At 49.8% G+C, this 766032-nt stretch carries 607 protein-coding genes, 6 tRNA genes, 4 pseudogenes, 1 CRISPR repeat array and 1 riboswitch (1 of these 619 cut by a window edge); of the genes and pseudogenes, 338 read left to right on the plus strand and 279 right to left on the minus strand.

All coding sequences use genetic code 11. The features are described from left to right. Positions 1 to 531 carry the 5' portion of an alpha/beta fold hydrolase gene (locus BV405_RS00510; RefSeq protein WP_086478901.1) on the minus strand. It extends 246 nt beyond the left edge of the window, so 531 of the gene's 777 nt are visible here — the first part of the coding sequence; it begins with the start codon at positions 529 to 531; the stop codon falls past the left edge of the window. 391 nt (positions 532 to 922) lie between these two features. Here BV405_RS00510 and BV405_RS00515 point away from each other — a divergent pair, with 391 nt between their 5' ends. Then, a complete protein-coding gene (locus BV405_RS00515) occupies positions 923 to 1390 on the plus strand; it encodes a flavodoxin domain-containing protein (protein WP_086478902.1) in 468 nt (155 codons plus the stop codon). A 158-nt stretch (positions 1391 to 1548) separates the two neighbouring features. Here BV405_RS00515 and BV405_RS00520 read toward each other — a convergent pair whose 3' ends face one another. From BV405_RS00520 to BV405_RS00530, 3 genes are all read right to left on the minus strand, one after another. After that, a complete protein-coding gene (locus BV405_RS00520; protein ID WP_086478903.1) occupies positions 1549 to 2241 on the minus strand; it encodes a cytochrome b/b6 domain-containing protein in 693 nt (230 codons plus the stop codon). Between the two features lie 79 nt (positions 2242 to 2320). Beyond that, on the minus strand, positions 2321 to 4591 hold the full coding sequence (locus tag BV405_RS00525) for a protein-disulfide reductase DsbD family protein (RefSeq protein WP_086478904.1): 2271 nt from the start codon (positions 4589 to 4591) through the stop codon (positions 2321 to 2323). 313 nt (positions 4592 to 4904) lie between these two features. Beyond that, positions 4905 to 5390, minus strand: a complete 486-nt coding sequence (locus BV405_RS00530; protein WP_176329989.1) for a cytochrome b562 — start codon at positions 5388 to 5390, stop codon at positions 4905 to 4907. A 347-nt stretch (positions 5391 to 5737) separates the two neighbouring features. Between BV405_RS00530 and BV405_RS00535 the strand changes: the two genes are divergently transcribed. From BV405_RS00535 to BV405_RS00545, 3 genes are all read left to right on the plus strand, one after another. Next, positions 5738 to 6070: a DUF4156 domain-containing protein gene (locus BV405_RS00535; protein ID WP_086478906.1), complete on the plus strand. Its 333-nt coding sequence runs from the start codon at positions 5738 to 5740 to the stop codon at positions 6068 to 6070. A 173-nt stretch (positions 6071 to 6243) separates the two neighbouring features. Continuing rightward, a complete protein-coding gene (locus BV405_RS00540; RefSeq protein WP_086478907.1) occupies positions 6244 to 6663 on the plus strand; it encodes a BLUF domain-containing protein in 420 nt (139 codons plus the stop codon). 215 nt (positions 6664 to 6878) lie between these two features. After that, positions 6879 to 8003, plus strand: coding sequence for a RelA/SpoT domain-containing protein (locus BV405_RS00545; RefSeq protein WP_086478908.1), 1125 nt, complete (start codon positions 6879 to 6881; stop codon positions 8001 to 8003). Between the two features lie 56 nt (positions 8004 to 8059). Here the strand turns inward: BV405_RS00545 and choV are convergent, their stop codons facing one another. The 7 genes from choV to BV405_RS00580 form a co-directional block, all read right to left on the minus strand. Then, a complete protein-coding gene (gene choV, locus BV405_RS00550) occupies positions 8060 to 9247 on the minus strand; it encodes a choline ABC transporter ATP-binding protein (RefSeq protein WP_176329990.1) in 1188 nt (395 codons plus the stop codon). A 33-nt stretch (positions 9248 to 9280) separates the two neighbouring features. Further along, the gene (gene choW, locus BV405_RS00555) at positions 9281 to 10120 is read right to left on the minus strand and encodes a choline ABC transporter permease subunit (protein ID WP_086478909.1); all 840 of its coding nucleotides are present in this window, start codon (positions 10118 to 10120) and stop codon (positions 9281 to 9283) included. Between the two features lie 391 nt (positions 10121 to 10511). Next, positions 10512 to 11483 (minus strand): choline ABC transporter substrate-binding protein, encoded by a 972-nt coding sequence (locus BV405_RS00560; protein WP_086478910.1) that lies wholly within the window; start codon positions 11481 to 11483, stop codon positions 10512 to 10514. Between the two features lie 95 nt (positions 11484 to 11578). Then, a complete protein-coding gene (gene betA / locus BV405_RS00565) occupies positions 11579 to 13255 on the minus strand; it encodes a choline dehydrogenase (RefSeq protein ID WP_086478911.1) in 1677 nt (558 codons plus the stop codon). Positions 13256 to 13287: 32 nt separating this feature from the next. Further along, positions 13288 to 14805 carry a betaine-aldehyde dehydrogenase gene (gene betB, locus BV405_RS00570; RefSeq protein ID WP_086478912.1) on the minus strand — a complete coding sequence of 506 codons (1518 nt, stop codon included), beginning with the start codon at positions 14803 to 14805 and terminating at the stop codon, positions 13288 to 13290. Between the two features lie 75 nt (positions 14806 to 14880). Continuing rightward, positions 14881 to 15549, minus strand: a complete 669-nt coding sequence (gene betI / locus BV405_RS00575) for a transcriptional regulator BetI (protein WP_086478913.1) — start codon at positions 15547 to 15549, stop codon at positions 14881 to 14883. Between the two features lie 312 nt (positions 15550 to 15861). After that, a complete protein-coding gene (locus tag BV405_RS00580; protein ID WP_245832188.1) occupies positions 15862 to 16773 on the minus strand; it encodes a DMT family transporter in 912 nt (303 codons plus the stop codon). Between the two features lie 185 nt (positions 16774 to 16958). On the opposite strand from BV405_RS00580, the gene BV405_RS00585 reads away from it, so the two are divergent. After that, complete coding sequence (locus tag BV405_RS00585; RefSeq protein ID WP_086478914.1) at positions 16959 to 17519, plus strand: PhnA domain-containing protein; 561 nt, start codon at positions 16959 to 16961, stop codon at positions 17517 to 17519. A 132-nt stretch (positions 17520 to 17651) separates the two neighbouring features. On the opposite strand, the gene BV405_RS00590 is transcribed toward BV405_RS00585, so the two are convergent. Both BV405_RS00590 and BV405_RS00595 read right to left on the minus strand, forming a co-directional pair. Continuing rightward, positions 17652 to 19607, minus strand: coding sequence for a methyl-accepting chemotaxis protein (locus BV405_RS00590; protein ID WP_086478915.1), 1956 nt, complete (start codon positions 19605 to 19607; stop codon positions 17652 to 17654). 277 nt (positions 19608 to 19884) lie between these two features. Next, positions 19885 to 20517 carry a glutathione S-transferase family protein gene (locus tag BV405_RS00595; RefSeq protein WP_086478916.1) on the minus strand — a complete coding sequence of 211 codons (633 nt, stop codon included), beginning with the start codon at positions 20515 to 20517 and terminating at the stop codon, positions 19885 to 19887. Positions 20518 to 20816: 299 nt separating this feature from the next. Here BV405_RS00595 and BV405_RS00600 point away from each other — a divergent pair, with 299 nt between their 5' ends. Together BV405_RS00600 and BV405_RS00605 are read left to right on the plus strand one after the other, a co-directional pair. After that, complete coding sequence (locus BV405_RS00600) at positions 20817 to 21419, plus strand: TetR/AcrR family transcriptional regulator (RefSeq protein WP_086478917.1); 603 nt, start codon at positions 20817 to 20819, stop codon at positions 21417 to 21419. 14 nt (positions 21420 to 21433) lie between these two features. Continuing rightward, complete coding sequence (locus BV405_RS00605) at positions 21434 to 21757, plus strand: putative signal transducing protein (RefSeq protein WP_086478918.1); 324 nt, start codon at positions 21434 to 21436, stop codon at positions 21755 to 21757. A 21-nt stretch (positions 21758 to 21778) separates the two neighbouring features. Here BV405_RS00605 and BV405_RS00610 read toward each other — a convergent pair whose 3' ends face one another. Beyond that, positions 21779 to 23959, minus strand: a complete 2181-nt coding sequence (locus BV405_RS00610; protein WP_086478919.1) for an EAL domain-containing protein — start codon at positions 23957 to 23959, stop codon at positions 21779 to 21781. 231 nt (positions 23960 to 24190) lie between these two features. On the opposite strand from BV405_RS00610, the gene BV405_RS00615 reads away from it, so the two are divergent. Beyond that, positions 24191 to 24523: a DMT family transporter gene (locus BV405_RS00615; RefSeq protein ID WP_086478920.1), complete on the plus strand. Its 333-nt coding sequence runs from the start codon at positions 24191 to 24193 to the stop codon at positions 24521 to 24523. Here the strand turns inward: BV405_RS00615 and BV405_RS00620 are convergent. After that, positions 24520 to 25584 carry an NAD(P)-dependent alcohol dehydrogenase gene (locus BV405_RS00620; protein ID WP_217895538.1) on the minus strand — a complete coding sequence of 355 codons (1065 nt, stop codon included), beginning with the start codon at positions 25582 to 25584 and terminating at the stop codon, positions 24520 to 24522. The genes BV405_RS00615 and BV405_RS00620 overlap by 4 nt on opposite strands. A gap of 149 nt (positions 25585 to 25733) precedes the next feature. On the opposite strand from BV405_RS00620, the gene BV405_RS00625 reads away from it, so the two are divergent. Further along, entirely contained in the window at positions 25734 to 26426 is a 693-nt protein-coding gene (locus BV405_RS00625; protein ID WP_086478922.1) for a TetR/AcrR family transcriptional regulator C-terminal domain-containing protein, read from the plus strand. Here the strand turns inward: BV405_RS00625 and BV405_RS00630 are convergent. From BV405_RS00630 to BV405_RS00645, 4 genes and pseudogenes are all read right to left on the minus strand, one after another. Beyond that, positions 26400 to 26726: a DUF2834 domain-containing protein gene (locus BV405_RS00630; protein WP_086478923.1), complete on the minus strand. Its 327-nt coding sequence runs from the start codon at positions 26724 to 26726 to the stop codon at positions 26400 to 26402. The two genes, BV405_RS00625 and BV405_RS00630, sit on opposite strands and share 27 nt — an antisense overlap. Beyond that, positions 26723 to 28075, minus strand: a complete 1353-nt coding sequence (locus BV405_RS00635; RefSeq protein ID WP_086478924.1) for a KAP family P-loop NTPase fold protein — start codon at positions 28073 to 28075, stop codon at positions 26723 to 26725. Before BV405_RS00635 ends, BV405_RS00630 begins: the two co-directional genes overlap by 4 nt. A gap of 24 nt (positions 28076 to 28099) precedes the next feature. Beyond that, positions 28100 to 28249 (minus strand): annotated as a pseudogene (locus BV405_RS00640) (DUF4351 domain-containing protein); the annotation flags it as partial. 18 nt (positions 28250 to 28267) lie between these two features. After that, positions 28268 to 29005, minus strand: coding sequence for an Rpn family recombination-promoting nuclease/putative transposase (locus tag BV405_RS00645; protein WP_086478926.1), 738 nt, complete (start codon positions 29003 to 29005; stop codon positions 28268 to 28270). Positions 29006 to 29244: 239 nt separating this feature from the next. Here BV405_RS00645 and BV405_RS00650 point away from each other — a divergent pair, with 239 nt between their 5' ends. After that, positions 29245 to 30507, plus strand: coding sequence for a sensor domain-containing diguanylate cyclase (locus BV405_RS00650; protein WP_086478927.1), 1263 nt, complete (start codon positions 29245 to 29247; stop codon positions 30505 to 30507). A gap of 79 nt (positions 30508 to 30586) precedes the next feature. On the opposite strand, the gene BV405_RS00655 is transcribed toward BV405_RS00650, so the two are convergent. After that, a complete protein-coding gene (locus BV405_RS00655; RefSeq protein ID WP_086478928.1) occupies positions 30587 to 32893 on the minus strand; it encodes a YgiQ family radical SAM protein in 2307 nt (768 codons plus the stop codon). Positions 32894 to 33274: 381 nt separating this feature from the next. Between BV405_RS00655 and BV405_RS00665 the strand changes: the two genes are divergently transcribed. After that, the gene (locus BV405_RS00665; RefSeq protein WP_086478930.1) at positions 33275 to 33886 is read left to right on the plus strand and encodes a LysE family translocator; all 612 of its coding nucleotides are present in this window, start codon (positions 33275 to 33277) and stop codon (positions 33884 to 33886) included. Next, a complete protein-coding gene (locus BV405_RS00670) occupies positions 33887 to 34303 on the plus strand; it encodes a DOPA 4,5-dioxygenase family protein (RefSeq protein ID WP_086478931.1) in 417 nt (138 codons plus the stop codon). A gap of 39 nt (positions 34304 to 34342) precedes the next feature. On the opposite strand, the gene BV405_RS00675 is transcribed toward BV405_RS00670, so the two are convergent. Next, positions 34343 to 34636: a DUF1330 domain-containing protein gene (locus BV405_RS00675; RefSeq protein WP_086478932.1), complete on the minus strand. Its 294-nt coding sequence runs from the start codon at positions 34634 to 34636 to the stop codon at positions 34343 to 34345. 100 nt (positions 34637 to 34736) lie between these two features. Further along, a complete protein-coding gene (locus BV405_RS00680; protein ID WP_245832190.1) occupies positions 34737 to 35276 on the minus strand; it encodes a lactoylglutathione lyase family protein in 540 nt (179 codons plus the stop codon). A gap of 124 nt (positions 35277 to 35400) precedes the next feature. On the opposite strand from BV405_RS00680, the gene BV405_RS00685 reads away from it, so the two are divergent. The 3 genes from BV405_RS00685 to tyrS all read left to right on the plus strand — a co-directional run bounded on the left by BV405_RS00685 (position 35401) and on the right by tyrS (position 38626). After that, entirely contained in the window at positions 35401 to 36312 is a 912-nt protein-coding gene (locus tag BV405_RS00685) for a LysR family transcriptional regulator (protein WP_086478933.1), read from the plus strand. A gap of 38 nt (positions 36313 to 36350) precedes the next feature. Beyond that, positions 36351 to 37175, plus strand: a complete 825-nt coding sequence (locus BV405_RS00690) for a helix-turn-helix transcriptional regulator (protein WP_176329991.1) — start codon at positions 36351 to 36353, stop codon at positions 37173 to 37175. A 146-nt stretch (positions 37176 to 37321) separates the two neighbouring features. Next, positions 37322 to 38626, plus strand: a complete 1305-nt coding sequence (tyrS, locus tag BV405_RS00695) for a tyrosine--tRNA ligase (RefSeq protein ID WP_086478935.1) — start codon at positions 37322 to 37324, stop codon at positions 38624 to 38626. Positions 38627 to 38852: 226 nt separating this feature from the next. On the opposite strand, the gene BV405_RS00700 is transcribed toward tyrS, so the two are convergent. Further along, positions 38853 to 39140 (minus strand): cupin domain-containing protein, encoded by a 288-nt coding sequence (locus BV405_RS00700; RefSeq protein WP_086478936.1) that lies wholly within the window; start codon positions 39138 to 39140, stop codon positions 38853 to 38855. Between the two features lie 331 nt (positions 39141 to 39471). Between BV405_RS00700 and dbpA the strand changes: the two genes are divergently transcribed. The 6 genes from dbpA (at position 39472) to BV405_RS00730 (ending at position 43328) form a co-directional block, all read left to right on the plus strand. Beyond that, a complete protein-coding gene (dbpA, locus tag BV405_RS00705) occupies positions 39472 to 40863 on the plus strand; it encodes an ATP-dependent RNA helicase DbpA (RefSeq protein ID WP_086478937.1) in 1392 nt (463 codons plus the stop codon). 198 nt (positions 40864 to 41061) lie between these two features. After that, positions 41062 to 41319, plus strand: a complete 258-nt coding sequence (locus tag BV405_RS00710) for a type II toxin-antitoxin system Phd/YefM family antitoxin (protein WP_086478938.1) — start codon at positions 41062 to 41064, stop codon at positions 41317 to 41319. Next, on the plus strand, positions 41307 to 41609 hold the full coding sequence (locus tag BV405_RS00715; RefSeq protein ID WP_086478939.1) for a type II toxin-antitoxin system RelE/ParE family toxin: 303 nt from the start codon (positions 41307 to 41309) through the stop codon (positions 41607 to 41609). Before BV405_RS00710 ends, BV405_RS00715 begins: the two co-directional genes overlap by 13 nt. Before the next feature lie 261 nt (positions 41610 to 41870). Then, positions 41871 to 42176, plus strand: a complete 306-nt coding sequence (locus BV405_RS00720) for a hypothetical protein (RefSeq protein WP_176329992.1) — start codon at positions 41871 to 41873, stop codon at positions 42174 to 42176. 424 nt (positions 42177 to 42600) lie between these two features. Beyond that, a complete protein-coding gene (locus tag BV405_RS00725) occupies positions 42601 to 42957 on the plus strand; it encodes a hypothetical protein (protein ID WP_086478940.1) in 357 nt (118 codons plus the stop codon). A 131-nt stretch (positions 42958 to 43088) separates the two neighbouring features. Next, on the plus strand, positions 43089 to 43328 hold the full coding sequence (locus BV405_RS00730; RefSeq protein ID WP_140054406.1) for a hypothetical protein: 240 nt from the start codon (positions 43089 to 43091) through the stop codon (positions 43326 to 43328). Positions 43329 to 43444: 116 nt separating this feature from the next. Here the strand turns inward: BV405_RS00730 and BV405_RS00735 are convergent, their stop codons facing one another. Next, the gene (locus tag BV405_RS00735) at positions 43445 to 43636 is read right to left on the minus strand and encodes a hypothetical protein (RefSeq protein ID WP_086478942.1); all 192 of its coding nucleotides are present in this window, start codon (positions 43634 to 43636) and stop codon (positions 43445 to 43447) included. 94 nt (positions 43637 to 43730) lie between these two features. Between BV405_RS00735 and BV405_RS00740 the strand changes: the two genes are divergently transcribed. Continuing rightward, positions 43731 to 44993, plus strand: a complete 1263-nt coding sequence (locus BV405_RS00740) for a DEAD/DEAH box helicase (RefSeq protein WP_086478943.1) — start codon at positions 43731 to 43733, stop codon at positions 44991 to 44993. A 103-nt stretch (positions 44994 to 45096) separates the two neighbouring features. On the opposite strand, the gene BV405_RS00745 is transcribed toward BV405_RS00740, so the two are convergent. Beyond that, positions 45097 to 45888, minus strand: coding sequence for a hypothetical protein (locus BV405_RS00745; RefSeq protein WP_086478944.1), 792 nt, complete (start codon positions 45886 to 45888; stop codon positions 45097 to 45099). 331 nt (positions 45889 to 46219) lie between these two features. Between BV405_RS00745 and BV405_RS00750 the strand changes: the two genes are divergently transcribed. The 4 genes from BV405_RS00750 to BV405_RS00765 all read left to right on the plus strand — a co-directional run bounded on the left by BV405_RS00750 (position 46220) and on the right by BV405_RS00765 (position 49598). Further along, positions 46220 to 46435, plus strand: a complete 216-nt coding sequence (locus tag BV405_RS00750; RefSeq protein WP_086478945.1) for a hypothetical protein — start codon at positions 46220 to 46222, stop codon at positions 46433 to 46435. Between the two features lie 112 nt (positions 46436 to 46547). Continuing rightward, positions 46548 to 47726, plus strand: a complete 1179-nt coding sequence (locus BV405_RS00755) for a pyridoxal-phosphate-dependent aminotransferase family protein (protein WP_086478946.1) — start codon at positions 46548 to 46550, stop codon at positions 47724 to 47726. Between the two features lie 150 nt (positions 47727 to 47876). Beyond that, positions 47877 to 48173: a YkgJ family cysteine cluster protein gene (locus BV405_RS00760; RefSeq protein WP_086479474.1), complete on the plus strand. Its 297-nt coding sequence runs from the start codon at positions 47877 to 47879 to the stop codon at positions 48171 to 48173. A 207-nt stretch (positions 48174 to 48380) separates the two neighbouring features. Beyond that, positions 48381 to 49598 (plus strand): MFS transporter, encoded by a 1218-nt coding sequence (locus BV405_RS00765; RefSeq protein WP_086478947.1) that lies wholly within the window; start codon positions 48381 to 48383, stop codon positions 49596 to 49598. 106 nt (positions 49599 to 49704) lie between these two features. On the opposite strand, the gene BV405_RS00770 is transcribed toward BV405_RS00765, so the two are convergent. Continuing rightward, positions 49705 to 51957 carry an arginine/lysine/ornithine decarboxylase gene (locus BV405_RS00770; RefSeq protein WP_086479475.1) on the minus strand — a complete coding sequence of 751 codons (2253 nt, stop codon included), beginning with the start codon at positions 51955 to 51957 and terminating at the stop codon, positions 49705 to 49707. 272 nt (positions 51958 to 52229) lie between these two features. On the opposite strand from BV405_RS00770, the gene BV405_RS00775 reads away from it, so the two are divergent. From BV405_RS00775 to BV405_RS00785, 3 genes are all read left to right on the plus strand, one after another. Further along, positions 52230 to 52919, plus strand: a complete 690-nt coding sequence (locus tag BV405_RS00775; RefSeq protein WP_342743890.1) for a class I SAM-dependent methyltransferase — start codon at positions 52230 to 52232, stop codon at positions 52917 to 52919. A gap of 126 nt (positions 52920 to 53045) precedes the next feature. Next, positions 53046 to 53552 (plus strand): TlpA family protein disulfide reductase, encoded by a 507-nt coding sequence (locus BV405_RS00780; protein ID WP_086478948.1) that lies wholly within the window; start codon positions 53046 to 53048, stop codon positions 53550 to 53552. Positions 53553 to 53743: 191 nt separating this feature from the next. Beyond that, positions 53744 to 54277 (plus strand): RDD family protein, encoded by a 534-nt coding sequence (locus BV405_RS00785; RefSeq protein ID WP_086478949.1) that lies wholly within the window; start codon positions 53744 to 53746, stop codon positions 54275 to 54277. A gap of 118 nt (positions 54278 to 54395) precedes the next feature. Here BV405_RS00785 and BV405_RS00790 read toward each other — a convergent pair whose 3' ends face one another. Then, positions 54396 to 55250, minus strand: coding sequence for an SDR family oxidoreductase (locus BV405_RS00790; protein WP_086478950.1), 855 nt, complete (start codon positions 55248 to 55250; stop codon positions 54396 to 54398). Positions 55251 to 55368: 118 nt separating this feature from the next. Between BV405_RS00790 and BV405_RS00795 the strand changes: the two genes are divergently transcribed. After that, complete coding sequence (locus BV405_RS00795; RefSeq protein WP_086478951.1) at positions 55369 to 55815, plus strand: winged helix-turn-helix transcriptional regulator; 447 nt, start codon at positions 55369 to 55371, stop codon at positions 55813 to 55815. A gap of 30 nt (positions 55816 to 55845) precedes the next feature. Here the strand turns inward: BV405_RS00795 and BV405_RS00800 are convergent, their stop codons facing one another. Further along, positions 55846 to 56523, minus strand: coding sequence for an FMN-dependent NADH-azoreductase (locus tag BV405_RS00800; protein ID WP_086478952.1), 678 nt, complete (start codon positions 56521 to 56523; stop codon positions 55846 to 55848). Positions 56524 to 56680: 157 nt separating this feature from the next. Here BV405_RS00800 and BV405_RS00805 point away from each other — a divergent pair, with 157 nt between their 5' ends. The 4 genes from BV405_RS00805 (at position 56681) to BV405_RS00820 (ending at position 59754) form a co-directional block, all read left to right on the plus strand. Continuing rightward, on the plus strand, positions 56681 to 57565 hold the full coding sequence (locus tag BV405_RS00805; protein ID WP_086478953.1) for a LysR family transcriptional regulator: 885 nt from the start codon (positions 56681 to 56683) through the stop codon (positions 57563 to 57565). Positions 57566 to 57647: 82 nt separating this feature from the next. After that, on the plus strand, positions 57648 to 58190 hold the full coding sequence (locus BV405_RS00810) for a DUF2058 domain-containing protein (protein ID WP_086478954.1): 543 nt from the start codon (positions 57648 to 57650) through the stop codon (positions 58188 to 58190). 94 nt (positions 58191 to 58284) lie between these two features. Further along, a complete protein-coding gene (locus tag BV405_RS00815) occupies positions 58285 to 58815 on the plus strand; it encodes a dihydrofolate reductase family protein (RefSeq protein ID WP_086478955.1) in 531 nt (176 codons plus the stop codon). Positions 58816 to 58863: 48 nt separating this feature from the next. Then, positions 58864 to 59754 (plus strand): sensor domain-containing diguanylate cyclase, encoded by an 891-nt coding sequence (locus BV405_RS00820; protein WP_086478956.1) that lies wholly within the window; start codon positions 58864 to 58866, stop codon positions 59752 to 59754. Between the two features lie 18 nt (positions 59755 to 59772). Here BV405_RS00820 and BV405_RS00825 read toward each other — a convergent pair whose 3' ends face one another. The 3 genes from BV405_RS00825 to BV405_RS00835 all read right to left on the minus strand — a co-directional run bounded on the left by BV405_RS00825 (position 59773) and on the right by BV405_RS00835 (position 61993). Beyond that, positions 59773 to 60054 (minus strand): peptidylprolyl isomerase, encoded by a 282-nt coding sequence (locus BV405_RS00825; RefSeq protein WP_086478957.1) that lies wholly within the window; start codon positions 60052 to 60054, stop codon positions 59773 to 59775. A gap of 111 nt (positions 60055 to 60165) precedes the next feature. Further along, complete coding sequence (locus tag BV405_RS00830) at positions 60166 to 61137, minus strand: zinc transporter ZntB (protein WP_086478958.1); 972 nt, start codon at positions 61135 to 61137, stop codon at positions 60166 to 60168. A gap of 250 nt (positions 61138 to 61387) precedes the next feature. Next, a complete protein-coding gene (locus BV405_RS00835; RefSeq protein WP_086478959.1) occupies positions 61388 to 61993 on the minus strand; it encodes an FMN-dependent NADH-azoreductase in 606 nt (201 codons plus the stop codon). Positions 61994 to 62285: 292 nt separating this feature from the next. Between BV405_RS00835 and BV405_RS00840 the strand changes: the two genes are divergently transcribed. Continuing rightward, the gene (locus tag BV405_RS00840; protein WP_086478960.1) at positions 62286 to 63218 is read left to right on the plus strand and encodes a LysR family transcriptional regulator; all 933 of its coding nucleotides are present in this window, start codon (positions 62286 to 62288) and stop codon (positions 63216 to 63218) included. A 145-nt stretch (positions 63219 to 63363) separates the two neighbouring features. Continuing rightward, the gene (locus tag BV405_RS00845; protein WP_140054408.1) at positions 63364 to 64140 is read left to right on the plus strand and encodes a hypothetical protein; all 777 of its coding nucleotides are present in this window, start codon (positions 63364 to 63366) and stop codon (positions 64138 to 64140) included. 139 nt (positions 64141 to 64279) lie between these two features. On the opposite strand, the gene BV405_RS00850 is transcribed toward BV405_RS00845, so the two are convergent. After that, positions 64280 to 65896, minus strand: coding sequence for an NAD(P)/FAD-dependent oxidoreductase (locus BV405_RS00850; protein ID WP_086478962.1), 1617 nt, complete (start codon positions 65894 to 65896; stop codon positions 64280 to 64282). A 201-nt stretch (positions 65897 to 66097) separates the two neighbouring features. Here BV405_RS00850 and fdxA point away from each other — a divergent pair, with 201 nt between their 5' ends. Then, complete coding sequence (gene fdxA, locus BV405_RS00855; protein WP_086478963.1) at positions 66098 to 66421, plus strand: ferredoxin FdxA; 324 nt, start codon at positions 66098 to 66100, stop codon at positions 66419 to 66421. A 39-nt stretch (positions 66422 to 66460) separates the two neighbouring features. On the opposite strand, the gene rlmE is transcribed toward fdxA, so the two are convergent. Continuing rightward, the gene (gene rlmE, locus BV405_RS00860) at positions 66461 to 67081 is read right to left on the minus strand and encodes a 23S rRNA (uridine(2552)-2'-O)-methyltransferase RlmE (protein WP_086478964.1); all 621 of its coding nucleotides are present in this window, start codon (positions 67079 to 67081) and stop codon (positions 66461 to 66463) included. A 119-nt stretch (positions 67082 to 67200) separates the two neighbouring features. Between rlmE and BV405_RS00865 the strand changes: the two genes are divergently transcribed. After that, positions 67201 to 67953 carry a TrmH family RNA methyltransferase gene (locus BV405_RS00865; RefSeq protein ID WP_086478965.1) on the plus strand — a complete coding sequence of 251 codons (753 nt, stop codon included), beginning with the start codon at positions 67201 to 67203 and terminating at the stop codon, positions 67951 to 67953. A 76-nt stretch (positions 67954 to 68029) separates the two neighbouring features. On the opposite strand, the gene BV405_RS00870 is transcribed toward BV405_RS00865, so the two are convergent. Next, a complete protein-coding gene (locus tag BV405_RS00870; RefSeq protein WP_086478966.1) occupies positions 68030 to 68707 on the minus strand; it encodes a hypothetical protein in 678 nt (225 codons plus the stop codon). 705 nt (positions 68708 to 69412) lie between these two features. Here BV405_RS00870 and BV405_RS00875 point away from each other — a divergent pair. The 4 genes from BV405_RS00875 to BV405_RS00890 all read left to right on the plus strand — a co-directional run bounded on the left by BV405_RS00875 (position 69413) and on the right by BV405_RS00890 (position 75690). Next, complete coding sequence (locus BV405_RS00875) at positions 69413 to 70567, plus strand: iron-containing alcohol dehydrogenase (RefSeq protein ID WP_086478967.1); 1155 nt, start codon at positions 69413 to 69415, stop codon at positions 70565 to 70567. 883 nt (positions 70568 to 71450) lie between these two features. Continuing rightward, positions 71451 to 72389, plus strand: coding sequence for a LysR family transcriptional regulator (locus BV405_RS00880; RefSeq protein WP_086478968.1), 939 nt, complete (start codon positions 71451 to 71453; stop codon positions 72387 to 72389). 857 nt (positions 72390 to 73246) lie between these two features. Further along, positions 73247 to 74833 carry an AAA family ATPase gene (locus BV405_RS00885; protein ID WP_217895540.1) on the plus strand — a complete coding sequence of 529 codons (1587 nt, stop codon included), beginning with the start codon at positions 73247 to 73249 and terminating at the stop codon, positions 74831 to 74833. Next, the gene (locus BV405_RS00890) at positions 74830 to 75690 is read left to right on the plus strand and encodes an HNH endonuclease (RefSeq protein ID WP_086478969.1); all 861 of its coding nucleotides are present in this window, start codon (positions 74830 to 74832) and stop codon (positions 75688 to 75690) included. Before BV405_RS00885 ends, BV405_RS00890 begins: the two co-directional genes overlap by 4 nt. A gap of 227 nt (positions 75691 to 75917) precedes the next feature. Here BV405_RS00890 and gabT read toward each other — a convergent pair whose 3' ends face one another. The 4 genes from gabT to BV405_RS00910 all read right to left on the minus strand — a co-directional run bounded on the left by gabT (position 75918) and on the right by BV405_RS00910 (position 82188). Continuing rightward, on the minus strand, positions 75918 to 77198 hold the full coding sequence (gabT, locus tag BV405_RS00895) for a 4-aminobutyrate--2-oxoglutarate transaminase (RefSeq protein WP_086478970.1): 1281 nt from the start codon (positions 77196 to 77198) through the stop codon (positions 75918 to 75920). A gap of 96 nt (positions 77199 to 77294) precedes the next feature. Next, positions 77295 to 78758 carry an NAD-dependent succinate-semialdehyde dehydrogenase gene (locus BV405_RS00900; RefSeq protein WP_086478971.1) on the minus strand — a complete coding sequence of 488 codons (1464 nt, stop codon included), beginning with the start codon at positions 78756 to 78758 and terminating at the stop codon, positions 77295 to 77297. Between the two features lie 266 nt (positions 78759 to 79024). Beyond that, entirely contained in the window at positions 79025 to 80905 is a 1881-nt protein-coding gene (locus BV405_RS00905; protein ID WP_086478972.1) for a methyl-accepting chemotaxis protein, read from the minus strand. A gap of 344 nt (positions 80906 to 81249) precedes the next feature. Next, positions 81250 to 82188 (minus strand): LysR family transcriptional regulator, encoded by a 939-nt coding sequence (locus BV405_RS00910; protein ID WP_086479478.1) that lies wholly within the window; start codon positions 82186 to 82188, stop codon positions 81250 to 81252. Positions 82189 to 82473: 285 nt separating this feature from the next. On the opposite strand from BV405_RS00910, the gene BV405_RS00915 reads away from it, so the two are divergent. From BV405_RS00915 to BV405_RS00925, 3 genes are all read left to right on the plus strand, one after another. After that, a complete protein-coding gene (locus BV405_RS00915) occupies positions 82474 to 83529 on the plus strand; it encodes a TRAP transporter substrate-binding protein (RefSeq protein ID WP_425435124.1) in 1056 nt (351 codons plus the stop codon). Between the two features lie 217 nt (positions 83530 to 83746). Then, complete coding sequence (locus BV405_RS00920; RefSeq protein ID WP_217895541.1) at positions 83747 to 84304, plus strand: TRAP transporter small permease subunit; 558 nt, start codon at positions 83747 to 83749, stop codon at positions 84302 to 84304. Between the two features lie 5 nt (positions 84305 to 84309). Then, on the plus strand, positions 84310 to 85635 hold the full coding sequence (locus BV405_RS00925) for a TRAP transporter large permease (RefSeq protein ID WP_086479481.1): 1326 nt from the start codon (positions 84310 to 84312) through the stop codon (positions 85633 to 85635). A 134-nt stretch (positions 85636 to 85769) separates the two neighbouring features. Here BV405_RS00925 and BV405_RS00930 read toward each other — a convergent pair whose 3' ends face one another. Then, a complete protein-coding gene (locus BV405_RS00930) occupies positions 85770 to 86750 on the minus strand; it encodes a DMT family transporter (RefSeq protein WP_086478973.1) in 981 nt (326 codons plus the stop codon). 344 nt (positions 86751 to 87094) lie between these two features. Here BV405_RS00930 and BV405_RS00935 point away from each other — a divergent pair, with 344 nt between their 5' ends. Continuing rightward, entirely contained in the window at positions 87095 to 88684 is a 1590-nt protein-coding gene (locus BV405_RS00935) for an ABC-F family ATPase (protein ID WP_086478974.1), read from the plus strand. 156 nt (positions 88685 to 88840) lie between these two features. Continuing rightward, a complete protein-coding gene (locus BV405_RS00940; protein WP_086478975.1) occupies positions 88841 to 89608 on the plus strand; it encodes a pseudouridine synthase in 768 nt (255 codons plus the stop codon). A gap of 49 nt (positions 89609 to 89657) precedes the next feature. On the opposite strand, the gene BV405_RS00945 is transcribed toward BV405_RS00940, so the two are convergent. Beyond that, complete coding sequence (locus BV405_RS00945; RefSeq protein ID WP_086478976.1) at positions 89658 to 90593, minus strand: AraC family transcriptional regulator; 936 nt, start codon at positions 90591 to 90593, stop codon at positions 89658 to 89660. 225 nt (positions 90594 to 90818) lie between these two features. Between BV405_RS00945 and BV405_RS00950 the strand changes: the two genes are divergently transcribed. Next, positions 90819 to 91784, plus strand: coding sequence for an alpha/beta hydrolase (locus BV405_RS00950; protein WP_217895542.1), 966 nt, complete (start codon positions 90819 to 90821; stop codon positions 91782 to 91784). A 21-nt stretch (positions 91785 to 91805) separates the two neighbouring features. Here BV405_RS00950 and BV405_RS00955 read toward each other — a convergent pair whose 3' ends face one another. Next, positions 91806 to 92390 (minus strand): HAD family hydrolase, encoded by a 585-nt coding sequence (locus BV405_RS00955; RefSeq protein WP_086478977.1) that lies wholly within the window; start codon positions 92388 to 92390, stop codon positions 91806 to 91808. Between the two features lie 284 nt (positions 92391 to 92674). Here BV405_RS00955 and BV405_RS00960 point away from each other — a divergent pair, with 284 nt between their 5' ends. Further along, positions 92675 to 92881: a cold-shock protein gene (locus tag BV405_RS00960; RefSeq protein ID WP_078319808.1), complete on the plus strand. Its 207-nt coding sequence runs from the start codon at positions 92675 to 92677 to the stop codon at positions 92879 to 92881. Between the two features lie 145 nt (positions 92882 to 93026). Next, a complete protein-coding gene (locus tag BV405_RS00965) occupies positions 93027 to 93509 on the plus strand; it encodes an FKBP-type peptidyl-prolyl cis-trans isomerase (RefSeq protein ID WP_086478978.1) in 483 nt (160 codons plus the stop codon). Between the two features lie 117 nt (positions 93510 to 93626). Here BV405_RS00965 and BV405_RS00970 read toward each other — a convergent pair whose 3' ends face one another. Both BV405_RS00970 and BV405_RS00975 read right to left on the minus strand, forming a co-directional pair. Then, entirely contained in the window at positions 93627 to 96125 is a 2499-nt protein-coding gene (locus BV405_RS00970) for a response regulator (protein ID WP_176329993.1), read from the minus strand. A 193-nt stretch (positions 96126 to 96318) separates the two neighbouring features. Beyond that, positions 96319 to 97386: an AraC family transcriptional regulator gene (locus tag BV405_RS00975; protein ID WP_217895543.1), complete on the minus strand. Its 1068-nt coding sequence runs from the start codon at positions 97384 to 97386 to the stop codon at positions 96319 to 96321. A gap of 331 nt (positions 97387 to 97717) precedes the next feature. Here BV405_RS00975 and BV405_RS00980 point away from each other — a divergent pair, with 331 nt between their 5' ends. The 6 genes from BV405_RS00980 to BV405_RS01005 all read left to right on the plus strand — a co-directional run bounded on the left by BV405_RS00980 (position 97718) and on the right by BV405_RS01005 (position 106467). Continuing rightward, entirely contained in the window at positions 97718 to 98902 is a 1185-nt protein-coding gene (locus tag BV405_RS00980) for an acyl-CoA dehydrogenase family protein (RefSeq protein WP_086478980.1), read from the plus strand. Between the two features lie 79 nt (positions 98903 to 98981). Next, complete coding sequence (gene bktB / locus BV405_RS00985; RefSeq protein ID WP_086478981.1) at positions 98982 to 100217, plus strand: beta-ketothiolase BktB; 1236 nt, start codon at positions 98982 to 98984, stop codon at positions 100215 to 100217. Next, positions 100217 to 102556: a 3-hydroxyacyl-CoA dehydrogenase/enoyl-CoA hydratase family protein gene (locus tag BV405_RS00990; RefSeq protein ID WP_086478982.1), complete on the plus strand. Its 2340-nt coding sequence runs from the start codon at positions 100217 to 100219 to the stop codon at positions 102554 to 102556. Before bktB ends, BV405_RS00990 begins: the two co-directional genes overlap by 1 nt. A 174-nt stretch (positions 102557 to 102730) precedes the next feature. Beyond that, on the plus strand, positions 102731 to 104320 hold the full coding sequence (locus BV405_RS00995) for a fatty acyl-CoA synthetase (protein ID WP_245832191.1): 1590 nt from the start codon (positions 102731 to 102733) through the stop codon (positions 104318 to 104320). Between the two features lie 133 nt (positions 104321 to 104453). Then, the gene (locus BV405_RS01000; protein WP_086478983.1) at positions 104454 to 105692 is read left to right on the plus strand and encodes an ABC transporter substrate-binding protein; all 1239 of its coding nucleotides are present in this window, start codon (positions 104454 to 104456) and stop codon (positions 105690 to 105692) included. 247 nt (positions 105693 to 105939) lie between these two features. Further along, positions 105940 to 106467, plus strand: coding sequence for a hypothetical protein (locus tag BV405_RS01005; RefSeq protein WP_086478984.1), 528 nt, complete (start codon positions 105940 to 105942; stop codon positions 106465 to 106467). Between the two features lie 14 nt (positions 106468 to 106481). On the opposite strand, the gene BV405_RS01010 is transcribed toward BV405_RS01005, so the two are convergent. Genes BV405_RS01010 through BV405_RS01025 form a run of 4 tightly spaced genes read right to left on the minus strand, consistent with a single transcriptional unit; the run spans position 106482 to position 109387 of the window. Further along, complete coding sequence (locus BV405_RS01010; protein WP_086478985.1) at positions 106482 to 106892, minus strand: NUDIX hydrolase; 411 nt, start codon at positions 106890 to 106892, stop codon at positions 106482 to 106484. Between the two features lie 23 nt (positions 106893 to 106915). Next, positions 106916 to 107665 carry a ParA family protein gene (locus tag BV405_RS01015; RefSeq protein WP_086478986.1) on the minus strand — a complete coding sequence of 250 codons (750 nt, stop codon included), beginning with the start codon at positions 107663 to 107665 and terminating at the stop codon, positions 106916 to 106918. Next, a complete protein-coding gene (locus BV405_RS01020; protein ID WP_086478987.1) occupies positions 107662 to 109185 on the minus strand; it encodes a CHAD domain-containing protein in 1524 nt (507 codons plus the stop codon). The genes BV405_RS01015 and BV405_RS01020 overlap by 4 nt, the downstream gene beginning before the upstream one ends. A 7-nt stretch (positions 109186 to 109192) precedes the next feature. Continuing rightward, positions 109193 to 109387 (minus strand): ribbon-helix-helix protein, CopG family, encoded by a 195-nt coding sequence (locus BV405_RS01025; RefSeq protein ID WP_086478988.1) that lies wholly within the window; start codon positions 109385 to 109387, stop codon positions 109193 to 109195. A gap of 216 nt (positions 109388 to 109603) precedes the next feature. Between BV405_RS01025 and BV405_RS01030 the strand changes: the two genes are divergently transcribed. Continuing rightward, positions 109604 to 110026, plus strand: a complete 423-nt coding sequence (locus tag BV405_RS01030) for a hypothetical protein (RefSeq protein ID WP_086478989.1) — start codon at positions 109604 to 109606, stop codon at positions 110024 to 110026. Between the two features lie 104 nt (positions 110027 to 110130). Here the strand turns inward: BV405_RS01030 and BV405_RS01035 are convergent, their stop codons facing one another. Together BV405_RS01035 and fusA are read right to left on the minus strand one after the other, a co-directional pair. Then, positions 110131 to 110310 carry a DUF2986 domain-containing protein gene (locus BV405_RS01035; RefSeq protein WP_086478990.1) on the minus strand — a complete coding sequence of 60 codons (180 nt, stop codon included), beginning with the start codon at positions 110308 to 110310 and terminating at the stop codon, positions 110131 to 110133. Between the two features lie 123 nt (positions 110311 to 110433). Further along, positions 110434 to 112521 carry an elongation factor G gene (gene fusA, locus BV405_RS01040; RefSeq protein WP_086478991.1) on the minus strand — a complete coding sequence of 696 codons (2088 nt, stop codon included), beginning with the start codon at positions 112519 to 112521 and terminating at the stop codon, positions 110434 to 110436. Between the two features lie 388 nt (positions 112522 to 112909). On the opposite strand from fusA, the gene BV405_RS01045 reads away from it, so the two are divergent. From BV405_RS01045 to BV405_RS01055, 3 genes are all read left to right on the plus strand, one after another. Beyond that, positions 112910 to 113803 (plus strand): DMT family transporter, encoded by an 894-nt coding sequence (locus BV405_RS01045; RefSeq protein WP_245832192.1) that lies wholly within the window; start codon positions 112910 to 112912, stop codon positions 113801 to 113803. Between the two features lie 172 nt (positions 113804 to 113975). Continuing rightward, positions 113976 to 115271 (plus strand): branched-chain amino acid transport system II carrier protein, encoded by a 1296-nt coding sequence (gene brnQ / locus BV405_RS01050; RefSeq protein ID WP_086478992.1) that lies wholly within the window; start codon positions 113976 to 113978, stop codon positions 115269 to 115271. 246 nt (positions 115272 to 115517) lie between these two features. Then, on the plus strand, positions 115518 to 116726 hold the full coding sequence (locus BV405_RS01055) for a YbfB/YjiJ family MFS transporter (RefSeq protein ID WP_086478993.1): 1209 nt from the start codon (positions 115518 to 115520) through the stop codon (positions 116724 to 116726). Between the two features lie 74 nt (positions 116727 to 116800). Here the strand turns inward: BV405_RS01055 and BV405_RS01060 are convergent, their stop codons facing one another. Then, positions 116801 to 117091: a hypothetical protein gene (locus tag BV405_RS01060; RefSeq protein WP_086478994.1), complete on the minus strand. Its 291-nt coding sequence runs from the start codon at positions 117089 to 117091 to the stop codon at positions 116801 to 116803. 335 nt (positions 117092 to 117426) lie between these two features. Here BV405_RS01060 and BV405_RS01065 point away from each other — a divergent pair, with 335 nt between their 5' ends. Together BV405_RS01065 and BV405_RS01070 are read left to right on the plus strand one after the other, a co-directional pair. Then, positions 117427 to 119370, plus strand: a complete 1944-nt coding sequence (locus BV405_RS01065) for a sensor histidine kinase (RefSeq protein WP_176329994.1) — start codon at positions 117427 to 117429, stop codon at positions 119368 to 119370. 87 nt (positions 119371 to 119457) lie between these two features. After that, complete coding sequence (locus BV405_RS01070; RefSeq protein ID WP_176329995.1) at positions 119458 to 120195, plus strand: response regulator transcription factor; 738 nt, start codon at positions 119458 to 119460, stop codon at positions 120193 to 120195. Here the strand turns inward: BV405_RS01070 and BV405_RS01075 are convergent. Next, the gene (locus BV405_RS01075) at positions 120171 to 121082 is read right to left on the minus strand and encodes a LysR family transcriptional regulator (protein ID WP_086478997.1); all 912 of its coding nucleotides are present in this window, start codon (positions 121080 to 121082) and stop codon (positions 120171 to 120173) included. The two genes, BV405_RS01070 and BV405_RS01075, sit on opposite strands and share 25 nt — an antisense overlap. Positions 121083 to 121266: 184 nt before the next feature. Here BV405_RS01075 and BV405_RS01080 point away from each other — a divergent pair, with 184 nt between their 5' ends. Then, positions 121267 to 122334 carry an NAD(P)H-dependent flavin oxidoreductase gene (locus BV405_RS01080; RefSeq protein WP_086478998.1) on the plus strand — a complete coding sequence of 356 codons (1068 nt, stop codon included), beginning with the start codon at positions 121267 to 121269 and terminating at the stop codon, positions 122332 to 122334. Between the two features lie 129 nt (positions 122335 to 122463). Here the strand turns inward: BV405_RS01080 and BV405_RS01085 are convergent, their stop codons facing one another. Beyond that, positions 122464 to 122877: a thiol-disulfide oxidoreductase DCC family protein gene (locus tag BV405_RS01085; RefSeq protein ID WP_086478999.1), complete on the minus strand. Its 414-nt coding sequence runs from the start codon at positions 122875 to 122877 to the stop codon at positions 122464 to 122466. Between the two features lie 401 nt (positions 122878 to 123278). Between BV405_RS01085 and BV405_RS01090 the strand changes: the two genes are divergently transcribed. Beyond that, the gene (locus BV405_RS01090) at positions 123279 to 124262 is read left to right on the plus strand and encodes a DMT family transporter (protein ID WP_140054412.1); all 984 of its coding nucleotides are present in this window, start codon (positions 123279 to 123281) and stop codon (positions 124260 to 124262) included. Positions 124263 to 124463: 201 nt separating this feature from the next. On the opposite strand, the gene BV405_RS01095 is transcribed toward BV405_RS01090, so the two are convergent. Next, a complete protein-coding gene (locus BV405_RS01095; RefSeq protein WP_086479001.1) occupies positions 124464 to 124949 on the minus strand; it encodes an Lrp/AsnC family transcriptional regulator in 486 nt (161 codons plus the stop codon). A 286-nt stretch (positions 124950 to 125235) separates the two neighbouring features. Between BV405_RS01095 and BV405_RS01100 the strand changes: the two genes are divergently transcribed. Both BV405_RS01100 and BV405_RS01105 read left to right on the plus strand, forming a co-directional pair. Further along, positions 125236 to 127851: a putative bifunctional diguanylate cyclase/phosphodiesterase gene (locus BV405_RS01100; RefSeq protein ID WP_086479002.1), complete on the plus strand. Its 2616-nt coding sequence runs from the start codon at positions 125236 to 125238 to the stop codon at positions 127849 to 127851. Positions 127852 to 128089: 238 nt separating this feature from the next. Further along, on the plus strand, positions 128090 to 129955 hold the full coding sequence (locus BV405_RS01105; protein ID WP_086479003.1) for a putative bifunctional diguanylate cyclase/phosphodiesterase: 1866 nt from the start codon (positions 128090 to 128092) through the stop codon (positions 129953 to 129955). A gap of 64 nt (positions 129956 to 130019) precedes the next feature. Here BV405_RS01105 and BV405_RS17930 read toward each other — a convergent pair whose 3' ends face one another. Then, complete coding sequence (locus BV405_RS17930; RefSeq protein ID WP_281251629.1) at positions 130020 to 130154, minus strand: hypothetical protein; 135 nt, start codon at positions 130152 to 130154, stop codon at positions 130020 to 130022. A 235-nt stretch (positions 130155 to 130389) separates the two neighbouring features. Next, a riboswitch (cobalamin riboswitch) is annotated at positions 130390 to 130614 on the plus strand. A gap of 96 nt (positions 130615 to 130710) precedes the next feature. On the opposite strand from BV405_RS17930, the gene BV405_RS01110 reads away from it, so the two are divergent. The 5 genes from BV405_RS01110 to BV405_RS01130 all read left to right on the plus strand — a co-directional run bounded on the left by BV405_RS01110 (position 130711) and on the right by BV405_RS01130 (position 137167). Beyond that, positions 130711 to 135138 carry a cobaltochelatase subunit CobN gene (locus BV405_RS01110; protein WP_176329996.1) on the plus strand — a complete coding sequence of 1476 codons (4428 nt, stop codon included), beginning with the start codon at positions 130711 to 130713 and terminating at the stop codon, positions 135136 to 135138. 1 nt (position 135139) lies between these two features. Further along, complete coding sequence (locus tag BV405_RS01115) at positions 135140 to 135607, plus strand: MotA/TolQ/ExbB proton channel family protein (RefSeq protein ID WP_217895544.1); 468 nt, start codon at positions 135140 to 135142, stop codon at positions 135605 to 135607. Next, a complete protein-coding gene (locus tag BV405_RS01120; RefSeq protein ID WP_086479005.1) occupies positions 135604 to 135903 on the plus strand; it encodes a DUF2149 domain-containing protein in 300 nt (99 codons plus the stop codon). Before BV405_RS01115 ends, BV405_RS01120 begins: the two co-directional genes overlap by 4 nt. A gap of 129 nt (positions 135904 to 136032) precedes the next feature. Further along, on the plus strand, positions 136033 to 136536 hold the full coding sequence (locus BV405_RS01125) for a hypothetical protein (RefSeq protein ID WP_086479006.1): 504 nt from the start codon (positions 136033 to 136035) through the stop codon (positions 136534 to 136536). Positions 136537 to 136630: 94 nt separating this feature from the next. Continuing rightward, complete coding sequence (locus BV405_RS01130) at positions 136631 to 137167, plus strand: YaeQ family protein (protein ID WP_086479007.1); 537 nt, start codon at positions 136631 to 136633, stop codon at positions 137165 to 137167. A 122-nt stretch (positions 137168 to 137289) separates the two neighbouring features. Here BV405_RS01130 and BV405_RS01135 read toward each other — a convergent pair whose 3' ends face one another. Continuing rightward, complete coding sequence (locus tag BV405_RS01135; RefSeq protein WP_086479008.1) at positions 137290 to 138468, minus strand: pyridoxal phosphate-dependent aminotransferase; 1179 nt, start codon at positions 138466 to 138468, stop codon at positions 137290 to 137292. A 273-nt stretch (positions 138469 to 138741) separates the two neighbouring features. Between BV405_RS01135 and uvrB the strand changes: the two genes are divergently transcribed. The 3 genes from uvrB to BV405_RS01150 all read left to right on the plus strand — a co-directional run bounded on the left by uvrB (position 138742) and on the right by BV405_RS01150 (position 142198). Next, a complete protein-coding gene (gene uvrB, locus BV405_RS01140) occupies positions 138742 to 140766 on the plus strand; it encodes an excinuclease ABC subunit UvrB (RefSeq protein WP_086479009.1) in 2025 nt (674 codons plus the stop codon). Positions 140767 to 140810: 44 nt separating this feature from the next. Beyond that, the gene (locus BV405_RS01145; RefSeq protein ID WP_086479010.1) at positions 140811 to 141107 is read left to right on the plus strand and encodes a hypothetical protein; all 297 of its coding nucleotides are present in this window, start codon (positions 140811 to 140813) and stop codon (positions 141105 to 141107) included. Between the two features lie 188 nt (positions 141108 to 141295). Then, positions 141296 to 142198, plus strand: a complete 903-nt coding sequence (locus BV405_RS01150) for a GGDEF domain-containing protein (protein WP_086479011.1) — start codon at positions 141296 to 141298, stop codon at positions 142196 to 142198. Between the two features lie 44 nt (positions 142199 to 142242). Here BV405_RS01150 and smrA read toward each other — a convergent pair whose 3' ends face one another. Further along, complete coding sequence (gene smrA, locus BV405_RS01155) at positions 142243 to 142851, minus strand: DNA endonuclease SmrA (RefSeq protein WP_086479012.1); 609 nt, start codon at positions 142849 to 142851, stop codon at positions 142243 to 142245. 179 nt (positions 142852 to 143030) lie between these two features. On the opposite strand from smrA, the gene BV405_RS01160 reads away from it, so the two are divergent. Continuing rightward, positions 143031 to 146924, plus strand: coding sequence for an ATP-binding protein (locus BV405_RS01160; protein WP_086479013.1), 3894 nt, complete (start codon positions 143031 to 143033; stop codon positions 146922 to 146924). 95 nt (positions 146925 to 147019) lie between these two features. Then, on the plus strand, positions 147020 to 149179 hold the full coding sequence (locus BV405_RS01165; protein ID WP_086479014.1) for a putative bifunctional diguanylate cyclase/phosphodiesterase: 2160 nt from the start codon (positions 147020 to 147022) through the stop codon (positions 149177 to 149179). 34 nt (positions 149180 to 149213) lie between these two features. Here the strand turns inward: BV405_RS01165 and BV405_RS01170 are convergent, their stop codons facing one another. Beyond that, positions 149214 to 149459, minus strand: a complete 246-nt coding sequence (locus BV405_RS01170) for a hypothetical protein (protein ID WP_086479015.1) — start codon at positions 149457 to 149459, stop codon at positions 149214 to 149216. A gap of 279 nt (positions 149460 to 149738) precedes the next feature. On the opposite strand from BV405_RS01170, the gene BV405_RS01175 reads away from it, so the two are divergent. Then, the gene (locus BV405_RS01175) at positions 149739 to 151304 is read left to right on the plus strand and encodes a methyl-accepting chemotaxis protein (RefSeq protein ID WP_086479016.1); all 1566 of its coding nucleotides are present in this window, start codon (positions 149739 to 149741) and stop codon (positions 151302 to 151304) included. A 146-nt stretch (positions 151305 to 151450) separates the two neighbouring features. Then, a complete protein-coding gene (locus BV405_RS01180; protein ID WP_086479017.1) occupies positions 151451 to 151807 on the plus strand; it encodes a hypothetical protein in 357 nt (118 codons plus the stop codon). A gap of 130 nt (positions 151808 to 151937) precedes the next feature. On the opposite strand, the gene hisC is transcribed toward BV405_RS01180, so the two are convergent. Further along, a complete protein-coding gene (gene hisC, locus BV405_RS01185; RefSeq protein WP_086479018.1) occupies positions 151938 to 152999 on the minus strand; it encodes a histidinol-phosphate transaminase in 1062 nt (353 codons plus the stop codon). A gap of 522 nt (positions 153000 to 153521) precedes the next feature. On the opposite strand from hisC, the gene BV405_RS01190 reads away from it, so the two are divergent. From BV405_RS01190 to BV405_RS01205, 5 genes are all read left to right on the plus strand, one after another. Beyond that, complete coding sequence (locus BV405_RS01190; RefSeq protein WP_086479019.1) at positions 153522 to 154172, plus strand: DUF6198 family protein; 651 nt, start codon at positions 153522 to 153524, stop codon at positions 154170 to 154172. A 299-nt stretch (positions 154173 to 154471) separates the two neighbouring features. After that, positions 154472 to 155914 carry a multicopper oxidase family protein gene (locus BV405_RS01195; RefSeq protein ID WP_217895545.1) on the plus strand — a complete coding sequence of 481 codons (1443 nt, stop codon included), beginning with the start codon at positions 154472 to 154474 and terminating at the stop codon, positions 155912 to 155914. Between the two features lie 46 nt (positions 155915 to 155960). Continuing rightward, positions 155961 to 157238 carry a flavohemoglobin expression-modulating QEGLA motif protein gene (locus tag BV405_RS01200; RefSeq protein WP_086479021.1) on the plus strand — a complete coding sequence of 426 codons (1278 nt, stop codon included), beginning with the start codon at positions 155961 to 155963 and terminating at the stop codon, positions 157236 to 157238. Positions 157239 to 157454: 216 nt separating this feature from the next. Beyond that, positions 157455 to 157625 carry a hypothetical protein gene (locus tag BV405_RS17580; RefSeq protein WP_176329997.1) on the plus strand — a complete coding sequence of 57 codons (171 nt, stop codon included), beginning with the start codon at positions 157455 to 157457 and terminating at the stop codon, positions 157623 to 157625. A gap of 108 nt (positions 157626 to 157733) precedes the next feature. After that, a complete protein-coding gene (locus BV405_RS01205) occupies positions 157734 to 160163 on the plus strand; it encodes a sensor domain-containing diguanylate cyclase (protein WP_086479022.1) in 2430 nt (809 codons plus the stop codon). A 41-nt stretch (positions 160164 to 160204) separates the two neighbouring features. Here BV405_RS01205 and BV405_RS01210 read toward each other — a convergent pair whose 3' ends face one another. Continuing rightward, positions 160205 to 161296 carry an HD domain-containing phosphohydrolase gene (locus tag BV405_RS01210; RefSeq protein WP_086479023.1) on the minus strand — a complete coding sequence of 364 codons (1092 nt, stop codon included), beginning with the start codon at positions 161294 to 161296 and terminating at the stop codon, positions 160205 to 160207. Positions 161297 to 161429: 133 nt separating this feature from the next. Next, entirely contained in the window at positions 161430 to 162239 is an 810-nt protein-coding gene (locus BV405_RS01215; protein WP_245832193.1) for a hypothetical protein, read from the minus strand. Between the two features lie 252 nt (positions 162240 to 162491). Here BV405_RS01215 and BV405_RS01220 point away from each other — a divergent pair, with 252 nt between their 5' ends. Then, the gene (locus tag BV405_RS01220) at positions 162492 to 163517 is read left to right on the plus strand and encodes a YbaY family lipoprotein (RefSeq protein ID WP_176329998.1); all 1026 of its coding nucleotides are present in this window, start codon (positions 162492 to 162494) and stop codon (positions 163515 to 163517) included. A gap of 103 nt (positions 163518 to 163620) precedes the next feature. Here the strand turns inward: BV405_RS01220 and BV405_RS01225 are convergent, their stop codons facing one another. Together BV405_RS01225 and BV405_RS01230 are read right to left on the minus strand one after the other, a co-directional pair. Further along, positions 163621 to 164859 carry a cyclic di-GMP phosphodiesterase gene (locus BV405_RS01225; RefSeq protein ID WP_086479025.1) on the minus strand — a complete coding sequence of 413 codons (1239 nt, stop codon included), beginning with the start codon at positions 164857 to 164859 and terminating at the stop codon, positions 163621 to 163623. Between the two features lie 333 nt (positions 164860 to 165192). After that, positions 165193 to 165933, minus strand: a complete 741-nt coding sequence (locus tag BV405_RS01230; RefSeq protein WP_086479026.1) for a sporulation protein — start codon at positions 165931 to 165933, stop codon at positions 165193 to 165195. Between the two features lie 286 nt (positions 165934 to 166219). Between BV405_RS01230 and BV405_RS01235 the strand changes: the two genes are divergently transcribed. Then, positions 166220 to 166969: a substrate-binding periplasmic protein gene (locus tag BV405_RS01235; RefSeq protein WP_176329999.1), complete on the plus strand. Its 750-nt coding sequence runs from the start codon at positions 166220 to 166222 to the stop codon at positions 166967 to 166969. A gap of 172 nt (positions 166970 to 167141) precedes the next feature. Beyond that, entirely contained in the window at positions 167142 to 168368 is a 1227-nt protein-coding gene (locus BV405_RS01240) for a hypothetical protein (RefSeq protein ID WP_086479028.1), read from the plus strand. A 153-nt stretch (positions 168369 to 168521) separates the two neighbouring features. Here BV405_RS01240 and BV405_RS01245 read toward each other — a convergent pair whose 3' ends face one another. Then, positions 168522 to 169397 carry a LysR family transcriptional regulator gene (locus tag BV405_RS01245; RefSeq protein WP_086479029.1) on the minus strand — a complete coding sequence of 292 codons (876 nt, stop codon included), beginning with the start codon at positions 169395 to 169397 and terminating at the stop codon, positions 168522 to 168524. A 208-nt stretch (positions 169398 to 169605) separates the two neighbouring features. Here BV405_RS01245 and BV405_RS01250 point away from each other — a divergent pair, with 208 nt between their 5' ends. Next, positions 169606 to 170325, plus strand: a complete 720-nt coding sequence (locus tag BV405_RS01250; RefSeq protein WP_245832194.1) for a sulfite exporter TauE/SafE family protein — start codon at positions 169606 to 169608, stop codon at positions 170323 to 170325. A gap of 107 nt (positions 170326 to 170432) precedes the next feature. On the opposite strand, the gene BV405_RS01255 is transcribed toward BV405_RS01250, so the two are convergent. The 3 genes from BV405_RS01255 to BV405_RS01265 all read right to left on the minus strand — a co-directional run bounded on the left by BV405_RS01255 (position 170433) and on the right by BV405_RS01265 (position 173656). After that, positions 170433 to 171554, minus strand: a complete 1122-nt coding sequence (locus tag BV405_RS01255) for a phosphoribosylaminoimidazolesuccinocarboxamide synthase (RefSeq protein ID WP_086479031.1) — start codon at positions 171552 to 171554, stop codon at positions 170433 to 170435. Between the two features lie 182 nt (positions 171555 to 171736). Further along, positions 171737 to 172153, minus strand: a complete 417-nt coding sequence (locus BV405_RS01260; RefSeq protein ID WP_086479032.1) for a DUF2185 domain-containing protein — start codon at positions 172151 to 172153, stop codon at positions 171737 to 171739. Positions 172154 to 172363: 210 nt separating this feature from the next. Continuing rightward, positions 172364 to 173656 carry a DUF945 family protein gene (locus BV405_RS01265; protein ID WP_086479033.1) on the minus strand — a complete coding sequence of 431 codons (1293 nt, stop codon included), beginning with the start codon at positions 173654 to 173656 and terminating at the stop codon, positions 172364 to 172366. A 307-nt stretch (positions 173657 to 173963) separates the two neighbouring features. On the opposite strand from BV405_RS01265, the gene BV405_RS01270 reads away from it, so the two are divergent. The 3 genes from BV405_RS01270 (at position 173964) to BV405_RS17755 (ending at position 179099) form a co-directional block, all read left to right on the plus strand. Beyond that, positions 173964 to 176324, plus strand: coding sequence for a DUF748 domain-containing protein (locus tag BV405_RS01270; protein ID WP_086479034.1), 2361 nt, complete (start codon positions 173964 to 173966; stop codon positions 176322 to 176324). A gap of 178 nt (positions 176325 to 176502) precedes the next feature. Further along, positions 176503 to 177198 (plus strand): hypothetical protein, encoded by a 696-nt coding sequence (locus tag BV405_RS01275; RefSeq protein WP_086479035.1) that lies wholly within the window; start codon positions 176503 to 176505, stop codon positions 177196 to 177198. Between the two features lie 218 nt (positions 177199 to 177416). Beyond that, entirely contained in the window at positions 177417 to 179099 is a 1683-nt protein-coding gene (locus BV405_RS17755; protein WP_086479036.1) for a methyl-accepting chemotaxis protein, read from the plus strand. Positions 179100 to 179220: 121 nt separating this feature from the next. Here the strand turns inward: BV405_RS17755 and BV405_RS01285 are convergent, their stop codons facing one another. Next, positions 179221 to 180753 carry an aminotransferase-like domain-containing protein gene (locus tag BV405_RS01285; protein WP_086479037.1) on the minus strand — a complete coding sequence of 511 codons (1533 nt, stop codon included), beginning with the start codon at positions 180751 to 180753 and terminating at the stop codon, positions 179221 to 179223. A gap of 441 nt (positions 180754 to 181194) precedes the next feature. Here BV405_RS01285 and BV405_RS01290 point away from each other — a divergent pair, with 441 nt between their 5' ends. Beyond that, complete coding sequence (locus BV405_RS01290; RefSeq protein WP_086479038.1) at positions 181195 to 184749, plus strand: thiamine pyrophosphate-dependent enzyme; 3555 nt, start codon at positions 181195 to 181197, stop codon at positions 184747 to 184749. Between the two features lie 493 nt (positions 184750 to 185242). Further along, entirely contained in the window at positions 185243 to 186034 is a 792-nt protein-coding gene (locus BV405_RS01295; RefSeq protein ID WP_140054414.1) for a DUF6602 domain-containing protein, read from the plus strand. 36 nt (positions 186035 to 186070) lie between these two features. On the opposite strand, the gene BV405_RS01300 is transcribed toward BV405_RS01295, so the two are convergent. Together BV405_RS01300 and BV405_RS01305 are read right to left on the minus strand one after the other, a co-directional pair. Then, the gene (locus tag BV405_RS01300; protein WP_086479040.1) at positions 186071 to 186370 is read right to left on the minus strand and encodes a type II toxin-antitoxin system RelE/ParE family toxin; all 300 of its coding nucleotides are present in this window, start codon (positions 186368 to 186370) and stop codon (positions 186071 to 186073) included. Next, positions 186367 to 186609, minus strand: coding sequence for a type II toxin-antitoxin system ParD family antitoxin (locus tag BV405_RS01305; protein WP_086479041.1), 243 nt, complete (start codon positions 186607 to 186609; stop codon positions 186367 to 186369). The genes BV405_RS01300 and BV405_RS01305 overlap by 4 nt, the downstream gene beginning before the upstream one ends. A gap of 124 nt (positions 186610 to 186733) precedes the next feature. On the opposite strand from BV405_RS01305, the gene BV405_RS01310 reads away from it, so the two are divergent. From BV405_RS01310 to BV405_RS01335, 6 genes are all read left to right on the plus strand, one after another. Beyond that, complete coding sequence (locus BV405_RS01310; RefSeq protein ID WP_086479042.1) at positions 186734 to 187012, plus strand: type II toxin-antitoxin system RelE/ParE family toxin; 279 nt, start codon at positions 186734 to 186736, stop codon at positions 187010 to 187012. Then, positions 187012 to 187305 carry a HigA family addiction module antitoxin gene (locus BV405_RS01315; protein WP_086479043.1) on the plus strand — a complete coding sequence of 98 codons (294 nt, stop codon included), beginning with the start codon at positions 187012 to 187014 and terminating at the stop codon, positions 187303 to 187305. The genes BV405_RS01310 and BV405_RS01315 overlap by 1 nt, the downstream gene beginning before the upstream one ends. A gap of 23 nt (positions 187306 to 187328) precedes the next feature. After that, positions 187329 to 187574, plus strand: a complete 246-nt coding sequence (locus tag BV405_RS01320) for a DUF2164 domain-containing protein (protein WP_086479044.1) — start codon at positions 187329 to 187331, stop codon at positions 187572 to 187574. Positions 187575 to 187673: 99 nt separating this feature from the next. Beyond that, positions 187674 to 187883, plus strand: a complete 210-nt coding sequence (locus BV405_RS17935; protein WP_086479045.1) for a GDCCVxC domain-containing (seleno)protein — start codon at positions 187674 to 187676, stop codon at positions 187881 to 187883. A 17-nt stretch (positions 187884 to 187900) separates the two neighbouring features. Continuing rightward, the gene (gene merF / locus BV405_RS01330) at positions 187901 to 188107 is read left to right on the plus strand and encodes a mercury resistance system transport protein MerF (RefSeq protein WP_086479486.1); all 207 of its coding nucleotides are present in this window, start codon (positions 187901 to 187903) and stop codon (positions 188105 to 188107) included. 164 nt (positions 188108 to 188271) lie between these two features. Then, positions 188272 to 188667, plus strand: a complete 396-nt coding sequence (locus tag BV405_RS01335; protein ID WP_086479046.1) for a GFA family protein — start codon at positions 188272 to 188274, stop codon at positions 188665 to 188667. 108 nt (positions 188668 to 188775) lie between these two features. Here the strand turns inward: BV405_RS01335 and BV405_RS01340 are convergent, their stop codons facing one another. The 3 genes from BV405_RS01340 to pyrC all read right to left on the minus strand — a co-directional run bounded on the left by BV405_RS01340 (position 188776) and on the right by pyrC (position 192250). Then, positions 188776 to 190392: an L-serine ammonia-lyase, iron-sulfur-dependent, subunit alpha gene (locus BV405_RS01340; protein WP_086479047.1), complete on the minus strand. Its 1617-nt coding sequence runs from the start codon at positions 190390 to 190392 to the stop codon at positions 188776 to 188778. A gap of 193 nt (positions 190393 to 190585) precedes the next feature. Next, positions 190586 to 191086: a c-type cytochrome gene (locus tag BV405_RS01345; RefSeq protein ID WP_086479048.1), complete on the minus strand. Its 501-nt coding sequence runs from the start codon at positions 191084 to 191086 to the stop codon at positions 190586 to 190588. Between the two features lie 129 nt (positions 191087 to 191215). After that, positions 191216 to 192250 carry a dihydroorotase gene (gene pyrC / locus BV405_RS01350; RefSeq protein WP_086479049.1) on the minus strand — a complete coding sequence of 345 codons (1035 nt, stop codon included), beginning with the start codon at positions 192248 to 192250 and terminating at the stop codon, positions 191216 to 191218. 196 nt (positions 192251 to 192446) lie between these two features. Between pyrC and BV405_RS01355 the strand changes: the two genes are divergently transcribed. After that, on the plus strand, positions 192447 to 192869 hold the full coding sequence (locus tag BV405_RS01355) for a YccF domain-containing protein (RefSeq protein WP_086479050.1): 423 nt from the start codon (positions 192447 to 192449) through the stop codon (positions 192867 to 192869). Between the two features lie 17 nt (positions 192870 to 192886). Here the strand turns inward: BV405_RS01355 and BV405_RS01360 are convergent, their stop codons facing one another. Continuing rightward, the gene (locus BV405_RS01360) at positions 192887 to 193894 is read right to left on the minus strand and encodes an AraC family transcriptional regulator (RefSeq protein WP_086479051.1); all 1008 of its coding nucleotides are present in this window, start codon (positions 193892 to 193894) and stop codon (positions 192887 to 192889) included. 247 nt (positions 193895 to 194141) lie between these two features. Between BV405_RS01360 and BV405_RS01365 the strand changes: the two genes are divergently transcribed. From BV405_RS01365 to BV405_RS01380, 4 genes are all read left to right on the plus strand, one after another. Next, entirely contained in the window at positions 194142 to 195200 is a 1059-nt protein-coding gene (locus tag BV405_RS01365) for a zinc-binding dehydrogenase (protein ID WP_086479052.1), read from the plus strand. Positions 195201 to 195347: 147 nt separating this feature from the next. After that, positions 195348 to 196097 carry a carbon-nitrogen hydrolase family protein gene (locus BV405_RS01370; protein WP_086479053.1) on the plus strand — a complete coding sequence of 250 codons (750 nt, stop codon included), beginning with the start codon at positions 195348 to 195350 and terminating at the stop codon, positions 196095 to 196097. Between the two features lie 66 nt (positions 196098 to 196163). Continuing rightward, positions 196164 to 196664: a GNAT family N-acetyltransferase gene (locus BV405_RS01375; protein WP_086479054.1), complete on the plus strand. Its 501-nt coding sequence runs from the start codon at positions 196164 to 196166 to the stop codon at positions 196662 to 196664. Positions 196665 to 196684: 20 nt separating this feature from the next. Continuing rightward, positions 196685 to 197029 (plus strand): MerR family transcriptional regulator, encoded by a 345-nt coding sequence (locus BV405_RS01380; protein ID WP_086479055.1) that lies wholly within the window; start codon positions 196685 to 196687, stop codon positions 197027 to 197029. A gap of 58 nt (positions 197030 to 197087) precedes the next feature. Here the strand turns inward: BV405_RS01380 and BV405_RS01385 are convergent, their stop codons facing one another. After that, positions 197088 to 199391 carry a bifunctional diguanylate cyclase/phosphodiesterase gene (locus tag BV405_RS01385; protein WP_086479056.1) on the minus strand — a complete coding sequence of 768 codons (2304 nt, stop codon included), beginning with the start codon at positions 199389 to 199391 and terminating at the stop codon, positions 197088 to 197090. A gap of 174 nt (positions 199392 to 199565) precedes the next feature. Between BV405_RS01385 and BV405_RS01390 the strand changes: the two genes are divergently transcribed. Beyond that, positions 199566 to 200000, plus strand: a complete 435-nt coding sequence (locus tag BV405_RS01390) for a hypothetical protein (protein WP_086479057.1) — start codon at positions 199566 to 199568, stop codon at positions 199998 to 200000. Here BV405_RS01390 and BV405_RS01395 read toward each other — a convergent pair. Both BV405_RS01395 and BV405_RS01400 read right to left on the minus strand, forming a co-directional pair. After that, positions 199997 to 200218, minus strand: a complete 222-nt coding sequence (locus tag BV405_RS01395) for a hypothetical protein (protein WP_086479058.1) — start codon at positions 200216 to 200218, stop codon at positions 199997 to 199999. The genes BV405_RS01390 and BV405_RS01395 overlap by 4 nt on opposite strands. 70 nt (positions 200219 to 200288) lie before the next feature. Beyond that, positions 200289 to 200570, minus strand: a complete 282-nt coding sequence (locus tag BV405_RS01400) for an HlyU family transcriptional regulator (RefSeq protein ID WP_086479059.1) — start codon at positions 200568 to 200570, stop codon at positions 200289 to 200291. A gap of 304 nt (positions 200571 to 200874) precedes the next feature. Between BV405_RS01400 and BV405_RS01405 the strand changes: the two genes are divergently transcribed. From BV405_RS01405 to BV405_RS01420, 4 genes are all read left to right on the plus strand, one after another. Then, on the plus strand, positions 200875 to 201276 hold the full coding sequence (locus BV405_RS01405) for a DUF350 domain-containing protein (protein WP_086479487.1): 402 nt from the start codon (positions 200875 to 200877) through the stop codon (positions 201274 to 201276). Positions 201277 to 201291: 15 nt separating this feature from the next. Continuing rightward, positions 201292 to 201936: a DUF1190 domain-containing protein gene (locus tag BV405_RS01410; protein WP_086479060.1), complete on the plus strand. Its 645-nt coding sequence runs from the start codon at positions 201292 to 201294 to the stop codon at positions 201934 to 201936. Between the two features lie 2 nt (positions 201937 to 201938). Then, positions 201939 to 203126 carry a glutathionylspermidine synthase family protein gene (locus BV405_RS01415; protein ID WP_086479061.1) on the plus strand — a complete coding sequence of 396 codons (1188 nt, stop codon included), beginning with the start codon at positions 201939 to 201941 and terminating at the stop codon, positions 203124 to 203126. 134 nt (positions 203127 to 203260) lie between these two features. Continuing rightward, the gene (locus BV405_RS01420) at positions 203261 to 203920 is read left to right on the plus strand and encodes a DUF2959 domain-containing protein (protein ID WP_086479062.1); all 660 of its coding nucleotides are present in this window, start codon (positions 203261 to 203263) and stop codon (positions 203918 to 203920) included. A gap of 167 nt (positions 203921 to 204087) precedes the next feature. On the opposite strand, the gene BV405_RS01425 is transcribed toward BV405_RS01420, so the two are convergent. Then, a complete protein-coding gene (locus tag BV405_RS01425) occupies positions 204088 to 205527 on the minus strand; it encodes a DEAD/DEAH box helicase (RefSeq protein WP_086479063.1) in 1440 nt (479 codons plus the stop codon). A 140-nt stretch (positions 205528 to 205667) separates the two neighbouring features. Further along, positions 205668 to 207245 (minus strand): hypothetical protein, encoded by a 1578-nt coding sequence (locus BV405_RS01430; protein ID WP_086479064.1) that lies wholly within the window; start codon positions 207243 to 207245, stop codon positions 205668 to 205670. Positions 207246 to 207435: 190 nt separating this feature from the next. Here BV405_RS01430 and BV405_RS01435 point away from each other — a divergent pair, with 190 nt between their 5' ends. Further along, positions 207436 to 208506, plus strand: a complete 1071-nt coding sequence (locus BV405_RS01435; RefSeq protein WP_086479065.1) for a ribonuclease Z — start codon at positions 207436 to 207438, stop codon at positions 208504 to 208506. Position 208507: 1 nt separating this feature from the next. Beyond that, positions 208508 to 208942, plus strand: a complete 435-nt coding sequence (locus BV405_RS01440) for a YqaA family protein (RefSeq protein ID WP_086479066.1) — start codon at positions 208508 to 208510, stop codon at positions 208940 to 208942. Positions 208943 to 209148: 206 nt separating this feature from the next. On the opposite strand, the gene BV405_RS01445 is transcribed toward BV405_RS01440, so the two are convergent. Further along, complete coding sequence (locus BV405_RS01445; RefSeq protein ID WP_086479067.1) at positions 209149 to 209334, minus strand: RSP_7527 family protein; 186 nt, start codon at positions 209332 to 209334, stop codon at positions 209149 to 209151. A gap of 215 nt (positions 209335 to 209549) precedes the next feature. Between BV405_RS01445 and gcvA the strand changes: the two genes are divergently transcribed. Beyond that, positions 209550 to 210440, plus strand: a complete 891-nt coding sequence (gcvA, locus tag BV405_RS01450) for a transcriptional regulator GcvA (protein ID WP_086479068.1) — start codon at positions 209550 to 209552, stop codon at positions 210438 to 210440. A 145-nt stretch (positions 210441 to 210585) separates the two neighbouring features. Here the strand turns inward: gcvA and BV405_RS01455 are convergent, their stop codons facing one another. From BV405_RS01455 to BV405_RS01485, 7 genes are all read right to left on the minus strand, one after another. Then, positions 210586 to 210807 (minus strand): hypothetical protein, encoded by a 222-nt coding sequence (locus BV405_RS01455; RefSeq protein ID WP_086479069.1) that lies wholly within the window; start codon positions 210805 to 210807, stop codon positions 210586 to 210588. Positions 210808 to 211206: 399 nt separating this feature from the next. Then, on the minus strand, positions 211207 to 212649 hold the full coding sequence (locus BV405_RS01460) for an SLC13 family permease (protein ID WP_086479070.1): 1443 nt from the start codon (positions 212647 to 212649) through the stop codon (positions 211207 to 211209). A gap of 442 nt (positions 212650 to 213091) precedes the next feature. Next, complete coding sequence (locus tag BV405_RS01465; protein ID WP_086479071.1) at positions 213092 to 214450, minus strand: sigma-54-dependent transcriptional regulator; 1359 nt, start codon at positions 214448 to 214450, stop codon at positions 213092 to 213094. Further along, entirely contained in the window at positions 214450 to 216222 is a 1773-nt protein-coding gene (locus BV405_RS01470; RefSeq protein WP_086479072.1) for a sensor histidine kinase, read from the minus strand. The genes BV405_RS01465 and BV405_RS01470 overlap by 1 nt, the downstream gene beginning before the upstream one ends. A 165-nt stretch (positions 216223 to 216387) precedes the next feature. Then, positions 216388 to 218019, minus strand: a complete 1632-nt coding sequence (locus BV405_RS01475) for a methyl-accepting chemotaxis protein (protein WP_086479073.1) — start codon at positions 218017 to 218019, stop codon at positions 216388 to 216390. A gap of 301 nt (positions 218020 to 218320) precedes the next feature. Beyond that, positions 218321 to 219700: a sensor histidine kinase gene (locus BV405_RS01480; RefSeq protein WP_086479074.1), complete on the minus strand. Its 1380-nt coding sequence runs from the start codon at positions 219698 to 219700 to the stop codon at positions 218321 to 218323. A 5-nt stretch (positions 219701 to 219705) separates the two neighbouring features. Further along, positions 219706 to 220395 carry a response regulator transcription factor gene (locus BV405_RS01485; protein ID WP_086479075.1) on the minus strand — a complete coding sequence of 230 codons (690 nt, stop codon included), beginning with the start codon at positions 220393 to 220395 and terminating at the stop codon, positions 219706 to 219708. Between the two features lie 258 nt (positions 220396 to 220653). Here BV405_RS01485 and BV405_RS01490 point away from each other — a divergent pair, with 258 nt between their 5' ends. Further along, positions 220654 to 221145: a GlcG/HbpS family heme-binding protein gene (locus tag BV405_RS01490; protein ID WP_086479076.1), complete on the plus strand. Its 492-nt coding sequence runs from the start codon at positions 220654 to 220656 to the stop codon at positions 221143 to 221145. 106 nt (positions 221146 to 221251) lie between these two features. Here BV405_RS01490 and BV405_RS01495 read toward each other — a convergent pair whose 3' ends face one another. From BV405_RS01495 to BV405_RS01505, 3 genes are all read right to left on the minus strand, one after another. Further along, entirely contained in the window at positions 221252 to 223231 is a 1980-nt protein-coding gene (locus tag BV405_RS01495) for a GGDEF domain-containing protein (RefSeq protein WP_176330000.1), read from the minus strand. 352 nt (positions 223232 to 223583) lie between these two features. Beyond that, complete coding sequence (locus BV405_RS01500) at positions 223584 to 224840, minus strand: mechanosensitive ion channel family protein (RefSeq protein WP_086479078.1); 1257 nt, start codon at positions 224838 to 224840, stop codon at positions 223584 to 223586. Between the two features lie 180 nt (positions 224841 to 225020). Further along, entirely contained in the window at positions 225021 to 225755 is a 735-nt protein-coding gene (locus tag BV405_RS01505; protein WP_086479079.1) for an EAL domain-containing protein, read from the minus strand. Between the two features lie 194 nt (positions 225756 to 225949). Here BV405_RS01505 and BV405_RS01510 point away from each other — a divergent pair, with 194 nt between their 5' ends. The 4 genes from BV405_RS01510 (at position 225950) to BV405_RS01525 (ending at position 230563) form a co-directional block, all read left to right on the plus strand. Beyond that, positions 225950 to 226831, plus strand: coding sequence for a DMT family transporter (locus BV405_RS01510; RefSeq protein WP_086479080.1), 882 nt, complete (start codon positions 225950 to 225952; stop codon positions 226829 to 226831). Positions 226832 to 227071: 240 nt separating this feature from the next. After that, complete coding sequence (locus BV405_RS01515; protein WP_176330001.1) at positions 227072 to 228496, plus strand: PepSY-associated TM helix domain-containing protein; 1425 nt, start codon at positions 227072 to 227074, stop codon at positions 228494 to 228496. A 251-nt stretch (positions 228497 to 228747) separates the two neighbouring features. Beyond that, positions 228748 to 229650: a class I SAM-dependent methyltransferase gene (locus BV405_RS01520; RefSeq protein WP_086479082.1), complete on the plus strand. Its 903-nt coding sequence runs from the start codon at positions 228748 to 228750 to the stop codon at positions 229648 to 229650. Between the two features lies 1 nt (position 229651). After that, positions 229652 to 230563 (plus strand): N-acyl amino acid synthase FeeM domain-containing protein, encoded by a 912-nt coding sequence (locus BV405_RS01525; RefSeq protein WP_086479083.1) that lies wholly within the window; start codon positions 229652 to 229654, stop codon positions 230561 to 230563. Positions 230564 to 230668: 105 nt separating this feature from the next. Here the strand turns inward: BV405_RS01525 and BV405_RS01530 are convergent, their stop codons facing one another. The 3 genes from BV405_RS01530 to BV405_RS01545 all read right to left on the minus strand — a co-directional run bounded on the left by BV405_RS01530 (position 230669) and on the right by BV405_RS01545 (position 233453). After that, a complete protein-coding gene (locus tag BV405_RS01530) occupies positions 230669 to 231490 on the minus strand; it encodes a substrate-binding periplasmic protein (RefSeq protein ID WP_086479084.1) in 822 nt (273 codons plus the stop codon). Positions 231491 to 231611: 121 nt separating this feature from the next. Continuing rightward, positions 231612 to 232442 carry an ammonia-dependent NAD(+) synthetase gene (nadE, locus tag BV405_RS01535; RefSeq protein ID WP_086479085.1) on the minus strand — a complete coding sequence of 277 codons (831 nt, stop codon included), beginning with the start codon at positions 232440 to 232442 and terminating at the stop codon, positions 231612 to 231614. A 429-nt stretch (positions 232443 to 232871) separates the two neighbouring features. Further along, positions 232872 to 233453: a DUF4202 domain-containing protein gene (locus tag BV405_RS01545; protein WP_086479087.1), complete on the minus strand. Its 582-nt coding sequence runs from the start codon at positions 233451 to 233453 to the stop codon at positions 232872 to 232874. 208 nt (positions 233454 to 233661) lie between these two features. On the opposite strand from BV405_RS01545, the gene BV405_RS01550 reads away from it, so the two are divergent. After that, on the plus strand, positions 233662 to 234585 hold the full coding sequence (locus BV405_RS01550; RefSeq protein ID WP_217895546.1) for a DMT family transporter: 924 nt from the start codon (positions 233662 to 233664) through the stop codon (positions 234583 to 234585). A gap of 50 nt (positions 234586 to 234635) precedes the next feature. On the opposite strand, the gene BV405_RS01555 is transcribed toward BV405_RS01550, so the two are convergent. Then, the gene (locus BV405_RS01555) at positions 234636 to 235388 is read right to left on the minus strand and encodes a thiaminase II/PqqC family protein (protein ID WP_086479089.1); all 753 of its coding nucleotides are present in this window, start codon (positions 235386 to 235388) and stop codon (positions 234636 to 234638) included. Positions 235389 to 235732: 344 nt separating this feature from the next. On the opposite strand from BV405_RS01555, the gene rnk reads away from it, so the two are divergent. Then, complete coding sequence (gene rnk, locus BV405_RS01560; RefSeq protein WP_086479090.1) at positions 235733 to 236143, plus strand: nucleoside diphosphate kinase regulator; 411 nt, start codon at positions 235733 to 235735, stop codon at positions 236141 to 236143. Positions 236144 to 236290: 147 nt separating this feature from the next. Here rnk and BV405_RS01565 read toward each other — a convergent pair whose 3' ends face one another. After that, positions 236291 to 237472, minus strand: coding sequence for an amino acid permease (locus BV405_RS01565; RefSeq protein ID WP_086479091.1), 1182 nt, complete (start codon positions 237470 to 237472; stop codon positions 236291 to 236293). Positions 237473 to 237819: 347 nt separating this feature from the next. Further along, complete coding sequence (locus BV405_RS01570) at positions 237820 to 238815, minus strand: NADP-dependent oxidoreductase (RefSeq protein WP_086479092.1); 996 nt, start codon at positions 238813 to 238815, stop codon at positions 237820 to 237822. Positions 238816 to 239005: 190 nt separating this feature from the next. Here BV405_RS01570 and BV405_RS01575 point away from each other — a divergent pair, with 190 nt between their 5' ends. After that, entirely contained in the window at positions 239006 to 239914 is a 909-nt protein-coding gene (locus BV405_RS01575) for a LysR family transcriptional regulator (protein ID WP_086479093.1), read from the plus strand. Between the two features lie 83 nt (positions 239915 to 239997). Here BV405_RS01575 and BV405_RS01580 read toward each other — a convergent pair whose 3' ends face one another. After that, entirely contained in the window at positions 239998 to 240417 is a 420-nt protein-coding gene (locus BV405_RS01580) for an acyl-CoA thioesterase (RefSeq protein ID WP_086479094.1), read from the minus strand. A gap of 445 nt (positions 240418 to 240862) precedes the next feature. Here BV405_RS01580 and BV405_RS17590 point away from each other — a divergent pair, with 445 nt between their 5' ends. Further along, on the plus strand, positions 240863 to 241378 hold the full coding sequence (locus tag BV405_RS17590; RefSeq protein WP_245832228.1) for a phosphatase PAP2 family protein: 516 nt from the start codon (positions 240863 to 240865) through the stop codon (positions 241376 to 241378). Positions 241379 to 241420: 42 nt separating this feature from the next. Here the strand turns inward: BV405_RS17590 and BV405_RS01590 are convergent, their stop codons facing one another. Beyond that, positions 241421 to 241903: a GAF domain-containing protein gene (locus BV405_RS01590; RefSeq protein ID WP_086479096.1), complete on the minus strand. Its 483-nt coding sequence runs from the start codon at positions 241901 to 241903 to the stop codon at positions 241421 to 241423. 278 nt (positions 241904 to 242181) lie between these two features. Here BV405_RS01590 and BV405_RS01595 point away from each other — a divergent pair, with 278 nt between their 5' ends. Next, positions 242182 to 242799 (plus strand): DUF3047 domain-containing protein, encoded by a 618-nt coding sequence (locus BV405_RS01595; protein WP_176330003.1) that lies wholly within the window; start codon positions 242182 to 242184, stop codon positions 242797 to 242799. Here the strand turns inward: BV405_RS01595 and BV405_RS01600 are convergent. Continuing rightward, the gene (locus BV405_RS01600; RefSeq protein WP_086479098.1) at positions 242796 to 242945 is read right to left on the minus strand and encodes a DUF2256 domain-containing protein; all 150 of its coding nucleotides are present in this window, start codon (positions 242943 to 242945) and stop codon (positions 242796 to 242798) included. The genes BV405_RS01595 and BV405_RS01600 overlap by 4 nt on opposite strands. Before the next feature lie 33 nt (positions 242946 to 242978). Further along, the gene (locus tag BV405_RS01605; RefSeq protein ID WP_086479099.1) at positions 242979 to 244535 is read right to left on the minus strand and encodes a cryptochrome/photolyase family protein; all 1557 of its coding nucleotides are present in this window, start codon (positions 244533 to 244535) and stop codon (positions 242979 to 242981) included. 122 nt (positions 244536 to 244657) lie between these two features. Here BV405_RS01605 and BV405_RS01610 point away from each other — a divergent pair, with 122 nt between their 5' ends. The 3 genes from BV405_RS01610 to BV405_RS01620 are packed head-to-tail and all read left to right on the plus strand — an operon-like array spanning position 244658 to position 247998. Then, positions 244658 to 245746 (plus strand): site-2 protease family protein, encoded by a 1089-nt coding sequence (locus BV405_RS01610; protein WP_086479100.1) that lies wholly within the window; start codon positions 244658 to 244660, stop codon positions 245744 to 245746. Further along, the gene (locus BV405_RS01615) at positions 245746 to 245955 is read left to right on the plus strand and encodes a DUF3565 domain-containing protein (RefSeq protein ID WP_086479101.1); all 210 of its coding nucleotides are present in this window, start codon (positions 245746 to 245748) and stop codon (positions 245953 to 245955) included. The genes BV405_RS01610 and BV405_RS01615 overlap by 1 nt, the downstream gene beginning before the upstream one ends. Positions 245956 to 246006: 51 nt before the next feature. Then, entirely contained in the window at positions 246007 to 247998 is a 1992-nt protein-coding gene (locus BV405_RS01620) for a RecQ family ATP-dependent DNA helicase (RefSeq protein WP_086479102.1), read from the plus strand. A gap of 87 nt (positions 247999 to 248085) precedes the next feature. Here BV405_RS01620 and BV405_RS01625 read toward each other — a convergent pair whose 3' ends face one another. After that, entirely contained in the window at positions 248086 to 248430 is a 345-nt protein-coding gene (locus tag BV405_RS01625; protein WP_086479103.1) for a DUF6172 family protein, read from the minus strand. A 271-nt stretch (positions 248431 to 248701) separates the two neighbouring features. Between BV405_RS01625 and BV405_RS01630 the strand changes: the two genes are divergently transcribed. Beyond that, entirely contained in the window at positions 248702 to 249952 is a 1251-nt protein-coding gene (locus BV405_RS01630; RefSeq protein ID WP_086479104.1) for a lysozyme inhibitor LprI family protein, read from the plus strand. Positions 249953 to 249968: 16 nt separating this feature from the next. Here BV405_RS01630 and BV405_RS01635 read toward each other — a convergent pair whose 3' ends face one another. Together BV405_RS01635 and BV405_RS01640 are read right to left on the minus strand one after the other, a co-directional pair. Further along, on the minus strand, positions 249969 to 250610 hold the full coding sequence (locus tag BV405_RS01635) for a response regulator (RefSeq protein WP_086479105.1): 642 nt from the start codon (positions 250608 to 250610) through the stop codon (positions 249969 to 249971). A gap of 36 nt (positions 250611 to 250646) precedes the next feature. Further along, positions 250647 to 251927, minus strand: coding sequence for a sensor histidine kinase (locus tag BV405_RS01640; protein WP_086479106.1), 1281 nt, complete (start codon positions 251925 to 251927; stop codon positions 250647 to 250649). Positions 251928 to 252112: 185 nt separating this feature from the next. Here BV405_RS01640 and BV405_RS01645 point away from each other — a divergent pair, with 185 nt between their 5' ends. From BV405_RS01645 to cas6f, 15 genes are all read left to right on the plus strand, one after another. Further along, positions 252113 to 252949 carry a MipA/OmpV family protein gene (locus BV405_RS01645; RefSeq protein WP_086479107.1) on the plus strand — a complete coding sequence of 279 codons (837 nt, stop codon included), beginning with the start codon at positions 252113 to 252115 and terminating at the stop codon, positions 252947 to 252949. 70 nt (positions 252950 to 253019) lie between these two features. Beyond that, complete coding sequence (locus BV405_RS01650; RefSeq protein WP_086479108.1) at positions 253020 to 253835, plus strand: outer membrane lipoprotein-sorting protein; 816 nt, start codon at positions 253020 to 253022, stop codon at positions 253833 to 253835. Position 253836: 1 nt separating this feature from the next. After that, a complete protein-coding gene (locus BV405_RS01655) occupies positions 253837 to 255129 on the plus strand; it encodes an ABC transporter permease (protein ID WP_086479109.1) in 1293 nt (430 codons plus the stop codon). Further along, positions 255129 to 256514: an ABC transporter permease gene (locus BV405_RS01660; RefSeq protein ID WP_086479110.1), complete on the plus strand. Its 1386-nt coding sequence runs from the start codon at positions 255129 to 255131 to the stop codon at positions 256512 to 256514. Before BV405_RS01655 ends, BV405_RS01660 begins: the two co-directional genes overlap by 1 nt. Positions 256515 to 256574: 60 nt before the next feature. Next, the gene (locus tag BV405_RS01665; protein WP_086479111.1) at positions 256575 to 257261 is read left to right on the plus strand and encodes an ABC transporter ATP-binding protein; all 687 of its coding nucleotides are present in this window, start codon (positions 256575 to 256577) and stop codon (positions 257259 to 257261) included. Beyond that, positions 257251 to 258585: a hypothetical protein gene (locus BV405_RS01670; protein WP_140054416.1), complete on the plus strand. Its 1335-nt coding sequence runs from the start codon at positions 257251 to 257253 to the stop codon at positions 258583 to 258585. The genes BV405_RS01665 and BV405_RS01670 overlap by 11 nt, the downstream gene beginning before the upstream one ends. Positions 258586 to 258807: 222 nt before the next feature. Then, on the plus strand, positions 258808 to 259347 hold the full coding sequence (locus tag BV405_RS01675; protein WP_245832196.1) for a hypothetical protein: 540 nt from the start codon (positions 258808 to 258810) through the stop codon (positions 259345 to 259347). 471 nt (positions 259348 to 259818) lie between these two features. Continuing rightward, complete coding sequence (locus tag BV405_RS01680) at positions 259819 to 260298, plus strand: PAS domain-containing protein (RefSeq protein ID WP_086479113.1); 480 nt, start codon at positions 259819 to 259821, stop codon at positions 260296 to 260298. Then, positions 260273 to 261574, plus strand: coding sequence for a methyl-accepting chemotaxis protein (locus BV405_RS17940; protein ID WP_095533088.1), 1302 nt, complete (start codon positions 260273 to 260275; stop codon positions 261572 to 261574). Before BV405_RS01680 ends, BV405_RS17940 begins: the two co-directional genes overlap by 26 nt. A gap of 206 nt (positions 261575 to 261780) precedes the next feature. Then, entirely contained in the window at positions 261781 to 262758 is a 978-nt protein-coding gene (cas1f, locus tag BV405_RS01690) for a type I-F CRISPR-associated endonuclease Cas1f (RefSeq protein ID WP_086479114.1), read from the plus strand. Beyond that, positions 262755 to 266120, plus strand: a complete 3366-nt coding sequence (gene cas3f, locus BV405_RS01695; protein ID WP_086479115.1) for a type I-F CRISPR-associated helicase Cas3f — start codon at positions 262755 to 262757, stop codon at positions 266118 to 266120. Before cas1f ends, cas3f begins: the two co-directional genes overlap by 4 nt. Then, positions 266104 to 267621, plus strand: coding sequence for a type I-F CRISPR-associated protein Csy1 (gene csy1 / locus BV405_RS01700; RefSeq protein ID WP_176330004.1), 1518 nt, complete (start codon positions 266104 to 266106; stop codon positions 267619 to 267621). Before cas3f ends, csy1 begins: the two co-directional genes overlap by 17 nt. Further along, complete coding sequence (csy2, locus tag BV405_RS01705) at positions 267618 to 268658, plus strand: type I-F CRISPR-associated protein Csy2 (RefSeq protein WP_086479117.1); 1041 nt, start codon at positions 267618 to 267620, stop codon at positions 268656 to 268658. The genes csy1 and csy2 overlap by 4 nt, the downstream gene beginning before the upstream one ends. 9 nt (positions 268659 to 268667) lie before the next feature. Further along, positions 268668 to 269675 carry a type I-F CRISPR-associated protein Csy3 gene (gene csy3 / locus BV405_RS01710; RefSeq protein ID WP_086479118.1) on the plus strand — a complete coding sequence of 336 codons (1008 nt, stop codon included), beginning with the start codon at positions 268668 to 268670 and terminating at the stop codon, positions 269673 to 269675. Positions 269676 to 269686: 11 nt separating this feature from the next. Beyond that, the gene (cas6f, locus tag BV405_RS01715; RefSeq protein ID WP_086479119.1) at positions 269687 to 270319 is read left to right on the plus strand and encodes a type I-F CRISPR-associated endoribonuclease Cas6/Csy4; all 633 of its coding nucleotides are present in this window, start codon (positions 269687 to 269689) and stop codon (positions 270317 to 270319) included. Between the two features lie 128 nt (positions 270320 to 270447). Further along, positions 270448 to 271615: direct repeats of the CRISPR family, unit length 28 nt; unit sequence GTTCACCGCCGCACAGGCGGCTTAGAAA. A gap of 37 nt (positions 271616 to 271652) precedes the next feature. Here cas6f and BV405_RS01720 read toward each other — a convergent pair. After that, complete coding sequence (locus BV405_RS01720) at positions 271653 to 272132, minus strand: LabA-like NYN domain-containing protein (RefSeq protein WP_086479120.1); 480 nt, start codon at positions 272130 to 272132, stop codon at positions 271653 to 271655. A 177-nt stretch (positions 272133 to 272309) separates the two neighbouring features. On the opposite strand from BV405_RS01720, the gene BV405_RS01725 reads away from it, so the two are divergent. After that, entirely contained in the window at positions 272310 to 273224 is a 915-nt protein-coding gene (locus BV405_RS01725) for a bestrophin family protein (RefSeq protein ID WP_086479121.1), read from the plus strand. 30 nt (positions 273225 to 273254) lie between these two features. On the opposite strand, the gene BV405_RS01730 is transcribed toward BV405_RS01725, so the two are convergent. After that, a complete protein-coding gene (locus BV405_RS01730) occupies positions 273255 to 274262 on the minus strand; it encodes a YeiH family protein (protein ID WP_086479122.1) in 1008 nt (335 codons plus the stop codon). A gap of 364 nt (positions 274263 to 274626) precedes the next feature. On the opposite strand from BV405_RS01730, the gene BV405_RS01735 reads away from it, so the two are divergent. From BV405_RS01735 to BV405_RS01780, 10 genes are all read left to right on the plus strand, one after another. Then, on the plus strand, positions 274627 to 275766 hold the full coding sequence (locus tag BV405_RS01735) for an efflux RND transporter periplasmic adaptor subunit (RefSeq protein ID WP_086479123.1): 1140 nt from the start codon (positions 274627 to 274629) through the stop codon (positions 275764 to 275766). Between the two features lies 1 nt (position 275767). Continuing rightward, entirely contained in the window at positions 275768 to 278926 is a 3159-nt protein-coding gene (locus tag BV405_RS01740; protein ID WP_086479124.1) for an efflux RND transporter permease subunit, read from the plus strand. Positions 278927 to 279046: 120 nt separating this feature from the next. Next, positions 279047 to 279952, plus strand: a complete 906-nt coding sequence (locus BV405_RS01745) for a DUF6920 family protein (protein WP_086479125.1) — start codon at positions 279047 to 279049, stop codon at positions 279950 to 279952. A gap of 82 nt (positions 279953 to 280034) precedes the next feature. Beyond that, positions 280035 to 280892, plus strand: coding sequence for a Rossmann-like fold-containing protein (locus BV405_RS01750; protein ID WP_086479126.1), 858 nt, complete (start codon positions 280035 to 280037; stop codon positions 280890 to 280892). A gap of 43 nt (positions 280893 to 280935) precedes the next feature. After that, positions 280936 to 281673, plus strand: coding sequence for an AbaSI family restriction endonuclease (locus BV405_RS01755; RefSeq protein WP_140054418.1), 738 nt, complete (start codon positions 280936 to 280938; stop codon positions 281671 to 281673). Positions 281674 to 282016: 343 nt separating this feature from the next. After that, a complete protein-coding gene (gene nirB, locus BV405_RS01760) occupies positions 282017 to 284635 on the plus strand; it encodes a nitrite reductase large subunit NirB (protein WP_086479128.1) in 2619 nt (872 codons plus the stop codon). Then, the gene (gene nirD, locus BV405_RS01765) at positions 284632 to 284994 is read left to right on the plus strand and encodes a nitrite reductase small subunit NirD (RefSeq protein ID WP_086479129.1); all 363 of its coding nucleotides are present in this window, start codon (positions 284632 to 284634) and stop codon (positions 284992 to 284994) included. Before nirB ends, nirD begins: the two co-directional genes overlap by 4 nt. A 347-nt stretch (positions 284995 to 285341) precedes the next feature. Beyond that, complete coding sequence (modA, locus tag BV405_RS01770) at positions 285342 to 286151, plus strand: molybdate ABC transporter substrate-binding protein (protein WP_176330005.1); 810 nt, start codon at positions 285342 to 285344, stop codon at positions 286149 to 286151. Between the two features lie 50 nt (positions 286152 to 286201). Next, a complete protein-coding gene (modB, locus tag BV405_RS01775) occupies positions 286202 to 286885 on the plus strand; it encodes a molybdate ABC transporter permease subunit (protein ID WP_217895547.1) in 684 nt (227 codons plus the stop codon). Between the two features lie 83 nt (positions 286886 to 286968). Beyond that, positions 286969 to 288138 carry a molybdenum ABC transporter ATP-binding protein gene (locus BV405_RS01780; protein ID WP_176330006.1) on the plus strand — a complete coding sequence of 390 codons (1170 nt, stop codon included), beginning with the start codon at positions 286969 to 286971 and terminating at the stop codon, positions 288136 to 288138. 41 nt (positions 288139 to 288179) lie between these two features. Here the strand turns inward: BV405_RS01780 and BV405_RS01785 are convergent, their stop codons facing one another. The 5 genes from BV405_RS01785 to BV405_RS01805 all read right to left on the minus strand — a co-directional run bounded on the left by BV405_RS01785 (position 288180) and on the right by BV405_RS01805 (position 296434). Beyond that, a complete protein-coding gene (locus tag BV405_RS01785) occupies positions 288180 to 290936 on the minus strand; it encodes a nitrate reductase (RefSeq protein ID WP_086479133.1) in 2757 nt (918 codons plus the stop codon). A gap of 165 nt (positions 290937 to 291101) precedes the next feature. Next, positions 291102 to 292439 carry an NAD(P)/FAD-dependent oxidoreductase gene (locus tag BV405_RS01790; protein WP_176330007.1) on the minus strand — a complete coding sequence of 446 codons (1338 nt, stop codon included), beginning with the start codon at positions 292437 to 292439 and terminating at the stop codon, positions 291102 to 291104. A gap of 551 nt (positions 292440 to 292990) precedes the next feature. Next, entirely contained in the window at positions 292991 to 293872 is an 882-nt protein-coding gene (locus BV405_RS01795) for an ABC transporter ATP-binding protein (RefSeq protein WP_086479135.1), read from the minus strand. Between the two features lie 44 nt (positions 293873 to 293916). Further along, positions 293917 to 294921: an ABC transporter permease gene (locus BV405_RS01800; protein WP_086479136.1), complete on the minus strand. Its 1005-nt coding sequence runs from the start codon at positions 294919 to 294921 to the stop codon at positions 293917 to 293919. A gap of 148 nt (positions 294922 to 295069) precedes the next feature. Further along, positions 295070 to 296434, minus strand: a complete 1365-nt coding sequence (locus tag BV405_RS01805) for a CmpA/NrtA family ABC transporter substrate-binding protein (protein ID WP_086479489.1) — start codon at positions 296432 to 296434, stop codon at positions 295070 to 295072. 576 nt (positions 296435 to 297010) lie between these two features. Here BV405_RS01805 and BV405_RS01810 point away from each other — a divergent pair. From BV405_RS01810 to cynS, 5 genes are all read left to right on the plus strand, one after another. Next, the gene (locus BV405_RS01810; RefSeq protein WP_086479137.1) at positions 297011 to 298273 is read left to right on the plus strand and encodes a nitrate regulatory protein; all 1263 of its coding nucleotides are present in this window, start codon (positions 297011 to 297013) and stop codon (positions 298271 to 298273) included. Between the two features lie 482 nt (positions 298274 to 298755). After that, positions 298756 to 299655, plus strand: a complete 900-nt coding sequence (locus tag BV405_RS01815; RefSeq protein WP_176330008.1) for a PP2C family protein-serine/threonine phosphatase — start codon at positions 298756 to 298758, stop codon at positions 299653 to 299655. A gap of 748 nt (positions 299656 to 300403) precedes the next feature. Then, a complete protein-coding gene (locus BV405_RS01820) occupies positions 300404 to 301216 on the plus strand; it encodes a formate/nitrite transporter family protein (protein ID WP_086479139.1) in 813 nt (270 codons plus the stop codon). Positions 301217 to 301324: 108 nt separating this feature from the next. Then, positions 301325 to 303283, plus strand: coding sequence for a bifunctional protein-serine/threonine kinase/phosphatase (locus BV405_RS01825; protein ID WP_245832198.1), 1959 nt, complete (start codon positions 301325 to 301327; stop codon positions 303281 to 303283). Beyond that, positions 303280 to 303729, plus strand: a complete 450-nt coding sequence (cynS, locus tag BV405_RS01830; protein ID WP_086479140.1) for a cyanase — start codon at positions 303280 to 303282, stop codon at positions 303727 to 303729. The genes BV405_RS01825 and cynS overlap by 4 nt, the downstream gene beginning before the upstream one ends. A gap of 107 nt (positions 303730 to 303836) precedes the next feature. On the opposite strand, the gene BV405_RS01835 is transcribed toward cynS, so the two are convergent. From BV405_RS01835 to BV405_RS01850, 4 genes are all read right to left on the minus strand, one after another. Next, entirely contained in the window at positions 303837 to 304595 is a 759-nt protein-coding gene (locus BV405_RS01835; RefSeq protein WP_086479141.1) for a sulfite exporter TauE/SafE family protein, read from the minus strand. Between the two features lie 142 nt (positions 304596 to 304737). Further along, positions 304738 to 305616 (minus strand): LysR family transcriptional regulator, encoded by an 879-nt coding sequence (locus BV405_RS01840; protein ID WP_176330009.1) that lies wholly within the window; start codon positions 305614 to 305616, stop codon positions 304738 to 304740. A 55-nt stretch (positions 305617 to 305671) separates the two neighbouring features. Continuing rightward, the gene (gene rlmF / locus BV405_RS01845; RefSeq protein WP_086479143.1) at positions 305672 to 306751 is read right to left on the minus strand and encodes a 23S rRNA (adenine(1618)-N(6))-methyltransferase RlmF; all 1080 of its coding nucleotides are present in this window, start codon (positions 306749 to 306751) and stop codon (positions 305672 to 305674) included. Between the two features lie 160 nt (positions 306752 to 306911). Continuing rightward, positions 306912 to 307388, minus strand: a complete 477-nt coding sequence (locus BV405_RS01850) for an Lrp/AsnC family transcriptional regulator (protein WP_086479144.1) — start codon at positions 307386 to 307388, stop codon at positions 306912 to 306914. 498 nt (positions 307389 to 307886) lie between these two features. Here BV405_RS01850 and leuA point away from each other — a divergent pair, with 498 nt between their 5' ends. Next, entirely contained in the window at positions 307887 to 309557 is a 1671-nt protein-coding gene (gene leuA, locus BV405_RS01855; protein ID WP_086479145.1) for a 2-isopropylmalate synthase, read from the plus strand. A gap of 111 nt (positions 309558 to 309668) precedes the next feature. On the opposite strand, the gene BV405_RS01860 is transcribed toward leuA, so the two are convergent. Next, positions 309669 to 310328, minus strand: a complete 660-nt coding sequence (locus BV405_RS01860) for a DUF6198 family protein (RefSeq protein ID WP_086479146.1) — start codon at positions 310326 to 310328, stop codon at positions 309669 to 309671. A 446-nt stretch (positions 310329 to 310774) separates the two neighbouring features. Between BV405_RS01860 and BV405_RS01865 the strand changes: the two genes are divergently transcribed. Continuing rightward, positions 310775 to 311935 carry a PQQ-dependent sugar dehydrogenase gene (locus BV405_RS01865; RefSeq protein ID WP_086479147.1) on the plus strand — a complete coding sequence of 387 codons (1161 nt, stop codon included), beginning with the start codon at positions 310775 to 310777 and terminating at the stop codon, positions 311933 to 311935. A 21-nt stretch (positions 311936 to 311956) separates the two neighbouring features. Here BV405_RS01865 and BV405_RS01870 read toward each other — a convergent pair whose 3' ends face one another. After that, positions 311957 to 312571 (minus strand): nitroreductase family protein, encoded by a 615-nt coding sequence (locus BV405_RS01870; RefSeq protein WP_217895548.1) that lies wholly within the window; start codon positions 312569 to 312571, stop codon positions 311957 to 311959. Between the two features lie 72 nt (positions 312572 to 312643). After that, complete coding sequence (locus BV405_RS01875) at positions 312644 to 313735, minus strand: EamA family transporter (protein WP_086479149.1); 1092 nt, start codon at positions 313733 to 313735, stop codon at positions 312644 to 312646. Positions 313736 to 313916: 181 nt separating this feature from the next. Here BV405_RS01875 and BV405_RS01880 point away from each other — a divergent pair, with 181 nt between their 5' ends. From BV405_RS01880 to BV405_RS01915, 9 genes and pseudogenes are all read left to right on the plus strand, one after another. Next, on the plus strand, positions 313917 to 314438 hold the full coding sequence (locus tag BV405_RS01880; protein WP_086479150.1) for a MarR family winged helix-turn-helix transcriptional regulator: 522 nt from the start codon (positions 313917 to 313919) through the stop codon (positions 314436 to 314438). Positions 314439 to 314522: 84 nt separating this feature from the next. Continuing rightward, positions 314523 to 314948, plus strand: a complete 426-nt coding sequence (locus tag BV405_RS01885) for a VOC family protein (RefSeq protein ID WP_245832200.1) — start codon at positions 314523 to 314525, stop codon at positions 314946 to 314948. Between the two features lie 82 nt (positions 314949 to 315030). After that, a complete protein-coding gene (locus BV405_RS01890) occupies positions 315031 to 315825 on the plus strand; it encodes an ABC transporter ATP-binding protein (RefSeq protein ID WP_245832202.1) in 795 nt (264 codons plus the stop codon). A 22-nt stretch (positions 315826 to 315847) separates the two neighbouring features. Beyond that, positions 315848 to 316309: a methyltransferase family protein gene (locus BV405_RS01895; RefSeq protein ID WP_086479151.1), complete on the plus strand. Its 462-nt coding sequence runs from the start codon at positions 315848 to 315850 to the stop codon at positions 316307 to 316309. Positions 316310 to 316372: 63 nt separating this feature from the next. Further along, a complete protein-coding gene (locus tag BV405_RS01900) occupies positions 316373 to 316846 on the plus strand; it encodes a methyltransferase family protein (protein ID WP_086479152.1) in 474 nt (157 codons plus the stop codon). 73 nt (positions 316847 to 316919) lie between these two features. Continuing rightward, a pseudogene (locus tag BV405_RS17825) lies at positions 316920 to 317207 on the plus strand (AEC family transporter); the annotation flags it as partial. Between the two features lie 106 nt (positions 317208 to 317313). Then, positions 317314 to 317739, plus strand: a complete 426-nt coding sequence (locus BV405_RS17830; RefSeq protein ID WP_245832204.1) for an AEC family transporter — start codon at positions 317314 to 317316, stop codon at positions 317737 to 317739. 11 nt (positions 317740 to 317750) lie between these two features. Next, positions 317751 to 318089 carry a TfoX/Sxy family protein gene (locus tag BV405_RS01910; protein WP_086479154.1) on the plus strand — a complete coding sequence of 113 codons (339 nt, stop codon included), beginning with the start codon at positions 317751 to 317753 and terminating at the stop codon, positions 318087 to 318089. Between the two features lie 99 nt (positions 318090 to 318188). Next, a complete protein-coding gene (locus BV405_RS01915; RefSeq protein WP_176330011.1) occupies positions 318189 to 320906 on the plus strand; it encodes an ImpA family metalloprotease in 2718 nt (905 codons plus the stop codon). 85 nt (positions 320907 to 320991) lie between these two features. Here BV405_RS01915 and gcvP read toward each other — a convergent pair whose 3' ends face one another. The 3 genes from gcvP to BV405_RS01930 all read right to left on the minus strand — a co-directional run bounded on the left by gcvP (position 320992) and on the right by BV405_RS01930 (position 326085). Continuing rightward, positions 320992 to 323874 carry an aminomethyl-transferring glycine dehydrogenase gene (gene gcvP / locus BV405_RS01920; RefSeq protein WP_086479156.1) on the minus strand — a complete coding sequence of 961 codons (2883 nt, stop codon included), beginning with the start codon at positions 323872 to 323874 and terminating at the stop codon, positions 320992 to 320994. A 138-nt stretch (positions 323875 to 324012) separates the two neighbouring features. After that, entirely contained in the window at positions 324013 to 324405 is a 393-nt protein-coding gene (gcvH, locus tag BV405_RS01925) for a glycine cleavage system protein GcvH (RefSeq protein WP_086479157.1), read from the minus strand. 216 nt (positions 324406 to 324621) lie between these two features. After that, positions 324622 to 326085, minus strand: a complete 1464-nt coding sequence (locus BV405_RS01930) for an L-serine ammonia-lyase (RefSeq protein WP_086479158.1) — start codon at positions 326083 to 326085, stop codon at positions 324622 to 324624. Between the two features lie 764 nt (positions 326086 to 326849). On the opposite strand from BV405_RS01930, the gene BV405_RS01935 reads away from it, so the two are divergent. From BV405_RS01935 to BV405_RS02025, 18 genes are all read left to right on the plus strand, one after another. Continuing rightward, positions 326850 to 327497: a helix-turn-helix domain-containing protein gene (locus tag BV405_RS01935; protein WP_086479159.1), complete on the plus strand. Its 648-nt coding sequence runs from the start codon at positions 326850 to 326852 to the stop codon at positions 327495 to 327497. Positions 327498 to 327839: 342 nt separating this feature from the next. Further along, entirely contained in the window at positions 327840 to 328967 is a 1128-nt protein-coding gene (gene gcvT, locus BV405_RS01945; protein WP_086479161.1) for a glycine cleavage system aminomethyltransferase GcvT, read from the plus strand. 322 nt (positions 328968 to 329289) lie between these two features. Next, positions 329290 to 330198 carry a LysR family transcriptional regulator gene (locus tag BV405_RS01950; RefSeq protein WP_086479162.1) on the plus strand — a complete coding sequence of 303 codons (909 nt, stop codon included), beginning with the start codon at positions 329290 to 329292 and terminating at the stop codon, positions 330196 to 330198. Positions 330199 to 330552: 354 nt separating this feature from the next. After that, positions 330553 to 332328 carry an aspartate--tRNA ligase gene (gene aspS, locus BV405_RS01955; RefSeq protein WP_086479163.1) on the plus strand — a complete coding sequence of 592 codons (1776 nt, stop codon included), beginning with the start codon at positions 330553 to 330555 and terminating at the stop codon, positions 332326 to 332328. A 217-nt stretch (positions 332329 to 332545) separates the two neighbouring features. Then, positions 332546 to 333292, plus strand: coding sequence for a YebC/PmpR family DNA-binding transcriptional regulator (locus BV405_RS01960; protein WP_086479164.1), 747 nt, complete (start codon positions 332546 to 332548; stop codon positions 333290 to 333292). Between the two features lie 107 nt (positions 333293 to 333399). After that, positions 333400 to 333936, plus strand: a complete 537-nt coding sequence (ruvC, locus tag BV405_RS01965) for a crossover junction endodeoxyribonuclease RuvC (RefSeq protein WP_086479165.1) — start codon at positions 333400 to 333402, stop codon at positions 333934 to 333936. A 6-nt stretch (positions 333937 to 333942) separates the two neighbouring features. After that, positions 333943 to 334632, plus strand: coding sequence for a trimeric intracellular cation channel family protein (locus BV405_RS01970; protein WP_086479166.1), 690 nt, complete (start codon positions 333943 to 333945; stop codon positions 334630 to 334632). Between the two features lie 33 nt (positions 334633 to 334665). After that, complete coding sequence (gene ruvA / locus BV405_RS01975; protein WP_086479167.1) at positions 334666 to 335283, plus strand: Holliday junction branch migration protein RuvA; 618 nt, start codon at positions 334666 to 334668, stop codon at positions 335281 to 335283. A gap of 46 nt (positions 335284 to 335329) precedes the next feature. Then, positions 335330 to 336337, plus strand: a complete 1008-nt coding sequence (gene ruvB, locus BV405_RS01980) for a Holliday junction branch migration DNA helicase RuvB (protein ID WP_086479168.1) — start codon at positions 335330 to 335332, stop codon at positions 336335 to 336337. A gap of 56 nt (positions 336338 to 336393) precedes the next feature. Next, positions 336394 to 336849 carry a tol-pal system-associated acyl-CoA thioesterase gene (ybgC, locus tag BV405_RS01985; protein ID WP_086479169.1) on the plus strand — a complete coding sequence of 152 codons (456 nt, stop codon included), beginning with the start codon at positions 336394 to 336396 and terminating at the stop codon, positions 336847 to 336849. A gap of 163 nt (positions 336850 to 337012) precedes the next feature. Next, complete coding sequence (tolQ, locus tag BV405_RS01990) at positions 337013 to 337696, plus strand: protein TolQ (protein WP_086479170.1); 684 nt, start codon at positions 337013 to 337015, stop codon at positions 337694 to 337696. Positions 337697 to 337698: 2 nt separating this feature from the next. After that, the gene (gene tolR / locus BV405_RS01995) at positions 337699 to 338133 is read left to right on the plus strand and encodes a protein TolR (protein WP_086479171.1); all 435 of its coding nucleotides are present in this window, start codon (positions 337699 to 337701) and stop codon (positions 338131 to 338133) included. Further along, positions 338130 to 339086, plus strand: coding sequence for a cell envelope integrity protein TolA (tolA, locus tag BV405_RS02000; RefSeq protein ID WP_086479172.1), 957 nt, complete (start codon positions 338130 to 338132; stop codon positions 339084 to 339086). The genes tolR and tolA overlap by 4 nt, the downstream gene beginning before the upstream one ends. Beyond that, positions 339086 to 340393, plus strand: a complete 1308-nt coding sequence (gene tolB, locus BV405_RS02005) for a Tol-Pal system beta propeller repeat protein TolB (protein ID WP_086479173.1) — start codon at positions 339086 to 339088, stop codon at positions 340391 to 340393. The genes tolA and tolB overlap by 1 nt, the downstream gene beginning before the upstream one ends. 50 nt (positions 340394 to 340443) lie before the next feature. Continuing rightward, a complete protein-coding gene (gene pal, locus BV405_RS02010; protein WP_086479174.1) occupies positions 340444 to 341007 on the plus strand; it encodes a peptidoglycan-associated lipoprotein Pal in 564 nt (187 codons plus the stop codon). A 17-nt stretch (positions 341008 to 341024) separates the two neighbouring features. After that, positions 341025 to 341789 carry a tol-pal system protein YbgF gene (ybgF, locus tag BV405_RS02015; RefSeq protein ID WP_086479175.1) on the plus strand — a complete coding sequence of 255 codons (765 nt, stop codon included), beginning with the start codon at positions 341025 to 341027 and terminating at the stop codon, positions 341787 to 341789. 112 nt (positions 341790 to 341901) lie between these two features. Continuing rightward, positions 341902 to 342573, plus strand: a complete 672-nt coding sequence (gene queC, locus BV405_RS02020; protein WP_425435126.1) for a 7-cyano-7-deazaguanine synthase QueC — start codon at positions 341902 to 341904, stop codon at positions 342571 to 342573. 70 nt (positions 342574 to 342643) lie between these two features. After that, the gene (locus BV405_RS02025) at positions 342644 to 343417 is read left to right on the plus strand and encodes a YciK family oxidoreductase (RefSeq protein WP_086479177.1); all 774 of its coding nucleotides are present in this window, start codon (positions 342644 to 342646) and stop codon (positions 343415 to 343417) included. A gap of 52 nt (positions 343418 to 343469) precedes the next feature. Here the strand turns inward: BV405_RS02025 and BV405_RS02030 are convergent, their stop codons facing one another. Genes BV405_RS02030 through BV405_RS02040 form a run of 3 tightly spaced genes read right to left on the minus strand, consistent with a single transcriptional unit; the run spans position 343470 to position 346215 of the window. After that, positions 343470 to 344129, minus strand: a complete 660-nt coding sequence (locus BV405_RS02030; protein ID WP_086479178.1) for an HAD family hydrolase — start codon at positions 344127 to 344129, stop codon at positions 343470 to 343472. Positions 344130 to 344165: 36 nt separating this feature from the next. Beyond that, positions 344166 to 344894 (minus strand): bifunctional 2-polyprenyl-6-hydroxyphenol methylase/3-demethylubiquinol 3-O-methyltransferase UbiG, encoded by a 729-nt coding sequence (gene ubiG / locus BV405_RS02035; protein WP_086479179.1) that lies wholly within the window; start codon positions 344892 to 344894, stop codon positions 344166 to 344168. After that, entirely contained in the window at positions 344887 to 346215 is a 1329-nt protein-coding gene (locus BV405_RS02040; RefSeq protein ID WP_086479180.1) for a TRZ/ATZ family hydrolase, read from the minus strand. The genes ubiG and BV405_RS02040 overlap by 8 nt, the downstream gene beginning before the upstream one ends. Positions 346216 to 346387: 172 nt before the next feature. Here BV405_RS02040 and mtnA point away from each other — a divergent pair, with 172 nt between their 5' ends. Next, positions 346388 to 347464, plus strand: coding sequence for an S-methyl-5-thioribose-1-phosphate isomerase (gene mtnA / locus BV405_RS02045; protein WP_086479181.1), 1077 nt, complete (start codon positions 346388 to 346390; stop codon positions 347462 to 347464). Positions 347465 to 347546: 82 nt separating this feature from the next. Here mtnA and BV405_RS02050 read toward each other — a convergent pair whose 3' ends face one another. Together BV405_RS02050 and BV405_RS02055 are read right to left on the minus strand one after the other, a co-directional pair. Further along, positions 347547 to 348503 carry a chemotaxis protein CheV gene (locus BV405_RS02050; protein WP_086479182.1) on the minus strand — a complete coding sequence of 319 codons (957 nt, stop codon included), beginning with the start codon at positions 348501 to 348503 and terminating at the stop codon, positions 347547 to 347549. A 13-nt stretch (positions 348504 to 348516) separates the two neighbouring features. Then, positions 348517 to 349731 carry an EAL and HDOD domain-containing protein gene (locus BV405_RS02055; protein WP_086479183.1) on the minus strand — a complete coding sequence of 405 codons (1215 nt, stop codon included), beginning with the start codon at positions 349729 to 349731 and terminating at the stop codon, positions 348517 to 348519. Positions 349732 to 349878: 147 nt separating this feature from the next. On the opposite strand from BV405_RS02055, the gene BV405_RS02060 reads away from it, so the two are divergent. Further along, positions 349879 to 349954 (plus strand) — tRNA-Asn (locus tag BV405_RS02060). 141 nt (positions 349955 to 350095) lie between these two features. Here BV405_RS02060 and fabV read toward each other — a convergent pair. Then, positions 350096 to 351298 (minus strand): enoyl-ACP reductase FabV, encoded by a 1203-nt coding sequence (gene fabV, locus BV405_RS02065; RefSeq protein ID WP_086479184.1) that lies wholly within the window; start codon positions 351296 to 351298, stop codon positions 350096 to 350098. 569 nt (positions 351299 to 351867) lie between these two features. Here fabV and BV405_RS02075 point away from each other — a divergent pair. Further along, positions 351868 to 352248, plus strand: a complete 381-nt coding sequence (locus BV405_RS02075; protein WP_086479493.1) for a CidA/LrgA family protein — start codon at positions 351868 to 351870, stop codon at positions 352246 to 352248. Then, positions 352241 to 352960, plus strand: a complete 720-nt coding sequence (locus BV405_RS02080; RefSeq protein WP_086479186.1) for an LrgB family protein — start codon at positions 352241 to 352243, stop codon at positions 352958 to 352960. The genes BV405_RS02075 and BV405_RS02080 overlap by 8 nt, the downstream gene beginning before the upstream one ends. Here the strand turns inward: BV405_RS02080 and BV405_RS02085 are convergent. The 7 genes from BV405_RS02085 to paaX form a co-directional block, all read right to left on the minus strand. Further along, on the minus strand, positions 352923 to 353891 hold the full coding sequence (locus tag BV405_RS02085; RefSeq protein ID WP_086479187.1) for a DMT family transporter: 969 nt from the start codon (positions 353889 to 353891) through the stop codon (positions 352923 to 352925). The genes BV405_RS02080 and BV405_RS02085 overlap by 38 nt on opposite strands. Positions 353892 to 354079: 188 nt before the next feature. Continuing rightward, positions 354080 to 355417, minus strand: coding sequence for a multiheme c-type cytochrome (locus BV405_RS02090; RefSeq protein WP_086479188.1), 1338 nt, complete (start codon positions 355415 to 355417; stop codon positions 354080 to 354082). 88 nt (positions 355418 to 355505) lie between these two features. Then, positions 355506 to 356090: a NapC/NirT family cytochrome c gene (locus tag BV405_RS02095; RefSeq protein ID WP_176330012.1), complete on the minus strand. Its 585-nt coding sequence runs from the start codon at positions 356088 to 356090 to the stop codon at positions 355506 to 355508. A 214-nt stretch (positions 356091 to 356304) separates the two neighbouring features. After that, entirely contained in the window at positions 356305 to 357336 is a 1032-nt protein-coding gene (locus BV405_RS02100) for a hypothetical protein (protein ID WP_086479189.1), read from the minus strand. Positions 357337 to 357430: 94 nt separating this feature from the next. Then, a complete protein-coding gene (locus BV405_RS02105; RefSeq protein ID WP_086479190.1) occupies positions 357431 to 358009 on the minus strand; it encodes a DUF2889 domain-containing protein in 579 nt (192 codons plus the stop codon). 250 nt (positions 358010 to 358259) lie between these two features. After that, the gene (locus tag BV405_RS02110) at positions 358260 to 359573 is read right to left on the minus strand and encodes an FAD-dependent oxidoreductase (protein WP_086479191.1); all 1314 of its coding nucleotides are present in this window, start codon (positions 359571 to 359573) and stop codon (positions 358260 to 358262) included. Between the two features lie 29 nt (positions 359574 to 359602). Then, the gene (paaX, locus tag BV405_RS02115) at positions 359603 to 360529 is read right to left on the minus strand and encodes a phenylacetic acid degradation operon negative regulatory protein PaaX (RefSeq protein WP_086479192.1); all 927 of its coding nucleotides are present in this window, start codon (positions 360527 to 360529) and stop codon (positions 359603 to 359605) included. Positions 360530 to 360901: 372 nt separating this feature from the next. On the opposite strand from paaX, the gene BV405_RS02120 reads away from it, so the two are divergent. Beyond that, positions 360902 to 362245 (plus strand): ATP-binding cassette domain-containing protein, encoded by a 1344-nt coding sequence (locus BV405_RS02120; protein WP_086479193.1) that lies wholly within the window; start codon positions 360902 to 360904, stop codon positions 362243 to 362245. 92 nt (positions 362246 to 362337) lie between these two features. On the opposite strand, the gene BV405_RS02125 is transcribed toward BV405_RS02120, so the two are convergent. The 10 genes from BV405_RS02125 to paaF form a co-directional block, all read right to left on the minus strand. Beyond that, a complete protein-coding gene (locus BV405_RS02125; RefSeq protein WP_086479194.1) occupies positions 362338 to 364392 on the minus strand; it encodes a methyl-accepting chemotaxis protein in 2055 nt (684 codons plus the stop codon). Between the two features lie 253 nt (positions 364393 to 364645). Continuing rightward, a complete protein-coding gene (locus BV405_RS02130) occupies positions 364646 to 365974 on the minus strand; it encodes a cyclic di-GMP phosphodiesterase (RefSeq protein WP_176330013.1) in 1329 nt (442 codons plus the stop codon). 225 nt (positions 365975 to 366199) lie between these two features. Next, positions 366200 to 366406: a hypothetical protein gene (locus BV405_RS02135; protein ID WP_086479196.1), complete on the minus strand. Its 207-nt coding sequence runs from the start codon at positions 366404 to 366406 to the stop codon at positions 366200 to 366202. Positions 366407 to 366555: 149 nt separating this feature from the next. Further along, complete coding sequence (locus BV405_RS02140; protein ID WP_086479197.1) at positions 366556 to 368445, minus strand: methyl-accepting chemotaxis protein; 1890 nt, start codon at positions 368443 to 368445, stop codon at positions 366556 to 366558. Between the two features lie 282 nt (positions 368446 to 368727). Continuing rightward, positions 368728 to 370026 (minus strand): phenylacetate--CoA ligase PaaK, encoded by a 1299-nt coding sequence (gene paaK, locus BV405_RS02145; protein ID WP_425435125.1) that lies wholly within the window; start codon positions 370024 to 370026, stop codon positions 368728 to 368730. A 120-nt stretch (positions 370027 to 370146) separates the two neighbouring features. Next, on the minus strand, positions 370147 to 371355 hold the full coding sequence (gene pcaF / locus BV405_RS02150) for a 3-oxoadipyl-CoA thiolase (protein WP_086479198.1): 1209 nt from the start codon (positions 371353 to 371355) through the stop codon (positions 370147 to 370149). Positions 371356 to 371385: 30 nt separating this feature from the next. Then, positions 371386 to 371865 carry a hydroxyphenylacetyl-CoA thioesterase PaaI gene (gene paaI, locus BV405_RS02155; RefSeq protein ID WP_086479199.1) on the minus strand — a complete coding sequence of 160 codons (480 nt, stop codon included), beginning with the start codon at positions 371863 to 371865 and terminating at the stop codon, positions 371386 to 371388. Next, complete coding sequence (paaH, locus tag BV405_RS02160; RefSeq protein WP_086479200.1) at positions 371858 to 373399, minus strand: 3-hydroxyacyl-CoA dehydrogenase PaaH; 1542 nt, start codon at positions 373397 to 373399, stop codon at positions 371858 to 371860. Before paaH ends, paaI begins: the two co-directional genes overlap by 8 nt. A 9-nt stretch (positions 373400 to 373408) precedes the next feature. Continuing rightward, a complete protein-coding gene (paaG, locus tag BV405_RS02165) occupies positions 373409 to 374200 on the minus strand; it encodes a 2-(1,2-epoxy-1,2-dihydrophenyl)acetyl-CoA isomerase PaaG (protein ID WP_086479201.1) in 792 nt (263 codons plus the stop codon). A gap of 3 nt (positions 374201 to 374203) precedes the next feature. Then, positions 374204 to 374977, minus strand: a complete 774-nt coding sequence (gene paaF, locus BV405_RS02170; protein ID WP_086479202.1) for a 2,3-dehydroadipyl-CoA hydratase PaaF — start codon at positions 374975 to 374977, stop codon at positions 374204 to 374206. A gap of 887 nt (positions 374978 to 375864) precedes the next feature. On the opposite strand from paaF, the gene paaN reads away from it, so the two are divergent. From paaN to BV405_RS02200, 6 genes are all read left to right on the plus strand, one after another. Continuing rightward, positions 375865 to 377532: a phenylacetic acid degradation protein PaaN gene (paaN, locus tag BV405_RS02175; RefSeq protein ID WP_086479203.1), complete on the plus strand. Its 1668-nt coding sequence runs from the start codon at positions 375865 to 375867 to the stop codon at positions 377530 to 377532. Between the two features lie 195 nt (positions 377533 to 377727). After that, positions 377728 to 378360, plus strand: a complete 633-nt coding sequence (paaY, locus tag BV405_RS02180) for a phenylacetic acid degradation protein PaaY (RefSeq protein ID WP_086479204.1) — start codon at positions 377728 to 377730, stop codon at positions 378358 to 378360. Between the two features lie 71 nt (positions 378361 to 378431). Beyond that, positions 378432 to 379217: an enoyl-CoA hydratase gene (locus tag BV405_RS02185; protein ID WP_086479205.1), complete on the plus strand. Its 786-nt coding sequence runs from the start codon at positions 378432 to 378434 to the stop codon at positions 379215 to 379217. A gap of 308 nt (positions 379218 to 379525) precedes the next feature. Further along, on the plus strand, positions 379526 to 380434 hold the full coding sequence (locus BV405_RS02190; RefSeq protein ID WP_086479206.1) for a cytochrome-c peroxidase: 909 nt from the start codon (positions 379526 to 379528) through the stop codon (positions 380432 to 380434). Beyond that, positions 380418 to 383969 (plus strand): response regulator, encoded by a 3552-nt coding sequence (locus BV405_RS02195; protein WP_176330014.1) that lies wholly within the window; start codon positions 380418 to 380420, stop codon positions 383967 to 383969. Before BV405_RS02190 ends, BV405_RS02195 begins: the two co-directional genes overlap by 17 nt. 160 nt (positions 383970 to 384129) lie before the next feature. After that, positions 384130 to 385173 (plus strand): HD domain-containing phosphohydrolase, encoded by a 1044-nt coding sequence (locus tag BV405_RS02200; RefSeq protein ID WP_245832214.1) that lies wholly within the window; start codon positions 384130 to 384132, stop codon positions 385171 to 385173. Between the two features lie 29 nt (positions 385174 to 385202). Here the strand turns inward: BV405_RS02200 and BV405_RS17535 are convergent, their stop codons facing one another. The 3 genes from BV405_RS17535 to BV405_RS02215 form a co-directional block, all read right to left on the minus strand. Then, positions 385203 to 385697, minus strand: a complete 495-nt coding sequence (locus BV405_RS17535) for a hypothetical protein (RefSeq protein WP_140054425.1) — start codon at positions 385695 to 385697, stop codon at positions 385203 to 385205. Positions 385698 to 385712: 15 nt separating this feature from the next. Continuing rightward, entirely contained in the window at positions 385713 to 386573 is an 861-nt protein-coding gene (locus tag BV405_RS02210) for a hypothetical protein (protein ID WP_086479209.1), read from the minus strand. Positions 386574 to 386877: 304 nt separating this feature from the next. Beyond that, entirely contained in the window at positions 386878 to 388842 is a 1965-nt protein-coding gene (locus tag BV405_RS02215; RefSeq protein ID WP_086479210.1) for an acetoacetate--CoA ligase, read from the minus strand. Between the two features lie 358 nt (positions 388843 to 389200). Here BV405_RS02215 and BV405_RS02220 point away from each other — a divergent pair, with 358 nt between their 5' ends. Together BV405_RS02220 and BV405_RS02225 are read left to right on the plus strand one after the other, a co-directional pair. After that, positions 389201 to 389905 (plus strand): glycerophosphodiester phosphodiesterase, encoded by a 705-nt coding sequence (locus BV405_RS02220; protein WP_086479211.1) that lies wholly within the window; start codon positions 389201 to 389203, stop codon positions 389903 to 389905. 258 nt (positions 389906 to 390163) lie between these two features. Next, positions 390164 to 391066 (plus strand): DMT family transporter, encoded by a 903-nt coding sequence (locus BV405_RS02225; RefSeq protein ID WP_086479212.1) that lies wholly within the window; start codon positions 390164 to 390166, stop codon positions 391064 to 391066. Between the two features lie 68 nt (positions 391067 to 391134). Here BV405_RS02225 and BV405_RS02230 read toward each other — a convergent pair whose 3' ends face one another. The 6 genes from BV405_RS02230 to BV405_RS02255 all read right to left on the minus strand — a co-directional run bounded on the left by BV405_RS02230 (position 391135) and on the right by BV405_RS02255 (position 400662). After that, entirely contained in the window at positions 391135 to 393519 is a 2385-nt protein-coding gene (locus tag BV405_RS02230) for a bifunctional diguanylate cyclase/phosphodiesterase (protein WP_086479213.1), read from the minus strand. Positions 393520 to 393880: 361 nt separating this feature from the next. Further along, positions 393881 to 394786 carry a hydroxymethylglutaryl-CoA lyase gene (locus tag BV405_RS02235; protein WP_086479214.1) on the minus strand — a complete coding sequence of 302 codons (906 nt, stop codon included), beginning with the start codon at positions 394784 to 394786 and terminating at the stop codon, positions 393881 to 393883. Positions 394787 to 394788: 2 nt separating this feature from the next. Beyond that, positions 394789 to 396807, minus strand: coding sequence for an acetyl/propionyl/methylcrotonyl-CoA carboxylase subunit alpha (locus BV405_RS02240; RefSeq protein WP_086479215.1), 2019 nt, complete (start codon positions 396805 to 396807; stop codon positions 394789 to 394791). 38 nt (positions 396808 to 396845) lie between these two features. Continuing rightward, positions 396846 to 397640, minus strand: coding sequence for an enoyl-CoA hydratase/isomerase family protein (locus tag BV405_RS02245; RefSeq protein WP_086479216.1), 795 nt, complete (start codon positions 397638 to 397640; stop codon positions 396846 to 396848). A gap of 14 nt (positions 397641 to 397654) precedes the next feature. Further along, the gene (locus BV405_RS02250) at positions 397655 to 399262 is read right to left on the minus strand and encodes a carboxyl transferase domain-containing protein (RefSeq protein ID WP_086479217.1); all 1608 of its coding nucleotides are present in this window, start codon (positions 399260 to 399262) and stop codon (positions 397655 to 397657) included. A gap of 230 nt (positions 399263 to 399492) precedes the next feature. Then, on the minus strand, positions 399493 to 400662 hold the full coding sequence (locus BV405_RS02255; protein WP_086479218.1) for an isovaleryl-CoA dehydrogenase: 1170 nt from the start codon (positions 400660 to 400662) through the stop codon (positions 399493 to 399495). A 343-nt stretch (positions 400663 to 401005) separates the two neighbouring features. Between BV405_RS02255 and BV405_RS02260 the strand changes: the two genes are divergently transcribed. Then, on the plus strand, positions 401006 to 402025 hold the full coding sequence (locus tag BV405_RS02260; RefSeq protein ID WP_086479219.1) for a CsgG/HfaB family protein: 1020 nt from the start codon (positions 401006 to 401008) through the stop codon (positions 402023 to 402025). 61 nt (positions 402026 to 402086) lie between these two features. Beyond that, the gene (locus tag BV405_RS02265) at positions 402087 to 403094 is read left to right on the plus strand and encodes an LPP20 family lipoprotein (RefSeq protein WP_086479220.1); all 1008 of its coding nucleotides are present in this window, start codon (positions 402087 to 402089) and stop codon (positions 403092 to 403094) included. Between the two features lie 69 nt (positions 403095 to 403163). On the opposite strand, the gene BV405_RS02270 is transcribed toward BV405_RS02265, so the two are convergent. Continuing rightward, complete coding sequence (locus tag BV405_RS02270) at positions 403164 to 403499, minus strand: zinc ribbon domain-containing protein YjdM (protein WP_086479221.1); 336 nt, start codon at positions 403497 to 403499, stop codon at positions 403164 to 403166. Between the two features lie 165 nt (positions 403500 to 403664). Here BV405_RS02270 and BV405_RS02275 point away from each other — a divergent pair, with 165 nt between their 5' ends. Together BV405_RS02275 and BV405_RS02280 are read left to right on the plus strand one after the other, a co-directional pair. After that, complete coding sequence (locus BV405_RS02275) at positions 403665 to 404384, plus strand: adenosylcobinamide amidohydrolase (RefSeq protein WP_086479222.1); 720 nt, start codon at positions 403665 to 403667, stop codon at positions 404382 to 404384. A gap of 146 nt (positions 404385 to 404530) precedes the next feature. Continuing rightward, a complete protein-coding gene (locus BV405_RS02280; RefSeq protein WP_086479223.1) occupies positions 404531 to 404749 on the plus strand; it encodes a DUF6500 family protein in 219 nt (72 codons plus the stop codon). Between the two features lie 173 nt (positions 404750 to 404922). On the opposite strand, the gene BV405_RS02285 is transcribed toward BV405_RS02280, so the two are convergent. From BV405_RS02285 to BV405_RS02315, 7 genes are all read right to left on the minus strand, one after another. After that, entirely contained in the window at positions 404923 to 406515 is a 1593-nt protein-coding gene (locus BV405_RS02285) for a sigma-54-dependent transcriptional regulator (protein WP_086479224.1), read from the minus strand. Positions 406516 to 406585: 70 nt separating this feature from the next. Further along, entirely contained in the window at positions 406586 to 408127 is a 1542-nt protein-coding gene (locus tag BV405_RS02290; protein ID WP_086479225.1) for a SpoIIE family protein phosphatase, read from the minus strand. Next, on the minus strand, positions 408127 to 411267 hold the full coding sequence (locus BV405_RS02295) for an ATP-binding protein (protein ID WP_086479226.1): 3141 nt from the start codon (positions 411265 to 411267) through the stop codon (positions 408127 to 408129). The genes BV405_RS02290 and BV405_RS02295 overlap by 1 nt, the downstream gene beginning before the upstream one ends. Positions 411268 to 411306: 39 nt before the next feature. Next, entirely contained in the window at positions 411307 to 412017 is a 711-nt protein-coding gene (locus BV405_RS02300) for a CpsD/CapB family tyrosine-protein kinase (protein WP_086479227.1), read from the minus strand. Positions 412018 to 412047: 30 nt separating this feature from the next. Further along, positions 412048 to 414195 carry a polysaccharide biosynthesis/export family protein gene (locus BV405_RS02305; protein ID WP_245832216.1) on the minus strand — a complete coding sequence of 716 codons (2148 nt, stop codon included), beginning with the start codon at positions 414193 to 414195 and terminating at the stop codon, positions 412048 to 412050. Between the two features lies 1 nt (position 414196). Then, complete coding sequence (locus tag BV405_RS02310) at positions 414197 to 415048, minus strand: OmpA family protein (protein WP_086479228.1); 852 nt, start codon at positions 415046 to 415048, stop codon at positions 414197 to 414199. 64 nt (positions 415049 to 415112) lie between these two features. Next, on the minus strand, positions 415113 to 415451 hold the full coding sequence (locus tag BV405_RS02315; RefSeq protein ID WP_086479229.1) for an STAS domain-containing protein: 339 nt from the start codon (positions 415449 to 415451) through the stop codon (positions 415113 to 415115). 374 nt (positions 415452 to 415825) lie between these two features. On the opposite strand from BV405_RS02315, the gene BV405_RS02320 reads away from it, so the two are divergent. Next, positions 415826 to 417079 (plus strand): hypothetical protein, encoded by a 1254-nt coding sequence (locus BV405_RS02320; protein WP_086479230.1) that lies wholly within the window; start codon positions 415826 to 415828, stop codon positions 417077 to 417079. 43 nt (positions 417080 to 417122) lie between these two features. Further along, positions 417123 to 419087 (plus strand): ATP-binding protein, encoded by a 1965-nt coding sequence (locus tag BV405_RS02325; protein ID WP_086479231.1) that lies wholly within the window; start codon positions 417123 to 417125, stop codon positions 419085 to 419087. Positions 419088 to 419164: 77 nt separating this feature from the next. On the opposite strand, the gene BV405_RS02330 is transcribed toward BV405_RS02325, so the two are convergent. From BV405_RS02330 to BV405_RS02375, 10 genes are all read right to left on the minus strand, one after another. Further along, entirely contained in the window at positions 419165 to 419848 is a 684-nt protein-coding gene (locus BV405_RS02330; RefSeq protein WP_086479232.1) for a sugar transferase, read from the minus strand. A gap of 89 nt (positions 419849 to 419937) precedes the next feature. Further along, positions 419938 to 421206 (minus strand): glycosyltransferase family 2 protein, encoded by a 1269-nt coding sequence (locus BV405_RS02335; protein ID WP_086479233.1) that lies wholly within the window; start codon positions 421204 to 421206, stop codon positions 419938 to 419940. A 59-nt stretch (positions 421207 to 421265) separates the two neighbouring features. Next, entirely contained in the window at positions 421266 to 422381 is a 1116-nt protein-coding gene (locus BV405_RS02340; protein WP_086479234.1) for a glycosyltransferase, read from the minus strand. Continuing rightward, positions 422378 to 423907, minus strand: a complete 1530-nt coding sequence (locus BV405_RS02345) for a GumC family protein (protein WP_086479235.1) — start codon at positions 423905 to 423907, stop codon at positions 422378 to 422380. Before BV405_RS02345 ends, BV405_RS02340 begins: the two co-directional genes overlap by 4 nt. A gap of 24 nt (positions 423908 to 423931) precedes the next feature. Beyond that, the gene (locus BV405_RS02350; RefSeq protein ID WP_140054430.1) at positions 423932 to 426667 is read right to left on the minus strand and encodes a hypothetical protein; all 2736 of its coding nucleotides are present in this window, start codon (positions 426665 to 426667) and stop codon (positions 423932 to 423934) included. Beyond that, positions 426660 to 427925 (minus strand): glycosyltransferase family protein, encoded by a 1266-nt coding sequence (locus tag BV405_RS02355; protein ID WP_086479237.1) that lies wholly within the window; start codon positions 427923 to 427925, stop codon positions 426660 to 426662. Before BV405_RS02355 ends, BV405_RS02350 begins: the two co-directional genes overlap by 8 nt. A gap of 83 nt (positions 427926 to 428008) precedes the next feature. After that, entirely contained in the window at positions 428009 to 428788 is a 780-nt protein-coding gene (locus BV405_RS17945; RefSeq protein WP_086479238.1) for an acyltransferase, read from the minus strand. A gap of 49 nt (positions 428789 to 428837) precedes the next feature. After that, on the minus strand, positions 428838 to 430430 hold the full coding sequence (locus BV405_RS02365; RefSeq protein ID WP_086479239.1) for an O-antigen ligase family protein: 1593 nt from the start codon (positions 430428 to 430430) through the stop codon (positions 428838 to 428840). Between the two features lie 28 nt (positions 430431 to 430458). Continuing rightward, on the minus strand, positions 430459 to 431994 hold the full coding sequence (locus BV405_RS02370; protein ID WP_086479240.1) for a lipopolysaccharide biosynthesis protein: 1536 nt from the start codon (positions 431992 to 431994) through the stop codon (positions 430459 to 430461). Then, the gene (locus tag BV405_RS02375; RefSeq protein ID WP_176330016.1) at positions 431975 to 433192 is read right to left on the minus strand and encodes a glycosyltransferase family 4 protein; all 1218 of its coding nucleotides are present in this window, start codon (positions 433190 to 433192) and stop codon (positions 431975 to 431977) included. The genes BV405_RS02370 and BV405_RS02375 overlap by 20 nt, the downstream gene beginning before the upstream one ends. A gap of 391 nt (positions 433193 to 433583) precedes the next feature. Between BV405_RS02375 and BV405_RS02380 the strand changes: the two genes are divergently transcribed. After that, a complete protein-coding gene (locus BV405_RS02380; protein ID WP_217895549.1) occupies positions 433584 to 434477 on the plus strand; it encodes a glycosyltransferase family 2 protein in 894 nt (297 codons plus the stop codon). Positions 434478 to 434735: 258 nt separating this feature from the next. On the opposite strand, the gene BV405_RS02385 is transcribed toward BV405_RS02380, so the two are convergent. Continuing rightward, positions 434736 to 435773: a glycosyltransferase family 4 protein gene (locus tag BV405_RS02385; protein ID WP_176330017.1), complete on the minus strand. Its 1038-nt coding sequence runs from the start codon at positions 435771 to 435773 to the stop codon at positions 434736 to 434738. Between the two features lie 265 nt (positions 435774 to 436038). Between BV405_RS02385 and BV405_RS02390 the strand changes: the two genes are divergently transcribed. Continuing rightward, positions 436039 to 436980, plus strand: a complete 942-nt coding sequence (locus BV405_RS02390; RefSeq protein WP_086479244.1) for an NAD-dependent epimerase/dehydratase family protein — start codon at positions 436039 to 436041, stop codon at positions 436978 to 436980. Here the strand turns inward: BV405_RS02390 and BV405_RS17595 are convergent. After that, positions 436977 to 437117, minus strand: coding sequence for a hypothetical protein (locus tag BV405_RS17595; RefSeq protein WP_176330018.1), 141 nt, complete (start codon positions 437115 to 437117; stop codon positions 436977 to 436979). The two genes, BV405_RS02390 and BV405_RS17595, sit on opposite strands and share 4 nt — an antisense overlap. On the opposite strand from BV405_RS17595, the gene BV405_RS02395 reads away from it, so the two are divergent. After that, the gene (locus BV405_RS02395; protein WP_086479245.1) at positions 437116 to 437580 is read left to right on the plus strand and encodes a hypothetical protein; all 465 of its coding nucleotides are present in this window, start codon (positions 437116 to 437118) and stop codon (positions 437578 to 437580) included. The genes BV405_RS17595 and BV405_RS02395 overlap by 2 nt on opposite strands. 11 nt (positions 437581 to 437591) lie before the next feature. Then, complete coding sequence (locus BV405_RS02400; protein WP_086479246.1) at positions 437592 to 439784, plus strand: LruC domain-containing protein; 2193 nt, start codon at positions 437592 to 437594, stop codon at positions 439782 to 439784. Between the two features lie 134 nt (positions 439785 to 439918). On the opposite strand, the gene BV405_RS02405 is transcribed toward BV405_RS02400, so the two are convergent. The 5 genes from BV405_RS02405 to BV405_RS02425 form a co-directional block, all read right to left on the minus strand. Then, entirely contained in the window at positions 439919 to 441181 is a 1263-nt protein-coding gene (locus BV405_RS02405) for a methyl-accepting chemotaxis protein (RefSeq protein ID WP_086479247.1), read from the minus strand. Positions 441182 to 441383: 202 nt separating this feature from the next. Next, complete coding sequence (locus tag BV405_RS02410; RefSeq protein WP_086479248.1) at positions 441384 to 442295, minus strand: class I SAM-dependent methyltransferase; 912 nt, start codon at positions 442293 to 442295, stop codon at positions 441384 to 441386. Positions 442296 to 442447: 152 nt separating this feature from the next. Further along, complete coding sequence (locus tag BV405_RS02415; RefSeq protein ID WP_086479249.1) at positions 442448 to 444133, minus strand: AMP-binding protein; 1686 nt, start codon at positions 444131 to 444133, stop codon at positions 442448 to 442450. Positions 444134 to 444371: 238 nt separating this feature from the next. Continuing rightward, a complete protein-coding gene (locus BV405_RS02420) occupies positions 444372 to 444797 on the minus strand; it encodes a MerR family transcriptional regulator (protein WP_086479250.1) in 426 nt (141 codons plus the stop codon). Positions 444798 to 445069: 272 nt separating this feature from the next. Next, positions 445070 to 445951 carry an AraC family transcriptional regulator gene (locus tag BV405_RS02425; RefSeq protein WP_086479251.1) on the minus strand — a complete coding sequence of 294 codons (882 nt, stop codon included), beginning with the start codon at positions 445949 to 445951 and terminating at the stop codon, positions 445070 to 445072. A 222-nt stretch (positions 445952 to 446173) separates the two neighbouring features. On the opposite strand from BV405_RS02425, the gene BV405_RS02430 reads away from it, so the two are divergent. The 17 genes and pseudogenes from BV405_RS02430 (at position 446174) to BV405_RS02510 (ending at position 466268) form a co-directional block, all read left to right on the plus strand. Beyond that, on the plus strand, positions 446174 to 447667 hold the full coding sequence (locus BV405_RS02430) for a CoA-acylating methylmalonate-semialdehyde dehydrogenase (RefSeq protein ID WP_086479252.1): 1494 nt from the start codon (positions 446174 to 446176) through the stop codon (positions 447665 to 447667). 384 nt (positions 447668 to 448051) lie between these two features. Further along, positions 448052 to 449218 (plus strand): acyl-CoA dehydrogenase family protein, encoded by a 1167-nt coding sequence (locus tag BV405_RS02435; protein ID WP_086479253.1) that lies wholly within the window; start codon positions 448052 to 448054, stop codon positions 449216 to 449218. After that, positions 449215 to 450018, plus strand: a complete 804-nt coding sequence (locus BV405_RS02440; RefSeq protein WP_086479254.1) for an enoyl-CoA hydratase — start codon at positions 449215 to 449217, stop codon at positions 450016 to 450018. Before BV405_RS02435 ends, BV405_RS02440 begins: the two co-directional genes overlap by 4 nt. A 28-nt stretch (positions 450019 to 450046) precedes the next feature. Next, complete coding sequence (locus BV405_RS02445; protein WP_086479498.1) at positions 450047 to 451159, plus strand: enoyl-CoA hydratase/isomerase family protein; 1113 nt, start codon at positions 450047 to 450049, stop codon at positions 451157 to 451159. 98 nt (positions 451160 to 451257) lie between these two features. Then, positions 451258 to 452172, plus strand: a pseudogene (mmsB, locus tag BV405_RS02450) (3-hydroxyisobutyrate dehydrogenase); the annotation flags it as partial. Positions 452173 to 452559: 387 nt separating this feature from the next. Beyond that, positions 452560 to 454458 carry a propionyl-CoA synthetase gene (locus tag BV405_RS02455; RefSeq protein ID WP_086479499.1) on the plus strand — a complete coding sequence of 633 codons (1899 nt, stop codon included), beginning with the start codon at positions 452560 to 452562 and terminating at the stop codon, positions 454456 to 454458. A 434-nt stretch (positions 454459 to 454892) separates the two neighbouring features. Further along, the gene (locus BV405_RS02460) at positions 454893 to 455648 is read left to right on the plus strand and encodes an ABC transporter ATP-binding protein (RefSeq protein WP_086479256.1); all 756 of its coding nucleotides are present in this window, start codon (positions 454893 to 454895) and stop codon (positions 455646 to 455648) included. Then, positions 455645 to 456367 (plus strand): ABC transporter ATP-binding protein, encoded by a 723-nt coding sequence (locus BV405_RS02465; RefSeq protein WP_086479257.1) that lies wholly within the window; start codon positions 455645 to 455647, stop codon positions 456365 to 456367. The genes BV405_RS02460 and BV405_RS02465 overlap by 4 nt, the downstream gene beginning before the upstream one ends. Before the next feature lie 135 nt (positions 456368 to 456502). Beyond that, on the plus strand, positions 456503 to 457720 hold the full coding sequence (locus BV405_RS02470) for an ABC transporter substrate-binding protein (protein ID WP_086479258.1): 1218 nt from the start codon (positions 456503 to 456505) through the stop codon (positions 457718 to 457720). Between the two features lie 173 nt (positions 457721 to 457893). After that, the gene (locus BV405_RS02475) at positions 457894 to 458781 is read left to right on the plus strand and encodes a branched-chain amino acid ABC transporter permease (protein WP_086479259.1); all 888 of its coding nucleotides are present in this window, start codon (positions 457894 to 457896) and stop codon (positions 458779 to 458781) included. A gap of 3 nt (positions 458782 to 458784) precedes the next feature. After that, complete coding sequence (locus BV405_RS02480; protein WP_086479260.1) at positions 458785 to 459756, plus strand: branched-chain amino acid ABC transporter permease; 972 nt, start codon at positions 458785 to 458787, stop codon at positions 459754 to 459756. A gap of 113 nt (positions 459757 to 459869) precedes the next feature. Beyond that, complete coding sequence (locus tag BV405_RS02485) at positions 459870 to 460670, plus strand: crotonase/enoyl-CoA hydratase family protein (RefSeq protein ID WP_086479261.1); 801 nt, start codon at positions 459870 to 459872, stop codon at positions 460668 to 460670. A 160-nt stretch (positions 460671 to 460830) separates the two neighbouring features. Then, positions 460831 to 462477: a diguanylate cyclase domain-containing protein gene (locus BV405_RS02490; RefSeq protein ID WP_086479262.1), complete on the plus strand. Its 1647-nt coding sequence runs from the start codon at positions 460831 to 460833 to the stop codon at positions 462475 to 462477. Then, positions 462467 to 463819, plus strand: coding sequence for an MATE family efflux transporter (locus BV405_RS02495; RefSeq protein WP_140054432.1), 1353 nt, complete (start codon positions 462467 to 462469; stop codon positions 463817 to 463819). Before BV405_RS02490 ends, BV405_RS02495 begins: the two co-directional genes overlap by 11 nt. Positions 463820 to 463929: 110 nt before the next feature. Further along, entirely contained in the window at positions 463930 to 464733 is an 804-nt protein-coding gene (gene ppk2, locus BV405_RS02500; RefSeq protein WP_086479264.1) for a polyphosphate kinase 2, read from the plus strand. Between the two features lie 81 nt (positions 464734 to 464814). Continuing rightward, positions 464815 to 465096, plus strand: coding sequence for a pyrimidine/purine nucleoside phosphorylase (gene ppnP, locus BV405_RS02505; RefSeq protein ID WP_086479265.1), 282 nt, complete (start codon positions 464815 to 464817; stop codon positions 465094 to 465096). A gap of 74 nt (positions 465097 to 465170) precedes the next feature. Continuing rightward, the gene (locus BV405_RS02510; RefSeq protein ID WP_086479266.1) at positions 465171 to 466268 is read left to right on the plus strand and encodes a transglycosylase SLT domain-containing protein; all 1098 of its coding nucleotides are present in this window, start codon (positions 465171 to 465173) and stop codon (positions 466266 to 466268) included. Between the two features lie 36 nt (positions 466269 to 466304). Here the strand turns inward: BV405_RS02510 and BV405_RS02515 are convergent, their stop codons facing one another. Both BV405_RS02515 and ppsR read right to left on the minus strand, forming a co-directional pair. Beyond that, complete coding sequence (locus BV405_RS02515; protein WP_086479267.1) at positions 466305 to 466667, minus strand: PilZ domain-containing protein; 363 nt, start codon at positions 466665 to 466667, stop codon at positions 466305 to 466307. A gap of 176 nt (positions 466668 to 466843) precedes the next feature. Next, entirely contained in the window at positions 466844 to 467671 is an 828-nt protein-coding gene (gene ppsR, locus BV405_RS02520) for a posphoenolpyruvate synthetase regulatory kinase/phosphorylase PpsR (RefSeq protein ID WP_086479268.1), read from the minus strand. 94 nt (positions 467672 to 467765) lie between these two features. On the opposite strand from ppsR, the gene ppsA reads away from it, so the two are divergent. The 3 genes from ppsA (at position 467766) to BV405_RS02535 (ending at position 471579) form a co-directional block, all read left to right on the plus strand. Further along, entirely contained in the window at positions 467766 to 470135 is a 2370-nt protein-coding gene (gene ppsA, locus BV405_RS02525; RefSeq protein ID WP_086479269.1) for a phosphoenolpyruvate synthase, read from the plus strand. Between the two features lie 91 nt (positions 470136 to 470226). Next, positions 470227 to 471105 carry an alpha/beta hydrolase gene (locus tag BV405_RS02530; protein WP_176330019.1) on the plus strand — a complete coding sequence of 293 codons (879 nt, stop codon included), beginning with the start codon at positions 470227 to 470229 and terminating at the stop codon, positions 471103 to 471105. Between the two features lie 117 nt (positions 471106 to 471222). Further along, positions 471223 to 471579, plus strand: a complete 357-nt coding sequence (locus BV405_RS02535; RefSeq protein ID WP_086479270.1) for a RidA family protein — start codon at positions 471223 to 471225, stop codon at positions 471577 to 471579. Positions 471580 to 471649: 70 nt separating this feature from the next. On the opposite strand, the gene BV405_RS02540 is transcribed toward BV405_RS02535, so the two are convergent. After that, complete coding sequence (locus BV405_RS02540) at positions 471650 to 472147, minus strand: DUF3010 family protein (RefSeq protein WP_086479271.1); 498 nt, start codon at positions 472145 to 472147, stop codon at positions 471650 to 471652. A 116-nt stretch (positions 472148 to 472263) separates the two neighbouring features. On the opposite strand from BV405_RS02540, the gene nudC reads away from it, so the two are divergent. From nudC to BV405_RS02555, 3 genes are all read left to right on the plus strand, one after another. Next, positions 472264 to 473103: an NAD(+) diphosphatase gene (gene nudC, locus BV405_RS02545; RefSeq protein ID WP_086479272.1), complete on the plus strand. Its 840-nt coding sequence runs from the start codon at positions 472264 to 472266 to the stop codon at positions 473101 to 473103. 113 nt (positions 473104 to 473216) lie between these two features. Further along, the gene (locus BV405_RS02550) at positions 473217 to 474629 is read left to right on the plus strand and encodes an SLC5/6 family protein (protein ID WP_245832217.1); all 1413 of its coding nucleotides are present in this window, start codon (positions 473217 to 473219) and stop codon (positions 474627 to 474629) included. Then, complete coding sequence (locus BV405_RS02555; RefSeq protein ID WP_086479273.1) at positions 474629 to 475507, plus strand: metallophosphoesterase family protein; 879 nt, start codon at positions 474629 to 474631, stop codon at positions 475505 to 475507. The genes BV405_RS02550 and BV405_RS02555 overlap by 1 nt, the downstream gene beginning before the upstream one ends. Positions 475508 to 475610: 103 nt before the next feature. Here the strand turns inward: BV405_RS02555 and BV405_RS02560 are convergent, their stop codons facing one another. Further along, positions 475611 to 475868 (minus strand): DUF2798 domain-containing protein, encoded by a 258-nt coding sequence (locus BV405_RS02560; RefSeq protein WP_086479274.1) that lies wholly within the window; start codon positions 475866 to 475868, stop codon positions 475611 to 475613. A 232-nt stretch (positions 475869 to 476100) separates the two neighbouring features. Beyond that, positions 476101 to 478101 carry an exoribonuclease II gene (locus BV405_RS02565; protein ID WP_086479275.1) on the minus strand — a complete coding sequence of 667 codons (2001 nt, stop codon included), beginning with the start codon at positions 478099 to 478101 and terminating at the stop codon, positions 476101 to 476103. A gap of 391 nt (positions 478102 to 478492) precedes the next feature. Here BV405_RS02565 and rraA point away from each other — a divergent pair, with 391 nt between their 5' ends. The 7 genes from rraA (at position 478493) to BV405_RS02600 (ending at position 489838) form a co-directional block, all read left to right on the plus strand. Further along, positions 478493 to 478984 carry a ribonuclease E activity regulator RraA gene (gene rraA, locus BV405_RS02570; RefSeq protein WP_086479276.1) on the plus strand — a complete coding sequence of 164 codons (492 nt, stop codon included), beginning with the start codon at positions 478493 to 478495 and terminating at the stop codon, positions 478982 to 478984. Between the two features lie 371 nt (positions 478985 to 479355). After that, complete coding sequence (locus BV405_RS02575; protein ID WP_086479277.1) at positions 479356 to 480864, plus strand: TolC family protein; 1509 nt, start codon at positions 479356 to 479358, stop codon at positions 480862 to 480864. A 52-nt stretch (positions 480865 to 480916) separates the two neighbouring features. Next, on the plus strand, positions 480917 to 482074 hold the full coding sequence (locus BV405_RS02580; protein ID WP_086479278.1) for an efflux RND transporter periplasmic adaptor subunit: 1158 nt from the start codon (positions 480917 to 480919) through the stop codon (positions 482072 to 482074). Further along, positions 482071 to 485172 (plus strand): efflux RND transporter permease subunit, encoded by a 3102-nt coding sequence (locus BV405_RS02585; protein WP_086479279.1) that lies wholly within the window; start codon positions 482071 to 482073, stop codon positions 485170 to 485172. Before BV405_RS02580 ends, BV405_RS02585 begins: the two co-directional genes overlap by 4 nt. A 209-nt stretch (positions 485173 to 485381) precedes the next feature. Then, the gene (locus BV405_RS02590; protein ID WP_086479280.1) at positions 485382 to 486293 is read left to right on the plus strand and encodes a 2-hydroxyacid dehydrogenase; all 912 of its coding nucleotides are present in this window, start codon (positions 485382 to 485384) and stop codon (positions 486291 to 486293) included. Positions 486294 to 486491: 198 nt separating this feature from the next. Continuing rightward, complete coding sequence (locus BV405_RS02595) at positions 486492 to 487754, plus strand: SLC13 family permease (protein WP_086479281.1); 1263 nt, start codon at positions 486492 to 486494, stop codon at positions 487752 to 487754. A gap of 137 nt (positions 487755 to 487891) precedes the next feature. Next, positions 487892 to 489838, plus strand: coding sequence for a B12-binding domain-containing radical SAM protein (locus BV405_RS02600; protein WP_086479282.1), 1947 nt, complete (start codon positions 487892 to 487894; stop codon positions 489836 to 489838). A gap of 18 nt (positions 489839 to 489856) precedes the next feature. On the opposite strand, the gene BV405_RS02605 is transcribed toward BV405_RS02600, so the two are convergent. Next, positions 489857 to 490111 (minus strand): YkgJ family cysteine cluster protein, encoded by a 255-nt coding sequence (locus BV405_RS02605; protein WP_086479283.1) that lies wholly within the window; start codon positions 490109 to 490111, stop codon positions 489857 to 489859. 203 nt (positions 490112 to 490314) lie between these two features. Here BV405_RS02605 and BV405_RS02610 point away from each other — a divergent pair. Together BV405_RS02610 and BV405_RS02615 are read left to right on the plus strand one after the other, a co-directional pair. Beyond that, positions 490315 to 490599, plus strand: a pseudogene (locus BV405_RS02610) (peptidylprolyl isomerase); the annotation flags it as partial. A 123-nt stretch (positions 490600 to 490722) separates the two neighbouring features. Next, on the plus strand, positions 490723 to 491142 hold the full coding sequence (locus tag BV405_RS02615; RefSeq protein ID WP_086479285.1) for a secondary thiamine-phosphate synthase enzyme YjbQ: 420 nt from the start codon (positions 490723 to 490725) through the stop codon (positions 491140 to 491142). A gap of 90 nt (positions 491143 to 491232) precedes the next feature. Here the strand turns inward: BV405_RS02615 and BV405_RS02620 are convergent, their stop codons facing one another. Next, positions 491233 to 491571 carry a HopJ type III effector protein gene (locus BV405_RS02620; protein ID WP_086479286.1) on the minus strand — a complete coding sequence of 113 codons (339 nt, stop codon included), beginning with the start codon at positions 491569 to 491571 and terminating at the stop codon, positions 491233 to 491235. A gap of 233 nt (positions 491572 to 491804) precedes the next feature. Here BV405_RS02620 and BV405_RS02625 point away from each other — a divergent pair, with 233 nt between their 5' ends. The 11 genes from BV405_RS02625 to BV405_RS02675 all read left to right on the plus strand — a co-directional run bounded on the left by BV405_RS02625 (position 491805) and on the right by BV405_RS02675 (position 510038). Next, positions 491805 to 493598 (plus strand): sensor domain-containing diguanylate cyclase, encoded by a 1794-nt coding sequence (locus tag BV405_RS02625; RefSeq protein WP_086479287.1) that lies wholly within the window; start codon positions 491805 to 491807, stop codon positions 493596 to 493598. Positions 493599 to 493901: 303 nt separating this feature from the next. Further along, the gene (locus BV405_RS02630) at positions 493902 to 495953 is read left to right on the plus strand and encodes an EAL domain-containing protein (RefSeq protein WP_086479288.1); all 2052 of its coding nucleotides are present in this window, start codon (positions 493902 to 493904) and stop codon (positions 495951 to 495953) included. Between the two features lie 29 nt (positions 495954 to 495982). Next, the gene (locus BV405_RS02635) at positions 495983 to 497557 is read left to right on the plus strand and encodes a methyl-accepting chemotaxis protein (RefSeq protein ID WP_086479289.1); all 1575 of its coding nucleotides are present in this window, start codon (positions 495983 to 495985) and stop codon (positions 497555 to 497557) included. A gap of 230 nt (positions 497558 to 497787) precedes the next feature. Beyond that, positions 497788 to 498165 (plus strand): c-type cytochrome, encoded by a 378-nt coding sequence (locus BV405_RS02640; RefSeq protein WP_086479290.1) that lies wholly within the window; start codon positions 497788 to 497790, stop codon positions 498163 to 498165. Positions 498166 to 498300: 135 nt separating this feature from the next. After that, the gene (locus tag BV405_RS02645; RefSeq protein WP_086479291.1) at positions 498301 to 498774 is read left to right on the plus strand and encodes a DUF2947 domain-containing protein; all 474 of its coding nucleotides are present in this window, start codon (positions 498301 to 498303) and stop codon (positions 498772 to 498774) included. A 98-nt stretch (positions 498775 to 498872) separates the two neighbouring features. Beyond that, on the plus strand, positions 498873 to 500141 hold the full coding sequence (sbcD, locus tag BV405_RS02650; RefSeq protein ID WP_086479292.1) for an exonuclease subunit SbcD: 1269 nt from the start codon (positions 498873 to 498875) through the stop codon (positions 500139 to 500141). Then, entirely contained in the window at positions 500138 to 503998 is a 3861-nt protein-coding gene (locus tag BV405_RS02655) for an AAA family ATPase (protein WP_086479293.1), read from the plus strand. The genes sbcD and BV405_RS02655 overlap by 4 nt, the downstream gene beginning before the upstream one ends. Before the next feature lie 48 nt (positions 503999 to 504046). Continuing rightward, positions 504047 to 504433, plus strand: a complete 387-nt coding sequence (locus BV405_RS02660; RefSeq protein WP_176330020.1) for a DUF6627 family protein — start codon at positions 504047 to 504049, stop codon at positions 504431 to 504433. A 162-nt stretch (positions 504434 to 504595) separates the two neighbouring features. After that, on the plus strand, positions 504596 to 505606 hold the full coding sequence (locus tag BV405_RS02665) for a PA2778 family cysteine peptidase (RefSeq protein WP_217895550.1): 1011 nt from the start codon (positions 504596 to 504598) through the stop codon (positions 505604 to 505606). A gap of 254 nt (positions 505607 to 505860) precedes the next feature. Beyond that, positions 505861 to 506964 carry an efflux RND transporter periplasmic adaptor subunit gene (locus BV405_RS02670; protein WP_086479295.1) on the plus strand — a complete coding sequence of 368 codons (1104 nt, stop codon included), beginning with the start codon at positions 505861 to 505863 and terminating at the stop codon, positions 506962 to 506964. A gap of 2 nt (positions 506965 to 506966) precedes the next feature. Next, positions 506967 to 510038: an efflux RND transporter permease subunit gene (locus BV405_RS02675; protein ID WP_086479296.1), complete on the plus strand. Its 3072-nt coding sequence runs from the start codon at positions 506967 to 506969 to the stop codon at positions 510036 to 510038. A gap of 113 nt (positions 510039 to 510151) precedes the next feature. Here BV405_RS02675 and BV405_RS02680 read toward each other — a convergent pair whose 3' ends face one another. Further along, a complete protein-coding gene (locus tag BV405_RS02680; protein ID WP_245832218.1) occupies positions 510152 to 510451 on the minus strand; it encodes a hypothetical protein in 300 nt (99 codons plus the stop codon). 234 nt (positions 510452 to 510685) lie between these two features. On the opposite strand from BV405_RS02680, the gene BV405_RS02685 reads away from it, so the two are divergent. The 3 genes from BV405_RS02685 to BV405_RS02695 all read left to right on the plus strand — a co-directional run bounded on the left by BV405_RS02685 (position 510686) and on the right by BV405_RS02695 (position 513368). Then, positions 510686 to 511861, plus strand: coding sequence for a glycerate kinase (locus tag BV405_RS02685; RefSeq protein ID WP_086479503.1), 1176 nt, complete (start codon positions 510686 to 510688; stop codon positions 511859 to 511861). Between the two features lie 271 nt (positions 511862 to 512132). Further along, the gene (locus BV405_RS02690; protein WP_140054436.1) at positions 512133 to 512711 is read left to right on the plus strand and encodes a hypothetical protein; all 579 of its coding nucleotides are present in this window, start codon (positions 512133 to 512135) and stop codon (positions 512709 to 512711) included. Positions 512712 to 512840: 129 nt separating this feature from the next. Further along, complete coding sequence (locus BV405_RS02695) at positions 512841 to 513368, plus strand: DUF3750 domain-containing protein (protein WP_086479504.1); 528 nt, start codon at positions 512841 to 512843, stop codon at positions 513366 to 513368. A gap of 15 nt (positions 513369 to 513383) precedes the next feature. On the opposite strand, the gene BV405_RS02700 is transcribed toward BV405_RS02695, so the two are convergent. Together BV405_RS02700 and BV405_RS02705 are read right to left on the minus strand one after the other, a co-directional pair. Next, positions 513384 to 515918, minus strand: a complete 2535-nt coding sequence (locus BV405_RS02700; RefSeq protein WP_086479298.1) for a sensor histidine kinase — start codon at positions 515916 to 515918, stop codon at positions 513384 to 513386. 31 nt (positions 515919 to 515949) lie between these two features. Further along, positions 515950 to 518361, minus strand: coding sequence for a GGDEF domain-containing response regulator (locus BV405_RS02705; RefSeq protein WP_086479299.1), 2412 nt, complete (start codon positions 518359 to 518361; stop codon positions 515950 to 515952). A gap of 379 nt (positions 518362 to 518740) precedes the next feature. Here BV405_RS02705 and BV405_RS02710 point away from each other — a divergent pair, with 379 nt between their 5' ends. The 6 genes from BV405_RS02710 to BV405_RS02735 all read left to right on the plus strand — a co-directional run bounded on the left by BV405_RS02710 (position 518741) and on the right by BV405_RS02735 (position 530560). After that, positions 518741 to 519217 (plus strand): peroxiredoxin, encoded by a 477-nt coding sequence (locus BV405_RS02710; RefSeq protein ID WP_086479300.1) that lies wholly within the window; start codon positions 518741 to 518743, stop codon positions 519215 to 519217. 69 nt (positions 519218 to 519286) lie between these two features. Continuing rightward, positions 519287 to 519363 (plus strand) — tRNA-Val (locus tag BV405_RS02715). Between the two features lie 255 nt (positions 519364 to 519618). After that, on the plus strand, positions 519619 to 523305 hold the full coding sequence (gene recC, locus BV405_RS02720) for an exodeoxyribonuclease V subunit gamma (protein WP_086479301.1): 3687 nt from the start codon (positions 519619 to 519621) through the stop codon (positions 523303 to 523305). Then, positions 523302 to 527366, plus strand: coding sequence for an exodeoxyribonuclease V subunit beta (recB, locus tag BV405_RS02725; protein ID WP_086479302.1), 4065 nt, complete (start codon positions 523302 to 523304; stop codon positions 527364 to 527366). The genes recC and recB overlap by 4 nt, the downstream gene beginning before the upstream one ends. Then, complete coding sequence (gene recD / locus BV405_RS02730) at positions 527363 to 529555, plus strand: exodeoxyribonuclease V subunit alpha (protein WP_176330022.1); 2193 nt, start codon at positions 527363 to 527365, stop codon at positions 529553 to 529555. The genes recB and recD overlap by 4 nt, the downstream gene beginning before the upstream one ends. 444 nt (positions 529556 to 529999) lie before the next feature. Further along, positions 530000 to 530560, plus strand: a complete 561-nt coding sequence (locus BV405_RS02735; protein ID WP_086479303.1) for a hypothetical protein — start codon at positions 530000 to 530002, stop codon at positions 530558 to 530560. A 338-nt stretch (positions 530561 to 530898) separates the two neighbouring features. Here BV405_RS02735 and BV405_RS02740 read toward each other — a convergent pair whose 3' ends face one another. Beyond that, positions 530899 to 531441: a CAP domain-containing protein gene (locus tag BV405_RS02740; RefSeq protein WP_217895551.1), complete on the minus strand. Its 543-nt coding sequence runs from the start codon at positions 531439 to 531441 to the stop codon at positions 530899 to 530901. A gap of 114 nt (positions 531442 to 531555) precedes the next feature. Beyond that, complete coding sequence (locus tag BV405_RS02745) at positions 531556 to 532479, minus strand: LysR family transcriptional regulator (protein WP_086479304.1); 924 nt, start codon at positions 532477 to 532479, stop codon at positions 531556 to 531558. A 92-nt stretch (positions 532480 to 532571) separates the two neighbouring features. On the opposite strand from BV405_RS02745, the gene BV405_RS02750 reads away from it, so the two are divergent. From BV405_RS02750 to BV405_RS02760, 3 genes are all read left to right on the plus strand, one after another. Next, entirely contained in the window at positions 532572 to 535139 is a 2568-nt protein-coding gene (locus BV405_RS02750; RefSeq protein WP_245832219.1) for a penicillin acylase family protein, read from the plus strand. A gap of 259 nt (positions 535140 to 535398) precedes the next feature. Further along, positions 535399 to 537330: an FAD-dependent monooxygenase gene (locus BV405_RS02755; RefSeq protein ID WP_086479305.1), complete on the plus strand. Its 1932-nt coding sequence runs from the start codon at positions 535399 to 535401 to the stop codon at positions 537328 to 537330. A gap of 162 nt (positions 537331 to 537492) precedes the next feature. Continuing rightward, on the plus strand, positions 537493 to 538257 hold the full coding sequence (locus BV405_RS02760) for a substrate-binding periplasmic protein (RefSeq protein ID WP_086479306.1): 765 nt from the start codon (positions 537493 to 537495) through the stop codon (positions 538255 to 538257). 38 nt (positions 538258 to 538295) lie between these two features. Here the strand turns inward: BV405_RS02760 and ggt are convergent, their stop codons facing one another. Next, positions 538296 to 540095 (minus strand): gamma-glutamyltransferase, encoded by a 1800-nt coding sequence (gene ggt, locus BV405_RS02765; RefSeq protein ID WP_245832220.1) that lies wholly within the window; start codon positions 540093 to 540095, stop codon positions 538296 to 538298. 50 nt (positions 540096 to 540145) lie between these two features. Beyond that, the gene (locus BV405_RS02770; protein ID WP_176330023.1) at positions 540146 to 541195 is read right to left on the minus strand and encodes a polysaccharide deacetylase family protein; all 1050 of its coding nucleotides are present in this window, start codon (positions 541193 to 541195) and stop codon (positions 540146 to 540148) included. 415 nt (positions 541196 to 541610) lie between these two features. Between BV405_RS02770 and hsdR the strand changes: the two genes are divergently transcribed. The 8 genes from hsdR to BV405_RS02810 all read left to right on the plus strand — a co-directional run bounded on the left by hsdR (position 541611) and on the right by BV405_RS02810 (position 556078). Continuing rightward, the gene (gene hsdR / locus BV405_RS02775) at positions 541611 to 545132 is read left to right on the plus strand and encodes a type I restriction-modification system endonuclease (protein ID WP_086479308.1); all 3522 of its coding nucleotides are present in this window, start codon (positions 541611 to 541613) and stop codon (positions 545130 to 545132) included. A 229-nt stretch (positions 545133 to 545361) separates the two neighbouring features. Beyond that, complete coding sequence (locus tag BV405_RS02780; protein WP_086479309.1) at positions 545362 to 546963, plus strand: class I SAM-dependent DNA methyltransferase; 1602 nt, start codon at positions 545362 to 545364, stop codon at positions 546961 to 546963. Then, positions 546963 to 548468 (plus strand): restriction endonuclease subunit S, encoded by a 1506-nt coding sequence (locus tag BV405_RS02785; RefSeq protein WP_086479310.1) that lies wholly within the window; start codon positions 546963 to 546965, stop codon positions 548466 to 548468. Before BV405_RS02780 ends, BV405_RS02785 begins: the two co-directional genes overlap by 1 nt. Positions 548469 to 548638: 170 nt before the next feature. Next, on the plus strand, positions 548639 to 549061 hold the full coding sequence (locus BV405_RS02790; protein WP_086479311.1) for a CopL family metal-binding regulatory protein: 423 nt from the start codon (positions 548639 to 548641) through the stop codon (positions 549059 to 549061). Between the two features lie 248 nt (positions 549062 to 549309). Continuing rightward, positions 549310 to 550620 (plus strand): TolC family protein, encoded by a 1311-nt coding sequence (locus BV405_RS02795; protein ID WP_086479312.1) that lies wholly within the window; start codon positions 549310 to 549312, stop codon positions 550618 to 550620. Positions 550621 to 550645: 25 nt separating this feature from the next. Further along, a complete protein-coding gene (locus tag BV405_RS02800; protein ID WP_086479313.1) occupies positions 550646 to 552307 on the plus strand; it encodes an efflux RND transporter periplasmic adaptor subunit in 1662 nt (553 codons plus the stop codon). After that, positions 552304 to 555438, plus strand: a complete 3135-nt coding sequence (locus BV405_RS02805; protein WP_086479314.1) for an efflux RND transporter permease subunit — start codon at positions 552304 to 552306, stop codon at positions 555436 to 555438. Before BV405_RS02800 ends, BV405_RS02805 begins: the two co-directional genes overlap by 4 nt. A 121-nt stretch (positions 555439 to 555559) precedes the next feature. After that, positions 555560 to 556078, plus strand: a complete 519-nt coding sequence (locus BV405_RS02810) for a hypothetical protein (protein ID WP_086479315.1) — start codon at positions 555560 to 555562, stop codon at positions 556076 to 556078. Positions 556079 to 556184: 106 nt separating this feature from the next. On the opposite strand, the gene BV405_RS02815 is transcribed toward BV405_RS02810, so the two are convergent. The 6 genes from BV405_RS02815 to BV405_RS02840 all read right to left on the minus strand — a co-directional run bounded on the left by BV405_RS02815 (position 556185) and on the right by BV405_RS02840 (position 562210). Further along, positions 556185 to 556892 (minus strand): hypothetical protein, encoded by a 708-nt coding sequence (locus BV405_RS02815; RefSeq protein WP_086479316.1) that lies wholly within the window; start codon positions 556890 to 556892, stop codon positions 556185 to 556187. Positions 556893 to 556947: 55 nt separating this feature from the next. Beyond that, positions 556948 to 557571 (minus strand): HupE/UreJ family protein, encoded by a 624-nt coding sequence (locus tag BV405_RS02820; RefSeq protein WP_086479509.1) that lies wholly within the window; start codon positions 557569 to 557571, stop codon positions 556948 to 556950. A 195-nt stretch (positions 557572 to 557766) separates the two neighbouring features. Further along, entirely contained in the window at positions 557767 to 558207 is a 441-nt protein-coding gene (locus BV405_RS17545) for a hypothetical protein (RefSeq protein WP_140054440.1), read from the minus strand. Positions 558208 to 558345: 138 nt separating this feature from the next. Next, positions 558346 to 559008: a substrate-binding periplasmic protein gene (locus BV405_RS02830; RefSeq protein ID WP_140054442.1), complete on the minus strand. Its 663-nt coding sequence runs from the start codon at positions 559006 to 559008 to the stop codon at positions 558346 to 558348. A 156-nt stretch (positions 559009 to 559164) separates the two neighbouring features. Beyond that, entirely contained in the window at positions 559165 to 561777 is a 2613-nt protein-coding gene (locus BV405_RS02835) for an ATP-dependent DNA helicase (RefSeq protein WP_086479319.1), read from the minus strand. A gap of 130 nt (positions 561778 to 561907) precedes the next feature. Next, positions 561908 to 562210 carry a DUF6482 family protein gene (locus tag BV405_RS02840; RefSeq protein ID WP_086479320.1) on the minus strand — a complete coding sequence of 101 codons (303 nt, stop codon included), beginning with the start codon at positions 562208 to 562210 and terminating at the stop codon, positions 561908 to 561910. A gap of 430 nt (positions 562211 to 562640) precedes the next feature. On the opposite strand from BV405_RS02840, the gene BV405_RS02845 reads away from it, so the two are divergent. Genes BV405_RS02845 through BV405_RS02855 form a run of 3 tightly spaced genes read left to right on the plus strand, consistent with a single transcriptional unit; the run spans position 562641 to position 570233 of the window. Further along, on the plus strand, positions 562641 to 567362 hold the full coding sequence (locus BV405_RS02845; RefSeq protein ID WP_086479321.1) for a response regulator: 4722 nt from the start codon (positions 562641 to 562643) through the stop codon (positions 567360 to 567362). 2 nt (positions 567363 to 567364) lie between these two features. Continuing rightward, complete coding sequence (locus BV405_RS02850; RefSeq protein ID WP_086479322.1) at positions 567365 to 568999, plus strand: CheR family methyltransferase; 1635 nt, start codon at positions 567365 to 567367, stop codon at positions 568997 to 568999. A gap of 37 nt (positions 569000 to 569036) precedes the next feature. Then, on the plus strand, positions 569037 to 570233 hold the full coding sequence (locus BV405_RS02855) for a response regulator (RefSeq protein ID WP_086479323.1): 1197 nt from the start codon (positions 569037 to 569039) through the stop codon (positions 570231 to 570233). Positions 570234 to 570317: 84 nt separating this feature from the next. On the opposite strand, the gene BV405_RS02860 is transcribed toward BV405_RS02855, so the two are convergent. Next, positions 570318 to 571739: an aminotransferase-like domain-containing protein gene (locus BV405_RS02860; RefSeq protein WP_086479324.1), complete on the minus strand. Its 1422-nt coding sequence runs from the start codon at positions 571737 to 571739 to the stop codon at positions 570318 to 570320. Positions 571740 to 572108: 369 nt separating this feature from the next. Here BV405_RS02860 and BV405_RS02865 point away from each other — a divergent pair, with 369 nt between their 5' ends. Further along, the gene (locus BV405_RS02865) at positions 572109 to 573959 is read left to right on the plus strand and encodes a methyl-accepting chemotaxis protein (RefSeq protein WP_086479325.1); all 1851 of its coding nucleotides are present in this window, start codon (positions 572109 to 572111) and stop codon (positions 573957 to 573959) included. 188 nt (positions 573960 to 574147) lie between these two features. Here BV405_RS02865 and BV405_RS02870 read toward each other — a convergent pair whose 3' ends face one another. Continuing rightward, on the minus strand, positions 574148 to 574798 hold the full coding sequence (locus BV405_RS02870) for a response regulator transcription factor (RefSeq protein ID WP_140054446.1): 651 nt from the start codon (positions 574796 to 574798) through the stop codon (positions 574148 to 574150). Between the two features lie 133 nt (positions 574799 to 574931). Here BV405_RS02870 and BV405_RS02875 point away from each other — a divergent pair, with 133 nt between their 5' ends. From BV405_RS02875 to BV405_RS02915, 9 genes are all read left to right on the plus strand, one after another. After that, positions 574932 to 575276 (plus strand): Hpt domain-containing protein, encoded by a 345-nt coding sequence (locus BV405_RS02875; RefSeq protein ID WP_086479327.1) that lies wholly within the window; start codon positions 574932 to 574934, stop codon positions 575274 to 575276. Further along, positions 575273 to 577060, plus strand: a complete 1788-nt coding sequence (locus BV405_RS02880; protein ID WP_086479328.1) for an ATP-binding protein — start codon at positions 575273 to 575275, stop codon at positions 577058 to 577060. The genes BV405_RS02875 and BV405_RS02880 overlap by 4 nt, the downstream gene beginning before the upstream one ends. Beyond that, positions 577050 to 577439 carry a response regulator gene (locus BV405_RS02885; protein ID WP_086479329.1) on the plus strand — a complete coding sequence of 130 codons (390 nt, stop codon included), beginning with the start codon at positions 577050 to 577052 and terminating at the stop codon, positions 577437 to 577439. Before BV405_RS02880 ends, BV405_RS02885 begins: the two co-directional genes overlap by 11 nt. Before the next feature lie 192 nt (positions 577440 to 577631). Further along, on the plus strand, positions 577632 to 579413 hold the full coding sequence (locus BV405_RS02890; protein ID WP_086479330.1) for a diguanylate cyclase domain-containing protein: 1782 nt from the start codon (positions 577632 to 577634) through the stop codon (positions 579411 to 579413). Between the two features lie 172 nt (positions 579414 to 579585). After that, on the plus strand, positions 579586 to 580917 hold the full coding sequence (locus tag BV405_RS02895; protein ID WP_086479331.1) for a cobyrinic acid a,c-diamide synthase CobB: 1332 nt from the start codon (positions 579586 to 579588) through the stop codon (positions 580915 to 580917). Between the two features lie 63 nt (positions 580918 to 580980). Beyond that, complete coding sequence (locus tag BV405_RS02900; protein WP_086479332.1) at positions 580981 to 581931, plus strand: 5'-nucleotidase; 951 nt, start codon at positions 580981 to 580983, stop codon at positions 581929 to 581931. A 573-nt stretch (positions 581932 to 582504) separates the two neighbouring features. Further along, a complete protein-coding gene (locus BV405_RS02905; protein WP_086479333.1) occupies positions 582505 to 584238 on the plus strand; it encodes an ATP-binding cassette domain-containing protein in 1734 nt (577 codons plus the stop codon). Between the two features lie 91 nt (positions 584239 to 584329). Then, the gene (locus tag BV405_RS02910; protein WP_086479334.1) at positions 584330 to 586051 is read left to right on the plus strand and encodes a BCCT family transporter; all 1722 of its coding nucleotides are present in this window, start codon (positions 584330 to 584332) and stop codon (positions 586049 to 586051) included. 151 nt (positions 586052 to 586202) lie between these two features. Further along, on the plus strand, positions 586203 to 587051 hold the full coding sequence (locus BV405_RS02915) for a CLCA_X family protein (protein WP_086479335.1): 849 nt from the start codon (positions 586203 to 586205) through the stop codon (positions 587049 to 587051). Between the two features lie 15 nt (positions 587052 to 587066). On the opposite strand, the gene BV405_RS02920 is transcribed toward BV405_RS02915, so the two are convergent. Further along, complete coding sequence (locus tag BV405_RS02920; protein ID WP_086479336.1) at positions 587067 to 588875, minus strand: VRR-NUC domain-containing protein; 1809 nt, start codon at positions 588873 to 588875, stop codon at positions 587067 to 587069. A gap of 187 nt (positions 588876 to 589062) precedes the next feature. Here BV405_RS02920 and BV405_RS02925 point away from each other — a divergent pair, with 187 nt between their 5' ends. Both BV405_RS02925 and BV405_RS02930 read left to right on the plus strand, forming a co-directional pair. Continuing rightward, positions 589063 to 590169 (plus strand): coiled-coil domain-containing protein, encoded by a 1107-nt coding sequence (locus BV405_RS02925; RefSeq protein WP_086479337.1) that lies wholly within the window; start codon positions 589063 to 589065, stop codon positions 590167 to 590169. Positions 590170 to 590338: 169 nt separating this feature from the next. Then, positions 590339 to 593368, plus strand: a complete 3030-nt coding sequence (locus BV405_RS02930) for a transporter substrate-binding domain-containing diguanylate cyclase (protein WP_086479338.1) — start codon at positions 590339 to 590341, stop codon at positions 593366 to 593368. Positions 593369 to 593442: 74 nt separating this feature from the next. Here the strand turns inward: BV405_RS02930 and BV405_RS02935 are convergent, their stop codons facing one another. Beyond that, complete coding sequence (locus BV405_RS02935) at positions 593443 to 594237, minus strand: pyridoxamine 5'-phosphate oxidase family protein (protein ID WP_086479339.1); 795 nt, start codon at positions 594235 to 594237, stop codon at positions 593443 to 593445. 143 nt (positions 594238 to 594380) lie between these two features. On the opposite strand from BV405_RS02935, the gene pdxR reads away from it, so the two are divergent. Continuing rightward, complete coding sequence (gene pdxR / locus BV405_RS02940; protein ID WP_086479340.1) at positions 594381 to 595982, plus strand: MocR-like pyridoxine biosynthesis transcription factor PdxR; 1602 nt, start codon at positions 594381 to 594383, stop codon at positions 595980 to 595982. Positions 595983 to 596055: 73 nt separating this feature from the next. Here the strand turns inward: pdxR and BV405_RS02945 are convergent, their stop codons facing one another. Both BV405_RS02945 and BV405_RS02950 read right to left on the minus strand, forming a co-directional pair. Further along, complete coding sequence (locus BV405_RS02945; RefSeq protein WP_086479341.1) at positions 596056 to 596769, minus strand: pirin family protein; 714 nt, start codon at positions 596767 to 596769, stop codon at positions 596056 to 596058. A 262-nt stretch (positions 596770 to 597031) separates the two neighbouring features. Continuing rightward, positions 597032 to 597961, minus strand: coding sequence for a DMT family transporter (locus tag BV405_RS02950; protein ID WP_086479342.1), 930 nt, complete (start codon positions 597959 to 597961; stop codon positions 597032 to 597034). 151 nt (positions 597962 to 598112) lie between these two features. Here BV405_RS02950 and BV405_RS02955 point away from each other — a divergent pair, with 151 nt between their 5' ends. From BV405_RS02955 to BV405_RS02985, 7 genes are all read left to right on the plus strand, one after another. After that, positions 598113 to 598964 carry an AraC family transcriptional regulator gene (locus BV405_RS02955; protein ID WP_281251632.1) on the plus strand — a complete coding sequence of 284 codons (852 nt, stop codon included), beginning with the start codon at positions 598113 to 598115 and terminating at the stop codon, positions 598962 to 598964. Between the two features lie 196 nt (positions 598965 to 599160). Then, a complete protein-coding gene (locus tag BV405_RS02960) occupies positions 599161 to 600048 on the plus strand; it encodes a (2Fe-2S)-binding protein (RefSeq protein ID WP_140054448.1) in 888 nt (295 codons plus the stop codon). A gap of 112 nt (positions 600049 to 600160) precedes the next feature. Beyond that, positions 600161 to 600925 carry an ABC transporter ATP-binding protein gene (locus BV405_RS02965; protein ID WP_086479344.1) on the plus strand — a complete coding sequence of 255 codons (765 nt, stop codon included), beginning with the start codon at positions 600161 to 600163 and terminating at the stop codon, positions 600923 to 600925. Between the two features lie 60 nt (positions 600926 to 600985). After that, a complete protein-coding gene (locus BV405_RS02970) occupies positions 600986 to 601948 on the plus strand; it encodes an ABC transporter substrate-binding protein (protein ID WP_086479345.1) in 963 nt (320 codons plus the stop codon). Further along, complete coding sequence (gene fhuB, locus BV405_RS02975; protein ID WP_245832221.1) at positions 601948 to 604059, plus strand: Fe(3+)-hydroxamate ABC transporter permease FhuB; 2112 nt, start codon at positions 601948 to 601950, stop codon at positions 604057 to 604059. The genes BV405_RS02970 and fhuB overlap by 1 nt, the downstream gene beginning before the upstream one ends. Before the next feature lie 104 nt (positions 604060 to 604163). Next, positions 604164 to 605984 carry an ABC transporter ATP-binding protein gene (locus BV405_RS02980; RefSeq protein WP_086479347.1) on the plus strand — a complete coding sequence of 607 codons (1821 nt, stop codon included), beginning with the start codon at positions 604164 to 604166 and terminating at the stop codon, positions 605982 to 605984. 87 nt (positions 605985 to 606071) lie between these two features. Further along, a complete protein-coding gene (locus BV405_RS02985; RefSeq protein WP_086479348.1) occupies positions 606072 to 608177 on the plus strand; it encodes a TonB-dependent siderophore receptor in 2106 nt (701 codons plus the stop codon). Positions 608178 to 608262: 85 nt separating this feature from the next. On the opposite strand, the gene BV405_RS02990 is transcribed toward BV405_RS02985, so the two are convergent. The 8 genes from BV405_RS02990 to BV405_RS03025 form a co-directional block, all read right to left on the minus strand. Further along, a complete protein-coding gene (locus BV405_RS02990; protein ID WP_086479349.1) occupies positions 608263 to 610104 on the minus strand; it encodes a V-type ATP synthase subunit A in 1842 nt (613 codons plus the stop codon). Then, a complete protein-coding gene (locus BV405_RS02995) occupies positions 610104 to 610799 on the minus strand; it encodes a DUF2764 family protein (RefSeq protein ID WP_086479350.1) in 696 nt (231 codons plus the stop codon). Before BV405_RS02995 ends, BV405_RS02990 begins: the two co-directional genes overlap by 1 nt. Then, positions 610799 to 611482 carry an ATPase gene (locus BV405_RS03000; protein ID WP_086479351.1) on the minus strand — a complete coding sequence of 228 codons (684 nt, stop codon included), beginning with the start codon at positions 611480 to 611482 and terminating at the stop codon, positions 610799 to 610801. Before BV405_RS03000 ends, BV405_RS02995 begins: the two co-directional genes overlap by 1 nt. A gap of 27 nt (positions 611483 to 611509) precedes the next feature. Beyond that, positions 611510 to 611956, minus strand: coding sequence for an ATP synthase subunit C (locus tag BV405_RS03005; protein WP_086479352.1), 447 nt, complete (start codon positions 611954 to 611956; stop codon positions 611510 to 611512). Continuing rightward, positions 611944 to 613725 carry a V-type ATP synthase subunit I gene (locus BV405_RS03010; protein ID WP_086479353.1) on the minus strand — a complete coding sequence of 594 codons (1782 nt, stop codon included), beginning with the start codon at positions 613723 to 613725 and terminating at the stop codon, positions 611944 to 611946. Before BV405_RS03010 ends, BV405_RS03005 begins: the two co-directional genes overlap by 13 nt. Beyond that, positions 613722 to 614327, minus strand: coding sequence for a V-type ATP synthase subunit D (locus BV405_RS03015; protein ID WP_086479354.1), 606 nt, complete (start codon positions 614325 to 614327; stop codon positions 613722 to 613724). Before BV405_RS03015 ends, BV405_RS03010 begins: the two co-directional genes overlap by 4 nt. A gap of 13 nt (positions 614328 to 614340) precedes the next feature. Continuing rightward, entirely contained in the window at positions 614341 to 615738 is a 1398-nt protein-coding gene (locus BV405_RS03020; RefSeq protein ID WP_176330025.1) for a V-type ATP synthase subunit B, read from the minus strand. Between the two features lie 232 nt (positions 615739 to 615970). Continuing rightward, positions 615971 to 617602 (minus strand): diguanylate cyclase domain-containing protein, encoded by a 1632-nt coding sequence (locus BV405_RS03025; RefSeq protein ID WP_086479356.1) that lies wholly within the window; start codon positions 617600 to 617602, stop codon positions 615971 to 615973. A gap of 224 nt (positions 617603 to 617826) precedes the next feature. On the opposite strand from BV405_RS03025, the gene BV405_RS03030 reads away from it, so the two are divergent. Further along, a complete protein-coding gene (locus BV405_RS03030) occupies positions 617827 to 621522 on the plus strand; it encodes a hybrid sensor histidine kinase/response regulator (protein WP_086479357.1) in 3696 nt (1231 codons plus the stop codon). A 313-nt stretch (positions 621523 to 621835) separates the two neighbouring features. Here the strand turns inward: BV405_RS03030 and BV405_RS03035 are convergent, their stop codons facing one another. Then, on the minus strand, positions 621836 to 622540 hold the full coding sequence (locus BV405_RS03035; protein ID WP_086479358.1) for a hypothetical protein: 705 nt from the start codon (positions 622538 to 622540) through the stop codon (positions 621836 to 621838). Positions 622541 to 622884: 344 nt separating this feature from the next. On the opposite strand from BV405_RS03035, the gene BV405_RS03040 reads away from it, so the two are divergent. The 8 genes from BV405_RS03040 to gltS all read left to right on the plus strand — a co-directional run bounded on the left by BV405_RS03040 (position 622885) and on the right by gltS (position 628837). Continuing rightward, positions 622885 to 623874, plus strand: coding sequence for a metal ABC transporter solute-binding protein, Zn/Mn family (locus BV405_RS03040; protein WP_086479359.1), 990 nt, complete (start codon positions 622885 to 622887; stop codon positions 623872 to 623874). Next, complete coding sequence (locus BV405_RS03045) at positions 623874 to 624620, plus strand: metal ABC transporter ATP-binding protein (protein ID WP_086479360.1); 747 nt, start codon at positions 623874 to 623876, stop codon at positions 624618 to 624620. Before BV405_RS03040 ends, BV405_RS03045 begins: the two co-directional genes overlap by 1 nt. Before the next feature lie 24 nt (positions 624621 to 624644). Further along, complete coding sequence (locus BV405_RS03050; RefSeq protein ID WP_086479361.1) at positions 624645 to 625484, plus strand: metal ABC transporter permease; 840 nt, start codon at positions 624645 to 624647, stop codon at positions 625482 to 625484. Between the two features lie 38 nt (positions 625485 to 625522). Then, on the plus strand, positions 625523 to 625969 hold the full coding sequence (hisI, locus tag BV405_RS03055; RefSeq protein WP_086479362.1) for a phosphoribosyl-AMP cyclohydrolase: 447 nt from the start codon (positions 625523 to 625525) through the stop codon (positions 625967 to 625969). Between the two features lie 42 nt (positions 625970 to 626011). Further along, a complete protein-coding gene (gene yidD / locus BV405_RS18070) occupies positions 626012 to 626404 on the plus strand; it encodes a membrane protein insertion efficiency factor YidD (protein ID WP_086479363.1) in 393 nt (130 codons plus the stop codon). Beyond that, complete coding sequence (locus tag BV405_RS03065) at positions 626391 to 626858, plus strand: DUF1289 domain-containing protein (RefSeq protein WP_086479364.1); 468 nt, start codon at positions 626391 to 626393, stop codon at positions 626856 to 626858. The genes yidD and BV405_RS03065 overlap by 14 nt, the downstream gene beginning before the upstream one ends. Next, positions 626845 to 627492 (plus strand): MiaE family protein, encoded by a 648-nt coding sequence (locus tag BV405_RS03070; RefSeq protein WP_086479365.1) that lies wholly within the window; start codon positions 626845 to 626847, stop codon positions 627490 to 627492. Before BV405_RS03065 ends, BV405_RS03070 begins: the two co-directional genes overlap by 14 nt. 142 nt (positions 627493 to 627634) lie before the next feature. Continuing rightward, positions 627635 to 628837: a sodium/glutamate symporter gene (gltS, locus tag BV405_RS03075; protein ID WP_086479366.1), complete on the plus strand. Its 1203-nt coding sequence runs from the start codon at positions 627635 to 627637 to the stop codon at positions 628835 to 628837. 126 nt (positions 628838 to 628963) lie between these two features. Here the strand turns inward: gltS and BV405_RS03080 are convergent, their stop codons facing one another. The 3 genes from BV405_RS03080 to BV405_RS03090 all read right to left on the minus strand — a co-directional run bounded on the left by BV405_RS03080 (position 628964) and on the right by BV405_RS03090 (position 632060). Then, positions 628964 to 629377 carry a SufE family protein gene (locus BV405_RS03080; RefSeq protein WP_086479367.1) on the minus strand — a complete coding sequence of 138 codons (414 nt, stop codon included), beginning with the start codon at positions 629375 to 629377 and terminating at the stop codon, positions 628964 to 628966. A gap of 178 nt (positions 629378 to 629555) precedes the next feature. Next, positions 629556 to 630767: a M20 aminoacylase family protein gene (locus tag BV405_RS03085; protein ID WP_086479368.1), complete on the minus strand. Its 1212-nt coding sequence runs from the start codon at positions 630765 to 630767 to the stop codon at positions 629556 to 629558. Between the two features lie 33 nt (positions 630768 to 630800). Next, complete coding sequence (locus BV405_RS03090) at positions 630801 to 632060, minus strand: tyrosine-type recombinase/integrase (protein ID WP_086479369.1); 1260 nt, start codon at positions 632058 to 632060, stop codon at positions 630801 to 630803. Positions 632061 to 632333: 273 nt separating this feature from the next. On the opposite strand from BV405_RS03090, the gene BV405_RS03095 reads away from it, so the two are divergent. After that, a complete protein-coding gene (locus tag BV405_RS03095) occupies positions 632334 to 633389 on the plus strand; it encodes a DNA-binding protein (protein ID WP_086479370.1) in 1056 nt (351 codons plus the stop codon). 53 nt (positions 633390 to 633442) lie between these two features. Here BV405_RS03095 and BV405_RS03100 read toward each other — a convergent pair whose 3' ends face one another. The 5 genes from BV405_RS03100 to nfuA all read right to left on the minus strand — a co-directional run bounded on the left by BV405_RS03100 (position 633443) and on the right by nfuA (position 640559). Next, positions 633443 to 634771: an OmpP1/FadL family transporter gene (locus BV405_RS03100; RefSeq protein WP_086479371.1), complete on the minus strand. Its 1329-nt coding sequence runs from the start codon at positions 634769 to 634771 to the stop codon at positions 633443 to 633445. Between the two features lie 35 nt (positions 634772 to 634806). Further along, on the minus strand, positions 634807 to 636939 hold the full coding sequence (locus BV405_RS03105) for a hypothetical protein (protein WP_086479372.1): 2133 nt from the start codon (positions 636937 to 636939) through the stop codon (positions 634807 to 634809). Between the two features lie 576 nt (positions 636940 to 637515). Next, entirely contained in the window at positions 637516 to 638487 is a 972-nt protein-coding gene (locus BV405_RS03115; protein WP_086479374.1) for a hypothetical protein, read from the minus strand. A gap of 370 nt (positions 638488 to 638857) precedes the next feature. After that, positions 638858 to 639847, minus strand: a complete 990-nt coding sequence (locus tag BV405_RS03120; RefSeq protein WP_086479375.1) for a TAXI family TRAP transporter solute-binding subunit — start codon at positions 639845 to 639847, stop codon at positions 638858 to 638860. A 121-nt stretch (positions 639848 to 639968) separates the two neighbouring features. Then, positions 639969 to 640559 (minus strand): Fe-S biogenesis protein NfuA, encoded by a 591-nt coding sequence (gene nfuA, locus BV405_RS03125; protein WP_086479376.1) that lies wholly within the window; start codon positions 640557 to 640559, stop codon positions 639969 to 639971. Positions 640560 to 640980: 421 nt separating this feature from the next. Here nfuA and metH point away from each other — a divergent pair, with 421 nt between their 5' ends. The 4 genes from metH to BV405_RS03145 all read left to right on the plus strand — a co-directional run bounded on the left by metH (position 640981) and on the right by BV405_RS03145 (position 648374). Next, positions 640981 to 644679, plus strand: a complete 3699-nt coding sequence (metH, locus tag BV405_RS03130) for a methionine synthase (protein ID WP_086479377.1) — start codon at positions 640981 to 640983, stop codon at positions 644677 to 644679. Positions 644680 to 644710: 31 nt separating this feature from the next. After that, positions 644711 to 646048, plus strand: a complete 1338-nt coding sequence (locus BV405_RS03135; protein ID WP_245832222.1) for an MATE family efflux transporter — start codon at positions 644711 to 644713, stop codon at positions 646046 to 646048. A 198-nt stretch (positions 646049 to 646246) separates the two neighbouring features. Next, the gene (locus BV405_RS03140) at positions 646247 to 647893 is read left to right on the plus strand and encodes a nitrite/sulfite reductase (protein WP_086479378.1); all 1647 of its coding nucleotides are present in this window, start codon (positions 646247 to 646249) and stop codon (positions 647891 to 647893) included. Then, positions 647886 to 648374 carry a DUF934 domain-containing protein gene (locus tag BV405_RS03145; protein ID WP_086479379.1) on the plus strand — a complete coding sequence of 163 codons (489 nt, stop codon included), beginning with the start codon at positions 647886 to 647888 and terminating at the stop codon, positions 648372 to 648374. The genes BV405_RS03140 and BV405_RS03145 overlap by 8 nt, the downstream gene beginning before the upstream one ends. Before the next feature lie 384 nt (positions 648375 to 648758). Here BV405_RS03145 and BV405_RS03150 read toward each other — a convergent pair whose 3' ends face one another. Continuing rightward, positions 648759 to 649562 carry a flagellar motor protein MotB gene (locus BV405_RS03150; protein ID WP_086479380.1) on the minus strand — a complete coding sequence of 268 codons (804 nt, stop codon included), beginning with the start codon at positions 649560 to 649562 and terminating at the stop codon, positions 648759 to 648761. 39 nt (positions 649563 to 649601) lie between these two features. Next, positions 649602 to 650375 (minus strand): motility protein A, encoded by a 774-nt coding sequence (locus BV405_RS03155; RefSeq protein ID WP_086479381.1) that lies wholly within the window; start codon positions 650373 to 650375, stop codon positions 649602 to 649604. Between the two features lie 303 nt (positions 650376 to 650678). On the opposite strand from BV405_RS03155, the gene BV405_RS03160 reads away from it, so the two are divergent. Then, the gene (locus BV405_RS03160; protein ID WP_086479382.1) at positions 650679 to 651284 is read left to right on the plus strand and encodes a MarC family protein; all 606 of its coding nucleotides are present in this window, start codon (positions 650679 to 650681) and stop codon (positions 651282 to 651284) included. A 125-nt stretch (positions 651285 to 651409) separates the two neighbouring features. Further along, a complete protein-coding gene (gene pdxH, locus BV405_RS03165; protein ID WP_086479383.1) occupies positions 651410 to 652054 on the plus strand; it encodes a pyridoxamine 5'-phosphate oxidase in 645 nt (214 codons plus the stop codon). Between the two features lie 66 nt (positions 652055 to 652120). On the opposite strand, the gene BV405_RS03170 is transcribed toward pdxH, so the two are convergent. After that, the gene (locus BV405_RS03170) at positions 652121 to 654883 is read right to left on the minus strand and encodes a bifunctional acetate--CoA ligase family protein/GNAT family N-acetyltransferase (protein ID WP_086479384.1); all 2763 of its coding nucleotides are present in this window, start codon (positions 654881 to 654883) and stop codon (positions 652121 to 652123) included. 108 nt (positions 654884 to 654991) lie between these two features. On the opposite strand from BV405_RS03170, the gene BV405_RS03175 reads away from it, so the two are divergent. Both BV405_RS03175 and BV405_RS03180 read left to right on the plus strand, forming a co-directional pair. Continuing rightward, a complete protein-coding gene (locus BV405_RS03175; RefSeq protein WP_086479385.1) occupies positions 654992 to 655921 on the plus strand; it encodes a histone deacetylase family protein in 930 nt (309 codons plus the stop codon). Positions 655922 to 656092: 171 nt separating this feature from the next. Next, on the plus strand, positions 656093 to 657586 hold the full coding sequence (locus BV405_RS03180) for a sensor domain-containing diguanylate cyclase (protein WP_086479386.1): 1494 nt from the start codon (positions 656093 to 656095) through the stop codon (positions 657584 to 657586). A gap of 75 nt (positions 657587 to 657661) precedes the next feature. Here the strand turns inward: BV405_RS03180 and BV405_RS03185 are convergent, their stop codons facing one another. The 3 genes from BV405_RS03185 to BV405_RS03195 all read right to left on the minus strand — a co-directional run bounded on the left by BV405_RS03185 (position 657662) and on the right by BV405_RS03195 (position 660557). After that, entirely contained in the window at positions 657662 to 658972 is a 1311-nt protein-coding gene (locus BV405_RS03185) for a methyl-accepting chemotaxis protein (protein WP_086479387.1), read from the minus strand. Positions 658973 to 658991: 19 nt separating this feature from the next. Continuing rightward, complete coding sequence (locus BV405_RS03190) at positions 658992 to 659519, minus strand: PAS domain-containing protein (protein WP_086479388.1); 528 nt, start codon at positions 659517 to 659519, stop codon at positions 658992 to 658994. A 294-nt stretch (positions 659520 to 659813) separates the two neighbouring features. Next, on the minus strand, positions 659814 to 660557 hold the full coding sequence (locus BV405_RS03195; protein WP_086479389.1) for a DUF599 domain-containing protein: 744 nt from the start codon (positions 660555 to 660557) through the stop codon (positions 659814 to 659816). Positions 660558 to 660662: 105 nt separating this feature from the next. Here BV405_RS03195 and BV405_RS03200 point away from each other — a divergent pair, with 105 nt between their 5' ends. From BV405_RS03200 to BV405_RS17600, 3 genes are all read left to right on the plus strand, one after another. Further along, positions 660663 to 661256 (plus strand): transglutaminase-like cysteine peptidase, encoded by a 594-nt coding sequence (locus BV405_RS03200; RefSeq protein ID WP_176330026.1) that lies wholly within the window; start codon positions 660663 to 660665, stop codon positions 661254 to 661256. Positions 661257 to 661272: 16 nt separating this feature from the next. Further along, positions 661273 to 662175: an EamA family transporter RarD gene (gene rarD / locus BV405_RS03205; protein ID WP_086479391.1), complete on the plus strand. Its 903-nt coding sequence runs from the start codon at positions 661273 to 661275 to the stop codon at positions 662173 to 662175. 100 nt (positions 662176 to 662275) lie between these two features. Beyond that, complete coding sequence (locus BV405_RS17600) at positions 662276 to 662449, plus strand: hypothetical protein (RefSeq protein WP_176330027.1); 174 nt, start codon at positions 662276 to 662278, stop codon at positions 662447 to 662449. 150 nt (positions 662450 to 662599) lie between these two features. Here BV405_RS17600 and rimO read toward each other — a convergent pair whose 3' ends face one another. Next, on the minus strand, positions 662600 to 663922 hold the full coding sequence (gene rimO, locus BV405_RS03210) for a 30S ribosomal protein S12 methylthiotransferase RimO (RefSeq protein ID WP_086479392.1): 1323 nt from the start codon (positions 663920 to 663922) through the stop codon (positions 662600 to 662602). A 144-nt stretch (positions 663923 to 664066) separates the two neighbouring features. Here rimO and BV405_RS03215 point away from each other — a divergent pair, with 144 nt between their 5' ends. Further along, positions 664067 to 665098, plus strand: a complete 1032-nt coding sequence (locus BV405_RS03215; RefSeq protein WP_176330028.1) for a ParB/RepB/Spo0J family partition protein — start codon at positions 664067 to 664069, stop codon at positions 665096 to 665098. 110 nt (positions 665099 to 665208) lie between these two features. Beyond that, positions 665209 to 665589 (plus strand): rhodanese-like domain-containing protein, encoded by a 381-nt coding sequence (locus BV405_RS03220; RefSeq protein WP_086479394.1) that lies wholly within the window; start codon positions 665209 to 665211, stop codon positions 665587 to 665589. 115 nt (positions 665590 to 665704) lie between these two features. Here BV405_RS03220 and sohB read toward each other — a convergent pair whose 3' ends face one another. After that, positions 665705 to 666769, minus strand: coding sequence for a protease SohB (gene sohB, locus BV405_RS03225; protein ID WP_086479395.1), 1065 nt, complete (start codon positions 666767 to 666769; stop codon positions 665705 to 665707). Between the two features lie 179 nt (positions 666770 to 666948). On the opposite strand from sohB, the gene BV405_RS03230 reads away from it, so the two are divergent. Then, positions 666949 to 667263, plus strand: coding sequence for an SCP2 sterol-binding domain-containing protein (locus BV405_RS03230; RefSeq protein WP_086479396.1), 315 nt, complete (start codon positions 666949 to 666951; stop codon positions 667261 to 667263). 91 nt (positions 667264 to 667354) lie between these two features. On the opposite strand, the gene gorA is transcribed toward BV405_RS03230, so the two are convergent. After that, complete coding sequence (gorA, locus tag BV405_RS03235; RefSeq protein ID WP_086479397.1) at positions 667355 to 668716, minus strand: glutathione-disulfide reductase; 1362 nt, start codon at positions 668714 to 668716, stop codon at positions 667355 to 667357. 126 nt (positions 668717 to 668842) lie between these two features. Continuing rightward, positions 668843 to 670747, minus strand: a complete 1905-nt coding sequence (locus tag BV405_RS03240; RefSeq protein WP_086479398.1) for a propionyl-CoA synthetase — start codon at positions 670745 to 670747, stop codon at positions 668843 to 668845. Between the two features lie 478 nt (positions 670748 to 671225). On the opposite strand from BV405_RS03240, the gene BV405_RS03245 reads away from it, so the two are divergent. After that, complete coding sequence (locus tag BV405_RS03245; protein ID WP_086479399.1) at positions 671226 to 671507, plus strand: ArsR/SmtB family transcription factor; 282 nt, start codon at positions 671226 to 671228, stop codon at positions 671505 to 671507. Positions 671508 to 671619: 112 nt separating this feature from the next. Here the strand turns inward: BV405_RS03245 and BV405_RS03250 are convergent. From BV405_RS03250 to msrA, 9 genes are all read right to left on the minus strand, one after another. Beyond that, a tRNA-Cys gene (locus tag BV405_RS03250) sits at positions 671620 to 671693 on the minus strand. Between the two features lie 90 nt (positions 671694 to 671783). After that, positions 671784 to 671870: transfer RNA gene (locus tag BV405_RS03255), tRNA-Leu, on the minus strand. 55 nt (positions 671871 to 671925) lie between these two features. Continuing rightward, positions 671926 to 671999: transfer RNA gene (locus BV405_RS03260), tRNA-Cys, on the minus strand. Positions 672000 to 672016: 17 nt separating this feature from the next. After that, a tRNA-Gly gene (locus tag BV405_RS03265) sits at positions 672017 to 672092 on the minus strand. A gap of 111 nt (positions 672093 to 672203) precedes the next feature. Then, positions 672204 to 672752 carry a CDP-diacylglycerol--glycerol-3-phosphate 3-phosphatidyltransferase gene (gene pgsA / locus BV405_RS03270; protein ID WP_086479400.1) on the minus strand — a complete coding sequence of 183 codons (549 nt, stop codon included), beginning with the start codon at positions 672750 to 672752 and terminating at the stop codon, positions 672204 to 672206. A gap of 8 nt (positions 672753 to 672760) precedes the next feature. Then, positions 672761 to 674584 carry an excinuclease ABC subunit UvrC gene (gene uvrC, locus BV405_RS03275; RefSeq protein WP_086479401.1) on the minus strand — a complete coding sequence of 608 codons (1824 nt, stop codon included), beginning with the start codon at positions 674582 to 674584 and terminating at the stop codon, positions 672761 to 672763. Between the two features lie 4 nt (positions 674585 to 674588). Continuing rightward, positions 674589 to 675233 (minus strand): UvrY/SirA/GacA family response regulator transcription factor, encoded by a 645-nt coding sequence (gene uvrY / locus BV405_RS03280; protein ID WP_086479402.1) that lies wholly within the window; start codon positions 675231 to 675233, stop codon positions 674589 to 674591. Between the two features lie 156 nt (positions 675234 to 675389). After that, positions 675390 to 676940 carry a sigma-54-dependent transcriptional regulator gene (locus tag BV405_RS03285; protein ID WP_086479403.1) on the minus strand — a complete coding sequence of 517 codons (1551 nt, stop codon included), beginning with the start codon at positions 676938 to 676940 and terminating at the stop codon, positions 675390 to 675392. Positions 676941 to 677037: 97 nt separating this feature from the next. Next, entirely contained in the window at positions 677038 to 677694 is a 657-nt protein-coding gene (gene msrA / locus BV405_RS03290; RefSeq protein ID WP_086479404.1) for a peptide-methionine (S)-S-oxide reductase MsrA, read from the minus strand. A 74-nt stretch (positions 677695 to 677768) separates the two neighbouring features. Here msrA and BV405_RS03295 point away from each other — a divergent pair, with 74 nt between their 5' ends. Continuing rightward, complete coding sequence (locus tag BV405_RS03295) at positions 677769 to 678266, plus strand: YchJ family protein (protein ID WP_086479405.1); 498 nt, start codon at positions 677769 to 677771, stop codon at positions 678264 to 678266. Positions 678267 to 678331: 65 nt separating this feature from the next. Here BV405_RS03295 and BV405_RS03300 read toward each other — a convergent pair whose 3' ends face one another. Both BV405_RS03300 and BV405_RS03305 read right to left on the minus strand, forming a co-directional pair. Next, positions 678332 to 678775 carry a c-type cytochrome gene (locus BV405_RS03300; RefSeq protein WP_086479406.1) on the minus strand — a complete coding sequence of 148 codons (444 nt, stop codon included), beginning with the start codon at positions 678773 to 678775 and terminating at the stop codon, positions 678332 to 678334. 44 nt (positions 678776 to 678819) lie between these two features. Then, complete coding sequence (locus BV405_RS03305) at positions 678820 to 680007, minus strand: HD-GYP domain-containing protein (RefSeq protein WP_176330029.1); 1188 nt, start codon at positions 680005 to 680007, stop codon at positions 678820 to 678822. Between the two features lie 225 nt (positions 680008 to 680232). On the opposite strand from BV405_RS03305, the gene BV405_RS03310 reads away from it, so the two are divergent. Next, on the plus strand, positions 680233 to 680682 hold the full coding sequence (locus BV405_RS03310) for a cyclic nucleotide-binding domain-containing protein (RefSeq protein WP_086479408.1): 450 nt from the start codon (positions 680233 to 680235) through the stop codon (positions 680680 to 680682). A gap of 61 nt (positions 680683 to 680743) precedes the next feature. On the opposite strand, the gene BV405_RS03315 is transcribed toward BV405_RS03310, so the two are convergent. The 14 genes from BV405_RS03315 to BV405_RS03380 all read right to left on the minus strand — a co-directional run bounded on the left by BV405_RS03315 (position 680744) and on the right by BV405_RS03380 (position 702802). Further along, complete coding sequence (locus BV405_RS03315) at positions 680744 to 681517, minus strand: TIM barrel protein (RefSeq protein ID WP_086479409.1); 774 nt, start codon at positions 681515 to 681517, stop codon at positions 680744 to 680746. A gap of 2 nt (positions 681518 to 681519) precedes the next feature. Further along, on the minus strand, positions 681520 to 682380 hold the full coding sequence (locus BV405_RS03320) for an NAD(P)-dependent oxidoreductase (protein WP_086479410.1): 861 nt from the start codon (positions 682378 to 682380) through the stop codon (positions 681520 to 681522). Then, positions 682380 to 684089: an ATP-binding SpoIIE family protein phosphatase gene (locus tag BV405_RS03325; RefSeq protein ID WP_086479411.1), complete on the minus strand. Its 1710-nt coding sequence runs from the start codon at positions 684087 to 684089 to the stop codon at positions 682380 to 682382. The genes BV405_RS03320 and BV405_RS03325 overlap by 1 nt, the downstream gene beginning before the upstream one ends. Positions 684090 to 684103: 14 nt before the next feature. After that, entirely contained in the window at positions 684104 to 684406 is a 303-nt protein-coding gene (locus BV405_RS03330; RefSeq protein WP_086479412.1) for an STAS domain-containing protein, read from the minus strand. A 40-nt stretch (positions 684407 to 684446) separates the two neighbouring features. Further along, a complete protein-coding gene (locus BV405_RS03335) occupies positions 684447 to 685490 on the minus strand; it encodes a protein-glutamate methylesterase/protein-glutamine glutaminase (RefSeq protein ID WP_217895564.1) in 1044 nt (347 codons plus the stop codon). 24 nt (positions 685491 to 685514) lie between these two features. Next, a complete protein-coding gene (gene cheD, locus BV405_RS03340) occupies positions 685515 to 686123 on the minus strand; it encodes a chemoreceptor glutamine deamidase CheD (protein ID WP_086479414.1) in 609 nt (202 codons plus the stop codon). Between the two features lie 15 nt (positions 686124 to 686138). Continuing rightward, a complete protein-coding gene (locus BV405_RS03345) occupies positions 686139 to 686978 on the minus strand; it encodes a CheR family methyltransferase (RefSeq protein WP_086479415.1) in 840 nt (279 codons plus the stop codon). Between the two features lie 61 nt (positions 686979 to 687039). Further along, positions 687040 to 690207, minus strand: coding sequence for a methyl-accepting chemotaxis protein (locus tag BV405_RS17955; protein WP_086479416.1), 3168 nt, complete (start codon positions 690205 to 690207; stop codon positions 687040 to 687042). Between the two features lie 58 nt (positions 690208 to 690265). Next, the gene (locus tag BV405_RS03355) at positions 690266 to 690778 is read right to left on the minus strand and encodes a chemotaxis protein CheW (RefSeq protein ID WP_086479417.1); all 513 of its coding nucleotides are present in this window, start codon (positions 690776 to 690778) and stop codon (positions 690266 to 690268) included. A gap of 2 nt (positions 690779 to 690780) precedes the next feature. After that, positions 690781 to 693213: a chemotaxis protein CheW gene (locus BV405_RS03360; protein ID WP_086479418.1), complete on the minus strand. Its 2433-nt coding sequence runs from the start codon at positions 693211 to 693213 to the stop codon at positions 690781 to 690783. Positions 693214 to 693246: 33 nt separating this feature from the next. Then, positions 693247 to 693612, minus strand: coding sequence for a response regulator (locus BV405_RS03365; RefSeq protein WP_086479419.1), 366 nt, complete (start codon positions 693610 to 693612; stop codon positions 693247 to 693249). A gap of 22 nt (positions 693613 to 693634) precedes the next feature. Then, entirely contained in the window at positions 693635 to 694837 is a 1203-nt protein-coding gene (locus tag BV405_RS17960) for a methyl-accepting chemotaxis protein (RefSeq protein WP_086479420.1), read from the minus strand. Between the two features lie 245 nt (positions 694838 to 695082). After that, positions 695083 to 698739: a bifunctional diguanylate cyclase/phosphodiesterase gene (locus BV405_RS03375; protein ID WP_086479421.1), complete on the minus strand. Its 3657-nt coding sequence runs from the start codon at positions 698737 to 698739 to the stop codon at positions 695083 to 695085. Positions 698740 to 698851: 112 nt separating this feature from the next. After that, positions 698852 to 702802 (minus strand): PAS domain S-box protein, encoded by a 3951-nt coding sequence (locus tag BV405_RS03380; protein WP_086479422.1) that lies wholly within the window; start codon positions 702800 to 702802, stop codon positions 698852 to 698854. Positions 702803 to 703098: 296 nt separating this feature from the next. Between BV405_RS03380 and BV405_RS03385 the strand changes: the two genes are divergently transcribed. From BV405_RS03385 to BV405_RS03420, 8 genes are all read left to right on the plus strand, one after another. Next, positions 703099 to 705012 (plus strand): PhoX family protein, encoded by a 1914-nt coding sequence (locus BV405_RS03385; protein WP_086479423.1) that lies wholly within the window; start codon positions 703099 to 703101, stop codon positions 705010 to 705012. 259 nt (positions 705013 to 705271) lie between these two features. Next, complete coding sequence (locus tag BV405_RS03390) at positions 705272 to 708070, plus strand: monovalent cation/H+ antiporter subunit A (protein ID WP_086479512.1); 2799 nt, start codon at positions 705272 to 705274, stop codon at positions 708068 to 708070. 2 nt (positions 708071 to 708072) lie between these two features. Then, on the plus strand, positions 708073 to 708438 hold the full coding sequence (locus tag BV405_RS03395) for a Na+/H+ antiporter subunit C (protein ID WP_086479424.1): 366 nt from the start codon (positions 708073 to 708075) through the stop codon (positions 708436 to 708438). Further along, the gene (locus BV405_RS03400; RefSeq protein WP_086479425.1) at positions 708438 to 709964 is read left to right on the plus strand and encodes a monovalent cation/H+ antiporter subunit D; all 1527 of its coding nucleotides are present in this window, start codon (positions 708438 to 708440) and stop codon (positions 709962 to 709964) included. The genes BV405_RS03395 and BV405_RS03400 overlap by 1 nt, the downstream gene beginning before the upstream one ends. Then, on the plus strand, positions 709964 to 710467 hold the full coding sequence (locus BV405_RS03405) for a Na+/H+ antiporter subunit E (RefSeq protein WP_086479426.1): 504 nt from the start codon (positions 709964 to 709966) through the stop codon (positions 710465 to 710467). Before BV405_RS03400 ends, BV405_RS03405 begins: the two co-directional genes overlap by 1 nt. Then, the gene (locus BV405_RS03410) at positions 710461 to 710730 is read left to right on the plus strand and encodes a K+/H+ antiporter subunit F (RefSeq protein WP_086479427.1); all 270 of its coding nucleotides are present in this window, start codon (positions 710461 to 710463) and stop codon (positions 710728 to 710730) included. The genes BV405_RS03405 and BV405_RS03410 overlap by 7 nt, the downstream gene beginning before the upstream one ends. A 72-nt stretch (positions 710731 to 710802) precedes the next feature. After that, positions 710803 to 711195: a Na+/H+ antiporter subunit G gene (locus BV405_RS03415; RefSeq protein WP_086479428.1), complete on the plus strand. Its 393-nt coding sequence runs from the start codon at positions 710803 to 710805 to the stop codon at positions 711193 to 711195. A gap of 375 nt (positions 711196 to 711570) precedes the next feature. Beyond that, positions 711571 to 712695: a beta-ketoacyl-ACP synthase III gene (locus tag BV405_RS03420; protein ID WP_086479429.1), complete on the plus strand. Its 1125-nt coding sequence runs from the start codon at positions 711571 to 711573 to the stop codon at positions 712693 to 712695. Between the two features lie 85 nt (positions 712696 to 712780). Here the strand turns inward: BV405_RS03420 and BV405_RS03425 are convergent, their stop codons facing one another. After that, positions 712781 to 713104 (minus strand): hypothetical protein, encoded by a 324-nt coding sequence (locus BV405_RS03425; RefSeq protein WP_086479430.1) that lies wholly within the window; start codon positions 713102 to 713104, stop codon positions 712781 to 712783. Between the two features lie 2 nt (positions 713105 to 713106). Next, a complete protein-coding gene (locus BV405_RS03430) occupies positions 713107 to 713592 on the minus strand; it encodes a hypothetical protein (protein ID WP_086479431.1) in 486 nt (161 codons plus the stop codon). 418 nt (positions 713593 to 714010) lie between these two features. On the opposite strand from BV405_RS03430, the gene BV405_RS03435 reads away from it, so the two are divergent. The 5 genes from BV405_RS03435 to BV405_RS03455 are packed head-to-tail and all read left to right on the plus strand — an operon-like array spanning position 714011 to position 725819. Next, a complete protein-coding gene (locus BV405_RS03435) occupies positions 714011 to 717370 on the plus strand; it encodes a hypothetical protein (protein WP_086479432.1) in 3360 nt (1119 codons plus the stop codon). Positions 717371 to 717372: 2 nt separating this feature from the next. After that, a complete protein-coding gene (locus tag BV405_RS03440) occupies positions 717373 to 719571 on the plus strand; it encodes a hypothetical protein (RefSeq protein WP_086479433.1) in 2199 nt (732 codons plus the stop codon). 12 nt (positions 719572 to 719583) lie between these two features. Further along, the gene (locus BV405_RS03445; RefSeq protein WP_086479434.1) at positions 719584 to 721710 is read left to right on the plus strand and encodes a hypothetical protein; all 2127 of its coding nucleotides are present in this window, start codon (positions 719584 to 719586) and stop codon (positions 721708 to 721710) included. 2 nt (positions 721711 to 721712) lie between these two features. Continuing rightward, positions 721713 to 724757 (plus strand): hypothetical protein, encoded by a 3045-nt coding sequence (locus tag BV405_RS03450; protein ID WP_086479435.1) that lies wholly within the window; start codon positions 721713 to 721715, stop codon positions 724755 to 724757. 12 nt (positions 724758 to 724769) lie between these two features. Beyond that, on the plus strand, positions 724770 to 725819 hold the full coding sequence (locus BV405_RS03455; protein WP_086479436.1) for a hypothetical protein: 1050 nt from the start codon (positions 724770 to 724772) through the stop codon (positions 725817 to 725819). A 69-nt stretch (positions 725820 to 725888) separates the two neighbouring features. Here BV405_RS03455 and BV405_RS03460 read toward each other — a convergent pair whose 3' ends face one another. The 7 genes from BV405_RS03460 to hutH all read right to left on the minus strand — a co-directional run bounded on the left by BV405_RS03460 (position 725889) and on the right by hutH (position 736064). Further along, positions 725889 to 726371: a hypothetical protein gene (locus tag BV405_RS03460; RefSeq protein ID WP_086479437.1), complete on the minus strand. Its 483-nt coding sequence runs from the start codon at positions 726369 to 726371 to the stop codon at positions 725889 to 725891. Between the two features lie 331 nt (positions 726372 to 726702). Beyond that, complete coding sequence (locus tag BV405_RS03465) at positions 726703 to 727380, minus strand: lytic transglycosylase domain-containing protein (RefSeq protein WP_086479438.1); 678 nt, start codon at positions 727378 to 727380, stop codon at positions 726703 to 726705. A gap of 183 nt (positions 727381 to 727563) precedes the next feature. Then, positions 727564 to 729585, minus strand: coding sequence for a transglycosylase SLT domain-containing protein (locus tag BV405_RS03470; protein ID WP_176330030.1), 2022 nt, complete (start codon positions 729583 to 729585; stop codon positions 727564 to 727566). Between the two features lie 439 nt (positions 729586 to 730024). Then, on the minus strand, positions 730025 to 731041 hold the full coding sequence (hutG, locus tag BV405_RS03475; RefSeq protein ID WP_086479440.1) for a formimidoylglutamase: 1017 nt from the start codon (positions 731039 to 731041) through the stop codon (positions 730025 to 730027). Next, positions 731038 to 732327 (minus strand): imidazolonepropionase, encoded by a 1290-nt coding sequence (hutI, locus tag BV405_RS03480; protein ID WP_245832225.1) that lies wholly within the window; start codon positions 732325 to 732327, stop codon positions 731038 to 731040. Before hutI ends, hutG begins: the two co-directional genes overlap by 4 nt. Positions 732328 to 732511: 184 nt before the next feature. Next, positions 732512 to 734524: a urocanate hydratase gene (locus BV405_RS03485; RefSeq protein ID WP_086479442.1), complete on the minus strand. Its 2013-nt coding sequence runs from the start codon at positions 734522 to 734524 to the stop codon at positions 732512 to 732514. A 28-nt stretch (positions 734525 to 734552) separates the two neighbouring features. Continuing rightward, complete coding sequence (gene hutH, locus BV405_RS03490) at positions 734553 to 736064, minus strand: histidine ammonia-lyase (protein ID WP_086479443.1); 1512 nt, start codon at positions 736062 to 736064, stop codon at positions 734553 to 734555. A 157-nt stretch (positions 736065 to 736221) separates the two neighbouring features. Between hutH and BV405_RS03495 the strand changes: the two genes are divergently transcribed. Further along, on the plus strand, positions 736222 to 737127 hold the full coding sequence (locus BV405_RS03495; protein WP_086479444.1) for a LysR family transcriptional regulator: 906 nt from the start codon (positions 736222 to 736224) through the stop codon (positions 737125 to 737127). Between the two features lie 74 nt (positions 737128 to 737201). On the opposite strand, the gene BV405_RS03500 is transcribed toward BV405_RS03495, so the two are convergent. Next, positions 737202 to 738671: a coniferyl aldehyde dehydrogenase gene (locus BV405_RS03500; protein ID WP_086479445.1), complete on the minus strand. Its 1470-nt coding sequence runs from the start codon at positions 738669 to 738671 to the stop codon at positions 737202 to 737204. Positions 738672 to 738845: 174 nt separating this feature from the next. Here BV405_RS03500 and BV405_RS03505 point away from each other — a divergent pair, with 174 nt between their 5' ends. Next, positions 738846 to 739883: an AraC family transcriptional regulator gene (locus tag BV405_RS03505; protein ID WP_086479446.1), complete on the plus strand. Its 1038-nt coding sequence runs from the start codon at positions 738846 to 738848 to the stop codon at positions 739881 to 739883. Between the two features lie 148 nt (positions 739884 to 740031). Here BV405_RS03505 and BV405_RS03510 read toward each other — a convergent pair whose 3' ends face one another. Continuing rightward, positions 740032 to 741357 (minus strand): Na+/H+ antiporter NhaC family protein, encoded by a 1326-nt coding sequence (locus BV405_RS03510; protein ID WP_086479513.1) that lies wholly within the window; start codon positions 741355 to 741357, stop codon positions 740032 to 740034. Positions 741358 to 741730: 373 nt separating this feature from the next. On the opposite strand from BV405_RS03510, the gene BV405_RS03515 reads away from it, so the two are divergent. After that, entirely contained in the window at positions 741731 to 743500 is a 1770-nt protein-coding gene (locus BV405_RS03515) for an aminopeptidase P family protein (protein ID WP_086479447.1), read from the plus strand. A gap of 261 nt (positions 743501 to 743761) precedes the next feature. Here BV405_RS03515 and oppF read toward each other — a convergent pair whose 3' ends face one another. The 5 genes from oppF to BV405_RS03540 all read right to left on the minus strand — a co-directional run bounded on the left by oppF (position 743762) and on the right by BV405_RS03540 (position 749523). Further along, complete coding sequence (oppF, locus tag BV405_RS03520; RefSeq protein ID WP_086479448.1) at positions 743762 to 744805, minus strand: murein tripeptide/oligopeptide ABC transporter ATP binding protein OppF; 1044 nt, start codon at positions 744803 to 744805, stop codon at positions 743762 to 743764. Then, positions 744805 to 745779, minus strand: a complete 975-nt coding sequence (gene oppD / locus BV405_RS03525; protein ID WP_086479449.1) for an oligopeptide ABC transporter ATP-binding protein OppD — start codon at positions 745777 to 745779, stop codon at positions 744805 to 744807. Before oppD ends, oppF begins: the two co-directional genes overlap by 1 nt. A gap of 27 nt (positions 745780 to 745806) precedes the next feature. Next, positions 745807 to 746736, minus strand: a complete 930-nt coding sequence (gene oppC / locus BV405_RS03530; RefSeq protein WP_245832230.1) for an oligopeptide ABC transporter permease OppC — start codon at positions 746734 to 746736, stop codon at positions 745807 to 745809. A 170-nt stretch (positions 746737 to 746906) separates the two neighbouring features. Continuing rightward, positions 746907 to 747830 (minus strand): oligopeptide ABC transporter permease OppB, encoded by a 924-nt coding sequence (gene oppB, locus BV405_RS03535; RefSeq protein WP_086479451.1) that lies wholly within the window; start codon positions 747828 to 747830, stop codon positions 746907 to 746909. 67 nt (positions 747831 to 747897) lie between these two features. Then, on the minus strand, positions 747898 to 749523 hold the full coding sequence (locus BV405_RS03540; RefSeq protein WP_217895552.1) for a peptide ABC transporter substrate-binding protein: 1626 nt from the start codon (positions 749521 to 749523) through the stop codon (positions 747898 to 747900). 296 nt (positions 749524 to 749819) lie between these two features. Between BV405_RS03540 and BV405_RS03545 the strand changes: the two genes are divergently transcribed. Beyond that, positions 749820 to 751121 (plus strand): alpha/beta fold hydrolase, encoded by a 1302-nt coding sequence (locus tag BV405_RS03545; RefSeq protein ID WP_086479452.1) that lies wholly within the window; start codon positions 749820 to 749822, stop codon positions 751119 to 751121. A gap of 94 nt (positions 751122 to 751215) precedes the next feature. Here the strand turns inward: BV405_RS03545 and BV405_RS03550 are convergent, their stop codons facing one another. The 9 genes from BV405_RS03550 to BV405_RS17605 all read right to left on the minus strand — a co-directional run bounded on the left by BV405_RS03550 (position 751216) and on the right by BV405_RS17605 (position 766017). Next, positions 751216 to 752157 carry a class I SAM-dependent methyltransferase gene (locus tag BV405_RS03550; protein WP_086479453.1) on the minus strand — a complete coding sequence of 314 codons (942 nt, stop codon included), beginning with the start codon at positions 752155 to 752157 and terminating at the stop codon, positions 751216 to 751218. Positions 752158 to 752452: 295 nt separating this feature from the next. After that, the gene (locus BV405_RS03555; RefSeq protein ID WP_140054450.1) at positions 752453 to 754510 is read right to left on the minus strand and encodes a preprotein translocase subunit SecA; all 2058 of its coding nucleotides are present in this window, start codon (positions 754508 to 754510) and stop codon (positions 752453 to 752455) included. Continuing rightward, positions 754420 to 756567, minus strand: coding sequence for a hypothetical protein (locus tag BV405_RS03560; RefSeq protein ID WP_086479455.1), 2148 nt, complete (start codon positions 756565 to 756567; stop codon positions 754420 to 754422). The genes BV405_RS03555 and BV405_RS03560 overlap by 91 nt, the downstream gene beginning before the upstream one ends. Positions 756568 to 756570: 3 nt before the next feature. Beyond that, positions 756571 to 758421, minus strand: coding sequence for an efflux RND transporter periplasmic adaptor subunit (locus BV405_RS03565; RefSeq protein ID WP_217895553.1), 1851 nt, complete (start codon positions 758419 to 758421; stop codon positions 756571 to 756573). Then, a complete protein-coding gene (locus BV405_RS03570) occupies positions 758408 to 759394 on the minus strand; it encodes a phosphotransferase (protein WP_086479457.1) in 987 nt (328 codons plus the stop codon). The genes BV405_RS03565 and BV405_RS03570 overlap by 14 nt, the downstream gene beginning before the upstream one ends. Before the next feature lie 7 nt (positions 759395 to 759401). Further along, positions 759402 to 760181, minus strand: a complete 780-nt coding sequence (locus tag BV405_RS03575; protein ID WP_086479458.1) for an efflux RND transporter periplasmic adaptor subunit — start codon at positions 760179 to 760181, stop codon at positions 759402 to 759404. Positions 760182 to 760184: 3 nt separating this feature from the next. Next, the gene (locus BV405_RS03580) at positions 760185 to 761732 is read right to left on the minus strand and encodes a TolC family protein (protein ID WP_086479459.1); all 1548 of its coding nucleotides are present in this window, start codon (positions 761730 to 761732) and stop codon (positions 760185 to 760187) included. 59 nt (positions 761733 to 761791) lie between these two features. Then, a complete protein-coding gene (locus tag BV405_RS03585) occupies positions 761792 to 762538 on the minus strand; it encodes a SapC family protein (protein ID WP_086479460.1) in 747 nt (248 codons plus the stop codon). Positions 762539 to 762549: 11 nt separating this feature from the next. Then, positions 762550 to 766017, minus strand: coding sequence for a beta strand repeat-containing protein (locus tag BV405_RS17605; protein ID WP_217895554.1), 3468 nt, complete (start codon positions 766015 to 766017; stop codon positions 762550 to 762552). Positions 766018 to 766032 lie beyond the last annotated feature (15 nt).

Below are 766032 nucleotides of genomic sequence, written 5' to 3' on the forward strand. Positions count from 1 at the left end.
GTTGTAAACCGCCTCTGTTTCACTCTGCATCAGGAGTTCAGCAAACTGCTCGATAACCTGTGAGCTGGTTTCTTCCCCCAGCGAATTTCGGGTCATGTGGCGGATAAAGGCAGGGTAGTCCTCACGGATCTGTTGCAGCAGCTCCTGCTGAACCCGAAGTTTGGCACCGGTGTTCACTAAAACCAGACCATCAAGCTGATCCGGATGGCGCATCGCGAACTCAAGACAGACCGCACCGCCCATACTGTGGCCAGCCATAATCAGTTTGCTGGTTTCCAGCTCTTCAGCCAGCTCAGAAAGGGTATCGGCGTAATGAATAATGCTCTGATCACCATCATGGTGAGCGCTCAGGGCGTGGCCGGGGAGGTCAACAGCGATCATATTGGCATGGTCTTTCAGACCTGCCATCTGTCCCTGCCACTGGGCGTGATTCATACCGGCACCGTGCACCATAAGCACGGTGGGCAGATGCTGATTCAGTGGCCACTGGCTGGAGAGATAGCCGAGTTCGTTAAAGTCCTGAGCAAACATAACGCATCCTTGTACCTATCGGGTTTTCATGGGGTTTTTAAAACCCAGCGAAACACCCTGTTCAACAAAGAATTCAGACTAAACATAGCCAACAAATAATACAAATGCACAGTTTTGATGAATATCAAGAAGGGGGATAATTCCGTATAAATATCAGTGGATTGCTGGTGTTCCTGAGGTCTTTTCTGCTACATATCTGCTGCGAAGTGCCTGCAATGACTCCCTTTATCTCTTTTGAGGGGACTTAACAGCTTCCGGGATACTGCCAGTCAGGCAAGGATTTGGGCTTTTACAGCGTTATCGTTATAATAGCTGAGTAAATTAGTTGGTTTTGCAGTTGGTTTCATAACTGGTCTTGAGACTGGTTTCGTGGATTGTTTAGGAGAGCGATATGCCCGCAATTAAGATTTTGGTAGGAACTGTGTACGGTGGTGCCCGTGATGTGGCGGACCATATCCAGCCGATGCTGGAAGCGAAAGGTTTCACTGTTGAGGTTTCTGAAGAGCCAAGCATTGCGGATCTGGAAAACAAAGAGCTGGATGCGATCCTGATCTCCTGTTCCACCACAGGTGCCGGTGATTTTCCGCCGAACTTCGATAAGTTCTACCACACACTGCACGAGCAGGGTGCGGCACTATCTCACCTGAAATACGGCATCATCTCCCTGGGTGACAGCTCCTACGATGAAACCTTCTGCGATGCCGGTAAGAAGATGGATGCGGTACTGGCTGAGTACGGTGGTCAGCGTGTTGGTCGTCCGCTGGAAGTGGATGCGGCAGAGCATTTTGATGCCACAGAGCCAGCCGGTGACTGGATTGGCCGCTGGGCAGATCAGCTGCTGCAGGCTGAGATCGCCTGATACGGATAAACTAAATCTGAAAAAGCCCCGGCAGATCGATGTGCGAAGTGATCTGTCGGGGCTTTTTTTGTGCTTTGCTGTTCTCTTTAAACTAACGGTTTAACTTAGCCTTAGCGCTTAACTTAACCTTAATGTTTAGCTCAACCCTGATTTTTAGCTCAACCATAATGAGTAATCAGCCACCAGCCAATGCCAGATAGCAACGCCACCACGATCAGAAAGCGCAGCGCGGGCAGTTCAGAGTGACGAATCGAATCGCTAATCGATTCCGGCACCTTTTTAACACCGGTAATCATCGCCTGAATCAGACGTTCCCGCTTAAAGGTATCGTGAAACAACACCGCTGCCAGATGCAGAATCACCAAAGCGATCAAAAAGTCCGGTAGCATCAGGTGAATGTCGGTCAGCCAGTACACCAGATCTTCGCTGATGTAGGCCACTAAGGGGCCATCGATAAAGATATCATCAGTTGTACCCAGGCCGCTGATGCCCTGAGCCAGCAGGATCAGAATCAGAGCAACCACCATCCAGCCGCCAACCGGATTATGGCCGACATGGTGGGAATCACTGCGCACCGAGATTACATCCGGTACCGATTTCAGCGCTTTAATCGGTGAGCGGACAAAGTTGATAAAGCGGGCGTGATGGCTGCCAATAAAGCCCCAGATGATGCGGTAGATAATCAGCCCCAGCACGGTGTAGCCTGCCAGCACATGGTTTTCCATCTCGACACCTTCGGTACCGCTCCACCAGAGAAAACCGATCAGCGCCACCAACGCCCAGTGGAAGATACGGATACTGATATCCCAGACTTTAACTTTCTGTACCGGCGTGTCGCTTGGCGATGACATGCTAACTCCTTTTTCTGATCAGAATCTTGTGAACTTAAATAAGGTCTTAAACGGGATAATGGCTCTAATGATTTTGACTTCAGTGATCTTGGTTGTACTGGCCTTGCGCTTTTTTCAGAGCATCCAGCAGGGCATCTTTGGTAAGAATCTCACTTAGCAGAATACCCTCCGGTGCGCCCGGGCCGTAGACCGCATTAAAGGGAATCCCAAAGCGCTGATGCCGGTTGAGAAAATCACTGATGGTGGCATCCGGTCGTGTCCAGTCACCCTGCATCGGCAGCACACCCTCGGCGGATAACGCCTGCTGAATCTCCGGCGTGTTGATCACAGCAACCTTATTAGCCACACAGGTGACACACCAGCGGGCGGTGATATCGACAAACACCACCTTGTTTTCCGCAACGTATTGCGGGATGCGATCCGGCTCAAAGGCGACCCAGTTAAGCTGGTCTTCACTGTCGGCATTGGCGGCCAGAGCGAAATCACGGCTTTCAGCCTGGGGGAAAAACGGAATCAGCGCCAAAGCCAGCACCGGCAACAGCCAGATCAGGCGATGACGTTTTACCAGCAGCCACCAGAGCAGGCCAAGGCTTGCCACGGCGATCACACCTGTCATCACCACCAGATCCGACAACACCCAGAACAGCCAGCCAGCGGTCAGCAGCAGGCCGATGCCGAGAACCCGTTTCAGGGTCAGCATCCAGCGGCCGGGCTTGGGTAGCTTGTAGACCCATTCCGGTTTCAGCGTCATCAGCAGGTAAGGCAGGGCAAGCCCAACACCCAGCGCAAAGAAGATCAGCAGCAGGGTGACGTTATCCTGTGAGAAGGCAAAGCCGATGGCGGTACCCAGAAAAGGCGCAGAGCAGGGTGTCGCCAGCAAGGTTGCCAAAGCGCCCTGACCGAAAGAGCTGGTCAGCGAATGGCTGTTGGATTCAGAGCTGTTCTGACCATTACCCAGGGTTGAGAAGAGTGCAGGCAGACGGAACTCAAACAGCCCCCAAAGGTTTCCGGCAAAGATCACCACGATAAGCGCAAGAGCTGCAATAAAGAGCGGCTGCTGGAACTGAATACCCCAACCAATCGCCTGACCACTGGCTTTAAGGGCGATCAGAATACCCGCTAACAGCAGGAAGGAGCTGATAATACCCGCCGCTGTCGCAATAAAACTGCTGCGAACCTGAGTGCGGCTCAGCTCGCTGTGTTTAATCAGATGCAGCACCTTAATGGAGAGTACCGGCAGCACACAGGGCATCAGATTCAGAATCAGACCACCCGTCAGAGCCATCAGCAGCATCAGCCATAAAGAGGGAGCTGAACCTGTCTCACCCAGAGCCGCACTACCTTTATAACCGCTAACGGGCGTGCCCTGTAAACGGGTCAGGGCTGCATCGGTCTGTTGCCAGTTAAGGGGCAGTTCAAAGTCACCCTGAGAAGTGCGTATCACGAGATTCGCAGCTTCTTCCGGGCTTGGCAGACGCTTACGCTGAATCGGGAATTGCGCTCGCCAGAGCTGATCGCTGTTCTGGATTGAAGTGCTTTCGAGTGCCGTAGGTGCGGCGATAATCGGTGCATCCAGTTCCGGCTCAGGGGAGAGTTCCGGGAACAGATCCAGCAGCTGCATCTTGGCAGGCAGCTGCAGTTGAATCTCCAGCAGCTTCTGTTGGCTGTCCAGCTGGATAGACGCTGGCTTCAGACCTGCCTGTTCAGCGCTGCGGGGAATACGGCTGGCAAACTGGTTGATCATAAAGGCCGCATCGGCATCAAGCACACCGGAGGCCGCCTGATTCAGATCCGGCAGATCAGCGGCGGGTATCTCAGGTTTAAAACTGACCGGAATACACAGCTCACGGCAGATCAGAATTCGGGCATCAAGGGCGAGATTGCTGTTATCGGCTGTCGGCTTGAGAGTGATATCCAGCGGGAAGATGATTTTCTTTTCGTAGCCGTAAAGCTGCAGCCCCTGAAAATCCAGCCGTAGCGGTGCAGGGTAGTGCAGTTGAATTGAATCGATATTGTCGGACGTTGCTTTTACAACCGGTGGAATCCCTGCAGCACCCGGGGTGCGCCAGTAGGTTTTCCAACCCTCATCCATCTGAATCTCAAGACCCGCTTTCAGGGTACGCTGATCACCTTGCTGTTCGATAGCGGCAACCAGTAAACGCGCTTTCGCCTGAGGGGTTTCTGCCCAGTCGCTTTGGGCAGCCCAAGCTGATGTACTGCTGAAGATAGCGATAAACAGCAGTAAAACGCTTAATGCCGCAACAGCAAGGGAACGCACTGAAGCAGCAGGGAATAAAGGTGAGCGAAAAGCGGTGGTTGCGACAGGTGTCGGGATCAAAAAGCGGTTCAAAGCAATATCCTGTGCAGAGGGCCGTTGGTCTGTTTGTTCAGTTGTCAGACGATCAATTCAGTCGTTGTTCTGACGATTTAATCGTAATGGCAATAACTCAAGAAGTCGGCAAGCATAACAAAGCTGACGCTGCTGAGACATCATCTGAAAGGTCTGGTTCAGGTATTCATCAGGCGGTGTTCAGGCTTTATTGATCATATTCGGGTCTTATGATCAATAAAGCCCGGTTTAACCGGGCTTTATGGGGATCAGATCACCAGCAATAAGTGCGATCTGAAATAGCGCATGCGTCATCGCGCTTATTTGTCATGGCTTACTCGTCATCACACTTCTGCTTAAACGCACGGTGACCTTTTTTGCTTTGCTTGCCGATTTCGCCCATCAGTTCTTCAACTTTGTCGGCATCTTTAGCTTGCTCGGCAGCTTCCAGCTGAGTCAGCAGATCTTCCAGCTGGCCCATGCCTTTTTTGTAGTTGCCCTGCATTTTGGCCTGCTCATTCTGAGGTTTGCCCTGCGCTTTAAACGGCATCTCTTCTTTGGCGCTGATGGTCAGCTCCAGTAGCGCAGCACGGTTTTCAGACATCGCCGCCCAGTCTTCAGATTTAGCGGCTTTCTTGTAGGCTTTCAGATGATCTTTCATCTCTTTCATCTGCTCAGCCAATTCGGTTTTACCGCACTGACCCGCTTCCTTGCCTTTACCTTTTCCGTGGTTGTCGGCCATTGCATCAGTGGCACCCAGAAACAGGGCAGAAACCATGGATACAGCGATCAGAGATTTTTTCAGTCCCATTGCACTCATTTGCATTTTCTCCAGCTAATCAAGCATCTAATGTCTATGAATAAGTATGTTCTTATATAATCATAGGCGAGTCTGTTTAGTCCAGATCACCAAGGTAAAGTTTCATAAAGTTGGGCAAGCATAGAGAGGGAAAATTAATCAAAGCTTAAAGCGGGCTTTAAATCAGGTCGGATAGGGCTTTGTGTCCAAAATACATATTCAAATTCTGCAGCGTAAACGGTAACTTAATAGGCAAAAGTCTCCCTCTGAGATTTGAATCAAATCTTTCGAATTGAGCATAAGAAGCGAATACATAAGAACAGCATAAAAGAACACTGCGACCGTGCCGGTTGCTAAGGATAGAAAACGTGCGTACCAAGATGATGAAAACTCAGGTGTTGTTGCTGACTGTTGCTGCCGCTTTAGCAACCGGTTGTACCTGGGTTAAGCCGGTAGAAGGCAGTGATCAGGTTGAACTGCTGACCGTTAAAGAGGTTGCCGCTTGTAAGAAGCTGGGGCACACCACCTCCCATGTGAAAAACGAAGTCGCTGGTCTGACCCGTAATCAGGAAACTGTCAGTCAGGAACTGATCACACTGGGTAAAAATCAGGCGGTAGAGATGGGCGGCGACACCATCGTACAGTCTCAGCCACTGCGTGATGGCAAGGTGGTTTTTGATATCTACAAGTGTAATCAGTAGTTCTGCTTCTCTCTGAAAAGGCCGCATTGAGCGGCCTTTTTACTTTCTGTGTCTCCGTTCTCGTTTTTTTACTTTTCCCATGCTGCAGGCGGTCAATTGTCAGGGCTGGGCTATATTCAAAGAAACCGCTTTTAAAGATTACAGCGAACGATGACAGACAAGAGGAAGCGTCTATGTATCTGGTCAGACTGATTTATGCCAGTAAAGCCACAGACCGAGTGACTCAGGAGGATATTCAGCAGATTGTGGCATCCGCAAAAGCCAATAACAGCCGCTCAGAGTTAAGTGGGCTGCTGTGTTTTAACCGCAAATTCTTCCTGCAGGTGCTGGAGGGTTCCCGTTCTGCGGTGAATGCCACCTACCGGCATATTATGAAAGACCCCCGCCATACCGATGTGATGTTGATCTCCTACGATGAGATTTCAAAACGGGAGTTCGAGCAGTGGCACATGGGGTATGTGCCGGAAGCCGGTATTAACAGCGAGATTAGCCTGCGCTATTCCGGCCACAGAGACTTCGACCCCTTTGAGATGAAGGGTGAAAGCTGCCTCGGCATGATGCTGGAACTAAGGAAGACCGTTCCCGTGGTGTGATTGTGGAGCGGAAATAGATAAGCCCTGAAGCCATCGGTTTCAGGGCTTTTTATTTAGAAAGTCGTGATCTTTTAGTTGTAACAGCCATGTATACGCTTAGAATGTTCGCGTGAAACAATGAATCACCAAACTATATCAAAAGTATATTACGAATCAGTGAAACTGCAGGTCCGTAGATCTGAATTCTATGAGTCGATTAAGGATTTTTTTCTGTAATGGAAGCCGAAGTTTTAAATGAAGATAGAGCAGAGCTCCATCTGGAACATAGTAAACTGCAATATTCTAAGAAAGCTGTTCAAAAAGCTGGTGAAAAATTAATTATCGATGATTTGGCAAAAGACAATCCTGAAGAATATAAAAAAAGTATGGAAATTCTGTCAAATTGGCGATCCAGCCACGTCAACTCTCTCAAACATATGTTGAATGTTCTTCAGATAGCATGTGAAAAAATTGATAGAAGGCATATCGTTGTTGCTAGGTTGAAGCGAACGCCTTCAATTATCAGCAAGCTGAAAAGATTTGAGAAGATGAAGCTTAGAAATATGCAAGATATTGCAGGCTGCAGGGCAATTCTGTCATCTACTAAAAATGTATATAGGCTTCGGAAGGAACTGAATAAAAATAGGGATTTTAAGGTAACAGATTATATTGAAAACCCTAAGCCCGATGGCTATAGGGGAATTCATTTGATCGGGAAGTGTTTGGATGAAGAAAATGGTATTGATTACCCAGTTGAGATCCAAATCCGTAGCAAAGTTCAACATGCCTGGGCTACCGCTGTAGAAATTGTTGATCTCTTTACTAATCAAAGTTTGAAAAGTAATGATGGCAAGCAAGATTGGCTAGATTTCTTTAAAGCTGTCAGTAACGAGTTTAGCAAAATCGAAGGCGATGAGATTGATAGCTCATACGAGAGCCTGCATAAATCCGTAAAACTAATCAGAAAGCTAAATGTTTACAAAAAATTTGATGCTTTCTCTGGGTCTCTAAAATCAATTGAAGAGCGTGCAGAGTCTAATGGCGAAGGTTACAACTTAATCAAAGTAGATTTTAAAGATCAGCGGGTGCAATTGTGGAGCTATGAAGAACATATGTTTTCGCATGCTGCAGATCTATACCTGACGTTAGAGAAAGAGGCCGCTAAGACATCTGAATTTGTTGTTGCCCTTGTTTCTTCTAGTTCAGTTAAGAACCTGAAAGAGGCGTATCCTAATTATTTTGCAGACTCAAAAGTATTTATTGAGAACCTCAAGTTAATCGAATCTGAATATGCTGCTGCAAAGAAACCGCATTGGTTTTTGAGGTGGCTGAATGCTGCGGGATTATCGGAACGTTTTTAGTCCGTTTGGGAATCTCGCAGGTCGGCTATAAGCTTTCCTGCGAGTTCAACTCTGTATCAATCTGCTACAAAGTGCTTACCCAACAACGCGTAGTAGAAGTTATTGTCGTTCAGCACCCCCGCAAACTGGCCATCTTCCTGTAGCAGCACCGGCAGGCGGCTGCTGTATCTCAGGTTGATGGCGTCCCGCATGCTGATATCCGGTGTGGCGACGGCAAACTTACCTTTCTCGCCATCCCCTTGCTGCCAGTCTTCAATCGGCAGTACCTGATCACCCTTACCGGCTTCTTTGATTTTGCCGTTATCCAGCGTTACCCAGTATTCGTGGCTGCGGTCGATAATGATGCGGTTGCTGCTATCTTCCGACAGTAGCTCTTTACCCGTCATCAGAGTACGGCCACCCAGCACATTCAGTGGGTTGGTGTGAGCAACAAAATCCTCAACGTAGGAGGTTTTCGGATTCAGTACGATATCTTCCGGCTTGTCATGCTGGATGATTTTGGCAGATTCCATAATGGCGATATGGCTGCCGATCTTGAGGGCTTCATCCAGATCGTGACTGACAAACAGGATGGTTTTCTTCATCTTGCGCTGCAGTTCGATCAGTTCATCCTGCAGCTGGGCGCGGATCAGCGGATCAAGGGCAGAGAAGGGCTCGTCCATCAGCAGGATATCGGTATCCATGGCAAAGGCGCGGGCAAGCCCCACACGCTGCTGCATACCACCGGACAGTTCATGGGGTTTGGAATGCGCCCATTCCGCCAGTCCCACCATCTCCAGTTTTTCCATGGCACTTTGCTGGCGCGCTTTCTTGCTGATGCCTTTCATCTCAAGGCCGAAAGCGACATTTTCCAGCACCGTCAGCCAGGGCATCAGGGCAAATTTCTGAAATACCATGGAGATACGGTTGGTGCGCAGGTGGCGCATGGTGTTTTCGTCACAGGTTACCAGATCCACGATCTCATCACCGTCACGCACTTTAAGGCTGCCCCGAGAAATCGGGTTCAGGCCGTTCAGGGTACGTAACAGGCTGGATTTACCGGAGCCGGAAAGCCCCATCAATACGCAGATCTCACCCTGTTTTACGCTGATATTGGCGTTGTGTACGCCCACTACAGAACCTGTCTGGTCGATAATCTCCTGACGGCTCAGTCCCTGATCCAGCAGGGCCAGTGCCTGTTCCGGCTGATCCCCGAAAACCACATCCAGATTTTCGATCTCAATCATGTTTTGTTCAGTACTCATGATGGTCACCTTCAGTTGTTGGCGTGGTTGGGGTTAGTGGTCGCGGTTCGGCTGTTTGCACAGACGATCCAGCATGATAGCCACCAGAACGATCGCCAGACCCGCTTCAAAACCCTGAGAGATGTTCACGGTGTTCAGGGCGCGAACCACAGGTTTGCCCAGACCATCAGCACCCACAAGGGCGGCGATAACCACCATAGACAGCGACAACATAATGCACTGAGTTACACCCGCCATAATGTTCGGCATGGCCGCAGGCAGTTCCACTTTAAACAGGAGTTTCCAGCGGGTTGCCCCAAAGGCTTTACCGGCTTCCAGCAGCTCTTCCGGCACGCTGCTGATACCCAGAGCGGTGAGACGAATCGGTGCGGCAATGGCAAAGATAATGGTAGAGATCAGACCCGGAACAACCCCCAGACCAAACAGGATCAGGGTCGGGATCAGGTAAACAAAGGTCGGGATGGTTTGCATCAGATCCAGCACAGGGCGGATCGCTATGTGGAATTTCGGATAGTGCGCTGCCAGAATGCCCAGCGGAATGCCAAACAGCACGCACATAAAGGTCGCCATCAGCACCAGTACCAGCGTCTCTATCATCTCGGTCCAGTAACCGAGGTTGCTGATCAGCAGCAGGGACGCGACCACAAAGATCACAAGACCAATCGAGCGCTGCAGCCACCAGCCAAGTGCGGCGGTCAGGGCGATCAACAGCATGGCAGGAGCCATCAGCAAGAGGTCGGTGACACCCAGAATCAGCCATTCCAGTGAGAAGGCGATGGCGTCAAAAAATCCGGCGGCGTTTCCGATCAGCCAGTCAACAAAGGCCTCCATCCATTGGCCCAGTGGTAGTTTATGTTCTGTTATCCAGTTCATATCGGGTTACCCGAGTTTGATAGGCGACAAGGTCGCAAAATATAGACAATACAAAAGAGCCAAAAAGCGCCGTAAATGACGACGGCTAGATGACGCAGTGGAATCCTTTCGGCTCTGAAAAGACAGGTCAGCGTGTTTGCTGAACTGCCAAAAGCGAATCTGAACTGAGCCAGCCACTTAATTTCAGCGACTTAGTTTTAGCGGCTCAGTTTTAGCGCCCCCCGATTTGAAAGGTTGGCGAGTTAAAAGGCTGGCAGCTTGAGTTGCCGACAACTCTCACTTTTCAGCCATCACTTTCAGCCATTACCTCTAACACCGGGGGAGCAAGCCGAACCCTTGCGGTTCGGCTATTACCATCAGCCCCGTTTTGGGGTGGATGGTTTGCCCTGAATTAGAGGTTCAGGTGCTTTTTAACGGCTGGCAGACCCGGTTTGCCGTCCAGAGTTTTTACGCCCTGCAGCCAGTTGTTCAGTACTTCCGGGTTGTTACGCAGCCATTCCGTTGCAGCCTGCTGAGGCTTCTTACCATCGTTCAGGATTGCGCCCATGATCTGGTTCTCCATAGTCAGAGAGAACTCAAGATTGGTCAGCAGTTTGCCCATGTTCGGGCACTGGGTGCTGTAGTCCTTGCGGGTGTTGGTGTGAACGGTTGCGCCACCGAAGTTAGGGCCGAACCAGTCATCACCGCCATCCAGATATTCGATATCGAAGTTGCTGTTCATCGGGTGTGGTTCCCAACCCAGGAAAACAACCCACTTGTTACGACGCTCTGCACGTTGTACTTCAGACAGCATGCCCGCTTCGGAGGACTCAACCAGCTTGAAGCCTTTCAGGTCGAAAGCGTCTTTGTCGATCATCTCCTGAATCAGACGGTTACCGTCATTACCCGGTTCGATGCCGTAGATGCGGTTGCGGAACTTGCTCTTGAACTTGGCGATATCTGCGAAAGTACGCACGCCGCCATCAAAAGCTGCCTTGTTAACCGCCAGAGTGTATTTCGCGCCGGTCAGGTTGGTTTTAACGGTTTCAACGGTGCCCGCTTCACGGTATTTGGCGATATCGCCTTCCATGGTTGGCATCCAGTTACCCAGGAATACATCCAGCTCACCGGAAGCCAGAGAGGTGTAGGTTACCGGCACAGACAGCAGCTGAGTCTTAGGGGTGTAACCCAGACCTTTAACCACTTCAGAGGTTACGGCAGTGGTCGCTGTGATATCGGTCCAGCCAACATCGGAGAAACGAACGGTGGAGCAATCATTAGCCGCGTGAGCGCTTAGGGAAAAGGCACTGGCAGAAAGGGTTGCGGTGATCGCCGCGAGCGTTTTTGCGAGTGTCTTCGGGGTAAATGCTTTTTGCGTTTTCATCATCTTTCCTTCTCGTCTATCTGTTTTTTATTAGGTTATTCGTTAACTGGTTTTGAACTGGGCAGGTGTCGTCGCACCCACTCAGTTCATACGGCTCAGCGCTGGCTGTTCTCGTAATCCGGATGAATCCAGACTGGCGCATCAGCTTTCGGCAGCGGTGTTTTGCCCAGAATCTTATCTGCGGCTTTCTCTGCCACCATGATGGTTGGCGCGTTCAGATTGCCGTTGGTGATCGTCGGGAATACCGAGGAATCCACCACCCGCAGGTGTTCAACGCCACGTACTTTGCAGTCCGCATCCAGCACCGCCATGGCATCATCATCTGCGCCCATCTTGCAGGTGCAGGAGGGGTGGTAAGCACTCTCGACGTTGTCGCGAACCCAAGCATCGATCTGCTCATCGGACTCAATGTCGTAACCCGGCTGAATCTCGTTGCCGCGATATTTGTCCAGTGACTTCTGGTTGAGAATTTCACGGGTCAGGCGGATGCAGGCGCGCCAGTCTTCGATATCCTGCTGTTCGGTCAGATAGTTAAACAGGATGCTCGGAGCTTCATGGGGATCAGCGCTTTTAATGCGGATGTGGCCGCGGCTGGCAGGCTTGTTCGGGCCAACGTGAACCTGAAAACCGTGACCTTTAAAGGCGGCGTTGCCGTCATAACGCATCGCCGCAGGCAGGAAGTGGTACTGAATATCCGGCCACTTCAGCCCCTTGCGGGAGCGGATAAAGGCACAGGATTCAAAGTGGTTGGTGGCACCTAAGCCATCTTTGAACAGAATCCAGCGGGCACCGATCAGGCCTTTGCTGATCAGGTTCAGTTTGGAGTTCAGAGAGATCGGCTCTTTACACTGGTACTGGAAATAAACCTCAAGGTGGTCCTGCAGGTTTTCGCCCACTCCGGGCAGATCCTTAACCACCTCAACACCGGCTTTTTCCAGCACGGCTTTCGGGCCGATACCGGACAGCTGCAGCAACTGAGGTGAACCCACAGAACCCGCCGCAGAGATCACTTCACGGTAGGCGTTAGCAGTTTTGATCTGGCCTTTGTGTTCAAACTCAACACCAGTCGCCACCACAACATCACCGGGTTTATCGGTGAGAATCTTGCGGCTGTGCACGCCGGTCAGCACCGTCAGGTTCGGGCGTTGCATGGCGCGGCGGAGATAAGCGTTAGAGGTGGAGCTGCGCACGCCATTTTTCACCGTCATGTGCATCGGGCCGAAACCTTCCTGACGGTAACCGTTGTAATCCTTGGTGTAGCCGTAGCCCGCATCGACACCGGCATCGATAAAGGCCTGATACAGCGGATTCAGCGACATCTTATTGCCGTTGCAGGTGCCCACCGGACCATTGCCGCCACGGTAATCATCTGCGCCACCTTCCCAGGTTTCCGCACGCTGGAAGTAGGGCAGGCAGCTCTGGTAATCCCAGCCTTCTGCCCCCTGTTCTGCCCACTGATCAAAGTCGCAGGCGTGACCGCGCACATACACCATGCCGTTGATGGATGACGAACCGCCAAGGGTCTTACCCCGTGGCGTGTGCAGTGAGCGGTTGTTTACTCCCGGCTCCTGCTCGGTGTGGAACTGCCAGCACAGGCTTTCGGTATTCATCGGGTAGGAGAGGGCGGTTGGCATCTGTACAAAGATGCTTTTGTCGCTGCCGCCTTTCTCCAGCAGCAGCACGGAATATTCGCCGCTTTCCGTCAGTCGATCCGCCAGTACGCAACCGGCGGAACCTGCTCCAATGATGATGTAATCGTATTCTTGCTTCATATCGCTATGGCTCACATTGGGTTGCGCAGGAATTAATAAGGGCGCTCGATATCGCCGGTCTCGACAAACACACTCTTGGTCTGGGTGTAGTGGTAGAGGGTTTCGATACCGTTCTCACGGCCAATACCGGACAGCTTGTAACCACCCACCGGCATCTCCGCCGGGGAAGCACCCCAGGTGTTGATCCAGCAGATACCCGCCTGCAGACGGTTGATTACACGGTGAGCGCGCCCCAGATCCTTGGTGAAGACACCGGCAGCCAGACCGTATTCGGTGTTGTTGGCGCGGGTGATCACTTCCTCCTCATCGGAGAAGCGCAGTACCGACATCACGGGGCCGAAGATCTCGTCGATCACCTGTGGCATATCGTCGGTGCAGTCGGCAAATACCGTGGGTTTAACAAACGCGCCTTTATCAAGGCCGTTTTCAGTGGCCTGTTCACCACCGCAAACCAGACGGGCACCGGCTTTCTTGGCCGCTTCGATATAGCCCAGCACCTTTTGCATGTGGTCTTTGGAGATCAGTGCGCCGACCTGAGTCTTCGGATCGGTCGGATCGCCGACAATCATCTGCTCGGTGCGGGTTTTCAGCTCTTCAAGGAAGGCATCATAGATATCATTATGAACAAAGACGCGGGTGCCGTTAGTACACACTTCGCCCTGGGTGTAGAAGTTCGCCAGCATGGCACCGGATACCGCCTGTTCGATCGGCATATCCGGGAAGATGATCATTGGCGATTTACCGCCCAGCTCCATGGTCACCTGCTTCAGGGTCTTGGCGGAATCGCCCATCACCGCTTTGCCGGTGCCGCATTCGCCGGTGAAGGAAACCTTGCTGATCTCAGGATGCGCGGTCAGCATCTGACCCACACGGGCATCGCCCTGAATCACATTGAAAACCCCATCCGGTACACCGGCTTCGGTGTAGATCTCTGCGAGTTTCAGTACGCTCAGGGGAGTCTCTTCAGAAGGTTTGAAGATCATGGCGTTACCGGCAGCCAGCGCCGGTGCTGATTTCCAGCAGGCGATCTGAATCGGGTAGTTCCAGGCACCGATACCGGCGCAAACCCCTAATGGCTCGCGGCGGGTGTAGAAGAAGTTCTGATCATTCAGCTGCTGGTAATCGCCCTGAATTTTGTCCGCAAGACCTGCGTAGTACTCGATCACATCGGCACCGGTAACGATATCCACGCAATCGGCTTCCTGAATCGGCTTACCGGTATCCAGTACTTCCAGCATCGCCAGCTCATCATTACGCTCACGCAGCAGGGCAACGGCCTTGTTCAGAATGCGGCCACGCTCAATACCTGTCATCGCTGCCCACTGAGCCTGACCGGCTTTGGCCGATGCCACGGCTGCGGCCATAACCGCATCGTCACCCTGGGCAACAGTGGCAATCACTTCACCGTTAGCCGGGTTGATGCTGGCAAAAGTCTCTTTCGGTGCCTGAGAGTAGTAGCGACCGTGGATATAGTGTTGGGTGATAGATGGTTGTTGGGTGTTAGACGGCTGTTGGGTGTTAGACGCTTGCTGTGAAGTATTCGCTGTCATTGGATCTCAACCTGAAAATTGGGTTTGCCAAAATGTCTATGGCGTGTTGCTAAGTGATTCTTTATTGGATGCGTATCAGGCCAATGCCTGTGCTTTGTCATGCTGTTGTTTCTGGTTGCGTTGTTGGGCTGATTTGCCATCCAGATATTCCTGCCAGACCGCTTCCGGAAGCTTGAGCCGGAGGTAATCCAGAATCAGGTGTTCGGCCAGCTCCTTGTCGATGCCATCGGGGGAGAGTGCGCCCCGCAGCCAGATTCCATCGATCAGTGCTGCCACGCCCTGAGCGATAAAGACGGCTTCATCGTGGCTCACCACCTGCTTCAGCTCGTATCTCAGATAGGAGAGCAGGCGCTGCTCGTTCACCCGCTGAAGTCGATTTAGCTGAGGCTTGTGCATCGAGTGAGACCAGAAGGTCAGCCAGGTTTTCACCACCTTGCCGTCCAATTGTTTAGGGTCAAAATTACCTTCAACAACGGCAATCAGGCGCTCCAGAACGTTATCGCGCTCAACTTTTTTTAATCGTTCACTGATCGCAGCGGACAGTTCTTTCAGAACAGAACGCATGGTTTCTTCCAGCAGTCCATCCTTACCGCCGAAGTAATGGTTGATAATTGCCGGGGAAACGCCGGCATATTTCGCGATCATGGCGACACTGGCCTTATGCAGGCCAACATCATTCACCGCTTCCATGGTGGCGTTTATCAGCTGAGGCTTACGGATTTCTGGCATGCCTACTTTTGGCATCTGACCGGCTCCCTGTTTTTTCTTAAATGAATGTTTAATTAAAAATGACAGATGAGACTAAGGTCTGCAAGTGAAATTCATTAGGGTTGTAATGTAATATTTTTTCTTTGAATTTAATTGCAGGAAATCACCGCTAACGTGTAGCTAAAATCTTAAAAATGTCGTTATGGGGATAAATATTAGGAGTCGTATGTTTTTGGTGGGTTATTTTTGACTGATGGGTCATTTTTGGCGGGTGAGGAGGATTTTCGTGAATTTCAGGCACAAAAAAACCGCAGTCATGATGCGGTTTTTGTCGTTCCCGGAGGGACTTTATCCGTTAATCGCGGGTTTCTTTCGCTTTAACAGGTGAGCTATCACCTGCCAGCGGTTAATCAGCATGGCGCTGAAGATAAGGGCGCAGCCGACAAACTGCAGGCCGGTCATGGTTTCGCCGAGCCAGATGCTGGCAAACAGCGCTGCCCAGATCGGCTCTAAGGTCATAATAATGGCGGCGTGGCTGGCGGGAGCCATGCCCTGCGCTTTGGTCTGAAACAGAAAGCGGCCACTGGTGGCGATAATGCCGCTGGCGAAGATCCAGCCCCAGCTATCCCACTCAAACGACCACTGCCATTCCTCCATAAAGAGGCTGACGGTAAAGGCGATGATGGCGGTAATCGCCATCTGAATAGTGGTGAGTGGCAACGCCGGAATCGAAGCAGCGTAACGACTGTTCAGGGTAAAGAAGAGGGCAAACAGAAACGCCGAGGTCAGAAACGCCAGCTCCCCCCAGCCGAAATGAAAGCTGCTATCCAGCGATAAGCAGGCCAAACCTGCGATCACCACCGGCATGGAGTACCAGAGACTCTTGCTGGCCTTCTCGCCAAAGAAGAGGGTCACCACGGGGACGAGTACTGCGCCCAAACTGGTCAGAAATGCGCCCACACCCACATGGTTGCCGTAGAAGAGTCCCAGAATCCAGAAGGTCATGGCGATGCCAAAGACCAGTCCCACTAAGGCGCTTTTCTTAAATTCCTCTTTGTTGAGTTTTCTCAGGGGAGTGGCGGCCATACCGCCAAGAAAAAGACTCGCGATCAGAAAGCGTACCGAGAGAAACAGAATCGGCGAGAAGGCGGCCATCGCATTTTTGGAGAAGATCCAGCCAGCTCCGGCCAGCAGAGTAACCAGCACCAGCAGAAGGTCTGCTTGGGTGTTGCGGGAGAGAGACATAACAGCGTTGCGCATAAAATTTCCTTGAGCTTGTGGGCCTGCACGCCCGCGCTCTTGCAGGGTTTAAAGAAGAACTCTTGCTTTGTTTTAGTGAAAAAATGCCGTATCCATCCATTTTTTAAGTGATTTTTATAAGGATGTTCTGATTTTGTGCGGCAAAAGGAGCATAATACCGCCTTCAACCCACAGGGAACATTAAAATGAGTATTGAACAAGCACTGAAGGAGCGTAGTGGCTCCAAATGTGAACTATGCGGCTCGGAAGATAATCTGGCTGTTTTTGAAGTACCGCCTGTAGAAGCGCACTCTGATAAGTGCATTCTGGCATGCGGTACTTGCCGTGATCAGATCGAAGGCCAGGAGCTGGATCAGAATCACTGGCGCTGCCTGAATGACAGCATGTGGAGCCCGGTTCCTGTGGTACAGGTGATGGCGTGGCGTATGCTGAGCCGAATCAGCCCTGAGCCTTGGGCACAGGATCTTCTGGATATGATGTATCTGGATGAAGAGCTGGAAAAATGGGCGCGTGCGGGTATGCCTGCGGCGGATTCTGTACCGACTCTGGACAGTAACGGCGCTCAGCTGGCCGCGGGTGATACTGTAACTCTGATCAAGGATCTGGATGTTAAAGGCACTGGCTTTACCGCTAAGCGTGGTACTGCGGTTCGCGGTATCTCCCTGACAGATAATCCGGAGCATATCGAAGGCCGCGTGAACGGCGTTCGTATTGTGATCCTGACCAAGTTCGTTAAGAAAGCCTGATTTAAGACTGCCTGAACGCAAACGTGTCAGATTGAAAAAGGCGGTGATCCTTCCGGATCACCGCCTTTTTTGTGCTTTGCTGTTTTACGGTTTTGGCATTTGATTGTTTGGCTTTGATGAACAAGGTTGCCGTCAGATCTTAAAGCCGCTCATCAGGTGGCCAAGATCATCGGCCATTTTCTGCACCTCTTTACTGGCTCTTTCGGCGTCCATCACGCGGTCTGAGGTTTCCTCAACGGTGGTGGAGATAGTCGCCATGTTGCGGGCGATATCATTGGCAACGGCAGATTGCTCCTCAACCGCTGCGGCCACGTTACCGTTCATGGTGGCGATGCCATCGATAATGCCTCCAATGGCGTGCAGGGCTTCGTTGGTTTGTTCTGACAGTACCACGCTCTGTTCCGCTTGCGAGGTACACTCTTTCATCGCTGCCACACTGCGGGTGGTGGTGTTCTGCAGCCCCTGAATAATCTGCTGGATCTCGGTGGTGGAATCCTGAGTTTTCTGAGCCAGCATACGCACTTCATCAGCAACTACCGCAAAGCCCCGACCACTTTCACCGGCTCGGGCAGCTTCAATCGCCGCATTCAGGGCCAAAAGGCTGGTTTGTTCAGAGATGCCCTCGATCACGGTGATGACCGTACCTATCTCCTGACTCTTTTGCTCCAGATCGTGAATATCCACCATGGCGGCTTGCAGGGTTTGAGACAGTTGCTGAATCGCAGCCAGATTCTGATTAACCGCATCACGACCGGCATCGGTTGCTTCCCGACCTGCTTCGGCCTGTGTGGCGGACTCGGTGGCATTTTGTACGACCTCGTGGATGCTTTGACTCATCTCTTCGATGGCAACGACAACCTGATCCGTCATCTGTTTCTGATGATGGATCGTCTGGGTGTTTTTGCTGGCCGCTTCAGCACCGGCATCGGCAGAGGCTTCAAGAGCACGGGTGGTGGTTGCCAGGCCTGAGATAAGCTCTTTCAGTTTGCTGCTCATCTCGCAGATAGAGCGGTAAATACCGGTATCTTTGTTGCTCACTGCAAGGTTCTGGCTCAGATCCCCTGCGGCAATCAAACGGGTGATGGCATCAATTGTCTTCGGTTCGCCACCCACCGGACGTTGGATCGCCCGTACCATTGCCAGTGACATGGCAACGCCAACCAAAAGAGCAAAGAGTGAGATGGCTGCCACTATCAGCACGCTGCGCTCGCTTTCAGACTGTACCTGAGGGCCCAGTTCATCCTGCTCGGCTTTCACCGAGAGTTTCACCTCTTCGATATGTTCTGCCACCATGGGGCCGATCTTGTTCAGGGTATTCTGAATCAGGTCATTACGGTGGCTGATGATTTCCTGAACCTGAATAAAGGCCGCCAGATAGGCTTTGTAAGCGATCATCAGCTCCCGCAGCTTTTCACGGCGCTCAGCGTTCTGCAGCTGCATATCCAGTTGAGTAAGCGCCTCTGGCATGCGTTCGTTCAGCTCTTTCATGGCACGTTTGGCATCTTTGTCGCTGTTGGTCACCAGATATTTCACGGCATAAAGGCGACCTAAGATCAGATGTTGCTGAACGACACCGGCACGATAGGAAGCATCAACATCATTATCCCGATAGGCGGATTCCATAATGTCGGTAACCAGCAGGCGCATCTTGATGCCGTTAGGGTCGAGCTGCTTTTTGACCACTTCATTACGTTGATTAAAGTCTTCAATTACGTTTTTGAAGGCGGAGTCGTAGGTATTAATCTCAGTAGCAATTTCCTGAATTAAAGCGGCACGTTCCGGTTTTTGAATCTCCCGGATCGCCTCTTTCATATATTCATCCATATTTGCTTTGCGCTGGTTGTATTCTTCGATCTTGGCTTCGTCGCGGGTATTGATAAAGCCCAGAACCGCAAGGCGCATGGAGAGCATATTGGCCTGAACCCGGGCAGAGAGATTGGTATCCCGCGCCAGTTCACGATAGCCGGAAAAGCCCTGATAGGTGGAGTTAAGGCCTGTGTAGGAGACGGCGGAAATAATCAGCAATAAGATGATCAGGGTTCCGAAGGCGAGGTTGAGGGTCGCTTTAAGCGTTAAGTTCTTAAACATGGGGAAGGGCCCTTTTATTCAGCATCCCTGCATGTAAAAGAATCTATTTTTTTATATGTTTGCTGTAAGTGTAGCCAAAAGTAATCTGCTGCAAGAAAGAAAATAATATTGTGCGAAAAATTGAAGATTAAGCAGTTGGCTTCAAGGGAAGAATAGCAGCTGAAAATAAAAGGCAAGGTGGAATAAGCAATAAAAAAGCTGCCGGCTAATAAATAGTCGGCAGCTTTCAGAGATAAGGGTCACGATAGATCGTGACGCTATGTGCAGGATAGCGTTATTACTTGCCGAAAATCTCTTTTACCCCCGGCAGAGCAAAAACGCGATCCAGATAGGCGAAGATAGGGCTGTCGTCCTCGACCAGTTTCAGATCACCTTTCTGCATTGTGGCGTAATGAGCCAGAGGTGTGGTCAGGGCATCTGCCAGTGTGAACTGATCGCCGCAAATAAAATCACGATCACGAATACGGTCTTCGATTACAGAAACCGCTTTCAGTACCAGAGGTTTGTTCTCCAGCATACGGGCAACATTAGGTTTGCCCTCAGGGCCGGTTGGCACTACGTATTCGATCAGGTAGCTGCGGATAATCGCCTGATCCAACTGGGTCATGGCGCGGGAGCACCAGGCATCATGCTCGGCCTGTGCTTGCAGGCCTTCTGGCTGCAGTGGGTTTTCCGGGAAGCGGGCATCCAGATAACGGCAGATCGCCAGGGTTTCTGTCAGTGTCATGCCTTCATGGTGAATGATCGGAAACTTGGAGTAAGGGTGAATGGCTGCGTGTGCTTCGCTGCGGAACGGGATCTCTTCACCGTTTAGTGTCCAGCCGATCTGGTAAGGTTGCTGTTTAACTGTGCAGGTCAGGGCAACGCTGCGAACCAGATTGCTGTGAGGCATGCCGTAAACTTCGATCATTTTTCTATCCTTCTTAGCTGAAGCCGCACTTAATATTTTAGTCAGTTGAGTGGGCTTGAATTGTTTTTGTCTTCACCTGTTTATAAAGCCCGATCGCTTTCAGGCTTTTGGCAGTAAACCGGATCATCGCTGAAGATTATCAGTATTATGTGATACCGAATTTTAACCGCCTTTGTTTTCAAAGTATCGCTTTCTGTGTTGTTCAGAATAAAGAGGCTGACAATATGTTCAAGAACATCTTTTGAGCTTGTGTCATGATACCGATCAGGCATTAAGCAGTAGCAGAAAAGGAGAGAAGAATGCCCTGGGCTCCTGAACATAAAGAACAGACCCGCAGTAAAATCCTGAAAAGTGCCTCTCAATTGTTCACCCATCATGGTTTTGAAAAGGTTTCCATTGATCAGGTGATGCAAAATGCCGGGATGACGCGAGGTGCTTTTTATAAACACTTTGCCTCAAAATCTGAGCTTTATTCTGAGGCGATTATCTATGGTGCAACCCACCGCGCCGGGCGGAACCTTACCGGGGCGAGTAGCCTGAATCAGATCATTGATCTGTATTTGTCCCGTGATCATCTGGATAGTGAGGGTGATGTTTGCCCGCTGGCTTTTCTGGTTTCCGATATTACCCAGCGGGAACCTTTGCAGCAGGAAACCTACGCTAAGGTTTTGCAGGGTTTTATCAAGTTGCTGGCGAAAGAGTCCGGGACAAGCCGGGAGCAGGCGATCCTGTCCAGTGTACTGATGATAGGAGGCGTTGCGCTGGCGCGGGCGGCAGGTGATGGTGAACTGGCGGATCAGATTCTGTCTGCGGCTAAGACAGAAGCGCAGCATCAGCTGGGTTGTTTGGAAGAGCAGCTGCCGATGAGTTCTGTGGCATGCGACAAGTATGAAGAGGCATAAGGGGCAATAACATTATGACAGAGCAGGAATGGATAAAAGTGTACGCCGCCAGTCATCTGTTGGAAGCTCATAATCTTAAAGGCATGTTGCAGGCGATGGGGATCGAGGTACGTCTTAAAGGGGAGGGCCTGATCGCCGGTGCCGGAGAGCTTCCGCCACAGGAGACCGAAGTGGCGCTTTGGGTTGAAGTGGTGGATTTTGGTGCTGCTCGAAAGGCACTTGAGGCTTTTGAATCGCCGTTGGCGGAGTCCTGGTTTTGCAGTCAGTGTGGTGAGAAGAATGAAGCCAGCTTCGAGTTTTGCTGGAATTGCCAGCAAAATGCTCCCGAAGCTGTCTGAAGATGCAATAAAGCTTTAGATTCAGGCCAAGCTGGTCTGGTTTTCGATCCAGAGTGGCAGTTCCTCTGCAGGCATTGGTCGTGCAAAGTGATAACCCTGATAGATTACACAACCCATCTGTTCCAGCTGCTCCGCCTGATCAGCGGTTTCTACACCTTCTGCTACCACATCCATCTTCATGTGTTTGCCAATGGCGATCATGGATTCCACTAAGGGCTGGCGACTGCCGGGCTGAACTTCATCAATAAAGCTCTTATCGATCTTAAGTTCGTCCAGCGGCAGATCCCGCAGGTAGGCAAGGGAGGAGTAGCCGGTTCCGAAGTCATCCAGTGAGATGCGGAAACCTTCCTGGCGCAGAGCCTCAAGCTTCATACGGGTTTCTGTGATATCCCGCAGCAGGGCGGTTTCCGTCACTTCCAGCACGATACGCATTGGCGAGATCTGCCATTTAGCGCACAGAGAGCGGGTCTGATGCACAAAGTCCGGCTGCGAGAACTGCCAGGCAGAGACATTCACTGACACAACTGCCGGAGAAGGGCTGTCATTTTGTTGCCAGTTAGAGAGCATCTCCAGCGTCTTATCCAATACCCAGTTACCGATGCGCAGAATCAGACCGGTTTCTTCCGCAATAGGGATAAATCGGAATGGCGGAATCATGCCTTTTTCAGGATGTTCCCAGCGCAGCAGTACCTCAGCACCCAGAGCTTTCCCCTGTGGGTTAACCTGAGGCTGCATAAAAATTTTCAGCTGATCATGCTGCAGGGCATCACGCAGGCCGCGTTCGATCTCAAGGCGATCGTTCACTTCCTGCTGGTGTTCCGGCGAGTAGATCACGCAGCGTTCACGGCCAGCGCTTTTCGCCTGATAAAGGGCGATATCCGCATAGCGCATCAGATCCAGTTCGGAGTAGTTGTCTGCCAGATTGGTTTGCGGGAAGAGAACCACACCGATACTGGCGCCGATATTGATAATACGGTCACCAATCTGGAACGGCTGACTCAGCAGGTAGAGAATCTTTTCAGCCAGAAGTTCAACCTCACGGGTGTCGGTGCCGGCCTGTTTGTTGGTCTGCAGGACAACGAATTCATCACCGCCGATACGGGAGATAAACACCTCTTCCGGCAATTTCTGGCGCAGGCGCTCCCCGGCTTTGCGGATGATCTCATCACCGACATCATGCCCCAGAGCATCATTGATGGTTTTGAAATGATCCAGATCGATCATAAAGAGCGCGGAGTGTGGCTCAGGCTCACCGGCTTTAGCGCTGTTTTTAAGGCTTTGCAGTTCCTGATAGAGGCTTGCACGATTCGGCAGATGAGTGAGGTAATCCTCATAAGCCATACGGTGAATCTGCTCTTCAGCGGCTAATCGCTGGATCTCGGCACCGGCGCGAGCAGCAAAGATCTCAAGAATACTCGTAACCTGCTCGATGCGCTCTAGAGGTTTGGTATCCAGTACCACCATGATACCCAATGGATTGCCTTGCGGATCAAAAATAGGCGCACCGATATAGCCCTCAATCTGCATCTCCTGCAGCAGAATGTCGTCAGGATAAAGCTCCTGAACCCCTTCGCAAATGGCGCAGGTGTCCTGTCCGTAAACATTGTCGCAGGGGGTGTCTTTCAGGGCGTAACTGAAGTTATCCGCAATTGTGCCATTGGCGCTGAGGGCCAGAGTTTTGATTTCGCGGTGGGCGCTGTCCGGATCATTCAGCAAACCGATAAAGGCGTATTTAGCATCGAAGATGCGCGCCAGATGGGTAACCAGAGATTCAAAAAAGCCCTGACCACTGATCGCTGACACACCCTGAGCGGTATTTTCGATCACCTGACGGCTGTAAATTTCGTCACTGATATCCTGCTGGCTGACCAGTATTTCTGTCAGCAGACCGGCATCATCCCGAATCGGAGAGAGGGTAAAACGCACCCAGGCTGATGGATTGGCGGCCTTAGGGAGACGGTTCAGGATTTTCAGTTGTTGCGTGCGGATCAGGGGCTCATCGTTGTCTTTAAAACGATTGATCAGCTCAGAGAGGGAGATTTCCATGATAGCCGGAAGATCCAGCTCTGGCTGGCAGCAGATCTGTTCGCCCCAGAAAGCAGTGGCGCTTGGGTTGCAATGGACAACCTGGCCTTCAAGAGACAGCACTAGCATGCCCATTGGGGTATGCTGAAAGATCTGATTCCATTGATTGCTGTTCATGCTATCTCGTGATCCTGTCGTCCTGACTTTCAAGTCAGGTGGGTGTATGGGGCAAAAATCCTATGCAGTATAACAGCTGAATGTTTAAAACAGTTGCCCCATATCAAAACCCAAATTGTCTTTTAGTATTAAGGCGTTATCCTACAGCCGAATCGGGGTGGCCGTATAGCCCCTGAATCTGGTCTTAATTGAACGGTCATCGTTTGATGCTTTTACTCTGGAGAAGTGCCCATGAATGCCTGGATTTATCTGACTATTGCGATTTTGGCTGAAGTGATCGGCACCTCCGCCCTAAAAAGCAGTGAGGGTTTTACCCGACTCTGGCCATCCGTCACCGTGGTGATCGGCTACGGTCTGGCCTTCTGGATGCTATCCCTGACCCTTAAAACCATTCCTGTCGGTATCGCCTATGCCGTTTGGGCAGGAGCGGGTATCGTGCTGGTGGCACTGATCGGTTGGGTCTTGTTCCAGCAGAAGATCGATGCCATGGGAATGCTGGGTATTGCCCTAATAATCTCGGGTGTTCTGGTTCTGAACCTGTTTTCCAAAAGCAGCCTGCATTAAGGCCTAAGAACAATAGAACCCTTCTTACGCATTGACTCCACATAACGGTGGGCTTCTGCGCCTTCTTCTAAAGCAAATTCCCGATCCATCGCGGTTGTCAGTTGGCCGTTGGTGATCAGGATTTCTAACTGTTCCAGATAGCCCTGCAGTTGCGGCACAGGCAAAAGCCCTGTGGCGGAGAAAAGGGCTTTTTTCCCTTTGGAGCATTTGGTCGCCAACATATTGATCAACAGCTGTAGCGTCAATACCGGGGAGAGGTAGTATCCCTCTGGCGTCAGGATCTTTTTGCAGCGGCCAAAACTTAGTTTGCCGACACAATCGAAGATAATGTCATATTCCTGATCGCTCTTCGTGATATCGGAGTTGCGATAATCCACCAGATGATCGGCACCTATCTCTGCCACCCAGTCATGATTGGGTTTGCTGCACAGGGCGGTGACCTCTGCCCCGGCAGCTTTGGCGATCTGAACGGCGGCACTACCGACACTACCGGATGCGCCGTTGATCAGTACCTTGTCACCGGCTTTGATCTCTCCCAGGCGATGCAGGAAATTCCATGCGGTTAAAGCCCCATCACACAGTGGCGCGCATTGCGCATCAGACAGTTGCTCCGGCTGATGGCTGAGCAGACTGCTTTCATCCAGACAGAGATATTCTGCGTTAGCACCAAAATCCAGCGCTGTTTCCCCATAAATCTTATCGCCCACCTTAAAGCGCTCACAGCCTTCGCCGATAGCTTCGACAACTCCCGCGAAGCCCGTGCCCAGCACCGGATGCTTGGGTCGGGTTAAGCCGATCATCAAGCGGGCGAAGAAAGGCGTTCCGGCGCGCATCATGGTATCCGCCTGGGATACAGCAGACGCGGTAATGCGAACCTGAATCTGTCCCGCTTTAGGTGTTTGCTTCGGCAGATGGCGCACTTCAAGTACATCCGGAGAACCATAACGGGGGCAGAACAGAGCTTTCATTTCTGTGGATTGGGCTGTCTTTCCTTCATGGGCGCTATGGCTTGCTGCTTTTAATGAAGTGGCTGGTTTTGTTGGCGGTGTTGCTGTGTTCATGGGTCGCTCCGGAGGTGCTTATCGGATAAAGCTTACGCTGTAAGTTTTATATAAAATGGCAAAACTTACACTGTAAGTAAAGAGTGATTTGAGCTAATCTTTTTCTCAGGGCATTATCTGTGCCTGCGGGATTTGCCTAAGGAATTGAAATGTCAGCAAAAAAAACAGCAACAGGCGCAGCGAAAGCGACTGAAAAAAAAGCACCTCGTCAGAAGCTCACCTGTGAAAAGGTGCTGGCGGAGGCTTTGTTGCTGGTAGATGCCGAGGGGCTGGAGACACTTTCCATGCGCCGTCTGGCGGAGCGTCTGGGGGTAAAAGCGATGTCGCTCTATAACCATGTCGCCAATAAAGAAGCGGTGATTGATGGTTTGGTGGAGTTGGTGGTCGCTGAGATGGGCTCGCCGGATCAGACCTTACACTGGCGACAGGCGATGGAGTTACGGGCGGAAAATGCCCGTCGGGTTTTGCTGGCGCATCCCTGGGCGACCATGCCGTTGGTTTCCCGTGTCAATGCCGGGCCTGTGATGCTGCACTATGTTGACGATACTTTGGGGTGTTTGCGACAGGCAGGTTTCACACTGTCTCAGGCCGATTACGCCTGGAATGCGATGGATAGCTATATCTATGGCTTTACCCTGCAGGAGCTGAACTTCCCCTTTGAAGCAGAGGAATATGCGGAAGTCGCCAAGAGCTATGTGGCGATGATTCCGCCGGAAGAGTATCCCAACCTGAATGCTCTGACCCATGAGGTGATTGCAAAACGTCACCTCGGGATTCAGGACTTCAGCTTTGGTTTCAGCATGGTGCTGGATGGCTTAGAAAAACTCCTGACGGGGCGGTAAAGCACGCTCACGCAGATAAAGAAACAGCGGTAATCCGCAGGAAACACCCACCGTCAGCGTCCCCAGAATCGCAAGCCATGAATGTTTAACCCGCGCGCGCTTACTCTCCACCAGAATAAAAGCGATCAACGTCAGCGCCGAAACCACCACATCCAGCCAGGCAAAAATACTGATGGGATTGGCGATTGCCTGTTCCATTAATAGTGGGATATTCAGACCGTTATTTGCCAGCCAGGGCAGAAAAGCTCCATAAGGTAGCGCAATGCCAAGAAGTGTCAGTAGCAGGTAGAGTTTTTTCATTGAGAGTCCATTCCAGTTAATGTGCCGGAGAGTTTAATCAGTTTTTCATATTCTTCGTTTGGGACAATATAGGCCGCTTGAATGTTGCTTTTAGCTTGGTCAATAATATCAATCCAATCAAAAATATCTTTCTGATCATTGCGCCATGCAGACTTGTCATACGCATCTAATATTCTTTTTTTGAAACTATGTCTGTTTTTTAAAGTTTCATTGATATATTTCTGTGGGTAATCTGGGTCCCTTGTTGCTGAAGAGTTATCTTTTTCTATTTGGTCTTTAGATATCATTGTAAAGAGAACTACGGGCGAAAATATTGCTGAATTAGATAGTTGTCGAGTACATGCTAAATACTTATTTATTACCTGTTCTATGTCTCGCAGTGATAAAGAATAGTGATTACAAATTGCGTGAAAACGGTCATAGATATTAGCTTTCTCAGTCAAGCCTATGCTCTGATGCATAGCTTTAGGGGTTAATTCGGGAAATGATGCTTTCATGAATGATAGGGTTTCAGGTTGTTCTAATGCAGCTTGCCTGTTAAAAAACCTTCTTAGGTAAATAGTAGAGTTAAAGTCATTACCATAAATTGTTTTAATCGACTCTTTGAGTTGCTCGGTATCAGAGGCAATCACGAAAACAAACTTCTCAGTCGTGAAAAAATGTTTAACGACCTCAAGAAGCTCAATCGCATAATTCGGGCGGCAGCGATCCAGTTCATCAATCAATACGACAACGGGTAATTCTGCTTTGCCATTCGTATTAGTTTTTATCACTTCAGCAATAGCGCTAAGGCTTTTTCGGATTTCTGGAATAGCAGCAACCTGAGCAGTGGTATCTTTTTGAATATCATCCAGAAAATTTGACGGTGTTTTACTCATCATCTCCTTGGCAAATTCAGCTCCTGCTGTGCTATCACCAACCAGAGATTTGCTGGCGACGGCAGCTAATCCGATCATGGAAGATCGCAGTAGCGTGCCTAAGCGATCTTTCACGATTTGAAAGTCTTTACCGGATATCTGAGAAAAACGGGAAAGCTGGTTGAGTAACTCGCTACTAATCACCGCCAGAGGGTTTTGAATAAAATCACTCTCCCAGGCATCGATATAAATCGTTGGATGGCGCTTGTCGCGAAGAAGATGTGTGTAGAGGCGTTTCAGAAAATGGGTTTTACCCGTGCCCCAGCTGCCATTCAGGTTTAGAACAAAACCATCCTGTTCACTGGTGATGTAGTTGGCGAGGAAGCGGGTATATTTCTCGCGATTGAGCTTGCAGTTGCCAAAGTTGTACTCTTTGAACCAGTCCGCGTATTTGGCATTTTCTGCGAACTTCGGCGTTGTTCCTTCGCTCATTCCGTGTCCTTAAAGAGGGGCTATCTAGCTCGAAAATAGCTCGTTGATGTTCTCAATATTAAAAATCCGCATACCCCAATCTTCCAGTTCATCTGCGCTGGCGGCATTCAGGCGTTCAATAACAGAATCCGGCAGTTCTCCGAATTTCATCTGTAGTTGCAGGCTGAGCAGTTTGGCTTCGCCTTTAACTTCTCACTCCCGGATGCCTTCTTCCTTGGCGTATTTTAACTGGCTGGCTTCATCCCTTAGTGCTTTTTCACGAACAAAGGCTAAGCGACGGGCTTCTTCGTCAGCGCTCAGTTTACGGATATAGCCCCGAACTTCTTTTACGGCTTCGCTGTTGATGGTGGCCATACGGGTATCCTCCTGCCAATGTTCAAATAGGGTGATCCAGTCTCTCAGGTTTTGGTCTCCCAGCCCCAGCCGATCCGCTTTTTTCATTTCAATCAGGTTCAGCTGTAGGGTGTCGCCCAGTTTAACATCAGGCTGCAAACCGTCACGCATTTCAAAACGCCAAAGCGCCTGTTGTCGTTGAGCGCTATCTTCTGTGTACAGATCGAAATCTAACAGGTGGATGCCAATAACAGCATTAAGTTCTGAGTAATCTTCACCGGCAAGCAACTGTTTGGTCAGCATCTTTGCTAGATAGTAGGCGCTGCGTTTGCCCCATTCATTATAACGCCTGACCTGCATCTCAATATTATAGCGGTTGCCAGTTACATCCTGCGCCAGAACATCAAGAACGATGCTTTTACCCTCCATCTCTGTCGGAGTAATTGTGGGGTTCAGAATTTCGACTTCAGTAACTTTGGGAAGGTCGGGGCGCAGATCATTAATCAGGTGTACAAGAGCATCAGGGTGCTCTGTAAACAGGCGTTTAAAGACATAATCATTCTTAGGGTCGAGCAGTGGCAGTCCGGTGTTACTCATCTTATCGTCCATCCATAGCGATATTTAGAGTGAGTATAGGTCTCTAGGTGATTCGTGTCTGTCAGCCAAAACTGAAAAGGCAGCTCGGGGTGCCTGCTCCGGAGTAAGCATTTGATGATCAGTGCATCATCCACGGTCTTTTCCCGTACTGAGCCGCTGATATTCACCTTATATATGTAGGTGTTATCCATCTATACTAGGTAAAACAACAAGAACTAAGTCTGCGCGGAAAGGTGTTGATGGACAACAAAATCGAAATATTCACGCTTCGTAACACCCTCGATCATGTGGGGGCTTATGTTTTTATCAAAGATACGGAGTGTCGTTACACCTACGCCAATAAAATGGTCTGCGATCTGTTCGGGGCTTCACTTAGTGAGGTCATCGGCAAAAAAGATGATGATTTTTTTGATCTCAGGTTATCTGAACAGCTTCACGAGAATGATCTCAAAGCTTTGGCTGGAGAAAGTATCGAAGGTGAAGAGCACAACCTGATCGCATCTACTGGTGAAACCCGAATTTACTGGTCGGTCAAACAGCCTATCAAAGACCCCGATGGCCATATTATTGGCCTGTTCGGCATATCCACGGATATCACTGAAAGACGGCGTCTGGAAATCGAACTGGCCGAACAGAGAAACCTGCTAAACCAGGTGCTTGAGAACATTGATTCCTATGTCTACATCAAGGACACGGAAGGGCGCTACCTCTACGTTAACCAGAATATCTCCGAACTGTATGGCATTTCTAAAGGTGAGATTGTCGGGCAACTGGAAGCTGATATTTTACCCGCTGATATTGTGCAAAAGTTTTCTCAGATGGATCAGAAAGTTTTTGAAAGTGGCGCGAAGGTCGCGGGTGAAGAGGTTGTTCCCCATACCGATGGCAGTATTCAGCACTGCTGGTCTATTAAAATTCCAATTGTTGGTGAAGATGGTTCCAAACGCCTGATCGGAATTTCGACAGATATTACCGAGCTGATTGAGCTGAAGAATAAGTTTCAGGCCCTTGCCAGACAGGATGACTTAACCAAGGTGATGAGTCGTAGGTTTATTCTTGAGGAAGCTGAGTTGATGCTACGGCTGGCCCAGAGTCGGGGAGAGCAGGTCGCTGTAATTATGATTGATATCGATTTTCTAAAGACGATCAATGACAGTTATGGGCACGGGTTTGGCGATACCTATATCGTGGCACTGGCTCAGGCCTGTACCGAAGCGCTTCAGGATTCAGGCCTGATCGGGCGCTTGGGTGGAGATGAGTTTCTGCTTGTAATTCCTGATACAGACAGGGATCACACCACTGAGATTGCACTTCGCATACAGCAGGCTGTTAAAGCGACTAAACTTCATGCGCCAAACGGGGAGTTGCTTCAGGTTTCTATCAGTATGGGCGGTGCACTGTCGTCAGAGCGCATGACCCTGATTGATCTGATAGGTAAAGCTGATGATGCGCTTTATCTGACTAAGGGTGAGGGCAGAGGGAATTGGTCACTGTCGGAGTAGTGAAAGTAAGAAATGTCTGTGCGTCAGACACAAAAAAGGCAGCCCTCAGGCTGCCTTTTCTGTTTCAAGCATCTGATGATCAGGCGCTTGGTTTTTTACTCACCTGCTTGGCTTTTTTGCCGCCGCCTTTCTTAGCGAAGGGCTTGCCTGCAGGTTTACCTGAGGCCACGGCTTTTTTCACCGAGGTTTTGGTATTTTTCTTACTGGCTGGTTTTGCTGCACCACTGGCCTGTTTTACCTGACCGTTTTTCAGTGTCGGGCGGTTGGTGGTGTGGGAGGCACCGGTCTGCTGGCCCGGGCGTGCTTTGCGCGGGCTGCGTGGATTGACCGGATCTTTATCTTCACCGGGCACCAGTTTGTGTTTGCCGTCACCAATCAGATCCGCACGGCCCATCTCGCGCAGGGTTTTACGCAGGGCTGGCCAGTTTTTCGGGTCGTGGTAACGCAGGAAGCCTTTCTGCACGCGACGCTGTTCGTAGCTCTTGGCGGTGAACAGCTTCTCACTCTTATAAGTCACCTGCTTGAGCGGGTTCTTATCCGAGTGATACATGGCTGTCGCCAGCGACATCGGTGACGGATAGAAGGTCTGCACCTGATCCGGCCGGAAGTCGTGGGTTTTCAGCCACATCGCAAGGTTGAGCATATCCTCATCGTCAGAACCCGGGTGGGCGGCGATAAAGTACGGAATCAGGTACTGTTTCTTGCCCGCTTCCTTGGAGTACTTATCGAACATGCGCTTAAAGTTGTCGTAGGTACCCATGCCCGGTTTCATCATCTTGCTCAGCGTCCCCATTTCGGAGTGCTCCGGAGCAATTTTCAGATAACCGCCAACGTGGTGGGTGACCAGTTCTTTCACGTATTCCGGATCTTCCACTGCCAGGTCGTATCGCAGACCGGAGGCGATAGACACCGTATGTACGCCCTCTACTGCGCGTGATTTACGGTACAGCTCGGTGGTCGGGCTGTGATCGGTATTCAGGTTGACGCAGATCTCCGGATACACGCAGGAGAGCTTACGGCACGAGGCCTGAATCTCAGGATCTTTACAGTTCAGGTGGTACATATTAGACGTCGGACCGCCGAGGTCAGAAATATGACCGGTAAAGGCTGGCAGTTTCTGTTTAATATCTTCGATCTCGTTGATGATGGATTCCTGAGACCGACTCTGAATAATGCGGCCTTCGTGCTCGGTGATCGAACAGAAGGTGCAGCCACCAAAACAGCCGCGCATGATGTTGATCGAGAAACGGATCATCTCATAAGCAGGAATCTTGGCGCCGCCATATTTCGGGTGCGGCACACGCTGGTAGTTAAAGCCGAACACCTTATCCATCTCCTCGGTTTCCAGAGGGATCGGTGGCGGGTTAACCCAGATCTCTTTTTTGCCGTGACGCTGAATCAGCGCGCGTGCGTTATGCGGGTTGGATTCCAGGTGCAGCACTCGGGAGGCATGGGCGTACAGTACAGGATCTTTATTCACTTTCTCGAAAGAGGGCAGGCGCACGTAGGTTTTGGACGCATCCAGCTTACCATGCTTGCCTTTCAGCGGTGCCGGAATCACGCGGATCGGCATCACATCAGGATCTTCCTCTTCACCCTCGCTGCACTTGCCTTCCGGAATGTACTCGTAAGGGCTTGGAATCTGGTCGATCTTGCCCGGCCAGTCCACACGGCTGGAGTCGATCTCGGTGAAACCGCCCGGAGGGGCATCACGCACGATAGTCGTGCCGCGAATATCCAGCAGTTCCGACAGATCTTTGCCCAGTGCCAGTTCGTGGGTCAGCTCGATCAGAGCACGTTCAGCGTTACCGTACAGCAGAATGTCTGCACCGGAGTCGATCAGTACTGAACGGCGTACCTCGTTGCTCCAGTAATCGTACTGGGCGATACGGCGCAGACTGGCTTCGATACCACCGATCACAATCGGAGTATCCGAGAAGGCGCGTTTACACATCTGTGAGTAAACAATCACCGCGCGATCCGGACGTTTGCCGCCTTCACCATGTGGGGTGTAGGCGTCGTCGTTACGCACTTTCAGATCTGCCGTGTAACGGTTGATCAGCGAGTCCATGTTGCCGGCAGTGACACCGAAGTAGAGATTCGGTTTGCCCAGACGCATAAAGTCATCAGGGTTGCGCCAGTCCGGCTGGTCGATAATACCCACACGGAAGCCCTGGGATTCCAGCAGACGACCCAGCACCGCCATACCGAAACTCGGGTGATCCACGTAGGCGTCACCAGTGACGATAATCACATCGCAACTGTCCCAGCCCAGTACGTCCATCTCCTCGCGGGTGGTCGGCAGGAAAGGTGCTGTACCAAAGCACTCGGCCCAGTACAAAGGGTAGGAAAACAGATCGGGGGCGGTTTTATGTTTACTGCTCATGGCGCTCATCAGGTTCTGCAACAGACGGTGAATTGCCCGTTGGCTTCAGTGACAGGTCTGGAATTTCCCGAATGGTTTCTGTCAGAAAACCAAAGAAATGCAGACGGGTTTTGCAAACCGCGCATTGTCCCAGAAAAACAGTCGGGAATACAGAGCAGAATAGCCGCTGTTCAGAAGATTGGACGGAAACTTTAACCCCCTTTTTTTAGGGGGATAATCCGTTTTGGGCGGAATCTGAAAACCTGAAGATTCCTGTGAACCCTTATGGGGATCTTTCGTTCGCTTTTTAAAGCAGAGTAGAATGTCCGGCATCAAAAGCTGCCTGCAGCAAAAAAATAATAAAACAGACCTTTTTCGGATTCGATTTAATAAGGAAACCCCATGTCTTTAGTCCTTTGGTTATCTCTGCTGTTGATCTGTGTATTGGGTGCGATGTCTCCGGGGCCGAGTTTAGCGGTTGTATTGCGTCAAACCGTGAGTAACGGTCGAGGCCACGGTATTGCAGCGGGTTGTGCTCATGCGTTAGGCGTTGCGGCATGGGCGGCAGCTACGGTTTGGGGCTTGGGGATTCTGGTCAGCCGTTATGAGACGGTCTATCTGGCGCTGACCTGGGCAGGCGCTGCTTATTTGGTTTGGCTGGGTTTTAACGCTCTGCGTTATGCCTCAACTCCTGAACTTCAGGCAGAAAACGGCACCAAAGAAAGCTACTGGCAGGCAGCCCGATCCGGTCTCTTTATCTCCCTGCTGAACCCGAAACTGGCGGTTTTCTTTACCGCTTTGTTCTCTCAGTTTGTGACCGCAGATCAGGGCTTGGAAGCCCAGCTGATTATGGTGCTGACCGCGTCTATTGTGGACGGTCTCTGGTACACCCTGGTTGCCCTGCTGTTCTCACAGGCGCATCTGTTAGCTTGGTTACGTCGCCATGTAAAACGTATCGAACAGCTGACCGGTGTGGTGCTGATCGGTCTGGCGGTTCGGGTGGTGATTCCTTAAATGTCGGTTTCAGACTTTTCCGGTGATTGCGATGGCCGTTATCCGGTCAACGTGCACAAGGTGTTTCACGCCCACGTTTACTTCGATGCCCGCACATTAGAATTTGCGACTGAGCTTTGTCAGCAGGCCGGTGAGCTGTTTGGTGTTCAGGTAGGACGGGTGCATGAAAAGCTGGTCGGACCTCATTCTGCGTGGAGCTGTCAGCTGCTGTTTAAAAGCACCGACTTTGATCAGCTGATTCCCTGGCTGGATCAGCAGCGTTTTTTAGCCTCAGGTGATGAAAAGCCAGGACAGGAAGGCAAGAAAGGCCTTTCGATTCTGGTGCATGGCGTGACCGGTGATCACCTGAAGGATCATACCGACCATGCCTATTGGCTGGGCAAACCACTGCAACTGGATCTGTCGATGTTTCAGTAGACGGCAGCCTTATATTGGACCAGAAGCCTTTTGATTGACTTAGAAGCCTTCGGTCAGAATGGCATTCACATCGGCGCAGCTCTGTCGGAGTTCCTTCCAGGGGCGATACTCTTCCGAGTTATACCAGGCCTTAAACTGGGAGATGCATGGAAACTCGTGAATTACCATGAGGTTACTTTCCCAACTGCCTTCCAGAATCTCTCCGGGATAACCTTTTACCAGAAATTTGCCGCCATACTGCTCAATGCTGGGCAGGTGTCCGGCAACATACTGATCGAATTTATCTTTGTCGTGGATGCGCAGAATATTAACGATGTTGTATGCCTTTTTCATAAGTTTTCCCGGACGTTGATGACTTGGCTGGTGATGTATTTAAAGCGCAGCCTAACAAGAAAAACGAGACAACATAAAGCGTCTCGTTTTCCATTGTTTATCAGTAAGCTCCGGCGCTATAAACCAGCTCATAGCTGTGGCTGTAGATCTCCAGAATATTCCCGAACGGATCTTCCATATAGATCATGCGGTACGGCTTCTCACCCGGATAGTAGTAGCGCGGTTTCTCCATCCGTTTTTTACCGCCCGCAGCGACAATACGTTCTGCCAGCTCTTCAACATTCGGGTCCTGCACGCAGAAGTGGAAGATACCGGTTTTCCAATATTCAAAGTTGTTGTCCGGATTCTGCTGATTATCGAACTCGAACAGCTCGACACCGATGCGATCACCGGTAGACAGGTGGGCGATACGGAAGCGCTTCCAGCCCGCACCAAAGACATCGGTGCACATCTCACCAATGGCGCTGTCATCTTCTTCGATGGTGGTGGGCTGCATAATCAGATACCAGCCCAGCACCTCGGTATAGAACTTTACGGCGGCATCCAGATCTGGCACCGAAATACCGATATGGGAAAAGTTACGGGGATAGGCTGCGTGTTGCTCTGCCGGATTACGGGGCATCATTTGATCGGCAATCATATTCGACCTCTCAGGTTTCGGTGGTAGTGACGGTGTTAGTCAGATGTTCCAATGCCGGCAAGCGTACAAAGCGGTTTTTATAAGGTAAAATTATCAATATTTATTAAATTGAGAATTTTCTGTAATGATAGATCCGCGATTGCTGAAAACCTTCTGCACACTGGTGGAGGTCGGCCATTTCACCCGCACCGCCGAGCAACTGTTTATGACGCAGTCCGGTGTCAGTCAGCAGGTTCGTAAGCTGGAAGATCAGTTGGGTACAGAGCTGCTGATTCGGGATGCCCGCCAGTTCACCCTGACCGATGCCGGTCAGCGTTTGTATCGGCAGGGCAAAGCCCTGTTAGCAGAGCTGGAGCAGCTGGCGGTGAGTGTGGCGGATGATCCCGCTTTTGAAGGCGAGGTTCGGGTGATGTCGCCGGGCAGTGTCGGCCTTAAGCTATACCCTCAGTTGCTGGCGCTGCAGAGCCAATATCCGGCGCTGACCATTGATTGCCGTTTTGCCCCCAATCGGGATGTTGAACAGGCCGTGGCCGAGCGACGCATTGATCTGGGTTTTACCTCCCTGGCTCCACAGCATGAGGCGGTGAAAAGTCAGCCCATAGCCGAAGAAGCCCTGCTGTTGGTTCTGCCTAAGATTCCCGGTGCAGATATGGATCAGCAAAGACAGCCTGACTGGCAAACTTTGCTCGATTTGGGTTTTATCGCTCATCCGGATGCGGGACATCATGCAGGCTTGTTGTTGCAGGCTAACTATCCGGAATTTGAGCATATCGGCCAGTTCGCCAAACGGGGCTTTTCCAACCAGATCGGTCTGATTCTGCAGCCGGTCAGTATGGGGTTGGGCTTTACGGTACTGCCCAGTTACGCGGTGGAAGCCTTTAGTGAGCAGGACAAAATCAACGTTTTTGCCCTGCCGCAGCCAGTGAGCGAAACCCTTTATCAGATTACGCACAGACAAAGCCCATTACCTAAGCGCGCTGAAACGGTAGCCGCTAAAATAAAGCAGGTATTAACCGCTCAATCCGAGTGGGTATGATGGATAAGCCAATCACAGATAAGCAGGAAGGCTGGCGGATGAAAGCAAAACTTGCGGCCATGATAGAAGCGCTGGGCACTACAGGTTTCAGCTCCGCACTGGCGGATTACCTGCGCACGCTCTTGCCCTGCAGTCACCTGATTATTCTCGGCTGTCGTCGGGGCAAGCATCCTATCTATCTGTACGATGCCATTCCCCATAATCGTGAATACCTGTTTCAGCGTTATCTGACCGATGCCTATCTGAAAGATCCCTTCTATCTGTCTGCCCTGCAGGATAATTCCGATCGCGTACTGACACTGACCAGTGTCTGCGGTCAGGATGAATCCCTCTTGAAGCAAGACTACAGGAAGCGTGATTACCAGCAGGAGTTTTGCCAGCAGACCGGCGTGTACGATGAGCTTTGCCTCTGCACCCGTCTGGATGATGATCGCTGGATTCTGCTCTTTACCGGACAGGAAGGGGAGGATGAAACCCGTCATCGTATGCAGTTTAACGAGCTGCAGGCGGAATCTTCGGTTTTACATGCCCTGATCCGTCAGCAGTGGGCAGGTAGCGCGCAAACTGCGGCCAACAACCCGGATACCGGCCTGCTGCAGTCTTCCGCCATGGCGGATAAAAGCGAGTTTCGTCAGGCCTTGTTGGTAGCGATGCACTCCTTTGGTGAAGCGTTACTGACCCCGAAAGAGCAGGCGATCACCCTGTTAATCGTGCAGGGCTACGACTCCAACGATATTGCTCAACTGGAAGACATCGCCCTTGGTACGGTAAAAAACCACCGTAAAAGTATCTATCGTAAGCTGAATGTCAGTTCCCTGAGCGAGCTGTATCAGCTGTTTATGACCCATCTGTTAGTCTCTTAGCCGCAGTCGCTATCCTCTTTTATCTTATCCCCTTTATCCCTTTTAACCCGATTTGTCCCTAAAGGGATATGCGGCTTTGCCATGTCTTTCTTTAAGCTGTTCTTATGAATTGTATTTCCCGCTAGCAGAACTCAGTAAGGCATAACATGACCTCTCTTTTTGATGACCTGAATCGTCGCGGCCTGATCGCGCAAACCTCCAACGCCGATGAGCTGAAAACCTTCCTGCAGGAGCCGCAAACCGTGTATTGCGGGTTTGATCCTACCGCAGACAGTCTGCATATCGGGCATCTGGTGCCGCTGCTGATGTTAAAACGCTTTTACGATGCCGGTCATAAAGTGATCGCACTGGTGGGGGGGGCTACCGGTGCCATTGGTGATCCCAGCTTTAAGGCTGCCGAGCGCAGCCTGAACAGCATGGATACAGTCGATGAGTTTGCTGCCCAGCTGAGTACCCAGATCAACCGATTGATGCAGCCGCACCTGAACGGACAGCCGCTAAAACTGGTGAATAACAAAGACTGGTTCTGGGGCATGAATATCGTTGAGTTTTTCCGGGATGTGGGCAAACACTTCTCGGTGAATGAGATGATGCGCCGGGAGTCAGTGAAACAGCGTCTGGAGCGCCCGGATGTCGGCATCTCCTTTACCGAGTTCAGCTACACCCTGCTGCAGTCCTACGATTTTGTGCAGCTGAATAAACATCACGGCGTGACCCTGCAGATTGGCGGGAATGACCAGTGGGGCAATATTGTCAGCGGTATCGACCTGACCCGCCGTCTGAACCAAACCAAGGTGGATGGTCTGACCCTGCCTCTCATCACCAAAAGCGATGGCACCAAGTTTGGTAAAACCGAGACGGGAACTGTCTGGCTGGATGCAGCAAAAACCTCTCCCTACAGCTTTTACCAGTTCTGGCTGAATACCGCCGATGCGGATGTTTACAACATGCTGGCGTACTACAGCTTCCTCTCGGTGGATGAGATTGAAGTGATCCGCAAAGAGGATCTGGAATCCGGCCGTAAGCCCGAGGCGCAGCGTATTCTGGCGGAAGCGATTACAGAATTTGTCCACGGTGAAGCGGGACTTAACAGTGCCAGGCGGATTACTCAGGCATTGTTTACGGGAAAATCAGATGATGCCGGTATCAGCCAGCTGAGTGAAACCGAACTGCAGCAGCTGGAACTGGATGGATTGCCCTGTTTTGCCGTTAACCCGCAAACCGAACTGGCGCAGGTATTGGTGGATGCGGAACTTGCCCCATCCAAGGGCAAAGCCCGTGAGCAACTGAAAGCCGGCGCGATTCGTCTGAATGGCGAACAGGTGACGGTTGATACCGCAAATAAAGAGATGGATGAAGCGCTTGATCAGCACTTTGCTCTGTTTGACCGTTACTGGTTGATTCAGCGCGGCAAAAAACACTTTGCGCTGTTAAAGAAGGCAGAAGGATAGAGGTAGCGTAGAAGCGTTAGATAGGGCAGGAAAGCGGAGTAGGGCGAATAACGAAAGGCCAGTGGATAGCAGGGGCGATTGAGTGTTCCTTTTGTCCAAGAACAGTTCCAAAAATAGTTCTAAGAACAGTTCCAAAAACAGTTACCCGAAGCGCTCCGGCTTCGGGCCTGCTACCACCAGCAGTTCTTTCAGATGCTGAAGATTGCGATCTGTTAGCTTATTTCAGTTATTTCATTTCAACTTCGATCAGCACGATATCTTCATCTGTGTTGTTCAGCACGTTGTGCTCAACACCCACCGGACGGTAGTAACACTCGCCAGCACGCATCTCAACGGGCTTAGGGCCTTCACCGGTGTCGATATGCAGTACGCAGTTCTGCATCGGCACAATCACGTAATCGCGCTCATGGCGGTGCCACTGGCTTTCGCCGCCAGCAGGAAACAGCAGATGGTTTACACAGGTGCGCTCGTTATCGATCTGTTGGGTAATCTGTAATACCGGACGTTCAGACATGGGTTGTCCTCATCATTATTTTTTGGAATGTGTCGCTTTTATGATTTGTCCGGGCAGATTAGCAAGGGTGAAACTATTTTGCGGTTGCGAAATATCGGCGCTGGGTTTGGTCAGATTCAATCTAAACAAAGCTGGTGTTTTGATTGATTTACTCCTGAATGCACAGCCTGCAGAAAGATTGCATAAAGCGGTCTGCTATTCCCCGTGGGCTTTGTTATACTGCGCGCCTTCCGGGCTTTGGGCATAAAACCCGTCTTTAAAGATTCGAGTCCAAAGACCAAAATCGTGACCTGTTCGGTCTGCCATTTCTTTTTTATCAGTTGAGATTTCCGTGAACGATAGCGCCTTTACCAGCCTTAACCTGCCCGCTGCCCAAATTCAGAACCTGAACGATCTGGGTTATACCCGCATGACGCCGATTCAGGCGCAGAGCCTGCCTCTGGTGCTGAAGGGCAAAGACCTGATCGCCAAAGCCAAAACCGGTAGTGGTAAAACCGCTGCCTTCGGTATCGGCCTGCTGGAAAAACTCAACGTGCGCTCCTTTGCCTGTCAGGCACTGGTGATGTGCCCAACCCGCGAACTGGCGGGGCAGGTGGCTAAAGAGCTGCGTAAGCTGGCGCGCTATCAGCACAACGTAAAAATTCTGACCCTGTGTGGCGGTATGCCGATTGGCCCGCAGATCGGTTCCCTGGCCCACGGAACCCATATCGTTGTGGGTACGCCGGGTCGTATTCAGGATCACCTGCGTAAAGGCACGCTGGATCTGGGACGGGTGAATACCGTTGTACTGGATGAAGCCGACCGCATGCTGGATATGGGCTTTGCCGAGTCTATGGAAGCGATTCTGCAGGAGACTCCGGCCAACCGTCAGACTCTGCTGTTCTCTGCGACCTATCCTGACACTATTCAGCAGATCAGCAGCCAGTATCAGAACAAACCTGAGATGGTTGAGGTGGTTGAGTCTGCTCAGGCTCCGGTCAATATCAGCCAGAAGTTCTTTGGTGCAGAGCGTGCCTCCGATAAAGAAGGCCTGCTGATGCAGGTGCTGGGTCACTATCAGCCGGAACATGCGGTGATCTTCTGCAACACCAAGCAGACCTGTTCTGATCTGGCTCACACACTGAAAGAGCAGGGCTATTTTGCCCAGGCGCTGCACGGTGATATGGATCAGCGCGAACGTGATCAGGTGCTGGTGAAATTCTCCAATCGAAGCACTCACTTACTGCTGGCGACCGATGTTGCCGCCCGTGGTCTGGATATCGATGATCTGCCGATGGTGATCAACTACGACCTGACGCGGGATTCTGAAGTCCACGTTCACCGTATTGGCCGTACCGGTCGTGCGGGTAAATCCGGTATCGCTATCACCCTCTTTACCGAGAAAGAGCGCTACAAGCTGGCGGGTATTGAAGAGCAGATGAACATCGAGATCACCGTATCCGATGTTGAAGAAGAGCTGTTCGACGGCGACCTCAGCGGCCACCGCGAACCGACTATGGTGACCCTCTCTATCGACGGCGGCAAAAAGAACAAAGTTCGCCCCGGTGACCTTCTGGGAGCCCTCACCAATGAAGGCGGAATCACAGGTGCTCAGGTGGGCAAGATCAATATCTTCGACTTTACCGCCTATGTCGCGGTAGAACGCAGCGTCGCCAAACACGCCCTTAACCACCTGATGAACAGCCGTATTAAAGGCCGTAAGTTTAAAGTGCGTCGGGTGTAAATATCTGACCGGCTTTCAGCCGCAAGCTTTGGATAAATAAACGCCGTGCTCAGTGTTACAACTGAGCACGGCGTTTTAGTTTGTGTCCGGCTTTGCGGTTTGCGGGGCGAGGTAAAAGTAATAGAAAAGTATCACTTTAGGCGCTAACCTCTTTTGAACCTGCAGTAAGCACTGCCCACCTCTTTTGGAGTTGCAGCCATGAAAGTTGAACTGGTCACCTCCCTGAAGCGTCAGGCCACCAAAATCCTAGCGGATCTGCATGACAGCAAAGAACCTGTCTTAATCACCGAACATGGCAAACCCTCTGCCTATCTGGTGGATGTGGACGACTACGAGTTTATGCAGCAACGGCTGACCATTCTGGAGGGCATCGCCCGTGGTGAACGCGCTGTGGAAGAGGGCAAAGTCCATAGCCAGCGGGATGCGAAAGGCCAGATGGAAAAATGGCTGAAATAGTCTGGACGGAACCGGCGCTGGCGGATCTTAACGCCATTGCGGAATATATCGCCCTGCAGAACCTCGCTGCTGCTAAGGAGCTGGTGCAAAAGGTCTTTGCCAAGGTCGAACGGCTGGAAGCCTTCCCTGAATCAGGGCGTGTTCCACCAGAGCTGGAACACCTGAATTATCGGGAAGTCGTAGTCAGCCCCTGTCTGGTGTTTTACCGATTCGATGGTGAGAAGGTTTATATCCTGTTTGTCATGCGGATGGAGCAGGATTTACGGCGGTTTATGTTAGCGGGGCGGTAGTCGTACACGACTTATTGGGTGGTTTACGGGTGAAGGCGGCTTGGATAAGCTGCGAAACGGATGAATTATTTCAGTAGGTGCTTAACAGCAGGCACTTACTAAATTGTGATAACGCGCATGCGCGTTTAGCAGGGAAGCAGTCAGATCTGAAAATGGATTTTTCTTTTCATATCAAACCCTTTCCGCAGTTTTAGACGGTATATTGAAATCGTCAAAACGCGCATGCCTATGATTAAAATGTTAAACGAATAGGAGCATCGATTGGACTTCACTACAACAATTACAACTTCTGCAATTGTGGCTGGCTTTGTGAATGTCATAGGTATCTTTTGGATTAAGGAACGCTTGAAACAATCGATCAAGCATGAATATGATCAAGACCTTGAACATTTAAAAAAAGATCTTGAATACGACTTGGATAAAAAGAAACGTTTATATGAAGGGAAACTCGCACAGTATAAAAAATACTATTCTATGATGGATTCGTATTCGACAAGATCAAGGAAAGTGCTTTTCAAATCATTTCAAGAAGGGATTCTTGATCTGATACAAAATCCATCAGATTAAAATGCACTTAGTTATATTAAAAGTATATTCGCACTGCAAAGCGATATTTCGGATCAGTTCCTTGCTTTTAAGAATGAAATTGGGGGGCTTCGACTCGAAGCTGGAGAAGATTTATTATTACTTTTTGATGATTATATTGTCTTACTTGAGCAAGCGCAGGAAAAAACAGTCGAGTTTCTCAACTGGATGAATTCTAATGCCGCTCAGTTTATTGCCCAGCCCAACGAAACGAACACTTATGTCCAAAAGTTCATGGAGGAAGAGTTTTCTGAATCAGGGAAAGAGCTAATTGATATCCAAGAAAAAATGTTCAGGGAGATGAGGCGTGAACTTGGTATCGTTTAACAAGCAGCTGCAGCGGAACAATTTACGCTGCGCTCCAATTGCCCGCTGAGCTGGACGTTATATTCCTAAGGTGATATTGATGAGCAATCTTGATAAATTCGGTAAATTAATAGCAGAAGATTTGCGAGATTCTGCGTTAAATCGTTGCTTAGATATCGAAGCTGGCACGATCAAATCATATGATTGCCTAGAGCTTACGAAAGAGTTCTCACAATTTACTGAGTCACAATTACAAATAATAAATCGCTTAGTGACTAAGTGCATTGATACTGGTATCCACGATTTTTTATTTGCAATTGAAGAAGCACAAGATGAGCTATCTATTCTTGTAAATGGTGAGAATATCGCTGAAAAATCAGATGGTTTACAAGGTGAGCTATTCACTGAAGATGGTTGGTATGAAAGGTTTAGTGAACACAAAGAAACTGGAATATAACAAGTCATTTAAACGGACGCGTAACAGTTGGCTCGCGCTCGTACCTCGCTAAGTTTAGCCAACTGTTTCAGGCCGCTTAATGAGGCGTTAGCACTCATACGATTATGAACATCCGGTACGTAACCCAAATAATGAATGGCAAGGTTTGTGTCTCTGATCAAGAAACCTCATTGCCATATACAACAGACGATGAGCTGGCCGAGCTAGTCGTAGAACTCATCGAAAAAGGGTATGCCTTTACTGATGAGCCAGCCGGTTGGCCGCCAGCTGCCATAGTCAAAACCCTCAAAGATAAGGGGCTGGTCCAGCAATCATTTACCGCAATAACTTGGAGTGGGCCAGGTGAACACCGTACTTACAAAGTGGTGTAGTGCTAACAGGGCCAGGCGCAGCGACGGCTTTTCCGTTGCGGCTTCGCCTTCACTGCAAAGCCGCGCGTGCTGGCGGCGTTACACCTTGGCTTCTTCATCCGCCCAGTAAGATATGATCATCCCTTATCCTTATCCTTATCCCGGATTCTGGCCTTGCGCGCTTCCATCAGTGATTTTGCGGCTTCATGCCCCACAAAGACGCTACCCCCAGCTTCGAACTTCTCATGCGCCTGATTAATCTGCTCGGCCATTTGCCGAGTTAGGTCTCTGGTTTCTCTATCCACTTGAAACTGCTTACTGCTATCCATGATGGCTGCCCCACAAAATGTGTGTCTGTAAATGTGAGCATCAGCCTTCGGTGTTACAATGCCCACCCTCTTAAATTGTCATCGGTGTTTGGTTATGAGTTTTGCCTCCCTTGGTTTGCATTCAGATTTACTCGCGGTTCTGGAATCTCTTGATTATCAGACCCCGACACCGATTCAGTTGGAAGCGATTCCTGAGGTTATGGCGGGTCACGATGTTTTGGCCGGTGCGCAAACCGGCACCGGTAAAACGGCCGCCTTTGCCCTGCCGATGATTCACCGTTACCTGACTCAACACGCCCAAAATGACAAAAAGGCGATCCGTACTCTGGTGCTGACGCCTACCCGCGAGCTGGCCCAGCAGGTTCACCAGAGCTTTGTGAAATACAGCGAAGGGTTGGGCTTTAACTCCGTTGTCGCTTATGGCGGTGCCAGCATTAACCCGCAGATTGATGCTCTGAATCAGGGTTGTGATGTGCTGGTGGCAACCCCCGGTCGTCTGCTGGAGCTGGCGATGAAAGAGCTGATCGATCTTAACGAGATCGAAACGCTGGTGCTGGATGAAGCCGACCGCATGCTGGATATGGGCTTTATCAATGACATTAACCGCATCCTGAAGCGCCTGCCGGAAAGCCGCCAAACTCTGTTTTTCTCCGCCACTTTTAATGATGAGGTTTTTGCCCTCAGCAAAACGATTCTGAAAGCCCCTAAGCTGATTGAGGTCGCTGAGCGTAACGCCACCGCTGCCAAAATTGAGCAGACCTTTTATGAAGTCGACACCAAACGTAAGGCCGCGATGCTGGCTTATCTGATCGGTTCTAAAAACTGGCAGCAGGTGCTGATCTTTACCCGTACCAAGCAGATGGTGGATGAGCTGGTTACCGAGTTAGCCAAAGACGGCATCAAGGCATCAGCGGTACACGGTGATAAGTCTCAGGGCGCTCGGGATCGGGGGCTGGAAGAGTTCAAAAGCGGTAAAGTGCGTGCGCTGGTGGCGACTGATGTGGCAGCCCGTGGTCTGGATATCAAAGAGCTGCAGTACGTTGTTAACTATGAGCTGCCGTACAACGCTGAAGACTATATCCACCGTATTGGCCGAACCGGTCGGGCAGGGCAGGCGGGTGTCGCGGTTTCTCTGATCTCCCATAAAGAGAAATACCTGTTTGAGGATGTGAAAAAACTCACCGGTGAAGAGTTTCTGATGCAGTGGTTCCCGGGTTTTGAGCCGGACTTTATGGCGCGGGAAGAAGAGGAGCGGGGTAAACGCAAACCCTCGAAAAAAGCCCAGCTTGCTAAAGCCTTGGGTAAAGGAAATGGCAAAGGTGGAAGTGGCCGAGGCAAACCGCGTCGTCGTCGCTAAATGGCTGAAGTAAGCCGCCGACCCTTCGATAAGAAAAAAGGACAGCCGCTCGTTGAGCGCTGTCCTTTTTCTTTGAGTTGCTATGAATCGCTTTTAACGTCTTTTAACCCCCAATGGTCACGGATGGCCCAATACAGGTGTAGTTGGATTCATCTTCACAATCCTGCGTTAGGGTGATGTTTTCATCCGTGTCCCAGCTGTAGATGGTTACCGGGTAGGGGAGCGTCGTATTGTGGTAGGTTTCAACGGTTGTACCGCTACCATCCTCATTGATCCTGGTTTTGAATGACCGATCCATCTCTCCTGAGTTGGTGTACTGGACTAACTCAGCTTCTCCGGCCTCAGCCCAGTACGTCCTTTTTAACTCTTCGCTGGCTGGGTCAAAGGCTTCATATTCAAGACGGCAATTCGCTAATTGACGAAAAGTGTATTCATAAGCGTGGCCGTAGTCATAACCCACAGGGTCTTGTGGAGTTAGCCTGATAGTCCAGGTTTCAAGGCCATTAAGATCGCTGTAACCGACTGTGGTTGTTAGTCCATTGGCCGTACCGCTCCAGCTGGGGCCCTGATGAAATGGACCTTCATCGCTGTTATTTACAGCGGTTAAAAGCGCATCTGCAGTTTCTCCGGTGCGATTGTTAAAGACCTGATCCGGCATGAAGTTGGTTACGTGGGTTTCCAGGTAGCGACCGGGATATTCCGGAAAAGGGAAGGAGGAATCCTCCCATTGATCGAGACTACAGTCACGATACCGGCCAACGTCATAGCTACCACCGCTGCCGGGATTAGCGCCATTGTGGCTTCCTGTGCCATCGTCAGATCCGGAGCCACCGGAACCACCACAGGCAGAAATCATAAGAGACAGGGATAGAGTTAGAGTGGGGGTAAAACGCACGCCGCAGTCCTTTTGCAGTTGAGAATCAACCGCACTGTAACAAAAAATTAACCGACTACAATGCTTTGGTATAAATTACTTTTGGATTTAATTAATCCAGTGAAAAAGTCTGTCAAATGTAGCTTTTGGCTGTTGTTTTTATGAAAATTCACTGAATTAGCAGGCTTGCAATGATGGTTTTCATAACGCGAGCTTTACATCAACACAGGAGTGGATAGAGAGGGTGGAGAGCAATAAAAGCTCGTGAATCACCTGATTTTATATTGCTGTTCAATAACTTGGCCGTTAGGCTAGCTGCTGCTTTTATTGGCTGATTTTGAGGTTTCCTTCCGTGCTATTTCTTCCCGCTCAGCAAGAGCTCGACTGCGTTAATGAGAACGGCAATATTGTCGGCAAGATCGTATTTGATGGCGCTAAAAATGAGTACTGTTTCAATTCTGAAGATGAGTCTGTCGTTCTGACGGGTCTTGAAATCGCCCGTATTGCCGAGCGCATCGCGGGTCTTTATTCCGGTAAGTATTCCATCCCGATGCAGGATGATGATTAAGGCGTTGAATAAAGTCTCAGTTGTTTCGGTGGGGCTGAATCTCCTTTAAACTCCTTTCCATAAAAAAATCCCTAAGCGCCCGGCGCAACTTTCTGATGGAAATAAGCTAACTATGATTCAATCTTTCAATCCTCCTGTTCGTACCCTGATGGGCCCGGGGCCTTCTGATATCGCTCCTCGTGTTCTGGCGGCGATGTCCCGTCCGACCATCGGTCACCTTGATCCTGCGTTCATCCAGATGATGGATGAGATCAAGCAGATGCTGCAGTATGCCTTCCAGACCAAAAACGAACTGACGATGCCGGTTTCAGCACCGGGTTCTGCCGGTATGGAAACCTGCTTTGTGAATCTGGTTGAGCCGGGTGACAAAGTGGTTGTCTGCCAGAACGGTGTGTTCGGCGGCCGTATGAAAGAGAACGTAGAGCGCTGTGGTGGTATTCCTGTCATGGTGCAGGATGACTGGGGCACGGCAGTAAGTGTTGAGAAGGTTGCTGAAGCGCTGGAACAGAACCCTGATGCTAAGGTGCTGGCCTTTGTGCATGCGGAAACTTCAACCGGTGCCATCAGCGATGCCAAGGCGCTGTGCGAGTTAGCGCGTAAACACGATTGCCTGACAATTGTTGATGCGGTGACCTCTCTGGGTGGTTCGGAACTGCGTGTGGATGAGTGGGGCATTGATGCCATCTACTCCGGCACCCAGAAGTGTCTTTCCTGCCCACCGGGTATCTCTCCTGTGAGTTTCAGCGAGCGTGCGGTAGAAGCGGTTAAAGCCCGTAAAACGTCTGTACCAAGCTGGTTCCTGGACACTAATCTGGTAATGGGTTACTGGGGCGCGGGTGCCAAGCGTGCATATCACCATACGGCACCGGTTAACGCACTTTATGCCCTGCATGAAGGTCTGGTGATGCTGCAGGATGAAGGTCTGGAAAACGCCTGGGCACGCCATGAGAAACATCATCTGGCACTGCGCGCGGGTCTAGAGGCGATGGGGCTGAAGTTCCTGGTGGCCGAAGGTGAGCGTCTGCCACAGCTGAACTCGGTATTTATTCCGGAAGGTGTGGATGACGCTGCACTGCGTACCACGCTGCTGAATGATTACAGTCTGGAAATCGGCGCAGGTCTTGGTGCATTCGCCGGTAAGGTCTGGCGCATCGGCCTGATGGGCGCGGCCTGTAATCAGCGTAATGTGATGCTGTGTCTGACCGCTCTGGAAAACACCTTACTGGCTCAGGGTATCTCCCTTGAGGCAGGCAAAGCAGGTCAGGCGGCACTGGCGGTTTACGCCAGCTAAGCCAATGCAGGTACGTGGCTGGCGTGCCTGTGTATGCCGACCCGAAGCGGGCAAGCCGCTTCGGGCTCTCCGTTTGTTTCGGGATATTAAGCCGATAAAGATGTTTAATTCAGGGTATCATGCGGCACCTTTTCCCAACGCCGGATGTCTATGACCATACCGATAATCGATACCACCCCCGCCGATATTCTCTGTTCGAACTGCAAAGCCTGCTGCTGTCGTCTTGAAGTGATGATTATTTCTGTCACCGGTGTACCCGAAACCTTTATCCGGCGTGACGAGTACGGCGGCGAAACCATGAGGCGTCTGGATGATGGCTGGTGTGCTGCCATGGACCGGGAAAGCTTTATGTGTACCATCTATGAAAACCGTCCCTGGATCTGCCGTGAATTTGATATGGGCTCTTACGAGTGCATGGATGAGCGTGTAGGGCTTGAAGCCCTGTAACGCGGATAGATATTAAACCATGTGAAATGGATAAATATTAAACAGAGTCCGTGTCCTGTTTATTTATTTCTCTGGTGATGTGGTGGGCATCTGCCTAAGCTGAAGTCTGATCCTTGATCTTTTTCCTACCGCCACTGCGTCATGCTTTGGCGGTTTTTCTGTTGTTTCTGTGCCTCTCTTCTTTTTTTCACTTGCGTGGTTTTGTACATGAAAGCGATTCGCTCTCCGTTCTTCTGGGTCAGTTTTGCCATGTGTGCCGGGGTGATGAGTACTGCTCTGATCAGCCCTCTGTACGGCATCTACAAAACTGAGTGGTCGCTTTTGGCTAGTGATATCTCTGTGATTTACGTCGTCTATATGGCGGGGGCACTGGCGGCTCTGCTGTTTCTTGGTCAGCTGTCGGATCGGATCGGTTTCCGGCGGGTGATGCAGATCTCCCTTGTGCTGGTATTTGCAGGCACAGGGCTGACGATGCTCGCCTGGGATACGCTGAGTCTGAATCTTGCCCGTTTTATTGTCGGTGTTGCCTCCAGTCTGATGACTACGGCTGCTTCAGTCGGCCTGCGCCAGTTAGCCACCGGCGCACATCCGAATCGGGCGGCTGCCATGAGTGGGGTACTGATCGCTTTCGGCTTTGGCCTTGGGCCTCTTGTGGGCGGGATTATCGGGCAGTGGCTGCCTAACCCGCTGATTACGGCTTATCTGCCAACCATGGCGTTGTCAGCCATCGGCTTCTTTGCCTTGCAACGTCTTGATCTGCCAAGTCATGAAGCGATTGCCAAACCAAATCAGGCGACGGGCACCAAAAAAGCAGGCCGTGCCTGGCTGCCGAAATTGACATGGCCGGAGCCTGATCATTCTCTGGCGTTTATTCTGACCAACTCCTGTGCCTTTCTGGCCTTCGGTGTCTTTGGTCTTTACGCCTCTATGTCACCTTTGTTTCTGGAGCAGATGATCGATTGGAAAGGGCCTTTTATCAGCGGTATCTCCATCGCTGTGATTCTGTTTATGTCCTCGGGCGCACAGCTGATGACCCGTCGTCTGCCGGTTCACTGGTGCGGGGCAATGGGGTTGCTGGCGTTGGCGTTAAGCTGCGGTTTGTTGCTGTTAAACCTTGAGCGCGGTTCACCGTGGATTCTGGCAATTGGTCTTCTGATCACAGCTGCCGGACACGGTATGACGTTGTTGTCCGGTATGAATATGGTCAGCCGGATTGCACAGCCCCATAACCATTCTGGTTTGCTATCGACCTATCTGGTGCTGGGTTATATCGGGAGTATGCTGCCGGTACTCGGCGTGGGTTGGGTGGCTGATCATTGGGGGCTGCATATTGCGGTGAGCCTTTTCTGCTTCGGTGTGATTGCTCTGGCAGGGGTGAGTGCTCTGTTCTTCTTCCGTCATCCTCAGATGCGTCAGCCGGACTAAGCCCCAAGTTCTGGCAATAAAAAAGCCACAGTGTTTGCTGTGGCTTCAGGGCTATTGTTGTGGCTTAGGGCTATTGCTATGGCTTTAGGGCAAGAGAGGATCGGATTTACTCGATCACGGCATCCACAAAGTAGTGGTCTTTGCCGTCGATTTTCTCGCGAACCAAGCCGTGTACGTCAGTTTCAAAGCCCGGGAAGCGGGTGTTGAAATCCCGTACAAACTGCAGGTAGCGCACGATGGTGTTGTTAAACAGCTCTCCCGGTACCAGCAGCGGAATACCCGGAGGGTAAGGCGTTACCAGTATCGCGGTGATACGGCCTTCCAGCTCATCAATCGGCACGCGCTCAATCTGACGGTGCGCCATCTTCGCCCAGGCATCGCTTGGGGTCATGGCCGGATCGATCTGTGACAGATACATCTCCGTGGTAATGCGCGCCAGATCATACTCTTTGTACACGTTGTGGATCGCACTGCACAGATCACGCAGGCCGACCTTACTGTACTGAGGCTGCTTAGCGGCAAACTCCGGCATGACGCGCCAGATCGGCAGGTTCTGGTCGTAGTCATCTTTAAACTGCTGCAGCTCGGTGACCATGGAGTTCCAGCGGCCTTTGGTGATGCCGATGGTGAACATGATAAAGAAGGAGTACAGGCCGGTTTTCTCGATGATGATGCCATGCTCCGCCAGATATTTACTGACGATAGAGGCCGGAATGCCGATCTCATCGAAGTTGCCGTCCACATCCAGCCCCGGGTTGATAATGGTCGCCTTAATCGGGTCGAGCATATTGAAGCCGGAGTCGATCTGACCGAAACCGTGCCACTTATCATCCTTGTGGATCACCCAGTCGTCACGTTCGCCGATGCCTTCATCCGCCAGATAATCCGGGCCCCAGACTTTAAACCACCACTCATCACCAAACTCATCATCCACCTTGCGCATGGCGCGGCGGAACTCAATCGCTTCCAGAATCGACTCTTCCACCAGTGCGGTGCCGCCCGGAGGCTCCATCATCGCTGCCGCCACGTCGCATGAGGCGATAATGGCGTACTGCGGGCTGGTGGAGGAGTGCATCAGATACGACTCGTTAAAACGATGGGTATCCAGCTTACGGGTCGCACTGTCCTGCACCAGAATCTGGGATGCTTGCGACAGGCCCGCCAGTAGTTTGTGGGTGGACTGGGTGGCAAAGACGAGTGTTTCTTCAGAGCGCGGACGATCTGAAGCAATAGCGTGCATATTCTGATAGAAGTTGTGGAACGCCGCATGGGGCAGCCAGGCTTCATCAAAATGCAGGGTGTCGATGGTGTTGCCCAGAATGCCTTTGATCTCTTCCACGTTGTAGAGCACACCGTCGTAGGTGCTCTGGGTGATGGTCAGAATACGGGGCTTCTTATTCACCGCTTTGCTGGCAAAGGGGTGGTTTTCGATCTTCTGACGGATCGCTTCCGGATCGAACTCTTCCTTAGGAATCGGGCCGATAATGCCGTAGTGGTTACGGGTTGGCGTCAGGAAGATTGGAATCGCACCTGTCATGATGATGGAGTGCAGAATCGACTTATGACAGTTACGGTCAACCACCACCACATCACCCGGTGCTACCGTCGAGTGCCACACCACCTTGTTAGAGGTGGAGGTACCGTTGGTGACAAAAAACAGGTGATCGCAGCCGAAGATACGTGCTGCGTTCTCTTCACTGTCGGAAACAGGGCCGGTGTGATCCAGCAGCTGACCCAGCTCTTCCACTGCGTTACAGACGTCCGCACGCAGCATGTTCTCACCGAAGAACTGGTGGAACATCTGACCCACCGGGCTTTTCAGAAACGCCACACCACCGGAGTGACCGGGGCAGTGCCAGGAGTAGGAGCTGTCGCTGGCGTAGTCCATCAGAGCGTTGAAGAACGGTGGTGCCAGAGAGTCCAGATACTTGTTCGCCTCGCGGATAATATGGCGGGCCACAAACTCCGGGGTATCCTCAAACATGTGAATAAAGCCGTGCAGCTCGCGCAGAATATCGTTCGGGATATGGCGTGAGGTACGGGTTTCACCATAGAGGAATACCGGAATGTCCCGGTTACGTTTACGCACTTCAATCAGGAAATTTCGCACGGCTGTCAGTGCGATATTGACGTCGTTCTCGTCGTTGAAGTCGAACTCTTCATCGTCGATCGATACGATAAAACAGGAGGCGCGACTGGCCTGCTGCGCAAAAGACGTCAGGTCGCCATAGCTGGTCAGTCCGACCACTTCCATGCCCTCCTTGCTGATCGCCTCAGCAAGGTCCCTGATACCAGACCCTGAAATGTTTTCAGAGCGAAAATCTTCATCAATGATGATGACGGGAAAGCGAAATTTCATCAGTTTTAGTGCCATATATTAAAGGAAGGAAAAATACCGATTGGCAGCGGTTCTGCAAAAGGCGGTTGTCATTAGCTTAGACCACCTTTTCGGCGCGGATATTAATCAGAGTTGATCAAACCGCAAAGAAATTATTTCCCGTTTTTAGAATTAAATTCGTGATAATTAATGCTTCATATAACAAAGCTTTTAACGTCGCTCTGTTTTTAAACGTTTTTATGACCATTGATGGCTATTAAAGGCATGGTGATGTCTCCACAAGACTAAAAGGGATGCAAGTAATAAAACCGGAACAGATTGGAAAGGCTTACGATCAGATTACGCATCTGTGGCAGAAGGCGGAATTTAACCGTAATAACGGTATTGAAGCCCATGAGCGTGCCATCAAAATAGTCCGTAGTCCTGCGGTGGAAAATCCGGCTAAGGCTCAGGTTGAAAGTGAGGCTGAGACTGGAAGTGAAGGTGAAGCGATAAACAAGTCCGTCAGTAAAGCCCTTGATATCGGTTGTGGTTGTACCGGACGTTTTGCCGACCTGCTGCAAAGTGGGGGATTTCAGGTTTCAGGCCTTGATGTCTCCGCTGAGATGATCAAGCTGGCGCAGGAGCGTAATCCCGATGTGACCTTTATCGAAGGGGATATCTGTGAGGTCGCTTTGCCGGAACGCTATGACCTGATTACTGCCTGGGACAGTATCTGGCATCTTCCTCTTGATCAGCAGAAACCGGTGCTTAGTAAAATTGTTGATCATCTTAACCCCGGTGGCGTGTTTATCTTCTCTTTTGGTGGCACGGCTGAGGCATCGGATCACGTGGACGATTTTATGGGGCCGGAGGTGTATTACTCCACTTTGGGCACCGAGGGCTTTATTGCTTTATTCCTGGAACTGGGTTGTCGGATTCGCCATCTTGAATACGATCAGTATCCTGAATTACATACTTATCTGATTATTCAGAAGCCATAACTGAAAGCTTATTAATATGCTCTGACATCATGTGATCTTCTACCGGCAGCACTCCGGTGAACCATATCGGTTAAAAAGACTCTGTTAGGGGTGGCTATTTTTATCTGAGTTTTGAGGTTGGTTATTTTGAAGCGTTTTATTAAACCCCTGATATGGGTCTTTGTTTCGGTTCTGCTGATTATCGGCATGATGGCGGGACTTGTGGCACTGATGGAGCATAAATCCTCTAAGCTGCCGGATGTGCGTTTTCAGTCTATGGCGGGTGAGACGATCACTCTGGATCAGGTAGCAGATGGTAAGCCGATGCTGGTGAACTTATGGGCGACCTGGTGTGCGCCCTGTGTTCGTGAAATGCCTTTGTTGCAGCAGGCGCAACAAGCGAATCCCGATATCACCTTCGTTTTTGTTAATCAGGGTGAACATACCGAAACTGTTGACCGTTTTTTAAAGGATCAGGAGCTGGATCTGAGCAATGTGTTGCTGGACAGCAAAGGTCAGTTGGCGCAGGTAACGGCCAGTATGGCACTGCCAACAACTTTGCTTTACAACGCCAAAGGTGAGCAGGTGGGTCTGCACCGTGCGCAGCTCAGTCCTGAACAGTTAGCAGCTATGGTGAAAACGCTGCAGCCCTGATGAACTCTGATCTTCAGGCAAAATGTGAAAGCCCGCACACGCGGGCTTTTTTTATTTAGAGTCGGAAAGAAATCTCGAAGGACTACTGCTAAAGTCTAATGTGATGTCTCTTTTATGACTCGCTTGTGCTCTCCGTATCAACGGGTGAAAAAGGGGCAATCTCTCAGTTCCAACTGATTGAGGTTCCCGTTATGAATATTTTTCGACTACTGCTGCTTCAGCTGGAAGTACGGTTTGCAGGGACACGTTTTTCCGGTTTGCTCACTCGTCTGGTGGCGCTTCTGATCGACTACCTGGTGTTGACCATGATCTTTACCTTTTTGCTGATCTTTACCGGCAATAACAGTGCTGAGCTTTGGTCTGGAAAGATGGAAGCAGAAGAGATCCATACCTTGTTGTTCCTAACTGTCGTGGTTTTCTTTTTGGTTAACAGCAAGTTGCTGTTTGACCGTGGACAGAGTGTCGGCAAGATGATGATGGCGCTTCGCATTGTCTCCACCGATGGCGAGCCGGTTTCCCGTAAACAGATTCTGAAACGCTTTGCCTTTTACTGGTTGCTTTGGCTGATTCCTGTGTACGGTATTTTCCTTGCGCTTTCGGAGTGTCTTTACGCACTCTTTAGTGGTCAAGGGGCAGGCCACGACAAGTTTGCCGGTACTAAGGTGGTTGTCACCGATGCGGCGATAATCGATCTGGGCGGCGATGAACCTGATGATGATGACTGAACCCGGATATGGACATCTGAACCCGGATACAGGCACCTGAAATAAAACAGCCCGCAGTTGCGGGCTGTTCTTTTGGCGTGTGAGCAGATCACACGGCGGCAACTTACGAAGCTTAAGATTAAGCCTTCAGTGCTTCTGCCATCAGCGTCGCCAGTGACGTCGTCGGGCGACCGATCAGTTGGCTCAATGTTTTACTGTTATCGAACAGACCGCCTTCTGCCGCAGCGGCATCCGAGTCCGCCAGCAGATCGGCTAAACCATCCGGCAGGCCTGCACCTTTAAGGGCTGCTGCAAAGTCGGCTTGCGGCATATCCTGATAAACAACGGACTTACCGGTTTGTTTGTTCAGCTCGACAACCAGTTCTGCCAGTGTGTAGCTCTCGTCACCGGCCAGCTCGTAGGTTTTACCCGCGTGTCCTTCACTGGTCAGCACTTTTGCTGCGGCCTCAGCGAAATCAATACGGCCTGCAGAAGCGATACGGCCTTCTTTCGCTGCACCGATAAAAGCACCAAACTCCAAAGCTGGTGGGATACTTGCCAAATAGTTCTCTGTGTACCAGCCGTTGCGCAGCAGTACGTGAGGCACGCCGGATTCAGCCAGAGCGGCTTCGGTCTCAACGTGCTCTGCGGCCAGTCCCAGTTTGCTCTCTGTGGCATTCAGAATGCTGGTGTAAGCCAGCAGAGAAACGCCTTCAGCTTTTGCTGCATCAATGACGTTTTTGTGTTGCGGGAATCGCTGACCGACTTCGCTGGAAGAGATCAGCAGCACTTTCTCTGCACCCTTAAGCGCGGTTTGTATACTCGCCGGATTGGTGTAATCCATCGCACGAACCTGAACGCCTTGTTCTGCCAGATCTGCTGCCTTTTCAGGAGAACGAACAGCCGCGATGATGGACTCGGGAGCTTCAGTTTTCAGCAGTTGTTCAATCACCAGACGGCCCAGTTGACCGGTTGCACCTGTTACCAGAATCATAGTTTTTTCCTCAATAATGATATTTACGATTGGGTAGAAAACGTGTTGTGTTGCATTGAGGTCAGGTTATCAACGATACTTACCTTTAGTAAGTACGTACAAAAAGGTAAGTATCAAAATGGCTGCTGTGAGCGATAAAAAGAGTGTTTCCGATTCTTCAACAGTTGAAGATAACGCCAGCTTTACCGAGCGTTTCCGCAGGGGAGATCTCTTTTCTGATAAGTGCCCGTCACGGGATGTACTCAAACATATCACCAGTCGCTGGGGCGTACTGATTCTGGTGGCTTTGCAGGGCAATACCCTGCGCTTTAGTGATCTGCGCCGCAAGATCAAAGGTGTCAGTGAAAAGATGCTGGCGCAAACGCTGCAGTCTCTGGAAAGTGACGGCTTTGTACTGCGCCATTCCTATCCGGTTGTACCACCTCATGTGGAATATTCCCTATCCACACTGGGGGAGGAGGCCGCAGAACAAGTTGCAGGTATCGCCAACTGGATCGAAGAGAAGATGCCTCAGATCAGCGAAGCCCAGCGCTTAGTGGCCGAGAAGCGGGCTGCTGAGGAGTAACAAAGCAGCCTTAAACAGGCTGCCTCTTCTTTAGTTAAGTTTTTCTCGTTGGCTTAAGCTTTCTGCCAGGTCAGATGCTTTTCTATAAGCGGCTTGCTTGGATGCCTCATGTCGCTCATCGGAAAATTCCTGATATTCACAGGCGATTTCGGTCATCTTTTCGACACCTAAATACTTACTGAGAGTTTCTATATGGGGGGCGAGATGATTCATCTTTTCGCGAATCCCTCCTTTATGGAAGCCAAATTCACCGCTGGAGGTAATCAGAACCATTTCTTTGCCGCTATGAATGGGTTCTAGTGGAAAGTCTCCCCGTGAGAGGTCAAAGCTGAAGGTTTTGTCGACGCGGACAATCTGGTCAAACCATGCCTTCAAGTGAGCAGGCATGCCGTAGTTGTACATCGGCGCTGAAATGATGATCAGGTCTGCATTAACAAGCTCGTCGATCATCTCATCGGATTGTTCCAGCAGTGCTTTCTGCTTAGTTGTCCGCTTTTCTTCAGATGTAAATACTGCACCTATCCATTCCTGAGTAATAAAGTCAGGAGGGTTAGCGCCTACATCACGATAGGAATATTCGGCAATGGCATTTGCTTGCTCTAGCTCTGATATCAAATGACCGGCTATATTCCGGGAAATCGAATTATGCGCTTCAATGCTATTGCTTTTCGCCCGCACGCTTGAATCGATATGAAGTAGTGAATACATGTTTTAGATCCTTATTGAGGCTTGTGTTGTCGTTGAGTGCTTGTGGATTTTATGGACGGCAGGCTGTCTCTGACAAAGGGGTTAATAGCATCTATAGATGTAAAAAAATCATCTATGCGTTAGGCTTATTAATGATTCAAGATGAGGGTGTTAATCGATGAATGTGTCACTGCAGGGGCTAAAGGTTTTTGAGTCGGCTGCAAGGCTGGGAAGTTTCAAGGCTGCTGCTGAAGAGCTGGCGTTATCACCAACGTCAGTATCGCATCATGTCAGGCGTTTGGAGCAGCGTCTGAAAGTTGACCTGTTTTATCGCCGAGTGCGTGGTGTGGGGTTGACCCCTTCAGGTGAGAAACTGTCCGAGGCGCTCACCAACAGCTTTTTACAGATTCAGCAGGCGGTTGATGACGTCGCTGAATTGGGCAATCGAATAAAAATAAATACCACATCAGCTTTCGCGGCTCTGGTTTTGGTTCCGGAGTTGGCAAAGTTCAATCAGGCTGCCCCAAGCATAAATATCGATGTTGCCACGGGGGAGGATATTCGCTCGGAGGCAAACGGGCTTTCTGTTCGCTTTGGCCAGATTCCTTTTGATTCCAAAGATTATTTCTATCATCAAAACAGACTGTTGCACCGGGATAAGTATTCATTATTTGGTACCCCTGAATGCCTGAACCGCATCCGGCAAGGTCAAACTCAGTCTGTCTTGTTAACCCGTTGGAAAAATAAAGAGCTTCCGTTATCTCCTTGGTTGAACTGGTGCAAAGCTTCAGATTTTGAGTGTTCAGAAGACTCTATTGTTTACTTCGATCAGGAGTTACTCGGGATTTATGAGGCTATCGCTGGCAAGGGGCTCGTATTTTGTTCGACTCTTCTCGTGAGGAGTTTTGTTTGCTCAGGAGTTCTTAAAGCTTATACCCCGATTAGTGTTCCCTCGGAGCTGGGCTATTACTTACCTGAAAAGAGTTTGTTAGGGCATCCGGCGCAGGCTGTTGTGCTTGAATGGCTGGAAAAGCTTTTTACCGGAGAGGCAGATGAATCCTGAGCTAAAAACAGGGATAATATGCGCCAGTTAAATAAGCCAGATACTCAGTATTTTTATTGATAACGGAATTACGGTCAGATTTATGAGCAAGTCCCTGCAGGATCAGCTGTTAAAAGCCGGTTTAACCAACAAGAAAAAGGTTAAACAGGCGGAAAACCACAAGAAGAAACAAGCCAAGGTTAAGCGCACCACAGGTCAGGAAGATGAAGTGAAGCTGCGTGCTGAGCAGCAGCGCAAAGAGAAGGCGGAACGTGATCGTCAGCTGAACCTGGAGCGCAAAGCGGAAGAAGAGAAGAAAGCGATCAAAGCTCAGGTGAAGCAACTGATCGAGATGAACCGCCTTTCCGATTTCGCTGGTGATCTTGCCCATAACTTTGTAATGGACAAGAAGGTTAAGAAGATTAATGTTCAGCCTAAGATCTCGGATCAGCTGGCGAAAGGTCGTCTGGCCATTGCCGAGCTGGAAGGCCGTTTTGAGCTGATTCCACCTAAGGTTGCTGAAAAGATTCTGCAGCGTGAGCCGGATTGGCCGATCGTGCTGAACGAGAAAGCACCGGATACCGGTGATGAGGAAGAGGATGATCCGTACGCAGATTTCCAGATTCCTGATGATCTGATGTGGTAACACCCCATTCGAAAGCCAAAAAGCCTGCCCTGTGCAGGCTTTTTGCTTTATCAGTCTTGCACAGATAAAACTGCAATTGAGACAGGAGGTTAAGATGAAAGTTATCGCTTATATGGCACAGAGTCTGGATGGCTATATCGCCGGCCCAAATGGTGAATTGGATTGGCTGGAAGAGATCGAAAATCCCGAAGGCAGTGATCTGGGTTTTGCGGAATTTATGGCAGGAGTTGATGCGCTTCTGATGGGGCGTAACACCTTTGAAAAGGTGCTCAGTTTCGGCTTCTGGCCCTACGATAAGCCGGTTTATGTTGCCAGTAATTCCCTGAAAGGGATTCCTGCGGATCTTGAGGGTAAGGCATTTCTGATCAGTGGAACCCTTGCTGAAATGCTGGCGGTATTGGCAGATGAGAAAGGCGTGCAAAGCCTTTATCTGGATGGTGGAAAACTGATTCAAAGCGCTTTAAGTCAGGATCTGCTGAATGAGATGACGGTAACGACCTTGCCGGTGATTCTGGGGCAAGGGATTTCTTTGTTTGGTCACTTGGAGGCAAAGAAAAAGCTTCAGCTAAAGGGTTCAGAAGTTCTGTTAGATCAACTGGTAAAGACAAAATACCTGTTATGCTGATTCATAGGAGATAGCCCCTGTATTCTTGCCCCGCTGCAGGAGGAGCCTATGAGCCCGAGATACAGCTTTACCGCTGATGAGATCAATGAAGCCATTGAGATTCTTGAGCGGGCGGTGGTGAATCACCGCAGTTGGTATGAGATGTTGCTGGAAGGGCTGGTTTGTCAGCAGCCTTTTAATGAACAGATCATTGATCCCATGGCGCATACAAAGTGCGGTTTTGGCTGCTGGTATTACCAGAGTGTGTCTGAGGCGCTGCGTGCTGCTCCTGAGTTTTCAGTACTCGAATCCATTCATAAAGAGATGCACGATGCTGCCCGGGATCTTGTTCTCCAGTATCAGAAGAACGAGCAGGTTTCTCTGCAGGACTTTCGCACCCTGAACTCCACAAAGGCGGAAGTGGTCGAACTACTCAGCCGTATGCGGGATTCCATTGTTGCCCAACATCACTCTTTCGATGGGCTGACAGGGTTGATTAACCGGCGCTCAATCGGACTGATTCTGGAAAAGAATCATGCTCAGTCGATTCGCAGTAACGCACCTTATGCGCTGGCGATGATCGATATCGATTTCTTCAAATCGATCAATGATAACTATGGCCATCTGGCGGGTGATGAAGTGCTGAAGGCGGTTTCCCGTTTTCTGACCAAGTCTCTGCGTGAAGCCGATAGCGTTGGGCGTTATGGCGGGGAAGAGTTTCTTCTCTTGTTGCCGGATACGGACGCCCGGGTTGCCCAGCAGGTGTTGGAACGGCTACGACAGGGAATTGCAGAACTGATGGTGCCCTACGATGATGAGTTGATCTCTCTGACAGCCTCCATCGGCTATGCCAGTTTTGATTCTGGTAATGCGGTATGGGAGCTGGTTAAGGATGCGGATCAGGCTTTGTATCAGGCCAAGAAGAATGGCCGCAATCGGGTTGTCGCTTTTCGTTTTTGATTTTATGCCCGAAATAAATCAGTCATTGCGGTAGATGGTTTCTATCAGGTGAAAGCCAAACTTGGTTTTAACCGGACCATGAACCGTCAGGATCGGTTTGGTGAAAACCACATTGTCGAATGGCTTGACCATAGCACCACGGCGAAACTCACCCAGATCACCACCTTTCTTGCCCGATGGGCAAAGGGAGTGCTGTTTAGCCAGCTTGGCAAAGTCGCCACCGACTGCCAGTTTCTTTTTGATCACTTCCGCCTGTTCGCGGGTTTTAACCAGAATGTGTCGTGCGCAGGCAGTGGCCATGATGCTGTCCTCATAAAATTTGGCTTGGTGTTGCTAAGACTTGGCTCAACTGTGCTGAAAGCGAGACTTAGCTGTGCCGAACTTGCGGCTACACCTGTAAAAAGCCGGCCATTATAGCCATTTTTTCCTGCGAAGCAGCAATGTCAGCACAATCGCTGAGCTGAACAGACCGCCGCTGACCCACCAAAAGGCTTCTGAACTGTCGGTTCCCGGCATGCCGCCCACGTTGATCCCCAAAAGTCCGGTCAGAAAGCCCAGTGGAAGGAAAACAGCGGTAATCATCGACAGCAGATAAACCCGCTGGTTACCCAGTTCCGACAGTTGGCTAAGCAGCTCTTCCTGAATTACCACAGCACGTTCCCGCATCGCATCCAGATCTTCCAGATAGCGGATCAAACGGTCGGTGGTTTCCCGAACCTGCAGGCGTTCAGCTTCACTCAGGCCACTGAATCGCTCAGTATGCAGGCGTGCCAGAGCATCCCGTTGCGGTGCCAGATAGCGGCGCAGGGTGATGATCTGACGTCGCAGAGCAGAAAGCTCCACTTTTACTTCGTCATGGCCGCCGGTCAGAACCCGTTCTTCCAGATCGGCCAGCGTCTCTTCGTAGCCTTCCATGGTTTCCCGCATCCGCCAGGTCAGGTTGTCGGTCAGGTCGGCAATAAACTCACCACTGGTTGACGGTGCCTGATGGTTTCGGATCTGGGAGAGCAGATCCTGAATCGATTGCAGCTGGCGCTTACGGGTACTGATGATGCGGTTCTTTTCCACCCAGAGGCGGATGGATACCATGTCGTCCGGATCAGCCTCTGGATTGAGGTTAACCCCGCGAAGCAGCAGCAAAAGCCCGTTGTTAAATGGCGTGCAGCGGGGACGGGTTTCAGTTGCTGTCAGGGCTTCTGCCACTACGGATTCAAGGCCAGATTCCTGTTCCAGCCAGTTCTGAACCTCTTCATTGGTGTAATCCAGATGCAGCCAGAGTAAGCCCTGTTCAGGCTGCCACTGATCAATCTCTTCCGCGGTGAGCGTCTTACCCTTCTGATCATTAAACAGATACGCATGAATTAAACCGGATGATACTGGCATAGGGCTCTCCTTGGTGATCCTTGAACAGCAACAAAAAACAGAAATGTGATAGCGACCTGAGGCTATTTGGCGGAGTGTACGTCCATAATCCATCCGCTGAAAACACTTATTTTCAACGCAAAAAAACACCCTGCTGTGATTCAGCATAGCTGCTTCTCACAGAGGGTGTTTCCGAGCAGGTCAGACCTGACGATGGGATCAGGCTGACCTTTTGGGGTTGCTCTATTTTCTACCTGTTTGCTTTCAGGTTTTATGCGCTAATCGCTTCGCTCAGGGCTTCACGGGCTTCGTTGATTGGCGCTTCGCCTGCAGATACACCAGCCGCTTGTACCAGACGGATATCCTGCAGACCAACAAAGTTCAGAGCCACTTTCAGGTAAGTATCCTGGTGGTTCAGGAACGCGATTGGCGTGTGTGCACGGTAGTCGCCGCCACTTGCAGTGATCACGTAAACCGGACGATCTTTCAGCAGACCCTGCGGACCTGTCTCGGTGTACTGGAAGGTCTCGCCAACACGGGCAATCTGGTCGATCCAGGTTTTCAGACCGGACGTGATAGTGAAGTTGTGCATTGGTGATGCGATAACTACTTCATCAGCAGCGCGCAGTTCGGCAATCAGTTCGTCAGATACTGCCAGCGCTTTGTTCTGTTCTTCAGAACGTTGATCGGCGGGAGTGTAGAAGCCGCCAATGGTTTCTTCAGTCAGGTGCGGAGGAGGGTTGATACCCACATCACGCTGAACAATCTGACCATTCGGGTTGTGGGCTTTCCACTTTTCAACAAACTCAGCAGTCAGGTCGCGGGTGATAGATTGGCTGCTTTTAGGGCTTGAGTGAACGACTAATAATGTTTTCATGGCTTATCCTCTGATTAGGTTCTGGCCAGAAATCACTCAGTTGTTTTGCCGTCTTAAGCTTGATCAGGCTGAGTGGTCTGTCTGGCTTGTTGCTATGGGTGTCATTTTATGCCGAACAAAAAGAAAGAAAATTGCATTAAATAGTGCTATATATTCTACGAAATAGAATTGTTGCAGCTTGAAACCAATAAAATTGAAAGGTTCGCTGTTTTCGGCTGGTAATCTGTCGTTTATTTCGATTTCTTAGAAAGGCAGGGATAAAAGGTGCAAAAGGTAGGGGGCAAAAGGGGTTATGGCGGGGCATAAAACAACTCTGGAACAGTGGCGTATCCTGCAGGCGGTGGTTGATCACGGTGGTTACGCTCATGCCGCTGAGGCGCTGCATCGCAGTCAGTCCTCTCTCAATCATGCGGTTAAAAAGCTCGAACATCAGCTGGGTGTGGAGATTCTGCAGGTTAAAGGCCGCAAGGCTTTTCTGACGGAAGCAGGGGAGGCCCTGTTGCGCCGGTCCCGTGTGCTGACAGAAACCGCTGAAGGTCTGGAGAAACTGGCCGAAAATATCGATATGGGGTGGGAGCCACAGCTGAATATCTGTGTGGAGGCGATCTACCCAAGGGATCTTTTGTTTCGTGCTTTGGCGCGTTTCTATCCGGAAAGTCGCGGCACCCGTATTCGAATTATTGATACGGTGCTGACCGGCAGCGTCGAGCAGATCGTCAATAACAGCGTTGATCTGGCGATTACCGGCCATGTGCCCAAGGGTTATACCTCTGAAGAGCTGTGCCGGGTCGAATTTATGCTGGTGACTCATCACAGTCATGAGCTGGCAACTCTGGGGCAGGCGATCAGCCAGCAGGAACTGGTCAAGCACATGCAGGTGGTGATTAAGGACAATGCCCTTAAGCCATCGGAGTCTCAGGGCTGGCTGAAGTCGGAGCAGCGCTGGACGGTAGACAGCTTCGAGCGGGCCAAACAGATTCTGAAGCACGGACTGGGCTTTTGCTGGATTCCCCGGCATGAAGTCCTGCAGGAGCTGGCAAGTGGCGAGTTTATCGCCCTAGATGTGGATTTCTCCTCCACCCGATCCGGCACCGTGAGTCTTGTGATTCCCGATCCCGATCAGTTAGGGCCGGGGGGCAGACGACTTTATGAGATTCTGATGCAGGAAGGCCGCACCGGGAACTGTAAAAAACATCTGCAAACCTTAGGTGTGCATCAGAGCTAGCCTTTGAGCGCTGCTTAGTGCGCGCGTCAGGCGGTAAACAGAAAAACAAAGCATAAACAAATAGCTTATGCGCCCTTCAGGGCATATCTATCCTGTTCTGGCTTGGGCTATAATTGCGTCAATTATGAATCAATAGGAGTAAGCAATGGTTCTGCAACGGTTAAGGACTCTTGTTTCGCGAGCCATCCAGCTTGTGGCGTTAACTGTGGTGATGTCCGGCACCGCTTCGGCGAATGACAATGCCCTGCTTCAGGCCACCATCGAAATGGATCGTCAGTATATCCCGGCCATGATCTATATCGGGCAGGGTGATCGTGAATCAGCAAGCGATGCGATGATGAAGTTCTCCCAGCAGTGGAGCTCTTTCGTTACCACATTCGCGGTAAACAGTGATGACCCTGAGTGGCAGCACTTTCTGGATATCGCTTCCGGTATGGTGAGCGAAGCCTTTATCGATGTTCAGCAGGGTGATCTGGAAAGTGCCGAGAAACAGCTGGCAGCGGTAACGGTGACTCTGCATGGCCTGCGTGAGCGTAACGGCATCAGCTACTACGTTGATGAGCTGAACGCTTACAAGCCTTATATGGATGCCATGATCGAAGTTGCTGACAACAAAACCGGCAAGCGCTTTACCAAAGCGCAGATCAAAACCCTGCAGAAGAACTGGGCTCAGGTTTGGCCCCGTTGGGAAGCGATTCGTCATCACGTAAGTCGTGCTAAGTTTGATCAGCAGTTGTTCGGTTTCACCGATGATCGTTTTGTTGAGCTGAAGCAGGCGGTTGCTCAGGAGCAGATGGCACTGAACAATATGCGTGAAGCTCTGCGTGGTGGTTCCCATCAGGATATGGCAGATGCGGCAATCGGTCTGGAAGCAGGATTTATGCGTACCTACCGTGCCTTTGGCGATATGCCGTTCGAATAGATCTCTGCTCTGTCTTTCGTCCTATCGAGACAAAGAAAACCGCGCTGTCCATATAAAGAAAGTCAGATAAACAAAAAGCCAGCCCGCTGTTAAGCGGGCTGGCTTTTTTGTGGCTGACGCTTTTACCGACTAGCTGTTTTTAGTCTTCAAGAGCTGCCAGAGCCAGTGACTCTGCAACGCGGATACCATCGATACCCGCAGACCAGATACCACCGGCATAACCTGCACCTTCACCTGCCGGATACAGACCTTCCACATTGATACTCTGATAGTCTCTGCCGCGCTTAATACAAACCGGGGAGGAAGTACGGGTTTCGACACCGGTCAGCAGACCATCATCTTTGGCAAAGCCACGAATCTGACGGTTAAATGCCGGAATCGCTTCACGGATCGCTTCAGTGACAAAGTCCGGAACCACCTTGCTCAGATCGGTCAGAGTGATACCCGGCGTGTAGGACGGCTGCACTTCACCCAGTTCAGAACTTGGCTTGCCGGAAAGGAAATCACCGATCAGCTGAGCCGGAGCGTGGTAATTTTCACCGCCCGCTTTGAATGCCGCTTCTTCCAGACCGCGCTGCAGATCGATACCTGCCAGTGGGTGACCCGGATAATCTTTTTCCGGTTCGATGCCCACCACGATGGCGCTGTTGGCGTTGCGCTCGTTACGGGAGTACTGACTCATGCCGTTAGTCACCACGCGACCCTCTTCAGAGGTCGCTGCCACAACGGTACCGCCCGGACACATACAGAAGCTGTAAACGCTGCGGCCATTTTTGCAGTGATGTACCAGCTTATAATCTGCTGCACCCAGAATCGGGTGACCGGCGTTATCGCCAAAGCGGCACTGGTCGATCATGCTCTGTTCGTGTTCGATACGGAAGCCAACGGAGAAAGGTTTGGCTTCGATATAGACGCCCTGATCGTACAGCGCCTGGAAGGTGTCACGGGCACTGTGACCGACTGCCAGCACCACGCGGGAGCATTTCAGATACTCGCCTGTGGACAGGTGCAGGCCTTTCAGTTTGTAGCCGTCACCTTTCTCATCCAGATCCAGTTTTTCAACCCGGGTGCTGAAACGCACTTCACCGCCCAGATCGATGATCTGCTGGCGCATTTTTTCCACCATATTCACCAGTCGGAAGGTGCCGATATGGGGCTTGCTGACGTACATGATCTCTTCCGGCGCACCGGCGGCGACAAACTCGTTCAGTACCTTGCGGCCATAGTGCTTGGGATCTTTTACCTGGCTGTAGAGTTTACCGTCTGAGAAGGTTCCGGCACCGCCTTCACCAAACTGCACGTTAGATTCAGGATTCAGTGGCTGCTTACGCCAGAAACCGAAGGTGTCTTTGGTACGTTCACGCACCGCTTTACCGCGCTCCAGTACAATCGGCTTAAAGCCCATCTGCGCCAGAATCAGTGCGGCAAACAGACCGCAGGGGCCAAGGCCGATCACCACAGGGCGCTCTTTCAGATCTGCAGGGGCTTCGGCAACAAACTTGTAGGTCATATCCGGCGTAACGCGAATGCTCTGATCTTTAGCAAAGCGCTCCAGCAGCTTGTCCTGATCAGCCACTTCAACATCTAAGGTGTAGATCAGCTGGATATCACTTTTCTTACGTGCGTCATAACCCCTTCTGAAAACATTGAAGGACTGCAATTGCGGCTTCTTAATGGACAGCTTCTGCAGAATCGCTTGCTCCAGAGCCTGTTCATCATGGTTAAGAGGGAGTTTGATATCGGTTAAACGCAACATAAATAAAAGTACTCGTTTACTTTTCAGGACGGTGCCAAAGACAAACTGCGCATTCTAAAGCAGTTGCCGGGGTTTAGGTAGATGCAGTTGCCGGGGGTTAGGTGGATAGCGAGGGCTTTTAAGAGGTGCAAAAAACTTGAGTTTTAAGTGAGCTACATTACACTTGCCGCCAACAAAAAATGATGGAGATTTCAGCCCGCAATGGCCTTCGTAGTGACCGACAATTGCATTAAATGCAAGTACACCGACTGTGTTCCTGTTTGCCCGGTGGATGCCTTTTTTGAAGGCCCGAATTTTCTGGTGATTGATCCGGTGATCTGTATCGATTGCGGGTTGTGCCTGCCTGAGTGTCCGGCAGAAGCCATCTATCAGGATATCGAGCTGCCGCCTGAGCAACTGATCTATAAAGAACTCAATGCTGAGTTATGTGAGAGCTGGCCGAATATTACCCAGCTGAAAGCGCCGCCGGAAGATGCCAATGACTGGAACGGTGTGCCGGATAAACTGCATCTGCTTGAGCGTTAAGGGCATTCAGCCCTTAACGTCGTTTCCGATATTAAGGGCTTAGCTCTTAAAACCCTTGCCCACAATATAGACTTCACGTGAACGCGGACGGGATGCGGCAGGTTTACGGATGTAGACCTTATCAAACGAGCTGCGCACATCCTTCAGGTATTCATCATAACCAACGCCCTGGAACACCTTGGCGCAGAAGTTACCGCCGGGTTTTAACACGTTGCGCGCCATATCCAGTGCCAGTTCCACCAGATACATGGATGAATACTGATCGGTAGCATTCACGCCACTCATATTGGGTGCCATATCGGAGATCACGGTATCTACCGGTTGACCATCCAGCGCATCCAGAATCTCGTTGTAGACTGACTCTTCGGTGAAGTCACCCTGAATAAAGGTCACATCCTCAAGTACATCCATCGGCAGAATATCCGACGCGATCACACGACCGTTATCACCCACAACCGGCGCTACGATCTGAGACCAGCCACCCGGTGCGGAGCCGAGATCGATCACAACACTGCCGGGGCGGTACAGTTTATCTTTCTCGTTAATCTCTATCAGTTTGTAACTGGCACGGGAACGATAGCCATCAAGCTGGGCTTTTTTTACATAAGGATCGTTAACGTGTTCGTCCAGCCATTTCTGACTGGTTTTTGATCTGGCCATGGGGAGGTGACTCTGCTGTCGTTAAAACGGCGCGTATTGTAAACTTTCGCCCCTGAATTGCAAAACACTGGCACACCGTTCCAAGCCTGATGTGTATTAAGAGCCAAATAGGCAGGTAAATGAAATTAGACGACGTTAAAAAGCTACACCAGAAGAAATATCGAACACAGCTGGGCCATTATCTGGTGGAAGGCGAGCATCTGGTTCTGGAGCTGCAAAAAGCCCTGAAACAGCAACCATCAGCAGCCAATGTCACGCTCTACATCACCGAAGCCCATCAGGGGTGGGCGGCTGAGTTGGGTGCTGGCTTTAAGCCGGTAGTTGTCAGTGAAAAACAGATGGCTCAGATGAGCGATACCAAAACCCCGCAGGGCATTATCGCCTGTGTGCCGCTGCCGGATCTGAGTGCTCAGCCTGATCGGGCTTCCGGGTCGGAAGAGCGTTGCATCTATCTGCATGAGGTACAGGATCCGGGCAATCTGGGGACTATTATTCGTACGCTGGCCTGGTTTGGTAACTTCCGTCTGTTGCTGAGTCCGAACAGTGTTGATCCCTTTAATTCCAAGGTGGTTCGCGCCAGTATGGGGGCAATCTTCCATCTGCCGATTGAGCTGGATGTGCCCCTTGAGAGCTTATCCGCACGTTTTGACCGCTTTGCCTACCTCGACCTGCAGGGCGAACAGTTAAGCCATCCTGAGTTTGGCAATTACCAGTGCTACCTGTTTGGTAATGAGGCGCGGGGCGTACCGTCAGATGCGCTGTCGGCATTCAATGCCGATGCTTATACCATTCCGGGTAGTGGCAGTATTGATTCGCTGAATCTGGCAAGTTCTGTGGGTATTACGTCTTATCAGCTATCTATGGCGAAATAGCCGGTTAATCGTAAGCTTTAGTAGGTTCGAAAAAGAAAGGGTGATCAGCGGATCACCCTTTTTTATTGCCTATCCGTTAAAGGCTCGCCACCGGAAGGCACTGGCTCTGGTTCGACAGGAACTGGTCGATAGTTCTTACCGCCGGAGCCTTCTTAGCCGCAGCATTATCAGCAAGTCCACTCAGATGCACCAACGTGCTGCGAACTGCATCATCCCGACTGATACTGAGGCGAGGGCACTGCTGCGCCACCAGATCGTAAATACCAAGAATATAGCTGCTGCACTGGCCGGACTGAAACGCCGACATCAGCGATTGACTGCCTTCCATCAGAGGTTGGCACTGGTGCTTCAGCTGTTCTGTCGTCAGCATGCCGCTTGGTAGCGGTTTGGCAGAAGCATCAGTTTGAGCCTGTACCTGTGCCGACAGCGCCAGAGCGCCAATGCAAACAGAAGAGATCAGGTGTTTTAACACTGCTTTTACACGCAGCCGCAGTGGACAAAGGTAGCCCGCACTTTTCTGTATCCTGAAGATATTAAGCCAGAGATTATCCGGTGCCTTGGGTTTAGAAATAAAGTGTCTGGATATAAGAGGCTTGGAAAAGAGAGCCTTGGCAATCACTCCATCGGCAGGGTGGCCGTAGACCTGCGGGCCATTAACCGGAGCCGGTGGCAGGGCTGCGCCATGAAGATCCTTCTCAGCGCGTTTCTGGGTAAAGCGATCAGGGTTACAGCGGCGGTTTTCTGGGTAGATCATGGTTTATCCTCGTCCGTTTCCGGTCATATCCAAAATTACCTTGGCGCCTGATGTTGCCCGGTGTTCTGTCTGCCTATGTTTGCCAAACAGCGTTTGCTGTTCAGGTCAGGCAGTTTGAACTACCTTGTTATTGCTGCGTGTGCGAAAGCACGGGTTTAAAGCTAACCCTGTAATTTGACTGAACGAGGGCAGAGTGATTTCAGTTTGCTGAAAGATTAAAGGCAGGAGGGTGACAGGAAAGTGAGATATTAAGGTGTAATGTATCGGTATCTTATCTGGCGATTTGTTGAACAATCTGACATCACCCCGCGCAATCCAGCATGATATCGCCCTCGAATCGGCCTATTCAGGAATTATGCACAGAATTGTTCACCGAAATTGTGGACAACTTTTTCTCGGGGCATCTTGCTGTTTTAAAAGCGCTTTTCAGAAAGTGATAAAGATTTTGCCGTGATCTTGCGGGGATCTTGAGGGCTTTGCAGGGCGTTTTGTCCACACCAGTCGATTTCTGCTGCAGAGCAAAATCTGCTGACCAGACCGCGTCAGGCTTAAACGCCTGTTTTACGATACAAATTTTCAAACCTATAAATGGCTTGTGTGCTGCTTTCTGATCATTTATCAGCAGCAAGTCCCATGGATGGCAGATAAAACGGCTGTTAAACTAGCGCCAATTTACGCGCTTATAAACATAAAAAAGGCTAGGTCATGTATAACTTTAGTTTTCAGAACCCAACCAAACTGATTTTTGGCGAAGGCCAGATTAGCAAGATCGCTTCCTCTATCCCTAAAGACAAAAAAGTACTGGTGATTTACGGTGGCGGCAGTATTAAAACCAATGGTGTTTACGATCAGGTAGCTGCAGCGCTGGCGGAACATCAATGGACTGAGTTTGGCGGTATCGAGCCAAACCCGGGTTTTCACACTTGTCTGAAAGCTCTGGAACAGATCAAAGCCGATGGCAGTGAGTTCCTGTTGGCCGTAGGCGGTGGTTCTGTGGCGGATGCCACCAAGTTTATCGCCGGTGCAGCCTGCTTTGAGGGTGATCCTCTGACTATTCTCACCGAAGGTGCCAAGGTTCGTAAGGCGCTGCCACTGGGTGTGGTTCTGACCCTGCCGGCAACCGGTTCTGAAAGTAACCCGAACGGTGTTGTTACCCGTTACGAAACTCAGGACAAAATGCCCTTCTACAGTCGTGCGCTGTATCCGCAGTTCGCCATTCTTGATCCAACCGTGACTTACTCTCTGCCAGCCAAGCAGGTGGCGAACGGTATCGTGGATGCTTTTGTTCACACCGTAGAGCAGTATCTGACCTTCCCGGTGGGGGCGGATCTGCAGGATCGTTTTGCAGAAGGCATTCTGCGTACTCTGATGGATAACGGCCCTAAAGCCCTGTCTGAGCCAAAGAACTACAACGTACGTGCTAACGTGATGTGGTCAGCGACCATGGCGCTGAATGGTCTGATCGGTCTGGGCGTACCGCATGATTGGTCAACGCACTTTATCGGCCATGAGCTGACCGCGCTGCACGGTCTGGATCACGGTCAGACGCTGGCGGTGATTCTGCCAGCCATGATGGAAGAGAAGCGCGAGCAGAAGCGTGAAAAACTGCTGCAATACGCCCGTGAAGTGCTGGCGATTGAACACGGCACCGAAGATGAGCGTATCGACCGTGCTATCGAAGAGACCCGTGCGTTCTTCGAATCTCTGGGTATTCAAACCCGCCTGAGCGACTACAACGTGGGTGAGGACGATATTCCGCCGATGATTGAAGCGCTGAAAAAGCACAATATGATCGCACTGGGTGAACATCAGGATGTGACCCCAGAAGTCAGTGCTGCGGTACTGAAGCGCTGCCTGTAATCGGGTAAGCGCTTCTTTGGCGCAGAGATCAAAGCAAGATCGTCAAAAAGACCGCTGATTGAGCGGTCTTTTTTTATAGCTGATCTTTATGGCTGGTCTTTTTATAGATGGTCTTATCTGGCTGTATAGAGTGACTCGGGGAGGGGCGAAAATAACCCTGATAGGATAGTGGTTTATCAGGCGGTGCTGATATGTAAAATCAGCATCTGTCAATGTGATGTTGGTGTTATATCGGATTTTAGTAGAGTGGCGGTATACTGCGCTTCCTCAGTTTGCTGGCGGTTTCAGTAACGGCATGATCTGAAAAGAGAAGATCTAAAAACAAGCTTGAAAAAAAGCACACTCAGACATGTACTGAAACACCCAACAGAAGTGACAAACATAAGTCACCGTTAGCGCAGCTTGGTTGCAGAGAAATCGGGATAAAAAAAGCCCGGCCTGCAGCGAGAGATGCAGCCGGGCAAACAACTTTCCGAGGGATAAAAACAACTTACACTTTTCGCAAGAAAAGCATTTTTACTGCGGTTGCACGACCGGCAGTAAAAAAATGGCCCGGTAAATGCGGATTACCGGGCCGAATGGTATCCGGTCAGCAGGGTGTCGAAATGACCGGTGTCGACCACCTGAGTATTCATTACAAGCAAGCATGAATCAGAGGGAAACCTCAGGTGCCATCCACGTGTTAAATAATAGATAAACCCCCTTTGATTAAAAATCTCACCGAATCAATATAAAGTTTTGTTTGCAACAAACTTTTGTCGAATTCCCCCGCCGAATAAAATATCCTTGCAGATATCGGGTATCTGGCACACTCCTTTGGTACACTAGCCGCTCCGATACATACCCCATATTCCATCTTATTTTTCAGGCAGTTGCAGTTCCTATGAGTGCTAAGAGTGCGAAAAACTACTCACTGGGTCAGGTGGGTGACTATGAGATCAAACAGCTCAAAGTATTTAAAACCGTAGCCGACTGCGGAGGCTTTTCAGCCGCAGAAACCGCGCTGAATATCGGTCGCTCGACCATTAGTCTGCACATCTCCAATCTGGAATCCCGTCTTAATCTGGTGCTGTGTAAGCGTGGACGTTCCGGCTTCTCGCTGACAGAAGAGGGCGAAGTCATCTACAAGATGACCGAAAACCTACTGGACTCGCTGGATGCGTTCCGCATGACGGTAAACAACCTCAACTCCAGTTTGACCGGTCGCCTGAAAATCGTCCTGTCCGATACCGTGAGTCTTGATCCCCGTATCGGCTTCCCGGAGCTGATCGAAACCTTCGCGGATGAAGCCCCCGGTGTTCACCTGGCAAACGACGTGGCCTCTATGGCTGAGATCGAGCGCATGGTGCTGAATGATCGTGCGGATGTCGGCTTTATTCCTTGCCACCGCAAGCTGGAAGGTCTCGACTATATCGACCTGTTCAGTGATACCTGCCGTCTGTATGTCAGCAGCAAACATCCTGTGGCTGCACTGCCGGATGAAGAACTGACCGACGAGCTGATCAACAGCCTGCCGCTGGTTCACGCAGGTCTGAAGCCTCACGAATCTGTTGATGAACTGATGACCGGTCTGAATCGCGCCGCCGAGGCTTACTTCTACGAAGGCCGACTGGCGATGATTCTCTCCGGCAAGTTTATCGGCTTCCTGCCCGAGGGTTACGCCCAATCCTACGTGGATGATGGCCTGATCCAGCCCCTGACACCGGAAGAGCGTTATTACGAACTGCCGATGACGGCCATCTGGAAGAAAACTGCACAGCCAAGCAAACCCCGCGAATTGTTCCTACGCATCCTGCGCGAACGCTTTAATACCGGTGAGTGATCGCTGGCTGTAGGCTGGGGTAATCAACGCAAACTCCAGCGCATAGTCTTGCATAGAAAAGCCCGCTGTTTACCCTCCCGATGGGAGCTGTAAACAGCGGGCTTTTTGATTTCTGTGGTTTCGTCACTAACGACTACGCCCGTCTAGTTCCCGCTGCTCCGCGAGGGAATACATACCAACGCCGTAACCAACCTCGTTCCCACCGCTCCGCGTGGGAATGCATACCCTGTAATCTTCTGGTGTCATAATCCGTCAGACTTTAGCCTTGTATAGCGGTTTTGCTAATTAAGATAAGCTGTAAAATCAACGAATTAATGAAATCGTAGCCGCCCTTTTTGAAAGCGCAGGCCGCGTCTGCTCTTAAGGTAAAGGGCGTGATAACGCGTATGCGCGTTTAGCAGGGAAGCAGTCAGATCAGAAAATGGATTTTTCCTTTCTAATCAAAGTCTTTTCTAATTTTTAGACGTTATATTTAAATTGTCGAACTTGCATGCTTGATATTAAAAAGCAGTGGCGAATAAGTCAGTGCGGTAGCCTGGGCTTTATTAGCCAGAGGCGTTCGTTAACAAAGAGTAGAGGACGCCTGATTATTTGCAGGTAGTATCAAAGATGACACGACAGGTTGAACCTGTGATCTGGCCACTCTGGCCCTAACATAGTTCCGATAAAAGAAAGCTAAAATGATTAGAACTAGATCAGCGAAGCTCGAACGCCCGATTAAAATCCGAATAGATGGCTGTAAACCTTTTATGTTATCGGAAAATACTTGCTTAAATAGGAGTATCAATAGATGTAATGACTTTTCCGGATACACTTGTCATTGCGTTTTTTGAGATTTGAATAAAGGAAATATTTCAGTGGCAATTATATTCCAGAAGCTTGTTAGGCCTGGTCAACTCCCCCCTCAAGCTTTTAATACGGCCTACCTGCAACCTAATACTTGGGATGATTTCGGTTATAAGACGCTATTTACCCTTACCGTCTTTGATGAACAAGGTAATAAGCAAGAACTCGGTAATCTTAAGATCGGATTTATCGGCCAATATGGAGGGTGGACAGATCAGCAGATCGACGAACAGTTCGATGTGTTGCCTGACAATTTTTATTCTCTAGGCCAAGATGCCGACTATTACCAAACTCTTGTTAATAGTCTCACTGGGAATATGGCTATTGATATACTAAATGCTCTAGGTGATGTCGTTCATGATCAAAACCGTCTGGCTGTAGCTGAGAATGAAGGTGCTTTTAATACCTCGTTAACGAGGACGGTTAATCGCTCCACTATAGAGCAGCAGTTTCGAAGAATCCTGCGCGGCGAGGCCCCCCTTACAGATTATGACTTCTTTTATGAAAAGGCTGCCAATGATCGTTATTCTGGCATCGAGGTTGAATTTCAAGTAAATCCAAATACCAAGCCTTCTTCCAATATCCACATATTGATTGGTCGTAATGGAGTGGGGAAAACAACCCTGTTAAATAATATGGTAGATGCACTTGTTCCTGATAGAGGTGCGGTGGAGGAGACAGGATATTTTGCTACTCGCTCTGCATGGGCAGGTGCTGCCGCACTCCATGAGAATTATTTTGCTGGAGTGGTCTCTGTATCTTTTAGTGCATTTGATCCTTTTACCCCCCCTGTTGATCAACCAGATGCAAATGCAGGAATGCGTTATTACTATGTTGGGTTAAAAAAACGTCTTGCTCAGCAAGAACAGGTTCAGTGGGGGTTGAAAGATAAAGGCGATCTATGTCGAGATTTTACTAGCAGTTTGAAACTGTGTTTTTCATTGACTGCTAAAAGAGATAGGTGGGTTAATGCTGTTAGAAAGCTAGAGTCGGACTTTAATTTTGCCGAAATGGACTTATGTCAGCTCACTAATGTATATGATAATGATTTATCAGATACAAAAGTGCAGTTTTCTGAAAGAGCCTCCGCGCTGTTTGATAGGATGAGCTCAGGCCATGCCATTGTACTTTTGTCCGTTACAAAACTGGTTGAAACCGTAGAAGAAAAAACCTTAGTCCTCCTTGACGAACCAGAAAGCCATCTTCATCCACCACTACTTTCCGCATTCACTAGAGCCTTATCTGATTTGCTTGTTAATCGTAATGGCGTAGCGATTATTGCTACCCATTCGCCAGTCGTATTGCAGGAAGTCCCAAAATCATGTGTATCTATTCTCAGAAGAACTCGACTGGTTTCAAATGTTGACAGGCCGGAAAGTGAAACTTTTGCTGAGAATGTGGGAGTTTTGACGCGTGAGGTTTTCGGGTTAGAGGTATCCAAATCAGGTTTTCATAATTTATTGGCAGCCTCAGTGGATGAAGGTAAGAGCTATGAAGAAATAGAGCAGGAATACCAAAACCAGCTGGGCTTTGAGGGTAAAGCGATACTACGATCTATGGTTTTGCTTCGGGACTCACGAGGGAGGGCTGATGGATGAGAGCTATGATTCCACCTGGTGAAGATTCGCGAGTGGTTTACCAAACGTGTATTAATAGCATTGCAGACGATAACTTGCGTAATCGTCTAAATGCATTGGCCAATGATATTGGTGTATCAGCAGATGACTATCAGCAAAGAGCTACTGCTAAACGGCTGTATACCATTCCACCCAATGATTGCGGAAATAATGATATAGCCTTAGGTGCGGTGACAAAGAAGGAGCTTAAGGGGGTGTATAGTAGCCATATGGTAGCTAAAACCAAGCCTGCAAGGGCGATATATGACTTGTTGTTATCGCGGGCACCATTAGGTCGATGCCCATTTTGTGGAATGGGGCATGCGTCTACTTTGGATCATTATCTACCGAAAACCAAATATCCTCAGTTATCGGTTGTGCCACTAAATCTTGTGCCTTCCTGTAAGGATTGTAATACGGGGAAGAGCACAGCTGTAGCGACCATTGCAGGTGACCAGTGCTTGCACCCTTATTTTGATCAACAGAATTTTATTGATGAACAATGGCTTTTTTCAGAAGTAATTCATACGACACCTGCGACTGTCCGCTTCTATGTTCAAGCACCGGATTACTGGGATGATATTTCTAAGGCGAGAGTTCAGGCTCATTTTAGAGACTTTAAATTAGCTTCCCGGTATTCGATAGAAGCTGGAAATCAGATTGCTTGTTTGAGAGATACTTTGTCTCGCTACAAAGAGTTATTGGGTGTTAAGGGAGTAAGGCAACACTTAACGATTGAGGCTCAAGCAGCCGGTCAACAGCATAAAAACTCATGGCAAACAGCTATGTTCCAAGCTCTTGCAGGTAGTGACTGGTATTGTGATAGTGGTTTTTTGTGAGCTTTTTAGCTGGAATCTCTAGTACAAGTTATAACAAGCCATTAAGTAGGATGTAACCTCGCTGCACCTCTGCTGACGGCATTAAATGAAAAAAACACGCAGGGCATGGAAGCCAGTCCAGTAGGGGAGTGCTTGGTAAATCCCTTTTCACTCTCCCAAACCCCACCCAAAAAAATACCCCGGCCTAGGCCGGGGTATTGGGTATCACTCTAGCGTGCTTAATAGTATTAAGCGTGCTCAGCGATCATCTTAGCCAGGATATCCAGACCTTCGTTCAGCACTTCGTCGCTCATAGTCAGAGCTGGCAGGAAGCGGATAACGTTAGCGCGGATACCGCAAGACAGCAGAATCAGACCGTGCTTAGGAGCAGCAGCTACCAGAGCTTTAGTCAGCTCAGGGTTTGGCTGGTCGATGTCGCCGTTCTGGATCAGTTCCATAGCAACCATAGCGCCTGCGTTACGAACGTTACCAATGATCTGAGAGTGCTCTTCTTTCAGAGCGTTCAGACGCTGGTTCATCTGCTCGCCGATTGCCGCTGCGCGTGCAACCAGGTTCTCTTCTTTGATTACGTCCAGTACTGCCAGTGCAGCTGCACACGCAACAGGAGAACCTGCGTAAGTGCCGCCCAGACCGCCAGCAGGAGAAGAATCCATAACCGCTGCTTTACCAACTACTGCAGACAGTGGGAAACCACCCGCGATACCTTTAGCCATAGTCATCAGGTCTGGTTCAACGTCAGCGTGCTCGATAGCGAACATCTTACCGGTACGACCGAAACCGTTCTGGATCTCGTCAGCGATCAGCATGATGCCGTGCTCGTCACAGATCTTACGCAGTTCCTGCAGGAACGCAGCAGGAGCCTGGTAGAAACCACCTTCACCCTGTACTGGCTCGATGATGATCGCAGCAACCTGAGACGCTTCGATGTCGCAAGTGAACAGCATTTTCAGAGCTTTCAGAGAGTCTTCGATGCTTACACCGTGCAGTTCGTTCGGGTAAGGAGCGTGGTAAACGCCAGCTGGGAAAGGACCGAACTGAGCTTTGTAAGGAACCACTTTACCGGTCAGCGCCATAGTCATGTTAGTACGACCGTGGAAGCCACCGTTGAATGCGATGATGCCCGGACGACCAGTGTGAGCACGTGCGATTTTCACACAGTTCTCAACCGCTTCAGCACCAGTAGTAACGAAGATAGCTTTCTTGTCGCCAGAGATAGGAGCGATTTCAACCAGCTTCTCAGCCAGCTCAACTGCAGGCTCGTATGGAGTAACAGTGATGCAGGTGTGAGTCAGGTTTTCAACCTGGCTTTTAACAGCGTCAATCACTTTAGGGTGGCAGTGACCAGTGTTCAGTACTGCGATACCTGCTGCGAAGTCGATGTAGCGGTTGCCTTCAACGTCCCACATTTCAGCGTTTTTAGCACGCTCAACGTAAACAGGTGCCAGGTTGCCTTGGCCTACAGCGAAAACTTTGTTCTTACGATCCTGCAAAGATGCATTAGTTGACATGATGTACTCCACAAATAAAGGTCTGCCGTGGCAAACCACACACAAAAAGGGAATGCAGGTGCTCAGTTGTGAGCACCTGAGGCTGAAAGGGGATTCTTAGCGAATGCCACCCAGCAGCATGTATTTGATTTCCAGGTATTCATCCAGACCGTACTTAGAACCTTCACGGCCAGTACCGGACTCTTTAACACCACCGAAAGGTGCAACTTCGGTAGACAGGATGCCGTCGTTTACTGCAACCATGCCGTACTCCAGACCTTCGGAAACACGCCAGATGCGGCTCATGGTTTCGGAGTAGAAGTAAGCAGCCAGACCGAATGGAGTGTTGTTAGCAATTTCGATCGCTTCTTCTTCAGTTTCGAAACGAACGATAGGTGCTACAGGACCAAAGATCTCCTGAGTGAATACCGGCATGTCCTGAGTTACGTTGGACAGGATAGTCGGGGTGTAGAACAGCTCACCGTGGGAGTGACGCTCACCACCGGTTACAACAACAGCGCCCTGCTCAACAGAGGCTTTAACCAGAGTGTCTACTTTGTCGATTGCCGCTTTGTTGATCAGAGGGCCAACTTCAACGCCTGGAGTTGTACCGTTACCGATCTGCATCTCTTTAACGCGCTTAGCCAGCTTCTCAGCGAACTCGTCATGTACACCGGCCTGAACCAGCAGACGGTTAGCACATACACAGGTCTGACCTGCGTTACGGTATTTGGAAGCGATTGCGCCTTCTACAGCAGCGTCGATGTCGGCATCGTCAAATACGATGAACGGAGCGTTACCACCCAGTTCCATAGAGGTTTTCTTAACTGTGTCTGCACACTGCTTCATCAGCAGTTTGCCAACCGGAGTAGAACCAGTGAAGCTCAGCTTGCGAACGATAGGGCTGGAAGTCAGCTCGCCACCGATAGCCGCAGCGCTAACGCCGGTTACTACGTTCAGTACACCTGCTGGTACGCCGGCACGGTGTGCCAGTTCAGCCATTGCCAGTGCACAGAAAGGAGTTTCTTCAGATGGCTTGATCACGATAGTACAACCCGCTGCCAGTGCAGGAGCTGCTTTACGGGTGATCATAGCAACCGGGAAGTTCCAAGGCGTGATCGCAGCAACAACACCGATAGGCTGTTTAACAGTCAGGATGCGCTTGTCGCCAGCGTGGGATGGGATAACGTCACCGTAGGCACGACGACCTTCTTCCGCGAACCACTCGATGAAAGAAGCACCGTACATCACTTCGCCCATCGCTTCTTTCAGCGGCTTGCCCTGCTCGATAGTCATCAGCAGACCCAGATCTTCCTGAGCAGCAACCATCAGGTCGAACCACTTCTTCAGGATAACAGCACGCTCTTTAGCGGTTTTTGCTTTCCAGGAAACCATTGCTTTGTCAGCAGCTTCAATCGCCTGACGGGTTTCTTCTGCACCCAGGTCAGCAACATCTTCAATGTGCAGGCCAGTAGCCGGGTTTTTAACGCTGAAGGTTTTACCGCTCTGAGCGTTAACCCATTCACCGTTGATGTAAGCCTGTGTCTTAAGTAGCTGTGGATCTTTTAATTTTAGTAACATGTTTTGCTCCAACTTCCTGGCACATAAAGCAGTAATTCGCCGGCAGGGGATTAAGTCCGGACATAGAAGTCCAAGACAAGTGCTGCCAAAGTACGTGCAGTCTAGTGAACGGCCAGATTTTAAAAAATGAGTAACAATCAACGCATAGTTTGGTTAAGGCTGAACAATTGCTTTTAAGCGCTTCTGTCCCGGATCGGCCTTATCTAACTCTGGCGCTGCAGCCCGCGAAAGACGTGGGCTACAGCGCCTTTGTCCTTTTTCGCTTTCTATACAGTAAAGGCTTCCGTCAGTTTTTCCAGTTGTTCCGCACGCTGATAGGTTGCGCGGGTGTTGTCTGAGATCTGACGGTTGGCCTGATTGTTGTTCTGAATTTCACCGGCGATGCTGTCCATGTTCTGCGCCATATCCCCTGTGGTAAGGGCAACTTCACGGATTGCCTGACCGATAGCGTTGGCCTGTTCGGCGGCATCTGAGGTTTGCTGTTCGATATGACGGATCGCATCTTCTGCTTTCTGACTCAGCTGGCGACCGGTTTCAACCTGAGTGCGGCTCTGGTTGATGGCGTTCACCACATCCCGGGTGCCCTGCTGAATACGTTCAATCTTCTCGGTGATGCTGGCGGTGGCGTTTACGGTCTGTTCTGCCAGTGTGCGTACTTCATCGGCAACTACGGCAAAACCACGACCGGCTTCACCGGCGCGGGCAGCTTCAATGGCGGCGTTCAGTGCCAGCAGGTTGGTCTGTTCGGCAACCCCCTGAATCAGTTCGATAACGGTATCGATCTCTTTGGATTGCTCACCCAGCTGCTCAACGGATTGACTGGTGCTTTCAAAGGCGGCCGCTACAGACTGCAGAGATTCCAGCGCCTGTGAGATCACCTGTGCGCCATCCAGCGCAGAGTCGTGGGCACTTTGGGTGGCTTCGCTTACCTGCAGGCCGCTTTGGGCGATCTGTTCGGTGGTAACGCTGATCTCTTCGGTCGCAGCAACCAGTGAAGTACTGCGCTGGCTGATGGTTTCACTGCTCTGCTGAATATTCTGCTGCGAGTGATCGGTCTCATCGGAGATCTGTTTCAGGCTGTGGGTGCTGGTTTTGATATGGCTGACCAGATCATGAATCTGGCTGCACATGCTGTTGGTGGCATCTGCCAGCTGATTAAACTCATCGCTCGGGTTAGAGCCTTTCACCATACGGGTGGTCAGGTCGCCGGAAGCGATCTGGTTCAGGGCACTCAGGGCGCGCTGCATATTGCGGGAGATAGAGGTGGCTACCGAACCGATAATGGCGGTGGCGATCACCACCAGTAACAGGCTGCCGATAATCAGGCTGCTGCGGGCGCTGTCACGGGTCTGCTGTACGTTCTGCTGCGCTTCTTCTGCCAGTATATCCACCAGACGGTGAGTTGCTTGCTGAATCTGATCGTTCAGCTGGTTACGCAGCTGGCTCAGTTTGGCTTCATCTTTTGCCTGCTTCAGTTTCACAACTGCCATCGCCAGATAGGCGGTCTCGTAGCGGTCGGCATCTTCGGCAAACATATCTTCAAAGTTAAAGGCGCGCATATCGCTGCGCAGCTTTTCAATCAGATCAAGAACCGCCTGCTGATGGGCCTGATCGGAGTTGATCAGGAAGTCTTTTTCAGCATTGCGGATCTCTTTAAAAGTGCTGGAGAAGCTGTCCAGAATGCCCAGTTTTTCAACCACTTCATTGGCGGTGGTATCCAGCTTTTTAATCAGACCCTGTTCGCCTTCAAGCTTAAGGCTTAATGCGATGCTTTCATCCAGCGTGTTCAGGTAGCCGGGCATCAGATTCAGGATCTCTCCCAGCTGACCACGGGCGGCGGTATCAGCCAGATTGTCACGGGCGCGGGTTAAGGGTGCTTCGTAACTGGCTTTCAGCTGTTTGATGTTTTGCGTGGCCTGAGCCAGCGCCTGATGGTTGGGCTGGTCTTTCAGTTTCTCAAGAATCAGCAGTCGGGACTGCAGCTGGCTGATCTCGGTGCTGGCCTGATTGATCTGGTTTTGTTCGGTGGAGGCATCGTTCATGGTGCCCAGCACAGAGATGCTGTAGATACCCATAATGCCGAAGCCGACGATAATGACGGCAACGATAAGAATCAGCTTCTGTCTGAGCGAGAAGTTGATATTCATCCTGTTCTACTCCTGGTTTTTTAGATGAACTCTTGCTCCGGCATGGCTGCGGAGGGGAGTTTCTTTTCTGGTCTGGGGTGTTTTTTTATTAGTACTTGAGGCTGCGACAGCTCCGGCTTTTGAAGATTAACCGGAGTATCAGACATAGGTTTGCGACTTTAGGGTTTAGGCTTTGGTCTAACAATCGAGGGCCGCCAATGTTTAGTTTGGTTTTTCTGAAACAATACCTCTGACGGGGTATTCGCTGAGGGGCAAAAAAGACTTCTCTCAGATCCTGTTTTGGCCTGAAAACAGGGCGTTAAGGCCGCACAGATCTTGTTAAGGTCCTTCAGATCTCTGATTGATCAATAGGGCGGTATCTCTGTGGAGTTACCAAAGTACTGATAAATGGTTTCCAAAAATAATGTCTTTGCTCTATTTGGCTTTTTCATCTGTTTGTAGATCACCGCTGCGCCCAGTGTGAAATGCTTGTGCTGCTGGGCAATCGCTTTCAGTTCGCCCTTTTCCACGTAGGGTTGGGCAACTTCCTCCGGCAGGAAGCAGATAAATTCGCCGCTCAGTGCCAGCGCGATACGGGATTCATAATGGTAGGAGCTGCCCGCCAGATTCATCTCGCTCAGCTGGTCGTAGATCTCTTCATGGGGTTGCAGCCCTGCGTGCACCAGTTTGGCGCTGCAGATCATCTCGTTGGTGATGGCGTCATCATCAAGGTGATAGAAGGGGTGATCCTTAGCGCAGTAGAGATAGTTGTTATCGCTGAACAGATGGATGTAGTTCAGCCCCTGCAGTTTGCGGTGGTAGGGGATAAAGGCGATATCCAGATCACCGTTCAGTACCTGACGCTCCATATCCCGCATGTGCTCCACTTCAAAGCTCAGGGTCACTTTGGGTGCGGCTTTACAGTAGGCGCGCATCACTTCCGGAATTCGACAGCGCTCATCGGTGCTGTAGGTGTCGCTCAGGGCGATACGCAGCTGACCGGCCGGGCTTTCACCCAGATTGTTCAGGGTGCTGCGGAACTGATCCAGCTGAGCGAGTAGTTGCTTACTTTCTTCATACACCACAGCGCCTTCGTCGGTCAGCAGAAAACCACCGCGTCCCCGTTTGCACAGGGGCATGCCCAGTCGGGCTTCAAGGCTGGCGATATGGTTACTGACGGTAGGGCGGCTGATATTGAGTTCCGCAGCGGCAGAGGTAAAGCCGCCACTTTCAACCACGGTTTTGAAGAGTTTGAGCTGCTTCAGTTCATAGTCACTGATCTGACCCAGAGATGGCTTTTTCATAGAAGGCCTCATCTGATTCTGCCCGATAATCATGCTTGGCTGCTCTAAAAGGGTGCATATAAAGCAGCAAGAGGAAGTAGCGATTAGTGGAAAGTTCCACCTTAAAGGGTAACGCATGGTCAACCTTAGCAGGGTTATGTGGTTTGTTGCGTAAAAAAAGTCAAACCTTTGGGTAGATATTGGTTGGTTTAACCCTGAATTGCCTTTTGTGATGATCTGCCGGCGCAAGGGGTAAGCCGAAAAGGCTACTTAATAAAAAACTATAAAAGATCAGGTGAGACGATAATGTTTTTAAAAAATACGTCCTCTAAAAAGACCATGCTTGAAGCATTGGGTCGCTATAAAAAGAAAATTTCCGCAACGGCACTGGCTCTGACACTGGGTGTGACAGGCATTACGCAGGCTTCTGCAGCTGAGCACAACTGGCGCTTCAGCAACCTTTACAGCCGTGGTACCGCTTTCGGTGAAGTGTACGAAAGCCTGGCGAAAAACATCGAGAAAGAGTCCGGCGGCCGTATTAAGGTTCAGGTTCTTTACTCTGGCGAAGGCGTTGGCACCAGCGGTCTGCTGGGTGCGGTTAAGTCCGGCCTGATCACCATGGGTGCTCCTTTCCAGTCTATGCACGCCGGTGAGCTGCCTGCAGGCGTGGTTGAGATCGGTCTGCCGGGCGGTACAGATGATCCTAAAGAGCTGCAGGCTCTGTTCCACGAAAAAGGTTTTGGCGAGGTACTGACCAAAGCTTATGGTTCACAGGGTATGGTTTGGCTGGAACCCTACATCCAACCACCGGTTTACATTCTGACTAAAAAACCGATCAACTCCGTTGAAGATTTCAAAGGCCTGAAGATACGTGCGCCGGGTGCTTACGGTAAGTTCCTGCGTAATCTGGGTGCGTCTCCTGTTTCTCTGGCATGGAGCGAGATCTACACCTCTCTGGCGACTGGCGTAATCGATGGTTCTATCGGTTCTAACATGATCGACCACCGCGATGGTAACCACGTTGAAGTGGCAAAATACATGTACCGTCTGCCTCTGGCCGGCGCACAGGTTCTGCCGATCGTTGTTAACCGCAATGCCTGGAAGAAGCTGCCGGATGACCTGAAAGCTGCGGTTCGCAAAGCGACTGAAATTCATGCGGAAGATCAGCTGCGTCTGTCCCGTCAGTGGGAATCTGAAGCGGTTGAACAGATGGAAGCTAAAGGCCTGAAATGGAGCCCTGAGCCAAGTGCAGCAGACAAGAAATCATGGGCTGATGCCGGTGCAAGTCTGTGGGACGAGTACGCTGCTAAGGATAAGTACAGCAAACAGTTGATCGATATTCTTCGCAAAGAGCAGATGTAAGCAGGAGCCAAGCATCTGGCACAAAGGATGCTACGTTCTGATTTAACGCTTACATGATGGAGAGCGCCTTAGGGCGCTCTCTGTGCTCCGATTGATTAGGTAAGCCTACGGATTTGGAAAAACGGTTTGGTAAGCCTTGTTTTGGGTAAGCCAATCTCAGGGATGCCCGTTTTAGGTAAATTTACAGTTAGGTAAACCTCTTTTTTGGTAAATAATAATGACTGCATTCCTCAGAAACCTATGCCAGCTGGTGGATCTGATTGTCCGCTTGTGTGGTAAAGCTGCAGCCTATCTGATGCCGGTTCTGGCATTTGTTGTCGCCTTCGAGGTGTTCTCCCGTTACGTGTTAAACAGCCCGACTATTTGGGCGTTTGATCTGTCACTGTTTCTTTTCGGCTACATTGCCGCGCTGGGTGGTGCCTACGCACAGCAACAGCGGGCGCATATCAATGTGGATATTCTCTATTTCCGCGTCTCTAAAAAATCCCGCGCTGTGTTCAATCTGGTTTCATGGGCGCTGGGTATCTTCTTCCTGATTCTGGTGATTCAGATGTGCTTCGGTAAGTTTGAAGAAGCAATTGAATACGACTACCGCCGTCAGAGTGAGTGGGCACCGCCTATGTTCCATTTCTGGATCATGATGATGGTTGCTGCAGGTCTGTTTGTGGCTCAGCTGGGTCGCGACATGCTGGCTGAGGCTTACTATCTGCTGGCTGGTCAGCCGCTGATTGTAAAAGACGATAAAGAAAGTGCTGAAGAAGAGGCGGGTGAATAATGGATCTGGGTATTGAAGCATTAACCGGCGTACTGCTGGTCTGTATTTTCTTCTTCTTCGCACTGGGTGCTCAGGTCGGTCTGGCACTGGGCGGTATCGCCATGGGCGTGGGCTATATGGTTTGGGGCGATGGCCTGTTCAATATTATCCCCTCAACCATAGAGTCGACCTATTTCAGCTTTATTCTGCTGGCGATTCCTCTGTACATCTACATGGGACAGCTGCTGACCAAGTCCGGCATCGGTGATGCCATGTTCAACTTCAGTCAGCTGATTGTAGGTAAGGTGCGCGGCTCTCTGGCGATCAGTGTGATCGGTGTTTGCTCCATGATTGGTGCCATGGTGGGCATTATCGGCGCGGGTATTATGACCTCGGGTTCCATTGCCCTTAAGCCGATGCTGGATCGTGGCTACGATCGTAAGCTGGCGCTGGGGGTGATCATGGCCGGTGGTGGTCTGGGTATTCTGATTCCGCCAAGTATCCCTATGATCATGTTCGCGGCTTCTACTCAGAACTCCGTAGGTCGTATGTTCCTTGGCGCTATGATGCCGGCACTGCTGACGGTGTTCTGTCTGATGGCTTATGTGGTGATCAGCTGCTGGCTGAAGCCGGAAAAAGCCCCGCTGGATGAGCATCAGGATGACTTTGTTCCCCATACGCCCAGTGAGCGTTTCCGTGTGATCCGCGATGGCCTTTTCTCACTGCTGCTGATCGTGGCGGTACTGGGCAGCATCATTACCGGTATTGCCACGCCAACGGAATCCGGTGCGATTGGTGTGATGGGCGCGATTATTCTGGCGATCCTGTTTAAACGCTTTAAGTGGGATATGTTCCGGGCCGCAGGTCTGCAAACCGGTACTTTGGTTAGTGTGGCGATGTGGATCATCTTTGGTGCGTCGATATTCAGTAACTTCCATCTGTTGATGGGCGTACAGAATATGGTGGCAGACTTTACCAATGGTCTGGATATGCCGCCGATCATGATCATCATTATGTTCCAGCTGATCATGCTGCTGCTGGGCTTTATCATCGACGAGTTCATTATCGTTCTGATGTGTGCGCCACTGTTTACGCCGATTGCAGTTTCGCTGGGTTATGACCCTATCTGGTTCGGTGTACTCATGATCCTGAATATTCTGATTGCGGTACAGACACCGCCTTATGGCTTTGCGCTCTTCTATCTGAAGGGTATCGCTCCGGCGGGCATCGGCATGGGCGAGATCTACCGTTCGGTGACGCCGTTTGTTCTGATCAACGTATTCGTTCTGATTCTTTGCATGGTGTTCCCGGATATCGTGCTTTGGTTACCGAATACTGTAATGGATGGCTAAGCGCTTATCCCGGGGAAGCTGTTGAGCAGCAGATAGCCCGGCTATCGGTAAAGGAATGCATCTTTAAGCAAAAAGCCGCTTCGGAAGAAGCGGCTTTTTGCGTTTATGCTCTTATCTTCATAGTCGGGAGCGCTTTACGGCACCAGTTCCGTAGGAGGACTTTCCGGTTCCGGTTTACGTCCGGTCTGACATTTCTGTTCGTGGGCGATGACAAACAAGCCCGCGCCCAGAATGATGCCGGTGCCGACTAAGGTCAGGCTGTCGGGGTATTCGCTGAAGACGAGAAAACCCAGCAGGGTGGCGCTGACAATCTCCAGATACTGAAAGGGTGCCAGAGTACTGGCGGCAGAGCGGTGAAATGCCACATTGATCATCAGATAACTGGCGGCAGAAACCGTACCCAATAAAGCCAGCAGCGGCAGGTGAGTGCTGTCCAGTCTGTACCACTGCATCACGGCTTCCTGATTCTGGCTACCGAGGATCAGCAGAATACTCAGGAACAGAATCCCTGCGATACCTGTGCCCGCTTGAATCTGCAGAGGCTGCAGTCGATCACGACATTTACGGATCACGATAAAGTGCAGGGCGTAGCAGAGGGCCGCCAGCATTGGCAGCAGGGCGCTGAAGCCATACAGTTGCCAGTTAGGGCGAATCACCACCATAGCGCCGATCAGACCGACAATGGCCGCCAGATAACGAACCCAGGGTGTTCGTTCCTTCAGAATCAGTCCGGACAGCACCATCAGCAGTAAGGGTTCGATAAAGAAGAGGGCAATAGCATTAGCCACTGGCAGCTCTTTCAGCGACCACATCATAAACGTGATGGCCGAGGTGATCAGAATTCCGGCGAACCCGAGGCGAAGTTTTAGCTCGGACGTTAATCCTGAAAGGGATTTTAAGCCCGCCGAACTGCGTCCCAGAATGAGAAGAATCAGCAGGGTTTGCAGCAGGGTGCGGATAAAACTGACCTGCACAGGGCTCAGGGACTGAGTCAGGATTTTGGCCAGTACATCTACAGAGGGCACCAGCAGCATGGCCAGAATCATAATGATCAGGCCGCTTTGGTTGCTCTGTTGGTCGTTAGGTTGCAGTAGAAAAGAGAAAAAAGTTCGCATAGCCGTTGGCAGGCTCCAGACAAGGGTGGGGCTGTTAACCGTTTTGTATGTGTTGCTTTTTTAACGGTCGTTCTTGGTTTGATCGGCTCTTTTTGGCCGTCTCTTGTCGTCGTTTTCAGCTTCTTTGAGCTGTCATCTGTTCGTTTTACGAATCTTTTATAGTGATCTCTGCGCGCAATTCTGACAGGTGTATTCCCTGTTTTACCCTTTGCTGATTTTATCTTTGGTGATTCCCTTTCACCTGCTACGCAGACGCGGCATAATACGCGCCTTTTACCGAAGCGGACATACGGGATGTTTCTCCGCCCGGCCGAATAATTAATCAACAGATTCAGGTTATTACCTTGCTGACTACTGCCAATATCACCATGCAATTCGGCGCTAAGCCGCTGTTTGAAAACGTTTCCGTAAAATTTGGTGAAGGAAACCGTTATGGTCTGATCGGAGCCAATGGCTGCGGTAAATCCACTTTTATGAAAATTCTGGGTGGTGATCTTGAGCCAACAGCGGGCAATGTTTCCAAAGACCCGAACGAGCGCATCGGTAAGCTGAAGCAGGATCAGTTCGCTTACGAGCAGTACAGCGTGGTGGATACCGTGATCATGGGTAACACTGAGCTGTGGGCGGTTAAAGAAGAGCGTGATGCGATCTACGCCAAAGCTGAAATGACCGAAGAAGACGGTATCCGTGCCGGTGAGCTGGAAGGTGAGTTTGCCGAGATGGACGGCTATACCGCTGAATCCCGTGCGGGTGAGCTTCTGCTGGGTGTGGGTATTCCTATGGAGCAGCATTATGGCCCTATGAGCGAAGTGGCTCCGGGCTGGAAACTGCGAGTGCTGCTGGCTCAGGTGCTGTTTTCTGATCCGGATATCATGCTGCTGGACGAACCAACCAACAACCTGGATATCAACACCATCCGCTGGTTGGAAGGCGTTCTGAACGAGCGTAACTGCACCATGATCATCATCTCGCACGACCGTCACTTCCTGAACTCTGTGTGTACGCACATGGCGGATCTGGACTACGGTGAGCTGCGTCTGTACCCGGGTACTTATGATGAGTACATGACGGCAGCAACTCAGGTACGTGAGCGTCAGCTGGCGGATAACGCTAAGAAGAAAGCTCAGATCGCAGATCTGAAAGCTTTTGTGAGTCGTTTCTCCGCTAACGCGTCCAAGTCCAAGCAGGCGACGTCCCGTGCGAAGCAGATCGACAAGATCCAGCTGGAAGATATCAAGCCATCAAGCCGTCAGAACCCATTTATCCGCTTCGAGCAGGAGAAGAAACTGCACCGCTTAGCGCTGGAAGTTGAAGGTCTGGCAAAAAGCTTTGACGAAGAGTTGTTCTCCGGCCTGAACCTGATGGTTGAAGTGGGTGAGCGCATTGCGATTATTGGTCCTAACGGTATCGGTAAATCCACGCTGCTGAAATGTCTGGTGGGTGATCTGGAGCCAACGGCAGGTACGGTTAAGTGGTCTGAAAACCACAAGCTGGGCTACTACGCGCAGGATCACGCCGCTGACTTTGAAGCGGATAAAACGCTGCTGGACTGGATGGGTGACTGGGGTCAGGAAGGTGATGACGAGCAGGTGATTCGCGGTACCCTGGGTCGTTTGTTGTTCTCCCAGAAGGATATCGATAAGTCCGTTAAAGTGATCTCCGGTGGTGAGCAGGGCCGTATGCTGTTCGGTAAGATCATGCTGCAGCGTCCGAATATCCTGCTGATGGATGAGCCGACCAACCACCTGGATATGGAATCCATTGAGTCTCTGAACCTTGCGCTGGAAAACTACGAAGGCACTCTGCTGTTCGTATCCCACGACCGTGAGTTCGTATCCTCGCTGGCAACCCGTATTATCGAGATTACACCAACGGGTATTGTGGACTTCCACGGCACCTACGATGACTACCTGAAAAGTCAGGGTGTTAACTGATAGTTGTTAACGGATAGCTGATTGCAGGAGTCAGATTGTCGTGTAAACGATTAATCTGTCCCTGATCTGATGCCGGTTTGTTGGTGCTGTCTGCAAAGACAGGGCTGAGCAAACCGGCATTTTTATTGCCCGAATGTCCGATGATGATTGAAAGCTATGAGCCAATCGAAAAAGAACCGTCTTGATCGTTTTATCAGTCAGACCCTGTTTGAGCGTGATCCGTCCCGACCGGTGAGCAAAAAGCAGGTGCGCCTGTTAGCGGCGCAGAACCGGATTTTTGTAGACGGTGAACCGGCAAAAAGCACCGGTCAGCCGATCGATTTTTTCAGCCGTATTGAGCTGGATGGCGAACTGCTGCAGAACAACTGGCCGCTATATCTGATGCTGCATAAGCCGGTAGGCGTGGTCACAGCAGCCACCCATGAGGAGCACAAAACTGTTATCGATCTGATCGACCATCCCCATAAAGATCAGCTGCACTATGCCGGACGACTGGATCTGAACACTTCCGGGCTTCTTCTTTTGACCAATGATGGTGACTGGTCAACTGCACTGACACTGCCGGATAAATCGGTGGAGAAGTGCTATGAGGTTGAGCTGGCGCGCCCGGTGACAGAGGAATATGTACAGGCTTTTGAGCAGGGTATCTGGTTTGACTACGAAGGGGTTACCACGCGTCCCGCCCGGCTTGAGATTCTGGATGATCATCACGCCAGAGTCTGGCTCACCGAGGGGCGTTATCATCAGGTTAAGCGGATGTTTGGTCACTTCCGTAATGAGGTGGTGAAACTGCACCGCAGCTCCTTGGGTTCACTCAAGCTGGATCCTGTGTTGCAGCCGGGACAATGGCGGGAACTGACATTGGAAGAGCTGCTGGCTTTGAAGGAGGAAGGCGCGCCCTTTCAAAGGCAAACGTCTCGCTGACATCCAGACCTCTTACCGGCGAAAATAAATCCCTGTTAAGAACTAACTGCTAAGCGCTGGCCTGCAGCTGCTTTTTCATATTCTCAATATCCCGCTTTGGCGGAGAACCAAACAGGCGGCTGTATTCACGGCTGAACTGTGACGGGCTTTCGTAACCTACCTGATAAGCAGCACTGGAAGCATCCAGATGTTCATTCAACATCAGGCGTTTTGCCTCATTTAATCGCATCCATTTCTGATACTGCAAAGGGCTCATACCGGTCAGCTGACGGAAGTGATGGTGAAAGGTTGGCGTGCTCATTTGTACCCGTGCCGCCAGATCATCCACCCGCAAGGGCTCACTGTAGTGCACTTTGAGCCAGTCGATGGCTTTGGAGATACGATGTCCCTGACTGTCTACGGATGCGATCTGGCGCAGACGGGCTGCCTGATCGGTTTGCAGCAGGCGAAAGTGAATCTCCCGGATAATCAGAGGAGCCAGCGCACCCAAGGCTTCAGGCTCGTTCAACAGATCCAGCAGACGACGGAAAGGGTCGATGATGGGAGAGGAAACATCGCTTAACCAGATGCCAACGCCTTTGTCAGCCGGGCTTTTATTGGATTGCCCCGGTGCGCCTTGGGCAATCAGCTCGGCAATCAGACGAAGATCCAGTCTTAGCATCAGACCCAGACAGGGAGCTTCTGCACTGGCTTCCACAACCTGGGAGCTGGCGGGCAGGTCCAGTGAGGTGATCAGAAACCGGCTGGTATTATAGGGAAATGCCTGACCGGAGAGGTTGATCTGCTTACGACCACTGACCAGTAAGACAACGCTGGGTTCGATCAGACAGATCTCCGGCTGAGTCAGGTTATCCCGTCTGAAAAGTCCCAGCTCAGGCAGTTCGGTTGAAAAGTCGCCGGTTCTATCACAGCGGCTGCTGATCACCTTTGCCATTCCGTCGTACATGCTCTGGATATCAGGACTGACCTGAAACGAATCACTCATTCTGTTTGCCTCACTGACCGCCTTTTAACTGAGTTTTATCTTATCGCTATCCTTGCCTGTTTGCTTGCTATCGCCTGAAGATCCAGAGGATCAGGCAATAAATCCAGCGTTTTCTGATAACGATAGACTCCCTGTCACCGGAATAATGCATCCATCGGCAGTGAAGGAAGTCGTCACAACTTCTTCGTTGCAACTCAATGGCTTTATTTCAGGAGACGTTTTTTTATGTCTATCGGTTCCGATAACTTCTATATCAGCGATCTGGTTCAGGTTGAGAAAGTAACTTTTCAGAATCAGTTCAAAATGCAGGTTGCGGGCAACTTGTTTGTCCCTAAAGATCTGGAGGCTTCAAAAGAGACGGCCGCTCTGGTGGTTGGTCATCCTATGGGGGCGGTCAAAGAGCAGGCGGCTAATCTGTATGCGACTAAGATGGCGGAAGCAGGTTTTGTAACCCTGGCGCTGGATCTGCCATTTTGGGGTGAAAGTGCTGGCGAACCGCGCAATCTGGTGGCACCGGATCTGTACGCCGAAGGTTTCAGTGCTGCCGTGGACTTTCTGCGCAGCAAGCCTTTTGTGAATAAAGAGCAGATCGGTGGCATTGGTGTATGCGGCAGCGGTGGTTTCCTGATCAGTGCCGCAAAAATCGACCCGCGCATCAAGGCAGTTGCCACCATCAGTATGTATGACATGGGCGGTGCGACCCGAAACGGTCTGGGTAATTCGATCTCGGCAGAGATGCGTCAGCAGATGATTGCTGAGGCTGCTGCTCAGCGTGATGTGGAGTTCGCCGGTGGTGAAACCCAATACACGGGTGGTTGCCCTCATGAGATCGATGAAGATTCCCATCCGATCGCTAAGGAATTTTATGACTTCTACCGTACGCCACGAGGTGAGTTTACACCTAAGGGCTCAAGCCCTGCGCTGACCACGCATCCGACCTTGAGCAGCAACACCCGCTTCCTGAATTTCTACCCGTTCAACGATATTGAGCACATCTCTCCGCGCCCACTGTTGTTTATCGCAGGTGAGCAGGCTCACTCTCTGGAGTTCAGTGAGCAGGCTTACGAGCTGGCTTCTCAGCCAAAAGAGTTGCTGTTGGTGAAAGGTTGTGGTCACGTGGATCTGTATGACGGTACTCAGGTGATCCCGTTTGAAAAGCTGGAAAGCTTCTTCAACCACGCGTTTAACTGAGCACAGCAACCGAGAACAGGGTTAGCCTGCCTTTAATAACCCGGTCAGTTCATCAAAATGGCGGATCACGAGATCTGCCTGGTGGGCGTAATCTGGTAGTTCGTCCGGTGCATAAAGGCAGGAGTGCATACCTGCATTGTTGGCGGCTTCCACGTCGTAACGGAAGTCGCCGACATACATCACCTGCTCAGGTTTTAGTCGCCATTCGCTGGCGATCAGCAGGAGCGCAGTCGGATCAGGTTTTGCCGGAGCTTCTTCCCGGGTGATAACCCGGGTGATCGGCATAGCGTTGTTGCGGATCTTGATCTGAGCCGCCTGCTGAAAGTTGCGGGTGACTATCGCCATGGGATAGTTGAGGCGGTTAAGGGATTCGACAAACGCTTTGGCTCCGGGAATCCAGTCAGCCTGATGGGCATCATCCAGCTCATGCTGTTCAATAATGCTGTGGGCCCGATCTTTCAGATAGGGATCATCAAGGGCTGCGGTAAAAGCCAGAATGTCCTCATCGGGAGGGCAGGCAACCTGCTCCCTTAACCATTTAAAGTCCAGTGCAGAAGAGACCAGAGTGCCATCCAAATCGAAGATTACCCCTTTAATATTTTGCATACGTTCGCTCTCCTGATGGATTATTTGGCTGGCTAAAGCCTGATTATTCAATACGTTATAGCAGTTATTCAGAGCACTTTCATGCCGGAAAATAACCTTAGACAGAGGGTACTAACTGTGTATAATGACCTTGTCTGAAAGCAAGTCTGTATTTATGCACCATTTCGATGTCTTCTCTTTAGTAAGTACCTCGTCCTGTTTTCCATAAGTAATAGCACGACTTCCAGAAAAACCGCTTCAATGACGAAGCAACAAAATTACTCTTGAATGACAGGAATTTAATCATGTCTAAAGTTACTGGCACTGTTAAATGGTTCAACGAATCTAAAGGTTTTGGTTTCATCGAGCAGGAAAGCGGCCCAGACGTATTCGCACACTTCTCTGCGATCGTTGGTAACGGTTTCAAAACTCTGCTGGAAGGCCAAAAGGTTGAGTTCAAAGTAACTCAAGGCCAGAAAGGCCCACAGGCTGAAGAAATCGTTGTACTGTAAGACTTTTTAGTCTGACGGTTTAACGGGCTCAAGCCTGGATCAAAAGCTTAATTCGTTAAGTGATTGATCAACAAAAAGCGAAGCTACGGCTTCGCTTTTTGCGTTTTTATGAGTAGCTTTTTTATAAGGTCAGTAAGGTACAGCAATGAGTATTTCTAAAGATAAAGTTGTTCAGTTTTACTACACACTGAAAGATGAAGCGGGCCAGACGCTGGAAAGCAATGTTGGTGCTGATCCGGTTGCTTATCTGCATGGCCATAACAATATGATGCCGGGCGTTGAGAAAGCCCTGGAAGGTCGTGAGGCGGGTGAAGAGTTTTCCGTTACCCTGCCACCGGAAGAGACCTATGGTCTGCGTCGTGAAGACAGTGAGCAGCGCGTTCCGACCAAACACCTGATGGGTGCTAAAAAATGGAAGCCGGGCATGATGGCCGTCGTTCAGACGGAGCAAGGTCAGCGTCAGGTAACTGTTGTTAAAGTAGGTAAGTTTATGGTGACCGTGGATACCAACCATCCTATGGCGGGTAAAACACTGACCTTTGATCTGATCATTGCTGATGTTCGTGATGCAACCTCAGAAGAGATCGCTCACGGTCATGCCCATGGTATTGGTGGCCACCACCACTGACCATGAGGGGCTGAGATTCAGCCGCCCGGAACAGAATATAAAAAGGCGCTTGGTTTACGTATTGTCTTGTACGTACAACCAAAGCGCCTTTTTCATCTTTGTCTATAGGGCATCATCCTACTGGCTGAATAGCCGGGCTTTCATCTCCCGCTCAAAACTCTGGCTTAGTGAGATCAGTTCCGGCAGTTGTTGACGGATTTGGCCTGAGTGTTCCGATTTACTCTGCTCTTCCAGTAGCGTGACCCTCTCCAGCAGTACCTTTGCGGAACAATTTGCTACCAGTCCTTTTAACTGATGCAGGGTCGCAGTCAGTTTGTCATCCGGTGTGTCTGCCAGTTCGGTCAGAATGCGATGAATATCGTCGATAGCGGCTTCCATCACCAGCTGCATCAGTTCCATATCGTCACTGAGTCGGCTGCTGTATTCCGCAAAATCAAAGGCAGGCGCAAGTGTTTCCGATTCTGGAGCTGCCACTGCAGGGGTTGCCAATTCAGGAGATGCAGCTGTTCCGGATGCAGACTCTGTTGGAGTGGGCTCAACAGTATTGGCAACCGCCTGATTTTCTTCCTGTTGGACAATAGGCAGAAAACGGTTCAGTGCTTTTTTCAACTGACCCGGATCGATCGGTTTGGTGAGGAACTCGTCCATGCCTGCATCAAGGCAGCGCTTGCGGTCATCCTGCATCGCATTAGCCGTAAGTGCGATTACCGGTACCTGACTATTGGTTTTAAGTCCTTCCGCTTGGCGCAACTCACGGGTTGTTCTGAAGCCATCCATGACGGGCATCTGGCAGTCCATAAAGATGATATCGAAGTTTTCTTCCCGCATTTTGTGCAGGGCTTCGTAACCGTCGCTGGCGATAGCCACCTCAAGACCCAAGTGGCTCAGTAAGCCTTTAGCAACCACCTGATTGGTTTTGTTATCTTCAGCGATCAGGGCGTATCCGGAATACTGTTGCACCGATGTTGTCTGGTTATCGGAAATTCCCTGATCTGCCGAAACAGTGCCTTGCAGGAGAGCCAGGAGCTCTTCCGGGAACAAAGGTAAGCTGACGGCGCCAAAGTAGGGGCTCAGATCCAGCGTTTTCTGATTTTTGCCCGGTTGGCGCATCAGGATCAGTTTGGGCTTATCGGTTTCTGACCAGTAGTGGCTCAGTTGTTCGCTTAAAGCACCGGTTCTGCTTTGTTCTGCCTCCTCTTCCAGCAGAATATGCGTGTAATTCCGGGTTTGGTTTTCCAGCTGTCTGTAGGCTCTACCGGGGCTTGTGACATCAGCTTCCAGTTTCCATTGGCTGAACAGATCCTGCAGGAATATCTGAGTCGCGGGGCGGGAGTGAATCGCCAGAACTCTTAGTTCATCGGACAGATCCGGTTGTTCTTCATGGTTGAGGTTGACACTTTCCAGAGCGACCTCAAACCAGAAAATAGAGCCTTCACCGTAATGGCTCTGCACACCAATTTTGCCATCCATCATCTCCACCAGCTGTTGGCAGATATTCAGACCCAGGCCGCTACCTCCGTAAAGGTGAGTGGTATCTGAGCAGGCTTGCTGGAAGCGTCGGAACAGTCGGGATAGTTGTTCTTCCGTCAGGCCGATGCCGCTGTCTTTAACTTCAAAGCGCGCGGTCAGTTGCTGGTGGCCGTTCTCGCTGACGGAGTGTTTCGGCGTCAGTTGCAGATCAATGGAGACAAAGCCTTCATGGGTAAACTTGATGGCGTTGCTGATCAGGTTGTTTAACACCTGTCGCAGACGAAGGCTATCGGCCCGAACTCTGCCGCTGGGGATGTGGCGGGCTGGGCAGATCAGCTCGATCATTTTCTCGTTGGCTTTAATGCCATGGGTGGCACCTACTTCAGCCAATAGGGTAGCAAGATCAAACTCTTCGGTTTGCAATTCCAGCTTACCGGCTTCGATGCGGGACAGATCGAGAATATCATTTACCAGTTCGGTCAGCGCATCGGCACTGCCAAGGGCGAGGGAGACCAGATGATTCTGTTCCCGATTCAGCGCCATATTCTGTAGCAGGTGCAGGGTGCCTGAGATGCCATGAATTGGGGTGCGGATCTCGTGGCTCATATTGGACAGAAAATCGCTCTTAAACTGGCTGACGCGATCCAGCTCACGCACTTTCTTCCGCAGCTCCAGCTGAGAGACAACGGCCCGAGCCAGTATGCTCAGGTTATCTTTTTGCTCATCGGTAAGCTTCATCGGATGAGGGGCGATGACACACAGGGTGCCAATAGCAAAACCTTCAGGTGTGATCAGAGGCGCACCGGCATAGAAGCGAATAAAGGGAGCACCCGTTACCAGAGGATTATCCCAGAAGCGTTCATCCTGAAGCGTATCCTGAACTTCCATCACCTCCGGCTTGTGAATTGCGTGGGCGCAGAAGGCGATATCCCGCTCTGTTTCACAGGCATCCAGACCCACTCTGGCTTTAAACCATTGACGTTCCGGATCGATGAGGCTTACCAGCGCGATTGGGGTTTGGCAGATGCGTGATGCCAGAATGGTCAAATCATCAAAGGCTTTCTCCGCTTCGGTATCCAGTACCTGATAGGCTTCGAGTGCTTCTAGACGTTCTTGCTCATTGGCGGGCTGGGTAGGCTTAATCATATAAACAGGGATTCCTGTGGCAGGCACCATCCAATTGGAGCCTGAAAATGATCAGAGATGACGGGGCGAATCAATGTCGGATACCCCAGGTTATATCTGCAATTCAGCAATTATTTCCGCATTGCTTTAATTGTATCAGTAATCCCGAAAATTGGGACGCTGCCAAAGTGTTAGAGGTTTTCTTCCCAAAGGCTTAAAAAGTTCGCTTTTCGGTCGTGCGCCACTGAGAGGGTGAGTGCCCTGTCCAACGTTTAAATGCACGGCAGAAGGCGGCTGTTTCAGAAAAACCTACCCGTTCACTGACATCGTTTACCGACAGGTGCTCAGCAACCAGCAGCTTCATGGCAAAGTCCCGTCTTAATTCCTCTTTCAGATTGCGTAATGAGGTTCCTTCCTCCGTCAGCTTGCGTCTCAGGGTTCTGGGTGCCAGATGCAGCGCTTCACTGATCGCTTCCAATTCCGGCAGCTGATGAAAATCGTATTGCTGCAACAGCATACGCACTCGGGTGGTGAGCCGATCATCCTGTCCCGGCCGATGCAGAATCATAGCGGGGGAGGCTTTAAGAAACCCTGCCAGTTCATCCGGTGTACGTATGATGGGCAGTTGCAGATAACGGGGATGCAGAAAGAAACCGCAGGCTTCGGCTCCATAGATGAGGTTGCCGGTAAACATGGCGCGATATTCTTTCGCATGGGCTGGCGCGGGGTAGTTAAAACAGGTGGCGCTGATAGGAATATGTTGGCCCACCAGCCAGCTGCCGAATCGTTGCCACATCAGCAGCAGAAACTCCTGCAGCAGATGATCCGGATCCATGCCCTGATCATCCAGTTGCAGCCGGTAGAAGATCTGACTTTGCTGGCTGTCATTCAGGCTTTCGCCATCGAGTCTTGCATCAATATGGTGATAAACCGTGCTGTAGAAGCGGGCGCTTTGCTGCAGCATACCGCCCAGGGTATTGGCCTGTTGTGCGAGTTCCGCCATCAGGGCAAAAACGCCATTTTTACAGGCACTGGGTGCCAGCCCCATGAACTCATCTTTGGTGGTGCGCCACACCGCTTTAATCAGATCGCTCAGCTGTTGTTCTGTGATCAGAAAATCAGGATCGTCGGCCTTATCCGCAGGAATATCTGCTGCTTCTAAAAGTGATTGCTCATTCACGCCCTGGGCCAGAGCCCCTGTGATACAGGCGCGAATATAGTGGTTGGCAATATGGCGTTTCTGTCGGCGTTCGGGGACGTCAGTCAGTGCAATAGCGGGCATGGTGCAGTGTCCTTTCTTGTTCCTGAGCCAGGTTCCGTTTCAGTGCTCTGGGAGACGTTTTTTTATTGTTATTTGGGCTGTTTGGTCAGTTTGCTATCAGGCAAATCGAAAACAGCTTCTCAAGGTATGGCATCTCTTATTCTGCGTCCAGCAGCCAGACTGACTGTCCGGTGTTTGGCCGATTAAGTCAATTAAATAGACCGTAAATGTCATTCAGTCTTTTCATAGTCAGGGATTTAATGGCCTGAACAGTCAATCTTTCTCGGGCGTAATTGATTAGATCCTGAGAGAAGAGTGATCAGAATAAGAACGAAACCTGCGGAAAACGACTATGAACGCTTCAGTAGCCCCACATTCTACATCTCAGTATTCCACCCGTATTTATGGCGAAGATGCTCCTCTGTTTGCCGAAATGGTGCAGCGCTTTCTGCAGCAGGAGGTTGAACCTTATTTTGAACAGTGGGAGGCAGATCATCAGGTGCCGCGCCAACTCTGGAACACTTTGGGCGAGGCAGGACTACTGGGTGTGGATCTGCCGGAGGCTTATGGAGGTTCAGGTGCTGAGTTCGAAATCAGTCAGCTGATCTGCGAAGAGATCTCCCGACAGGGTTTTGGTGGTGTAGGCAGCGGCTACAACATCCACGCCAATATTGTGATGCCCTATATCCTGCATATCGGTACGGAAGCTCAAAAGCAGCAGTGGCTGCCAAAAATGGCTTCTGGTGAGGTCGTTGGCGCTATCGCCATGACAGAACCGGGCGCGGGCAGCGACCTTGCGGCCTTAAGAACCCGTGCCGAAAAAGTGCCGGAAGGCTGGAAGATTAACGGCTCCAAGATCTTTATTACCAACGGCTTGCTGGCGGATATGGTGATTGTTTGTGCGAAAACCGATCCGCAGGCGGGTGCCAAAGGCGTCTCCCTGTTTCTGGTGGATGCCAGCCTGCCGGGCTTTTCCAAAGGTAAGGGCATTCACAAGATCGGCCAGCATTCCAGCGATACCGCAGAACTCTTCTTTGAAGATCTGATCGTGCCGGAAGATGCCTTACTGGGTGAGTTGAACAAGGGTTTTGTCTACCTGATGCAGGAGTTGCCCCGGGAGCGTCTTGGTGTCGCCTCTCAGGCATTAGGCGCGATGGAAGGGGCACTGCAACTGACGCTGGATTATGTGCAGGAGCGCAAAGCCTTTGGTCAGCGGATAGGCGATTTTCAGAATACCCGCTTCAAACTGGCAGAAGTGAAAGCCCAGATCGAGCTGGGACGAGCTTACTTTAACCAGTGTATGCAGCGTTACAGCGAAGGTGCGATGAGCGCTACCGACGCCGCCACCCTGAAACTCATGCTGAGTGAGATGCAGTGCAAAACCATCGATGAATGCCTGCAGCTGTTCGGCGGCTACGGTTACACCACCGAATATCCGATCTCCCGCTTCTACGTTGATGCCCGTATTCAGACGATTTATGCCGGTACCTCCGAAATTATGAAAGAGGTGATCGCCCGTTCTTTGCTGGGGCGCTGATCTCTTTTTGGGTCTGATTTAACAGTCTGCCCGTCCCAAACTCCCGATTAAAACAAGAATAACTGCGAAGGATTTAGCGATGTCTGCAACAGATTTAACTCAGTTTGATTTAACCCTGTTTGGTTTAACCCAGGTCGTTATTTTGGATGGTGCCCGCACCGCGATAGGCTCTTTTGGTGGCTCCCTGAGCCAGTTTACACCTGCGGAGCTGGGCACTTTTGCGGCTAAAGAAGCGATCAAACGCTCTGGTGTACCGGCTAGTGAGATCGACCATTCGGTCTTTGGCCATATCATTACTACCTCACCGCAGGATGTGTACCTTTCCCGTCATATCGCTCTCAATGCCGGTTTGCCGGTGGAATCTGCGGCGCTGAATGTAAACCGTCTGTGCGGTTCTTCTGTGCAGTCGCTGATCTCTGCCGCTCAGATGATTGCTGCCGGTGACAGCCGCATAGCGCTGGCTGGTGGGGCGGAAAGTATGAGTCAGGGGGCGTATCTGCTGCCCAATATGCGCTTTGGTCAGCGTATGGGTGACGGTAAAACTCTGGATATGACGCTGGATATTCTGAGTGATCCCTTCGATAGCGGCCACATGGGTATCACCGCAGAAAATATCGCTGGCCGATACGGATACAGCCGTGAGCAGTTGGATGCCTTCGCTCTGACCAGCCATCAGCGAGCCAGCACCGCGATCAAAGAGGGGCTGTTTGACTCTCAGATTGTGCCGGTAGAAATCCGCCATAAACGGGAAACACGTCTGTTTGCAACCGATGAACATGTCAGAGCTGATATTACCGCCGAAGGTCTGGCCAGCCTGAAGCCCGCCTTTAAGAAAGAGGGACTGGTAACGGCTGGTAACGCCTCGGGCATTAACGATGGTGCAGCGGCACTGGTGCTGACCTCACAGGCGGAAGCGGAGCGCCGTGGCCTGAAACCCCGTGCCCGTTTTGTCAGTTACGCCTTTGCCGGTGTTGAGCCGGATGTGATGGGGCTGGGGCCGATTCCTGCGGTGAAGATCGCACTGGAAAAAGCCGGTCTGACGGTTGCTGATCTGGATCTGATCGAATCCAACGAAGCTTTTGCCGCCCAAGCGATGGCGGTGACGGAATCCCTCGGACTGGATCCTGCCAAGGTAAACCCTAATGGCGGTGCCGTGGCTCACGGTCACCCGGTGGGAGCAACCGGTTCCATTATCACCCTGAAAGCCCTTTATGAACTGGAGCGCATCGGTGGTCGTTATGGCCTTATCACCATGTGTATCGGTGGCGGACAGGGGATTGCGCTGATTGTCGAAAACCTCAAGGAGCGTAACTGATGGCTGAACTTCAAATCCGCCGGGTGGCGGTGATCGGTGCCGGAGTTATGGGCGCTGGCATCGCAGCGCAGGCGGCCAATGCCGGTGCGCAGGTGCTGCTGTTGGATCGCGCCTCTGAAGGCGCGAATCCTGTCGAGCGCAGCCAGATCGCTGCTGATGCGTTGGCACGTATGCTAAACGCAGGCTCACGAGGTGCACTGATGTCTGCTGAAGTGGCGGATCGGATCTCAGTGGGTAATACCGAGGATCATCTGGCAGAGCTGGCTGATCAGGACTGGATCGTGGAAGCCATTGTCGAGCGCCTGGATATCAAACAGGCGCTGTACCGCAAGATCGATCAGGTTCGGGCACCGCACTGCATGGTGTCATCCAATACCTCCACCCTGCCACTGCGTCATCTGCTGGAAGGGATGAGTGAGGGCTTTCGTAAGCACTTTGTCGTGACTCACTTCTTTAACCCGCCGCGCTATATGCGACTGGTGGAGTTTGTCTCCACGGATGAAACTTCGCCAGAAGGACTGGCGGCACTTAAAAGCTTCAACGACAAAGCCATGGGTAAAACCGTGATCACCTGTGCGGATCGCCCGGGCTTTATCGCAAACCGTCTTGGGGTGTACTGGATGCAGGTTGCCCTTCAGGAAGCGATGGCGCTGGAACTGGATGTGCGTCAGGCCGACCAGATTATGCAGCTGTGTGGTTTCCCTAAGACCGGCGTTTTCGGGCTTTGGGATCTGTGTGGTATCGACCTCATGCCTGAGGTAACCACAAGCCTCAGTCGTCTGCTGCCGGAAGAAGATGCTTTCCAGCGATACGCCAAGTCACCAGACATTATCAGTACCATGATCGAAAACGGCTGGCATGGCCGTAAGGGCAGGGTGCTGCAGGGCTTTTATCGACAGACTCAGGATGAGGCCGGAAATAAACAGCCGCTCCAGCTGAATCTCGGCAATCTTGAATATCAGCCTCTGGCAGACCTGCCGGACTGGTCGAGCCTCAAGCTCAAACCGGGTGCGCTGCCGGCACTGGTTCAGACAGAAGATAAGGGCGGCGAATATGCCCGACGTGTGTTGAGTCGGGTTGTGGCCTATGCGGCCTCCCTGTTACCGGATGTGGCGGAGGATATTGATGCTATCGATACCGCCATGCGTCTGGGCTACAACTGGCGTTTCGGCCCTTTTGAGCTGAGAGACAAGATAGGCGCTGGAACCTTTGATGCTCTGCTTAAGAAAGAGCAGAAAGGCGATCCTGATTCTTTTGCCGAAACAGCACCCTGGCTGCAACAGGCCTCAGAAGACCACAAATCAGGTTATTGCACGCTGGAAGGTGTGGATCATCAGCTAACCAGCCATCAGCTCAATCTGACCGGGGGCTATCAGCCTATTCAGCGTGCTGAAGGCATAGTGCACTGGTCCGATCTGACTCAGGGTCAAGCGTTGATAGAAGGTCAATTTAGCCGACTCTGGCAGTTGGATGATGAGCTGCTTTGCCTTGAACTCTCCGCCCGAATTAACGCCCTGAGCACCACGCTGCTGGATGAGCTGGAAGCTGCTTTGGGTCAGGCTATTGAGGGCAATCAGGCCTTATTGATCGCCAGTAGCGGGGCTGTCTTTGCTGCAGGTGCGGATCTGAAAGAGTTTATGCAGCTGAGAGAGTCCGGAGGCCTGGAAGACTATATCCGTCGTGGACAGCAGCTGTTTCAGCGTATCGAAGCATCGCCGGTGCCTGTCGTCGCTGCAGTGGCCGGTAAGGCGCTCGGCGGTGGGGTAGAGCTGCTGATGCACTGTCATCATGTGCAGCTGGCGGCAGAAGCTCAGTTGGGGCTGGTGGAAGCTCAGGTGGGGATTGTTCCCGGCTGGGGTGGCTGTAAAAAGCTGTTGGCTCACTCAAGTCGGCTGATGGGGGCTGATCGGGCGATTGAACACTGCTTTAACACCCTGAGATCTGCCCGGGTCAGTTACTCCGCTTTGGAGGCGCAGGCGCTGGGCTTTGTCTCAGAACGCAGCGATGTCAGCATGAACGCCGATCGTCTGCTGGGGGATGCTATTGCTGTTGCCCGATCACTTAAAGCCAAAGGTGAGACGGTCACTGTTGACTCTGAGTTACCGGTTTTGACCGCTTTCCAGCCTGAAGCGATCTCGGGTCAAACCTCTGAACAAACCACCTATCAGGAGCATCTGGAGCAGTCATTATTGTGCCTGCTGAATCAGGCGAGCAGTGAAGGCTGGTATCAGGCATTTGATGAGCTGGAGCTTGCGACTGATCTCAAGCTGGCGCAGCAGGAGGGCTGTCTTGCCCGCATGCTGCACCTGTTATCCACCGGAAAGCCCCTGCAAAACTAAGGTGAGATAACCTGTGGGGTTTTGATCAATTTGGCCGTTTCGGTCAATAAAAACGACCGTTACGGCCATTGTTCGCACCGATCAGGCGTTATTAACTAGCTGACGCCTGTTCTGAAAAAACTCTTATAACGATTCTTTTAATACAAAAACAATAAGTAAGAAGAGAGGTGTCGCATGTCGACCATGGATATGGCTCAAGTAATTGCCCGTGCTACCCGCAACACCATCGGCGATGGTCTGGAACGCTCCGCCCGCCGAAATAATACCAAGATAGCTCTGCAGTATGCGGACCGTCGATGGAGCTTTTCAGAACTGAATTTGGCTGTTAATCGTGTGGCGAACCACCTGATTGCAGCGGGTCTGGATAAAGGTGATCGCGTTGCCGCTTACGGTAAAAACTCCGATGCTTACCTGCTGCTTTTCCTCGCCTGCGCCAAAGCGGGTCTGATTCATGTACCGGTGAATTTTGCGCTGGTAAAAGAGGAGCTCCTCTATGTGCTGAATCAGTCCGGCGCTAAAGCCCTGTTTTCTGACTCCAGCCTGAAAGCCCATATTGATGAGGTTTATGATCAGGTTGATCTGACCCTGCATGGCAGTCTGCATGCCGCTGACCCTGCTGCAACCTCTGATGAAAAGCTGGATATTCTGACGGTTGCTCTGGATTCATCTCTGAATTCTGCCGCGCCGGAACGTGAACTGAGTGATAGTGATGTGGTGCAGATTCTCTACACTTCCGGCACCACCTCGGATCCGAAAGGTGCCATGCATACCCATCGCTCCCTGATGTCGGAATACGCCAGTTGTATTAATCATCTGGATATCGCACCGGATGATCGTGGACTGGCTGCGCTGCCGCTGTATCACTCTGCTCAGATGCATGTGTTCAGTATGCCTGCGCTGTTGTCAGGCTCCTTCTCCTACCTGATCGATACCCCAACACCAGACCTGATTCTGAAACTGCTGAAAGAGGAGAAACTGAACTCCTTCTTTGCACCGCCAACGGTCTGGATCGCCCTGCTGCGTCATGCCGATTTTGTAGATGCTGAGCTGCAACATCTGCAGAAACTCTATTACGGCGCATCCATCATGCCGGAGCCCATTGTGCATGAGCTGGAGCAGCGTCTGCCGGAGTCCGGTCTGTATAACTGCTATGGCCAGAGCGAGATTGCACCTTTGGCTACAGTTCTGACACCGGCGGAGCACAAGGCCCGCCCGAGTTCCTGTGGTCGTCCTGTGTCTTCGGTGTGCACCCGTATTGTTGATCCTGTCAGCGGGGAAGATTGTGCGCCGGGGCAACAGGGGGAATTAGTGCATCAGTCACCGCATCTGATGGTGGGTTACTGGAATAAACCGGAAGAGACAGCAGAAGCCTTTAAAGATGGCTGGTTCCATTCCGGTGATCTGGGGATTCAGGATGAAGAAGGCTTTATCTATATCGTCGACCGCATCAAGGATGTGGTGAATACCGGTGGTGTGCTGGTGGCCAGTCGCGATGTGGAAGAAGCCCTCTACACGCATCCATCCATCGCTGAGGTTGCTGTCATCGGTGTGCCGGATGAGAAGTGGATCGAAGCGATTGCCGCTGTGGTGGTGCTGAAGCCGGATGTCGATGTTGATGAGACGGTGCTGATCAGTCACGCCAAAGAGCATCTGGCGGCTTTCAAGGTGCCAAAACAGGTGCACTTTGTTGAACAGCTACCGAAGAACACTGCAGGAAAATTACTCAAGCGAACCCTGAGAGATCAGTTTGCTCAGTCCGCCTGATCCGGCTTTCAAATTGATCTTATAGAACCTCTGTTTGACGTTTTACCCGCTCACTGTGACTGCAGTGAGCTTTGTACGCGCAAGAACTGATAAAACAACCTTAAAAACAACAACAAGAACAAAGGAAGACCCTATGCGTTTAAAACTGAAACAAGGATTTAACCTGAAACAGCTTTCTGCTGGCGTGCTTTCTGCTCTGGCTATCTCCTCCGGTGCCCACGCCGCTGGTATGTCTGATAATGAAGTCCGCATTGGTTATATCGCTGATATGTCCGGCACCTACAGTCCGTTGGCAGGCCCGAACGGCCTGATAGCAGCCAAAATGGCAATCGCGGACTTTGGTGGCAAGGTGAATGGCAAGAAGATCACCATTGTTGCTGCGGATGATCAGAATAAGCCGGATATCGGTGCCAATAAGGTTCGTCAGTGGATCGATACCGATAATATTGATCTGGTGGCGGGTATGGTTTCCTCTGCGGTGACCATCGCCGTGAACAAGGTAGTGGAAGCCAAGGGCAAGCTGTCGATTGTTTCCGGTTCGGCCTCTTCATCGATTACCAACCAGTACTGCACGCCGAACTCGGTGCATTACGTTTATGATACTTACGCGCTGGCCCATGGAACAGGCGAGGCTGTGGTAAAAGAGGGCGGCGATAGCTGGTTCTTCCTGACCGCAGATTATGCCTTTGGTCATGCGATGGAAGGTGATGTTTCAGCGGTTGTGAAAGGCAGTGGTGGTCAGGTCGTTGGCGGTGTTCGTCACCCGTTAGCAACCAGTGATTTCTCCTCATTTATTCTGCAGGCGCAGGCATCCGGAGCCAAGATTGTGGGTCTGGCCAATGCCGGTGCTGACACCATCAATGCCCTGAAAACGGCAAAAGAGTTTGGTGTTGTTGAGTCCGGCCAGAAACTGGCGGGGCTTCTGGTCTTCCTGCATGACGTGAAGAGTCTGGGCCTTGAAACAACGCAGGGACTTCAGCTGACCACAGGTTTCTACTGGGATCGCACTCCAGAAACCCGCGCCTGGTCGAAGCGCTTTTTTGAAGAAACCGGTTCCATGCCAACGATGGTACACGCAGGTATCTACTCATCCACCATGCACTATCTGAACTCGGTGCAACGTACCGGTACAGATGCAGCAGACGCTGTGCTAGCAGATATGAAGAAGAATCCAATCAATGACTTCTTCGCAACCAACGGACGCATCCGTGATGATGGCCGCATGATCCACGATATGTATCTGGCAGAGGTGAAAAAGCCATCTGAATCAAATGGCGAGTGGGATCTGTTTAAGATTCTGCGCACCATTCCGGCTGATCAGGCGTTTCGTCCATTGGCGGAATCCAAGTGCCGACTGGTTGCCGGTCGCTGATGGTTGATCACTAAAAGCGTCAGATCGTTCAAAGCATTAACTCGTTAGTCCACCTTTTTTATCCGGACAGGGATGTCCACCTTGATAAAGCCCGACTGCTGATCATTGGCAGTCGGGCTTCTTTCATTATGGAATTAACCGATGCTGGGCAGACGGAATATTTCTTGCTGGAAGTTCTGACGTACAGAAAAGCGGCAATCCTTGCTATTTAAGGTTTGTGAGTTTGTTATCGAAGAAGGAGCTTACGATGCGAATTGAGACCGATCAGAACCTGGCACATCGCTTTGAACCCACTCAGCTAAAGAGTCTGGATGAGCTGCCGGATAAAACCTTCCGTCAGATTGTTGAAAGTAATCTGAGTTTTCTCCAATCCCGATATCAGCAGATAGAAAACTATCAGGGCAATCCTGTTAATAATACCTACGCAGAAGTTGTTGTTCGTGGTCAGGTGGTGGCTACGATTGATAACAATGGTTATCTCTCAACCAGTAATGCATTTCATGCCCAGCATCAGCTTTTAGCTGCTGCAGGCCTTAATCCTCCGGGAGTGGCTAAAGGGCCTGAACTGGCACGGGCGAGAGCAGAGATGATTGCTCAGTTGAGCGGTGGCTATATCCGTAAGAGTGAGGATGCGATGGATCAGGCGGATTACGAGGCAGCGGTAAAACCTTCGTTATCTGTAAATACCGAAATGATGATGCAGGATCCGCTGTTTCTTAACATGATGAAGTTTGAGAAAGCCCGGGAGATTTTTGCCAGCCGTCAGACTGGCTGATCAGATTCACTGGGTCACAGAAGCTGGTCGCTGATCTTTTTAGCGAGTGAGGCATCTCCCAGATGCAGAGCTAATTTGCTGACTTTGATCCATTTACGTCGACGCTGACCGGCTTCCGGCCAGCGTTTCAGCTCCTTACGGACTTTCAGCGGGTAGAGTTTCAGATTGCGATGTAGCTGTTTCCTGAGCGAGCAGGTGCTATGTCTGAAGCTTTGCTTTCTGCTGGCGCGACCCAAGACGCCAGCTTCTTCATAGGCTTCAAGCTGAGCCACATCCGCGTCGCTCAGTTTCTTTTCCGGCTTCCCTGTCGGCACAATCCAATAGCCGCGTTTTCGGGACGTGATCAGGCAGATCTGCAGGCCTTTCTTTTTGTGATAGCGAATCGGCAGTGCAGCAATTTTTAAACGCCCCTTTTTCTTTGCCATGGTCAGCTTCCCTGCTTATCCGCTCAGAGTTTCTTCAGCTTGCGTGAAATCTCCTGCCAGAGTTCCTCATAGGCCTGTCCACCGGCAGATCTCGCGGCAAAGCAGCTGACAGGGGATCTGTGTTCACCCATTTTTTCGATGTCGGTAGAGAAGGGAATAAGGGTGTCCAGCAGACGGGGGGTATCGTCCTGCATGCGCTCAATGGTGCTCTTATGCAGTTGCTTCTGGCGCTGAACCATAGAGAAGAAAGGGTAAATCATCTTAGTCGGTAAGCCATGTTTACCGAAGAAGTCCTGCAGTTGCTCATAGGTGCGTTCAGAGAGTGTTGTCGGAATCACAGGAACAACGATCATATTGGCGGCGTGGAACACCGCTTCGCTCAGGTAGCTCAGGGTCGGTGGGCAATCGAGGACAATCAGGTCGTACTCTTTTTTCAGGCCTTTTAGTACCCGTTTAAGGCGAAGCTCCCGTTTACCCTGATCGCTCAGTAAGGCATCAAAATGGCGGAAGGATTCGTGGGCGGGAATGATATCCAGATGTTCAAAATCTGAGGCTTTGATCTGTTTCAGCAGCTGTTCATAGGTTTTGAAGAAACGCTTACCCCAGTTCTTTTTGCTTGGGCGCACACGGAAGTAAAAAGATGATGCGCCCTGTGAGTCCAGGTCAATCAGAAGGGTGCGATAACCCGCCTGAGCCGCCAGATAAGCCAGGTTTACGGAGGAGGCGGTTTTTCCTACGCCACCTTTAATGCTGTAGCAGGCCAGTGTTTTCATACGGATAACCTCCCTGTTTTCGTCTCGGGTGCAGTAGGTTTTGGCATCAGTGACTCGACTCCCTGACGAACGTCTTCACTTAAAAAACTTTCCAGTTGTGCCCGAACGCGGGCTCTTTCCTGCTGCTGGCGATTGTAGAGCACACCGTTAAGAGCATGTATCGCGGCTTGGGTATCCGGGGCGACTTTATTTTGCTCAAGATACTGCTCAAGGCTTTCCCGTTGCACGGAGAGATCATTAAATTCACCCAGATTATCCTGCAGTTGTTTCAGTGCTTTTAACAGTAGGCGTATCTGTTGTTTCGGGAACAGATCGGCAAAGAATTCCAGCAGGTAGCGCAGTTTTTTGCAGCCAAGGCGAACCTCATGCACCTGCTCATCCGGTGAGGTGTCCGTGATCTCCAGTGCGTCCATGGAGATGGCGTTATAGCGACTGATAATCTGGCGGGCCGCCAGTTTTAGAACCGGCTTGTGACCCTTTTTCGTCGGTGATTTCGGGCAAAGTGCCAGATGAGATTCCAGCAGGCTGATTTTGCTGCGGTATTCCGGGCTTCTCAGTTCTGCGGCAAGTTTCTTCTGTTCCTGATGACGCTCGCGGGAAAGGTCTTTAAAGAGTTTCTGAAGACCTTCATGGAAACTATGGGGAATCAGTGACAGATAGTTCTCTTCTGATTTCAGATAAACATCCAGATCCCGGAGTCGGTTCGTAGGTCTGGCAAGTTCAGCTAAATGGGTTTTAAACCATTGGCTTTCTTCTTTGCCCAGACTTTGTTTCATCTGGCTGAACAAAGCGCGCATTCGGCGTAGGGCAACACGATACTGATGCAGGAACTGGATATCCCAGTCTCTGATGATACCTTCTTCGTTGCTTCTGACGTTATGCCAGAGTTTCTGAGCGATCAGGGCAATGGCATCGCAGGTATCCAGTTCCGGAGCCAGTTTGAATTTAGGGCGTGCAGTGTAGTCACTGGGGTGAATGCCCAGCAGTTTGAGGCTGTTGAGGAAAATATGGTGTTCCAGCTCGTTGGGTTCGCCATTGAGTACGATATTAAGACACTGGCGGTACTCTTTGTCGTAGCCTCTGAGAGCCTTAAGCTCAACCATAGTGCCGTAACCGGTCAGAATGACATTCAGGTCGCAAACCTTCTTCAGGTCTTTATTGCGAACAGCGTATTGGCAAAACTCGACCTCAAGTTCTGCCATCGGGAAAAGGCGTCGTCCCTTGGTGAGCTTCTGCAGAGCTTCTCTCAGTTGGGGATTGTCGAAATCCTTGGCGAAAACCGGGGGCTTCTCCCGATCAAAGAAACTCAGCAGGGAATTATCAACCCGCAGAACCAAGCCCTGATTATTGCTGGCTAAGAGCTGATTTTTGCGCCACAGATGCCATTCAAAGTCATCGTAGAAACTCAGGGTTTCATGGCGGATCTGCATCGGTTCCAGGTTGAATTTATGGCGATACTGTTCCAGAAGCAGTTCGGTGGATTCGCTGTCTTTTATCAGCCAGCGCGAGTGGGCGGTCATGTCGCGTTTACTTCCCTTTGATAAATGTGATTCGTCCGTCAAGGTAGGCTTGTATCAGGTTTTCGATCAGCTTCTGAACGCTGGTGTCTTCTTCAATAGCTCGAATTTTAAGTGCTTTCAGTGTCTTGCTGTCGAGGCGAAGCGAGGTGTTTTTTTTCTTGTGGTTGCTGTCTGCAGGAAGTTCCGTTTCTTGCGTTGCCATAAGCCGTTCCTTTGAGGTCATGATGTAATGACGTCATTCAGTATCATGATTCCTAATATGAATTTCAAATGACAATATTGTGACAAGGGCTTTTACTATCGGTTCGATGGTGCGGAGGAATAAGGGTTAATCGCTAAGAGTGGTTTTATTACAGCAGGGTTAACCGTTACTATGATCACTAAGGCTTCGGCCAAATCCATAATCAAGGACATTACTATGGTTAAGTTTTTTCGTGTTGGTTTTTTGGTTGTACTGACAGCCATTTCTTCGTCAGTATTTGCGGGCGTTGCAGAGGATGTGAAAGCGGTCGTAGAGGAAAATATGACGGCAACCCAAAGTGAGGATATGGAGCGTATGATGAATACGATCCATCGACAGTCGCCAAGCTATCAGGCAACCCGCCAGCAGGTGGCGCCACTTTTTCAGCAGTACGATCTGACCTACGAGCTGAATGACTACGAATTTGTCGGAATGACCGGAGAGTTTGCGGTGGTTAAGGTGAGTCAGACAACCCGGAAAGTGGGCGGGGCAGGTGCCTTTAATAACAATCAGCTTGAGCTACTGCAGGCGTTCAAGAAAGAAGGCGGTCAGTGGAAGTTCTGGTCGCAGACTATTCTGACCATGCGCTTTTTCAAGTGATTTGTTGATCACTTCCGTCTGACTGGTACTGAGAGCGGCTTCCTTCGGGAAGCTGTTTTTGTTTCTGCTTCCCGTATCTTCGCCATAGTTAGCTACTTTTCCGTTTATTCGCTTGCAGGCTGCTCGGTCTCATTCTGTGCAGCTTCTTCAGCTTCCATCTTTGCCCGCTCTGCCTTGGAGATATAACGATGCTTATTGCAGCCGCCGCTTTCAAATGCTTTTTTGCTTTGGGCGCGTTTGGCTTTTTTGGTCAGGATCTGGTTCAGTTTCTTTTTACGGTTCATAAGAGTTCCGGTCGGTGTGCGATTGTCTGCAGAATAGGACAGACAAAATAAAACCCCGGCGGCGATGCCCCGGGGTTTTGGGTGAAATAGTTCAGAACGGCAGGCAAAGCCTGCCAGTCAGAATTACTTCTTAGCGTTACGCTCTTTAACTTCAGCAATAACTTTCTCAGCAACGTTCGCTGGGCAAGCTGAGTAGTGGCTGAACTCCATAGAGAACTGACCACGGCCTGAAGTGATGGTACGCAGGTGACCGATGTAGCCGAACATTTCGGACAGAGGTACGTCAGCCTTGATGCGAACGCCCATTGCACCAGCTTCCTGGTCTTTGATCATGCCACGACGACGGTTCAGGTCACCAATAACGTCACCTACGTTGTCGTCAGGAGTGAACACGTCAACCTTCATGATAGGTTCCAGCAGCTGAGGGCCAGCTTTAGGCATGGATTGACGGAATGCACCTTTAGCGGCGATTTCAAACGCAATTGCAGAGGAGTCAACTGCGTGGAAGCCACCGTCGTACAGCTCAACTTCAACGTCCAGCACAGGGAAGCCAGCCAGAGGGCCTTGCTCCATCATGCTAGCGAAGCCTTTCTCAATCGCTGGGAAGAATTCCTTAGGAACGTTACCACCAACAACTGTAGAGGTGAACTTGAAGCCGGAAGCAACTTCACCTGGCTTGATACGGTAGTCGATCTTACCGAACTGACCGGAACCACCAGACTGCTTCTTGTGGGTGTAACTGTCTTCGATTGGCTGAGTGATAGTCTCACGGTATGCAACCTGCGGAGCACCAACAACCAGCTCGATACCGAAAGTACGCTTCAGGATGTCTACTTTAATATCCAGGTGCAGTTCGCCCATACCTTTCAGGATGGTCTCACCGGAATCTTCGTCAGTTTCAACCTGGAAGGATGGATCTTCTGCAACCATTTTACCCAGTGCAACACCCAGTTTCTCAGAAGAACCTTTGTCCTTAGGAGCAACCGCGATGGAGATTACTGGTTCAGGGAAGATCATAGCTTCCAGAGTACATTCGTGCTTAACATCACACAGAGTGTGACCAGTCTGAACGTTCTTCATACCTACAACAGCGATGATGTCACCAGCCTGAGCAGAGCTCAGCTCGTTACGGTCATCAGCCTGCATCTCAACCATACGGCCGATACGCTCTGTTTTGCCAGTTGCAGAGTTCAGTACAGTGTCGCCTTTGTTCAGTTTACCGGAGTAAATACGGATAAAGGTCAGAGCACCGAAACGGTCGTCCATGATCTTGAACGCCAGAGCACGGAAAGGCTCGTCAACAGATACAGTTGCAACTTCACCAGTTGGCTCGCCAGTCTCTTTATCAGTCAGAGGCTGAGGATCAACTTCAGTTGGAGAAGGCAGGTAATCTACAACGCCATCCAGTACCAGCTGCATACCTTTGTTCTTGAATGCAGAGCCACAGAAGGTAGGGAAGAATGCCAGGTCACGAGTACCTTTGCGGATACAACGCTTCAGGTCTTCAATAGAAGGCATTTCACCTTCCATGTAAGCTTCCATCAGGTCGTCGTCCTGCTCTACAGCAGTCTCAACAAGCATCTCATGGTATTCTTCCAGCTGGTCCAGCATGTCTGCAGGAACATCAGTGATTTCGTAGTTTTCTGGCTCGCCGGAGTCATCCCAGATGTAGGCTTTCTTGGTCAGTACGTCTACAACGCCAGTGAAATCATCTTCGATACCGATTGGCAGAGTCATAACCAGAGGGTTTGCACCCAGAACGTTTTTCACCTGATCAACAACGCGGAAGAAGTCTGCACCCATACGGTCCAGCTTGTTTACGAAGATCAGACGAGCAACTTCAGATTCGTTTGCATAGCGCCAGTTGGTTTCGGACTGAGGCTCAACACCACCGGAACCACAGAATACGCCGATACCACCATCCAGTACTTTCAGGGAACGGTATACTTCAACGGTGAAGTCAACGTGCCCAGGAGTATCAATAACGTTGAAGCGGTGGTTTTTCCAGAAGCAGCTTACTGCCGCAGACTGAATAGTAATACCACGCTCGGCTTCCTGCTCCATGAAGTCAGTGGTAGATTCACCATCGTGAACCTCACCGATCTTGTGGATCATACCGGTCAGTTTAAGGATACGTTCAGTTGTAGTGGTCTTACCCGCGTCAACGTGGGCAAAGATACCAATGTTACGATAGTGATCTAAGTTTGACATGTTTCTACGCTATACAGTCAGGTTAATTTGCGCGTCAGCCCCACCAAAAAAAGGCACTTAAGCCTTTTAGAAAGAGGTACTGCGCTTTCAATCAGATTTGATTTGCGCGCAAGTATAGCAAAAGTACTTCAAGAAAATAGACCGCAGCCCTAAAAAAACGCCGTTTTTATTGTAATTTTTGCAGTTTGAGGTTTTGTTTTCATTTCGACAGATATTCCCCTAACGCCTTGATGCATAATGAGTTGCGCCACAAATGACCTCTTTCGTCTAAAGCTGTTTCTTATCACTGGAATTTCTGATTTAGCAGGATAGAATCCACCCTCTTTTATTTTTAGAGGCAGGTATTAAGGCGTATTAAGCCAATACCTAAACACGTAGAGAGGTCTTTGTGCAGAACCCTTCCCAGGTAGTAGATGAGCATCGTTCGGCTTTGGTGCTGGGGGCCGGTCTGATTCTGATCTCAGAGTTGTTTCTGGTGCTGTCCGGCATGGTGGTAAAACATATCGCTGATGATGTACCCGTGCAGATGATTGTGTTTTTCCGCAATGCTCTGGGGCTGGTCATCCTGTTACCCTGGCTGATGCGCAACGGGCTCGATGCGATCAAAACCAGTCGTATTCGTTTGCATCTGATGCGGGCCGGTGTCGGTGTAACGGCGATGACGTGTCTGTTCTATTCCTGGGGCTATCTGCCCTTAGCTCAGGCTGCCCTACTGAAGCAAACGGCGCCTTTCTTTATCCCTGTGATCGCTTTTATCTGGCTTGGGGAGCGTATTCCGACTGTGGTGAAACTGGCGATTCTGATCGGTTTTGCTGGTACTTTTCTTGTGCTGAATCCTCAGGAAGGAAAGCTGAATGTGGCGGTGCTGATCGCATTAGGGGGCGCTTGTCTGGGAGCCCTGGCAAAAGTCACCATTCGTAAGATGAGAACCACGGAACCCGCTCAGCGTATCGTTTTCTACTTTGCCTTTTTCAGCGCGATCTTCTCTTTTATCCCGGCCTTAATGGTTTGGCAGCCTATTGGTTGGCAGACCCTGATCTGGTTGTTTGTTGTCGCAGGGACTTCAACGTTGGCTCAGCTATTTCTCAGTAAAGCTTATGGTTTGGCACCAGCCGGTCAGCTAGGGCCTTTTACCTATGGCTCTGTCGCGTTTGCTGCCCTGATGGGCTGGTGGCTTTGGGGTGAGGTCTTGTCCCTGAATACCTGGTTGGGGATTGCTCTGATTACAGGGGGCGGAATTCTGGCGATGCTGGGTAAACAGTTGGTGAAATCGACTAAATAGTATTTAAAGTTGTGCTCTAACGACTAAAAGTTGAGCTTAACTTAGTTGGTTAGGTGCTTTTGGTTGCTATTTGCAGATCTGCTGGTATAAAAGGCCGCTTTTCTATTAGAAAGGCTGGCCTTTTTTATTGCGCGAGCCGTAAAGATTAGTGCAAAAGCGACTGAGGTTTGTTTTGGATAAGCAATTAAAACCATTTGATGTGCTTGGTTTAGGTTTTATGACTTTCGCCTTCTTTCTGGGGGCGGGGAACATCATCTTCCCGACCATGGCGGGTATGTTGGCAGGCGAAGAGGTTGTGCCTACCATGCTGGGCTTTCTGCTGACTGCAGTAGGCTTACCGCTTTTAGGGCTTTTTGCTGTGGCTAAAGCCGGTGGCGGTATTTCTCAAATGACAAAAATGCTGCATCCGGGTATCGGCATTTTTATCTCCGTTGCTATTTTCATCATTATTGGGCCTCTGATTGCCGCTCCACGTACTGGTCTGGTGGCGTTTGAGTTAGGTATCAAGCCGTTTGGTGAAGAGCCTCTGATCAGTCAGTTTGGTTATTCGCTGCTGTTTTTTGCGGTGGCATCACTGCTGGCTCTTTTTCCGGGCAAGCTGATGGATTCCATCGGTAAGGTGCTGACACCTCTGTTGATCGTGCTGTTGGTCGCGCTTTCCTTTGCGGTACTGACAGCCAGTGGTGGTCAGGTGTTGCCAACGGATGCAGCCTACCTTGAAGCCCCTTTCGCGAAAGGTATTCTGGATGGCTACAGCACCATGGATGCATTGGCTTCCATTATGTTCGGTATGCTGATTGTTGATCTACTGAATAAGAAGGGTGTGACCGATTCCGCTAACCAGTACCGTTATCTGGTGATTGCAGCCCTGATTGCTGCAGCGGGTCTGGCGTTTGTTTATGTTTCTCTGTTCTTCCTGGGCGCAGGTTTCGGTGTTGAAGGCGCCAGTTCTGGTGGCGCAATTCTGACCGCGTTTGTCGCAAATGAGTTCGGTACTCTTGGGCTAATCGTGTTGTCTGGCGTGATCACTCTGGCGTGTCTGACCACAGCGGTTGGTCTGCTGAGTGCGTGCTCTGATTATTTCTCTCAATTGACGCCAATCCCTTATGCGGGCTATGTCGTGATCAATGCTGTTTTCTGCATCATGATGGCAAACCTTGAACTGGGTGTGCTGATTGAACTGAGTATTCCTGTTCTGGTATCGGTTTATCCGATTGCTGTTGCTCTGATGCTGTTCAGTGTGTTCTCTGGCCAGATCGGTATGAAAAAGCCAGCATTGGCACTGACGCTGTCGGTTTCATTGTTCTTTGGTGTGCTTGAAGGTCTGAAAGCTGCTGGCGTTAAACTGCCTGATCTGAGTTTTATGCCACTGTATGATCTTGGTCTGGCATGGGTTCTGCCAACGGTTATGGTTCTGGCATTCTTTGTTCTGATGGGGCGTGTAAAGCCTCAGACGGTAGCGTCCTGAATCGTGTAACAAAGTGCCTGAACGCCATGTTCAAGTGCTTTCAGAGCCTTGGTTATAGCTGATAGCTGAGCCTCTGCGTTGAAAGAAAGAAGCCCGCCACTGCAACTTGCAGTGGCGGGCTTCTTTGCTTTTATCCTGGCAAAAACACTAAGTATCTTTTTTTGAGATTACAGGTATCAGTTTAATTCATTTCTATTGATGGCTGGGCTGTCTTATGGTGGAGGGCTCTAATATAAGGAGTTCACCATGGGGCAGGTTCAGCGTTTTCAGGTGCTACTGGCTGGGGTTTTCAGTCAGATCATCTGCATCGGTATTGCACGATTCTCATATACACCCTTGTTGCCGGTTATGCAGCAACAGACCTGGATCGGTGATATTGAAGGTGGCTGGTTAGCAGCGGTTAATTATGCCGGCTATATGGCAGGTGCTTTATTGGCCGCGTCACTGAGTGATCTGCGGTTGAAGGATCTGCTCTATCGGGTCGGGCTGGTGCTGGCGGTTGTCACTACAATCCTGATGGCGATGACCGAGAACTTCTGGCTTTGGGTGATCCTGCGTTTCTTCTCCGGTTTAAGCAGTGCTGGCTCTATGTTGATCGCATCGGGTCTGATTCTGAACTGGCTGATTCGTCATGGTCATCGCAGTGAACTGGGTATCCACTTTGCCGGTGTCGGCATTGGTATCATGGTTGCCGCTCTGTTTGTAGAGCTGATGTTGCAGTTAGGACAGAGCTGGCAACATCAATGGCTCTGGTTTGGTGCTTTGGCCGCTGTGTTGGCTGTTCCCGCATGGAGTTGGTTACCCAAGCCGGATATGAGTCAGGCGCAGGGCGGTGGTCAGAATATGCAGGATATGCCGCCAACGAAAAAGTTTATGTGGCTGATGCTGACGGCTTATTTTTGCGCCGGTTATGGCTATGTAATCAGTGCGACCTTTATTGTGACCATCGTTGAGCGTATTCCGCAGTTGACCGGAATGGGGGCGCTGACCTTTGCGGTTGTCGGTTTGGCTGCCGCCCCTGCAGTGATGAACTGGGATCTGATTGCCCGAAAAGTGGGCTATCTGAATGCCCTCATCATGGCATATAGCCTTCAGATAGCGGGTATTATTCTGCCGACCTTTTTCCACTCCCTTGAAGTTGCACTGTTCAGTGCGCTGCTCTTTGGCGGTACTTTCATTGGTTGTGTCAGCTTGGTTCTGACGATGGCTGGCAGGCTTTATCCCTCCAAACCGGCGAAGCTGATGGGAAAGATGACGCTGTCATACGGAGCCGCTCAGATGATAGCGCCTGCTTTAACCGGGATTCTGGCTGAGCAAACCGGTCATTACGATATTGGGCTGTGGTTGGCAGGTGGTTTTGTTGCTGCAGGCACCGTGCTGATTGTCTGGCTGAAACTGACAGATGAAACCGCTCAGATGCTGGATGAAAGCGGGCGCTTACAGACAGCTTCTTAGTGTTTTGGGGGATATTCGCGTCAGGAGAGCACTAAAGATCTTTCAATTCGAGATTGTGAATTCTGGCAGCCGAATCAGGCTGCCAGTTCGTTTAGCATCAGACGGATCTGAGGCTCTATATCTGCCGGAGCATGGCAACCAATGCTGTTGGCCAGCTCTTTTTGTTCATCCCTTGGCAGGGAGCAGCGGCACTGTTGCAGCCAATGTTGGCCAACAGAAACCTCATCCATACAGTGATAGGCGATAGCCAGATAAGGCAGTACCTGAGGGTTTTTATTGATCAGCCAGAGATCCATGGCGCTTTCTTTCAGAAACCAAAACTGTCCATCCTTCAGCAGCTGGTTAAGATAGCCTGAAATGGTCATGTTGTTACTCGCTGTTTTAATGTGGGCTTTTATATTCTGGTAAAGGCTTGCTGGCTTGTCACTCTTGAGAAACTGACGGATTCTGACCCCGATTTTTACCGGCGTAGTGCCTTAAGAACAAACCTGCTAGCATTCCACCTCTTTAGGCCTCTTTAACATCCCAGCAGGACTTTACTGTGCTCGTGCCCTCAATTTTCAGATCTGATTTTTCTCCACTACGCGCACTGCTTGTGATGATGTTGGTCATCGGTTTGATGTTGCTCTCTATCTCCCCTGCACAGGCGAATCATCCCGAAGCACGGAGCAATACTGATCAAAGGCTGACAGCCCGGTTTATGTGGCTCGATGATCCCGAAGAGCCTCTCGAGCTGCAGCAGGTAATCAATCGCCTGGAACATGATGCTTTTAAGCCTCTGGATGGCTCTTTAGGCCGTGGTTATACCCTGTCGAATAGCTGGCTAAGCTTGAAGCTGACGGATAGTGAGTTAAATTCCTTCGATTATCTTTGGATGTCTCCCTCTCAGTTAAATGAGGTGGATGTTTATTTTCAGACAGGGATCGATGCCAAGGATGCGGACAGTTATCAGAAGGTTGCGCTGGGGGATCACACCAGTAGCGCCGAGAAACCCTATATTCATTTCAGAATGCTTTTCCCCCTGAAAAGCATCCGTTCTTATCAGGCCTATCCGTCATTTCGGGCGCTAGGCGAGTATCAGATTTTCATCAGGGTCAGAACTAATACTGCCCACTCTCTGAATGCAGTACTTCTGACTGATGAAGCTATGGTGAGTGATAGCAATAAGTATCTGTTTTTCTATGCGGGCTTTACCACTATCTCTTTTATTCTGGCGGCCTTCTCACTTTTTGTGGCTTATCGCCTGCGGGATAAGGTCTACTTTTGGTATGCGTTCTACCTGTTGACCATCATGGCATCCTATATGCCGATCACAGGGATCTTTTTTGTCGTCTTTGAGCATGCGCCTGCTTACCTTTCCGATGTATTCAGTGGTGCAGGCACAGGGCTGGGTTTCCTCTGTTTCAGTATGCTTTGTATCTACCTTTTGTCCGATGGTTCCAGAACGTTAAATTCCTGGGTCAAAGGCTATCTTCAATTAACGGCTGTACTTGGCTTAATTATGGCGATTACATCGCCCTTTGATATCTACGCATATCTCGGCCAGATTGTTGGCATTAATGCGATCCTTTTCTCAACCACTCTGATGGTTTGTTTTGCCCTGAGGCTTAAGGGCGGAACCGCTGGGGATTGGTTCGTTTTTTCTGCACTCTTCCTGACCGCAGCCGGTGTCTTCATCAATTTCAGTCGGTTGCTGGGTTGGCTGCCGGAAAATATCTTTACGATTCATATCTTCCAGTTCACTTCACTCTTACACATGCTTTTGCTGAATCAGGCCTTTGCCGAGCGCGTTATGTCTGCGGAGAAGAAAGCATTAAAAGCTGCGCAGGTATCAGAACAGCGTGCTAAAGAGATGGCTGCCGGTATGAATCACGAACTGATTAAGGTACTTGATCAGGAGAAAAGCCTGCGAATCGAGCAGGAGCGCTTTATCGATATGATCTCCCACGAATATCGGACACCTCTGTCAATCCTGAAAACCAATCTTGAGATTCTTGAACTGAAGGAGAAACCTGACTGGACGGGGCGGCATAACCTCCATGTCATGCAGCAGGCTTCCGAGCGTCTGCAGGAAGTGTTCGATAAAACGATTAAAGGGGCGAGTTGGAAGCAGGCTCTGGAACAGCGACATGAACAAAAAGAGCTGGTTTCACTTTTGGATAACTTTATGGATGAAGCTCACGTTATGTGGAGCAGTATCCGATTGAATTACACCGTAAATGCTCAGCATGCCTGGTACAAGAGTCTGGATTCTTCGCTGATGAAAACCGTGGTGTTTAATCTGGTGGATAATGCCCGAAAATACAGCTCAGATCCTTTTGCGATTAAGGTCGCTCTGAGTGAAGCGGAAGATGGTTCCGGGCTTATTTTCAGTGTGAAGAATCCCGTTACAGGTGTTGTTGGCAAGCCCGGTAAGAAACTGACTGAGAAATATACCCGGGGTAGTAACAGTGCTGGTACCAGCGGTCTTGGCTTGGGGTTGAATCTGGTTGAACAGATTGTTGATCAGCTGGGAGATCAGATTGATCTGATCGAAAATGATAACACCTTTGAGGCGCGTATCAGGCTGAGGGCACAAGCTGCGCCCGAGGAAGCCCTGTCTTCCTTTGAGAATGGTTATAAGCCGGATAACAGCATCGTCTGATATCACGGCCTGGTTTGGTTTAGATGGTACAGAGTTAAAGATAAGAGTTTGGCTGAATAACCGATTCAGTCGCAGGAGTTGATGAGAATGAACGCATTAAAAGGATTATCCCAACCTGTTTCTGTGGTGCTGGTCGAAGATGACCAGTTCTTGCGGGACAGTCTGGTGGAGTATCTGGGGCTGAAAGGATTGTCTGTGAAGGGCACGGGCACGGCTGCAGGTTTTTATCAGTTGTTGGAGCAGGAAGCATTTCAGGTCGCGGTAATCGATCTGGGCTTACCGGATGCTTCCGGTGAAGAGCTGGTGGATTTCGCCCGGAATAACAGTGAGATGTCGCTGATTGTGATTACTGCTAATGATGGCCTCAACTCCCGTGTGAATTGCTATCGCTCCGGTGCCGATCTTTTTATGGGTAAGCCTGTGGAAGGTCAGGAGCTGGCTGCTGCCATTATGAGTCTGGCTGAACGGAATATCAGTCGGGTGGCGGTGGATCAGCCCGAAGAGGATGTAGCAGCCGGTTGGCAACTGAACAGCAAGAGTTGGTCTTTGATTACGCCAAAGAATGACGATATCGAGTGTACGGTTAAGGAATATCGTTTATTGGCGATGTTGGCGGAAACACCGTCAGAGCCTGTTAAACGGCCTAAGCTCCTGATGGCGCTTTATGGTCGAGACGACGAAAGCGCCCAGCGTGCGCTGGATACTCTGGTGCGTCGCTTGCGCCAGAAGATCCAGCAGGATTGGGATGAAGAGGGTTCTCCGATCCGTACGGTTTACAGTGTCGGGTATCTGTTTGCTGATCAGATTGTGGTTAAAGCGTCCTGATTACAGGCATTTTGTTCTTTGATGCTGGTGACCAGCTCTTTGATGCCGTCCAGCTTGGTAGATTGATAGTTGCGTCGCCAGATCAGTAGGGTTTTCACCAGTGCAAAGCGTTCTGGCAGCTCAAAACGCTGAACGCTTGGTCCGATCAACAGCACATCTAATACCGCCTCCGGTATCACGGCGATGCCGGTTCCTGCCGACACACAGGCTGCCAACGCGTGATAGGAACTCATCTCCATACAGTTACGTGCAGTAGCACCTTCACTGGCCAGCCAGTTTTCAAAAATTCTGCGATAGGCGCAGCCGCTGCGGAAGGTGATAAGATTTTCATTCAACGCATCGCTGGCTTTGTTAAAACCCTTGCCACGGGCTGCGATCAGCACCAGTTTTTCCTGATGAGCTTCCATGCTTTCAAATTCATCAGAGGTGATAGGTTCACCAACAAAGGCGGCATCCAGATCATAATGCTGAACCCGTTCCACCAGATTGGCGGTGGTATCGGTGACCAGATCCAGCTGTACTTTAGGATGTTTAGCGTGATAGGCCGAGAGCAGTTCCGGCAGACGGGCGGCCGCTGTGCTTTCCATAGAGCCTATCCGTATCTGCCCCTGAGCAACCCCGCCCCGAAAAGCCGCTTCGGTATCTTCGGCCAGTTGTAGAAGACGATCGGCGTAGCTCAGTAGCAGGGTGCCTTCTGCGGTCAGCTCCAGCCGACGGTTGATACGATGGAAGAGGGTGACTTCTAAGCGTTCTTCCAGCTGCATCAATCGGGTACTGATATTCGATTGCACACGATTAAGTTTACGGGCTGCCCGTGTCACGCCGCCTTCAGTGGCAACCGTACGGAAAATTTCCAGTGCATCCAGGTCCAGATTATTTAAAGCCATCTCAATTCCAGATCAGGTGTTCTTGATTAATCATTTTTAATGATGCTGATGCTAGCATATTCTCTGCGCACCCTATAAAGCGACTTTAGCTCTAAGTTTGATTGTCAGATCCTGGATTGTTTGTCAGATCCTGATTTGATAGCCAGATCCTATTTCGGGTGTCGCAAAAGATTCAGGAGCATCTATGTCCGAGCAAATCCAAACCAGAACCCCTCAGGCGCTGTTTCAAAGCCTTCAATATCCGATATTCCAGGCGCCTATGGCGGGTTCTCAGGATAGTGTACTTGCGATTGCCGTGAGTGATTCCGGTGGTCTTGGTGCTTTACCCTGCGCCATGCTTTCGGTGGAGCAGGTAGCTGAGCAGCTTGAGTTAATTCGGGCGAAGCAGGGACGTGCTATCAATTTGAATTTCTTCAGTCACACACCGCCTGAGCCTTCGGATGAGGATCAGAAACGTTGGCTGGATACTTTGGCTCCTTACTTTAACGAGTTGGATGTTGATCCCGCCAGTGTCGCATCCGGTGCAGGTCGTCAGCCTTTCTCCCGGGATTATCTGGACGCCATTGCGCCTTTTAAGCCTGAAGTGGTTAGTTTCCACTTTGGCCTGCCGGATAAGAGCCTGATGACTGAGATTAAAGCCTGGGGAGGCCTGATCGCCTCTTCAGCGACAACCCTTGCGGAAGGTCTCTGGTTGCAGGACCAGGGCGCGGATCTGGTGATTGCTCAGGGTTTGGAAGCCGGTGGCCACCGGGGACATTTCCTGCGAGCTGATCTTGAAGAGCAGTTGCCAACCCGCGAGCTGGTTAAAGGTCTGGTTCAGCAACTTGATATTCCTGTCGTCGCCGCAGGTGGAATTTCAACGCCGCAGCAGGTTTCTGAGATGCTGGAGCTTGGCGCTAGTGCTGTTCAAATTGGCACAGGGTTTCTGCTCACTCCGGAAGCTAAAACATCGGCATTGCATCGAAGTGCTCTGAAAAGTGAGATGACTCAGAACACGGCAATTACCAATCTGTTTTCCGGCCGCCCAGCACGGGGTATGGTTAACCGCCTGATGGCGGAGCAAGGACCTATGTCGGATAAAACACCTGCGTTCCCGCTGGCAACCAATGGTATCGCTCCTTTGAGAGCTGCTGCTGAGAAACAAGGAAGTTGGGATTTTTCGCCGCTATGGGCAGGGACAGGTGCAGCTGAGTGTCAGGAGAAGTCAGTTACTGAACTGATTAGCTGGTTTGCGGGGGCTTCTCCGTTATAAGGCTGCTCAGCTCGAACGTTGCTCAGTTTGAAGGCTACTAAGTTAGTCATAACGCACACAATGTTAGCCATAAAGCACACAATACAAGCAACCGATAAGCCAGCTCAGAACCTGAGTTGGCTTTTCTCGTTATCGGATACAACGATCACAGGGCTCACGCTGTAAACGGGGGCGAACTTTGGCAAAGCCTGCATACAAGCCATCAAAAAGTGGTTTCAGAACCGGCCACGCTGTGGGTGCCATCAGCCAGCCAAGGCCGATTTCCCGATAGATGATTCTTGTGGCATCCATCGCTGTCCACCATTCTTCGTCAGGCCCTTTGAGATGAAGAGCTTTCATCAGCGTCTCAAGACTACGCCCGGTAGGTTTGGGATCGAAAGAGGGCTCGCTGATATCAATAAAGCCGAGCCGATAGCTTTTGCTGGCGCAACGCTTCTTGAGCCAGTTAACTTCTTTACGGCACAGCGGGCAGGCACCGTCGTAATAAAGCGTGTAGTTGTCCTTGAGTTGACTTGCCATTTTGGGCTGGTCCGATCTGGTCATCTGATACTCCGCTGGTTTTCTTTCAGTGTTGCTCTTTTGTATTGCTCTGATTAGTGCCGGTTAATTCTGTCTGGCTCTTCTCAGTATCACTGTTTGTCCGCGACCTGATTTTACGAAGAGCCGGATTCACCGGTTTAGTTTTCTGTTGATTTTACCCTCCCTCCTTCCCGGTGCTCTTCTCTGAATAGGTTTGGTTGTATGTTGGCTTTGATCGCTATCTATTGCTTATTGCTTGGTTTTTGAATTGATTTATTTTCTTTTTGTTAGCTAAAACAGCTAATCAGGTAGTTTTATAAGCTGTCTTTGATCACTTATGCCAAAGGAGTTTGGCGACAATGTTGTGAAAATAACAACATGTGGGATTAAGCCGCTGGCTTAACCCCGATTATCGGGAAGTGATTATGTCCGCTGATACACTGATCCATTCAAATAACGCTACTCTTGAAGACCGTGACAGTAAGAAATCTTCTGTTCTGGAGGTGAAATCCTTGGAGATGCCTGCCGCTCAGAAGATGTTGGGTTTGGGCGCGGCACTGATGATGGTGTTTGTCTGGTCTGGCTATTTTTTGTCTCTGCGTGCCGGTGCGGTAACGCCCATCAGTACCTTTGAGATTGCCATGCTACGTTTTGGCCTGCCGGGACTGATTCTGCTGCCTGTATTTTTCCGAAACATACAAAAGATCCGACAGGTTCCTGTGATCTATCTGTTGGGGATGCTGATCGGTGGTGGTTTGCCGTTCTTCTGGCTTGGGGCTATGGGAATGCAGCTGGGGCAGGTTGCCGAGGGCAGTACGCTGATTCCGGGTGTGGCGCCACTTTTTGTCACCATGATGGCCGTGCTGATTTTTAACCAGCCTCTTTCCGGTTGGCGTCTGGCGGGTCTGATTCTGATCTTTTCCGGTGTGATCGCTTTCATCGCTAACTCTGTGGCCGGAAGTACTCATGTTGGTGCAATTGTTCTCTTTCTGTCGGCGAGCTTTCTCTGGGCGCTGTTTGCGCTCTCCATTCGTCAATGTGGCTTATCGCCTTTAGTTGCCGCGTCTACGGTGGCGGTGCCGACAGGCACTCTGCTTTTGCTGTCGGGCCTGATTCTGCAACCTGAACTGGGCTGGTTTCAACTGACGTTGGAACAACAGTTGGGCCAGTTGGTCGCTCAGGGTTTGGGCGCGGGTCTGGCATCGGGTCTTCTGTTTGCTTTTGCCATCAGTCGCCTTGGTGCTGAGGTGACCTCTGCGATCGGTTCTCTGACACCAGTTGCAGCGTCAGCAATCGCTTACCTCTGGTTTGGCGAAGAGGTGACTCTGATGATTATTGGCGGGATTGCTCTGATCAGTCTTGGGGTGGTGCTGGCCAGCGGTATGATCAAAGGACAACTGTCTGAATAACGGTCGCATAATGTTTCTTCAGGAAAGGCGGAGATCCTGGGTTTAATACGCTTGGGGTTTAAGACGTTTAAGAGTTGAAGAAATTTGAGGTTTATCGGCTTAGCACTGCTTCTTCCTGATGCAGTGCTGAGTTTTCTGCACAGATGGATGTTGTGCAGAAGAGAGTGTTTTGAGCTCTGATTCTCTAATCGGAGGGACGTCTTAACTCAGATGATTCAGGGGCAGTTCTGTGCGGGTTTTAACCTGACGCAGTACGAAGCTGGTTCGTATGCTGGTCACGCCTTCAATCCGGTTTAATTCATTCAGCAGAAAGTGTTCGTAATAGGCCATATCCGGCATTACCACTTTCAGCATAAAGTCCGCATCGCTACCTGTAATAAGAGCGCATTCGAGAACTTCATCGTAATTCAGGATTTTGCGCTCGAAGGTTTCCAGTCTTTCCGGAATCTGGCATTCCAGACAAACCTGAACATAGATGGTGAGATCCAGTCCCAGAGCGGTCTGGTTCAGCAGCGTCACCTGACGATTGATAATGCCCGCATCTTCCAGAAGTTTTACCCGGCGGGCGCAGGGAGAGGGGGAGAGGCCGACCTGTTCTGCCAGTTCAAGGTTGCTGATGTTGGCGTTTCTTTGCAAAACCTCGAGGATACGGCGATCAATTCGGTCAAACTGTTTTGTTTTATGCATAACAAACCATTTCTTATTGTTGGTAAAGCAGTGGTCAGCGTTACCTGACCGGAAGCATCTAGTTTTTTTTATTGCTGGCTGGCTATTCTAAAGATTTTTTAGAGTGTTGGCTTCAGCTGTAAGCTGTTTTCCACTATTCCTCCCAAATAACCCTATAACCAATGGGGGAGAGCCTGCATAAGCTTTGAGCTGTATCATCAGGAATCGTTTCAACCCCTGTTTAAATGGACGCGTCCGGTTTTATTTCAGTGAGCTGTTTTTTTATTGGTCGCCAGAGAGCAAGTGAATGCCGTTACATCGTAAAATCATCCGCTTTATCCGAACACTTCGGGGCTATGTGCTTATCTCCATTATGGCGGTGTCCATGGTGGTCTTTCTCAGTGTCACACTAACGGCAACCCTGCTGTATGAGGATGTGATTCATCGTCAGGCGGCGCAAACGTCTGAAAGCATCGCCCAAAGTACCTTTAACAGTATGTTTCAGGTGATGCGTCAGGGGTGGACACGACAGGATCTGGAAGCCTTCCTCACAGAAACCAAAGCCTCTTTTGCAGACACTCCCTTCGATATTGAAATCTATCGCGGTGAACGGGTTGAGGGTCTGTTCGGTACCATTAAACAACCGGTTTTAGATGCTGATATCCAGCAGACCTTTCAGGACGGTGAACACCATCTGAGCCGTTCCGACAACATTATCCGTCGTCTGTATCCGCTTAAGGCCCGAAGTGAATGCCAGCAATGTCATACTAATGCTCAGGTTGGTGATGTACTTGGGGTTATTGAGATCAAACAGGATCTGCAGCCATTCAGCCAGGATATCCGCCAGAACTACATCGCACTCTTTATTATCGCCGCTATGCTGATCATTTTTGCGGCGCTGGCCATTTCGGCATCGATCTCGGTTCGCATCAAGCAGTCTATGGAGCGCTTTAAAGAGCAGCTTAAGGATGTGAACTCGGTTAAAGATTTCCGCGAGCTGGATACCAAAAAAGTCGACTTTTATTTTGATGAGTTTAATCAGGCCTTTACCCATGTCGGCTCTCTGATGGAGAAGCTGAAAGATGTAGCGGTGGATAAGGATATTCTCGAATTTGAGATCCGCCTGCTAAGTAAATTTATTATCACCTCTGATGTGGTTCGCGACTGGCGTGATTTTATTAAAGACCTGCTGGTGGATATCAATACCATCATTCAGGCTCACACTCTGGTGACCATCTTTCAGGTGGATGATGAGGGATACGAGCTTGAAGTGTTCTGGTATCAGGATGTACCAGAAGAGACCCGCACCGCTTTTGAAAATTTCCTGCGGGCAAATATTGAAGGGGATCAGCATTTCCATAAGGGTGCGGTGATTCTGAGTATTACCCATCATGTTGCTCACCCTGAGCCTGAAACTCTGGGGTTGCGTCCGATTACACCGGAAGATATTGAACTACAGACTAAGTCTCTGCTGTTGGAAACACCTAAAATTGGTGGTGTGGTCGGTATTGGTGTGCAGTCGGATCTGGCCCGTGATCCTATCCGACACATTGTGATCGATGGCATTCTGACCACCCTGCTGAACCTGGTGGGCTCAGTTAAAGCGATCTACAAGTACACCCAGGATCTGGAGTTTTATGCCACCCGTGACCCTCTGACCAGTCTGCATAACCAGCGTATGTTTAAAGAGCTGCTGGGGTATGAAGTGGGGCGCGCCAGTCGGCACAAAGACAGTTTTGCCCTTCTGATGCTGGATCTGGATAACTTTAAAACCGTCAATGACCGCTTTGGTCATGCTTATGGCGACCAGTTCCTACAGGCATTTGCCAAGGTGCTGGAAGACTCTGTTCGTCCCGGTGATTTCCTATCCCGCTACGGTGGTGATGAGTTCACCATTATCCTGCCGGAAGCGACTCAGGAGCAGGCATTCTCGGTTGCGCAGCGTATCAAGCGAGCTATTGAACAGATGGATCTGCGTTCACCGGATGGTGAGCAGATGCGGGCGACCAGCTCGATCGGTATTGCTATTTACCCGGAGCACGCGAAGAATCCAAGAGATCTCTTCCTGCTGGCGGATAACATGATGTACAAGGCAAAGCGTCTTGGACGTAACAGTATCGCCCTACCGGATGATGATGAAGTCGCCGAGGTTTATAAGGAGGCGGGAGCCAAGAATATTATGGTGCTTAACGCTCTTGAAGAGGAGCGGATCGTGCCTTATTTCCAGCCGATTGTGGATGCGAAAAATGGTGAGGTTGAAATTCACGAGCTGCTGATGCGTATTCAGATGGACGACCGCATCGTTCCGGCAGGGGAGTTTATTGATATCGCCGAAGGGATCGGGGTGGTGCATAAGATGGACTATATGCTGATCGAAAAAGCCTTCGATCAGATGGTTGCTCAGGGCTACACCGGTAAGCTGTTTGTGAATCTGTCACCGAAATCTCTGATTGTCAGTGAGTTTATTGGCCGAATTCATCAATTGGCGCTGGATAAGAATATTGGGCCTGAGCGCATCGTTTTTGAACTGACCGAGCGTGAGACGGTGAGTAACCTCAACTTGCTTGAGAAGTTTGTACTGGATCTGAAGCTGGAAGGTTTTAATTTCGCCATTGATGACTTTGGTTCGGGTTTCTCCTCCTTCCACTACATCAAACACTTCCCGATTGATGTGATCAAAATTGAAGGCGAGTTTATTCGCAATATGCTCAACGATGACAAATATATGGCCTTTGTGAAGAGTATTGTGACTCTGGCGCAGAACCTGGGAATTAAAACCATCGCTGAATTTATCGAAGATGAAGAGGTTATGGATAAGGTTCGTGAACTGGGTATCGATTATGGGCAGGGCTACTATCTGGGGCGTCCCGGAGATACTTTCGCTCAGAGTCATGCCCAGTTGCTGACAGAAGCCAGTGATTAGCAGTGTTTGAACGCTGTTGGTTATGACATAGAAAGGGCGGGTGTCTATCCTGCCCTTTTTAGATTTTGCCAACCTGGCTTGCAATATAACCCTGATAAGCCTACTGTTTTTCATACCTTTTTAAGCGTACAATATTTCGCTAATTGATATATGGTAAATATCTCTTTTAATCGGTTGTTTTATCAGGGTATTTGCCTCAGGGACGTTATCAGCGCTATCGTCAGCTGGGAGAAAATGAATGGAAGCAGAAATCCCTACCGTAGGTAACGATGTTGTGGATTACAGTGGTTTGAGCCGCGAAGAACTTGAGCTGCAGCTTAAAGAACACGTACAGGAAGCGGATAAGATCCGTCATCACCTGAAAAGTGAAGTTCGTCGGCACAGAGATACCTCTGCAAGGCTGAATCTTATTAGCCGTGTTGTTGAAAACGCCCATTTTGCAGTGATGATTACCGATGCAGATCAGCATCTGGTTTATGTCAACGAAGCCTATACCCGCCTGACCGGCCTCAAATCTACGGATGTGGTTGGCCGCACCCCAAAAGTTAACCAATCCGGCCGCCATGGCCCCGATTTTTACCAGAAAATCTGGCGTGAGCTGAATCGCCGAGGTGTCTGGCGTGGTGAAGTCTGGGACCGTCGTCCTGATGGCAGCTTCTTTATGAAGTATCTCTCCATCGAAGTGGTTCGGGATGAGGCAGGCGCCGTCACCAATTATTTTGCCATCTTCAGTGATCTTTCGGAGCAGAAACGCACGGAAGAAGAGCTGGAGCGCCTGACGCACTATGATCCTCTGACCGAACTGCCTAACCGGATTCTTTTCCGTAACCGACTGGGCCATGAATTCAATATTTCCAACCGTCATCAGTCCCGAACCGGTCTTCTGGTACTGAACCTTGACCGTTTCCGTATGATCAACGATGCCTTTGGTTTTGCCATTGGTGATGATCTTCTGGTTCAGGTGGCGGAGCGCCTTAAGGGGCGTGTGCGTTCGACCGATCTGCTGGCGCGCCAGGAAGATCGATCGGAGCGGGATTCAGACCTGATCTCCCGCATTGGCGGTGATGATTTCAGCTTTATTCTGAGTGAGCTGCGCGCCCCTGAAGATGCTAACGTCGTTGCCCGTCGCTTGTTGGGGGTATTTGATAAACCTTTCGATGCAGAAGGTGAAGAGGTTTTTCTATCCGGCAGTATCGGAATTGCGGTTTACCCCGATAATGCCCGAAGCGAAGATGGCCTGATGCAATGTGCCGAAGCTGCTTTGAATATGGTTAAGGCCGAAGGCAAGGGGGGGTATCGTTTCTTCTCCGATGAGTTGAACCGAAGTAGCGCTGAGCGGGTTCGTCTGGAAGCTCGTTTGCACCGTGCTGTTGCCAATGAAGAGTTTACTCTGCACTACCAACCTAAGCTGGACTTTAAAACCGGCAAGATGATGGGGATGGAAGCCTTGCTGCGCTGGCCCCAGGATGATGGATCTATGGTGCCGCCGGGGAGCTTTATTCCTCTGACGGAAGATACCGGTCTGATCAATCCTATTGGTCGCTGGATTATTCTGCAGGCGATGCAGGATACCTGTCGTATCAATCAGGAAACGGGTCTTAAGCTTCAGGTGGCCATTAACCTTTCGGTTCGTCAGTTCCTGAATCCGGGCGTTGTGGGTGTTATTCAGGAAGCGCTACAGATTACCGGGATTGATCCTTCGCTGGTGGAGTTTGAAATCACTGAGAGCATGCTGATCGATAAGGTCGAAGATGCCCGGCAGTCGATGGATAACCTTCGGGATCTTGGGGTTAAGCTGGCGATTGATGACTTTGGTACCGGTTATTCCTCATTGTCTTACCTGAAGGAATTTCCGGTTAATACTATGAAAATAGATCGCTCCTTTATTGCCCCTTTGCAAAAGGGGCCTGAGGCTGCAGCCATTGTCGGAGCTTTGGTGTCTCTGGGTAAAGCGATGGGTTTGAATGTGGTTGCAGAAGGCATTGAAAATCAGGAGCAGCAGGAGCTGGTTGCTTCATCTGGCTGTGATCTGGGGCAGGGATTCCATATTGCTCGCCCTATGCCCCTTGAAGACCTGATTGCGGGCGTGAAAAAGACCGCCTGAGATATTCCTATACAGTGAATTCCGTTTTTTATAAGAAGTGGGATGAGTCTTATGGAAACGGGATTCAGTTTGGCAGATGGCGGATCTTCGCAGACAGTTGCTGATGTTTCTCGTGAAGCTGGCGGCTGATCTCCTGAAACTCACTGATGAGCAGCCCTAAACGATTCAACTGGCACTTTTTAGTTTGTTTGCGTGACATTGGTTGACCCTTCTTTTTATTTTGTCTCTATAGATACATCTTTACGACTACTTAGTTCTCACGGTTCACCTTGATAATTACTCTACCTGCCGTTTTCTTTTGGTTTGTTGTCGCTTTTGTCGGTTTCGGCACTGGGGCTTTAGGTGCAAATGATTCTTGTGATCGCAAATGAGATAGGCTAAGGTCACGCCCCATTAAAGGACTGAGAAAAAAGATTGGCTTTTCAGGATGTTGGCCAGAAAAAACGATTTCGGGTGCTGTGATTTCACAGTTAAACGGGAAGCAGGTACACCGCCTTATTCTTAAAGAGGTATGTTCAAGCCTGCACTGCCCCCGCAACGGTAGATGATCCTAATGCGCTGCTGATCCACTGTGATGTTTTATCATGGGAAGGTGCAGTTGCCAGTGCTTTGAGTGCTGGGTCATAAGTCCGGAGACCGGCCTGAGATTTCCCCACGAATATGTAAAAGGCTCATCTCGGGTGGAGATGAATGTGGAACTCTGCAACCGCTGTATCTCAGCGGGCTACCCGTGTGTGCCAAAGGAAAGGTGTCCTTTGGTTAGTAAGTTAAAATCTCTGTTTATTCTCAGGCGTGCTCTTGTTGGCGTTCTGACATTTCTTTCTCTTTTTACTTTCAGCTACAGCGCTCAAAGTGCTCAGTTGTTTTCTCTGGTATCCGATCGTGCAGCCAGTGAATGGGCGGCGGCTGCGTCAGACTTTCATCGTGTGTACCCCAATCATCATCTGATTGCCCGTACTCCAACTCAGTTTCTTGCGGCTACAGAATCAGAGCGACAGTCCTGGTTGGCCTCAGATGTTGTTTTTGCTGCAGGCCAGTTTGGTGAAGTGGCTGATCTGCTGTTGAAGCATAACTGGGAACCAAACGATCAGCTGGTGGTTGTGCACAGTGATCGTCGTTTGCTGCAACAGCAACAGATTGGTCAGAGTCGTCTGTTTGCTCCTTTGCCATCTGATTTGATTGAGCATTGGCGACGTCCACCGGATGGCGATGCCTTTTATCAATGGATGGAACAAGAGTTTCGGCAGAACCCTCAGTTCAGCTATTGGCTGAAGGCCAAGCTATTCTGGCAGCAGGGCGGCCTGAATAACCTGACAGGGCTGTTTGCTCATCTTCTGTATCCCTTTGATAACAGCCTTAAAGTGCCCGAGGTTAAAGTTCAGGATAATGTGCGTTTTGCGCTTTATGGAAAGTCGGGTTTTGATAAAGCCTACAACTTGTCAGAGCTGAACCAACTTCCGGTCAAATCTGAGCCCAGTTTGGTTCTGCTGGATCATATTAAGGCAGAGCGTGCCGGTGACAGAGATCTGAGCACTTTGCTGTGTGCCCAAAGCGGCCTGCAATGTATTCGGGTGCTGTCTGCCTGGGGACAACCGACCGCCGATGCTATTACTGCGTTACAACGTATCCTGCCAGCTGAACAGCCTAAGGTGCTGATCAACCTGAATGACTTTGTTTTAGGTGGCGGTGAGCACCGGGAAACGGTGAATACGCTGTTAGCCCAATGGGGCATCCCTGTCTTGAAAGGGATTCGCTTGTGGGAGCAGACTGAAGCTCAGTGGCAGGCTTCTCAGGTTGGGTTGCCGGTTCAGACGGTGCATTATCGCATCGCCATGCCTGAGCTACAGGGGCAAAGCCAGCCGTTGGTACTGGCAGCTTTAACGCCTGCCAAAACCGATCCGATAACAGGTATAGAGCTGCGTTTGAGTCATCCCATTGAGTCTCAGGTGGATTATCTGCTGAAACGGGCAAAGCGCTGGCTGGTGCTGCAGGAAAAAGCGAATGCTAACAAACGAGTGGCCATCATCTATTACAACCACCCGCCGGGTCGCCACAATATCGGAGCGGATAACCTCAATGTGCCGGAAACCCTCTGGCATCTCCTGAATGAGCTTAAGGCGGCGGGCTACAACACGGGGACTTTGCCGGAGAGCGCTGAAGCCCTGCTGGATCTGATACAGCAGTCTGCGGTGAATCTGCCTGAGGATGCTTCTGTACTGGCGGATATGTCTCAGCGGGTTCAGAACATGAGTGCGGACCGCTATCAGAAACATCTGGATAGCTGGCCTGAAGCGTTGCAGCAGGAGTTGATTAACGGCCCTCTGGCTTATCTGCAATCCAGTACCCGTGAGGCGATCCGAATTGCCATTAGCCGTGGCGGCTTGGCTCAGGCGGATCGTGAGCTGCTTCAGCGAAATCTGCGGGAGACCATCGACAGTGTCCATCATCTGCTGGAAGGCGCGGATCATAACGCCAGAGACAGAGCGCTGAATCTTCTGGACCAGCTGGAGGCTTCCTTCGAGAGCTGTCTGGAGAAAGCCGATATCACTGCAGATTCAGAGTGTTGGCGTGAAGGTGAGGTCCTGATCTCAGGACTTCGCAAAACCGGTATCGAAGGACTCAGGGGCTGGGGAGAGGCTCCCGGTCGCATCATGGTCTGGAACAATGAGCTGCTTCTGCCAGGACTGCAGTTTGGCAATATCTTTATCGGTCCTCAGCCGCCAAGGGGCTGGGAGCTGAATGAAGAGCTGCTGCACGCTAATACCCGTTTTCCCCCACCGCATCAGTATGTGGCCTTTTACCATTTCCTGAAGTCGGAATTTAAAGCGGATGCCTTAGTGCATCTGGGACGACATTCGACCTATGAGTTTTTGCCCCGCAAGCGAACCGGATTGTCTGCTGAAGATTATGCGACTGGCCTGATTGCCGACCTGCCAAGCATCTATCCCTACATCGTTGATGGCGTGGGTGAAGGAATTCAGGCTAAGCGTCGGGGTAGTGCAGTGATGATCGATCACCTGACACCGCCTTTGATTGCAACGCCTTTGTACGATGATCTGCTGGCGCTGCGTCAGCTGATTGAGAGCTTTGAAGCTGCTGAGATCCGTGAGGATGAAACCGGGCAAAATCAGGCGGTCTCTCAGATTCGGGATACTCTCAACCGACTCAACCTGAATAAAGAGCTGGAAGCCTCCATGGCGGCAGAGCTTAAAGTGCGCGGTGTGAGCTTTGATCAGGTAGATGATCATCTGCTGGTGCATGAGGTTGGTCACTATCTGACGGAGCTACAGGAAGAGTTTATGCCCATGGGGCTGCATGTGTTCGGCCGAAACTGGCAGCCGAATGCGGTAGAAACCTTGTTGACCTCGATTTCTGATGATCTTGCCGTTCGTGAGAAATGGCGTGAGCCTTTGAGTCTGTCTCCAAGCCATGAGATGAGCGCTTTGCTGGCGGCACTGAATGGCGGTTTTGTGGCAGCGGGTAAGGGTAATGACCCGATCCGAACGCCGGAAGCATTACCTACCGGACGTAACTTTTATGCCCTGGACAGCAGTCTGATTCCGTCCAAGCTGGCCTATGAACAGGGCAAAGCTTTGGCAAGGGAAGCTCGCGCTAACAGCCAGTCAGCTCCCGGAGAAAGGGAGGCCATGGTGCTATGGGCGTCGGATACGGTGCGTGATGAAGGTGCGATGATCGCCTTTGCTATGGATATGCTGGGGGTTAAGCCCCGCTGGAGTCGCCGCGGGATTCTGAAAGGGATTGAGCGTTTAAGCCATACAGAGATGCAGTCTGACGAAGCAGGACGTGTCCGTCGTGATTTTGTCTTTACCACATCAGGTCTTTTCCGCGACCTTTATGGTGATCAGCTGGAATGGTTGGATCGAGCTGTTCTGCTGGCACTGGATGCGTCCTCCGAGCGCATTCGCCGTGAACTGCCGTCCCTCTCCCTTGCTCTGAATGAAGCTTTGTCACCTTTAGGTGTGTTGCAGAATCCGGGGAATGAGTCGCTGGAGTTTAACCGCATCGCGATGAACTGGGTGAAGGATGCTCAACAGCTTATGGCTTCTGGCTTAGGAGCCGAAGAGGCAGGGCGTAATGCCAGTATGCGACTCTTTGGCACCTTGCCGGGTGGCTATGGTGCTGGAGTAAATCGTGTGGTTGAGCGTTCCGGTAGCTGGCAGCATCGCAGTCAGGTTGCTGAGGTCTATCTGAACCGTATGGGCTATGCCTATGGCTTAAATCGTCAGGGCGATGTGGCGCACGACAGCTTCAATCGTAACCTTGCCACTGTAAGCAACACCTATCTCGGGCGAGCCAGTAACCTGTACGGCCTGATCGATAACAACGATGCCTTCGACTTTCTCGGCGGTCTGAATATGGCCGTTGAACATCAGCGTGATGGTCAGGTGCCGGTCAGCTGGGTTATTGATCATGCAGACAGGAACAATACCTCGGTTAAACCTCTGTCCCGGGCGATGATGCAGGAGTTTCGAGGACGTTATATCAACCCTGAGTGGATTAAACCTCTGATGGCTGAGGGCTATGCTGGTGCCCGAACCATGGGTAGCGAATTTCTGGAATATCTATGGGGCTGGCAAGTGACAAGTCCTGAGATTGTACAAAGCTGGGTCTGGGATGAAGTGAAGTCGGTTTATGTGGATGACAGCCTGCAGTTGGGATTGGATGAGTTCCTGAAGGACTCGCAGAACATCCATGTTTATAACAACATGTTGGCCGTGATGCTGGTGGCTGCGGAAAAAGGTTTCTGGCAGACCGATGAGGAAACTCTTAAGCAGCTTGCAGAGCAGTTCACTCAGCAGGTGCTGGTTAATGGTTTGCCGGGTAGCGGACATACCAGCCCGGATAACCCGCTTTTCGACTGGTTAGAAGACTATCTCTCAGCTTCAGACTTTGGCGAGCTGCAGGCGCTGCTGGAATCGACCCGGTTACCTGAAGTCACCAAGACCGTTTCTCCATCCTCAGTTTCTGAGATAACACTTCAGGGTGAAGACAATAAAGTGACGGACGCGGACTTTCAGGACTCAGAGAAAGCAGCAGATGAGTCTGCTGATGCTGCATCGGATTCTCAGCAAGGCGATGAGCTGCATTGGTTGATTTATCTTCTCCTGGCAGGGTTGATGGCGATTTTTGTACTGGGCTTTATCAGAGGCAGACGAGGTTGATATGGGATTGATGGAAGGACTGACACAGGGCGTTGCCCAGGGGATCCTGCACCAGTTGGTAGCCTTGCTGCTGGATCCGGTGATTATTCTGCTTCTGCTGGTCACTCTGGTTTCGGTAGCTGACATAGGTTTGTTGCTGGGAGAGCGCTTTGGTGGCCTCAAAGCTGCCTCAAGTAAGCTCTCTCTGGATGAGTTGGAATACCAGTTAAAAAAACGGGTAGAACGCTCTGACTTTGTTACCCGTTTAGGCCCTATGCTGGGCTTGATGGGGACGCTGATTCCCCTTGGGCCGGGTCTGGCGGCTTTGGGGCAGGGGGACTTTCAGCAGCTGACTCAGGCGATTACTGTTGCTTTTGATACAACGGTTCTGGGCTTGCTGGTGGGAGTTGTGGGCTTTATCAGCAGTCGGCTGCGCCGCCGCTGGTATGATCATCTGTTAGCGAAGCTGGAAGCGGAGCAGGCAGTATGAGTAGCAGGCGTCGATGGAGTCATTCCCGCTTTGATCAGAGCGATGAGGAACCCTTAGGTCCTTTGGCAAACCTTGTTGATCTGATGCTGGTTTTCGTTTGTGGTCTGGTGGCGGCGCTGGTTGCTATCAGTCCGGACCTGAGTCAAAAACTCCGTCAGTCAGACCGTATTCAGCAGGGGCGTGAACTTCCTGAAATACCGAAAGGAATCGGTGAGGGAGGCTCAGGTTATCAGTCCGTGGGTAAGGTTTATAAGGATCCGCAAACCGGAAAACTGATTCTGATCAGTGATGACTAACTCCTTTAAGAGGGTTGTTGCCAAGTCTTAACATATACCTGATTGAAATCTTCTCTGTTCGCATTAACCCGAATAAAATCCATGCTGTATAAAGGGTTATTTCAAATGCGTTATTGAGGATTGTGAGTTATGAAGGAATATATCGGACTTGGCATTGTTGTATTTTCCCTTATTTTCGCTGTAAGTGCGGCTTTTATGGCCTGGCGGTTAAAGCAACGTCTTGATTCCGCTAATTCAAAGGTCGCGCTGGAGAAAACCCGCCGCGAGGAGCGCCGGAAAACCTATCAGGAAGTGATTGCTCAGCTTGAGCATGCGATCTCATCTGTGACGAAAGGTGATCCGGAGCTGAATAATCTGTTTGATGATCTGTCACCGAAACTCCATCTGCACGCTTCTGAGGAAGTGAACTCCAACTTTATCGAAGTCTGCCTGCTTTTGGAGAACTGGACGGCGATGAAAGAGGATGTTGAAAAGACCTCTCTGGATCTGCAGCAGAAGCCGGATCAGGCGATGGTTATCGAAGAGCGTTTGTCTGAACAGAAAAAACAGGCGTTGGATGCCTATCAGTTGTTCAAGCATAAGTTTAATAAGCTGGGGGCGATGATGCGTAAGGAGATGAGCGAAGCCCTGTAATGTTTTTCTCTGCAAAAGGGACTGCGGCTTGAGCTTTACCCCACATCACCGTATATTCCGCATCCATCATTCTTATTGCAGTTAAGGACGCCAAATGGCCCTGAAATCAACCGTTTACAAAGCAACGGTGAACCTTGCCGATATGGATCGGGGTGTCTACCTCGATCAGTCTCTGACACTTGCCCAACACCCTTCTGAAACCGATGAGCGCATGATGCTGCGTATTCTGGCCTGGAGCCTGAATGCAGTTGAAGGTCTTGAGTTCACCAAGGGCTTGTGTGTGGATGATGAGCCGGAGATCTGGAAGAAAAACTACTCTGACGAGATCGAACTCTGGATTGAGCTGGGTAACCCGGATGAGAAGTGGCTGCGTAAAGCGTCTTCCCGCGCTCAGCAGGTAATTCTGTACACCTATGGTGACAATGCAGCTCCTATCTGGTGGCAGCAGAATAAGAGTAAGTTATCCCGCTTTGAGAACCTGCAGGTCTGGAATATCAGTGATGCTGTGATTGAGCAGCTGGCGCAGATGACAGAGCGTACGATGCAGATTCAGGTTACGATTCAGGATGGAACCGCTTGGTTCAACTGTGGTGATCTTACGGCTGAGGTTCGTCCCGAGCGCTGGAACTGATCCCGCTTTTTGTTTGAGCCTGAGATGTAAAAAAGGCCTTGTTGTGAATCAACAAGGCCTTTTTTTTTGCCTGATTTACCCAGGTATCTATTCCGGAGGGTAAATCAGGCTTTTGCGAAAGATTAAGCCAGCTCTTTAGCCAGACGATCCATCGCAGATTCCAGATTTGCATTGCTGGTTGCAAATGAGATACGCATGCAGCCTGCAGTACCGAAGGCAGAACCTGGTACCAGTGCAACACCGGCTTTTTCCAGCATAGCTTCAGCAAATTCTACATCGCTGTCAGAACCGTAAGCTTTGATCGCTTCGGAGAAGTCAGCAAATGCGTAGAAAGTACCGTCACCCGCCAGGCAGTTTACGCCCGGGATCGCATTCAGTTTTTCAACAACGAAATCGTGACGCTGTTTGAAAGAAACCAGCATCTCAGCGATACATTCCTGAGGACCATCCAGAGCCGCTTCAGCAGCGTACTGAGAGATGGACGCAGGGTTAGAAGTTGACTGAGACTGAATCTTCTTCATTGCGCCGATAACTTTTGCAGGACCTGCTGTGTAGCCGATACGCCAGCCTGTCATGCTGTAAGCTTTGGAAACGCCGTTCAGTACGAAAGTGCGGTCGTACAGTTCAGGAGTTGCATTCAGAATGTTGCAGAATTCCTGACTCCAGATGATGTGCTCGTACATATCATCGGAAGCAACCATCACATGAGGATGTTTCTTCAGTACTTCACCCAGCGCTTTCAGCTCGTCCAGAGAGTAAGCCATACCGCTTGGGTTAGAAGGGCTGTTGATCACAACCAGTTTGGTGCGAGGTGTGATTGCCGCTTCCAGCTGCTCAGCAGTGATCTTGAAGCGATCAGCAGCGGTTGTCTCGATAATAACCGGCTTACCTTCAGCTACGATCACCATATCCGGGTAAGAAACCCAGTATGGAGCAGGGATGATCACTTCGTCGCCCGGGTTCAGCAGGGCCAGAGCCAGGTTGAAGAAACTCTGTTTGCCGCCGGAAGAAACCAGAATCTGGTTCGGCTCGTACTTAAGACCGTTATCGCGCTCGAATTTCGCTATAATGGCCTTCTTTAAGCTTGGTGTACCGTCAACAGCGGTGTATTTCGTCAGGCCATTATTAATAGCCTCAATCGCTGCATTTTTGATGTGTTGCGGGGTGTCGAAGTCCGGCTCACCAGCGCCCAGGCCAATAATGTCTTTGCCTGCTGCGCGAAGCTCTGCCGCACGGTTGGTGACCGCTAAAGTCGGTGAAGGTTTGATTGACTGTACGCGATCTGACAGTTGTACGTCCAAGCTGATATCCTCAATTTATTTTCAGTCAGAAAATAGGCGTTATGCAGACGAATCATACAGGAGATACCGGCCTTTCGTGAAGGGTAGAAAGTTTAAAAATTCTGCCAAAAAGTCCGGTAAAACCTTACGTTTGCGTTGATAGTTGGCATGTTAATCTCTGCTTCGGTATTCGCAATTAATCATCCATCGTAGATGATGTTTGTGGTAGCTTTTAAAGCTTTGGCGGTGTTTGCTGAATTTTGTCATTTTTTTAAGAAATAAGTCTGGTTAAGCATGGAATCACAGAAAAAATTTAAGCTTCATTCCCGTTTTAAACCGGCCGGTGATCAGCCTGCAGCTATTGGTGCTCTTTGCTCGGGTCTGGACAGTGGTTTGATGCATCAAACCCTTTTAGGGGTGACGGGTTCCGGTAAGACTTTCACCATGGCCAATATCATCGAGCGCACCCAGCGACCAACTATTATTCTTGCCCATAACAAGACCCTGGCGGCGCAGCTCTATGGCGAATTTAAAGAATTTTTCCCGGAAAATGCCGTTGAGTACTTTGTTTCTTACTATGACTACTATCAGCCTGAAGCTTATGTGCCGGCATCAGATACCTTTATTGATAAAGATGCCTCTATCAATGAGCACATTGAACAGATGCGACTTTCGGCCACAAAGGCGCTTCTGGAACGTAAAGACTCTCTGATTGTTGCCACAGTATCTGCGATCTACGGTCTGGGGGATCCCAAGTCTTACCACAAGATGGTGCTGCATATTAACCGTGGTGAGCGTATTGATCAGCGCCAGATGCTGCGCCGTTTAGCTGAGTTGCAGTACACCCGTAATGACCTGGATTTCCGTCGTGCAACCTATCGCGTTCGCGGGGATGTGATCGATATCTTCCCTGCTGAATCGGATCAGGAAGCGGTGCGGGTTGAGCTATTCGATGATGAGATTGATAACATTTCTGTCTTTGATCCCCTGACCGGCGAGCAACTGCGGAAACTGCCGCGTATTACCATCTACCCGAAGAGTCACTACGTGACTCCCCGAGAAACCGTGATTGAAGCCACCGAGCATATTAAAGATGAGCTTAGGGATCGGGTGGAATGGTTCCGTGAGCATGACAAGCTGGTGGAAGCTCAGCGAATTGAGCAGCGTACCCTCTATGATATTGAGATGATGCTGGAGCTTGGCTACTGCAACGGCATCGAGAACTATTCCCGTTATCTCTCAGGGCGTGATCCGGGTAATGCGCCACCGACTTTCTTTGATTATCTGCCGGATGATGCCTTGCTCTTTATCGATGAATCCCACGTAACCGTGCCTCAATTAGGCGCTATGTATCGTGGTGACCGTTCGCGGAAAGAGACCTTGGTGCAGTACGGTTTCCGTTTGCCGTCAGCGCTGGATAACCGGCCGATGAAATTTGAGGAGTGGGAGCAGATCTCGCCTCAGATGGTGTTTGTGTCTGCCACTCCGGGTAATTACGAGGCTGAGAATCAGGGGCAGGTTGTTGAGCAGGTTGTTCGGCCTACCGGTCTTCTTGATCCGGAAATTGAAGTCCGACCGGCAACGACTCAGGTTGATGATCTGATGTCTGAGATCAATCTGCGTGTGGCGGATGGCGATCGTGTTCTGGTGACCACACTGACCAAGCGTATGTCGGAAGACCTGACCGATTATCTGTCGGATCATGGCGTTAAAGTGCGCTATCTGCACTCGGATATTGATACCGTTGAGCGGGTCGAGATTATACGAGATCTGCGTCTGGGCGAGTTTGATGTGTTGGTGGGGATTAACTTGCTGCGTGAAGGTCTGGATATGCCGGAGGTTTCATTGGTAGCGATTCTGGATGCGGATAAAGAGGGCTTCCTTCGCTCTGAGCGCTCCCTGATTCAGACCATTGGCCGTGCCGCCCGTAACGCTAAGGGTAAAGCGATTCTGTACGGTGATCGCATTACCGGCTCCATGCAGAAAGCGATTGATGAAACCCAGCGTCGTCGTGAGAAACAGATGGCTGCCAACGAAGCGGCGGGCATTACGCCTCAGACGGTGATGAAAAATGTTGCTGATATCATGGAAGGGGCACGTATTCCCGGTAAGAAAATCAGTAATAAGTCCACTAAGAAAGTGGCTGAGACCGTGGGCGAATATCAGGTTGATCCTGTACTGATGCCTCCGGAGCAGTTGATGAAAACCATCAGCAAGCTGGAAGACAAAATGTATGAGGCTTCCAAGAACCTTGAGTTTGAACAGGCGGCTCAGATTCGGGATGAGATTCAGCGTCTCAACAGCCATCTGCTGAAGTAACGGCGTTTTAAATCAAACGAAACTGAATTATTCGGAATAACGACATGGATGTTTTTCTCTACGGTGCTGCCGTTCTGGTAACACTCGCTATCGGTGTTTTTGGCTGGATCGCACTGGCTTTTGCCTCTTTGCCGGGTAGCTCCATCAGTCATGCATGGCACGCACGGACGATACGGGGATTGTTCTATACCTACCCCGGAGTGGTGGTTGGTTCGCTATCACTTCTTGACTCGTCAGATTGGAGCATACTCTGGTGCTTAGCTCCCGTGATACCTGTTTTTATGGTCTATCTGATTTTTAAGATCGTTGACTCGGCCAATAAAGCCAAACGTCAGCGCTAATCGCTATTTAGTACTCAGTATTTCGCTGCTCTTGTCAGGTAGCAGCTCATATTTCGATGCTTTACCGAATGCCGAACCCCGTATATGCTAAACAAGTAATGAGTCTGCATCTAAGCACGGATTTGCCAAGTGTTCAGGCTTCTAATTAAGCAAAGGATGCTCAGAAAAATATAATAAAGTGAGCTTATATGATTAACTTTGCTGAGATGTCTCTCGTTCTACAGGCGTTGCCTGATCCCGCATTTATTCTTTCCCGCTCCGGTAAATATGTTGCTGTCTTTGGGGGGCGTGATACCCGCTATTACCATGATGGCGGCGGTCTGGTCGGTTGTTACATTACCGATCTGATCAAGCCTGCCAAGGCGGACTGGTTTCTGAAAAAAATTGGTGAAGCTCTGGAAACCGGCCGCCTGATCATTGAGGAATATGAACTCAGTAATAAGGATGTGGCGGGCCTGCCTGATGAGGGGCCTGATGAGCCCATCTGGTTTGAAGGCCGCGTGCAGTCACTGGACTTTACTATCGATAATGAGGAAGTGGTGCTTTGGGTGGCGAGTAATATCACCGAGCGCCATCGGCTGGAAGTTCGGCTCAGAGAGCTCAGTGATACGGATCAGCTAACCGGTTTGTACAATCGCCGGAAACTGGATGATCAGCTACAGGCTCACTATGAAAACTTTACCCGTTATCAACTGCCTCTCTCAGTGGTCAGTTTTGACCTGGATGATCTCAAACCGCTTAATGATTCACTAGGTCATGGCGCTGGTGATATGGCATTACGCCGAGTAGCCGATATCTGCCGGGAACAACTGAGAATGAATGATATTGCCTGTCGCATGGGAGGGGATGAGTTTGTAATTTTGCTGCCGAATACAAAACATTTTCAGGCACAGAAATTTGCAGACAGATTCAAAGACAGCTGCAATACCGCACTTTGCCAGTTGAATGATCAGAGTTTTTCCCTCTCAGTCAGTATTGGTGTAGCGACTTGCATAGCCGCCGACACAGATCCCTATGATGTGGTCCGCAGAGCGGACATCGCTTTGTATGAGGCAAAAAAAGCCGGCAAGAACTGCATTGTTGCCGGCTGAGTTTGCTTCTTTATTCCCTTTCCGAAATTTCTTCAATTAGTTTTCTAACCTGCTTTAGGCTGACGTCCCTGTTTAATGTGGCGATCGCGATTTATCGCTTTTTGACGCTCACTTTTCTTGAGCAGAACATACAGTGCAGAGCTGCCGCCGTGACTTTTATGGGCGCTATTAACCGCGATGACCTGAGGGAATTCCGGTAACCAACGGGCTAGGTAGCTTTTTACGACACAGGGAAGGGAGTCTGGTGTACTGCCTTTACCAAAGCTAATCAGGGCAACGCGAATATCGTGGCGATAACAGTCTTCGATAAATTCGAAAACCTCCTTGCGGCAGAACTCAACAGGCTTTTTATGCAGATTCAGTGCGGCATCAATGGGATATCTTCCCTGTTTAAGACGTTTGTAGACGCCTTCCTGTACTCCATCTTTTTTATACTCAACAGGGTCGAAGGGGCCTAGCAGGTCCACAAACTCATCGGAGAGAAAGTTCTTGTCCTGCTTGGTTTGCTCTTGTGCGGCATTCCTGCGTGCCTCCAGTGTTTTCACATCCTCTTTCTGACTGGTTTTCAGGTCGGCTTTCTGATCCTGTTTGATCGGAACCACTCCACGCATTTCCCGTAGGAAGTAGTCCAGATCGTCATCTTGGTAAGCCATAGCTGTCTCCCAATGAGGTGGTTGGATTTTGCATTAGAGGGAAAACCCTAGGTTCTATAGATAAGGCTTTAATAAGACAAATTAAAGGCGATAATATAACCTGATGATTGATTTTATGACTAAAAATAACTTTTTTGCAGAAGTGATTAGCCTAGGTCAGGCGTTAGTGGGAATAAACCATGCTGTTAAAGGATAATAGAACACAGTGGATCTCTGTGGCCGTGGCCAGTCTGATACTCTTTATCTGCTTTGTCGGGTTTTATCAGCTTCAGCAGCATCGTAATGAGAGCCGTCAGGAACTGCTGGAAGAAAAGATCCGGATCACGGATCAGCTTTTCACCCGTTGGTTTCACCAACAGAAACAAACGCTGAACACCTGGTCCCGTTACCCCCAGGTGCTTCAGTCAGCCCAGCTATTATCTATTTTGCCTTCAGACCGAAGAGAGCTGATTGCTGCGCCATCACAGTCTGAATTGAGGCAGTTTTTTTCTCCTCTTATTAAGAGCTCCAATATCGATAGTTATATGCTGATCGATAGTCGCGGCATGGTGCGTGCTGCCTCGGACAACCGATTGGTTGGTGAGCCCTCTCCAATTGCTGAATATCCGGCGTTGTTTGCTCCATTGTGGCAGGGAAGTAACCAATGGCTCTTACCTTATATCAGTCCCTATCCCGTTCCGGATCATAATGGAGTGTTCCGACAGGATCAGCCTTTGCTGCTGATCGCAGCGCCGGTATCGAATGGACTGGAGGTTCAGTCGGCCCTGATCTTTACCGTGAACATGAGAAGGGAGTTACATCACCTGCTGAATGAAGTGGTAGTGACTCCTGATCTTTTTATTCAGGTATCGGCCAAAAACAGAGTGCTGGTGGATATTGGTCAGCGACTGGCATTTGATGCTTCGGGAAAGTTCGAGGAGCAGATTGCGACTCAGGAGAATCGCCAACTGCCCGTTTCTTACACCTTGGGTAAAGTCTTTCCGGTTAGTCGCGCATTCAGTAATCAACAGTATCTGTTATTGGGTATTGGTAGCCTGTCCATGCTGGCTCTGGTGAGCCTGCTGGTTTTCCTGTTTCGTGAAAAAACACCTGAGGCTAAGCCAGACCCTTTATCCAAGTTGCTCTATGACCGGGGAAGAGAAGGGTTAATACAGGTTTCTGAACAGGGAGAGGTTGTCAGCTTTAACCCTCAGGCAGGTATGCTTCTCTCAGGCAGTCAGGATGTTACGCCTCAGGCGATGTCGATTCTGCTTACTGAGTGTGCTTTGGGACTGAATGATGAGTCAGGCAAACTCTTGGGTGACCTGAAATCTCTGATTACTGGGGGTAGTGATCAAACCTATTATGCCTGGTGGTCCGCTACGGGTATAAAGCGTTTACTGGCTTTTACTCGTGAGCATTTTTCTGCTGGTCAGGAAAGTATTCTAAGCCTCAAAGATGTTACCCGTACCCGTCAGGAGTTTCTGCGTCTCAAGCGTCAGAGTGAGGCTTTGAATGAAGCCGCCGAATTAGTGCTCTGGATTGATCGGGATGGCGGAATTGTTGGTGCCAACGCAACGGCCTCTGTGCAGTTGGGGTATTCCTATAAAGAACTTCAGGGTCTGGTTATCGGCGATGTTGATTCGACGATTAATGAGGAAAGCTGGAAGCTGATCTGGAGCCGGATTCGCCGTGGAGAGGGAATCGAACAGGAAGGTAATGTTCTGCGCAGAAATGGCATCTCGTTCCCGGCGGAGGTTCTGATCCGATATTACGCAGATGGTTTTGATGAGTATGCCTGCTTTTTCCTGCGGGATATATCCAAACGTAAGCGGCTTGAGGCTGATCTTTATCGTAAACGGATGCGATTGACCGAAAAGTTATCGGTTACTTCCCAGGAGCTTGAGGTTCGTGAAGCTGAAAATGAGGCCCTGATTGAAGCCTTACCAGACCTTTTGGTAGTTTTTAACTCTCGTTTTGAAGTCCTGAGTTTTCAGCAGCCAAAAGGTGATGCGCTTTCATTAGAGTTAGCGCAAGGGGAAATCCTCTTCGATATTTTCCCCCAATTACCGGCGGAGGTTATCCAGCAAAAACTGACTGATCAGGTTTATTCCGGGTTGGCGAGGTATTTCACGGAGATTACCCTGGATAATCAGGGTTCGCCGCAGATTCTGGAATTACGGTTTGCCCGCACCGGTACCAATAAAGTACTGCTGTTGATCCGGGATATTACCGAGCGTAAGCGGGAAGAGTACTTCCGGCAGTTCAATAACCGTCTTCTGATGAGTATCTCCCAGATGCAGACGCAATTTATCTGTAGTCCGGATAAGCGGCCTGATATTGCTGAACAGCTGAGGTCACTGGTGGATCTTGCTCAGTCAGAAAGTGGCTTTTACTGGCTTGCGGAACCTTTGCAGCAGAAGTTGGGGTGCCGTGGCTTTGATCACTACCACCGTATTGAGCACGGGCAGGTGGTACGTGAGACCGATACCGACAGAATTCAGGAACGGATCGTGCAGGTCATTGCACACTGGCGCGCTTCTATTGAACCGCCAAAACCTATGTTGCTGCCTCTGACGGATATTTTTACCGGTCGAGATATACCAAACCATGGTTTGCTGCTGCTGCCGGTGGTTTATTCAGATCATCCGGTTATCTGTTTTAGTCTGGTATTACAGGATTATCGTCACTGGGCATCTGAATCCCGTCTATTTGAGCCTTGGCTTTCTACGATTGCCGCGCTTTTGGCGGCACATGAGTCTGAGAATGAGCGGCTTTGGGCGGAAGAAAACCTCAAGCTGGAGAAAGAGCGAGCAGAATACGCCAGTCAGGCAAAAACTCAGTTCCTGTCGCGAATGAGTCATGAATTCAGAACCCCACTGAATGCTATCCTTGGTTTTGGTCATCTTTTACAGATGGAGGAGGCCATGGATGAGGAGCACAAAGAGCATCTGGCTCAGATCGTGAATTCCGGTGAGGCAATGCTGGCGCTGGTGGATGATGTCCTGGATCTTGCTCAGCTTGAGCGTCGGGAGTTTAGCGTCGATATGGGGCGGGTGAGCCTGACTTCGGTAGTAACAGACTGCGTCTCCGAAATGATCGCTCAGATTGAACAAGCCGATCTCAGGTTTGAAGCGGATCTGCCTAATAAAGATTACTTTGTGCAGGCAGACGAGAAACGTCTGCGCCAGGTTATTCATTCCTTGCTGAAGAATGCAATCAGTTATACCGATTCCGGTGGTCTGATTACGGTAAGGCATCACTGCTTCCAGCGATTCTGTGAGTTATCCATTCAGGATACCGGTAAAGGGATATCACAGGACTTTCTCGATAAGCTCTTTATGCCTTTTGAAGTGGCGGAAGGATATATTGAAGCTGAAGGTATGGGGAATGGCCTTGCGATTGCCCGTTACGCCGTTGAAGCGATGGGCGGGTCAATCCATGTGGATTCCGAGGTGGGTGTCGGCAGTATCTTTACGCTTAAAATCCCTTGCGACCAGACTGAAGAGGATACGGGCTGCTGTGCTGAGGTTCAGGAATCAAATCCGTTAATTGATACGCTGGCAGAGTCCCCCTGCTCTGATAGCACTTCGGTCGTTTTGCCTTCTGGTGAGTTACCAGGGAATGAATCCATAAAAGAGCGTAAACCTCAGCCTGTTTCGGCCAAAGTTATCGATCATGTTTCAGATGAGTCGAATTTAGCGTCACCGCCAACTGATAATAAGCCTTTCAGAGTACTTTATGTTGAGGATGATGAGGCTAACCGCAAGGTGCTGGAACGCCTGGTTTACCATCTCGATGCAGATATCAATTTCCTTGCCGTGGGAAGTGCAGAAGATGGCATTGCTGAATTTTTAGATTCAACCCCTGATCTTATGTTTGTGGATATGAATCTTGGCCTGGTGTCTGGTTCGGAAGTGTTGGGTATTATCCGGGATCAGCCTCAGGGCAAAGAGCTTCCTGTTATCGCCGTTAGTGGCGATGTGGCTACGGAAGCGATCGACAGAGCCCTTGATGAAGGCTTTGATGATTACCTTTGCAAACCGGTTTCAATTGAAAGCTTGACCTCAGTCATTACGCGTTACAGAAGCTAAACGGTGACGTAACTGGGATTTGATACACTTTATCTGCTTCATCTATAGCTCTATGAAATTTAAGGCTTTTTAGCCTTTCGTTTAAGGCAGATTTTGTGATTAATCTTTCGCTGCGTACACGATATATCCTCCTGTTGGCATTCTCCTCGATTGTCATGATGGTTTTTTTTGCTGTAGTAGCTTTTTCAGAGCTGCAGCGTTTGCATCAGAGTATGTCTGAGGTAGGGCAGAGCCGGGTCAATAATGCACTGACGGAAGATCTGATTGAACGTAGCGAAAAGCTACTGGATAGTTTTGCGCCTTCTTTAGCTAAAGCGATTCAGAAGCGTGATCAGGCTTATCTGAAGGAACAAACCACTTTGTTTTCTCGCTTGCCTATGGTTCGCCAGATTCTGATCTATGATATCCGCCAGAGCGTGTTGCTGGACAGTGATACCATGTCTTCTTCCCCCCGGACGAATGTGCAGAGCCGCTTACCTTTTTCTATTTCTCTTGACGCCAAAGGTCATCGGGTTCGTGATGACCTGTTAGTGATTAACCATCCGCTTTCTGATAACTCTGCTAAGGTTGGTGGCATTACGTTGATTTTGTCACTGGATCCTATCAAGGTCTCTGTTTCTGAAACCCATAAAGCGATCGATGCCACTCTGACGGAAACCCGTCGTCATTTCCTGCAATCCCTGCTTTTCCTGTTACTAATTTTTGGCGGCCTTATTTTGCTGCTGAGCGCTCTGTTTTCCTACAGCATCAGTAGTCCTATTAATACTCTGATGGCGTATTCCGAGAAGTTAGCGCTGGGACTGTGGGAGCTACCTTCCCGTCTGCGCAAAGATGATGAGTTTGGTCGATTGGGCCATGCTTTTCGCCAGATGGCGATGCAGATTCAGGCCAATGTTCGCAGTACCGAAAACCTTGCGTTCTATGATCAGCTGACCGGTATCGGTAACCGGACCTTTTTCCAGCAACAGATTACAGATCTCCTGGATGACAGCCATGAGCCAGACTTTGTGGTGATTCAGATCGGGTTAGATAACTTTAAGTGGTTTAACGAAACCCGGGGATATAACGCAGGTGATGAACTCTTGCGTCAGGTGGTATCCGGTTGTTTGCTGGCGGTAAACGAATGGTGTAACCAATGGGCCTTCAGTCGTGAGCGTATTGGTATTTATCGCTTGGGTGGTGATGAGTTTGGCATCGTTGCCGATGGTGAAATTTCTCGCCATAGCCTGAATGCACTAACGACAGCGCTGATGAACGTATTTGATAACGATGCCCTTAAGCCCAGAAGGCTGAACGGTATTCAGGCTAGTATTGGCGTTGTTCGTCGGCCTGAGCCGCCAACGTCGTTGGCAGAGGTACAGACCCAGGCGGCAATCGCATTGAATGTGGCTAAAAAGCAGGGTAAGAACCGTGTGGTGTATTTTGAAGCGGAAATGAACGATACCCTGAAGCGCCGTTACCAAATTGAAGAAGCGCTGCTGACTGCCCGAAGTGGTCAGCAGCTGTATATGGTCTATCAGCCGCAAGTTTCTCTGGAGGATGGCCGCATCATAGGTTATGAAGCGCTGATGCGTTGGCAGCACCCGGAGTTGGGTTTTATCAGTCCCGGAGAGTTTTTCCCCATTGCAGAGCAGATGCCCGTTATTCGGGATCTGGGCGAGTTCGTGATTCAGCAGGTTATGGAAGATATTCCTCAGCTGACGGCTTGTCATGATGAGACTCTGAAAGTATCGCTGAATGTTTCCGCCGCCCAGTTCTACTATCACGATGTAGCGGGGATGATTATTCAGTCGATGCGTGAACACCAGATCAGCCCTCAACAGATTGCGGTGGAGCTGACGGAGACGTCTTTGTTGGAAAAAGATCAGGTGGTGGTTGAGCAGTTACAGCGTATGCGTGATGCGGGTCTTAGTATTCAGTTGGATGATTTTGGTACCGGCTATGCTTCGCTGAACTACCTAAAAGAGTTTCCGATTACCGGCCTTAAGTTGGATCGCAGCTATACCGCGCGATTGTGCTCCGGTGATCATGCTGATTTTGCCCTGTTTGAGAGTCTGCTTTTTCTGGCAAAAAATCTCGGACTGAATACCGTGGTTGAGGGTATTGAGAATGAGCACGAAGAGCGTCAGGCCAAGTTAGCGGGTGCCCGAATCGCTCAGGGCTTTAAGTATGCTGCCGGCAAACCTTTATCAGCGGTTTTGCTTGAACGTCAGCAGTACCAAAGCCTAAAGCAGCCTGAGCCTGTTCTAAACTGAATCCGTAGAGATTACTGCTTAAAGAGTAAAACGCTCAGTGCTTATTATCGTCGTCAAACTCAGCCAGAAGGCGGGTTTGGCGATAGGTTTGCATTTCAGCTTCCAGCTTTTTAACCTTACCCCGCAGAGCGATAAATCCAGCCTGTACTCTTGCAACATCTTCCAGCAGGTGAGGCATCTGATCCGCCAGCCACTCGGCATCTTCCGGTTTTCTTTCCTCCTGCCAACGTTGCAGGACTTCTCTCAGTTCCGGTGATGTTTTTGAATGATAGCGACTCATGATCGTCCTTCGATGTCTCAGGTAGCCATAATGGCGTGAAGACTTTCAATCATACCTGCTCAGTGGTGGTGCGGCTAACGGATATCGGTCGTGGGTAAAATTGACATTACGATCAATAAGGGTTTTTATTGATTTCAAACAATAGGATGTTGTTGGGTATCAGAGCGGCTTGATCTGCATCAGTACGCAAAAACAGGATCGACCTAGAATACGCGGCCTCTGATACTTCGCTGAAAACCTAAGCCAACAAAGATAATAAAAATCACATGGAGGTGTGGCTTGAAACAAAATCTGCCGGTTACCGGGCAGGAAACCCTGCTCGCTGATGGTATTCCCCTCGTTTCAACAACGGACCTTAAAGGGAAGATTACCTACGTTAATGAAGCCTTTGTTGAGATATCGGGCTTCAGCGAAGATGAACTGATGGGGCAACCCCATAACATTGTCCGTCATCCCGATGTCCCCCCCGCTATTTTTCAGGAGATGTGGAATACGGTCAGTCAGGGAAAACCCTGGATGGGCGTGGTCAAGAACCGCTGTAAAAATGGCGATCATTACTACGTCAATGCCTTTGTCTCCGCGACGCTCAAAAATGGCGAAGTTACCGGTTATCAGTCTGTGCGTTTGCCTCCTAAACGATCTCAGGTCGAAAGGGCTGAGCGTATCTACAAGCGGGTTAATGCCGGTAAGCGCCGTATCCATCTTATCGATATTCCCATTCTTCTCTCTCTTCCGGTTCTGGTTGTTCTGGCCTGTCTGTCGCCTTTTGTGTTGCAGAACTTTGGCGGTCTGTCCGGTTGGCAGTTGATGCTGTGGTCGGGTGTCAGTAGTGCATTGCTGGCATTAGCGGGCTACAAAATGATGGGGCCACTGAAGTTTGCCAGCCGGCTTTTGGTGGGAAATGACTACAGCGGGCTTCTGGCTCAGATGTATTCCGATAGTTCCTCCGAGGCGGGTTTCCTGCGATTGATGGCGAAACTCAGAATTGCTAATGAGGATGCGATCCGGACTCGTATTCACTATTCCGCTGATATGCTGGCAAGTCTTGGTAAGGGTACGCAGAATATCTCTGATATGGCTGCCCATGCGGTTCAACAGCAAAACGATGAGGTAAAACATATCTCTCAGGTGGTTTCAGAGATGTCTGAGGCAATTGAAACCGTTGCCAATCGTTCTGCTGAAGCTTCCGAGGCGACCCGTGAAGGCTTGCAGCAAGCTGAAAATGGCCGTGTTGTGGTTAACGAGACGATGGGCTCCATTCGTCAGTTGTCTGATGAGGTAAAGCGGGCAGCCAGTCAGGTAGATCATCTGCACAGCGCCAGTGAAGATATTTCCAATGCGGTGTCTTTGATTAATGATATTGCCACTCAGACGAATCTTTTGGCACTCAATGCGGCTATTGAAGCGGCACGGGCTGGCGAGCATGGTCGTGGTTTTGCGGTGGTAGCTGATGAAGTGCGTTCACTGGCATCAAGAACCCAGCAATCTACTCACGAGATTCAGCAAACACTGACCCGACTGATGGATGAAACCAAAGAGGTCTATCAGGTGATGAATCTGAGCCGTCAGCAGGCTAAAGCCAGTGTTGAGCAGGCTGAAGTTGCCGGAGCGACCCTTGAGCAGATCGCATCCACCATGCGGCAGATCAGTGAGCGTGGGCAGAGTATTGCGGCTGCAGCGCGGCAGCAAAGTATTGCTTCCGGAGAGATCAATAAAAGTTTGCAGGAGGTGACATCCGGCGCGGAAGAAACCGAACAGGCCGCTCAACAAACACGAATGGCTTCGGCAAAGCTCAGTCAGCATGTGGCGGTTATTATGGAGAGTATTGCTGGAGGTAAGTCCTGAGTTACAGATGGCGCTGCGAGGTTTTGCAGAAGCGCAATCAGCCTATTGGATAGCAGCAACTCCTTGTTTATCTGTTAGTATTTTGTTCCAGAGGCTTTTTTGAGGCCAACAAGAAAATAATAACAATGAGTTAGGAGCAGCAAAAAATGTGGCTGGTTATTCTGATAACCCTGTTAATCGGTGCGATGGGTGAGGCTTGTTTAGGGAAAGCCTCGCGACAACATTTTCAGGAAGGGCTGAACGAGCAGAGCAAGCGCCTGTTGAAAATGTCTACCTGGCTGACCTTGGGCAGTATTTTGGCTTTCTTAGGTATCCAGTTCTACTATCAGGGCATCCTGATGCTGGCCATTGGATTTATGCAGCTGGTTGCAGGTGCGTTTTTAATGCAACGTGTATTGGGTAAGCCCGATATTTCACCAGCTTTACGAATCAATCTGGCACTTTTCTCTGGACCTGTATGTATCACCCTGTTGATGGTGGTTGTTAAGGTTTTTCAGCAATAGTTCAATGATGTTAAGCCTCTCTTGTCTGCAGGGGGTTAACAATAAGATAAAAAAAAGCGCTGTCCATTCGGGCAGCGCTTTTTTGTTTGCAGCGATTTCAGAAACTAGCTGATTACTCTGAAGCGGCAGATCAGAGCTGAGGGAAATCTCTCAATGCTGTAATCATCGCCTGCATCTCATCGCGGGTGCCGATAGTGATGCGCAGGTGGTTCTCAATGCCCGGCTTAGTGAAGTGACGAACCAGAATGTTCTTGCTGCGCAGGTGAGCCATCAGATCCGCGCCGGATGCTGTTTTGTGGCGGGCAAAAACAAAGTTGGTGCTTGAAGGTAGCACGTCAAAGCCCATCTCTTCCAGCTGCTCTGTTGTCCAGTCCCGATCATTGATGATCTGCTGCACGGTCTGAGCGAAATAAGTAGTATCTTCAATGGCTGCTGTGGCTGATGCCAATGCCAACATATCCAGAGGGTAGGAGTTAAAGGAGTTCTTAACCCGCTCAAGACCCGCAATCAGATCCGGGTGCCCCAGAGCAAAACCAACACGCATCCCTGCCAGACTACGGGACTTGGATAGGGTTTGTACTACCAGCAGATTCGGATAACGGCTTACCAGAGTGCTGGCACTTTCCGCGCCGAAGTCAACGTACGCTTCGTCTACCAGAACCAGAGTTTCGGTATTACGCTGCAGCAGAGCTTCAATCTCATTCAGGCCAACGGCAATACCTGTTGGTGCATTCGGGTTGGCGAAGATGATGCCGCCATTTTCTTGATGGTATTCATCAAGATTGATGCGGAAATCTTCACTCAGCGGAATATGCTCAGGAGTAATGCCGTAAAGGTTGCAGTACACGTCGTAGAAGCTGTAGGTCATGCTTGGCATCAGCAGAGGCTTTGGCTGACGGAAGAATGCCATAAAGGCATGAGCCAGAACTTCGTCGGAACCGTTGCCGACAAAAACATGATCCTGTGGCAGTTCGAAATGATGACTCAGAGCCTGCTTCAGAACAGAGCCGTCCGGATCAGGATAAAGACGCAGCTTCTCCTTCGGGAAATGCTCCAGAGCTTCCAGAACTTTTGGCGATGGCGGGTATGGGTTTTCATTGGTGTTCAGCTTGATGATGTTAGTGGTCTTAGGCTGTTCACCGGGTACGTAGGGTTGAAGGTTGGTGATCGCTTCACTCCAGAATTTGCTCATCTGTAAACTCTTCTGTTCTCTGTAGGGTAGTCGCAGGTTTTACCGGGTTTGATCCTGCCTCTGTATCAGTGCCTGATTGATTGGCTCTTCTGATAAGACAGCTTGCTGCGGCGCTTGATATGGCCAGTTGCCAAGCTTTAAAGGCAAGAGCGCAAGCGTAGCACTGCCGCAGATAATTCTCACCTATCCGTTGGTTTTTCAGTTGGATTTTTATTCCTGGATGTTTTGATGCAAACACCTTGTCTGATCTGCTGATCGTTCGTTGTGTAAAAATAATTTTACAGCGCGCTGTTTGGCTTTACAGTTTAAAAGGCAAGGAAAATCCCTTTTTAAGCCATCATTGGTATAATTCTTACCGCTACAGCACCTTGAGTGCGTAAGTACCAACATATCTTTTGTCCACGTCAAAACCCATTCTCCAATAACAACAAGTGTCAGGGTGACGATGGCTGCTGCGTTAGTTTTCCGGAAACTTATCCTCCGGATCTCATTCGTATTGCGTCAGTTTTTTTGGAGAATTCAATGAAAGTTCATGCTGCTCAGTGGCTGGCTATTGTCGAGGCCTGTCTGCTGGTTGCACTTGGTGTGCAACTGATTAACGCTTCCGATCTTCTTGTCGGTGGAACAGCCGGTATCGGCCTGATTCTGCTGCAATTTATGCCTGAACTCACCTTTGGTGAGGTTTTCTTTCTGGTAAACCTGCCGTTTTATCTGATTGCGATTCGCTATCTGGGTATGGGCTTTACCCTGCGTACCTTTGGTGCCGTGACTCTGTTGTCAGTATTTGCGGATCTGATTGAGAGTAATATCAGTCTGGAGTTGGCTCACCCACTGATCGCTTCTGTTTTGGGTGGATTGCTGATCGGTCTGGGGCTGACCTTTCTGATTCGTGCTCAGGCTTCCCTGGGTGGTATTACCATTCTGGCGGTATTTCTGGAACGTCGTATGGGCATTAATGCCGCCCGAACCACGCTGACCACGGACATGTCCATCCTCATGTGTGGCTTTATCTTCTTTGATGCTTTGACCGTCTGTTATTCCATCGCCGCCTTTATTGCAGTGGGTTCTGTGATGGGACGTTATCGCAAACCAGCTTTCACGCCGCCTGAAGAAGCGGCTCTGAAAACGGAACGTGAAAAACTTCCTTTAAAGCGGGAAGCGGTTAAAGCCTGATTCAAGTTTTCTTACTCTTCTTATCTCTCCCATTTTGAGAAGCGGCAGTTTTTACTGCCGCTTTTTTTGTGCTCTTATTTCCCACTTTAATCACACAAAGCTGTTTCTGGATTCGCTAAAGGGTTTATCGGTTTTGGCTCAGATCAGGCATGGTTTAAGTAATCGGAAAGCACAGATAATAATGTTTCCCATTTCGATAATTGAGCTTTAGTATCAAAAGCTTGTCGCTTTTTAAATTGAAAGCTTGTAACGCTTTCAGGTGGTTAGAGTTTTTATCGGTCAATGTGTAGGGGAAAGAATTGGATAGCCTCAATAAACTGAAACAGTCAGTTGCCAGCGATGCGGTAACACAGGATTCAGGACTTACGCGCAGAAGTTTTCTTCAAATGGGTGGTTTGGGCATTGCCGCTGCGATGATGCCTCGATGGAGTCTGGCGCATATCGACTCAGGCTTTGCCTATCATTACCGACTGACGGCCGAGCCTGCTAAAGCGGAATTGGTTCCCGGTTTTACAACTGATGTATTGGCTTTTAATGGTGATATTCCGGCACCTGTAATTCGTGCAAAGCAGGGGCAACCGGTACGTATCGAATTTACCAATAAACTAAACGAACCAACGACTATTCACTGGCATGGACTGCGCATTCCCATTGAGATGGATGGTGTTCCTTTTCTGAGTCAGAAGCCCATTATGCCCGGGGAAACTTTTGTTTATGAGTTCACTCCGCCGGATGCCGGTACTTTCTGGTATCACCCGCACATGAACAGTACCGAGCAACTGGGGCGGGGTTTGGTTGGTGCTATGGTGGTTGAGGAAGCGATCAAGCCTGACTTTGATGTGGATGAAGTCCTTATCCTGAAGCATTGGCATCTGGACAAGAAGGGCGGCTGGAAAGCGCTGACCCGTCCTCGTTACGCCGCCCGGATGGGAACACCGGGAGAGTGGGGTACTGCTAATGGTGTTAACAACCCCCGTTATAACTTCCGTCCCGGCAGCCGTGTGCGTTTGCGTCTGGCCAATGTCGATAACACCATGACCTATCAGTTGCGTTTGAAGGGTGTGAAAGCTCAGGTGATTGCCATTGATGGTAACCCCGTACTTAACCCATTCCCGTTCGAGGGGCATAAAATCGGCCCTGGCATGCGACTGGATCTGGCTTTTGTTATGCCGGAAGCTGCTGTAGCCAACAACAAAGTTGTACTGGAATACCAGTTGGGTAAGTTCGGTTTTCCGATTGCCAACTTTGCGTCCACCTCGGAATCAGCCTTGCCGAAGAAGCCACTGCCTAAACTGGCGATGAACCCGATTCCGGTGCCGGATATCGAAAACGCGGAAACCCTGCCTTTTGTCTTTGAATGGGAGGGGGCGATTAGTCCGGTGGACGAGAAGGGTGAAACCCATGATACCTTCTGGCTGATTAATCGACGCCCCTGGCAGGGAATGGGGCCAGGTAATATTCCTGATCCTGTGGCCGATCTAACCTTGGGTAAGAGCTATATTTTCGACCTGAAAAATAATACCCAGTATCACCATCCGATCCATATTCATGGGCATACATTCCTTGTGCTGGAAATAGATGGCGAGCCAGTCACACCTTTTTATACTGATACCGTGTTATTAGGTAAAAATGGACGTGCCAAAGCGGCCTTTGTCGCTGATAATCCCGGTCGGTGGATGTACCACTGTCATGTGATTGAACACATGAAAACCGGACTTATGGGATACGTGAAGGTAAGTTAAACCCTTGCCTTCCATCTGGGGCGACCGAGTCGCCGGAGAGCAAGGCATGGCGCAAAAAAAGCTGCTGCAACAGGTAAGAAAACTTTCAGATCGTATGGTAGAACTGCAGGCTCCTATCCGTGTGCTGGATGCGGTGAACTGGGATAAAGAGGTGCGTCAGCAGTTCTTTGCCAATAAAGCCCAGAAACTGCCGGTAGTGACACCGGAGATGTATCAGCAGCGGGATCTGGGGTTTGATCCTCAGGCATTGCGTCATGCTTTCAGCGATCTTGAGCAGGAGATCAGCCGCTCTATTGGGCAGCTGAACCCTATGGCTCGCCTGATGAAGCGCATGTGCAACGAGTACCGACAGGTGCTGCGTATGCTGGAGTCCCGGGGCACGCCGGATTTTCACCACTATTCCGTTGAGCTATACGGCCACCCTCATGATGTTTTCCACGCCGGTGATCCGACGCTGGCAGAGCTTGCGATCATGTTGGAAGAGCCTCTGGTACAGCTGATTGATCATGAAGTACTGCCGGATGAACCCAAGGATATCTCCGCGGAAGATGCCGTAACCTACCTGGATAAAGTACTGAGCCAAAGTATGCCGGGTCTGAATGCTCGAGTGATTCTGTCCGATGGTATTGTCAGTGATGCGGCAGCGGGTAGTGATTACATCAAACTGAATAAAGATGTGAAGTTCTCCCACCGGGAGTTGGATCTTCTGGAAGCTCATGAAGGCTGGATCCATGTCGGCACCACCCAGAACGGTCTGGCTCAGCCCTATCTGACCTGTCTGGCTAAGGGGACGCCAAGCTCGACGGTAACTCAGGAAGGGCTTGCGGTGCTAACTGAGATTATCACCCTGCGTTCAACCCCTAAGCGCCTTTCCAAACTGGTAAACCGTATTCGTGCTGTAACTCTGGCTGCGGATGGCGCGGACTTTATTGAGGTTTACCGTTATCTGCTGGATAAAGGCATCAGTGAGGATGACAGCTACACCATTGCCAGCCGTACTTTCCGCGGCAGTCTGCCGGATGGTATGCCGTTCACCAAGGATCTGGCTTACATCAAGGGTTTTGTACTGACCTACAACTTTTTTAGGGTTGCTGTTCAGAAGGGGCGGATTGATCTTCTTCAGCTGCTGTTGGTGGGCAAAATCCAGCTGGAAGATTTCCGCCTGATTTCTGAACTGCATGAGCAGGGTATCGTTGCTGGGCCTAAGTTTTTACCGCCGCATTTTCAGGATATGCGCGGGCTGGTAACCTGGCTCAGCTTTGGTCGCTTTATCGGCTCGCTGAAGTTTGATCAGCTGGAGAAAGACTATAGTCCGCTGTTCTGATGACTCGCTAACTGTTTGATTTAGCAATTATAAGCTGCCACAGATCAGTGAATTGGATGTGGCAGCCATTCTGTCTAGAGTTATCTCAGTCTGATGTTAAGATAAGCAGCCATTGGCCTCTGAATGAACCTCACCTTTGCAGGAAAACCAGAGCCAGTGGCTTTTTTGTCGAACTTCAAAATTCCAGGTATAGATTTCAGCGTTAGGGGCTAGGTAATGGATCGGGTAGCATTGGGTCGTGTTTTTATGAATGGTGGTGGCTTGTTACTGGTTTCCACGGCGGCGGTGAACTGGGCTGAAATCATTGGTATTGATAACGGCTATCTGGCTATCGGCGGCACCATCGCAATGGTTATCGGCTACGGCCTTGGCCGGAATGAGCTTTAATTGTTGGAAGCCCATGTTGGGATTCGTTGCGTTATCTGAATAAAGATCTTCTTTGAGCCGGGGTTTATCCCGGCAGATACAGTCTCCTATAGTTTTGGAACCTGCGGGATGTCAGCACCAAGTCAAACGCACTCTCTCCGCTCTATCCTCGGCCAATATCGTATGTTTGTGTTGGCTGCCCTTTTAGTGGCTGCGGCCTGCAGCCTGATTGTTTTTCTGAGTATCAAGCTGACTGAAAAGGCTTTCTATCAGTCTCTGGAACAGGAGTCAGCAGTTCTGGAGAAAAGTTTTAACAGTTTGTTGGAACGTACTTATAAAAATATGGAAATGATTGCGACCTTCGTGAGCAGCAACAGCGAAGTTCAGCAACTTTTCTATAGTGGCAAGCTTGCTGTTGAAGCTGAGGGCGGAGGCCCCGGTGGTGATGCGGCCGCAATGTTCCGTAATGCTCTCTACGCTTCCGTTTCACCCGGTTGGAAAAAGATTCAGGATAAGTTTGATGCCCGTCAGCTGCACTTCCATCTTGGTCCGGGATCTCTGAGTTTTCTGCGGGTTCATCGCCCGGAAAAATTCGGTGATCGGATGGATGATCTGCGTTTCACCGTTGTTGATACTAATAGGATGCTACAGCCTGTTAAAGGTTTTGAAACAGGAAGAGTTTATTCAGGCTTGCGGGGTGTTGTACCTGTGTTTGCTGTTGATATTAAAACTCAGCAAGAGGTACATGTTGGTGCACTGGAGGTGGGAACCTCTTTTAAAACAGTATTGGATATTTTTGATCGTACCCAAAATGTCGGGGCTGGCGTTGTACTGAAAAAAGACCATGTTGAGAATGCGATGTGGCCAGCTTACGTCAAAGAGCACTTCGATTCTCTGGTTCAGGGCTGCGAATGTTATCTGGAAGCTGAGTCACGTTCCGGTGAGCTCAGTGAGATGATCCGTCAGGCATCGTTTGATCATGCAACGAATGATGATCATAACCACAGGGCGATGCTTTTCCCCCTTGGGGATCGCTACTATGGCTTCACTCTGGTTCCTCTTTTTGATTATCGGAACAGCCTGATCAGTCAGGATCCTGAGAACCAGGTAGGCTATATCGCTTTCTGGTTTGACCGGACTGATGCTTACCAGCACTTCCTGAACACTAAAAAACAGTATCTCTTTTTTGGTTCGGCAGGATTTGTTTTCGTCACTTTGATAATGCTGTTGGTTGTTCGTTTCTATACGAGGCATCTGTCGCGTCAGGTTGAAGAGAAAACTCAGGCACTACAGGAAAGTACGGATCAACTTAAAGCTGCTCAGAAGGTTGCGCATATCGGTCATTGGCAATGGAGTCCGGCAACGGATCAGTTAGCGTTTTCTGATGAGGTCTATCGAATACTGGGATTGGATCAGGGACTGAATGCTGATCTCGATCTGTTCCTTTCCTGCGTCCACAAGGACGATCGGAATGCCGTGCGGGATGCATTTCTGAAGGTAAAGCAGGGCTCTGCCTGCAATTTGACCCATAAAGTTGAGACTTCATCGGGTGATGTGATTCATGTCAGAAATCGTATGCAGGCTTTAAGAAGCAGCACTGGTGAGGTTGATCGCATTTTGGGGACAGTACAGGATATTTCCCATCAGATAGAGCTTCAGAAAGCTATTGAGGCTAAGGAACGCCTTTATCGCCAGATTTTTGAGCGTAACCGTGCGGTAAAGCTGCTACTGAATCCGAAGACTGGCGATATTATCGATGCTAATGATGCAGCACAGCGTTATTACGGTTATAGCCATGAAGAGCTGACTAGTATGCGTATTGACCAGATTAATACGTTGTCTATTGAGGAGTTAAGAACGGAGTTTGGGCGTATTCAGGATGAACATCGTGATTACGGTTCTTTTAAACACCGTTTGGCCAATGGCGACATCCGCGATGTTGAGGTCTACACCAGTAATGTGGAATATGATGATCAACACTTCTATCACTCGATTATTTTTGATGTGACTGAACGGAACCAGATGATGGCGCAGCTGCAGAAAGCAGCTATGCATGACAGCCTGACCGGGCTTTTTAACCGCAGAAGTGTTGATTATCGGGCTGAGCCTGAAATAGCCCATTATCAGCGCTCCGGTCAGTATTTCTCAGTTATGATGCTGGACATTGATCACTTTAAGCGTTTTAACGATACCTATGGTCATGATGTCGGAGATATTGTGCTTAAAGCGGTTGCCTGTCAGATTGAATCTCAGGTTCGCGGGAGTGATCTGGTCGGCCGTTTTGGTGGTGAAGAGTTTATTGTTTTAGCACCGGATACTAATCGGGCGAGTGCGTTAAAACTTGCCGAACGTATTATTAGTGCGGTTCGTGAGCATGAGATTGAGGTTGGCGGAGAGAAACTCCATATTACTCTTTCGGCAGGTGTGGCCACTTTAGGTGAGAGCTTTGTGCCTGAAAAAGTGACAGATCTGAAAGATTGTTTCTATCATCTGGTCAAGCATGCGGACGAACAACTCTATCAAGCTAAGGAACAAGGAAGAGATCAGGTTTGCGGTTGAGTTGCTCGCTGGAATAGCCTTGTACTAATGGGGATGATGACTCAAAGAATCAGGTCATCGATCTCCATTTCGATATTCGGATCCGGATATTCCAGACGTACAGCCTCGATTTCATCAATCAGTCCCAAAAACAGCTCAGCCAGTTTTGGATCAAAGTGCTTTCCGGTTTCGTTGCGAATATAGCCGACAGCATCGTCCAGCGCCCAAGGTGTTTTGTAGGGGCGGATTGAGCGTAGTGCATCAAAGACATCGCACAATGCGACAATTCTGCTTTCCAGTGGAATCTCTTCACCTTTCAGACCGTTCGGATAACCTGAACCATCCCAGCGTTCATGGTGAGACAGGGCGACTTCTGCAGCCATCTTCATTAAAGGTGTTTTAGCATCAGCCAGAATCTCATGTCCGATGCGGGCATGAGATTTCATAACATTAAATTCCTGCTCGTCCAGCTTACCGCGTTTCATCAGTACGCCATCCGGAATCCCGATTTTGCCGACATCGTGCATTTGAGCGGCTTTTTTAAGCTGATTGGCAAAGGCTTCATCGCCAGTGGCAGCCTTGGTTAGCAGATAAACACTTTCTGACATGCGGATGACATGAGTACCGGTTTCGTTATCCCGGAATTCCGTTGCACGGCCCAGTCGGTAGAGAATCTCATCCCGGGTTTGCTCCAGTTCCTGAGTCTGGCGTTTTACCTCTGCATCCAGATTGTCCCTTTCCTGAGTCAGTTCGATATTAAGCCGAACCAGTCTTAGGCCGTTACGAACCCGAAGCAGAAGTTCATGGATATGCAAAGGTTTGGTCAGATAATCCAGCGCACCCAGTTCCAGAGCGGTGATCTTGTCTTCGGAGGAGGTCATTGCTGTGAGCACAATAATCTGAGGCGGATTGTCCAGTTCAGCCTGTAGCAGTTTCATCAGATCCAGCCCATGCAACCGGGGCATGCTGAGATCCAGCAGGATCAGCTCAACGGGATGCTGGCGACAGAAATCGAGCACACTTTCCGGTTTCGTGGTGCAGTGCAGATTATTACAGCCGACTTTTCCCAGAGCGCTTCTGACCAGACGAACATTTGCCTCTTCGTCGTCGACGATAAGAATGCAGGCATCGATCAGGGCTTCATCAAAGAACATCCGGTAGCGCTCCGTTTCAGGCTTCTGTTACACAACTAAACATATATTTTATTTGCAGATAAAAAATTGCACAACTGATTATTTATGCAAATACTCTATCTTTCCTGATTGATACGGTTTCTGTTTATTCGATTCAGCGCCATTGTAGCCAGTAGTGGTAGGCTACCTGGTTGCTGCTCTCAAGGGTTTGACGGAAGCGATCACTGGGCTTCTGCAGACATTCAACCGGTATAATCTCAGGTTCTGTCCAACCGGTTTCTTCATTCAGATAGTCGCGCTGGTAGCCCCAGGTGCCGCAGGAGAGCAGACTGTCGTAACCCATATCCCGTTCGCAAATCACACAGGTCTCGAATTCCGTCCGAATATGCTGCCCCTCAACGCCGTAACTGTCTGAGACATAAGGGGTATCGTAGATAGCAACGGTTGAAGCTCTGACAGGTCTGCCGCTCCAGGGCTTATCCAGATCATCCATTGGGGTTTGGTGGGTGCCATACCCGTGCTCCATTGGTGAGTTGTCGTAGAAGGGGGTGTAAGCCTCATCGGGTATATCGATCTGAATCGCCTTTTCTCCCTCAAAAAGTTGCGCGGTTGTCTTGCGGATCTGGAGTAGCCGGTATCGATTACACGCCGCTTTGTTGAGTCCTTTCACTGTACCCTGAGTATTCGCAAAGAAGTGGATCTCAAGCCCTATGCCGGTGGCATTGTCGCCGGCAACATAACGGGCATCGGTTCGTCCACTGTGATACCAGGGTTGGGAAAAGGCCAGAATACCGACTTGAGAAGGGGATGCGGATTGGCTGAAAACCGGGCAGGATTTACCCACGGTTAAGGTATCGGCCAAAGCCAAAGGTGTTACCGACAGAGTAAGCCCTAAGCTGCAGAGTAGTATCAAAACGATAGCCAAAGCTTTGTCCGGCAAGTGCAGTTGTAAGCGCATTGTCATAGAATTACTCCGTATGACTGAGTACGATCTAAGTGTAGACAAAGGCTTAGGGTTTACAGGTAATAGCAGCCTTAATTTGTTGGTTTCCGGTTTGTTGGGTAGCTATTTACTTGTTCTTATGTGTGCGTTATGGGTCTTGCCTAGTGCAGGACCGGATTTAAATGGGAGAAAATGGTGTTTTTTAAAGGATTGACCGGACGAGCTTCCCGCAGGCTTATCCCTCTGGTTTTGCTGCTTGTTAGCGGTTGTAGTGTGCTTCCTCAGCAGCAAACGACTTATGCAACTCCAGTTAAAAAGGATGCTAAGCAGGTATCTCCGGACGAGCAGCTAAAGGTGTTGCCGGAAGGTGAGGTCACGGGCGTGGTGTCCTATCGGGAAAAGATTGCTCTTTTGCCCGGTGCATTTGTCCGTGTGGTACTGATTCAGGAAGGGAAAAAAGCAGAGCCTCCGCAGGAGATTGCAGAACAGATTTTTCATCCCGCTGGGCAAGTACCTTTTGAGTATCGCCTGAAGTTTGACCCTGAAGATATACGTGGTGGTTTTCGCTATGTGGTGAAAGGTCAGATTTTCTCCGAGGATGAGAGATTGCTTTTTGCCAGTGAGACTCCCGTTGGCATAGAGCCCCTTGGGCCTGACCGCAAAATCAACCTGCCCTTGGTTCGTGTGCCTCTGACCCACCAATCTCATTTGAAGCCTGTTACTGCGGCGATCAGTCGGGTATTTCAGTGCGGTGATTTTGTTTTTGGCACCCGTACCGGCATTGGTGAAATAGCCCTGTATTTGCCAGAGGAAGTTATGGTGCTGTCTCAGATCCGTTCCGCATCCGGCGTGCGTTATCAGGATGGCGATACTCTGTTCTGGATGAAACAGGATCAGGCGATGCTTTCCTATCAGGGCACTTTTTATCGCCAGTGTTTGCGTAACACCGAGCGCGAGGCAAGGGATCCGATTGAACGCCGACCGGTGGATTTTCGTGCGGTCGGTCAGCAGCCTACCTGGCTGATGGAAGTTGTGTCCGGGCATAACCTGAATCTGATCACCGAATATGGCCAGAAGCGGGTCCAGATCTTTGAGCCTGAGATGAAGCAGGAAAGTGGCAAGATTATTTTCCGGGGGAAAGACGATAAGAATAGGGTTTCAGCATCGGTTCGCCAGAGCCAATGTCAGCTTAAGGCTCTTGAGGAAAATGTGGCAACACCCCCCAAAATCTGGTCGCAAAAAGTGAGTGTTTGGTGGAATGGCCAGCATTACGAGGGGTGTGGTGAGTTTTTGAAGTGATGGGGCGGGCAGTTTAAGCACTATCTTAAGCTTAAGCACTAATCAGAATCGCAATAAAAACGAGATCGAAAGATCCCGTTTTTATTATCTGTAGACTGTAACATCAGGCGACCCGGCTGAATCCCAGATCCTGTGCCAGTGACTGCAGAGAAAAGGCTTCAATCTCCTCCGGTTCCACAGTACGGGTGATTTTCACCTTTTTGAATGGGCCGCCTGCCAGATCCAGATCCCGCTGTTTGGGGAGTGGGTGTCCCTGATGATTAAACAGGCAACGAACTTTAGGACGGGAACGGGTAGCCTGAGCGACATCTGTCACCATACCAATTTGCTGTTTATTCAGCTCGACCAGAGTGCCTACCGGGTAAACGCCGACAGAACGGATAAAGCGCTCGACCAACTTACCATCAAAGTTCTGATTGCGCAGAGAGTAGATCTTTCTCAGTGCCTGAGTCGGTGTTTCTTTATTGCTGAAGTGACGGTTACGGGTCATCGCTTCAAAGGCGGTCGTAATTGCCAGAATCCGTGCTTCCAATGGGATTTTACGACCTGAAATACCGGATGGATAACCTGTACCATCAAAGCGTTCGTGGTGGTAGGCGATAACACTGTTCAGAGGTCGCAGTGCCGACGACTGATGTAGAATATCGCAGCCGTAATTAACGTGCTTCTGGATGCTGATACGCTGACCGATGCTTAGGGTTTCTTTTTGTTCCAGTAGCTCTGCCGGAATCTTGATCATGCCGATATCGTGTAGCAGAGCGCTCATGCAGAGCTTGTGCAGTTGGGCTTTCGACATGCCCAGGCTTCGGCCAAAATTCAGGCTCAGAATAGCCACATCCTGAGACTTACGTTCCAGCGATGAGTCTTTTTCTTCCAGCTGACTCAGTAATGCGAGTGTGCCTGGGCGAGCAATAGTGGAGATCAGCAGTTTTTTCGAAGTTGCCTGAATGCTGTTGGCATCGATGCGTTGACCGTTACGTACCCGGTCAAAGTTAGCCGTCAGAATATCCATGCACTCATGAAAACTGTCGATCACAAACTGCTTGGAGATACGCTGTTCCAGACTCGCGTTTGAGGTCGCCGGTTGTTTTTTGGGCTGCGCACCTGCCTGAGCCGGTTTTGGCGTGGTTTCAGAAGGCGCTGTCGCTTCCGGAGCTTGCTCATTTGCCGCCTGATTGGTTTCGATGGCGACAATTTTGCAATGTTGTAACAGCAGGGCAAGATCCTCGCCGGAGTTCAGGACGAAGGGATTGGTCCACTTTGGACTTTTGGTCCAGCCAATATCCAGCGCGACGATTTTCATGCCCGGCATTAGCTGTGTTACGGGTATATTCTGACGCATTTTCGAATCCTGAGACACCTAGAGATGGCTGATCAAATCCGTGTTTCAGACCGTTGCTTAATGGAAGGCGTAGCTTAATTAAATCCAGTGCAGTAAAAGTGCAGCAAATCAGCGGCTAAGCCTTTTATCGTTATATTTTTAAGGTGAGTTTAGAAGATTGGCTCTAGCCGACAAAGCGATAACGAACAAATGTTTGAATTTGTAAGATTGTGATTCACAGAAACTCATTAGGTTATCGATTTGGCTGAATTCTGGTCAGGAATGATCAGAAAAGGGCGGAATCCCGCCCATTTCTGGTTGCTCAATCTTGTTGCTGACTGAGCTGGCTAACACTTAGCCCAGAATGTTTTTAACCTGTTGGGTGACCTCATCCTGAGAGACGCCATTTCTTAGAGAAATAGAGCGGTAGCTATCCCCGCCGAAATTACGATCCAGCTCGAACAGTACGTGGGTTTGATCTGGTGTCGCGACAAAAGTGACTTCGACCTCATTCAGGCCAAATAGGGCGAATTTGTTCGGACGGTATTCCAGCTCCTGATAGCAACCCAGACTGGATTGGAAGTGCTGCCCGCGCACGGCGCCTTCTTCGACATCCGCTTTCATCAGGCTGTAGCCACAAGCATCCATTGCCTGTAGTACCTTGTTCTGAGTGGATGTTGCTATCACCGCAATCGGATCTTTGTCACTGGCATCCAGTGCCATATCGATGTTCAGGCCTGTCGCCAGCCAAACCTTGGTTTGGTTGTGACGCGCGCCATTGTCGGTAATAGGGGTTTCCAGTGGTAGTTGACCCTGAAACGGAATCTCACGGGTTTCGCCGGGCTGAATGGTGAAACGGTCTGCAACATGCCAGTGGGCGAGGGTCTTGTTGACCACCATCTCCGTATCGTCACGCTCAACCTTAACCCGGGTGACCAGAGCCAGATCAAGACCGGAGATATCCTGCTCAGTATCACCGCCTTTAATCACAACTGTTGCATTGAAGCTTTCACCAGGGCACAAAATCTCAGTGTGCAGCAGGGTATCAACTTTAGCGCCGCCAATACCAACACTGGCCAGAATCTTCTTAAACATAAAACGTCCTTTTGTCGGTGTTATTAAGTGTTAAGCATTTTGCATTAAGTATGTCGCAGTGAAGAGGCTTGGACCTGGCTGCGCTTTTAAAACTTAAATGGGTGTTTTATCCGGATTTTCAAATCGCAGTGCTGTGATATTGGGGATCCGAATCCAGATGCTGCATTCTTTGTCACCGGTCTATGAAAATGGTTTCCTTATTATTCAACTGTTTGATTTTCTGGATCATCTGCAGAAGATGGAATAGGATTGTCACTTTCATCTGAAACTGTTTTGGGTTTGTCTTTTGAGTGCATCTTCCCGTTCCTGCGTGAGTCCTGTCGCCAAAGCCGCAATCGCGCTGTCGCTGTTTGTCTTTATTCTGCTGGCGAGTCCTGTGGTCATCGCAGGTTCCGAGTTGAGAGTGGTGACCTCGGAATTTCCGCCCTACAGCTATAGTGCAGGAAACAGTGCCGAGGGGATCGCGGTTGATAAAGTGCAGCATATTCTCGACAGTGCGGGTCTTGAATCTAAGATAGAGGTTTATCCTTGGGCACGTACCTACGAGATCGCATTGCGCGAGCCTAATGTACTCATCTTTCTGATCGCCCGAACTCCTGAGCGCGAAGATTCATTTCACTGGATCGGTCCTTTGATCGACTTCGATGTCAAACTCTTTCGTTTGGCAAAGCGGAGTGACATTGCCCTTTCCAACCTTGATCAGCTGGAGTTTTTCAAAGTGGGGAGTTTGAATCGTGATGTTAAAGGGGCGTATCTCAAAGAACAAGGCATCGACACAATAGGCTATGCCACGGAAGAGAGCGGTGTTCACATGCTAAAGCGAGGCTATATCGATCTGATGCCTGCGGAGACCAACTCTTTTAACTATCGCGTACAGCGACTGGGTTACTCGTCTGATGACTTTTCTGTTGCCTGGGAGCTGGATGCGATTTCCAAACCTCTCTATCTTGCTCTCAGCAAAGGCTCCTCGCCAGTCTTTGTTGAACGCGTTCAGCGGGCATTCGAACGCCTGCGTACCGAAGAACCCTCTGAGTGATAAAGCGCCCGCCATTCGGGCGTTTCACGCTATTTACTGCACTATTTCTTGAATATCTTTCATTCACCTTATATCCGTTTCGGCCGATATCCCGAGGTAGAACTTTACCTTTAACGGGACATTTGACCTTTAACGGGTTAACTTCCGGCTTGTGCCGGATTTGAGGTGTGCTATGAAAATTCAACAAGGACAGTTTAATCTGCGCTCCTCCCACGAGACTTTTCAGCAATTAACGAGGGAAGAGTCTCTGGAGGTTACCAAGCGTGTGGATGGCAAGGATGAAACTCTGACCTATCAGAACCGAACCAGTGCGACACGTGTCTCTCTGAGTCAATACGGATTGGCTTCTGCGTCACCCGATGATACTGATGATACCTATAGTCGTCTGCCGGGGCGGAACGGCATTGGTAATGCCAATGGCTTTGATCATGCTAATCCACCAGGGCAGGAGAAGTTTGATCGTAATGCGCTGGGCGCTGGTCAGGTTGATCTGGAGGCTGTTGATGATGAGTTGTCGATGGATCCGGAGACATTGGCTGATCTGCGTATGCTGACTTTTGTTCAACTGATGGAGCAGATGTTTGGCCTCAAGATCTCTGTTGAGGATATCCGACAGTCTGATGATGACCTGAAAGATATGCAGAAGCTCAGAGACCTGGGTGAGCAGCTGGATGCGACAAAACCTGCCAGTGATCGTGCAGCTGCAGGTGATCAGCCGCCGCCCCGCAATGGTCATCAGATAACCTTTACCGCCCGAACCTTCTTCCACGAGGAAGAGCACACCCGTATGTCTGCTGAAGGTAAAGTGATCACTGAAGATGGCCGAGAACTGGAGCTATCACTGGATATCGGCATGAGCCGGACGTTCCAGTCTGAGAGTTTTATGAGCTTCTCTGAAGGCAACCTGAAAGATCCTCTGGTGATCAACTTTGACCGCCCGACGGTAGGTCTGAGCGATAAGCTGCATTTTCAGTTTGATCTGGATGCCGATGGCACTGATGAAACCCTACCGGAACTTCTGGCAGGTTCTGGTTATCTCGCGCTGGATCTGAATGGTGATGGTGTTATCAACTCGGGTAATGAGCTCTTTGGCGCCAAAAACGGCGATGGTTTTGAAGAGCTTGCCAAGTACGATGATGACGGTAACGGCTTTATTGATGAAAATGATACTGTCTTCAGCCAACTGAAAGTCTGGGTGCCGAAAGGCGAGGGTGAAAGTGAGCTTTATGCTCTGCTGGATAAGGATATCGGGGCGATCTATCTGAAATCAGAACAGACGCCTTTCTCTCTAAAAACCGATGACACCAATCAGACCCAGGGCTATGTGCGTGAGTCCGGAGTCTTTCTGAAGGAATCTGGCGGCATTGCCTCGGTACAGCAGATCGATTTGAAAGTTTAATTGTCGTGGAAGCCGGATTGTCGTTGGAAGCTTAATGTTCATCGGACAATAACCACCGTTTGTTTTATCTTTGAAGGCCACTGTTTCTTCTATGAAGCAGCGGCTTTCTTTTTATAACCAGGCTTTCTTTTCTAATCGAGATACTTTCCCGAATTAGCATTTTCCTTCAAGGGTATGCCACAGCGCCTGAGCCAGTTGACTATGGGTCGCACTCCGTAACCGAATCAGGTAGATGGGAACATCGCTTTGGGAGGAGAAGTTTTCTACCTGAATAGGCTTTAACGAACCATCCTTCAGGTCATTCTCAATCATGTGCTCGGGAATCCTTGCCCAGCCCATTCCTGCCTTAATCAAAGCCTGTTTTACCACGTAGTCATTCACATACCAGCGTAAGCCACCGGGAATGACATTAACGTGATCAAAGGGCTTGGAGCCGCTGTCCGCGACCAGAATATGAGGCTGATGCCGGAGAAGATCCTGACTGATAGGTTGCTCTGTTTTCGGTGGAAGTAACCCGGGAGCAGTTACACTCAGGATGCGGATTTTAAAGATCTCAATAGATTCGTATTTCTGGTTAAGGCCTGTATTCGGACCAATTGCGAGCTCCGCCTGATGAGTGTCCAGTTGCTCCAGTAAACCGGAAAGATGCTGTGTGCTCAGGTTCAATTGTAATCTGGGATGCTGATCACAGAACTGTTTCAGTTGACTCAATCCTTCCGGTAGGGCACTCATCGTGCTCAGCGCGATAGACAGGCTGGGTGGCGTGCCCTCAGTCAGCTGATGCCCCAGCCGTTCGAGAGACTCAGATTCCTGCAACAGGCGCTTTGCTTGCTGATAAAAGCTTTTGCCTTCGGGAGTAAGGGTAGGGCGGTAGCTACTGCGATCCAGCAGTTGCAGGGAGAACTGACTTTCCAGATTTGCGATGGCGGCACTGATCGTGGATTGCGTCTTATGCAGTTGCTCTGCCGCAGCCCGAAAACTGCCACTTTCGACCACAGCTGCAAAGGCTTTTAACTGTTCATAGGTCATCTGAATCTCTCTGAGATTGCCAGGTTCTGTTGATTATTGATGATCGTTTTTATCATTTGTTTTGATAGAAAACACTCGTTATTTTTCGATTGTTTTGCCGGTTATGATCTCTGCCTGTTTTAAGTTGATAGGCTTTTAGTGGAAAGGTCTTGTTTGAAGTGACCGTATTGTAAAGATCCTGAGTAGGCAGAGGCAGAAGATGTTCGAGATGAGTGTGTTATGGATTACTTTGGCGGCCGTTGTGACCGGCTTTTCCAAATTTTCTACCGGTGGTATGGGCATTTTGATCCTGCCTTTAATGATGTTGGCTTTTCCCGGACCTGAGGCTTTGGGCGTTATCATCCCTCTTTATGTGATTACCGATCTGATGGCGATAGCCAGATATCGCAAAGGTGTCGACCGTAAGGTGCTGTTGAATCTCATGCCGCTGGCTATGTTGGGGATCGTGCTGGGGGGCTGGTTACTGGCAAATACCAGTGCCGAACAGTTTACCGGTATGTTGGCGCTGCTGATTATCGCTATGCTGGGGCTGAGTATCTGGTTGGAATATCATCCGGCAAAATGGATGCGCTATCCTTTTGTTGGGCAGGGCGTGGGGCTTTTTTCGGGATTTATCAGCACCATAGGCAATGCTGCTGGGCCGTTTTTAAGTCTTTATCTGATGGAGCAAAAGTTGGATAAAGCCGGATGTGTTGCGACCCGCGCCTGGGCATTTACTGCGATCAACCTGGCTAAGGTGCCAGTTCTGATCAGTATTGGGTTGTTGAACAGCGAGACTTTCCAGGCCGGATTGATCGGTATTCCGGGATTGTTTGTGGGTGCTGTGATCGGTGCCTGGGTGATGCAGAAAATGAATTTAAGTCAGTTTCGTTGGCTGATTCGGGGAATGGCGCTGCTGGCGGTGGTTAACTTACTCGCCTTTCGGTAGTTTCAGATTAATAGCTTTTGTAATGCATAAAATGTGAAGAACACAAAAAAGGGAGCTGAATCAGCTCCCTTTTTAATGACAACGGCTTTGTTAGCAGCTGCTGCAACTTAGCCGTCGATCAGACCATACTGGTCGCGCAGAATCTCGATGATTTCTGCTTTCGGGTTGTCAGACAGTACCAGTTTCTCACCGGTTACTTTCTCCGCGATATCGATGTAAGTACGGGATACATCCATCAGAGCGTCCAGTGGCAGGGCATTGTCACGAGCCAGTGCTTCGCGCTCCGGCATACGATCTTTGTTTAGCAGAATATCCGGATCCGGGAAGTGGTTCAGCAGCATCTGACGGAAACCTTCTTTTGACTTCTCGATCACCTTGCCTTCACGGTAAGCCGGGCCGTCCCAGATGCGGGAAGAGTCAGGCGTACCCACTTCATCCATATAGATGAGTTTGTCGTTGCCTGCTGCATCGGTCACGTAGCCGAACTCGAATTTGGTATCCACGAAGACCTGATCCAGTACTTCCAGAGCATCGCTGATCACACCGAAACCTTCTTTCAGCAGCTTTTCATACTGAGCGATATCGTCTTGGCTGCGGAAGTTAAAGGCAGCAAAGTTATCGACGATATTGTCACGGGTGATGTTCACATCATCCGCTTCAGGAACACCCGGAATTCCTTTCAGAATGCCTTTGGTGGATGGAGTGATCAGCAGCTCAGGCAGTTTCTGATCTTTCTGCAGCCCTTCCGGCAGTTCAATACCGCAGAAGTTACGCTCACCCTTGCTGTATGCACGCCACATAGAACCTGTGATGTACTGACGGCAGATCGCTTCGATCATCACAGGCTTGGCTTTCTGTACGATCCAGACAAACGGATGTGGGATATCCAGAATATGGCTGTCTGCCAGACCGTTCTCACGGAACAGTTTGAACCAGTGGTTAGAGATCGCATTTAGGGCAGCGCCCTTGCCCGGAACCCCCTGCATACCGCCTTCACCATGCCAGATGCAGTCAAAAGCAGAGATACGGTCGCTGATCACCATGATCGCCAATGGTGCGTCAGGTTGTACGTTATAACCTTTCTCTTCGATCAGGCGGCGACTGTCTTCTTCGGTCAGCCAGTAAACCGAGCGGACTTTACCGCTGTGAACCGGTTGATGGGTACGAATCGGCAGATCGTTGTTAACCGCCAATACCTGATTGGCAACGGATGGGTTTGCAGAGCTCATGGCATCAGTTCCTGTTAGAAACGGTCAAAATTAAGAAGCCTCTCAGATCAGAAACATATTCGATGTTGCTGCAGGCTGAAAGGCTTTAAATCAGGTCAGGCTGTTTTACGTCCTGAAAAGTGTAACGCTAGCTGTTTCCGGGCGGTTTTTGGGTATCGACCGCTCAGGGAATACTTTCCGGATTACAGCTTTTTGAATTCGTCCGGGTCGTTGGTGATTTCCACATCTACATTCGGTGACGGGATGACATAGTCATAAACACGCTCCCAGCCGTCTTCCGCAGAACCCGGTACACGCTCCCAAACCGTACCTGCGTTGTATTGCACCAGATCGGTAATGGTTGGGTCGGCTTTGCACATCGCATCCAGAGGCGCTGTCATCATGTTGTTCAGCTCATCCGCAAGATACTCCTCGGACTCATAACCGCTGTACATGCGCCAGCCGGTGTCGTTCAGGTGATCCGGTACGGTTTTGTACATAAAGCGGATCGGCATACGTTCTTCGATAACCATGCGGGAAACCAGGCACAAAAAACCGTTCTTGGTCTGATTGGTTTCCAGTTCAGGGGTTTTCGGATCGTCGATGTTCGGCGTACGCATAGGGTGCTCGCTTTAGTCTGATTGTAAGTGCTCTGAATGGGGCAAAGGTTAAACCCGTGGTTTAACAGGGGCAGTATTCTAATACAGAAGGGGGAAGAACGGAATTTTAGCCGAAGCAAATAAAAACACCGCCGGAGCAAGAGCTAAGGCGGTGTTATAAATCCAAGTGTTAATCTAACACCTTGATTAAAAAGGTCTGTTAATGGTTACTTAACGCATTGGCACATCATTGATGGTCATCTGGCCGTTCTGCATCAGGGCGTGAATCAGCATGTCTTCATCATCATCCCGATAGGCTCCCATCTGATTCAGCTGCATCGCCATCATGGCGAATACCGGCATGGAGTTAAACAGTGACTTGTTGATTGCCGCATTACTTTCCAGTTTCACGTACTGAGCCAGAATCGGTGGGAAGCTCATCGCTTTGATCAGTTCTTCCTGATTGGTTTCCAGGCTAACGACCATGTCGCCATTGATACGACCTTCAGTGGTGACCACGTTAACATCGTGCAGGCTGAATTCAGCTGCGTTCACCACATCGGCAAATATCGGCAGAATTTTCTGGGCATCTTCCGGCGTGATCTGCTCGGCATCCAGATCCTGAGCGATTTTCATCAGTGCTTCGGTCTGCTCAACCGTTGGGCCAGTCAGAGTGTAGGAGAAACCGCTTGGCTCAAAGTCGTACAGGGTCTGACCGTACTGAGCGATATGCAGTTTATCCAGAGTCCAGTTGCCGGAGTAGTGAACGGTTTCCGGAGCAGAGTCCTGCTTCTGAATATTAAAGTTATCTTTCAGGTTCAGAGACGCAGAGGCGATCTCGATACGATCATTACTCAGATCCAGCTGGCTGATATTGATGTTGTTGCTGTAGGTCCAGATAAATTCGGTTTGTTTCTGGCCGCCACCTTTAACATTGGTTTCACCAACGGTCAGCACGTTGCCCTCAGCATCCATCTCAATACCGTTCCAGATGCCGTTCAGGTCGTAGCTCTCTTTACCTGCATCATAGTTCAGGCGGATGATGCCCGGCTTCATACGAATCGTGCCGTTGTCACGGTTCAGGGTAAAACCTTCGATATAGGTGTTAAGCACAGATTTATCCAGAGAGATCACACCATCAAAGTGCAGTGGTACCTTGCCATCAAAATCTTTCAGGCTCTCTTTCATCTCATCAGTAACAACGATTTCAGACTTAAATTCAGCGTCGGAAAAACCATGCGTTACTTCATGTTTGATATCGAAGAAAGGTGCCGTACCGTCCATCTGAACCATGGCAGGATCGTTAAAGACGAATCGGGTTACCAGAGCGGTGTCATAAGCATTTTTCTGATAATCCAAAAGCTGAATCTCAATGCCGGAAGAGCCTTGTTGAGCGTTGGCTGAAGCTACAGCGAGTTCAATCTGTTGCTGGACCGTATCGCCGACTTTGACCGGGACATAGGCTGCAGCGGCAATTCCGGCTGCTCCAACACCAATTAAAATCCCTGCTGTAAGTTTATTCATTCCAGATAATCCTGTTTCTTTAAGGTGGGGGCTAATGTTTACTGATAAAATAGTGCCGACGGCTTTTAAAAATCCTGTTGCTGATTTTCACTGGTTTTGCCGTCGATGCCTTTATATTGAAGGCTTTATCCATCTTAAGCATAAAAGCGTTTGATAGCCGATATTAAGTTCAATTTTTCGGATATCTATTGATCTCAATTTTATTTCTATCGGTACAATTTGGTATCAGTACAACGCAACAGGACTGTCATTTCAAAGTGTTTGCCTGTTTTTTTCAATAGCTATTTTCAAAGAGTTTTGTGAGCAAATGAAATTCCTGATCTCGGGATTACGCACCTTAATCCTTGCTGTCGTCGCCCTACTGTTGATGCTTTTCCTTACCTTGAGTCAGGGTTGGCATACTCCATTAGTGAACCACTTTGCAGCTCCATACAAGGTTTACGTTGGACATACCGAACTCAACTGGTTCCCCCTTGCCCTTGAAGTAGAGGATCTGACAGTCGGTGAGGGGGAGGGCGCTTTAACCCTTGAGCGTATTCATGTGCGCTCCGGTCTTGGCTTTATTACCGGTAAGCCGGTTGAGTTATATGTACAACTGGATAACGGCCATATTGCGTATCAGGGATTAACCGCAACCCAGTCCGGTGTTGATGGCTTGCAAGGACAAAAAACATCCGACTGGCAAGTGGCAGGCTTAAGTCTGACCCAGTGGCAGCAGCTTTTCGCTTCCCAGGAAACCGCAGAGCCGGATACAGAATCAGAGGCCGCAGAGTCTGAGCAGAAAGCCCCATGGGCGATTCACCTGCAATCTCTGCAGATCAGTAATTTTAAGGCCGAAAGCCTGCAAAATGGCCTGCCGGATCTTCAGCTAAACCGATTGTTGTTTGGCCCTTTTTATACCGATCAGCCCGAAAAACGATCTTCGCTGCAGGTAGAACTGACCACTGCAGGAGGTCTGGTTGATCTGAAAGGGGCTTTGTCACCGCTTTCTACGGCACCAAAGGTCAGTATCGATGCAGTGATCAAGGATTTTAGTCCAAACCATGACTGGTTGGCGCAGGTGCCGGAAGAGCTGTCAGCTGTCCTGAATACACAGTTGAAACTGGACGTTGCACTATCTGAATCTAAGCTGGAGCCTGAGTCAGGATCTGAAACACAGCGCCTGATGGCGACATTGGGAGGCGACCTGCAACTGAATCAGGTTCAATGGCAGCCTGATGCTGAACCAACAACTCAGGACGTCTACGGTTTTGAGACGCTAAACCTTAGTAAGCTGAATCTTCAGGTTGAAATTGCCGATCTTAATCAGGCTGAGCCCAAAGCCCAGTTAGCCTTTGAACAGCTTGATATTAACGGTCTGGATGTTCGTCAGCCGGATCTCAGTTATCAGCTGCAAACGATTCTGCTGAAGCAATTACAGGTAACGGCGGACAAACAAACTGCGAATATTGAATCCGGCCTGATTGAGATCGCTCAGGGTGTGATGGATTATCGTCTGGCGAAAAGTGCTGATGATCAAAAGCCTTCCGAAGAAAATACGCCTGAGCCTGAACAGCAAACATCTGCTCCGGAATCCGAACAAGCGCAGTCTGGTGAGGCTGATTCACTTCAAACAGAGGAAAAGATCGAGCCGTATCAGATCCGTTTTGCCGGTGAATCTATCCGTCTGAAAAAGCATGAGATCACCTATCGGGATCTGAATCTTGAAGATGCACCGCTAACTCAGATCGAACTGACCGATATCGAGCTTAACCAGCCGCGCTATCCAGCTATTGAACCCTTCCCCTGGCTGGCGGATATCTGGTTGAACGGGCAAAGCCATTGGCTTGTGAACGGTGATCTGCAAACAGCGCCGTTGAAGGTGAATATTAAGATCGAACAGTCAGGTCTGAACCTGCCGGATATCAGTCCCTACAGTGAACACTACGCAGAAGTGGTGTTTGTCGAAGGGAATATGGATAACAAGATCCAGTTTGAGTTTACACCCAATAGTCTGAAGGGGAGTTTAGGCTTCGATTTCACCCATCTGGATATGAGCCTTAAAGGATCCCAGAAGAGTCTTAACCTGCCTCTGCAAACGGCTTTTTCCCTACTGGAAGATTCCGATAGTCGTATCGAGTTATCCATTGATCTGGATAAGAAAGGCGAAGATCTGAAAGTCGGCACCAGCGCCATCGTAAAAGAGTTGCTGCTGGCGGCCAGTCAGAAAGGGGCGGTGGCCTATCTGAAATATGCTCTTCAGCCCTATGGTGCTTTGCTGACCCTGAAAGATGTTGGATCAAGTCTGCTGAAGAGTGGTTCATTGCCTTTAGAGGCCGTTGTCCTTGATCCCCTTCAGGATACGTTCACCACAGACCAGATCGGTTATGCCCAAAAGGTCAGCGGTATTCTGAAAGAGAAAGAGGAATTCAAACTGAACTACTGTTATCTGCCTGCTGAAGCAGAACGCAATCTTCTGGTTAAGCAACTGGGTGATGCAGCTAAGGCCGATGCTGCCCTTAAAGAGCTGAACCAGAAACGCCTCACACTGTGGCGAAAACTTTTTGCAGGTGAAGGGCTGGCATCCCGAATGAAGCAATGCACTCAGGATGAACTGAAGAAGCAGCGTAAGAAACTAAAAGCTGCGGAACAGCAACAAAGCCGTTTTACTCTGTTATTAAAACCCTGAGTTAAAACAGGGATTAATTCCGAATAACAAACGGCAAATGACGTTTTTAATACCTAAATATAAGAGGATATTTCTTTGCGGATAGGGGCAAAGATATGTCATTTAGGTAATAATAAGCCCTAAAGCTCTTTGATCCCTGATGCGGATCGGGCTGATCGAGAATTTTAAGGAGATACCGATGAAACTGCAGGCCGGAAAACTACTGCCTTTGGCGTTAACCGCAGCACTACTGGCTGGTTGTGCCAGCGATGATATTCAGGAGATCGAAGCCGGTTACGATGAAGATGCCGGTGCAGGTCCAATGGCGATGGCTCATGTGAGTCATGTTGCTACTGAATGGGCAGAGACTCCGGATCAACAGGGGCTGTTAACCACAGCACGTGCTGAAGCAGCGGTTGTTCGTACTCACGCCGATCTTGCGGCACAACGTGCTACGGATTCCGACTGGGTGAAGATGCACGCCATCCATGTTCGTCATGCACTGGCACCTCAGGGTGTTGGTCCGGGTAAAGGTTATGGCCTGCTGAAAGCGGTTGAAGGTGTGAAAACCCACATGACACTGGCGATGGAGCAGGATGACGTTTCTGACGCTATCGAGTTCCACGGTGAGCAGGTTGTAATGAGTGCGGATTCCGTACTGATGCGCGCCCAGCAGCTGTCTGCTCTGGTCGACAAAATCATCAATGCGCCGCGTTATACCGATCTGTCTGCAGAAGCCGCACAGATGGTCGCTCTGTCTGAACAGATTCTGATGGGTGAAGACCTGAATGAAGATGGCGATATCGGCTGGGAAGAGAACGAGCCGGGTCTGAATCAGGCATTGAAGTACGTGAATTACCTGCGCCAGAAAGAAGCGGCTTACAAAGAGGATTAAACTCATTTAAAGCCGCTTTAACAGCAGTATTTCTTGTAGAAGGCCGGTTCACCAGCAGGTGGGCCGGCTTTTTTTATGTTTTTTATGATCCGGCTCAAATTGATACTTTGTACTCATGTTTCAATTTGGTAACGGTATGTAATAATGTTGCTGTATATCTATTTTGTTAAACCCCACATACCCCTATTAAGCCCCACAAGATTAAGAGTGCCGTCGATATGTTCTTAAACTCTTTGCGCAATAAAGCGCTGTTCTTTAGTGCGATCTGTATCGCTTTCCTGCTGGTGCAGGTGGTGATGCTGCGCAGTGAAACTCTCCATGTAATCGAGCAGGTGGAATACCTGGAGAAGGAGCGTATCCCTCAGTTGAATAAAGCCCACGAGATGCAGGTTGCGGTGATTCAGGTGCAGCAGTGGCTGACGGATATCAGTGCCACCCGTGCGCAGGATGGTCTGAACGATGGTTTCGAGATGGCGGAAGAAAACGCTCAGCTGTTCCGCAGCCGTCTGAAAGAGATGATGGCGCTGGATAGCGAAAATGCAGACTCTTACCGCAAGCTTTTACCGGTGTTTGATGCTTATTACAGCACCGGTAAGAAGATGGCTCAGGGCTATATCGATGGCGGCCCTGCAATCGGTAACCAGCTGATGGGTGAGTTTGATGGCACCGCCAGTGCTATCTACGAGCGCATCGGCGATCTGATGAAAACTCAGGACAGTAAAACTCAGGCTGCGCTGACTGCGGCATTACAGAAAGCCAAGCAGTCCCAGTGGACCAGCATGCTGTTCTCTGCGCTGTTGGCAGGTCTGATTGTACTCCTGCTTAGTGGCCTGCGGGTCTTTGTTCTGGCTCCTATCAGCAAGATGCATAATCTGGTGGAAGACCTGGGTAAAGGCGAGGGTGATCTTTCCCAGCGTCTGCCGGAAAACCGTAAAGATGAGATTGGTGATCTGGCGCGTTCCTTTAACCACTTTCTGGCGAAAACCGACCAGACTGTGGCTAACGTGATGAAGTCCGTGGTTCGCCTGATTCCTATGGCGGATGAGCTGTCCCATACCAATGAACACGTTCAGGATCGTACCCTGAAACAAAACGAGCAGAGCCAGAAGGTTCACGGTGGCATGTTGTCCACCAAAGATGCTGCCCAGTCAGTATCTTCAGCGGTAGAACGTATTTCTGCGGCGACAGATCAGGGCTACAGCCGTGTGGGGCATGGTCTGGAGATCGTAAAAGAATCCAGTATTAATATGGAGCGTCTGGCAGAGCGTGTTTCCAGTGCTGAAGGCACCATTAACCGCCTGCAGGAAAGCAGTGACCGTATTGAAGGTGTGATCGATGTGATCGGCACCATCGCCGAGCAAACCAACCTGCTGGCGCTGAATGCGGCCATTGAAGCAGCCCGCGCCGGTGAAGCTGGTCGTGGTTTTGCCGTGGTTGCCGATGAAGTCCGTTCTCTGGCGGGTAAAACCCATGATTCCACCCTTGAAGTTCAGTCCATGGTGGAAGCGATCCGTAACGAAACCGCAAGCGTGGTTAGTGTGATGCGTCAGAGTGTGGATGCGGCGAAAGACAGTAAAGAGCTGGTAGAAGCCAGCCGCACCAGTCTGGAAGAGATCAACGAAGCCATCGTGCATATCCGCAGCTGCTCAGAAGAGATTCTGGCGGCACTGCAGATTCAGAACACTAACTTCGATGAAGTGAGTTACAACATCGACGTGATGGATGAGTACTTCAAAGAGACGCTGTCTTCCGGTCAGCTGACCTTTAGTTTCGGTGACGATCTGAAGAAGATGAGTGGTAAGCTGCAGGAGATGATGGCAACCTTTAAGGTGACCGATAACAGCTGGAGCACCAAGCGCCGTGAGAAACCCCGTGTGAACGAGGATGCGGAGCTGTTTTAATCCGTTAAGCGACAGTGTAGTCCCGGGATAGCGAGTCCTGATCGTGACAGAACAAAAAAAGAGCCGCAGGTCGGCTCTTTTTTCGTTTGTGAGTAGTGGGCTGAATAGAAATCTGTCCTGATTAACTTTGGGGCAGTTGTCTTGCCAGTTCTCCCAATGTGCGTACCGCTTCTTCCACCTCTTCACTCCACGGAACCGCACAGTTAACCCGCAGAAAGTTCTGATAGTGATCCCGAGCAGAGAATAGCTTGCCCGGCATAATGCCGATGCCCTGCTCCAGCGCCTGATGGTGCAGCTGAAAGGTATCCACCTTGCCCGGCAAACCCACCCAGAGAATATAGCCACCCATCGGTCGGGTCAGGGTTGTGCCTTCCGGGAACCAGCGGCTGATCGCTTCGCCCATCAACTGTACCTGTCGGGCATAAGCCGCCTGAATACGTCGCAGGTGGCGATCGTATCCGCCGTTCGCCATAAACTCCGCCACCGCCATCTGGCTCAGGGTTGAGGTGCCGACGCTACTGAAGGATTTCAGAAACTCAATTTGTTGCTGATAACGACCACCGGAAACCCAGCCTACCCGAAGACCGGAGGCGATGGATTTGGAAACCGATGAGCAGTACAGCACCAGACCATCTTCATCGTAAGCTTTAATTGCTGGTGTCCGGTTGCCGGAGTAATCCAGATCGCCAAACAGATCATCTTCAATTACCGGAATGTTCAGCGGTTTCAGCAGCTCCAGCAGCTCTCGTCTGTGCTGATCCGGCATAGTAAAGCCAAGCGGGTTATTGTGCGTGGGTACTAACGCCACCGCTTTCACCGGCCACTGCTGTAGCGCCAACTGTAATGCTTCCAGACTGATGCCCTGTTGCGGGTGAGTCGGAATTTCCAGTGCCTTCATGCCCAGGGATTCAATGGTCTGCAGTAAGCCGACAAAGGCAGGGCTTTCGATGGCGATCACATCACCGGGTTGCGCCACTGCACGTAGGCAAAGGGTCAGAGCTTCCTGACAACCATTGGTGATGACAATCTCGCTGGCGGCCACATGACAGCCGGATTCCGCCATGCGTTTGGCGATCTGATTACGCAGTTCCTCAAGTCCTGGTGGGAAAACCGAGACCACCACCTCATCCATACGCTTACGTACCAGACTGCCCATAATACGCTGCAACTGTTTAACCGGCAGAAAATCCGGGCTGGGAATCGCCGTTCCCAGATTGATCAGCTCCGGCTGCTGGCAGCGGCGTAACACCTCACTAGCCGACTGCTTAATGCTTACCGCTGTAGGCAGGCTGAGATCAGTATGCTGATCCGGTGTTGGTAGCTCGCAGGAGGGTGCATTACCAGCGGAATCTGAGCCGAAGGGGGAGACCATACGACTGATGCCGGACTTGTCTGAAAGTGTACCGCCATAACTCGGTGTAACCGGCTGGCGCACATAGAAACCAGACTGAGGGCGTGACTCAATCAGGTGTTGCAGTTCTAACTGTTCGTAGGCACTTTGCACCGTTGCGATACTGACGGAGCGCTGTTGGCTCAGTTTCCGAATCGATGGCAGTTTATCTCCCGGCTGGAAGATACCTTCAGTAATCTGGCGAGCCAGCTCGTCAGCAATCTGCTGATAAAGTGTCTGGTTCTGAGATGATGCTTGTGTCATAAAGGGGCGCAGTCTTCATTTTTTATTGTTTCCCCCGTCAGAAACTCTCAGGGGCAGAAACAGATCGGCGCTGGTGCAGTGTTTCGCGGTGTATTTTGCCGATCTGTGATGCAGTTGCCATTAAAGTGTTACCTTAATTTAATGGCATCCTAACGTATTTGTAACATTATGGACCATTACAGTTTACGTCAGATTAAGCGGTACAGTTGCATTTTTTTGAAACTGTACTGCTCAAATCCGCAAAAACTAGCCCTGCAAGCCTCAACTGTTATTGACCACAATTACCTTATCAAAAATATAAAGGCAGACACGCTGCATCAGTCACCGTGATTGTTGGCCTCATAAAGGCCGACAGACTGAGATCTGCTCTTTGACCACTACCAGCCGCAACTAGGTTAAACAGACCTGAGTTCCGGCTAAGAACAACGATAAGGCTAGGTCATGACTTACAAAATTCTGAACGGTAACGAACTGATCATTCAGGGCGGTATTGAAGCGGGTTTCTCGCTGTATACCGGTTACCCCGGCTCTCCACTGGCGGATTACTTCAATATTCTGCACGCCCGTAAAAATGAGCTGAAAGAAAAAGGTATCCGCGTGGCACTGGGTAACACCGAAGCTAACGCAGCTGCAATGGCCGGTGGTGCCAAGCAAGCAGGCCGTAACGTAATGGTGGGCATGAAGTCCATGGGTCTGCACGTAGCCTCTGATGCGCTTTCCGTGGGTAACTTTGCTAACCCAGGTCAGCCTTATATCGATCCTGAAACCGGCGAATCCATCCATTCAGGTGTTGTTGTGGTCGTGGGTGATGACCCGTGGTCTATGTCTACTGCAACCGCAGCGGACTCCCGTTATCTGTTTAAACACCTGCACATGCCTTTCCTTGAGCCATCCACGCCGCAGGAACTGAAAGACTGGATCACTCATGCCCTGACTTTGTCCCAGCGTTCTTCTCTGTACGCCGGTGTACTGGTAACCACCTTTATTGCTGAAGGTGGTGGCCGTGTGAAAATGGGCGAAGAGTCTGAAGTACCGAACACTCTGACCGACTTTGACCCAAGCACCTTTGATCTGGCTGCCAGCGTTATGGTGCCGCCTAACTCTCTGGGTGCTGACCAGCGTCTGATCCGTGAGCGTTTCCCTCGTGCGAAGAAAGTTCTGAAAGAACTGGCACTGGATCGTCAGTACGGTAACAGCGACAGCAAAATCGGCTTTATCTCCTCGGGTGTTGTTTTCGAAACCCTGCGTCAGATCATGCAGGAAGAGCACTATCTGGATGATTTCTCCCTCTACAAAGTAGCGTGCTCGTACCCGCTGGTAGACGACCTGATCGTGCCTTGGCTGCAGAAGCTGGACACGCTGGTTGTTGTTGAAGAGAAGCGCGGCTTCCTTGAGAACGAACTGATCCACCTGTGTCAGGAACACGGCGTTAAAGTTCATATCTATGGTAAAGAATTTGCTGACCGGGTGACCGGTAGCGAAAAAGTGATCGAAGGCTTCCCAGCGGATGGTGGTATCTCTTACGAGATTCTGCGGTCCAAGATGGAAGAGCTGATGGGCCTGCTGAACCTGCGCCCATGCCAACAGAAACAACCTGAGCTGGTGAATCTGGATCAGGCGCTGCCAATGCGTCTGCCGACCTTCTGCCCGGGCTGTCCGCACCGTGAAACCCTGAGCCTGCTGAAAGAGCTGCGTAAGGTGTTTAAAGAGGAAGACGGTATTAACCTGATCTCCCACGGTGACGTAGGTTGTTACTCTCTGTCGTTCCTTGAACCGTTCAAAGAGATGCACGACATTTCTGCGATGGGACAGGGTGGTGCTTTCGGTGCCGGTATGGACCTGTTCTCCAAGAACCCATCCGTGGTACTCATGGGTGACTCCACCTTCTTCCACTCCGGTCTGAGCGCGATCTCCAACTCTGTACAGCTGGGTCACAACATCACCTATATCGTGTTGGATAACGACTTCACCGCGATGACAGGTCACCAGATGTCCCCAAGTACCGGTGAGTCTGTAGAAGGCCGTAAGCGTCCGGAACAGGATATGCTGAATCTGGTACGCGGTATGGGCGTTGATGAAGCGATTGAGGTGAACCCATCCGACCGTTACTTCTACCGCAACATGCTGAAGCACATGGTGAAGAAGTCCGGTACTAAAGTGATCATCTCTGATAAAGAGTGTGGTCTGACCTTTGCTGCCCGTAAGAAGCGTGAAGACCGTAAGATCTTCGGCGCGGGTGAAGTGAAGCCGATCCAGACTTTCTTCCAGATCAACACCTCTGCCTGTGAAGATTGCCGCTCCTGTGTGGAAATGACCGGTTGTCCGGGTCTGTCTCAGACTGAAGACGCCTACGGTCCGAAAATGTTTATCGACCCTCAGATCTGTGTGTCTGACGGTTACTGCACCAAGATTCTGGCTTGCCCGAGTTTCGAGCAGGTGGACGTGATCAACTTCCACCCGACTCGTTATCAGGAAGCTGAAGACGCAGCTATGCCGCATGCTGCCAAAGTGGCACTGCCTGAGCCGGATCGCAGCAAAGCCTTTGAAGATATTCTGCAAGGTCAGGACTGGCGTGTTGTGATCACAGGTGTGGGTGGTTCCGGTGTAACCACTATCTCCCGTGTACTGGCAGAAGCCGCTGAAGAGATGAACGGTCTTGAAGGTCTGGACTTTAAGTTCATGGATCAGAAAGGTCTGGCACAGCGTAACGGCCGTGTAACCGGTCACCTGAGCATCTTCAACCGTGAGAAAGCCGCCAGCGCCATTACCCCTCTGGGTACAGCCGATCTGGTACTGTCTCCGGATCTGCTGGACGGTAGTGCCGCGCTGAACTTCCTGGCACCACACGGACAGGCACTGCTGGATGAAGAGTTCCAGATCCCGCTGTCTATCCTGCTGGATTACGCAGAAGAGCGTGACGTACTGAAAGCCGAGCAGCTGCGCGACGTGATCGACAACAAGCTGAAAGATCGTGCCTTCTTCAGCCCGATGAAAGCGGTATCTCACCGTCAGCTGGGTAAGAGCGTTTACGCTTCCGCCGTTCTGCTGGGTGTGGCTTATCAGAAAGGTATGCTGCCGTTTACCGAAGAGAACATGCGTGATGCCTTCCGCCGTGGTGTACCGAAAGCGGAATTCGACAACAACTGGAAAGCCTTCGAACTGGGTCGCCGCGTTGTTGTGATGGGCGTTGAAGCCTTCCGTAACGAGTTCCTGCCGCACAGTGGCGAAGCTCAGGACGGCAAGATGGTTATCGCCTTCCGTAAGAGTGTTGCCGACAGCGCCGGTCTGTTCGAGAACAAAGATCAGCTGATCAAACTGTACGACGACAGCCTGAACGCTCTGCACGAGATCTTCCCGGCGATTGAGCGTGATCATCTGGCGAACTACGTACACGATGTAGTGGTGTATGACCGTGATGCGTCTATGGACAGCTTCCTGGCGGATGCCCGCAAGATCAGCGAGCTGTATCCGGATGCCGCTCTGCAGCGTATCGCACTGCGTACACTGACCAAGACTTACTGGATCAAAGATGAAGTCTTTACCGCACACCTGATGGTGTCACCGGTGAAACTGGCGCGTGACGAAGCCGCTTACAAGCATCTGGGTACAGACTTTAAGATCAAACACCTGAACCGTCCGGAGTTCGACCTGTTCGATCGCCGGTTCGCCTTCGAATTCTCGCCGAAAGAGTGGATGCTGAAAGCCTTCCGCCATCAGCGTTGGTTGCGTAAGGCACAGGCCAAGGTACATGCCCGCGAGCATGAAATTGCACACCGTATCCGTCGTGAACTGTTAGAGGTCGTACCAACGATCACTGACGACCAGCGCAAAGCACTGGTACGACTGGATAACATCAAAGGATATCGCCAGGTGCGGTATGAGAAGGCAGAGAAGGTGTTCTCAGATCTGTCTTCGTCCAGCAAAGGTCAGGGCGGCAAGAAAGCCCCGGCCAATGATGGACAACAGATTCCAGCCGTGCAGATCCACCAGCCATAAGCTGGCGGGTCTAACCGGTGGCTTTACATCTCCCTCCTTGGTAAAGCCACCGGGTGGAATCTGCTTTCCCTGACTAGCCGAAAGGGAAGGAATCGTTTGTTGTTAGGAATGGCAGTCCTGTTCTGCCGGATACGGGGTTTAGCACACACCGTATCAATTCAGCTCTCTTGCTGAACTCTGCATTTTCACCCCGCCACATGGCGGGGTTTTTTTATGTCTGTTGGTTGAGATTTGTCAGAATTATCAGCCATTTGGATGGTGTGATCATTTGGGTGCGTCTGTTAGACTCGGTTGAATTAGTAATATACGGATAAAAGACAGCTTACAGGGCTGTCTTTTAAATGGAATAAACGCAGGCGCGTTGCAGGGAAGTGGTCTTATCTGAGATGGAACTTTACCTTTCTCAAAAATCTTTCCTCAATTTTTGACGGTATATAGAAAGCGTCAAAACGCGCATGCCTATGATTAAAATGTTAAGTTTTAGGAGTGTTTTTTGGCTAAAGGATTTTATCGACGACTTCACAACTACTTTTTGGATGTAGGAAAAGTACTACGTGATGAAGCTGACGTTGCTAGTATTTTTCCGAATACAACCGATAGAGGAATGTCTCGAGAAAACATTTATGCAAAGGTGCTCCGAGACCACTTGCCACCAATCTGCAACGTCAAATTGGGCGGCTTCGTTTTCGGTCTGGATGGTTCTGAGTCCAAGCAAATTGACGTGATTGTCTCGAATGATAAGTCCATCCAATTCAACCATCTATTAACAGCTGATGGAGGTAAGTCATTCAGTTGTATAGAAGGGTGTATTGGTGTTGTCTCCATTAAGTCAACTCTTGATAAAAAGGAGCTTATTGACTCGTTAGATAATTTGGCATCCCTCCCAGAAAAAGAGCCTCTTGGCGCAAAAAGTTTAATTGGAGGGGAAATTCGCCATTACGATGATTGGCCCTATAAGATAATATTCGCCTCAAGTGGACTTAAACCAGAAACGCTACTTAATCATCTAAACGACTATTACACTAAAAACCCAGATATCCCACTTAGGAAGCGGCCGAATGTTATTCATGTTGCTGGAAGCTTCAATATCATTAGGGTGATAAGTGAAAATACCACCTTAAGAAATGGTGAGCGAATGACACTTGGCTCATTCCATTTGCAAACTGTATCTCCAGATGTTTTTGGACTTGGTCAAGTCATTGCTGATATGCAAGCAATGGCAATGGCGAGTAATTTTATAGCATATGAATACTCTAAAGTTATCAATAACCTTCCAGAAACGTAACAAAGCATTGCAGCAGACAAGCCGCTGAATGCGGCGTTAAGCACCTACCATAGAACTAACATCCATACTCTTATGAAGAATACGGATAACCCTGATCTGCTGGTTGCCCGTTTGCTGGTAGAAAATCACATGACTTCCCTGCGGGAATTTCCGATATCCCGCTCGGATCTCATCACAGGTTTTACCAATATCCGGGTTTTCCGCTAACAACCAAAATGAATCATCAAACTGCTTCAGGTAGGCATTCAGTTGCTCTTTACCCCAGCGGCGCTGGGTAAACAGGGCGATTTCCCGCAAGTCAGTTTTCGCTGCGACCGTCAGCGTGAAGGGTTTCACCGAGGCTCTTCGCTATCCAGCTCTTTGATAAAGCTATCAAGGTCATAATCCGCATCGCCGCTTTGTTCCCCCTGTTGCAGCAGTTGCCTTAGGGTTTCCATCTTGGCTTCCTGATTTTCCAGCAGACGCAGGGCAGAGCGGATCACTTCACTGGCCGAACCATACCGGCCACTTTGAACTTGTTCAGAGATAAAACCCTCGAAGTGGTCGCCCAAGGTAATACTGGTGTTCTTAGCCATGTTGTTTGCTCCGAAATACCTACAAGTACCTAATTATGGTATCAGCTTTCTCTGGCAGCAATGCTGTTTTCTTGTCTATGAATCAGAATTGATTTGTGTTGCGCAACACGCTACGCTTTGATGCATGATCAAATCATTCAAGCATAAAGGACTTAAACAGTTTTTCGAGACTGGTAAGGCCGCAGGGATTCAGGCTAAGCATGCAAAAAAGCTGCGGATGCAGCTGGCGGCTATTGATACCGCCCATGTTATTGATGATATCGATCTTCCGGGCTTTGCACTTCATCCACTGAAGGGTAATCGCTCGGGAATATGGTCTATCTCTGTCAGTGGGAACTGGCGGGTGACCTTCGAGTTTCGGGATGGCAATGCGTACATCCTTAACTATGAGGATTATCATTGATGTCTATGCACAATCCACCGCATCCGGGCGAGTTTATCGAGTCCATCTACATGGAACCCCACGGAATCAGCTGCCGCTATCTTGCGGAGCAGTTGGGTGTTGCTGCTTCCACCCTGAACAGGGTGATCAAGGGGAAGAGCGCGGTTTCTCCTGAAATGGCGCTGAGACTTTCTAAGGTGTTGGGGCGTACCCCGCAAAGTTGGCTGGCGATGCAGGATAACTACGATATCTGGCAGGCTGAGCAGCGAATCAATCTTTCAGAGCTGCAACCGCTGAAATTCCTGTCTGCTTAAGCAGACAAATCCAAGCAAACCCTATGACCGATATAAGACTCTCCAAAGAAGATACCGCCCGTATCGTCGCTAAGATCAAAGACTACTTCGTTGATGAACTGGATCAGGATATTGGCGGTTTTGAAGCTGAGTTCCTGATCGATTTCTTTGCGAAGGAGATCGGGCCGCACTTCTACAATCAGGGGTTGGCGGATGCCCAGACCCTGTTTAATGAAAAAGCCGAAGAACTGACCTATCAGATTCATGAGCTGGAAAAGCCGACGAGCTAATGCTGCTCAGCTTGGTTAAAATGCAGTTTCACCCTGATCAGGGCACTTAGCAAAATCACCTATCCTGAAGGTTATGGTTAATACGCGAGGCCTTACCCCATGAAGCCCAATCTTAAATCCACCATCACTTGTCCGGTTTGCGGGCATGCTGAAACTGAGACGATGCCTGAAGATTTCTGTCAGTACTTTTATGACTGCAAGGGCTGCAAAACAGTGCTGAAACCTAAAGCCGGTGACTGCTGTGTTTTCTGTTCCTATGGTGATAATCCCTGCCCGCCAATCCAGTTAGAAAAGCCCTGTTGTTCGTGATGAATCAGTTCCGGCGGATGAATAAGCTGACAAAAACCGGCCTGATTGGCTCTCTTGTCACTGCTCTGTGTTGTTTTACGCCACTGCTGGTATGGCTGTTAGCAGCTCTTGGACTGTCGGCGATAGTGGGCTATCTGGATTGGGTTCTGTTCCCGATGCTTGGAATTTTTATCCTGTTAATGCTGATCGGTATTGTGACGCGTAAGCGCACAGACAAACGTTAGCAGGGGATTGGGGATAACGAAGTCAGGCTGCCATTGAGCAGCCTTTTTTTGTTTTTGGCGTTCTGAAATGGGCGTTGTGTGTAATCTTTAAAATAACTGGATATAAATACAGTATATCTGTATGGTTCACTTTTGATGCAATTCTCAACACTCAAAGGTGACACATGATTAAAGGAAGTTGCTGTTGCGGGGCTGTTCAGTTTGAACTGACGGAAGCACCAACCCTGATGGGAACGTGCCATTGCAGCCGATGCCGTAAAGTTGGGGCGAGTACGCTGGTATTCGTTAAGTCGGACTCTTTTAAGCTACTGCAGGGGCGGGAGAAGATCAGTACCTTTAAGGCGGTGCCGCCTTATCAGTACGACCGCTGTTTCTGTTCCCTTTGCGGTACGGCGCTGGGTGAGGTGTTGTCTGAGCAAGCCTCTTTCCCGTTGGCGGCGAACTGTCTGGATTCTGAGGTCGAGCTGGAAAATGCTTTCCATGAGTTTGTAGCGGAGAAACCGAAATGGCTGCATATCGGTGACGATGCCAAGCAGTTTGCTGAGCATCCGGTGTCCTAGGGAATGTCGGCAAGCCAATAAAAAAATCCCCGCTTTGATTAACCTCGATAAAGAGGAACAGAGCGGGGATTTTTGCTTGTGGCAGTTAAGACTTAAAAATTCTCAGTGTTAACAGCTTTTAAAACGGAGTACTTCAACCGGTGCTTCTGCTCCTGATAACTGAGCTTCAATCCGTTGGGCGGTTGGGGTTTGGGAGAGTCCGCCCAAAGCGGTGCAGCAGAGTTCATGGGGGATCGCTTTGCCGACTTTTGCCATGGCGATAATCACTTCATCCAGCGGCACCACCTGATCAAAACCCGCCAACGCCATATTAGCGCAGGAAAGGGCGTTGCTGGCGGCCATGACATTTTTGCCGAGGCAGGGCGCTTCAACCCGATTGGCGACGGGATCGCAGGTCATACCGAAGGAGTTCTGCAGCGCCATAGAGGCGGCGGTTAAACTCTGTGTCGTATTGCCTTCATGCAGTGTCACCAGGGCTGCGGCCGCCATGCCGGAGCCTGATCCGCACTCCGCCATACAGCCTGCTTCTTCAGCCGCGAAGGTGGCATCTTTGGATATCAGCACACCGATCAGACCTGCTACAAAGAGGGCTTCACAAACCTTATCTTCACTGCTGCCCAGAACATCGCCGGTAGCTAGTACAGCACCTGCCATTGCACCGCAGGAACCCGCTGTAGGCGCGGCAACAATGGTGTGCATGGCGCTTTTGGCTTCCATTATGGCGCTTACCTGCATCACCACCTCATTCAGCAGGCTGCTGGGCAGAAGCTCATTGGCCTGATGTTTCTTCTGAAATGTCGGGGACTGAGCGTGCAGGATGCGATCAGTAAACTGGGTGCCGTTAAGTCCGGTGCTGACAGCGTTTTTCATCACGTTAAGCAGCGCCTTCATTTTCAGCATCAGCTGATCATGGCTCAGGCCGCTGCGGGCGGATTCATATTCCAGTGCGATGAGGTGCAGCGGCTTATCCGGGTTGGCGGATACGTAGCTCAGCATCTCTTCGGCATCCTTGAAGGGTAGTGCCATCTCAGGATTGTTCAGCACCGGCATCACAGGGTTCAGCACCCGATAATCCTGGGTATGGAACTGACTGCAAACCTGCTGAATCAGGCTGTCGCTGAAGGCTTGCACCGATTCAATCAGGACAACGGGTCTGGTGCCCAGGCTTAGTTCTGCCTGTAGGTATTTATGACTGGTTTTTAGCTGGAGATTCAGCCCGCTGACGATCACTTCCAGCGCTTCACGGTCGGTAAATTGCGGATAAACCACCAGCACATAGCTATCACCCATCAGCTGTACCGGAGCCTGATCGATACTGATCACTTCGATCATGCCGCCACCGGTGGAGAGAGCGGTGAACTCATGGCGAATGTTGTCGTTACTCAGGGTCAGCTTGTAGGTGTTGGGGTGAGTCGCCCCGATGCTGCGGTACTGGATCTCGGTGCTGATGCCCGCTTTGCGCAAATGGCTTTCGTAGTTCACCAGCTCTTCTTCATCGGCATCCCAACCCAGAAAACCACCGAACAGCCCCATATCAGAGCCCTGGGATTTATGGGTGGTAACGAGAGAGCCGTTAGGGTCGTATTCGATCAGGGCGTGTTTGATATCGCCCAGCATCAGATCCCTTGCCAGTCGGCCAATGCGAAGTGCTCCGGCGCAGTGTGAGCTTGAAGGGCCGCGCATAACGGGGCCAAGAACATCATTAAAAATACTGGGTGCATTCATCGCTGAGGTTCCCGCTATTATGGGTAATTGTTATTTTGTATATTGGATACAATATCGCAATGGGTCGTGCTTGAACAGAGGTGGTTGAAAGATGATTCGGGATTGGGCATAAAAAAGTCCCCGATCACGGAGCTGTGATTGGGGACTTTTACTCTGCCTGATTTGGTGGCAGAGGAGAGTGCTGGTGATATGGCTAGTGGCTGTCTTGCTCCAGCAGATAGTCCGCCAGTGCATTCAGGCTTTGCTCTGACATGCGCCAACGGGGCATTACAGGATGCAAGGCTGAGCCATCCGGGCCTTTGCCGTTGACGATGGCATTTTTCAGGGACTCTCTGTCATAGGAGGCATGGCTGTGTCCATCGTTATGTTCCTTCTGGAGTGCGGTATGGGTCAGTGCCGGCGCCGTTAGCCAGAAACGCGGCCACATAATGGCTCCGCCTTTTTTATCTGCACCATGGCAGGTGGCGCAAGTGCCGCCATGCATCTGCATGTGATGATTGCCACCGACCGAACGGATCTGTTCGCCGTTACTTGAAACGCCGATGAAGTAGAGGCGTTCCCCCTCACTGCTGAAACTGGTTGGGATATCGTCGAGGCTGTTGTAGTGCCCGAACTGCCCATCCATACAGCCGGAAAGCCCCAATGTGCTAATGGCAATAAGCAATCCTGTTTTTATCGGTTTTAGCCTGGTCATATCCGTTGCTCCCTGAGCTACTTACTCGGTGCTCTGCTTAATGTAGCGCAGAATCAAAAAATCCCCGCCCTTAGCGTGCCACAAAAGACAAATTAAGGAGCAGGGATTTGTTGGTGTGCTGAAGGCTGATTAGCCCTGCAGCTTCCAGTGTACCTGTTGGCCTGCGAAGAAAGGCACAATCGGTTTGCCGTTTGGCAGTTCGATCTCATCCGGAATCGTCCAGTCTTCACGCACCAGAGTGATAGTGCCTTCGTTGCGTGGCAGTCCGTAGAAATCCGGGCCGTAATGGCTGGCGAAACCTTCCAGTTTGTCCAGTGCGTCCAGCTCTTCAAACACGTGAGCGTACAGTTCGATGGCGCTCCAGGCGCTGTAGCAACCGGCACAACCACAGGCGTTTTCTTTCGCTTCTTTGGCGTGTGGCGCTGAGTCCGTACCCAGGAAGAACTTAGCTGAACCGGATTTAACGACGGCACGCAGGGCTTCCTGATGGGTGCTGCGCTTCAGCACCGGCAGACAGAAGTTGTGCGGACGCACACCGCCCACCAGCAGGTCGTTACGGTTCAGCAGCAGGTGCTGAGGGGTAATGGTTGCGGCGATATTGTCACCGGCAGCCTGAACAAACTGAGCTGCATCAGAGGTGGTGATGTGCTCAAAAACAACCTTCAGATTCGGGAAGTTGTTAACGATGTGCACCATCTTCTGATCGATAAACTCTTTTTCACGATCAAAGATATCAATATGGTGATCAGTCACTTCGCCGTGAACCAGTAGCAGCATGCCCTGTTCCTGCATCACTTCGAAGATCGGGTACATGGCTTCCAGCTGTTTTACTGCGGCAGCTGAGTTGGTGGTGGCACCGGCCGGATACAGCTTGGCGGCAACAACACCTGCAGCTTTTGCGTCGATAATATCCTGAGCAGAGGTGTTGTTGGTCAGGAACAGAGTCACCAGCGGCTCAAAATCACTACCGGCAGGACGGGCATCCAGAATACGCTGACGATAGGCCATCGCCATCTCGGTGTTGGTCACAGGTGGCACCAGATTCGGCATCACAATGGCGCGCTTAAAACAGCGGGCTGTGGCTGGAACGGTTTCCGGCAGCATATCGCCATCACGCAGGTGCAGGTGCCAGTCGTCCGGGGTTTGAATCGTCAGAGTAGTCATAAGCGTCTATCAACTCGATGGTGAGAGGATGAATAGGATGGACGTTATAATATAACATTCATCCGCTGATTGATATTTGCAAGCTGTTGAACTTCCATCGAATTTACGGCTCTAGAGCTTAACGGGCTGCGGTTGGTGATTCTCGCCGGCAGCAATTTCCCTTAATGATTTCCCCTTGTTGAAAAGGAAGCCTTTTATGCGTCTGATCGGGAATATTATCTGGTTTGTAATGGGCGGCTTTATTATGGGGCTGGCCTGGTGGGCGTATGGTGTACTGGCATTTATCACCATTCTTGGCATTCCTTGGGGGCGCTCCTGTTTTGTGCTGGGGCAGTTCTCCTTCTGGCCCTTTGGTAAACAGACCATCAGCCGTAAACGCCTGTCCGGACGGGAAGATATCGGCACAGGTACGCTGGGGCTGATCGGCAATATCATCTGGATTTTGTTCGCCGGTATCTGGCTGGCGATTGGTCATCTGATGTCTGCGGTGGCCTGCGCTATCACCATTATCGGTATTCCTTTTGCGATTCAGCATCTTAAGCTGGCGGTGGTTTCCTTCGCGCCGGTAGGCCAGACGGTGGTCAGCAATCAGGTCGCAGATGCCCATAATCGTCTGTAATCGGTCCGCTACAGCTTCTAGGCTGATCTTCTTGCGGGTTGAGATTGAGCCTTCTGCGGGTAATGGTGGCTGGGTGATCTGCCAAACCAGCCTTTAAAGCCCCGGCTAAAGGCTGAAAACTCAGAATAGCCAAGATTCAGCGCCAGTTGTGTCAAGGTCATGCCGCCGTTTTGCATCATCAGGATCGCCAACTCTTTACGGGTTTGCTCAAGTAGGATGCGAAAGGCGGTGTTTTCATTTTTAAGCTGGCGTTCCAGCTTTTTCGGGTGGATTTCCAGCAACTTAGCAATATTGTTCTTTGTGCACTCACCCGTTGGCAGCAGCATACGAATACCGTGCTGAACCAGTTCGGCAGTTTCAGGTGTGGTACCTTCCTCCGTGGCGGTTGCCGGGAATTGTCGGGCGATAATCTCGTTGGTCAGATTGCTATGGCACTGAGGTGTCTGACTGAGTAGTGTTTTGGGGAAGGTCAGGCTTTCCTGTCCTGCCGGTGTCAGTTCTAAGGTCAGTTGCTCTGAATGATGCGGTAGCATCTGTGCTATCAGGTTATGTATCAGTGCAACACTTAGCTGGGCTAACTGAAGATATCGCCCTTTCTGATTCACTTTCAGTTGCAGCGAGAGCCGCAGATGTCGCTCGTCATGGTTTTCAATTACCAGTGACACCCCTTGAGCGTGAATCCGGTTATATCGCCCTGCGATCTGAAGTGCAGCTTCAAGTGTGGGCTGCTGTGCCATATAGCTGCCTATCAGCCCAAGAGTGATCAGTCCCTGTTTCAGACCCAGTTGCTTGCCAAAGTCTTTCACCTTCAGAGCCAATGCTGTGTTTTCTAAAAGCTCCGCAAGCTGCTGATATCGAATCAAGCTGTCGGGGTCGAGAGTTGACAGCTGAGCTAATCCTGCCTGTGCCAACAGAGTTTTCGGGTTACCACCAAAATGACGCACCAGACTTTCATAACCATCAAGAGAGCCTGCCCGCACAAAGTAATCCTGTGGTGTGCCTGATGATTGATCTCTCTCGTTCATTTCCTGCTAGCTCGGTACTTTTTGAAACGGTTCGTTCTGAATCGGTTCTTTGTGAATTGGCTTTGATTAAATGAATTTTTTCGGCTTTTCCCGATGACTTTTGTATCTGTGGGTTGTCGCAAATTGTCATGATTGGCTTGGATGAAGTTTGTATGGTGCAGGCTATAGAAGCAAGACCCCAAAGCAAGATCCGATGAGACTTGGGCCATCGGGTTGTAGAAGATTTCAGTTCACAGGAGAGCCCGTTATGAGCCAGATGAATGCGATTGTAATGAAAAATGGCAGCTTGTCGGTTAACCAGATTGATCGCCCTGAACCGGGGCCAGGTCAGGTACTGGTTAAGAGTCTTGCCTGTGGCATCTGTGGTTCTGATATTCATATTACCCGTCACACGTCTGATGTTTTTGACGTGTATAAGACGCTGGGCATTATGGATGCGTCAGCTTCCGATGATCAGGAAGTCCTGCTGGGCCATGAGTACGCGGCAGAGATCGTCAGTTACGGTACTGAAACTCAGGGCAGTCTGCCGGTGGGATCGCGTGTTACCTCGGTGCCGATTCTGTTGACGCAGGGTGGTGCAGGTGTTGGCGTGATGCCGGGTGTTTATGGCGCATATTCCGAATACTTTATTGTTGACGAGGCACTGCTACTGCCGATTCCCGATAGTGTTCCTTCTGAGGCTGCAGCAATTACTGAGCCTCTGGCCGTTGGTCTGCATGCAGTCAACCGTTCCGAGATCGGTGTGGATGATGTCGCTCTGGTTGCGGGTTGTGGCCCTATTGGTCTGGCGGCGATTGCAGCCCTTAAACAGCGCGGTGTGAAGCGTATTGTGGCGTCTGATCCACAGGATGCGAAAAAAGAGATTGCCATGGCCTTTGGTGCAACTGATTTTGTAAATCCGGTTAAAGACGATGAAGTGGCGCTGGCGGCGCATCTGGCGGGTGAGCATAAGGTTGTGATCATTGAGTGCGTGGGTATCCATAAGCTGATCAACGACTTTATTATGCGTGCACCAGCAAAAGCCAAACTGGTAGTGACCGGTGTACATACCACCCCAACCACTCTCAATCTGGCTTATGCCACGGTTAAAGAGATGGATGTGATTTTCTCTTACTACTATCAGCCGGAAGAGTTTGCAGCCTGCCTGAATGAAATCGCAGAGGGCAATGTACCCTGGGAGCTGATGCGTACCGGTAAAGTGGGTATCGATGGTGTGCAGGGGGCGTTTGAGACACTGTTTAAGCCCAATGACCATATCAAGATCATTATTGAACCATGGCGCAAGGGCGAGCTGGAAACGCTCTAAGCTTCAATGCCTAACGCCTTTGTTTATAAAAGGCCTCAGTTTTAATCGCATTAAACCGGTTTCTGTTTTTTAATAGATGCCGGTTTTTTTGTGCCTGAATTTCAGGGATATTTTCTGTCTTATTTGCAGATCAGAGGTGACCTTTCTATGCAAAAAACACCCTTTAAGGTTGCCGTGGCGCAACATCCCTCGGTAAAAGGGGATATCGCTGCCAATATCAAAAGCCACCTGAAATACATTCAGGCAGCGGCAGATGAGGGCGTTGCGCTGGTAGTTTTTCCCGAACTCTCCCTGACCGGATACGAGCCGGAACTGGCGGCAGAGTTGGCGCTGGCTTTGGATGATCCGAGATTACAGCCTCTGCTTGATCTTGCCCGAGAACGGGGAATCACAGCGGTTATAGGCGCGCCGCTCAAACAAGTGGTAGGGCTGCCGGCATTGAGTAGCCTGATTATTTCCCCTAAGGGCGTTAGCCACTACTCCAAGATCTGGCTGCACCCAGGTGAGGATGTTTACTTTCAGGCGGCAGATCAGCACCAGTTTCTGACTTTTGGCGAGCATAAGGTGGGGCTAGCTATCTGTGCGGATGCCAATAACGATATCCATCCTAAAAACTGCGCTGTTGCTGGTGCAGGGATTTATCTGGCGGGTGTCATGATCGGGGAGGGTGGTTATCCGGCGGATACTGCAAATCTTGCACGTTATGCCCGTGAACACACTATGTTGGTGGCGATGGCAAACCATAACCGGGAAACCGGTGGCTGGCAGCCTGCGGGTAAAAGCGCCATCTGGGATGAGAGTGGACTTCTGGCGCAAGCTGACGGGCATTCAGATTGTCTGGTGATTGCTGAAGCGGCAGATGATAAATGGCAGGCTCGTGTCGTGTTGGTAGCTTAACGTCCTGAAAAGAAATAGAAGAAAAGAAAAAGAAAAGAAAGGATAACTTGGGCAGAGGAATAAACGATGCAGATTGCAGAAACCGAACGACTGATCATTCGCCAGTTCACCGAGCAGGATACCGACTTTATTCTCCGTCAGCTGAATGATGAATCCTTTGTCCGCAACATTGCCGACAAGCAGGTTCGCACTCGCGAGGATGCGTTGTCCTATCTGAGAAATGGCCCCTTTGCCAGTTATCAGCAACTGGGGCTTGGGCTCAATCTGGTGCAGCTGAAAGCAACCGGCACGCCCATAGGTATGTGCGGAATTTTACAGCGCCCGGAGCTGGATTATCCCGATCTTGGTTATGCTTTTTTGCCGGATTATCAGGGGCAGGGTTTTGCTCAGGAAGCGGCAGAAGCAGTGCTGAAAGATGCTGTAACACAAGGGCAGTCTGTGATTCTGGCGGTGACTCTGCTAACCAATGCCGCCTCATACCGTTTGCTGGAAAGGGTTGGTTTTGAGCTGCAGGGTGAGATGGAACTCTACGGCAAGCGCAACCGACTTTATCGCTATCAGGCCTAAGCTGAGGAGCTGCAACGAATATGTATATCGGAGCTTTCAGCCGACTCGCCGGAACCAGTATCAAGACAATCCGTTACTACGAATCCATCGGTTTATTACCGGAACCTGCCCGTGATGGTCGTTATCGGGTTTATGACGATACTTATGTGGAAACCGTACGTCAGATCCGGCTGGCGCAATCCCTTGGCTTTACTCTCAAGCAGATTCAGAGCATGTGTGAAGGGGAGAATATCAAACGCGGCTTGCCCCGAAAGGTGATTGAAGCCGCTGTCGCGAAACGTCAAAGTGAAATCACCGAGCAGCTGGCTGAGCTGCAACGGCAAAATGAAGCGCTGGAGCAATTGAAGACACAGCTCAACTGCTGACCTTGAAAGGGTTTGGCTGTTTTTAGTTTTAGGTTGAAGTTTGAAACCTGTATCGAATTCAGGTTAAGTCCTGCTCCGCATGACATCGGATAGTTTCTATATAGCTTTCCAGCTGCTCGACAGGGAGAGGTTTGGAAAAGTAATAACCCTGAAATGTGTTGCAGCCTTGCTCTACCAGAAGTGCCACCTGTTCTGCGGCTTCTGCCCCTTCTGCTAACACAACCTCGTATTCCAGCTGTTTGCCAATAAGAATGATCGTTTTGGCAACGTACTCTGCTGAGCGCTCTGTGGTGATGTCATCGACAAAGGATTTGTCGATTTTAATCTCATTAAGAGGGATTTTTCGTAGCATCGACAAGGATGAGAATCCGGTGCCAAAGTCATCCATAGAGATCTTAAAGCCCACTGCTTTGAGCTGATCCAGCGTACTGATCAGTGTTGCCATATCATGAACAAATATGGATTCGGTAAGCTCCAGAGTGATCTCTTTAGGGGTAAGTTTATGCCTCTCAATGGTCGCCATCAGGTGCTGACTAAAGTCCGGATGCAGGAACTGTTTGGCAGAGATATTCAACGATAGCTGAAACTGGCATCGGGTTTTCTCCTTCACCCGGCTGATCTCTTCGCAAGCCTTTTCAATAATGGTTTCTCCAAGTTGAGGCATTAGGCCGGAGGATTCAGCAACCGGTATAAACTCGACCGGAGAAACAAAACCGAGTTCCGGACTGTGCCAGCGGATCAGTGCCTCAACACCATAAAGCGTATCCGGATACCGAATCTGAGGTTGGTAGACCAGAGAGAACTGATTCTGCCGGATCGCCTGAGGGATACTCTTTTCGATAAGGGCGCGTCTTATAAAGCCTTCTTCAATCGCTTTATCAAAGAAAACCACTAAGCCTTTTTCCGATTGTTTCGCGTCGTGCAATGCCATATCTGCACTGCTGATCAGTTTGCTCAGGCGCTTACCATCCATTGGATAGCGGGCGATACCCAAACTGGTGGTGAAGTTGATCTGAATATCATTGACGCTGATAGGTGCTTCTAATTCCTGCTTAAAAGCTTCCACAGTCTGCACTGGGTTAAATCCGAGATCAGTGATAAAGAGAAACTCATCCCCGCTGAGTCGAATCGCTTCGCCTCGTTTGGATGCCAGTGTTGCCAGCCTTTCTGCAAAGATACGAAGAAAATCGTCACCAAAGGCATGGCCGTGAATATCATTGACCAGTTTTAAGCCGTCAATATCGATCAGCAAAAAGTAAAAGCTTTTGTAGTGATCTATGATGCGCTGGGCATTCTGAATCAGGAAGTTCCGGTTGTTGAGCCCGGTAAGGCTGTCATGGTGGGCTGTGAATTCCAGCTCTTTGCGTTTTTGATTCTCTGTTTCTTCGATCTTTCTGAACAGGGTGAGCAGTACGGCTGCCATCACCAGATAAAGTGCGATCAGCTTGGCTACGTCGATAAAAATCGCGTTACGAATCTCAGAAGCTTTAACGTAGGAGTTGGCCCACAGTCCCAGAGTTTCGATATATCGCACTGAGACAAGATATTCGACCTGGTCTACTTGGTTGGTAAAACGAAAACTGGTGCTTTGATTGCTCTGTTTGAAGCGCTCAATGTCCATGCCTGAGTTTTCACTGATCAGGCTCAGGGCTTTGCGGTAAGCGGAGGGGCTGATGGGGGTTTGATAAATAGTTTCATTGTCATCCAACATCGCATCGTGAAGGTAGAGCTGTCGGTGCTGGTCGATGTCCCTCAGAAGATGGATGATTTTGGAGCCGGACTGCAGCAGGGAGGTATCGAACATCTCACTGTTCTCAACATCGATTGCCACTGCCATTACTGCAATCGGTTCACCATTCTCGTCATAGAAGGCTTTGCGTACCGGAATAGCCATCTTTTTGGTTTTATTCAGGAAGTAAGTTCTGCCGATTACCAGACTCTCTGTTTGAAGCGTTTGTAAAAAGCTATCGCGGGCTGCCTCACGGGTTAGCACGCTGGGGATCTTCTCTGGAGGGATATCAAGGTGTGTGAGTAGGTACTTACCCTCTGGTGAGATTAGAGCATAAGCAATGATGGATGAATTAAGGCTGAGCATTCGACTGAATACGTCTTTGGCGGCTTCTGTATTCTTATAGTTATCGCCAGTTACCAGATGGTTGCCGATCAGGTCGAGAATCATATCGACCTTTCTGAAATAGTTTTCAGCAGAATTCGCGATAAGGTTGGAGTAGTTCTCGTTTTCCCGGGCGTATTGCTGGTAGATATTTTCTGAGCGGTCATAGCCCGCCACAATAAAGATGACCGTAATTAAACTCAGGGTGATGTAGGAGAGCTTTTTGAGGTTACTTTTCTGCTGAATCATTGATCCCTCTGTTTTCTCAGCTTCAGATGTTTACCTATATAGGTATAGCTTAGAAAATTGGGATCATTCAGTTGCTTGCTTGCTTGCTTGCTTGCTTGCGAGGCTTGACTCTCCCCTATAGGGGAGGCGGTAAGTTATTCCTGAGGTTAATAACTTATGACACAGGAGTTTCCAATGAGCTTACACCGTTATCAGAATATAGTGCGTTCCAGCGCCATCTACGATCTGGTTTTTACCGCGGCTTTTGCCGTGCCCGGGCTGGCAGCACTAAAAATAGCTCTATTGTCTGATCTGCATCTTTGGCTGGGTATGACTGGTAGCTTTCCCGTTTTCGACACCATGCATCTGTTTTTTGTACATCTGCTGGGTGCGATTGTGGTGGTGTGGTCGGTTTTGAGAGTAGTGGAACCAAGAGCCATCTTTGGGCTTTATGACAGTGCTGCCCGTTTTGCCTTTAGTTTTAGCATGGCCTGGGCGTTGTTTCAGGGCGGGACAGAGCTGGTCTGGTTCTTTCTGATACCGGAATTTCTCTGGGGTTGCTATCAGTTGAAGGGCTACTTTGATCTGCAGCCTGCGCAACGATCATTACAGGCTGTTGAGGTTCATTAATTTATGCGCAGTGTCGGATTTTGAAGGCGCACGCCGATGCGTTTGGCGATCTCTTTCAGGGTATCGACATAGATACCACTGAACTCCTGATCCTGAACGATCCGATAAGGTGGGGCGTGATTACCGACGACGATTAAATCTTCATGTGCCCAGAGAATTGTGGGCAGTAGCAGGGTGCCGGTGGCGATCACCCGAAGCCAATGTCTCAGAAAATCCATTCGTGATTCCTGTAGCGCTGAAAGGGCTGCATCCTTGCCGCGAGTTAAAGCTTTTTAAGATTAGATAACGTCAGTCAAAAATACGATCACCTTGCTGATCAATCATCTGCTTTGCTTTTCGGATCATCTCCTTGGCGCACTCATCGGCAGAAGGCAGGGTATCTGCACGGATAAAGGTGTGTACCTGCTCGCCTTTGGTAATCGTGCCGTTGATACGAAAGCCGTGTTCTTCTTTTACGGAGGCAGGGGTGATGACATAGTCGCCATAGGTTTCAGACGGTTGTTCCTGAGGTGCTGCAGGGGCTTTTTCACTAGCAGAAAACAGGGATTTCAAAGAAGAAAGCAGACTCATTTCGGACTCCGGAAAATGTCAGTGGGCAAGTCTTATTGCCAGACGGCTGGTTTTGTCGATTTTCAGCAGTGTAACGTAAAGCTATCGGCACTGCAGCGGCTACGTGTATTGCGAAAATAACCATTCAATCAGAGAATTACATTTATCTGCCAAAAAATACTTGGTTGATGAACCCAGTAATAGTATTTTTCAGCACCCTATTGTCATGGATGGACAAATAAGGCTTGTTCCTGTTTTTTTGCCCGCCAGACAGCCTCTTTAAATGGCGCTGATTCTCTCAGCGGAACTGCAAAAAGGATTTTTTATGACACTGCAGCTTGCGATTAACTTCTCCCTCTATTTCTCTGTCTCTGTAATTGCCCTGATTCTGTTCAAGGTGGTTTATTCCGCTATCACGCCCCATGACGAGTGGAAACTGATCAAAGAGGAGCAAAACACTGCTGCAGGTATCGCTTTTTCCGGTGCGATTGTGGGTTATGCGGTTGCCCTTTACGGCGTGATTAGTAACTCGGTGAGCCTGCTGGATCTGGTGATCTGGGCGGTTATCGCTATGGTGGCTCAGCTGCTGGCTTTCGCCATTGTTCGCTTTATATTTATGCCAAAAATTGTCAGTCGTATTGAAAAGGGCGAGGTCAGTGCGGGTGTGGTTCTGGCTGCTATCTCTATTGCGGTTGGTCTGTTGAACTCTGCATCCATGACTTACTGATTGGAGGCTGATTCAATGAAACGATCTCAAAGAATTACACTGCCTTCCATGCGGAAAAGTTTTCTGCTGCGTCCTTTAGCTGCGGTAGTTGGCGCAGGAGCTCTTGCAGGCTGTAGTGGTGGCGATGATACGGAAACCGTCAATCTGGTTCGCAGTGTTGAGGATTGCCTCAACATCACGCAGATGAGTGAACTGCACTGCGAGGCGCTCTATCAGATTGCGGAGCGGGAATCGGAAGAAGCCGCTGAAAAGTTTGTCTCACTGCAGGATTGTGAGCTGGCCTATGGAGATGGCGTTTGTCGTCAGGGTGAGGGTGACTGGTTTATCCCTATGATGACAGGTTACATCATGGCGGAAGTCATTGATGAAGTGGGCGACGCGATGAAAAAGCGCCGCTATAAAACCATGGGTGTCTACCGTAGTCGGAAAGACGATGAGTACTACACCACAACCGGTGCGCCACTGACTTCAACCACCCGTTACGGCAGTTATAAAGTTCATACCAATGCGCTTTCTCCTACTCAGAAAATGATGGAAGAAGCCCGTCGGGTTAAGCCCCGTGGTACTGCTTCCAGTCGTATGTTGGGTGGGACGGTAAAAAGCTCCAATCGTGGCGGCTTTGGTTCGACATCCAGCAAACGCAGTTCCTGGGGAGGCTAGGTATGTTCCGCAGGAACATCGATGAACGCCCGGATCTTGCTGCACGTGCTGAAGAGTTTGGCTTCCACTTTGCGTCTATGTATGGCGAAAAGTACTGGGATGAAAGCGCTTTCTATCAGTTCTCCTTGCGCCAGATTGAAGACCACCTGGAAGATCCCACCGAAGAGCTGCATCAGATGTGTCTGGAGGTGGTAAAAAAAGTGGTGCGTGACGATGATCTTATGCGCCGCTTTAAGATTCCGGAGTCTCAGTGGGATCTGATCCGATCCAGCTGGCAGAATCGGGAGCCATCTCTTTATTCCCGCTTCGATTTTGCCTATGACGGTAAAAATCCTGCCAAGCTGTACGAAAACAATGCGGATACCCCCACCAGTCTTTACGAGACCGGATTCTGGCAATGGCTCTGGTTAAGCGATCAGGTTGATCGGGGAGAGCTTAGTCGCCGGGCGGATCAGTACAATTCGGTGCAGGATAAGCTGATTCTTCGCTTTAAAGAGCTGGCGGCGCATCAGCGTCATCGGGGTAAAAGCGAGCTGCTGTATTTTGCCTGCTGCAAGGACACCGTGGAGGACAGAGGCACAGTTCAGTATCTGCAGGACTGTGCTGCTGAAGCAGGTGTTAAGAACCGTTTTGTCTATGTGGAAGATATCGGCGTAGATGAAGAAGGGCAGTTTATTGATCTGGAAGATCAGCCGATCCGCTGGATGTTTAAACTTTATCCATGGGAGTTTATGTTTGTTGAGGCTTTCGGCGAACTGCTTGGTCAACATGATATCTGCTATCTGGAGCCGCCGTGGAAGGCGATTCTCTCCAATAAAGCACTGCTGCCGATGTTGTGGCGTATGTTCCCGGATCATCCCAATCTGCTACCTGCATTCTTTGATGATGAGACGGATAAGATGAAAGCCCATGGCGGTCGTTTTATCAAAAAGCCGATCTTCTCCCGTGAAGGGGCTAACGTCTCCCTGATCGCAGAAGATGGCGAAGAACTCACCTTATCGGAAGGCAGTTACGGTGAAGAGGGCTTTATCTACCAGTTGGCGCATTTTCCGTCTAAGTTCGGCGAAAACTACACCATTATCGGCAGTTGGCTGGTGAATGATCAACCTGCGGGAATCTCCATGCGGGAAGACAGCGGCCCTGTTACCCAGGATATGTCGCGGTTTATACCTCATATCATTCTTGATTGATCCTGGCCGGATCAGGTGCCGGTTCGAAATAAACGCCCGATAATGGCATTCCCGTTATCGGGCGTTTTGCTTAACAAACGTCAGTTCAGCTGCGACAATGTTCTTATAACAATCTGATTATGTGAGATTTTTCCATGAAACTGATTCGATCCGCGCTACAGGCTCTGGTTTTGGCCGGAACCCTACCTATGCTGACCGCCTGTCAAAGTACTTACTATTCTGCGATGGAGCAGGTGGGCGTACACAAGCGGGATATTCTGGTGGATAGGGTCGATAACGCCAAGGAATCTCAGCAGGAAGCTCAGGAGCAGTTTAAATCTGCGCTGGATCAGTATCGTGTTGTGGTCAGCTTTAACGGCGGTGAGTTGGAAGAGCTTTATGATCGCTTAAATGCAGAATATGAAGACAGTGAAGCTGCAGCGGAAGATGTGCGTGAGCGTATCGAAAAAGTAGAAGATGTGGCCGAGGCTTTATTTGCCGAGTGGGAAGAAGAGCTGAGTCTTTATACCAGCACCAGTCTGCGTCGTCAGAGTGAGCGTCAGCTGAACGAGACCCGTAGCCGTTACAAGAGCCTGATTCGTGCGATGAAACGTGCCGAAGCCCGTATGCAACCTGTGCTGTCAGCGCTTCAGGACAACGTACTGTTCCTGAAACATAACCTGAATGCCCGTGCGATTGGGGCGTTGAAAGGTGAGCTGGATGGTATCCGTCAGGATGTGGATCTGATGATCAAAGAGATGACCACTGCGATTCAGGAATCGGATCGCTTTATTGCTGATATGAAACAGGGCTGATTACGGCTTAGAACTGAGTTAAGTTAACGAATACCAGTAAGGCCGTGCTAACAAGACAGTACCAGTACGCCAGTACCGGAACTCATCTCCGGAAAAGCAAAAAGGCAGCCCAGAGCTGCCTTTTTGCTTTCAGATTTCCATTCGTACGGGGCTTACTTCTACAGGATTTACTTCTTAAAGTTTGCCCACGGATTTTGCGGCTTCCCTTCACCACTACCATCGCGGCGCTTTGGAGCCTGACCTCGGCGACGATTGTCAGAACTTCTGCCCCTGCTGGTTTCGGAGCGGGCATTTTCTGAGCGTGACCGACCTTCAGAGCGCGAGCTTCTTTCAGACCGTGAACGATTTTCCGGGCGTGTCCCTTTGTCGCCTTCCGTAGCCTTACGCTTAAAGCGTGGGCGATCCGCCTCATCTGCACCTGCAACGACTTTGCCGCTTTTCGGTACATAGTTGAGCTTGGTGATCGGTACTTCTTTACGGGGTTCAAAGCCTTCTACCACGCGGCGATCCAGCAACTGATTGATGCGGCTTTCAATAGCGATCAGGTTTTTAAAGTCATCCTTGGATACCAGAGAGATAGCTTCACCGGTGGCTCCGGCCCGGCCGGTACGACCGATGCGGTGCACATAATCCTGAGATTCCTGCGGCAGATCGTAATTGACCACGCGGCTCAGCTGGTCGATATCGATACCACGGGCGGTCACATCTGTGGTCACCAGATATTTCAGCTCACCGGATTTAAAGGCATCCAGCACACGGGTACGTTCTTTCTGGCTGCGGCCACTGTGGATGGTGTCGGCGATAATGCCGCGCTTTTCCAACTGGGAGGCCAGTTTGGCGGCACCATGTTTGGTGCGGATAAAGATCAGCGCCTGATCCCAGTTGTTTTCGGTAATCAGGTGGCTTAACAGGGCTGATTTGGTGTCTTTATCAACGGTGATAATCCACTGCTCAATTTTAGGCTCTGCAGCAGCGGTTTTTTCGATGCGGATCTCGACCGGCTGCTTCAGTGCAGTATGCGCCAGACGACGGACGTCATCCGACAGAGTGGCGGAGAAGAGCAAGTTCTGACGCTGTTCCGGCAGACGCTCGATAACTTTATTGATATCTGCGATAAAGCCCATATCCAGCATGCGGTCGGCTTCATCAAGGACAAAATACTCCAGCTCATCCAGCTGCACGGCACGTTGGTAGATCATATCGATCAGACGGCCGGGAGTGGCCACCAGAATATCAATACCATCAATCAGGGCTTCTTTCTGATCATCAATCTTGCTGCCACCGAACATCGCCATAGAGCGCACATTCAGGTGTTTGGCATAGCTCTGAACGCTGGCTTCCACCTGAACGGCGAGTTCGCGGGTTGGCACCAGAATCAGTGCCTGAATACGCTTGGCACGGACTTTCTTTTCCGGATCCAGCTTATGCAGAATCGGCAGAACAAAAGCGGCGGTTTTACCAGTACCGGTTTGTGCTGCTGCAATCAGGTCTTTTCCCGCAATAACCTGAGGAATCGCCTGCTGCTGAATCGGGGTTGGCGTGGTGTAACCCTGTTCAATGACCGCTTTAACAAGCGACTCGTTTAATCCTAATGTGGCAAATGGCATGACTTGGCTGTCTCTGATTTCAGGGTTATCGATGATACGAAATAGAAAGGTGCGAAAACCGCTTAAAGCCGTTCCCGCACCGTAAAATAAGGGGCGCGACTATAGCAAATTATTGCTCAAGCCGCATTCGGAATGATGGCTTACAAGGGACGCCAGATCTGAAAGTTAAAGCTATCGGAGCTATTGGTAGAGCAGCTTAGGGTCAAATAACCGTTATTGTCGCTCAAGCTCGCGAAGGATATAGGCCAACACACTTCACGGGTTGAATTTTGTTCCAGTAAAAAAGCACCATTTTGATTATTGAAGATGAATAAACCTTCTTCTCCAGTCTGAGGAAGTGTGATTGGCGATTGGTACTGGCATATTGTTGATCCGGATGCACTGGATTCTTTTCTCAGTTTTGTACCATCAATGACATAGATGTGTTTGCATAAGCCGCTATCTGCATCATAGATCCCGTATACAGTTTGTTGAATGAAGTTCTTGGCGAGATCAGAATCGAAATCAGGAAGCAAGGTAACCTTTGAGGTGGTTCCGTCCGCGTTTGCAGTCGTTTTAAGAGCGCCTTTAAGCTGGGATTCGAATGTGTAAGTACCTGAGAATGAACTGCTACTGTTGTCCGTGCCTGTGTAGCTTATTTGGGCTCCTGATAACGACCAGTTAAATGAGCCCTGATCTCCAGCGCCTGTCTGAGCCACTCCGGAGTCATTGTAATATACATAGTTGCCCGTCAAATCTTGCTTTAAAGTGAGCAGAGAAAAACTAAGTGATCCTGACTCTACTTCACGGTAACTCGTTGCAATTAATGGGCTGGAAAGAATTGAGAACTTGCGTTCGAAGCGTATCAGTTCATCGCCGAGACCACTTCCTGAGAAATTACAGTTGGCTTCAATTGTAAAAGGAGAGACGGCGATCAGATGGCAAACATCTTTCACAGAACTATTGTTCATCTGCAGTTTACGCTCTGAAATTGACCAGCTGAGGGTTAAATCACTCGTACTGCAGTTCTGTTTTGCAGAACTCTCTGAGGATGCCCAGTAGCTACCGGGGCAGTTATCAAACTCTGTTATCTGGAGGCTTCCTGTATCAGAAAAGGTGTAGATTGCTGAGAGATCGCCATTTTTTGTATCTCTCATGTACCAGCTCCCACTAACAGCTGGAGTCGCTTTGAGTAATGAAAGAGTCTCTTCAAAGTGGGCTAGGGCATCTGTTTCTGAAATAAGGCTGATTGAGTTCGGCAGAGTTTGGTCTAATGAGCTTTGGAAATCCGTGCTTGTCAGATCCAGAGTGCTGAGCCCATCAAACTGATCTTCTCTTAAGGTTATTCCATTAGAAGGATTCTGGTCTGAGTCCATCGTTTGCAGGAGTACCAGTGTATTTTTGACCGCCTGATTGTTGACGTCTTCTGTATTGAAGAGATTTAAAGGCGTGAAAAAACTTTGGCTGTCCGATGGTTTGACGCTTCCTAATTGAATACCTTGATAGCTAAATGTAGTGGATTCACCAGCTGAATATTTGAACGCTCCTGTTTTGTCTGTTTTCCCGGAGAAGCTGGCTGATTTGTAATCCAGTCCGCCTACTCCGGAATCAATAAAATAGGCTTTACTGCTGGCGCTATTAGAACTTGTTTGACTGCCATCGTCTGAGCTCTCCGATCCACAGGCTGAGAGAAGTGCAAGAGAAATGATTAATATAAGTTTTGGTTGTTTGCGGGGCATATCATTCTCCTGAACCTTTAGCGTTCACTTTTGGTGACCATTGAAAATAGACTAGTCCAATTTCCCTTATCTTGTTTATAACCCTATGATCTTTAATGTTAATTCCTGGTTGATTAATGTTTTTGGCTGTATTGAGTTTCGGGTTGGGTTAAATTAAGCAAACTAACCCTCTGTTTATACTGAGTTATCCGTGCAGATTACTTTTTTGGGCACCTCCTCTGGTGCGCCCTCCCGTCATCGAAATGTCAGCGCTACTGCAATTCAGCCGGAAAAGAGCAAGCAATGGGCTCTGGTGGATTGTGGTGAAGCCACACAGCATCAGTTGCTGTACACGCCTTTATCACCGCAAAAGCTCTCCGTGGTGTTGATCACCCACAAGCACGGTGACCATTGTTATGGCTTGCCGGGGCTGCTGGCGTCCTGTCAGCTGAATGGCCGAACTGAGCCGTTGACTCTTGTGGCTCCGGAGCAGGTCTGGCGTTATCTGAAGGCGGTGATTGAGCTGACAGATCTGCACATTACCTATCCGCTGGAGTTTATTCCGGTATCAGAAGAGCTGGATCTGGTCACTGCAGGCTTTCGGATTACGGCGCATCCTTTAAGTCATCGGGTGCCGAGTTGGGCCTATCGTTTTGAAGAAGCAGTGGTGCCGAAGAAGCTGAATCTGGAGCTCCTGAAAGCAGAAGGGATACCCTCCGGTAATCACTTTGGCCGCCTGCAGGCGGGGGATGATGTCACTCTGCCGGATGGTACTGAGCTGAAAAGCAGCGAATATACCTTTGACTCCTGGTCTGCCCGGATTGCGGTTATCGCGGGTGATAACGATAGCCCGGATCTTCTGACAGAAGCCTGTCGCGGTGCCCATCTTCTGGTGCATGAGTCGACCTACACTCAGGAAGTACTGGATCATGTCGGGCCGGAACCGCAGCACTCATCAGCTGAGATGGTTTCCTGTTTCGCCCAGAAAATTGAGTTGGCTAATCTGCTGCTGACGCACTTTAGTCCGCGTTATCTGAAAGATGCCTGTAAAAAGCGGGATCGCAGCATCGAAGAGATCCGCCATGAGGCGCGATTGCATTACACCGGTCGTCTGTTTCTGGCGGAAGACTTTGAAGAGTACGAGCTGGACCGGAAAGGCATCCTGCACTTTAACCAGCACCTGAGACGGGATCGCCATAAAGCGCAGAAGGTGCACGGCAATTCAAACAATCAGGGGCATTCGGGCAGCGCCCACAAGCATGATCACAGGAAGGAGCGCTAAGATGGAGATCGCGTTTCTTTTCTTCTCAGCCTTTATGGCCGCAACCATTTTTCCGTTTTACTCCGAAGCCTGGTTATTTATTCTGCTGCAGCAGGGGCATGATCCCGTCATGCTGGTGGCGGTGGCGTCACTGGGCAATACGCTGGGAGCAGTGGTGAACTGGTATCTGGGGAAGTACCTGCTCAAATATCAGCATAAACGCTGGTTCTATTTTAAAGCGGAGCAGATTGAACGGATGCAGGTTAAATTCCAGCGCTATGGTGTCTGGAGTCTGCTGATGGCATGGCTGCCGATCGTCGGAGATGTTCTGACCCTGATCGCAGGGATCATGAAAGTGCGTCTTTTGCCCTTCTTAGCCCTGGTGGCTACAGGTAAAACCCTGCGCTATCTGGCAGTGGTTTATCTGGCAGGCTGGTTTACACAAACAGTGGCGTAAACATCTAACGCACATTCGCACATTCGCCCATTTCTGGCCCCCGTTAGGGGAAGAGCTTATGAGTTCCGGTATTACTTCTTTTTCTCTTCAGACATTATCCGGCCTTCAAGAAAGTGCGGATTTACGCACAGCTTAACAGGCTGTCTGACGAGAGAGGTTGTAACGCTCTGTTTTCGACCTGAATCTTGATGCTTCAGGCAGAAATCTTAGTGAGCGTGACGACCAAAGTGCAGGCTGATTTTTGGCAGCTTGAAGCTCAGTTTAGAAGCGATAGTTGCTTTCAGATTGGTGAAAAATTCTGAGATGTACTCATCGCGCTCTTCTTTAGCTTTTGCTACGTAGAATTCGATGTCGATGTTGCCGTAAACGTCTTTTTTGATTTCGTTGTTCATGATTAAAGTCCTGTAAGTCAGATATATTAAGGTCTTTAGCAATACCGGAGAGAGATATGGTTTTGGCCTTTGGCCTGATCACTTTCGGTGTTTAACTAAAGTGGGTGTATCTTAAGACTTTGGTATAGACTCGACAAACGACCTTTTTTAACTTGATTGATGAGAAAAACTAATCAATCATCAGTGTTTTATTCTGCCGGAAAAAGAGGTGATTTATCAGACGCTTACCTCCTATGAATGCGCTTCGGGTTTTTGAGGCTGCAGCCCGTAATGAGAGCTTTGCTCAGGCTGCTGAAGAACTTTTTATTACTGCTTCTGCGGTCAGTCATCAGATCAAAAGTCTGGAAGGCTATCTGGGGCTTAGCCTGTTTCGGCGAAACAAGCGCAAGGTAGAGCTGACGGCGGCTGGCGCTCAGTATCTTCAGTCCGTACGTGGTGCTTTGGATGAGATTGAAGCAGCCACTTACCGTCTCACCTCAAACCCGGAACGGGATGTGGTGACCATTAGTGTTGCGCCTAACTTTCTGATTCGCTGGCTGATGCCGCGAATGAACCGCTTTCAGGCGCTGTTTCCCGATGTAGAACTACAGATCAGTGCCTCTTCCGGTTTGATCGATTTTAATAAGCAAAACACGGATATGGCGGTCTATTACGGTCACGGCGACTGGCACGATATTGAGGTACATTTCCTGCGTAATGTACTACTGGTGCCTGTCTGTAGTCCGTCGTTGCTGGAAGGCCGTCATGCCTTAAATGAACCGGTGGATCTGCGTCACCATACTCTGATTCATGTAAGTAAACGGTTGCATGAGTGGCCGGAATGGCTGCAGCTTGCAGGGGTGGAATACAAAGGCTTCAGTCGTGGTTTACAGTTGTCCAGTAGTCAGCTGGCGACAGGGGCGGCTCAGGAAGGCTTAGGTGTTGCACTGGCCGACAGTACACTGACTTCCCGTGAGATCGAGCAGGGTAAGCTGATTATGCCCTTTGATATCAAGCTGGACACCCACAAATCGTTTTATCTGGTGTATCAGAAACAGCGCCCGCTATCGTATGGAATGAAGGTGTTTAAAGACTGGATGATTGAAGAGATGCAGGATGGTTTGTAGCTCTCAGGCATTCAGACGGCAGCAGGATAAACCGCAGGAAACGAAAAAAGCCCCTGACAAGCCAGGATTGTGAGAAATCACAGCTGGCTAACTCAGGGGCTTTTTTTACTGCTGGTGCGTGCCGGTCTTTATTTTACCGGCAGGACTAGCAGCTGAATACGTAATATTCAGCGTCAGCACTCAGCGCATCCTCACCCAGAATATCTTCCAGTGGGGTAGTGCGGCTTTTTTGCTTAAACGCTTCATAAGTGATCGCCTGTACGGCCAGATCACCATTGTCATCAACGATCAAAACGCTGTCGTCTTTGATCGCTTTCTGAATCTTTTTCTGCTGGCTGTTAGAAACAGCAATTTCCTGAATGCTCATAGCACTCCTGATTGGGTTGTCGGTTGCATTAAAGGCTGGCGTGTCGCTTAAGGTGTCTCTGCCAGCGGGCAGGGCACTCTAACGTAAATTATGAGGATAGCAAAGGGAGATATATTCCGGCAGGCCGATCTTGCAATGAAAATGGCAAATTCCGGTAGTCAGTTAGCCAAGGGGGTTTTGACCAAGGGGGATTGAGTCAAGGGGATCAGCGAAAAAAACTGCGCCGGATGATAAAGCGCTGTCAGAGACCAATGTCCTGCAGGCTTTATCTTCCTGACACAGAAAACCCAAAACGGGCAAGCACGGTTCAACCCATCAGATGATGGGGCGTTCACTTCCACTGCTGCTATCTCACCGGGAGATAGCAGCAATTACAGAAGACAGTTAACGCTGTTCTGATCAGAAGCCCAGAATGCCCGGGGCAACCAGCATGGTGAATGCGGTGATCAGAATAATGGCAACAACGTTCAGGAACAGACCTGCGCGGATCATATCGCCCATGCGGATCATGCCGGAACCAAATACGATGGCGTTAGGTGGTGTTGCCACCGGCATCATAAAGGCACAGCTTGCGGCCATAGCAGCAGGAATCACCCAAACCAGTGGGGTACCTGTAATGGATTCAGCAACAGGGCCCAGCAGCGGCAGGAAGCCTGCAGCGGTAGCTGTGTTACTGGTGATCTCGGTCAGGAAGGTGATCAGAGCTGTTACCAGCAACACGCCCAGAATCAGAGGAATCGCGCTTGCGCCTTCAATCTGCAGAGCGATGAACTCAGCCAGACCGCTGTTTTTGATCATCGCAGCCAGCGTCAGACCACCACCGAACAGCAGCAGGATGCCCCAAGGTACTTTTTGTGCGCTTTCCCAGTCCAGAATACGCTCATCGCTACCGGATTTAGCCGGGATAACGAACAGCAGAATACCCGCCAGAATCGCAATGCCGGTGTCAGAGATCTTGATACCGGTCAGGTCGCCGAGGTACGGACGGAAGATCCAGCAGATCGCGGCGAAAGCAAAGATGGTCAGTACTTTCTTCTCGGCAGAAGAGGTTTTACCCAGGCCATTCAGCTGCTCTTTAAACACAGACTTGGCGCTGACTTCACCCGCCTGATCAACCTTGTAGCTCACCTTGGTCAGCCAGATCCAGCAAACCGCCAGCATGATAATGGACAGCGGCAGTGCCAGCGTCATCCACTCAGAGAAACCAATTTCGATGTTGTAGCTGTCAGACAGGTACGCTGCCATCAGAGCGTTTGGTGGCGTACCGATCAGGGTGGCAATACCACCGATACTGGCTGCATAAGCGATAGAGAGCAGCATTGCTTTGGCAAACGCTTCGTTGTTTGGCTCTTTCTCTTTAACAATCTGAATCACAGACAGCGCGATCGGCAGCATCATAACTGCGGTTGCCGTGTTTGACATCCACATAGACAGGAAAGCGGTAACCAGCATCATGCCCAGAATCTGAACACTTGGCTTACTACCGGCATACAGCATGGTTTTCAGGGCGATACGCTTATGCAGATTCCAGCGCTCCATCGCGATGGAGATCAGGAAACCACCCAGGAACAGGAAGATCAGTGGGTGAGCGTAAGGGGCTGAAACGGTTTTGATTCCTGCAATGCCCACAACTGGCGCAACAGCCAGTGGCAACAGGGATGCCGCAGGAATAGAAACAGCTTCTGAGATCCACCAGCTGGCCATCCAGAAGGCAAGACCGGCAGTACGCCAGGCTTCTACCGACAGACCTTCGGCAGGCGGATCAATTAACAGGGTCATCAGCATGACGGCGGGGCCGAGCAGCAGCATCAGCCAGGGTGTTTTCTTATTGTTTTCACTCATGAAAAACCATCCTCAAATCGAATTGGTTCAGTGCCTTTCCCTCTGCTAAGCCGTGGTGAACGCAGGTACACCGGCGACTTGTCTGAACATGGCAAGAATTTAGGCTGCAGGGTGAGTTATGGGTTATCCCTGAAACCTTCTTCGGTTGAGTAGTTTGCAAGGTGGTTGCCAAACCTTGGTTTTGAAAAAATATTCAATAAAAACAGATGGTTATGATTTGATGGGTTTTCTTGGATAAAAAAAAGTAGGGATTTCCATACAGCCTATAAGAGTGGTTTGTCACAAAATCCGCACAAAATTTATAGTCTTGAAATAGGGATCAGCTTGATCGGTTATCTTAGGAAGGTAAGGTGACTAAAAGAGGCCACTAAAAGAGGAAACCAAAGGTGGGCGGCAGATGATCGATAGTGGTGGGTGATAAAAGAAAAGTAAAAAGGGAGGATCAATCCTCCCTAGTGTAATGCCTGCGCTCAAGGCCGTATTTGGCCATCTTGTCGTAAAAGGTTTTACGGGGCAGTTTCAACAGCTCCAGGGTGTCTTTAACAGAGCCTGAGGTCTGGCGCAGGGCATCCTCGATCACGGCCTGCTCATAGAAGGCGACCTTTTCTGCTAACCCAAGATCCAGACTGAAATCCGGTTGGGCGATACCGCCTTTTAACTCGATCGGTTTACCCAGCAGAACATGGCGTTCAGCCACATTTCTCAGTTCCCGCACATTACCGGGCCAGTCGTAATGCAGTAGTTCCTGCAGGCTCTGGCTGTCCAGAGAGCAAAGGGTTTTGTGAAAACGGTTAGCAGCAATGGAGCTGAAATGCTTAAACAGTAGGGGAATATCGGCTTTTCGGCTGCGAAGGGGCGGTATATCCACCTTTACCAGATTAAGCCGGTAGTAGAGATCGGCGCGGAATTTACCCTCTTCTGACAGTGCCAGAAGATCAACCTTGGTCGCGGCCACAATACGCAGATCCAGCGGGATCTTCTCGTTACTGCCCACAGGCGTGACCGCCCGTTCTTCCAGTACCCGCAGCAGTTTGACCTGTAGTGCCATAGGGGTGGCTTCAATCTCATCAAGAAAGACGGTGCCGCCGTTGGCAAACTCGAACTTACCGGTTCGGCGTTCCGATGCGCCGGTAAAAGCACCTTTTTCCGCACCGAACAGCTCACTCTCGATCAGGTTTTCCGGAATAGCCGCACAGTTCAGGTCAACAAAGTTCGCTGATGAGCGGTCACTGTGATCGTGCAGAAAACGGGCAACTAGCTCTTTACCGGTTCCGGTTTCACCATCGATCAGCACGTCTGCCGGCGTGTTGGCAACACTGTTGAGCAGTTCCAGCATCTCCAGCATGGCCGGAGTTTCCCCCAGAATACGAACACCGGGTTCCTTGTTGTGTTTCACCTGTTCTTTCAGGGCTCGGTTTTCCATCACCAGACGGCGTTTTTCGATGGCGTGGGCAACAGAGTCGAGCAGAGATTCTTTAATCGGCTTCTCAAAGAAATCGTAAGCACCCTTGTGCATCGCTTCCACGGCCAGAGAGACATCCGCAAAGCCGGTCAGCAGAATCACCGGCAGTTCGCTGTCGAAGGTCTGAATCTGTTCCAGCAGCTCAATGCCGTTCATCTCCGGCATATTGATATCGCTGATCACGATACCGTTAAAATCCCGATGCATACGATCCAGCGCGGTCATTGCGCTGGTGAAGGTGGCTACTTCATAGCCTTCCTCGGTCAGCAGCTGGGCCAGTGAACGACGGATGATCTCTTCATCATCGATTACAAGAATGTCCGTTTTTCGGAAGGTCATTAACTTAGGTCTCGCTTAAGAATCAGGGTAAACACAGCGCCGCCTTCGGGGCTGTTATCCGCGGTCAGAGAGCCGCCGAATGAATCAATGATGCTTCGGGCGATGGAAAGCCCTAAACCTGAACCATGGTTTGATTTCGTGGTGAAGAAAGGTTCAAAAATCGTATCAATTTTCTGCAGATCCAGCCCCGGCCCGGTATCCCGGATCTCAATAATGGTGGCTTCCGGCTGCTGTTCGATCTGAAGGTTGATCCGGCGTTCACCGGCACTTTCCCGCATCGCTTCAGTGGCGTTGGACAGCAGATTCACTACCACCTGTTCCAGTTTTAACGGCTCAGCCAGGACACGACTGTCCTGTTTGTCATAACTGAAGTGTACACCCTGTTGTTTCAGTTCCGGGCCGACAATCAGCAGAGCATTCTGCAGGCTTTGCTGAAGTGATACCGGTTTGAGTTGTTCCGATTCAACCCGACTGAACTGCTTGAGCTGGGAGACAATCTGATGAGTCCGGTGGATCAGACTCTCAATGGTGTTGAGGTTTTCCAGCAGAGGCTCCGTTTTACCCTTCATCAGCATCCGACGGGAGCTGACCAGATAGGTGCTGATAGCGCTTAATGGCTGGTTAATCTCATGGTTGATGCTGGCAGCCAGTTGGCCGATGGTGGCAAGCTTTGCGCTCTGAATCAGGGCTTTGTGGGCCTTATCCAGCTCTTCAGTACGGGCTTTGATCTCCTGCTCCAGACTGCTGCGGGTATATAACAGCTGACGATAGCCCGCAACCCGCCGGTAGAGGAAGAAGCCTGCAGGGGCCAGTAACAGATAAAACACCGCAGCGGACAGCAGATAGCCTGCCAGCGCCTGCAGTGCCATCTGGTAGGGCAGAAGAATCGCCAGATCCATCTCCAGTACGGGGATTTTGGCTTTACCAAAACTGTAGCGACTAAGTGCAGAGGTAACCTGGCTATCGCTGTTCATCTGCCAAAGCTCCTGCCCCAGAATATTCTGGCTGATGCTCTGATTGAGCAGGTTTTGCTCAATATTCAGATAGCGCTGGGAGTCCAGAATCTGCTGCCAACTGATACCTGCGGGTTCTGCCAGTTGCTTCAGTCGCCATTCCGGCCGGTTGGAGATAAAGATCACCTGATCCTGACCATAGCCGATCATGTGGGCTGCGGGATCACCGGTCAGAAGGGCGGTATTTTGCTCGAATTTGGTGATGGCAATTTTTACAGCCACAACCCCCAACACCTGATTATCAATGGTGATAGGCGCAGAAAAAAAGGCGCCTCGTTCACCGGATCTCAGACCCATGGCGTAATAACTGGGGGTATCACCGGCTAATGCCCGATAGAAGTAGGGGCGAAAACCAAAGTTGCCGCCGACAAAATCCCGTGGGGTATTGTAATTACTGGCCGCAAGTACGATGCCGGATCGGTCCATCACATAAACATCATCGGCACCGGCACTCTCGCCAATCTCCATCAGCAGGCGGTTCAGCTCTGTGGTATCGGTTTGGAGTGCAGAGGAGTCTTGCTCGAACCTGACCTGATCCTGCAGGGTTTTCCGGATCAGGTAGTTACTGGCTAACAGCTGGGGGATATTCTGGTAACGGGCCAGTTCGCTGTTGATATATTCCGCAACATTATCGGCTTCATATTGCGCTTGCTGGCGAGCCTCGCGATAGGCAAAGTCACTGGCCAGATAAAAGGTCAGCACCAGAACCAGAATCAGTCCAAGCAGGTAGGAGAGCAGGAGCAGCGGCAGTCGTTTCATTATTTATTCAGCGCAATCGATGGATAAAACAGGCGCTATCTTAGCGGAATTTGCCGGTGAAACGAGAAAAAGAGTCGTCAAAGGACTATCTTGCTGCGAACAAACGCAAAAAGGCCGGTATCCTGTACCGACCTTTTCGCTTTGCTTCGGACGCTTATGAGAGGATTAACTTAGTTTGAACCGGCCTGCCAACGCTTTAAGGTGATCGCTCTCCTGACTCAGAGCGTCACAGGCGGTTTGGGTTTCCAGCGCACCCTCTGCAATGCGATCAGAGGCCAGATGGATGGCACTGACGCTTTCGCTCAGATCCCGGGCTACTGCCGTTTGCTCCTCGGTCGCGGTTGCGATCTGGGTGCTCATTCCGGCAATCTGTTCTGACGCACTCAGGATATGGCCGAAGGAGTCACCAGCATCCCGGATGCGTTCAAGGCCGGTCTGCATCTGAGCTTCACTGCTGCTCATCATCTCGGCGGCTTCACCGGCGTGTTTTTGCAGTGATTCGATGATCTCGCTGATCTCACCCAGAGAGGTCTGGGTTTTTTGAGCCAGCTGACGCACTTCATCTGCAACTACGGCAAAGCCACGTCCGGCTTCACCGGCCCGTGCCGCTTCAATCGCAGCGTTCAGTGCCAGCAGGTTAGTCTGTTCGGTGATGTTACCAATCACTTCCGAGATCACGCTGATACTGTGGCTGTCCTGTTGCAGACGTAGCACGACCTCAGCGGTCTGACTCAGTGCCGCTGCCAGCGCTTCACTCTGATCAACGGATTGCTGAATGTTTTCTTGGCTCTCTTCCGCTTCAGACTTCGCCTGATTACTCTGCTCTGAAGCATCAAAAGTACGTTGAACCACTTCACTGAAACCCGCTTGCATCTGTTCTGTCGCAGCCGCGATCTGAGAGATCTCACTGCGCTGTGTATCCAGATTGCGGGTAGTTTCGTTAACACGATCACGCAAGGTATGGCTGGTGGCTTCCAGAGTTTTAACACTGTCGTTAATCTCGGTAGCCAAAGTGGTCAGACCGGTTTGCATCTGGTCAAAATATCGGGCGGCCTTACCCAGCTCATCTTTGTGGAAGAGTTTCTGATCCAGTCGGTTGCTCAGATTCCCCTGACCTACAGCCTGCATCTGATCAATGAGACGATCCAGAGGGCGGGTTACTTTCCGGGAGATCATTACACTCATAATAATCAGGAACAGGGTGATCAGAGCGACTGCAACCGCGGTGAGTTGAATCAGGGTAGTGATCTTCTCAGCCTCTGCTGTTTTGATGGCAATCGCTTCTTCTTCCAGATCCTGTTGCAGTCGGCCCAGCAGATCAACGATTTCATTGAAGGGAGCGAGCATAGGGCCCAGCATCTCTTTACGGGCCATGATGATACGGCCTCTGTTGATCAGACTGATGTAGTTTTCCTGCATCTTGCGATAGGCATCGATGCGTTGTTGGTAATCAGCAATATCCGCTTTGATTTTAGGTGTGTCTGCAAGGCGTTCCATATTCTCCATCGCAGCTTCAACTTTTTCATCGTTGTAGCGAATGGTCTCTAGGATCTTCCTGTGCTCCTTGGAATCGTTAGTCAGGCCGTAGTCGAGGGCGAAGCGACGATAGGTCACGGTGTAGTATCTGAGATCGGATACGGTAGAAAGCAGGCTGACATTGCGGTCTACCACTGTCACAAACTGGTTTTGAATACCGTTGATGGACAGCAGCAGATGCAGGCTGAGGGCGATAATGGCGGTAATCGCGGCTCCGAAAACAATCTGGAGGGCGCGGGGAATCGAAGTGTTATTTAACATAGCCAGCTTCCAATGTGATCCGGAGTTTGCAGTTCACAGGCTGCAATAGGCTCCAGAAAGTTAAAAAAGGATTGTGCACGGATGCGACCTATACGAAAGTCGTGCTTTGTTGGATGCTATTTTGATGTATGTCAAAAGCTATTAGAAGTAGTCAGAAGCTATCTTTAAGATAGATAGCACCTATTAATTAAGCAGGTGTCCGGATTTGAGTAATTAGGAGCAGAAATGCGGTTTTAGCGCTGAAGAAACGGAGCGTAAAACGATTTCTCTTCATTCGCTTTCGTTATTACCGGGAGTTACCCTATGACAGAAGGCCTGATGCCGGCAGGGATACTGTGAAACAGCTGCCAGTTGGTGCTTCTGTTGTACTGGATACCCTGAGCTCGCCGCCATGGGCTTCAATCACTGCTTTCACCAGACTTAATCCCAGGCCAAGACCTTTGCTGCCACGGCTTTTATCCCCCCGATAGAGGCGATCAAAAATATGTGGCAGATCTTCCTCCGAAATGCCGCAGCCCTGATCCTGCACTGAGATGATAGTGTGTTGGTCGGTGCAGCGAATGGATAGTTCAATCCGACTGTTTTCTGGTGAAAACTTGAGTGCGTTATCCAACAGGTTAAGCAGTACCTGCCGCAGACGAAGTTCATCAGCTACGAGCGTGCAGGGCGCACAACTTTTCAGCTGGATTTCACAGCCTTTGTCTTCTGCGATAAAGCTGTAGACCTCAATCGCCTGTAGCGCGATCGCTTCCGGATCCAGAGGTTGTTTGTTCAGAGGTAGCGTACCGGTTTCCGCCTGACTGATATCCATCAGAGTGGTCAGCATCTTTTCAATACGCTCACTTTCTTCGCTGATGGTCGCAAGAGCCTCAAAAGTTTGTGGGTCGTTTTGTACGGAGGGCTGCATCAGCAACTGTTCCACTCTGAGGCGTTGTCTTGCCAGAGGTGTTCTGAGGTCATGGGCGACGTTGTCCAGTGATGCCTGCATGCCGTTAAAAAGCCGCTCAATGGTGTCCAGAAAGCGATTGGTTTGTTCCGCCAGTTGCCCCAGTTCTGTATCCGGTTCTGCGACCCGAAAGCGCTGATGAAGGTCAGTCTGCTGCTGCATCTGTTGGCTGGTGCGGAGGAAATCCCGCAAAGGATGCAAGGCGTGGCGATGGATGCGATGCATCAGAAACAAACTGATCAGAATCAGCGGCAACAGGGTGAAAAGCATCGCCCAGCGATAGGCGACCTGTTGCTCCTGGCGCTCTAGGCTGCCCAGTCCCAGTGTAAAGCTCAGCCCTTCGGATACCTCATTGCGAACCAGCCAGCGATTTTTCTCCGTATTCAGTACCGGCCAGCGGGGATCTGTCAGTCGCAGAAGGCTTTCATCAGATAGGTTTTGATTGGTAAACCTGCGTCCACGAGGATCAGAAATTTCGATCAGCCAAAGCTCAGAATCAACCTGTTCCTGCTCGATTACTTCGATCAGCTTATCAAGTCCTGCGTGGCTCAATATGCGCTGATAATTCTGCATACGGGCATCGATCAGTCCAAAGTCTTTGCTGACCAGTGACTGATAGAGAAAGTAATCCGCTATCGATGCAAAAAAGAGGCAGAGCACACAAAGGGTGAGTCCGATACGTTTGCTGAGCTGAAAACTGGTGAGTGCCTGTGCGTCGCTGGTTGAAGAACCCATTTCGGCTAATCCTCCGCCTTAAGCACGTAACCGATACCTCTCAGGGTATGCAGCAGCTTTGGGGAGAAATCCTTATCAATTTTGCTGCGTAAACGACAAACCAGCACATCCACTACATTGGTTTGCGGATCAAACTGATAGTCCCATACCTGTTCCAGAATCATGGTTTTTGACAGCACCTTGCCCGGGTTTTCCAGCAGGTATTCCAACAGGCTGAGTTCGCGTGGCTGTAGCGTGATCAGCGTTTCGCCACGGGTAACCTTCTTGCTGATGCGATCCAGGGTCAGGTCTGCCAGTTGCAGACTGGTCGATATCTGAGTATTGCTCTGGCTATCCGTACGACGTCTTAAAAGTGCCTGCACACGGGCCTGCAGCTCGATAAAGGAGAAGGGCTTGGTGAGATAGTCATCACTACCGGTTTCCAGTCCCAAAACTCTATCGTTAACGGTATGGCGGGCGCTGAGAATCAGAATGGGCAGGTTATGGCCGGAAGCTCTTAATTCACGGATCAGGCTTAAGCCATCAAGTCCCGGCAGCATCAGATCGATAATCGCAGCATCATGGGGCTGATCTTTAGCCAAAAGCAGGGCTTCGTGGCCATCAGAAAGGCCATTGACGGTATAGCCCTGCTCGCGAAAACCTTGGCAGATAAAGTCCAGCAGCGTGGGGTCATCTTCAACAACAAGCAGTTTCATAGGCTAAACCGATAAAAGGTGAATCGTTTGATCCGTGAATCGATTGGTCAGTGAATTGACAGACAAGCGAACCATAAGAATCAAAGGGCATAAGTGAAGTGTATCAGTCAGAGCCTGACTCGTTGCATTACAAATTTGTAATGTCCCGGCAAGGTTGTGGTAAGTCAGCTGCTGTTAGATTGCTCATCAACAAACAGGAATTGGACAACCCCTTATTCAATTCTTATTCAGATAGCGAAATAACAACAGGTGATTCCTATGCAAAGCAAACTGACTTTTAAAATGGCACTGGCCGGACTAACTCTGATCGCTGGTAGTGCAATGGCTGCTAATACAACCACGCAAACGACGCTTCTGACCACAGATGCTGCAGTTCAACTGGTTAACGATGCACTGCAGTCCTGTCGTGCAGATGGTTACGCGGTAAGCGTATCCGTTGTAGATCGTAGTGGTAACCTGATCGCTATGGCCCGTAACGAGATGGCAGGCCCTCACACCATTTCCAGCAGCTATCAGAAAGCTTTTACTGCAGCGAGCATGGGGCAGGATACTGGAAAGCTGGCAAAAGTAATTGCTGAGAAACCTTTTTTGGAAGGTCTGCGCGATATGAACGACAACCTGCTGATGCTGCCGGGTGGTCTGCCGGTTAGTGTTGATGGATTCCGCGTTGCAGGTATCGGTGTCGGCGGTGCGCCTGGCGGTCATCTGGATGCTAAATGCGCTCAGGATGCGATTGCTAAGCTGAAGTAATAATCTGCTGAAGTTGGCTGTACGAAAAAGCCCCGATCTTCTTGAGATCGGGGCTTTCGTTTATCTATCGTTTATCGACGCTTTTGTTATTGATCCGGTCAGTGTCTCAAATACTGGTTGAGGTCTGATTGGTTCGGGTTATCAGCACATTGCGGCCTTTCTCTTTACCTGTTTTGATCCTTTCTTCGACCACATGCAGCAGTTGCTTGCTGTTCAGCTCTGCTGGAGAAAACTCCTGAGTTTCAACTACTCCTATGGTAACGGTGGCGAAGAAGCTGTTGTTGCCGGTATCAAACCTGTGATGGGCGATATGATTGCGGATGCGATCACAGGCAACCTGAGTTTCCTCAAGGTTGGTGTTGGGCAGCAAAATGGCAAAGTTTTTACCGGCATAGCGCGCCACTAAGTCCATAGGGCGAACCTGTTGCTGAATAATGTCCGACAGGGTTTCGATCACATAATCGCCGGTATGCTCACCGTATTCGGTGTTAATCAGCTCCATACGATCAATGTCTATCAGTGCCACGGAGAAGTTACCCTCGCCGAATTTAACCCGCTGCATGAAGGCTCCCAGACGGCTCATAAAGTAGCGGCGGTTCAGCACCCCGGTCATGGCATCGGTAATGGTTAACTGTTCAACCTGGCGGCGGGTTTTCTGACTCTCGGTGATATCCAGCAGAACACCGTGACTAATGTTTACGCTGCCATCACTCATGTGCTCCAGAACTTCACCACGACAACGTACCCAGCGGGTCTGGCTCTCATCATCAACCAGCTCTGCTTCCAGTTCAAAACGACCTTTCTGCTTACGGATCTCATCACTGAAACAGGAGAAAAAGTGCCGGACGGAAAGCAGAGATTCATCGGCCTGCACTTCCTGCAGGCTGAACAGGCGGGATTCGTGCTGTCCCCCTAGGAACGCGGCACCCTGCTCATCCAGAAAGAGGGCGTTGCTGCTTCGATCCCAGCGCCAGTAGCCAAGATCGCCGCCCCATAGGGTCATGGCCTCTTTCTTTTCCAGTTCTTCTTTTTCATCCGAGAGTTGCTGATTCTGTTTAACCTGATCCTGCAGGCGACGGTTAAAGGCAAACAAGAGTAACGCCATCAGAAGTGCACACAGAATCGCGGTGGTAATGATCTGTAGGCGGGCGTTCTCGAAGTAAGGTTTTTCCTCTTCAGGAGCCCACAGGAAACCTTCCAGACTGTAATCCGGTTGCAACAGGCCCAGAGAAACAAAGGTGTTGGCCATGTGTCGCCAGCGGCTGATGTTCATGTGACCCAGCTCAACCAGATCCGGCAGGATCAGCTTCTGCATCTCGTTGTGTTCATATTCCAGATGCTTGCGGCTGTGGGCGAATGGGAAGTCGCTGTATTTTTCCAGAATGATATCGATCACCTCGCCCGGGCGATCAAAGGCGTAACGCCAGCCTCTAAGGGTTGCGCGATAGAAGGCTTTTGCCAGATCCGGGTTTTCCTGAACCAGAGTTTCGCGGGTGAAAATGGTATCGCCGTAGAAATCGATGCCGTAGGAGCGGGGCAGAATCAGACGATAAGGAATGTTTTGCTGCTCAAGATAGAAGGGTTGGTTGGTCACAAAAACAGAAACCGCGCTGACATCTTTGTTGAGTAGCTTCTGCATCGAGAAAGTAGATGGCACCTGTTCATACTGGCGTTGAGTAATTCCTTCGGCCTGCAGCATGGCATGGGTTTCCGCATCGCTGCTCAGGTCGCCCATTTCAAGACGACGACCGATAAAATCCTGTGGTGTATAAACGCCGGTATCCGCAAGGGTCACCATACCTGAAGCGGAGTGCTGGAAGATCACCCCCATAGCAACAACGGGTTGGCCACTGGTACGGGCTAACAGGAGTTCAGAGCCGGTGACACCAAAATCGGCATTGCCATTTAAAACTTCGCCCAAAGCTGTCTGGCTAGGGCCGCCGGGGCGAATCTCAACATCCAGTCCTTCATGGGCGTAGAAGCCTTTTTCTTTGGCGGCGTAGAAACCGGCAAATTCAAACTGATGGGTCCATGGCAGTTGTAAAACTACTTTTTGGGCAGCGAATGCCTTTGATTGGTTCGACAAAACAGGAGCCAAAACAAAGGTTAGACCTAGGAGGAGGGCGAGTCTGAATGATCCAACAGCGCGATACATGCGTTTTAAATCCTTTAACTAACCTGATGACCGGTCTCAGGCGTTGAAGCGGTGACAAAGTTCTTAGCAATATAGCAGATTAAAAACACCAAATATAACCAGACGTTAGCGGATTAAGTTTTTTATGATCTGAGTGAATTTAAAGCAGTTTTTAGCTTTCAGATAAGTACCCGCCAATGGGGTTTTGGCTGAGTACGAAGGGAGGTTGGCGCTGGCTCAGATGATGGAAAGCAGATGGTGCGTGATAAAAAACGGCCTGATCTGAATCAGGCCGTTTGTGGATTTAGCGGGGATTGGTTTCCAGTGGCGAGGAAACCACAGGCGAGGAAACCACAGGCGCGGGTTGATCCTGCAATGGGCGGTGGATATTGCCACTGTCTCCTGCCAGTGCCTGATGGTGCTCTCCATTTTTAAACATCTGAGCTTCAGGCTTATCCTGAGCAAAATGGATAGTGGAGGTTGGGAAGGCGCATTCAGCACCTTTAGACAGCACGATATCCAGTATTTTCAGCATCACATCTTCTTTGATCTGGTGATAGGTCACCCAGTCGGTTGTCTTGGTAAAGCAGTAAACAAAGAAATCCAGTGATGAGCTGGCAAACTGGTTGAAGTTTACGATTAGAGTCTGATCCAGATCGATTTCAGGGTGTGATCGCAGCATATAGCGAACTTCTTCCGTAATTTCCCGCATTTTGTCTGCGTCATCGTAACGGATGCCGATGGTTTCGTAGATACGGCGATTGTGCATTCGGGATGGGTTCTCTACCGCGATGGATGAGAAGCTGGCATTAGGAACATACAGCGGGCGCTTGTCGAATGTGCGAATAACGGTCTGACGCCAGCCTATGCGCTCAACCACACCTTCAATATTACGGTCCGGAGAGCGGATCCAGTCGCCTTCCGAAAACGGGCGATCCAGATAGATTGTCAGACCACCAAAGAAGTTGGCCAGCATATCTTTTGCGGCAAAACCCACCGCCATGCCGCCGATGCCTCCGAAGGCAAGCACACCGGAAACACTAAAGCCCAGTGTCTGCAGTGCCACAAGGCCGGACGTAATAAAAACAGATAAACGCAGAAGCTTAGTGACCGCGTCTAAGGTGGTGCGATCAAAGGCTTTTCCCTGAGCTGCTTTGGCTTCGATCAGATTGTGCTCGGCACGTTTGATCAGGCGGGTCAGGCCCATCGCAATCAGAGCGATAACCAGAACATCCCTTATGGCGGGAATGGCATCAAAGATGGTGGTGCCTGTTTCCTGACCGATGATCTTGCAGCTGAAGCTGATACCCAGAACCCAGAGGATCAGAGTGAGGGGACGCTGAATAGCATAGATAAAGGCTTCATCCCAGGGGGTGCGGGTGTGGCTGGCAACATCATGGAGCTTACGCAGCAGGCGTACCTGCAAAATATTGATCAGACCTGTGGCCAGTAAGACGACAAAAATCTGGATAACCCAGGTTTCGGCGTTAAGAATCTGACTGGCCTGATTGATCAATTCGGCTTCTAAAAAATCCTGCTGAGGTACTGCATCCTGGTTCATGGTCTGACCTGAAAGGGTAGTTAATACTGTATGATTCCGTTTTTTAACGCAGTTGAGACCAAAGAAATAATCGGTCTCTGGCCTCGGGCGGTAATGGAAACACAGCATTAACGACAGGGTAAAGTCAGAATAAGCATTGTGAGCCGATTTTTAGCTCTTTCCTGTCCGTTATCAGATGTTTTATGGCCGTTCCTGTATGAACAGTGGGCGATAGAGAAAGCCCTGAACGTAATCGACTCCCAGATATTTTGCGAACATTAGATCGTTTTCGTTCTCAACACCTTCAAGTATCAGTTTCTTGCCGCTGGCACGGGCGAAATGGCAGAGCGCATGCAGCAGTTGTTCATAGTGTTGTTTCTTCTGGTTTTTGATCCAGGAGCGATCCAGTTTCAGGTAATCAACTCCCAGAAGAATATCAAAAGAGAGCATGCTGTCCGGTGCACCGATATCATCCAGTGCAATCTGCAGACCATGATCCCGGTAAGCCTGACCCATGCCGCTGCTGTAAACTGCATCACTGGCATCTGTGTTTTCGATGATCTCAACCACCAGATGACTTTTGCCTTTCAGAAGCTCTAAAAGCGGGTTGCGCTCATCGTTGCCGAAAAGTGCAAAAGCGTGGGGGTCAATGTTCAGAAAAAGCTTATCTCCCACCGGAGCAGAGGTCAGCTGCAGCCATTTCATCTGATACTCGACGTTGAAAAGACTCAGTTCATCGGCGTGCAGGGCTTCAAAGATAAGATCCGGGCGTATGGTGTCACCCTCCTGGTTATAAAAACGGGCCAGTCCTTCCCAGGCCATGATTTCACCGGACTTCAGATCGATGATGGGCTGATATTCCGCACCAAAGCGACGGTTCTGAATGATGTCGTACAGGGTGAAGTTATCGATGCCAGAAAAAACTTCTTTGAACATTAGATGCTTACCTTGATTATGATAATTGTTCTCATTATCTTTGTGGTTAATCAACTTGTCAATTATTGAGAACGCTTCTCATAAACTGGTTTGTAAACTTTTTATAACACTATTGGTTGACTCTTAACGATTGGGTAGAATGCGCGCCCTGACCGGTTTTGGTCTGAAACCCTCTTACAACAAAGGATGAAGCTGTGCGTTATCTTGTTTTTGTGACTCTGCTCTGGGCGGTGTCATTCAGCCTGATCGGCGTTTATCTAGCCGGTAAGGTAGACAGTTATTTTGCCGTGCTGACCCGAATCGTTCTGGCGGGTCTGATCTTTCTGCCATTCACACGCTGGAAGGGGCTGCCGGGCTCTCTGAAAGGTGGAATCGTACTGGTCGGCAGTCTGCAGTTTGGTATTACTTACGTCTGCCTGTATCAGTCCTTCCTCTACCTGACGGTGCCGGAAGTGCTGTTGTTTACCATCTTCACGCCACTCTACGTGACCCTTATCGATGATGCTCTGAACAAGCGTTTCTCGGTTGCCCCTCTGGTTGCAACGGCGATTGCGGTAGTTGGTGCCGGTGTGATCCGTTATCAGGATCTGAGCGATGACTTTATTACCGGCTTCCTGCTGCTTCAGGTGGCGAATATCGCCTTTGCTGCCGGACAGGTGGGTTACGCAAATCTGATCAAGCGTCATCCGGTTGATCTGCCTGTGTGGCGCTTCTTTGGTTACTTCTTCCTGGGAGCCCTGCTGGTGGTTCTGCCATCCTTCCTGGTATTGGGTAATCCTGAAAAACTGCCTTCGACACCTCTGCAGTGGGGCGTACTGGCATGGCTGGGGCTGGCAGCTTCCGGTCTTGGTTTCTACCTGTGGAACAAGGGTGCTTGTCTGGTTGATGCGGGAACGCTGGGTATTATGAATAACGCTCTGGTTCCTGCGGGACTGGTGGTGAATATTCTGATCTGGAACCGTGATGTCGACCTGACTCGTCTGGCCATTGGTGGCGCGATTATTGTTTTCTCACTTTGGGTTAATGCCCGTTGGAACAAGTGGTTCCATTTTGATGATAAGACAGTAAAAGCATAAGTTCTGGTGTTAGTTTCTGTGTTTAAAAAGGCTCCTTCGGGAGCCTTTTTTGTCGCTCTCAAAGCACGCCGAGGCATGGCTTTTATATTAGCTGTATTTTTAATTTGTTCTTATAAATTAGTGGGTTACCTGCGTCTTTTTGCCGCGTGCAATTGCACTTAAATGCGACATTTGACCGCGCATCCCTGCCTGCACTCTCTGATAGATTTTCCCCATCTTAAATTTGATGTGGAAGATCAGATGAACACACTCTCAAAAATTCCGGTGACTGATAACTCTGCCGGTTCTTCTGACGTAAAAGGAAGATACAACCGCCTGTGGCGTTGGCACTTGTTGGCGGGTCTTTATGTGATCCCCTTTATGCTGATGTTGAGTCTTACCGGCATCATCATGATGCTTTATAAGCCAGTGATTGAGCCTTTGATCTATCCCGAGCTGGTAAGGCTTCAGTCTCAGGAGTCTATCAGCGAGCAACAGACGATGGCTGCTATAGGATGGCAGCAGCAGGTTGATCTGGTGTCACAGGCTTATCCGGATGGTGTGGTGCGTCAGTTACTGATCCCATCTCATAATGCTGATCCGGTGCGCTTTCTGTTAAAGCAGAATGGAGCCAACCTTGAAGTCTTTGTCGATCCTTACAAGGGCGAAATTCTGGGGGCAATCAACAAAGATAATACCCTCTATGCCCTGGCGGATAATATTCACGGCACTTTGCTGTTGGGTGCTTTTGGCGATGGGCTGATCGAATTGTCTGCGGGCTTAACTCTTATTCTTCTGGCGACAGGGCTAATGATGTGGTGGGCGCGTCGCAAACGTCAGCCGGGATATCTGATGAAGCCGGAGTCCGGATTAAAAGGGCGGGCATCCTGGCGCGAATGGCATACCTTCTCTGGATTTTACCTGACCGTCGTGTTGGCGCTGTTTGTGGTTTCCGGTTTGTCCTGGACCGGGATCTGGGGAGCAAAAATGGTTCAGGCGTGGAACAGCTTTCCTGCCGGAGTCTTTTCCGGAATCCCTGTGTCGGATCAGAACCATGCGTCACTGAATCCGGGTGTTGAGGAGCAGGTTCCGTGGAATCTTGAGCTGACACCTCTGCCGGAATCCGGATCTATGGCGGGTGAACCCGGTATTCCGGAAGGCACGCTGGTGAATGCCGATAGTGTGATCCGGTATGCCATGGATAACGGCATGACCCGTTTCCGTCTGAATCTGCCGACAAAACCTGAAGGCGTCTACATCGCTATTGCCGCCACCATGAGCGGTGATATCACTGACCCTCTGGCAGATCGTGCCCTGCATCTGGATCAGTACACGGGTAAGGTTCTGAGTGATGTGGGTTATGACGAGTACAGCCTGCTGGCTAAGGCGATGGCGTGGGGGATTCCGCTGCACATGGGGCGTTGGGGTAATACCAATCTGATCATCAACCTGCTGCTTTGTCTTGGCATTATTGGCGTTTCAGTTGCAGGCTTTGTGATGTGGTGGAAGCGACAACCCGTTAATCGTCGTTTATCTCTTGGTGCTCCTTCATCGAAAGGCGGTCCACGTGCCGGTCTGATCTGGATTCCTTTGTTGTGTGGCCTCTTTGTGCCTTTACTGGGTGTGGCGCTTCTTGTGTTCTGGATGCTGACGAAAGCGATCCGTAAAGGTTCGGAACCGGCTTAAGTCAATCGCAAAAAACTGAGTAAGCAAGATAACCCTGATAAGCCCGGTCCTTTTTTTCAGCTCTGTTAGTTCTTTGACCCTTTTGTTCTCAAAGTGGGTGGACCTGAAAGGGCTGGCTTTGAAGAGCTGGTTTTGATGGGCAGGGCTTTGTTGTTTTAAGAACTGACGCAGAAATAAATCAACTGAACGGATTGTGCTAGCCACGACTAAATGCGGATAATACTTTTTTAATTTTGGCGTGGAGCTTTTTTGTGAAGGAAGATCAGGCAAGTATTACCGCATATACCGTTCTTCAGGGTGTTCTTTTTACGGCGACTAAACCGGGCTTTGAGGCTTTGGTTGCTCAGAGTACCCGCGATGCCTGTCGTAAGGTTTTGTCCGCGTCAGCAGAGGGACAAAAGCGTCTGCGCCAACTGGACAGTACTCTGTTCCGCACGCTGGCTCCTATGATGGAAAAGGCAGTTCTGCCGGGCATTACCCTGCACTATGTACTGCGTAAGCGCTACATTCGGGATGCGGCGGAGAAAGCGATTGCTGAAGGCTTTACCCAGATCGTTAACCTGGGGGCAGGCTTTGATACTCTGACCTGGGAGCTGCACAGCCAGTTTCCGGATGTGAACTTTATCGAGCTGGATCACCCGGCAACCAGTGCACAAAAGCAGAAGATTCTGACTGCCGGAGCTGGTGAGAACCTACATCTGCTGGAAGTGGATTTCAGTAAGACCGATGCCAAAGAAGCTCTGAGCAACTTCTCTGGCTTTGATGCCAACAGAGATACCTTCTATATCTGCGAAGGTGTGCTGATGTATCTGGATGTCTCAGATGTTGAGAGGCTCTTCAAAGGCCTGAAAGAGCTGACCGATACCCATGCCCGTTTTGTCTTCAGCTGTGTCGCTCCTATGTCCAGCAAAGAAACCAACTGTGGTTGGTTGCTGAAGCTGTATCTGATGATTAAGTCCGAACCGCTGAACTGGGAGATTGAGCAGCAGGCTGTTGAGGCTTTTGTTGATGCTCAGGGTTATCAAATGACAGATCTTGCAGGAACAGATCAGCTGAAAGAACGCTATCTGGCAGGCCTCAAGCACGGCACTTTGCATCGCGGTGAGTATCTGGTGCAGACCGATGTGATTCGCAAAGCATCTGAGGAGCAGTAGCATGGCGATTAAGATCTCATTAGCGGAAGCGCCTCAGGAGATCGATGCGGTTTTAAAACTGCGTCATACGGTGTTCAGCGAGGAGGAAGAACTGTTCTCCGCGACACCTGATCTCAGGGTGATGGACCGGTTTGATACCTTCTCCACCAGTAAAAATCTGATCGCTGTCAGCGACGGGGAAGTGATTGGTAGTATGCGCCTGACACTGGATTCCGGTGCCGGTATCCCTGCAGATGAATACTATGATTTTCGCCGACTGTTGCCGGATGATGCCCGCATTCTAAACTGCGGCATGTACTGTGTTACCAAGCCTTATCGGGGGGCGAAGATCGCGATTGGCCTGAATCTGATGGCGTCCTATTTTGGTGTTTCCCACGATGTAACCCATGTGGTGGCTCCAATCAATCCGGCCATTGCCAAGTTAGTGGGTCGGATTGGTTTTAAACCGGTTGATGAGATTCAGTATGATCCGGCTCACGGTGTTGAGTTCTTACCGATGGTGCTGGATATCAACGAGCTGACCGATTACTTCCTGACCTTTGCAGAAAATAATCGTCTGTATAACTTTATTGGTTCTTACGAATGTCTGTTCTTTGCTGAAGGTGAACATGTGGTACGTGCCGGTGAAACCGGAGATGCGGCTTTTGTGATTATCGAAGGTGATGCCGATGTCGTCACGCCGGATAATAACCAGCATATCGCCCGTATCGGCCCCGGAGAGGTGTTTGGTGAGCTGGCGCTGCTGACGGATGATGTGCGTTCTGCGGATATTGTCGCCGCGTCAGATATTCGGGTGATGCGCTTGCCTAAAGAGGCCTTCCTTGAGCATCTGAGAAATCATCCGGATCATGCGATGAATATGCTGAAAAGCATCGGTGGACGCATGAAAAACATGCTTAAAGCCGGAGCCTGACTCCGGCGGTCATCGCAAGTAACCCGCCGGAATTATCATAGAAAAATGGTTATTTTGGACTGGTGCGTTTTTTTTGGATAGGGACAGTTTTTGGGACAGGGACGGTTATTTCAGGTAAGGCTTGAGTAACCGGTCCAGTTCGCCGGAATCTCTCATCTCTGTAATCCGCTTGTTAAGCAGTTTGTGCAGCTCAAGACTGTTGTTTGTTGCCCGACTAACCAGCATCCGAAAGTCATCCGGTTCAATACCCGGAACCGGGGTATGTTGCCAGATGTCGGTTAACAGAGGTGTTCCTGTCAAAGCAAAGCCCAGCAGTACTTCATAGCGCCCCAGTAGCAGATCGCATCGGCCAGCAGCTGTTTTATGGAACAGCTGGTTGAAGGTACGGCTGGTGGTTTCCACCTTTTCAGGAAGCAGGCCAAAGCTATGGTAGCTGTAACCTCTTAAACCGCAGACTTTATAGTTTTTTGTGATCTCGGAAGGGGGGACATCAAGCCCTTCGGGAAAGCGGGATTTCAGATAGATATAGCTGGGGGTCACATAGTAGTAAGGTATCGACATGCGATAGGTGATGGCACGTTCTTCATTGCCGGACGCGCTCAAAGCCACATCAACCTGTCCCTCTTTCACCATCTCAAGACAGCGTCTCCAGGGCAGCATCTGAACTTTGTAGGCCTGACCTGTAGGCTCAAAAATACGTGCCAGAACATCAAGGTCATAACCTTTCAGAGTGTTGCCATCTTCGTAGGTGTAGGGCGGCCAGCCTGCTTTATCACCACAGAAGGTAATCGGGGAGTCTGAGCCTGTAATAACTGATGTAGTCGGTTGGCTGGTTTCAGTAGAAGCCTGCAGATGGGATGGCAGCAGTGCAGATTGCAGTGCTATGAAGGAGAGCGCAGAAAACAGTACAGCGGTGATTCTCAGCATAGATGCCCTTCCTTTCTCGCAAAGATGCGATTTGTATTCTCAATTTAGTTATAAGTGAGATGCGTCCATTCGGCAAGAAAGCCGCCATGGAGAGAATCTCTCATGGCGGCCCTGCTTAAGCTCAGTCGTAAATCGTAGGGATCGGCTGACGCTTATGTTGTGTTGCTTTGTAGATGCTGATCAGGCGTTCGCTCACCTCTTTGGCAACGGGCTTGCCTTCAAGGAAATCGTCAATCTGTTCGTAGGTTAGAGCCAGTGCGTCCTCATCAGCCTTCTGAGGTGCCAGTTCTTCCAGATCGGCGGTCGGAACCTTCTTAACCAGCAGTTCCGGCGCGCCTAGTTTGGCGGCTACCTGACGAACCTGACGTTTGCTCAGGCCGAACAGTGGAGCCAGATCGCAGGCACCATCGCCGTATTTGGTGTAGAAACCGGTGATGTTTTCCGCAGAGTGATCGGTACCCAGCACCAGACCGCCAGTCAGACCCGCAATTTCATACTGAGCGACCATGCGCGCACGGGCTTTGACGTTACCCTTCACGAAGTCCAGTTTTGCGGCATCTTCAGGAATCAGACCTGTGCCATCCAGCGCTTCCAGTGTACTGGCGTGCAGGCCTTCGACGCCGTTTTTGATATTTACACTGACAGAGTGGCTCGGCTGGATAAAAGACAGGGCTAACTGAGCTTCATCTTCATCTTTTTGGGTGCCGAAAGGCAGGCGCACCGCGACAAACTGATAACCGGCTTCAGGCTGATCAGCATTTAACTCATTAACGGCCAGTTGCGCCAGACGGCCACAGGTGGTGGAATCCACACCGCCACTGATGCCCAGCACCAGTGTTTTACAGCGTGCGTTGAGCAGGCTGTTTTTAATAAAATCTGTACGACGACGAATCTCAAAATCCGGATCAATTTCGGGCAGAACCCGCATCTCTTTACGGATGATCTCTTCCATTCTTGGCACCACTTTTTAGAGCGACTTTTGTCAGTAGACGGTTCGGTGACTTCATCAGTGCCCTGAAACGGATCAGGGCGCTATTGATGATTTAACTTTTGCATTGTTTTGGTGCGTCGAAAGGTGTTTTTCGACGCTAATTCGCTGATTATACAGCCTTTATTTCAGAATAACCTGACCTGCATCCAGTGTGCTATTCGGCAGTCATGGGAACCCGAACCGGTTTTTCTTTCGGGATTTCCGATCTGGGCTTGCCAGAGCTTTCCTGTTCCGTAAATTCAGAGTTTTCCGGCTCTATAGGGGTATAGGTGCAGCCAGTAATGAGCAGGCCGCTAACACTGAATGACAGTATCAGCGCAGCTGCCAGAATCCGTTTCATAAGCAATCAGGAGTCCTCTTTTTATAAAGGCTGTTATCTGGGCTTCTTAATCACGCCAGCGCTTTCTGAATCAGAGCCAGATGGTCAGGGGCAAAGTTCAGCTTCAGCGCAGCTTCATGGCCTTTTTCCGACATTTTGCCCCAGGTTTTCTGGATAATGCTGATGAGCTTAGGCTCACTGTGTTTCTCAGCGAAAGGCGCGAGATAGTGATCCAGAAAGACCAGACAGATCACATCTTCCAGTGCCTGTACTTCCGCATCCTGCTTGAGGCGCTTTTTCTGCAGCAGGGTTTTTACCCGTTCAGCATCCTCGTCTCTATAACCCGCCTGCAGCATCAGCTCTGCGGTTTTCTCGCCATGGAATTTGCCCAGTTCAGTGCGCCAGTGCTTGTACCCCACACGACCTTCCGGATAGTCGGAGCGGGGAATGCTCCAGCGCTGAATATGCTGTCCCCGGGCTGCAATCTGCAGCAGCTCTGAGGCATCCGGTGCAAATTCAGACAGGCATTGGCTCATGCGTTGTCCGTAAAGCCACTCTTTTGCAACAGGCTGGCCCTGCCATTCTTCCTGATTCGGGTCTTCGTTATTTGCCTGATCAATCAGTTGCAGCACGACTTCAAGCTTGGCACTCATATCCTATTCCTTATCTTGCTGCTCAACGGTGATGTAGGTCGTTGAGGCAGTCATCATCATATTTGTTAAAGTGTACCATTCCTGCCGATTTTTATAGACGTTCGGGCAAGGGAAAGATAATAAAACAGGACTTCCGGATGGGTTATCCGGCTAGTCTTTACTGCTACTTTAAATGGCAGATTTAAATCACTCTGTGAAGGGATATTCAATGATCAGGCCAATTCTGCTGACGCTACTTTCCTTGATGGCTTTGGCGGCCAATTCTGTACTGTGTCGTTTAGCCTTGTCCCCTGTGGGTTCAGATAGTGTGGGTGCAGAGTTCTCATCTGCCTCTATCGATCCGGTCAGCTTTACTCTGCTCAGACTGGCCTCGGGAATCGGTATGCTTTGGCTGGTGATCTTTCTGCTTCGTTTGCGACAGGGCGCATCGTCTAAAGAGAAAGGTGCTGGCGATGAAGCAGGTGGTAGCTATAAAGCTGGCTTTATGTTGTTTGCCTACGCGATTGCTTTCTCTGTAGCGTATCTGGATCTTGAAACCGGCACTGGCGCACTGATTCTCTTTGGTTCCGTTCAGTTAACGATGATTCTTGTTGGCTGGCTGCAGGGGCAGCGACTGCATCTGATCGAATGGTCCGGTGTTCTGATGGCCTTTACCGGTTTTGTTTATCTGGTGTTGCCGGGTTTCAGTACCCCAAGTTTCAGCGGTTTTGTACTGATGACCCTGGCGGGCATCGCCTGGGGTTTTTATACCCTGATGGGGCGGGGATCGAAAACACCAGCTTTGGATACCGCCCGAAACTTTCTCTTTACCTGGCCGTGGTTGCTTTTGTTGCTGCTTTGGCTCTTTGTGCAGGGCGGAAACTGGCAAAGTGAAGGGGTTCTGCTGGCGCTGACATCGGGTGCGATTACCTCGGGGCTGGGTTATGTCATCTGGTACGCAACTCTGCCTTATTACACGGCAACGCAAGCGGCAGTGCTTCAGTTATCGGTTCCTGTGATAGCGGCGATGGGCGGGGTGATGTTTGTTTCAGAGCCTGTCACTCTGACGCTGATTATTGCTTCACTGATGATTCTGGGTGGCATTTTGCTGGTTATTGCCGGGCGCTGGTATCTGCAGAAACATGCCCGCTGAGCAGTATCAGTGGGCATGGATTGTCAGGAGATTTATATCGGGTACAGCCTTCAAATGGGCGGTTGACCACAGGCGCTGCGGAACATATTGCACTCGAACTGCATACCCTTGATAAAGATTTCAATCGCCCGCTGATGGTCCAACTGATCGGCATGGGCGTTAATAAAATCAGCCATATCCTTCGGTGCTTCTGCCACCTGATTTGCTTCAATCCACGACGCATAAAGGTTGTTCGGTGTTGCGTCCGGAGCCAGCGTTAGACCTATGTAAGTCCATAATGAGATACAAGGTGTCATAGCAACCACAAAATAGAGAGGATCCATGGTTTCAGCGATGGTACGTTCAAAGTCGGCATAAGCTTGTGCCAGATCCGTCAGTTGAACCGCTTTAGGATCTGCAATATGCCAGCCGGCAAAAACTTCAGCGTTGTAATCGAGATAATCTTTCTGGCGGGCGATGCAAAAGGCTTTAACCTCCGGATCTGTCGCCTTCGGGATTACAATACTGTAGTCATCAGCAGAATAGCTGCAGTAGGCTGCATCTAATACCGTGAACTGGCCATATTGATCAGGATTCAGATCAGAGTGAGCAATCCCCTGAACAAAGTCTGACGCTAATGCGGCTTGCTGGTACTGAGTGGTTGCCGCCCACATCTGATCGTAAAGAGTTTCACCGGTGGCGGCAGCGAGCTTAACGGGCTTCTTCTTAAAGACTGAGGTTGGCACCCGACTGCGGGGCGAGCGGGTGAGGATGCTGGCGCTTGTATTGGCGGATCTATTGGCGGTTCCGTTAGCTGGGCTCATGATTCAGGTATCTTCCTTGGTATTGGTATTGGTATCGGATATCACCCCTGAGACTAAAACCCGGACATAGCCCGAAGCAAGTGAAAGATAAACTGCAGGATAAAAAGCGTTACAACAATACAGAGAACTTTATTTAGCCCCTGCTGTATAATGCTTGTCGAACCAAACACCTGATGCTTCCGGCGTCAGGTGTTTTTTATTGGCTCGACTTTAATGCCCGTGGTGATTCTGTGAACCATACGGAATGGATATGCTGAAGCGCTACGATTGACAGACCCTAGGTGTAAATCACTGCTCGGGGTTATCGCCCCGAAAGTTAAAGAGCAGTGTTAAGGATTAAGAAAATGCAAAATACGCAGCCTGACATCATTATCTCTGAATCTGATGCAGAGAAGCTGGATGAGCTGTTAGCGAAGGTTTCCCAAAAGGATTTTCCGGGAAAAGGTAATCTTGAGAAGGAACTTGACCGGGCGACTATCGTGCCGTCGTCTCAGATTCCGGAAAACGTGGTGACCATGAATTCCAGAGTACGCTTTAAAGATGTGAACTCTGACAAGAGCTTTACCATGACGCTGGTGTACCCGAAGAGTGCTGGACAGGAGAATACCGTTTCGGTACTGGCTCCTATGGGCTCTGCGCTTTTAGGTTTGTCGGTAGGGCAGCAGATCAGTTGGCCTAAACCAGCGGGCGGTGTGATGACGGTTGAGATCGAAGAGATTCTTTACCAACCGGAACGTGATGGCGCATTGGCCTGATCGACCCGGGGGCTCTTAGCAAATCGATTTGAGCACTTACAGCAATAAAACAGCGCCCATAAAAAAGGCGGGATGCAACAGATTGAATCTGTGCTCCCGCCTTTTTCGTTTCAGCTGTTACAGCTCATCAAGAGCTGCTTCTGATGATCAGTAGAACTGAGCACCCACCAGCAGGAAACCAAACAGCAGAGTGCTCACCAGAGCGATCTGGCCGCCTGGAGTCACATAAGCCACTTCACCATCCTGACGGCTGCGCCATACCATAGCAACCGGAATAAAGATCGCCAGAACGGTCAGAGCCAGACCAGCGTAGCTCAGAGCTTTCAGGAACTCGCCCGGAGCGCTGGACGCCATAATCAGGGCAGGGATCAGCGTCAGAGCGATCGCAGGAATCTTGCCGTCAACCACAGGCTTCTGATCACACATTTCACGGATAAAGCCGTACAGGGACAGTGCCACACCCAGGAAGGAGGTCAGCAGAGCCATCGCCGCGAACAGTTTCAGTACAGAGCCCAGACCAGCGCCACTTTCACCAAGTGCAGTCACCAGCTGTTCAACGCCATTCAGACCAGCCAGTTGCTCAGGAGCTACAGCATTCATGCAGGCCCAGAACCATGCGATGTAGCAAACCAGAGGGATCAGACTGCCCACGATAACCACTTTGCTGAAGTGCTTGCCTTCGCCATCTTCGGTGTAGCTAACCAGCGGCGGGATCACAACCATAAAGCCAAACGAGGTGAACAGAACCGGCAGCGCGGCCATGATCTGTGCCTGGGTATCGCCTGCCTGTGCAGTGGTCAGGCTGGTCTGATGTGCGGTATCCGGAGCCAGAGAGGCAAGGGAGTAAAGAGCAACCACCATGGCTACCAGCATGATCGCGAAGAACAGACGGTTCAGGCGGTCAACTGCGCCGGTACCCAGAACAATGGTGATACCCGCAAGCAGGGTGAACAGAGTACGGCTGAAGCCAAGGCTGACTTCAAGGCCCATATATTTCAGAGCAACCTGCAGCAGTTCGCTGGCACCCAGAATATAAGCCATCAGCAGGAACACCAGCAGGAAGATCATACTGGAGTTGGTAATCAGCTGACCGATACGTCCCAGCCATTTACCGGACATGGAGTGCATGTTTTCACCGGGGTGGTGATTCACATTCACTTCCAGCAGTAACAGGGCAGCCAGAGTCGTAAACGCCCAAACAAAAAACAGAAGTCCCAGACCCAGACCAAAACCCAGAGGTGCCAGAACCATAGGAATAGCGAGCATGCCCGCACCAAGTGCAGTCCCTGCCACCAGCAGTGTGCTTCCCAAGAAACGAGTGGATACCACGTTGTTCTCCCAATGTTGTCTTTATTATGAAATTGTGAAGAGGTGGCGATACTAACGAAAAGGATTTTTGCAGGCTAGTATTTTGTTTTATATCAATGTTCCAGTTGATTATTCTGCTATCAAATTTTTTGTAGGCTAAACATCTGATGTTGATGGGCTTTTCAGAAAGATCGGAAAAAGAGGGATTAGCCGCTAAGCCCCATGAATAAAGGGGTGATGCTGATCAATTGGTAGGTTGGAATAGACTTTGAAGATATGTTTGTAAGTGATACTCAGCGACCATAAAGGCCGCTGATTTTGTATCGTAAATATTTTTTTACAAGGTGGCTTTCGCGTTACCTATGAGCTTAAAGCTCGACAATCAGTTTGCCCTGATTACCGCCAGTAAACAGCAGGTTCAGACCACCAACAGCGGATGTCAGACCTTTAAGGGTATGACTGCGATACTGGATCTGACCTTTCTGAACATAAGGCACCAGCAGTTCAAGTAATTGCGGCACTTCATGGAAGTGATCCGGCATGGTGAAGCCCTGAATCATCAGGCGTTTTTTGATGATATTCATCCAGTTAGGGCCTGGAGCAGGTGTCGCAGCTGTGTAATCCGCAATCATGCCGCAGACGATGATACGGCCATGGGCGTTCATACGCTGGTAGATATGCTGCTGAATCGGCCCGCCGGTATTTTCAAAGAAGAGGTCTATGCCGTTGGGTGTCAGTTCAGCCAGTTTTTCCGCCAGGTTATCGGTTTTGTAGTTGATTGCACCATCAAAACCCAGAGTGTTCACGATCCAGTCCGCTTTATCTTCGCTGCCGACTACACCGATAACACGCAGGCCTTCTGCTTTAGCCAGCTGACCGACAATAGAGCCTACTGAGCCCGCTGCACCGGTAACGATCAGGGTTTCACCTGACTTAGGCTGGCCAACGCGCAACAGACCCTGAGTAGCGGTCAGTCCCGGCAGTGCCAGTACAGAAAGCACCATATCAGCAGGTAGGGAAGGATCAACCTTGTTGACTCCCTGACCCTGACTGACCGCATATTCCTGCCAACCGAACATGCCGGTTACCTTATCACCAACCGCAAAATCCGGATGCTGGGATTCAATCACCTCGGCATAACCGCTTGAGCGCATGACATCGCCCAGTTCAACGGGTGGGATATAGCTTTCACGATCGTCGCTCATCCAACCCAGCATCGCAGGGTCCAGAGACATATGAGTCTGGCGAATCAGAAATTCTCCTGCGGAAATCCTTGGTACAGGGTTTTGCTCTACCTGAAACAGTTCAGCAGTAGGAGCGCCCTGTGGGCGAGCGATCAGTTTGATTTGCGTATTCTGAGTCATAATTTTCTCAATTCGTTTTAAGTCTGTTGGACTGAATAGAAAGGGTAGGTGGTCGATCTACCTGGCCACTCCCTAAGGTTATGTCGCTATTTTATTCACTGAATTTGAGAGATATAGACGCTAAAATAGGAATCATCTTTGTCATTAAGACAATAATTGCAGCAAAACCGGAAACAGAGCCTAAAGCGATATGGATCAGTTAAAAGCGATGCGCTACTTCGTAAAGGTGGCAGAAAGTGGCAGTTTCACCAAAGCTGCCCAGCATTTTGATGTACCGGCGTCATCCTTGTCCCGACGGGTCGCGGATCTGGAGAACCATCTGGGAGCCGTGCTGCTGAAGCGCTCAACCCGTGTGGTGCGACTGACGGAGATCGGCAGACTGTATCTGCAGCAGGTGAGGGATATTCTTTCCCGACTGGAGGCGACTGATGAGTTAGTGGGCAGTTACCAGAGTAAACCCATGGGGCATCTCAAAATCAGTGCCACAGTGGGGTTTGGTGAAACCCTGTTATTACCGCTGATGGACGAGTTTTCGTCCCGTTATCCGGACATCGTGCTGGATATTGAGCTGAGTGATGCGCTTTCAACCCTGGGCAGAGATGATGTCGATATCGCCATTCGGGGCGGCTATGTACCGGATGAAAGGGTGGTAGCGGTTAAACTGCGGGATAACCGTTTTATTCTGGCTGGTGCTCCTGCTTATCTTGAGCGGGAAGGTATGCCATCTCATCCTCAGGATCTGAAAGATCATAAAGGACTGCTTTATCGCGCACCTATCGGCATATTGCCCTGGATCAGCCTGATTGATGGAGAGTGGCAGGATGTTTCCCCGCACAAGGTTGCAGTCAGCAATGCCGGTCGTTGGTTGGTGGAGAAAGCGATTAACGCTGATGGCTTGCTGATGCTGCCCAGATGGGCGCTGCAGAGTGCTCTGGATAGCGGTGAGTTACTGGAAATTCCGTTAAACCCTGAGGTGGCTGTGACCCGAAGTGAAAAGCTGGGTATCTATCTGCTCTATCAGCAGAACCGTTATCAGGTGCCGAAAATTAGAGCTGCAGTGGATTTTCTGGTAACCCGTCTTTCAGTGAATCAGAGTTAAAATGCCGGTTACAAAGAGCAGAGACCAAAAAGGCCACAATCCCTGAGGATGCGGCCTTTCCTGTGAGCACGGATTACCGAATATTAAAGCGTGAACTCTTCCACGGCATAGTCCGGCAGCTGGTCTTTTTGCGGAACCGGAGTCGGATTACCTTCCTCATCCAGAGCGACAAACTTGAAGATCGCCTCCGTCACTTTTTCACGCAGGCCGATCTGACCACGGCGCACCCAGGCCTCAACGTGGATCTTCATTGAGGTTTTGCCTACCTCAACCACATCGGTATAAACACCCAGAATATCGCCCACCTTAACCGGACGGATAAAGCTCATGCCTTCAACCGCAACCGTCACCACACGCTGCTGTGCCCGCTGACTGGCACAAATACCTGCCGCTATATCCATCTGAGCCAGAACCCAACCACCAAAGATATCACCGGAAGGATTGGTATCCGCTGGCATCGCCATGGTACGGGTCGTTAAGCGACCTTTAGTTTCTTGTGTCATAGAAGGTTCCCCAACCTAATATCCATGCCTCAACCCTAATATTTATGGGAAGACGCACCTTGCTTGTAATAGGTTGATTGTAACTCAGGAAATTATGAAAAACCGACCGGTCACAGTGTTTATTGCTGAAAAATAGAGCCAAAGCAGTATTTGCTTAGTTTGTTGAAGCTTAAGGCTTATTTAAGCTTTGATAATAATACTGGCGACTCACTTAAACTCTGGCTGGTCAGGGATTTCTTGTCAGACCTACTGAAGTTGGATCGCTTGTATGATGCAGCAACGTAAACACTGGGTTCTTCTCAGCTTTATTTGTCTGGTTGTATTTTTTATCGGTTGGCCTGAGCTGGATTTGATCTTTAGCGGGCTTTACTTTGATTCTTCTTCTCATAGCTTCCCCGCCAATCAGGAGAACTGGGTTCGATTTGTTTATGTGCTGTTCAAGGATATGCCACTGGTCCTTGTGCCTGCGCTCTTACTTTTGACCTTGATCTCCTGGCTCAGATTTTCCCCGGCAAAATTACGCTGCAAGCGACACAAGCTGCTTTTCTTACTGTTGTTTTTGCTGATAGGACCGGGATTATTGGTTCATGCAGGTTTTAAAAACAACTGGGACAGAGCAAGACCCAGGGATGTGGTGCAGTTTGGCGGTGAGCAGCATTTCAGTCCCGCATGGATTGTCAGTGATCAGTGTGAGAAGAACTGTTCCTTTACCAGTGGCCATGCGGCAATGGGCTTTGCTTTTATCGCCTTAGCCTGGGTTTGGGAGTGGCAGCTGGGGCTCTTAGTGGGAGTGATTATCGGCTTATTTGTTGGCGAGGTTCGGGTAATACAGGGAGGGCATTTTCTGAGTGATATTATCTTCTCAGGCTATATCTGTTACTTCACCGCCTGGTTGCTGGCAAAAGTGATTTTGCCTAAAGAGCAAAACCATCAGTTGTTACAAAAGAGTCACTGGCGCTAGCCAGTGACTCTGACCTTTCGGGTAAATTCTGCCGTCCTAGCCTTAAAGCATCAGGCCGATCATGGAGGTCAGTTTCTCCAGCCAATGCTGATCAACTTCATCGAAGTCGTTCAGTTGATCGCTGTCGATATCCAGTACCCAGGCGACTTTGCCGCGCTTAAAAATCGGTAACACGATTTCGGATTTGGAGGCGCTGGAGCAGGCGATATGGCCCGGAAACTCGTCAACATTGGGCACAACCAAGGTTTTGCGTTGCTCAAATACTGCACCACAAACGCCTTTGCCTTTGGGGATTCGTGTGCAGGCAACAGGGCCCTGAAAGGGACCAAGAACCAGCATGTCCGGTGTCTCTGCATGGTAAAAACCCACCCAGAAATAGCCCATACCTTCTTTTAGTGCTGCACTAATGTTCGCCAGATTCGCGATTACATCCTGCTCGGTGCTTACCAGAGCTTCAATCTGAGGTAACAGGCTCTGATATTTTTGCGCCTTATTGCCTTCAATTACGGAAATCTGTTCTGCCATCTTTAAAGAAGTCCTTACTGACTTGTTCATACCGGATTAAGCTTTTGATCTGTGGGGACGATGTTTTGTCTGCTTAATCTAAGGTCTTAAGATTAAAGTCGTAGATAAAAATGAATACAGAATAGTGTTTGCCGCGTATATCGACAAGTAAGTTCTGTCTAATAAAGTTCCGGAAGAGGTTTTGTATGCGACTGATAAGTCACGGTTTTGTCGGTTTTAAGGGGGATAAAAGAGCTACCCCGACATCTTTGTATAGCTTGATATCGGTTGTTCTTCTGATGCTCATAAGCTCATTTGCTAAGGCAGAAAATCCGGATCAGAACGGAGAAATTCGCTTTTCGCCCATGCTGATGATGCAGTGGCCAACAAAAGAGTTTGAAGGCTTTACGGATTACCAGCTCGCCAAGGATGCCGGCTCGCCTGCTATTAAAGCCAACAGTAAGGGTGCGGCTTCCGGCCTGTTTTATGAAACCGAGATTGATCTGAATAAAACCCCGTACCTTAGCTGGCGCTGGAAGGTGACCCGGCTGCCGGATCTGGATAACGAGCGGATCAAGAAAGGTGATGATTTTGCTGCCCGGGTTTATGTGGTGGTGAATGACGGCTGGACTTTTTTCAGCACTAAGGCGATCAGTTATGTCTGGTCAGCACAGTCTCCGGTAGGGGAGGAGTGGCCTAATCCTTTTGCTGGCGGCAGCGCCATGATGGTGTCCGTACGCCATCGGCCTGCAGGAGATGGCTGGTACACCGAGAAACGTAACCTGAAAAGTGACCTTAAGCGGCTGTTTGGCAAAGAGATTACCACCATCAAAGCGATTGCCATTATGACGGATACCGATAACTCCGGCAGTGAAGCGGAAGCCTGGTACGGTGATCTGGTGTTTTCTGCGGATTAACCGGAATCGCCTTTCGCAGAGCGGCAGCGTTGGGAGCAGTAACGTACCTGCTCCCAATCTTTAGCCCATTTCTTGCGCCACTTAAAAGGGCGATTGCAGGTCGGGCAGGTCTTCTCCGGCAGGAAATTTTTCTTATGGCCTTTCATCTCTAATGGCCTCTTAACGATTTTTACCTTTCATCAGACCGTTTCTCCGGCATCCAGCTTGCGCAGAAAACTATCCGCCTGCATGCGAATCGCTTTAACCTGAGCATCACTCATCCGATCAAGATTTTTATACACCAGTCCCATGCGCGGGTTGCCTTTCAATGTCTCTTTATTGCGATCCAGAAAGTCCCAGTAAAGATAGTTAAAGGGGCAGGCATGATTACCGGTTTTCTCTTTCACCTTGTAAGTGCAGTGTTTGCAGTAGTCCGACATCCGGTTGATATAGGCACCGCCAGCGGCATAGGGTTTGCTGCCCAGATAACCGCCATCGGCAAACAGAATCATGCCGGAAACATTGGGCAGTTCGACCCATTCCAACGCATCGGCATAAACCAGCAGATACCAGTCGTTGACCTCATCCGGCGACAGTCCTGTCAGCAGGGCAAAGTTTCCCAGCACCATCAGGCGTTGAATATGGTGGGCGTAGGCGTGTTCTTTAGTTTGTTTTACGCATTGGCTGAGGCAGTTCATGCGGGTTTTACCGCTCCAGTAGAACTCCGGCAGCGGGCGCTTGGCATTAAGATAATTGAGTTTTTTGTAGTCCGGCATCTTCAGCCAGTAGAGGCCGCGCACATACTCCCGCCAGCCGAGAATCTGACGGATAAAACCCTCTACCGCATTTAATGGCGCAGCCTGATTCTGCCAGGCTTTTTCCGCCGCACGAATCACCTCCATCGGTGTTAACAACCCGATATTAAGATAAAGCCCGATATGACTGTGAAACAGCCAGGGCTGATCCTGCTTCATCGCATCCTGATAATCGCCAAACCGAGGTAAACGCTGGCTGATAAAGTGCTCAAGCACCTGTAAAGCCTGAGCACGGGTGACGCCATAGTGAAAATCCGCCAGATCGCCGAAGTGCTGAGGGAAGCGTTCACTGACCTGCTGAATCACCTGACGTGTGATGGCATCGGGTTTAAAGCCGAGTGGGGCGGATGGTTGCAGATCTGATGGTAAAGCTTTGCGATTTTCCTGATCGTAATTCCATTGCCCGCCAACAGGTTCGCCATCCTGCATCAGAATATTGAGGTTTTTGCGCATCTGGCGGTAAAACAGCTCCATTCTTAGCTGTTTTCTGCCCTGAGCCCAATCAGCAAACTGCTTTTTTGTTGCCAGAAAGCGGTGATCCGGGCGGATCTCAACGGGAATATTCAGCTCCTCTTTAAGGGCTTTCAGCTGACGCAGCACCCTGTACTCTCCCGGGTGAGTGACCACAAGCTTTTCAAAGGCGACAGGCTGACCCGTAATCGGATCAGGGGCGGTGAACTGCTTTTTCACCGCGTCAGAAAAGCTGTGCAGATTCTCATCAAGGCTATCGTAATGCACATTTAGCCCGCGCTTTTGCAGATCACGGGCGAAGTGACGCATGGCCGAGAGAAAAAACACCAACTTCTTCTTATGGTGCGGCACGTAGGTGGTTTCTTCCGTCAGCTCGCACATCAGTACCCGGTCTTGGGCCGGATCGATATCCTGCAAGCTGGTGATATGGTCATTGAGCTGGTCGCCCAGAATCAGTCGAAGTACAGCCACGGCAAGTTCTCTATAAAGTCAGGTTGTATCCGTTACGGAATTGCCGCGTATATGGTTCTTTGTGCATGGCTTCAGGCATAATAGCCGCAATTTTAAGCGTTTGATTTACAACGGGGATTACCTTGGAACTTCTCAATATCGATTGTTTGGGCCAGCCGTTGCGGCTGGAAGCCTCTATGGCGGGCTGGCAGGTGCTTTACTGGGGCGGACAGGCGGTTGCCGGTAAAAATGCTGATGGTAACGCTGAGGGTGAGTTCAGCCTGAGTTTTGAGCTGACCGACAGCCGAAATGGCGAGGTGATTCCCTGTGAGCTGAGCTTTAAGCTGGGTTGGCAGCCGTTCCAGTTCGACTACCAGCTGAAAATCGCCGGTGAAGTACTGACCGACGGTGAGCGCACGGTAAAAGATATTGAGCGCCAGACACCGGTTGTTGAACCTAAAGTACCGCGTCAGTTCAGTATGGTCGGTCTGCTGTCTCTGGGCATGAAGCTGATCAAAAGCGCCAAGGTGATCAAGGTGGTATTGGCGGGTGCCAGTTTAGCGGCCTATTCCTGGTTGTTTTCGCTGGAGTTTGCTCTGAGTCTGATCGCTTGTCTTGTGGTACACGAATACGGTCATATCCGTGCGATGCAGCACTTCGGTATGAAAACCAAAGGCATCTACCTGATCCCCTTTATGGGCGGCCTTGCGCTGGGTGATGCCAAGATCAACACCCGCTGGCAGGATGTGATGATCTCCCTCATGGGGCCGTTCTTTGGTCTGGGGATGTCTCTGTTGGCGCTGATCGCCTATTGGGTCACGGGCAATATTTTCTTCGCCGGTATCGCCGCCTTCAACAGCCTGCTGAACCTCTTTAACCTGCTCCCAATTCTGCCTCTGGATGGCGGCCATGTGCTGAAAAGTATCAGCTTCTCCATGAACTCCGTTGCCGGTCTGATTCTCTGTGGCGCAGGGGCAGGTCTTGGCATTCTGATCAGTTACAGTTTTGGACTGGCACTGCTGGGTTTTCTGCTGCTGATCGGTACCGCAGAGATCTTTTTTGAATGGAAGCAACGTCACCAAAGCCACCTGCTGCCGCTGGATCGTTACGGTCAAATTTTCTCCGCAATCTGGTATGTGGTAACGGTTGCCGGTTTCTGTGCCGTGATTATCTATCTGGCAGGTACCGGTGATGATCTGCTGGCACTGCCGCTGAAGATTTTGAACTCCTGATGCAGCAAGCCATCACCGGATTCCACACCGATAGCGAAGGCCACTGGGTTGCCCAGTTGGTCTGCGGCCATAATCAGCATGTCCGGCACAATCCGCCCTGGCAGGAGCGGCCTTGGGTGGTTACTCCGGAAGGTCGCGAAGGTATGTTAGGCTCAATGCTTGAATGCAAAAAATGCGATCAGGGTGCGCCTAAGGATGAGCGCCCCTGATCTTTTACTATTCCTTTGGGAATAACACCCTACCGATAACAGGGAGTGTTTATGTCTGAACATCCTCAAACCGCATCCATTCAGGAGCTGAACAGTAAACTCCAGCAAACCTTTGGTTTTCCCGCTTTTCGGGGTGGTCAGCAACAAACCGTTGAGCAGCTGTTAGCCGGGCATTCGTCGCTGGCGATCTTTCCAACCGGTTCCGGTAAATCCCTCTGTTATCAGTTTACGGCATTGCAGCTGCCTCATCTGACCCTGGTAGTTTCGCCTTTGCTGGCGCTGATGAAAGATCAGCTGGAGTTCCTGCACAGCAAGGGCATCGCTGCGGCCAGTATCGACTCAACCCTGACCAATGAAGAGCATCAGCAGGTGGTGCAGGATGCCCGTTCCGGTCGGTTGAAAATTCTGATGGTGTCGGTGGAGCGCTTTAAAAACGAACGCTTCCGTCAGTTTATCGAATCTGTGCCTATCTCCATGCTGGTGGTGGATGAAGCCCACTGTATCTCCGAGTGGGGGCATAATTTCCGTCCGGATTATCTGAAGCTGCCGGAGTACCGTAATCAGCTGAATATTCCGCTGGTGCTGCTGTTAACCGCCACGGCCACCCGACGGGTGAAAAAAGATATGGCGCTTAAATTCGGTATCGCGCCGGAGCATGTGGTGCAGACCGGTTTCTACCGTCCGAATCTGGACCTTAGTGTGCTGCCGCTGCAATCTGGTCAGCAACCGAAAGCGGCTCTGAAGCAGGTGATCGACCAGCAGCAGGGTGATGGCATTGTTTACGTGACTCTGCAGCATACGGCTGAAGATGTAGCCACGTATCTGAGCCAGCAAGGCATCAACGCCACCGCTTATCACGCTGGCTTGCCTAATGAGCAGCGAGAGCAGATTCAGGCCGACTTTATGGCGGGAAAAATCCGCGTTGTTGTGGCTACTATCGCCTTCGGTATGGGGATCGATAAGTCCGATATCCGCTTTGTGGTGCATTACGATCTGCCGAAATCCATCGAGAACTACAGTCAGGAGATCGGCCGTGCGGGACGTGACGGTCAGCCATCCAACTGCATCACTCTGGCAAGTCTTGATGGCGTGCCGGTGCTGGAAAACTTCGTCTATGGTGATACGCCGCTGCGCTCGGATATTCAGCGGCTGATTCAGGCGATAGAGGAGGAGAGCTTTGTTGCCGGAAGCTCGGCCAGCCATTGGGAAGTGCAGCTGTACACCCTGTCAAACCAGACCAATATCCGCCAGTTACCCCTGAAAACCCTGCTGGTGCAGCTGGAACTGATGGGCATCTTAGAGCCATTGCGCAGCTACTTTGCTGAGTACAAGTATAAGTTCGTAGCCGATAAAGCGGTGATTCTGGCGAAGTTCTCCGGTGAACGTGTACCTTTCCTGCAAGCGGTGTTTGAACATACCGCATTCAAAAAGACCTGGGGTGTACCGGATTTTGACAGCCTGTATCAGGCTTATGGCGCGGGTGCTGAGCGCCATCGGGCGATTGCCGCTCTGGATTATCTGCACGAACAGGGGCTGATTGAGCTGTCGGCCTCCAAGATGACTGAAGTGTTTCGGGTGGATATGAGCCGCCTGAAAAATGATGATCCGGTGGCGAAGCTTTATGCCTATGTGACTGAGAAAGAGCAGAAAGAAATTGAGCGTATCGGTGCGCTGATCCGTTTCTTCCAACTGGATCGCTGCCTGACCCACAATTTGTCCCGCTATTTTGATGAAAGCTCCAGCCCCAACGCCTGCGGCCATTGCTCCGTCTGCCGTGGGCAGGTAGCGCATCTGAGTTATGTGCAGGAACCCAAGTGGCCGGATCAGACGCAACTTAAAGCCAATGTTGCTGCCTTTTTGCAGAAGCTGGAGACTGATAGCCCGCTTGATCTCACCGATGAAGAAAAGCGCATCTTAAGCGCCCGCTTCTTAGCAGGTTTAACCCAACCCGTATTCACCAAAATTAAAGCCCGACAGCTGAATGGCTTTGGCAGTTGTGAGCTGCTGCGTTATCGGGATATAGAAGCGGCAGTGACTCTCTGATAGCTTCTGTCTCTCACCTTCAGATACGAAAAAGCCAGACCTAAGGTCTGGCTTTTTTATGAGCATTTACCAAGCGCTTTCGCGAACTTAGTAGTCCTCATCATCCTCAAACGGATCTTCCAGATCGTCATCTTCATCGTCTTCACGCTCAACAAACACTCGGTTTGCCGGTACGGCGATGATTTCCAGATAGAAACTCTGCCATTCCTGAGACTCAGCAAAACTGATCTTTTCATTGATCTCTGCAGCACGAATCACTTCAGCAGTGTCGGCATCGGCACCGAACTTACATTCAAATGCCCAGAAATCAGCACCTTTCGGCAGGGCTTTGTTGCGCTCACGCTTCTGGTATTTTTTGGCTTCGTTTTTAGCGGCTTCGATCAGACGTGGATATTTGATCTTGGGATGGGAAAGCTTAAATGTCTTTTTCATTGGAATCCTGAAGGGTCGAGTTGGGCGATCAGCTGATTACACGCAGTATAGAGCTGATCCCCTGAAATGCGCGGGCATAATAACGGATTTGTGGACGATCAGCTATCGCCAGCAACTTTAAAACGTGAAGAAACAGTAAGAATGCTGTGATCCCTTTGGCATTTGGCTGACCGTCAGGTTTACGCAATTACTCTAACCTATTAAGATCCGAGGCAAATTTTCGCTTGTTCACTCAAGAACACTATTTATTTCAATGGATTAAGGGATTGTTATGAAGCGATTCGCCCGGCTTTCACTCCTGCTGTCAGGTGCTGTGGCCTTTTTGAGTTTACCTGCTCAGGCCGCCAGTTTTGACTGTAAACTAGCAAAAGCCCCCATTGAGCTGCAGATCTGCTCGACCGAATCATTGAGCGTAATGGATGAGGTGATCGGTAAGCTCTATTTTAAAGCCCGTAACCTGCCCGGTCAGGAAGGGCTGAAAGAGAGCCAGAAGACCTGGCTTAAAGCGCGTAATAATGCCTGTGAAATCTCCCCTTTACGTGAGTGTGAACAGGTGTTTATTGACCGTATTGGCCAGTTGTTACAGGCAGTACGTGAGCCACAGCCTGAAAGCTTATCGGTAAAGATGCTTCAGCAGGGAATGTTGGTGCCGACGCTTGACCAGTTGGATCAGTACTCCCGTGAAAAAGCAGAAGCATTGGGGGCGGATATTTATACTCCCTGGCCGCGTAAACAGCTGCTGAAGATGAATATCAGCTCGATTCCGGTCGTTGCTCTGGTTGATAACAAACCTTTCGTATATTTCACTTTTCACAATCCCGAGGTGAGAAAACAGTGTCTCTACGAGTACAACATTCTTGAGAACAAAGGGGTTCAGGGGAAATGTGATATCGGCACGCAGGTTGGCCTTTATGGTGATCAGATTCTGGTAAATCAACACTGGAGCAAAAATGACGAATACTACGGTGTAACCGCAGGAACACTCTTCGAAGGCGATATCTTCGAGGTTGGTATTGATGACAAGCCGGAGTTTTTTGCCAATCAGATTCGTGAGCAGTCCGCCTGGATGGCTTCGAAAGATGGCAATAAGCTGGCGGTAGTGGCCAGGTTCGTTTTTGATGAGGATCTCGCAAGCTCTATGCCTTACCAGCAGAGTCTTCAGCTGGAACGTATGCGTGAGATGACCAATCCTGAAATGCTGAAAGATGCGCGTCCGCTGGTGGTTTATGATCGTGTGACGGACAAAGTCAGCATGTCGCCGGATCTTCTGCCCAACGAGGATGATTATTACTGGGAGAGCATTTTCGGTATTCGCTGGAATGAGGACAGCAAAACGGTTTTCTTCGACAACGAGGGCAGTCGTCTGGCCTGCATCTGGGAGTTTGATCCAAGCGACAACAAGCTCTACAAGATTGTGCCGGAGTCTGAAGCGATAAACCCTTACCCTTTCACGTTAGATGGACAGGACTTTATCGTTTACAGCGTCGATAACAAGATCATGATGGCGGCACGTCCACGTTAGTTTTCCGGGGCTGAACTCAAAGCAGCCCCAGATCAATCGCTTTAAGCACCGCCCGGGTTCGATCCCGTACATCCAGCTTTCTGAGTACAAAAGAAACCTGATTACGGATCGTACCCTCAGACCGACACAGAGCATCGGCGATCTCGCCGTTGGAATAGCCCGCAGCAATCAGGCTAAGCACCTTAAGCTCGCTGTCGGTCAGGGTTTCTATTACGGGGCTTTGATCGTCATTCCGTTTTGGTGCGGCGGTGAGAATCCGGTCGGTTATACCGGGGGAGAGCGCCGTTCCACCCTTGGCCAGTGTTTCAATTGCCCCGGTCAGACGTTCCAGATTGATATCCTTCAGGGCATAGCCTTTGGCCCCATAGCGAATGCACTCCAGCGCCTGTTCCGTGTCATCAAAGGTGGTCAGCACCAGAACCGGCTGCGTCAAATCCTGCTCCCGCATCGCTTTTAAAACGCCTATTCCGTCCAGAACCGGCATACGGATATCCAGCAGGACGACATCAATTTCGCCACCCCGATCAGCCAATAATTGCAGCGCTTCTTCACCGTTGGCGGCTTCAGCCACAACCTGAATATTGTCTTTTAACGCCAGCAGGCTTTTCAGTCCTTCGCGCAGCAGTGTCTGATCGTCAACCAAAAGCACCCTGATCATGGCTTAAATTCCTTGTTTCTGAATATTTAGCGTCATTTAGAACACATCCGTTTCGACAAACGGGATAGTGATTCGGATCGCAAAACCCTGTTCGTTGTTGTCTGCCTCCAGCTTGCCATCAAAGGGGGCGAGCCGTTCAGCCATGCCGGTTAGGCCATTTCCGGCCTGATGGGGTTGAGCAGGTATCCTGGCTTTTTGGTTGCCGTTGTCCTGAATCGTCAGGCAGGGGCCGCAATCATCCTTCTTTAGGCTGATTCGTATCTGGTCGGCCTGACTGTGCTTCATGCAGTTGGTCAGGGCTTCCTGAACCGCATGGAAGAGAGCGCCCGCCAGTTGTGCATTACAGATGGTCAGATCGGGATCGGTCTCAAGCTTTACTTCAAGCTTCGGCAGGTTACTGCAAAGGGTTGTCAGCGCCGTTGCCAGATCGATTTTACGTTGTTCCCGCAAGGTGCTGACGGAGCTTCTAACATCACTGAGCAGCAGGCGGGTGATCTGCTGAGCCTTGGCAATATGTTCTGGCGCTTGCTCTGCTTTGCAGTGGTTAGCCACTTCCAGCTGAATACTGAGTCCCGTGAGGTGGTGGCCGAGGGTATCGTGCAGATCCCGGGCGATTCTCAGACGTTCATCCCGTGCTGCGGTGTCATGCAGCAGAGTTTGAGTGGCCTTTAGTTCCCGCAGCAGATTGGCGGATTGCGCCCTAGCTTCCCGTTCAGAGTGCAGCCGAATAGCAAACATATAGGCAAAGGTGTTGTAGAGAGTAAAAGCCAGACCGTTTATCAGCACATGGCTTTGGCCATTAGCACCGGCATCGAAAAGAGCAATCAGAACGGGCAGCAGAATTACGGGAAGAATCTGCATCGGTTTCAAGCCGTAATCCACCAGTTTGACCAGATAGATAATCAACAGAATAGCGACCAGCCCGATATGGAAGAAAAGCAGCAGGCCGCAGAGGATCAGCAGGGTGCCGATCAGTATCGGTGTTGCCAGCTTGGGCCAGCGCTGACGGAAAAACTCGGTATAGATCAGGTAGAGCAAAAACAGGAAGAAAGCCCCGCAGACCAGAATCAGATTGGTGAGGTTCGGCTCCGGCAGATAATCCGGTCGTATCTCAGGTGCGATCCAGGTTTCAAAGGTATAAAAGCCAACAAAGTCCCAGGTCAGCAGCGCCAGTAAAAACTCGTAATGTTCCTTCACACGACTGAAAAAATGGCGCAGAGGGCTATTTTTTTTGTCCCCTGCTTGTTTACCGCTTGCTTGTTTACCCCTTGGATAGCTCAGAGTCTGGTTTTTGGCGGGCTGATTGTTCTGATCCATCGGGCTTTCACATCCGGGCTGTTTTTATCTTATGTTTAGGCCGAAACTTTAGCGTTTTTAACCGTTTAAAGCGATGTGATAAATGTCACGATGGGGTTTGTGACATTTGCCACAAGCGGCCTGCCGGTTCAGTCCATAAACTCGCTTTCAAATCATTTGATCGATTTATCACAGGAAGCGAAGTCATGATCCAGCCCCACGGAATGCCAACACAACAAGTACCTTCACAACAAGTACCTTTTACTTCTCGCTCAGTTCTTGCCCTGTTACTAGGGCTGACGACTGCTACTGTCACCAATGCGCAGCCACAACATCAAACGGATCAGGTGCGTTGGGAGTTTGGCGTGATGGCCAGTATGCTGGAAACACCCTGGAAAGGTCTGTCGGCTCAGTCCACGGCGCTGCCTTTTGTGAATGCAGAAGTGGGCAACTGGCGTTTTGGACCTAAGTACGGCATCGCGCAATACCAGATCAATCTCGATGCTGTTCAATACGGCATTGGTGTTGGCTATCGGGATGAGAGTTACGAAAGTGACTGGATTCCGGGCTTTAAGAAATCGGACGCACCAGAGCTGGAGGGTTACCAGTCCGGTGGTGGTGATCTGACTCTGTTGACCCGTGTGCGTTATCAACGCCTTGCCTTAAAACTGGAGCAGGATATTTCCGATAACTCCAATGGCCTGACGGCTGAGGCCAAGATAGAACATCCGATTTTCGGCCGAGGCTTAGGCTGGAACCTAAAAGCCCATGGCGGCATCTACTGGCAAAGTGAAGATTACGTGCAGCATCTCTTTGGTATCTCCGGTAGCAATATTGATTCTGCCAAAGGCCGAACAGCTTATACGCCGGAAAGTGCTTTGAATCCTTTTGTGGGTATCAACACCAGCTATATCTTTGATCGCCAGTGGGGGCTGCACGGCTTCTACCGCTTTGAGCGACTGGACAGCACCATTACTGATAGTCCGATTGTGAGCGAAAAGAACAAACAGGCTCTGGGGATGATGTTGACCTATCGGATGTAAGCCTTTATCCCAAAGAGATAGAATGATCTTAATGAGTTTCCCCAGAGAGTCCGGCATGCAGGAGAGCAGAATGGAAAGTCGCCGTCGAAACATCACATCACTAAAAGTATTAACGGCTTTCAGGCTGATGCTGGCGGCAGCCTTGCTGATGTTGGCCGGGTTTCAGAATGCATCGGCTGATACTTCACCAAGTGAGCCACTGACTGCAAAACAGCTGCTGGATCATATCGATCAGCTCTGGCGGGGAAATACCTCTCACACGTTAATGCAGATGCAGGTGAAAACCCGCCGTTATCAGAGAACGATGGAGATGGAAGCCTGGTCCATGGGGGATGAACACTCGCTGGTGGTGATTCAGCAACCCGTTAAGGACAAGGGCATTGCCACCCTCAAGGTGGAAGAGAATATCTGGAACTACCTGCCAAAGATCAACCGGGTGACCAAGGTGCCAGTCAGTATGATGTCCGGTTCCTGGATGGGCAGCCACTTTACCAATGATGATCTGGTGAAAGAGAGCAAGTTTGCCTCCGATTACGACTCTGAGATCACCTTTGAAGGCAAACGGGATGGTCGTGCGTTGTATGAGATTACGGCGATTCCCAAACCGGATGCAGCGGTTGTCTGGGGTAAGGTGGTGATGGAGATCGATCAGCAGACGCTGGCTCCGATCCGCACGCTTTATTTTAATGAGCAGCAGTCTCTGATCCGTTCCATGTTGTTTGAAGAACTGCAGCAGATCGGTCGTTATCAGGTGCCTATGGTGATGCGACTCCTGCCGGAAGATAAACCCGGTGAGTCCACCGTGATCACTTACAAGTCCATCGAATTTGATCTGCCACTGGAGCCCCGCTTTTTCTCCCTGCAGAATCTGAAGAGCGGACTCTGATATGAAACCACTTTTTACCACCTTGTCGCCGGCACTAACTCATCCTGCGATGCTGGTCTTTATGGGCTGGCGCAATATCTGGCGTAATCCGGTACGCAGTCTGCTGACGGTTTCTGCGTTGGCGGGTGGGTTGATAATTGTGATTCTCTTCTCTGCCTTGCTGGAGGGAATGTCCCGGCAGATGGTGCATTACGCCACCAACCTCACCAGCGGGCATATTCAGTTACACCGACAAGCCTATATCGACGATCAGGATCTCTATGCCACCCTGCCGTGGGATTATCTGACAGCGTTAGAGCAGCGCTTTCCTCACTTAACCTTTGCCCCCCGTTTGCAGGCTGCTGGACTTGCGAGCAGTAAGGATAGTTCTACCGGCGTCATGCTGCGTGCTGTTGATCCCAAAAGGGAAGGCAAGGTAACAGTTCAGCTGGATAAGGTCGCGAAGGGGCGTTCAGACCTCAGTGATAACCGCGTGCTGGTGGGCAAAAGTCTGGCGAAGAAACTGGCCCTAAAACCCGGTAGTGAGCTGATTCTGGTCACTCAGGCCGCCGATGGCAGTATTGGTAACGCCATCTTTATCGTTTCCGGAATTCTTAAGCCTCTGGAGCCGGGTTTTGATCGCGCTGGCATCCTGATGTCGATTGATAATTTTCAACAACTGATGGTGCTGAGCGAGGGCTTTCACGAACTTGCCGTGCATCTGACGCAGCCTGAGCAGCTGCCTCAGATTCAGCAGCAGCTGATCCAGGCCATCACGGACTTACAGCAGCAGAAACCGCTGGATGAATGGGGTGGTGCTGCGGTTGTACGCAGCTGGCAACAGCTGACGCCCATGGTGGCGAACATGATGCAGATGAGCCAGTCCATGCTCACCGTGATCGGATTTATTGTGGTTGGCCTCGCTTCAATGGGGCTGGTAAACACCCTGCTGATGGCGCTGCATGAACGTCGGCATGAACTGGGTATTTTGCGGGCGATCGGTATGAAAGGGCGTCATCTGATGCTGCTGATGCTGATTGAATCCTTCTTTCTTGCGCTGCTGGCGGCACTTTTAGGTGCGGGTCTTGGTTCGCTGGCGGGTTTGTGGCTGGAAAGCCACGGCATTGATTTCAGCAGCCGTATGCCGGATGGCTACGACTGGGGCGGACTGGTGTTTGAACCTGTGATGACCGCCTATCTGAATCTGACTCAGGTGGCAGGGTTAAGCCTGCTGATGGTGACGGTTGCCCTGTTGAGCGCCCTGATACCCAGCTGGCAGCTGATCAAACTGAAACCTGCGGAGGTACTGCGCTGATGACTTCTGTTTCCTCCGGTTCCATGAAAAGACAGCACGCTGCCGGTTTGCCCTTGGCCTTGCTGCTTCGGCTGGCGTGGCGCAATCTCTGGCGTCATCGTAAGCGCACCCTGATCACTCTGACCTCCATTGCGATTGGCTTTGCCATGGCCGTGATCTCCATCGGCATTGGGGATGGCAGCCATAACAGCATGATCCGTAATGCGATCACACTGGGTGAGGGGCATCTGGCGATTCAGCCGAAAGGCTATCTGGAAGCGCCATCAAACAGCCTGATGATTGCTGATGGGAAAGGGCTGACGGATCAGCTTCAGCACCCCCTGAAGGCGCTTGCTCAGCAGGGCATTCAGGTCAGTGCAATTCCGCGAATCTCACTGCAACTGCTCGCCAGCACAGCGAATAACTCCGTTGGCGTAGGACTGGAATCAGTCTCCGGACAAGCCGAAGATCCAAGATCAGAGCAGTTGAGAAAAGGGCTGATAGTCGGCGACTGGTTATCCGAAGAGCAGGAAAATGGCATCGTTCTGGGACAGGCGCTGGCAAACAAGCTGAAAGTTCGCCTCGGCAGCAAGGTCGTGCTGATGGCGGGTACGCAGGGTGGTGATACCACGGCTCAGTTAGGACGGGTTCGGGGGATTTTTCAGACCGGGATGGATGATCTGGACAGTTATCTGATTCTGGCACCTTTGGAATTGGGCCGGTTATTCCTCAAGGCAGAGCTAACGGCAACAGGCGCTCAAATTGAAACCAAAACCAAAACGGAAATTGAAGCCGAAACCGCTCAGCCACTGACCCGAATCGCCTTGTTTGTGTTACCGGCGGGAGCCGCTGATCAGGCTCAGTTGCTGCTGAATAAAGCGATGAACTCATCTCTGAATAGCCGACAGCTGGCTTTACTGGACTGGCAAACCCTGATGCCGGATCTGGTGCAGTTTGTGGCGCTGGATGATGCCGGAAACTACGTCTTCTTGCTGCTGATTCTGATTATGGTGCTCTTTGGCATCATCAATACGGTGCTGATGAGTGTGCTGGAGCGCACCCGGGAATTTGGCCTCCTACGGGCGCTTGGGCTGGCGAGGATTCAGCTGATGTTGCTGGTTTGTGCCGAGGCGTTTCTGCTCAGTGTGTTGGCGCTGCTGTTTGGCTGGTTGTTGGGCGGAGGCCTTCATCTGGTGCTCTCAGCGAATGGTCTGGATCTCTCCGGCATGATGGGAGACAGCACCGCTATTATGGGCACCTATATGGACCCTGTGATTCGCCCGGAGCTTTCTCTGAACCGCATCGTGCAGCTTAGTGGTGGTATTTTTCTGGTGACCTTGCTGTCTGGCCTGTATCCCGCCATTAAGGCCAGTCGGGTCGCACCTGTTGATGCATTAAAGACCTGATGGGACTGAATGCCACCTTTCACGCGTTCCCGTATTGAATCGATTTTATAAGGACATCCCATGGCACTCTTAAGCCTGAGCAATATCAGCAAAATTTATCAGCAGGGCGAGCTGACGGTTCCTGCGTTGCAGGAGGTTAACCTGACTGTTGAGCAGGGTGAGTTCGCGGCTCTGGTTGGTCCATCCGGCTCCGGTAAAACCACGCTACTGAATATTATCGGCGGGCTGGATACGCCTTCTGAGGGGGAGGTGATGCTGAACGGGCGGGATATGACCCGACTGAGTGAAAGTGAGCTATCGGATTTTCGTCTCTTCGAGCTGGGTTTTATCTTTCAGGCCTACAATTTGGTACCGGTGCTCTCAGCGCTGGAAAATGTTGAGCTGATTATGGTGCTGCAGGGCAGACCGGAGAAAGAGCGGCGTGAGCGGGCAGAACACTTTCTGACCTTAGTGGGTCTGGCGGATCAGATGGATCGTCGTCCATCCGGGTTAAGCGGTGGTCAGCAACAGAGGGTTGCGGTTGCCCGGGCGTTAGCCGCTGGGCCACGTCTGGTGCTGGCGGATGAACCAACCGCGAATCTGGACTCCGAAAACGCCACTGCTTTGCTGGATATCATGTACACCCTGAGTCAGGACAAAGAGCTGCAAACGACTTTCCTGTTTTCCACCCACGATCCACGGGTAATGGAGCGTGCCAGACGGATTATTACCCTGAGAGACGGGCGTATCGTTGCTGATGAGTGCTGATCGAATGATAAGGTTTAACCCGACGTTATGTTTTAGTGTCCTGATCACCTTAGTTTTCGTAAAGAGCACATGGGCTGATGAGAGCTGGACGCTTGATAGCTGGAACGTGGAGAACAGCGCCCGCCTGTCAGGCTATGGCGGCTTCTACGGTGACGACAGTTCTCAGCTGTTTGACAATCGCCAGCAGCAGTTGAGCCTGCGCCTGATGAGTACGGGAAGCTCATCGGATCAGCAGCACACCCTAACTGGACATTTGAAACTCCGTCATCAGACCTTTTCTTCCCCCTCTGTTGCTCAAGGTTCATCTGAGTCCGCTATCGACTATTTTCGTGCTGCTGAGATCAGTGATAATCGGCTTTGGAACTCCTGTGATGAGGTAAGTCAGGGGGATATCTGCTTTCAGGGCGGTTACGATCTGGATCGTCTGTTTTATCGCTATCAGCCGGATTCCGGTCAGTATCGTGTGACCCTTGGACGACAGGCTATTGATTGGGGAACGGGCCGTTTCTGGCAGCCGTTAAACCTTTTTGGCAGCTTTGCCCCGACAGATCTGGATACCGATTACAAAGCAGGCATCGATGCCTTGGTGGGCGAGTATTACCCCGGCTATTTCTCTTCAATAACACTGGCCTATCTGCCAACGTCTCATGCCATTAAAGAGCAGATAATAGCCAACACAGGGGTAGATGAGGATTCGCTGGCGCTGCATTACCGTACCCTGATGGAATCCGGGGGCGAAGTGACCTTACTGGCAGGACGGGTGATGCAGCGCTCAACACTGGGCTTTGCCTGGGAGAGCAGTTTTGATCTGACGGATAATCTCTCCGGAATAGGCTCCCGAATCGAAGCCGTGTTGTATGAACAGGATGGCGTTTTATCAGGCTCAGAAGGGCAAACAGAAAAACGAAGTGCCCTGATGATTGCTGGTATGGATTATCAGACCCAAAGTGATAACGAACTACTGGATGGCATTCTGATCAATCTGGAGTTGTATCAGGCAAGTAACGGTGCCGATAAAGCATCGGAGCTAAACAAGGTTCGTCAGTCGGCACTGGTCAAACAGGGAATACAGCCTCAGCTCTCAGAGCAGGTTATCGGTCTTGGTTTGGGTAAAACCCTCTCGCCTCTCTGGCAGGGCAACTACACCGGCTTGTTCAGTACCTTGTCCGGCGGAGCTTCACAACTGCATCAGATCAGTGCGGTCTATTCCCTAAGTGATGAGAGTGATCTCTTGCTGTCTCTGCTTTCCAGTTATGGCTCGGATGCCTCTGAGTTTGGCCCTGTACCCACCTCCCTGTCGGCACGGCTGAGACTCTATTTCTGATCCTGGCTTAATTTCTAGTGACTGGTCAGTTCTAAAGTTGGGTTTCAATCCAGCATTTCTAACTGTCTGATTCGCGGCGGTTTAATAAAATACCCTTTTAAATCATGGTGTTAAATTTTTTGGTGATTTAAAAAGGTTTCCCTAAATGAGATTTTTTCATTGGAGATAGGGCTTGTTAGGCTAGCGGGGGTTAATACTTAAGTTTAATGACAAGGTGGTCAAATGAACCCGCAAACCAATCTTCTGATCCGTACCTCTTTTGCCAAGCTTTTCACTGTTATCTTTCTGGTTTTGGCTCTTTCAATTGTTGTCTCCCTTATTTTCGACATTATCAATGATCTGCTGAGCGGCACGAGCTTTATGCAGATTTTTCTCGGAAGTATTAATACCGGTGTGATCGCCCTTGCGGTGTTTGAACTGGCGCTGGTGATCCACAAGGAATACTCCGGAGAAGAAGCAGAAGATGAAGATCCGGTGGCAGCGTTAAGACGAACGATTCCCCGTTTTATCGGTACGGTCTGCGTCGCTCTCTCTTTGGAAGGGCTGATTATGGTAATCAAGTACAGTCAGTTCGATCTCGCGGGCAATCTCTACTATCCCGTAGCGATTATCAGCAGTACTGCATTTCTGCTGATAGCCCTTGGTGTGTTTATCTTTCTGAGTGACAAAGCGAGAGTTGGAAACCCAGCAATGACCGATAATAACATTCGCAACGATCAGCCCTTTGATGAGCCGAGGCAGGTGGCGGAATTAGCCCGTTGAAATTAAGTTTTGATAAAGACTGCGTGCCGGATAATCGCGGTAACAGGATATCCGGCTCTGCACGCTGGTTTATTTCATGCTTAGCATGCTGCATTTTGTTTATAAAGAGAGTCCAGTCGCCTTGATGTTAGTGCTGTTTGCAAGTGAAGTACCGCTCAGGCACAACTTTATTACTGAATTGTTAATACTTTTGTCACAATCCACAATTTTTATCCGGTTTGCCATTGCTTCTTAATCAATCAGATTGTTTAATTCCGCCCTCTGTACTTAGATAAGATTCTTTTAATATCCATTTAATGGCGGTTAATACCTCTTATCTGACCATCTTTTTGCGAGTTTTCATCATATTCATTACCTGACGGTTTCCGGTTGTTGCGGGAAGCATAGTCTGATGTTGCCAATGATTTGGCGACCATAAGTGAGGTTATTTTGAAGTCTAGATCGATTCAGCCAACACAGGTTGAGCGAAAAATGCGTACGGATGACTTTATTGTTTCCAAGACCGACGCAAAGGGAAGAATTACCTACTGCAATCCGATTTTTATCGAGTTCTCCGGTTATACCGAGCAGGAACTATTGGGCAAACAGCACAATATTATCCGCCATCCGGATATGCCCAGAACCACCTTCAAACTGGCATGGGACACCATTCAGTCTGGTCGTGAGTTCTTCGCTTATGTGAAAAATATGAGTAAAGACGGCAGCTACTACTGGGTACTTGCGCACATGACACCTGATCTGGGTTCAAACGGTCAGCCTATTGGTTACACCTCTGTTCGTCGTTGCCCGCGTCCTGAAGCCATTGAACGTATCGAATCCATTTACGAAAAGATCCTGGCTGCTGAGCGTGCTTCCGGTGCCCGTGATGCTCTTGCTGCAGGTGCCAATGTACTTAACGACTTTTTATTAAAGGAGGGTAAAAGTTATGAAGAACTTGTTCTCTCTATCTAACCCTGTATTAGCGCCAGCTTTGATCCTGGTGCTCGGCTGCGTAGTGTCTTTCTGGGTGTCTGCTGCCCCTCTTATAGCAAGCGTGGTGGCTATTATCTGGATGGTGGCGGTTATGATCCGCCCTCAGTCGAATAGCGAGGCAGTGGAAATTCGTAAGCTGTTTGAGAATGTAGCTAAAGGGCGTCTTGAGCATCGTCTGCCGAATACCCTGAACGATCCTGAACTGGATAAGCTGAGAATTGAGATCAACTCTGCACTGGATCAAACGGAAACCGCTTTCCGCGAGATTCTGGGTACGGTTCGGGCATCCGGCAATGGAATGTATCATCGACGTTTGCAGGTAGCGGGTCTGAATGGCACCTTCCGTAGTGTTCTGGAAGAGATTCAGAAAGTATTGGATGAGGCTCAGCGTACTCAGGAGATTGTGGATCGCGAATCTCTGTTGTCCCGTATTTTCCTGCGTTCTGAACGGGGCATGTCCTCGGCGATGTCTACCGCGAATACCACGCTGGAAAATGTGAACCAACAGGCAGAGCATATTTCCGGGTTCTCCAGAAGTTTCTCTGAAACGGCAGAGTCTATGGTGGGTGCATCCCAGCGTATGTCACTGGCACTAAAAGAAGCGGGGCAGTCTGCGGAGTCCAGTTTCTCTGCTTTGCAGGCGATGTCTCAGGCGGCATCGGAAATTCAGGGGCGCAGCAGCCAGATTGATGACCTTGCAGGTCAAACCAACCTGCTGGCGCTGAATGCAGCGATTGAAGCTGCCCGTGCCGGTGAAGCCGGACGTGGCTTTGCGGTGGTCGCTGATGAAGTGCGCAGCCTTGCGGATCAGTCCCGGGGCACGGCTCAGGAGATCTCAACGTCCATCCATACCATGATGGAAACCCTGAACTCCATGACGACTCAGTTTGAGATTCTGCGTGAGGCGGTTGAAGAAGCCCGTGAAACCTCTGGAGTGTTCGGTGAGACACTGAAGTCCTCAGCTGAGTCTGCCCAAACGGTAAATAGTCAGGCGGGTGAGATTACTCAGCTGGCAAACGTAATGGGTAACTCGATGAAGCTACTGCGCAGTGCTCAACGTGCCCGTGAGGATGTGAACTCTATCCTGAATGGCCAGCCGATTGAGATCCGCAACCTTTCTGATATCGAACGAAAAGCGATCGATATGGCGGAGCAGGGGCGCTGGTCAAAAGACAGTAGTGACCGTGAGGCTTTGGTCGGAATCTACGATCAGGTGTTCACGGATATTGAGCGTCAGTTGAGTGGCTTGCGATAGGCTCAGAAACGAATAGCTCTCTGATCTGAAATGCCCCGTTATCTGAAAAGATAACGGGGCATTTTTTTAAGAAAGATCTTGAACCTATGGCATTACAGACCGTTAGAAAGAAAAGATGTATGTTGTCTGATTAAGAGATTGAATCAAAGGTATGCTTCAATCTCAGACTTCTGTAAGCAGTTACTAAAGGAATAGGAAAAGTAGCTATGGACGATTTTTCTCCGTCAGATCTGAAAGCTATTCTGCATTCAAAACGTGCCAATCTGTTTTATCTGGAGTACTGCCGGGTGATGCAGAAAGATGGTCGGGTGCTCTACCTGACCGAGGCCAGCAAAGAAAATCTCTACTTTAATATTCCCATCGCGAATACCACGGTGCTGTTATTGGGTAATGGTACGTCTATCACACAAGCGGCCATGCGTATGTTGGCGCAGGCAGGCGTTTTAGTCGGCTTTTGCGGTGGTGGTGGCACGCCTTTGTATATGGCCTGTGAGGTGGAGTGGTTAACCCCGCAAAGTGAATACCGTCCTACGGAATATCTTCAGGGCTGGATGCAGTTCTGGTTTGATGACGATAAACGTCTGAGTGCCGCGAAGCAGTTTCAGAACGCCCGTATCGAATATTTGCAGCGTATCTGGCAGAAAGACCGTGATCTTAAACTTGAAGGTTTTTCTGTCAGTGACACGCTTATTGAAAAAGCACTGGCGACGTTTTATTCCCGCACCGATGCTGCAAAGCAATCCTCAGACCTTTTGCTGACAGAGGCTCAACTCACCAAAACACTCTACAAACACGCAGCAAATAATACCCAATTGGGTGATTTTTTCCGTCAGCATCAGGCTCAGGACAAAGCCAATGCTTTTCTGAATCATGGTAACTATCTGGCTTATGGCCTTGCTGCCAGCTGTTTGTGGGTTTTGGGTATTCCTCATGGTTTTGCCGTCATGCACGGCAAAACCCGGCGAGGGGCACTGGTGTTTGATGTGGCGGATCTGATTAAGGATGCCTTGGTGCTACCCTGGGCTTTTATCTGTGCCAAAGAAAATGCCACCGAGCAGGAATTCCGTCAGCAGGTCTTGCAGGCGTTTACCGATCATAAAGCACTGGACTTTATGTTTGATACGGTCAAAAAGATTGCCCTGCAGAATATGTCCGCACAGGAAATTGAGGAAAAAAACCTATGATGGTTACCTTTGTTTCCCAGTGCGAGAAAAAAGCTCTGGCACGAACCCGGCGGGTGTTAGACGCTTTCGCCAATCGAATCGGCGATAACACCTGGCAAACCCTGATAACAGAGGAAGGGCTGTTAACGGTTAAAAAGATGCTGCGTCAAACGGCCAGTAAAAGCACAGCTGTCAGTTGCCATTGGATACGTTCCCGATCCCGTAGCCAATTGCTTTGGGTGGTGGGTAATAAGAATAAGTTTAACGGGGAAGGAATTGTGCCGGTTAATAGCACTGAGAAAGACCTACTCATTAAAGAACGATTCGCACTGAATGCTGAAGTAATCGCTAATCTGGCTGCAATAGCGGGCTTTTTTCATGATATCGGCAAATCAAATCAGCTATTCCAGAATAAGTTAGATGTTGAGAAAAAAAGCCAAATATCGGAACCACTTCGGCACGAGTGGATATCTTTGAGGCTATTTCAGGCTTTTGTTGGGCAGCAAACAGATCAGCAATGGCTCAGTAAGCTTGCTGAGGTCAATAACTCAACAGAAGACGAAGTACTTGAGGCGCTGCATAGTTACAGAGACCTTTTGACCACAGATATTCCTTGTCCGTTAACTCATCTTCCACCTATTGCCTCGACGGTGGGCTGGTTAATTGTTTCTCATCATAAACTGCCTCAATACCCGTTTGGTTTGGATAATCCACCTGACTTAGCCGCTATCAATCAGTGGCAATCAATTTTTGAACCATGCTGGAATTCACCGCAAGTTACATCAGAGCAGTGGTCAGAATCAGATATTGCCAGGAACTGGAGTTTTCCGGTGGGTACTCCGTTTAAAAGCGCATTCTGGCAGAACCATGTATCGCGTCTTGCTAAAAAAGTTTCGGGTTGCCTGCGACTATTTGAACCCGAGTGGCAGACGAATTTATCGACCAAGCATCTTGCTCGGTTGTCTCTGATGCTGGCGGATCATGCTGAATCTTCCAGAAAAGATGTTGAGAATAATCTGTCAGATAGAAACTACCGTGCTTATGCCAATACAGATATGGATGAACAAGGTCAACGCTATCAAAAACAGAAACTGGATGAGCACAATATCAGAGTCGGAGAATTGGCTTATAAGATAGCACGGGATTTACCCGGTTTAAGGGCTTATTTGAAAAAGCTCGATAGAGTAAAAGCGCTTGAAAAGCCCGTGCCATCCAAGTTTAAGAACGAATTCGGTTGGCAGGATAAAGCAACTGAATTAGCTGGAAAAATCAAAGATCAGACTAAAACGCATGGCTTCTTCGGAATATCTATGGCCTCCACAGGCAAAGGGAAGACCCGTGCTAATGCCAAAATTATGTACGCCTTATCTGATGAAGGCCAATGTCGTTTTAACGTGGCTTTAGGTTTAAGAACACTCTCTATTCAGACGGCCAATGCACTGAAGAAAGACTTGTTTGATTCGGATGATGCCAGTCAGAAGTTAGCGAATCAAAATATTGCTTTGTTAGTGGGATCTCAAGCGGTCAGGGATTTACAGCAAGTTCCTCTGACAGATGACTCTAGTGCGGATGCAGACCATGGTAGCCAGTCCAGAGAGTCCTTGCTGAAAGATGAAATTGCGCTATTAGATGACTTAGATACTGAGCTGCTGGAGCAAATTTCTTGGTGTAAGCATGACCTTAAAATCCTCAGGTTACTTCATGCACCAGTACTGGTAAGCACCATTGATTATCTGATACCGGTGACTGAAGGAGTAAGAGGAGGGCGTCAAATTGCTCCAATGTTACGTTTATTAACTTCTGACCTTGTATTAGATGAACCCGATGATTTTGGTCTGGATGATCTACCTGCATTATGCCGCTTAGTGAACTGGGCTGGTATGTTAGGCAGCCGTGTATTGCTTTCTACGGCTACCATTTCCCCTTCTTTTGCTACCAGTCTGTTTGAAGCTTATCAAGCAGGGCGCAAGCACTTCGTTCAGGCAAACGGTGAGCAAAATGGAGAAAACAAAATCTGTTGTGCATGGTTTGATGAATGCAATAAGCCTCACGAAAAGTTGGTGCAAGATAGTAAAGAATTTGCGCAAGAACATAATGGTTTTGTTGCCAAAAGAGTTAATAAACTCACTAAGAAGCAAGTTTTAAGAAAAGGCAAATTGGTTGATTTAAATACCTCTTCAGCTTCTACACCCAGCGAAGCGTTTGCTCAGCGTATCTATCAATCCATTACTGAGCTGCACTCACAGCACTCTGTTTTATTCGGTGAGAAGTCGGTATCTATTGGTTTGGTTAGAATGGCGAATATCAACCCTCTGGTGCATATCTCGCAGCAGTTACTTGAAATGGCCGCACCCGAAAATACTCAGATTCATTACTGCATTTATCACAGCCAATACCCTCTTCTACAGCGTACCAGCATCGAGAAAATGCTTGATCGAGCACTTAAACGCCATAAGGAAGAGGATTGGCAAAGTTGTTCTGGTATCAAAGAAATTATTGAACAGACAGATACCCAACATCACATCTTTGTAGTTTTGGCGACATCCGTAGCTGAAGTTGGGCGTGATCACGACTATGACTGGGCTATCGTTGAGCCAAGCTCCCTGCGTTCAATCATTCAGCTGGCGGGACGGGTTCAACGTCACCGCATGCAGCCGCCGAATCAGGAAAACATCCATATCCTGACGCAAAATTATAAAGCTCTGAAGAGGAAGGCCCCTTGTTTCGAAAAGCCAGGATTTGAAACAAAGCTCTTACGTTATTCCTCATCGGACTTAAAAGCGTTAAAAGTTGATGCTGACCTGGAAACAATTAATGCCATCCCGAGAGTGTTGTATAAACCAAGCCAACCGAATGGACGTCCTGATTTAACAGTTACTCATCAATTCAATAAGTTTTCAGAGCTTGAGCATTTTGCGCAGATGATAAAGCTGAAAGGTAGCCCAAAACAGAATAATTATGCCGCTCATTGGTGGCAAAGCGATGTGACATGGTGCGGTGAAATACAGCGCTTACAGCCATTTAGACGATCAAGAAATAGTGATGACTTCTGTTTAGCTCTGACCCGGGAGAATAAGCCTGTCTGGCAAAAGAAAGCTCAGGGCGTTTATCCCTCAGAATACCTTAATACCTCAGATATCAGGATTCCCCGAAAAGCGCTGGATTTAGGAGCAGGGGTGAGTATTTGGCATCAGTTTGATCTGCAGTCAGAGATTGAGCATCTGTCTAAAGCTTATGGCAAAGCTGAATCAGAAACGCTACAGACTTATACCCATGTAGCACTGGAAGAACTGGATGATAACGCAGCACAGCAGTGGCAGTATCAGCCAGAGTTAGGGATTTATAAAATATTGCGAAAGGATGAGTATGGTGATGGTAAGTAGTCAAACGTCTCAAACGCTGGCTAAGGGCATAGAGGTTTACTTAGCAAAACGGCGAGATGCGAAAGAAGAAAATTATCTGAAATCTAAACCGCAGACAAAAAAAGGAGTTGTGAGTAAGGGAATAAATACCCGGTTGCTCAGCATTGCAAAGCGTCTGTGCAGTGACAGTGATGCCGTTAAAAGCGTTGAGAAAACCAAGAAAACAAAAGAACAAACTGCTTTGGCTTTTCAGCAGCAACAATATCAGGCACTACTTTCTTTAATTGGTGAAGAGGTTGTTGATAGTGAGCTGCATGATCTTAAAAGTGAATATGAAGGCTTTGTCGCTGAGCTTAAACAACAACATAAACCATCGGCTTGGCTGGATGAATGGGTCGATAAAGCCAAAGATATCAGCTTTGCGACACATGTCGCCAAACTGACTCATTCCAGCAGTAAAGGAAGTAGTGTTTTAGATGCCTCCAAGTGTCGGGACAATCGTTATCTCACAACTAACAGCCTAGTTGATCCCAGTATTGATACCGCATCTTCTAATGCGGCCTCTCTGCCTGTAGCCGATATTTTAAAAGTCAGTAGCGATGGCTATTCAGTGCTGGACTGCTTAAAAGTTGATTCTTATGAATTCTTTGAAGTATTTACAGAAGATCAGGCCCGGATTCAACGCTGGGTGAGTGGATTAAAGCAAGCCTATGACAGTGATAAGAAGCAAAGCTATTTCTTATCGAAGCAGGTCTACTTTCCAATCGCTACAAATAACTACCATCTATTGTTACCGCTTACATCCTCATCACTTGCCCAAGCAATGCATTTAGAGTTTCGTAAATTCTTTGATGATGAAGTGCAGGTAAAAGCCAGAGACCAGCGAAAAAAGGGTAAGTACAGTCCAACGGTATTAATTAGCTACCCAAACAAAGCTAAATTAAATATCACAGGGTCCAATCACTCCAACGCATCAGCATTGAACGGTGTCAGAGGTGGGAAAATAACTCTGCTATCTGCCCAGCCGCCACAATGGGCAATGCAACCAGTCGGCTTTCGAGACGGCGATGAGCTTTTTAACAAGCAGTTGGCGTATCAGTTGATGCCGGAAATTCAGACGCTACGGAAATACTTTAAGATACTCAAAAACAAAGCCCTTAGTGATAGTAAACCCGAACGTCGCAAGGCTATTGTCAATAAATTAAATGACATTATCAGCGAGCTGTTTGACTTCATTTTAACCGTGAATCACAACCAGAAGCCGGGTTGGACGCTACAAAGTAAACTACCCGTTGAGTATCAGCTGTTGTTTGAGCCATGGCGGGATGATGACATCAGTAAGGCAGAAAAAGTAACAAACGCGTGGCAGAAAGAACTGTGTAAGGACTTTTCATTTTGGCTAAGTAAACAACTCAACGAAAAGAGAAGACTTGAGTTGAACCCTCAGCAAATCAAAGGCCTGGAAAGAGTATTTGCTCTGCGCTTAAGGACGTTTGTTGCTGCACAGGAGGTTGCATTATGAGTCAGTATCTCGTCTTAAGCCGTATCAAAATTCAAAACGCCAATACTATCGCGGGTTTTACTTGGGGCTTCCCCTCAATCACGCAATTTCTGGGTTTCACCCATGCATTGAATCGTAAATTCTCTGACAGTTATGAAGGTGATTATCCCTGCGAGTTTACGGGCTGCATCGTGATTGCCAACAAAGTTGATAACAAAGTCTATCAACCAAAAGAGTTTGCTGATTTAGAGTTCTTACAAAGCAAAAATCCGCCGGTTCTAGCGAAGCATAAAAGCAACTCTCCTCCCATCATTGAGGAAGGCAAAGTTAATCTGACGGTGAGCTTGGTGCTTGAACTGGACAAACCTTTATCCCTCACATTAGAGCAGATTGACAAGCTTGAGAATCACATCGAATTGTTATGCCGCTCTATGCGTATTGCCGGTGGTTCTGTACTCGATATGGACAGAGTGAAACTTCTGTCCGCAAGTACAGAGGAGCAAGAAAACGCCATGCTCAAAAAAGTACAGCAGCTTTGCATGCCGGGTTTTGCCTTAAAAGATCAAAGTGATTTTCTCGCACAGCAGGTAGAAAGTATCTCTACAACTGTGGGCAAAGACCTATCTCAACCAGTATTGGATGCCTGGCTTGATTTTTCAGCTCTTAAATCGACAGCAAACCCCAAGCTAAAAGAAGGGCAAACCGAACCGGATGAACAGACTGATGCATCCTGGAGCTATGAGAAGAGAAAAGGCTATCTGGTGCCACTTATGGTTGGTTATAAGGCAATAAGTGAGGTTTATGATGCAGGCCAGGTTGAGTGCACCCGAGATCCAAGTACCCCTACTCGTTTTGTAGAAGCGATTCACTCAATCGGTGAGTGGCTCAGCATGCACCGGGTTCGCAGACTTGAAGAATTTATCTGGCGTTATCACCAGTGCGATGAGTGGTACTTATGCCAGCAGGGTTCAAATAAGCCAGATAAAGCAAATATCTCCGAAATTGATCAAAACCAGTCTCAATTCGATATTGATGAAGAAACGCTTAACTTATTTTAAGGATGAAACATGTCTACTTTAACTTTGCCTTCAGTATTAGCATTTGACCGTAAACTTGAGCCTTCGGACGGCGTTATGTTTTCAGGTAATTGGTCTGAGATAGGAAAGGAAGAAAACTGGCTACCGATTAAGTTGTTTGATCGCCGCAACCGTGCTGTAAAGAGTAACTTTTCTAAAGAAGTCCTGGCCGATGAAGAACAGCTCCAGAAACAGATTGCTGAAGCGAATTTGTCCTGGGGGGATGATGCTGCACTTAAACATGGGCAGGACACACTGCGTTTAAACTTCAGTTTGCGAATCGTATCGGGTGTAGAACATCCGACAGCTTGTAACGATACAACATTTGAAAACCGCTTTAATGAAGTGATTGCCGGTTATGTGCAAACAGGCATTAAAGAACTGGCGGTACGATATGCATACAATATCGCAAATGGACGCTTTTTATGGCGTAACCGGGTCGGTGCAGAACAAATCAAGGTTCGGGTATCCGGCAAGTGCCTAGCTGAATCTCTAGAATTTGATGCTTATGATTATTCCCTTAATAGCACTACAGCGAATGACGAACAGGTTAACAGGCTGGCTCAGGTCATACTGTCGGGATTAACGGGTGAAGACAGACCTGTGCTTAAGGTCGAAGCATTTGCTCAACTGGGTGATGCACAGCGTGTCTGGCCATCCCAAGAAATGGTGCTGAATTCACCTAAAGGTGAGAAAAGCCGTTATCTATTTGAACTTGATGGTATAGCCGCTATGCATTGCGAAAAAATTGGCAACGCACTGCGCACCATCGACGACTGGTATCCGAAATTTAGCGAAACAAATAAACCTATCGCAATTGAAGCTTATGGCTCTGTTACTCAGCGTGGCGTTGCTTATCGTTCAAGTAAAAATGACTTCAAAACATTACTGCTTAAATGGCTAAGTGGTGAGAGTTCAGCCCAGCTGAGTGAAGACGATCAGCACTTTGTGGTTGCCATGCTAATTCGGGGTGGTGTGTTTGGTGAGGGTGAGAGCTAGGAGTCTCATTGATGAACTATTACCAAGACATTACCTTATTGCCCGATGAGGATATCGCTTTAGGCTTTCTCTGGCAGAAAATCTACCAGCAGGTGCATATCGCCTTGGTTGAACAAAAGGTGGATGCTCAGCACAGCGCCATCGCGGTCAGCTTTCCGGCCTATGGCAGCAAGGGATTTCCGTTGGGTAATAAACTGCGTGTTATCGCAGAGGACAAAGCACAGCTGGAGAAACTGAATCTTGCCGGTTTTCTAAGCCGGTTTGAAGATTACATCCACCTTAAATCGATTCAGCCGGTGCCGGAGCATGCTACCCCGGTGGCCTTTATTCGCCAGCGGGTTAAAGGTCAGGCGCGTATCGAAAAAGATATGCAGGATAAAGCCGTGCTATGGGCTGAAAAGTCCGGTCAACCGTTAGCGGAGTGTTTGAAACAGCTGGAAAAATCCAAACCCAAAGCGGAGGTTAAAACCCCCTTTGTCTGGATGGAAAGCCAGCTAACCAAAGCCGCTAACCCCGAGCGTTCGGCACGCTTCCCACTGTTTATTCAGCGGGTAGAGGTAGCTGCGTTTAAACCCGGTCTTTTCAACTGCTACGGACTGAGTGCAGAGCGGGGTGACAAGATCACCACCGTACCGCACTTTTGACCTAAAAAATGGCTCTTTAAAAAGGAACTTATAAATCAGATAGTTACGGCAGGGGCAAAAATAAAGGTATTTTCTGATATTTTTGTTTAAGTCACTGTTGTAGCGATTTTTTGAGATATTTTTTTACTGTTCACCGCCGCACAGGCGGCTTAGAAATTCGATGAAAACGGATGCACCGCCCTTTCCGAGTTCACCGCCGCACAGGCGGCTTAGAAATCGCAGAGCGCGCTGGGGAGGACGAAGTCCGTGTTCACCGCCGCACAGGCGGCTTAGAAAAGACAAAGCAGCCTTTCAGCGCACCTTGTAAAGTTCACCGCCGCACAGGCGGCTTAGAAAGGTTCGCTTCAGCTCTGCGGTGGCCTTCGCTCGTTCACCGCCGCACAGGCGGCTTAGAAATCAAATAAGCAACTACTGCCATAATTATTCCCGTTCACCGCCGCACAGGCGGCTTAGAAATCAAATAAGCAACTACTGCCATAATTATTCCCGTTCACCGCCGCACAGGCGGCTTAGAAAAGTCGTAAAAGAACGGATACCAGCCGGAGGCGGTTCACCGCCGCACAGGCGGCTTAGAAAGGCTGGCGGTTGGTTTCCGGTCAATCGCTCCAGTTCACCGCCGCACAGGCGGCTTAGAAAACAAAAATATGTCACACGTCCCCTTCTTCAACGTTCACCGCCGCACAGGCGGCTTAGAAATTCCGCTGTTTTCGACGCAGACCTCCGGTTTTGTTCACCGCCGCACAGGCGGCTTAGAAATTTAAAAGCGATCGCCTTACGTGACCAGCGAAGTTCACCGCCGCACAGGCGGCTTAGAAATGAACAAATCCGCCGGGGCGGTTGGTCTGATCGTTCACCGCCGCACAGGCGGCTTAGAAAGCAATACCAAGAAGCACAAGCCCAATAATACGGTTCACCGCCGCACAGGCGGCTTAGAAACGCAAAAAACACAGACCAAAACGCCGGTACTCGTTCACCGCCGCACAGGCGGCTTAGAAACCATGAAAAAAAGGCCATGCGGACTTAGAGCGGTTCACCGCCGCACAGGCGGCTTAGAAAATCCAACCACTGAAAACCTCAGTGGCGGACTGGTTCACCGCCACGCAGGCGGCTTAGAAAGGTATGCCTCAAGCCAGGGCAACTATTGATGTGTTCACCGCCGCACAGGCGGCTTAGAAAATGCAGACACTGCAGGTCACCCGTATTCCCATGTTTACCGCCGCACAGGCGGCTTAGAAAGTAAACAGTGGGGTTGCCGCCCCTGAATTGAGGTTCACCGCCGCACAGGCGGCTTAGAGATGATAGTTTTTCTTCCTATAGGGCTTTGTAATTCTTATTAATTGCCCACTAAAAGGTTTTCAGTAATCTCGTTAAACCGATCACAACTCTGAATCAGGCTGTTGGCGGTTAACGCGGGTACGCCAAAGACCTGTGTTTCAGTTCCGAATCGGACTTTGACCCGTTCCAGCAACTGATCAAAATCCCCGTCACCTGAAAGCAGAATCACTTTATCTACCTCAGTGGCCTGTTCATACAGATCCAGTGTGATGCCGACATCCCAGTCACCTTTGGCTGAGCCATCACTGCGTTGGATAAAGGGTTTTAGCTTTACCTCGAATCCGATGTGTTTCAACGCTTGCTGGAATTTCTGCTGGCCGGGATCCTGACTGCTGATGGCATAAGCGGTGGCGTGAACGATATCGCCCTCATGCTGAATCTGTTGCCAGAAACGACGGTAATCAAAAGAGCGGCCATAAGCCTGACGGGTGGTGTAATAGATGTTCTGGATATCCGCAAAGATCGCAATCCGGGGCATGACAAACCTTAATGGAGAAAATGTCGCTCCACGTTACCTAATCTTTTTGCGGTAATAAACTGACTTTGAATGCACAGTTGTGAGTAACTGCGCAGAATAGGGAGTGTGGTGATTTAGTGCTAAGATGCCTGTCCGTTCAATGAGATAGGGTACGGCTCAGGCCGTTAAGGAGCTTACGTGATCGTTCAGAAAAGAGCTGGATTTCTTACCTTATTGCTGACGATGCGCGGTTCCGTCATTCCCCGTGTTTTGCCTCAGATGATATTGCTGGCGCTGTTTTCTTCCGGTGTTGTTTTTGTTTACCAGTATCACACCTTTGAACTGCCGGAGTTCAGCCTGACACCTTTCACCCTGCTGGGTATCGCGCTGTCCCTTTTTCTCGGCTTTCGGAACAATGCTGCCTACGACCGCTGGTGGGAAGGTCGAAAATTGTGGGGCAGTCTGGTTTATGAAACCCGTGCCATGGGACGAGCCACTGAGCTGCTTTTACTTCCGGAAGAATCACGCAAGCCGCTATTGAAGCTTACCGCAGCCTTTTCTCATACCCTGTGCCAGAGTTTACGTCCGGGTTCGGATTCAGGCCCTGCGATTGCCAGTTTACTGGATGCACCAACAACGGCGCGCCTGATGCAATCGGCAAATCCTTCAGATGCGGTTTTACGTGAGATGACCACCATTATCACCCGCGAACATCAGCAGGGGCGGCTGGATACGGTTGCCGTCAGTATGATGGATAAACACCTGACGGCGCTGGCGGGAATTCAGGCGGGACTGGAGCGGCTGGCAAATACACCAATGCCTTTTGCTTTCACCTTACTGGCGCACCGAACCGCTTACATCTATTGCTTCCTGCTGCCTTTAGGGCTGGTGGGTAATGCGCTTTGGCTGACGCCTTTCTTTACCACCCTGGTGGCGTATTGTTTCTTCGGACTGGATGCCCTGTCTGAAGAGCTGGAATATCCTTTCACGAAGGAAGGCGCAAACCACCTGCCGCTGGAAGCCATGTGTCGGGTGAATGAGATCTCAGTGGCGGAAGCTCTGGGAGAAGAGCCGCCAAAACCACTGCAGCCGATTAAGCATATTCTGAGCTGATTCTCTTCTGCTGTACGTCTGATAAACCGATCAGGCGTACAGCAGCAGGTTAAGCGATAAGCCGGTCACAATCAGCACCACAAACAGAATGGCAGCCAGCAGGATGGGCTTGATTCCTGCCTGTCGCAGTGTGCTCCAGCGGGTGTTGTACCCCATGGCGGCCATCGCGATGGTCAGACTGAACTGGCTGATAAAACTGATCACGTCATAGGCTAATTCCGGCAACTGTACCAGACTGTTAATCAGCACCGCCAGAATGAAAAAGCCGATAAAGTGCGGGAAGGTTACCGGTAGTTTTCTGGCTTTACCGTCGACATGATCACTGGCCGTTTCTCTATCCCGGAACAGCAGCAAACCCAGAGTGATCACCACAGGTGCCAGGCACAGTACCCGAATCAGTTTGGTCATAATGGCGGTTTGCAGGGCTTCCGGGCTGATGGTTTGTCCTGCTGCTACAGCCTGAGCCACTTCGTGCACCGTACTGCCAATAAAGATACCGAACTGCTCTGGGGCAATCTGCAACAGATTGAAGAGTACGGGGTAGAGCAGCAGGGACAAGCTACCGAACAGTACAACTGTCGCAACGGCAACGGACACCTGACGATGCCCACCTTTCACAACCGGCTCTGTTGCCATAATTGCTGCAGCCCCACAGACCGCACTGCCCACACTGGTCAGTACCGCCAGTTCCCGGCTCATCCCAAGCACACGTATGCCTACACTGATACCTATCAGCAAAACCAGTGTGATCACCACAAGATCAATCACCAGTGCCTGCCAGCCAAGTTGCTCGACCTGTTGGAATGTCAGGCCAAAGCCCAAAAGAATGATGCCCAGACGCAGCAGCTTCTGTTGGCAGAACAGGCTGCTGGCAGAAGGTGTTGAATCCACCGACGCAAAACCCAGTCCACGAAAAAATGCACCTGAGATCATACCCAGCAGAATCGCCATTGGCAGACTGCCAAGGCCGAATTCAGCGAAAAGCGGCTGTTTAGCGATAACCATCGCCAGCAAAGTAATGATCAGCAGATGTAGCATGGGGAGCGCCCTGAATCATAGAAAAAGTAGGGCTATTATGGCGCTGCAATAAAATCTGAAAAGTGAATTAAATCTATTTTGTTTATCGGTAAAATCGATTTAAGGCATTCTGGATGCAGACGATAGGAACTTGATTCATCGTCTGACGAGAAATGGGGAATAAAAGCAAAACCGGTCAGGTCAGTCTTGTGATATTTGTCATGATCTACCTGAAAGATATTTCACGTACAACTTGAAGTATTGCTCTAAAAATCAGCTTAATCCGGTTACTTACCACAACGGCTTTTGTTACTCTTTGTTATCTTTTTTTCATACCCCGCTTTGGGGGTATAACACTGCGATTTATGGACGATAGAGGCATCCTGTGAAAATTAAAATCTCGCAAGTTGCTGCAGCGGTTGCTGTAGTAGGTTTCGTTGGCTGGGCGTTTACTGCCCGTGTGGATACGGCGCTAGCGGAAGCTCCCGAGGCGACTGCAGACTCCAAGCCTTCGATTGTTTTGCCACAGGTTGAGATTCAGCGTTCTGAAGCCTCACTCTATGACCGTCAGACGGTGCTGCAGGGGCAGATTGAGCCTTGGCGCAGTGTCCAGCTACGTACTCAGGTTGCCGGGACCGTTGAATCTGTTCTGGTTGAACAGGGAGCCCGGATCTCTCAGGGTGAACCTCTGATCCGCCTTTCCCAAAGTGAATACCAGGCGCAGTTGTCCAGCGCAAAAGCCAGCGTTCGTCTTAAAGAAGCAGAGCTGAAAGCGGCGAAAAAACTCTACCGTACCAATCTGCAAACCGAAACTGCGGTTCTGGGTTTGGAAAGCGAACTTGAAGGTGCTCGTTCAAGCCTTGTGATGGCACAGCAACAGCTGAGTCATGCTGCACCGAAAGCACCTTTTGATGGTGTCGTGGATCAGCTGGATGCAGAGCTGGGGCAGTACATGACCGTCGGTGAAGTCTGGGGGCGTCTGGTGAATATCGACCGCCTAAAGGTAACCGCTCAGGTGCCACAGCAGGATGTGGTTAATGTGGCTGTTGGTCAGCCAGTTGAGATTACACTACTGGATGGTCGTCAGCTTGAAGGTCGGGTGAGCTTTGTTGCCAGTGCTGCCGATGCTTCTACCCGTAGTTTCCCGATTGAAGTTTCTCTGGATAACCCGGATCAGCTGCGTATCGCAGGTGCCAGTGCGACTCTGAACGTGCATCTGGGTGATGTTTCTGCTCATAAACTATCGCCGGCACTGCTGAGTCTGAATGACAAAGGCGAGCTGGGGGTTAAGTGGGTTAACGGTCAGGATAAAGTGGTTTTCCAGCCTGTTGAACTGCTCAGCACAGGTACCGATGGTGCCTGGGTAACCGGTCTTCCGGAGAGTGTTCCAGTGATCAGTCTGGGTGGTGGCTTTGTTCAGGCGGGTCAGAAGGTCGTGGTTGTCAGTGCTTCCGGTGCGGATCGTCCCGTTGCTGACAAGAGCGCCGATACCCCTGTGGCTGCGGTAGCAAACGGAGCGAACTGATATGGAAACCATTATCCGGGCAGCGATGGACCGAAGCCGGGCCACGCTTTTTGTTCTGATCATGCTGATTGTCGGCGGTATGGCCTCGTACCAGTCGATTCCGAAAGAAGCGAATCCGGACGTTACCATTCCGATTATCTATGTCTCCATGGGACTGAGTGGCATCAGCCCTGCCGATTCTGAGCGTCTTCTGGCGCGTCCGATGGAGCAGGAGCTGCGCTCACTGGAAGGCATTAAGAAGATGACCGCCGTGGCAGGTGAAGGCCATGCTTCTGTGACGCTGGAGTTTGATGCCGGTTTTGATCCGAAAACCGCCCTGCAGGATGTGCGCGAGAAGGTCGATAGCGCCCAATCCAAGCTGCCTGCTGAAGCTGATGAGGCTACGGTTCACGAAATTAATGTTGCTCTCTTTCCGGTAATGTCCGTGGGGCTTTCCGGCCCGATCAACCAGAAACAACTGGTCTATATCGCCCGTCGCCTGCAACAGGAGATTGAAGGCATACCTGAAGTTCTGGAAGTGGATATCGCCGGTGATCGTGAAGATCTGCTGGAGATCGTGGTGGATCCTCAGGCGATGGACAGCTACAACCTGGATTACTCCGACCTGTACGGTTTGGTGAGTAACAATAACCAGCTGGTAGCCGCCGGTAGTCTGGATACCGGTGCGGGTCGTATGACCCTGAAAATTCCCGGTGTGATCGAAAACCTTGAAGACGTAATGAATATGCCGATCAAGGTGTCCGGTCAGACCGTGGTGACCTTTAAAGAGGTGGCGACCATTCGCCGTACCTTTACCGATCCCGATGGTTTTGCCCGTATTAACGGCCAGCCGGGTGTGGTTCTGGAGATTAAAAAGCGTACCGGTGCCAACATCATCGATACCATTGATAAGGTCCGTGCACTCTTTAAAGCCGCTGAATCTCAGCTGCCGCCAGATCTGGAAGTGCGTTATCTGATGGATCAGTCATCCGAAGTAAAAAGCATGCTGTCGGATCTGCTGAACAACGTGATGACTGCTGTGATTCTGGTACTCATTATCATGCTGGCTGCCATGGGTGCCCGTGCAGCTTTCCTTGTGGGGCTGACCATTCCCGGTGCTTTCCTGACCGGTATTCTGGTGGTGTCCTCCCTCGGCTTTACCATGAACATTATTGTGCTCTTCTCGCTAATTCTGGTAGCGGGTATGTTGGTGGATGGTGCCATCGTGGTATCAGAACTGGCGGATCGTCATCAGAAAGAGGGTTTCTCCCGTAAGGATGCCTGGGCACATGCTGCCAGCCGTATGGCGTGGCCGATCATAGCGTCAACGCTAACCACCATCATGGTGTTCCTGCCGCTGCTGTTCTGGCCGGGGGTAATGGGCGAGTTTATGAAGTATCTGCCTGCTACTGTGATGATCTGTCTGTTTGCCTCATTGGCGATGGCGCTGATCTTCCTGCCGGTGATGGGTAAGGTGTTTGGTAAACGCGAGAAACTCAGTGCTGAAGAACGTCCGGCGGTGAGTGATATCGATATGAATCACGTTCAGCATCAGTCCGGTGGCGGCAAGGCTTACCGTCGTGTGCTGAATCTTTGTCTGAGCTTCCCGACAACGACGCTGGTTCTGATGTTAGCCCTGATGGGCGGTATCTATGCCGCATACGGCAAACTGAATCACGGCGTGGAGTTCTTCCCGGATGTAGAGCCGGAGTCCGCACAGCTTCAGGTTCGTACCCTGGGTGACTTCTCGGTTTATGAGAAAGATGCCCTGTTGCAACGTATCGAAACTCGTTTGTACGGCATGCCGGAAGTGGAAGCCATGTACGCCCGTTCCTTTGCCGCAGCGGGTGGTCAGTTAGCAGAAGATGTGATCGGTGTTATTCAGTTCCGTTTTACCGACTGGGATACCCGCCGTCCGGCTAATGTGATTCTCGATGAGATGCGTGAACGCACCAAGGATATTCCCGGTGTGATCTTCGAATTCCGTAAGCAGGAAGGTGGTCCTCCATCTGGTAAGCCGGTGGAACTGCGTATCAGTGGTAACGACCCTGAGGAGATCTATTCTGCCGTTGCTCAAACCCGTCAGATAATGGACGAGTTGGGTGGCTTCGCCGACGTGAATGATGACCGCGCTCTGCCGGGTATCGAATGGCGCTTTGAGGTGGATCGTGCGAAAGCAGCTCAATACGGCGCTACCGTTGCCAGCGTAGGCAATGCGGTGCAGCTGGTGAGCAATGGTCTGAAACTGGCCAGTTACCGTCCGGAAGATGCCAGCGATGAAGTGGATATCCGTATCCGCCTGCCGGAATACGCACGTACGCTGGATCAGCTCAACCGTCAGAGCCTGAATACTCCTTATGGGCAGGTGCCGCTAAGCAACTTTGTCACTCTGACGCCTGCACCTAAGACGGGTATTCTGCGTCGTCTGGATGGTAAGCGAACCATCACCATCTCAGGTGATGTTGCGGAAGGTGAGCAGGTCAATGAGCGCCTGATCGCCCTGAAAGGTCGTCTGGATGAGCTGCCGGATACAGTTTCTGTCACCTTTGGTGGTGAGGATGCGGATCAGCAAGAGTCCATGGTGTTCCTGATGGGAGCCTTTATGGTGGCGATTCTGCTGATGATGCTGATTCTGATTATTCAGTTCAACAGCATCTATCAGACAATGCTGGTTCTGTCGGCGATCATCTTCTCCACTGCGGGTGTATTGTTGGGGCTACTGATCACGGGTCAGGCCTTCGGTGTGGTGATGGTGGGTATGGGGATTATTGCTCTGGCGGGTATTGTGGTGAACAACAATATCGTCCTGATCGATACCTATAACCGGATACGTTCAGAAGGCTTCAGCGCCTTTGAAGCCGCTCTGGAAACCGGCTGTATGCGTCTTCGTCCGGTACTGCTGACCGCTTTGACCACAGTACTGGGTCTGATGCCTATGGTACTGGGCGTTAACGTGAATCTGGTGGAACACAGCCTAGGTTGGGGGGCACCATCAACGCAATGGTGGACTCAGCTTTCCAGTGCTATTGCTGGTGGTCTGGCTTTTGCCACGGTTCTGACCCTGTTCCTGACCCCTTGTATGTTGGTTTTGGGTGATGGCTTTGCGGATAACCGTGTTTTCAGACTGTTCCGCAGAATTTTTTCACGAAAAGCTACAAAAAGTATCACCCCTTCATCATAGACTCTTGCTAGTCTGATCTATTATCTCTCTACCCAAAGGCAGGCTAAATAACCTGCCTTTTACTTATACCCGTTGAGAGAAGAAAAGACTCAGACCAAACAGGATATGGGGAGACTAGGGATGTGGTTTAAGGCAGCAGGAATCTTTTTTGCCATCGTATTTGTCGCATTTGTCTTTGTTTTGGGTTGTCAGTCGCAATGGCAGAGGCGAACCCAGCAGCTGGTTCAGGACTTTTATCAGCCTGAGCAGGTTTCTGAGGCAGAACAGGCCGGAGCATCACCTGAGCCTTTGACGCAATATGATCCTGATAAAGAACTGGCAGGTCTTCCTCAACCCGTACAGCGTTTCTTCCAAACTGTTTTAACCCCCCGGCAACCTCTGGTTGCAGATGTCACTCTCCAACAGCAAGGCCAGATCAACCTCTCTCCGAAACAGGATGCCTGGAAAGGCTTTTCAGCCCAGCAGGATGTGGTCATGCACTCCCCACGTTTTATCTGGCAGGCTAAGGTTTCCATGGCTCCCGGTATCAATGCCTATGTGATTGATAGCTACAATCAGGGGCGCGGTTGGTTGCAGGCTAAAGTGATGGGGCTGATTACTGTGGCGGAAGAAGAGGGCAATGGTGATATTGCCGAGGGCGAACTGATGCGCTTTTTAGCGGAAAGCCCCTGGTATCCCACTCGTTTGCTGCCTTCACAGGGTGTGCAGTGGCAGGAGATCGATAATACCAGCGCTGAGGCAAGGCTGGAGGTTGCAGGGCAGGAAGTCGCTCTGACCTTTAGCTTTAATGATCAGGGGCTGATCGAAACTGTGCGGGCTGAAAGCCGCTATCGCCAGAGCCTGAACGGAGAAGCCATTTACGCACCCTGGGTAGGACACTTCTCTGATTACCACAATGTTGAAGGCATGCTGCTACCCCACAGAGCTGAAGTAGGCTGGATGCAATCCGGTGACAACTGGCAACCCTACTGGCAGGGACGTATTACGGACTGGGATATCCGCTTCTATCCCATCGCTGCCCGATAACTGATAGAATTCCGCCCTTTTCGGGTGTCCGGCTCAGAGACTGATCTGCCGGATGCCATAGCTGTTCTGCAAGGGCTCTTCAATGTATCTCGATCCAAACTGGCGCATTCTCACCGTAGGGGATGGCGATCTCTCCTTTTCACTGTCACTGAATCAGATGTTGGCTCAGACACCTGATGCCAAAGGCTTAGTGGCTGCCAGTGTTCTGGATCAGGAGGAAGAGCTGCTGGCCAAGTATCAGGATTGTGCCTTCCATGAGCTTAAGCAGCAGGGTAGTGAGGTGTTTACTGCCCTTGATATCACTAATAGTGAAACCTGGCCGGAGAGCCTGAAAGGGCGTTTTGATGCTCTGATTTTCCAGTTTCCCCTGATTCCATCCTTTACCAGTAAAGAAGCCTTTGAAAAGGCCGGTGGCCTGACAACCAACCTGTTGAATCGCCGCCTGCTGCGCCTTTATCTGCAACACGCTTTCAGTTTCTTTCTCGATCCCAATGGTGCGCAACTCGCGCTGATCAGCTCTAAAGATCTGAAACCCTACAGTCAGTGGGATCTGGAGTGCGGTATTCATCTGGATCTGGAACACCAAGGTCAACCGGTTCAGCTGCTGGGCATGCGGCCGTTTTTGCAAAGCGATTTTGATGGCTACCGGATTCGTAACGTGGATCGTGATAAACAGATTCGCGGCACCAAAGGCACCACTTACTATTGGAGTGTAAAGCCTGCGGCTTCCTATCCGGATCAGCAGCTGATTGAGCAATTAAATCCGCCAACCCACCCGGTCGGCGAGCCGGTATCCGAGCATTACTGCAACTGGTGCAAAACCGGGCCTTTTGCCTCAGCGGAAGACCGTCAGGGACACCTTGAATCCCGCCGCCACAGCAATATGCAGGCTTTAGACGACGACTGGCGTACGTTTTTGAAAAGTGTTTCAGATATATAGAATATCTTGAGGGTATTTTTTTCTAATAAGCATGGTGACTTTTATGGATTGGAAGTATGAGTATCTGATAGAGCAGATTCATAGGACTTTGTATAAAAAACATGAAAACTACATTATTAGTTCTTTACTTCATGACAAGGAACTATCCGACTTAATGCCATGTACACAGTTTTATGTGGATAGATCGGATGGTGGTTATGCTCTGATTGATCTTTTTTATCCTCAAATAAATTTGGCAATTGAAATCGATGAGCCAGCGCATTTATCAAATTCACAATCAGACGCTATCCGTCAACAGCGTATTGAAGACAAGTTGGATTGTGAATTTTTCAGGGTCAAAGTCTACAGCGGTGGAGTTGATGCTCAGATAGAAAGTTTAAAAGAAAAAATTAAGTTGCTTAGAGCGTCAGCAAAGACCAAAGGGATATGGGAGGAATGGAAGGAGCCAGCTCGATTGAGTTTGAATGATGCCAAAGCAAAACTGTCCAATACGCTTTTTCTGAAAATTAAGGGAAAAATTCCACCTGAGGATTTGCTAGCAAGGCAAACTGGGTACTGGAGAATTTGCAAAAGAAAGCAGTCTCGCATTGAGTCTATTGTTATTGTCCATGATTCTGTTGTTACAAAAGTTTTTGGAGATATTCGGTGGCATACCAGCCCTGAGAATATTGAAAAATTTGGTTACAAGGGTAAAGAGATCAATTCTCAGATTGAAACTGGAACAATTATTGAAGACTGGGGCTTTCAGCAAACAGTGACTTATTCAGCTGATATGTATTAATTTTTCAATGGTTTTCGTACAGCTAGAGCACAAATCAGTGCGCTCTGCACCAGTCTGGGGCGGTTTAGATGGCTCAGATTGGTGCCCAAATCCGCAAGGTAGGATCTAGTCGGCTGATTTAAAAGCTTTTTTCAAAAGCTGGTACAAGCCGTGCAATCAGGTAGAACAAAAGCAGCCGATCTTCTGTGCAGTTCGCTGAACAGAAACAGGATGCATAAAAACTGAATCTACCTAATTGAACAAAGGCGTTCATCACACATGTTTTCATGTGGCTGATGAGCGCCTTTTTTTTTGCCTCCTGTTTGGCTCCCGAAGTCGGCAGAACAAAAAAAGGCGAGACGTGATGACTAGCACAGCGCAAACGACAGATCAGACTAATAAAGCAGCTTTTAAAGTTCTAGTAGTCGGTAACGGCATGGTGGGACACCACTTTGTTGAATCTCTGCTGGAACAGACAAAGGCTCTGGCCATTGAGAACCTTGAACTCAGCGTGTTCGGTGAAGAACCTCACCGCGCTTACGACCGTGTTCATCTTTCCGAGTACTTTACCGGTAAAGATGCCGAGTCACTGGCGCTGTGCGAATCCGGCTTTTACCAGGAAGAGGGCGTTCGCTTTTATCCCGGCGAGAAAGTGACCACCATCGATCGGGCTGGCAAAACACTCACCACAGATAAGGGCACCAGCTACGCCTACGATGCGCTGGTGCTGGCAACGGGTTCCTTCCCCTTTGTACCGCCAATTCCGGGTAAGGATCGTGAAGCCTGTCTGGTTTATCGCACGCTGGAAGATCTGGATCAGATCCGTAATTACGCCAAAGATGGCCGCAAGGGTGTTGTCATCGGTGGTGGCCTGCTAGGCCTTGAAGCCGCTAACGCGCTGCGTGAGTTGGGTCTTGAAACTCATGTGGTGGAGTTTGCCCCACGCCTGATGCCGGTTCAGCTGGATGACGAAGGTGGTGCAGCCCTTAAGCAACGCATCATCGACCTTGGCGTGCAGGTTCACACCAGCATGCAGACTCAGGAGATTGTTGCCGGTGAAGAGTGCCGTCATCGGATGAATTTTGCTGACGGCTCTCATCTGGAAACGGATCTGATTGTCTTCTCCGCCGGTATCCGCCCGCAAGATGAACTGGCCCGCAGTTCCGAGCTGATTGTCGGTGAACGTGGCGGTATCGAGATCAATTCAGAGTGTTTAACCAATGATCCTGCCATTCTGGCGATTGGTGAATGTGCCCTATGGAATGGTCAGATTTTTGGTCTGGTCGCGCCGGGTTACCAGATGGCTAAAGTTGCTGCCCATCATATTCTCAATCAGATGGCTCCCGTTGGCACCCTGACACCGGAAGCACCAACCTTTACCGGTGCCGATATGAGCACCAAGCTGAAGCTGTTGGGTGTGGATGTGGGCTCCATCGGTGATGCCCATGCCCGTACACCGGGTGCCAAAACCTATCGTTATCAGGATGAAGATGCTCAGGTGTACCGCAAGATTGTGGTGTCCGAGAATAAGAAAGAGCTGCTGGGTGCCGTGCTCGTTGGCGACAACAGCCGTTACGACACTCTTCTGCAATACGCCCTGAACGGCATCGAGCTGCCTGCAGAACCTGCGGGTCTGATTCTGCCGGAATCCTCTGGTGCAGCTCCGGCTTTGGGTGTGGATGCTCTGCCGGATACCGCCAGCATCTGCTCCTGCCTCAATGTCACCAAAGGTCAGATTACTGATGCCGTGGCCTCCGGCTGCTGCTCGGTAGCCGAAGTGAAGGATGCGACTAAAGCGAGCACCGGTTGTGGCGGTTGTGCGGCGCTGCTGAAAGATGTGGTCAACGCCGAACTTGCTAATCAGGGCATCGAGGTGAACACCGATCTTTGTGAACACTTCGCTTATACCCGTCAGGAACTGTTTCACCTGATCCGTGTGGGCGGCATCAAAACCTTTGATGAGCTGCTGGAAAAACACGGAAAGGGTCTGGGCTGTGAAATCTGTAAGCCGACTGCCGGTTCTATTCTGGCCTCGGTGTGGAATGAGCATATTCAGGAGCCACAACACGTCAGCCTGCAGGACACCAATGACACCTTTATGGCGAATATGCAGAAAGACGGCACTTACTCCGTGGTGCCCCGTATCGCCGGTGGCGAGATTACCCCGGATAAGCTGATCGTGATCGGCGAAGTCGCACGGGACTTTAACCTTTATACCAAGATAACCGGTGGTCAGCGTGTGGATCTGTTTGGTGCCCGTCTGGAGCAGCTACCTCTTATCTGGGAGCGACTTGTGGAAGCAGGCTTTGAAACCGGACACGCCTACGGTAAATCTCTGCGTACCGTGAAATCCTGTGTCGGTAGCACCTGGTGTCGGTACGGCGTGCAGGACAGTGTGGGTATGGCGATTCGACTGGAAGATCGCTACAAGGGCTTGCGTGCCCCCCATAAGATCAAGCTGGCGGTTTCCGGCTGTACCCGTGAATGTGCCGAGGCGCAGAGCAAAGACTTCGGCGTGATCGCCACCGAGAACGGCTGGAACCTCTACACCTGTGGTAACGGCGGTATGAAACCTCGTCATGCGGATCTGTTCGCAACGGATCTGAATGATGAAGAGCTGATCCGCATTATCGACCGCCTGATGATGTTCTACGTTCATACCGGTGATCGCCTGCAGCGTACCGCCCGCTGGATGGACAATATGGAAGGTGGTCTGGAATACCTGCAGAACGTCATCCTGCATGACAGTCTGGGTATAGCCGAATCACTGGAAGCAGATATGCAGCGAGTGGTGGATACCTATCAGTGCGAATGGAAGAGCACGCTGGAAAATCCGGAAAAACTTAAGCGCTTCCGCCCATTTGTGAACAGCAGTGCCGAAGATCCCCATATTCAGTTTGTTGAGGAGCGTCAGCAGATACGTCCGGCGCGCCCTGAAGAGAAAGTCACCCGATTGATCCCGGTTCAGGAGGTTGAATCATGATTGAAGTTCATAACAGCGCCCTTTGGCAGACCCTCTGTGACACACAGGATCTGGTGGCAAACTCCGGTGTGGCAGCCCTGTTGCCATCACCTTGCGGTACTCAGGCGATTCAGGTGGCGCTCTTCTGGTTGCCTGCGTTGAATAAGGTTTTCGCCGTGGAAAACTACGACCCTTTAAGCGATACCTTCCTCAACGCCCGGGGGCTGATTGGTGACCTTGGTGGTGAGCCGATTCTGGCAACGCCGTTATACAAAAATCACTATCGCCTGACCGATGGGGTTTGCCTTGAGGATGACAGCGTCCGGTTAAAAACCTGGCCGGTGAAAATCGAGCAGGGTGAGGTTCGCCTGCAGGTCTGATGATGCACTGCGTTGAGAAGCTGTTGTTGAGAAAGAACAGTTGAGAAGCAATAGTTCAGAGGCTGTAGTTAAGAACAGCTGCTGAGAATCTCCAGACTCGAATTGAGTGAAGGAAGTGGAAAACCGGGTTCAGGATGAGCCCGGTTTTTTTGTGCACAGTTTTGGATGCGATCAAATCTTTAATGGCACTCAAATTGCACTTTCTACCCCATAGCCATCCGTCATCAAATAAGCAGAGACAGACCCCTATGACCACTAGATTCCAAGGCTGCTTCAGACGTATTCGGAAGATTCTGACTCGGTGTGTGCACTATTGTCGTGCAAGGGAATGGTTTTTCTGCTGCATCATGATGCTGGCTCTGTTGATTCCAAGCTATAAGGCTGATGCTGCCGAGCTGCGCGTGGCAGTGGCCGCTAACTTCCTGAGTACTCTGAAGCAGCTGACGGCGGAGTACCACAAGCTGCAGAATGATCGAATCCGAATCACCACAGGCTCTACCGGAGGTCTGTATGCGCAGATCCGCCATGGTGCACCCTTTGATCTTTTTCTGTCGGCGGATTCCCGGCGACCTGAATTGTTAGAGAAAGAAGGGCTGACCCTTATCGGCAGCCGTTTTACTTACGCCAAAGGCATACTGGTGCTCTGGTCTAAGCAGGCTGATCTGGTCGATAACCGAGGTGCAGTACTGGATCAGACAGCAGGCTATCTCTCGCTCCCTAACCCTGTGAACGCGCCCTATGGCGAAGCTGCCCGTCAGCTGCTGACCCAACGTAATCTCTGGCAAAAGCTGGATCAGTCACAACAGATTATCCGTTCAGGCAATGTGCGTCAGACCCTGTTTCAGGTGATCTCCGGGGCTGCTCCTATGGGCTTTATTGCGCTGTCTCAGGCGCGTCATCCGGAGATAGCGGGTAAAGGCTCGTTATGGATTCCCGATCCGTCACTTTACGATCCCATTATTCAGCAGGGGGTCGTGCTGGCATCAACAAAAGAGCCGGAAGCGGCTTTTCGTTTTCAGCGCTGGCTGCAGAGTGATCAGGCCAGAAGCCTGATTGTTGCTTCCGGTTACCAGAGTGGTTATCAGGCTATGCTCGTGGCTCAGGTATTTGCCAACAGCAGCACAGAAAACCAGACCAGCTTATCGGATCGCGACTAATGCCAGAATCTGCCCCATTCTCAGCAACGTCCTTATTTTCAGCGCTTACGATGGATGATCTCAGCGCGCTCTGGTTAACCCTGCAGCTGGCGCTGATCAGTACATTGTTATTGTTGATTCTTGCTGCCCCTCTGGCCTGGTGGCTGGCAAGCACACAAAGCCGTTATCGGGTGGTGATTGAGGCACTGGTCACCCTGCCGATGGTGCTGCCCCCAACGGTGATGGGATTTTATCTGCTGATTTTACTGGGTCCGGAAGGCTGGATCGGAGGTGTACTGGAGCAGTCAGGCGTAGGGCATCTGGCATTTACTTTTACCGGAATGGTGATCGCCTCCATGGTGTTTTCCCTGCCCTTTGTGGTGCAGCCCATGCAGAACGCTTTCGCGGCTGCCTCAGGTCGTGTGCTTGAGCTGGCCGCGACTCTGAGATCAGCACCGCTGGATCGGTTCCGCCATGTGGTTTTACCCTTGTCAAAGCGGGGAATACTAACGGCGGGTGTGCTTTCTTTTGCTCATACCCTTGGCGAATTCGGCATGATCCTGATGATAGGGGGTAATATCCCCGGCAGAACTCAGGTTGCTTCAATCGCTATCTATGATCATGTGGAATCGATGAACTATGCAGCGGCACATAGCCTGTCGCTTCTGCTGATTCTGATCTCACTGGTATTGCTGACTCTGGTTTTTGCTCTAAACCGAAGATCCGGACTCTTGTCTGCGGGTTACAGCCTATGAATGCCGATTCCTCTTTAAAACCCACTTTTTCCCCTGATATCTCAGCAGTTAAGCCTGATTCCAAACAAAGGATTCGGTGCAATTTGGCGCTACGGCGTGCTGATTTTGAGTTAAGTGTGGATTTTGAGCTACCGGACTGCGGTATTCATATTCTCTTTGGCCGTTCCGGGTGCGGTAAAACCACCCTGTTACGCAGTATTGCCGGGCTTGAAAGTGATGCCCTTGGTGATGTTTGGGTGGGAGATACCTGCTGGCAGAGCATTGTCGATAGCTGTAGAGCTAATGAGGGCGGAGTCATTGGGAGTGAAAATGAAGAGAGGGCACAAAAGAGAAATTTCCTGCCTGTTCACCAGCGCTCTCTGGGTTATGTCTTTCAGGAGGCGAGTCTTTTCCCTCATCTGACGGTTCAGCAGCAGCTATTGTTTGGCTATGAGCGTATTGATGAGTCGAGACGCAGGATTCATCCGGGGGAGATGATTCAGCTGCTGAACCTTGCTCTCTTGCTGGATCAGCCAACCACGGCTTTATCAGGCGGGCAACGTCAGCGGGTGGCCATCGCCACAGCGCTTCTGACCTCACCGGATCTGCTGCTGATGGATGAGCCTCTGGCGGCGCTGGACAGCAGCAGTAAGGCAGAGATCTTGCCTTATCTGTCTGCGCTTAAAGGGCGTTTCAAGCTGCCCATTATCTACGTCACCCACTCACTGGAAGAAGCGATTCAGCTGGGGGATAGTCTGCTGCTGATGGAGGCGGGTAAGTTAATCGCTCAAGGTTCGATGGCCGATGTTCTGCAGCAGCAGAATCTGCCGGGTATTCCCCATGATTTACTACCGAACCTGATCGAACTAGCTAGGGGATCTGGTGAAAATCTGGCACGCATTATCGGCACCGATCAGTTTTTATATTTGGGAAGCAGGGCAACTGCCCGACAGCATCCTGACGACGGGGCAGCTCTGTTGAGAGCAAGAGTTGATGCCGCAGATATTTTGTTGTCGGTGAATCCTCTGCAGAGCGTCAGTTGCCCGAATCAACTGCAGGGATACATTGAGGCGATTGTGCCTGAGGCATTATCCGGATCAGCTGAATCTGTTGTCAGTGAGGTCAGTCGAGTGGTTGTTACCCTTGCATCTGCATCGCCAGCGGAGGATAAAACCCGTCTGACGATTCGGATCAATGAGGCACAAACCCGGGAGAAGCAGCTTAAAGCTGGTCAACAGGTTTGGTTGCTGATTAACAGGTTTAAGCTGATCTGAAACGGTTGAGATGGTTAAGCGGAAGACAATAAAACGGCGGATTATTCCGCCGTTTCCATCTCTGCTTTTGGTTGCAGGCTACTGTTGTGTTTGCCAGTGTCTTTTTGTTGCACTTCACAAGGTGTCTCGGCAATCAGCGCTTTCAGTTCCGGGATGCAGGAGCCGCAGTTGGTACCACACTTAAGCGCTTTACCCAGTGCCTCAGGTGTCGAGCAACCGCCCATAATTGCTTCACGAATTGCATTTTCACCCACCTGGAAACAGGCGCAGACGGTTTTACCCTGACTGGCTCCCTGGCTTTGACTTCCGGAAAGCAGCGCCAGTCGGTCTTCTTCTGAAACACTCTGACCGATCAGACTACCGATCCAGTCACGATCCGGCAGGTCACTTTGTTGTGGCGCTGAGATCAGAACCACTTTCAGAATATCTCCGATAAAGCAGGCGGCACGGCTGATGCCCTGAGCTGCATCGGTATAGCGAATCCACTCACCGGTGCTTTTGCTGAGATCCTGCCAAACCTGAGTGCTTTCCAGAGCGGTGCCGTGGGCAACTTCAAAACAGGTGCCGTTTTCCAGTGGAATACGACTCCAGTAATCCAGCTCATGGGGCAGTTCGGCACCGCATTGCATGATAAAACCGAAGCTGTTCATATCGGTGAGTTCGACTCTGACCGGCGCATGTTTGGATTCCGGCTGACCGGAAATCGGGTCGGTCAAAGGGTTGACCAAGGTATCCACTTTACCCGCCTTGGTATAGCGGTTGTTCCAGTGGATTGGTGCAAACAGTGAACCCTGTTTCAGCTGATCGGTAATTTTTACCCGACCCAAAAATTCCCCCTGCCGACCCTGTAGGCGGATCAGCTGATCCTGTTCCAGTCCTAGTCGGTCAGCATCACTGGTTTCCACTTCCACATAGGGTTCGCTGATATGGGCCATCAGGCGCTTACTGCGGGCGGTGCGGGTCATGGTGTGCCACTGATCCCGTACCCGTCCGGTATTCAGAATAAAAGGGTATTCCTGATCCGGAGCCAGCGCCGGTTTCTGCGCCGTAATGCTGACGAAGCGAGCTCTGCCGGATGGAGTAAAGAACTGTTGATCGACAAACAGGCGCGGCGTACCCAGAGGGTTCGAGCTGTTGACCGGCCACTGAATCGGTTTCAGGGCATCGTAGCCATCATCGGTCAGTCGTGCCAGCAGGCTGATATCAAAGTCCCGGCTACCGGGTTGTCCGGTAAGGTTCTCAAAGCCGGACAGGGTGGCGTGCTCACGGAAAATCTCAGCAGGCGATGCGTAACTGAAGGCATCGGTGTAGCCCATCTTCTGCGCCACCTGAGAGATCAGCCACCAATCCGGTTTGATATCGCCCAATAAAGGTTTGAACTGGCGCTGGCGGGAGATACGGCGCTCAGAGTTGGTCACCGTGCCATCTTTTTCACTCCAGCCCGCCGCAGGCAGCACTACATTGGCGTAATCCAACGTTTCGGCATCGGCAAAACACTCGGAAACCACCACCAGAGGACAGGCTTTCAGAGCCCGTTCGATCTGTTCCGCATCCGGCAGGCTGACCGCGGGATTGGTTGCCATAATCCAGATCGCTTTGATCTGGCCGGATTCGACTGCTTTAAACAGATCGACCGCTTTCATGCCCGGTTGGGTCGCCATATTCGGGCTGTTCCAGAAGCGGCCGACGATATCGATCGCTTCCGGAGTGAAATCCATGTGCGCCGCCAGCTGATTTGCCAGTCCGCCGACCTCACGGCCACCCATAGCGTTGGGCTGACCGGTGAGGGAGAAGGGCCCCATGCCCGGAGCACCGATGCGTCCGGTGGCAAGATGACAGTTAATAATACTGTTGCACTTATCGACACCGGAGGTGGACTGATTCACACCCTGCGAGTACAGGGTCACTGTATGGCGATGGCTGGCGAAGAGATCAAAGAAGCGGGCGATCTTATCTTCATCAACACCTGTCCAGCGGGCGGTATCCTGCACCGGATTCGGGAAATCCTGACATACCCTGTCCAGTGTCTCCTGACTGTTCTCGGTGTGGCGTTTGATAAAGTCGTGATCCAGACAGTGGCAGTTTGCCAGATAGGCCAGCAGACCGTTGAACAGGAAAGCATCGGTGCCGGGATCAATATCCAGATAGAGATCAGCCTCATCGCAGGTTGCGGTCTGACGGGGATCGATCACCACAGTCAGCATTTCCGGGCGATGGCGCTTGGCCTGACTCAGGCGCTGATAGGCCACAGGGTGTGTCCAGGCGGCGTTAGAACCTACCAGCACTACAAGATCTGCCAGTTCGATATCTTCATAGCTGCAGGGCACAGAGTCACTGCCGAATGCGCGTTTATAAGCCGCAACCGCAGAGGACATGCAAAGGCGGGAGTTAGTATCGATATTGCCACTGCCGATAAAGCCCTTCATCAGCTTATTAGCGACGTAATAGTCTTCTGTCAGCAGCTGGCCGGAGACGTAAAAGGCAACGGAGTCCGGGCCGTACTGGTCGATCGTTTGCCGAAAGCCATCTGCAACATGATTCAGCGCTTTATCCAGTGTCACCACCGCATTATCGATTTTTGCGGTCATCAAACGGCCTTCCATACCCAGTGTCTCATGCAGGGCAGAGCCTTTTACGCATAGTCGCCCCAGATTGGCCGGATGACTGATGCTGCCTTTTACCGGATTGACCTTGTCGCCTTCGCCGGATACCTCAACCCCGCAGCCCACGCCACAGTAGGGGCAGGTAGTGCAGGTTTGCCATGAATCAGAAGCAGTGTCGGATTTTAGTTCTGTCATGATGTCTCTCCGTTCGCTCTGGGAGCGGCTAAAAACGTTGAGCCGGAATCAAGCGGATGCCAGCTCTGGAAATAAAAAGCCGGACAGATCAGATAATTGGGGGTGTGATTGTTAATAATCTGTCCAGCGTAAAAGGGTCGTTATCAGGTCTCATAGACGGCCGTATCAGGCAGCTGTCTCCTGAATAGGAGCGTTATCACTGTTTGATACGCCTGACATGCCTGATACGTCAGATTCTGCTGTAATGGGCTGCTGTTTCAGTGCCGCTTCCAATCCGCCAAAAAGTAGGTTCTGACGGAAGTTACTGATATCCCGGTTTTGCTGCATCAGCTCAAACAGGGTGTTGCCCTCGCGAATATCACCGTAGAGGAGAACACCTGTAATGCGGTTGTCTCTGATGATCAGGCGGCGATAGTTCTGTTTCGCCGGATCATTCCAGCACAGCACTTCAGCAGAGTTGTTTTCGTTTTCATCTTTGATTGCCACTTCACCGGCGGAAAAGAGATCGATGCCGGAGATTTTCAGACGGGTTGCACTGCGGGTGCCCTCATAACCGATAAGAGATTGCATCGGCTGTGTGAAGCGCAGGGCGAGATTTTGTCCCAGAATTTCAGCCTGTTCCCAAACCGGAGCCACCAGCCCGTAACATTCGCCTCTGTGCTGACAGCATTCCCCCAGAGCGTAGATGTCGCTATCGGTGGTCTGCATCTGGTCGTTCACCAGAATGCCCCTGTCGTAGGCAAGCCCAGAGGTTTTTGCCAGATTGATCTCGGGAGTGATACCTGCTGCGGTAATCAGCAGATCGCAATGGATCAGGCTGTCATCGTCCAGCTCCAGCTGGTGTACACGGCCATCAAGGGAGATAACATCGCGAATCTGAGTTTTCAGCCTGAAGTGAATACCCCGGCCTTCCAATTCCTGTTGCAGATAGCCTGCGGACACCTCGTCAAGCTGACGGTTAAGAATCCAGCCGCTGCGATGCAGAAGCGTGGTGTGCATGCCTTTTTTCGCCAGACCTGCTGCGGCTTCAAGTCCCAGAAGGCCGCCGCCAACAATCACGGCGTGGCGAAAATCACGGGCACTGTGTTGCATCTGATGCACATCATCCAGCGTACGAAAACCCATCACACCATCGATGCCGTCGGTTTGCAGAGGCAGGCTGGCAGGCTTGGAACCGGTAGCCAGAATCAGCTGATCATATTCAAAATGGATTCCGGAGAAGCAGATGACATTTTTCTGTTTGCGGTCGATGGTGATCACAGGATCAGACAGGTGAAGGTGGATGCCCTGATCCCGATACCAGCTCAGCGGGTTGAGCACGATATCGTTGAACGCGGTTTCATCAGCCAGAAGTGGTGAAAGCATGATGCGGTTATAGTTCGGGTGCGCTTCCTCACCGATCACTGTGATGTCGTAATAACGATCACCCTGATGAGCTATCAGAGCTTCGATCGCTTTGATTCCGGCCATACCGTTACCGACAACAACAAGTTTCTGTTTCATCTGCATCACCTTTGGCTCACCCCGCTGCCCTGTAACTCTGGCAGGGATGTTTTTTTCAGGCATAAAAAAAGGCGTTCATCAAAAACGGTTTCAGGAACCGATAGATGAACGCCATTGCTCAATAAATCAATTTTGGTGCTGTCCCTCGGTGCGTTGCTGTTAAAGCTTAAACGCAGGGGGCAGCTGTCTTTTGCTTATGTTTTCTATATAGCAGGTGATGTGCCAAAAGAAAAAATTCTATATAAAACAGATGGTTGCTGTTTTTAGGTGGGTTTTGACAGTTAATTGAGTGCGCTTAAAGTGTGCTAATGCCTTGTTTTGCTGAGCCTTTGTGGTGCATTTGAAAGGCAGGTTGGTCTTAATATCTGGGAGTAAAACCTGAGAGCAAAAAAAAGCGGCTCCGGGCCTGAGCCGGGAGCCGTGAGGAAAAGTACTGGCGAGATGTTAAAACGAGCAGTACTTGCGAGTTATCAGACGGACAGATCTGATAGAGGCCTTACCAAAAACTTACGCCGCTTCTTACCCAAAGTTACGCTCTTCTTACCCAAAACCTACGCTACTTCCACTGATTTCTTACCGGTTTCGTTTGGGCTGCTTTTTGCGACAGTTTTTGAGCTGTCAGCTTTCTTTTTTGGGCTCATCGGCTCAACTTTACGCTGCTTCTCGTAGAGGAAACTCAGCACCTGACTGCGGTAGTGGTTGTACTGAGGATCATCCGCCAGTGCCAGACGGTCACGGGGACGCTCCAGATCCACATGCAGGATTTCACCCACGGTTGCCGCCGGGCCATTGGTCATCATTACAATGCGGTCAGAGAGGAGTACCGCTTCGTCAACATCGTGGGTAATCATGATCACGGTGTTGTTCAGATCCTTCTGGATCTCCATCAGAGAGTCCTGCAGGTGGGCGCGGGTCAGGGCATCCAGAGCACCGAACGGCTCATCCATCAGCAGAACCGTAGGTTCCATCGCCAGTGCACGGGCGATGCCCACACGCTGTTTCATACCACCTGAGATCTCATCCGGACGTTTGTGCATCGCGTGGGTCATGTGCACCAGCTCAAGGTTGTGCTCAATCCACTCTTTCATCTCTGCTTTGCTTTTCTGGCCTTTAAACACCTGCTTAACGGCCAGCTCAACATTCTGATAGGAGGTGAGCCACGGCAGCAGCGAGTGGTTCTGGAACACCACGGCGCGTTCCGGGCCGGGCTCATTCACTTCGCGGCCATTGAGCAGCACACCGCCTTCGGTGGCCTGATGCAGACCGGCGACAATATTCAGTACGGTGGACTTACCGCAACCGGAGTGACCGATCAGGGAAACAAACTCGCCCTGTTCGATCTTCAGGTTGACGTTCTGCAGTGCGCGGAAGCTGCCTTTCGGGGTTGGAAACTCGATACCTACGCCGGTCAGCTCAAGATGTGTGCGGTTCATAGTCGTATTCTCCGTGAAGTCTTTAATCTGTCGGTTTCGGTCAATTAGCGCAGTACTGCAGTTTTATCCCAGGATGCCCAGCGCTGAATCAGCAGCATGGTGCGGTCCAGCAGGTAGCCGATCAGACCGATCACGATCACAGCAACCATGATGCGACCCAGAGAGCTGGAGCTGCCATTCTGGAACTCATCCCAAACGAATTTCCCTAAGCCCGGGTTCTGAGCCAGCATCTCTGCAGCGATCAGTACCATCCAGGCGATACCCAGCGACAGACGCAGGCCGGTAAACACCATAGGAATGGAAGAGGGCAGTACGATTTTGATCACATGGGTCAGCCAGTTAAGACGCAGGACATGGCTGACGTTTTTAAGATCCTGTGGAATCGCTGCCACACCTACTGCAGTGTTGATCAGGGTTGGCCAGAGGCTGCACAGGGTTACGGTAATCATGGAGGTCAGGAAAGATTTGGATACCAGAGGATCATCGCTGACATACACCGCACTCACCACCATGGTCACCAGTGGCAACCAGGCCAGTGGGGATACCGGCTTAAACAGCTGGATCAGCGGGTTGGCAGCGGTGTACAGCGGGCTGCTGAGGCCGATCACAATGCCCAGAGGCACAGCAATCAGGGTGGCGACACTAAAACCCGCCAGTACGGTAATGAGGCTGGTACCGATCTGATCAAAGAAGGTTGGTTTACCGGTGTAATCGCGGATCTTAGGTACATAGGTCGGATCTTTCGCTACGCGGTCAGCGTTACGCTTCTCCTGACGCTCATAGAAAGCGGTTTCTTTTGCGCGGGATTCCTGGTGTTCAACAACCAGTCCTTCCAGCTGGCTCCAGACCTGAGCCGGTCCCGGGAACTGGCCCAGAGAAGTGACGACTCTTGGGGCGGCCATAGACCAGATCATCAGGAAGACCAGCATACCGATCAGAGGTAGGGAGAGATTCTTTGCGGTCTGGCTGAAGATCTCAGCCAGTGAGCGATCCTGTGTAAATTTGCTCAACCATCCGGCTGATTTGGTTTGACTGATTGATGGATTCATCTTGCTTTCCTCCTGTTCCGGAGCGGCGGGTTTGCCGCTCCGGGGCAGTGCTCAGATTGCACTGCAGGTTTCAACGCAGGTTGCAGTGCTGGTTTATGCGCTTGGTTGTTAACTTATTTTTCTGTTCTGGCGGTTAAAGACAGGAGGCTTAGAGCTTGTCCTGGCTTTTTAGGCCGATGGCGAACTTGTCCAGATACGCGTTTGGCTGGCGACCGTCATAAACGATGTTGTCGATAAAGTGTTTCTGAGGGGCGCGGAAGCCGCTCTCTTTGCTCAGATCCGGGAAGTCACTTGCGCTCATCTGGCCTTCATCAATCAGAGCGGTTACTGCCTGCTTGTAGATGTCAGGGCGATAAACTTTCTTCGCGATATCCATGTACCAGCTATCAGGCTTGGCATCGGAGATCTGACCCCAGCGACGCATCTGAGTCAGATACCAGATCGCATCGGAGTAGTACGGGTAGGTGGCGTTGTAACGGAAGAAGACGTTGAAATCCGGAACCTCACGCTTGTCGCCTTTTTCGTATTCAAAGGTGCCTGTCATGGAGTTGGCGATGACGTCGTAATCCGCACCCACATAAGAAGGTTTAGACAGAATCTTCACCGCTTCAGGACGGTTGGCGTTGTTGTTTGCATCCAGCCAGTGAGCCGCGCGAATCATGGCTTTAACCACGCGAATGTGGGTGTTCGGGTTCTCTTCAGCCCAGCTACGGGATACGCCGAATACTTTCTCAGGGTTGTTTTTCCAGATCTCGTAGTCGGTAACCACAGGCACACCGATACCCTTGAATACTGCCTGCTGGTTCCATGGCTCACCTACGCAGTAACCGTAGATGGTGCCGGCTTCCAGAGTGGCTGGCATTTGCGGTGGTGGCGTAACGGAGAGCAGCGCATCTGCACTTAGCTGACCTGAAGTGTCGCCTTTGTGTGGCGCGTAGTAGCCCGGGTGAATACCACCGGCAGCCAGCCAATAACGCAGTTCATAGTTGTGAGTGGATACCGGGAACACCATACCCATGTTGAAGGGTTTGCCTTCGCCACGGTATTTCTCGATCACAGGTTTCAGGGCATCGGCCTTGATCGGGTGAACCGGCTTACCGTTTTCGTGGGGGATGTTTTTCTTCATCTCAGCCCAGACATCGTTGGAAACGGTGATGCCGTTACCGTTCAGATCCATGCTGAACGCGGTGATGATGTCGGCCTTGGTGCCGTAACCGATGGTTGCGCCCAGTGGCTGACCCGCCAGCATGTGTGCGCCATCCAGCTGCCCATCGATCACGCGATCCAACAGCACTTTCCAGTTAGCCTGAGCTTCCAGAGTGACGTACAGGCCTTCGTCTTCGAAGTAGCCTTTTTCATAGGCGACTGCCAGAGGAGCCATATCGGTCAGTTTGATAAAACCAAACTTAAGCTCTTCTTTCTCCGGATAACCCAGAGAGGCAGCGTGGCTGGCGCTGAAGCTTAAAAAAGTGCCAAAGGTAGCGGCGGTAGCCAGTGCCAGAGTTTTCTTCATAAAGCTGCGACGGCTGCCGGATGCAACGGAAGTTCGTTTAGCGGCTGATAAAGGCTGATTCTTTCGGGTCATCATCTGTTTCTCCAATCGCTGAAAATAAAAAAGGCGCTTGTACACTCCGTCCTGTGGAAGGGGGGAGGTACAAGCGCCTTTGCTTGTCTCAATCGCATGCAGAGTTGCGGTGCGCTCTGCCTGAGTAACTTTGATCTGGATAAAGCATTGGCTGTGCCAGATTCTGAAAAAGTCTTTTTGATTAGTGAGTTAGCGGATTTTGGGGTGGTTTTTGCTGGGGTTTGTCTGTTGTGAGCTTGTGCAGCAATGGTGCGTCTTGGTGCTTGGATGGCTGTCTGTGGTGCACAAAAAACAGTGACAAAGGGTAGAGCAAAGCTTCAGAAAGCTGCTTTGACTGGGTTTAAGAGGTGTTTGAGGCTTTGGTCTGCTTTTTGCTCTTTTAAGGTGTTGCTTAGAAAGTACTTTTTACCCGAATTTTTATCTCCACTGCATTTATACAACCGGGCTTTCTACAGCGTCATTTAGTTATCACTTTACTGCTATTACTGAATGTAAGGGCTACCTATGAAGCAGCTATCTGTAAAACAGCCAGCCACGAAACGGGACACTCTGGCCATCGATTATTTTCTCGCAGCCCATCAGAGCGAGCACAAACAACTGACGCAGCTTAGCGAGAGCTGCCATCTGGTGACTGTGGTAACGGAGCTGATCCATGAGCTGCAGAAGGAACGTGGCCTCAGCAATATCTATCTGGTGTCAGAAGGCAAGCGTTTTGCTGATGAGCGCGTGAACCAATTACAGGAGGTAGCAATAGCAGAGAAAGCATTTCGTGGATTGCTGAACAGTTTTTCCTGCGGTCTTCACCATAAGGCATCCTTTTATAGCCGGGTCGCTTTTGCTCTGAACGGTTTGGATCAGTTAGCACCGGTTCGGCCCCAGATAAGTAAATATCAAATTTCAGCACTTGAAGCGACCGGGCACTTCAGCCAGGTGATTTCCCGCTTACTTCAGGTGGTTTTTGAAGTTGCCGATCGCTCAACCTGCCCGGAAACTGCACGGGCTTTGGTGGCACTGTTTAATCTGTTGCAGGGTAAGGAGTATGCCGGTCAGGAGCGTGCTTTTGGTGCAATCGGTTTTGCCGCAGGCGAGTTTGATCTGGAAACCCTTGAACAGCTTGACCTGCTGTTTGATGCCCAGGGCAACTGCTTTGATCTTTTCCTGAGCCACAGTGAAGCGGCTCATGTCGGCAAGTGGCGCGAAATTGAGGCTTTGGACTGCAGTCATGAGCTGTTAAAGCTGCGACAGGTTTACCGTAAAGCGGGCACCAGCCCTATTCCTGATGCGATGACAGAGGTCTGGTTTGATGTTGCAACCAACCGTATCAATGCGATGCAGGAGCTGGAGCATCTGTTGTTGGCAGATCTGATTCTGTTGATCCAGCAGCAACTGGATAAAGCCCGTGATGAGATGGCGGCGAATCACGACAATCTTGAAGCGCTTATTCTGCAGAAAGCAGAAGATGATACCGACGGCAGTCTGGCATCGGGTAAGGAAACTTTATCACCGGATGATCCGAAAGCGATGGGAGGGCTTTTTGAGCTGATTCAGCAACAGGCCAGTCGTTTGCAGCAACTGAATACCGAGCTGAATGAGGTCAGGCAGTCGCTGGAGGATCGTAAAGTGATTGAGCGAGCCAAAGGCCTGCTGATGAAAAAACACGGCGTATCTGAAGATAAGGCTTATCAGAGCTTGCGCAGGGTGGCCATGAATAAGAACACCAGTCTGATTCATGTGGCGCGACAAACCGTGACCACGCTCTCGATTTAGATTATTCCTGCACCTGAATGGGGGAGTTGAGGTCAGTTGTTGCACTGCAATGGTGAGTTTTTACACATAATATTGGCCTTTACCGACCAGAAAGTAGGTGTGGAATTTCTAATCTGCTGAAAATAAAGTGTTTTCTGGTTTTTGGCATGATTCAGGCTTACCAGCTTGTCATAAAAGCGACAATTTAGCCGAGCGAAAGTGGCTCTTTGGGGTTACAGCTACCGAATACTCTATGGGCAAAGGCGTCCATTTCTGTTTCTACACGAAGCAGAAATGGACGCCTTTTTTCGTTTCGGCTTCTGCCTTTTTCGTATTGGCTTATTAAAGCAGGTTGATCCGTGCTCAAAAGTCTTAAGTGTCATTAAAAAGACGGATCAGTCTGGAAATATAACGATTTATTCGGTTCCGGTATCTCTGCGTGCCCCGAGGCTACCGGAACCCTTTTTAAATTTTTCCAATGGACTATCAATGAGGTCATGACCATGAGCTATGTTCCTCTGAAGTATCACAACCCCTATAGTCTGGATCTGAAAGCGGATACCGATGGCTTAAATGGCTATTTTGACCAGACCAATCAAAGGCCCTTGCCTCGTTGTCACCCTAATGAACCGCCAATCTGCCGACCTGATTATCAGGTAGGTAAACAGGAGGCTCTGGAAGTATCCATGGGGGAGTATTCAACGGCAGGTTTGAAGGCGCTGAACCGGGACTTTTACGGTGCTTATCTGCCAAAGGAGCCGGAGTTAACCAATAAAGGAATCGCTCTGGCATTAGCCGATGGCATCAATACCAGTCAGGTCAGTCATATTGCCAGCGAGATTGCGGTAAAGAGTTTTCTGGATGATTACTTCGCCACCAACAATGATCTGACGGTTAAGCAGGCAGCACTTCAGGTGCTGCGGTCGATCAATCTCTGGTTAAACTCACAAAGCCGCTGTTTTGATCTTCGTTTTGATCTGACCAGCAGTTATCTGTGTGGCTTTAGCGCCATGATTCTGAAAGATCGGTACGCACATCTCTTCCATGTAGGAGACAGCCGTATCTATCTGCTGCGGGAGGGTAAGTTACGCCAACTGACACATGATCATCTGCTTGAGGCCGCTGCGGATGAGCACAAACTGAGTCGGGCGCTGGGCTTCAGCAATTTTCCGGATCTTGATGTGCATAGCCTTGAGATACTGCCGGGTGATCTGTTTATGCTGATCTCAGATGGTGTGCATCCCTATATCGATGAAGAGGTGGTGAATCGTTATGTCACCCTGTTGCCGGATGATCTGCCAACAGTGGCCACTGCTCTGGTACAGCACGCGTTAAATCGTGGCAGCGAGGATAATATGACGGTTCAGCTAATTCGTGTTGACCGGATGAAAAACAGGGTCTAGTCTTTCTATACATGATTTAAAAATATTTCTTTCATAAAAGCGTCACATTAAAGATAAGGCAATTACTTATCCGTACGCTTTATGAAACCTACCGAATCGACATGCCCCACATGTCAGGTGACCCCTCTTCAACAAGGATGTGAAGGGGTTTTTAAGCTCTGCATTTTGTCTCCGGCATTGCTCCTGTTTATGAATACTCCTGTTTATTAACGCCCCTATTTATAGTTACCACTCTATGAGAATGTTCCTGTCTATAAGCGGGCTTCTATACAGATTGCCTTTGCAAGAATTTCACTTCCGGTATCCCTGTCTGAAGATCTGTTTCGATCCGGTCATTTGTTATTTTCTCCTCTGCGGATAAACAGAAATCAATTTTGCGCCATGTTGGGGCTTTTTATGTTGCAGGGCACCATTAAGGGTTGGTTTTGGAATGGACTTTGGACGTGTGGAGCGCCAGTAGATAATGGTTTTGTTCTTAACTGTCTGAAATTATAGAGATTTTTAAGTTCTTGGCACGGCCTTCGCAATTCAGCTTTCAGAATTTCAAGAATAGAGCACTTCACACAGTGCTCAACACAATTTGCTTCTTTCGTGGATAACGGCGTCCATCTCGGTTCAGATTCTTCTGAGCCGGATGGGCGTTTTTTTATGTCTGCTGTTTGGTAAAGCGCAGACGCCGTTATCAACAAAAGGCCTGAAATCTGAAAGTCAGCAGTAGCTGAATTTATAATGGAACAGGAGAAGCTAAATGGCTTATCTAGCACCTTCAGAGTTTGTAACCAAAATGGTCGATGCCGGTGAGGCTAAGATCTACATGTCGACCCGGGATACCGTGATTCGTGCCTATATGGCCGGTGCGATTCTGGCGTTGGCAGCTGTATTCGCGGTGACGGTGGCTGTCCAGACCGGCATGTTCATTCTTGGCGCTATCCTGTTTCCGGTGGGCTTTTGCATGCTCTACCTGATGGGGTTCGATCTTTTAACAGGCGTCTTTATGCTGACCCCTCTGGCGCTGCTGGATAAACGTCCCGGTGTCACGCCAAAGCAGATTCTGCGTAACTGGGGACTGGTGTTCCTGGGTAATTTTGCTGGCGCTCTGACAGTTGCCTTCATGATGTCGTTCATCTTCACCTACGGCTATAACACCGATGGCGGAGCGATTGCAGAGAAGGTGGCTAAGATCGGTGAATCCCGAACTCTGGGTTATGCAGCCTATGGTTTTGATGGATGGTTGACCATCTTTATCCGCGGCATGCTGTGTAACTGGATGGTGTCTATGGGAGTTGTCGGTGCCATGGTTTCAACCACCGTTGGCGGTAAGGTGATCGCTATGTGGATGCCTATCATGCTGTTCTTCTTCATGGGCTTTGAGCACTCGGTCGTTAACATGTTCCTGTTCCCGTTTGGTCTGATTATGGGGGGGGATTTCTCTGTGATGGATTACTTCATCTGGAACGAAATCCCAACGGCTCTGGGGAATCTGGTTGGTGGCCTGGCCTTTACCGGTCTGACGCTCTACACAACCCATGTGCGTACTGCTAAGAAACGCACAATCGCTTAAACCTTCGCTTCGCCCTGGCTGGCGAAGCATCTTTCTGACTCGGGTAGCGCTGTGCAGGGGCTATTCGGGTCATCCCAAATTCATACCCATACGTTCAGGAGTTCTGGTATGAGCCATAACACCCCAGACGACAACACACCGCCTTTTAAGTCATTTACCTCTGAGCATGGGGAGCAACAGAGCGTGATGGGTATGGATTCGGAGCAAGGCCTGTCTTTAAATCAAGATTCGCTTTCAAATCCGGAGCTGTCTCCAATGCAGAAAAATAGTACTGCCGTTCTGCCCGGGATTAAGCCGAAGGTGCCAGAAGCGGAGGCTGCTCCGTCTAGCGAAAGCAAAAAAACACTGAAAGTCAGTGTTGGTCAGTACTCAACGGCAGGTGCAAAAGAGGTTAATCAGGACTTTCACGGTATCTATATTCCAAAAGAGCCTGAATTAAGCCGGAAGGGGATCGCTATCGCTTTAGCGGATGGCATCAGCAGTAGTCAGGTCAGTCAGGTGGCCAGTGAGACCGCCGTAAAAAGCTTCCTTGATGACTATTATTCAACGTCTGATGCCTGGTCGGTGCGCAAGTCAGCTCAACAGGTATTAAAGGCGGTGAATGCCTGGTTGCATTCTCAAACCCAGCGCAGTGATCTCCGCTTTGAGATGGATAAGGGTTTTGTTTGTACCTTTAGTGCTCTGGTTATCAAATCCAACACCGCACACCTCTTTCATGTGGGAGATAGTCGCATCTACCGTATGCAGGATAACCAGCTGGAGCAACTGACTCAGGATCATCGGTTGGTGATCTCACCGGAAGTCAGTTATCTGAGCCGTGCATTAGGTTTCGACAGCCAGTTGGATCTGGATATTCGTCATCATAAGGTGGTAGTGGGTGATCTTTATATTCTGGCTACGGATGGGGTTTATGATTATCTTGATGAAGCGACACTGAAACATTACCTGCGACTCTTTCCTCATGATCTCGACACCGTAGCTTCTGCACTGGTTCAGCATGCCCTGAATCGAGGCAGTGATGACAATCTGACGATTCAGTTGGTGCAGATTGATGAGCTGCCGGATGCAAAGCCCAACGAAATTTTTCACGATGCGGATTATCTGCCACCTGCCCCTGTGCTTGAGCCACCCTGCGTTTTTGATGGGCTTGAGGTCATTCGGCAGTTGCACGCCAACAGTCGAAGCCATGTCTATCTGGCCCGTTTTCCCGGAGAAGATACTCTGATGGCGCTTAAGGTTCCTTCTGATGATCAGCGGGAACAGCCGGGATATCTGGAACAGTTTCTGTTGGAGGAGTGGGTCGCCCGGCGCATCAGTAGTCCCCATGTCCTTAAGCCGATTCTCAGGGAGCATAAGCGACATTATCTCTATACCTTGACGGAATATATCGAAGGGGAGAATTTGATGCAGTGGCGACATGACCACCCTGAACCATCTCTGGATCAGGTCCGTAATATCATCACGCAGGTTGCCCGTGGCCTTCAGAGCTTTCACCGGCTGGAGATGTTGCATCAGGATATTCGCCCGGAAAATATTCTGATCGACCGGCAGGGAACGGTACGGATTATCGATTTTGGTTCAACCTATGTGTCCGGTCTTGCTGAGTCTGCCGGTGACCCGCAAAGCTATCTGGCGGGAACCGCCCTTTATGCCGCACCTGAGTATTTTCTGGGAGAGGCGGGCAGTGCTCGATCCGACCAGTTCTCGCTAGCGGTGCTGACCTACTACCTGGTTTCTGGTGATTACCCCTATGGTGCTGAAGTGCCCCGGGCGAAAAGCCGGAGTGCCCAGTATCGGCTGATCTATCAGTCGGTTACTCGTCCGGACAGTCAGGTTCCGGCTTGGGTTGACGAACCGCTGAAAAAAGCCCTGCAGCCTGATCCCTACAAGCGCTTTGATGAACTATCAGAGTTTGTTTTTGCTCTTGGTCAGCCCTCGAAAAAGTTTCTCAACCGCACCAAACCGCCCTTGCTAGAACGTAATCCTGTTGCTTTCTGGCAGTCGGTATCCGGTGTGCTCTTGATCCTTGTGCTTTATCTGCTGAGTCAAACAGGAGTGAATCTATGATTAAAAGCCGTGAAGAAGTTACTGCGTTGATTCTGACGCAAAAAGCGATGTTGGGCCTTCAATGGAAAGAAGTTGCCCGTGAAGTCGGGCTATCGAAGGAGTGGGTCACTGCAGCCTGCCTGGGGCAGATGGCAATGAGCAAAACTCAGGCAGAAACGGTGGGCGGGTTGTTTAAACTGTCGGATGAAGCGGTGGCCTGGCTGCAGATTACTCCATATAAGGGCTCTCTGCCGACGGCAGTGCCAACAGATCCATTGATCTATCGCTGGTATGAGCTGATCAATGTCTACGGCACTACCCTGAAAGAGCTGATCCACGAAGAGTTTGGTGACGGCATAATGAGCGCTATCGATTTCTCGATGGATATTCAGCGCGAGTCTAACCCGAACGGTGACCGTGTGAATGTGGTGATGTCGGGCAAATTCCTGCCCTATAAAACCTACTGATCATAAAGCGGCAGCCATGATCAAAGGCTGTCTGGAACAGTTGAGTTCAGGTGCTCCCTCTTCAACAGGGATGTGAAGGGGTTTTTAACCCGATTGGACTGTTGTCCTTATACCCCCGCAATACCTTCTGCTATCAGCTTTACCCCGGTGACAAACAGCAAGCCGTAACAGGCCATATAGAACCAGAAGTCATTGATGCGTTTGTGCAGATACATACCGAAGTAAACGCCCACAGGAGCAAAGATCAGTAGCGCCAGTGAGGTCATCAGATTGGTGCTGTCCAGCAGTCCCAGCCAGGCATAGGGAATCAGTTTGGTGAAGTTGACCACCGCAAAGAAGATCACCGTGGTTCCTACAAACAGAGTTTTATCCAGCTTCTGTGGCAGCATATAGATATTCATCGGTGGGCCACCGGCGTGAACACTAAAGCTGGTAAAGCCTGCCAAAGCCCCCCAGAACGAGCCTTTAATCGCATCGGCCTGAGTGACTTTTTCCGGCTTACGGTGCAACTTTTGCCAGGCGTAGTTCAGGGTGAAAAGGGTCGCGATCAGGCCGATCATCAGCTTGATGTGCTGTTCGGTCAGATGGCTGAAACTGAGCGCTCCAAGCACGATCCCCAAGATGGCTGCAGGCAGCAGAATCTTCAGATTGGTTTTATCGTACTTACCGCGAAATCCCCACAGGCCGATCAGATCCATCGCACACAGAATGGGCAGCATAATTGCTGCCGCCTGAAAGGGTGGAATCGCCAGCGAAATAATCGGCACCGCTACCATGCCAAGGCCACCACCCATACCACCCTTCGAGATACCCACGATCAGCACCGCAGGAATAGCTACCAGATAAAACAGCGGATCATCGATCATAAAGCGTCCTTGATGGCGAATGGGGAAACGAATTGACGATCAGTTTAGAGCGCTAAACCGGGGCAAGGTAGGCGGGACAAACTATATAAGCTATAAGTCAGGCTTATGAATGGAGGAATAGAGGTGCTAAGTAGGAGCGGTTTTAGCTCCGGTTGCAGTAGCTTTTTAGCTGGTCAATAAAACACTGGGTGATCGGTTGGATCGCTTTGCCGTAGCGGGTAACCAGCATCAGTGACAGGGTAATATCCAGATTGTTAACCTCGGCGAAGGCCAGTCCCGGTTGCTGTTCAGCGACGTAACGAGGGGCAAAGCAAACCCCTGATCCCCTGCGAGCCAGATTGAGCATGGCATCAACGGTTTCCACTTCCATAGCAACATTTAATGGCTGATCTGCAAAGGCGGCATCAACGGCCCGGCGCAGGGCATAACCCTTGGGGAAGAGCAGTGTTGGTGTGTTTGGCGGCAGTTCACCATTCTGTTGCAGATGATCAGCTGCGGGGTGACTCTCAGCAAAGATCGCCACCAGTTTTTCATCGTGGATCAGCTCGCCATCCAATTCTGGGGGCAAGACCATGGTGCTGTGAACCAGTCCGAAATCCACAGTACGGTTATAGGTAAGCTGAATCACTTCCTGACTGCTGCGGGCATGGAGCTGAAAGCGAACATCCGGGTGTTCACTGGCATGCTGGCTAATCAGTGGTGTCAGCAGATAGGAGAGCGCAGTATGGGGGCCAGCGATGGCGATGGTGCCTTCAATAACACCTTCCTGAAATTGCAGTTCCCGGATCGCCTGATCCACATCACTGAACAGAGGGTAAACCTTGCCCCAGAGCTGACGGCCTGCGGCGGTCAGCTGTATGCCCCGGCCGATACGGGTGAAGAGCGCGATGCCCATCTCCTGTTCCAACTTACGGATCTGCTGGCTGAGTGCGGGTTGAGAGAGTCCAAGCCGATCTGCCGCACCGGTAAAACTGCCTTCCTCGGCGCAAACCAGAAAATAGCGTAACTGCAGATCGGACATTGAGGCTCCTTGAATGTACTTATTTATCCAATGTACTTCTTTATCCGAAGAATGCTTATTCCTCAGGGGCATCCCAGCTGATTTCAGACCATTCGAGATGTTCTTCCGTTGTCAGGAAACTCCAGGCAAGAATCCGGCTGATCTTGTTGCCCTGCGCCATCTCCAGCACTTTCGACTGAGCCACCCCGGCATCTGCCAGCAGTTGCTGAAGTACTGGCAGGTGTTCCTTGCGGGATACCAGACTGGTAAACCAAAGGCACTGACCGGCAAAATCTTTACTCTCTTCGATCATGGTTTGCAGGAAGCCGACTTCACCGCCTTCACACCAGAGTTCCGGCTGTTGTCCGCCAAAATTCAGTGGAGCTTTACCGATTTCGTTCAGTACCGCATCGTCCTTAGCCAGATTGTCCACTTTGCGCTGACTGGCTGCCTGAGCTTCTTCCGCAGAACCGTGGAACGGCGGGTTGCACAGAGTCAGATCAAACACCTCTTTCTTACCGATCACGCCATGGAAGATATGCTGGGTGTCTTTCTGTTTACGGCAACGCACGCGACCGGACAGGTTGCGGTTCATCTTCACCAGCTGTTTTGCCGTGTTGTAAGCCACATCACTGGAATCCGAAGCAACAAACGACCAACCATAAGCCTGACTGCCGATAATCGGGTAGATGCAGTTCGCACCCGTGCCGATATCCAGAGCTGTGATCTTTTTGCCTTTTGGCGGCTGTTTACGCTGACCGGATTGCATTAAAAGGTCGGCCAGATTGTGAATGTAATCAGCACGACCCGGAACCGCAGGGCAGAGGTAACCCTGTGGAATATCCCAGAACTGAATGCCGTAGAACTGATACAGCAGACCGGTATTGAGCATCTTCACCGCTTCTGCATCACTGAAATCGATAGAGGTGTCGCCACGGGGCGTGGTGATCAGCTTATCTTTCAGGGCAGGCACCAGCTGGCACAGGCGGTTGAAATCGTACTTGTCGCTTTTACCTTCGCTACCGCGATGAGGGTTGCGTGGGTGCAGGCCGGTAACTTTGGACTGCTGCTTTTTGATCGCTTTCTCTTTGGCTGCTTTCGCCTGCTGCCAGGGGTTAACTTTTTTAGACGGGGCGGAGCTTTTGGATGCAGGCATGACAGATTCCGTAAACGATAAAAGAAAATAAAACTGTGCTGATCAATACAGCATAAACGCTGGTGTAAAAAAGGCTGCGCATTCTACCTTAAATTGCACGCCCGCCCCAGAAAAGCCTGTACTTACCGTTAGCTTATTGGGACTTCCTATCAAGCTGAAATCAGCCCAAATGCCTTAGAGAGACAGCCGTGGTATCCACTACGCGCTTCATCACAAAGCTGGAATGAACGCCGGTTACACCGGGAATCTGAGTGATGGTGTTCAGCAGAAATTCCTGAAAATATTCCATATCCGGCACCACGACTTTTACCGTGTAATCCGCACTCTGGCCGGTAACCAGATAGCACTCGACGACTTCGGGGCAACGGCTGACCACTTTATCAAAGGCTTCAAAACGATCTGGAGTGTGGCGATCCAGTGCGATCTGAATGTAGGCGGTCAGTTTCAGATCCAGCTTGGAGCGGTTCAATCGCGCCACATAGCGATCAATAAAACCTGCTTCTTCTAACTGTTTCACCCGACGGGAGCAGGGGGACGGGGACAGACCTACCTTTTCCGCCAGATCCTGATTGCTGATACGGCTGTCTTCCTGCAGGGCTTCGAGAATGCGGCGGTCGGTACGGTCGAGCTTGATCATGGGGTGTTCCTTTAAATGTTCCCTGAGGGGGAAATGTCGGTAGTTAAGCGCTTTCTGCTTCTAAATTGCAGGATTCACTGAAATCTTGATGCTCAGTTTAGCCTGAAAGTTGCCTGAAAATATAAAATTGCTCAAAAGTAGAAATGTTTGGAATAATATTGCGAAATCTAAAGTTTTTGGCGCGTTTTCGCAATCCTGATGCAGAACAATTTTTATATACTAGTTTCCGTTGGCAGCACTGGGCCTCGTTCTGTTATTGTTAAGCGATTATTGCTAGGCGTATCAGGAACTTACCTCATAAGGGACCTCACCACGTGCAATACAGCGCTTCACAAGAGCCAGCTGATTAAGGGCAGCGTATTGCACCTGCCAACGCTTTTTAACCCGAAAGCGTCAAAGTGATTACAAAACAACCCGTGATAACTGAATTAAGAACGGCTGGAATCCGCCCATACTGCAAGGCGTGATAACCAGACAAACATATGTAAGGAGCTCACCGTGAGCCGTTTTGACCATAAGAAATATCGTCCTTTTCCAACCATCAACTTACCTGACCGCCAGTGGCCGAATCAGGTTCTCGACAAAGCACCGACCTGGTGTAGCGTTGACCTGCGTGATGGTAATCAGGCGCTCATCGACCCGATGACCGTTGAGCAGAAAAAGCGACTGTTTCAGCTACTGGTTAAACTGGGCTTCAAAGAGATTGAAGTGGGCTTCCCGGCTGCATCTCAGCCAGATTTCGATTTTGTACGTGCCCTGATCGAAGAGAACATGATTCCGGATGACGTTACGGTTCAGGTTCTGACTCAGGCTCGTGAAGCACTGATCGACCGTACAATTGAAGCGCTGAAAGGTGCTAAGAAAGCGATCGTGCACGTTTATAACTCCACCTCTACCGTACAGCGCGAGCAGGTTTTCTGCTTAGAGCGTGATCAGATCATCGACATCGCTGTAAACGGCGTGCGTATGGTGAAAGAGCGTGTTGAGAAGCACACCGATACCGAATGGCGTTTGGAGTACTCTCCGGAAAGCTTCACCGGTACCGAGCTGGATTTTGCCGTAGAGATTTGTGATGCCGTGGTTGCAGAGTGGGGCGCTGATCCTGAGCGTAAGATCATTCTGAACCTGCCGGCGACCGTTGAGATGTCAACGCCAAACGTATTTGCCGATCAGATTGAATGGTTCTGCCGCAATATCAAACATCGTGAGTGTCTGGAAATCAGTATGCACACCCACAACGACCGTGGTTGTGCAGTAGCAGCCGCTGAGCTGGGTGTTATGGCCGGTGCTGACCGTGTTGAAGGTACACTGATGGGTAATGGTGAGCGTACCGGTAACATGGACGTGATCACCATGGCGATGAACCTGTACAGTCAGGGTGTTGATCCTGAGCTGGATCTGGCTGATGTGACCGAAATCATTCAGGTTTATGAGTCCTGCACCAATCTGGAAGTACACCCGCGTCATCCGTACATCGGTGAGCTGGTTTACACCGCATTCTCCGGTAGCCACCAGGATGCGATCAAGAAGTGTCTGAGCAAGTACGATGCCTCTCAGCCATGGGAAGTTGCGTATCTGCCGATCGATCCGAAAGATCTGGGTCGCAGCTATGAAGCGGTTATCCGTATTAACAGTCAGTCCGGTAAAGGCGGTGTGGCTTACATTCTGGAAGCTGAGCTGGGTCTGAAACTGCCACGTTGGTTGCAGATTGAGTTTGCCGGTAAGGTGCAGAAACACACTGAAGCGGAAGCCCGAGAGCTGAAGCAGGCAGAAATTCTGGAGCTGTTCCAGCAGCATTATCTGAACACTGAAAACCAGTTCGAGCTGGTAACCTACAAGCTGGAGCGTAGCGATAAAGACTTCCTGAACGCGGCAATCCGTTGTGGTGATCAGACCATCGACCTGACCGGTGATGGTAACGGTGCGATCCATGCGCTGACTGAAGCTCTGTCTGGTTATATTGGTCAGCCGGTTCAGATCGCTGAATACTCCGAGCATGCACTGTCTGCCGGTAGCGATGCGAAAGCCGTGACCTACGTTCAGGTGAAGATTGGTGATTCCGTTAATGCGGGCGTTGCCATCAGTGAAGATACCGTAGCCGCTAACCTGAATGCAGTACTGGCAGCAGCCAGCGCTCTGATTCTGGAGAAAGGTCTGGTAGCCGCTTAACCAGCAGCGCCAACCGCTACTAAAAAGCCCCTTGCAGCATTTGCTGCAAGGGGCTTTTTTTGTGTCTTGGATTAGCTTTGATTCGATAGCAGGATATTAAATTATCAGATTTTACGCCTGATCACCCATCGGCTGTTTCACATTCTTTGCCGAGGTGTGATTCATCTTATGGTAGCGGCGCAGTACAGAACTCATCACCACAAAGCAAAGCAGGGAATAACCGATCTGTTCCAGTGTGATGGTCACTGCCGCCAGAAGCAGCAGAGCGATATCAAACCACATCAAAGATTTTCCGGTATGAATATGGAATTTATCTTCCAGCCAGAGGGCAAGAATATTGATGCCGCCCAGTGAGCTGCCTTCACGAAAGACTACCAACAAACCAACACCGACCAGACCACCGGCGGCAAAGGCTGCAATCACCTTGGGCAGGGTTTCCAGCTGAATGTGCAGAATCATCAGATCCGTCAGCACCGAAACCAATATCATCGCCAGCAGGGTTCTCAGGGCAAAAGCCAGAGGTTTGGTTTTCAGTGCCAGAGCAAAGAAGGGCAGGTTGATAATAAAAAACAGCAGGCCAAAGCTGAGTTCCGGTACCCATCGCATCAGCAGCAGTGATAAACCAGCGGTGCCACTGACCATTAAACCGGCAGCTTTCAGAAACCAGATACCGAGTGCTACCAGAAAGCAGCCCTCAAAAAGACTGTAATAGCGTTTGAATACAGACAGGGGGTCTGTACGACGAATAGGACGCATCAATGCAGAGAACATACAACCTCACTTAGCAGGGATTGCCCGCCTCGTAAAAAACCCCACCACCGGGATCGCCGGGGTGGGTAATAAGGAGCAACGATAGTCACGTTGTAAGCAGTTAAATGCAAGTCCTGTGCCTGATTTTTTAGATGTTTTTACTGACTATTTGGTTTTGTATGGTCTATTTTGGTGTTTGGTGAGCTTTTATGAGTCATTTTGTGCGTCTTTTTGGTGCGTTTTTGAATTCGTCCGGGTCAATACGTCACCTGTAGAAAATGCGGATAAAACACGTTTTCGATAACAGAATGAAACGCTGCAGTTAAATACCTCTGCTGAAAAGCAGTTAAGCCTTCTGCTAAGGTTAAGAAAAGCCGCGTTGAGGGCGGTGGTTAATTGAGTGATCTGAAGGATCAGATATCGAGTCCGTGAATGGCCGGTTCCGGATAAGAGGGGGAGCAAACACTATGAAGCACTGGTTCCGACAAGCGTCTGGTTTGTTGATCTTCTGTTCAGCTATTGCTGGGGCTGCGCCGGTTCTGACGGATAGCAGTCGGGAGGCGGGCTATCAGGTTGAGATGATTCAGGATGGTTTCCGCCTGCCCTGGGCTTTTGAGTTTGTTGATCAGGATACTCTGATCTTTTCTGAGCGGGACGGTCGTATCGGGGTCTATTCCCGGGCTGAAGATAAAACCCGATATCTGCCGGGGCTGCCGGATATCTATTTCGAAGGGCAGGGTGGTTTACTGGATCTGAAACCCAGTCCTGAGTTTGAGAAAGAACCCTGGATCTATGTCACTTACAGCGCGTTACCGGAGAAATCCCGTCGTCAGAATAACAGCAATCCGGTAACGGTTCTCGGGCGTTTTCTGCTCACCGGTGAAGGCTTTAATCAGTACCGGATTGAGCAGTGGCAGGTACTGCTGGAGACTGACTCCGCCACCTCGACTAACTATCACTTCGGTAGCCGGATCGCCTTTGATCCGGGACGCTATGTCTTTTTTTCTATCGGTGATCGCGGTGAGCGTCCCAACGGCCAGAATCGTAAAACCCATGCCGGCAGCATTCTTCGGGTGACTTTTACCGGCAAACCTTCCCGAAATAATCCCTTCTATGGTCAATCTTCGTCACGTCCCGAGATCTGGAGTTACGGCCATCGTAATCCGCAGGGGCTGGCTTATGATTCATTCAGGGAGCGTCTCTGGGCGATTGAGCATGGCCCGCGGGGTGGTGATGAATTGAATATCATTGAACCGGGCAATAACTATGGCTGGCCGGAAGTCTCGCAGGGTAAGGAATACTGGGGGCCGATTTCGGTTGGCGTCGAGCATAAAGCCGGTATGGTCGATCCGGTCAGGGTTTATATACCTTCGATCGCACCATCCAGCCTGATGGTGTACAGCGGTGAAGCTTTCCCTGAATGGCAGGGTGATCTCTTTGCCGGAGCTCTGGTGAAACAGCACCTGAACCATATCCACCTGAGTGAAGAGGGCGCTATTATCGGTGAAACCCGAATGCTGACCTCTCTCAATGAGCGCATTCGGGATGTGACCCAAAGTCCGGAAGGTTGGATCTACTTCGCAACGGACAGCGGAAAGCTCTATCAGATCTCGCCGCTGTCGGAGTAGCTGTTTCTGAGACGAAACTGATCAGATCAGGGTCAGAATTTCGTCCAAAGGGCGGCGGGCTTTCTGTGCCCAGTTGCCTTCAGCAGCTTTGCCGATGGTGATCAGCATCACCGGCAAATCCTCTTCATTGAGCGGGAAGTGGCGCTTTAGCTGCTCCCCGTCAAATCCACCCATAGCACCTGTTGCCAGCCCCAGTTCTTCAGCGGCAAGCATTAAACTCATTGCAGCCAAGGAAGCGGAGCGTATTGCTTCATCCCGTTGCAGCTGAGCATTACCTTCATGGCTCTGACTCGCAGCCTTAACCCAGCTATCCGCAATGGATTGCGGAATAATGCCAGCACTGACCGATTCGCCAAGACGTTGTTCCAGCGCTTTATGGGCGGCCAGTTGTCCGCAGACGATAAAGGTTGCTGATGCCGCTTCTACCTGCGGCTGGCCGTAAGCGGCTTCTCTTAACAGGCTTTTCGCCTCTGGAGCGGTGACAGCGATAAAGCGCCAGTTCTGCAGGTTATAGGCTGATGGAGAATGTGCTGCCAGATGAACCAGCTGTGCCAGTGTTTCCGGTTCAATCACATAGTCCGGCTGATATTTGCTGGTGGAGCTGCGCTGTAAAATTGCATCCTGTACTGAAGTCATCGTAGTTACCTCTTTATTCTGAATTGATGTTTGTAATTGCTGGCCGTTATTGCTGCTTGTTACTGAAGTTCGTTAACGGTGTTCTTGCTGCCGTGTTTTGGTTCTGACCGGTGTGTTTTGTTTCTGACCTGTGTGTTTTGTTTCTGACCTGTGTTTTGTTTCTGGCCAAAGTGCCTTAAATAGCTCCGGCAGCCAGGGTGAGAGCTGAACCGCAAGAATACTGAGTACCACTAAAATCAGTCCTGCCAGTGCCCAGCCTTCAATTGCCTGATCCAGAAAGACCCAACCCAGTGCTACTGCGGTGAGCGGGCTTAACAGTCCCAGCGTGGAAACCATCACTGCAGGTAGCTTTTTAATCCCCTGAAACCAGAGCAGATACGCGATCAGGGTGCCAAACAGAGCGAGGTAGCCGTACGCCAGTAGATTCTCCGTAGTTAGCACTGGCAGTACAGGTTCCAGAAACAGCGCCAGTGGCAGTAGCATCAGACCACCCAAAGTCAGCTGCCAGCCGGTAAGGGCGATCAGGGGCAGTTCTGGCTTGCTGTCTGATGCCGGATCTGAGCCTTGCCCATAGCGGGTGACATAAACCCCAAGCGCCATGCTTAAAGCCCCCAGTGTTGCGGCACCAATACCGATCAGATCCCAGCTGAGTTGTTCGGCAGCCAGCTCACTTTTAGCGGGTGTCAGAATCAGCAGAGCCATTCCGATCACAGCTGTGATGCAGGCAGTAAAAGCGATTTTGCCCGGCGGTTGTTTCTGTAGTGCCCAGATCATCAGCAGCAGAATCAGAGGTTGTACTGCGCCGATCACCGCAGCCAAACCACCGGGCAGACGGTATGCGGCGACAAACAGCATCGCCTGAAAACAACCGATATTCAGCGCTGATAGCAACAGCAGTCGTGGCCACTGAGCCTTGGTTGGGAATAAAACACGGGCTGGGAATAAAGTTCTGGGTGGAACGGCGGTAGCTGAGCCCTCTTTTGAGGCAGCAGCCTTGCTAAGCAGATGGCTTAGAACAATCAGGATCAAACCCGCCGGTAAACAGCGGATTACTGCCGCTGTAAAAGGCAGCCCTGCTGGCAGAAACTCGGATGTCACCAGATAGGTACTGCCCCAACTGGCGGGGCCTAGGGCGGTGAGTAGCAAGAGTGTAAAAGGATTCATGGTTCACCTCGGTTGCTCCCTTGTCGATAGCGTGCCCGGTCTGGCTTGTTTGCTTTGAATGACAAAGCCTGCGAACACTCGACAGAGGAGTAAAAACAATTTATCTTGAAGTTAAGATAAATCCAGATTGAACCTAATTTATCTTGAGGTCAAGATAAATTTAAAAATAGTGGATCCTGTAATGAGCGAAAAACAGAATAATCAGCCTGATGCGGTTGATAGCATTATCAGCCAGTGGCAGCGGGAAAAACCGGAATTTGATCTGACTGCGATGGAGGTGCTGGGGCGTCTGAAACGGGCAGCAGCAGTGCTTTCACCTAAGATTGAAAAGGTGTTTCTGGAACACGGCCTGAATCAGCCGGAGTTTGATGTACTGGCGACTTTGAGGCGTTCCGGAGCACCTTATTGCCTTGCACCTACGGCGTTGTTTTCCACCCTGATGGTGACATCCGGCACCATGACCAATCGCATGACTCAGCTGGAAAAGAAAGGTCTGATTGAACGTCTGCCCAATCCGGATGATGCCCGCAGTAAGCTGGTGAAACTGAGTGATAAGGGGCTGGAGCTGATCGAGCAGGTATTGCCCCATCATGTGCAAAATGGCCTCAACTTGATATCAGGTCTTGATGGCGATTCTCTTGCTACTCTGAATCAGAGCTTGCGGGATCTGCTGACGGTGTTGGAAGCACAAGAGGCTGAATAACGTGCAGCAGTGTTAACCCGCACCGGAATAGCTGCCAGCATGAAACAAGCGGTGTGAAAAATAAAAATATGGAAGGAATAACCTATGAGTGAGCAGAATATGGAACAGGCTTTGGCCGATCAGCACCACAAGCTGAACTATGTGGAGTTTGCTGCTAAGGATCTTAGTGGCACTAAGGCGTTCTTTCAGCAGGTATTTGGCTGGAGTTTTGTCGATTACGGGCCAGAGTACATCGCTTTTTCCGGTCAGGGCTTAGATGGCGGTTTCTACCAGGCTAATATGGCTGCTGATTCAACAACAGGTTCCGCCTTGCTGGTGTTTTACAGTGCGGATCTGCAAGCCACGCTTGATGCGGTGACTGCTGCAGGTGGCGAGATCGTTAAACCTGTCTTTGATTTTCCCGGTGGCCGACGTTTTCACTTCAAAGAACCCTCCGGTAATGAGTTTGCGGTTTGGGCGTTGCCTGAAAAAAAATCTGCAACCCTGAAGTCGTGTTCAGTGAAGCTTTAGCTCAAAAAATCCGGTATAAATATCAGCCAGTTATCTTAAGCAGACAATAAAAATCGAATAACACATCACCCTAAGAGGCGGTATGGATATGCCCTCAACGCCACTGGCAGAGCTGAACAATATCACTGCATTTCGCGGGGACCGTAAGGTTCTCGAAAACTTCAACCTCACCCTGCATGAAGGGGAGAGCGTTGCCATTCTGGGGCCAAACGGCTGCGGTAAATCCACCCTGTTAAAGCTGCTGACCCGTGAGATCTATCACGTTGATAAGCCGGAAAGCAGTTTGCTGATTAAGGGACAGGATCGCATCAACCTGATGCAGCTGCGGGAGTGGCTGGGAGTGGTCTCTCAGGATCTGCAGGAATTTTATACGCCCTACACCAAGGGGCGGGATGTGGTGGCCTCCGGCCTGTTAGGGGCGATTGGCGTTCACGATCATCTGCAATTGACGGAACATCAGCAGCAGCGGGTAGATGAGGTGATTGAGCAGTTAGGACTGGCTTACCTGAACGACACCATGTTCCAGCGTCTTTCCACCGGACAGCAGCGCCGTCTTCTGCTGGCGCGGGCGCTGATCCATAACCCTTCTACGGTGATCTTTGATGAGCCGACCAATAGTCTGGATCTGCAGGCATCCTTCGAGCTGATCGCCACCATGCGCGAACTGGTGCAGTCCGGTACCAATCTTCTGATCGCCACCCACCATGTGCAGGAAGTGGTGCCGGAGATCGATCGCATCATCTTTATGAAAGCCGGAAAGATCATCGCAGATGGCGATAAAACCACGCTGCTGACGGCACAGAATCTCAGCGAGCTGTACGGCGTTAAGCTCAAACTCATGGTTCAGGATGGTTTCTATCACGCCTATCCGGTGTGATGAAGGTTCTCAGAGGTTGGTTATGCAAGCGCTTGGACTGAAAATTCCGCCACCGGTTGTGGCACTGTTACTGGCAGCAGCTATCTATTACGCGGCACCGGTTTTTCCGGCGTTACCCCTGAATGAGACCTGGCGACTAGTACTGTCGATTCTTTTTGCAGCTATCGGCATCTGCTGTGATCTGGCGGGGCTGATCAGCTTCCGTAAGGCGCATACCACGATCAATCCGTTGGCTCCGAAAAAGTCATCGGTACTGGTAACAACAGGTATCTACCGTTTTACCCGTAATCCTATGTATTTGGGGTTGGCGTTTTTGCTGCTGGCCTGGAGTTGTTACTGGGCATCATCGGCGGTACTGATCGATTTGCCCCTGTTTGTGGCTTATATCACCCTGTTTCAGATCAAACCGGAAGAGCGCATTCTGCGGGAGAAATTCCCGGATCAGTTTCCGGCCTATTGTCAGCAGGTACGCCGCTGGATCTGACCTCGGCTCGTAAGGGCGTTGTCACAATCGAATATCAAAGTTGTAGGAAGAAGGATTTAAGGAATGAAATGGCTGGAGCTTAAAATCCCACCGGTTGTTGTCACCTTTCTGTTTGGCTTTCTGATGTGGGCAGTCACTTATCCTGTAAAGGGCACGCTGCTTATTCTGCCGATTTCACCCAAGGCGGCCATTGCGCTAACCGGTATCTGTTTGTTGCTGGGGGCGGCTTTTGCGCTCTCCGGTGTAGTGAGTTTCCGTTTAGCCAAAACCACGTCTAATCCCCTTGATCCGCAAAAGGCATCCTCTCTGGTACAGAGTGGCGTTTACCGCATCACCCGCAATCCTATGTATGTGGGTTTTGCGCTCCTGCTGCTGGCGTGGGCTCTCTTCCTGCAATCGATCTTTGCCATTCTGCTGGTGCCTGCCTTTGTGGCTTATCTGACGGTTTTTCAGATCAGGCCGGAGGAGCTGGCGCTGCATGCACTATTTCCAGAAAGCTTCCCAGCTTATTGTCAAAAAGTCCGTCGCTGGGTCTGACAATCCATCGGCAGGCGATATGTCTCTGTTGGCGATAACCTAGGCTTAACAAGGAGGTCACTTGGACGTTCTAATGATTACCGCCCCGATCTTTCTGCTGATCGGGCTGGGGTATCTTGCGGTGAAAACCGGTTTTACCCCTCTTGAAGCGATTCCGGGCATGGCGTCCTTTGTGCTCTACTTTGCCGTGCCTGCGGTGATCTTCAGCAATGTCGCCAAAATGGACTTCAGCACCCTGTTTGATCCGCGTTTTATTGGTGTTTACGCCTCAGCAACGCTGGGTAGTATTCTGCTGGGTTTTGCACTGGCGCGTTGGGGGATGAAGCGAAAAGCCTTGCACAGTGCTGTGCTGGCGGTGGGGATCGCCACACCCAACAGTCTCTTTATCGGTCTGCCGATTCTGGTACAGGTTTTTGGTGAGATTCCACCGGTATTTGCTATGGCGGTGATGGTCGAGAACCTGCTGGTTGTTCCCGCTGATTCTCTCCATTCTGGCGGGTGTCACGGTCGCGTTAAGTGGCCTTGGGATTCCCGTTATCTTCGACAAGATGCTCACCATGCTGGCGCAGGCAGCGGGGGCTACAGCGCTCTTTGTGATCGGTGGCTCTCTGGTGGGGAAAAGCGTGCAGGAGGCAGGGGCAGATACCCTGCTGGTAACCACTGGCAAGCTGATCCTGCAGCCAACACTGGCCTTTATCGCCCTGATGTTTGTACCTGGGTTGGATGATGTTTCCCGCATCACGATTCTGCTGCTCTGCGCCATGCCGATGTTCAGCATCTATCCGATTATTGGCGGTAATTACGGCTTCAGAGGGCAGTGTGCCGCGATTCTGGTAGTCACTACACTTAGCTCATTTGTCACTATTACAGCGCTTCTGGGCTGGATTCACTGAGGGATAACGCCATGGCATACGATGAAGGTTTAGCAGAACGCATCCGCGAGCAACTGGCGGGTAATATCTATATCACCGAGAAGAAGATGTTCGGCGGGCTGTGTTTTCTCCATGACGGCAATATGCTTTGTGGAGTCGTCAAAGATGAACTGATGCTACGCACCGGCCCTGACCTCTACGAAGCCTTGTTGGGCAAACCCAACGCTCGCGAGATGGATTTTACCGGCAAACCGTTGAAAGGCATGCTGATCGTAGAAGCGCAGGGCTTTGCAGAAGACAGCGACCTTAAATGGTGGCTGGAGCAGGTGTTGGGGTTTGTGAGTCAGTTGCCGCCGAAGACTAAGAAATAAACACAACAGAACAACAAGTAAAAAGAGATTTGCAAGGAGAAGAGGTAGAATTTGATTGATAGCTCTAATCATTAGTCTGAGGTCGGTATGCGATATTCCATGGTTTTATTTATTTTTGTCTTGTTCTTACAGGGATGTGCAGATTCTGATGATAAGTCTATGGGCACGATGGCGATAGAAAAGGTTGTTGAAACAGGCATAGTGGATGAGAGTGTATCCGAGCGTGAGCTTTTGGGTGCAGCCATCGATGAGATCGACAATGCTGAGAGTTTGTTAGCTACTGCAAAAATTGAGATCTTTAATTTAAATTCTGACGGCACTTTAAAAGCTGATGGTAGCAGTTTAACTAATATCGATTGGGACCCGACTCATGATGCGGCTTTATTGGAATCCAGCCCAGGCCTAAATACACCTCTTCTAATAACTAATGATGTAACGAATACCAGCTATTCGGTTCAAGAGAGACAACTGGCGATTATCGGCAGTCATCAGCCAGGCAGATATGTTGTTATGGGTTCAAATCCATTCAGAAATCGTGGTAGCAGTAATTCAGAAATGAATGCACTGATGCTTAACGTGTTGAAATGGTTAACAGGCAAACGTGATCTTAACGATGGAGGTTTAAATATTACTCTTAGTCAGCTGGATGATTCATATTATTTTAAAGATGAAACCTCAACGCGAACCTGGATAGATACAAATATAGGGGACTGGGTTTCCTATAACGATATAGACACCTGTGATGGAGTCGCGCTAGCGGACTGTATCAAGCAAACTGATCTTCTTATTATCTCTCAGGTAAGTCGTAATGATGCAGAGGCTGAATCTGTCACGAAAATTGTACAAGATGCCATGAAAAAAGGGTTGCCCGTACTTTATCTGCATCATGACGGTAGTCATACAAGTCTTGGGAAATTACTTTTCGCTGACGTCTTCCATATAAATTATTTTGGAGATAATTATTGGAGAAGGCTGCAGCTTTCATCGTTCGATGGTAGAGGTGTTCTAAAGTACATTTCTAATAACTTATCAAAAATCCGTACAACTCTTCAGACTCTGCGCGATGGCGAGATAAGCTATGACTGGTCGACGTGTAGTGGTGAAAATTGTTCTGAAGTGAATGGGTTTAAAGATAGCTTTCTACCTGGTGCCCAAGCCGCGAGGTCCTACCTTAGGGGACTAGATAGTGAAAAAAAAGCGATATTTGAATCTGATGGCTATCGAATTGCGCGTTTGCTGTCGCTAATAGGGGATAAATTAAGAGAAAAAGTTTCATTCCCACTAGATAGGCAGCAACCAGAATTTTTAAAGGCCTACCTTGCAGATCACTTGGTTTATAACTATCGGAAACAAACCCCTGCAATGCCTAATTTGGGTAACTTCAGTAGGAGTGATTTCTCTCATGTTAGTCCGACAAATAAAACAATAAACATTATTAGTCGAAGGCATTTCAGGTCTGCTGGAGTTTATGCTTTACCAGGCCAAACTTTCCGTGTGACTCGTAATGACTCCAGCGACCTTACAGTTAAAGTCTTTGTGAATACCATTCGGGATGGCGCTACCCATGAATTTGCTTCTGATGGCTACAATAGACCTAAGTTTCTTCGAACACCTGAGTTTGAAATTGAAAAAGGTCGAGAAATAGCGGTGACATCCCCTTATGGCGGCCCTATTCAGCTAAGTTTTAGCGCAAATGATCTAACGGTTAGTGTGACATTTGAGAATGTGGGTGAGCATCCGCATTGGCGTAGCAGTGCGGATGATGAATCATTTGCAGAAAAGCTTGAGAAGAATGAATTTGATTGGGCTGAAGTTGCTACTAATGGCTTTGAAGTTCATTCAAAGCTGGAAAAAATGGAAAAATCAATATCCGATAAAAAATGGGGAACAGCTTCAGTCCTGGCTGCTGCAACTGAGCGTTATATGCACAATTATCCTCATGTGTTAGCAGGGTTTAAGGGGGATGGGATCGATGTTGTTAGCGAAATTCATCAGTTTGCGCATGATTTAGGCCTGACGATCGAAACATTGGATACGGTTAAGCATATGAATGCTGATCAGGCTACTTGTGGCTATGGATGTTCTGGGAATCCATATGATGCTTACTGGAGCTATGACCCTATCGGTCATGGTGATGTACATGAACTTGGGCACGGGCTTGAGAAGTCACGCCTTAGGTTTGAAGGTTGGGAGTTACACGCCAGTACGAATCCCTATTCTTACTATACAAAATCTCGTTATAGTCAAAACACAGGTGGCGAGCCCAGCTGCCAGAACCTTCCTTTTCAATCAGTATTTGAGGTATTGCAGGCTAGTAGATCTCAAACAAACCCTTCCGAATATCTGCAAGCAAATCTATGGGATACATCTGGTTGGTCTCAGCAGTTTATGGTGACACTTCAGGCGATGATGCATGCACAAAAAGAAGGAGAGCTAATCAACGGCTGGCATCTTCTTGCGAGAATGCATATTTTGGAGAGGGAACTCAGTAGAGCAAAAGCTGATTGGGATAACAGGAAGGAGGCTTTAGGTTTCAGTCATTACTCTTTAGATGAATTTAATGCAATGCGCAAAAATGACTGGCTTTTAGTGAGCTTTTCTTTTGCAGCAAAACTTGATTACACAGACTTCTTTACAGTAATGGGGTTGCCCTATTCAGAGAAGGCTGCCGGTCAAGTTTCGGCATTCAACTATAAGCTTGTTCCACAGACGTTTTTCGTTTCCAGCCCGAATGGCTACTGCAAAACGGATGCATATGGAAGTTATTTGGATAAAACAACCCTCCCTATTGATGGCCTTGCTGCTTGGCCTGAGTAATAAATTAGACACAAAAAAACGAGCCATTTGGCTCGCTTTTGTTTTTAGCACTTGGCTAAATCAGGCTTAAAACCCACTCAGACAATTAGTCTTCGTAAGCTTCAATTCCCGGGCAAGAGCAGATGAAGTTACGGTCGCCGTAAACATTATCTACACGGTTCACAGCCGGCCAGAACTTGCTGGCGCGGGTGTGTGCACTTGGGAATACTGCCTCTTCACGAGTGTAAGGACGATCCCAATCTTCGATCAGGTCTACCTGAGAGTGAGGAGCGTTCACCAGTGGGTTGTTCTCCAGTGGCCATTCTCCCCTCTGTACCTTAGCCACTTCCGCTTTGATCTTAACCATGGCTTCGATAAAGCGATCCAGCTCAACCTGAGACTCAGATTCAGTTGGCTCGATCATCAGCGTGCCCGCTACCGGGAAGGACATGGTCGGTGCGTGGAAGCCGTAGTCCATCAGACGCTTAGCGATATCTTCTTCAGAAATACCGGACTCTGCTTTGATCGGACGGATATCAACGATACATTCGTGTGCCACTTTGTTGTTGCGGCCACGGAACAGGATCGGATAGTGACCGGACAGCTTCTCGGCAACGTAGTTAGCGTTCAGAATCGCCACTTCGGTAGAGCGCTTCAGGCCGTCTTTACCCAGCATACGGTTGTACATCCAGGTGATTGGCAGAATCGCAGCAGAACCGTAAGGCGCTGCAGAAACCGCACCAATACCTTCGCCTTCGATGCCTTCAACAGTGCTTACGCTGTGATTAGACAGGAAAGGAGCCAGGTGCGCTTTAACACCGATAGGGCCCATGCCCGGACCACCGCCACCGTGTGGAATTGCGAAGGTTTTGTGCAGGTTCAGGTGAGATACGTCAGAACCGATATGACCCGGCTTGGCGATACCAACCTGTGCGTTCATGTTGGCGCCGTCCATGTAAACCTGACCACCAAACTTATGGATCAGATCACAGATCTCTACGATATCTTCTTCGTAAACACCGTGAGTAGACGGGTAGGTCACCATCAGGGCAGACAGACGATCTGCGTACTGTTCTGCTTTTTCAGCCAGATCAGCGATATCAACGTTACCGTTGTCATCACACTTGGTCACGATGATCTTCATGCCCATCATCGCTGCTGTTGCAGGGTTAGTACCGTGTGCAGAAGAAGGGATCAGACAGATATCGCGGTGGCCTTCGCCGATAGATTCCTGATACTTACGGATCGCCAGCAGACCTGCGTATTCACCGGATGCACCGGAGTTAGGCTGCAGAGAGATCTTGTCGTAACCGGTAACTTCTACCAGTTGCTCTTCCAGCTGACGCAGCATCTCGTAGTAACCCGGCACCTGATCTTTTGGTGCAAACGGGTGGATGTCGGAGAACTCAGGCCAGGTGATCGGAATCATCTCGGCGGTAGCGTTCAGCTTCATGGTGCAGGAACCCAGTGGGATCATGCCATGAACCAGAGAGTAGTCTTTGTTTTCCAGAGACTTCATGTAACGCAGCATCTCAGTTTCTGAGTGGTGAGTGTTGAATACAGGGTGAGACAGGATCGCATCGTCACGACGCATCTCAGCGGTGATACCGGTTGCTGCACCGTTCACAATCGCTGCATCCAGTTCAGCTACATCCAGACCGTGACCTTCGCCCAGAATGATGTCGAATAGCTGTGCCACATCAGCAGGGGTGGTGGTTTCGTCCAGACTCACACCCAGCTTGCCGCCTTCTACATTGCGGAAGTTACAGCCGTTATCCAGCGCGCGCTGGTAAACCGCAGCGTCTGCATCGAACGTCAGGGTGTCGAAGTAGGTGCTGTTAGTTTCAACGCCTTTTGCATTCAGGCCGTTAGCCAGAATCGCAGTCAGACGGTGAGTACGCTCAGCAATGCGCTTCAGGCCTTGTGGGCCGTGATAAACCGCGTAGAACGCCGCCATGTTGGCCAGCAGTGCCTGAGCAGTACAGATGTTAGAGGTCGCTTTCTCACGACGGATGTGCTGCTCACGGGTCTGCATCGCCATACGCAGAGCCTGATTGCCCTTAACGTCGACAGATACACCGATGATACGGCCAGGAACAGAACGCTTCAGCGCTTCACTCGCTGCGAAATATGCAGCGTGTGGACCACCAAAGCCCATAGGTACACCGAAGCGCTGAGTAGAACCCAGAACCACGTCAGCACCCAGTTCGCCAGGAGATTTCAGTACCACCAGAGACAGCAGGTCAGCTGCAACAGCAACCATCGCTTTCTGTGCTTTAGCAACATCGATTACCGCTTTGATATCGGTGATGTCGCCGTAGGTGCCAGGGTATTGCAGCAGTGCGCCAAATACGTCGTAGTTGCCCAGTTTATCGGCGTCATCTACTACAACGTCAAAGCCGAAGTATTCCGCACGGGTGTTGATCACATCCAGAGTTTGCGGGTGTACGTCGGAAGCAACGAAGAACTGATCGCTCTTCTTACGGTTTGAGCGCTTGCACAGAGTCATCGCTTCTGCCGCTGCAGTCGCTTCGTCCAGCAGGGAGGCGTTCGCCAAATCCATGCCGGTCAGGTCCATAACCATCTGCTGGTAGTTCAGCAGAGATTCCAGACGACCCTGAGAGATTTCAGGTTGATAAGGGGTATAGGCAGTGTACCAGCCCGGATTCTGCAGCACGTTGCGCAGAATAACATTCGGTACGTGGGTGTTGTGGTAACCCATGCCGATGTAAGACTTGTTGACCTTGTTCTGGTCGGCCAGTGCTTTCAGTTCAGCCAGTGCTGCCACTTCACTGATGCCGGCATCCATTGTCAGCGCGTCTTTCTGAAGGATAGAACCCGGTACGGTATCGGTGATCAGGTCATCCAGAGAGGAAGAGCCCAGCGCAGACAGCATAGCGTTTTGCTCAGCTGCGTCAGGACCTACGTGACGATGAGTGAACTCGTTATGTTGTTGAAGTTCGCTCAATGTGCGCGTATCAACTGCCATTTTTATCAACCTATAGTCAAAAAATAGTCAACCGGCTCAGGGATGAGTCCGATCAAAAGGGGATCCGGCGGTTAGCCAGAGGTGTACAAAGCCAATAAAACCGGCAGGTTGCCGGTTTTATTGTTAAAGCATTGGGGATTAAGCGTCTTCAGCTACGCGCTCTGCGTATGCTTCAGCGTCCAGCAGGTCTTCCAGATCAGCAGCGTCTGCCAGTTTGATCTTAGCGATCCAGCCATCTTCGAACGCGTGCTCGTTGATGGTTTCAGGCGCGCCTTCCAGCTCTTCGTTAACCGCTACGATTTCACCAGCAACCGGTGCGTAGATGTCAGAAGCTGCTTTTACAGACTCAACCAGAGAGAACTCTTCACCAGCATCCACTTCACGGCCAACTTCAGGCAGCTCAACGAATACTACATCGCCCAGTTGATCCTGTGCGTGATCGGTAATACCAACAGTTACAGTACCGTCACCGTTGTCCAGAACCCACTCGTGAGAAGCGGTGTACTTCAGGTTGCCCGGAATATTGCTCATGTTCGATTCCTCAATCTCTAATAGGTAAATGGCAGCCACCGGAAAGGATCTCCGGCGCTGGCCGTGATTATCTTTAAATGCGCACGGGAAACAAAGCCCAAGAGCCATATTTCCCGCTTATTTATTCAATCTTTTACTTTTATATAAGCCGTTTTTTTATATCTCAGCTTATATGCCAGCGTGTTGCTTACTAACTGATTCTTGCCTTAAGAAGGGTTAGCAGTTGACCACGTTAACTGCAAGGCCGCCTCTTGAGGTTTCTTTATACTTGTCCTGCATATCATGGCCGGTCTGTCGCATGGTTTCGATCACGCTGTCCAGAGAGACCTGATGATTGCCATCGCCCCGCAGTGCTAAGCGGGCAGCGTTAATCGCTTTGATGGCTCCCATGGTGTTGCGTTCGATGCAAGGCACCTGGACCAGACCACCAATAGGATCGCAGGTTAAACCTAAATTGTGTTCCATGCCGATCTCAGCGGCATTTTCGATCTGCTCATTGCTGCCGCCCATTACCGCGCAAAGTGCGGCGGCGGCCATGGAGCAGGCTACGCCGATCTCACCCTGACAGCCTACCTCTGCAGCCGAGATAGAGGCATTCTCCTTATAGAGCATGCCGATGGCACTGGCGGTAGCCAAAAACTCAATAATGCCAGCTTCGTTGGCATTAGGCAGAAAGCGCACGTAGTAACTTAAAACCGCCGGAATTACGCCTGCAGCACCATTGGTTGGTGCCGTGACAACTCGGCCACCAGCAGCATTTTCTTCGTTAACGGCCATGGCGAACAGGTTGACCCAATCCATGACTGTTAGCTGATCTTTAAGTGCGTTTTCCGGTTTTTCCGTCAGCTCTCTGTAAAGTTCAGGAGCACGACGTTTAATCTTCAGGCCACCTGGCAAGATGCCGGTTTCTTTGCAGCCTTTGCGTACACAATTGTCCATCACCTGCCAGACATTCAGGAGTTGCTGTTGAATCTCCTGTTCGCTGCCGCCTTTACCTGAATCGCCATTCGGATTGCAGGAGCGCAGCGCAATCTCGTTATCAAGCATCATCTGAGCGATGGTTTTGCCGGAGGCTTTGCCCCGGGCTAAGAGTTCTTTACCGCTTTTGAACGGGTAGGGGCGTAACTCAAAGGCTTCCTGCTGAACTTCGTGGGGTAGCTGAGAAGCTGCACTCAGTTCCGGTGTGGCCTTAATCTCATCTTCACTGAGAACAAAGCCGCCGCCTACGGAGTAATAAACACCCTGACAGAAAACAACGCCTGCCTGATCAAAAGCGCTGAAGCGCATACCATTCGGATGTTCCGGAAGTGAATCTTCAAAATGGAACACCAGATCACGCGCTTCATTAAATTCAATGCTGTGTTCGCCACCCAGTTGCAGAATATGGGAATCCCGGATCTCAGCAACCATGCGGTCGACCTGAGTGGTATCAACGGAATCCGGCATCTCTCCCAACAGCCCCAGCAGAACCGCTGTGTCGGTGGCATGCCCTTTACCTGTAAGCGCCAGAGATCCGAAAAGCTCTGTTTTTACCCTGCTGACATGGCTTAAGTTCTGTTCTGCGCCTGTCTGGCTTTTAAGCTGCCCGATAAACCGGGCTGCGGCGATCATGGGGCCTACAGTGTGCGAGCTGGATGGGCCTATGCCTATTTTAAAAAGATCAAAAATACTCAGCGACATAGCCTTCTCCTTCCTGTCCTCGTCGGTAAGCCAGCATCTCAATGCTTGCTTGTGGCTTATCCGGTGGGACGAAAAATCTTGTTGTTATTATTTTAGATGTCTTGACACTCGCTCGCGCATTTAACGTCGGTTGGTGTCTTTAACATCGGATGGTGTTGCTAATTAGCCGTCTCAAACCTAACTAAATTGTCTCTGGCTAGACAGCGTAGGAGTTTTTGATGGGAGATATGCTGAGTGATACAGCCAGTTTCCTTTAATCAACTCCTGCAAAGCTGGTCTTCAGAAAAAACTATGTCCTGCACGCTTATGGCTTTTGCTACTCATCATCAGCCTGATAGTAGAAGGCTGACGGGGCAGCAGAAGCCCGAATTTCACTCTTGTGGAGCATACAGATGGTTAAGGCTCGGATAAAAGAGCTGTCGCCGGATACTGTATGTGCGTGCAGGACACAATTTTTCTAACCTGTAAAACAGGCTGCCCGCTTTGGCGGTCGCCAGACTATCAAATTGCAGTTACAGCGTGCAATAAAAAATTTCCAATTGGAAACAAGGGTTTCTGCGAAAGGGAAAAGTCGAGAGCTTGCTTTAAAAGCTAATCTGCCTTGTGTAGTATGCTTTGCTTGTTTAGGGGTTCGAAAACGGCCTGCTAAGCCCATTGCAGAGGTGATTTTGTTTTTTATCGATGTTGGCGGGTTGTAAGCTTGGTGTTGTGTTTCGGATCGGAAAGTTAGAAACGGCTGATAAAGTCATATTAGGGAGCGGGCGATGCCTGAAGAGCCGCATTTTCTGATCGAAGAAAAACAGCGTGAAGAAAAGATCCAGATCACCCGCGCTGAATCCAATGCTGAGTCTTATGTCGAGCCTCTGGAGCTGGGTAAGCGTGTGCGTGAGATCCGGCTGAGTCAGAATCTGACCTTAGAAGAAGCGAGTAAGCTGACCGGTCTGGCCCGTTCTACACTGTCTAAGATCGAGAACGATCAGATCTCCCCGACCTTCTCTGTGGTTACCAAGCTGGCCAACGGCCTCGGTATCGATATGCCGCAGCTGTTTACCCGTCCGAAAGAAGCGGTGGCAGCGACAGGTCGTCGTGATATCACCCGTAAAGGTGAGGGTAGGCCGCATCCGACTCCGACCTATGAGCATGAGCTGCTTAGTACTCAGTTAACCAGCAAGAAGATGATTCCCTATAGAACTGTCGTTCGGGCGCGCTCGATTGAGGAGTACCCTGAGTGGGTTCGCCATGAGGGGGAGGAGCTGCTATATGTGCTGTCTGGCTCGGTGCTTCTTTATACCGAGTTTTATGAGCCGATTGAGCTGATGGAAGGTGATTCTGCTTATTATGACTGTGCCATGGGGCACTCTCTGGTTTCCACCAGTGAAGATGATGCGGTAGTGCTGTGGGTTACTGCCTGATCTGAGGTTTTGCCATGAAAGCGGCTCTGCCCGCTTTCGATCTGTTTCTACTGTATTGTTTTTCTTCGCTTTTCTTGTCTTTCTCTCTCTTCAGTTGAGTCGCTTGGTTGTTGTTTAAGTCTCTTTGCCTCGTCTTGTTTTTGTGTTGATAGGGTGTTTCTGGCTTGTAGCGCATCCGGAATCAATCTTTTCTTGCATCAGGTTTCCTATTTCGTTAGCTTTGTTTCCAATAAGAAACTTTGATTGAGCGGATTGTTTTGATCGGCTTGCAACTTACCTCTGGATACCGCCTGAAAATGGTCTAACTTGTTCAGAGGTTTTTGTTTTGAAATGAGGTTTACGATGGCAGACGCGCAGGGTGCTCTGAAAAAAACTCCTTTATTTGACCTTCACAATGAGCTGGGTGCTCGTATGGTTCCGTTCGCGGGCTACGAGATGCCGGTTCAGTATCCTCTGGGTGTTAAAAAAGAGCACATCCAAACTCGTGAGAAAGCGGGTCTGTTTGATGTGTCCCACATGGGTCAGGTGAAACTGCATGGTGCCAATGCGGCTAAGGCTCTGGAGTCTCTGGTTCCTGTTGATATCATCGATCTGCCGGCTGGCAAGCAGCGTTATGCGCTGTTCACCAACGAGCAGGGCGGTGTAATGGACGACCTGATGGTGACCAATCACGGTGATTACATCTACGTGGTAGTGAACGCGGCTTGTAAAGAGCAGGATATCGCTCACATGCGTGCAAACCTGGGTGATGATGTTGAGCTGGAAGTGATGGACGATGCGGCGCTGGTTGCTCTGCAGGGTCCTGAAGCGGCTGCTGTAATGGCGCGTTTTGCTCCGGAAACTGCTGATATGGTCTTTATGGATGCCCGTGTCGTTAAAGTTGATGGCGTTGAGTGTCTGGTTTCACGCTCCGGTTATACCGGTGAAGACGGCTTTGAAATCTCTATCCCTTCTGCAGATGCAGAGCGCATCTGCCGTCTGTTCCTGAATGAGCCGGAAGTTGAAGCGATTGGCCTTGGTGCTCGTGACTCTCTGCGTCTGGAAGCAGGTCTGTGTCTGTACGGTCATGATATCGACACAACCACGACTCCTCTGGAAGCAAGTCTGATCTGGGCGATCTCAAAAGTACGTCGTGCGGATGGTGAGCGTGCCGGTGGTTTCCCGGGTGCGGATATCATTCTGGGTCAGATCGCTAACAAAGACTGGACCCGTAAGCGTGTTGGTCTGGTTGCTGAAGGTCGTGCTCCGATCCGTGAAGGCGCTGAGCTGTTCGATGCTGATGGCAACAAGATTGGTGTTGTGACCAGTGGTACTTTCGGCCCGACCGCTGAGAAGCCGGTTGCTATGGGTTATGTGGCGACTGAATTCTCTGCGCTGGAAACTCAGGTTTTCGCAAGCGTGCGTGGTAAGCAGTTGCCAATGACAGTGGCTAAGATGCCATTGGTTGAGCAGCGCTACTATCGTGGTTAAAAGCGCGTGGTAAAGAGCTCGCGGTTAAGACTCGAGCTAAAAGAATCGCATTTAAGGTTGGCGTCTGAACACTGCCCTGTTCCGGTGTCGGCTGAAAGCGGTTGAAACCTCTGGCCATGCTTCGTGACTGATGTGTTGTCTTAGGTTGAGCAAAGCCCCTGATAAAACAATTTATCAGGGGCTTTGTTTTTTGGCTGATAAAAAATTGGTTTGATTCGCTACCGGCTGACATTTTTCTTAAATAATGCAGCTAAGTTGGTTGAATTATCAGGCGAAATTGAATCCAATAGTGCGCCTTGAGCGGAGGCGTTAGCGGTAGAGCATGCACAACATAGAAACAAAGTGGCTGGAAGACTTTCTGGCGTTAGCAAAAACCCAGAGTTTTTCCCAGGCAGCCCGACTGCGTCATGTGACTCAGCCCGCTTTCAGTCGTCGCATCAAGACCCTTGAGCAATCGGTAGGAGCGCAGCTTTTTGAACGTGATGTGCAGCCGGTTCGTCTGAGTGAGGCGGGGCAGCAATTTCTGCCGACTGCCCGCAAGGTGTTGGCCCAGCTGCAGGCTGCTGTGCGTCAGCTATCTCCCTCTGGTGGTTATCTTCCCCGAATTAACTTCTGTGCGGCACATGCCCTGACGTTTACTCTGATGCCTGAGCTGGTGCGCTGGATTCGCCAGCAGGAAAGCGGTTTTATGGTGCGCACTGAGGCGGCCAATGTCGACGTGGGGCTGAATGCCCTGCGTAAAGGGGAGTGTGATTTCCTGTTGGCGTTTCATGATCCGCAGTCCTGGATTCGTCTGGATGAGGCGCTGTTTCCCCATTGTCAGCTGGGCTGGACCCGTCTGATGCCGGTGTGCAAAGCAACCCGACACGGGCAGGCGATCTATCGGTTAGGTGTCGATCAGGATGTGCCTTATCTGGCTTATACCTCTGAGGCGATGCTTGGGCAGGCGGTTCGGGAGCGTTTGCGTTCTCAGCTGGGTGATCTGAGTTTGAAGAAGGTTTATGAAACCGCTATGGCTCAGGGGTTAAAAGAGATGGTTCTGGCTGGTGAAGGCGTGGCCTGGTTGCCGGAAGTAACCATTAAGCAGGAGCTGGAATCCGGTGCTATTGTTCCCTGTGGGTCAGAGCAGTGGGTGATTCCGTTAGCTATCTGTCTTTATCGCTCGGCCAGTGATGAAAAGCCGATGGTAGATCGTTTATGGCAGTTGATTGGTGAGCGCTACGGTAAATAGGCTTAAGGTTGGCTGTTTGCTCCTCAGGTCGTTTGCGTGTTTGCCGATTTAGCTAGATTTTTGTTTTAACATGCTTTTTCCCTGAGATTGCAGCTAAATCTTTATCGCAGGCGGTGGAGTTGGTGCAGGGTCGGGTATATAATACGCCGCTTTGCATGCTGGTCTGAAGGCGTGTGTTGGACTGACACTCTATTGAAGCTGTTTAAAAACGTTCAACCCAAGAATTAAGCGGTGCAGGTTTTACTGAGGGTAAAACGGGCATCCAAGGCATCAGCCGCCATTGAATCATGGCTGTAAGCTCCCATATCAGAGTTTGCAGCTATTAAGAGTACAACAGGAAAACAGGACATAATTATGCGCAGCCATTATTGCGGCGAACTGAATGAAGCCCATATCGGTGAAGAAGTCACTCTGTGTGGCTGGGTACACCGTCGTCGTGACCACGGTGGGGTTATTTTCTTAGATCTGCGTGACCGTGACGGTCTGACTCAGGTTGTTGTTGACCCTGATACTGTAGAAGCGTTTGCAACTGCTGATAAGAGCCGTAGCGAATACGTTCTGCAGATTAAAGGTCTGGTTCGTGCGCGTCCTGAAGGTACTACTAATGCGAACATGCCAACGGGCATGATCGAAGTTCTGGGTAAAGACGTTCAGGTTCTGAACGCTTCTGAAACGCCTCCATTCCCTCTGGATGAGCACGTAAAAGTGGGTGAAGACGTACGTCTGAAGTACCGCTACGTGGATCTGCGTCGTCCTGAGATGCTGGAAAAACTGCGTTTCCGTTCCAAGATGACTCACTCCATCCGTAAGTATCTGGATGAGAAAGGCTTCCTGGATATCGAAACTCCAATTCTGACTCGTGCAACTCCGGAAGGTGCACGTGACTATCTGGTACCTAGCCGTACCCACGCGGGCAGCTTCTTTGCTCTGCCTCAGTCACCTCAGCTGTTCAAGCAGCTGCTGATGGTGTCTGGTATGGATCGTTACTACCAGATCGCGAAATGTTTCCGTGATGAAGATCTGCGTGCTGACCGTCAGCCTGAATTTACCCAGATCGATATGGAAGCGTCTTTCGTAACTGACGAAGACATTATGAACCTGGCTGAAGGCATGGCGACTCAGCTGTTCAAAGAAGTTCTGGATGTTGATCTGGGCGAATTCCCACGTATGCCATTTGCTGAAGCGATGCACCGCTTCGGTAGCGACAAGCCGGATCTGCGTATCCCGCTGGAAATGGTCGACATGGGCGACCTGATGGCACAGGTAGACTTCAAAGTATTCTCTGGTCCTGCAACGGATCCTAAAGGTCGTGTTGCTGCTCTGCGTGTACCTGGCGGTGCTGAGCTGAGCCGTAAGCAGATCGACGAGTACACCAAGTTCGTAGGTATCTACGGTGCGAAAGGTCTGGCCTGGATCAAGGTTAATGACCGTAAAGCGGGTCTGGAAGGTCTGCAGTCTCCAATCGTTAAGTTCATGGAAAACGTGATCGATGACGTTCTGGATCGTGTTGATGCACAAGACGGCGACATCATCTTCTTCGGCGCTGATAAAGCTAAGATCGTTAACGAAGCTCTGGGCGCACTGCGCTGCAAGCTGGGTGAAGATCTGAACCTGTACACCGCTAAGTGGGCACCACTGTGGGTTGTAGACTTCCCGATGTTCGAAGAGAACGACGACGGTTCTCTGTCTGCACTGCACCACCCGTTCACCTCTCCGGCATGTTCTGCTGAAGAGCTGGAAGCGAACCCGGCAGCAGCTCTGTCTGTAGCTTACGATATGGTTCTGAACGGTACTGAGCTGGGTGGCGGTTCTATCCGTATCCACGATCAGGCGATGCAGCAGGCGGTATTCCGCGTGCTGGGTATCAGCGAAGAAGAGCAGAAAGAGAAGTTCGGCTTCCTGCTGGATGCTCTGAAGTTCGGTGCGCCACCACACGGTGGTCTGGCATTCGGTCTGGATCGTCTGGTGATGCTGATGACTGACTCTCAGTCGATCCGTGAAGTTATCGCCTTCCCTAAAACTCAGAGTGCTGGCTGTGTTATGACTGCTGCTCCGGGTGAGGTAAGTGCTGATCAGCTTAAAGAACTGAACATCCGTCTGCGTCAGAAGATCGCACCAACGGAAGAGTAAGTAGCTTTTATAGCTGTGCCTTGAGCGCTGGCTGGTTCGGCGCTTATGGTCTCGATGGGCATCAGATTCTCTCTGATGCCCATTTTAGTTTTAGCGTCTTTATTTAACTGCTTGTGATTGTTTCGGATCTGGCGGTTGGTTATTACCTTCTGTGGATTCTGAAGGCGGTTAAATAAAGAGGTTGTGTTAATCACTCAGATACAAACGGGAGTTTGGAATGGCTGGCCACAGTAAATGGGCAAACATTAAACACCGGAAAGCTGCGCAGGATGCGAAGCGTGGCAAAATTTTCACCAAGTTGATTCGTGAGCTGACTGTTGCTGCGCGTCAGGGCGGTCCTCTGCCGGAAGACAATCCTCGTCTTCGTGCTGCTGTCGATAAGGCGCTTAGCGCGAATATGACCCGTGACACCATTGATCGTGCGATCGCCCGCGGTGCCGGTGATGCGGACAGTGATAACGTCGAAGAGATGACCTATGAGGGCTATGGCCCGGGTGGTGTCGCTGTACTGGTTGAATGTATGTCGGATAACAAGAACCGAACCGTTGCTGAAGTGCGTCATGCGTTCAGTAAGCGTGGTGGCAATCTGGGTACCGACGGCTCTGTGGCGTATCTGTTTGAGAAAAAAGGCCAGATCTATTTCGAAGCTGGTGCCGATGAAGACACTATCATGGAAGCAGCCCTGGAAGCAGGTGCTGAAGATGTTGTCACCCATGATGACGGTTCTATCGAAGTGACCACAGACTGGACTGAGTTTAACTCAGTAAAAGAAGCTCTTGCTAAAGCGGGTCTTGAGGCTGCAGGCGGTGAAGTGACGATGGTGCCATCGACAACAGCACCGATGGACAAAGAAGGCGCTGAAAAAATTCTGGCGCTGATTGAACATCTTGAAGATCTGGATGATGTTCAGAACGTCTACAGCAATGCTGATATTCCTGCTGATGTTATGGAACAGCTGGGCTAACAGGGCGCATTGTGTCAGCTTTTTTATGCTGACTTAACTTTCGATCAGTTCGCTTGTGTCGGTTTTATCAAGGCTGATACAAGCGGGATGATCTTCTAAGGATAGTTATGGCCATTATCTTGGGCATTGACCCCGGTAGCCGTAAAACCGGTTATGGCGTGATCCGTATGGAAGGTCAGCGTATGCAATACGTTGGCAGCGGATTTATCCGTATTACCGGAGATACTCTGGCGGATAAGCTGCAGCAGGTCTATGCCGGTGTTTCCGAGGTTATCGCTCAATATCAGCCGACCCAGTTCGCCATTGAGCAGGTCTTTATGGCAAAAAATGCTGACTCTGCTTTGAAGCTGGGGCAGGCAAGGGGCGTGGCTATAGTTGCTGCCGCCAATGTGGGCTTACCTGTCAGTGAATACGCCGCCCGTCTGATTAAGCAGGCTGTTGCAGGAACCGGTGCGGCCACCAAAGTTCAGGTGCAGCAGATGGTTGCTGCCATGCTCAAACTTTCCGATCTTCCTCAATCTGATGCCGCCGATGCGCTGGCTATCGCTATCTGTCACGCTAATACCAATCTAGGATTGGTTGCTCGTGCCGGTAAAAGCGGTGGCCGTCGCAGCAGTAGCTGGCGTCAATTCCGTCCGGAGTAATGCAGCATGACGCTGTTTAATATCCCTTTTATCTATTATCTCGATATTTTTGGCACTATCGTTTTTGCTATTACCGGTGTGCTGGCTGCCAGTGAAAAACGCCTCGATCTCTTTGGGGTTATCGTGGTGGGTATGGTGACGGCTATCGGAGGCGGAACAATCCGGGATCTGGTTCTGGGGCGGACGCCGGTTTTCTGGGTCATCGAAACCCTCTATATCTGGATCATTGTCGGTACGACAGTGATGACCTTTATCGCAGCTCGTTTTCATCCTTTCCCATACCGCACGCTTCAGGTCTCTGATGCGATTGGTTTAGGCGTTTTTACCGTTATTGGTGCTCAGGTTGCCCTGAATATTGGCCATCCACCGGTAATTGCGGTAATGATGGGGGTTATGACCGGCGTTTTCGGTGGTGTTGTACGGGATGTACTAACCGGAGAGATTCCGATGATCTTCCAGAAAGAGATCTATGCCACTGCAGCGATGGCGGGAGCCGTTGTCTTTGTGAATATGCGCTGGTTTTTACCGCCGGGCACAGAGGCTTTCAGCGCCATTGTTACCATGACTTTTGTGATCGGTTTAAGGCTTGCCGCGATCTACTGGAATCTTCAGTTGCCGGTGTTTCTGCTGTCTTACAAGACTGCAGAAGAAAAGCGCCTGCAGCGGGAAGCGAAGAAATCTCAGGCTTCGAAATAAGCGTCGATTGGATAAGAACAGGAATAAGAGACGATGATTGGACGACTAAAAGGCATTCTGGTAGAAAAAATGCCACCACAACTGCTGATCGATGTGAATGGTGTTGGTTATGAAGTTGAAGCACCGATGAGTACCTTTTATCAACTGCCGGCTCTTGGCGAGGCGGTAGAGCTCTTTACGCATTTTGTGGTTCGCGAAGATGCTCAGCTGTTGTATGGCTTTGGTGATCGTAATGAGCGTCGTCTGTTTCGTGATCTGATCAAGGTGAATGGTGTAGGGCCTAAATTGGCGCTGACTATCCTTTCCGGTATTGAAGCCTCTCAGTTTGTTCGTTGTGTGAATGATGGCGATACCAATGCCCTGGTTAAACTACCTGGTGTTGGTAAGAAAACTGCTGAGCGTTTGCTGATCGAAATGAAAGATCGCCTGAAAGACTGGGCGACGGATCCTGAAGTCTTCGAATTAACTGCTCCGGATTCCGGTGAAGCTGTCGCGCCCGTTCAGGTCTCAGATGGCCGTGAAGAAGCGGAGCAGGCGCTTTTGGCCTTGGGTTACAAGCCTGCGCAGGCAAGCAAAGCGGTTAACTCTGTGTATACGGCAGGAATGAGTACAGAAGAGCTGATCCGTGCTGCCTTAAAAGGTATGATTTAATATACAGTGTTTAATTCATCTTCTGACGAACTGATAGGCCAAATGAATGATTGAAGCAGACCGTCTCGTATCTGCCATAAACCGCGAACCTGAGGAGCATCAGGATCGCGCTATGCGACCTCAATACCTCAAAGATTATGTTGGTCAGCCTCAGGTTCGTGAGCAGATGGAGATCTTCATCTCTGCAGCCCGAAACCGTGATGATGCTCTGGATCACACTCTGGTATTCGGTCCTCCGGGTCTGGGTAAGACGACTCTGGCCAATATCATCGCCAGTGAGATGGGGGTTGATATCAAAAGCACCTCAGGCCCTGTTCTGGAAAAGGCGGGAGACATTGCGGCTCTGCTGACCAATCTGGAAGAGGGGGATGTGCTCTTTATTGATGAGATTCATCGTTTGAGCCCCGCAGTGGAAGAGGTGCTGTATCCGGCAATGGAAGACTATCAGCTGGATATTATGATCGGTGAGGGGCCGGCGGCGCGTTCGATCAAAATCGATCTGCCTGCTTTTACGCTGGTTGGTGCTACCACACGCGCTGGCCTTCTGACCTCACCGTTACGTGACCGTTTCGGAATCGTCCAACGTCTTGAGTTCTACAGCGTTGAGGATCTGAGTTCTATTGTTACCCGTTCGGCAGAACTGATGAAGATGGAGATTGAGTCTCACGGTGCGCTGGAGGTAGCGAAACGCTCACGGGGTACACCTCGTATCGCTAACCGCCTGCTACGCCGCGTGCGTGATTATGCGCAGGTTAAAGGCGATGGTGTGATTACCGGTGAAATTGCTGACCGCGCACTGAACATGCTCAATGTCGATACCCATGGTTTTGATCATATGGATCGCCGTTTGCTGCTTACCATGATTGAAAAATTTGGTGGCGGGCCGGTTGGAGTTGATAACCTGTCTGCGGCAATTGGTGAGGAGCGCGACACCATTGAAGATGTGCTGGAGCCTTTTCTGATACAGCAGGGTTTTATGATGCGTACACCACGGGGGCGTATGGTGACGCCTCAGGCTTATCTGCATTTTGGTATTACTCAGCCAGATAGCTGAGTGCCGTTTTATTATGAGTAGGGGTTTTATGAGTGCAGGGTTTTTAAAGGTTTTCTATGTCAGACGTTTTAAGTAAAGACAGTTATCCGTTTAGTTGGCCGGTTCGTGTTTATTACGAAGACACGGACACCGGGGGCGTTGTGTATTACGCCAATTATCTCAAGTTTTATGAGCGCGCGCGGACTGAAGCCCTGCGACATATCGGTTTTCAGCAGGAGGCGCTTAAAAATGAAGATAATCTGCTTTTCGTTGTTTCCAGTGTGCAAGCGGATTACAAGCGTCCTGCGGTTTTGGATGATGAACTGACAGTTTTTGTCAGGATTGCCAAAATGGCACGTACTTACCTTGTTTTTGAACAGAAAATTGTCAAAGAAATAGATGGCAAAGAAACGTTACTAAATGCTGCAACCGTTAAAGTTGCCTGTGTGCAGGGTGATTCTTACCGCCCAAAAGCTTGGCCTGATGCGGTTTCTGAGCGATTCGAAACGTTAATCGCAGATAATTCCCAGTGAAAAACTGGGAATTAAGAATGTTGATTGAAAATGACAGCTTTTCAGACAGGAACTTTTTCTGTCACACTTGTCTGAAAGGATTGAAATTGAAGCTTTTTTTCATTTATAACAGTATCTTGGCCGTTTAATATTAAGTTTTTAGTTTATATCAAAAGGGGCGCATGTGGACGATAAGCTATCTTTGCTGGGGTTGATTGTTGAAGCCAGTGTTGTAGTTCAGTTGGTAATGGCCAGTCTGGTTTTGGCTTCGATTCTTTCCTGGATGTTTATTCTGCAGCGTGCCGCGGTTATTGGTCATGCCAAGAAAAGCATGGAAGAGTTTGAGGATCGTTTCTGGTCCGGTATGGATCTTTCCCAGCTGTATCGCGAAGTGAGCAGTGAAGCCAACGGCTCTGGAGCAGAAAATATCTTCCGTGCAGGTTTTAAAGAGTTCTCCCGTCTGAGCCAAAAGAGCTCAGTCGATTCGGATGCCTTATTGGAAGGTGTACAACGTGCGATGCGAGTGGCACTAGCGCGTGAAGAAGAGCGTCTGAGTGAAAACCTTCCTTTCCTTGCTACCGTTGGTTCTACCAGTCCTTATATTGGCCTGTTTGGTACGGTTTGGGGGATTATGAACTCCTTCCGTGATCTTGCTCATGTCCAACAGGCGACTCTAGCTGTTGTAGCACCTTCGATTTCTGAAGCCTTGATCGCAACAGCGATGGGGCTTTTTGCAGCGATTCCTGCGGTTATTGCGTACAACCGATACTCGACGAAAACCGAGTTGCTGATGGTGCGCTATGAAACCTTTGCTGATGAATTCTCCAGCATCCTTCACCGTAACGTCCACAGTCAGAACGCAGGCTGATTATGTCCGGATACCGCTACCGTAAGCCGAAAAAGCTGGTTGCAGAGATCAATGTTGTTCCTTACATCGATGTGATGTTGGTACTGCTGGTGATCTTTATGGTGACTGCCCCGATCCTGACTCAGGGGGTTAAGGTTGAGCTACCTGAAGCAGTCTCTGCCCCCTTAGATGTCAATGAAGATGATCTGCCTTTGATTGTTGCTGTTAAAAAGTCTGGTGAGTACTTCCTTGAGTTAGGTCCGGATAAAGAGCAGCCTATTGATCCTGCAGATCTGTCGCTGAAAGTCGGCAAGATCACCCGTCAGAACCCCGCCGTTCAGGTTCTGGTTCGTGGTGATAAGAATGTTGAATATGGCTCCGTTATCCAGCTGATGAGTGTTCTGCAGCAGGCCGGTGCCCGTAATATTGGTTTATTGTCACAGCCTCCCGAGAAATGAGACAGGATACTCCGATACAGGGCAGTGGATTGCTGTTTCCTTTGTTGATTGCTGTAGGCACCCACCTGTTGGGCTTCTGGTTGCTTTGGTTTGGCTGGCAGCAAGCCAGTACGATTTCAGAACAGCGCATGCCCAAAATAAATCCTGAGGACATTATCTCAGCAGTTGCTGTGCAGCAGGATCCTATAGAGGCAATGCGTCAGAAGCAGCGTGCACAAGATGCTGCTAAAGCCAAGGCTCGCGCTGAGCAAGAGCGTCGCCGCCAGCAGGAACTTCAGAGACAGGCCGAAGCCCGTAAGCAGGCATTGATCCGGCAGCGGGAAGAAGAGGCGCGCCAGAAAGAGTTAGAGCGTAAACGACAGGAAGCAGCCGCGAAGCGTGAGGCTGACCGTAAGGCTGCGGAAGAAGCAAAGAAACAAGCAGAGTTAAAACGTCAACAACAGCTTAAGGCGGAGCAAGCTAAAAAAGCTGGAGAAGCCCGTAAGCAGGAAGAAATACGAAAACGTGAAGCTCAGTTGGCTGCAGCTAAAGAGCAGAAAGCAGCTCTTGCAGCGGCTGAAGCCGAGCGAAAACGGAAAGAAGCCATCGAAGCTGAAAAACGCTCACTTCAGGCTGCTCTGGATGAGGAAGAGGCTTTCTTATCGCAGTTGGAAGACCGTGAACGTCTGGCGTCTATGCAGATGCTGATTAAAAGTTACGTAGAGCAGAACTGGTCTCGGCCGCCTACAGCGCGAAAAGGGATGCAGGCGGTTCTTAAGATTGAGCTTTTACCTACCGGTGAAGTGAAGTCTGTTAATGTGATTGAGTCCAGTAAAGATAGTGCCTTTGATCGCTCGGCTGAGCAGGCGGTTTATCGTGCGGGGCCTTTTCGTGAGTTACAGGACCTTAAACCGCATCAAAGAGATGCTTTCCGATCGTTTAATCTGGTGTTTAAACCTGAGGATATTCAGTAATGCCTTTTAAGAAATGGATTAAAGCAGCTGCTTTTACCTTGCTATGTGTTACCCAGCAGGCAGTTGCAGACCTGACCATTGAAATTACCCAGGGCAATGACAGAGCAACGCCGGTTGCTGTTGTTCCTTTTGCATGGTTAGGTCAGAGTCCTTTGCCTGAGGATGTCGCGCAGATTGTCTCGGACGACCTTGAGCGAAGTGGTCTGATTCGCCCGTTGTCCCGTAGTGATATGTTGAGCCTGCCCAGTCAGAAAAGTGAGATCTATTTTCGTGACTGGTCGCTGTTAAAACAGGATTATCTTCTGATAGGACAGGTTAGACCTTCTGTTTCTCCCGGTGTGTTAACGATTCAGTTTGAGCTTTACGATGTTGTTCGTCAGACTCGTGTTTTAGGCGAAGTTATCTCGGGTAAGGTAAGTGAGCTGCGCTCAAGGGCTCACTATATTAGCGATAAGGTATTTGAACACCTTACTGGTATTGAGGGAGCTTTTTCCACACGTCTTGCTTATGTGACCATGCGTAAGGATGAAGCAGGCCAGAATAAATATGAACTCAAGGTGGCAGATGCTGATGGTCGTCGTGAAAAGTCAATTTTGACGACGTACAAACCGATTTTATCACCTTCATGGTCGCCTGATGCGCAGCACTTAGCCTATGTGTCATTTGAGACGGGGCGGCCGGGTATCTTTATTCAGAACGTATATTCAGGTAAGCGCCGACAATTGACAGCGTTTAAAGGTCTTAATGGTGCGCCATCCTGGTCTCCGGATGGAGAGAAATTAGCGGTTGTTTTATCTAAAGATGGTAATCCAGAGTTATATGTTATCGATCTGAACACTTATAAGATGAAGCGCCTGACAAAGCATTATGCTATCGATACAGAACCTGAGTGGTCTCCTGATGGCGAAAGAATTATGTTCACCTCTTCCCGAAGTGGTGGACCCCAGATTTACCAGCTTGATTTAGTATCTGGTGAAACAGAGCGATTGACATTTGAAGGTAACTATAATGCACGTGCTCGTTTTTCACCGGACGGTACTGAGATCTATTTTGTGCATCAGAAAGATGGCATCTTTCATATTGCTGCACAGGAGCTGGCAAATAATCGTCTGAGAATACTAACTCAGACGCCATTAGATGAGTCTCCCAGTGTTTCTCCTAATGGAAGTATGTTAATTTATGCGACACAGGAAGGATCAAGGGGATATTTAGGAGCTGTTTCTGTAAATGGTCAGATTCGTTACCGACTTCCCTCCCAGCGTGCTGATGTACGAGAGCCTGCTTGGTCGCCTTTTTTAACGAATTAATATTGTTATTTTAACTATAAAGTAAGTCCCGATCGCTTCAGGAGCCTGATATGGAATTTAAAAAATACAGCAAGACTTTGTTCTTTGGCGCAACTCTGGCCGTACTGGCTGGCTGTGGTGGTAACGATGCAGTTACTCAGGATGACGTTAATGCGTCTACAGATGGTCAGGTTCAGCCTGTAATCACTAGTGACGGTTCTAATGGTGATTCTGCTGTAAATGGTGAGCAACTGGGTCAGGAAGCACAGAACCTGCAGGACCAGGCTTCTTCTGCAATTGCTGCATTGCCTGAAGTTGAAACTGTTTACTTCGACTTCGACACTTCTGTAATCCGCGATGATTCTCGTGAAGTTCTGGATCTGCATGTTGCTTACCTGAACGCTAACCCTGCACAGAATGTTGTTCTGGAAGGTCACGCTGACGAGCGTGGTACCCGCGAATACAACAACGCGCTGGGCGAGCGTCGTGGTAACGCGGTTAAGAACTACTTCATGGTTCAGGGCGTAAGCGCTGATCGCATCGAAGTAATCAGCTACGGTGAAGAAAAGCCTGCAGTTATCGGTCACAACAATGCTGCATGGTCTAAAAACCGTCGTGTAGAAATCAAATACTAAGCTAAGACGGAGGCAGGATGTCTATCCCATTCCGTAATGCTTTAAAGGTGCTGCCGCTTATGGCAGCATCCTTTTCTCTTCAGGCCGCAACACTGTTTACTGATGAAAATGCCCCTGTCCTTGGTGCAGAACCTCCGGTAGCAGTTCAGCCAGCCCCTCAAAACACCGCGAATGCTCAATTACTGCTTCAGATTCAGCAACTGCAACAAGAGATGCAGATGCTGCGTAATGTAGTTGAACAGCAGCAGCAGATGATTAGTCAGCTTCAGAAAGATGGCCGGGACCGTTATCTGGATGCGGATCGCCGTTTAAGCGATCTGTCTAAGCAGGTGTCTGATCTTCGAGATAACAAGGTTGTTGCCTCTGAGCCTGATGATAGCTCTTCTGTTTTACCCGTTGTAAGCGGTACGGCAAAAGAAGCTTATCAAAGTGCTTATGCTCTGGTTAAACAGCAAAAGTTTGATCAGGCGATTAGTGCTTATCAGGGCTTTATTAAGAATTATCCTGATTCCAGTTTGTTGCCTAATGCCTATTATTGGTTAGGTGAGCTGTATATGGTTAAGAATCTCACACAGGAGGCTGAAAGAGTCTTTCTGACAGTAGTTGAGACTTATCCCAAGAGTCGTAAAGTACCTGATGCCAGTTATAAGTTAGGATTGGTTTATGCTCGTTATGGTCAGATGGATAAAGCAAAAGCTCAGATGAACGAAGTGAAGAAGCAGTTCCCCAAAAGTACGGCTTCTAAACTTGCGGATCAATTCCTGGATGCACAACAGAAATGATCTGATGTGGTCTGACTATTATCTGTTTGTACCGATGAACGGCGCTTTGTTATACAATGCGCCGTTTGTTTTTCTGTAATTATCAGGTTTTGGCGTTGTAAATATAATGGCTATAAAAAAAGCAGTAGTTTTAGTATCGGGTGGTCTGGATTCGGCCACCGTTCTGGCATCAGCAGTCGCTCAGGGATACGAGTGTTACGCATTAAGCTTTGATTATGGACAGCGTCAAATCTCTGAACTGAAAGCAGCAGGGGATGTTGCTAAAAAACATGGTGCCAAGGCGCATAAAGTTATTCGTCTGGGATTGAATGATTTTGGTGGTTCGGCGCTGACTGATCACGATATAGATGTCCCTGAGGATGAAAGCGACGGCATTCCAGTAACCTATGTTCCTGCCAGAAACACGGTTTTCCTGTCGATAGCCTTAGCTTGGGCAGAAGTACTTGAGGCTCAGCATATCTTTATTGGGGTAAATGCTGTTGATTATTCCGGTTATCCGGATTGTCGTCCGGAATTTATTAATGCTTATGAAGTGATGGCCAACCTGGCAACTAAGGCTGGTGTTGAGGGTAATAAGCTGCATATTGAGACTCCGCTTTTGAACTTAACCAAGGCTGAGATCATCAAATCCGGTATAGCTGCTGGTGTTGATTACAGTCTGACAGTTTCCTGCTACCAGGCTGACGACGAAGGTCGTGCCTGCGGTGTGTGTGATAGTTGCCGACTGAGGGCTAAAGGATTTTCCGATGCGGGTGTGGCTGATCCAACCCGATATGCGGTCTGATAACAAAGTCGGTGTGTTCGGATTGGTAAGATATCCGGCGATTAAGTGATGGTGCGATTGAGGATTTTCTATGTTGTGTGAGTTTGATTACAAGGCCCCTGCGGATCTGCTGAAAGACCGTATTATTCTTGTGACTGGTGCCAGTGATGGTATTGGTCGTGAAGCTGCGAAAGCTTATGCAGCTCATGGTGCAACGGTAATTCTGGTTGGCCGCACCATCAAAAAGCTTGAGGAAGTCTATGACGAGATTGAAGAAGCTGGTGGGGCTCAGCCAGCCATTTTTCCTCTGAACTTTGAAACCGCAACTTACAAAGATTACGGTGAAATGGCCGAGTTGCTGCAGAAAGAGTTTGGCCGTATTGATGGCATTCTGCATAACGCTGGTATCCTGGGTTCTTTGACTCCTGTTGAGGCTTATAACCCTCAGCTCTGGGAGCAGGTGATGCAGGTTAACTTTAACTCCGCACTTCTGATGACTCAGTCGCTGTTGTCTCTGATGTATGAGTCAAAGGACGCGAGTATCATCTTCACATCGTCCAGTGTGGGTCGTAAAGGTCGTGCTTTCTGGGGAGCGTACAGCATCTCTAAGTTCGCGACTGAAGGCCTGATGGAAACTCTGGCTGATGAGTTAGAGAATATCTCCAGCATCCGTGTTAATAGTCTGAATCCTGGGGCGACACGAACCGGTATGCGTCAGCTGGCTTATCCAGGTGAAAATCCAGCCACATTACGTACGCCTCATGAGATTATGGGTACTTACCTGTATCTGATGGGGCCGGACAGCAAAGGCGTTAATGGGCAGAAGTACGATGCTCAGCCTGCTAAGGTTGATGCAGAAGCTTAAGTGTTTCTATGTCCACAAAAACGGCCTTCGGGCCGTTTTTTTGGTTTTAGGGCTAAAGATCGAATAGCTGGCTGATATCTGTGCTCTTATTGATAATAAAGTCGGCTTGCCATTCATACACCTGTTCAGGTGCTTCCAGATAGCCATAAGCTGCTGCAATTGTCTTCATGCCTGCCGCTTTTCCGGCTTCAATATCACGAATATGATCACCAACATAAACACAGCTTGAGGGTTCTGCGCTGATCTGCTGGCAGGCGTGTAGCATCGGACGAGGATCCGGTTTAGCGATGTTCAGGTCGTCGGGACATACCACGACATCAATAACTGAGCTTATTTGCATCGCGTCGAGCAGGAGATCTGTATAGAGACGAGGTTTGTTGGTAACGATGCCCCACGGAATTCCTTTTTCTCTCAGTAGTGATGTGAAGGCTTCCAGGCCGTCAAACCAGACGGTATGGGTTGCTATATTTGCTTCATACAGCTTGAGAAGCCGCTCTCGCAGATTTTGTTTATATGACTCTTCGATAGCGCCAAAGCCAAAATCCAGCATCGCATTTGCGCCGTTTGAGACATGCAGCCTGATGGCGTCAAGTGGTAGCGTTGGCTTTTTTTCTTCAGAAAGAAGCAGGTTAAGGCAGTTAGCGAGATCGTTGGCGGTATCCAGCAGGGTGCCATCAAGATCAAAGAGTACGGCTGAAGGTGATCTGATCATAATAAAAACAGGCCGCTAGTTGCGGCCTGATTGTCCTTAAATCGTTTCTGCAGGTTTAAAGCACTGGAGTAGGTAGTTGACCGTAACGTCCTTTGAATCAAGCTTGTAGTGCTTGGTTAGTGGATTGTAGGTCATGCCGGTCAGGTCGCCGTTCTTAAGTCCTGCGGCGCGTGTCCAGCTGCCCAGTTCTGAAGGGCGAATAAACTTGCTGAAGTCGTGGGTGCCTTTTGGCAGCATTTTCAGTAGATATTCAGCGCCGACAATAGCGAACAGGTAGGCTTTAGGATTGCGGTTGATGGTCGAGAAAAAGACCTGGCCACCGGGTTTTACCAGGCGGGCGCATGCGGCAATAACCTTGGCAGGTTCCGGCACGTGTTCAAGCATCTCAAGACAGGTAACCACGTCGTACTGCTCAGGTTCCTGATCAGCCAGTTCTTCGGCGGTTATGCGGCGATAATTGATATTCAGGCCGCTTTCCAACTGATGTAGTTTGGCCACTGAGAGAGGTGCTTCGCCCATATCTATACCGGAAACATCGGCACCCCGTTGAGCCATGCTTTCGCTCAGGATGCCGCCACCGCAACCAACATCTAGTACTTTCTTACCGGCTAGGCCAGCACGCTCGTCGATAAAGTTCAGACGGAGCGGATTGATATCGTGAAGGGGTTTAAACTCACTTTCGCGATCCCACCAGCGTGAAGCCAGAGCTTCAAACTTTGCAACTTCACTGAAGTCAACGTTCTGTGGTTTATTTGACTCAGTCATTGTTGTCTCCTGCACGAATTTTTTCTCCCCATTGGCGGGCTTGTTGTTTCAGTTTTTCAATATCAATTTGGGTCAGAAGACCATCTCGAACCAGCATTTTACCATTAACCCAAACATGGTTAACCTTGTCGGCCATGCGGGTGTAAACCAGTTGTGATACCGGGTTGAAAACAGGCAAGGTTTCGAGGCGAGACATATCGATAGCAATAATATCAGCGGCTTTACCTGATTCAAGGCTACCTGTAATTTCGTCAATGCCAAGGCATTCTGCGCCAGATAGAGTTGCCATGCGGATCGCCTCATAGGCCGGAACTGCAGCGGCATCACCTGCAACTGCTTTTGCCAGTTGAGCGGCTGTTTGCATTTCACCAAACAGATCCAGATCGTTATTGCTGGCGGCTCCATCCGTACCCAAAGATACGCTGACACCAGCTTTGAGCAGTTTGTCGACCGGACAAAAACCACTGGCAAGCTTAAGATTAGACTCCGGGCAGTGAACAACCTTCACCTTATTCTTAGCCAGAAGATCCAGATCTTCATCGTCAACCTGTGTGACATGCACGGCCTGAAAATTAGGGCCCAGCAAGCCAAGCTTTTCGAGGCGAGCAATCGGTCGCAGGCCTGATTTCTCCGCTTCAGCAACTTCAAAAGCGGTCTCATGAACATGCATCTGAACCGGAATCTGAAGCTCTTCGTGCAGCGAAGCAATTTTCTTAAGAGGTTCATCAGAAACGGTGTAGGGCGCGTGGGGGCCGAAAGCGATTGATACCAGCGTGTTATGCCGCTGAGCAGAATGCACTTCAACTGCTTTATGAATGCCCTCATCAGCATCTTTTGCCCAAGGTGTCGGGAAATCGAGAATCGGGCAGCAGATCTGGGCGCGAATACCCAGTTCAGTTGCAGTTTCTGCGGCAACATCCGGGTAGAAATACATATCGCTGAAGCAGGTTGTGCCGGACTTAAGCATCTCAGCGATAGCAAGCCGGGTACCATCCCGAACAAATTCTGGGCTGACAAAAGCGCCCTCTGCAGGCCAGATATGTTCCTGCAGCCAGGTCATCAGCGCGAGATCGTCCGCTAGGCCGCGAAACAGACTCATCGCTGCATGGCCATGGGCATTGATAAGCCCCGGCATGAGCAATTGATCGGTCAGTTCCAGTTCGTGTTTAGATGTATAGGTTTGTCTCGCCTGATCCGTTGGCAGAACGTCGAGAATTTTTCCCTGGCTGATGGCAATACTGTGATGCTCCAGGACGGACTGAGCAGCATCAACCGGTACGATCCAGCGAGCGTGCAAAAGTGTATCGACTTGGCTCGTCATAAAGAGAAAATCCTGATAGATAACAAAAACTTCCGTACAGTATATGCACTTTTTGATGCGCTGGCACTGTCGATTTTTCTGCTCATCGTTATAATACCGGCCTTGATTTTATCCCGTTGACCTGTGGCATGGATTCTAAACCTGTCGAGGCATTTGATTACCGGAGTTGTAAATGAGCATCAGTGAAGAAAATGGTGTAGAGGCGATTATCTGGCAGGATGACCACCTGAAATTGCTTGACCAGCGAATTCTGCCCGAGAAAGAAGAGTACCTCTCGTATCATGATTCTGATGCAGTTGCCTCTGCTATTACAGATATGGTTGTTCGTGGCGCTCCGGCAATCGGTATTACGGCAGCCTATGGGGTTGTTCTGGCAGCCCGCGCTTGTTTTGCTACGGCAACAAGCGACTGGAAATCGCCGCTGGCGGATTCTATTCAGGTGCTGGCTGATTCCCGGCCAACGGCGGTAAATCTGTTTTGGGCGCTGGATAAGATGAAGGCTGTGATCGAGAAGCTGCCGATGGATGTGAATCCGGAAGCGGCTTTGCTCAAGATTGCTATTGAGATTCATCAATCTGATATTGCTGCAAATCGCACTATGGGCGAGTTTGGCGCAGAGCTGATCGCAGATACTCAGGATTCCGGACGTTCGGTCATGACCCACTGCAATACCGGTGCTTTGGCTACTGGTGGCTTAGGCACTGCTCTGGGAGTTATTCGTACTGCTTTTGATAAAGGCCTGATCGATCATGTGCATGCCGATGAAACCCGTCCTTGGTTTCAAGGGGCTCGTTTGACCGCTTGGGAGCTGATGCGTGAAGGTATTCCGGTATCCCTCAATGTTGAAGGTGCAGCGGCACATATTATGAAAACTCAGGATATATCCTGGGTGATCGTAGGGGCTGACCGTATCACTGCAAATGGTGATGTTGCGAATAAGATAGGTACCTATAACCTTGCGGTACTGGCACTGCATCATGGTGTGCGTTTTATGGTGGTTGCGCCATCAAGCACCATTGATATGAGTCTTGAACACGGCGATGATATTCCAATCGAAGAGCGGGGGCCGGATGAGGTTGTAGCTGTTAAAGGTCAGCAGGTGGCACCGGAAGGTGTGGATGTCTTTAACCCTGTTTTTGATGTGACACCGGCAGATCTGATTGATGTGATTGTTACCGAGAAAGGTGTTGTTGAGCGTCCGACTGTTGAGAAAATGAAGGCACTGATGAGCAACGAGCGTCTGCACTAATCGGCTTTTTTCTCTGTATTGAGATATAAAAAAACCTGATCTTCGGATCAGGTTTTTTTGTTTCTGGGCTCTGATTGTCAGATCAGGCTGCGCTGGATGGTTTCAGGCGTTCAAGCACCGCATTAGCCAGCTCGTTAGCATCAAACTTAGCGATAAAGTCATCAGCACCCACTTTCTCGACCATTGCTTTGTTGAATACGCCGCTCAACGAGGTATGAAGAAGAGTGTACAGATCTTTCATATCTGCATTCTCTTTCACACGACGGGTGAGGGTGTAACCATCCATTTCCGGCATTTCGATATCTGAGATCATCATCAGGTATTCATCGTTAGGATGTTTACCGGCCATAGTGAGCTCTTCAAGATGCTGATACGCCTCAAGTCCGTTCTTCAGTAGTGTGCAGGTAAAACCAACCGCTTCAAGACAGCGCTTGATCTGATTGCGCGCCACAACCGAGTCATCAACAACCAGCACGTTTTTATTAGGCGCTGCCCCATCACCGCTCTGCTCCTCGTAAGCTGAGTCCAGTGCTGCTGTGATTGGAGCCTCAACCTCCTCATTGAACGGCATAATCTCAGCAATAATCTTTTCTACGTCGATGATCTCAATAATTTCATCGCCGTATTTGGAAATAGCCGTGAGGTAGTGCTCTTTACCAACGCCCCGTGGTGGTGGATGAATGTCGCTCCACTCAATATTGATGATGTGTTCAACCTTATCAACGAGGAAGCCCTGCATTTTTCGGTTGTATTCAGCAACAATAACGCTTTTGCCCTTAACTTTTTCAGAGTTACCGTGACCAATAGCAAGTTTCAGGTCGATGATCGGCAGAGGTCCGTCCATGGTGTTTGCTACACCAAGAGCGATCGGGTGGCGATGAGGCATCTCATTCAGAGATGGGCAGGTGATGATTTTTTTCACCTTGAAGACGTTGATGCCGTACAGTTGTTTGTCTTCCAGACGGAACAGCAAAAGCTCCAACCGGTTTTCACCGGCCAGCTGCGTTCGCTGGTTAACACTGTTAAGAAGTTTGCTCATTACACTAAAACTCCTATGCCTCTGCGGAATTGGTTAGTCCCTGTTGCAGAGCGGTTGCCCATCGGCTTGCTTCCAGGTAGGCCGAGTGCGCGAGATCCTTATCGAACTGGCTATCCTCGATTTTTTGCCAGTCCACATGCTCATAATAGATGGCGCATTGCAGAGCTGCTCCGGTTCTTCCTTCAAAATGTAGCACAGCATCTTTAATTGCTGCGCTCAGAGGAAGTTCCGACAAAATAGTATCCATCGGAATATCGAGCAGAACATCCAGTAATGAAATCAAACCGGCGTTAAAGAAAATTGACTCATTTGGCCAGCCGTTTGATTTAGCCAGTAACTCACACATTCTCGCTCGTGTCAGAGCGAGATAGAACAGATCCGGTGATCGGGTTGTCGATTCCGACAGTGCAATAACCAGACTGATACTGCGCAGAGAGTTAAGACCCAGATAGATTAACGCCTCTTTGATGCTATTGATTTTGCGATTAAAGTTATAATACGCAGAATTAATGAATCTTAACAGTTTATAGTAAAGCTGTAAGTCCTGAACAATCAGATTTTCGAGATCTTCTAATGAAACATTGACATCCCCCAGCATGTTGAGAATTTCAAGTGCAATCAACTTGTTACTGGGGATTTGTTTAATATCCGTTGTTTCGGGGCGAGGCAGATAGCGCCCCTGAATTGTATCAATTCCCTGTTCACGCAATGCGGCAAAAAGGTTCTCATCATCTACTTCAGAGGCGATACAGCGCCAGTTGCTGTCTACCTGGCGGTTAAGGTGCTTCTTAGTGTAATACTCGCTGGGAGCTCTGATAAAGCTGATATGAGAGAGTAACTCATCGGACAGGTCTGGCAGGTCTCCATGGTTCAGAGACAGTCCGAAGTGCGCTCCACGCTTTTTAAGGCCCTTAATCAGAATAGGATCGATACGTATCGCTTGGCGGGATTCCAGCATCAGCCAGAACTGGTCCATTGGAAAGCGCAGTTCGTTATAGATAAGTCCAACTGTCTCGGCATCGGCTAACAGAAGAGCTGGTCTTTGATTTAACAGATCATGGATTCTGGGATCTGTTAAGGTAGCTGAGATAATTTCAGGAAGGGCAGGTTGGTATTGTCCTTTATCTCCGGCCATTAATTCGTAGGCGATTACATTGAAATCTGAATCGCAAACAGGAATACGGGCGAAGGGGGTTTCTGATCTGTTTTCCACTCTGGTACCTGCCATTAAGTCCACTTTGCAGCCATCTTACCCTGATTGTTTTCTTTTACTATGGTGTCCTTGTAAACAATCTGATCTATATGAAAAAAAGCAAAAAAATACTGTTGACGTCATAAAATAATAGCCTATAATACGCGCCATCTATTAGAGAGATCCCTGATAGCTCAGTTGGTAGAGCAGTAGACTGTTAATCTATTGGTCGCAGGTTCGAGTCCTGCTCGGGGAGCCAAATTCTAAAACCCGCTTTCTTCAGAAAGCGGGTTTTTTTATGTCTGCAATTTTTCGGCGGTACATTGCAATACGAAAAATCAGACATAAAAAAACCTCACAGAGCACACTCTGTGAGGTTTTTGGCATACAACCCGTTAGATTAGAGTTCGATTGGCTCGAAATCTACTACAGGATTTACGTCTGCTTCGTAATCAACACCATCAACGCCGAAACCAAACAGTTTCAGGAACTCATCCTTGTACAGCTGGTAATCAGTTACGTCGAACAGATTCTCAGTGGTAACTTGGGGCCAAAGTTCACGGCAAGCCTGCTGAACTTCTTCTTTCAGTTCCCAGTCATCCAGACGAAGACGGTTGGTATCGTCAGTAGCAGGTGCAGAGTTATCATCTTTAAACAGCTGAGTGCTGAACATACGGTGAATCTGCTGCATGCAGCCTTCATGCAGGCCTTGTTCGCGCATGATACGGAATACCATCGCCAGATACAGAGGCATTACAGGAATAGCTGAAGACGCCTGAGTTACAACAGACTTCAGTACAGCAACGTTAGCGCTGCCGCCTTTCTCGCCCAGTTTGCTGTCCAGGGCAGATGCTGCACGATCCAGATCTTCTTTGGCTTTGCCCAGAGCACCGTGCCAGTAGATTGGCCAGGTGATGTCGGTACCGATGTAAGAATAAGCAACGGTTCTGCATCCTTCAGCCAGAACACCAGCGTCGTTCAGGGCGTTGATCCAGAGTTCCCAGTCTTCGCCACCCATTACAGTTACGGTGTCGGCAACTTCCTGCTCGGTAGCCGGTTCGATTTCTGCTTCAGTGATCACATCTTTGTTGGTGTCGATCGCAGTAGAACGGTAAGGCTGGCCGATTGGCTTCAGGCTGGAACGGATCACTTCGCCGGTATCCGGCAGTTTACGAACCGGAGAAGCCAGTGAGTAAACCACCATATCGATATCGCCCAGATCCTGTTTGATCAGTTCGATAACTTTAGCGCGTGCTTCGTGGGAGAAGGCATCGCCATTGATGCTTTTCGCATACAGACCAGCCTCAGTAGCGGCTTTGTCGAATGCTGCGGCATTGTACCAGCCTGCTGTACCGGGTTTCTTCTCAGTCGCTGGCTTTTCAAAGAAAACGCCGATGGTGGACGCACCGGAACCGAAAGCAGCTGCAATGCGGGAAGAAAGACCATAACCACTTGAAGAACCGATCACCAGAACGCGCTTAGGTCCGTTTTTGATTGGGCCCTGTGCCTTGGTGAACTCGATCTGTTCACGCACATTGGCTTCACATCCTGTTGGGTGAGTTGTTGTACAAATAAAACCGCGAATTTTTGGCTTAATAATCATAATTCGTCTGCGTTGTTAATCTCTTCGGGTGGAGCAGGCGACGGTAAAGAGACCGATGCCCAGTTGAGGCAATGATACCTTACTCTCATTCGAAGGTCTTGTACCGAGAAGAGGAATTAACTGTTTGATTAGGCTGCTTTTGCAACGTTTCTTTTCTTCTGTTGGATTTGTGTACAGGAACGGCAGAACTCAAGGTAGCGAGCCTCAAGAGGCAGATAAAAAACCGAGCGGGGTAAGCGTCTGAAGCAGGCACCGCAGATATAGCCGGAAAAATGACCGTTATAGAAGGACTGTTGTTTCATAGTGACCTCTTTGCGGACAGATAAGGCTTTGGAACTGTTCAAATAGTGAAAGCTCAGAGGCAAGGGGCTTAGCTTATGGTGTTTTAAACGCAATAAAAGCCAGCTCTTATTAAACCTCTGGCAACTATATTGGTGTGTATTTTGTGTTGTCCGTGTGACACTGATATTAAGCCGCCCTTTTGGGGGTTTTTACCTTTGATCTATATCATTTAGAGTTCCGGAAAGGCATCATGCCAAAACCAAATTTCAAACGGGTGTATGGACGCTATGCTGTTCGGTTTTCTTGTTTTGCTGTTCTGTCAGTTTCTTGGTGAGCTGATTGTTCGATATCTGGATTGGCCATTTCCCGGGCCAGTGGTAGGGATGGTTCTTCTGCTGATTGGCCTGATTATCAATGGTGGTGTTCCTCAGGGGGTGCGTCAGGCAAGTGAAGGCCTGCTGACCTATTTGGCTCTGTTATTTGTTCCGGCAGGCGTTGGGCTGATGGTGCACTATCGCCTGATCGCAGCAGATGGTTTGGTGATAGCGACAGCTCTGGTGTTGAGCACTGCAGTGACCCTATTAGTGACCGGCGTGCTGCTAAACAAGCTGGCTGCAAAGCATATCGAATCAGCAGATCAGGCTAATGAGGAGAAAGGTCATGGATGAGCTAAATACGCTGTGGGTTTATCTCTCTGCCAGTCCTATTATGAGCATTATGGTGACCTTGGCGGCCTTTCTGATTGCGAGCCGAATAAACCGTTTGGCGGGTGGTAGTGCTTTTCTGCACCCGGTGATCGTTGCTATCGCTTTGATAGTTGCCTTTCTGATGCTGATCGATATGACTTATCAGCAGTATTTTGAAGGAGCGCAGTTCATCCATTTCCTGCTTGGACCTGCGACAGTCGCTTTGGCTGTGCCGCTTTACGATCATCTCGAGCGAGTCAAGCAGATGTTCTGGCCACTGATCATTGCCTGTATTTCCGGAATTATTACCGCAGCCGTTTCTACTATCGCGATTGTTGTTGGCATGGGAGGGAGTCGCGAGACAGTTCTCTCTTTGACGCCGAAATCAGTGACTTCACCTATTGCGATGGGAATTGCAGAAAAAATTGGCGGTTACCCGTCCCTGACAGCAGGCCTTGTACTGGTGACCGGTGCAATCGGTTGTGTGATCGGGCCTTTGCTGTTTAAAGCACTAAAAATTAATGATCACAGCGTGCAGGGCTTTACCATGGGCCTTGCAGCCCATGGTTTTGGTACCGCGCAGAGTTTTACTGTCAGCTCTGTTGCTGGTGCATTTGCCGGACTTGCAATGGGGCTGACCGGCATGCTGAGTGCTTTTATCCTGCCTCTGGTGGTACGTTTTCTTGGGGTTTAAGCTTCCCGTCTGATACCACGTCATCATTCAGGCTCGCAGCATTGCGAGCCTTTTCTTTTGCTTTTCTATCCGGCATTTGGCTTAAAGCCAGGCCTGCAATCACAAGAAAACTCGCAATGATTTGCCCCTGAGTAAAGCGCTCGTCCAGAATCAGGAAAGCCATAATCACAGTGAAAACCGGAATCAGATTGGTGTAGGCACTGGCGTGTGTGGCCTGAATCTGCTGCACTGACCAGTTGTAGAGCCCGTAAGCGCCCAGTGTTATTAAGGCTCCCAGATAAAGAATGGACAGGATGCCTTCCTGATGGAACACCATTTGACCTTCCGTAGAAAGTGCAAGGGGCAGGAAGAAAACGGTACCGAAAAACGACTGGAATGCGGTGATAAACCAGGCACTGTAACGGTCTGAGAGTTTCTTCAGGATCAGGGTGTAAACGGCAGCACAGATCATAGCCATCAGCTCCATCAGGTTGCCAAAAACCGGATTGGGCGCGTTTTCATCCGCCTGGCTGCTGGTGCTTAAAAGAATGGCTCCGGCAATAGCGAGTCCAAAGCCCAGCATCGTCCAGACATTGACTCTTTCCTTCAGCCAGAAAGCAGCACCTATCGCCACCAGCATGGGAAGCAAGGCGGTAATCATACCTGCCTGTGACGCGCTGGTGTTCTCAAGTGCAAGGCTTTCAAAAATGAAATAGAGCCCCGGTTCCGCAAAGGCTAATGCCAGCAGCCAGAGTTTATCCTTGTGAGGAATATGCTCAGGTTTGAGCAGTTTCCAGAAAGGCAGGAAACAGATTGCGGCTACCAGCATACGGCCAAAAATCACCCATTCCGGCGGATACCATTGAAAGGCGTATTTCAGGGCAATAAAGGAGCTGGCCCAGAGTAGCATGGCTAACAGGAGGGCAAAGGTGGCCATATAGCGTGGAGCCATTGTTCTTCTCGCTGTAAACAGGAAATAAAGAGATATAGGGTAGAGGGCAAGATTAGGCTTGGTAGATATTGCTGTCCAGCGAGAAAATGATCAGTCGAATAGAATGTCCGATTACTGAAAATTAAAACGACAAAAGCCCCTGCAGAGCAGGGGCTTTTGGTTTTCTAAGGGCAGAAAAGAAGCTTTTCTTAGTCTTCGATCTTGCCGGTTTCTAGGCGTTTCTTATGAATACCCTGCAGCTTGTACAGATCCTGCTGCAGTTCGAAGAAACCATGCCAGTGAGCATAGTCCGGAGCGCCCATCATAGCGCCGTGACGTGCACGACGGCCTTCGTGGTGCCATAGATGATAGAAAGTGATCTGGAATTCATCGGTCCACGGATTGTCCTTCAGCAGACCTTTCTCTTTCAGTTCATCCAGCATTTTCTTAGCAGGTGCGTAGTACTCAACATTGTAGAGTTTTACGGCTTTATCGCCTTGCTTGAAGAAGCCTTCGGTGTGACGCGAGCTGTGACAAGAGCTACATACCTGCTCCATCTTCTTACGACCTTCAACACCGTTGCCCAGAAGAGGACTCAGAACATCGTCAGAGTTACGAACCTTGGATTCTTTCGCCCACAGGTTCCAGTAAAGACGTTCGGTAATGTTGTGGGTTGTGCTCAGCTCACCAATACCACTCATGTGACAGGTTGCACAGGTCGGTGCTCGGTAATCACCTGGCTCCCAACCATCTGGTGGGGAATCCCATTTCCAGTTGTTGCCATCGGCATTAAATACATGGCCGTGTTTGCTGTTGTTGTACACCTCAATATCCGGATGGTCCGGGCCAAGGTGACAGGACGCACAAGCTGCTGGTTTGCGGGCTTCTGCAATGGAGAACTTGTGACGGGTATGGCAGGCAGAGCAGTTACCGGTAGCCCCGTCAGGGTAGATGTTACCCATGCCAGCATTTGGCCAGGTTGTCGGATCAGGTCGACCTTCTTTATCCAGCTTGATCTCAGTACCGTGACACTGGATACAGCCGGTTTCGTTTGGTGCTCCGCCCAGTTCTTTGTTGTTACGGCCCTCATGCACTTTTACCAGAGCATGCAGGCTGTCTTTCGGAATAATCTGGTGGTAAGAACGGAAGTGACCACTCTGATTGAACTGCTCCTGTTCTTTCGGGTGGCAACGGCCACAGGTGGCAGGAGATACCAGAGGTGAGATGTACACATTCTTCAGGTCACCCTTGTTGTGCAGTTGCGCATCAGGCTGGCCTTTCTTAGCTGCGTGACAGTCATTACAGCCCACACTGACATGGCTGTGTCGGCTATCTTTCCAGTCGGCAACAATACCCGGCTGTACTTTCTGGTGACAGCTGATACAGGCTTTGTCGGTTTCACTTAAACCACGCTTGAAGTTCAGGGTTTTAACCTGGCTCATATCCGTGCTGGTTTTCGACTCGGCCGCCATTCCAGCGCTACTGAAGGCCAGCAGGCAGAGTGCCAGCAGTATCAGTATCGGGCGGTAGACGTTTCTTATGGTCATGTTAAACCTCATCATCCTTTCGGTTTGCTTCTGTGGGGCGAAGCGATTGAATAAGCGAATGCTTTTATTATTTGTCCGTGCGCTTTAACTATTTGACTGAGCTGACTGATGTGGTCGTAACGGGGCCGAAGTGACGCTTAAGCTCTTGCTCAAGGTCCTTGTGGCCAACGCTGTGGCAGTCAATACAGGTTTTTTCTGTGGTGCCCATAAAGTAAGGCTTGTGAGCGACAAACTGTTTGTTACTTCGTTCGGAACCGGTCCGCAGATTGTTGTGGCACTTGAGGCAGCCTGAGTCATAAACAAACTCGTTAGCCCGCTCTCGTTTGGCGTACCAATCAACATCATCTGCACCCAGAACAAACTCTTTCCAGACGTCCCATGCGCCGCTTTTGGCTTTGACATAGAGGTAGGAAACGTAATTGTCCTGAGGGAGGTGGCAGTCTGAACAAAGTGCCTGAACACCCTTGGTGGAGGCTCCGCCATGTTTGTCATTCAGAAATGAAGCCTGCATAGGTTTCATGCTGTGACATCCACCGCAGAATGTCTGATCGGAAGTAGCGTGTAGTGCGTAATCGGTTCCCATCCAACTGAACACGGAGAAAAGTCCCAGTAACGCACCAATCACGACAACAGCGAGCAACCCTTTTTTTATTTTGGAATTCCGTTGTGTCAATTCTCTTACTCTCTGTGAGGGAATTTACCTGCAAGGGTAGCCTAAGCACTTATTTATGCACAATAAAAGAGCATGAAAAACGGAACTTTTTTGTAAAGGGATAGTAACGCCTAATATATTAGGAGAAGGAGTATTAAAAATGACGAATAGCCTGCGGCTGATCTCCGCAAGCTATTGTTTTAAGTGACAGATGTGAGAAGTGATAAAAAGGGAGTTATTGGCGTTCGAGTAGTGCGATACCTTGCTTATAGCCAAGGCCGCCATTGCCATGAACCAAAGCCTGAGTTTTATGCTGCTGGAGTTGCTCGCAAACGGCGATCAGGCCGTTAAGTGCCGGATTATTCCAGGGAGCACGAGCCAGATTCATACCGCCAGTGCAAGTTAGCGCCTTGTTCTCCAACCAGCGGATAATCTCTTTTTCAGATTGAAGAGCACCCGCCTTCATCAGTAGAGCAAGGGGAACAACCGGATAACAGGTGTAAGCCTCCAGTAGAGTGTTATTGCCGTTAATGATTTCTTCGACATCAAGTCCTGACTGAACTTCTGCATAGTGCACGGCTTTTTCCAGAGCATGGTATCGAGCCAGTTCCCGGGCGAATTCAGGACCGTCGTTTTCAGCGATACCCACGCCAACACCTTTAATAGCAACGGGCTCCATTAAGGGGGTTAAGGCTGTATCACTGTGCGTCACCACGACAAGGCCTTCAAAGTCGATTACGGGGTTCGCACAATCAACTCCGCGGAACAGGTCTGTTAAAGGCTCGTACCAGTTTTCTCCGGGTAACTTCAGCTCGTGAGTAACAGCTGTTTGTTTCAGGTTCTCAAAAATGGCATCTCTGAGACAAATAAAGCCATCGGTCGTTAAGCCTTCATGATCACAGAAATGTCGGGCAAGCAGGGTGTAGGCTTCCGGAATACTGTATTCAGGATAGATAACCATTTTTTCATGGCGCTCTTCCTGAGAGTAATCACTTTTAATAAAGTCCCGACCTGAGATAACGACAAGATCAGCATCCCCATCCTGTATCAAACGATTTGCCACAGAAAGAGCTTCTATTGGCCCGCAACCGCTGCGGAAATGACCCTCTTCAACAGGGCTCTGCCACGGTGTATTCAGATCATCGATAGTCAGAGTTGTGCTGCGAAAGCCATCTGCTTCAGCCTGTTGAATCAGGTCGCGTAGCGGCTGCAGATCTCCCTGATGATTGACTGAGCGGGTGGCGGCGATAATAAGACTGTCGGCCATGGTGACTCCGTTTATTCTTGTTATTAGGGCTATTGCTTATAGTTTATGCTGCTCGGAGGAAAAACATAAGGGATTAATCCCTTACAGGAGTCTCTCAGGCATCTTTATTTTCCAATGGAATAACTTTTTCTGCGCTTTTGTGATGTTCCGGCCAAAGTCTTTTGGCAACAGGGCTGGTATCAGCCAATGCGTGGCAAGTATTCATAATCGCCGGAGGCTTGTCGTTTGCCTCATCCTGTTTTTTCAGTTCTTCATACAATGCTTGAAAGGCTGTGGTTGCCATTGGCCCCAGCAGTTCTGTGTGATGGGTGCAGCCAGCGGCATGGCCCAACAACTCTTTCACTTTTTTGTTCCAGCCGGGTCCGATTTGCAGTCCTTTAAGCGCCCGGTAAGCTGGTGTGATATTGGGGCAGATAGCAAAAGGGGCGTGTTCTGTACTGGCCTCGGCATCATGGATTGTGAGTTGGGTGTCGATGGTGATGCGCAACCACATCTCATGCAGAGGTTCTCCCGCCGGAATAAAACCGCCACGGTCTTCATTGGGAATAGGATAGGTTTTAATGTCTGTCATGTGGCCTTCGATATCCCATAAGCCATCATCACGCTTGTAGGCGTTACAGGTTACAGTTCGGGTATGGATCAACTGGCGCGAAGCCGCTGGAGACAGAGACATAGTCGGAAACCTGAAATCAAAATTGCGGTAATGGAGGTTATTCATCCGTCAGTGGAGGGCTGAATGTGATTAAGTATATCAAAAACAGTAGGTTAGACTGAAATGGCAGCTGACTTGCAGGTCAATTTAGTGACCGGTAATGCTGTGAGAGGAAGCCGATAAGCTGTGAGAGGAAACACAGACGCGAGTTTTGGTCAGACATGTAGCGGTGGTACAGAGGTACCACCGCGAGAAGAGCTTTTCAGAACAATCAGGAAGATAACACCTGTAGCATTTCCGCTTCAGTGAGGAATTTTTCCCTCGGTTTGTTCCCTTGCGCCCTGTCTTGCTCTGCCTGATCAATGGTCTTCCAGTCCTGATAGCTCAGAACCTTCAGTTGCTTAGCTTCAATCAAATTATCCATTGCGACCCGGCCGGATTTTCCGGCTGAGATCTGACCTGAATCCAGATCCGCCAGAATCCGCTTACTGATTTCAAGAGCATCAGCGCGGTTCGTTGGAATCACACCATTTGGTCCTCGACGGCACCAGCCTGTGGCATAAACACCTGGTTCGATAAGGCCGTTCTCATGTTGGATACGCCCCTGTTGCGTATCAAAAGGCACAGATGAAATTTCACGACTGCGATAACCGATGGCACTGATTAAGGTATCGACGGGAAGAGCGAGCTCATCAGAAGCCTGTTCAGCTTGATGTTTCAACTTCAGTGATTTTATCCGGCCATTTTCTGACGCGACAGCCACTGGCGAATGGTTAAAGAGCAGATGAATGCGGGTTTTACCAGCTGTCAAAACCGGGTTTGAGGCATTTTCTGCAAACTCCCGGAACAGGTCGAGATTCATCTGTTTTGCGCGGGCCTCTCTTGGATCAAGGTCCGATGAGGGCGTCTCAGGAATCCGTGTGTTGCTGATGACAGGAACCGCTGCACTCAGAGCTTTCAGCTCAGCAAGCTCCGGAGGGGTGAATTTGGATTGTTCCGGAGTGCCACGACCAATCAGGTAGATATCAGAAACTTCGCTGTTATCGAGTTGCGACATGGCAGGAGCGCAGATATCTGTCTCTGCGCGCTCGTTTGATGTTTTCGCCAGCAGTCGTGCGATATCCAGGGCGACGTTACCGTGACCAATAATGGCGACCGATGGCCCTTTCAACTCCGGTGGATTCTGATGGCTGGCAGGATGGCCATTGTACCAACCAACAAAGTGGCTGGAGCCATAAACGCCTGCACTATCTTCGCCGGGAATATTGAGCATGCGATCTTCGGAGGCGCCTGTGGCGATAACAACTAGGTCGTAACAGGACTTCAGTTCGTCATAACTGATATCAGGCCCTACATTCAGGTTTGCAAGAACCCGGATGTTGTCTTTTTCCAGTGTTTTCTCGAACTGGCGAGTGACATTCTTGGTGCCCTGATGATCCGGTGCTACGCCCGCCCGAACAAGTCCGAAGAGGGAGGGCAGACGCTCGATGATGTCGATTTGGCAGTCTTCAATCTTGCGGCTCAGTAACTCGGCAATAAAACAACCGGCCGGGCCACTGCCAACGATGGCGATCTGTAATGGCATAAGGGATCCTTAGCTGTTGATTCTGATGCTCAGAGACTGAGGCCACCAAAGCGTTTGTAGAACGCAGGGGATGCATCCGGTAACGGACCTTCAGCAGTCTCCAGAATCTGACTCAGATGACGCTCGGTTTTGTCAGTAACCAGTCGATAAAGATTGCGGCACAGCAGGCGGGCAGCAGTACCTTCCCAGTCACTTGGCAACAGTTCTTCTGGCAGCTGTGGGTCACGCAGCAGAACCCGGCGATATTCGTGAATCAGTAGGGTACGAACCAGGAAGCAGTCTTCCGGATCAAGATTGTCTTCGCCTTTTAGTTCATTCCAGATCGGGCGGAATTTGTTCAGAAACAAACGATAACTTTCCGAAAGTTTATCCAGGTTCCAACAATCTTTTACGAGAAGTCGTAGTGGCTTGCCGTTGATCACATCCTGTTTTTGGGTTTTAAAAACAATAGCGTCTTCGGCAGCGTTAAGATCCCTCAGGGTGGACTGTAACTCTGAAAGTTCAATGGTGGGATGTGCCATAACCCCGGGGGCAATCAGGCCGAAACCTAACCAGCCAAGCTCTTCTTTAACAACTTTTCTGACTTCAGGATCAAGCTGATTACCAATAATCAGGCTCCATTGACCATCCCAGTCGGGCAAAACAGGGGCGTAAACCCGCTTAAAAGCTTTTTCAAAACGACGGCGACCCGATGCCGTCAGGCTGTAGTAGCTTCGACGTCCAATCTGTTCAGCGGTTAACCATTCTTCTTTAGCGAGTCGAAAAACCGAGGTGCGCACCAGTCGCTGATTCAGGCCTAAAGGCTCTAGACAGTTAATCAGACTGCCTAACCAAACGGTTCCTCCACGGGGAGCAATAGAGTCACCATAAACGGTGATGATAAGTGAACCGGCCCGAATCGGGCGTTGCTGACAGAACTCTTCGACAAGCTGACTAACTGCGCGGTTTTTTGGCATGGGATTTTGTTTTGTAACACTTTTGAGTGGAATGAGACGCTGATTGTACGGAGGCAAATCAGCCCAGGCAAGGCATCAGCGTTGATCTGATACTCAATGTGATCAGATATACGGATAAGACAGGAAGCTGTTTCAGATTGTTCTGATACTGTAACTGGCTTGATCTGGGCAGGGGTTGTATTAGGTTTTATCTGAAACTATTTGGTATGCCAGCACAACAGCTGCTGATATGAGCTTTATGCGTTTTTGTGAATAAAAAGCAGATGCCTGAATTGACTGCCTGAACTTCAAAGAAACGTATCAAGATAAAAATAATAAGGTTCGTCCGATCCAAATAATAAGCATAAAAACCGGAGAAAGGAGTCTTCACCGATGACACAAATCAGCATTGAAAAACCGTCACTGATGAACGGCGCAATTCGCGTCATTATCGCAGAGCATGGAGGTATCTGGCGGGTTCTGGATATTCTGGAGCAGTTGCAGCGTCAGATGAATATGGAAGATCAGGCACCGGATGCGGAACTGATACACACCATTCTGGATTATCTGCAAAGTTTTTCCCATCGCATCCATCTGGATGGCAAAGATATTCTCCTGCATCAGTTGTTGCGGGAGCGCGTACCTGAGGCAGAGGCGTTACTTAGCCGCCAGACCGAAGATCATCTGATAGGAGCTGTACGCATTGCAGAGCTGCGAGGCCTTCTGGATCGCTGTGCTGCTAACTACCCTGAAGGGCGGGATCTGTTCAGCAAGCAACTGAGTCGTTTTATCTTTGCGCTCAGAAAGCATATCAAACGAGAAGAAGGGATTGTTGTTCCTCTGGCCCGCGAGCATCTTTTGGAAGCAGACTGGTTGGCGCTGGTGAGTTCCCGTGATCAGGATGATGATCCTTTGTTCGGTCGTCAGGTTCGTGAAGAATTTAGTGCTTTGAGAGAGAAAATTTCGCAAATGACGCCGGAGAGTATTATCGGCCATAACCCCGCAGTTTCTAAACCCGCTCCTATCATGGGCAATGACACCTTACTGAAAGTGGAGGGTGCCAGTTGTCAATTTGAGGAGAGTATAGCTTTGGAAGGTGTCTCGTTTGAGGTTGAAAGTGGAGATATCGTAGCTGTAATGGGAGAGGATGGCAGCGGTAAAAGCAGTCTCTTCAAAGCGATATGTGGACTTCAGGAGCTATCCTCGGGTTCAGTCACTTTTTCAGGGCTGGATATCAGTCGAATGCCAGCTGATAAGCGTGTCTATGCCGGTATTGTGCATGTGCCTGAGGGGCGTCAGGTCTTTGGGCCTATGAGTATCGAAGACAATATTCTTTTAGGGTGCTATTCGCGCAAGATGGATGCTTCCGTGTATTCAGATCTGGAAGTGATTTACGAGGGATTTCCGTTATTAAGAAAGCAACGCCATCAGATGGCAGGTTCACTATCTGCAGGTGAGCAGCAGCTTTTGGCTATGGCGCGAGGTTTAATGGCAAAGCCTAAATTGCTGCTGATTGATGAACCCTATTCTGACCTGTCACCAGATATGGTTAAAGAGGTGAGCAGTGTGATCCGGCGTGCAAAAAAGGATGGTATTACTCTGATGCTTAGTGAGCGTAAACGGGGTTTTGCCTCGGAGCTGGCTAACCGACATTTTGAGATGAGAAAGGGAATATTACTTGATGTCGAGAAAGCAAAAGCTCAGTCAGCGGATGCAGATCTGGAAATGCTCGCCTGACCCCACTCAAAGTGGAAATAAATTTGAGTGAGATTAATAACCCCGCAAGCGCGGGGTTATTAATTAGGATCGATAATAGCTTATTACGGGCTTCAGGCTTTAGCTAAGTGCTTTTCTTCAACCATGGAATCCAGCAGAGCCATCACTTCATCACTGGCACTTTCAGCCCGTTGGACAGCGGCAACAATCTCATCCCGGATATCCTGATTACCCAGCCAGTTATCGGATGCCAGATCTACCGCGAAACGGGCACATTTATGGATGGCCGCATGAGGTGTCTGAAGTTGTTTAAAGCTATGCAGATGTCGGAACTGCTCATAGCCGATACCTTCGTCATACCACTTACCCAAACGGCAGTTGTGATGATCCACGCTAACAGCGTTGACGGCATCAGAGTGCTGTTGGGTATCCTGAATACCCAGATAGGTGCGTTGTTTGTAAACGATATGATCTACCTTTGCCAGAATAGTGAAATTTTTATCGCTGGCATGGGCAAGGCGCTTATTGGTATCAACGGCGGATGTGGCTAAGCGATTGAAAGTCTGATGAAAACCATCAATATCCCTATTTAAGGCTTCCGCTTCACCGCCAGCTTGTTCTGAGGCATCGCGCATCTGTTTAGAGCGCTCAGCAAAGGTTTCAATAATCCGGCTGATATTTTCTGCGGCGTCTTTTGATCGGCCGGCCAGGGTGCGCACTTCATCGGCAACGACTGCGAATCCGCGACCATGTTCACCGGCGCGGGCAGCTTCAATTGAGGCGTTCAGTGCCAGCAGATTGGTCTGTTCGGATATATCTGAGATTAGCTCCAGAGCATCGACAACACGCTGCCCATCTTCATCCAGTTTTATGACAAGCCCTTCGATATTGCGTAAAACACCTGTGATGTTAGATAGCTGGTGAAGCATGGTTTCGATAACACGTTCCGACGCTTCAACATCGTCACGGTTTTCACTGGATGTGTTGAGAGCAAAGCGTATCTCTTCAATCACACCGGTCAGGTCGGCCTGAATTGTGGTCAGATTGGGTACAAGGCAGTTGACGTTGATTTCATTAAGCTTAGACATGAGTTCATTACGCGAACGGATTGTTCGAACCTGACGCATCGCTTCAAGGCCTGTATTCAGTTGCTCCAGAGATCTGTGGGGAGCACCGGAGACGGCGCTGCTTATGGCTAAGCGGTGTTCCTGACCTTCTGATACATCCTGAAAGGCACTGTCAGCTTCCAGGTAGAAACTCTGAATCTGATCCAGCAACTCGTTCATCTCCCAAGCGACTTGCCCAACTTCACCAAGACCAGAAATGTCATTCACTCTGTGGTGAAGTTCACCCATTTTGCTGCGTTTAATGGTGTGGTGGACCCGATGCAGCACTTTAAGGGCGCGCTGCATAATGCCGCGCATATAGATAATTACTGCCAGAACGGCAAGCGGATAGAGTAAAAACCACAAGGAAGCCGAATAGAAATACTGGCCTGCAGCTGTTACAGCAACGGCAAGAAACAGATGAAGACCCTGTGCGATATTTACCTGAGTGTGTAGGAAAGGCCAGGACGCACTGTTGCTTGAGGTCTGTTTGGCGTAAGTGGATTGATAACCGGATTTACCGGACGCATGCTCAGGGGATTGCCGGTGATGCGCTTCAAGCAGATACTCTGTATAGCTATTGTGACCTGCTTCCTGCAATAAACGCTCAAGGCATTCCAGACCCGTATTCAGATCCTGATTCTCGGCGCGCAACACTTCTGCATAGATAGGTTCAATCAGTCGGATCATGGCTTCTGATGCAGGGTAGTGCACGGCACAGTAGCCGATTTTTTGGCCTTTTGCGTCAAAGTTGGGATACAGAGCAGAGAAGCTCCAGTATGCCTTTCCGGATGAGCTGGTGTTTTTTACCAGAATAAAAGCTTCATCATCCTTCTCAAGGCGTTTCCAGACACGGTGCCAGATACAACGCGGCATCTCCTTATGCCGGACAAGGTTGTGATTAAAGCCGATCAGTTGCTTTTCGTGGTAGCCGGAAATGCGCATAAACACGCGGTTTACATAGGTGATCTTACCTTCAAGATCAGTGATGGATACCATTGTATCGCCGGTGTTCGGGGTGTTAATAGGGCCTGAATCGAACTGAGTGTCGTATAGCGACATGGTGCCTCCTGGCTAAAGTAAACAGGCCGGATATTAGCCTTACAATGTTTCAGGTATTTAAAGAAACCCTAAAATAATATCCGCCCTTCCTTTAGGAAGGCAATAAATTAACCATTTCTTAATAAGTTAAATTGATTTTTCTCGTTGTCGAATGCCTGAGAGTACTGATACCAAAAGGATTTATCCCTATCTGACAAAATCAGACCCGGGGGTTAACGGTGCTTATTTAATGTCAGGAAAAGATACTGGCTCTTCAGCCTGTCAGCTGGTAATCGGTCAGATTTACCGGTGTGTGCAGTCGCATCAGGTGATGAATGCTGGTAATCACTTCTTCGGGAAGTTCTGCGGGTTCTACCGCTCTGAGTACTTTAACATTGCAGCCCTTCAGGCAAAGATCTACTGGTGTGTCGGCTTCAATAACCTCAAGGTCGGGTGAAAGAATGCGTTTTACGATAGGCTGTGAGCGCTTATCCGGATGAGTTTCTGTCACTAAGGCGATGGTGAGGTCGCTGAGTTGAACAAGGGTACCGATAGGATAAACACCTACGCAGGCGATAAAGCGCTCAACCAGCGCACCTTCAAAATGTTTGTTTCTAAGTCGGTATAGCTGACTCAATGCCTGGGTTGGATTATCAGAGGGTTTGTAAAGTCGATCCCGTGTCATCGCCTCATAGGCCATCACAATAGAAAGGATTCTGGCCATCAGAGGAATACGTTTACCGCGAATCCCTGTCGGATAGCCGGTGCCATCGTAGCGCTCATGATGATAGGCCACCATAGCATCAATTTGTTTTAATGATTCATCCCGACCAATTAGGGCGCGGCCATCTTCGACATGCTGTTGAATCATCAGTCGCTGGCCAACACTTAAGATGCCCTTATTGCTTAACAGGCTATCCGGAACTTTGAGCATGCCGATATCGTGCAATAACGCACCAAGGCCGATCTGAATCAACTGCTCTTTGTTCATACCAAGGCGACGGCCGAATAACAGGCTCCAGATACAAACATCAGTTGATTTCTGCGCCAGAGTGCCGGTTTTAGGGCTTATGTGGTTCATCATCGCCAGCACTTCGGGTTGCGCAATGCTGGAGATCAGAATGTGCTGAACGGCATCGTAAAGCTCTTTGGTGTGAACACTGCCGCCGGTTCTGATATCAGAAAACATCTCTTCCAGCTCAAGCCGTGTTTCTTCGACACTGCTTTGAGCATATTCCGGGGTGACCTTGGCTTTAACTTTGTTGAGCTTTTCAACCCGCTGCTGCTTCAGTTCATCTTTAAAATCTTTGTTGCGACTATCTTTGTTGTGGTGATGAGCGGTCGCTTCAGTTTGCTGTGAAGCCGTTATTTCATGAGAGGCTGGTTGATCGGTGGGTATTTGAGGCTTGGTAGCCAGTACAGGCTCACTCTTCTCTTTTGAATCCACCATTACTTTATCACAATAGTTGCTGAGACGGATGATGTCATCGGCGGTCTCAATAACGAAGGGGCCATCCCAGAACGGAATCTGCTCCCAAGGACAATCAAGCGCAATGACCTCCATTCCCGGGCGAAGGTTTCTGACCGCAATTGCTTTACTCATAACATGCCTCATAGCGCAATTCAGACGGTGAGTAACTCCTGCTTTCAAGGAGCAACAGACAGTTGTGGGGGGGCAGTTAGTAAGTGTAGGCGGTATTTTTTAAAGGAGAGTAAAATAATCAGGTATTGCGCTTCGGTAAAGTGAGACGTGTTTGAGAGGGGGGGAGTGTGAGGTAAAAAAAGAGGAGGCCTAAGCCTCCTCTGATAAACCGTACATGCTTAAGAACTAAGCTCGTACATCCAGCTTGTTACCCAGGTGAGATTCAACCGGGGCCGCTGGCTGCACAGTGTTGATGGAGCTCAGCAGAGTATCCATGATCACTTTACCCTGATCTTTTGCTTTGCCAACAAGTGCAACCTGAGCACCCAGAAGTGCATCTTGTTTGCCTGCCTGGTTGGCATAGTTGGCAGCGTTACTGTTTGAAATTTCCATCGAAATTCTCCTCTAGATTTATCTATCTGTAGTCATTCTAGCGGCCAAAGGGGATAAATCTGAAGCGAACTTGAGTGTTTGTTTGTAACTATGTGTCAGAATTCTCACAAACACCCGTTATGCCTCGATTCGACGCCCTTAAAAACACATCAGATAACGAAACGTCCTGCTTCCTGTTTCAGATCTTGTGCCAGTTGAGAGAGCTTTTTAACCTGCTGCTCACTTTCATCCGCATCTCTTGCCAGATCATCTGCTACACCACGAATGGTGTCGGTATTGCTGTGAATTTCTTCACTCAGGGCTGCCTGTTGCTCGGTAGCGCTGCTGATATGGGTTGCGAGATGACTGATCGCTTCAACGGCTTCCAGAATCTGAGTCAGCATCTCTTTAGCCTGACCCGCGTCGGCAACACTTTCCTCTGCAAGAAGGCTACTGGCCTGCATCAGTTGTGTTGCTTCGGTAGCTGACTGCTGAACAGACTCCATAACCTGCTGAATTTCACTGGTAGAACTGCTGGTGCGCTGTGACAGGCTACGAACTTCATCAGCCACGACAGCAAATCCACGGCCAGCTTCACCTGCACGGGCCGCTTCAATAGCCGCGTTAAGAGCCAGAAGATTGGTTTGTTCAGCGATTTCTTCAATGGTGTTCAGAATACCGGTGATGCCCTGAGCGTGGTTGTTCAGGCGGGTAACTACATCGCTGGCGCTATCGAGTTTCGAGGCCAGATCATTAACAGAGCGCTGGCTTTTACTCACCTGAATGATGCCGTCCTGACCCAGTGATAGTGTCTGATCAACCTGGCTGTTGGCATTGTGGACGTGCTGAATAATGTCCTGAGTTGATTGAGCTAACTGATCAACAGCTTCTGCGACTGCATTGGTCTCGTTGCGTTGCTGATAGATTTTTTGGCTGTTTTGTTCGGTTTTATCGGCGATGATGCCCGACTGGCTGCTGAGATCTACTGCAGTCACTTCAAGTTTGCCAATGGTGCTGTGCAGGCTTTTGACAAAATGGTTGAAGTCATTTGCCAGTTTGCCCACTTCATCGGTACTGCGACTTTGAATACGCTGAGTCAGATCACCTTCGCCTTTGGCAATATTGCCTAGGGCATAACCGACACGTTGCAGATCCTTCAAGAGAACTTTGACCATTAGGGCAACAGTCAGCATAACCATTAGGAAGATCGCCAGACTGATCAGGAACTGGATACCGAGGGTCTCTGTAAATGGCAGCATCTCAGTGGTTTCATCCACTTCAACACCCAGCTGCCAGGACGAGTTAGGTACACCGACAATCCGAATCAACTTAGTGCCATTTACGGTATCTACCGGTGTCAGAGATGCATTGCCGGACAGTTTACTGAGTAATTCTTCTTTCAGATTAGGATAAAGCTTGGATACCGGTTGAAGCTGGTATTCCTGATTCTGGTGGGCAATGACAAGGCCCTGATCATTAAGCAGAAACAGCTGGCTGTTGGCACCGGATTCAAAGGAGGTGATTTCTGCAAACAGCTGTTTAAGCTGGAGGTCGGCACCTATGATACCGGTGATCTGACCATTCTGGACCAACGGGCGTGCGATAGTGAAGGTCATCTCTTTTGTGGTTCTGTCCTCGTAAGGACCAATCAGAACCATCTTCTTCTCTTCAATCGCTTTTTTGTACCAGGGACGGGTGCGGGGATCATAACCGTTAACAAAGAAGGTCCGGCCGTTGCTGCCGATACGGGTGCCATCGGTCAGACCGGCAAAAATAGCAATAAACTCGCCGGCTTCCCGGGTCATATTCAGTTGTTCAATAAAGGCATCCTGATCGGCAGGGCGTTCGGCCAGCGTGTTCAACAGCTGGTATTTAGCAGACAGCCAACGCTCAACACCTTTGCCAACGGCGTTAGAAACACCATCAACACGTTGCCCAACATTGTCACGGGTCATATCGGAGAGTCGAAATGCAGAAAAGCCGGTTAAGGCGAGGGAGGTAACAAAGACTGCCAATGTCGCCATGGCAATGATCTTCGCCCGTAGAGAAAGCCCCTTCATGAAAAAGTCCTTTATTATTTTGATTGGTACGGGTGATCTGGCGGGCAGGAGAGATCGTAATAACAATTCCGTTCTTCCATGAACCTGACAGAATCTGACCAATATAGTTTTTTACATCCATTAATACCACTTGCGTCCACTAATTTATCAAACAGCTAAATAGTGTATTTGGGTTTTCTGATCGCTATTGAAGGTGACTTATATTGGCTGCATTGCTGGCAGTGTATAAAAAAAACCCCGGAAGTCCGGGGTTTTAGTCAGAAACACTTTTGCGTTCAGATGTTATCGAAGATCTGTTACGCGTTTGGCTTTACCTTCAGAGCGGGCTAGACCGCCAACCGGTACGATATCCACTTTAGTGCTGATGCCTACCACCGACTTGATGTGATGCTGCAGTTCTTTAATGACTGCTGTCTGATCAGCATCCTGAGCAGCAGGTGTCATCTCAACCTTCACATTCACGACATCGAGGTTACCCTGTTTGGATACGATGATTTCGTAGTGAGGAGCCAATGCCGGGATTTTCAGGATCTGTTCTTCGATCTGAGTCGGGAACACGTTCACGCCACGGATAATCAGCATGTCATCGGAACGGCCGGTGATCTTGTCGATACGACGCATTGGGCGGGCAGTACCCGGCAGCAAACGGGTCAGATCACGGGTACGGTAGCGGATAACCGGCAGAGCTTCTTTGGTCAGAGAGGTGAATACCAGTTCACCATACTCGCCATCAGGCAGAACTTCACCGGTATTCGGATCGATAATCTCAGGATAGAAGTGGTCTTCCCAGATGGTTGGGCCATCTTTGGTTTCTGCACACTCCATCGCCACACCAGGGCCCATTACTTCAGACAGGCCATAGATATCAACGGCATCGATACCCAGACGGGTTTCGATATTGCCGCGCATCTCTTCAGTCCAGGGCTCAGCACCAAAGATACCGATACGCAGAGCCATCTCTTTAGGGTCAACACCCTGACGCTCCATCTCATCGATCAGATTCAGCATGTATGACGGAGTCACCATGATGATATCCGGATCGAAGTCACGCATCAGCTGAACCTGCTTCTCAGTCTGACCGCCGGACATAGGAATCACCGCACAGCCCAGACGCTCGGCACCGTAGTGAGCACCCAGGCCACCAGTGAAGAGGCCGTAGCCATAAGAAACGTGAACTTTATCCGTGCTGCGGCCACCGGCAGCACGAATCGAACGGGCAACAACGTCAGCCCAGACATTAATATCGTGTTGGGTATAGCCTACAACAGTTGGCTGACCTGTGGTGCCGGAGGAGGCATGTACACGCACAACCTGACTCATAGGTACGGCGAAAGAGTCAAACGGGTAGGCGTCGCGCAGGTATTGCTTGGTTGTAAACGGGAACAGCTTCAGATCATCCAGTGTTTTCAGATCGGAAGGATGCACGCCTTTTTCGTCACACAGCTTGCGGTAAGCCAGTACATTGTTATAAGCGTGTTTGATACTGAATTTCATCCGGCTCAGCTGAAGAGCACGAATTTCATCAATACTTGCAGTTTCAATTGGATCAAGGGCGTTGGGATCGACTTTGAAGTTCATCATAATGATTGTCCTGTTAGTAACTCTTGTTTTTCTTGTTCTGCTTTATTTATTTTTAATCAATCACGTCTCTTTGGACGTTTGACCGGGGAGGTTGCCCTCCCCAGCAGAATTGCTGAACGCTTAAACGCGTTCAATGATCAGAGCAATACCCTGACCTACACCGATACACATAGTGCACAGTGCATAGCGACCACCGGTGCGGTGCAGCTGGTACATTGCAGTGGTTACCAGACGTGCGCCGGAAGCACCCAGAGGGTGGCCCAGAGAGATCGCACCGCCATTCGGGTTAACGTGTGCAGCATCATCTGGCAGACCCAGATCACGCATTACCGCCAGCCCCTGAGAAGCAAAGGCTTCGTTCAGTTCGATAACATCCATCTGCTCCAGAGTCAGACCTGCTTTTTCCAGAACCTTGCGGGATGCTGGTGCAGGACCAAAACCCATGATGCGTGGCTCAAGACCTGCAGTGGCCATGGCTACGATACGGGCTTTTGGCGTCAGGCCATGCTTCTCAGCCGCTTCTTTGGAAGCGATCAGAAGGGCACAGGCACCGTCGTTAACGCCAGACGCGTTACCAGCAGTCACAGAACCACCTTCACGGAAAGGCGCTTTCAGTTTTGCCAGTGCTTCCAGAGTGGTTTCTGCACGCGGGTGCTCGTCGGTATCAACAACAACCGGATCGCCCTTACGCTGAGGAATCGTTACCGGGCAGATCTCTTCGTTGAACAGACCTTTTTCCATTGCTGCAGCGGTTTTCTGCTGACTACGGAATGCAAACAGATCCTGATCTTCGCGGGAGATATTGAAATCTTCGGCGACGTTCTCAGCAGTTTCCGGCATGGAGTCAACGCCGTATTCCGCTTTCATCTGTTTGTTGATGAAACGCCAGCCGATGGTGGTATCGTACAAGCCATTCGGATTGCGGCTGAAAGCAGATTCCGCTTTACCCATCACGAAAGGTGCACGGGACATGGATTCACAACCACCGGCGATCATCAGGTCGGTTTCACCGGCTTTGATTGCACGGGCAGCCATACCGATAGCATCCATACCGGAGCCACACAGACGGTTAATGGTGGTGCCCGGAACGCTGGTCGGCATACCGGCCAGCAGTGACGACATACGCGCTACGTTACGGTTATCTTCACCGGCCTGGTTAGCGTTGCCGTAGATCACATCGTCAACTACAGACCAATCGACTTGTGGGTTACGCTCCATCAGGGCTTTAATCGGGATAGCACCCAGATCATCAGCGCGAACGGAGGACAGGCTGCCGGCATAGCGGCCAAAAGGGGTGCGAATCGCATCGCAGATATAAGCGTCTTTCATGCTTAAAGTTCCTCTAAATGCTCTGATGAGTTACTGATCGGATACGTTGGTGGAATCCGTTGGGATAATCTCGCCTTTAATCTGGCGGGATTTGCCACGGAAATGGGCTATCGCCTGGCCGCTGGAATCACTGATGGTCACATCGTAGATGCCACTGCGACCGGTCAGGCTAACCTTTTTCGCTTCAGCGATCAGGGTGTCTCCCAGCTTGCCCGGAGCAACAAACTCGATGTTGCAGCCAGCAGCTACGGTGACTTTGTTGTAGCTGTTGCAGCTGTATGCGAAAGCGGTATCCGCCAGAGTAAAGATCATGCCGCCGTGGCAGATCGCGTGTCCGTTAGACATGTCTTTACGCACCAGCATGCTCAGCCTGGCGTAGCCTTCACGAACTTCCAGAATTTTCATATCCAGCGCCTGAGCAGCCCAGTCGCTTTCGTACATAGTGTGTGCACAGCGGCTGGCCAGTTCATCCGGCGTCAGGTTTTCTAATGCAGTGTTTTCATTAGCCATGGAATTTCTGTGCTCCAAATACTTTGCGACGTAGCAGTGGGGAAGGGCGGTAGCGATCTTCACCATAGCTGTTAACCAGATTGGTCAGAACGGTGTGGATGTGCTCAAGGCCAACGTTGTCAGCCCAGGCTAGAGGGCCTTGCGGGTAGTTCACACCGCTTTGCATAGCGATATCGACATCCTTGGCAGAACAAACCTGCTGGTTTACGGCATCCGCACCTTCGTTGGCCAGCATGGCAACGGTACGCATCAGAACCATACCGGCCACATCATCGATTACAGAAACCTGCATGCCGATCGCTTGGAACAGACCAGCTGCCTGATTCAGGCTCTCTTCTGATGTCTGATCCGCTTTGGTCAGAGCGATACGGGTTGCTTTGCTGTAATCCAGCGCCAGATCAAACAGCACCAGCTGACGACGCTGTGCAACAGAAGCACGCTCAGTTGCCATGCGGCCATCGGTCAGGGCAATGACCAGATCACCGATGGAGATACGACCATTGTGGTCGTGTTCCGTTGAGCGATGAACCTTGATACCAGCTGCTTCAATACGAGCGATCAGTGGCTCGGCACAACCCATTTCACCTTCAACCGTAATACTGGTTGGTGCGGTTTGAGGCGCCAGTGTCTGAGCTTCCGGCTTCTCTGCGCCTTCAGCGTAGTTGTAGAAACCACGACCGGTTTTACGACCATGGAAGCCCGCTTCAACGAGATCTTTCTGGATCAGAGAGGGCAGGAAGCGTTGGTCGCCGTAATAGGCATCAAACACAGAGGAGGTTACTGCGTAGTTGACGTCGTGACCGATCAGATCCATCAGTTCGAAAGGACCCATACGGAACTGGCCAGCTTCTCGGGCAATAGCATCAATCGTAGCTTCGTCAGCACCGCCTTCTTCAAGAACACGCAGACCTTCAGCGTAGAAAGGGCGTGCCACACGGTTAACGATAAAGCCCGGTGTAGACTTCGCCATTACCGCATGTTTGCCCCATGCGACGGACAGATCATAAACCTGCTGAGCAACGGCATCAGATGTCGCCAGGCCCTTGATCACTTCAACCAGCTTCATAATCGGAGCCGGGTTAAAGAAGTGCATACCGACCAGATTCTCAGGGCGCTTCAGGGCAGAGCCAATAGCGGTCACTGAAATTGAAGAGGTATTCGTCGCAAGGATCGTCTCTTCAGAGCAAAGCTCTTCCAGTTCAGAGAAAACAGACTGTTTAACTGCCAGATTTTCAACGATGGCTTCAACAATCAGTTTGGCGGGAGCCAGATCAGACAGTGTTTCGGTCGGTTGAATACGGGCAACCAGCGCATCTTTATCGGATTCGCTCATCTTGCCACGGGCAACCAGTTTCTCCAGACCTTTCGCGGTACGATCAAGACCAGCCTGAGCCGCACCTTCCATTTTGTCGTAAAGCAGAACGGTATGACCAAACTGAGCCGCTACCTGTGCAATACCGGCACCCATGGTGCCTGCACCGATAACAGCAACAACATCATTCGCGGTTAATGGGTTAAGAACGTTAGATGACATGACTAAACCTTACTGACCTTTGAAGGATGGCTGGCGTTTTTCCATAAAGGCAGCAACGCCTTCACGGTAATCCTCGGTGCGGCCTGCGATGGTTTGCAGATCACGTTCCAGATCCAGCTGCTCATCCAGAGTGTTGGTTGCAGATGCCTGAATAGCACGTTTGATAAGCGCCAGGCCTTTCGTTGGTTGAGTTGCCAGCTCTTTAGCGGTTGCGATAGCAGTTTCTTTCAGCGCTTCGTCGTCTACCGCTTTCCAGATCATGCCCATCTTTTCGGCATCTTCAGCAGAAACACGGTCGCCCAGCATAGACAGCGCCATCGCACGAGCCTGACCTACGGTGTGAGGCAGAGTCCAGGTACCGCCGGAATCAGGAATCAGGCCGATTTTGCAGAATGCCTGAATGAATTTGGCGGATTTAGCAGCGAATACGATGTCGCAAGCCAGTGCGATGTTGGCACCCGCGCCTGCAGCTACACCATTAACCGCGCAGATAACCGGCATTTCCAGAGCTCGGATTGTGCGGATCATAGGGTTGTAGTTTTTCTCGATGGACTCACCCAGATTCGGTGCTTCAGCACCCGGAGCAACATTACGGTCACTCAGATCCTGACCTGCACAGAAACCACGGCCATTACCTGTGATAACCAATGAGCGCACTTCAGGGTTTTTCTTAACTTCTTTCAGCGCTTCACGAACTTCAGCATGCATCTCAGCGTTAAAGCTGTTCAGACTGTCCGGGCGGTTGAAGGTCAGAATGGCTGCGCCATCCTCAATCACAAATTCGATGTTGTTGAATGACATGACTCAGCGTCCTTTAAATTCAGGTTTACGTTTTTCCATAAAGGCAGCAATGCCTTCCTGGCGATCTTCGGTAGCAGCCAGCAGCGTGAAAGACTTACGCTCAATGTTCAGGCCGGATTCGAGATCGGTTTCAAAAGCTTTAAGCAGGGCTTCTTTCGCCAGACGAACCGCAATAGGCGGCTTCTTAGCGATGGTTTTAGCCAGCTGGTGGGCGCGTTCGATGGTTTTCTCAGGGATAACCACCTCAGCAATCAGGTTGGCCTGAAGTGCTGTTTTGGCGTCGATCATCTCGCCGCTCAGAACCATCTTCATCGCCAGTGGCTTGCCAACGGTGCGGATCAGGCGTTGTGTGCCACCAGCACCTGGGATGATGCCAAGATTGATTTCAGGCTGGCCGAAGAGGGCGTTGTCACCGGCGATAACGATGTCGCAATGCATAACCAGTTCACAGCCGCCGCCCAGAGCGTAACCGTTGACGGCACCGATAAGGGGTTTGCTGAATTGGTAGATGCGGCGCCAGTGTTTCGGGCGGGCGTCGTTCATTACGCCAACAGCGTCCAGTGCCGCCATCTCTTTGATGTCAGCACCAGCTGCGAAGACCTTTGGGCCTCCGGTAATAACAGCGACGCGAATGGATTCATCCTGGTCGGCCTGATCAAGCACATCTGCAACTTCGCTGAGCAGCAGAGTATTCAGTGCATTGAAAGCCTCAGGTCGGTTAAGAGTGATCGTCAGAACACCCTCAAGAGATTGAGTGGTAATAGTCTGATATGTCATTCAGGCAGTATCCGGTTGCAGTATTGCTTTTAAAAAGCTTGTTATTGGAATTCCGGCTGATTTCTCTCTGCATGAAGTACTGGTCAGTCATCTTCTGTTGGCAACCTGCTTTGGGTTCCCTTGTATAGTTTTCTTATGTGGTGCTGTGAAAACTTGTTGTGACTGTATCTGACTTCTTTATGACACTGACATGCAGTCTGTCAGGTATTCCCTGAGCGCTTTTTACAGAAGCACTGAATGGGCTGACGGGGAGGGCTGGTGCAGTATCCAACGATAGAAGGAGGTTTCTTCGGTTCTGTTGACCTCTATGAAACCTTCAGATCGTGGAGCCAGTCGTCCGATTGTCTGGTGTCATTGATGTCCGTTACTGCAGAGATAAGCGGACAGAATTCTTTTTGTTCTGTGATAAAGACTACCGTAAAGATGCAAAGGGATACAAGAGTTAAATTGAATGGCAGGGTTTCGGTATCGCAAATTATGGTGTATCTTGAAGCCATTGTTTAAACAGGACAAAACTCTTCTATTCCTCTTCTATTCTTAGTACAGCTGCATCTTCTGAAGATTAGCTAAGAATAGACAACGCCTGAGTCTGCTGCAGGTTTTAACTGCAAAGAAACAAGGTTTTGTGGTGAGGCTTGCCGAAGCAGGAAGATTTACGAGACAGAGATTGAGTCCACAAAAATGATCCGATTCAACTTTGAATCCGCTGCAGGGAAATTAAGCTGATGGCCGCTCTGGCTGAGGGCTTAGCGCTACATTTTTACTGAAGTGGTTCGATGAGTTTGGTATCAAAAACGATCAAGCTGCAGGTGCTCTGGCACCAGATGCGTGTCACAGGGTTTACACAATAATAATGTGATACGGAATAACTTGGAGAGAACGATAAAATGAGTCAAGAACAGTTTTTTCAGCGTCATCAGGAAACTCTGGAGCAGGCGGTAAGCGCCATCAAAGCCCGTGATTACTGGACGCCATATCCTGAGAACCCAAGCCCGCGTGCTTACGGTGAAACTGCCGCTGCTGACGGCGAAGCTGCATTCAAAGCCGCTCTGGGCAAATCTTTTGAGCTGGAGATGCCGGGCATTGTTGGTGAAGTAGAGGGTGAAGTTTCCCCTTACGGCATCGACATGGGCGTGCGTTACCCTCAGGTTGACTTCGACCAGCTGATCGCTGCGATGAAGCAAGAAACCAAAGCATGGCGTGATGCGGGTCCTGATGTTCGTGCAGGAATCTGCCTGGAAATTCTGGATCGTCTGAACAAGCGCAGCTTCGAAATCGCACACGCTGTGATGCACACCTCCGGTCAGGGCTTCATGATGGCTTTCCAGGCCGGTGGCCCTCACGCACAGGATCGTGGTCTGGAAGCTGTTGCTTACGGCTACCGTGCCATGAAAGAAGTTCCGGCTGATGCGACCTGGACTAAGCCTCAGGGTAAACATGATCCTCTGGTTCTGAACAAGAAGTTCCACATCGTGCCACGTGGTGTATCTGTTGTTGTGGGTTGTTCAACGTTCCCAACCTGGAACACTTACCCTGGCATGTTCGCGTCTCTGGTAACCGGTAACCCGGTTATTGTTAAGCCGCACCCAGCATCTATCCTGCCAGCGGCTATCTCTGTGAAAATCGCTCAGGACGTGCTGAAAGAAGCAGGTTTTGCGCCGCACATCGTATCTATGGTTGCAGACACTCTGGAAGCGCCAATCACGAAAGAACTGGCAACTCATAAAGATGTGAAGCTGATCGACTTCACAGGTTCCAGCTTCTTCGGTAACTGGCTGGAGCAGAACGCGACTCAGGCGCAGGTATTCACCGAGAAAGCTGGTGTAAACACTGTGATCATCGACAGCGTTGCAGATATCAAAGCGGTAGCCCGTAACCTGGCGTTCACTCTGAGCCTGTACTCCGGTCAGATGTGTACTACAACTCAGGCGATCTACATCCCGCGTGATGGTATCAAAGCTGGCGATGCTCAAATGAGCTTTGATGAAGTTGCTGAAGCTCTGTCTGTTGCGACTTCTAAGTTCCTGAGTGACAACGATCGCGCTTGCATGGTTCTGGGTGCGATTCAGGCTCCGGCGACCGTAGCTCGTATTAAAGAGTGCGAATCTCTGGGTGAAGTGGTTCTGGCAAGCCAGAAACTGGACAACCCACAGTTCCCGAATGCTGAAGTTCACACGCCACTGATTCTGAAGGTTGATGCTTCTGATATCGAGAAGTACAGCGAAGAGCGCTTTGGCCCAGTATCTTTCCTGATCGCTACTGACAGCACCGCTCACAGCATGGAGCTGGCGAATCAGGTGATCTCTGAGAAAGGCGCGATCACTCTGGGTATCTACTCCACAGATGATGCAATCCTGGATCAGGCTGAAGAGTTGGCGATGGACGCAAAAGTTGCACTGTCTGTGAATCTGGATGGTGGCGTGTTCGTTAACCAGTCTGCAGCCTTCAGTGACTTCCACGCGACTGGCGGCAACCCTGCTGCTAATGCGTCTCTGACAGATACAGCATTTGTATCCCGTCGTTTCGTTGTGGTTCAGAGCCGCCGTCACGCATAAGACTGACTTAGGCCTGTAACAGGGTCTGTAAAGCGCCCTCATCTGAGGGCGTTTTTCTGTCTGCAGTTTCTCTTTTATCACGTAAAGGTTGTGTGCTTATCAGGTGTTCTTGAGGTCATGGTTTTTTGATCGCGGGAATGGCCTGTCTGATACTCTTTAGATGATTGAAGAAACCAGAATAAGAAGGATAACGCGATGCAGAACAACGATTTTCAGGGGCAGGTTTACAGTATCGACGGTATTGTGCCTGTTGTTGACCCAACGGCTTATGTTCATCCCACTGCGGTGCTGATTGGTGACGTCATCGTCGGGCCGAACTGCTACATCGGACCGAATGCCTGTCTGCGTGGTGATTTTGGCCGTCTGGTGATTAAAAAAGGTGCCAATGTTCAGGATACCTGCGTGATGCATGGCTTTCCGGGCACCGATACCATCATCGAAGAAGATGGTCATATCGGCCATGGCGCTGTACTACACGGCTGTCATATCGGTAAGAATGCGTTGGTCGGCATGAATGCGGTGATCATGGACAACGCCCGAATCGGCGAATCTTCCATTGTTGCGGCCTGTGCCTTTGTTAAAGCAGATTTTGAATGCCCGCCGCGATCTTTGATGGCAGGAACTCCCGCCAAAGTGATTCGCGAACTGTCGGATAAAGAGATCGCCTGGAAGGGTAAAGGCACTGCTGAGTATCAGAATCTGGCGGTGCGTTGCCTCAAGACCATGGAGCGGGTTGCACCGCTGACAGAGCCTGAAGCAGATCGTAAACGCGTAGAAATTCCGGATGTTAAGCCGCTGTATGAAGTGAAGCAGTCCGACGAATCCTGATTGGCATCCGATGTCTTTCATTTCGGACTGTCTGACTAAGAATAAAAAAGCTACAGATTAAGGAGACCAAGGTGTCCTACGAAAATATTATTGTTGAAGCTCGTGGTGCCGTTGGCTGGATTCAGCTCAACCGTCCGCAGGCGATGAATGCACTGTCCATGGCGCTGATTACTGAAGTGGGTCAGGCGATTGAAGCCTTTCAGGCGGATGACGAAATTGGCGCTATGGTGATTACCGGAAACGAGAAGGCATTCGCCGCCGGTGCCGATATTAAAGACATGGAAGACCAGTCTTTTATCGATCTGTTCCTGAGCGATTTCCCGTATAACCGCCGAGATGGCTGGGACAGTCTGAATACCGCCCGTAAACCGATTATTGCTGCCGTTTCTGGTTTTGCACTGGGCGGTGGCTGCGAGATGGCGATGGCATGTGACTTTATTCTGGCTTCTGAAACTGCCAAATTTGGTCAGCCGGAGATCAATATTGGTACGATTCCGGGAGCCGGTGGTACCCAGCGTCTGACTCGTGCTGTCGGCAAGGCGAAAGCGATGGAGATGTGCCTGACCGGTCGCATGATGGATGCTGAAGAAGCAGAGCGTGCAGGTCTTGTAAGCCGTATTCTGCCGGTTGAAGAGCTGGAAGCAGAAGCGCTGAAGGTAGCGGGTAAGATCGCTAAGCTATCACGTCCGGTAGTTTATATGGCGAAAGAGGCGGTTAATGTGGCCTTTGAAAGCACGCTGCAGGAAGGTCTGCGTTTTGAGCGTCGCGCCTTTGCTTCAACTTTCGCGACTGAAGATCAGAAAGAGGGTATGGCTGCATTTGTTGAAAAGCGTAAGCCTGAGTTCAAGCATAAGTAATTCTGTTTGATTCCTTCCGGTCGTCGGATTCCTTCCGGCGACCCTTAAGCCAGATCAAAAAATGGCTAAGATTTTCTCCTAATACCGCTTTTCCCACAAAATCTAATGGTTTTTTAGCGTCTGCTTGATAATAATTAACTTAGATTTATTAAAAATATCCTGATAAATCTGAAGGTTACAGGGTTGTAACGACTAAAGAGTATTTAAAATGCAGTATTTTAAATGGTACTCTTGCTATATTAGCTTTTAATATGAGTTGGTCTCAGGCCAATTCAGTTCGTAACGGCGAAGATTAGGTAGGCTGGCAATTGATTGCATTTTCCCTTAATGGAGTGGGGCCGCAGGCACGGATCGCCCTGTCAGGACTTTTCTTAATCCTGATACTGGCACCGCTTGAAAACCTCTATGCCGACACTTCTGTGTCAGCGGATCCCCAGATTCTTAAACTGGGTAAGCTGATCTTTTCTGATCGACGTTTTTCCGCATCCGGAGAAACCGCCTGTAGTTCCTGCCACCGGCCAGAGCATGGTTTTTCTGATCGTGTGCCTTACTCCACTAAAGATGATGGCCAGCTGACAGAGCTTTCAACGCCGGCTTTGTTTAACATGAAGCATAAGATCGGTTATTTCTCTCAGGATCCGGTTTTCTCCTTAGTGGCAGCAGTTGAGCGTTGCATGAAGACCAACCAGGGTGTGTCAGTACTGGATATTTTTGTCACCCTGAAAAAAGATTCGACCCTTAGCAGCATCTCTACCGCAAGTTTTGGCCGGGCCAGTGCAGGGGCCGTGTTTAAGTCCGTTGCTGCATATCTGGAAACCATTCAGACCTCTAACAGTCGCTATGATCGCTATATGCGTGGTGAACTGATCGCCCTGACGCCTGCTGAGCAGATGGGGATGGTTCTCTTTGAGCAGAAGGGCTGTGTCTATTGCCATACCGGTAAAGGCATGGGGGGGATGGTCTATATCGAAAGCGTTGACGAAGATTCCCTGAGAGAAGTGCAGGTGCCACGACTTCGCAATTTGTCCCTTTCTGCTCCTTATTTTAGCGATGGTTCAGCGCCAACCCTTGCAGATGCGATTCGCCGTATGAGTCAAAAGCATAATGCAACGGCGGTGACGGCTCAGGAACTTGAGAAGATACGGTTGTTTTTAATGAGCAATGAAAGCTCGATCAGTGATTTTGAGGGCCCTGTGCGCTATGAATATGAACGCTAAATTCTGGCAAAAGCTCTCAACGGCGGTGCTTTGGGCCTGTATTGCTGGCCTGATGCTGTTGTTTCCCGTGATGGTTTATCTGCTGCAGCCAACGTCTGATATTCAGCAGAACGAAATTCGCCATGAGATTCAGCTGCAGAAAAATATTCTTTCCCAGTTACGTGCCGAGACGGCTCTGCTGACATCCGGACATCGGGATGATCCAAGAGAAGAGATTATCTCCTTACTTGATCAGTTGTATTCCAGCGTTTATCAGGTGGATGTTCATCTCGGTAAGGTGCGCGGCAATATTGAAGATGCTTCCCGCAGTTGGGAGCGCTATGCCAATAGTCTGGATGAGCTACAGGAAATAATTCTCAATGTGTCGTCTGCCTCGGCGCTTTACGGCTTGTCGGTGACTCAGCTTGAGAGTGTTTTCATTAAAGCTGAAGGTGAACTGCAGAAGTCAGACCTGCCAACAGACATGGTCAAAGACTATGATCTGCAAATGGTTAAAATGATGCTGATAGCGCTTCGCTATGCTGCTTTACCATCTGACAGTACAGCATTACGTCTTGAGGCAGAGCTTGAGCAGATTCGTATCGATGCCGATGCCATTCCCTCAGCTCAGGCGCAAAAAGCCTTTGGCCGTGTGGTGCGCTATGTCGACGGCCTGATGCTTTCAACTCAACGTATTCGTGAAAATGCCACCCGTTTAACGGAGCTGCCGAGTTACTACCACCTTGATAGCTTTGATACCCGTTTTGAAGATTGGGTGACCAAAGCGCAGGAGCAGCAACGCCAGAGTCGCTGGACACTGCTGGCAGCCGTGGTCCTGCTGATCAGCGCTGTGATTATCGCCCTTGTGCGACTCAAGTTTACTCAGGAACGCTTGCTTAAGACGAACAGTACTCTAACGGCCTACAAAAAGGCGATGGATGAGCATGCCATTGTCAGCATTACCGATCCCCGTGGCCGAATTGAATACGTTAATAAGAAGTTTGTTGATGTCTCCGGGTTTAGTGAAGCGGAACTGATCGGCAGTACCCATAAAGTTGTGAACTCAGGGGTGCACCCGAAAGGCTTCTTCAAGGCACTATGGGATCAGGTGCTTAGTGGCGAAACCTGGCATGACGAAGTTTGTAATCGTCGTAAAGATGGCAACCTCTACTGGGTTAATGCGACTGTGGTTCCTATTCTGGATGAGGAGCGTCAGGTTGCGTCCATCATCTCCGTGCGAACCGATATCTCAGCCATTAAGCAGACTGAGCGAGCACTTACCGCTGAGAAAGAGCGCGCTGAAGTTGCCAATAAGGCTAAAGGTGATTTTCTGGCCAACATGAGTCATGAGATCCGTACACCGATGAATGCTGTAATCGGTATGAGCCACCTGGCGCGTCAGGCGTCTGAAGATGAACAGGTCATAGGTTATATCGACAAAATTCAGCATTCTGCTCAGAATCTGCTGTCCATTATCAACGACATTCTGGACTTCTCGAAAATCGAGGCTGGCCGTCTGGATGTCGAACAGATTCCTTTCCGTTTAGACAATGTGATCAATCACTTAGCGGATGTGGCATCTGTAAAAGCCAATGAAAAGAATCTGCCCCTTTTGTTTGATATCGATGAGCGTATTCCTCATGGCTTGGAAGGTGATCCTTTGCGTCTTGGGCAGGTACTGCTGAATCTGGTCAATAACGCCATCAAGTTCACCAATAAAGGCGAGGTAGTTGTTTCCGGTCAGTTGCTGGAAGAGAGTGAAGAACAGGTCAGGGTTCGCTTCTCGGTAACCGATACGGGTATTGGTCTGTCCAAAGAGCAGATTGGACGTTTGTTCCAGTCCTTCTCTCAGGCGGATACCTCAACAACCCGTCAATACGGCGGAACCGGATTGGGGCTGGCGATCAGCAAGCAGCTGGTTGAGCTGATGAACGGCGAGATCGGAGTGCACTCTGTTGAAGGCGAAGGTAGTGAGTTCTTCATCACTCTCAGCTTTAAGCGACATGAGGAAGACGGCTCTGCGGAGCAGATTGATCTGGGCAGTATCCGCGTTCTGGCGGTAGATGACGACAATACTGCGCTTCAGGGGGTTCGGGAGCTGCTTGAATCTCAGGGAGTGGCTGTCGAGACGGAATCGGACGCTCCAGCAGGCCTGAATCGTTTGGTAAATGCTTCTGCCATTGGCGAAGAGCCCTTTAATGTGCTCCTGATCGACTGGCAAATGCCGATCATGGATGGCTTTGAAGTGGCAAAAGCAGTTCGCAATAACTCCTCTCTGCCATGGCAGCCAGCGATTCTGATGCTGACAGCTCACGGTGGTGAGGATCTGCAGCGTCGCATCAACCATAACCTGATTGATGGCGTTCTGCTGAAACCGGTCACAGGTTCCCATCTGTTGAATGCGATTCAGCAGACGGTTGTCAAACGCTCCCGGACTCATCAGGGACCGACGATTCGTACGCTGTTCCGTGAAGGTGATGAGATTAACGCCCTGCTTGGGGCCAAAGTACTGATTGCAGAAGACAACCTGATCAATCAGGAAGTCATTACCGGTCTTCTTGAGCCATACGGCCTTGATTTGACAGTGGTGGGCAACGGTCGTGAAGCGGTTAATGCCCTTCAGCAGAGCGAATTTGATCTGGTATTTATGGATATTCAGATGCCGGAAGTTGATGGTTTGCAGGCGACGGGCCAGATTCTGCAGATGCAACTGCCAAAAACACCACCGATTATTGCCATGACAGCCCATGCGCAAAGTGAAGATGTAGAGCATTGTTTGGCGGTTGGTATGCAGGATCATATTGCTAAACCAATCGATCCTGAGAAACTTAAGGAAAAACTGATTCGCTGGATTGAGCCTAGAGTGATCTCCGGCTATTCTCCCGAAGCTTTGAATGATGTTGATGGTATTGAGATCCCCTGCTATCTGCCGGGAGTGAACATCAACAAGGCGATGCATTCGCTGGGCGGCAACGTCAAACTGCTGATGAAGCTGATGGCTCAGTTCTGCAGTGACTATCAGCGAGGCGTAGAACCAGCGCTGGAACTGATGGCGACTGGAGACTGGGATACCCTCAAGCGTTGGCTGCATACCCTCAAAGGGACTTCAGCAACTCTGGGGATGGAAGATGTTGCTCATAATGTCGATATCATTGAGCGCATGGGCTTTGATCAGATGCTACCAAGCAATGAAGATCTTAAGCCGCTTAATGAAGAGCTGCTGCGAGTTATCAATTCTGTCACTGAATGCATGCAGAGTAAGGCTAAAGCACTAGCCGGAGATTCGGTGGCTAAGGATGATAAGAACAGCTTCGCAGCCAGTCTACAGCCTTCGATATCCCGTAAAGATGGTGGAGAGCGTCTGAAAGATCTGGTTCCTCAGATTATGAATCTGCTGGAGCAGGGTGATCCTGAGGTGCTGGACCTGCTGCCGGAGCTTTTAGAGCTGCTTCAGCTGGATGCTGATCAGATGGCGCTGGCGATTCAGGTGATGGAGCATGCTGAAGTTTATGAATTTGATGAAGCGCTTAACCTGTTAACCGAACTGCAGTACTAAGTCATCAGGCAGCGCAAAAGACAAGCCATTAAAAACGGTTAATTCGTGCAAACGAACAAGTACACATTTCAACAAGTACCTATGAGCCGAGATTGCCCTGGATAAACGTATTTAATCCGGGCATAAGAAAAGTTTTTTCGAGCAGGAATCTAAAGACCCGATGCAAGAACAGCAAAACACTAACATGGAACGTCCACGTATTCTGATTGTTGATGATTCACCGTTAAATATCAGTGTGCTGGTCGGGTTATTGAAATCAGACTATAAAACTCTGGTCGCCAAAGATGGTGAGCAGGCTTTTAATCGGGTGTTCGGTGAGCAACAGCCGGATCTGATTCTGCTGGATATTATGATGCCGGGTATCGACGGTTATGAAGTTTGCCGTCAGCTGAAGCAGGATCCCCGTTCAAAACATATTCCTATCATCTTTGTCAGCGCCATGAGTGAAGTGGGCGATGAGGAGAAAGGCCTTGCTCTGGGTGCGGTGGATTACATCAGTAAGCCTTTCAGTCCGCCGATTATTCTGGCGCGCATCAAAACCCATCTGGCTTTGGCGATGCAAAAGCGTGAGCTTGAACTGGAAGTATCCCGTCGAACCGAAGAGCTTGAGCGCTCCCGCAAGGAGCTGATTCGCCGTCTGGGTTTGGCGGCAGAATACAAAGACAATGAAACCGGTCTTCATGTTCAACGCATGGCTGAGTATGCCCGCCTGATCGCATTGGAGATGGGCTTTTCGGCTGCTGATGCGGAAACCCTTGCTGCCGCAGCCCCAATGCATGATATCGGCAAGCTGGGGATTCCGGATGCGATTCTCTGTAAGCCAGGTCGTCTGACGACGGAAGAGTTCGATACCATCAAATTCCATCCGGAAATTGGTGCCAAGATTCTCGATAACCCGGATTCAGAGCTTCTGCATGTGGCTCGTGAAATTGCGCTGTATCATCATGAAAAATGGGACGGAACCGGCTATCCGAAAGGCCTGGCAGGAGAAAATATTCCTCTGGTCGCCCGTATCGCTTCTCTGGCAGATGTTTTTGATGCTCTCGTCTCTGAGCGTCCATACAAAAAAGCCTGGACGATTCCGGAGGCGGTATCCCTGTTTGAAGAGCAGAAAAGTAAGCACTTTGACCCACGTGTCGTTGATGCTTTTAAACGTGTCCTGCCAAAAATCCTTGAGGTTAAAGATCGCCTGAAAGAGTGCTGATCTGCCGCTGACATCTCTTATACGGTCGTTTAAAGGTGGTTGCCAGACCAGTGGTCTTCGAAAAGATCACTGGTAATGGGGCTAACCGGAATGACCTTCTCCTTGATGATACGTTTGTTGCTGTTTCCGCTGGGCATAGCTTCTCTCTGATCTTCAAAAAACAATCTCAGATTTTGTTTCTCCGGATCCTCGTAGCGTATCTCAATCAGCTGATATGGACTGTTGGGAAATTTGCCGGTCAATACCGATTTCACCTGCTCAAAAAGCGTGGCCAATTCCGGATTCATGCTACCGAATTGGCGGGTATATTCTTCCTGAAACCAGCCTCTGGCAGATGTTTTTGATGCTCTCGTCTCTGAGCGTCCATACAAAAAAGCCTGGACGATTCCGGAGGCTGTATCCCTGTTTGAAGAACAGAAAAGCAAGCACTTTGACCCGCGTGTCGTTGATGCTTTTAAACGTGTCCTGCCAAAAATCCTTGAGGTTAAAGATCGCCTGAAAGAGTGCTGATCTGCCGCTGACATCTCTTATAAGGTCATTTAAAGGTGGTTGCCAGACCAGTGGTCTTCGAAAAGATCACTGGTAATGGGGCTAACCGGAATCACCTTCTCCTTGATGATACGTTTGTTGCTGTTTTCACTGGGCACAGCTTCTCTCAGATCTTCAAAAAACAATCTCAGATTTTGTTTTTCCGGATCCTCGTAGTGTATCTCAATCAGCTGATATGGACTGTTGGGAAATTTGCCGGTAAATACCGATTTCACCTGCTCAAAAAGCGTGGCCAATTCCGGATTCATGCTACCGAATTGGCGGGTATATTCTTCCTGAAACCAGCTTTCGAAGCTCTCTGCCTCAAGCCATTGGCTGAAACAGGCTGCATTGATGTCTTTAAGCATGACTTCCTTCATAACCCTGTAACGGCTGTAATTGTCCCTGAAGATAAGGTCAAAGCTGGGCAGTATCTGAGATTTGCTGGCGTAAACCAGTTCAACAAAGCTGATGGGGGAGTCCTGAAAGCGGCGTTGCATCAGATGATGGATCTTACGTTTGATCCACTCGGGAGCGGGTGTCGGATGTAGGTTTGTTTCAGTTATCTCTAGGTAGCGGATATTCGGAATGAACACGCTTTGGCCTGTTGCTGTGTGTAATGTCAGGTCGAAGAGAGCAAAGTCAGTCACTATGCCAGCGTCGGTCCGTCGCTGAATATCATCAATACCCAGTTCTAGCGGTAATCGTTTTAACACTTTGCTAACCCGACGCCTTACAAGAAACAGAGGGATGGGAACAATACCTTTGCTGATCAGGCCAAAAAAAGCGGAAAAGACGTAATAGACAGCCACGAAGGCTACAGCTAAACGAGATAGCAGGGCTATAAAGAGGTCACTGAGCTTATCTTTCATGCATAACGTCCGTGTTATGGGGGCTAGTTGCAACATCATAGCATCAAATGCTGCGCCGGCTTTTAGGATATGCTATCTAACGAAAGAGTCTTAAGAAAAGTCTATCGAGATCGTATTTGCGGGGCTGGCGATATTCAGGGCAAAAAAAACCACCCCGAGGGGTGGTTATAACAACAACACGAGAGTTATTTAAAACACTAGAGATGCATCAAAGAGCTGGTATAAATCAGTTTAGTCTTTAGTTTAATAAACCGCCGACTTTTCTTTGTAACACCCATCTTTTTTTGCTTTCTTGGTCGTTTCTTTAGCTTTGCAGCTGAGGCAGGTCTTTATAAAGCTCCAGAGCCTCAGGATTTGCCAGTGCATCTGTGTTCTTCACCGGGCGATTGTGCACCACATTGCGCACTGCAAGCTCAACGATTTTGCCACTAATGGTGCGTGGGATATCGCTGACTTCAATCACCTTAGCCGGTACATGACGCGGAGTCGTGTTTGCACGGATGGTGTCTTTAATCTCTTTTTCGATCTCAGAAGTCAGTTCAAAGCCTTCCTTCATGCGCACAAAGAGCACAACGCGAACATCATCCTGCCAATCCTGACCGATACAGAGACTTTCCATCACCTGATCAACTTTCTCCACCTGACGGTAGATCTCGGCGGTACCAATACGTACGCCACCTGGATTCAGTACGGCATCCGATCGGCCATGGATAATCAGGCCGTCGTGAGCTGTGATTTCCGCATAGTCACCGTGAGCCCAGACATTATCGAAGGAGGCAAAGTAGGCATCATGGTACTTCTCGCCTTCAGGATCGTTCCAGAAGCCGATCGGCATGGATGGGAAAGGCTTAATACAAACCAGCTCGCCTTTGTCACCGTGAATCGCTTTACCGTTGTCATCAAAGATATCAACCGCCATTGCAAGGCCGCGACACTGCAGCTCGCCAGCGTAAACCGGGCGGGTAGGGCAGCCCAGTGCAAAGCAGGAGACGATATCTGTACCACCTGAGATGGATGACAGGCACAGATCCTCTTTGATATCACGGTAAACATAATCAAAGCTTTCGTGGGCCAGTGGCGAGCCGGTGGAAAGCACAGCCTTCAGCTTCTCAAGGTTATGGGTCTCGCGAGGTTTAACACCCACCTTCTCAAGTGCGGCGATATATTTTGCCGAGGTTCCAAAGATACTTATGCCTTCCTCTTCTGCGATATTCCACAGTACATTCGGACGAGGGTGGAATGGAGAGCCATCGTACAGCAGCACGGTGCAGCCTGTGGCAAGGCCAGACACCAGCCAGTTCCACATCATCCAGCCACAGGTGGTGTAGTAGAAAAGTACATCATCCCGTTTTACGTCAGTGTGCAGCAGATGTTCTTTCAGGTGCTGAATCAGGGTGCCGCCAACGGAGTGCACGATACACTTAGGCACGCCGGTCGTACCCGAGGAGTACATAATGTACAGCGGGTGATCGAAGTCTACCGGCTCAAAACTGATCTCATTGGCTGAGGCATCAACAAAATCTGACAACAGCGTTGCCTTGCTTTTAGCCGGTTCTGTCAGGGTGGACAGATCCGGGTTTTCATCAACAAAGGGCAGTACAACGACGTGTTCAATTTCAGGCAGGCGCTCCAGAATACCGGAAACTTTCTCCAGGGAGTCCAGCGTCTTCTTGGCGTAGAAGTAACCATCGGTGGTGAAGAGTACTTTAGGCTTGATCTGACCAAAGCGGTCATACACACCGTTAATGCCAAAGTCCGGCGAACAGGATGACCAGACAGCACCGATTGAGGTGGTTGCCAGCATCGCAATCAGGGTTTCAGCGCAGTTAGGAACAAAACCAGCAACACGATCACCTTTAACAACGCCCATCTTTTTAAGACCGGCAGCGTACTGGGCAACCTGAAGATAAAGCTCGTTGTAGGTCAGAGATTTACGTTGACCTTTTTCGCCACGGAAGACGATAGCGGTGCGGTCGTCACGGAATTTCAGTAGGTTTTCGGCAAAGTTCAGCTTGCTGTCGGGAAACCAGCGGGCACCAGGCATTTTTTCCGGATTTTCCAGAACCGTTTCGCTTTTCTTGTCGGCGATAACGCCGGCAAAATCCCAAAGCTCAGACCAGAAATCCTCTGTCTTATCGATACTCCAGTTGTACAGGTCTGAGTAGTCGGTAAGGGTCAGTGACTGGGTAGCATTGACCTGTTGGATAAAGTGTTGCAGATTGCTGCTTTCGATACGTTGTGAACTGGGTTGCCATAGGGGCGCACTCATGGGTGTTTGCTCCTTCTTGCAGATCCTGTGACGTTTTCATCATCGCCCTGTCAAAGGGGAGTCGAAGACAGACCTGAATTGTTGTAGTTGTTCTTGGTTTTTATGCTTGTTTTCAGACGGAAAAACCGGCTCTTTTTACGGAAAGTCGCTGTAACAATAAATGTTCAACATAATTAACGCAGTAGCAGCATTTTACCGCTACTTTGCTATTTATACAGTCCGCAAAGTGATGAGAAAAAACTGCACTGCCACGGTCAGTTCACCGTGAATTTTATTAACCGTAATGTACTTTAAGTTGACGTTAACGTAAAGGTCATTATGTTCTGCTTGGCGTAAGTTCATTGTGGAGTAATAGGGCATGAAATTTTTTGCTCACCGAGGCGCACTGGCTGACGGGCCGGAGAATACCCTGATGGCTATTGATATGGCGCTTGCAGCAGGTGCTGAAGCTATTGAGATTGATGTGATCGAGCATAATGGCCGCTTGCTGGTGCACCATGATCTGAGCGTTGATCGAACCACCAATGGCACAGGTTTGCTGACAGATCTCTCGCTGACTGAGCTGCGTAGTCTTGATGCGGGGCTTGGTCAGAGAATCCCGTTCATAGAGGAAGTGCTGCTGTTGGTCGGTACCCGTGCCATCATTAATATCGAGTTAAAAGGCAAGGGGACAGCCGGGCCACTTGCTGTGCTTTTGCATCAGGAGCCTTACCAGTCTCTGAAGTCGAATATTCTGGTTTCCTCTTTCGATCATGTGGAGCTGCTTCGCTTTCAGCAAAGTTGCCCTGACGTAGCGCTCGGGATGTTGCTCTATGGCGCTGTGCTATCGCTATCAGCTGTAATGGGGCCATTAAAACTTCGTTCCCTGCACCTGAGTGATGAGTTTATCGATCAGGGCCTGATTCGTGAGGCGCAGGCTCTTGGACTGGCAGTCTATATCTATACCGTGAACCAGCTTTCTCAGCTTAAAGCTCTGAATGAATTAGGTGTGGATGGTGTCTTTACTGATCATTCAAGTCTTTGGCAGGATTGGCAGGAGATAAACTGCTTGCCAGTTGCCTGAGTTTTCGTAATAGTAGAGGTTCAACTCTAAAGGATCGCACATGTTTTATTCTGTTCGCCGACCACTATCAGCCTTTTTTGCCTTCTGGCGCGCCTCTATGGTGTTTCGCCCGGCGGTTGTGCGTGTTCGACGACGTTGATCCTGTATTTCTTTCTGAAAAAGGTCGCTTCGTCAGCGGCCTTTTTTTTCGGCCGTTGTTTTTACTGGTAAGTCAGATTCATTGAGAAGAACTCTGACGCTAATACAAGGAAATTGGTTATGTCGATTCCGGTCGCTTATGCACTCGCGGTCATTATCTGGTCTACGACCCCGTTAGCTATTGTCACCAGTGGGGATAGCCTGCCCCCTATGGCTGCCGCTGCATCCCGTATGGCACTGGCAGCCATTGTTGGCCTGCCGTTGCTGAAGATGATGGGGCTTGGCTTGCCGCTAACTCGACCGGCGTTTAAATCCTACCTGACTGCGGTTATCGGGATTTTTGGTGCCATGGGTGTGACCTATGTTGCGGCTCAGTGGATCCCATCAGGGCTTATCTCAGTACTCTTCGGTTTCACCACCATTATGACCGGTGTGCTGAGCCACTTTCTGGTGCCGGATAGCTCTATGTCCGGTAAGCAATGGCTGTCCTGTGGCCTGGGTATTCTCGGCTTGGGAATCGTGTTTAGCGATAATCTGGTTGTGACGGGGCAGGGTGTGATTGGTGTTTTGTTGGCGCTACTGGCGGTTTTTTTCTTCAGCAGCAGTAACGTGCTGATGAAGCGAAACGGTGCCGGTTTGCATCCGTTGCAGCAAACGGTCGGTGCGCTATGGTGTTCGCTGCCTTTTTACGCAGTTGCCTGGTTTGCTACGGGAACAGAGGTGGTTGTCTCCGAGATCAGCATGCTGAGTGTGCTATCAGTGGTTTATCTGGCGACACTGGGTTCGCTGGTTGGCTTTATGGCCTACTTCCATCTGATTGCCAATTTGCCACCTGCCTATGTTGCTCTGATCACGCTGATAACGCCTGTTATTGCACTCTTTTTGGGGAGTCAGCTGCACAATGAGCCGGTGACGATGGAGATGTTGCTGGGGGCTGGTGTGATTCTGACGAGTCTCTTGTTATTCCTGAGCGATAACTTTATCCGCTTGTGGCAGGAAAAGAAGGCTTCTGCGCCAGTGTAAGAGGCGGATGAAAAAGCCGGTGAGGCTGACGGAATGGAGCCTCAGGCCGAAAAAGCCTGAGGTAAAGATTAGGCTGGGGAGGACTCGGTGCTCAGATAACGCTCCGAGAACTCTTCCAGTGGCAGGGGTCGGCTGAAGAAGAAGCCCTGGAATTCATCAACACCAAGTTCGTTCAGCATGCGAATCTGAACTTCGTTCTCAACACCTTCAGCATTTACCCAAAGACCCAGGCCATGACCCAGTTCGATAACCGTGCGGATAATGGCTCTGTCCTGGGGATCTTCATGCATATCCATCACGAAGCTGCGGTCGATCTTAAGTTTGTCCACCGGCAGCTCTTTCAGGTAGCTCAGCGATGAATAACCAGTACCAAAGTCATCCAGTGCCACTTTCACGCCGTATTGGCGCAGAAGATTCAGCGTATTACGAACATTCTCAAGGCTGGTGATCATGTTCTCCTCGGTGATCTCAATACAAAGCGTATTGGGTGGGATACCGGTTTGCTTGATCACTTTGTGCACGTATTGAGCAAAATCACGCTGATTCAGTCGGTGTGCAGAGATATTCACTGACAGGGAAGGTAGTGCTTTACCCTGATATTGCCAGCTACGCAGTTGCTGAGCGGCTTGTAGCAGAACCCAGTCGTCGACTTTACTGATCAGGCCGGTTTTTTCAGCTACCGGGATAAACTCGAAAGGTGGAACCAGGCCGCGTTCAGGATGCTGCCAGCGGACCAGAACCTCGGCGCCAATCAGCTCTTTGGTGTCAGACTTGAGCAGAGGCTGGTAGTAGAGACGGAGTTCATCACGAATCAGGGCTTCAGACAGTTCTTTCTCAACCTGTTGCTCTTTCAGAACCGCAAGCTGCATCTCAATGGCGAAGAACGTATAGCGATCTCGGCCAGCAGATTTGGAGCGATACAGAGCCAGATCTGCATAGCGGAACAGCTGCTGCTGAACATCGCCCTCCTGAATAACGTCTTTTGCTTCCGGATAAAGGGCGATACCGGCACTCACGGTGCAGCGAATCTCACTGTTACCGAACTCTACCGGCTCAGAAAGCATAGCAATCAGCTCACGCAACTGGCTGCCGATCAGTTCACGATCTCCCACGTTGCTCAGCACGATAGCAAACTCATCACCACCCAAACGGAAGATCTGGGCACGATGACCGAAATATTCCTGTAAACGGTGAGCTGTCTTAATTAGCAGCATGTCACCGGTGACGTGCCCCTGAGTGTCATTGATATCTTTGAAGTTATCGAGGTCCAGTACGATCAGCGCGAGAGAAGAGAGGTCGCCGGCATCTACATCGGCAACCAGATTACCCAGCTCATTGTGGAAGCTGACGCGGTTAGGCAGGGTAGTCAGGTTATCGTAGTGAGCCAGATGCTGAATGCGTTCCTGGGCCCGTTTCTGATCCGTGATATCCATCACCGAGCCTTCAATATGCTCCGGCATGCTGTCGCTTGCTGGAACCAGTCGGTTACTTACGGTAGCCCAGCGTTTAATCCCGGCACGGGTATAGATCTCAACCTCATTCAGGGTGAAGAAGCCATCTTTACGCAGACGCTTCATCGCCTTCAGCCACTCGTGGGGGCGTACATAAACCTGTTTGCCAATATGGTGGATTGAATCCAGGCACTCTTCCGGTGAGGAATAACCCAGAATACGGGCAAGGGCAGGGTTTACGTTGAGGTAGCGGCCATCCAGAGTGCTCTGGTGCAGGCCTGTCATCGAGTTTTCAAAGATACTGCGGAATTTATCTTCGGCGGTGATCAGTGCTGATTCTGCAGCTTTATGGGCGCTGATATCATAGACCGTACCGACAACAGATTCCGTAATACCCTGTGGGTTTTTCAGTGCACGGCCATTAAGGCGAATCCAGACCAGAGAGCCATCAACCCGCTTCATCTGAAGCTCCATGCCGCGCACTTCACCATATTGGTCCAGCTGACGCAGGAACTCAGTGCGGTCAGATTCGGCGTAGTAGAGATCGAAGGCAAGGTGTTCGATAGCGCCTATCATGTGGCTGACACTGGTGTAGCCGAAAGTGTCAGCCAATGCCTGATTGGCATAAACCAGTTTACCGTTTCGATTGGTTTTGTAGACGCCGTCTACTGAGTTTTCGAGGATGGCACGATATTGCTCGCGGTCAGTCTGGTTGAAAGCCTGCAGCAGAAAGCTATCGCTTTCAGAGGCGATCACCTGCCAGCGGTAGCTCTCAGCGTTTTTATAACGAACATCGTCATAAACACCAATCAGTTCGCTACCGGAATTCAGGATTTTTTTCAGAAGTTCTTCGGGCAGCAGAGCGCTGCAGTCCGGCAGACCCAGTTTACGTGTCAGCTCCTGTGCCGCCTGATTTGAGGTCAGGCATTCCCCGCTTATTGAGATCAGCGCAACGGGGGTTGGCAGATCAGACAAATTGTTAATCAGGGATTGGGAATCCATAACGTACCGAGGTTACCTAGCTTCTGTGCCTGTATTAGAGGCTTATATTATTATCGTAAGCACGCAGTGTATCATTTTAAAACGCATGTGTAACTTTGGGTAATTAACTGTTTTGTAACAGTAAACGCTGTATCAGGGGGTTGGCTTATACGGTCATTTGATCAATTTGGCCTCTCGAAAAACAAAAAAAGGGAGGCGGTTAGCCTCCCTAAATATAGATACTTCAGGGCACAGAGGAGAAGTAACTATCTTGATGAAACGGTTTTCGGCGCACTTGCTGTGTAAGCGACGGAGAGCATTCCGAAAACAAACCTGCAGCGCCAATGGCTATTTATTCGACATTGGTGCTACAGGTTGATCGTCAGGATGACATCGCTAAACCCACCCGAGAACGATTCGTGCTGCCGATAGCTTCGGTAATAAAGTTACCGGTTGCCACCAGCTTGTTCAGGTCGATACCGGTTTCGATACCCAGTCCCTGAAGCATGTAAACCACATCTTCGGTCGCCACGTTACCGGAAGCACCTTTGGCATAAGGGCAACCACCAAGACCACCCACAGAGCTGTCGACCACGGCAACACCTTCTTCCAGTACAGCGTAGATATTTGCCAGTGCCTGACCGTAGGTATCGTGGAAGTGAGCGGCCAGTTTCTCAACCGGAACCACTTTAGCCACTTCACGAATCATCGCTTTGGCTTTCAGAGGTGTGCCGACACCAATCGTGTCGCCGAGGGAAATCTCGTAGCAGCCCATCTCATAAAGGGTTTTAGCTACTTCTGCGACCTTCTCAGGTGCGATATCGCCTTCGTAAGGGCAGCCCAGTACGCAGGAGACATAACCCCGTACTTTCAGGTTGTTAGCCTTCGCCAGTTCCATCACAGGGGCAAAACGCTCAAGGCTTTCAGCGATTGAGCAGTTGATGTTCTTCTGGGAGAAGGCTTCGGAGGCCGCACCAAACACGGCGACCTCATCAACACCTGCAGCAATGGCGGATTCCAGACCTTTCAGGTTGGGTGTAAGGGCAGCGTAGGTAACGCCACTCTTACGGTTCAGGCCGGTAATCACCTCGGTGGCATCACCCATCTGAGGCACCCACTTAGGGGAGACAAAACTTGCGGACTCGATATAAGCCACACCGGCATCCGCCAGTTTGTCGATCAGCTGCAGTTTAACGTCAGTACTGATCACACCTTTTTCATTCTGCAGGCCATCGCGAGGGCCAACCTCAACTATGCGTACCGATTTTGGGAGTTGCTGTTCAGCCATGATCAGGCCTCCTCAGCTTCAAAGGCGAGCAGATCAGCACCACCTTCCACCAGATCACCTGGTTGGAAGAAGATCTCAGTCACAGTACCGTCGGCAGAAGCCGTAATGGTGTGTTCCATCTTCATCGCTTCCATAATCACCATGGCGGTGCCTTTAGTGACTTTCTGGCCTGGCTCAACCAGAACCGCAACGATGCTGCCGTTCATAGGAGCAGTTAAGCTGCCACCTTCTTCTTCAAAGTCGTGGTTATCCAGATCCGGGCGTTGCCACTGGAACTCAAAAGCCCCCTGATCGGTGAATACAGTGACATGACCGTTCAGCTCAGCAACAAAGGCGTTACGGCTGTGGCCGTTGAGGCTTGCCTGCAGGCGATCATCGTTCAGCGTACCGTCAGCGATCATGATGTGGCCGTCCAGCGTCAGACGGAAACCACGATCCAGCCAGTTAACGGTGACTTCATGTTCGATAGGCTCGTCGCCAGAGCTTTCCTGTGTGAAACGCACCACATGGGTTGGCTCTTCGTTCAGACGCCAGCCGGAGAACTGGTGCCAGGGTGAAGTTTCATCGTGGCTGCGTACTGCCTGTGCCTGACGATCCTGTTTCTGCTTCAGCAGGGTGTACAGGGTTGCCATCGCCAGCGGGTTAGCGCTCTGGCTGCCACCATGTGCTTCAAACAGATCTGCTTCATGTTTTTCGATAAAGCCGGTATCCAGCTCCGCATCACGGAACGCTTTGTTATCGATCAGGCGCTTCAGGAAGTGGGTATTGGTTTTCATACCGGCGATACGGTATTCCGTCAGCGCCTGACTCATGCGCTGCATGGCGCGGTCACGGTTCTCATCCCAAACGATCAGTTTGGCAATCATAGGATCGTAATAGATGCTGACTTCATCGCCTTCACGCACACCGGTATCAACGCGAACGTAACGGTTCTCTTCTGGCGTGCGCAGGTATTCCAGTTTGCCGGTGGCAGGCAGGAAGTCGTTATCCGGGTCTTCCGCGTAGATACGCACTTCTACCGCGTGGCCATTGATCTGTACTTCGTCCTGAGTGATCGGCAGAGGCTGACCAGAGGCGACTGCCAGCTGCCATTCCACCAGATCCTGACCGGTAATCAGCTCGGTTACCGGGTGTTCAACCTGCAGACGTGTGTTCATCTCCATAAAGTAGAAAGAACCGTCTTCATCCAGCAGGAATTCCACGGTACCTGCGCCAACATAGCCGATTGCTTCAGCAGCACGAACGGCGGCTTCACCCATGGCTTTACGCAGCACATCGGACATACCCGGAGCTGGCGCTTCCTCAACCACTTTCTGGTGACGACGCTGTACCGAGCAATCACGCTCTGCCAGATAAACACTGTTGCCGTGCTGGTCACAGAACACCTGAATCTCAACGTGACGTGGCTTGGTGAGGTATTTCTCAACCAGCATGGTGTCATCGGCAAAGCCGTTCATCGCTTCACGCTTAGCGGCATCCAGAGCGCTGGTAAACTCGTCTGCTGACCAGACCACACGCATACCCTTACCACCGCCACCAGCGGTTGCTTTCAGCAGTACCGGATAACCCATCTCGTCAGAGTGCTTTTTCAGCAGGGCAGGGTCCTGATCTTCGCCATGGTAGCCGGGAACCAGAGGCACCTTGGCTTCTTCCATAATGCGCTTAGCCGCACTTTTGGAGCCCATCGCTTCGATAGCGGATGCTGGTGGGCCGATAAAGACCACACCTGCTTCCTGACACTTCTGCACAAAAGGGGCGTTCTCGGACAGGAAGCCGTAACCCGGGTGAATCGCCTGAGCGCCGGTTTCCTGAGCCACCTGCAGAATGGTGTCCATTTTCAGGTAGCTGTCTTTACTGGCCGCAGGGCCTACGCAGACCGCTTCATCGGCCATCGCCACATGCATCGCATTGGCATCAGCTTCGGAATAGACCGCCACACAACGAATACCCAGCTTGTGCGCGGTACGGATTACGCGGCAGGCGATCTCGCCACGGTTTGCAATCAGAATTTTATTAAACATCGTTAATCTCTCCCACATTCACAGGATCAGCGCAGTTCTCAGGACTGCTGCCAACCCGGAGCACGTTTTTCAAAGAACGCACTCAGACCTTCCTGACCTTCCTCAGAGACACGGATTTCAGCGATCAGGCGTTGGGTGTATTCGATCATCTCCTGATCGATCGGGCCTTTAGCGACACGGGCGATCAGTTCTTTGGTACGGCGGACACTCTGCGGGCTGTTGGCCAGCAGTTTCTGTGTCATATCCTCAAGTGCAGTTTCCATCTCATCCTGAGCCACATGCAGATGAGCCAGGCCCATCTCAACAGCTTGTTCACCGTTGAACACTTCAGCGGTCAGGAAATAACGACGGGCAGCACGTTCACCCATGGCAGCCACCACAAAGGGGCTGATCACCGCAGGGGAGAGACCGATTTTGACTTCGCTCAGGCAGAAGCGGGCTTTTTCGGTAGCGATACAGATATCGCAGCACGCGGCTAAGCCTACGGCGCCGCCATAGGCCGCGCCCTGTACCAGAGCAATCGTGGGTTTGTTCAGATTGTTCAGGGTGTGCATCAGGCGAGCCAGTTCACCGGCATCTTTGAAGTTATCTTCAAAGCTGTATTGCGCCATACGCTTCATCCAGCCCAGATCTGCACCGGCAGAGAAGGACTTACCGTTAGAGCGCAGCACAACAACACGCACTGCATCATTGGCGTTCAGATCATCCAGAACCGCCAGAATGTCAGCGATCAGCTTGTCGTCAAAGGCGTTATGCACTTCAGGGCGGTTCAGAATGACAGAAGCCACACCCTGATCGGAGATTTCGCAAAGCACTTGCTTATCAATAGTCATCTCAGTGCCTCCGATTACATGCGGAACACGCCAAAGCGTGTCTCACGTACAGGTGCATTCAGAGCGGCTGAGATCGCAAGACCCAGTACGTCACGGGTTTGCGCCGGATCGATTACGCCGTCATCCCAAAGACGGGCGCTGGCGTAGTAGGGGTGACCCTGATGCTCGTACTGATCAACAATCGGCTTCTTGAACGCAGCTTCGTCATCCGCTGCCCACTGTTCACCTTTACGCTCCATGTTGTCGCGCTTCACCTGAGCCAGTACACCAGCAGCCTGTTCACCACCCATGACAGAGATACGGGAATTTGGCCACATCCACATCAGGTTCGGATCATAGGCTCGGCCACACATGCCGTAGTTGCCGGCACCGAAACTACCACCGATCAGCATGGTGAATTTAGGCACTTTGGCGCAGGCCACGGCAGTTACCATCTTGGCACCATTTTTCGCGATACCTTCGGATTCGTACTTACCGCCCACCATAAAGCCGGTGATGTTCTGCAGGAATACCAGAGGAATATTGCGCTGGGCACACAGCTCGATAAAGTGCGCGCCTTTCAGAGCCGCTTCAGAGAAGAGTACGCCGTTGTTGGCAACGATACCCACCGGATAGCCGTGGATGCGGGCAAAACCTGTTACCAGAGTTGTGCCGTAAAGCTGTTTGAACTCATCAAATTCAGAGCCATCAACCACACGGGCGATAACTTCACGCACATCATAAGGTTTGCGCAGGTCTTCAGAGACGATGCCGTAGATCTCTTCCGGATCGTATAGCGGTGGACGGGATGGCTGTACATCCAGCTCCACTTTTTTATTCGGGTTAAGGCGGGCCACACACTGACGGGCGATCTGCAGCGCATGCTGATCGTTCATCGCATAATGATCGGCAACACCGGAGGTTTTACAGTGCACATCGGCACCACCCAGGTCTTCAGCGGAGATCACTTCACCGGTCGCCGCTTTTACCAGCGGAGGACCCGCCAGGAAGATGGTGCCCTGCTGGCGCACAATAATGGATTCATCCGCCATAGCCGGTACATAAGCACCACCGGCGGTACAGGAACCCATTACCACAGCGATCTGCGGGATTCCTTTAGCAGACATATTGGCCTGGTTATAGAAGATACGGCCAAAGTGGTCGCGGTCCGGGAATACCTCATCCTGATTCGGCAGGTTAGCGCCGCCGGAGTCCACCAGATAGATACAAGGCAGGTGGTTCTTCTCAGCAACTTCCTGCGCGCGCAGGTGCTTTTTAACCGTCAGTGGGTAGTAGGTACCGCCTTTGGTGGTGGCATCGTTAGCGATGATCATGCATTCCTGACCGCTGACACGACCAATACCGGTAATAATGCCTGCAGAAGGCACGTAATCTTTATAAACATTCAGACCTGCCAGCTGGGACAGCTCCATAAAAGGAGCACCTTCGTCCAGCAGACCATTGATACGGTCACGGGGCAGCAGCTTGCCACGATCCAGGTGTTTCTTCTGGGCAGCTTCACCGCCACCTTTTTTAATCTCAGCCAGTTGCTCGCGCAGATCCTGTACCAGACGCTTCATGTTGCCCAGGTTGGTCTGGAACTCTTCGGAGCGGGTATTTATTTTGCTTTTGATAACCGCCATGGTTAGCTCCTGAAATTAAATTGGCAAGGCAGACTGACGTTTCGTCGTGCAGGGGGAGCTTTCAAAACGTCAAACAACTTTCCGGACCCTTAAGGAGTCGTTCAAGACTGTCTGCCTTGCCAGACCTGTTCCCGGCAGGTATTCCTACCGGGAGAAAGGATTGAAATGGGTAAAAAGGCTGGCTGTCTATGGCTGTTTTAGCTCAACAGAGGCCAGCACAGAGGAGAGTCTTACTTGGATTCTGCGAAGATCTCGCGACCGATCAGCATACGGCGAACTTCGGAAGTACCGGCACCGATCTCATACAGTTTGGCGTCACGCAGCAGGCGGCCAGTAGGGAATTCATTGATATAGCCGTTGCCGCCCAGCAGCTGGATAGAATCCAGTGCAACCTGAGTCGCTTTCTCTGCACAGTACAGAATCACACCGGCAGCATCTTTACGGCTGGTTTCACCACGGTCACAGGCACGGGCAACAGCGTACAGGTAAGACTTACAGGCGTTCATAGTGGTGTACATATCTGCCACTTTACCCTGAACCAGCTGGAACTCACCGATAGACTGACCAAACTGCTGACGGTCGTGGATGTAAGGGACAACGATATCCATCGCAGCCTGCATGATACCGGTAGGGCCGCCAGTCAGAACGGTACGCTCATAGTCCAGACCACTCATCAGTACGCGAACACCTTTACCTACTTCACCCAGTACGTTCTCTTCCGGTACTTCACAGTCTTCAAACACCAGTTCACAGGTGTTTGAACCGCGCATACCCAGCTTGTCCAGCTTCTGGTGACGGCTGAAGCCCGGGAAATCACGCTCAACGATGAAAGCGGTGATGCCTTTAGAGCCTGCAGAGGTATCGGTCTTGGCATAGATCACATAGGTGTTGGCGTCAGGGCCGTTGGTGATCCACATTTTGTTGCCGTTCAGGATGTAACGGTCGCCTTTTTTGTCTGCACGCAGTTTCATGCTGACAACGTCAGAACCGGCACCCGGCTCAGACATCGCCAGTGCACCAATGTGCTCACCGGAAACCAGTTTTGGCAGGTATTTCTCTTTCTGCGCCTGATTACCATTCAGTTTGATCTGGTTAACACACAGGTTGGAGTGTGCACCGTAGGACAGACCGACAGAAGCAGAGGCACGGGAGATCTCTTCCATTGCGATAACGTGAGCCAGATAGCCCATGTCAGAACCGCCAAACTCTTCCGGTACAGTAATACCCAGAAGACCCATGTCACCAAATTTACGCCACAGATCAGCCGGGAATTCATTGTCGTGGTCGATCTGTTCAGCGCGTGGAGCAATCTCTTCTGAAGCGAAACGGTTTACCTGCTCACGCAGCATGTCATACGTATCACCCAGATCGAAGTTGAACTCTTTATAGATGGATTTCATGGCGTTGCCTCTTTATTGCTAATTTTTATTGTTCGGATTTGGAGTTGTTCTGCCAGAGTGCTTTTCTGTGGATGGCGAAAACACACCCTCTGATATTCGATGGAGTAAATTTAATCCAAGTTGACGTTGACGTAAAGGGAAATTTTAACAGGTGTTTGAGAAATGATTCCGTTAACAGTTGCTCAGGGATCTACATCTTTTGTTGTCCTGTATTAACAAAAAACCGGATTAACCGAAGGAACAGGGCGGTGTCGGCTGTATAACCGATGCATCTTGTTGGATAATGGCGCTAATTTTTGCTTCAGGCTTTTGATTTTAAGGGGTATTCAGAGTGCTACAGAGGATGTTTAAGGCGTTAGCGGTATTAGGTATGGCGGGTGTGGCTGCCGGTTGTTCGACGACAACTACGATTCAGGCACTGCAACCGGCTGAGGTGGATCGGGCGGCGAACCTTAAACAGATCGCTATTGTGGACTTTGATAATGATCGCGGTCGTTATGGTGTTAATTTCGCCGCTAAGCTGGAAGCACAGTTGGCGAACTATAAGATCGATGGCAAAAACTATTTCACCGTGGTGAGCCGTAACGATCTGGATCGCATTATTGATGAGCAGAAACGCCAGAACTCTGGCCTGTTCAGCGATACTAAAATTGCAGAGATCGGCAAACTGACCGGTGCTCAGGCGATGATTTCCGGTTCGGTCAGCTCTGCATCCTCCAATGATTCCCACTACCGCGAAAACCGTACCCGCAATAAATGTGATTCTAACGGTAAGAACTGCCAGACGATTGAATACACCGTAGGTTGTACCCTACGAGTAGTCAGTCTGGGTGTTCAGGTGCGCATGGTGGATGTGGAGCGCGGTGATCTGGTCACTGCGGAATCCTTCGAAGAGGCCTACGAATGGTCAGCTTGTCGTGACCGTAAAGAGGTGCTGCCGAGTCGTGCGCAAGGTCTTGAAAAACTCTCGAATGCACTGGCACAGCAGTTTGTCGCCAAAATTACCCCGCGTTATATCAGCTTCGAAGTCACTCTGTTAGAAGATCCGGATGTGGTTCTGTCGGGCAATCAGGAAGACCGCTTTGAAGCCTCTATCGAGTTTGTTGAGATTGGCCGTATCGACCGCGCCGATTATCTGCTGAGCCAGCTGCATCAGGAAGTTCAGCATCAGAGTTATGTGATCGCCTATAACCTGGGGGTGATCAAAGAGTCGGTAGGTGCTTATGATGAAGCGAAAGCACTTTATCAGACTGCTGATCGTCTGGCGCTGGAGCCGGTTGATGAGATCAATGCTGCTGTTGAGCGTATCGACCGGATTCAGGCCGATAACAAAAAAGCCCTTAGCCAGCTGAACCGTAGCTGATCTCAATAGGACACAGAACCTAGACTACCATCACAAACAACAGATCTGACCGGGAATTCGGATGCGACAATTGACGAAATTTGGCCTCTTTTTTCTGCTATCCAGCCTTTTACTGGGCTGCAGCTCAAAGAAAGAGGTTGTCCTTCAGCCAACGGCAGAGTTACCAAGTTGGTACACCAATCCACCGGCCAACGATGCTCAATGGCTAAAAGGTGTCGGCAGTGGCAAAGATGTGCAGTCGGCCACTCAGGAAGCTCTGAACGATATGTTGGCAAAGCTGAGTGTTCGGGTGGAATCCCAGTTCAGCTCTGAGATGAGCTACAGCAGTCACGGCTTTAAGGAAACCAGCAAAAGTCAGATTCGCAGCGAAGTGGCCAATATCCGTATCAGCAATTATGAAGTGGTTGCTGCCGAGAAGATCCGCTTTGATCAGTACGTGGTGCTGATTCGCTCAGATCGTAACCGCTTTATCCGAAGTCTTGCGGACGAGATCAGCTCAGGCTTTAAAGCTATTGGTCATGCTCTGACCGAAGCGAAAAATGATAATCCTATCAAACGCTATCGGGTAACCCAGCAATCTCTGTTAGATGCCAAAGCCCTGATGCCTGCGATCTGGATGGTGTCCGGTATCGCCTCAGGTTTTGATGCCGAAGGCTACCGTAACTATGTGCTGTCCTTGCATTCTGAGCAGGAGCAACAACGCCGTAATCTGGTGTTTTACCTTTCCAGCAGCTTTGATGATCAGTCACTGTTGCAGCCGATCCGAAATGCACTGACGGATGAAGGCTTTCTGGTGGCCAAAACCCGTATGGTCGATCTTGGGGATCTGGTCAGTATCGAGCTGAAGCGGGAAAGCCTCTATTCCGAGTATTCGGGTATTCAGGTAGCGACTGTGAATATCACACTGGATACCAAAGACGGCGCGGGTAATGTCATCGGCAGCAAACTTCTGTCGGTGAAAGGCCATGCGACACAGGGCTACGAACTGGCGGAATCCGATGCGGTTAATAAATTTGCCGCTCTGATCGAGCAGGAGGGTATCGAGAAGATTCTCGGTATCGGGCTTTAAGCCATCAATAAGAAAGCCGGTTTGACTCGTTAGCTGAGTCAAACCGGCTTTCTTTTTATTTGTGGATGATCAGGCTTTCTTAACGAATTTCGCCGTCACCATCATATCGCCAGCACCATCCAACTTGCAGTCCAGCTCGTGATCTTTGCCATCAACGATGCGCTTGATCAGACCTTTGGTACCAATCTTCAGCACCATAGAGCTGCCTTTAACCTTCAGATCTTTGATCAGGGTGATCTTGTCGCCAGCATTCAGCTGAGTCCCGTTGGCATCTTTTGCAGTTGGGGAATCATCTTCCGGCACTTCAGACGGGTTCCACTCGTGGGCGCATTCCGGGCAGATCAGAAGTTCCTGATCCTGATAAACAAATTCGGAGCTGCATTTCGGGCATGGAGGCAGGGACATAAGCGACTTCTTCTTCAGAGGGTACAAATTAAATAAACAGGCGGGGCATGGTAATCAGGCGGTCGGCAGTTGGCAAGCCGGGGGCGGTGTAAGGCTATCAGGTTGATATCTGGCCGGAATCATTTCCGGTAAACTGCAAGCTCCAAAAACAGCAACCGACTTTTTATGAATTCAGATTCCAATCCTCAACCATCCGGACAGGCATTGAGCCAGTTTGCCACCCTTGAGCACACCCATGATCACCTGCTGATACGTCTGCAAAAGCCCCATCAGACTTTAAGTTCGGCGGTGCTTAATGGTGGCCTGCAGTGGGCCGATGCTGTGCTTAATCTGCGGGTGCCCAAGCATACGGATCAGCATGAACCCGCAGAAACCACACTGGCCCGATATGGTCTCTCTCAAGGTGTAGCCGGAACACTGGTCGGTATGATGACTGCTGCCTCTATGGATTCCTATCGTTTAGCCCGGCGAGAAGCGGATGGTGTAGAGATTCAGGTTCTGGCCACCGCAGGGCTTTCTAACGCGCGACGGGCCGGAGACAAAGCCGAGTACCGCCGTATCCTTTCAGAGCCGGAAGAGATCGGTACTATCAATATTATTCTTTTAACGAATGCCAGCCTGACTCAGGCAGCCATGGTCGAAGCTATTATGATGGTGACAGAAGCTAAAGCGGCTGCTTTGCAAAATGCGAAGGTAATTAGCCATGTTTCAGGTGAGATCGCGACCGGTACAGGCACGGATTCTGTGGTGCTGATAAATGGCTTTGGCCCTGAGGTGAAATTCTGCGGTAAGCATGTGCTGTTTGGTGAGTTACTGGCCGAGGCTGTGATCGAAGCGGTCTCCGGTGCTATCAGCTGGGAAAGAGATACTTTTGGCGAAAAATAGGCCTTTTTATGGGGGGGGATACAGTAGCTGTATATAAATACAGTCCTGTTTGTTTTAAGCTACCGGCTTCTCAGGTCTGATGACTACTAACCGATAAATAGACCGAGTAACAAACCGATAAACTGCCCGGATTAAACAGGATACCCATGAGACAAACCCTAAGGGATAAGATGGTTCAGGTGTGCGACAAGAAAATTCAGCAAAAGGGAGATACGGTAGGGGTTTCCTTTTATGCCTTTTTCGCCAATAAAAATGATGATCCGGAATGCCTGATGGAAGCTGCAACCTGGTGGATTCAGACCCATAAGCTGGATCATTTTGAGAAGGCGGTAAAAATCAAACAGATGGTGCTGGCGGGCGAGTAAGATTTAAGGACACAGAGTCAAAAAAGGCAGCCGAAGCTGCCTTTTGCTTTTTTGGTCTGAATAGACTGTGGTTAACATCCTACACAAAGCTGATTCTTCAGTCGTATTTGTCAGACATCGCCTCTTAACAATCCCTTGCCGATCCGCTTTCACGATACAAAGAGTATCATCCGTTATTCATCGATATTTGCCATCATCGAATCCCAGCTCTGTTTCTTCCGGTAGATGGTAGAAGGGCTGATCTCAAGGCGCGCTGCAGCTTTCGGGATATTGTCATCGCACAGCTCAATCGCTTTTTCGATGATCTCTTTTTCGATAATCCAGAGTGGACGAATATCATCCGGTGTCTGGAAAAGCCCCGGTGCTGCGGACTCAGTAACGGCGACAGTGATGCCTGCCTTATCTTGTGTGCCCGACACGACAGATGACCCTGAATGATTGGCTGCTTCAGAGACCGCTGTTCCCTCAGTCACAGGCTCCGTAGCGACCTGAGAGGCAGTTTCTTTTGCCAGCAGGGCAGCCTGTTCTGCCTGATAAGCGGCTTCCTGCAGTTGCAGCTGGCGGACTTTCTGCTCGATATTGATATCCAGATCGTTCAGTGGCGGCGGTAGCATCTCAGCCGAAATAGTATCGCCATCATTCAGCACGATCATATTGCGGATCACGTTCTGCAACTGTCGGATATTACCTGGCCAGTCGAAGCTGTTCAGGATCACTTCAGCCTCAGGAGAAAATTTATCGAAGGCTTTGTTTTCCTCTTCCGCGTATTTCTTAAGGAAATGACGCGCCAGCAGAATCACATCGGCATCACGTTCGCGCAGTGCAGGCAGAGAGATAGGAATCACATGCAGTCGATAATAGAGATCTTCCCGGAAGCGACCGGCTTCAACCTCTTTTAACGGATCACGGTTGGTGGCGCAGACAAAGCGCACATCCACCTTTTGTGTATTACTGCTGCCCACTTTCTGGAAAGTACCTGTCTGGATAAAGCGCAGCAGTTTGACCTGCAGCTCCAGATCCATCTCGCAGATCTCATCAAGGAACAGCGTACCGCCATCGGCCTGTTCTGCCGCACCCTGACGGGGGCTGACCGCTCCGGTGAAGGCTCCTTTCACATGACCAAAGATCTCACTTTCGATCAGATCTTTCGGGATAGCACCGCAGTTCAGGGCGATAAAGGGTTGCTTGGCGCGGGGGCTTAACTGGTGAATCGCCTCAGCACAGACCTCTTTACCGGTGCCACTTTCGCCAGTAACAAAGACTGTCGCCTTACTGGGGGCGGCACTTTCGATAATGCTGTACACCCGCTGCATGGCGATGGAACGACCGACAAAGCCCGCAAAACGGCTGCGCTCATAGCTGTCCTGCAGAGATTGCAGCTGTTTCTCAAGCAGTTTGCTCTTCAGGGCATTACGGACGGTAGTGATCAAACGACTGGAATCAAAAGGCTTCTCAAGATAATCCAGCGCCCCGTAGTGCATGGTCTCAACAGCGGTTTCTACGGAACCGTGGGCGGTGATAATGATGGTGGCGGAGGGCAGTTCCTGTTCGCTGATATATTTCAGCACCTCGATACCGTTCATATCCGGTAACAGCAGATCGAGCAGGACACCATCAAACAGGGAATCTTTCAGTAGCTGAAGGGCCTCAGTACCGGTTTCAGCAAGGGTGACGGAAAAGTGTTCTGTCTCAAGATAGCTCTGATACAACCCAGCAAGAGTCGGGCTATCTTCAACAACCAAAATACTCAGATCCTTGGGATTCATGGCGACTCCTTGTTCCGTGCGCTTGTTCACTTGAACGCTTTGTTCTGAACTCTTTAATCCAGGGACATGATCACAACTTTTCGATAATGATCACGCTGATATCGTCACTTATCGGGTTTTGATCGATCAATTGCTGTAGCTGGTCCGTAAGTTCCGATAAAGAGTAATGTCTGTGTTTTGATAGTAACTCAATAAGCTGACTAATTCTTTGTTGCTGCTGCTGATAATCGCTGCTGATCTCGATCAGACCATCGGAAAACAGCACCAGACGCTCACCGGATTTCAGGGATAGGGTGCAAGGTGCAAAGTCACTGCTGCAACCCAGCCCCGGTAGTGCCCCTGTGTTGGGTAGCGAGGCCACTGTGCCATCCTGTGTCAGCCAGAGCGCAGGGGGAGAACCGGCATTATAGAAAGCGATCTTATCCGGCGTGGTCATCAGAAGACTGATGGTGGTCAGCAGCTCCGGCTGATGTTTATCCAGCCACTCCGAAAAGCGTTGCAGATACTCGGTGCCGGTGCTGGTACTAGGGACGTGCTGTGCAGGCTGGGTTGATGCTGTATCAACCTGACGGGTTATCGCCTGAAAGAAGCCCTGCTGACGACCCGCCATAAAACAGGCCTGCAGATCGTGTCCCATCACATCCCCCAGTAACAGATCAAGATGGTCGCTATCTTTCTGCGCCAGCCAATAATCACCACCACCCAGATGAGCGCTAAAGGCGAGGCTGGCTACCTGATAATGCTCATTACCCAGTCCGGTCAGATCTTTTCTCAGGTGATGCTTCAGCTCGTGATCCACAAGGGCGTAGGTTCGGCGCACCAGATCCTTATGACGACGCAAAACCCGCTCGGCAATACGGTTGAGATGCTCTTTGGTGATGGGTTTGAGCAAGTAATCATCAATCCCTTCCTGTACCAGCTTTTGTGCCAGTTGTTCGTCGTTGTCACCGGTGAGAAAAACAAAGGGGGTCAGATTAAGGTGTCTGATCTGATGAATACGGTTGCGAAACTCCAGACCATCCAGTTCCGGCATACAGATATCGGAGATAATCAGATCCGGCTGGTTTTTCTGTAGCCATTCCAACGCTTCGCTGGCGGAACTGAAAGCGGTCACCTGATGGGCTTCAAGATACATCTCCAGCATCTGCAGCTGAATCAGATCATCATCCACCAGCAGGATATGCTGGCGCTTGTTTTCCCGCTCAAGGGGAATGCCCAGTGTCCATTGATTGATGCCTTTGTCTGAAGTGCTGTAATCGATCTGCTGAAACTGATCAAACAGCATCGCCATGCCGTAACCACCGGTTTGTACATCACCGGCCAGAATGGCTTCCAGATCCGGCTCCATGGCACTTTGTGGCACTGGGGAGCCATCATCTTTGATTCTCAGTTCAAACAGCTGGTCGTTCCACTGGCATTCCAGTTGGAGTTTGTTGGGCTTCACCGGACTGTGGCGGATCAGGTTGGTAGCGATCTCTGACAGGGCTAACTGAACCTTATTGCGATCAGCCTGATTCAGCGGGCTGCGCAACAGCACCCGATCAAGCGCACCACGAGACAGGCGAGCCAGCTGATCACTAAAGGCAAATTCCAGCGTGTAGTGGGGTTGCATCAATCCACCTCCAGTGTGTCCCGATAGTTTTCAAGGGCGGTGACACCAATATCCAGCACTTCCGGCAGACGTTTCACCAGTGCATCGATATCAACATCGGCATTGTCCTCACCTGTCGTCCGGTAATAATGTTCTATCTGTTTGGACAGATCTGAAAGTTGCAGTAAACCAAAGCTGGCACTGGTGCTCTTTAAGGTATGGGCCTCATGGCGAACATTTTCACCTTTACCCAGATCAAAGGCTTCGTACAGTGCCTTACTGCGTTTCTTCAGTTCGTTATTCACGATCTCTATCATCTGCAGGCAGCGTTCTTTGCCGATATCCCTTTCCATCTGCTGAATTGCCGAGAGGCTCAGGATTTCCGGTTGGTCTTCATTCGTGGGCAGTGTTTCGCTCTCACTTTCGGTCTTACTTATGGCGGGTTCTGATGACACTTCGACAGATCCGTCTGAATCCATGGCTTCAACGGGTTCGTCTTTTATCAATTCGTCTTTAACGGATTCGCTGCCCAGCCAACGGTAAAGCAGGTTCTCCAGCGCGTTCATCTGTACCGGTTTGGGCAGAAAGTCATTCATGCCGACGCTAAAGCAGCGCTCTTTATCCGAGGTCATCACATTGGCGGTCATCGCCACAATAGGCGTGTCATTCAGTTCCGGAATTTTGCGGATCGCTTCGGTAGCTTCATAGCCGTTCATCTCCGGCATCTGCAGATCCATCAGAATCAGGTCAAAAGGTCGCTCCTGAACCGCCTGAACTGCTTCAAGGCCATCGCTGGCGATCTCGTACTGCTGGTTAAAACTGCTCAGCATACGGCTGGCGATCATCTGGTTGGTGATACTGTCCTCAACGATGAGAATCCGGCCGCTGCGCAGAGTGCTTTTTTCATGGGGGGTGAGGGGTTCCTGAGAGATCATGGCTACTGGAGTCTCCGTCAGGGGCAGTGTCAGATAAAGAGCAAAACAGCTGCCCATATCCGGTTCACTGGAAAAGAGGATATAACCGCCCATCAGTTCGGCCAGTTTCTGGCTGATCGCCAGACCCAGACCTGTGCCACCATGGCGACGGGAGTCAGTTTGATTGGCTTGGGTAAATTCGTTGAACAGGATCGCCTGTTTATCCCGTGGAATGCCGATACCCTGATCCTGCACCATCACCCTGAGACTGATCTTTTGATCATCAGTATCAGTGGTAAGGGCGGTGATCGACAGTTCAATCGAGCCCTGTTCGGTAAATTTCACTGCATTACTGAGCAGGTTCAGGCAGATCTGGCGCAGGCGACCGGCATCACAAAGTACGCAGTGATCAATAGATTCATCAACATTCAGCCTGATCTTCAGCTGCTTCTGATTCGCACGGGGCGAAATGATGGTGATCGCTTCTTTCAGTACCGACTGCAGGCTGACCTCAAGGGTTTCCAGCTCCATCTTGCCCGCTTCAATCTTGGCGAAGTCGAGAATATCGTTGATCAGTTGCATCAGGGCTTCGCTACTGATCTCTGCTGCATGTAGCAGCTCTTTCTGATCGTCTGTTACAGGGGAGTGGGACAGCAGCGAGATAGAACCCTGAATCCCGTTCAGCGGGGTGCGGATCTCATGGCTCATAGCGGCCAGAAACTGGGATTTCGCCACGTTTGCGGCATCTGCTTCGGTAATCGCCTGCTCCAGTTTCAGCTGGTTTTTCACCTTCTGGGTCACATCCCGCACCACCAGGGTGTAATAAAGACCACCATGGGCATCAAAGGCCTGAATATTAAACTCAAGATGAATCACATCGCCGTTAGGGCAGACTCGTTTAGCGCTGTGAATCCCTGTATTGATCAGCTCCAGCCGATCCAGTGTCTGGACGATGCTTTCCCGCCCGTTGGACTGAACACCCAGAATCTGCAGGGCATTCAGGTCTTCATGACTCTGGCTCAAACGGTTGACCAGATTGAACATACTCAGGTTATAGCTGAGGTTATTACCCATATTGTCCAGCAGCAGAATGGAATCGAGACTGGCATCCATCAGAGCGGCTTTCAGGCTGTTTTCCTCTTCGTAGGCATGGCGGATACGCTTCTCAAGGGTGAGATTACGCATGGAGATCAGGGTCAGGTATTCATCATTACGCAGGCTTAACTGAGAACCCCGGATCTCAACCGGAACCTTCTGCCCCTTGGTATTGATCACCCCCATATCTTCAAAGTGGAAGCCTTTCGGGTTCTTGTGGATGCCGGAGACTTCCATCAGCACCTCTGGCATCAGGGCGGTAGCCGGGTGGATCTCATCAATATCATCCACTCCCAGCATCTTGAGCGCAGCAGCATTTGCAATCTGCACTTCCAGCTGGCTACCCAGACCGATAATGCCTTCCTCGGTGTTGTTCAGAATCAGCTCCAGACGACGGTCTTTCTCCAGCAGATCCTTGTAGAGGCTTTTCTGCTCACTGGCGACCATGGCCAGTCGATCCGCCATCTTGTTAAAAGCTTCGGCAGTGGGTTTCAGCTCATTCAGTTGCTTCAGCTTGATACGGTGACTGAGACGGCCTTCTTCGATGGCGTTAACGGCAAAGTTAAGGCGGGCGATACCCGTGATGTAACCCCTGAACAGCCAGAAACCCAGTCCCAAAGAGCCGAGCATCAGCAGCAGGGTAATGACAATATGCAGACTTTCTTCTCTCTTGCGGTTTTGCACCTGCTCGCGCATATCCATCGCGATATCAATCCAGTAGGGGTTACCGGAGATAAAAAAGGAACGGGAGAAACGGAAGAAAGGCGTGTCGATGCAGAAGGTTTGATCGGCCTTGAAGGTTTCCTGATAAGCGGGGGCCCGGGAAACAAACACCACATCCGCAGGGTCAACCACATGCTGTGCGGTTGGGGAGTCCGGGGCGCGACGTACTCTCAGATAAGCGATATGGCTGTCACTTTCCACCAGAGGCGACAGGGTGTCGCTGAGGCTTTTACCGGCCACCAGCTCTTTACTGTCTTTAAAGTGGGATTGAATGTACTCATCCACCAGACGGGAAGTGTAGTTCGACTGCTGCTCGATGGAGGCGGCGATACTGCTGCGCAGAGATTCCCTGTGCAGAAAGAAGAGCACACTGCTGATCACACTGATCATAATCAGCAGACTGATAAACAACCGCGTTCGAAATCCCATAAAGACGCTCCTATCGTTGCCCTGATAGCTCAGCTCTGACTATATCCGCAGATTTAGTAAAGCTGAACCGTCGATCCATCTTTTGATCTTAGCTGAAACTGCCGGTAAAAAACGCTGCAAGCGTCTGTTTTCCCGATATAACTCATCCGTCAGTGAGGGATGATCCCTGTCATTCATAATACAGCCCAGCAGATTGGCTTTAACTTCCTGCAGCAGCTGACAGCTTTCTTCCAGCTGATTACGGGTAGTAAAGCCGCTGCGCACCAGCAGCAGCGAGGCATCCGCCTCGGCGCAGGCGCTTTGTGCCGGAATATTCCGGTAGTTACTGGCGTTCAGTGGGGAGGTATCCATCACAACACGGTCATAGTGCTGAAGCCACTCTTCAATGGTCTGAGCCAGCACATTCTGATTCCGGAAGCTCAGGGACGCGGTATTACCCACCGGCGCAGGCAGAAAGTGCGTGCCGTTGGCAGATGGCGCACAGATCGACTTCATACAGCTGGCACCGGCATCCCACTCATCCCGCGCCAGACCCAGGCTCAGGTTAAGGCTCGGGTTCTGAATATTCAGATCCACCAGTAGCACCTTGTAGCCATCGGCCTGATACCGCTTGGAGAGGCTGTAAGCCAGCATAGAGCTACCGGACTGATTGTGGCAGCTGGTGATGGCAACCGACTTGCTGTGACGTTTTTCCAGCTGACGGTAGATATGTTCCAGCTCCATATAATGCACAGGTAAGGTACTGATCATGATCTTTCTCCTGTTTACAGAAGCATTCGTTTAAAGAATCAGCAGCAGTAGTGTCGCTACGCTCACCAGATCCCGCACCACCCCCATAAACTCTGAGCGGGTGCTGTGATCAATCGGTGGCAGATACACGCTGTCACCGGGACGGATCACCGGCAGCAGAGTACCGGACGGATCTTCCATATAGTCTTTCAGGTTGAAGTGCACGGTGCGGGTATCGCAGCAGCCCTGATAGATGATGTGCAGATCTTCCAGATTAGCGGCGTTGGTAGGGCCACCCGCCAGCGCCATCAGATCCAGCAGATTCATGCTCTCATTGAAGCGGTAGTAACCCGGGCTGTTCAGCGCGCCCATAATGCGAACCGATTTGCTGGCCTGATTCTCATAGTTAGTCAGCTCCTGATCCGGTACAAAGATGATGTCACCAGAGTTCAGCTGAGGAATCAGACTCTGATCACCGGTTTCCAGATACAGTGCCAGATCCAGCTGAGTGATATGCACGGTGCGGCTGCTACGGTGAATAATGCGCACTTCACGCAGATCCGCCTGCTGGCTAGGGCCATTGGCTGCAGACAGCACATCCAGAAAACCCTGCTCGCCCGTAAAGCGATAGCGACCGGGAACACCCACCTGACCCAGCACAAAGACAGATTCTTCGCTGGTCTGTCGCATCCACACCGCTTTATTACCCGCTGGCAGTTCCGGCAGACGAGGGATAATCAGGGTATCGCCACCTTTCAGCTGAGGCAGGTTTTTACGGTGGGTGCCTTTCAGATAACCGTTCAGATCGAAGACAAAAGGCTTCTGACCGGCACGTTTGATATTCAGAGCAGTCAGATCCGCATCTTTAGCAGGGCCACTGGCTTCTGCCAGCAGATCCAGCAGGCTCATCTCATCAGACCACTCGTAACGTCCGGGATTAGTCACCGCACCCATAATATGCACCGCATTTTTAGGGGCGATCTTCAGCCAGGAGGTCTGGTTCATATCGTTCTTTTCCGGCACAAAGATGGCATCACCGGGGCGCACCTGAGGCACAGGAGCACTAGCCAGACCTTCGGTGTAAGCCTGCAGATCAAATTCGCTGACTTTGCCATCACGGCTGATGACACGAATCTCACGGGTACGGGCATAGCGGGTCGGGCCACCGGCATTGGCAAGAATATCGAAGAAGGTGGCTTCCGCTTTGCTCTCATAAGCACCGGGACGGAACACTTCACCCATCACATACACGGTGCGGTTACCGGTTTTTACCTCTTCCTCTTTCATCGGCACAAAGATGGTGGCACCTGCGGTCACATCCGGCATATCGGTTGCGTTACCGCTGTCCAGATAGCCCTTCAGGTCGAACAGTTTCGGATCACCATCGGTAATCAGGCGGATCTGCTCCACACTGGCGTAACGGGTCACACCACCTGCGCGCATCAGCAGATCCACCAGATTCTGGTCTTCATCGAAGGTAAAGGTGCCCGGATTGTGGACTTCACCGAAGATACGCACGGACTGTTTTTTCTCCGCTGCATCACCACCGGACAGGAGGCTGGCTGCGTCAAACTCCACCTCAACATTACCGGTCAGAGGGGAAGAGGGGATAAAGATCACATCCAGCGGTTTCAGATCCGGGATCAGCTGGCTGTCGCCGGAATCCAGATACTCTTTGTAGTTGATGGTCAGGGTTTCGCCGTTACGTTTCAGCTGCACCTTGTTCAGCTGAGCACCGGGTTTCAGGCCGCCCGCTGCGGTCAGTGCCATTTGCAAATTGCCATTACCGGGAATATCCACTTCACCGGGCTGGCGCACATAACCCAGCACAGTAATCAGCAGGCGCTTGGCGTGCAGAGTGATCTGAATACGGTCGGTCTGACGATAGCTTTCCGACAGCTGCTGTTTCACCAGCAGAGTCACATCCTCAATACTGAGGGAACTCACCATCAGCTGACCCACTTCCGGCAGGTTGATATAGCCTTCACGATCCACTTCAAAGGGATCTTCAAAACCCGCTTCACCAACAAAAGCGATATTCAGCTGATCACCGGGGCTGATCAGTGCCTGTTCTGCATAAGCGGTTTGGGGAGCACTGACCGCCATAACCGCCACTAGCGCCAGAATCAGCAGCATCAGTTGCTGTTTAAAGGTACGAGGCAGGGTATGGGGTGCGGTGTTAATAGTGGAATAAGTCATCCTAGTATCCTCCCCAGAGGTCAGTCACGGCAGGCCAGTGTTTAACCTGCTGGCGACGACTACTGCGTTCCAACAAAAGCTCTAAACGAAATGCCACTCGGCGGTTTTTACTGCGGGATGGTTCCTGTGCATTGCTGGCAATCGGGTTGTGTTCACCCTGGCCATCAATCTGAATCTGGTACTCAGGGATCTCTTCTTTGCGCAGGTAATTGGCGATAGTGGTGGCGCGTTGCATCGCCAGTTTTGCGTTATTCGCCTCTTTACCACGGGAATCGGTATGACCGGTCAGGTTGATGCGGTAAACCGGGTGTTCTTTCAGCCAGCGCACCAGAGCCTGCAGCGGCTCATCCATCTGTTGCGGCATACGGGCGCTGTCCGTTGCAAAACGGTAATCCATCAGCTCATTCAGCAGAGGCTGCATGGCTAGCAGGGTGCGATTTGGTTTGTTCTCAATGCAGGTGGTACGGGTTTGCAGGTAACGCAGGCCGTGTTCGGTATCGTTGATCTGCTGGTCTAACAAACGCAGGTTATGCAGGGCATCCTGATTCAGACCGCTCAGGTGTTCGCGGTGTACGCGATACGCTAGTTGCTGCAGACGGTAGATACGGCCGGGAATACAATCGCCACCGCCGGAAAGGTTCAGCTGTTCAATACGCAGCTGTGCGATACGCAGGGCGTCGCCCACACGGTTCGCCTTCTCCTGATGCAGTGGGTAAGGGTAGGTTTGCAGAGCGTCAACGGGTTGGCGGCGCACAGAATCCAGTACCGAGCAGCCACTGCTGATCAGCAGTGACATGCCCAGCAGAGTGATTCCGAACCATTTTTGTGGCTTGGGTGCGTTTAGATGATTCATCGCTAAGCCTCCCTGACGTTGCCTTTAGTTCACAGGCTGGGCTAAGACCGACCTTAAGGCCGGCTTAGCTCACCGCCTCGTTGATGCAGCTGCGGATATCGGCATACACCGGAATCGCGCGGTTCAGACGCAGTAGCGTGGTCAGTTCTTTTGGCTGACCGTTCAGGCCAACTAAAACCAGCTTGCGGTTTTGCTCGCGCAGACGCTTAAACAGAAAGACCAGAGCGCCAACACCGGAAGAATCCATAAAGGTCACACTGCTCAGATCGCAAACAATGTTCTCGTTAAAGGACTCAGGGATTTTTTCCATGCGGTCCTTGCCTTCAGCAACAGCCACACAGTCCAGTTCACCGCTGATCTCAAGAACTTCATACTCGTTACAGGTGTAGTGAGATTGATACATGATGCTTCTCCTCGATCATTTTGGGTCTCATCGGGGATAGAGCATAAAGCAGGCCAGAAGTTATTTTTCTATAACTATCAGATAGTTAGGGCATAGCTGGTGCGTTTTGAGAGTGGGGCAGGTGAAGGAGTAAAGGCGGAGAGCGTTGCGATTTGCAAATTGGGAATCAAATTGCGAAACGGGGATATCTGAGTTGTCAGATCCGTTGTATTACAGCCAGCAGGATTTGATGTAAGGCACGACATTAGGCTAACCAGCTGTAAAGTCAGTGTTTTTTGAAGACAACTTTATGTAGCATCTTCACATATAAACGGAACGCACAGATGACACGGAGTTAACTGAACAGGCTGTTCAGTAGATACAGGAGCGTATTGGTGAAACAGGTATTGTTGGTTTTATGGGTTATCGCAGCCGGAACCCTCGGCTATTTAGTGGATGCAGGTCAAAGCGATAACAGTAAGGTTTTTGGCAACCTTCCGGTTTATGTCGTTAACAATTCTGATAGCGAAATTCCGCTGTTCAGCGAGTCGGACGCCCGCAAACAAGTCTCTCAAATCAGCTCAGGCGAGCATTTTCTTTATCTCTACGCCGGTGATTCCGGTTCCTTCTGGTACGGCATCCATGACGGTAAGCGCGTACTTATCAAAGATGAAGCCAGACGTAAGTCCTTCCGGTTATTAAATACCAATATCTTTTTTCCAACGCTGACAGAGGCTGGCGCGATTCTGCTTGGCCTGTCGGCGTTTATGTTGCTGGTGAGTTTTAAGGGCAATCAAAGCCCTTCAGGTAAGAGAAAGCCCAACCAAAGAACCAAGGTTGAAGTCTTACAACAACAGCTTAAAAAGCTGGAACACGAAAAAGCTGAAAGCGACAAATGCATTCAAGAGCTTAAAGAGAAGTACGATCAGGCAACCGAGTATTTGGCTGAGAAATTCCGCAATGAAGTTAACGAGCTGAATCAGCAAATTAATCGGGATACAGAGCCTCATTTCAACGTACAGCTGGAGCAGATCCAAGCTGCCTACGATCAGCTGAATGCCCGTTATCGGGATTTAGAGCAGGACTACAACCAATTCCTCCAGGACAGTACCCATTTCGGTATCGACTTTAATCAGGCGGGTTATGAGCAAATTCTGAAAGGCCGCCAGTTTGAACTGTATTTTGCCCGTGAAATGACTCGTAAACATGGTGCGAATATTCTGGAGTGGACGTCTGATAAAGGTATCGATAACGGGATTCGGGTTGAATCCAACGGTAATCCGGACTTCGTGTTCAAAACGGCACTGGGACACCGAATCGCCGTGGAGTGCAAATTCCGAGGGACTGCGTTCAACGACAAAGGTGTTGAGAAATTGTCATGGGCGCAGGACTGGCAGGCTGAACGATACCAGCGCTATGCGCAGAATAACGGTGTCCCCGTGTTTTTAGCGATTGGGTTTGGTGAGGATTCCAGTAACCCAAACAGCGTCTCTTTGTTTGAACTGAATGAGCTAATCGAGTTAAGCGACCGTGTCGCTGTTAAGGATCGAGGTATTCAGTTGATGATCGCTATCGGGAATTATCAAAGTTATTTATTTAATAGTGAAAGTTTTCACAGCTCTGTTAATGAAGCGCTAAGTTATCCATAAAAGACTGTATAGTTTTATATTTTTTGTAACGGAGAGTTTTAGGATGAATGAGTTAGGGCCTATTGATCCGCTAAGGTTGGATGGTGATGAGTATAGCGAAATACTTATATCTGCTAAAAAGAGGGAAATTGGTAATATTATTAAATCTTACGTTAGTCCGTATGACCTTTTCTCTGAAGCGATCCAAAATGCACTAGACTCTATAGATAGAAAGCGCGGACAGCTTGCTCCAGAAGAGATAGTGTCGTTTGTTGGTAATATAGATGTATATATAGATCTTGATAAGGATGAGTTAATAGTTCGTGATAATGGCACAGGGTTTGATGAACATGAGTTTAAGGCATTTGTTGCGCCAAATATGAGCTTTAATAAAGGTAATGATAAGGGTACTAGAGGTAATAAGGGGGTTGGTGCCAGCTATCTGGCATTTGGTTTTGATTATTTTTGTGTTAATACAAAGTCAAGCAATTTTAGCTACTGTGGTGAATTGAACAAGGGCAGAAGTTGGGTTGACGGAGCTGATGTGTCTGAAACACCAAAGCTAATAAGCTCCACGATTTCTGAGAATATGAACATTGAAAATCATGGTGCAGCTGTTCTGATCAGAGTTGGTGGTGCTAACACTAAACCTAAAACACTCAGGTACTTTACTGCACATACACCCGAAGAATGGAGTTATCTGCTACGAGCTAAAACTCCGTTAGGATCAATTGATAGAGATACGGATTATATAGATTGCAATATATTTGTCACTAAGGATGGGGTCACTGATTCAGGCATTTTTAAGCCCGGCTACCCATTTCCTCAAGAGTTTATTAACTCGGCACTTAATATAGATGATTATAGGGCGTGGCAAAGTGAAACTGTGAATAAGGGTGGAAATATTACCAATGTGCCTGCAAAATTTAGAAAAAGGACAGGTGTTTATAAATATTACTCTGAAGAAGAGATCCTAAGACTGGGCAATTCTTGGGAACCTGAACATGAAACTGTTTTAAGACTTCATAGCGTTAACGCGTATGCAGTTTTTATGCACTCAACGGATGTTTGGGATATTATAAATGATAAAAAAATGAAACTTCGTAAAGGAATGAGGATTATCAGAGGTGGGCTGTTGATAGCGAATAATGGTATGACACAGGGCGAGTATCTTGTCATTCCTTTAACAAGTAGCATTGGTTATCAAAAGCAGTGTCATATAATAGTTCACTTGACCAATGCAGACCCCGACCTAGGGCGAAAGGGCTTTCAGCCAGAGGTAAAGGAGGCATGTGAAGAAGTATCGAAGAGGATTATTAATAATAGTCTAAAAAGATACCGTGACCTTCTAAAACCAAACGGCAAGTCTACTAGTGATGATGAAAAAGAGAAGAAGCTAGCGGACTGGATTAAAGAACAAGAAAGGTTCCAAGAAGAACATCCACTTAAACTGACAAGTGAGCATTTTTTTAAGCCTAAGAATGAAATATCAATTAGTTCTATCCCCCAGAAAGAGCAGGATGTGATTGCCTTGTTTAATCAGTTAATTGCAGGTGGGGTTATTAGGTCAATAAACCTTCTTGCAACTAATCAAACAACACAATACGATGGTGTTTATAGATATGTTGTTTCTGAAGATGAGGAAACCTATCTTCATGATAGTGTGACAAACCCGCTAGGCCTTGAGCATGAGAAGTTAAAAAACTTTGAAAGCCAACCTAAAGTCCTTGAGTATAAACATAACTTAGATTATCTAATTCAAGACTTTCATAATGAAGAAAAGAGAGCGGATGATATAAATCTGGCAATTTGCTGGGAGCTCGGTAGTTCCTGGAGGGAAGATTTTGAATGTACCTCATACCTTCTAGAGGATAATATTGCTCACCGCAGTTATCATGGGTTGACTCATCAGCTTTATAGCTCAACATCTAAGATTGATGTAATTGTTTTGTCTGAGCTAATAGAGTATCTCGAGGACTACGAACGATCACAGAAAACACAGATTACGAATTATGAGCTTGATGAATAGTTGTATATCTTTATATTAAAATAAAATATAACGATGTGCCCCACTTATGGGGCACTGTACAATTAAATACGAAACGATCACTGCCCACGTCCCAACACCACAACGCTGATGGTTTTCAGGCAGATATGCAGATCCATCAGCAACCATTTCCCCATTCCCGACAGGGAAACCGCGTAGGCCAGATCGTAGCCGAGTTTATTACGGCTATCTTCAATGGTCTCATCGTACCCCTGATACACCTGCGCCAAGCCGGTAATACCGGGCAATACCCCATACATACGCTCGTTAAACAGTGGGATCTGGTCTTCCAGTTTACCCATAATACCTGCGCGCTCCGGGCGTGGGCCGATCATCGACATTTCACCCTTCAGCACATTCCACAGCTGTGGCAGTTCATCCAGTCGGGTTTTACGCAGGAAGCGTCCCACAGGGGTGATACGTGGATCGTTCTTGCTCGCCCAAACCGGGCCGCTGTTTTTCTCGGCATCAGACACCATGGTGCGGAACTTCACCATATCAAACAGCTGGAACTGTTCGGCGTTGGCCGCGCCAATACGCTGCTGAACAAAGAAGATTGGCCCTTTGGAGGAGAGCTTAATCGCCAGCATAATCAACGGCCAAAGGGGGAGGGTGGCTAACAGCAGGCCGATGGCCAGTGTCAGATCGAAAATGCGTTTTGCAACGCGCACTTCAGTCGGTACAAAGTCCGCTGCAGGTTGCACAGTGTCGGTATTTTGAGGCAGATCGCTGTAAGTTTTCATGGTCGTTCTCCAGAAATCTTTGCTGTTCAGAATATTGTGTTTTCACAAATCAGTTTCACTAAGCGAATACAAAACAGAGGTTCAGGCGCTCAGCCACGCTTCCATGAGGTTTTGTAATCACCCCGCAGGTAGCACAGGCCGCCAATCAGGCCGATAAAGTGTCCGCTGATCAGGTAGTGCAGTTTGATCAGGATGCCGCTTTTGCTCGGCGCAAACTCCTGCTTGAGTACCAGCGCGTAAACCAGAACCTGTACCAGCAACACCGGCAGGAAGATCAGGCTGGAGACGCTCAGCCAGATGCTGCTCAGCAGGCAGATCACAAAGCACCATGGAATAAAGGGACGCAGCCACTTGCAGGAGAAGAACATCCAACCGGTGGTGCCGTAACTTGGAGACAGCAGCTGGGTCAGACGCAGGCTCTGTTGCATATTGCCTGCCGAGATACGCAGGCGACGTTTGAAATCCTGCTCCAGCGCGCTGTTTTCCAGCTCAATCGCCACCATACGTGGCTCATAGATCACGCGATAACCCTGACGGATCACCTCGCATGGCAGAATAAAGTCATCGTTGATGGTATCTGCCGACAGCGGGGTAAACAGCGATTGGCGGATCAGGTAGAAAGCACCGTGGGCACCCAGTGTGGAACCCAGATCGCTCTCGGCCTGTTTGATGGCACATTGGTACTGCCAGTAGCTCTGTTCCTGTACCTCAGCAGAGGAGAGGAAGCGATAGGTGGCACATACCGCGCCCACTTCCTGCTTCTCAAACCAAAGCGCTGCAATCTTGAGGGAATCCACCGCAATCAGGGCAGAAAGGTCGGTCAGGGCGACAATCTCATCGCCAGCCTCACTGATCGCGCTGTTCAGCTGCGCCAGTTTGCCCTTGTTCACCGGACTATCCATCAGTTCACAATTCAGGTGCTGACACAGCGGCTCGTTTAACGCGTCTTTTGCAAACTGCAACGAGTTATCGGTGCAGCCATCAAACAGCAGGCGAATGGTCAGCTTATCCGTTGGGTAATCGACAATCGCCAGATTACGCAGCTTCTCGGCCACCAGAGCGCCTTCGTTGTAGATGGGGATCAGCAGGGTGATACCCGGCCAGTCTTTCTCATCAGTTCCATCTTTTAGCTCAGAACGCTCTGAAAATTCAGAACCGATCTCTTTTTCAGATCCAGCCGTTAGCTCCGGATAGAGAATCGGAGCCTGGGGCTGATGCTGATCGGCTTTTTTACGCGCCAAGCGCGCAATCAGCAGGGGATAACCGAAGTGATGGTAAACAATCAGAGTGCCTGCCACGGCTAACAGAGCCAGTGGCAGAAGCAGGTTGGCGTCGAAGTTGATCAGTTGCAGATTCATAGGACTAACCTCCGCATCAGGTTTTCGCGCTGCTCATGTTTTCTCACAGAGACAGTGGTTTAGCCTTTTGGCTGTGAGGTGGAATACAGAGGTGCGTTCCACTTCATCAGGGCGCGGTACTGATGAGCTACTTTTTTCAGATCATGGTTTGCCAGAACATAATCCCTTGGGGAGCTGATGCTTTCCCGTGTAAAAGCTTTTAATGCATGGGTTATGCCAGCTGCTAACGCATTGCTGTCTTTTACCGGAACCAGTACCCCGGTTTCCTTACAAATCGCCTCTTTACAGCCCCCTGTGTCGGTAATGACCACAGGAACACCGCAGGCCTGAGCCTCAAGTGGCGACAAAGGCAGGCCTTCAGCCTCAGACGCTAAGCAAAACAGATCAATGGAACGGTAGAAGATTGGCATATTGCGAATATTGCCGAGGAAGTGCACCCGACTGATCAGATCTTTCTGACGGGCCAGTGCCATCAGATCGCAACGCAGAGGACCATCTCCCGCCAGCGCCAGATGGATATTGCCAGGCAGTTGCTCCAGCGCTTCCAGCAGATAGTGGTGACCTTTACCGGGTACGAGTCTCGCCGCGCAGCCGATAACCACTTTGTTGGTGGGCAGTCCCAGAATCTCGCGGGATTTCATGTGGCCACCGGGATAGAAACGCTGGGTATCGATACCGTTGGGAATCACATTCAGGGGCTGCTGCGGGAAAAAGCTGCGTAATACGCCAGCAACGTGTTCGGCATCTGCCACCAACGTGGGTTTCACCAGTTTCAGGGCTAAGGCTTCCACCTGACGGCGGCGCTTGCTGGATTGCAGGTGCCAGGCATCATGCTCGGTATGCACTACAGATCGGATACCTGCCATACGCGCCGCCAGACCGCCATAGAGCAGGGGGCCGATATGATGGGTGTGCACGGCGTCCGGTTTCAGCTCCCGAAACAGACGGGTCAGCTCTTTAACGATGCCGAAACTGACACCGGACTTTTTATTCATAAAGATCAGCTCGCAGTTCAGGTAATTCAGGGCATCCCAGCGTTTTACCGACTGACGATACTGACCTTCCAGACTGACGATGGTGACTTCGTCGGTGTCCTGATAGACCCGCTGAAGTTCCAGAACCATGGCTTCGATGCCGCCAGGGGCAAGATGCTGTACTACTTGGATAATTTTCATAGCGACTCTCCTTCGATTACAGCACCGGCATCATCGTCATCGGTGTCTGCGATCAGTAAATCATCAAGGTCAAGGACGTAACTCTCTTCTCTGATGCGTGGTAAACGGCTTAAAACGGGTACGCCTGCAATCTCCTGAACATCGGTGATGTAGCGCAGGCGGCTGTCAGAAACTTCCAGCAAAATGGCGACGCCACAGCCCAGTGCGAGACCGGCCACAAGACCTGCTACCGCAAAGATCACGCTGGACAGATTACTCGGTGCAGAGGGTTCAAAGGCTTTATCGATAATTTTGATGCGGTCGCGCTGCTCGTAGGCACCCAGAGCACCTGTGATCTTGGCGCGCTCGTAGCGATCGAGCAGTTCACGGTAAACCTTGCGCTGCACCTCAAGGTCACGGCTCAGGCGCAGCAGGGTTTGTTCGGTATCACCGCTGCTGTTGATCAGTTTCAGCATCTCGGTCTGCTGCTGTTTCAGGGAGGCCAGTTCCTGCTTCAGGCGGTTGTAGCGCGCTTTACCGGATTCGATCTCCTGCACCTGACTCATGATCAGCATGCTTTCACGGTTGCTTGCGGATTCCGGTACGGCAACACCACTGGCCTGCCAGAGACGTTCCAGCTCTTCCACGCTGTTAACACTCTGCAGCAGGGTGATCAGTTCCTGACGCTCATTCTCAAGGCGTTCCAGACGTTTACGGGCGGTGATCACCTGGCTGTGTTTTTCGGTGTAGCGGGCGGTGAGATTCACCAGATCGCTTTTCACCTGAATCATCTCTTTTTCGATCACACCGACAATGGGATTGGTGTGCAGCAGCTGTTTATGCAGGGATTTCTGCACCCCTTCCTGACCTGCCAGTTCGGTCTCTTTCTCTGCGATCAGGCGTTTCAGATTACCGATCTCGCTGACATTGGCGTTCAGTAAGCCCGGCAGCTGCATCACATTGCGGGATTTAAAGTCCGACAGTGCCTGTTCAGACTGATCGAGAATATCCCGCTGACGGTTAAGCTGATTCAGCAGGAACTGCTCGGAATTGCTGACAGAACTGCGCTCAGGTGCCAGCAGTTGATTGATAAAGACTTCCCGCACGTTGGTCAGAATCGAGGCCATCTTCTCTTTGGTGGGGCTACGGTACTGAATATTGATCAGGTCTTTACCGTACAGATTCACCGTCAGGCGGGAGGAGAGACGGGCGATAACGCTGTCGCGCTTGCTGGCACTGTCATCGGGGCTGACCAGCTCCTGCTGCTCTGCTACCTGCTGCAAAATATGGCGACTGTGCAGCAGGGTATTCAGGGCTTTCATCCGCTGCTGAATCTGGGTTTCCACCGACAGATCTTTCAGGAAGGGGTTGAGCTTGGCGCTCTCCTGAATCAGAAAGGAGGTGTGGCTTTCATATACCCGTGGCGTCATCATGCCGATGCCCAAACCGATAAAGGGCATCAGTAGCGGTGGAATCACCAGCAGATAGCGGTGACGCCAGGCTGCGGAAAGTATTCTGTAAAAACGTGCCTGCACTGCAAGTTGCATAACAAGCCCTCCTGAAATGGGATCTTATTCAGGAGATTGCACAGGCTGTGCCAGCTGTTTGATCTGGCTGATCAGGTTGTGGGTTAACTGATTGTTTTTAATGGATTCTTTATCGGTATTGCGGCTCCAGTCGAGACTGATCTGCTGGCGTATCTGCTGGAGCAGAATTGCAGAATCGATATCCTGATTCGCATTTTGCATCAGCCATTCCAGCCAGCGCAGATCATTAATCCCCTGACGGATACCCAGCAGGGATGAGTGCAATACCGGCGGCTGACAGACTTCCGCCGTGGGCATCAGCATCTGCACATCATCTTCCCGCCCATCGGTGGGATCATAAGGGTGTGCCGTGGGCATACGACCGTGCCACTGCCAGAAGCCCTCTGCACCGGATCGCCACAGGTACAAGCCAGAGGCAAAACGCAGATGGGGCAGGTTATAGAGATAGGTTTGGGTGTTGGCTTGTTTCAGTCTGGCTAAACGCAGGCTGTTAAGGCCGTAGCCCTGATTGATCAGCACCGCATCGTACTGGCCGCTGAGCTGATCATGATGGCTGTGGTTGAGCTGAGCTAACACCTGAGCTTCCGGTAGGGTTTGCTTAAGCTGACTGCGGAACAGATCCAGTTTTTCATCGCTTTTAAGATGCAATCCTGGCTCATCCGCCAGTGACCAGATCAACAGGGGAAAGGTGTTCTTCAGTTTATCCAGCTGAATCAGGGCACTGTCTCTGGCCTGCTGGGAGTTATCCGTCAGCAGGCGTTTAACCGGTGTATAGGCGGGAAAGGGCGGCAGTAAGCCCTGTAACAGCGGACTTTGGGCGGCGCGTTTAAAGCGGGCTTCGGCACCTTTAACCGGTGTTGGCAGTGCCGGAGCGACACCGGTCAGCCCCAGCTGCCGCAGTACCTTATAGTCGCAATCTGCCTGTGATTGCTGCTCGTCGGACTGAAACCAGCTCAGGTGCGGAGCGTAATCCAGATAGATACCGACGGGCTTACTGGCTGAGGGGAGTTCCAGAGGCAGTCGCTTTATTTGAAGCGGAATCTGCAGATTACTGAAGGCTAAGCCTGTGTCTGTACCTGTTCCGGCGCTCGTGTCTGCAATAGGATTTTCTAATCCAGCATCCAGCCCGACCACCTGAAAGCCGGGTTTCGCATTCTGAAAAAGATCTTCTGCAAACTGAACCTGTCCTGTGATCACCCATTGCTGAGAATAGCTGGTGACCTCCGGCGGATCATCGGGATCGATGGGATGCAGAAACAACTGAGGCTGCAGCGCCTTTTCCTGACCGCCCGCCCGTCTTAACCCGGTTTGTACCCGAAACAGCTTCAGGTTCTTTAACGGCAGATTCACCCTCTGTAGCTGACCGGCATCCTTCGGAATATTCAGCCTTAGGGTGATCTCCTCCCGATCTGCCCAGTGCAGTGTTTCGCTTTTAGCAGAATCAACAGAGCCGTCAGAGCTAATAGAGTTAACAGGGTAAATAGCCCTTGGCAGATACTGCGCCATCTGAGGATTAGCGATCACCGGCCACTGTTCCTGAAAGCGGGCAAGGCGCTGCTGATCGTAGGCCTCAAAAGCCCGTTTGCCTTCGGCCAACTGTTCCAGATTATTAGCGGGGGCGACCAACATGGCAGAGATAAAGCGCCCTGCAGTATCCGGGCTGCTGAAGGCCAGATTCAAGCGTTGATCTTTCACCTCGATAAGCGCATCCACCGGATGACCCCGTTCACGGGCGAAACTCGACCAGAAGGCGTTTTGCAGCTGTTTTAGCCACTCATTGTTATTTACAGATTGAGAAGGCTCATCCGGTAGTTCTGTTTCATCCGGTAATTCAGGCTTATCTGGTAACTCTGGTTCATCGGGTAATTTGGGCTTATTCAGGTAGTACTGGCTGAGCCATTGTTGAGCATCCAGTTTCTGTAAGAGCACCGGCTGACCATTGATGGTAATGGCGCGTTCAAGGGCGTGGGGCAGGTATTCCCACTCGCCGATGTCATCCACCCAGAGCCGTACTTTCCAGAGGCCGTTTTCTAAGGGCAGGCTCAACTGGGTTAAGCCCTCAAAGCCATCTGCCAATGCCGGATCAAAGTAGGGGCGATTGCGATTACGGATCGTGCCTTTAAGGCTGATTCCTTTCTGGATATTGTCCGTTGAAAGCGGGTAGCTGACTTGTTGAAAGCCCGCGGCCTTCGCCTGATCCTGTGGGCCAAAGTCCCACCCGATCAGACCTGCAGGCAGCTTGGGGCTGGGTTCTAAGGACACGGCCTGCCAGTTGATCTTGCCGTTCAGGGTACTTAGGAAGAGCTGTCGGATCTCATCGGAACCAAAGGGCTGTTTGCGCTCGGTTCTCAGGTTATCCAGCGATAGGGTAAAGCTGAATTCCCCTTTCGGCAGCAGTTGCTCCCGATTAAAACGAGTGAAGTAATTGGAGGAGCGATGGGAATCGATCCGGATCAGCAGCCTTGCGGAATCGTCCGACTCGTTAACCCCGCTGATTCTCAGTTGCTGACCGGATTCGATGCCTTTATCAAAGCGCCAGTGTTGTTTGGCTTCTGTAGGCTTCAGGGCAAGCAGTCTGGTCGTTGCTGAAGTTTGCGTTTCGACTGGCTTGTCTTGTCCGGACAAGGCTTCACCAGCCAGGGTTACATCCGAAAGAAACAGCATTACTCCTGCTAATAGGGTCATCCATAGAAGAATGCGGCTTAGTAGCTGCAGCCAGATGTTCAGGCTATCCGGCAGCCGCCGCTTACTGCTAGCCACGGTGGACTCCGATGGAGGCTGATTCTAGGGTCATAGCTTGCACTCTGTCAGCGTTATCTGAACTTTGGCTGGCCAGAAAACCACTACGGGCGCGGATCAGTTGGCGAATGACCTGAGTTTTATGCTCCCAGCTTTCAGGTGCTACCGCTTGTTGGCGCAGTAGGCTGTTTTCTCTATTTTGGAGATGCTCGTCACTGGCTTGGCTATGCGTCTCTGAACCCGCTATAGCCAGTCCGTTTAACAGCTGCAGAAAGTGCTCAGCATTATCCGCCAGATGTACCAACTCGCCATAGGGCTCCGCTGCCGGGAAGGTTAGGGAAACCACCTCGGTACCGGTTGCCAGATACTCTTTAAGCTTCAGCGGATTGCAGTGGGTGATCTGCTCACAATGGCGGAAGGGCAGCATGGCGACATCCCAGTGCTGACAATAGGCCGCCAGTTGCTGGTGGGGAATGGCATCCAGCCAGAGCACATTGGGCTGCTCCAGTAGATCCCGGGTATCCGTATGCACAGCTCCGATCAGCATTAGTGTCCATTCCGGAAACTGCTGGCTGATCTGTTTGAGCAGCTGAATATCCACCCAGTCCGCCAGTTGACCATAAAAGCCCATGACTTTTCCCATGGGAAAATCTTTCGGTTTTTCAGTGGGTTGGCTGAAGAGTTGGAAATCAACGCCGTGTTCCAGTACACGGGTTTTACCGATTGGGAATTTCTCTGCAAGGCGCTGACTGGCGGTCAGAATCAGATCACAGCGTTCCGCCAGTTGTGCTTCCATCCTACTGATTACCCCGTGATCCACTCCTGCCAGTGAGGAGAAGTCATCGCCACAGTAGTAGATGGAGAAATCCTCACCACAATGGCCGATCAGATCCACCGCACTGGGCAGAGAGAGCCAGAGCACCGTGGGTTGATCATTCTTCACCAACGCCCGAATCTGATTTTTCAGCTGATAGCGGTTGAACTGTCGCACCAGCTGACTGCCGAAAAACGGGATCACTTTAGGATCAATCAGATGTTTGGGCTGAATCTGATTAGCTGCATTTTTCTGTTGAACAGGTTTAACGACTGATGACTCTGACGCCAGCATCGCTTTGCCTTTGCGATAAACCCGAGCGAAATCATGCTTGCTCAACTTGGGTGAGCGCAGGCCCATGGAGTTAATCCAGATCACCTCGTCTTCCTGGGCGATGCGTTTAAACAGGTGTTGCGTGCTGCTGGGATGGCTACCCCAGTCCTCACCAAATACGATCCAACGCATAATAGCCTCCCGTCCCACCTGTGCAGTGGGCGTTTAATCTTTGTCGAAAGGGTTAGTGGGGTGTTGGCGAACCGCCAGAAAGATCAGGCGCTTTCGGCGTCCTGATGGTGTCTCATCTCGATAGGTTTTCGGGTGAGATTCTGGGGACAGTCATCGGGCAGAAGCTTGCGTACCACTTTGGCCGGATTTCCTGCTGCGATGACGTTAGCGGGCAGATCTTTGGTGACCACGCTGCCTGCGCCGACAATGGTGTTTTCGCCGATGGTGACGCCAGGCAGAACCGTGACACCGGTTCCCAGCCAGACGTTTTTCTTCAGATGGATCTTACCGATCTGGTCCTCGGTATCCGGCGCGCCTGCAGCGCGGGCTTCGGCATCCAGCGGATGACCGGGATATCCCGCAAGGAAAGCGCGACCTGCCATACGTACGTTATCTTCCAGAATCACCTGAGTAGCCACGGCGATGCTGGTTTGCCAGCCGATATCGACGTTATCGCCCACGATCAGCTCAGGGCGTTCAGCGCTGCACCAGCGACCAGAGAAGGTGCTGATGCCGGACACCCGACAGCCTTCGCCCATGTGAATGCTCAGTGGTTGCAGGACCTGAGGCATGCCTGAGTAGAGAAACAGTTTTTTGCCACCGGAGATCTGGCTTTTGAATACCGGAGACCAGTAAAGGCGGCGGCTCAGGCTCTGAAACAGATTCACCACCAGTTTGTGAGCCAGATAGATTCCTTTGTGCAACACAGGAATCGAAGGTAGTTCCAGCGTGTTAAGACGAACCCAGTTATTACGAATCGCTTTGGCAACCGGGTTGGGGCTGTTTTTCGCCCACTGTTTGAGTTGGTTGATCGCTTGAGACATGGGAACCTCCTTGGCCGGAAAACCTGATAAAGCTATTAACGCTAAGGCTTTAACGCGGTTCCGGCTTCGCCTGATTGAGCAGGGTTTCAGAGTCAGTTTGCGAACCAGCTATTGCGTTGTGTTCAGAACTGTCATCTGAAGAACCCTCTGTCTGCTTTTCAGCAGGATCTGTATTCATAAGTGCATCAAGCGTGCCATTTGCAGATTGCATCAGGGGTTGCAGGTTGTGGCTGACCGCCATGCTTAATGCGAACAGGATATAGATCGGCCAGGTAAAGCCCTGTGTCAGAAAGGTGCCGGAGACCATAAAGCCAACCACACCGGCCAGAGTCGCCTGTGCGCTGACCACCATGGCAGCGGGGAGAATGGGTTCTTTCTTTTTCAGCCGGTCGTGGCGGTGTTCCAGCCCCGGATGGGCGTACTTGTCAGTTTTTGCCTCGGCTTTGGCAGCACGGGCGAAGATGGCGTTAACCCCCATCGCCTGCCGGATATTGTTTTTCAAAAGGCGAACCACCACGGTGACAAAGGCGATAAAGCCGACAAAGCCGGTTTCTGCCAGTACACCCAGCCAGGTGCTGTGGACTGCGTGGTTTTTGCCATCCCAGTGGGGGCTGTAGAAGAAGTAGTTGTAGTAGAAGTTGTTCAGGCCGACACCGCTTAACGGGTTGCTGACCGCCATATTCCACGCCGCCTGCCAGGCGTAGATACGTCCCATGGCAGAAGCGTCGATTCCGTCTTCGGCTGCACCACCGGATGAACGATCCGAAATACCCGCCAGTACCAGCAGCAAACCTGCGGCTGCACCACCGGCCATAATCAGCAGGGCTTTGTTCTCAACCTTTTGCCAGGCAAAAACCCCGGTCACCGCCATAATCCCTAACAAGCCGCCCCGGCTTTGGGTGGCGATAATGGCCGAGACGATAATGAAATAGCCGATCAACGCCAGAAAACGCGGCAGCCTGGCTTTGATCGGGGCAAAGAAGAGTGCCAGTGAGAAACTGGTGGGAAAGAGGAGTACCAGTGCCAGATCGTTGGGATCACCCAGCATGGAACCCATATCCCGACTGATGGTGACGCGGGTGCCTTCTACCAGTCCGATGCCGTTCATCTTGTTATTCAGAGCGACAATGGCGATCAGGATGCCCGCCAGCAAAATGCTCCAGTTGCAGATTGCGAAATCCCGTTTGCATTTCGGCAGCCAGGCGATAATCAGCATCATAATGCCGATTTTGACGAAGTTACCTGTCCAGGCTGCGATCGCTTCAGGACGGTTACTGGCGAACATTACTCCGACAGTGGTCAGTGCGAAAAAGACCGCCATACCGTTGAAGTGGCTGTTCCAGAACACCTTGATCTCACGGGTGATGGCCAGATGCCATGCGGTAACGCCCAGCGCCCCCAGAGCCAGCAGTTGAGGGATCTTAAAGGGATAGAGCTGAGGAAAGGCTTCATGGATTCGGAAGAAGGAGAAGATGATAAAGCCGAGGCAGATCCAGATCACCATACGGGTCGCCATCCAGCCGAGCAGAGGCACCAGCGCCAAAGGCAGCACCAGCAGAGGGTGGGGTGCAAACCACCAGGCCAGTGTCATCACAGCACACAGGCCCAATGGCAGTAGCATCTGACTGAGGGTATGTATCATGGCCTTTCTCCCCTTCAAACCTGTCTGGTCAGCTTCTTCTCAGCAGCCCGCCATCGGTTTTCAGCAGTACCCGATGGCAGATAACCAGACTTACCAGCATACAAAGCAGTAACCAGGCCAGTTGCAAAATGAGACTGCTCTGGAAGGCATCAAAGCGAGCAATAAGGACCTGCAGGCCGATCAGACCACAGGGAATCAGGGCGTAGATCAGGTGTTGTTTCTGGTAGGGCAGTTTAAGCAGCCGCTGGCTGATGATCAGATAAGCGATCAGGCGCAGCACCTGACTCACCAGCAGCACAGCAACCGCGCCCATCGCTGCGCCAATACCCGAGCCAGCGCCATAATTGATGGCAAAAGGCAGGGTCAGCAGACAGAGGGCTCCGGTGGCCAGTTCGATCAGCATCTGGATCTCGCTGCGTTCGGTGGAGAAACAGCCAAGATTAAACAGAGCACCCCACTGCTTGAAGATGCCCGCCAGAATCAGCCAGGGCAGATAGAGATGCAGCGCCTGCAGTTCCGGTGCAAAGAGCAGAGGTGTCACCAGAGGTGCTGCTACTACGACACCAAGCCCCAGGATGCTGGCGATGATGGCTCCCGCCATGGCACCAGATGCAGCCTTGTTCAGACCATCATCCTGTTTCAGAAGCGCAATACGTCTTGGATACCACCAAAGCTGGAAGGGTTGGCTTAACAGCGCTGCCAAAAGGAAAAACTTCACAGCCAGTACATAGGCTGCAAGAGTGGTGGCCTCTGCCGATTGAGACAGCAGAATAATATCCAGCCCCTGAGTGGCATACATCGCAAGACCACTGACCACAAAGGGCAGGCCAAAGCGGATCTGTCGTAACAGACTTTGGGGCTGGATACGGATACCTGCATCCCGAATCTGCAGATAAAGCAGACCTGCAATCTGCAACAGAACCGCAATCACAGATGCGATCAGCACTCCGGTCAGGCCGTAGCCCAGCTTGAGCAGAATGACCGCAAGCGCTGCGTAGATCAGAGTGCGGCCAAGGGTCAGTTGCAGAAAGCGCACCGCCTGTTCCCGCATTCTTAGCCAGGCCAAAGGCACTGCAAGTACACCTTCAGAGCTGATCAGAAGGCTTAACAGTAGAAACTCCAGCTGGGAGACCTGCCAGTACTGGTTGATGACAGGTAGCAGCCATAGGCCGTTGGCGGCTAACAGCAGAAAGCTGATCAGCGCCAGTGTCAAGGCTGTGCCTGATGTGGTGGCAGATGCTTTCTGACGTTCCGATTCGGACTCAGCCAGTCCAGCCTCCCGATAGAGGTTATTCACCAGGCCACAGCCGACAATCACGGTTGCACCATTGACCAGAGCCAACAGGGTTTCCAGTCGGGCAAATTCAGCAACCCCCAGCTGATGGGTGACGAAGGGCAGCAGCAAAAATGCCACCGCCTTCATGCCGATAATGCCGATGGCGTAACAGGCTTGCTGGCGAATCACAGAGCTGTTTTGCAATTTGCCAGCGAGAGAGCCGATGCGTCGTGAAAGCCGCAGCCCCGTTTGAGGATTTAACCGCTGTTTAAGATTCAAGCTCAGCATAAGAGATCTCCTCACGGCAGCTGCTAATGGCTAATGAGAGCTGTTTTGCCTGATCGCTGATCTTAAAGTTTGCTAAAAGATGCTCTCGACCCTGTTCACCCATCTGTTTCAGCTCTGCCGGTGGCAGCTGGGTCAGTTTGAGAATGCTGGCGGCCAGAGCGAATTTATCGCCACTTTTCACCAGATCCCCCACGGGCAGTGTCTGACCGAAGGTATCGGTGAGCATTTCGCGACAGGCCTGAATATCGCTGGTAATTACTGGAAGCTTGAGTGCCAATGCTTCCTTAATCACCAGAGGGCCAGTGTCTTTTACACCCTGGGGCGTGACGACAAAGGGCGCTGCCAGTGCAGTGTAGTGATGGTGGTTTTCTGCAAACCAGTGTTGAGGTTTAGCCCCCAGAAAATGAACAAAGCCCACCAGATCCAGGCGTATCATCCGGATCAGCAGTTCCAGTTTCAGAGGTCCGTCACCGACGATATCCAGCTTGGGGCGTTCGCGGGCGGGAATATTCGCCAGAGCGTGCAGCAAAACATCAACGCCCTTGGTTTCTGACAGGCGGCCCAGATAGAGCAGGCGGTTCTGGTTGTAGAGGTTAGGGGTCTGACTTGAGAACTGCTGAGGGTCGATACCGCAACGAATCCGGCGGATATCAGCAGTTGGCATCAGGTTGCGCATGTCCTGCTGCATCTCGTCGCAAACTGCAACCGCAAAGTCAGCGGCCTGCAATTTTGCGGGCAGATCTGCAGGTGAGCGATAGATATCGTAACCGTGGCAGGTAAAGGAGACGCTGACACCTGCCAGACGAGCCGCTGCGATTGCGGTAGCAGCGGAAGCCAACCCGAAGTGAGCATGAATATGCTGACAACCGGTCTGTTCCACTAAGGCTGCCATACGGGCGGCGTACCAGAGCAGAGATCTGCGGGGCAGTCCCTTTTGCTGATTGATAAAACTCATCGCAGATTGCAAACGTCCCGGGTTAGAGGACAGCTGCCAGATCACCTTAGCCACCGGAATATCTTTCAGCAGCACCAGCTCTTCAGCCAGCTTCAGATCGTCCGGTTGTGCCGGACCTTCCGGGCGCTCAAAACTTGCCAGAACAATCTCATGGCCTAATGCACGCATCGCCCTGATTTCATTACCGATAAAGGTTTCTGACAGCACAGGGAAAGCTGTGGTGAGGTACGCAATCTTTTTCATGTGTGACTCCTCGCCAGACCGGAAAAGCCCGATCTTTAATTGGCATGGCTGATGCATTTCAAAGGGTAAGCAGCGAGTAATTGGCCTTTGAATTGCACTTTGCGAAATGTCCGCAACCACTGCGATTCAAAGGGGTATCTGCAAGTGAGATGCCAAAGCCGAAATGCAACAAAGCCCGACAGCAGGCTTATCAGGGATAGAGCTGATTCAGCTGAAACAGAAAATCAGTGATCAGAGAAAGAAGAGGGATGCCAACTGAAGGGGAGCGGGAGTAAAGACCATGAAAAATAATAACGACAACTTAAACCTCAGCTTAAACAGCCGCTTAAACAACAGCTCAAACGAGCCAACTGACCAAAAGCTAACTGGTACATGTGATGTCAGTGTGATTATGCCGACCTATAACTGTCTGGATTATCTGCCGATGGCGATTGCCAGCGTGCTGAGCCAGAAAGTGGATCTGGAACTGCTGATTGTGGATGACGGTTCCGATGATGGCAGCGGCGAATGGCTGGCTCATCAGGCGGCTCATAACGACTGCATTCGTATCATCAAAGGTGAGCATAAAGGGGTGTCTGCCGCCCGTAATCTGGCGATAGCCGAGGCCCGTGGTGAGTACGTAGCCTTTCTCGATGCGGATGATTACTGGTATGACGATAAGTTGAGACTGCAGCTGGCCTATCACAAGAGTCAGCCGGATCTGGTTCTGAGTTTTACCGATTACGATCACTTTTCAGAATCCGATGAAGACTTGGGTCGCTGCTTCACCTTCTGGCCGCGCTTTAATCGCTTGCTGCAGGACGAAGCGCAGTGTCTGCGCCTGACAGGCGCGTTAAAAACCAGCGTCTATGAGGAGAATGTGATCGGCACCTCTACCGTAATGGTGCGTACTGATGCTTTGCAAAAGGCACAGGGTTTTGATGAAACTTTGCATTCTGCCAGTGACTGGGATCTGTGGCTGCGTCTGTTGGAGTTCGGGGACTTTATGGCGATTAAACCCAGCCTGATGGGCTATCTGGTGCGTCAGAACTCGATCTCCCGCAATGTGGAGCGTCGCCTGAAAAGCTTTGAGCTGATTCTGGACCGTTTCCAGCCCGCAATGATGGCTTTAAACCCTGCGTGTGTGGCACCGGCACGTGCCCGTCTGGCATTGGCCTGGGCGGAAGCCTGGCAGGAACAGAAAGATGGCTACTGGAAAGCGATTGGCGCATACACTAAGGCCTGTTATCAGCTGCCAACCTCCCGCAATCTGAAAGCGTTGGCGGCACATATCATCAGAGGTTAGCGCCACTTGGCACAGGTTTAATTAAAACTCAAATAACTAAAAAAGGCCGTATGGCCTTTTTTAGTGGCTGTTGTTTGTCCCGCTCAAAGGTAAATAAGGGCGTTAGCTTCGTAGCTTTCGTTACTGGTATCTGGATCGGTCAGGTCGGCTGGGTAGAAGTGGCGAGGAGAAAGGCTGGCAAGATAGATAGGAGATAGGGAGCTAGAAGAGACTGAGATAGGTTAGATGTAGCCAGTCAGAACAGACAAAAAAAGCGGCCTAGGCCGCTAAGTGCAGGTAATGCTCAATAATTCGGGGGACAACCGCCTGAACGCTGTAGTGATGTTGGATGGTCTGATAGGCGTTTAAAGCCATCTGCTGGCGTTTTTGTGGTGTCATGCGCAACCACTGATCCAGACAGCAGGACATCGCCTCGATATCCCCTGCAGGCACAACCCAGCCATTTTTTCCGTGTTCGATCAGAGCCGGCAGATCGCCAATCGCAAAACTGCAGACGGGTATTCCCTGAGACATGGCTTCAAGGGCTGCCAGTGGCAGGCCTTCATATTCAGAGGTGATGCACAGCACACCTATCTTGTGCCAGTGCTCTGACATGATCTGTTGGCCATGAAAAATCACTTGCTGATAGCGCTCTGACAGCGGGTTATAAAGCGCACCGTCGCCATAGAGATGCAGTTTGGCCCGGCTTTCGGAAGCCATAGAGTCGTTCAGGCGGTTTGCCAGCTGACAGAAGGTCTCGGGGCTTTTTTCCGGGCTTAAGCGTCCGACGAAGGCGATCTGCTCACCGGAACCCATGCGCTGATGCTTAAACAGGCTCTCCTGAGACTTCAGGTCGACAAAGTTCGGGATAAGCAAACCTCTGTGGGACAGGCGTTGGTGGATCTCAGCACTGACCGATAGTGGTGAAAACCAACGGGAGGTGAGTTCATCCGCCTGAACATAGCATTTCAGGCGGCCTGAGCCGGTGTCTCCGTTGTGATGGGTGGGCAGAGCTTTCCATTTTCCCGGCAGGCTGAACATCTTATTGATCAGATTGCCCTTATAGCCGTGGCTATGTACCAGTGATCCCTGAGGAATCAGGCGGAACAGCTGGCGGATCTTACCCTGGGCGCTGTAGACAGGAATGTCAGCCTGCTTGAGATCCCTCCATAGGGGATGCTCTGAGTCATCATAATTTTTCCAGAACACGACTTTCACCGGCAGAGATCTTTCTGCCAATGCCTTTGCCAGATTCAGTACGTGGGTTTCGATCCCCCCCATACCCCGGCTATCAAGAAAGAGTACGATCGCTTTCATCGTCTTACCTCCTGCGGTTTCGCAGTTTCGCGTTTTTGCAGTTCGCAATGGATACAGGGGTAAGAGCAAGGGGAGTGCCATTCGCGTAATGCAAAGAATCTGCAGCCGGTCAGGTTTTCACACCTGAACAGGGATTTTTAAAATGCGAAAAGTCCATTTTTTGAGATTCAAGCTGCTGAATTAAAAGAAGTTTTTCTGGCTGGCACAGAGCTTGAAATAACCCCAGTAAATTCCACGAAAGGGACGTAAGTCCGGGGAGGCCACCATGGCTAAGTATCTGGTTACAGGCGGTTGCGGTTTTATCGGTTCACATCTGTGTGATGCACTGATCGACCTTGGTCATGAGGTGATCGTTCTGGACAATATGTCCACCGGTAAGCATGAAAATCTGAATCCGAAAGCCAAACTCTATGTCGGTGATATCAATGACACCCTGCTGGTGAATGAGCTGATGTCCCGTGTGGATGGTTGCTACCATCTGGCGGCGGTGGCCTCTGTGGTTCGGGCTAATGAAGCCTGGAAAGAGTGCCATACCATCAATCAGAGTGGCACGGTGAATCTGCTTGAGTGTAGTGCCCGTCAGAAACGCAAAGTGCCTGTGGTGTATGCCTCTTCTGCTGCTGTTTACGGCGATAACGCTGCTATGCCTCTGGGTGAAAGCAGCCAGTTACGTCCTCTGACCGCTTATGGTGTCGATAAGCTCTCCTGTGAGCTGCAGGCTCAGGTTGCAGGCCGTATCCATAATGTGCCGACCCTTGGCTTCCGATTCTTTAATGTCTTTGGTCCCCGTCAGGACCCCAGCTCTCCCTATAGCGGTGTGATTTCTATTTTTGCTGATCGTATCCGCCAGCATAACGGCATCACCATCTATGGTGATGGTTCCCAGATCCGTGACTTTGTCTATGTGAAAGATGTGGTGGCCTATCTCTGTAAAGCGATGGATCACGCCAGTGTGCGTGCGCCGGTTTTCAATATCTGCACCGGCCGTTCGAGCTCCATCAAGGATCTCGCTAAAACTCTATTCTCCATCGTGGGTTACGAAGTACCTGTCACTTTTGCCGGTAAAAAAGCCGGTGATATTCAGGTCTCGCTGGGTGACCCTCAACAACTGCTGAGCTGCTTCCACATGGGCTCCCAATACGATCTGGGTTCCGGCCTGATGGAGATGATGTACGAGGGCATCGAAGAGTACAAAACCGTGGTTTAAGGCAGTTTCTGGCTAAGGCCGGCGAAAAACGACTGAAGGGTAGGGAAGGCTTTAAGAGTGTGAGTCACGCCCTGAATGATCCGGCACCAAAGCGCTGCCGGAATAAAGAGAAACGGGAAACCGGAGGATAAGACCATGAAAACTTATCTGGCACTTTTAATTCTGGGCTGTCTCAACCTGATCGCCTGTACTGAGCCACCTCCAGCAGATGATGCAGCAGCTGGCTCAAATAACAGTTCTGGCAACGGTATCAGCGTTAATGCTGAACCTACTGTGAGCGTTTCTACTGCGGAGCTGATCGCTGATCAGGGCTTCACCTTCGATAGCCAATACGATCTGACGGTACAGGTTGATCTGCCGGCACTGGCAGAAGAATCCACCATCGTGAACATCTGTCATCCAACATCCGCTGGAGCGATTGACCGCAATAACTGTGTCTCCCGTGCAGCACTGAGCAATGGTCGTCTGGATCTGGTGCTGAATATGGCAGCACATCAGCAGGCACTGGTGATGGAGATCTGGCAGCGATCCGATATGCGTCAGCCAACGAGTTACAGCTGGTCGGTGGGAGAAGGCACTGTCTGGCAGGTTCAGGATTGAGGAGGTGACTTATGCGCTTTAACAACTACGATATCAGCCCCTACAAGCCGGAACCTCTCAGTCATCAGAGAAGCCAAAAGAAAGGCCAGAGAGGTCAAAAGCAAGGTCAGAGAGGCCAAAACAAAAGCCTGAAAACCCAGCTGAAGCGTATTGGTACTCTGGCAGGCTTCTGCGCGCTGGTTGCTGTATCGGGTCAGGCGAGCGGAGCAGCTTTTGATGCCTGCCCGACCAATGGCTTTCTGATGCAGGGCTCACCGGCCAAGCTATACAGCGTGGATCTGGCAACAGGCTTTACCGAGACGCTTGCCAGTGATCTGGGCACATCCAGTACCCTGAATGCTGTGGCGTTCAATCTGCACGATAACTATCTCTATGGCTTCAGCAATCAGTACAAAAATCTGGTACGTATTCATAACGATTACAGTATCGAAAACCTGAATCTGAGCGGTATGCCTGCCACAAGTTTCTATGTTGGTGATACCTCTGTGACAGAGAATATGTATTACTTTTACCGTCCGGGTGCCAGTTATGGGCTTTATAAGGTGAGTCTGGACGCTCAGTCGCCTGATTACGGCGTTATCAGCCGTATCATCGATGGCTCAAGCCTGAGTCTTGCGATCTATGATTTTGCCAGCCATCCGATCAATAACTACCTGTATGCGGTAGATAAGCAGGGCAATCTGCATCGGATCGAGGCGGAAACCGGTAGTTCAGTTAAGTTGGGCAACGTCGGCGTCACCGGTGTTTTCGGTGCCTCTTACTTTGATGAACAGGGCACCCTTTATATCAGCCGCAACGCTGACGGCTTTATCTTCCGTATCGATGTTTCGGTTAATAACCCTACCGCTGAGTTCTTTGCTAATGGCCCGCAGTCCTCTCAAAACGATGGTGCCCGTTGTGCTACCGCAACCCTGATTAGCGAACAATCCACCATCGATTTCGGTGATGCGCCGGACAGCTACGGCACCACTTTAGAAAGCAACGGTGCCCGCCACATGATCAGTGAGGATCTCTATCTGGGTGTTTCCGCTGGTGGCGATGATAACGGGGTCACTCAAATTACCGGTTTTGAGCAATCTCTGGATGCCGTGGTACAGGTGGAAGCGACCGGTGCCGGTTATCTCAATGTCTGGGCGGATTGGGATCAGAACGGTCAGTTTGATAACAGTGATCATGCGGTTATCGATCAGGCTTTAGTTGATGGTGCCAATATTGTGGCTGTGGATGTGCCTGCCGATGCGGAACTGGGACAAACCTGGGTTCGGGCGCGTTATTCCTCAACTCAGGGCATTGGTCCGACCGGTGGTGTTTCCGATGGTGAGGTAGAGGACTTTCAGGTAGTCATAACCGAGCAGGGGACATCTATCATTGTTTATCCCGGCAGTAACGAATACACCACGCTGGCTTATGAAGATAAATGGCCGAAACTGGGTGATTACGACATGAATGATGTGGTGGTGGCTTATCGCACCTACCGCTATCTGAATGATGGTCTGGTGAACCGTTACGCTGTGGAAGGGCGAGTGCTGGCGGTAGGCGCAGGCTATAAAAACGGCTTTGCAATTCAGCTGGACGGTATCGCTACCGGGAATATCAATACCTCAGCCATGCGTTTTGAACTGAACGGCATTTCGCAAACCAGCTCGGCATTGGAAACAAATGCGGACAGTGATGATGCGGTGCTGGTGGTCAGCCAGAACCTCTGGGATCAGGTCGATCCCATCAGTGGCTGTACCTTCTATCGCTCAGAAAAAGGCTGTGATGAAACCAATCAGCTGACGTTTTATATCTCAGCGCCTTTGGTGAATCCTGTTGATCCGTCTCAGGCACCGATGAATGTACTCAATCCCTTTATTTTTGCCACACCGAATACCTATCACGGCCTGAATTATCAGCCGGGTCGTGGACTGGAGGTGCATCTGAAAAATAAAGCGGTGAGTGCCCGTTTTGATTCCAGCCTGCTGGCAACCCATGATGACAGCTCCAGCTATCCGCTAAGCAGCTTTGTCACTGCCAACGGTATGCCCTGGGCGCTGGAGCTACCGGCACTTTGGGATCATCCGGTGGAGAAGGTGGATCTGGTATCGGCTTACCCTGAATTTGCAGACTTTGTGACCTCTGGTGGCAGTCTGAAGAAGAGCTGGTATCTGAATCCGGCCAGTGAGCAAAAGATCATTCTTAACTTTAATCAGATGCAGGATTGATCAAGGCTTGGCATATCTGCCGCAAAATGCAAAAGCCCGATAAACAGATATAAGTGTTTACCGGGCTTTTGCTTTGTCTTATCTAGGGTTAGAAGACAATTTAAACGCGCATAGCTCTATCAGAAAAAACGTTATTAGATCGCCCGGGCAACCTGTTCCATCTGCTGACCGGCATCGGCCATAGAGGCGCTTTGTTGGCTGATCTGTACCGTTTCGGTTTGCAGAACAGCAACCGCTTCTGCCAGATGGTGAATATTGTGGTTCACTTCTTCCATGGTGGATTGCTGGGTTTCTGTGGCATGGGCGATCTGAGTGTTCATCCGTTCCAGCTGGTTAACAGCGGTCAGAATATCCGTCAGAGCAACTTCTGCCAGTCGGGATCGGTCTACCGCTTCAGCGGCTTCCCGCGCACCTTCATCCATTGCTGAAATCCCTTTTTCGATCAGGACTCTCAGCTCCTGAATCACACTCTGGGTTTTCTCTGTTGAGTTTCGGGTCTGCTCGGACAGAGTTCGTACCTCATCAGCCACTACGGCAAAGCCTCGACCATGCTCACCAGCACGGGCGGCTTCAATAGCGGCGTTCAGGGCAAGCAGGTTAGTTTGCTCAGCGATGTCGGTAATGCTGTTGAGTACATCGCCAATCTGTTCGCTGGATTTATGCAGCTGTTGCAGATCAATTGCCGCGTTGCTGATGCGCTCGGACAGCGCGGTAATCTGCTTCTGGTTTTCGACCAGTGCGGTATGACCTTTTTCTGCCTGCTGTTTTACCAGCACACTTTCATCAGACGCTTTCTGTGCGTTGTGGGCCACTTCTTCAAAACTGCCAGTCAGCTGGCTAGCGGCAAGGGAAACCTGCTCCATCTCCCGGGATTGGCTGGTGGCCTGCTCATTCAGGGTAAGGCCAGTGTTTTCGAGCTGTTTGGAAGAGGAGGTGAGATCGGTAGCGACAAGAATAATGGAATCGACAGACTGACCGAGCTTCTCCATAAAACGGTTAAAGCTCAGGGTAACTGCCTGAACCTCTTTGGGACCAAAGGGCTTGAGACGAGCATTTACACCGCTTTCATCACTGGTCACTACCTCAAGGGCGGAGTGAAGACTTTCCAGCGGTTTCAGAATGGAGCTGGTCAGTAGCATTACCAGGCCTGTCATGACACCGGCGGAAATCATCATCACGAATGTGAGCCAAATGGTAAAACTGTTCAGCTCGTTTTTCAGACGTTCCTGAGCACCTTCACTACCATCTGCCAGTCCGGTAAGGACATTCATCTCGGAGTGAATCCAGAAGGTAATACCGGTTAGCACCATCAGTAAGGGTAGGGTAAGGCGTAACAGTACCTGCAGTCGTAGCGGTTTGCCTTCAGCCTGTGTACCGGATTGAATCGCGGCGTTCATGTAACAAGCTCCTTTTAAGAGGGTCTTTTTTAATTGTTAGAACTACCGGTGGGGTCCATTAGGGCGGTAGTAGTGCGGCACAGAGAGCTAACTCCGGCCGTAAAGGTCTAGAGATTACCCTGTTAACGAAATAAGTACACTGCTTTCAGTGGGTTAATTGATCTGATACTTAGTGCAGGTTAGGTATCAGTGCAAAACCCGTTCAGGGCTTTTCCAGCCGATAGATAGCTTCAACAACACGAACTTTATTATCGGCCAGGTTTGCCATCAGATTCTTACCCATATCGACAAAGCGCTTGCCAAAGATGAGTTGCGGGTTAAGCGGTGATTTCTGCTGGGTATGTCCTTTATCGGCACTGCCACTTTCCCGTTGACTATGTTTGGTTCGCCACGCCAGCGCGTGTTCGGTGACATCTTCTACCCGAACCGCAACAAATCCGGCATCGGCTAATAGCTGATCCAGCGTTTCAAACTGTGGCAGATGACTGTGCACCTGCTCTGATGCCCATGGCACAGGAAGTTTAAGGGCTTCTTTGTTGTCACCAGCGAAGACTTCGTGGAGTAACAGTAAGCCGCCATCTTTCAGGCTGTCAGCCAGAGTCTTTAGGGCGAGTTGTTTGTCGGGGATATTCATCAGGGTGTGCTGGCTAATGACAAAATCCTGACTTTTGGCTGGCACCTGAGGTACACAGGCATCGGCACAGATACTGGTAATGCGCTGATAGCCAAGCTGCTGGTTGATCGCATCGCAGGCGAAAGTGAAAGCCTGAGTAATATCGATAGCGGTAATTTCCGCATCAAACTGGTCGGCGATCAGGCGTGCTGTGCCGCCAAGGCCGGAACCGATTTCGATACCGCAGCTTTGGGACTGAATACCAGCATCGTTGAGCAGTTTAATCGTTGCCTGACGACCACCGATATGTAGCTGATCGATGGGGGCGAGCAAATCGGTATTCAGATCTGTCAGCTGGATATCCGCATTTTGCAAAGCACTGACGATGCTTTGCCAGAGCTGCTGATGGGGAGCTACGGCTTCTGTTGCCTGTGAAGATGACTCAGCCGACTGCTTGGTGGTTTGATTGGTCTGATAATAGTGCTCAGCAACGCTACTCATTTGGGATATCTTCCTGATCTGTAGGGCTTTTTTAAGACGAAAAAAAGCGGCTCTTTTTTTGTATCAAAAGAGCCGCTTTGAGTCACTTGCAGATCAGCCTTTAATGAGAGTTCAGGCTGACCGGTGCGTCAGTGGAAAACCTGTCTGATGGCTTAGCCTTCCAGCCCCAGTTCTTCGGTGCTGATCTCACGCATTTTGAACTTCTGGATCTTACCGGTCACCGTCATCGGGAAGTCACGGGTGATCTTGAAGTAACGCGGAACTTTGAAGTGAGCGATCTTGCCTTTGCAGAACTCGCGGATCTCTTCTTCGGTCATATCCTTGCCTTCGTGCAGGGAAACCCAAGCCATCACTTCTTCACCGTATTTCTGATCCGGTACACCGATCACCTGAACGTCGCTGACATCAGGGTGGGTGTAAAGGAACTCTTCAATTTCACGTGGGTAGATGTTCTCACCGCCACGAATGATCATATCTTTGATACGACCTGTGATCGCGACATAACCCTCTTCATCCATCTCTGCCAGATCACCGGTGTGCATCCAGCCGTTTTCGATAGATTTAGCTGTGGCTTCTTCGTTGTTCCAGTAACCCAGCATCACGCTGTAACCACGGGTGCAAAGCTCGCCTTTTTCACCACGTTCAACCACGTTGCCGGTTTCAGGATCGACCAGTTTTACCTCAAGGTGAGGGTGGATAGTACCCACAGTCGATACACGCTTCTCAATGGGCGCATCCATCTTGGTTTGGAAACTTACCGGGCTGGTTTCAGTCATGCCGTAGCAGATGGTCACATCTTTCATGTGCATCTTGGCGATCACTTTCTTCATTACTTCGATAGGGCAGATCGAACCTGCCATGATACCGGTACGAAGAGTGCTCAGATCGAAGGAATCAAACTCAGGGTGTTCCAGCTCGGCGATAAACATGGTCGGAACGCCATACAGTGCTGTCGCTTTCTCTTCTGCCACTGCCTGCAGCGTGGTTACCGGATCAAAGCCATCCGCCGGATAGATCATGGTCGCACCATGAGTCACACAACCCAGGTTACCCATTACCATGCCGAAGCAGTGGTAAAGTGGAACAGGAATTACCAAGCGGTCTTTATGGGTAAAGTCCATGCCACGGGCAACGAAGTAACCGTTGTTCAGGATATTGTGGTGGCTCAGGGTTGCGCCTTTCGGTGCGCCTGTGGTGCCGGAGGTGTACTGAATATTGATCGGGTCATCAAACTGAAGCGTAGCCTGCAGTTCGCGCAGTTCAGCATCTGTGGTTTTGTCGTGCATCGACATCAAATCAGACCAGGTCCACATGCCTTCGGTAGCCAGATCTTCATCCAGACAAACCACACGTTTAAGCTGAGGAAGTTTTTCGGATTTGAACTGAGAGGCAACGCTGTCGCGCAGTTCCGGAGCCAGCTCACAGATCATGTCGACATAATGGGAAACTTTGAATTGACCCTGCAGAATCAGGGTGCTGGTGCCGGATTGCTTGAGGGCATATTCCAGCTCGTGGGTGCGGTAGCTTGGGTTGATGTTAACCAGAATCGCACCGATCTTAGCGGTAGCAAACTGGGTGATACACCATTCAGCACAGTTCGGAGCCCAGATACCAACACGTTCGCCTTTCTGTACACCAAGGTGCAACAGGGCTTTAGCGCAACGATCAACCTCGGTCTGCAGCTCTTTATAGGTATAGCGCAAACCCTGATGACGGGAGATCAGAGCATCGTTAGTTGGATACTTGGCGACTGTCTCGTCAAACAGATCACCAATGGTTTTACCGATCAGAGGCATGTCACTGGTGCCGCTGACGTAGCTCATTGCTTTTGTAGTCATAACCCACCTTCTAGGTTGATTTTATTGTTGTTTTAACTGGAGCATACCTGCTCCTAAGTCCTCGCTGCCGTCGGCGCTGTTATTGTTATTACCGGCGGCGGCTGAATTCGTTAAGGCTTTTGACTGACGGATCTAAATTGTATTGGCCCGTGGGTTGTAGACGGGCAGACCTGCTAATGATGGTGCAGGTTGATAAACGAAAGATTACCTCGAACAGAGCTTTGATTGATTACGTCGATCAGGCTGATTTGCTTTTCTTCTTATTGAGCACTTCATCCAGCGCCTTCTGGCAACGATCCTGAACCAGATTCAGTTCAGTCTGAACCCGTTGGATATCCTGCAGCTGCTGATCCAGTTCGGCTCTTTTCTCACTGAGAATACCCAGAATGAGGTTCAGCTGCTTCTCGTCACCTTCCAGAGTCGTGTCATAGAGATCAAACAGCTCTTTTGTTTCAGCAAGACTAAAGCCGAGGCGTTTACCGCGCAGGGTCAGCATCAGGCGAACCCGGTCTTTTTCGCTGTAAATACGCGTCTGACCGTTGCGGGTAGGCGAGATCAAACCCTGCTGTTCGTAGAAACGAATGGTACGGGTTGTGATATCGAACTCTTTAGACAGCTCGCTAATGCCGTATGTTTTTTTAGTGATTTTATTTTGTAGGGTCATCTTTATGAGGCCGCCAGTGTGTCTGCCTGTCTGTTCAGGCTAACTCTATCCAAAGTTTACGTTTACGTAAAGGTGAAAAGCAAGCAGTTGCCGGTGAAATGAGAGAGGCGAGTTTTAGAACCTCGTGCCAGCGGAAATGCTTATACAAAAAATGCTTATATTAACTGCTTGAAATAAAAGCGAATTTTAGCAAAAAAAGTGGATGGAATCATCCGTAGCTCCCGTCGTGGCTGGGCGGAGCAGGAGGTCGGTTTGACTGAGGAAATAATTGATCAATGGCGCTGTTTTCGGCGGTATTGGGTCGGGGCGATGCCCATCACTTTTTTAAACAGGCGGGAAAAATAGTAGCTGTCTTCGTAGCCGAGGCTGTAGCTGATCTCCGAGATGCTCTGCTGAGTGATATCCAGCAGATAGCAGGCGCGCTCTATCTTCAGGTGAAGAAAGTGCTGGATCGGCGTCAGGCCCGTCAGCTCCTTATATTTGTTCACAAAATGGAACTTGGAGAGGTTCACTTCTTTAGCCAGTGTGTCCAGATCAAGACGGGTATGCAGGTTCTCCTGCATTAGGGCATGTACAGTATCAAGGCTTAACTGACTGCTGCGGGCGCTGGCTGTGGTTGGTTTCAGAAGCGCAATATATGACAGGATCTGACGAATCAGGTTGGCCGCATAAATAGAAGTGTTGATGTTGTAGCCGCCGGTACGGCAATCGATCAGACGGTCAAAGTCCTGAATCAGCTTTGGGTGTGTCCCGAACTGCTGAAGATAATTCCCCTGAAAAAAACCTGCGTGTTCTGCAGCAAGAGCACAATCCTCTCCTTTTAAGTGAAGCCAGTAGATGCTCCAGGGATCATCATCCCGGGTTTTGTACTGGTGATCGGTTCCGGGGGGTAAGAGAAGGATGTCTCCGGCATTTACCTCATGGTGCTGATCTTTCAGCCATAGATCGGCGCTGCCTTTGATGCAGTAGATCACCAGGAAATCATCATGATCCTGTCGCTGCATCTGATGGCCAAGGGCTTCTTTATAGTTACCGAAGGAGATGGGGTAGAGGCCACAGCTCAAGGGGTGTTGGCGCAACTTGTCACGAAGAAACTGAGGGACTAGGTAGCGTATGCTACCGGACGGGAGCGGCCAATCTGAGGTTTGCGACATTAGTCTGACTCTGTGCTGTGAAATACGACAAACAGCAATATAGTCCAGTAAGTGGGCAATTTAGTCAATCCTTGCCTCTTAGACCCTGTGCTAGTTTACATATATCCAAGCAACCGCTAGGTTTGTCTTAAGCCTATTTAAGATGCTAACAACTGATGGCTAAGCCTGTCAGCGAACTAACAACAATAAAACCGGTTAACCGGACGAAATAAGGTGATTGATATGACTAAAAGAGTCCCGCTATTTATCGATGGTGAGTTTGTTCAGAGTAAGTCTGACAACTTCATGCCAGTAACGAACCCTGCAACTCAGGAAGTGCTGTGCGAAGTACCTTTTGCGACTCAAAGCGAAATGGAAGCTGCATACGAAAGCGCGAAAGCGGCTTTCGAGACCTGGAAAGAAACACCTATTTCTGACCGTGCCCGTGTAATGATGCGCTATCAGGCGCTGCTGAAAGAGCATCATGATGAGATCGCTGAGATTCTGAGCTCTGAAACCGGTAAAACCTTCGAAGATGCAAAAGGTGATCTGTGGCGTGGTATCGAAGTTGTTGAACACGCCGCCAACATCCCAAGCCTGATGATGGGTGAAACGGTAGAAAACGTAGCTCGTGAAATCGACACTTACAGCTACATTCAGCCTCTGGGTGTTTGTGCCGGTATCACGCCGTTTAACTTCCCGGCAATGATCCCGCTGTGGATGTACCCAATGGCGATCGCTTCCGGTAACACCTTCATTCTGAAGCCGTCTGAGCAGGATCCACTGACTCCGATGCGTCTGGCTGAGCTGTTTGTAGAAGCCGGTGCACCTAAAGGTGTTCTGCAGGTGATTCACGGTGGTAAAGAGCAGGTAGATTTCCTGCTGCATCACCCTGATATTCGTGCGATCTCTTTCGTAGGTTCTGTTCCTGTTGGTCAGTACATCTACAAAACCGGTACCGACAACATGAAGCGTGTTCAGAGCTTCGCCGGTGCTAAAAACCACATGGTTGTAATGCCGGATGCCGCTAAACAACGTGTGATCAACAACATTGCCGGTGCTTCTGTTGGTGCTGCAGGTCAGCGCTGCATGGCTATCTCGGTAACCATTCTGGTGGGTGAGGCCCGCGAGTGGAAACACGAAATCAAAGAAGCACTGATGCAGGCGCGTCCGGGTGCGTGGAACGATCCGGGTGCAAGCTATGGTCCGGTTATCAGCCCTCAGGCGAAAGAGCGTATCTGCGGTCTGATCCAGAAAGGTGTTGATGAAGGTGCAGAGCTGCTGCTGGACGGTCGTGACTGTGTGGTAGAAGGTTATCCGGATGGTAACTGGGTTGGCCCAACTCTGTTTGCTGGCGTTAAACCTGAAATGACCATCTATCAGGAAGAGATCTTTGGCCCTGTGCTGTGTCTGGTAGAGGTTGATACCCTGGATGAGGCGATCGCTCTGATCAATAACTCTCCATACGGTAACGGTACTTCTATGTTTACTGCTTCCGGTGCAGCTGCACGTAAGTTCCAGCACGAAATCGAAGTGGGTCAGGTAGGTATTAACATTCCGATTCCTGTGCCGCTGCCTTTCTTCTCTTTCACTGGCTGGAAAGGTTCTTTCTACGGTGATCAGCACGCTTACGGTAAGCAGGCGGTTCGTTTCTACACTGAAACCAAAACCATCACTGCACGCTGGTTCAACGAAGATATCGAATCCGGCCCTAACTTCTCGATCAACCTGAAGTAATTCGGGTTGGGAGCCGGGCACAAGTGTCCGGCTTCTGTGAGAAGCAGCAGAATCTGAAATGATGTGGCCTCAGGTTCTGCTTCAAAAACGGAGGAAGCTGCCCCTTCCTCTGTTTTTATCCCTCAGTCTTTTTCCTTTAAAAACACAGTTTTAATCTTATTGCATTATGGGGTTTATCCCTTATATTGTTTAAGTGAAGTTGACGTAAACGTCATCTTTATAAAGTCGTGTTGCGGCAGACATTTTTCCGATCTAGGCAGCTCGCTTTTCTAAAGATGATCAGGCTCAGAGCCTTAGTGCACCGATGTTGAAAGAGCGGCACTAAAACAACAGCTCTTAAAAACAGCTTTTAAACAACAAGAATGACAGCCAATGGTATGAATTATGGATTTTAATCTTTCAGAAGATCAGATCGCGTTCCGCGATGCAGCGCGATCTTTTGCTCAGAATGAGATGGCTCCACATGCGGCCAAATGGGATGCCGAGCATATTTTCCCGGTTGATGTGATTAAAAAAGCCGGTGAAATGGGTTTCTGTGGAATCTACGTACCCGAAGAAGCCGGCGGCATGGGTCTTAGCCGTCTGGATGCCAGCGTGATTATTGAAGAGCTGGCCATGGGCTGCACCTCAACCACTGCCTATATCACCATTCACAATATGGCCACCTGGATGATCGCAAGCTTTGCGGCTGAAGATCTGCGTGATGAGTTTGCGCCGCAGATGGCGATGGGTGAGCTGCTGGGTTCTTACTGCCTGACAGAGCCGGGTGCTGGTTCTGATGCGGGTTCGCTGCGTACTTCTGCCCGTCGTGACGGTGATGATTACATCCTGAACGGCAGCAAAATGTTTATCTCAGGTGCTGGCAGCACCGATGTGCTGGTGGTGATGGCCCGTACCGGTACTCAGGAAGATGGCACGAAAGGCATTTCCGCATTTGTGGTACCCGCTGATGCCGAAGGTATTCACTACGGTAAAGCTGAAGAAAAAATGGGCTGGAACAGCCAGCCAACCCGCCTGATCACCTTTGAAGATGTGCGTGTACCCGCCCGTAATATTCTGGGTAAAGAGGGTGATGGTTTTAAAATCGCCATGAAGGGTCTGGATGGCGGTCGTATCAATATCGCGACCTGTTCACTGGGTGCCGCACAGGCAGCTGTCAACGATACCCAGCGCTACATGCAGGAGCGTGAGCAGTTTGGTAAGCCGCTGGCGAGCTTCCAGGCGCTGCAGTTTAAGCTGGCAGATATGGTGACTCAGCTGGTGGCATCCCGTCAGATGGTACGTCTGGCAGCATCCAAGCTGGATGAGAAAGACGGTGAGGCAACGCTTTACTGCGCTATGGCGAAGCGTTTTGCTACCGATGCCTGTTTTGAAGTAACCAATGATGCAATTCAGCTGCACGGTGGTTATGGCTATATCAAGGAATACCCTCTGGAGCGCTACATGCGTGATGCCCGTGTGCATCAGATTCTGGAAGGTACCAATGAAATTATGCGTTTAATTATTTCTCGCCGCGTCATGATGGACGGCGTTCTGGAGGTTATTCGATGAGCAATTCAAGCGTTAAGTCCACCACTGAAAAACTGCTGTTAGAAGTTCAGGGTAATACTGCAATTCTGACCATCAATAACCCACCGGCGAACACCTGGGATGATGAGTCTCTGCCGGCGCTGAAAAAACTGATCGAAGATCTGAACGCTGATCTGGATATCTACGCGCTGGTTGTTACCGGTCAGGGGGAGAAGTTCTTCTCTGCAGGTGCGGATCTGAATAAATTCGCTGATGGTGACAAAGCGGTGGCTCGTCACATGGCGCGTATCTTTGGTGAAGCTTTCGAAACCCTGCAGGAGTTTCGTGGTGTTTCTATTGCCGCGATCAATGGCTATGCCATGGGCGGTGGTCTGGAATGTGCGCTGGCTTGCGATATCCGTATCGCTGAAGAGCAGGCACAGATGGCGCTTCCCGAAGCGGCTGTTGGCCTTCTGCCATGTGCTGGCGGTACTCAGAACCTGTCCTGGCTGGTGGGTGAAGGTTGGGCAAAGCGCATGATTCTGTGTGGTGAGCGTGTGACCGCTGAAAAGGCAGAGAAGATCGGTCTGGTTGAAGAAGTGGTTGCTAAAGGTGAAGCATTGGCGACTGCGATTGCTCTGGCTGAAAAAGTGGCTAAACAGAGTCCTGTAGCGGTAACTGCCTGTAAGACGCTGGTTCACAACGCCCGTGGTAATAACTCTCTGGCAGTAGGCTGCATGCAGGAACGCGAACTCTTCGTTGATCTGTTTGATACTCAGGACCAGAAAGAAGGCGTGAATGCGTTTCTGGAAAAACGTAAACCAGAATGGAAAAACGCCTGATCCCTGTGATCAGTCTGAGGAGCCTGTGATGTCTGATGCACCTGTAGTTTTTGAAGAGCTGGCAACCCGTGACGGCAATCTGATCGGCATTGCCACTCTGAATGCCCCGAAAGCCCTGAACGCTCTGAGTCTTGAGATGATCGAGCTGATGTACCCGCAGTTTCTGGCGTGGCAGCAGAACGATCAGGTAAAAGCGGTTTGGTTACAGGGTGCCGGTGATAAAGCCTTTTGTGCCGGTGGCGATATTGTTCAGCTCTATAACTCTATGGTTGAGCATCCCGGTGGCCCGAACCCTTATGCTGAAAAGTTCTTCACGGACGAATACCGTCTGGATCACCTGATTCATACCTTCAGCAAGCCGTTTATCCTGTGGGGTAACGGTATTGTAATGGGTGGCGGTCTGGGTCTGATGGCAGGTGCCAGTCACCGCGTGGTAACCGAGTCTGCCCGTATTGCGATGCCAGAAATTACCATTGGCCTGTATCCCGATGTTGGTGGTAGCTACTTCCTGAACCGTATGCCGGGGCGCACGGGTCTGTTCCTGGGTCTGACCGGTGCCAACATCAATGCCGCTGATGCTTTGTTTGTCGGTCTGGGTGATCGTTTTGTGACCCATGATCGTCGTGAAGCAACTTTTGATGCTCTGAAGTCAGCAGATTGGTCGGGTGATGCTGAGACTGTTGTGAATCAGGTGCTGCGTCAGCAGGAATCACAAAGCCTTGAGGCAATGCCTACGTCGCCGGTTCGCGATCATTTTGACCTGATTCAGCAACTGACCGATGCCGATGATGTGGCCACTCTGGTTAAGCAGATCACATCCATTAAAACAGAAGATAAGTGGCTGTCCCGTGCCGCAGGTACTCTGGCGGCAGGTTCGCCAACGGCGATGCAGCTGATCGTGCGTCAGCTGAAAGCAACCCGTCAGATGTCACTGGCTGAAGTATTCCGTTCAGAGCTGAACCTGTCGGTTCAGGCGGCCTGCAAAGGTGAGTTTGCAGAAGGTATTCGGGCTTTGCTGATCGACAAAGATCGTGAGCCGAAATGGCATAGCACCGATGTCGCAGTGGTTGATGGTGACTGGCTGGATAGTTTCTTTGAGCCGGTTTGGCCGGAAGCAGAGCATCCGCTGAATGATCTTTAATCCGCTGGTGTAAAAATTCAGGGCGGAGCAGCTCATCTGTTCTGGCCGCAAGACCAAGCTAACAGTTAAAACAATCTACAAAACAAGCTAATAATCAAAACAAGAACAAATGGAGATTACAGATGGCTAAGATCGCATTTATCGGTTTAGGCAATATGGGTGGCCCTATGGCTGTGAATCTGGTTAAAGCGGGTCATGAAGTGACCGTTTTTGACCTGGTTCCAGCTGCTGTGGAAGCTGCAGTTGCAGAAGGTGCCCAGTCTGCTGTATCCGCAGAAGCTGCAGCAACCAGCAAGGACTTTGTTATCTCTATGCTGCCGGCTCAGCAGCATGTTGAAGGCCTGTATATCGATCAGGCGGGCCTGCTGGATATCGTTGATAAGAACACTGTGATCATCGACTCCAGCACCATTGCTGCAGAATCTGCTCAGCGTGTTGCTGCTGAAGCTGAAAAGCGTGGCATCAAGATGGTTGATGCGCCGGTATCCGGCGGTGTAGGTGGTGCCAAGGCAGGTACTCTGTCCTTTATCGTGGGCGGTACTGAAGAAGCCTTCGAACTGGTTAAGCCGATTCTGGAAGCGATGGGTAAAAACATCTTCCACGCGGGTGCGTCTGGTGCTGGTCAGGTTGCTAAAGTGTGCAACAACATGCTGCTGGCGATTCTGATGGCGGGTACCACTGAAGCGATCGGTATGGGCGTCAAGAACGGTCTGGATCCTGCGGTACTGTCCGACATTATGTCGAAGAGCTCCGGTAACAACTGGGCGCTGCAGGTGTACAACCCGTATCCGGGCGTAATGGAAGGTGTGCCTTCTTCTAACAACTATCAGGGCGGCTTTATGGTTGACCTGATGGCGAAAGATCTGGGTCTGGCGTTTGATTCCGCAGTGAAATCCCGCTGCAGTATTCCTATGGGCTCTATGGCTCGTAACCTGTTTGCGATGCATGCTGCAAACGGTAATGGCTCTCTGGACTTCTCCAGCATTCAGAAAATGTTTGCTGATCTGGACTAAGAGCACCTGAGCTCTGTATCCCTTTGGTGATCCGTTGCTATTGTCGAAAATCAAGGCATGGTGGGTTCACCAAAGCAGGTGCAGGGCTTTTCTTTTGTAATGCCTTTATGCCTGATATCTTCGTCAGGTGGCCCGAGCAGGAGTTTGGGCAGGTTATTCGCTAACCCGCGAATAGCAGCTTCTTCGGAAGCTATAGAAAACCGATTCAGTAATAAAACAGTTTTAGTTAATAAAAATAAGAAGCACTGAAAACTGATCCTGAATCTGAGGTTTTTAGAAAATTTTGAAAACATCGGATACTGTGATTCAAATTTTCAGTCATGTTTGCCGCAATAAGTTTGCCCGGGACGATCCCTGAGGCAAAACAATAACAAATGGATGGCCGATATGAGTTATGCAAGTGAATATCAGCGTTCGCTGAACGAACCGGAAGCATTCTGGAAAGATCAGGCTGAAAACATCGCCTGGTTCAAAAAACCGGAATCGATTCTGGAAGCCCTCGACGACGGTACCCACCGTTGGTTCGCCGATGGTGAGCTGAACAGCAGCTATCTGGCACTCGATTATCAGATCGAACAGGGACGAGGTGAGCAGACCGCGCTTATCTATGATTCTCCCGCCACAAATTCCAAGAAACAATTTACCTATAACGAACTGCGCGATCAGGTAGCACAGTTTGCCGGTGCTCTGACCAGTCTGGGTGTAGGCAAAGGTGATGGTGTTATCATCTATATGCCGATGGTACCGGAAGCGGGTATCGCCATGCTGGCTTGTGCCCGTATCGGCGCAGTTCACTCCGTGGTGTTTGGAGGTTTTGCCCCTCACGAACTGGCGATCCGCATCAATGATGCCAAGCCGAAAGTGGTTTTAACCGCATCCTGTGGTATCGAATTCACCAAAGTCATCGAATACAAGCCGCTGGTTGATGCTGCTATGGATCAGGCAGAACATAAGCCGGAGCGGGTAGTGGTGCTGCAGCGCCCTCAGGCGAAAGCCCAGATGCAGGCGGGGCGTGATCTGGATTGGTATGAGCTGTTTGATCAGTCTTCGCCGGTAGGTTGCACACCGATGAAGAGCACTGATCCGCTTTATATCATGTACACCTCGGGTACCACAGGTAAGCCTAAAGGTATTGTTCGTGATAATGGCGGCCATGCGGTGGCGCTTTATTACGCGCTGCGCAATATCTACAACATGCAGGCCGGTGATGTCTGGATGGGTTGCTCCGATGTAGGTTGGGTCGTTGGTCACTCTTTCATTATGTATGGCCCGCTGATGGGCGGTTGCACGACTGTCTTCTTCGAAGGTAAGCCGGTGCGTACGCCGGATGCCGGTACCTTCTGGCGTGTCGTTGAAGAGTATAAAGTGAACGGTATGTTTGCGGCGCCAACGGCGTTCCGTGCAATCCGTAAAGAAGACCCGGAAGGTAATCTCTTCCGTCAGTACGACGTTTCCTCTCTTAAACACATTTTCGTAGCGGGTGAGAAGCTGGATTCTCCGACCTATCACTGGCTGCATGAGATCTCTCAGAAACCTATCTATGACCACTGGTGGCAAACAGAGACCGGTTGGCCGGTAACAGCTCCTGCGACTGCGTTAGGCTCAACGGATATTCGTGTGGGTTCTACAAACCGAGCAGTTGCTGGTTATGACGTTCAGGTGCTGGACCCGATGGGGCATCAACTGGGTGCGAATGAGAATGGTGGCATTGCCATTAAGCTGCCATTGCCACCGGGTTGCGCCCAGACACTCTGGAATGATCATGAGCGTTATCTGAGTTCCTATCTTGGCGATTACCCGGGTTACTACCACACAGGTGATGGTGGCTATATCGATGAAAACGGCTTTGTTTACATCATGGGGCGTACCGATGATGTGATTAACGTCTCCGGTCATCGTCTTTCTACCGGTGAAATGGAAGAGCTGGTTGCCAAGCACCCTGCAGTTGCCGAGTGTGCTGTGATCGGCGTGCAGGAGTCCCTGAAGGGGCAGGTGCCGGTTGGTCTGATCCTGTTGAAAGATGGTGTCGATATTCAGGAAGAAGAGCTGGAGAAAGAGCTGGTCGCTATGATCCGTGAACAGATCGGTGCGATTGCCTGTTTCCAGCGAGCGCTTGTGGTGGATCGTTTGCCTAAGACACGATCCGGTAAGATTCTTCGTGCTGTGCTGCGTAAGATCGCTAATGGTGAGTCTTATGCAATGCCTTCGACGATTGATGACGAATCTATCCTTCCTGAAATTACCGAGAAAATGGTGAGTGAAGGTTTGGCGCCTGAGCCAGCCTGAGAGTAATTTCAAACTAAAGGCGGAAGCGGGGTGATTTTTTTGGATTTCGCTCTTCTTCTGCCTTGCAAGCAAATGTGTTGTTCCAACTTGCTGTTTTTAAAGAATTTATTAGCGGTTTATCAAGTGACTGAATAGTCTCTTTTTTGCAACAAATGACTGCAGATAGTCACAAGTTTCAAACATTGTTAGCCATTGGTCTAATAGGTAAAAAAAGGGATTGTACGGGCTTTTTAAACCCTATATGTTACGTTTACGTAAAGGTTATTTATAACCCTTTCGCTGATCTGTCCGGCTGCTGAATTTGATCATTCAGGCAATAAAAACAACAAGGTCGGATGGACTTCAGATCAGCATAAAACAATAACAATACAATTTATGGAGTGTGATCTGTCTGCTGACAGACGGAATTACATTCCGGCTACGAGGACTTTGGAATGAGCCAAGATTTTGTGCTGGAAACCCAGGGCTTGATCAAAGAGTTTAAAGGTTTTACCGCTGTTGATGATGTTAATCTTCAGGTTCAGCGCGGTCACATCCATGCTCTGATCGGACCTAATGGTGCAGGTAAGACCACCTGTTTCAACCTGCTGACTAAGTTTCTGACGCCGACTCATGGAAAGATCCTGTTTAACGGCACGGACATTACCCATCAGTCACCTACTGATATTGCCAAAATGGGTATGGTTCGGTCTTTTCAGATCTCCGCTGTATTTCCCCATCTGACGGTTATGGATAACGTGCGTATCGCCCTTCAGCGCAAGCTGGGTACGTCTTTCCACTTCTGGAAATCCGACCGTTCACTCAATGTACTTAATGACCGCGCCATGGAGCTGCTTGAAGAAGTGGATCTGGCAAAATGGGCGGACACCATCACTGTTGAAATGCCATATGGCCGTAAGCGTGCCCTTGAGCTGGCGACCACTCTGGCTCTTGAGCCTGAGCTGATGCTGCTTGATGAGCCGACTCAGGGTATGGGGCATGAAGATGTTGAACGTGTGATGGCTCTGATCAAGAAGGTTTCTGTCGGTCGAACCATTTTGATGGTTGAGCATAACCTGCACGTTGTATCCAGTCTGTCTGATCGTATTACGGTTCTGCAGCGTGGTGCCGTGTTGACTGAAGGCCCTTATGAAGAGGTTTCTCAGAACCCTCAGGTACGCGAAGCTTACATGGGGAGTGAAGCAGCATGAATGCACATCAGAAAGTTGATATGGAACAGCTGCGTATTGCTGATCTGCACGCTTTTTACGGTGAGTCTCATATCCTTCATGGTATCGATATGAAGGTAAACCGTGGTGAGCTGGTTACTCTGCTGGGGCGTAACGGTTCTGGTCGTTCCACCACCCTGAAGTCCATCATGAATATGGTGGGCAAGCGTACAGGCTCCATCATGGTGAACGGTAACGAAACCGTTGGTATGCCAGCGCACCAGATTGCTCATTTAGGTGTGGGTTTCTGCCCTGAAGAGCGCGGTATCTTCTCCAGTCTGAATGTTGAAGAAAACCTGATGCTGCCACCTACAGTTCGCAGTGGCGGTATGTCTCTGGATGAAATCTACGAGATGTTCCCAAACCTGTATGAGCGTCGCACCAGTCAAGGTACACGTTTGTCCGGTGGTGAGCAGCAGATGCTGGCAATGGCCCGTATTCTGCGTACCGGAGCGAACCTGTTGCTGTTGGACGAGATCACCGAAGGTCTGGCGCCGGTTATCGTGCAGACGCTGGGCGAAGTACTGCTGAAACTGAAAGACAAAGGTTTAACGATTGTGTTGGTTGAGCAGAACTTCCGTTTTGCAGCACCTCTGGCTGACCGACACTATCTGATGGAACATGGTTCGATCGTTGAAGAGATCGCAAGCGACGAACTGGAAGATAAAATGGATTTGCTGAACACCTATCTGGGTGTTTAAGACTGCACAGCCACGAGGGCAAGTGCAGCCGGGCAAACAAAAATAACAAGTGCCTAACCAGGTTTTGCAATAACCGCAATAACCAACCCTAAAAACCACAACAACAATAACAACGCGAAAGCGATGGAGTGGACTATGAAAATGCTGAAAAAACTGATGTGCAGCGCAATCGTATCGGCAATGGCGGCTTCTACAGCAGCTCAGGCTGATATTTCTGACAATGAGATCCGTATTGGCTATCTGGCTGATATGTCGGGTACTTATTCTGCGCTGGCAGGCCCGGGTGGTCTGGAAGCCGCTAAAATGGCTATCGAAGACTTCGGCGGTAAGGTAAACGGAAAAAAAATCACTATCGTAAGTGCCGATGACCAGAACAAGCCTGACATCGGTGCAAACAAAGTTCGTCAGTGGATCGATGTTGATAAAGTCGACATGGTTGCTGGTATGGTGTCTTCAGCGGTAACAATCGCTGTAAACAAAGTTGTTGAAGCTAAAGACAAGGTGTCTCTGGTTTCCGGTTCTGCTTCTTCCTCTATTACTAACCAGTTCTGTACGGCTAACTCTGTACACTACGTTTACGATACCTATGCTCTGGCACATGGTACTGGTGAAGCGGTAGTGCGCGAAGGTGGTGACAGCTGGTTCTTCCTGACTGCTGACTATGCATTTGGTCATGCAATGGAGTCCGATGTAACTGAAGTTGTGAAAGAGAGTGGTGGTAAGGTTGTTGGTGGTGTACGTCACCCTCTGGCAACTAACGATTTCTCTTCCTTCATTCTGCAGGCTCAGGCTTCCGGCGCTAAGATCGTAGGTCTGGCAAACGCTGGTGCAGATACCACTAACTCCCTGAAAACGGCTAAAGAGTTTGGTGTTGTACAAGCGGGTCAAAAAATTGCGGGTCTGCTGATCTTCCTGAACGACGTTCACAGTCTGGGTCTGGAAACCACTCAAGGTCTGCAGCTGACCACAGGTTTCTACTGGGATCGTACTCCTGAAACCCGTGCATGGTCTAAGCGTTACTTCGACCGTACCGGCAAAATGCCAACCATGGTACAGGCTGGTATCTACTCTTCTGTAACTCACTACCTGAGCGCTGTTAAAGCCTCTAACAGTGATGCTTCTTCAGCTGTAATGGCGCAAATGAAGAAAACTCCAATCAACGACTTCTTTGCTGAGAATGGTCGTATCCGTGAAGACGGTCGTATGATCCACGATATGTACCTGGCTGAAGTTAAGAAGCCTTCTGAATCTACCGGTGAGTGGGATCTGTACAAGATTCTGCGTACTATCCCAGCCGATAAAGCGTTCCGTCCGCTGGCTGAGTCTAAGTGCAAGCTGGTTGCAGGCCGTTAATACAGCCTAGCGACCATGTGACGGGCTGCTACGGCCCGTCACACTCAAACCTACATCTGTTTGAGTGTATAGCTTCACCGGTTTATATGCGTCTCCGGTTTATTGAACAATAAGAATAACGACACCTGTGTTTCTAGGGTGGCGCCTTTTCAAGAGCGTTAAAGGGTTTTGTTATGGCAGAGTTACTTGGTTTTCCGCCACAGGTTTTATTTGGCCAGCTGTTGATCGGTCTGATTAACGGATCTTTCTATGCACTGCTGAGTCTGGGTCTGGCTATTATTTTCGGCCTGTTAAACATCATTAACTTCGCACATGGTGCTCAGTATATGCTGGGTGCGTTTGTTGCCTGGTTAGGTCTCAAATTTCTGGGTGTTAACTATTGGGTTGCACTGGTGCTTGCTCCGCTGGTTGTTGCAGCGATCGGTATCGCCATTGAAAAAACCATGTTACGCCGTCTCTATAAAGAGGATCACCTCTACGGTCTGCTGCTGACCTTTGGTCTGGCACTGATTATTGAGGGTTCCTTTATCCATTTCTTCGGTGTTTCCGGACAACCTTACTCTGTTCCTGCGGCTCTGCAGGGTGGTAATAATCTGGGCTTTATGTTCCTGCCGACCTATCGCGCATGGATCATCGTGGCCTCTCTGGTGATCTGTTTCGGCACCTGGTACATGATCGAACGTACCAAGCTGGGTGCATACCTGCGAGCGGGTACTGAAAACCCACAACTGCTGCAGGCTTTTGGTATCAATGTTCCGCTACTGATTACCCTGACCTATGGCTACGGTGTTGCTCTGGCTGCCTTTGCCGGTGTACTGGCGGCACCTATCTATTCTGTAAGCCCTGTGATGGGGTCGAATCTTCTGATCGTGGTGTTTGCAGTTGTTGTGATCGGCGGTATGGGGTCTATTTCCGGTGCGATTGTTACCGGTCTGATGATGGGCTTGATTGAAGGTCTGACCAAAGTTTTCTATCCGGAAGCGTCTACTACTGTGATCTTCCTGGTGATGATTATTGTTCTTCTGGTGCGTCCAGCAGGACTGTTTGGTAAGGAGGCTTAAATCATGACGACTCAAGTACTAAACAGCAGCACGGCGGGTAAAACCATGAGCAAAACCAAATTGTCTTTCATGATTCTTCTTCTGGTTGGTCTGGTTGCGCCTTATGCGATCTATCCGGTCTTTCTGATGAAGGTTCTTTGTTTCGCGCTGTTTGCCTGTGCATTCAACCTGATGCTGGGTTATGGCGGCCTGCTGTCCTTTGGTCATGCGGCATTTCTGGCGACCGGAGGTTATATTACCGGTCACACCATCATGCAGTGGGGGCTAACCCCTGAACTGGGTATTCTGGTAGGTACTGCCTGTTCTGCTGCTATGGGCTTTGTCTTTGGTAAGCTGGCGATTCGTCGTCAGGGCATCTACTTTGCGATGATTACTCTGGCACTGTCTCAGCTGGTGTTCTTCCTTTACGTTCAGGCGCCTTTCACCGGTGGTGAGAACGGTCTTCAGGGTATCCCTCGCGGCAACCTGTTTGGCCTGATCAGCCTGGAAGGCAATCTGGCGATGTACTACTTCGTACTGGCGGTGTTTGTAATCGGTTTCTCCGTTATCTATCGCACCATTCATTCACCGTTTGGACAGATCCTGAAAGCGATCCGTGAAAATGAACCTCGTACCGTTTCTCTGGGTTATGACGTAGACAAATTCAAACTGGTTGCTTTCGTAATTTCTGCTTCTCTGGCAGGTCTGGCAGGTTCGACTAAGAGTCTGGTGTTCCAGTTGGCATCCCTGACGGATGCGCACTGGCACATGTCCGGTGAGGTGATTCTGATGACCCTGCTGGGCGGTGTAGGCACTATCTTTGGTCCAATCGTTGGTGCAACCACTGTGGTGACGCTGCAGAACTATCTGTCTCAGGGGCCTCTGGCATCATGGGTTCCGGTTATTCTGGGTCTGATCTTTGTGATCTGTGTACTCTTGTTCCGCAGCGGTATTGTGGGCGAGATCCAGAAGTTTATGAAAAAGAACTTTAACTAATTCCATTGCTTTTCGTATTGCACAATTATTGATGTGCCTGTGAGCCTGTACACTTTGTACAGGCTTTTTTTATTAGCTTAATTTGCTGTTTAGTGTGAGTGAAGGAGTCCTTTATGAGTGACGTTTTGCTGTATGAACAAGAAGGTTCTGTTGTAACCCTGACCATGAATCAGGATGAAACCCGAAATGCGATCTCTTCGGATGAGATGATCGATGCTTTTGAAGCGGTTGCCCGTAAAATTAACCGGGATGATACCGTGTCAGTGGTTATTCTCACCGGTGCCGGAAAAGCCTTCTCCTCCGGTGGTAATGTTAAAGATATGCACGAGAAGGATGGGATGTTTGGCGGCTCTCCGGTTGAGCTGCGTGAAGGTTACCGCCGTGGCATCCAGCGTATTCCATTGGCGATGCATAATCTGGAAGTCCCCCTGATTGCCGCAGTGAATGGTCCTGCTATTGGTGCTGGTTGTGATCTGGCGATGATGTGCGATATCCGTATTGCATCGACTAAGGCAAGGTTCGCAGAAAGTTTTGCCAAAATCGGCATTATTCCCGGAGATGGTGGTGCCTGGTTCCTGCCGCGTGCTATAGGAATGTCCCGGGCATGTGAGATGGCTTTTACCGGAGAAGCAGTAAATGCTGAAACAGCTCTGAGCTGGGGGATGGTCTCAGAGGTCACTGAGCCTGAAGATTTAATGGCTGCAGCTCGCAAACTGGCTGACCGAATTGCTGTTAATCCACCCCGCGCATTGCGTATGACAAAGAAACTGTTGAAGGAAGGCCAGAAGGTATCTCTCGAGACGCTTCTGGAGCTATCTGCATCGATGCAATCACTGGCTCATCACACCTCAGATCACGCTGAAGCGGTGGCGGCAATGCTTGAAAAAAGAGAGCCTAGTTTCACTGGCAACTAATTAATTGAAATTCATAAACATCTCGCACTAATTGGCTCAGACTTTAAGGTAAAAAACTGTATCAGGATATTTTTTTTGTGGCGTGGATTTGTGATAATCCACGCCCTTTTTAGTGCTCCTGAATCCCTTCGGGTTCTGTAACCCGAAAACTGGCTGTTTAATGAAAGAAACCACTACCCGTAACTGGGCATTTTTGATTCTGCTTGTCGGCTTCTGCCTTTCATTGGTAGCGGCATGGTTGCTGCATTTTTCTGAGCAGGAGCAGTTGCGTAACCGTTTCGTCAAGGATGTCACCGATCGAAGTGCAGTTTTCAGCCGCGAGCTCAATACTTCCCTCGAAGCTTTGTACACCCTACGCACACTGTTTATTGCTCAGGCGATCCCCCGCCAGGATGATTTTGAATTTGTCGCCAGTAACAGCCGTGTCCGCCACAGAGATATTGTCGCTGTTTACTGGATTCCTGAAATTGGGGCGCAGCTGCGCCCGATGTTCGAGCGGGATGTGGCACAGGTCAACGGTCTGAATTCTTTTTCTATTCTTGAACAAAACAATCGTGGCGAGTTCCAGTCAGCATTACGTACAGAGGGACTACACCGCCCGGTAACCTATTTCCAGGGGGATGCTTCTCAGAAGATGCCGCTGGGTATCGATATGACCGGTAATGCGACGGTTAATAGTCTTTTGGAACAGGCTAAGGACTCTGGCGACCTTGTGCTCTCATCCGGTCGAATTGAACTGAAAGATGAGTTGATGAAGCAGGGTGAATATCAGTCATCAATGGTAAAAGCCGCGATCTCAATTCCTTTACGGGGCTATCCGGGGAGGGTCGCTGGTTATATTGTTGCTGTAATTGACCTGCGAATTTCTTTTGAAGAGGCTTTAAGCCAGATTCGTGTCTCGGGGATTGATATGAAACTGTGGGACCAAACCGGAACCCAGGAACCCTCGTTGCTCCATCACCATATCAGTCGTACCCGCCTTGAGATTGATGCTAACCGTTCAACACTCGTGCCTATGCATGTTAGCGGTAACCGTCAGTGGTTTATTGAAGCCCTGCCAACCTTCTACTATTTCAACAGCAAAGCGACCTGGCTGCCGCACCTGATCTTTGTGCTCGGTCTGACACTGTCTGGCCTTATCACTTATGGTTTTATGCGTGTATCCCGTAAAAACGCCCGCATTCAACACGAGACACGTCAACTGTTGACTTCAAACCAGGAACTGGCCGAAATCTCCCGTACCGATGCGTTAACGGCTGTTGCGAATCGTCGTTACTTTGATGAAGTGCTGGACAAAGAGTGGAAGCGTTCTCTGCGTAACGGAACCCCCCTGACTCTGATCATGGTCGATATCGACTGCTTCAAGCTCTATAACGACTATTACGGTCACCTTGAAGGCGATGAGTGTATCCATGCTGTTGCACAGACACTGAAGGATATGATGTCCCGCCCGATGGATCTGGTGGCTCGTTATGGTGGGGAAGAGTTTGCGATCCTATTGCCGGATACCAATGAAAATGCCGTCATACTGGCGGAACAGTGCCGTAAGGTTATTGAGCAGCAGCGTATGCCTCATGCTGCATCTAAAGTGTCGCCGTACGTCACTGTTAGTATGGGGATTGCAACTATGGCATCTGACCGTGAAAGCGATGTTTCTGAATTGATCCGTCTGGCTGACCGTGCCCTCTACAGTGCGAAAGCAGGTGGTCGTAATCAGGTGGTTCAGGCCGAAGCTGAGGTTCCTGCCCAGGAAAAGCCTGCATTAACTCACGATAAGGCTTCAGAAGAGTCGTCTGGTGAGCACTAAACCCAATATGACCTCGGACCCCATTGCACCGCTGTTATTTAAAATGACAGTACCTGTAATGGGCGGGATCATAGCCCTGATGCTGTTTAACCTGGTTGATGCCTACTTTATTGGTTTGCTGGGAACCAAAGCTCTTGCTGCTGTCACCTTTACCTTTCCGGTTACTTTCACTTTAATCTCGCTATCTATTGGTCTGGGTATCGGCACATCTGCAGTTGTTGGCCGACTTCTGGGTGAAAAAGCCCATGACCTTGTTAAGCGCAGAACCACAGATGCTGCACTTTTAGCCATTCTTTTATCGGTTGTTCTGACGCTGGCTGGTTGGTTGACTCTGGAACCCTTATTCAGCCTGTTAGGGGTTACCGAAGAACTGATGCCCTATATCCGTGACTATATGCAGGTCTGGTATCTGGGCACTTTGTTTGTTGTATTCCCAAGAGCATTAAGTAGTGCTTTGAGGGCATCCGGTAATACTCTTGTCCCCGGACTGGCCATGATTGGCTCTGCAGTCTTAAATGCTATTCTGGATCCTATCCTTATCTTCGGGTGGGGGCCTATCCCGGCCATGGGTGTCAGAGGGGCTGCACTGGCAACTCTGATCTCCTGGATGGTTCTGACTGTGATCGTGCTTTTACTACCACAGGTCAGGCAACAACTTCTGACTTTTAAACCTGTTCAGTTTTCTGAAGTGCTCGAGAGCTGGAGTGTGATCGGCAAGATTGCGATTCCGGCGATTATTTCCAGTATTCTGACACCGGTCAGCACTGCCATCCTGACTCGTATCGTTGCTATCTTCGGTACGGAAGCCGTAGCCAGTTTTGGTGTGGGTAGCCGCATCGAGTCGATATCCCTTATCGTTGTTTTCGCACTGTCGATGACTTTGCCACCTTTTGTCAGCCAGAATCTAGGTGCAAAACAACTGGATCGCGTACGCAAGGGGGTGATGGGCTGTTTTGTCTTTGCACTTCTCTGGCAGGCCGTCGTTTGGTTGATGCTGGTGCTTTTTCAGTCACCTCTAATTGGTGCATTTGCAGAGCCGGGCAGTAACCTTGCGCTTAACCTGAGCTGGTTCCTCTGGCTGGTCCCTCTGGGGCTAGGGCTTCAGGGGGTTATTATTCTCGCTAACTCAACCATGAATGCCTTACATCAGCCAATGGTTGCGTTAAGGCTTAGTATTCTGCGTTTGTTTGTCTTTTACGTGCCTGTTTGCGCCTTGGGTGCCTGGTTGTTTGGTTTGTACGGTATTTTTGCTGGAGCTGTGATAGCGAATCTTTTGATGGCTCTCATTTCGTGGCTGACCGTTCGAAATGCCATTGGCAAGCTCTCTGTTTCAGATCAATAAAAAGCGAATCCCTCACCGGTTTTCCCAGCTCTTCTTGTTAACCCTCATCGTCATTCGATACACTCCAAAGCAGTAAGTCAGATGCGCTTTAGCCAATTAAGGAAGGAATCATGGCAGAAGAAAAAATCGGCAATACCAAGAAAATTGATAAAAAACTCTACGAAAAAGAGTTAGAACGCCTTCAGGTCGAACTCGTAAAGCTTCAGGAATGGGTGAAACACACTGGTATGAAGGTGGTGGTCATTTTTGAAGGTCGTGATGCGGCAGGGAAGGGCGGAAGCATCAAGCGCATTACCGAAGCACTCAATCCTCGGGTGTGTAGGGTAGCAGCCTTGCCGGCTCCGACTGAGCGGGAGAAGACACAGTGGTATTTCCAGCGCTATGTTAAACATCTGCCAAGTGCCGGCGAAATCGTTCTGTTTGACCGCAGCTGGTATAACCGCGCGGGTGTTGAGCGTGTTATGGGTTTTTGTTCTGATGAAGAGTATCAGGAGTTTCTTCGCTCATGCCCTGAGTTTGAGCGCATGCTTGTTCGTTCAGGCATCACTCTGGTTAAGTATTGGTTCTCTGTCTCCGATGAGGAACAGGAGCGTCGCTTTAAAGATCGCATCGACCGTCCCCATAAGCGCTGGAAACTGAGCCCGATGGATCTCCAGTCCCGTACCCGCTGGGTGGAATATTCCAAAGCTAAAGATGCTATGTTTGTGCATACGGACATTCCTGAAGCTCCTTGGTTTGTGGTTGACGGAGAAGTTAAAAAACGGGCCCGCCTTAACGTCATCAGCCACCTCTTAAGCCTGATTGAATATGAAGATCTGACCCCTGAACCGATTGAGCTTCCTGAGCGACAGGAAGATATTGGTTATGTTCGCCCTCCGTTGGATTCTCTCAACTTCGTTCCGGATATATACTAGGGGTAGGGTTCAGAATCACAGAAGGATACTGAACTGATAACAACGGCCCTGTTCACAGGGCTTTTTTATGTGAGAGCTTCCATGCTAAGTGTTAACGAATATTTTGAAGGTAACGTAAAGTCCATCGGTTTCGACAACAACCAGGGTCAGCTAACTGTTGGTGTTATGAATGCTGGTGATTACACCTTTGGCACCAGCCAACATGAGACTATGACCGTTGTGTCTGGCGCACTGACTGTGAAACTGCCGGGTAGCGAAGAGTGGATCACCTTTGCTGCCGGTGAGCGTTTTGAGGTTGATGCAAACCAGAGCTTTGACCTTAAAGTTGCAGAGCCGACTGCGTACCTGTGCCAATACCGCTAATCAGCGCTATGGTTAGAAAAGAAACCCGCTAATGCGGGTTTCTTTTTGTCTTGTGTGAGTGTAATGGAGGTTTTATGGAGCGAAGGACTTTTCTTCAGGGGATTCTTTTTTCAGCGGCGGGCATCTGTGCCCCCGAAGCTTTGGCTCTGACATTTGAAGAATACAAGCAACTCCAGAACACCCAGTTTGATGACTATCAGGCCAGATTCAGAGCAGCACAGCTCGTTTATCAGCAGGAGATCAAACAATATTGGTTGAAGGCAGAGATGAGCAGTAAAAACGCTTTTGTCAGCTATTCCCGTGATCTGCTGGTTCGCTCAACAATTGATTATGAAGCCGGTACGGTAACCGTTGAAGCTCAGGGAGCAACGCCGGCTGAAGCAGGTCAGAAAATCAAGCAGGAGGTAGAGCGGTTGTTAAGCCTGGATACACAGACTGCTTACAAAGAAGATCCGATTCTGCAACTTGTTGAGCGTGATGCTATTAACAAGAACGCTGAGCAGTTACCTCGTGAGCCACTTGTTGGTGACCTCTTTGCTGGGAAGAGTGCAGGGGAGGTTATTAAACCTGCTAACAAGAGTATTAAAGAAGACCGGCGCCCGGTGGCTAAAGTCGTCATCAAACTCCCTGAAGGGAGTACGGCACAAAAAGCTAAACAGTATCTGCCGCTAGCTGAAGAATATGCCAGTGAGCAAAAGGTATCCGCAGCCTTAGTGATGGCTGTAATGCATACCGAGAGTTATTTTAATCCAATGGCCAGAAGCCATATTCCGGCTTTTGGTTTGATGCAGATTGTTCCACAAAGCGCTGGTTTAGATACTACTGAATATCTTAATGGACGCTCGCGACTTTTAACGGCGTCTGAGTTATACCAGCCCAAAGTGAATGTGCGTTCAGGCTCAGCATACCTACATCTGCTTTATTATCGTTATTTACGCCAAATCGAAGACCCGCTTAGTAGGCTCTATTGTACCGTTGCGGCTTATAACACAGGCGCTGGGAATGTGGCCAGGACATTTACGGGTAGTACCAGCGTGAGAAGTGCCGCCGTTAAGGTTAACCGGTTACAGCCCCAACAGGTTTATCAGCAGTTGAGGAAAGGTCTTCCCTACAAAGAGACACGGGATTATCTGGAAAAGGTTGTATCCAGAATGGCGCTTTACAGCGCCTGATTCTGGTAAAAGCAAGTGGGAATGGACGGGGTTTACCTAAACCCCTGACCGGCTTTCGTAAACAGGATGACCTTCCTGTTCCATTTTATCGATCAGCTTCAAATATTCGCTGGGCGGTTCAGAGATACTTACACCAAGCTTATATCCCATCCGATCATCAAAGTGCTTGCAATAAACGACTTTAGATTTGAGGGTAAAGGCGGCTAGTCTGCGTGAGTTTTTACAAATCAGATTGATAGTGAGCTCCTGAGAGTCATCAAACGGAACCTCAGAGATAACCCTGAGGCCATGGCTTGATGCATTATGGATGCTGACATGTAGTACAGGCGCAAAACCCGAGCTTACCCGGGCTTTCCAGATTACCTCAAAACGAGGTTCACTTCGGTTTACTTTAGACATGATGATCTCCGATAGTAGCCCGATGACTCTCAATGGTGTTTGGCTACAACTGTCATTATAGTTCTTTTTTCTTACCGGAAAGAGTCAGAGAAAAGCCGCTAATGTATTTATTTTATTGGAGTTTTGTAGCTTTTCCCTACTCAAATGATCCATGCCATCACTTCGTGTTTTGTTGATTATTTTGGTGCTGCCCGACGTTCAATTCCCGCTTCTTCCATCATTCGGGTCGAGATCTCTTCAACAGAAAAATGAGTGGAGTTGATGTAAGGAATACCGAAACGCTGATAGAGCATTTCTGCTTCTTCTACTTCCATTTCACACTGACGAAGGGATGCATATCGACTGTCAGGCTTACGTTCATTACGAATATTGGCCAGTCGATCGGGATCAATCGTTAAACCGAACAATTTATGCTTGTAGTGACGGACAGCTTTAGGCAATTCGCCATACTCAAAGTCATCATCAGTCAGAGGGTAGTTAGCAGCCCGGATACCAAACTGAAGAGCCATGTATAGGCAGGTAGGTGTTTTGCCGCAGCGTGAAGGGCCTAATAAAATAATGTCGGCTTTGTCGTAATGACGGGTTCGGCCGCCATCATCGTTGTCGATGGCAAAATGCACGGAGTCAATCCGGTCTTTATAGACTTTGTCATCTTCGCGGATCGAGTGGGATTTACCCACGCTGTAGGAAGATGCAGAACCCAATTCCTCTTCAAGAGGAGCGAGGAACGTAGAAAAGATGTCCAGAGTGAAGGCATCAGCACTTTTCAGCACGGAACGCACATCATCATTTACAATGGTATCCACGACAACAGGACGAATACCATCTTCTCGGTAAACACTGTTAATTAGCTCGACCAGACGTGAGGCTTTGTCTGTCGAGTCGATGAAGGGCTTAATGACATAAGTGAACTCAGTGTGCTCAAATTGAGCCAGGAGACTTCTACCCAAAGCCTCCACGGTAATCCCGGTGCCATCGGAAACAAAAAAGGCGGTGCGTTTCATAATTATTCGCCTGCAACTTCATGGTATCATTAGAAAATTCTCGTTCTATTGTCGAAGAATTCATCTGAAAAGCAAGCTCAGGGGGAGATTTAAGTTGGACGCATACATCGCGTGGTTTGATCAGCTTGGCATGAATGATGTCGAGCATGTTGGTGGTAAAAATGCATCTCTGGGTGAGATGATCAGTAATCTGGCCGGTGCAGGTGTTTCTGTTCCCGGTGGTTTCGCAACGACTGCACAGGCGTACCGCGAATTTCTGAATTATGAAGGGCTTGCCGATCGTATCAATGCAGAGCTGGATAAGCTGGACGTTGATGATGTTAACGCTCTTACCAAGACCGGAGCTCAGATCCGTAGCTGGATTCTTGAAACGCCATTCCCGCCTGCTCTTGAAGAGTCCCTTGAAAAAGCCTACGCCCAGCTGCAGAACGGCAATGAAAATCTGAAAGTCGCGGTTCGTTCTTCTGCGACAGCGGAAGACCTGCCGGACGCATCTTTCGCTGGCCAGCAGGAGACATTCCTGAACATTCAGGGCCTTGAGCACATTAAAACAGCGGTAAAAGAAGTTTTTGCGTCTCTGTTTAATGACCGTGCGATCTCTTACCGTGTTCACCAGGGCTTTGACCACTCTCTGGTTGCCCTGTCAGCAGGTATCCAGAAGATGGTACGCAGTGAAACTGGTGCCAGCGGTGTGATGTTTACACTGGATACGGAATCCGGTTTCCGGGATGCGGCCTTTATTACTGCGTCCTATGGTCTGGGTGAAACAGTGGTACAGGGTGCGGTAAACCCTGATGAATTTTATGTACACAAGCCGACTTTAGACGCCGGTCGTTTTGCGGTACTGCGCCGAAATCTCGGCAGCAAGATGATTAAGATGGTTTACGGCGAAGCTGCCGAAACCGGTAAGTCTGTTGAAACTGTGGATGTGAGCCCTGAAGAGCGCCGTCAGTTCTGCATTACTGACGAAGAAGTGATGGCACTTGCCCGTCAGGCAGTGATTATTGAACAGCACTACGGCCGCCCGATGGATATCGAATGGGCCAAAGATGGTGATGATGGTCAGCTGTACATTGTTCAGGCGCGCCCTGAAACAGTAAAAAGCCGTGCTGATGCTAACGTAATGGAGCGTTACCTGCTGAAAGAGCGTGGTGAGGTTCTGGTTGAAGGTCGTTCTATCGGTCAGCGTATCGGTTCCGGTGCTGTACGTATCATCATGAGCCCGGATGAGATGGATAAGGTTCAGCCGGGTGACATTCTGGTGACCGACATGACCGATCCGGACTGGGAACCTGTGATGAAACGCGCCTCGGCGATTGTCACCAACCGTGGTGGCCGTACCTGTCACGCAGCGATTATCGCACGTGAGCTGGGTATTCCCGCGGTTGTAGGCTGTGGCGATGCTACAGAGCAATTGAAAGAAGGTCAGCTTGTCACGGTTTCCTGCGCAGAAGGTGATACGGGTTTCATCTACGAAGGTGAGCTGGACTTCGAACGTATGACCAATAATGTGGATTCCATGCCGGATATCCCGTTCAAGATCATGATGAACGTGGGTAACCCGGATCGTGCTTTCAGTTTTGCAGCTCTGCCCAATGAAGGTATCGGTCTGGCGCGTTTGGAGTTCATCATCAACCGTATGATTGGTGTGCACCCTAAAGCCCTGATGGATTTTGATACTCTGTCGCCGGAACTGCAGCGCAGTATCTCCAAGCGCATCGCAGGATATGCCTCACCGGTTGATTTCTATGTCGACAAGCTGGTGGAAGGTATTTCTACGCTGGCTGCGGCTTTCTATCCGAAAAAAGTGATTGTGCGTCTGTCGGACTTTAAGTCCAACGAATACGGCAACCTGATTGGCGGTAAGCTGTATGAGCCAGCGGAAGAGAACCCTATGTTGGGCTTCCGTGGAGCTTCCCGTTATATCTCAGAATCTTTCCGTAGCTGCTTTGAGCTGGAATGCCGGGCACTGAAGAAAGTTCGTGATGTGATGGGCCTGACCAATGTCGAAATCATGGTGCCGTTTGTACGTACTCTGGGCGAAGCCCGTGAGGTGATCGATCTGCTGGCAGAAAACGGTCTCAAGCGTGGTGAGAACGATCTGCGTGTGATCATGATGTGTGAGCTGCCGGCTAACGCCATTCTGGCGGATCAGTTCCTGGATTACTTTGACGGTTTCTCCATCGGCTCCAACGATCTGACGCAGCTGACACTGGGCCTGGATCGTGATTCCGGCATCGTTGCCCACCTGTTTGACGAGCGTAATCCGGCAGTTAAAGCGCTGCTACACATGGCGATCAGTGCCTGTAAGAAAGCTGGTAAATACGTCGGTATTTGCGGTCAGGGGCCTTCTGATCACCCGGATCTGGCCAAGTGGCTGATGGAAGAGGGGATCGACAGCGTATCTCTGAACCCGGATGCCGTCCTCGAGACCTGGTTTATGCTGGCGGATAAGGATAGTTAGTAAGCAATCGTCTAAGCTTCAAATTGTAAGCCCCTGTGTGTGTACATACAGGGGCTTTTTCATGCCTGATAGTGGCGTCAACGGAGATTCTATGGCGAATAATACGGATAAAAAGTTCACGGGTAGTAATTTGCAGCTTTTGATAATCATTTTATTTTTGAGCCTGATGACAGGATGCGCAGGGACAACATCGCTGTTTTTCTACCCCGATACACAATGGTACTCCACTCCAAAAGACGTAAAGCAGCCCTTTGAGAATATTGTGCTGACTGCCGTAGATGGAACCAGGCTGCATGGCTGGTGGTTACCTGCAGAGGGTAATAATTCAGATACGGTAGTGCTTTATCTGCATGGGAATGCCCAGAATATCAGCACTCATAGCCATAGCATTTATTGGCTACCTAAATCTGGTATTGATGTTTTCGCCCTTGATTATAGAGGGTATGGCGCTTCTCAAGGAGATCCTGCATTACCTGAGATTTTTCAGGATATTGAGGCCGCAACTCTATGGATAAGAAGAAAATTTCCTAAGAAGAAATTGATCGTGGTTGGGCAGAGTATTGGTGCTGCTTTGGCTATAAATTTTGTTGCTAAAGCAGGTGAGCAATATGCTGTTGATGGAATTGTTCTTGATGCGGCATTTATCAGTTATGGAACAATTGCTAGACATGTCACTAGCAAAAGTATCTTTGGCTGGTTTGCATACCCGTTCACGATTTTGGTCCCAAGTACATGGGATCCTAAGAATATCGTTTCCGAGATTAAAGTTCCGGTGATGATAATGCATAGTAAAGATGACCGTGTGATTCCATATGATCATGGTGTTGAGATTTACGAGCAGATGATAAAGAGGGGCAACAACCGCGTTTGCTGGTTAGAGAGTCATGGAGGGCACATAGCATCTTTTTCATTTGAAGATATCAGAAGACAAACCTTAGATTTTATCCTGAGGCATGAATGTTCTGAATAGTATCAATATACCGGTCTGATTGATTGTTTTTTCTTTCTGATTTAGGCAATAGCCCTCATATTTTCTGATAAAATATCATCATTAACTTTTATTAATCATTCGGTTATGAGGTCACAAATGTCAATTGAGCGTCTGGAAGTAGGTCAGCGTATGAGCCGTATCGTTAAGCACAACGGTACTATTTACCTATGTGGTCAGGTTGCCGCTGATGCTAATGCGGATATTAAAGAACAAACCCGCACTACCCTGGAAAAAATCGAGAAGCTGCTGGCTCAGGCAGGTTCTGATAAGAACCATATGCTGTCTGTGACTATTTATGTGCGTGATATGAAAGACTTCGCGGCAATGAACGAAGTTTGGGATGCGTGGGTACCGGAAGGTGTTGCACCAGCTCGTGCCTGTGTTGAAGCACGCATGGCTCGTCCTGAACTGCTGGTTGAAATGTCTGTGGTTGCCGCTGAGATCAATTCCTGATTTCATTAAAAGCCAACCATAAAAAAACGCGCTAACAGCGCGTTTTTTTATGGCCTGTCACCTTAGGAATTTACTTATTCCATGGGTTTGGGGCTTCAGTCTCTTCCACCTTAGGCTCTGCTTGAGCAGCACCTTTGGTGACTTTCGGGTTGCTCAGATATGCAAATGCGGTAGTGAAAGCAACTTCCTGGAACATTTTCAGACCGGTTTCACGGAAATCGATCGGCATCGGAGTTTTCTTCAGCTGCTCTTTGATCTGAGTCGGTGTCAGAATTTCCACATCAACAGAGCTTAATGCCTGAAGAGCGCCTTCCATTTTGAAACCTACTGCACCACCTGCAAACTTGCCTTTATGCGGGCGCTGGCGGATTACAACACGATCTACTTTATAATCTTCCAGTAATTTTCCGAAAGACTGCTGGAAGTAGCGCATTTGCTGTTGATCATCGCTGTCTTTCACTGAGAAACGGATTTGACGGCAGTCTGGAATATCAAACAAGTCACCGGATTTAGAGAGCAGGCAGATCAGCGCTTCACTGCCCTTTAGTTCAACACCACAAACTTTCATAATGCACCTGTAAACGAAATGTCGCGGCATTATAAACCCATTGTTAACATAAACCCATTGTTAACATATACCCGGCCACAACCTTTAATGTACAAACGCCGCCTAGTGGAGCTTTTATGCAAGCGGAACGCTTTAGCAGCACGCTTCGGTTACCAGCCGATAGCTTGTTGATTTTATTTGTCGGAAACGACCTGATTACAGACGCCTCTGCTGAGCCATTACACAGTGCTGACAAAATGCTCGCTTTCTGGCAGAAGGAGCAGAATCTGCCGGATATCGAGTGGCGTTATATTGCTCAACGTGAGGGACTACCTGTCTACTGCGCCCGAAGTTTTGACTGGCAGCACTGGCCTGACGAATTTCCTGAACACTTTACCCGTTATGGATTCCGGGCACTTTTACCTCAACTGGATCAGAGTGACTTTGAGCTGATCGCTTCAGGCAGCCAATTGTTAACCTGGGAGCAGGACCATAACTACTGCAGTCGTTGTGGCCATAAAGCACGTATGCACCCGATAGAAAATGCGATGTGTTGTGATGCCTGTGGTTATAGGCAATACCCAAGAATTAACCCCTGCATTATCGCGCTGATTACAAGGGGAGATGAGGTGCTACTGGCCCGTAACGCCAGTTTTAAACCCGGTTATTTCAGCTGTATTGCAGGCTTTATAGAGCCGGGTGAAAGTGTGGAGCAGGGGGTTCAACGCGAGATCTTTGAAGAAGTAGGGGTGACGGTTAAGAATATTCGTTACCAGTCGAGTCAGAGCTGGCCTTTTCCGCATTCACTGATGCTGGGTTTTATCTGCGACTATGACTCTGGCGAGATCAAAGTCGATGGAGAAGAGATTGTTGAAGCCCGCTGGGGCAGGCTGGATGATTTCCCGCTTAAGCCCGGAAGTTTTGCCATCTCAGGGCAGCTGATGCAGGCGTTTGCCGACACGATTGAAACAGAATAAAGGCCCTCGTGGCCTTTTTTATTATTTGTATTGAATCCGAACAATATACAGCTTTCGTATCTGTTAAGTATTTTTCAATTAAGTGTCTATAAAACAAAACAGGAACTGACACTATGGATTACCCTCTGATTGGCATTGTTCTTTTTGTCGCATTGGCCTCGATATTTCTTTCGCCAAAAGCTCGTTCTACATCAGGTTTCTTTCAGGGACATTCTCCCGATGGGAAAGCGCCTGAGCTTTTAACACTGATATTCTCACAGGTGACCACCTGGATTTTTGCCCGATCTTTAATGAATGCCGCCATTTTAGGCTTCTATTACGGTATCTGGGGCACTCTGGCATACGCAGCCTATTACCTGTCCTTCTTTACCGGTGGCAAGATCATTGATCACCTCAGATTCAGACAGGGGTATGGCAGTGTTCAGAGCTTCCTGTCTGATCGGTTCGGTAAGGTAGGAACCAGCTGTTATAACACCGTGATTGGTGTTCGGCTGGTGAGTGAAGTCTTTGCCAATTTATTAGTCATTGGTCTCTTGTTTGGTGTCGCAGGAAGCCAGGCCTATACATTGGGGGTTATTGCAATCGCTTTGATCACCCTGATCTACTCAATGTTGGGGGGATTACATGCATCCCTTAAAACAGACCTCTTTCAGATGATTGTTTTCATCGGTGTACTTGCACTCCTGATGATTACTGCTGCTGCCAGTGGCAGCTTTAATGATCAGCTGCTGACGTTCAAACCCTTCGATATCACTGAACCCGGCCCGGTTTTGTTGCTGGTGGCATTGCTACAGGTGTGGAGTTACCCGATGCACGATCCAGTGATGATGGATCGCGGTTTTCTGGCTGACCGTGAGACGACTCGTTCGAGCTTTATACACGCGGGTTGGATCAGCATGCTCTGTATTCTTCTGTTTGGCTTGCTGGGTGTTATGGCTGGCAGTCATGCGCTAAGTGGAGAAAATATGAATCAGGCACTGACGCGAATCCTGGGCGAGCTGCCAATGCTACTCTTCAGTGCATCTCTGATTATTTCTGCGATGTCGACTTTGGACAGCGCACTGTCCAGCTCTGCAAAACTGGCAATCGTGGATATGAAACTGTCTGCAGAGAGTGTCAGTCATGGTCGCGCTGCTATGGCAGTCTTTATGCTGTTAGGTGTTGCTCTGGTCTTTCTCGGTAACAAAGACCTGTTCAGTGCAGTAGCGGTAAGTGGAACGGCTTCCATGTATCTGGCTCCGGTGATCTTCTTCAGCCTGTGGGGTAATGTTAAAGAGATCCCTGTGGCGAGCTATTTCTCCAGCTTCCTGCTTGCGATTGCTGGTGCTGCGCTTTATTTCACGGAATCCTCCGGATACAGCTCGCTGATTGGCGATAGCCACAAATACACTAAGCTGCTTTGGATATCGCTAACTGTTCTTGTTGGTGGCTGTCTGTTCTTTTGGTTCGGTATGAAACTCTCAGGCACAGCCAAAGAAGTAGCCGGACTTAATGATGAGCAACTTGCGAAAGGTGATGCGTCGTGATGGATCCGGTTCAGCTAGATCAAGCACAGGATTCCCAACAATCACTTAATTTGGGCCATATCGCAAAGCCTATGCTGATATTCGGTGGACCTTACAGCAACCTTCAGGCAACTCAGGCGATGCAGCACAAGGCCGTTGAGCTTGATGTCCCACCGCAAAATGTAATTTGCACCGGCGATATCGTTGCCTACTGCGCGGAACCTGAAGCCACCACATCGCTTATCCGGCAGTGGGGTATCAAGGTTGTGATGGGCAACTGTGAAGAATCTTTAGCAGAAGGTGCACTGGATTGCGGCTGCGGTTTTGAAGAGGACTCTGCCTGTTCACTGCTCTCAACAGGCTGGTACAGCTTTGCACGTACTAAGGTTTCTGACGAGCATAAGCAGTGGATGGGATCTTTACCGCGATCAATTCACTTTGAAATGGCTGACAAGAAGTTTCAGGTTATCCATGGCGGGGTTGATCAGATTAACCGCTTTCTTTTTGCTGGCAGTGACACTCAACGTTTTAACGATGAGTTTGCAAAAACATCAGCTGATGTTGTGATCGGTGGGCATTGCGGCATTCCGTTTCACAAAGAGATCGGGAACAAGCATTGGATCAATGCTGGTGTCATCGGTATGCCTGCTAATGATGGAACAGACACAACCTGGTATCTGTTGCTTGAACCTGATACAGCGAGTGGGCAAATCAATGTGAGCTGGCATCGGCTGAAATATGATGTCTCAGCGGCCCGGAATGCCATGGAGGATGCGGGTTTAATCACTCCTTACCGACAGGCTTTGGCTGACGGGCTTTGGCCGAGTATGGATGTGCTCCCTGAAGCGGAAAAAGCTCAGCAAGGACGTGAGTTACGGCTTGAGAAACTGGCTCTTTAATCGGCCAACTGAAAAGTTTCTGACTCAGAAAGAAAAGGGCAGGCTAATTTCCAAACTATGGAATCAAGCCTGCCCTTTTCATATTTGATGGATCTGCTAGAGCCTATTCACTGCTACCTGCAAGTTTATTCTCCGGCTCTTTTGTACAGATTTTTGCCGCAAACCCCTGTACACGTTTACCCATGGTAAAAATAATGGTGAAAGCTATAGGCCATGCAACAACAAAAGCCTGCGCCCAACGTCCCGGGAAGCCTGCATCAACACCTGTGTTATAGGCTGTGATCACGCCAGTCATGATAAATACCATCAGGATAGACATCAGTAGAGGGGCGACAATGGGTAGATATTTCTTAGGTAGCATGATGGATATCCTAAATTTTAAGTGGGGTATTTATTTTAGACTATGCTTATATTGCTTAGTAAGTCAAATCCGACTAATGAGGTAGGAATTATTGTTTTGTTTGTCATTGTCCTCAAGAGGTTTCTTACCCTGTTTAAGATTTAAAATAATCAGTCAGGCACTTTTTAAATAAAAAAAGCCTGCCGGGATTGGCAGGCTTTTAAACGGCTCGATGTTTTATAGCCAGAAAAGATTATTTTGCAGCAGGCGTTGTTTCAACTTCCTGAGCTTCGCCGTTTTCAGACTCTGCAGCTTCGATCCAAGGCTTAGCAATCAGACTTCTGCGCTCTTCATCTACCTTGATGAGCTGAACCTTGATCTGATCGCCAAGGCGATAGCGGGTTTCGCCCTCGATGATTACCTGACCGGAATTATTATCCAGTGTCATCGCCTTGCGGTCTTTATGGATCATACTGCCCGGAATAAAAGGTGCTGCGCCATTGTCCAGCAGACGAACACGCATACCACCGCGGCTAATGTCAAAAACCTCACCCTCAAACAGGGTCTGTTCTTCGACAGCTGGTTTCAGGAAGCGAGTGTATAGCCAATGGCAGGTATCGCGTTCCGCCAAACGGCTTGATTGACGCTGCTGATCCAGCAGTTCGCCCAGTTCATCATCAGGTGCTGTCAATTCTTCACCCGAGAGAATCTGTTTGATCAGACGATGGTTAACCATGTCGCTGTATTTGCGGATAGGGGAGGTCCAGGTGGCATAACCATCAAGACCCATGCCATAGTGCGGTGCAGGTTTGTTCTGAGTCAGCACATAACCCTGGAAGCGACGCAGGCGGGAATCCAGCCAGTTGTTATCTTCACCGATCAGACGACGACGGAATGCAGCATAGCCTTGCAAAGAAGCGAGCGTTTCTGCGTCCACTTCATAACCCTGCTCGTTAGCAATGGCAACCACATCCTCAATTTTCTCAGGCTCGAAACCGATATGGGTGTTGTAGATACCGACTTCACGGGCTGCCAGGAAGCGAGCAGCACTGATGTTGGCCAGCACCATAGTCTCTTCGACCAGCTTATGGGCAGAGCGACGCTGCTCAGCGATGATAGCAGTCACCTGACCGTCACTATCCAGCTTAAAGCGATAATCCGGGCGATCTTTAAATACGACGGCGTTTTCAGTACGCCATTTAACACTGGCTTCAGCCACTTCGCTTAGGGCTTTCAATGACGGTGTAATCACGGCGTTGATATCAGCGGATTGCTGAAGATCTTCACCGAGTTCGAGCCAGTTGGACACTTCGTCATAACTCAATTTGGCTTTAGAGCTGATCCATGCGGCGAAGAACTCAGGCTCGCCCTGAATTGTACCGGCCTGATTAATCTGAACCTGACAGCAGAGCGCAGGACGCTTTTCACCAGGTTGCAGAGAGCAGAGCTCATCACTCAGCGTCCGGGGCAGCATTGGAATGTTACGACCCGGAAGGTAAGTGGTGTAACCACGTTCTTTAGCGATCTGATCAACATCAGAACCGGCTGCAACATAAGCGGATGGATCGGCAATTGCGACTGTCAGCATCCAGCCATCGGCATTGGCCTCGGCATGAATCGCATCGTCCATATCCCGGGTGCTTGGGCTATCGATGGTGACCAGAGGCAGATCGGTGAGGTCTCGACGCTCCAGAGTTTCAGGCTGAAGCTCGAATGGTGTATCAGTGACTGGCGCATCAGCAGATAGCTTGTGACGAGCCAGGCTGATCAACCAAGGCAGATTGTTGTCTTCTGCAGATGCGATTCGCTGAACAATCTCAGTCTGGAATTTGCCGTCACGCAGGGCATGTTTTTCCAGTAGGGCGACAACCCAGTCACCTTCTTTAAACTGATCTTTCTCTAACGGAGCCTGAACCACAGCGTTTAAGGCCCGGTTCAGCAGGTGGTGTTCCGGCATCACCTGTAATTTATTTTTAAAGAAGCAAACGCGACCAATAAAGCGGATCAGAGAGGCTTCGGTAAGACTTTCAAGCTCGGCAGATTCTTTACCATCATTACTGACCAGACGTGCCTGAACACGGTCACCATGCAGGACCTTCCGCATTTCCGGTGGCGGGACGAAATAGCTTTTCCCTTTGTCTGTCTCCAGAAAGCCGTAACTCTTTTCCGTGGCTTTAATCTGCCCTTCAATGCGGGGAGCAGACTCCTGAAGATCATTCTTAAGTTGTTTCAGCAATTCTAGGTTCTGTAGCATGGAATCATATCTGGCCAAGGTAAATAGGCTTGGAATGATAGTGCCCTTGGATGACAAAACCAATATTTTTAATCAATTAGCCCTCAATCCACCTTCCTCTCGTCAGGTGTTAACTGTTTGAATGTTCAGCAAAAAATCCTTTGTGACCGAGTAGAACTTTTTGACCAGTGAACTTGCAGTCCAGCTGTGTGACAATGGCTCGGCGAGAGGGTCGGGTCCTGTGGCGATCCTCTTGTCAGGTACTGAATACGCAGTCGATGTTTTTCTCCGGCACAGAGTCAGACATCAGAGTTTAATCACTGCGTTTAATTATCACCGACAGTTTGCAGGCACATAACTCGCGTAAGGCGGCTATTACAAAACTGATCGGCTATTTAATGGAGTATAAAAAATGAATTGGGTTACCCCTGATCTGTGTGACGCGTATCCAGAGCTGGTTCAGGCTGTTGAGCCGGGCTTTGCTAACTACGGCGGTGTAGAGTCTTTCGGTGGCCAGATGGTGACTGTTAAGTGCTTTGAAGATAACTCCAAAGTGAAAGAGCTGGTTGACCAGCCAGGTGAAGGCAAGGTCATGGTTGTTGATGCCGGTGGTTCATTCCGCTGCGCAATGCTGGGTGATATGCTGGCTGAAAAAGCGGTAAAAAATGGCTGGGCAGGCATCATCATGTACGGCTGTGTTCGCGATGTCGATGTACTGGCGGAGTTGGAACTGGGTGTTCAGGCTTTGGGTTCTCACCCGATGAAAAGCCTGAAAAAAGGCATTGGCGAACAGGATCTGGAAGTGACTTTCGGTGGCGTTACCTTCCGTCCGGGTGAATACGTTTATGCTGATAACAACGGCATCATCGTTTCCCCTGAACCATTGAAAATGCCTGAAGCCTGATTTATCTGAATTCAGTGTCATCAGAGGCTAAGTATTGAATATCATGCTTAGCCTTTTTTGTTCTCATCTGAAGTCTTTCTTTGACTGCTATTTTACCCAATCTTTACACTCTTCAGCTTGCGTTAAGCATCTCACTTTAAACTTGATCCTTCTTAACAAAACTTTAAACCATATCAGCAGGTTAAACGTATCCAGCTGTACCGCATTGATTTACTCTAAGCGGAATTATTAAAAACCTCTGCTGTCCATGCTGATGGTTACTGACAAGTGGTTGAAAAAAACTAAATTCCATTGTTGAGCAAGTTACTGTTGCGCACTTATTTTTTCTTGCGAAGCAGACTGCTGATATTAATTGCTGATGAGTTGACACTGTGTCTTATCCCAACACATCTATTGTTACCCGAACCAATACGTCTACAGGCGCTGCGGTTCCGGCAAAGCGTAAGTTACTTTCACTCGCTATTTTTGCTGCACTTGTGGGCTGCTCCGGTATTGAAAATCGTCAGGCTCCGGATCCGGAACAACTGGGAATCCCTCAACAGTGGCAGACCCTTGGCACGAATAGTGGTAATTCAGAACAGATTATTCCGATAGATGACTCCGTACCAGATGCTTCGCCGCTGTATTCGCCTTTACTTGCAACAACCGCTCAAACACGCTGGGTCAAAAACTTTAATGACTCAGGCCTGACCTTACTGGTTGAACGTGTACTGGCTAACAACGCGGGTCTTGCTGCTGAAGCTGCCAAAGTTCAAAGCGCCGGTGCAGGACAAGTGCAAACAGAATCAGCGCTTTATCCGACTCTGGATCTCACGGGTAGCATCAGTCAGAGCCAAACTGGGGACGTATCCTCTGACAAACAAAGCGTCAGCTTAAATGCCGGATTTGAACTGGACATCTGGGGCAAGCTGAGTGCCAGGGAAAAGGAAGCCAGCCTGACTTTTGCTGCTGCCAGAGCCGACTTTACCGGCTCCGCCCTGGATCTCAGTGCGGAAACTGCGACCGGCTGGTACAACCTCATCGCCCAAAAGAAACTCCTTGAGCTTTATAAGCGCCGTGAAGATACCTTAAGCAACGCCCTTAAAGTTGTGGAGCAGGGGTATAACAGTGGGCTGAAGGATGTTGAAGATCTGTATAACGCCAAACAGAGTCTTCAGAGTGAGAAAGACAATATAACAGCTCAGCGACAGGTGATTACTGAGCAGGTTCGGGCACTGCAGGTTTTGCTTGGACGCTACCCTGATGGTCGGCTCTTAAGCGAAGCGGGACTTGATCTGCCGGAACTTCCTCAATTTAAGTCTGAGGTATTACCCTCAGAGTTGATTTCCCGATCACCGACGCTTCAGGCTCAGTGGCTAACCTTGCTGGCGGCTGATGCAGGTCTTGCCGCGGCTAACCGAGATCGCTTCCCAAGTATCTCTCTGTCAGCCTCTGTTGATCAGAATATCGACTGGAACCTGATGGCGAGCCTTACCCAGCCTCTCTTTAACGCAGGAAAACTTGCAGCAGCAGAGGATCAGGCCGCTGCCAATGTTCAGCAGCAGGAAAAACTCTATCTGCAAGCTGTGTTTTCATCCTTTGCCGATGTTGAAAATGCGCTAATGCAGGAAACGACTCTTGAGCATAGATACAAGCTCGCTAACGAGAATCTTCAAACCGCGAGACAGAGCACCGAACTTGCTTTGAACCAATATCAGCTGGGTTTGACAGAACTTGATACCTTACTGTCGGTACAAAAAAGCATGTTGGATGCTGAAGCACAGGTTATCAGTTTGCAGAACCAGAGGCTGGCCAACCGCATCAGTCTTTATCAGCTGCTAGGCGGGGATACAGGGGCAGAATCCAAGGTAAAACCGTCCAATAATGCTGAAGCACTTTAAGTCCGCTTTGATTTTTAAAACGATCCGACCTTACGTTTAAAGGTTAAAACCTATGTTAAGAAAAATTCTTCCTCTTGTTGTTATCGCCGCCATGGCAGGCGGAGCCTGGGTCGTCTCTAACAATCCACCTGAAGTCAATCGTTCGCCAAGAACCCCAACTCCCGCCATGACCGTACAGGTAAAGACCCTGAACCTGGAAGATTACCCCCTTCAGATTCAGCGCTTTGGTCGTGTTGTAGCCCAACAGAGAACCGCTTTGATGTCTGAAGCCGCAGGGGAGATTCTTTTCCTTGCCCCTCAGTTGAGGGTTGGTGGTCAATTCAGCAAAGGGCAGATACTGATCAAACTGGATGATTCCCGATATCAGGCGGAGCTTGCCATTGCAAGGGCAACGCTGACAGAAAGCCAGGAGAACTATGCAGAGCAGGTGGCGTTGGCTGAACAGGCACGACAAGCCTGGCTGTTATCGGGTCAGAAAGGTGAGCCCAGTGATCGTGTGTTGCGTAAACCTCAACTGAAAGCTGCAGCCGCTCAGGTTGAAAGCGCCAAAAGCTCTGTAAAGCTGGCTCAGTTATCCCTTGCCAAAACAGAGATTTTTGCCCCTTTCGATGGTTCAGTTGCAACACTGAATGTTGAAAAAGGGCAGGCGATCAGCTCAGGCGCTGAAATTGCAACACTTTTGGCTAAGAGTGCTCCGGAAATTGAGGTGGCTTTGCATCAAAGGGATCTGGCCTATCTCACACTCGATACACTCTCGACAAACCCGGCAGATTCAGGTGCTAACCCCGCTGCTGAGATACGTGATAATGGAAAAACATATTCCGGCAATCTGGTTCGAACGGCTGCAGAGCTGGATTCAGCATCCCAGCAGTTGATAGCAACCGTTCAAATCGACACTTCTGCTAATGGGGAAAACTCAGACTGGCCTCGCGTTGGCAGCCTGGTGAAGGTTGCCGTGCAGGGTAGAACACTTCAAAACGTAATCGTTATTCCTAATCCTGCGGTTTATCAAAGTCGCTATGTTTATCAGGTTATTGAAGGCCGTCTGCAACGTCAGGAAGTCGTCCTTGGCTGGCAGGATGACCGTTTCTCTATAGTCGAAAGCGGTTTAAATGTTGGTGATCAGCTGGTTATTACTCCATTGGGTCAGGTTACCAGCGGTACACTGGTATCGGTTGCTTCAGCAAATGATGAGGAGCCACAACAATGATTGCGTGGTTTGCCCGTAACCATGTGGCCGCTAACCTTCTGATGATCTCTGTTCTGTTAGCAGGAACCTTCTTTCTGGTTAAGAAAGTTCCTCTGGAGATTTTCCCAGCCGTTGAATTTGATCAGGTTGATGTCTCTGTCAGCTTACGTGGCGCCAGCCCTCAGGATATGGAGCAGGGTGTTGCAGTACTGATCGAACAGAGTATTCAGGATCTTGAAGGCATTGAGCAGATTGTCAGCCGTTCAGCGGAGGGTTCAACGACTGTCAGCATTGAAGTGGCTGACGGCTATGACCCAAAAGACATCCTGACCGATATCAAGACACGTGTTGATGCGATCAGCAACCTGCCAACCGATGCAGACCGTCCGGTAGTCGCACTGGCTGAACGTATCCGTGAGGTGATCTCGGTAACCGTTTCTGGTGATCTTTCTGAACGAGAGATACGTCAGGCCGCAGAGCGGGTCAGAGATGACCTGATCCGCGCTCCGGGGGTTACTCAGGTTCAGCTCGATGGGGTTCGGGATTACGAAATAGCGATTGAGATTTCACCCTTTGCTCTTAAGCAACATGACCTGACACTGAGCGGAATTCGCCAGATCATTCAGGCGGAATCTGTGGATCTTTCTGCCGGCAACCTGAAAACGGCGGGTAATGAGGTTCTGATCAGCTCAAAAGGGCAGCGCTATAGTCAGCGTGAATTCGAAGACATTGTTATCAAAGCCGATAGCAAGGGTGGTCTGATTCGCCTGAAAGATATCGCAACTGTGACTGATGGTTTTGAAGAATCCCCCTTGCGTACCCGCTTTAATGGTAAGCCCGCTGCGATGATTGATGTTTATCGTACCGGTCAGGAGAGCGCTATCGCGGTAGCTGATGTGGTTAAGGATTATATCGCTTCCCGACAGGAGGATCTGCCGCAGGGGCTTGAGATCAGTTATTGGGATGATGATTCCGAGATCGTTAAAAAGCGTCTTAATACGCTGCTGACTAATGCGATGCAGGGTAGCTTTCTGGTTCTCGCGCTGTTGACTCTGTTCCTGCGTCCGGCAATCGCATTCTGGGTATTTATCGGCATTCCTATCAGTTTTATGGGTGCCTTTATTTTACTGCCGCTATTGGGCGTCAGTCTGAATATCGCCAGTCTGTTCGGCTTTATTCTGGTGCTGGGTATCGTCGTGGATGATGCCATCGTAACCGGGGAGAACGTCTACAGCCATCTCAGGAAAGCTGAAAACGGCCTCAATGCGGCTATTGTTGGTACTCAGGAGGTGGCTGTTCCCGTTACCTTTGGCGTACTGACAACCGTGGCTGCTTTTTTGCCGCTGGCCTTTATCGATGGCCATCGGGGCGCAATTTTCGCTCAGATTCCTGCGGTGGTGATCCCGGTGCTCCTATTCTCTCTGATCGAGTCCAAATTTGTACTACCAGCACACCTGAAATACATCCGTATTCGTCCTAAAGGTGAAAAGCAGTCCAAACTTGAGCAGCTGCAGCAGGGTTTTGCCGATGGTTTTGAGCGTTTTATCCTGCGTTACTACCGTCCGGCCCTCAAACGGGTACTGAGATACCGTTATACAGCCCTCGCATTTTCTATCGGAGCACTGATTCTTCTGATTGCGACCGTTAGTTCCGGCTGGATGCGTTTTACCTTCTTCCCGAAAGTACCGAGTGAAACCGCGCGGGTAACCCTGACCATGCCCACAGGGACGGCTTTCGATGTAACTGACCGTTTTGTTGTCAAAATGACGGATAAAGCACGGGTTTTGCAGGAGAAATACCGCGACCCTGTAACGGGTGTCAGTGTGATTCGTCATATTTTCTCAACCACAGGTTCCGGCGGCTCAACCCATATCGGGCGAGTGAGATTCGAGATCACCCCGGCAGAAGATCGGGAGTCTAATATCACCAGTTTGCAGCTGGTCAATGAGTGGCGTCAGCTGATAGGTTCAATCCCGGGTGCAGAATCTCTGGCTTTCAGGGCAGAACTCGGCAGGGTAACGGATCCGGTAGATATTGAGTTGTCGGGATCGGACCTGCGTGTTCTGTCAGATGTTGCCGAGCAGGTTAAAGCACGGCTTGCGACCTATCCAAGCCTGTTTGATATCACAGACTCTCTTGCGGATGGTAAGCAGGAGCTGCAGGTAGAGCTTAAACCGCAGGCTTATATGTTAGGCCTGGATCGGACGACAATTCTGCAACAGGTTCAGCAAGCGTATCTCGGGACTGAGGTTGAACGCATTCAGCGTGGGCGGGAGGAAGTCGTTGTCATGCTGCGTCTGCCTGCCGTAGAACGTGATTCCGTGTCTGATCTGCTTGATCTTGAAATCGTGACGACCGATGGCACCCGAATTCCGCTATCTCATCTGGCGGATCTGAAACCAGGAAAAAGTCCTTCAGCGATCTACCGTATCGATGGTTACCGTACCGTTAACGTGACCGCCGATATGAATAAGAAAACAGCGAATACAACGGTGTTGAATCAGGATCTGAAGCAGTACCTCAACCAATTGACCAGGCAATATCCATCTGTCAGTTACACCTTGCGGGGTGAAGCAGAAGAACAGCAAAAATCCTTTGGTTCGCTGCAGATTGGTCTGATTCTGGTGCTGTTCGTGATTTATGGGCTACTGGCAATTCCGTTTGGTAGTTACAGCCAGCCGTTGATTGTGATGTCTGTGATCCCTTTCGGTGCGATTGGAGCTGTTTTAGGCCATGCAATTATGGGAATGCCGCTGACCATTATGAGTTTAATGGGGCTATTGGCTTTGGTAGGGGTAGTCGTGAATGACAGTCTGGTACTGGTGGACTTTGTTAATCAGAAGCGGGCTCAGGGTTATCAGCTGCATAAAGCGATTATGAGTGCCGCGCCTAAACGCTTCCGTCCAGTGATGCTGACGTCAATGACTACTTTTATCGGACTTTTTCCTCTGTTGTTTGAGAAATCGACTCAGGCGCAGTTCCTGATTCCGATGGCGGTTTCTTTAGGCTTTGGGATTTTGTTTGCTACACTTATTACACTCTTCCTGATTCCCGTTAACTATATGATTCTTGAAGATATTAAGTCGGCGAGACTGGGTAGGAAAAAAGCAAAAATCTGACTGTCTTTTACCAGTTTTGCCTACTTTAAAGCGGGATTCAGCTTTATAGAGGACTAAATAAAATCAAAGTTGGTCACTTCAGACTGGCCAACTTTATGGGTAGGGATACCCGCTGCAGACCATACAGACATCAAAGGCCAGGGAAAGCCTATGGTGGCTTTGCGGGAAAACCGGTTTGACCGCAGTTTCCTGCTAAGGATCTTCTATATATGCGCATTATTTTGTCATCCCCACTGACAGATCAGGGTTTGTACCTTGAAGCGTTACACAAGTTTTGTCCCTATGCGGATATACGTCTCTGGAATGACGTAAAAGAGAGCGACTGGCAAGCCGAATACGCTCTGGTATGGAAACCGGAAAACCAACTTTTCCTTCATCAGAAAGAACTGAAAGCCATTTTTAACCTTGGCGCCGGTATCGATGCGCTAGAGAAGTTACCGGATTTACCCGGTGATATCCCCCTGTACAAGCTTCGCGATGCCGGAATGGGGCAGTGGATGCTGGAATATGTGATGTATGGTCTCGTGCACTTTGGCCGCCATTTTGATCACTATCGCCATCATCAGCAGCGACAGTCCTGGCATCCGGAATACACCCATAGCCTGCAACAGCGCCGTATCGGTATTCTTGGTCTGGGCCCCTTAGGAGCCTTTGTCGGTCAGCAACTCTCTCAACTGGGTTACAGCGTGATCGGTTGGAGCCGCTCAGAAAAAGAAGGGCTCAGTTTTGAACAACTGAACGGTTATGAGCATCTCGATGGATTTCTGTCCCGGTGTCATTTCCTGGTGAATCTATTGCCCGCTAAAGAAGAGACCTACCACCTGCTGAACGAACAGCGGCTGATGCGTTTACCCCGTGGAGCTGTAGTAATTAGTGTCGGACGGGGAAGTGTTCTGGATGAACACGCACTTCTTGTTCAGCTTCAGACGAGACACCTCAGAGGCGCACTTCTGGATGTTTTTGAGCATGAGCCTCTCTCCAAAGAACACCCGTTCTGGAAGCAGGATAATATTGTGATCACCCCGCACATGGCGGCCCCCACGCAACATGAAGAAGCAGTCCGGCAGATATTGGGGGATATCCTCGATATTGAGCTGGGTAGTGGTCATAACCTGATTTGATTTAGTCAGAGACACATCCAAATTGGCCATTCAAAGAGACTCCTCTGAATTCAGTAACGTGTTTACAAACTGTTACCGGATTCATGGGAGTTTCTGCACTTTATCACTGATCTGAAACGCATCTTCCACTAGAATTCAGCCGATTCCACACCTTTATAGTGGACTTTGCTGCTTTTCATACCTTGAGGATGCTTTTTTATGTTTGACCCTGTCACGATGGGCTGCCTGATTCTGTTAGTGATTGCGGCTCTCTGGGTTACTGAGTGGGTGCACGTTAGTATGACTGCGCTGCTGGTACCGGTATTGGCCGTTGTATCAGGTATATTTGACGTTAAGCAGGCATTCAGTGCGTTTGCTAATCCCATTATCTTTATCTTTCTGGGTGGTTTTGCGCTGTCTGCGGCTTTGCATAAACAAAAGCTGGATCAGCGGATTGCACAAACGATCCTCAGTATTGCCGCCGGCCGACTCAGTAAAGCCGCCAACCTGATCTTTATCACCACTGCAGTGCTTTCCATGTGGATCTCTAACACAGCCACAGCAGCGATGATGTTGCCACTGACTTTGGGGGTTTTATCTGCGCTGGATTCTTCGAAACATCGCCGCACTTATCTTTTCTTTTTGCTGGGGATCGCGTTTTCCGCAAATATCGGCGGCATCGGCACACTTGTAGGCAGCCCGCCTAATGCGATTGCCGCTGCAGCCGTTGGCTTAAGTTTTACCGGGTGGATGATGGTCGCCATGCCTGTCGTTCTGGTGCTGATGCCGGTCATGATCTATACACTGCGCTTTACCTGCAAACCGGATCTTAGCCAGCCAGTTGAATTTGAAGCCACTAAACTTCCTCCGTTGAATCGTACTCAATGGATGACTTTGGGCGTTTTTGGTCTGACGGTGGCAGGCTGGATCTTCAGTAAGCCTTTGGCTTCGGTTCTGGGGATTACCAGTGGTATTGATGCTGTAGTAGCCGTAACAGCGATCCTGCTGCTGGCAGCACTTCGTCTTCTGAACTGGGATGAGCTGAATGAGCAAACCGATTGGGGCATCCTGTTGCTGTTTGGTGGTGGTCTGACCTTAAGCGCTTTGCTGTCTGCATCCGGTGCCAGTGCCTTTATCGCAGACCATATCATTCAGATGATTGAGCACACGCCACTGCTGGTCTTTGTGATTAGCCTGGTCATTTTTGTCATGGTGCTGACCGCTGTAGCCAGCAATACAGCCAGTGCAGCGCTTTTGCTGCCTATCTTTCTGCCGCTCGCGGAAGGGGTTGGTCTGGGACAAACGGCCCTTGCTGTTCTGATTGCGATCGGCGCATCCTGTGCGTTTACTTTGCCGGTAGCTACACCACCTAATGCGATTGTATTTGGTAGTGGCTTTGTCCCACAGAAAGAGATGCTTCGCGTTGGTTCCTTGCTCAGTCTGGTAGTCCTACCGGTACTGGTAGGCGTTGGTCTCAGTTAATATCAGCCCCTCGCGAAACGTCTCCAGACGAACAACCTTCCTGAATTGCCCCGTGGAAAAGCTTTAGGGCTTTGCACGGGGCTTTTGTTAGAATGCCCGCCTGAAATTACCGACAGATTGACCATTTAAGGCAGGCTATGACCGTTCTTCTGATGACCCCTCCCATGACCCAACTGAATACGCCCTATCCGGCAACGGCGTATCTCACCGGTTTTCTCCGTTCAAGGGGGTATGAGGCGGTACAGCGGGATCCTGCCATCGAGCTCTTTCTTGAGATGATGACAGCTCAGGGGCTGGATATTATCCGTCAGCATGTAGAAGAAAACTTTGAAGAGTATGAGGATGATCAGCTGCCAGAGGTGATTTACAACTTTCTGGCCGAATTTGATCGTTATCGTCTTTGCGTTGAGCCTGCTATCCGTTTTCTGCAGGGCAAGGATCCGAGTATTGCCCTGAGAATCAACTCCCGTCGCTTCCTGCCGGAAGGACCTGCCTTTGATGTGATCAGTCAGATGGAAGCGGTTTCCACAGATTCAGCTGAACATCGTGATGTCTTGAAAGCCGCCTTTGGTGATCTGGGTGTGCAGGATAAAGCCAAGTATCTGGCCACCTTGTTTATCAACGATCTGTCGGCAGTGATTACCCAGGGCGTTGATCCTTACTTTGAAGTCAGTCGCTATGGTGAACGTCTGGCTGCTGCGAATCCGAGCTTTGATGACCTGTACGACACCTTAATGGCTGACCCAACCTTCAGTTCAGAGATTCTGGAGCAGCTGGTTGAGCTTTACTTGGAAGAAACCCAGCCAAGTGTTGTCGCTCTTACTGTCCCATTCCCCGGCAATATGCTTGGGGCACTACGAATTGCCCAAACCTGTAAAGAGAGCAATCCGGAATTACCTGTGGTAATGGGTGGTGGATTCGTCAATACCGAGCTGCGTGCTCTGAAAGATCCCCGTTTATTTGAGTTTGTCGACTTCATCTGCCTCGATGATGGTGAACGTCCTTTTATGACGCTGCTGGAATATTTTGATGGTCAGCGGGAGGCCGACGAACTGGTACGCACCTATTTTCTCGCTGAAGATGAAAATGGCGAGCAATACGTCCATCTGAATGAAAATCCGGAACTGCACGATATTCCGCAAACCGATGTCGGTGCTCCTGTTTATGACGGCCTGCCGCTGGGGGAATATCTTTCCCTCTGTGAGATGCTGAATCCGATGCACCGTATCTGGAGTGATGGCCGCTGGAACAAACTGACGATCGCCCACGGATGTTACTGGCGAAAGTGCAGCTTCTGCGATGTAACACTGGACTACATCGACCGTTATGACGAGGCTGGTGCCGATATTCTGGTGGATCGAATTGAACAGTTAATCGAAGAAACCGGCCAAACGGGTTTCCATTTTGTTGATGAAGCAGCACCGCCTAAAGCGCTTTTTGCGCTGGCTAAACGCCTGATTGAGCGAGGGGTTGTGATCAGCTGGTGGGGTAATATCCGTTTCGAGAAAACCTTCACCCCTGAACGATGCCAGTTACTGGCGGATTCCGGCTGTATCGCAGTTAGTGGCGGTCTTGAGGTTGCCTCTGATCGACTGCTTAAGCTGATGAAAAAGGGCGTAAGTGTCGAACAGGTGGCACGGGTGACAAAAGCATTCAGTGATGCAGGTATTCTGGTACATGCTTACCTGATGTACGGCTTTCCGACCCAGACTGAACAGGAAACGGTCGATGCGCTGGAGATGGTACGCCAGATGATGCAGCAGGGCTGTTTCCAGTCTGCCTACTGGCACCGCTTCGCAGCGACAATTCACAGCCCAATCGGCATCAATCCTCAAGAGTACGGCATTACACTGGCAGATCGTCCGGAAACCCTGTTTGCCGAAAACGATGTCGACTTCACTGATCCGACAGGCACAGACCATGAGATGTTGGGTGAGGGGCTTCGTAAGGCACTGTACAACTATATGCACGGTATCGGCTATGATCAGCCGTTAAGCTTCTGGTTCAACCAGCCGGTGACCCGTACTCAGGTCAAGAAAGACCTTATTGCTAAAGCAGTGCATCAGCTGATTGTCAGCCAATGATGTTATCGATAGTGACTATCAGGTACAGTTTTCCAGCTCGGTAAGAAGCTTCAGAGCTTCTTCCCGGGTTTCACCACAAACATATTCTGCAGGTTGAAAGTCACCACAAACCTTCGGACGTTCAGGTTTACCGAACAGCTCACAACGAAGATCATCCATCAGGTGAGGGCAGGGCACACCGGCAGGCTTACCCTGGGGCATTTTAGGCAAAGGGCTAGAGATGCTGGGGGATGTACAACATGCAGCACAGCCCATTCGACACGTTAACGCCATTTAAACTCCAAATTTGCCAATTTCCGGGAACCAGAACGCAATCTTATGATCTTAGTCAGTTACTGATTTCTTCGAGGCTGCGCAATATAAGACTGTTTGTCGCATTTGTCAGGTATTATTACCCGACTTGAGCAGTTTAACTGCCAGCACCATCCACAAAATTATTAAAAAAGAGCCCTTGAGGCTACTACCAACAGAGGAGACGGATCATGCCCGTTGCAACCGCCCGCCACATTCTTGTGGCCGATGAGAAGCAGTGCCTGGATCTGAAAGCGAAAATTGAGTCCGGTAACGACTTTGCAGCCATTGCGCAAGAGCATTCCCTTTGCCCATCCGGTGCAGAAGGTGGTGATCTGGGCAGCTTCCGCCCGGGAGAGATGGTACCTGAGTTTGATAAGGCCGTATTCACTGGTGAAGTGAATCAGGTATTAGGCCCGGTTCAGACCCAGTTTGGCTACCACTTGCTGGAAGTCACCAGCCGTAGCTGATCAGTCTGATCGAACCGTTTCATGAAAGGCTTGCTCACTTGAGCAGGCCTTTTTTATTGCCGGGATTAAGCGATATGATTCCCTGATCAATCCTTCTATAAAAAAAGAGCTCAGGAAACGACTATGTGGCTGCAAAAAGAGATACGACTAAAACCCCGTCAGCGAGGATTTCATCTGGTAACCACAGAGATCCTGAAACAACTGCCGGAACTGAGTGATTTTAAGGTTGGACTCGCACATTTCTTTATTCAGCACACGTCAGCAAGCCTTACATTGAATGAGAATGCGGATCCAACGGTACGAGCCGATTTTGAGCAGTTTTTTAATCGCTATGTGCCGGAAAACGAGCCTTACTTTCAGCACACTTTAGAGGGTTCCGATGATATGCCCGCTCATCTTAAAGCCAGCCTGCTGGGAAATAGTCTGACACTCCCGATTACCAATGGGCAGCTCAATATCGGAATCTGGCAGGGGATCTATCTGGGTGAGCACCGCAATCATGGTGGTTCACGACAAATCGTGGTGACCCTGAACGGTGAGTAGGCAAAGGTATTAGTGGAATATCAGAGGTATGACTCGAAAAAGCCGGTCAGAATGACCGGCTTTTATGGATACTGATTCAGTGCCCTTAGCTTACTTCTTTACCAAAGCAACCGAATCGAATTTGATGCCATCCCAACCGTGCTGCATAAAATTGCGGATATTACCGTGGTCATTACCTTCGGGAGTGTTCAGGACATCCTGATAGAAGCGGCCAAAGCAACGCAAAGTCGCTTCCTGATCCAGATTCTGATCTTTTGCAAAAGCAAAAATCTTGCAGCTACCTTCATTTTGACCCGCTTCATTTTGCACTTCACCATTAGTGAAAGCTGCTGGAGTGTAATCATACAGTTCTGCGATCACACTTTGGGTATCTTCGAATTCAGGGCCTTGCTCACTGGTCAGCTTTTGCAAAAAATCATTTAAAGTCATTGGGTTGCCTTATCTGTTTAGGGTGGAACAACAAGAAATAAAGCCTGAGATTCTACAAAATGGCGACTTTTGCAGCTAGAAAAAATACGATTTATGTCTACGCTAATTTAATTAGTGGTAAAAGAATTACTTTTTTGAGATACCGCAATGTTTCCAACGTGAGTTTAAAGACAATAGACGACCCACTACTTTAGCTGTATCCGAAAATTTAGTGCTTTCAATTAGCCGAATGGATGGCCGCCAGTATTATCATGGATCGTGTTAATTCAGGAACACCTGCAAAACATCTCACCCTCTTTTTTACTATTGAATTCGTTCTTCTGATCGGCTTTATCGGTTCGCTGTTTCTCTTTAAAAGTGCATCCAGTACAGACAGCTCGGCTTCTGTACGCCAGGCACTTTATGCCAGCCATGAGTTAGCTTATGAAGCTAATTACCTCTCGTTAATGCTGACGGATCTGCATTCTGATGAGCTCGGCGACACCCTGAGCATACGTTCCTCTTTTGAAAAGCAAGCCAAACGCCTGATGCAGGCACTGCTGGATAATGAAGGCTGGCTGACGCCACAAAATCAGGCGACCCATCTGATACGAACTGAGCGACAGCAGGTTGAAAACACACTCGTTAAGTCACTCAATGCCGGCCGGAAACTACTGGCTATCCGCCAGTCTCTCGAACAGCTAAAGTCTGATGGTCAGCAGAAGGAATTGATCGGGCTAATGCGCACCCGCTTTAACGAACATCGTGACATACACTCCAAGCTGGCACTACAGAATCAAAGAGCCTTCAGAAACTTTATTCGCCAGCTTGAAATGTTGCATAAAGCGCAACTGGCTAAGGATGAACAAAAGAATCGTAACTTCATCAATTTTGCTATTTTGGCATCTGTCTTTTTCACCCTTTGCCAGTTAAGTCTCTGCCTGATTTATCGCCGGCATTTTAAACACTTGGATCGGTTTCTTACCCGGATTGAAAGTAGGGTGCAAACCGGTTTTAAAGGCGAACAGGGTTCAACATTTGAGCAGCGGTTGGATGCTTTAGCGAATAATGTGCAGCAGGCACTGGATCTACAGGTCACTGAACTGCAAAAACAGCGCTGGAAGAATGAGGCGCTTGAGGCAGCGGGTGAGGCGATATTGATTGCCGATCAGAGTGGGCATATTCAGTACACTAATGCTGCATTTACCCGTATTACCGGCTATGAATCATCCATCGTACTCGGGCAAAACTGCAATATTCTGTCCAGTGGCCTGACCAGTCCGGAAACTTATAATGATCTCTGGACAGGGTTAAACCAGAATGGCTACTGGCATGGGGAGCTGATTAATCAAAGAAAAACCGGTGAGATATTCACCCAAATGACGACCATGTCAGCCCTTTATGATGAGGATGAGCATACTGGAGCGCGTAGTCATCAGGGCTATATCGCAGTAATGCGGGATATCAGTTTACGTAAACAGTTAGAACGCGATCTGTACACTCTGGCACGACAGGATGGTTTAACAGGTCTCTTAAATCGCAAAACAGTACTTGATGAGGCCGAAAAATTGCTGCAACGCTCGGTGCGCTATGGTGACCCGTTATCGGTTGTCGTTCTGGATATCGATCATTTTAAAGCGATCAACGACCGCTGGGGGCATCCGACGGGAGACAAGGCAATTGTTCAGGTTGCGGATCGTTGCCGGGAAGTATTGCCATCTGATGGGTTAATCGGGCGTATTGGTGGTGAAGAGTTTCTAATGGTGCTTCCTGGGGTTAATTCCGGTAAAGCATTCAAGTTAGCTGAAGAGCTGCGTCTGTTAATTGCCTCAACAGAACTCTTAAGTGATCAACAGGAGATGATACGTCTGACCTGTAGTTTTGGTATCAGTCTGTTCAGCCGAGGCTATGTAAATGGGGCTGGTACATCAGATCTGTTATCAAAAGTGATCGCCCAAGCTGATAATGCACTTTACAGTGCCAAGCGAGAGGGAAGAAATTGCGTGCGTTTATATAGTGAGGAGGAAGCTGAAAAAGAGGTGTTTTGATGACAAATCGATGCTGCTTTTGTAAAGAATTGTAATTTTGTATTAAATGATATTTCGGTTATGCATATTTATTTTATTCATATTCTTTCCTAATACCCTGATTTTTATTGGTGTTTTGCCTCATATCAAATCACAAGCTCATTTTTTTTGATGCCCATCATTTTTCAAAGGTCATTCCTTAGTCCTTAAGACATCTTTTCATCTATTTGAACTGGTGATAGATTGCGCGCGCCTCAGCCTATAAGGCTGTTTTTTGTTTGTTGCCAATATATCCGATGGAGTATCAAATTGGACCGTTATGGAATGTCTGCTGACGTCTTGCACTCACTGGAAGGTGTTTCGCAAGGGATGGAACTGATTGATATGGCGTTTGCTCATATCGCTCTGGATCAGCAGTTAACGGTAATTACATGTAATGCCCATCTGAAACAGATGGCAGACCAATATCATCTTTCCTCCAAAGAGATTTTTTCCTGGCTTAAAGGCAGTCATTACCAGAGTCATGAAGAGATTCTCCACCAACTGGCAAGTGATTCAGCAATCACAGCTGAAAGTCGTGGACATGCGCCTGATGGTAAATCATTCCATTTCCAATGGTCTCTGAAGCTGCTTTCAGACTCAACAGCACTGTGTTTTATCCGGGATATTCGCTGGCGTCAGAAATACCAGGATCAATGGACTCTTTTTGAGCGCATTTTTAATTCCGGCCGCGCTTCTGTTGTTGTAACCGATGCCAGCAACCGTATCGTGCTGGCTAATAAGCGTTTTGAAGAGATTTCAGGCTATTCATCTGCCGAAGTAATGGGCTTTGATCCGGGTTTCTTCAGTTCTGGCCGTCAGGACAAGGCTTTCTATCGCGATCTCTGGAACAGTCTGATCAATGATGGTTACTGGTCGGGGCTTATCTGGAACCGCCGTAAAGACGGCCGTGAATATCCGGAACAAAAAACTATTTATACGGTGCAGAATGAAACAGGGCAGGTGACTCACTATTTCTCATCGGGAGAAGTCGTCCTGCACAATGATGCGCCAACCCTTCTGAGCTCCCTAACGCCAGGGCAGAGCAACAGTATCATGGGCCAGCAGGGCCTAATTGAGCAGCTGAACCGTAAACAGCGGGATCAACAACTGCCGATCTCTATTTTCTATATTGGTATCGACAATATGGGTCGCCTGAATCGTCACGGCGGTATGGCCCTTGGTGATCATATTATTCGCGTAACCTTACAGCGCCTGACCGATACCTTTTTGCCTGAAGGTCTTGTTGCCCGATCTGTAGGCGATGAGTTTATTATCGCAGCTCCGCACATCACCTCTCCGTCACAGGCGGAGTCGATTGCCCAGAGCTTACTTAGCACTCTACAGAGCAGTATCGAATACCAGTCTATCGAGTGGCGCTCAACGGTGAGCATTGGTGTGACCTTGCTCGAGTCCAGTCATCGCCCCCGTGAAGCAATCGAACAGGCACATATCGCCATGCACCACGCTAAAGAGCAGGGCGGAAACAGCAGTCACTTTTTTGATTCAAAACTGCAGCAAATCGCCAAAGAAGGCGTATTGCTTGAGCAGGCTCTGCATCTGGCCATGGATCGGGGTGAGTTTTCCCTCAATTATCAGCCTATTGTCGATACCGAAACCGGTGCACTTGTTGGAGCGGAAGCGCTGTTGCGCTGGCATTCGGAGCAGTTTGGTTTTGTTGCACCGGATCGGTTTATTCCTATTGCCGAACACACTGGGCTAATCCATGAATTGGGTCGCTGGGTAGTGACCGAGGTTTGCCAGCAGATCAACCGCTGGGGGGATGCTTTTAAAGGCAGTATCGCTGTTAACTTGTCTGCCCATCAGCTTCAGTACGCCGGTTTAGCTGAACAATTAATGGCTATTCTGGATCACCATCAGGTTCCGGTTGAGCGCGTAGCCCTTGAGATTACAGAAACCGCCATGATTCAGGATGCAAACTCCGCAGTCTCTGTGGTGGCGGATCTGAAAGAAGCGGGCTTTATGCTTTCAATCGATGATTTTGGCACCGGATATTCCAGCCTGAGTTATTTGACCCGTTTTCGGCTGGATAAGCTGAAAGTTGATCGTTGCTTTGTGCAAAAAATGACAGAGCAACCCCAGGAACGCCTGGTAACCAAAGCCATTATTCAACTGGCTAAAAGTTTAGGGATGAGCATAGTCGCAGAAGGCGTCGAAACAGACGCACAACGTGCTGCACTTTCCGCATTGGAATGCGATTACCTGCAGGGGTATCTGATCAGTAAACCCCTGCCAGCTTATGAATTTAGTTTTTTCATTAAAAGTCTTGCAGTAGCCGACGGCAAAGAGCGCCCCAATCTTTGTGCTGAAGCCTGATTATCAAACCTTTGAGGATTGAAAAACGAATGTCGCATCCTTCTGTAACACAGCGGGCAATACCGGTTGATCCCAACCGTTGCATCATTTCTACGACCGACAAGAATGGCAATATTAAAGCCTGTAACGATTATTTCATTACCTTGTCCGGCTACTCTGAAGCTGAACTTATCGGGGCACCCCACAACATTATCCGCCACCCGGATATGCCAAAAGAGGCCTTCTCAGATCTCTGGAAGCGTGTATCTAAGGGGGGGAACTGGATCGGCCTGGTGAAAAACCGAACTGCATCAGGTGACCACTATTGGGTTGATGCTTTTGTAACACCGATCTTTGATGGTGCTGAGATCACAGGCTATCAGTCTGTTCGTCACTGTCCGGATCAGCCAGATATTGAACGTGCAGAAGCGCTATACAGTTCAGTAAAAAATAGCCAAAAACCAATATCTCATTGGTTTAAAAGTAAAAGCCGGACTCTGATTACCCTGTTTCAGGGATTGATCTCGGTTCTGCCACTGTTGGCTTTCGCGCTATGGATGACAGATGTTTCGTTAAACAACAGCGCTTTAATTATGGCGATTGCGGCAATGGGTATAACGATTGCGGCGATTCAGCAGTCTGCACAGTACCGCCGTTTGGCGGATAAAAGCCGTAAGATTTACTCTGACCCGTTAGCTCAGCAGGTCTACAGTAACTGTCACGATGAAGTGGGCGAGGTTGATATCGCCCTGCATTATCTGGATCGAACCATGAAAACCGTGGTGAATCGACTGGATAACGCCTCCGGCCATTTCCATCATCATATTGAAGCGGTTTCAGACCAGGTAACAGAGGTCAGTCAGCAAGCTGAGCAGCAGTTAGACGAGTTGTCTCAGGCTGCAACTGTAATGGAACAAGTGACCGTTGCCACAGAAGAAGTTGCCCGTAACTGCGACGCGGCAGCTGAAGTATCCCGCAAAACCGATGAGATCAGTCATGCAGGACAAGAGATCGTAGAGCGCAGCGAGCGGGCTATCCAGACTTTGTGTGACTCGGTTCGTAGCTCTACCAGTCAGCTGGAAGCCCTGCAGGAACAAAGTGAAAATATCGATCAGATTCTTGATGTTATCAGCGGTATAGCCGAACAGACCAACCTGTTAGCACTGAATGCTGCAATTGAGGCAGCAAGAGCTGGTGAAGCAGGGCGCGGCTTTGCAGTCGTTGCCGATGAAGTTCGTAACCTTGCTCATCGTTCTCAGCAATCGACTCTGGATATCCAGACAATACTGTCACAATTCCGCGACCAGACACGGGAAGTGGTTGGCCGAATGCAAAGCTCAGAATCCCTGGCGATTTCAACCGTAGAAGAGATTAAACAGGCGGAAGAGGTGCTGGCGGAGCTACAGACCATCATTGGTCAGCTAGGTCAGATGAATATTCAGATCGCCTCTGCGGCTGAGGAACAGTCAGCTGCGGCAAACGAGATGAAAGAGCGAATCTCGGCGATCCATCACTCCGCACAGACAACTGCCGCCGCTGGTCGGGCAACTCGTCAGTCAAGTCTGCATTTGGTGGCTGAGGCTAATGATCTGTCCAGCCTTATTCAGCGCTTTGGACAGAGTTGATCAATGACATTTGTCGTCTGATTCAGACAGAACGCTTATCGCGGAAGGGAGCCAACAGGCTCCCTTTTTCGTCTCTTTTGCTTTTCTGATTTAGTCAGTGCTGTAAAAGATAAATAGCTTTGTATCGGGACAAAAGAGGTCAGATGCATTATGTTTCAGATAGGGCTTAACGAAAGATAAAAAGAACAAATACTCGAAAGAACAGTACGTTAAAAACGGAGGGAATCGACATGTCAGCATTTGGCCAAAGAGGTGATCAAGCCTCAAGCCCAACGCAAAAGCGCTATCTGATCGCTGTTTTATTCGCCGTATCAGCTTTGTTTCTAGGTGGCTGTTTTTATAATGACGATACACCGCCGATCAGTGCGACCGGTAAGCAGATGTACACCGATTATTGTGCCGGATGTCATAAGGCCAATGGTTTAGGCAAGTTTGTGATGGGAATTCCGGCGACCTTCTCCCATCAGCTTTCCCGGGAGGAAGTGATTAAACTGATTCGTAAGGGTGATCCAAGGTACCCACGTATGCCGACCTTCCCACAGATTCGCTTCAGCCAAGCTGATAAAATTGCTCAGTATCTTTCACAGTTGGAGCAAGAGCAGCCTTAAAAACGTATTACCGGCTTGGGTTTACGTTTCACTGCCTGATGCTGATACAATATTATGCAGCCCCGACTTCCTATACTGGGTGTTTACGAAGTCTGTTCGGAACCACCTATCAATAATAAAGGTTATTTACTTTCAATGAGTTATATCGACTTAGCTGACTACTCAAAACGCTGGATTTTTAAACACAAAGACCTGCCTGTTTCAGAGCAGGATCTGGCGGCTATTAAGCCGATGACACCAGAGCGCTCGCTGCAACTCTGGCAGTCACAAATCAGCGCCCACAGCAGCGATCATAGCTTTTTTCAGAAAGATGACTGGGCAGGTAACAGCAAGAGCTGGCTTGAAACCGAGAACTGGCAGAATGCCTGGGACAGTAACAGCAATGACCTGCCGGAATTGATGCAGCAACACTTCGATTGGGAAGCAAACACCACCGTTTATGTTTGCTATGACAGTGAAAACGTTATTGAAACCAGCTGGGTAGTATTCTGCCGCGCCTGGAAGAATTTTCTCTTCCTTGATGATGGTACCCTTCTCATCGGCAAAAAACGCAAACAGGTTGCCCAGTTCTTCGATAACGGTGAAATGCGAATCGGTTTGCGCCCCTAGCTCGACGTAACATACACCTTATTCCGTTCATACCGATCAGGCTATCCGGCCTGATCTTTTATTTCTGCTTCCGGTTTCCGAAATTTCAGGGATGTTCTATGAAGATTCTGCACACATCAGACTGGCATCTGGGCCAGCTTTTCTATGGTAAAAGCAGGGAACAGGAGCAGGCATCTTTTCTGCGCTGGCTGGTGGAACAAGTCAGATTGCATCAGATCGATGCCGTGCTAGTGGTAGGCGACATCTTTGATACCGGCACACCACCCAGTTATGCGCGGGCGCTTTATAACCAGTTTATTGTCCGGTTGCATCAGGAATGTCCTACTTGCCAGCTCGTTCTGTTAGCCGGTAATCATGATTCCGTTGCTGTTCTGAATGAGTCAAAAGGCTTGCTGAATGCTCTGAACACACAGGTTATAGCTGGTGCCGACCCTGAATCCCTTGATGACGGTACGGATGACCTTGCCAGTGAACATCTCCGAGATGTACTGATTGCTCTGACTGATGCCAAACAAAAACCAGCAGCTGTACTTTGTGCGATCCCATTTTTGCGTCCCAGTGATCTGATGCGAAGTCGTTCAGATCAATCGGCCGAACAGCGCCAACAGCAGCTAACCCAGCAGATTCAGGGCTATTATCGGCAACTGTTCGACCTTGCTAACAAACACTATCCGGAGCTGCCGGTCGTGATGACAGGCCACCTGACGACTGTTGGTGCCTCCACCTCAGAATCGGTAAAAGATATTTATATTGGCACCCTGGATGCGTTTCCCGCCAATGCTTTTCCTCCTGCGGACTATATCGCCCTGGGGCATATTCATCGGCCGCAAAAAGTCGCTAAAACCGAGCATATCCGCTATTGCGGTTCACCAATGGCGCTTAGCTTTGATGAGCTTGGAAGAGAGAAAGAGGTACTGATCGTTGAACTGCAGCCGGAACTTGGTTTTGTTAAGGCTGAAAGCCTGACGGTTCCGGTCTTTCAACCGCTGATACGGTTAAGTGGCAGCCTGTCCGATATCGAAACCCAACTATCAGATCTGAGTGATGAAACCGCTAAGCTAGCCAGTGGCCAGACCCTCTGGGTGGAAATCAATGTGCAGACGGAAGATTATCTGGCGGATCTGCAGCCAAGAATCGAAGCCTTGATCGGCGAACAACCGGTTGAAGTCCTTCGGATTCGCAGAGAGAACAGAGCACGATCGACCCTTGCTGACCATAAACCCTCCGTTCAGCTGGATGAGCTGACACCAGAGGAAGTATTCCTGAAGCGCCTAAGCCAGGAAGAGCTGGATGAAGATCGCCGCAGCGCCCTGATCGACTGTTTTCAACAGATTCAGTCTGGTATGCAGGAGGAGAGTGCACAATGAAAATTCTCTCCGTTCGCCTTAAAAACCTTAATGCCCTGAAAGGAGAGTGGAAGATCGATTTCACTCAACAACCTTTCGACGGCAGTAGTCTGTTCGCCATCGTAGGTGCCACGGGAGCCGGTAAAACAACGCTGCTGGATGCGATCTGTCTGGCGCTTTATCACGAAACACCCCGCCTTCAGGTCTCCGGTTCCGACAATCAGCTGATGACCCATCACACCCAGGACTGTCTTGCTGAAGTGGAGTTTGCCGTTAATGGTGCTGTTTATCGCGCCTTTTGGGCTCAACGTAAAGCCGCAAAGACACTGCGATTACAGGCTCCAACGGTTGAGCTGGCTGATAGCGAAGGCAAAATTCTGGCCAGTAAGATCACGGACAAAAACCGTCTGATCGAAGAGATAACAGGTCTCGATTTCAATCGTTTCACTAAATCGATGCTGCTGTCTCAGGGGCAGTTTGCCGCCTTCCTGAATGCCAGTGACAGTGAAAGAGCGGGGCTGCTCGAAAAGCTGACCGGTACTGAGATCTACGGCCAAATTTCTGAACGTATCTACCTGCGCCATAAAGAAGAGCAGGATGCCGTTACTCAGCTCAAATACCGTCTTGAAGGGGTAGAGTTACTGACACCGGATCAGATTGCAGAATACGAAGCTGCTCTGAAGCAAAAAGAAGCAGAACTTAAGTCTGTAACGCCGCTTCAGAAACGCTTACAGACTGAGCTGGATGCCTTTAAGCAGCTGGATGTGCTCTGGCAAAAGAATGAGCAGGCCGAATTCACTCTGAAAGCTGCTCAGGCTGCCTTTAAGGAGCATAAAGACGTTCTAAGTGCGCTTGAGAAAGCTGGCCCTGCCCAGAAAATTCAGCCTCATTTCCAGAAAATGAAAGAGCTGGAGCAGAATAAAGCGACTGCTGAAGAGCAGAAAACGCAACTGGAGCAGGCCCATCAGCTTCAGGAGGGAGAGCGCCAGAAAGCCGAGCATCGCTTTAATACTGCCGAGACTGCATTAAAAGCCGATAAAGCACACAAAGCAGAAGCTGAAAAGCGGCTAAATGAAGAGCTGGCCCCGCTGGATGAAGAAATTCGTCGACTGGAATCTCAGGTTAAAGAGCAACAACGACTCTTGGAGCCAGAGGATAAACAGCGCCTTGCTTTGGAATCTCAGAAACAGCAACTGGCAGCAGATTTAAACCAGCAACAGGGCTATCTGCAGCAAAACCGCCAATGGCTTGAAAATAACGCTTATTGCGCGCCTCTGGCCGAGCAACTGCCCGCACTGGCTGAACAATTTAAACGCCGTTTCGAACTCTATCAGGAACATCAGCAGCATACAGAACTGCATAAGTCTGTTGCACAGCAACTACAACAGATTCAGCAGCAGCTGGAGCCACTTGAGCAACAGACAAAAGGCTTTGAAGCTGACCGAAATGCACTTCGCCAGCAGCTGGAACCGCTTGAACAGCAACTCTCGAAGCATCCCCTTCATAATGATGATCAGACCCGTTCGATTCTGAATGAGCTTTATCAGCTATCAGAACCTGCTCAGCAATTGGTTTATCTTCAGCAGGAATCCCTTAAGCTAAGAGAGCAGTTGCAACAGCAGCAAAAAGATTCAGGCCAATACAGTCAGCAAGCAGCGTCGCTTGAGAAAGAAAGGGCAGCACTGCGGGAAGAGTATAAGAAACTCAGTTCTCACCTTCAGGACCTGGAGCGTCTGCTGGAACGGGAACGTCAGATCAGCGCATTGCAGGATGCCAGAAACCGACTGCAACCCGATGAAGCCTGTCCTTTGTGTGGTTCCCATGAACATCCCGGGATTCATGAGTATCAGGGGATTGTGCTAAGTGAAACTGAATCCCGCGTTCAACAGATGCGTACCCAGCTTGAGCAGACCCGTAAGCAAGGAGAGCAGTTTACAAACCAGATTGATCAGCTAAAGGTGCGTATCGAGTCTCTGACTCAGGAGCAGCAACAGAAGCAGCAAAGCCTGCAACAAGCTGAAACCGGATGGCAACAGACTTCTGTTCAGCTTGGCGGCATTATTAGCCGCTTAAAGGAACTGCTTAATAATCAAAGCGTTGGTGATCTGAGTCCAACTTTGGAAGCTGTCATCCATTGTTATGATCAGATATCGGGACTGTCCAATATTCAGCCTGACTTTTCATTGGCAGCGAGCCAGACACTTAAAAATTCGACACAAATCCTTCAGTCCGCAAGCAACGAACGTGACGGATTAAAACAGCAGATCTGGAAGCTGCAACAGCAGATACAGCAGCGTGAGGCGGGTTATCAGGATTCATTAACCAAAATTCATGCGTTACAGAAGCAAGTTGAACGCTTCAGCAGCCAGCTGGATCAGGCTCAAACAGCCTCTGATAAGTTTGTGCAGCAGATCGGACTAATTGAACAAGGCTTGTCGCAGAGTCTGAATCAGCTTGGATTTGAGACGGCTTTACCTGAGTTGTTATCCGGTTCAGAGCAACAGGATCAGCTGATTATCCAGCTTCGCCAGCAGGTTACCGAATGGCAACAGGCCTCTGAGAATCAACGCCAGGGAGAGCAGAAGCTTCGGGAACTGCAGCTGCAACTGAATAATCTGCATGCGCAAATCGCTGAACAGGGTGATCGTTGTCAGCAGATCAGCTCCCAACTCGATGTTCTTAAAAAGAGTTGGCAAGAGCTGAAAGAGGAACGTCATCTGGCTTTTGGTAGTGCGACCCTTGAGGAAGAACGCATCCGCCTTCAGGCACAGCTGGAGCAGTCTGAGAAACACCTGGAGCAGATGCGGGTTCAGTTTGCTCAGCATAAAGAGAAGGCCGATGAGCTAAAGGCTCGACATAGTCAGCAGGTGTCTTACTGTAGAGATGCTGAAGAAAAACTCAGAGTTGCAGAGGAAAACTGGCAAGCAACACTGGAAGCGAGCCCATTCAAGACCCAGAAAGCCTTTGAGCAGGCACTGCCGGATGCCGTTGAATACGAAGCCTGGCAGGCGTTGAAAACGGAGCTTGATGACGCATTGCGTGAAGCGGAAGTAACGTTAAGAGTTAATCAGGACACTCTGACTCAGTTCGTCCGTTCCGTAGATCAAGATGACAGTGAATCGGATGAGACAACAGTATGGCGCGCGCTTTCTGATGAGCTATCAAACAAAAATGTGAATGCAGCCCTAAGAAAGATTCCTCAACTGGAGAAAACGCTCACCGAGCAGGAACAAGCAACGGAGATGCTCAAGACGGAATTAACCGAGCAGCGTCAAATCCTTAAGCAGGATCAGCAGCGCCGTGAAGGGCTGAAGTCTCTTGCAGAAGAGATCGATCAACAGCAGCAAAAGGCCGACCTTTGGGCACAGATGAATCACATGCTGGGTTCTGCCAACGGCGATAAATTCCGCCGTTTTGCTCAGGGGCTGACTCTGGAATATCTGATAGAGCTCGCTAATCGTCAGTTACTGCAGCTGCATGATCGCTATCAGCTGCGTCGTAAGGCGGATGCGGAACTGGAGATTGAAATTCTGGATACCTGGCAGGCCGATGCTGTCAGGGATACTCGGACACTCTCCGGCGGTGAAAGCTTTCTGGTGAGTCTGGCCCTAGCTCTGGCGCTTTCTGATCTGGTGAGTCATAAAGTGCGTATCGATTCACTCTTCCTTGATGAAGGCTTTGGTACACTGGACAGTGAAACACTCGAGATGGCGCTGAATGCCCTCGATAACCTGAATGCCAGCGGTAAGATGATCGGGGTCATCAGCCATATCAGCGCCATGAAAGAGCGCATTCCGGTTCAGATTAAAGTGAATAAGAAACCTGGATTGGGTATCAGCGTGCTGGATAACGAATTCCGTGTTGGGTCGGCAGGCTAACAGCTGATTTTGGTTTAGGTAAATTGTCTAAAAACGATTGGAGTAGTTATGAAGCTTATTCAAAAAGCTAAACGTGTATTAGCGGGTGTGATGGCTGTTCTGATGCTGTCTGTAACGGTTAATCAGGCTCAGGCCGCTATGATCAGTAATCAGGCCATTGTGCAGCAACTGGATCGTCAACAGGCTATTGCCCTGTTTGATCGTGCTGATGTTCAGGAGCAGTTAACGCAATTGGGTGTTGATTCGGAACTAGCAAAGTCCCGTGTTGCAGCCATGTCTGATGCAGAGATCGCTCAGCTGAACCAACATTTGGCAGATCAGCCAGCAGGTCAGGATATTCTTGGACTGGCTTTTATGGTCTTCGTTGTCTTTGTAATCACCGATATGTTGGGTGCAACTGATGTCTTCCCGTTTGTGAAAAACATTAATCGCTGAGATACAGAGTTCTCTGATCTCCAGAGCACAGGCTGATAAGCCTGTGCTCAGTCTCCTTCGTCCTTCATACTCTTTGAATTAGTAATCATCACGATGAATCCTCGCTCAGTAATACGACCTTTATTTTTATTCCGAGGTGAGCTTTACCGTCGATCTGCTGGCATGTTGATCCTGTGTCTCTTACTGACTATCGTTTTAGCGGGCTGTGGCTCTAATCCTGCAAAGCAGTCAGAAGAAGAGGGAAGCGCGTCAATTAACCTGCATTCAGCGTATGCGCTGCCAGCGACTCGGGCTGTAAATATCGAGGATGTGCCTTTCTTTCCACAGGAGAAATACCAGTGTGGGCCTGCGGCGTTAGCTACTGTTTTGACTCATCAGGGGTATGAGGTTGAACCAGTCGATCTGATTGATCGGGTTTATCTGCCGGAGCAGGAGGGGACTTTGCCTCTGGAAATGGTCAGTGCGGGCCGTAGCTATGGTCTGATGGCCTATAAAGTAGAGCAGGATCTTAATCATCTGCTGTTACAGGTTGAATCCGGTTATCCGGTTCTGGTTTTCCAGAACCTGGCTCTCGAGAGTCTGCCGCAATGGCATTTTGCTGTCATTGTGGGTTATGACCTCAATGCACAGGAGCTTATTCTACGGTCTGCAACTTATCGTGAGCACAGAGTCGATTTTGACACCTTCCTGAATACCTGGGACAGGACTGATCGCTGGGCCTATGTTTTCCTGAAACCCGGTCAGATCCCTGCTGAAGCTGATTCAACAGCCTATCTGGAAGCCAGTCTTGACCTGGCCGATGTCGGACTAAATGTTTCGGCACAAAAAGCTCTGGAGCAAGGGGTTAAGCAGTGGCCTGAATTTGATGAAATGAGGCTGGCGCTGTCGAATACCTATTTCCAGTCCGGATTGTTTGATCAGGCCTCCGATACGCTTCTGGCAAGCCCAGCGCTGGGAAGCTCCGGTCAGTTATGGAATAACATCGCCTACATTCAGCTCGCACGTCAATGTTACCGCACAGCCTTTGAGGCAGTACAATGTGCCATCACACTCTCACCGGATGATGAGAATATCCGTCATAGCCTGCAGGAAATTATTTCTAAAAGTCAGCGACCAAATGGTGAACAGGCCTGCCCTCAACTGAATTGCCCTAAACCCATTCAAGGCTTTTAATCTCACTGATACCCATTCCTGAAAGCCGGTATTACGCTGGCTTTTTTTCATTTTGGTCTTAATTGTTTAATCACTTGTTTTAATTTGATGAATAATTAGGATGTCTCATCTGACGCATTTGCTCTAATATGCTCGTCCCGATATTTGCCTTTCAGATACTTATTAAGACTATAGTTGTTAGAGTATCCGGCAAAACCCTGAATTAGTTGTAGATATAAGAACGAACCTGATCCCAGACCCGAGGAACAATAACGATGCCTGCTCCATCACGTTCATTTGTGATCGCCTGCGCTTTATCATCCACCCTGCTGCTGGCAGGTTGTCAGAAAGAAGAGGCCGTTGAAGCTTCTGCAGAAATCATTAGACCTGTGAAATTGGCTACTATCGGTCATCAGAGTGTCTCCATCCGATATTTTCCGGCAGAGTTTGTTGCCAGTCAGGAAACGGACCTGGCTTTTCGTGTTTCCGGAGAACTGGAAAAGCTGCCGGTAACGGAAGGGGAGAAGGTTCGCAAAGGTCAGTTGTTAGCAGCGCTGGACGATCAGGATTTCCTGCTGAATGTGAAACAGCGCCAAACAGCCTATGACCTGGCGATGCTTCAGCATCAGCGTATCAGCGCTATGGTGAAACAGAAGGCTGCCACTCAGGCGCAGCTGGATGAGGTTAAAACCTCTATGGAGCAAGCAGAGACAGCACTGCAGCAAGCGAAGAATCAGCTGACCTACAGTGCTATTAAAGCGCCCTATGACGGTGTCATCGCTAAGGTTTATGCCGATAACTACGAATTTGTCAGCGCAACAGCGCCTATTGTGAAGCTGGAGAATGCTGAGACCATCGATGTACGTTTTCAGGTTCCTGAAGATCTTATTGCCCGAATCCGCAAAGATAACACCAGCTACCTGCCTCAGGTTTCAGTGGAAAGTGTACCGGGTAAGTTCTTTGAAGCTCGCTACAAAGAGCACAGCACCAATCCTGACCCAAGCACTAAGGGTTATGACGTTATTCTGACCATGCCGCGTCCAAATCCGGATTCCGTCACTCTGCTACCGGGTATGACCGCCGAAGTTAAAGTTAATGTAAATGAGTTGTTGGGTGACCCTGCTTTCTGGCTGGTTCCGGTTGAGGCTGTCTTTATGGATGAAGCTAAGCCGGTAGACAGTGAAGATCGCTCCGTGTGGGTCTACAACAGCGAAGATCATCGCTTAACCAAGCGTGCGGTCACCATTGGTGAGCTTCAGGGCGATATGATTCAGGTGACTTCCGGTCTGCGTGAAGGTGAGCAGATTGTCGCTGCAGGTGTTCATGCCATCAAAGAAGGCATGGAAGTGCGTCCCTGGGTTAAAGAGCGGGGGCTGTAAGGGTGAGTATCGCTAAATATTTTATCGAGAAAAAAGTCTCCAGCTGGATGATTACCTTCATTCTGCTGATTGGTGGCGTGATCTCTTTCTCTAAACTCGGTCAGCTTGAAGATCCCGAATTCACCATTAAAGATGCGTTGGTTATTACCTATTACCCGGGTGCAACACCTGAACAGGTGGAAGAGGAAGTTACATATCCCATCGAGCAGGCGATTCAGAATCTGCCTTACGTTGATAAGCTGGTCTCCACCAGTAAAGCGGGCTATTCCAAAGTTCAGCTGACGGTTAAAGATACCTATCGTGGTCCGGATCTTAATCAGATCTGGGATGAACTTCGGAAAAAGATGCGTGATCTGTCAACGTCTCTGCCAAAGGGCGCTTCATCACCTAATGTCATTGACGACTTTGGCGATGTTTATGGCGTTTTGCTGGCGGTCACCGGTGAAGGCTATCGCTACAATGACCTGAAATCCTATGTCGACTTTCTGCGCCGTGAGCTGGTTCTGGTTGATGGTGTCAGCAAGGTGGCTATAGCCGGCCAGCAGCAGGAGCAGATCTTTATCGAGATCTCCCGTGCGCGTCTTGCTGCGTTAGGCATAACCGTGGGTCAGCTGGATCAGCTACTGAGCAGCCAGAATGCTGTATCTAACGCTGGTCGCGTTAAGGTGGGTAGCGAATACATTCGTATCAGCACAACAGGTGAATTTGAAGACCTTACGGCCCTTGAAAGCCTGCTGCTGCCTTCACCAACCGGTGATACGGTCTATCTGAGTGATGTGGCTGAAATTCGCCGTGGCTATAAAGATCCGGCTAATCATCGTGTTGACTTTAACGGCCAGCGTTCGCTTTTGCTGGGTGTTTCCTTCTCATCAGGTGTGAATGTTGTTGATGTGGGCAAGCATCTTGAAGACCGTATCCATGAGCTGGAATACCAGCAACCTGCGGGTATCGAACTGAATACGATCTACTTCCAGTCCCATGAGGTTGATAAATCTGTCAGTTCTTTCCTGCTTAACCTGTTTGAAGCCGTTGGTATCGTTATTCTGGTTCTGCTGGTCTTCATGGGTGTCCGTTCGGGCATTCTGATCGGCCTTATCCTGCTGCTGACGATTCTGGGCACCTTTATCGTCATGCAGTATATGGGGATCAACCTGCAGCGTATCTCTCTGGGCGGTTTGATTATCGCGCTGGGTATGCTGGTTGATAACGCCATTGTTGTTACGGAAGGCGTTCTGATCGGCCTGAAACGTGGCTACAGCAAGCTACAGGCCGCAGAGGATGTGGTTAAACAAACTAAATGGCCCTTGTTGGGCGCTACTGTCATCGCCATTGTCGCCTTTGCCCCGATTGGCCTCTCACCGGATTCCGTTGGTGAGTTTGTGGGCTCTCTGTTCCAGGTGCTTCTGATTTCCCTGTTCCTGAGCTGGATTACAGCAATCACGCTGACGCCTTTCTTCTGTGATCTCTTCTTTAAGGAAGAGGTGAAAGAGGAACACGAGCTGGAAGACCCATACAAAGGGATTCTGTTTACCGGTTACAAGTGGCTGCTTTCCCGAGCGCTCCATTACCGAAAAACCACGGTGCTTATTCTGGTTGCATCTCTGTTTACTGCAGGCTGGGCGTTCCAGTTTGTGAAACAGGCTTTTTTCCCGCCATCAACAACACCATTGTTCTTTGTGACCATGGAGATGCCGGAAGGAAGCCATATCGATGAGACCTATGCCCGGGTTCAGGATGTTCAGAACTTCATCCTGAAAGATGATCGTGTACTCTATGCGTCATCGACCACAGGTCAGGGCATGCTGCGCTTTATGCTGACGTATTCCGCTGCTCAAGCGAATACCAGCTACAGCCAGATCGTGGTTCGGGCCAAAGAGGGGGATGATATTCCTGACATGATCGCCAAGGTCCACCAATATCTGAATGCCAATCATGGTGATCTGGACTTTAAACTCGATCGTCTGATGCTGGGTCCATCAAGTGGCTCGAAACTTGAAGCTCGTTTTATCGGTCCTGATCCTGAAGTGTTGCGACAACTGTCTGTGAAGGCTAAAGCTGTCTTTGAAGCTGACGGCGGTATCGAAGGCATCAAGGATAACTGGCGTCAGCGCGTCAAAGTGCTGCGTCCGGTATTTGATGAAGCCCATGCACGCCGTCTTGGTATCACGAAAAAAGAGATCGATCGTGTTCTTCTGATGAATTTCTCAGGTACTCAGGTGGGAGTTTACCGCGAGGGCACCAAGCAGATTCCGATCATTATGCAGCCACCGGCTCAGGAGCGTCTGAGCATCGAACAGATGCATGATCTTCAGGTGTACAGTCAGGCGACAAAGAGCTATGTACCTCTAAGCAGTCTGGTTTCTGACTTTAAGGTTGTTTGGGAAGACCCAATTATTGAACGCCGTAACCGCAAGCGCTCAATCACGGTGATGGGTGATCCGTTAATCATGGGTAATGAGACGGCAAATGCAGTGTTCCGCCGTATTCGACCTGATATTGAAGCGATTGCATTACCACGTGGCTACAGCATGGAATGGGGCGGTGAGTACGAGAACTCCCGTGATGCACAGCAGAACATTTTCAGTTCTCTGCCAATGGGCTACCTGTTTATGTTCATTATTACGGTGCTATTGTTCAACTCGTTCAAAGCATCCATTGTGATTTGGCTCTGTGTGCCTTTAGCTTTGATTGGTGTTTCCCAGGGGCTTCTGATTATGGATGCCGCCTTCAGCTTTATGGCACTACTGGGCTTTTTGAGCCTTTCCGGCATGATCGTTAAGAATGGCATCGTGCTGTTGGATCAGATCAATTATGAACTGTCCAAAGGTGTTGAGCCGTACGAAGCGGTGTTCCACTCGGCAGTAAGTCGCGTACGCCCGGTGTGTATGGCAGCAATTACCACGATTCTGGGTATGGTGCCTCTGCTGTTTGATGCCTTCTTTGAAGGGATGGCAGTGGTAATCTCCTTCGGACTAGGCTTTGCCACCCTACTTACACTGATTGCGGTACCGGTATTTTATGCCATGTTCTTCCGCATTCCGTATCAACCTCATCCGAAAATGAAAGTGGTGTAAGCTACTTCACGGATGACATCTAAACGTCAAAAGCCCCTGCAGAGTGAAATCTGCAGGGGCTTTTTTATTAATTCGAGATCAGTTTTGAAGTGCGATGGTTATTGAGGGGGCGGTTAGTAACGGGGACCAGCACGCTTGATAAAGAAGGCTTTGCAGCTGCCGTTCACAATGGAAAACATCGTGTAGTACTGATTACCTGCCTTAATGTAGCTGGCAACCTCTTTCTGCCGGCTGGGATGATGGCGCTTCAGTACCACCGCTGGCTGAAAGACAGAACTATTCTTGCCCAAAAAAGCTTTGGAAAGCGTATTCGCAGCACTTTTAGCTTTATAGTCGGGACATTCAGCCCACGCAGACGGGCTCGCCAGCATCGCCAGCATCGCCAGCAAAAGCGCGGCTAGAGGCCATTTCAAGTTGCGTGTTGCTGGTGCTGACTTGTCTTGCATAAATAACCGGCGAAACATGAGAAAAACCTGTTAGGGGTAATACGGATAAGAGTAATTACTTGTGATCAGTCTCTCAAGTTACTTAGTGTGTGAGCCTTGTCACAAAAAGTGATTTAATGACTGAGAGACGCAGTGAAATGTGTTTGAAGCTCAATCTGTGAATTAGTGCCACTGACAACAAAGAAAATAATGAGGCCTTTTGTGAAATTTCTGATTGCTCCGGATTCATTTAAAGAAAGCATGTCTGCCCGCCAGGCTTGTGTTGCTATCGATAAGGCCATTAAAGCGGAACTTCCCGATGCTGAAACCATTTTACTGCCCATGGCAGATGGTGGTGAAGGCACACTTCCGGTTTTGGTTTCTGCTCTGGATGGCAATGTAGAAGCCATTGAAGTCAGTGGTCCGCTGGCTTATGCCAAAGAAACTGAAACCTCTGAACAGCCTATGGTAAATGCTCAGATAGGAATACTGTCTGACGATACTGCCGTTATTGAGATGGCTGAGGCTGCAGGTCTTCATCTGGTACCTACCGAGAAGCGAAATCCTGAACTGACGACCACCTTTGGTGTTGGCCAGATGATTCTGCATGCTCTTGATCTTGGTATTCGCCACTTTCTGATCGCTCTCGGTGGTAGCGCTACCAACGACGGCGGCCTTGGTATGCTGACCGCCTTGGGTGCTAAAGCACAGGACAAATCTGGTACGGCACTGGCACCAACAGGGGGTAATCTAAAATCGGTTGTCCGCCTTGATGTCAGTGCCCTTGATCCCCGGCTTGCAGATTGTCAGTTTATGCTGGCTTGCGATGTCGATAATCCCCTTACCGGTGCCACGGGAGCCAGTGCAATTTTTGGCCCGCAAAAAGGGGCTACTCCCGAGCAGGTTACAGCTTTAGACCAAGGGCTTGAGAACTGGGCCGAGATTCTGAATGAAACCTATGGTCGTCAGATCAAAGATATTCCCGGTAGTGGCGCTGCCGGAGGCCTTTCCGCTGCTTTTCTGGCTGCTTTTGATACAAGCCTTAAACCCGGTATTGAGCAGGTTCTGGACATTGTTGAGTTCGATCAGAAGTGTGCCGACGTAGATTGGGTCATCACCGGTGAAGGCAGTCTTGATGGTCAGTCTTTAGCGGGTAAGACCCCTGTAGGTGTTGCCAGACGGGCAAAGCAATTTGAGATTCCTGTGGTTGCCTTTGCCGGAAGGCTTGGTGATGGCTATGAGGCGGTTTATGAAGAGGGGATTGATCTCGCCTTATCGATCACACCAGAAGGAATGCCTCTTGAGCAAGCGTTAGCTGAGGCTGAAAATAATATCTGCAACTCAACCCGAGTATTGATTCAGCTACTGTTTTCATCTGAAACAACACAGGTAGAATAGCGTCTCTACTTTCTTTTTACGTTTTATTTCAGGGATGTTCATGCTAACGCTGATCAGAACTTTTCTTGGTTTTTTATTTGTTGCTGTGAGCTTGCCAGCTTCCGCTGCAAGTGTCCCCACCGAACCTGCTTTACCGGGTGATAAGGTCGTTATCTCTTTTTTTGAATATCCGCCACTGGCTCATGTTTCTCATACCGGCCGTGTTTCCGGGACCGTTATTGAGACAGTTCGAGAAATATGTGCCAAAGCGCAGATCGATTGTGAGTTGAGAATGTTGCCGGTAGCTCGTGTTTATCGGAGCATTTCTAACGGAACGGCTTCTGTGATTATCACCGGGCGACATCCCAGTCTTGGTAATTGTTGTTCAGACGCGAACTGGCACTTCCCCTGGACAGCTGGGATTTACTCCAAAACACCAGTTGATCTGATTGCTGACAGCGAAGAGGAGCTCCGATACCGGAAAATGATCATCATCCGAGGTTGGCTTTCCCCATATCGCTATTTTGAAAATCTCCGAACCTTGTCAGATCAGGGCGTTGTAAAACTTGCGATGGCGCAGGACAACAGTAGTGCCATCCGGATGCTGGAGCATGAGCGTGCGGAGTACCTGTGGGGCGGTAGTCATTTCAGCTGGTATCTTGAAAAACGGGGGCTAACCGGAGAGTTTAACTATAAGCCGTTAATTTCTTCGCCATTAGCTCTTTGGGTGGATAAAAACCGCCCTGACGTTTTACTGGCACTGAATAAGGGATATCAGAGATTAAAGCAGGAAGGCGGTCTGACAGCAGACGGTAGCCAGCTGAATCGTTTCCTGATGTCAGAACGCTACGAAGACGCTGCAAGCTATTGACATCGCGCCGCATATTAACCAGATCCTGCCTCTTTAGTGATAATCGATCACCAAAGTGAGATGTGAACTGTTCTTGTGGTGATTCGTACTGTAAAGCAGCTGCAGAATCCTACTGAAGAGGCCAAAAGAATGATCCGAATTGTTTTGCTGCTGATGGCGCTGATGATCACCTCAGGTTGCAGTAACAAAGACTGGCGTACTGCCAGCCGGGAACCTGCCGGAATTGCGCCAAAAGCTGAATCAACCCCTGAAGCTGTCATTCAGGTTTATGGTGCGCCTGTTTATGGTTGGCGGGGCCTGTTTGCGATTCACACCTGGATCTCGGTGAAACCATCCCATGCGGATAATTACACGGTTTACGAAGTGATCGGCTGGCGGCAAAAACGCGGTTTACCGGCCTTGCGTATTGAACAGGATTATCCGGACCGTTACTGGTTCGGTGAAAAGCCGGAACTCCTTCTTAGCCGAAGCGGGGAAGGGGTTGATGAACTGATTGTTCAGATCGATAAAGCAGCACGAAACTACCCATGGGCAAATCAATACACCATGTTTCCGGGGCCAAACAGTAATACCTTCCCTTCTTGGATTGCAGAACAGGTTCCTGCACTTGGTCTTGATCTGCCGCTTAAGGCAATTGGTCAGGACTGGAGAGAATAGCGCCAAACTACTTAACTAACTTTCCGGTTGCTGTTCTCTTGTGTATTTCTTAGCCATACCGCTGGCAACCAACGGTGATGCAGATGGCTTTAATGATGAGGCCGGAATATCGATACTAAAACAGCTACCTGTTTCAGATGACTGAATGTCGAGTTTTCCTTTTAGTTGAGCTGTCAGGCTTCTGATCAACTTTAGGCCAAGGCTCTTACTTTTCTGTAGCTCTGCAATGTTTTCGATGCCAGCACCGTTGTCCGAAACACTTAATCTGTAATTTTCATCTCCGTCTGTCGGCATAAAGCGGATATCGATAGTTGATGATTGCCGTTCTTCCGAATCCTTAAAAGCATGCTTCATTGCATTAGAGATCAATTCATTCAGGATCAGCCCAATAGGCACAATAACCTCTGGTTCAAATTCACCATCGCAGGCTTTAATGGCGATTTTTAGAGGGACAGAGCCCAGATAACTTTGTCTTAGCGTTTCAGTCAGACTCTCAATATAAGGGCGGATACTGGCTCGGGACAGGCTTGTGGACTGGTAAAGCTTCTCATGGACCAGAGCCAGTGCTGAAATCCTTAGGGCGGCTTCATTCAGGCTTTCTTTGGTCTGTTGGTGTTCGCTGGAGCGGGACTGCATTTTCAGCAGACTGGCAATCACCTGCATATTGTTTTTTACCCGGTGATAAACCTCTTTTAGCAGAACTTCTTTTTCCTGAAGATCCCGTTCAATACGCTTTTTTTCAGCCAATTTATCTGAGATATCACGGATAATCGCCATAACAACCCTTTCATCGCCATACTCAATGGGGCTGAGAACAATATCAACAGGGAAAGGGCGCCCCTCCGCATGCAGGGCTTCAAGGGCCAGATTCTGCCCCATTTCGCGGGTAACAGGGTTACGTATGTACTGCTTGCGATGACTGCGGTGCATATCCCTCAGGTTTGGTGGAAGCAGGGTTTCTAAAGGTTGCCCCTCAAGCTGATCGGGCTGATAACCGAAAATTTCAAGAATTCTGCGATTGGCATAAACAATGGTTCCCGAGTCATCAACCAGAACGACAGCCTCAGGAGCCATCTCCAGAACTTTACGGTTTCTTTGTTCTAAAGCCGTCAGTCGACAGTTTGCCTCAGCCATCGCATCGTAGTGATGACGGGACTTAAGCAGCATCCTGACGGCAACCGCTGCAATCAAACCGAAACAAACTGAAAGTGCAATAATAAAGGCTCGGGAATCCTGCTTGAACATCGCCTCTGTTGCAGATGTTGGCGTAATTTCAACATCAAAGATGCGTCCCGCAATGGCAACATTGGGTGGGACTAATGACTGGCTTTCATCATTTACCAAACCAGACACTACCGGTGTCAGTTTGGTGGTGAACTTCAGTCCAAGCTCCTGCCACGGGTGCTTTATAAAATAGTCCTGATTGAATAACCCGTGTATACAAAGATCATTGCCCGGATTTGACGCGGCGGCTTTAACTGAGATTAAAAGACGATCATTGAGCCATTTCATTTGATAGGGCGAACGATTGCAGTCAGGCAATGCGGTATCGATCTTTTCACCATATACCTCAGTGCTAAAATCGGATTTTTCGAGCACAACACCTACCAGTCCCTGTGCATAGGCCTTTTCAAAATTACTGGGCTGCATTAAGGGGTCTCCGAGATACCAGGAGAGCGAACTCAGGTCTGTGATGGCGTCGTCCAGCGTAGAAAACGCCAGTTTTTTTATCAGTGTGAGATGGTTATTCACTTCCAGTTTGTAATATTGCTCTTTGTTATCGTGGGTGTTGTTTGCGATAACTAAACCAAGCACTAAAAATGCGACAAAAACAGACTGAGGTAACCAAAGGAAGCGAATTTCAAAGGGTTTAAGGCGTACAAGGTTGATGATCAAACCGATACAGGCAACCAGAAAAATGGCGCTTGTCAGCATGGATTGGCCGGAAGACAGGCGACCAAAAATAGTCTCTGAGCTTGCCGTACCCCAAACAAAAAGGGCAATGGAAACGGTGCTTGCTGTTGCCATCACCAGAGATGCATAAAGCGCTAACGCGACCCTGGCAGACCTCAGACGCATTAGGGTTTCATAGGTGATCACAGAATTTGGGGTGCTTACCAGATTGCGAATGATGAGTGCGACGGCCAGAGCCGTAAAACTTAAAGTTGTTGCCGGGGAGGGCCGGCCGGGATAGCGTCCCTGTTCTGCTGGCATCCAGTCTTTAAAGAGAAACTCGTCAATACCCAGAATCTGATCAAAGGCGTATTCATAGAGTGTCGCCAGAGCCATAAACAGAAGCGTGATTGGTGCGAGCAAAAGAATGAAGCGTTGAACGCTATAGCGAGCAGGAAAAGAGACCAGTGTCAGCCCCAAAAGAAGAAACATCAAACCCGTGTTATAGCGACTGACGCCAGCACCGAAAGGGCTTACGAGACTTTTTACTTCTAAGTGCCAGCCGACGAGGATTATTCCAGCCCCCGCCAGGGTGATCACTCCTGCCACTACAGGGAAAAAATGGCGAAACAAAGGTTCCTTAAGTTTAATCAACATCCGTTATCACCACCTTTAATCCCTATAATGCTTAATCTTTATTGATGGTTCCCAGATCAATGGCCTGATACCGATCCGGTAGCAGATAAGTTGCCTTATCTTTAAGGCCTGAATCCCGTTTGTCAGAACGGTCATCACAGAGAATGACCGGAATTTTCAGGGCCTGTGTCATGGCCATGGTTGCATCCAAATAGATTGCCAGATTCGGCTGATCATCTGTCAAAGCAAACTCACAGTATTCCGGTGCAAAATTGTAGAGCAGATCAACAGATGCACTCTGACCATTAAAAAGATTCAGGCAGAACTGAAATCCTTCCTGTTTGATTTCATTAATTTTCAGGCTGGCGGCTTTACCATCGGTCATTAAGCGACCGGTCAGGCCGAATACAAACTGACAGGGTTCCAGACCATAACTTCTTATACGGACCGCAACATCTTTAACCAGCTCGGCCGATTGAAGAATGGCAGGATAGAAAGGGATGATCACAACAGGCTTATCCGTGTCCTTAGAGTTTTTTAGCTCTGAACAGACTTTTTCAACGACAGCTAAAAGCAGATTACGGGACAAACCGCTGTAATTGGCGATATTGAAAAAGCTATCCGGCGTCAGAAAATAGTCTCGTTCTTCCCAGTAGACCAGAACCTTAATAATAGTTTGGGCACAGTCACTCGAAACAGGAGTCGCTTTCAGGAACTGACAGGTTAGTCTGCCATCTGCCAGAGCACTGGTGATTCGAATCTCATTATTGATTCGGCCTTTCACATTTTCCGCAACATCTTCGTTGTAAAAATGAATCTGGCCACGACCATTTACTTTTGCCAACTGCAGAGCAGAAGCACTGGCATTGAGTAGGGTGTCTGCAGTGATACCGTCATCCGGCCCGATAGCGATACCGGCACAGGCCGTCACAAGGAGCTCCTGATCATCAACAAAAATGGGTTCTTTAAGCTCATCAAGTGCTCTGTTAGTAATAAACATCGCCTGATTGACGCTTTCCAGTGAGTGCATAATCAGCACAAAACGATCACCACCTAAGCGACCAATGGCCAGATTATAATGCCCTAAATCGTTTAAACGGGTGGCCAGTTCAGTCAGGATATGATCCCCGACCGCGATCCCGTATTGATCATTGATAACGTCAAAGTCATCGATATCAATCGTAATAACAGCGATCCCATTCTGGTCATACTCATTGAGCTCAATAATATGAGTGATCTCATCTTTAACCTGAGGGAGGTTCATAAGCCCCGTTAAAGCATCATAATTGGCCAGATGATAAAGCTTCTGTTCGGCACGTTTCCGATCGGTCAGGTCATAGATCTGGTAGAAGTAATAGCTCGGGTTTGACTCTTTATCATGCAGCAGGCTGATATTAATCATAAGCCAGCGTTCTATATGGCTCTCTTTCAGCTGAACTTTTAATTCATGTTGAAAACTAGATACCTGACCGGAAAGGAGTGACAGATGTCCTTCCTGAATTTTGGTTCTGTCGTTATAAGAGAGTGACAGTGCTTCGGTAATATTGATATCAGATACCTGAGGGAGGTCGAACAACTCCGAAAAAGCCGAGTTATGCTCGATCAGTCCGCCGTTCAGTGATACTAAGCCAACACCCACTGACGAATTGTTGAATGCGGCCTGAAAACGACCATCACTTTTGCGGATTTCAGATTCAATCTGCAGTCGATGAGAGGCATCTCTGAGAGCCAGCAAACCTCCAATAACTCTGTTTGCTGCACCACGGACAGGTGCCGCAGAAAAGTCGATAAAGATTCGGTGTCCTGTATTGATGTTTTTAACAGAACCATTAAAGACAATAGGCATGACAGCATTACGCTGCATTGCACTGGCAACGGGAGAGGCGGTCAGTGCTGTGCCATTCTGATCGTATAGCTGGATTAATTCACTGACATCTTTCCGTATCAGGTCATCGACACCACCCACTTCGAGTAATCTGCAGGCTTCAGCATTGGCAAAGTGGATCAGTCCATCGATACCCACGGCAATAATGCCATCATGAACCGCATGCAGGATGTGTGAAAACCAGCGCTCCTTGTACAGCAGCTTGTGCTCCAGCTGATGCTTGGTCAGTGCAATCTCAATACTGGCACGAAGCGCCTGAGCGTTATAAGGCTTGGTGATGTACCCATAAGGGGCAACCTTAGCCGCACGCTCGACGGTGTTTTTATCGCTGAATGCGGTCAGGAAAATAACAGGGATGGAACGGGATTTAAGAATTTCTTCGGCCGTTTCGATACCATCGATACCGTTGCCCAGAACGATATCCATAAGAATCAGCTCAGGATCAAGATCCTGTAATTGTTCAATCGCTGATTCACCATCGTGGGCGACCCCCACAACGTCGAAACCGAACTCCTCAAGCTGCTCGGCAAGATCCATTGCGATAATGGCTTCATCCTCGACGATAAACAATCGTTTCATGCAGTACTCCCTTGCAGTATTCCCATACTGCTCTAGCTGCAGACATAGCCTTTTACTCTCTCAAGGTAGCAAAAGATTGGCTCTACAGTTTATTTATTCCGTTAAAATCCATCATTAGATCACCTGGACTGTAGTTAAAAGCCTACAGGGGTGTTTAGGGGTAGGTAGTCAGTGAATGTTTATCATAACTAAGTTCCATCTGATAGCGGTCTAAGACAAAAGATAGCCTGATAAATCTGACCAAATTTCATCACCAACTATTTTACTCGGTTATTTCCGGATGATACGTTAAGATTTACCAGTGTCATCGCACTGAGTTTCAGTTCAGAGCGTATATTTTTCCAAATACCCATATTGATGGATGATTTTGAGGTGAGTGATGTCTATTCAGGTTGGTGAGAAAGTTCCAAACGTAGAATTGAAAGTAATGGGTGAGCAAGGCCCTGAATCTGTTCAGACTGATGAACTGCTGTCTGGCAAAAAGGTTGTTCTTTTTGCAGTACCGGGCGCCTTTACACCGGGTTGTTCCGTGACCCACCTGCCGGGCTTTGTAGTTCATGCTGATGCAATCAAAGCTAAAGGCGTTGATTCTATTATCTGTACCTCTGTTAATGACGCTTTCGTGATGGATGCATGGGGTAAGAACCAAAACGCTGAAGAAATTATCATGCTGGCAGACGGGATCGGTAACCTGGCTGAAGCAGTCGGCCTTGAAAAAGATCTGACCGGTGTTCAGTTTGGTGTTCGTTCTCAGCGTTATGCCATGATTCTGAATGACGGCGTCGTTGAGTATTTGGGTGTTGATGAACAAGGTGTTGAGAAGAGTAGTGCAGAGACTATTCTGGCTCAGCTTTGATGTGTACGGATAATTTTTTGAAAAAAGTGTTGCTTAACAAAAAGTTATCCTTATAATACGCCCCATCAAAGACGTGTAGCTCAGTTGGTTAGAGCACTACCTTGACATGGTAGGGGTCGCTGGTTCGAGTCCAGTCATGTCTACCAAATTTAAAAGCCCGTAACTCTGAGTAATCAGAATTACGGGCTTTTTTCGTTTTACTTCTTTGCGAGTGTCGCCCCGTCCTGAATAAGGCCAATATTTCTATCCTAAACGCAAGAAATCCCCAAGCCTGAAATAGGAAGCGCTACGGCCAGACGATATACTTGCAGTTCAGCTTTCAGGTTGAGATTCAGAATAGCGTTTAACGCTGGATTCTGGCTTGCCTGATCAGGTGTTTAGTCAGGTTTTCAAGGACGCTTATGTCAGACGCACAGTGGCCCACCGGCATGATGGTGATTCAGGGCAATCATCTGGAAGAACTCAGGGATGTGATGACCGGTTGGATCCGGCGCTATCCGTTGGGGCCGTTAGATGATGAGCAGATTCTGGTTCAGAGTAACGGTATCGCTCAGTGGCTGAAAATGGCGCTAGCGGAAGATGAAGACAAGGGCGGCTGCGGTATTGCTGCTGCGATGAAGGTTCAGCTGCCGGGGCGTTTTATCTGGCAGGCTTATCGCTGTTTCGAGCCGGATATTCCCAGCGCCTCTCCGTTTGATAAAGGCCCGCTGACCTGGACGCTGTATCAGCTGTTGTCGGATCAGGAAGCGTTGCAGGCCAAAGTCTCCAATCCTGACTGCTTATCGCCTCTGCTGGGCTTTCTGAAAAAAGATGCTGACCCGCGCCGCACCTACCAGCTGGCAGCCAAACTGTCGGATATGTACGACCAGTATCAGGTGTACCGTGCCGATTGGCTGGAAGCCTGGGAGAAGAATCAGGATATTCTGATCCGTGTCGGACAGGAGCCGAATCAGATCCCCCTGCCAGACGAGCAACTCTGGCAACCTGCGTTGTGGCGTCTGCTCAGTCTGACCATTCTTGAACGTCCTCTGGATACGCATTCTCATGAAATGCTGGATGAAAAGGAGCGCTTCTGGGCTAAGAAAAGTCGCTCCGAAATTCACCGCATTATTGTCGATCAGTGCCAACAACTCGCTGAAGCACCCGATGAGCTGCCAAAGCGGGTCATCGTTTTTGGTATCTCCGCCTTGCCACAACAAACTCTTGAGCTGCTGCAGGGCTTATCCCGTTTCTGTCAGGTACTGCTTTTTGTCCATAACCCGAGTCCTCATTACTGGGGTGACCTGATTGAAGGACGCTCGCTGCTAAAACAGTACACCCGAACCACCGCCCGCAAATTGCCGGAAGGCGTCCCGTTGGAAAGTCTGCACCTGCAGGGCAATCCGCTGCTGGCTTCCTGGGGTAAACAGGGGCGTGATTACCTGCACCTGCTTGACGAAAGTGATCAGCCGGAAGCTTACCGCCAGCACTTCAACAGCATCGACCTGTTTCAACCGCCAAAGCCCGAGGGTAACGGTGTCATGCCGCTGCTGCGGCAGGTTCAGGACGATATATATCAGCTGAGAAGTCTGGATGAGCGGCAAAAGCTGAGTGAGCAGCCTGAAAGCCGGATCGACCCAGAAACCGATAACAGCCTGCAGTTTCTGATCGTCCACAGCCCTCAGCGTGAGGTGGAAATTCTGCACGATCAGCTGCTGGATGCCTTTGAACAGGCGCAGCTGCGGGGCGAGTCTCTTCAGCCGAGAGATATTCTGGTCATGGTGCCGGATGTATCGTTTTATGCTCCCCATGTGCAGGCCGTTTTTGGGCGATACAGCTCGCAGGCGAACGCTGCTGGTGAATACAGCCAGCGGGATTCCCGCTTTATTCCCTACCATATTTCCGATCAGGGGCAGCGCGGCATTAACAGTCTGCTGACCGCCTTTGAAACTCTGCTGCAGCTTAGGGATGCCCGCTTTGCGGTCAGTGAGTTACTCGATCTGATGGATACCCCGGCGTTACAGGCTCGCTTCGGCTTAACGGAAGATCAGCTGCCAAGATTGCATCAGTGGATCAAGGGGGCAAATATTCGTTGGGGACTGGATCAGCAGCAACGAGCGGAGCTGGATCTTGCGGAAGCCGGTGAACAGAACTCCTGGCTCTTTGGTCTGAAGCGCATGCTGCTCGGCTATGCCGTTGGGCAAAGTGATCGTTGGCATGAGATTGAACCGTACGATGAGATTGCCGGTCTTGAAGCAGCGCTAATCGGTCCTCTGGTATTGCTGATCGATGCACTGCAACTCAGTCGTGATGCCATGATGATCGCAAGAACGCCAAGGGACTGGGAGCGGGTGATCAATGAACTCTGCCATCGCTTCTTTACCGCGCAGGAACCAGCGGATGAGCGTGCCCTCAGTGACATCAGCAAAGGATTGGACAGCTGGTGTCAGGAGTGTGAACTGGGCCAGCTGACCGATGAGCTGCTGCCTCTTGAAGTGCTGAGGGAAGAGCTGTTAAGTCGTATCGATCAGCCCACCCTCACTCAGAAATTCCTCGGTGGCTCGGTGAACTTTGCCACCCTGATGCCGATGCGCGCCATTCCCTTTAAACAGGTCTGGTTGCTGGGTATGAACGATGCGGATTATCCCCGCAGCCAGCAGGCCGCAGACTTTGATCTGATGGCCAACGATTACCGCCCCGGTGACCGTTCCCGTCGGGAAGATGATCGCTACCTGTTCCTCGAAGCCCTGCTATCTGCGCGGGAGCGTCTGGTGATCTCTTGGGTCGGTCGCAATATTCGTGATAACACTGCCAAGCCGCCTTCGGTGTTAGTGGGACAACTGCGGGATTATCTGGCCGCAGGCTGGCGACTGGCTGACGATCAGGCTTCAGATCTGCTGGATGCCATCACCACCGAGCATCCGTTGCAGCCGTTCAGTGTGAAGTACTTTCTGCCGGATGAGGGCGGACGCCCCTTGCACTTCACCTACGCCAAAGAGTGGCGGGAGGTACATGAAGCAGGCGTGCTTTCTGAGCAGGTCGAGCACAAGCTTTCTAACCTGATGTCGGATCAGGCGCTGATCTCCGGTGATTCTCAGCTGCCGCCTTTGGCGTTGGATGCACCTTTAACCCTGAGTGATCTGGCGGAGTTTCTGCGTCATCCGGTGAAAACCTTTTTCAGTCGCCGTTTAGGTGTGCGCTGGTTTGATGAAGGCGAGATGGCTGAAGATGAAGAGCGTTTCGCACTGGATGGCCTTGGCCGCTGGGCGTTGCAGAAAACCCTGATAGATCGTGTCGTACAACAGCAGGCGGTCTCTCCGGAAACTCCGGCGGATCTGCTGCTGGATGAAGCCCTGAATCGTTTGCAGGCAGCGGGGGAACTGCCCATGGCCGCCTTTGCGGAAGCGGAGCAGAACCGCTTGAAGGATGCGCTTTATGAGCCCCTCAGTCTGAGTCAGATGCTGCAGCAAAAATATCCGCAACCGCACACAACCCGTGTTCGGGTGTTTGAGCTGTCCTCAGGCGATCAGCTGGAAGCTCAGCTGAATGATCTGCGCCGTGATGCCTACGGCAACACCATACGTCTGATTTTGCAGCCAAGCCGATTGCTGCAGGGGGATGATCTCAAGTATTACCACCTGATCCGTCACTGGCCCGCGCATCTGTTTGCTCAGCTGGAACAACCTGTGGTGACTCATCTGTTGGGAGCCGACAGTCAGCAAAGTATTCAGATGCAGCCGGTTCCGACTGAAGAGGCGGAAGCCCTGCTGAAAGATCTGGCGGAAGCCTGGCTGGAAAATATCAATCAGCTTTGGCCACTGGCCTGCAAAACCGGCTTCAGTTATCTCACCGATGGCGATGCAGCTGGTGAATATCTGGGAGGCTTTAACCGCAGTGGCGAAATTGGCGATCATCCGGCTTATTCCCGCTTCTGGCCGGATTTTGAAGCGCTATCGGCTGATGGCCGTTTTGATCAGCTGGCGGAGCGTCTTTATGGTCCTATGTTAGCTTGTCTGAAGCCTGCACAGCCCGAGGGTGATTCACCGGATGCCGTATCTGATGAAAGCAAAAGCAGCAGCAAGGTTCTGTTTGAGGGAGGTGCCGCATGAGTTCGCAACCGTTTGATCAGAATCGGGATCAGAACCCGCAGCCAAGTCGGGATTTTAACTTTCTTACATTTCCGCTGACCGGTAGTCAGCTGATCGAGGCCAGTGCCGGAACCGGTAAAACCTTCAGTCTGGCATTGCTCTATACCCGACTCGTTCTTGGGCATGGCAGTGAAGTTGGAGATGGCGCAGAAGCCGATGGCAAGCAGACAGATGTTGAGAGCACAGGTTTCCATCGTCCATTAACACCAAAAGAGATTCTGGTGGTGACCTTTACCGATGCGGCGGCAGAGGAGCTGCGCGACCGTATCCGTGCCCGATTGGTGGAAGCTGCTGTCTTTTTTCAGGATCAGGAGACAGAAAGGGATCCCTTCGATCCGCTCCATATTTTGCGGGCCAGTATTCCGGTGGCTGAATGGCCCGGTTGTGCCTGGCGCCTGAAACTGGCCGCTGAATCCATGGACGAGGCCAGTATCTCCACTATTCACAGCTGGTGTAACCGTATGTTGGTGGAGCATGCTTTCGATACCCGAGGGCTGTTCAACCGTGAGCTGGTGACGGATCAGAGTGAACTGCTGGCTGAAGTGGTGCGGGATTACTGGCGTAAGCATTTTTATCCCTTATCTGCCACCAAGGTCTCCTTGGTGTTGGATTGTTTCGCCTCACCGGAAGCTTTGCAGCAACGTCTGCAGGGGCTGATGGGCAATCATCAGGCGGGTCTGAGTTTTGAAGGTCGCCCTTTGGCTGTGTCGGATTTTGATGCCTGCCTGAACGCCCATTATGAGCATCAGCAGGCGCAGGAAGCCGAGGCTGCCCGTAAGGCAGAGCTTGAGCAAACCGCCCGCCGCCAGTGGGCAGAACAGCAGGAAGAGATTGAAGCCTATCTGTGGCAACTGCAGCCTGTGCTTTCCGGCACTCAACATGACAGCGCCAAGCCGGAGAAATTTACCCAGCTGCTGCAAAGTATCGCCCTTTGGGCGAAGGACGAGGGCAAAGCGCCCGGTAAGCTGAAAAACTTTGCCGAAGGTGCTTTCAGTTTTAAAAAGGGCAAAGAGCAGGAGGTTAAAAACTTCCCCGCTTTTACCAGCCTCAGAGCGATTTACTGGGCGGATGCCATTTCGGATATGGATGGCGAAGAGGGTTGTGAGCAAAATCAGGTAGCTGTAAAAGAACCGGATACCGATCTCCGATCTGCGCTGACCGCCCATGCGCTGGACTGGGTCAGCACTCAGTTTGATGCCCGCATGCAACGCCGTGCCGAGATGGGCTTTGATGATCTGCTGACTCAGCTGGCGGATGCCCTGAATGACCCCGAGCATGGACCGCATCTGGCGACAACACTGGCCAAAGCTTTCCCGGCAGCCATGATCGACGAGTTTCAGGATACCGACCCGGTTCAGTATCAGATTTTTAACCGCATCTATCACCTTGAAGAGAACCGGAAGGAGAACCTTCTGGTGATGATCGGTGACCCCAAGCAGGCGATCTACAGCTTCCGTGGCGCGGATATTCACACCTATCTGCAGGCAAGAAACGCCACTACAGGACGGCACTACACTCTGAAGCGCAACTTCCGCTCCAGTGATGGTGTGGTTGCCGCCTGTAATCATCTTTTCCGGCATGCTGAGGAGCATCCCCGGGGAGCCTTCCGCTTTAAAGCCGATGGCGACAATCAGGTTCCCTATGTGGTAGTGGATGCCAAGGGGCGCAAGGAGCAGCTCTGCTTTCTTGGTCAGCCGGTTGCACCTATGACCCTCTGGCCCTTTGAGCATGACGAGGATGAGCCGCTGAGCATGAGTGCCTATCGTCAGCAGGCGGCAGAAGTGGCCGCCAGTCAGGTGACTCACTGGCTGAATCTGGCACAGCAACAGCAGGCGGGTTTTGCGATCTTAACGGATCAACAGCCTGATGGTTCCAACGGCCCTCTCAACATCGATCAGCCGCTGAAACCAAAAGATATCGCCATTCTGGTGCGTACCGGTAGTGAAGCCCGCCTAGTACGGGATCAGCTGGCAAAACGTCAGGTGGCCAGTGTCTATCTGTCGGATCGGGAGTCGGTTTTTGCCAGTGCCGAGGCGGTGGATCTGCTGCATTGGTTGCGGGCGGTTGCCGAACCGAGCGATGAGCGCTTGGTTAGAGCGGCGCTGGGCAGCAATACACTGGAACTGCCTTTGGCTCAGCTGGCCGACTGGCGGGAAGATGAGCTTGGCTGGGAAAGTCAGATGCTCTTCTTTACCCGCTTGCATCGTATCTGGCTGCAGCAGGGCGTTCTGGCGATGGTGCGTCAGCTGATGGATCACTATCGCCTGCCAGCCCGTTTGCTGAAAAAACCGGAAGGCGAGCGTTGCCTGACCAACCTGCTGCATCTGGCGGAGTGGCTGCAACAGGCAGCGGTTGAAGTAAAAGGCGAACAGGCGCTGATTCGTCATCTGTCTGAGCAGATCGAATCCGGTGACAGCCAGAATATCCTGCGTCTTGAGAGTGATGCCGATCTGGTACAGGTGATCACCATCCACAAATCCAAAGGTCTGGAATACCCGCTGGTACTGCTGCCCTTTATCGGCAGCTGGCGCGAGATTGACGGTAAAACCCCGCAGGTGAATTGGCGGCAGGGGCTGGGTGATTCCCAGCGGACTTACGCCGAAATTGCCGGAAAGTCGCGCTTTGGCGAAGCCTGGGATCTGGCCAATGATGAGCGCATCAGTGAAGACATGCGTCTGCTCTATGTTGCTTTGACCCGTGCCAGTCATGCGCTTTGGCTGGGTATCGGGCCGCTGAAATCAGGTAATGCGAAAAAACCTCAGATCGAGCGTTCCGCCATGGGCTATCTGTTGGCTGGTGGTGATGCTGCTCAGACCAAAACTGCCGAGGCGGTGATGGAGGCTTATCGGGCTTTGGCATCCGGCTGTGACAGCATTCGCTTGCTGGATCGTACTCCGGATGTGTTGGATAACCGACTGCAGCAACCGGAGCCTCCGGTGTTGAGCCCTGCCCGGGTTCCTCCGCAGCTTAATGCACTGAAAGGCTGGTGGATCGCCAGTTACTCGGCCATCGAATATGGAGCTGTTGCCGGTATGCGAGGCGGAGCTGATCACAATGTTCATTCCGGTATTGCTCATTCTGGAGTTGCTGATCCTGAACTGGCGGTAGAAGCAACCGCCTCTGAAACCCGGGATGAGCCTCTGGAGCGGGCACCGCTTCCGGAAGAGCTTGATGAAAAGAATGTTATGCACCAGTTCCCAGCGGGAGCCAGCTGGGGCACCTTCCTGCACAGTTTGCTGGAGTGGGCCGCAATCCAGCGTTACCGCACCCAGGATGGTCAGTTGATTAAAGGTTTTCAGGCGGCGGCACTGGATGATGCCTCACGCCTTGAGTATCTGCAGCGGCAATGTGAATTCCGCGAGATTGAGCATCTGGCTTCACCGTTGAGTGATTGGCTGAAAGTCTTTCTGCAGATGCCCTGGCCACTGATGACGGTATCAAGGTCAACAACTGCTGAGAGTAAACCTTTCTCTTTGGCGGGGTTGTCGCCCAAAGCCTGCGCGGTAGAGCTGGAGTTTCTGCTGGAAAGCCGCTCGGTCAATACCCAGCAGCTGGATCAGCTGGTCAGCCGTTACACGCTGGATCAGCAACCCCGTCCGGCAGCATTGCCCAATCAGCTGAATGGCATGCTCAAGGGTTTTATCGACCTTGTGGTGGAGCATGACGGCCGTTATTACGTGGTGGACTGGAAATCGAACAAACTGGGTGAGGACGATACCGCCTACACCCATGATGCCATGGTGGCCGCGATTCTGAAGAAGCGTTATGACCTGCAGTATTGCCTTTATCTCTTGGCGCTGCATCGTCAGCTGAAAGCCCGCTTGCCGGATTATGATTATGACAGGCACATCGGTGGCTCGGTTTATGTTTTCCTTAGGGGATGGCAGGGGGAGGAATCGGGACTGTGTTTTGAGCGCCCGCCGAAAGAGTTGATTGAAGCGCTGGATCGTCTCTTCCGGGGTGAGTCTGTGACGATCGGCTTTAACAGCCATGAATCCGGTGAACAGGGGATGTTGTTATGAGTGATGGAATAATGATCCAGAATTTGTCACAGGAACCGTCTCAGGTGCTATCTCAACAGCTAGCCGGGAATCTGCCCCTGATTCAGCAGCTGGAGATCTGGCAGGAAGCCGGTGCTATCCGGGCGCTGGATCTGGCCTTTGCGCGCTTTATTCGTCAGCAGGTTCCGGAAGCTGATTGCCCGGATGCTGTGCTTCTGGCAGTAGCACTGGTGAGCGAACGTACCGCCCACGGTCACGTGTGTCTGGATCTGCTTCAGGCACAGCAAGAGCCAGCGGGTTTACTGTCACCGGTTTCTGAGGAACGCCTGCGGGAGCTGGTCGGCCGTCAGCTGCGCAGTCAGCTTAATGCTGTGTCTCTGACACAATGGCTGGAACAGCTGACGGCTTGTTCCGCGATTGAAGATTTACGCGACCAGCTGGATACAGATGTCGTTTTGGCTCGAGGCAATCAGCCACTGGTGCTGACAGGAAGCACTGAGCGGCCTCTGCTTTATCTGCGCCGCTACTGGCAGTACGAGCAGGAGGTTCGCCGGGGCATTGAGCAGCGTCTGGTTCCTCTGGAAGTATCTGACAAGATTCAGCCTCTGATGCAGATCGTTTTCGGGCCTGAACCGGATCAGCTGGTGCCTAACTGGCAGAAGGTTGCCTGTGGTCTGTCGGCCCGCAGCGGCTTCAGCATTATTACCGGGGGGCCGGGAACGGGGAAAACCACCACGGTAGTGCGCCTCTTGGCGCTGTTGCAGGGACTGGAGCTGGCAGAGGGCGAGCCACCTTTGGTGATTCGCCTTGCTGCTCCCACTGGTAAAGCGGCAGCCCGACTGAACGAATCTATCGCCGGCAGTGTGCAGCGGCTGAATCTGAACCTTGAGGCTTTATCGGCAGATGCGCGGGGGCTGTTCCCGCAGGATTTGCCTGCAGATCAGTGGCAGGCATCAATTCCGACCGAGGTCAGCACCCTGCACCGTTTACTCGGCAGTCAGGCTAATACCCGTCACTTCCGTCATAACCGGGCCAATCCGTTACCAGCCGATATTGTTGTGGTGGATGAAGCCTCCATGGTGGATGTGGAGATGATGGCCAGGCTGATGGATGCTCTTCGACCGGGTGCCCGCCTGATCCTTTTGGGGGATAAAGACCAGCTGGCATCGGTGGAAGCGGGCTCTGTATTGGGGGATCTCTGTCAGCAGGCAGAGGCGGGGCATTACAGTAAGAAGAGTTGTGCTTATGTGGCATCCTCCACGGGGCAGTTGATCGGCGAAGAGTATCAGGCCACTCAAGAAACTCTGGCCCTGCCAAAGCTTGCCCGTATGCTGAGTCAGGCTACTACCATGCTGCGCCACTGCTACCGTTCTGAAGGTCAGGGCTTGCTGGACTTTGCCGCCTGGGTGAATCAGCAGGGTGTTTTGGACTTTGGCCTAGCAGGTTTACAGGGTTACTTCCGCCAGTTTACCGATGAGCTGAATGCCCTTGAACTGCCATTAATTCAGGAACAGCACAGAGACTGGAGCGCATTTGACCAGCTGATACTGACCGGTTATCAGCCTTATCTGCAAAAATTGAATGAGTTAGAGCGTGTTCTTGCTGATTCAGAGCAGTCTGTATCTACTGAACAGGCTTTGGAAAGCTGGGTGCTGAAGCTGTTTGAGCAGCATAAGAAATTCCAGCTGCTGTGTGCGGTTCGGCAGGGGGACTTTGGCGTCGAAGGCCTTAATCTGCGTATCCGACAGTTACTCGCTAACCGTCGTCTGATCGATGCCGGTGAGCAGCAGTGGTACTCCGGCAGACCTGTGCTGGTGACGCAGAATGATTACAGCCTCAAGCTGATGAACGGTGATATCGGTATCTGCCTGCAGTTACCACAGGGGAATGAAGAAACGGCCGGCTCCGGTATCAGCCCTTTCCGGGTTGCTTTCCCGGATGGCAAAGGCGGTATCCGCTGGGTGCTGCCAAGTCGCTTGCAGGGTGTTGAGACGGTATTTGCCATGACGGTGCATAAGTCTCAGGGTTCTGAGTTTGAACATACCGCTTTGATCCTGCCGGATAAGGTCAATGCAGTTCTGACCAAGGAACTTCTGTATACCGGCATCACCCGATCGAAAAAGATGTTTACCCTGATCACGCCGGAGCAGAAGGTGCTGGAGATGGCCCTGAAGCAGAAGATCAGTCGTGCCAGCGGGCTACTCTCTTGATCTTTAAACAACTAACAAGGAACGGACAAAACTTGCCTATAAACAGTAAGGTGAATGATGGGGAAAAGAAGATAGTAGTCCTGAGACCAGAATCATGACTGGTGCTTGATGTGCTAGGGCTATGCATTACATAAATAACGACATCAACACTCCAACAGATTCCGATCATAGGACCAGTGATTTTCAGCAGCATATAGCTGAAACAAAATATCACACTTGCCTACATCGACATAACAGTTAACAGGCTCACCACAGCTACTGAAAACAATTTCAAAGGATCTAATCCACAAAGTAGCAGCTTTTTTGTTGTACCTTCTTTGCCTGAACTAAATAAACTGCCCTAGGTTTATTTTTTTCTATCTTGCTTTTTATGGGTATTCTGGTAGCGAGAAGCCAGAAAAACCTATCAACTTTTCTAGTTTGACAAAGTGATGGTTAATTTCAATGTTAAAAAATCTATGGATGATATTTCTGATACTACCTCTGACAGCGTGCCTTGGCGAGAATGAGGAGGGCAACACTGACTCGGATAGTTCCTCTGTAGAGAGTGATTGCAAGCAAGGTAGGTATGAACTTACATGGCCGGATGGCGGAGCATCGTTGAAGGGTAGTGGATTTACAGTAAGTGGAGGCGAACAACATCAAATAGAAGTATGCAAAGAAGACACAGTTAACTTTCTTCCTGAACTACTTGGAATGTACAGTGTTTATATAAACAAAGATGAAAAACTAGATTGCTCAATGCATCATTATAATTATTCTGAAGTGAAATATATACTTCACTGCACATCATCTGATCAGGATTATTATTTTACAGTGTCTTCAAGCAACCCTGCTGCACTTGGCTTCCGGTATGAATGGGATAGTGATCGCGAATATTACATGGCCTACTGGCAGCCCAAAGGCGAAAAAGACAAGACTTCGACAACGCTGAATTTTATAATCCTAGACCAAAGCAATGGTTTTTCTCTGGATATAACAGTTGGCTATGAATACCCACAGTAAATTATATCTCATAATTAGACAGTAGGTATGGTTGTCAAAGTCCAGTAATGCCTACCAAATTTTAAAGCCCGTAACTCTAAGTGATCAGAATTACTGGCTGTTTCACTTTCAAGCTCGCTCAGTTTGGTGAGTTGGTTGCCGATGGGGATCAGGAGAGCCAATGCGTGCTTACAGCCACCTTTGATCTTGATAGGGACGGCTGGGGAGTGTTCAGAGACCGTTGCCCGCAGCATTGCAAACCGCTACTGAAACTTGGGGCGTAATCCCTAAGGGCGAATGTTCGAAGGTCTTATGATAAAGCCAGCCACGCCTGAGAGGGTCTGACTGGCTTTTTATATTCACTGCGGCCGCGCCAACAGCAGTGTCCAATACGTTTTATAGTCAGCACTTTCAGAAGAGACACAGGCTGAGCCTATTTCTGTATAGCTCGATCCCATAATGTTTTTACAATGCCCGTCACTGCCTAACCATGCGTTGACTACAGCTTGTGTAGTGCTTTGACCGGCAGCGATATTTTCAGCGGCACTGGAGTAACTATATCCGGCGGCCTTTATGCGATCGCTAAAGGCTAATCCGTCAGAACCTGTATGGCTGAAGAAGTTTTCTTTAGCCATATCCTGAGAATGGGCATTCGCGGCTTTGAATAGCTTATCGTTCCAGCTGACATTTCCAGCTGCAGGAAAGTTTCCATACACCCCGCAGGTTCTCGCTTGACTCCGAGCGTCATTGATCAGCTGTATCATCTCTTGTTTGGAGGTTTCCAAGTCAAAACAGCTATTACTGATTGACTGGTTGTCACCATCATCTTCTTCTCCTTTACATGCAGCCAAAATTACACTTAATGAAAGGAGTAAAACTGCTTTTGGAAAGCTGGGTGTCATATAGATTGATGTCCCTGAGCATGATTCGAAATACCGATAAATGCCTGAAACTTACCGAGGAAGGGTAACTGAATCAAACAGGGTTGGGTTACGGATTGTGTGATGAGGTAAGCCTTACCCCTCTAACTTAAAGGTCAAAAGGTCTTTGAAGTTAGTCAGCGCAGGATTCATTCTGTCACGTCTCCACACTGCGTTAAGCCGAATTTTCCCGTTAAAACCCTTAATTGGGATATAAGCAACACCAGCTCGCCTTAAATTGATATCCCCCCCGGGCATAATGCTATGACCAATCCCAAGGCTGACTAACGCCATTACACTGGCAACATCATCAGCATACTGAACAATATTCAATGGAGCGTATGACTCTGCTTTCTTGAAAAAGTCTTCATATACGTCCACCCAGCTTTCCGGTTTACCCAATACCAGATTTAGTTCACTGATCTCTTCGATTGATATTGAGGCCCGGTCTGCAAACTCGCTATCCCGAGCGGTGATAAACAGCAAGGGCTCTGCGTGCACAAGCTGATATTCAAGGTCAGAGTGACGGGGAGTACCTGAGAAAAAGCCGATATCGGTAGTCCCGGCCAACAAAGCATCCTCCTGATCGATGATTCGCTGCAGCAACAGTGTCAGATCAACCTCAGGGAATAAGTCCTTGTACTCTCCTATTACAGAGGGGAGAAAGGTCTCTATGGGCAGGCCGCCGTAGCTGACAGTTAACTTCCCCGAACTCCCTGACTTCAGCTGCTTATAGAAAAGCTCGGTATTACCATGGAGCTCCAGTAATTCTTGTGCTTTTTGATAGAAAACAGCACCTGCAGGCGTCAGCGTTACAGTTCGGGTTGTTCGCTGCAAAAGTTTTGTTCCGACCTGACCCTCAACACGGTTAATAATTCTGCTCAGAGTAGGTGACGAAATATTCAGCCTGTCCGCAGCCTCCTGAAAATGGAGTGTTTTCGCCAGCACACAAAAGCATTCAAACTCTCGAAAGTCGATCATTATTTCACCTAGAAAATCAATAGCTAAAAACTTCGTCATTAAATAACATAATTCAGATTGATAAGTTAGCTCTGCAATAACAAAAACAATCAGGGTCAGCCATAAGGTTGACTCATGCAGAGGACAATTTAATGCAATTGAAAAAATCACTGTTGATGATGGGCATCAGTCTGGCAGTGGCACTTCCCAGTGCTCACAGCTCAGCAGCAGAGGTGACGATAAAACGTGATAAGTGGGGCGTTCCCCATGTCTATGCCGACACTCGCTATGACCTCTTCTACGGATACGGCTATGCGGTCGCTCAGGACCGCCTTTATCAGATGGAAATGGCGAAGCGCTCAACCCAAGGCCGGGTTGCAGAAGTGCTGGGACGGGACTTCCTTGAGTTTGATAAGAAAATCCGTCAGAACTTTGACCCGGTTTCAATTCAACGCCAGATAGCCGCTCTGGAGAAAAATGATCGGGATATTCTCAGTGGCTATGCCGCCGGGATGAATGCCTGGATCAGTAAAACCCTACAGTCCAAAAAATCGCTACTGCCTAAGCAGTTCCACGATAATGATTTCGAGCCTGAATTATGGACCGACTACGATGTTGCCATGATTTTCGTTGGTTCGATGGGTAACCGCTTTGGCGACTACAACACTGAGCTAGCCAATCAGCAACTGGTTGATGCCTTGATCGCGAAACATGGCGAAATCAAAGGCAAGCAGATCTTCAACCAACTTAATCCCTTGAATGATCCATCCGCACCAACAACCATCCCCAAAGGCGACTGGAAAGGGCAGTTTGATCGCCGACAGCAGACGGTAACAGCTGAAGCAAATGAACCAGCCGATACAGAACGGGTGTTCGCCAACCAAAAGAACCCTCTGCCGGAGCATCTTGATCAGGATCTGTCCCGTGTTGCTATCGATCAGTCCGGTCGCATCCTTGCACTGAACAGCGATAAGGCAAATCAGTATAACGATCAACAATTTGCTGACTATGGGCTCACCGGCGTTGCAGGCTATCCACAAACATCAAACATGATTGTCGTTGGTAAATCCAAGGCTAAGGGCGCAAACAGTATTCTGCTGAACGGCCCTCAATTTGGTTGGTACAACCCGGCTTATACCTATTCGGTGGGCCTGCATGGTGCTGATTTTGATCTCGTCGGAAACACGCCTTTTGCTTATCCAGCGATACTGTTTGGCCATAACAAAAGCATTACCTGGGGCAGCACGTGGGGAGCAGGAGATCTGGTAGATATCTACCGCGAGACTCTTAATCCGAACAATGCCAATGAATATCGCTACAAAAGCCAGTACTGGCCGTATGAGCTGCGCACCGAGACGATTAAAGTCAAAGGCGGCGGCAGCGAGCAAGTCACCGTTAAGAAGAGTATTCATGGATTAGTGGTTTCAGAAGATATCCAAATGGGTGTCGCCTATTCCAAAAAGCGCTCCTGGCAAGGCAGAGAGCTGGACACCCTATTCGGCTGGATCCATCAGGGACGCGCTGAAAACCACAGTGACTGGTTGAAACAAGCTGAACGCATGGCCTTTAACATCAACTGGTACTACGCCGATCAGAAAGGGAATATCGGCTATGTCTTTACCGGTAAGTATCCTGAACGTGTCGCCAGTCATGACAACCGTCTGCCAGCATCGGGAGATGGCGATCAGGAATGGTTAGGACTTAAATCCTTTGCAAAGAACCCTCAGGTTTACAACCCAAGCAGTGGCTATATCGCCAACTGGAACAACAAGCCTGCGGATGATTTTCTGGCTCCGGATATGTTCTGGTACTCATGGAGCAAAGCGGACCGTGTCGACACCATGACACACATTATGGACAGCCAGGATAAGTTCACGGCTGACGATGTTAAGCAGATGATGGAAGACGTCTCCTATGCTGACGTTAACGCCAAGTATTTTATTCCCTACATCGATAAAGCCACCGCTCACCTACCAGGCAATGACCCTGTCAGGGCGCAAGCACTTCGTCTGATCAGCTGGGATCAACAAAACGATGACAGGGATAAAGACGGCTATTACGACTCAGCCGCCAGTGCGGTATTCCAGTCATGGCTGCCTCTGATGCTGAAAGAGGTTCTGAAAGACGACCTGCCTGAGAAGTATTTCCCATGGTACGCCTCCGCAGGCTACCCAAGCCCGGAATCACCAGTACGTGCCAGTATCAACGTACAGCCGGGGGTTAAAGCACTACTGCAGGCGATGTTAGCTTCTGAAGGTAAAGGGGATCAGGGTGTTCAGCAGGATTATGATTTCCTGAATGGTAAACCATTGAACCGGCTTGTGCTGGCGAGCTTTAAACAGGCCGTCGAAAAGGTTCAGGCTAATTACGGAAATGATCCTGATAACTGGAAATTACCGGTTGTTCCTATGCACTTTTTCACGAACAACTTCCTGGGGGTGCCTCAGGCTGCTGACAAAGAAGCAGTGCAAACTCATATCGCAATGAATCGCGGTACCGAGAACAATCTGGTTGTCTTCTCCGGCAAAAACAAAGTTAAAGCCTATGAGGTTGTAGCTCCCGGCCAGAGCGGGTTTATCGCTCCTGACGGAACACCTTCACCTCATTATCAGGATCAGTTATCCCTGTATGAAAACTTTGATTACAAGGAGACCTGGCTGAATAAGAAAGATGTGAAGGCGCATACCAGATCGACTGAAACCATTAACTCTGATCGCTAGAGCGACCCCGCAGCTACCTGAGGACAGGTAACTGTGCGCCACCAGAAGGTGGGTTAGCCGTAGCCCTTGTTTGGCTACGGCTTTTTTTTGCCCTTAAGGTCATAACCATAACGAGATGTCTTGTCCCCATTTTTAGGGGACAGGCTTTTTGCTGGTTCCCTCTAAGCTTTCCTCATCGACACTGACTGACTTCTCTGAGAAAGAACAGTCATCAATAACAACGATAAAAAGCTAACAGCCCGATTGAGAGGAACATACGATGCAATACCATCTGAATGGTTTTAAGCCCGGTAATTACCAGATTCGTGATGAGGCCCGCAAGCCTGCAACGCCGCCACCAATGGCAGATCTGCCGAATGAAGTTGATGTACTTATCGTAGGCTCAGGCCCTGCGGGTCTTGCATTGGCACGTCAGCTGGCAGATTTCGCTGATATTAAAACCTGTTTGGTAGAACAGAAGCCGGGGCCTATGCTGTTTGGTCAGGCCGATGGCATCTCCTGCCGTACTATGGAGATCATGGAGGCCTTTAACTGCAGTGAAATGCTGGTGAAAGAGACCTACCAGCTGCGTCAGAACGCCTTCTGGGAGCCGGATGCCAACCAGCCGGATCAGATCAAGCGCACTCATAAAGTACCTGATGCGCGCCTGGGTCTGTCTGAATTTACCCATGGTGTCGTCAATCAGGCCCGTCTGCACGATATTTTGCTCGAAGGTATGGAGAACTCCGTTACCCATCTTGTTCCACACTACAGTCGACGTCTGGTGACTTTGGAGGTTGATCCGGAGCTCAGTCAGAATCCGGATGCGCACGCGATCACTGCTACCTTTGAGACAGAAAATGACTCGGCAGACAAGAAGGTTGAAACAATCAAAGCACGCTTTGTGGTGGGCTGTGATGGAGCCCATAGTGCAGTGCGTAAGAATCTGGGTATCGAGATGCAGGGGGACTCTGCCAACAAGGCCTGGGGCGTAATGGACGTACTTCTGGTGACGGACTTCCCGGATATTCGCGTCAAAACCTTTATTCAGTCGCAGGATCACGGCGCTGTTATGATCATTCCCCGCGAAGGAGGCTATCTGGTTCGGCTGTACGTCGAAATGGATCTTTTTGGGGAAGATCAACGTGCGGGAAGCCTGGAACTGACCTCTGATGACATCATCGCCAAGGCGAAACTGATTATGAATCCTTATCAGATAGAGGTAAAAGAGGTCGCCTGGTGGTCCATCTATGGTGTTGGCCAGCGAGTTGCCGAGAGCTTTGACGACACGCCAGTGGGTAACCCCGACAACCTGATTCCCCGCGCATTTGTCGCTGGTGATGCCTGCCATACCCATAGCCCGAAAGGCGGGTGGGGGTTGAATACCTCACTACCGGATACTTTCAATCTGGGTTGGAAGCTTGCGGCAGTTTTACAGGGCAAATCTGATCCCAAGCTACTCCAGACCTACGAGCAGGAACGTCGCAAAGTTGCCTTTATGCTGATCAATGCCGACCGTGAGATGTCTGCTCTGGTGGCTACCCGTCCGAATGCTCAGAAAAATGCCGAGAGCGTGAAAACCAATACCGCAGAGATTGAGAAGTTTATCGCCCGCCAGAACGGTTTTATCGCCGGAACATCCATCGGCTACGACCCATCTTATATCACTACCGGGCAGAGCAATCAGGCCTTGGCAACGGGGTTTCATATCGGGCAGCGCTTTCATTCCTCCAAAGCAGTGCGCATTGCCGATGGTCGTCCTGTGCACCTCGGACATCAGGTGAAAGCCGATGGTCGCTGGCGGATCTTTATCTTCGCAGATACCAGAAGTCCATTGGATGAAGGCTCTGCAGCAGCAGGATTAATCCATTATCTGGCACAGAATCCAGCATCGCCTGTACTGAAATACACATCGGAAGAGGATGATATCGATGCCGTGATTGATGTGTATTCGGTCTTTCAGCAGCAGGATCTCTCCATTGAAACTCTGCCGGCCTTCATCTGGCCTGCTAAGGGCAAATACGGCCTTCGGGATTATGAAAAGGCATTTCAATGCGACCTGAAACACGACATCTTCAAAGCCCGAGGTATCGATCGAAAGCAGGGCTGCATGGTCATTGTTCGTCCGGATCAGCACATCGCGAATATCCTGCCGCTTGATGCGCACAAAGAGTTAAGCGCCTTCTTTGATGGCTTTATGCTGAAGCCATAGCCTTCCCAGATATCCCTCTTTCTGATTGATTGCCCGGTTCAAAAGGGAAGAGGGGTATCAAGGAGTTAAGAACTTTCGCCAATCTGGTAATAGCGACAGGGAAGTGTTGAGGCAGTGCAGCATTCTGATTAGTATGCAGTAAATGCTTTCGGAATAGATACCATGGGTTTTCGCTTTCTAAATCGACTTGCATGTGCTGCCATCAGCCTCGCTATCTCTACCGCAGTAACAGCAGACGCCCATGACCCTGTCGTGTTTTCAACCAGCAGTGTTGAACCCTGGGGCTATTTCATCGATGGCAATCAACCTGCCGGGCTTCTGGTAGAATTCAACGAAGCACTGCAGGCTGAACTCAAACAGCATTCCTCTTTCGACGTTACCTTCGAAAACTATATCCGGCCCTATCCCCGCGTGATCAATGATATTAAGACAGGCCGTGCCGACTTTGCTGTTCTCTTCAACAGTCCTGAATCTCACAATTACGGTGATTCAGTAGGGGAGGTCTCGACCTTTGATGTTGTGGTAACAGGCCGGCAGGACAGTGCTGGCATTACATCACTGGATGATCTGGAAGGATTACCCGTCGGCCATGTTCGGGGGTCAAAATATGGCCCAGCGTTTGACGATAATACAAAGATCCTGAAAGTCTCACTGGACTCTATGGAGAAAGGGCTGGATATGCTGCTCAAGGGCCGTTTAGCCGCCTTAATCTGTCTTGATCAGACTCTGTATCATTCGATGAATGAAAAAGGGATCGCACCGGATCAGACAAAAACACTCTTTGTTATCGGTAAGGCAAGGGCAGATCTTTTTATCTCAAAGCGCTCGAAAAAGCGTTTCTATATGGAAGAGGTTGAGGACGCGCTGGATCTGCTGCATGAAAAAGGGACGATTAAAGCCATTTTTGACCTCAACCGTCCCCATTAATCTTTCAATGCAGACTATCCTGCGCTTTGATTTAGTGTCTAATCCCCCAGAACAATCCCTTCCCGGCGGGGATCAGCTGCCCCGATCAGTTTGCCATCTTTAAACAAAACCCCGTGCAGACCTGAATTCAGATCTCTTACCGAGACCTTATAACCCATCACTTCCAGAGGAGCTTTCAGCTTTTCAGCAGAGGTTCCTGCTTCAAGATCGAAGGTACCAAACCGGTTGATCAGGTGGGGCTTGCTGATCGCATCCTGAAGGGACATTCCCCAATCCAGATGAGCGATCAGTGCTGAGGCGACATAACCGATAATTCGTGAGCCGCCGGGGGAGCCTATAGCCAAATAAGGTTTACCATCCTTCATCACCAGTGTCGGTGCCATCGAAGAGCGCGGACGTTTGCCCGGCTCCAAACGGTTGGCAATCGGGAAGCCATTTTTATGGCTGGCAAAGGAGAAATCCGTCAGCTCGTTATTGAGCAGAAACCCGCCAGACATCACCCGGGAGCCAAAGCCATTTTCAATCGTCGTGGTCATCGAGACGATATTACCTTCACGATCCACAATCACCAGATGGCTGGTGGAGGGCAGTTCCAGCGAGATATCGTCAGCCAGAGCAATCGGCTGACTCCACGCCGGTTCACCGGCTTCGACAGTATCCAGCGGCTTGCCGGGCTGAATCAATTCCGCCCGTTGCTTCAGGTATCCAGCATCCAGCAAACCCTGCGGCATAGGCACATAATCGGTATCCGCCATATAACGGCCACGATCGGCAAAGGCGAGGCGGGAAGCATCACCGATAATTTGCCAGCTTTTCGGGTTATCCGCGCCCAGAGATTTCAGGTCAAAGGAAGCCACGATACCTAAAATCTGACCAACTGTGAGCGCGCCGGAGCTCGGTGGCCCCATGCCGCAAACATCATAGCTGCGGTAAGGCGCACAGACCGCAGGGCGCTCTTTAATGCGATAGCTCTTGAGGTCGTTTTCCGTCAGCAGTCCGGGATTATCGGTTATGCCCTGAACCTTTCTCACCAGTTCCTGACCAATTTTCCCATGGTAAAATGCCTCAGCGCCTTCTTTAGCTAAAAGGCCCAGAGTTTCGGCATAGTCTTTATTGGTCAGGCGATAGCCCTCTGGCAGCGGCTTGCCGTCCGCAGTGAAGAAATAATCCCGGGTATCGGGATAGCGGCTCAGGCGATCCTGATCTTTAGTGATAGCTCCCGCAAGACGAGGTGAAACGATAAAGCCATCTTCAGCCAGCTGTTTGGCCGGTTGCAGCAAACGCGCCCAATCAAGCTTTCCGAAACGCTGATGGGTATCCGACATCAGCTTAACCGTACCCGGCGTGCCGACAGATCGGCCTCCGACCACAGCATCAAAGAACTTCAGTGGTTTCCCATCTTTATCCTGAAACAGCTCTGGCGTGGCCGCTAAAGGAGCTGTTTCCCGACCATCAAAAGTGGTCAACTGACGTTTCTTAGCATCGTAGTAGAGCATAAATGCCCCGCCACCCAAGCCAGAGGATTGAGGCTCCGTTAACCCCAACACTGTTTGCACCGTCACCATTGCATCAATAGCGCTGCCGCCTTCTTTCAACACCTGATACCCAGCTTCAACCGCGTAGGGGTTCGCCGCCGCAACAATAAAATCCTTTGCGATATGAGCACGATTCTCGCTACGTTGGCTTGCGGCCTCGGGAGCGACCTGGTCAGCCACCTGCTGCGCTTGCAGCCCGCTACTAAGAAGAGCGCTCAGGCCAACAGCGCTGAACAGAGAAACCGCTTTAGCCAGCGGTTTTCGAGAGGGAAAATTCATTAAAGGTTTTGTTGTTTTTTTCATCCAGCTCTCCCTGATCCGATCAAAATACCTTTATCGTTTTGTAGCCGTCATCAGCTTCTGTACCAGCGACCATCTGTTTTAGGCAACATCCACTGACGGGAGTACCAGAACCAGCGGGATTCAGTACGATGCGGCGCAGTACAGTTATAGCGATGTCGTCCGGCAGGCAGGGTCTTTTGTGTTGCAACCCGTAGCGTTACTGAGCCATCAGCCTGTGGCTGAGAATCCACCTTAAGCACCTCACCAGCTGGCCCATAACAGCGTAGCTGATCCAAACGATAATCGCCCTTAGCCAGTGTCAGCATCAAAACCGGGCTACGTTGATCAGCTCCCAGAACGCCAGAGCGCGGCTCTTCAGCGATCACAGGGAAAGGCAGAGCCAACAACTTGGTTCTCAGGGTTTTCGGATTCGCATAGATGCCATTCGCCGCATAACGGGGAATGCCCTGCAAAGAGGTAAAACCGCTGGCAGGCCCCGACTGCTGTCCAAAGGCCAGATAACCCCGCTCAGCCAATAAGGCTTCCAACTGAGGATTAAACTCACCATAGGGGTAAGCAAACAGCTTAGGCAGCGGATTCTTCTCAGATGTGCCGAGTTGTTGCTCAAGCTGACGCTGATTCTCAGTAATCTGATGTTTCATGCGGGCAAGCCAAGCCTCATCACTTTCACCCGCCTGCTGACGAATCATGTGATCGTGCTCTAAACCGTGATTGGCGATGGTCGCACCTTTCTTCCGGGCATCCCGAAGCTGATCCCAGCTCATAAACAGTTTATTGCCCTGATTAACCGGCGTTGCATTAACAAAAATCGTAAAAGGCAGCTTTCGAGCCTGCATGATCGGCATCGCCGTCTTGTAAACGCTGATATAAGCATCATCAAAGGTCAGTGCAGCCACCTTATCCGGAAAAGGTTTATTGGCCTTCAGATGATCCGCAATCTTCTCCAAAGACCAAACCTGAAACCCCAGCTTATCCAACAGATCCAGATGCTGAGTGAACGTCTCCGCATCGGTACTGGTCGAGCGGGGCGTATCCGAGCTGATGTGGTGGTACATCAGAATAGAAGAATGGTGGCGAAGTGCTGTTTCTTGTTTTTCCACTTGAGTCTCAGCCTTGACAGGAAAGGCTGCAAGCAGTGAAAGGCTTAGTGTGAAGGCAAGCGAAAACGAATGAAATCTCATAGATTGTCCATATATTGAAGCTCCCTTAAGGAGATTGTGTACGCAGTAAATAGTTTGTTTTGAATAGTGATTATAAAAGTAGAGCAGAGTTTTCCATGGGAAATTCTGCTCTTATAAGATCAGTTGATGAGGGTTACATAGTTGAGTTTTCAAGTTCGATATCCCCTGAGGGTCAATCGCAGTAATGTGAGGCTGTTCTATAGCCCTTCGACAAAGGTTTAGATTGTTTTATACGAATCTGTCTCCCAGTCAGATGATTTTCTCACTTCGCTGTCGTAAAGTAACTAACTTGCTGTCTGTAAAGACAAAAACAGAATAAGGATCTTTCTGCGCTATGAGTATTTCCGCGAATTTCGGTTTCCTCCAACAACATGACCCGCTTTTTCTGGAACTGGCTGAAGCTGCCGAGCGTGTTTTTGTCAGTGATCCCAATACCACCCTGATTAAACTGCGTCAGCTGGGCGAAGCGATGGCCCAGCATCTGGCGCTGTTAGCGGACATCAGTTTTGATGAGAAAACCACGCAGATTGACCTACTGAATAAAGTCAGCAGAGAGCTTCAGCTGGATCCTGCCGTGCGTGAGATGTTTCATATCCTGCGTATTGAGGGCAACAAAGCCACGCACCAGTTTAAAACCCAACACAAAGAAGCGATCCGCGGATTAGTGGTTGCCCGTAATTTAGCGATCTGGTTCCACGAATCTTCCGGCAAAGCCGCTAAAAACTTCAAAGCAGGCCCATTCACACCACCGAAAGACCCTAGCGAACAGCTCAATAACTTACAGCAGGATATCGCTCAGCTTAAAAATGAGTTGCAGCAAGCCAACCTTGACCTCAATTCCAGTCAAAAGCTGAATGAGCTAATTGCAAAAGAGAAAGAGGAATACGAATCTCTGGCTCTTGCCATGGATGAGGAATCCCGCCAGTTAGCCGAACAGGCCAAAGCTCACGAACAAGCGTTAGAGCAACAACAAAAAGCCTACGAACAACGTATTCAGGCGTTGCAGGAACAGTTAGCCCAACAGGATGAGAAATCCCGACAGGCACAGCGTCAGACGCTTACCCGCAACAGCCGGGCTGCCAGCCAGAATATACAGCGTGATAACGAAGCTCTTGCCCGTATTCTGATTGACCAACAGCTGCAACGTGCTGGCTGGCTGGCTGCTAGCGACCAGATGAAGCACTCAAAAGGGACACGTCCGGAAAAAGGCGTCAACAAAGCCATTGCCGAATGGCCCTGCAAAGGTACTGATGGCAAAGGTCGTGACCGTGCGGATTACGTGCTGTTCGCCGGATTAACGCCAATGGGCGTGGTGGAAGCAAAGAAAGAAACCCTCGATGTGGCCGGAAAAATCGATCAGGCCGAGCGTTATAGCCGGGGATTCCGACCAGAAGACGGCATGATTCCCGCGTGGGAGCTGGCAGGGCGCACCATCGCGTGGCCTGATGAAACCAGCAGCCATTACCAGATCCCCTTTGTTTATTCCGCCAATGGCCGCCCTTATCTGCCGCAAATGAAAGAAAAATCCGGCATCTGGTTTCGGGATGTCCGTGACGGATCTCATATCAAACGGGCATTGCCGGAGTTCCATAGTCCAGCGGGCTTAACAGATCGTCTTAATCGCAGTAGGGAAGCAGCACAGACCAAGCTGCAGGCCGAACCTTATGGTTATCTGAAACTACGTGACTACCAGCAAAAAGCCATTGGTGCGGTGGAAAACGCCCTGAGCCGGGATGTGCGTCGGGCGCTGCTGGCGATGGCAACGGGTACTGGTAAAACCCGCACCATCATAGGTCTGATCTACCGCTTTCTGAAAGCCGAACGCTTTAAACGCATTCTGTTTCTGGTGGACCGTACCTCTCTGGGTACTCAGGCACTGGACGCATTTAAAGATATGCCGCTGGAGCGGAGTCAGACACTGTCGCAGATCTATAATGTTGCCGAACTGGGTGATATGGCCGCACAGGCGGAGACCCGTGTTCAGGTAGCCACCGTACAGGCGATGGTTAAGCGGGTGCTGGAAAGTGATAATCCGCCACCGATTGATCAGTTTGACTGCATTATCGTTGATGAGGCACACCGGGGTTACACACTGGATCAGGAGATGACTGAGGGCGAGCTTTCCACCCGGGATGCCCGCCAGTATCTCTCCAGTTACCGTCGGGTACTGGACTATTTTGACGCGGTTAAGATCGCCCTGACCGCAACTCCCGCCAAACATACCAGTGATATTTTTGGTCATCCCATCTACAGCTACGGATATCGGGAAGCAGTGGCAGATGACTGGCTGATCGACCATGAACCTCCAATCCGCTATACCACCTTGTTAAGTGAGAACGGCATCACCTTTGAGCAGGGCGATCAGGTGGAAGTGGTCAATAGTCATACCGGAGAAATCGAAAGCGCAGAGCTGGAAGATGAACTAAATTTTGATGTCTCCGCCTTTAACAAATCTGTGATCACCCCGAGCTTCAATAAAGTGATCTGCGAACAGCTGGTACAAGAGCTAGACCCGTTCGGCGAGGAGAAAACCCTGATTTTCTGCGCCACCGATTCCCACGCAGATATGGTCAAATCCCTGCTGGATGAAGCCTTCAGTGAAGAGTACGAGGGTGATTACCGACAGGAAGCCGTAGCCAAAATCACCGGTAAAAGTGATCAGGTCGCTAAGCTGATCAGTCGTTTCAAAAACGAGCGTTATCCCAATATTGCCATCACCGTAGACCTCTTAACCACGGGCATCGACGTGCCACGTATCTGCAATCTGGTGTTTATGCGCCGGGTGAAGTCACGCATTCTGTATGAACAGATGAAAGGCCGCGCCACCCGTCGTTGCGATGAGATCGGTAAAACCCTGTTCCGTATCTATGATCCGGTAGACCTGTACGCCAGTCTGCAGGAGGTGGATACCATGAAACCTCTGGTGAAAAATCCCAATATCACCCTGGAACAGCTGGTGGAAGAACTCACCGATCCGGAACAACTGGAACGGGCCCTGAACAGCCCCGGTGATCTGCCGGAGCAGAGTCAGGCCGATGTGGTACTCAGTCAACTCAGCCAGAAGGTGATGCGGGTACTGCGTAAAGCTCAGAGCAAAGCGGAACACAAACCAGAGATCAAAGCCAAGCTGGATCAACTGCAACAACTTTGGCAGGTAGAACCCGCACAGCTGCACCAGCACCTGCATCAGCTGGGGCCAAAACAAGCGGCTGAGTTTTTGAGTCAGCACAGTGGGCTTATTAACCAGCTGGATGAGGTGAAACAGATTCTCGGCAGCAGCTATCGGCCTATCATCTCAAACCACGATGATGAGATTAAAGAGCGGGAACAAAGCTGGGGGGACTACAAGGCACCGGAGGATTACCTCGACAGCTTTAACCGCTTTATTAAAGAGCAGATCAACCAGAACGCCGCCCTGTCAGCGGTGGTCAACAGACCCCGCGACCTGACCCGCGAACAGCTGCGGGAGATCAAGCTGCAGCTGGACAATGCCGGATTCAGCGAAGCCCGGCTACAGAGCGCCGAAGCGCAACTGAGCAATCAGGAGATCGCCGCCAGCATTATCGGCCATATCCGTCGGGCCGCATTGGGCGAGGGGTTAGTACCGTTTGAGCAGCGGGTAAACAGCGCCATGCAGCGTATTTACGATAACCATAACTGGAACCCCAACCAGAAACGCTGGCTGGGGCGGTTAGCTAAACAGCTGGCGCACGAAGTCATCGTCGATCAGGAGTTTATCAACCGGGAATTTGCTCAGGATGGCGGAGCCAAACGCTTTAACAAAGTACTCAATGACCAACTGGATCAGGTACTGGAGGAGTTAAACGATGGTATCTGGGCAGAGCAAAGTGCCTAGCCTCTGACGGATAGGCACTTGATCCAGACAACGCTTCCGGCTAAAGTTGCGCACAACACACCCGCCAAGCCTATGTCTGTTCGCAGTTATGCTCAAATTGTGCGGGTTTTTTTATGTCTGCCGTTTGCTCAATATCAGCTTTTAAAAATAAAGTAATCATTATTATTTTTAATAAAATCAATTCGTTATGCCTTTAGAATGGCAGAAAACTGACACGACTGAGAACACCATGACCCACAACGATATCGTACAAAAACTCTGGAACCTGTGTGACGTACTGCGTGATGACGGCATCAACTACAGCGATTACGTCACCGAGCTGGTACTGCTGCTGTTTATCAAAATGGTGGATGAAAAAGAGCAGGCCGGTGTACTGGAAAAACACCCGCTGCCGGAAGGCTGCCGCTGGGGTGATCTGAACGGTAAATCAGGTACGAACCTGCTGGATGATTACAAAGCGATTCTTTACACCCTTTCCACGGGTAAACGACTACAGGTTGACCCGGAGAACCCCGGCCAGACCCGTGAAGTTCGGGTGCATGAGGATGCACTGATCAGCGCCATCTACGCCGATGCCCAAACCCGCCTGCGTGAACCGCGCCATCTGGAGCAGATGATTAAAAGCCTGGATCAGATCGACTGGTTCAGTGTGCAGGAAGATGGTCTGGGAGACCTGTACGAAGGCCTGCTGGAGAAAAACGCCGGAGAAACCAAATCCGGAGCCGGACAATACTTTACCCCTCGTGCCCTGATTAACAGCATGGTGCGCTGTATTCAGCCTCAGCCCGGAGAGGTGATTCAGGACCCCGCCGCAGGAACCGCAGGCTTTCTGATCGCAGCGGATCAGTATATGCGTCAGCAGACCGATGATTATTACGATCTGGACGCCCGCGCCCGTGATTTTCAGATCAACAAAGCCTGTGTCGGTATCGAACTGGTGCCCAATACCCGCCGCCTGTCGCTGATGAACTGCCTGCTGCACGGTATGGAAGGGGATGATGAAGGCGTGGTGCATCTGGGTAACGCTCTGGGTGAAGCGGGTAAAAGCCTGCCGCCTGCGGATATTATTCTTGCCAACCCGCCCTTTGGCACCAGCAAAGGCGGCGAAGCCAGCAATACCCGCGATGACCTGACCTACAAAACCAGCAACAAACAGCTGGCGTTTCTGCAGCATATCTACCGCAATCTGAAACCCGGTGGCCGGGCAGCCGTGGTACTGCCGGACAACGTACTGTTTGAAGCCGGAGTCGGCACCGATGTTCGCCGCGATCTGATGGACAAGTGCAACCTGCACACCATTCTGCGCCTGCCGACGGGGATTTTTTACGCTCAGGGCGTGAAAACCAACGTGCTCTTCTTTACCAAGGGCTCCACCACTGACAAATTCCAGCAGGAAAACTGCACGGAGAATGTCTGGGTGTATGACCTGCGTACCAATATGCCCAAGTTCGGCAAACGCACCCCATTTACCGAGTCGCATCTGGCACCGTTTGAGGCTGTCTATGGCGCTGATGCCAACGGCACCAGCCCGCGTACCGAAGGCGAATACAGCTTTGGCGCTACCGAGATTGAAGTGGATGCCGAAGCCGCTGCCGAGAACGAAGGCATCGACAGCCGCCTTGTACACTCCCGCTGGCGGTGTTTCAGCCGTGACTGGATTGCCGACACCAAAGGCGACTCCCTTGATATCAGCTGGCTGAAAGATAAAGACAGCGTAGATGCTGCTGACCTGCCGGAGCCTGCCGTACTGGCACAGGAAGCCAGGGATGAACTGACCGCCGCACTGGGCGAGTTGGAAGGGTTACTGGCTGCTCTGGAAGGAGCGAAGTAATGGCGGGTGTTATAGACGGAGTCCTGCCGGAAGGGTGGGTTGAGGTTGCGCTAAAAGACATTGTTACCGTTAACCCTAAAAAGAATGAAGCGGAACCTGAGCAAAATTCGGGGTTCGTGCCAATGGCTTTGGCACCGACCAGCTTTCATGGTGAGCTTGAGTTTGAAGAAAAACCTTGGGGTGAAATCAAGAAGTCTTATACGAATTTTAAAGATGATGATGTCATTTTTGCGAAAGTTACCCCTTGTTTTGAAAATGGCAAAGCTGCAGTTGTACGCAACCTACCTAATGGCATAGGTGCGGGAAGCTCAGAGTTTTATGTATTAAGACCTGATGCGCCATATATCTCAGAGAAGTACATTTTCTCACTGATTAAAACTCATCAGTTTGCTCAGGAAGGTGCTGAAAATATGACAGGGGCTGTTGGCCTTCGTCGTGTCCCTCGTGGATTTGTTGAAAATTTCTCCGTACCTCTCGCCCCCCTTGCCGAGCAAGAAGTCATAGCGGAGAAACTGGATAACTTGCTGGCACAGGTTGAATCCACCAAAGCCCGCCTTGAACGCCTGCCTGAGATTCTGAAACGCTTCCGCCAGTCGGTACTGGCCGCAGCGGTTAGTGGCAAGCTGACAGAGGAGTGGCGCGAAGGAAAAGAACTTTCTAGTCCATTAGAGATTATCTCCGACAGTGCGGCTTTTATAACGACAAAAAAAGCGAAAGAGCTTGCTGAAAAGCCATTTTTAGATGATGAATTAACTTTTTTGATTCCTGAGTCTTGGCATTGGGTTCGTTTATCGAAGATTACCGAGATTGTAAGTGGTGTGGCAAAAGGCTCAAAAAATAAAGGTGATACGGTCTTAAGGCCTTATTTAAGAGTTGCAAATGTGCAACGAGGCTTTTTGGATCTTGAAGAAATTAAAGATATCGACGTTCCAGAGTCAAAAGCAGAGGCTTTAGAGTTAAAAAATGGTGATATTTTGTTTAATGAAGGTGGCGACCTCGACAAACTTGGTCGTGGCTGGATTTGGGAGAATCAAATTCCAAATTGTATTCATCAGAATCATGTGTTTAGGGCAAGGTGCTTATCAGAAGGCTTAGAGCCAAAGTTTATCTCTTACTATGGAAATTCAGAGGGAAAAGAGTATTTCATCAGAAATGGTACTCAGTCGGTAAATTTGGCGAGTATCAATAAGACAACACTGAGCTTACTGCCTGTCCCCCTGCCTCCTGCTGAAGAACAAACCGAAATAGTCCGTCGTGTTGAGGAGCTGTTCGCCTATGCGGACACCATCCAAGAGCAGGCGGATGCGGCTCTGCAGCGGGTGAACAGCCTGACGCAGTCGATCCTCGCGAAGGCGTTCCGCGGTGAGCTGACCGCTGACTGGCGGGCAGCGAACCCGGAGCTGATCTCCGGTGAAAACTCCGCTGAGGCGTTGCTGGAAAAAATCAAAGCCGAGCGTGCCGCGCAAAAACCGAAAAAGAAAACCCGCGCCAAAAAAACCGCATAAACGTAGGTCGGAAAAGCCGAAGGCGCTTTTCCGACCCGCATGATGTTTATAAAAAATAACTCAACTCAGCGGGAACCTTTCCGTTATCAGGCGCTCTGAGAAAAAGTCCATTTGACAACTTACTGTTTTTAAAGCTCTAATAGCGACTCTTTTTCAGGAAGCCAAAACGGATGCTTCAAACCCGAACTGCTACATTAATGATTGTCAGCCTGATGCTGAGCCTGATTTTGTCAGGTGTTCAGAGTTCTGTGCTGCATCCTGCATTAATGGATCACAGCTCGGCTTCTATGAATCACAGTTCGGCAATGGCAACTCATCATGAATCTGCCGTTGATCATCACGCTTCTCACGGCTCTGGCCATACAGAGTCTTATCACAGTGATTCCCCGTTAGCCTTTTCTCATACCGATCATCAGGATTCGGACGATTGTCGTCTGAAATGTATTCTGGCGATGTGTGTATCCGGTAGCGCTGTATTGTCGGCCACCGAGTTTCATTACCCTCAGGAAGCCACCGTTTTGTTGGCTTCTGTCTCTGTTTCTCTCACTCAATCCCAGCCTGAAAACCCTTTCCGGCCTCCCATCTTTGCCTGAATCAGCTTTTTTACGTCTGTAATAACCGCTTAAACCGTTTCGTTTTAGGCGGAAAGATAAACAGAACGGGTTAATTGCGTCTGCAATTCACCGCCTTAGGTGGTTTTAAACCTGTTCTGTCTGATTTGGGTCGTTGTCAGCCTGAAATCTCTCTCCGATATGTGCGGAGGCGGATACAGGTACTTCAATCGCACTGCCGATGGCCCAAAGCTTCAAAAGCTATTTGATTAAAACGACAGGACACTTCTATGCGTTTTAAAACGTCACTGCTGGCAGCATTCTGGCTGGCCAGCGGATTGGCTAACGCCCAGATCGCGCCGCCAAACGCGGTTATTCAGGATCTGGCATCAGCAGAAGCGCTGGCGGTCGGGCAGGACCCGATGCGCCTTAACTATCAGGCCCAGCAGGCGCGCTGGCTGGCTGAAGGCACCCTAAAGTCTCAGCTGCCGGACCCGATGCTCAAGTTCGGTTTTGCCAACCTGCCTATGGATAATCTGGGGGAAGGTATCGGGCTGGATCAGGACCCTATGAGCCAGTTCACGGTCGGCTTCTCTCAACCCTTTACCCGGGGTGACAGCCGGGAGCAGACCCGTAAGGCTTTTACCGAAAAGAGCCGCCAGTCCCAGTCGCAACAGGCTCTAAGAGCACTGGAAGTTCGTCTTACCGTGCGCCAGCTCTGGTATCAGCTGAGCTACAGCCTGAATGCAGAGCAGCTGCTGAAACAGCAGCTGGATGCTCTGAAACAAAACCTTTCGAACGATATGAGCAGCTTTCAGCTGGGCAACCGCCAAAGTCAGGATCTGTTACAGGCGGAGCTTCAGCAGGATCGTCTGCGGGAGAAACTGCGCGCTAATGAGCAGCAGATTCAGCAGCTGCGGGCGCAGTTAAGCCGTTGGCTGGGGGAGATCGCCTGGTCGCTGGATCCCCGCGTTAGTGGTGAATATCAGCAGGTCGCCGCAACGGTCACCGAGGGCAATCAGCCGCAGTTACAGGGGGTGAGCCAGCTGGAATCTCAGTTGATGGCGCATCCGGCGCTGCAATCTGCCGAGCGTGAAATCAGCTTTCAGCAGCACCAGCAGGCGATTGCTCAGTCTGCGTATTCGCCCTCCTACAAGCTGGATGTGAACTATGGCCTGCGAAACAGTGAGTTGCCCAATGGCGATAAGCGTTCTGACCTGCTGAGCGTATTTATCACTATGGATCTGCCGCTGTTTACCGGTCAGCGACAGGATCAGGGCTACCGTGCTGCCGTTGAGCAGAAAGCCTCTGCCCAGGCGATACGTGATGACCTCTTGCGTCGCATGCTGGCAGAAGGGCAGTCCGCACTTGCTCAGCAGAAGGTACTGGCTGAGCGTATCCGTCTTTATGACACCCGTTTAATCCCGCTGGCAAAAGATCAGACCTTAGCAGCCAAACAGGCCTATCAGTCCAACACCGCTGCTTTTTCCCGCTTCATTATGGCTCGGGTAGAAGAGCTGGGCTTATCGCTGGAACGAGAAAAGCTGAAACGGGATCTGGTGCTGATCGATGCCCAACTGAATTTTTTACAAGGGCTGTAACCACAGCCAAAGCGAGGATTAAGTTATGACGAAGCGTTTTATACCTGTGGTTACCCTGCTGGCAGGCGTTATTGTCGGTGGTTCCGGTGTTCAGTATCTGCTGCCGCAGTTGCACGGCATCAGTAATGCGGAAGCCAAAGTCTCTGACAGTGGCACCGTTACCACTGAAAAAGCAGCGGATGAGCCCCTGTACTGGGTTGCCCCTATGGACCCGAATTACCGCCGGGATAAGCCCGGTAAATCCCCAATGGGTATGGATCTTGTTCCCGTCTATGACGATGGCAACAAGGATGACGCCCCCGGTACGGTGAAAATCAGCCCAGCCGTAGAGAATAATCTGGGTGTGCGTACCGCCAATGTCAGCTTTGATAATCTGGTTTCCCGTATTCACACCGTGGGCACCATCTCCCCGGATGAAGAGAGCCAGTGGCAGCTGAACAGCCGTGTCTCCGGCTGGATCGAAAAGCTTTACGTGAAAGCCGCCGGTGAACCGGTGAAAAAGGGCCAGCCGCTGTTTCGTCTCTATTCGCCGGAGCTGGTTAAAGCTCAGGATGAACTGATCGGTGCACTGCGTCTTTCCAATGGGCAGGCGATGGTGGCTGCGGCTAAGCGTCGGCTGAAAGCACTGGGGATGAACGATGCCCAGATCGCTCAGGTGGCAAATCAGCGCCAGTCGATGCAGGAAGTGACCTTCTATGCCCGTCAGGAAGGCTATCTCAGTCAGCTGAATATTCGGGAAGGGGCTTTTATCTCCCCGGCAACCTCTCTGCTGGAAGTGGTCTCTCTGGACAGTGTCTGGCTGAAGGCGGAGCTGTTTGAATCTCAGGCCGGTCTGGTCAATGTGGGCGACAGCGCCCGTATCACCCTGGAAGCCTTTCCGGATCAGGAGTGGCAGGGGGAAGTGGACTTTATCTACCCGGAGCTGAATGGTGAAAGCCGCACTCTGGTGGTACGTCTGAAGATCCCGAATCCGGGCCAGACCCTGCGCCCGAATATGTTTGCCCGGGTTGAGATGCAGTCTGCGGCAGAAGCTCCAACGCTTCTGATTCCCCGTGAAGCCCTGATTCGCTCCGGCACGCTGGATCGTGTGGTGGTAGCGCTGGGCGATGGCCGTTTCCGCTCGGTTAAGGTTTATGCCGGTCGTGAAAATGGTGCTCAGGTGGAGATTCTGGATGGCCTGCTGCCGGGACAAAAGGTGGTGACGTCTGCGCAGTTCCTGCTGGATTCTGAATCCAGCCTGACTGCGGATCTGAGCCGACTCGCATTCTCACAGCAGACCGATCATTCCGGTATGGATCACTCTGCTATGGGGCATGGCTCGATGAACCATGAAGGTATGGATCACTCCCAGATGGGGCATGGTTCGATGAATCATGAGGGTATGAACCACGAAGGTATGGATCACTCTGCCATGGGGCACGGCGCGATGAACCATGAAGGTATGAATCACGAAGGCATGAATCATCAGGGTATGAACCACGAGGGTATGGATCACTCTGCCATGGGGCACGGCGCGATGAACCATGAAGGTATGAACCATGAAGGTATGAACCATCAGGGTATGAACCACGAAGGTATGGATCATTCTCAGATGGGACATGGCGCGATGGGCACACCGGCTCCGTTACCGGCACCCACTAAAGATGATGAGGATCTGGACTGGCTGGATCTGGAGGAAGATCTATGATCAACCGGATTATTCAGGCCTCCATCAATAACCGCCTGCTGGTGATGCTGGCGGGGCTGGTACTCGTGCTGTACGGCGCTTTTACCGTTAAAAATACGCCGGTGGATGCGATTCCCGACCTGTCCGACGTACAGGTGATCATCAAAACCAGCTATCCCGGTCAGGCACCTCAGGTGGTGGAAGATCAGGTGACCTATCCGCTGACCACCGCCATGCTGTCGGTTCCGGGGGCAACGGTGGTGCGGGGCTATTCCTTCTTCGGGGATTCCTACGTTTACATCATCTTTGAGGATGGCACCGATATCTACTGGGCCCGTTCACGAGTTTTAGAATACCTGTCCCAGGTGACACCGAATCTGCCCTCGACCGCGAAACCTGCCCTGGGGCCGGATGCCACGGGTGTGGGCTGGGTTTACGCCTATGCGTTGACTGATCGCAGCGGTAACCATGATCTCAGCCAGCTGCGCAGTCTGCAGGACTGGTTCCTGAAATATGAGCTGCAAACCGTGCCCGGTGTGGCGGAAGTGGCCACCGTGGGCGGTATGGTGAAGCAGTATCAGATTCGGGTCGATCCGGAAAAACTGCGCGCCTATGATCTGCCACTGTCTGCTATCTCTCAGGCGGTGCGTAAGGCTAATCAGGAAGCCGGTGCCAGCGTGATTGAGCTGGCAGAAGCGGAATATATGGTACGCGCCACCGGTTATATTCAGTCGGTAGCGGATCTGAATCAGATTCCGGTCAAAGTCAGCGCCAAAGGCACGCCTTTGCTGCTGGGTGAGATCGCCGATATTGTGGTTGGCCCGCAGATGCGTCGTGGCATCAGTGAGCTGAACGGGGAAGGTGAAGCCGTGGGCGGCGTTATCGTGATGCGCTTTGGCGAAAACGCCAGTGCCGTGATCGATGGCGTGAAACAGCGTCTAGAGGAGCTGAAGGCCAGTCTGCCGGAAGGGGTTGAGGTGGTGACCACCTATGACCGCTCGTCGCTGATCAGTAATGCGGTGAACAACCTGCAGGACAAACTGCTGGAAGAGTTTATCGTGGTGGTTGTGGTCTGTGCACTCTTCCTGTTCCACCTGAGAAGCTCCTTAGTGGTGCTGTTCAGTCTGCCGGTGGGCATTCTGACCGCCTTTATTGTCATGTCCTGGCAGGGTATTAACGCCAATATCATGTCTCTGGGCGGTATCGCCATTGCCATCGGTGCCATGGTGGACGGGGCGATTGTGATGATCGAAAACGTGCACAAGCACATGGAACGCACCCCGCTGACCGACGAAAACCGCTGGCAGGTGATCGCCAAAGCCTCTGGTGAAGTGGGGCCTGCGCTGTTTTTCTCCCTGCTGATTATCACCTTCAGTTTTGTGCCGGTGTTTGCGCTGCAGGGGCAGGAAGGCAAGATGTTTGCGCCGCTGGCCTACACCAAAACCTATGCTATGGCGGCTTCTGCGGGGCTTGCGGTAACCCTGGTGCCGGTGCTGATGGGCTACTTTATTCGTGGCAAGGTGATCGCCGAGCATAAAAACCCGATCAACCGTCTGTTGACTGCTATCTACATGCCGGCACTGAAAGCGGTGCTGCGTTTCCCGATGGTCACGCTGGGCATGACACTGGCCTTGCTGGCGGTAAGCCTGTTGCCACTGAAGCAGATCGGCAGCGAGTTCTTCCCGCCGCTGGATGAAGGCGATCTGATGTATATGCCGACCACTTATCCCGGCATCAGTATCGGTAAAGCCCGGGAGCTGCTGCAGCAAACCAATAAGCTGATTAAACAGCTGCCGGAGGTGGAAACCGTCTGGGGGAAGGTGGGTCGTGCGGAAACCGCTACGGACCCTGCGCCTCTGACCATGATTGAGACCTTTATTCAGCTCAAACCCCGGGATCAGTGGCGTGAAGGCATCACCACCGATGACCTGAAAAAGGAACTGGATCGTCTGGTGCAGTTCCCCGGTCTGACCAACGCCTGGGTTATGCCGATCAAAACCCGTATCGATATGCTGGCTACCGGTATTAAAACCCCGGTGGGTATCAAGATTGCCGGGGAATCCCTGAGCGAAATTGAGCATATCGGTAAAGAGCTTGAGCGCATTATCAAACAGGTGCCGGGCACTGCATCGGCCTATGCCGAACGTGTGGCCGGTGGTCGTTATATCAAGGTGGATATCCTGCGGGAGAAAGCCGCCCGTTACGGCCTGAATATTGATGATGTACAGGCGGTAGTGACCAGTGCCATTGGCGGTATGCAGATCGCCCAGACCATTGAAGGGCTGGAGCGTTACCCGATCAATCTGCGTTACCCCGCCAGCTACCGGGATTCGCCGGAACAGCTGAAGCAGCTGCCGGTGGTCACGCCATCCGGTCAGCGCATCGCTCTGTCTGATGTGGCCAATATCATCATTGAAGAGGGGCCACCGATGATCAAAACCGAGAACGCCCGTCCGAATGGCTGGGTGTACGTGGATATCGAGGGGCGTGACCTGGGCTCTTACGTGGCGGAAGCGCAGGCCACCGTACGTGAACAGCTGGAACTGCCTGCCGGATATTCCGTCAGCTGGTCCGGTCAGTACGAGTATATGGAGCGCGCCCGTAAAACTCTGGAGCTGGTGATTCCGGCAACGCTGGGCATCATTATTCTGCTGCTTTATCTGGCCTTCCGCCGCATGGGCGAGGTGCTGCTGATTCTGACCACGCTGCCATTAGCGATGATCGGCGGTGTCTGGCTGATGTCTCTGTTGGGGTATAACTTCTCCATTGCGGTGGGAGTTGGTTTTATCGCCCTAGCGGGGGTCGCGGTGGAGATCGGGGTGATTATGCTGCTGTATCTTAACCAGAGCCTGGATGAGCTTAAGGCCAATTCCGCAGAGGGTTTCAGCCAGCAGGATCTGCAACAGGCGATTGTTCGCGGTGCAGGCCTGCGGGTACGCCCGGTGATGATGACCGTCGCCACCGTGATTATCGGTCTGATTCCGATCATGTATGGCACAGGTACCGGATCAGAAATGATGCAGCGTATTGCCGCGCCTATGATCGGCGGTATGGCCTCGGCGGTGGTGCTGACCTTACTGGTACTACCGGCTCTGTTTTATCTCTGGAAGCGCATCAGTCTGAGAAAGCTAATGACGGCAGGAGAAAACTGAATCGAAGCCTCTTAGCTAACAATGATGAATAACGCGATGAATAACGAATAGAACGGATGGTCGCTTTTGCGACCTCCGTCAGCACAACGACTGTCATATCAAAAATAAAAGGTGAAACCCTATGAAACATTCAATCAAGCACTCTCTGATCGCACTGACTACCGCTGGTCTTCTGATGAGCGCAGCCCCAGGCTTTGCTCATACCGCGCACTGCAAAGACACTGAGCTGAGCCAGCTGATGGAAGGCATGAAAGATGACCTGAAAGGTTATGTTGGAGCATTCAAAAAGTCTGACTCAGCGGCCATGCAGCAGAATCTGAATGAGCTGATTGCTGCTTCAGTTAAAGCGAAAAAATATGTGCCTCTGAAACTGCAGCAGGAAGATATGCCAATGCCGAATATGAGTGCAGAAGAGCACTCTCAGATGGGTAGCATGCAGGGTATGCAAAACATGGAGGGGATGTCTCATAGCGCACACATGGAACACATGCGCTATCTGGAAGGTATCGACAAACTGAACGGCTTGTTTCGTCAGCTGAAAGCCGCAGGCGATGACAAGGGGCAGGTTAAGGCTTTGCTGGGTGAAATCAAAGAGCACAGCAAGTCCAGCCACGAAGCCTTCCGTAAGGACTGTGATTGATTCAGGGCTGGTAAAATCAGTTCTTAACAGATTTTAGGATTGAAAAAGCCGGATCAGCATCACTGCTGGCCCGGCTTTTACGTTTCAGGTTTTCAGTTCCGATAAATCAGATAACGCGCTTCATTTCTACGTAATCACCCCGGGTTTTCAGTACGAGGGTGACATCTGAGGTCTGGCGGTTACGGAAGAACCAGCCGTGTTTACCGGTAAAAGCGGCTTTTAACTCACCGGAAGCACTGCGCACACCACGACCTTTCTCATAACTGATTCTCTGGCCGGAGCCATTGCCGTGGGTATCAAAGTTAAGCGGTCCTTCGATCCCTTCCCAGTCGAAAACAGCCACTGCTCCGGCTTCCATCACCAGTTTGTATTCAACGCCCTGACCGGGTTTCAGGCTGATTCGGATCTCATCCCGCCATTGCGGCTCCACAGACTCAGGCTGAGCCTCTGGCTTATCCTTCTCTGCTGTTTCTGTTTCTTTATCTGTCTCTGCAGGAGCAGATGAAACAGCTTCATCCGGAATGGCTGGGCTTGTATCAGGGGCTACAGACACTTTCTCTGTTGCTTCTGTTTTTTCAGCTTCTGCGCTCAGTTGCGCATCCAGCCTGGCTTCGGCTTCCAGCTGTTGTTTGATCTCACCCATATCCGTCAGCCCCAACATACGGCCAACACCCGTGGGATCGATGGCGTATTCCGCTGGCAGAATAATGGTAACCAGCAGCACCAGAGCAGTGAAAAAGGCAATTAAGGTGGAGCGAATCAGTTGTTTGCTACCCGGTAGCTCGGCACGGGTTGGCATATCAGAGTTGTACATAGTAAACCTATAGAATTCGTATCTCAGTGATAATCAGCTTGCGCAATGTAATGGTTTAGCTCAGCCAGTAGCCGGTCAGCTGATAACCGATCAGCATAAAACCGGTACTCATCATGGCGACATTGGCACTGTAAGCGTGTTTCAGAAAGCCGGAGCTTCTGCGCCAGAATCCCATCGCAATCAGAATGGCACTCAGTGCCAGCAGCTGTCCGATCTCAACACCCACATTGAAAGCGAGCAGGTTAGGGATGAGGCCATCTTCAGCGATGTTATATTCGATAATTTTGCTCGAAAGGCCAAAACCGTGGCAGAAACCGAAGATCAGGGTAGCGGCTCGGGTATCCGGCTGAAAACCAAACCAGCGCTGATATCCGCCCAGGTTATCCAGCGCCTTGTAAACCACAGACAGCCCGATAATAGCGTCAATCAGAAAGCTGTTGATGCCAATATTGAAAGCGACTCCGATCAGCATGGTAGTGGAGTGCCCGATGGCAAAAAGACTGACATAGAGGGCGATATGCTTCATCCGGTAAAGGAAAAACACCACTCCCAGCAGGAAGAGAATATGGTCGTAACCTGTGACCATGTGTTTCGCCCCGAGATAAATAAAGGCGATCAGGTGCACCCCTGAGATCTCCTGAATATAACCCTTGTCACCCTGTGCAACGGCATGAGCCATCGCATCATTGGCAAAAACCGTTAACAGTAATAGTGCCGTAGCCAGAACTAAAAAGGCTTTAAGCAATAATTTAAACGCGCCGTTAACACCTTCTTTGGTGAAAAGATTGCACCTAAGACCGGGGGCACGGTAAGTGGGTATCGACATAGACAACTCCGCAATGTCGGTAAAGTCAGATTTAAAAAGTAAAAGTAATCAGAACGCGGGCAGAGCTTTCGGAGGGCGGTCAAGACGGGAGACCAGACGGGGCAGAGAAGCCGTCATAAAGATAATCAGCAGAACTGAAGGGATTACGATAGCCCGCAGTTCGAGGGAATTTTGCCGATCCGGCGTTTCATGGGAATGGGAACCGGGATCATGCTCGGTATGATGGCCGGATGATTCATTTTCAGAACCAACCGGGACATCATCAGAATACGAACGGACATCCGACATCACCACATGGCTGTGATCCCCATGCTCGCTATGAGAGTGAGGCAGAAGATGGCTGTGAGATTCCGGTAGATGCCCCGCAAAACCTGATGAACTGATTTGTCCGGGGAAAGAGGTAATCAGCCCATAAAACGCACATAGCAGTACCAGCAAACAGAGGTTAGGGTTTCGTCCTTGTCGCAGGGAGATAATCTGCCTTGTCATCGCTAACATACTGATAATAAAGTTATCCCATGAAGAAGTAGGCTGAATCCGCAGCGTAAAACTACCATAGCATTCGGGGAGATAACATCGACTCGGCCTTCAGCTGACAACTTTTAACAGAGTGTAAAATCAGGAAACCTAATCTTTGAGTCTAGTGATTTTCTGGTTAATAAAACGAACCAATGCTTCACCCTTTTCATTCGGCTGGGCGATAAAGCGCAGTTGCCAGCTGCGATCCTGCCAGTTGAGTTTCTTTACCTTGCCTTCAAGCCGATCCCGCTTAACGATATAGGCTCCAAGCCGACTGTCAGAGATTGCCAGATCGCAACGCTCATAAGCCAGCATCTGAAAAGATTGGGTGGGGTGAGTGACATTTACGCGGATAAAGCTGCCATCAGCGATCTTACGGTCAAATTCTGCAGAATAGATAAAACCAAGAACCGCACAGACTTTGGCAGGATGGGGCAGGTACATAATATTTCGGCTCCAGTAAACATCCTCCAGAGGCATAAAAACATCACTTGCCTTATAGGGGCGACTGCCAGACATCCATCGGATATCGCTGACTCTGAGGTCGATCTCACCCTTTTCAAAAGACTGATCGATGCGCTTGCGGGGAACCGGGACAATTTCCAACTGATATTGTGATCCGTCAAAAAAACGGTAGAGGCTATCGACTACTAAACCTTCAATCTTATCCGGTGTGACTTTCCAGTAGGGACTGTAATCGGTCGTGGTTAAACCGACCCGAACTCGTTCGGCTTCAGCCAGAGCATGGGAGGAAAAGAGGATAAACAGCATTAAACTAACGCCTAGAGCTGCGAGCGCCCGAACATAACCTGAAACTTTGTAGAGTGTGATTAAGCGCATAAGAAGCCTGATAGTCACTTTCTTACTAACATAACTATCCCTGAGCCATTCCACAACCGGGTACCTGGCGTCAGGCTGGGGTCGTCTTTATCGGTGCCACCAATCCGGCATCAGTGCCTGAACTTCCGGCTGCATAAAGCGGTCGTCAATCAGTTCAATCACGCCTGTATCTTCCGGTGACCGTATTAAGCGCCCTGCAGCTTGTATCACCTTACGCAGGCCGGGGTAGAGGTAGGTATAACGGTAGCCATCGCCAAAACGCTGTTCCAGTCGTTGCGACAGGGTTTCATGGAAGTCGTCGTAGGGCGGTAAGCCAAGGGTAGCGACAAAAACGCCGATCAGCGCATCACCGGGCAGGTCGATCCCTTCGGAGAAAGCCCCGCCTAATACCGCGAGCCCCACTAAACCCTGCTCATTGCGAAAGCGATCAATAAAATGCTGGCGATCAGCTTCTTTCATACCTGCAGATTGCACCTGCAGTGGTATCTCTGGGTACAACTCTGTGAGCCCCTTCTCTAGCTGCTGCAGATAACTGAAGCTACTCAGGTAAACCAGATAGTTGCCGGGCTTCTGTCGATATTGTGCTGCAATCCGCTGACATATTGGCGGTACGGAACGATTTCTGTCCCGGAACCGTGTGCTAATGGGAACCCGTCTCAGATCCAGCTGATGACGCTGAAAAGGACCGGGCAGGGAAAGCCATAGTGCTTCCCTCGGTGGCTCACTAACAGTCCTTATAACTGGCCCCTGATCTGACTCTTGATTTGGCTCTGATTCTGTAACAGCTGAAGCTGCAACCTGACTACCCGCCATACCCAGCAAGTCCCGATAGTACTCAGCAGGGTTAAGGGTGGCTGAGAACAGTACGGTGGCATAAGCCCTGTTGAAACGCTCCCGCAGGAAATCCGCCGGAATCAGGTTCTGAATCTTTAACGCGGCTTTGATTTTCGGCTCACGAAACCTGGGGTTGCCCTTTGCAAGTTCCAATGTACAGAGGGAGTGTTGGTCAAACAGTTCGGCCAGCTTGAGAAAGCCTAGCGTATCGAACAATAGCTGTTGAAGTATCTGCTCTGAGCTGGCTGGTGGTTGTGCTTCTCCATAGCCTAATAGCTGTGTTTGCCGATGGAATGGCTGGTGTTCTTTCATAGAATCGGCCAGGTAGTCGGTAATGTCCGTTACCAGCTGATGCAGATAGCCGTTCAGCTGCTCCGGCACCTGATCAAGGTTGACCGAAACCGTTTTATTGGAAAGCGTTTGATCCGAAGCCAGACTTCCGGTGTCATCCAAATGGTCAGCGGCTTCTTCTGCGATCAGCTTGCGCCAGCCCTGTTGTACCGCCTGAATCGGCTTTTTCAGGGGCTCGGGCACTGATTGAGCGGTCTTACTGTCTTTTAAAGCTCTGCTGAAGTGAGCGCGATCCAGCTGAGCAGAGTACATGCCCCGCGCCCGATCAATCAGGTTGTGGGCTTCATCCACCAAAGGCACAACTTTCCAATCGTTCTGTTGGCTCAGGCTGAACAGTATCGCCTGACGGTCAAAATAGTGATTAACATCCCCGACCACCAGATCAGACCAACGTGCCATCTCCTGAGCCAGATAATAGGGACAAATCTCATGCTCTAGGGCGATACGGCGGATTTCATGCTGATCCAACCAATAGGTTTGCGCTGCGGCTTGTCTGGCGTGAGGCAGGCGATCGAAAAAGCCCTCCGCTAAAGGGCAGGAATCCCCATGACAGGCTTTGTCCGGATGTTCACAGGATTTTTCCTTGGCGCTCAGTTCCAATATGCGAACAGGCAGGAGCGGGGCATTCTGTGTAGCTGCACCCAAAGCCTGCTCCGGCTTTTCCCGGTCTGTATTTTTTCGATCTGTGTTTTTCTGATCTGAAGGTTTATAGCCGGACAGCTGTTTCAGGGCATCCATAAACAACTGACGGCCAGTGGTGCGGGATGAGAGCAGAAACAGGCGATCCATCCCGCATTTGACCATCGCTTTGAGGGCGGGAAAACTAACGCCTAAGGTTTTTCCAAGCCCCGTGGGTGCTTCCAGTAATAACTGCCGACGCGTGAAGATGCCTTTATAGACGGCTTCACTCAGCTCCCTTTGAAACGGACGAAATTCGGGGTAGGGGAATGCCAGTTGCTGTAAGGCGCTATCACGCTGTAAACGGTGCTCTGTCTCCTGCCGGTGCCAATTTGCATACTGATGACAGAGGTCTTCTGCGAATGCGATCAATACCTGAGCCTGCCAGAGGCTTTCATCCGGTGATTCCTGATCACGGTCGATATCGTAATAGACCAGCCGTAATCTGACTGCAGAGAGGTTGTCTCTCAGGCAAAGTAGTGCCCCGTAGACCTTAAGCTGAGCCAGATGCAGCTGGCGCTGTCCTTCACCAAGACGTTCCAGATCCCCGCGATGGGTTTTGATCTCTTCTAACAGAGGTATGAAACTGCTGTCAGCCGAGGTATCAGACGACAGATAGCCATCGGCACGGCCTTTAAGCTCTATCTCACCGATGTGACCTTCCAACAGATATTCCGCTTCATAGTCCGTATCCCTGTCACAGGCTTTTAGTCGCCGTTTTTGTAGCTTCTGATGACCGCGAATACCTTCCTCGGCGGTTGGCGAAGGAGTATAGCGAAACTCAAGACTGCCGCTGCGGGCGGCAAACTCACACAGAGAGCGAACCGCAACTTTCATGGAATCAGTTTTTTCATCAGATAATCAGTCTTGTGAGCTTATTAGATCAAAAGTTAAAGAGCTGAGAGGAGGGCATAAAACAAAAATCCCTCCAGATGGAGGGATTCTATCAGAGGATAACGACCAGCAGTTACGCTGACATCGGGATACGTGCCAGATGCGGTTCGTCATAGGTGGCAACTCGACCAATCACTTCATCATGGGCAACATGCTGGATTAGAGTGGCTTGTTTAACGCCGGCCTGAGCCAATGCCTGTCGAGCCTGATCCAGACTACGGAAAATCAAAGGGCGATTACGCCAGTTCAGCAAACGGTGAGACTCGTCACCGGTCTGGATGCGGATGCCGTATTGGCTATGTGTCGCGTGGGTTACGATTTCTGCTTCCAGCTCTGCACCGCTACGGATTAGTTTTTTCAGTTCTTTAAATTTCATCATCAGACTCCTTCTTCATTATTTGCAGCCTGATAGCCTTCATAAGACGTCTCTATGTTTTACGTTTCTGTTTAGGGCTACTTTTTTTATGGATTTTAATTTTTATTACCGCCAAGGCCTTCGTTACCATTTTCAGGACGGTTTTACGGACTTTTGTCATTTTCCGATCACTAAGACATCCCAGCTATACAGAAAGTTCCAAGCTGAGATGCGTTATCTGTAGTTATATCGACTGGCAAGAAACAAAGCTAATCAAAGGATCATTTCTGACCCTAGTATTGCACCTCAAATCCAGCTGTCGCTGCTACGCTTAAGAGATATGGATTTACTTCAGCGAATGCAAATATAAGCTTCTATTTATACCTATTTAATGTATCTTTGATGCATAACTATAACAACTCAATCTTCTGAAGACCTCAAGGACTCCGCCATGAAAACCCTAAAGGCATACTGGTCCCGCTTATCCCTCAAATCCATGATGACATGGATCTTCACCGCTATTTTTGTTCTGTCTGTTGCTTATGCCGGTGTCGCACTGTGGCTCACCACGCAGAACAACATAAACCGGGCTACTTCTGTTAAAGAGGCGGAGATACTCACCGGTATTCAGAAACTTAATACCGGTATTCTGCAGGCAGAACTTCAGAGCTATCAGTTACTGCAAACCCGTGACGACAAAGATAAACGTCAGCTGATTGCTGCGTTGATTCAGCAGATGGCTGGTATCGATAAAGAGCTGAGTCATATTGAGCCATTACTGCACCCTGAGATGCAGACGGCATTCAACACCTTTAACCAACAGTTTGGGCTGTACCGGCAACAGATGTCTCAGTTTCTGGCCCTTTCTGATCAGAACCGAATGACAGAAGCTGAAGGACTTTTTAACAAGCCCCTTGGCATCAAAATGTATCTGCGTCAATTGGATGAGCTGCTTAATCAATTGAACAGTCGTCAAAGCACCATTAACGAAGAGGCTAAGGCTATCTCTGAAGCCTCCCACAAAGATGCACAAGTGGTCATCGCCAGCCTGTTTGCGGTGATGATGCTGATAGGTTATCTGTTTTCCCGTATTACGATCCGAGGGGTACGTAAACCTCTTCGCGTTGTCGGCCATGTTATGGAGTCACTGCTCAAACGGGGGCATCAGACGCTGCCGGATAAGTCCCAGTTTCCCGATGAGATCGGCCAACTGCTCGGTCACGCGGAATATCTGAAAGCAGAACTGCACGAGATTGAAAACCAGCGTTGGATCAAAACCCATATTTCAGAGATCAGTACCCAGCTGCAGCAACTGGAAGATGTCCGTGAACTGTCTCAACTCTTTCTGAAACTTCTAGCGCCCCTGATTCATCTGGGACAAGGCGTGTTTTATCTGTTTGATGAAGATACTGAACAGCTACAACTGATCGGCGGCTATGCCTTTAAAGAGCGTAAACAACTTAATACCCGCCTTAAACCCGGTGAGGGGCTGGTAGGTCAGTGCGCTCTGGAGCGGGAAGTCATCATTATCACCAACCCACCGGAGGGTTATCTCACCATCAGTTCTGGTTTGGGCGAGGGCAAACCGGCCAATATCGCGGTGTATCCGGTATCCCACAATGGTCGTCTACTGGCGGTGATTGAGCTGGCCAGCTTCGTGCGCTTTGGTGAGGTAGAACAGGCCTTTATGGAAGGCTTAATGCCGATTCTGGCGATGAACCTTGAAATTCTGGAGCGCAGTCAGAGAACCCGTCAGCTGCTGGAAGAAAGCCAGCATCAGGCAGACAAAATGGAGCGTCAGGCCGCACAACTGGAAGAACAGACCGTTGAGATGGAAGCTCAGCAGCGCGAGATTAAAGCTGCAGAGGAGCGCAGCCGTCAGATTCTGGAAGCGGTTAAAAGCGGTATCGTCGGTTTGGATCGTGACGGTAATATCACCTTTGCCAATCCCGCAGCATACGAAAGTCTGGGTTATGACGAGGCGGAATTCCTTGGTCAACCTTTTAGTCGTCTTCTGCAGTTCGCTGATGCCAATGGTAATCCGCAGGCGATTGATGAGACCGCAATCTACCGGACTACACAGGATGGTGAACCCCGCAGTAGCGACGATGAGGTGCTCTGGAAAAAAAATCAGCTCGCGTTACCCGTGGAGTATTCCGCAAGCCCTGTGTTCTCCAATAACCATCTGACCGGTGCGGTAGTGGTGTATCGGGATATTACGGAGCGCAAACAGGCCGAAATGGCTCTGAGCGACGCCGCTGAAGAACAAGCGGCAATTTTTGAGTCCGCCACCCTTGCCATCGTATTGTTGAAAAATCGCGTTGTGCAGCGGGCGAACAGCAAGCTGGCGGAGCTTTTTAACTGTCCTCACGAGAAACTGATCGGTCAGAATACCCGTGCCTGGTACCCGAATGAAGAAGCTTATGAACTGGGCGGTGTAGCCTATGGTGAACTGGCAAGGGGAGAGGTGCACCAACGCGAGCAACAGCTGATGCGCAGTGACGGCACCTTGTTCTGGTGCCACCTCAGCAGTCGGGCGATCGACTCCAGTGATCTGTCCAAAGGTACTGTGTGGATGCTGGAGGACATCTCTGAGCGTAAAGAGTCGGAAGAGAAGGTTAATGCCTATTTTGAGAACTCCAGCGATGGCCTATTAGTCCTAAGCCCGGACAGAGGCTTCATTCATGCAAACAAACGTGCCGCTGAAATTTATGGTTTTGATGATCTTGATGCCCTGCTGAAATGCGGGCCTATTGATCTGTCACCGAAGTATCAGCCGGATGGCGAGTTATCCAGCGAAAAAGGCAAAAACCATGTGGCAAACGCACTTTCGCAAAGTGAGCCTTATCGATTCGACTGGTTGCACCTCACAGCGAAAGGGAAGGAGGTACCCTGCGAGATCACTCTGGTTCCCATCACTCTGAAGGGCAAGCCTAATCTGATTGTCAGTGTCAGGGATATTACCGAGCGCAAAGCCGCTGAAAGAGAGATGCTTAAAGCCAAAGAGCTGGCAGAAGAAGCCACTCAGGCGAAAAGTGATTTTCTGGCCAATATGAGCCATGAGATACGAACCCCCATGAATGCGATCATAGGAATGTCGCATCTGGCTCTGCAAACCAATCTCGACAGCCAGCAGCGTAACTACGTGGAGAAAGTCCACAGCGCGGGAGAAAACCTTCTGGGCATCATCAATGAGATTCTGGATTTCTCCAAAATCGAAGCCGGTAAAATGTCCCTTGAGGCAACAGAATTCCATCTGGATGATGTGATGGATCATCTGGCCAATCTATTGGCCATCAAAACAGAGGAGAAGGGACTTGAACTTCTCTTTAACACCCGGCCGGAATTACCCTCAGCATTAATTGGCGACCCTCTTAAGTTGGGGCAAATCCTGACGAATCTTGCTAATAATGCGGTTAAATTCACCGAACAGGGCGAGATTGTTATCAGTATTTCGGAACGTCAGGTGGTCGATAATGAAGTCGAGTTGCATTTTGAAGTCCGTGATACCGGTATTGGGATGACAGAAGAACAGCTCGGCAAGCTGTTCAAAAGCTTCAGTCAGGCCGACGCTTCAACAACCCGTAAATACGGTGGCACCGGCTTGGGTCTTGTGATCTGTAAAAAGCTGGTGGAACTGATGGATGGCGAGATCTGGGTGGAAAGTGAATACGGTAAAGGAACCAGTTTCCATTTCACTGCACGTTTCCGACTGCAGAGTAACCCACTGCCACGGCGCATGTACCGGTCGGATGAGCTGAAGGATCTTCGCGTACTCGTCGTCGATGATAACCCCTCTGCGGGCGAGATTATCGCTCGCCTGATTCAGAGCTTTGGCATGAAGCCGGACATCGTCAGCTGCGGCCTCGAGGCTGAAAAACGCATTCTTGCCGGAGACACCTTTGATCTGCTGTTGATCGACTGGAAAATGCCAGAGCAGGATGGGGTGCAGACTCTGAAAGCTCTGAAGGAGAATAGCGATATTCAATGCCCACCAGCCATCATGATTACCGGCTATAACAGGGAAGAAGCGCTGGCAACGGCTAAGGCGCATCAGGTGAAGTTTGCTGCAGTGATGACCAAACCTGTGACGGCATCTAACCTGCTGGAGGCGATAGGACATGCTCTGGATAAAGGTGTCGTTCTGGAAGCAGAGACTCAGCAGCAGGCGACCGCATCCGATATCGATTTGTCAGGTAAACGTATCCTGCTGGTGGAAGACAACCCGATGAACCAGGAGCTGGCGCTGGAGCTGTTGCGACAGGGCGGTATGGATGTTGAATTAGCGAACAATGGTCAGGAAGCCCTCAATAGGCTGCAAGAGGATACAGCATTTGATCTGGTGCTGATGGATTGTCAGATGCCGGTTATGGATGGCTACGAAGCCACAAGACAGATCAGAAGCACCACGGAGCTGGCGCAATTGCCCATTATCGCCATGACCGCGAACGCCATGAGCGGCGACAAAGAAAAGGTACTTGAAGCTGGAATGAACGATCATCTGGGCAAGCCTATCGATGTTGACCTGATGTATCGCCTGATAGCCAAATGGACTAAACGGGCGGATAACACTGAAAACACCCCGAACCCATTTTCCGGCCTTTATGGCATCAATACAGAACTGGGTCTGAACAACATGATTCAGGACGCTGAACTCTATCAGCGTATGCTGATCATGTTCTACGAAAGCCAGAAAGCGTTTAGGGAGAACTTTGAAGCGGCCTGTAATGACCCGGACCAGACAGCAGCGGGGCGCTACCTGCATACCCTGAAGGGAACCGCTGCCACCATAGGGGCTGAACAGCTCTATCAGCTGGCAGCTCCACTGGAACACTTGTGTCTGGAGCTATCTCCTGATGATGAGACGTTCCAATCGCAACTGGCAGAAATGGAAACGGAACTGAACAAGGTAATTTCCGGAATTGAAGCGCGCTTTGCCTCTGGCGATCAAAAAGAGCAAAGGGATGATTATCCGCGACACAAAGCACAAGCGGAGTTTGATGAACTGGTACGTTTACTGAAAGAAAGCGATGCGGAGGCGATTGAACATCTGGAAAATCTGCAAAAGCATCTTAGCCCTGAGGAAACGTGCAAACTTAAACCTCTGATCAGGGCGGTTGAAGCCTTCGATTTTGATCAGGCCCTTGAGTTTCTGCAGGAGCATCCGTTCTGAGCATGAGTACAATCGCCCAATTATCCGGGGATACAGCACTCCAGACAGAGTCTGAACCGCTAAAGCGGGTGATAGGAATCGGCGCATCAGCAGGCGGACTGGATGGTTTTTTGTCGCTTTTTTCGGCGTTGCCGGTTATCCCGGATACTGCAGTCATCATTGCACAGCACATGGCCAGAGATGAACATGCTCAACTGGTTCTAAGCCTGCTAAATCGCGAGGGGCTTTGGCCCGCTCAGATCCCGAAAACCAGTACGCCTCTTCAGGGAGGACACCTCTACCTGTTACCTGCTGAGAAGGATGGGGTTGTACTGGATGGTCTCCTGATGCTGGAAACTCCCTCCAATGACAGCTATTCCAGCCCCTCCGTAAACCGCTTGTTTCGTTCACTGTCGGATCAGTACGGGGCCAGATTGTTGGGCGTTGTTCTTTCCGGCGCAGGTTCTGACGGCGCATCGGGCTGTCGTGCTATCAAACAGGCGGGAGGCGAAGTCTGGCTGCAATCACCAACCGAAGCCGCCTATAACTCTATGCCCTTATCTGCAGCAGATGCTGTAAAGCCTGACTTTGTCGGCACTATTGCCGAACTTGCCCACGAACTTCACCAATTAACACATACCGTCGATTCCTCCCGGATACTGCCCCCCTCGCTGAATGGAAAGGATCAAACTCAGCTCATTTCGGCAGTAAAGGCACAAAACAATGTTTTTACAGGAAAGTCCCGCTCTGACTCAATAGCGCTCCAATCAGACTCAAAAGCGTTCCAATCAGACAAGGCTCTGGGATTAAGCCCCTGCGATGAGGGCAACTTCGGGGAGTTAGAACAGATTACAGCGCTGATCTTTGAGCACACAGGTATCGATTTTGCCGGCTATAAACGGGAAACCCTGTTAAGACGGCTGGAAAAACGTAAATCTCAGGTCATAAGTAAAGTCGGCAATAAAAGCACTCAACCGGAGTATCTGGATTATCTGCAACAGCATCCCAGTGAACTTGAGATTCTTGAACAGTGTCTCTTGGTTTCCGTGTCATCCTTCTTTCGGGATGCCGAGGTTTTCCAGTGTCTGAAACCAGCCATTGCATCGCAGGTAGCGCATAAAAGAGAGCAGATTGCCTTGGGCAAGGACTCTGCAGTCTTCAGAATTCTGGTGGCGGGTTGCGCAACCGGCGAAGAGGCATATTCATTGGCGATGCTTTGCCGACAACTGGAGCTGACAATCCCCGTTGAGATCACAGCCGTAGATCTCAACCGTGAAGCACTTCAGATCGCAGAAAAGGGGCGTTATCCGGCTAAGAAAGTCTCTGAACTGCCGCAAGAGCTGCTGAATCGATACTTTGATCGGCTTGGTGATGAATACCAGGTCAAAAACCTGCTTAAAGAAAAAGTACGTTTTATTCAGGGAGATATCTTTACCAAATATTCAGATCATCTCTTTGATTTGGTCTCCTGCCGCAACCTCATGATCTATCTTAAAAGAGAGCAGCAGGATGAACTGGTCGCTCATCTGCACGAACAGATGAAGGCCAACTCAACACTGGTTATCGGACTAACAGAATCATTAAGCCCTGTTGGCCAGCAGCTGTTTTTAACGACAGATTATTTTCATCGGATTTTCAGACGCCGCAAAACTGACTGACCTGTGGTGTAACCCGAGGCAATAGGAGTGTTGTTTTATGACATTAGCGGGCGGACATTGGATCGAGAAACCCACCATTCTGGTTGTCGATGACACACCTGACAACCTGACATTGATGTCCGGTTTATTAAAAGACCAGTACAGAATAAAAGTATCCAACAGGGGCGCAAAAGCGCTGGAGATCGCATCAACGCAGCCGCAACCGGATCTTATTTTGCTGGATATCATGATGCCCGAAATGGATGGCTACGAAGTCTGCGAGCAACTTAAGGCCAACCCTGAAACCGCTCACATTCCAGTGATTTTTCTGACCGCTAAAACCGAAACGGAAGATGAAGCCCATGGTTTAGATCTCGGTGCAGAAGATTACCTGACCAAACCCGTCAATCCGGCGATTCTTATGGCCCGGGTTAAAAATCATCTGCAACTCAAATCCCATGCGGATTTTCTTAGGGATAAAAACCTGTTTCTGGAACAGGAGGTACGTCGCAGAACTCAGGAGGTGACCCAGGTTCAGGATGTGACCATCATGGTTCTGGCCTCTCTGGCGGAGACACGGGATTCTGACACCGGCAACCATATTCGCCGAACCCAGTATTATGTTCGCGCACTGGCGGAAAAACTCCGGGATGAGCCTCAGTACCAGACCTTACTGACCGATCAATACATCGACATTCTGTTCAAATCGGCACCACTGCATGATATCGGCAAGGTAGGGATTCCTGATCGTATTTTGCTTAAGCCGGGGCCTTTTGAGGAAGATGAATTTGAGATTATGAAGCGGCACCCTCTGTTGGGACGCAATGCAATCGAACATGCCGAAGCTCAGTTAGGCATCGAAGTGGACTTCCTGAAAGTCGCAAAAGAGATCGCCTACAGCCATCAGGAAAAGTGGGATGGCAGTGGTTATCCCGAAGGTCTGAAAGGCGAGGATATTCCCCTATGCGCACGACTGATGGCGCTGGCGGACGTTTATGACGCCCTGATCTGTCGACGGGTCTACAAAGAACCCATGCCCCATGAGGAAGCCGTTGAGATCATCAAGCAAGGCAGTGGCAGCCATTTTGATCCGATTCTGGTGAAACACTTTGAAGCGATCCAACAGGAGTTCACCGCGATTGCTGCTCGTTTCGCCGATAACGATGAAGATCTCAGGCAAAAAGCCAATCAACTTGAAGAGTTTCGGGCTGTGGCTCTGGACGGAATGCAACCCAAACAACCGGAATGTTCATAGCGGTTCTTGCCGTAGCCTAGGCGGTCGAGATCACTGGCCTCTTGAAATCCCTGACTTGATGGCATCCTTTGATTATGAGGATACTTAGGCTTCAGTGGCAAACAGCGTATCGAAAAGCACCGAAAGCGCTTTTTTTCTATCCGCTGTCAGTGGCTGAGCAAAACTCAGGCGAAGATAGTTGTTATAAAGCCCATGGGCTGAAAACAGAGTGCCCGGGGTCAGCAGAATCCCTTGCTCCCTGAGGGATCGATAGGCTTTCTGACTATCACAGCTTTCCGGTAACTGAACCCAGATACACAAACCACCTTCCGGCTGACTGAACAAGACTCTGTCTCCCCAGTTATTCGCCAGCAGATTGATCAGTTCATCTCTCTGTTCCCGCAGTTTTAAGCGGAACTGATTCAAATGACGCCGGTAATGTCCTTCTGAAATAAACTGAGCCAATCCTTCCTGAACCGCCTGAGGGCTGGCCAGTTGGGTAATCAGCTTCATCTGAACCGCTTTGTTATGCAAAGGTCCGGCAAGGATCCAGCCCAGGCGCAAATCCCGGGACAGACTTTTTGAGAAAGAACCGCAAAGAATGACACGCTGTTCATCACTATTATCCAGAGACTTTAAGGGGCGGGTAGAGGGGGATGAAAATGCCAGATCCCCGTAAATATCATCTTCAATCAACCAGAAGTCATGCTCTGTCGCCAAAGACAACAAGCGTTTTCTGCAGTCATCACTCAGACAGGCTCCTGCCGGGGTTCCGAAATTCGGTGTCACCACACAGGCTTTAATCGGCCAGTGTGTCAACTTTTCCGCCAGTTCATCAACATCCAGACCATGAGCAGAATCTGATGAAATCTCGATAATATTCAGCCCCAGATGCTCCATGATCTGCAGCACACCATAAAAGGCCGGTGATTCAACGGCAACGGTATCCCCGGGTTGGCAGGTCGACATCAACGCAATAAACAGACTGTGCTGGCATCCCGTTGTGATACAAATCTCGTCAGCAGAAACCATTAACTGCCGGTAGCGAAACTGGTCGGAAAGGGCTGCCCGAAGGGATGCTTTACCGGCAGGCTCATCGTAATAACCGGATTTCTGTTCTGGCTTATGACGCATCTGACGGCTGATCAGGCGATTAAGCACGATGAGTTGTGATGAGGCATCTTCCTGATCTGCAGCGGGCAGAATATCGAAGGCGGCACTTCGGGTCATGATGTCCTGAAAAATTGCCGGAACGGAGACAGGCGCTGGCACCTTAGGCGTATCAACCCGAATCGGCTTAGGCCGCTCCTGCTCAGGATAACGCACAAAATAACCGGATTTTGGCTGAGCCTGTACCCAGCGATCCGCTTCAAGACGGTGCAGCGCATGCAGCACAGTGGCTTTGGACAGCTCATAGTGACTACAGAGCTTTCGGATTGAGGGCAGGCGATCCCCGCTTTTAAGATAGCCGGAGCGTATCTGCTGTTTCAGTTCCTGCTCAAGTGCCTCATAACGATAGCGGGGCATAATCTGCGCCTTCTCAGTAGCCTGGGGAAGTTTTTAGTTTCAAATTGATCGAAAACCGAACAATTGACCAAAGACAGGCATTGTACCTCTATCTATCTGTTTTTTAACATCTGTGCTTATCCCAGGTTCATAGACTCGTATTTAAGCGTAAGAACTGTTTGTCGAGCATAAGAAATGAGAAGTAATTTCATCAACTACATAAGTCAGCTTAAGGTCTGACGCAATGTAATAAAAATGTAATATTTAACAGTGAAAGATTTAGTCAGAATCTAAACCCCTCTGTGCTCGACCGACCAAATATCCGATGCTTAATCCCTGATTTTTGTAGGATCTTCCTATGGTTTACCCCGCATCAATAGGGACTCATCGATGACAATAAAACAAAAACTTTTGCTCAATACCTCTGCTGTTGCCATCGCCATGGTGGCGATGTTCTCTCTGCTATTCTGGACCACAGGACAGATTGAAGAGCTCGGCCATGGCGAAGCGCTGGCAATGGAATTACAGACCGATATTCTTGAGATGCGGAAAGATGAAAAGGACTTTATCACTCGTCATAACCACAAATATGTTGAACACTTCGACGAGAAAGCAGCCCACCTTGATCAGGTCGTTGTTCAACTGAAGCACCTGTCCGACGCCTACGACCTTAACATCACGGAACTGGACGGCTTTAAACAGAGTTTTAAAAACTATCAGACACGCTTTCATGCCGTCGTAAAGGCTAAAGAAGAGATCGGCTTAGACCACAATTCAGGCCTACGCGGACAACTTCGCTCCAGCATCCACGAGGCAGAAAAGTTACTTGTGGCTGATAACGATAAAGACACCCTGATCGATCTGCTGCAGCTTCGCCGCCATGAAAAAGACTTTATGCTTCGTCTTGATATGAAGTATGCCGTTAAGTTTGATCAGGGTATTGCAGACCTGAAGTCTGACCTTGAATTTAGTACTACAGATTCCTCCGTGCTAAAAGCATTAATGGCTTATGAAACCCAGTTCAGAGCCTATGTTGCAGCGAATCAAAAACTTGGACTTGATAGCTATTCCGGTCTGCAAAGTCAGATGCGGGAGAGCGTTCATCAGGTTGAAACTCTGTTGGGCCCAACCCTTGAAAAAATTCAGACCGAACTGGATGCTAATCTGCAACATGCCAGAATGATGGGGATTCTGCTGTTTATCTCCCTGATGGGAATCATTCTGCTGATCTCATACTTTATTGGCCGCTCTGTATTTCTGCCGATTCAGAAAATTCAGCAGGATATTCGTAATATCGATACCCATCGTGACCTGAGTCTGCGAGTACATCATCAGGGGAATGATGAGATCAGCCAAATGGCACAGACGCTAAATGTAATGCTGGAAGGCTTCCAGAAGGTGATCACACAGGTTAATCGTGCGGTGATCAAGATGAACGAACGCACCGAACAGCTTTCGGCCAATGCCAACAGCACATCTGCAGAGCTGCAACGCCAACTGTCTGAAACAGACCAGATCGCCGCAGCGGTAACCGAGATGGTTTCAACCATCGAAGAAGTCGCCCGTAATACTGAATCTATGGCGGAAAATGCCCAGACAACCCATAACGATGCCCTGAACAGCCAGAAAAAGGTTCAGGTTATCATTAACAACATCCACAGCATGTCCGACCGTCTGGAAGGCTCTGCAGACTCTGTTAACGAGCTGTCCCAGCAAAGTCAGACAATTGGCAACGTACTGAATGTGATTCAGGAGATTGCAGAACAAACCAACCTGCTGGCTCTGAACGCTGCGATTGAGGCTGCCCGTGCAGGTGAACAGGGAAGAGGCTTTGCAGTGGTAGCAGATGAAGTACGCGCGCTTGCTGGGCGTACCAGTGATGCGACCCACGAAATATCAGGCATCATAGGCTCTCTGCAGAATAAAACGGACAGCATAGTTTCCCTCATTACCCATTCAAGAGAAGAGGGGATTAACAGCCGTGAACAAGCCGTCTTTGCAGATGAAGCTCTGCGCGGGATCACACAGGATGTAACACACATTTCTGATCGTGCGGCACAAATTGCGGCGGCGATTGAAGAGCAGAGTTGCGTCGCCAACGAAGTCGGTCAAAACGTGATCAATGTACGGGATATTACCGAGGCGGCAGCGGCATCCGTAAGACATAACGCTGAAGCCAGTCATGAAATATCAGAAGAAGCTGACCATCTGTATCAGGTCGTTTCTGAGTTCAAGGTATAGCCGTTCAGAAGAGAGGCTTACCAAAACCTGCCAGCACTTTTCTCCTGCCAGCACTATTCTTAAGTTCCGTACCGATATTAGAGGGAGTTTTCATTCAGAAAACTCCCTTTTTTGTCGCGATGTTGGGGAAGTCACATATAGAAATATCAAGTCTGAGGGAAAACGAATCAGGAAAAATAAAGCCCAATTCAGTGGATCTGAAGCTTATAGCCTGTGCCATAGAGATTCTGAATCTCCAGCAGCTCATTGAGATCAGCCTGAACAATCTTTTTACGCACCCGGCTGACCAGAACATCCAGTGAGCGGGTATTATCCGGCTCAGCTCCCCAGATCGTCTCAATCAGATCAGATCGGGGAATCGCTTTCCCCAGGTTCTGATAAAGGGCCTCCATCAGAAGAAACTCTTTTTTCGACAAGGGCACCGATTGGCTACCAATCTGAAGGCTTTTATCACTGATCTCCAGACGATTCAGCGGTTGCTGATGACGGCGAGTTACTGCATGGATTCGGGCTAAAAGAACAGTTTTACTGACTGGTTTGATCAGAAAATCGTCAGCGCCCGAGTGCAGAGCTTCAGCTAACTGCTCGTCACGCCCACTTGAGGTGATAAACAAAATAGGAGGGGCCTGATGAACAATCTTTTTCAGCAGTTCAAGGCCGGAAAGCCCCGGTAACTGCCAATCCAGCAGAATCAGGACAAAATCAGATAGCCTTAGTGGCGACTCAAGAAAAGCCTCAGCCGAATTAAAAGCCTCACACTGATAGCCATAGCTTTTCAGCCATTGAGCAATAATAAAGCTCTGATCCGGATCATCTTCAATTATGGCAATTCGTCGCAAAGGGATAACCTTTTGTTTTAGAAACAAAAACGGGCATATAGTATAGTTTCCCAGTCAGAACTCAATCCTACGGCAGTACGATAATTAACCAACATGATGAATATCATGTTCGGACATAAAACAGGTCAACGAAATGACACCAGAAGAGCTGCAGGCACACTTTCGACAACGCCTTGAACTGCGCATTAAGGCGTTGGAGTCTATCTTTCCGCCAAACCAGCCCCTTATCAATGAGAGCTGTCTTGGGGGACTGATTGAGTTTCTGCACAAGCTTTCTGGTGCCGCAGGACTCTACGGCTTTAACCTCTTATCAGCACATGCGAAGGAAGCTGAAAGCACGGCCCTTGACTGGCAACAAAACCTGTCTCAGGCCGGTATAAACAGACACACTCAAAATGACGTTCAAGCCATCTTAAGCAAACATCTGAAAGACCTTCATCAGATGATGCAGTCTGAGCATCAGGCTTTTACAAAGTGAAATCACTGACACTTACCAACAAAATTCAGTTAAGTCTCGTTGCCGGCTTTTTTATTGCGGTTGGCTTTGCCGTACTGATTATCCATCTGCTGGTGGGACGGGAGATGCTGAAAGAGTTCTGGCACAGCAACCAGCATGAAGTGGAGCATATTCTTAATCATCTCGATGCTTCCTTCAAACACGATCAGCGGCTGCTTGAAAACCAGGCTCTTCAGTTAACCCGGGATAATCAATTGTTGTCTACAGACGAGTTGATCCATGAACTGGGGCACTCATCAGGCCGTTACTATTTCTCAGAACAGCTTGTGATCACAACCGGTGGAACCGTTGTTGCTGATCTTCCCCGCAAGCCGGGGCGGCTGGGAGCTGATTACAGCCGTAAGCCCTATATCAACCATGTTATCAAAAGTCCTGCCTTCATCAGTGAACCCATTGGTCCGCGCTCTACGAATAATCCGGTTGCGATCGACTTCCATGCCCCAATTCTTAACTCGCAGGGCGATCTGGTAGGGATTCTGACCGCCAGAAAGCCTTTTACCACTCAGGATGTCCCCAGCTACGCATTGCATAGTGCCGGTAACCGGCATACGCACACCTTGTCATTTCTTCTGGATGGCCAACAGCAGAAACTAATCGAGGTGATCGACAAACAGACGATTCTCAGTCCTCTGACGCAGCATCCTCAGGGGGCTCTGCTGCATAAAATTCAGAAAATGCCTGACCAACAGGGACGGGCAAAAGATCTGTCCGGGCGGGTCTGGGTTTATACCAAGGGCTATTTCTCACCGATGGGTTGGCTGTATATCAGTCTGACCCCGGAGAAAAAGGCACTTGAGCATATCTACAAGGCGCTGATCACTTTTAGCTGTGTATTGGTGCTGGTCTTGTTATTACTGGCTGCTTTGCTGCATATCAGCATTAAAAAGCACATGACGCCGCTGCAGGATATCATCACTCAGCTTCAGGCCAGAATGCGGGAAAAGAACACCACTAAGCCTATTCTTGCCCCGGATGAGCCCGAGTTTCAGCCCTTGGTTGCCACCTTTAACGAGCTGCTCAGAGAACGTGAGCTGCAGGAAAAAAACAAGGACGAGTTTCTGGCAACCATCAGTCATGAGCTGAGAACGCCTCTCACATCTATCAAAGGCGCTTTAGCCTTTATCAAACCGGACACACCGGTTCAGGATCGTTTGCTGGATATCGCCAGTCGTAACACTGACCGAGCGGCACTGCTAATCTCGGATCTGCTGGATTTGGCTGCCATCACCAAAGGAGAGCTAAGATTAGTTACAGATGTTTATGATCTGAGCTTTTTGATTGATCAGGTGCTGGAAGAGATCACTCCTTATGCCGCCGAACAAAAGATCACCGTTCAATATCGTCAGCCGGATCAGTTTCTGTTGGCGAAAGTCGACCCGGATCGCTTTAAACAGGTGCTGACCAACCTGTTGTCCAACGCGATTAAATTTTCTGATGAGGGAGGTGAGGTCTTTGTCGATCTCTCCAAGTTGGAGAGTCAGGTCAGAATCGGTGTTGCGGACCGGGGGCAGGGTATCCCCAATGCTTTCAAACCCTATATTTTCCAGCGCTTTGCTCAGGCCGAACAAGGCTATAAAAAACAGCGGGCAGGCAGCGGTCTCGGGCTTTCGATATCCAATGAGCTGATCAAAGCCATGGGCGGTACGCTTGCATTTAACTCTATCGAAGGACAGGGCAGCTATTTTTACTTTGAACTGGCAGAGGCCAAATCACCGGCCACTCAGGAGTTATCACATGATGCTTGATGTTCTTTGTGTCGAGGATGATCCGGATATCCGCTTCATACTGGAGTTAGTTGCAGCAGAGCAAAGCGATATCTGCTGCCGGTTTGCGGAAGATTCTGCCAGTGCCAAAAAACTGATCCAGCAGATGCCACCTCAGCTGATGTTGCTGGACAGGATGCTACCGGATCAGAATGGGCTCGATTTCCTCGCTGAGCTACAAAATGACCGTTCAATGCCTTCCATTCCCGCCATCATCATGTCCGCGCGATTAGAAGACCTTAAAGTCAGAAGTTCTGCTCTGGCCGGGGTTATCGGTTTTATCGAAAAGCCCTTTGATGCACCACGCCTGTTTCAGCAAGTCATTCAGATCTGGCAAAACTATATGGCCCAACCCGGATAACAGGCGGAGCGCTATGTTCTGGGGATAACAATAACGACATGGCTAACTTCATCAGCAATGTAACATTTCAGAAACTTATTCTGTCATCTTCAATCATATAGCCTTGTTTCTACCTGAGGAGTTAAGGATAGTCCTGCTACCTTTAGCGCTTAACCTTACAATTACCTCAGAATAAGAATTTAAAGGCCTGTTATGTTCTTTTATCTTTGGATTGCCGTCGCTTTCAGCCTGCTTTCAGGTATTGCGCTGGCTCTTTGGTTGGTCAAACTTCACAGAGATCAGACACGCCTTGAACTGGATACTCCGGTTAACTATTCCGCGCTTATCAGTAGCAACGGGCAGATAACGCCTCTGGATACCACGTTTGCCAATGGCGAAATGACCAAAACCCAGCTGCCACTATCCCGTCCACAGCGTCATACCGTTATTTCTGAAGCTCAGATTGTGATGAGTGAGCAACAGGCTCGTTCTCTGGTGCTAAGATCGTCAGGCATTCAACCAGGCAAACTGGCGATCCGCCTTCTGCCTTTCCCCAACAATCAGGTCATGATGATTGTTAAACACTGCCAGGATGTGCAGAAAAAATCCCTGAACAGCAAAAAGAATGCCTCCAGTAATTTAATATCCGATTTAGGTCAGATCACATACCAAAGTGAGCTGGGAATGGCTCTGGTAGACAGCGACAACCGTATCATTCAGGCCAATACCAGTTTCAGTCGTATTCTGGGGCTTGAGATCGGAAAGTCTATCAGCGAGGCACTGGACTCTCCTTACGTAAGCTTTTTTGATGACCGAGGAATCCCGCTTACCTATGCTGGTTTTGCGCCGATACAGGCTCAGCTTCTGCAACACAATGTTGAACGCCAGCTGCTGGAACTAAGGGATAAAATCGGAGGCAAAAGTCGTTGGGTGCTGATTCACGCCCGTCCGGTTCAGATCAACTCCGGTCAGATTCTGATCAGCTGCAGTGAGATAAATCTGCCCACAGATCAGATCCATTCCCATGGTACAGGTCAGCTACAGGATCTGATTAACAGCCAGTTAAAAACCGGTGTATGGGAATGGAACTGTGAGAAAAACGAAGTTTTTTGGGACAGTAACTGTTGTGAAATGCTGGGTTATCTGCACAGTGAGGTGACCACGGATTTCATGACTGAAATCTATCAGGCCGATGACCGGCAACGTGTATTAGCCGATATTCAGCGTTGTCTCGAAGAGAAAGCTCCTTTTGTTATTCAGCAGCGCATGCGTAACGCAAAAGGGGAGTGGGTCTGGATCGAGTCCCGAGGTTGTGTTGTTGCGACCGATGCTGAAGGTCAGCCAGTTCGCATGATCGGCACCAACAGCCTGATTCAGCAACAGAAAGATGCTGAATCCGCCAATGTAAAAGCTCAGGAAGAGCAGAAGAAACAGATCCGTCAGATGGCGCACTTTGACCACCTGACAGGACTCGCCAACCGTTCTCTGTTTGAATACCGGTTGAGACAACATATCAGAAGCCATGAATCCAAAAGCTCAGATACTAAGGCCAATGCAACTGCGCTGATCATCTTCTCAATTCACGGTATCAAAAGCATTAATCGGGAATTTGGCCACGATACCGGTGATCTGATGCTGAAAGAGGTCTCACAACGGCTGACCCTCGCTTTGTATAATCAGGAAACCGCTGCCCGCATCGGCGGAACTCAGTTAGGTTGCATCCTGAAGCATCCTCTTGATGAGGCTGCTCTGATCGACAGGGTAGAAACCCTGCATAGTGAACTAGCGCGCCCATACGCTTACAAAGGCACTGAATTAGATATCCGTATCTATACCGGATATTGCCTGCAGACCACAGAGGCCCTGAGCGTGAAACACTGGTTTGATCAGGTTCAGACCGCACTGGCTAACGCACTTAAGAAACCAAACCGGATTGCCGGTTGTTCTTCTGTAAAAGGCACTGTGATGAACAAGGCCGAAAGCGAGTTCTCCTAGTAACTTTCTGCGCACTTTTCGAATAGGCATTATTTACAGAGAACTGCATAGAACCGTTTTATACAGAAGCCCCGGTAAAAGTGTTGATCCCGATTACAGATAACCTCAAACTAAGCGGCTAATGCTAACAGCCTCTTTTTTGAGGTTTTTCTTTATCGAGATTACGATTTTCATGCCATCTTCCCATCCAGATTCTGCCGTTCAATGTCCGGCACTTTTCATCGCAGCACCGCATTCCGGCTGCGGTAAAACCACCATTACCGCTGCTATTGCCCGGGCTTATCGTCTACAGGGCAAAGTGGTTCGTGTCTTTAAAACAGGCCCAGATTATCTGGACCCTCAGATTCTGAGCCAGGCCTCCGGTGAGCCGGTTGAGCAGTTGGATATGTGGATGGCCGGTGAAGATTACTGCCAGCAGATGCTGTTTAATGCTGCCAAAGAGGCCGATCTGATTCTGGTCGAAGGGGTGATGGGGCTGTTTGATGGCACGCCATCCAGTGCTGATCTGGCGGAACGCTTTGGGATTCCCCTGGCTCTGGTGATGGACGTAAAAGGCATGGCTCAGACTGCTGGTGCCATGGCGGTTGGCCTTGCCGGCTATCGACCTGCGTTACAGTTTGCCGGTCTTATTGCTAATGGCTGTGCCAGTGAGCGCCATCGTGAGCTGATTGAAGAAGCCTTACCGGAAAGCTTTCCGATTCTGGCCACTCTGGCTCAGGATGAGCAGATGTCACTGCCTGAGCGTCATCTGGGACTGGTTCAGGCGGAAGAGGTGGCTGACGAGCTGGAAGTCCGGATGAACTACGGAGCATCACTGCTTAAAGGCCAGAAAATTCTGGATCTGCCAGCTGCGGTAAACTTCTACCCAACGGAAGAACAGGTGCAGGATTCCGCTCTAAAAGAAAAGCCCCTTCAGGGTAAGATGATCGCCGTAGCCAAAGATGCCGCTTTCAGCTTTATCTATGACTCCAATCTGCGCCTGCTGCAACAGTTGGGTGCCGATTACTGCTTTTTCTCGCCGCTTAAGGATACTGAACTGCCTGAGGCGGATGGTTTGTGGTTCCCCGGAGGCTATCCGGAGCTGCATGCTAAAACCCTGTCAGAGAACCTTTCACTGGCTAATCAGATCAAAGCTTTTCATCAGTCCGGCAAACCGATACTGGCGGAATGCGGAGGCTTTCTGTACTGCCTCGACACCCTGACAGATCTGGATGAGAACACCTATCCTATGTTGGGGTTGATCGGCGGAGAAGGGGCGATGCGCGGTAAGCGGGGCTGTCAGGGCATGCAAACCGCACCACTTCCAGAAGGGGATATTCGTGGTCATGCACACCACAAATCTTTGAGTCATAACACGCCTGAGCCGCTTGCTCATGGCCGCCGACAGCGTCACCCGGCTCCGGGAGAAGCGATCTATCGGGATAAAGGACTTACCGCTACCTATCTGCACCTCTTCTTCGGGTCGAACCCGACCGCTGTCGCTAATCTGTTCAGCGGAACATAAGGTATTCTTACGGAATAACACTTTTTTACCCATTGAAAGCTTTACCCACTGAAAGGAATTCAGATGCCATTTCCCATTGAAGATAAGCTGGTGATTGCGGTTTCCTCCAGCGCTCTGTTTGACCTGTCCGAGTCCGATCAGGTCTTTCGGGAGCAGGGGCCAGCCGCCTACAAGCAGTTTCAGGAACAGAACCTGAACAAGGTTCTGAAACGGGGCGTGGCCTTTCCTTTCATCCGGCGTTTTCTGAGCTTTAACCAGCGTTTCCCCACTGAGCAACCGGTTGAGGTTGTTTTACTGTCCCGAAACTCGCCTGCCACGGGCAAACGGGTATTTCGCTCGATTGAGCATTATGGCCTTGGAATCTCCAGAGCAGCCTTTGTCAGCGGTGCCTCGCCATTTTCCTATATTCCGGCTTTTAACGCGTCTTTGTTTCTCTCCGGCAACGAGACCGATGTTCGATCAGCGGTTGTAGCAAGCTATCCCGCTGGCTTGGTATTGCCCTCCAAGGTGAAAGACGACAGCTCAGATTCAGAGCTGCGTATCGCTTTCGACTTTGACGGAGTTTTGGCGGATGACGAATCAGAAGCGGTTTTCAAAGCCGATGGTCTGGAGAAGTTTCAGGAATACGAACAGCAGAACCAGAACAGGGTGCATAATCCCGGCCCTTTAGCCGACCTGTTCCGAAAACTCGCTGCCCTACAAGCTCTGGAAGAAGCGGAGCTGAGTAAAGATCCAAACTATGAGCGGGTGCTGAGAACCTCGATTATCACCGCCCGAAGCGCGCCAACCCATGAACGGGTGATAACGACGCTGGAAAGTTGGGGCGTTTCTCCCAACGAAACCTTCTTTCTGGGCGGAATGGATAAGAGCCGTATTCTTGATATTTTCAGACCGCACCTGTTCTTCGATGACCAGACCAGTCATCTCAACGCCCGAAATCTGGCGATGGTGCATGTGCCTTTTGGCGTGGCGAATGCTGCTGGGAATTCAGTTCCGCAGGCAGAGGATGTTTAGCTTTCCCATGGGAAAGTGCTTCGTCGTTCCCCTAAGAACTATCATTGGCCCTTTAACTGTCTTACCAACTAATATGTCGTTATTTGCTAAAGCCCGATAATTTTGATCCAATAGCCGACCTTAGAAAAAAGAGCCCCAGAGAAAACAGCGCCACTCAGGAAACAAACACTCTCTTGTTTCTGTTTTCCTGATCTTCACATTGTTCCATCCCTTCCGGAGTATTCGCCATCATGAACAACTAAGCCTGTTTACCGATTTTTATGGTGCTACAGGATTAGTGTGTCTGCTTTGGCTGATACTCGCGTTACCCTAAACTCTTCTTGCTGTTTTTTTACTGAACTGAACTGAATTGATCTAGACCTAGCTGAACTGTCTTTATCACGGTTTAGCCGTGTAAACGCTGTTGGCGAGGTCAAGTTTTTTAAAGGTTTGATCATTTAAAGGCTTGATCAGCGTTTTCTTTCTGTTCCGTGCCTGTATCAGTAAACCATCAAGTCCCTGTAGCCGTCTGTTTCATCGCCTTTGAGATTAACTCGTGGGCATGAATCGTTAAGATAATGCAGAGGGCTTGTTATGCCTGATTTAAAACAACCGAATACACAACACAATGTTCAAACCGCTCTGATTACTCATCAGCTGACGTACCAGCTGCCAAACGGGGATCGTCCGTTTCCCGAGCTTAACCTGACGCTCTCCGATGGCATTACAGGCCTGGTTGGTCGCAATGGCTGCGGCAAAACGCTACTGGCACAGCTATTGGCAGGTACTGTTGAACCCTCAAACGGCCATATCGATTACTGCGGCCTTACCCCCGAGCAGATTGGCTACTTCTCTCAGCTGGATGAGTTTGAGTCAGCAGGCGACACTATTTTATCGATCGCAGACTATCTGGGGCTATCGGAAAAGCTGGAAGCCCTTGCAGCTATCGAGCAGGGAAGCAGTGATGCCCATTGGTTCGAATGCTTAGGGGATGACTGGTTAATCCGGGAGCAGCTGAATGAACAGCTCCTGGAGCTGAACCTGCCGCTAAATCCCGAGTATCCGGTCAGCCAGCTTTCTGGTGGTCAACATACCCGATTAAGACTCTGGCGACTTTTCAGGCAAATGGATAGCTACCGACTATTGATTCTGGATGAGCCCACGAACCATCTCGATCAACAGGGAAGAGAGTGGTTGATTAATCAAATAAGAGCCTTTCAAGGCTCGGTGCTACTGATCAGTCATGATTTCACTCTATTAAACAAAGTTGATCGCATCTGGGAGCTGGATAGCAGAGGTATTACCGAATACGGCGGTAATCTGATTTTTTATCAGCAAGAGAAGGCACAGCAGAGTGCTGCGTTACAGCGACAGAAAGCTGATCTTGATAAAAGCATCCGCAAGCAAAACGCTGAACATCAGAGAAATCTGGAGAAAGCTCAACAAAAAGCCGCTCAGGGCAAACGCCTGAGAAAAAGCGGCAGCCAGAGCAAGTTACTGCTTGATGCCAAAAAAGAGAAAGCAGGCGGGCACCTGAAACCCCTGAACCGTCGACAAGCCATTCACGAAGAAAGATTGAACAGCCATAAAGAAAGCCTTCGGGAGAAACTTGCTGAGGAGATCGATATTCAGATCTGTTTGGATGGTAATGGATCGGGAGCCGCCAGCCAAAGCCGAAAATCCATCGCCAGACTTATCTCCTATCACTTACCTCGAGGGAGTAGCCAGCCGATCAACCTCCAGCTTTTCAGTACAGATCGCTGGTATCTCATGGGCTCTAATGGCAGCGGCAAATCGACTCTGTTCAGGCTCCTTGCCGGGCAATTGCCTGAACAAACCATTAATTCTTCAGAGCAGAACCCATCGAACTCGAAAGTTCAAGAGCAGAGTTTCAGCAGTCGCAGGGAGTGTTTTCTCTATCTGGATCAGCATTTCAATCTGCTGAGTAGCAGAGGAAACCTCATTGAAACCTTGAGAAACGCCAGCCCGGAATTAACAGAGTCCGAAGCCAGAACTCTGTTAGCCGGTATAGGTTTCCGGCGGGATAAGGTGTTTCAGAGCACAGAATCTCTCAGTGGGGGCGAGAAGATGCGTCTCGCTCTTTTGCTACTGGCACAAACTAACCAAACCCGTGATGAACGCCCATTTCTGCTGCTGGATGAACCGGACAATCACCTCGACCTGAATGCTAAACATCTGTTGGCTGAAGCCTTAAAAAGCTATTCCGGCGGCTTTGGCCTTATCTCTCACGATGTTGCTTTTGCTCAAGCCTGCGGTATCACATCGGAGTTCGAGCTGGTGGACGAAACAAAACTGATTAAACCTTGAATATCCCAATATTTTGTTTAGGGTTATAACCAAATTTCTGCAGAGCATTTGCTCTGATTCAAACCCGAGAACAAAACTATAAGGATTTATGATGTACAATCAGGCCCAGAACGGCTTGTTCAAAGGGATGAATCCCCGAATGACGCAGGTTTCGATACTTATGGTACTGATCACTTTGGTGATGGGTAGCTTGTTTAACGAAACCAGTGCCAGGGGTATTGAAGCGGCGCGTAGCTGGCTAGATCCCTTTCTGGAATGGTATTACGTGCTTCTCGTCGCCTTTCTGCTGTTTTTTATGATCTGGCTCGGAACCGGGCGTTATAAAAAGGTGCGCCTTGGGCGAGACTGGGAACGCCCTGAATTCACCTTCTTTGCCTGGATCAGCATGCTGTTCGCTGCGGGCACAGGTGTCGGTATTCTGTTCTGGTCAGTAGCGCAGCCGATTATGCAGCTGGGAGATAACCCTTTTGTTCTTCCCGGAACCCCGGAAGGGGATGCTGCTGTTGTGGCAATGCGCCTGTCTTTCTTTCACTGGGGGGTAAACGGCTGGGCTATTTTCTCCTTTGTCGCGCTGACCATGGCTTATTTCTCCTACCGCCATGACCTGCCGCTGACAGTTCGTTCCGTGCTTTATCCCATTCTGGGAGAGCGGGTAAGAGGCCCACTGGGTGATTTGGTGGATCTGTTGGCGGTATTCGGTACGGTTTTCGGTATCGCCACCACGCTGGGGCTGGGTGTTCAGCAGATGAATGCTGGCCTGCATCAGGTATTTGCTCTGGAAAACTCCACCACACTTCAACTGACCGTTATCGCTGTGATTATGTTTATCGCGACAGCATCTGTGGTATCTGGCGTATCCCGTGGTGTCCGCATGCTCTCTGAAATGAACTTCTGGCTCAGTATCGCAGCTGTCCTCTTTATGTTGCTACTCGGCCCGACCCAGTATCTGATCGGTGTCACCATTGAGGCAACCGGTGACTATATTCAGTCGCTGATTCGCATGACCTTTCACACCAATGTGACACAGGGAGACAGCTGGCAATCCGACTGGACCGTATTTTTCTGGGGTTGGTGGCTAGCCTGGTCACCTTTTGTCGGCATGTTTATCGCCCGTATCTCTCGGGGGCGTAGCTTTGGTGAGTTCGTCATGGGGGTACTACTAGTGCCGACCATTATCACCATAGTCTGGATCGGGCTGTTTGGTGGTACAGCTCTGTATCAGGAGCTGTTTGGGGCCGGAGGTGTCGTCGCTGCCGTACAGAATGATGTATCAACCGCACTTTTTGTCACTGTTGAAGGTATGGAACTGGGTGTCTTTACACCAATTATTTCAACCCTGCTCATCGTACTGATCGGCACTTACCTGATCACTTCAGCTAACGCGGGAACCCTAGTAATTAACACGATTCTGTCCGGAGGGGATGAAGATCCGCCGTCAGCACATCGTATTTTGTGGGGCATCTTTCTGGCATTGCTGACGGCTGTACTGCTGATCGCCGGAGGACTGGATACACTCCAGTCTGCTGTTATTACGGCTGCAATGCCTTTTTCCGTTGTTGTTATCTGCATGATTATCGGTTTGTTGAAAGCTCTTTCGGATGAACGCTTTGCACCACGCCACGGTGAGCTAAGCCCATCTCCAGCTGAGCCTTGGGCGATTACGGATGATATTGAGAAGGTTACGGAAGAGGCCGAACAGAAAGCGGAAGAAAAAGCCCTGAAGGAAGCTGCTGAGAAAGAAGCTGAACGTCTGAAAGCTCTCGAAGCAGAGCGTCACCAACAAGAAGGGGAAGATGCACTGTTAAGGCGTTGAGTCCAGTTTAAAACTCTGATTAAAGCCCTTCGTGTACAGCAAGTTGCAGGTGCCCGAGGGCTTTTTTTTAGGTTAAAATTCAAATACTGTACAAAAAAACAGAACTATTATTTAACCGCATCCTTTTGAGTTCTTGATACCAATCTCCGTTATGCCTGAATCCCCGTCAAAGCCTTATAAACCGCAGCCTGCCGATGAAAAAGCAAAACGCTTCTATCGAACAGGGCCTGATCACAGGCCAAAGGATCAGTACTGTGATTTTATCCAGTTAAGGCGGCGTTTTGATTTTCGCTCCATTGAGTTGGGACGCTGGGTCACAGAAAAAGAGAAGCAGGATGCAGCAGGGCGTTTCTATGATGCCCTGTGTGATCTGATGCTGATCTTACATGTACCGGAGAGCGTGATCTCGATGCGGGGATCACTGGCGCTGCACTACGGAACCGGAGGCAGACCTGGTGTTGCAGCTCATTACGCACCCAACCAGAGAGCCTTTGCTCTGGCCAAAAATGCCGGTCCCGGCAGTATCGCCCATGAATGGTTTCACGCGCTGGATCACTATCTGGCGGATAAAGCCTTTATCACCGCATCCGGGATACGTTTTGCGTCCGGTCTGTGGCTGGATCAAGGGGCGGGGGAGCAGGACCTGATTCCTCATGCAATAAACCGAAAGCTGAGTGCGTGTTTTGCTGCAATTATGCTGGATGAAAGCGGCGAACAGCCTAGTGAGCTCTTTCGTTGCTCTCTGTTGGCTGATCAGGTAGCTGGTATCAATTATTACAGCCAACCGGAAGAACTCTGCGCCCGGGCGTTTGAGGCTTTTGTGCAGGATGCGCCGATCAAAAACAACTTTCTGGTTAAAGGCACCAAGGCGTCTTTTGAAGCCCAGCATGGGCTTTATCCGTCAGGTGCAGAACGGGCACGAATCAATCAGGCCTTCAGAGAGTATTTCAGCCTGCTGGGCAGGGCAGTGAAAGCACAGGAAGAGCGTTCAACACTCTAATAACCAGGAATACAGTCAGTAATCCTGCCAACTAACATAAACCACCTCAGCAGGAATACCATCTCTCAGCATCTGCTCCAGCCATAACCTCTGATGATCCTGCAGCCGATCACCGGGGGCTTTTACCTCGACAAAGCGGTACGTCTTTTCATCAGGATTAAAGACCACCAGATCCGGTAAACCCTTCCGATGATGACGCAGATCCAGCAGCAAATGCCGGAACAGGGCTTCAAGGTGCTTTGCCGGAATCAGTTCAAGACTCAGTTTGATCAGAGTTTCATTCAGAACAGGCCAATGCATCAGTGTGCAACTGATACCCTGTTTTTGCTGATAACAGCTGAGAATATCCTCTTTGTAGTCATCTGAATGGGTCAAACGGTGGAAGATCTCATCCATCCGCTGTTGTCGATCCTGATAAAAGTCTTCCCGATAAAGGTCTGCAGGGCCGGACTGGAAGGGGTTAAAAAACGCACCGGGAACAGGTTCAAACAGGGCAGGCCAGAACAGAAGGCTGAACAAGCCGTTTATCAGACGGCTTTCCACATGAAAAGCGATCTCGCCCTGTTCAGCCAGATGATCAACCAAAACAGGCTCAACCGAGCGGTTAGGATAGGGTTGCATAATTAAGTGCTTCTCCGTCAAACGGACTTTTTTACTGCTTTTGACGCTTTTATTCAGTTTGCGGGCAACGCGCTTCAAAATCCGCTTCAGCAACAACCTCTGTTCCGGTTTGCCTGTGCTGAGCAACACAGCCTCAAGCTCGTTATACAAGGCCTCATAGCCTCCTTCGCCGGCGACCAGCTTTTCCATCAGCCGGAAACGGCGAATAACGGCCTCATCCTCCTGGCTGTTGCGATAGCACTTAAGAGCCAGCTCGGGATAACCACTGCGCTCGGCATGGTGACCCAGCTGAAAACAGATTTTGTGATAGCGGCGCTGCAACCATTCAGATCGATTTGCTCCTTCATCAGACAGATATGCCTGATGCTCTGCTACCAGCTTATCCAGCGAATGAGCCAAATCTTCCAGAGGATCGGATTCGAAGGCCAAAGCCTCAGCGTTTGTTTTAATCACATCTAACTGCTGCTGAATCTGATAAAGCGCCAAATAGATATCCACTTCCTGCCGTTGTTTAAAGGCTCTAGATTCCGGCGTAAAGTCAACACGTTCATATTGCTGGATACCCAATTCAGTCAGCACAAACTCTGACCAGCTCTGGTAGAGATTACCGAAAAACATCAGACGCAGCCGCTCAAACAAAGGACTGCAACGCAGTGCTATCAATAGGAAAGGGGCATCCGGCCACCAGTGGGTTATTTCCTGCAGTTGATGCTTTTCAGAAAGATTTGCAGACAAACCTTCTGCCAAAAGCAGCAGCTCCTGTTTGCTGTGTTTGGCCATCGGGGGTGGCAAAGCCTGATCAGAACCCTGATGGCAATGCTTAAGTAGAGCCAGTGCTTCAGGCTTGCGGCAGAGCCGGGTTAGCTCTGGCAGAGATACTGTAGGGGTCAGGCTGACGAATCCGTTGTCCTCAAGCAGCCTCAAAACATTGTTGAAACCTTCAGCATCACCCACTTCCGGATAGTTCAGGCTGTCATCACGGAACCAATCACCTTTACGCATGATCAGACGGATCAGCAAACCCTGCGCCTGCTCCGGCAGTTGCAGGAACTGCTCAAGCAGAGCTGTCTCATCTGTCAGAAGCAGATCCTTATAGTGCAGCAGGCACCAATCGATAACCTGACGGGCATTCACCAGATAATAGAAAGGGTCATCCAGAGAGGATGGGGTAGGAATGAAAGATCCGGAACTGTCAGTTGTCATCTTATCGGCGAAAAGGTGGTGTTAGTGGTTGAAATTCAGCGAATTAGCAGGTTACATGACCAAAGCAGTATAAAAGATGCCCGTAGGGTGTGTTTTTATCTGAAAGGGACTTTAAAGGCCAACGATGGCCAACCTAAAGCGTCAGAAACAGCAAACCACTCAACAATAAAAGCTGTAAGGCTGAACTATGAATCAGGATGCTAACTTACAAGATATCTGTGCTCAACAGATTCAACGCTGGCTGGATGATGGCCAACTGCTCAGTTCGATCACCGCTGCAGAACTGCATCAGGCTACTGAGGCTCCCTATACTCAATGCCTTGAAGCTCTGAGAAACTTCACTCCCGGTGGTACTGCCCCAGCGGCTCTGCCATCCACAGTTCCACCACCGCCCGCAGCCTTACAGGAAGTCTTCCGCCAAAGTCAGCAACAGATCTGGCAAACCCTCTGGCAGGAACAACAGCACGCACTTGATCAGCTGAAGCAGAATTTTTCCCATGAGAAAAAGCAGCTCCAGCAAACCGCCGATGAACGACTGGGGATGATCGAGAAACTGGAGCAACACCTTTCAGAAAAGGATGCCAGTATTGCAGAGATGCAGGAAAAGTTTCATCAGCAGCTCAGTCTGATTCAGGAGCTAGAACAGCATAACCATGATCTTGCCCGTGAACGTGACGTGCAGAAGTTCAATACCGATCAGTTAAAGCGCCAACTGGATGAAAAAGAGCAGGAAGTTCTCCAGCTTGAACAAGCCATAGCACAGAGCCGCGAAGAGGCTCGACTGCAGGAAGAGAAATCCCGCGCAGATATTCGGGAAGTTGAACAGCTGGTTGCTGAGCGTTCTCACTACACCAAAAGTCAGGAAGAAGAGGTCATCCGTCTGCAACAGCAACTGGCGGATGCCGAAAAATCCTACGCCAAGCTTGAGCTGCAGCTCAGCAGTGAAAGAGCCGATAACGCCTGGAGTCGTGACCTGAGTACCGAACAGGCACGCGAGATCAGTCAGCTCAGCCAACAGTTGAATGAGTACGAAACTGAGATCCGTCTGCTGAAATCCCAGTTGAAGGCTGCCGATCAGAAAATGGAGCATCATCAGGAAGAGTTGCGCAAAGAGCAACAAACTCTGAATCAGGCATTAACGCTATCCGATGAACAAGCAAAAGAGATTGCCGAACTGAGTCGTAAGCTTGATGCCGCTGAACAGGAATATCTGAGAGTCACGAATCTCTACCAGGAAGCAAAGAAGCAGGGTTCTCAACTTCAAAAAGAACTTAAAGGAATGCTCGGCCGCTGATGCGGCCATTTTTGAATCTTGGATTAGACCCTAATCTCAACGTCAATCATTCAATGGGCTAATTAGCGCAAATGGTCAGATCTCGTCAGATTCGTTTCGTGTTATTTAAGTAGAGCCGTATGTAATATCTCATAGGATAAAAACCAATAATTAAAAGGGACTTTATCCTATGTCTGCCTTTCTTGGTGGCCGGGCAGCTCAGGCTCAGGCTTACCTTCAGCCCACGTTCCTCTCCAAACTTTTTCTTTATCTTATTTCCTTTCTGTTTTTAATCGCGATAAGCCGACCGGCAGTTGCTATTGAACTGACGCCTGCAGAACGTGAGCTAATTCAACCCGGACAAACCATCGAAGTCGCCGTGATGTACGACTTTGTACCTTTTTCCTATGTTGAGGAGGGGACATTCAAAGGCTTTGTTGCAGATCTGCTTAAGCTGATCGAAAAGAAAACCGGTGCCACTCTGAAGCCAAGGATCGGGGAGTGGGGCGATAACCTTGAGCGTCTGAACCAGAAACGGATCGATGCTATTGCTGATATCTCCTTCAAACCGGAGCGAACCTCTTTCGCCCTGTACACCACACCATATTTTGAAATCCCTATTGCCGTTTTTACCGACAAGTCTTTCGGCCGCTATGAAGGTTTGGCAGATCTGTCAGGAAAACACGTCGGTGTTTTACGGGATATTTTCTATCTGGCAGAGTTGAGCCAACTGGAAGATATCAAAATCAGTACCTATGACGATTACGAGCAGCTGACCCGTGCCGTTGCACTGGGTGAGATCGAAGTAGGCCTGCAGAACCTGACTTCCGGTCTCTACTACGCCTCCAAGAATGCCTATATCAATATTCACGTAGCTGGTGAGTTTACCGTAAAGAATCTGGGGCGTGAGGATCTGCGCTTTGGGGTACGTGTTGACCGCCCTGCGATTCAATCACTGCTGCAAAAAGGGATGGACAGCATCACGCCGATGGAATGGCGTCAGCTGACGGATCACTGGCTTGGCATCTCTCCTGCGGATATCTCCGGCAAGCAAAGCGGCCTGACATTAACTCCGGAAGAGCGTGAGTTTGTTAAGAACAACCCCATCATCCGTGTGCAGAACGAGACCAACTATCAGCCTTACAACTTTTTTGAGGATGACCTGCCAAGGGGGCATTCCATCGACCTGATGAAGCTTTTGGCTCAAAAAGCTGGCTTTGAGGTTGAGTTTGTCTCTGGTTACAGCTGGCAGGACTACATGCAGATGATCAAAAACGGTGAGCTGGATGTGATGGTAAATATCGCCTACAGCACGCAGCGTGAAGAATATCTGAAGTTTACCTCACCCTATTTAAGACAAGCGCAGGGGATCTATTACAAGAAAAACGAAGAGGTTATTAACTCGTTAGAGCGTCTTGAAGAATCGACCATCGCAGTTCCGGAAGGCTTCTATATCTACGATATCCTGAAAGAGGACAAGCGCTTTAAAGTACTGCCAACTCAGGACAGCCTGGAATCCCTGATGATGGTCAGTACTGGTCAGGCAGATGCCACCATCGAGAGTATGACGGTGGCAGAGCACCTGCTGCACAAGTACAACGTGCCGGGTATGGCGGTAACCTCGCCACCTCAAATGGCGACGACCGAGCCCATTTCCCTGCGTCTTGCGGTAAGCCAAACCAATCCGATGCTGCATCAGATTCTGGAAAAGGCGATCAACAGCCTTAGCGATCAGGAGATGCGCAAACTACAGTACAAATGGACCGCCAGCCCGACGGAAAGCCAGCATTACCTGCACCTGACCAGTGAAGAGCTGGACTGGATGGAAAACCGTGCGGCCGTGCGCATCTGTACCGTAGGCGATAACCTGCCCTATGAGAAAACCACTGAAAAAGGTTTGCATCTGGGGGCTTTTGCCGACCTGCTGGAGATTATGCGCAAAAACGCCGGCATGAATGTTCGTCTGGTGACTGTGCAGAACTATCGTGAAGCGATGCAACAACTCCGAAGCGGTGGCTGCGATATGGTTTCCCGTGTTGCCCCCGGATTGGTTCAGTCAGATGTACGTATCAGCCAGCCTCTGCTGGAGAGTCCACTGGTCATCGCAACCCGTCTGGATGAGGTTTACGTTGATAGTATTGCCAAAATTATGCGGGAAAAAGTTGCCATAGTAGGTAACAGCCATATCCATGCCTTCCTTGAGTATCACCATCCGGATCTGCAGTTGATGCCTTACCAGTCTATGCAGGCGGCTCTGAATGCAGTTGCAGAGGGACAGGTGTTTGGGGTTATCGATACACTGCCGGCAATCAGTCGCATGATAGCGACTGAACACCGAACGGATATCAAAATCTCCGGTGAGTTGGTCAGCCGATATCCAACACTGCTGGCAACCCTGAATGACAATGCCACCTTGCTGCAGATTATCAATAAAGCCATTCAATCCGTTACCCCTGAGCAGTTTGAGCAGGCTGCGAATCAATGGCTGCAAACACCTGTGCTGACCGAACCGGCTGATTATCAACTGGCAAAACAGATCGGAATTGGCGCGGCAGGTCTCGTTGCGCTGATTTTCCTCTGGAATCGCAAGCTAAGTAAGCTGAACCGGGAAATTCACGAAAGCCGAGATCAGCTGATGCAGGTTCACGAAGAGTTGAAAGAGAAGAACCACCTTCTGGAACAACTCTCCACCACAGATCAACTCACTGGCCTTAAAAACCGACATTATCTGGAAGGGGTTATGCAGGAACTGGTGAAACACGCCAATCGTGAGACAGATCCTCAGCTCAGCCTGTTACTGATGGATATTGACCACTTTAAACAGGTTAATGACCAATACGGTCACCATAGAGGCGATGCCGTATTAACCACCTTTGCTGAGCTTCTGAAAGGATCTGGTCGTGATAAGGATATTATCGCCCGCTGGGGTGGAGAAGAGTTCTTAGTGGTTTGCCCGGATACTTCTCCTGAAGAAGCTCATCAGCTGGCGTGGACAATGCTGACCAGTATTCGCCAACATCGATTCGAGGAGATCGGACACTGCACCGCCAGTATCGGCATCTCCAGTTGGCAAAGTGGTGATGATTACGACATTCTGTGCCGCCGGGCCGATGATGCGCTTTATCAGGCTAAAGAGATGGGGCGCAACCGGGTTTGCACTCAGATAATTCCTGAAACAGCCCCTTCTGAGCATAAAGAAGCCGCACTCAGTGATGCCTGAGTAATCAATCTCCTGTAAATCAAAAAGGGCTTTCACCAGTGTGAAAGCCCTTTTTTCTTACTATCGACACCAGATCAGCAGATATCACAATCCGGCAGCACAGGTGTATTCAGCTGTTCCGACACATTTGGGTTAGCAGTCTGCAGTTCATCCTGTTCAGCAGGTGCCCAGCGTTGTTGGATTGGCAGCACACCGGCCCATACCGGCCAATCGAGATCGTCCTCATCATCCACTACGCCCTCAGCTCTTATCTTCATGGATACTTCGTCCAGTTTCACTCTCATGATGCCGGTCGCTTTAGCTTCCTGCTCCGTTACCGGGCGCAAGAGGTCCCAACGGCCGGGGCTAAGCTTTTCAACGAAAAGCTTGAAGTGGCGCAGTTTCTCATCCGGATCGGTCACCGCTTCCGGAACACCGTAGATCATGGCTGATCGGTAGTTTACCGAGTGATGGAAAGCGGAACGGGCCATTACAAGGCCATCAAGGCTTGCCAGCGTAATACAGACTTTCTGTTCGCCTTTGCCACTACCGGCAATGTTGGCTGCTTTACTGTGGCCGTGCCAGTACAGGTAATCACCTTCACGCCAGTGGCAGGTAGGAATCACACGTACCTGGCCGTTAATCTGAAAGCCGACATAGCAGAGTAGTGACTGATCGATAAAGGCCAGCATAGCGTCACGATCATCCTGCGCGCGTTTAGGGCCACGCTTAACCCGGGTCAGTTCGGTTGCACTTAAGGTAAGGTCTGCTGAAACTGATGTGTGCGGGCAGCCTGAAGCAGGTTTGTTTTGAAAAACAGATTGAGATTCAGAAACAGATTGTGATTCAGGAACAGTCTGGCTGTTTTCGGATGATACGTTCTGAGGCATGACATTTTCTCCTGTGCTGTCGTAAAGCCTGTACAAACTTTAACGGCCACAGGTATGATCAAAAATATCCAGTTTTGATATTTTTTAGCAGTCCAGATTAGAGTCTGAGATTAAGATCTGCTGCATCCGTGGAAGTACCCTTCATGCGCCAAAAACGAAATATCATCAGTAGCTTACAGTTTCTGCTGAATGATGATGACGGCCCGCTCTACCAACAACTCTATCAGCAGATTTTTGAACATATCCGTCAGGGGCGGCTGCAGCCTTCTGATCGCCTGCCCGGTAGCCGTGCACTGGCAGAAAGTCTTGGGGTTTCCCGAAGTACCGTGGTGAACAGCTACGAACGCCTGATCGCCGAAGGGATACTGGTCAGCAAAAGCAAGAGCGGAATCTTTGTTGCTGAAGATGCCTTACTGCTGCTGGATCAGCTTAAAAGCACTGGCAGATCGGAAGATTCGACAGATGATACAAACCTGGAAACCTCGGAAAAGCAGGTATTACCGTTAAGCTTTAACTCCGGCATAGACCCGGAGGCTTTTCCCCAACAGGCCTGGCTGAAAAGTATGCGCGCCAGCTGGCGTACACCTGACCCCATGGTGCTGGGGGATAACTGTCCAACAGGGCTGCCTGCGCTCAAACAAGCGATTGCCGATTATCTGTATCAGCTGCGGGGATTAAGGTGCCGGCCGGAGCAGATTCTGATTACCGCTGGCAGCCGCGATGCACTGACACTGATACGTCACACATTGGAAAAGATCAGCCCCGGGGTAAATTGGCTGTGTGAAAACCCAACTTACCCGCCGATTCGCGAGCTTATCCGTAGCTGGAAACAGCCTCAGCAGGCCCTTAGTCAGCTTGAAATCGACGAGGAGGGTTGTCTGCTGCCTGATCAGACAATCAGCCCGAATCGCAGGAGATTGACTGCATCAGTACTGACACCGAGCCGTCAGTATCCGATGGGAATGACAATGAGCAGCTCAAGGCGGCAAGAATGGCTGAGTTATCTCCAGCAGGAGCAGGGCTGGCTGATCGAGGATGATTACGACAATGAGTTCCACTACAACGGTAAGAGTGGCATTCCCCTGATGCAGGCGGACCGTAGCGGGCGGGTTCTCTTTGTCGGAAGTTTTTCCAAGGTGCTGTTCAGAGGGTTAAGGTTGGGCTTTATTGTCGCCTCTCAGGAGCTGTACCCAAAACTGCATCAAAGCCGGATTGAGCTGGGTGCATCCGCGGCGTTACCGATGCAACCTGTTGTAGCTGAGTTTATGCAAAATGGCGAATTTGCCCGCCATATCAACCGAATGCGCAGACATTACCGGCAAAAACGCGACTATCTGCTCAATCTTTGTCAACAGAAGCTGAACCCCTGGTTTGAGTGGCTGCAACCGCAGGGAGGCATGCATCTGCTGATTTTCCTGAAACCCAGCTTGCTGGCCGAGTCTCAGGCGAATGATCAGGCGTTGGATCTGATAATTGCTCAGGCGATGCGCCAGCAGAATATTCGTATGCATCCACTGTCGGATCACTTTTACATTGACGAAGGAGAAGGAGAAGGAGAGGTAGGAGAAAGAGGGATAGAAGAACTCTGGAAAAAATCCGTAGCTACCCCTGCATCTAAGCCCGTACCTAACTCAGTACATCGGGGCTTTGTGCTCGGCTTTACAGGGCCGGACGAACCGACCCTGCAACTAATGGTGGAGGCTCTGGCTCAAACAATGACAGAGCTATTCACAGGCCTTAAATAAAAGAGCTTGAGCAAAAGGTCTTGAGTAAAGATCCCGATAAAAGCGCTCGGACAAAACCTCCCAAAGATAATGACTAGGGCAGATCAAATACCAGAGCAAGCACCTGAGATTCTCCGCCGTTAATCAGCTCAAGACCCGATTCTTCACTGATCATGGCGCCATCTCCCGGAATCAGCTTTTGTGATTCATCTTGCCCCGCAACACGAATCAGTAGCTCGCCATCAACCAGGTGTATATAGAGATTACGCCCCGGTTTTATATCAAAGCTCTGCTTGGAATGGGCGGCCAAAACCAGCTGCGATAATTCAGCATCCTGTTTAATCTGCAGGCTGCCATTATCGCCATCCGGTGAGGCGATCAGGGTCAGCCCCTCAGACTTACCAAAGTCTTTTTGCTGATAGGAAGGCTTGCCGCCGGTACTGTCAGGGCGAATCCAGATCTGCAGAAAGCGCAGTTCATCATTTTGCGAGCCGTTAAACTCGCTGTGATAGATACCGCTGCCTGCGGACATCAGCTGAAATTCACCGGCAGGCAGGCGCTGGCTGTGACCTTCGCTGTCCTTATGCTCGATAATGCCTTCTGTGACGTAACTGATAATCTCCATATCCCGATGGCCATGGGTCTCAAACCCGGCACCGGGGGCGACACGATCATCGTTAATCACTCTTAGAGCTGAGAATCCCATGTGGCGTGCATCGTAATAGCTGCCAAATGAGAAGGTATGCTGGCTGTCCAGCCAGCCAAAGTTGGCTTTGCCGCGCTCGTCGGCATGACGAATCTGAATCATAGTGACCTCCGGCTGCCTGAACCTTTTGATGCGAGCCTTGGTTAAAGAGTCTCGTGTGAAGAATCTCGTGTTAAGAGTCTGAGGTGACGGAACCAAGGTGTCAGAAAAGGCTTTGCAGGCAGTGAATATTGAATTGAGGCCACTATAAATCGACTATAGCGAACATAAAATCGCGATTAATCGGGGCTATCTTTCTATAAAAACGAAAACAGCCGATAACCCTATATTTAAAGGCTACCGGCTGCGATCTGATTCAGATTCATTAGGCCTGCTTAAGCGTTTTACGGAAAAACTTCGCGATCAGGGATGAGGCGTTAACCAGAATAATACCTGTGATAATCAGGCCTGCACCCATGACAAAACTTGCCTCGATGGTTTCTCCCAGAAACCAGGCACCCAGCAACACACCAAACAGAGGTGTCAGGAAGGAAAGGGTTCCCAACTGAGATGCCTTGTATTGTGTCAGCAGCCAGAACCAAAGCAGAAAGCTCAGAAAAGCGACAATTACACCATGGAAGGCAAGGCTCAGCAGCACATCAGTTGTCGGATTGAAATAAGCCTGATCTGCGTAGATCGCCCAGGCAACCAGTATGATAAAGGCACCCACCAGCTGATAGAGCAGGGTTTCCTTAGCAGGGAGATTCGATAACCCGGTTGAGCGAACCACTACTGTGGTCAGTCCCCAGGCTGCTCCACCACACAGCGCCAGAAAATCCCCCCAGAGCACATCGCTGTTGATCTCCTGAGTCTCACCCTGACCCAGAAATGAAATCACGATTCCAATGAAAGCCATAATGATACCCAGCCACTGCAGAGCAGACATGCGCTCACCGGCAACTTTCCAGTGCAAGCCAATGGCTGCAAAAATAGGGGAGGTATAGAGAAAAACTGCTGCATGACCTGCAGAGGTATAGTTCAGTGCTTCACCCAGCATCAGGTATTCCAGAGCAAACAGCGTCCCTATGGTCATTGCCGGAATACGATTCTCCGCTGAAAGGCGCATTCCCTGACGGTTATAGATCATCAGCATGCCGATCAGAACAGCGCCTATACCGGAGCGTAAGGCGATCTGAAACACCGGAGCCAGATCCGTCGCCACAGCCTTCAGCAACACCTGCTGAAAGGCCATCACTAAACAGAAGCCCACCATCAGGCTGAAGGCAAAGAAATCCATCGATTTACGGGTACCCATAACACTCACTCAACTTACTAGCTCTGAGACAAATTAACTCGGAGACAAACGGTAAACAGAGACTCCAATAGTCTGAAGTCAGGAAGAGGGATGCATTATGGTTTGTCTGATAAAATCTATATAACGCAAATCAGACACAGGGTATCGAAGAGTGGTCAGTCCAGAGAAAAAAAGCCCTTTTATACATACACCACTGCATTTTGATCAGCTTCCGGAACCGATTCTTTATCTGGAGCGCACCATGCCGTCTGATACAATTTACCCTTCTCACCGGCATCCCTGGGGGGAGTTTGTTTACTCCTTCAGCGGTGTTCTTGAGTTAAAAGGGGAAGGGCAGGTGTTTCGGGTACCATCCAGCTACGCCCTTTGGTTACCGCCGGAAACTGAGCACCACGGCCTGAATCGTCATGAATCCTTTCATTGCTCGCTGTATATCGAGAAAAGTCTGTCGCGAAAGCTACCTCAGCAACCCTGCGCACTTATCATGACACCTCTGATTCGGGAGATGCTCAATCATCTTAAATCCAGGCCTCCGGTATCGCCTTATTCAGAAGCCGAGAGCCGGTTTATTCAGGTCATTTTTGATCTCCTGACCCAGGCTGCCAGCACAGGCAGCTATCTGCCTCATTCCACCGATCCCCTGTTAATCCGGCTGCTGACGATTTTCGAGGAGAACCCAGCCATTCACTCCTCGCTCAAAGAACTTGCGGAACAACTTGGCACCACAGAACGTACGCTGGCCCGCAAGGCTCAACGGGATTTAGGGATATCTCTTGCCGAATGGCGTCAGCGCCTGCGCGTTGTCAGGGCTATGCCCAAGCTGGAAGATGGCGAGAAGGTGGAGAGTATCGCACTGGAGCTTGGCTACAGCACGTCGTCTGCCTTTATCGCCATGTTTAAGAAAATGATGGGAGTCACCCCTGATGAATACCGTCGAGGCATTGGGCAGGATGTATCTCAGAGTTCCGGATATAACACTGTCAGGACGGCTGACCGCGAATAACCCCATACGGACTACTTGATAATGCGATTAATTCTCAACTATTCACTTTTGTTATTGATATAGATTATCATTTACGCCTGATAATAATTTCAAGACATCCCGGATGGGGATGATTGGGCGCATAATGAACTGCAGAGCACATCACAGCATCGCGGAGCCGGTAAGCTCAGAGTCCGCACGCAAGAAACTCTCAGAAATGGAACGGGACCGATCCATTCAGGGGCTTCTACAGCTTATCCGCCACTATCTGCCCAGCATGGTGCTTGATCTCCAGCCAGCTTCCGACAAGGAGCTAACGGCTACCGAGGCAAACCACAAATTAATCGGCCAGCTTTATCAGGCTATTCAGCAATCGGAGCCAGATGCAGGCCGTTTCTACTGGAGTGCACAGTGCTGGAATATGCTGTGCTGGCAGCCGGTTATTCTGAGTATGGTTTCAGCCAGCCAATTCAGGCTCATTACCGATGTGAACCAGATGGGCCAGAGAGTTCTGGGCGCTGGGGTCGCAGGCCTGTCCATTCCCCATAGTGCATTCGCCATAACACCTGAATCTTATTCAGAACATTCTGATACCGAGAGCTCTACTGCAGAGAGCCCTGATATAAAGAATAAAGATCTCTCTTTGATACACACAAGCGGATCAAAGCTCAGAGAGCTGCTCGAAAGCCTGTTAGCTCTCACCGCAGAACACTTCCCCCTCAATCAGAATTTGGCCAGACGCCTTTTTGCCGACCGTATGCTGAGCACGCTTTTACTTCTCCAGCGTCTTAACAACCAGGGTGTGTTTAACGAAGCCAGCAATCAGCACACAGAAGCTCTGGCACAGCAATGGCTTGAAGCAACAGAGCTTAAGGGGGCAAGCGGCCTGATGCGGATCGACTTTACCTTCAACACAGCCAGCAACACCGCCAACGACACAGATAGGGACACCCACAATCAGGCTAATGAGCGTCTCGCTCTGAACAGGAAGGGATGCTGCCAGCATTTTCGTAAAAGCGATGGAAAAGTCTGCGCCAGTTGCCCGAAGAATAAAATGCCGGAACGTATTCAGCTCATTCAGCAAAGCTGGCGAGAGGCGGGTTAAGTAAAACCCTATCTGTTTCATCAGATATCGACACCAAAAAAGACTCACTCAATGCCAGTGTTAACGACACCAACCAATACAAAGACTATTTAAACGAAAGGCAGGAAGAAGCATGTTGCACCTGAAGGATATCCGGGTTGAGCGGCAGGGGAGAACCATCCTTGCCATTGACGATCTGGCGCTTAACGAAAACGAAATCACCGTAATTCTTGGGCATAACGGCTCGGGAAAATCGACCCTGATGAAGCTTCTGGCCCGTCAGATCGGCCCTGATCAGGGACAGATCCTGTTTGACGGAGCGCCACTACAGGCGATGAGTCAGAAAAAACTGGCCCGAAATATCGCTTACCTGCCACAACATCTGCCGGTTGCCGACGGACTCAATGTCAGAGAACTGGTTCGGTTGGGACGCTTTCCCTGGCGGGGCCTGCTGGGTCGCTGGCAAAGTGATGATGAACACATTATTGATCAGGCGATTTCCGATACCGATCTTGATGCTTATCAGGGCAATACTGTCGATCAGATGTCCGGGGGCGAACGTCAAAGAGCCTGGATCGCCATGCTACTGGCTCAGCAAACACCTTATATGCTGCTGGATGAGCCTACCTCTGCACTGGATCTGTCCCATCAATACGCGCTGATGAGCCTGCTTTACCGGCTAAACCGGGCAACAGGCCGGGGCGTGGTGATTATTCTGCACGATATCAATCTGGCCGCGCGTTTTGCCGATCGTATTCTGGCCCTGAAGCAAGGGGTCGTCATTTTCGACGATAAGCCTCAGGCACTGATGAATAGTGAAAGTCTGACAGCGCTTTACGACCTGCCGATTCAGACTCTTCAGCATCCTCAGGGGCACGAAGTCGCCATTGTTGCTTAGCATTCTAAAAACTCTAAAAAACTGAAAATCTCCGAACTTCCATGAAAGCGCGAGTAAATCATGACCTCATTCTCAATTAAACAACTCAGCCAAAAACTTACTGCAGGACTGGCTTTTGTCTTAATCGCAACATCACAGGCCTTTGCTGTGACAGTGGAAGACAGTCTCGGCAAACATGAATTTTCACAGCCAGCGACACGAGTGATAACCCTGAACTGGGGCGCAACGGAAGAGGTTCTGGAACTGGGTGTTACTCCTGTCGGTATCGCGGATATTCAGGGATACAAAACCTGGGTCGCAAGACCGGAAGTTCCCGACGGTGTGATTGATGTTGGCACCCGCGCAGAACCTAACGTGGAGCGTCTGGCTGAGCTTAAACCGGACCTCATCATCGTTGGCAGCATGCAGCAGGATATGGTTGCAAGACTCAGCCCGATCGCGCCCGTCCTCTATTTTGATAATTATCGGGCTGATCACAGCAATATTCAGGCGATTGAGCATTCTTTTATCGAGTTGGGGAAAGCCCTGGGCAAAGGGGAAGAGGCAAAAAACAGACTCAAAGAAAGAGATCAGATACTTGCCGACCTTAAGCGTAAGGTCTGGCAGCACTTTAACGGCCAGCCACCAAAGGTTGGGGTTGCCCGTTTTGGAGATGCGAATCACGCTCGTGTTTACGGTGACAATTCCATGCCGACAGCAGCTCTGGATGCTCTTGGCCTGAAAGCGGCTCTTGATATCCCAAGCACTACATGGGGACAGGTGCAAAAGCCGATTCGGGATCTGGCCTACCTTGACGGTGTACTCCTGTATATCCGACCGCTACCGAACGAAGATGAACTCTTCAAACGTCCGCTGTTTCGTATGATGCCTTTTGTATCAGAAGGCCGTATAGCCCCCGTGAAAGCAACCTGGACCTACGGAGGCGCCCTGTCGATCCGCTATCTGGCAGAGCACTTTGTTGATGCCCTGACCTCCATGCCAGCAGATATTCAAACAGCAAAATCCCACGGAGCTGCTAACTGATGGGAGGACAAACATTGTCCCGGCATCACTCCGGACAAGAATCTTTAACGACGGCATTTTTCTCCAAAGCCGCCAGGAACCCCGTAACGGCCAAACCTGCCATGGGGTTTGCGCTGGGTATTATCGCGCTCTTGGCCATCAGCTTATGGCACCTTCAGACCCGGACCCAACTGCCATTAGCAGATCAGATAGGGCTGTGGCTTGGAACTCCGGCCGAGAGCTTCAGCAGCTTTGAGTATCTTTACAGTGATATGCCAAGGCTGTTGATGGCGATTATGGCCGGTGCGGTTCTTGGCCTTGTGGGCAGCATGATGCAGCAACTGCTGCAAAACCCTCTGGTTTCACCCATGACTCTGGGTGCCTCCTCTGGCGCCTGGCTAGGACTGGTTGCGGCTTCTGTTCTCGTTCCGGGTCTTGCGGTCATCTACAGAGAGTGGTGGGCGCTGTCCGGTGCGGTTCTGGCAACAGGGCTCTGTCTTCTGGTGGCACGCCGATCCGGCTTCAGAGGCCCGCCTATTGTGCTTTCCGGCATGGCAGTCAGTTTGCTCTTTGGTGCACTGGCTTCAGCATTGGTTCTGCTGAATGATCAGTATGTACGCAATCTCTTTATCTGGGGGGCAGGGGATCTTGCTCAGGGCGACTGGAAAGAAGTCCTCTGGTTGCTGCCCCGACTGACACCTGTGCTATTGCTGCTTATTTTTGCTCATCGTCCACTGATGCTGATGCGATTAGGGGATCAGGGCGCCCGAAGCAGAGGCCTGTCTTTAATCCCTGTGATGATTGCTCTGCTGCTGATCGCGCTATGGTTAACCGCAAGCGTGATATCCACTGTCGGTCTGATCGGATTTATTGGCTTACTGACGCCTCAAATTGCACGACCGTTCTGTGGCCAATCCGCAAGGCAGGAGATGCTCGCCAGCGCACTCATTGGGGCCTTCCTGCTTTGCCTGACCGATATCATCGCCTTAAGAGCGACGGACTTCTTCGGTCAACTCGTTCCCAGTGGAGCGGCTGCAGCACTGATTGGCGCACCTGCTCTGATTATTCTGGCGATGAAACGCAAAAACAGTGAGAAAACGCCGTCAGAAGCGATTCGACATGACAACGCCTTCTCAGATCACGCTCAACAGCCTTGGCTGCTGCGTTCACCTAAAAAAGCCCGGAGCATTATCGCTCTGACAGCGATAGCCATTCTCTGTCTGGCATTTTTTGTCTTTCCGAAAACGGTACTGAACGCGGGGCAGGCCCAAACGGTTTGGGGCTGGTTCTGGCCAGAGGGCTATCTCTGGCAATTACGTTGGCCAAGGGTTCTGACCGCTATGATGGCAGGGTTTGGCCTGGCGGTTGCCGGTACGGTGCTTCAGCGCCTGATTCGTAACCCTCTGGCAAGCCCGGATATTCTGGGGCTTTCAGCCGGGGCAACCCTGAGCATCGTGGTTTTTATTCTGATTTTTGGTGCGCAATGGCTGATTTTCAGCCCGTTAATCGCTTTTGGTGGCAGCTTTGCGGTACTGGCTCTCTTGCTGTTTCTGGGTAAGAAACAGTCCTTTACGCCAGGAATAATGGTATTGACCGGGATAGCTCTGACAGCTCTGCTGGATGCCATTCTGCAATTTACTCTGGCAAGCGGCACTGAGGAGGTCTTCTCGCTGCTGTTATGGATGTCTGGCTCGACCTATAAGGTTACAGACCAGCAAGCCATCATTCTCACCGTTGGCGTACTGATACTCTCAGTCTTAACACTGGTCTGGCACAGAGCGCTGACACTTATTGCGATCAGCGATGATGTTGCACAGGCACGGGGCATTAATCTGGGTAAAACCCGGGGCTGGCTGCTCACCCTGATTGCCGGTATCTGCGCGCTGATTACCGCGGTTATCGGACCGGTCTCCTTTATCGGGCTGTTGTCGCCCCATCTGGCGAATCTTTTGGGGGCAAAGCGCATTCTGCCTCAAATAGTGCTTGCCTCAATTGCCGGGGCGTCGTTGCTGGTTTTATCGGACTGGGTAGGGCGGGTTGCCCTTTATCCGGTACAGATCTCAGCAGGGGTCATAGCCTCTCTGATCGGTGGTAGCTACTTCATCTATCTGTTAACCCGTCAAAAACTTTGATCCATCATTCACTCAACCACTATTAAACAACCACGGACACAGCGGGAGCTATCAATGCAACCTCCCCCTGTGTCCGTTTCACTATGAACCCCACAGGAAATTCCATGTTCCGACTTTTTGAACGTTTAACCGAGCCATTTCCTCAGGTGTCACCGTCACTTGAGGAAAAAGGGCTGATTACTTTTTATCGGCAGTACAGTCAGGGCTATACCGGTGTGCTTCTGGCGCTGGGTTCACTGACAGCAGCCATTGCCATTATTGAGCTGATCCTCTTTGGCTTTATTGGAGAACTGGTGGATTGGCTCGGGCACCGGGATCCTGCGACGCTCTGGCGGGAAGAGTCCTCAACACTGATCAGCATGTCGATACTGGTATTAGTTGCACTGCCTGTTGCGGTTGTTCTGCACTCGATGCTGTTCCATCAGAGCATTACCGTTAATTTCTCTATGGCTGTTCGCTGGATGGCACACCGCAGGCTGCTGGATCAGAGCTACAGTTTTTATCAGGATGAATTTCCCGGGCGTTTAGCCGCAAAGGTCATGCAAACCTCAGAAGCATTCCGGGAAAGCCTGGTAAAGCTGATGGAATCCCTGCTTTATACCGTGATCTATGTAGGCGGGATGCTTTATCTGATGGCCTCCGCGGATTGGCGACTGTCTATCCCTCTGTGCATCTGGGCGATCTGTTACCTGTCACTTATGGCGCGAGGGTTGCCGAATCTTAAAGCACGGGCGCAGGAGCAAGCGGATGCGCACTCGGTGATGACAGGGCGTCTGGCTGACAGCTATACCCATTTCAGCGCGGTAAAACTCTTTTCCCATGCCGGTCGTGAGTCCGATTATGCTAAAGAGGGCATGAATCAGTTTCTGAATGCGGTTTACCCCCTGATGCGGGTCGTTACCAGTCTGAATGTCTCGGTCTGGCTGCTGAATGCCGGGCTGATTTTCGCCACAGTCGCCTTAGCCCTTTGGCTTTGGAGTCAGAACAGTGTCACCACCGGGGCAATCGCTGTAGCGATGGCGCTTACGCTCCGACTCAAAAACCTATCTCAGTTCATTATGTGGGAAGTCGCAGCCCTGTTTCGTAATATCGGAGCAGTTCAGGATGGCTTTAAAACCCTGGCCCGACCAAGTCAGGTTCAGGATCATTCTGATGCTGAGACACTGAAAATAGGGCAAGGGGAGGTTCGCTTTAACCAGATCAGTTTTGCTTATCAAGCTGAAAAGCCAGTCTTCCGGAATCTAAACCTGACAGTTAAGGCCGGAGAAAAAATCGGTCTGGTGGGGGCATCCGGTGCAGGAAAATCCTCTCTGATCCATCTTTTGCTTCGCTTTTACGATCCGGATCAGGGTGATATCTCCATCGACGGCCAAAATATCCGCCGGATGACCCAGGATAGTGTTCGGGGCGCTATTGGCGTTGTGAGTCAGGATACAGCTCTGCTACATCGATCCGTCAGGGAGAACCTCTTGTACGGGCGCCCCGAAGCCACCGAGGATGAAATGATAGAGGCCTGTAAACAAGCTCAGATTCACGATGTCATTATGGATCTGGTCGATGCCGAAGGCAGAACCGGCTACGACGCGTTTGTAGGTGAACGGGGCGTTAAACTTTCCGGCGGACAGCGTCAGAGGATCTCTATAGCCCGGGTTCTGATCAAAGATGCCCCTATTTTAGTGTTGGATGAAGCGACATCTGCATTGGATTCCGAATCAGAAGCTGCAATTCAGGAGCAACTGGAAACACTGATGCAAGGGAAAACGGTGATTGCTATTGCACATCGATTATCAACCCTGTCCGTGATGGACCGCCTTATTGTGCTCGACAGAGGTGAGATCAAAGAGGAGGGTAGCCATAAACAGTTAATAGCAGCTGATGGCCTGTACAACCGCCTCTGGAAGCGACAGACAGGAAATTCTATCTAGTGATTGATAATTATTAACATACGTTAATGATAACGATTTTTATTTAATGTATCGTACCCCTCTCAACACAGGAGGGGTATTTTTTAAATGACGTTCAAAAAGCATTACTTAGCACAAAGCATCAGCCTTATTTTGCTAACCTCAGTTGCCGCATCTGCCTCTGCAGAAGACCAGGCCGCTGTGAAGCTGGACACCCTGGAAGTCAACGCTCAGGACAATAATCCTGATAGCTATACCGCACCGGACGCGGCCACAGCCACCAAGATGAATCTCTCATTGCGTGAAACTCCTCAGGCGGTCGCCGTCATTACCCAAGCCCAACTGGACGACTTTAACGCTAACGATCTGAATGCAGCGCTGGACCTGACTGCCGGGGTAACCGTTGAACGTATCGAAACTGACCGTTCTTACTACACCGCCCGTGGCTTTGATATCACCAATTTCCAGTTTGATGGCGTTGGCCTGCCGACCAATACCGGTAACCTGTATGGCGATATCGACAGCGCTATTGCTGAACGAATCGAGGTTCTCAAAGGCGCTAACGGCCTGATGTCCGGCACAGGTAACCCGTCGGCAACGGTTAACATTATCCGTAAGCGCCCGACGGAAGAGTTTGCTGCATCTGCCAGTGTTTCCGCTGGTTCCTGGAGTCAAAAACGTCTGGAGGGTGATATCTCAGGTAGCCTGACTGAGTCCGGCAATGTCAGAGGACGCCTGGTTGTCGCAGGACAAGACGGCGAGTCTTATCTGGATCGCTATGAGAAACAGCGTAGCCTCTTTTACGGTGTCCTCGAAGCCGATATCAGCGACTCCACAACAGTGACTCTTGGCCATTCAACCCAGGACACACATGCTGACAGCCCTATGTGGGGCGCATTAACCCTCAATGACACCGACGGTAATGCTTTTGATTATGATGTTTCTGCCAGCACAGCCGCGGACTGGGCATTCTGGGATAACAAGGTTGATAGTAGTTTTGTCGAACTGAAACAGGATCTACCCGCAAATTGGCAGGGCACCGCTGTACTGAACCGTACAAAACGGGTCTCAGACAGTAAGCTGCTCTATGTTTATGGCTCTATCGCAGCCGATGGTTCCGGTGCGGTTGCCTATCCCTCGCTGTACGACAAGACGGAAACAGAAACCAGCCTGGATATATACGCTACGGGTCCTTTCCAGTTTGCCGGACGCAGCCATGATGCCATTGTAGGTATTCAGATTAATCGTTCAGAATCTGAGGAGGAGTCCGTTTACGCCAACCCTCGTACCTCTGGTACCAATCTTGATGATGTTCTGAACGGTAATGTTGCAGAAGTTGCTATTGATGGCTCAACCAGTGGCGGCAAGTGGGATTATGCTGGTGAAAGCCTCTATGGAGCAGGTCGTTTCTCGATAACGGATCAGCTGTCCGTTGTTGCCGGGGCAAGAATCAGCCAGCTCGAGATTGAAGGTGAGTCCTACGGCAAGACCAAAAACAGCTCTTTCAAAGGTGAAGTTACCCCTTATTTAGGCACTGTTTTTGATCTGACCGACCAGCACTCACTTTACGCCAGCTATACACAGATTTTTGATCCGCAAACGGAGCTTGATGTTAACGGTGACCAGCTTGATCCGGTTAAAGGTTCGAATGTCGAGTTTGGTATCAAGTCTGAATTCCTGCCGGGTATTATCGCAACGGCTTCGGTTTTCAAAAGCCAGCAAGATAATGTGGCTGAAGAAGTTGGCAAACACAAGAACCCTGACGATAGCGAGGGAGATGCATATTATCGAGGTATAGATGGGGTGACCAGTCAGGGCTTCGAGGTTGATATCGCTGGTGAACTGCTGCCAGGATGGCAGGTTAGCGCAGGCTACTCGAAGTTCAAGGTCGAAGATGCCGATGGGGAAGAGGTGAAGAAGGAAGTCGCCAAGGAGATGTTTACCGCATCCAGCCAGTATCGTCCAGGTGTCCTTCCTGAACTGAAAGTCGGTGCTAATGTTAAATGGCAGGGTGAAACGGAAAACACCAAAGTTACCCAAAAAGCTTACACACTGGTTAATCTGATGGCTGGTTACGATCTGACCAAGAACCTTAACGCTTCTCTGGCAATCAACAACCTGACCGATGAAAAGTACCTGAACAGCCTCTATTGGGATCAGGCTTTCTACGGTGCTCCACGTAACTTTATGGCAAAGGTTAACTGGACATACTAAAAGCTCGCACTCAACGAGCAGGCAAATAAAAAGGGAGCCCTTGGGCTCCCTTTTGACGTCTGACTCGCGCTTCACATCGAGCTGATTACTCTTCAGCAAACATGCTTTGATTCAGCGGGAAGTGATTCAGATTATGGATCTCTTTCCAGTAACGCTTAAAGTCCGGGCCGTCTTCATGACTGTAGTTCAGATTTCGGAAGAAACCCGCCAGCTTAGTGAAGTGCTCACGGATCGTATCCTTGTCATCCATCTTCGGATGCTCAAACAGACAGCGTTTCAACAGACGGAAAACCCGCATCTGACGCTTCATCGGTGTGGAGGCGTCCACATCATCAAAAGCATCCTGCTGCAGATACACCTGATCCAGACACTGGGCGCGATTAAAGGTCAGGAAATCCTGCAGTGTGACACCTTCTTCACCGGTTACCTGCATCATCTGCTGGATATCTTCACCCTGAGTCAGCAGTTTTTGCATCTGCTTCACATCATCAACCCACTCAGCATCCAGATGCTCGCCATACCAGCTGCTAAGCTGCTCCAGATAACGGGACCAGGAGATCAGTGGGTCAACAGCCGGGTAAGCACGCTTATAAGCCCGGTCAGCACTTAAGCCCAGGAAGGTTTTAACCGTACGCAGAGTAGACTGAGTAACAGGCTCTTCAAAGTTACCGCCGGCAGGAGATACCGTACCGATCAGGGTAAGACTACCTTGCTCACCCTCGTTATTTCGAATCAGGCCAGCACGCTCGTAGAGGCTTTTCACCGAGGAGTCCAGATAAGCCGGGAAAGCTTCCTCACCCGGAATCTCTTCCAGACGACCTGAGGTTTCACGCATCGCCTGAGCCCAACGGGAGGTGGAATCAGCAATCAGCAGGGCGTTATAACCCATCTGACGGTAATACTCACTCAAAGTAATGCCGGTATAGATAGAGGCTTCACGAGCCGCTACCGGCATCGATGAGGTATTACAGATGATGATGGTACGATCCATCAAAGTGCCACCCTTCGGATCCGGCAGGGCAGGGAACTCAGTAATCGTCTCCACAACTTCACCAGCACGCTCACCGCATGCAACGATAATCACGATATCAACATCGGAGAAACGTGAGATCAGACTTTGCAGAACCGTCTTACCGGCACCAAAAGGTCCCGGGATACAAGCAGTACCGCCTTTGGCAATAGGGAAGAAGGTGTCGATCAGGCGGATAGAGGTCAGCAGTGGCTGTTCCGGATATTCACGCTCGCTGAAACGCTGAGCCAACAACGGCTGACAAACAGGAATGCGAACCGGCCATTTCTGCTGCATGGTCAGCTCGTGCTCTTTGCCTGAAGTATCTTTAATACGGGCTATCGGTGTCGTGGTAGTGAAAGTACCTTCCTGAATCCAGGTGACTTCCACTTCGCCCCTCTGGTTAAAGGGCACCATAATCTTGTGCTTAAAACGGCCTTCCTGAACATGACCAACAGGGTCGCCGGCTTTCAGGCGACTGCCAACTTTAACGGTCGGCTGGAAAGCCCACTGTTTCTGACTGTCGATACCTTCAACCTGCAGACCACGGGGCAGGAAGAAGCCATGTTGTCCGGCAATAATCTCCAGCGGGTTCTGCAGACCATCGTATACCTGACCCAGCAAGCCAGGTCCAAGGGTTACAGAAAGCATCTGACCAGACTGACGAACCGGATCACCTACCGCAACACCACGGGTATTCTCAAATACCTGCACATCAGCTTCACCATGACGCACACGCAGTACTTCTGCTTGCAGGTATTCCTGACGCTCATCCGACGGTACTCGCGATGGGCAGATATAAACCACTTCGTTTTTAATCAGAGGGTAGAAGTTACCCTGCTCATCCTTTTCCAGTTTCAGGGTAACAATATCGTCCCTGACACCGGTTACGCGGGCTGTAATCTTTACATCCTTCATTAGGAAAGTTCCTCAAAGGCTGATTCTATATGTTCCCTGATGACAGGTGCGTCAATCAGCACCTCAGCCATAGACTCAAAGGCTTCAAGCGCCTGATCGGCATCATTTTGGATCTGTTTCTCTGCCAGTCCCCAGCGGAGTACAAAGCAGATAACCGTTTCAATGGAGAAATGATGGCTTCGTTCGATGCGCAACAGGTTCTGCCAAAGCCAATTATTAACCTGACGTTCAACTTCCCCGGCCGCACCTTTCTGCATCAGTGGTTGGAGTTCAGCCAGAAGGGGAAGAGCCGTTTCCAAACCAAAAGCCGGTTCATGCCAATGCTGACGGATTCGCATCGTCCAGCGCCCCAGGCCATAAAACTGTTCCGGCCCTTTATCGCCCTGTTGTCGCTGACGAAGCGCCGCTAGCAGGCTTTGCCACTCCAGACGGCTCTGAATACACTGACGAATCTCTTCGGATTCAATCTGAGTAAGCTGATATTGCCACTGATATACCAGCTTCTGATCAGAAAGCATCTCCGGCTGTTTAGAACCAAAGTAATAGAGGCTTTCTGCCAGTTTTAACTGTTGCTGATCTTCATCCGTAAGCATGGTCAGGCGACGATCCAGGGCAATCCTTGAGATCGGCATCTGTTTACACTTCGCCAAGGTCGGCAGGTCAGGCAATGCGGTAACCAGGGTGTAGTAGCTCACTAGCGGATTACTCCCTCAAGCAGTGCACGGAAGCGGGGTTGCAGGTGTCTCAGAAGGAGCTGAGAAACTGCAGAATCGGTAAGATCCACCTCAACCTCTTTACCTACCAGACGAACCCGAATACCTGAGCCGGTATGGGTGTTAAAGCTGACCCCATCCCGCAACAGCTCAACAGACAGCGACTGAACAAACTGACTCAAACGGCCTGTTTTGTATTCATCTGCATTTCGGCGTAGCTCATCCAGTCCAATCACATTTTCCGGCAACAGCACTTCAACCTGCTCAGCTTCATCAAGGCCCGCTGATTTGGCGGTACGTCCCACCAGCTCAAGAACCATACGCTGAACAAATTCAGGATTATTCATCTGCTGTTCGATAAGACGTTCAACCTGATCGGTAAAACTGCGCGCCAGGCTTTCCTTAACATCCAGCAGGAGATCACGGGCTGCCATTTTCAACGCGTCTTCACCAGCCTGTTGCTTCTGGGCAACATCACGCTTGGCTTTGCTGATCATGGCATCCGCTTCTTCACGGGCCTGTTTCAGTAGCAGGTCAGCTTCTTTTTCTGCATCACGCAGAATCTGTCCCGCTTCTGAACGGCCTTTATCAACACCCTCCTGACGAAGCTTATCAATTAAGGCTTCGATACCGGATGAGGCGTGATTCTTTTCAATCTCAGTCATAGCGGACTTCTCCCTGTTTTAACCGGATCAGGCTGGTACGCCAGCACTGATAACCAGAGCGAAGATAAAGGCGAAAACCGCAAAACCTTCAACGATAGCCGCTGGAGCCAGAGACATACCGAAAATTTCAGGACGGATCTTCGATACATTGATCGCAGAGGCACAGCTTCGGCCCTGATAGATGGCACTGAACATCAGAGCCAGACCACACAGCAGACCAATCGCTGCCAGACCCGGAGCATTACCCAGCGTCAGTTCACGGTTCAGAGCAAACATCACAACGATGCCGTAAATCGACTGAGAGGAGGGCATTGCAGAGATACCGATGTAACGCCCGTGACCCGTTTCTGTTTCCAACAGCGCTCCGGCAGCGGCCTGACCCGCCAGGGAGCAGCCAATCATGCTGCCTATTGCACCCATCGCCATAGGACCGTACAAACCTGCCCATCCCAGGGCCAAGATCAGGTTATCCAAGGTGTTACCTCCTGTTTTGAAAACGGCTGGAAGGGGTAACCTTCATCAGCCAAACTCCAGTTATAAAATTCGATCAGATTAAGACGTAAGCCGTGAATGACACCGCTTACTACGGTAAGGACGAAATTGAGCAGGTGGCCTGCCAGTAAGATCAGAATGTGCAGCAGTAAACCGATACCCGGCAGTGCATTACCGACATCCGCAGCCAGTTGATTAAAGGTGATGGCCAACGAGGCACTAGCCAGTCCCAGTGCGAACAAACGCAGATAACTGAGCACATCGCCGAAGATTTTGGTGACATTGGTCAGCGCCAACAGGCCGGAAATCAAACGACTGACACTGAAGCCTGTATCCGGTGTGGAAAAGAGCAATACCATCGCAAGGCCAGCACCAAATACCGACCAATCCAGAGTAGTGAACTCAGTCAGCCAACCTGAAAGCGCCACAGCAACCGATAAAGCCCATCCCAAAGAAGAGAGACTTTGATTACTGCCACGTCTCACCCAGGCCATCAGCAGGTTTGCCAGCACCAGATGCAGCGCACCGATAGAGATCGATAGCTTCATCATGGCGTCGAAGTCATTCAGATCGAGCAGCTTCATCTCACCTAAAAGGGAAACAGGCGCTGATGCACCGAAATAACTACCGACGATCACGCCCCAAAGAACACCAGCTCCCGTCAAAGCAGCGCCCATGGCTCTTAAACGACGACCGGTTTCAGTGGCTTCCATCGCTTTCCATTTCCAGGCGATTACAGCACCAAACAGCAGGGAATAACCTGCATCGGACATGATGATGGCGAAGAAACTGACAAAGGAGAAAAAGACCACGCGGGACGGATCCCAACTACGGTAATTTGGCGTTTGGAAGAAGCTCACCACTTCCTGTCCGCCACCGTAAATCTCAGGGTTTTCCAACAGAGTAGGCGGAGTCTCATCATCTGCCGGATCCTCTTCCAACAGAACCAGACCATGCTCCTGAGCAAAAGCTTCTAATTCAGGCAGATCACGAACGGCAACCCAACCCTGAAGAGCAAAAACTTCACCGTAGTCACGAGTCTGACCAGAGACCTCATCCAACAGCGCCTGATTCTCTGTGCTGGCAACGCTTTGCTGTAGCAGGAAAATCCAGCGGGTAAGGGCTTCACGCTCACCTTCAGCGGCTTCCAGCTGAATTTCGGTTTCTTCAAGCTGCTCTTTCAGTTCACTGAGGGGCACATAACCGGTATGGGTACGGGGAACCGGCATGATGTTGGCGTCAGGTTCATCCGGAGCAATAACCACGATATAGGTATGACGGTTATCCCGATGCACCTGCATCCAGGGCAGATGAGAGGCTTCGACATCCTGCATCTTGTAGTTCGGTATCAGATAGAACCAGAGCTTTTCGTGATTCAGATCCGCAAGATCCGGCAGGGTAAACTCACCCCAGGGTTCCAGATCTTTGATGCGCTTATCCAGAAAGTCCCGTTTCTCACTTAAACGAATGCGATTCTGACGGTTCTGATCAACCTGATGCAGTACCTTATTAAGATCCAACTGGTTATCACGGGTAACCTGACGGCGCTTCTGAGGGCTACTCAACAGATACTGCAAAGAGCGCTTGAGAAGTTCCGGGTTGGTGTCTTCGACATCCGCACTTTGTTTGGCGGAAATCTCCGTTAACGGAATCACATGCATCAAACCAAGCGCCTGAATCGCATCCAGGGTTTCGGTCTTGTCCTGACTCATGCCAATAACAGAGGCTTTTTTAAGCTTAAGAATACTCATGCCATACCTGCCTTAAGCCGCTTATTCTTGGCAATTTTCGAGGTCACAACACCGGCGCGTTCACTGTCAGACAGCGCAATACGGATTTTGCGGATGTTTTTCTCAGCCTGAGGGATCAGAACCTTATCAAACAGGTTAAGACGTTGTGTGGTTTTGCGAAGACCGACCTCAAGCAGCTCCAGACGTTTGGTCAGAACCTGCTGTTTGAGCTGCAGCTCAACACTTTGCTTTAGCAGAATAACCAAGGGATCAAGCCAATGTTCTGTCGCCAGAGAGGAATAGGGGCGAACCTTGAGTGCAACACTCTCAAGCTCCGGTAGGCGTATTCCTACCAGATTGATCTGCCGGAGCGAAAAATCCTCTATCACCACCAGATCGCTCACACTGCCCTGATAATTGGACAGCATCGGCAGTTGTTCGCGTACCTGTTGACGAAGGCTCAGCAAGGTATCTTCAAGATCAGCCTGCGCTTTACGGGAGTTAGCCCGCTCAGCCAGAAGCTGTTTCCGTTTGAGATCCAGAGCGGGAACAAACTTCCGGTAGGCTTTAACTTTGCGACCTTCCTTGTTGAGGGTACTTTTATTCAGTGCCAGCTTACCCACGCTTTAACTCCTGTCAGGCGTTTTCGGGGGAGTGTTCTTGTTCGCTTGTTGGCGAGCTACCATCGGATTTTGGAAAGTACTTATCGATCAGATTCTGCTTCATCAGCAGCTCTTCTTCTTTAAAGCACTGCGCCAGAATCGACCAACCGGTATCGAGAGCTTCCTCTAATGGCATACTGACATCGATATCCATAAAGGTTTTCTGGAACAGGCGACCGAACTTGAGTACCCGCTCGTCAAATTCACTCAACTCGAAGGACATCGCCTGTTTCTGTTCAGCATCCTGAGAAGCTGCATAGAAACGAATCAGGGTATTCATGATCTGGCTGTGATCCTCGCGGGTCACTTTGCCGATCACGTGCTGCTTCAGACGGGAAAGAGAGCCAAAGGGGTCAATCACGCCATTGTGCAGATAGAACTGGCCTTCGGTGATATAACCTGTGTTGTCCGGAACCGGGTGGGTCACGTCATCGCCCGGCATAGTGGTTACCGAGAGAATAGTTACCGAACCAGCACCTTTGTAGTCACAGGCTTTTTCATAACGACGAGCCAACTGGGAGTAGAGGTCACCAATATAGCCACGGTTGGACGGCACGTGCTCCATGGAGATACCCACTTCTTTCAGAGCATCGGCATAAGCGGTCATGTCCGTCAGCAGCACAAGAACACGTTTACCTTCGTTAACGGCGTAGCGTTCAGCCACCGCCAGCGCCATATCCGGTACCAGAAGCGCTTCAACAGTCGGGTCAGAGCCCTGATGCACAAACATCACGGTGCGGGCAGAGGCTCCGGCTTCCTCAAAGGTTCGCTTAAAGAAGTGGTAGTCATCGAAGATCAGGCCAATACCACCAAACACTACGATATCCGCATCTGCCTGAGCACCAATACGTGCCAGCAGCTGGTTGTAGGGTTCACCTGCGACAGAGAAGATCGGAATTTTCTGACTTTCAACCAGACAGTTGAACACATCGATCATGGGCACATCGGTGCGGATCATTCGGGATGCAAGAATACGGCGGGCCGGGTTTACGGTAGGGCCATCAATCTCGATACGGGGCTCATCGGTGAGAGCAGGACCGCCATCGATTGGCTCACCGGTACCGGAAAAAGTACGCCCCAGAATATTAGGGGAGAAGGTCACTTCCATTGGACGACCAAGGAAGCGAACCACAGAGTGCGTTGAAAGTCCCTTAGTGCCAGAGAAAACCTGCAGAGAAACTTCTTCACCATCCAGCAGAATCACCTGAGCGGTGCGGGGCAGAATAGCCTGTCCTTCATCCTGACTTTCGATCAGAGCAAGATCGCCAAAACTGATCTGGGACGCACCGCTTTCAGAGGTAGGCACATGAACTTTGACGATATCGCCAACAATTTCAAGAATTCGGGAATAGCGAATCAATAGCTGGGACACAACTACCTCCATGTATTGTCAATCGGCTTAAAAGGCTGCCAAACCAAAAAGATAGCACATTACGCAGGTGCAATATCGATTAAGCATACCCTAAATAATTAAGATGACTCCAAGATTACGGTTACAATTTGTCTCAGATATTGATCTGAGCCATACCGTGAAATCTAATAAGGGTCTCCGGTAACCCTTTTACGATTCAATATCTTAGAGATCAGGCTTCCTGCCAGAGATCTTATTGTACATCAGCAGGAATGGCCGCCTGAGTCACGACGCGGTTTCTACCGGATTCTTTGGCCTGGTAGAGTGCTTCATCACCTTTTTTGTATGTCTCAGAGACCTTGGCAGCACCCTGTTTCAGATAAAGACCAAAGGAGGCTGTCACAAAGGCAGATGCCGAGTTGTAACGGTGTTCGATCTCAAGAGACTCGATCGCCGCGCGGAGTGATTCAGCAACATCTTCAGCCTGCTGCTGGTTGCCGGCTTTGTAGAGCAACGCAAACTCCTCACCACCGAGGCGATACGCGAGAGCAGACAGCTTCTTGGCAAATGCAGAAACACAACCGCCAATTCTGATCAGAACATCATCACCAGCCTGATGACCATAGTTGTCGTTGTAGCCTTTGAAGTGATCCACATCGAAGATCAAAAAAGCAAGATAGCCATCCGATTGAGCAACTTCTGCGGACACGCCTGCAAACGCTTCGTTAAAGTGGCGGCGGTTATAGAGCCCGGTCATCGGGTCTGTTACCGACAACTCCTCGATATACTTTTTATCCGTAATATCCTGACGAATCGCCGTATAGCCAACAATGATACCGTTGGCGTCAAAGAGGGGATCGATATGCACATCCACCCAGTAATGAGTACCGTTTTTTTTGCGATTTTTTAACTCGCCCTGCCAGCTTTTGCCGGCACTGATGGTTTGCCAGAGCTCTTTATAGATGGCGTTTTTCATATCCGGATGGCGAACAATATTGTGATTACGACCAATCAGCTCTTCACGGCTGTAACCTGAGATATCACAAAAAGCCTGACTCACACTTCGGATAATGCCAAATTCATCGGTACTGGAAGTGATAATGTAACGATCGACAGTTTCCGCGTAGTTCTGAATCTGCTTATATCGGATACGGTTACTGACCTGAGTAACTAAGCGACTGGCCAACTCCTCCCGGGAGAAAGGCTTAACAACAAAATCGTTTACGCCGGACTTCAACAACTTGGCATCAAAAGCAGGTCCTTGCTCGACCAGGGTAAATAGAACAGGTAAAGCCAGCTCATCATGTTCGTTTCGGATTGCGCTGACCAGGTCTAATCCGGAGCCATCATTGGCCAGTTGCTGATCACACACTACCAGTGCGATATCTTTATGAATTTCAAGCTCGGCTTTTGCCTGTTCAAGACTGGAAACAAAAATCAGGTTGAAACGATAGGGAAGCAGGTGATTTGCGACTATGGATGATTCTTTGTCGCAGCCATTGGCAACCAGTACCTTCATACCCTGAGTAAACAGCATCAATTCCGCCAGACGAACCGCATAGGTAATATCATTGCGGCTCTCTTTAATGACATAGTCGACTATGGGCAGAGAGGTGATAGAAGCCTGCAAACTATCGGCAAAAGAACCGGTCAGAGAAACAACAGGAATATCCAGACCAATCAGCTTGTAGATCACTTCGCCGCTGCTGGCATCGGGCAGCACGAGATCTGCAATCGCTACAAAGTATTGATTCTGTTCCAACAGCTCAATCATCTCCGCCATGGTTGCCGCATGATGCACTTCAAAATAGTTATTAACTGCCAGTTCACGGGAGATGGCTTTAGCAAAAAGTTTACTATCTTCAATCAGCAAAAGTTTTTTCATAGTGACCCAAACAAAGTCTTGTCTAAAATAGAGTTAGGAGCCACCTGGAACAGGCTTTTGCTGGCATCCATTTGATTCATGCTAAAGTAGCGAAATATTAAAAAAAAGCATCATCGAATGTTTTTTTGTTTATAAGTATCTTATCATGCAAATCCCGTACATCTTGCAAGGTTTTATTGCTCACTAGCGCTTGATTTTTAAGATTTATTTACTCAGAGATTGCGATGGTTAAAACAGCGACAACCCGAACATTAACCCAAAGATTGACGGGTTGCCTGAATCGCCCTCTGATCCGCAACTCCCTGCTGATCACGACCCTTTCAGCCCTGATGCTGCTTTTTCTGGCGGCATACCTGACCGTAGACAAACTTAAGAAGCTACAGCTTTTCAGTCACGATCTCCAGCAGGCTTACGCACTGCAAAACACCGCGATTCTATTGGCTAAGCGCCGTGGTATTCAGGCTATTATTGGTTCCGGCGATATCGAAAGCAGCCTGCTGGCAGATAAAGCCCGCCTTGATCACATGCTGACCTACAGCCTGAAACCCCTACTGCACGACGGCGAACATCTGGAAGGTCTGCCGTTAAAACACGCCGATGAACTGAGAGACTGTCTTGCCACTAACTGCTTCGGCAACCGTGCACTGGCAGGTGAAAAAAGCTTTAACCTGCACTCGGTATATATTCGTGATCTGCTGGAAGACTCTGAAAACATACTACTCACACTGGATCGTCATCCGGACACCCTTAATGACGGTCTGATCCTTAAATCGACCCAGTTGATCATCGATACCTCTTTTTACGCAGAGTACGCAGGTCAACTAAGAGGGCGCTTTTCTGCTCGCCTTGCGGAAAGCAGCCAGCTGGACCCCGTTCAGCTGCAACAAGCCCGAACCGCCCTTCAGGAAAGAAGTCTCGATTTCAGAGAACTGGCCCGTGATGCGATTGTTCAGGAGATGGGGTTAGCCAGTTACGCTGCGAGAAATTACCGTCACTATCAACTGCTTCAAGAACGGGTCGACCAGCTGATTGCCGGTGGTGTCAATGTCAGCAGCACCGACTTTTTCGATACCGCAACCCGCTTTATTGAAGACATCCACTTTCTGAGAGACCAGATTCATCAGCATCTAAGTAATCGAATCAGCAACAGTATTGACCAACAGAACCAGCAGCTGGTCAAAATTGGCGTAGGTGCCTTTGTCCTCTTTATGGGTCTGATCAGCCTCTTATTGGCTAGATTTCATGCTGAGCACCAGAAAACCAAAATTCGTAATCTTGAACTGGGCTTTTTGAAAAAAGCTCTTGATCAACATGCCATTGTCAGCATGACAGATGCCAAAGGTGATATCACATACGTCAATAAAAAATTCAGTGCCATCAGCGGCTACGAACCTGAAGAGATTATTGGTCGTAATCATCGCATCATTAACTCTGGTGTACATAAGAAAGAATTCTTTAAGAAGCTCTGGGACAGCGTACACAACAATAAACCCTGGTCCGGCGAAGTATGTAACCGCACTAAAGAAGGCGATCTTTACTGGGTTTTTGCCACCGTATTGCCGCTTTACAACGACAAAGATGAGCTGGTATCGATTATTTCGGTGCGTACCGACATTACCAACCAGAAACAGAGCGAAGCACTGCTACAGAAAGAGAAAGAGAAAGCGGACGCTGCAAACAAAGCTAAGAGTGATTTTCTGGCTAACATGAGCCATGAAATTCGCACCCCGATGAATGCCATTATCGGCATGACCCACCTGGCACTTCGGGATAGCACTGATGAGAAAAACCACAACTATCTGAACAAGATTAAGCTCTCAGCAAACAACCTACTGGATATCATCAACGATATTCTTGATTTTTCTAAGATTGAAGCAGGCAAAATTCATATAGAAGAGATTCCTTTCTCACTGAACGACACCCTGAAACAAGTCGTTGAAGTCAGTCAGGTCAGAGCCAACGAGAAACAGCTTCCGATCCGTTATTTCGCACCAGAAGATCTGGTTGGAGAGTGTGTTGGTGATCCACTGCGTATCAGTCAGATTCTGCTTAATCTGCTGAGCAATGCCGTGAAATTTACCGACAACGGCTATGTGGCACTGGATGTCCATCAATCGATTATTGACGATGAGAAGGTATCACTGACCTTCTGCGTCAGTGATACCGGTATCGGTATCTCAAAAGAGAAACAACGCTCCTTGTTTGAAGCCTTCACTCAGGAAGATACCTCAACGACCCGCCTGTACGGTGGAACCGGGCTTGGACTCTCTATCAGTCAGGAACTGGCCAGACTGATGGGCAGTCATCTGACCGTAGAATCCGAACAGGGCGAGGGGAGTAGCTTCAGCTTCACTTTAACTCTGGATCGCTATAAAGCCGATGAAACGCCGCAAAGACCCCTGAGCGAATTGCGCGCCCTTTATATCGATGATGATCCTATTGCTCTTGCGGCCATTAAACGCCTTTTTGAAGCTCAGGGTATCCAACTTCACTGCTCCGATGATGCAAGAAGCGGTTTTGAGTTTGTCATGAAGCAAGCTCAGGATCCGCAAACGGCCCTTGACCTGGTGCTGGTTGATCAACAGATGCCGGAGATGGATGGCACCACTATCGCCCGCGAATTGCAGCGACAACTCGCGGGGCATCAGCTGCCGAATCTGGTGCTGCTGACAGGTCGTGATGAGCATGATCTGCAATCGATTCTTGAAGAGAAACTCTTCGATACTATCTGGCTTAAGCCGGTATCTGCCTCAGAGATTCTGGATAGCCTGCAAATGTTGTTTAAACAAAACCGCAAGGGACTATCCGGCACACTCAATACGCCTCTGAACGAAAACAACATCCACCAGCTGCTCGGGGCAAAAGTACTGGTTGCCGAAGACAACCTGATCAATCAGGAAGTGATTACCGGCTTGTTAGAGCCTTATGGTCTGGAATTAACCATCGTTGAAAACGGTCAGGAGGCGATAGACGCCATCAAGGAAAACAGTTACGACCTGATTCTGATGGATGTCCAGATGCCGGTTATGGATGGCCTGGAGGCAACCCGCCAGATCTGCAGCCTGGGACTGATCAAACAGCCTCCAATTATTGCAATGACAGCAAACGCTATGGAAAGTGACCGTCAGGACTGCCTTCGTGCAGGCATGTCAGATCACCTTAGCAAACCAATTGACCCATCACGGCTGCAAAGCATGCTTTATCAATGGCTTAAAAGGGAAGAGGGCTCAATCGCCATAATTGAGAGCAAGAAACAGCTGCAACCGGATACCAACGACCAGCAGATGCCCCCTTGCTTTATTGAGGGCGTAAATATGGCCGTTGCCTTTGCATCGGCAAATAAAGACCCGCGTCTGCTTCAAAAGCTCTTCAGCTCATTTGTTGACCAGTACCGTGAAATAGAGTTGGCTGAAGCCCGTCCGGATGAACTGGCAAGGCAGCTACATACCCTCAAAGGACTTGCGGGAACCCTAGGTATGAGTGAGCTTCATATCCTTGCCTCAACACTTGAACAAGAACATAAAAAACAAGGCCACATCGAGCCAGATCGGATAAAGCTGATCGTTCGTGAAGTTTCCCGACTGATAGCTTCTATTGATAACTGCCTGAATGAACATGGCGAATCACCTAAGATGGAAGAGATCATAGAAACACCAGACATTTCACCGGCTGAAAATGATCTTTCCATGCACCAACCCAGAATTGAAAACGAGCCTCATACCAGAACCAGTGAGATCGCCGATAAGCTACTGGCACAGCTGTCTGATGGAGATTCCGAGGCTCAGGAAACTGCTCTTGAATTTATGCTCGCGATGCAGGAGACAGCACAAGCCGCTGAAGCCGCTCAGATTCTTGAACTGACCGATAGTTTTGATTTTGATCGGGCGCTGACAATTCTGAAATCGTTGGAACTGAACTAAGCAGTGAGCTAAACAGGTTAAGCTGTGTTCCGAAGCTGGCAAAAAGGAAAAACAACAAGCACTGTGGAAGGAATATGGCAAAAGTTATTGGCATCAAGCCGAATTTACACAGCTTAGCCCCTCTATCTACAAACCGCCCAAACATTGCATAATGTATATTATGTTAAATTAGATGATAATACAGCAGGTATTCAACCAGATCTCTTGCCAACTCCTTGCCTATCCAGACTATAACCTGAACGCACATCAGTCTTGCTTAGCCGTAGACTCATCCATGAGTCATTCACTCACTTTAGCTTACGGCTAAAGCGGCTTATTTTTTCTTCTTAACGTCTTTGTGAATCTCTTTCACGACCCCTTTTGCCAACGGGATCAGAAAAATATCACTGTTCTCGATCTCATCTGGGGTAATGCCCATGATGTAGGCATTGCTCAGACGAAACTCTTCTTTAGAACGGTAGCTGACATAAGTTTGCCAGAATGGCTTATCTTTACGGTTACGGGCATCAATCTGCAGGTTCAAAACCGGCTTAACCTCATACACCTTGGTATTCATTAGCTTGCCACCAAGTGTCGTCTCAGATTTTGAGCCGTAATAGATATTGCCGTAAAGGTCCATGGTTGCACCCTTAAACTTCTTATAGGTGAAACGCACTTCGCTCAGCTCAGCGTTATCGTTGTAAACCATGTTGATATCAGCATCTTCAGACGCAACCAACGGAATACCTGTCGCCTGACGAATCCCCTGAACCAGAATCTGTTCAAACTCTTTCAGCTGAGCTTCAACTTTTTTCTGTTCTTCCGGATCCATCGCCTTATCCAGCGAATCAGCCAACTTCTGCAGCTTGGTCAACGCACCAAGATCGCCGCTTTGCGCTTCATCAGCACCATCGCGCAATGGCTCAACATCGATACGAATCGTTTGCAGGTGAACATCACCTTGATAGTTATGGGTTAATGGCTGACTGGCACAGCCTGCAAGCACTAACGCTGCCGCAATTGCAAATACGCGCAACATTTTCGGGTTCTCCTGGAACATTTATTTTTGGAAGTACTATTTCACGTTTTCAAGCGCAAAATATTAATCAAACTATAGCCATTTTTTATTTTTGAATCATTGAGTTATCGCGGCTTAAGCAATAAATGTTCATTTTTACCGCCACATTACAGATTCCTATACCACCAAGCTGAAAATTTCCTCAGAAATGGAAAATCTAACCTGACGCAGATCATGTTATGTTGTAACATTAGCTTTCTGATCAGGCTGAGTTTTAAGTCCCAATACAAAACCTGCCTCTACCCGTCTTTTAATATCTGAATCTTTCGCACCGACTGCTTACTGGTGCAGGAGTTTACTGTTTCATGTACCGGATCTTTGCTGATCAAATTCATGCTGTTTTTGTAAAGAGCATTATTCTTCTTGCGGCGGTTTTATGCGCTGGTATCGCAACAGCCGCTGATAAACCTTTGGTTTTTGTCAGTGTGACGCCACAAAAATACCTGCTGGAAAAAGTGGCGGGAGATACCATTCAGATCGAAGTATTGGTTCAGCCCGGTCATAACCCCCATAGCTATGATCCAACAGCACGTCAGATGGCACGACTGGCTAAAGCCAAACTGCTGATGACCACAGGGGTGCCTTTTGAGCAGGTCTGGCTACCAAGAATTCGTCGCTTAAACCCTGAAATGGCTATCATCGATACTCTGGAAGGTATCGTTGAACAAAAGCCGGCTTATCCTGAACATAAAGACGATCAGCATGATGAAACTGCTCATGATGATCACGACGAACATTCCCATGAAGCCCATGAACATGAAGAAAAGCACGGACATAAAGATCATGACCATGAGGGACACGACCATGATAGTGATGATCCTCATGTCTGGATGGACCCGATAAAGGCAACTGCACAGGCTCGTATTATGGCCAACGCATTGAAAGCGGCTCAGCCTCAGCATGCAGCAATCTATGAGCAGAACTATCAGCAGTTGGCTTCTGAATTTAAAGCCCTCGACCACGAGATCCACGAAGCTCTGGAAAATTACGAAGGTCGCACCTTTATGGTTTTCCACCCGGCGTGGGGACATTTTGCAGCCCGTTATCATATTGAGCAGGTTGCCATTGAATACCAAGGCAAATCCCCTTCCGCCCGCCAGCTGGTTAGCCTGTCAGAGAAGGCCAAAGCCGAACAGATTAAAGTGATTCTGGTGCAGGAACAGTTCAACCAGAAACCGGCAGAAAGAATTGCAGATAATATCGGTGCACGCGTGGTTAAAGCAGATCCCCTGCCTGAAAACCTGCCTCTTGCGATCCGTCAACTCAGCCAACAACTGCTGGAGTCCTGGCAATAATGGGCCGTTTTGCGAAAAATATTGTTGAGTTTGATAGCGTCAGTTTTCGCTATCAGGCCTCCCCTGTTCTGAATAAAGTCACCCTCGCGGTTCGTGAAGGTGAATTTCTCGGGCTGGTAGGCCCCAATGGCGGCGGTAAAAGTACGCTGCTCAAACTCATCATGGGGCTGATCAAGCCCGACGAAGGTTCGGTGCGTATTTTTGGTACATCACCAAAGAAAGCCTCGCGCCGCGTCGGTTATGTGCCTCAGTTCGCAAAATTCCCTAACGATTTCCCGATTACCGTTGAAGAAACCGTGCTTATGGGGCGGATTCAACCCGGTCGTCTCTGGCAGCGCTACAGCAAAGAAGATCGGAAAATTGCTCACAAAGTGATGTCGGAAACCGGTGTAGCCGAGTTCGCGAGCCGTACCATTGATCAGCTCTCCGGCGGTCAGCTGCAAAGAGTTTTGATCGCCCGTGCACTGGCAACAGAACCCGAACTACTGCTGTTAGATGAGCCAACGGCCAGTGTCGATTCTCATCAGGAGAAAGGTGTCTTTGAACTCTTCAAAGAGTTGAATAAGCGTATGTCGATCATCGTGATCTCTCACGATATCGGTTTTATCACAGATTACGTGGATCGGGTTGCCTGTCTGAATAAAGAGCTGCTTTGCCATGAAACCCACGCCATTACACCGGATGTGATTGAGCAGATGTACGGTGATCACGTGCACATGATTCACCACCACTCCCACGCGATCTGACGGCTAACGCTACCTGAGATAACAATGATGGAATTCTTTTCAGCCCTGACTGAACAAACTTTTCTGCAGAACGCTCTGATTGCCGGTGTTCTTGCCAGCATCGCCTGCGGCCTGATCGGCACCTATGTGGTTGTGATGCGTATCAGCTACCTTGCAGGTGGTATCGCACACTCGGTTATGGGCGGCATGGGGCTGGCCTATTATCTTGGCGGCTCACCTTTCATTGGCGCTCTGATCGCTGCCGTTGTTTCTGCCTTAATTATCGGTTGGGTGAAACTCTACTGGCAGGAACGGGAAGACACCTTAATCGGCGCACTCTGGGCATCGGGTATGGCGATAGGCGTACTCTTTATCAGCCAGACGCCGGGCTATCAGGTGGATCTGATGAGCTATCTGTTCGGTAATATCCTGCTGGTTGCTAAGGGGGATCTTTGGCTGATGGCGGGAATGGATGCCGTAATTATCGCGGCAATTGCCCTGCTCTATCGTCCGTTTCAGGCCGTTGCCTTTGATGCCCAGTTCGCCCGCCTGAGAGGCTTGCCGGTCAACTTTCTTTACTTGCTGCTGCTTTGCATCGTGGCTCTGACCGTTGTTCTGATGATTCAGGTTGTCGGTCTTATTCTGGTAATTGCCCTGCTGACACTTCCTGCTGCTATCGCAGGCCACTACACCAAAACACTGGGCAGCATGATGGCTTTGGCATCGCTTCTTGGTCTTGCCTTTACCTCTGGTGGTTTGGCGATCTCTTATCAGCCAGATCTGCCCGCCGGTGCCTGCATCATCCTGCTGGCAGCTGCAACTTTTATCATTTCTGCTATAGTAGCCGCCCGTAAAAAGCCTCTGGAGACTGAAGCAGAGGCCTGATTCTCTAAATTCTGACACCTAATTTTTAAGGCTCCATCATGACAAGCGCAGCGTTTAACTGGAAACAGGTCGAAAAGGCCGAACTGAATCAAACCTTCGATCTGGACACTGCACTTAGCCATCTGAAATTCAATGAAGACGGCCTGATTCCTGCCATTGCCCAACAGTTCGACAGTGGTGAAGTGGTGATGATGGCCTGGATGAATCTGGATTCCATTAAAGAAACCCTTAAAAACCAGCGCGTTTGCTACTGGTCCCGTTCCCGTCAGGCCTACTGGCGCAAAGGTGAATCCTCTGGTCAGGTACAACACCTGAAAGAGATGCGCGTTGATTGCGATGGCGACACCCTGTTGCTTCTGGTTGACCAAATCGGCCCAGCCTGCCACACCGGTCGCCGCAGCTGCTTTTATGCGGTAGCGGATGAGGCTAGCTTGCGTGTTGATTCCGAGCCTATGATCAGCCCGGAAGAACTTTACGGTAAGTAATTCACGCTACTTCACCGGATCAAGATCCGTCGGTATCAGACTATGAAATACCTGCTCAAGCTTTTGGTGCACTTCTATCGCTATGTGATCAGCCCTTTGCTGCCCAATCGCTGTATCTATTATCCGACCTGTTCGAGCTATGCTCTTGAAGCTCTGGAAACCCACGGCGCGATCAAGGGCACAATTCTGGCGGTTAAAAGGATTCTCAGCTGTAATCCTTTGGCAAAAGGCGGATACGATCCGGTACCGGAAAAAGGCTGCTGGAGCAACGGTGTTCACCAGTGCGAACACTCTCATTCTGAGACGTCTGAAACCGACTCAACATCGACTGGATCCATCAACAAAAGCGCTGACACAATCAATAAAAGCACCGACTCCATCAACGATAAAATCACTGACGACATACAAGACACCAATACTCATGGCAAGAATTGAATCTCCCTGCATCGGCATCTGCAGCACCACTCTGGGTGACGAGATCTGTCGTGGCTGCAAGCGTCACTCTGATGAGATTTTAAGCTGGGGGCAGGCTGAAGCCAGTGAGCGCGATGCGGCTATGCATCGTATTGAATCCCTCACCGAAAAAACCGTATCTGAGTTTTTTGTGTTGCTTGATAAAGATCAACTGCAACAACAACTTAGCCAGCGCCGAATCCGCTATACTAAGCGCTTTTCGCCCGAATGCTGGATCGTTGATCTGTTAAGGGTCGGCGCAGGCCGTATTCAGGATATTGAAGCCTACGGCATTACACTTACGGATCAGGCCAGAAGGCTTTCGCCGGATACCGGGCGACACAACACGACATCGCGTCTTCTGGAACTCATTTACCAGAAGATCAACCGAACCATCTTAGAAGAAACAGACAGGCTGATTTGTGAAAAATCCTGATTTGCTCGAAGAGATCTACCAGTTTTTACCTTGCTCCACCCCTGCTCTCTGGGTGGAACAGGCCCTTGAAAACCTTGATATCCTGCTGATCGACCACGCTCAGTGCGAGAAAAAAGCAGCATCTACAGCGATGAATCTGATGTATCGCTACGTGGACAAGCCGGATCTGTTGAAAAAAATGTCTCAGCTGGCCCGTGAAGAACTGCTTCACTTTGAGCAGGTCGTCACCATTCTTGAAGAGCGAGGCATCCGCTACGAGCACCTTACAGCGGCTCGTTATGCTTCCGGCCTTCGTCAACATATCCGCAAGGGTGCTGATGAGCTGATCGATGTGCTTATCATTGGTGCCTTTATCGAAGCACGCTCCTGTGAACGCTTTATGGCTCTGATTCCCCATCTGGATGAAGCGCTGGGCAAATACTACCAGTCACTGGTTCGCTCCGAAGGTCGCCACTATCGCGATTATCTGGATCTGGCTCAGCAATACGCCTCAGCTCCAATCGACGAGCGCATCGCTTTCTTTGCGGAAGTGGAGAAAGAGCTGATCGAATCCGATGATGATACCTTCCGCTTCCACAGCGGCCCGGTTGTTATCAAGCAAGACCTGAAACAGGATCAGGCACAACCAGCTTGAGCCGTTCAATCAGTCGTTACGCATTGAAATGATCAAGAAAGGCGCTACCGGATATCCGATAGCGCCTTTCTGGCTTATATAAATATGCTACCAACCCTTTTCCACTCAGCCCCTTTTGAAAGCGCTTTGCAAAGGCAATTTAATGGCTTTAGATTTTAGTGAAACCCTCATTCTTGCCATTTTGGTTTTATTTACTGGCATGCACCTCAACAAGAAGATCCCTTTTTTCAGGAATTATAATATTCCGGAACCCGTCACAGGTGGCGTTTTAGCCTCTCTCGTCCTTGGTTTGATCTATGCCATTACCGGAATCGAAGTAAAATTTTCTCTGGAGCAAAGAGATGCTCTTTTGATTGTCTTTTTCACTACCGTTGGACTTTCAGCCAAGTTCTCCACTTTGCTAAAGGGCGGTTCTGCTCTGGTGGTGCTGCTGGTTCTGGCAATCGTGTTTTTATTTGTTCAGAACCTCACTGGTATCGGTGCTGCTCAAATGACTGACCAGAGCTCACACATGGGGCTGCTTAGTGGTTCGATCTCTCTTAGTGGCGGTCACGGCACCACCATCGCCTGGGCACCCGTTTTCTCTAACCAATATATGATTGAGAATGCACTGGAGATCGGAATCGCCTGCGCTACTTTTGGTCTGGTGTTTGGAGGTTTGATCGGCGGCCCTATTGCACAATACCTGATCAAAAAGCACGATCTTAAACCCTATACCGAAACTGCTCCGGTAACTGTCGGCATTAAGCATGATGAAACGAAGAACACCAGCATCTCTGTCGACAGTATGCTGGTTGCTTTATTTGTTATTAGTCTTGCAATTAGCCTAGGTATTCAGCTGAACAGTTTGGTTGAAAGTATCGGCTTAAAACTACCGATGTTTGTAACAGCTCTGTTTTCAGGGATCTTCCTGACAAACACCGTCCCTCTGATATTCAAACAAATTCAGTGGCCAACGAATACGCCGACACTTTCTCTTGTCTCGGACCTGTCTCTTGGCTTATTTCTCGCCATGTCACTGATGTCGCTGCAATTATGGTCTCTGGTAGACCTCGCGCTGCCATTGATTCTGGTACTGGTTTTGCAGATCCTGTTTACGGTGCTTTTCTCTATCTTTGTTGTATTCCGGCTTTTAGGGAAATCATACGAGTCAGCAGTCATGACCTCAGGTTATGCGGGCCTTACCCTGGGAGCAACTCCGACAGCCATCGCCAATATGACAGCGGTAACTAAAAAATTCGGCGTATCCCATAAAGCCTTTATTGTTGTCCCTCTGGTAGGCGCTTTCTTTATCGACGTTTGTAATGCCATGATTATTAATGGCTTTCTAATTGCCTTAGGGTAATTAGGACTTCCAGCGCTACCGCAGCAACTAACAAAAAAACCGCCTTATGGCGGTTTTTTTGTGTCGATCTAATTGCTGGTAAATTCTACAACGATTTACCCGCTGAAACAGATAAAATATTAAGCGTTACTTATAGCTGGTCGCCAACTCGCCGATTCGCTGCAGCATCGCATGCAGACCATTGCTACGCGTCGGGCTCAGGTGTTTATCAAGACCCAACTTGGCCAGAAACTCCGGCTGAGTTGCCAGAATATCTGCCGGTGTGCGGTTATCGTAGATACGCAGAAGCAGGGCAATCAGTCCGGATACAATCGCGGCATCACTGATCGCATTCAGCTTGATCTTGCCATCTTTAAACTCGTGATGAATCCAAACCTGAGACTGGCAGCCATTGATCTTATTCAGATCTGTTTTCCACTCTTCAGGAAACTCCGGCAGCTGCTTACCCATGTCGATGATGTACTGATACTTGTCCATCCAATCATCAAAAAACTCAAACTCATCAACAAGATCTAACTGTGCCTGATTGATTTCGGACATAACGCAGCCTTCCAGTAACTTTCGGGTAAAAGATAAAACCAGTCACCAACACTTTAAAACGTGCTAGAGGTGATCCTGATAACGACAAAATGCCTTCTAAAACAATGCTGTAATTTATCACAACGGGCAGAGGGCATTATAGCAGCGCGCGCTCTAACCGTCAGTTACAGGTAACGTCTCAGCGCGCCGCCAACCCATGATGATAGGCTAAAGCCACCCACAAACTGGCACCTGTCGCCAAAATCTCATCATTGAAATCATAGTGCGGACTATGAAGAGTACAGCTTCCCGTCGTTGGACCATTGCCTAACCAGAAGTAACAGCCCGGAATCTCCTGAAGGAAATAGGAGAAATCTTCCGCGCCCATACTCGGTGGTAATTTGCTCTGAACAAACGAATCACCAAGCATCCTTTTTGCAACCACTTCCAGGCTTTGCGTCGCCTTAGTCTGGTTTATTGTTGCCGGATAGGTTCCGCCAAAGGCGATTGATCCGGTTGCACCGAAGCCTGCACAGGTGTGCTGTACCAGATCAGACATTCTCTGATGTAGTAACGCATGGGTTTCATCATTAAGGGCTCGGGTCGTCCCCTTTAGGGTGACACTGCCGGGAATAATATTGGTCGTCGTTCCCGCATTCATTTGGGTCACACTGATAACACCGGATTCCAACGGACTGATATTTCGACTGACAACGCTTTGAAAAGCCGTAATCAGCTGGGCTGCGATGACAGTAGGGTCCACGCCTAAATGAGGCATAGCACCATGACCACCTTCACCCTCAATCAGCACTTCGAAGGTATCCATTCCCGCCATCACTGGACCATCATGAACCGCTACATGACCCGCCTCAAGCCCCGGCCAGTTATGCAGACCAAAGACATAATCAGCCGGATAATCTTTGAAAATCCCCTGATTCACCATCACCCGGGCGCCACCCTGCCCCTCTTCTGCAGGCTGAAAGATCAGGACGACTTCACCACAGAAATCGGGATGCTCAGCAAGGTATTTGGCAGCACCGAGCAACATCGTTGTGTGACCATCATGACCACAGGCATGCATCTGGCCGTCATGGCGAGAGCGGTGCTCAAATGTATTTTTTTCCTGTAATGGCAAGGCATCCATGTCTGCTCTTAAAGCTATCGTAGGCCCCGCACCACCCTGCCCTTTGATACGCGCCATAATGCCGGTTTCCGCCCAGTTCCTGGTAAACTCAATCCCCCATTCAGCGAGCTTTGCTGCAATCAGATCCGAAGTTTTTTGCTCAAGGTAAGCCAGCTCAGGGTGAGCATGAATCTGATGACGCCACTGAATCATCTCTTTGTGACGTAAAGAACCAGCCTCAATCACAGGCTTAATGATTTGGGCAGAATTTTTATGTAGGTCGGTCATAAATCGCTCTTTCTTATTATCTCTCGACGGGCATCAGCTATCAGAGGTTTCATCCTGAGCTGCAACACCATCAAAACGGTTAACTGCATCATGCCACGCTTCATCTTCAGCATGGAAATAGATTGCCGTCGTTTCCAACTGGCTGTGCCGGGCTGTTTTACTGACCAGCCGTAGGTCAACACCCTTATCTGCCAGATGGGTAATAGCCGTGTGCCGGAACCAATGCGTCGATGCCTGACGCATTCTGGCTGCAGATTCCGGAAAATTAGCGTCAATCAGATCAGCGGTATCCGCGAGGATTTTCTTGCTTAACCGGTAGATCATATTCGGGCTTACGCCTTTTGTGCCCCGTGTTGAACGAATAAAAGGGCTTTCATCATCAACCTCCGGCTCCGCTGACAAACCAAGAAATCTTCGATAATGCATTACCTGGCGGATCATAGGTTCAGGAACCGGAACCTCAGCATACTTTTTACCTTTACCTAACACCCGCCACCACCATCGTCCACGCCTTTGAAAAAAGTCGTTCATATTGCAGGCGGCAACCTCACTGGCCCGGGGCGCCAGATAGTAGAGGAAGTAAAACAGCGTTTTTTCCCGCACAGATTCACGTTCGTTTTTTTCGCCAGATTCCACATCGATGCCAAAACTCTCGGAATAGCGCTCGAAAATATGCCGAATATCATCCTGCTCCAGATAGCGTTCAATTTTCTTACTGCGCTGCATCGCCTGATTATCGGTGCTTTTATGACGAATCAACGCAAAGGGGTTGCCTCTGAGATAATCCGCATCTCGCAGGTAATTAAACAAGCCTTTAAGGATCGTCAGCGTTTGTCTTTGACTCGTTGCACTTAATCCCGTCTTAAAGGGTTTCCAGTCCGGGGAAGTTCGGGCGCAAGGTTCACCACACCAAAAATCAACGGGTTCAGGCTGTTTTATAAAGGCCTGATAATCCGCAATATCCTGCCGGTTCAGATCCGACAATGCCTTACCTTGCTGATACCAACACCAAAGAATAAGGCGTTCAGCCTCACGGCGATAACTGCGAAACGTTTCGGGTGAATCCTGATATTCCAAAAGCCAGCTCTGCACGGCTTCCAGGTCTGTATTGGCGACAATTTGTGGTGCTACGTCATTTCGGTTTGCTCCAAAACGGCCACTCAAAACCTCTGGTAGCTCCACTTGGTTCGCTATCAGCTTTTCCAAAGGCATCAAAGCACCTGAAGGGCCGCTAATGCCCTGTTCGTTACCAGATTGCCTGCCCAGTGAGCCAGCTTGAATGAATTCAGCCATTTCTCGTTACCAACCAATTTCTCGTTACTAGCCGATAGTTATCGATCGTTAAACGCTGTCGTTCGTTAAACCGCTATTTTCAGCCATCAAGACTGCACCAAGCCTCAAGGCAACTTATCAGCCCATTCTAGCAGTGTAATTTTAAAAATTCACGGTTATTAGAGTTACCGTGAATTAGCAGCAATATTGATTAAATTTATTATGTAATGCATAATACGTAATATTGACTGTAAGTCTTAATGTGTGCGTTACCGGATTAGGAAAAAGCGAAAAATGGCAAGAAATGGCATTAGTTATAGCGACGTAAAACAAGCCATCGACGAGATGCAGTCAGAAGGCCTAAACCCCACCATTGCAGGATTACGGGAAAGACTGGGCACCGGCAGCTTCACCACCATCTCGGAACACTTAAAACGCTGGAGAAGCGAAAGGCAGCAACAACCCATGATTGCTGGCGACACCCCTGCCCCAGACAACCTGAACAGCATGGTTCAGGCGGTATGGCAGCAAGCCCGCGAAGACGCGACAAAAGAACTGGAAAGCTACAAACAGGAAATTCAGAAGACCCTGGATCAGGCCGAGGAAGAAAAGCAGCAAGCCATAGAGCAAGCTGTAGCCACAAATGAACGCAACAAATGGCTGGAAGACAAAAATAACGCCCTGCTCGAAGAGATCAGAGAATTGGAAAAACAGAAAGGAATTCTGACAACCAAGATCGAGAACAGTGAAGATAAAAACAGAGAGCTGAGAACTCACTTAGAAAGCGCAAAAGCGGATCTCACCAGCCAGCAACAAAGCCTGGAAGAACTGAAAGAGAAGCAACGCAAAGAACTCGCTCAATTTGAAGAAAGAAGCCAACAGGAGAGACAGAAGCTCCAGGACGACCTCAAGGAGACACTTAAGCTATTCGAACAACAGCTCAATGAAGAGAGAAAACGCAGCGAAGCATCCGAGCAACACTGGATCAAACAGATTGATAGCCTGAGACAGCAGCTGAAAGACAAAGACGCAAGAAAGGATAAACTGGAGAAAAATCTATCTGAGCAAAACAGAGCAAATAGCGAACAAAACAAAGCCACAACATCTGTGCTGAGTGCAATTCAGACAAGCCTCGAGAACAGCAATCTGCAAAACAAAGAAAACCAGAGCTCGCTAACAGCCCTTATCAAAGCGGTAAAAGAGATCGAAAGGAACACCGATAAAGAAATAAAACACCTACGAAATGAAACCGAAGAGAACCAGAGAAATCAGGAACAATTGTTTACTCAGCTCACAAACCAAATAAAAGACCTCGAAAATACCACCCCCCCCCAAAAAAGCACTGATTAAACAAAAAAGAGCCGGCAATGCCGGCTCTTTATATATCAGAGAGACCAACTCAACTAGAAAGACATATTGTAAGCAAGCGAGAACACATTAGCGCTTGTCTCGTAATCAGCATCCAACTTACCTCGGGACGCATCCTCAGAAAGCGAACCATCCCTCACGACACTAACATCATCAATCATAACGTAGGTATAGGCAGCGGTTAGCTCACTTCCACCTGCAAACTTATAACTCCCACCTAGCGATACCCACTGACGGTCACCATCTGGGGTTCTAGCCGAACGATAAGCTTCTTTTGCAGGCGAGTTATCCTGCGCATAACCGCCCCGAAGGGTTAACTGATCAGAATATTCATAAGTCAAACCTGTTGAATAGAACCATTGATCCTCAAAGTTGAACGTCAAAACTGAGTCAGGCTGCTTTATGCCGTCATCACCAGGCGCGAAGGCAATCCGCATCTCATCCAGAACACCCCAACCTGTTTTCATAGCTGTAGCGCCTAGAGTCAGACGCTCACCCAGATCCTGCTCAAGACTCATCGTGAGAACAGAGGGGAAGCTCAGTTCATCAAACAGATAAGCTTCATCCACACCCAATGCTGCGAGAGTCGGACTGACATTGGTATAATCCGCATCACCTTCGAATGTGTACTCAACATCACTTCGGTAACCTACACCAATACGAGTGCCATCAATAGGCTCCAGGGCGATACCTATAGAGTATGCATAGGCAATATCATCAGCCTCTAACTCAGCATAACCATCCCCTGAAGAGCTATTACCACCGCTAAAATCGGTTAAGCTTGAGGCCAGCAATACGCTCCCCTTATGCACCTGCACACTGGCACCCACAGCGCCCCAGCCACCAAGCTTTTGAGCCAGAGAAAGTGACAACGCGATATCCTGAACAGCCGTTTCCGCAGAATGATATCGACCAGCCCAATCCTTACCGTACTTACCTGACAACCCAAAAGGCACATTCAAAGAAGCTCCAAGCGTGGTACTGCTTGTCACAGGGAGCGCAAAATACACCGAAGGAACCAGAGTTGGGTTCACCACGTCATTCGGCGCCTTACCGGACAGTGTGTTTCCACCCGGGTCCGAAGCCGAGTTAACCGTGACATCCATACTTGGCATGACCAGAGCTCCGGAAGCATAAAGCTCTACACCCTTAGCATTACTAAATAACGCAGGGTTCCAGAAGCTGAAAGAAATATCCTGATTACTTGCTGCAGCACCTGCCAATGCATTACCAGAAGCCGTTGCACTGTGATCATTTAATGCAAAACCTGCAGCTGAAGCTTGCTGTGCAGTCAAGCCAGAGCCTAAGGTAAATAACGCTAATTTGATGCTGCTTGCCAGCAATTGTTTTTTAATCATTTTCATTGTGAACTCCGTTCTTATTTTTGTCTGATCACAAATTACTGGACAACATTAGTATTTAAAGCACCGCCAGATGCCGATCCCTGAAGCGCTTTACCGCCAGATTTCAGGAATGAAATAACCTGGGTCTGCATCTCAGTTGTTGCGGCAGCTGCTGAAGTAGCATCCTGAGTTACACCAGTGGCAGCTGATGGATCCAGCAAAGATGTGTGCTTACCCACAAGGAAGTTTGTATAAACCTTAAGATCAGTTGTACTAGGTGCAATCGCCAATGATGACTTAGACAACCCAAGGGCAGAGATCAGCGGAGAGGTACCACCCAGCGGGAAGCCATTTGAGGAAGTGCTATTTGGTACTGTTTGGTCAGCCAGATTTACACCGTTACCAACAACCTGGGTAACAAGAACCGGAGTATCAGAGTTAATTTTGGAAGCCCAAGCAATAGCATCAGCTGAATCTATTACTTGCTGCGCACCAGCAACAAAGCCACTCAAGAATGTCGGATATGCAATATTTGCAAGATTATTGTAGGTCGCAACTTCATCTGATTTAAGCTTCTTAAGGGCATCAGCTGTATAACCCAAAGCAGGGGCCACTGCCTCAGCAAAGGAATCATTTGCCCTTAATGCTGTTTTGACAATAGGGCCAAATGAACTGGAATACCCCATGATCGCTGCAGCCTGAGTACCACCAACGGTAAGAGCTGCTGCGTTAAATTCAAAGTTAGTATTCGTTGTGTAGGAGTCAGACGCACCAAGTACACCGGTACCGATAATAGAACCTAAAGACACACCCAGCAGCGATACTTTATCATCATCAAGGTTTAACGCATTGCCCTCTAAAGCACGGCGTAGCGTAAGGACATCACTGATAGACTGCTTCAAGTTATCTCTTACTGTGCGAAGAGCCCCTAAATTAGCAAAAATTAATGGACTACCCTTTACATATTTATCTCCAGCACCTTTATCGGTAGCAGTTACTTCATAAACTCCGTCCGAATCAAAATCTATACTTCGGGAGCCATGCAATGGCAGATCAATGGCAACTAACGCAATACCCTGTGCGGCAAGGTTTCCAGCGATAGCAGCTGCTGTTTCTTTATATGAGGTGATGCCATGCACATAAACAGCCACAGGCCAACCATTGGCAGGTGAAGTCCCGCTTGGCGTGGAGATAAAGACATTGACAGTTTGATCTGACTGCTTGACTGGAGCGTAGTTACCTGGGCGCGGAGAAACATCATCGGAGTTCTTCCAACTACTGGTCAAACCACCAGTGGATGAAGGGGTTTCAAGGTAATAAGGCAGAACCAAACTGCCCGATGAAATAGTAGGATTTCCACCTTTGGCAGCTTCTGCCTCAGCCTCAGTCTTGCCTGCAGCCAGCAAGTAGTTCTTCAGATCAGCAACCGTAGCCACAGATGTAATGCTCGGATTCGCGGTATTAATTTGCGCCATAACCTCCTGCATAACTCTACCGACAGACTGAGTTTTGAAACTGCCTGAATAGATAGTCGTTGACGTGCTGGTGTAGGCACTAAGAGTCGTGTTAGCAGCCTGAAGAGAGGTCTGAATAGCCTGAGTCTGCGTAGGCTGACTGCTCAGATCAGCATTACTGGATAGAAGTTTGTAACTGGAAGAGCTCTCCACAGCTCTGCCCAGGCTATCTTTGAGATTATTTTTTATGGCAAAGAAATATTCTGCACTAGGCCTAAGAGGCTTTAAAGGGATAATCGCAATGCCAGTACTTGTTGCCTTGGTAATGTAATCGGCTCCAAAGGCTTTAAGTGAAACAGTACCTGCAGCATCCTTTTCAACCAGAACAACCGTTGACGCGGACTCAGCAGATGTTGAATCAAGCGTTACAGAGCCAAACTTCTTACTCGGCAAGGCTACTTCAATATTAATCGGTGAGCTTAAACCCCAGCCATCTAAACTATTAAGAGACTCGTATATATCACCGGTTTCTGGGATATTAATCAGCCCAGTAGATTGAGACATCAAGAGATTAGTAGGTGTCGAAATCTTTCCCACTGCTGGGTCAAATGCAATTGTAGTAGCAGGAATACTGCTCACCTTAGGCGCTGCACTTTGATCAATATTATCCGAGTCTAGACAACCGGTGAGGGTCAGCGCGCTGGAAATAGCGGCTGCTAAAAGTGTTTTCTTCATTGCTGTACCTTCACTATTTTTATTGTTCGCCAGCAAAGCCTTCTACTGACTTTTTATCTTTTGTTGCAGCTGTTGTTTTTGTTATCAGCACGCAATCAAACATACGTTTGACTAGATTTGCATTCAAATGGATCTTTGTCAAACCCTCAGAAACCTAAAAAACTCTTTAACGCTATACAGTTAGGTCATATTCAGCTTTCAAACACACCCAGCACAAAAAAGGATTAATAAACATACAGATAGCTATTTTTTGAAACGCAACAAAATGACCAGATGGTCACAAAACATTTAAAAACAAGGAAAGGCATTCTGAAAACAAAGACGATAGGTAAGCGGTAAGCGGTAAGCGGTAAGCGGTAAGCGGTAAGCGGTAAGCGGTAAGCGGTAAGCGGTAATATTCCGAAATGCAGACTATAGATGAAAAGGTTTCTATAGGTCACCGCGGCAGGACTCAGCCAGGAGTTGGTAAGGAAAGAAACAACTCATGGAGTGCGATTGAGTAGAGAAGGAAAGCCTATACCCTGCCAGCGGTGTCTGAATGCACAGCCCAAAGGGCTGTGCATAACAACCTCAAAATTAGAAGTTGTAGTTCGCCATAAAACGAATTGTGCTTGTATCAACAGCTGGAGCAGCTGCAAAGCCATAACCAGCGCCTAACATGCTGTATTCAGCACCAACGGTCACACCAGAGGCGGTTGTAGTTTTAACGTTAGCCCAAATGGCGGTAGCATCATCTTTACCTGCAGCATCCGGCGAATACTGGTCAAAGGCAGCATTAAAGCTCATGCCATCACCCATTGGCAGAGAAACAGAACCACCGAATGCAGTGTAAAGATCACTGTGTGTAGTGAAAGAGCCTTTAACAGTCATACCGCTCATGTCTGCAACGACACCGCCTGTGATTCGAGTTGATCCGTCGGTAGAATTGTCACCTGCATCTTGAGTCATATCAAAAGCACCAACAACCTTCAGACCACCCATATCACCAACAAATTTCGCAGCCAATCCAGGCACAGCAGAATCAGTCACACCAGCATCATAAGCACCAACTGTCAAAGAGCCAGCACCTAGGTCCATTTTAGTGGAGACCTGAGCAGCTCGTGTGGAAGGTGCAGAAGAAAGCGCGTTAGTATTTGGGTCAAGCGCAGGGAAAAGCAACTCAGTCGTCGCTGACGGCTTCCAAGTCTGACCAACGGTAACACCATCAAAAGTAACATAAGCATGGCGCAGTCGAGGCTCACCTGTCTTTACAGTACTTGCCTTACTAACCGTGGTCGTAGCCGTTGTATCGCCATCAGTTTTGTAAGAGCCGTTCAGGTCAAATTCAATGTGAGCTTTTGCGCCTGAATCGTTCTTGGCAATAAAGCCTAGGCGCGACTCGGTACCACCTGCTGAAAAATCCATATCTCCACCATCAGGGGTGGTTTCTGTAACATGAATTTGGATACGACCGTAAACATCGACATCTGCAGCTTGAACAGAAGTAGTCATCGCTGCTGCAGCCAGAGGAAGAAGGATAGTTCCTGCAATTTTGTGCTGAAGTTTCATGTTGTTCCTTACCTTTAGGTTGTTGTTATTAGTGAGGCAAATCAGACGGAGTTTGTCCTAACCTTTGCCTCACTCAAAAAGAATTTGTTTTTGTTATCGAGAGTGTGGCTTGGCTTCTCGTCGGGATTGAGATTCTGAGAATTTTAGATTTCTGTCAACCGCGCTTTTCGCACCAAAAGAGACCTCCCAGCCTGACGCCCAGCACACTATTGGTTCAAAAAATTAGATCCGATTAATTTTTTTGTAATAAAAACATGCCCAATTAAACTACCTTACAGTTGTTTGAAAACACTGACCAGCCAGTCGCAATTCATAAAAAAAAATCCCTCCAAAGGAGGGATTTTTAAATTTAGCAATAAATCAATTACGACTAAGGTATTGCTTTATCGACATTTTCTTCAGCCTGGACACCGTACAAATTCACCAGAAACTTAGTGACCCCAGGATGAACAGGCGAAATTTTTGAAGAAAAATCGAAGGATCGATCTTTTGATAATCCCTGCAAAGCGGGATGCATTTGCTTTAGACGTTCAAAGTTTTCGAAGAGGACACGACTTAATTCATACGCCGCAGCATCTGGCACCGACTCGGAGGCCACCAAACTTGCCGTTAAAGTGATTGTCGATATCGGGTTGGGGTTTCCGCGATACATAGCACCACTAATCTCCCCTGCACTATAAAAAGGATAAAGCGAGGAAAAACTTTCGATCAGCTCATCCGGTAGCGGGATGATTTTGCTATCGCAAAAAGTTGTTGCCTCTGATACAGAAGCATTAGGATGACCCACAATATAGACAAAGGCATCGATCCTACCGGAACACAGAGCCTCGGACATATCAGATGCTGAGAGTTCACTGGCGACTTCAAAGTCGTTATACCCCCAGCCCAAAGTACTTAAGATCAGATCCATGGTACGACGCTGACCAGACTCCGGATTCCCCAGATTCACCTTTTTGCCCTTCAGATCCTCAAAACGCTCAATACCACTATCTTTTCTAGCGACAATAGTTAGCGCTTCAGAATGCAGATTCAGAATCGTACGCAAACCTTTATTTGGACCTTGAGGGGCAAAAATTGAAGACCCCATCGCTGCATGATAAAGCCAATCAGGCTGCACGATAGCCAGATCCAACTCCCCTCGTCTTAATGCGTTCAGGTTGTAAGTAGAGCCCTGAGTACTTTCTACGGCGCAGCGGATACCGTGACGATCCCTGTCTTTATTGAGAAGCCTGCAGATCGCGCCGCCAGTCGGGTAATAAACACCCGTTAAATCACCTGTACCCATGACAATAAATGCGGAATCAGCCTTAACAGGGGCTGTTAATACGAATAACAAAAGAACGACTAATACCTTAGGCATATAGGGACTTCCGGAGTGCGTTATAACCAGTAAAAACCTAGGGTTAACTATAAAGGTAAAAAACAGATACAACAAAAAAACCAGCCGAAGCTGGTTTCTTGTTTACCGCGATGAACGCTGTCTATTTAAAGTAAGCGTTATCAGTCACCGTGTGGTCCGTTACATCGCGCACGCCGGTTAGCTGAGGAATTTTTTCCATCAAGGTTTTCTCAACACCGTCTTTAAGCGTCAGGTCAACTGCTGAACAACCCTGGCAACCACCGCCAAACTGCAGAATGGCGACATTGTCATCTGTCAGTTCAATCAACTTGATTTCACCACCGTGCGCGGCAAGTCCTGGGTTGATATCAGAATAAAGCACGTAGTTAATCTGCTCAGCCAGAGGGCTATCCGCACTGACTTTTGGCATTTTTGCGTTTGGCGCTTTAATCGTCAGCTGACCACCCATACGATCCGGGTTGTAATCAACAACCGCTTCTTCCAGATAACTTGAGCTGGTCTTATCCAGGTACACAGGGAAAGGCGCACCTTCCTGTAAAACATCTTCAGCTTCTTCCTCTCCGGGACGGCAATACGCCAGGCAAGTTTCTGCATAAGGAGTACCTGGCTGAGTCACAAATACACGTACACCGATGCCGTCGGCATCCTGCTTGCTCAGTAGGTCACCAAGATATTTCTGAGCGCTTTCAGTAATTTCAATAATGGCAGACATGAATCGTCACCTAAATTCCACAATGAATGATTAAGGGCATTTTAGGGCAAAAACCTTGGGATTTAAATACCCAACCATTTTAATCAGGCTTTATCTTTGTTCCTTAGTCATTTCTGACTGATTATTAAAATTCTGCACGTTGTCGCAAAAATATTTCAGGGTCAGAAAATAAGGTCTTTGATAAGGTTTGCCGCTGTTTAAAAGCCCGGAATTTCTGTCTCAACAGTTATGATCAAACTCACGAACGGATATAAGTATCTGATCTGACAAGGATCTCTTAAAACTGTTTTTTATTTGATAGAATGCGGCAATCTTACGCGATTGATTCAAATTCAGCGACTAATAACACCTCGACATCAACAAAAGTCGCTCAATTTCATCTCGTCTAACCAGTTTATACCCGTTCGGAGCACCCTGAGAAATGAGTCTGGAAACACGCATTCAAACCCTAAAAGCCGCCCTTAAAGAGCGAATTCTGATTCTGGACGGCGGTATGGGCACCATGATTCAGGGTGAAAAGCTGACTGAAGAGGATTTCCGCTCAGAGCGATTTAAAGACTGGCCGTCAGATATCAAAGGCAACAATGACCTCTTGGTTATCACCCAGCCGGAACTGATTCAGCGCCTTCACAAAGCCTATCTGGATGCCGGTGCGGATATTCTTGAAACCAACTCTTTTAACGCCACCCAGCTGTCTCAGTCTGATTATGGTATGGAAGAGCTTGTATATGAGCTGAACGTTCAGGCTGCCCGGGTTGCTCGTGCTGCTGCTGATGAGAAAACAGCTGAGACTCCTGACAAACCGCGCTATGTAGCCGGTGTTCTCGGCCCCACCAGCCGAACGGCATCCCTCTCTCCCGATGTAAATGATCCGGGCTTCCGTAATGTTGACTTTGATACGCTGGCCGAAAACTATCGTGAAGCCACCCGTGGTCTGATTGAAGGTGGTGCGGATATCATCCTGATCGAAACCATTTTCGATACCCTGAATGCTAAGGCTGCAATCTTTGCAGTACAGGATGTATTTGAAGAACAGGGCTTTGAGCTGCCGATCATGATCTCCGGCACCATCACTGATGCGTCTGGCCGTACTCTTTCCGGTCAGACTACTGAAGCCTTCTGGAACTCAATTCGTCACGCCAAACCTCTGTCTGTTGGTCTGAACTGTGCTTTGGGTGCGACCGAACTGCGCCCGTACCTGGAAGAGCTGTCCAACAAAGCAGAAACCCACGTCTCTGCCCACCCTAATGCCGGTCTGCCCAACGAGTTTGGTGAATATGACCAATCCGGTAAAGAGATGGCAGTTATTGTTGAAGAGTTCGCTGCCAGCGGCTTCCTGAATATTATCGGCGGTTGCTGCGGTACTACGCCTGAGCATATCCAGGCTATCGCTGAAGCCGTTGCTAAACATCAGCCACGTCAGATTCCGGAAATTCCTAAAGCCTGCCGTCTGAGTGGTCTTGAGCCGTTCAACATTGAAAAAGACAGTCTGTTTGTCAACGTCGGTGAACGTACCAACGTTACTGGTTCTGCCCGCTTTAAGCGCCTGATCGTGGAAGAAGACTACGATACCGCTCTGGAAGTGGCTCAGGAGCAGGTGGAAAACGGCGCTCAGGTGATCGACATCAATATGGATGAAGGCATGCTGGAATCCCAGTCTGCTATGGTGACCTTCCTGAACCTGGTGGCCGCTGAACCTGAAATCGCCAAAGTACCGATCATGATCGACTCTTCCAAGTGGGAGATCATCGAAGCGGGCCTTAAATGCGTTCAGGGTAAACCGGTGGTGAACTCCATCTCCCTGAAAGAGGGTGAAGAAGCCTTCCGCCACCACGCCAAGCTCTGCATGCGTTATGGCGCAGCCATCATCGTGATGGCATTTGATGAAGTCGGTCAGGCAGATACTTTTGAGCGCAAAATTGAGATCTGCAAGCGCTCTTACGATGTGCTGGTGAATGAGATCGGCTTCCCGGCGGAAGATATCATCTTCGACCCGAACATCTTTGCTGTGGCTACCGGTATTGAAGAGCACAACAACTACGCCGTGGACTTTATCGAAGCCACTCGCTGGATCAAAGAGAACCTGCCACACGCCATGATCTCCGGCGGCGTATCTAACGTGTCTTTCTCTTTCCGTGGTAACAACCCGGTGCGTGAAGCGATTCACTCGGTATTCCTCTATCACGCCATTAAAGAAGGCATGACTATGGGTATCGTGAACGCCAGCCAGTTGGCGGTGTACGATGACCTGCCTGCCGAACTGCGTGACTACGTTGAAGACGTGGTACTGAACCGACGCGAAGACAGCACCGACCGCCTGCTGGAAATTGCCGAGAAATACCGTGGCGACGGTGCTCAGGAGAAAAAAGAAGATCTTGAATGGCGCTCATGGCCAGTCACTAAGCGTATCGAACACGCTCTGGTGAAAGGTATTACTAACTTTATCGTCGAAGATACCGAAGCTGCCCGCATTGAAGCTGATCGCCCGATTCAGGTAATTGAAGGCCCTCTGATGGATGGCATGAACGTGGTCGGCGACCTGTTTGGAGCCGGTAAGATGTTCCTGCCCCAGGTGGTGAAATCAGCCCGAGTCATGAAACAGGCTGTTGCACACCTGATTCCGTTTATTGAAGCGGAAAAATCCGGTGAAGTGGAAGCCAAGGGCAAGATCATCATGGCCACCGTTAAAGGTGACGTACATGACATCGGTAAAAACATCGTGGGCGTGGTTCTGCAGTGTAACAACTACGAAGTGGTTGATCTGGGCGTAATGGTTCCAGCAGAGAAAATTCTGCAGGCAGCAAAAGAGCACAACGCCGATATCATCGGCTTGTCCGGCCTGATCACCCCATCGTTGGATGAGATGGTTCACATCGCCAAAGAGATGGAGCGACAGGGCTTTGATATCCCGCTGATGATTGGTGGTGCCACTACCTCCAAAGCACACACGGCGGTTAAGATCGAACCTCAGTACAAACGAGGACCTGTGATCTACGTGACCGACGCCTCCCGTGCCGTGGGTGTGGCCAGCAACCTACTGAGTGACGAACTGCGCGATGAGTTTGTTGCCGGACGCCGCAAAGAGTACGAAGAAACCCGTATCCGTAACGCCAACCGTCGCGCCAAGGCAGACCGTATCAGCTACGAAAAAGCCTGCGACAATAAACTGGCGCTGGATTGGGGCAACTTCAAGCCGGTTAGGCCGACGTTCACTGGTGTTAAAGCCTTTGACGATTACGATCTGAACATCATTGCAGAGCGCATCGACTGGACGCCGTTCTTTATGTCCTGGGATCTGGCGGGTAAATACCCACAGATTCTGACCGATGAAGTGGTCGGTGAAGCCGCAACCAACCTGTTTGCGGATGCCAAGGTGATGCTGAAGAAACTGATCGATGAAAAGCTGATTAAGGCCCGAGGCGTGATCGGCTTCTGGCCAGCCAACACCACTCAGGCGGATCAGATCGAAGTTTATGCCGATAAAAACCGCAGTGATGTTCAGGCTCTGCTGCAGCACATCCGTCAGCAGACCCCAAAACCGGATGGCAAACCTAACCTGAGTCTAGCGGACTATATCGCACCCAAAGACACCGGTCTTGAAGACTACATTGGCGGTTTTGCAGTTAATGCCGGTATCGGTGCAGAAGAACTGGCTAAAGCCTATGAAGATGCCGGTGACGACTACAACTCCATCATGGTAAAAGCTTTGGCCGACCGTCTGGCGGAAGCCTTTGCCGAACACCTGCATGAACGAGTTCGTAAGGAGTTCTGGGGGTATGCCAAAGATGAAAATCTGGATAACGAAGCGCTGATCAAAGAGCAGTATCAGGGTATCCGCCCAGCCCCAGGTTACCCAGCCTGTCCGGATCACACCGAAAAAGAAACTCTGTTCAACCTGCTGGATGCTCCAACCCACAGCGGCCTTGAACTGACCGAAAGCTTTGCCATGACTCCGGCAGCAGCAGTAAGTGGCTGGTACTTTGCCCACCCGGAAGCGAAATACTTCGGCACCGGCAAGATCGATCTGGATCAGGTTGAGCAACTGGCTGAGCGTAAAGGCAAAACCACCGAAGAGATGGAGCGCTGGCTGATGCCGGTTCTGTCTTACGATCCGGCTTAATCGGTTCGTCAGAAGCAATTAAGACGTTTCGTTGCGCACTCTGCTGACTCTACCCTCCTTTCAGCGGCAACGTGAGATTTTAAAACTCGCGCTGCCGCTAATCGGCGGCATGCTCTCCCAAAGCCTGATCAATCTGGTGGACTCCGCCATGGTCGGAGCCCTTGGCAGTACCGCTCTGGCCGCTGCTGGCGTTGCCGGCTACACAGCATTTGTTATTACCGCTCTGATTCTCGGTATATCCTCTGCGGTGCAGTCCACTACGGCTTATTTCTACGGCGCCAGATGCAAAGATTCACAACACAAGACATTAAATGCCGGGCTAATTCTCGCGCTACTGCTTTGCCTCCCCCTGATCACTTTTTTTTACCCCATCACAGGGCTCCTGCTTTCATACATCAACTATGACGGCGCAGTTGTTGAACTGGCAGAGCCCTACCTCGACTGGCGAGTGATCGGCCTGCTGGCGGTGGGGCTAAATCTGGTTTTCCGGGGATACTGGAACGGGGTTCATCATTCTAAGATCTACTTCAAAACCATCATCTTTATTCATATCAGCAATATTGCCATCAGTTATCTGCTGATATACGGCAAGTTGGGATTACCCGCCATGGGCGTAGAGGGTGCAGGTCTTGGTACTTGTATTTCTCTCTTTCTGGGCACTCTTGTTTGGCTGCTATATACCTTAAGAAAAATTGGCAACCGGGCATTTTTTGATCAGGGTATTGATACCAGCATACTGAAACAGCTAATCAACCGGGCACTACCCAACTCACTACAACAAACCCTGTTCGCTTCAGGCTATCTGGTACTGTTCTGGATTATCGGCCAAATAGGTCCGCTTTCAGTGGCTGTTGGTCACGTTCTGGTCAACCTTTCTCTGCTGATGATCCTTCCTGCCGTAGGCCTTGGGATGGCGGCAACCAGCTTGGTAGGTCGCTCACTGGGACAAAAGGATGATCAGGCAGCGCAGAACTGGGGCACCGATGTTGCAAAAGTTGCGGTTGTGTTACTCCTCCTGATCGCAATGCCATTGGCACTGTTAGCTGAACCTGTACTGGGACTGTTTTTGATCGAACCGGAAGCGATTGAACTTGGCACTCAGCCCCTTCAACTGACTGCCCTGATGATGGTGATTGATGCTTCAGCTATCGTACTCACCCAAGCGCTATTAGGAGCAGGAGCAAGCAAGATGGTGATGCAGGTCTCCGTGACGTTACAGTGGGGCGTCTTTTTGCCCCTTGCTTTTATTTTCGGCAGTTACCTTGGCCTTGGGTTAGCGGCTATATGGTGGGTACAACTGGTCTACCGCTGTCTGAATGCCACCGGATTTATCTGGCTTTGGAAGGTAAGGGCCTGGTCAGCAATCTGAAGAAGCCGACATTAAGAAAACCTTATTTTTTATTTCGAAAAGAAATAAACATATAGATATAAATTCATTTTAAGAATAAGGGAAGACTGCTATTGTGCTGCAAATCATGCGGTTAGTATCTGCGTCAAAACCAGATTACCCAAGCCGTTTTACCGTGACTTTAGGCACTTTATTGGCAACCCTGTCGTAGGAAATTAAATGTATAAGTACGACGATTACGATCAGAAATTAGTTGATGAGCGTGTGATCCAATTCCGGGATCAAACCCAGCGCTATCTTGATGGCAAACTGGAAGAGGCTGAATATCTGCCGCTACGTTTGCAAAACGGTATCTATGTTCAGCGCCACGCACCTATGCTTCGTGTTGCTATTCCATACGGCATGCTGAATTCTGAGCAGCTTCGCAAGCTGGCCTATGTTGCCCGCACTTATGACAAAGGCTACGCTCACTTCACAACCCGTCAGAATGTTCAGTTTAACTGGCCTGCACTGGAAAACTGCCCGGATATTCTGGAAGAACTGGCTAAAGTTGAGATGCACGCTATCCAGACCAGTGGTAACTGTATCCGTAACACCACCACTGATCAGTTTGCCGGTATCGCTCAGGACGAAATTACAGATCCGCGCCCATGGTGTGAAATCGTTCGTCAGTGGTCGACCTTCCACCCTGAGTTCGCCTTCCTGCCACGCAAGTTCAAGATTGCGATTAGCGGCACTCAGGAAGATCGTGCAGCTATCAAAGTACACGATGTAGGTCTTCAACTGGTCAAAAACGACGACGGCTCACTGGCTTTTGATGTTTACGTTGGTGGCGGCTTGGGTCGTACTCCAATGATCGGTGATCTGGTTCGCCAGAATCTGCCTGCTAAACACCTGCTGACTTATCTGGAAGCCGTTCTGCGTGTTTACAACCAGTTTGGCCGCCGTGACAACAAGTACAAAGCCCGAATCAAAATTCTGGTTAAAGCTCTGGGTGTCGAAGAGTTTGCTCAGCGCGTTGAATCCGAGTGGGAGCACCTGATTGACGGCCCTTCCACCCTGACCGAAAGTGCTATGACGAAAGCAGCAAGCTTCTTTATCGACCCTGCTTACGAAAATGCACCGGATATCGGCAATTTCGAACAACAGCGTGAAGAAAACAAAGCTTTCTCCCGCTTCGTGACCAATAACACTCAGGCTCACAAGAAAGACGGCTACATTGCTGTAACAGTTTCTCTGAAGAAAACCGGTGTTGCCCCAGGTGACGTAACCGATGCCCAAATGGATCTGGTTGCCGATCTGGCTGACAAATACAGTTTTGGTGAACTGCGTGTAAGCCACCACCAGAACCTGATTCTGTCTGATGTTAAGCAGTCAGAATTGTTTGAACTTTGGCAGATTCTTGAAGAAAACGGTCTGGCGACGCCTAACATCGGCAAACTGACCGATATGATCTGCTGTCCTGGCGGTGACTTCTGCGCACTGGCTAACGCCAAATCTATTCCGGTGGCGGAAGCGATTCAGCGTCGCTTTGACGATCTGGATCACCTGTATGATCTGGGTGATATCGAATTCAACTTCTCCGGCTGCATGAACGCCTGTGGTCACCACCATATCGGCAACATCGGCCTGCTGGGTGTCGACCGTAAAGGTGAAGAGTTCTATCAGGTTTCTCTGGGCGGTCGCTCAGGCAATGATGCCAACATCGGTAAGATTCTCGGCCCTGCAGTTAAGCAGGATCGTATCCCGGATGCTATCGAAGCTATCATTGGTGTTTATGTTGAAAACCGAATCGAAGGCGAGTCCTTTGTAGAAGCTTACCACCGCATCGGTCAGGCGAAATTTAAGGAGCGTGTTTATGCCTAAGATTATTCTGAACCAGGAAATCGTTGAGGATAACTGGGTTAAAGTCGACCTTGACGCTGAACTGCCTACAGGTGGCAAAGTACTGCTACCCTACCCGCTTTGGATAGCCGGCGAATTCGATGCTTCCGCGTTTGAAGCCGTTGGTGTTTGGGTACCAAATGACACTGTTTTCGGTGAAGAAGCCCTGAAGCTTGCAGATCTGCCTTTGGTAGCAATCAACTTCCCGGTATTCAGTGATGGCCGAGGCTACACCCTGGCTCGTCAACTGCGTGAACGCTTCAACTACCAAGGTGAACTGCGCTCAATTGGCGACGTTCTGCAGGATCAACTCTTCTTTATGAGTCGCTGCGGCTTCAACAGCTATGCTGTTCGTGAAGACAAGTCGATTGAAGAAGCTCTAACCAGCCTAAAGCCATTCAGCAATGCCTATCAGGCAGCACTGGACAAGCGTCAGCCGCTATTCGCCGAACGCTGGAACTAAGCTTATAAACTCTGGTTCCAGACATTAAAAATGCCCTGCACTGCAGGGTATTTTTTTATCTATCGAACCCCAATCAAAAATCCCAAGCACCACGATGGCAAAGACATTCAAACTTATTAGTGTCGGGACACGTAGGAACAGCCTCTGTCGTTACCCTCATACGCCAATCTAAATAATCGCGCACACGCAGATCATCTCGCCTTTTCATCCAGTCAAAAATAGCCAATTTTAATGCAAGGTAATAATTGCGCAGGTTACGCTTCAGCTAAACGGTCATCACATTTTTCCAGTACATGATAGAAAATGTGTCAACCTGATTCAGGGCGGGACACAGCAATAAAAAAGGGAGCCAGAAAGCTCCCTTTTTTATTCAAACACCTAAAGTTATCTAAGCAACGGACTTTGTTGAATCCCCTGATACACATCCCGCTCAGTGTTATCCGGACGCTCAATCAATAAGATTTCAACACGACGGTTTTTGATACGATTTTCCTGACTGGTATTCGGCACCAGAGGACGGGCATCAGCATTACCAACCACGTAGAGGAACTCTTCTTCCAGGTCAGTCAGCCAGGTTAGCTCGTGAGCCACAGATACAGCACGAGCCGCTGACAAATCCCAGTTAGAACGGAAGCGATCGGTATTGATCGGCTGATCATCAGTGTGACCGCCAACGATAGTGAACATATCGTATTCTGAAATCAACTGACCTACTTTCTGTAAAACAGGAACTACAGCCGGTTCCAGATAATCACTACCTGATGTAAATGCTGACTCATCCGGGAAGCGAATAATAATATGATCCTCATCCCGCTCAACAATAATCACACCTTTCTCGATCTCATCTGTGAAGTTGGTTTCAAGACGGTTGCCGATACTTTCCAGCTGGTTTTCAACCTCAGATTCATCAGCTTCTGTCGATGGCTGAGGCTTCAGGGGCTCGATGATATTCTCATTCTTAGGTGGATTATCCGCCGGAATGATACTCAGAGGATTCAAATCCTGCAGACCAAATGAGTTCTGCATCGCTTCTGCAATACTTTTGTAGCGCTCAACATCCGTCGTAGAGAAAGACAGAATAAGAACGAAGAAAGTCAGCAGAAGGGTCATCATATCCGCGAAGGTAACCATCCACTCAGGAACAGCCTCATTCTTGGCTTTTCTGCGTCTTTTAGTATTAATGTTCATCACCCTAATATCCTCGCGTTCGCTTATGGATATGTAGCTTTAAATTTCTTCTGACATTGACATACCAGAGCGCAGATATTCTGGCAGATAAGTTTCAAGAAGCTCGTCCATAACCGTAGGGTTAAGACCTTCCTGGATACCCAGAACAGACTCAGTGATCAGAGACATGTTAGCCTCTACCTCAGCACTCTTAAGAGCCAGTTTGTCAGCAAGAGGCATCATCATCAGCTGAGCAATAAGAGATCCGTACAGGGTTGTCAAAAGCGCTACAGCCATACCAGGACCCAATTTGGACGGGTCATCAAGGTTATTCAGCATCTGAACCAGACCAACCAGTGTACCGATCATGCCGAAAGCAGGAGCAGAACCTGCCATCGCACGGAAAATTTTCTCGCCCAGCTCCTTACGATCAATAGACATGCTCATCTCATTCATCAGAACTTTCTGGATGAATTCAGGCGGATGCCCATCAACACAAAGCTGGATACCTTTGGCAAAGAAAGGGTTTTCGATTGGCTCATCTTCCAGACCCAGAAGACCATTACGACGGGCGATCTTGGCCAAATGGTTTGCCAGCTGAATGATTTCGCGAGGATTATCGTTGCTTTCGAAGAAAGCAACTGCAAAACCTTCTTTAATTCCAGAGAAGAAACTGGCAATTCGGTACTTAACCAAAGTTACCGAGATGGTACCACCGACAACAATCAGGATACCTGGAATGTTAATAAAAATACTGGGATCATCGCCCTGAGCAATACCCAAACCAACAAATGCAACACCTGTAATAAGCCCAAGAAGCGTGGCGAAATCCATTGACCCAACCTTATTTGTGACATTCAACAAAGTTAAACGGAAGCATAACCCAGTGATTGTATGATTAGTAGCCCTTATAACTGACTTTTCAGTAGCTTAAGGGGTATCGGCAGACAATTCAGATACTTTACTGCGATAAGACAAGTAGCAATCGAATTAAGCCAATGTGCTCAATTATTTACAGATATTTCACTTCCTCTGGAAGCCTGAGAAAAAACTATAGATACAGTTTTACAAAGTAGCCTTATACTTAGGAAACCAACATAAAAAGTTTTTACCACCTTCCCTGAGGTCGTTTGCAGCATGGCGCTTTTTATTTCAACCTTTATTCAGTTCTTCTTCCTATTTGCTCCCTTCTTTGTGGTTTCAATGTTTCTGGCACTAACCAGAGGGCATACCACTCAGGAGAAACGGGCGACGATTAATCGCGCAGTATTATCGGCCGCCCTGATCAGCTTGGTACTCTTCTTCTTCGGCACCACACTCTTTGAAGTACTGGGGATCACACTGGACTCCTTCCGGATTGGCGCAGGCTGTCTTCTTTTCTTGTCTGCCGTAAGCCTTGTTAAGGATGGCGTCAGAAACCACGCCACTGGTGTTCCAGAACAAAACAGCGATGATATTTCCGTTGTCCCGCTGGCCATTCCGACTATTATCGGCCCAGCCACCATTGGTGCCATTCTGGTTTATGGTGCTGAATTGAAAACAACAACAGAAACCCTGATCGGAGTCAGTGCTCTGATGGTTGCCCTAATGTCTCTGGGCGCCCTTCTTCACGCTTCCAGTCAAATTGAGCGCATCCTGGGAAAAACAGGTCTGAATATTCTCAGCAAAATGACAGGGCTGATCCTGAGTGCAATGGCTGCTCAAATCGTGTTCTCGGGTATTAAAAACTTCCTGAACCTTTAACTCATCTATAGCGCTGGATCAGGATTTCAATTGATTTAGAGATTCTGACCAGCCCTCCGGTTGGCTCAGCAAGCCAACAGGGTTTATGATTGAGCAAACATGTTGATACAAAGAGATATTTACCTATGAACCAGGACATTTCCTCTCTGCGCCGCGTTTTTGATCAGGAGGCACTGACTGAACAGGATCTGGCTGAGAATCCATTTGATCAGTTCAGCATTTGGTTTGATCAGGCGGTCGAAAATGAACCTTTCGACCCTAACGCTATGACTCTGTCGACTATTTCACCGGAAAACCGTCCTGCATCCCGCATCGTACTCTTGAAAGGTATCGATTCCCGCGGCTTCGTTTTCTACACCAATTATCAGAGCGAAAAAGGCATGCATCTTGCAGGCAACCCTTTTGCTTCTATTGTTTTCTGGTGGGGTCAAAAACAGCGTCAGGTAAGAATTGATGGAACTGTAGAGCGCATTTCTCCACAGCAATCTGAGGAATACTTCCACAGCCGACCAATCGAAAGTCAGATTGGTGCCTGGGTTTCAAAACAGAGCGCTGTGATCCCTAACCGCGAGTGGCTTGAGCAACGTTACGATCAGTTCAGCGAGCAATTTGCCGGTGACGATCCTATCCCACGCCCACCACACTGGGGCGGCTACCGTATCGTTCCTGATCTGTTTGAATTCTGGCAGGGTCAGCCAAGCCGACTTCACGACCGTTTCCGCTATGTTGTTGAAGGTGGTAAATGGAATATTGAGCGCCTGTCTCCATAATCCTTCAGCCAGAAACAAAAAAACCGACAACTCCCGTTGTCGGTTTTTTTACGCCTTCGCTATGCGCTAAATACCACTGGTATTCTCGAGACGATGTCGCTGCCACTCACTTTGTGGCTCATTCAACGGCATCACCGCATCAATCACCTGTTCTTCAGCATTATATTGACACTGGAATCCCAGATGCCGCATCAAGCCGCGCATCGGATGATTCTCCACCAGAATCTTTCCGATCATCTCAAGCGTCCCCACACTTCGGGAATACTTGATCATCTTCCGCATCAGAAGCGCGCCTAGCCCCTCGCCCTGCAGGTCATCACGAATCAACACCGAAAATTCTGTACGGATATTATCCGGGTCAGTCCAAACCCTGACTACACCCAATATTTCCCGCTCATCATCTTCTTTAATCTCTTCTGCGATAAACGCCATCTGACGGTCATAATTGATAATGGTCAGGTTGGCCAAATCACGCTTGCTCAGTTCAGCCTTATTGTGGAAATAACGGAAACGGATACTTTGCTCGCTCAACTGCCCATGGAACTGAGACAATGCAGCAGCGTCTTCACCACGAATCGGTCTGACTTCAACCAAGCGCCCCGTCTTAAGAGTCACCGTCTCACGCAGCTCCTCTGGATAAGGCATGATAGCGTGATAGCTTGGCTCACCAAGATCTATTTTTACATCCACTACAAGCATTTCATCGCGATTGATAATCAATGGATTGATCTCAAGCCCCTGCAATTCAGGAATATCCGCGGCTAACTGGCTTAGCTTAACCAGCACTTCCGAGATAGACTCGATATCTTCCTTCGGGTTATCACTATGCTCTTTGATCAGGCGATATGCGTGTGATCGCTTAATCAGCTCATTTGCCAAAGTCATATTCAACGGCGGCAAAGCAACATGACGATCCGCAAGAACATTTTCTTTATAGCCACCGATACCGAAGAGAATAACCGGTCCAAACACGGGGTCACGGGTGATCCCCATATTCAGCAGCATAGAATGCTTGCCCCGATGCATCGGCTGAATGCAGTATTCATAGATAGTGCTATCCGGAAACTTCTCATGCACTTTATCTCTGAGACTGATAACGGCCTTACGCATCCCTTCAGGGCTTTGGATATCCTGCATCAAACCTGCTGAAACCTTATGCGGATGCTTGCGGTAGACAAAAGGTTTGCAGTTGGTTTCATGAACAATCTTAACCGCCAGCGGCTGGTTCTGCTGTCCGGCAATAATCGCGGCGGCATTTTCATCTTTAGCATACCAGCTTTGAGTTACCGGAATACTGTAAGCGGCCAAAACCTGTGTACTTTCCTGATGGGTCAGTGCATTACGCCCCTCTTTACGGGCACGTGAAATCAGTTTACGGGCACTTCGGCGCACCTCATAAGGTGTTTCGTGAGGGATACTTGGAGGCGCTTCCTGCAACAGAGCCTGACTGCGGCGATAGTTGACCATATGCATAAAGGCCTGAACTGCATGTTCAGGCGAGCTATAGGTAGGAACCCCCGCCAGATTAAACTCTTTACGTGCTGGGCGCGCCTCTTCCATACCCATCCAGCATGTCAGAACGCTCTTTCTGAATTTACCGCGCTGATTGATCACCGCAGCTGCCGCATCGGCACTGGGAGCCAGGCGGGTTGGCGCATGGATCGCCAAAACCGCATCAACTTCCGGCGCATTGGATAATACTTCCAACGCCTGAACAAAACGTTCTGGCATTGCATCACCGCCAATATCGACCGGATTGGCATCAGACCACCCCATGGGCAAGCACTCATGAAGCTTGTCACGAGTCTCATCAGAGAGTTTTGCCAGCTTACCTCCCGAAAGAAGCAGTTTATCAGCAGCCAAAATACTGGGGCCTATACCATTACTGACAATTGCCAGCCGATCACCGGATACAGGCTTAATACGGGAGAGTGATTCCAAAGCATCAAAAAGCTCTTCGACATCATTGACGCGAACAACACCCGCACGATTTAACGCAGCAGTGTACACCTGGTCCCGGTTAACCAACCCTGGCGTATTGAGAATCGGCCCTTCAAAAGAAGAAACGATACGGCCACTTTTGATAGCAAGAACCAGCTTATTTCGGGAAGCTTCACGGATCGCCGTCATCAGGTGACGGGAGTCGCTGATATATTCAAGGTGCAACAAAATCGCCTGAGCATGACTGTACCGGTTGATGTAATCGATCACGTCCGCGATCATGACATCGGCGCTATCTCCCAGAGTCACCACATGAGAAAAGCCAATCCCACGGCCATTAGCCCAGTCGATCATGGCGTTACCCAGCATTCCAGACTGACCGATATAGGCAACCTTACCCGGCTTAACATTGCCGGATGAATAACTAGCATTCAGCTTACGCCCGGGAACCAAAACGCCCAAGCACTCAGGCCCCATGATGCGGATACCAGATTCACGGGCAGCAGCCAACATATCGTCTTTCAAGGATAGATGACGAGGATCAACAAGACTCTGAGCACTGTTTGTTCTGGAAAGACCGCCGGTTAAGACAAGAGCAGCCTTGACGCCAAGATGCCCCAGACGCCCCACAAGATCAGGCACGACCTCAGGTGGCGAGCAAATCACAGCCAGTTCAGGAATTTCTTCTAACGCCTCAGCACGGGGATAACACTTCTCACCAAAAACCTCGTCATACCCCTTGGTGTTGACCGCGAAAATTTTACCGGGAAACTGCCCATCCTGCAGATTACGGATAACCTGGCCACCCATGCTGAACTCTTTTTCGGACGCACCAAAAACTGCAATGGATTTAGGTTCAAAGAAATATTTTAAAAAACGAGTACCCACAGAAAACTTCTCCGCATCTCATTGAATGCTGCACTGCATTATCGACTATATGCCAGTATCTCCCATATGCTCGCTTTATTAAACTTGTATGGATAGGGAGGGTTTAAATTGATCACATCATATATCAGTCACTCAGAGTGCATGCTTCATGACATGGGGCCTTGGCATCCGGAAAGCCCACACCGGATTTCATCAATCAATCAACAACTTGAACGTAGCGCACTTGCTCAGGAATTGCAGCATTATAACGCCCGCCCTGCCACTGAAGAACAGATTATCCGTGTTCACCCAAGAGCTCATGTCCTCTCCCTTGAGCTGAGTCAACCGGAAGAAGGCGCCCCGCTTGTTCAGATTGATGATGACACCCTGATGGGCCATCAGACCATGCATGCCGCCACAATGGCGGCAGGTGCCGTTGTTCGCGGCACCGAACAAGTACTGAAAAATCAGGCTGATAATGTTTTTTGTGCCGTACGCCCACCCGGTCATCACGCAGAACGCGTCGAAAGCATGGGTTTCTGCTTTCTTAATAACGTCGCTATAGGTGTTGAACACGCACGTCACAATTTCGGCATCAAAAAAGTAGCCATCATTGACTTTGATGTTCACCATGGAAACGGAACCGTCGACATCTATAAAGACGACCCGAATGTACTGGTTTGCTCCAGCTTTCAGCACCCCTACTTCCCATGGCGCTTTGCCAATTCAGAATGGGACAATATTGTTAACACCCCATTAAACGCCGGCTGCAACGGACCTGAATTCCGTAAATTAGTCGAAGACACCTGGCTACCTGCATTGCAGATGCATCGTCCGGAGATGATCTTTATCTCAGCAGGCTTTGATGCCCACAAAGACGACCCTATGGGTGAGGTTAACCTGGTGGATGATGATTTCTTCTGGGTCACCAAAATGATCATGGATGTCGCCCGGGTCTACTGCGATGGAAAGATTGTTTCCGTTCTGGAAGGCGGCTACAACCTAAGCGCACTGGGCAGCGCCGCCCATAAACATATTGAAGCTCTCAAAGGCCTGTAACAAGCACAGGCCGCAGGATAAAAACTGACCGCCATCAAGAGTTTTGAATCTGGCTAACGGAATGATTCAAAAGGGAAAAGAAGTGGTATACTTTCTAAGTTCATAATTGTTATACCACCTTTTATCCTATTCTATGGACAGAGCTAGCCAGTACCGTGTCAGGAGTGCTTGATGGATCCGGTGTTATTAGAAAAATTAGAAAACTGCAAAACACTACCCTCTCTTCCTGCAGTGGCGTATCAGGTTATCGAGCATGCTAAGCGAAGCGATACTGACTCTGCCCTTATTGCCGGAATCCTTGAGAAAGACCCGGCTCTGGCAGCCAAAGTGGTTGCCCTGTCAAATTCTGCCGCCAACATGGGCGCAAGAACCATTGATTCCGTAAAAGATGCCATCACCCGCATCGGTCTGGATATGACCATGACTTTGGCTCTGAGTTTCTCCTTTGCCAAAGCGATGTACGATAGCCAGACCAATACCATGGACCACCAAAGCTATTGGCGTCGCTGCCTCGTGTCTGGCGTACTGGGTCGTGTCCTGGCCTGCAAAATGGGACAGATCAAACCTGAGCGCTTCTTTCTTGCAGGACTGGTGCAGGATATTGGCATGCTGGCACTGAACGAAATCGAGATGGACCGCTACGGCGTGATCTTCCACAGCGCAGATAATCACTCTGAACTGGCCAAGTTTGAACGCAGTGAGTTTGGAACCGATCACTCCGAAGTAGGTGGTTGGCTTCTAGACCACTGGGGCATGCCTAACTTTTACGTCAATCTGGTGAAAAACAGCCACAGATCTGCCAAAGAAGATCTGCATATTGATGAACAGATCGTAATTTTCTCAGGCCATTTTGCCGAGCTCTGGGCACAGGATGAAAAGCCCAGCGTCATGAGCAAACTGATCAACGAAAGCAATAAGTGCAAACTCTTCAATACTCGCCAGATCACAGAGATTGTTGACGAAGTCTCTGCTCAATTGCCAGCGCTGAATGAAATTTTCGAAACCGATGTACAAACATCGTTTTCCGTTGGCCAGCTGATTGAGGATGCCAAACAGCAGCTCGTTGTTCGTAATATGAAGTTGATGCAGGATCTCGCCAAAGCCCGCAGCGAAGCCTCAGAGGCAAAAGCCAGTGAAGAACAACTCAAAGAGCAGCTGAAAAAAGACATTCTTACCGGCGTCTTTAACCGGGCTTACATCGAGTCTATTTCCGCCAAAGCTTTTAAGCATTCAACTGAAAACTCCCGCCCACTGACCGTTATGTTCCTGGATATTGACCATTTCAAACAGGTTAATGACAGATACGGCCATCAGGCAGGTGATACTGCATTGAAGCACTTCGCCAGAACCCTGGTGAAAGCTGCAGGCAAAGGGGGTTATGTTGGCCGCTATGGTGGTGAAGAGTTCGTTATTGTAATGCCAGGGGTGACAACCGATATCGGATTAACAATTGCGGAACGCATCAGGGATTTCCTGCATCGCAATCCGATTAAAGTAGCTGCAGGCATTATGATCCCTATCTGCGCTTCAGTGGGTATAGCCACCCATATTCCGGGTCAACGGGAATTCCCAACAGCTGAACGCCTGATGGATGCCGCAGACAAGACGATGTATCAGGCGAAGAAGAGCGGAAGAGACAGAGCTTTAGTCTTTGGAGCAGCCTAATGCTGATTCAGCTGCTCCTTATCCCGTAAAATTCCATTCCAATCTTCCCCGAATACGAGTTTGATCAGCCCGAAGTCAAACCGGTTGATCCAACCTTCTCAGCTTATCAACTAAGGCATCACCACTTATAGATGCTTCAGCAGCAACATACTGAATTGCAAGATCTGCAAGGGATTGACAAGCACCACTAAACTCCTCAGCTTTTGCCCTGATCTCTTCCATCTGCACCTCAAGACCCGAACACTCCGAGCGAGTAATTTTCTCTTCCAGAAGGGCATAGACGTTTTGCTTGAATATCACCTGAGCGATACGCTCTACGGCCGAATCTGCATGATCAACCACCAGAGCGACTTTATCTGAGGTTTGTGCAGAGCTTAATTCCAAAGAATTAAACAACTGTAGAAAGTCATCCAATTGCTCTGTAACCTCGAAGCTTAATGCACTGCTGCTGGATGTAGCCTCACGAATCGAGTCAACCTGCTGATTCAATGAACCCAATACGGAATGGACTTCTGCTGCAGTATCCTTAGTCCGGTTGGACAGCTTCTTCACTTCATCAGCAACAACTGCAAAACCACGACCCGCCTCCCCTGCTCTTGCCGCTTCAACGGAAGCATTCAAGGCCAAAAGATTGGTTTGATCCGCAATATCTCCAATCAGATTTAACGCCTTGAATACCGCCTCACTTGCTTCACTCAGTGCTTCCGTCTTTCTTTGCAGAAGCGTGATCTGCTCAGTGGACTGATGTAAATTAGCACTCATCTGCTTAATTGAGGCGCTACTCTCTTTGGCAACTTCGCTATTTTCTTTGGCGATCTGATCAACATCAGCAATATCAGCCTGAATAGAACGGACATCGGATTCGCTATGAAACAGGTCTGCACGCAAGGATTGCAGATTAATATCATGAATCTGGCTGGTCAGACTGTTCTGTTCCGTAAAGCTCAGGTTCTCTTTGATCGCCAGAATTGCCTGATTAATGGATTCCAGAGACTCAGAAAAATCCCCGGGCAAACCAGTCGCCTTTGCCTCACGGGAAAAGTCCTGTTTATTAACTCGAATAAAGCAAAGCTTCACTTCTTTGAAATAGGTTTCAACAAAGTCGAGCAGTTCATTTACCGCCCAGGCCATCTCCCCCGCCACGCCATACTCTTTAGTATGAGTCGCCCTATGATGCAGCTCACCAGAGGCCGCACGATTAAGAACCTCTGTTAAAGAAGCCAATGTTTGTTTATGGCGTGCATGGCGATGCAAATACCAAAACAGAGAGAGATAAAAGACAGAGGCCACAAGCAGCAGCTCTAATGAAAAGGATTCACGGACAAAGGAGATAACTAGCAGGGAGCAAGGTAGCAGTGAAACGAGTATAAAAAGTGTTCGGGCCATACTTAACTCCCTGCTTCTTTTAACGGGACTGTAACTGCATTACAAAACGTTCATAGCTGATCTGCTTACCTTCCAGCAGCTGATTCAGAAATGCGAGAGAGTGCTTACAGGCCTCCACTGGAGAATGCCGCTGTTCAATCTCGTTCATTTTCTGATAGATAGGTTCGATCACCTTGATCGCATCAGGATTAGGACGGCGACGGACAGAGAAGTACCCCTGCACATTACCCTGCGCATCAAAATCCGGCGTTATATTGGCAAAAACCCAATAAAAACCACCGTCCGCAGTGTAATTTTTTACAAAACCGAAAAACTCATGTCCTTGTCGTAACTCTTCCCAGAGAAACTTAAACACGCCTTTTGGCATATCCGGATGTCGAATCAGATTGTGAGGTTTATGAAGCAGATCCTCTTCCCCAAACCCTGCCACCCGCATAAAGGTGCGATTAGCATAGGTGATTCGGCCTTTGAGATCTGTCTTGGAGATAATGAGATCATCTCCGTTGAGGAGTACTTCGGAACAATTAGAAAGTGGTTGAGCGAGCATTTCCCTGCCTCTTTGATTTGTCATTATTGTTATACCCAGAAGAAAGGGTAAGACAATAATGCGCTCAAAAGGGATTTTTTGAATGACCCAAGTCAATGTAGGGATATTACATTAACGACGAAAAGCCATTCTAGCCCACTCTTGTTACAGAATTTTTTCTAGGTATTGCCAGAAACCCAGAAAAATCATCTTTTTGAACACCCCTTACTTTCGTATTAAGACTATATATTTAGACAAAAACCGAGAGATAAGCGCTGTCTAAAAAAAGCAGATGAAATCCGAAAAAATCTCCAATTAACGGAAAATCCCCGTAAATTGGATATTTGCATCCCTCGCAGCCAATAGCGCTCTCAATGACTTGGAGTGAAACTCACGGCGATAAAGCACCATAACCACCAGGATCGTGCTCAACATAAAAATGTAGGGGTGCCAGAACCAACAAAGCACAGAAAGTGCAAAGTAATAGGCCCTTAAACCGTAGTTGAATTGGTTTGCGGCCAGATCGATCAAATCTGCTGCATGCTGAGCATAAGCTTTACGCCCCTGAGGAGTAACATCGGCATCTTCCGGGTGAGGTGCAGAACCGATCAGGATTGCGCAAAAATTATACTGACGCATCGACCAGGTAAAGGTGAAAAAGGCATAGACAAAAATAGTAATCAGCAGCAATACCTTAAGCTCCCATTCAATTCGGGAGACTGAGGCAGCAAAAGGCAACTCAGAAAGCACGCCCATTGCCTGCTCTGTTGCCCCAAGCATGGTAAACAGGGCTGCCAGAATCAGAAGACTACTGGAAGCAAAGAATGCACCGTTACGCTCCAGATGAGTCATAATCGTGGTATCTGCAATGCGCACCTCACGCTCAAGTAAGCGCGTCATCCAGTCAACCCGGTACGCATGCATCACCCGGGCGAGACAAGCCTTACGGTTCATCGCATTTTTAGAAAAGAAGTAATAGAGCGTCCACCAGAAAACAAACCAGGCAAAAGCGATTGTATCCTGTAGGGTTAAATCCAAATAGGTCTGAACAAACTGCACGTGAACCTCTGCAACGCCATCAATTCTGAATAATTATTCCTGAACACCAAGCTGTTCAGGCAACAAAAGTATCTCCTATAATACACTCTTTATGTGAGAACCACCGTGCCTTACTCACTGATTCAACAGGTTATTTTACTGCCACTCGCCCTACTCGTACTGAGCTCAGACCTTGCGAAGGCTGAAGACTACCCTGCCCAAAGCCCCCTACCAACTGGGCAATCAAGTGAATCGCTACTGCTTATAGAAAGCATCAACAAACACTTCAACACTCATTTCAGCTACAAACCTGATCGCGATGACCTTTGGCTGACTCGGGAAGCTTTCATCAACCGCGGTGGCGGTGACTGCGAAGATTTCGCCTTAGCCAAATATCAATCATTGATGGAAGCAGGCATGCCTGCGAGTGACTTCCGCTTTGTCTACGCCTACCAGAATACCTCCGGCATCCCACATATCGCCCTGATCCATCAGCCAAGCAGCAAAGTGCTCGACAGTCTCACCTCAGACACAGCCAGCATGCGGCAACGGACAGATCTTAAGGAAAGGTTTCGCTTCAGCGGTACTGGCTTTTACCCGACAAATACTCAAAACCTGAGTCGTGCGGAGCTGAAAACCCTTCAGCAGTGGCAAGCCATCATTCGCAGAACAGAAGCATTGGCCCTGAGAAACTTAGCCGAAGCCAAATACACCCCATAAGGAAGAATGACGCACTATGAATATCAAAATGCTGGGCACAGGTGTACTTGCCTATCTGATTTGGGGCTGCTTCCCGCTCTTTTTCTCTTTGGTTGCCCACATCGCACCGATGGAAGTTATTTCCGCCCGGGTGGTCTGGTCCTTCCTGTTCTGTCTGATCCTGGTATTAGGGCTCGGCAAACTCACAACGCTGAAAGAAGCTCTCTCGGTAAAAGCACTGATGTGGTCAGGTGTCGCCGCTATTCTGATCTCAACCAACTGGCTGATCTTTGTTTACGCGGTCAGTATCGGACAGGTTATTCAGTCAAGCCTCGGGTATTTTCTGACCCCCTTGGTCAGTGTATTTCTGGCTCGTTTTATCCTCAAAGAGCAGATTCGACCACTTCAGGGGGTATCCATTGTACTGGCCTGCATCGCAGTCGCTTTTGAAATCTACCGCGTTGGCGCACTGCCCTGGATTTCACTACTACTAGCCTCCAGCTTCGGCCTATACGGCCTGGTCCGTAAACAAGCCCCCTTTGAAACTCTTAACGGTCTCTTTCTGGAAACTGGCTGGCTAATCATCCCGGCAATCATCTTTCTGGCTATCATCGGTGGTACGGGTCTCAACCCTATCCCTCAACCGACGGCTGAAGGCCTGGACTTTACAAACACCTACCTGATGCTCTCCGGTATCGTAACTGCCGTACCTTTATTACTCTTTTCAGCCGCCGCAAGACAGCTACCACTAACCGTTATCGGCTTCATTATGTATATCAACCCAACGATGCAGTTCTTTACGGCCATCTATATCTTTGATGAGCCCTTCTCGGGCTTACAGATGGTTGCCTTTGGGCTGATCTGGCTGGCCGTTATCGCCTTTTGCTACGATTTGTATCAGATACAACGTAAAAATAAGCTGACACCTGTAAAGAGTTAGCACCCGGATTTAGCACAACTTCAGACATTTCGCATATGAAGCCACCCCCTCAAAATGTTACCATTGAGAAATTAAGTAACACTTTTTTGAGGATACAACCATGGGTGGCTTTTCAAACTTATTTATCAACCTAGTTATGACTGCTGTAGTGGCGGTAATCGCAATTGTTGCTTCCGTGGCTCCTGATGTAATTCTGCCTGCAATCGGCCTGACCCCGGGCTTGGCTCTTGTTTTCGTTCTGTGGCAGGCAGCTGTTGAACGACCTACTGTCTAAGCAGTTTAGATCCGTTCAAAAGACATAAAAAAGGCTCAACCCGAAAGGTTGAGCCTTTTTTTATTGGCCAGCATTTAGCAGTGTAGAATTAGCTGCAGCCTAGCGAGGCTGCAGCTAATAGCCAATAACACCTAATAACAGCCAGCGCTGTTAAACCAGTTCTGCCCAAAGGTCGTGCTCATCGGCACCGATGATGCGACCACGAACTATCTGACCAGGCTCCAGACCGGTCACATCAGGCATGTGTACTTCACCGTCGATTTCAGGAGCATCGCCTTTGGTACGTCCAATAGCACCATCAGGGCCTGCATGGTCGATCAGAATATCCATCTCAAGGCCGATCTTCTCCTGCAGTTTTTCAGCACTGATTTCAGCCTGAACTTCCATAAAGCGCGCCAGACGCTCTTCTTTAACCTCTTCAGGGATCTGATTTTCCAGCTCGTTAGCCGGAGCGCCATCAACTGGCGAGTAAGTGAAGCAACCCACACGATCCAGACGTGCTTCGCGCAGGAAGTCCAGCAGGTATTCAAAGTGCTCTTCTGTTTCACCCGGGAAGCCGACAATAAAGGTACTGCGGATCACAATTTCCGGGCAGATCTCACGCCATTTTTTGATGCGCTCCATAGTTTTCTCGGAGGCAGCCGGGCGCTTCATCATTTTCAGCACTTCAGGGTGGGCATGCTGCAGCGGGATATCCAGATAAGGTACGATAGCACCCTCTGCCATCAGAGGGATCACATCATCCACACTCGGATACGGGTACACATAATGCAGGCGTACCCAAACACCCAGCGAGCCAAGTGCTTCACACAGCTCTTTCAGGCGGGTTTTCATCGGACGCCCCTGCCAGAAGCCCAGTTTGTACTTCTGATCAACGCCGTAAGCACTGGTATCCTGAGACACAACTAAAAGCTCTTTAACGCCCGCATCAACCAGACGCTGCGCCTCATCCATTACCGAGCCTACAGGTCGGCTATCCAGATCACCACGCAGTGCAGGAATAATGCAGAAAGTGCAACGGTGGTTACAGCCTTCAGAAATTTTCAGATAAGAGTAGTGACGCGGTGTCAGCTTAATACCCTGTGGTGGAACCAGATCGATAAAAGGATCATGATCTTTCTTAGGAGGCAGATATTCATGTACCGCACTAACCACCTGCTCATACTGCTGAGGACCGGACACACTCAGAACTTGCGGGTAAGCATCCAGAATCTGGTCGCCATCAGCACCCATGCAGCCTGTCACGATAACTTTTCCGTTCTCTTCCAGAGCCTCGCCAATGGCGGCTAAAGACTCAGCTTTAGCAGCATCGATAAAGCCACAGGTATTCACCACCACAAGGCCAGCGCCTTCATAGGATGGGGAAATTTCGTAACCTTCAGTACGCAGCTGTGTCAGGATACGTTCTGAGTCAACCAGCGCCTTAGGGCAACCCAGACTGACAAAACCAACTTTAGGATTTTCTGTGGACATTCAGGACCTCGGAGAACAGATGAAAAAACCCGCGCATTCTACCTCAGCAGGCGTTTAGGGTGTAGTAGCAGTCGAAGCTTTACTTCCAAACAATTTCGTTAAAAAATGCGTTTTGACGTAAAAGACTCAAGCCAGAGGAAGAAAATGCTTTTTAATCTTATTGACGATGATACTGCGAAAAAGGATGTCAAAGAGGGCAATCCACAGACCATGGGACTCGGCTCCTCCCTGCAGGATCAACTGAAGCAGCTTCCACTGGTTAATCTGCCAATGAACAAGGTCATTCCTGACCCTGAACAGCCCCGCAAAAGTTTTGATGACGAATCCTTGCTGGATTTGGCACAAAGCATCGAAGAAAACGGCCTTCTGCAACCGATTGTCGTACAACCAGAAGATGAAGACGGCAGCCATCGCATCATCATGGGCGAACGCCGCTGGAGAGCTCATGACTACGCAGGAAAAGAATCGATTCCTGCAATTATACGCCCTGCCAGTGACAGCACTGTTTTGGCGCTCCAGATTATCGAAAATAACCAGCGGGAAGATATAGCACCATTAGAAGAAGCCCGCGCACTGCAGCGTCTGGTAGAAGTATCCGGCAACAAGAAAGAGGTAGCTCAGGCGTTGGGACGTTCTCCGAGCTGGCTCTCCAAGCGACTTTCCCTTCTTAAAGCGCCGGAAAAAGTTCAGGCCTTTGCTGATCAACAGGATGTTAAAGACATCAACACCCTGAACAGCCTTTCGAAGCTTTATGAAGAGTTTCCGACTGAAGCCGAAGCTCTTATGGTTGATGTGTCCGAGAACGGTGCAGAAGGCGGCCTACGCAGCCGCGTTGAGCAGAAGCGCCAGGAAATGCAAACACCTGCTAGCGTTCAAACCCAAGGCGATGCGACGCCCTCAAACGAATCACCAGCAGAATTTGACACCGATAGCTTCCCTCCTAACAAGCAGATATCTTCAGATAAATCCGGCTCAACGGAAAAACCTCTGGATCGCCAACTGCTCCTGCAACAGCAACTCAAACTTTCACCACTCAGCGCCCTTGCTGGCATTGAGAAACTCAACATCTCGTTTGCGGAGGTTGAGCAGAGCTTCCGCCGCTATCTGCAGACAGCCGATTTGAGCCAGGAGTTTTCTCAGCAATGGCAGGATTTTCTGGCTACCTTGCCCAACTAAACATTTATTAGACAAACCTTAATAAAAAGAGCCATACTTAATCCTGATAAAGCGGGTTCGCACACTCTCTTTCGAACCCGCGACAAACCCAAGAAAAACAAGAGGTTATCATGGCACTAACCACACAGGATTTTGTTGCTGCAGCGAAAGCTGAAATCACCGAATGTGATGTTCAACAGGCTGCAGAGAAAATTAAGCAGGGTTCATTAGCGCTGGACGTTCGCGAGCCGCAGGAGTTTATGCAAGGGCATATCCCTTCTGCTATTGATGTTCCACGAGGTGTACTGGAGTTTCGTGTTGATGCTCACCCTCAACTGCAAAACAAAGATCAGGAGATCATTGTTTACTGTCAGGCTGGCGGCCGTGGTGCACTGGCAACAAAAACACTTCAGGAAATGGGCTTTACCAAGGTAATCAACATGATTGGCGGTTACGCTGCCTGGAGCGAAGCCGGCCTTGATCAGGATAAAGATCCTGCGGAATGGAGCTAAACCCTCCATGAAAGGTTAAAACCTCAATCCCACAATCTATCAATCAAAGTGTCAGCCACAAAAAAGCCGGAGATTTTTCTCCGGCTTTTTGCGTTCAAACAGAGAAGCTAACTCGTTAGCGCTCGATCTCAGTCTTACGGGCACGGGTCAGGAAGCGGTCAGCAGTCTTACTGATACTCAGAGAAACCATCTCCCCCAGACGATCAACCAAGCCTGCTTTTACTTCGTAGCTAACTTCATAGACATCTGCATCATCACAACTTTCCAGCAGATATTCATCACTGGTTTTCAGACCATCAATCAAGCCCAGCTCCAGTGCCTGTTTGCCGTACCAAACATCACCGTTAGCAACCTTAGACAGATCCAGATCCGGGCGCTGTTCATGGATAAAATCTTTGAACAGAACATGGGTTTCTTCCAGATCCTGAACAAACTTCTTACGACCCTCTTCGGTGTTCTCACCAAACACTGTCATGGTGCGCTTATACTCACCAGCAGTCAGCACTTCGTAATCGATATCGTGCTTTTTCAGCAGTTTGTTGAAATTAGGAATCTGAGCAACAACGCCGATAGAACCGATAATCGAGAAAGGCGCTGCCAGAATCTTATTCGCTGTACAGGCCATCATATAACCGCCACTGGCCGCTACAGCATCCACACAAACAGTCAGGTCGATATTCTTATTGGTAATACGCTTCAGCTGTGAAGCAGCAAAACCATAGCTGTGCACCATACCGCCGCCGCTTTCAAGCTTGAGTACAACCTCATCAATTTCCGGACGGGCAATGGTCAGTACCGCACTGATGGTCTCACGCAAAGAATCGACATCAGAGGCGCGGATATCACCGTCAAAATCCAGAACGAAAACACGCTTACGGGCTTCTTCAGATTCAGGTTCATCTTTCTTATTTTTTGCTTCTTTCTTACGGGCTTTTTCCGCTTTTTTCTCAGCCTTCAGCTCTTGCTCAAAGGCGTCCTTGTCAAAAACAGCTTCCTTAACCGCTTTAGTCGTTTCAGAAAGCTTTTCATTCAGGTGTTCAATCTCAAACTCACCCTCGCCTGACTTGCGCTTACCCTGAGCGGCGGCGACAATCAGCAGAAGAATAGAACCGACAAAAATTATCGCTAAAGTCAGTGTCTTAGCGAAAAACAGACCATACTCTGAAAAAAATTCGTACACGGATCACTCCATCTCTTTTAATACGCGGAGCAAGCATACAGGATGCGTTTCTGGCTGTGTATTCTTTCCTTCAATATTGTCACCAACAGGGTTGATTCAAACGTATGTTTGAAATATGCTCTTTAACAGACGGTCGCAATCCCGACCAGAACGATAAGAATTTATAAAAGGTAAATGCTATGACTGACGTTGGTAAAGTGATCGAAAACCTGAAACAAGGCTTTAAACCTGAAGCAGCTAAAGGCATGAATGAAGTATTCCAGTTCGAAATCAAAGACGCTGGCGAATACTACATCGAGATTAAAGATGGCGAGTGCAACGTTGGTACCGGTGAACACGACGACCCATCTGTTACCCTGATCATGGACAAAGACACCCTGAAAGGCGTTCTGAGCGGCGAAGTAAACGGCATGACTGCCTTTATGACCGGCAAAGTTAAGGCTCAGGGCAACATGATGCTGGCGACCAAGCTGAACAGCCTGTTCTCCATCTGATTTATCCGTATTGCTGACTTAATCAGCAATACGAGTAAAAGGCTTTCCGATACAACCGGAAAGCCTTTTTTATTTGGAACCTTGAACCCTATCAGTTACGGGTCAAGGTACGCATGGTAACAAACTCTTCAGCGCCAGTCGGGTGAATACCAACAGTGCTGTCAAACACCTCTTTCGTTGCACCTGCCTTAATAGCAACTGCAATACCCTGCAACACTTCGCCCGCATCAGTACCCACCATGTGAGCCCCGACAACTTTTCTGGAATTCGCGTCAACCACCAGCTTCATCAGGTGACGCTCATCAGAGCCCGACAAGGTGTGCTTCATGGGACGGAAAGAAGCACTATAAATTTCAACTTTATCAAAAGCGGCTCTCGCTTCTTCTTCCGTCATACCGACTGTTGCGATATTCGGATGACAGAAGACAGCCGTTGGAATATTGCTGTAATCCATAGTCTTAGCAGGTAGTTCAGGCTGGAACTGATTGTTCACAAAAACCATTGCCTCAGCCAGAGCTACGGGCGTGAGCTGCATACGATTGATCACATCGCCCAGTGCAAATACAGACGCAGAGGACGTTTGAAACTCCTCATTGACCAAAATCTCACCGCCTTTACCCAAATCAACACCGGCCTTATCAAGATTCAGGCCATCTGTCTTAGGCACTCGACCCGTCGCACATAACACCAGATCAACTTCGAGAATCTCACCGGTAGTCAGCGTAACTTTCAGGCCTGTGCTTTGCTTTTCGATCGAATCGATATTGGCGTTCATGTGAAACTGAACGCCCTTCTTGCTAATCTCTTCAGAGGCAAACTGACGCACCTCTTCATCAAAACCCCGCAAAGGCTGTTCACCGCGGTAAACCAGATGGCTTTGAGCGCCCAGGCCATGGAAAATCCCTGCAAATTCTACAGCGATATAACCACCACCCAGAACCAGGGAACGTTTCGGGAATTCATCCAGATAAAAAATTGCATCCGAACTAACCGCATGTTCACTACCCGGAAAGTCAGGAATAAACGGTGAACTACCGGTTGCAATCAGAATTTTCTCTGCACTGTAGGTTTTGCCCGCAACACTGACTTCATGGGCACTTTCGAAGCTAGCGTAGCCTTCGATCAACTCAACTCCGGAGTTGACCAAGAGATTATGATAAATACCATTAAGACGTTCGATCTCTTTCGTTTTATTGTCACGCAGAGTTGGCCAGTCAAAGCTGGAGCCGCCCACTGTCCAACCGAAACCCGCTGCCTGAGCAAACTCTTCATGAAAATGAGAGCCATAGGAGAACAGCTTTTTCGGGACACAACCGATGTTGACGCAGGTACCACCCAGAAAGCGACCTTCTGCTACAGCTACTTTTTTACCCAGACCAGCCGCTGTTCGGGCCGCACGTACACCACCGGAACCTGCACCGATAACAAACAGATCGAAATCAAACTGACTCATATTAAACATCCCTAATCATTCAAACTTTTTGCAAGTGTATCACAGGCTTAGCGGTGCCCCGGAAACAGAAAAACCGATCATAGGGATCGGTTTTTCTGATTAGACATCGGGTTCAGGAGGAATAGATCAGGCTTCCTGACCTGCTACGCCGATATTGTGGTCCGCCATGATGGATTCAATCTCTGGCAAACTTGCCGGATCATCAATGGTGGATGGCACCTGATAGCTCTTGCCATCGGCAATCGAACGCAGAATACCACGCAGAATCTTACCGGAACGCGTCTTAGGCAGACGATCGACCACGATGGTTTGTTTATAGCAGGCAATGGCACCGATCTCTTTACGCACCAGAGCTGCCAGCTCAGCTTCAAGGGTAGCATCATCCGCATCATAGCCATCTTTGGTGATCACCAGGCCAACGGGCAGCTGGCCTTTCAGCTCGTCGTTGATACCGATAACAGCACACTCAGCAACACCATTATGAGAGGCGATGATCTCTTCCATTTCTCCAGTCGACAAACGGTGACCAGCAACGTTAATCACGTCATCTGTACGCCCCATGATGAAGACGTAACCCTCTTCATCGATATAGCCACCATCACCAGTCAGATAATAACCGTCAAAGGTACTCAGGTAAGAGCTCTGGAAGCGCTGTGGGTCGCCGTAAACTGTTGCCAGACAACCAGGAGGCATAGGTAATTTGATGCAGACACTACCCTGCTCGCCTGCAGGCATCTGATTGCCTTTGCTATCCAGAATCTGAACATCAAAGCCTGGGGTCGGAACCGTTGCCGAACCTGCTTTAGCAGGGCGAGGCTCAATACCCATCTGGTTGGAAGCGATCGCCCAACCGGTTTCAGTCTGCCACCAGTGATCCACCACAGGTACACCGACCAGCTCCTGTAACCAGAAGAAGGTTGGTGGATCAAGACGCTCGCCCGCCAGGAAGAGGTTTTTCAGTGACGAGATATCGTACTTTTTAAGCTCTTCACCATTCGGATCTTCTTTTTTAACCGCGCGGAAAGCTGTAGGTGCCGTGAAGAAGGACTTGATCTTGTACTCTTCAATCAGACGCCAGAAAGCTCCGCAATCAGGAGTGCGCACCGGCTTACCTTCATAAACAACCGTTGTACAACCTGCCAGAAGCGGCGCATAAACAATATAGGAGTGACCAACAACCCAACCTACATCCGATGCAGCCATAAAGACTTCACCCGGGTCAGTGTCATAAATAGCTTTCATGCTGTATTTCAGCGCAACAGCATGGCCACCATTATCACGTACAACACCTTTTGGCTTACCTGTTGTGCCTGAGGTGTAAAGAATATAAAGAGGGTCTGTCGCTTTAACAGACACACACTCTGCAGGCTGAGCATCAGCCACCAGCGCCTGCCAGTCGTAATCACGGCCTTCAATCAGCTCTGCAGTTTCCTGAGGACGTTGCAGCAATACGCAGAAATCAGGCTTGTGCTCAGCAAGCTCAATTGCCTTATCCAGCATCGCTTTATAAGGAATCACCTTCTGGATTTCGATGCCACAGGAAGCTGAGACAATCGCTTTAGGCTTAGCATCATCAATACGAACCGCAAGCTCATGGGGAGCAAAGCCACCAAACACAACAGAATGCACAGCACCAAGACGGGCACAGGCCAGCATGGCAACAACGGCTTCAGAAACCATCGGCATATAAACGATAACGCGATCGCCTTTGCCAACACCTTTTGCTGCCAAAGCACCGGCAAACGTTGCTACCTGGTCTTGCAGCTCTTTATAGGTGATCGACTTTTTAACATCGGTCACCGGAGAATCGTAGTAGATGGCAATCTGGTCACCACGACCGTTCTCTACATGGTAATCAACAGCTGCATAGCAAGTATTCAGCTCACCATCGATAAACCAGCGATCGGTACCAAACTCATCTTTTCCCAGAATCTGTTGCGGCTTAGTGAACCAAGGGATGTCCGCAGCTTTCTCTGCCCAAAACTGCTCAGGTTGTTGGATGGACTTTTCGTATTGTGCCTGATAGGTCATGTGGCAAGACCTCTTTTAGTTGTTATTGGTGTGTTGTACAGGTTTTAGAGCATCAACTTTTGAGGGGTTTAACAATTGTCGACACCAACCCATAAGGATCGTCGACAACTTTAATGGATAAAGTCCACTTTGAAACTAAGACAAAAGGTGCATCCTTCTGAAAGGCCTATAAACATTACCTTTTAGCCCAGCCAGTAAGGACTTAACAAAACTAAAGTGTCGACAACCCTTAGAATCAGCAGCACCTAATACTAAAGATGAGAAGCGCTAATGTTGACAATCGAATTAATGATTACAGGTTTGCTTTCATGCGGAGAGAACTCCCTTTATAATCGGGAGCTTTGCGGAAATGAGACTGATTATTTGTTGAATTCCACAAAATATACTAATATTAATTACAACTAAATTAGTTCTAGCGAGTTATAAAACGATGGCAACTTTCGAGGAATCAATCCAAGAAAACGTTGATCTAGTGGCAATGCGCGATAATGCCAAGGAAGCTACCGCACTGTTAAAAGCACTGGCCAACGAAAACCGTCTAATGATTTTATGCTACCTGAATGGCAAAGAGTTATCAGTGAGCGAGTTGAACGAATCATTAGATCTGAGTCAGTCTGCACTTTCCCAGCACCTGGCCGTTCTGCGTCGGGATGAGTTAGTTAAGACCCGTCGCGAGTCCCAGACAATCTACTATTCGCTGAATGGTGATCGGGCAAGCACCATTATCAGAACACTACACCAGATGTACTGTCCGGCTTAAGTTCTGAAACAGCAAAATAAACCCTGTGTCGCTGACATGGGGTTTTTTTATGGGCAAAGAATATTTTAAAAAAGAAATAACAGGAGATATAAAACAAAGGGAATTGAGAGAATGGAGGCCGAGGTCGGAATCGAACCGGCGTACACGGAGTTGCAGTCCGCTGCATGACCACTCTGCCACTCGGCCATTCTCTATAAAAGATAAGGACAGAAACAAAAAAAGCGCCTTTAGCGCTGCGTTGCTGTCATTGAAACGATTAGGATGATTATCGCTTCATGGTGCCCGGAGCCGGAATCGAACCGGCACGGTGTTACCACCGAGGGATTTTAAGTCCCTTGCGTCTACCAATTTCGCCATCCGGGCTTATTGGCGCTTATAAAAAGTCATTAAATGACTGACACAAGCAATATTTTCGAGATGGAGGCCGAGGTCGGAATCGAACCGGCGTACACGGAGTTGCAGTCCGCTGCATGACCACTCTGCCACCCGGCCTTTTCTCAAAACTTAAGTGGAGCGGGAAACGAGACTCGAACTCGCGACCCCAACCTTGGCAAGGTTGTGCTCTACCAACTGAGCTATTCCCGCTGAACTTGGGATGTATTATATACGTGCAATTCCAAGCGTCAACACTTTTTTTCACAACTTTTTGTTTTTATTACAATTATCCGGCTAGAGCGCTCAGAATAGTCGTTCAAATCACATACCGGACTTAAGATCAGGCCAAGCTGCCTTAAGGTACTGAACCATCGACCAGATCGTCAGAACTACGGCACCGTAGAGCAGGATCATACCGACAAACGCGATATCCGTGCCCGGCTCCTGACTTAAGAGGACGAAGATCGACAACATCTGCAGCGAGGTTTTTGCCTTACCTATCATAGAAACTGCAATACTCGCTCGCTTCCCTAACTCTGCCATCCATTCCCGCAGTGCAGAAATGACGATCTCGCGGCCAATAATGATCAGAGCTGGAACTGTCATCCAGAAGCTGGCATGAGCATCGATCAGCAAGCCTAAAGAAACAGACACCATCAGCTTATCCGCAACAGGATCAAGAAATGCGCCAAAAGGTGTTGATTGATTCAGGCGACGGGCAAGAAACCCATCCAGCCAATCTGTCCAGGCTGCCAAGGCGAAAATACCTGCAGCAATGTAGAGATTGTTTTCAAATGGCAGGTAAAAAACCGCGACAATCAATGGAATAAAGGCAATACGCAACGCGGTTAAAATATTCGGTAACTTCATCAGGCCTACTACTGTTCTGGGTGTAAGTGGAAATAGATCTGCTCGGCCAGTGATGCGCTAATACCCGGAACCTTTGCCAGTTCCTGAATACTGGCATCCAGAGCTTCTTTCTGACCACCAAAATGTCTCAAAATTGCTTGTCGTCGTTTTGGCCCGATCCCTGGAATCGACTCAAAGCGTGATGTCCTTCGGGTATTATCCCGTCTTTGCCGGTGGCTCACAACGGCAAATCTGTGTGCTTCATCCCTGACCTGTTCGATTACGTGAAGCGCTTTCGAATCCGAGTCCAGATCAATGATCTGATCATTGGTTTCAAGATAAAGCGTTTCAAAGCCCTGCTTACGGGTTGTGCCTTTTGAAACCGCTAAAAGAATCACATCCGTGACGGCTAACTCATTAAACACTTCCCTGGCTTGCTTGAGCTGACCCTTACCACCATCCAGCACCAGAATATCTGGTTTTTTGCCTTCTCCTGAAGCCAGACGCTTATATCGACGAATCAGCGCCTGACGCATTGCAGCATAGTCATCGCCCGCTGTAATTCCCTCAATATTGAACTTCCGATACTCGCCTTTAATTGGCCCTTCCGGCCCAAGGACAACGCAGGATGCAACGGTAGCCTCACCAGAACTGTGACTGATATCAAAACACTCCAGACGCTCAGGGCGTTCCTCAAGGCCAAGAGCCTCCTGCAGCGCTTTAAAGCGACTGTCCATAGTCCCCTTTCGTGCCAGATGACTAATCAGAGACTGCTCTGCATTGGTCACCGCCATCTGTAACCAGCGAGCACGATGGGATCGAACCTGACTGGTGATAGCAACTTTTTTGGAATAGAGACTCTGGAGTGCTTCAGCCAGCATCTCAGGCTCCTGAAGCGGCAGATTGGTAATCACTTCTGCCGGAACTTCACGGGTACCACTACCCAGATAGAACTGGTTAATAAACGCCTGCAGCGTTTCTTCTTCATTATCTGACAAATGGTCTGTCGGAAAATAATGCCGCGAACCCAGCACACGCCCGGAGCGAACAAAAAGCACAGAGATCGCAAGACCTCCCGGACGGGAAACCATGGCGAACAGATCCGCATCCCCCTGTTCGCCGTACACATACTGCTGCTCCTGAATCTTACGCAGCTGAATCAGCTGATCCCTAAAGCGGGCAGCCAGCTCAAAATTCAGTTTCTCCGCAGCCTGATCCATTTTCTCCTGAAGGTCTGCAATCAGCTCAACACTCCTCCCCTTGAGAAACAAAGCAGCCCGTTTTACATCTTCTGCATAGTCGTCCTTACTGATCAGATCAACACAGGGCGCACTGCACCGTTCAATCTGATGCTGCAGACAAGGTCGGCTACGGTGACTAAAAAAATTATCGTCACACTGCCTTAATCTAAACACCTTATGCAGAAGATTAAGTGTCTCTTTTACTGCATTGGTATTTGGGTAGGGTCCAAAATACTGACCTGAACGACGTTTCTTTCCCCGGCTGTATTCGATCTGCGGATAATCCGAAGAACTCAGAAAGATGTAGGGATAGGATTTATCGTCCCGCATCAGAATATTAAACGGCGGTCGATTGCGCTTGATTTGAGTCTGCTCAAGCAGCAAAGCTTCAGTTTCACTGCCAGTGACCGTAAATTCGATCCGGTGGATCTGCTCAACCAATGCTTTAGTTTTTAGCGTTAAGCCAGTCGTGCGAAAATAGCTGCTGACCCTGTTTTTAAGGTTTTTCGCTTTACCGACATAAAGCAAAGCATCGGAGCTATCGTACATTCGATAGACTCCGGGGTGCTTAGGAAGGGTTTTCAGGAAAGATTTGGCATCAAACTCAGACATCAGCTCACAGGGATTCCGTGTCGATCATCTTATGACGGATCGCTAAATGGGTAAGCTCTACATCACTGGAAACCTGCAGCTTATCGAAAATACGATAACGGTAGGTGTTAACCGTCTTAGGACTCAGAAACAACTTGTCTGATATATCGCTGACCTTTTGACAGTTCACTACCATCAGAGCGATCTGCAACTCACGATCAGAGAGGCCATCAAAAGGGTTCTCATTGCCCGGACTCATACGACTCAAAGCGACTTTCTGGGCAATTTCAGAGCTCAGGTAACGCTGACCATGATGAACCTGTCGAATTGCATTCACCATTTCTGCCGGATCAGTTCCCTTGGAAAGGTATCCCGATGCACCAACCTCAAGGGCACGAGTGGCAAAGGTCTCTTCAATCAGAGCAGACAAAGCGATTACTTTGCAATCCGGCAGCATACGGACAATTTTACGGGTGGCTTCCAGCCCCCCGATGCCCTGCATCTTGATGTCCATCAGGACAACATCCGGCTCTAACTCACGAGCCATAGCAACGGCTTCTTCGCCACTACCTGCTTCGCCTGCAATCTCGATCCATTCCTCATCAGCCAGCATCTTGGAAACCGCCGCACGAACAATATGATGATCATCAACAATCAGCAGTTTAACCATACTTACCTCAACAGGAACGTTTTTGAAAACAGAGAGTTATCGAGAAGCCTTATAATAGCGACAAACATTAGCCGGACAAGATCTCTGATAAATTTGCATCAAAAATAATTAATTAGCAGTACAAATGTCTATAGGTCGAATGACTGAAAATGTGACCTAGTGCCCAATACGGTAATGGCGTAGTTTATTCGCGATTGTAGTGTGAGAAACACCCAATCGTTTCGCCAGTAAACGACTACTCGGAAAATCCGGATATAAGGTTGCTAAGATCTGCTGCTCAACCCGGGCAGTAATATCGCCCCAGTTACCATTCAGATCCAGCGGCTGCGCATCTGTGTTGTGCAGGCTTGGCAATTTAATATGCTCAACATCTATCACTTCGCCTTCACAGATCGAAACAGCCTGGTAGAGAACATTTTCCAGCTGACGGACATTACCCGGCCAATGGTATTGGCAAAGCGCAGCCTCCGCAGCCTCACTTAACTCACGGCGGGTCGTACCTATCTGGGTGCAGGCTCGATCAATAAAGTGATTCGCAAGATCCGGGATACCCTCTTTGCAGTTACGCAGAGACGGAATTTCCAGAGTTAAAACATTCAGACGATGGAAGAGGTCCTCGCGGAACAGGTTCTGCTCACAGAGTTCCGCCAGATCTTTTTGCGACGAGCAGACAACCCTCACATCAACCTGAATCTCATCTTCACTACCCACACGACGGAAGCTTCCATCCTGAAGAAAACGCAGCAGCTTCACCTGAAGATGCGGGCTCATTTCACCAACTTCATCCAGGAAGATACTGCCACCTGATGCCAGATCAAGCAGACCCAACTTGCCTTCTTTGCGAGCCCCTTCAAAAGCATTGGGGCCATAGCCAAACAACTCGGTCTCAGCAAGATTATCCGGCAGACTGGCACAATTCAGCACCATAAAAGGGGAACGCCCTCTTGGACTGCTCATATGACACGCCCGGGCCAGCATCTCTTTACCAGTTCCAGTCTCACCCTGAATCAGCAGAGGTGCATCAAGGGGAGCCATGCGCTTGGCTTCGCGAATCATCGCCTGCATCTTAGGGGCCTGAATCTGAAGCGCTTCAAAGCCAAAGTCTTCATGTTTCTGCAGGGAATAGATCTGGGCACCGAGAGACTCAACCGGATGCAGGGTGATCACTGCACCCGCTGGCTCCTTACCGGATAGTTTCTCTTCCATATAGATGGGATTTATATCAGCAAGATAGGCATCGCCCCGAATCTCTACGCGAACTCCGTTCAAGCGGGATTCAAGCTTAGGCAGCAGAGTATCCAGGTCGAGGTTTTTAACCCGTTTGCTCAGAGAGATCCCGGACACTTCATCAACACGAAGACTGAGAACACGCCCGGAAGCTGCATTCGCCGCTACAACACGACCATCAATATCAACAGACAATACCGGCAGATCGAGGGATTGAAGAAGAATATCCAACTCGTAATGACGACGCTCACTGGGAATCAGATTGATACGGCGTATTTTCTGTACACCAGAAATCTTCTCCAACCGGGTACGAACACTTTGCAGCTGCATATTCAGCATACCCGGCATATAAAGGTAGATAGCATTGCCTTTATCGCCACCAGCTTCCGCACGAACCACATTGATCCGGAACTCAACAAAGACTTCGAGAATATCCCGCATGATACCAACGCGGTTCTGGCAGACTATTTCTAAGCGCATTCTTCAACCCTTCACTGGCGACTGCTTGTGTAAACCATTCTATACAGACTAACGATAAAACACACGTTTAATAACTCAACCCCGGAAATAAACACACTCAGATACAGGTCACTCCCGTACCTTTTAAACCGCAATAACCATTCGGGTTCGCATCCAGATACTGCTGATGATATGGCTCAGCAAAATAAAATTTATCTAACAGAGCAATTTCTGTTGTGATCACTCCTAAACCAGCCTCATCCAGCTTCACCTGAAAGCTCTCACTGCTTGCCCGTGCAGCATTGAGATCATCCTCGGACTGACAGTAGATTGCTGAACGGTACTGAGTGCCTCTGTCGTTGCCCTGACGCATCCCCTGGGTCGGATCATGACTCTCCCAAAACAAAGCCAGTAACTGTTTAAGGTTAATTTTTTCAGGATCATAAGCAATGGCAACCACCTCGGTATGTGCAGTTTGACCACTGCACACCTCTTCATAGGTCGGAAATGGTGTATAGCCACCGGCATAACCGACGGCAGTCTGCAAGATACCGGGTTGCTGCCAAAACAGTCGCTCTGCTCCCCAGAAACAACCCAACCCCAGAATAATTTTATGGGGATAGTGCATCACTTCTGTAAGCTCACCGCTCAACACCCGATGCGGTATTGCGACCGGAAACAGATATTCAGAACGACCTTGCAAGGCGTTTTCAGAAGAAATCAGCTGCTCTTTCAGAGAAAACTGCCTATCACTGGATTTATCACTACTCAACATAAAAGCCTCTCCGGTATCATAGGGAAAAATTCTATAACTTATTGATTAATATAAACCATCGTGAGGCAAACTCCATGAGCATTAATACGGACTCAATCACTGCAGATCAGGCATGCCCATGCCAGTCAGGCCAAACTTTCGGTGAATGCTGTCAGGGTTTTATTGCAGGTGATGCGCTCCCTGAAACCCCGGAACAACTGATGAGATCCCGCTATTCTGCTTATGTTCTGGCAGATCTGGACTATATCGAACAGACCACACAAAAAGATGTGCGCCCACAGTATGACTTTGCAGGCCTGAAAGACTGGGCGGAAAACTCAGAATGGCTGGGACTAAAGGTTCACGACACAGAGATGGACGGTGATGAAGGGCGCGTTCGCTTCACCGCTCGCTATCGCGAGAAAAACGGCATTATTAACCACTCGGAAGACTCAAAGTTTGTCCGCGAGGATGGACGCTGGTTCTTCGTACACGGCAAAGACTACACCCCTCCGGCCGAGAAAAGTGTTGGTCGAAATGATCCCTGCATCTGCGGCAGTGGCAAGAAATTCAAGAAGTGCTGCATGTCCTGATACTGCAGCGTAAAAAACAAAAAGCCGGCTCAATAGCCGGCTTTTTGTTTACTGGAAAATATAGCTTAGCGCGCTTTGAATAAACGGTGGCAGCTTTTACAGGTCTTAGCTGCTCGATCCACATACATGCGTGCATCTTCCTGATTGGCGTATTTAAGGCTATCGGCAATCTGCTCCGTCAGATCAACAAACTCATTCATCTGTTTTTCAAAACGAGGCCAGTTGTCCCATACCCGATCAAGGGCTTTGGTATCTCCCTGATGAGATCGAACACGGAACATCTCAACCAGAGGCTGGCTCAGCTCAGCAAGATTATTCGCTTCAGACTTAGCTGCTGCCGCATCAAACTTCTTCTGAATCACAAGAAAGCGAAGCTGTTTAAAACTCGCTTTGATATCTTCGAATTGATCCTGACGAGCCTTAATCGCTACATCCGGATTACTGTAATCCGCTGCCAGAACACTACCGGAAAAAATAAACCCAGCCAGTATAGTGAGCCAAACTTTCATAACTAAACTCTTACCTTTGTCTTGATAACACCAGAACCAATACGCTAACTAACACGCATCAGTTTCAGCCCCCAGAGGATTGAAGGGTTGATATTCCCCAACTGTTCAACTTTGACATCGCCTTTGATGCTATAGCGCTTGTCCCCTGTATCACGCATTACGGGGTGCATAAAGCGTGTGCCGAAACGATCCCGGATCGAAGAAACAACCGGCTTACTGCTCTCAGGAGACTTACGCTTAACCACAACACCCATCTCTCCATTAACCAGCTCAACTGTAGCCCCAGGCGGGTAAACACCCAGTTCAGACAGAAAAACATTGGTCAGGGATTCATCGAAGAAGCTACCACGCTGCATAAAGAGCTGCTTCAGGCTTCGCTGAGGGGTCAGAGCCGGACGATATTGACGCCCGGAGACCATGGCTGAATAGATATCCGCAAGGCCGACAATTTTTGCTTCCAGACAGATCTGATCACCACGCAGTCCTCGAGGATATCCACTCCCGTCAATCTTTTCATGGTGCTGCAGAACAATATCCAGCCAAAGCTGATTCGTAATACCTGCAGTTTTCAACAGGTCATAACTTTCCTGAGGGTGCTTGAGAACACGGGATTTCTGCTCGTCAGTCAAAGGACCTTTGTGCTTCTGCAGACTATCCTGATAGGAGTTCATCGCAACGTTTGCAGTGATGGCCGCGCCAATCATCGCCAACTGAATATCCTGAGGTAAATCCAAAGAGTCGGCAATGATGCTGGAGATAATCGCAACGTGCAGAGGATGTTTAATCGAGTAGTTAAACTTGTTAGACAGATGGATGGAGCCCAGCAAAGCATCTGCGTTAAGTTTAATAAGCCCCTGGATCTGGGATGCCGAATCATACAGACGGCGCTCAAGACGGCCTTCCTTAAAACTACCATCACCAACAATGCCGCCAAATGCCTGCTCAAGCTCAAGACACATCTCCTCGAGCTCATTAAAAGGGTTGGTATCTTTCGCATAAACCACTGGTGATGGAAGATCGCTTGCTGCAACTTCATCAGCCTCAGTCGGCAGTTCGTCTAAACGATAACCAGACGAGATAATAGAATTAAGGCGGGACTGAGTGGAGATAACGTGACCTGAATCCATCAGCAAGCGTCCTGTGGCATCGTAAACAGTCCATGGCAAAGTGTCCCCAATCATAAGGTCATCTGCCGATACTTTTATCAGATCGCCTTTATCGTTTATTGCCATAGTGTTTAACCTTTTGAGAGAAGCATCCTGTGCATGATACGCCCTCCTCCATGAGGTAAAAATCATTATTTGTCATTATGTTAGCGTGATTTAGTGTAACAATACACCGGTTAAAGGTGACGCAGCGCACAATTGTATTATCTTCAATACTATTTATGTTGCAGGGTTTGTGTACACGTCTAAGATAGCGTTAAACTGTGCCAAAAAGAAAATAAGGTCAACGAGATGAAAGGCATACGGCTGATTAATCGGGTTAAGATACTGAATATTCTCGATAAGATTGATTTCTTCAGTGCTTTTAATCCGGGCGAAAAGAACATGATTGTGGACACCCGAAGCCGTTTTGTAGCGGCTGATAAAGGGGAAAACATCATCGTTCAGGGTGAAAGGGATTCAGCGTTCTACATCCTGCTTCACGGTAGCGCTCATGTTTCACTGGAAGAGAATGGTAAAAAACTCGCCGACCTTCAGCCAGGCGATTTTTTCGGTGAGGTGTCATTTCTAACCAACACGCCCCGCACCAGTAATGTGGTTGCTGATGAGACCTGCATTCTTTTCCGCTTCGATAAGAAGGTGATGCACTCACTCCCACCACTCACCCGAGAAAAGATTAAAGACAAAATTATTGCTAAACTGGTTAATCTGCTGGCCGCCAAAAACGAAAGCCACAAATAAACAAAAGCCACATTGAATGTGGCTTTTTCGTTTCTACGGGTTTGTTCAAAAACGACCCAGACTAACCTTTGAGCCAACCGTAATCCATCTCATCATTACCCGAAACGCGATACTCTGCAGCAACTGCACCGGAATAATCGCAAGCATCAATCCGCTGAAAGATTTCTCCCAGCGGCAGTTCTCCAGTATTAGGCGCACCACGGCCCGGTTTATCAGCAAACTGAATATGCCCGATTGAGGAGGAGAATCCCTCAATTTGCTCCACAACTGGCTCATTCATCATCGCCATATGATAGATATCATATTGCATAAAAGCATTGGGATGAGCCACAGCGTCATAAACAGCCTTCATATCCGCAAAACTGTTGATCAGATAATTCGGCATATCAAGATTATTGATCGCCTCAAAGGTTACCTGAATCCCTTCATGCAACATAACCTCAGCTGCATATCGGATATTTTCCACATAAGTGGCTACAACTTCGTCAGGCTTATCATCATGATCAAGATTGCTTGCAAGAACATTGATCCGACTAACTCCTAGAACCTTACCGTACTCAACAGCCTTAGAACACGCTGAAATAAAGCTTGGTTGCCGCTCCCGATGGCAACTAAAACTTTTTCCACCAGAAAGAAGCTCACCAGCCGGAACATTAATCAGATAAACACTAACACCAGCCGCATCAGCCCATCCCTTAAGATCTTCAGCGGCCCACTCATAAGGGAACTGGATTTCTACCTGACTAAAACCAACATCTGCCGCCTTCTGGAAACGTTCTTCCATAGGATGATCAGAAAACAAAAGGGAAATATTCGCAATTAACGGATTACTCATCACTATTTGATATCCAGATAACGCTTAACCAGCGTGGAAGGGTCCTGCCCACCAAAGCCATCTTCACTGTGCGACTGCATTAACGTTTTAGCCAATTGCGTCATCGGTCCATCGGCAGATGACTTCTCAAGATGGGCCACCGCCATTGAAAGATCTTTCAGGAGGGTATCAACATGCCATTTTGGCGGTTCAAACCGGCGCTCTGCCATCTCAGGAGCCAAAATCTGTAAAGGTTTAGAATCGGCAAAGCCACCAGAAAAAGCTTCCGCGAGTTTGCTGCTATCGACACCAGCCTTTTCAGCAAAAGCAACAACCTCAGCAATAACCAGTGCATTACAGCTGACAATCATCTGATTACAGATCTTTGCGTATTGCCCGGAGCCACTCTCCCCCATATAGGTCACTTTGGATGAGAGATTAGCCAGCACTGGCCTGATCCGATCAACAGCAGACGAATCACCACCAGCCATCATTGCCAAAGTGCCAGCCTGAGCCCCAGGCACCCCACCTGAAACAGGACAGTCGATCCAGCACACACCTCTGGATTTAGCTTGCGATGCTAGCTCACGGGTAACTTCCGGATCGATACTGGAACAATCAACGAGAATAGAGCCGGAAGAAACCGAGGACTGAATCTGCTGCCAGACCTCGGCAACAGCTGAGCTATCCGTCAGGCAAGTGAAGATAATTTCGGCGTCAGATACTGCATCCTGCGGACTATCGGCAATAGTTACACCAAGTTCTTGCAGAGGCAGGCATTTTTCAGAGGAACGGTTCCAGACAGTCAGGTCGAAACCTGCAGAGAAGAGGCGATGACTCATGGGAAGCCCCATGAGCCCAATGCCCAGAAAAGCAATTTTCATCAGGACTTGTTCACAGTATTCAGATCGTAATCAACTGTAACCTTGTTGCCGCGATTTTCATAAACAACCGCGCGACAAAGCTGCTTAACCAGCTTGATACCACGCCCATGCATAGCAGACTGACCTGCATCCCCCTGATTAATAGTTTCATAGTTGAAGCCTTCCCCAGTATCTTCAATCGTGATGCGCAGGAAAGACTCATCGTGTAAGCGCAGCTTGCTGGCAGTAATTTCGATGAAGCCTGATTCGAGGGTTTCAAGACGATCCTGTCGCTCAGACAGGTATTTCTCAAAGGCGTCCGGCCCGGACTTCAGACTGGAATCCAGCTTGAGCAAACCGTGATCAAGTGCATTATTCAATAGCTCTGCCATGATCAGGAAGAGCTTCTGATTGTGCTGCTCAACTCCTTTAAACTGACCAAGAGCACCAAGGATCATAGGAGTCAGATCCAGAGCCTTAACTTCAGAAACACCAAGATGGAAGTTTACACGCCAGTCGAGGCCATCGGCTTCAGCGACAGAGGTCAGAATTTCAGTTTGCTGATGATCACTGAAAATCTCCATGCCAGAAGAGTCCTGTGCAGGCATATCAACCAAGGCCAGAGTCACATCATCATGAGGGTTTTCCTCCCCCATAAACTCTTCAAGAGCGAAACGGATATCATCCAGACGATTTTCAGGATTGTGCAGACATCCCAAAAGACGCTCAATGCCAAAGAACTCACCATCGCTGTTCTCTGCTTCGATCAGACCATCAGAGAAAAGGATGATCTGGTGACCAGGACGATAAGGAATAATCTCACTCTTTACTTCGTATTGATCGGCCGTCAAGACACCAAGCGGCAACTGAGTCGATTCAAAGGTATCGGAAACATGGCCGTGAGAGTCCACGCAATAGAAGGTCGGCAAACCGGCATTCCAAACTTCTGCGTATGATTCACCTGGATCAATCATCACAATACCACAGGCAACAAAACAACCTGTCGGCATCGCCTCTTTGATCCGGCGATTCAATTCTTTTGCAATGGTCTGGAGTTCAAATCCTTTGTACACCATTGAATAAAAGGTGCCGGAAATCGGTAGTGTATTGATAGCGGCTGCCAGACCATGTCCAACAGCATCACCAATCAAAAGGTAGAGTCGGTTGCTTGGAGAACGGGCCGCACAGAGCACATCACCACTAAACTGTTCAGCGGGAGTAATCATCGAACTGATCAGTGGATCTTCCAGTCCTTTGCTTTCTGCCATGTGCTCCATGATATGGCGCGATATACGGCGTTCCGCCTCATCTTTCTCTACATATTCCTGCAACGCTGTGTTCTGGCTGTGCAGAGTATTCTGCATATCCACAATACGCTTGATGGACTCAATCTTTGTATTGAGGATTACCTGATTAATCGGTTTAAACAGGTAATCAGCCCCACCGGATTGGTGGCCCTTGATGTAGTACTCTTCTGTCGCTGCAGCGGAGATAAAGATGATAGGCACCCAACGAGGAGCAGACATCTCCTGCAACTTCTGAGCCGCTTCAAAGCCATCCATACCGGGCATCATTACATCCATGAGCACCAGATCTGGTTGTTGCTCTTCAAAAACCTGCAAAGCATCCTCACCATTTTCGGCAGTTACTACCTCATGGCCAGAACGCTTGAGCATTGCCTGAAGCAATACAAGGTTGGCTCGCGTGTCATCAACAGCAAGAATACGCATAGTCAGATCACCGATCAGGAAATTTCAAACAGCTTGTCAAAGTTGGCGATCGCCAGAACGTCTTTAGCCAGCTGGGAACAGTTGTGCAGAGAGATCTTCGTGCCCTGCATATCCGCTTTCTCTTTAAACTGCAGAAGCATACCCAGCGCTGAACTGTCGAGATAATCAACCTGGCTCAGGTCCAGAACAATTGCTTTAGCCTTGTCATCAAGCAATTGCTGGTAAGTTTCACGAAAAACCTTATGGGCGTTAAAGTCAAAACGACCATTCAGACGCATTGTGCTCTGCGCATCAGTAGACGAAGTTTGAATATTCATTATTACTCCCAAAAACTCTATTTATAACAATACACTGCAATCAATTATTCACGGTTCGGGCTAGCTGTACAGGAATTAATTTCAAAGGATGTACAAACTCTACAGCTCCAAGTTTTTCCGCCGCTTTTGGCATTCCATAAACCACACAACTGGCTTCGTCCTGACCAAAAGTTCTCGCTCCGGCATCTCTTAATCGTTTCAGCCCCTGGGCACCATCAGCCCCCATTCCGGTTAAAATGACACCAGCAACAATATTTGCATGTTCAACAAGGGAGTCAAACAGAACATCAACTGAAGGCTTATGACGGTTTACCGGTGGACCGGAGTCAAGTTTAACGACAAAACGCCCACTTTCCTTCACGACTTTCAGGTGACGATCACCGGGTGCAATAAAAACATGGCCAGGCTTAAGGACATCACCCTCTTCAGCTTCTTTTACCTTTAACCGGCTCAATGAATCCATGCGCTCAGCAAAAGTTTTAGTAAACCCCGGCGGCATGTGTTGGGTGATCACGATTGGAGGGGATTGAGCGGGCAAAGGCATCAGAAAGGCTTTGATTGCCTCGGTACCGCCTGTTGAGGCACCTACAGCAATAATCTTACTAAGCGCTTTAGGGGAAAATAAAACCGGCTTATCTTCAGAATTTTGATTAGCGATTTTCTTGCGGATACCTGCAAGACGAGGTCCCGCCTGAGCGGCAATACGGATTTTATCGCAGATAATCTCACTGTATTGCTTCAGCTCGCTGGAAACACCCACTTTCGGCTTGGCAATAAAATCGATAGCACCAAGTTCCAGAGCGCGAATAGTGGTATCTGAGCCCATTGTGGTCAGCGTTGAAATCATTACAACCGGAGTCGGACGCAAGCGCATCAACTTCTCCAGAAAATCCAGACCATGCATTTTTGGCATCTCAACATCCAATGTCACTACATCAGGATTCACCTGCCGGATAATCTCGCGGGCTTCATAGGGATCCTTTGCCATTCCGGTAACAGTCATATCCTCTTGCTCACTGATAATCTCTTTCAGAAGATTACGAATGAGTGCAGAGTCATCGACGATAACAACCTCAATCACGATGTTTACTTCCTTCAATCATCACGGTTAGTCAAACAGCTCGATATCATTCGAGACAGGCGTTTGACCAAGAGACTTGCTGTACTGGTTTTCGATTTCCAGCACTTCGCGGTCAACACCACCACTACGCAGGCGCTTCATCAGAACTTTGCCTGTCTTAGGAAAAAAGACAACCTTTCGGGGGCAAGTATCCAACAAATCCTGAGCGACAATTGGGATTGATTCAAAACCCAGGTAATCGATCACAAACTGCGCGTTACGCTTACCTACGTTGCTGGTAGTCATCGACTCTACAACGTTGCCACCACCAAAAATCTTGGCTTCCAGATTTTCACGACTGGCACCGCGTTTGAGAATTTCGTTAATCAGCATCTCCATGGCATAACTACCGTATCGGGCTGATGCACTTAAGGGGTTAAAAACATCTGAATTCCCCGGCAACATAAAGTGATTCATACCACCAATATGAAGCTTGGTATCCCTGATACAGGCAGAAACACACGAACCAAGCACGGTACTAATCGCCATATCCGTTGAGGTTACGTAAAACTCACCGGGTAAGATCTTCGCAACCTGACAGTTAAATTTTCTGTCGAAATAAATTTTGGGTTGCGATGCTTCATGCAATATTTCCATGGCACTTCCTACCGTTTAACTCATTTTATGCGCTTTCACATAGACCGTGTGCTTGCGTAGCTTGAACAGGTCAGAGGCATGGGGGAAGCTCTCCGAATGTCCGGCAAACAGTAAGCCATCTTCTCTCAGATGCGGCAGGAACTTCTTAAGAACTTTATATTGAGTCGGTTTATCGAAGTAAATCATCACGTTACGACAGAATATGATGTCGAACTGCTGATCAAAAGGCCACGACTCACTCAGCAAATTGAGATTAAAGAAGTAAACAAGATCCTGCAATTCAGATTTTACTTTAACTAAACCTGAATTATCACCCTTCCCTCTAAAAAAAAACGACTTAAGTCTTTGATCGGAAAGTCTTTCCACCCTCTCGAAAGAATAGACCCCACGCTGAGCTTTTTCGAGAACTTTAGTATCCAAATCAGATGCGAAAATCTCCACCGGTGGATTATAAGTACCAAAATGCTCAATCGCAGCCATCGCGATTGAGTAAGGTTCTTCACCAGTCGACGCCGCACAACACCATATTCTGAAACTCTTCTTATTCTTATGTTCAGTGAAATACTCTTTCAGAATATCAAAATGGTGTGACTCTCTGAAAAATGATGTCAGATTCGTGGTCAACGAATTAACAAATTCCTGCTGCTCATGACTATCAGGGTCATTCAGTAGCTCTAGGTACTGCTGAAATGTGCGCAGATTGTTTGCCCTTAAACGTCGGGACAAACGGCTGTAGACCATATCTCGCTTTGTTTCGGCCAGATTGATTCCGGCACGCTCATAAATCAGTTTCTTAATGGTAGCGAAGTTATCATCCGTGAAATGAAATTCACGATCCGGGCGGGATGTGTGCATCGTTGAATCCTAAAAAATAGGCTGCCAATCGGCAGCCTAAATCATACAAGACTTAAAAGAATCAGAACTCTTCCCAGTCGTCATCCAGGCTTGGTTTCGCCTTTTGCGGAACCGCTTTAGGTGGCTCTTTAGCCGCTGGTTTTGCCTCTGCCTTAGGAGCCGCAGGAGATTTAATCTCTTCTCTTGCAACCGGAGCCGGAGACTTAACCGGTGACATCACAGGGCTTTGATAAGATGAATCGGCACTCAGCTTAAACAGACTTACTGAGTTAACCAGTGAGCGAGCCTGTTCTTCTGTCGATTCAGCTGCCGCTGCTGCCTCCTCAACCAGAGCAGCGTTCTGCTGGGTCACCTCATCGATCTGGGTAATTGCAGTATTCACCTGTTCAATACCGGAGCGCTGTTCCGCAGAAGCCGCTGAGATTTCGGTCATGATACTGGTCACCTGACCAATGGCATCAACGATATCTTTCATTGTTGAACCGGCATCATCAACCAGCTTAGAGCCCTCTTCGACGGTGTCTACCGAAGTCACGATCAGCTCTTTAATCTCTTTAGCGGCACCAGCACTGCGCTTCGCCAGGTTGCGAACTTCAGTCGCTACCACTGCAAAGCCTCGACCTTGCTCACCAGCTCGCGCAGCCTCAACAGCTGCGTTCAAGGCCAGAATATTGGTCTGGAAGGCAATACTGTCGATCACACTGATAATCTCTTCAACCTGCTTAGAGTTATCACTGATGGTGCGCATGGTGCTGACAACCTGACTAACAACATCACCACCTTTCTGCGCGATACGACTCGCACCTTGGGCAAGATTATTAGCCTGAGAAGCATTTTCTGCGTTTTGCTGGACTGTTGAAGTCAGCTCTTCCATAGAAGCGGCAGTCTCTTCCAGACTCGAAGCCTGCTCCTCAGTACGCTGAGACAAGTCGTTATTACCGGCAGAAATCTCGCTTGCTGCAGTGTTAATTGCATCAGAGGCTTCTTTAATCTGAGTAACAATACTTGCCAGTTGATCGACAGTAGCATTCGCATCATCTTTCAGCTGACCGAACATGCCTTCAAAGTCCTGCTCGATACGCTCAGTCAGGTCGCCTTTCGACATTGCACTCAGTACACGGGCAACCTCAGACAGACCTTCAGAAGTTGTCTCCATCAGGTTATTCATGCCGCTTGCCAGATCCAGGAAGAAGCCGTCTTTGCCACTGGTATTGATGCGACGATTGAAGTCACCACGAGACGCACCTTCCACGATATCGGCAATTTCAGCCTGAGCCAGAGTTTCATTGGTTGTATCAGACCATTCAACAACCGTACCCAGGCGCTCACCATGTTCGTTAAAGATAGGGTTGGCAATAAAGGCGAAGTAACGACCCGCAATGGAGATCTTCGCACGGTGAGTATTTTTAAGCGCTGCCAGCATGTGTCGCTGATGCGCCGGATCTTTATGGAACACATCGATGTTCTTGCCAATCAGGCTGTCTACAGCAAACTCAGGAAGCTCACGTTGGATCAGCTCCTCAGACTCACGGAACATGCCACGCAATGCATCATTGATGTAAATAATATTAAGATCAGTATCCGCCATCATCACGTTGCTGGACACGTTATCCAGAGCGTTACGGATACGCTGATTGATATCAGATAGCTCACGCTGCTTACGGTTGATCTCTTCTGCTTCTGCTTCACGACGCAGAATATCTGTCATATCTCGCCATTCAACGACAAAGCCCTGACGCTGATCTGGCGTTCCGATTGGAGTCACTTGCAGGTCAAACGTACTTTCACCAATTTTCAGTGTCGCGCTATGAGTATCTGTCAACCCGGACAGCATTCGACGCTGCATTTCCGGATTCTTATGGAACACATCGATATTCTGACCCAGAAGGTTAGCGGCATCGAAGTGAGGCAGCTCTTTCTGAATCTCAGATTCGTTGCGCTCCAGCATTTCCAGAATAGACTCGTTGATATACACAATGTTGAGATCCGCATCTGAGATCATCACATTAGTGTTTACAACATCCAGGCCACGACGAATTCGCTGATTCTCATTCATCAGCACAACTTGCTGTTCTTTCAGCTCTTTCTCTTTCGCTTCCTGAGCCAGGGAGTCAGTCAGGTCACGCCATTCAACAATAAAGCCTTGACGCTGCTCCGGTGTTCCAATTGGAGTCACCTGTAGATCAAAGGCACTCGCCCCAATCTTGAGCCTCGCACTATGAGTATCCGTCAAACTAGCCAGCATACGACGCTGCATTTCTGGATTTTTGTGGAAGATATCGATGTTCTGACCCAGAAGGTTATCGGCATCAAAGTGAGGCAGCTCCTTCTGAATCTCTGCTTCATTACGATCCAGCATCTCCAGAATGGATTCGTTCATATACACAATATTGAGATCCGCATCAGAGATCATCACATTGGTATTCACAACATCCAGACCACGACGGATGCGCTGGTTCTCACCCATCAGTTCGGCTTGCTGCTCTTTTAACTCCTGCTCTTTCAATTCCTGAGCCAAAGTATCAGTCAGATCCTGCCACTCAACGATGTAACCATTTCGCTCGCCATTATTGGAGATCGGGTGAACAACCAGAGAGAAAGTCGTCTCGCCAACATTGATGCGGGCTTTATGAGCACCGGTCAGGCCAGTCAGCAATTTACGCTGATAGCCAGGATTACGGTGGAAAATATCAATATTCTTTCCAACAAGATTGCTGGCATCGAAATGAGGCAATGACTTCTGCAGCTCGGACTCGCGTTCACGAAGCATACGTTGGATAGAAGCATTGACGTAAATAATATTCAGCTCAGCATCAGCGATCATCACGTTAGTGTTAACCACATCCAAGCCACGCTTGATACGCGCCATCTGGTCAAACTGACGGAGCTCTTTCTGACGCTTTTTACCAACATCCGCCTGAGCATCAACAAGTGCCCGAACAACAGCACCAATCTCATTATCGACAACAGGATCAGAATGAGCCGGCTTACCATCAGAGAAGTGTTTGGCAATTGCCATTAACTGATGTAACGGCTGCTCTACCTGAGCCAAGACCGTACGGGCACCACTGAAGAGAACTACCAGAGCAGCAGCATGAAGCGCTAATGCCCAGTAAAGTGTGTTTTCACCCTGTCCCAGAAAGGTAACCAGCGCCCCTGCTGCGACAAGACCGCCTGCTGCGAATGCAACACTTAGCAGTTTTGACCGTATTGATGTTTTTGTACTCATTGCCCGTTCTCCAACTGAACCTGCATCTCGAAACTGAAATCTGTTAAATAAACCGCTGTTACTCAGCTCTGGCCCGAGTTTTATCGACTAAAGCCATCTCTTCACTGGACATCAGCTTTTCAATATCTGCAATGATAAGCATCTGCTCATCCACAGTAGCCAGGCCCAGAATGTATTCCGAATCAAAGTTGGCTGAAAAATCCGGTGGATTCTTAATCTCGTCTCCCGCCAGAGAAACAACATCAGATACACCGTCAACAACCATACCAACAACACGATTCGCAAGATTAAGTACGATGACGATGGTGAATTCATCGTAATGTGCTTTGCCAAGATTGAACTTAATCCGTAAATCGATAATCGGCACAATCACACCACGCAGGTTGATCACACCTTTGATGAACGATGGGGCATTAGCAATTTTTGTTACTGCACCATAACCCCGGATCTCCTGAACCTTAAGGATATCGACAGCATAATGTTCATCCCCAAGGGAGAAAGTGAGATACTCCTGCCCCAAAAGACGACCGTATTCACTGTTATCCTGATTTTCAGCTATCTGTTCTGCCATGCTCAAACCCCTTGTACCAGCATGCCGCTAGGCTTCTTCTTCGCACGCTTCTTATGCATGCTGATCAATTCTTCTACATCAAGAATCAGAGCTACCCGCCCTGTTCCTAAAATTGTGGCACCAGACACACCATCAACTTTCCGATAGTTTGCCTCAAGACTCTTAATCACAACCTGAGACTGGCCGACGAGATCATCGACAAACAAGCCAACCCGTTTACCGTCCGATTCCAGAACAACCATAATGCCCTGCTCGTAGTCATTAAACTCAGCCGGCATGTTCAGCAGCTCACCCAGCTTAATAATCGGCAGATACTCATCTCTGACATTGATAACAGCGCCTTCTCCAGAGACCGTCTTGATGTCGTTCGGATCAGGCTGCATCGAACCTATAATGCTGGTCAGAGGTACAATATAAATCTCGTCACCCAGAGCCACCTGCAGACCGTCAAGAATCGCCAGGGTCAGTGGTAAGCGGATGCTGATACGGCTTCCGATTCCTTCCATCGATTCAATTTCAAGACGCCCACCCAGCGAGGTGATGTTTCGTTTTACAACATCCATACCTACACCACGGCCTGATACATCAGTTACCGCAGCAGCAGTGGAAAACCCTGGAGCAAAAATGAGCTGCCATACCTCTGAGTCCGGCATATTCTCAGAGACCGCAATGCCCTTCTCCTGAGCTTTGGACAAAATTCGCTCGCGGTTCAGGCCTGCACCATCGTCCTGCACTTCAACAACAATATTCCCACCCTGATGGGATGCTCGCAGCAGAATGGTGCCGGTCTGGTCTTTACCAGCAGCAGCACGGGCTTCCGGAGACTCGATACCATGATCAAGACTGTTGCGGATCAGGTGTGTCAGAGGGTCGGTAAGCTTCTCAATCATACTTCGGTCAAGCTCGGTGTTTTCACCCACCATCTCCAGCTTAACCTTCTTATTCAATTTACCAGCCAGATCACGCACAACCCGGGGGAAACGACTAAACACGATGCTTATCGGCATCATACGGATCGACATCACCGAATCCTGCAGATCTCGGGTATTACGCTCCAACTGAGCCAGGCCGTTGGCCATTTTTTCATGCAGGATAGGATCGACCTCAGAAGCCATCTGAGCCAACATCGCCTGAGTAATCACCAGCTCGCCAACCTGGTTAATCAGCTGGTCAACTTTCTCAACACTCACCCGAATAGATGAATCCGCCCCCCCCCCTTTTACCGCAGCTGCGGCAGCCGGTTTAGCTGATCGACTCTTGGCCGTTTCAACCTTAGCAGGAGCAGGCTTATCAGCGGACTTGGCCGATGAGTTTTCCTGTTTCGCAGCCGGTTGGTTCTTCAGTGGCTCAAAGAAGCCGTAGCCATCAAACTCGGTTCCCTGATCACTTTTGTCTGACTTTTGCTCTTTCTCTGAGCTTTTGTCAGAGGACGAAGACATTTCTTTAGCGGAAGACTCTTCAGGCTCATCAAAGAAACCATATCCTGGATCAGCATCTGATTTATCTGAGTCGGGCTGGGTTGAATCTTTCTTATCGGATGAGTCAGACGACGCTTCTTCAGGCTCATCATCAAAGAAGCCAAAACCCGGATCGTCATCTTCCTTAGCAGCCGCTTGCGGGGCTTTATCATCCGAAAGTTCCAGATCATCAAAGAAGCCGTATCCAACATCATCGTCCGATGATTCATCAGAACCAACCGTTTCAAAAAAGCCAAAACTGCCATCATCCGCAGACAACTCTTCTTCAATGGAAAGATTATCTTCCGGAACCATAAAGGTGATCAGATCTTTCAGATCATCCTTCGCAGAATCGGTTTGCAGCGAGAACAGCCAGTCATTCGAATCTTCGGAAGGGGCATCGATAATCGTCAGATCACCCAGCTCTTTTAAAGAATCGAACAACATATCCAGCTCCTGATCGGGAGCAGGGAAACGAATCAGATAGGATTGAGTCAGGGCACTTTGAGTAGCTTCAGTCTGTGGAGGAAGTTCTTCAGCAAAGGTCTGGCCAGACTGAGGCTCTGATTGAGGAAAGTCACCACCTTTAGCAATCGCAAGCTGACGGTTCAGTTCTTCAATAACGGCTTTAGCGGGCTCCTGATCAGGCTCTTCACCGTTTTGATGAGCCTCAAGCATTCCACCAAGAACGTCCCCAGCCTGCAGGGTGACGTCCACCATTTCATCTGTCAGATCAGTTTCACCCTTACGAACCAGATCCAGAAGAGTTTCCAATTCATGGGTGACGGCGGTCATGTCATTAAAGCCAAAGGTACCGCTATTCCCCTTAATGGAGTGTGCAGCACGGAATACAGCGTTCAGGTCATCCATATCGGGTGACTGAACATCCATATTCAGCATCAGGCTCTCCATTGTCGCGAGATGCTCAGCAGTTTCTTCAAAAAACAGCTGATTGAACTGGCTTAAATCAAATGACATTACGCACCATCCGTCTCTGTTGCCTAAAGCAAATTAGCCCAGTACTTTCTTAACAACTTCCAGAAGTTTCGCCGGATCAAACGGCTTAACCAGCCAACCGGTTGCGCGGGCAGCGCGACCTTTCGCCTTCATATCGTCACTGGATTCAGTGGTGAGCATCAAAATCGGGGTACGGCTGTATTGAGGAAGAGTCCGCAGTGACTTAATCAATGTCAGACCATCCATTTTCGGCATATTCTGATCCGTCAGGACCAGATCAAACTGTCCGGACTTGGCCTTATTCAGACCATCCTGTCCATCGACAGCTTCTACCACTTCATACCCTGCACCTTTGAGAGTGAAAGCCACCATCTGACGAATTGAGGCTGCGTCATCCACCGTCAGAATTTTCTTGGCCATAAGTTCCTCCACCACCTAATCATTAAAATAGTTCAATGTCCCCGGAATCCATGTTTCCATGAGCAACCGGGTTATGTTTCATGTTATCAATCTTTGTGCGAGTTTCCTGAAGCTTCTCGCGAATATGCAGTAAAATCTCTTCCGCTGTGCGGGCACTATCTTCTTTTGTAAGGTGCGCCAGATCATCCATCAGATCATGAATCGCATCCAGGCGCGTTTCTGTGTGATCCAGCAGCTGACTGGTCATATCCTGGAATTGCAGACCTGTTGTGGCCTGCTGAATATTCTCTTCAACTTCAGCAGCCAGAATACTCTGGGAAGACAAAGCCTCTGAAGACTCGTGATTAATTCTCTCAAGCTGCTCCAAAACCTGCTCGATTCTGCGCTTAGACTCACTGGCAAAGCCCATATCCACAGACGAAATTCGCTGAATAGACGTATCAGCATTTGAAAATGAGCTGTGCAGGTCTGTCATTAACGAGCGGATCTGGTCACTAAAGTGCGTTGTTTTCTTCGACAAGGAACGAACTTCATCGGCCACAACAGCAAAGCCCCGACCGGCCTCGCCTGCCCTTGCAGCTTCAATTGCTGCGTTCAGAGCTAACAGGTTGGTCTGATCAGCAATATCGTCAATCTCATCGAGAAGTTTAACGATGCCGCCAATTTTACTGGCCATATCGTCCATAATCTCCACCAGCCCCATAGCAAATTTACTTGCCTGAACCGCGTTATCCATGAAGATCTCAAAGGTTTCAGTTGTATCATGGATAAAGCCTGAGAAGATCGAATCAACATCTTCCCCAGCGGACATATGTTGAGTAATACGATTAGTCAGAGCTTGCTGCTCCTGGGTTTTCTGATGAACCTGAGTAAAATTCTCAATCAACTGACCAATAGCGGTATCAAGGAGATTTTTAACCTGAAGAATCTCTTCGCGGGACTCTTTGAATTCAACCGAAAGACTGGTGGAAAAGGTGTTAAAAGTATCAGCAGTCTGCCTTGCGAGCACTGGAGCAGCATTAACGGATGAATCCACCACGTTGGACGTGCGATTCATCAACCAGATTGCAACCAAAGCAGCAATAATGGAAATGACAAAAACAAGATGTGAATTTAATGATAGAAGGCTACCTGCACCCCAAATAACAAGCGCAGCAACAAAGCCAGAGACCAATGAAGCAGCAGAAACGTTAACAGCTCCGGCAGTAGATGTACGATGACCCATTTATAACTCCTGTACTCTAAATAAAGCGCACCGTTACCGGGCTGACAAATATTAAACCCGCATAAAAAATGTATCAATAACAAATATTAGCAGTAACAGATTGTTTTATAAGGCTACACCTTAGTCGCGAACAAAAGCCCTAACACTGTACTTTAGTCGCGTTTAAAACATCCACTTTGTCATTGATTCTGCAGCACTTTTTCAGCTTAGTTCAAATATACTCGATTGTGGTAAAGAAAAAAGCGTTACTTTAGATTTTCTTTAAGCCAGCCAGCCAATTCTTCATAAGGCATAGGCTTACCATGAAGCCAACCTTGTTGCATCTGAGCACCGCCTTTTACCAAATAATCTGACTGAGCATCTGTCTCAACACCTTCGGCGATAACACTTAACTGCATGCTTTGTGCAATCGATAAGATAGCATCAACCAAAACACGGTCACCCTGATCTTTATCGAGATCAGAAACAAAACTCTTATCAATCTTTATCGTCGTTAACGGTAATTGCTTGAGATAACTTAATGAGGAATAGCCTGTCCCAAAGTCGTCAATCGCAATTTCGAAACCCTGCCCCCGCAAACGATTGAGCTTATCGACAGAATCACCACCCGGATCAAGAAACAGAGACTCGGTAACCTCAAGGGTAACGAACTCTGTAGGCAGGTCATATTGCTGAACGATATCAACAAAGTGCTCAACATGAGGCTCATCAGTTCCAATTTGCTTAGATGACAGATTGATCGCAACCCCAAGACTCGGATACTGCTTTCTCAAGCGGGAAATCTCTGAAACCGCCTGATTGAAGACCCAGCCACCCAAAGGAATGATCAGCCCGGTCTCCTCGGCCAAAGAGATAAACTGATCCGGGGGTACACGCCCCTGCTGAGGATGATTCCAGCGCACCAAAGCCTCAACCTTAACTGCTCTCCCCTGCTGATCAACCACAGGCTGGTAATGAAGCTCAAACTCACGATTCTCCAGCGCGGATCGCAGGTCATTCTGTAGCAGCTGACGACGTTCCGCTTCCTGCTGCATCAGAGGTGTAAAGAAACGATAAGTGTGACGCCCAGCAGATTTAGCAGCGTACATCGCCTGATCCGCGTTTTGCAGCACTCGGGTCAGTTCTTCACCATCATCCGGGAAAATTGTTACACCGATACTGGCCGAGATATGCGCTGCTTTACCATTAAGATCAAAGGTCTTGGAAAGCGACTCGATAATCTTTTCAGCAACTTTGCCAACATCTTCAATCGCCGCGATAGAAGGCAACATTACCGTAAATTCATCACCACCCAATCGAGCCACAGTATCTGATTCACGGGTGTATTTTTTCAGGCGCTCGGCAACCATCTTCAACAGGTTATCGCCAGCTTCATGGCCTAAGGTATCATTCACTTCTTTAAAGTGATCCAAGTCGATAAACATCAGAGCACCGCGATCCTTCGGATAGCGCCGTGCTGAAGAGATCGCCTGAGTCAGACGGTCATTGAAGAGCACCCGGTTTGGCAGTCCTGTCAACGCATCATAGTTCGCCTGATAGCGGATCAGCTCTTCTTTTTCTTTGCGATCCGTGATATCCGAGAAAACCGCTACATAGTTCTCCACTTCGTCAAAGCGGTTTTTAAGGGCTGTGATCGAGAGCCACTCCACATAAAGGCCACCATCTTTCTTACGATTCCAGACCTCACCCTGCCAGCTACCGGTGCTTTGAAGGCTTTGCCACATCACAGAATAGAAGTCGGCAGACTGCTTACCGGAGCTCAGCACTGAAGGATTCCGTCCTAGCACATCTTCAGACTTATAACCGGTGATACGGGTGAAAGCCTCATTGACCGAAACAATCCGATTATCAGCATCGGTAACAACAATGGCTTCTGCAGTGCTTTCGAATACCGATGCCGCCAGCTTAATTCGCTGATTACTCAAATATGCTTCGGTGATGTCTTCTCCAAAGCCCGCAATATTCTTTACTTCACCGGAATTATCGTAAGTTGCGAAAGAGAGGGTTCTCAGCCAGCGGGTATTTCCATCAGGATGCTGAATCCTGAATTCAAGCTGAACCGGTTTTTCCGAGACTTCAAAAATACCGGAGAGAAGATGGCGATCTTCCTCAACCACATTAGCAAACAGGCACTCACCACCAGTCAGCACAAAATCTGAGCGCATACCGGTAATCGCCTGATAACCGGGACTTAAAAACTCAACATCCTGTGCATCAGGATGAGCTAGCCAGAAGATACCGGGAACATTCTCAGCAAAAAGACGGAATTTTTCTTCACTCTCAGCCAGTGCCGACTGAGCCTCCAACATGGAGGTAATATCCACCATATCGACAACAAAACAGTCATCACCTTCAAACCGAATCAGCTGCAGACCGATCAGAAAAGTAGTGATTTGCCCATTATCGACACGGCGAAGTTTGAGAGTGTAATTACTAAGCTGTTTATCTTTCTCAACCCTCTGCAAAACCTCCTGACGATCTTCCGGCGCAGGATAAAGCTCAACAATCGACCGTCCCAGAAGCGCTTCAGGCTCAATCCCCAGCATGCGTTTAGAGGAAGGATTACAGAACAACACCTTGCCATCAGAGGCTCGGGTAATCATGATCAGACTTTGCGCCGCATCGGTAATGGCAGATAACTGTGCTTCCCGCTGCTTCAGCTCTCGTTCAATTTTCCGACTGGACGTCACATCCTGAAAAGTTCCGAACACACGAATCGGCTTTCTGTCTGCGCTCAACTCGACAAAACCTTCCGAGTGCACCCAGCGCTGATCAAAATCTGCACGCATGAGACGAAAATCAGCCTGATACCTGCCACCGCGACTCATCGCTTCTTCGATAGCAGACTCAACTATTGGCCGGTCATCCTCATGCACAAACTGCATGTAGCCATTTTTTTTGAGGGAAGGATCGCCTCTTTCAAGCCCGAACAGACGGTAAGCCTCATCAGACCAGAAAATATCGTCCTTAGTGATATTCCAGGACCAGTTACCGATTCGCCCCACTCTTTGAGCCTGATCCAGCATCAACTGCTGATTCTCAATTAAACCTACCGCTTTAAGCTCTTTAAGACGCAACCACAGGATGACGAAAATAATGGCGATTAACACCCCCGCCGCCATCTGAATCCAGAGACGAGAAGAGCGCTCAACAAAGGTGTCACGCTTAATCCCAGCAACAATCTGCCACTGAGCACCAGGCAAGGAAAGACTGTAGGTAATATCTGAAACACTGAACAGGGAAGGCGAGCCATAAAACACAGTCGCAGGCTTGTTATCCCGTACCGAGCGAACCGCAATCTCCATCTCTTTCGAGAGCTGCTCAAGACCAGATGTTTCGTAGAGTTGATTCAGAGAGATGGGAAAAAACAGCAGAGCGGTGCGATGCTGACGCCCACTGCCCTGCAGCGGCAACCAGATATGCAGAAAATCGATCCCATCAGCCTCTGTCACCGGTCCCGAGATAAACACCTCACCGGTTTCGACCGCTTTACGGGCAATTGCAAAATCCTGAGTATCAACTTTGATAAAGCTATCCAGCAGATCAAGATTGATAGCATCAGGATAACGATGGGTGTACTGGAATTCACTGGAGATACGATAAACCGTATTCACCATAGAGTTATTGCTGAGAAACAGGTTAGCGGTATCGGCAAAATTAACCTGAGAGATTTCCGGCTTAATGGAGAGGTAAGCCGCCAAACCCTGCATACTGGCAAGATTGGATCGAATGACACTTTCGATACTTGCACCCGCTTCAGAGATACGCGCACGAGTCTCTAAAACTCGCTTCTGACGCAGTTGCTCCAGATAAGAGGACTCGACATAGACGGCACTCCCGATAACGGCAAGAGTCGCCAAAGCGGCAATAAACCAATTAAGCAGATAGGCACGACTGTTCACAAAGGAAGCCTTAATTATCTATGCGAGAAGAGTGATTTCATCCTGTTCTGAAGCAAAATCCTAACAAAATCAAAAAGTAAGTGATACTTTCTTCATCGTTAATTCAGACTTGTCAGTTGGAATCTTGATCCTGATTAGGAAAACAAAGCAATTCCTGAACCACTTCTGACGGAGAACTCCCCTTTGAATGCTGAAAAATCATCGACAGCTGCTCTTCGGACAAGCCCTGCCCATCCAGAGAAACGCAATAATCAGACGGCGAGATAATCAGCAAAGGTGCCTTTGAAAATGCATCGGCATCCGCAAGGTAACCCAGCAACTCATGGAGCGGCAGATCACTGATTTCAGAATCACAGATCATTAGCTGATAGGGATTCTGGAGCGCCGCCTCAAGAAAACAGATACCGGTATCAACAAACTCCAGGTCAAGCCCCACCAAAAGCTGCTCCAATTCAGGGCAACAATCATCCACTGAATCCCGCGAACTAAGAACCAGAACCCTCTGGTTAGCTGAAGCATGACCAATCAAACCTGAAACTTCTTCATCCGCCTCTTTAGCTGCAGGCAGGCACAGAGAGAAACATGTGCCCTCTCCCTTAACACTGGAAACATCGAGACTTCCTTTCATCAGCTCTGCAAGTTGTCGGGTAATCACCAGCCCCATCCCCGCGCCTTCAATCTCACTGTTTTCAGCATGCAGACGGTTGAAGGATTCAAAAAGATGAGACAACTCCTCTTCCGACATGCCGACGCCGGTATCCCTGACATCCAGACAAACCTTTCCATCAACCTCAGGATGAATCAGGACTGCTACAGAACCCTGGGGTTTGTTGTATTTAATCGCATTGGACAACAGGTTGAGAATAATCTGCCTCAAACGCCCTTCATCAGCATAAACCTCAGCATCAGGCTGACCATTAGCATCAATCTCAATAACGATCCCCCTTGCTGCCGCCAATTGATGTGTCACCGAACAACACTCTTCCAACAAGTTCTTCAATGAAACCTGTTCTGGCTGCAGATCAATCCGCCCTGCTTCGATCCGCTCCAGATCCAGAACTTCGTTAATAAGACTCATCAGGTGACCACCGGCAGTCTGGATTTCGCCGATAAATCCTTTTTGCTCTTCATTCGAAATCAGATCCGAAAGCAACCCTGTAAAGCCCAGAATCGCATTCATCGGAGTTCTTAATTCATGGCTGACACGGGATAAAAATTCGGTTTTTGCCCTACTGGCTTTTTCCGCGGAATCTTTCGCCCGGATCAACTGTTGCTGAGCGGCAACAATACGGGCATCGCTATCAATTGCCGCAATCAGATTCGAGCAAGTGGTAAACATCGGCTGCAGGAAGCTCACCAACTCCTGATCATAACCATTCTGACGGTTAGCAATACCGATCATGCCCACCAACTGCTCTCCTTTCATCAGAGGGACCCCCATAAAGGATTTCATGACCGGATGCCCGTGCGGCAGCCCTTTGGCACGAGAGTCTGAAGCTGGGTCGTTACTGATAACCAACTCTCCGGTCTTCAGCGAATATCCGAATAAGGTCTCCAGATTGTGGAATTCCATGCCATCGTTACGGGTCTTCTGATAGAGCGCCTGCGTCTCCTCATCCCATGAGATATCCGTAATACTGTAGGTTTTCAGATAGGGTGCTCCATCGGCTTTGAACAGCGCCTGACCGATAAAACCGTATTCACTTTCGGTAAGACTTAAAACCTCATCAAGCAACGTCGTGAAGATCTGCCGGCGATCATCACCAGCGAAGTAGCGCAGTTGAGAGGTATAAATAGAAGCCAACAACTGGTGATGCCGTTTAAGGCTTTTCTGGGTTTCCAAGCGCTCAGTAACATCGGTATAAACCCCAAGCATACCCAGCGTTGTATGATCCTGATCCTGAATCGGAAGGCGATTAATCTCGATATAACGCAGCTTGCCGTTATTCATATAGTAGCGACCGCTACCACTGACGATCGGTAAACCCGATTCAACAACCGCCCGGTCAAGACGCTCAACCAACGCGGCCTGCTCTTTGTTAACGTAGATATCTTTTTCCGTCTTGCCGATGATCGCTTCCTCTGGCAGCTCAACATCTTCACAAAACTTACGGTTTACCCCGGCAATAGTCAGATTGGTATTCTTCCAGTACACACCAATCGGTATCGTATCCAACACCAGACGCAGCATATTTCGCGTGGCAAGAAGCGCCTTTTCTCCTGCCTTACGCTCGGTAATACGCTGAATATGGCCAATAATGCGATTAACCGAACCCTGCTCCTGCAGGGGCGTCCCCTGAATCAGTAACCACTCCATCTGATGCAGGTCACCCTCAATCCGGCACTCAATGGAAAATGACTCACGCGAACCGATAGACGCATGTATCGCACGATTTAATTCTGAGCGGTCATCAGCCTGCAGACGACTGAAGAAGATACCCAAACCAACAGGACTTCGGTCCGTCTCAAGACCATTCAGGCGAAGCGCCATCTCTGTCGCTGTCACCTGATCTGTGCGAACCTCCCACTCCCAGGTGCCAATAAACGCAAATGACTGACTCATCTCAAGTCGCTTCTGGGCATTCAGCAAAGAAACTTCAGAGGCTTTTTGCTCACTGATATCCCGCACGATAACGGTAAAGAAGGAGGCGCGACTGGTTTGCGTCTGAGATATGGATACTGTCACCGGAAAAGTACGGCGATCCGCACGAATCCCGGTCGCCTCAATCGCCTGCCCACTGACACTGGCCAGATAATCGGCGGTCAAACGCTCCCGACCTTCCAGCCAGATAGAGTCTTCCAGCAGATGCCCAACCAGTTTGTCCTGCAAGCAACCGAAAATACGGGCGGTAGCAGGATTACCACTCAAAATGACACCACGGCTGTCTACGGTAAAAATGGCATCCCATGCAGTATCAATAATTGCCCGGTGCTTGGCTTCACGGTCAGCGATTTCGAGCGTATTGCTCTCATGCATGCTCTGAAGCTCTTCAGTAAGCGCTTCTCGGGCTAGCTGCTCTTCACGGCTCCGGGAAGCGGCCCAATAAGAAAGGATAAAAAAGAAACTGAGACTGATCAGGATAACCAGTCCTAAAAAGCTGAGGAAAATCCACTGCATCTTACGCAGAAGTTTCAGACCTTCTTCGGCAGACTGCTCCATCGCCAGCCCCATCTGGAATTGTGTATCCCAGATCCAACCTCCAATCTTTTGCTCATGATCTCGCCCGGAAAAAGGCTCGCGAACATAGAGTTCGAAATTCTTGCTGCCGATTTTGGCGGCCAGAGGTGTCTTTTCATGACTGGTTGCTGTGCCCTCAGCCAACTCACCCAACAGAGTTCCACCAGAAGCTTCAACTGAAGGCAAAACCTCCTGATGATCGCTTCTGCCCGGCGTCAGCATGATGCCTTCACGGTTAAAAGCGTAAGCTTCGCCGGTTTCTGAAAATGCCGACTTACGAAACACCTGATTAAAGCTCACCGTGGGATCGACTTCAAAAACCAACACCGCAACCGGCTTGCTTGAGGAGTCCTTTACCGCCGCCGCCACATAAACAGAAGCTTCATCCTGCCCCATCAACCTTACCGGATGAGTAATTACCGCCAGCCCACCCCAGGCTTGTTTCAACAGGTAAGGAAAGGCCATCAACGGAGTGGTTAAACCAAGGCGTTCCGGGTCATCACTGGCAAGAATCGTATTTCCGGGTCCAATCAGATAAAAGTGCCTGATTTCAGGATCCGAGATAACAGGGCGCAGGTAATCCCCTAAGGCGAACTGGCTCAGCTTTTTAAGGGATTCCCCCTGACCTTCGGTGATCACACGGACATGGCGGTTCAGCTCTGGCTGACGCGCCCAGGAATAGACATAGCTTCTTTTGGACCGCCCCCAGGCAGAAAGACTCTGGTGAAGCGTGCCGATCTGACTTTTCAGATTCTGCTCAACCCGCTCATAGTAGAGGGATTGCAGGTGACTATAACTACTGTACGCCGTGATGCTCAACAGGCCGCAGACCAGCAGCAACGCATAGAACTTAGTCCATGGAATATTAAAAGTGAACTTTGACAAAATTCAGTCCTTGTTGGCCCAGCCCAAACACCCCTGAAATCGTTCGGCACACACAGGTATAAATTAATCATAGGGCAGATACACGGGAATTGTAGCCTATTAAGCAACACCCAAGAAGTCATTGAAATATAACTTATCTTTCGGATTTTATGAGGATATTGTGAAAGACAGGAAATGATTGAAATGTCATCCTGCTGTCACAGCATTGTTACATTCAATCCTTAGTTTAATGATCCATATCAAGTTCTGACTGCACATCAGAGATAAAAAATCAAACGACCACATGGATCTGAAACATGAGCAATTTTGAACAGCAGGATGATCTGAACCATCCGGTAACCGACACACCGGAATTTACCCGAATTATTGAAGAAGGCCTAAGTCGCCGTCAGTTTATGGGCGGCGCTGCCCTGCTTGGCTTGGGCACTCTGGCCGCAGGCTGCACACCACTGGGCATGAGTTCTGGTTCGGCCAGTTCAAAAGCGATGAGCCCTGAAATTGGCTTTAAAGCGATCCCGGCTTCTACTGCGGACACCATCACAGTTCCTGATGGCTACCGCTGGGAACGCCTGATCTCCTGGGGCGACCCTCTGTTCTCAGACGCAGCAGAGTTTATCAATGGCGGCAAAAACAACGCCTATGATCAGGAACGTCAATTTGGCGATAACAACGATGGCATGAGCTTTTTTCCGCTGTCGGAAGATCGCGCCATCATGGCGATCAACAACGAATACACCAACTATGAGTACCTGTTCCCGCATCAGGGTAAACAGATGACCCCTAGCGATGTTCGCAAAGCACAGGCAGCACACGGAGTTTCTGTGTTTGAAATCCGCAAGGTCAACGGCAGCTGGAAAGTGGTTAAAGACAGCCGCTTCAACCGTCGTATCCATGCCAATACGCCAATGGAGCTGACCGGCCCTGCAGCTGGCAGCAATCTGCTGAAAACATCTGCTGATCCATCCGGCACCAAAGTTCTCGGCACTTTTAACAACTGCGCCAACGGCCAAACCCCATGGGGTACTTACCTGACCTGCGAAGAAAACTTTAACGGTTATTTTGGTAGTGATTCATCCGTTGATCTGGGATCCGATGCGAAACGTTATGGCATCGGTGCTAAAGACGCGGGTTATCAGTGGCACAAACACGACAGCCGCTTTGATTTGTCACTTAACCCACAGGAACCTAACCGACACGGCTGGGTTGTTGAAATTGATCCGCAAAATCCGGACAGCAAACCGAAGAAACGCACCGCACTGGGCCGCTTCAAGCATGAAAATGCAGCACTAACCATCAATAAGGATGGCTATGTTGTGGTGTATCTGGGCGATGATCAACGGGGCGAACACCTTTATAAGTTTGTCTCGAAGAACCGCTATAACCCGGATAATCAGGCTGCCAACCGTGATCTTCTGGAAGAAGGCACGCTGTATGTTGCCCGCTTTGATGCCGAGCCGGGCAAAGTTGCCGGTCGCGGCGAATGGCTTGAGCTGACCTTTGGTAAAAACGGCCTGACTCCGGAAAACGGTTTTGCCGACCAGGCCGAAGTACTGGTATTTGCCCGCCGAGCGGCCACACAGGTTGGTGCAACCACTATGGATCGCCCGGAATGGGTTGCAGTCCATCCATCAGGACAACAGGTTTTCTGCACCCTGACCAACAACAAGAACCGTGGTAAAGAAGGCCAGCCGATTGGCGGCCCTAACCCTCGCGCGAAAAATAACTACGGCCAGATCGTTCGCTGGCAGCCTGAAAACAATGATCACACAGCATCCGGCTTTAACTGGGATCTGTTCGTGATGGCGGGCAACCCGGAAGTTCATGGCGACACCGCTTATGGCGGCTCAGCAAACATCAATAAGGACAACATGTTCAACAGTCCTGATGGACTGGGTTTTGATGCCGCAGGACGCCTCTGGATTCAGACCGATGGCAAATACTCAAACAAGGGTGATTTTGCCGGTATGGGGAACAACCAAATGCTGTGCGCAGACCCTGCAAGTGGTGAGATTCGCCGTTTCCTGACAGGCCCTGTTGCCTGCGAGATTACCGGCCTTGCATTTACACCAGACTATCGCACACTCTTTGTCGGCGTTCAGCACCCTGGGGAAGATCTGCAACCCTCTCACTTCCCGGATGGTGGCCAGAATACACCCCGCTCATCGGTCATTATGATCCAGCGTGAAGACGGCGGAATTATCGGCACTTAAGTCAAAACTTTAGTCCATTCAATACCTCTCAAGGGCAGCTTTAAGCTGCCCTTTTTAGTATTCTTCCTCTATATTTGTCAGTGGCCGCCCCGTGCAGCTACAAAAAAAAGCAGTTAGAATAAAAAAAATACACCTAATTATAATTATGAACGTAATCAACAGATTACGGTCGAACCACCCCATAAATGGCAAGTAACTATCGATCAATCAGACCTTTGACGATTGAACAACAAGATGGACAAAACAGGAGCTACCCTTGTTGAATGACCTGATCTGGATACCACTGTTACCCTTATTGGGAACCCTGGTACCACTCTTTGCATCGAGGTTTAGCCGCAGTGCGTGCGCTTTCCTTACTGCAGGCCTTCCCGCCCTTGCTTTAGTTCTGGTTTTACAGCTTGCGCCTCAGGTGTTTGAAGGTGAAACCGTTCGCCAAAGCTTCGGCTGGATTCCTCAGATGGGACTTGAGCTTGCGTTCCGTTTAGATGGTTTGGCACTGCTCTTTACCTTGCTGATTTTGGGGATAGGTTTACTGGTCGTGCTTTACGCACGCTATTACCTGTCGGAAAAAGATTCGATGGGTAAGTTCTACGCTTATCTGATTCTCTTTATGTTCGCCATGCTCGGCGTGGTGATGTCAGACAACCTGATCCAGCTATGGATGTTCTGGGAACTGACCAGTATCAGCTCCTTCCTGCTGATCAGCTTCTGGGGGCACAAGACCGAAGCCCGCAAAGGTGCCCGTATGGCACTGACCATTACTGGTGCCGGTGGCCTGGCTTTGCTGGCGGGCGTTCTGCTGATCGGTAACGTTGTCGGCAGTTACAGCCTGCATGATGTTCTGGCCAGTGGCGATCTGATCCGCGAACATGCGGCTTACCCGGTTATTCTTGTTCTGGTTCTGCTGGGCGCGTTCACCAAATCTGCTCAGTTCCCGTTCCACTTCTGGCTGCCACATGCTATGGCGGCACCAACCCCGGTTAGTGCATACCTGCACTCAGCAACCATGGTTAAGGCGGGTATCTTCCTGATGGCCCGTATGTATCCGGTACTTTCCGGTACAGAGCTGTGGTTCCTGATTGTAAGCATGACAGGCCTGGCGACACTGCTTCTCGGTGCCTACGTTGCCCTGTTCAAACATGACCTGAAAGGCCTACTGGCTTACTCAACCGTCAGTCATCTGGGTCTGATCACCTTGTTGCTGGGCATGGGTACGGAGCTTGCTGCAGTCGCAGCCCTGTTCCACATCATTAACCACGCAACCTTTAAAGCGTCACTCTTTATGGCTGCGGGTATCATTGATCACGAATCCGGCTCGCGGGATATGCGTCAGCTGAACGGTTTGTGGAAATACATGCCGTACACCGCGACATTGGCGATGGTTGCTGCTGCAGCAATGGCCGGTGTGCCACTGCTTAACGGCTTCCTGTCGAAAGAGATGTTCTTCGCAGAAACTCTGCATCAGGATTCTCTGGGTTCTCTGTCTTGGATGGTTCCCGTCTTTGCAACACTGGGCGGTGTTTTCTCTGTCGCCTACTCATTGCGCTTTATTCACGATGTATTCTTCAACGGCGAGCCGATCAATCTGCCAAAAACGCCTCATGAGCCACCGCGCTACATGCGGGTTCCGGTCGAGATTCTGGTTGCGCTGTGCCTGTTAGTGGGTGTTCTGCCGACCTTTGTAATCGGTGATCTGCTTTACACAGCGTCTGCGGCAACTCTGCAGGGTGCTGTACCTGAGTACAGTCTGGCGATCTGGCACGGCTTTAACTTCCCGCTGTTGATGAGCTTTATTGCACTGGCTGGTGGTATTGCGGTTTATGTTAATCGTAAGGAACTGTTCCAGTTCCAGGCTCAGTTCCCTGAGAACGATCCGAAACTGGTCTTCGAAGCTATCATTCAGATGATCCATAAGCAGATTACCCGCTTTATGGAACTGGCAGAGAACGGCTCACTTCAGCGTTACAGCTATATGATGCTGAGCCTGGCCATGGTCATGATGGCCAAGCCTCTGCTGGATCTGAACGCAACCGCAGGCCATCGCCCGCAAATCCCGGTTGATGCGATCTCCATCACGGGTGCTGTCCTGCTGGCAATCGGCGCGCTGGCAACTGTGATCTGGAACCGTCAACGTATGGTGGCCCTGGTAGCGCTTTCCGTTGTTGGTTTGATCGTATCTCTGATGTTCGCTAAGTTCTCAGCACCGGATCTGGCACTGACGCAGCTGGCTGTGGAAGTGGTAACCGTAATCCTGCTGATGTTGGCACTTTTCTTCCTGCCGCAGACCACGCCAAAAGAGTCCTCGCCCAAGCGTGTAGCTCGTGATCTGGGTATTGCTGCTGTAATCGGCGGTGTCATCGGTACCATCAGCTACGCCATGATGACCCGTCCGCTGGAAAGTATCTCTACCTTCTTCCTGGAAAACAGTAAGACCGGTGGCGGCGGTACCAACGTGGTGAACGTGATTCTGGTGGACTTCCGTGGCTTCGATACGCTGGGCGAGATCACCGTATTGGGTATTGCGGCACTGGGTATCTTCAAACTGATCGCCCGTATGCGCCTTTATATGCCTGCCAGTGATGGTGATGGCCGTCCATGGTCGAAAGACAGCCACCCTCTGATGCTGTCGGTGGTTTCTCAGAGCCTTCTGCCTCTGGCGCTGCTGGTATCCGCTTATATCTTCCTGCGTGGTCACAACATGCCGGGCGGTGGCTTTATTGCCGGTCTGATCACCTCTGTAGCCATTATTCAGCAGTACATTGCTCACGGTGTTGACTGGATCAAAGCCCGTATGAAGCTGGATTATCAACTGATGATCGGCAGCGGTATCACCATTGCGGCTCTGACAGGTCTGGGCAGCTGGTTCTTTGACCGTCCGTTCCTGACCTCCTGGTTTGATCACTTCCATCTGCCTCTGGTGGGCGAATTTGAGCTGGCAAGCGCCATGCTGTTCGACCTCGGGGTATATCTGACCGTTGTAGGGGCAACCATGCTGATTCTGGCAAACCTCGGTAAATTGACGACCAGTGAACGTCCTGTACTGAAGGAGCACGATTAATAATGGAAGGACTATACGCTTTCTGCGTAGGCCTGCTGACGGCCTGCGGTATTTTCTTAGCCCTTCGCGGACGGACTTTCCCCGTGGTTGTGGGCCTGACACTGCTTTCTTATGCAGTTAACCTGTTCCTGTTTGCCAGCGGCCGCCTGAAACTGAATGCGGCTGCGGTTCTGGGACAGTCCGAGCAATACAGTGATCCACTGCCTCAGGCACTGGTTCTGACTGCGATCGTAATTGGTTTTGCAATGACAGCCTTTGTTGTAATTCTGGCAATGCGTGCCCGGGCCGATCTGGGTAACGACCACGTGGATGGCCGCCTGCCTGAAGCGCCTAAGCCACGTCTTCCTCGTCGTACGGGGGGACAATAATGCAGCATCTGGCTATTCTTCCGATTCTGATCCCTCTATTTACCGGTGCACTGCTTCTGCTGCCACCGTTTAAAGACATTCTGAATCGTCAGCGCGGACTGGCTCTGGTTTCTGTCACCGCACAGATTATCTTTGCCGCCATGCTACTGATGACCGCAGCAACTGAAGGCACCCAGATGTATGTTCTGGGTGACTGGCAGCCGCCTTTCGGCATCGTTCTGGTGGCTGATCGTCTGTCTACTATGCTGGTGCTGCTGACTTCAGTGCTTTGTGCCGGTGCATTGCTTTACGCCTGTGCCGGTCAGGACAAAGGCGGTCAGTACTTCCACCCTCTGTTTATGTTCCAGGTGATGGGGATCAACGGTGCGTTTCTGACCGGCGACATCTTCAACCTGTTCGTATTCTTCGAAGTTCTGCTGATCGCATCCTACGCCCTGCTGGTTCACGGTGGTGGTAAACAGAAGACTCAGGCGGCGGTTCACTATGTGATTCTGAACCTGATCGGTTCCAGCCTGTTCCTGTTTGGTCTGGGTATTCTGTACGGCACGCTGGGCACCCTGAATATCGCTGATATGGCAATTCAGGTACGTCATCTGGGTGAAGCAGAAGCGATTCTGGCCAAAGCCGGTGGTTTGTTGCTGCTGTTGGTATTTGGCCTGAAAGCAGCCCTTCTACCACTGCACTTCTGGCTACCGCGCACCTACTCGTCCGCTTCAGCCCCTGTTGCAGCCCTCTTCGCTATTATGACCAAGGTTGGTATCTACAGTATCTTCCGCGTTCATACGCTGATCTTTGGCGAAGAGGCGAATCTGCTGGCAGATATCGCACTGCCTTGGCTCTGGCCAATGGCGATGGGCACTCTGGCAATCGGTACTCTGGGTGTTTTCGCAAGTCCGACACTGCGTGTTATGACCGCGAACCTTGTGGTGATCTCAGCAGGTACTCTGCTGATTGCTGCAGCACTTCAGTCCGAGAAAGCAACCTCTGCAGCACTGTACTACATGTTGCACAGTACGCTGGTTACCGGTGCACTCTTCCTGATTGCAGATCTGATCTCCCGTCAGCGTGGTAAAGCGGAAGACCGTTTCGTGAAATCCCGTGCGATGGCTCAGCCTAAGCTACTGGGTTTTGCCTTTGTGATTGCCGCTCTGGCTATTATCGGTCTGCCGCCACTGTCTGGTTTTGTTGGCAAGGTTCTGATCATGCGTGCTGCTGAATCAACCGCTGAGATCATCTGGATCTGGCCGCTGATTCTGGTAAGCAGTCTGATGGGGCTGGTTGCTATCTCCCGTGCAGGTACCACCCTGTTCTGGCGTGTCACCACCGCACCATCCAGTGATGATAAAGCACATCCCTTTGAGATTGCGGGTATTGCGCTGCTGCTGGCCGCTTCACCGCTGCTGGTGATCTTTGGTGGTTTTGTCACTGAGTTTACCGCCGATGCCGCCCAGCAACTGCACGATCTGACCCAATCCGTAAATGCTCTTCTGCCTGAAAGCACCCTACATACCGGAGGCGATCACTAATGTTTACGGTAAGAGAATCCCGTTTTCTGCCGATGCCATTTCACAGCCTCCTGCTGTTGGTGGTTTGGCTGCTGCTGAATAACACACTGGCCTTTGGCCATATCCTGCTGGCTCTTTTCTTTGGCTGGTCGATCCCGAAACTGGTGTCCATCCTGAAGCACGGACACCCGACCATCAAAAAGCCCTGGCTGACAGTACGCTACTTCTTCATGGTGATGATGGACATCATCGTTGCCAATATCGAAGTTGCCATGATGGTGCTTGGCCCACTGAAAAAACTACAGCCGGGCTTTGTCGCCATTCCACTGGATATCACCTCTGATCTTGGAGTGACGCTGCTGGCCAGTACTATTTCCCTGACCCCGGGTACGGTCAGTGCCGAAATCTCTGAAGATCGAAAATGGCTCTACGTTCACGCATTGCACATGGATGATCCTCAGGAGCTGATCGATCAGGCCAAGAAGCGTTATGAAGCACCGCTGAAGGAGATTCTGGGATGTTAAGTTGGGCTATTAATTTTACCGCTGCGATGATCTGTATAGCGCTGATCCTCAACCTGTGGCGAATGGTTCAGGGCCCAAGCATTCAGGATCGCATTCTGGCACTGGATACCATGTGCATTAACAGTATTGCGCTGATCATTCTGTACGGCATCAACATGGGTACGGGTCTTTATTTTGAGGCAGCACTGCTGATTGCGATGATGGGCTTTGTAAGTACATCCGCACTGTGCAAATACCTGCTGCGTGGCGACCTGATCGAATAAGAAAGATCAGCACCCTAACCCTAATGCAATAAGCAGGAGCCGGGCTCCTGCTCTGAAAATTTAAGGTGAAATATGGAAACCTGGCTGGAGGGCATTGTCGCCCTCATCCTAGTATTCGGAGGCGCTTTCCTGCTGATCGGCTCGATCGGTCTGGTTCGTCTGCCTGATATCTATACCCGCCTGCATGGGCCTACCAAGGCAACAACACTGGGCATTGCAAGTTTACTGCTGGTTTCGGCAGTGGTATCCAGTGTTCTGCAGGGAACAATCTCTGTGCATGAATTGCTGATCACACTCTTCCTGCTGATCACAGCACCTGTTTCGGCCAATATGATCGCCAAAACTGCAATGCACCATGATCTGCCCGCTTGGAAACGTACTCAGGGTCAGGAACTGATCGAGCCTGCCAGCCGTCAGGCTGCTCCTGATGATCATCAGGAAGAACGCGACACCAAGCTACCTTAGGTGCCGTTCCTCCACTCTGTTGCAGAACAGAGCTGATCATCAAACAAAAATAACCCCGCAAGTTACGGCTTGCGGGGTTATTTTTTGCCTGTTTTAAACGCAACCATAGACCTGACAGTCAGATTAAGGCAAAATCCAATTCATACACACGTTTGAAACACTGATTTGTTTGTAGATCTGTCAGTATCGGCCGTCTTGCCAGAAACCCTCTTCCGGCACCAAAGATCCGTTACGCGTCTCAAAATCAACCTGAAGCAACTATGCTCTGATTCACAGGCTAATCCTGAACAAGCCCTGAATCTCAGTTCGTTATGAGATGAATTTCAACGAGCCAAAAGCTATAGGTTGCACTGACTGATACAGGTGAAAGTTAAAATGCAAAATAATGTTGTGATCAGCGGTGCTGGTCTTTGGAATCCGGAAAACAGCATCAGCAACGAAGAGCTGGTGGAAAGCTACAACGCCTATGCAGCGCTTTACAACGAGCGTCACGCTACAGAAATTGAAGCGGGTGAGCTAACAGCAAAGCCCTTCTCAAGCGCTGAATTTATCGAGAAAGCCTCCGGCATCAAATCCCGCTACGCGTTTGTTAAAGAAGGTATTCTGGATCCCGAGCGTATGCGCCCGGTTCTTGAAGAACGCTCCGATGAAGAGCTGTCTCATCAGGCAGAAATGGCAGTAAACGCAGCCAAAATTGCTCTGAAAGAAGCAAACAAAACAGCAGACCAGATCGATGCCGTAATCGTGTCCTGCGCCTACACTCAACGCTCCTACCCAGCTATCGCCATTGAAGTTCAGCATGCACTGGGCATTGAAGGTTTTGGCTTTGATATGCTGGTAGCCTGCTCAGCAGCCACTTTTGCTCTACACCGCGCCTATGAGATGGTTGCCGCAGGGACGGCCAAAGCCGTTCTCGTGATCAATCCAGAGCTGACCTCACCTCAGGTGAACTATATGGATCGTGACAGTCACTTTATCTTTGGTGACGTAGCCACAGCGACCATTCTGGAGCAGGAAAGCAGCTGCAATTCAGAGCACGCTTACCGAATTCTGGGCGTTAAAGCACAAACCAGCTACTCCAATAATATCCGTTCAAACTTCGGTTATCTGTCCCGCGTAACCGATGTAGACCCGTACTCTGCAGACAAGCTGTTTCACCAGAACGGCCGTAAAGTGTTTAAAGAAGTATGCCCGATGGCAGCTCAGCACATTACTGATCACGTTGCAGCAACTGGCAACGACAATAGTGATATCCGCCGCTGGTGGTTGCATCAGGCGAATATCAATATGAACACCCTGATCGGTAAAAAATTGATGGGACGCGATCCATCTGCTGATGAAGCCCCTATCGTGCTGGACCAATACGCCAATACCGCATCTGCGGGTTCTCTGATCGCCTTCAACAAGAACCACAAGGATCTGGTGAAAGGTGATAAAGGTGTTATCTGTTCCTTTGGTGCCGGTTACTCCATTGGTAGTCTGGTGATTGAAAAGCTTTAAGCCGTTCATCCGGACGCTCTTAGCATCAACAAAAAAACCGCCATTAAGGCGGTTTTTTATGCAATATTCTTCATTACCTGAACGATTAGCGATCCCGGCTTTTGCTCTTTTCGAACTCAGATACCAGTTTATAAAAGCCAAAAGCGACCATCAGAATACCGATAGCAGCAAAGCCATTCGTCAGCTGAGAAACAAACTCATCACGGCTTATCGCCAACTCTTCTTTGTAAACCAGAGGTGCAAACAGGGTCGCCATAAAGAAGGGGGTAAAGTAAAGAAACATCCCTACAGCGGACAGGCTGATCCAGAAATTTCTGCGAACAAACAGAAGCACCATCGTAATCAGCAGCAAATAAAAAGACACGTCTTCAAGCATACGCATCAGAAGTGTTTCAGCAGAATAATCCATATTTATCTTCCCCAACCCCGTTGTTCAGAATCATCAGACTTATCCCTTGATGACAAGCGATCAGCACTCTCACCCTCTGGGCGGCTGCGGTTTATTCGACTCTCAAAAAGGTCTCGGTTACGCTGAAACTGAGGCGGCAGACTTGAAGCAGGAGGCGCGGACACAGGTTTACGGGCTTCCAACTTCGCCTTAAGAATGGAAGCCTGACTGAGAATCGCATAGCCACACATCACAACACCGATGTAGCGCAGATAATCAATAATTGGCAGATAACTCAGCAGTTCGTAGTCATACATCAGGTCTTTGGAAGCGAAGACAACGGTGTAGATATAGTGAGGCGCTCCCATCAGAAACAAGCCGATAAAAAGCGTTTTACCCTTCTCACTTTTAGCCCGAAACAGCAGCAGATACGCTGCAACCAGAAGTGCATAAAGGGCGGGGTCGTTAGCAAGGGCCTTCGCCACTGCTTCCTGCACACTGCCATCCATAGAAATTCCTTTGCATTTATAAAGCTTTAAAGATGAAACTGAGTTACCGAAACAGTCACCCAGTTTTTTAGAGCAAACAATTTAAGAACAAACCGAGCCTTCTGTCCAAAAATTAAGTCTTCGTTGAATTAATTATCGCCCCTCAAGCTTTAAAACAGAAAAGTCATCCGGAGAACTGGTTCACAAGCTTCCAATCACTTACAAATCGATACATTCCGCCAAAAGCTATCCGGCCAAACGGCACAGAACCAGAAAAACCTTCCGCAGCCCCTTTAAAATGTACTTTATAAGCGGGATATAAATTGCCATTCAGAAAACAGACCAATAAAAACAGCGAGTTAGCCCACAGTAGAGTGATTGCACCATATCTGCATTTCTTTTAAATTCGGCACAACTTAAATTCCCAGGACTCCCCACAATGAAGCAGTTTGATAAGGATATCCGTGTCGCGGTCAACCCGACCGACCCGATAAGCCTGCGCGCCGCCCTGAACCGATACCAAAATCTGCTGCAAAGCGAAGACGCGTTTCAGAAAGGCATCACCCGCCAGTTCAATATTGAGTTTGAACATGCCGAAGGCCGTCGCCTGCAAATATCCGATGCCGGTGCCAAAAAAGAACTGCTGAGCCAGGCCTTCCGCCTGATCCGTCACGAAGGGCTGCCGGGCAGAATTGAAGCCGACAGCGAGATCTACATCAGTGAACCTCTGTTGTTTGCCGCTGCCCTGAATCTGATAGAACAGAATCCTGCTCTGAATAAAGAGCTGAAAGAAGAGCTGATCGCCACCGCAGAAGCGATCGTCGCCTACGCCCGCAAGCGTAACGACAGCAGCGATTTCTGGGTCGATGACATGTACGCCTTTGGCCTTGAAGCCCTGTACATGCTGGCTCTGGAATACCCGGAAACCCTGCCGCTGTACACCAGCTTTGTGATCCCCTACTGGGATTACGAACACCTGAACAGCCTTGATGGCACTGTGCTGCCTTTTCTGGAAAACGAAGGCTGGAGCGACAACCTGCTGCGCGCCTATCTCTGGTGTGACAACCCCATGTTCCGCAGCCGTTTTAATTTTAACGGCCAGGATGAAGAAGATTTCGAGTCTCTGGCGGAACACCTGCGTAATAACCCTGAACGCTACAACCGTTTTAAAGCGTTGCTGAAAGAACGTCTGCTTGAGCGCCCACTGCTGGCCTATCACGATGACAGCTCTCTGGAAGAGCTGCACCCGGTACTCACTTTTTATCAGTCGCTGGACTTTAACTGGCCGGTGGACGTCGACCGCTATGACGAGGACGAGTGGTACGACGCCGTTAATCAGCAGCCCTTTGGCGGAGATACGGGCAACACGCTGGAAGAGGAAGCACTGGTCCTCTACCAAGCGATCAAAGCAGACGCCACCCAGCCTTTGGTGGTGGTCGCCAATGCCCACCTGCAAAACGATGAGAATGGTGATGCGCTGCATGAACGACAGCTGCTTAATCTGCTGGAGTTTATCGGCTCCCGCCCTCAGGGCCAGCAGCTCAGAGCCTATATCGAGCATAACCTGCAAAACCCTGATCCGGTTGAGCTGTTAAACGGACTGGCCGCCCTGCCCTGCAATAACGAGGGTTATATTGGCGAGATCTACCACGAAGGTTTTCTGCTGAATTTTTCCGACTGGATGGAGCTGCCCTTTGAGATCCGCGAAGTTCAGGAGGGCTTTCACCTGTTCCTGAAAGAGATCCGGCACGAGTTTTTAACCCCCGGCGCTGAACTGCCCGCTCTGGAGCGTCTTTCTGCCGTCGAGCGTCAGGAAGGTTTCCTGCGGCTTGCGGAAGTGTTCTGGCGCTTAATCGGCAAACCTGAGCTGTCACTGGAGCAGCGCCGGGATCTGAGCAATAACTTCGGTTTTATCAGTGAAGAGGCTTTTGCCGAGCGTTTTGAGCAGCAACCGGCGGATGACAGCCAGCATATCGCTGAATTTACCCAGGAAGTGAGATACCTGACCGCCGACGTGATCCGCTTACAAAGGCTGCAGCAACTGGATGAAGCCGCACGCCAGCGTTTAAGCGTGCTTCAGCCTGACCTCTGGCCTGTGAATGCCGCTACCATCACCTACGCCGCCTGGTGCACCACCAACGTCAATCTGCCCGATGGCATCTGTGAAAAGATGGGCCTGTGGCTGAGCCGTGAGCTGATGCCGTTTCTGAGCAAAGCACTGGCCGAGGAGTGTGAGAGCGATGAGGATGATAAAGAATCCTACAGCCACAACCGGGCACGACAACTACAAAAGCAGTTGCCTGAGCCGCTACTGAGCTATCTGACCGTTAACGACGGCGAAAGCGTTGAGCAGAGCCTCGCCTCTGGCCGTCATCAGGCGATGACTGAACAGCTGAAAAAGATCCTGATGATCGGCGGTGGCCGCGAAGGTTGTCGTTTTTCCGATCAGCAACCGGCATACCACCTGTTCTGGCACCGCAACGGCTTCCAGTACGGCATTCTGGCGCTGTTTTACAGTCAGATCGGCGGCTGGATGTTGAACCTGCCGGCAGAAACCGCTCTGCTGAGCCAACGTCTCTGGCGTCTGCTGCTGGCAGTCGCTCCGCAGGCGGTGATTAAACAGGTGATAAAAACCTACAGCGACTACCCGCTTTATCACGCTATTAACGATGAAAGCCTTGAACATGAGGTTTACCAGCAGCTGGAGAAAACCGGTGCCGACAGCGCTGATCTGGAAGTATTTCAGCTGTTAAGTGACGCCCGGGTTGGCGGTTACCGTCCGGCGCACAGCCGTTTCTGGCAGCGCTATGTCGGCATGCTGGATCACTTTGCCGATATCGACCCGGACAGCAGCTCCATGATGGAGGCCGCTGCCCGCAAGCAATACGCCGCCTTTATTACCGCCCTGCAAAAGCGCAGTGAAGCGGAGCGTATTCAGTTCTATCTCGACCTTAAAAGCCGTCATCAGGAAACAGGACTTGAGCACGCCCTCAACCTGCCCTGGGATGATATCAAACACAGCTTTGAACAGAGCCTGACCGGCTATCTGATGCTGCACAGCAAGGTGGACTCCAACCTTGACTGGGAAGAAGAAGCGGCCGCCAAGCGCCAGCAGGGTCAGGAACTGACCACTCAGGTACTGGCGTATCTGAACGCCGAAGAAAAACCGGATCGCAAGGCGCTGCAGAAAACGCTGAAAGACAAGTTGGAACAGCGCCTGAGCTCCTCCTCCGCCGGTGATAATGTCGCCGGTCCCCAGCCCTATATCTGGGCTTTGTTAGCAGACGAACAAAGCAACCGCCTGCTGGAGCTGATGCTGAACCACAGCGCCCGGGGCCTGAAGATGATCGAACAGCTGGAAAGCGCCTACGTGGCGAATCAGATCGCCAGCGGAAAGCTGCCGATGACCGAGCGCCAGAGCCACGACATCATCGGCAATGTCCGCCACGCTGATTATGACGCCAGTCTCCAGCTGCGCCAGCAGGTCACCCTGTGGGCACTGGAACGTCTGGAAAATCTGGACGTGCCCAAAGCCAGCCTGATCGCCTTTGCCTACGATAACGGCGCACTGGACTATATCTCAGAACAGGCAAGTCGGGGGCCTCTGCCCAAGCTGGATAAGGTGGTCGGCAGCAAAGACCGTCAGCAGCTGGCCCAATGGCTGGCATCAACGGATGCGCTTAAGCACGCACCGGGGCTGCAAAGCATGCAGAAAGACAGCTCCAAAGGCGTCAGCCTGATTGTTATCAGCGCGCTGGAAAAAATTAAAAACCTGCTTCAGTCCGGAAAGGGAGAATAAAAATGGCTACAGGAACCCCATCACACGCCCCAATTCTGGATATTCTGCGGGAAAGCAGCGGCTGGAATCTGCTGCGCTTTGTTCAGCCCTGGTCATCCGCTGATGGTCAGGAAAACGGCCGACGTCTGCTCTGGCAGGCGGAACTGACCGGCAGCGACAACCGCTTGCTGGCAGCAGAACTCTTTTTACAACCTGATAGCGACCGCCATCCGTTTCTGGTTCTGGATGATGATGGCCGTCTGTTCTGCGGTATTTTTGATGCCGTTAACCCAGGCGCAAGTAACATTCAACAGCAACATCTGGATCTGAAGGCCTGCCTCCCTTCCGCGTGTTTTACCCCTTATGAAGCACAGCAAATGCCGGAACAGTTCTGGTTCTCCGGTTGTTTTGACCTGGACGTGCTGAAAAACCTGCCAGACCTCTGGCAGGCGTTTCATCTGGATCAGCTGCAGCTGGAAGGCCGTTATAGTTCGGATGAATGCGATATCGTTTTAGGCTGGCGGATTAATACCGCAGCGGCACTTGCCAGCGCAGACCCCGGCCAACTGCTGGAACCGATACAGGCGTTCCAGCTGCCGGAGTTTCACGCCCACAAACATATGCGGGTAACGGCAGCAGGCGATGCGGAACAACAGATTATCTATCTGACCGAAGAAGAACTACCGGAAGAGCTTCAGCCAGGCTCTGATACCCTCTCCGATAACAGTCCCGATAACAACGCGGCCAGCAAGACATCAGGACGCAGAAGACGCCGTCGCAGACGCGAAGAACAGAAAGCGATCGCCTTTTACCGGATCAACAGCCAAAGCGGTCAACACAGCATCCACCTGCTGCGCGGTCCGGATGGTGCTATCTGCCCGGAACTGCCGGATGTGTTCCGTCCGGAACGGGTGATTACCTTAGGCTTTGCACCGCAAACAGATAGCGCCCCACAAACAGGTGCTGGCCCGCAACACTCAGACAAGCCTTTGCCGCTGGCGATTCTGCCCGCGCCGGAAGCCACTCAGACCCTGCCCCCGGCCTCGGATGATGACGAGATTCGGCTGGTTTACGCTATGCGCATTATCGATCTGAACAGGCTTGAAGTGATCTGGCAGGGCCCGGTTAACGCCCTCACTCAGAAAGAAAGCGGCTGTGACGATGACGAATTTGAGCTGCTTTGTCAGCACTTTGACCCGCTTGCAGCCAAAGCTTCCGAAAACGACGACGAAGAGCTCAGCGAAGCACTGGAAAGCTTCTGCGAAGCTCTGTTTGCCAGCGTTCTGACCGATAACAACCGTCTGTTCTGGCTGAACTGGAGCGGCAAGCTGCAGAAAATTGATCTGCAGGGGTTGCTGGGCTCAGTAGCCTCTCCGGAAAACGCTGCACAGTTCAGCAGCTTCTACCAGCTGGAGAAACAACAGACTGAAATATCAGAGTCCGTTGATAACCCACTTAATCATGTTGCCTACCACCGCTATAACTACCAGCTGCAGGCGGTTGCCGGATCAGCTTCTGAAAACCCGAACCGGTTGTTCTTTGAGATGAACATCAATGAACTTCTGTTCGAACAGATGCAGCATGACGCTGAAACAAGCACGAACCCTTACGCGAATCCCCTGAATACCTGGCGCGTGCCCTACCGGAAGCTGAGCAAACCGGAGCTGATTATTGATACTCAGCTGTTTGCCCCCAAACCCGCCAACAAGATCCTGATTGAAGTGGATTATCTGCCGCTGCCGGAAAGCCAGCTGCAGGGCTGTCAGCAACTGGCGGCACAGTTCCGCCTGCTGGACACCCCGGATACGCCCTTAAAAGGTGACCGCTGCCAGCTGCTGTTTACGGACCGGGATGGCCGTGAGGCGGATGAAGAGAGCTTCAGCCAAACAGCATTATCAGGCAGTGCCGCAGCAGAGTGCGCGCCCCTGCTGGCCGAGGTGGTTGAGTGTTTTATCCGCTCCAAAAACCCGCAGTTTCTGCGTGCGGCAGAAAATCTTCCCGCTCTGTCTTACACCGTCAAAGCGCTGGCGGAATACAGCGAGCAATATCTGCCCTTAGTAAACCAGTACCTGACCGTGATTGATGACGACTGCCCTTTCTTCGCCATTGAAGAGCTGCTGCCGATGATCGACCGCAAATACGGGCAAGGCCTGCTGAAAAGCCGGGCCTATAAAAACTTTATTGACGGGCTGATCTGGCCGTTTAACGGCAAAGATTATTAAAAGGAAACGGTTATGTGCCCTACTTTTCAGCATACCGAGTCAAACAGCACACGGAGCGCTTCAGAAGCCTCGGTTCTGCTGCGTGCGCGCAAGCTGGACTACGTTGGCCTGCAGCAGATTCAGGTGATCGTCAATCAGCAACTGCAGCAGCAGTATGAACTGGCAGAGAGCGAAAACTGCAGCCTGCCTCTGCTCGAACTGTTAGAAACGCCCCAGCGCTTTATCGCCCTGCTGCAAAATGGCCTGTTTTTCGCCGCTGATCTGCTGCCAACGGCAACGACAGCGGCAACCGAAACAGTTAGCAGCCCACGCCTGATTCAGCTGCTGCAGCCGCTGGCCAATCTAAAGCTGACCGGCATGCCCGGTGCCTGTTTTGACCCGGCCCGTAACCTGATCTGGGTCTATGGCCGCATCCGGGATCAGAGAGGTCGCGGACAGCACCTGCTGGGTTACGATCTGGATGCCCTGTTAAAGGGTGATAGGGAAGCCGATCATAGCCAACCCCAGCCCGCGCTGAAGTATTCTATCGCCATACCCTATGACGAGGTTGATGAACTCTCGCCGGAGGAAGCCAGCCTGACCCTGCGCAGCGATGGCAAACTGGCACTTTATGCCCGCAACGACAAAGGCCGTTTTGCCGACCGGCGTCAGGGGCTGCTGCTGATCGACCCGGATGCGGATCAGGACTCCGCCTGTCGCTATCTGCCCTGCCCGTTTAAACCGGTCCCGGATGATATTTCCATCAAACCGGCTCTGTTTTACTCAGCAAGTACAAAACAGGTTTTCACTCCGGCAGCAGATGGCGTAGAGATCACCGAGCACAACGGAGAATCGCTCTACAGTTTTGCTCTGACAGCCATTGATTTGGAAGCAGCAGAGTCTGAAATAGAATCTGAAAAACATACCAGCTGGAGTCAGACGGTTCGCCGGATGACCGGCGGTCAGATCGCTGAACAGGATGATGCTGAAAACATTACCGAGGTATTGAACAATATCGCCGAAGGTAACATCCGCTCCTCAGAAAGTGATGAATGGCAGGATTATCTGACCACCCTGAGCAGCGTTTTTGTTGATAGTCGTGTTTTGGTCGATAGCGGCATTTGTGCAGACAGAACTGACACGAGCGATCAGCTGATCTGGCTGGCCTGGCATGATGGCTGTATCCGCGCCCTTAAACGCAACCCGACAAACGGACAGGTGCAGCTTTCCTCCCTGGCACGGCTACAGAGTTTCAGCGATAAAGCCGTTCAGCCCTATTTTATGAATCTTAGCGGGGGTTTTACGCCGGTTCAGATCAAAGGGCTCAGCACAACAGATAACCTCCGGCAGCTGCATCTTCGTCTGGGTGATGACGAAATGGGGCAGGATTTTTACGCTGACCTCTCTGCCCTTATGGATCCGCAGGGTCAGCTGCAGCTCTTCGATGCCGAACAGGCTTTAAATGACACAGAAGCCGGTATCACGCTGCCTTGTTCGCCATACAGCGCAGAGCCGGTTCAGATCGACCCAACCCGTCAGGCAGTGCCCTCTGTTACCGGTCGGATTCAGATCGAAACCACAGATCTGGATACTAATCCGGGTCGCCTTGATGCCCTGCAGCAGGTTCTGACCCTGATGCCGGAAATCGGTCAACAGCTGAGCCATCGCCAGCAACCCCTCTATTTTGCCTTTGCCGATGTTATGGGCTGCGAACAGAGTGAAGCTCAGTTTTTCCCTTATGCCGTGCTCGCCAAAAACACAGACGATGAGCAACCAACGGAAGGCTTCCGCCTGCTGCTGGAGATCGTTCGCCGGTACACCGACATAGTAAAAGTCTTACCGGGTGCAGCCTCAGATGAAACAGCCTCAGATGAAACAGCAATAGCCGCCCAGGGAGCGCCCTTGCGCGATGGGGTTATCACCCTGAGTGAACACGCTGAAGCACTGCCGGTGGTTGCCCAGTACTTTAATACTCTGCCTGTAGAAGAAGCCTTAGTGGATGCCTTTCACATCAGCCGTACATTGCCGGTGATCCGTGAGCTGCATGCCGATACCGCTGCCCTGACAGACTTTCTTGCTCAGCTGCCCTGGCCTTACAACGACAGCAGCTTCAGCAAACCGGAACATGATCCCTACGATGACTGGGGATACGAGGACTAAACATGCCCTATTTTTTTAATGCCGGATGGACTGCGGCTAATCAGACCTCTCAAGCCTTACAGGCCATAGACAGCCTTATCCCTCAGATCATGGCGATCGATCCGGAGAATGGCGCTCCTAAGCTGTACCGTCTGAAGCTCGAACAGGCCGAAGAACAACTGTCGGTAGAAAAACAACAGTCGGAAGAAAAACAAAAGCCCCCAGAACAGCAGCTGCGCCCGGCGCTGACCGGTTTTGCCACCCTGATGCGGGCCAAAGGCAGCGTGCAGCTGAGCGGTTATTTTAACAAGGCGCCCGGCCGTGAGCTGTGCCGTGTGGCTTACGACACCAACGGCTGCCTGACACTGCTGGACGAGAGCAACATGCAGACACAGGAACTGCAGCACTTCGGCAGTGATGTCCGGGCAGAAGTACTCTCCGACGGGCAGACACTGGTGGTGCTTTATCAGCTGCCGGGGGAACATGTTCACCGGCTGGAGTTCTGGGCATTTGATCAGGCTGGAGCCTTAAGCCGCGACCAGAGCTTTACCCTGGACTGGTACGCTGATGAGCCGGAGGATATTGAATATCCTGATGCAGAGCCGATCTATGATCTGCGTTTTAACGATCTGCTGTTTGCCGGTCCCGATAACAGCATCATCCTGATGGCCAGCCGGGAGACCCGTTATACCGATGATGAATACCACCCGCTGCAGTACCTGATCCGGATTGATCGTAACGAAGCCGGTGACAAACTGCTCTTCCGTGCTCAGGATCTGGAAACACCGCCGGAAGACTGGACTCCGGAAAAACCCCGCATCAGCGTAAATGCCCAAACCGGCCTTATGGCCCTGCCTTCGATGCAGATTGAAGTGACAGATGCAGGCATTATCAACTGTATCAATCTGGTGGATCTGAACGCCTTTAACACACTGGAACAGGGCTCCCGTCCGTGGCAGGAAGTGGTGCGTCAGGTTCCGGTACGTCTTATCACAACAGAGGATCTGAACGCTTGTTTTCGTTCAGGCTTTGATCCTGAAGATGAAAGCGATCAGGAAGACTTTATCAACCTGATCTCCGCTATCCGCTTTGCTGATGAAGTACTGCCGGAAGTATCCCCAGCATCTGATCAAGAAAGCTCTGGAGAAGAAAGCAGCGAAACAGAGATCCCGCTCTGGGTAAGCTGGGGCGACAGCTGCCGCAAACTGGTGCTGAGCAAGGACGGCGACACGATCTGGCGGTCCCCCATTATGGGCGCTGCACCGATCAACCGTTTGGAGCCTGAAAAAACGCCCACGGACCGACTGGCTGAGGTTGGCGGTGAATCCACACTGATGGCGCTGGCGGATCTGTCCGCCTCTGTAAACACGTCTGCAGGCAGTGATACTTCCTACCTGCTATTTGAAGACCACTTTGGCTTCAGTGTGCTGAGCTTGTCGGCCGAACAGCTGACGCTACTGAACCACCAGCAAAGCCCGAGTGCAGGCATGACTGATTTTCAGGTGCTGACACAGCAGGAAGTTTACTGGAACCAGCACTGGTCGGAGGCTGAGAACCAAACCGCCGAACAGAAGCTTGAGCTGGCGGCGCTGGGTAAAAACATCATTCAGGTGGATGATCTGCACGATGATGCCGCTCTGCTGCGCGCCCTTGAGCATCTGTGCCAACGTTTTGAGGGAGATATCGATACTCTGTGCAACGGCTCAAGCCTGACACTGGTGTTCAGCGATGGCGAAAACCTCTGGGATGAAGAGGAGTTTTTCAGCAGGGTCATCAAACTCAGTGGTGCCGACCAGTTGATGGCCCGCCTGCTTAAAGCCTTTAACGCCTACGACGGGGCCGACTACTGCTTTACGGATCCCATTTCCCTGCACGGCCGGGAAAACTACGACGGCAAACCGGCCCTGGCGGATTGCGCCCTGCAGCTTGGGCTGTCGGATATCCGCTGGCTTGGTCTGATCGGTGATTATCTCAATGCCATCGACCCGGATCACGAATTCTTCTTTGCCCATACCGGTATCCCTCAGCTGGAAAAGCAGCATGGTGAAACCCCGGAATGGTCCGTTTTTTACAACAGTCTGCCCGCGCCTATGGGCCCGGAAGAAGAGTGGGATGAGGACGATGACGAAGACGACTGTGACGACGAATGGGAAGATGAAGACGAGGACGACTGGGACGATGACGAGCCGGAAGAAAAGCAATGGCCGGATCCCCGCCCGGATGACATCGTTCTAGCGTCTCTGCCAGCCCATCTGCTGCCTCGGCGTAAAGTGCTTCTGGCAGAAGCCCAGCAACGTTTTGACGATGTGATCCAACGTATCGCCAGCTTGTCTGATACCAAAGAAGCGAATCACATGCTGCTGCTCCTGCAGGTGCTGTCTCATAAGGTGGAGATCGACCCGGATATCGCCATCATCACCTTTGAGCGCACGTTTAACGACAGTTTTAAGAGCCAGGAACTGGTCGCCATTGAAGCAGAGCTGGAAGGCTATTTCCGTCACCCTATGGAAGGCATGGTGATGTACAGGGATGGCTATCTGGACCTTAACCAATACCACTTCCTGGAGCCTTTGTTTGCCAAAGCGGTGGAACTGGAAGCCTGGCAGGAGCTGGAGCATTACCTGTTGGGTCAGATCCGTTGGGTAAAAGAGCAGGATCACGGCAACGCCTGGTACGTGGACGATGTGCCTTATGGTAACTACGCTGCCGAAGCTCTGCTGCGCCACGATGTCAGCTACGGGCCGCTGTACGCCGATTATCTGGAAACCATGTTGCTGGATACCCCGGAAGATACCGTGGGCGAATTTCTGCGGGAAATGATTCCGGAGCTGGGTATCAACGAACATACCTACCCGATTCTGCGGGCACGGGCTACCTTTGCTGCCGGTCATACCGGCCATGAGGATTTTGAACAGTGGTGTCACGAGCTGCCGGTGGCCAAGTGGTTAAAAGAGCACAATCTGCTGGAGGATTTCCTGCAGTTCTTTGAAGATGATTACCGAAACTACACCCATGATGAAGACGATATTCAGGAAGAAACCCAACGTATGCGCAAGCTGCTGAGCTGAGAAGGAAAAACCATGTTAACGCTATTTAAGGATATCTTCTGGCGGGATCAGTTCGGCCAAAGCCAGACTATGGGCAAGGAGTCCAAAACTCAGAAGCTGGACCGTGATCGCTATTTCATGGGGCTCAGCCTGCTCTCTACCTTTTACTTTGTCGGATTGTACGGCGGACAGTTTCTCTATCCCTCCTACGACTCAGCCTTTATGGATAACAATTATCAGGTATTCGACCTGATAATTACTCTGTTCAGCCCACACCTTTACTTCGATCCTCTTGTCCTGGTGTTGTGTGTCATGCTGAGTGCCCGAGCCTTTGGACGCTGGCTGGCAGCTCCTGTTGGCCTGATCAGCTTCTGCAATCTGTCGATAATCTCACTGGCACCCAATCTGAAAGATATGGAGCTGGCTCACCCGAATGTCTATCTGACGCTGCTCATTTACGGAGTTCTCTTTCTGGTCTGGCTGATTTTTCAGTTACTGATGCTGGCTCGCTCAGGCTTAAAGCATTATCAGCCGGGGCACCCACTGGTACGCCTTAACCCGAATCTGCCCGCTAAAAAGCAGTTCAACGCCATTCAGTATATGTGGGGCTTTATGCTGCTGGGCACAGCTCTGGTGATCAGTTCATTGGTATTCTCAATGGCGCTCTACATCTTCGGCCATTATCTGAGTATGACTCTGGTCTACGGTGCCATTCTGGTAATCACCCTTGCCAGTCTGGGCTTTTCCTTACTGATTATGGTGAAACGCCTGCGCAATCTGAATAAGAAACCTCTGGGCTGGCTGGCGGCACTTATCCTGATTCCATTAGCCTTTAACGGCTTACAGGCGTTCCTTTATGAGGAGAACTTCTTTGATCTGATGTCGCTCTTCTTTGTCATGTATTTCGCCGTTGCCTTTATGCGCTTTGCTCTGCTGATCGCTCAGGTACTACTGCTTTCTGCTAGCTACAATGGCGGCGCGGATAACGCTGAAGAAAAAACTGTCACTCCTGATGCAGGTGACGCATCTGATAATTCAGCCAAGCTAATGGATGAGTTGAGTACTGCAGAGCCAGCTCGATAATAGCGGTTCTCTACCTCCAAAACAGGAAAAGCCCGCAACTGCGGGCTTTTCGGTCTTTATAGAGAGCTTTTACCACTTCCCGTCACAACGGGCTTGCTTGCCATCGTCATAAAGGTGACCTCTCTGCCATAGTTCCGCCAACTCAGGCTTACTGAGTAGCGGGCTATCGGATCGTTCAGCAATTTCAAAGATCATTACCGGAGAGGTATGCAGCCCACCCTGCTTATAATTCAGGGTTTGCTGACCTTTTCGTCCCTGAAGCCGCATCAACAACTTACCTGCTTTGTCCCTAAGCAGTACCTGACAACCGCTGGCATCATATTCCCAGCGCCCAATCAGCAAGGGCTTAGTGATGTCGTACTGATAGTCAGCCACATAGGACGGATAGACGGGATCAGCAGCTTTGAAGTCATACCCGAGCATCGATTCTGAAGTTTTGCGGATCAGCCGAAACTCACGGATCACATTGGCATAATCCTTCTCACCATTTCGGTAAACAACCTCTTCATCAAGGTTCAGATCAAAGCGCACCGCCAAATTGCCGGTATCCATGGAGGAAAAGAAACTGAGCTGAGAGACAGGAGCGCCCCTATAAGATACTGATGATCGCTCGTTAGGCCCTTAATAAGCCGGAATATCAATCCCAGTACAGGCAGACAAGCCCAAAACAAATAAAACTGCGACAGATACAATAACGGGCGTTTTTAGCGTTTTCTTCACAACGGCAGGCACAAAACCCATGGTTCATCCTTAACAGGGTCAAATTAGAGCAGGAATTCTATCAAGGATTTATCGGCTTCTGGTACCGATCCACTAAAACCTGAGGCGGAAAAGAGAAGCAGCTCACGATACGGAGCTGTAGGGAAGGGTTTTCTCGGGAAAATTATAACAGACCGGTATCCTGCCCGATCTGAGAGACATAGTTACGGGTCTCTTTCGGCGCTTTTTCCAGCCAGCTCCGGCCATATTTCTTTCGGGCTTTACTGACATTGCCCGGCCCCCAGTTATAAGCCGCCAGTGCCATTGGCCAGTCGTTAAACTGGCGATTCAGCTGAGACAGATATCGGGCAGCATAGAAGATACTGTGCTCAGGATCTAACGGGCGGGCTTCCGGATGCCAACGAGGCACAATTTGCGCGATCCCAACCGCTCCGGCAGAACTCACCACCTTGCCGCAGATAATATCTTCACGATAGCGGCATTCCTGATAAATCAGCCGTGCCAGAACACCTGCAGGAATTCCCTGCTGCTGCTCCGCCTTACGGATACTGTTCAGATAGGGGGCGGCGCTTTTCGGTGGTTGCCAGCCCTTGCTGGTTTTAGCATTCTCCGACCAGCCTCTGACTTTCTCAGAAGCCTTCTCCTGCCAGCCTTTTGGCTCACGGGTAACATATTCATCACGCTCGTACTGGCGTTCATTGCTCTGCTCTTTTTTCTTGGCAGAACGCTTTTTATAGGCACCAAACAACCAACGCCCCGCTTTAAAACTTTTTTTCAGCACGCCATAAGCGGTTTTAAGGCGCTTGTAGTTTTTGTAGAGCTTACCGATTCTGAACCACATAACCGATCACACACCTTCAGGAAGAATCACAATGACCTGCTATTAGTCTATGTCAAAGCGCCGGGGTTCCCTGGCTTGTTGATATAAGGGGCTGTTCTGGGAGATTAATAGTAGAGTTTCAGGCAAGAAAAAAGGTGGCTCGTAGCCACCTTTTGGGGATCGGGTCTGCAGACTCAAACCCTGTTAATCCAACACCACCTCACCACTTTCCGGCAGGTTTAACGCCAATAGCTGACGCTCATTATCGTCCAGCAGGCGGGTTGGGCGATTAGCCATCATGTCGTAAACCACGCCGTATTCCAGTACGCGCTGAACATAGATACGGGTTTCTTCGTAAGGAATCACTTCTACCCAGATATCCAGAGGAAGATGACCGCGCTTTTTCAGCCAGCTTTTAACCCGATATGGGCCAGCATTATAGGCGGCTGTGGCGTAGATACGACTGCCATCGAAACGATCCAGCATCTGCGCCAGATAAGCGGTGCCCAGTGCGATATTAGTCGCCGGATTATAAAGCTCTTTGGTCTTTTTCAGGCTTTGACGAATCTTCTTAGCGGTCTGCTTTGCCGTCTTCGGCATCAGCTGCATCAGCCCCATAGCCCCCACACCGGAACGCGCCAGCGGATTGAAGGCGCTTTCCTGACGGGTAATCGACAATGCCCAGTTCAGGGGGATTTTCTGCTTGTCAGAGAATTGCTGGTAAAGATCTGCGTATTCTAGCGGAAATCTCAGCTGCAGATCGTTCCACTTGCGGATCAGCGCCGCTCCGGCAATCGCCTGAGAGTGCCACTGCCAACTACCCGCCAGATGGGACAGGGCATATTTCTGCTCATCATCTAAAGTCGGGAACAGCAGATTCCACTCCTGACGGGCATATTCAAACTCTTCCAGCTGCACCAGTTCGTACATGCGGCGAACCGATGGCAACAGCAGAAGCCCCTGCTGCAAACTGGCGGAGAAGTTAGCCGGCTCATAGTTCAGGTTAAATGGCTGGCCAAGCTGTTCCGAGGCCAGAAAACCATAATAGCTACGATCTACCGCGATCTCGGCAAACAACTGATCCTGCGTCTGACCTGATATATTCTGCTCCGCTACCGCCTGCCAATAGCGCCAGCGACTGGTGATCTTCTCTTCCTCTGGCAATTTAGCGATCAGCGCCTGCACTTCAGGCCAGTTCTGCTGACTCAGCGCCAGACGGATACGCCACTCGGTAATCTCAATATCCTGAAAATCCGGATCAATCTTTGCCACCAGCTCCGGTGCATCATCATAGAAGCGCAACGCCAGACGAACCCCCAGATAGTGATTCAGCTCTGCTTTCTCTTCCGGGGTAAAGTTCAGATGATCCCTTAAGGACAACCAGCGACGGGCCGCTAAGCGCATATCTTTTTGCGCCAAACGACGCACAGCGTAGTCAACAATAATGCGATGGGTATGATTGTTCGGGGAGAAGGTTTTCGGTTTCAGCCAGCGCTCAGGGTTACTACGCACCTGCCACAAAAGACGGGCATTGCGCTTGCCATCCGGCTGGTCGATCTTTTTCTCGGCGTATCGAGCCAACGAGAAATTGCGTTCCCGTACCGCGTTCCAGAAGCGAATCTCAGCAACCGGCGAAGTCAGTCCACCACGACGCTGCCAGTAGGCAAAAACAGAATCACAGCTTTTGGGTTGTGACTCCCCCTGCACCCAGAGTTCTGCCACCTTTTCCAGCTGAGTTGCCAGAATGCCCTGCTTCATATCAGCTTTAAGCATCAGGCACTTGTAATGATTGCCCCTTGGCTGAAACAGTTGATAAGCCTGACGATAACCCGCCCAATCATTACGGGCGGCCAGCGTATTCAGCCACTTCTGTTGCAAACCTTCCGTCACCGGCAGGTGCATATTCTGTTCAACAAAGCGGTTGATCTGCTCTGCCCCCAGAGACTCCAACTGACGGGAAATCACCTGAGCTTCAAGATAGGGCTTTAAGGGATAGGCATCCAGTGCATCCAGATTCTGGCGCACCTGAGACAGACGGCCTTTAGCCACCTGATCGGAAAGTTGTTCAAATAACTGACGCTGTTCTGCCAGTTGAGCGTTGTTATGGAGGGCTGCCGAAACCGGCTGGGAAACAACAAGTAACGCTGCCGCCGTACCCAAGAGCTGGTTACGACCAAAAACGATGGCTCGGGGAATAAAATTCAGTCGGCGGGCCTGCCTGAACAAGGCGGGCCACCTGCCCTGTATCTGCTGATGCATCGGTGTCTCCTTAACGCTCCCTGAAACCTGATCCCGTTCGGAACCAGCCGCTATCCTGAAACCTTCCCTTGGGTATAAATATCCTTAACTACAGGATCTGAATTTCCCACTGAAAGAGACACATCAACACGCGATAACGGACGTTCAGCTTAAGTAAAATCAGTCTGAAAACCTGACATTCAAATAATAATGTAAGAGAAATATAACAATAGCTCAAACGCAGGTTTCAAAAGAGTCTACAAAAAAGCGTGACCGGATGACATAACCCCATAAAAATAAACCTGAAACAGCTAAACGCTGCTTCAGGTTTGCTGATATACCCTAGTGCGCTCTTCACAGATTCCTTACCGTGCTTTTGTTCAGACAAACCGGACAAAGCCTTTCGGAAAATATCCATCAGTTGCCTTTAATCGGTTGCCCGGGTCAGTTCCTGACTAATCTCTGCCACCAGCCTAGCGGCCAGTTTGGCGGTGCGCTGATCTTCATCCAGCAACGGGTTACACTCAGCGATATCAGTCAGTACCACCTGAACATTCGCTGCAGCGGCTTCTTGCAGGATCAGGCGGATGATTTCACACCCGGTCACCGCATCCAGCCCCATAACGGACGGCGCGCTTACACCCGGAGCTACAGCCACGCTGAATGCATCCAGACAGATCGTCAGATAGAGGTAATCCAGCTCTGCCAGATAGTCTTTTATGTCCTGTCGAATGGCTTCCAGATCTGTGGCTTTACAATCACGGTCCAGACGCCATTTGACGCCCTGCTCATGGGCAAATTCAAACAACGCCTGAGTATTAGCTGTTTCATTGACGCCAATGCAGTAGTAATTAAACTCTTTGTTATTGGCATGACACCATTGAGCGATCTGTCGAAACGGCGTACCCGAACTGGGCTGAATATCCGGATTTCGCAGATCCAGATGAGCATCCAGATTGACAATACCAATACGGGCACTCTTCTCTTTAGCGTAAATATGTTGTGCCACGCCCTGGTAACTGCCCCAGGCGATTTCATGGCCACCACCCAGTACAACAGGCTTCAGCTCATTATCCAGCAGGAAGGTGATTTTAGCCGCCAGTTCACTTTGCGCGACTTCCATAGAGGTATCATCACAACTGATATCACCGGCATCCCAAGCCTTAACCGGCAGGTGCCAGGCGGCATTGGACAATGCCCGACGAATGGCAGCAGGGCCTTCTTTAGCCCCCTGTCGCCCTTTATTTCTGCGTACGCCTTCATCGCAGGCAAAACCCAGAATGGCGATAGCATCTGGTTCAAAACCATCCAGCTCAAAACCTTCGGCCTCAAAAGTATCTGCGGGTAATGGGCTGATTTCCTGATGCCAGCGCGTGCTGACACCGGTCTCTTCACTATCAACCCGACCAGTCCATACCGTCATATCTGCGGGGTTACAGGTCATTGACTCACTCCGTTTCTTTCCGAGTCTTGCCCCGCCAGCCAGATTTTTGACGGGCGGTGCATATTAATGCCGTAGCTGAGTTCACTGGGATGCTCGATTGGCCACAACACCAGGTCGGCGTCATAACCCACTTTAAGCACACCTTTGCTGTTTTCTAACCCCAGTGCCTTTGCGCCATGACAGGTGGTGCCTGCCAGTGCTTGCTCCGGAGTCATGCCAAATAACACACAGCTCTGATTCATCGAGAGCAGCAAAGAGGCTATGGGAGATGTTCCCGGGTTCAGATCCGTGGAGACTGCCACGGGAATATTATGTTCAAACAAGGCTTTTATCGGTGGCAGCTGAGTCTCTTTCAGACAATAGAAGGCTCCCGGCAGCATCACTGCAACGGTTCCCGCCTGTTTTAATACCGGTAAATCTTCTTCAGCCAGATATTCCAGATGATCGACAGACAGGGCATTAAACTCTGCCGCCAGTACCGCGCCTTTGAGATCACTCAGCTGCTCAACATGCCCTTTTACTGGCAAACCGTGTTTTACCGCTGCTTCGAATAAACGTCGGGTTTGCTCTGGTGAAAAGCCAATGCCTTCACAGAACACGTCCACAGCATCTGCCAGTTTCTGCTCTGCCACTAAAGGCAGCATTTCATTGATCACAATATCCAGATAGGCATCCGGGTCATGTTTGTACTCGGCAGGAACCGCATGAGCTCCCAGAAAGGTTCGCTTGACCGTCAGCCCGGTATGTTCTGCCAGCTGACCAGCCACCCTCAGCATTCTCAGCTCAGTTTCTGTATCAAGGCCATACCCTGATTTGATCTCTACCGTTGTTACCCCTTCAGCCATCAGACGCTGTAATCGCTTTAAACCTGAAGCGAACAATTCTTCCTCAGAAGCTGCTCTGGTGGCGGTCACGGTACTGACAATGCCACCGCCTTTACGGGCGATCTCTTCATAAGACACACCCTGTAAACGCCACTCAAATTCACGGGCACGACTGCCGCCATATACCAGGTGAGTATGGCAATCAATCAGTCCCGGTGTCAGCCAGCCTCTCTGCCCATCAAGCCGCTCAGTCGCTTCAAACTCCGGAGCTTCTGATGCGGCCCCGACCCAGCTGATACGCCCAGCTGTGACAGCCAACACACCATCCTCTAACTGACCATAGTGTGATGCGGAGTCTGACGCTTCGTAATCCATTGTCGCCAAAGACACGTTGTGTATTAAAAGGTCACAGCGATGAGTACCAGCATTGTTCTGATTCATCACGGTATCCGTTATTGTCATGAGGCACTCTCTTTCTTTTCGCTACTTTCTTATCGCTACTTTCTTTTCGCGATAAGGAGGGGGTATTCTGGTTCGCCCCCCAAATTTGGGTGCTTTGAATTGCAGGTGCTTGGAATTGCAGGTGATACTGAATTTGAATGCCATCCGTTAAACGGATGGCATTCTGTTACCAGCTATCAAAAGGTTAGAAATTCAGGCCTTCGAGTAAGCCATCATCAACCTGATTTGCCAGAGTGACTTTCAGTTTAGGCGTGCGTTCCATTTCGCGCTGAATGGCGAAATTGGCTTCTTTATTCCGCGCCCAGCTGCGTCGTGCGATGCCGTTGTTTACGTCAAAGAAGAGCATATTTTTCAGTCGACGCTCAGCGGCTTCAGAACCATCCAGCAGCATACCAAAGCCACCGTTGATCACTTCACCCCAGCCAACACCACCGCCATTGTGAATCGATACCCAGGTTGCTCCCCGGAAGCCATCACCAATCACGTTATGAATCGCCATATCCGCGGTAAAGCGGCTGCCATCATAGATATTTGACGTTTCACGGTAAGGGGAGTCGGTGCCACTGACATCGTGATGATCACGGCCTAATACCACAGGCCCGATCTCACCAGCTTTAATGGCATCATTAAACGCTTGCGCAATTTCTGCCCGGCCCTGTGCATCGGCATAGAGGATACGAGCCTGAGAGCCAACCACGAGCTTGTTCTGTTTCGCGTCCTTGATCCAGGTGATGTTGTCCTGCATCTGCTGCTGAATCTCTTCCGGAGAATTCCTCATGATGCGTTCCAGCACCTTGGCGGCAATCTCATCGGTTTTATCCAGATCATCCGGATTCCCTGAAGTGCAAACCCAGCGGAAGGGGCCAAAACCATAGTCAAAACACATCGGCCCAAGGATATCCTGAACATAAGACGGATATTTGAAGTCGATACCGTTTTCAGCCATCACATCACCGCCTGCACGCGATGCTTCAAGCAGGAAGGCATTACCGTAATCGAAGAAATAGGTGCCCTTAGCCGTATGCTTATTGACCGCATCGGCGTGGCGTTTCAGAGTGGCCTGTACTTTTTCTTTAAAGACTTCCGGCTCTTCACGAATCAGACGGTTTGATTCTTCGTAGCTGATATCTACCGGGTAGTAACCACCTGACCAGGGGTTATGCAGTGAGGTCTGGTCAGAACCTAAATGAACGAAGATATCTTCAGCCAGGAAGCTTTCCCAAACGTCGACGACGTTACCAATAAAGGCGATGGAGACAACTTCTTCGTTCTCCTGTGCTTTGCGAACACGGGCAACCAGATCCGGCATATTATCAACCAGTTCGTCTACCCAGCCCTGCTCATGACGTTTGATCGCCGCTTTAGGGTTCACCTCTGCACAGACAGTAATACAGTCAGCAATGTTGCCCGCTTTAGGCTGAGCACCACTCATACCGCCCAGACCTGCGGTTAAGAAGATCTTACCTTTCGGGCTTTCACCTTTATTCAGAACTTTACGGAAGGCATTCATCACCGTAATCGTTGTACCGTGAACAATGCCCTGCGGACCAATGTACATAAAGGATCCGGCAGTCATCTGGCCGTATTGGGTCACACCCAGAGCATTAAATTTTTCCCAATCATCCGGTTTGGAGTAGTTCGGGATCATCATGCCGTTCGTCACAACGACTCTTGGTGCTTCTTCAGAAGAAGGGAACAGACCCATCGGGTGTCCGGAATACATGTGCAGCGTCTGATCCGATTCCATCTCACTCAGATACTTCATCGTCAGAAGATACTGTGCCCAGTTCTGGAATACCGCGCCATTGCCGCCATAGGTGATCAGTTCTTCCGGGTGCTGAGCCACCGCAGGATCTAAGTTGTTGTCGATCATAAGCATGATCGCAGCGGCCTGCTGGCACTTAGCCGGATAATCCTCGATTGAGCGCGCTTTTAAGGAGTGTTCAGGCTTGAAGCGGTACATATAGATCCGGCCATAGTCGTTCAGCTCTTTCGCGAACTCAGGGGCCAGTTCTGCATGCCACTCTTTCGGGAAGTAACGCAGCGCATTACGCACGGCCAGCTGTTTCTCTTCCGGACTTAAAATATCTTTTCGTTTCGGTGCCCGATTGGCGTTTTCCGGGTACGGCTTTGCAGCGGGTAAACTCGCAGGGATGCCTTGCTTAATTGTTTGTTGAAAAAGATGGATATCATTCATTGTCAGCGTCTCCTTATGTTTTCCCGGTTTAAGCGTGGTCTACAGATGAATCAACACAGAACGCCTGTGTCTGAACCAGCTTGATCATGGCGTCGATGTCAGGTTTTAACAGTCGGTCTTCTTCCAATTTGGCGACTTTGCTACGGATAATCTGATGGTTGTGCTCGATTTTCTCTGAGCACTTATTAGGGCGTCTGAAATCGATCGCCTGGGCGGCATACATCAGCTCAATGGCCAGAATCTTGTCCAGATTGCCGAGGATCTGATTGAGTTTACGACCGGAAATACTGCCCATAGAGACATGATCTTCCTGCCCCATTGAGGTTGGTACGCTGTCTGCCGATGGGGGGAAACAGAGTGATTTGTTTTCAGTGACTAAAGCTGCGGTGGCATATTGAGGAATCATCAGGCCAGAGTTTAAACCACCGGATTCCGTTAACATTCTTGGCAGACCGTGCATGCCTTCAAGCAGTAAATAACAACGACGATCGGCGATATTACCCAGCTCAGCCGCCGCAATAGACACATAATCCAATGCCATCGCCAAAGGTTGACCGTGGAAGCTACCGCCGGAAATGGCCTCTTCCTGACTGATCACAATGGGGTTATCCGTCACTGAGTTCATTTCAATCTCAGCTAACTCTTTCAGGTGTTTATAGGCGTTTCGGGATGCACCATGCACCTGAGGAATACAACGCAGTGAGTAAGGGTCCTGTACGCGATCACAGTTGGTGTGCGATGCCATATTCTGGGAACCTTCAAAAAAGCCCCGCATTCTGGCAGCAACTTCCACGCAGCCCGGAAATGGTCGGGTCTGGTGCAGTTCTGCTCTGAAAGGTGAAGAACTTCCCTGCATACCTTCAATGCTCATAGCCCCTGCTAAATCTGCTAAATCCAGCAGGTAACGCATTTTAACCAGAGCGGTAATGGCGTGAGACAGGATAAATTGAGTGCCATTAATCAGCGCCAGCCCTTCTTTAGCCTCAAGCTCCATAGGCGCTAAGTTATGAGCTTCTAACAGAGCAATCGCCGGTACCGTTTCTGAACCCAGCCAGAACTCACCTTCACCGATTAACGGTAAAAACAGATGTGAAAGTGGTGCCAGATCCCCTGAAGCACCCACTGAACCCTGCTCAGGTACAACTGGAATCAGGTCCAGCTCTAAAAATTTGAGCATTCTCTCAACGACTTCAAGACGAATACCCGAAAATCCCTGACTTAATGCGTGAATTTTGGTGATCAGCATCAGTTTAGAGATGGATTTGTCGATGGGGCTACCTACGCCAACCGCATGGGTGATCAGCAGGTTTTTTTGTAGCAGATTGGTCTCAGCAGGAGAGATCTGGGTATCACACAGAGGGCCGAAACCGGTATTAATGCCATATACCGCAGAATCTGAGCTTGCCATACACTCAACATTTTTACGGCTGGTGTTGATTTTGTCTTTTGCTTCCTGACACAGCTCAGTTTCAACAGAGCCATTGGCGATGCCGTTGACCAATTCAACATTAAGCGCATCTATCCCGTATTTAAACGTCATTTTTATAGTTCTCCGGTGAAAATTTAGCAGCTGGGAGAACTATATCTTGCAACTTAAGTTTTATAGATAAAGAATATCCGAGCGTTATTCCGGATTTTCCGAACAAAAGTTACCGAACAAAAGACAAGCGCTGCATCGCAGCCAGAGAACTTCTTATATGCAGATCCATGATGTCGACTTAAAACTCCTGAGAATCTTTGTCGCAATTGTTGAATCCGGCGGTTTATCGGCAGCGGAATCAAGGTTAAACATCGGCCGCTCAACCATCAGCTCTCATCTGTCAGACCTTGAGATCCGACTGGGCCTGACTCTATGCAAGCGTGGACGAAGCGGTTTTGAGATCACAGAACCCGGACGTATCACCTATCAGGCAAGTCTCGAATTGCTCAGACAGTGCGAAGCCTTTGCAGCGACCGTTGCCAGTTCCAAAGATGAGCTGACCGGGCGTGTCACCATCGCCACCATTGATAATCTGGTTAACGATCCGCGCTGCGGAATCTCAAAAGCGATTGCAGCCCTCAGAGATAAAAGCGATTCCATTCAGTTTGAAATCAACGTGTGTGAAGCAAGAGAGGTCGAAACATCAGTTATTAGCGGGCGTTCTATGGTGGGACTGGGTGTGAGCCGTCATCATATTCGGGGGCTGGACTACTACCCGTTACAGGACGAAGTGAACTATCTGTATTGCTCTAAAGGGCATCCATTGTTTGATTGTGATGATGACGCCCGTGAAGCCTTGCTACAAAAAGCTGAAATTGTTTCCAGCCACTATCTGAGAGATAAAGAAACCCGAAATGACGGGTTGAACTATCAGAATACCGCCACGGCATACCATGATCAGGGCATTGCACACATGGTGCTGTCTGGACGGTTTATCGGTTATCTGCCAGAGCATTATGCAAACCAATGGGTCGAAAAGGGTCAGCTAAAAGCGATTTTGCCAGAGCAGTATCATTACGAGATCCCTGTGATGCTGATCACGCTGAAGAATGCAGTTTTAACACCACTGATCAAAGAGTTGATTCATGAATTAAAACGCTGCCATAGTGACCTGAAGTCATAACCCACTGATAGTAGTCAGAGCCTGCTGAGCACTCGAGCGTGAGACTCAGCAGGGTTTTACTGAAGTTGCGGAGCCTAAAGTTTGAGCTTAGCAATCAGCCCCAGCATACGGTCAGCGGTTTTACCGTAAGGCGGCATCAGGAATTTCATACCGGAGAACGGCGCCTGATAGAAGACTGGACGCAGCTTGGAGAAGGTCAGAAAGCCTTCATAACCGTGATAATGCCCCATACCGCTGCCACCAATACCGCCGAACGGCAAATCATGCTGCCCCACGTGGAAGAGCGCATCGTTCACAGACACACCGCCGGAGAGGATGTTACCGATATAACGGTTTACCAGTGACTTGTTGTAGCTGAAGGGATAGAGCGCCAGCGGTCGATCCCGGTCGTTGACGTAATCGATCACATGCTGCGGATCGGTATAGGTTTTCACCATCAGAATCGGGCCAAAGGTCTCCCGCTGGTCAATGATCATCTCATCCGTTGAGTTCAACACCAGGGTCAGTGGCAACTTACGAGTGGCCGCATCCGGCTCCTGTCCCGTCAGATTGATCACCTCTGCCCCTTTATCACGGGCATCATCCAGTGTCTCCTGCAGGCGCTGGAAAGCGCGATCATCTATCACAGAGGTGTAATCCTTACTGTGAATATCCGGGCAATGCTGGCTCACCCAGCGTTTTACCTCAGCCACAAAAGCGTTCAGCTGCTGCTCATGGACAAAAACATAATCCACCGTGGTGCAGATCTGACCGGCGTTAAACTGCTTCACAAACATCAGGCGCTCAACGGCTTTAGCCAGCGGATATTCCGGATCAATCACCGCCGGAGATTTACCACCCAGCTCCAGCGTAACCGGCGTCAGATGTTCTGCCGCTGCCGCCATCACTTTACGGCCTGTCTGGCCGGAACCGGTAAACATCAGATGATCAAAAGGAAGTTTTGAAAAGGCGATGCCCACGCTGCCGGTCTCGGTGAAGAACTGCAGCTTGTCCGCAGAGAAATACTTCGGCACCAGCTGGATCAGGAGTTCGCTTAGATGGATGGAGTTCTCTGACATCTTCACCATGGCACGATTACCGGCGGCAAAAGCTGCGGACAGGCCGGAAAAGCTCAGGTTCAGGGGAAAGTTCCAGGGAATAATCAGGCCAACCACGCCCACCGCCTGAGGAATAACGCGGTTTTTCGCTCCCGGATAGAGCATAAAGTCGATCTTACGGCGCTGAACCTTCATCCATTTTTTCAGACTTTTCAGGGTGTGATCGATATCGTCTGCCACCGTGATAATCTCGGCAATCATGGTTTCGTGGTAGGAACGGTTACCGTAATCCTTGTTGATCGCCTCAACAATCTGCTCACGGTTCTCCAGAAGAAGGCGCTTAAGATTGCTCAGATTCTCGCGGCGCTGCTGATAACTCTCCTGCCCGTGCTCACGAAACGCCGCCCGCTGCAGATCAAGTGCTGCCGCCAGCTCCGGATAGTCTGAGGCCTGAAAATCAGAAATTTGAGGTTCCAAGAGTGCTTTATCTTGTACCGAAGTGTTCATAGTCCGTCCTCGCAGGCCAACGGCCAAAGGTTGATCGAATAAGCCTACTATCCCTGATCCCGGTAATTAGGGCTTGATAATTTGGGACACAGGTTTGATTATTCAGGACATCGCTTTTATTCAAATCATCAAAAAACCAAGTACGCTCCGTCCATCATCCCCGAGGATACGCCAATGCGGGAACGCTTTATACGCGCTGCTAGTCTGGAAGGTTTTACCGATTTGGTACGCAGCTACAACCTGAACCCCAATACCCTGCTGGAACAGGTGGGGCTGCTGCCCTCTCAGCTGCGGGAGCCGGACAGCTTTATTCGTTATGAGGATTATCTGACTACGGTGGAGCTGGGAGCCAAAGCCTCGGACGACCTTGTGTTTGGCCTCAAACTGAGTCAGAAGCAGAGTATCGCTACTTTGGGGCTAATGGGCGCTTATATGTCCCGCCAGGAGAGTGTGCTGGATGCACTCAAAATCGCCGAGAAGTATCTCTATCTCCATGTGGAAGGACTCGCCCTGCATCTGAGCCAGATCGATCAGCCAGCCTCAAACGAGGATCAGTGCGAGCTGCGTTTTATCAACCTGAGCCAAAGCGGTGCTGATTATCCGCAAAAGGCGCAGGTAACAGTGGGCGCAATCCATAAAGTGTTTCAGGAGTTAGCAGGCCCGCAATGCAAAATCCACCGCATCAGCCTGCGACAACCTGCTCCCAAAGGCAGCATCGCCCTCTTTAAGCAGATATTTAACTGCGATCTGGTGTTTGATGCTGAATACGATGCTCTCTACTTCCCTGCATCGGTACTGGCCCTGAAACCCGCCATTAACGACAAACTGATCGATCAACTGCTGGATAAAGCACTTTCCGCATCTGCCACCAGTCACAATGACGATCCGGAGCGACAGGCACTGGATCAGGTAGAAAGCGCCATTCGTATGCTGCTCTCCACCGGAGAATGTAACAAAGAGAATGTCGCTACCTGTGTCGGTCTGCATCCCAAAAAACTGCAACGCTTACTGAAAGATCAGCACACCAGCTTTCGGGAGCTACTGGAAGAGGTCAGAAAAAAAGAGGCGATGCGCCAGCTTCAGCAGCGGCAGGTATCCCTGACGACCTTAGCCCTTCAACTGGGCTATTCGGAGCTTGCAGTATTCAGCCGCCGCTTTAAGGAGTGGTTTGGTTTGAGCCCATCTGACTGGCAGAAGCAGTCTTCTGTTTGACGATTATTTGGTTTGACGACTCTTCGGTTTGAACAGAAACCTCAAATAACCTTGCCCTCAAACCACCAGCCATAAAAAAGGCTCTGATCACCTTTCAGCGATCAGAGCCTCTTTTTTAGCTCTCAGGTGAGAGCTATAAAACCAGGGCTTAAGCGTTTTTCGCTTTCGGGTAGCCCAGAACAATCGATACGATCGCCATAGCACCCAGCAACCAGCAGTACTGAACCGCTGTTACCAGCTCCAGCGGAGAGATACCTGCAATAGAAGCTGCCAGCAGCATTTGTGCGCCGTAAGGGATAATGCCCTGTACCACACAGGAGAAGATATCCATCAGACTCGCGCTGCGACGTGGGTCTACGCCATAACGGGTGGCGATATCTTTCGCCAGACTACCGGCAATAATGATGGCAACCGTGTTGTTTGCGGTACACAGGTTAGTCAGCACCACAGAAGCGCCAATGCTTACTTCACCGGCACGGGGATTGTGGCCGTCACCCTTGTTGCTGATACGGTCGATCTGCTTACCGATCCACTCCAGACCGCCCTGAGACTTCATCAGCGCGCCCAGGCCACCAATAAACAGGGACAAGATCATAATCTCCTGCATACCGGTGTAACCGGCATAGATCTCTTTAGACAGGGTTGCCAGTGTAAAGGCTTCCATCTGCATCAGACCGATACCGCCTGCCAGAATGATACCGGTGAACAGCACCAGCATCACATTCAGGCCACTCACAGCCAGAACCAGAACGGCAATATAAGGCAGCACCTGAATAAAGCTGTACTCGCCCGGTGCTTCAACCTGAGCACCACTACCCTGCACAAACAACCAGATCAGGGTCAGAATCGCCGCAGGCAGCGCAATTTTGAAGTTCAGACGGAATTTGTCTTTCATCTCACAACCCTGAGTACGGGTTGCGGCAATGGTGGTATCCGAGATAATCGACAGGTTATCACCGAACATCGCACCACCAATCACAGTACCGATGGTCAGCAGCAGTGGCAGATCAGTGGCTTCCGTCAGGCCCAGAGCAATCGGGGCAATCGCCGCAATCGTACCCATGGAGGTGCCCATGGACGTTGCCACAAAAGCAGAGATCACAAACAGACCCGGCAATACCAGAGATGGCGGAATCACACTCAGACCGAAGTTAACCGTCGCATCCACACCGCCTACAGCTTTGGCAACCGATGCAAACGCACCCGCCAGCAGGTAGATCAGCACCATGGTGATAATGGTGTTATCGCCCACACCTTTAATAAAGGTTTCGATGCGGTCATTCAGCGCACCTTTAGCCAGCAGCAGACCCAGCACGATAGCAGGCAGAATCGCTACCGGTGCCGAGATCTGATAGAAGGCGAAATCCGTTCCGATGGATTGGTAATACAGGCCACTGCCGATAAACAGCGACAAAAACAGCAGCATAGGCACTAGGGCCAGTGCGGAGGGCTGCACAACAGAATTATTTTTCATTTCAAACTCACAACTCAGTGAATTAACAGGGTGACTTACCATCAAGGCAGCGCATTATACGTATCGGCTCACAAATGACTAATAATCTTTGCTTATTGCGAAATAACCATTTAATAGATGATCTTTATTCAATTTCGCTATAAAAAATTCTCATCCAGATCCCTACACATCACCTTCAGGTTCATCAATCTGAACCAAGTCCATCAGTCCTTTTTACCAACCTGATCCCCTCACACCTGATAACAGACCAGACAGAGCAATATTTCCAGTAATTCCTGTGCCGCCGGATTGACGCAAAAACAAATTGTATCCAACATACAAATACAAAAATAACAAATAGAACTGATAAAAAAACCAAGACCAAGGAGACACCATGAAAACCATTCCACAACGCCTGACGGCACTGCGTCAGCTGATGCAGGAACAAAAGCTGGATGCCTACTTTATTCCCGCATCCGACCCACACAGCAGCGAATATCTGGCGGCCCACTGGCAGGGGCGGCAGTGGATCTCAGGCTTTACCGGTACTGCAGGCGCTGTACTGGTAACACTGGATCAGGCGGGGCTCTGGACCGATGGCCGCTACTATATTCAAGCGGAAGAACAACTGGCAGACAGCGGTATCAGGTTGTTCCGCGCCGCCGATCTCGGCGTACCAACACCTGCAGAATGGCTGCAACAGAATCTGCCAGCGGGTAGCCGGGTTGGTTTTGATGGCGAAACACTGTCAGCCAATCAGGCCAAAGGCTTTGCCGATAAAGGGATGAAGCTGGTCTCTCACTTTGACCTGCTGGATATGATCTGGCTTGACCGGCCGGAGATTCCGAAAGATGAAGCCTTTGAGCACAGCGTCGATTTTGCCGGCCTTTCTTTGTCTGACAAGCTGAACCAACTGCGCGCCTGCATGAAAGAGCAGCAGAGCGATTATCAACTGCTGAACGCCCTGGACGATATCGCCTGGCTGTTCAACCTCAGAGGCACCGACCTGCCCTACTGCCCGCTGGTACTGAGTCATGCCCTGATCAGTCAGGAGTCCTGCTGGCTCTTTATCAGTCCGGAAAAACTCAGCCCGCAGCTGGCGCAGAAACTGAAAGATCAGGGTGTGACTCTGGATAGCTACAATCAATGTGCCCAGCAGCTGAAACAGATTCCGACAGGTTCTGTCCTGCGCCTTGATCCGGCGATCACCAACTACAGTCTTTTTGCCAGCGTGCCTCAGGGGGTATCGGTGCAGCAGGGACAACAGCTGACCACCGCTCTGAAGGCGATCAAGAACGAGGTTGAACAGGCTCACTTCCGCAAATGTATGACCGATGACGGCGTTGCCGTCGTACGTTTCTCCCATTGGCTGGATCAGACCGTTTCCACAGGAAGCGTCACCGAGCTGGGAGCTGAAGAAAAACTGGAATCCTATCGCCGTATGATTCCGGGCTACCAGCAGCCGAGTTTCCGCACCATCGCCGGTTACCGAGCCCACGGAGCCAAAATGCACTACGGTGCCACTCCGGAATCCGACTGTACCGTTGAACCCGGTAGCTTCTTTCTGGTGGATTCCGGCGGCCAGTTCACCAACGGCACCACAGATATCACCCGGACATTCAGCTTCGGCGAGCTGTCTGAGCAGGAAAAAACCGATTACACCCTGGTGCTGAAAGCCCATATCGCCCTGTCGAATGCCCGCTTCCGTGAAGGTTGCCGGGGGACTCAGATCGATGCGCTGGCACGGGCACCACTTTGGGAAAGAGGGATCGATTACGCCTGCGGCACCGGCCACGGGGTGGGTTTCTTTCTGAATGTTCATGAAGGCCCCCACAGTCTGAGTCAGAAGTGGATCGATGAACCGCTGAAGCCTGGCATGACCGTTACCATTGAACCCGGTATCTATCGGGAAGGTCAGTACGGTATTCGTATCGAGAACACCCTGCTGGTGGTGGAAGATATCACCACAGAGTTCGGCGCCTTCTACCGCTTTGAACCTCTGACCCTGGCACCTATCTGCACGCGCCCTCTGATGAAAGAACTTCTGACAGCTAGCGAGTGCGACTGGCTGAACCGCTATCATCAGCAGGTTTATCAGAAACTGGCACCGGGTCTGAATGAAGAAGAACGAGTCTGGCTGGCGGAACAGACACAGGCGATCTGACGCTCTGCCTGATACCGGCAGCAGGGACGCTGCCCTTTAGCGAGTGGATAAAGCAATCGAGTGGTGGGATACAGAGACAAGTTAAGAAAAAAGAGGCCAGAGCGCGCAAGCAGATCCGTGCTCCGGCCAAAAAGTCCCATGCTGGGTCCGCGATTACATGGGACAAACTCCAAAGGGATTGGGAAAACTCAGCCTCCTAAAAGGCTTAAAAAATCAGGGTTCCTCAACCGATGCCTGCAAACAGGCACCGATACAGAGGCATCAGTTCAGCACAGCAGTTTCAGCGTCAGTCACCTCCTCCTTATTCGGTTCCGATGTAACCGTAGTCACCTTCAGGCAAGCCACCTGATGATGCTCGTCACCCTGTAATTCTGGGCGTTTCTGACTACATTCTTCGGTCGCCTGCGGGCAGCGGGTATGAAAGGCACACCCTGCCGGAGGATCGATCGGCGACGGCAGATCACCGGGCAGCAGCTCGATCTGCTTCTCTCGCTCTTTTTTCGGGTCCGGCACAGGTACCGCCGACAAGAGCGCACGGGTATAAGGGTGCTGAGGCTGATCGTAGAGATGATCCGTCAGGCCGGTTTCCACCACGCGCCCCAGATACATCACCATCACCCGATCACTGATATGTTTCACCACGCTCAGGTCGTGAGCGATAAACACCAATGCCAGATTCATCTCCTGCTGAACCTGCTTCAGAAGGTTCACCACCTGCGCCTGAATGGAAACATCCAGCGCGCTGACCGGCTCATCGCACACCACAAGCCTGGGCTTCAGAATCAGTGCCCGGGCGATACCGATTCGCTGACACTGACCACCGGAAAACTCATGGGGATAACGGTTAATCACATTGGGTAGCAGGCCAACCTTCTGCATCATCTCCTTCACCCGCTGACGCACCTCATCCGCCGACAGCTCAGGGTGATAGGTATGCAATGGCTCGGCGATAATATCCCCGACGGTCATGCGCGGATTGAGGGACGCCTGCGGGTCCTGAAAGATCATCTGCATCTGATGACGGCTCTGCCACAGCGCCTGTTCAGACATCTGCCCCAGATCCTTACCCAACCAGAGGGCACGTCCTCCGGAAACCGGAGCCAGTCGCAATACCGCCCTTGCCAGCGTGGATTTACCACAGCCGGATTCACCAACAATGCCAAGAGTTTCACCGGGATAGACATCGAAACTGACACCATCCACCGCCTTAACCCAGCGGCGCTCCTGCCATGGCCAGCGAGCTTCTTTCACCGGAAAACGCACCTTCAGATCTGTGACCTGCATAATGGGTTCTAACTGAGACATCAGGCCACCTCCTCGGCTTGCAGTGACAGATGGCAGGCGCGCTGGCGACCACCGGTAAAGCTGATCAGTTCAGGGGCATCCTGAAAACAGGAGGCCACGGATTCCTGACAGCGAGGATTAAAAGGACAACCTTTCGGCAGGCTGAGCAGATTCGGCGGATTACCGGGAATGGTATTCAGCTCACCGGCACGGCTTTCAAGATTCGGCACCGCCTTCAGCAAACCCCGGGTATAGGGATGAGACGGCTGATAGAAGATCTGTTCGGTACTGCCGTACTCCATGGTGCGACCGCCATACATCACCAGTACCTGATCACAGGCACCGGCCACCACACCCAGGTCATGGGTGATCAGAATAATCGCGGTATTAAACTCACTCTGCAGCTCTCGCAACAGGGTCATAATCTGCGCCTGCACGGTTACATCCAGCGCGGTTGTTGGCTCATCGGCGATCAGCAACTTTGGCCGACATAAGAGCGCCATAGCGATCATTATGCGCTGGCGCATACCGCCGGACAGCTCATGGGGATACATATTGATCCGCTTGGCCGCTTCAGGAATCTTAACAGCATCCATCATTTTCAGGGCTTCCACATGGGCTTCCCGTTTGCTCATCCCTTTATGCAGCATCAGCACCTCCCGTAGCTGCTGACCAATCTTCATATAAGGGTTTAAGGAGGTCATCGGGTCCTGAAAGATCATAGCGATCTGTTCCGCCCGAATATGATTCATGGCGGCTTCAGACAGCCCCAAAATCTCCTGATGCTCAAATTGGGCACTGCCGGAAACCCGGCCATTTCCGGCCAGCAGCCCTAGCAGGGAGAAGGCTGTCTGACTTTTACCTGAGCCAGATTCACCGACAATGCCCAGCGTTTCCCCGGCGTTCACTGAAAAGTTCAGCCGGTTCACCGCAACCACTTCTCCATCGGGCGTATCGAAACTGACCTGAAGATCCCGAACCGTTAACAGAGACATATAAAAGCTCCTTAGATAATTGAGGGATCAGCGATCTTTCGGGTCCAGCGCATCGCGCAGGCCATCGCCGATAAAGTTAAAACAGAACAAGGTGATCACCAGAAAGGCTGCCGGATACACCAACTGCCAGTAGGTGACATCCATATTGCTGGCACCTTCCGCGATCAGCGCACCCCAGCTGGTCTGAGGCTCCTGCACACCCAACCCCAGAAAGCTGAGGAAGGATTCAAACAGAATCAGCGCCGGCACCAGCAACGAGGAGTAAACCATCACAATACCCAGCACATTGGGCACGATATGACGGCGAATAATGGCAGGAGTTTTAACGCCACCGGCTTTTGCCGCCTCAATAAATTCCTTGTGTTTCAGGCTCATGGTCAGGCCACGCACAATACGGGCAAGGCTCAGCCAGGAGACAGCGCCAATGGCGATAAAAATCAGAATGATATGGCGACCAAACACCGTCACCAGCATGATCACCATAAACATAAAGGGCACGGAATCGAGGATCTCGATCACCCGCATCATCACACTATCGGTGCGGCCACCCAGATAACCGGACACAGCGCCATAAATAGTGCCGATCAATACCGCAACCAACGCCCCCAGAATGCCCACCATCAGAGAGATCTGACCGCCCTGCAGGGTTCGGGCGAAAATATCCCGCCCCAGCTGATCGGTGCCAAACCAGTGGCCGGATGCCAGCGAGGGGCTGCCGAGGGTTTCAATATCCATCAGCACATCCCAGTCGATATCTTCATAGCTGAACGGCGCAATCCAGGGCCCCAGCAGAATCGTCAGCAGCATCGCGGTCAGCGTAATCAGGCTTAGCACTGCAGCCTTATTTCGAAAAAAACGTCGGCGAGCATCCTGCCAGAGACTGCGTCCTTCCATCTCCGGCTCAGTACCGGTTTCCAGCTGCTCCGCAAACTGCTCCAGTGCGTCGCTGTGTTTCATCATCTTCATGTCATAAACCTTAAAAACGTGCCTTTTTGCTCACTAAGCTCTGCAGTCTGAAATCAAGCTGGGCACAATATCCGTACCGGAGGCTAAATTCAGACCGAGCAATCCCCTGCCTGTGTACAGGCATCATCAGAAAAGGATCAGTCAGTGAGCAGCAGTAACGACTAGCTATGCCGGATACGGGGATCGATCAGGGCATAGAGAATATCCACCACGGCGTTAAACAGAATGGTCAGGGTTGCTATCAGCATCGTAATGCCCATCACCATGCCGTAATCCCGGTTCAGAGCACCATTAACAAAGTGCTGCCCCAGACCACCGGTGGTAAAGAAAACATCAATCACCATTGAACCTGTGACGATGCCGACAAAGGCAGGCCCCAGATACGCCACCAGAGGCATCAGTGCCGGACGCAGTGCATGACGCAGTACGATATAAGATTGCGGCAGGCCCTTAGCTTTGGCAGTACGGATATAAGGACTGTGCAGCACCTCGATCATGCTACCGCGCATAATGCGGGCAATGCTGGCGACAAAACTTAATGCCAGCGCCACCACAGGCAGAATCATGTTTTGCCACTGTCCATCATTCCAGCCACCGGCAGGTAGCCAACCCAGCTGTACCGCAAACACCAGCATCAGCAAGGGCGCTAAAACAAAGTTAGGAATCACAACACCGGACATCGCCAGAGACATCAGGATGTAATCCAGTCGGGAGTTCTGTTTCAGCGCCGCCAGTGTGCCAATCAGACCACCTAACAGTACCGCCAGAAGGAAGGCCCACAGACCCAGCTCCAGAGAAACCGGCCACGCCTGAACAATCAGTTCGGTCACGGTAAAGTCGTGATAGACAAAGGAAGGACCAAAATCCCCCTGTAACAGGTTGCCGATGTAGATGACAAACTGCTCCATCACCGGCTTATCCAGATGGAACTTGGCTTCAATATTGGCCAGAACCTCTGGTGGCAGATCTTTTTCGCCACCAAAAGGGCTGCCCGGTGCCAGATGCATCAACAGAAAAGAGACCAGCGCAATCACCAGCAGCGTTGGCACGGCGACCAGCAGGCGCTTTGTCATAAAAGAGAGCATGATAAATCTCCGGGAGCGCCACGCTGGGCGTGACGCGTCACTCAAAAAGGATTAAAACCGCAAACCGTTAGTGAGCCTTGATGTAAACATCCCGGCGATAGTAGTTCTGCTCAGGGTTGGTGAAGTTATAGCCGCCCACATAAGGCTTCTTCAGACTGTCCTGATAACCGGGACGGTACAGAGGCACCAGCGGGAAGTCATAACTCAGCATCGCTTCTGCCTGCTGATAACGCTGGGAGCTGTTATCACCGGTTTTCGCCTTACGCAGCAGATCATCGTATTTGGCATTCAGATACTGAGATGGGCCATTGCCGTCTGAGCTGAAGATATCGAGGAAGGTTGATGCCTCGTTATAGTCCGCAACCCAGCCGCCACGGTAGATGTGATAACCCTTCTTGGTGGCATAAAACACCTTAGGTTCCAGCTTCTCAACGCTAACTTTGGCCTGCAGAACACTCTTCCACATGTTGGAGAGCGCCAGCGCTACCTTCTGGTCATCTTTATAGCTTGGAATCACCATTTTCAGTTCCAGCGGCTTACCCGGGCCATAGCCCGCTTCTTTAATCAGTCGCTTGGCTTCTTTTTCACGATCCTGCTGGGTCATGCTGGCATACGCCGGAATTTTAGGATCAAAACCATCGATCTGAGGCGGTGTCAGGCCATACATCGGCAGTTCACCGTTAGCGGTGACCGCACGGGTGATAATGCTGCGGTTAATGGCATAGGCCAGCGCCTGACGCACGCGGATATCTGCCGTTGGCCCCTCTTTGGTATTCAGAGAGTAATAAGTGCTTTGCAGACTTGGAGCGATCTTACTCAGTTCCTGCGGGTACTCTTTACGCAAACGCTTCAGCTGAGCCGTTGGCAGCTTACGCAACACATCAATCTCACCGGCCAGATAGCGTTTCAGAGCCACACTTGGATCGCTTACCGGCAGGAAAGTCACCTTCTCAAGCACCACTTCATCAGCATTCCAGTAGTGGTCGTTTTTCACCAGCACCATCTTCTCGTTCACCGCCCACTGCTGCATTTTGAACGGGCCGTTAGAAACGATATTGTCCGGACGGGTCCAGGCATCGCCGTGCTTTTCAACCGTGGCCTGATGAACCGGGAACATCACAGGATGGGAAAGCATTTTGACAAAGAAAGGGATCGGCTCATCCAGGGTAAAACGAAGTGTCAGCTTATCGACCGCCTCAACCCCCAGATTTTCCGGTGCCATCTCACCGGCAAGTACCTTAGAACCGTTTTTGATGCGGGCGATATCCGCAAACCAGCCGTAAGGTGATGCGGTTGCCGGAGCCATCAGGCGGCGGAAGCTGTAAACAAAGTCGTCAGCGGTGATGGGATCACCGTTAGACCAGCGGGCATCATCCCGCAGATGAAAGGTGTAGGTGCGGTTGCCATCAGTGGCTTCCCAGTGGGTCGCGATGGCGGGAATGATACGGCCTTTGTCATCCTGTGAGACCAGACCATCAAAAAGATCTTTGCCGATATTAAACGCGGGCTCTGCACCCATTTTGGCGGGATCAACCGAGGTCACCTCGGTGCTGTTGTTTAACGTGATCTCCTGTTTCGCTGCCAGTTTAACCCCTTCCGGGATCACCACCGCGGATGCGGGTTGCCAGGCTGCTGCTGATGCCATCGTCAGGGCACTGAAAAGACACGTCTTCACAAAGTGTTTCTGTTTCATCGATTTTTCCTGAATCTGCTTATTATTTTTGTAGCCGTCTTCAGCTGCGGAACCTCTGTTTTCCGTCGGTCTGCTGAAGCGGTGAAACACACGATACTTTATATTGGATACAATATACAACGAATCAGCTATAGAGATTTTTAATACCCTATTAGAAAATCTCTATCGACATTGATATTCAAACACACTAAACAATGCAGTCCATGTAGCGAAAAAAATTACTGATTTAGAAAATCACGATAAAAACAACTAATTAGCAACCGACTGAAAAACATCACTTTTTGCAGGGAATTAGAATGCTAAATACCGATACCATGCGGGACATTTCAATCAGCGTTCCGCTGGATTACAGCCAGCCGGAAGGCCAACAAATCAACCTTTACGCCCGGGAAATCACCCGCAATCCACAGGCACCTGTCTGCGTTTTTTTGCAGGGCGGCCCCGGCTTTGAAGCACCAAAAGATCCGGACAGCATCTCCTGGCTGGACTTTATGCTGGATCATTTCCGGGTGGTGCTGATGGATCAGCGCGGTACGGGGCGCAGTCACGGCATCGGCCCGGAACTGTGCCAATCCATGCCGGAGCCTGAGGATCAGCTGCGTTATATCAGTCAGTTTCGGGCAGATAATATCGTGCGGGATCTTGAGCAGCTGCGCGGGCGGGAGTTTGGCGGTGCCAAGTGGTATCTGCTGGGACAGAGCTTTGGTGGTTTTATCAGCTGCCATTACCTGAGTGTGCAGCCAGAAGCCCTTGCCGGTGTGATGATCTGTGGTGGTCTGCCGCCGATGCTGCTGGCAGATGCCCCAGCGACCTATGATCTGCTGGTGAAAACCGTGTTTGAGCGCAGTCAGGCCTATTACCGTACCTATCCGGAAGATATCGCCAAGGTAAAACGTATTGTCGAGCTGCTTGAGGCTACCCCCTACCCGCTGGGACGGGATGGCGTGATGACCGCCCGCCGCTTCCTTGATCTGGGTATGTTGCTGGGCACAACCTCAGGTTTCTCCAAGGTTCACGCCCTGCTGGATAACCCCTTTGTGGCGGGTTCCGGTGAGACTCAGCTGCGCTATGGCTTTATCGAGCATATTCGCCAGCAGGCCAGTTACGAGACCAATCCTCTGTATGTGCTGCTGCACGAAGCTATCTATTGTGAACAGAACGCCAGCAACTGGGCAGCAGAAGACACTATGCAGCGCCACGGCGGTTTTGATCCGGCTCGCCTCTTGAATGAATCGGAATCCCCAACCGGTGAAGCCCAACTTGGGGTGAGCTTTTACGGCGAAACCGTGCGCCCGGATATGCTGGAGGATTACGGCCAGCTTCGTGGTTTTAAGGCCGTAGCCGAGTTACTGGCCGCGAAAGATGACTGGCCGAAACTGTACGATCTTGAACAACTGGAGAAGAACACCGTACCGGTGGAGTGTATCGTCTTCGAGCAGGATTATTACGTGGATAAGGGTGAATCCCTGAAAACCGCCGCTGCGATTAACGGCGCGAATGTGTGGCTGCATCCGGAATGGCAACATGATGGCATACGCGCCCACGGCCGCGACGTGGTAGAACCTCTGGTTGAGAGAGTTCTGTCCCGAAGCCGGTAATTCTGGCTTTTAATCCAAGCCAACAAGAAGCAGCATCCCCCTGAAGAGCCAACCGAAACCAGCCGGATGGCTATTCAGGGGGATGATATGACGCTTAGGCTTTTCGACTAAACACCAGCGCTTTCAAGCCCCCTTCAGGGTCAATATCCGGAAACTCCGGCGGATTATCCAATCGGTAATCAAAGGTCACCTCAGGGGCCTCTTCCGCCATGCCTTCAATCAGAAATTGTGAGGTAACCGCAGGATCATTAACACAGGCCAGCACCTGACCGGACTCGGTCAGCAGCTCCGGCAAACGGCGCAGAATTTTCTGATAATCCTTGGTCAGAGCAAAGCTGCCCTTCTGAAAGCTCGGCGGATCAATAATCACCAGATCGTAAGGGCCATACTTACGCACCTTCCCCCAGGACTTGAACAGGTCATGCCCCATAAAGGTGACCTTTTTCAGGTCATGGTCATTTAAGCGGTGATTTTCCCGCCCCCGGTTTAACGCGGCTTTGGCCATATCAAGATTCACCACATGGTCAGCACCGCCTGCTATGGCAGCGACAGAAAAACCACAGGTGTAGGAAAACAGATTTAATACCCGTTTTTGACCAGCCTGCTCCCGTACCCAGTCACGGCCCAGACGCATATCAAAAAACAGACCGTTGTTCTGCTTACCGCCCAGATCCAGCCGGTATTTCAGGCCGCTTTCAGTGACATCCTGCTGTTCGTTGTGGATGCCCCACATCAGCTCCATTGGCACACCTTCCCGCGCTCTGTGCTGCAGCAGCAGTGACGTTGCGCCGCTTTTCTGCCAAACATCAGTTTCTGTCCAGCGCGCCAGCAGCGCCTGAAGTTCTGTCAGAAACTCTTCAGATGGTTCCTTAAACAAACAGACCAGCACCTGCCCCTGCAGCCAGTCAACGGTCAGCTGTTCCAGCCCCTCATAACAGCGGCCACGACCGTGAAATAAACGACGAACTTCGGTGGGTGGAGCTGACAAAGCAGCGTGCAGGATATTTTCTAAAGTAACGAGCGCGTGAGTTTCCATAGTACCTTCAGGGCTGTTAAAGCAAGGCGCGTATTTTACAGGCAATTTCAGTGGGAGGCTAAGTTTTGGTGGAGAGCATCCTTCGGACGGAGTGATTACGGCTCACGGTAGCAGGGTGGAGGTAGTGGAGGTGAAGCGGGCTTTGAGGCCAGCGGCATACCAAAACAGAACGATCATTATGACTGCGTCACGCCAGAGGCTGCGCAGGCGGCTTGGCGGGGGAATTGAGGAGTCTGTGGCACCAGTATCTGCTCAAGGCATAAACAAGGAAAGTCACAAAACAATGCAGATAGAGCTATCTCTGCAGGCTTTCCGTTTTACTACGAATGAAACTCATCCGTTCCTGGGAAGAACGGATGAGTTTTGATAACTGCTTGCGCTGACGAAATGCTTTATTTTGTGCACTTTGTTGTGACCTACTGACCACAAAGTTTACAAGTGATTCGTGCACATAACCTCTTTGCAATAACCAAAGTAACGGCCTGAACAAAATATTGAGATGACTTCTTAGTGACGGATCATCAGCGCTTACTAAAGGGTATGCGCAGCCTTTATTTCCCTGACGACCAGCCCTACCAAAAAGCTGCCAGTCGATTCTGGCAGAATCATGCGGCTCAAACATAATTACAGCAAGACCTCCCTTTTCAAGCACTTCTGCGGGAACAGGAATATCTGTGCCTCTACCAGCCATATTAGTCGATAAGGTGATTTTTCCGGTTTGCCCTGCACAAGATACAATATCGGCTTCAAGATCTAGCTTTTTGGCATTTAATACTTCGAACTCAAACTCATTTTCCTCTAAATACAATGACAACTCTTCTGTATCCCTGATTCGCCGTGTCCCTATCAAAATAGGCTGACCAGTTTGATGTAATCTGGAAACCAAACTCACGAGCCCCTCAATCTTTTCAGCTTTGGATCGAAAGAACTCAAATGGACGAACGTTAAGTTGAGAAGGCAGCCGGGTAGGTATTTCAAGCGTCTTCAGCTGATATGTCTGGTATAACTCGGCTTGAATATTCTGTAGTGTGCCGCTAGCACCAGTAAGATGATGAAATGATTTGAAAAATGTCTGAAAACTCATCTTTTCCATAGTTTTACTTGGCGCTGTAAGCTCTACACCGGCACGTGCTTCTACTGCCTGATGCATACCGTAGCTCCAAGACCGGCCGTGCATCATTCGCCCAGTGGACTCATCAATCAATACGACTTTGCCATCGACAATGACAAAGTGTTCATCCAGTTTGAATTTATCTTTGGCCAAGATAGCTTGCGTCAAAAGGTCGTGTAAACGCCCCCTATGATGCCATAGAGCAGGGAAGCGATTCACTGCTGCCTCAACTTTACAATCACCACTACTGGTAAATCTTGGTGACCAACTATTTTCTTCAAGCTGGTAATCCAAACCTACAGTCAGCTCATCAACAAAATCACATGCAACCCCGACAGCAAGAGACAACATGCTGTTTTCTTCAGGAGAAGAAATAATAAGAGGAGTTGTGGCCTCATCAATCAGAACTGAATCAGCTTCATCCACAATAACAGTATGCAACCCTCTCATAAGCAACTGGGCTGTATTTCCCTGAAGGGTAGACAAAGACATACGAATTCGGCTTGCCAAACCGCCAAGACTTATCACATCACCTAGATAATCGGCCAGCATTTGTTTAGCAGTTCCATAGACAACATCTGCTCGATAAGCCATATTTTTTTCGACTGGCGATAGATCCTGAACGACAGCTGCGACTGTAACGTGGGCTTCATTATATAACCCCTCAAGTAAACTCAGATCACGTTGAGCCAAATAGTCATTTGTCGTGATCACAAAGCAAGGTTTTTTGCTCCAACCCAATACAGAAGCCGCTAAACCAATCGTCAGGGTTTTTCCCTCACCAGGAGCTAACTGCACCAAATAGCCATCAATCATCGCCAAGGCACAACAAACCTGAACTGGATAAGGTCTCATACCAAGTTTGCGAGCACTTACCAACACAAGCTGTGCAAGAGCATTTAGTAACAATGAACGATTTTCTATGAGCTTACCGGTACGAGCAAAACTTGCACATTCTCGTAATTGATCACTTAACTGAGCATTACTTAATGACTCAAAAACATCACAAAGTGCAATAACTTTTTCTGCTTCTACTACATAGCGCTGAACTTGATCCCTATGCTTTCGCTTGTGAATAAAAAGCGAAAGCTTAGTCACCAGATCGCTTTTGGCTTCATGAACAATCTTTGGCTGATGAAATTTGGTCATAATCAAATCTGATAGCGCTGCTGTACCAACTGCAATACTGATTGACGCAGCTGCCAGAACAGAGAACGAGGGGGTAATCTGAATAGAGCCCACCCAGTCATGCCTTCGTACAAGATGACATCTGGGGGACTATCAATATAAGAAATAACTTCAAAAAAAGGCTCAACCGCCTTAACTCGGCCATCTTGAGCGCTGGTCGACATCACAGGTCCTCCAGCTTCCCAACCTAAAGCACCGGAAGGTAGAAAGGATTTTTTGTACGGGTTTAGAATCGTACTCTCCAGATTCAACTCATGATAATTTTGACCAAGCAATTTCATGCCTAAGCTGTTTAGGGGGTAGCCAAAAATATCAGACGCGTCTTCCTGACTTACCACAGCTACAAAGTTAAATCGGCTATTGTCGTATAAAGTACCCAACTCCTCATCAAGACCGATGTATGACCCAAGACGGCTTTTAAGCTTATTCGGAACCCAGATACCATCAAAAGGGGCAACAACACTGAGTCTACTTAGCCTGTAAGCTATTTCTGTAAGTTGTTCACTCAGGAATTTTTTCTGCTGAGTAAGACTATGAATATCAGCTTGCCCCTTATCCAAAGCTTGCCGAATGAGGAGATTCACCTCATTCAATTGCTGGCTGATAAGCATCTTTTCGTGCACAAGGTCATCGTTGGTGAAAGACGCAATAACATCACCTGCCTTGACAGCTTGTCCGGAGGACAAAATCGCAGAATCCAAGACCCCTCCAGAGTCACTATATATCTGAACTGATGTTTCGGCTTGAACAACGCCCGGCGCTTTTACGTTATAAGGGACAGGCACAAAGAAAATTGCAATAACAACCAAACTCATAAGTCCAAGACTCATCATCCAAGCTCGGGGCTTATTATGCCTAATTTCATTACTGGTTAGTAAAAATTTTATTAATTTACCCATAGGAATAAAAACCCAAATAGATAACGAGACAATTGCCATAGCAATACCAAGCCCTATCCAAAGATCAGCGGCATAAATGGCAATAATAAAGACGACTGCTAAGCGGTAAAAGTAACTACTGAACCCATAAAATGTATACCATGCCCTTTCGTAGGCATCGAAAGCAGGTGATTCAGCATCACGGGTTCCTAATAGGTATTTATTAAAATAATAAAGCCATTGATCTGAGCTTTTCTTAAAAAGGTTTGGCAAATTTAGTAGGTCCGAAGCTATATAATACGCATCAAACTTCAGCAAAGGATTCCCATTGAATAACAGGCTTGAGATTGAGCCTATCATCATGACATTGAAGGCAAGACTGTTAATAATTCCCGGAGCTGTATTTGCCCATAAAACAGCAGCAAGCGATGCCAGAAAAAGCTCAACATACATTCCTGCAAATCCAACCACAGCTCTGTACCTTGGTTGCTTAAGTGACCAAGACTGAGATGCGTCAACATAAGGTAGAGGTGTTAAAACGATAAACATTAAGCCCAATGTTGTTGTTTTTCCACCGAAGCGTTTTAGGGCTATTGCATGCCCAAATTCATGGCATAGTTTTAGCCCAAACATGGATATATAGAGGAGGAAAATATTATCTGGCGCAAGGACACCTTGTGTCTGATTTACAAGTGCTGGCCAATTTTCAAATACCGTAAACACCCCTATTGAGGCGGTCAGAAGCCAGAGGAAAAATGCCGTGAAACTGAATATGGGCTTTAGGTAATTACCAAAACGTTCTAAGAGTGGGTCTGGATCAAATAATGGCACTTTAAGATACATGAATGCCATTAGTTTTGAGAGATGTTCTTTTCGTTCTTGAGTAGTAACACGCTCAAAAATTGTTTCTGTGTCAGCTTCAGAGCGAAAAAACAATAAACTTGAATGGTGTAATTGGGATAGTAATTGAATCACATCTTCCTGACCCGGCGCTTGCTCGGGAAACCTTTCAACAAAGTTTTGCCAATGCTCTTCAATGGTCAAGTTTACACTAAGTGAAGATACAAAACGGTAGGCAATCTCCTGCAAACGGAAAAAACGCCCAGAACAGGGATCCTGCAACACATACCAATTTATCCCCCTGAAATGTTGTTTATGGACTTTAGTGCCGGGCTGCATAGCGACTCTCAGCTGTGCAACCAGAAACCAGCTTTCACTAAAGGTATTCGACATTACTTACCACCAGAGCAAAAGGTTCATCTGATTGAACGATTTTCGCCCAAAAACCCAGTATGGTGCCTCGTATCCTTTATCGATCTTTGCAACGCCGGTCATACCCGGTCGCCACCAGGCTTGAGAAGCTGAATCCAGCTTAGCTTTTATCTGAAAACTAGCTCCCTTACTTTGAACTGAAGCCATAGGAACAATACGCTCTACCGTAAATGGAATAGGTTCAAGTGGCTGACTAACCAGAGAAAACTCCCCAGTATCACCAACTGCTATAAAGTGAGCATCACTCTCGTCGACCCACAAAGTCAGGTACAGTCCTTCAACTCGGGCAATCTTAAGTAATGTATCCCCTTTTCTCACAGGTAAACCAATGAGATTTTTTCGCTCCCCTTCAACGACAATGCCATCATACGGCGCAAGCATCACTGCATCTTTGATTTTAAGATTGATGCGCTTTATTTTAGCCTCTGCCTGCAGCCTACGGGCATTATAAATCTCAACATCTACAATGTTGTTATAAGCACGAGCTTTGTCACCTTCTGTAATATAGCGCTGCCTTTCTGCTTCCAGCTCTGTGAGTTGAAGTATCAGGTCCCGCTTTTTCAACTCAATAAGTTTGTCGCCCTTACTTACCGACTCACCAATATCAGAATACACTTCTGAAATCACACCATCTTGACTGGTGCTAATTACCAAAGTTTTATCAGTATTGATTTCTCCAGTTGCCTCAATACGGAACGATATTGAGCCAAAAACAAGCCATAAGAAAATGGCCAACAAAAATAGTGAAATAACCTTTGTCAAAAACCACTCTTTACCGAGAAATAAAGAAAGAAAATTCTCACAATATATAACAGACCTCTCAAAAACACTTAGCGAACTGGTATACAATTCATCAAATTTTGCAGATGAAACACTTAGAATAAATGACAATGAATTCATGAATTGAGGAGAGAGTCGACCACTACTTTTAACAAGTAGCAAGCAACCAAGTGGTTTATCATGAATATCATATATAATTATAGAAACAATATCTTCACATCCCAACGCTCTTTGAAGCTTTTCATGAGCAAAAAAAACAAGACCAGAATCTGAGGAAGACAGTGAAATATCAGATTGCTGATCGAAGGCTTCCTCAAGAGCAGATTCAAAGAGCTTAGTCAGCTCCATATTCCGATCAATACGCTCTACATGGCTTATCTGGCTAATTGATATTGATTTTCCGTTCCGCCAACCAATCACCGCTTGATCAACATCAGTTGAGGCCGCAACCAGATCATTTACAAGCTTGAGACCTGAAAGCTCAAGAGTACTTGCGCTATACAAACTAGGAAGCAAAGAGAGCAGTGGTAAGAGAGAGTCTGTATGCTCCGCATCATCTTGATATTCAATCTTTTGACTTTGTGAACCGGAAGGGAGATCAGCCAATAGCCGTCCCCTGATAACAACTTCCTTCAACTGCTCTTTCTCGTCTGGAAGCAATTCAACAAAAACCAGTTTATCGTCAAACTGAGTTAGCTTAAAAGCCAACAACGTGGATCCTTGGTGCCCAAATGAAGACTCCATAGCAAACCCATTTATCAGGCAGCGGGAAGACATATTGAGAACGGTTTTAGCAGCTAGATCAGGGCAAAAATCAAAAACAGGCTGATTTATTGAATCAAATGAAGCCGTTTTCTGCCGGGTCAGTACGATAGGATCATTTTCTGAAACTAAGATACAGACTCTGTCTGAACTAAAAAGTCTTGATGCAATATTAATGTAATCAGCCCAGAATAATTCCGGCGACTCATATACGCTCTTACTTCTCAAGGAGGACAATCTAGCAAACAGCAGATCCACATTATTCTTGTACAAAACAATTATTCCAAAGATGTTCAGAAAGTCGGGTTATGGATTTTTCTGAAAAATCAACACGTTCTGAAAAACCCTCATGACCAGCAATTTTATTAACAAGAACTAAAAACCTTCTCAAATGCTGAACTTCATACCGATGATGAGAAAAAATATAGGCTAACAATCTGACAAACTGATACCAATAAACAAGCCTCATATCAAAGCTAAATTCATAATTCTCCAAAAAGGCACTTTTCTGACCCTCTGAAAAAACATCATCAATCAAAAAGTCAAGATCTTTCTCAACACTATAAGAACCGATTGAGTCCCAATCAATGATCTTAATCCTTTCTTTTATCGGATCGTAAAAAACATTGTTAGACCAAATATCGCCATGACAGACGACAAGGCTCTTTTCTTTCAAGATAGAGATAGATTCTAACAAGAAATTATTCAGAAAATTCGTAAGGCTCTGAGTTAATAATCCCGACTTTTGGAAATTATGCCAAGGCTGCATGATGTTTTTAGAAAAATAGGCATCAATATCAGAATCGACACCCAGACTGGTAGTCTTTAACCACCCAAAACCTTCTGAAGAGTGACTATGTATTTTAGACAAAGCACTTCCGAGGGCTCGAAAGTCATCTAAATTGCCAGAGGAACCAAGGTTGTTTCCACTAACAAAAGGTTCAATTAAACACCTAGAGTCAGAATAAATAATGCGATTGAAAAAATTAGACCCAGCAAATATTCTTGCAGCTTTTTCAACCGCATCCAGCTGGTATCTACCATGGATAGGAACACGAAAAACATAATCATTAGTATCAAAATTAAACTTGATAACTATATTATTATTACCGCGACTGATGAATAGATCTGTTACTTTCCAGCGAAGCCTACTATTGATCACATACTGAAAATGTTCATCAATCTCTGTAAGAAAGGTTTCAAATTCCTGTTCATTTTCAGATATCTTAATTAGGGGATTTCTCATTTAATTACTACAACGTTACCATAGCTTTGGCACCTGGTCGGATTTGCTTATTCTCATTCTTGAGCTTAATCCGGATTTCTACTAATCCACTAGCAGCATCAGCAACAGGAGAAATAAAATCGACACGCCCATGAACTGCTGAAACATTCTGAACCGAAATTGGGACTGAGCTATTTAGACTTAATCGGCGGGCAAAAATATCTGGTACATTCAGGTTTATATAGAGATTATCAGCATTAACCAAACCAAGAATGGGGTCTCCGGCTTTTACCCACTCCCCTTGCTTAGCAGTTAAGCTAATGACGGTACCATCAAAAGCAGCTCGTAGTTGCCTTTTCTGGAGCCGAAGCGAACTCAGGTGATACTCGATCTCATCACGTAATTTCTGCTCTTTGATTTGCTCTATTCGCCCCTCAACTTGAATCAATTCTAAACTTAAGCTATCGAGTTCATCTCGGCTGATAGAGCGAGTTTGAGAATAGAGCGACTCAGCTACATCACGCTTATTTCTCAATATATCCAGACGCCTGAGCTGGGTTTCCAGTTCACGAGTATCCTTCCAAATCAACCTGTTTCTCTGCTGCTCTAACTCTTGCATCCCACTTTCAAGAGTGACCAAAATTTCCCCCGCCTTTACATCCTGGCCAATCTTAATATCAATTGATTTGACCGTGCCACTGTCTTCCATTGACTGTTCAATCTTGCTATCAGAATAGATAACACCATAAAACTCATCAGCAACCGCTAAGCTAGGCAATATAAATAATAAGAAAAATAGATAACGCATCAATTAATGACTCAAATTATTGTACTTTTCTAATAACGATCCATCAGCAAGGCCTAGTGAAACCTTCGACAGCTGGTACTTTACCTGTGCATCAATCAGGCGCTGACGTTCAAGGTTAAGACGATCCTCTCGGTCATAAAGGTCAACCAAACGAGTGTATCCCATCTCAAACTGCTTCTGCTCAACTTTAAATATATCTTCAAGCATTGAAACACTTTGCTTCAGAGACTGCATTTCTTCATAAACCGTTTTTACTTGGAACAGCTTAGATCGCAAATCATTTTTCAAACTAACGGAAACAGCATTTAAGTCTTCTTTATGCTGCTCTGCCTTTAACAAAGCTATCCTTTTTCTGGATTGCATCTGTTGATTCCCCCCTATTGGCATTTTAAAATCAATACCGACATACCAAGAAGGATATTCATTATCAAGCACAGCACCTGACTCGAAACTGCTATCTAGGTAATTACTTTTATAGCCAATATTCAGATCTAGCGTCGGTAGCAACTCATTTTTAAGCGCCGCAAGCTCTGACTTTTGCATCTTAATATTATTATTTAATATTCTACTGCTCGGCCAATTATTTAATACCGTGTCAAAATAATCGTTGAAAGAGCCATCAAGAGAAAATTCTTTTAGGTCTGGCCTAGTTAGGAGGTTGTACTTTACCCCACCTAAATCATCAGAATGAATATTCATTAATGAGTTTAACCGATATTCAGCTTCATTAACGGACTGTATGGCAGACTCATAAGCGGAACGCTTCTTCAAAAAGTTCGACTTTGCATCGAGGACTGAAATTTCAGGGGCTTTACCAGAGGAAGCCATGAGCTCAACATCCTTCAGCGTTTTCTCTGCATTCCTTAATGCTAGTTCACGTACCTTCAGAAACTCAATCGCTTTATAAAACTGCCAATAAACAGTCATAGATTCTGATATCGCTTTCAGAACTTGCTGATTATACTGAGCCTTACTACTGTCCATTTCTAGCTCAGATTTCTGAATTCTAGACTCAGAAACTGCGGCACCACGACCTCTTAGCAAAGGCTGGTTGTACTGAAAGTTTAGGCCAGTTGTATACTCGCGACTTCCATTCGATGATGGAGCGGTACTAATAATATTATTATCTTTTTCCTGAGCAGAATAACTAACGGTAAACTCACCTCCTGTCGGGAGAGGTTTCCTTATACCCAAAGTCAAATTAGTATTCTTTTCATCAAAATACTTTTCATTATATGAATTAAAGCTGGAGAGCCTTTCACTCGCAGTTCGCTGCAAGTGTGAATCATCATAAGTCAAAGAGGAAAATAACTCTGCTTCATAAACCCCCTGTTCAAACAAGACATTTTCTGATGAAATCTGCTTTTGTATAGCTGAAAACCGAATCTGAGGATTGCGACTAATAATCTGCTCGATCATTTTATCAACCTCTAAATCTATATCCTCACCGGCATTAAAAACCTCATCTGCCTGAAGATCAAAACTAACGCCGACACTAATAAGTAAAGCAAAAAGTGATTTTTTTTGGGTTGATAAGTTGAACAGGCGCATCTAAACCTCGGGTATAAAAAAAGCTCAGGTGCAAAACACCTGAGCTTATTAATCAACGATTATTGAATAGTAGAATCAATTTCTTCGTTGGTAGCAAAGCTTTCAACACCTTTCTTCAGTAGTGCTAAACGCTCAATCTGGGAAAGAGAAGTTAGATGTGAGTAAATTGGAGCCAAGTAACGACGTTCCTTGATATCCAAGAATTTCGTATCTGACAAGTTATTCAGACGCTCTTCATTAATCACGTAGCAACCAGTTACATTCTTAATTTCATCTGCAGCTCGAACGCGCATATTCAGTGGCGTGAACAAGTTGTTCTCGGCAAGGAAATGGCAAAAAGCTTTTGTGAAAACTTCCATCTGCTGCAGCTCACCAAGGTAGCGCTTAACATTTTCGATAACCTCAGTAGGCTGTCCCTGCTCATCAAAAAGAGACTGTCCTTCGGCATCGCTCAGATAATCACTTCCTTCATCGATACAAACCGTGAAGTTATCCTGCTCTGGAGCCTTAGCGAGAGCAAACGGATAGCGTCGGATAATGGCAGGCACATACGAAGCCTGCCATTTTCCTTCAACATCAACAAATAGGTTTTCACCTGCATTCAGGCCAAGCAGCACTACTGGACGGAATTCATCCTGGTCTTTGTCTTCCAGAAAAACGATCGGGTAAACCGAGGCTGCCCGAACAAACTCATGGACCATGACAGAAGCGATATGAAAACCACCTGCAAAACTAAAACTTTCAACAGGCTTAACTTTCAAGCTGGCATGCTTTTCTTTGTTAATTGGCACAAGTTTAGAAAACATCAACATTTCTCTTAAAGTAAGTTATTTAGTAGCTCGGCTTCGATATCAACATAGTAGTCATACAGATAGTCAGCAGAGGTGAAGCCTGTAACTGAAATTTGTCGGTTACCTGTTAGGTTAACAAAACCAAGACCGAGTATACCGCCACTGTTACCAAATGTTAACATTTGTGAATGAATATGATTTCTATTTATTACAGAAGTATCCATTCTCTGATCTTGATCTCTGTCGAACATCGATCCGAGAAAATCTTTTTCTAGCTCTGTTGTCGCAAATTCATTGAACTGACTATCCGCCTGATCGCCAATAAGCGAATCAAACAAGTCTTGTTCCTTTTTCCAACGCTGAGTAGAGCCTGCCGGTACAGTTACCGACCGATCTTTCACACTGCGACTATTTAGCTCCTGCTCTGTGAGAAGAATATCTACAACAAAGACATCGCCAACGGAACTAACAGTTAATCCATGTGCTGTAAGTACCAGAGATGAGTTATCTAACTCAACTGTGCTAATTTTCTCTATTGTTCCTTTAGAAACAACCTCTAAGTCAGAATCGGTCAGTTTTGTGTCAGATATTACAACATCCGAATATGCATCAAGATAAAGGTCTTGATTAATAATATTACTCGTTAGTAATGAAACAGTTCCTGTAGCTTTGAATGATTTACTTTCTCCAGAATTATTAATCACAAGATCTAATACATCTGTTTCTAACTGCGCATAACCCGTTCCGGAATTACTCAGAGAAACCGCTTCAATTTTTAAATTCTGTGCCGTTAGGGCTCCAACCACCAGGTTTTCACCCTTCACTGTTAAAGTGTTTGGATCAGAAATAAAAATTTCATCATCAGAGAGAACCAAGACCTGATCAACATCCACCTGAACAAGAGATTCAGCCTGACCGACTGAGCCACCGTTCAGAATCAGCTGATTAGCGATAATGTTGGTATTGCTACCTTCCACTCGGGTAATAGCTTCGCCGGCCTCCAAAGTGACTGTATTCGCATGAACTGAGACCAAATCAATAGATTTGCTTGCACTCAAATGCAGCTCGCCATTATCAATATCGACGGAATCCACTTGAAGGCTACCCTTCTCATCCACATAGACATCACCCTGAGCCTTTATACTTAGCGCTGTCACATCAGTAACCAGTGATGCATTTTCACTACCAACAGAGTGTGCCACTACATTTAGCTGCTCAGCACTTACATTCGTCTCACTACCAATGGCATGTGATATAGCTTCACCCGCAGACAAATTAACTGTAATCGCACGCACATCAGCTAAAATCAGACTTCTATCTGCCTCAAGGCTCACACTGCCAGAGTCACTTCGCAGTACCGTGTTTAGTTGTTGTGACAGCTCTGATACAGACAGTGCAATATCTCCGGAACTGCGAATATCGCTTCCAATGACAAGCTCTTCTACAACAGCTATCGAACCGTTGCGAATATCAAGCCCTGAAAGAGTACTTTCAGCTTCGGTAAGAGCGCTCACTCCATCGTTATTAACACGTTGAACTCGAACCCCAGATACATCACCAACCAATACAGAGCTCTGTTCAGAAAGATAGAGATCGCCCTCTTCAATCAGCATCCCCAGGGTACTGACTTCAGATTTCAGCATAAGTTCTGCAGACCCAATTTGGTCTCTAGCCACCAGACGAAGCTCATCACTGTAGACGTTAGCTCCGGCTACATCCGAAACAGTAACTGCACCATTGTTTGACTGGATCTGGATATCCCCCCAGCCCGATTGGTTTACCAAAGTATTATCTGAGCGATCCCCCCCAGTTCTGGCATCTAAAGTTCCCAATTTGATGTCGCTCTCAGCCTGGTACCGGATATTCCCACCAGATGTCTGCGCAATAGCTCCAGAATCCATAGTAATAGAGCCAGTTTCAGCCCTAAGATCCAGTGTTCCCGCATCGGCTATCAACTGACCTTCTGAAGTCAGGTGGATATCGCTGTTTGCCAGCAACGAAGTATTACCAACCACCGTCCTCACTACTGTATCGATCACCAAACTCTGATTAACCGACTCAAGGTAGATATTCCCCAAAGAACTTTGTACCAAGCCAGCCTCAGAGCTTAAATTCAGAGTATTTTCAGCCTTAAGGACAACATGACCCAATGCCTTAATTCCATTTTGAAGGCTGATAAGCTCACTGACCTTGCCTTCAAGACTCATATCACCAATGCTTAACTCAATCTGACCGACAGCCAGAGCTGTAGTATCAGTTAAGAACAAACCGCCACTGTCACTAATTGCACTTAGTGAATTCACAGTTGTTTCTAATCGATTTGTAGCTGATGCAATGTCTTTGGCTGCATGAATGGCTAAACCGCCTGCAATAACATTGGTTGCTTCAGGGATACTCTGGCTATCCAGAACAGCACCCGTAACTGAGTTAAGTGCTACACTTCCCGTTCCCGAGTTGATCAGGCTCAATGCGATATTCCCGCTAGCATCGACTCTGACATCACCGTTTCGGCTTAGAATCGAAGCACCTGACTGCATAATGACATTTGCATCAGATTCTACATAGACACTGTTATTATCCGTAGACAACACACCGTACAATGCTCCGAGTTCGATATCCCCCTTCGCTCTCAGATGTAAGTGGCCAGAGGTCACACTGTTATCGAGCTCAAGTTTGCCCTCTACAATCAGGCCTCCCGAGCGGGCTTCAAGCAACGCGCTACCTGTCCCTACCAGATAAACAGAGCGGGAAGCAGGTGAACCCGGTTTAAACAACAGACTTTCCGCAGACAACACAACATTACCATTATTAATAGTGGTGACATCCTGTTGTGCAAAATCAGTTTTCAGCTGATCAGTCCCAGATACAGTTACAGAATTGACACTGATTGCCTGAACCATATCAATGGTTAGCGCATCAGTTTCATTGATAAAGATGCCATTACTCCGAGCGGATGCTGTCAAAACTGCAACCTTAGTATCCAGAGCATTTACGATCTCATCATCAGAACCAATTCCAACTGTTGCGTTTAAGCGCAAATCGTTAGCAATAAGATCCGTTTGCGAATCACCACCGTCCAAAATTGAACCTGCGATAACACTGATCGCAGCCGTGCCCGCATTCAAACTAGAAAGAAAAACCTGGTTTTCCGCTGTGGCAGCACCAGCAGGCTTAGCAACGTAACGGATGTTGCCATTATTTGTCTGAGTACTAACTCCGTCTGTCATGGTGATGGATTTAGCCGCCAAAACTTCAATGGTGCTGGCTGTTAGCAAAGTACTGATATTTGCTGACTGCCAAATGTCGCCCGCTGCATTCAAGGTAATATTGCCACCCCTGCTAAGCAGGTTGGCATTAACCAAAATATCACCAGTATTGCCCCCCGCTTTCAGCAGCAGGTTACCCGCTGCGCTCAGACCCAGATCATCGGCATCACCTTCGTTCAGCGTAATGCTGCCCGCTACTGTTTCCAGTACCAGTGCTCCCTGACTCACCAGATCCGACAGCAC

Origin of the sequence: Oceanospirillum sanctuarii (genome assembly GCF_002150805.1) — a bacterium.
Taxonomy (GTDB): domain Bacteria; phylum Pseudomonadota; class Gammaproteobacteria; order Pseudomonadales; family Halomonadaceae; genus Oceanospirillum; species Oceanospirillum sanctuarii.

Excerpts from the sequence above, each read along its gene's own strand:
- BV405_RS00515 (WP_086478902.1), top strand. The coding sequence starts at position 923 with ATGCCCGCAATTAAGATTTTGGTAGGAACTGTGTACGGTGGTGCCCGT.
- BV405_RS00520 (WP_086478903.1), bottom strand. The coding sequence starts at position 2,241 with ATGTCATCGCCAAGCGACACGCCGGTACAGAAAGTTAAAGTCTGGGAT.
- BV405_RS00530 (WP_176329989.1), bottom strand. The coding sequence starts at position 5,390 with ATGAGTGCAATGGGACTGAAAAAATCTCTGATCGCTGTATCCATGGTT.
- BV405_RS00540 (WP_086478907.1), top strand. The coding sequence starts at position 6,244 with ATGTATCTGGTCAGACTGATTTATGCCAGTAAAGCCACAGACCGAGTG.
- BV405_RS00545 (WP_086478908.1), top strand. The coding sequence starts at position 6,879 with ATGGAAGCCGAAGTTTTAAATGAAGATAGAGCAGAGCTCCATCTGGAA.
- choV (WP_176329990.1), bottom strand. The coding sequence starts at position 9,247 with ATGAGTACTGAACAAAACATGATTGAGATCGAAAATCTGGATGTGGTT.
- choW (WP_086478909.1), bottom strand. The coding sequence starts at position 10,120 with ATGAACTGGATAACAGAACATAAACTACCACTGGGCCAATGGATGGAG.
- BV405_RS00560 (WP_086478910.1), bottom strand. The coding sequence starts at position 11,483 with ATGAAAACGCAAAAAGCATTTACCCCGAAGACACTCGCAAAAACGCTC.
- betA (WP_086478911.1), bottom strand. The coding sequence starts at position 13,255 with ATGAAGCAAGAATACGATTACATCATCATTGGAGCAGGTTCCGCCGGT.
- betB (WP_086478912.1), bottom strand. The coding sequence starts at position 14,805 with ATGACAGCGAATACTTCACAGCAAGCGTCTAACACCCAACAGCCGTCT.
- betI (WP_086478913.1), bottom strand. The coding sequence starts at position 15,549 with ATGCCAAAAGTAGGCATGCCAGAAATCCGTAAGCCTCAGCTGATAAAC.
- BV405_RS00580 (WP_245832188.1), bottom strand. The coding sequence starts at position 16,773 with ATGCGCAACGCTGTTATGTCTCTCTCCCGCAACACCCAAGCAGACCTT.
- BV405_RS00585 (WP_086478914.1), top strand. The coding sequence starts at position 16,959 with ATGAGTATTGAACAAGCACTGAAGGAGCGTAGTGGCTCCAAATGTGAA.
- BV405_RS00590 (WP_086478915.1), bottom strand. The coding sequence starts at position 19,607 with ATGTTTAAGAACTTAACGCTTAAAGCGACCCTCAACCTCGCCTTCGGA.
- BV405_RS00595 (WP_086478916.1), bottom strand. The coding sequence starts at position 20,517 with ATGATCGAAGTTTACGGCATGCCTCACAGCAATCTGGTTCGCAGCGTT.
- BV405_RS00600 (WP_086478917.1), top strand. The coding sequence starts at position 20,817 with ATGCCCTGGGCTCCTGAACATAAAGAACAGACCCGCAGTAAAATCCTG.
- BV405_RS00605 (WP_086478918.1), top strand. The coding sequence starts at position 21,434 with ATGACAGAGCAGGAATGGATAAAAGTGTACGCCGCCAGTCATCTGTTG.
- BV405_RS00610 (WP_086478919.1), bottom strand. The coding sequence starts at position 23,959 with ATGAACAGCAATCAATGGAATCAGATCTTTCAGCATACCCCAATGGGC.
- BV405_RS00615 (WP_086478920.1), top strand. The coding sequence starts at position 24,191 with ATGAATGCCTGGATTTATCTGACTATTGCGATTTTGGCTGAAGTGATC.
- BV405_RS00620 (WP_217895538.1), bottom strand. The coding sequence starts at position 25,584 with ATGAACACAGCAACACCGCCAACAAAACCAGCCACTTCATTAAAAGCA.
- BV405_RS00625 (WP_086478922.1), top strand. The coding sequence starts at position 25,734 with ATGTCAGCAAAAAAAACAGCAACAGGCGCAGCGAAAGCGACTGAAAAA.
- BV405_RS00630 (WP_086478923.1), bottom strand. The coding sequence starts at position 26,726 with ATGAAAAAACTCTACCTGCTACTGACACTTCTTGGCATTGCGCTACCT.
- BV405_RS00635 (WP_086478924.1), bottom strand. The coding sequence starts at position 28,075 with ATGAGCGAAGGAACAACGCCGAAGTTCGCAGAAAATGCCAAATACGCG.
- BV405_RS00645 (WP_086478926.1), bottom strand. The coding sequence starts at position 29,005 with ATGAGTAACACCGGACTGCCACTGCTCGACCCTAAGAATGATTATGTC.
- BV405_RS00650 (WP_086478927.1), top strand. The coding sequence starts at position 29,245 with ATGGACAACAAAATCGAAATATTCACGCTTCGTAACACCCTCGATCAT.
- BV405_RS00655 (WP_086478928.1), bottom strand. The coding sequence starts at position 32,893 with ATGAGCAGTAAACATAAAACCGCCCCCGATCTGTTTTCCTACCCTTTG.
- BV405_RS00665 (WP_086478930.1), top strand. The coding sequence starts at position 33,275 with ATGTCTTTAGTCCTTTGGTTATCTCTGCTGTTGATCTGTGTATTGGGT.
- BV405_RS00670 (WP_086478931.1), top strand. The coding sequence starts at position 33,887 with ATGTCGGTTTCAGACTTTTCCGGTGATTGCGATGGCCGTTATCCGGTC.
- BV405_RS00675 (WP_086478932.1), bottom strand. The coding sequence starts at position 34,636 with ATGAAAAAGGCATACAACATCGTTAATATTCTGCGCATCCACGACAAA.
- BV405_RS00680 (WP_245832190.1), bottom strand. The coding sequence starts at position 35,276 with ATGATTGCCGATCAAATGATGCCCCGTAATCCGGCAGAGCAACACGCA.
- BV405_RS00685 (WP_086478933.1), top strand. The coding sequence starts at position 35,401 with ATGATAGATCCGCGATTGCTGAAAACCTTCTGCACACTGGTGGAGGTC.
- BV405_RS00690 (WP_176329991.1), top strand. The coding sequence starts at position 36,351 with ATGAAAGCAAAACTTGCGGCCATGATAGAAGCGCTGGGCACTACAGGT.
- tyrS (WP_086478935.1), top strand. The coding sequence starts at position 37,322 with ATGACCTCTCTTTTTGATGACCTGAATCGTCGCGGCCTGATCGCGCAA.
- BV405_RS00700 (WP_086478936.1), bottom strand. The coding sequence starts at position 39,140 with ATGTCTGAACGTCCGGTATTACAGATTACCCAACAGATCGATAACGAG.
- BV405_RS00710 (WP_086478938.1), top strand. The coding sequence starts at position 41,062 with ATGAAAGTTGAACTGGTCACCTCCCTGAAGCGTCAGGCCACCAAAATC.
- BV405_RS00715 (WP_086478939.1), top strand. The coding sequence starts at position 41,307 with ATGGCTGAAATAGTCTGGACGGAACCGGCGCTGGCGGATCTTAACGCC.
- BV405_RS00725 (WP_086478940.1), top strand. The coding sequence starts at position 42,601 with ATGAGCAATCTTGATAAATTCGGTAAATTAATAGCAGAAGATTTGCGA.
- BV405_RS00730 (WP_140054406.1), top strand. The coding sequence starts at position 43,089 with ATGAATGGCAAGGTTTGTGTCTCTGATCAAGAAACCTCATTGCCATAT.
- BV405_RS00735 (WP_086478942.1), bottom strand. The coding sequence starts at position 43,636 with ATGGATAGCAGTAAGCAGTTTCAAGTGGATAGAGAAACCAGAGACCTA.
- BV405_RS00740 (WP_086478943.1), top strand. The coding sequence starts at position 43,731 with ATGAGTTTTGCCTCCCTTGGTTTGCATTCAGATTTACTCGCGGTTCTG.
- BV405_RS00755 (WP_086478946.1), top strand. The coding sequence starts at position 46,548 with ATGATTCAATCTTTCAATCCTCCTGTTCGTACCCTGATGGGCCCGGGG.
- BV405_RS00760 (WP_086479474.1), top strand. The coding sequence starts at position 47,877 with ATGACCATACCGATAATCGATACCACCCCCGCCGATATTCTCTGTTCG.
- BV405_RS00765 (WP_086478947.1), top strand. The coding sequence starts at position 48,381 with ATGAAAGCGATTCGCTCTCCGTTCTTCTGGGTCAGTTTTGCCATGTGT.
- BV405_RS00770 (WP_086479475.1), bottom strand. The coding sequence starts at position 51,957 with ATGAAATTTCGCTTTCCCGTCATCATCATTGATGAAGATTTTCGCTCT.
- BV405_RS00775 (WP_342743890.1), top strand. The coding sequence starts at position 52,230 with ATGCAAGTAATAAAACCGGAACAGATTGGAAAGGCTTACGATCAGATT.
- BV405_RS00785 (WP_086478949.1), top strand. The coding sequence starts at position 53,744 with ATGAATATTTTTCGACTACTGCTGCTTCAGCTGGAAGTACGGTTTGCA.
- BV405_RS00790 (WP_086478950.1), bottom strand. The coding sequence starts at position 55,250 with ATGATTCTGGTAACAGGTGCAACCGGTCAACTGGGCCGTCTGGTGATT.
- BV405_RS00795 (WP_086478951.1), top strand. The coding sequence starts at position 55,369 with ATGGCTGCTGTGAGCGATAAAAAGAGTGTTTCCGATTCTTCAACAGTT.
- BV405_RS00800 (WP_086478952.1), bottom strand. The coding sequence starts at position 56,523 with ATGTATTCACTACTTCATATCGATTCAAGCGTGCGGGCGAAAAGCAAT.
- BV405_RS00805 (WP_086478953.1), top strand. The coding sequence starts at position 56,681 with ATGAATGTGTCACTGCAGGGGCTAAAGGTTTTTGAGTCGGCTGCAAGG.
- BV405_RS00810 (WP_086478954.1), top strand. The coding sequence starts at position 57,648 with ATGAGCAAGTCCCTGCAGGATCAGCTGTTAAAAGCCGGTTTAACCAAC.
- BV405_RS00815 (WP_086478955.1), top strand. The coding sequence starts at position 58,285 with ATGAAAGTTATCGCTTATATGGCACAGAGTCTGGATGGCTATATCGCC.
- BV405_RS00820 (WP_086478956.1), top strand. The coding sequence starts at position 58,864 with ATGAGCCCGAGATACAGCTTTACCGCTGATGAGATCAATGAAGCCATT.
- BV405_RS00825 (WP_086478957.1), bottom strand. The coding sequence starts at position 60,054 with ATGGCCACTGCCTGCGCACGACACATTCTGGTTAAAACCCGCGAACAG.
- BV405_RS00830 (WP_086478958.1), bottom strand. The coding sequence starts at position 61,137 with ATGCCAGTATCATCCGGTTTAATTCATGCGTATCTGTTTAATGATCAG.
- BV405_RS00835 (WP_086478959.1), bottom strand. The coding sequence starts at position 61,993 with ATGAAAACATTATTAGTCGTTCACTCAAGCCCTAAAAGCAGCCAATCT.
- BV405_RS00840 (WP_086478960.1), top strand. The coding sequence starts at position 62,286 with ATGGCGGGGCATAAAACAACTCTGGAACAGTGGCGTATCCTGCAGGCG.
- BV405_RS00845 (WP_140054408.1), top strand. The coding sequence starts at position 63,364 with ATGGTTCTGCAACGGTTAAGGACTCTTGTTTCGCGAGCCATCCAGCTT.
- BV405_RS00850 (WP_086478962.1), bottom strand. The coding sequence starts at position 65,896 with ATGTTGCGTTTAACCGATATCAAACTCCCTCTTAACCATGATGAACAG.
- fdxA (WP_086478963.1), top strand. The coding sequence starts at position 66,098 with ATGGCCTTCGTAGTGACCGACAATTGCATTAAATGCAAGTACACCGAC.
- rlmE (WP_086478964.1), bottom strand. The coding sequence starts at position 67,081 with ATGGCCAGATCAAAAACCAGTCAGAAATGGCTGGACGAACACGTTAAC.
- BV405_RS00865 (WP_086478965.1), top strand. The coding sequence starts at position 67,201 with ATGAAATTAGACGACGTTAAAAAGCTACACCAGAAGAAATATCGAACA.
- BV405_RS00870 (WP_086478966.1), bottom strand. The coding sequence starts at position 68,707 with ATGATCTACCCAGAAAACCGCCGCTGTAACCCTGATCGCTTTACCCAG.
- BV405_RS00875 (WP_086478967.1), top strand. The coding sequence starts at position 69,413 with ATGTATAACTTTAGTTTTCAGAACCCAACCAAACTGATTTTTGGCGAA.
- BV405_RS00880 (WP_086478968.1), top strand. The coding sequence starts at position 71,451 with ATGAGTGCTAAGAGTGCGAAAAACTACTCACTGGGTCAGGTGGGTGAC.
- BV405_RS00890 (WP_086478969.1), top strand. The coding sequence starts at position 74,830 with ATGAGAGCTATGATTCCACCTGGTGAAGATTCGCGAGTGGTTTACCAA.
- gabT (WP_086478970.1), bottom strand. The coding sequence starts at position 77,198 with ATGTCAACTAATGCATCTTTGCAGGATCGTAAGAACAAAGTTTTCGCT.
- BV405_RS00900 (WP_086478971.1), bottom strand. The coding sequence starts at position 78,758 with ATGTTACTAAAATTAAAAGATCCACAGCTACTTAAGACACAGGCTTAC.
- BV405_RS00905 (WP_086478972.1), bottom strand. The coding sequence starts at position 80,905 with ATGAATATCAACTTCTCGCTCAGACAGAAGCTGATTCTTATCGTTGCC.
- BV405_RS00910 (WP_086479478.1), bottom strand. The coding sequence starts at position 82,188 with ATGAAAAAGCCATCTCTGGGTCAGATCAGTGACTATGAACTGAAGCAG.
- BV405_RS00915 (WP_425435124.1), top strand. The coding sequence starts at position 82,474 with ATGTTTTTAAAAAATACGTCCTCTAAAAAGACCATGCTTGAAGCATTG.
- BV405_RS00920 (WP_217895541.1), top strand. The coding sequence starts at position 83,747 with ATGACTGCATTCCTCAGAAACCTATGCCAGCTGGTGGATCTGATTGTC.
- BV405_RS00930 (WP_086478973.1), bottom strand. The coding sequence starts at position 86,750 with ATGCGAACTTTTTTCTCTTTTCTACTGCAACCTAACGACCAACAGAGC.
- BV405_RS00940 (WP_086478975.1), top strand. The coding sequence starts at position 88,841 with ATGAGCCAATCGAAAAAGAACCGTCTTGATCGTTTTATCAGTCAGACC.
- BV405_RS00945 (WP_086478976.1), bottom strand. The coding sequence starts at position 90,593 with ATGAGTGATTCGTTTCAGGTCAGTCCTGATATCCAGAGCATGTACGAC.
- BV405_RS00950 (WP_217895542.1), top strand. The coding sequence starts at position 90,819 with ATGTCTATCGGTTCCGATAACTTCTATATCAGCGATCTGGTTCAGGTT.
- BV405_RS00955 (WP_086478977.1), bottom strand. The coding sequence starts at position 92,390 with ATGCAAAATATTAAAGGGGTAATCTTCGATTTGGATGGCACTCTGGTC.
- BV405_RS00960 (WP_078319808.1), top strand. The coding sequence starts at position 92,675 with ATGTCTAAAGTTACTGGCACTGTTAAATGGTTCAACGAATCTAAAGGT.
- BV405_RS00965 (WP_086478978.1), top strand. The coding sequence starts at position 93,027 with ATGAGTATTTCTAAAGATAAAGTTGTTCAGTTTTACTACACACTGAAA.
- BV405_RS00970 (WP_176329993.1), bottom strand. The coding sequence starts at position 96,125 with ATGATTAAGCCTACCCAGCCCGCCAATGAGCAAGAACGTCTAGAAGCA.
- BV405_RS00975 (WP_217895543.1), bottom strand. The coding sequence starts at position 97,386 with ATGCCCGCTATTGCACTGACTGACGTCCCCGAACGCCGACAGAAACGC.
- BV405_RS00980 (WP_086478980.1), top strand. The coding sequence starts at position 97,718 with ATGAACGCTTCAGTAGCCCCACATTCTACATCTCAGTATTCCACCCGT.
- bktB (WP_086478981.1), top strand. The coding sequence starts at position 98,982 with ATGTCTGCAACAGATTTAACTCAGTTTGATTTAACCCTGTTTGGTTTA.
- BV405_RS00990 (WP_086478982.1), top strand. The coding sequence starts at position 100,217 with ATGGCTGAACTTCAAATCCGCCGGGTGGCGGTGATCGGTGCCGGAGTT.
- BV405_RS00995 (WP_245832191.1), top strand. The coding sequence starts at position 102,731 with ATGTCGACCATGGATATGGCTCAAGTAATTGCCCGTGCTACCCGCAAC.
- BV405_RS01000 (WP_086478983.1), top strand. The coding sequence starts at position 104,454 with ATGCGTTTAAAACTGAAACAAGGATTTAACCTGAAACAGCTTTCTGCT.
- BV405_RS01005 (WP_086478984.1), top strand. The coding sequence starts at position 105,940 with ATGCGAATTGAGACCGATCAGAACCTGGCACATCGCTTTGAACCCACT.
- BV405_RS01010 (WP_086478985.1), bottom strand. The coding sequence starts at position 106,892 with ATGGCAAAGAAAAAGGGGCGTTTAAAAATTGCTGCACTGCCGATTCGC.
- BV405_RS01015 (WP_086478986.1), bottom strand. The coding sequence starts at position 107,665 with ATGAAAACACTGGCCTGCTACAGCATTAAAGGTGGCGTAGGAAAAACC.
- BV405_RS01020 (WP_086478987.1), bottom strand. The coding sequence starts at position 109,185 with ATGACCGCCCACTCGCGCTGGCTGATAAAAGACAGCGAATCCACCGAA.
- BV405_RS01025 (WP_086478988.1), bottom strand. The coding sequence starts at position 109,387 with ATGGCAACGCAAGAAACGGAACTTCCTGCAGACAGCAACCACAAGAAA.
- BV405_RS01030 (WP_086478989.1), top strand. The coding sequence starts at position 109,604 with ATGGTTAAGTTTTTTCGTGTTGGTTTTTTGGTTGTACTGACAGCCATT.
- BV405_RS01035 (WP_086478990.1), bottom strand. The coding sequence starts at position 110,310 with ATGAACCGTAAAAAGAAACTGAACCAGATCCTGACCAAAAAAGCCAAA.
- fusA (WP_086478991.1), bottom strand. The coding sequence starts at position 112,521 with ATGTCAAACTTAGATCACTATCGTAACATTGGTATCTTTGCCCACGTT.
- BV405_RS01055 (WP_086478993.1), top strand. The coding sequence starts at position 115,518 with ATGGGGCAGGTTCAGCGTTTTCAGGTGCTACTGGCTGGGGTTTTCAGT.
- BV405_RS01060 (WP_086478994.1), bottom strand. The coding sequence starts at position 117,091 with ATGACCATTTCAGGCTATCTTAACCAGCTGCTGAAGGATGGACAGTTT.
- BV405_RS01065 (WP_176329994.1), top strand. The coding sequence starts at position 117,427 with ATGTGGCTCGATGATCCCGAAGAGCCTCTCGAGCTGCAGCAGGTAATC.
- BV405_RS01070 (WP_176329995.1), top strand. The coding sequence starts at position 119,458 with ATGAACGCATTAAAAGGATTATCCCAACCTGTTTCTGTGGTGCTGGTC.
- BV405_RS01075 (WP_086478997.1), bottom strand. The coding sequence starts at position 121,082 with ATGGCTTTAAATAATCTGGACCTGGATGCACTGGAAATTTTCCGTACG.
- BV405_RS01080 (WP_086478998.1), top strand. The coding sequence starts at position 121,267 with ATGTCCGAGCAAATCCAAACCAGAACCCCTCAGGCGCTGTTTCAAAGC.
- BV405_RS01085 (WP_086478999.1), bottom strand. The coding sequence starts at position 122,877 with ATGACCAGATCGGACCAGCCCAAAATGGCAAGTCAACTCAAGGACAAC.
- BV405_RS01090 (WP_140054412.1), top strand. The coding sequence starts at position 123,279 with ATGTCCGCTGATACACTGATCCATTCAAATAACGCTACTCTTGAAGAC.
- BV405_RS01095 (WP_086479001.1), bottom strand. The coding sequence starts at position 124,949 with ATGCATAAAACAAAACAGTTTGACCGAATTGATCGCCGTATCCTCGAG.
- BV405_RS01100 (WP_086479002.1), top strand. The coding sequence starts at position 125,236 with ATGCCGTTACATCGTAAAATCATCCGCTTTATCCGAACACTTCGGGGC.
- BV405_RS01105 (WP_086479003.1), top strand. The coding sequence starts at position 128,090 with ATGGAAGCAGAAATCCCTACCGTAGGTAACGATGTTGTGGATTACAGT.
- BV405_RS17930 (WP_281251629.1), bottom strand. The coding sequence starts at position 130,154 with ATGTCACGCAAACAAACTAAAAAGTGCCAGTTGAATCGTTTAGGGCTG.
- BV405_RS01115 (WP_217895544.1), top strand. The coding sequence starts at position 135,140 with ATGGGATTGATGGAAGGACTGACACAGGGCGTTGCCCAGGGGATCCTG.
- BV405_RS01120 (WP_086479005.1), top strand. The coding sequence starts at position 135,604 with ATGAGTAGCAGGCGTCGATGGAGTCATTCCCGCTTTGATCAGAGCGAT.
- BV405_RS01125 (WP_086479006.1), top strand. The coding sequence starts at position 136,033 with ATGAAGGAATATATCGGACTTGGCATTGTTGTATTTTCCCTTATTTTC.
- BV405_RS01130 (WP_086479007.1), top strand. The coding sequence starts at position 136,631 with ATGGCCCTGAAATCAACCGTTTACAAAGCAACGGTGAACCTTGCCGAT.
- uvrB (WP_086479009.1), top strand. The coding sequence starts at position 138,742 with ATGGAATCACAGAAAAAATTTAAGCTTCATTCCCGTTTTAAACCGGCC.
- BV405_RS01145 (WP_086479010.1), top strand. The coding sequence starts at position 140,811 with ATGGATGTTTTTCTCTACGGTGCTGCCGTTCTGGTAACACTCGCTATC.
- BV405_RS01150 (WP_086479011.1), top strand. The coding sequence starts at position 141,296 with ATGATTAACTTTGCTGAGATGTCTCTCGTTCTACAGGCGTTGCCTGAT.
- smrA (WP_086479012.1), bottom strand. The coding sequence starts at position 142,851 with ATGGCTTACCAAGATGACGATCTGGACTACTTCCTACGGGAAATGCGT.
- BV405_RS01160 (WP_086479013.1), top strand. The coding sequence starts at position 143,031 with ATGCTGTTAAAGGATAATAGAACACAGTGGATCTCTGTGGCCGTGGCC.
- BV405_RS01170 (WP_086479015.1), bottom strand. The coding sequence starts at position 149,459 with ATGAGTCGCTATCATTCAAAAACATCACCGGAACTGAGAGAAGTCCTG.
- BV405_RS01180 (WP_086479017.1), top strand. The coding sequence starts at position 151,451 with ATGTGGCTGGTTATTCTGATAACCCTGTTAATCGGTGCGATGGGTGAG.
- hisC (WP_086479018.1), bottom strand. The coding sequence starts at position 152,999 with ATGAGCAAATTCTGGAGTGAAGCGATCACCAACCTTCAACCCTACGTA.
- BV405_RS01190 (WP_086479019.1), top strand. The coding sequence starts at position 153,522 with ATGAAAGTTCATGCTGCTCAGTGGCTGGCTATTGTCGAGGCCTGTCTG.
- BV405_RS01200 (WP_086479021.1), top strand. The coding sequence starts at position 155,961 with ATGGCGCAAAAAAAGCTGCTGCAACAGGTAAGAAAACTTTCAGATCGT.
- BV405_RS17580 (WP_176329997.1), top strand. The coding sequence starts at position 157,455 with ATGGATCGGGTAGCATTGGGTCGTGTTTTTATGAATGGTGGTGGCTTG.
- BV405_RS01205 (WP_086479022.1), top strand. The coding sequence starts at position 157,734 with ATGTCAGCACCAAGTCAAACGCACTCTCTCCGCTCTATCCTCGGCCAA.
- BV405_RS01210 (WP_086479023.1), bottom strand. The coding sequence starts at position 161,296 with ATGTTCTTTGATGAAGCCCTGATCGATGCCTGCATTCTTATCGTCGAC.
- BV405_RS01215 (WP_245832193.1), bottom strand. The coding sequence starts at position 162,239 with ATGACAATGCGCTTACAACTGCACTTGCCGGACAAAGCTTTGGCTATC.
- BV405_RS01225 (WP_086479025.1), bottom strand. The coding sequence starts at position 164,859 with ATGCGTCAGAATATACCCGTAACACAGCTAATGCCGGGCATGAAAATC.
- BV405_RS01230 (WP_086479026.1), bottom strand. The coding sequence starts at position 165,933 with ATGTTTAAGAAGATTCTGGCCAGTGTTGGTATTGGCGGCGCTAAAGTT.
- BV405_RS01240 (WP_086479028.1), top strand. The coding sequence starts at position 167,142 with ATGAAAATTCAACAAGGACAGTTTAATCTGCGCTCCTCCCACGAGACT.
- BV405_RS01245 (WP_086479029.1), bottom strand. The coding sequence starts at position 169,397 with ATGACCTATGAACAGTTAAAAGCCTTTGCAGCTGTGGTCGAAAGTGGC.
- BV405_RS01250 (WP_245832194.1), top strand. The coding sequence starts at position 169,606 with ATGAGTGTGTTATGGATTACTTTGGCGGCCGTTGTGACCGGCTTTTCC.
- BV405_RS01255 (WP_086479031.1), bottom strand. The coding sequence starts at position 171,554 with ATGAGCTCTGCAAACCCATCCGTTGCCAATCAGGTATTGGCGGTTAAC.
- BV405_RS01260 (WP_086479032.1), bottom strand. The coding sequence starts at position 172,153 with ATGCGTACGCCGAACATCGACGATCCGAAAACCCCTGAACTGGAAACC.
- BV405_RS01265 (WP_086479033.1), bottom strand. The coding sequence starts at position 173,656 with ATGAATAAACTTACAGCAGGGATTTTAATTGGTGTTGGAGCAGCCGGA.
- BV405_RS01270 (WP_086479034.1), top strand. The coding sequence starts at position 173,964 with ATGAAATTCCTGATCTCGGGATTACGCACCTTAATCCTTGCTGTCGTC.
- BV405_RS01275 (WP_086479035.1), top strand. The coding sequence starts at position 176,503 with ATGAAACTGCAGGCCGGAAAACTACTGCCTTTGGCGTTAACCGCAGCA.
- BV405_RS17755 (WP_086479036.1), top strand. The coding sequence starts at position 177,417 with ATGTTCTTAAACTCTTTGCGCAATAAAGCGCTGTTCTTTAGTGCGATC.
- BV405_RS01285 (WP_086479037.1), bottom strand. The coding sequence starts at position 180,753 with ATGACACAAGCATCATCTCAGAACCAGACACTTTATCAGCAGATTGCT.
- BV405_RS01290 (WP_086479038.1), top strand. The coding sequence starts at position 181,195 with ATGACTTACAAAATTCTGAACGGTAACGAACTGATCATTCAGGGCGGT.
- BV405_RS01305 (WP_086479041.1), bottom strand. The coding sequence starts at position 186,609 with ATGGCTAAGAACACCAGTATTACCTTGGGCGACCACTTCGAGGGTTTT.
- BV405_RS01310 (WP_086479042.1), top strand. The coding sequence starts at position 186,734 with ATGATCAAATCATTCAAGCATAAAGGACTTAAACAGTTTTTCGAGACT.
- BV405_RS01315 (WP_086479043.1), top strand. The coding sequence starts at position 187,012 with ATGTCTATGCACAATCCACCGCATCCGGGCGAGTTTATCGAGTCCATC.
- BV405_RS01320 (WP_086479044.1), top strand. The coding sequence starts at position 187,329 with ATGACCGATATAAGACTCTCCAAAGAAGATACCGCCCGTATCGTCGCT.
- BV405_RS17935 (WP_086479045.1), top strand. The coding sequence starts at position 187,674 with ATGAAGCCCAATCTTAAATCCACCATCACTTGTCCGGTTTGCGGGCAT.
- merF (WP_086479486.1), top strand. The coding sequence starts at position 187,901 with ATGAATAAGCTGACAAAAACCGGCCTGATTGGCTCTCTTGTCACTGCT.
- BV405_RS01335 (WP_086479046.1), top strand. The coding sequence starts at position 188,272 with ATGATTAAAGGAAGTTGCTGTTGCGGGGCTGTTCAGTTTGAACTGACG.
- BV405_RS01340 (WP_086479047.1), bottom strand. The coding sequence starts at position 190,392 with ATGAATGCACCCAGTATTTTTAATGATGTTCTTGGCCCCGTTATGCGC.
- BV405_RS01345 (WP_086479048.1), bottom strand. The coding sequence starts at position 191,086 with ATGACCAGGCTAAAACCGATAAAAACAGGATTGCTTATTGCCATTAGC.
- pyrC (WP_086479049.1), bottom strand. The coding sequence starts at position 192,250 with ATGACTACTCTGACGATTCAAACCCCGGACGACTGGCACCTGCACCTG.
- BV405_RS01355 (WP_086479050.1), top strand. The coding sequence starts at position 192,447 with ATGCGTCTGATCGGGAATATTATCTGGTTTGTAATGGGCGGCTTTATT.
- BV405_RS01360 (WP_086479051.1), bottom strand. The coding sequence starts at position 193,894 with ATGAACGAGAGAGATCAATCATCAGGCACACCACAGGATTACTTTGTG.
- BV405_RS01365 (WP_086479052.1), top strand. The coding sequence starts at position 194,142 with ATGAGCCAGATGAATGCGATTGTAATGAAAAATGGCAGCTTGTCGGTT.
- BV405_RS01370 (WP_086479053.1), top strand. The coding sequence starts at position 195,348 with ATGCAAAAAACACCCTTTAAGGTTGCCGTGGCGCAACATCCCTCGGTA.
- BV405_RS01375 (WP_086479054.1), top strand. The coding sequence starts at position 196,164 with ATGCAGATTGCAGAAACCGAACGACTGATCATTCGCCAGTTCACCGAG.
- BV405_RS01380 (WP_086479055.1), top strand. The coding sequence starts at position 196,685 with ATGTATATCGGAGCTTTCAGCCGACTCGCCGGAACCAGTATCAAGACA.
- BV405_RS01385 (WP_086479056.1), bottom strand. The coding sequence starts at position 199,391 with ATGATTCAGCAGAAAAGTAACCTCAAAAAGCTCTCCTACATCACCCTG.
- BV405_RS01390 (WP_086479057.1), top strand. The coding sequence starts at position 199,566 with ATGAGCTTACACCGTTATCAGAATATAGTGCGTTCCAGCGCCATCTAC.
- BV405_RS01395 (WP_086479058.1), bottom strand. The coding sequence starts at position 200,218 with ATGGATTTTCTGAGACATTGGCTTCGGGTGATCGCCACCGGCACCCTG.
- BV405_RS01400 (WP_086479059.1), bottom strand. The coding sequence starts at position 200,570 with ATGAGTCTGCTTTCTTCTTTGAAATCCCTGTTTTCTGCTAGTGAAAAA.
- BV405_RS01405 (WP_086479487.1), top strand. The coding sequence starts at position 200,875 with ATGACACTGCAGCTTGCGATTAACTTCTCCCTCTATTTCTCTGTCTCT.
- BV405_RS01410 (WP_086479060.1), top strand. The coding sequence starts at position 201,292 with ATGAAACGATCTCAAAGAATTACACTGCCTTCCATGCGGAAAAGTTTT.
- BV405_RS01415 (WP_086479061.1), top strand. The coding sequence starts at position 201,939 with ATGTTCCGCAGGAACATCGATGAACGCCCGGATCTTGCTGCACGTGCT.
- BV405_RS01420 (WP_086479062.1), top strand. The coding sequence starts at position 203,261 with ATGAAACTGATTCGATCCGCGCTACAGGCTCTGGTTTTGGCCGGAACC.
- BV405_RS01425 (WP_086479063.1), bottom strand. The coding sequence starts at position 205,527 with ATGCCATTTGCCACATTAGGATTAAACGAGTCGCTTGTTAAAGCGGTC.
- BV405_RS01430 (WP_086479064.1), bottom strand. The coding sequence starts at position 207,245 with ATGCCCCGCAAACAACCAAAACTTATATTAATCATTTCTCTTGCACTT.
- BV405_RS01440 (WP_086479066.1), top strand. The coding sequence starts at position 208,508 with ATGGAGATCGCGTTTCTTTTCTTCTCAGCCTTTATGGCCGCAACCATT.
- BV405_RS01445 (WP_086479067.1), bottom strand. The coding sequence starts at position 209,334 with ATGAACAACGAAATCAAAAAAGACGTTTACGGCAACATCGACATCGAA.
- BV405_RS01455 (WP_086479069.1), bottom strand. The coding sequence starts at position 210,807 with ATGAGCATTCAGGAAATTGCTGTTTCTAACAGCCAGCAGAAAAAGATT.
- BV405_RS01460 (WP_086479070.1), bottom strand. The coding sequence starts at position 212,649 with ATGAGTGAAAACAATAAGAAAACACCCTGGCTGATGCTGCTGCTCGGC.
- BV405_RS01465 (WP_086479071.1), bottom strand. The coding sequence starts at position 214,450 with ATGACCTTCCGAAAAACGGACATTCTTGTAATCGATGATGAAGAGATC.
- BV405_RS01470 (WP_086479072.1), bottom strand. The coding sequence starts at position 216,222 with ATGAAACGACTGCCGCTGCTCCTGCTCTCCTACCTGCTTGGACTGATT.
- BV405_RS01475 (WP_086479073.1), bottom strand. The coding sequence starts at position 218,019 with ATGTTAAATAACACTTCGATTCCCCGCGCCCTCCAGATTGTTTTCGGA.
- BV405_RS01480 (WP_086479074.1), bottom strand. The coding sequence starts at position 219,700 with ATGGGTTCTTCAACCAGCGACGCACAGGCACTCACCAGTTTTCAGCTC.
- BV405_RS01485 (WP_086479075.1), bottom strand. The coding sequence starts at position 220,395 with ATGAAACTGCTTGTTGTTGAAGATGACCCCACGCTGCTGGACTTTATC.
- BV405_RS01490 (WP_086479076.1), top strand. The coding sequence starts at position 220,654 with ATGCAAAGCAAACTGACTTTTAAAATGGCACTGGCCGGACTAACTCTG.
- BV405_RS01500 (WP_086479078.1), bottom strand. The coding sequence starts at position 224,840 with ATGAACCAGGATGCAGTACCTCAGCAGGATTTTTTAGAAGCCGAATTG.
- BV405_RS01505 (WP_086479079.1), bottom strand. The coding sequence starts at position 225,755 with ATGTTCAAAGAAGTTTTTTCTGGCATCGATAACTTCACCCTGTACGAC.
- BV405_RS01515 (WP_176330001.1), top strand. The coding sequence starts at position 227,072 with ATGAACACACTCTCAAAAATTCCGGTGACTGATAACTCTGCCGGTTCT.
- BV405_RS01525 (WP_086479083.1), top strand. The coding sequence starts at position 229,652 with ATGGCGATTAAGATCTCATTAGCGGAAGCGCCTCAGGAGATCGATGCG.
- BV405_RS01530 (WP_086479084.1), bottom strand. The coding sequence starts at position 231,490 with ATGCTGAGAATCACCGCTGTACTGTTTTCTGCGCTCTCCTTCATAGCA.
- nadE (WP_086479085.1), bottom strand. The coding sequence starts at position 232,442 with ATGGAAGAGATCATCCGTAAAGAGATGCGGGTTCTGCCCGAAATTGAT.
- BV405_RS01545 (WP_086479087.1), bottom strand. The coding sequence starts at position 233,453 with ATGAGTGCCAAGCTTGAAGTCGTGCTGCAACTGATTGATCAGGCAAAT.
- BV405_RS01550 (WP_217895546.1), top strand. The coding sequence starts at position 233,662 with ATGATCAGGCCAATTCTGCTGACGCTACTTTCCTTGATGGCTTTGGCG.
- BV405_RS01555 (WP_086479089.1), bottom strand. The coding sequence starts at position 235,388 with ATGAGCCCAGCTAACGGAACCGCCAATAGATCCGCCAATACAAGCGCC.
- rnk (WP_086479090.1), top strand. The coding sequence starts at position 235,733 with ATGCAAAATACGCAGCCTGACATCATTATCTCTGAATCTGATGCAGAG.
- BV405_RS01570 (WP_086479092.1), bottom strand. The coding sequence starts at position 238,815 with ATGACTCAGAATACGCAAATCAAACTGATCGCTCGCCCACAGGGCGCT.
- BV405_RS01575 (WP_086479093.1), top strand. The coding sequence starts at position 239,006 with ATGGATCAGTTAAAAGCGATGCGCTACTTCGTAAAGGTGGCAGAAAGT.
- BV405_RS01580 (WP_086479094.1), bottom strand. The coding sequence starts at position 240,417 with ATGACACAAGAAACTAAAGGTCGCTTAACGACCCGTACCATGGCGATG.
- BV405_RS17590 (WP_245832228.1), top strand. The coding sequence starts at position 240,863 with ATGCCACTGGTCCTTGTGCCTGCGCTCTTACTTTTGACCTTGATCTCC.
- BV405_RS01590 (WP_086479096.1), bottom strand. The coding sequence starts at position 241,903 with ATGGCAGAACAGATTTCCGTAATTGAAGGCAATAAGGCGCAAAAATAT.
- BV405_RS01595 (WP_176330003.1), top strand. The coding sequence starts at position 242,182 with ATGCTCATAAGCTCATTTGCTAAGGCAGAAAATCCGGATCAGAACGGA.
- BV405_RS01600 (WP_086479098.1), bottom strand. The coding sequence starts at position 242,945 with ATGAAAGGCCATAAGAAAAATTTCCTGCCGGAGAAGACCTGCCCGACC.
- BV405_RS01615 (WP_086479101.1), top strand. The coding sequence starts at position 245,746 with ATGCAGCAAGCCATCACCGGATTCCACACCGATAGCGAAGGCCACTGG.
- BV405_RS01620 (WP_086479102.1), top strand. The coding sequence starts at position 246,007 with ATGTCTGAACATCCTCAAACCGCATCCATTCAGGAGCTGAACAGTAAA.
- BV405_RS01625 (WP_086479103.1), bottom strand. The coding sequence starts at position 248,430 with ATGAAAAAGACATTTAAGCTTTCCCATCCCAAGATCAAATATCCACGT.
- BV405_RS01630 (WP_086479104.1), top strand. The coding sequence starts at position 248,702 with ATGAAGCGATTCGCCCGGCTTTCACTCCTGCTGTCAGGTGCTGTGGCC.
- BV405_RS01635 (WP_086479105.1), bottom strand. The coding sequence starts at position 250,610 with ATGATCAGGGTGCTTTTGGTTGACGATCAGACACTGCTGCGCGAAGGA.
- BV405_RS01640 (WP_086479106.1), bottom strand. The coding sequence starts at position 251,927 with ATGGATCAGAACAATCAGCCCGCCAAAAACCAGACTCTGAGCTATCCA.
- BV405_RS01645 (WP_086479107.1), top strand. The coding sequence starts at position 252,113 with ATGATCCAGCCCCACGGAATGCCAACACAACAAGTACCTTCACAACAA.
- BV405_RS01650 (WP_086479108.1), top strand. The coding sequence starts at position 253,020 with ATGGAAAGTCGCCGTCGAAACATCACATCACTAAAAGTATTAACGGCT.
- BV405_RS01655 (WP_086479109.1), top strand. The coding sequence starts at position 253,837 with ATGAAACCACTTTTTACCACCTTGTCGCCGGCACTAACTCATCCTGCG.
- BV405_RS01660 (WP_086479110.1), top strand. The coding sequence starts at position 255,129 with ATGACTTCTGTTTCCTCCGGTTCCATGAAAAGACAGCACGCTGCCGGT.
- BV405_RS01665 (WP_086479111.1), top strand. The coding sequence starts at position 256,575 with ATGGCACTCTTAAGCCTGAGCAATATCAGCAAAATTTATCAGCAGGGC.
- BV405_RS01670 (WP_140054416.1), top strand. The coding sequence starts at position 257,251 with ATGAGTGCTGATCGAATGATAAGGTTTAACCCGACGTTATGTTTTAGT.
- BV405_RS01675 (WP_245832196.1), top strand. The coding sequence starts at position 258,808 with ATGAACCCGCAAACCAATCTTCTGATCCGTACCTCTTTTGCCAAGCTT.
- BV405_RS01680 (WP_086479113.1), top strand. The coding sequence starts at position 259,819 with ATGCGTACGGATGACTTTATTGTTTCCAAGACCGACGCAAAGGGAAGA.
- BV405_RS17940 (WP_095533088.1), top strand. The coding sequence starts at position 260,273 with ATGAAGAACTTGTTCTCTCTATCTAACCCTGTATTAGCGCCAGCTTTG.
- cas1f (WP_086479114.1), top strand. The coding sequence starts at position 261,781 with ATGGACGATTTTTCTCCGTCAGATCTGAAAGCTATTCTGCATTCAAAA.
- cas3f (WP_086479115.1), top strand. The coding sequence starts at position 262,755 with ATGATGGTTACCTTTGTTTCCCAGTGCGAGAAAAAAGCTCTGGCACGA.
- csy1 (WP_176330004.1), top strand. The coding sequence starts at position 266,104 with ATGGTGATGGTAAGTAGTCAAACGTCTCAAACGCTGGCTAAGGGCATA.
- csy2 (WP_086479117.1), top strand. The coding sequence starts at position 267,618 with ATGAGTCAGTATCTCGTCTTAAGCCGTATCAAAATTCAAAACGCCAAT.
- csy3 (WP_086479118.1), top strand. The coding sequence starts at position 268,668 with ATGTCTACTTTAACTTTGCCTTCAGTATTAGCATTTGACCGTAAACTT.
- cas6f (WP_086479119.1), top strand. The coding sequence starts at position 269,687 with ATGAACTATTACCAAGACATTACCTTATTGCCCGATGAGGATATCGCT.
- BV405_RS01720 (WP_086479120.1), bottom strand. The coding sequence starts at position 272,132 with ATGCCCCGGATTGCGATCTTTGCGGATATCCAGAACATCTATTACACC.
- BV405_RS01730 (WP_086479122.1), bottom strand. The coding sequence starts at position 274,262 with ATGCTACATCTGCTGATCATTACTTTGCTGGCGATGGTTATCGCTAAA.
- BV405_RS01740 (WP_086479124.1), top strand. The coding sequence starts at position 275,768 with ATGGAAACCATTATCCGGGCAGCGATGGACCGAAGCCGGGCCACGCTT.
- BV405_RS01745 (WP_086479125.1), top strand. The coding sequence starts at position 279,047 with ATGTGGTTTAAGGCAGCAGGAATCTTTTTTGCCATCGTATTTGTCGCA.
- BV405_RS01750 (WP_086479126.1), top strand. The coding sequence starts at position 280,035 with ATGTATCTCGATCCAAACTGGCGCATTCTCACCGTAGGGGATGGCGAT.
- BV405_RS01755 (WP_140054418.1), top strand. The coding sequence starts at position 280,936 with ATGGATTGGAAGTATGAGTATCTGATAGAGCAGATTCATAGGACTTTG.
- nirB (WP_086479128.1), top strand. The coding sequence starts at position 282,017 with ATGACTAGCACAGCGCAAACGACAGATCAGACTAATAAAGCAGCTTTT.
- nirD (WP_086479129.1), top strand. The coding sequence starts at position 284,632 with ATGATTGAAGTTCATAACAGCGCCCTTTGGCAGACCCTCTGTGACACA.
- modA (WP_176330005.1), top strand. The coding sequence starts at position 285,342 with ATGATGCTGGCTCTGTTGATTCCAAGCTATAAGGCTGATGCTGCCGAG.
- modB (WP_217895547.1), top strand. The coding sequence starts at position 286,202 with ATGGATGATCTCAGCGCGCTCTGGTTAACCCTGCAGCTGGCGCTGATC.
- BV405_RS01785 (WP_086479133.1), bottom strand. The coding sequence starts at position 290,936 with ATGACAGAACTAAAATCCGACACTGCTTCTGATTCATGGCAAACCTGC.
- BV405_RS01790 (WP_176330007.1), bottom strand. The coding sequence starts at position 292,439 with ATGAAACAGAAACTTGTTGTTGTCGGTAACGGTATGGCCGGAATCAAA.
- BV405_RS01795 (WP_086479135.1), bottom strand. The coding sequence starts at position 293,872 with ATGAACCGCACACATCTTGAGCTGACCGGCGTAGGTATCGAGTTTCCA.
- BV405_RS01800 (WP_086479136.1), bottom strand. The coding sequence starts at position 294,921 with ATGAATCCATCAATCAGTCAAACCAAATCAGCCGGATGGTTGAGCAAA.
- BV405_RS01805 (WP_086479489.1), bottom strand. The coding sequence starts at position 296,434 with ATGAAGAAAACTCTGGCACTGGCTACCGCCGCTACCTTTGGCACTTTT.
- BV405_RS01810 (WP_086479137.1), top strand. The coding sequence starts at position 297,011 with ATGAAGCAGCTATCTGTAAAACAGCCAGCCACGAAACGGGACACTCTG.
- BV405_RS01815 (WP_176330008.1), top strand. The coding sequence starts at position 298,756 with ATGAGCTATGTTCCTCTGAAGTATCACAACCCCTATAGTCTGGATCTG.
- BV405_RS01820 (WP_086479139.1), top strand. The coding sequence starts at position 300,404 with ATGGCTTATCTAGCACCTTCAGAGTTTGTAACCAAAATGGTCGATGCC.
- BV405_RS01825 (WP_245832198.1), top strand. The coding sequence starts at position 301,325 with ATGAGCCATAACACCCCAGACGACAACACACCGCCTTTTAAGTCATTT.
- cynS (WP_086479140.1), top strand. The coding sequence starts at position 303,280 with ATGATTAAAAGCCGTGAAGAAGTTACTGCGTTGATTCTGACGCAAAAA.
- BV405_RS01835 (WP_086479141.1), bottom strand. The coding sequence starts at position 304,595 with ATGATCGATGATCCGCTGTTTTATCTGGTAGCTATTCCTGCGGTGCTG.
- BV405_RS01840 (WP_176330009.1), bottom strand. The coding sequence starts at position 305,616 with ATGTCCGATCTGCAGTTACGCTATTTTCTGGTTTGCGCCGAGGAAGGC.
- rlmF (WP_086479143.1), bottom strand. The coding sequence starts at position 306,751 with ATGCCTGCATCCAAAAGCTCCGCCCCGTCTAAAAAAGTTAACCCCTGG.
- BV405_RS01850 (WP_086479144.1), bottom strand. The coding sequence starts at position 307,388 with ATGATCAAGCTCGACCGTACCGACCGCCGCATTCTCGAAGCCCTGCAG.
- BV405_RS01860 (WP_086479146.1), bottom strand. The coding sequence starts at position 310,328 with ATGTTCTCTGCATTGATGCGTCCTATTCGTCGTACAGACCCCCTGTCT.
- BV405_RS01865 (WP_086479147.1), top strand. The coding sequence starts at position 310,775 with ATGAAGCACTGGTTCCGACAAGCGTCTGGTTTGTTGATCTTCTGTTCA.
- BV405_RS01870 (WP_217895548.1), bottom strand. The coding sequence starts at position 312,571 with ATGACTTCAGTACAGGATGCAATTTTACAGCGCAGCTCCACCAGCAAA.
- BV405_RS01875 (WP_086479149.1), bottom strand. The coding sequence starts at position 313,735 with ATGAATCCTTTTACACTCTTGCTACTCACCGCCCTAGGCCCCGCCAGT.
- BV405_RS01880 (WP_086479150.1), top strand. The coding sequence starts at position 313,917 with ATGAGCGAAAAACAGAATAATCAGCCTGATGCGGTTGATAGCATTATC.
- BV405_RS01885 (WP_245832200.1), top strand. The coding sequence starts at position 314,523 with ATGAGTGAGCAGAATATGGAACAGGCTTTGGCCGATCAGCACCACAAG.
- BV405_RS01890 (WP_245832202.1), top strand. The coding sequence starts at position 315,031 with ATGGATATGCCCTCAACGCCACTGGCAGAGCTGAACAATATCACTGCA.
- BV405_RS01895 (WP_086479151.1), top strand. The coding sequence starts at position 315,848 with ATGCAAGCGCTTGGACTGAAAATTCCGCCACCGGTTGTGGCACTGTTA.
- BV405_RS01900 (WP_086479152.1), top strand. The coding sequence starts at position 316,373 with ATGAAATGGCTGGAGCTTAAAATCCCACCGGTTGTTGTCACCTTTCTG.
- BV405_RS01910 (WP_086479154.1), top strand. The coding sequence starts at position 317,751 with ATGGCATACGATGAAGGTTTAGCAGAACGCATCCGCGAGCAACTGGCG.
- BV405_RS01915 (WP_176330011.1), top strand. The coding sequence starts at position 318,189 with ATGGTTTTATTTATTTTTGTCTTGTTCTTACAGGGATGTGCAGATTCT.
- gcvP (WP_086479156.1), bottom strand. The coding sequence starts at position 323,874 with ATGGCAGTTGATACGCGCACATTGAGCGAACTTCAACAACATAACGAG.
- gcvH (WP_086479157.1), bottom strand. The coding sequence starts at position 324,405 with ATGAGCAATATTCCGGGCAACCTGAAGTACACCGCTTCTCACGAGTGG.
- BV405_RS01930 (WP_086479158.1), bottom strand. The coding sequence starts at position 326,085 with ATGTCGCTGAGTATTTTTGATCTTTTTAAAATAGGCATAGGCCCATCC.
- BV405_RS01935 (WP_086479159.1), top strand. The coding sequence starts at position 326,850 with ATGCCTGAAGAGCCGCATTTTCTGATCGAAGAAAAACAGCGTGAAGAA.
- gcvT (WP_086479161.1), top strand. The coding sequence starts at position 327,840 with ATGGCAGACGCGCAGGGTGCTCTGAAAAAAACTCCTTTATTTGACCTT.
- BV405_RS01950 (WP_086479162.1), top strand. The coding sequence starts at position 329,290 with ATGCACAACATAGAAACAAAGTGGCTGGAAGACTTTCTGGCGTTAGCA.
- aspS (WP_086479163.1), top strand. The coding sequence starts at position 330,553 with ATGCGCAGCCATTATTGCGGCGAACTGAATGAAGCCCATATCGGTGAA.
- BV405_RS01960 (WP_086479164.1), top strand. The coding sequence starts at position 332,546 with ATGGCTGGCCACAGTAAATGGGCAAACATTAAACACCGGAAAGCTGCG.
- ruvC (WP_086479165.1), top strand. The coding sequence starts at position 333,400 with ATGGCCATTATCTTGGGCATTGACCCCGGTAGCCGTAAAACCGGTTAT.
- BV405_RS01970 (WP_086479166.1), top strand. The coding sequence starts at position 333,943 with ATGACGCTGTTTAATATCCCTTTTATCTATTATCTCGATATTTTTGGC.
- ruvA (WP_086479167.1), top strand. The coding sequence starts at position 334,666 with ATGATTGGACGACTAAAAGGCATTCTGGTAGAAAAAATGCCACCACAA.
- ruvB (WP_086479168.1), top strand. The coding sequence starts at position 335,330 with ATGATTGAAGCAGACCGTCTCGTATCTGCCATAAACCGCGAACCTGAG.
- ybgC (WP_086479169.1), top strand. The coding sequence starts at position 336,394 with ATGTCAGACGTTTTAAGTAAAGACAGTTATCCGTTTAGTTGGCCGGTT.
- tolR (WP_086479171.1), top strand. The coding sequence starts at position 337,699 with ATGTCCGGATACCGCTACCGTAAGCCGAAAAAGCTGGTTGCAGAGATC.
- tolA (WP_086479172.1), top strand. The coding sequence starts at position 338,130 with ATGAGACAGGATACTCCGATACAGGGCAGTGGATTGCTGTTTCCTTTG.
- tolB (WP_086479173.1), top strand. The coding sequence starts at position 339,086 with ATGCCTTTTAAGAAATGGATTAAAGCAGCTGCTTTTACCTTGCTATGT.
- pal (WP_086479174.1), top strand. The coding sequence starts at position 340,444 with ATGGAATTTAAAAAATACAGCAAGACTTTGTTCTTTGGCGCAACTCTG.
- ybgF (WP_086479175.1), top strand. The coding sequence starts at position 341,025 with ATGTCTATCCCATTCCGTAATGCTTTAAAGGTGCTGCCGCTTATGGCA.
- BV405_RS02025 (WP_086479177.1), top strand. The coding sequence starts at position 342,644 with ATGTTGTGTGAGTTTGATTACAAGGCCCCTGCGGATCTGCTGAAAGAC.
- BV405_RS02030 (WP_086479178.1), bottom strand. The coding sequence starts at position 344,129 with ATGATCAGATCACCTTCAGCCGTACTCTTTGATCTTGATGGCACCCTG.
- ubiG (WP_086479179.1), bottom strand. The coding sequence starts at position 344,894 with ATGACTGAGTCAAATAAACCACAGAACGTTGACTTCAGTGAAGTTGCA.
- BV405_RS02040 (WP_086479180.1), bottom strand. The coding sequence starts at position 346,215 with ATGACGAGCCAAGTCGATACACTTTTGCACGCTCGCTGGATCGTACCG.
- mtnA (WP_086479181.1), top strand. The coding sequence starts at position 346,388 with ATGAGCATCAGTGAAGAAAATGGTGTAGAGGCGATTATCTGGCAGGAT.
- BV405_RS02050 (WP_086479182.1), bottom strand. The coding sequence starts at position 348,503 with ATGAGCAAACTTCTTAACAGTGTTAACCAGCGAACGCAGCTGGCCGGT.
- BV405_RS02055 (WP_086479183.1), bottom strand. The coding sequence starts at position 349,731 with ATGGCAGGTACCAGAGTGGAAAACAGATCAGAAACCCCCTTCGCCCGT.
- fabV (WP_086479184.1), bottom strand. The coding sequence starts at position 351,298 with ATGATTATTAAGCCAAAAATTCGCGGTTTTATTTGTACAACAACTCAC.
- BV405_RS02075 (WP_086479493.1), top strand. The coding sequence starts at position 351,868 with ATGCTGTTCGGTTTTCTTGTTTTGCTGTTCTGTCAGTTTCTTGGTGAG.
- BV405_RS02080 (WP_086479186.1), top strand. The coding sequence starts at position 352,241 with ATGGATGAGCTAAATACGCTGTGGGTTTATCTCTCTGCCAGTCCTATT.
- BV405_RS02085 (WP_086479187.1), bottom strand. The coding sequence starts at position 353,891 with ATGGCTCCACGCTATATGGCCACCTTTGCCCTCCTGTTAGCCATGCTA.
- BV405_RS02090 (WP_086479188.1), bottom strand. The coding sequence starts at position 355,417 with ATGACCATAAGAAACGTCTACCGCCCGATACTGATACTGCTGGCACTC.
- BV405_RS02100 (WP_086479189.1), bottom strand. The coding sequence starts at position 357,336 with ATGGCCGACAGTCTTATTATCGCCGCCACCCGCTCAGTCAATCATCAG.
- BV405_RS02105 (WP_086479190.1), bottom strand. The coding sequence starts at position 358,009 with ATGTCTCTGTCTCCAGCGGCTTCGCGCCAGTTGATCCATACCCGAACT.
- BV405_RS02110 (WP_086479191.1), bottom strand. The coding sequence starts at position 359,573 with ATGCCATTACAGATCGCCATCGTTGGCAGTGGCCCGGCCGGTTGTTTT.
- paaX (WP_086479192.1), bottom strand. The coding sequence starts at position 360,529 with ATGCCAAAAAACCGCGCAGTTAGTCAGCTTGTCGAAGAGTTCTGTCAG.
- BV405_RS02120 (WP_086479193.1), top strand. The coding sequence starts at position 360,902 with ATGACACAAATCAGCATTGAAAAACCGTCACTGATGAACGGCGCAATT.
- BV405_RS02125 (WP_086479194.1), bottom strand. The coding sequence starts at position 364,392 with ATGTCGCTATACGACACTCAGTTCGATTCAGGCCCTATTAACACCCCG.
- BV405_RS02130 (WP_176330013.1), bottom strand. The coding sequence starts at position 365,974 with ATGAGTAAAGCAATTGCGGTCAGAAACCTTCGCCCGGGAATGGAGGTC.
- BV405_RS02135 (WP_086479196.1), bottom strand. The coding sequence starts at position 366,406 with ATGGAAATTTCAAACAGTAACGCTGCCAACTATGCCAACCAGGCAGGC.
- BV405_RS02140 (WP_086479197.1), bottom strand. The coding sequence starts at position 368,445 with ATGAAGGGGCTTTCTCTACGGGCGAAGATCATTGCCATGGCGACATTG.
- paaK (WP_425435125.1), bottom strand. The coding sequence starts at position 370,026 with ATGATGAACTTCAAAGTCGATCCCAACGCCCTTGATCCAATTGAAACT.
- pcaF (WP_086479198.1), bottom strand. The coding sequence starts at position 371,355 with ATGAAAGACGCTTATATCTGCGATGCGATTCGCACCCCTTTTGGCCGC.
- paaI (WP_086479199.1), bottom strand. The coding sequence starts at position 371,865 with ATGGCTAATGAAAACACTGCATTAGAAAACCTGACGCCGGATGAACTG.
- paaH (WP_086479200.1), bottom strand. The coding sequence starts at position 373,399 with ATGTCATCTAACGTTCTTAACCCATTAACCGCGAATGATGTTGTTGCT.
- paaG (WP_086479201.1), bottom strand. The coding sequence starts at position 374,200 with ATGTCATTCAACAACATCGAATTTGTGATTGAGGATGGCGCAGCCATT.
- paaF (WP_086479202.1), bottom strand. The coding sequence starts at position 374,977 with ATGACATATCAGACTATTACCACTCAATCTCTTGAGGGTGTTCTGACG.
- paaN (WP_086479203.1), top strand. The coding sequence starts at position 375,865 with ATGAGTCAAGAACAGTTTTTTCAGCGTCATCAGGAAACTCTGGAGCAG.
- paaY (WP_086479204.1), top strand. The coding sequence starts at position 377,728 with ATGCAGAACAACGATTTTCAGGGGCAGGTTTACAGTATCGACGGTATT.
- BV405_RS02195 (WP_176330014.1), top strand. The coding sequence starts at position 380,418 with ATGAATATGAACGCTAAATTCTGGCAAAAGCTCTCAACGGCGGTGCTT.
- BV405_RS02200 (WP_245832214.1), top strand. The coding sequence starts at position 384,130 with ATGCAAGAACAGCAAAACACTAACATGGAACGTCCACGTATTCTGATT.
- BV405_RS17535 (WP_140054425.1), bottom strand. The coding sequence starts at position 385,697 with ATGTCAGCGGCAGATCAGCACTCTTTCAGGCGATCTTTAACCTCAAGG.
- BV405_RS02210 (WP_086479209.1), bottom strand. The coding sequence starts at position 386,573 with ATGAAAGATAAGCTCAGTGACCTCTTTATAGCCCTGCTATCTCGTTTA.
- BV405_RS02215 (WP_086479210.1), bottom strand. The coding sequence starts at position 388,842 with ATGAGTGCGCCCCTATGGCAACCCAGTTCACAACGTATCGAAAGCAGC.
- BV405_RS02220 (WP_086479211.1), top strand. The coding sequence starts at position 389,201 with ATGAAATTTTTTGCTCACCGAGGCGCACTGGCTGACGGGCCGGAGAAT.
- BV405_RS02225 (WP_086479212.1), top strand. The coding sequence starts at position 390,164 with ATGTCGATTCCGGTCGCTTATGCACTCGCGGTCATTATCTGGTCTACG.
- BV405_RS02230 (WP_086479213.1), bottom strand. The coding sequence starts at position 393,519 with ATGGATTCCCAATCCCTGATTAACAATTTGTCTGATCTGCCAACCCCC.
- BV405_RS02235 (WP_086479214.1), bottom strand. The coding sequence starts at position 394,786 with ATGGCTGAACAGCAACTCCCAAAATCGGTACGCATAGTTGAGGTTGGC.
- BV405_RS02240 (WP_086479215.1), bottom strand. The coding sequence starts at position 396,807 with ATGTTTAATAAAATTCTGATTGCAAACCGTGGCGAGATCGCCTGCCGC.
- BV405_RS02245 (WP_086479216.1), bottom strand. The coding sequence starts at position 397,640 with ATGACTATTGATAAGCAAGTGCTTTGCGAAATCTCCGATCAGGGTGTG.
- BV405_RS02250 (WP_086479217.1), bottom strand. The coding sequence starts at position 399,262 with ATGGCGGTTATCAAAAGCAAAATAAATACCCGCTCCGAAGAGTTCCAG.
- BV405_RS02255 (WP_086479218.1), bottom strand. The coding sequence starts at position 400,662 with ATGAAATCCATCTATAAAGAGTTCAACTTCGATCTGGGTGATACGTAT.
- BV405_RS02260 (WP_086479219.1), top strand. The coding sequence starts at position 401,006 with ATGTTTAAGGCGTTAGCGGTATTAGGTATGGCGGGTGTGGCTGCCGGT.
- BV405_RS02265 (WP_086479220.1), top strand. The coding sequence starts at position 402,087 with ATGCGACAATTGACGAAATTTGGCCTCTTTTTTCTGCTATCCAGCCTT.
- BV405_RS02270 (WP_086479221.1), bottom strand. The coding sequence starts at position 403,499 with ATGTCCCTGCCTCCATGCCCGAAATGCAGCTCCGAATTTGTTTATCAG.
- BV405_RS02275 (WP_086479222.1), top strand. The coding sequence starts at position 403,665 with ATGAATTCAGATTCCAATCCTCAACCATCCGGACAGGCATTGAGCCAG.
- BV405_RS02280 (WP_086479223.1), top strand. The coding sequence starts at position 404,531 with ATGAGACAAACCCTAAGGGATAAGATGGTTCAGGTGTGCGACAAGAAA.
- BV405_RS02285 (WP_086479224.1), bottom strand. The coding sequence starts at position 406,515 with ATGAATCCCAAGGATCTGAGTATTTTGGTTGTTGAAGATAGCCCGACT.
- BV405_RS02290 (WP_086479225.1), bottom strand. The coding sequence starts at position 408,127 with ATGCAACCCCACTACACGCTGGAATTTGCCTTTAGTGATCAGCTGGCT.
- BV405_RS02295 (WP_086479226.1), bottom strand. The coding sequence starts at position 411,267 with ATGGGATTTCGAACGCGGTTGTTTATCAGTCTGCTGATTATGATCAGT.
- BV405_RS02300 (WP_086479227.1), bottom strand. The coding sequence starts at position 412,017 with ATGATCAGTACCTTACCTGTGCATTATATGGAGCTGGAACATATCTAC.
- BV405_RS02305 (WP_245832216.1), bottom strand. The coding sequence starts at position 414,195 with ATGACTTATTCCACTATTAACACCGCACCCCATACCCTGCCTCGTACC.
- BV405_RS02310 (WP_086479228.1), bottom strand. The coding sequence starts at position 415,048 with ATGAATCATCTAAACGCACCCAAGCCACAAAAATGGTTCGGAATCACT.
- BV405_RS02315 (WP_086479229.1), bottom strand. The coding sequence starts at position 415,451 with ATGTATCAATCTCACTACACCTGTAACGAGTATGAAGTTCTTGAGATC.
- BV405_RS02325 (WP_086479231.1), top strand. The coding sequence starts at position 417,123 with ATGAATGAGTTAGGGCCTATTGATCCGCTAAGGTTGGATGGTGATGAG.
- BV405_RS02330 (WP_086479232.1), bottom strand. The coding sequence starts at position 419,848 with ATGAAAACTTACAGCGATCTGCCTCAAAATACCGACACTGTGCAACCT.
- BV405_RS02335 (WP_086479233.1), bottom strand. The coding sequence starts at position 421,206 with ATGAATCTGCAACTGATCAACTTCGACGCCAACCTGCTTCTGCCACTG.
- BV405_RS02340 (WP_086479234.1), bottom strand. The coding sequence starts at position 422,381 with ATGAAAATTATCCAAGTAGTACAGCATCTTGCCCCTGGCGGCATCGAA.
- BV405_RS02345 (WP_086479235.1), bottom strand. The coding sequence starts at position 423,907 with ATGCAACTTGCAGTGCAGGCACGTTTTTACAGAATACTTTCCGCAGCC.
- BV405_RS02355 (WP_086479237.1), bottom strand. The coding sequence starts at position 427,925 with ATGCGTTGGATCGTATTTGGTGAGGACTGGGGTAGCCATCCCAGCAGC.
- BV405_RS17945 (WP_086479238.1), bottom strand. The coding sequence starts at position 428,788 with ATGTCTCAAGCGATCAACCAACTCAAACAGTGGGCGAAAAACAGCCCC.
- BV405_RS02365 (WP_086479239.1), bottom strand. The coding sequence starts at position 430,430 with ATGATACATACCCTCAGTCAGATGCTACTGCCATTGGGCCTGTGTGCT.
- BV405_RS02370 (WP_086479240.1), bottom strand. The coding sequence starts at position 431,994 with ATGCTGAGCTTGAATCTTAAACAGCGGTTAAATCCTCAAACGGGGCTG.
- BV405_RS02375 (WP_176330016.1), bottom strand. The coding sequence starts at position 433,192 with ATGAAAAAGATTGCGTACCTCACCACAGCTTTCCCTGTGCTGTCAGAA.
- BV405_RS02380 (WP_217895549.1), top strand. The coding sequence starts at position 433,584 with ATGCCGACCTATAACTGTCTGGATTATCTGCCGATGGCGATTGCCAGC.
- BV405_RS02385 (WP_176330017.1), bottom strand. The coding sequence starts at position 435,773 with ATGAAAGCGATCGTACTCTTTCTTGATAGCCGGGGTATGGGGGGGATC.
- BV405_RS02390 (WP_086479244.1), top strand. The coding sequence starts at position 436,039 with ATGGCTAAGTATCTGGTTACAGGCGGTTGCGGTTTTATCGGTTCACAT.
- BV405_RS02395 (WP_086479245.1), top strand. The coding sequence starts at position 437,116 with ATGAAAACTTATCTGGCACTTTTAATTCTGGGCTGTCTCAACCTGATC.
- BV405_RS17595 (WP_176330018.1), bottom strand. The coding sequence starts at position 437,117 with ATGGTCTTATCCTCCGGTTTCCCGTTTCTCTTTATTCCGGCAGCGCTT.
- BV405_RS02400 (WP_086479246.1), top strand. The coding sequence starts at position 437,592 with ATGCGCTTTAACAACTACGATATCAGCCCCTACAAGCCGGAACCTCTC.
- BV405_RS02405 (WP_086479247.1), bottom strand. The coding sequence starts at position 441,181 with ATGAACGCCGCGATTCAATCCGGTACACAGGCTGAAGGCAAACCGCTA.
- BV405_RS02410 (WP_086479248.1), bottom strand. The coding sequence starts at position 442,295 with ATGAGTAGCGTTGCTGAGCACTATTATCAGACCAATCAAACCACCAAG.
- BV405_RS02415 (WP_086479249.1), bottom strand. The coding sequence starts at position 444,133 with ATGACTACAAAAGCAATGAGCTACGTCAGCGGCACCAGTGACATGCCT.
- BV405_RS02420 (WP_086479250.1), bottom strand. The coding sequence starts at position 444,797 with ATGACCCTACAAAATAAAATCACTAAAAAAACATACGGCATTAGCGAG.
- BV405_RS02425 (WP_086479251.1), bottom strand. The coding sequence starts at position 445,951 with ATGTCGCAAACCTCAGATTGGCCGCTCCCGTCCGGTAGCATACGCTAC.
- BV405_RS02430 (WP_086479252.1), top strand. The coding sequence starts at position 446,174 with ATGACTAAAAGAGTCCCGCTATTTATCGATGGTGAGTTTGTTCAGAGT.
- BV405_RS02435 (WP_086479253.1), top strand. The coding sequence starts at position 448,052 with ATGGATTTTAATCTTTCAGAAGATCAGATCGCGTTCCGCGATGCAGCG.
- BV405_RS02440 (WP_086479254.1), top strand. The coding sequence starts at position 449,215 with ATGAGCAATTCAAGCGTTAAGTCCACCACTGAAAAACTGCTGTTAGAA.
- BV405_RS02445 (WP_086479498.1), top strand. The coding sequence starts at position 450,047 with ATGTCTGATGCACCTGTAGTTTTTGAAGAGCTGGCAACCCGTGACGGC.
- BV405_RS02455 (WP_086479499.1), top strand. The coding sequence starts at position 452,560 with ATGAGTTATGCAAGTGAATATCAGCGTTCGCTGAACGAACCGGAAGCA.
- BV405_RS02460 (WP_086479256.1), top strand. The coding sequence starts at position 454,893 with ATGAGCCAAGATTTTGTGCTGGAAACCCAGGGCTTGATCAAAGAGTTT.
- BV405_RS02465 (WP_086479257.1), top strand. The coding sequence starts at position 455,645 with ATGAATGCACATCAGAAAGTTGATATGGAACAGCTGCGTATTGCTGAT.
- BV405_RS02470 (WP_086479258.1), top strand. The coding sequence starts at position 456,503 with ATGAAAATGCTGAAAAAACTGATGTGCAGCGCAATCGTATCGGCAATG.
- BV405_RS02475 (WP_086479259.1), top strand. The coding sequence starts at position 457,894 with ATGGCAGAGTTACTTGGTTTTCCGCCACAGGTTTTATTTGGCCAGCTG.
- BV405_RS02480 (WP_086479260.1), top strand. The coding sequence starts at position 458,785 with ATGACGACTCAAGTACTAAACAGCAGCACGGCGGGTAAAACCATGAGC.
- BV405_RS02485 (WP_086479261.1), top strand. The coding sequence starts at position 459,870 with ATGAGTGACGTTTTGCTGTATGAACAAGAAGGTTCTGTTGTAACCCTG.
- BV405_RS02490 (WP_086479262.1), top strand. The coding sequence starts at position 460,831 with ATGAAAGAAACCACTACCCGTAACTGGGCATTTTTGATTCTGCTTGTC.
- ppk2 (WP_086479264.1), top strand. The coding sequence starts at position 463,930 with ATGGCAGAAGAAAAAATCGGCAATACCAAGAAAATTGATAAAAAACTC.
- ppnP (WP_086479265.1), top strand. The coding sequence starts at position 464,815 with ATGCTAAGTGTTAACGAATATTTTGAAGGTAACGTAAAGTCCATCGGT.
- BV405_RS02510 (WP_086479266.1), top strand. The coding sequence starts at position 465,171 with ATGGAGCGAAGGACTTTTCTTCAGGGGATTCTTTTTTCAGCGGCGGGC.
- BV405_RS02515 (WP_086479267.1), bottom strand. The coding sequence starts at position 466,667 with ATGTCTAAAGTAAACCGAAGTGAACCTCGTTTTGAGGTAATCTGGAAA.
- ppsR (WP_086479268.1), bottom strand. The coding sequence starts at position 467,671 with ATGAAACGCACCGCCTTTTTTGTTTCCGATGGCACCGGGATTACCGTG.
- BV405_RS02530 (WP_176330019.1), top strand. The coding sequence starts at position 470,227 with ATGGCGAATAATACGGATAAAAAGTTCACGGGTAGTAATTTGCAGCTT.
- BV405_RS02535 (WP_086479270.1), top strand. The coding sequence starts at position 471,223 with ATGTCAATTGAGCGTCTGGAAGTAGGTCAGCGTATGAGCCGTATCGTT.
- BV405_RS02540 (WP_086479271.1), bottom strand. The coding sequence starts at position 472,147 with ATGAAAGTTTGTGGTGTTGAACTAAAGGGCAGTGAAGCGCTGATCTGC.
- nudC (WP_086479272.1), top strand. The coding sequence starts at position 472,264 with ATGCAAGCGGAACGCTTTAGCAGCACGCTTCGGTTACCAGCCGATAGC.
- BV405_RS02550 (WP_245832217.1), top strand. The coding sequence starts at position 473,217 with ATGGATTACCCTCTGATTGGCATTGTTCTTTTTGTCGCATTGGCCTCG.
- BV405_RS02555 (WP_086479273.1), top strand. The coding sequence starts at position 474,629 with ATGGATCCGGTTCAGCTAGATCAAGCACAGGATTCCCAACAATCACTT.
- BV405_RS02560 (WP_086479274.1), bottom strand. The coding sequence starts at position 475,868 with ATGCTACCTAAGAAATATCTACCCATTGTCGCCCCTCTACTGATGTCT.
- BV405_RS02565 (WP_086479275.1), bottom strand. The coding sequence starts at position 478,101 with ATGCTACAGAACCTAGAATTGCTGAAACAACTTAAGAATGATCTTCAG.
- rraA (WP_086479276.1), top strand. The coding sequence starts at position 478,493 with ATGAATTGGGTTACCCCTGATCTGTGTGACGCGTATCCAGAGCTGGTT.
- BV405_RS02580 (WP_086479278.1), top strand. The coding sequence starts at position 480,917 with ATGTTAAGAAAAATTCTTCCTCTTGTTGTTATCGCCGCCATGGCAGGC.
- BV405_RS02585 (WP_086479279.1), top strand. The coding sequence starts at position 482,071 with ATGATTGCGTGGTTTGCCCGTAACCATGTGGCCGCTAACCTTCTGATG.
- BV405_RS02590 (WP_086479280.1), top strand. The coding sequence starts at position 485,382 with ATGCGCATTATTTTGTCATCCCCACTGACAGATCAGGGTTTGTACCTT.
- BV405_RS02595 (WP_086479281.1), top strand. The coding sequence starts at position 486,492 with ATGTTTGACCCTGTCACGATGGGCTGCCTGATTCTGTTAGTGATTGCG.
- BV405_RS02600 (WP_086479282.1), top strand. The coding sequence starts at position 487,892 with ATGACCGTTCTTCTGATGACCCCTCCCATGACCCAACTGAATACGCCC.
- BV405_RS02605 (WP_086479283.1), bottom strand. The coding sequence starts at position 490,111 with ATGGCGTTAACGTGTCGAATGGGCTGTGCTGCATGTTGTACATCCCCC.
- BV405_RS02615 (WP_086479285.1), top strand. The coding sequence starts at position 490,723 with ATGTGGCTGCAAAAAGAGATACGACTAAAACCCCGTCAGCGAGGATTT.
- BV405_RS02620 (WP_086479286.1), bottom strand. The coding sequence starts at position 491,571 with ATGACTTTAAATGATTTTTTGCAAAAGCTGACCAGTGAGCAAGGCCCT.
- BV405_RS02625 (WP_086479287.1), top strand. The coding sequence starts at position 491,805 with ATGGCCGCCAGTATTATCATGGATCGTGTTAATTCAGGAACACCTGCA.
- BV405_RS02630 (WP_086479288.1), top strand. The coding sequence starts at position 493,902 with ATGTCTGCTGACGTCTTGCACTCACTGGAAGGTGTTTCGCAAGGGATG.
- BV405_RS02635 (WP_086479289.1), top strand. The coding sequence starts at position 495,983 with ATGTCGCATCCTTCTGTAACACAGCGGGCAATACCGGTTGATCCCAAC.
- BV405_RS02640 (WP_086479290.1), top strand. The coding sequence starts at position 497,788 with ATGTCAGCATTTGGCCAAAGAGGTGATCAAGCCTCAAGCCCAACGCAA.
- BV405_RS02645 (WP_086479291.1), top strand. The coding sequence starts at position 498,301 with ATGAGTTATATCGACTTAGCTGACTACTCAAAACGCTGGATTTTTAAA.
- sbcD (WP_086479292.1), top strand. The coding sequence starts at position 498,873 with ATGAAGATTCTGCACACATCAGACTGGCATCTGGGCCAGCTTTTCTAT.
- BV405_RS02655 (WP_086479293.1), top strand. The coding sequence starts at position 500,138 with ATGAAAATTCTCTCCGTTCGCCTTAAAAACCTTAATGCCCTGAAAGGA.
- BV405_RS02660 (WP_176330020.1), top strand. The coding sequence starts at position 504,047 with ATGAAGCTTATTCAAAAAGCTAAACGTGTATTAGCGGGTGTGATGGCT.
- BV405_RS02665 (WP_217895550.1), top strand. The coding sequence starts at position 504,596 with ATGTTGATCCTGTGTCTCTTACTGACTATCGTTTTAGCGGGCTGTGGC.
- BV405_RS02670 (WP_086479295.1), top strand. The coding sequence starts at position 505,861 with ATGCCTGCTCCATCACGTTCATTTGTGATCGCCTGCGCTTTATCATCC.
- BV405_RS02690 (WP_140054436.1), top strand. The coding sequence starts at position 512,133 with ATGTTGCCGGTAGCTCGTGTTTATCGGAGCATTTCTAACGGAACGGCT.
- BV405_RS02695 (WP_086479504.1), top strand. The coding sequence starts at position 512,841 with ATGATCCGAATTGTTTTGCTGCTGATGGCGCTGATGATCACCTCAGGT.
- BV405_RS02700 (WP_086479298.1), bottom strand. The coding sequence starts at position 515,918 with ATGTTGATTAAACTTAAGGAACCTTTGTTTCGCCATTTTTTCCCTGTA.
- BV405_RS02705 (WP_086479299.1), bottom strand. The coding sequence starts at position 518,361 with ATGAAACGATTGTTTATCGTCGAGGATGAAGCCATTATCGCAATGGAT.
- BV405_RS02710 (WP_086479300.1), top strand. The coding sequence starts at position 518,741 with ATGTCTATTCAGGTTGGTGAGAAAGTTCCAAACGTAGAATTGAAAGTA.
- recC (WP_086479301.1), top strand. The coding sequence starts at position 519,619 with ATGTCAGACGCACAGTGGCCCACCGGCATGATGGTGATTCAGGGCAAT.
- recB (WP_086479302.1), top strand. The coding sequence starts at position 523,302 with ATGAGTTCGCAACCGTTTGATCAGAATCGGGATCAGAACCCGCAGCCA.
- recD (WP_176330022.1), top strand. The coding sequence starts at position 527,363 with ATGAGTGATGGAATAATGATCCAGAATTTGTCACAGGAACCGTCTCAG.
- BV405_RS02735 (WP_086479303.1), top strand. The coding sequence starts at position 530,000 with ATGTTAAAAAATCTATGGATGATATTTCTGATACTACCTCTGACAGCG.
- BV405_RS02740 (WP_217895551.1), bottom strand. The coding sequence starts at position 531,441 with ATGACACCCAGCTTTCCAAAAGCAGTTTTACTCCTTTCATTAAGTGTA.
- BV405_RS02745 (WP_086479304.1), bottom strand. The coding sequence starts at position 532,479 with ATGACGAAGTTTTTAGCTATTGATTTTCTAGGTGAAATAATGATCGAC.
- BV405_RS02750 (WP_245832219.1), top strand. The coding sequence starts at position 532,572 with ATGCAATTGAAAAAATCACTGTTGATGATGGGCATCAGTCTGGCAGTG.
- BV405_RS02755 (WP_086479305.1), top strand. The coding sequence starts at position 535,399 with ATGCAATACCATCTGAATGGTTTTAAGCCCGGTAATTACCAGATTCGT.
- BV405_RS02760 (WP_086479306.1), top strand. The coding sequence starts at position 537,493 with ATGGGTTTTCGCTTTCTAAATCGACTTGCATGTGCTGCCATCAGCCTC.
- ggt (WP_245832220.1), bottom strand. The coding sequence starts at position 540,095 with ATGAAAAAAACAACAAAACCTTTAATGAATTTTCCCTCTCGAAAACCG.
- hsdR (WP_086479308.1), top strand. The coding sequence starts at position 541,611 with ATGAGTATTTCCGCGAATTTCGGTTTCCTCCAACAACATGACCCGCTT.
- BV405_RS02780 (WP_086479309.1), top strand. The coding sequence starts at position 545,362 with ATGACCCACAACGATATCGTACAAAAACTCTGGAACCTGTGTGACGTA.
- BV405_RS02785 (WP_086479310.1), top strand. The coding sequence starts at position 546,963 with ATGGCGGGTGTTATAGACGGAGTCCTGCCGGAAGGGTGGGTTGAGGTT.
- BV405_RS02790 (WP_086479311.1), top strand. The coding sequence starts at position 548,639 with ATGCTTCAAACCCGAACTGCTACATTAATGATTGTCAGCCTGATGCTG.
- BV405_RS02795 (WP_086479312.1), top strand. The coding sequence starts at position 549,310 with ATGCGTTTTAAAACGTCACTGCTGGCAGCATTCTGGCTGGCCAGCGGA.
- BV405_RS02800 (WP_086479313.1), top strand. The coding sequence starts at position 550,646 with ATGACGAAGCGTTTTATACCTGTGGTTACCCTGCTGGCAGGCGTTATT.
- BV405_RS02805 (WP_086479314.1), top strand. The coding sequence starts at position 552,304 with ATGATCAACCGGATTATTCAGGCCTCCATCAATAACCGCCTGCTGGTG.
- BV405_RS02810 (WP_086479315.1), top strand. The coding sequence starts at position 555,560 with ATGAAACATTCAATCAAGCACTCTCTGATCGCACTGACTACCGCTGGT.
- BV405_RS02815 (WP_086479316.1), bottom strand. The coding sequence starts at position 556,892 with ATGTACAACTCTGATATGCCAACCCGTGCCGAGCTACCGGGTAGCAAA.
- BV405_RS02820 (WP_086479509.1), bottom strand. The coding sequence starts at position 557,571 with ATGGCTCATGCCGTTGCACAGGGTGACAAGGGTTATATTCAGGAGATC.
- BV405_RS17545 (WP_140054440.1), bottom strand. The coding sequence starts at position 558,207 with ATGACAAGGCAGATTATCTCCCTGCGACAAGGACGAAACCCTAACCTC.
- BV405_RS02830 (WP_140054442.1), bottom strand. The coding sequence starts at position 559,008 with ATGCTGTTTATCCTCTTTTCCTCCCATGCTCTGGCTGAAGCCGAACGA.
- BV405_RS02835 (WP_086479319.1), bottom strand. The coding sequence starts at position 561,777 with ATGAAAGTTGCGGTTCGCTCTCTGTGTGAGTTTGCCGCCCGCAGCGGC.
- BV405_RS02840 (WP_086479320.1), bottom strand. The coding sequence starts at position 562,210 with ATGAAATTTAAAGAACTGAAAAAACTAATCCGTAGCGGTGCAGAGCTG.
- BV405_RS02845 (WP_086479321.1), top strand. The coding sequence starts at position 562,641 with ATGAAAACCCTAAAGGCATACTGGTCCCGCTTATCCCTCAAATCCATG.
- BV405_RS02850 (WP_086479322.1), top strand. The coding sequence starts at position 567,365 with ATGAGTACAATCGCCCAATTATCCGGGGATACAGCACTCCAGACAGAG.
- BV405_RS02855 (WP_086479323.1), top strand. The coding sequence starts at position 569,037 with ATGACATTAGCGGGCGGACATTGGATCGAGAAACCCACCATTCTGGTT.
- BV405_RS02860 (WP_086479324.1), bottom strand. The coding sequence starts at position 571,739 with ATGCCCCGCTATCGTTATGAGGCACTTGAGCAGGAACTGAAACAGCAG.
- BV405_RS02865 (WP_086479325.1), top strand. The coding sequence starts at position 572,109 with ATGACAATAAAACAAAAACTTTTGCTCAATACCTCTGCTGTTGCCATC.
- BV405_RS02875 (WP_086479327.1), top strand. The coding sequence starts at position 574,932 with ATGACACCAGAAGAGCTGCAGGCACACTTTCGACAACGCCTTGAACTG.
- BV405_RS02885 (WP_086479329.1), top strand. The coding sequence starts at position 577,050 with ATGATGCTTGATGTTCTTTGTGTCGAGGATGATCCGGATATCCGCTTC.
- BV405_RS02890 (WP_086479330.1), top strand. The coding sequence starts at position 577,632 with ATGTTCTTTTATCTTTGGATTGCCGTCGCTTTCAGCCTGCTTTCAGGT.
- BV405_RS02895 (WP_086479331.1), top strand. The coding sequence starts at position 579,586 with ATGCCATCTTCCCATCCAGATTCTGCCGTTCAATGTCCGGCACTTTTC.
- BV405_RS02900 (WP_086479332.1), top strand. The coding sequence starts at position 580,981 with ATGCCATTTCCCATTGAAGATAAGCTGGTGATTGCGGTTTCCTCCAGC.
- BV405_RS02905 (WP_086479333.1), top strand. The coding sequence starts at position 582,505 with ATGCCTGATTTAAAACAACCGAATACACAACACAATGTTCAAACCGCT.
- BV405_RS02910 (WP_086479334.1), top strand. The coding sequence starts at position 584,330 with ATGTACAATCAGGCCCAGAACGGCTTGTTCAAAGGGATGAATCCCCGA.
- BV405_RS02915 (WP_086479335.1), top strand. The coding sequence starts at position 586,203 with ATGCCTGAATCCCCGTCAAAGCCTTATAAACCGCAGCCTGCCGATGAA.
- BV405_RS02920 (WP_086479336.1), bottom strand. The coding sequence starts at position 588,875 with ATGACAACTGACAGTTCCGGATCTTTCATTCCTACCCCATCCTCTCTG.
- BV405_RS02925 (WP_086479337.1), top strand. The coding sequence starts at position 589,063 with ATGAATCAGGATGCTAACTTACAAGATATCTGTGCTCAACAGATTCAA.
- BV405_RS02930 (WP_086479338.1), top strand. The coding sequence starts at position 590,339 with ATGTCTGCCTTTCTTGGTGGCCGGGCAGCTCAGGCTCAGGCTTACCTT.
- BV405_RS02935 (WP_086479339.1), bottom strand. The coding sequence starts at position 594,237 with ATGCCTCAGAACGTATCATCCGAAAACAGCCAGACTGTTCCTGAATCA.
- pdxR (WP_086479340.1), top strand. The coding sequence starts at position 594,381 with ATGCGCCAAAAACGAAATATCATCAGTAGCTTACAGTTTCTGCTGAAT.
- BV405_RS02945 (WP_086479341.1), bottom strand. The coding sequence starts at position 596,769 with ATGATTCAGATTCGTCATGCCGACGAGCGCGGCAAAGCCAACTTTGGC.
- BV405_RS02950 (WP_086479342.1), bottom strand. The coding sequence starts at position 597,961 with ATGGGTACCCGTAAATCGATGGATTTCTTTGCCTTCAGCCTGATGGTG.
- BV405_RS02960 (WP_140054448.1), top strand. The coding sequence starts at position 599,161 with ATGGAACGGGACCGATCCATTCAGGGGCTTCTACAGCTTATCCGCCAC.
- BV405_RS02965 (WP_086479344.1), top strand. The coding sequence starts at position 600,161 with ATGTTGCACCTGAAGGATATCCGGGTTGAGCGGCAGGGGAGAACCATC.
- BV405_RS02970 (WP_086479345.1), top strand. The coding sequence starts at position 600,986 with ATGACCTCATTCTCAATTAAACAACTCAGCCAAAAACTTACTGCAGGA.
- fhuB (WP_245832221.1), top strand. The coding sequence starts at position 601,948 with ATGGGAGGACAAACATTGTCCCGGCATCACTCCGGACAAGAATCTTTA.
- BV405_RS02980 (WP_086479347.1), top strand. The coding sequence starts at position 604,164 with ATGTTCCGACTTTTTGAACGTTTAACCGAGCCATTTCCTCAGGTGTCA.
- BV405_RS02985 (WP_086479348.1), top strand. The coding sequence starts at position 606,072 with ATGACGTTCAAAAAGCATTACTTAGCACAAAGCATCAGCCTTATTTTG.
- BV405_RS02990 (WP_086479349.1), bottom strand. The coding sequence starts at position 610,104 with ATGAAGGATGTAAAGATTACAGCCCGCGTAACCGGTGTCAGGGACGAT.
- BV405_RS03000 (WP_086479351.1), bottom strand. The coding sequence starts at position 611,482 with ATGACTGAGATTGAAAAGAATCACGCCTCATCCGGTATCGAAGCCTTA.
- BV405_RS03010 (WP_086479353.1), bottom strand. The coding sequence starts at position 613,725 with ATGAGTATTCTTAAGCTTAAAAAAGCCTCTGTTATTGGCATGAGTCAG.
- BV405_RS03025 (WP_086479356.1), bottom strand. The coding sequence starts at position 617,602 with ATGAAAAAACTTTTGCTGATTGAAGATAGTAAACTTTTTGCTAAAGCC.
- BV405_RS03030 (WP_086479357.1), top strand. The coding sequence starts at position 617,827 with ATGGTTAAAACAGCGACAACCCGAACATTAACCCAAAGATTGACGGGT.
- BV405_RS03035 (WP_086479358.1), bottom strand. The coding sequence starts at position 622,540 with ATGTTGCGCGTATTTGCAATTGCGGCAGCGTTAGTGCTTGCAGGCTGT.
- BV405_RS03040 (WP_086479359.1), top strand. The coding sequence starts at position 622,885 with ATGTACCGGATCTTTGCTGATCAAATTCATGCTGTTTTTGTAAAGAGC.
- BV405_RS03045 (WP_086479360.1), top strand. The coding sequence starts at position 623,874 with ATGGGCCGTTTTGCGAAAAATATTGTTGAGTTTGATAGCGTCAGTTTT.
- BV405_RS03050 (WP_086479361.1), top strand. The coding sequence starts at position 624,645 with ATGATGGAATTCTTTTCAGCCCTGACTGAACAAACTTTTCTGCAGAAC.
- hisI (WP_086479362.1), top strand. The coding sequence starts at position 625,523 with ATGACAAGCGCAGCGTTTAACTGGAAACAGGTCGAAAAGGCCGAACTG.
- yidD (WP_086479363.1), top strand. The coding sequence starts at position 626,012 with ATGAAATACCTGCTCAAGCTTTTGGTGCACTTCTATCGCTATGTGATC.
- BV405_RS03065 (WP_086479364.1), top strand. The coding sequence starts at position 626,391 with ATGGCAAGAATTGAATCTCCCTGCATCGGCATCTGCAGCACCACTCTG.
- gltS (WP_086479366.1), top strand. The coding sequence starts at position 627,635 with ATGGCTTTAGATTTTAGTGAAACCCTCATTCTTGCCATTTTGGTTTTA.
- BV405_RS03080 (WP_086479367.1), bottom strand. The coding sequence starts at position 629,377 with ATGTCCGAAATCAATCAGGCACAGTTAGATCTTGTTGATGAGTTTGAG.
- BV405_RS03085 (WP_086479368.1), bottom strand. The coding sequence starts at position 630,767 with ATGACCGACCTACATAAAAATTCTGCCCAAATCATTAAGCCTGTGATT.
- BV405_RS03090 (WP_086479369.1), bottom strand. The coding sequence starts at position 632,060 with ATGGCTGAATTCATTCAAGCTGGCTCACTGGGCAGGCAATCTGGTAAC.
- BV405_RS03095 (WP_086479370.1), top strand. The coding sequence starts at position 632,334 with ATGGCAAGAAATGGCATTAGTTATAGCGACGTAAAACAAGCCATCGAC.
- BV405_RS03100 (WP_086479371.1), bottom strand. The coding sequence starts at position 634,771 with ATGAAAATGATTAAAAAACAATTGCTGGCAAGCAGCATCAAATTAGCG.
- BV405_RS03105 (WP_086479372.1), bottom strand. The coding sequence starts at position 636,939 with ATGAAGAAAACACTTTTAGCAGCCGCTATTTCCAGCGCGCTGACCCTC.
- BV405_RS03115 (WP_086479374.1), bottom strand. The coding sequence starts at position 638,487 with ATGAAACTTCAGCACAAAATTGCAGGAACTATCCTTCTTCCTCTGGCT.
- BV405_RS03120 (WP_086479375.1), bottom strand. The coding sequence starts at position 639,847 with ATGCCTAAGGTATTAGTCGTTCTTTTGTTATTCGTATTAACAGCCCCT.
- nfuA (WP_086479376.1), bottom strand. The coding sequence starts at position 640,559 with ATGTCTGCCATTATTGAAATTACTGAAAGCGCTCAGAAATATCTTGGT.
- metH (WP_086479377.1), top strand. The coding sequence starts at position 640,981 with ATGAGTCTGGAAACACGCATTCAAACCCTAAAAGCCGCCCTTAAAGAG.
- BV405_RS03140 (WP_086479378.1), top strand. The coding sequence starts at position 646,247 with ATGTATAAGTACGACGATTACGATCAGAAATTAGTTGATGAGCGTGTG.
- BV405_RS03145 (WP_086479379.1), top strand. The coding sequence starts at position 647,886 with ATGCCTAAGATTATTCTGAACCAGGAAATCGTTGAGGATAACTGGGTT.
- BV405_RS03150 (WP_086479380.1), bottom strand. The coding sequence starts at position 649,562 with ATGAACATTAATACTAAAAGACGCAGAAAAGCCAAGAATGAGGCTGTT.
- BV405_RS03155 (WP_086479381.1), bottom strand. The coding sequence starts at position 650,375 with ATGGATTTCGCCACGCTTCTTGGGCTTATTACAGGTGTTGCATTTGTT.
- BV405_RS03160 (WP_086479382.1), top strand. The coding sequence starts at position 650,679 with ATGGCGCTTTTTATTTCAACCTTTATTCAGTTCTTCTTCCTATTTGCT.
- pdxH (WP_086479383.1), top strand. The coding sequence starts at position 651,410 with ATGAACCAGGACATTTCCTCTCTGCGCCGCGTTTTTGATCAGGAGGCA.
- BV405_RS03180 (WP_086479386.1), top strand. The coding sequence starts at position 656,093 with ATGGATCCGGTGTTATTAGAAAAATTAGAAAACTGCAAAACACTACCC.
- BV405_RS03185 (WP_086479387.1), bottom strand. The coding sequence starts at position 658,972 with ATGGCCCGAACACTTTTTATACTCGTTTCACTGCTACCTTGCTCCCTG.
- BV405_RS03190 (WP_086479388.1), bottom strand. The coding sequence starts at position 659,519 with ATGCTCGCTCAACCACTTTCTAATTGTTCCGAAGTACTCCTCAACGGA.
- rarD (WP_086479391.1), top strand. The coding sequence starts at position 661,273 with ATGAATATCAAAATGCTGGGCACAGGTGTACTTGCCTATCTGATTTGG.
- BV405_RS17600 (WP_176330027.1), top strand. The coding sequence starts at position 662,276 with ATGGGTGGCTTTTCAAACTTATTTATCAACCTAGTTATGACTGCTGTA.
- rimO (WP_086479392.1), bottom strand. The coding sequence starts at position 663,922 with ATGTCCACAGAAAATCCTAAAGTTGGTTTTGTCAGTCTGGGTTGCCCT.
- BV405_RS03215 (WP_176330028.1), top strand. The coding sequence starts at position 664,067 with ATGCTTTTTAATCTTATTGACGATGATACTGCGAAAAAGGATGTCAAA.
- BV405_RS03220 (WP_086479394.1), top strand. The coding sequence starts at position 665,209 with ATGGCACTAACCACACAGGATTTTGTTGCTGCAGCGAAAGCTGAAATC.
- BV405_RS03230 (WP_086479396.1), top strand. The coding sequence starts at position 666,949 with ATGACTGACGTTGGTAAAGTGATCGAAAACCTGAAACAAGGCTTTAAA.
- gorA (WP_086479397.1), bottom strand. The coding sequence starts at position 668,716 with ATGAGTCAGTTTGATTTCGATCTGTTTGTTATCGGTGCAGGTTCCGGT.
- BV405_RS03240 (WP_086479398.1), bottom strand. The coding sequence starts at position 670,747 with ATGACCTATCAGGCACAATACGAAAAGTCCATCCAACAACCTGAGCAG.
- BV405_RS03245 (WP_086479399.1), top strand. The coding sequence starts at position 671,226 with ATGCGCGATAATGCCAAGGAAGCTACCGCACTGTTAAAAGCACTGGCC.
- pgsA (WP_086479400.1), bottom strand. The coding sequence starts at position 672,752 with ATGAAGTTACCGAATATTTTAACCGCGTTGCGTATTGCCTTTATTCCA.
- uvrC (WP_086479401.1), bottom strand. The coding sequence starts at position 674,584 with ATGTCTGAGTTTGATGCCAAATCTTTCCTGAAAACCCTTCCTAAGCAC.
- uvrY (WP_086479402.1), bottom strand. The coding sequence starts at position 675,233 with ATGGTTAAACTGCTGATTGTTGATGATCATCATATTGTTCGTGCGGCG.
- BV405_RS03285 (WP_086479403.1), bottom strand. The coding sequence starts at position 676,940 with ATGCGCTTAGAAATAGTCTGCCAGAACCGCGTTGGTATCATGCGGGAT.
- msrA (WP_086479404.1), bottom strand. The coding sequence starts at position 677,694 with ATGTTGAGTAGTGATAAATCCAGTGATAGGCAGTTTTCTCTGAAAGAG.
- BV405_RS03295 (WP_086479405.1), top strand. The coding sequence starts at position 677,769 with ATGAGCATTAATACGGACTCAATCACTGCAGATCAGGCATGCCCATGC.
- BV405_RS03300 (WP_086479406.1), bottom strand. The coding sequence starts at position 678,775 with ATGAAAGTTTGGCTCACTATACTGGCTGGGTTTATTTTTTCCGGTAGT.
- BV405_RS03305 (WP_176330029.1), bottom strand. The coding sequence starts at position 680,007 with ATGGCAATAAACGATAAAGGCGATCTGATAAAAGTATCGGCAGATGAC.
- BV405_RS03310 (WP_086479408.1), top strand. The coding sequence starts at position 680,233 with ATGAAAGGCATACGGCTGATTAATCGGGTTAAGATACTGAATATTCTC.
- BV405_RS03315 (WP_086479409.1), bottom strand. The coding sequence starts at position 681,517 with ATGAGTAATCCGTTAATTGCGAATATTTCCCTTTTGTTTTCTGATCAT.
- BV405_RS03320 (WP_086479410.1), bottom strand. The coding sequence starts at position 682,380 with ATGAAAATTGCTTTTCTGGGCATTGGGCTCATGGGGCTTCCCATGAGT.
- BV405_RS03325 (WP_086479411.1), bottom strand. The coding sequence starts at position 684,089 with ATGCGTATTCTTGCTGTTGATGACACGCGAGCCAACCTTGTATTGCTT.
- BV405_RS03330 (WP_086479412.1), bottom strand. The coding sequence starts at position 684,406 with ATGAATATTCAAACTTCGTCTACTGATGCGCAGAGCACAATGCGTCTG.
- cheD (WP_086479414.1), bottom strand. The coding sequence starts at position 686,123 with ATGGAAATATTGCATGAAGCATCGCAACCCAAAATTTATTTCGACAGA.
- BV405_RS03345 (WP_086479415.1), bottom strand. The coding sequence starts at position 686,978 with ATGCACACATCCCGCCCGGATCGTGAATTTCATTTCACGGATGATAAC.
- BV405_RS17955 (WP_086479416.1), bottom strand. The coding sequence starts at position 690,207 with ATGAGTACAAAAACATCAATACGGTCAAAACTGCTAAGTGTTGCATTC.
- BV405_RS03355 (WP_086479417.1), bottom strand. The coding sequence starts at position 690,778 with ATGGCAGAACAGATAGCTGAAAATCAGGATAACAGTGAATACGGTCGT.
- BV405_RS03360 (WP_086479418.1), bottom strand. The coding sequence starts at position 693,213 with ATGTCATTTGATTTAAGCCAGTTCAATCAGCTGTTTTTTGAAGAAACT.
- BV405_RS03365 (WP_086479419.1), bottom strand. The coding sequence starts at position 693,612 with ATGGCCAAGAAAATTCTGACGGTGGATGACGCAGCCTCAATTCGTCAG.
- BV405_RS17960 (WP_086479420.1), bottom strand. The coding sequence starts at position 694,837 with ATGGGTCATCGTACATCTACTGCCGGAGCTGTTAACGTTTCTGCTGCT.
- BV405_RS03385 (WP_086479423.1), top strand. The coding sequence starts at position 703,099 with ATGAGCAATTTTGAACAGCAGGATGATCTGAACCATCCGGTAACCGAC.
- BV405_RS03395 (WP_086479424.1), top strand. The coding sequence starts at position 708,073 with ATGGAAGGACTATACGCTTTCTGCGTAGGCCTGCTGACGGCCTGCGGT.
- BV405_RS03400 (WP_086479425.1), top strand. The coding sequence starts at position 708,438 with ATGCAGCATCTGGCTATTCTTCCGATTCTGATCCCTCTATTTACCGGT.
- BV405_RS03405 (WP_086479426.1), top strand. The coding sequence starts at position 709,964 with ATGTTTACGGTAAGAGAATCCCGTTTTCTGCCGATGCCATTTCACAGC.
- BV405_RS03410 (WP_086479427.1), top strand. The coding sequence starts at position 710,461 with ATGTTAAGTTGGGCTATTAATTTTACCGCTGCGATGATCTGTATAGCG.
- BV405_RS03415 (WP_086479428.1), top strand. The coding sequence starts at position 710,803 with ATGGAAACCTGGCTGGAGGGCATTGTCGCCCTCATCCTAGTATTCGGA.
- BV405_RS03420 (WP_086479429.1), top strand. The coding sequence starts at position 711,571 with ATGCAAAATAATGTTGTGATCAGCGGTGCTGGTCTTTGGAATCCGGAA.
- BV405_RS03425 (WP_086479430.1), bottom strand. The coding sequence starts at position 713,104 with ATGGATTATTCTGCTGAAACACTTCTGATGCGTATGCTTGAAGACGTG.
- BV405_RS03430 (WP_086479431.1), bottom strand. The coding sequence starts at position 713,592 with ATGGATGGCAGTGTGCAGGAAGCAGTGGCGAAGGCCCTTGCTAACGAC.
- BV405_RS03435 (WP_086479432.1), top strand. The coding sequence starts at position 714,011 with ATGAAGCAGTTTGATAAGGATATCCGTGTCGCGGTCAACCCGACCGAC.
- BV405_RS03440 (WP_086479433.1), top strand. The coding sequence starts at position 717,373 with ATGGCTACAGGAACCCCATCACACGCCCCAATTCTGGATATTCTGCGG.
- BV405_RS03445 (WP_086479434.1), top strand. The coding sequence starts at position 719,584 with ATGTGCCCTACTTTTCAGCATACCGAGTCAAACAGCACACGGAGCGCT.
- BV405_RS03450 (WP_086479435.1), top strand. The coding sequence starts at position 721,713 with ATGCCCTATTTTTTTAATGCCGGATGGACTGCGGCTAATCAGACCTCT.
- BV405_RS03455 (WP_086479436.1), top strand. The coding sequence starts at position 724,770 with ATGTTAACGCTATTTAAGGATATCTTCTGGCGGGATCAGTTCGGCCAA.
- BV405_RS03460 (WP_086479437.1), bottom strand. The coding sequence starts at position 726,371 with ATGGATACCGGCAATTTGGCGGTGCGCTTTGATCTGAACCTTGATGAA.
- BV405_RS03465 (WP_086479438.1), bottom strand. The coding sequence starts at position 727,380 with ATGTGGTTCAGAATCGGTAAGCTCTACAAAAACTACAAGCGCCTTAAA.
- hutG (WP_086479440.1), bottom strand. The coding sequence starts at position 731,041 with ATGACCTGTAACCCCGCAGATATGACGGTATGGACTGGTCGGGTTGAT.
- hutI (WP_245832225.1), bottom strand. The coding sequence starts at position 732,327 with ATGACAATAACGGATACCGTGATGAATCAGAACAATGCTGGTACTCAT.
- BV405_RS03485 (WP_086479442.1), bottom strand. The coding sequence starts at position 734,524 with ATGAATGATATCCATCTTTTTCAACAAACAATTAAGCAAGGCATCCCT.
- hutH (WP_086479443.1), bottom strand. The coding sequence starts at position 736,064 with ATGACGTTTAAATACGGGATAGATGCGCTTAATGTTGAATTGGTCAAC.
- BV405_RS03495 (WP_086479444.1), top strand. The coding sequence starts at position 736,222 with ATGCAGATCCATGATGTCGACTTAAAACTCCTGAGAATCTTTGTCGCA.
- BV405_RS03500 (WP_086479445.1), bottom strand. The coding sequence starts at position 738,671 with ATGAACACTTCGGTACAAGATAAAGCACTCTTGGAACCTCAAATTTCT.
- BV405_RS03505 (WP_086479446.1), top strand. The coding sequence starts at position 738,846 with ATGCGGGAACGCTTTATACGCGCTGCTAGTCTGGAAGGTTTTACCGAT.
- BV405_RS03510 (WP_086479513.1), bottom strand. The coding sequence starts at position 741,357 with ATGAAAAATAATTCTGTTGTGCAGCCCTCCGCACTGGCCCTAGTGCCT.
- BV405_RS03515 (WP_086479447.1), top strand. The coding sequence starts at position 741,731 with ATGAAAACCATTCCACAACGCCTGACGGCACTGCGTCAGCTGATGCAG.
- oppF (WP_086479448.1), bottom strand. The coding sequence starts at position 744,805 with ATGTCTCAGTTAGAACCCATTATGCAGGTCACAGATCTGAAGGTGCGT.
- oppD (WP_086479449.1), bottom strand. The coding sequence starts at position 745,779 with ATGTCTCTGTTAACGGTTCGGGATCTTCAGGTCAGTTTCGATACGCCC.
- oppC (WP_245832230.1), bottom strand. The coding sequence starts at position 746,736 with ATGAAACACAGCGACGCACTGGAGCAGTTTGCGGAGCAGCTGGAAACC.
- oppB (WP_086479451.1), bottom strand. The coding sequence starts at position 747,830 with ATGCTCTCTTTTATGACAAAGCGCCTGCTGGTCGCCGTGCCAACGCTG.
- BV405_RS03540 (WP_217895552.1), bottom strand. The coding sequence starts at position 749,523 with ATGAAACAGAAACACTTTGTGAAGACGTGTCTTTTCAGTGCCCTGACG.
- BV405_RS03545 (WP_086479452.1), top strand. The coding sequence starts at position 749,820 with ATGCTAAATACCGATACCATGCGGGACATTTCAATCAGCGTTCCGCTG.
- BV405_RS03550 (WP_086479453.1), bottom strand. The coding sequence starts at position 752,157 with ATGGAAACTCACGCGCTCGTTACTTTAGAAAATATCCTGCACGCTGCT.
- BV405_RS03560 (WP_086479455.1), bottom strand. The coding sequence starts at position 756,567 with ATGTCGAATACCTTTAGTGAAAGCTGGTTTCTGGTTGCACAGCTGAGA.
- BV405_RS03570 (WP_086479457.1), bottom strand. The coding sequence starts at position 759,394 with ATGAGAAATCCCCTAATTAAGATATCTGAAAATGAACAGGAATTTGAA.
- BV405_RS03575 (WP_086479458.1), bottom strand. The coding sequence starts at position 760,181 with ATGCGTTATCTATTTTTCTTATTATTTATATTGCCTAGCTTAGCGGTT.
- BV405_RS03580 (WP_086479459.1), bottom strand. The coding sequence starts at position 761,732 with ATGCGCCTGTTCAACTTATCAACCCAAAAAAAATCACTTTTTGCTTTA.
- BV405_RS03585 (WP_086479460.1), bottom strand. The coding sequence starts at position 762,538 with ATGTTTTCTAAACTTGTGCCAATTAACAAAGAAAAGCATGCCAGCTTG.